Annotated in this window: 802 protein-coding genes, 13 tRNA genes, 3 rRNA genes, 25 pseudogenes and 3 riboswitches (2 of these 846 cut by a window edge); of the genes and pseudogenes, 489 read left to right on the forward strand and 354 right to left on the reverse strand. The window is 72.0% G+C overall.

Annotation, left to right across the window (positions count from 1 at the left end; translation table 11 throughout):
- Positions 1-100, forward strand: the 3' portion of a protein-coding gene (locus QUY26_RS31780; protein ID WP_289952769.1) for a hypothetical protein. The gene continues 770 nt to the left of window position 1, outside the view; only the last 100 of its 870 coding nucleotides appear in the window; its start codon lies off the left edge, out of view; it ends in the stop codon at positions 98-100.
- 48 nt (positions 101-148) lie between these two features.
- Positions 149-1204, forward strand: coding sequence for a helix-turn-helix transcriptional regulator (locus QUY26_RS31785; protein WP_289952771.1), 1056 nt, complete (start codon positions 149-151; stop codon positions 1202-1204).
- On the opposite strand, the gene ctaD is transcribed toward QUY26_RS31785, so the two are convergent.
- The gene (gene ctaD, locus QUY26_RS31790; RefSeq protein WP_289952772.1) at positions 1089-2777 is read right to left on the reverse strand and encodes an aa3-type cytochrome oxidase subunit I; all 1689 of its coding nucleotides are present in this window, start codon (positions 2775-2777) and stop codon (positions 1089-1091) included. The genes QUY26_RS31785 and ctaD overlap by 116 nt on opposite strands.
- 504 nt (positions 2778-3281) lie before the next feature.
- On the opposite strand from ctaD, the gene QUY26_RS31795 reads away from it, so the two are divergent.
- A complete protein-coding gene (locus QUY26_RS31795) occupies positions 3282-3497 on the forward strand; it encodes an I78 family peptidase inhibitor (RefSeq protein ID WP_289952774.1) in 216 nt (71 codons plus the stop codon).
- A gap of 147 nt (positions 3498-3644) precedes the next feature.
- Here QUY26_RS31795 and QUY26_RS31800 read toward each other — a convergent pair whose 3' ends face one another.
- Both QUY26_RS31800 and QUY26_RS31805 read right to left on the reverse strand, forming a co-directional pair.
- A complete protein-coding gene (locus QUY26_RS31800) occupies positions 3645-4670 on the reverse strand; it encodes a phosphatase PAP2 family protein (protein WP_289952777.1) in 1026 nt (341 codons plus the stop codon).
- Between the two features lie 305 nt (positions 4671-4975).
- Positions 4976-6151 carry a glycosyltransferase family 39 protein gene (locus QUY26_RS31805; RefSeq protein WP_289952779.1) on the reverse strand — a complete coding sequence of 392 codons (1176 nt, stop codon included), beginning with the start codon at positions 6149-6151 and terminating at the stop codon, positions 4976-4978.
- 259 nt (positions 6152-6410) lie between these two features.
- Between QUY26_RS31805 and QUY26_RS31810 the strand changes: the two genes are divergently transcribed.
- A complete protein-coding gene (locus QUY26_RS31810) occupies positions 6411-8030 on the forward strand; it encodes an MFS transporter (protein ID WP_289952780.1) in 1620 nt (539 codons plus the stop codon).
- Between the two features lie 310 nt (positions 8031-8340).
- A complete protein-coding gene (locus QUY26_RS31815; protein ID WP_289952782.1) occupies positions 8341-9537 on the forward strand; it encodes an acyl-CoA dehydrogenase family protein in 1197 nt (398 codons plus the stop codon).
- Between the two features lie 50 nt (positions 9538-9587).
- On the opposite strand, the gene QUY26_RS31820 is transcribed toward QUY26_RS31815, so the two are convergent.
- A complete protein-coding gene (locus QUY26_RS31820; RefSeq protein WP_289952784.1) occupies positions 9588-10034 on the reverse strand; it encodes a cell division protein SepF in 447 nt (148 codons plus the stop codon).
- A 331-nt stretch (positions 10035-10365) separates the two neighbouring features.
- Between QUY26_RS31820 and QUY26_RS31825 the strand changes: the two genes are divergently transcribed.
- A complete protein-coding gene (locus tag QUY26_RS31825; protein WP_289952787.1) occupies positions 10366-11601 on the forward strand; it encodes a DUF5685 family protein in 1236 nt (411 codons plus the stop codon).
- Positions 11602-11665: 64 nt separating this feature from the next.
- Here the strand turns inward: QUY26_RS31825 and QUY26_RS31830 are convergent.
- Positions 11666-11788 (reverse strand): annotated as a pseudogene (locus QUY26_RS31830) (ABC transporter substrate-binding protein); the annotation flags it as partial.
- 155 nt (positions 11789-11943) lie between these two features.
- On the opposite strand from QUY26_RS31830, the gene QUY26_RS31835 reads away from it, so the two are divergent.
- From QUY26_RS31835 to QUY26_RS31870, 8 genes are all read left to right on the forward strand, one after another.
- On the forward strand, positions 11944-12339 hold the full coding sequence (locus QUY26_RS31835; protein ID WP_354670720.1) for an LLM class flavin-dependent oxidoreductase: 396 nt from the start codon (positions 11944-11946) through the stop codon (positions 12337-12339).
- Between the two features lie 5 nt (positions 12340-12344).
- On the forward strand, positions 12345-13139 hold the full coding sequence (locus QUY26_RS31840; protein ID WP_289952789.1) for a DUF1684 domain-containing protein: 795 nt from the start codon (positions 12345-12347) through the stop codon (positions 13137-13139).
- 251 nt (positions 13140-13390) lie between these two features.
- Positions 13391-14290: a S1 family peptidase gene (locus QUY26_RS31845; RefSeq protein WP_289952790.1), complete on the forward strand. Its 900-nt coding sequence runs from the start codon at positions 13391-13393 to the stop codon at positions 14288-14290.
- Between the two features lie 405 nt (positions 14291-14695).
- Positions 14696-15781: a S1 family peptidase gene (locus QUY26_RS31850; RefSeq protein WP_289952792.1), complete on the forward strand. Its 1086-nt coding sequence runs from the start codon at positions 14696-14698 to the stop codon at positions 15779-15781.
- 420 nt (positions 15782-16201) lie between these two features.
- Positions 16202-17158, forward strand: coding sequence for an ABC transporter permease (locus QUY26_RS31855; protein WP_289952793.1), 957 nt, complete (start codon positions 16202-16204; stop codon positions 17156-17158).
- Positions 17159-17228: 70 nt separating this feature from the next.
- The gene (locus QUY26_RS31860) at positions 17229-19004 is read left to right on the forward strand and encodes an ABC transporter substrate-binding protein (RefSeq protein ID WP_289952794.1); all 1776 of its coding nucleotides are present in this window, start codon (positions 17229-17231) and stop codon (positions 19002-19004) included.
- Positions 19005-19007: 3 nt separating this feature from the next.
- Entirely contained in the window at positions 19008-20000 is a 993-nt protein-coding gene (locus QUY26_RS31865) for an ABC transporter permease (RefSeq protein ID WP_289952795.1), read from the forward strand.
- Complete coding sequence (locus QUY26_RS31870; protein WP_289952798.1) at positions 19997-21667, forward strand: dipeptide ABC transporter ATP-binding protein; 1671 nt, start codon at positions 19997-19999, stop codon at positions 21665-21667. The genes QUY26_RS31865 and QUY26_RS31870 overlap by 4 nt, the downstream gene beginning before the upstream one ends.
- Before the next feature lie 131 nt (positions 21668-21798).
- On the opposite strand, the gene QUY26_RS31875 is transcribed toward QUY26_RS31870, so the two are convergent.
- On the reverse strand, positions 21799-24615 hold the full coding sequence (locus QUY26_RS31875) for a M4 family metallopeptidase (RefSeq protein ID WP_289952799.1): 2817 nt from the start codon (positions 24613-24615) through the stop codon (positions 21799-21801).
- Between the two features lie 215 nt (positions 24616-24830).
- On the opposite strand from QUY26_RS31875, the gene QUY26_RS31880 reads away from it, so the two are divergent.
- Positions 24831-25898 carry a hypothetical protein gene (locus tag QUY26_RS31880; RefSeq protein ID WP_289952801.1) on the forward strand — a complete coding sequence of 356 codons (1068 nt, stop codon included), beginning with the start codon at positions 24831-24833 and terminating at the stop codon, positions 25896-25898.
- 28 nt (positions 25899-25926) lie between these two features.
- Here the strand turns inward: QUY26_RS31880 and QUY26_RS31885 are convergent, their stop codons facing one another.
- Entirely contained in the window at positions 25927-26373 is a 447-nt protein-coding gene (locus tag QUY26_RS31885; protein ID WP_289952803.1) for an SSI family serine proteinase inhibitor, read from the reverse strand.
- 513 nt (positions 26374-26886) lie between these two features.
- Between QUY26_RS31885 and adhE the strand changes: the two genes are divergently transcribed.
- Positions 26887-29553 (forward strand): bifunctional acetaldehyde-CoA/alcohol dehydrogenase, encoded by a 2667-nt coding sequence (adhE, locus tag QUY26_RS31890; protein ID WP_289952804.1) that lies wholly within the window; start codon positions 26887-26889, stop codon positions 29551-29553.
- Between the two features lie 153 nt (positions 29554-29706).
- Here adhE and QUY26_RS31895 read toward each other — a convergent pair whose 3' ends face one another.
- Both QUY26_RS31895 and QUY26_RS31900 read right to left on the reverse strand, forming a co-directional pair.
- Positions 29707-30852 (reverse strand): AAA family ATPase, encoded by a 1146-nt coding sequence (locus QUY26_RS31895; RefSeq protein ID WP_289952806.1) that lies wholly within the window; start codon positions 30850-30852, stop codon positions 29707-29709.
- A 94-nt stretch (positions 30853-30946) separates the two neighbouring features.
- Positions 30947-31987, reverse strand: coding sequence for a DUF3533 domain-containing protein (locus QUY26_RS31900; protein ID WP_289952808.1), 1041 nt, complete (start codon positions 31985-31987; stop codon positions 30947-30949).
- A gap of 266 nt (positions 31988-32253) precedes the next feature.
- Between QUY26_RS31900 and QUY26_RS31905 the strand changes: the two genes are divergently transcribed.
- Genes QUY26_RS31905 through QUY26_RS31915 form a run of 3 tightly spaced genes read left to right on the forward strand, consistent with a single transcriptional unit; the run spans position 32254 to position 36675 of the window.
- Positions 32254-34497, forward strand: a complete 2244-nt coding sequence (locus tag QUY26_RS31905; protein WP_289952810.1) for an MMPL family transporter — start codon at positions 32254-32256, stop codon at positions 34495-34497.
- A gap of 7 nt (positions 34498-34504) precedes the next feature.
- Complete coding sequence (locus QUY26_RS31910; RefSeq protein WP_289952812.1) at positions 34505-36007, forward strand: sensor histidine kinase; 1503 nt, start codon at positions 34505-34507, stop codon at positions 36005-36007.
- Positions 36004-36675 carry a response regulator transcription factor gene (locus QUY26_RS31915; protein WP_289952813.1) on the forward strand — a complete coding sequence of 224 codons (672 nt, stop codon included), beginning with the start codon at positions 36004-36006 and terminating at the stop codon, positions 36673-36675. Before QUY26_RS31910 ends, QUY26_RS31915 begins: the two co-directional genes overlap by 4 nt.
- A 59-nt stretch (positions 36676-36734) precedes the next feature.
- Here the strand turns inward: QUY26_RS31915 and QUY26_RS31920 are convergent.
- From QUY26_RS31920 to QUY26_RS31930, 3 genes and pseudogenes are all read right to left on the reverse strand, one after another.
- A pseudogene (locus tag QUY26_RS31920) lies at positions 36735-37739 on the reverse strand (MFS transporter); the annotation flags it as partial.
- 224 nt (positions 37740-37963) lie between these two features.
- Positions 37964-38947 (reverse strand): DNA polymerase Y family protein, encoded by a 984-nt coding sequence (locus tag QUY26_RS31925; protein ID WP_289952815.1) that lies wholly within the window; start codon positions 38945-38947, stop codon positions 37964-37966.
- Positions 38948-38953: 6 nt separating this feature from the next.
- Positions 38954-42412, reverse strand: a complete 3459-nt coding sequence (locus QUY26_RS31930; RefSeq protein ID WP_289952818.1) for a DNA polymerase III subunit alpha — start codon at positions 42410-42412, stop codon at positions 38954-38956.
- 163 nt (positions 42413-42575) lie between these two features.
- On the opposite strand from QUY26_RS31930, the gene QUY26_RS31935 reads away from it, so the two are divergent.
- From QUY26_RS31935 to QUY26_RS31950, 4 genes are all read left to right on the forward strand, one after another.
- On the forward strand, positions 42576-42911 hold the full coding sequence (locus QUY26_RS31935) for an ArsR/SmtB family transcription factor (protein WP_289952819.1): 336 nt from the start codon (positions 42576-42578) through the stop codon (positions 42909-42911).
- Positions 42911-43630 (forward strand): cation transporter, encoded by a 720-nt coding sequence (locus QUY26_RS31940; RefSeq protein WP_289952820.1) that lies wholly within the window; start codon positions 42911-42913, stop codon positions 43628-43630. Before QUY26_RS31935 ends, QUY26_RS31940 begins: the two co-directional genes overlap by 1 nt.
- A 208-nt stretch (positions 43631-43838) precedes the next feature.
- Positions 43839-44516: a pentapeptide repeat-containing protein gene (locus tag QUY26_RS31945; protein WP_289952821.1), complete on the forward strand. Its 678-nt coding sequence runs from the start codon at positions 43839-43841 to the stop codon at positions 44514-44516.
- Positions 44517-44768: 252 nt separating this feature from the next.
- Positions 44769-45641, forward strand: coding sequence for an esterase/lipase family protein (locus QUY26_RS31950; RefSeq protein WP_289952822.1), 873 nt, complete (start codon positions 44769-44771; stop codon positions 45639-45641).
- A gap of 107 nt (positions 45642-45748) precedes the next feature.
- Here the strand turns inward: QUY26_RS31950 and QUY26_RS31955 are convergent, their stop codons facing one another.
- Together QUY26_RS31955 and QUY26_RS31960 are read right to left on the reverse strand one after the other, a co-directional pair.
- Entirely contained in the window at positions 45749-46798 is a 1050-nt protein-coding gene (locus QUY26_RS31955; RefSeq protein WP_289952823.1) for a lytic polysaccharide monooxygenase auxiliary activity family 9 protein, read from the reverse strand.
- 217 nt (positions 46799-47015) lie between these two features.
- Positions 47016-47702 carry a response regulator gene (locus QUY26_RS31960; protein WP_289952824.1) on the reverse strand — a complete coding sequence of 229 codons (687 nt, stop codon included), beginning with the start codon at positions 47700-47702 and terminating at the stop codon, positions 47016-47018.
- Positions 47703-47860: 158 nt separating this feature from the next.
- Here QUY26_RS31960 and QUY26_RS31965 point away from each other — a divergent pair, with 158 nt between their 5' ends.
- From QUY26_RS31965 to QUY26_RS31980, 4 genes are read left to right on the forward strand one after another with little or no spacing between them, the layout of a single operon-like run.
- The gene (locus QUY26_RS31965; RefSeq protein WP_289952825.1) at positions 47861-48862 is read left to right on the forward strand and encodes a Bug family tripartite tricarboxylate transporter substrate binding protein; all 1002 of its coding nucleotides are present in this window, start codon (positions 47861-47863) and stop codon (positions 48860-48862) included.
- A complete protein-coding gene (locus QUY26_RS31970; RefSeq protein ID WP_289952826.1) occupies positions 48859-49452 on the forward strand; it encodes a tripartite tricarboxylate transporter TctB family protein in 594 nt (197 codons plus the stop codon). Before QUY26_RS31965 ends, QUY26_RS31970 begins: the two co-directional genes overlap by 4 nt.
- A gap of 1 nt (position 49453) precedes the next feature.
- Positions 49454-50959 (forward strand): tripartite tricarboxylate transporter permease, encoded by a 1506-nt coding sequence (locus QUY26_RS31975; protein ID WP_289952827.1) that lies wholly within the window; start codon positions 49454-49456, stop codon positions 50957-50959.
- Positions 50959-51441 (forward strand): GNAT family N-acetyltransferase, encoded by a 483-nt coding sequence (locus QUY26_RS31980; RefSeq protein WP_289952828.1) that lies wholly within the window; start codon positions 50959-50961, stop codon positions 51439-51441. The genes QUY26_RS31975 and QUY26_RS31980 overlap by 1 nt, the downstream gene beginning before the upstream one ends.
- A 19-nt stretch (positions 51442-51460) precedes the next feature.
- Here the strand turns inward: QUY26_RS31980 and QUY26_RS31985 are convergent, their stop codons facing one another.
- Positions 51461-51613 carry a hypothetical protein gene (locus tag QUY26_RS31985; protein WP_289952829.1) on the reverse strand — a complete coding sequence of 51 codons (153 nt, stop codon included), beginning with the start codon at positions 51611-51613 and terminating at the stop codon, positions 51461-51463.
- 126 nt (positions 51614-51739) lie between these two features.
- Between QUY26_RS31985 and QUY26_RS31990 the strand changes: the two genes are divergently transcribed.
- Entirely contained in the window at positions 51740-52813 is a 1074-nt protein-coding gene (locus QUY26_RS31990) for a methyltransferase domain-containing protein (protein WP_289952830.1), read from the forward strand.
- A 9-nt stretch (positions 52814-52822) separates the two neighbouring features.
- On the opposite strand, the gene QUY26_RS31995 is transcribed toward QUY26_RS31990, so the two are convergent.
- A complete protein-coding gene (locus QUY26_RS31995) occupies positions 52823-53329 on the reverse strand; it encodes a DUF402 domain-containing protein (RefSeq protein ID WP_289952831.1) in 507 nt (168 codons plus the stop codon).
- Entirely contained in the window at positions 53310-54242 is a 933-nt protein-coding gene (locus tag QUY26_RS32000; protein WP_289952833.1) for a GNAT family N-acetyltransferase, read from the reverse strand. The genes QUY26_RS31995 and QUY26_RS32000 overlap by 20 nt, the downstream gene beginning before the upstream one ends.
- A 73-nt stretch (positions 54243-54315) precedes the next feature.
- On the opposite strand from QUY26_RS32000, the gene QUY26_RS32005 reads away from it, so the two are divergent.
- Entirely contained in the window at positions 54316-54708 is a 393-nt protein-coding gene (locus tag QUY26_RS32005) for a GntR family transcriptional regulator (protein WP_289952834.1), read from the forward strand.
- 26 nt (positions 54709-54734) lie between these two features.
- Here QUY26_RS32005 and QUY26_RS32010 read toward each other — a convergent pair whose 3' ends face one another.
- A complete protein-coding gene (locus QUY26_RS32010) occupies positions 54735-55829 on the reverse strand; it encodes a DUF5925 domain-containing protein (protein WP_289952836.1) in 1095 nt (364 codons plus the stop codon).
- Between the two features lie 130 nt (positions 55830-55959).
- Here QUY26_RS32010 and QUY26_RS32015 point away from each other — a divergent pair, with 130 nt between their 5' ends.
- Positions 55960-57384, forward strand: coding sequence for a GH39 family glycosyl hydrolase (locus QUY26_RS32015; RefSeq protein ID WP_289952837.1), 1425 nt, complete (start codon positions 55960-55962; stop codon positions 57382-57384).
- Between the two features lie 81 nt (positions 57385-57465).
- On the opposite strand, the gene QUY26_RS32020 is transcribed toward QUY26_RS32015, so the two are convergent.
- The 6 genes from QUY26_RS32020 to QUY26_RS32045 all read right to left on the reverse strand — a co-directional run bounded on the left by QUY26_RS32020 (position 57466) and on the right by QUY26_RS32045 (position 66540).
- Positions 57466-61839 carry a lipopolysaccharide biosynthesis protein gene (locus QUY26_RS32020; RefSeq protein ID WP_436840443.1) on the reverse strand — a complete coding sequence of 1458 codons (4374 nt, stop codon included), beginning with the start codon at positions 61837-61839 and terminating at the stop codon, positions 57466-57468.
- Positions 61832-62635, reverse strand: a complete 804-nt coding sequence (locus QUY26_RS32025) for a polysaccharide deacetylase family protein (RefSeq protein ID WP_289952840.1) — start codon at positions 62633-62635, stop codon at positions 61832-61834. The genes QUY26_RS32020 and QUY26_RS32025 overlap by 8 nt, the downstream gene beginning before the upstream one ends.
- Positions 62632-63672 carry a glycosyltransferase family 2 protein gene (locus QUY26_RS32030; protein WP_289952842.1) on the reverse strand — a complete coding sequence of 347 codons (1041 nt, stop codon included), beginning with the start codon at positions 63670-63672 and terminating at the stop codon, positions 62632-62634. The genes QUY26_RS32025 and QUY26_RS32030 overlap by 4 nt, the downstream gene beginning before the upstream one ends.
- Positions 63669-64481 (reverse strand): glycosyltransferase family 2 protein, encoded by an 813-nt coding sequence (locus QUY26_RS32035; RefSeq protein ID WP_289956226.1) that lies wholly within the window; start codon positions 64479-64481, stop codon positions 63669-63671. The genes QUY26_RS32030 and QUY26_RS32035 overlap by 4 nt, the downstream gene beginning before the upstream one ends.
- A 507-nt stretch (positions 64482-64988) precedes the next feature.
- Positions 64989-66092: a GNAT family N-acetyltransferase gene (locus QUY26_RS32040; RefSeq protein WP_289952844.1), complete on the reverse strand. Its 1104-nt coding sequence runs from the start codon at positions 66090-66092 to the stop codon at positions 64989-64991.
- Positions 66093-66096: 4 nt separating this feature from the next.
- Positions 66097-66540 (reverse strand): hypothetical protein, encoded by a 444-nt coding sequence (locus QUY26_RS32045; RefSeq protein ID WP_289952846.1) that lies wholly within the window; start codon positions 66538-66540, stop codon positions 66097-66099.
- Between the two features lie 233 nt (positions 66541-66773).
- Between QUY26_RS32045 and QUY26_RS32050 the strand changes: the two genes are divergently transcribed.
- Entirely contained in the window at positions 66774-67595 is an 822-nt protein-coding gene (locus tag QUY26_RS32050; RefSeq protein ID WP_289952848.1) for an SGNH/GDSL hydrolase family protein, read from the forward strand.
- Positions 67596-67650: 55 nt separating this feature from the next.
- Here QUY26_RS32050 and QUY26_RS32055 read toward each other — a convergent pair whose 3' ends face one another.
- The 4 genes from QUY26_RS32055 to QUY26_RS32070 all read right to left on the reverse strand — a co-directional run bounded on the left by QUY26_RS32055 (position 67651) and on the right by QUY26_RS32070 (position 74325).
- Positions 67651-69279, reverse strand: coding sequence for a serine/threonine-protein kinase (locus QUY26_RS32055; protein WP_289952850.1), 1629 nt, complete (start codon positions 69277-69279; stop codon positions 67651-67653).
- 108 nt (positions 69280-69387) lie between these two features.
- A complete protein-coding gene (locus tag QUY26_RS32060; protein WP_289952852.1) occupies positions 69388-71127 on the reverse strand; it encodes a nickel transporter in 1740 nt (579 codons plus the stop codon).
- Positions 71124-72695 (reverse strand): tetratricopeptide repeat protein, encoded by a 1572-nt coding sequence (locus QUY26_RS32065; RefSeq protein ID WP_289952854.1) that lies wholly within the window; start codon positions 72693-72695, stop codon positions 71124-71126. Before QUY26_RS32065 ends, QUY26_RS32060 begins: the two co-directional genes overlap by 4 nt.
- 34 nt (positions 72696-72729) lie before the next feature.
- Positions 72730-74325, reverse strand: coding sequence for a DUF4331 domain-containing protein (locus QUY26_RS32070; protein WP_289952855.1), 1596 nt, complete (start codon positions 74323-74325; stop codon positions 72730-72732).
- A 260-nt stretch (positions 74326-74585) separates the two neighbouring features.
- Here QUY26_RS32070 and QUY26_RS32075 point away from each other — a divergent pair, with 260 nt between their 5' ends.
- From QUY26_RS32075 to QUY26_RS32085, 3 genes are all read left to right on the forward strand, one after another.
- Positions 74586-75128 carry a sigma-70 family RNA polymerase sigma factor gene (locus QUY26_RS32075; protein WP_436840444.1) on the forward strand — a complete coding sequence of 181 codons (543 nt, stop codon included), beginning with the start codon at positions 74586-74588 and terminating at the stop codon, positions 75126-75128.
- A gap of 35 nt (positions 75129-75163) precedes the next feature.
- Positions 75164-75940, forward strand: a complete 777-nt coding sequence (locus tag QUY26_RS32080; RefSeq protein WP_289956229.1) for an anti-sigma factor — start codon at positions 75164-75166, stop codon at positions 75938-75940.
- A gap of 116 nt (positions 75941-76056) precedes the next feature.
- Positions 76057-76329 (forward strand): hypothetical protein, encoded by a 273-nt coding sequence (locus QUY26_RS32085; RefSeq protein WP_030356142.1) that lies wholly within the window; start codon positions 76057-76059, stop codon positions 76327-76329.
- A gap of 580 nt (positions 76330-76909) precedes the next feature.
- Here QUY26_RS32085 and QUY26_RS32090 read toward each other — a convergent pair.
- The 3 genes from QUY26_RS32090 to QUY26_RS32100 all read right to left on the reverse strand — a co-directional run bounded on the left by QUY26_RS32090 (position 76910) and on the right by QUY26_RS32100 (position 81898).
- On the reverse strand, positions 76910-79705 hold the full coding sequence (locus QUY26_RS32090) for a helix-turn-helix transcriptional regulator (RefSeq protein ID WP_289952860.1): 2796 nt from the start codon (positions 79703-79705) through the stop codon (positions 76910-76912).
- A 265-nt stretch (positions 79706-79970) separates the two neighbouring features.
- Entirely contained in the window at positions 79971-80891 is a 921-nt protein-coding gene (locus QUY26_RS32095) for an NADP-dependent oxidoreductase (protein ID WP_289952862.1), read from the reverse strand.
- Positions 80888-81898 (reverse strand): zinc-binding dehydrogenase, encoded by a 1011-nt coding sequence (locus QUY26_RS32100; RefSeq protein ID WP_289952864.1) that lies wholly within the window; start codon positions 81896-81898, stop codon positions 80888-80890. The genes QUY26_RS32095 and QUY26_RS32100 overlap by 4 nt, the downstream gene beginning before the upstream one ends.
- A gap of 318 nt (positions 81899-82216) precedes the next feature.
- On the opposite strand from QUY26_RS32100, the gene QUY26_RS32105 reads away from it, so the two are divergent.
- Positions 82217-83608 carry an MFS transporter gene (locus QUY26_RS32105; RefSeq protein ID WP_289952866.1) on the forward strand — a complete coding sequence of 464 codons (1392 nt, stop codon included), beginning with the start codon at positions 82217-82219 and terminating at the stop codon, positions 83606-83608.
- 88 nt (positions 83609-83696) lie between these two features.
- Here the strand turns inward: QUY26_RS32105 and QUY26_RS32110 are convergent, their stop codons facing one another.
- Genes QUY26_RS32110 through hmgA form a run of 3 tightly spaced genes read right to left on the reverse strand, consistent with a single transcriptional unit; the run spans position 83697 to position 87061 of the window.
- On the reverse strand, positions 83697-84890 hold the full coding sequence (locus QUY26_RS32110; protein ID WP_289952868.1) for a type ISP restriction/modification enzyme: 1194 nt from the start codon (positions 84888-84890) through the stop codon (positions 83697-83699).
- A gap of 25 nt (positions 84891-84915) precedes the next feature.
- The gene (locus QUY26_RS32115; RefSeq protein ID WP_289952871.1) at positions 84916-85665 is read right to left on the reverse strand and encodes a GntR family transcriptional regulator; all 750 of its coding nucleotides are present in this window, start codon (positions 85663-85665) and stop codon (positions 84916-84918) included.
- 52 nt (positions 85666-85717) lie between these two features.
- A complete protein-coding gene (gene hmgA / locus QUY26_RS32120) occupies positions 85718-87061 on the reverse strand; it encodes a homogentisate 1,2-dioxygenase (RefSeq protein ID WP_289952873.1) in 1344 nt (447 codons plus the stop codon).
- A gap of 121 nt (positions 87062-87182) precedes the next feature.
- Here hmgA and QUY26_RS32125 point away from each other — a divergent pair, with 121 nt between their 5' ends.
- The 6 genes from QUY26_RS32125 to QUY26_RS32150 all read left to right on the forward strand — a co-directional run bounded on the left by QUY26_RS32125 (position 87183) and on the right by QUY26_RS32150 (position 96300).
- The gene (locus QUY26_RS32125; RefSeq protein WP_289952875.1) at positions 87183-87887 is read left to right on the forward strand and encodes a TetR/AcrR family transcriptional regulator; all 705 of its coding nucleotides are present in this window, start codon (positions 87183-87185) and stop codon (positions 87885-87887) included.
- A 230-nt stretch (positions 87888-88117) separates the two neighbouring features.
- Positions 88118-90514 (forward strand): molybdopterin oxidoreductase family protein, encoded by a 2397-nt coding sequence (locus QUY26_RS32130; protein ID WP_289952877.1) that lies wholly within the window; start codon positions 88118-88120, stop codon positions 90512-90514.
- 121 nt (positions 90515-90635) lie between these two features.
- The gene (locus QUY26_RS32135; RefSeq protein ID WP_289952878.1) at positions 90636-92144 is read left to right on the forward strand and encodes a CitMHS family transporter; all 1509 of its coding nucleotides are present in this window, start codon (positions 90636-90638) and stop codon (positions 92142-92144) included.
- A complete protein-coding gene (locus tag QUY26_RS32140) occupies positions 92144-93466 on the forward strand; it encodes an MFS transporter (protein WP_289952880.1) in 1323 nt (440 codons plus the stop codon). Before QUY26_RS32135 ends, QUY26_RS32140 begins: the two co-directional genes overlap by 1 nt.
- A gap of 315 nt (positions 93467-93781) precedes the next feature.
- A complete protein-coding gene (locus QUY26_RS32145) occupies positions 93782-95170 on the forward strand; it encodes an aldehyde dehydrogenase family protein (RefSeq protein ID WP_289952882.1) in 1389 nt (462 codons plus the stop codon).
- 44 nt (positions 95171-95214) lie between these two features.
- On the forward strand, positions 95215-96300 hold the full coding sequence (locus QUY26_RS32150; RefSeq protein WP_289952883.1) for a Zn-dependent alcohol dehydrogenase: 1086 nt from the start codon (positions 95215-95217) through the stop codon (positions 96298-96300).
- Between the two features lie 57 nt (positions 96301-96357).
- Here the strand turns inward: QUY26_RS32150 and QUY26_RS32155 are convergent, their stop codons facing one another.
- Positions 96358-97005, reverse strand: a complete 648-nt coding sequence (locus QUY26_RS32155; RefSeq protein ID WP_289952885.1) for a TetR/AcrR family transcriptional regulator C-terminal domain-containing protein — start codon at positions 97003-97005, stop codon at positions 96358-96360.
- Between the two features lie 97 nt (positions 97006-97102).
- On the opposite strand from QUY26_RS32155, the gene QUY26_RS32160 reads away from it, so the two are divergent.
- Together QUY26_RS32160 and QUY26_RS32165 are read left to right on the forward strand one after the other, a co-directional pair.
- Positions 97103-98254 (forward strand): acyl-CoA dehydrogenase family protein, encoded by a 1152-nt coding sequence (locus QUY26_RS32160; protein WP_289952886.1) that lies wholly within the window; start codon positions 97103-97105, stop codon positions 98252-98254.
- A gap of 86 nt (positions 98255-98340) precedes the next feature.
- Positions 98341-98967, forward strand: coding sequence for a TetR/AcrR family transcriptional regulator (locus QUY26_RS32165; protein ID WP_289952887.1), 627 nt, complete (start codon positions 98341-98343; stop codon positions 98965-98967).
- A gap of 75 nt (positions 98968-99042) precedes the next feature.
- Here QUY26_RS32165 and QUY26_RS32170 read toward each other — a convergent pair whose 3' ends face one another.
- Positions 99043-99507: a MaoC family dehydratase gene (locus QUY26_RS32170; RefSeq protein WP_289952889.1), complete on the reverse strand. Its 465-nt coding sequence runs from the start codon at positions 99505-99507 to the stop codon at positions 99043-99045.
- 96 nt (positions 99508-99603) lie between these two features.
- On the opposite strand from QUY26_RS32170, the gene soxR reads away from it, so the two are divergent.
- The gene (gene soxR, locus QUY26_RS32175) at positions 99604-100065 is read left to right on the forward strand and encodes a redox-sensitive transcriptional activator SoxR (protein ID WP_289952890.1); all 462 of its coding nucleotides are present in this window, start codon (positions 99604-99606) and stop codon (positions 100063-100065) included.
- 85 nt (positions 100066-100150) lie between these two features.
- Here the strand turns inward: soxR and QUY26_RS32180 are convergent, their stop codons facing one another.
- Positions 100151-100852, reverse strand: a complete 702-nt coding sequence (locus QUY26_RS32180) for a 3-keto-5-aminohexanoate cleavage protein (RefSeq protein ID WP_289952891.1) — start codon at positions 100850-100852, stop codon at positions 100151-100153.
- Positions 100853-100944: 92 nt separating this feature from the next.
- On the opposite strand from QUY26_RS32180, the gene QUY26_RS32185 reads away from it, so the two are divergent.
- Positions 100945-101463 carry a hypothetical protein gene (locus QUY26_RS32185; RefSeq protein WP_289952892.1) on the forward strand — a complete coding sequence of 173 codons (519 nt, stop codon included), beginning with the start codon at positions 100945-100947 and terminating at the stop codon, positions 101461-101463.
- 59 nt (positions 101464-101522) lie between these two features.
- Here the strand turns inward: QUY26_RS32185 and QUY26_RS32190 are convergent, their stop codons facing one another.
- Complete coding sequence (locus QUY26_RS32190; RefSeq protein ID WP_289952894.1) at positions 101523-102131, reverse strand: hypothetical protein; 609 nt, start codon at positions 102129-102131, stop codon at positions 101523-101525.
- A 346-nt stretch (positions 102132-102477) separates the two neighbouring features.
- On the opposite strand from QUY26_RS32190, the gene QUY26_RS32195 reads away from it, so the two are divergent.
- On the forward strand, positions 102478-105324 hold the full coding sequence (locus tag QUY26_RS32195; RefSeq protein WP_289952895.1) for a penicillin acylase family protein: 2847 nt from the start codon (positions 102478-102480) through the stop codon (positions 105322-105324).
- Positions 105325-105396: 72 nt separating this feature from the next.
- On the opposite strand, the gene QUY26_RS32200 is transcribed toward QUY26_RS32195, so the two are convergent.
- Entirely contained in the window at positions 105397-106734 is a 1338-nt protein-coding gene (locus QUY26_RS32200) for a serine-threonine protein kinase (RefSeq protein WP_289952896.1), read from the reverse strand.
- Between the two features lie 110 nt (positions 106735-106844).
- On the reverse strand, positions 106845-107363 hold the full coding sequence (locus QUY26_RS32205; protein WP_289952897.1) for a hypothetical protein: 519 nt from the start codon (positions 107361-107363) through the stop codon (positions 106845-106847).
- Positions 107364-107674: 311 nt separating this feature from the next.
- Between QUY26_RS32205 and QUY26_RS32210 the strand changes: the two genes are divergently transcribed.
- Positions 107675-108694, forward strand: coding sequence for a LysR family transcriptional regulator (locus QUY26_RS32210; protein WP_289952899.1), 1020 nt, complete (start codon positions 107675-107677; stop codon positions 108692-108694).
- A gap of 21 nt (positions 108695-108715) precedes the next feature.
- Here the strand turns inward: QUY26_RS32210 and QUY26_RS32215 are convergent, their stop codons facing one another.
- Positions 108716-110041: an erythromycin esterase family protein gene (locus tag QUY26_RS32215; RefSeq protein ID WP_289952900.1), complete on the reverse strand. Its 1326-nt coding sequence runs from the start codon at positions 110039-110041 to the stop codon at positions 108716-108718.
- A 207-nt stretch (positions 110042-110248) separates the two neighbouring features.
- On the opposite strand from QUY26_RS32215, the gene QUY26_RS32220 reads away from it, so the two are divergent.
- Both QUY26_RS32220 and QUY26_RS32225 read left to right on the forward strand, forming a co-directional pair.
- The gene (locus QUY26_RS32220; protein WP_289952902.1) at positions 110249-111013 is read left to right on the forward strand and encodes an SDR family oxidoreductase; all 765 of its coding nucleotides are present in this window, start codon (positions 110249-110251) and stop codon (positions 111011-111013) included.
- A 187-nt stretch (positions 111014-111200) separates the two neighbouring features.
- On the forward strand, positions 111201-111794 hold the full coding sequence (locus QUY26_RS32225) for a TetR/AcrR family transcriptional regulator (protein ID WP_289952905.1): 594 nt from the start codon (positions 111201-111203) through the stop codon (positions 111792-111794).
- Between the two features lie 71 nt (positions 111795-111865).
- On the opposite strand, the gene QUY26_RS32230 is transcribed toward QUY26_RS32225, so the two are convergent.
- From QUY26_RS32230 to QUY26_RS32240, 3 genes are all read right to left on the reverse strand, one after another.
- Positions 111866-113080, reverse strand: a complete 1215-nt coding sequence (locus QUY26_RS32230) for an acyl-CoA dehydrogenase family protein (protein WP_289952909.1) — start codon at positions 113078-113080, stop codon at positions 111866-111868.
- A 34-nt stretch (positions 113081-113114) separates the two neighbouring features.
- Positions 113115-114158 carry a phosphotransferase family protein gene (locus QUY26_RS32235; protein WP_289952910.1) on the reverse strand — a complete coding sequence of 348 codons (1044 nt, stop codon included), beginning with the start codon at positions 114156-114158 and terminating at the stop codon, positions 113115-113117.
- A 201-nt stretch (positions 114159-114359) separates the two neighbouring features.
- Complete coding sequence (locus tag QUY26_RS32240; protein ID WP_289952911.1) at positions 114360-114656, reverse strand: hypothetical protein; 297 nt, start codon at positions 114654-114656, stop codon at positions 114360-114362.
- 130 nt (positions 114657-114786) lie between these two features.
- On the opposite strand from QUY26_RS32240, the gene QUY26_RS32245 reads away from it, so the two are divergent.
- Positions 114787-115734: an NADP-dependent oxidoreductase gene (locus tag QUY26_RS32245; protein WP_289952913.1), complete on the forward strand. Its 948-nt coding sequence runs from the start codon at positions 114787-114789 to the stop codon at positions 115732-115734.
- Between the two features lie 262 nt (positions 115735-115996).
- Here QUY26_RS32245 and QUY26_RS32250 read toward each other — a convergent pair whose 3' ends face one another.
- From QUY26_RS32250 to QUY26_RS32260, 3 genes are all read right to left on the reverse strand, one after another.
- Positions 115997-116404 (reverse strand): DUF202 domain-containing protein, encoded by a 408-nt coding sequence (locus tag QUY26_RS32250; RefSeq protein ID WP_289952917.1) that lies wholly within the window; start codon positions 116402-116404, stop codon positions 115997-115999.
- The gene (locus tag QUY26_RS32255) at positions 116401-116793 is read right to left on the reverse strand and encodes a YidH family protein (protein ID WP_289952920.1); all 393 of its coding nucleotides are present in this window, start codon (positions 116791-116793) and stop codon (positions 116401-116403) included. The genes QUY26_RS32250 and QUY26_RS32255 overlap by 4 nt, the downstream gene beginning before the upstream one ends.
- A gap of 98 nt (positions 116794-116891) precedes the next feature.
- On the reverse strand, positions 116892-117425 hold the full coding sequence (locus QUY26_RS32260; protein ID WP_289952921.1) for an NUDIX hydrolase: 534 nt from the start codon (positions 117423-117425) through the stop codon (positions 116892-116894).
- A gap of 243 nt (positions 117426-117668) precedes the next feature.
- Here QUY26_RS32260 and QUY26_RS32265 point away from each other — a divergent pair, with 243 nt between their 5' ends.
- The 5 genes from QUY26_RS32265 to QUY26_RS32285 all read left to right on the forward strand — a co-directional run bounded on the left by QUY26_RS32265 (position 117669) and on the right by QUY26_RS32285 (position 123736).
- A complete protein-coding gene (locus QUY26_RS32265; protein WP_289952922.1) occupies positions 117669-119324 on the forward strand; it encodes an FAD-binding dehydrogenase in 1656 nt (551 codons plus the stop codon).
- Positions 119325-119524: 200 nt separating this feature from the next.
- Positions 119525-120487 carry a hypothetical protein gene (locus QUY26_RS32270; RefSeq protein WP_289952924.1) on the forward strand — a complete coding sequence of 321 codons (963 nt, stop codon included), beginning with the start codon at positions 119525-119527 and terminating at the stop codon, positions 120485-120487.
- Between the two features lie 150 nt (positions 120488-120637).
- A complete protein-coding gene (locus QUY26_RS32275; protein WP_289952925.1) occupies positions 120638-122245 on the forward strand; it encodes an APC family permease in 1608 nt (535 codons plus the stop codon).
- Positions 122246-122409: 164 nt separating this feature from the next.
- Entirely contained in the window at positions 122410-123141 is a 732-nt protein-coding gene (locus tag QUY26_RS32280) for a molybdopterin-dependent oxidoreductase (protein WP_289956231.1), read from the forward strand.
- Positions 123125-123736, forward strand: coding sequence for a cytochrome b/b6 domain-containing protein (locus QUY26_RS32285; RefSeq protein WP_289952927.1), 612 nt, complete (start codon positions 123125-123127; stop codon positions 123734-123736). Before QUY26_RS32280 ends, QUY26_RS32285 begins: the two co-directional genes overlap by 17 nt.
- Before the next feature lie 187 nt (positions 123737-123923).
- On the opposite strand, the gene QUY26_RS32290 is transcribed toward QUY26_RS32285, so the two are convergent.
- Positions 123924-125330 (reverse strand): GntT/GntP/DsdX family permease, encoded by a 1407-nt coding sequence (locus QUY26_RS32290; protein ID WP_289952929.1) that lies wholly within the window; start codon positions 125328-125330, stop codon positions 123924-123926.
- A gap of 119 nt (positions 125331-125449) precedes the next feature.
- Positions 125450-125959, reverse strand: coding sequence for a gluconokinase (locus tag QUY26_RS32295; protein ID WP_289952930.1), 510 nt, complete (start codon positions 125957-125959; stop codon positions 125450-125452).
- A gap of 137 nt (positions 125960-126096) precedes the next feature.
- Here QUY26_RS32295 and QUY26_RS32300 point away from each other — a divergent pair, with 137 nt between their 5' ends.
- Entirely contained in the window at positions 126097-126813 is a 717-nt protein-coding gene (locus QUY26_RS32300; protein ID WP_289952931.1) for a FadR/GntR family transcriptional regulator, read from the forward strand.
- Between the two features lie 79 nt (positions 126814-126892).
- Positions 126893-127297 carry a YchJ family protein gene (locus tag QUY26_RS32305; protein ID WP_289952933.1) on the forward strand — a complete coding sequence of 135 codons (405 nt, stop codon included), beginning with the start codon at positions 126893-126895 and terminating at the stop codon, positions 127295-127297.
- Positions 127298-127342: 45 nt separating this feature from the next.
- Here QUY26_RS32305 and QUY26_RS32310 read toward each other — a convergent pair whose 3' ends face one another.
- Entirely contained in the window at positions 127343-128671 is a 1329-nt protein-coding gene (locus QUY26_RS32310; protein WP_289952936.1) for a lipase family protein, read from the reverse strand.
- A 381-nt stretch (positions 128672-129052) separates the two neighbouring features.
- Between QUY26_RS32310 and QUY26_RS32315 the strand changes: the two genes are divergently transcribed.
- Entirely contained in the window at positions 129053-131929 is a 2877-nt protein-coding gene (locus tag QUY26_RS32315) for a peroxidase family protein (protein ID WP_289952938.1), read from the forward strand.
- Between the two features lie 51 nt (positions 131930-131980).
- On the opposite strand, the gene QUY26_RS32320 is transcribed toward QUY26_RS32315, so the two are convergent.
- Positions 131981-132068: transfer RNA gene (locus QUY26_RS32320), tRNA-Leu, on the reverse strand.
- Between the two features lie 178 nt (positions 132069-132246).
- Between QUY26_RS32320 and QUY26_RS32325 the strand changes: the two genes are divergently transcribed.
- The 3 genes from QUY26_RS32325 to QUY26_RS32335 all read left to right on the forward strand — a co-directional run bounded on the left by QUY26_RS32325 (position 132247) and on the right by QUY26_RS32335 (position 135087).
- A complete protein-coding gene (locus QUY26_RS32325) occupies positions 132247-133590 on the forward strand; it encodes a M20/M25/M40 family metallo-hydrolase (protein WP_289952940.1) in 1344 nt (447 codons plus the stop codon).
- A gap of 234 nt (positions 133591-133824) precedes the next feature.
- Positions 133825-134058, forward strand: coding sequence for a chaplin ChpH (gene chpH / locus QUY26_RS32330; protein ID WP_289952942.1), 234 nt, complete (start codon positions 133825-133827; stop codon positions 134056-134058).
- A gap of 156 nt (positions 134059-134214) precedes the next feature.
- Complete coding sequence (locus QUY26_RS32335) at positions 134215-135087, forward strand: chaplin (RefSeq protein WP_289952943.1); 873 nt, start codon at positions 134215-134217, stop codon at positions 135085-135087.
- Positions 135088-135326: 239 nt separating this feature from the next.
- On the opposite strand, the gene QUY26_RS32340 is transcribed toward QUY26_RS32335, so the two are convergent.
- Positions 135327-135515 (reverse strand): DUF5703 family protein, encoded by a 189-nt coding sequence (locus QUY26_RS32340; protein ID WP_289952944.1) that lies wholly within the window; start codon positions 135513-135515, stop codon positions 135327-135329.
- A gap of 47 nt (positions 135516-135562) precedes the next feature.
- Here QUY26_RS32340 and QUY26_RS32345 point away from each other — a divergent pair, with 47 nt between their 5' ends.
- The gene (locus tag QUY26_RS32345; RefSeq protein WP_289952945.1) at positions 135563-136396 is read left to right on the forward strand and encodes a hypothetical protein; all 834 of its coding nucleotides are present in this window, start codon (positions 135563-135565) and stop codon (positions 136394-136396) included.
- A 69-nt stretch (positions 136397-136465) separates the two neighbouring features.
- Here QUY26_RS32345 and QUY26_RS32350 read toward each other — a convergent pair whose 3' ends face one another.
- Both QUY26_RS32350 and QUY26_RS32355 read right to left on the reverse strand, forming a co-directional pair.
- Entirely contained in the window at positions 136466-138997 is a 2532-nt protein-coding gene (locus tag QUY26_RS32350) for a helix-hairpin-helix domain-containing protein (protein ID WP_354670721.1), read from the reverse strand.
- Positions 138994-139983 carry an aldo/keto reductase gene (locus tag QUY26_RS32355; RefSeq protein WP_289952947.1) on the reverse strand — a complete coding sequence of 330 codons (990 nt, stop codon included), beginning with the start codon at positions 139981-139983 and terminating at the stop codon, positions 138994-138996. Before QUY26_RS32355 ends, QUY26_RS32350 begins: the two co-directional genes overlap by 4 nt.
- A 219-nt stretch (positions 139984-140202) precedes the next feature.
- Between QUY26_RS32355 and QUY26_RS32360 the strand changes: the two genes are divergently transcribed.
- Together QUY26_RS32360 and QUY26_RS32365 are read left to right on the forward strand one after the other, a co-directional pair.
- Entirely contained in the window at positions 140203-141258 is a 1056-nt protein-coding gene (locus tag QUY26_RS32360) for an LLM class F420-dependent oxidoreductase (RefSeq protein ID WP_289952949.1), read from the forward strand.
- A 280-nt stretch (positions 141259-141538) separates the two neighbouring features.
- Positions 141539-142327: a ferritin-like domain-containing protein gene (locus QUY26_RS32365; protein WP_289952951.1), complete on the forward strand. Its 789-nt coding sequence runs from the start codon at positions 141539-141541 to the stop codon at positions 142325-142327.
- Between the two features lie 35 nt (positions 142328-142362).
- On the opposite strand, the gene corA is transcribed toward QUY26_RS32365, so the two are convergent.
- Positions 142363-143361, reverse strand: coding sequence for a magnesium/cobalt transporter CorA (gene corA / locus QUY26_RS32370; protein ID WP_289956234.1), 999 nt, complete (start codon positions 143359-143361; stop codon positions 142363-142365).
- Positions 143362-143423: 62 nt separating this feature from the next.
- On the opposite strand from corA, the gene QUY26_RS32375 reads away from it, so the two are divergent.
- The 4 genes from QUY26_RS32375 (at position 143424) to mshC (ending at position 146987) form a co-directional block, all read left to right on the forward strand.
- The gene (locus QUY26_RS32375) at positions 143424-144110 is read left to right on the forward strand and encodes a histidine phosphatase family protein (RefSeq protein WP_289952953.1); all 687 of its coding nucleotides are present in this window, start codon (positions 143424-143426) and stop codon (positions 144108-144110) included.
- Between the two features lie 67 nt (positions 144111-144177).
- Positions 144178-144768, forward strand: coding sequence for a DUF3090 domain-containing protein (locus tag QUY26_RS32380; protein ID WP_289952955.1), 591 nt, complete (start codon positions 144178-144180; stop codon positions 144766-144768).
- The gene (locus QUY26_RS32385; RefSeq protein ID WP_289952957.1) at positions 144732-145643 is read left to right on the forward strand and encodes an SCO1664 family protein; all 912 of its coding nucleotides are present in this window, start codon (positions 144732-144734) and stop codon (positions 145641-145643) included. Before QUY26_RS32380 ends, QUY26_RS32385 begins: the two co-directional genes overlap by 37 nt.
- Before the next feature lie 114 nt (positions 145644-145757).
- The gene (gene mshC, locus QUY26_RS32390) at positions 145758-146987 is read left to right on the forward strand and encodes a cysteine--1-D-myo-inosityl 2-amino-2-deoxy-alpha-D-glucopyranoside ligase (RefSeq protein ID WP_289952959.1); all 1230 of its coding nucleotides are present in this window, start codon (positions 145758-145760) and stop codon (positions 146985-146987) included.
- A 74-nt stretch (positions 146988-147061) separates the two neighbouring features.
- On the opposite strand, the gene QUY26_RS32395 is transcribed toward mshC, so the two are convergent.
- From QUY26_RS32395 to QUY26_RS32455, 13 genes and pseudogenes are all read right to left on the reverse strand, one after another.
- Positions 147062-147754: a hypothetical protein gene (locus QUY26_RS32395; RefSeq protein WP_289952961.1), complete on the reverse strand. Its 693-nt coding sequence runs from the start codon at positions 147752-147754 to the stop codon at positions 147062-147064.
- Positions 147755-147826: 72 nt separating this feature from the next.
- The gene (locus QUY26_RS32400; protein ID WP_289952963.1) at positions 147827-149581 is read right to left on the reverse strand and encodes a S8 family peptidase; all 1755 of its coding nucleotides are present in this window, start codon (positions 149579-149581) and stop codon (positions 147827-147829) included.
- 271 nt (positions 149582-149852) lie between these two features.
- Complete coding sequence (locus tag QUY26_RS32405; RefSeq protein ID WP_289952965.1) at positions 149853-151031, reverse strand: PAC2 family protein; 1179 nt, start codon at positions 151029-151031, stop codon at positions 149853-149855.
- Positions 151032-151160: 129 nt separating this feature from the next.
- Positions 151161-151832, reverse strand: a complete 672-nt coding sequence (locus QUY26_RS32410) for a FadR/GntR family transcriptional regulator (RefSeq protein ID WP_289952967.1) — start codon at positions 151830-151832, stop codon at positions 151161-151163.
- 237 nt (positions 151833-152069) lie between these two features.
- Positions 152070-152810 carry a ferredoxin reductase gene (locus QUY26_RS32415; protein WP_289956236.1) on the reverse strand — a complete coding sequence of 247 codons (741 nt, stop codon included), beginning with the start codon at positions 152808-152810 and terminating at the stop codon, positions 152070-152072.
- 4 nt (positions 152811-152814) lie between these two features.
- A complete protein-coding gene (locus tag QUY26_RS32420) occupies positions 152815-153495 on the reverse strand; it encodes a sulfite oxidase-like oxidoreductase (protein WP_289952969.1) in 681 nt (226 codons plus the stop codon).
- Positions 153492-154847 carry an amidohydrolase gene (locus tag QUY26_RS32425; protein ID WP_289952970.1) on the reverse strand — a complete coding sequence of 452 codons (1356 nt, stop codon included), beginning with the start codon at positions 154845-154847 and terminating at the stop codon, positions 153492-153494. Before QUY26_RS32425 ends, QUY26_RS32420 begins: the two co-directional genes overlap by 4 nt.
- A gap of 108 nt (positions 154848-154955) precedes the next feature.
- The gene (locus QUY26_RS32430) at positions 154956-155759 is read right to left on the reverse strand and encodes a phosphorylase family protein (RefSeq protein WP_289952971.1); all 804 of its coding nucleotides are present in this window, start codon (positions 155757-155759) and stop codon (positions 154956-154958) included.
- Positions 155760-155886: 127 nt separating this feature from the next.
- A pseudogene (locus QUY26_RS32435) lies at positions 155887-156111 on the reverse strand (LLM class flavin-dependent oxidoreductase); the annotation flags it as partial.
- A 102-nt stretch (positions 156112-156213) separates the two neighbouring features.
- Positions 156214-157833, reverse strand: coding sequence for a glycerol-3-phosphate dehydrogenase/oxidase (locus tag QUY26_RS32440; protein WP_289952973.1), 1620 nt, complete (start codon positions 157831-157833; stop codon positions 156214-156216).
- 37 nt (positions 157834-157870) lie between these two features.
- A complete protein-coding gene (gene glpK, locus QUY26_RS32445) occupies positions 157871-159412 on the reverse strand; it encodes a glycerol kinase GlpK (protein WP_289952975.1) in 1542 nt (513 codons plus the stop codon).
- A gap of 49 nt (positions 159413-159461) precedes the next feature.
- A complete protein-coding gene (locus QUY26_RS32450; protein WP_289952977.1) occupies positions 159462-160247 on the reverse strand; it encodes an MIP/aquaporin family protein in 786 nt (261 codons plus the stop codon).
- Positions 160248-160522: 275 nt separating this feature from the next.
- On the reverse strand, positions 160523-161287 hold the full coding sequence (locus QUY26_RS32455; protein WP_289952979.1) for an IclR family transcriptional regulator: 765 nt from the start codon (positions 161285-161287) through the stop codon (positions 160523-160525).
- A gap of 290 nt (positions 161288-161577) precedes the next feature.
- Here QUY26_RS32455 and metH point away from each other — a divergent pair, with 290 nt between their 5' ends.
- The 4 genes from metH to QUY26_RS32475 all read left to right on the forward strand — a co-directional run bounded on the left by metH (position 161578) and on the right by QUY26_RS32475 (position 169698).
- Positions 161578-165126, forward strand: a complete 3549-nt coding sequence (gene metH, locus QUY26_RS32460) for a methionine synthase (RefSeq protein WP_289952981.1) — start codon at positions 161578-161580, stop codon at positions 165124-165126.
- Between the two features lie 248 nt (positions 165127-165374).
- A complete protein-coding gene (locus QUY26_RS32465; protein WP_289952985.1) occupies positions 165375-166070 on the forward strand; it encodes an HAD family hydrolase in 696 nt (231 codons plus the stop codon).
- A gap of 397 nt (positions 166071-166467) precedes the next feature.
- The gene (locus tag QUY26_RS32470; RefSeq protein ID WP_289952987.1) at positions 166468-168075 is read left to right on the forward strand and encodes an ABC transporter substrate-binding protein; all 1608 of its coding nucleotides are present in this window, start codon (positions 166468-166470) and stop codon (positions 168073-168075) included.
- A 42-nt stretch (positions 168076-168117) separates the two neighbouring features.
- Positions 168118-169698, forward strand: a complete 1581-nt coding sequence (locus QUY26_RS32475) for an ABC transporter substrate-binding protein (RefSeq protein WP_289952990.1) — start codon at positions 168118-168120, stop codon at positions 169696-169698.
- Positions 169699-169812: 114 nt separating this feature from the next.
- On the opposite strand, the gene QUY26_RS32480 is transcribed toward QUY26_RS32475, so the two are convergent.
- Both QUY26_RS32480 and QUY26_RS32485 read right to left on the reverse strand, forming a co-directional pair.
- Complete coding sequence (locus tag QUY26_RS32480) at positions 169813-170484, reverse strand: response regulator (RefSeq protein ID WP_030356234.1); 672 nt, start codon at positions 170482-170484, stop codon at positions 169813-169815.
- Positions 170485-170499: 15 nt separating this feature from the next.
- Complete coding sequence (locus tag QUY26_RS32485) at positions 170500-171381, reverse strand: RecB family exonuclease (protein WP_289952993.1); 882 nt, start codon at positions 171379-171381, stop codon at positions 170500-170502.
- Positions 171382-171510: 129 nt separating this feature from the next.
- On the opposite strand from QUY26_RS32485, the gene QUY26_RS32490 reads away from it, so the two are divergent.
- The 3 genes from QUY26_RS32490 to QUY26_RS32500 all read left to right on the forward strand — a co-directional run bounded on the left by QUY26_RS32490 (position 171511) and on the right by QUY26_RS32500 (position 174899).
- The gene (locus QUY26_RS32490; protein ID WP_289952996.1) at positions 171511-173112 is read left to right on the forward strand and encodes a site-2 protease family protein; all 1602 of its coding nucleotides are present in this window, start codon (positions 171511-171513) and stop codon (positions 173110-173112) included.
- 68 nt (positions 173113-173180) lie between these two features.
- Positions 173181-174083 carry a tRNA (adenine-N1)-methyltransferase gene (locus QUY26_RS32495; protein ID WP_016639459.1) on the forward strand — a complete coding sequence of 301 codons (903 nt, stop codon included), beginning with the start codon at positions 173181-173183 and terminating at the stop codon, positions 174081-174083.
- 219 nt (positions 174084-174302) lie between these two features.
- Positions 174303-174899 (forward strand): hypothetical protein, encoded by a 597-nt coding sequence (locus QUY26_RS32500; protein WP_289956238.1) that lies wholly within the window; start codon positions 174303-174305, stop codon positions 174897-174899.
- A 139-nt stretch (positions 174900-175038) separates the two neighbouring features.
- On the opposite strand, the gene QUY26_RS32505 is transcribed toward QUY26_RS32500, so the two are convergent.
- Entirely contained in the window at positions 175039-175353 is a 315-nt protein-coding gene (locus QUY26_RS32505; RefSeq protein ID WP_289953000.1) for a ferredoxin, read from the reverse strand.
- Positions 175354-175607: 254 nt separating this feature from the next.
- On the opposite strand from QUY26_RS32505, the gene arc reads away from it, so the two are divergent.
- The 6 genes from arc to prcA all read left to right on the forward strand — a co-directional run bounded on the left by arc (position 175608) and on the right by prcA (position 181373).
- On the forward strand, positions 175608-177374 hold the full coding sequence (arc, locus tag QUY26_RS32510) for a proteasome ATPase (RefSeq protein WP_289953003.1): 1767 nt from the start codon (positions 175608-175610) through the stop codon (positions 177372-177374).
- Positions 177375-177633: 259 nt separating this feature from the next.
- Positions 177634-179145, forward strand: coding sequence for a depupylase/deamidase Dop (dop, locus tag QUY26_RS32515; protein ID WP_354670722.1), 1512 nt, complete (start codon positions 177634-177636; stop codon positions 179143-179145).
- 132 nt (positions 179146-179277) lie between these two features.
- Positions 179278-179496, forward strand: a complete 219-nt coding sequence (locus QUY26_RS32520) for a ubiquitin-like protein Pup (protein ID WP_016325855.1) — start codon at positions 179278-179280, stop codon at positions 179494-179496.
- Complete coding sequence (locus tag QUY26_RS32525; protein WP_354670723.1) at positions 179486-179743, forward strand: endonuclease domain-containing protein; 258 nt, start codon at positions 179486-179488, stop codon at positions 179741-179743. Before QUY26_RS32520 ends, QUY26_RS32525 begins: the two co-directional genes overlap by 11 nt.
- Positions 179695-180540: a proteasome subunit beta gene (gene prcB / locus QUY26_RS32530; protein ID WP_289953016.1), complete on the forward strand. Its 846-nt coding sequence runs from the start codon at positions 179695-179697 to the stop codon at positions 180538-180540. The genes QUY26_RS32525 and prcB overlap by 49 nt, the downstream gene beginning before the upstream one ends.
- Before the next feature lie 50 nt (positions 180541-180590).
- Entirely contained in the window at positions 180591-181373 is a 783-nt protein-coding gene (gene prcA, locus QUY26_RS32535) for a proteasome subunit alpha (RefSeq protein WP_289953018.1), read from the forward strand.
- 49 nt (positions 181374-181422) lie between these two features.
- Here the strand turns inward: prcA and QUY26_RS32540 are convergent, their stop codons facing one another.
- Positions 181423-182457, reverse strand: a complete 1035-nt coding sequence (locus QUY26_RS32540) for a LacI family DNA-binding transcriptional regulator (RefSeq protein WP_289953019.1) — start codon at positions 182455-182457, stop codon at positions 181423-181425.
- 223 nt (positions 182458-182680) lie between these two features.
- On the opposite strand from QUY26_RS32540, the gene QUY26_RS32545 reads away from it, so the two are divergent.
- From QUY26_RS32545 to QUY26_RS32625, 17 genes are all read left to right on the forward strand, one after another.
- Complete coding sequence (locus QUY26_RS32545) at positions 182681-183940, forward strand: MFS transporter (protein WP_289953020.1); 1260 nt, start codon at positions 182681-182683, stop codon at positions 183938-183940.
- Between the two features lie 9 nt (positions 183941-183949).
- Positions 183950-185311 carry a Pup--protein ligase gene (gene pafA, locus QUY26_RS32550; protein ID WP_030356247.1) on the forward strand — a complete coding sequence of 454 codons (1362 nt, stop codon included), beginning with the start codon at positions 183950-183952 and terminating at the stop codon, positions 185309-185311.
- A gap of 183 nt (positions 185312-185494) precedes the next feature.
- The gene (locus tag QUY26_RS32555; RefSeq protein WP_289953023.1) at positions 185495-186490 is read left to right on the forward strand and encodes an FKBP-type peptidyl-prolyl cis-trans isomerase; all 996 of its coding nucleotides are present in this window, start codon (positions 185495-185497) and stop codon (positions 186488-186490) included.
- 64 nt (positions 186491-186554) lie between these two features.
- Positions 186555-186929, forward strand: a complete 375-nt coding sequence (locus QUY26_RS32560; protein WP_289953024.1) for an FKBP-type peptidyl-prolyl cis-trans isomerase — start codon at positions 186555-186557, stop codon at positions 186927-186929.
- Positions 186930-187151: 222 nt separating this feature from the next.
- Positions 187152-188168: a helix-turn-helix transcriptional regulator gene (locus QUY26_RS32565; protein ID WP_289953029.1), complete on the forward strand. Its 1017-nt coding sequence runs from the start codon at positions 187152-187154 to the stop codon at positions 188166-188168.
- 18 nt (positions 188169-188186) lie between these two features.
- Positions 188187-189167 carry a helix-turn-helix transcriptional regulator gene (locus QUY26_RS32570; RefSeq protein WP_289953031.1) on the forward strand — a complete coding sequence of 327 codons (981 nt, stop codon included), beginning with the start codon at positions 188187-188189 and terminating at the stop codon, positions 189165-189167.
- Positions 189168-189182: 15 nt separating this feature from the next.
- The gene (locus QUY26_RS32575) at positions 189183-189437 is read left to right on the forward strand and encodes a hypothetical protein (RefSeq protein ID WP_289953034.1); all 255 of its coding nucleotides are present in this window, start codon (positions 189183-189185) and stop codon (positions 189435-189437) included.
- Positions 189438-189446: 9 nt separating this feature from the next.
- On the forward strand, positions 189447-189644 hold the full coding sequence (locus QUY26_RS32580) for a hypothetical protein (RefSeq protein WP_289953036.1): 198 nt from the start codon (positions 189447-189449) through the stop codon (positions 189642-189644).
- 239 nt (positions 189645-189883) lie between these two features.
- Positions 189884-190183, forward strand: a complete 300-nt coding sequence (gene tatA, locus QUY26_RS32585) for a Sec-independent protein translocase subunit TatA (protein WP_289953037.1) — start codon at positions 189884-189886, stop codon at positions 190181-190183.
- 95 nt (positions 190184-190278) lie between these two features.
- Positions 190279-191181 carry a twin-arginine translocase subunit TatC gene (tatC, locus tag QUY26_RS32590; protein WP_289956241.1) on the forward strand — a complete coding sequence of 301 codons (903 nt, stop codon included), beginning with the start codon at positions 190279-190281 and terminating at the stop codon, positions 191179-191181.
- 68 nt (positions 191182-191249) lie between these two features.
- Positions 191250-192140: a diacylglycerol kinase gene (locus QUY26_RS32595; RefSeq protein WP_289953040.1), complete on the forward strand. Its 891-nt coding sequence runs from the start codon at positions 191250-191252 to the stop codon at positions 192138-192140.
- A 112-nt stretch (positions 192141-192252) separates the two neighbouring features.
- Positions 192253-195063 (forward strand): DEAD/DEAH box helicase, encoded by a 2811-nt coding sequence (locus QUY26_RS32600; RefSeq protein WP_289953042.1) that lies wholly within the window; start codon positions 192253-192255, stop codon positions 195061-195063.
- A gap of 458 nt (positions 195064-195521) precedes the next feature.
- Positions 195522-197150: an ATP-binding protein gene (locus tag QUY26_RS32605; protein ID WP_289953043.1), complete on the forward strand. Its 1629-nt coding sequence runs from the start codon at positions 195522-195524 to the stop codon at positions 197148-197150.
- Entirely contained in the window at positions 197147-197554 is a 408-nt protein-coding gene (locus tag QUY26_RS32610) for a roadblock/LC7 domain-containing protein (protein WP_190118949.1), read from the forward strand. The genes QUY26_RS32605 and QUY26_RS32610 overlap by 4 nt, the downstream gene beginning before the upstream one ends.
- Entirely contained in the window at positions 197551-197961 is a 411-nt protein-coding gene (locus QUY26_RS32615) for a DUF742 domain-containing protein (protein ID WP_289953045.1), read from the forward strand. Before QUY26_RS32610 ends, QUY26_RS32615 begins: the two co-directional genes overlap by 4 nt.
- A complete protein-coding gene (locus tag QUY26_RS32620; protein WP_289953046.1) occupies positions 197942-198571 on the forward strand; it encodes a GTP-binding protein in 630 nt (209 codons plus the stop codon). Before QUY26_RS32615 ends, QUY26_RS32620 begins: the two co-directional genes overlap by 20 nt.
- A 78-nt stretch (positions 198572-198649) precedes the next feature.
- On the forward strand, positions 198650-200161 hold the full coding sequence (locus tag QUY26_RS32625) for a cytochrome P450 (RefSeq protein ID WP_289953047.1): 1512 nt from the start codon (positions 198650-198652) through the stop codon (positions 200159-200161).
- A gap of 33 nt (positions 200162-200194) precedes the next feature.
- On the opposite strand, the gene QUY26_RS32630 is transcribed toward QUY26_RS32625, so the two are convergent.
- Positions 200195-201154, reverse strand: coding sequence for an RluA family pseudouridine synthase (locus QUY26_RS32630; RefSeq protein WP_289953048.1), 960 nt, complete (start codon positions 201152-201154; stop codon positions 200195-200197).
- Positions 201155-201253: 99 nt separating this feature from the next.
- Here QUY26_RS32630 and QUY26_RS32635 point away from each other — a divergent pair, with 99 nt between their 5' ends.
- Positions 201254-201856, forward strand: coding sequence for a GNAT family N-acetyltransferase (locus QUY26_RS32635; protein ID WP_289953050.1), 603 nt, complete (start codon positions 201254-201256; stop codon positions 201854-201856).
- A gap of 240 nt (positions 201857-202096) precedes the next feature.
- Here QUY26_RS32635 and QUY26_RS32640 read toward each other — a convergent pair whose 3' ends face one another.
- Both QUY26_RS32640 and QUY26_RS32645 read right to left on the reverse strand, forming a co-directional pair.
- The gene (locus QUY26_RS32640) at positions 202097-202936 is read right to left on the reverse strand and encodes a siderophore-interacting protein (RefSeq protein ID WP_289953051.1); all 840 of its coding nucleotides are present in this window, start codon (positions 202934-202936) and stop codon (positions 202097-202099) included.
- Positions 202937-203091: 155 nt separating this feature from the next.
- Positions 203092-204006 (reverse strand): 5'-3' exonuclease, encoded by a 915-nt coding sequence (locus tag QUY26_RS32645; RefSeq protein WP_289956243.1) that lies wholly within the window; start codon positions 204004-204006, stop codon positions 203092-203094.
- 250 nt (positions 204007-204256) lie between these two features.
- Here QUY26_RS32645 and QUY26_RS32650 point away from each other — a divergent pair, with 250 nt between their 5' ends.
- The 4 genes from QUY26_RS32650 (at position 204257) to QUY26_RS32665 (ending at position 209657) form a co-directional block, all read left to right on the forward strand.
- Positions 204257-205366, forward strand: a complete 1110-nt coding sequence (locus QUY26_RS32650) for a quaternary amine ABC transporter ATP-binding protein (protein WP_289953053.1) — start codon at positions 204257-204259, stop codon at positions 205364-205366.
- A complete protein-coding gene (locus QUY26_RS32655) occupies positions 205359-207968 on the forward strand; it encodes an ABC transporter permease/substrate binding protein (RefSeq protein WP_289953055.1) in 2610 nt (869 codons plus the stop codon). Before QUY26_RS32650 ends, QUY26_RS32655 begins: the two co-directional genes overlap by 8 nt.
- Before the next feature lie 342 nt (positions 207969-208310).
- A complete protein-coding gene (locus tag QUY26_RS32660; RefSeq protein WP_289953058.1) occupies positions 208311-208886 on the forward strand; it encodes a helix-turn-helix domain-containing protein in 576 nt (191 codons plus the stop codon).
- A 3-nt stretch (positions 208887-208889) separates the two neighbouring features.
- Positions 208890-209657, forward strand: coding sequence for a helical backbone metal receptor (locus QUY26_RS32665; RefSeq protein WP_289953060.1), 768 nt, complete (start codon positions 208890-208892; stop codon positions 209655-209657).
- A gap of 9 nt (positions 209658-209666) precedes the next feature.
- On the opposite strand, the gene QUY26_RS32670 is transcribed toward QUY26_RS32665, so the two are convergent.
- Positions 209667-210785, reverse strand: coding sequence for a TDT family transporter (locus QUY26_RS32670; RefSeq protein WP_289953062.1), 1119 nt, complete (start codon positions 210783-210785; stop codon positions 209667-209669).
- Between the two features lie 70 nt (positions 210786-210855).
- Here QUY26_RS32670 and QUY26_RS32675 point away from each other — a divergent pair, with 70 nt between their 5' ends.
- On the forward strand, positions 210856-211851 hold the full coding sequence (locus QUY26_RS32675; RefSeq protein ID WP_289953063.1) for a LysR family transcriptional regulator: 996 nt from the start codon (positions 210856-210858) through the stop codon (positions 211849-211851).
- Between the two features lie 246 nt (positions 211852-212097).
- On the opposite strand, the gene QUY26_RS32680 is transcribed toward QUY26_RS32675, so the two are convergent.
- From QUY26_RS32680 to QUY26_RS32690, 3 genes are all read right to left on the reverse strand, one after another.
- Entirely contained in the window at positions 212098-212823 is a 726-nt protein-coding gene (locus QUY26_RS32680) for a gamma-glutamyl-gamma-aminobutyrate hydrolase family protein (protein WP_289953065.1), read from the reverse strand.
- 130 nt (positions 212824-212953) lie between these two features.
- Complete coding sequence (eat, locus tag QUY26_RS32685; protein ID WP_289953067.1) at positions 212954-214453, reverse strand: ethanolamine permease; 1500 nt, start codon at positions 214451-214453, stop codon at positions 212954-212956.
- Positions 214454-214656: 203 nt separating this feature from the next.
- Positions 214657-215403, reverse strand: coding sequence for a FadR/GntR family transcriptional regulator (locus QUY26_RS32690; RefSeq protein ID WP_289953068.1), 747 nt, complete (start codon positions 215401-215403; stop codon positions 214657-214659).
- A gap of 78 nt (positions 215404-215481) precedes the next feature.
- Here QUY26_RS32690 and QUY26_RS32695 point away from each other — a divergent pair, with 78 nt between their 5' ends.
- The 6 genes from QUY26_RS32695 to QUY26_RS32720 all read left to right on the forward strand — a co-directional run bounded on the left by QUY26_RS32695 (position 215482) and on the right by QUY26_RS32720 (position 222874).
- A complete protein-coding gene (locus QUY26_RS32695; RefSeq protein ID WP_289953070.1) occupies positions 215482-216852 on the forward strand; it encodes a glutamine synthetase family protein in 1371 nt (456 codons plus the stop codon).
- 9 nt (positions 216853-216861) lie between these two features.
- Positions 216862-218232, forward strand: coding sequence for an aldehyde dehydrogenase family protein (locus tag QUY26_RS32700; protein ID WP_289953071.1), 1371 nt, complete (start codon positions 216862-216864; stop codon positions 218230-218232).
- A complete protein-coding gene (locus QUY26_RS32705) occupies positions 218229-219017 on the forward strand; it encodes a 3-oxoacyl-ACP reductase (protein ID WP_289953074.1) in 789 nt (262 codons plus the stop codon). Before QUY26_RS32700 ends, QUY26_RS32705 begins: the two co-directional genes overlap by 4 nt.
- A gap of 93 nt (positions 219018-219110) precedes the next feature.
- Positions 219111-220424 (forward strand): HAD family hydrolase, encoded by a 1314-nt coding sequence (locus tag QUY26_RS32710; RefSeq protein ID WP_289956244.1) that lies wholly within the window; start codon positions 219111-219113, stop codon positions 220422-220424.
- 22 nt (positions 220425-220446) lie between these two features.
- Complete coding sequence (locus tag QUY26_RS32715) at positions 220447-221754, forward strand: haloacid dehalogenase-like hydrolase (protein ID WP_289953076.1); 1308 nt, start codon at positions 220447-220449, stop codon at positions 221752-221754.
- A gap of 148 nt (positions 221755-221902) precedes the next feature.
- Positions 221903-222874 (forward strand): DUF2510 domain-containing protein, encoded by a 972-nt coding sequence (locus QUY26_RS32720; protein ID WP_289953078.1) that lies wholly within the window; start codon positions 221903-221905, stop codon positions 222872-222874.
- Positions 222875-222890: 16 nt separating this feature from the next.
- Here QUY26_RS32720 and QUY26_RS32725 read toward each other — a convergent pair whose 3' ends face one another.
- Positions 222891-224093: an amino acid deaminase/aldolase gene (locus QUY26_RS32725; protein ID WP_289953079.1), complete on the reverse strand. Its 1203-nt coding sequence runs from the start codon at positions 224091-224093 to the stop codon at positions 222891-222893.
- A 1940-nt stretch (positions 224094-226033) separates the two neighbouring features.
- Between QUY26_RS32725 and QUY26_RS32730 the strand changes: the two genes are divergently transcribed.
- The 3 genes from QUY26_RS32730 to QUY26_RS32740 all read left to right on the forward strand — a co-directional run bounded on the left by QUY26_RS32730 (position 226034) and on the right by QUY26_RS32740 (position 228939).
- Positions 226034-226891, forward strand: a complete 858-nt coding sequence (locus QUY26_RS32730) for a hypothetical protein (RefSeq protein WP_289953081.1) — start codon at positions 226034-226036, stop codon at positions 226889-226891.
- Entirely contained in the window at positions 226888-228063 is a 1176-nt protein-coding gene (mycP, locus tag QUY26_RS32735) for a type VII secretion-associated serine protease mycosin (RefSeq protein ID WP_289953083.1), read from the forward strand. The genes QUY26_RS32730 and mycP overlap by 4 nt, the downstream gene beginning before the upstream one ends.
- A gap of 105 nt (positions 228064-228168) precedes the next feature.
- Positions 228169-228939, forward strand: a complete 771-nt coding sequence (locus QUY26_RS32740) for an SseB family protein (protein WP_289953086.1) — start codon at positions 228169-228171, stop codon at positions 228937-228939.
- Positions 228940-228962: 23 nt separating this feature from the next.
- Here the strand turns inward: QUY26_RS32740 and QUY26_RS32745 are convergent, their stop codons facing one another.
- A complete protein-coding gene (locus QUY26_RS32745) occupies positions 228963-229349 on the reverse strand; it encodes a DUF1844 domain-containing protein (RefSeq protein WP_030356286.1) in 387 nt (128 codons plus the stop codon).
- Positions 229350-229709: 360 nt separating this feature from the next.
- On the opposite strand from QUY26_RS32745, the gene infC reads away from it, so the two are divergent.
- The 10 genes from infC (at position 229710) to QUY26_RS32795 (ending at position 241168) form a co-directional block, all read left to right on the forward strand.
- The gene (infC, locus tag QUY26_RS32750; protein WP_289956246.1) at positions 229710-230369 is read left to right on the forward strand and encodes a translation initiation factor IF-3; all 660 of its coding nucleotides are present in this window, start codon (positions 229710-229712) and stop codon (positions 230367-230369) included.
- Between the two features lie 104 nt (positions 230370-230473).
- Positions 230474-230668, forward strand: coding sequence for a 50S ribosomal protein L35 (gene rpmI / locus QUY26_RS32755; protein WP_087883360.1), 195 nt, complete (start codon positions 230474-230476; stop codon positions 230666-230668).
- A gap of 104 nt (positions 230669-230772) precedes the next feature.
- Positions 230773-231156 carry a 50S ribosomal protein L20 gene (gene rplT / locus QUY26_RS32760; protein ID WP_016642495.1) on the forward strand — a complete coding sequence of 128 codons (384 nt, stop codon included), beginning with the start codon at positions 230773-230775 and terminating at the stop codon, positions 231154-231156.
- A 316-nt stretch (positions 231157-231472) separates the two neighbouring features.
- Positions 231473-232330, forward strand: coding sequence for a TrmH family RNA methyltransferase (locus QUY26_RS32765; protein ID WP_289953101.1), 858 nt, complete (start codon positions 231473-231475; stop codon positions 232328-232330).
- A gap of 57 nt (positions 232331-232387) precedes the next feature.
- Positions 232388-233536: a PAS domain-containing sensor histidine kinase gene (locus tag QUY26_RS32770; protein WP_289953102.1), complete on the forward strand. Its 1149-nt coding sequence runs from the start codon at positions 232388-232390 to the stop codon at positions 233534-233536.
- Positions 233537-233714: 178 nt separating this feature from the next.
- Positions 233715-234860 (forward strand): phenylalanine--tRNA ligase subunit alpha, encoded by a 1146-nt coding sequence (gene pheS / locus QUY26_RS32775; protein ID WP_289953103.1) that lies wholly within the window; start codon positions 233715-233717, stop codon positions 234858-234860.
- Positions 234860-237457 carry a phenylalanine--tRNA ligase subunit beta gene (pheT, locus tag QUY26_RS32780; RefSeq protein ID WP_289953104.1) on the forward strand — a complete coding sequence of 866 codons (2598 nt, stop codon included), beginning with the start codon at positions 234860-234862 and terminating at the stop codon, positions 237455-237457. Before pheS ends, pheT begins: the two co-directional genes overlap by 1 nt.
- 240 nt (positions 237458-237697) lie before the next feature.
- A complete protein-coding gene (locus tag QUY26_RS32785) occupies positions 237698-238852 on the forward strand; it encodes a PP2C family protein-serine/threonine phosphatase (protein WP_289953106.1) in 1155 nt (384 codons plus the stop codon).
- 270 nt (positions 238853-239122) lie between these two features.
- Complete coding sequence (locus QUY26_RS32790; RefSeq protein WP_030356295.1) at positions 239123-240472, forward strand: hypothetical protein; 1350 nt, start codon at positions 239123-239125, stop codon at positions 240470-240472.
- A 153-nt stretch (positions 240473-240625) separates the two neighbouring features.
- Positions 240626-241168, forward strand: a complete 543-nt coding sequence (locus QUY26_RS32795; protein ID WP_289953109.1) for an NUDIX hydrolase — start codon at positions 240626-240628, stop codon at positions 241166-241168.
- A gap of 96 nt (positions 241169-241264) precedes the next feature.
- Here QUY26_RS32795 and QUY26_RS32800 read toward each other — a convergent pair whose 3' ends face one another.
- Both QUY26_RS32800 and QUY26_RS32805 read right to left on the reverse strand, forming a co-directional pair.
- Positions 241265-241522, reverse strand: a complete 258-nt coding sequence (locus QUY26_RS32800) for a hypothetical protein (protein WP_289953111.1) — start codon at positions 241520-241522, stop codon at positions 241265-241267.
- 281 nt (positions 241523-241803) lie between these two features.
- A complete protein-coding gene (locus QUY26_RS32805; protein WP_289953112.1) occupies positions 241804-242664 on the reverse strand; it encodes a 3-hydroxybutyryl-CoA dehydrogenase in 861 nt (286 codons plus the stop codon).
- Positions 242665-242891: 227 nt separating this feature from the next.
- Between QUY26_RS32805 and QUY26_RS32810 the strand changes: the two genes are divergently transcribed.
- Both QUY26_RS32810 and QUY26_RS32815 read left to right on the forward strand, forming a co-directional pair.
- Positions 242892-244121: a glycoside hydrolase family 10 protein gene (locus QUY26_RS32810; RefSeq protein WP_289953114.1), complete on the forward strand. Its 1230-nt coding sequence runs from the start codon at positions 242892-242894 to the stop codon at positions 244119-244121.
- A 366-nt stretch (positions 244122-244487) separates the two neighbouring features.
- Complete coding sequence (locus QUY26_RS32815) at positions 244488-244700, forward strand: hypothetical protein (RefSeq protein ID WP_289953115.1); 213 nt, start codon at positions 244488-244490, stop codon at positions 244698-244700.
- Positions 244701-244780: 80 nt separating this feature from the next.
- On the opposite strand, the gene QUY26_RS32820 is transcribed toward QUY26_RS32815, so the two are convergent.
- Complete coding sequence (locus tag QUY26_RS32820; RefSeq protein ID WP_289953117.1) at positions 244781-245986, reverse strand: XRE family transcriptional regulator; 1206 nt, start codon at positions 245984-245986, stop codon at positions 244781-244783.
- 183 nt (positions 245987-246169) lie between these two features.
- On the opposite strand from QUY26_RS32820, the gene QUY26_RS32825 reads away from it, so the two are divergent.
- From QUY26_RS32825 to QUY26_RS32915, 20 genes are all read left to right on the forward strand, one after another.
- Complete coding sequence (locus QUY26_RS32825) at positions 246170-246457, forward strand: hypothetical protein (protein ID WP_289953119.1); 288 nt, start codon at positions 246170-246172, stop codon at positions 246455-246457.
- 149 nt (positions 246458-246606) lie between these two features.
- Positions 246607-247134, forward strand: coding sequence for an NUDIX domain-containing protein (locus tag QUY26_RS32830; protein ID WP_289953121.1), 528 nt, complete (start codon positions 246607-246609; stop codon positions 247132-247134).
- Between the two features lie 346 nt (positions 247135-247480).
- Positions 247481-247564, forward strand: a tRNA-Gly gene (locus QUY26_RS32835).
- Positions 247565-248442: 878 nt separating this feature from the next.
- Entirely contained in the window at positions 248443-248847 is a 405-nt protein-coding gene (locus tag QUY26_RS32840) for a hypothetical protein (protein ID WP_289953122.1), read from the forward strand.
- A gap of 589 nt (positions 248848-249436) precedes the next feature.
- The gene (locus tag QUY26_RS41000) at positions 249437-249865 is read left to right on the forward strand and encodes a DUF6283 family protein (protein WP_354670725.1); all 429 of its coding nucleotides are present in this window, start codon (positions 249437-249439) and stop codon (positions 249863-249865) included.
- A gap of 2201 nt (positions 249866-252066) precedes the next feature.
- Complete coding sequence (locus QUY26_RS32845; RefSeq protein ID WP_289953124.1) at positions 252067-252324, forward strand: hypothetical protein; 258 nt, start codon at positions 252067-252069, stop codon at positions 252322-252324.
- Between the two features lie 702 nt (positions 252325-253026).
- On the forward strand, positions 253027-253326 hold the full coding sequence (locus QUY26_RS32850) for a hypothetical protein (protein ID WP_289953126.1): 300 nt from the start codon (positions 253027-253029) through the stop codon (positions 253324-253326).
- A 276-nt stretch (positions 253327-253602) separates the two neighbouring features.
- Positions 253603-253788, forward strand: a complete 186-nt coding sequence (locus QUY26_RS32855; protein ID WP_289953127.1) for a hypothetical protein — start codon at positions 253603-253605, stop codon at positions 253786-253788.
- 564 nt (positions 253789-254352) lie between these two features.
- The gene (locus tag QUY26_RS32860) at positions 254353-255117 is read left to right on the forward strand and encodes a hypothetical protein (protein ID WP_289953130.1); all 765 of its coding nucleotides are present in this window, start codon (positions 254353-254355) and stop codon (positions 255115-255117) included.
- A 585-nt stretch (positions 255118-255702) separates the two neighbouring features.
- Positions 255703-256032: a hypothetical protein gene (locus tag QUY26_RS32865; RefSeq protein ID WP_289953132.1), complete on the forward strand. Its 330-nt coding sequence runs from the start codon at positions 255703-255705 to the stop codon at positions 256030-256032.
- Between the two features lie 479 nt (positions 256033-256511).
- Positions 256512-256877: a hypothetical protein gene (locus QUY26_RS32870; protein WP_289953134.1), complete on the forward strand. Its 366-nt coding sequence runs from the start codon at positions 256512-256514 to the stop codon at positions 256875-256877.
- A gap of 300 nt (positions 256878-257177) precedes the next feature.
- A complete protein-coding gene (locus tag QUY26_RS32875) occupies positions 257178-257366 on the forward strand; it encodes a hypothetical protein (protein WP_289953136.1) in 189 nt (62 codons plus the stop codon).
- A gap of 11 nt (positions 257367-257377) precedes the next feature.
- Positions 257378-258751, forward strand: a complete 1374-nt coding sequence (locus QUY26_RS32880) for a hypothetical protein (RefSeq protein WP_289953137.1) — start codon at positions 257378-257380, stop codon at positions 258749-258751.
- A 45-nt stretch (positions 258752-258796) separates the two neighbouring features.
- Entirely contained in the window at positions 258797-259726 is a 930-nt protein-coding gene (locus QUY26_RS32885; protein ID WP_289953140.1) for a hypothetical protein, read from the forward strand.
- Positions 259727-259740: 14 nt separating this feature from the next.
- Complete coding sequence (locus tag QUY26_RS32890; protein ID WP_289953143.1) at positions 259741-260037, forward strand: hypothetical protein; 297 nt, start codon at positions 259741-259743, stop codon at positions 260035-260037.
- Between the two features lie 23 nt (positions 260038-260060).
- A complete protein-coding gene (locus QUY26_RS32895; protein WP_289953145.1) occupies positions 260061-260312 on the forward strand; it encodes a hypothetical protein in 252 nt (83 codons plus the stop codon).
- Between the two features lie 402 nt (positions 260313-260714).
- A complete protein-coding gene (locus tag QUY26_RS32900; RefSeq protein WP_289953146.1) occupies positions 260715-261623 on the forward strand; it encodes a recombinase family protein in 909 nt (302 codons plus the stop codon).
- Positions 261620-261997: a hypothetical protein gene (locus QUY26_RS32905; protein WP_289953148.1), complete on the forward strand. Its 378-nt coding sequence runs from the start codon at positions 261620-261622 to the stop codon at positions 261995-261997. Before QUY26_RS32900 ends, QUY26_RS32905 begins: the two co-directional genes overlap by 4 nt.
- A gap of 373 nt (positions 261998-262370) precedes the next feature.
- On the forward strand, positions 262371-262709 hold the full coding sequence (locus QUY26_RS32910) for a histone-like nucleoid-structuring protein Lsr2 (protein ID WP_289953150.1): 339 nt from the start codon (positions 262371-262373) through the stop codon (positions 262707-262709).
- Between the two features lie 527 nt (positions 262710-263236).
- Complete coding sequence (locus tag QUY26_RS32915; RefSeq protein WP_289953151.1) at positions 263237-263608, forward strand: hypothetical protein; 372 nt, start codon at positions 263237-263239, stop codon at positions 263606-263608.
- 65 nt (positions 263609-263673) lie between these two features.
- Here the strand turns inward: QUY26_RS32915 and QUY26_RS32920 are convergent, their stop codons facing one another.
- Positions 263674-263835, reverse strand: coding sequence for a hypothetical protein (locus QUY26_RS32920; RefSeq protein WP_289953153.1), 162 nt, complete (start codon positions 263833-263835; stop codon positions 263674-263676).
- A gap of 85 nt (positions 263836-263920) precedes the next feature.
- Entirely contained in the window at positions 263921-264817 is an 897-nt protein-coding gene (locus QUY26_RS32925; RefSeq protein ID WP_289953154.1) for a peptidoglycan-binding protein, read from the reverse strand.
- Between the two features lie 83 nt (positions 264818-264900).
- Between QUY26_RS32925 and QUY26_RS32930 the strand changes: the two genes are divergently transcribed.
- On the forward strand, positions 264901-265041 hold the full coding sequence (locus tag QUY26_RS32930; protein WP_289953157.1) for a hypothetical protein: 141 nt from the start codon (positions 264901-264903) through the stop codon (positions 265039-265041).
- A gap of 134 nt (positions 265042-265175) precedes the next feature.
- On the opposite strand, the gene QUY26_RS32935 is transcribed toward QUY26_RS32930, so the two are convergent.
- The 19 genes from QUY26_RS32935 to QUY26_RS41005 all read right to left on the reverse strand — a co-directional run bounded on the left by QUY26_RS32935 (position 265176) and on the right by QUY26_RS41005 (position 282788).
- Complete coding sequence (locus QUY26_RS32935; RefSeq protein ID WP_289953159.1) at positions 265176-265511, reverse strand: hypothetical protein; 336 nt, start codon at positions 265509-265511, stop codon at positions 265176-265178.
- A 117-nt stretch (positions 265512-265628) separates the two neighbouring features.
- Positions 265629-266690 carry a hypothetical protein gene (locus QUY26_RS32940; protein WP_289953162.1) on the reverse strand — a complete coding sequence of 354 codons (1062 nt, stop codon included), beginning with the start codon at positions 266688-266690 and terminating at the stop codon, positions 265629-265631.
- On the reverse strand, positions 266690-267922 hold the full coding sequence (locus QUY26_RS32945) for a Gp37-like protein (RefSeq protein WP_289953163.1): 1233 nt from the start codon (positions 267920-267922) through the stop codon (positions 266690-266692). Before QUY26_RS32945 ends, QUY26_RS32940 begins: the two co-directional genes overlap by 1 nt.
- Before the next feature lie 7 nt (positions 267923-267929).
- Entirely contained in the window at positions 267930-268895 is a 966-nt protein-coding gene (locus tag QUY26_RS32950; RefSeq protein ID WP_289953164.1) for a phage tail domain-containing protein, read from the reverse strand.
- A gap of 56 nt (positions 268896-268951) precedes the next feature.
- Entirely contained in the window at positions 268952-273520 is a 4569-nt protein-coding gene (locus QUY26_RS32955) for a transglycosylase SLT domain-containing protein (RefSeq protein ID WP_289953165.1), read from the reverse strand.
- Positions 273521-273528: 8 nt separating this feature from the next.
- Positions 273529-273897 (reverse strand): hypothetical protein, encoded by a 369-nt coding sequence (locus QUY26_RS32960; protein WP_289953167.1) that lies wholly within the window; start codon positions 273895-273897, stop codon positions 273529-273531.
- A gap of 53 nt (positions 273898-273950) precedes the next feature.
- Positions 273951-274259, reverse strand: a complete 309-nt coding sequence (locus tag QUY26_RS32965) for a hypothetical protein (protein WP_289953168.1) — start codon at positions 274257-274259, stop codon at positions 273951-273953.
- Positions 274260-274328: 69 nt separating this feature from the next.
- Positions 274329-274928 (reverse strand): hypothetical protein, encoded by a 600-nt coding sequence (locus QUY26_RS32970; protein WP_289953170.1) that lies wholly within the window; start codon positions 274926-274928, stop codon positions 274329-274331.
- A 59-nt stretch (positions 274929-274987) separates the two neighbouring features.
- Positions 274988-275353, reverse strand: a complete 366-nt coding sequence (locus QUY26_RS32975) for a hypothetical protein (RefSeq protein ID WP_289953171.1) — start codon at positions 275351-275353, stop codon at positions 274988-274990.
- Between the two features lie 1271 nt (positions 275354-276624).
- The gene (locus QUY26_RS32980; RefSeq protein ID WP_289953173.1) at positions 276625-277719 is read right to left on the reverse strand and encodes a hypothetical protein; all 1095 of its coding nucleotides are present in this window, start codon (positions 277717-277719) and stop codon (positions 276625-276627) included.
- Between the two features lie 66 nt (positions 277720-277785).
- Positions 277786-278304 carry a hypothetical protein gene (locus QUY26_RS32985; RefSeq protein ID WP_289953175.1) on the reverse strand — a complete coding sequence of 173 codons (519 nt, stop codon included), beginning with the start codon at positions 278302-278304 and terminating at the stop codon, positions 277786-277788.
- 15 nt (positions 278305-278319) lie between these two features.
- A complete protein-coding gene (locus QUY26_RS32990) occupies positions 278320-279678 on the reverse strand; it encodes a phage portal protein (protein ID WP_289953176.1) in 1359 nt (452 codons plus the stop codon).
- Positions 279679-279755: 77 nt separating this feature from the next.
- Positions 279756-280913, reverse strand: a complete 1158-nt coding sequence (locus tag QUY26_RS32995) for a hypothetical protein (protein WP_289953178.1) — start codon at positions 280911-280913, stop codon at positions 279756-279758.
- 498 nt (positions 280914-281411) lie between these two features.
- The gene (locus tag QUY26_RS33000) at positions 281412-281705 is read right to left on the reverse strand and encodes a hypothetical protein (protein WP_289953179.1); all 294 of its coding nucleotides are present in this window, start codon (positions 281703-281705) and stop codon (positions 281412-281414) included.
- 167 nt (positions 281706-281872) lie between these two features.
- Complete coding sequence (locus QUY26_RS33005) at positions 281873-282043, reverse strand: hypothetical protein (RefSeq protein WP_289953182.1); 171 nt, start codon at positions 282041-282043, stop codon at positions 281873-281875.
- A gap of 56 nt (positions 282044-282099) precedes the next feature.
- Positions 282100-282175: transfer RNA gene (locus QUY26_RS33010), tRNA-Pro, on the reverse strand.
- Between the two features lie 66 nt (positions 282176-282241).
- Positions 282242-282314, reverse strand: a tRNA-Glu gene (locus QUY26_RS33015).
- Positions 282315-282370: 56 nt separating this feature from the next.
- Positions 282371-282444 (reverse strand) — tRNA-Phe (locus QUY26_RS33020).
- A 20-nt stretch (positions 282445-282464) separates the two neighbouring features.
- Positions 282465-282788, reverse strand: coding sequence for an HNH endonuclease (locus tag QUY26_RS41005; protein WP_354670726.1), 324 nt, complete (start codon positions 282786-282788; stop codon positions 282465-282467).
- 409 nt (positions 282789-283197) lie between these two features.
- On the opposite strand from QUY26_RS41005, the gene QUY26_RS33025 reads away from it, so the two are divergent.
- Entirely contained in the window at positions 283198-283695 is a 498-nt protein-coding gene (locus QUY26_RS33025) for a hypothetical protein (RefSeq protein ID WP_289953183.1), read from the forward strand.
- Here the strand turns inward: QUY26_RS33025 and QUY26_RS33030 are convergent.
- Positions 283665-284657 carry a LuxR C-terminal-related transcriptional regulator gene (locus tag QUY26_RS33030; protein WP_289953185.1) on the reverse strand — a complete coding sequence of 331 codons (993 nt, stop codon included), beginning with the start codon at positions 284655-284657 and terminating at the stop codon, positions 283665-283667. The two genes, QUY26_RS33025 and QUY26_RS33030, sit on opposite strands and share 31 nt — an antisense overlap.
- A gap of 952 nt (positions 284658-285609) precedes the next feature.
- Between QUY26_RS33030 and QUY26_RS33035 the strand changes: the two genes are divergently transcribed.
- The 13 genes from QUY26_RS33035 (at position 285610) to QUY26_RS33090 (ending at position 293757) form a co-directional block, all read left to right on the forward strand.
- The gene (locus QUY26_RS33035) at positions 285610-286392 is read left to right on the forward strand and encodes a RecB family exonuclease (protein WP_289953186.1); all 783 of its coding nucleotides are present in this window, start codon (positions 285610-285612) and stop codon (positions 286390-286392) included.
- 96 nt (positions 286393-286488) lie between these two features.
- Positions 286489-287268, forward strand: coding sequence for an AAA family ATPase (locus tag QUY26_RS33040; protein WP_289953187.1), 780 nt, complete (start codon positions 286489-286491; stop codon positions 287266-287268).
- A gap of 18 nt (positions 287269-287286) precedes the next feature.
- Entirely contained in the window at positions 287287-287625 is a 339-nt protein-coding gene (locus QUY26_RS33045; RefSeq protein WP_289953188.1) for a hypothetical protein, read from the forward strand.
- Positions 287625-288062, forward strand: a complete 438-nt coding sequence (locus tag QUY26_RS33050) for an endonuclease VII domain-containing protein (RefSeq protein WP_289953190.1) — start codon at positions 287625-287627, stop codon at positions 288060-288062. The genes QUY26_RS33045 and QUY26_RS33050 overlap by 1 nt, the downstream gene beginning before the upstream one ends.
- On the forward strand, positions 288055-288330 hold the full coding sequence (locus QUY26_RS33055) for a hypothetical protein (protein WP_289953192.1): 276 nt from the start codon (positions 288055-288057) through the stop codon (positions 288328-288330). The genes QUY26_RS33050 and QUY26_RS33055 overlap by 8 nt, the downstream gene beginning before the upstream one ends.
- A 123-nt stretch (positions 288331-288453) precedes the next feature.
- Entirely contained in the window at positions 288454-288849 is a 396-nt protein-coding gene (locus tag QUY26_RS41010; protein WP_354670727.1) for a CHC2 zinc finger domain-containing protein, read from the forward strand.
- Complete coding sequence (locus QUY26_RS33060) at positions 288743-289372, forward strand: topoisomerase (protein WP_354670728.1); 630 nt, start codon at positions 288743-288745, stop codon at positions 289370-289372. Before QUY26_RS41010 ends, QUY26_RS33060 begins: the two co-directional genes overlap by 107 nt.
- Positions 289369-289737 carry a hypothetical protein gene (locus tag QUY26_RS33065; RefSeq protein ID WP_289953195.1) on the forward strand — a complete coding sequence of 123 codons (369 nt, stop codon included), beginning with the start codon at positions 289369-289371 and terminating at the stop codon, positions 289735-289737. Before QUY26_RS33060 ends, QUY26_RS33065 begins: the two co-directional genes overlap by 4 nt.
- A complete protein-coding gene (locus tag QUY26_RS33070; protein WP_289953197.1) occupies positions 289734-290555 on the forward strand; it encodes a metallophosphoesterase in 822 nt (273 codons plus the stop codon). Before QUY26_RS33065 ends, QUY26_RS33070 begins: the two co-directional genes overlap by 4 nt.
- Entirely contained in the window at positions 290548-291093 is a 546-nt protein-coding gene (locus QUY26_RS33075) for a hypothetical protein (protein WP_289953199.1), read from the forward strand. Before QUY26_RS33070 ends, QUY26_RS33075 begins: the two co-directional genes overlap by 8 nt.
- 13 nt (positions 291094-291106) lie before the next feature.
- On the forward strand, positions 291107-291661 hold the full coding sequence (locus QUY26_RS33080; RefSeq protein ID WP_289953200.1) for a hypothetical protein: 555 nt from the start codon (positions 291107-291109) through the stop codon (positions 291659-291661).
- 71 nt (positions 291662-291732) lie between these two features.
- Positions 291733-293529 carry a DNA polymerase gene (locus QUY26_RS33085; protein WP_289953202.1) on the forward strand — a complete coding sequence of 599 codons (1797 nt, stop codon included), beginning with the start codon at positions 291733-291735 and terminating at the stop codon, positions 293527-293529.
- 9 nt (positions 293530-293538) lie between these two features.
- Positions 293539-293757 carry a hypothetical protein gene (locus QUY26_RS33090; protein ID WP_289953203.1) on the forward strand — a complete coding sequence of 73 codons (219 nt, stop codon included), beginning with the start codon at positions 293539-293541 and terminating at the stop codon, positions 293755-293757.
- A gap of 497 nt (positions 293758-294254) precedes the next feature.
- Here QUY26_RS33090 and QUY26_RS33095 read toward each other — a convergent pair whose 3' ends face one another.
- Entirely contained in the window at positions 294255-295862 is a 1608-nt protein-coding gene (locus QUY26_RS33095) for a recombinase family protein (RefSeq protein ID WP_289953204.1), read from the reverse strand.
- 39 nt (positions 295863-295901) lie between these two features.
- On the opposite strand from QUY26_RS33095, the pseudogene QUY26_RS33100 reads away from it, so the two are divergent.
- Positions 295902-296210, forward strand: a pseudogene (locus tag QUY26_RS33100) (hypothetical protein); the annotation flags it as partial.
- Between the two features lie 78 nt (positions 296211-296288).
- Here QUY26_RS33100 and QUY26_RS33105 read toward each other — a convergent pair.
- Together QUY26_RS33105 and QUY26_RS33110 are read right to left on the reverse strand one after the other, a co-directional pair.
- On the reverse strand, positions 296289-296486 hold the full coding sequence (locus QUY26_RS33105) for a DUF1918 domain-containing protein (protein WP_289953205.1): 198 nt from the start codon (positions 296484-296486) through the stop codon (positions 296289-296291).
- Positions 296487-296564: 78 nt separating this feature from the next.
- Positions 296565-297716, reverse strand: a complete 1152-nt coding sequence (locus tag QUY26_RS33110) for a DMT family transporter (protein ID WP_289953206.1) — start codon at positions 297714-297716, stop codon at positions 296565-296567.
- Here QUY26_RS33110 and QUY26_RS33115 point away from each other — a divergent pair.
- The 3 genes from QUY26_RS33115 to QUY26_RS33125 all read left to right on the forward strand — a co-directional run bounded on the left by QUY26_RS33115 (position 297715) and on the right by QUY26_RS33125 (position 300556).
- Positions 297715-299154, forward strand: coding sequence for a PLP-dependent aminotransferase family protein (locus QUY26_RS33115; protein ID WP_289953208.1), 1440 nt, complete (start codon positions 297715-297717; stop codon positions 299152-299154). The genes QUY26_RS33110 and QUY26_RS33115 overlap by 2 nt on opposite strands.
- A gap of 190 nt (positions 299155-299344) precedes the next feature.
- Positions 299345-299806: a GNAT family N-acetyltransferase gene (locus QUY26_RS33120; RefSeq protein WP_289953210.1), complete on the forward strand. Its 462-nt coding sequence runs from the start codon at positions 299345-299347 to the stop codon at positions 299804-299806.
- A gap of 174 nt (positions 299807-299980) precedes the next feature.
- Entirely contained in the window at positions 299981-300556 is a 576-nt protein-coding gene (locus tag QUY26_RS33125) for a histidine phosphatase family protein (protein WP_289953212.1), read from the forward strand.
- 57 nt (positions 300557-300613) lie between these two features.
- On the opposite strand, the gene QUY26_RS33130 is transcribed toward QUY26_RS33125, so the two are convergent.
- From QUY26_RS33130 to QUY26_RS33145, 4 genes are all read right to left on the reverse strand, one after another.
- A complete protein-coding gene (locus QUY26_RS33130; protein ID WP_436840544.1) occupies positions 300614-301207 on the reverse strand; it encodes a DUF6314 family protein in 594 nt (197 codons plus the stop codon).
- 100 nt (positions 301208-301307) lie between these two features.
- A complete protein-coding gene (locus tag QUY26_RS33135) occupies positions 301308-302297 on the reverse strand; it encodes an aldo/keto reductase (protein WP_289953214.1) in 990 nt (329 codons plus the stop codon).
- Between the two features lie 330 nt (positions 302298-302627).
- On the reverse strand, positions 302628-302927 hold the full coding sequence (locus QUY26_RS41230) for a hypothetical protein (RefSeq protein ID WP_436840445.1): 300 nt from the start codon (positions 302925-302927) through the stop codon (positions 302628-302630).
- Between the two features lie 204 nt (positions 302928-303131).
- Positions 303132-304100 carry an oxidoreductase gene (locus tag QUY26_RS33145; RefSeq protein WP_289953215.1) on the reverse strand — a complete coding sequence of 323 codons (969 nt, stop codon included), beginning with the start codon at positions 304098-304100 and terminating at the stop codon, positions 303132-303134.
- A gap of 107 nt (positions 304101-304207) precedes the next feature.
- On the opposite strand from QUY26_RS33145, the gene QUY26_RS33150 reads away from it, so the two are divergent.
- The 7 genes from QUY26_RS33150 (at position 304208) to QUY26_RS33180 (ending at position 312322) form a co-directional block, all read left to right on the forward strand.
- Positions 304208-304639, forward strand: coding sequence for a MerR family transcriptional regulator (locus tag QUY26_RS33150; RefSeq protein WP_436840545.1), 432 nt, complete (start codon positions 304208-304210; stop codon positions 304637-304639).
- Positions 304640-304748: 109 nt separating this feature from the next.
- Entirely contained in the window at positions 304749-306968 is a 2220-nt protein-coding gene (locus QUY26_RS33155; protein ID WP_289953218.1) for an NADP-dependent isocitrate dehydrogenase, read from the forward strand.
- Positions 306969-307311: 343 nt separating this feature from the next.
- A complete protein-coding gene (gene argC / locus QUY26_RS33160; RefSeq protein WP_289953220.1) occupies positions 307312-308340 on the forward strand; it encodes an N-acetyl-gamma-glutamyl-phosphate reductase in 1029 nt (342 codons plus the stop codon).
- A gap of 55 nt (positions 308341-308395) precedes the next feature.
- The gene (argJ, locus tag QUY26_RS33165; RefSeq protein WP_289953222.1) at positions 308396-309547 is read left to right on the forward strand and encodes a bifunctional glutamate N-acetyltransferase/amino-acid acetyltransferase ArgJ; all 1152 of its coding nucleotides are present in this window, start codon (positions 308396-308398) and stop codon (positions 309545-309547) included.
- 63 nt (positions 309548-309610) lie between these two features.
- Positions 309611-310537, forward strand: a complete 927-nt coding sequence (argB, locus tag QUY26_RS33170) for an acetylglutamate kinase (protein ID WP_289953224.1) — start codon at positions 309611-309613, stop codon at positions 310535-310537.
- Positions 310534-311769, forward strand: a complete 1236-nt coding sequence (locus QUY26_RS33175) for an acetylornithine transaminase (protein ID WP_289953227.1) — start codon at positions 310534-310536, stop codon at positions 311767-311769. Before argB ends, QUY26_RS33175 begins: the two co-directional genes overlap by 4 nt.
- Positions 311770-311776: 7 nt before the next feature.
- A complete protein-coding gene (locus QUY26_RS33180; protein ID WP_289953229.1) occupies positions 311777-312322 on the forward strand; it encodes an arginine repressor in 546 nt (181 codons plus the stop codon).
- Here the strand turns inward: QUY26_RS33180 and QUY26_RS33185 are convergent.
- The 5 genes and pseudogenes from QUY26_RS33185 to QUY26_RS33205 form a co-directional block, all read right to left on the reverse strand.
- Entirely contained in the window at positions 312319-317436 is a 5118-nt protein-coding gene (locus tag QUY26_RS33185; protein WP_289953231.1) for an HD domain-containing protein, read from the reverse strand. The genes QUY26_RS33180 and QUY26_RS33185 overlap by 4 nt on opposite strands.
- Before the next feature lie 156 nt (positions 317437-317592).
- Positions 317593-318576 carry a bile acid:sodium symporter family protein gene (locus QUY26_RS33190; protein ID WP_289953233.1) on the reverse strand — a complete coding sequence of 328 codons (984 nt, stop codon included), beginning with the start codon at positions 318574-318576 and terminating at the stop codon, positions 317593-317595.
- A 97-nt stretch (positions 318577-318673) separates the two neighbouring features.
- The gene (locus QUY26_RS33195; protein WP_289953235.1) at positions 318674-319303 is read right to left on the reverse strand and encodes a hypothetical protein; all 630 of its coding nucleotides are present in this window, start codon (positions 319301-319303) and stop codon (positions 318674-318676) included.
- Positions 319300-319677, reverse strand: coding sequence for a hypothetical protein (locus QUY26_RS33200; protein WP_289953238.1), 378 nt, complete (start codon positions 319675-319677; stop codon positions 319300-319302). Before QUY26_RS33200 ends, QUY26_RS33195 begins: the two co-directional genes overlap by 4 nt.
- Positions 319677-319859: pseudogene (locus tag QUY26_RS33205) on the reverse strand (pyridoxamine 5'-phosphate oxidase family protein); the annotation flags it as partial. The pseudogene QUY26_RS33205 and the gene QUY26_RS33200, both read right to left, overlap by 1 nt.
- 246 nt (positions 319860-320105) lie before the next feature.
- On the opposite strand from QUY26_RS33205, the gene QUY26_RS33210 reads away from it, so the two are divergent.
- The 5 genes from QUY26_RS33210 to QUY26_RS33230 all read left to right on the forward strand — a co-directional run bounded on the left by QUY26_RS33210 (position 320106) and on the right by QUY26_RS33230 (position 326190).
- Positions 320106-321299 (forward strand): argininosuccinate synthase, encoded by a 1194-nt coding sequence (locus QUY26_RS33210; RefSeq protein ID WP_289953240.1) that lies wholly within the window; start codon positions 320106-320108, stop codon positions 321297-321299.
- 92 nt (positions 321300-321391) lie between these two features.
- On the forward strand, positions 321392-322822 hold the full coding sequence (gene argH / locus QUY26_RS33215) for an argininosuccinate lyase (protein ID WP_289953241.1): 1431 nt from the start codon (positions 321392-321394) through the stop codon (positions 322820-322822).
- 197 nt (positions 322823-323019) lie between these two features.
- Positions 323020-323988, forward strand: coding sequence for an aldo/keto reductase (locus tag QUY26_RS33220; protein WP_289953243.1), 969 nt, complete (start codon positions 323020-323022; stop codon positions 323986-323988).
- 109 nt (positions 323989-324097) lie between these two features.
- Positions 324098-324649, forward strand: coding sequence for a TetR/AcrR family transcriptional regulator (locus tag QUY26_RS33225; protein WP_289953247.1), 552 nt, complete (start codon positions 324098-324100; stop codon positions 324647-324649).
- Positions 324646-326190 carry an MFS transporter gene (locus QUY26_RS33230; protein WP_289953250.1) on the forward strand — a complete coding sequence of 515 codons (1545 nt, stop codon included), beginning with the start codon at positions 324646-324648 and terminating at the stop codon, positions 326188-326190. Before QUY26_RS33225 ends, QUY26_RS33230 begins: the two co-directional genes overlap by 4 nt.
- A gap of 76 nt (positions 326191-326266) precedes the next feature.
- Here QUY26_RS33230 and QUY26_RS33235 read toward each other — a convergent pair whose 3' ends face one another.
- Complete coding sequence (locus tag QUY26_RS33235) at positions 326267-326938, reverse strand: lysophospholipid acyltransferase family protein (protein WP_289953251.1); 672 nt, start codon at positions 326936-326938, stop codon at positions 326267-326269.
- 435 nt (positions 326939-327373) lie between these two features.
- Between QUY26_RS33235 and QUY26_RS33240 the strand changes: the two genes are divergently transcribed.
- The 3 genes from QUY26_RS33240 (at position 327374) to QUY26_RS33250 (ending at position 329781) form a co-directional block, all read left to right on the forward strand.
- The gene (locus QUY26_RS33240) at positions 327374-328546 is read left to right on the forward strand and encodes a glycerophosphodiester phosphodiesterase (RefSeq protein ID WP_289953257.1); all 1173 of its coding nucleotides are present in this window, start codon (positions 327374-327376) and stop codon (positions 328544-328546) included.
- Between the two features lie 133 nt (positions 328547-328679).
- Positions 328680-329237 carry an RNA polymerase sigma factor gene (locus tag QUY26_RS33245; RefSeq protein ID WP_289953258.1) on the forward strand — a complete coding sequence of 186 codons (558 nt, stop codon included), beginning with the start codon at positions 328680-328682 and terminating at the stop codon, positions 329235-329237.
- 40 nt (positions 329238-329277) lie between these two features.
- The gene (locus QUY26_RS33250; RefSeq protein WP_289953260.1) at positions 329278-329781 is read left to right on the forward strand and encodes a GNAT family N-acetyltransferase; all 504 of its coding nucleotides are present in this window, start codon (positions 329278-329280) and stop codon (positions 329779-329781) included.
- Here QUY26_RS33250 and QUY26_RS33255 read toward each other — a convergent pair.
- Both QUY26_RS33255 and QUY26_RS33260 read right to left on the reverse strand, forming a co-directional pair.
- Complete coding sequence (locus tag QUY26_RS33255) at positions 329778-330284, reverse strand: hypothetical protein (protein ID WP_289953262.1); 507 nt, start codon at positions 330282-330284, stop codon at positions 329778-329780. The genes QUY26_RS33250 and QUY26_RS33255 overlap by 4 nt on opposite strands.
- Positions 330265-330624 (reverse strand): hypothetical protein, encoded by a 360-nt coding sequence (locus QUY26_RS33260; RefSeq protein ID WP_289953269.1) that lies wholly within the window; start codon positions 330622-330624, stop codon positions 330265-330267. The genes QUY26_RS33255 and QUY26_RS33260 overlap by 20 nt, the downstream gene beginning before the upstream one ends.
- 90 nt (positions 330625-330714) lie before the next feature.
- On the opposite strand from QUY26_RS33260, the gene QUY26_RS33265 reads away from it, so the two are divergent.
- The 10 genes from QUY26_RS33265 (at position 330715) to QUY26_RS33310 (ending at position 345087) form a co-directional block, all read left to right on the forward strand.
- Complete coding sequence (locus tag QUY26_RS33265; protein WP_289953271.1) at positions 330715-331362, forward strand: HAD family hydrolase; 648 nt, start codon at positions 330715-330717, stop codon at positions 331360-331362.
- 417 nt (positions 331363-331779) lie between these two features.
- Positions 331780-332850 (forward strand): methionine ABC transporter ATP-binding protein, encoded by a 1071-nt coding sequence (locus tag QUY26_RS33270; RefSeq protein WP_289953273.1) that lies wholly within the window; start codon positions 331780-331782, stop codon positions 332848-332850.
- The gene (locus tag QUY26_RS33275) at positions 332847-333632 is read left to right on the forward strand and encodes a methionine ABC transporter permease (RefSeq protein WP_289953275.1); all 786 of its coding nucleotides are present in this window, start codon (positions 332847-332849) and stop codon (positions 333630-333632) included. The genes QUY26_RS33270 and QUY26_RS33275 overlap by 4 nt, the downstream gene beginning before the upstream one ends.
- Positions 333633-333724: 92 nt before the next feature.
- Positions 333725-334558: a MetQ/NlpA family ABC transporter substrate-binding protein gene (locus QUY26_RS33280; protein ID WP_289953277.1), complete on the forward strand. Its 834-nt coding sequence runs from the start codon at positions 333725-333727 to the stop codon at positions 334556-334558.
- Between the two features lies 1 nt (position 334559).
- Positions 334560-335384 carry a MetQ/NlpA family ABC transporter substrate-binding protein gene (locus tag QUY26_RS33285; RefSeq protein WP_289953279.1) on the forward strand — a complete coding sequence of 275 codons (825 nt, stop codon included), beginning with the start codon at positions 334560-334562 and terminating at the stop codon, positions 335382-335384.
- 206 nt (positions 335385-335590) lie between these two features.
- The gene (locus tag QUY26_RS33290; RefSeq protein ID WP_289953280.1) at positions 335591-336241 is read left to right on the forward strand and encodes a GNAT family N-acetyltransferase; all 651 of its coding nucleotides are present in this window, start codon (positions 335591-335593) and stop codon (positions 336239-336241) included.
- A 370-nt stretch (positions 336242-336611) separates the two neighbouring features.
- Positions 336612-337841 carry a precorrin-6y C5,15-methyltransferase (decarboxylating) subunit CbiE gene (cbiE, locus tag QUY26_RS33295; protein WP_289953281.1) on the forward strand — a complete coding sequence of 410 codons (1230 nt, stop codon included), beginning with the start codon at positions 336612-336614 and terminating at the stop codon, positions 337839-337841.
- A gap of 320 nt (positions 337842-338161) precedes the next feature.
- The gene (gene cobT / locus QUY26_RS33300) at positions 338162-342712 is read left to right on the forward strand and encodes a nicotinate-nucleotide--dimethylbenzimidazole phosphoribosyltransferase (protein WP_289953282.1); all 4551 of its coding nucleotides are present in this window, start codon (positions 338162-338164) and stop codon (positions 342710-342712) included.
- Positions 342713-342911: 199 nt separating this feature from the next.
- The gene (cobA, locus tag QUY26_RS33305; protein WP_289953283.1) at positions 342912-344147 is read left to right on the forward strand and encodes a uroporphyrinogen-III C-methyltransferase; all 1236 of its coding nucleotides are present in this window, start codon (positions 342912-342914) and stop codon (positions 344145-344147) included.
- Between the two features lie 121 nt (positions 344148-344268).
- Entirely contained in the window at positions 344269-345087 is an 819-nt protein-coding gene (locus QUY26_RS33310) for a TrmH family RNA methyltransferase (RefSeq protein ID WP_289953284.1), read from the forward strand.
- Between the two features lie 15 nt (positions 345088-345102).
- Here the strand turns inward: QUY26_RS33310 and QUY26_RS33315 are convergent, their stop codons facing one another.
- Complete coding sequence (locus QUY26_RS33315) at positions 345103-346512, reverse strand: serine/threonine-protein kinase (RefSeq protein WP_289956251.1); 1410 nt, start codon at positions 346510-346512, stop codon at positions 345103-345105.
- Positions 346513-346708: 196 nt separating this feature from the next.
- Between QUY26_RS33315 and QUY26_RS33320 the strand changes: the two are divergent.
- The 4 genes and pseudogenes from QUY26_RS33320 (at position 346709) to QUY26_RS33335 (ending at position 348980) form a co-directional block, all read left to right on the forward strand.
- Positions 346709-347006 (forward strand): annotated as a pseudogene (locus QUY26_RS33320) (hypothetical protein).
- A 199-nt stretch (positions 347007-347205) separates the two neighbouring features.
- Positions 347206-347409 (forward strand): hypothetical protein, encoded by a 204-nt coding sequence (locus QUY26_RS33325; RefSeq protein ID WP_289953286.1) that lies wholly within the window; start codon positions 347206-347208, stop codon positions 347407-347409.
- A gap of 269 nt (positions 347410-347678) precedes the next feature.
- Positions 347679-348623, forward strand: a complete 945-nt coding sequence (locus QUY26_RS33330; protein WP_436840446.1) for a phosphotransferase family protein — start codon at positions 347679-347681, stop codon at positions 348621-348623.
- Between the two features lie 69 nt (positions 348624-348692).
- Complete coding sequence (locus QUY26_RS33335) at positions 348693-348980, forward strand: zf-TFIIB domain-containing protein (protein ID WP_289953287.1); 288 nt, start codon at positions 348693-348695, stop codon at positions 348978-348980.
- Between the two features lie 67 nt (positions 348981-349047).
- On the opposite strand, the gene QUY26_RS33340 is transcribed toward QUY26_RS33335, so the two are convergent.
- The 5 genes from QUY26_RS33340 to QUY26_RS33360 form a co-directional block, all read right to left on the reverse strand.
- Positions 349048-349122: transfer RNA gene (locus QUY26_RS33340), tRNA-Val, on the reverse strand.
- Positions 349123-349163: 41 nt separating this feature from the next.
- Positions 349164-349235 (reverse strand) — tRNA-Val (locus tag QUY26_RS33345).
- Positions 349236-349279: 44 nt separating this feature from the next.
- Positions 349280-349351, reverse strand: a tRNA-Val gene (locus QUY26_RS33350).
- A gap of 1 nt (position 349352) precedes the next feature.
- Positions 349353-349426: transfer RNA gene (locus tag QUY26_RS33355), tRNA-Cys, on the reverse strand.
- Positions 349427-349468: 42 nt separating this feature from the next.
- Positions 349469-349541: transfer RNA gene (locus QUY26_RS33360), tRNA-Gly, on the reverse strand.
- A gap of 156 nt (positions 349542-349697) precedes the next feature.
- On the opposite strand from QUY26_RS33360, the gene QUY26_RS33365 reads away from it, so the two are divergent.
- The 3 genes from QUY26_RS33365 to QUY26_RS33375 all read left to right on the forward strand — a co-directional run bounded on the left by QUY26_RS33365 (position 349698) and on the right by QUY26_RS33375 (position 352572).
- Positions 349698-350834 carry a chorismate-binding protein gene (locus QUY26_RS33365; protein ID WP_289953289.1) on the forward strand — a complete coding sequence of 379 codons (1137 nt, stop codon included), beginning with the start codon at positions 349698-349700 and terminating at the stop codon, positions 350832-350834.
- On the forward strand, positions 350831-351652 hold the full coding sequence (locus tag QUY26_RS33370) for an aminotransferase class IV (RefSeq protein ID WP_289953290.1): 822 nt from the start codon (positions 350831-350833) through the stop codon (positions 351650-351652). Before QUY26_RS33365 ends, QUY26_RS33370 begins: the two co-directional genes overlap by 4 nt.
- Positions 351653-351747: 95 nt before the next feature.
- A complete protein-coding gene (locus tag QUY26_RS33375) occupies positions 351748-352572 on the forward strand; it encodes a GNAT family N-acetyltransferase (RefSeq protein ID WP_289953292.1) in 825 nt (274 codons plus the stop codon).
- 32 nt (positions 352573-352604) lie between these two features.
- Here the strand turns inward: QUY26_RS33375 and QUY26_RS33380 are convergent, their stop codons facing one another.
- A complete protein-coding gene (locus QUY26_RS33380; RefSeq protein WP_289953295.1) occupies positions 352605-353123 on the reverse strand; it encodes a DsbA family protein in 519 nt (172 codons plus the stop codon).
- A gap of 195 nt (positions 353124-353318) precedes the next feature.
- Here QUY26_RS33380 and QUY26_RS33385 point away from each other — a divergent pair, with 195 nt between their 5' ends.
- Both QUY26_RS33385 and QUY26_RS33390 read left to right on the forward strand, forming a co-directional pair.
- Positions 353319-353780 (forward strand): hypothetical protein, encoded by a 462-nt coding sequence (locus QUY26_RS33385; protein WP_289953296.1) that lies wholly within the window; start codon positions 353319-353321, stop codon positions 353778-353780.
- A gap of 289 nt (positions 353781-354069) precedes the next feature.
- Positions 354070-354261, forward strand: coding sequence for a hypothetical protein (locus tag QUY26_RS33390; protein WP_289953297.1), 192 nt, complete (start codon positions 354070-354072; stop codon positions 354259-354261).
- Here QUY26_RS33390 and QUY26_RS33395 read toward each other — a convergent pair.
- Together QUY26_RS33395 and QUY26_RS33400 are read right to left on the reverse strand one after the other, a co-directional pair.
- Complete coding sequence (locus tag QUY26_RS33395) at positions 354235-354909, reverse strand: CGNR zinc finger domain-containing protein (RefSeq protein WP_289953298.1); 675 nt, start codon at positions 354907-354909, stop codon at positions 354235-354237. The genes QUY26_RS33390 and QUY26_RS33395 overlap by 27 nt on opposite strands.
- A gap of 236 nt (positions 354910-355145) precedes the next feature.
- Positions 355146-355559, reverse strand: a complete 414-nt coding sequence (locus QUY26_RS33400) for an SsgA family sporulation/cell division regulator (RefSeq protein WP_003959770.1) — start codon at positions 355557-355559, stop codon at positions 355146-355148.
- 191 nt (positions 355560-355750) lie between these two features.
- Between QUY26_RS33400 and QUY26_RS33405 the strand changes: the two genes are divergently transcribed.
- The 4 genes from QUY26_RS33405 to QUY26_RS33420 all read left to right on the forward strand — a co-directional run bounded on the left by QUY26_RS33405 (position 355751) and on the right by QUY26_RS33420 (position 357123).
- Entirely contained in the window at positions 355751-356197 is a 447-nt protein-coding gene (locus QUY26_RS33405) for a TIGR02611 family protein (RefSeq protein ID WP_289953460.1), read from the forward strand.
- Between the two features lie 84 nt (positions 356198-356281).
- Positions 356282-356353, forward strand: a tRNA-Val gene (locus tag QUY26_RS33410).
- Between the two features lie 212 nt (positions 356354-356565).
- Positions 356566-357012, forward strand: a complete 447-nt coding sequence (locus QUY26_RS33415; protein WP_289953461.1) for an SRPBCC family protein — start codon at positions 356566-356568, stop codon at positions 357010-357012.
- A 39-nt stretch (positions 357013-357051) separates the two neighbouring features.
- Positions 357052-357123 (forward strand) — tRNA-Val (locus QUY26_RS33420).
- 74 nt (positions 357124-357197) lie between these two features.
- On the opposite strand, the gene QUY26_RS33425 is transcribed toward QUY26_RS33420, so the two are convergent.
- Positions 357198-357923, reverse strand: coding sequence for an exonuclease domain-containing protein (locus QUY26_RS33425; RefSeq protein WP_289953462.1), 726 nt, complete (start codon positions 357921-357923; stop codon positions 357198-357200).
- Positions 357924-358090: 167 nt separating this feature from the next.
- Here QUY26_RS33425 and QUY26_RS33430 point away from each other — a divergent pair, with 167 nt between their 5' ends.
- From QUY26_RS33430 to thrS, 3 genes are all read left to right on the forward strand, one after another.
- Positions 358091-358657, forward strand: a complete 567-nt coding sequence (locus QUY26_RS33430) for a DUF4365 domain-containing protein (RefSeq protein WP_030360522.1) — start codon at positions 358091-358093, stop codon at positions 358655-358657.
- A complete protein-coding gene (locus QUY26_RS33435; RefSeq protein WP_289956255.1) occupies positions 358654-359883 on the forward strand; it encodes a hypothetical protein in 1230 nt (409 codons plus the stop codon). Before QUY26_RS33430 ends, QUY26_RS33435 begins: the two co-directional genes overlap by 4 nt.
- Before the next feature lie 170 nt (positions 359884-360053).
- Positions 360054-362036, forward strand: coding sequence for a threonine--tRNA ligase (thrS, locus tag QUY26_RS33440; protein ID WP_289953463.1), 1983 nt, complete (start codon positions 360054-360056; stop codon positions 362034-362036).
- Positions 362037-362051: 15 nt separating this feature from the next.
- On the opposite strand, the gene QUY26_RS33445 is transcribed toward thrS, so the two are convergent.
- The gene (locus QUY26_RS33445; protein WP_289953464.1) at positions 362052-362747 is read right to left on the reverse strand and encodes a potassium channel family protein; all 696 of its coding nucleotides are present in this window, start codon (positions 362745-362747) and stop codon (positions 362052-362054) included.
- Between the two features lie 58 nt (positions 362748-362805).
- On the opposite strand from QUY26_RS33445, the gene QUY26_RS33450 reads away from it, so the two are divergent.
- Positions 362806-363366, forward strand: coding sequence for an HIT family protein (locus QUY26_RS33450; RefSeq protein WP_289953465.1), 561 nt, complete (start codon positions 362806-362808; stop codon positions 363364-363366).
- 105 nt (positions 363367-363471) lie between these two features.
- Here QUY26_RS33450 and QUY26_RS33455 read toward each other — a convergent pair whose 3' ends face one another.
- Positions 363472-365127, reverse strand: coding sequence for a hypothetical protein (locus tag QUY26_RS33455; protein ID WP_289953466.1), 1656 nt, complete (start codon positions 365125-365127; stop codon positions 363472-363474).
- A gap of 235 nt (positions 365128-365362) precedes the next feature.
- Positions 365363-367570 carry an elongation factor G-like protein EF-G2 gene (locus QUY26_RS33460; RefSeq protein ID WP_289953467.1) on the reverse strand — a complete coding sequence of 736 codons (2208 nt, stop codon included), beginning with the start codon at positions 367568-367570 and terminating at the stop codon, positions 365363-365365.
- A gap of 205 nt (positions 367571-367775) precedes the next feature.
- On the opposite strand from QUY26_RS33460, the pseudogene pgsA reads away from it, so the two are divergent.
- The 4 genes and pseudogenes from pgsA to QUY26_RS33480 all read left to right on the forward strand — a co-directional run bounded on the left by pgsA (position 367776) and on the right by QUY26_RS33480 (position 371445).
- A pseudogene (pgsA, locus tag QUY26_RS33465) lies at positions 367776-368505 on the forward strand (phosphatidylinositol phosphate synthase).
- Positions 368502-369437, forward strand: coding sequence for a phosphatidylinositol mannoside acyltransferase (locus QUY26_RS33470; protein ID WP_289953469.1), 936 nt, complete (start codon positions 368502-368504; stop codon positions 369435-369437). The pseudogene pgsA and the gene QUY26_RS33470 overlap by 4 nt, the downstream one beginning before the upstream one ends.
- Positions 369434-370600, forward strand: a complete 1167-nt coding sequence (locus QUY26_RS33475; protein ID WP_289953470.1) for a glycosyltransferase family 4 protein — start codon at positions 369434-369436, stop codon at positions 370598-370600. Before QUY26_RS33470 ends, QUY26_RS33475 begins: the two co-directional genes overlap by 4 nt.
- Before the next feature lie 296 nt (positions 370601-370896).
- A complete protein-coding gene (locus QUY26_RS33480) occupies positions 370897-371445 on the forward strand; it encodes a hypothetical protein (protein ID WP_289953471.1) in 549 nt (182 codons plus the stop codon).
- Between the two features lie 47 nt (positions 371446-371492).
- Here QUY26_RS33480 and QUY26_RS33485 read toward each other — a convergent pair whose 3' ends face one another.
- Positions 371493-371741 carry a hypothetical protein gene (locus tag QUY26_RS33485; RefSeq protein ID WP_289953472.1) on the reverse strand — a complete coding sequence of 83 codons (249 nt, stop codon included), beginning with the start codon at positions 371739-371741 and terminating at the stop codon, positions 371493-371495.
- A 335-nt stretch (positions 371742-372076) separates the two neighbouring features.
- Between QUY26_RS33485 and pdxS the strand changes: the two genes are divergently transcribed.
- The 11 genes from pdxS (at position 372077) to QUY26_RS33540 (ending at position 384106) form a co-directional block, all read left to right on the forward strand.
- Positions 372077-373000, forward strand: coding sequence for a pyridoxal 5'-phosphate synthase lyase subunit PdxS (gene pdxS / locus QUY26_RS33490; RefSeq protein ID WP_289953473.1), 924 nt, complete (start codon positions 372077-372079; stop codon positions 372998-373000).
- A gap of 3 nt (positions 373001-373003) precedes the next feature.
- The gene (pdxT, locus tag QUY26_RS33495) at positions 373004-373612 is read left to right on the forward strand and encodes a pyridoxal 5'-phosphate synthase glutaminase subunit PdxT (RefSeq protein ID WP_289953474.1); all 609 of its coding nucleotides are present in this window, start codon (positions 373004-373006) and stop codon (positions 373610-373612) included.
- Positions 373613-373658: 46 nt separating this feature from the next.
- Entirely contained in the window at positions 373659-374411 is a 753-nt protein-coding gene (locus tag QUY26_RS33500; protein ID WP_289953475.1) for a YebC/PmpR family DNA-binding transcriptional regulator, read from the forward strand.
- 115 nt (positions 374412-374526) lie between these two features.
- Positions 374527-375174 carry a crossover junction endodeoxyribonuclease RuvC gene (gene ruvC, locus QUY26_RS33505; protein ID WP_289953476.1) on the forward strand — a complete coding sequence of 216 codons (648 nt, stop codon included), beginning with the start codon at positions 374527-374529 and terminating at the stop codon, positions 375172-375174.
- Positions 375171-375779 carry a Holliday junction branch migration protein RuvA gene (ruvA, locus tag QUY26_RS33510; RefSeq protein ID WP_289953477.1) on the forward strand — a complete coding sequence of 203 codons (609 nt, stop codon included), beginning with the start codon at positions 375171-375173 and terminating at the stop codon, positions 375777-375779. The genes ruvC and ruvA overlap by 4 nt, the downstream gene beginning before the upstream one ends.
- Positions 375780-375824: 45 nt before the next feature.
- Positions 375825-376898: a Holliday junction branch migration DNA helicase RuvB gene (gene ruvB / locus QUY26_RS33515; RefSeq protein WP_030360506.1), complete on the forward strand. Its 1074-nt coding sequence runs from the start codon at positions 375825-375827 to the stop codon at positions 376896-376898.
- Between the two features lie 179 nt (positions 376899-377077).
- Entirely contained in the window at positions 377078-377554 is a 477-nt protein-coding gene (gene yajC, locus QUY26_RS33520; RefSeq protein WP_289953478.1) for a preprotein translocase subunit YajC, read from the forward strand.
- 186 nt (positions 377555-377740) lie between these two features.
- Entirely contained in the window at positions 377741-379567 is a 1827-nt protein-coding gene (secD, locus tag QUY26_RS33525; protein WP_289953479.1) for a protein translocase subunit SecD, read from the forward strand.
- A gap of 1 nt (position 379568) precedes the next feature.
- The gene (gene secF, locus QUY26_RS33530; RefSeq protein ID WP_289953480.1) at positions 379569-380717 is read left to right on the forward strand and encodes a protein translocase subunit SecF; all 1149 of its coding nucleotides are present in this window, start codon (positions 379569-379571) and stop codon (positions 380715-380717) included.
- The gene (locus QUY26_RS33535) at positions 380714-381262 is read left to right on the forward strand and encodes an adenine phosphoribosyltransferase (protein ID WP_289953481.1); all 549 of its coding nucleotides are present in this window, start codon (positions 380714-380716) and stop codon (positions 381260-381262) included. Before secF ends, QUY26_RS33535 begins: the two co-directional genes overlap by 4 nt.
- A gap of 252 nt (positions 381263-381514) precedes the next feature.
- Positions 381515-384106 (forward strand): RelA/SpoT family protein, encoded by a 2592-nt coding sequence (locus QUY26_RS33540; protein ID WP_289953482.1) that lies wholly within the window; start codon positions 381515-381517, stop codon positions 384104-384106.
- 139 nt (positions 384107-384245) lie between these two features.
- Here the strand turns inward: QUY26_RS33540 and QUY26_RS33545 are convergent, their stop codons facing one another.
- Positions 384246-385478, reverse strand: a complete 1233-nt coding sequence (locus tag QUY26_RS33545; RefSeq protein WP_289953483.1) for a DUF349 domain-containing protein — start codon at positions 385476-385478, stop codon at positions 384246-384248.
- 133 nt (positions 385479-385611) lie between these two features.
- The gene (locus QUY26_RS33550) at positions 385612-386439 is read right to left on the reverse strand and encodes a peptidylprolyl isomerase (RefSeq protein ID WP_289953484.1); all 828 of its coding nucleotides are present in this window, start codon (positions 386437-386439) and stop codon (positions 385612-385614) included.
- Positions 386440-386630: 191 nt separating this feature from the next.
- On the opposite strand from QUY26_RS33550, the gene QUY26_RS33555 reads away from it, so the two are divergent.
- Both QUY26_RS33555 and hisS read left to right on the forward strand, forming a co-directional pair.
- The gene (locus tag QUY26_RS33555; protein ID WP_289953485.1) at positions 386631-387335 is read left to right on the forward strand and encodes an MBL fold metallo-hydrolase; all 705 of its coding nucleotides are present in this window, start codon (positions 386631-386633) and stop codon (positions 387333-387335) included.
- A 13-nt stretch (positions 387336-387348) separates the two neighbouring features.
- The gene (gene hisS, locus QUY26_RS33560; protein ID WP_289953486.1) at positions 387349-388611 is read left to right on the forward strand and encodes a histidine--tRNA ligase; all 1263 of its coding nucleotides are present in this window, start codon (positions 387349-387351) and stop codon (positions 388609-388611) included.
- 118 nt (positions 388612-388729) lie between these two features.
- Here the strand turns inward: hisS and QUY26_RS33565 are convergent, their stop codons facing one another.
- The 4 genes from QUY26_RS33565 to QUY26_RS33580 are packed head-to-tail and all read right to left on the reverse strand — an operon-like array spanning position 388730 to position 392494.
- A complete protein-coding gene (locus tag QUY26_RS33565; protein ID WP_087883319.1) occupies positions 388730-389356 on the reverse strand; it encodes a response regulator in 627 nt (208 codons plus the stop codon).
- Entirely contained in the window at positions 389353-390771 is a 1419-nt protein-coding gene (locus QUY26_RS33570; RefSeq protein WP_289953487.1) for a sensor histidine kinase, read from the reverse strand. The genes QUY26_RS33565 and QUY26_RS33570 overlap by 4 nt, the downstream gene beginning before the upstream one ends.
- Positions 390729-391616: an ABC transporter permease gene (locus QUY26_RS33575; protein WP_289953488.1), complete on the reverse strand. Its 888-nt coding sequence runs from the start codon at positions 391614-391616 to the stop codon at positions 390729-390731. The genes QUY26_RS33570 and QUY26_RS33575 overlap by 43 nt, the downstream gene beginning before the upstream one ends.
- The gene (locus QUY26_RS33580) at positions 391613-392494 is read right to left on the reverse strand and encodes an ABC transporter ATP-binding protein (protein ID WP_289953489.1); all 882 of its coding nucleotides are present in this window, start codon (positions 392492-392494) and stop codon (positions 391613-391615) included. Before QUY26_RS33580 ends, QUY26_RS33575 begins: the two co-directional genes overlap by 4 nt.
- A 149-nt stretch (positions 392495-392643) precedes the next feature.
- Here QUY26_RS33580 and QUY26_RS33585 point away from each other — a divergent pair, with 149 nt between their 5' ends.
- From QUY26_RS33585 to rpsD, 3 genes are all read left to right on the forward strand, one after another.
- On the forward strand, positions 392644-393273 hold the full coding sequence (locus tag QUY26_RS33585) for a vitamin K epoxide reductase family protein (protein ID WP_289953490.1): 630 nt from the start codon (positions 392644-392646) through the stop codon (positions 393271-393273).
- A gap of 68 nt (positions 393274-393341) precedes the next feature.
- A complete protein-coding gene (locus QUY26_RS33590; RefSeq protein WP_289953491.1) occupies positions 393342-394694 on the forward strand; it encodes a replication-associated recombination protein A in 1353 nt (450 codons plus the stop codon).
- 359 nt (positions 394695-395053) lie between these two features.
- Positions 395054-395668 carry a 30S ribosomal protein S4 gene (gene rpsD, locus QUY26_RS33595; protein ID WP_289953492.1) on the forward strand — a complete coding sequence of 205 codons (615 nt, stop codon included), beginning with the start codon at positions 395054-395056 and terminating at the stop codon, positions 395666-395668.
- A 22-nt stretch (positions 395669-395690) separates the two neighbouring features.
- On the opposite strand, the gene QUY26_RS33600 is transcribed toward rpsD, so the two are convergent.
- On the reverse strand, positions 395691-397901 hold the full coding sequence (locus QUY26_RS33600; RefSeq protein WP_289953493.1) for an ATP-binding protein: 2211 nt from the start codon (positions 397899-397901) through the stop codon (positions 395691-395693).
- 205 nt (positions 397902-398106) lie between these two features.
- Between QUY26_RS33600 and QUY26_RS33605 the strand changes: the two genes are divergently transcribed.
- The 15 genes and pseudogenes from QUY26_RS33605 (at position 398107) to nusB (ending at position 412445) form a co-directional block, all read left to right on the forward strand.
- The gene (locus QUY26_RS33605; protein ID WP_030360489.1) at positions 398107-398535 is read left to right on the forward strand and encodes a DUF948 domain-containing protein; all 429 of its coding nucleotides are present in this window, start codon (positions 398107-398109) and stop codon (positions 398533-398535) included.
- Positions 398536-398542: 7 nt separating this feature from the next.
- Positions 398543-398896 (forward strand): DUF6167 family protein, encoded by a 354-nt coding sequence (locus tag QUY26_RS33610; protein WP_289953494.1) that lies wholly within the window; start codon positions 398543-398545, stop codon positions 398894-398896.
- On the forward strand, positions 398896-401565 hold the full coding sequence (alaS, locus tag QUY26_RS33615) for an alanine--tRNA ligase (RefSeq protein ID WP_289953495.1): 2670 nt from the start codon (positions 398896-398898) through the stop codon (positions 401563-401565). The genes QUY26_RS33610 and alaS overlap by 1 nt, the downstream gene beginning before the upstream one ends.
- Positions 401566-401576: 11 nt before the next feature.
- A complete protein-coding gene (gene ruvX / locus QUY26_RS33620; RefSeq protein WP_289953496.1) occupies positions 401577-402053 on the forward strand; it encodes a Holliday junction resolvase RuvX in 477 nt (158 codons plus the stop codon).
- Between the two features lie 139 nt (positions 402054-402192).
- A pseudogene (locus tag QUY26_RS33625) lies at positions 402193-402812 on the forward strand (RNA-guided endonuclease InsQ/TnpB family protein); the annotation flags it as partial.
- A 136-nt stretch (positions 402813-402948) separates the two neighbouring features.
- Positions 402949-404754, forward strand: coding sequence for an endolytic transglycosylase MltG (gene mltG, locus QUY26_RS33630; RefSeq protein ID WP_289953497.1), 1806 nt, complete (start codon positions 402949-402951; stop codon positions 404752-404754).
- Positions 404751-405581 (forward strand): shikimate dehydrogenase, encoded by an 831-nt coding sequence (locus tag QUY26_RS33635; RefSeq protein ID WP_289953498.1) that lies wholly within the window; start codon positions 404751-404753, stop codon positions 405579-405581. Before mltG ends, QUY26_RS33635 begins: the two co-directional genes overlap by 4 nt.
- A gap of 175 nt (positions 405582-405756) precedes the next feature.
- Positions 405757-406941, forward strand: coding sequence for a chorismate synthase (gene aroC / locus QUY26_RS33640; protein ID WP_289953499.1), 1185 nt, complete (start codon positions 405757-405759; stop codon positions 406939-406941).
- A gap of 53 nt (positions 406942-406994) precedes the next feature.
- The gene (locus QUY26_RS33645) at positions 406995-407477 is read left to right on the forward strand and encodes a shikimate kinase (protein WP_289956256.1); all 483 of its coding nucleotides are present in this window, start codon (positions 406995-406997) and stop codon (positions 407475-407477) included.
- Positions 407474-408565, forward strand: coding sequence for a 3-dehydroquinate synthase (gene aroB / locus QUY26_RS33650; protein ID WP_289953500.1), 1092 nt, complete (start codon positions 407474-407476; stop codon positions 408563-408565). The genes QUY26_RS33645 and aroB overlap by 4 nt, the downstream gene beginning before the upstream one ends.
- A 159-nt stretch (positions 408566-408724) precedes the next feature.
- Positions 408725-409762: an AAA family ATPase gene (locus tag QUY26_RS33655; RefSeq protein WP_289953501.1), complete on the forward strand. Its 1038-nt coding sequence runs from the start codon at positions 408725-408727 to the stop codon at positions 409760-409762.
- Between the two features lie 109 nt (positions 409763-409871).
- A complete protein-coding gene (locus QUY26_RS33660) occupies positions 409872-410018 on the forward strand; it encodes a hypothetical protein (RefSeq protein ID WP_289953502.1) in 147 nt (48 codons plus the stop codon).
- A gap of 268 nt (positions 410019-410286) precedes the next feature.
- A complete protein-coding gene (locus QUY26_RS33665) occupies positions 410287-411393 on the forward strand; it encodes an aminopeptidase P family protein (protein ID WP_289953503.1) in 1107 nt (368 codons plus the stop codon).
- Positions 411394-411444: 51 nt separating this feature from the next.
- A complete protein-coding gene (gene efp, locus QUY26_RS33670) occupies positions 411445-412011 on the forward strand; it encodes an elongation factor P (RefSeq protein WP_289953504.1) in 567 nt (188 codons plus the stop codon).
- 2 nt (positions 412012-412013) lie between these two features.
- Positions 412014-412445, forward strand: a complete 432-nt coding sequence (nusB, locus tag QUY26_RS33675) for a transcription antitermination factor NusB (protein ID WP_289953505.1) — start codon at positions 412014-412016, stop codon at positions 412443-412445.
- 234 nt (positions 412446-412679) lie between these two features.
- On the opposite strand, the gene bldD is transcribed toward nusB, so the two are convergent.
- Positions 412680-413180 (reverse strand): transcriptional regulator BldD, encoded by a 501-nt coding sequence (bldD, locus tag QUY26_RS33680; RefSeq protein ID WP_016638847.1) that lies wholly within the window; start codon positions 413178-413180, stop codon positions 412680-412682.
- A gap of 240 nt (positions 413181-413420) precedes the next feature.
- On the opposite strand from bldD, the gene pyrR reads away from it, so the two are divergent.
- From pyrR to metK, 13 genes are all read left to right on the forward strand, one after another.
- Positions 413421-413996 carry a bifunctional pyr operon transcriptional regulator/uracil phosphoribosyltransferase PyrR gene (gene pyrR, locus QUY26_RS33685; protein WP_289953506.1) on the forward strand — a complete coding sequence of 192 codons (576 nt, stop codon included), beginning with the start codon at positions 413421-413423 and terminating at the stop codon, positions 413994-413996.
- A gap of 138 nt (positions 413997-414134) precedes the next feature.
- Entirely contained in the window at positions 414135-415148 is a 1014-nt protein-coding gene (locus QUY26_RS33690) for an aspartate carbamoyltransferase catalytic subunit (RefSeq protein ID WP_289953507.1), read from the forward strand.
- A gap of 4 nt (positions 415149-415152) precedes the next feature.
- A complete protein-coding gene (locus tag QUY26_RS33695) occupies positions 415153-416466 on the forward strand; it encodes a dihydroorotase (RefSeq protein ID WP_289953508.1) in 1314 nt (437 codons plus the stop codon).
- Positions 416463-417092, forward strand: coding sequence for a PH-like domain-containing protein (locus QUY26_RS33700; protein ID WP_289953509.1), 630 nt, complete (start codon positions 416463-416465; stop codon positions 417090-417092). The genes QUY26_RS33695 and QUY26_RS33700 overlap by 4 nt, the downstream gene beginning before the upstream one ends.
- Positions 417089-418231: a glutamine-hydrolyzing carbamoyl-phosphate synthase small subunit gene (carA, locus tag QUY26_RS33705; protein ID WP_289953510.1), complete on the forward strand. Its 1143-nt coding sequence runs from the start codon at positions 417089-417091 to the stop codon at positions 418229-418231. The genes QUY26_RS33700 and carA overlap by 4 nt, the downstream gene beginning before the upstream one ends.
- Entirely contained in the window at positions 418224-421541 is a 3318-nt protein-coding gene (gene carB / locus QUY26_RS33710) for a carbamoyl-phosphate synthase large subunit (RefSeq protein ID WP_289953511.1), read from the forward strand. The genes carA and carB overlap by 8 nt, the downstream gene beginning before the upstream one ends.
- Before the next feature lie 97 nt (positions 421542-421638).
- Positions 421639-422751: a quinone-dependent dihydroorotate dehydrogenase gene (locus QUY26_RS33715; protein ID WP_289953512.1), complete on the forward strand. Its 1113-nt coding sequence runs from the start codon at positions 421639-421641 to the stop codon at positions 422749-422751.
- Entirely contained in the window at positions 422748-423593 is an 846-nt protein-coding gene (pyrF, locus tag QUY26_RS33720; protein WP_289953513.1) for an orotidine-5'-phosphate decarboxylase, read from the forward strand. The genes QUY26_RS33715 and pyrF overlap by 4 nt, the downstream gene beginning before the upstream one ends.
- A 423-nt stretch (positions 423594-424016) precedes the next feature.
- A complete protein-coding gene (locus QUY26_RS33725; RefSeq protein WP_016638838.1) occupies positions 424017-424340 on the forward strand; it encodes an integration host factor in 324 nt (107 codons plus the stop codon).
- A gap of 62 nt (positions 424341-424402) precedes the next feature.
- The gene (gmk, locus tag QUY26_RS33730) at positions 424403-424996 is read left to right on the forward strand and encodes a guanylate kinase (RefSeq protein WP_289953514.1); all 594 of its coding nucleotides are present in this window, start codon (positions 424403-424405) and stop codon (positions 424994-424996) included.
- Between the two features lie 64 nt (positions 424997-425060).
- Positions 425061-425333, forward strand: coding sequence for a DNA-directed RNA polymerase subunit omega (rpoZ, locus tag QUY26_RS33735; protein ID WP_030360466.1), 273 nt, complete (start codon positions 425061-425063; stop codon positions 425331-425333).
- A 91-nt stretch (positions 425334-425424) separates the two neighbouring features.
- A complete protein-coding gene (gene coaBC / locus QUY26_RS33740; RefSeq protein ID WP_289953515.1) occupies positions 425425-426639 on the forward strand; it encodes a bifunctional phosphopantothenoylcysteine decarboxylase/phosphopantothenate--cysteine ligase CoaBC in 1215 nt (404 codons plus the stop codon).
- 271 nt (positions 426640-426910) lie between these two features.
- Positions 426911-428119 (forward strand): methionine adenosyltransferase, encoded by a 1209-nt coding sequence (gene metK / locus QUY26_RS33745; protein WP_289953516.1) that lies wholly within the window; start codon positions 426911-426913, stop codon positions 428117-428119.
- A gap of 81 nt (positions 428120-428200) precedes the next feature.
- Here metK and QUY26_RS33750 read toward each other — a convergent pair whose 3' ends face one another.
- From QUY26_RS33750 to QUY26_RS33765, 4 genes are read right to left on the reverse strand one after another with little or no spacing between them, the layout of a single operon-like run.
- Complete coding sequence (locus QUY26_RS33750; protein ID WP_289953517.1) at positions 428201-429298, reverse strand: hypothetical protein; 1098 nt, start codon at positions 429296-429298, stop codon at positions 428201-428203.
- 21 nt (positions 429299-429319) lie between these two features.
- On the reverse strand, positions 429320-431275 hold the full coding sequence (locus tag QUY26_RS33755) for an ABC transporter substrate-binding protein (RefSeq protein WP_289953518.1): 1956 nt from the start codon (positions 431273-431275) through the stop codon (positions 429320-429322).
- The gene (locus tag QUY26_RS33760) at positions 431272-432024 is read right to left on the reverse strand and encodes a TIR domain-containing protein (RefSeq protein WP_289953519.1); all 753 of its coding nucleotides are present in this window, start codon (positions 432022-432024) and stop codon (positions 431272-431274) included. The genes QUY26_RS33755 and QUY26_RS33760 overlap by 4 nt, the downstream gene beginning before the upstream one ends.
- Before the next feature lie 12 nt (positions 432025-432036).
- The gene (locus QUY26_RS33765; RefSeq protein WP_289953520.1) at positions 432037-433332 is read right to left on the reverse strand and encodes a helix-turn-helix domain-containing protein; all 1296 of its coding nucleotides are present in this window, start codon (positions 433330-433332) and stop codon (positions 432037-432039) included.
- Between the two features lie 228 nt (positions 433333-433560).
- On the opposite strand from QUY26_RS33765, the gene QUY26_RS33770 reads away from it, so the two are divergent.
- Entirely contained in the window at positions 433561-435711 is a 2151-nt protein-coding gene (locus QUY26_RS33770) for a primosomal protein N' (protein ID WP_289953521.1), read from the forward strand.
- Positions 435712-435869: 158 nt separating this feature from the next.
- On the opposite strand, the gene QUY26_RS33775 is transcribed toward QUY26_RS33770, so the two are convergent.
- The gene (locus tag QUY26_RS33775; RefSeq protein ID WP_289953522.1) at positions 435870-436433 is read right to left on the reverse strand and encodes a hypothetical protein; all 564 of its coding nucleotides are present in this window, start codon (positions 436431-436433) and stop codon (positions 435870-435872) included.
- Between the two features lie 466 nt (positions 436434-436899).
- On the opposite strand from QUY26_RS33775, the gene fmt reads away from it, so the two are divergent.
- On the forward strand, positions 436900-437832 hold the full coding sequence (gene fmt, locus QUY26_RS33780; RefSeq protein ID WP_289953523.1) for a methionyl-tRNA formyltransferase: 933 nt from the start codon (positions 436900-436902) through the stop codon (positions 437830-437832).
- Between the two features lie 185 nt (positions 437833-438017).
- Positions 438018-439520, forward strand: a complete 1503-nt coding sequence (locus tag QUY26_RS33785; protein WP_289953524.1) for an RsmB/NOP family class I SAM-dependent RNA methyltransferase — start codon at positions 438018-438020, stop codon at positions 439518-439520.
- Positions 439521-439544: 24 nt separating this feature from the next.
- Here the strand turns inward: QUY26_RS33785 and QUY26_RS33790 are convergent, their stop codons facing one another.
- Positions 439545-440207 carry a TetR/AcrR family transcriptional regulator gene (locus QUY26_RS33790; RefSeq protein WP_289953525.1) on the reverse strand — a complete coding sequence of 221 codons (663 nt, stop codon included), beginning with the start codon at positions 440205-440207 and terminating at the stop codon, positions 439545-439547.
- 152 nt (positions 440208-440359) lie between these two features.
- Between QUY26_RS33790 and QUY26_RS33795 the strand changes: the two genes are divergently transcribed.
- The 3 genes from QUY26_RS33795 (at position 440360) to QUY26_RS33805 (ending at position 442466) form a co-directional block, all read left to right on the forward strand.
- The gene (locus tag QUY26_RS33795; protein WP_289953526.1) at positions 440360-440794 is read left to right on the forward strand and encodes a hypothetical protein; all 435 of its coding nucleotides are present in this window, start codon (positions 440360-440362) and stop codon (positions 440792-440794) included.
- A gap of 116 nt (positions 440795-440910) precedes the next feature.
- On the forward strand, positions 440911-441318 hold the full coding sequence (locus QUY26_RS33800) for a YciI family protein (protein WP_289953527.1): 408 nt from the start codon (positions 440911-440913) through the stop codon (positions 441316-441318).
- An 8-nt stretch (positions 441319-441326) separates the two neighbouring features.
- Positions 441327-442466 (forward strand): RNA polymerase sigma factor, encoded by a 1140-nt coding sequence (locus tag QUY26_RS33805; protein WP_289953528.1) that lies wholly within the window; start codon positions 441327-441329, stop codon positions 442464-442466.
- Between the two features lie 33 nt (positions 442467-442499).
- Here the strand turns inward: QUY26_RS33805 and QUY26_RS33810 are convergent, their stop codons facing one another.
- Positions 442500-444647 carry an MMPL family transporter gene (locus QUY26_RS33810; protein ID WP_436840447.1) on the reverse strand — a complete coding sequence of 716 codons (2148 nt, stop codon included), beginning with the start codon at positions 444645-444647 and terminating at the stop codon, positions 442500-442502.
- A 158-nt stretch (positions 444648-444805) separates the two neighbouring features.
- On the opposite strand from QUY26_RS33810, the gene rpe reads away from it, so the two are divergent.
- The 7 genes from rpe (at position 444806) to QUY26_RS33845 (ending at position 451804) form a co-directional block, all read left to right on the forward strand.
- On the forward strand, positions 444806-445492 hold the full coding sequence (rpe, locus tag QUY26_RS33815; RefSeq protein ID WP_289953529.1) for a ribulose-phosphate 3-epimerase: 687 nt from the start codon (positions 444806-444808) through the stop codon (positions 445490-445492).
- Between the two features lie 134 nt (positions 445493-445626).
- A complete protein-coding gene (locus QUY26_RS33820; RefSeq protein ID WP_289956261.1) occupies positions 445627-446679 on the forward strand; it encodes a sugar-binding transcriptional regulator in 1053 nt (350 codons plus the stop codon).
- A gap of 198 nt (positions 446680-446877) precedes the next feature.
- Positions 446878-447351, forward strand: a complete 474-nt coding sequence (locus tag QUY26_RS33825) for a ribonuclease domain-containing protein (RefSeq protein WP_289953530.1) — start codon at positions 446878-446880, stop codon at positions 447349-447351.
- Between the two features lie 67 nt (positions 447352-447418).
- Positions 447419-447862, forward strand: coding sequence for a barstar family protein (locus tag QUY26_RS33830; RefSeq protein WP_289953531.1), 444 nt, complete (start codon positions 447419-447421; stop codon positions 447860-447862).
- A 163-nt stretch (positions 447863-448025) separates the two neighbouring features.
- On the forward strand, positions 448026-449468 hold the full coding sequence (locus tag QUY26_RS33835; protein WP_289953532.1) for a GuaB1 family IMP dehydrogenase-related protein: 1443 nt from the start codon (positions 448026-448028) through the stop codon (positions 449466-449468).
- Between the two features lie 347 nt (positions 449469-449815).
- Positions 449816-451309: an amino acid permease gene (locus QUY26_RS33840; RefSeq protein ID WP_289953533.1), complete on the forward strand. Its 1494-nt coding sequence runs from the start codon at positions 449816-449818 to the stop codon at positions 451307-451309.
- Positions 451310-451348: 39 nt separating this feature from the next.
- The gene (locus QUY26_RS33845; protein WP_030360443.1) at positions 451349-451804 is read left to right on the forward strand and encodes an Lrp/AsnC family transcriptional regulator; all 456 of its coding nucleotides are present in this window, start codon (positions 451349-451351) and stop codon (positions 451802-451804) included.
- A 104-nt stretch (positions 451805-451908) separates the two neighbouring features.
- Here the strand turns inward: QUY26_RS33845 and QUY26_RS33850 are convergent, their stop codons facing one another.
- Positions 451909-452565, reverse strand: coding sequence for a Repetin (locus tag QUY26_RS33850; RefSeq protein WP_289953534.1), 657 nt, complete (start codon positions 452563-452565; stop codon positions 451909-451911).
- A 335-nt stretch (positions 452566-452900) separates the two neighbouring features.
- Between QUY26_RS33850 and QUY26_RS33855 the strand changes: the two genes are divergently transcribed.
- Together QUY26_RS33855 and QUY26_RS33860 are read left to right on the forward strand one after the other, a co-directional pair.
- On the forward strand, positions 452901-453695 hold the full coding sequence (locus QUY26_RS33855; RefSeq protein ID WP_289956263.1) for a carbon-nitrogen hydrolase family protein: 795 nt from the start codon (positions 452901-452903) through the stop codon (positions 453693-453695).
- Positions 453696-453779: 84 nt separating this feature from the next.
- The gene (locus tag QUY26_RS33860) at positions 453780-455492 is read left to right on the forward strand and encodes a flavin monoamine oxidase family protein (protein WP_289953535.1); all 1713 of its coding nucleotides are present in this window, start codon (positions 453780-453782) and stop codon (positions 455490-455492) included.
- Positions 455493-455508: 16 nt separating this feature from the next.
- On the opposite strand, the gene QUY26_RS33865 is transcribed toward QUY26_RS33860, so the two are convergent.
- From QUY26_RS33865 to QUY26_RS33875, 3 genes are all read right to left on the reverse strand, one after another.
- On the reverse strand, positions 455509-456414 hold the full coding sequence (locus QUY26_RS33865; protein WP_289956266.1) for an LLM class F420-dependent oxidoreductase: 906 nt from the start codon (positions 456412-456414) through the stop codon (positions 455509-455511).
- A 94-nt stretch (positions 456415-456508) separates the two neighbouring features.
- A complete protein-coding gene (locus QUY26_RS33870) occupies positions 456509-457246 on the reverse strand; it encodes a DUF5995 family protein (RefSeq protein ID WP_289953536.1) in 738 nt (245 codons plus the stop codon).
- 51 nt (positions 457247-457297) lie between these two features.
- A complete protein-coding gene (locus QUY26_RS33875) occupies positions 457298-458758 on the reverse strand; it encodes a uracil-xanthine permease family protein (RefSeq protein WP_289953537.1) in 1461 nt (486 codons plus the stop codon).
- 182 nt (positions 458759-458940) lie between these two features.
- Between QUY26_RS33875 and QUY26_RS33880 the strand changes: the two genes are divergently transcribed.
- Positions 458941-460248: an alginate lyase family protein gene (locus tag QUY26_RS33880; protein ID WP_289953538.1), complete on the forward strand. Its 1308-nt coding sequence runs from the start codon at positions 458941-458943 to the stop codon at positions 460246-460248.
- A 41-nt stretch (positions 460249-460289) separates the two neighbouring features.
- Here the strand turns inward: QUY26_RS33880 and QUY26_RS33885 are convergent, their stop codons facing one another.
- The gene (locus QUY26_RS33885) at positions 460290-461522 is read right to left on the reverse strand and encodes an MFS transporter (protein WP_289953539.1); all 1233 of its coding nucleotides are present in this window, start codon (positions 461520-461522) and stop codon (positions 460290-460292) included.
- 161 nt (positions 461523-461683) lie between these two features.
- Here QUY26_RS33885 and QUY26_RS33890 point away from each other — a divergent pair, with 161 nt between their 5' ends.
- A complete protein-coding gene (locus tag QUY26_RS33890) occupies positions 461684-462856 on the forward strand; it encodes an ROK family transcriptional regulator (RefSeq protein ID WP_289953540.1) in 1173 nt (390 codons plus the stop codon).
- Between the two features lie 194 nt (positions 462857-463050).
- Here the strand turns inward: QUY26_RS33890 and QUY26_RS33895 are convergent, their stop codons facing one another.
- Complete coding sequence (locus QUY26_RS33895; protein ID WP_289953541.1) at positions 463051-465375, reverse strand: chitinase C-terminal domain-containing protein; 2325 nt, start codon at positions 465373-465375, stop codon at positions 463051-463053.
- A 271-nt stretch (positions 465376-465646) separates the two neighbouring features.
- Positions 465647-465777, forward strand: a riboswitch (FMN riboswitch).
- A gap of 175 nt (positions 465778-465952) precedes the next feature.
- On the opposite strand from QUY26_RS33895, the gene ribD reads away from it, so the two are divergent.
- From ribD to QUY26_RS33945, 10 genes are all read left to right on the forward strand, one after another.
- Positions 465953-467269 carry a bifunctional diaminohydroxyphosphoribosylaminopyrimidine deaminase/5-amino-6-(5-phosphoribosylamino)uracil reductase RibD gene (ribD, locus tag QUY26_RS33900; RefSeq protein ID WP_289953542.1) on the forward strand — a complete coding sequence of 439 codons (1317 nt, stop codon included), beginning with the start codon at positions 465953-465955 and terminating at the stop codon, positions 467267-467269.
- Positions 467270-467923 carry a riboflavin synthase gene (locus QUY26_RS33905; RefSeq protein WP_289953543.1) on the forward strand — a complete coding sequence of 218 codons (654 nt, stop codon included), beginning with the start codon at positions 467270-467272 and terminating at the stop codon, positions 467921-467923.
- A complete protein-coding gene (locus QUY26_RS33910; RefSeq protein ID WP_289953544.1) occupies positions 467920-468582 on the forward strand; it encodes a nicotinamide mononucleotide transporter family protein in 663 nt (220 codons plus the stop codon). Before QUY26_RS33905 ends, QUY26_RS33910 begins: the two co-directional genes overlap by 4 nt.
- Positions 468579-469922, forward strand: a complete 1344-nt coding sequence (locus QUY26_RS33915; protein ID WP_289953545.1) for a bifunctional 3,4-dihydroxy-2-butanone-4-phosphate synthase/GTP cyclohydrolase II — start codon at positions 468579-468581, stop codon at positions 469920-469922. The genes QUY26_RS33910 and QUY26_RS33915 overlap by 4 nt, the downstream gene beginning before the upstream one ends.
- A 45-nt stretch (positions 469923-469967) precedes the next feature.
- Positions 469968-470474 carry a 6,7-dimethyl-8-ribityllumazine synthase gene (ribH, locus tag QUY26_RS33920; protein WP_289953546.1) on the forward strand — a complete coding sequence of 169 codons (507 nt, stop codon included), beginning with the start codon at positions 469968-469970 and terminating at the stop codon, positions 470472-470474.
- Between the two features lie 13 nt (positions 470475-470487).
- Positions 470488-470760 carry a phosphoribosyl-ATP diphosphatase gene (locus tag QUY26_RS33925; protein WP_030560521.1) on the forward strand — a complete coding sequence of 91 codons (273 nt, stop codon included), beginning with the start codon at positions 470488-470490 and terminating at the stop codon, positions 470758-470760.
- Positions 470761-470846: 86 nt separating this feature from the next.
- The gene (gene hisG / locus QUY26_RS33930; protein ID WP_289953547.1) at positions 470847-471695 is read left to right on the forward strand and encodes an ATP phosphoribosyltransferase; all 849 of its coding nucleotides are present in this window, start codon (positions 470847-470849) and stop codon (positions 471693-471695) included.
- A 20-nt stretch (positions 471696-471715) separates the two neighbouring features.
- The gene (locus QUY26_RS33935) at positions 471716-472195 is read left to right on the forward strand and encodes a PH domain-containing protein (RefSeq protein WP_436840448.1); all 480 of its coding nucleotides are present in this window, start codon (positions 471716-471718) and stop codon (positions 472193-472195) included.
- Positions 472196-472461: 266 nt separating this feature from the next.
- On the forward strand, positions 472462-473847 hold the full coding sequence (locus tag QUY26_RS33940) for a hemolysin family protein (RefSeq protein WP_289953548.1): 1386 nt from the start codon (positions 472462-472464) through the stop codon (positions 473845-473847).
- Positions 473844-474938, forward strand: coding sequence for a hemolysin family protein (locus QUY26_RS33945; protein ID WP_289953549.1), 1095 nt, complete (start codon positions 473844-473846; stop codon positions 474936-474938). The genes QUY26_RS33940 and QUY26_RS33945 overlap by 4 nt, the downstream gene beginning before the upstream one ends.
- A gap of 123 nt (positions 474939-475061) precedes the next feature.
- Here QUY26_RS33945 and QUY26_RS33950 read toward each other — a convergent pair whose 3' ends face one another.
- The gene (locus tag QUY26_RS33950) at positions 475062-476933 is read right to left on the reverse strand and encodes an AAA family ATPase (protein ID WP_289953550.1); all 1872 of its coding nucleotides are present in this window, start codon (positions 476931-476933) and stop codon (positions 475062-475064) included.
- A 452-nt stretch (positions 476934-477385) separates the two neighbouring features.
- Positions 477386-478153 (reverse strand): uridine kinase family protein, encoded by a 768-nt coding sequence (locus QUY26_RS33955; RefSeq protein ID WP_289953551.1) that lies wholly within the window; start codon positions 478151-478153, stop codon positions 477386-477388.
- A 231-nt stretch (positions 478154-478384) separates the two neighbouring features.
- Here QUY26_RS33955 and QUY26_RS33960 point away from each other — a divergent pair, with 231 nt between their 5' ends.
- The gene (locus QUY26_RS33960) at positions 478385-479776 is read left to right on the forward strand and encodes a peptidase C39 family protein (protein ID WP_289956270.1); all 1392 of its coding nucleotides are present in this window, start codon (positions 478385-478387) and stop codon (positions 479774-479776) included.
- 71 nt (positions 479777-479847) lie between these two features.
- On the opposite strand, the gene QUY26_RS33965 is transcribed toward QUY26_RS33960, so the two are convergent.
- A complete protein-coding gene (locus QUY26_RS33965; RefSeq protein WP_289953552.1) occupies positions 479848-481338 on the reverse strand; it encodes a M1 family metallopeptidase in 1491 nt (496 codons plus the stop codon).
- A 206-nt stretch (positions 481339-481544) separates the two neighbouring features.
- Between QUY26_RS33965 and QUY26_RS33970 the strand changes: the two genes are divergently transcribed.
- Positions 481545-481688: an SCO1431 family membrane protein gene (locus tag QUY26_RS33970; protein ID WP_289953553.1), complete on the forward strand. Its 144-nt coding sequence runs from the start codon at positions 481545-481547 to the stop codon at positions 481686-481688.
- Here QUY26_RS33970 and QUY26_RS33975 read toward each other — a convergent pair.
- The 3 genes from QUY26_RS33975 to QUY26_RS33985 are packed head-to-tail and all read right to left on the reverse strand — an operon-like array spanning position 481666 to position 484232.
- Entirely contained in the window at positions 481666-482622 is a 957-nt protein-coding gene (locus tag QUY26_RS33975; protein ID WP_289953554.1) for a hypothetical protein, read from the reverse strand. The two genes, QUY26_RS33970 and QUY26_RS33975, sit on opposite strands and share 23 nt — an antisense overlap.
- Before the next feature lie 42 nt (positions 482623-482664).
- A complete protein-coding gene (locus QUY26_RS33980; RefSeq protein WP_436840449.1) occupies positions 482665-483627 on the reverse strand; it encodes a DUF6114 domain-containing protein in 963 nt (320 codons plus the stop codon).
- Positions 483618-484232, reverse strand: coding sequence for a DUF6230 family protein (locus QUY26_RS33985; RefSeq protein ID WP_289953555.1), 615 nt, complete (start codon positions 484230-484232; stop codon positions 483618-483620). Before QUY26_RS33985 ends, QUY26_RS33980 begins: the two co-directional genes overlap by 10 nt.
- 148 nt (positions 484233-484380) lie before the next feature.
- On the opposite strand from QUY26_RS33985, the gene QUY26_RS33990 reads away from it, so the two are divergent.
- Positions 484381-485049 carry a TetR/AcrR family transcriptional regulator gene (locus tag QUY26_RS33990; RefSeq protein WP_436840450.1) on the forward strand — a complete coding sequence of 223 codons (669 nt, stop codon included), beginning with the start codon at positions 484381-484383 and terminating at the stop codon, positions 485047-485049.
- A gap of 55 nt (positions 485050-485104) precedes the next feature.
- Here the strand turns inward: QUY26_RS33990 and QUY26_RS33995 are convergent, their stop codons facing one another.
- A complete protein-coding gene (locus tag QUY26_RS33995) occupies positions 485105-486355 on the reverse strand; it encodes a glycoside hydrolase family 18 protein (RefSeq protein ID WP_289953557.1) in 1251 nt (416 codons plus the stop codon).
- Between the two features lie 452 nt (positions 486356-486807).
- Between QUY26_RS33995 and QUY26_RS34000 the strand changes: the two genes are divergently transcribed.
- A complete protein-coding gene (locus QUY26_RS34000; RefSeq protein ID WP_289953558.1) occupies positions 486808-487980 on the forward strand; it encodes an acyl-CoA dehydrogenase family protein in 1173 nt (390 codons plus the stop codon).
- Here the strand turns inward: QUY26_RS34000 and QUY26_RS34005 are convergent.
- On the reverse strand, positions 487943-488599 hold the full coding sequence (locus QUY26_RS34005; protein ID WP_289956434.1) for a hypothetical protein: 657 nt from the start codon (positions 488597-488599) through the stop codon (positions 487943-487945). The two genes, QUY26_RS34000 and QUY26_RS34005, sit on opposite strands and share 38 nt — an antisense overlap.
- 262 nt (positions 488600-488861) lie before the next feature.
- Here QUY26_RS34005 and QUY26_RS34010 point away from each other — a divergent pair, with 262 nt between their 5' ends.
- On the forward strand, positions 488862-490004 hold the full coding sequence (locus QUY26_RS34010; RefSeq protein ID WP_289953559.1) for a hypothetical protein: 1143 nt from the start codon (positions 488862-488864) through the stop codon (positions 490002-490004).
- 41 nt (positions 490005-490045) lie between these two features.
- A complete protein-coding gene (locus QUY26_RS34015; RefSeq protein ID WP_289953560.1) occupies positions 490046-491146 on the forward strand; it encodes a phosphotransferase family protein in 1101 nt (366 codons plus the stop codon).
- A 45-nt stretch (positions 491147-491191) separates the two neighbouring features.
- On the opposite strand, the gene QUY26_RS34020 is transcribed toward QUY26_RS34015, so the two are convergent.
- Positions 491192-491647 (reverse strand): hypothetical protein, encoded by a 456-nt coding sequence (locus QUY26_RS34020; protein WP_289953561.1) that lies wholly within the window; start codon positions 491645-491647, stop codon positions 491192-491194.
- A 273-nt stretch (positions 491648-491920) separates the two neighbouring features.
- Between QUY26_RS34020 and QUY26_RS34025 the strand changes: the two genes are divergently transcribed.
- The 4 genes from QUY26_RS34025 to fxsA all read left to right on the forward strand — a co-directional run bounded on the left by QUY26_RS34025 (position 491921) and on the right by fxsA (position 496228).
- The gene (locus tag QUY26_RS34025) at positions 491921-492361 is read left to right on the forward strand and encodes an Lrp/AsnC family transcriptional regulator (protein WP_289953562.1); all 441 of its coding nucleotides are present in this window, start codon (positions 491921-491923) and stop codon (positions 492359-492361) included.
- 97 nt (positions 492362-492458) lie between these two features.
- Complete coding sequence (locus tag QUY26_RS34030; RefSeq protein WP_289953563.1) at positions 492459-494096, forward strand: amidohydrolase; 1638 nt, start codon at positions 492459-492461, stop codon at positions 494094-494096.
- Between the two features lie 636 nt (positions 494097-494732).
- Entirely contained in the window at positions 494733-495572 is an 840-nt protein-coding gene (locus QUY26_RS34035; RefSeq protein ID WP_289953564.1) for a polyprenol monophosphomannose synthase, read from the forward strand.
- Between the two features lie 62 nt (positions 495573-495634).
- On the forward strand, positions 495635-496228 hold the full coding sequence (gene fxsA, locus QUY26_RS34040) for an FxsA family membrane protein (RefSeq protein WP_289953565.1): 594 nt from the start codon (positions 495635-495637) through the stop codon (positions 496226-496228).
- 286 nt (positions 496229-496514) lie between these two features.
- Here fxsA and QUY26_RS34045 read toward each other — a convergent pair whose 3' ends face one another.
- The 3 genes from QUY26_RS34045 to QUY26_RS34055 form a co-directional block, all read right to left on the reverse strand.
- Positions 496515-496889, reverse strand: a complete 375-nt coding sequence (locus QUY26_RS34045; RefSeq protein ID WP_030360404.1) for an RNA polymerase-binding protein RbpA — start codon at positions 496887-496889, stop codon at positions 496515-496517.
- Positions 496890-497388: 499 nt separating this feature from the next.
- Positions 497389-498156: a glycerophosphodiester phosphodiesterase gene (locus QUY26_RS34050; protein ID WP_289953566.1), complete on the reverse strand. Its 768-nt coding sequence runs from the start codon at positions 498154-498156 to the stop codon at positions 497389-497391.
- On the reverse strand, positions 498153-498842 hold the full coding sequence (locus tag QUY26_RS34055; RefSeq protein ID WP_289953567.1) for a YczE/YyaS/YitT family protein: 690 nt from the start codon (positions 498840-498842) through the stop codon (positions 498153-498155). The genes QUY26_RS34050 and QUY26_RS34055 overlap by 4 nt, the downstream gene beginning before the upstream one ends.
- 97 nt (positions 498843-498939) lie before the next feature.
- Here QUY26_RS34055 and QUY26_RS34060 point away from each other — a divergent pair, with 97 nt between their 5' ends.
- Positions 498940-500445 carry a PLP-dependent aminotransferase family protein gene (locus QUY26_RS34060; RefSeq protein WP_289953568.1) on the forward strand — a complete coding sequence of 502 codons (1506 nt, stop codon included), beginning with the start codon at positions 498940-498942 and terminating at the stop codon, positions 500443-500445.
- 105 nt (positions 500446-500550) lie between these two features.
- Here the strand turns inward: QUY26_RS34060 and QUY26_RS34065 are convergent, their stop codons facing one another.
- Together QUY26_RS34065 and QUY26_RS34070 are read right to left on the reverse strand one after the other, a co-directional pair.
- Complete coding sequence (locus tag QUY26_RS34065) at positions 500551-502122, reverse strand: hypothetical protein (protein WP_289953569.1); 1572 nt, start codon at positions 502120-502122, stop codon at positions 500551-500553.
- Positions 502123-502168: 46 nt separating this feature from the next.
- A complete protein-coding gene (locus QUY26_RS34070; RefSeq protein WP_030360399.1) occupies positions 502169-502363 on the reverse strand; it encodes a hypothetical protein in 195 nt (64 codons plus the stop codon).
- A 349-nt stretch (positions 502364-502712) separates the two neighbouring features.
- On the opposite strand from QUY26_RS34070, the gene QUY26_RS34075 reads away from it, so the two are divergent.
- The 5 genes and pseudogenes from QUY26_RS34075 to QUY26_RS34095 all read left to right on the forward strand — a co-directional run bounded on the left by QUY26_RS34075 (position 502713) and on the right by QUY26_RS34095 (position 508938).
- Complete coding sequence (locus tag QUY26_RS34075) at positions 502713-503132, forward strand: ankyrin repeat domain-containing protein (RefSeq protein WP_289953570.1); 420 nt, start codon at positions 502713-502715, stop codon at positions 503130-503132.
- Positions 503133-503431: 299 nt separating this feature from the next.
- Entirely contained in the window at positions 503432-504850 is a 1419-nt protein-coding gene (locus QUY26_RS34080) for a HEAT repeat domain-containing protein (RefSeq protein WP_289953571.1), read from the forward strand.
- Between the two features lie 535 nt (positions 504851-505385).
- Positions 505386-506516: a glycosyltransferase family 4 protein gene (locus QUY26_RS34085; protein ID WP_289953572.1), complete on the forward strand. Its 1131-nt coding sequence runs from the start codon at positions 505386-505388 to the stop codon at positions 506514-506516.
- A gap of 14 nt (positions 506517-506530) precedes the next feature.
- Positions 506531-507685 (forward strand): annotated as a pseudogene (locus tag QUY26_RS34090) (glycosyltransferase); the annotation flags it as partial.
- 395 nt (positions 507686-508080) lie between these two features.
- A complete protein-coding gene (locus QUY26_RS34095) occupies positions 508081-508938 on the forward strand; it encodes an SGNH/GDSL hydrolase family protein (RefSeq protein WP_289953573.1) in 858 nt (285 codons plus the stop codon).
- 103 nt (positions 508939-509041) lie between these two features.
- On the opposite strand, the gene QUY26_RS34100 is transcribed toward QUY26_RS34095, so the two are convergent.
- The 5 genes from QUY26_RS34100 to QUY26_RS34120 all read right to left on the reverse strand — a co-directional run bounded on the left by QUY26_RS34100 (position 509042) and on the right by QUY26_RS34120 (position 513660).
- Positions 509042-509929, reverse strand: a complete 888-nt coding sequence (locus QUY26_RS34100) for a biotin-dependent carboxyltransferase family protein (protein WP_289953574.1) — start codon at positions 509927-509929, stop codon at positions 509042-509044.
- A complete protein-coding gene (locus QUY26_RS34105; RefSeq protein WP_289953575.1) occupies positions 509926-510558 on the reverse strand; it encodes a 5-oxoprolinase subunit B family protein in 633 nt (210 codons plus the stop codon). The genes QUY26_RS34100 and QUY26_RS34105 overlap by 4 nt, the downstream gene beginning before the upstream one ends.
- A 143-nt stretch (positions 510559-510701) precedes the next feature.
- Positions 510702-511466, reverse strand: a complete 765-nt coding sequence (locus QUY26_RS34110; RefSeq protein WP_289953576.1) for a LamB/YcsF family protein — start codon at positions 511464-511466, stop codon at positions 510702-510704.
- 113 nt (positions 511467-511579) lie between these two features.
- A complete protein-coding gene (locus QUY26_RS34115; RefSeq protein ID WP_289953577.1) occupies positions 511580-512362 on the reverse strand; it encodes a putative hydro-lyase in 783 nt (260 codons plus the stop codon).
- Positions 512359-513660, reverse strand: coding sequence for an MFS transporter (locus QUY26_RS34120; RefSeq protein WP_289953578.1), 1302 nt, complete (start codon positions 513658-513660; stop codon positions 512359-512361). Before QUY26_RS34120 ends, QUY26_RS34115 begins: the two co-directional genes overlap by 4 nt.
- A 210-nt stretch (positions 513661-513870) precedes the next feature.
- On the opposite strand from QUY26_RS34120, the gene QUY26_RS34125 reads away from it, so the two are divergent.
- From QUY26_RS34125 to QUY26_RS34145, 5 genes are all read left to right on the forward strand, one after another.
- Positions 513871-514575 (forward strand): GntR family transcriptional regulator, encoded by a 705-nt coding sequence (locus tag QUY26_RS34125; protein WP_289953579.1) that lies wholly within the window; start codon positions 513871-513873, stop codon positions 514573-514575.
- 137 nt (positions 514576-514712) lie between these two features.
- Complete coding sequence (locus QUY26_RS34130; protein ID WP_289953580.1) at positions 514713-516239, forward strand: hypothetical protein; 1527 nt, start codon at positions 514713-514715, stop codon at positions 516237-516239.
- Entirely contained in the window at positions 516239-516382 is a 144-nt protein-coding gene (locus QUY26_RS34135) for a hypothetical protein (protein ID WP_289953581.1), read from the forward strand. Before QUY26_RS34130 ends, QUY26_RS34135 begins: the two co-directional genes overlap by 1 nt.
- The gene (locus tag QUY26_RS34140; RefSeq protein ID WP_289953582.1) at positions 516379-517281 is read left to right on the forward strand and encodes a hypothetical protein; all 903 of its coding nucleotides are present in this window, start codon (positions 516379-516381) and stop codon (positions 517279-517281) included. Before QUY26_RS34135 ends, QUY26_RS34140 begins: the two co-directional genes overlap by 4 nt.
- A gap of 110 nt (positions 517282-517391) precedes the next feature.
- Entirely contained in the window at positions 517392-522224 is a 4833-nt protein-coding gene (locus QUY26_RS34145) for a hypothetical protein (RefSeq protein ID WP_289953583.1), read from the forward strand.
- Here QUY26_RS34145 and QUY26_RS34150 read toward each other — a convergent pair.
- The 5 genes from QUY26_RS34150 to QUY26_RS34170 form a co-directional block, all read right to left on the reverse strand.
- The gene (locus QUY26_RS34150) at positions 522202-523320 is read right to left on the reverse strand and encodes an aromatic ring-hydroxylating oxygenase subunit alpha (RefSeq protein WP_289953584.1); all 1119 of its coding nucleotides are present in this window, start codon (positions 523318-523320) and stop codon (positions 522202-522204) included. The two genes, QUY26_RS34145 and QUY26_RS34150, sit on opposite strands and share 23 nt — an antisense overlap.
- A gap of 73 nt (positions 523321-523393) precedes the next feature.
- Positions 523394-524581 (reverse strand): N-methyl-L-tryptophan oxidase, encoded by a 1188-nt coding sequence (gene solA, locus QUY26_RS34155; RefSeq protein ID WP_289953585.1) that lies wholly within the window; start codon positions 524579-524581, stop codon positions 523394-523396.
- A 5-nt stretch (positions 524582-524586) separates the two neighbouring features.
- Positions 524587-527016 (reverse strand): GcvT family protein, encoded by a 2430-nt coding sequence (locus tag QUY26_RS34160; RefSeq protein WP_289956274.1) that lies wholly within the window; start codon positions 527014-527016, stop codon positions 524587-524589.
- 143 nt (positions 527017-527159) lie between these two features.
- Positions 527160-528245, reverse strand: coding sequence for an S-(hydroxymethyl)mycothiol dehydrogenase (locus tag QUY26_RS34165; RefSeq protein WP_289953586.1), 1086 nt, complete (start codon positions 528243-528245; stop codon positions 527160-527162).
- A 564-nt stretch (positions 528246-528809) separates the two neighbouring features.
- Positions 528810-529553, reverse strand: a complete 744-nt coding sequence (locus tag QUY26_RS34170) for an IclR family transcriptional regulator (RefSeq protein ID WP_436840546.1) — start codon at positions 529551-529553, stop codon at positions 528810-528812.
- A gap of 340 nt (positions 529554-529893) precedes the next feature.
- On the opposite strand from QUY26_RS34170, the gene QUY26_RS34175 reads away from it, so the two are divergent.
- Positions 529894-530325, forward strand: coding sequence for a bifunctional 3-phenylpropionate/cinnamic acid dioxygenase ferredoxin subunit (locus tag QUY26_RS34175; protein WP_289953588.1), 432 nt, complete (start codon positions 529894-529896; stop codon positions 530323-530325).
- Positions 530322-531713 (forward strand): NAD(P)/FAD-dependent oxidoreductase, encoded by a 1392-nt coding sequence (locus QUY26_RS34180; protein WP_289953589.1) that lies wholly within the window; start codon positions 530322-530324, stop codon positions 531711-531713. The genes QUY26_RS34175 and QUY26_RS34180 overlap by 4 nt, the downstream gene beginning before the upstream one ends.
- 124 nt (positions 531714-531837) lie before the next feature.
- On the opposite strand, the gene QUY26_RS34185 is transcribed toward QUY26_RS34180, so the two are convergent.
- Positions 531838-532281 carry a hypothetical protein gene (locus QUY26_RS34185; RefSeq protein ID WP_289953590.1) on the reverse strand — a complete coding sequence of 148 codons (444 nt, stop codon included), beginning with the start codon at positions 532279-532281 and terminating at the stop codon, positions 531838-531840.
- Between the two features lie 1016 nt (positions 532282-533297).
- On the opposite strand from QUY26_RS34185, the gene QUY26_RS34190 reads away from it, so the two are divergent.
- The 5 genes from QUY26_RS34190 to QUY26_RS34210 are packed head-to-tail and all read left to right on the forward strand — an operon-like array spanning position 533298 to position 541664.
- Complete coding sequence (locus tag QUY26_RS34190) at positions 533298-536477, forward strand: sensor histidine kinase (RefSeq protein WP_289953591.1); 3180 nt, start codon at positions 533298-533300, stop codon at positions 536475-536477.
- On the forward strand, positions 536474-536914 hold the full coding sequence (locus QUY26_RS34195) for a roadblock/LC7 domain-containing protein (protein WP_289953592.1): 441 nt from the start codon (positions 536474-536476) through the stop codon (positions 536912-536914). Before QUY26_RS34190 ends, QUY26_RS34195 begins: the two co-directional genes overlap by 4 nt.
- 9 nt (positions 536915-536923) lie before the next feature.
- Complete coding sequence (locus tag QUY26_RS34200) at positions 536924-537325, forward strand: DUF742 domain-containing protein (protein ID WP_289953593.1); 402 nt, start codon at positions 536924-536926, stop codon at positions 537323-537325.
- A 25-nt stretch (positions 537326-537350) separates the two neighbouring features.
- Positions 537351-541016 carry a hydantoinase B/oxoprolinase family protein gene (locus tag QUY26_RS34205; protein WP_289953594.1) on the forward strand — a complete coding sequence of 1222 codons (3666 nt, stop codon included), beginning with the start codon at positions 537351-537353 and terminating at the stop codon, positions 541014-541016.
- A gap of 42 nt (positions 541017-541058) precedes the next feature.
- The gene (locus QUY26_RS34210) at positions 541059-541664 is read left to right on the forward strand and encodes a GTP-binding protein (RefSeq protein ID WP_289953595.1); all 606 of its coding nucleotides are present in this window, start codon (positions 541059-541061) and stop codon (positions 541662-541664) included.
- Positions 541665-541780: 116 nt separating this feature from the next.
- Here the strand turns inward: QUY26_RS34210 and glpK (QUY26_RS34215) are convergent, their stop codons facing one another.
- The 5 genes from glpK (QUY26_RS34215) to QUY26_RS34235 all read right to left on the reverse strand — a co-directional run bounded on the left by glpK (QUY26_RS34215) (position 541781) and on the right by QUY26_RS34235 (position 546980).
- Entirely contained in the window at positions 541781-543301 is a 1521-nt protein-coding gene (glpK, locus tag QUY26_RS34215) for a glycerol kinase GlpK (protein ID WP_289953596.1), read from the reverse strand.
- 24 nt (positions 543302-543325) lie between these two features.
- Positions 543326-544078: an MIP/aquaporin family protein gene (locus QUY26_RS34220; RefSeq protein WP_289953597.1), complete on the reverse strand. Its 753-nt coding sequence runs from the start codon at positions 544076-544078 to the stop codon at positions 543326-543328.
- A gap of 414 nt (positions 544079-544492) precedes the next feature.
- On the reverse strand, positions 544493-545683 hold the full coding sequence (locus tag QUY26_RS34225; protein WP_289956275.1) for a lipid-transfer protein: 1191 nt from the start codon (positions 545681-545683) through the stop codon (positions 544493-544495).
- A complete protein-coding gene (locus QUY26_RS34230) occupies positions 545680-546135 on the reverse strand; it encodes a Zn-ribbon domain-containing OB-fold protein (protein ID WP_436840451.1) in 456 nt (151 codons plus the stop codon). The genes QUY26_RS34225 and QUY26_RS34230 overlap by 4 nt, the downstream gene beginning before the upstream one ends.
- Before the next feature lie 32 nt (positions 546136-546167).
- On the reverse strand, positions 546168-546980 hold the full coding sequence (locus tag QUY26_RS34235; RefSeq protein WP_289953598.1) for a M15 family metallopeptidase: 813 nt from the start codon (positions 546978-546980) through the stop codon (positions 546168-546170).
- Between the two features lie 70 nt (positions 546981-547050).
- Between QUY26_RS34235 and QUY26_RS34240 the strand changes: the two genes are divergently transcribed.
- Positions 547051-547584 (forward strand): NUDIX domain-containing protein, encoded by a 534-nt coding sequence (locus tag QUY26_RS34240; RefSeq protein WP_289953599.1) that lies wholly within the window; start codon positions 547051-547053, stop codon positions 547582-547584.
- Positions 547585-547714: 130 nt separating this feature from the next.
- On the opposite strand, the gene QUY26_RS34245 is transcribed toward QUY26_RS34240, so the two are convergent.
- Entirely contained in the window at positions 547715-550072 is a 2358-nt protein-coding gene (locus QUY26_RS34245; protein ID WP_289953600.1) for a glycoside hydrolase family 31 protein, read from the reverse strand.
- 376 nt (positions 550073-550448) lie between these two features.
- Here QUY26_RS34245 and QUY26_RS34250 point away from each other — a divergent pair, with 376 nt between their 5' ends.
- Both QUY26_RS34250 and QUY26_RS34255 read left to right on the forward strand, forming a co-directional pair.
- Entirely contained in the window at positions 550449-552431 is a 1983-nt protein-coding gene (locus tag QUY26_RS34250) for an acetoacetate--CoA ligase (protein WP_289953601.1), read from the forward strand.
- Between the two features lie 78 nt (positions 552432-552509).
- Positions 552510-553400, forward strand: coding sequence for a hypothetical protein (locus QUY26_RS34255; RefSeq protein ID WP_289956277.1), 891 nt, complete (start codon positions 552510-552512; stop codon positions 553398-553400).
- Positions 553401-553503: 103 nt separating this feature from the next.
- Here QUY26_RS34255 and ptsP read toward each other — a convergent pair whose 3' ends face one another.
- Complete coding sequence (ptsP, locus tag QUY26_RS34260; RefSeq protein WP_289953602.1) at positions 553504-555174, reverse strand: phosphoenolpyruvate--protein phosphotransferase; 1671 nt, start codon at positions 555172-555174, stop codon at positions 553504-553506.
- An 81-nt stretch (positions 555175-555255) separates the two neighbouring features.
- Positions 555256-555705, reverse strand: a complete 450-nt coding sequence (locus tag QUY26_RS34265) for a PTS sugar transporter subunit IIA (protein WP_289953603.1) — start codon at positions 555703-555705, stop codon at positions 555256-555258.
- Between the two features lie 585 nt (positions 555706-556290).
- Between QUY26_RS34265 and QUY26_RS34270 the strand changes: the two genes are divergently transcribed.
- The 13 genes from QUY26_RS34270 (at position 556291) to QUY26_RS34330 (ending at position 571994) form a co-directional block, all read left to right on the forward strand.
- A 16S ribosomal RNA gene (locus tag QUY26_RS34270) occupies positions 556291-557816 on the forward strand.
- Positions 557817-558119: 303 nt separating this feature from the next.
- Positions 558120-561242: ribosomal RNA gene (locus QUY26_RS34275) — 23S ribosomal RNA — on the forward strand.
- Between the two features lie 94 nt (positions 561243-561336).
- Positions 561337-561453 (forward strand): 5S ribosomal RNA (gene rrf / locus QUY26_RS34280).
- The 16S, 23S and 5S rRNA genes sit together here, the layout of an rRNA operon.
- Before the next feature lie 177 nt (positions 561454-561630).
- Entirely contained in the window at positions 561631-562239 is a 609-nt protein-coding gene (locus tag QUY26_RS34285) for a CDP-alcohol phosphatidyltransferase family protein (protein WP_289953604.1), read from the forward strand.
- A 112-nt stretch (positions 562240-562351) separates the two neighbouring features.
- Positions 562352-564847: a mannose-1-phosphate guanyltransferase gene (locus QUY26_RS34290; RefSeq protein WP_289953605.1), complete on the forward strand. Its 2496-nt coding sequence runs from the start codon at positions 562352-562354 to the stop codon at positions 564845-564847.
- An 89-nt stretch (positions 564848-564936) separates the two neighbouring features.
- A complete protein-coding gene (locus QUY26_RS34295; protein WP_289953606.1) occupies positions 564937-565836 on the forward strand; it encodes a DUF881 domain-containing protein in 900 nt (299 codons plus the stop codon).
- Complete coding sequence (locus QUY26_RS34300) at positions 565833-566165, forward strand: small basic family protein (RefSeq protein ID WP_003988855.1); 333 nt, start codon at positions 565833-565835, stop codon at positions 566163-566165. The genes QUY26_RS34295 and QUY26_RS34300 overlap by 4 nt, the downstream gene beginning before the upstream one ends.
- Before the next feature lie 56 nt (positions 566166-566221).
- Entirely contained in the window at positions 566222-567055 is an 834-nt protein-coding gene (locus QUY26_RS34305) for a DUF881 domain-containing protein (RefSeq protein WP_289956278.1), read from the forward strand.
- A gap of 487 nt (positions 567056-567542) precedes the next feature.
- On the forward strand, positions 567543-568079 hold the full coding sequence (locus QUY26_RS34310) for an FHA domain-containing protein (protein WP_016638265.1): 537 nt from the start codon (positions 567543-567545) through the stop codon (positions 568077-568079).
- 42 nt (positions 568080-568121) lie between these two features.
- Positions 568122-568865 carry a transcriptional regulator FtsR gene (gene ftsR / locus QUY26_RS34315; protein ID WP_289953607.1) on the forward strand — a complete coding sequence of 248 codons (744 nt, stop codon included), beginning with the start codon at positions 568122-568124 and terminating at the stop codon, positions 568863-568865.
- A 53-nt stretch (positions 568866-568918) separates the two neighbouring features.
- Entirely contained in the window at positions 568919-569392 is a 474-nt protein-coding gene (locus tag QUY26_RS34320) for a bifunctional nuclease family protein (RefSeq protein WP_005475662.1), read from the forward strand.
- A gap of 270 nt (positions 569393-569662) precedes the next feature.
- Positions 569663-570295: a MerR family transcriptional regulator gene (locus QUY26_RS34325; protein ID WP_289953608.1), complete on the forward strand. Its 633-nt coding sequence runs from the start codon at positions 569663-569665 to the stop codon at positions 570293-570295.
- A 103-nt stretch (positions 570296-570398) separates the two neighbouring features.
- Positions 570399-571994, forward strand: coding sequence for a DNA polymerase IV (locus QUY26_RS34330; protein WP_289953609.1), 1596 nt, complete (start codon positions 570399-570401; stop codon positions 571992-571994).
- A gap of 273 nt (positions 571995-572267) precedes the next feature.
- On the opposite strand, the gene QUY26_RS34335 is transcribed toward QUY26_RS34330, so the two are convergent.
- Positions 572268-572630 carry a PRC-barrel domain-containing protein gene (locus tag QUY26_RS34335; protein WP_289953610.1) on the reverse strand — a complete coding sequence of 121 codons (363 nt, stop codon included), beginning with the start codon at positions 572628-572630 and terminating at the stop codon, positions 572268-572270.
- Between the two features lie 195 nt (positions 572631-572825).
- Positions 572826-572923, forward strand: a riboswitch (glycine riboswitch).
- Between the two features lie 188 nt (positions 572924-573111).
- Here QUY26_RS34335 and gcvP point away from each other — a divergent pair.
- Positions 573112-576000: an aminomethyl-transferring glycine dehydrogenase gene (gcvP, locus tag QUY26_RS34340; protein WP_289953611.1), complete on the forward strand. Its 2889-nt coding sequence runs from the start codon at positions 573112-573114 to the stop codon at positions 575998-576000.
- Positions 576001-576124: 124 nt separating this feature from the next.
- Here the strand turns inward: gcvP and QUY26_RS34345 are convergent, their stop codons facing one another.
- Positions 576125-576331, reverse strand: coding sequence for a DUF5999 family protein (locus tag QUY26_RS34345; RefSeq protein WP_289956279.1), 207 nt, complete (start codon positions 576329-576331; stop codon positions 576125-576127).
- Positions 576332-576689: 358 nt separating this feature from the next.
- On the reverse strand, positions 576690-577274 hold the full coding sequence (locus QUY26_RS34350; protein ID WP_289953612.1) for a hypothetical protein: 585 nt from the start codon (positions 577272-577274) through the stop codon (positions 576690-576692).
- Between the two features lie 482 nt (positions 577275-577756).
- Here QUY26_RS34350 and QUY26_RS34355 point away from each other — a divergent pair, with 482 nt between their 5' ends.
- Positions 577757-579277, forward strand: a complete 1521-nt coding sequence (locus tag QUY26_RS34355; protein WP_289953613.1) for a glutamate--cysteine ligase — start codon at positions 577757-577759, stop codon at positions 579275-579277.
- Here QUY26_RS34355 and QUY26_RS34360 read toward each other — a convergent pair.
- A pseudogene (locus tag QUY26_RS34360) lies at positions 579196-580130 on the reverse strand (hypothetical protein); the annotation flags it as partial. The gene QUY26_RS34355 and the pseudogene QUY26_RS34360 sit on opposite strands and share 82 nt — an antisense overlap.
- A gap of 630 nt (positions 580131-580760) precedes the next feature.
- Between QUY26_RS34360 and QUY26_RS34365 the strand changes: the two are divergent.
- Positions 580761-581561 carry a CPBP family intramembrane glutamic endopeptidase gene (locus QUY26_RS34365; protein WP_436840452.1) on the forward strand — a complete coding sequence of 267 codons (801 nt, stop codon included), beginning with the start codon at positions 580761-580763 and terminating at the stop codon, positions 581559-581561.
- A 76-nt stretch (positions 581562-581637) separates the two neighbouring features.
- Here QUY26_RS34365 and QUY26_RS34370 read toward each other — a convergent pair whose 3' ends face one another.
- Entirely contained in the window at positions 581638-582465 is an 828-nt protein-coding gene (locus tag QUY26_RS34370; RefSeq protein ID WP_289953615.1) for a PhzF family phenazine biosynthesis protein, read from the reverse strand.
- A 255-nt stretch (positions 582466-582720) separates the two neighbouring features.
- Positions 582721-583296, reverse strand: a pseudogene (locus QUY26_RS34375) (DinB family protein); the annotation flags it as partial.
- A 252-nt stretch (positions 583297-583548) separates the two neighbouring features.
- Here QUY26_RS34375 and QUY26_RS34380 point away from each other — a divergent pair.
- On the forward strand, positions 583549-584166 hold the full coding sequence (locus QUY26_RS34380; protein ID WP_289953616.1) for a PadR family transcriptional regulator: 618 nt from the start codon (positions 583549-583551) through the stop codon (positions 584164-584166).
- Between the two features lie 95 nt (positions 584167-584261).
- On the opposite strand, the gene QUY26_RS34385 is transcribed toward QUY26_RS34380, so the two are convergent.
- Entirely contained in the window at positions 584262-584690 is a 429-nt protein-coding gene (locus tag QUY26_RS34385; protein WP_289953617.1) for a type II toxin-antitoxin system Rv0910 family toxin, read from the reverse strand.
- Positions 584691-584845: 155 nt separating this feature from the next.
- On the opposite strand from QUY26_RS34385, the gene QUY26_RS34390 reads away from it, so the two are divergent.
- Positions 584846-585622 carry a putative protein N(5)-glutamine methyltransferase gene (locus tag QUY26_RS34390; RefSeq protein ID WP_289953618.1) on the forward strand — a complete coding sequence of 259 codons (777 nt, stop codon included), beginning with the start codon at positions 584846-584848 and terminating at the stop codon, positions 585620-585622.
- 37 nt (positions 585623-585659) lie between these two features.
- Here the strand turns inward: QUY26_RS34390 and QUY26_RS34395 are convergent, their stop codons facing one another.
- Positions 585660-585848, reverse strand: a complete 189-nt coding sequence (locus QUY26_RS34395; RefSeq protein ID WP_289953619.1) for a hypothetical protein — start codon at positions 585846-585848, stop codon at positions 585660-585662.
- 198 nt (positions 585849-586046) lie between these two features.
- Here QUY26_RS34395 and QUY26_RS34400 point away from each other — a divergent pair, with 198 nt between their 5' ends.
- The 3 genes from QUY26_RS34400 (at position 586047) to QUY26_RS34410 (ending at position 588966) form a co-directional block, all read left to right on the forward strand.
- Entirely contained in the window at positions 586047-586589 is a 543-nt protein-coding gene (locus QUY26_RS34400) for a Clp protease N-terminal domain-containing protein (RefSeq protein ID WP_289953620.1), read from the forward strand.
- A 99-nt stretch (positions 586590-586688) separates the two neighbouring features.
- Positions 586689-587729, forward strand: a complete 1041-nt coding sequence (locus QUY26_RS34405; protein ID WP_289953621.1) for an EamA family transporter — start codon at positions 586689-586691, stop codon at positions 587727-587729.
- Between the two features lie 256 nt (positions 587730-587985).
- Positions 587986-588966, forward strand: a complete 981-nt coding sequence (locus QUY26_RS34410) for a DMT family transporter (protein WP_289953622.1) — start codon at positions 587986-587988, stop codon at positions 588964-588966.
- Between the two features lie 201 nt (positions 588967-589167).
- On the opposite strand, the pseudogene QUY26_RS34415 reads toward QUY26_RS34410, so the two are convergent.
- Together QUY26_RS34415 and QUY26_RS34420 are read right to left on the reverse strand one after the other, a co-directional pair.
- A pseudogene (locus QUY26_RS34415) lies at positions 589168-589813 on the reverse strand (FMN-binding negative transcriptional regulator).
- Between the two features lie 7 nt (positions 589814-589820).
- Complete coding sequence (locus tag QUY26_RS34420; RefSeq protein ID WP_289953623.1) at positions 589821-590522, reverse strand: pyridoxamine 5'-phosphate oxidase family protein; 702 nt, start codon at positions 590520-590522, stop codon at positions 589821-589823.
- Between the two features lie 88 nt (positions 590523-590610).
- Here QUY26_RS34420 and QUY26_RS34425 point away from each other — a divergent pair, with 88 nt between their 5' ends.
- Positions 590611-591942, forward strand: a complete 1332-nt coding sequence (locus tag QUY26_RS34425) for an aminotransferase class I/II-fold pyridoxal phosphate-dependent enzyme (RefSeq protein ID WP_289953624.1) — start codon at positions 590611-590613, stop codon at positions 591940-591942.
- Between the two features lie 130 nt (positions 591943-592072).
- Here the strand turns inward: QUY26_RS34425 and QUY26_RS34430 are convergent, their stop codons facing one another.
- Positions 592073-593086 carry a DMT family transporter gene (locus QUY26_RS34430; RefSeq protein ID WP_289953627.1) on the reverse strand — a complete coding sequence of 338 codons (1014 nt, stop codon included), beginning with the start codon at positions 593084-593086 and terminating at the stop codon, positions 592073-592075.
- 74 nt (positions 593087-593160) lie between these two features.
- On the opposite strand from QUY26_RS34430, the gene QUY26_RS34435 reads away from it, so the two are divergent.
- Positions 593161-594063 carry a LysR family transcriptional regulator gene (locus QUY26_RS34435; RefSeq protein WP_289953629.1) on the forward strand — a complete coding sequence of 301 codons (903 nt, stop codon included), beginning with the start codon at positions 593161-593163 and terminating at the stop codon, positions 594061-594063.
- Between the two features lie 88 nt (positions 594064-594151).
- Here QUY26_RS34435 and QUY26_RS34440 read toward each other — a convergent pair whose 3' ends face one another.
- The gene (locus QUY26_RS34440) at positions 594152-594619 is read right to left on the reverse strand and encodes a pyridoxamine 5'-phosphate oxidase family protein (RefSeq protein ID WP_289953631.1); all 468 of its coding nucleotides are present in this window, start codon (positions 594617-594619) and stop codon (positions 594152-594154) included.
- A gap of 209 nt (positions 594620-594828) precedes the next feature.
- Between QUY26_RS34440 and QUY26_RS34445 the strand changes: the two genes are divergently transcribed.
- On the forward strand, positions 594829-595473 hold the full coding sequence (locus tag QUY26_RS34445; protein ID WP_289953633.1) for a cysteine hydrolase: 645 nt from the start codon (positions 594829-594831) through the stop codon (positions 595471-595473).
- Positions 595474-595547: 74 nt separating this feature from the next.
- Here QUY26_RS34445 and QUY26_RS34450 read toward each other — a convergent pair whose 3' ends face one another.
- A complete protein-coding gene (locus QUY26_RS34450; RefSeq protein ID WP_289953635.1) occupies positions 595548-596108 on the reverse strand; it encodes a Rieske (2Fe-2S) protein in 561 nt (186 codons plus the stop codon).
- Positions 596109-596140: 32 nt separating this feature from the next.
- Complete coding sequence (locus QUY26_RS34455; RefSeq protein ID WP_289953638.1) at positions 596141-598336, reverse strand: S9 family peptidase; 2196 nt, start codon at positions 598334-598336, stop codon at positions 596141-596143.
- 98 nt (positions 598337-598434) lie between these two features.
- Between QUY26_RS34455 and QUY26_RS34460 the strand changes: the two genes are divergently transcribed.
- From QUY26_RS34460 to QUY26_RS34490, 7 genes are all read left to right on the forward strand, one after another.
- Positions 598435-599211 (forward strand): HipA family kinase, encoded by a 777-nt coding sequence (locus QUY26_RS34460; RefSeq protein ID WP_289953639.1) that lies wholly within the window; start codon positions 598435-598437, stop codon positions 599209-599211.
- Between the two features lie 50 nt (positions 599212-599261).
- Complete coding sequence (locus tag QUY26_RS34465) at positions 599262-599696, forward strand: DUF3037 domain-containing protein (RefSeq protein ID WP_289953641.1); 435 nt, start codon at positions 599262-599264, stop codon at positions 599694-599696.
- Positions 599697-599899: 203 nt separating this feature from the next.
- Positions 599900-600661: a 3-oxoacyl-ACP reductase FabG gene (fabG, locus tag QUY26_RS34470; RefSeq protein WP_289953643.1), complete on the forward strand. Its 762-nt coding sequence runs from the start codon at positions 599900-599902 to the stop codon at positions 600659-600661.
- Positions 600662-600707: 46 nt separating this feature from the next.
- Complete coding sequence (locus QUY26_RS34475; RefSeq protein WP_289953645.1) at positions 600708-601463, forward strand: SDR family oxidoreductase; 756 nt, start codon at positions 600708-600710, stop codon at positions 601461-601463.
- 171 nt (positions 601464-601634) lie between these two features.
- Positions 601635-603221, forward strand: coding sequence for an ABC transporter substrate-binding protein (locus QUY26_RS34480; protein ID WP_289953647.1), 1587 nt, complete (start codon positions 601635-601637; stop codon positions 603219-603221).
- Positions 603222-603356: 135 nt separating this feature from the next.
- On the forward strand, positions 603357-604040 hold the full coding sequence (gene ung / locus QUY26_RS34485; protein WP_289953648.1) for a uracil-DNA glycosylase: 684 nt from the start codon (positions 603357-603359) through the stop codon (positions 604038-604040).
- A gap of 235 nt (positions 604041-604275) precedes the next feature.
- Complete coding sequence (locus QUY26_RS34490; RefSeq protein ID WP_289956280.1) at positions 604276-604770, forward strand: hypothetical protein; 495 nt, start codon at positions 604276-604278, stop codon at positions 604768-604770.
- Positions 604771-604794: 24 nt separating this feature from the next.
- Here QUY26_RS34490 and QUY26_RS34495 read toward each other — a convergent pair whose 3' ends face one another.
- Positions 604795-605310 (reverse strand): hypothetical protein, encoded by a 516-nt coding sequence (locus QUY26_RS34495; protein ID WP_289953649.1) that lies wholly within the window; start codon positions 605308-605310, stop codon positions 604795-604797.
- Positions 605311-605456: 146 nt separating this feature from the next.
- Positions 605457-606071 (reverse strand): TetR/AcrR family transcriptional regulator, encoded by a 615-nt coding sequence (locus QUY26_RS34500; RefSeq protein WP_289953651.1) that lies wholly within the window; start codon positions 606069-606071, stop codon positions 605457-605459.
- A 137-nt stretch (positions 606072-606208) separates the two neighbouring features.
- Here QUY26_RS34500 and QUY26_RS34505 point away from each other — a divergent pair, with 137 nt between their 5' ends.
- A complete protein-coding gene (locus QUY26_RS34505; protein ID WP_289953652.1) occupies positions 606209-607447 on the forward strand; it encodes an FAD-dependent monooxygenase in 1239 nt (412 codons plus the stop codon).
- Positions 607448-607457: 10 nt separating this feature from the next.
- Positions 607458-608363, forward strand: a complete 906-nt coding sequence (locus tag QUY26_RS34510) for a Gfo/Idh/MocA family protein (RefSeq protein ID WP_289953654.1) — start codon at positions 607458-607460, stop codon at positions 608361-608363.
- Here the strand turns inward: QUY26_RS34510 and lnt are convergent.
- The 4 genes from lnt to QUY26_RS34530 all read right to left on the reverse strand — a co-directional run bounded on the left by lnt (position 608287) and on the right by QUY26_RS34530 (position 612417).
- Positions 608287-609948, reverse strand: coding sequence for an apolipoprotein N-acyltransferase (lnt, locus tag QUY26_RS34515; RefSeq protein WP_289953656.1), 1662 nt, complete (start codon positions 609946-609948; stop codon positions 608287-608289). The two genes, QUY26_RS34510 and lnt, sit on opposite strands and share 77 nt — an antisense overlap.
- A 104-nt stretch (positions 609949-610052) precedes the next feature.
- A complete protein-coding gene (locus QUY26_RS34520; RefSeq protein WP_289953658.1) occupies positions 610053-610535 on the reverse strand; it encodes a nuclear transport factor 2 family protein in 483 nt (160 codons plus the stop codon).
- A 242-nt stretch (positions 610536-610777) separates the two neighbouring features.
- Positions 610778-610957, reverse strand: a complete 180-nt coding sequence (locus QUY26_RS34525) for a hypothetical protein (protein WP_078619226.1) — start codon at positions 610955-610957, stop codon at positions 610778-610780.
- Between the two features lie 527 nt (positions 610958-611484).
- Entirely contained in the window at positions 611485-612417 is a 933-nt protein-coding gene (locus QUY26_RS34530; RefSeq protein WP_289953660.1) for a LysR family transcriptional regulator, read from the reverse strand.
- Positions 612418-612578: 161 nt separating this feature from the next.
- Between QUY26_RS34530 and QUY26_RS34535 the strand changes: the two genes are divergently transcribed.
- The gene (locus tag QUY26_RS34535; protein WP_289953662.1) at positions 612579-613145 is read left to right on the forward strand and encodes a cupin domain-containing protein; all 567 of its coding nucleotides are present in this window, start codon (positions 612579-612581) and stop codon (positions 613143-613145) included.
- Here the strand turns inward: QUY26_RS34535 and QUY26_RS34540 are convergent.
- Positions 613117-615933: an alpha/beta hydrolase family protein gene (locus QUY26_RS34540; RefSeq protein WP_289953664.1), complete on the reverse strand. Its 2817-nt coding sequence runs from the start codon at positions 615931-615933 to the stop codon at positions 613117-613119. The two genes, QUY26_RS34535 and QUY26_RS34540, sit on opposite strands and share 29 nt — an antisense overlap.
- Before the next feature lie 185 nt (positions 615934-616118).
- On the opposite strand from QUY26_RS34540, the gene QUY26_RS34545 reads away from it, so the two are divergent.
- The 7 genes from QUY26_RS34545 to QUY26_RS34575 all read left to right on the forward strand — a co-directional run bounded on the left by QUY26_RS34545 (position 616119) and on the right by QUY26_RS34575 (position 621586).
- A complete protein-coding gene (locus QUY26_RS34545) occupies positions 616119-616661 on the forward strand; it encodes a GNAT family N-acetyltransferase (RefSeq protein ID WP_289953667.1) in 543 nt (180 codons plus the stop codon).
- Positions 616658-616819, forward strand: coding sequence for a hypothetical protein (locus QUY26_RS34550; RefSeq protein ID WP_289953669.1), 162 nt, complete (start codon positions 616658-616660; stop codon positions 616817-616819). Before QUY26_RS34545 ends, QUY26_RS34550 begins: the two co-directional genes overlap by 4 nt.
- A 923-nt stretch (positions 616820-617742) precedes the next feature.
- Positions 617743-618762 carry an ATP-grasp domain-containing protein gene (locus tag QUY26_RS34555; RefSeq protein WP_289953672.1) on the forward strand — a complete coding sequence of 340 codons (1020 nt, stop codon included), beginning with the start codon at positions 617743-617745 and terminating at the stop codon, positions 618760-618762.
- Between the two features lie 119 nt (positions 618763-618881).
- Entirely contained in the window at positions 618882-619286 is a 405-nt protein-coding gene (locus QUY26_RS34560; protein ID WP_289953674.1) for a hypothetical protein, read from the forward strand.
- Between the two features lie 206 nt (positions 619287-619492).
- Positions 619493-619840, forward strand: coding sequence for a peptidase inhibitor family I36 protein (locus QUY26_RS34565; RefSeq protein ID WP_289956282.1), 348 nt, complete (start codon positions 619493-619495; stop codon positions 619838-619840).
- A 307-nt stretch (positions 619841-620147) separates the two neighbouring features.
- The gene (locus QUY26_RS34570) at positions 620148-620765 is read left to right on the forward strand and encodes a hypothetical protein (RefSeq protein WP_289953676.1); all 618 of its coding nucleotides are present in this window, start codon (positions 620148-620150) and stop codon (positions 620763-620765) included.
- A 743-nt stretch (positions 620766-621508) separates the two neighbouring features.
- Positions 621509-621586 (forward strand) — tRNA-OTHER (locus tag QUY26_RS34575).
- A 1212-nt stretch (positions 621587-622798) separates the two neighbouring features.
- Here the strand turns inward: QUY26_RS34575 and QUY26_RS34580 are convergent.
- Entirely contained in the window at positions 622799-623671 is an 873-nt protein-coding gene (locus QUY26_RS34580) for an undecaprenyl-diphosphate phosphatase (protein ID WP_289953678.1), read from the reverse strand.
- Between the two features lie 304 nt (positions 623672-623975).
- Positions 623976-624683 carry a TVP38/TMEM64 family protein gene (locus QUY26_RS34585; RefSeq protein ID WP_289953680.1) on the reverse strand — a complete coding sequence of 236 codons (708 nt, stop codon included), beginning with the start codon at positions 624681-624683 and terminating at the stop codon, positions 623976-623978.
- A gap of 49 nt (positions 624684-624732) precedes the next feature.
- Between QUY26_RS34585 and QUY26_RS34590 the strand changes: the two genes are divergently transcribed.
- The 4 genes from QUY26_RS34590 (at position 624733) to QUY26_RS34605 (ending at position 628135) form a co-directional block, all read left to right on the forward strand.
- On the forward strand, positions 624733-625437 hold the full coding sequence (locus QUY26_RS34590) for a DNA alkylation repair protein (protein ID WP_289953682.1): 705 nt from the start codon (positions 624733-624735) through the stop codon (positions 625435-625437).
- A gap of 96 nt (positions 625438-625533) precedes the next feature.
- Positions 625534-625683, forward strand: a complete 150-nt coding sequence (locus QUY26_RS34595; RefSeq protein WP_289953684.1) for a hypothetical protein — start codon at positions 625534-625536, stop codon at positions 625681-625683.
- 121 nt (positions 625684-625804) lie between these two features.
- Positions 625805-626989 carry an elongation factor Tu gene (gene tuf, locus QUY26_RS34600; RefSeq protein ID WP_289953686.1) on the forward strand — a complete coding sequence of 395 codons (1185 nt, stop codon included), beginning with the start codon at positions 625805-625807 and terminating at the stop codon, positions 626987-626989.
- A 258-nt stretch (positions 626990-627247) separates the two neighbouring features.
- Complete coding sequence (locus tag QUY26_RS34605; protein ID WP_289956286.1) at positions 627248-628135, forward strand: spermidine synthase; 888 nt, start codon at positions 627248-627250, stop codon at positions 628133-628135.
- A 61-nt stretch (positions 628136-628196) separates the two neighbouring features.
- On the opposite strand, the gene QUY26_RS34610 is transcribed toward QUY26_RS34605, so the two are convergent.
- From QUY26_RS34610 to QUY26_RS34620, 3 genes are all read right to left on the reverse strand, one after another.
- On the reverse strand, positions 628197-629501 hold the full coding sequence (locus QUY26_RS34610) for an MFS transporter (RefSeq protein WP_289953688.1): 1305 nt from the start codon (positions 629499-629501) through the stop codon (positions 628197-628199).
- Between the two features lie 167 nt (positions 629502-629668).
- Positions 629669-630772, reverse strand: a complete 1104-nt coding sequence (locus QUY26_RS34615) for a hypothetical protein (protein WP_289953690.1) — start codon at positions 630770-630772, stop codon at positions 629669-629671.
- A 134-nt stretch (positions 630773-630906) separates the two neighbouring features.
- Positions 630907-631923, reverse strand: a complete 1017-nt coding sequence (locus tag QUY26_RS34620; protein WP_289953691.1) for a hypothetical protein — start codon at positions 631921-631923, stop codon at positions 630907-630909.
- A gap of 219 nt (positions 631924-632142) precedes the next feature.
- Between QUY26_RS34620 and QUY26_RS34625 the strand changes: the two genes are divergently transcribed.
- From QUY26_RS34625 to QUY26_RS34650, 6 genes are all read left to right on the forward strand, one after another.
- Entirely contained in the window at positions 632143-632601 is a 459-nt protein-coding gene (locus QUY26_RS34625) for a DUF4442 domain-containing protein (RefSeq protein WP_289953692.1), read from the forward strand.
- 154 nt (positions 632602-632755) lie between these two features.
- Positions 632756-633193 carry a DUF6234 family protein gene (locus QUY26_RS34630; protein ID WP_289953694.1) on the forward strand — a complete coding sequence of 146 codons (438 nt, stop codon included), beginning with the start codon at positions 632756-632758 and terminating at the stop codon, positions 633191-633193.
- A 577-nt stretch (positions 633194-633770) separates the two neighbouring features.
- Entirely contained in the window at positions 633771-635504 is a 1734-nt protein-coding gene (locus QUY26_RS34635; RefSeq protein WP_289953696.1) for a carboxylesterase/lipase family protein, read from the forward strand.
- Positions 635505-635585: 81 nt separating this feature from the next.
- The gene (locus QUY26_RS34640; RefSeq protein WP_289953698.1) at positions 635586-636326 is read left to right on the forward strand and encodes a DedA family protein; all 741 of its coding nucleotides are present in this window, start codon (positions 635586-635588) and stop codon (positions 636324-636326) included.
- A gap of 369 nt (positions 636327-636695) precedes the next feature.
- Complete coding sequence (locus tag QUY26_RS34645) at positions 636696-637970, forward strand: serine hydrolase domain-containing protein (RefSeq protein ID WP_436840453.1); 1275 nt, start codon at positions 636696-636698, stop codon at positions 637968-637970.
- Positions 637967-639556, forward strand: a complete 1590-nt coding sequence (locus QUY26_RS34650; protein ID WP_289953700.1) for an alpha/beta fold hydrolase — start codon at positions 637967-637969, stop codon at positions 639554-639556. Before QUY26_RS34645 ends, QUY26_RS34650 begins: the two co-directional genes overlap by 4 nt.
- Positions 639557-639610: 54 nt before the next feature.
- Here the strand turns inward: QUY26_RS34650 and QUY26_RS34655 are convergent, their stop codons facing one another.
- Positions 639611-640186: a gamma carbonic anhydrase family protein gene (locus QUY26_RS34655; protein ID WP_289953703.1), complete on the reverse strand. Its 576-nt coding sequence runs from the start codon at positions 640184-640186 to the stop codon at positions 639611-639613.
- A gap of 195 nt (positions 640187-640381) precedes the next feature.
- Here QUY26_RS34655 and QUY26_RS34660 point away from each other — a divergent pair, with 195 nt between their 5' ends.
- Positions 640382-641155 carry an acyltransferase gene (locus QUY26_RS34660; protein WP_289953705.1) on the forward strand — a complete coding sequence of 258 codons (774 nt, stop codon included), beginning with the start codon at positions 640382-640384 and terminating at the stop codon, positions 641153-641155.
- A gap of 41 nt (positions 641156-641196) precedes the next feature.
- Here QUY26_RS34660 and QUY26_RS34665 read toward each other — a convergent pair whose 3' ends face one another.
- Positions 641197-642063 (reverse strand): DMT family transporter, encoded by an 867-nt coding sequence (locus QUY26_RS34665; RefSeq protein ID WP_289956291.1) that lies wholly within the window; start codon positions 642061-642063, stop codon positions 641197-641199.
- Between the two features lie 113 nt (positions 642064-642176).
- On the opposite strand from QUY26_RS34665, the gene QUY26_RS34670 reads away from it, so the two are divergent.
- Positions 642177-642761: a helix-turn-helix domain-containing protein gene (locus QUY26_RS34670; protein ID WP_289956293.1), complete on the forward strand. Its 585-nt coding sequence runs from the start codon at positions 642177-642179 to the stop codon at positions 642759-642761.
- A gap of 50 nt (positions 642762-642811) precedes the next feature.
- On the forward strand, positions 642812-643366 hold the full coding sequence (locus QUY26_RS34675) for a YbaK/EbsC family protein (protein ID WP_289953706.1): 555 nt from the start codon (positions 642812-642814) through the stop codon (positions 643364-643366).
- Positions 643367-643440: 74 nt separating this feature from the next.
- On the opposite strand, the gene QUY26_RS34680 is transcribed toward QUY26_RS34675, so the two are convergent.
- Both QUY26_RS34680 and QUY26_RS34685 read right to left on the reverse strand, forming a co-directional pair.
- Complete coding sequence (locus QUY26_RS34680) at positions 643441-644637, reverse strand: CaiB/BaiF CoA transferase family protein (RefSeq protein ID WP_289953708.1); 1197 nt, start codon at positions 644635-644637, stop codon at positions 643441-643443.
- Positions 644638-644643: 6 nt separating this feature from the next.
- Positions 644644-645057 (reverse strand): VOC family protein, encoded by a 414-nt coding sequence (locus QUY26_RS34685; RefSeq protein ID WP_289953711.1) that lies wholly within the window; start codon positions 645055-645057, stop codon positions 644644-644646.
- Between the two features lie 402 nt (positions 645058-645459).
- Here QUY26_RS34685 and QUY26_RS34690 point away from each other — a divergent pair, with 402 nt between their 5' ends.
- From QUY26_RS34690 to QUY26_RS34700, 3 genes are read left to right on the forward strand one after another with little or no spacing between them, the layout of a single operon-like run.
- The gene (locus QUY26_RS34690) at positions 645460-646305 is read left to right on the forward strand and encodes a GNAT family N-acetyltransferase (protein ID WP_289953713.1); all 846 of its coding nucleotides are present in this window, start codon (positions 645460-645462) and stop codon (positions 646303-646305) included.
- Complete coding sequence (locus QUY26_RS34695) at positions 646302-647102, forward strand: lysophospholipid acyltransferase family protein (protein ID WP_289953716.1); 801 nt, start codon at positions 646302-646304, stop codon at positions 647100-647102. The genes QUY26_RS34690 and QUY26_RS34695 overlap by 4 nt, the downstream gene beginning before the upstream one ends.
- Positions 647063-648094, forward strand: a complete 1032-nt coding sequence (locus tag QUY26_RS34700) for a phytase (protein ID WP_289953718.1) — start codon at positions 647063-647065, stop codon at positions 648092-648094. Before QUY26_RS34695 ends, QUY26_RS34700 begins: the two co-directional genes overlap by 40 nt.
- A 44-nt stretch (positions 648095-648138) precedes the next feature.
- On the opposite strand, the gene QUY26_RS34705 is transcribed toward QUY26_RS34700, so the two are convergent.
- Positions 648139-649536, reverse strand: coding sequence for a hypothetical protein (locus QUY26_RS34705; protein WP_289953721.1), 1398 nt, complete (start codon positions 649534-649536; stop codon positions 648139-648141).
- Between the two features lie 195 nt (positions 649537-649731).
- Between QUY26_RS34705 and QUY26_RS34710 the strand changes: the two genes are divergently transcribed.
- Positions 649732-651111: a molybdopterin-dependent oxidoreductase gene (locus QUY26_RS34710; RefSeq protein WP_289953722.1), complete on the forward strand. Its 1380-nt coding sequence runs from the start codon at positions 649732-649734 to the stop codon at positions 651109-651111.
- Positions 651111-651623, forward strand: coding sequence for a hypothetical protein (locus QUY26_RS34715; RefSeq protein ID WP_289953724.1), 513 nt, complete (start codon positions 651111-651113; stop codon positions 651621-651623). Before QUY26_RS34710 ends, QUY26_RS34715 begins: the two co-directional genes overlap by 1 nt.
- Before the next feature lie 135 nt (positions 651624-651758).
- Here QUY26_RS34715 and QUY26_RS34720 read toward each other — a convergent pair.
- The 3 genes and pseudogenes from QUY26_RS34720 to QUY26_RS34730 all read right to left on the reverse strand — a co-directional run.
- Positions 651759-652425, reverse strand: a pseudogene (locus QUY26_RS34720) (methyltransferase domain-containing protein); the annotation flags it as partial.
- Complete coding sequence (locus tag QUY26_RS34725) at positions 652422-653132, reverse strand: TIGR04282 family arsenosugar biosynthesis glycosyltransferase (protein ID WP_289953725.1); 711 nt, start codon at positions 653130-653132, stop codon at positions 652422-652424. The pseudogene QUY26_RS34720 and the gene QUY26_RS34725, both read right to left, overlap by 4 nt.
- Positions 653129-653863, reverse strand: a complete 735-nt coding sequence (locus QUY26_RS34730; RefSeq protein WP_289956295.1) for a glycosyltransferase family 2 protein — start codon at positions 653861-653863, stop codon at positions 653129-653131. Before QUY26_RS34730 ends, QUY26_RS34725 begins: the two co-directional genes overlap by 4 nt.
- 315 nt (positions 653864-654178) lie before the next feature.
- Here QUY26_RS34730 and QUY26_RS34735 point away from each other — a divergent pair, with 315 nt between their 5' ends.
- Both QUY26_RS34735 and QUY26_RS34740 read left to right on the forward strand, forming a co-directional pair.
- Positions 654179-655060, forward strand: a complete 882-nt coding sequence (locus tag QUY26_RS34735; RefSeq protein WP_289953727.1) for a response regulator transcription factor — start codon at positions 654179-654181, stop codon at positions 655058-655060.
- On the forward strand, positions 655057-656172 hold the full coding sequence (locus QUY26_RS34740; RefSeq protein WP_289953729.1) for a sensor histidine kinase: 1116 nt from the start codon (positions 655057-655059) through the stop codon (positions 656170-656172). Before QUY26_RS34735 ends, QUY26_RS34740 begins: the two co-directional genes overlap by 4 nt.
- A 122-nt stretch (positions 656173-656294) precedes the next feature.
- Here QUY26_RS34740 and QUY26_RS34745 read toward each other — a convergent pair whose 3' ends face one another.
- Complete coding sequence (locus QUY26_RS34745; RefSeq protein ID WP_289953731.1) at positions 656295-657347, reverse strand: NAD-dependent epimerase/dehydratase family protein; 1053 nt, start codon at positions 657345-657347, stop codon at positions 656295-656297.
- Between the two features lie 53 nt (positions 657348-657400).
- Entirely contained in the window at positions 657401-658441 is a 1041-nt protein-coding gene (locus tag QUY26_RS34750; RefSeq protein ID WP_289953732.1) for a helix-turn-helix domain-containing protein, read from the reverse strand.
- A 607-nt stretch (positions 658442-659048) separates the two neighbouring features.
- Here QUY26_RS34750 and QUY26_RS34755 point away from each other — a divergent pair.
- The 3 genes and pseudogenes from QUY26_RS34755 to QUY26_RS41235 form a co-directional block, all read left to right on the forward strand.
- Positions 659049-659759 (forward strand): hypothetical protein, encoded by a 711-nt coding sequence (locus QUY26_RS34755; protein ID WP_289953733.1) that lies wholly within the window; start codon positions 659049-659051, stop codon positions 659757-659759.
- Between the two features lie 96 nt (positions 659760-659855).
- Positions 659856-660101 carry a hypothetical protein gene (locus QUY26_RS34760; RefSeq protein ID WP_436840454.1) on the forward strand — a complete coding sequence of 82 codons (246 nt, stop codon included), beginning with the start codon at positions 659856-659858 and terminating at the stop codon, positions 660099-660101.
- Positions 660086-660217, forward strand: a pseudogene (locus QUY26_RS41235) (PucR family transcriptional regulator); the annotation flags it as partial. The gene QUY26_RS34760 and the pseudogene QUY26_RS41235, both read left to right, overlap by 16 nt.
- Positions 660218-660229: 12 nt before the next feature.
- Here the strand turns inward: QUY26_RS41235 and QUY26_RS34765 are convergent.
- Positions 660230-660646, reverse strand: a complete 417-nt coding sequence (locus QUY26_RS34765; RefSeq protein ID WP_289953734.1) for a CoA-binding protein — start codon at positions 660644-660646, stop codon at positions 660230-660232.
- A gap of 128 nt (positions 660647-660774) precedes the next feature.
- A complete protein-coding gene (locus QUY26_RS34770) occupies positions 660775-661350 on the reverse strand; it encodes a TerD family protein (protein WP_289953735.1) in 576 nt (191 codons plus the stop codon).
- 241 nt (positions 661351-661591) lie between these two features.
- Between QUY26_RS34770 and QUY26_RS34775 the strand changes: the two genes are divergently transcribed.
- Complete coding sequence (locus tag QUY26_RS34775) at positions 661592-662002, forward strand: BlaI/MecI/CopY family transcriptional regulator (protein ID WP_289953737.1); 411 nt, start codon at positions 661592-661594, stop codon at positions 662000-662002.
- 8 nt (positions 662003-662010) lie between these two features.
- Positions 662011-663027, forward strand: coding sequence for a M48 family metalloprotease (locus QUY26_RS34780; RefSeq protein WP_289953739.1), 1017 nt, complete (start codon positions 662011-662013; stop codon positions 663025-663027).
- A gap of 70 nt (positions 663028-663097) precedes the next feature.
- Here the strand turns inward: QUY26_RS34780 and QUY26_RS34785 are convergent, their stop codons facing one another.
- Positions 663098-663553: a tellurite resistance TerB family protein gene (locus tag QUY26_RS34785; protein ID WP_289953740.1), complete on the reverse strand. Its 456-nt coding sequence runs from the start codon at positions 663551-663553 to the stop codon at positions 663098-663100.
- Positions 663554-663725: 172 nt separating this feature from the next.
- Here QUY26_RS34785 and QUY26_RS34790 point away from each other — a divergent pair, with 172 nt between their 5' ends.
- Positions 663726-664418 carry a transcriptional regulator gene (locus QUY26_RS34790; RefSeq protein WP_289953742.1) on the forward strand — a complete coding sequence of 231 codons (693 nt, stop codon included), beginning with the start codon at positions 663726-663728 and terminating at the stop codon, positions 664416-664418.
- A gap of 73 nt (positions 664419-664491) precedes the next feature.
- Here QUY26_RS34790 and QUY26_RS34795 read toward each other — a convergent pair whose 3' ends face one another.
- Positions 664492-665190, reverse strand: coding sequence for a 4'-phosphopantetheinyl transferase family protein (locus QUY26_RS34795; RefSeq protein WP_436840547.1), 699 nt, complete (start codon positions 665188-665190; stop codon positions 664492-664494).
- 154 nt (positions 665191-665344) lie between these two features.
- On the opposite strand from QUY26_RS34795, the gene QUY26_RS34800 reads away from it, so the two are divergent.
- From QUY26_RS34800 to QUY26_RS34815, 4 genes are all read left to right on the forward strand, one after another.
- The gene (locus QUY26_RS34800) at positions 665345-665971 is read left to right on the forward strand and encodes a YigZ family protein (protein ID WP_289953744.1); all 627 of its coding nucleotides are present in this window, start codon (positions 665345-665347) and stop codon (positions 665969-665971) included.
- 131 nt (positions 665972-666102) lie between these two features.
- A complete protein-coding gene (locus QUY26_RS34805) occupies positions 666103-668478 on the forward strand; it encodes an FHA domain-containing protein (RefSeq protein WP_289953746.1) in 2376 nt (791 codons plus the stop codon).
- A gap of 69 nt (positions 668479-668547) precedes the next feature.
- Positions 668548-669270 (forward strand): hypothetical protein, encoded by a 723-nt coding sequence (locus QUY26_RS34810; RefSeq protein WP_289953748.1) that lies wholly within the window; start codon positions 668548-668550, stop codon positions 669268-669270.
- Between the two features lie 77 nt (positions 669271-669347).
- Positions 669348-670289 (forward strand): serine/threonine-protein kinase, encoded by a 942-nt coding sequence (locus tag QUY26_RS34815; protein ID WP_289956298.1) that lies wholly within the window; start codon positions 669348-669350, stop codon positions 670287-670289.
- Positions 670290-670417: 128 nt separating this feature from the next.
- Here the strand turns inward: QUY26_RS34815 and QUY26_RS34820 are convergent, their stop codons facing one another.
- A complete protein-coding gene (locus QUY26_RS34820) occupies positions 670418-671728 on the reverse strand; it encodes a streptophobe family protein (RefSeq protein ID WP_436840455.1) in 1311 nt (436 codons plus the stop codon).
- Positions 671729-671901: 173 nt separating this feature from the next.
- Here QUY26_RS34820 and QUY26_RS34825 point away from each other — a divergent pair, with 173 nt between their 5' ends.
- The 3 genes from QUY26_RS34825 to QUY26_RS34835 all read left to right on the forward strand — a co-directional run bounded on the left by QUY26_RS34825 (position 671902) and on the right by QUY26_RS34835 (position 677513).
- Complete coding sequence (locus QUY26_RS34825; protein WP_289953750.1) at positions 671902-673134, forward strand: DUF6777 domain-containing protein; 1233 nt, start codon at positions 671902-671904, stop codon at positions 673132-673134.
- Positions 673135-673251: 117 nt separating this feature from the next.
- Positions 673252-674415 carry an exonuclease SbcCD subunit D gene (locus tag QUY26_RS34830; RefSeq protein ID WP_289953752.1) on the forward strand — a complete coding sequence of 388 codons (1164 nt, stop codon included), beginning with the start codon at positions 673252-673254 and terminating at the stop codon, positions 674413-674415.
- A complete protein-coding gene (locus QUY26_RS34835; RefSeq protein WP_289953753.1) occupies positions 674412-677513 on the forward strand; it encodes an AAA family ATPase in 3102 nt (1033 codons plus the stop codon). The genes QUY26_RS34830 and QUY26_RS34835 overlap by 4 nt, the downstream gene beginning before the upstream one ends.
- A 246-nt stretch (positions 677514-677759) precedes the next feature.
- On the opposite strand, the gene QUY26_RS34840 is transcribed toward QUY26_RS34835, so the two are convergent.
- Positions 677760-678206: an Lrp/AsnC family transcriptional regulator gene (locus QUY26_RS34840; protein ID WP_289953755.1), complete on the reverse strand. Its 447-nt coding sequence runs from the start codon at positions 678204-678206 to the stop codon at positions 677760-677762.
- A 94-nt stretch (positions 678207-678300) separates the two neighbouring features.
- Between QUY26_RS34840 and QUY26_RS34845 the strand changes: the two genes are divergently transcribed.
- The gene (locus tag QUY26_RS34845; protein WP_289953757.1) at positions 678301-678879 is read left to right on the forward strand and encodes a rhodanese-like domain-containing protein; all 579 of its coding nucleotides are present in this window, start codon (positions 678301-678303) and stop codon (positions 678877-678879) included.
- A gap of 226 nt (positions 678880-679105) precedes the next feature.
- A complete protein-coding gene (locus tag QUY26_RS34850) occupies positions 679106-679951 on the forward strand; it encodes an SDR family oxidoreductase (RefSeq protein ID WP_289953759.1) in 846 nt (281 codons plus the stop codon).
- A gap of 81 nt (positions 679952-680032) precedes the next feature.
- On the opposite strand, the gene QUY26_RS34855 is transcribed toward QUY26_RS34850, so the two are convergent.
- Positions 680033-681745, reverse strand: a complete 1713-nt coding sequence (locus QUY26_RS34855; protein WP_289953761.1) for a DUF885 domain-containing protein — start codon at positions 681743-681745, stop codon at positions 680033-680035.
- A gap of 122 nt (positions 681746-681867) precedes the next feature.
- On the opposite strand from QUY26_RS34855, the gene QUY26_RS34860 reads away from it, so the two are divergent.
- The 3 genes and pseudogenes from QUY26_RS34860 to QUY26_RS41020 all read left to right on the forward strand — a co-directional run bounded on the left by QUY26_RS34860 (position 681868) and on the right by QUY26_RS41020 (position 683250).
- Positions 681868-682452, forward strand: coding sequence for a TetR/AcrR family transcriptional regulator (locus tag QUY26_RS34860; protein ID WP_289953763.1), 585 nt, complete (start codon positions 681868-681870; stop codon positions 682450-682452).
- 163 nt (positions 682453-682615) lie between these two features.
- Positions 682616-682747, forward strand: a pseudogene (locus QUY26_RS41015) (NAD(P)-binding domain-containing protein); the annotation flags it as partial.
- A gap of 278 nt (positions 682748-683025) precedes the next feature.
- Positions 683026-683250, forward strand: a complete 225-nt coding sequence (locus QUY26_RS41020) for a hypothetical protein (RefSeq protein WP_354670730.1) — start codon at positions 683026-683028, stop codon at positions 683248-683250.
- A 67-nt stretch (positions 683251-683317) separates the two neighbouring features.
- Here QUY26_RS41020 and QUY26_RS34870 read toward each other — a convergent pair whose 3' ends face one another.
- From QUY26_RS34870 to QUY26_RS34880, 3 genes are all read right to left on the reverse strand, one after another.
- Positions 683318-684781 (reverse strand): GNAT family N-acetyltransferase, encoded by a 1464-nt coding sequence (locus QUY26_RS34870; protein WP_289953766.1) that lies wholly within the window; start codon positions 684779-684781, stop codon positions 683318-683320.
- 195 nt (positions 684782-684976) lie between these two features.
- Positions 684977-686557: an alkaline phosphatase D family protein gene (locus QUY26_RS34875; protein WP_289953770.1), complete on the reverse strand. Its 1581-nt coding sequence runs from the start codon at positions 686555-686557 to the stop codon at positions 684977-684979.
- Between the two features lie 234 nt (positions 686558-686791).
- The gene (locus QUY26_RS34880) at positions 686792-687649 is read right to left on the reverse strand and encodes an alpha/beta fold hydrolase (protein ID WP_289953772.1); all 858 of its coding nucleotides are present in this window, start codon (positions 687647-687649) and stop codon (positions 686792-686794) included.
- A gap of 183 nt (positions 687650-687832) precedes the next feature.
- Between QUY26_RS34880 and QUY26_RS34885 the strand changes: the two genes are divergently transcribed.
- Both QUY26_RS34885 and QUY26_RS34890 read left to right on the forward strand, forming a co-directional pair.
- Complete coding sequence (locus QUY26_RS34885) at positions 687833-688723, forward strand: RNA polymerase sigma-70 factor (protein WP_289953774.1); 891 nt, start codon at positions 687833-687835, stop codon at positions 688721-688723.
- Between the two features lie 289 nt (positions 688724-689012).
- Positions 689013-689774 carry a GntR family transcriptional regulator gene (locus QUY26_RS34890; RefSeq protein WP_289953775.1) on the forward strand — a complete coding sequence of 254 codons (762 nt, stop codon included), beginning with the start codon at positions 689013-689015 and terminating at the stop codon, positions 689772-689774.
- 151 nt (positions 689775-689925) lie between these two features.
- Here the strand turns inward: QUY26_RS34890 and QUY26_RS34895 are convergent, their stop codons facing one another.
- The 3 genes from QUY26_RS34895 to QUY26_RS34905 form a co-directional block, all read right to left on the reverse strand.
- Positions 689926-691083, reverse strand: a complete 1158-nt coding sequence (locus QUY26_RS34895; RefSeq protein WP_289956303.1) for an ROK family transcriptional regulator — start codon at positions 691081-691083, stop codon at positions 689926-689928.
- A gap of 97 nt (positions 691084-691180) precedes the next feature.
- Complete coding sequence (locus QUY26_RS34900) at positions 691181-691843, reverse strand: response regulator transcription factor (RefSeq protein ID WP_289953778.1); 663 nt, start codon at positions 691841-691843, stop codon at positions 691181-691183.
- Between the two features lie 93 nt (positions 691844-691936).
- Positions 691937-693175 carry a sensor histidine kinase gene (locus QUY26_RS34905; protein WP_289953779.1) on the reverse strand — a complete coding sequence of 413 codons (1239 nt, stop codon included), beginning with the start codon at positions 693173-693175 and terminating at the stop codon, positions 691937-691939.
- A 108-nt stretch (positions 693176-693283) separates the two neighbouring features.
- On the opposite strand from QUY26_RS34905, the gene QUY26_RS34910 reads away from it, so the two are divergent.
- Positions 693284-694231, forward strand: coding sequence for an ABC transporter ATP-binding protein (locus QUY26_RS34910; RefSeq protein ID WP_289953781.1), 948 nt, complete (start codon positions 693284-693286; stop codon positions 694229-694231).
- Positions 694228-694971 (forward strand): ABC transporter permease, encoded by a 744-nt coding sequence (locus QUY26_RS34915; protein WP_289956305.1) that lies wholly within the window; start codon positions 694228-694230, stop codon positions 694969-694971. The genes QUY26_RS34910 and QUY26_RS34915 overlap by 4 nt, the downstream gene beginning before the upstream one ends.
- A 59-nt stretch (positions 694972-695030) precedes the next feature.
- Here the strand turns inward: QUY26_RS34915 and QUY26_RS34920 are convergent, their stop codons facing one another.
- The 7 genes and pseudogenes from QUY26_RS34920 to QUY26_RS34950 all read right to left on the reverse strand — a co-directional run.
- Positions 695031-696080 (reverse strand): enoyl-CoA hydratase/isomerase family protein, encoded by a 1050-nt coding sequence (locus tag QUY26_RS34920; RefSeq protein ID WP_289953783.1) that lies wholly within the window; start codon positions 696078-696080, stop codon positions 695031-695033.
- Positions 696077-697117, reverse strand: a complete 1041-nt coding sequence (gene meaB / locus QUY26_RS34925) for a methylmalonyl Co-A mutase-associated GTPase MeaB (RefSeq protein ID WP_289953786.1) — start codon at positions 697115-697117, stop codon at positions 696077-696079. The genes QUY26_RS34920 and meaB overlap by 4 nt, the downstream gene beginning before the upstream one ends.
- Before the next feature lie 12 nt (positions 697118-697129).
- Complete coding sequence (gene scpA / locus QUY26_RS34930) at positions 697130-699364, reverse strand: methylmalonyl-CoA mutase (protein WP_289953788.1); 2235 nt, start codon at positions 699362-699364, stop codon at positions 697130-697132.
- Complete coding sequence (mutA, locus tag QUY26_RS34935) at positions 699361-701214, reverse strand: methylmalonyl-CoA mutase small subunit (RefSeq protein WP_289953790.1); 1854 nt, start codon at positions 701212-701214, stop codon at positions 699361-699363. Before mutA ends, scpA begins: the two co-directional genes overlap by 4 nt.
- Before the next feature lie 155 nt (positions 701215-701369).
- Entirely contained in the window at positions 701370-701984 is a 615-nt protein-coding gene (locus tag QUY26_RS34940) for a GNAT family N-acetyltransferase (RefSeq protein WP_289953793.1), read from the reverse strand.
- A gap of 147 nt (positions 701985-702131) precedes the next feature.
- Positions 702132-702941 (reverse strand): SDR family NAD(P)-dependent oxidoreductase, encoded by an 810-nt coding sequence (locus tag QUY26_RS34945; RefSeq protein WP_289953795.1) that lies wholly within the window; start codon positions 702939-702941, stop codon positions 702132-702134.
- A gap of 340 nt (positions 702942-703281) precedes the next feature.
- Positions 703282-704564, reverse strand: a pseudogene (locus tag QUY26_RS34950) (HAD-IC family P-type ATPase); the annotation flags it as partial.
- Positions 704565-705112: 548 nt separating this feature from the next.
- Between QUY26_RS34950 and QUY26_RS34955 the strand changes: the two are divergent.
- The gene (locus QUY26_RS34955; RefSeq protein WP_289953797.1) at positions 705113-705667 is read left to right on the forward strand and encodes a hypothetical protein; all 555 of its coding nucleotides are present in this window, start codon (positions 705113-705115) and stop codon (positions 705665-705667) included.
- Here QUY26_RS34955 and QUY26_RS34960 read toward each other — a convergent pair.
- Positions 705664-706050, reverse strand: a complete 387-nt coding sequence (locus QUY26_RS34960) for a hypothetical protein (protein ID WP_289953799.1) — start codon at positions 706048-706050, stop codon at positions 705664-705666. The genes QUY26_RS34955 and QUY26_RS34960 overlap by 4 nt on opposite strands.
- A 206-nt stretch (positions 706051-706256) precedes the next feature.
- Here QUY26_RS34960 and QUY26_RS34965 point away from each other — a divergent pair, with 206 nt between their 5' ends.
- Together QUY26_RS34965 and QUY26_RS34970 are read left to right on the forward strand one after the other, a co-directional pair.
- Positions 706257-706409, forward strand: coding sequence for a hypothetical protein (locus QUY26_RS34965; RefSeq protein ID WP_289953803.1), 153 nt, complete (start codon positions 706257-706259; stop codon positions 706407-706409).
- 192 nt (positions 706410-706601) lie between these two features.
- Positions 706602-707285: a response regulator gene (locus tag QUY26_RS34970; protein WP_289953804.1), complete on the forward strand. Its 684-nt coding sequence runs from the start codon at positions 706602-706604 to the stop codon at positions 707283-707285.
- A 143-nt stretch (positions 707286-707428) separates the two neighbouring features.
- On the opposite strand, the pseudogene QUY26_RS34975 reads toward QUY26_RS34970, so the two are convergent.
- Both QUY26_RS34975 and QUY26_RS41240 read right to left on the reverse strand, forming a co-directional pair.
- Positions 707429-707924: pseudogene (locus QUY26_RS34975) on the reverse strand (endonuclease/exonuclease/phosphatase family protein); the annotation flags it as partial.
- A complete protein-coding gene (locus QUY26_RS41240; RefSeq protein ID WP_436840456.1) occupies positions 707903-708487 on the reverse strand; it encodes an endonuclease/exonuclease/phosphatase family protein in 585 nt (194 codons plus the stop codon). The pseudogene QUY26_RS34975 and the gene QUY26_RS41240, both read right to left, overlap by 22 nt.
- 233 nt (positions 708488-708720) lie before the next feature.
- On the opposite strand from QUY26_RS41240, the gene QUY26_RS34985 reads away from it, so the two are divergent.
- Together QUY26_RS34985 and lysA are read left to right on the forward strand one after the other, a co-directional pair.
- The gene (locus QUY26_RS34985; protein WP_289953806.1) at positions 708721-709275 is read left to right on the forward strand and encodes an SAV_915 family protein; all 555 of its coding nucleotides are present in this window, start codon (positions 708721-708723) and stop codon (positions 709273-709275) included.
- Between the two features lie 571 nt (positions 709276-709846).
- A complete protein-coding gene (gene lysA, locus QUY26_RS34990) occupies positions 709847-711154 on the forward strand; it encodes a diaminopimelate decarboxylase (RefSeq protein ID WP_289956308.1) in 1308 nt (435 codons plus the stop codon).
- Between the two features lie 83 nt (positions 711155-711237).
- Here the strand turns inward: lysA and QUY26_RS34995 are convergent, their stop codons facing one another.
- Positions 711238-711882, reverse strand: a complete 645-nt coding sequence (locus QUY26_RS34995) for a response regulator transcription factor (protein WP_289953809.1) — start codon at positions 711880-711882, stop codon at positions 711238-711240.
- On the reverse strand, positions 711873-713024 hold the full coding sequence (locus QUY26_RS35000; protein WP_289953811.1) for a sensor histidine kinase: 1152 nt from the start codon (positions 713022-713024) through the stop codon (positions 711873-711875). The genes QUY26_RS34995 and QUY26_RS35000 overlap by 10 nt, the downstream gene beginning before the upstream one ends.
- Before the next feature lie 331 nt (positions 713025-713355).
- Between QUY26_RS35000 and QUY26_RS35005 the strand changes: the two genes are divergently transcribed.
- Complete coding sequence (locus QUY26_RS35005) at positions 713356-713946, forward strand: DedA family protein (RefSeq protein WP_436840548.1); 591 nt, start codon at positions 713356-713358, stop codon at positions 713944-713946.
- A 198-nt stretch (positions 713947-714144) separates the two neighbouring features.
- Here QUY26_RS35005 and purB read toward each other — a convergent pair whose 3' ends face one another.
- Positions 714145-715587 (reverse strand): adenylosuccinate lyase, encoded by a 1443-nt coding sequence (gene purB, locus QUY26_RS35010; protein ID WP_289953816.1) that lies wholly within the window; start codon positions 715585-715587, stop codon positions 714145-714147.
- Between the two features lie 184 nt (positions 715588-715771).
- Here purB and QUY26_RS35015 point away from each other — a divergent pair, with 184 nt between their 5' ends.
- The 4 genes from QUY26_RS35015 (at position 715772) to QUY26_RS35030 (ending at position 719780) form a co-directional block, all read left to right on the forward strand.
- Positions 715772-716338 (forward strand): TetR/AcrR family transcriptional regulator, encoded by a 567-nt coding sequence (locus QUY26_RS35015; RefSeq protein ID WP_289953818.1) that lies wholly within the window; start codon positions 715772-715774, stop codon positions 716336-716338.
- A 276-nt stretch (positions 716339-716614) separates the two neighbouring features.
- Entirely contained in the window at positions 716615-717931 is a 1317-nt protein-coding gene (locus tag QUY26_RS35020; RefSeq protein ID WP_289953820.1) for an MFS transporter, read from the forward strand.
- Positions 717928-719337: a carotenoid oxygenase family protein gene (locus QUY26_RS35025; protein WP_289953823.1), complete on the forward strand. Its 1410-nt coding sequence runs from the start codon at positions 717928-717930 to the stop codon at positions 719335-719337. The genes QUY26_RS35020 and QUY26_RS35025 overlap by 4 nt, the downstream gene beginning before the upstream one ends.
- On the forward strand, positions 719334-719780 hold the full coding sequence (locus tag QUY26_RS35030) for an SRPBCC family protein (protein ID WP_289953824.1): 447 nt from the start codon (positions 719334-719336) through the stop codon (positions 719778-719780). The genes QUY26_RS35025 and QUY26_RS35030 overlap by 4 nt, the downstream gene beginning before the upstream one ends.
- A 170-nt stretch (positions 719781-719950) precedes the next feature.
- Here the strand turns inward: QUY26_RS35030 and QUY26_RS35035 are convergent, their stop codons facing one another.
- Both QUY26_RS35035 and QUY26_RS35040 read right to left on the reverse strand, forming a co-directional pair.
- Positions 719951-720796: an SGNH/GDSL hydrolase family protein gene (locus QUY26_RS35035; RefSeq protein ID WP_289953827.1), complete on the reverse strand. Its 846-nt coding sequence runs from the start codon at positions 720794-720796 to the stop codon at positions 719951-719953.
- Positions 720797-720923: 127 nt separating this feature from the next.
- Positions 720924-721667 (reverse strand): maleylpyruvate isomerase family mycothiol-dependent enzyme, encoded by a 744-nt coding sequence (locus tag QUY26_RS35040; RefSeq protein WP_289953828.1) that lies wholly within the window; start codon positions 721665-721667, stop codon positions 720924-720926.
- Between the two features lie 70 nt (positions 721668-721737).
- Between QUY26_RS35040 and QUY26_RS35045 the strand changes: the two genes are divergently transcribed.
- Together QUY26_RS35045 and QUY26_RS35050 are read left to right on the forward strand one after the other, a co-directional pair.
- Positions 721738-722769 (forward strand): LysR family transcriptional regulator, encoded by a 1032-nt coding sequence (locus QUY26_RS35045; RefSeq protein ID WP_289953830.1) that lies wholly within the window; start codon positions 721738-721740, stop codon positions 722767-722769.
- 207 nt (positions 722770-722976) lie between these two features.
- On the forward strand, positions 722977-723228 hold the full coding sequence (locus QUY26_RS35050) for a holin (protein ID WP_289953832.1): 252 nt from the start codon (positions 722977-722979) through the stop codon (positions 723226-723228).
- A 39-nt stretch (positions 723229-723267) separates the two neighbouring features.
- Here QUY26_RS35050 and QUY26_RS35055 read toward each other — a convergent pair whose 3' ends face one another.
- From QUY26_RS35055 to QUY26_RS35080, 6 genes are all read right to left on the reverse strand, one after another.
- A complete protein-coding gene (locus QUY26_RS35055) occupies positions 723268-724281 on the reverse strand; it encodes a hemolysin family protein (protein WP_289953834.1) in 1014 nt (337 codons plus the stop codon).
- Entirely contained in the window at positions 724278-725618 is a 1341-nt protein-coding gene (locus QUY26_RS35060) for a hemolysin family protein (protein WP_289953836.1), read from the reverse strand. The genes QUY26_RS35055 and QUY26_RS35060 overlap by 4 nt, the downstream gene beginning before the upstream one ends.
- Before the next feature lie 197 nt (positions 725619-725815).
- The gene (locus QUY26_RS35065) at positions 725816-726241 is read right to left on the reverse strand and encodes a GNAT family N-acetyltransferase (RefSeq protein WP_289953838.1); all 426 of its coding nucleotides are present in this window, start codon (positions 726239-726241) and stop codon (positions 725816-725818) included.
- Between the two features lie 209 nt (positions 726242-726450).
- A complete protein-coding gene (locus QUY26_RS35070; RefSeq protein WP_289953841.1) occupies positions 726451-727344 on the reverse strand; it encodes a TIGR03621 family F420-dependent LLM class oxidoreductase in 894 nt (297 codons plus the stop codon).
- Between the two features lie 166 nt (positions 727345-727510).
- Positions 727511-730078, reverse strand: a complete 2568-nt coding sequence (locus QUY26_RS35075) for an ABC transporter permease (RefSeq protein ID WP_289953843.1) — start codon at positions 730076-730078, stop codon at positions 727511-727513.
- A 10-nt stretch (positions 730079-730088) separates the two neighbouring features.
- Positions 730089-731045 (reverse strand): ABC transporter ATP-binding protein, encoded by a 957-nt coding sequence (locus QUY26_RS35080; RefSeq protein ID WP_289953846.1) that lies wholly within the window; start codon positions 731043-731045, stop codon positions 730089-730091.
- Between the two features lie 176 nt (positions 731046-731221).
- On the opposite strand from QUY26_RS35080, the gene QUY26_RS35085 reads away from it, so the two are divergent.
- The 3 genes from QUY26_RS35085 (at position 731222) to QUY26_RS35095 (ending at position 732341) form a co-directional block, all read left to right on the forward strand.
- Positions 731222-731449: a toxin-antitoxin system HicB family antitoxin gene (locus QUY26_RS35085; RefSeq protein WP_030358728.1), complete on the forward strand. Its 228-nt coding sequence runs from the start codon at positions 731222-731224 to the stop codon at positions 731447-731449.
- Positions 731450-731485: 36 nt separating this feature from the next.
- Positions 731486-731824: a fic family toxin-antitoxin system, toxin component gene (locus QUY26_RS35090; protein WP_289956310.1), complete on the forward strand. Its 339-nt coding sequence runs from the start codon at positions 731486-731488 to the stop codon at positions 731822-731824.
- A 154-nt stretch (positions 731825-731978) separates the two neighbouring features.
- On the forward strand, positions 731979-732341 hold the full coding sequence (locus tag QUY26_RS35095) for a VOC family protein (protein WP_289953851.1): 363 nt from the start codon (positions 731979-731981) through the stop codon (positions 732339-732341).
- Here QUY26_RS35095 and QUY26_RS35100 read toward each other — a convergent pair.
- The 4 genes from QUY26_RS35100 to bioB form a co-directional block, all read right to left on the reverse strand.
- Positions 732338-733033, reverse strand: coding sequence for a class I SAM-dependent methyltransferase (locus QUY26_RS35100; RefSeq protein ID WP_289953853.1), 696 nt, complete (start codon positions 733031-733033; stop codon positions 732338-732340). The genes QUY26_RS35095 and QUY26_RS35100 overlap by 4 nt on opposite strands.
- Before the next feature lie 196 nt (positions 733034-733229).
- Positions 733230-733943 carry a dethiobiotin synthase gene (gene bioD, locus QUY26_RS35105; protein ID WP_289953855.1) on the reverse strand — a complete coding sequence of 238 codons (714 nt, stop codon included), beginning with the start codon at positions 733941-733943 and terminating at the stop codon, positions 733230-733232.
- Positions 733940-735259: an adenosylmethionine--8-amino-7-oxononanoate transaminase gene (locus QUY26_RS35110; protein ID WP_289953857.1), complete on the reverse strand. Its 1320-nt coding sequence runs from the start codon at positions 735257-735259 to the stop codon at positions 733940-733942. Before QUY26_RS35110 ends, bioD begins: the two co-directional genes overlap by 4 nt.
- Positions 735252-736448: a biotin synthase BioB gene (gene bioB / locus QUY26_RS35115; protein ID WP_289953860.1), complete on the reverse strand. Its 1197-nt coding sequence runs from the start codon at positions 736446-736448 to the stop codon at positions 735252-735254. The genes QUY26_RS35110 and bioB overlap by 8 nt, the downstream gene beginning before the upstream one ends.
- Before the next feature lie 197 nt (positions 736449-736645).
- On the opposite strand from bioB, the gene QUY26_RS35120 reads away from it, so the two are divergent.
- On the forward strand, positions 736646-737782 hold the full coding sequence (locus tag QUY26_RS35120; protein ID WP_289953862.1) for an 8-amino-7-oxononanoate synthase: 1137 nt from the start codon (positions 736646-736648) through the stop codon (positions 737780-737782).
- A gap of 57 nt (positions 737783-737839) precedes the next feature.
- On the opposite strand, the gene QUY26_RS35125 is transcribed toward QUY26_RS35120, so the two are convergent.
- Both QUY26_RS35125 and QUY26_RS35130 read right to left on the reverse strand, forming a co-directional pair.
- Complete coding sequence (locus QUY26_RS35125; protein ID WP_289953863.1) at positions 737840-738064, reverse strand: DUF397 domain-containing protein; 225 nt, start codon at positions 738062-738064, stop codon at positions 737840-737842.
- Positions 738065-738073: 9 nt separating this feature from the next.
- Entirely contained in the window at positions 738074-738934 is an 861-nt protein-coding gene (locus QUY26_RS35130; RefSeq protein ID WP_289953865.1) for a helix-turn-helix domain-containing protein, read from the reverse strand.
- A 262-nt stretch (positions 738935-739196) separates the two neighbouring features.
- Between QUY26_RS35130 and QUY26_RS35135 the strand changes: the two genes are divergently transcribed.
- Positions 739197-739628 carry an ATP-binding protein gene (locus QUY26_RS35135; protein ID WP_289953867.1) on the forward strand — a complete coding sequence of 144 codons (432 nt, stop codon included), beginning with the start codon at positions 739197-739199 and terminating at the stop codon, positions 739626-739628.
- Positions 739629-739650: 22 nt separating this feature from the next.
- On the opposite strand, the gene QUY26_RS35140 is transcribed toward QUY26_RS35135, so the two are convergent.
- The gene (locus QUY26_RS35140) at positions 739651-740562 is read right to left on the reverse strand and encodes a LysR family transcriptional regulator (RefSeq protein ID WP_289953869.1); all 912 of its coding nucleotides are present in this window, start codon (positions 740560-740562) and stop codon (positions 739651-739653) included.
- Between the two features lie 192 nt (positions 740563-740754).
- On the opposite strand from QUY26_RS35140, the gene QUY26_RS35145 reads away from it, so the two are divergent.
- Positions 740755-741423, forward strand: coding sequence for a LysE family translocator (locus tag QUY26_RS35145; RefSeq protein ID WP_289953871.1), 669 nt, complete (start codon positions 740755-740757; stop codon positions 741421-741423).
- Here the strand turns inward: QUY26_RS35145 and QUY26_RS35150 are convergent.
- The 4 genes from QUY26_RS35150 to QUY26_RS35165 all read right to left on the reverse strand — a co-directional run bounded on the left by QUY26_RS35150 (position 741416) and on the right by QUY26_RS35165 (position 744270).
- Positions 741416-741976 carry a DUF6328 family protein gene (locus QUY26_RS35150; RefSeq protein ID WP_354670731.1) on the reverse strand — a complete coding sequence of 187 codons (561 nt, stop codon included), beginning with the start codon at positions 741974-741976 and terminating at the stop codon, positions 741416-741418. The two genes, QUY26_RS35145 and QUY26_RS35150, sit on opposite strands and share 8 nt — an antisense overlap.
- 103 nt (positions 741977-742079) lie before the next feature.
- Entirely contained in the window at positions 742080-742553 is a 474-nt protein-coding gene (locus QUY26_RS35155) for a C40 family peptidase (protein ID WP_289953873.1), read from the reverse strand.
- A 3-nt stretch (positions 742554-742556) separates the two neighbouring features.
- Positions 742557-742721, reverse strand: a riboswitch (cyclic di-AMP (ydaO/yuaA leader).
- Between the two features lie 582 nt (positions 742722-743303).
- Positions 743304-743633 carry a hypothetical protein gene (locus QUY26_RS35160; protein ID WP_289953877.1) on the reverse strand — a complete coding sequence of 110 codons (330 nt, stop codon included), beginning with the start codon at positions 743631-743633 and terminating at the stop codon, positions 743304-743306.
- Positions 743634-743640: 7 nt separating this feature from the next.
- Positions 743641-744270 (reverse strand): ATP-dependent Clp protease proteolytic subunit, encoded by a 630-nt coding sequence (locus tag QUY26_RS35165; RefSeq protein WP_289953879.1) that lies wholly within the window; start codon positions 744268-744270, stop codon positions 743641-743643.
- 120 nt (positions 744271-744390) lie between these two features.
- Here QUY26_RS35165 and QUY26_RS35170 point away from each other — a divergent pair, with 120 nt between their 5' ends.
- Positions 744391-744702, forward strand: a complete 312-nt coding sequence (locus tag QUY26_RS35170; RefSeq protein WP_289953881.1) for a type II toxin-antitoxin system Phd/YefM family antitoxin — start codon at positions 744391-744393, stop codon at positions 744700-744702.
- A gap of 112 nt (positions 744703-744814) precedes the next feature.
- Here the strand turns inward: QUY26_RS35170 and QUY26_RS35175 are convergent, their stop codons facing one another.
- Positions 744815-745825: an ABC transporter permease gene (locus tag QUY26_RS35175; protein WP_289953883.1), complete on the reverse strand. Its 1011-nt coding sequence runs from the start codon at positions 745823-745825 to the stop codon at positions 744815-744817.
- 152 nt (positions 745826-745977) lie between these two features.
- Between QUY26_RS35175 and QUY26_RS35180 the strand changes: the two genes are divergently transcribed.
- The 7 genes from QUY26_RS35180 to QUY26_RS35210 all read left to right on the forward strand — a co-directional run bounded on the left by QUY26_RS35180 (position 745978) and on the right by QUY26_RS35210 (position 751516).
- Positions 745978-746598, forward strand: coding sequence for a TetR/AcrR family transcriptional regulator (locus QUY26_RS35180; RefSeq protein WP_289953887.1), 621 nt, complete (start codon positions 745978-745980; stop codon positions 746596-746598).
- 237 nt (positions 746599-746835) lie between these two features.
- Entirely contained in the window at positions 746836-747138 is a 303-nt protein-coding gene (locus QUY26_RS35185; protein WP_289953889.1) for an urease subunit gamma, read from the forward strand.
- A 72-nt stretch (positions 747139-747210) separates the two neighbouring features.
- On the forward strand, positions 747211-747522 hold the full coding sequence (locus tag QUY26_RS35190) for an urease subunit beta (RefSeq protein ID WP_289956313.1): 312 nt from the start codon (positions 747211-747213) through the stop codon (positions 747520-747522).
- Positions 747515-749236 (forward strand): urease subunit alpha, encoded by a 1722-nt coding sequence (locus QUY26_RS35195; RefSeq protein ID WP_289953891.1) that lies wholly within the window; start codon positions 747515-747517, stop codon positions 749234-749236. The genes QUY26_RS35190 and QUY26_RS35195 overlap by 8 nt, the downstream gene beginning before the upstream one ends.
- A gap of 14 nt (positions 749237-749250) precedes the next feature.
- A complete protein-coding gene (locus tag QUY26_RS35200; RefSeq protein ID WP_289953893.1) occupies positions 749251-749925 on the forward strand; it encodes an urease accessory protein UreF in 675 nt (224 codons plus the stop codon).
- A gap of 92 nt (positions 749926-750017) precedes the next feature.
- Positions 750018-750707, forward strand: a complete 690-nt coding sequence (gene ureG, locus QUY26_RS35205) for an urease accessory protein UreG (RefSeq protein WP_289953895.1) — start codon at positions 750018-750020, stop codon at positions 750705-750707.
- Positions 750704-751516: an urease accessory protein UreD gene (locus QUY26_RS35210; protein WP_289956316.1), complete on the forward strand. Its 813-nt coding sequence runs from the start codon at positions 750704-750706 to the stop codon at positions 751514-751516. Before ureG ends, QUY26_RS35210 begins: the two co-directional genes overlap by 4 nt.
- A gap of 61 nt (positions 751517-751577) precedes the next feature.
- On the opposite strand, the gene QUY26_RS35215 is transcribed toward QUY26_RS35210, so the two are convergent.
- Complete coding sequence (locus tag QUY26_RS35215) at positions 751578-751784, reverse strand: hypothetical protein (protein ID WP_289953896.1); 207 nt, start codon at positions 751782-751784, stop codon at positions 751578-751580.
- Positions 751785-751921: 137 nt separating this feature from the next.
- On the opposite strand from QUY26_RS35215, the gene QUY26_RS35220 reads away from it, so the two are divergent.
- Positions 751922-753070, forward strand: a complete 1149-nt coding sequence (locus tag QUY26_RS35220) for a sensor histidine kinase (RefSeq protein ID WP_289953898.1) — start codon at positions 751922-751924, stop codon at positions 753068-753070.
- Here QUY26_RS35220 and QUY26_RS35225 read toward each other — a convergent pair.
- Positions 753067-753750 (reverse strand): response regulator transcription factor, encoded by a 684-nt coding sequence (locus QUY26_RS35225; protein WP_289953902.1) that lies wholly within the window; start codon positions 753748-753750, stop codon positions 753067-753069. The two genes, QUY26_RS35220 and QUY26_RS35225, sit on opposite strands and share 4 nt — an antisense overlap.
- A gap of 193 nt (positions 753751-753943) precedes the next feature.
- On the opposite strand from QUY26_RS35225, the gene QUY26_RS35230 reads away from it, so the two are divergent.
- Positions 753944-755560, forward strand: coding sequence for an alpha/beta hydrolase (locus tag QUY26_RS35230; RefSeq protein ID WP_289953905.1), 1617 nt, complete (start codon positions 753944-753946; stop codon positions 755558-755560).
- 363 nt (positions 755561-755923) lie between these two features.
- Here the strand turns inward: QUY26_RS35230 and QUY26_RS35235 are convergent, their stop codons facing one another.
- Positions 755924-756667: a lysophospholipid acyltransferase family protein gene (locus QUY26_RS35235; protein ID WP_289953907.1), complete on the reverse strand. Its 744-nt coding sequence runs from the start codon at positions 756665-756667 to the stop codon at positions 755924-755926.
- Positions 756668-756930: 263 nt separating this feature from the next.
- Here QUY26_RS35235 and QUY26_RS35240 point away from each other — a divergent pair, with 263 nt between their 5' ends.
- Complete coding sequence (locus QUY26_RS35240) at positions 756931-757338, forward strand: subtilase-type protease inhibitor (protein WP_289953908.1); 408 nt, start codon at positions 756931-756933, stop codon at positions 757336-757338.
- A gap of 80 nt (positions 757339-757418) precedes the next feature.
- On the opposite strand, the gene QUY26_RS35245 is transcribed toward QUY26_RS35240, so the two are convergent.
- The 5 genes from QUY26_RS35245 to QUY26_RS35265 all read right to left on the reverse strand — a co-directional run bounded on the left by QUY26_RS35245 (position 757419) and on the right by QUY26_RS35265 (position 762012).
- The gene (locus QUY26_RS35245) at positions 757419-757577 is read right to left on the reverse strand and encodes a hypothetical protein (protein WP_033264647.1); all 159 of its coding nucleotides are present in this window, start codon (positions 757575-757577) and stop codon (positions 757419-757421) included.
- A gap of 93 nt (positions 757578-757670) precedes the next feature.
- On the reverse strand, positions 757671-758630 hold the full coding sequence (locus tag QUY26_RS35250; protein WP_289953913.1) for a cytochrome c oxidase assembly protein: 960 nt from the start codon (positions 758628-758630) through the stop codon (positions 757671-757673).
- A 111-nt stretch (positions 758631-758741) separates the two neighbouring features.
- Complete coding sequence (locus QUY26_RS35255; RefSeq protein ID WP_289953916.1) at positions 758742-759767, reverse strand: 6-phosphofructokinase; 1026 nt, start codon at positions 759765-759767, stop codon at positions 758742-758744.
- Between the two features lie 221 nt (positions 759768-759988).
- A complete protein-coding gene (locus QUY26_RS35260) occupies positions 759989-760717 on the reverse strand; it encodes a type 1 glutamine amidotransferase (RefSeq protein WP_289953918.1) in 729 nt (242 codons plus the stop codon).
- 47 nt (positions 760718-760764) lie between these two features.
- Positions 760765-762012 carry a Mur ligase family protein gene (locus QUY26_RS35265; protein ID WP_030362405.1) on the reverse strand — a complete coding sequence of 416 codons (1248 nt, stop codon included), beginning with the start codon at positions 762010-762012 and terminating at the stop codon, positions 760765-760767.
- Between the two features lie 137 nt (positions 762013-762149).
- Here QUY26_RS35265 and def point away from each other — a divergent pair, with 137 nt between their 5' ends.
- On the forward strand, positions 762150-762716 hold the full coding sequence (gene def / locus QUY26_RS35270; protein WP_289953922.1) for a peptide deformylase: 567 nt from the start codon (positions 762150-762152) through the stop codon (positions 762714-762716).
- Between the two features lie 63 nt (positions 762717-762779).
- Here def and QUY26_RS35275 read toward each other — a convergent pair whose 3' ends face one another.
- The gene (locus QUY26_RS35275) at positions 762780-763427 is read right to left on the reverse strand and encodes a TetR family transcriptional regulator (RefSeq protein ID WP_289953926.1); all 648 of its coding nucleotides are present in this window, start codon (positions 763425-763427) and stop codon (positions 762780-762782) included.
- A gap of 189 nt (positions 763428-763616) precedes the next feature.
- Here QUY26_RS35275 and QUY26_RS35280 point away from each other — a divergent pair, with 189 nt between their 5' ends.
- Positions 763617-764852 (forward strand): acyl-CoA dehydrogenase family protein, encoded by a 1236-nt coding sequence (locus QUY26_RS35280; protein ID WP_289953928.1) that lies wholly within the window; start codon positions 763617-763619, stop codon positions 764850-764852.
- A gap of 153 nt (positions 764853-765005) precedes the next feature.
- A complete protein-coding gene (locus tag QUY26_RS35285) occupies positions 765006-766223 on the forward strand; it encodes an isoaspartyl peptidase/L-asparaginase family protein (protein WP_289953929.1) in 1218 nt (405 codons plus the stop codon).
- Between the two features lie 122 nt (positions 766224-766345).
- Here the strand turns inward: QUY26_RS35285 and QUY26_RS35290 are convergent, their stop codons facing one another.
- The 6 genes from QUY26_RS35290 to QUY26_RS35315 form a co-directional block, all read right to left on the reverse strand.
- Complete coding sequence (locus QUY26_RS35290; protein ID WP_289953932.1) at positions 766346-767122, reverse strand: GNAT family N-acetyltransferase; 777 nt, start codon at positions 767120-767122, stop codon at positions 766346-766348.
- A 9-nt stretch (positions 767123-767131) separates the two neighbouring features.
- Positions 767132-767830: a trimeric intracellular cation channel family protein gene (locus QUY26_RS35295; RefSeq protein ID WP_289953933.1), complete on the reverse strand. Its 699-nt coding sequence runs from the start codon at positions 767828-767830 to the stop codon at positions 767132-767134.
- Positions 767830-768093, reverse strand: a complete 264-nt coding sequence (locus tag QUY26_RS35300; RefSeq protein WP_289953935.1) for a hypothetical protein — start codon at positions 768091-768093, stop codon at positions 767830-767832. Before QUY26_RS35300 ends, QUY26_RS35295 begins: the two co-directional genes overlap by 1 nt.
- 409 nt (positions 768094-768502) lie before the next feature.
- Positions 768503-769543: a PhlD gene (locus QUY26_RS35305; RefSeq protein WP_289953938.1), complete on the reverse strand. Its 1041-nt coding sequence runs from the start codon at positions 769541-769543 to the stop codon at positions 768503-768505.
- A 125-nt stretch (positions 769544-769668) separates the two neighbouring features.
- Entirely contained in the window at positions 769669-770490 is an 822-nt protein-coding gene (locus QUY26_RS35310) for an MmyB family transcriptional regulator (protein ID WP_289953940.1), read from the reverse strand.
- Positions 770491-770941: 451 nt separating this feature from the next.
- Positions 770942-771886, reverse strand: coding sequence for a Gfo/Idh/MocA family protein (locus QUY26_RS35315; protein ID WP_289953942.1), 945 nt, complete (start codon positions 771884-771886; stop codon positions 770942-770944).
- 618 nt (positions 771887-772504) lie between these two features.
- Between QUY26_RS35315 and QUY26_RS35320 the strand changes: the two genes are divergently transcribed.
- Positions 772505-773098, forward strand: a complete 594-nt coding sequence (locus tag QUY26_RS35320; protein WP_289953944.1) for a TetR family transcriptional regulator — start codon at positions 772505-772507, stop codon at positions 773096-773098.
- On the opposite strand, the pseudogene QUY26_RS35325 reads toward QUY26_RS35320, so the two are convergent.
- Positions 773084-773485 (reverse strand): annotated as a pseudogene (locus QUY26_RS35325) (EamA family transporter); the annotation flags it as partial. The gene QUY26_RS35320 and the pseudogene QUY26_RS35325 overlap by 15 nt on opposite strands.
- Between QUY26_RS35325 and QUY26_RS35330 the strand changes: the two are divergent.
- Both QUY26_RS35330 and asnB read left to right on the forward strand, forming a co-directional pair.
- On the forward strand, positions 773470-774057 hold the full coding sequence (locus tag QUY26_RS35330) for a TetR/AcrR family transcriptional regulator (RefSeq protein WP_289953946.1): 588 nt from the start codon (positions 773470-773472) through the stop codon (positions 774055-774057). The pseudogene QUY26_RS35325 and the gene QUY26_RS35330 overlap by 16 nt on opposite strands.
- Positions 774058-774481: 424 nt before the next feature.
- Positions 774482-776323: an asparagine synthase (glutamine-hydrolyzing) gene (gene asnB / locus QUY26_RS35335; RefSeq protein ID WP_289953948.1), complete on the forward strand. Its 1842-nt coding sequence runs from the start codon at positions 774482-774484 to the stop codon at positions 776321-776323.
- 66 nt (positions 776324-776389) lie between these two features.
- On the opposite strand, the gene QUY26_RS35340 is transcribed toward asnB, so the two are convergent.
- A complete protein-coding gene (locus QUY26_RS35340) occupies positions 776390-776701 on the reverse strand; it encodes a CopG family transcriptional regulator (RefSeq protein ID WP_289953950.1) in 312 nt (103 codons plus the stop codon).
- A 333-nt stretch (positions 776702-777034) separates the two neighbouring features.
- On the opposite strand from QUY26_RS35340, the gene QUY26_RS35345 reads away from it, so the two are divergent.
- The gene (locus tag QUY26_RS35345) at positions 777035-777919 is read left to right on the forward strand and encodes a LysR family transcriptional regulator (RefSeq protein WP_289953952.1); all 885 of its coding nucleotides are present in this window, start codon (positions 777035-777037) and stop codon (positions 777917-777919) included.
- Between the two features lie 214 nt (positions 777920-778133).
- Here QUY26_RS35345 and QUY26_RS35350 read toward each other — a convergent pair whose 3' ends face one another.
- Complete coding sequence (locus QUY26_RS35350; RefSeq protein ID WP_289953954.1) at positions 778134-779375, reverse strand: RNA polymerase sigma factor; 1242 nt, start codon at positions 779373-779375, stop codon at positions 778134-778136.
- A gap of 45 nt (positions 779376-779420) precedes the next feature.
- Positions 779421-779840, reverse strand: a complete 420-nt coding sequence (locus QUY26_RS35355) for a YciI family protein (protein ID WP_289953956.1) — start codon at positions 779838-779840, stop codon at positions 779421-779423.
- Positions 779841-780099: 259 nt separating this feature from the next.
- On the opposite strand from QUY26_RS35355, the gene QUY26_RS35360 reads away from it, so the two are divergent.
- Entirely contained in the window at positions 780100-780912 is an 813-nt protein-coding gene (locus QUY26_RS35360; RefSeq protein ID WP_436840549.1) for a peptidoglycan recognition protein family protein, read from the forward strand.
- Between the two features lie 137 nt (positions 780913-781049).
- On the opposite strand, the gene QUY26_RS35365 is transcribed toward QUY26_RS35360, so the two are convergent.
- Positions 781050-781670 carry a class F sortase gene (locus QUY26_RS35365; protein WP_289953960.1) on the reverse strand — a complete coding sequence of 207 codons (621 nt, stop codon included), beginning with the start codon at positions 781668-781670 and terminating at the stop codon, positions 781050-781052.
- A 365-nt stretch (positions 781671-782035) separates the two neighbouring features.
- The gene (locus QUY26_RS35370; protein ID WP_289953961.1) at positions 782036-782515 is read right to left on the reverse strand and encodes a hypothetical protein; all 480 of its coding nucleotides are present in this window, start codon (positions 782513-782515) and stop codon (positions 782036-782038) included.
- Between the two features lie 404 nt (positions 782516-782919).
- Between QUY26_RS35370 and QUY26_RS35375 the strand changes: the two genes are divergently transcribed.
- Both QUY26_RS35375 and QUY26_RS35380 read left to right on the forward strand, forming a co-directional pair.
- The gene (locus tag QUY26_RS35375; protein ID WP_289953963.1) at positions 782920-783813 is read left to right on the forward strand and encodes an isocitrate lyase/PEP mutase family protein; all 894 of its coding nucleotides are present in this window, start codon (positions 782920-782922) and stop codon (positions 783811-783813) included.
- Positions 783814-783852: 39 nt separating this feature from the next.
- Positions 783853-785211: an MFS transporter gene (locus QUY26_RS35380; protein ID WP_289953965.1), complete on the forward strand. Its 1359-nt coding sequence runs from the start codon at positions 783853-783855 to the stop codon at positions 785209-785211.
- 168 nt (positions 785212-785379) lie between these two features.
- Here QUY26_RS35380 and QUY26_RS35385 read toward each other — a convergent pair whose 3' ends face one another.
- Positions 785380-787590 carry an MMPL family transporter gene (locus QUY26_RS35385; RefSeq protein WP_289953966.1) on the reverse strand — a complete coding sequence of 737 codons (2211 nt, stop codon included), beginning with the start codon at positions 787588-787590 and terminating at the stop codon, positions 785380-785382.
- Between the two features lie 193 nt (positions 787591-787783).
- Positions 787784-789187 (reverse strand): dihydrolipoyl dehydrogenase, encoded by a 1404-nt coding sequence (gene lpdA / locus QUY26_RS35390; RefSeq protein WP_289953970.1) that lies wholly within the window; start codon positions 789185-789187, stop codon positions 787784-787786.
- Between the two features lie 557 nt (positions 789188-789744).
- Between lpdA and QUY26_RS35395 the strand changes: the two genes are divergently transcribed.
- A complete protein-coding gene (locus tag QUY26_RS35395) occupies positions 789745-790620 on the forward strand; it encodes a TauD/TfdA dioxygenase family protein (RefSeq protein WP_289956318.1) in 876 nt (291 codons plus the stop codon).
- A gap of 90 nt (positions 790621-790710) precedes the next feature.
- On the opposite strand, the gene QUY26_RS35400 is transcribed toward QUY26_RS35395, so the two are convergent.
- The 5 genes from QUY26_RS35400 to QUY26_RS35420 form a co-directional block, all read right to left on the reverse strand.
- Positions 790711-791250, reverse strand: a complete 540-nt coding sequence (locus tag QUY26_RS35400; protein ID WP_289953971.1) for a GNAT family N-acetyltransferase — start codon at positions 791248-791250, stop codon at positions 790711-790713.
- Positions 791162-791734 (reverse strand): nitroreductase/quinone reductase family protein, encoded by a 573-nt coding sequence (locus tag QUY26_RS41025; protein ID WP_354670732.1) that lies wholly within the window; start codon positions 791732-791734, stop codon positions 791162-791164. Before QUY26_RS41025 ends, QUY26_RS35400 begins: the two co-directional genes overlap by 89 nt.
- Positions 791695-792468: a cupin domain-containing protein gene (locus tag QUY26_RS35410; protein WP_289956319.1), complete on the reverse strand. Its 774-nt coding sequence runs from the start codon at positions 792466-792468 to the stop codon at positions 791695-791697. Before QUY26_RS35410 ends, QUY26_RS41025 begins: the two co-directional genes overlap by 40 nt.
- Positions 792469-792795: 327 nt before the next feature.
- Positions 792796-793245, reverse strand: coding sequence for an SSI family serine proteinase inhibitor (locus QUY26_RS35415; protein WP_289953975.1), 450 nt, complete (start codon positions 793243-793245; stop codon positions 792796-792798).
- 390 nt (positions 793246-793635) lie between these two features.
- Positions 793636-797373, reverse strand: coding sequence for an AfsR/SARP family transcriptional regulator (locus QUY26_RS35420; RefSeq protein WP_289953977.1), 3738 nt, complete (start codon positions 797371-797373; stop codon positions 793636-793638).
- 274 nt (positions 797374-797647) lie between these two features.
- On the opposite strand from QUY26_RS35420, the gene QUY26_RS35425 reads away from it, so the two are divergent.
- From QUY26_RS35425 to QUY26_RS35445, 5 genes are all read left to right on the forward strand, one after another.
- Positions 797648-798553: an NAD(P)-dependent oxidoreductase gene (locus tag QUY26_RS35425; RefSeq protein ID WP_289953979.1), complete on the forward strand. Its 906-nt coding sequence runs from the start codon at positions 797648-797650 to the stop codon at positions 798551-798553.
- A 389-nt stretch (positions 798554-798942) separates the two neighbouring features.
- Positions 798943-799032 carry a K(+)-transporting ATPase subunit F gene (gene kdpF / locus QUY26_RS35430; RefSeq protein WP_033263837.1) on the forward strand — a complete coding sequence of 30 codons (90 nt, stop codon included), beginning with the start codon at positions 798943-798945 and terminating at the stop codon, positions 799030-799032.
- A gap of 10 nt (positions 799033-799042) precedes the next feature.
- Entirely contained in the window at positions 799043-801586 is a 2544-nt protein-coding gene (locus tag QUY26_RS35435) for an ATP-binding protein (RefSeq protein ID WP_289953981.1), read from the forward strand.
- 42 nt (positions 801587-801628) lie between these two features.
- On the forward strand, positions 801629-804184 hold the full coding sequence (locus tag QUY26_RS35440; RefSeq protein ID WP_289953983.1) for a sensor histidine kinase: 2556 nt from the start codon (positions 801629-801631) through the stop codon (positions 804182-804184).
- Positions 804185-804294: 110 nt separating this feature from the next.
- The gene (locus QUY26_RS35445; protein WP_289953985.1) at positions 804295-805176 is read left to right on the forward strand and encodes a trimeric intracellular cation channel family protein; all 882 of its coding nucleotides are present in this window, start codon (positions 804295-804297) and stop codon (positions 805174-805176) included.
- A 41-nt stretch (positions 805177-805217) separates the two neighbouring features.
- Here QUY26_RS35445 and QUY26_RS35450 read toward each other — a convergent pair whose 3' ends face one another.
- Complete coding sequence (locus QUY26_RS35450; RefSeq protein WP_289953987.1) at positions 805218-806159, reverse strand: alpha/beta hydrolase family protein; 942 nt, start codon at positions 806157-806159, stop codon at positions 805218-805220.
- Between the two features lie 284 nt (positions 806160-806443).
- On the opposite strand from QUY26_RS35450, the gene QUY26_RS35455 reads away from it, so the two are divergent.
- Positions 806444-807031, forward strand: coding sequence for a TetR/AcrR family transcriptional regulator (locus QUY26_RS35455; RefSeq protein WP_289953988.1), 588 nt, complete (start codon positions 806444-806446; stop codon positions 807029-807031).
- 43 nt (positions 807032-807074) lie between these two features.
- On the opposite strand, the gene QUY26_RS35460 is transcribed toward QUY26_RS35455, so the two are convergent.
- The 3 genes from QUY26_RS35460 to QUY26_RS35470 all read right to left on the reverse strand — a co-directional run bounded on the left by QUY26_RS35460 (position 807075) and on the right by QUY26_RS35470 (position 811614).
- The gene (locus QUY26_RS35460) at positions 807075-809522 is read right to left on the reverse strand and encodes a polysaccharide lyase 8 family protein (RefSeq protein ID WP_289953990.1); all 2448 of its coding nucleotides are present in this window, start codon (positions 809520-809522) and stop codon (positions 807075-807077) included.
- A 226-nt stretch (positions 809523-809748) separates the two neighbouring features.
- The gene (locus QUY26_RS35465) at positions 809749-810678 is read right to left on the reverse strand and encodes a slipin family protein (RefSeq protein WP_289953992.1); all 930 of its coding nucleotides are present in this window, start codon (positions 810676-810678) and stop codon (positions 809749-809751) included.
- Between the two features lie 81 nt (positions 810679-810759).
- Positions 810760-811614 (reverse strand): hypothetical protein, encoded by an 855-nt coding sequence (locus tag QUY26_RS35470; RefSeq protein ID WP_289953995.1) that lies wholly within the window; start codon positions 811612-811614, stop codon positions 810760-810762.
- 133 nt (positions 811615-811747) lie between these two features.
- Here QUY26_RS35470 and QUY26_RS35475 point away from each other — a divergent pair, with 133 nt between their 5' ends.
- Entirely contained in the window at positions 811748-812491 is a 744-nt protein-coding gene (locus QUY26_RS35475; RefSeq protein ID WP_289953997.1) for a class I SAM-dependent methyltransferase, read from the forward strand.
- A 70-nt stretch (positions 812492-812561) separates the two neighbouring features.
- Here QUY26_RS35475 and QUY26_RS35480 read toward each other — a convergent pair whose 3' ends face one another.
- On the reverse strand, positions 812562-813512 hold the full coding sequence (locus QUY26_RS35480; RefSeq protein ID WP_289953999.1) for a GlxA family transcriptional regulator: 951 nt from the start codon (positions 813510-813512) through the stop codon (positions 812562-812564).
- Positions 813513-813821: 309 nt separating this feature from the next.
- On the opposite strand from QUY26_RS35480, the gene QUY26_RS35485 reads away from it, so the two are divergent.
- Positions 813822-814475 (forward strand): DJ-1/PfpI family protein, encoded by a 654-nt coding sequence (locus QUY26_RS35485; RefSeq protein WP_289954001.1) that lies wholly within the window; start codon positions 813822-813824, stop codon positions 814473-814475.
- A 30-nt stretch (positions 814476-814505) separates the two neighbouring features.
- Positions 814506-815102 (forward strand): hypothetical protein, encoded by a 597-nt coding sequence (locus tag QUY26_RS35490; RefSeq protein WP_289954002.1) that lies wholly within the window; start codon positions 814506-814508, stop codon positions 815100-815102.
- 40 nt (positions 815103-815142) lie between these two features.
- On the opposite strand, the gene QUY26_RS35495 is transcribed toward QUY26_RS35490, so the two are convergent.
- The gene (locus tag QUY26_RS35495; RefSeq protein WP_289954004.1) at positions 815143-816171 is read right to left on the reverse strand and encodes a hydroxyacid dehydrogenase; all 1029 of its coding nucleotides are present in this window, start codon (positions 816169-816171) and stop codon (positions 815143-815145) included.
- 249 nt (positions 816172-816420) lie between these two features.
- Between QUY26_RS35495 and QUY26_RS35500 the strand changes: the two genes are divergently transcribed.
- Positions 816421-817335 carry an N-acetyltransferase gene (locus QUY26_RS35500; RefSeq protein WP_289954007.1) on the forward strand — a complete coding sequence of 305 codons (915 nt, stop codon included), beginning with the start codon at positions 816421-816423 and terminating at the stop codon, positions 817333-817335.
- A gap of 103 nt (positions 817336-817438) precedes the next feature.
- Here QUY26_RS35500 and QUY26_RS35505 read toward each other — a convergent pair whose 3' ends face one another.
- Entirely contained in the window at positions 817439-818242 is an 804-nt protein-coding gene (locus QUY26_RS35505) for a dioxygenase family protein (RefSeq protein WP_289954008.1), read from the reverse strand.
- 124 nt (positions 818243-818366) lie between these two features.
- On the opposite strand from QUY26_RS35505, the gene QUY26_RS35510 reads away from it, so the two are divergent.
- Positions 818367-818825: a MarR family winged helix-turn-helix transcriptional regulator gene (locus QUY26_RS35510; RefSeq protein ID WP_289954010.1), complete on the forward strand. Its 459-nt coding sequence runs from the start codon at positions 818367-818369 to the stop codon at positions 818823-818825.
- Positions 818826-818844: 19 nt separating this feature from the next.
- On the opposite strand, the gene QUY26_RS35515 is transcribed toward QUY26_RS35510, so the two are convergent.
- Positions 818845-819336, reverse strand: coding sequence for an MgtC/SapB family protein (locus tag QUY26_RS35515; protein WP_436840457.1), 492 nt, complete (start codon positions 819334-819336; stop codon positions 818845-818847).
- Between the two features lie 151 nt (positions 819337-819487).
- Between QUY26_RS35515 and QUY26_RS35520 the strand changes: the two genes are divergently transcribed.
- Positions 819488-820489 carry an AAA-associated domain-containing protein gene (locus QUY26_RS35520; protein WP_289954014.1) on the forward strand — a complete coding sequence of 334 codons (1002 nt, stop codon included), beginning with the start codon at positions 819488-819490 and terminating at the stop codon, positions 820487-820489.
- Positions 820490-820551: 62 nt separating this feature from the next.
- Here QUY26_RS35520 and QUY26_RS35525 read toward each other — a convergent pair whose 3' ends face one another.
- The 7 genes from QUY26_RS35525 to QUY26_RS35555 all read right to left on the reverse strand — a co-directional run bounded on the left by QUY26_RS35525 (position 820552) and on the right by QUY26_RS35555 (position 827983).
- A complete protein-coding gene (locus tag QUY26_RS35525; RefSeq protein WP_289954015.1) occupies positions 820552-822123 on the reverse strand; it encodes an SDR family oxidoreductase in 1572 nt (523 codons plus the stop codon).
- Between the two features lie 85 nt (positions 822124-822208).
- Positions 822209-822862: a fasciclin domain-containing protein gene (locus QUY26_RS35530; protein ID WP_289954016.1), complete on the reverse strand. Its 654-nt coding sequence runs from the start codon at positions 822860-822862 to the stop codon at positions 822209-822211.
- A 110-nt stretch (positions 822863-822972) separates the two neighbouring features.
- Positions 822973-824562, reverse strand: coding sequence for a molybdopterin-dependent oxidoreductase (locus QUY26_RS35535; protein WP_289954017.1), 1590 nt, complete (start codon positions 824560-824562; stop codon positions 822973-822975).
- A gap of 72 nt (positions 824563-824634) precedes the next feature.
- Complete coding sequence (locus tag QUY26_RS35540; RefSeq protein WP_289954018.1) at positions 824635-825432, reverse strand: anti-sigma factor; 798 nt, start codon at positions 825430-825432, stop codon at positions 824635-824637.
- Positions 825429-826013 carry a sigma-70 family RNA polymerase sigma factor gene (locus QUY26_RS35545; protein ID WP_289954019.1) on the reverse strand — a complete coding sequence of 195 codons (585 nt, stop codon included), beginning with the start codon at positions 826011-826013 and terminating at the stop codon, positions 825429-825431. Before QUY26_RS35545 ends, QUY26_RS35540 begins: the two co-directional genes overlap by 4 nt.
- Before the next feature lie 465 nt (positions 826014-826478).
- Positions 826479-826898: an ArsR/SmtB family transcription factor gene (locus tag QUY26_RS35550; protein WP_289954020.1), complete on the reverse strand. Its 420-nt coding sequence runs from the start codon at positions 826896-826898 to the stop codon at positions 826479-826481.
- 47 nt (positions 826899-826945) lie between these two features.
- Entirely contained in the window at positions 826946-827983 is a 1038-nt protein-coding gene (locus QUY26_RS35555; RefSeq protein ID WP_289954023.1) for a LacI family DNA-binding transcriptional regulator, read from the reverse strand.
- Between the two features lie 266 nt (positions 827984-828249).
- Here QUY26_RS35555 and QUY26_RS35560 point away from each other — a divergent pair, with 266 nt between their 5' ends.
- The 7 genes and pseudogenes from QUY26_RS35560 to pulA all read left to right on the forward strand — a co-directional run bounded on the left by QUY26_RS35560 (position 828250) and on the right by pulA (position 838532).
- Positions 828250-829521, forward strand: a complete 1272-nt coding sequence (locus QUY26_RS35560) for an extracellular solute-binding protein (RefSeq protein WP_289954025.1) — start codon at positions 828250-828252, stop codon at positions 829519-829521.
- A 2-nt stretch (positions 829522-829523) separates the two neighbouring features.
- Complete coding sequence (locus tag QUY26_RS35565) at positions 829524-830534, forward strand: carbohydrate ABC transporter permease (RefSeq protein ID WP_289954027.1); 1011 nt, start codon at positions 829524-829526, stop codon at positions 830532-830534.
- Between the two features lie 5 nt (positions 830535-830539).
- Positions 830540-831472 (forward strand): sugar ABC transporter permease, encoded by a 933-nt coding sequence (locus QUY26_RS35570; RefSeq protein WP_289956321.1) that lies wholly within the window; start codon positions 830540-830542, stop codon positions 831470-831472.
- A gap of 58 nt (positions 831473-831530) precedes the next feature.
- A complete protein-coding gene (locus QUY26_RS35575) occupies positions 831531-833195 on the forward strand; it encodes a glycoside hydrolase family 13 protein (protein WP_289954029.1) in 1665 nt (554 codons plus the stop codon).
- Positions 833183-834247: a LacI family DNA-binding transcriptional regulator gene (locus QUY26_RS35580; RefSeq protein ID WP_289954032.1), complete on the forward strand. Its 1065-nt coding sequence runs from the start codon at positions 833183-833185 to the stop codon at positions 834245-834247. Before QUY26_RS35575 ends, QUY26_RS35580 begins: the two co-directional genes overlap by 13 nt.
- Positions 834248-834379: 132 nt before the next feature.
- A pseudogene (locus tag QUY26_RS35585) lies at positions 834380-835789 on the forward strand (alpha-amylase); the annotation flags it as partial.
- A gap of 28 nt (positions 835790-835817) precedes the next feature.
- Positions 835818-838532, forward strand: coding sequence for a pullulanase-type alpha-1,6-glucosidase (gene pulA, locus QUY26_RS35590; RefSeq protein WP_354670733.1), 2715 nt, complete (start codon positions 835818-835820; stop codon positions 838530-838532).
- A 10-nt stretch (positions 838533-838542) separates the two neighbouring features.
- Here pulA and QUY26_RS35595 read toward each other — a convergent pair whose 3' ends face one another.
- On the reverse strand, positions 838543-839796 hold the full coding sequence (locus QUY26_RS35595) for an FAD-binding protein (RefSeq protein ID WP_289954033.1): 1254 nt from the start codon (positions 839794-839796) through the stop codon (positions 838543-838545).
- A 200-nt stretch (positions 839797-839996) separates the two neighbouring features.
- On the opposite strand from QUY26_RS35595, the gene QUY26_RS35600 reads away from it, so the two are divergent.
- On the forward strand, positions 839997-841451 hold the full coding sequence (locus tag QUY26_RS35600; RefSeq protein WP_289954034.1) for an MBL fold metallo-hydrolase: 1455 nt from the start codon (positions 839997-839999) through the stop codon (positions 841449-841451).
- On the forward strand, positions 841448-842224 hold the full coding sequence (locus QUY26_RS35605; protein ID WP_289954035.1) for a sulfite exporter TauE/SafE family protein: 777 nt from the start codon (positions 841448-841450) through the stop codon (positions 842222-842224). Before QUY26_RS35600 ends, QUY26_RS35605 begins: the two co-directional genes overlap by 4 nt.
- Positions 842225-842289: 65 nt before the next feature.
- On the opposite strand, the gene QUY26_RS35610 is transcribed toward QUY26_RS35605, so the two are convergent.
- Positions 842290-842571, reverse strand: coding sequence for a metal-sensitive transcriptional regulator (locus tag QUY26_RS35610; protein ID WP_289954036.1), 282 nt, complete (start codon positions 842569-842571; stop codon positions 842290-842292).
- A gap of 96 nt (positions 842572-842667) precedes the next feature.
- Here QUY26_RS35610 and QUY26_RS35615 point away from each other — a divergent pair, with 96 nt between their 5' ends.
- Positions 842668-843237, forward strand: a complete 570-nt coding sequence (locus QUY26_RS35615) for a rhodanese-like domain-containing protein (RefSeq protein WP_289954040.1) — start codon at positions 842668-842670, stop codon at positions 843235-843237.
- A 46-nt stretch (positions 843238-843283) separates the two neighbouring features.
- Here QUY26_RS35615 and QUY26_RS35620 read toward each other — a convergent pair whose 3' ends face one another.
- Complete coding sequence (locus tag QUY26_RS35620) at positions 843284-843727, reverse strand: protein-tyrosine phosphatase family protein (protein WP_289954042.1); 444 nt, start codon at positions 843725-843727, stop codon at positions 843284-843286.
- Between the two features lie 272 nt (positions 843728-843999).
- Entirely contained in the window at positions 844000-844341 is a 342-nt protein-coding gene (locus tag QUY26_RS35625; protein WP_289954045.1) for a hypothetical protein, read from the reverse strand.
- Positions 844342-844458: 117 nt separating this feature from the next.
- Between QUY26_RS35625 and QUY26_RS35630 the strand changes: the two genes are divergently transcribed.
- A complete protein-coding gene (locus QUY26_RS35630; RefSeq protein WP_289954046.1) occupies positions 844459-845334 on the forward strand; it encodes an SMP-30/gluconolactonase/LRE family protein in 876 nt (291 codons plus the stop codon).
- A gap of 40 nt (positions 845335-845374) precedes the next feature.
- On the opposite strand, the gene QUY26_RS35635 is transcribed toward QUY26_RS35630, so the two are convergent.
- The 5 genes from QUY26_RS35635 to QUY26_RS35655 all read right to left on the reverse strand — a co-directional run bounded on the left by QUY26_RS35635 (position 845375) and on the right by QUY26_RS35655 (position 849980).
- Entirely contained in the window at positions 845375-846169 is a 795-nt protein-coding gene (locus QUY26_RS35635) for a thioesterase II family protein (RefSeq protein ID WP_289954047.1), read from the reverse strand.
- Positions 846170-846401: 232 nt separating this feature from the next.
- Positions 846402-847418 (reverse strand): DUF5954 family protein, encoded by a 1017-nt coding sequence (locus tag QUY26_RS35640; protein WP_289954049.1) that lies wholly within the window; start codon positions 847416-847418, stop codon positions 846402-846404.
- Positions 847419-847514: 96 nt separating this feature from the next.
- A complete protein-coding gene (locus QUY26_RS35645; RefSeq protein ID WP_289954051.1) occupies positions 847515-847925 on the reverse strand; it encodes a tautomerase family protein in 411 nt (136 codons plus the stop codon).
- 123 nt (positions 847926-848048) lie between these two features.
- Entirely contained in the window at positions 848049-848795 is a 747-nt protein-coding gene (locus QUY26_RS35650) for a class I SAM-dependent methyltransferase (protein ID WP_289954054.1), read from the reverse strand.
- A 168-nt stretch (positions 848796-848963) separates the two neighbouring features.
- Positions 848964-849980: a helix-turn-helix domain-containing protein gene (locus QUY26_RS35655; RefSeq protein WP_436840550.1), complete on the reverse strand. Its 1017-nt coding sequence runs from the start codon at positions 849978-849980 to the stop codon at positions 848964-848966.
- Positions 849981-850156: 176 nt separating this feature from the next.
- Between QUY26_RS35655 and QUY26_RS35660 the strand changes: the two genes are divergently transcribed.
- The gene (locus QUY26_RS35660) at positions 850157-851050 is read left to right on the forward strand and encodes an NAD(P)-dependent oxidoreductase (protein WP_289954058.1); all 894 of its coding nucleotides are present in this window, start codon (positions 850157-850159) and stop codon (positions 851048-851050) included.
- A 121-nt stretch (positions 851051-851171) separates the two neighbouring features.
- Here the strand turns inward: QUY26_RS35660 and QUY26_RS35665 are convergent, their stop codons facing one another.
- Positions 851172-851804, reverse strand: a complete 633-nt coding sequence (locus tag QUY26_RS35665; RefSeq protein ID WP_289954060.1) for an RDD family protein — start codon at positions 851802-851804, stop codon at positions 851172-851174.
- 339 nt (positions 851805-852143) lie between these two features.
- Between QUY26_RS35665 and QUY26_RS35670 the strand changes: the two genes are divergently transcribed.
- From QUY26_RS35670 to QUY26_RS35695, 6 genes are all read left to right on the forward strand, one after another.
- Positions 852144-852530 (forward strand): PPOX class F420-dependent oxidoreductase, encoded by a 387-nt coding sequence (locus tag QUY26_RS35670; protein WP_289954062.1) that lies wholly within the window; start codon positions 852144-852146, stop codon positions 852528-852530.
- A gap of 312 nt (positions 852531-852842) precedes the next feature.
- Entirely contained in the window at positions 852843-855074 is a 2232-nt protein-coding gene (locus tag QUY26_RS35675; RefSeq protein ID WP_289954065.1) for an MMPL family transporter, read from the forward strand.
- Positions 855075-855184: 110 nt separating this feature from the next.
- Complete coding sequence (locus tag QUY26_RS35680; RefSeq protein ID WP_289954067.1) at positions 855185-855778, forward strand: hypothetical protein; 594 nt, start codon at positions 855185-855187, stop codon at positions 855776-855778.
- 162 nt (positions 855779-855940) lie between these two features.
- Entirely contained in the window at positions 855941-858247 is a 2307-nt protein-coding gene (locus tag QUY26_RS35685; RefSeq protein ID WP_289954069.1) for a PEP/pyruvate-binding domain-containing protein, read from the forward strand.
- On the forward strand, positions 858244-859146 hold the full coding sequence (locus QUY26_RS35690) for a hypothetical protein (protein WP_289954071.1): 903 nt from the start codon (positions 858244-858246) through the stop codon (positions 859144-859146). Before QUY26_RS35685 ends, QUY26_RS35690 begins: the two co-directional genes overlap by 4 nt.
- A gap of 393 nt (positions 859147-859539) precedes the next feature.
- The gene (locus tag QUY26_RS35695; protein ID WP_289954074.1) at positions 859540-860229 is read left to right on the forward strand and encodes a fused DSP-PTPase phosphatase/NAD kinase-like protein; all 690 of its coding nucleotides are present in this window, start codon (positions 859540-859542) and stop codon (positions 860227-860229) included.
- 181 nt (positions 860230-860410) lie between these two features.
- On the opposite strand, the gene QUY26_RS35700 is transcribed toward QUY26_RS35695, so the two are convergent.
- Positions 860411-861820, reverse strand: coding sequence for a GNAT family N-acetyltransferase (locus QUY26_RS35700; RefSeq protein ID WP_289954076.1), 1410 nt, complete (start codon positions 861818-861820; stop codon positions 860411-860413).
- A gap of 178 nt (positions 861821-861998) precedes the next feature.
- Positions 861999-862796, reverse strand: a complete 798-nt coding sequence (locus QUY26_RS35705) for an arylamine N-acetyltransferase family protein (protein WP_289954078.1) — start codon at positions 862794-862796, stop codon at positions 861999-862001.
- Between the two features lie 537 nt (positions 862797-863333).
- On the opposite strand from QUY26_RS35705, the gene QUY26_RS35710 reads away from it, so the two are divergent.
- Positions 863334-864392 (forward strand): hypothetical protein, encoded by a 1059-nt coding sequence (locus tag QUY26_RS35710; protein ID WP_289954079.1) that lies wholly within the window; start codon positions 863334-863336, stop codon positions 864390-864392.
- A gap of 135 nt (positions 864393-864527) precedes the next feature.
- Positions 864528-864947 carry a RidA family protein gene (locus tag QUY26_RS35715; RefSeq protein WP_289954080.1) on the forward strand — a complete coding sequence of 140 codons (420 nt, stop codon included), beginning with the start codon at positions 864528-864530 and terminating at the stop codon, positions 864945-864947.
- A 28-nt stretch (positions 864948-864975) separates the two neighbouring features.
- Here QUY26_RS35715 and QUY26_RS35720 read toward each other — a convergent pair whose 3' ends face one another.
- Entirely contained in the window at positions 864976-865770 is a 795-nt protein-coding gene (locus QUY26_RS35720; protein ID WP_289956322.1) for an SDR family NAD(P)-dependent oxidoreductase, read from the reverse strand.
- A gap of 231 nt (positions 865771-866001) precedes the next feature.
- Between QUY26_RS35720 and QUY26_RS35725 the strand changes: the two genes are divergently transcribed.
- A complete protein-coding gene (locus QUY26_RS35725; protein WP_289954082.1) occupies positions 866002-866889 on the forward strand; it encodes a PTS sugar transporter subunit IIA in 888 nt (295 codons plus the stop codon).
- Between the two features lie 27 nt (positions 866890-866916).
- Positions 866917-868500 carry a PTS ascorbate transporter subunit IIC gene (locus QUY26_RS35730; RefSeq protein ID WP_289954083.1) on the forward strand — a complete coding sequence of 528 codons (1584 nt, stop codon included), beginning with the start codon at positions 866917-866919 and terminating at the stop codon, positions 868498-868500.
- Between the two features lie 73 nt (positions 868501-868573).
- Here QUY26_RS35730 and QUY26_RS35735 read toward each other — a convergent pair whose 3' ends face one another.
- On the reverse strand, positions 868574-869956 hold the full coding sequence (locus tag QUY26_RS35735) for an SLC13 family permease (RefSeq protein ID WP_289954086.1): 1383 nt from the start codon (positions 869954-869956) through the stop codon (positions 868574-868576).
- Positions 869957-870253: 297 nt separating this feature from the next.
- The gene (locus QUY26_RS35740) at positions 870254-871018 is read right to left on the reverse strand and encodes an IclR family transcriptional regulator (RefSeq protein WP_289954088.1); all 765 of its coding nucleotides are present in this window, start codon (positions 871016-871018) and stop codon (positions 870254-870256) included.
- 97 nt (positions 871019-871115) lie between these two features.
- Between QUY26_RS35740 and QUY26_RS35745 the strand changes: the two genes are divergently transcribed.
- Both QUY26_RS35745 and QUY26_RS35750 read left to right on the forward strand, forming a co-directional pair.
- The gene (locus tag QUY26_RS35745; RefSeq protein WP_289954090.1) at positions 871116-872282 is read left to right on the forward strand and encodes a pyridoxal-phosphate-dependent aminotransferase family protein; all 1167 of its coding nucleotides are present in this window, start codon (positions 871116-871118) and stop codon (positions 872280-872282) included.
- A 109-nt stretch (positions 872283-872391) separates the two neighbouring features.
- Positions 872392-875331 carry an FAD-binding and (Fe-S)-binding domain-containing protein gene (locus QUY26_RS35750; RefSeq protein ID WP_289954092.1) on the forward strand — a complete coding sequence of 980 codons (2940 nt, stop codon included), beginning with the start codon at positions 872392-872394 and terminating at the stop codon, positions 875329-875331.
- A gap of 100 nt (positions 875332-875431) precedes the next feature.
- Here the strand turns inward: QUY26_RS35750 and QUY26_RS35755 are convergent, their stop codons facing one another.
- Positions 875432-876115 (reverse strand): MarR family winged helix-turn-helix transcriptional regulator, encoded by a 684-nt coding sequence (locus QUY26_RS35755; RefSeq protein ID WP_289956325.1) that lies wholly within the window; start codon positions 876113-876115, stop codon positions 875432-875434.
- A gap of 69 nt (positions 876116-876184) precedes the next feature.
- Between QUY26_RS35755 and QUY26_RS35760 the strand changes: the two genes are divergently transcribed.
- A complete protein-coding gene (locus tag QUY26_RS35760; RefSeq protein WP_289954095.1) occupies positions 876185-876904 on the forward strand; it encodes an SDR family NAD(P)-dependent oxidoreductase in 720 nt (239 codons plus the stop codon).
- A 153-nt stretch (positions 876905-877057) separates the two neighbouring features.
- On the opposite strand, the pseudogene QUY26_RS35765 reads toward QUY26_RS35760, so the two are convergent.
- Together QUY26_RS35765 and QUY26_RS35770 are read right to left on the reverse strand one after the other, a co-directional pair.
- Positions 877058-877522, reverse strand: a pseudogene (locus QUY26_RS35765) (alpha/beta fold hydrolase); the annotation flags it as partial.
- Positions 877523-877583: 61 nt separating this feature from the next.
- The gene (locus QUY26_RS35770; RefSeq protein WP_289954098.1) at positions 877584-878279 is read right to left on the reverse strand and encodes a TetR/AcrR family transcriptional regulator; all 696 of its coding nucleotides are present in this window, start codon (positions 878277-878279) and stop codon (positions 877584-877586) included.
- Between the two features lie 339 nt (positions 878280-878618).
- Between QUY26_RS35770 and QUY26_RS35775 the strand changes: the two genes are divergently transcribed.
- From QUY26_RS35775 to QUY26_RS35785, 3 genes are all read left to right on the forward strand, one after another.
- Positions 878619-880100 carry an amidase gene (locus tag QUY26_RS35775; RefSeq protein WP_289954100.1) on the forward strand — a complete coding sequence of 494 codons (1482 nt, stop codon included), beginning with the start codon at positions 878619-878621 and terminating at the stop codon, positions 880098-880100.
- Between the two features lie 75 nt (positions 880101-880175).
- Entirely contained in the window at positions 880176-880982 is an 807-nt protein-coding gene (locus tag QUY26_RS35780; protein ID WP_289954103.1) for a MerR family transcriptional regulator, read from the forward strand.
- Positions 880979-881968: a BtrH N-terminal domain-containing protein gene (locus QUY26_RS35785; RefSeq protein WP_289954105.1), complete on the forward strand. Its 990-nt coding sequence runs from the start codon at positions 880979-880981 to the stop codon at positions 881966-881968. The genes QUY26_RS35780 and QUY26_RS35785 overlap by 4 nt, the downstream gene beginning before the upstream one ends.
- 82 nt (positions 881969-882050) lie before the next feature.
- Here the strand turns inward: QUY26_RS35785 and QUY26_RS35790 are convergent, their stop codons facing one another.
- The 5 genes and pseudogenes from QUY26_RS35790 to QUY26_RS35815 all read right to left on the reverse strand — a co-directional run bounded on the left by QUY26_RS35790 (position 882051) and on the right by QUY26_RS35815 (position 884876).
- Positions 882051-882209: a hypothetical protein gene (locus tag QUY26_RS35790; RefSeq protein WP_289956436.1), complete on the reverse strand. Its 159-nt coding sequence runs from the start codon at positions 882207-882209 to the stop codon at positions 882051-882053.
- Positions 882187-882585, reverse strand: a pseudogene (locus QUY26_RS35795) (DUF998 domain-containing protein); the annotation flags it as partial. The pseudogene QUY26_RS35795 and the gene QUY26_RS35790, both read right to left, overlap by 23 nt.
- 473 nt (positions 882586-883058) lie before the next feature.
- Positions 883059-883361 (reverse strand): annotated as a pseudogene (locus QUY26_RS35805) (winged helix-turn-helix domain-containing protein); the annotation flags it as partial.
- A 147-nt stretch (positions 883362-883508) separates the two neighbouring features.
- Positions 883509-884561: pseudogene (locus QUY26_RS35810) on the reverse strand (response regulator transcription factor); the annotation flags it as partial.
- Between the two features lie 162 nt (positions 884562-884723).
- Positions 884724-884876, reverse strand: coding sequence for a hypothetical protein (locus QUY26_RS35815; RefSeq protein WP_289954107.1), 153 nt, complete (start codon positions 884874-884876; stop codon positions 884724-884726).
- Between the two features lie 481 nt (positions 884877-885357).
- Here QUY26_RS35815 and QUY26_RS35820 point away from each other — a divergent pair, with 481 nt between their 5' ends.
- Positions 885358-886617 (forward strand): MFS transporter, encoded by a 1260-nt coding sequence (locus QUY26_RS35820; RefSeq protein WP_289954109.1) that lies wholly within the window; start codon positions 885358-885360, stop codon positions 886615-886617.
- A gap of 76 nt (positions 886618-886693) precedes the next feature.
- On the opposite strand, the gene QUY26_RS35825 is transcribed toward QUY26_RS35820, so the two are convergent.
- The 4 genes and pseudogenes from QUY26_RS35825 to QUY26_RS35840 all read right to left on the reverse strand — a co-directional run.
- Positions 886694-887365: an AIM24 family protein gene (locus tag QUY26_RS35825; RefSeq protein ID WP_289954111.1), complete on the reverse strand. Its 672-nt coding sequence runs from the start codon at positions 887363-887365 to the stop codon at positions 886694-886696.
- A 189-nt stretch (positions 887366-887554) separates the two neighbouring features.
- Positions 887555-888409, reverse strand: a complete 855-nt coding sequence (locus tag QUY26_RS35830) for a glycoside hydrolase family 16 protein (protein WP_289954114.1) — start codon at positions 888407-888409, stop codon at positions 887555-887557.
- Positions 888410-888720: 311 nt separating this feature from the next.
- Positions 888721-890217 carry an FG-GAP-like repeat-containing protein gene (locus QUY26_RS35835; RefSeq protein WP_289954117.1) on the reverse strand — a complete coding sequence of 499 codons (1497 nt, stop codon included), beginning with the start codon at positions 890215-890217 and terminating at the stop codon, positions 888721-888723.
- 446 nt (positions 890218-890663) lie between these two features.
- Positions 890664-891028, reverse strand: a pseudogene (locus QUY26_RS35840) (MerR family DNA-binding transcriptional regulator); the annotation flags it as partial.
- Between QUY26_RS35840 and QUY26_RS35845 the strand changes: the two are divergent.
- A complete protein-coding gene (locus QUY26_RS35845; protein ID WP_436840458.1) occupies positions 891000-891191 on the forward strand; it encodes a hypothetical protein in 192 nt (63 codons plus the stop codon). The pseudogene QUY26_RS35840 and the gene QUY26_RS35845 sit on opposite strands and share 29 nt — an antisense overlap.
- A gap of 30 nt (positions 891192-891221) precedes the next feature.
- Here QUY26_RS35845 and QUY26_RS35850 read toward each other — a convergent pair whose 3' ends face one another.
- Positions 891222-892496: a CynX/NimT family MFS transporter gene (locus tag QUY26_RS35850; RefSeq protein ID WP_289954119.1), complete on the reverse strand. Its 1275-nt coding sequence runs from the start codon at positions 892494-892496 to the stop codon at positions 891222-891224.
- 135 nt (positions 892497-892631) lie between these two features.
- The gene (locus QUY26_RS35855; protein ID WP_289956328.1) at positions 892632-893333 is read right to left on the reverse strand and encodes a FadR/GntR family transcriptional regulator; all 702 of its coding nucleotides are present in this window, start codon (positions 893331-893333) and stop codon (positions 892632-892634) included.
- 263 nt (positions 893334-893596) lie between these two features.
- Here QUY26_RS35855 and QUY26_RS41030 point away from each other — a divergent pair, with 263 nt between their 5' ends.
- The gene (locus QUY26_RS41030) at positions 893597-894259 is read left to right on the forward strand and encodes a hypothetical protein (RefSeq protein WP_354670734.1); all 663 of its coding nucleotides are present in this window, start codon (positions 893597-893599) and stop codon (positions 894257-894259) included.
- Positions 894260-894450: 191 nt separating this feature from the next.
- On the opposite strand, the gene QUY26_RS35865 is transcribed toward QUY26_RS41030, so the two are convergent.
- Entirely contained in the window at positions 894451-894987 is a 537-nt protein-coding gene (locus QUY26_RS35865; protein WP_289954121.1) for a hypothetical protein, read from the reverse strand.
- Between the two features lie 631 nt (positions 894988-895618).
- On the opposite strand from QUY26_RS35865, the gene QUY26_RS35870 reads away from it, so the two are divergent.
- Positions 895619-896350, forward strand: a complete 732-nt coding sequence (locus QUY26_RS35870; RefSeq protein WP_289954123.1) for a helix-turn-helix transcriptional regulator — start codon at positions 895619-895621, stop codon at positions 896348-896350.
- A 19-nt stretch (positions 896351-896369) separates the two neighbouring features.
- The gene (locus tag QUY26_RS35875; protein ID WP_289954126.1) at positions 896370-897338 is read left to right on the forward strand and encodes a threo-3-hydroxy-L-aspartate ammonia-lyase; all 969 of its coding nucleotides are present in this window, start codon (positions 896370-896372) and stop codon (positions 897336-897338) included.
- Positions 897339-897431: 93 nt separating this feature from the next.
- Here the strand turns inward: QUY26_RS35875 and QUY26_RS35880 are convergent, their stop codons facing one another.
- Positions 897432-898049, reverse strand: a complete 618-nt coding sequence (locus QUY26_RS35880) for a histone deacetylase (RefSeq protein ID WP_289956331.1) — start codon at positions 898047-898049, stop codon at positions 897432-897434.
- A gap of 65 nt (positions 898050-898114) precedes the next feature.
- A complete protein-coding gene (locus QUY26_RS35885; protein WP_289954128.1) occupies positions 898115-898738 on the reverse strand; it encodes a TetR/AcrR family transcriptional regulator in 624 nt (207 codons plus the stop codon).
- Between the two features lie 221 nt (positions 898739-898959).
- Between QUY26_RS35885 and QUY26_RS35890 the strand changes: the two genes are divergently transcribed.
- The gene (locus tag QUY26_RS35890) at positions 898960-899205 is read left to right on the forward strand and encodes a DUF2630 family protein (protein WP_289954130.1); all 246 of its coding nucleotides are present in this window, start codon (positions 898960-898962) and stop codon (positions 899203-899205) included.
- Positions 899206-899231: 26 nt separating this feature from the next.
- Here QUY26_RS35890 and QUY26_RS35895 read toward each other — a convergent pair.
- From QUY26_RS35895 to QUY26_RS35915, 5 genes and pseudogenes are all read right to left on the reverse strand, one after another.
- Positions 899232-899943 (reverse strand): annotated as a pseudogene (locus QUY26_RS35895) (HAD family hydrolase).
- A gap of 58 nt (positions 899944-900001) precedes the next feature.
- Positions 900002-900694, reverse strand: a complete 693-nt coding sequence (locus QUY26_RS35900; protein ID WP_289954132.1) for a phosphatase PAP2 family protein — start codon at positions 900692-900694, stop codon at positions 900002-900004.
- A gap of 33 nt (positions 900695-900727) precedes the next feature.
- A complete protein-coding gene (locus tag QUY26_RS35905) occupies positions 900728-901660 on the reverse strand; it encodes a M56 family metallopeptidase (RefSeq protein WP_289954134.1) in 933 nt (310 codons plus the stop codon).
- 147 nt (positions 901661-901807) lie between these two features.
- Positions 901808-902398, reverse strand: coding sequence for a DUF5134 domain-containing protein (locus QUY26_RS35910; RefSeq protein WP_289954136.1), 591 nt, complete (start codon positions 902396-902398; stop codon positions 901808-901810).
- A gap of 167 nt (positions 902399-902565) precedes the next feature.
- Positions 902566-902952 (reverse strand): VOC family protein, encoded by a 387-nt coding sequence (locus QUY26_RS35915; protein ID WP_289954137.1) that lies wholly within the window; start codon positions 902950-902952, stop codon positions 902566-902568.
- A gap of 136 nt (positions 902953-903088) precedes the next feature.
- On the opposite strand from QUY26_RS35915, the gene QUY26_RS35920 reads away from it, so the two are divergent.
- Positions 903089-903643 carry a GNAT family N-acetyltransferase gene (locus QUY26_RS35920; RefSeq protein ID WP_289954138.1) on the forward strand — a complete coding sequence of 185 codons (555 nt, stop codon included), beginning with the start codon at positions 903089-903091 and terminating at the stop codon, positions 903641-903643.
- Between the two features lie 39 nt (positions 903644-903682).
- On the opposite strand, the gene QUY26_RS35925 is transcribed toward QUY26_RS35920, so the two are convergent.
- The 3 genes from QUY26_RS35925 to QUY26_RS35935 all read right to left on the reverse strand — a co-directional run bounded on the left by QUY26_RS35925 (position 903683) and on the right by QUY26_RS35935 (position 906050).
- Positions 903683-904366: a glycerophosphodiester phosphodiesterase gene (locus QUY26_RS35925; protein WP_289954139.1), complete on the reverse strand. Its 684-nt coding sequence runs from the start codon at positions 904364-904366 to the stop codon at positions 903683-903685.
- 278 nt (positions 904367-904644) lie between these two features.
- Complete coding sequence (locus QUY26_RS35930; protein WP_354670735.1) at positions 904645-905280, reverse strand: PadR family transcriptional regulator; 636 nt, start codon at positions 905278-905280, stop codon at positions 904645-904647.
- 65 nt (positions 905281-905345) lie between these two features.
- The gene (locus tag QUY26_RS35935; RefSeq protein WP_289954141.1) at positions 905346-906050 is read right to left on the reverse strand and encodes a lysophospholipid acyltransferase family protein; all 705 of its coding nucleotides are present in this window, start codon (positions 906048-906050) and stop codon (positions 905346-905348) included.
- Between the two features lie 247 nt (positions 906051-906297).
- Between QUY26_RS35935 and QUY26_RS35940 the strand changes: the two genes are divergently transcribed.
- From QUY26_RS35940 to QUY26_RS35970, 7 genes are all read left to right on the forward strand, one after another.
- Positions 906298-907434, forward strand: a complete 1137-nt coding sequence (locus QUY26_RS35940) for an LLM class flavin-dependent oxidoreductase (RefSeq protein WP_289954142.1) — start codon at positions 906298-906300, stop codon at positions 907432-907434.
- 1 nt (position 907435) lies between these two features.
- Positions 907436-908614, forward strand: coding sequence for an alpha/beta hydrolase (locus tag QUY26_RS35945; protein ID WP_289954143.1), 1179 nt, complete (start codon positions 907436-907438; stop codon positions 908612-908614).
- Between the two features lie 81 nt (positions 908615-908695).
- The gene (locus tag QUY26_RS35950) at positions 908696-910099 is read left to right on the forward strand and encodes a DUF6421 family protein (RefSeq protein ID WP_289954146.1); all 1404 of its coding nucleotides are present in this window, start codon (positions 908696-908698) and stop codon (positions 910097-910099) included.
- A 26-nt stretch (positions 910100-910125) separates the two neighbouring features.
- Entirely contained in the window at positions 910126-910866 is a 741-nt protein-coding gene (locus tag QUY26_RS35955) for an SDR family oxidoreductase (protein ID WP_161990309.1), read from the forward strand.
- On the forward strand, positions 910863-911933 hold the full coding sequence (locus QUY26_RS35960) for a threonine aldolase family protein (RefSeq protein WP_289954176.1): 1071 nt from the start codon (positions 910863-910865) through the stop codon (positions 911931-911933). The genes QUY26_RS35955 and QUY26_RS35960 overlap by 4 nt, the downstream gene beginning before the upstream one ends.
- A gap of 104 nt (positions 911934-912037) precedes the next feature.
- Complete coding sequence (locus tag QUY26_RS35965; RefSeq protein ID WP_289954177.1) at positions 912038-912643, forward strand: transglutaminase-like domain-containing protein; 606 nt, start codon at positions 912038-912040, stop codon at positions 912641-912643.
- Between the two features lie 200 nt (positions 912644-912843).
- A protein-coding gene (locus QUY26_RS35970) for a glycosyl hydrolase family 95 catalytic domain-containing protein (RefSeq protein ID WP_289954179.1) crosses the window boundary here: on the forward strand, positions 912844-914796 show its 5' portion. The gene runs 291 nt beyond the window's last position; only the first 1953 of its 2244 coding nucleotides appear in the window; it begins with the start codon at positions 912844-912846; its stop codon lies beyond the right edge, outside the window.

Consider the following 914796-nt stretch of genomic DNA (forward strand, 5'->3'; position numbering starts at 1 on the left):
GGTGAAGCGGGTGGACTGCGTGGGCGGCCAGGTCGAGGTGGGCCCGTACTACACGAACGACAACGACTTGGCGGTACGGGTGGCGGCGGCCGCCGGTTAGCCGGGCCGGTCGTCGGCTCCGGTCTGCGGCCGGGGGAGAATCGCCCTCATGTTGGAGACCTCCGCCCGGCTGCTGCGGCTGCTCTCGTTGTTGCAGGCCCACCGCGAGTGGTCCGGCGCCGACCTCGCCGAGCGGCTCGGCGTCACCCCGCGCACGGTGCGGCGGGACGTGGACCGGCTCCGGGAGCTCGGCTACCCCGTCAACGCGAGCCCCGGCACGGGCGGCGGCTACCAGCTGGGGGCGGGCGCCGAACTGCCGCCGCTGCTTCTGGACGACGACGAGGCGGTCGCCGTGGCGGTGGGGCTCCGCACGGCCGCGGGGCAGGGCATCGAGGGCATCGGGGAGAGCTCCGTACGCGCCCTCGGCAAGCTCGAACAGGTCCTGCCGGGGCGGCTTCGGCGCCGCGTCGGCGCGCTCAACGCCTTCACCGTGCCGATGCTGCACACCGCGCGCTCCCAGGCCGTCGACCCCTCGGTCCTGACCGAACTGGCCGCCGTCTGCCGGGACTCGGAGCGGCTGCGGTTCGACTACCGCGACCACGGCGGCAGTTCAAGCCGCCGCGTCGTGGAGCCGCACCGCCTGGTGTGCACCGAACGCCGCTGGTACCTCGTCGCCTGGGACCTGGACCGCGCCGACTGGCGCACGTTCCGCGTGGACCGCATCACGCCGAAGCCCCCGCACGGCCCGCGCTGCGAGCCCCGTACCCCGCCCGTCGCCGACCTCGCCGCGTACGTCTCCAGGGGCGTCTCCACGCGCGCCTACGCGGCGCAGGCCACCGTCCGCCTCCTCGTGCCCCTGGAGGAGGCGGCCCAGCGGGTGACGCCGTCCGACGGCACCCTTCAGGCCGAGACGGACGGCACCTGCCTGCTGCGGACCGGGGCGGGCAGCCCGGAGTTCATGGTCTTCCATCTGTTGTTCCTGGGCTTCGAGTTCGAGGTGCTCGAACCCCAGGGGCTCAGCGAGCGGATCCGGTCGGTCAGGGACCGGCTCAGCCGGGCCCTGGACCGGGGTGATCTGTCTGGTCGTCCGGCGCCCGCAGCGCCGCGTACTCGGGATGGTGCAGATCGAACGCCGGGGACTCCGAGCGGATCCGGGGGAGCGTGACGAAGTTGTGCCGGGGCGGCGGGCAGGAGGTGGCCCACTCCAGGGAGCGGCCGAACCCCCAGGGGTCGTCGACCTCGACCTTCTCGCCGTACTTGGCGGTCTTCCAGAGGTTGTAGAGGAACGGCAGCGTGGACAGGCCGAGCAGGAAGGCGCCGATGGACGACACCGTGTTGAGGACCGTGAAGCCGTCGGCCGCCAGATAGTCCGCGTACCGCCGGGGCATGCCCTCCGCGCCCAGCCAGTGCTGCACGAGGAACGTCGCGTGGAAGCCCACGAACAGCGTCCAGAAGTGGATCTTCCCGAGCCGTTCGTCGAGCATCTTGCCGGTGAGTTTCGGCCACCAGAAGTAGAAGCCCGCGAAGGTCGCGAACACGACGGTGCCGAAGACCACGTAGTGGAAGTGCGCCACGACGAAGTACGAGTCGGTGACGTGGAAGTCCAGCGGCGGCGAGGCGAGGATGACCCCCGTCAGGCCGCCGAACAGGAACGACACCAGGAACCCGACGGACCACAGCATCGGTGTCTCGAACGACAGGGACCCCTTGAGCATCGTCCCCGTCCAGTTGAAGAACTTCACCCCGGTCGGCACCGCGATCAGGAACGACATGAACGAGAAGAACGGGAGCAGCACCGCGCCCGTCGCGAACATGTGGTGCGCCCACACGACCACCGAGAGCCCGGTGATGGCCATCGTCGCGCCGACCAGCGGGACGTAGCCGAACACCGGCTTCCTGCTGAACACCGGAATGATCTCCGTGATGATGCCGAAGAACGGCAGCGCGATGATGTAGACCTCCGGATGCCCGAAGAACCAGAAGAGGTGCTGCCACAGCAGCGCGCCCCCGAACTGGGCGTCGAAGACCACGGAGTGGAAGCGCCGGTCGGCCTCCAGGACGAGCAGGGCGGCCGCGAGCACCGGGAACGCGAGCAGGACCAGGATCGATGTGAACAGGACGTTCCAGGTGAAGATGGGCATCCGGAACATCGTCATCCCGGGCGCGCGCATGCCGATGATGGTGGTCAGGAAGTTCACCGCGCCGAGGATCGTGCCGAAGCCGGACAGCGCGAGCCCCATGATCCACAGATCGGCGCCGATGCCGGGGGACCGCTCCAGGCTGTTCAGGGGCGCGTACGCGAACCAGCCGAAGGCCGCGGGCCCGCCCGGCACGAGCAGCGAGCCGAGCACCATCAGGCCGCCGAAGAGGAACAGCCAGTACGAGAGCATGTTCAGACGCGGGAAGGCCACGTCGGGCGATCCGATCTGCAGCGGCATGATCTCGTTGGCGAAGCCCGCGAACGTCGGCGTCGCGAAGAGCAGCAGCATGATCGTGCCGTGCATGGTGAACATCTGGTTGAACTCTTCGTTGGTCATCAGCTGCAGGCCCGGGCGGGCGAGTTCGGCCCGCATCAGCAGCGCCATCAGACCCGCGATCAGGAAGAACGCGAACGACGTGATCAGGTAGAGATGCCCGATCTTCTTGTGGTCGGTGGTGGTCAGCCAGTCGACGACGATCCGCCCCGGCGTCCGCTCCCGCGCCGGCCCCGCCTGCGCCCGCACCGTCTGCGTCCCCATCGCTTGCCCCTTCGCTGTCCCGTCCCGGGCTTGCTCGAAGCACAGGCCATGATGTCGCCGCGCCCCCGGATCCGACAGGGGGCGTCCCTCGTTCCGGCGGCGCGCCTACCGCGTTCCGGCGCCGGGCACACTCCGGCAACGGCCCTCCACGCGCCCTGGAACCATGAATTCCTCATGCCCCGTCACCTCACCGGAAGCGCCCGGTAATCGAGAATGCGGAGGATCGGTAAAGAAATCCGGGAGGCATTGCCGGGCCTCAGGAAGGATCTTCCGGCAGCGTTCCGAGAGGTTTTTCCGCGGTCTCTCCAGGGCCGCCCGGGTGACCCGGAGTTCACGCCGAATTCGACTCTCGGGAGCAACGAACCGCTCGTACGTGTGACGAAGTCCGGGCGAAACGCGCGTCGTGATCCTGTGACAGAAGCGTGACCAGAGGGGCACCGGTGACGCATGGTGCACGGCTATCGGGACTTCCCCGCGCCGCGTCGGCCGCCTAACGTGACCGTCATGGCACCCATACCGACACCCGCCCCCGAGCCCCAGGACAGCCCGGACTCCTACGTCGGCCTCGCCGCCGAGGACGCCGAGCGCCGGGCCCGTGCCCGCGGCTGGTCCACCGTCAGGTCGCTGCCGCCGGGCGCCTTCATCACCATGGAGTACCTCGCGGGGCGGCTGAACTTCGAGGTCGCGGACGGCGCGGTGACGCGCTGCTGGAAAGGCTGAGCGCCCCCTCGGCCACTCCCGCACCCCACGCCCCGCACAGGGCGCCCCCGGGAGCGACGTGCGAAGGCCCCGGACACCACAGTGGTGTCCGGGGCCTTCGCGGTGCGGGATCCAGCTGTGCGTACCGTTCCCGCGGTCGGGGGGCGCTCAGCCGCCCGCGAGGGGCCGCGCCGATGTGCCGCGCACCCGCTCGGGGTGCGGCGGACGGCGGGGGCCCTGAGGGGTGACCGGCGTGCGCTCGCAGCGGGCGGTGTGCGGGCCCGGGGCGAGGTAGGCGGGGGTGCGGGGGCGGGCGGTCGCCACGGGCTCGCGGACGGGCTGCTCGTCGCCGGGGGAGCCGGGGCCCGCGGGACCGCCGGAGGCGCGCTGAGGGACCAGGGCCGGGGCGGGGACCGGGGTCGTGGCGGGGCGGCCGCCGCGGCGGGCCCAGGCGTCCCGGACGCTGAGGATCCAGGCCTCGACACGGGTGATGAGCGGTTCGACCCAGGGCAGCGCGAGCAGGATCAGCAGGCCGGCGGCCCAGCCGAGCAGGACGTCGCTGAGCCAGTGCGTACCCAGGTAGACGGTGGTGAGGCCGACGCTGAGGGAGACGACGGCGGAGAGCGCCGACAGATAGCGGCGGGTGCGCGGCGTGGAGGCGAGATAGGCCAGGATTCCCCAGGTCACGACGGCGTTGGCGGTGTGGCCCGAAGGAAATATATCGCCGCCCTGCCACATCTCGTTCGAGCCGATGACGGTGGCGTAGTGCGGGCCGAGGCGGCCCATGCCGATCTTCGCGGCGCCCACCGTGGCGTTGAGCAGCAGCAGGGCCGCGCCGAACATCAGCAGCGGGCGCAGCGTGTGCTGCCGCCAGGAGCGCCAGCCGAGCCAGGCCGCGACCATCACGGCGGTCGGGCCGCGCTGGCCGAGGACCACCCAGTAGTCGAGGAAGCCGTGGACCTCGGGCCACTGCTGGTAGGGCCGGAAGAACATGACCTGCCAGTCGAACCGGACGAGCCAGGAGGTGGCCACGACGGCGACGACGATGGCCACGTAGAAGGCCAGCGTCGCGCTGAAGAGCACGACCCGGTGCGGGCTCATCCGCGGCTCATCGAGGTGGGCCGGTCGTTCCGGCTCACGGTCTAGCCGGGCGAACAGCCGGTCCAGACGGGTCAGGTTTCGTTCGGTACGCACCCAATCGACGTTACAGCGAGTGAGTGCCCCACTAGGTCGAATCAGAGCGTTTGTGATGACGATGTGATGTGGCATTGATCTCAGGCTCCGGTTTATTCCGGCCGGAATGCCTATTCAATGATGCCCGCTTTACCCAATCCGTTGATCATTACGCTCGCGGTTTTAGTCGCCTTATGAATTAGTTCACCGGGACCTGGCGCGGAATTCTCCGTCCGCTCACCGGGTGCTCACCGCCCGTGCTCGGAAACGATCTTGAGTGGCGATCTTGGCGAGAAGCGGAGGGCCCCGGCGGGCCCCGAGCGGCCTCACGGCGGCCCGGAGCCGTGCAGCCAGAAGGCCCCGTACACCGCGCTGACCACGGCCACCCCGCCCACGACCAGGGCCGCCCTGCTGGCACGCAGCCGCGCCAGCGCCACCGCGAGCGGCAGCAGCAGCGGGAAGGCGGGCATCAGCAGGCGCGGTTTGGAGCCGAAGTAGCCGGACGCGCACAGCGCGAGTACGACGACGATCCCGGTGTAGACGAGCAGCGCGGGCGGCTGGCCCTGGCGCACCCCTTTGACGTACAGCCAGATCAGAGCGGCGACCCCGACGATCAGACCGATCCCCGCGAGCGCCCCCGCCGGGGACGTGAACTTCTCGCCGATGAAGCGCGCGAAGGCGTAGCCGCCGTCGAAGCCGTTGCCCCACTGCCTCTGGACGTCGAGGTAGCCGAACAGGCCGTCGCCCGTGCGGTGCCCGACCCACAGCACATAGCCCGCCGCGCCGAGCGGCGCCAGGGCCACGCCGAGCAGCACCCGCCGGTCCCGCCCGACCACCAGCGGCCGCTCACCGGCCCGCTTCCTGCGGTACGCCGCGAGCGCCGCCGCCACCCACACCGCGGCGACCACCGCCGCGCCCACCGGCCGCGTGAGCCCGGCGAGCGAGGCGAGCAGCCCCGCCGTCACCCAGCGACCGGTCAGGACCGCGTACAGCGCCCAGGCCGCGAGCGCGGTGAACAGCGACTCGCTGTACGCCATCGACTGCACGACGCCGACCGGGAGCACCGCCCACAGCGCGACCGCGCACACCCCGGCCCGGCGGCCGTACACGTGCTCCGCGACCGCGAAGATCCCGCCCGCCGCGCCCAGCGAGGCGAGCGCGCTCACCACCAGGCCCGCGTCCGCGTAGGACAGGCCGAACACCGAACCGGCCCGCTCCAGCCAGGGCAGCAGCGGGAAGAACGCCAGGTTCGAGTGCACGCTGCCGTCCGGCAGCTTCACCTCCCAGCCGTAGCCGAAGTCGGCGACGCGGGTGTACCAGAGCGAGTCCCAGCGGGCGGACAGCAAGGTGTGCGGACTCTTGCCCGCCGCGGCACCCCACACGGCGAGCACCACGAGCCCCAGCGCGCGCACCCCGGCGTACACAAAGAGCGCGGGCGCTGCCCGGCGCAGCGCGGCGGCGGTCCGGTGCCCCGTGGCGGGACGCTGATCAAGATCGGTCACGGGCTCGATTATCGGCTCCCGACCCGGATGCTCGTGACGGCGCGAGGGCATCCGAACATCACCGGCACGAGCGAACGTGGCGCACACCACACGCCCGCGCGGCAACCATGAGAGGTCCGCCACGCGAGCCGGCCGGGGACTCGCGTACGCTGACGGCCACTCGCCGTTCACAGCCGCCACAGCCGGACGACCGGATCCCGTAGGGTCCCGCCGGCCCCCCACTGGCCGCACTCGCGAGGAATCACTGGGAGGTACGCACATGTCCGGGACGACCACGGCCGCCGCTCCATCCGGCCGTCGGCCCCCCGGCGAGGGCGCCAACCGCTGGGTCGTGCTCGTCGTCCTCTGCGTCAGCCTGCTCCTTGTCGCCGTCGACGCCACCGTCCTGCACGTCGCCGTGCCCGCCGTCACCGAGGACCTCAAGCCCGGCGCGATCGAGCTCCTGTGGATCGTCGACATCTATCCGCTGGTCTGCGCCTCGCTCCTGATCCTCTTCGGCACCCTCGGCGACCGCGTCGGCCGCAGACGCGTCCTGCTCCTCGGCTACGGCCTCTTCGGCGTGGCCTCCGCGATCGCGGCGCTCGCCGACACCCCGGACGTCCTCATCGCGGCCCGCGCGCTGCTCGGCGTCGGCGGCGCGATGATCATGCCCGCGACGCTCTCGATCCTGCGCCAGGTCTTCCCCGACCGGCGCGAGCGCGCCCTCGCGATCGGCGTCTGGAGCGCCGTCGCCGCCGTCGGCGCCGCCTGCGGACCGCTCCTCGGCGGCTTCCTCCTCGAACACTTCTGGTGGGGCTCGGTCTTCCTCATCAACATCCCGCTGATGCTCGTCAGCCTGCCCGTCGGACGCTGGCTCCTGCCCGAGTCGACCGGCGCCCGCAACGGGCCCTGGGACGTCGTCGGCGCCCTGATGGCCGCCGGTGGGCTCTTCGGCCTCGTGCTCGGCGTCAAGCGGCTCGGCGGCGGGGAGTCGCCGCTCGGCGCGACCACGCTGCTCGCGCTCCTCGTGGGCGGCGGACTCCTGGTCGCCTTCGTGCGCCGCCAGCGGCGCCGGCGGCATCCGCTCGTCGACCTCGCCATGTTCACGCGGCCCGCGTTCAGCACGTCCGTGGGGTGCATCGTCCTCGCGATGCTCGCCCTCGTCGGGCTCGAACTCATCGCCGCCCAGTACCTCCAGCTCGTCCTCGGCCTGTCCCCCCTGGAGACCGGTCTCCGCCTCCTCCCCCTCACCATCGCCGCCATGGCCGCGGGGCTCGCCGGGTCCCGCATGCTCCAGCGCTTCGGGCCGCGCGCCATGGTCGCCTCCGGCTTCGGGCTCACCGCCCTCGCCGTCGCCGCCCTCACCGCCATGGGCAGCGAGGACAACGCCCCGCTGCTCCTCACCGGCTTCGTGCTGCTCGGCTTCGGCCTGGAGACCACGCTCTTCGGTGCCTACGAGTCGATGCTCAGCGAGGCGCCCCAGACCCAGGCCGGCGGGGCCGCCGCCATCGGTGAGACCTCCTACCAGCTCGGCGCCGGGATCGGCATCGCGCTCCTCGGCAGCGTCATGAACGCCGCGTACGCGCCCGGGCTCTCCTCCGTCCGGGGCGTGCCCGCCGCCGACAGCGCTGCCGCCGGGCATTCGCTCGGTGAGGCCTACGACGTCGCCGATCGGCTCGGCGGGGCGCAGGGGGAGGCGCTGCGGGTCGCCGCCCGGGACTCCTTCGTGCACGGGCTGCACGTGACGCTCCTGGTCAGTGCGGGGCTGTTGCTTCTCGGGGCGCTCGCGGCGCTGCGGCTGCCCCGGGTCATGGAGTGCGGGGGCTCTGCCGGGGAGGTCGAGCCGGGCATACCTGTTCCTCGCGAGGGCGCGGGGGTTCCGGCGGAGTCCCTGCGCTGAGGCCCTCGCGGGGGCGCCCCAGGCCCGCCCCTTCCCGAACTGGGGCTCCGCCCCGGACCCCGCTCCTCAAACGCCGGAGGGGCTAAGACGCTGCTGCACGCACATTTTCAGCCCGTCCGGCGTTTGAGGACGAGGCGCGAAGCGCCGATGCGGGGTCCGGGGCGGAGCCCCGGGTTCGGGAAGAGGCAGGACTGGGGAGCCCCCGGCAAGGCCCAGGCCCACTCTGGACGTGAGGGATGCCGCGCCGTAGCGTCGACCCGAGCCGCATGTGACTACCAGCGCTAGTTAAGAGCCCGCCGGAGGCCCCGCGATGTCGCCCGCAAGCAGCAGCAACCTGCCCCCCTTCGACCCGACCGACCCCCTGGGCCTGGACGACCTCCTGGACCCGGAGGACCTGGCGGTCCGGGACACCGTCAGGTCCTGGGCGGCGGACCGCGTGCTGCCGCACATCGCGGAGTGGTACGAGAGCGGCGAGCTGCCCGGGGTGCGGGAACTGGCCCGGGAGCTGGGGTCGATCGGGGCGCTCGGGATGTCGCTGACGGGCTACGGCTGCGCGGGCGCGAGCGCCGTGCAGTACGGGCTCGCCTGCCTGGAGCTGGAGGCGGCCGACTCCGGGATCAGGTCGCTGGTGTCGGTGCAGGGCTCCCTCGCGATGTACGCGATCTGGAAGTTCGGCTCCGAGGAGCAGAAGCAGCGCTGGCTGCCGGGAATGGCGGCCGGCGAGATCATCGGCTGCTTCGGCCTCACCGAGCCCGACCACGGCTCGGACCCGGCGGCCATGCGGACGTACGCGAAGAGGGACGGGACGGACTGGGTCCTGACCGGGCGCAAGATGTGGATCACGAACGGCTCGGTCGCGGGCGTCGCCGTGGTCTGGGCGCAGACCGACGACGGGATCCGGGGCTTCGCCGTCCCCACGGACAGCCCGGGCTTCGCCGCGCCGGAGATCAAGCACAAGTGGTCGCTGCGGGCCAGCGTCACCAGTGAGCTGGTCCTGGACGAGGTGCGGCTGCCGACCGACGCGGTACTGCCCGGCGTCACCGGCCTGAAGGGCCCGCTCAGCTGTCTGTCGCACGCCCGCTACGGCATCGTCTGGGGCGCGATGGGCGCGGCCAGGGCCTGCTTCGAAGCGGCCGTCGCGTACGCGCAGACCCGGGAGCAGTTCGGCAGGCCGATCGGCGGCTTCCAGCTCACGCAGGCGAAGCTCGCCGACATGGCGGTCGAGCTGCACAAGGGCATCCTGCTCGCGCACCACCTCGGACGCCGCATGGACGCCGGGCGGCTGCGCCCCGAGCAGGTCAGCTTCGGCAAGCTCAACAACGTACGAGAGGCGATCGAGATCTGCCGCACGTCGCGCACGATCCTCGGCGCCAACGGCATCTCGCTCGAGTACCCCGTGATGCGGCACGCGACGAACCTCGAGTCGGTGCTCACCTACGAGGGCACCGTCGAGATGCACCAGCTGGTCCTCGGCAAGGCGCTCACCGGGCTCGACGCCTTCCGCTGAGCGCGCGGGGCGCGCGGCGGCGGGGCACGGGCGCGGCGAGCGGCCTCGCCTCAGCTCTGGTTGAAGAAGCCGTCGGTCCGCTGGGCCGTGGCCTCGCCGCTGACGATCTCCGTGTTGGCGGGGGTCAGCAGGAAGACGCGGTGCGCGACCCGGTCGATGGAGCCGCGCAGACCGAAGATGAGCCCGGCCGCGAAGTCCACGACGCGCTTGGCGTCGCCGGGCTCCATCGACGTGAGGTTCATGATGACCGGCACGCCGTCCCGGAACATCTCACCGATGGCGCGGGCGTCGCGGAAGCTGTCCGGCGTGACCGTGCCGATCCTGTGGCCCTTGTCCTCGGCCACGTCCGACGCGACCTTGACCCGCGGGTCCGTGACCCACGCCTCGGCCGCCTCGGGGCCGTCGGCCCCGTCGTCTTCGTATCCGTCGTAGTAACGCTCGTCGTTGTTGTCGTCGACGAGGCCAAGCCAGGCACTCGCCTTGCGCACCGATCCCATGGACGCCTCCTCTCGCAGCGGTCTGCTTGCGTTCCGCATCCCTATGGTCGTCCATGATGCGGATGGTGCGCCAAGGGGATAGTCGCCGCGCGGGGTTTTCGTGACGGTACTGGCACACAGTCAATACGGCGACGCGCGGGATTCTTCAAGGGTCGTGCCGTGTACGGCTGCTGACAGTGAGTGAAATATGATTCTTCGCGGCGTATGGGTGACGCGCGGTGCGTACGGGTGAACGGGCGGGGGGAGGGACGGGTCGATACGATGCCGGAGTTCGCTCGCCCGGCGGATTCGTCGGACTCATCGGACTCATCGGACTCACGGGGGAGTCGCCTTGTTCGGAATCGTCAGGCCCTGCAGTCACCGTCTCGGGGAGGGACTCAAGCCCCAGTGGCTGGCGCATCTGTGCGGGCTGTGTCTCGCGCTGCGCGGTGACCACGGGCAGTTCGCACGCGTCGTGACCAACTACGACGGTCTGATCATCTCGGTTCTGACGGAGGCTCAGGCCGAGCGGGCCTCCGGCCGGCGGCGCACCGCGGGCCCCTGCCCGCTGCGCGGCATGCGCACCGCCTCCGTCGCCCAGGGCGAGGGCGCGCGGCTCGCCGCGGCCGTCTCGCTCGTGCTCGCGTCCGCGAAGGTCAAGGACCACGTCGTCGACGGCGACGGCCTGTTGGCGCGCAGGCCGGTGGCCGCCGCGGCCCGGCGTGTCGCGGGCCGGTGGGGCCGCGCGGGCGCGAGCACCGGCGCCGACGTGGGCTTCGACACGACCGTCCTGCTCGACGCCGTCGAACGGCAGGAGGGCATCGAGGCCTTGGCCGGACCCGGCACCTCCCTGCTCACCGTGACCGAGCCGACGGAGACCGCGACCGCCGCCGCCTTCGCGCACACCGCGGTCCTCGCCGGACGCCCGGGCAACGCGGAGCCGCTGGCCGAGGCCGGACGCCTCTTCGGCAGGCTCGCGCACCTCCTGGACGCCGTGGAGGACCGGGTCGCGGACACCGAGGCGGGTGCCTGGAACCCCCTCACGGCCCTCGGCACCTCCCGCGCCGAGGCCCGGCGGCTCGCCGACGACGCGCTGCACGGCATCCGGCTCGCCCTCGCCGAGGTGCGGTTCACCGACGCCAAGCTCGCCCACTTCCTGCTCGTGCACGAGCTCGAGCGCTCGGTGGCCCGGGCGTTCGGGACCACCTCGTGCGGGCACCCGCCGCACGAGGTGCGCGGGGCGTCCGCGCACGAGGTGACGGCCCATGACGGGTCCTACGGATCGGGGCCGTACGGGTCCGGCGGCTCGGGTTCCTACAGCGACGGGTCGTACTACGGGGGCGGGAACCACCGGGGCGACTCGTACGGCGGCGGCAACTACGGCGGGAGCGGCGACTGGTCCGGCGGTGAGCCGCCGAAGCCGCGGCGCGGGTTCTGGGCCGGGTGCGCCGTCGCGATCGGATTGTGCTGCACCTGCCGGCTGTGCTGTGCGAAGGAGTACGAGGGTCCGTGGTCCCGCAAGAAGCGCGAGGGCGCCTGCCGGGACTGCGACTGCGACTGCTGTGACTGCTGCTCGTGCTGTGACTGAGACGGGACCCCTCGGGGTGTGTCCGGCGGGGGCCCGGTGCGGGCCGCCCGCCGGTGACGTGCCGTCAGTCCTTGATCTCCGGCGGTGAGATCCGGGACGCGTCGATCGCCGACGCCCGGGTGCCCCGCTTCCTCAGGATGCGGTCGTACGTCCCGTCCTCGATGAGCCGGTTCACCGCCGCCGGGAACGTCGTCACCTCGTCGGACGCCTTCACCGGCGAGAACTTCCGCCGCGGCGGCTTCCTCGGCCACGCCGACCGGTACACCCGCGCCGCCGAGTTCGTGGCGGCGGCACGGGAGCTGTGGGACTCCTGGACCTCCGACGGGGTCGACGGAGCCGTGGGTGAGCCGCGGCCGGTCGCGCACCGCGGGCAGGGAGTTCGCCGCTCCCTCCGCCGACGTCGTCTTCACCAGGCACGGCACCCTGGAGGCGGGCCGAGCCTTCTGCGCCGACGTCAAAGGGCGGCTCGCGGCGTACGGGCGTGCGCCGGACGACCTGAGGATCATGCCCGGCGTCACCTTCGTCCTCGGGGACACCGCGGAGCAGCTGGAGGAGTGCGTCGGGACGGACGCCGCCGACGGCTTCATCCTCGTCCCGCACCTGACGCCGGGCGGGCTGGACGAGTTCGTCGAACGAGTGGTGCCGCTGCTCCAGGAGCGCGGCGTGTACCGCACGGAATACCGGGGCGCGACGCTGCGCTCACACCTCGGGCTGCCCGAGCCCGCATGGAAGGGTTGATCATCATGAGCACGACCGACGACACGCTGCGGGACTTCAAGGAGTGGCACGAGCTGCGCACGGCCACGGTCTCCGCGCCCCACGGCCCGCTGGCCCTCACCGGCACGCACTGGCTCGCCGACCACCCCGGCGGTACGCTGCCCGGCCTGCCCGGGCGCTGGTCGGCCGACGGCGACGAACTCGTCCTGACGGTGACGGCCGACGACGGCATCTCCCTCGACGGGCGGCCCCTCACGGGCACGGCCCGCCTCACGCCCGACGCGGGGCCCGTCAGCGCGGCCCGGCTCGGCCTCGGTGAGCGGCGCCTGGTGGTGCTGCGCCGCGAAGGGCTCTGGGCGGTGCGCGACTTCGACCCGGAAGCGGCCGCGCGGCGCGCCTTCACCGGCATCGAGGTCACCGCGTACGACCCGGACTTCGCGGTCGAGGGCTTCTTCACCCCGTACGAGCGGGACCGCACCGTGCGCGTGGGGAACGCGGACGGCGTGGAGCGGGGGCTCGGGCTCGGCGGTGAACTCGCCTTCACGCTGGCGGGGCGGGAGCACGCGCTGCAGGTGAGCGTCGAGGGCGACGGCTCGCTGTGGGCGGTGTTCGCGGACGGGACCAGCGGTGTCTCCAGCTACCGCTTCCGGTTCCTGCGGCCCGCCGCGCCCGACGAACAGGGCCGCACGCGCGTCGACTTCAACCGGTCGCTGCTGCCGCCGTGCGCGTTCGCCGACCACTTCATCTGCCCCTTCCCGCCGCCCGGCAACACCCTCACCGTCGAGATCGCCGCCGGGGAACGGAACCTTTCCCGCCGCTGATACGTCTGACAGGACGCCGATGACCCAGAGCCCCGGTGGTGTGCCGCACGTGCGACACCGCCGGGGCCGGTCGTCGTGTATCGGCCATCCCGGCTGAAAGGCACCCCTTGTGCGGTGTCACGGCGCCCCGAATACTCCCGAGCAGCGCTTGTCAGGGACACGGCGTAACCGGAATGCGCCGGTCCTTCGACCGCGCCTCACGGGCCCCCAACCCACATGGGCCCCCTGACTTCCCTCGGGAGGAACCAGCAGTGAGGATCAAGCGCACCACCCCCCGCAGCGGTATAGCGAGACACTCCCGCACGGTCGCCGTCGCGACCGGGCTCGTGGCCGCGGCCGCACTCGCCGTCCCTGCCGCCAGCGCCGGCGAGGCCCGCAGCTACAGCGCCTCCGACCTGACGGCCGCCAGTGACGCCGTTCTGGAAGCGGACGTCGCGGGCACCGCCTGGAACGTCGACCCCAAGACCAAGCAGGTCCTGGTCACCGCCGACAGCACGGTCTCCGAGGCCGAGATCGCCAAGCTGAAGCAGGCGGCGGGCGACAAGGCGGGCGCCCTGAAGATCGAGCGGACGCCCGGCAAGTTCCAGAAGTACATCTCCGGCGGCGACGCCACGTACGCCACCAGCTGGCGCTGCTCGCTCGGCTTCAACGTCCGCAGCGGCAGCACCTACTACTTCCTGACCGCCGGGCACTGCACCGACGGCGCGGGCACCTGGTGGGCCAACTCGTCGAAGACCACCGTGCTCGGCACCACGCGCGGCTCCAGCTTCCCGACGAACGACTACGGCATCGTCAGGTACACGAACAACTCGATCGCCAAGCCCGGCACCGTGGGCAGCCAGGACATCACCCGCGCCGCCGACCCGACCGTCAACCAGAGCGTGACGCGTCGCGGCTCCACCACCGGCACCCACTCCGGCCGCGTCACGGGCCTGAACGCGACGGTGAACTACGGCAACGGCGACATCGTGTACGGCATGATCAGGACGACCGTCTGCGCCGAGCCCGGCGACAGTGGCGGCCCGCTCTACTCCGGTTCCACGGCGCTCGGTCTGACCTCCGGCGGCAGCGGCAACTGCTCCTCCGGCGGTACGACGTTCTTCCAGCCGGTCACCGAGGCCCTGCGCGCGTACAACGTGAGCGTGTACTGACGCCCACCCCTGTACCCCGCACGGTCAGCGGCCACTTGAGCCCCCGCCCCCACTCCTGGGCGGGGGCTATTCGCCGTCCCGGCGTCGTCCGCGCCCGGCCGACGAGCATCGAGAACCGGACAGGACTAGTCCTCACCCGCTGCCGACCACTGCTCGCACGGGGTGTTTGCAGCGGGAACCGACGTGGTGAGACCACGGACGGTCAACGCGTCCTGGCCGGGGGCGCGTTGTCGGGCGCGCGTCCTGAAGTAGACCTTGTGTGCGACCTCGTGCGCTGGGAATAGTGGGCCGCGTCCTATTGGCATGGACGCGGCTTTCCCATCGTCAGCCCGCCATGCGCGTACGCCTCTCGGCCGCCGAGGTCCCCACACCGGAGCGGACCGACCCCCCACAGGAGGACGCGAGTTGAAGCACCGCCGCATACCCAAGCGCCGTGCCGCCATGGCAGGTGCGGGTGTCGTCGCTCTGATCGGCGCGGCCGTCACCTTCCAGACTGCGAACGCGAGTGAGGACACCCCCGCCCCCAAGCCGGACACGCTCTCCATCGCGAAGGCCGGAAAGCTCGCCTCCTCGCTGGACAAGGAGCTGGGCGCCGACGCCGCGGGGACGTACTACGACGCGCAGGCCAAGCAGCTCGTCGTGAACGTCCTCGACGACGACGCCAAGGACGCCGTCGAGTCCGCCGGCGCCAAGGCCAGACTGGTCGAGAACTCCCTCGCCGAGCTCAAGAGCGCCCGCGCCACGCTCACGGACAAGGCCTCGGTCCCCGGCAGCTCGTGGGCCACCGACCCGGCCGCCAACAAGGTCGTCGTGACCGTGGACCGCACGGTCAAGGGCGCCGACCTCAAGAAGCTGACCTCGGTCGTCGAGGGTCTCGGTGAGAAGGCCGAACTGAAGCACTCCAAGGGAGAGTTCAAGCCCTTCATCGCCGGTGGCGACGCCATCTTCGGCGGCAGCAGCCGCTGCTCGCTCGGCTTCAACGTGGTCAAGGACGGTGCCCCGCACTTCCTGACGGCGGGGCACTGCACGGAGGCCGTCACCAGCTGGTCCGAGAAGCAGGGCGGTCCGGCCATCGGTGAGAACGCGGGCTCCAGCTTCCCCGACAACGACTACGGCATCGTCAAGTACTCCGGCGACACCGCGCACCCGAGCGAGGTGAACCTCTACAACGGCTCCACGCAGAAGATCACCAAGGCCGGGGCCGCGACCGTCGGCCAGCAGGTGCAGCGCAGCGGTTCCACCACGCAGCTGCACGACGGCAAGGTCACGGGCCTGGACGCCACCGTGAACTACGGCAACGGCGACATCGTGAACGGCCTCATCCAGACCGACGTGTGCGCGGAGCCCGGTGACAGCGGCGGCGCGCTGTTCGCGGGCGACACGGCCCTCGGTCTGACGTCCGGCGGCAGCGGTGACTGCAGCTCCGGCGGCGAGACGTTCTTCCAGCCGGTGCCCGAGGCCCTCGAAGCCTTCGGGGCGGAAATCGGCTGACGTCTGGTTCGAGTGCGGCGGCGGGCCCCGGAAACCTCTCGGTTTCCGGGGCCCGCTGGCATTTTCCGGCGGAGTTAAGAAGGCTGGTTGAAGAATTCAGGATCCCTGAATTCTCAAGGGGTGACGCGCGTAGATATCTCCATGATGCGGAGGTGGTGTCGCTAGATGACCTTCGTAAGCAAGGCTGATGTGTCAGGTGACCTTCCTTGGTGGGGGTCTGTGGTGTAGATCTCAAAGCGGCGAGATGTCCGTGTTCATGCCCTTATGGGGGCCCGCAATGTTGCGCGGCTGTAAATCTGCGCAGCATTCTTGAAATGCTTTCTGCGGGGGATTTGCAAAGGCTCCGCATCGCTGGCTCTAATGATGCGCACCCCGACGCGGAAAACCTCCGCGTCCGCACGTCATCAGGAGTTGGGCAGCATGGCCGACGCGCCACACCCAGGCCCGCGCGGCCCGCTCGCCGCGGCCGTCGGCGCCTTCCGCCGGGACCGGCTCGGCCTCGCGGCGCTGTGCGTGGTGGCCCTGTTCGCGCTGCTCGCCCTCGCCGCGCCGCTCGTCGCCGCCGCGTACGGCAAGAACCCCACCGAGCACTACGGCCAGAACGAACCCGGACTGCTCAGCCCGGAGGGCCTGCCGGTGCTGCCCAACGGCGGCATCTCCGGCGACTTCTGGTTCGGCCTCGAACCGGGCCTCGGCCGGGACGTGTTCACCCAGCTCCTGTACGGCATCCGCACCTCGCTCCTGGTCGCGGGGGCGTCCATCGCCGTCATCGCGGTCCTCGGCGTCGTACTCGGCGTGACCGTCGGCTATCTGAGCGGGCTCGCCGACCGGGTGTTCACCTTCGTCTGCAACGTCCTGCTCGCCTTTCCGACGCTGCTGCTCTTCCTCGCCCTCAGCCCCATCGTGCAGACCCGCTTCGTCGACCCCGGCGAGAGCGAGCCCGCCTGGATGCAGTTCACCGTCCTCGTGCTGATCTTCGCCGCCTTCGGCTGGGTGCCGCTCGCGATGGTGCTCCGCACGACGGTGCGCTCCCTGCGCGAACGCGAGTTCGTCGAGGCCGCACGGGCCGTGGGCGCGTCCCGCCGCCACATCGTGCTGCGCGAACTGCTGCCGAACGTGTGGGCGCCCGTCCTCGTGCACCTCACCGTCGCCCTGCCCGGCATCGTCACCGCCGAGGCCGCGCTCTCCTTCCTCGGCGTCGGCATCAGCGAACCCATCCCCGACTGGGGCCGCATGATCGCCCGGGGCTCCGAGGTCTTCTACGACGACCCGACCTACATGGTCTTCCCCGGCGTGACGATCCTGCTCTTCGTCCTCGCCTTCAACCTGCTCGGCGACTCCGTACGGGACGCGCTCGATCCCCGTACCCGCCGCTGACCCCCGACGCCGCCGTCCCGCTTCTGCCCGCGTCACCGTCAACCCGTTCCACCCGCAAGGGAGTTCCGCCATGCCCAGGATCACCTCACGCACCGTGGCCGTGCCCGTCGCCGCCGCCGCTTCCGCCATGCTCGTGCTGTGCTCCTGCTCGGCCGGGGCGGGCACCACGAGCGACAAGGCATCCCCGCGCCAGGAGGCCGACCTGATCGCCCGGGTCGGCACCGCCGAGGACAGCGCGGGCCCCGCCCCGGCCGTCGCGGGCGCCCGGAAGGGCGGCACCATTCACGTCGCCAACCTGCGCGACCACGCCCATCTGGACCCGCAGAAGATCTACGCGGGCGAGGCCTACAACACCTCGCTCCTGTGGGGCCGCCAGCTCACCCAGTACCAGATCGTCGACGGCGAGCCGAAGCTCGTCGGCGACCTCGCCACCGACACCGGCAAGCCCTCCGACGGCGGCCGCACCTGGACGTACAAGCTCAAGGACGGCATCGCCTGGCAGGACGGCAAGCCGATCACCTCCGAGCACGTCAAGTACGGCATCCAGCGCACCTTCGCGCCCGGCTTCGAGGTCGGCCCTTCGTACTGGCCGCAGTGGCTGACCGGCAAGTCCGACCTCGCGCAGGCCCGCGAGGTCTACGGCGGACCCGAGAAGGACGGTGACTTCGACCGCATCGAGACACCGGACGACAAGACCATCGTCTTCCGCTTCCACGAGACGCAGTCCGACGTGCCGTTCATGGCCGCGCAGTCCTCCTCGTCACCGGTGCGCCCCGACAAGGACACCGGCGCCGCCTACGACCTCAAGCCGTTCGCCAGCGGCCCGTACCGGATCGTCGCGCACCGCCAGAACCGGTCCCTGACCCTGGCGAAGAACCCGCACTGGAAGGCGGACACCGACCCGATCCGCCACCAGTACGCCGACGCGTTCGAGTTCACCTTCGGGAAGAAGGAGCTCAACACCGCCCAGGAGATCCTCAACGGGCGCGGCGACGGCGCGGCCACCGTCACCACCAAGAACGACTTCCCGCCCGAGCTGATCGGCGAGGCCAACCGCGACCCGAAGAAGAAGGACCTCGTCGTCGACGGCCGCCGCGGCGCGTTCAGCTCGCACCTGGTGATCCGCAACGACCGCGTCGCCGACCCGGAGGTCCGCAAGGCCATCCACTACCTCTTCCCGCGCCGGCAGGCCCGCCAGGCACTCGGCGGCCCGCGCGTCGGCGACATCGCCACCACCTACTCCTCGCCCGCCATCGTCGGCTGGCACCCCTACGACACCTACCCGGTGGCGCCGACCGGCGACATCAAGAAGGCCAAGGAGCACCTGGCCAAGGCCGCGAAGCCGGTCGAACGGCTCAGCTACGCCTACGAGTCCAACGCCGTCAACGACCGCCTGGCCCAGGTCCTGGTGGACGCCTTCGCCAAGGCCGGCATCGAACTCGTCACCAAGCCGATGCCGCTGCCCGCCTACACCAACGAGGTCCTGCGCGGCACCGACCCGAAGTACGACCTGTGGATGTCCGCCTCGTCCGTGGACTGGCCGACCCCGGCCACCGGCGTCCCGTACCGCTTCGACAGCCGCCGCGACACCCTCGACAACGACCCGCGGTACCAGAACCCGGCCGTCGACAAGGAGCTCGACCGCATCGCGCGGATCGGCGACGCCACCAAGAAGGCCAAGGCGCTCATCGCCCTCGAACAGGACACGATCATGAAGGACGTGCCGCTGGTGCCGTTCCTGCACCAGCGCGTCCAGCAGGTCCGCGGCGCCGACGTCGGCGGCGCCTTCATCCACCCGATCTACGGCACCATCAGCCCGGCCTGGCTGTACCTGAAGAAGTCCTGAACCATGCCCAGCTACCTCCTGCGGAGGGTGCTCCAGGCGGTCGTGGTGCTCCTCGCGATCTCCGCGACCGCCTTCGCACTCTTCTACGCCGCCCCCTCCGACCCGGCCGTCATCGCCTGCGGACCCAAGTGCGACGCCACCCAGATCGCGGCGGTCCGCGACTCCATGGGCCTGGACCAGCCGATGCTCGCGCAGTACGCCGACTACGTGCGCGGCCTGATCGCGGGCCGCACCATCAACGACGTCGACGGCACCCCGATCGCCTGCGACGCACCCTGCCTCGGCTACTCCTACGCCCTGCACGAACCGGTGCGCGCCGCCATCACCAGCCGCTTCCCCGTCACGCTCTCCCTCGCGGGCGGCGCCCTCGCGGTGATCGTCGTCTTCGGGATCGGCGCGGGCTTCGTGTCCGCGCTGCGCCGCGGCCGGCTCACCGACCGGCTCCTGTCCGGCTTCACCCTGGTCGGCGCCAGCGTGCAGATCTACTTCCTCGGCTACGCCCTCCAGTACCTCCTGGTCTACCGGACGGGCTGGTTCGCGCTGCCCGGCTACACCTCGCCCGGCGACGGCATCGGCGCCTGGGCCGCGGGACTGCTCCTGCCCTGCCTGGTCCTCGGCTTCGTCAACGCCGCCGTGTTCGCCCGGCTCTCCCGCGCCCAGATGCTGGAGGTCATGCACGAGGGGTACGTGCGCACGGCGCGCGGCAAGGGGCTCAGCCCGCTGCGCGCCCACCTGAAGTACACCTCGCGCGGGGCCGCCGCGCCGCTGGTGCAGCTCCTCGGCCTGGAGGTGGGCGCGCTGCTCGGCGGCGCGTTCATCACCGAGACCGTGTTCGGGCTCAGCGGCGTCGGCAAGCTCGCGGTGGACGCGGTGGCGCAGAACGACCTGCCCACCGTCGTCGGCACCGTGCTGCTCGCCGCGTTCTTCGTGGTGGTGTTCGTCGCCCTGGCCGACCTCGTGGTGGCCTGGCTCGATCCGAGAGTGAGGCTCGCGTGAGCGGCTCCGGCAAGGAATGGCCCGTCCTGCGCGTGCGGGACCTGAGCGTCACCTTCACCGGGACGCGCGGCACCGTCATGGCCGTCGAGGGCGTCTCCTTCGACCTGGCGCGGGGCGAAGTCGTCGGCCTGGTGGGGGAGTCGGGCTCCGGCAAGTCCACCGTCGGGCTCGCCGCGCTCGGCCTGCACGACCCGGCGCGGACCCGGATCACCGGCAGCGTCGAGGTCGGCGGCACCGAGGTCGTCGGGGCGGACGAGGGCACGCTGCGGCCGCTGCGCGGCAACCGGGTCGCGATGGTCTTCCAGGACGCCCTCGCCGCGCTCTCCCCCTTCCACACTGTGGGCGCGCAGCTCGCCGAGGCCTACCGGATCCACCACCGGGCCGCCTCGCGCGCCGAGGCCCGCGACCGGGCCGCCGACATGCTGGAGCGGGTCGGCATCCCCGCCGCCCGCGGCCGGGACTACCCGCACCAGTTCTCCGGCGGCATGCGGCAGCGCGTGATGATCGCCACGGCGCTGATCAACAGCCCGGACGTGCTCGTCGCGGACGAGCCCACCACCGCGCTCGACGCCCGTGTCCAGCGCCAGGTCCTCGACCTCCTGGACGAGCTGCGGCACGAGCACGGCACCGCCGTCGTCCTCGTCACCCACGACGTGGGCGTCGTCGCGCACGCGAGCGACCGCATGCTCGTGATGCGCGGCGGCCACCTCCTCGAAGAGGGCCCGACCCGCCGGGTCCTCACCGCACCCGAACACCCCTACACCCGCGCCCTGATCGGCGCCGCCCCCACCCTGACCAGCGAGCCCGGCACCCGCCTGCCCACGGTCGACGAACCCGAGCCGAAGCCGCGCACCGCGGCCCGCACCCCGGTCACCGCGGCCGCACGCCCCCTCGCCGAGGTCAGCGGCCTGCACGTGGAGTTCGGCGGCGGCCGCACCCTGCTCGGCCGCCGCCGCGAGCCCGCCCGGGCCGTGCGCGGCGTCAGCCTGCACGTGCGCGAGGGCGAGACCCTCGGCCTGGTCGGCGAGTCCGGTTCGGGCAAGTCCACCACCGCCCGGGTGCTCGCCGGGCTCCAGCGGCCCACGGCGGGCGAGGTCCGCTTCGACGGCAAGGACATCTCGGGCGCCGCCGGGGACGCCGCGCTGCGCCGGGAGCTGAGCCGTGAGGTGCAGCTGGTCTTCCAGGACCCCTACGCCTCGCTGAACCCGCGTCGTACCGTCGAGCAGATCGTCACCACACCGCTGCGGGTGCACACCCGGGCCGCGGCGGCCGAGCGCCGGGAACGCGCGGTCGAACTCCTGGAACAGGTCGGCCTGTCCGCCGACGACCTGGACCGCTACCCGCACGAGTTCTCCGGCGGCCAGCGCCAGCGCATCGGCATCGCCCGCGCGCTCGCCCCGCGCCCCCGGCTGATCATCGCCGACGAACCGGTGTCCGCGCTCGACGTCTCCGTGCAGGCCCAGGTCCTGAACCTGCTGATGGACCTGCGGGACGAACTCGGCCTCTCGCTGCTCTTCGTCTCCCACGACCTGGCCGTCGTCCGGCACTTCTGCGACCGCGTCGCCGTGCTGCGGCGCGGCGAGGTCGTCGAGACCGGGGCCCGCGACGAGGTCTTCGAGCGGCCGGGCGCCGCGTACACGCGCGACCTGCTCGCCGCGATGGTCTGAGCCACCCCGGTCCACGGCCCCGTGGAGGGGGCGGGGCGGTGGACCGGGCTCCCCGAGGCGGTGCCCCGCCCACCTGGCGCAGGTGGGCGGGGCACCGCCGTTCGGTGTGTCCCGGCTCGGCGTGTCCTGGATCAGCAGGTGCCGGCCGGGCGGGCCCGGGTCACCAGGTCCGTGTGGCCGGTGGTGCCGTCGATCCACACCACGCGCCTGCCGGTGTCGGCGGCGTGGCCGGTCTGCTCGCCCCGGTTGCAGGAGACCCGCCCCAGGCCCTTGCCGTTCAGGTCGGTCTGCACCAGCTTGGTGAGGTTGCCGTTGCTCCAGCCCCGCTGGGGCTGCCACTGGGTGAGCGTGAGCGCCGACTCGGAGGCGTCCACGTTCCAGAAGTAGGAGTCCTCGGAGTCCTCGGGCACGATGTCGGTCAGTCCCGTGCCGTCGAGCTTCGCACGCCGCAGGCCCATGCGGTTGTCGTCGGCGATGTCGTCGACCAGCCAGTACAGGTACTTCCCGTTGATCGCCGGGGTGGCGATGCCGAGCTGCGCGCCCTTGGCGGGGACCAGCGTCTGCTTGCCCGTCCGTACGTCCGTGATCTCGGTGGAGACCTGCTGCCGCCCGTCCTTGTCGGTGTACACCTTGGCGTAGCCGAGCTTGTCGCCGTGGATCGTGGGCAGCGCGGTCACCACGTCGTAGCGGCCGCCGTCGACGAACACCGGCTCCCGGTCGCCGGGGCGCAGGTAGGCCACCCGCTGCTGGCCGTGCGGGCTCGACTCCTGCCAGGTGACGGTGCCGTTGGAGATCCGCACGCCTGCGACGGTGGTGCCCGCCGACCACAGCTTCTTCACCGGGCCGCCGGTCAGCGGCCGGGACAGGACCTCCACGCTGGTCGGCCCGTACGCCACCCACACCGCGCGCTTGCCGTCGGTGTCCGGGTAGACGTGGTAGCGGCCGTCGTTGGGGCTGAGCAGCTTCGGCGTGCCGGTGCCGTCGGTGCGGCCCGCGTACACGGAGAAGGCCTCCTGGCCCTCGTCGTCGGACTTCGACGCGGCCCACCAGCCGCCGCCCGCGCCCGCGCCGGTGTTCGGCAGCCTGCCGCCGACGCGGGTGGCGTTCAGGTCGCCGAGGAGCTTCTCGGAGTCGGCGCCGATGGCCTTCTCCCAGCCCTTGGTGATGCCGTGCGCGTCGAACGAGCGCCGCACGGTGCGCAGTTCCCTGCCCTTGACGCCGAGGTCCTTGGCCGCGGCGACCACCGCGTTGCGGGCCTCGGTGAAGCCGTCGAGCGGCGTCAGGTACTCGGCGAGGGCCTTGTAGACGATCCTGTCGGCGAGGGTGGCGCCCAGGTCCTCACGGATGTCCCACAGCGCGCCGGAGACGATCGTGGAGTTGAGGTGCACGCCGCCGCTGTCGGTGCCGATGGTGACGCCGAGGAAGTCCTTCGCGGTGGTGCGGCCGTCGCCCAGGTCCCGCAGCGCGCAGTCAGCGGGGGACTGGGTGCGGCACAGGTCCTCACCGATGAGCCCGGCCTTCGGGTCGCCCATCGGCGTCTTCGAGGCGTTCACGTCGATGGCGTTGCCGAAGTAGTCGGCCACGGCCTCGTTCAGGGCGCCGGACTGGCCGACGTAGACCAGGCCCGCGGTGTGCTCGACGACGCCGTGCGTCATCTCGTGGCCGACCACGTCCAGGTCGGCGGAGAGCGGCTTGAACTCCTCGTCGCCGCCGCCGTAGACCATCTTCTGGCCGTCCCAGTAGGCGTTGACGAACGGGAAGCCGCCGTCGGTCACGCCCACCAGGGAGTTGATGGCCATGCCCTTGCCGTCGAGGCTGTTGCGGCCGTGCTTCTTCTTGTAGTACTCGTGCACCTGCCCGGCCGCCCAGTGCGCGTCGACCGCGCCCGAGTCGGTCGCCTCCTTGCCGAACCTCTTGGTCCTGGAGCCGAATTCGGTGATCCCCTGCGGCCAGGTGCCCGACGCGTCGTTGGCGTCGACGCCCCGCGCGTCCCAGGTGGCCAGGGGGTTCTTGCTGCCGTTCCACTGGTGGCGGTAGTCGCGCAGCCGGTACGTGTCCGAGGCGGCGTCGTGCGCGACGTCGAGGCCGACCTTCTTGCCGTCGAGCCTGACGCCGCTGCCCTTGGCGCCGGGGAAGGAGCCTCCGGGGCCGTCGACCGTCTGGATCGCCGAGTACTGGAGCACGGGGAAGCCGGACGCGGCGTCGACGTACACCTGCTGCTTCACCGGGGCACCGGTCGCCGGGTCGCTGCCGGTGACGGTGACGTGGTACGTCAGGAGGCCCTTGCCCTGGGGCAGGACGACCAGGCCGTGGGAGGCGCCCGAGAGGGCGGGGCCCTGCGCGTCGGCCTTGCCCTTGGCCTTGCTCCCGCCCTCGGAGCCCTTGGCCTTGCTCCCGCCCTCGGCCGTGCGGGACTTGGGCGACTTGGGGGACAGCTTGGTCAGGCTGCCCGTGCGGCCGTCCCCGGCTGCGGTCGCCGCCACGGCGCGCTCGACGGCCGTGCGCTCCGCGACCTCGGCCTTCGTGCCGACCGTGAGGCCGGTGAAGTACTTGCCGGAGGTGCCGGTGACGACCCGCTCGCCGTCCTTCTTCTCCATCCGCACCAGGTACTGACCGCCGAGGACCGGCACGCCCCGGTGCTTCTGCTGGAACCGCACGGTCTCGCTGTCGCCGTGCCGCAGTGTCTGATCGGCGCTCAGGTCCCGTCGCGGGTCCGGTATCCGGTAGCGGCCCTCCTCGGCCGCGAGGTGGCCGCGGGCCGCGTCGGCCGGGCTGCCCGCGTCCTTGGCCGCCTCCGCGATCCCGTCGACCAGGGCCGGAGTCGCCGTGCCCGTGCCGGGGACGACCTCGCCGGCGGGGCCCTCGGGAGCCGACGGGGCGGCCTGGGCCGCGGGGACCCCGGAGGCGAGCAGTGCCGCGGCGCCGAGCAGCGCCGCGCTCCCCGTCATCCGTGTCCGGGTTATTCGTGCCTGTGCTGTCCGTGTCCGTCTGCGTGAGCTTCTCAAGTTCCCCTCCACGCGCAGAAGTGAGCGCACCATGGACGTGCTGTGTACGTGCCGTGCTCATGCAAGTCGTTGCCCGTGTGTTGATCAAGGAATAACGACTGGTCACAAGTGGGGCCGCACACTTGTGTGCGCCGTGGGGCGGGGTGAGACTGCCCGACATGACCATGGGGAGCGGCAAGGGGAGCGCGCTGCGCGACCTGGGCCTGGGGGAGGCGGACGAGCGGGTCTACGGTGCGCTGCTGCGGCGGCGGGCGCCGGCGGCGCGTGACGCCGAGGAGTTGCGGCGGGAACTGGGGCTCACCCGGGGGGAGTTGGAGCGTGCGCTGTCGCGGCTGCGGGAGCACGGGTTCACGGTTCCGTACGCGGACCCCGGCGAGAGTCTGGACGCGGGCGGCTCCTGCGGCCGGGCCGCGCTGCCGCGTCCGGTGCCACCGGCGCCCGCAGTGCGGGCCCTGATCCACCGAAGACAGGCGGAACTGCACGCCCAGGCAGCGGAGTTGGAGCGGCTGCGGCGCCAGGCCGACGAGATCGCCGAGCGCCTCGAACCCGCTCCGGCCCTCGCGCCCGGCGCGGTCGCGGCCGTCGAGGCGGTGAGCGGTCCCGGCGCCATCGTGCGGCACGTGGACCAACTGCTCGCCCGCGCCGAGAAGGAGGTGCTCATCCTCGACCGGCCGCCCTACCTCAACCCGTGGGCGGTCGCGGGCGCGGACCCCGGCACCGGCATCGCGGCCCTGCTCGAACGCGGGGTCGGCGTGCGGGTGGTGCTCGCCCGCGAGGGGCTCGCGCTCCCCGGCCGGACCCGGCTGCTCGGGCCGCTGGTCGACCGGGGGCTCGGGGTGCGGGTCGCGGCCGACGTGCCGACCAAGCTGATCGCGGTGGACGGCAGGGACGCGCTGCTGCCGCCCGCGGCCGGCGCCGACCCGGCCCGCACGGCCGTCGTCGTCCGCGACACGCTGCTCCAGCACGTCTTCCGGCCGCTCTTCGAGGCGCTGTGGGAGCGGGCGCTGCCGCTCGGCGGCGCCGGGCCGCGCCTTTCCGACGAGCACCGCGATCTGCTCGGCCTGCTGGCGGGCGGCTTCAAGGACGAGGCGATCGCGCGCCGTCTGGGCGTGCACGTGCACACCGCGCGCCGCCGCATCAGCCGCCTGCTCGACGAACTGGGCGCCGACACCCGTTTCCAGGCCGGCGCCCAGGCCGCGTTGCGGGGCTGGCTCACGGGCCCCTAGGGCCCGTGCGGTCCCGGAACGCGCGGTCTCAGAAGTTGAAGACCTTGCCCTGGCCCGCCGTCATCGCGCAGGGGTTGGCGAAGGTGTGCTCGTACGAGACGCGGCGGCCCTCCCAGACGCCCTGCGCCGTCACCACGATCGGGTTCCACTCCTTGGTGCAGGCGATCGTCGTCGGCGCCTTGGTCACCTTGTCGAACTTGCCGCCGACGGCGCGCAGTTGGTCGCAGGCGCCGGGCGCGTCGGGGTGGCTGCCGACGCCGCCGGAGGAACAGCCGAGGGTCACGGCCCGCTGGATCGAGGCGTCGGCGGCCTTGGTGCCGTAGCCGACGGTGAGCACCAGCTCGGAGGGCGCGAAGCCACTCGCGGCGGCGGGCGCAGCGGTGGCCGCGGGCGCCGGAGCGGCGGTGGCCGCGGTGGCCAGACCGCCGAGCGCGAGCGCGGCGCCCAGCGCGATCCCCCCAGAGATGTACCGCATTTCGAACACTCCCTTGCTTGTCGTTACGGATAACGAACGGAACGGACCGGAGTCTTGCTCAGGGAGGCGTCGAAAGCACATCCGTCGCTGACTTTCAGTCGTTGTTTGAAAACTGTGTGTAGTGGCGAGAGGTAACGGTTCCTCACGGTCGGTCGAGACGTCGTGCACCACGTGTGACCGGCGGGAAGGGGGAATCGTGGGGAAGTTCCCGGATGGGTGGAATCCGGGGCGAGGGTTCGGGGGAGTGGGGTGGGTCACTCCGGCCGGGCGTTCCGGGGGTTGCGGGATTGGCCGGAACCGGAGCGTGGGGAAGATTTTGTGAATGCGTTCACAAGCTCGCAAGGGTCTTTGGACCTCTGGCGTTCGCGCAGGTGAGAGATCGTTTTCCGGAAGTGTTCGCGCTTCCCGCAGGACCTTCTCCCTCTCGGATCAGGGCTTTTTCGGAAGCTCCGGGTGGGGCTGCGGAGGTCGAATGGAGACGTCACCACAGGGTCGCGAGAAGGAGTGCCTGCCATGGAGACCGCGGAGACACAGGCCAAGGAGATCCAGGCCGAGGAGACACAGGCCAAGGAGATGCAGGCCGAGGAGATGGTGGACGGACTGGTCCGCAGGGCGCTCGGCGCGCTGCGCCGGTTCGAGTCCTACGACCAGGAGCAGGTCGACCACATCGTCACGAAGGCCTCCCTCGCGGCGCTGAACGCGCACGGGGAGCTGGCCCGGCAGGCGGTCGAGGAGACCGGACGCGGCCTCTTCGAGGACAAGGCCGTCAAGAACCTCTTCGCGTGCGAGCACGTGGTGAACTCGATGCGCGGCCTGAGGACCGCGGGCGTCATCTCCCGCGACGAGCTGAACGGCATCACCGAGATCGCCGAGCCGGTCGGCGTCGTCTGCGCGATGACCCCGGTCACCAACCCCACCTCCACCACCGTCTTCAAGGCCCTCATCGCCCTGAAGACCCGCAACCCGATCGTCTTCGCCTTCCACCCGAGCGCCCAGAAGTGCTCCGCCGAGGCCGCCCGCGTCGTGCGGGACGCGGCGGTCGCGGCCGGGGCGCCGGAGGACTGCGTGCAGTGGATCGAGGATCCCTCGATGGCGGCCACCGGCTTCCTCATGAACCACGAGGGCGTCTCGACCATCCTCGCGACCGGCGGCAACGCGATGGTCCGCGCCGCCTACTCCTGCGGCAAGCCCGCGCTCGGCGTCGGCGCGGGCAACGTACCCGCGTACATCGCCCGCAGCGCCAAGCTGCGGCGCGCCGTGCACGACGTCGTGCTCTCCAAGGCCTTCGACAACGGCATGATCTGCGCCTCCGAGCAGGCGGTCGTTCTCGACGAGGAGGTGTACGACGAAGGGATCGCCGAATTCCAGCGGCTCGGCGCGTACGTCGTCTCGGCGGCCGAGAAGACCAAGCTGGAGGAGTTCGTCTTCGGCACCACGGCGTTCGCAGCGAACTGCGGGGGCGCGAAGCTGAATGCGGCCGTCGTCGGGAAGTCCGCGCACTGGATCGCCGAACAGGCCGGGTTCGAGGTGCCGGAGTCCACCCAGATCCTGCTCGCCGAGTGCGCGGAGGTCGGCGAGGGCGAGCCGCTGACCCGCGAGAAGCTCTCCCCCGTACTGGCCGCCCTGAAGGCGGGCTCGACCGAGCAGGGAATCGAACTCGCGGCGCGAATGGTCGAGTTCGACGGCCTCGGGCACAGTGCCGCGATCCACACCGAGGACGAGGCGCTCGCCGAGGAGTTCGGCAGGCGCGTCAAGGCGGTCCGCGTCATCGTCAACGCGCCCTCGACCTTCGGCGGCATCGGCGACGTCTACAACGCCTTCCTGCCCTCGCTCACCCTCGGCTGCGGTTCGTACGGGCACAACTCGGTGTCGAACAACGTCTCCGCGGTCAACCTCGTCAACGTCAAGCGGATCGGACGGCGGAACACCAACATGCAGTGGTTCAAGGTCCCGCCGAAGATCTACTTCGAGCGCGACTCGCTGCGCTACCTGGGCGAGATGGACGGCATCGAGCGCGTCGCCATCGTGACCGACCGGACGATGTCGGAACTCGGCTTCGTACGCAAGGTCACCGACATCCTGGCCGCGCGCACGCAACCGGTCACCGTGCAGGTCATCGACGACGTCGAACCCAACCCGGAGCTCGCCACCGTGCGCGCGGGCGCCGCCCGGATGCGGGACTTCCGGCCGGACACGATCATCGGCCTCGGCGGCGGCTCGCCGATGGACGCGGCCAAGGTCATGTGGCTGATGTACGAGCACCCGGAGGTCGAGTTCGCCGACACCAAGGAGAAGTTCTTCGACGTCAGGAAGCGGGCTTTCCGCTTCCCGGGCCTGGGGGAGAAGGCACGCATGATCGCCGTCCCGACGACCTCGGGCACGGGCTCGGAGGTCACCCCCTTCGCCGTCATCTCCGACCCCGCGGCCGCGCAGAAGTACCCGCTCGCCGACTACGCCCTCACCCCGAGCGTGGCCATCGTCGACCCGGTCCTGCCGCTGCGGCTGCCCCCGGCCGTCACCGCCGACTCCGGCTTCGACGCCCTCACCCACGCCACCGAGGCGTACGTCTCCGTGTACGCCAACGACTACACCGACGGCCTCTGCCTCCAGGCCATCAAGCTGATCTTCGAGAACCTGGAGCGGTGCGTGGTGCGCGGCGCCGAGGACCCCGAGGCCCGCGAGAGGATGCACAACGCGTCGACCGTCGCGGGCATGGCCTTCGCCAACGCCTTCCTCGGCCTCGTGCACGCCATGGCGCACACCCTCGGCAACACCTTCCACGTCCCGCACGGCCGCACCAACGCGGTGCTGCTTCCGCATGTCATCCGGCACAACGGCACCGTGACCGGCAAGGCCACGCCCTGGCCCAAGGCCGAGGTGTACCGGGCGCCGGAGCGGTTCCAGGAGATCGCCCGCGCGCTGGGCCTCGCGGCGGGCACCCCGGAGGAGGGCGTCGAGTCCTACGCCCGCGCCGTGGAGGACCTGCGCGCCCGGTGCGGGATCCCTGCCTCCTTCCAGGAGGCAGGGGTCGACGAGGCCGCCTTCATCGAGGCGCTGCCTCAGCAGGTGAGGAACGCGTACGCGGATCAGTGCGCGCCCGCGAATCCGCGGATGCCGATGCTCTCCGAACTGGAGCGGTTGATGCGGGCGGCGTATTACGGAGTGGGGTCGGCCGCCTGAGCCCTGTCCCTGGCTGCGGGCCGTCCGGTGCCTCTGCGTGCTGGGCGGCCCGCTGCCGTCTGCGGGCGTGAGGGGAGCGCGGTTCCCCCACGCCCGCAGACGGGCCCCGCATCCCCTGCCCGTGGACGAGAAGCGGCGCCGTCGAGCGGTGCGTCACCGCTTGGGCCAGTACCACAGCGGCTCGTCCAGAAGGCTCTCGCGGCCGGCGACCTTCGTCTCGCCCGACTGCTTGGCCAACTCTATGGAGTTGACGTCCACGCGGTGGCGCCGCGCGCCCTTCGCCACCGCCTCCGCCAGAGGGTCGGCGTGGGTCACCAGGACGATCTGCGTGTCCTTGGTCGCGTGCAGGATCAGGTCCGCGAGGGGGCGCAGCAGGTCCGGGTGGAGGCTGGTCTCCGGCTCGTTGAGGACCAGGAGCGAGGGTGGCCGCGGAGTGAGGAGCGCGGCCGCCCACAGCAGATAGCGCAGCGTGCCGTCGGACAGCTCCGCCGCGCCGAGGGGGCGGTTCAGGCCGCTTTGGTGCAACCGCACCTCGAACCGCCCGCCGTTGTCCTCGACCCGCACCCGCGTGCCCGGGAACGCGTCGTCCACGGCCGCGTCCAGGGCCTCGGTGTCACCGATCTCGCGGATCGTCTGCAGGGCCGCCGCCAGGTCGGCGCCGTCGTGGCCGAGGACCGGCGTGCGGGTGCCGATGCGGGCGGCGCGCGCGGGCGCCTCGGCGTCGGTGCGGACGTGGTCGTAGAACCGCCAGGAGCGGATCAGCTCGCGAAGGCGGAGCAGGTCGGGGGCGAGCTGCGGGTCCGCGAGCTCGCTCAGCATGCTGTCGTACGGCCGCAGGCCCTGCGTGCGGTGCCAGCCGCCGTCCGCCGTCCGCGTGCGCACCGCCGGGCCCGCGCGGTCGCACAGCAGGGCCGCGGGGCGCAGGACCGGGCCCGCCCACGTGCACTCCCGCTTGATCTCCGGGTCCAGGTTGAACAGGGACGGGGCCGCGCCCACGCCCGACGTCGGCAGGGGGTGGCCGAAGTCGACCGCGTAGCCGAACTCGTCGCCCGCGAAGCCGAGCCGCAAGCTCGTCGCCTCCGCTTTGGCCTGGCCGGCCCACAGGGCGGAGGGGAGGCCGCCCTCGCGAGCCAGCGCGGCGATCGCGCCCCCGCTCGCGGAGTCCGCGAGCAGGCGCAGGGCTCTGTACAGGCTGGACTTTCCCGTGCCGTTGGCGCCCGTGATGACGTTCAGCCGGTCCAGGGGGACGATCAGTCTGCGCAGGGAGCGGTAGTTCTCGACGGCGAGTGTGCGGATCATGTTTTTCAGGGTCGCAGGTGGGTCCGACAATCACGGGGCTGCGCCCTGGCCCCCTTTTTCCGGTACTGCTTTTCCGGTACTGCGCGCCTCGTCCTCACACGCCGGACGGGCCGGTGCCCGCCTGCTCGGGCGCCTTTGTCCGTCCGCCCACCCTGCGTGCTGCGACCAGCAGCGTCACCGCCGTTCCCGCCACCGCCCACGCCGAGAGCACCAGGAGCGGGCCCGTCACCGCGTTGCCCTGGAAGTACGCGATGGAACGGGCCACCCAGGTGCCGGCGCCCGGGGGCAGGGCGGGGCCGATCGCCTCCCAGAACGGGGGCAGCATCGGCAGCGGGAAGGCGCCGCCCGCGCTGGGGTTGCCCGCCACCACGATGACGAGGACGGCAAGGCCGATGCCGACGACGCCGGTGATCGCCTCCAGGGCGAGCGTGAACGCGCCGACCGCGAAGGTGACGAGGGCACCGAGACCCCACAGGGCCATGACCGAGCCGGGCAGGGCGCCCAGGATCGGGCCGATGATGACCGCGCCGCCGAGGCCGCCCGCGAGGGAGAGCAGGGCCATGGCGCCGAGCCGGATCGCCGCGCGCTGCGGGTTCGCGACCTTCGAGCCCGCGCTGATCGACATGATCGAGGCACACAGATAGCCGCCCACGCACCAGCCGACCACCAGGTAGAACGACGACAGGCCGTTGAAGTCCTGGGGCGACGCGGCGGCGACGTCGACGGGTCGCACCGAGCGCTTCTCGGCCCCGTCGACCTTGACGGCGATCGTCTCCAGGGCGTTGGCGAGGGCCTTGCCGCCGCCGGACGCGACCAGGAGGGTGTCGGTGGTGCCCCGTGGGTCGACGATCAGGGCGCCGTCGATCTTCCGTTCGATGATCTGCCGCCGCGCTTCCGCCTCGTCCGCGACCACGCGCGGGTCCAGCGGTTCGCCGGGCAGCTTCGCCAGCTTGTCCCTGGTCTGGGCGGCCGCGTCCCCGGGGGCGACCACTCCGAAGGCCACGTCCCGCGGCTTCGGATGGTGCAGCGCACCCACGTAGGAGGCGATGAACAGCAACTGGAGGGCCAGTACACCGATGACGAGCAGGGCTGCTCGCGGAGTGACGGCGCTCTTCAACTCGTCGGCGAAGGTCATGCCCCCACGCTCCGAGGCCCCCGGTGCTCACGCAGGCGGGGTGGGCCGAATGGAGGACGGGACCACCGGCGTGACCCGACCGGCGCGGCGCCACTCCGGACGGGCCTAGTGCGTAGGCACCAGGACAGGTGCGTGGCTGGTCCGGGGGCACCAGGGGAAGACGGCGGCAGGGGACGATGCCCCGCCGGGGCGCCGGAGGCAACTGTGGGAGGCGCGCGCATTCCGCGTTCCTTCCCTTGCCTAGCGGTGTCTGGAGTGATCAGAAGGTGGCGACTTTTCTTTACCGGATCGGGCGGTGGTCCTTCCGGCGGCGTCGGCTCGTGGGCGGTCTGTGGCTGGGGGCCCTGCTCCTCGCCGTGGTCGCCGCCGCCGTCGCTCCGGCCGCGGAGGATGAGGACCTCTCCATGCCCGGCACCGAGTCACAGGAGGCGTTCGACCTCCTTGACGAGCGCTTCCCCGAGAGCAACGCCCAGGGCGCCGAGGCCCGCCTGGTGTTCCGGGCCCCGGACGGGCAGCGGGTGACGGCCAAGGACAACAAGGCGGCCGTCGAGGACGCGCTCGGCTCGCTGGACGGCGGCGATCAGGTCGCGTCGGCCACCGACCCGTACCGGACCGGCGCCGTCAGCAAGGACGGCACCATCGCCTACTCCACGATCACCTACACCGAGAACGCCCATGACCTGACCGGGGCGACGAAGAGCGCCCTGGAGGACGCCGCGGACAAGGCCAGGGACACGGGCCTGACCGTCGAGATCGGCGGCTCGGCCCTGGAGGCGGAAGAGGCACCGGGCGGCACGACGGAGATCATCGGCGTGGCGGTGGCGGCGGTCGTCCTCGTCCTCACCCTCGGCTCGCTGGTCGCGGCCGGCCTCTCGCTCCTGACCGCCTTCGTGGGCGTGGCCATCGCCTTCGGCCTGGTCTCCGCGCTGACCGTGCCCCTCGGCCTGACCGACACCGTCGCCATCCTGGCGCTGATGCTGGGCCTCGCGGTCGGCATCGACTACGCCCTGTTCATCACCTCCCGCTTCCGGGACGAGCGCGCCCGGGGCGGCGACCCGGAGGAGGCCGCGGGCCGGGCGGTCGGCACGGCCGGGTCCGCCGTCGTCTTCGCCGGGGCGACCGTCTTCATCGCCCTGGTCGGCCTCGGCGTCGTCGGCATCCCCGAACTCACCAAGATGGGCCTGGGCGGCGCGGGCGCCGTGGCCCTCGCCGTACTCGTCGCGCTGACCCTGGTCCCCGCCCTCTTCGGCTTCTTCGGCCGCCGGGTCCTGTCCCGCGCCGCCCGCAGGGCCACCCCGCGGGGAAGCGAGCACCCGGTGCCCGGCGCGGCCGGCCGTCCCGGGCTCGGCACCCGCTGGGCGCGGTTCGTGCTGCGCCGCCCCGTGGCCGTCCTGCTGGTCGCGGGCCTCGGCCTCGGCGCCGTCGCCCTCCCGGTCCTCAGCCTCGAACTCGGGCTGCCCGGAGACGAGTCCAAGTCGGTGGAGACCACCCAGCGCCGCGCCTACGACCTCCTGTCGGACGGCTTCGGCCCCGGCTTCAACGGCCCCCTGACCGTGGTCGTGGACTCCGCGAAGGCCGCGGACACCCGGGCCGCCATGGACCTGGTCGCCAAGGCCGTACGGGGCGTGGACGGGGTCGCGTCGGTCGGTGACCCGGTGTTCAGCGAGTCCAAGGACACGGCCGTCCTCACGGCCGTGTCGAAGACCGCGCCGAACAGCGGCGAGACCAAGGACCTGGTGCAGTCGATCCGGGGCGAGGTCTCCGCCGTCGAGGCCGACACCGGCGCCGGTGTCCTGGTGACCGGCAGGACCGCGATGAACATCGACATCTCCGAAGCCATGTCCGACGCCCTCATCCCCTATCTGACCGTGGTCATCGGCCTCGCGGTGCTCCTGCTGACGGTGGTGTTCCGCTCGCTCCTGGTCCCGGTGAAGGCCGCCCTCGGCTTCCTGCTCTCGGTCGGTGCCGCCTTCGGCGTCCTCGTCGCCGTCTTCCAGTGGGGCTGGGCGGCGGACCTGCTCGGCATCGAGCAGACCGGCCCCGTCATGTCGCTGATGCCGATCCTGATCATCGGCATCGTGTTCGGCCTCGCCATGGACTACGAGGTCTTCCTGCTCAGCCGGATGCGGGAGGCGTACGTCCACGGCGCGTCCCCGGGCGAGGCGCTCGTCACCGGGTTCCGGCACAGCGGACGGGTGGTGGCCGCGGCGGCGATCATCATGGTCAGCGTGTTCGCCGGGTTCATCGGGATGAGCAACCCGACCATCCAGACGATGGGCGTCGGCCTGGCCGCCGCCGTCGCCTTCGACGCCTTCGTGGTGCGGATGGCGATCGTGCCCGCGGTGCTCGCGCTGCTCGGCCACCGGGCCTGGTGGCTGCCCCGTATCCTGAGCCGTGTGCTGCCGAATGTGGACGTCGAGGGCGAGGCCCTGAGCAGGCGGGCCCCGGCTCCCGAGGCCGCGCCGGAGGCGGCGCCGACGCCGCTGCCCGCCGGCCGGCACCGGTACTGAGCCGGTCATGACGCACCCGGACGGCGGTGGCCCGCGGCCTCGTGGCACGTGGTGGCGGGAGGGCCTGGTCACGGCGGCGGCGTTCGCGCTCTGTCTGCTCGGCGGCGTGCTGCGGGACGACGACGGCCCGCTGTCACCGCCGTCCGCCGCCGCCTACTTCATCGCCGTGGTGTCCAGTGCCGTGCTGCCGCTGCGGCACCGGGCACCCCTGGCCGTCATGGTGGCCACGACCGCGAGCGGCATGCTGGTGCCGCCCCTGGGGCTCCTGCTGAGTCCGCTCATCGTGGCCCCCGCCGTGATCACCGCGTACTCCTACGCGCTCGCCGTGCGCAACGAACGTCGCGCGGCGGGCGCGGTGTTGCTCGTCTCCGCGGGGCTCCTGCTCGCCGCCACCCCCCTGTTCGGCGCCCTCTCCTGGAAGGACGCGAGCAGGGTGGGGGCGGTCGCGGCGTTCCCGCTGGTGGCCGGAGTGCTCGGGCGCTCGGTGCGGAACCGGCGGGCCTACCTGGCGGCCGTGGAGGAGCGGGCCCTGCGGGCGGAGGAGAGCAGGGACAGCGAGGCGCGCCGCAGGGTCGCCGAGGAGCGGGTGCGCATCGCCCGGGAACTGCACGACCTGGTGGCCCATCAGATCACCCTGGCCAACGCGCAGGCCACGGTCGCCGCGCACCTCTTCGACACCCGCCCGGAGCAGACCCGCAAGAGCCTCAAGGAACTGGTGGAGACCACCAGCGACGCGCTCGACGACCTGCGGGCCACGGTCGGACTGCTGCGGCAGACCGGGGACACGGCCGAACCCGCCGAACCGGCGCCCGGCCTGTCCCGGCTCCCCACGCTCCTGGAGTCCTTCCGGCGCGCGGGACTCGAGGTGTCGGTGCACCAGGAGGGCACGGCGCGGCCGCTGCCGCCGGGCGTGGACCTCACCGCCTACCGCATCGTCCAGGAGGCCCTGACCAACGTGACCAAGCACGCCGGTTCCGGCAGCGCCCGGGTGCACCTCGACTGGGCCCGCGACCACATGACCCTCACCGTCGCCGACGACGGCGGGGGAGCCCGTACGGCGCCGACCGCCTCCGCCGGACCGGGGGCGGTCGCGACGGCGGACCGCCCGCCCGGCTACGGCCTGATCGGGATGCGCGAACGTGCCGTCGCGGTCGGCGGACGACTCTCCGCGGGCAGACGTCCGGAGGGCGGCTTCCTCGTCTCCACCCAACTGCCGCTGCCGCCCGCCAAGGACACGACGACGCCGGGCGCCGACGGAGCGACGACGGGCGAGGAGCGGACGGCTGACGGGGCGACGGGCGTCGAGGGACGCAGGACCGACGGGGCGGCAGGGGTCGAGGGACGCAAGACCGGCGAAGTGGCAGGGGTCGAGGGGCGGATGACCGGCGAAGTGGCAGGGGCCGAGGGGCCGTTGGCCGACGGAGCGGCGGGGGCCGAGGGGCGGACGACCGACGGAGCGGCCACCGGCGGCGGACGGCCGGGTGCCGCAGGGGCCGGGGAGACGCCATGACCCTCCGGGTGCTGCTCGCCGACGACCAGGCCCTGCTGCGCGGCGCCTTCCGGCTGCTCCTCGACTCCGCCGACGACATCACCGTGGTCGGCGAGGCCGCCGACGGCAGGGAGGCGGTGCGCCTCACCCGGCAACTGCGCCCGGACGTGGTGATCATGGACATCCGGATGCCCGAGGTGGACGGCCTCACCGCCACGTCGCAGATCTGCGCGGACCCCGAACTGCGGTCGAGCCGCATCCTGATCCTCACCACGTACGAGACCGACGAGTACGTGGCGCAGGCGCTGCGCGCGGGTGCGGGCGGCTTCATCGGCAAGGGCATCGGGGCCGAGGACCTGCTCGCGGCCGTACGGACGATCGCCGACGGCGACACCCTGCTGTCCCCGGCCGCGACCCGCTCCCTGGTAGCCAGGTTCCTGGCCACGCCGGAGGACGCCCCGCCGCGCCGCCCCGAACAGCTCGCCGTGCTCACCCCGCGCGAACGCGAGATGGTGGCCCTGGTCGCGACCGGCCTGTCCAACCAGGAGATCGCCGAGCAGATGTTCCTCAGCCCCTTCACCGTCCGCGCCCACGTCCAGCGCGCCATGACGAAGCTGGAGGCCCGCGACCGGGCCCAGCTCGTCGTCATCGCCTACCGGACGGGCCTGGCCCGGGCAACACCCGAGTAGGCCGGGGCGGCGGGGGCGCGACGGGGCAGGGCGCCGGGGCGAAATCGGGCAGTGTCAGGGCCGAGTGGGCGGGTCGCGCCGTCGCCGACGGCATCGCGGACCGCCCCGGCGATGGCACCGGGCAGCAGCAGGAGCCCGATGTCGGTGGTGCCGAGCCCGAAGCCGTAGCCGTCGGCGGGCAGCGCGCACAGCCGCGGGAGCAGGAACGCCACCATCCCGAAACTGGCGGTGATGACGAAGGTCAGCACGCACGAATGCCAGATGGCGGGCCGCGCCAGCATGCGCAGGTCGACCATCGGCGAGGCCGCCCGGCGCTCCACCACGACCCAGCCGGTCGCGAGGGCGGCCACGGCCGCCACCAGGGCGCCTGCCGCGAGGGGCGGCAGGCCGGAGCCCGTCACCTTCACGAGCCCGAGCATGAACACGAGCAGGGTGCCGCTCAGCAGCACCACGCCGGGCCAGTCGACCCCGCTGTCCGACCCGAGCGGCGGGTCGTGCGGCAGCAGCCGCGCCACGGCCGCCGTCGTCCCGACGGCCGCGATCGTCGGCAGCGCGAACATCCAGTGCCAGGAGAGGCCTTCCGAGATCGGTCCCGCGCTCAGCGTCCCCACCATGCCGCCGCCCGTGAACAGCGCCATGACGAGGCCGATCGCCAGCCGTGACTCTCCCGGCGTGAGGTGCTTGCGGACCAGGATGAAGGAGAGGGGCAGCGCGCCCACCATCACGCCCTGCAGCACCTGACCCGCCAGCAGCACCGGCAGGTTCGGCGCCAGCGCGGCCAGCAGACCGCCGGCCGAGACCACGGCCATCAGCAGGACGAGGATCCGCTTCCCGCCATAGCGGTCGCCCAGCTTGCCCGCGACGGGCGCGACCACCGCGCCGGTGACGAGCAACGTGTTGCCGATCAAGGCCCCTTCGGCGGGACTGACCCCCAACTCGCGTTGCAGCTGCGGGAGCGCGGGCTCCACCACTGACTGCAGGGTGCCGAGGGCGAGTGCCAGGATGCCGAGGGCACCGGTCGACAGCCTTCCGACGCGGGCCGGTGGAACGACAGGTGCGGCCATGGGCGTCCCGTTCGTCGTGGGGTGCGGGCGAGCGCGGGAGTCCGCGCGTCTCCCACACTCGTCTCCGCCGCCCCGGCCGGGCATCGTCCCTCGCCGCCGTCTTCCCCTGGTGCGCAAGGACCAGCCCGCACCCGCCCTGGTGCCTGCGCGCTACCGGCCGAAGCGGGGCCCGGCCCGCGGTTCGACGCGCGGAAGGGCCACGCCGGAAGGCCGTACGGGAAAGGTCACCGCAGCCCCGCGGTGCTGGCGGGCCGCACCACGCCCGGACCGAAGCGCGCCCGGGCCCGATCGGCCGCGGCCTCGATGCGGCGGGCCTTGTCGTCCTCGGCCCCGAAGGTCAGCTGCCGGGTCGCCGCCCCCGCGTCGCACAGGTCGCTCGCGCGCAGCGCGAGGGCGCGGACCCGGGCGCGCTGCAGCCCCAGTGCCGCGTGCAACGCGTGTGCCGCCGCCCGGAGCCGAGGGCTGTGCGCGGTGGGTTCGGGCAGGGTGCGGCTGCGGGTGATCGACGAGCGCCCGCCGCGGTCGGCGTACTGGACGGTCAGGGTCAGGCGGCGGCAGGCCTGCTGCTCGCCGCGCAGCCGGGTGCCGAGGTGTTCGGTGAGGTGGGCCAGGGCGCCGCGCTGCCGGTCCGGGTCGAGCTCGTCGCGGGCGAAGCGGTGCTCGGCGCTGAAGGTGCGGGGCGGGGCGCCGGGGGCGACCCGGGTGGGATCGACGCCGGCCGCGCGCTGGTGGAGCTGCCGCCCGGCCGCCGTGCCCAGGATGCGTTGGAGCGTGAGCAGGGGAGTGGCGGCGATCCGGTCGGCGGTGACCAGGCCGTAGGAGGCCAGGGTGCGGACCGTCGCCGGGCCGACCCCGGGCAGCGCGGCGGCGGGCAGCCCGGTGAGGAACGCGGTGATGGCCCCGGGGTCGTCGGGGACGGCGCGGACGGCACCGGGGGCGCCGCGGTGGGCGGCGAGTTGGGCGAGGAGCGGGTTCGGGCCGACGCCGACGGTCACGTCGAGGCCGAAGACCGCGGCCGTCCGCATCCGGATCAGGGCCGCGAGGGCGGCGGCGTCGCGGTGGAAGTACCGCACGCTCCCGGACACGTCGGCGAGTGCCGCTTCGGGGGGCAGCGCCTGGACCATGGGGGTGAACTCGGTCAGCGTGTCGATGAGCTGGCGGTACGTCGGCTCGGGCTGCGGGTCGCCGAAGTGGAGGTAGAGGATCATCGTCGGTCACCCCGCGCTGCCGGGACTCGCATGGTGGAAGGTCCTTCCGTCGAGAGCGGTGAGGGCGGCCGGGGTTCCCGGGGGCTTGAGGTCGGCCCAGGGGTGCAGGGCGTAGCCGGTCGGCTGGGTGATGGTGCGGCGCGTTCCGGACCGGCGCGCGGGGGCCGTGGGGCGGGCGAGCCGGTCCGCGACCGCGGCGGGGCCGCCGTCCCGGTGCAGTTCGATCAGCTCGGCCAGGTCCCAGGCGGCGGTGCCGGTGATGCTGAAGGCGCGCGGCGGGCGGCGGGTCAGCGTCCCGCGGACCAGGAGCAGGTTGCTGTGGAAGACCGTATGGGCGCAAGCCGCGTGGCTGTCCTCGAAGAACGCCAGGTCGGACAGTCCTGTGGGGTCGTCGAGGGTGGCGAAGACGACGCGCTTGCCGGAGCGGATCGGCGGCGTCTGGGTGGCGACCTTGATCCCGGCGACCAGCACCGTGGCGCCGTGCCGGAGGCCGGGCAGGGCGGCGGCGGGCGTCGCGCCGATGTCGGCCAGCAGGGAGCGGTGGTCCTCGAGGAGGTGGCGGGAGACGTCCATGCCGAGCACGTCCAGTTCGGCGGCGAGCTGCTCGGAGCCGTCCATGGCGGGCAGGCCGGTGAGCGCGGCGGCGGTGCCGCCCGGCTCGACGGCGCCACCGTCGCCGTCAGCCATCGGCAGCTGTCCCGTGGCGGAGCCCCGGCCGCGCCCCGACCGGTGCAACTCGGAGATCTTCAGGAGGAGTTCGCGCCGCGCGCCGAAGGCGTCCAGGGCGCCGACCTGCGCGAGCCGTTCGGCCAGCGGGCGGCTGGGCCGGGCGCGCTGCCAGAAGTCCTCCAGGGAGGTGTAGGGCTGCCCGGCGGTGATGCGTCCGCTCTCGGCCTCGGTGATGCCGCGGACCTGCGAAAGCCCGATCCGCACCCCCCACTTCCCGGACACCAGTTCGATTGTGTGTGCGGCCTGGGAGTGGTTGACGTCGGGCAGCAGCAGCGGCACCCCGTGCCGACGGGCGTCCGCGGCCAGGACGCGCTTGTGGTACATCCCCGGGTCGTGCGTGAGCAGCCCGGCGAGCAGGGCCGCCATCCGGTGGGCCTTGAGCCAGCTCGACTGGTAGGCGGGCTGCGCGAAGGCCGCGGCGTGCGCCTTGGCGAAGCCGAAGCTGCCGAAGCCCTCCAGGATGTCCCACACGTCCCGGACGGCCTGCACCGGATAGCCGCGGGTGCGGGCCTGGCCGGCGAACCAGGCCCGCACCCGGCCCTGCCGCTCGGGGTCGGACAGGGCGCGGCGCGCCTCGTCCGCCATGCCCCGGTCGCAGCCGGTCATCGTCGCCATGATGGCGATGACCTGCTCGTGGAAGACCACCTGTCCCTCGGTCTGGGCCAGGATCGGCTTCAGGTCGGGGTGCGCGTAACGGGTCCCGTTCCGGCCGTCGCGGGCCTTGATCAGCGGCTCCACCATGTTGGCCGCGACCGGTCCGGGACGGAACAGGCTGATGTCGAGGGTCAGGTCGTCGAAGGACCGCGGCCGCAGGTTCCGGACCAGCTCGCGCTGTCCGGGGCTCTCCAGCTGGAAGGTGCCGAGGGTGTCCCCGGACGTGATCATGTCGTACGTGGCCGGGTCGCCCGGCGGCACCTGCGCGGGGTCGTCCAGGTCCAGGCGCTCGCCGGTGACCCGCTCGATCTCGGCGACCGCGTGCGCGAGGGCCGACTGCATGCGGACGCCGATGACGTCGATCTTCGGATGCCCGGTGTCCTCGATGTCCTCCTTGTCGAACTGGGACATGGCGATGTTCTCCACGGTGGTCGGCGCCACCGGGGTGCGCCGCAGCAGCCCCGCGTTGGAGACCAGGAGGCCGCAGGGGTGCATGGCCGCCTCGTGCGGCAGCCCGTCGAGCGCCTCCACCAGCTCCCACAGCCGGCCGTGGTCCTCGGCGGCGACCTCGCGCAGCTCCGGCAGCTCGGCGAGGGCCGCCCGCACGTCCTTCGCCCGGATGTGCGGGAACGCCTTGGCGAGGCGGGCGGCCTGGTCGGGGTCCATGCCGCGGGCCCGCGCCACGTCCTCGATCGCGCCGCGCGCCCGGTACGTCTTGTACACCGCGAGCGTCGCCACCCGGTCAGCGCCGAAACGTTTCCTCACCGCCTGGTAGACCTCCAGGCGCCGCGCCGACTCCACGTCCAGGTCGATGTCGGGCAGCGCGGAACGGCGCGCGGACAGGAACCGCTCCATCAGCAGACCGTGCGCCACCGGGTCCACCGGGCTGATCCCGAGGAGGTGGGTGACCAGTGAGCCCACGCCCGAGCCGCGGGCCGCGACCCGGATGCCGAGGTGCTGCGCCTGCGCCGCCACCTCGGCGACGGTCAGGAAGTACCCGGCGAAGCCGTGCCCGGCGATGATCCGCAGCTCGTCCTCCAGGCGGTCCCAGCGCCGCACCTCCCGGTGGTAGCCGCGGCGCATCATGCCCGCCGCGCACCGGTCCGCCAGGACCTTGTCGACCAACTCGGCGCGGGCGCCGACCAGTTCGGACTCCGGGAGGTTCAGCTGCCCGAGCCCGAACGCCTCGCCGGGGTCGACCGCGCAGGCCGCGGCCGTCTCCTCGGTCGCCGCGAGCAGCCGCCGGGCGTCCGCGCCCCGGCCGCCCGTGGCCTCGGCGATCCGCCCGGCGATCCGCTCCATCTCCCCGGCGTCCTTGAGCCACCGCTGCCCGCTGTCGAGCCGGGACGCGTCCCGGTCGTCGACCGGGACGAGGAGGCGGGCGGAGTCCAGGATGTCGGCGACCTCGCCCTGGCGCGGATCGGCGTAGCGCACGGCGTTGCTCAGCACCGTCTCCACCTGCTGCTCGGCGGCGAACCCCGCCATCCGCGCGGCGAGGCGCAGCGAGCCGGGCCCGGTGCCGGACCGCCCGTGCCAGGCCACCTCCACGCGCAGTGCCCTGCCGAACCGCTCGCGCCACGGGCCGAGCAGCGCCGCGGCCCGGTCCGGCCGCCCCGCCGCGAGCGCCCGCCCCACCTCGGAGTCCGCCCCGAGCAGCACGAACGCCTCGTCCTCCGCGCAGGTCAGGTCCTCCCAGGCGATGCCCTGGTCCGGGTCCGCCGCGGCCGCCGTCACCAGGCGGCACAGCTCGGCCCAGCCGCGCGCGTCCCGGGCCAGGAACACCGCGCGCAGCGGCGCCTCGGTCACGAACGCGCCGCCCCTGGCGGGGGCGCGTCGCCGCCCGGCCGGTGCCGCTCCCGGCGCCGGTACGCCGGGCACCGCCAGGTCGACTCCGAACAGCGGCCGGATCCCGGCCCGCGCGCAGGCCTTGGCGAAGCGCACCGCGCCCGCGAGCGAGTCCCGGTCGGTCAGCGCCAGGGCGTCGAGCCCGCGCTCGGCGGCCCGTTCCGCCAGCGTGTGCGGGTGGCTGGCCCCGTACCGCAGCGAGTAGCCACTCGCCGCACGGAGGTGCGTAAACGACATGCACACCTCCTGGTTCCCATGACCCCCCTCTGTGTCGTCCGGCTCGCTCGGCCTCGTACAGCACTCTAACTCAATGTTCGCACGTTCGTTCGATAAGCGATTCGGGGTGCGCGCCTTGGAGTTCACGGTTACCTGAATTCAGGATTGTGTGTACTGTTGTGCCGTGCTGACCGTCGCCTCCGACATCGCGGTCCTCGCCCGGTTCGGCCGGGCGCTCGCCGACCCGATCCGCTGCCGCATCCTGCTCGCCCTGCGCGACGCCCCCGCCTACCCCGCCGACCTCGCCGACGCGCTCGGCGTCTCCCGCACCCGCCTGTCCAACCATCTGGCGTGCCTGCGCGACTGCGGCCTGGTCGTCACCGCCCCCGACGGCCGCCGCACCCGGTACGAGCTGGCGGACGAGCGCCTCGGTCACGCCCTCGACGACCTGCGCGCCGCCGTGGTGGCCGTGGAGACCGACCGCGCCTGCCCGGACGCCGAGGAGAAGGGCTGCTGCTGATGGCCGCCGGGACACCGATGTCCCCGGGCCGCTCCCCGGCCCGCCGGGACCTGCTCGCCCGCCGGATACGCCTGCTGGTCGCGGCCACGATCACCTATAACGTCATCGAGGCGGTCGTCGCCCTCACCGCCGGGTCCCTCGCCTCCTCCACCGCCCTGATCGGCTTCGGCCTCGACTCCGTCATCGAGGTCTCCTCCGCCGCCGCGGTCGCCTGGCAGTTCTCCGCCCGCGAGCACGCGGTGCGGGAAGCGCGCGAACAGCGCGCCCTGCGGATCATCGCGGTCTCCTTCTTCGCGCTCGCCGCGTACGTCGGCGTCGACGCCGTCCGCGCGCTGACCGGCACCGGGGAGGCGGAGCGCTCGATCCCCGGCATCGTCATCGCCGCCCTGTCCCTGGCGGTCATGCCGTTCCTGTCCGCCGCCCAGCGCCGCACCGGGCGCGAGCTGGGCTCCGCGAGCGCGGTCGCGGACTCCAAGCAGACCCTGCTGTGCACCTACCTGTCCGCCGTCCTCCTGCTCGGCCTGCTCCTCAACGCCACCCTCGGCTGGTCCTGGGCCGACCCGGTCGCCGCCCTGGTCATCGCCGTCATCGCGGTCAAGGAGGGGCGCGAGGCGTGGCGGGGCAAGGGGTGTTGCGCGCCGGGCGCGGTGGCGCCGTCCGCCGCGGTGGCGCCGTCCGTCGACGCCGGGGCGGACGCCTGCGGTTGCTGCCGCCCGTAGGCCGCAGGGGGCGGGGTGCGGGCTCCGGGGCGGCCGCCGACGCGGGCCTGGACGCCCTGCTGCCCTCGACCGGCGTCTCGCCGCGACGGCTCGGGTGGCGGCGACAGGTGTCCGGCGGTGCCCGATGGGGTCGTCGCCACCCCGGTGCGATACAACGAACGGCATCCCACCCCTCAGCTCCCCCCCCGGCCTTCGGAGAGGACCCGTCATGCCCGCGACCCCGCACCCCGCCACCCCCGCTCCCCGCAGCCTCGCCGACCTCCCGTTTGCCCACCGCCTCGAAGTGTTCGACGGGGAGCTCGGGCGGGACGGCGATCATGAGTCCGTGCACTTCGACGGGGGCGACTTCGCCGATCTGGACGGCGGCGGCACCACCTTCCTGGAGTGCGCCTTCTCCTCGGTGGCCGTCGAGGGCGGGCGGTACCGCCGGGTCCGCTTCACCGACGTCTGGACGTGGCAGACCCGTTGGGTGGGCACCGACCTCGCCGAGACCCAGTGGACGGACTGCGAGTCGGGCGCGGGGCTGCTCGCCGGGGTGGAGCTGTACGGCGCCCGCCTCCGCCGCGTGGTGTTCCACCGCTGCAAGTTCGACTCGGTCAACCTGCGCGCGGCCGAGCTGCGCGATGTCGTCTTCGTGGACTGCCTGCTGCGCGACGTCGACTTCGGCGGCGCGCGCCTCAATGGGGTCGCCTTCCCCGGTACGACGCTGGAGCGCGTCCGCTTCGACGGCGTCACCGTGGACCGGGCCGACCTGAGCGGGGCGGCGGCCCTCGGCATCGCCTCGGGGCTCGAAGGGCTGCGCGGGGCGACCATCAGCGGTATCCAACTGCTTGAACTCGCACCGGCGTTGGCGGGCCTGGCCGGGCTGCGGGTGGCGGACGCCTGAAGGGTGGCAGGTGGCTGACCGTGAAGGGTGCCGGTGGCCGATCGTGAAGGGTCCCGATGGCCGACCGTGCATGGCGTCGGTGGTCGACCGTGCCAGTGATCGCTGGATCCATCCGCGATTTTACCCGCGCGTAACTTCACACTTGCACTACCGGCTCGTAATTTAGCGTGACCACGTCAACCTCGTGTCCCGGGTCACAGGGCGATCGTTACCCAGTCCTCGCACTCCCTTGAGCCGCAAGGAGATCACCCGATGCTGCCCTGGAGACGAGCGCTGCGCGCGCTCACCGCCGCCCTGGTCCTCGCGGGCGCCGCCACGCTCACCCCCACCGCCACGGCCGCCGAATCCGCCCCCTCACGCACCACCGTCGCCGTGTCGAGCGGCTGGAACGACTACGACTGCGAGCCGTCCGCCGCCCACCCCCGCCCGGTCGTCCTCGCCCACGGCACCTTCGGCAACTCCGTGGACAACTGGCTCGTTCTCGCGCCCTACTTGGTCAAGCGCGGCTACTGCGTCTTCTCGCTGGACTACGGCCAGTTGCCCGGCGTGCCCTTCTTCCACGGGCTCGGCCCGATCGACAAGTCGGCCGAACAGCTCGACGACTACGTCGACAAGGTGCTGAAGGCGACGGACGCCAAGGAGGTCGACATCGTCGGGCACTCCCAGGGCGGCATGATGCCCCGCCACTACCTGAAGTTCCTCGGCGGCGCCGAGAAGGTGAACGCCCTGATCGGCCTCGCGCCCGACAACCACGGCACGACCCTGCTCGGCCTGACCAAGCTCTTGCCCTTCTTCCCGGGCGCGGAGGACCTGCTGTCGGCGGCCACCCCCGCACTCGCCGACCAGATCGCCGGTTCGAAGTTCCTCACCGAGCTGAACGCGGGCGGCGACACCGTGCCCGGCGTGCGCTACACCGTCATCGCCACGAAGTACGACGAGGTCGTCACCCCCTACCGCTCGCAGTTCCTGAACGGCCCCGACGTGCGCAACGTCGTCGTGCAGGACCTCTGCGCGGTGGACCTCTCCGAGCACGTGGCGGTGGGCATCCTGGACCGGGTCGCCCACCACGAAGTGGCCAACGCCCTCGACCCGGCCCACGCGAAGCCGACCACCTGCCTGTCGTAGCCGCGGCAGCGGTCGGCGAAGGGCCGCCGGCGCCCCGCGTCCGGGGTGCCGACGGCCCTCACCTCTCCCTGGCCCCGGATGACCTCCGCCCAGCCGGGAGCACCCGGTCAGCGGCCGTGACGTCCGCCGGTGGCCGCGCGACGGCGGGTCGTCGCGAACATCGCGGCCGCGCCGAGCGCGAGCACCGCGGCGCCGCCGGCCGCGATGTACGCAGTGGTGCTGTCGCCGCCGGTCTCGGCGAGGTTCTCGTCGGCGGCGACGGGCTTGCCCGCGGCGCCCTTCACCTCGGGCTGATTGCCGGACGTACCGGGCGCGGCCGCCGCGCCGCCCTCACCGGTGGCATCGGCGTCCCCCGCGTCCTTCACGGGCTCCGCCTCCGTGACCTCCGGCCCGGTCCTCGCGTCGTTGTCGCCGTGGCCGCGGTGCTCCACGGACGACTTGTCCGCGCCGTCGGCTATGTCCTTCTCGGAGGGCGCGGCGGCGACGGGCGCGGCGGCCCCGGCGCCCGAACCGCCGCTGCCCTTGCCGCCGAACACCACGTCGGAGCAGGTGTAGAAGGCCTCGGGGGAGTCGGAGCGCTGCCAGATCGAGTAGACCAGGTGGCGGCCGGACTTGGCGGGCACCTTCCCCTGGAAGACGTAACTGCCGTTCTCCAGCTTCGGGTCGGTGACCTTCGCGAAGGGCTTCGCCTCCAGGTCCGACCACTTCAGGGGCTTCTTCGGGTCGTACGAGTCCTTGGTGACGTACAGCTCGAAGGAGCCCCGGTGCGGGGCGGTGGCCCGGTACTTGAAGGTGTGGGTGCCGGCGGTGAGCCTGGAGGACGGCCAGTCGGCGCGCGGCAGGTCGAGCCCCTTGTACTTGTCGTTCCCGGCGCTGCACAGCTTCCCGTCCGGGATGATCTCCTTCGACTTGCCCGCGGCGTTGGCGATGTTGACGCCGTTCCAGTCGTACAGGGCCTGCGTCCCGCCGGCCGCCACGAGCGCCTTGCACGCGGCCGACTTCGGCGCCTCCGGCCCCTCCTGGAAGCAGGCGGACACCCGGCTCACCGGGTCCGTCATCGACCCGTGCGCGGTGGCGGGCGCCGCGGCGAACACGGTCAGGGCGAGCGGCGCGACACCCGCGGCGGCGATGGCGGCGACCTTGCGAGCTGCGGTCATGGGGGATCTCTCCTAGGGCGGCGAACAGGTGGGGGCGGGCGGGCCGCGCACCCCCTCGACGGGCGGGGCGCGAACCTCGCGGCGATCAGCAAGCTAGCCGCCGAGATCCCCGAATTCGCCTGCTGGGACGGGCTGGAGGCGATCCTTATGCCGCCGTTAAGGACCCCCTCAGCCTCCCCTCAGGTCACCCGCCCGGGATGCCGTCGCGGCGCCGGCCTCACCCCACCCACCGATACCTCCGCTCCGGCCGCCCCGCCCCGCCGTACCTGAGGGTCACCTCCGCGCGGCCGGTGTCCGCGAAGTACTCCAGGTAGCGGCGGGCGCTGACGCGGGAGAGGGAGCCCGCCTCGGCGCACTCCGTGGCGGAGAGGCCGGCGGGGTGGCCGCGCAGGGTGTGTTCCACCAGGTCCGCGGTGTGCGGGGCGAGGCCCTTGGGGAGTTCGCGGGAGCCGGGCGGGCGGGGGCCGAAGATCTGGTCGACGTCCTCCTGGCGGGCCTCGGCCAGGCCGTCGAGGCGGGCGCGCAGGGCCGCGACGTGCCGCAACTGCTCGTGCAGGGCCGCCTGGTTGAAGGGCTTGATCAGATAGTGCAGGGCCCCGGCGCGCAGCGCGGCCCTGACCACCTCCGCGTCCCGCGCGGCCGTGATGAACAGGACGTCCACCGGCGCCCGCCCGGCGTCCCGCTCCTCCGCCGCCCGCAGCTCCCGCAGCACCGCGATGCCGTCCATGTCCGGCAGATACACGTCGAGCAGGACCAGGTCGGGCCGCAGCCGCTCCACAGCCCGCAGCGCCTGAGCGCCGCTGTGCGCCACTCCCACCACCGTGAAGCCGTCCACCGTGGCGACGTACCGGCCGTGCAGCTTGGCGACCATGAAGTCGTCGTCGACGACCAGCACTCTCGTCATCGCCGGGCCCCCTCGCCCCTCGTCGTCGCCGCAGGTTACGAGCGTGACCACAAGGACCACAACGTCCGTTGATTCCGGAAGAGAGACAGCTTCTTAACGCGTGGGCAACATGTGGGCCACTTCACACACGTATCCGGTCAGACAGGTGGTGGCACCCCGTGCGACTCCGCACCCCCAGACGACTACGCGTCCCCCTCGCCCTGCTCGGGTCCGCGCTCCTCGTCCTCGTGGGGCCGCCGCTGCTCACCACGGGCAGCGGCGACGACACCGGCACCAAGATCCCCGGCCTGCGCCTCATGGTCCCCAACACCCCGGGCGGTGGCTACGACATCACCGCCCGCACCGCCGCCAAGAACGCCGAGGACGCCGGACTCACCCACAACATCGAGGTGTTCAACCTGCCCGGAGCCGGCGGCACCGTCGGCCTGAGCCGCCTCGTGAGCGAGCACGGCAACGGCAAGCTCGCCATGTCCATGGGCCTCGGCGTCGTCGGCGCCGCCCGCTCCAACCACGCGCCCAAGACCCTCGCCGACACCACCCCGATCGCCCGCCTCACCGAGGAGCAGGACGTCGTCGTGGTCTCGAAGAACTCCCCGTACAAGACCATCGGACAACTCGTCGACGCCTGGAAGGACAAGCCCGGCAAGCTGCCCGTCGGCGGCGGCTCCTCGCCCGGCGGGCCCGACCACATCGCCCCCATGCTGATGGCCCGCGCCGCCGGGATCCCGCCCAAGGACGTCAACTACGTGCCGTTCGACGGCGGCGGCGAACTCCTCGCCTCCATCCTCGGCAACAAGGTCGCCTTCGGGGTCTCGGGCGTCGGGGAGTACCTGGACCAGATCAAGTCCGGCGAGCTGCGGCTGCTCGCCGTCACCGGACCGAAGCGGGTCGAGGGCCTCGACGGACCCACCCTCAAGGAGTCCGGCTACGACGTGAACTTCACCAACTGGCGCGGCATCGTCGCCCCGCCCGGCCTCTCCGACGCCGAACGCGACAAGCTCACCGGTCTGATCCGCAAGCTGCACGAATCCAAGGAATGGCGCGCGTCCCTGGCGAAGAACGGCTGGGACGACGCCTTCCTCACCGGCGACGAGTTCGGCGACTTCCTCGACGCGCAGGACAGACGCGTGGTGTCCGTACTGAAGGAGCTGGGGCTGTGACGACCACCGAACCACCCGCCGAGCGGACCGCCACCCGCCGCGCCTGGCTGCGGGAACACTCCGAACTCGGCGTCTGCGTCCTGCTGCTCGCCCTCGGCACCGTCGTCCTCACCGACGCCCTCACCATGGACGTCGCCCTCACCCAGCGCGGCCCCGTCGGCCCCCGCACCGTGCCCGTCGCCGTCGGCGTCGGACTGCTCGTCGTCTCCGTCCTGCTGGCCGTCGACGTGCTGCGCGGCGGGTCAGGGGTGCCGCGCGAAGCGCGTCCTGCCGGGGCGGTGGTCGGGCGGCGGGCGGGAGAGACCGAGGGCGGCGAGGGCAGTGACGCCATCGACGTGTCCGAACCCGCCGACTGGCGCACCGTCCTGCTGCTCGCCGGGGTCTTCCTCGCCACCGCCGTCCTCATCGAACCCGTCGGCTTCCCCGTCGCCGGAGCACTCCTCTTCTGGGGCGCCGCCTACGCGCTCGGCAGCCGCGCGGTCCACCGCGACCCGCTCATCGCGGCGGGCCTGTCCCTCGCCACCTACGCCCTCTTCAACAACCTGCTCGGAGTGCCGCTGCCCGGCGGCCCCCTGATGGGAGTGCTGTGACATGAACGCCTTCAGCTCCCTGATGGACGGCTTCGGCACCGCCCTCACCCCCATCAACCTCCTGTGGGCCGCCGTCGGCGTGCTCCTCGGCACGGCCATCGGCGTCCTGCCCGGCATCGGCCCCGCCATGGCCGTGGCGCTGCTGCTCCCCGTCACCTACGGGCTCGAACCCACGGGCGCGTTCATCATGTTCGCGGGCATCTACTACGGCGCCATGTTCGGCGGTTCGACGACCTCGATCCTGCTGAACACCCCCGGCGAGAGCGCCGCCGTCGTCGCCGCCATGGAGGGCAACCCCATGGCCAAGTCCGGGCGCGGCGCCCAGGCCCTGGCCGCAGCCGCCATCGGCCACTTCGCGGGCGGCATGATCGGCACGGTCCTCCTGGTCGCGCTGGCCCCGAAGGTCGCCGACCTGGCCGTGGACATCGGCGCGCCCGACTACTTCGCCCTCATGGTCCTCGCGTTCATCGCGGTGACGTCGGTGCTCGGCTCGTCCCGCATCCGCGGCCTCGCCTCCCTCCTGATCGGCCTCACCCTCGGCCTGGTCGGCCTCGACCAGATGACCGGCCAGCAGCGCCTCACCTTCGGCTCGCTCCAACTCGCCGACGGCATCGACGTGGTGATCGTCGCCGTGGGGCTCTTCGCGATCGGCGAGGCCCTGTGGGTGGCGGCCCACCTGCGCCGCACCAGCGGCCGGGCGATCCCCGTCGGCCGCCCCTGGCTCGGCAGGCAGGACGTCAAGCGCACCTGGAAGTCCTGGCTGCGCGGCCCCCTCATCGGCTTCCCGTTCGGCGCGATCCCCGCGGGCGGCGCCGAGATCCCCACCTTCCTCTCCTACGTCACCGAGAAGCGCCTGTCCAAGCACAAGGACGAGTGGGGCAAGGGCGCCATCGAGGGCGTCGCGGGACCGGAGTCCGCGTCCTCCGCCTCGGCCGCGGGCACCCTCGTGTCGATGCTGACGCTCGGCCTGCCCACCACCGCCGTCGCCGCCGTCATGCTCGCCGCCTTCCAGCAGTACGGCATCCAGCCGGGCCCGCTCCTCTTCGAGCGCGAGTCCGAGCTGGTCTGGGGCCTGATCGCGTCCCTCTTCGTCGGCATGGTGCTGCTCCTGGCCCTGAACCTGCCGCTGGCACCCGTGTGGGCGAAGCTCCTGCGCGTCCCGCGGCCCTACCTCTACGCGGGCATCCTGTTCTTCGCGGCCGTCGGCGCGTACGCGGTCGGCGGTGAGGCGCTCGACCTGGTCGTCCTGCTGATCATCGGCCTGATCGGGTTCGGCATGCGGCGCTACGGACTGCCCGTCCTGCCCGCCGTCATCGGCGTCATCCTCGGCCCCAACGCCGAGCAACAGCTGCGCCGCGCCCTGCAGATCAGCGACGGCAGCGTCAGCGGCCTGGTGGACACGCCGTTCTCGGTGTCCGTGTACGCCGTCGTCGCGCTGATGGTGCTCTGGCCGCTGCTGCGGAAACTGGCGCGCGGCCTGCGGAACTCCCGTCGTACCGTGAGCTGATGACCGACACGACCACCGAAGGCGCCTTCACCGGCATCCGTCTCGCCGAAGCCACCGACGTGCCCGCCGTGAAGGCGGTCACCGACGCGGCGTACCACCACTACATCGAGCGCATAGGCCGGGTGCCCGCCCCCATGGAGTCGGACCACGCCGCGAACGTGGCGGCGGGGCGGGTGCACGTCACCGAGGACGCGGAGGGCGCCGTCGTCGGCCTGGTGGTGGTGTACGCCCACGAGGACCACCTCTACCTGGACAACATCGCCGTCCGCCCCGACGCGGCGGGCCAGGGCCTCGGCGGCCGCCTCCTCGCCTTCGTGGACGCACACGCGCGCGCCCTCGCGCTGCCCGAGATCCGGCTCTACACCAACGCGATGATGTGGGAGAACCAGAAGATCTATCCCCGGTACGGATACGAATTCGTGGAGCGGCGCGTAGAAGGAATCTACGACCGCTTCCACTACCGCAAGCGGCTCACGGACTGAAGCTGCCGTCCCCCCCCGGCTACTCGGTGGGCCACCAGACGCGCAGGACGTCTCTGCGGACCTCGGGGCGCTCCCGGGGCAGCCGCTGGGCGCCCTCACGGGATTCCCGGCTCGCCCTCGCGCGGCGCGCGGCGGACTTCTCGACGGTCTTGTGCACGGTCACTCGGCGCATGACGGCCTCCCTGCCTACCTCGTCGTGCCGTACCCACCGAAGAGCTCGATGACACAGCGGTAGACCAGTCCGGGGAGCGTTTCTCATCGCGGGCCGACTGTCAGTGGCGCGTGTCACGCTCGGCACATGAGCTTTGACGTGGGCCATCACGCGAGAGACGACGGACGCGCCGGCGCGGAAGAAGCGCAGGTCATCGCGGACTGGGACGCGCGGGCCGCCGTGTTCGACGACGAGCCGGACCACGGCCTGCGCGACCCGCTGGTGCGCGCGGCCTGGGCCGACCGCCTCGCCGACTGGCTGCCTGACACCCCGGGCGAGATCCTGGACGCGGGCTGCGGCACGGGCAGCCTGTCACTCCTCGCCGCCGAACAGGGACACCGCGTCACCGCGGTCGACCTCTCCCCGGAGATGGCGAAGCGGGCCCGCGCGAAACTCACGGCCCACGACGCCCGCGTCCTCGTGGGCGACGTGGCCCGACCCCCCGTCGGGGACCACCGCTTCGACGCGATCCTGGCCCGCCACGTCCTGTGGGCCCTCCCCGCCCCGGACGCCGCCCTGCGCCACTGGCACACCCTCCTCCGCCCCGGCGGCCGCCTCGTCCTCATCGAGGGCGTCTGGGGCACCACCAGCCCCGTCGGCATCCCCGCCCCCCACCTCATACGCTCCCTGGCCCCCCTGTTCCCGCACACCCACGCGGAGCGCCTGTCGGGGGACGCGCGGCTGTGGGGGAGGAGCGTGGCGGACGAGAGGTACGTGGTGGTGGGGACGGCGGCGCACGACGGCGCCCGCCCGCCGCTCCCGGGCACCCTGCACCACGTGGAGCTGTGGGTGCCCGACCTGAAGGCAGCGGAGGCCTCCTGGGGCTGGCTGCTCGGGGAGTTGGGGCACGTCCGCGAACAGGTCTGGGAGCGGGGCCGCAGCTGGCGGCGCGGCGACGCGTACCTCGTCATCGAGGAGTCGCCCGACCTCCGCCCCGGCCCGCACGAACGCCGCGCCCCCGGGATGAACCATCTGGCCTTCCACGTGGGCGGCCGGGCCGAGCTCGACCGGCTGGTCGCGCTCGCCCCGGGCCACGGCTGGTCCCAGCTGTACGCGGAGCGGTATCCGCACGCCGGGGGAGAGGCACAGTGCGCCGCGTACCTGGAGGACACGCAGGGGTACGAGGTGGAGCTGGTGGCGCTGCCCGACGCGGACGCGTGAGGTCCGCGGTCAGGCCGTCCTGGGGAAGTGGCCGCCCGCCTTGGCCAGTTGTTCCAGGTCGTCCAGGGCCGCCAGGGCCGCCGCTGCCGCGGGCGGGTCCGTGGCGGGGAGGGAGCTCGCGGCGAACTCGTCCTCGTCCAGGCGGAGGATCGTGGTGCCGTCCGCCGAGCACCAGAGGTCCAGGTCGAGGTCCTCCACGGTGAGGACGGCGCCCTCGCGCACGGCGGGGCGGGTCACGTCGCAGTACCAGCCCTTGAGCGTGCCGTCCGCCGCGTACACCTCCTTCACGGCGTACCAGCGGTCGCGCCAGAAGTGCTCGACGAACACGTCGCCGGGCTCGAAGCGCACGAAACCGAAGTCCCGTACGCCCGCGCCCGCCCAGGGCGCCCGCACCGTGACGCGGGTGCCGTCGTCCGCGAGGAGCCGCGCCGGATAGCGGATCTTCGTGCGACCCGCCTTGCGCAGCACGACCTCCACGTCAGGGGCGGGCGTCGGCTCAGCCGAGGGCGCGGACATGACGTACCTCCGTGTCACAGATCTCGTAGCCGAACCACTTGTTGATCGCGAGCATCGGCCCGTTGCCCGCGTCGTTGCCGGTGAACGCCTCCGTGCACCCGGCGGCCCGCGCCCGGTGCAGCGAGTCGTTCTTCGCCAGCTTGGCGAGCCCACGCCCGCGGTGCGCCCGCGCCGTGCCCGTCATCCCGCTCGCGTACCGTGACGCGTCGTCCGTGCGCGCCAGGCTGAACGCCGCGAGCTGCCCGTCCACCAGCGCCACCGTCGTCAGCTCCTGGTCGACCAGGGGGTGGCGCCAGGTCTCCGCGAGCCAGTGCTCGTAGTCGGTGAACTCCGCCGGTACGTCGCTCGGTTCGTCCGCGGCCGTCTCCGCGTCCAGGTCGAACAGCGGGCGCGGGTCGGCGGCGAAATCGGCGCCGCTGCGCAGTTCCACACCGGCCGGAACCGCTGCCAGGGGCGGCAGTTCGCCGTTCGCCAGGTCCAGGCGGAGGAAGTGCGCGGACCGGCTCGCGCGATAGCCGCGGCGCGCGGCGAACGCGCGGTTCTCCTCGCTGTCGAGGACCCAGGAGTACAGCGTCGTCGCGCCCTTGCCCGCCAGGTACTCCTCCGCCGTGCGGACCAGGAGCGAGCCCGCGCCCACGCCCCGGCGCCCGGGGTGGACGTAGACGTTGGCGAAACTCTGGCCCGGCTCCGGGCTGTCGTACGCGATGCCGGTCTGCGCGGTGCCGACCACCTCGCCGTCCACCTCCGCGACCAACTGGAGGTAGTGCGCGTCGGGATGCGCGTGCGCCGCGTCGAACGCCACGGACGCGGACGTGGCGAGCATGGCGGGCACACAGGCACGGCGGACCGCCGCGAACGCGGACGTGTCCGCGGGATCGGTGGGGCGCAGGGCCCGGACCAGGACTTCTGTCATGGGCCGGACGGTAGTCGGGGTGCGCGGGAGCCGCCTCTCCTTTTTCCCCCGAGGGGTGCGGGACAATCGGCGCGTGACGCTGAAGATCGTGATCGATGAGGGTGCGCAGGGGCGGGCCGCGGCCGCGCCGTACGAGCAGGTGCGGGCGCAGATCGCCGCGCAGGCGCGGAGCGGGAGCCTGCCGGTGGGCTACAAGCTGCCCACCGTGCGGGGGCTCGCCGAAGGCCTGGGCCTCGCCGCCAACACCGTCGCCAAGGCCTACCGGGCTCTGGAGGAGGACGGGGTGATCGAGACCCGGGGCCGGAACGGGACGTTCGTGGCCGCCGCGGGGGACGCGGCGGCCAAGGGCGCCGCCTCGGCCGCGCAGGCCTACGCCGAGCGGGTGCGGCGGCTCGGACTCTCCGAGGCGGACGCGGTGGCCGCCGCCCGGGACGCGCTGCGCGCCGCCTACGGCTCCGCCGGCTGAAGGCCCGCGGCCACGAGCCCGCAGACCTACAGGTACAAGCCCGCCTCCGCCCCGTCCCTGGCGGACGGCAGCGCGGTCGGCGACTGCCCCCGGCGCAGCGCGTACAGCTCGGCCAGGGTCGCGCCCTCGCGGGACACGCCCTCGGACGTGCCGAGCCAGTCGACGGACTCGGCGAGGGTGAGCGGGCCGACCTCGATGCGGGCCAGGCAGCGGCCGGGGCGGACCACGGCCGGGTGCAGACGCTCCAGGTCCTCGTTGGTGGTGACGCCGACGAGGACGTTGCGGCCCTGGCCGAGCAGCCCGTCCGTGAGGTTCAGGAGCCGGGAGAGGGCCTGGCCCGCCGTGTGCTTGGCCTCGCCGCGGATCAGCTCGTCGCAGTCCTCAAGGAGCAGCAGCCGCCAACGCCCCTTCGCCGTGCCGTCGTCCTCACCGATGGCGATGTCCATCAGATAGCCGACGTCGGTGAACAGCCGCTCCGGGTCGAGGACGCAGTCCACCTGGCACCAGTCGCGCCAGGACCGCGCGAGGGTGCGCAGCGCGGACGTCTTGCCGGTGCCGGGCGGCCCGTGCAGCAGCAGGAGGCGCCCCGAGATGTCCTCCGGCGTGGTCTTCATCAGCTTGTCCATGGCGTCGGCGACCGGCGCGGTGTAGTTCTCCCGCACCTCGTCCCACGTGCCCGCGGAGATCTGCCGGGTGGTGCGGTGCGGCCCGCGCCGCGGCGAGACGTACCAGAACCCCATGGTGACGTTCTCCGGCTGCGGCTCGGGGTCGTCGTGCGCCCCGTCCGTGGCCTCCTTCAGGACCCGCTCGGCGAGCTCGGCGGTGGTGGCCGTGACCGTCACGTCCGCGCCGCGGTTCCACCGGGACACCAGCAGCGTCCAGCCCTCGCCCTCGGCGAGCGTGGCGCTGCGGTCGTCGTCGCGGGCGGACCGCAGCACCGTCGCGCCGGGCGGCAGGAGCTCGGAGCCCGGCTTCACACGGTCGATGTTGGCGCTGTGCGAGAACGGCTGCTCGCCCGTCGCGAAGCGGCCGAGGAACAGCGCGTCCACGACGTCGGACGGGGAGTCGCTGTCGTCGACGTTGAGCCGGATCGGCAGGGCGTCCTGAGGGTTCGCAGACATGCCGCCATGATCCGTCACGGGTGTGCTTCCGTGCACGTGGTTTCCCCAGTGCGCCACCCCGCGCGCCGTGGAGCCGACTCTCGCGCGGAACCGCCCCTACCGCGAGGGTACGCGGATACGCTTGCCGGTGATGGGACGTCATGGGTGGCAAGTGGATGCACGGCGGTGGCGTCTGACCGCCTTCGTCGGCGTGGCGTTGGCCGCGTTGGCCCTGGTCCTGACCATGCTCACGCTGCCCGAGGGGGAGCGCGGCAGCACGGCGGGCACGACGCCGGACGGCGACAAGGTGTACGGTACACCGGCTCCGACGCGCGGTGGGACACGGCCCGAGGTCGGCTGGGGTTTCACCCACACGCAGTACAGCGCCAACGAAGGAGACGACGCGGCCGTCGGCCGCATCCAGGAACTGCTCGCCGACCGCCCCCGCCCGCTGCCGCAGATCCAGCACGTCATGGGCTGGGGCGCGGGCAACCCCGAGCCGGTCAAGGGGCGCTACGACTTCGAGGCGATGGACCACCGGATGGACTTCATCCGCGCCACCAAGGGCACGCCGGTCGTCACCCTGTGCTGCGCCCCGGACTGGATGAAGGGCGGCAAGTCCGGCTCCGACAACACGAACTGGAGCCAGGACTCCCTGGAGACCGCGCCCCGGCCCGAGCACTTCGACGACTACGCCGCGCTCGCGGCGACCGTCGCCAAGCGCTACCCCGACGTGCGGCACTTCCTCGTCTGGAACGAGCTCAAGGGCTTCTGGAACTCCGCCGAGGCCCGCTGGGACTACGAGGGCTACACCAAGCTCTACAACCTCGTCTACCAGGCCCTGAAGAAGGTCAACAAGGACATCCAGGTCGGCGGCCCCTACCTGGTCATGGACAGCGCCGACCCGCGCGGCTCCGACGGCGCCTCGGATTCCGTCGAGGGCCCGTGGGGCCGCCTCGACAAGCGTTCCGTCGACGTCTTCACGTACTGGAACAAGCACAAGGACGGCGCCGACTTCGTGGTCGTCGACGGCGCCAGCTACACCGAGGACGACGAGCTGCTGCCCGACGAGTTCGGGGCCACCGACAAGTTCACGGCCGTCGGCCGCTGGGTGCGCGAGCAGACCGGCGACCTGCCGCTGTGGTGGGCCGAGTACTACGTGGAGCCGGGCGACCGCCAGGACAACCGCGACGAGTGGGCCGAGGAGCGCCGCGTCGCCGTGCACGCCGCCGGTCTGATGGCGATGGCGCGCGGCGGCGCGACCAGCGGCTTCTACTGGAACCCGCAGAAGCGGAGCGGCAGTTGCGCGGGCTGTCTGTGGAGCCCCACGCAGAGCGCCGACGGCGGCCGCGAACTGCCGATGCTGCGGCTCCTCTCCCGCTTCTCCGACGCCTTCCCGCCCGGCACGCGCTACGAAGAGGTGGACGTCGCCGAGGACGACGTGCCGAACGTCCGCGTGCTCGCCGACGACAAGGCCGTGCTCGTGGTGAACACGCTCGACCGGAAGATCAGCGCGAAGGTCGACGGCAAGCGGTTCGACATGGCCGGGTACGAGGTGAAGTGGCTGACGCGGTGAAACGGCTGACGCGGTGAAGCGGCTGAGGGGGTGAAGTCGTGACGCGGTGAGCCGCCTGCCCTCGGCCCGGCCCGCCGCGCGCTACGCCATCGTCAGGAACCGCTGGAGCAGCGACGCCACGAACACCGCGAGCAGCGGCAGCGAGAACCAGAAGCTGCTCTGCAGCCACCGCTGCTGACCCACGCTGGGCGCGGCCGCGACCCGCACCACCTCGCGTGCCGCGAGCAGCGCGATCAGCGCGAGCACCGCGAGGGCGCCCACCACCGTCCACGGCGTCCACGTCACCTTCGGGCCGACGGCGCCGGGGTCGGCCTTCGCGACCGGCCCCTCCGGCTGCTCGCGCAGCGCGTACAGGGTCGCGTCGGCGTTGCCGTAGACCTTCTTCAGCTCGGAGCGCTTGTCGAGGTTGCGGGTGAGTCGGGTGTCCCAGTCCGCCGGATAGCCGGTGTCCATCTGGAGATAGACGGTCTGGCTGCGGTTGATCATGAGGTACGAGTTGGGGCCCGCGTCCTTGAGCGCCTTCACCAGGCCGGACACCAGGACCGGGTCGGGCGGCGCGAGCGTCGGCACGTACTCGACCTTCTCCGCGTCCTGCTTGCCCCAGGGGATCGCGGGCGTCACGTTGTTGACGGTGTCGTTGCTCATCCACAGCAGCCGCACCGTCGGGTCGTCGTGCGCGTACACGTACTCCATGGCGGCGACCTCGCCGGTCCTGACCCGCTCGAAGGGCTCGTTGCCCCAGCGCGCCACCAGGAAGCCGCCCATCAGGACGAGGCCCGCGAGCAGCGCGGCGAGCGGCGCGAGGCTCGCCTTGTCCCGGTCGCGCTCCTTCGGGGTCGCGCCGGTGCGCGGGAACAGCGCGAGCGCGGCGAGCAGCGCGGCGCCCGGCAGCGCGAACATGAAGACGCGCAGCGCCATCTCGCCGCCGTACGACTGCATGCCGAAGCCGAGGAACGGCACGAAGGTGAGGACGAGCAGCGACACCTCGCGGTACTTGTGCCGGCGCCTGCGCAGCCAGCCCCAGCAGGCCATGGCCATCACGCCGCCGGCGAGCGCCACCCGGACGTACAGCACCAGCTTGTGCGTCGAACTGCCGCCCTCGATCCGGCCGGACACCGACGACGACACGTTGCCGCCGACGCCGCCGACACCGCCGAAGAGCTCGTCGAAGTGCCCCGACCAGTACGGCTCGGCGAAGAAGCCCAGCCAGACGGCGACCATGACGCCGCACAGCAGCGGCAGCCCGCGCAGCTCGCAGCGGCGCAGCAGGACCAGGGCGGTCAGGACGCCGAGCATGACGAACGGCGTCAGCTGGTGCGCGGGCACCGTGCCCGCGAACAGGCCCAGGAGGACGACGAGCAGCACCGCCTGCTGACGTCGGTTCGCGGGCTCGACCTCGGCCTCGCCCGGCCGCCGCTTCGTCCAGATCACCCGCGGCGCGCGGAACCACACGAGCAGGATCGCCACGAACGCGATGTACAGGAGGTACGTGAAGCCCTGCGGCGAGAAGTAGTCCTGGCCGACCCAGCCGCTCAGGACGAAGATCCACAGCCCGGCCCACTTGGCGCGCCAGCTCGCCCGCAGGGAGCGCGTGAGCAGCAGCATCGGGGCCAGGTAGAGGAGTTGGACGACCGTCGGCCACCAGCGGATGACCTCGGTCAGGTCCGAGACGCCGCAGGCCTCGGCGAGGAACGTGGCGGCGGCGAAGAAGCCGGGCCAGCTCCAGCGCGCGTCCAGGTCCGGCACCGCCGTGCCGGTCCGGTCGATGTACTCGATGAAGCCCAGGTGCTGCCAGGCCGTCGCGAACCGCGGCTCGGTCTCGATCACGGCGGGCAGCGCGTGCAGGGACACGACGGTGGCGAGCAGCGTGAGCAGGAGCAGCCACCGGTGCTGCCGCTCCAGCCACAGCAGCGCCGCGAACACCCCCACGAGCAGCGCGGCGCCGACCAGCGTGGGCAGCGGCAGCACGGAGACGATCCCGAGCCCGCCCATCCGGTCGAGGTCGTCCTCGCCGAGTCCGAACGCCGGGATCCAGTACAGGCCGAGGGCGGCGAGCAGCAGGGCGCCGAGGACGAGGGTCTTGCGGGAGGCCCGGTACGGGCGCGCGGGCGGGGCGGGGCGGGCCGGGGGAGCGGAGGCCGGGGACGGTGGGCCGGACGGTCCGGTGGTGGACGGGTCCGTTGCGGATGGTTCGGTGGTGGACGGTCCGTTGGCGGACGGCCTCGTGGTGGACGGTCCCGTGAGGGAGGGGCCGGTGGCCGACGCTCCCGTGGCGGACGGGCCGGTGCTGGGCGGCGTGCCCGGTGAACCCCCCGTGGGCGGGGGCACGGCGACGGGGGGCGCCTTCGGGTCCGCCACGGTCGGCCAGGGCTCCTTCACGGGCAGGCCCACCGGGTCGAGGCCGCTCTCGGCGGCGGGTCGGCCCGCCGCGTCGGCGGGGCTCTCCGTGTCCGGGTGGCCCTCGGCACGCGAGTGGCTCTCGGCGTACGGCTGACTCCCGGCGTACGGGTGCCCCTCGGCGTACGGGCGGCTCCCGGCGCGCACGTCGCTCTCCGCGTCCCTTCGGTCCGCCTCGCCGACGGATTCCGTGACCGGGCCCGGCCCGGGCGAGACGCAACTCTCCGACCTGCTCGCCCTCTGCGGCGCCATCGGCCCGTCCGGCGCCTGCGACCGGCTGCCCGGCGCCTCCGACCGGTCCGAGGACCTGTCCGGGGCGGGCCGTTCCGAAGTGGACCCCTGCGAGCCCGAGCACGCGCCGGCGGCGGGCGTCGTGCGCGCCGACCGGGCCGCCCAGGTGGGCCGGTGCCCCTCCATGTCGTCCCCCCTGCCCGCTCCCACGGGCCCTCGTGCCGTCGGGCCCGGACGCACGTCCGGGCGGCGCTCCTGATGCTCCACGTCGATCTGGACCGCCAGTTGAAGTGTGTCGGAGTCCAGGGACTCGCGCAGCGCCCACGCGGGACCGTGCCGCCGCTCCTTGTCGCCGCGCTCGGCGGGCCGCTGCGGGGTGAGCTCCAGGGTGGTGGTGCCCGCGGACACGTCCCGGGTGCCGAGGTCCGCCAGGTCCCCGTCCGGCGCCGCGCGCTCGGCCGCCGGGGCCGCGCGCGTGATCGCGTACAGCTTGGGCGCCGCGATCGCCACGATCACCGCGAGGCTGGAGATCTCCGCGACGCCCGCGCCGGTGAGCCCCATCCGGGGCAGCAGGAGCAGCGTCAGGCCCAGCACGAGCACGCACAGCAGGCCCTGCAGCCAGGCGAGCCCGGAGGTCCGGCTCTGCGCGCGCAGGACGGCGAAGTACGTCTCCATGACCACCCGAAGGAGTGCACCCACCGCGAACCAGCGCAGCAGCGGAGTGGCCGCCTCCGAATAGCCCTGGCCGAACACGTGCAGGATGTAGGGCGCGCCCACGAAGAGGATCCCGCACACCGGGACCATGATCCGCGCCATCCGGCGCAGCGCCGCACGGGTGTTGGCGGCGAGCCGGGCCGGGTCGTGCGCGCCCTCGACGGTCAGCGAGGCGCCCATGTTGATGGCGAGCAGGTTCGTGGTGCCGCCGATGGTCGTCGCGATGTAGAAGTAGGCGTTGTCGGCGGAGCTGACCTGCGCGGCCACGATCACCGGCACCAGGTAGACCACGGCGAGCGAGCACAGCGAACCGGTGTAGTCACCGGCGAGGAAGCGCCCCATCTCGCGCAGCGTCGGAGGCGTCGTCCTGTCCTCGGTGGCCCGCACATGGCGCGGCACGAGCCGCCGGAAGACCAGCCACCCCAGCGGCACCACCGAGAAGGCGATGGCGGCCACCCACGACACGAACACCCCGGCCGTCGGTATGGCCGCCGCGAAGACGATCAGGAGGCCGAGCTTGACGACGGAGAACACCGTGTTGCCGACCGGCACCCACAGCGCGTTGCGCAGCCCGGTCAGGACGCCGTCCTGGAGCGTCAGGAGGGACCACGCCACCACCGCGCCGACGAAGCAGATCCCGGCCACAGGGCCGTGCAGGAAGCGGTACGAAGGGCCCCACAGGCCGAGCGTGGCCAGGAAGACCAGGGCCGCGCACGCGACGACGACGGAACTCGTCGCGTACGTACGGAAGATGAGCTTGCCGGTGGCGCGGCCCGCCACGGGGATGAAGCGGGCGAGCGCGCCCATGAGCGTCACGGCGGTGATGCCCGCGAGGAGCTTCATCGCCGCGATGGCCGCCGAACCCTGGCCGACCGCCGATTCCGAGTAGTACCGGGCGGCGGCCAGCCAGAAGCCGAGGCCGAGCAGACCGGAGATGCCGGTGTTGAGCATGAGCGCGTAGGCGTTGCGGAACAGCGGGCTCCCGCCGCCGCTCCGGCCCGCTCCGGGCAGCCGGATTCTCCGGGTCCTGCGGCACTTGCCGGACGGCGGTGCGCCGTCGGTGTGCGCGTCGGTCCCGGTGACCGCTGCCTGTGCGGTGGTCGTGTCAGACACGGGGGCGAGCTGCCTTCCGGCGGGCTTGTCGGGCTCTGCGGACGATGGCGTATCCCTTGCTGAGCACCCGGTCCCTGGCGAAGGACCGGACGATCGAGCGGCCGAGCAGCATCCGTTCGAACTCCCCGATCCGGGTGCAGCGCCGCACCGTCACCCGCCGCAGCGCGTACGGGCCCTGGCAGCGCCGCGCCAGGCCGTTGCCCACGGCGAGGGACTGGCTGAACCCGGCGCCGCGGACCGCGCACCGCACCCGGCGGCTGGAGTAGCCGTAGGGGTAGGCGAACGACACCGGCGGGGTGCCGAGTTCATCGGCGAGGATCTCACGGCAGCGCACCAGCTCGAACCAGAGCGCGTCGTCGGAGAGCTGGTCCAGCTGCGGATGCGTGTGGCTGTGCCCCCCGATCTCCGTGCCGGCCGCGGCCAGTTCGCGCACCTGGTCCCAGCCGAGCATGGTGTCGAGGCCGCCGCCCGTGTCGTACTTCCCCGGCAGCCAGCCCGTCGCCACGAACAGCGTCGAGCTGAAGCCGTGCCGGGCGAGCGCCGGGAGGGCGTGCCGGTGCACGCCCTCGTAGCCGTCGTCGAAGGTGATCAGGACGGGCCGGGTCGGCAGTGGGCGTCCGGGTTGACGCCAGTGCCAGGCCAGTTGGGAGGTGGTGAGCGGGGTGCAGCCGAGGGCGCGCACCACCTCCATCTGCTCCGCGAACGCCTCGGGCGACACGGACAGGTCGTGGGTCGCCTCGTTCGGGTGCGGCGCGACCGCGTGGTACATCAGGATCGGTATCCCGCCGGTGCTCATCTGCTGCCCTCACCGCCTCTCGTACCCGTGCCGCGCGCGCCCTCGGTGCCGCGTGTCGCGGGCGACGGGCCGGACACGTCGACGACGGCGAAGGTCGCGCCGGACCGGCGCGCCCGGACGCTCCCGACGAGGTACCCACCGGCCGCCGCCACCACGCCCGCGACGATCGCGCCCGCGCGCCCGGCTCCACCGGGGCGCGCGAGCACCGCGTCCCGCAGCCCGCGGCCGACCCCGGCAGGGAGCACCCGGGTGGTGTACCGGCGCTCGGACTCCAGGCCCTTGTCGGCGCCGACGCTCCGGGACACCAGGGCCTTGGACAGGCCCTCCGCGTAGGCACGGGTGCGGAAGTAGCCGAACCGCTCCCGGGCCGCGGGCACCCGGTGGTGGATGACCGCGCGGTCGTCGATGAGCAGCACGGCGTCGGGCCGGGCGCGGGTGAGCCGGATGCACAGCTCCGTCTCCTCGCAGCCCAGCGGGCGCTTGTCGCCGTCACGGCCGATGCCGGTCGCGAAGCCGCCCGCGATCTCGAAGGCGGTGCGCCGGAAGGAGGCGTTGCCGCCGAGCACGTTGCGCACCGGGACGCGGCCCGTCGGATGGCCCCGGTACATGCATCCGACGACCCAGTCGAACTCCTCGGGGAACCAGCGGGGCCGACGGCCCGACTCCCAGGCGGGCAGCGTGCGGCCGCCGACGGCGAGGACCCGGGGGTCCTCGTACCCGGCGGCGAAGTGGCGCAGCCAGTCCCGCTCGGCGACGGCGTCGTCGTCGAGGAAGGCGATGATCTCGCCGCTGGACGCGGCGATGCCGGTGTTGCGGCCCGCGGACAGGCCGCGGGGGCCCGCGTTGGCGAGCACCCGCACTCCCTGTGTCTCCTTGAACTCCTTGGCCAGGCGGTCCAGGAGAGGCGTGTTGTGGTCGACCACGAGCAGGGTCTCGTGGGCGGTGTGGGACTGCGCGCGCACCGAGGCGACCGCTGCGAGGATGTCCTCCCAGCGGTCCTCGGTGTACGCGCACACGACCACCGAGATGGAGATCAAGAAGCCTCTCCCTGGTGCCGTGCCTGGGGTGCTGTCCGCGAACTCTGGCGCTGTGTGCGCTTGTTGGAGCGTTCGGCCAGGATCACCTTGAGCACGCGCAGTCCGTCGCGCACGGCGCTGAGGTTGCTCACGCCGTGGATGCGCAGGTACTCGTGGCTCGGGATCTCCTGGACCTTCAGCCCGGCCTTGACGACGCGGATGTTCATCAGCGTCTCGACCTCGAAGCCGGTGCAGTCGAGTTCGATCTTGTCGAGGCAGTGTCGCCAGAACGCGTTGTAGCCGTAGCACAGGTCCGTGTAGCGGGCGCCGAACTTGGCGTTGACCACGGAGCACAGGACGTGGTTGCCGAGCTTGCGGATGAAGGTCATGTCGTCGGTGCCGCCGCCGTTGGCGAAGCGGGAGCCCTTGGCGAAGTCGGCGCCCGAGACGAGGGCGGAGACATAGCTGACGATCTCGTGGCCGTCCGCGGAGCCGTCCGCGTCGACCATCACGATGATGTCGCCGGTGCAGGCCTCGAAGCCGGTGATGAGCGCGTCGCCCTTGCCCTTGCCGAGCTGGCGCACGACCTTCACGTCCGGCCACAGCTCCCGGGCCACGGCGACGGTGTCGTCGGTGGAATTGCCGTCCACCAGTACGACTTCATGGATCCACTCGGGCAGCGTCTTGAACACGTAGGGAAGATTCTCCGCCTCGTTCATGGCGGGAATCACGACACTCACCGGTGGCGCAATCGCCAGATGTGAGGAAACCGGACGGTATTCGTGCTGGCTCGGAATGACGGGCAATCCCGCTAGGGCGGTCTCTTCCATTGGTCCGGTCTTTTCGTTCGATCCTTCGGACGCGTTCGGCGACGGTTCGATTAAAGGATCTTGCCCCCGGCCGGCCGGGCGCACAGCAGAACTCATGAGTCTGATCCCTCTCGTCCGGTGGACTGCCCGCCCCCGGGCAGTCTGGTGGTGGATCCGGTTCGAAAGGGGGGATTCTCACTGCGGTCATGGCGGAATGGATTTCCGGGCACACCGAGCGAGCTGGCATGACTGCGCGGCACGTGATCCGGCAGAAATTCGATCACCGAACACGAGCACCCCCCTACAGCGCCCCGCCCCGGAGCCATCGCGGTCTTGAGCCCTCCCCTAGACCGACTGCCGATGGACCGATGCGGGTGGATGTACGACGGTATTGATGCTTGCGACCGTATGGCAAGACCTGGAACGGGGTCTCACGGTTTCGGATAATTGACCGTTCTCTTCGGACACCACGAGCGTGTCTGGTTCACCCATCACCCCTGGCGTTCCTTGACGGTTCCTGCGCGTTTCTTAATCGTTCCGGCGCCCGGCTCTGATCTTTCCCAGGCGTTTGAGCAGGCGATCTGCAGGCCCGAACAATTCCGGTCGGCCTACGACGGTATTGCGTAGCGCCCGTACGGGTGCCCGGTGGACACGATGTCCGATTGCCATCGGGTGCCGCAACGCCACCCATCCCTCCGACACCGTGAGTTCACGTGTCTTCAGGGAGTCCTTCCACTGCTTCTGGCCACGGCCGAGGTCGATGTGCGCGATGCCGTCGGCGGCGGCCGCCTCGGCCATGTGCAGATGCAGCAGCAGGCCCGGCGAGTACCGGGCGAAGTCCGGGTCGTACGCCGGGAACCAGCACGCGAGCACGCGCTCGCTGCGCGGGCCGAAGTGCGCGGCGATCGGCGCGCCCCCGGCGTAGAGCACGGAGAGGACGCCTGCGAAGGAGTCGCCGCGGCTGTGGAAGAGCTGGTCCACGAGGCGGGTGATCCAGTCGTGCGCGAAGCGGTCGCTGCGGCCCGTCCTGCGGTACTGCGCGGACTTCCAGGCGATCAGCCTGCGCAGCGCGGCGGGGTCGCGCTCGTCGTGGACGTAGCGCACCTCGCCGTGGTCGCGGCTGAGCCTGCGGCCCTTGGCGAGGGTGGAGCGGAGGAACTTGGGGGAGCGGGCGCGCACCCGGGCGAGATAGCCCTCGTAGCCCTCGTCGAGGTCCATCACGGGCGACGCGAAGTGGCCGGACGCGCCGGTCTCGAACGCGTCCTGGCCGGCCGCGAGATGGTCGAACTCCCACATCACGAGCCCGCAGTCGCGGAGCAGCCCCCGGGCGTCCCACGTGAAGCCGGGCCGGTGCACCAGCCCCTGGCAGTCGGAGACACCGAGGCCCACGGCCCGGCCCACGCCGGTTCTGGATCTCTGGAACGGGAAGTACGCGGCGGGCTCGCCGTCCTCCCGGGCGACGGCCACCCGCACGTTCCCCCGCACCCGCGCCATGGCGAGGGTGAACTCCGGTGCCAGGAACGGGTTCGAGAGGTCGGACAACCCGTTCAGATGAGCCTTGGACTGCATGGCCGTCCATGCCGCTCGGTCGGCTGCGGTGAGCTCGCCGGGGCGGTGCACGGTGACCTCCACGTCATCACGTCCGTCTACTCGGGGCGCGGTGACGCCGTCGCCGCGCCAGGGCCGACAGGAAGACGAGCACGCTGAGTGCGCCGACCGCCGCGACGCCGCCGCGGATCGACCACACGTGCAACGCCAGCATCGCCTGGGCGACCACCAGGTCGACCACGAGCGCTCCGCTGCCGCAGGCCACGACGCGGGCCCAGGTGTCGAGCCCCCGCAGCCACGGGGACAGCGCGAAGCCGGGGGCCGCGAGCAGGAAGAAGAGGACGAACGGGGCGCGCAGCGGCGAGGAGAGGTCGAGCAGCGCGAACGCCGCCCCGACGCACCCGGCGGTCACGGCGACGCCCGCGAACAGGGGTGTCAGATCGGCGGACGCCGCCGCGCGCGGTCCTCTGTCAGGGTCGTGGTCCGGCCGTCCTGTACCGGAAGCCGATGACTTGATCCTGATGGTCTGCATGGGCGACTTGCCCCCCGAAGCGCCGGATGCCGGGCTTCAATGTCGCTCAGCATCCGGCGGCCCGTCAAGATGCGGAGAGGGTGTGCAGATGTTCGTTGTCGGACTGTAGTCCGATCGGTGAACTGTCCTGGCGGGCAAGGGAATTAGTGAAGAATTGATTGTCATGAACACTATCGGCAACGGGTGGTGCGTGCTACCACTGTCGAGGCAGAAATCCTGCTAAGGGAGGTTCCATGAGATTGTCCCGTTTCACGGCATACGCTTCCTCGCTTCTCCTCGCCGCCGCCTGCACCCTCACCGGGGTGGCCACGGCGCACGCGGACTCCGGCGACGACCGGGCCGCCGCCCCCGCCTACGTGGCGCTCGGCGACTCCTACTCCTCCGGTGTCGGCGCCGGCAGCTACGACAGCGGCAGCGGGAACTGCAAGCGCAGCACCCGCTCCTACCCGGCGCTGTGGGCCGCCGCCAACTCACCCTCCAGCTTCAGCTTCACGGCCTGTTCCGGCGCTCGGACGAGTGACGTCCTCAACAACCAGCTCGGGCCGCTGAACTCCGGCACCGGACTGGTGTCCCTCTCCGTCGGCGGCAATGACGCGGGCTTCGCCGACGTGATGATGACGTGCGTACTGCAGTCCGAATCGAGCTGTGTGACGCGCGTCAACCAGGCCAAGGCGTACGTCGATTCGACGCTTCCGGGCCGGCTGAACCAGGTCTACTCGGCGATCAGGAGCAAGGCGCCGTCCGCCCGCGTCGTCGTCCTCGGCTATCCACGCTTCTACAAACTCGGCGGCAGTTGTCTCGCCGGTCTCACCGAGGGCGAGCGCCGTGCCATCAACGGTGCCGCCGACCACCTCAACACCGCCACCGCCAAGCGCGCCGCCGACCACGGCTTCACCTTCGGCGACGTCACCACCACGTTCACCAACCACGAGATCTGCTCCGGCGACGCGTGGCTGCACAGCGTGAACTGGGGCAACATCGGCGAGTCCTACCACCCGACCGCCGCGGGCCAGTCCGGCGGCTACCTCCCGGTCTTCCGCGGGGCGGCGTCCTGACGCACCGTCACCGTCTTGCGGTCCGCAGGCGGTTGAGCCGCCCGCGGCACCGGCCTCACTGATCGTAGGGAGAGGGGGAGCCTTCTGAAGTGGTCGGGGGCTCCTCCTCGCACGTCACGGAGTACGCGACGGAGTTCGATGTCGCGGTCACCGGGCTGCGGACCTCGACGCGCACGCTGCCGCGGTGCGTGCCGGGGTCAGTCCAGGCCGGCACCTCCACGTGGTTGACCTGCTTGCTCTTCCCGCCGTCCGACGGGAACGAAAGCGTCTTCCAGCCCGGGTCGCTCGACTCGCCCGCGGCGGTCACCCACCGGTACTGCACGCCCACCGGCACCCGCCCCACGGTGAAGGTCGCCGCGAACGACGGCGCCTCGCCGGCCGGTACCGGGCACGCGCCCGTGTACGAGGTGCGGTGGCCGGTTACGCTGACGCGCACCGACTGGGCCGGGGTGGTGGTGCCGCCGTCCCCGCCGCCGTCGGTGGAACCGCCGTCGCCGCCACCGCCGTTGGTGCCGCCGTTGTCGCCGCCTCCGCTGCCGTTGCTCCCGTTGCCGGTCGCGCCCCCGTCGCCCCCGTCCCCTCCGGCGCCGCTGTCGGATCCGCCGTTGCCGCCACCGCTGTTCGACCCGCCGGTCGTGCCGCTGCCGCTGTCGGCGCCGCCGTTCCCGCCGCCGGAGTCGTCGTTCACCAGGGCGTACGTGACACCGCCGATGGCCAGGGCCACGGCGGCGATGCCCGCGACGAGCACGGCGGTCGTACGGCGCGAGCGTGCCGGGGGCGTCGTGGTCGTCGTGTCCGGCGTGGGGGTGGTGCCGGTCGGGGCGGACGAGGCGAGACCGCCGGGCGGCGGTGGCGGAGGGGGAGTGGTATCGGGGCGCTGGGGTGCGGCGACCGTCGGCTGGTACGAGGCGGACGACTCCGTGCGTGGCGCGTGGCCCTCCGCCACCAGGCGCAGGTCCCGTTCGGTGTCCGCCGCGAGCGCGCGCTCCGCCGGGTCCTTGCGCAGCAGGCCCTCGATGACCGGGGTCAGCGGCCCCGCGTTGCGCGGCGGCGGCAACTGTTCGTCGACGACGGCGCGCAGCGTGCTGAGCGGGGTGTTCTGCCGGAACGGCGAGACGCCCTCCACGGCCGCGTACAGGAGCACACCGAGTGACCACAGGTCGGACTCCGGTCCGGGGCGGTGGCCCAACGCCCGCTCCGGGGCGAGGAATTCGGGTGAACCGACGACCTCGCCGGTCATGGTGAGCGCCGAACTGCCCTCCACCATCGCGATCCCGAAGTCGGTGAGCACGACCCGGCCGTCGTTGGACAGCAGGACGTTGCCGGGCTTCACGTCGCGGTGCAGCACCCCCGCGTCGTGCGCGGCGCGCAGCGCACCCAGGACCTCCGCGCCGATGTGCGCGGCGCGCTGCGGGGACATCGGACCCTCGGCCTCCAGGGTGTCCGACAGGGACAGGCCGCGCACCAGCTCCATCACGATCCACGGCCGACCCTCGTCGGTGGCGACGTCGTACACCGTCACGACGTTGCGGTACGGGATCCGGGCCGCGGCCCAGGCCTCCCTCTCCAGCCGGGTGTAGAGCCGCTCGACCTCGCTCGCCGGGAGCCCCGCGGGCGCGCGGACCTCCTTGACGGCGACCTCGCGGCCGAGCACGTCGTCCCTGGCCCGCCACACCGTGCCCATGCCCCCCTCGCCCAGTGGCGCCAGGAGACGGTAACGCCCAGCGATCACTCGCGTTTCGTCGGACACGAGCCCCCCATTCGCAGCCGTGCGATTCTCCACAAAAGTAGCTCAACCGAGCGCTGTTGCGGCCCCCTTGAACACCAATCCGCATCCGAGGGCGAGCACCACGCACGCGGAGCCCAGCGGCGCGAGCCGCCGGGTGAGCCCGGCGAGCCGCACCCGCCCCCGCCGCCTCCGCGACAGCCGCCGCCCCGCGACCGCGGAGACCCGCGTCCCGAGCCGCACGACGAGGACCCCGGCCGCCGTCAGCGTGATCGCGAGCCCCGCGCCGTACGCGAGCACGAGCAGCAGCCCGAACCAGGCCTCCCCGAGAGCGGCGGCGCCGACGAGCACGACGACGGCGGAGGGACTGGGAACGAGACCACCGGCGAAGCCGAGGAGCAGGGTGCCGCGGACCGTGGGGGGTACGGGTGGGTGCTCGTGCGCGTGGGAGTGGCCGTGCCCATGGGTGTGGGAGTGGCCGTGGGCGTGGCGGCGGTGGCGCCAGGCCCGGCGGAGCAGGACGGCGCCCGCGCCGGCGACGAGGAGGCCGCTGGCGACGCCGAGCCAGGCGACGACGGAGGGAGCGGCGGCGGAACCGCCTGCGACGAGGAGCCCGAGCGCCACGACGCCCAGGGTGTGGGTGACGGTGACGGAGGCGGCGAGGGGCAGGACGTCGCGGAGGGACGCGGTGCCGCGGGCGGCGGCGGTGGCGGCCATCAGGGTCTTGCCGTGCCCGGGGGCGAGGGCGTGCAGCGCGCCGAGGAGCAGGGCGGTGCCGAGGGCCACGGCGGCGAAGGTCCAGGTGAGGTCGTGGCGGGCGACGAGCCGGGTGAGGGCGTCGGTGGCGGTGCGGGGGAGGGCGGCGGCGGGCGGCGCGGGGTCGGCGGCGAGGGCGGGCCCGCCGGGGCGGACGCGCAGGGTGGCGGAGGTGGTGTCGGGAGGGGAGGAGGTGAGCTGCTTCGGGTAGCGGGTGAGGGCGCGGGACGGAGAGGCCGCGGGTACGTCGGTGTCGGTGAGGGTCATGCGGTCGCCGCGGGCGGTGATCTCGCGCCAGCCGGGGGCGGGTTGGCGGGTGGCGCGGTAGCTGAGGGAGAGGTCCTTGCCCGGGGGAAGCGTGACGGCGAAGCGGCACTCGACGCGGACGGTGGGGAGCCCGGCCTGGCCGGTGCGCACGAGGGCGCGGGCGGTGCCGGACCGGACGGGGACGGGACGCCCGGCGAGGGCGACGCGGGTACCGGCGGCGGCCTCGCGGCACCGCTCGGCCGCCCAGCGGTGGGCGCCCGCGCGCTCGATGCCGGGTTCGGCCTGGGAGCCGGGGATCTCGGCGAGGTCCTCGACGTGGTCGACGCGGAGCCGGCCGGGGGCCAGGGTGAGGGCGTCGTGCTGGTTGACGGTGAAGTTGCCGAGCGGGTGCGCGGAGGCGGGGGCGGCGGGGACCAGGAGGGTGCCGCAGAGTGCGAGGAGGAGGGCGGCGAGGGCACGGCGGGCCCGGGCGGCAGCGCGCTTCGAAGGCCGGGCCCGGCCTGCTCCACGGGGCGAAGGGGGCGCGGGGGGCACGTCGGGCCCGGCACGTCCGGGCCGTCCCGGGCGCGGCCCTCGCCGGGCCTGTGCGCCCCCGAACAGCGGGAGCCGCCGCACGGGGCGCTCGCGCCCGGGCGCCCCGTCGGCGACGAGCGCACTTCCCCGGCTGCCCGGATCGGCCTCGGACGCACCTGCCTGCGCGCTCGGCCCGGCCTCGGCCCGACCGCCGAGGGTGCCCGGCCCGGGCTCCCGCCGGACGGCGCCCGTATACGAAACAGCCTTCATCGCAACCCCTCCAACAGTCGCCTCGCGTCCCGGGACCCCACGGGCGAGAACCCCGAGTTGAGCCCGAGCGCCCGCTCGAGCCAGCGCCGCCCGGCCGCGGGCGAGCCGGTGCGCAGCTCGATCACCCCGCGGTGGTAGGAGAAGGACGCCTCACGGAACCCCGTGGCGGTGGCCCGCCGGGCGTACCGCAGGGCCTCCTCGTCGCGCCCGACGGCATGCAGCGCCCACCCCAGCGCGTCAGCGGTGTGCACGGTGCGCCGCCGCCCCCACTCGGCCCGCGCCGCAGCGAGCGCGGCTTTCGCGTCCCCGTGGTCCACGGCGGCGAGCGCGGTGTCCAGATCGGGGTTGACCCCGTTCGCGCGGGCCAGCCGCGTCCAGGCGTGGATCAGCCGGTACTGCTCCCGGGCCCGCGCCGACTTCCCCTGGGACTCGTACAGTTCGCCGAGGGCCACCAGCGTGCCGGGCAGCGGCTGCCGGGCCACGGCGTCGCGCAGATCGGCGACGGCCGCCCCCGTCTCGCCCCGGGCGGCCCGCACCCGCCCCCGCGTCTCCAGCGCGGGAACGTACGACGGGTCGGCCCGCAGCGCGACCGCGCACTGCCGCGCGGCCCGCGCGTACTGCCCCTGGCGCCAGGCGAGTTGGGCGAGTGCTGTGGCGACGTACGCGACATCGCCTGGCGCCCGCGCGGAGGCGAGGGCGCGTTCCAGGACGCGCCGGGCCCCGCCGACGTCCCCGCGCAGCTCCCGCACGTACGCGTACCGCGTGAAGACCGGGATGCCGGGCCGCCGCGCGTCGGCGTCCCGCGCCGCCCGCAACGCCCGGTCGTACGCGCCGAGTTCGACGAGCGCGTCGATGCGGGTGGCGAGGGCGCGCTCGTTGTAGGGGTTCACGGCCAGCGCCTTCTTCGCGTGCCGCAGCGCGCCGGGGAAGTCGTGCCGCGCGGCGGCGAGGGCGCCCTGCCCGGCAAGGGCGACGTCGTGGCCGGGGCGGAGCGCGAGCGCGCGGTCCAGGGCGCGCTCGGCCTCGTCGTACCGGGTGGGGTCGGCGTGCGTGCGCGCCTGCTCGACGTACGCGGACCCGAGCGCGGCCCAGGACGCGAAGTCCCTGGGACGCGCCCGCACCCGCTCCCGTAGCGAGGACACCGCGCGGTCGAGGTCGCCCGCGCGCATCCCGTCGGGCGGTGCCGCGTACGGGGCCGGCGGGGCGGCCGCCACGGACGGCCGCCCCTCCTCCCGTACCGCTCCGACGACCACCGCACCCGCGGTCAGCGTGACCGCGAGAGCGACGACGGCCCCGAGCCGCCACCCGGCCCGCCGGGCGAGACCCGCACGAGCCGTCCGCCCGCCCGGCGCGCCGACGAGCCGCCGCGCATCGCCCCCGTCGTCCCCGGCCCGCTCCCCGGCCGGGGTGCCGTCGAGCGGCACCCCGGCGGATCCGGCGGACTCCGTGGACCCGGTGGAGCCGACGGGCTCGGCCGGCCCGATGGAGCCGGTGCACCCGGTGAAGCCAACGGACCCGGTGGACCGGGCGGATCCGGTGGGCCGGGCGGACCCGGTGGACCGGCCCACCCCCCACCAGTCCCCAAAGCGGCGGCTGCCCATCTCAGACCCCCGTGACCCCGGAGTCGCGTCCCCGCGGGCCCCCGCCGGCTCGCGTGCGCCACCACACGATGCCGAGGGTCAGGAGCAGCAGACCGGCGCCGCCGGCCGCGGCGGAGGCCAGGAGGACGGTGTCGGTGGAGTCGTCCGTGTCGCGGGCGGCGCCGGCCGGTTCGCCGCCGGTCATGGCGCTGCCGGGTGCCCCGGAGCCGTCGTCCGAGCCGGCGCGTGCGCCCTTCTCGGCGAGCGGGCCGCGCGAGCCCGCCGTGGGCAGGGCCAGGTACGGGAAGGAGCGGCCGAACTCGCGGTCGTTGGCGTTGACGGCGTCGCCCAAGTCGTTCTTCCGGCCGACGAGTTCGCCCTGGACGACCTGGAGGGAGATGTCGAGGACGTCGTCGGCAAGGCGTCGCCCGTTGGGATAGCCCGCGTTGTCGCCGTCGAGGACGCCGAGGCGCTTCGGCGAGGCGGCGGGCTTGATGGAGGTGTTGAGCCGCAGGGCCTCCGCCGGCCGTACGCCCGGCGGCTGGTTGAGGCCCTTCACACCGGTCAGGAACACCGACACCAGGTCCTTGCGGGGCTCCTTCGGCGCCTTGATCTTGTAGATCGACTCGATCAGACGCGCCAGCTCCGGCTTGGTGACGTACGGCAGGAAGTCCCCGTCGTTCCAGGGCGCGGACGCGTTGAACTTGTCCTTGTCCTTCATGGGCACGACGACCTCGTTGACGAGCGGCGCCCCGAGCCGGGAGACCTGCGTCCACTTCCCGTCGGCGTTCTCGCGCTGCGTCGTCGACCAGATCCCGACGGTCGGCTGCTTCTCCGACTGGCGGATCGAGGCCGACGGCACCTGCAGGGCGACGGAGTTGACGTTGTACCCGGCGAGGGTGTCCCGCCCGACCTCCGACAGATCGCCCCCGTACAGCAGGTCGAACACCCGCAGGTCGAGGAAGAACGGATCGTCGGCCTGACCGGCGAACGCGGTGTGGTCGCCGGGCAGCTCGCGCACGGCCTGGTCGCGCAGTTCGCCGTAGTTCGGCATGGACGCCTTGCCCACGTGGCTCGGCGCGATCGGCAGATCGTCGGCGACCTTCTTCGTCGAGACGACCTTCTGGTCCTTCAGCCGCAACAGGTCGATGTCGTACGTCTGCGTCACGTTCAGGTCGGGGTCGTCGAGGGACGTGACGGGCCCGGTGTTGTAGAGGAAGGTGTCCCCGTTCTTCGTACGGGTGTCGAAGGTCCAGCGGTACAGCAGGTCGCCCTGCGCGTCGCCGTCGCGGTCGATGTGCACGTCGTACTGGGCGTCCTCGGGGAACGGGTAGAAGTTCGGGCCGCCCGCCGGCTCCTCGAACGGGATCCAGTTGGCGACGATCGTCGTGGTGTCGGGCTTGTCGGGGCTGACGAACGCGTACACGTCCGTGTTGTCGTACTGCGGCTGCCCCGAGATCAGCGGGGCCTCGCGGTGGCTGGAGGCGCGGGCCGCCTCCGGTACGAGCGTGCCGGTCCCGGCGGCTGCGAGCCCCCCGGCGGCCAGCACGCCGCACACGAGCCCGACGATTCCACGGGTGCTCCATGGCTTCGTGCGGCTCCTCGCGACTGCTGTCATCGCGTCCGTCCTCACTGTGGTGGTGGGTGGTCGTGCGTTCTCATGGGTCGGTACGGGTCGGTGCGACGGCCGCGCGCGTGGGCCGGGCGCGGTCCGTCTCCCCCGCCATTCGGCGCGGCCCCGCGCTCGGATTGGCATCAATCCCGCCGGAGGTCTCGCCCCCGCCCCCCACCGCGTCCAGAATTGGGCGCCCAGGGAGCGGGGAACGGCGGCGACGTGCGCCGAAGCTCCGGGGGAGAGGCCGAAAAAGGGGGACTCGGGTGGACGCTGACGCACTGCTGCCCCTGGTGGCCCGCGGCGACCAGAAGGCGTTCGAAGAGCTGTACGGACTGGTGTCCGGGCCCGTGTACGGCCTTGTCCGCAGAGTGCTGCGCGACCGCGCGCAGTCGGAGGAGGTGGTCCAGGAGGTGCTCCTCGAACTGTGGCGCACCGCCGCCCGGTACGACCCGGCGCGCGGCACCGCCCTGTCCTGGATCCTCACGCTCGCCCACCGCAGGGCCGTGGACCGGGTCCGCAGCGCGCGGGCCGCGAGCGACCGCGAGCAGCGCGTCGCCCAGCGCGCCGAGACACCCGCGTTCGACCAGGTCGCCGAGGAGGTCGAGGGCAGCCTGGAGCGCGAGTGGGTGCGCCGCTGCCTGGAGCGGCTCACGGACCTCCAGCACCAGGCCGTGACGCTCGCCTACTACGACGGCTACACCTACCGCGAGGTGGCCCGCCGCCTGTCCGTGCCCCTCGGCACCGTCAAGACCCGGATGCGGGACGGACTCCTGCGCCTTCGCGACTGTCTGGGCGCCGCCGCATGAGAGCTGCGGGCACCGGCCTGTTCGGCCGCATCCGGATGTACGTGGGCGGCCTGCGGATCGGCCGCACCGTGCACTCCCTCGCCGTGCCCTACGCCCTCGACGCCCTCGACCCGAGCGAGACCCGGCGCTTCGAGCGGCACCTGGAGGGGTGTCCGCGCTGCACCGACGAGGTGCGGGCGCTCGCCGCCGACACCGTGCGCCTGGCGCGTGCCGCCTCCGTCCCCGCGCCACCGGACCTGCGGGACCGGATCCTGACCGCCGTGCGCGCCACCGAACAGGAGGCTCCGGAGCCCGCGGTGGTGGTGGGGGAGCCCGGGGGCGCCCCGGCGCGCGGCCGTGCCCCCGTCCTCGTCGCGCTCGCCGCGTCCGCCGCCGTCCTCGCCCTCGTCGCCGTCGGCATCCTCACCTTCGCCCTCGGCCGCGCCGACGACCGGCTCGACGAGGAGCGGGCCGCCGCACGTGAGATCGCCCACGTCCTGGCCGCGCCCGACGCCCGCGCGGCCCGCACCCGGGACACCGAAGGGCGCGGCCTCGGCGTCGTCGCGTCCCGCGAGCAGGGGCAGGCCGTCGTCACGGCGTCCGGGCTCGGCAGGCCGCCCGCCGGCCGGGACCATCAACTGTGGGTGATGCGCGACGGGGCCGCGCCGCGCTCCCTGGGCCTTGTCGACGGCGAAACGCCGGTCGTCGCGGACGATCTGGACGGGGGCGCGAGCTCACTCGCTGTCACCGTCGAACCCGACGGCGGCTCGGTGCGGCCCACCACCGCACCGGTTGTCCAACTCACCCTGAAATCAGTTGGATTCGGAGAGTAATCGTCAACGTCCTTGCGGGGAAGGTGAATCCTGCGACCGGGATACACGAGTGTCATGGTGGGGCGATAGGGTTAACCTGCCCTGGGCCGGGTGCCCTCGTACGGGTGGGGAGTGACATGGAACAGATAACAGTGCGCAGTAGGGCGAGGGTCCCTGCGATCACTTGTGGGAGCGGCGCGAGCAGTTCGCGTCTCGACCGTCATCTCTCGGTGCTGGGCGGTCCCGCCGTCCCGCAGCGCGAGGCGGCCGAGGCGACGCTGCTGATGCGCGAGCTCACCTCGCGTGATGTCGCGCACGACCGCAGCGGTGGCAGGCGCGCACGGGTGCGCCGGGTGTCGCTGTTCGCTCCGCTGCGGCGGTTGCGGCGTTCGCTGTTCGGCAGCCACTAGTTTCTGGCGTGGGCGCCTTGGTCTCGGGCCGTGGCGTCCCGCCGTCCCCCTCTCGTTGCTTCTCTCCCGCCCACCCGCCCCCTCTGTCCTGTCGCTGCCTGCGCTGCCGCACGCTGCCCGTGGGCCGGGCCGCCCCCGATCGGCCTCCGGCCTCGTCCTCAAACGCCGGACGGGCTGGAATCCCTCGCCCTCGAACGCCGGGCGGGCCGAAACTTCTCGTCCTCTGGCGCCGGGCGGGTCGGAATCTCTCGTCCTCTGGCGCCGAGCGGGGCGACATCCCTGGTCCTTGAAGGCCGGGTGGGCTGGCGTCCCTCGTCATTCTCAAGTGCCGGGCGGGCCGCCCCTCACCCCCGGCGGACGGTCTCGAAATCCTTGCTCTCGGGCAGCGGGGGACGTGCGTCCTCGCGCTCGCCGCGCCGGTGCGTCTCAGCCCGTCCGGCGTTTGAGGACGAGGCGCGGAGCGCCGATTCGGGGGAGGACTGTCCCACCGGAAGGGGACACCTGCCCTCGGGGTCCAGGGGCGGAGCCCCGGTTTCGGGAAGGGGCGGGATCGGGGAGAGTCCCGCAGGGCGCAGCCACCTCAGTCCGCCTGCAGGTTCAGGTGCGGTAGGTCACCCCGGGACGCCACGCCCAGCTTGGGGTAGGCGTTGTAGAGGTGGTAGCCGACGGTGCGGGGGGACAGGAACAGCTGAGCCCCGATGTCGCGGTTGGACAGCCCCGTAGCGGCCAGCCGCACGACCTGGCGTTCCTGCGGCGTCAGCCGAGCCGCCGTCAGCTTCTCCGGACCCCGCGGAGCCCTGCTCTCGCCGGTGGCGCGCAGCTCGGCGCGGGCCCGCCCCGCCCACGGCACCGCCTCCAACTGCTCGAAGACGTCCAGAGCCGAACGCAGCGGACCCCGGGCCTCGCTTCTGCGGCCCGCACGGCGCAGCCACTGGCCGAAGAGGAACTGGGTGCGGGCCCGTTCGAAGGGACGCCCGTCGTCGGCGTGCAGCCGCAGGGCCTCCGCGTACGCCGCCTGCACGGCGTCGCCCCCGGCCCGGGCCGGATCCGCCTCGGCGAGCAGCCCCCGGCAGCGAGCCGCGATCGCACGGGCCCACGGAGCCCCCGTGTGCCCGGCCCACGCGGCGTACCGCTCCGCCAACTCCCGTACGCTGTCCGGCTCTCCGGCGCGGACGGCGGCCTCGACGTGGTCGGGGACGCAGTACAGCGCGACGGTCGTGTGGGACGCCGGGCCGGCCGCCAGGTCCTCGTAGCCGCGCAGCGCCGCCTCGTGGCGGCCGAGGCCCAGGTCGAGCAGGGGCCGGGCGGCGGCGCTCCAGACCCGGCCCGGCGGGGCCTGACGGGGGTCGATGAAGCTCGTGAGTTCCTTGACGCGGGACTCGTCGCCGCCGAGCGCCGCCAAGTAGGCGAGGACGCCGGTCAGCTGGGCGGCGTAGTGCCGCTGCCCGCTGTCCTCGGCGATCCGCACACCCTCGGCCGCCCCGGCGAGCGCGCACCCGTGCCGCCCGAGCAGCACCCGAGCCCGCGCCCGAAGCAGCAGCACCAGCGGCAGCGGCCCGACCGCCCCCTGCTCACGGCACTCGCGCTCCAGCTCGGCGGCAAGCTCGATGCCGCCCTCCAGATCGCCGAGCGGCGCGAACCAGGTGGCGATGGACGCCCGCTCGCGCAGGCCGAGGCCACCGGTGTCGCCGCGCAGGCGTGTGAACAGCTCCCGCAGCGGGGGCAGGGCCCGGCCCGGCTCGCCCGCCGCGAGCCGGGCGATGCCGTCGACGGCGGGCAGGTACGGCGGGGCGCCGGGCGGCGGCGCCAGGCCGAGGGCCGCCACCCGGTCGGTGATCTCGTCGATGGACGGGCGGTGCCCCGCCACCCAGGCCGCCGTCATCGCCTCGTACAGGAGCAGCGCCGCCGTGTCCGGAGCCCGCCCCGCGATCTCCGACGCCGTGCCGAGGAGCACCTTGTGGGCCGCGTCGAACTCCTCGCGCTCCCGGGCCACGCCCGCGCGGACCCGGGCGAGCCTGGCCAGGACGGCCGGGTCGGTGAGGTGCGGGGCGGCGTGCCGGGCCAGGTCGGCCGCGTGCGCGCTCTGGCCCGCGTCCGCTGCGGCCACGGCGGCGAGCGCGAGGCGCCGGGCCCGGGCGGCGCCGTCCGGGGTGAGACGCGCGGCCCGTTCGTGCGCCGCCGCCTCGGCCGCGTAGCCGCCCCGTGCGCGGGCGTGCCGCGCGGTCTCCTCCAGGGCGGCGGCGACGTACTCGTCCGGCGCCGTGGTGGCCGCCGCCAACTGCCAGGCGCGGCGGTCGGCGCCGCCCACACGCGGCAGGGCGTCCGCGAGCGCCCGGTGCGCGGCGACCCGGGCGGCGAGCGGGGCCGACTGGTAGGCGGCGGTACGGATCAGCGGGTGCCCGAACACGAGCCGCCCGCCGTCCAGGCGCACGAGCTGTCGGCGTTCGGCCGGTTCGAGATCGGCGACACCCGCCCCGAGCGTGCTCGCCGCGGCCGCGGTCGCCTCCAGATCGCCGGTGCCCTCCGCCGCCGCCACGAGGAGCAGCGTGCGCGTCGCCTCCGGCAGCGCGGTCACGCGGTCCACGAACGTCTGCTGCACGCGGGAGCCATGAGGGGGCGCCACCGCGTGCGCGGGCCCCGCGAGCACCCCGAGGTGCCCTTCCCGCTGGGCCGCGGGGAGTTCCCGCAGCGCGAGCGGGTTCCCGCGCGCCTCGCCCAGGATCTCGGCGCGTACGTACGGGGGCAGATCCCCCGCGTGCTCGGCGAGGAGGTCGGCGGCGGCCTCCTCGCCGATGCCGTCGACCCGCAGCTCCGGCAGTCCGGGAGCGGGGAACTGCGGTGCGTGCCCCTCGCGGGCCGCGAACAGCAGGACCACGCCCTCGACGGCCAGGCGCCGCCCGGCGAACAGCAGCGCCTCGGCGGAGGCGTGGTCAAGCCAGTGCGCGTCGTCCACCACGCACAACAGGGGCCGCTCGTCGGCGAGTTCGGCGAGGAGCGTCAGGACGGCGAGGCCGGTGAGGAAGCGGTCGGCCGCGCTCGTGGCGCCGTCGCCGTCCGTCGGCCCCGCCCCCGGTGCCGGCCCCAACGCCGTGCGCAGGGCCGTCGCCTGAGGTGCGGGCAGGGCGGAGATCCGGTCGGTGTGCCGGTGCAGGAGCAGGTGGAGGGCCGCGAAGGGGAGGTCGGTCTCGGTCTCCGCGGCCGTGGTGCGGAGCACCCTGAAGTCCTGGTCCGTGGCCATGGCCGCCGTCTCCGAGAGGAGGGCCGACTTGCCGATGCCCGCCTCGCCGCGCAGGACCAGGGCAGAGCTCTCGCCCTGCCGGGCCCGGGCGAGGAGGGCTGCCAGCTGGTCCAGTTCGGCGGTGCGACCTTGAAGCATGGTTCAAGTAATCCGCCGTAGGGGGTGGATATTCCCGGGGGCGAGGGGGCGAGGGGGCGAGGGGGCGAGGGGGCGAGGGGGCGAGGGGGCGAGGGGGCGAGGGGGCGAGGAGGCGAAGAGGCCGGGAGGCGGGAGGCCGCGAGCCGGGGAAGCCGGGGCGGGGCCGGGGCAAGGGAGCGTCCTCCGGCGGCCCGAGGGCCGCCCACCCCCTGGCCGCGCCCCGCCGCGTCCAGCAGGGCCCCGCTCTGCCCGGCCGCGCCCCGCCTCACTCCGCCACCGTGAGGATCACCTTCCCCCGCCCGTGCCCCGACTCCACCTCCCGCTGTGCCGCCGCGGCCTCCGCCAAGGGGAACGTCGCCCGGACGTGCACCCGCAGCAGGCCCTTGGCGTACAGGTCGGTGACCTCGGCCAGGCGCTGGGCGGTGCGGGTGCCGCGGATCAGGGGGAGGCCCAGGCGCTCGGCCTCCTCGTCGTCGACCATCGACATCACGCGGGAGCGGTCCTTGGCCACGGCGACCGAGGCGCGCAGCGCCTGTGCGCCCGCGCCGTCGAGCGCCGCGTCGACGCCGTCGGGCGCGATGGCACGCACCCGCTCCTCCAGACCGTCCCCGTACGTCACGGGAATCGCGCCGAGCGCCCGCAGGTGGTCGTGGTTGCGCGGGCTCGCCGTACCGATCACGGTGGTGGCGCCCCAGGCCTTGGCGAGCTGCACGGACAGCGTGCCGAGGCCGCCCGCCGCGCCGTTGATGAGGACCGTGTCTCCGGGGCCGACGCCGAGCGCGCTGAGCGCCATGTGGGCGCCCTGGGCGTTGCCGGGGAAGCCGCCGGCGACGGTGAAGTCCATGGCGTCCGGCTTGGCGACGAGGTGGTCGGCGCCCACGACGACGTACTCGGCGTACGCGCCGAGCAGCGTGAAGCCGAGGACGCCCTGGCCGGGCGCGAAGCCCGTGACGTCCGCGCCCAGCGCGTCCACCGTGCCCGCGAACTCGTTGCCGGGGACGATCGGGAACCCCACCCCCGGCGGCCGCATCACCCCCTGCCGGATGCCGATGTCGAAGGGCATCACGCCCGCCGCGCGGACCCGCACCCGCACCTGACCGGGCCCGGGTTCGGGCACGTCGAGCCGCACCGGGCGCAGCACGTCGGCCGCGCCGTACTCCCGCAGGGCCATCGCGTCCATCCTCATGACGCCACCTCCGTGTCCGTCGTGCCGGTGGTCAGGACGACCTTGCCGACCGTCGCGCGGCCCAGCAGCGCCGTGTGCGCGGCGGCCGCGTCCCGCAGCGGGAACGTGGTGACGGCCGGGACCAGGGTGCCGTCCGCCGCCGCGGCGAGCGCCCGCTCCTGGAGCCCGCGCAGCCCGTCGGGCAGCCGGAGGAGCCGCGGACCCAGCGCGTGCGTGACCGTCAGGACCTTGTCGTGCAGGTCCTTCGACGTGAACTCGGTCGGCGTGCCGGACGACCAGCCGTAGATCACGAACTGCCCGCCGTGTCCGAGGAGTTCCAGGGCCGTGCGGCCCGCCGCGCCGCCCACGCTGTCGAAGGCCACGCCCACCTCACGGTCGCCGAGCCCGTCACGGACCCGGTCCGCCCAGTCCGGCAGCGCGTAGTCGACGGCGAGGTCCGCGCCGAGCGCCCGGACCCGCGCCACCTTGTCGGGGCCGCCCGCCGCGGCCACGACGGTCGCGCCCGCGTTCTTCGCCGCCTGCACGAGGAGCGTGCCGACGCCGCCCGCCGCCGCGGTCACGAGGACCACGTCGTCCGGCGCGGGCGCGGCCACGGCCAGGACGCCGAGCGCCATCCGGCCGGTGCCGACCATGGCGATCGCGGCTTCGTACGACAGGGAGTCCGGCAGCGGGAACAGGGCCTCCGCCTCGCGTACCGCCAGTTCGGCGTAGCCCGCGTTGACCAGACCGAGATGGGTGACCACCCGGCGGCCCAGCCACTGATCGCCGACGCCCGCGCCGAGCCGGTCGACGACCCCGGCGACCTCACGGCCCGGGGTGAGCGGCGGCTCCGGCAGCGCGAAGGGCAGCTCGTCGCCCGCGCCGCGCTGCAGGGCGGTGTCGAGGAGGTGGACTCCGGCGGCCCGCACGGAGATCCGGACCTGGCCGGGTCCTGGCTCGGGGTCGGGCACCTCCTCGTAGCGGAGCTGCTCGGGGCCGCCGAAGGCGTGGATGCGGATGGCGTGCACGGGACGTCCTTCCGGGGTGGGAGGTGAGTGGGGCGGCTTGGGCCCGCATCCAGGAAGTTATGGGGGCGGTGCACGCGGTCGCCTCTGTCGGATGACTGGGGTCGGATGACTGGGGCCGGACGACTGGGGTCGGACGGCCGAGGCGACTGGGGGCGGTGCCCCTGCGCGGCCTGGAGCCGAGTGCCCCGGAGCGACCGGGCCCTGCGCACCCCAGTCGTCCGACAAAGGCGTGCGCACCCCAGTCGTCCGACAAAGGCGTGCGCACCCCAGTCGTCCGACAGAGGCGACGCCCCGCACCCCGTTCCTAGCGTCGGCCGCATGACTCAGCACACTCCCGAATCCGCCCGCACCCCGCCGCCGGACGGCGCCCCGCCCACGCGCTGGGCACCCGTGGCCGTGATGGCGCTGGCCATGCTCATGGTCACCCTGGAGATCAGCCTGACGGCGGTGACGCTGCCCGCGATGGGCGACGACCTGGGCGTCGGCTCCTCGTCCGCCCAGTGGGTCCTGCTCGCGTACACGCTGCCCACCGCCGCGCTCGCGATCCCCGCGGGACGCTGGAGCGACCGCGTGGACCTGCGCGCCCTGTTCCTGTTCGCCGTGCCCGCGATCGGCCTGACCAGCGTCCTCGCGGCCGCCGCGCCCAACCTGCCGGTGCTCCTTGCGGCCCGCGTCCTCCAGGGCGTCGCGGGCGCCCTCGTCGGGGCGCTCTACCTGCCGGTGGTCGCCGCGAGCGTGCGGCCCGAACAGCGGGGCCGGGCCATGGGGTTCGTGGCCACGGTCATGCCGATCGGCTCGATGGGCGGCTCGTCCCTCGGCGGGGCGGTCGTCGACGCCTACGGCTGGCGGCCGGTGTTCCTCCTGAAGATCCCCGTGCTGCTCGGCGTGTGGTGGCTGGGGGCGCGCCTCATCCCGCGCACGGACAAGGGCCTCGCGGCGCCCGGCCGTTCGCTGGTCGGGGACGGCGTGCTGCTCGGCGCCGCCGTGACCGCGCTGCTGCTCGCCTTCGGCCGGATCGAGGCGGACGCGCCCGTCACCGCGACGCTGTTCGCCCTGGCCGCCGTCGCGGGCGCCGTGGCCTGGTCGCGGCTCGGCACCGCCCGCCCGGTCCTCGACCTGCTGCGCCGCCGGGAGGTGGGTCTGCCGGTCCTCTCCCTCTTCCTCAGCGGCACGTTCGTGGGGCTCTCCTACTTCCTGCTGCCGTACTACGTCGCCGACGTCCTGGGCGCCGGGGCCTCCCTGACCGGCGTGGCGATGGTCTTCTTCATCGGCGCGGTCGCGCTGACGGCACCGCTCGGCGGGACGCTCGCCGACCGGCTGCCGCCGCGGCTCGTGGGGGTGGTCGGGGCCGGGCTGTGCGGCGCGGGCGTCCTCAGCACGGCGACCCTCGGGCCGGACGCGGGCCTGTGGGACATCGGCTGGCGCCTCGCCCTCGCGGGCGCCGGGCAGGCCCTGTTCGGCACGCCGGTGAACGCCGGGATCCTCGGCGCGACCCCCGCGCACCTCGTCGGCACGGCGGGCGGCGTCGGCAACACGTCCCGCACGCTGGCCTTCGCGGTGGGTCCGGCGGTCGCCGCGCTCGCGTACGGCGTCGGCGGCGGTGGGGAGTCCGGATTCCACGTGGGGGTCGTCGTCCTCGCAGTGCTCCAGGGGCTGAGCCTGGCGGCGCTGTTGCCGGGGGCCGGGAAGGGGCGCGCGGCCCGCGCGTGACGGCGAGCGGGCACGGGGGCGGCCGAGCGGGCACGGCAGGCGCGGCGAGCACGGCCGCCACCGCCCGGACCGAAGCCCTCCCCACCCCTCACAGGAGCGCGAACTGCCCCTCAGGACCCTCCTCATGGTGGTCGAGGACCGAGGCGGGCCGCCGCGCCCACCCGGGCACCGGCAGCACCCCGGCCGCCCGCAGGTCCCCGGCCGTGATCCGCCCCGCGTCGCCGATGTCGAACGGTTCCTCCGCCGCGAGCAGCGCGAGCACCGTGACCAGTTCCAGGAGCCGGGACGTCCACTCCTGGGGCCAGGTGGTGGGGCGGACGGCCTCCAGGGAGCCCGGTTCCGCGTCGGCCGTGCGCCGCTCGAACCACAGCTCCAGAACCCGCACCCCGCTCACCCGGAAGTCCCAGGCGGCCGCGGGCACGGGGGAGATGACGCCGCTCTCGCCGACCAGGAGGGCTTCCTCGTCCGGGGCGTAGGCGAGGGTGCGGGGGCGCGCGGGCAGCGGTGAGCGGACGTAGGGGCGCCGGCCGCCCGGCAGCTTGGGGCGTTCGCCGCCCGCGCCCCGCAGGTGCAGCCACAGCAGCCGCCGCCCCGCCGCGACGCCCCGCTCCCACACCCGGGCGTCGGAGGTCAGCGGCACCGCGCAGCCCGACGCCGAGGCCCGGGCGGCCGCCAGCGTCCACGCGAGGACGTCCGGGGCGCCGACCTCGGTCCGGTACACGTGCGTGAGATGGCGCGTCAGGCCCGGCGCGAGGTTGGGTTCGACGCCGCCGGGGCGCCGGAACAGAGGGCGGACGCGGCCGGGGCGGCCCGCGGGGGAGCGCCCGTCGGGCAGCACGGTGGACGCGAGGACCGCCGGGCCCGCGCCGTCGGCCACGTACCCCTGCTCGGTGAGGAAGAGCTGCCCGTCGCCGCGGACGCGCCACAGTTCGGGCCTGGCCACGTCGATGAGGCGGTGGTCGGGGATCAGCCACTGCTCGTCGAAGGGGCCGTGCAGGACGGGGACGGGCTCGGGGCAGGGCCCGGTCTCGCGGGCCAGGCGGACCGTGCCGCCGCCGAAACCGGGCAGTTGGGCGACGGCGGTGTGCAGGGTCCGGGCCCGGGTGGGCCGCAGCAGCGCCTCACGGTCGGCGGGGTCGGCGCGGACGAAGGCGTTCCAACGGGCCTTCAGGGACGCGGCGTCCGGCGCCATCGGCCACCCGCGCCCGGCCCTGAGCGGCGCGACGGACCACGGCAGGAGATCCGCGAGCAGCGGCGCTTCGTCGTGCGTCACGCCCGGCATCGTACGACGGCCCCGGCGGCGGCCATCAGGTCGCGTCCAGCGTGACCGTGAACGAGAACCGGTCCCCCCGATAGTGGATCCGCGCCACGTCCAGAGCCCGCCCCTGGTCGTCGTACGTGATGCCCGTGTAGTGCAGGATCGGGCTGAGCAGCGGCACTTGGAGGAGGCGGGCCGTCTCGGGGTCGGCGAGGGTGGCCTCCACGGTGTCGGTGATGCGGGAGATCGCCACGCCCACCACATCCCGCAGGACCTTCGTCATCGGCCACCGCTCCAGGTCCGCGGGGTCGACGCGGTCGGCGAGGTCGGGGCGGATGTGGTTGCGGGCGTGGTTGGTGGGCTCGCCGGTCTTGGTGTCGCTGCGCAGGCGGTGGTACGTGGCGACGTGCTGCACGTCCGGGAAGTACTGGGCGAGTTCGGCGGGCACCGGCTCCTGCCCGTGGGACAGGAGCTCGGTGTCCATGCCGGACTGCTGGGCCACGATCGCGTCCACCGAGCCGAGGAGCCGCACCGGCGAACCGCGCTGCACCCCGGGCTCGATGAACGTGCCGCGCCGCCGGTGCCTGCTGATCAGGCCCTCGTCCTCCAGCTCCTTGAGCGCCTGCCGCATGGTGAGCACGCTGACGCCGTAGTGCCCCGCCAGCTGTTCCTCGGTGGGCAGGCGCAGCGGGGCGTCGGGCGCCCGGCCGAGTATCGAGGCGCGCAGCGACTGCGACACCTGATACCAGAGCGGCAGCTTTCGGTTCAGGACGATCGAGTCCGGGGCGAAAGCGGTCACGTGGAACTCCGTACTCCGGTGGCGACGCGGGCAGCGGCCTGAAGTGATGCCACTACGGCCGGAAATGACGCTCCAGACCCTGCCACACGTCGTCGTAGCCGCGCTGCAGGTGTCCGGCCTTCGCCGCCTGCTCGGTGGCGGTGACCGGCCAGCGGGTCTCGAACATGAAGGCCAGGCCGTCGTCGATGCGCTGCGGCTTCAGCTCGGCCGCGCTGGCCTTCTCGAAGGTCTCCCGGTCGGGGCCGTGCGCCGACATCATGTTGTGCAGTGAGCCGCCGCCCGGCACGAACCCCCCCTCCCCGGCGGTCTTCGCGTCGTACGCGCCCTCGATCAGGCCCATGTACTCGCTCATCACGTTCCGGTGGAAGTACGGCGGCCGGAAGGTGTCCTCGCCGACCAGCCAGCGCGGCGCGAAGACGACGAAGTCGACGCCCGCGAGGCCCGGGGTGTCCGAGGGGGAGGTGAGCACCGTGAAGATGGACGGGTCCGGGTGGTCGTACGAGATGGTGCCGATGACGTTGAAGCGGTGCAGGTCGTACACGTACGGGACGTGGTTGCCGTGCCAGGCGACGACGTCGAGGGGGGAGTGGTCGTAGGTCGCCGACCAGAGGTTGCCGCAGAACTTGTTGACCACCTCGACCGGGCCCGCCGTGTCCGAGTCGTCCTCGTACGCCGCGACCGGGGCCTTGAAGTCCCGGGCGTTCGCGAGGCCGTTGGCGCCGATCGGGCCGAGGTCGGGGAGCTGGAAGACCGCGCCGTAGTTCTCGCAGACGTAGCCGCGGGCGCTCTCGTCGAGCAGCTCCACGCGGAAGCGGACGCCGCGCGGGATCAGGGCGATATGGCCGGGCTCGGCGCGCAGCAGGCCGAACTCGGTGCGCAGGAGCAGGCCACCGTGCTCGGGGACGATCAGGAGCTCGCCGTCGGCGTCGCTGAACACCCGGTCCATGGAGGAGTTGGCGTGGTACAGGTGCACCGCCATGCCCGTGCGCTGCGTCGCGTCGCCGTTGCCGCCGAGGGTCCACAGGCCCGCGAGCCAGTCCGTGCCGGGCGCGGGCTCCGGCAGCGGGTTCCAGCGCAGCCGGTTGGGGTCGGGGACGGACTCGGTGAAGGGGGCCGTGCGGATCGCGCCGTTGTCGACGCGGGTGAACGCCGGGTGCGCGGCCGAGGGGCGGATGCGGTACAGCCAGGAGCGGCGGTTGTGGGCGCGCGGCTCGGTGAACGCGGTGCCGCTGAGCTGCTCCGCGTACAGCCCGAGGGGGGCGCGCTGGGGCGAGTTGCGGCCGTGCGGCAGGGCGCCGGGAACGGCTTCCGAGCTGTGTTCGTTGCCGAAGCCGCTGAGGTAGCCCAGCTTCTCGGCCGTCTTGCGTGCGTGGTCCCTCGGGTCGTCCCCGGTCATCACAGCTCCCTCGGCTTTCCGGCCGGTGATCCCGACCTGATTCCTATGGAACACCGTAGGATTCACGATTTCCCGGCGCAAGAGGATCCATGAAACGTGAACAGTGCTCTACTCTCCCGGGATGCAGGACCGCAGCGCCTCCGAGCCCTCGCCCGCACCCGCCTCCGCCGAGCCCGCACCAGCCCCCGGGCCCCCGCCCGCACCCGCCCCCGGGCCCCCGCCCGCCCCCACCGCCCTGCGCCGCGCCCCCGTCCAGCGCCGCAGCGCCGAGCGCCTCACCCGCATCCTCGACGCCTGCGCGGACCTCCTCGACGAGATCGGCTACGAGAACCTGACCACCCGGTCCGTCGCCGAGCGCGCGGGCGTGCCGATCGGCTCCGTCTACCGCTTCTTCGGCAACAAACGGGCTCTCGTCGACGCCCTGGCCCACCGCAACCTGGAGCGCTACGCCGAGCGGGTCACCCGGCGCCTGGTGCCGGTCGCGCCGGGCGACTGGCGCGCCGCCCTCGACGCGCTCCTCGACGAGTACCTCGCCATGAAGCGCACCGCCCCCGGCTTCTCCCTCGTCGACTTCGGCACCCAGATCCCCGTCGGCGACCCCGGTGCCGCCCCCAACCACCGCGTCGCCGACCACCTCGCCGCACTGCTCTCCGCCTACATCGGGCGCGCCCCCGACCCCGCCCTGCGCCGCGCCTTCCTGGTCGCCGTCGAGACCGCCGACGCGCTGTTCCGCCTCGCCTTCCGGGTGGACCCGGGCGGGGACGAGGCGATCGTGGGGGAGGCGCGGGCGCTCCTTCGGGCCTATTTGGCGGGGGTGTTGGACTGATCCGGGCGGAGGAGGGCAGGGGCGGGCCGGGTGGAGGACGGGGTCGGGCCGGGCGGAGGGCGGGGGCGAGTCGGGCGGAGCGTGGGGCCGAGCCGGGTGAGGGGCGGGCGTGATCCTGTGCGGGCGCCGGGCCCGGCCGGACCCTCGCCAGCGTGCATACCGGTCGGTATGCTCGACTCGCCCGTGCGCCGAAGCCCCGCGGCCGCCGACGCGGCCGTCCTGGAGGACCCATGCCCCGCACCGCCCTGCGCGTCTGCCCCCTCTGCGAAGCCACCTGCGGCCTCACCCTCACCGTCGAGGGAACCGGCGTGACCGCCGCGCGCGGGGACAAGGACGACGTGTTCAGCCGCGGCTTCATCTGCCCGAAGGGCGCCTCGTTCGGTGCGGCCGACAGCGATCCGGACCGGCTGCGGCGACCCCTTCTGCGCCGCGACGGGCGCCTTGAGGAGGCCAGTTGGGAGGAGGCCTTCGACGCCGTCGCCGCCGGCATCCGGCCTCTGGTCGAGCGGTACGGGCCGCACGCGGTCGGCGTCGTCCTCGGCAACCCGAACGTGCACACCGTGGCCGGCGCCCTCTACCCGCCGTTGCTCCTCGCGGGCCTCGGCACCCGCAGCCTGTTCACGGCCAGCACCCTCGACCAGATGCCCAAGCACGTCTCCAGCGGACTGCTCTTCGGCGACGCCCTCGCCATCCCCGTGCCGGACCTGGACCGCACGGACCACCTCCTGATGCTCGGCGCCAACCCGCTGGATTCCAACGGCAGCCTGTGCACCGCGCCCGACTTCCCCGGCAGGCTCAAGGCGCTGCGCGCCCGGGGCGGCAGCCTCACCGTCGTCGACCCGCGCCGCACCCGCACCGCGAAGCTGGCCGACCGGCACGTGGCGATCCGGCCCGGCACGGACGCGCTGCTGCTCGCCGCGGTGGCACAGGTCCTGTTCGCGGACGGCCTGGTCACGCTGGGGGCGCTCGCAGAGCAGGTGGAGGGGGTCGAGCAAGTCGCCGACGCCGTACGGGACTTCACTCCCGAAGCCGTCGCCGACGCCTGTGACGTGCCCGCCGCCACCATCCGGGAGCTCGCCCGTGAGCTCGCTGCCGCGCCCACGGCCGCCGTCTACGGTCGCGTCGGCGCGAGCACCGTCGCCCTCGGCACCCTCACCTGCTGGCTCGTCGACGTCCTGAACGTCCTCACCGGCAACCTCGACCGGCCCGGCGGCGCCATGTTCCCCCTCTCCGCCACGGACCGGGCCCCGCGCCCTGCCGGACCCGGCAAAGGCTTCGCGCTCGGCCGCTGGCGCAGCCGCGCCGACGGGCACCCGGAGGCGAAGGGGGAGCTGCCGATCGCCGCGCTCGCGGCGGAGATCGACACGCCTGTGCGCGGGGGCGGGGCGGGGCGCGACTCGGTGGACGGCGGCCCGGACGGCGGCCCCGTGGGCAGTGCCCCGGGCCGGGTCCCTGCGGACGGCGGCCTGGGAGAGAGTCCCCTCCGCGCCCTCATCTCCATCGCCGCCAACCCCGTCCTCTCCGCCCCCGACGGCGACCGCCTCGACAAGGCCCTGGAGTCACTGGACTTCATGGTCAGCGTCGACCCGTACCTGAACGAGACCTCACGCCACGCGCACGTCGTCCTGCCGCCGCCCCCGCCCTCGCAGAGCCCCCACTTCGACTTCGCCCTCAACGCGCTCGCCGTGCGCAACCAGGTCCGCTACAACCGCGCCGCCGTCCCTCTGGAGGCGGGCCGGATGGCGGAGACCGAGATCCTGGCCCGGCTCGTGCTCGCGGTCAGCGATGGGGGTCCCCCCTGCTCGAGCGAAGCCGAGAGCTTGGGGGAGCACGGCGCCGACCCGGCAGCCGTCGACGCCCTCGCCATCGACCGCGCCCTCCGCAAGGCCGTCGCCGACCCGCACGCGCCCGTGCACGGCCAGGACCCCGGGGAACTGGCCGACCGGCTCACGGGCGAGAGCGGACCCGAGCGCCGCCTGGACCTGATGCTGCGCCTCGGCCCGTACGGCGACGGCTTCGGCGCCGACCCGGAAGGCCTCGGCCTCCAACGCCTCCTCGACCACCCGCACGGCATCGACCTCGGCCCCCTCCGACCCCGGGTCCCCCAGGTCCTGAAGACCCGCAGCGGCCGCGTCGAGCTGTTTCCGGGGCCGATCGCCGAGGACCTGCCACGCCTGGCCCGCGCCCTGGCCGCCTCCCGCACGCCGGGCGGGGCTCCCGCCGGACTCGTCCTGGTCGGCCGCCGTCATCTGCGCTCCAACAACAGCTGGATGCACAACGTCCCCGCCCTCGTCGGCGGCACCAACCGCTGCACCCTGCACGTCCACCCCGACGACGCGGGCCGCCTCGGCCTCGTCGACGGCGGGCGGGCCCGCGTCACCGCCGCAGGCGGCGAGATCGCCGTGCCCGTCGAGGTCACCGACGCCGTCCGCCCCGGCGTCGTGAGCCTGCCGCACGGCTGGGGCCACGACCGGCCTGGCACCCGCCTGAGCGTGGCCGCGGCCGACCCCGGGGCCAACGTCAACCAGCTCCTGGACGGCACCCTCCTCGACCCGCTCTCCGGCACCGCCGTCCTGAACGGCTTCCAGGTCACCGTCGCCCCGCTGCCCCGAGCAGAAACCCGCTGACCTGGAGTTTTGCGCTTATTGCTCGCAAGTCAACATCTTGTTAACGCTTGAGAGCGGGTCCTACGGTCATCCGAACCGCCAGACCTGGTGGTAGTTCGATGGTGAACGATAGGTAGCCCCCATGCTGACCATCCTCGGATTCGTCATGATCGCCACCTTCCTGGTGCTGATCATGATGAAGAAGATGTCGCCGATCGCGGCACTGGTGCTCATCCCCGCGCTGTTCTGCGTCTTCGTAGGAAAGGGCGCCCATCTCGGGGACTACGTCCTCGAAGGCGTGGGCAACCTGGCCCCCACGGCCGCGATGCTCATGTTCGCCATCGTGTACTTCGGCGTCATGATCGACGTGGGCCTGTTCGACCCGATCGTCCGCGGCATCCTGCGCTTCTGCAAGGCGGACCCGATGCGGATCGTGGTCGGCACCGCGGTGCTCGCCGCGATCGTCTCCCTCGACGGCGACGGCTCCACCACCTTCATGATCACGGTCTCGGCGATGTACCCGCTGTACAAGCGCCTGAAGATGAGCCTCGTGGTGATGACCGGCGTCGCCGCCACCGCCAATGGCGTGATGAACACGCTGCCCTGGGGCGGTCCCACGGCCCGCGCCGCCACCGCCCTGAAAGTCGACGCCGCCGACATCTTCGTCCCCATGATCCCGGCGCTCGCCTGCGGACTCGTCGCCGTCTTCATCCTGTCGTACGTCCTCGGACTGCGGGAGCGCAGGCGGCTCGGGGTGCTCTCGCTCGACGAGGTCCTGGAGAGCGAGACGCGGGCGGGTGAGCCGGTGCTCGTCGGGGCGGACGGCGAGGCGGGCGCCGGGCGCGTCAGCTTCACCAAGAGCGGTGCGGCCGGGGGCGGCCCCGCCAGGGGCGGTCCAGCGGGGGGTGGCCTCGCCGGCGGCAACTCCGCCTCCGTGGCCGCGGGTTCGGATTCGGGTTCGGCTTCGGTTTCCGGTGCCGCCGATGACGACGCCGATGACGACGACGGCTTCCAGGGGCTCGACCCCCACCGCCCCACCCTGCGCCCCAAGCTCTACTGGTTCAACGCCGCCCTGACGGTCCTGCTCCTCACCGCCATGATCATGGAGTGGCTGCCGATCCCCGTCCTGTTCCTGCTCGGCGCGGCCCTCGCCCTCACCGTCAACTTCCCGCACATGCCCGACCAGAAGGCCCGCATCGCCGCCCACGCCGAGAACGTGCTCAACGTCACCGGCATGGTCTTCGCCGCCGCCGTCTTCACCGGCGTCCTCACCGGCACCGGCATGGTCGACCACATGGCCGACTGGCTCGTCTCCACCATCCCCGACGGCATGGGCGGCCAGATGGGCCTGGTCACCGGCCTGTTGTCGATCCCGCTCACCTACTTCATGTCCAACGACGGCTTCTACTTCGGCGTCCTCCCCGTCCTCGCAGAGGCGGGCCAGGCGCACGGCGTCTCCAACCTGGAGATCGCCCGCGCCTCCATCGCGGGCCAGGCCCTGCACATGTCGAGCCCGCTGGTGCCCGCCGTGTACGTCCTCGTGGGCATGGCGAAGGTCGAGTTCGGCGACCACACCCGGTTCACCGTCAAGTGGGCCGTGCTGACCTCGCTGGTGGTGCTCGGCGCCGGAATCCTCTTCGGCATCATCTGATGCGGCGTGGACGCCGCGGCGGGCCCCGGCCGTCCGGCCGGGGCTGGCTGCTGCGCCTCGTCATCGCCTTCAGCTTCGCGCAGGGGGCGGTGTCGATGGCGCGGCCCGCCGTCTCCTACCGGGCCCTCTCGCTGGGCGCCGACGAACGCGCCATCGGCGTCATCGCGGGCGTCTACGCGCTGCTCCCGCTCTTCGCCGCCGTGCCCCTCGGCCGCCGCACCGACCACGGGCGCTGCGCGCCGCTCCTTCCCGTCGGCGTCGCCCTGATCGCGGGCGGGTGCGCGCTCAGCGGTACGGCCTCCTCCCTCGCCGCGCTCGCCGCGTGGAGCGGGGTCATGGGGCTCGGCCACCTCTGCTTCGTCATCGGCGCCCAGTCGATCGTGGCCCGCCAGTCGGCTCCCGCCGAACAGGACCGGAACTTCGGCCACTTCACGATCGGCGCCTCCCTCGGCCAGCTCGTCGGCCCCGTCGCCGCGGGGGCCCTCATCGGGCCGGACATGGACCGCACGAGCGCCCTCGCCCTCGTGGTGTCGGCCGGGGTCGGGGCGGCGGCGGTCGGCGCGCTGTGGCGGATCGAGTACGGGGGTGGGGCGGCCGGGGCGTCGGCGCGCGGGGGGTGCGGGGCGCCCGGGGCGAACGGTTCGCGTGGGCGGGAGGCCGCGGGGCGGTCCGGCAAGGTGCCCGTGCTGGGGATTCTGCGGGCCCGTGGGGTGCCCGCGGGGATCTTCATCAGCCTCGCCGTGCTGTCCGCGACGGACATCCTCACCGCGTACCTGCCAGTCGTCGGCGAGCACCGGGGGATCGCCCCCGCGACCGTGGGGATCCTGCTCAGTCTGCGGGCGGGCGCCACGATCGCCTGCCGCCTGGTGCTGACACCGCTCCTGCGGGTCCTCGGCCGGCGGGCCCTCATCACCGGCACCTGCCTGCTCGGCGCGGTGCTGTGCGCCGGGGTCGCCGTGCCCCTGCCCGTGTGGGCGCTCGCCGTCATGCTCGCCCTGCTCGGCTTCTGCCTCGGGGTCGGTCAGCCCCTGTCGATGACGACCGTCGTCCAGGCCGCGCCCGCGGCGGCCCGGTCCACCGCGTTGGCCCTGCGGCTCACCGGGAATCGGCTCGGGCAGGTGGCCGCGCCCGCCGGGGCCGGGGCGGTCGCCGGGGTGGCGGGGGTGGGGGCGCCCTTCGTCATGCTGGGGGTGCTGTTGCTGGGGGCGGCGGCGCTGGGGCCGCGCCGGGCTTCTGGGCGTGGGGCCGGGGAGCCTGGGCCTCGGGTCGGTCCCGGGGCGGCCCCGGCCGGGGTTCCGGGGCCGGACCGTCGGTCCCCCTGAGAGGGGGTGCCGCCGGTCGCGCTGCGCGCTCGTCCTCGATCGCCGGACGGCTCTCTCCCGCCCGCCCCGCTCCGCGACCTCAGCGCCCGCCGGGGAGTCGCGCACCCGCCCGTCCTCGTACCCCCGGCGCCACCGTCGGCCCCGTGGACGGCGAAAGCCTTCTCGGGGAGTTCCTTCGGGCCCGGCGGGAGCGGGTGGGGCCCGCCGACGTGGGGATGCCGGGGCAGCCCTCACGGAGGGGCCTGGCGGCGGAAAACTAACGGCGCTAGTTTGGGTGGCGCACGTCAGCCGCAGGTCACGTTGGGGAGGAATCGGATGAAGGCCCACGACGGGATGTACATCGGGGGCGCCTGGCGCCCCGCCGCGACTGAGGCCACGATCCCGGTCGTGAACCCGGCCGACGAACAGGTCATCGCCCACGTCCCCGCGGGCACCGAGGCGGACGTCGACGCCGCCGTCCGCGCGGCCCGCGCCGCCCTGCCCGCCTGGTCGGCCACCCCGCCCCGGGAGCGCGCGGCGCTGATCGGCGCGATCCGCGACGGCCTGGCCGCCCGCCAGGGCGAGATCGCCGAGACGGTCACCGCCGAACTCGGCGCCCCCTTGCGCTTCTCGGAGTCCGTGCACGCCGCCGTCCCCGTCCTGGTCGCGGGCTCCTACGCGGACCTCGCGGCCACGTACGCCTTCGAGGAGAAGGTCGGCAACTCCACGGTGTACGCCGAGCCCGTCGGCGTCGTCGGCGCGATCACGCCCTGGAACTACCCGTTGCACCAGATCGTCGCCAAGGTCGCCCCCGCCCTCGCCGCGGGCTGCACGGTGGTGCTCAAGCCCGCCGAGGACACCCCGCTGACGGCGCGGCTCTTCGCCGGGATCGTCCACGAGGCGGGGCTGCCCGCGGGCGTGTTCAACCTGGTCACCGGCCTCGGCCCGGTCGCGGGCCAGGCGCTCGCCGAGCACGACGGCGTCGACCTGGTCTCCTTCACGGGGTCCACGGCCGTCGGCAAGCGCATCGGCGCCCTCGCGGGCGCCGCCGTCAAGCGCGTCGCCCTCGAACTCGGCGGCAAGTCCGCCAACGTCATCCTGCCGAGCGCCGACCTCGCGAAGGCCGTGAACGTCGGCGTCGCCAACGTCATGGCCAACTCCGGCCAGACGTGCAGCGCCTGGACCCGCATGCTGGTGCACACCTCCCGGTACGACGAGGCGGTGGAGCTCGCCGGCGCCGCCGCCGCGAAGTACGGCGACCGCATCGGCCCGGTCGTCAGCGAGAAGCAGCGCGCCCGCGTGCGCGGCTACATCGAGCAGGGCGTCAAGGAAGGCGCCCGCCTGGTCACGGGCGGCCCCGACGCCCCGCGCGAGCAGGGCTACTACGTCCGCCCGACGGTCTTCGCCGACGTCACGCCGGAGATGACGATCGCCCAGGAGGAGATCTTCGGCCCCGTCGTCTCGCTCCTGCGGTACGAGGACGAGGCGGAGGCCGAGGCCATCGCCAACGGCACGGTGTACGGGCTCGCGGGCGCGGTGTGGGCCGGTGACGACGCCGAGGCCGTGGCCTTCGCCCGCCGACTGCACACCGGGCAGGTCGACATCAACGGCGGCAGCTTCAACCCGCTGGCTCCGTTCGGCGGTTACAAGGAGTCGGGCGTCGGCCGCGAACTCGGCGCCCACGGCCTCACCGAGTACCTCCAGACCAAGTCGCTCCAGTTCTGACCGTCGTCAGCCCCCTCGTTCCCCGCCGCTAGGAGTACGCCATCGTGGTCCGCGTCCGCGCCGCCGTCCTGCCCGCCGTCGGCTCCCCCCTGGAGATCGCCGAGGTCGACCTGCCCGAACCGGGGCCCGGCCAGGTGCGGGTGCGCCTCGCCGCCGCCGGGGTGTGCCACTCCGACCTGTCCCTGTCCGACGGCACGATGCGGGTGCCCGTGCCCGCGGTGCTCGGGCACGAGGGCGCGGGCACCGTGGTGTCCGTGGGCGAGGGCGTCACGCATGTCGCCCCGGGCGACGGCGTCGTCCTGAACTGGGCGCCCGCGTGCGGCAGTTGCCACGCCTGCCACCTGGGCGAGGTGTGGCTGTGCGGTAACGCGCTCACCGGCGCGGGCGAGGTGTACGCGCGCCGCTCCGACGGCACCGACCTGCACCCCGGCCTGAACGTCGCCGCGTTCGCCGAGGAGACCGTGGTCGCCGCCGCCTGCGTGCTTCCGGCGCCCGCCGGCGTCCCGCTCACCGACGCTGCCCTGCTCGGCTGCGCCGTCCTGACCGGGTACGGCGCCGTGCACCACGCGGCCCGTGTCCAGGAGGGCGAGACGGTCGCCGTCTTCGGGGCGGGCGGTGTGGGCCTCGCCGCGCTCCAGGCGGCCCGGATCGCCGGGGCCGCGCGGATCGTGGCGGTCGACGTCTCCCCGGCGAAGGAGGACCTCGCGCGGGCCGCGGGCGCCACCGAGTACGTCGTCGCCTCCGACGCCACCGCCCGCGCCGTCCGCGCACTGACCGGCGGCCACGGCGTCGACGTGGCGGTGGAGTGCGTGGGGCGCGCCGTCACGATCCGCACCGCCTGGGAGTCGACGCGGCGCGGCGGCCGGACCACGGTCGTCGGCATCGGCGGCAAGGAGCAGCAGGTCACCTTCAACGCCCTGGAGCTCTTCCACTGGGGCCGCACCCTGTCCGGCTGCGTCTACGGCAACTCCGACCCGGCCGTCGACCTGCCCGTCCTCGCCGAGCACGTCCGCGCGGGCCGCCTGGACCTCGGCGCCCTCGTGACCGACCGCATCGGCCTCGACGGCATCCCGGCGGCGTTCGCGAACATGGTGGCGGGCAAGGGCGGCCGGGCTCTGGTGGTGTTCTAGGGCCCGTCCCGCGAAGATCCGCCGGACAGGCCCGGGCCGGGGCAGGGTCGGGCGCGCTCAGGCCGGCCGCGCCGCCGCCATGCGCGCGTACTGCACCTCCAGGCCGTCGAGCAGCGCCCGCAGGCCCGCCTCGAAGGCCCGCTCGTCCACCAGCTCCTGGTGCTCCGCCAGCAGGTGGGCCTGGCCGAGGTGCGGATAGTCGGCGGGGTCGTACGCCGTCTCGTCGTCGACGAAGCCGCCCGCGAAGGAGCCGAGGGCGGAGCCCATGATGAAGTACCGCATGAGCGCGCCGATCGAGGTGGCCTGGGCCGGTGGCCAGCCCGCGTCGACCATCGCGCCGAACATCGCGTCGGCGAGCCGCAGTCCGGCGGGCCGCCGCCCGGGGCCGCGGGCCAGGACCGGGACGATGTTCGGGTGCAGGGTGAGGGCCGCGCGGTAGGAGACGGCCCAGTCGTGCAGCGCGGAGCGCCAGTCCCGGCCGTCCTCGAACATCGACAGGTCGACCTGCGCGCTCACCGAGTCCGCGACCGCCTCCAGGATCTGGTCCTTGGTGCGGAAGTGGTTGTAGAGCGAGGGCCCGCTCACGCCGAGCTCGGCCGCGAGGCGGCGGGTGGAGAGCGCCGCGAGGCCCTCGGCGTCGACGAGGCCGCGGGCCGCGTCGACGATGCGATCTCGGCTGAGGAGGGGCTTGCGCGGTCGGGCCATGCGGCACATAGTAGGGCTGCCCGCAGAAACTAGCACTGCTAATTTCGGGCCTCGGGGACGATCCGGGAGTGCTGGAGCCGAGCGTGAGGTGGCCGCGATGAATCTGGAGCTCAAGCCCGAGCAGGACGCCGCCCGGCGGCTCGCCCGGGACTTCGTCGAGCGCGAGATCACCCCGCACGTGACCGCGTGGGACCGGGCCGAGAGCGTCGACAAGTCGATCGTGCGGCGGCTCGGCGAGGTCGGCTTCCTGGGGCTGACCATCGACGAGGAGTACGGCGGCTCCGGCGGCGACCACCTGGCGTACTGCCTGGTGACGGAGGAGTTGGGGCGCGGCGACTCCTCGGTGCGCGGGATCGTGTCGGTCTCGCTCGGCCTGGTGGCGAAGTCCGTCGCGGCCTGGGGCAGCGAGGAGCAGAAGCGGCGCTGGCTGCCGGGGCTCACGTCCGGCGCCCACGTCGGGTGCTTCGGCCTGACCGAGCCCGGCACCGGTTCGGACGCGGGAAATCTGGCCACCCGGGCGGTCCGCGACGGGGACGCGTACGTCGTGAACGGCTCCAAGATGTTCATCACAAACGGGACCTGGGCCGACGTGGTGCTGCTCTTCGCGCGCACCAACGACACCCCCGGCCACAAGGGCGTCTCCGCCTTCCTCGTGCCCGCCGACAGCCCCGGCCTGACCCGCCGTCCCGTGCACGGCAAGCTCGGCCTGCGCGGCCAGGCCACCGCCGAGCTGGTCCTCCAGGACGTGCGGGTGCCCGCGGACGCGATGCTCGCACCCGAGGGCAAGGGGTTCGCGGTGGCGATGTCGGCGCTGGCCAAGGGGCGGATGTCGGTGGCCGCGGGGTGCGTGGGGATCGCCCAGGCGGCGCTCGACGCGGCCGTGGCGTACGCGGGCGAGCGCGAGCAGTTCGGCAAGAGCATCGCCCGGCACCAGCTGGTGCAGGAGCTGATCAGCGACATCGCCGTGGACGTCGACGCGGCCCGGCTGCTCACCTGGCGGGTCGCCGACCTCGTCGACCGGGGCCTGCCGTTCGCGACCGAGTCCTCCAAGGCCAAGCTGTTCGCTTCGGAGGCCGCGGTGCGCGCCGCGAACAACGCGCTCCAGGTCTTCGGCGGCTACGGCTACATCGACGAGTACCCGGTCGGCAAGCTGCTCCGCGACGCCCGCGTCATGACCCTCTACGAAGGCACGAGCCAGATCCAGAAGCTGGTCATCGGGCGGGCGCTGACCGGGGTGTCCGCGTTCTGAGGGCCCGGTTGTCACGGCGCCCACTTGCCTAAGCGCTTGCTCACCTTCAGGGTAGGGTGACTGTCCTGAACGTGGAAGGAGCGCGCATGGGTGCGGCGAAGGAGACCCTCGGCGAGGAACAGCCGTGGGCCGAGGTCAGTCCCGACGCGGCGAGGCGGCTGCTGATCGCCGCCGTCGACGCCTTCGCCGAGCGCGGCTACCACGCGACGACGACGCGGGACATCGCGGGCCGCGCCGGCATGAGCCCCGCCGCGCTCTACATCCACTACAAGACCAAGGAAGAGCTGCTCCACCGCATCAGCAGGCTCGGCCACGACAAGGCGCTCGCCATCCTGCGCGCCGCCGCCGACGGCGAGGGCACCGCGGCCGACCGGCTCTCCGCCGCGGTCCGCTCCTTCGTCCGCTGGCACGCCGGGCACCACACCACCGCCCGGGTCGTGCAGTACGAACTCGACGCGCTCAGCGCCGAGCACCGCGCCGAGATCGTGGTCCTGCGCCGCCTCTCCGACGCCGCCGTCCGGGAGATCATCAACGACGGCGTGCGGGCGGGCGAGTTCGACGTCCCCGACGTGCCCGGCACCACGCTCGCCGTGCTGTCCCTGTGCATCGACGTCGCCCGCTGGTTCGACGTCGGGGGGCGCAGGACGCCGGACGAGGTCGGCGCGCTCTACGCCGACCTCGTGCTGCGGATGGTGGGGGCGCCCCAGCGGTAGCGGGCGGCCCGGAACCGTCGGGGCTGCTCAGGAGCGATGCGGTTCAGGAGCGGTGCGGCTCGGCAGCAGTGCCGCTCAGAAGTAGTAGCGCGACACCGACTCCGCCACGCAGGCGGGCTTGTCGCCGTCCTCGCGCTCCACGGTGACCGCGGCCGTCACCTGCACACCGCCGTCCTTGGTCTCCTCCACCGAGGTGAGCACGGCCGTCCCGCGCACCCGTGAGCCCACCGGCACGGGGGAGGGAAAACGGACCTTGTTCGTGCCGTAGTTGAGGCCCATCCTCATGCCCTCGACCCGCAGCACCTGCGGTACCAGCACCGGGAGCAGCGACAGCGTGAGATAGCCGTGCGCGATCGTCGTCCCGAACGGGCCCGCCGCGGCCCGCTCCGGGTCCACGTGGATCCACTGGTGGTCGCCCGTGGCGTCCGCGAACAGGTCGATCCGCTTCTGGTCGACCTCCAGCCAGTCGCTGTGCCCGAGCTGCTCGCCGACCGCGGCGCGCAGCTCCTCGGCTGACGTGAAGATCCTCGGCTCTGCCATGTCCCCGGCCTCCCGGACGTAGGTGAACTAAGCGCTTGCTCAGCATGCGGGGTGCCGCCGACCGCTGTCAACGGACCAGCAAGTAGGCTTCGAGGGGTGCCCCAGATCCCAGAGAAGGTCCACGAGCTCACGGTCGGACAGCTGGCCGCGCGCAGTGGCGCCGCCGTGTCCGCCCTGCACTTCTACGAGTCCAAGGGGCTCATCAGCAGCCGGCGCACCTCGGGCAACCAGCGGCGCTACCACCGCGACACGCTGCGCCGCGTCGCCTTCATCCGGGCCGCGCAGCGCGTCGGGATCCCGCTCGCCACCATCGGTCAGGCCCTCGCGGAGCTGCCCGAGGGGCGCACGCCCAACCGCGAGGACTGGGCGGCGCTGTCCCGGACCTGGCGCTCCGAGCTGGACGAGCGCATCAAGCAGTTGGGGCGGCTGCGGGACCACCTCACGGACTGCATCGGCTGCGGCTGTCTGTCCCTGGAGACCTGCGTCCTGTCCAACCCCGACGACGAGTTCGGCGCCCGCATCATCGGCTCCCGCCTGATGGGCGAACGCCGCGCCTGACCCCGCAGGCCCCGCCCGGAGAGGGCCCGGCCGCCGGGCCCGGCCGTCACCCCGCCCCGAGCGCCGCCTCACCGGCCCGCCGCCCTCACCGCCCGAGCGCCGCCGCCACCAACTCCGCGTTCGACCCCGCCCGTTCCCCGCCCGGCAGCACCAGCGTGTCCTCCAGGCCGATCCGCCGCCCGAGCCCGAGCCGCCCCGCGAGCGCGAGCACCGGCCAGGTGCCGCCCTCCTCGCCGTGCAGCAGCACCGGGCGGCCGTGCGCGTCGCCGATGTCCGCGAGCAGCGCCCGCGCCGACGCCTCGGCCGTCGCCGGATCCCGGTCGGTGACCTCCGCGAGGACCCGAAGCACCCGGGGCCCGAGCGGCGACGCCGCGAACCGCTCCGCGCCGTCGGTGCCGGACCAGATGCCCGCCTCGACGCCCACGCCCCGTTCGAGGAGCGCCCGCGCCACGTCCTCCGCGCCCGGCTCGTGCCAGTTGACGGAGGCGTGGTCGGGCAGCACGGTCCACGCCCGCACCCGTGCCGCGCGCGCCGCCGGGTCGGGTTCGGCCCAGGCGCCCGTGGTCACGCCGACCGGCACCGCGACGGCGGCGCGCAGCGCGTCCAGGGTGGCCGCGACCGCGCGTGGCGCCAAAGTGTCTTCCCCACAGGGGGACTTGGGGTGTACATGGACATCAAGTGCGCCGGCGGCGACCGCCTCGGCCGCCGATCGTGCCAGGTCCCCGGGCGACAGCGGCACGGCCGCTCCGTCGTCCGCGCCACGGGCGCCGTTCAGACATACCTGCATCGAGCCATCACAGCACGCCGTCACCACACACCGACAGCACGCGCCTACAGCGCACGTCCACAACACACGCCTACAGGACACGGGGGAACGGGATGAGTGTCGTCATCTGTTCGTTGAAGTGGGAAGCAGCACGCAGCGGACGCCAGAAGATCACCTACGACAGCGACGGGTACCACCTCGTACGCTTCCCGTACGAGGCCGGCGAGGAGCAGTACGACCCCTGGCGCATGCATGACCCGGCGCACGGCTTCACCACTCCGTCGCGGTTCCCCGACGCCCGCTCGGGCCTGATATGGCCGAGTCACGACGGATGGGGAACGCTGTCGGCGATGGTCTTCTGGGAGCCGGACAACCGTCCGACGGAGTACCGCGCGCGGTTCGTGCGCGATCCGCTGAACCTGTCGACGGGCTACGACTCCACCGCCACCACGGACGCCGTCCCCACCCGGGGCGGGCAGTACCGCTCGTACACCTGGCAGATGTTCGTGCACCCCGGGACCCCGGTGGGCCTGAAGATATCCGCGCGCGGACCGGGCGACGTGAAGCTCGCCGCGCCGCTGATGCTGGCCGAGTTCAAGCTGGCCATCCTCACGGACGTCGCCAGGCCCTGAGGGTCAGGGGTGGACCGGCGGGCCCGCGAGGGGTCCGCCGTGTGCCTGCTCCGTCGCTCTCACGCGGAGACCAGTGGGCGCGAGTGCCGCATCCTGGCGTTCCGCACGGCCTCGGGCGAGAGGACGGGGGCGGGGACCACGATGCCGCAGCTCGTGCAGACGGGGCCCGACGACGGTTCGTGCGCCAGGCCGTAGCGCCATTCGAGGGCCGTGTCGCCGCACACGGGGCAGGCGGCGCCGGGCTCTCGCTCCAGGGCGTCGATGAGTTTGCGCAGCACGTCGGGGAGCGGCGCGGACGGGTGCACGCCGGGGTCGTCGCACCAGGCGACCCCGCGGCCGCCCCAGGTGCAGCGGTGCCAGTCGTCGACGCTGCCGGGGCGGCGCAGGCCGTCGTGCTTCTCCCGCCGCCGACGGCGCGCGAAGCTCTCCTCGTAGGCCAGCCACACCGCGCGGGCCGCCTCCAGTTCGTCGAGCGCGGCCACGAGCCGCGCCGGGTCGGGTGAGCGGTCCTCGGGGCCGAACCCGAACCGGGAACACAGGTGGTCCCAGGTCGCCCGGTGACCGTAAGGGGCGAATCTCTCCAGGCACTTGCGCAGTGAGTACCGCCGCAGTGCCAGATCGCTCTGGGGATCACGCACCTGTCTCGCGAGACTCCGGAATCCAGCCATCGCCCTGCACCTCCGTCACACGTTCTCGGACGTCGCCCCGGGCCGCGGGAAGTCGCCCCGCACCCGAGGGGCATCGAGTAGACGTATCGACTCACGTTTTGGTGCCATCCAATTTTCGATGGCCTCCCATCAGCGCGTTCCCCGCAGGTCAACGGCGATGCCTGTGAAGATCCGGCCAGATCGGGCACCGATCGGCGCTCCCGGGCCATGTGGCGGTTGTGAAAAGGCGACGGTTGTTCATCTTTCAGGTTCGGCAACCCGACAGTAACCTCCGCCGCGACGGCCTTCCGCAGGACCCACAGGACCCCAAGGGCCCCCAGGACCCCAAGGACCCGGAGGAGCACCCATGCGACGACGCACCGCACGGCTCAGAACCCTCACGATGTCAGCGGCCCTTGTCCTCGGGGCCGGTCTGCTGCTCGCGCCGGGTCCCGGCGCCGCCGCGGCCGAACCCGCGCCCGTCACCGACTACTGCGGTGACCGCTGCGCGGACATCCTGCCGCCCGGCGCGAACGGCAGCGCGACCCTCGCCGAGATCCTCAGCCACCGCGTCCTCGGCACCCAGCCCGCCCACGCCGACGACCAGTTGGGCCCCTACGACGCGCTCGCGGCGGGCTATCCCTCGCTGACCGACGGCAAGCTCACCGAGTTCTTCAACGACGCCTCCTTCGGCGTCGAGCCCGACCAGGTGGCCTCCGTCACCAAGCCGCGGGACGACGTGACGATCACCCGTGACAAGAAGTACGGCATTCCGCACATCCAGGGCACCACCCGCTACGGCACCGAGTTCGGAGCGGGCTTCGCCGCGGGCCAGGACCGGCTCTGGCTGATCGACCTGTTCCGGCACATCGGCCGCGGCGAGCTGACCCCGTTCGCGGGCGGCGCCCCCGCGAACCAGGGCCTGGAGCAGCAGTTCTGGCCGCAGGCCCCGTACACGGAAGCGGACCTCCAGCGCCAGGTCGACTACATCCGGCAGACGCAGGGCGAGCGCGGCCAGCGGGCCATGGAGGACGCGCAGGCCTACGTCGACGGCCTCAACGCCTACCGCGAGAAGGCCAAGAACGGCCGCTACTTCCCCGGCGAGTACGTCCTCACCGGCAAGATCGACGCGATCACGAACGTCGGCGAGATCCAGCCCTTCAAGATCACCGACATGATCGCGCTGGCCTCCGTGGTCGGCGGTCTGTTCGGCAACGGCGGCGGCGGAGAGGTCGAGTCGGCGCTCTCGCTGCTCGCGGCGCAGCAGAAGTACGGCGTCGAGAAGGGCACCGAGGTCTGGGAGAAGTTCCGCGCCCGCAACGACCCCGAGACCGTGCAGACCATCCACGACGGCAGCAGCTTCCCCTACGCGGGCAAGCCCGACAAGGCGCGCGGCGCCGCCCTGCCCGACCCGGGCTCGGTGGAGCGCGAGCAACTCGTGTACGACCGCGAGGGCGGCGCCAAGGCCACGGCGAAGAACCCGGCGAAGGCGCCCAAGGACCCGGTGGCGGCCCCGAAGAAGCTGAAGCCGCTCCAGGGCATGTACGACAAGGGCGTCCTGCCCGCCGACCTGTTCGCCTCCGCGGGCAACCCCGCGCACGGCAAGGGCATGTCGAACGCCCTGCTCGTCTCGGGCAAGCACACCGCGAGCGGCAACCCCGTCGCCGTCTTCGGCCCCCAGACCGGCTACTTCGCGCCCCAGCTCCTGATGCAGCAGGAACTCCAGGGCCCCGGCATCAGCGCGCGCGGCGTCTCCTTCGCGGGCGTCGGCATGTACGTCCAGCTCGGCCGCGGCCAGGACTACGCGTGGTCGGCGACGTCCGCGGGCCAGGACATCACGGACACGTACGCCGTCGAACTGTGCGCGCCCGGCGGCGGCACCCCCGGCAAGGACGCGACCCACTACCTCTACCGGGGCACCTGCACCCCGATGGACAAGCTGGAGCGCAAGAACGCCTGGAAGCCGACCGTCGCCGACTCCACGGCGGCGGGCTCCTACCGCATGCAGGTCTTCCGCACGAACTACGGCATCGTCACGCACCGCGCGACGGTCGACGGCAAGCCCGTGGCGTACGTCTCGCTGCGCTCCACCTACCGGCACGAGGCCGACTCGATCATCGGCTTCCAGATGCTCAACGACCCGTCGTACGTGAAGGACGCCGCGAGCTTCCAGAAGGCGGCCCAGCACATCTCCTACGCCTTCAACTGGTTCTACGCCGACTCCCGCGACATCGCGTACTACAACAGCGGTGCCAACCCCCGGCGCGCCGACGGCATCGACCCGTCCTTCCCGGTGAAGGGCCAACAGGCCTACGAATGGCGGGACTTCGACCCGGCCGACAACACCTCGGCGCAGACACCGGCCGCCGAGCACCCGAACTCGGTCAACCAGGACTACTACATCTCCTGGAACAACAAACAGGCCAAGGACTTCAGCGCGGCCGGCTTCGGCATGAGCGCCGTGCACCGCGGCGACCTGCTCGACGACCGCGTCAAGAAGCTCACCGAGGAGGGCGGTGTCACCAGGGCCTCGCTCACCCGGGCCATGGCGGAGGCCGCCGTCACCGACCTGCGCGGCGAACAGGTGCTTCCCGAACTCCTGGAGGTCATCCGCAGCAAGGCCGTCGACGACCCACGGCTCGCCCAGGCCGTGCAGCAGCTGGAGGCCTGGCGCAAGGCGGGCTCGCAGCGCAAGGAGACCGCGCAGGGCTCGCACGTCTACGCCCACCCCGACGCCGTACGGATCATGGACGCCTGGTGGCCGCAGCTCGTCGAGGCCGCGTTCGAACCCGGCCTCGGGGACGGCCTCTACGGCGCGCTGACCGCGCAACTCGGCGTGGACGAGGCGCCGTCGGCCGGGCACGGACCGACCGGGGCGCACGCCGGGTCGGCCTTCCAGTACGGCTGGTGGGGCTACGCCGACAAGGACCTGCGGACCGTGCTCGGACAGCCCGTCGAGGGCTGGACGAAGGAGGCGTACTGCGGCGACGGCAAGCTCGACGCGTGCCGTGACGTGCTCCTGAAGAGCCTGGAGCGGGCCGTCGCGAAACCGGCGTCAGAGGTCTACCCCGGTGACGCGAGCTGCAAGGCGGGCGAGCAGTGGTGCGCGGACGCCGTGATCCACCGGGCCGTCGGCGGCATCACGCACCGCGCCGTGCAGTGGCAGAACCGGCCGACCTACCAGCAGGTGGTGGAGTTCCCCCGGCACCGGTGACCGGCGCGGGAGGAGGACCACTCCGGCCGGACAGGGACCGCCCTGTCCGGCCGACTCCCGGTGAACCCCGTTTCAGGCGAGGGCGATCCGTCCGGCGGCGCACACCGCGCGAGCCAGTTCGGCATGGCAGATGTCGCTGTGCGCGCCGTTGGGCGGGCCGCCCCGCCGCACCACGGCCGCCACGTCCACACTCACGCACCCCCGGGCCGGAAGGGCCCCGCCGAGCGCCACCCGCTTGGCCCCGTCGACGGCCTTGAACCCGTCGAACCCGAGGGCGCCCCAGCGCTCCCACAGATGGAGGAAGCCCGCGGAGTCGCCGGCGAGCTTGGAGGCGAGCGGATAGAGCTTGCCGAGCGCGTCGTCGTGGCGCGAGAAGCAGCACACGAGCGGCCCGTCGACCCGCCGCTCCACTCCGCGCAGCGCCCCGCCGCGCGAGCGGTCGTGGGGCAGCCGGGGGCTGAACGCGTAGTGCGAGAAGGCCCCTTGGAGCAGCGTGGCGGACTTCACGCAGCGCACGCCCGCGGGCATGCCGCGCAGCCCGTACGAGATCAGGCGGGCCCCGAAGCTGTGCCCGATCAGATGCACGCGCACGTCCGGCACGTCCCCCGCGAGCAGACCGAGGGCGGGGCCCAGGCCCAGCTGCCCGATGGCGCCGGCCCGGCGCTTCATCGCGTAGTACGTGCCCTGCCGGAGCAGTTCCTTCGCGCCGCGCCACAGCCGCCGCCGCGCCCCGTCGAGGAACTGCGCGCCGCGGACGTCCTCCAGCATGGCCAGGAAGACCTCGCAGACCTCGACGGCGTCGTCGGTGAGCATCGCGGGCTCGCCCGCGCCGAGGTCGTCGGCGAACTCGTGCGCCGGGCTGGTGTCGCGCACCGCCACCAGATCGCGGACGAGCCGCGCGAACTCGTCGAGGCGGGAGCGGACTTCGGCCCGCTCCTGGAGCAGCGCCGCGAGCCGGTCGAGCCGGGCGGCCTGCGCGGGGCCCGGGAAGGTGCGGGACAGCAGGGCGCGGGTGGCCTCGTCGAGGACCGGGTCGCCGGGCGCGGCGGGGGCGGCGGGGGCGGCGGGCGGTGACCCGGAAGCGGCCGCGGCCGGACCCGCGGACGGCTCGAAGTCCGGGGTCGGCTCGTCGGGGAAGCGGATCGCGGGCCAGAGCACGCCGACGTGGCCGAGGCGGACCCCGGCTGCGGCGAGCTCATCGAAGGGGGCGAGGAAGCGCCGGTACAGCTTCCGGGCCATCCGCTGGTCGTTGTTCCAGCCGTGCGCGAACACCAGCAGGTCGGTGACGCGTTCGCGTTCCGCGCCCGACAGGAGCCGGTCGCGCTGCGCCGCGTCGACGTCCCCGTCGGCGTCGAAGGTCAGTTCCCAGTAGGGCTCCACGACCGCATGGTCCTGCCGTGCGGCGCTCATGGCCAGATGTCGCGCGGGAACACGCGGGGAGCTCAACGGGAACACGCGGGAGCCGGTGCCGTCCCCCGGGCGGCGGCACCGGTTCCCGCGTGGGTCTGCGGGGCGCGCGGTCAGTAGGGCATCCGGTCGCCGGGGTGGGCGGGGGCGCCGTAGGGCACGGCGGCGGGCGGGCGCGGCGTCTTCTGGTCGCGGGCGTAGCGGTTGGTGGGCGGGAGCCAGCAGCAGACGACGGCCACGAGCACCGTGAGCAGTGCCACGAAGCTCGTCGCCATGACGGATTCGGGTTCGTAGTCACCCAAGATGAGGACATGGGGGAACAAGGCAACGACGCCCGAAATGGTAATGAATACGCGGGCCCAAGTAGCCGCCTTCTTGCGGACGCAGAGCGTGAATAGAAGGAGACACACGGCGGTGAAAATGGCGAATCCGGCGCGGGCCGTGAGCGCCCCGGCGCGGTCACTGACGAGATCGTCCCAGATGGGCCCCGAGAGGGACTTGATGTCGGCCGCTGTCGTATTCGACGGCAGTCCGACGACATCCGGATGGTCGTCGATGACGTCCCTGATGTTCTCGTCGGCCATGTCATTGCCGCCGGCGAAGACGAGCACCGCGCCGACGACTGCGGACACCACGGATATGGCAGAGGTCCAGACCAGAGTGGTCAGCGTGCCGGGCCGCCGGACCGCGCGGTGTGCGCGGGCCGCGCGGCGGGGGCCGACCGGCGCGGGCGCGACCTGGTATTGACTCACGGGTGCGACTCTCCTCGCAGAGATGAAGGTTCGAGTGGGATTGTCTCGACCATTCCATGGGCGCCACGAACACGGCCAGCATTTCCTGTAAGAAATCCCCAGATAATCTGGGGTGATCGAGGGATCAGTTTCCGCGGCGGCTATGCTGCAATGCCGTAAAACTCAAAGGGAGTTGGAGAGAGTAAGTTCGCATGGCCTTAAACGGTCCCACGCAGTACCCCGCGGAACTGCTGGACACCACGATGGATCAGCTCCGTACGCTGCTCGCCGTGCACGAGACCGGCACGGCGCTCGCCGCCGCGCGCCAGCTCGGCCGGGAGCAGTCCAGCGTCCAGAAGCAACTGGACACGATGAACCGCACGTTCGGCGCGCTGTGCGGCGAGGCACTCGTGCTCAAGCGGGGCCGCGGGAAGGACGTCCTGTTCACCGCCACCGGGGAACACCTGGTCGCGCTCGCGCGCAGCACGCTGTCCGCCTGGTCGGACGGCATCCACGACGCGCGCCGCCGCCTCGGCCGCACCCTCTCGGTCGGCTCGACCCGCTACACCCTCGGCTTCCTCCTGGACGCCGTGGAGCGCGTCAGCGACGCCTACGAACGCCGCGGCGTGGACCTGAAGGTCACCCACGTCCGCACCGGCGACCTCTTCGCCCGGCTGCGGTCCAAGGAACTCGACCTGGTCTGCGGCAGCATCGTGGTCACGGAGGGCCAGGAGGCCGAGCTGGAGCCGTACGAGATCGTGGAGTGGCGGCGCAGCGGCCTGTCGATCCTCACGAACCTGCCGCCGGAGAAGCTGCCCGCCGACGCGGTCGGCGCGAGCGAACTGCCGGGCCTGCCCCTGGTGGTCTCCGCCGGCGGCCTCATCGCCCGCTTCCTCACCGCCTGGTACGGCGCCGACTTCCGCAAGGAGATGTCCATCGCGGCCGAGATCGAGGCCGCCCACTACGGCTTCGAACTGCTGCGCTCCGGCGTGGTCAGCGGGGCGATGCTCGTCACCCGCGGCATCGCGGAGGCCGCCGAGTCCGGCAGCCTCCCCGAGGCCGGCGGCCTGCGCCGCCTCGACGTGACCGGCGACGTCGGGCCGCGCACCGAGGTCCTCGTCGGCGTCTTCACGCGGCGGGGCGACCGCGCCTCGTACGACGCAAACCATCCCCTGAACCTGCTCTGGGACGCCCTGGCGAAGGACAACGGGCGCTGGTGGCTCAGCAGTTGACCGGCCGAGCCACCGACGGGGCTACTGCGGCCGGTGGGCGGCCGTGGTCCGGTGCAGATGGATCAGGACGTCGTGGTTCGCGCCGAGCCGGATCTCGTACGGGCCGTCGGGGTAGGCGGTGCCGATGCTGCGGGTCGGGCGGGGCTTGTCCAGCCACTTGCGGGCGGCGGCGGGCGCGGTGCGCATGTCCACGTAGTAGTCGTCGTAGGAGACCTTGTCGAGGGTGTGTTCGTTCATGCCGGGCGTGGCCGCGCCCACGGTCCGGGGCTTCCACTTCGAGTCCTGGGGCCCGGTCGCCATGAACGAGCCCTGGTCGAAGGTGAACCCGATGCTGCGGTACTTCGTGCCGAGCGCGTCCCGCAGGAAGGAGCCCTGCATCTTCGGGTAGTTGGGGTCCCGCGACTCGTACCCGACGTGGGCGTTGTGCGCCGACGCGAGCACCTTGCCGCCGGTGTGCCGCTGCCACCACACGGTGTTCGCCGCCATGATCCGGTCGCGGTACAGCATCGCCCCCTTGACCCCGGCGGGCGTGTCGGTGTCGAAGGCGTAGATCTCCGCGGTCTGCATGACGGACCGGGCGTGCTGCAGGATCAGCCCGAACTTCTTTCCCCTGCGGTCCGGTTGGATGCCCTTGACCAGCTCGTAGGCCGCCCGCGCCTGCTTCGCGAGCCGGGCGCGCTCGGCCACGGGCAGGGCCAGGTGGGCGTCGCCGTCCGTGACCTTGCGCAGGGGCGCGTACAGGGCCTTGAGCCGGTCGAGCCGGCCGGGCTCGTGGCGGCGGACGTAGTCGGTCACGGCGTCGTACAGCTCGACGCCCATGTCCGGGTTGTTGAGGTCGTTGCCGAGGAAGCGCACCTGGCTCTGCGGGTGCCGCTCGTTGTACTGCCGCATCCAGGCGAGCAGCTCGATGTACTCCTGGTTGTACCAGGGGCCCTTCGACAGCTCCTGGCGGACGAGCTCGCGCACGTCTCCCGGGCCGCCGCGCACATAGGCGTCGAAGCGCAGTCCGGTCTTCCAGCTCGCCTCCAGGGCGAAGGTCCGAAAGCCCTTCTCCTGGACGAGGTAGCGGAACAGCCGGTCCTTCATGGTGAAGAACTCGTGCGTGCCGTGGGTGGCCTCGCCGAGTCCCACCACCTTGGCGTCGCCCACCATGCGGCCGAGGGGCCGCAGGTCCTTCGTCGACCCGGCGGGGCCCGTGGCGCGCAGCGGGTGCGCGGCGCTCTCGATGGCCCGTACCGGGCTGTCGGGGCGCGGGGTGGCGGCCGTGGCCGCGGGCGCCAGCAGGGCCCCGGTCCCGACCGCCGTGACCAGCATCAGCGAGGCCCGGGACGAGGTGGTGCGTGCCATGTTCTTCCTCCTGGCAATCGTGCTCTCCATGAAGATCACGATTCCGTGCCGCGGACCGCGCGACCATCCCGGAGGCACCCCGTCCGAGGGTGGGGTTCGCTCCACCAGGAGGCGGGGGCCACCGGGACCGGAGACCCCCTTCCGGCACAACATACCGACTGGTTAGTCTGCGATGGAGAACGTGATCGAGGCCGAAGGAGACCGTCCGTGGAGAGCCTGCAGGGCAAGGGAGTCGTCGTCACCGGAGCGGGTGGCGGGATCGGGGCCGCGCTGGCCCGCCGCTTCGCCGCCGCCGGGGCCCGCGTCGTCGTGAACGACCTGGACGCGGCCAGGGCGGCGGAGGTGGCCGCCGAGGTGGGCGGCGTCGCCCTGCCCGGCGACGCCTCCGCGGTCGTCGCCGACGCCATGGCCGCGCTCGACGGCACCGTCGACGTGTACTGCGCCAACGCGGGCCTCGCGTCCGGCGGCACCGAGGCCGCGGCCGAGCGGGTGTGGGCCGACGCCTGGGACGTGAACGTGATGGCGCACGTGCGGGCCGCGGACGCCCTGATCCCCGGCTGGCTGGAGCGGGGCGAGGGCCGGTTCGTGTCCACGGTGTCGGCGGCCGGGCTGCTCACGATGGTGGGCGCCGCGCCGTACAGCGTCACCAAGCACGGGGCGTACGCCTTCGCCGAATGGCTGTCCCTGACCTACCGTCACCGCGGCGTCAAGGTCCACGCCATCTGCCCGCAGGGCGTGCGCACGGACATGCTCACCGCCGCGGGCTCCGCCGGGGAACTCGTCCTCGCGCCCACCGCGATCGAGCCCGAGGACGTCGCCGACGCGCTGTTCGCCGGCATGGCCGAGGACCGCTTCCTGATCCTGCCGCACCCCGAGGTCGCCGCGTACTACCAGGCGCGGGCCGCGACCCCCGACAAGTGGCTGACGAGCATGAACCACATCCAGCAGAAGTGGGAGGCGTCCGGGCGGTGAGCGGACCCCGGGCCGCCGCCGCGCAGAAGTACCCCCGTGCGGTGGAGGTCCTAAAGACGCCGCCGGGGAGCGCGAATGGGAAGATCCTTCGGCGGGAACCGCGTTCCCGTCCATGAAGACCCGCGGTGGATCGCGGCGGGACGGCTGGAAGACCAGAACAGCATGCAACGGAAGGCAGGTGGCGGCAGTGGCCAGAACGACGGACGGTGACGGTACGCCCGTCCCGCAGAGGCTGCTCGCCGCCGCCACCCGGCTCTTCGCCGACCGCGGCTACGACCGCACGTCCGTGCAGGAGATCGTCGAGGCGGCAGGCGTCACCAAGGGCGCCCTCTACCACTACTTCGGGTCCAAGGACGACCTGCTGCACGAGGTGTACGCGCGGATGCTGCGGGTGCAGCAGGAGCGGCTCGACGCGTTCGCCGACGCGGACGAGCCCGTGGAGCGGCGGCTGCGGGCCGCGGCGGCCGACGTCGTCGTCACCACCATCGCGAACCTGGACGACGCCTCGATCTTCTTCCGGTCGATGCACCACCTCAGCCCCGAGAAGCACAAGCAGGTGCGGGCCGAGCGGCGCCGCTACCACGAGCGGTTCCGCGCCCTGATCGAGGAGGGCCAGGAGGCCGGGGTCTTCTCCACGGCGACCCCGGCGGACCTCGTCGTGGACTACCACTTCGGCTCCGTGCACCACCTGTCGACGTGGTACCGCCCCGACGGCTCCCTGACGCCGCAGCAGGTCGCCGACCACCTGGCGGACCTGCTGCTGCGGGCGCTGCGGCCGTAGGCCCGGAGACCTGGAGGCCGGACCGGAGGGGGCGGCAGGCCGCCGGCCCGCCGCCCCCCCCCGTGCCGGAATCAGAGGTACCGCTTCAACTCCCGCCGCGCCAGCGACCGCTGGTGCACCTCGTCGGGACCGTCGGCGAGCCGCAGCGTGCGCGCCGCCGCCCACAGCTCCGCCAGCGGGAAGTCCTGGCTCACGCCGCCCGCGCCGTGCAGCTGGACGGCCCGGTCGAGGATGTCCACGACGGTCCGGGGCGTGGCGATCTTGATGGCCTGGATCTCGGTGTGCGCGCCCTTGTTGCCCACCGTGTCCATCAGCCAGGCCGTCTTCAGGACGAGGAGGCGCACCTGCTCGACCGCGACCCGCGCGTCCGCGATCCACTCCTGGACCACGCCCTGCCGGGCCAGCGGCTTGCCGAACGCGGTGCGCTCCACGGCCCGGCGGCACATCAGCTCGATGGCCCGCTCGGCCATGCCGATGAGCCGCATGCAGTGGTGGATGCGGCCGGGACCGAGCCGCGCCTGGGCGATGGCGAAGCCGCCGCCCTCCTCCCCGACGAGGTTCGCCGCGGGCACCCGGGCCCCGTCGAAGACCACCTCCGCGTGCCCGCCGTGGGAGTGGTCCTCGTACCCGTACACCCGCATCGCGCGGCGCACTTCGACGCCCGGCGTGTCGCGGGGCACGAGCACCATCGACTGCTGGCGGCGGATGTCGGCGCCGTCCGGGTCGGTCTTGCCCATCACGATGAAGACCTTGCAGTCGGGGTTCATCGCTCCGGAGATGTACCACTTGCGGCCCGTGATGACGTACGAGTCGCCGTCCCGCTCGATGTGCGTGGTGATGTTCGTGGCGTCCGACGAGGCCACCTCGGGTTCCGTCATGGCGAACGCCGAGCGGATCTCGCCCGCGAGCAGCGGCTCCAGCCACTGCTTGTGCTGCTCGTCCGTGCCGAACTGGGCGAGCACCTCCATGTTGCCGGTGTCCGGTGCCGCGCAGTTGAGGGCGGTCGGCGCCAGGTGCGGGCTGCGGCCGGTGATCTCGGCGAGCGGCGCGTACTGGAGGTTCGTCAGGCCCGCTCCGTAGCGCGCGTCGGGCAGGAAGAGGTTCCACAGGCCCTGGCGGCGGGCCTCGGCCTTCAGCTCCCCGACGACGGCGGGCGTGTCCCACGGCGAGGCCAGGGCGGCACGCTGCTCCTCGGCCACCGGCTCGGCGGGCAGGACGTGCTCGTCCATGAAGGCGAGCAGCCGGCCGCGGAGTTCCTCGGTGCGGGCGTCGTATGCGAAGTGCATGGTGGTGTCCGGGTCCTCTCAGGCTGGTGCCGGGTCAGGCTTCCGACAGGGTGGTCAGGCCGTGCTCGATGAAGACGGGCACGAGCTCGCCGATGCGGTCGAAGCCCGCCCCGACCGTCTGGCCGAGGGTGTAGCGGTAGTGGATGCCCTCCAGGATCACGGCGAGCTTGAACCAGGCGAACGCCGTGTACCAGGCGACGGCGGTGACGTCCCGGCCGGAGCGGGCGGCGTAGCGCTCGATCAGCTCGGCCGGGTCCGGGTGGCCGGGGGCGCCCGCCGTGGTGCTGACGGGCGAGTCGGGTACCTCGAGGCGCACGCTGTACATCACGAGCAGGCCGAGGTCGGTGAGCGGGTCGCCGAGGGTGGACATCTCCCAGTCGAGGACGGCGGTGATGCGGTCGGCGTCGCCCGAGGTGTCGAGCAGGACGTTGTCCAGGCGGTAGTCGCCGTGCACCACGGTGGGCGCGGGGGAGGCGGGCAGGGATCGGCCGAGGGCCGCGTGCAGCTCCTCGATGCCGGGCAGCTCACGGCCGCGGGAGGCGTCCAACTGCTTGCCCCAGCGCCGCAGTTGCCGGTCGAGGAAGCCCTCGGGCCGGCCGAAGTCGCCGAGCCCGACCGCCTCCGGGTCCACGGCGTGCAGGTCCACCAGGGTGTCGACGAGGCCGAGCACGGCGGCACGGGTGCGCTCCGGGCCGAGCGGCGCGAGCTGCTCCGCGGTGCGGTAGGGCGTGCCCGCCACGAACTCCATCACGTAGAACGGGGCGCCGAGCACCTCCTCGTCCTCGCACAGCAGCACCGGCCGCGGCACCGGCACGTCCGTCGGGTGCAGGGCGCTGATCACCCGGTGCTCGCGCCGCATGTCGTGCGCGGTGGCGAGGACGTGTCCGAGCGGCGGGCGCCGCACCACCCAGCGGTTCGTCCCGTCCGTCACGGCGTACGTGAGGTTCGACCTGCCGCCCTCGATCAGCCGGGCCGTGAGCGGGCCCGCGGCGAGCAGGCCCGGCCGTTCGCGGTCGAGGTGGCCGCGCAGCCGGTCGAGGTCGAGGCCGGGCGGGCCGAGGGGGCGGTCTGGACTCATGGGCGGATCGCTCCTGATCATGAACGACGGGCAGCGGACGGGGGTCGGTGGTGCCAACGCTGCCGTTCATGATGCCGACCAGTCGGTATGTCGTCCAGAGGGTCCGGGCGGAACGTGATCAGGATCGCGGGTGCCGTGCGGATGCCGTGCAGGCGGGCGCCCGGCCGGGGAAGGGGTGACCGGGCGCCCTGGGAGGAGGGTTCAGTGGTCGTCCCAGTGGCCGTCGTGCGCGGCGTGCCGGTGCCCGTCGTGGACGTAGTCGACGTGATCGCCGTGGAGTACGCCCTCGTGCCCGCAGCCCTCGCCGTGCTGGTGGTCGTGGCCCTCGTGGGTGACGTGCTCGCTCGGCTCGCACTCGTCGTAGTGGCCGTCGTGCGCGGTGTGCAGGTGGCCGTTGTGGGCGTAGTCGACGTGGTCGCCGTGCGGCACCGCCTGGTGGCCGCAGTCCGGACTGTGGGTGTGGTCGTGGGCCGCGTGTTCCTGGTGGAGCGTGGTCATGACTGCGCCTTCCGTGCGGGAGCTGTCCCTGTCGGCCGTGCCGGGTGACTCTCTCAGGCTAGTCCCCGATGCCTGTTTGATCCCGTTGTGAAAGCTTTTCACTACTTCTCTGACTCCGTGAGGCGACCCGATGAAAGCGATCAGCTACCGCGCGTACGGCGGGCCCGACGTCCTCGAGTACGGCGACGTGCGCGACCCGAAGGTCGGACCGGACTCCGTCCTCGTCAAGGTGCGTGCCGCGGCCCTCAACCCCGTCGACCACAAGTGCCGCGAGGGGTATCTGGACGCCGTCCTGGACACCGTCTTCCCGGTGATCCCCGCCTGGGACGTGGCGGGCGTGGTGGTCCAGCCGGGGGCCGCCGCCCCGGAGTTCGCCGTCGGCGACGAGGTCATCGGCTACGTGCGCGAGGACTTCCTCTCCCGCGGCACCCTCGCCGAGTACGTGGCGGCCCCGGTGCGCACCCTCGCGCGCAAGCCGCGCAACCTCACCTTCGAGGAGGCCGCGGGCCTGCCCCTGGCCGGGCTCACCGCCTACCAGGTCATCCACAGGGCCTTGTCCGTCACGGACGGCGACACCGTGCTCGTGCACGCCGCCGCGGGCGGTGTCGGCACCTTCGCCGTGCAGCTCGCCCGGCACGCGGGCGCCCGCGTCATCGGCACCGCGAGCGAACGCAACCACGACTACCTGCGCGAGCTCGGCGCGGAGCCGGTCGTGTACGGCGACGGACTCGCCGAGCGGGTGCGCGCCCTCGCCCCCGAGGGCGTCGACGCGGCCTTCGACACGATCGGCGGCGACACCCTGAAACTCTCCGCGGACCTCCTCGCCCCCGGCGGCCGCCTCGCCTCCATCGCCGACGGCTCCGTCGCCGCCCTCGGCGGCCAGTACTGCTTCGTCCGCCCCGACGCCGCCGACCTGACCCGCCTCACCGGACTCGTCGAACAGGACGTCCTCACCGTCCACGTCCAGGAGACGTTCCCCCTGGACCGGGCGGCGGACGCCTTCCGCCTCCTGGAGGAGGGGCGGACGCGGGGCAAGATCGTGGTGCGGGTGGACTGGGCGGAGGAGGGCGGGCGGTAGGAAGGGAGTGGGGAGGGGGGAGAGGGGAGGGGGGAGAGGGGAGGGGCGGGGGAGTCGGCTCAGGGGACCGCCCAGGGGGTGGGGAGCAGGTTCGGGGCAGGCCGGGGGCGGGATTCCTTTGGGCTCGGGGCCGCTCGGGGCCGCTCGGGCGGAGGCCTGGCCCAGGGGAGCGGGCACCCAGCTGGCGACCCGCCAGGGACCGGGCCAGGGCCCGGACGGCGGCCCGGGGCGGAGTCGCGGCCAGAGATCGGGTGAGGCTCGGCTAGAGGATCAGCGCTGCCGCGCACACCGCGAGCGCCCCCGTGCACACGGTCGCCGCGGCGGCGGCGCGGCGGCTCAGGGCGCGCGGGCGGGCCGCCGTGAGCGTGGTCATCCGGCGGTGCGCCACCACCAGGAAACCCAGCCACAGCAGCAGACACAGCGCGCACGCGACGGCGGCCACCACGGACGCCCCGTCGCGCAGCGCGGCCCGGGCGCCGAGCACCGCGGCGACGGTGCAGGTGAGGGTGGTACGCCGCCACGCGAGGCGGGTGCGCTCGGGCTGGAGGCCGGGGTCGCGGGGCGCGGGGGCCTGGAGGGCGGCGCCCCCGGCCCCACCGGCACCCCCGGCCCCACTGACGTCTCTGGCCCCACTGGCACCCCCGGCCCTGGGGCCCGCGGCCTCGCTCACCCCTCCCACCCGAACACCACGACCACCACCATGGCCACCGCGACCACCGCCACCACCACGCCGAGCAGCGCCGGGAAACGGGACGCGGGCAGGTCGTCGCCGCGGCGCATGGCCTGCTCGCAGCGCACCCAGTGGTTGACGGCGCGCAGCGCGCACAGCACACCGGCGGCGAGCAGCGCGAGGGCGAGGCCGACGCGCACGCCCCAGCGCAGGTCGGGCAGGAACTGGTCCACGGCGAAGCCGCCACCGATCAGCGCGAGCGCGGTGCGCAGCCAGGCCAGGAAGGTGCGTTCGTTGGCGAGGGAGAAGCGGTAGTCGGGGGTCTCGCCCTCCTGCCGGACGCGCTCGGGGGCGAACCACAGCCGCAGGCTCTGTACGAAGGTGCTCACCGTTGCACGATAGGTCGCCCGGCACGGCCGTCGCCCGCCGGGCGCACCGGGCGACGCCGGGCGCACCGGGTGACCGGGGCGCTCTGGGCCGCGTCAGGTTACTCCGCGGCCCGGAACGCCCGAATCCGCTCGTACGCGTCGAGGCCGTCCGGCACCCACGCCCACTCCGTGGCCCGCCGCGCCAGCTCCTCGTCCGTGAGGAAGTCGTGCCAGGCGACCTCCTCGCGCTGCGGGTCGACCGGGGTCGTGCAGCGCACTTCGTACACGAACGACCACCAGGTGCGCCCGGCGCCGTCGTCGAACAGGAACTTGAACAGCGGTACGGGGCGGGGGAGTCCGCTGACGCCGAGTTCCTCCTGGGCCTCGCGCAGCGCCGCGTCCTCGTACGACTCGCCCGCCGCGACGACACCGCCGACGAACATGTCGTACCGGGACGGGAAGACCAGCTTGTCCGCGGTGCGGCGGTGCACGAAGACGCGGCCTTCGGCGTCGCGGACCTCGATGAACACGCAGCGGTGCCGCAGGCCGCGGGCGTACACCTCGCCGCGCGGCGCCGTCCCCACGACGTTGTCGTCCTGGTCGACGACATCCACCACCTCGTCCGCCGGATCGGCGGCCCCACCCATATCCATCCCTCCATCCAACAGCACCCCCTGGGAGGCTCCGCCCCAGGCCCCCGCTCCTCAAACGCCGGAGCGGCTGTCTCCACACCCACCTGCTTGAACTCCCACCGGCTCACCAACAGCCCGGCACCGTCAGCCCGCCCCGCAGGGCCACAACCCACCCCCGACAGTTGACTCCACCCCCCGCCCCACCCAGGATCTGACCCACCGGTAACCCCGCCAGCCGAACACCTCACCCCCAGAGGAGCCCCCATGGCCTACGACGCAGACGTGATCGTGATCGGCGCGGGCCTCGCCGGCCTCACGGCGACCGCCGAGCTCGTCGACGCGGGCCGCAGGGTGATCCTCGTCGACCAGGAACCGGAACAGAGCCTCGGCGGCCAGGCCCACTGGTCCTTCGGCGGCCTGTTCTTCGTGGACTCCCCGGAACAGCGCCGTATGCGCATCAAGGACCACAGGGAACTCGCCCTGCAGGACTGGCTGGGCACGGCGGCCTTCGACCGCGACGAGGACCACTGGCCCCGCAAGTGGGCGGAGGCGTACGTGGACTTCGCGGCGGGCGAGAAGCGCCCCTGGCTGCACGCCCAGGGCGTCCGCTTCTTCCCGGTGGTCGGCTGGGCCGAACGCGGCGGCTACGACGCCCAGGGCCACGGCAACTCCGTCCCCCGCTTCCACATCACGTGGGGCACGGGCCCCGGCCTCCTCGCCCCGTTCGTGCGCCGCGTCCAGGAGGGCGCGGCCCGCGGCCTGGTGCAGTTCAAGTTCCGCCACCGCGTCACGGGCCTCGCGCGCACGGGCGGCGTCGTCGACACCGTGAGCGGCGAGGTCCTCGAGCCCTCCGGCGTAGAGCGCGGCAAGGCGAGCAGCCGCGAGGTCACCGGCTCGTTCGAGCTCCGCGCCCAGGCGGTGATCGTCACGTCCGGCGGCATCGGCGGCAACCACGACCTCGTCCGCGCCAACTGGCCGGAGCGCCTCGGCAGCCCGCCGGAGAAGATGATCTCGGGCGTGCCCGCGCACGTGGACGGCCTGATGCTCGGCATCGCCGAGGGCGCGGGCGCGCACCTGATCAACCGCGACCGGATGTGGCACTACACGGAAGGCATCGAGAACTGGGCCCCGATCTGGGACAAGCACGGCATCCGCATCCTGCCGGGACCGTCCTCGCTGTGGCTGGACGCCCGCGGCAACCGTCTGCCCGTACCGCTGTTCCCGGGCTTCGACACGCTCGGCACGCTGGACCACATCATGCACACCGGGTACGACCACACGTGGTTCGTGCTCAACCAGCGCATCATCGGCAAGGAGTTCACGCTCTCCGGGTCCGAGCAGAACCCGGACCTGACGGGCAAGTCCGTGCGCGGCGTCATCGACCGGGCGCGGGCCGACGTGCCGGGCCCGGTCAAGGCGTTCATGGACCACGGCGCCGACTTCGTCGTGGAGCGCGACCTGGGCGCGCTGGTGCGGGGCATGAACGCCCTGACGAAGGAACCCCTCATCGACGAGGCCGCGCTGCACCGCACCATCGCCGCGCGCGACCGCGAGATCGTCAACCCGTTCACGAAGGACCTGCAGGTCAACGCGATTCGCGGGGCGCGCAAGTTCGTCGGCGACCGGCTCATCAGGACCGTCGCGCCGCACCCGATCCTCGACCCGAAGGCGGGCCCGCTCGTCGCCGTGCGCCTGAACATCCTCACCCGCAAGACCCTGGGCGGCCTGGAGACCGACCTGTCCTCGCGCGTGCTCCAGGAGGGCGGCGACCCGCTGCCGGGCGTGTACGCGGCCGGGGAGGCCGCCGGATTCGGCGGCGGGGGAGTGCACGGCTACCGCTCCCTGGAAGGGACGTTCCTCGGCGGCTGCCTGTTCTCGGGTCGTGCGGCGGGGCGGGCTGCGGGGCAGGCGGTCGGCTAGGAGGTGTCCGGCGGGGCCGGCCGGTCGGGGCCGAAGCGGGCGGGCCGCGTCGGACGGCCAAGTCGGGTGCCCGGAGCCGGAGTTGGGTAAGGAGTCGCGCACGGGGCTGACGGTGACGAGGCCTTGACGCGGAGTATCGTGTACCGCTTTGCTGTGCGTAATCACACGCTCGCCCAACGCGTCGGGGAGGACGTCCAGCGGTGTCTCCACCTCCGCCCCCGCCGCTCGGCCGCTCCCGCAAGAAGGCCGCGCACGCCTTCGACGCCGCCCTCGACGACGCCGAACTCGTCACCGCCCGCGCCGCGTTGGCCCAGGGGCGCTGGACCGAGGCGCGCGCGCTGCTCGCCGCGACCGGCGACGACTGGGACCGCAGGGGCCACCGCTTCGACGTCCTCGGGCGCGAGTCCGCCACCGCGGCCTGGGCCCGCGACTGGCGGCTCGCCGAACCGGAGAGCGTCGACGCCGTCGCCCTGCTCGCCTTCGCCGCCGTGCACCGGGCGCTGCGTGGCAAGGAACGCTCCGAGAAGGCCCGCGCCGCCTGCCGCGAGGCCGCCGCGCTCGTCCCCGCCGACCCCACCCCGTGGCTCGCGCTGCTGCTCCTGGAGCGCAGCCTCGGCCACGAGGAGGACGTCGTACGCCTCTTCGACGAGGTCCGCCACCGCCACCCCGAGCACCACCACGCCCACCACCTGATGGTCGCGCGCCTCGCCGAGCGGCGGCCCGGCGCGGGCCAGGACCCGCTGCACGAGGTGTACGACTTCGCGTCGTGGGCCGCCGAACAGGCCCCCGACCACTCGCCGCTGGCCGTGCTCCCGGTGGTCGCGCACGCCGAGCGCTACCGCGTGCTCGCCACCGTGGGCAGCGAGAACAAGGACCCGGTCGCCTCGGGACACTGGACGAGCCGCCGCGCCCGGCAGGTGATGAAGTCGTCCTTCGACTGGTGGCTCGAGTGGGAGATGCCGCACCGGTCGGTGCACCCGCGTGCCTTCGTCGACCTCAACTTCCTCGCCCACGCGAGGTTCTGCGAGGGCCGGGCCGCCGAGTCCGCGGCCCTGTTCCACCGCATCGGCCGGTACGCCACCGAGGTCCCCTGGTCCTACCCGGACCGCGATCCGCACCAGGCCTACTTCGCCGCCCGCGGCGCGGCACTCGGCACGGCCTGACCGCGTACCCCTCGCGACTGCGCACCACCCCTGCACAGCAGACGCACCACCCGCACGTGACACGCACCACCCGGCACAGGAGACGCACGACCACCGGCACAGGAGACGCACGACCAACGGCCCCCTGCGGGCGGAGAGGACAACCGCGCCATGGCGACGGGCAGTTCGAGCACCAGTGCAAGCAGCAGCCGCGGCGGCACCGGATCCCGCGGCAAGTCCGTCCCGCGTCAGGGCGGCATCAGCACCTACATGGGCCAGGAACGGGCCCTGCGCGCGGGCCGCCTCGGCACCGCGGGCCTGCTCCTCTCCGTGCTCGCCGCCACCGGGCCGCTCATGGTCGTCGCGGGGGTCATGCCCACGACGTACGGCGTGATGGGCGTGGTGGGCCAGCCCCTGCTGTTCCTGATACTGGGCGTCGTCCTCGCCCTGTTCAGCTTCGGCTACGCGGAGATGAGCCGGCACGTCCACAACGCCGGCGCCTTCTACGCCTACATCTCGCGCGGCCTCGGCGGCACCGCGGGCGCGGCCGCCTCCGCCGTCGCGCTCGTGGCCTACAGCGTGCTCCAGGTGGGCCTGTTCGGGCTGCTCGGCTTCGAGGTGGCCGGGCTGCTCGAAAAGTATGCCGAAGTCACCGTCGGCTGGTGGATCCCCGCCCTCGTCGCCGTCGCGATCGTCGGCGCCCTCGGCTGGCTGAAGATCGACCTGAACGCGCGCGTGCTCGGTGTGCTGCTGCTCGTCGAGGTGGCGCTCGTCGTCATCTTCGACATCGCCGCCGTCGCCGACCCGGCGAAGGAGGGCCTGTCGCTGCACGCCTTCAACCCCGACACCCTCACCGGCGCGGGCGTCGCCACCTCGCTGTGCTTCTGCATAGCGGCGTTCACCGGCTTCGAGCAGGCGCCCGTGTACGCCGAGGAGACCAGCCGCCCCCAAGTCGTGGTCGCGCGCGTGATGTTCTTCGCCGTCGGCTTCGTCGCCGTCTTCTTCGCCCTCAGCTCCTGGGCCCTCACCGTCGCCGCCGGGCCCTCCGGCATCGTGCCCGCCGCACAGCAGCAGAGCGCGGGCCTGCTGTTCGGGCTCACCGAACCGCGCCTCGGCACCACCTTCACCGACGTCCTCCACGTCCTGTTCGTGACCGGCATCTTCGCGGCCGTACTGAGCTTCCACAACGTCGTCGCCCGCTACGCCTTCGCCATGGGCCGCGAGGGCCTGCTGCCCGCTGCGTTCGGCCGTACCAACAGCGCGAGCGGCGCGCCGGGCACCGGCTCGCTGCTCCAGACCGCGATCTCCGTCAGCGTCGTGATCGCCTTCGCCCTCACCGACGACGCCCCCGCCGGCGACCCGACCGCTCCCGTCCTGCGCCTGTTCACCTGGGGCGGCAACGTGGGCGCGCTCGGCGTGCTGCTCCTGATGGCCACCGCGTCCGTCGCCGTCATCGTCTTCTTCGTCCGGCGCGGCGCCGCGGGCCCCCAGATCTGGCGGATCACCGCGTCCGCGCTCGCCGCCGTCGCGCTGCTCGTCATCGCGGGCTACACCGTCAAGGACTTCGACGTCCTCGTGGGCGCGGGCCCCGACTCGTCGCTGAGCTGGGTCCTGCCGGGCATCATCGGCCTCACGGCGGTCGTCGGCATCGCGTACGGGGCGTACCTGAAGAAGGCCCGCCCGGCGGCGCACGCGCGCATCGGCCTCGGCAACGAGGCGTTCCAGCTGGAGAAGGCGGCGGGGGACGCGGGGCGCGAGGGCACCCCCCGGCGGATGTGACGGCGTGGATGTGACGAACCGCTGACGGACACCCGCGGGCCCTGGCCTCCCGTGCCCGCGGGTGCTCGAATCGAGGGGTGACCACCGAACACCGGGACGCGGGCGAAGAGAGAGCCCCGGCGCACGGGCGCGAACCGGCCGACGGGCGTGCTCCCACCGGCGAACTGCTTGATCCGGCCGCCCAACCCGAGGCCGACGGCACCCCCGTGGGCCGCCGACTCGTCCTCGGCACGCTCGCGCTCGGTGCCCTCGGCGTGGCCGCGGCGCCCCCGCTGCAACGCGGCCTCGAACGCTTCCTGGGCGCCGCGTCCGACAAGGACCCCACCGGCCTCACCCAGCTCCTGCCCAACGGCGGCGGTTTCCGCTACTACTCGGTCGCCTCCTCCGTACCGCGCAAGGACGCCTCCTCCTACCGCCTCACGGTGACCGGTCTCGTCCACCGCCCCGCCACCTACACCCTCGCGGAGCTGCGCGGGCGCCCGCAGACCCGGATCGTCCGTGACGTGCAGTGCGTCACGGGCTGGCGGGTCCCCGACACCCCCTTCGAGGGCGTCCGGCTCTCCCGCATCCTCGACGCCGCCGGGGTCCGCCCGGACGCCCGCGCCGTCCGCTTCACCTGCTTCGACGGGACGTACAGCGAGAGCCTCACCCTCGAACAGGCCCGCAGGAGCGACGTGTTGGTGGCGCTGCGCATGCGGGACGAGGACCTGAGCCACGCCCACGGCGGCCCCGTCCGCCTCTACGTCGCGCCCATGTACTTCTACAAATCCGCGAAATGGCTGTCCGGCATCGAACTCACCGACAAGGTCGAGCCCGGCTACTGGGAGCGCAGGGGATATGACGTGGACGCGTGGGTCGGCCGGTCGAACGGGCGCAGCGATGACCCCACCGCCTGAGACCGGGCGGGTGCCGCGGTTCAGCCCCGGCGAGCGATGGGTGCACCGCGGCACGGCCTGGCTGATGAGCGTGTGCGTGCTGAGTGCCGCGTGCCTGTACGTGCCCCAGCTCGCCGAACTCGTCGGCCGCCGGGCCCTGGTGGTGGACGTCCACAAGTGGTCCGGGCTGCTGCTCCCGCTGCCGTTCCTGCTCGGCCTCGCCTCCCGCGCCTTCCGCGCGGACCTGCGGCTCCTCAACCGCTACGGCCCGCACGACCGGCGTTGGCTCGCCGCCGTCCGCCGCCGTGATCCGCGCGGGACGGCGCGCTGGGCGGGGAAGTTCAACGCCGGGCAGAAGGTGTACGCCGCGTGGGTCGGCGGGGCGGTGCTCGTCATGCTCGGTACGGGGCTCGTCATGTGGCGCACCGAGCTCTTCCCGCTCCTGTGGCGCACGAGCTCCACGTTCGTCCACGACTGGCTCGCCCTCACCCTCGGGCTCGTCCTCCTCGCCCACATCGCCCTCGCCCTGCGCGACCCCGAGGCCCGCCGCGGCATGCGCACCGGCTCGGTCGACCCGGACTGGGCGGACCGGGAGCATCCGCTGTGGCGCAGGTAGGGGCCTTCGCGGTGCGCCCCAGTGAGGATGTGCGGGTGGATTCCAGCCCGTCCGGCGCTTGAGGACGAGCCGCGAAGCAGCGGGATCCGGCGGAGGCTCCCCCCCCCGAAGGGCAGACCCACCTCCGAGGTCCAGGGGCGCGGCCCCGGTTTCGGAGAAGGGGCGGGACCGGGGCGCCCCGCGAGGCCTACAGCACCAGCGAAAGCAGCAGCACGAACCCCAACGCCACCACGGAGATGATCGTCTCCATCACCGACCACGTCTTGATGGTCTGCCCCACGTCCAGCCCGAAGTACTCCTTCACCAGCCAGAACCCCGCATCGTTCACATGGCTGAAGAACAACGACCCCGCCCCGATGGCAAGCACCAGCAGGGCCGCGTGCGAGGTGGACATGTCCGCGGCGAGCGGAGCGACAAGCCCGGCCGCCGAGATCGTGGCGACGGTCGCCGACCCCGTGGCGAGCCGGATCGCGACAGCGATGAGCCAGGCGAGCAGCAGCGCGGGAATGGACCAGTCCTCGGAGAAGTCGAGGATCATCTGGCCGACGCCCACGTCGATGAGGGTCTGCTTGAAGCCACCACCGGCACCGACGATCATCAGCACACCGGCGATGGGGGCGAGGGACTTCTCGACGGTCGCGGAGAGCCGCTCCTTGGTGAAGCCCGCGGCCCGCCCGAGGGTGAACATCCCGACGAGCACGGCGGCGAGCAGCGCGATCAACGGCGACCCGACGACGTCGAAGACGCGCTGGACGGTGGCGTCGGGGTCGTCGACGACGATGTCGACGAGGGCCTTGGCGAGCATCATGACGACGGGCAGCAGCACGGTGGCGACGGTGACGCCGAAGCCGGGCCGCTTCTCCAGGTCCTCGGAGGGCCGCTGCGGAATCATCTTCTCGGGCGGCGCCACATCCACCCACCGGGCGGCGACCTTCGAGAAGACGGGACCCGCGATGATCACGGTGGGGATGGCGACGAGCACACCGAGCGCGAGGGTCACACCGAGGTTGGCCTTGACGGCGTCGATGGCGACGAGCGGGCCGGGGTGCGGCGGGATGAGGCCGTGCATGACGGAGAGCCCGGCGAGCGCGGGGATGCCGATGCGCATCAGGGAGTAGTTGCCGCGCTTGGCGACCATCAGGACGACGGGGATCAGCAGCACGATGCCGACCTCGAAGAACAGCGGAAGCCCGATGACGGAGGCGATGAGCACCATCGCCCACGGCATGGCACGCCCGCCGGACCGCCCGGCCTTGGCGAGGATCGTGTCGACGATCTGGTCCGCGCCGCCGGAGTCCGCGAGCAGCTTCCCGAGGATCGCGCCGAGCGCGATGAGGACGCCGACGCCCGCGACGGTGGAACCGAGCCCGGTGGTGAAGCTGGCGATCGCCTTGTCGAGCGGCGCGCCCGCGAAGGCGCCGAGCGCCAGCGACCCGATGGTCAGCGCCAGGAAGGCGTGGACCTTGAACTTCGTGATGAGCAGAACGATGACGGCGATGCCCGCGAGAACGGCGATCCCGAGCTGGGCGTGGCCCGCCGAGGTGATCGGTTCGACGGGGTCCGCTGCCAGCATCTCGACGCTGAGACTGGTCACGGTGGGTTCCTTGTACGTGGACGGGGAGGGGGCGTGCGGGGGGTGGGGTGGGGCGTGCGGGGCCGGGGGAGCGGCCGGTCAGTGGTGGGTCGGGGGAGAGAGGAGGAGGCCGGGGCCGGTCAGCGGTCGCGGGCGGCGAGCGCCGCCGCGGCCCGGTCGGCGATCTCCGCGGGCGTGCCCGCGACGTCGACGTCGACGCCCGCCTCGTCGGGCCCGAGCGGCTGGAGCGTCGCGAACTGCGAGTCGAGCAGCGCGGTCGGCATGAAGTGCCCCTTGCGCTGCCGCATCCGCTCCTCGATGAGGGCACGGTCGCCGGTGAGGTGGACGAAGAGCAGGCCGGGCGCGGCGGCCCGGAGCCGGTCGCGGTAGGCCCGCTTCAGCGCCGAGCTGCTGACCACGCCGCCGAGTCCGGCGCGGCCGTGGGCCCACTCACCGATGGCATCGAGCCACGGCCAGCGGTCGTCGTCGGTCAGCGGGGTGCCGGCCGACATCTTGGCGATGTTCGCCTCGGGGTGGAAGTCGTCGCCCTCGGCGTAGGGAACGCCGAGCCGGGCCGCGAGCAGGGGACCGACCGTGGTCTTGCCGGTGCCCGCTACGCCCATGACCACGACGACGTGGGTGGTGCTCATCGCTGCTGCTGCCTCGCTGTCCTCGTCGACATCGATCGGTTCACGCCACTGAAACCCATTAGGTCAGATGAATTCAAGAGGCTGTGATGCAAAAGTCTGACTTTTTGAGTACGCGCGTCCCCTCGTACGCTGACGTCATGACCGCACAGGCCCGGGGGCTGCACGCCCGCGTACTGGACAGCCTCGGGCCCGCCATCACCGCGGGCGAGTACCCACCCGGCAGCGTCCTGCGCACGGACGAACTCGCACAGCGCTTCGAGGTGTCACGTTCGGTGATGCGCGAGGTGGTGCGCGTCCTGGAGTCCATGCACCTGGTCGAGTCCCGGCGCCGCGTCGGCGTGACCGTGCGGCCCACCGAGGAGTGGAACGTCTACGACCCGCAGGTCATCCGCTGGCGCCTCGCGGGCGCCGACCGCCCGCGCCAGCTGCGCTCCCTGACCGTCCTGCGCTCCGCCATCGAGCCGGTGGCCGCGGGCCTGGCCGCGCGGAACGCCACCGCCGAGCAGTGCGCCGCCCTCACCGAGTGCGCCCTCGGCATGGTCGCCACCTCCCGCGGCCGCCGCCTGGAGGAGTACCTGGTGCACGACATCGCCTTCCACCGCGTCGTCCTCGACGCCTCCGGCAACGAGATGTTCGCCCGGCTCGGCGACGTGGTCGCCGAGATCCTCGCGGGCCGCACCCACCACGACGTCATGTTCGAGGACCCCGACCCGGCAGCAGTGACCCTGCACGTGCGGGTGGCCGAGGCGGTGCGGGAAGGCGACGCGGACCGCGCCGAGGCCCTGACCCGCGAGATCGCCGAGGGCGCCCTCAAGGAGCTGGACATCCTGGCGCCCCCGCCCCCGACGGGCTGACCCGGCCCTCAACGGCCGCCCCGGCGCCCCGCGGCCCCGGCCGCCCCCCGTCCGCCCTGGTGAGGGGAGAATGGGCGCCATGTCCCGACGCACCCCCACGCGCCCCGAGCCCTGCCCCTGCGGGCACCCCCTGCCGTACGAGAAGTGCTGCGGCCGACTGCACCGGGGCGAGGCCGCCGCCGCGCACCCCGAGGAACTGATGCGGTCCCGCTACAGCGCCTTCGCGCGGCGCGACGAGGCGTACCTGCTGCGCACCTGGCACCCCCGGACCCGGCCGCCGCGCGTCGCGTTCGACCCGGCGATGCGCTGGACCGGGCTCACCATCGAGGACACCGCCGACGGCACGGCGTTCCACACCACGGGCACCGTCACCTTCCGCGCCCGCTACACCGACGGCGGGCGCCCGGACTCCCTGCACGAGCGCAGCCGCTTCGAGCGGGTGGACGGGGCGTGGGTGTACGTGGACGGCGACTTCATCGACTGACCTGCGCCGCTCGGCCCCGCAGCCTGAGCGCACGTCCCGTAGGCCTCAGCGCACGTCCCCGTACTCGCTCAGGACCCCCGCCGGAGCCAGCGCGTTGACGTAGTGCCCGGGACCGTGGTCGTCGAAGGAGTACGCGAACGGCACGGTGCGCGTCAGGGCGAGGCGCGCCGCGAAGAAGGCGAGCGGCGCGACGACCGCGAGCCCGGCGAGGGTGTCCATCTGCGGATAGTGCCGACCCGGTTCGTGGACCTCGCTCCAGCCGGACTCCGGGACGTGGCGCAGCGGCGAGAGCACCCGTTCCGCCGCCCGCGCGGTGTGCTCCGGCAGCCTCCGCAGGGGCGCCCGCAGCAGCCGTCCCGGCAGCGCCGCCGCCTCCACACCCGCGTTCCCCAGGGCGGCGAGCACGCCGTCGACCGGGGAGCGCGCCTTGCGGTAGTGGAACTCCCTGCCGAAGGGCGCGTACGGGCCGACGGGGCGCGGCGGCAGCGCGGGCACCACGTCGCGGTCGTAGATGTACCGCAGCAGCCGGTCCCGCAGCACGTGCACCCCGCGCTCGTCCACGGCCGTCCGGCAGGCCCGCGCCAGGTCGGGTCCGCCGAGCATCGGCTGGCCGAAGGTGTAGACGGCGCGCAGTTTCTGCGCGACGGCGCGGTAGCGCGGCTCGTGGGCGAGGACCACGCCCATCAGCGCGGCCGTGGCACCGCCCAGGCTGTGCCCGGTGATGTACAGCGCCTGCATGCCGTCGCCGCGCACGTCGTGCTCGTCGGGGTTGACCGACTCGCCGCGCAGCGCCCGCTCCAGGGCCCTCATGACCAGGTACCGACTCGCGCGCATCGTGCGGTAGAAGCCCGCGTGCACCTCGTGCCTGCGCCCGCCGAGCTCCACCGAAAGGGTCTCGGGCCGCACGTCGGCGTCGGTGAGGATGCTGATGATGTCCTCGGGCTGGGTGCCGCGGTAGCAGAGGATCACCACCCGCCGGTCCTCGTCCTGCACGAGATACGCCGCCGACGCGATGTACAGCGCGTCCACGCGCAGCTCGAACAGCCGGCAGCGGTTCCGCTCCAGGCCGAGCCGCGCCATCATCGTGGCGACGGTGTCCGGCGCGCCGCGCTGCGCGAACCCCGCGTAGGCGTACGCCGAACAGGCAGCGAGCGCGTGCGGGATCACGCCGTCCGGATCGGGCTGCTCCGCGCCGTCGACCAGGCGCTCCACCAGGTCCGGATAGACCGGGAACCCGGAACTCTCGGGGCCTTCATCCCCCTTGCCCCCCTTGCCGTCCTTGCCCCCCTCATCCCCCTCGCCCCCCTTGTTCATGGACCGCTTGAGCGGCCGCAGCTCGGCGAAGTCCGGACCCACGACGTACTCGTCCCGCATGGCGTCCCCCCGTAACAGGCGGTGGCGGCAACGGACTTGTGAGCACACCACCGGAGCGCGCACACCGTCAACGCGAGCGCGCGCCCGCTTGCGCGACCCGTCGGGACCCGGCCACACCGGTGCCCCGCGCGTGGGGTTGCTGGAGAAGGAGGCGCGCACGGGACGTGCCGCCGACGGACGCGGGCCCCCGGCCGTGGCCCTGACGGGCCCAAACGCCGCAGCCCGCGTGCCAGTTCGAGCCGGCGGTGCCCCCGCGCACATAGGCGGGATCGCCCGCTGTAATCCGTCCGGCCCCGCCAGTAGCGTCTACGCCTCTGCGGTGCACGCCCGCACCTCGCGTGCGCGCGGTCCGTTTCCTCCCCCGTCCGAAGGAAGCGCCCGATGATGTCTCCAGGACAGCCCTCAGGACAGTACGAGCAGAGCTACGAGCGCTACCAGGGCGGCAGCCCCGAAGCGGAGCGCATCCTCTTCGAACGGCTCGCGCGCGAGCTGATGAAGGTGCAGAGGACCAACATGCGGGCCGCGAACGCCGGTTCACCGGCCCGCGTCCAGCACGCCAAGTCCTCGCTCGGCGTGGAGAACGCCCGCCTGCGCTTCCGCGACGACCTGCCGGAGGAGCTGCGCTGCGGCTACGCCCAGCCGGGCGCCGAGTACCCCGCGACGGTCCGCCTCTCCGGCGCGAGCGGCATCGGGCAGGCGGACGGGGCACCGGACCTGCGGGGCGCCGCCGTGCGCGTGGAGGTCTCCGCGGAGGAGAGCCACGACCTGCTCGCCACCAACTGGCCGGTGTCGCACGCCAAGGACGCCCGGGAGTTCGTGGCCTTCGCCAAGGCCCTCGCCGGCGCCCGCAGCCCTCTGCAGAAGGCCTTCGGCCTGTTCGTGAAGCTCCCGCTCGCCGTCGGTCTGTCGACCGCGACCCGCATGCGCCGCAACATCCAGGCCGCCACCCGCCACACCGTCAACAGCCTCGCGGGCGAGACGTACTTCAGCCGCGGCGCCACCCTCTGGGGCACCGCGGGCCCCGTGCGCTATCTGCTGCGCCCGGCGGGCAGCGCCGCCCCCGCCGCGCGCCCGGACCGCCGCGACCCCAACTACCTGCACCGCGAGCTCGCCCACCGCCTCGCGACCACCGACGTCGCCTTCGAGCTGTGCCTGCAGCGGTACGTCGACGAGACCCGCACGCCCGTCGAGGACGGCGCCGTGGAGTGGCGCGAGGCCGTCAGCCCCGCCGTGCCCGTCGCCCGCCTCACCATCCCCAGCCAGGACCTGGACACCGCACAGGCCCGCTCGGCCGCGCGGCGCGTGGAGGAACTGGCGTTCAACCCCTGGTACACCACCGACGAGTTCCGCCCCCTCGGCAACCTCAACCGCGCCCGCAAGGCCGCCTACGAGGCGAGCGCCGCGTACCGCAAGGGCCTGCGCTTCAGCACCGAGGAGCCGCTGCGCAACCGGGTGCTCGGCGTCCCCGTGGGCGCCGCCTTCCGGCTCCTGAACCGGGCCGTGCCCTGGCACCGCCTGCCCCTCCAGCTGAGCCTGCTGAACCTGGTCTTCCTCCGCAAGGTCCTCCGCCGCTTCAACCTCATCGACACCGACGTGCACGAGGCGCCGCCCAGGGCCGTCCCGGTACCGCCGCTCCCGGACGAGCGGCTGCGTACGGCCCGCTCCTACGACGGCACGTACAACGACCTGTCCGCCCCCGCCATGGGAGCCGTCGGCGCGGCCTTCGGCCGCAACATGGCACCCGACTACCGCCCCGACCTCTTCGACACCCCGAACCCGGTCACGGTCAGCCGCCAGCTCCTCTACCGCGAGACCTTCCTGCCCGCGACGACCCTCAACGTCCTCGCGGCCGCCTGGATCCAGTTCCAGGTCCACGACTGGGTCAACCACCGCCGCTACCCCGCGGGCACGAAGACCGTCGAGGTGCCCCTGCCCCCCGGTTCGTCCTGGCAGAACACCCCCGGCGGGCCGCCCGAGACCGTCATGCGCTTCGCCGAGAACGAGGGCATCCATGTGTCCGACGGCCGCCCGCCCGTCCTCTTCGCCAACACCGCGTCCCACTGGTGGGACGGCTCCGAGGTCTACGGCGCCGACGAGGCGACCGCGAAGTTCCTGCGCGCCCCCGACGGCGGCGCCGACCTGCGCCTGGAGGAGGGGCACCTGCCCATCGGACAGAACGGCGTCCCGCTGTCCGGCTTCACCGACAACTGGTGGCTCGGCCTCAGCGTGATGCACACCCTGTTCGCCCGCGAGCACAATGCGGTCTGCGCGGCGCTGCGGCAGGCGTACCCCTCGATGAGCGAGGAGTCCGTCTACCACACGGCCCGGCTCGTGGTCTCCGCCCTCATCGCGAAGATCCACACCGTGGAGTGGACCCCGGCGATCCTCGCCACCGAGGCCATCGACCTCGGCCTGCACACCAACTGGGAAGGCCCGCCCGACAACTGGCTCAACAAGCTGGGCCTGTGGCTCCTGGAAGCCCACTCCCTCACCGGCATCCCGAAGACCCTCCCCGACCACCACAACGCCCCGTACTCCCTCACCGAGGACTTCGTCACCGTCTACCGCATGCACCCGCTCATCCCCGACGACTACGAGCTGCGCGAGCACCACTTCGGCCGCCGCCTGGAGGCGGTCGGCTTCCTCGACATCAACGGCGCCGCGGCCGAGGGCGCCATCCGCAAGACCGGCCTCGCCAACACCCTGTACTCCTTCGGCATCGCCCACCCCGGCGCGATCACCCTCCACAACTTCCCGCGCGCCCTCCAGAAGTTCGAACGCGAGGGCGAACTCATCGACCTCGCCGTCGTCGACCTCGCCCGCACCCGCCGCCGCGGCGTGCCCCGCTACAACGACTTCCGCGCGGGCTTGCACAAACAGCGCATCCGCAACTTCGAGGACCTCACCGAGAACCCGGAGACCCTCGCCCGCCTGAAGGACGTCTACAGCTCCGTCGACGAGATCGACACCATGGTCGGCCTGTTCGCCGAGAACCCGCCCACCGGCTTCGGCTTCAGCGACACCGCGTTCCGCGTCTTCATCCTGATGGCCACCCGCCGCATCCAGAGCGACCGCTTCCTGACCGTCGACTTCCGCCCCGAGATCTACACCCCCCTGGGCATCGACTGGGTCCAGAAGGGCGGCATGAACTCCGTGATCCTCCGCCACTGCCCCGACCTGGCAGCCCTGCTCCCTCGCACCGGCACGGCCTTCGCACCCTGGCGCCAGGTCCCTCCGACGAACAGCGGAGGGGCGTAGCAGGCAAGGGCCGGACATGAAGAAAGCCCCTCGTGAGAGGGGCTTTCTTGCTGGTGTCCGAGGGGGGACTTGAACCCCCACGCCCGATAAAGGGCACTAGCACCTCAAGCTAGCGCGTCTGCCATTCCGCCACCCGGACCGGTGGTCTGTCGCGGTTTCCCGCGGCGACGTGGAAAACCATAGCAAACATTCAGGGGCTCCTGATCACGCTGGTCCCGGGGGTGAACGGCGCATGACGAGCGGTGCCCGCCCTTGGGCCTGGGCGGTCGGCGCGGGAGGATGGGAGGGACCCACAGTGCGACAGCGGGAGGAACAGCGTGAGCGAGCCGACCACGGGCGGCAGGGCGGACGGGGCGCGGGCCGTTTCCGGCGAGGACGAGGTCGTCGACCTGTGCCGGGACCTGATCCGGATGGACACCAGCAACTACGGCGATCACTCCGGCCCGGGGGAGCGCAAGGCGGCCGAGTACGTCGCGGAGAAGCTCGCGGAGGTGGGGCTCGAGCCGCGGATCTTCGAGTCGCACCCGGGCCGCGCGTCCACCGTGGCGCGCATCGAGGGCGAGGACCCGTCGCGGCCCGCGCTGCTCATCCACGGCCACACCGACGTCGTACCCGCCAATGCCCAGGACTGGACGCACCACCCCTTCTCGGGTGAGATCGCGGACGGCTGTGTGTGGGGCCGGGGCGCCGTCGACATGAAGGACATGGACGCGATGACCCTCGCGGTCGTACGCGACCGGCTGCGCAGCGGCCGCAAGCCGCCGCGGGACATCGTCCTCGCCTTCCTCGCGGACGAGGAGGCGGGCGGCACGTACGGGGCGCGGTACCTCGTCGACAACCACCCGGACCTCTTCGAGGGCGTGACCGAGGCGATCAGCGAGGTCGGCGGGTTCTCCTTCACCGTCAACGAGCAGCTGCGGCTGTATCTGGTCGAGACGGCGCAGAAGGGCATGCACTGGATGAAGCTGACCGTGGACGGCAGTGCCGGCCACGGGTCCATGATCCACAAGGACAACGCCATCACCGAGCTGTCCGAGGCCGTGGGGCGGCTCGGGCGGCACAAGTTCCCGGTGCGGGTCACCAAGACGCTGCGGCACTTCCTCGACGAGCTGGGCGACGCCCTCGGCACCGAGCTCGACCCGGAGAACATGGACGACACCCTCGCCAAGCTCGGCGGCATCGCCAAGCTGATCGGTGCCTCGCTGCAGAACACCGCCAACCCGACGCAGCTCGGCGCCGGGTACAAGGTGAACGTGATCCCCGGACAGGCGACCGCGCACGTCGACGGCCGTTTCCTGCCGGGGTACGAGGAGGAGTTCCTGGCCGACCTCGACCGCATCCTCGGCCCGAACGTCAAGCGGGAGGACGTGCACGCGGACAAGGCCCTGGAGACCACGTTCGACGGTGCCCTCGTCGACGCCATGCAGATGGCGCTGCAGGCGGAGGACCCGATCGCACGGGCCGTGCCCTACATGCTCTCGGCCGGCACGGACGCCAAGTCCTTCGACGACCTCGGCATCCGCGGCTTCGGCTTCGCGCCGCTCAAGCTGCCGCCGGAGCTGGACTTCGCGGGCATGTTCCACGGCGTGGACGAGCGGGTGCCGGTGGACGGCCTCAAGTTCGGGGTGCGGGTGCTCGACCGGTTCATCGACGCCTCCTGAGCCCGGGGCGCCGTCGGTGTGCGTGTCGGCGCGCGCTCCGGTGCGCATTTCGGTACATGTATGGCCTCCCCTCTGCGCGGGCGGGTGCCGAAACGAAACTCCAGTAATCGGCAGCGCGTGCACAGTTGACCGAAAAGAGTGAAAGCGGTCTTGCTCTCGTAGCCCTCAACTTTCTCCTTCGTTACAGGTGGTGCGGTCCGCGGCTGGGACCGCATTTGCCAACTAGGAGGAATAATGATCAAGAAGGTCGTTGCCGCTGCGGTAGCAACCGGCGGTCTGGTGCTCGCGGGTGCGGGCGTTGCCGCTGCCGACGCCGGTGCGCAGGGCGCCGCGGTGAAGTCCCCGGGCGTCGCGTCGGGCAACGTCGTCCAGGTCCCCGTGCACGTGCCGGTGAACGCGTGCGGCAACACGATCTCCGTGATCGGGGTCCTGAACCCCGCTTTCGGGAACTACTGCGTCAACAAGTGACGCCGCTGTGTCTCACCCCGTGAGGGGCCTCACCCCGTGAGGGTCTGAATTCCGTCGGCCCCGGAGTGCGTGTCATGCACTCCGGGGCCGACGGGCATTGGGCGCACGGCGCACTGGGCCCGTGCGCAATTCCGGAAGGCAAGGCAGGAACTAGCTATGCGACAGGTCACGCGCAAAGGCCTGATCACTGTGGCGGCCGCCACTGGCGTACTGGCTGTCTCGGGTGGTCACGCACAGGCCGACTCCAACGCTCAGGGAGGCAGTTCGAAGTCTCCCGGCGTGCTGTCGGGGAACTCCGTTCAGCTTCCCGTGAACGTGCCGGTCAACGTCTGCGGCAACACCGTGAACGTCATCGGGGGCCTGAACCCGGCGGCGGGCAACAAGTGCGCCAACACGTCCGGCTCCCGGCACGGCGGCGGTGGCTACGGGGGCGACCACGGGGGCAAGCCCTCGGGCGGCGGCGGGACGGCCGAGGGCGGCACCCACGGCTCGCCGGGGGTGGGCTCCGGCAACAGCGTGCAGCTGCCGGTCGACGTCCCCGTCAACGTCTGCGGCAACAGCGTCAACCTCGGCGGCGCCGGCAACGCCGCCGTGGGCAACGAGTGCGCCAACGACTCCGGCAGCCACACCGGCGGGAAGCCGCCCACGAAGCCCGACCACCCGGGCAAGCCCGACCACCCGGGCAAGCCCGACCACCCGGGCAAGCCCGACCACCCGGGCAAGCCCGACCACCCGGGCAAGCCCGACCACCCCGGCAAGCCGCAGCAGCCCGGTGACGGGGTCAAGCCCGACCAGCCGGGCAGCCCCGAGCAGCCCGGCAAGCCGGGTCAGCCCGTCTCGCCCGTGCACCACAGCCCGGAGCGTCCGGCGACCGGCCCGAACGTCCCCGAGGCGCACATGATCACGCCGCCCAAGGGCAAGGACCAGCTCGCGCAGACGGGCAGCTCCCTGCCGATCGGCGTCGCGCTGCCGGTCGGCGCGGGCATGCTGCTCGCGGGCACCGTCCTGTACCGCAGGACGCGTGCCTGAGAGCCCGCTGGACGCGCGCCCGAGAGGCCGCTGGGCTTTGTCCCGAGAGGCCGCTGGACGCGTGCCTGAGAGCAGGTGACCGGGACCGGCGCACCCCAGGGTGAACGGCCCCGGCGCAGGTCCCGGGCGAACGCGCCAGGTGACATCAGTGCCGGCAGTGAAATCGGAGCGGGCCCCGCGATCGCGGGGCCCGCTCCGATTTCACACCGTCCGCCGGGCACGGGGCGGCTGTCACCGGCTCACCAAGTGGCCCTTGTCTGGCGGATGATGCGCCGTCTGAGCCGCACCCGCCGACTGCCGTCGGCGTGCAGGCTGAGGCGGTCCAACTCCCAGTGTCCGTACTCTGCGTGGTCGGTCAGCAGACGCGTGGCTTCTTTGCGGGAGACCCCGCGCGGAACGTACACGTCGACAAATTCGTATTCCGGCATCGCATCTATTGTGCGGGCACAGGCCCGGTACGGATAGCGTCTGCACTATGTCTGATGCTGCGCAGCCCACCGCTGCCGAGGTACGCGCCGCCGCCGAGGCGGTCAAGACCGCGCTCGACCGCCACCTTGCGGCGGTCGAACGCAGGTCGGGCGAGGACGATCCCGACGTCTACGAAGCGTTCAACGAGCTGGCCGCCGCGGCCGAGGCGTACGACGAACTGCTCTACGACCGTTACGACGAGGTCACCCCCTTCGAGATCCCCGGCGCGGAGGACGCCCTGCCGCCGTACCAGGGGCCCGCGGAGCCGAACGCCCTGAGCGTGCTGATCCGGCGCGACTACGCCGTCGCGGAGCCGCAGCGACTCCTGGCCCAGGCCGCGCGGGTGGAGGCCGCCGACGCCGACGCCACCGCCGAGTCCGACCGGCTCGCCGGCACCGTGCCGGGCGCGCTCGGCCTGCTCTTCGGCGAGTTCGAGCCGGACGAGATCGCCTCTCGGCACAAGGAGTTCGGCCTGGAGGAGGGCGACTCCACGCTGTGGGTCATCGCGGCGGACGAGCCCGCGGAGCCCGGCGAGTGGCTGGAGGCTCCGTTCGACCAGCCCGACTCCCCGCGGGTGGTCTGCCGCTTCGACGTCAGCGCGGTCTTCGACGACGAGACGGACGACGACCTCGACGACGACCTGGACGCCGCGGCCCGGCGTGCGGGCGGCACCCGCCGGGGCCGGGACGCGCGCACCGGCATCGACGGAGACCTGGACACCGACCTCGACACGGATCTCGCGCCGGACATCGACTCGGACATCGACTTCGAGCAGGACGAGATCGAGGACGTGGACGACGTGGAGGTCGTCGAGCGGGGGAAGGGCGGAGGCCGCTCCTAGAAGGCCTCGGCCGGATGAGCGCGGCCCCGGCCCCCTGCACGGGGGTCGGGGCCGCTCGCCGCGTACGCGCTAGCCCGCGGCCGGGGCCTGGGGGCGAAGGAGCGTGCGCAGGCGCGTTGTGCGCTCCTTGGCGGGGCGCTCGGCGACCGCCTGGGGCAGGGCCTGGGCGACGCCCTGGACGACCGAGAGGTGGCGCTCGGCGCGGCTGAAGGCCGTGTACACCCACGGCCGGGTCAGGGCGCCCGCGGCGTCGCCCGGCAGGACGACGACGGCCGCGGGCCAGCGGCGCCCCGCGGCCTGGTGCGCGGTGAGCGCCCAGGCGTGCCGCACGGACTGCTCCACCCGCTCCTTCGGCACGGCGACAGGGGTGCCCTCGCACTCCAGGCGCAGGCCCTGCGCGTCGGCGCCGACCACCCGGCCGAGCACCGTGCGGCCAGGCGTCGGGGCGTAGGCGACCCGGTCTCCGGGGTCGAAGCCGCCGAACCGGCCGGGGCCCGGGTTCAGCCGCTCCTTCAGTGCCGCGTTCAGCGCGCGCGTACCCGCCGCGCCGCCGTGGCCCGGCGTGATCACCTGCGTCTGTCCCGCCGGTACCCCGATGGCGCGCGGCACCGAGTCCGCGACCAGCTGCACCGTGCGGTGGATCGCGTCGGGCGCGTCCCGCACGGGGACGATCACGACCTCCTTGCCGGGTGCCTCGACCTGGGTCAGCTCACCGACGCCGATGCTGGAGACCAGCTCCCCGATGGGGCCGGGGTCCGGCGTGCGCGAGACGACCTGCGGGCAGCAGCGGGCCGCGAGCAGGTCCGCGAACACCCGGCCGGGGCCCGCGGACCACAGCACTCCCGAGTCCCCGCTGAGCACGAGCCGGGCGCCGTCCGGAAGCGACTCCACGAGCATCGCGGCCGTCTCCACGTCCAGCTGCGGGGCGTCCAGGACCACGAGCAGGTCCAGGGACAGCGCGCCGTCCGCGTCGCGGCCAGGGCCCTGCCGCCCGGAGAGGAGACCGGCCACGGTCACGGCGACACCTTTGTCCGGGCCCCCGTCCAGCCCCTCGGCCAGCCTCCGCTGTCCCTCCGCGCTGTGCGTCGCCGCGCACACCCGCAGGCCCAGCGTCCGGGCCGCCGCCACCAGCGCGGCGGGCTCGGCGCGGGCCGCGTCGCCGCCCGTGTGCAGCACGAGGCCGTGCGTGGCCACGGCGCGGATCAGGTCGGCTGCGGACCCCTTGGCGGCGGCCGCCGCGGACTCCCAGTCGGCGGTGGCCGGGGGACGTGAGCGCTCACCGTCGCTCCCCGAGCCGCCGGGAGTCACGGTGTCGGGAGCCGCAGTGTCGGGATCCGCGCCGTCGGGATCCGCCCCCTGGTCCGCCGGAGCCGAGCCGTCGCCCTCCGGGCCCGAACCCCCCTCCTTCGGCAGCGAGTTCATGACCCGGGCGAGGCCGTCGGCCAGGCTCTCCTCCGCGAGGGCGTACCGCTCGAGGCCGAGCAGTACGCGGACCGGCGTCGCTGCCTCCGCGTCCCCGGTGCCGTCGGCGCCGTCGGTGTCGTCTCCGGGCGGGGCGGGGCGCACCGGAGCCGCCCCGGGGACCTCCTCCAGCGCGTCCTGGAAGACCAGCACGTCGCCCTCCGCGAGGGCGGACTGCACGGCCTCGGCCGGGTCCGGCACCCCGCGCTGCGCCAGCGCCGCGGTGAGTGCCGACGACTCGAGCGCCGTGTGCCCGGCGAGCGCGGCCTGTTCGAGCAGCCACACCGTCAGCGCGCAGCCCCTGCGTTCGTCGCCAGGACCGCAGTCCGGGCCGAGGAGCGCCCGCGCGAACCCGTCGGCCTGCTCCGGCCGCACCCCGGCGACCCGCAGCAACTGCCAGGGGTCGGCACGCAGCACCCCGTCCGCGCCCTCGCCGAGCACGGCCGCCGCCCGGGCCGCGAGCGCCGCGGGCGCACCGCCGTCGGCCAGCACCGCCGCCACCGCCTCGACCGTCTCCGGCGCGGGCTCGGCCGCCACGGCCGGGGCCTCGGCCGCCGGCCGCCGCAGGGGCTCGGGGGCGGTCCGCTGCGGCGCGACCGGCGCGGGCTCGCGGAACGCGGACGCGACGGGCTTCTCGCCGCTCTCCACGGCCCGCACCGCCGCCAGCAGGTCGGCCGCCGTGCCCTTGAGCTTCGCGCCCGCCGCCACGGGCCCGTCCTTGCTGGCCTTGCGCTGCTCGATCCGCTCCCGCAGCTCCCGCTGTGCCGCGAGCTCGGCCTGGGCCTCGGACACCCCGGCGTCCTCGCCGTCCGCGCTGGTGTCCTTGCCCTCGCCGGCACCGGCCTCGGCACCGCTGTCCGGGGCGTTGCCCCCGGCCTCGGCAGCGCCCTCGGAAGCAGCCCCCTCCGGGGCGTCGTCCGGGCCGTCCGGGCCGTCCGGTTCACCCGTGCCGGTCGGGTCGGCCGCGTCCTCCAGGCCGTCCGGGCCCGCCGAGCCGTCCCCGGCGCCCCCGGCATCCCCCTCCGGCGCCCCGCCGTCCGGCGCGGCCCCGGCTTCCGGCGCGTCCTCGGCGGCGGGGCCCGATCCGGCTTCCGGGGCCTCGGGTTCGGCGACCTCCGCGGCAGCGGACTCCGTACTCACAGCGTGCTCCAGTCCTGGTCTGGGTAGCGGTGCACGGGCGCTGACACATCGTCGAGCGCCTGGCAGATCTCGTCAGGAAGACTAAGGGTCTCCACTGACAATGCGGCCGTGAGCTGCTGGGCGTTGCGCGCGCCGACGATCGGGGCGGTCACTCCGGGGCGGTCGCGCACCCAGGCGAGCGCCACCTGCAACGGGGTGACGGCGAGGCCGTCGGCCGCTATCGCCACGGCGTCCACGACCCGCCCGGCCGCGTCGTCCAGGTACGGCGCGACGAACGGGGCGAACTGCTCGGAGGCGCCGCGCGAGTCGGCGGGAGTCGCGTTGCGGTACTTGCCGGTGAGGACGCCGCGGCCGAGCGGCGACGAGGGCAGCAGGCCGACGCCGAGGTCGAGGGCGGCGGGCAGCACCTCGCGCTCGACGCCGCGTTGAAGCAGGGAGTACTCCATCTGCGTGCTGGCGATGCGGGTGCGGGTGCCGGGCGCGGCGAGCTGCCAGGTGGCGGCCTTGGCGAGCTGCCAACCGCTGAAGTTGGAGACGCCCGCGTAGCGCGCGCGGCCGCTGCTGACCGCGATGTCCAGGGCCTGGAGCGTCTCCTCCAGGGGCGTGCCGCTGTCGAAGGCGTGGACCTGCCACAGGTCGACGTAGTCCGTGCCGAGGCGGGCCAGGGAGGCGTCGAGCGCGGACAGCAGATGGCCGCGCGAGCCGTCGAAGCGGCGGTCGGGGTCGGGCACGCTGCCCGCCTTCGTCGCGATGACCAGATCGCGCCGCGGCACCAGGCGCTCGACGAGTCGCCCGAGGAGGTACTCGGCCTCCCCGTCGCCGTACACATCGGCCGTGTCCACGAGGGTGCCGCCCGCCTCCCAGAAGGCCTTCAGCAGGTCGGCGGCGTCGTTCTCCCCGATCTCGTCGGAGTGCCCCCATGTGAGGGTGCCGAGCCCGATCCGGGACACGCGCAGACCTGTTCGGCCGAGATGCCTCTGCTCCATGGCGGCGAGATTACTGGCCATGCCTCAGCGCTGGGTGTGCGTGTGGACAAAGCCGCGCCTGTGGACAACTCATGAACCCGATCGGGCAACGGCTCCCGCCACGCCCCGCGGCCCCGCCCTCCGGCCCCGCCGGGACCGCCGCCCGCCCCTGCCGGATCGCCCGCCCGCGCGCTACAGTCCCGGAACAGGCACGTTACTCACGGGTAAGGGGATTCGGCCATGCAGCTCGGTATCAACCTCGGCTACTGGGGCGCCGGGATGGACGCGGACAATCTCGTCGTCGCGAAGGAGGCCGACAAGCTGGGCTACGCGGTCTGCTGGGCGGCCGAGGCCTACGGTTCGGACGCGGCCACCGTGCTCTCGTGGGTGGCGGCGCAGACCGAGCGGATCGACGTCGGCTCGGCGATCTTCCAGATCCCGGCGCGCCAGCCCGCGATGACCGCGATGACGGCGGCCACCCTCGACTCGCTGTCCGGCGGCCGGTTCCGGCTCGGGCTCGGCGTCTCCGGGCCGCAGGTCTCCGAGGGCTGGTACGGCGTGAAGTTCGACAAGCCGCTGGCCCGCACCCGGGAGTACGTCGAGATCGTACGCAAGGCCATGACGCGCGAGCGGCTGAGCTACGAGGGCGAGCACTGGACGCTGCCGCTGCCGGGCGGCCCCGGCAAGCCCATCAAGCTGACCGTGCACCCGCAGCGTGAGCACATCCCGCTGTACATCGCCGCGATCGGGCCGAAGAACCTGGAGCAGACCGGCGAGATCGCCGACGGCGCGCTGCTGATCTTCCCGGCCGCCGAGCACCTGGAGGAGACCGCGCTGCGTCATCTGCGGGCCGGGCGCGAGAAGGCGGGCCTGACCATGGAGGGCTTCGACGTGGTGCCCACCCTGCCGCTCGCGGTCGGCAAGGACGCGGACGTCGACACCCTCGCCGACATGTTCCGGCCCTACACCGCGCTGTACGTCGGCGGCATGGGCAGCCGGAAGCAGAACTTCTACAACCAGCTCGCCCAGCGCATGGGGTACGAGAAGGAGGCCGCCGAGATCCAGGACAAGTACCTGTCCGGCGACAAGGAGGGCGCGGCCGCCGCCGTGCCGCGGTCCCTGATCGACTCCACCACCCTGCTCGGCTCCGTGGACCGCATCGCCGACCGGATGCGGGCCTACGCGGAGGCCGGTGTCACCACGCTCACGCTGGCGCCCGCGGGCTTCACGGTGGAGGAGCGGCTGGCCTCGCTGCGCGCGGGCACCGAGGCCATGGAGCGCGCCGGGCTGGCGTAGCGGGAGGTTTCCGCGGCCGTGGTGGGGGCTCGGGGGTCTTCCCCGCCACGGCCGTCACGGAGCACAACGCGGCGACGAGCCTTCCGGTTACGGCCCCGGAGGCTTCCCGTCCCCATCTGTCCGACCGCCCCCTCCGGAGTGCTCATCCGCCCCTTTGGGTCCCCTGTGTCCTTCGTTTGGCTGAGCTGTCGCGTACACCTGTTGCCTGTTGGCGCACTGCGCATTTGACTCGTTCTTTGCGGAAGTCTGTGTGGTCAGTGACGGCATGGAGGTGCCTGCGATGCTTTCGGCCCGGAGTCTCTTCCAAGAGATCCTCGACAACGACGAGTCGTTCCGGCTGTTCTGCTCCATCGCGGCGAGCGGAGAGTCCCAGGGGGGCTGGGAGAACGGGCGCATCGCCGCGCTCGTCCCCGAGAGCCAGCGCGATCTCGCCCCCAAGATCGCCCGGCACGGCGCCGACGAGGACAAGCACGGACGGATCTTCAACGCGCTGCTGCGCAAGCGCGGCCTCGACCCCGTCGACGTCCCCGCCGCCACCGACTACACGATGATCCTGGAGCGCAGCGGCATCGGACTCGCGCACGAGAAGCTCCGCGCCGACCAGCCGCTCACCGAGCAGGACATCGTCACGTACCTCTCGCACAGCCGCGTCACCGAGCAGCGCGCCGCCGACCAGATGGTCATGCTCCGCAAGCACTTCGGGGACGACCCCGAGGTCGGCAAGGCCGTGAAGATGATCTCGAACGACGAGGACAACCACCTGGCGTACTGCCACGAGGAACTGCTGCGCTTCGCCTACGCCGGGCACGGCCGCGCCATCCAGAGCACCCTGCGCGAGTGCGCGCTCGCGGAGATCGTCATCTACCGCGACGTCAGCCTCGCCGTCATGGAGCACATGGGCCGCATCCTGCGCTGGTCCCCGGTCAAGTCCAGAACGCTCACGGCGGGCATCCATGCCATGTACGCGTACGAACGCGCGGGCGGCTGGCGGCGGATGGTGACCCTGAAGATGCCGGAACGGCGCGACGCGCTCGGCGGACCCGCCACCTCCGCGGCCGAGTTCGCCTGACCGCGCACACCCCGACAGGTCCCCGAGGAGGGACGCTAGAGCCAACCGCGGCGCTTGAACAGCCGGAACAGGCCCACCTCGAGCGCGGCCATCAGCAGGATCACCGCGGGGTACGCCCACCACCAGCGCAGCTCCGGCATGTGCTCGAAGTTCATGCCGTAGATGCCCGCGATCATCGTGGGCACCGCCGCCATGGCCGCCCACGCGGAGATCTTGCGCATGTCGTCGTTCTGCCGCACGCTCATCTGCGCCAGATGCGCCGACAGGATGTCCGTCACCAGGCGGTCAAGGCCCTCCACGGACTCGTTCACGCGCAGCAGATGGTCGTTGACGTCCCGCAGGTACGGCTGCGCGGACTCGTCCACGAACGGCACCGCGCGGCCGGACGGGCCCAGGCCCGCGAGCCGCGCGAGCGGCATCGCGAGGGGGCCCGTGGCGCGCCGGAACTCCAGGATCTGCCGCTTGAAGCGGTAGATCCTGGAGGCCGTGTTCCGCGAGCCGCCCCCGTCCGGCGAGAACACCTCCGCCTCCAGGACCTCCAGGTCCGTCTGCAGCTCGTCCGCGACCTCCAGGTAGTGGTCGACCACGGCGTCGGCGATGGAGTACAGCACCGCCGTCGGACCGTGCTCGAGCACCTCGTGGTCCGACTCCAGCTGGTGGCGCACGGCGCTGAGCGGCGCGCCCTCGCCGTGGCGAACGGTCACCACGAAGCAGTCGCCCATGAAGATCATGAGCTCGCCGGACGACACGGCGTCGCTCTCCGGCTCGTACACCACCGGCTTCAACACGACGAACACCGAGTCGTCGTACACCTCGAGCTTCGGCCGCTGATGGGCCTTCAAAGCGTCCTCCACCGCCAGCGGGTGCAGCGAGAACTCCTTGGCGACCAGGTCGAACTCGTCCTCCGTCGGCTCGTACAGGCCGACCCAGACGAACGCGTCCCCGGCCGCCCGGGCCTCGTCCAGGGCGTCGGAGAAGTCCGCGGGGCCCTGGGCGCGAACCCCGTGCCGGTAGGTGGCGCAGTCCACGATCACGCTGCGCATTCTTCCCGGGCTCGGCCCCTGCCGCACCCCCTCGGCGGCTTAGGCTGGCCCGCATGCCCACGCTGATCCTCGTCCGCCACGGACGCTCGACCGCCAACACCGCGGGCCTGCTGGCCGGCTGGACTCCCGGCGTCGGCCTCGACGAGCGCGGCGCCGAGCAGGCCGCCGCGCTGCCCGGGCGACTCGCCGCGCTGCCCCTCGCCGAGGTCGTCACCAGCCCGCTGCAGCGCTGTCAGGAGACCCTCGCGCCGCTGCTCGCCGCGCGCCCCGACGTGCCCGTCCACACGGACGAGCGCATCGGCGAGTGCCACTACGGCGACTGGTCGGGCCGCAAGCTCGCCGAGCTCGCGGACGAGCCCCTGATGGAGGTCGTCCAGCAGCACCCGGCCGCGGCCGCCTTCCCCGGCGGCGAGTCGCTGCGGGCCATGCAGACGCGGGCCGCGGAGGCCGTGCGCGAGTGGAACGCGCGCGTGGAGCGCGACCACGGCGCCGACGCGGTCTATCTGATGTGCTCCCACGGCGACATCATCAAGTCCCTCGTCGCCGACGCCATCGGGCTGCACCTGGACCTGTTCCAGCGCATCTCCGTGGAACCCTGTTCCGTCACGGCGATCCGCTTCACCCGGCTGCGGCCCTTCCTCGTACGGCTCGGTGACACCGGCGACTTCGGTTCGCTCGCCCCGCGCGAGGCGTCCGCGAGCGGCGACGCACAGGTGGGCGGCGACGCGGGCGCACCGTGATCGTCGCCCGCAGTAGGGTGCAGTGGTCGCGCCAAGTACATGCAGTCGATTCCAATGGAGACAGGACGTGTCCCGTCAGGTGTTCCTCTATGACCCGCCGGAACGCTTCGTCGCCGGAACCGTCGGGCTCCCCGGTCGGCGTACCTTCTTCCTCCAGGCCTCCGCGGGCGTCAGGGTGACCAGCGTCGCCCTGGAGAAGACCCAGGTGGCCGCGCTCGCCGAGCGCATGGAGGAATTGCTCGACGAGGTCGTGCGGCGCAGCGGCGGCAGCGCGGCGGTGCCCGCCGTGGCGCCCGCCGAGGTCACCGACAGCGCCCCGCTCGACTCGCCCGTCGAGGAGGAGTTCCGGGTCGGCACGATGGCGCTCGCCTGGGACGGCGACGAGGAGCGCATGATCGTGGAGGCGCAGGCACTCGTCGAGCTGGACGCGGACTCCGAGGAGGACCTGGCGGAGGCCGAGGAAAGGCTCCTGCAGGACGAGGAGAACGGCCCCCCGATGCTCCGCGTCCGCCTCACCGGCGCCCAGGCCAGGGCCTTCACCAAGCGTGCCCTCGACGTCGTGAACGCGGGCCGCCCGCCGTGCCCGCTGTGCAGCCTGCCGCTCGACCCGGAAGGACACGTATGCCCGCGCCAGAACGGATACCGGCGGGACGCGTGAGCGCCACCGAACTGCTCGCCCGCGGTGAGTTGACCGTGCGCGGGCAGATCCGGGAGGCCTCCAACGCGGTGCTCTACTGCACGGTCGCCTACGAGGAGCAGAGCGCCGCCTGCGTCTACAAGCCCGTCGCCGGGGAGCGGCCCCTGTGGGACTTCCCCGACGGGACCCTCGCGCAGCGGGAGGTCGCCGCGTACGAGGTCTCCGAAGCGCTCGGGTGGGGCCTGGTGCCGCCCACCGTGCTGCGGGACGGCCCCTACGGGGAGGGGATGGTCCAGCTGTGGGTCGGGCCGGATGCCTCCGGGGAGCCCGGAGAGCCCGGAGAGCCCAGGGAAGCCGCGGAGTCCGCGGAGTCCGCGGACGGTGCCGACGTCGGGGCTGAGGAGAGCGACGCGGCCGGGCTGCTAGCCCTCGTCGAGGGGGACGAGCCCGGGGAGGGCTGGAAGGCCGTCGGGTACGCCCAGGTGGGCGAGGGGCGCACGGCGCTGCTCGTGCACGCGGACGACGCCCGGCTGCGGCGGCTCGCCGTCCTCGACGCCGTGATCAACAACGCCGACCGCAAGGGCGGGCATCTCGTGCTCGGCGACGGCGGGCGCCTCTTCGGCATCGACCACGGGGTCACGTTCAACGTCGAGGACAAGCTGCGGACGCTGCTGTGGGGATGGGCCGGGGAGAAGCTGCCCGAGGGGGCGGTGGACGCGCTGGGTTCCCTGCGGGACGGCCTGGTGGCGGGGGCGCCGTTGGCCGGGCGGCTGGCGGAGTTGCTGACCGCCGCGGAGGTCGACGCCGTCCGGGAGCGGGTGGACGCGCTGCTCGCCGCGGGGCGGCATCCGAGTCCTTCGGGGCAGTGGCCGGCCATTCCGTGGCCGCCGGTGTGAGGCCCCGCACCCGCGAGGCGCGGGGGACTGCCCCTGGTGGGGCGTGGGGAAACCTGTCGAAGATCTCGTCGCCCTGGGTCGTATGCGGAAGGGGCGTCCGGTTAGGCTCAAGACATGTATGCCTGGCCCGCTTCTGAGGTTCCCGCCCTGCCCGGCAAGGGCCGCGACCTCCGGATCCACGACACCGCGACCGGTGGCCTCGTCACCCTCGACCCCGGTCCCGTCGCCCGTATCTACGTCTGCGGCATCACGCCGTACGACGCGACCCACATGGGTCACGCGGCGACCTACAACGCGTTCGACCTCGTGCAGCGCGTGTGGCTCGACACCAAGCGGCAGGTCCACTACGTGCAGAACGTGACCGACGTGGACGACCCGCTCCTGGAGCGCGCCAAGCGCGACGGCAAGGACTGGGTCGAACTGGCGCAGGGCGAGACCGCGCTGTTCCGCGAGGACATGACCGCGCTTCGGCTGCTGCCGCCGCGGCACTACGTCGGAGCCGTCGAGTCGATACCGGGCATCGTGCCGCTGGTCGAGCGGCTGCGGGACCTGGGCGCCGCCTACGACCTCGAGGGCGACATCTACTTCTCCGTCGAGTCCGACCCGCACTTCGGCGAGGTGTCGGGGCTCGACGCCGCCGCCATGCGCCTGCTGTCCGCCGAGCGCGGCGGCGACCCGGACCGCGCGGGCAAGAAGAACCCGCTCGACCCGATGCTCTGGATGGCCGCCCGCGACGGCGAGCCGAGCTGGGACGGCGGCTCCCTCGGCCCCGGCCGCCCCGGCTGGCACATCGAGTGCGTCGCCATCGCCCTCGACCACCTCGGCATGGGCTTCGACATCCAGGGCGGCGGCTCCGACCTGGCCTTCCCGCACCACGAGATGGGCGCGTCGCACGCGCAGGCGCTGACCGGCGAGCACCCCTTCGCCAAGGCGTACGTGCACGCCGGCATGGTCGCCCTCGACGGCGCCAAGATGTCCAAGTCCAAGGGCAATCTGGTCTTCGTCTCCCGGCTGCGGCGCGATGGCGTCGACCCCGCCGCCATCCGGCTCGCCCTGCTCGCCCACCACTACCGCGCCGACTGGGAGTGGACCGACCAGGTGCTCCAGGACGCCGTCGCGCGGCTCGCCCGCTGGCGCGCCGCGGTGTCCCGCCCCGACGGACCGCCCGCCGAGGCCCTGGTCGAGGAGGTGCGCGAGGCCCTGGCCAACGACCTGGACGCGCCCGCCGCGCTCGCCGCCGTCGACCGCTGGGCCGCCCGTCAGGACGCCGAGGGCGGCACGGACGAGGGCGCCCCCGGCGTCGTGTCCCGCGCGGTGGACGCACTGCTGGGCGTCGCCCTGTAGGGACGCGGACGTACCCGAGCGGCGCCGGACGGGTAGCCTCCGTCCGGCGCCGCGGTCCCGTCACCGGGTGTGGATCACCGGGTGATCACGATCGCGAGCAGCAGCCCGGGGTTGTTCGTGTCGTAGTAGCCGATCACCGGCTGCCCGTACGCGAAGGCTTCCTGGACCTGGTCGCGGGTGCGGTCGTCGGGGTTCACGTAGACGCGCCACTCGCCGTCCACGTGCAGGTACAGCAGTGAGGCCTGGCCCGGGAGCGGCTGGACGACGTCCCAGAAGCTCTGGGCGACGGCACCCGCGAGGGCCTGCGTCGAGATCGCGGGCGCCTGCGCCTGCGGGACCTGCTGCTGGCCGAGCTGCTGCAGCAGTTGCTGGAACGGCTGCTGCTGGCCGAGCTGTTGCATCTGCTGGCGCAGGTGCTGCGGGATCTGCTGCTGCATCTGCTGGGGGAACTGCTGCTGGCCGGGGATCTGCTGCCCGTACTGGCGCTGCTGGCCGATCTGGCCCTGCTGGCCGATCTGACCCTGCTGACCGATCTGGCCCTGCTGGCCGATCTGACCGATCTGGCCGGGCTGCGGCGGCGCGGTGCTCGGGCCCTGCTGGCCGTGCTGCTGCTGGCCGTACTGCTGGCCGTACTGCTGGCCGAACGGCTGCTGCTGGCCGAGCTGTTCGGGGCCGTAGCTCTGCTGCCCCTGCTGCCCGAACTGCTGTGGGCCGTACTGCTGGCCCTGCTGCTGGCCCAGTTGACTCATTTGCGGGATGGTGCTCATGCGGGTGTCACCTTCCGTCAATGGTCGGTCCGTTGATGTGGTGCGGTGGTGCTTCTCGTCGCGTGCCGCGGTTCAGCCGGTGACGACCAGGCCGACGACCTCGTCGTCCGAGAACCAGACACGCACGTCCGGTGATTCCCCGGCGAAGGCGGAGTGCACCGCCTGGCGGGTCTCGGGGGAGGGGTTGTTCAGGTTCCGCCACTGCCCGGCCACGAAGAGCCTGAGGCGCGGCGGGAGTTCGGGCGGATACGGGATCAGCTCGTCCCAGTAGCGCTCGGCGAGGCCGGAGCCCACCCTCGCGGGAAGCAGCTTGGTGACCGCCGCCTTGATGTCGGGGCGGTTGCCGATCCGCTGGGACGCCGGGCGGCCGGGCCCGTCCTGCTGCGGCGACCCGGTGGCCCGCAGCACGGCGCGTGCGCGGGCGGACGTCATCGGTTGCTGGTCCGCAGCCTTGAGGACGCCCTGGAGCGCGGCGACGGCGCCGACGACGATCGGGGACGCCGACGAGGTGCCGGAGAACGTGTCCGTGTACCAGGCGATCTCGTCCACGCCGCCCTGGAGGTCGCCCGGCTGGTTCCAGAAGCCGCCGGTCGTCGTGGTCTCACGGCCCCAGCCCTGCGCGTCCAGGCGCGCGCCGTAGTTGGAGAACCCCAGGCGCGAGCGGTCCGGGCCGTGGTCACGGCCGTGCGTGCCGGGGGGCGGCGCGCCCGCGCCGACCAGGACGGCCTCGGACGAGGGGTTGGACGGGTTGAAGGGGTTGCGCCACCAGGACGGGAACTCGTCCGGACGCCGCTCGTACACCGCGTCGTCCAGGGACTCCGCGCCGTTGCCCGCCGCGCCGACGACGACGATGCCCTTGGCCGTGGCGTAGCGGACCGCGGCGAAGTCGTCCGGCCACCACTCGATGGCGATGTAGCCCTTCTGGTCGTCGCGGGCCTCGAAGTCGAACTTCGGGCCCGGGCGGTGCAGTTCTATGAGGATGATGTCGCCCGGCGCGAGCCGGTCCGCCGCGGCGTGGATCGTCGCCGCCGTGCCCGCCGGGGTGAACGAGGCGACCGCGGTCACGGCGTCCGGCACGATGCCGGTGACACCGATGGCGTTGCGGTCGGCGCCGATGACACCGATCACGGCCGTGCCGTGGTTGCGCCAGGCAAGGTCCTGGATGGGGGTGCCGATCACCACGCCCGCGAGCTTCGCCGACAGGTCCTCGTGGCTCAGCTGCCAGGCGCCCTCGATGTCGATGACGGTCACCCCGTCACCGCCGCCGCCCAGGCGCTGCCAGGCCCAGTACGCGTCGACGCCCTCCGGCGCGGGGCGCAGATAGCCCTGGCGGCCGCTGAAGTCCGGCGTCGCCGGCATCCCCTCCTTGCGGCGCCGCTCCTCGTCCGGCTCGCTCGCGCCGACCTGCTGCCCGACGGGCCCGAGCGCGGCCGGCACGGCGCCCGGCTTCACGTACGCCGTCTCGATCCCGGGCAGCGCCGCCATCCGCGCGCGCAGCTCCTGGGCGCGATCCCCGCCCCCGCGCACCCGGTAGAACAGCGCCAGGTCGGGCACCTCGCCCTGGGCGTCGGGGGCCGCCGCCCGCAGCCGGTCCTCGCTGCCGAACAGCGGCTCCAGGGTGAGTTGTTCGTCGCTGAGGAACATGTTCAGGGCCGACACGTCGGAGCCCGACGCCGAGCGGACGCCCTGCTCCTGGGCACGCAGCCGGGCCTCCGGCCGGGCGACGACGATCAGTTCCGCATCGGCGGCCCGATACGTGAACCCCATTCCGTCGGGTCCGGGGCCACTGCCCCCGGGGTCGCTGCCCCGCTGCACCTGGTCGGTCATCGCTTCACCGCTCCCTTCGGTTACCGCGCCCCGCCTGCCTTCCGGTCGCCGCCTACCCTGCTACCGCCGGGCCCGCCCGTCCAGACCACTTTCACCCAACAGGGTTTGAAGGGAAGTTGAGTTGGGAACAGTGCGCATTTCATCAACAAACTCGTGTCACGTCCGATACCGGCCAAATGCGTGCGTGACGGCTGTGACCTCCTGGGCCGTGGGCAACGAGAAGGGGCGGCACCCACACGGGTGCCGCCCCTGGAACGTGCCGTCGACCGTCTCAGTCCTCGGAGGAATCCTCTGACGAGGAATCGTCTTCCTTGGCGCGGCCGGGCTTCTCGCGGCGGCCCTCGCTCCGCCCGCCGTCATCCGTGCCGCCGCCGGAGCCACTGGATTTCGTGGATTCGGCGGTGTCGGATTCCTGGCTTGACTCGGCCGGTTCGCCCTTGGCGTCCGCCGCGGGCTCCGGGCGCGGCTGCGGCTTCGGCGGCCGCGTGCGCTCGCTCGGCGTGTCCCGCAGGTACGCCGCCCCGTCGCCGCCGTCCGTGGCGTGCCCGCCGACCTGCCCGGTCCCGCCGACCTGCCCGGTCCCGGCGACGGGACCGGGGCCGGGGCCGCCGCCGTCGCGCCGCCGCAGATACCGCTCGAACTCCCGTGCGATGGCCTCGCCGGACGCCTCGGGCAGCTCCGCGGTGTCCCGTGCCTCCTCCAGGGACTGGACGTACTCGGCGACCTCGCTGTCCTCGGCGGCGAGCTGGTCGACGCCCAGCTGCCAGGCGCGCGCGTCCTCCGTCAGCTCACCGAGGGGGATCCTGAGGTCGATCAGGTCCTCCAGGCGGTTGAGGAGGGCGAGCGTCGCCTTCGGGTTCGGCGGCTGCGAGACGTAGTGCGGGACGGCCGCCCACAGGCTGACCGCGGGGACGCCCGCGTGCGTGCACGCCTCCTGGAGGATGCCGACGATGCCCGTCGGGCCCTCGTACTTGGTCTCCTCCAGGTCCATGGTGCGCGCCAGGTCCGGGTCGGACGTGACGCCGCTGACCGGGACCGGGCGGGTGTGCGGGGTGTCGCCGAGCAGCGCACCCATGATCACGACCAGCTCCACGCCCAGCTCGTGGGCGAAGCCGAGCAGCTCGTTGCAGAACGAACGCCAGCGCATGGACGGCTCTATGCCCCGCACCAGGACGAGGTCGCGCGGCTTGTCGCCGCCGACGCGGACCACCGAGAGCCGGGTCGTCGGCCACGTGATCTTGCGCACTCCGCCGTCCAGCCACACCGTGGGCCGGTTGACCTGGAAGTCGTAGTAGTCCTCGGCGTCCAGCGCCGCGAACACCTCGCCCTTCCACTCCTTGTCGAGATGCGCGACCGCGGTGGAGGCGGCGTCGCCGGCGTCGTTCCAGCCCTCGAACGCGGCCACCATGACCGGGTCGATCAGCTCGGGTACCCCCTCGAGCTCGATCACCCAGGCCTCCTTCCGACGTTCTCCTCTAAGTACGCCCCAACCTTACGGCGTCCCGCGGGGCCGTCCGCAGCCCCCCGACGGTGCCGAGTGCCGGATCACTGCCCAGGTCAATCGCCCCTCACGCATGACTCACAGAGTGGAGCGGAGCCACTGCTCCACGCTCGCGACGTGCACCGTGGCCCAGGACCTGGCCGCCTCGGCGTCCCGGTCGCGCAGCGCCGCGAGGATCGCCCGGTGTTCGTGCAGGGTGCGGCTGACCGCGTCCTCCTGGGTCAGACCGCGCCAGACGCGGGCCCGTGTGGTCGGCCCGGACAGGCCGTCGAGGAGGGAGCAGAGCACCGAGTTCCCGGACGACTGCACGATGCCGCGGTGGAACTCCAGGTCGCAGGCCACCAGCTCCTCCACGCTCGGCGCGGTGCCGAGCGCGTCCAACTGGGCGGTGAGCGTGTCCAGTTCGGCCTCGCTGATGCGGGTGGCGGCCATGGCCGTGGCGGCGGGCTCCAGGATCCGGCGCACGGCGAGGAATTCGAGGACGGTGTCGTCGCGGTGGAAGTCCACGACGAAGCTCAGCGCCTCCAGGAGCAACTGCGGGTCCAGGCTGGTGACGTACGTCCCGTCGCCCTGGCGCACGTCCAGGATGCGGATCAGGGAGAGCGCCCGCACCGCCTCGCGCAGCGAGTTGCGGGAGAGCCCGAGCTCCGCGGCCAGTTCGCTCTCCTTGGGCAGCCGGTCGCCGGGGCGCAGCGCGCCGGAGACGATCATGCCCTTGATCTTTTCGATGGCCTCGTCCGTGACAGCCATGGGGACCTCGCCTCGGTGTGCTCAGTGTGCGGACCAGTGGGGACAGACAGCGACGGACACCGACTGACGGCGTCAGGCAGCAACAGGCAGCGTCAGACGGCACCAGTCGCACCAGTCGCACCAGTCGCACCAGACGGCATCAGACCGCATCAGACGGCATCAGACAGAATGAGACTGAAAGAGACATCCGATGTATCAGCTCATTATGTCCTCTGCGGTCGCCGCTGAGCAGGGGGTTCAGCCGAAGCGTTCGATCCTGATCCGGTCCACCGGCTGGCCGCCGTCCACCAGGAGCCGCGAGGCGTGCTCGGCGAAGCCGTTGGACCCGCAGACGTACGCCTCCCAGCCGCCCTCGGGCTGCCCGGCGCCGAGGTACGGCGCCAAGTGCCCGGCGTGCAGGCGGCCTTCGGCGCGGGTGAGGACGGCCGTGGTCTCGTCGCCGTACTCGTCCGCGTAGATCAGGTCCGCGCGGGTGCGCGCCGAGACGATGAGCCGCAGGGGCACGGTCAGGCCCGCGCGGCGGTGGTGGCGGATCATCGACATCAGCGGTACGACGCCGGATCCCGCGCCGAGCAGCAGCGCGGGCCGGTCGCCGGGCCAGGCGAAGAATCCGGACAGCGGGCCGCGCACCTCCACCAGGTCGCCCACCTGGGCCACGGTGTGCAGGTGCCCGGACACCTCGCCGCCCGGCGCGTGGTCCAGGGTCAGCTCGATCTCGCCGCTGTCGTCGGGCGCGGAGGCCAGGGAGTAGTGGCGCTGGGCGACATAGCCGTCCGGCGCGGTGAGCCGCAGCATCAGGTGCTGGCCGGGCAGGTGGCCCTGCCAGTCGGGCACCTTGAGCCGGAACGTCGACGCGGCGGGCGTCTCCCGGCGGATCTGAGTGATCAGGGCCTGCTGCCAGACGGAGGCCGAGCGGCTGCTCACGGAGATGCGGCCGGGCACGGCGAACGCGGTCGGGGGGACGAAGGGGGTGTCCATGGGCTCAGTCACCGGCGTACCGCTCCTCGCGCCACGGGTCGCCCCGGTGGTGATAGCCGTTCTGCTCCCAGAAGCCGGGCTCGTCGTGGTCGAGGAGCCTGAGGCCCGCGATCCACTTGGCGCTCTTCCAGAAGTACAGGTGCGGGACGATCAGCCGGGCGGGCCCGCCGTGCTCCGGCGCCAGCGGCTCCCCGTCGTACTCCCAGACGATCCACGCTCGGCCGCCGGTCACGTCGGCGAGCGGCAGGTTGGCGGTGTAGCCGGTGTGGGAGTACGCGACGACGTGCGTGGCCGTGGCGGAAGGGCCGACTTCGGCGAGGAACGCGTCCAGGCTCACGCCGCCGAAGCGCACGCCGAACTTGGACCAGCTCGTCACGCAGTGGATGTCGCCCCGGTACTCCGACGCGGGCAGCGCGTGCGCCTCGTCCCAGGTCCAGGTGCGCGGCCGCGCGACCAGGCCGTCGACGCGGAACGTCCAGTCGGCGGCCGTGAGGCGCGGGGTCACCTCGGCGGACAGGACGGGCCAGCCGTCGCGGGCGTCGTACTGGCCCGGGGGCAGGCGCGGGTCGCGGTCGGCGGCGCGGGCGCGGCCGGTGAAGCCGCGGGTCGGTGCTGAGGCCGTGGCCGGTTCCGGGGCCGCGGCAGGCTGGGAGGTCAGGGACGGTTCGGAGGTCGTGTTCGTCATGGGCTGACGCTTCCGGTGAGGTGCTCGGTGGCCGTACGGGGGCGGGGCAGCGGGGTGGACGCCGCCTCCTGGAGGCCGCGCACGGCCTGGCGCTCGTCCAGGGTGAGCAGCGTCCGGTCGCGCATCAGGACGCGGCCGTCCACGACGGTGTCGCGCACGTCGGCGGGTCCGGCGGCGTACGCGAGGGTCGAGTACGGGTCGTGCCGCGGCGCCAGGTGCGGACGGTCCAGGTCGAGGACGATCAGGTCGGCGCGTTTGCCGGGCTCCAGGGACCCCAGCTGCGCGTCGAGACCGAGGGCCCGCGCGGACCCGATGGTCGCCATCCGCACGGCCTGCTCGGCGCCCACCGCCGTGGGGTCGCCGCCCGCCTTGTGCACGAGCGCCGCCATCCGCACGGCGCCGAGGACGTCGAGGGTGTTGGAGCTCACGGCGCCGTCCGTGCCCAGGCCCACCGTGACACCGGCCGCCGTCAGGTCGGGCACCCGGGCGATGCCGCAGCCCAGCTTCAAGTTGGAGACCGGGCAGTGGGCGACGGCCGTCCCCGTGCGGGCGAGGGCCGCGATCTCGGCGTCGGTCAGGTCGACGGCGTGCGCGAGGAGCGTGTCGGGGCCGAGTACGCCGAGCGAGTCGAGCAGTTCCACGGGGCGCATCCCGTGCTGCTGGGTGACCGTCGCCACTTCGGTGGCGTTCTCGGCGGCGTGCAGGTGAAGGAGCGCGCCGTGGGCGCGGGCCAGCTCGGCGATCGCGGTGAGCTGCTCGGGCACCAGGGTGTACGCGGAGTGCGCGAACAGCACGGGCCGGGTGCCCGGCGCCGGGACGCGGGCGGTCAGGTGCGCCTCGGCCCAGCCGAGCCGGTCCGCGTACGGGCGGCCGTCCGGCGGCTCCGGCACGTCCATGAACGTCGGCCCCGTGAGCAGCCGCCACCCGGCCGCGCGGGCCACCTCCTCGGCCGCCTCGTGGAACCAGTACATGTCGAGGGCGGCCGTCACCCCGCCGCGTACCGACTCCGCGATCGCCGCCCCGATGCCCGCCGCGACCGTCCGCGGCGACAGGAGCGCCGCCTCCCGCGGAATGACTCGCTCCAGGAAGCCCTGGAGGGTCACGTCGTCGGCGGTGCCCCGCAGCAGCGTCATCGCCAGGTGCGTATGCGTGTTGATGAGTCCCGGCAGCACCAGGCAGCCGCGCGCGTCGATTTCCTCCACCGCCGCGTACGCGGCCCGCAGCCGCGCGGCCGGGCCGACCTCGACGATCTCGCCGCCGCGCACGGCGACCGCGCCGTCGGCCACGACCGTGCCGGAGGCGTCGACGGTGAGGACGTCACCGCCGTGGACGAGGAGATCGATGGGAATCATGAGTTCCGTTCCGTGCGAAGGGACGCGGTGTGGAGTGCGGTGCGGGGGCTGTGTCGTGGGACCGGGAGGTCACGGCGTCGGCGGGGGTCCTGCCGACCGGGGCGTGGCCTACCGCCTTGTGGGCGATGTCTGCGCGGGCAGCCCGGCGTCCTCGGCGGCCAGCAGGCGCAGTGCGTCCAAGGTTATCCGGGCGGCGCGGGTGACTCCGTCGGCGACCACCGACCGGTGCGGGTCGTAGCCGCCGGTGGCCTCCTCGTCGACCAGTTCGTCGGCGTTCGCGCCGTCGACCACGAGCGCGCCGCCCGCCGTGAGGCCGCGCGTCGAGGCGAACACGTACAGCGCCGCGAGTTCCATCTCGATCGCCGCGATCCCGGCCCGCTCGTAGGCGTCGGCGGGCAGCGGCAGGAAGCCCGGCTGGAAGGCGGCCCTGGTCCACACCACGCCCCGGTGGTAGGGGGCCCCGGCGGCGCGGGCCGCCCGCTGGAGCGCGAGCACCGCCTCCGGCGCGGCGAACGCCGGGTACTCGGCCGGGATCAGCTGCTGCGTCACGCCGTCGTCGCGCACCGCCGCGTCCGCGACGACCAGGTCGCCGTCGCCGATGCCGGGCCGGATCGCGCCCGCCGTCCCCAGCCGGATGAAATGCGTCACACCTGCCGCGGCCAGCTCCTGGAACAGGAGCAGTGCGCCCGGGGCGCCCACGCCGTGCGAGGACACGACGACCGGCAGGTGCTGCCAGGTGCCGGTGTACGTGCGGTATTCGCGGTGGTACGAGATCTCCTTGGCGTCGGCGAGGAGTTCGGCGACCGCCGTGGCGCGGGCGGGGTCGCCGACGACGACAGCGTGCGCCGGGAGGCCCGTGCGGGGGATGCCCGAGATGGGCTGGGTGGCTTCTTCGTGGGCGCGTGTGGACATCCGGGGGCTCCTCAGGGGGGCTTGGGGTGGTGCGGGTGGTGGGTGCCGGCCTGGTTGATCCTCGCAGGGCGCCCCGGTCCCGCCCCGTTCCGAAACCGGGGGCTGCGCCCCCGCGAGGGCACCACGCTCACCCCCACAACCCCGTGGGCGCCTCCCTCCGCACCACCGGTGCGACCTCCTCCGCGAACCGCTGCAACGTCTCGACCTGCTCGCCCCGCGAGAGCCCGAAGCCGTCCACGGATAGGGACTGCAGATCGTGCCCGTACACCTCGTGCCACCCGAGGATCTTGTCGATGATCTGCTGCGGCGAGCCGATGAGCTGCGGCCCGGCGGCGACGGCGTGCTCGATGGTTGCCGCATGGCGCGTGCCCAGGGCGGCGGCATGGCGCGTGCCCAGGGCACGCGTAAGGGGCGGCCTCCAGGGAGGCCGCCCCTTACCCACGTCAGACGGACGTCAGCTCTTCTTGCTCAGCAGGTCCTCGACCTTGCTGCGGATCTCGTCCGTGGCAAGGCCCCGGATCGTCAGCGTCGTACGGCGACGCAGCACGTCGTCGGCCGTCTCGGCCCACTCGTTGTCACGGGCGTACACGACCTGCGCCCAGATCTCCGGCGCGTCGGGGTGCACGCGCTCGGCCAGCTCCGGGTTCTCGTTCGCCAGGCGGGCGATGTCGAAGGACAGGGAGCCGTAGTGCGTGGCCAGGTGCCGCGCGGTGTCGGGCGCCATGCGCGGGCCGGGCGCGGGGCCGTCGACCAGGAGGCGGTGGGCTACCGCGCGCGGGTTGGCGATACCGGGCAGCGGCAGCTTCTTCGGCAGCTCGGAGATCGGCTCGTAGTCGTCGCCCAGCGGGTGGCCCGGCAGCGACTCCAGCTTCTTCATGACCGTACGGCCGATGTGGCGGAACGTCGTCCACTTGCCGCCCGCGACCGACAGCATGCCGCCGCGGCCTTCGGTGACGACCGTCTCGCGCTTGGCCTTGGAGGTGTCGCCGGGACCGCCGGGCAGCACCCGCAGACCCGCGAAGGAGTACGTGATCAGATCACGGGACAGCTGCTGGTCGCGGATGGAGAACGCGGCCTCGTCCAGGATCTGCGCGGTGTCGGACTCGGTGACGCGCACGTCCGCCGGGTCGCCCTCGAACTCCTCGTCGGTGGTGCCGAGCAGCAGCATGTCCTCCCAGGGCAGGGCGAACGTGATGCGGTACTTGTCGATCGGCGTGGCCAGCGCGGCCTTCCAGGGAGCGGTGCGCTTGAGGACCAGGTGCGCGCCCTTGGACAGGCGGATGGAGGGGGCCGCGTCCGGGTTCTCCATCTTGCGCAGGTGGTCGACCCAGGGGCCGGTCGCGTTCAGGACCAGGCGGGCGTTGACGCCGAACTCCTCGCCGTCCACGCGGTCCTTGAGGTCGGCGCCGGTGACCCGGCCGCCGGTGAAGCGCAGGCCGGTGACCTCGGCGTGGTTGAGGACGGCGGCGCCGGCCTCGGCGGCGGCGCGGACCGTCATCAGGGCCATGCGCGCGTCGTTCATCTGGTCGTCGCCGTACACGGCCACGGCCTTCAGGTTGTCCGTGCGCAGCTCCGGCACGTCCTGCGCCGCCTTGGCGGGGGAGAGCAGGTGGCCGACGCCGTCGCCGAACGCGGAGAGCGCCGAGTAGGCGAAGACGCCCGCGCCGAGCTTGGCGGCGCCGTGCGGGCCGCCCTTGTAGACCGGCAGGTAGAAGGTGAGCGGGTTGGCGAGGTGCGGTGCCACCTGACGTGACACCGCACGCCGCTCGAAGTGGTTCTCCGCGACCAGCTTCACCGCGCCGGTCTGCAGGTAGCGCAGACCGCCGTGGAGGAGCTTGGAGGAGGCGGAGGAGGTGGCGCCGGCGAAGTCGCCGGCGTCCACCAGGGCCACCCTGAGACCCGACTGCGCGGCGTGCCAGGCGGTGGAGATGCCCAGGATGCCGCCGCCGATCACCAGGAGGTCGTAGGACGCCTTGGACAGACGTTCCCGGGTCTCGGCGCGGCTCGGCGCGCTGCCGGCGGCCGGAGGCGTGCCGAGAGCCGGAAGGGCGGGGCCGCTCTGCAGGGTGGTCATGGTTGCTTAACTCCTCGTCAGCTGAGCTGAGTGCGGTTCAGCTCTCGTCGTCCTCGAGCCAGCCCATGGTCCGCTCGACGGCCTTGAGCCAGTTCTTGTACTCACGGTCGCGGATGTCCGCGTCCATGCGGGGGGTCCACTCCGCGGCCCGGCGCCAGTTGGCGCGCAGGTCGTCGGTGGAGGACCAGAAGCCGACGGCGAGACCGGCGGCATAGGCGGCGCCGAGGCAGGTCGTCTCGGCCACCATGGGGCGCACCACCGGCGCGTCCAGGAAGTCCGAGAGGGTCTGCATCAGCAGGTTGTTGGAGGTCATGCCGCCGTCGACCTTGAGGGCCGCGAGCTCGACGCCGGAGTCCTTCGTCATGGCGTCGGTGATCTCGCGGGTCTGCCAGGCGGTGGCCTCCAGAACGGCGCGCGCGATGTGCGCCTTGGTGACGTACCGGGTCAGACCGGCGATCACACCGCGGGCGTCGGAACGCCAGTACGGGGCGAACAGGCCCGAGAAGGCCGGTACGAAGTACGCGCCGCCGTTGTCGTCGACCGAGGACGCCAGGGTCTCGATCTCGGCGGCGGAGTTGATCAGGCCCATCTGGTCGCGCATCCACTGCACGAGCGAGCCGGTGACGGCGATGGAGCCCTCGAGGGCGTAGACCGGCTTCTGCTCGCCGATCTGGTAGCCCACGGTGGTGAGCAGTCCGGAGTACGAGTTGATGGCCTTCTCGCCGGTGTTCATCAGCATGAAGGTGCCGGTGCCGTACGTGGACTTGGCCTCGCCCTCCTCGAAGCAGGTCTGGCCGAACAGGGCCGCCTGCTGGTCGCCGAGGGCGGAGGCGACCGGGACGCCGCCCAGGATGTCGCCGAGCTTGCCGCCGGTGACCTCGCCGTAGACCTCGGCGGAGGAGCGGATCTCGGGGAGGATCCGGGTCGGCACGCCGATGGACTCGGCGATGCGCTCGTCCCACTCCATGGTGTGCAGGTTCATCAGCATGGTGCGCGAGGCGTTGGTGACGTCGGTGACGTGCTTGCCGCCGTTCACCCCGCCCGTCAGGTTCCAGATGACCCAGGAGTCCATGGTGCCGAAGAGGATGTCGCCCGCCTCGGCGCGCTCGCGCAGGCCGTCGACGTTGTCGAGCAGCCAGCGGGCCTTGGGGCCGGCGAAGTAGGAGGCGAGCGGCAGGCCCGTCTCGCGCCGGAAGCGGTCCTGGCCGACGTTGCGGCCGAGCTCCTTGCAGAGGGCGTCGGTGCGGGTGTCCTGCCAGACGATGGCGTTGTACACCGGCTCACCGGTGTTCTTGTCCCACAGCAGCGTGGTCTCACGCTGGTTGGTGATGCCGATGGCCTTGATGTCGGCGCTGGTGATGCCCGCCTTGGAGATGGCTCCGGCGACGACTTCCTCGACGTTGGTCCAGATCTCGGTGGCGTTGTGCTCGACCCAGCCCGGCTTCGGGAAGATCTGCTCGTGCTCCTTCTGGTCGACGGAGACGATGCGCCCGTCGCGGTCGAAGACGATGCAGCGGCTGGACGTGGTGCCCTGGTCGATGGCGGCGATGAAGGGGCCGGCGGTGTGTGCGTCGGTCACGGTCTGCTCCTGAAAGTCCGTCGGGTTCTCGGCGTGGTCGGCTGGTCGCTCAGAACAGCTTGAAGATGTATGCGGCGAGGGCGCCGCCGATCAGCGGTCCGACGACGGGAATCCACGCGTACGACCAGTCGGAGCCACCCTTGTTGGGGAGCGGCAGCAGCGAGTGGACGACGCGGGGGCCGAGGTCACGGACCGGGTTGATGGCGTAGCCCGTGGGCCCGCCGAGCGAGAGGCCGATGCCGACCACGACGAGCGCGGTGATCAGGGCGCCGAGGACGCCGAGGCCGTTGCCGCCGTCGTTGAGGCCCTGGGTGAGGATCGCCAGGACGAGCACGGTCGTGGCGATGATCTCGGTGACCAGGTTCTGGGCGACGTTGCGGATCTCCGGACCGGTGGAGAAGATGCCGAGCACGGGGCCGGCCTTGGGCGCGGCCTTCAGGTCGACCATGCCCTCGTCGCCGGACTTGGCGTTGATGATCTCCGGGTCCGTGAGGTGGGCCTGGAACTGGCCGTAGTACGTGGCCCACACGAGCACCGCACCGATCATGGCGCCGAGCAGCTGCGAGCCGAGGTAGATCGGCACGTCGCTCCACTTGGTGCCACCGTCCACGGCCAGGCCGATGGTGACCGCCGGGTTGAGGTGCGCGCCGGAGACGCCGCCCGCGAGGTACGCGCCGGTCAGCACGGCGAAGCCCCAGCCGAACGTGATCGCGAGCCAGCCCGCGTCCTTGGCCTTCGAGCGCTTGAGCGTGACAGCGGCGCACACGCCACCGCCGAGCAGGATGAGCACGGCGGTACCGATGGTCTCGCCGATGAAGATGTCGGAGCTGGACACCCGCGACTCCTTTGTCCTTCGTCCAGGGAAAGGCGAACCCCGGGTCCCTCCGGTGGTCCGCGCCCTCAGGTGAGGGCGTTGCCGGCCCTGGCTTGCCCCACTGTAACGCGTAATGCCGTTAGGTGTTCGACAATGCCGACCGGTGGACGCGAGTCTGGCCGCGGGGTTACCAGCACGTCAAGACTTCTGTAATTGAAAACACGATCGTTATTGATCGTTCTGGGTTATCGCCGCCGCCGCAACCAGAAGGGCCGCGTCCGACGAGAGGGCCCAGGTCAGAAGCGGCTCGCGCCCAGATCGCGGGAGACGGCCCGCGCGCAGTCCCGGACGGCGGCGACCAGCTCGGGCCGCATCTCGCCCGCGGGGCACACCCGCTCCACGGCCCCCGTGATCCCCACCGCCCCCACCGGCATCCGCCGCCGGTCGTGGATGGGCGCGGCCACGGACGCGATCCCCTCCCAGGTCTCCTCCACGTCGGCCGCGTAGCCCCGCGCGCGCGTGAGGTCGAGGACGCCCTCGAACGCCTCCGCCGCGCTCACCGTGTGCGCCGTGAACGACTCCCGGTCGGCCTCCAGGGCCTCGCTGTGCGCCACCGGGTCGTAGGCCGCGAGCACCTTGCCGAGCGCCGTGGAGTGCAGTGGCTGCATGGCGCCCACCTCCAGGACCTGGCGGCTGTCGTCGGGCCGGAAGACGTGGTGCACGATCAGCACGCCCTGCTGGTGCAGGACGCCCAGATACACGCTCTCGCCGCTGGAGCGGGCCAGGTCGTCGGTCCACACGAGGGCGCGGGCGCGCAGCTCGTGCACGTCCAGATAGCTGTTGCCGAGCCGCAGCAGCTCCGCGCCCAGCTGGTAGCGGCCCGAGGTCGCGTCCTGCTCGACGAAGCCCTCCTGCTGGAGGGTGCGCAGAATGCCGTGGGCCGTACCCTTGGCGAGCCCGAGGGCGGAGGCGATGTCCGAGAGGCCCAGTCGGCGCTCGCCGCCCGCGAGCAGGCGCAGCATCGCGGCGGCCCGCTCGAGCGACTGGATGTTCCGTGCCATCGCAGCCCTGTCCTCCATCCCGTGCCGCGCACGCAGTCCGCAGCGACCTCAAGAACGCATTCACCGTTCGACAATGCTGAACACTATCGGTCGTTGCCGACCTGTGGCTAAGGGTGCGCACACGGCGTTTTCGCCGGACGGGGCCGGGCGAACACTTCCAGCCAGGTGGCGGACGGGTCCGCCCGCTGGGACGCTCTCACGCCCGGACCGGGGTCCCGGCTACCCTGGCCGGGTGCGGGTCCCCAAGGAACCGCAAAGCCGACAGCCGTCGCACTCCAGGGAGCTCATTCATGGCCTCGTCGCCGACCCCCTCATCCGCTTCCGCGGTGGACACCTCCGCCGGGAACCGGGCCGACGCCCTCCGCGAAGCACTGGCGACCCGCGTGGTGGTCGCCGACGGCGCGATGGGCACCATGCTGCAGGCACAGGACCCGAGCCTCGAGGACTTCCAGAACCTCGAGGGCTGCAACGAGATCCTGAACATCACGCGCCCCGACATCGTCGCCTCCGTCCACCGCGAGTACTTCGCCGCGGGCGTCGACTGCGTCGAGACCAACACCTTCGGCGCGAACCACGCGGCGCTCGGCGAGTACGACATCCCCGAGCGCGTCTTCGAGCTCTCCGAGTCCGGCGCCCGCATCGCCCGCGAGGTCGCCGACGAGTTCACCGCCTCCACCGGTCAGCAGCGCTGGGTGCTCGGCTCCATGGGCCCCGGCACCAAGCTGCCCACCCTCGGCCACGCCCCGTACACCCTGCTGCGCGACGCCTACCAGCAGAACGCCGAGGGCATGATCGCGGGCGGCGCCGACGCGCTCCTGGTGGAGACCACCCAGGACCTGCTGCAGACCAAGGCCGCCCTCCTCGGCGCCCGCCGTGCCCTGGACGCCACCGGCGCCACCGTGCCGGTGATCTGCTCCGTCACCGTCGAGACCACCGGCACCATGCTGCTCGGCTCCGAGATCGGGGCCGCGCTGACCGCCCTCGAGCCGCTGGGCATCGACATGATCGGCCTGAACTGCGCGACCGGCCCGGCCGAGATGAGCGAGCACCTGCGCTACCTCGCCCGGCACTCCCGCGTCCCGATCCTGTGCATGCCCAACGCCGGCCTGCCCGTCCTCGGCAAGGACGGCGCGCACTACCCGCTGACGCCCCCCGAGCTCGCCGACGCCCAGGAGACCTTCGTCCGCGAGTACGGCCTGTCCCTGGTCGGAGGCTGCTGCGGCACCACCCCCGAGCACCTGCGCCAGGTCGTCGAGCGCGTCCGCGGCCTGACCCCGACCGCGCGCGACCCGCGCCCCGAGCCCGGCGCCGCCTCGCTCTACCAGACCGTGCCGTTCCGCCAGGACACCTCGTACATGGCGATCGGCGAGCGCACCAACGCCAACGGCTCGAAGAAGTTCCGCGAAGCCATGCTGGACGCCCGCTGGGACGACTGCGTGGAGATGGCCCGCGACCAGATCCGCGAGGGCGCCCACATGCTCGACCTGTGCGTCGACTACGTCGGCCGGGACGGCGTCGCCGACATGCGGGAGCTCGCCGGGCGCTTCGCCACCGCCTCCACACTGCCCATCGTCCTCGACTCCACCGAGGTGCCCGTCATCCAGGCGGGCCTGGAGAAGCTGGGCGGCCGCGCCGTCATCAACTCCGTCAACTACGAGGACGGCGACGGCCCCGACTCCCGGTTCGCGAAGGTCACCGCGCTCGCCCAGGAGCACGGCGCCGCCCTGATCGCCCTCACCATCGACGAGGAGGGCCAGGCCCGCACCGTCGAGAAGAAGGTCGCCATCGCCGAGCGCCTCATCGAGGACCTGACGACCAACTGGGGCATCCGCGAGTCCGACATCCTCATCGACACCCTGACCTTCACCATCTGCACCGGTCAGGAGGAGTCCCGGGGCGACGGCATCGCCACCATCGAGGCCATCCGCGAGCTGAAGAAGCGCCACCCCGACGTCCAGACCACCCTCGGCCTCTCCAACATCTCCTTCGGCCTCAACCCGGCCGCGCGTGTGGTCCTCAACTCCGTCTTCCTCGACGAGTGCGTCAAGGCGGGCCTCGACTCCGCGATCGTGCACGCCTCGAAGATCCTGCCGATCGCCCGCCTCGACGAGGAGCAGGTCGCGGTCGCCCTCGACCTGATCTACGACCGCCGCCGCCCCCAGCAGGGCGACGAGCCCGCCTACGACCCCCTGCAGCGGCTCATGGAGCTGTTCGAGGGCGTCAACATGAAGTCGATGAAGGCGGGCAAGGCCGAGGAACTCCTCGCCCTGCCGCTGGAGGAGCGGCTGCGGCGCCGCATCATCGACGGCGAGAAGAACGGCCTCGAGGCCGACCTGGACGCGGCGCTCGTCGACCGGCCCGCCCTGGACATCGTCAACGACACGCTCCTGGAGGGCATGAAGGTCGTCGGCGAGCTGTTCGGCTCCGGCCAGATGCAACTGCCGTTCGTGCTCCAGTCCGCCGAGGTCATGAAGTCCGCGGTGGCCCACCTGGAGCCGCACATGGAGAAGTCCGACGCCGAGGGCAAGGGCACCATCGTGCTCGCCACCGTGCGCGGCGACGTCCACGACATCGGCAAGAACCTCGTCGACATCATCCTGTCCAACAACGGCTACAACGTCGTCAACCTGGGCATCAAGCAGCCCGTCGCCGCGATCCTCGACGCCGCCCAGGAACACCGCGCCGACGTCATCGGCATGTCCGGGCTCCTGGTCAAGTCGACCGTGATCATGAAGGAGAACCTGGAGGAGCTGAACCAGCGCCAGATGGCCGCCGACTACCCGGTCATCCTCGGCGGCGCCGCGCTCACCCGGGCCTACGTCGAACAGGACCTGCACGAGATCTACGAGGGCGAAGTCCGCTACGCCCGCGACGCCTTCGAGGGCCTGCGCCTGATGGACGCCCTCATCGCCGTCAAGCGCGGCGTGCCCGGCGCCACCCTGCCCGAGCTCAAGCAGCGCCGCGTCCCCAAGCGCGACACGCCCGCCGTCGAGGTCAAGGAGCCCGAGGGCCCCGCCCGCTCCGACGTCGCCACCGACAACCCGGTGCCGACGCCCCCGTTCCGCGGCACCCGCGTCATCAAGGGCATCCAGCTCAAGGAGTACGCCTCCTGGCTGGACGAGGGCGCGCTCTTCAAGGGCCAGTGGGGCCTGAAGCAGGCCCGCGCCGGCGACGGACCGACGTACGAGGAACTGGTCGAGACCGAGGGCCGCCCGCGCCTGCGCGGCCTCCTCGACGAACTCCAGACCAAGAACCTCCTCGAAGCCGCCGTCGTCTACGGCTACTTCCCGTGCGTCTCCAAGGGCGACGACCTGATCATCCTGGACGACCAGGGCAACGAGCGCACCCGCTTCTCCTTCCCGCGCCAGCGCCGCGGCCGCCGCCTGTGCCTCGCCGACTTCTTCCGCCCCGAGGAGTCCGGCGAGACCGACGTGGTCGGCCTCCAGGTCGTCACCGTCGGCTCGAGGATCGGCGAAGCCACCGCCGAGCTGTTCGCCGCCAACGCCTACCGCGACTACCTGGAGCTGCACGGCCTGTCCGTGCAACTGGCCGAGGCCCTGGCCGAGTACTGGCACGCCCGTGTCCGCGCCGAACTGGGCTTCGGCGGCGAGGACCCGGCCGACGTCGAGGACATGTTCGCGCTCAAGTACCGCGGCGCCCGCTTCTCCCTCGGCTACGGCGCCTGCCCCGACCTGGAGGACCGCGCCAAGATCGCCGAACTCCTGCAGCCGGAGCGGATCGGCGTGGAACTCTCGGAGGAGTTCCAACTCCACCCCGAGCAGTCGACGGACGCGATCGTGATCCACCACCCGGAGGCGAAGTACTTCAACGCGCGGTAAGGAGTCCTCAGCCGACCGGGCGGCGAACCAGCCTGCGGACGGGTGGGAATCAAGCGCGTCCGGCGCTTGAGGGCGAGGCGCGATGCGCCGATGAGCGGGGGCAAGGGGGCGCGGCCCCCCTAGGGCGCCCGCCCCCCCGCAATATCGCAGCGCGAGTTCGGCGCCGGGAACGTACACTGGTCGGTCCAGCTCTCAGGCCGGTCCCCCTTGGGGGACCGGCCTTCTCGTCCCTCATGGAGGTGTGCCCGATGACCAGTACGGTTCCCGCCCTCGGTACCCGAACGGCCGAAGGATCCGCTCTGCAGGCCGTCCTCCTGGACATGGACGGAACCCTCGTCGACACCGAGGGCTTCTGGTGGGACGCCGAGGTGGAGGTCTTCGCGAGACTCGGGCACACCCTCGACGAGGCCTGGCGCGACGTCGTCGTGGGCGGCCCCATGACCCGCAGCGCCGGCTTCCTCATCGAGGCCACCGGCGCCGACATCACCCTCGCCGAGCTGACCGTGCTGCTCAACGACGGCTTCGAGGACCGCATCAGCCGCTCCCTGCCGCTGATGCCGGGCGCCGCCGGACTCCTCGCCGAGCTCGCCGCGCACGACGTGCCGACGGCGCTCGTCTCGGCCTCGCACCGGCGCATCATCGACCGGATCCTCGGCTCCATCGGCACCCACCACTTCCGCCTGACCGTGGCGGGCGACGAGGTGGAGCGCACCAAGCCGCACCCCGACCCCTATCTGATCGCCGCCGCCGGCCTCGGCGCCGAACCGGGCCGCTGCGCCGTCATCGAGGACACCGCGACCGGCGTGGCCGCCGCCGAGGCCGCGGGCTGCCGCGTCGTGGCCGTACCGTCCGTCGCGCCGATCGCGCCCGCCGCGGGCCGCACCGTCGTGCCCTCCCTCGAACAGGTCGACCTGCGGTTCCTGCACGGCCTGATGAGCCTGTGAGAAGAGTGCCCGAACGGGCATGGCAGCCGGTGAACCAGCCTCGGGTGGCTGAAATGCCCGGGGCACACAGCCAGTTGAAAGTGTGACGTTTCCCACGTGCAAGAGGGTCGACAGGTCCCTGATCCTATGCCGGAGAGCCCTTACCCCTCGGGTGGGGCGTGACCTTGTGTCCTGATTGGGCCGCCCGTGCACGAAACCTTCCGGTGTCGGGTTATCGGTGTGTCCACGCCCCGTATCACTGCGTGATGGCAGCTCAACTCCGGTCTCCTCCAACGCCTTCGCTGGTGCGGACTAATCTCGTCGCGAGAACATCGCCCCACCCCCCCCGTGACCCATCAACCCCACCCCGCCGTTGCCGGAAAACACGGGTATTCAAGAGTTCTGGAGAACGTCCAGCATGAACCGCAAGACTTTGGTGCTGCCGGCCCTGATAGGTCTGCTCGCCCCCACGCTCGCCGCGTGTGGCGGTTCGGGCGGCGGGGACGGCGACGACTCCATCGCGGTGGGCACCACGGACCGGTTCGCCGTCTCGAAGGAAGTCCCGGCTCCCTTCGACCCTGCGTACTCCTACGACGCCGGGACCTGGAACATCCTGCGGCAGACCCTGCAGACGCTCATGGCCATGCCGCGCGGGGGCGGCGAGCCGGAGCCCGAGGCGGCGCAGAAGTGCGGCTTCACCGACACCGGCAACGAGCGGTACGCGTGCACCCTGCGCAAGGGCCTCAAGTTCGCCGACGGCAAGCCGCTGACCGCCTCCGATGTGAAGTTCTCCATCGAGCGAGTGCGGGACATGAAGGTCGCCAACTCCAGCGGTGTCGACGGCCTCGTCTCGAACGTCGAGACCATCGAGGTCCAGGGCGACCGGGGCGTCGTCTTCCACCTCAAGAGCCCGGACGCGACGTTCCCGTACAAGCTGGCCACCCCGATCGCGGGCATCGTCAGCCCCGATCACTACAGCAAGACGAAGCTGCGCGACGGCTTCGAGGTGGACGGCTCCGGTCCGTACACCGTCAAGCAGGAAGTCAAGGGCGACCAGCTCGTCAAGGCGGTCTTCACCAAGAACCCCCACTACAAGGGTTCCTTCGGCCAGCAGAACGAGAAGGTCGAGCTGCGCACCTTCGTGAACGCGGCCGGGATGGGCAAGGCCCTCGAAAGCGGCGACATCGACCTGATGACCCGCACCATGTCGCCGCAGCAGGTGAAGAAGCTGGACGAGAGCCCCGGCAAGGACATCGACCTCGTCGAGATGTCCGGCCTGGAGATCCGCTACCTCGCCTTCAACACCAACGCGTCGACCGTCAAGAACAAGGCCGTCCGCCAGGCCATGGCCCAGATCGTCGACCGCGGCGCGCTCGCGAGCAGTGTGTACGGCTCCATGGCCGACCCGCTGTACTCGCTGGTGCCGACCACCATCACCGGCCACTCCAACTCGTTCTTCAACAAGTACGAGCAGCCGGACCCGAAGAAGGCCAAGAAGCTGCTCACCGAGGCGGGCATCAACACGCCCGTCAAGCTGACCATGCACTACACCACGGACCACTACGGCCCGGCCACGAAGAAGGAGTTCGAGACGCTGCAGCAGCAGCTGAACTCCACCGGCCTCTTCGACGTGAAGATCAAGGGCGAGGTCTGGAACACCTTCCGCCCGGCGGAGCGCGAGGGTAAGTACGACGTCTACGGCATGGGCTGGTTCCCTGACTTCCCGGACGCCGACAACTTCCTCGCGCCGTTCCTCGACAAGGACAACTTCCTCGGTTCGCCGTACCGCAACAGCACCATCAACGACGAACTGATCCCCACCTCCCGGCGCGAGGCCGACCGCCTCAGCGCGAGCAAGAGCATCGAGAAGATCCAGGACATCGTGGCCGAAGACGTCCCGGTGCTGCCGCTGTGGCAGGGCAAGCAGTACATCGCCGCACGTGACGACATCACGGGCGTCGAATGGGCTCTCAACTCCTCCTCGAACCTGCAGCTGTGGGAGCTCGCCCGCGGTGTGGGCGACTGACCGGCGCCTCACCGAGTACGGAAACAACGACAAGGCACGCAAGTGAAAATGCGCAACCAGTGGCTGGCCCTGCCCCTCACCTCCGGCCTGGCCGCCACCCTGCTGACGGGCTGTGGATCGGAGTCGGGCGGCTCCGCCGCGGACAGCGACTCCGTGGTGGTGGGGATGTCCGACGACGTCCTCGCCACCGACCCGGCGTCCGGTTACGACCCGGGCTCGTGGCTGCTGTTCAACAACGTCTTCCAGTCACTGCTCAGCTTCCCCAACGGCGCCACCCAGCCGGAGCCGGAGGCCGCGCGCAAGTGCCGCTTCACCGACCAGCAGACCAAGGTCTTCACCTGCACGCTGCGCGACGGTCTGAAGTTCAGCAACGGCAACGACCTGACCTCGAAGGACGTCAAGTACTCCTTCGACCGCGTGCGCGAGATCAACGACAAGACCGGCCCGGCGCTCATGTTCCCGATGCTCGACGAGGTCGAGACGCCGGACGCCAAGACGGTCGTCTTCAAGCTGAAGTTCCCCGACGCGACCTTCCCGAGCAAGATCGCCTCGGGCGCCGGTTCGATCGTCGACCACCGTGAGTACCCCAAGGACAAGCTCCGCGCCGACAGCGAGGCCGTGGGCTCGGGGCCGTACAAGCTCGACTCGTTCGACAAGGAGGAGGCGGTCTTCTCCGTCAACTCCGGCTACAAGGGCACCGCGAAGACCCGCAACGACGGCGTCACGCTGCGCTTCTTCCACGGCGACCGCAAGGCCCTGAAGCAGGCGATCACCGACCACGACATCGACGTCGCCTACCGAGGCCTGGCCGCCGCGGACATCGCCGACTTCGAGAAGGGCACCTCCGACACCAAGACGGAGGTCGTCGAGGGCACCAGCGCCGAAGTGCAGCACCTGGTGTTCAACATGAAGGACCCGATGGCCGGCAAGCCCGGCGTGCGCAAGGCCATCGCCTACCTCCTCGACCGCGAGGCGCTGGTCGACCAGGTGTACCAGGGCACGGCGACGCCGCTGTACTCGATCGTCCCGGCCGGCATCGGCGGCCACAACACCGCCTTCTTCGACACCTACGGCGCCCGCCCGCAGCGTGACAAGGCGGCGGCCGCCCTGCGCGGAGCCGGCATCGAGGGCAAGGCCAAGCTGACGCTCTGGTCCACGCCGTCCCGCTACGGCCCGGCCACCGACGAGGAGCTGGGCGCGATAGCCAAGCAGCTCAACGCCAGCGGCCTGTTCGAGGCCGACGTGAAGTCCGTCGAGTTCGAGCAGTACGAGAAGGACATCGAGGCCGGCAAGTACGGCGTCTACGTCAAGGGCTGGGTGCCGGACTACCCGGACCCGGACAACTTCACGCAGCCGTTCTTCGGCAAGGGCAACGTCCTGTCGAACCACTACGAGAACAGCACCATCACCGGGAAGATCATCCCGGCCACGGCCGCGCAGAGCGACCGCAACTCCACGGACAAGGACTACGGCAAGCTCCAGGACATCGTCGCCGCCGAGGTGCCCGTCCTGCCGGTCTGGCAGGCCAAGCAGTACGCGGTCGTCCAGGAGAACGTCTACGGCGTGGAGTCCTGCCTGGACGCGTCGACCGTCTTCCGCTTCTGGGAGCTCAGCAAGGACTGACGCCTGAGCTGAGGCCGACGCCTGCTGCGAGGCGAGCACATAGCTGAGGGGGCGCCCACCGGGCGCCCCCTCAGCTATGTGCTCACGCAGTCGTGCTCCTCGTGCCCGCGGGGGCTACTGCGCTCCGGGCCTGACCAGGCCGCTCTCGTACGCGTACACCGCGGCCTGCACGCGGTCGCGCAGACCCAGCTTCGTCAGGACGTGCCCCACGTGCGTCTTCACCGTGGTCTCGCTGACGAAGAGGTCCGCCGCGATCTCCGCGTTGGACAGCCCGCGCGCGACCAGCTTCAGGACCTCGACCTCGCGGTCGGTGAGGGTGTGCAGCGTGTCCGGGACCGGCTCGTCGCCCGAGGGCAGGTGCCCGGCGTACTTGTCGAGCAGTCGGCGGGTGATGCTCGGCGCGAGCATCGCCTCGCCCGCGGCGACCACCCGGATCGCCTGGACCAGCTCGTTCGCCGGCGCGTCCTTCAGGAGGAAGCCGCTGGCGCCCGCGCGCAGCGCCTCCACCACGTACTCGTCGAGGTCGAACGTGGTCAGGACGAGGACCTTCGCCGGGCCGTCCCGGCCGGGCCCCGTGATCTGCCGGGTCGCCTCGACCCCGTCCATCCGCGGCATGCGGATGTCCATCAGGACGACATCGGGCTGCAACGCCCGCACCTGGTCCAGAGCCTGCAGACCGTCTCCGGCCTCGCCGACGACCGCGATGTCCTGCTCGGCCTCCAGGATCATCCGGAAACCCGTGCGCAGCAGCGGCTGGTCATCGACCAGTAGGACGCGGATGGCCACGTATCTCTCCTTCGCCTAGCCCGGGCCCATTCTGCCCTGCTCGGCGTCCGGCGACTCCGGCGGCCTCACCGGAAGCGGATACGGCGGGGGCGTGCCGCCGAATTCCGGACAGACCGCCTGGTGGTCGCACCAGCCGCACAGCTTCGTCGGCCGTGGCCGCCACTCGCCGGTCTCCGTCGCGCGCACGATGGCGTCCCACAGCGCGAGCAGCTTGCGCTCGACCCGCTCCAGGTCGGCCGCCACCGGGTCGTACGTGATGACGTCGCCGCTGCCCAGATAGACGAGCTGGAGGCGGCGCGGGATCAGGCCCTTCAGGCGCCACACCACGAGGGCGTAGAACTTCATCTGGAACAGGGCGCCCTCCGCGTACTCCGGGCGGGGGGCCTTGCCGGTCTTGTAGTCGACGATGCGGACCTCGCCGGTGGGGGCGACGTCGACGCGGTCGATGATGCCGCGCAGCTTCAGGCCCGAGGCCAGCTCGGCCTCCACGAACAGCTCCCGCTCGGCGGGCTCGAGGCGCGTGGGGTCCTCCAGAGTGAACCACCGCTCGACCAGCTTCTCCGCGTCGGCGAGCCACTGGGCCACGCGCTCGCCCGCGCCGTCGTCGGCGAACAGCTCGGCAAGCTCCGGCTTGGCCTCGCGCAGGCGGTCCCACTGGCCGGGGACGAGCGCCTTGGCCCGGGGCGCGGTGCGCTCCGTCGCGGGCGCGTCGAAGAGTCTCTCCAGGACCGCGTGGACCAGGGTGCCCCGCGTCGCGGCCTCGCTCGGCTTCTCCGGCAGCTTGTCGATCACCCGGAAGCGATACAGCAGCGGGCACTGCATGAAGTCGCTCGCGCGCGAGGGCGACAGGGACGCCGGGCGCGCGGCCGCCCTGACGTCGTCGGTCCTGGTTTCCATGACAACAGACCCTACGACCCGCCACTGACAACGGCCGCATACCATCGACGACAGACCCTCCCGCCCTGCATGATCGTGCGTGTACCGCGCCACAGCAGGAGCGGGGGACGCTTCGAACGAGGGGACATCGTGGACGAAAGCGGCGGCAGCGGCAGGCCGCAGTCCGACGAGCACGCGCCCGCCAAGGCGGAGACCGCGTCCGACCGGGAGACCGCGTCCGACCAGGCGGCGGCCGAGCGTGACCAGGCGCAGGCCGGTTCCGGCCGGGCCGCGGGGGCGTCCGGTGGAGCGGAGAGCGCGCCGTCCAGCGCGTCCCGGGCCGGGGCCGAGCGCCCCGGTGCGGAGGGCGACATCCACGCGGGCGGCACGGGGGAGGACCGGGCCCGGGGCGAGGCCGACGGCTCCGACGCCGCGCCCGAGGCGGCGCCGGCCCCGACGGCGGACGCGGCGCGCCCGACGGCCGCCGACCGGCCGGATCTGTCCAAGGCCCCCCCACGGGCCCACGCGCACCACACCGGTGAGCCGCTCAAGAGTTCCAAGGGTGCCAAGGGCAGCGCGGGCGGCAAGGAGGAGCCGAAGAACCCCGGTGGCGGGCTCCTCATGGGGCGCCCCTTCGGCGTGCCCGTGTACGTCGCGCCCAGCTGGTTCCTCGTCGCCGCGCTGATCACCTGGGTGTTCGGCGGCCAGCTCGACCGCGTCCTGCCCGAGCTGGGCAACGCCCGCTATCTCGTGTCACTGTTCTTCGCCGTCGCCTTCTACGCCTCGGTGCTCGTGCACGAGCTGGCCCACACCGTCGCCGCGCTCCGCTTCAAGCTCCCCGTGCGCCGCATCCAGCTCCAGTTCTTCGGCGGCGTCAGCGAGATCGAGAAGGAGAGCGAGACCCCCGGCCGCGAGTTCGTCCTCGCCTTCGTCGGACCGCTCCTCTCCCTCGTCCTCGCGGGCGTGTTCTACGCGGGCATGCAGGCCGTGGAACCCGGCACCGTCCCCGGCGTCCTGCTCGCCGGACTGATGATCTCCAACCTCATCGTCGCCGCCTTCAACCTCCTGCCCGGCCTCCCGCTCGACGGCGGCCGCATGCTCCGCGCCGTCGTCTGGAAGATCACCGGCAAGCCCATGAGCGGCACCATCGCCGCCGCCTGGGTCGGCCGCGCCCTCGCCATCTCCGTCCTGGTCGGCCTGCCGATCCTCAACCAGTCCGGCGCGCTCGGCGGCGAGACCCAGGACATCGGCGGCATGGACACCGTCACCGACGCCCTGCTCGCCGCGATCCTCGCCGCCATCATCTGGACCGGGGCGGGCAACAGCCTGCGGATGGCCCGGCTGCGCGAGCACCTGCCCGAACTGCGCGCCCGCGCGCTCACCCGCCGCGCCGTCCCCGTGGAGACCGACACCCCGCTCTCCGAGGCCCTGCGCCGCGCCAACGCCGCGGGCGCCCGCGCCCTGGTCGTGGTGGACGCCGACGGCGACCCGCTGTCCGTGGTCCGGGAGGCCGCCATCGTCGGCGTACCGGAACACCGCCGTCCCTGGGTCACCGTCAGCGGCCTCGCCCAGGACATCACCGAAGGCATGCGCGTCCCCGCCGAACTGGCGGGGGAGGAGCTCCTGGACCGGCTGCGCGCCACCCCGGCCACCGAATACCTGGTCGTCGAGACCTCCGGGGAGATCTACGGCGTGCTGTCCGCCGCCGACGTCGAGCGCGCGTTCGTCAACGCCATGGCGCGGCCCAGCTGACCGCGCCCGCCGCGGCCCGCGCGACCGCGGTGGTCGGCGGCCCCCGCCACGGCCGGTAGGCTGGTCACATGTCCGAACCGACCGGTGCCGCCCGCCGACGCGGGCCCTTCAAGGTCGGGGACCAGGTCCAGCTCACCGACCCCAAGGGACGCCACTACACGTTCACGCTCGAGGCCGGGAAGAACTTCCACACCCACAAGGGTTCCTTCCCGCACGACGAGCTGATCGGTGCTCCCGAGGGCAGTGTTGTCCGCACCACGGGGAACGTCGCCTACCTCGCGCTGCGTCCCCTGCTCCCCGACTACGTCCTGTCCATGCCCCGCGGCGCCGCCGTGGTCTACCCCAAGGACGCGGGGCAGATCCTGGCCTTCGCCGACATCTTCCCCGGCGCGCGCGTCGTGGAGGCGGGTGTGGGCTCCGGCTCGCTCAGCGCCTTCCTGCTGCGCGCCATCGGCGACCACGGCATGCTGCACTCCTACGAGCGCCGCGAGGACTTCGCCGAGATCGCCCAGCAGAACGTGGAGCGCTACTTCGGCGGCCCGCACCCCGCCTGGCAGCTCACCGTCGGCGACCTCCAGGACAACCTGTCCGACACCGAGGTCGACCGTGTCATCCTCGACATGCTGGCCCCCTGGGAGTGCCTGGAGGCCGTCTCCAAGGCCCTGGTGCCCGGCGGCATCCTGTGCGCCTACGTCGCCACCACCACGCAGCTGGCCCGCACCGTCGAGTCGATCCGGGAGATCGGCGGCTTCAACGAGCCGACCGCCTGGGAATCGATGATCCGCAACTGGCACATCGAGGGCCTGGCCGTCCGCCCGGACCACCGCATGATCGGCCACACCGGCTTCCTCCTCACCGCCCGCCGCCTCGCGGACGGCGTCGAGCCGCCCATGCGGCGCCGCCGCCCCGCCAAGGGCGCCTACGGCGAGGACTACACCGGCCCGAACGCCGACGGCGGCAGCCCCCGCTGACCGCCCGCCCGGACGCGTACCCCACGCGCCCGGCGCACTCCACACAACGCACCGGCGCCGCCGTCGAGTTCCCACCGCACCCAGGGAACTCGACGGCGGCGCCGCCGTGTTGGACGCGTGTCACCGCACCGGGCCCCGGTGTTCCCCGGCGCTGTGAGGTGTGGCAGCATGCTGGCCACCCCACCCCCACCGGCACAGCCCTCACAGGAGACACTCCTCGTGCAGCACCCCGCCGTCCCGGAACCGGCCCACACGGTGGACCGGTCGTGGGCCACCCGACCCGTCCACTGGGTGGCCACCGCCGCCGCGCTCGCCGCCGTCGTCGCGGCCTCGGGCTTCCTCCAGCCCGACCCGGCCACCGCCGCCCCGACCGACCCGAAGCCCGAGTCGCGCAGCGCCCCGGCGCCCGCGGCCGCGCCCGCCCCCGACCCGGCCGCCGTCGCCTACCCCCTGGACTGCCCCGCCGATTCCGTCGTCGCCAAGAAGGCGACCGGCGACCTCGACGGCGACGGCAACCCCGAGACCGTCGCCGCCGTGCACTGCGAAGCGGGCTCCGGCACCCCGCCGCACGCCCTGTATGTCATCACCCGGCCCCGCGAGGGCAAGCCGCGCGTCGTCGCCACCCTCCTCGACGCCAAGGAGGGCCGCACCGTCAGCGCCCTCGCGGTGCGCCGGGGCGCCGTGACCGCGACGCTCCTCGGCTATTCCTCGATCGACGTGCCCCGCTACCGCCCCGATCTCCGCGACGAGGCCAAGTGGCAGTGGAAGAACGGCGCGTTCACCCGCTCGACACCCGGCGCGGCGCGCGGGGTGTGACGCACCCACCGCCCCACGCGCCGCCGCAGTGGACGGCGCGTGGGCCCCGGGCGCGGCCCGCGGACATGCGCAAGGGCCCGTGGTTACCTTCAGACGGTAACCACGGGCCCCGTTTCGCTCACTCAGCGAAATAATTCGGTCACTCTGCGTCGGGTCCGTAGACCTCGACCTTGTCCGAAACGCGACGTACATGAATACAGTCACCCGGGCACTCCTTCGCGGAGTCGGTGACGTCCCGCAGCAGCGGCAGCGGCACGGGTGTTGTCGCCCCCGGCGTCTGCAACAGCTCGTCGTCGCCGCCCTTCACATAGGCCAGGCCGTCGATGTCCAGCTCGAAGACCTCCGGCGCGTACTGGGCACAGATGCCGTCGCCGGTACACAGGTCCTGATCGATCCAGACCTCGAGCAGATCATGGCTCTCGCCGACGGTCTCCGCCTCGTGCTGCACGGTCATCTCTCCTGCCGAAACTGCGTCGAGCAGGGCCGACTTTGCTGCAAGTCCGGCCAGCCCTGACGGGTGTTGAACACTTCGACCCTACAACCGGCGGCTTTCCGATGTTGTTGGGTGGGTATTCCCCTGGCGTGAGGGAGAGCGCAAGGGTGAAGATCGGACACACCCCCACCGTCTTTGTGATCTAGGGGTTTCAATCAGCACCCACCCAGGTAGGGTCAGGAAGCGTCCAGCTCCCCTTGGAGGAGGTGAGGACCGTGGCAGCCCACGACGACGACATCAACCGCGGCATCCGGCCGGGGCGAGGGTCTGAGGACCCAGCCGGTCAGGTTGCCTATCTCGAGCAGGAAATCGCCGTCCTGCGACGCAAGCTCGCCGACTCTCCGCGGCACACGAGGATTCTCGAAGAGCGGATCGTCGAGCTGCAGACCAACCTGGCAGGCGTGTCCGCGCAGAACGAACGGCTCGCCAACACGCTCCGTGAGGCCCGCGACCAGATCGTGGCCCTCAAGGAAGAAGTCGACCGGCTCGCACAGCCGCCGGCCGGCTTCGGAGTCTTCCTCACGGCGAACGAGGACGGCACCGCCGACATCTTCACCGGCGGCCGCAAGCTCCGCGTGAACGTCAGCCCGAGCGTCGAACTCGACGACCTCAGGCGCGGCCAGGAAGTCATGCTCAACGAAGCGCTCAACGTGGTCGAGGCCATGGAGTACGAGAGCGTCGGAGACATCGTCACCCTCAAGGAGATCCTCGAGGACGGCGAGCGAGCCCTGGTGCTCGGACACACCGACGAGGAACGGGTGGTGAGGCTCGCCGAGCCGCTCCTGGACGTCACCATCCGCCCCGGAGACGCCCTCCTGCTCGAGCCCCGCTCCGGCTACGTCTACGAGGTCGTACCGAAGAGCGAAGTAGAGGAACTGGTCCTCGAAGAGGTCCCGGACATCAGCTACGAGAAGATCGGCGGCCTCGGCGGTCAGATCGAGATGATCCGTGACGCCGTCGAGCTCCCCTACCTCTACCCCGATCTCTTCAAGGAGCACGAACTGCGGCCGCCCAAGGGCGTCCTGCTCTACGGCCCGCCCGGCTGCGGCAAGACGCTGATCGCCAAGGCCGTCGCCAACTCCCTCGCGAAGAAGGTGGCCGAGGTCACCGGGCAGCCCGCGGGGAAGAGCTTCTTCCTCAACATCAAGGGCCCCGAGCTCCTCAACAAGTACGTCGGCGAGACCGAGCGGCACATCCGCCTGGTCTTCCAGCGCGCACGGGAGAAGGCGAGCGAAGGCACCCCCGTCATCGTCTTCTTCGACGAGATGGAATCCCTCTTCCGCACCCGCGGCAGCGGCGTCAGCTCGGACGTGGAGAACACCATCGTTCCCCAGCTGCTCGCCGAGATCGACGGTGTGGAGGGCCTGGAGAACGTCATCGTCATCGGCGCCTCCAACCGCGAGGACATGATCGACCCGGCCATCCTGCGGCCCGGACGCCTCGATGTGAAGATCAAGATCGAGCGCCCGGACGCCGAGGCGGCCAAGGACATCTTCGCCAAGTACCTCACCGAACGACTGCCGCTGCACTCCGACGACCTCGCCGAGCACAGCAGCGACAAGGCCGCCACGGTGCAGGGCATGATCCAGTCCGTCGTGGAGCAGATGTACGCCGAGTCCGAGGAGAACCGCTTCCTCGAAGTCACGTACGCCAACGGCGACAAGGAAGTCCTCTACTTCAAGGACTTCAACTCCGGCGCCATGATCGAGAACATCGTCGGCCGCGCCAAGAAGATGGCCATCAAGGCCTTCCTCGAGCAGAACCAGAAGGGCCTCAGGGTCTCTCACCTCCTCCAGGCTTGCATCGACGAGTTCAAGGAGAACGAGGACCTGCCCAACACCACCAACCCGGACGACTGGGCCCGCATCTCCGGCAAGAAGGGCGAGCGGATCGTGTACATCCGCACGCTCGTCACCGGCAAGCAGGGCGCCGACACCGGACGCTCCATCGACACGGTGGCCAACACCGGTCAGTACCTGTAGATGGCAGGGCGGCTGCGGGTGCCCTCCACGGGTACCCGCAGCCGACTGTTTTCCGCCGGTCGCGGGCGCCTCGCAGCCGCGTCACCAACCCAGCGAGAGCAAAGCAGGAAATGATCTCCCCACCAGCGCAGAGGCGTTCTAGGCTCTTCCGTACCGCCGAGTCGCGCAGTGCGGGGACGGGCACCGCACACGCACCGGAGAACCAGCGGTACTTGAGCGGTGCCCCCGACCGAGGGCGCCGCCGGGCAAGGAGGGCCGCATGACCGTACGGCGAGTAATGGGCATCGAGACGGAGTACGGCATCTCCGTTCCCGGCCACCCCAACGCCAATGCCATGCTCACCTCGTCCCAGATCGTCAACGCCTACGCCGCGGCGATGCACCGGGCGCGACGCGCCCGCTGGGACTTCGAGGAGGAGAACCCGCTGCGGGACGCGCGGGGCTTCGACCTAGCCCGCGAATCCGCCGACGCCAGCCAGCTCACCGACGAGGACATCGGCCTCGCCAACGTGATCCTCACCAACGGGGCCCGCCTCTACGTCGACCACGCACACCCCGAGTACAGCGCACCGGAGGTCACCAACCCCCGCGACGCCGTCCTCTGGGACAAGGCCGGCGAACGCATCATGGCCGAGGCCGCCGAGCGGGCCGCCGCGCTCCCCGGCGCCCAGCCGATCCACCTCTACAAGAACAACACCGACAACAAGGGCGCCTCCTACGGCACGCACGAGAACTACCTGATGAAGCGGGAGACCCCGTTCTCGGACATCGTGCGCCACCTCACGCCCTTCTTCGTCTCCCGCCAGGTCTTCGCCGGGGCGGGCCGCGTCGGCATCGGCCAGGACGGCCACGAGCACGGCTTCCAGCTCAGTCAGCGCGCCGACTACTTCGAGGTCGAGGTCGGCCTGGAGACCACCCTCAAACGGCCCATCATCAACACCCGGGACGAGCCGCACGCCGACGCCGAGAAGTACCGCCGCCTGCATGTGATCATCGGCGACGCGAACCTCTCGGAGATCTCCACCTACCTCAAGCTCGGCACCACCTCGCTGGTCCTGGCCATGATCGAGGAGGGCTTCATCGCGGTCGACCTCGCCGTCGACCAGCCTGTCCGCACCCTCCACCAGATCTCCCACGACCCGACCCTCCAGCACCTGGTCACGCTCCGTAGCGGCCGCACCCTCACGGCCGTCCAGCTCCAGATGGAGTACTTCGAGCTGGCCCGCAAGTACGTCGAGGAGCGGTACGGCGCCGACGCGGACGACCAGACCAAGGACGTCCTCACACGCTGGGAAGACGTGCTCAACCGCCTGGAGAACAACCCAATGAGCCTCTCCGGAGAGCTCGACTGGGTCGCCAAGCGGGAACTCATGGAGGGCTACCGCCGTCGTGACGGCCTCGACTGGGACGCGGCCCGCCTGCACCTGGTGGACCTCCAGTACGCGGACGTACGCCCCGAGAAGGGCCTCTACAACCGTCTCGCGGCCCGCGGCAAGATGAAGCGCCTCCTGGACGAGGGCGCCGTCGAGCGGGCCCGCAGCAAGCCGCCCGAGGACACTCGCGCCTACTTCCGGGGGCGCTGTCTGGAGCAGTACGCCGACGACGTCGCCGCGGCCTCGTGGGATTCGGTCATCTTCGACCTGCCCGGACGTGACTCGCTCCAGCGGGTGCCCACCCTGGAGCCGCTTCGCGGAACGCGTAATCACGTCAAAGAGCTCCTTGACCGCTGCCGCACGGCGGAGGATCTGGTCCGGGTGCTCTCCGGAGGCTGAAAGGCGGCTGAAAGGCTGGCCGCGGGGGAATCACAGAGGTGGGCCCCGCACGTTGTACGAAGTGCGGGGCCGATGTCAGACCCGGCTTGTAGGGTCTGATCAAGAAACGTCTAACCGAGCGGGGTGAGGTAGATGGCGACCAAGGACACCGGCGGCGGACAGCAGAAGGCGACGCGTTCCACCGAGGAGGTCGAGGAGCAGGCGCAGGACGCGCAGGCCTCCGAGGACCTCAAGGAGCGCCAGGAGAAGCTGAGCGACGACGTGGACTCCGTCCTCGACGAGATCGACGACGTCCTCGAGGAGAACGCAGAGGACTTCGTGCGTTCCTTCGTGCAAAAGGGTGGCCAGTAGGCCGCTGCTCCCTTGGTTTCCAAGGGCAGGCGAGGGTCGTCGAGCATGCCGCGAAAGCGCGACGGCCCATGTGGGTCACTGCCGCGGGACGGGTAGGGTCCGTGGCGTACTGTGCATCAACTGCAATTCGGCGATCGGCAAGTTGGGAGATGCTCCCGGCACCTTGCGCCGGGCCATCAGTTACCTGGAAGGAAACCCGTGGAAGCCAACACTCGAAAGCCCGGGCGTCTGCCGGCTGCCTTCCTGACCCCTGGTTCCTCGTCCTTCATGGACTTTCTCTCCGAGCACCAGCCGGAAATGCTCCCCGGCAAGCGGCAGTTGCCGCCGACACAAGGGGTGCTCGAGGCTCCGCACGGCACGACCATCGTGGCGGCGACGTTCCCCGGCGGCGTGGTGCTCGCCGGTGACCGTCGCGCCACGATGGGCAACGTCATCGCGCAGCGCGACATCGAGAAGGTCTTCCCGGCCGACGAGTACTCGGCGGTCGGCATCGCGGGCACGGCCGGTCTCGCCGTGGAGATGGTGAAGCTGTTCCAGCTGGAGCTGGAGCACTTCGAGAAGGTCGAGGGCGCGACGCTCTCCCTGGAGGGCAAGGCCAACCGCCTCTCGACGATGATCCGGTCCAACCTGGGCATGGCGATGCAGGGCCTCGCGGTCGTCCCGCTCTTCGCGGGGTTCGACGTGGACCGTGCCAAGGGCCGCATCTTCTCGTACGACGTGACGGGCGGCCGCAGCGAGGAGCACGGGTTCGCGGCGACGGGCTCGGGCTCGGTCTTCGCGCGCGGCGCGATGAAGAAGCTCTACCGCGACGACCTGACGGAGGAGCAGGCGACGACACTCGTCGTGCAGGCGTTGTACGACGCCGCGGACGACGATTCGGCGACGGGCGGTCCGGATGTCGCCCGGCGGATCTATCCGATTGTGACGGTGATCTCCGAAGAGGGCTTCCGGAGGCTGGCGGAGGCGGAGACCTCCGAGATCGCGCGCTCGATTCTGGCTCGCCGTCTCGAGCAGCCGGACGGACCGCGCGCCGCCCTGCTCTGAGTGCCCCGTTGTTGTTGTGTGAATTTTTGACAGAAAGGGACGGATAGCCGGTGTCGACGCCGTTCTATGTCTCACCCCAGCAGGCCATGGCCGACCGGGCGGAATACGCCCGCAAGGGCATCGCCCGTGGTCGCAGTCTGGTCGTGCTGCAGTACGCCGATGGCATTGTGTTCGTCGGTGAGAACCCGTCCCGTGCGCTGCACAAGTTCAGCGAGATCTACGACCGGATCGGTTTCGCCGCGGCCGGTAAGTACAACGAGTACGAGAACCTCCGCATCGGCGGCGTCCGCTACGCGGATCTGCGGGGTTACACCTATGACCGCGACGATGTGACGGCCCGAGGCCTGGCGAATGTGTACGCGCAGACGCTGGGCACGATTTTCTCCAGCAACGCCGAGAAGCCCTACGAGGTCGAGCTGGTCGTGGCCGAGGTCGGCACGACACCGGACGGCGACCAGATCTACCGGCTGCCGCACGACGGCTCGATCGTCGACGAGCACGGCTCGGTCGCGGTGGGCGGCAACGCGGAGCAGATCAGCACGTATCTGGATCAGCGCCACCAGGACGGGATGACGCTCGCCGAGGCGCTGAAGCTCGCGGTGCAGGCGCTGTCGCGTGACACCAACGGCAGTGAGCGGGAGATCCCCGCGGAGCGCCTGGAGGTGGCGGTCCTCGACCGCACGCGGCCGCAGCAGCGGAAGTTCAAGCGGATCGTCGGCCGGCAGCTGGAGCGGCTGCTCGGCGAGGGCGGCTCGGCGGGGGAGCCGGGGGACGGCGCGGACCCGGACGCCGAGGCCGGATCGGACTCCGGTTCGGGTTCCGCCGACGAGTAGCTCCGCGTACCGCGGCAGGTGAACTGCGCGTGGCCCCGCGTCCCGGCTCTCAGCGCCGGGGTGCGGGGCTTTGCGCTGTGGAGCCGCGGACGACGAGGTGGGCGGGCAGGGCCGCGGGCTCGGGGGCGCGGCCGTCTAGGACGGCGATGAGGGTGGCCATGCCCTGCTCGCCGAAGCGCTCGGCGGGCAGGGCGACGGTGGTGAGTTCGGGCTCGACGGCGGTGGCGAGGGTCAGGTCGTCGAAGCCGGTGACGCTGAGGTCGTCGGGGACGTGCAGGCCGAGGCGGCGGGCGGCCTTGCAGACGCCCGCGGCGAGGATGTCGTCGTCGCAGACGACGGCGGTGGGCCGGGGGCCGGGCCCGCTGAGCGCGGTCTCGGCGGCGACGCGGGCGTCGTCGACGGTCAGGAGCGCCTTGGCGGTGCGGACGGTCGCGCCGGTGCCCCGGACGGTGGCGACGAGGGCGTCACGGCGTACGTGGAACGTCCAGGAGTCGACGTCGGCGGCCAGGTGCAGCAGATCGCGGTGGCCGAGGGCGAGCAGGTGCTCGACGGCCTGGCGCATGCCGTCGGCGATGTCGAGGTTGACCGTGCTCGCGCCGAGGCTGCCCGCGGGGTCGCTGTCGAGCATCACCAGGGGCAGTTCGTCACCGCGGATCGCGCCGAGGGCCTCGGAGGCCATGGAGGAGGCGAGGACGCCGTCGAGCGAGGCGCGGGCGGAGTCGAAGGGGTCGCGGGCCGGGGCGTTGAGGTCCGGGGTGGGGTAGAGGACGACGCCGAAGCCGTGCCGGGCGGCGACGCGGGCGGCGCCGGTGTGCACGCGGGCGAAGAACTCGTTGGTGAGGGCGGGGACCACGAGGAGGGCGGTGCGGGTGCGGCCGAGGCGGAGGTTGCGGGCGGCGAGATTGGGCCGGTAGCCGAGCTCGCGGGCGGCGGCGCGGACGCGCTCGGCGGTGCGCTCGGCGACGCGGCCCTGCCACTTGTCGCCCAGGACGAGGGAGACGGTGGCCTGCGAAACCCCGGCGGCGCGGGCGACGTCACGGCTGGTGGGGCGGGGGGCCGCGGTGTCGTGCTGGGGTCCGGCCACGGACGTCTCCTGGTCGCTGTGGGCCCCGGCGTGGTGGGGCGGGGGCGGGCGTGCGGTCGGCGCCGGGACGTGGCCCGGCACCGGCGGTCCGGGCGCCCGGCACACGGTGGTCGTGCACGGGCGGTGGACTGGTGAACAGCGCACATGGTACGTATGACCCCGCGAAGTTATACGTACAACTAGGAGCGCATCGGCGCGCGGGCGGGCGAGGAGAGGCTGACTGATGGCTTCCGGTTACGGCGAGATCCTGCGCGCGCGGTACGCGACGCGGCTCCTGGCGGGCACCCTCGTGGGCCGGCTGCCGAACGCGACGGCGGCGATCGGCATCGTGCTGTTCGTCCGTGCGGAGGGCGGCTCCTACAGCCTGGCCGGCGCGCTGGCCGCGGTCTACGGAGTGGCGACGGCCGTCGGACAGCCGCTGCTCGGGCGCCTGGTGGACCTGTACGGCCAGCCGCGCGTGATGCTGCCGGCGGCCGTCGTCTCGGGCCTCGGCATGGCGGCTTTCGCGTTCACCGGCCCCGACATGCTCGTCGCCGCGTACGCCGCGATGGTGGTCGCCGGACTGTTCACCCCGCCACTGGAGGGCGGCCTGCGGGCGCTGTGGCCGGACGTGCTGCGCAAGGAGGGCCAGGTCCACACGGCGTACGCGATGGACGCCGTGGCGCAGGAGGTCATGTTCACCGTCGGCCCGCTCCTGGTGACCGGGCTCGTGTCGCTGTGGTCGGCGGGCGCGGCGCTGCTCGTCGTGAACGCGATCGGCGTGCTCGGCGCCCTGTCGGTGGTGGTGTCGCGCCCCTCGCGCGCGTGGCGGTCGGCGCCGCGAGAGGCGCACTGGCTCGGCGCGCTGCGCTCCCCGGGGCTGCTCGCACTGCTCGGCGCGTTCCTGTTCGTGGGGACGGCACTCGGCGCGATCACGGTCGCGGGCGTGTCGTACGCGGACGAGCACGGCGGGGACGCGGTGTACGGCTGGATGATGGCGGCGCTCGGCCTCGGGGCGCTGGTGGGCGGGGCGGTCTACGGGGCGCGGCAGTGGAGCGGCGCGCCGGAGCGGCGGCTCGTGCTGCTCGTGGCGCTGCTGGCGGTCTGCTACGTGCCGTTGGTCCTGATGCCGGGAGCGGTGGGGATGGTGGCGCTGACGGCGCTCGCCGGGGTGTTCCTCGCGCCGGCGCTCGCGTGCGCCTTCATCGTCGTGGACCGGCACGCGCCCCGGGGCACGGTCACGGAGGCGTTCTCGTGGCTGGTGACGACGTTCACGGTGGGCACGTCGGTCGGGACGGCGGCCGGCGGTCCCGTGGTCGAGTGGGCCGGGACGCGCTGGGGGTTCGCGGTTCCGGGGCTCGCGGGGGCGGCGGCGCTGCTGGTGCTCGTGTGCACGGGGCGGGCGTTCGCATCCGCAGCTGTGGGGCCGGTGGTTGCGGGTTCATCGGAAAATGATCGAAACGGTGCTGCCGAACCCGGTTTCAGTGCGGGGCATCGGGCGTAATGTTCAGTCATGGACCGCCGCATTTTCGGGCTGGAGAACGAGTACGGCGTCACGTGCACGTTCAGGGGACAGCGCCGTCTGTCGCCTGACGAAGTGGCGCGCTACCTCTTCCGCCGTGTTGTGTCATGGGGCCGCAGCAGCAACGTCTTTCTGCGGAACGGCGCCCGCCTGTATCTCGACGTGGGTTCACACCCGGAATACGCGACACCCGAGTGTGACAACGTGACCGAGCTCGTCACCCACGACAAGGCAGGCGAGCGCATTCTGGAAGGCCTGCTCGTCGACGCCGAACGCCGCCTGCACGAGGAGGGAATCGCGGGCGACGTCTATCTCTTCAAGAACAACACCGACTCGGCGGGAAACTCCTATGGTTGTCACGAGAACTATCTCGTGGCCCGGCACGGGGAGTTCTCGCGTCTCGCGGACATCCTGATTCCGTTCCTCGTCACCCGGCAGTTGCTGTGCGGCGCGGGCAAGGTGCTGCAGACCCCGCGCGGCGCGGTGTACTGCGTGAGCCAGCGCGCGGAGCACATCTGGGAGGGTGTGTCGTCGGCCACGACACGCTCGCGGCCGATCATCAATACGCGTGACGAGCCGCACGCGGACGCCGAGCGCTACCGCCGACTGCATGTGATCGTCGGCGACTCGAACATGTCCGAGACGACCATGCTCCTGAAGGTCGGCGCGACCGATCTCGTGCTGCGGATGATCGAAGCGGGCACGGTGATGCGGGATCTGACGCTGGAGAACCCGATCCGGGCCATCCGTGAGGTCAGCCACGACATCACGGGCCGCCGCAAGGTCCGCCTGGCCAGCGGCCGGGAGGCCTCCGCCCTTGAGGTGCAGCGCGAGTACTACGAGAAGGCGGTCGACTTCGTCGAGCGCCGCGGCATCCGCACCGGCACGGTCGAGCAGGTCCTCGAGCTCTGGGGCCGCACGCTCGACTCGATCGAGAGCGAGGACCTGGACCGCATCGCCACCGAGATCGACTGGGTCATGAAGTACAAGCTCATCGAGCGGTACCGCGCCAAGAACAACATGACCATGTCGCACCCGAGGGTCGCGCAGATAGACCTCGCCTACCACGACATCCACCGCCGTCGTGGCCTGTACTACCTCCTGGAGAAGAAGGGCCAAGCCGCCCGGATCTGCAACGACTTGAAGATCTTCGAGGGCAAGTCGGTGCCGCCGCAGACCACCCGGGCCCGGCTGCGCGGCGACTTCATCCGCCGCGCCCAGGAGCAGCGCAGGGACTTCACGGTGGACTGGGTGCACCTCAAGCTCAACGACCAGGCGCAGCGCACCGTGTTGTGCAAGGACCCGTTCCGTTCCGTCGACGACCGGGTGGAGAAGCTGATCGCCGGAATGTGAGCCGGCATGACCGCCGGGTGACCGGCTCGCGGTCGGACAGTGGCCGGATCGTGGCCCCTGAGACGCCAGGGTGTTGTGGGAACGCAACGCGGGGCGCCGTACGTTCCTCGTACGGCGCCCTTCTCACTGCGTAGAGTTGCGCGCACGCCAACCCACAAGATCGATTGATACGAGGCCCCCACCGTGCGCCGACGCTCACTTCTCCTGGCCGTTCCGGCCGGCCTGCTGACCCTGGCCGGATGCGGCGACGACGACAAGTCCGACAAGGCCAAGTCCAAGGACAGCCCGTCCCCGTCGAATTCCACGCCGCCGAAGGCGAAGATCGTCGACGGCCCCGTGCCCGCCGTGACCAAGGGCACGAAGTTCGGCGAGAAGCCCACGGTCGCCAAGGGCTCCGGCAAGCCGTCGACCGACCTCGCGGTGAAGACCCTCATCGCGGGCAAGGGCGCCACGGTCGCCAAGGGCGACTACCTCCAGGCCCACTACCTGGGCCAGATCTGGGACACCGCCAAGGTCTTCGACAACTCCTACGACCGCAAGGCCCCGACGATCTTCCCGATCGGCGTCGGCAAGGTCATCCCGGGCTGGGACCAGGCCCTGGTCGGCAAGAAGATCGACAGCCGCGTCGAGCTCGCCATCCCCCCGGAGCTGGGGTACGGCAAGGAGGGCAACAAGCAGGCGGGCATCAAGGGCACCGACACCCTGGTGTTCGTCGTCGACATCGTGAACACCTTCAGCACGAAGAGCTCCGCCAAGGGCAAGGAAGTCGCCCAGGACAACAAGGACCTGCCGAAGATCGGGACGAACACCGACGGCAAGGCACCCTCCATCGACATCCCGAAGACGGACGCCCCGAAGAAGGTCGCGTCGGCCTATGTCATCGAGGGCGACGGCGACGAGGTCAAGGAGAGCGACACGCTTCTCTGCCAGTACAAGGGCGTGCTGTGGGCGGACGGCAAGCAGTTCGACTCCTCCTACAAGAGCGGTCAGCTCGCGCAGTTCCCCCTCGCGCAGGTCATCCCCGGCTGGCGTGAGGGCCTGAAGGGCAAGAAGGTCGGCAGCCGCGTCCTGGTGGTCGTGCCGCCGAAGGAGGGCTACGGCGACAAGCCGCCGCAGGGCAGCTCCATCAAGAAGGACTCCACGCTGGTCTTCTGCGTGGACATCCTCGCCAAGATGTGATCACCCCCAGGACGGATGGCAGACTGTCCCGGTTGTCCATCACGCACATGAGCAGGAGTTTTTCGTGAGCATCGACAAGCCCGAGGTCGACTTCCCCGTCGGTGAGCCCCCCACCGAGCTGCAGATCAAGGACCTCTGGGAGGGCGACGGCGCCGTCGCCAAGGCGGGCGACTTCGTCAAGGTCCACTACGTGGGCGTGGCCTTCTCCACCGGTGAGGAGTTCGACGCCTCCTGGAACCGCGGCAACCCGCTGGAGTTCCAGCTCGGCGCCGGACAGGTCATCGCCGGCTGGGACCAGGGCGTGCAGGGCATGAAGGTCGGCGGCCGTCGCGAGCTGACCATCCCGGCGCACCTCGCCTACGGCGACCGCGGCGCCGGCGGCGGCCGCATCGCCCCCGGCGAGACGCTGATCTTCGTCTGCGACCTGGTCGCGGTCTGAGTCACCCTGGGTCACTCCCGGACGTGTCCGCGGCGGATCCAGGTCCGATCCGCGTCCGACCGGAAGTGTCCGTCGAGGGCCCCTGCCAACCCCGGCACGGGCCCTCCCGTCTCCCTCCACCGCCCTCAACGGTCTTCCTCCGGGGGGCTTCCTCAGCCCTCGGCTTTTGCCACCACACCCCGGGGCGGTACGGTCGTCGACCGGGAGAGAGAAAGGGCGTCGATGGCCATTGCCAAGGCCGAGCGGCTGATGAATCTGGCGCTGTGCCTGCTCGGGACGAGGCGTCCGCTCAGCAAGCGTGAGCTGCGGGAGTCCATCGAGGCCTACGTCGAGGCCTTCGGGCCGGGGCCGGGCGCCGCCTTCGGACCGGGCCGGAGCGCGCTCTCCGGCGCTTCCAGCGCGTCCGAGGACTCCTTCAACCGCATGTTCGAGCGCGACAAGGACGACCTTCGCGAACTCGGCCTGGTCATCGAGACGGTGGAGAACCTGGACGGCGAGGTCGGCTACCTCGCCCGCCGCGACAGCAACCGGCTCCCGCCGATCACGCTCGACGCCGAGGAGGCCGCCGCCCTCGGTCTCGCCGCGAAGGTCTGGCAGCAGGCCAGGCTCGCGGGCGCGGCCAGCGGCGCCCTGCAGAAGCTGCGCGCCGCGGGCCTGCCCGAGGACGTCGACCCCTACGAGTCGCACGGCGCCCTGGAGCCGCACATCCCCGTGCACGAAGCGGCCTTCGAGCCGCTGATGCTCGCCTGCCGCGACCGGCGCCCCGTCGTCTTCGACTACCGCAAGGCCACCGCGGCGCGCCCCGAGCAGCGCCAGGTCGAGCCCTGGGCCCTGGAGTGCTGGCGCGGCCACTGGTATCTGGCGGGCTGGGACCGCGACCGGGAGGCCGAGCGCGTGTTCCGGCTCTCCCGCATCACCGGCAAGGTCCGCTCGCGCGCCGGGAAGTTCCGCGCCGAGGTGCCCGACGTGGTGACCGTGCGCGAGACCGTGGCGAGCTGGGCGGGGGAGCGGGCCGACGGCACCGCGCTGATCCGGCTGCGCAAGGGCGCCGGCTACCCGCTGCGCGCCAAGGCCGTCGCCGCCCGGGAACTCGGCGACGGCTGGGACGAGTTGGAGATTCCGTACGGGCACGGGCTCGACGCCTGGCTGGTGGAGTTCGGGCCCGACGTGGTGGTCCTGGAGCCCGCCGAGCTGCGGGCGGACGTCGTGGACCGGCTGCGTGCCGTGGCCAAGGGCTGAGGGGAACGGAAGCGAGCAATGGCCGCGAACGCCATCGACCAGACCAGGCGGATGCTGTCCCTGGTGACCTATCTGCGCGAGCGCCCCGGCGCCCGCGTCGCCGACGTCGCCCGCGCCTTCGGCATCACCCCCGACGAGCTGATCTCCGACCTGGACGTGCTGCCGCTGTGCGGCACCAGCTTCCGCGGCGGCGACCTGCTCGACATCGACACCGACGGGGACCGCATCTGGTGGCGCAACCCCGGCGCCCTCGGCGCGGACACGGCCGAGCCGCTGCGACTCGCCGCCGACGAGGCCACGGCGCTGCTCGTGGCCGCGCGCGCGGTCGCCACGCTGCCCGGCCTGCGCGAGAGCGACCGGCTCGCGCTGCTGCGCGCCACGGCGAAGCTGGAGGAGGCCGCGGGGGAGGCGGCCGGGGCCAGCTCCCGGCTCTCGGTCACCTTCGAGTCCGAGGGCGGCGTCTTCGCCGACGTGGACCGCGCCATCTCCGAGCGCCGCAGACTCTGGATCCGCTACTACTCCCCGGCCCGCGACCAGCTCAGCGAGCGCGAGATCGACCCGATCCGGCTCGTCAGCGTCGGCCACACCTACGTGGAGGCGTGGTGCCGCCGCTCCGAGGCGCGCCGCACCTTCCGGCTCGACCGGGTCGCCGAGATCAAGATCCTGGACGAGCCGTCCGCGCCGCCCGAGGTCGAGCTGCGGGACCTCTCCGCGGGCCTGGTGCAGCCCGCCGCCGAGGACCCCGAGGTCGTGGTCGAGGTCGGCCCCGGCGGCCGCTGGGTCGCCGAGTACTACCCGCACGACAGCGCGGAGGAGCTGCCCGACGGCGGTCTGCGCATCACCCTGCGCACCCCCGACCCGGCCTCGCTGCGCCGGCTCGCCCTGCGCCTGGGCCGGGACGGCCGTATCGTCTCGCCGCAGGACCTGACGGACAGCGCCCGCCGCGCGGCCCAGGAGGCGCTGGCGGCGTACGAAGAGGTGGCCGGAGAACGGAACTGAGGAGAGTTGCGCAGTATGTCACTGATGCCCCTTTCGCCCCAGTCGGTGGCCGCGGTTCTCTTCAAGGCGGCCTGCCCGGACTGTCGCGCCCGCTTCGAACTGTCCGCGGGTGCCCTGCGGTTGGCCATCGGCGCCAGCCGCCGTACGACCTTCTACTCCTTCACTTGTCCCGAGTGCGGCACCGCCGTGCGCAAGCCCGCGGGGGAACGCATCGTCGAGCTGCTCACCGGGGGCGGGGTGCGGACGCTGCGGCTGCACTCGACCGTCTAGGCTCGGCACATGTTCTGGGCGATGCTGGCGGTGGGCTTGGGGTTCTGCGGCCTCGCCGTCCTGGGTGTGTTCGCGGTCAAGGTCTTCGTCGAGGCGCAGCGGCTCGGCCGCCAGGTGTCCGAGACGACGCGGCGGATCAACCGCGCCGCCGAGGACCTGGAGAGAGCCGCGACGGGCGTGGCCCACGCGGGCCGGGACCTCCGCTGAGCGCACGCTGTGGCCCGTCCCCGGGGCGGGGCATGGAGCGGCCTGTCAACTCCCCGTACCCGGCAGGTACGCTGCTGAAGTGGTCCGAAATGTGAGGCGCGGGCCGCAACTGGGAGTATGCACGGGGATTGCCCTGCGTTTACTCCAGGGGGTTACGATCGCTGCCAAGCCCGGTGGTCGGACGACTGTCCGACACCCGGTCCCGAAATCTGACGCCTCGGTGAAGAAGGTAGACAGCTATGGGTAGGCTCGGCCCCACCGAGATCATCCTGATCCTCGTCATCCTGGTCCTGCTCTTCGGTGCGAAGAAGCTCCCGGACATGGCCCGGTCCCTCGGCAAGTCGGCGCGCATCCTCAAGAGCGAGGCCAAGGCCATGAAGTCGGACGGCAAGCAGGACGAGAAGGCCCCGGCCGACCCGCCCGCGCCCGCCGACCAGAGCGCCCCGCAGCAGCAGCCCCGCACCATCCAGGCGGCCCCGGGCGACGTGACCAGCTCCCGTCCGGTCGCCGAGCCGACCGACCGCACGACGCAGCGCTGATCCAAGGCCGGCTGCCACCGCCGGCCTGCCGCACGAGATGAGGACGTGGGTTGCTCAAGTCTGCCCGCAAGAAGGAGAGGGACCCCGAGGGGCGGATGCCCCTCGCGGACCATCTGCGCGAGCTCCGCAACCGGCTCGCGAAGGGGATGCTGGCGATCACGATCGTCGCGATCGTCGCCGCGTTCTACAGCGAGCAACTCATGGAGTTCCTCGCCGACCCCGTGCCCCGCTGCAAGGAGGGCATGCCGACGACCGGCGGTGAGTGCGCCACCGTCGCGTACACGGACCTCCTCTCTCCCTTCACCACGACGGTGAAGGTGTCCCTCATGGCGGGCATCATCGGAGCCAGCCCGATCTGGCTCTACCAGCTCTGGGCCTTCGTCGCGCCCGGACTGCACAAGAACGAGCGCAAGTACACCTACGCCTTCGTGTCCGCCGCCGTGCCGCTGTTCCTCGGCGGCGCCTGGCTCGCGTACGTGATCATGCCCGTCAGCATCCGGGTGCTCCTCGGCATCACGCCCGAGGGCTCCGAGAACATCCTGCCGATGGACAAGATCCTCGACTTCAGCGTCCGGATGGTCCTGGTCTTCGGCGCTTCCTTCGAACTGCCGTTGCTGCTCGTCATGCTCAACATGACCGGCATGGTCACCGGGCGCCGCATGCTCGGCTGGTGGCGCGGCGTCGTCATGGGCGTCTTCGTCTTCGGCGCGGTGGCGACCCCGACGACCGACCCCGTCGGCATGCTCGCGCTCGCCGGGCCCATCGTCGTCCTGTACTTCCTCGCCGTCGGCTTCTCCGTCCTCAACGACAAACGCCGCCGACGCGCCGACCCGGACGCCGACCTCGACGACGACGAGGCCTCCGACCTCGACCTCACCCCCGAACCGATCAACGGGAACGAGCCCGTCCGCGCCGCCAAGGCGCTGCCGGAACAGACCGGCGGCAGCGGCTCCGAGAGCCGCGGGTCCCGGTACAACGGCTACGACGACGTCACCTGACGGCGCGGAAGCCCCCTGACAGCACGGACGACTGGTTGCCGCGGCGGACCGCCTTGTAGGGTCCGCCCGTGACCAGCGAGATCACCCTCTTCGTCAATCCCACCGCGGGCCGCGGCCGGGGCGCGCACGCCGCGCAGCCGGCCGCCGCCGCCCTGCGCGCCGCCGGATTCTCCGTACGGACCGTCATCGGCGAGGACGCCGGGGACGCGCTGCGCCGGGCCAGGGCCGCCGTGGACGGGGGCACCGGCGCCCTGATAGCCGTCGGCGGCGACGGCATGGCGAGCCTCGCCCTCCAGGCCGTCGCCGGGACCCGCACCCCGCTCGGGGTGATCGCCGTGGGCACCGGCAACGACTTCGCGCGTGCCCTCGGCCTGCCCGTGCGGGACCCCGCCGCGGCGGGCGCCCTCGTCGCCGCGGCCCTGAAGGAGGAGCGGATCCGGGACGTCGACCTCGGACGGGTCGGCGCGACCTGGTTCGGGACGGTGCTCGCCTCCGGGTTCGACTCGCGGGTCAACGACCGCGGCAACCGCATGCGCTGGCCCACCGGACGGTTCAAGTACGACCTGGCGATGCTCGCCGAACTGGCCGCCTTCAAGCCGGTTCCGTACCGCGTCACGCTGGACGACGGCGCCGTCCACGAGGTCGACGCCACCCTGGTGGCGATCGGCAACGGCACGTCGTACGGCGGCGGCATGCGGATCTGCGCCGGGGCCGACATGAGCGACGGGCTCTTCGACGTCACCGTCGTCGGCGACTGCAGCCGCACCACGCTCCTGAAGGTCTTTCCGCGGGTCTACAAGGGCACGCATCTGGGCCACCCGAAGGTCACCGTGCACCGGGCCGCGAAGGTGCGGATCGAGGCGGCCGGCACCACCGGGTACGCGGACGGGGAGCGCCTCGGGGAGCTGCCGCTGACCGCCGTCTGTGTGCCGGGGGCGGTGCGCGTCCTCGGGCCGTGAGCCGTCCCGGGCGCCCGCGCCTCACCCGCCGCACCCCCGCCACCTGCGGATTCATCCCGGTCCCGATAATGATCGTCCGTTGTCAGTGGTGCCCGGTAGGCTCGAAAGCACGATGACAGAGGACCTCTCACCGGCCGAGCGGTATGCGGCGGCGCGTCAGCGTGCCGCCGAGCAGGCCACCGCACTCGCGTCCTTCCGCGAGATGTACGAATTCGGCCTCGACCCCTTCCAGATCGAGGCGTGCCAGGCGCTCGAAGCCGGGAAGGGCGTGCTCGTGGCCGCCCCCACGGGCTCCGGCAAGACGATCGTCGGCGAGTTCGCCGTGCACCTCGCTCTCCAGCAGGGCAAGAAGTGTTTCTACACCACGCCGATCAAGGCGCTCTCCAACCAGAAGTACGCGGACCTCGCCAAGCGCTACGGCGCGGACAAGGTCGGCCTGCTCACGGGCGACAACAGCGTCAACTCCGAGGCACCGGTGGTCGTGATGACCACCGAGGTCCTGCGGAACATGCTGTACGCGGGCTCCCAGTCCCTGCGCGGCCTCGGCCATGTGGTCATGGACGAGGTGCACTACCTCTCCGACCGCTTCCGCGGCGCCGTCTGGGAAGAAGTGATCATTCACCTCCCGGAGTCGGTCACGCTGGTGTCGCTCTCGGCCACCGTCTCGAACGCGGAGGAGTTCGGGGACTGGCTGGACACGGTCCGCGGTGACACCGAAGTGATCGTTTCCGAGCACCGCCCCGTGCCGCTGTTCCAGCACGTGCTCGCGGGCCGCCGGATGTACGACCTCTTCGAGGAGGGCGAGGGCCAGCGCAAGGCGGTCAACCCGGACCTGACCCGGATGGCCCGTCTGGAGGCCAGCCGGTCCTACAACCCGCGGGACCGCCGCAAGGGCAAGATGGTCCGCGAGGCCGACCGCGAGCGCGAGCGCCGGTCGCGGTCACGGATCTGGACCCCGGCCCGCCCCGAGGTCATCGAGCGCCTGGACGCCGAGGACCTGCTCCCCGCCATCACGTTCATCTTCAGCCGCGCGGGCTGCGAGGCCGCTGTGCAGCAGTGTCTGTACGCGGGACTGCGGCTGAACGACGACGAGGCGCGCCTGCGGGTGCGTGAACTCGTCGAGGAGCGCACCGAGTCCATCCCGAACGAGGACCTGCACGTCCTTGGCTACTACGAATGGCTCGAGGGCCTGGAGCGCGGCATCGCCGCCCACCACGCGGGCATGCTGCCGACCTTCAAGGAGGTCGTGGAGGAGCTGTTCGTGCGCGGCCTGGTGAAGGCCGTGTTCGCCACCGAGACCCTCGCGCTCGGCATCAACATGCCCGCGCGCAGCGTGGTCCTGGAAAAGCTCGTGAAGTGGAACGGCGAACAGCACGCCGACATCACCCCGGGCGAGTACACCCAGCTGACCGGCCGCGCCGGCCGCCGCGGCATCGACGTCGAGGGCCACGCGGTCGTCCTGTGGCAGCGCGCCATGAGCCCCGAGCACCTGGCGGGCCTCGCGGGCACCCGCACCTACCCCCTGCGCTCCAGCTTCAAGCCGTCGTACAACATGGCGGTGAACCTGGTCGAGCAGTTCGGGCGGCACCGCTCGCGCGAGCTGCTCGAGACGTCCTTCGCGCAGTTCCAGGCCGACAAGTCGGTCGTCGGGATCTCCCGGCAGGTGCAGAAGAACGAAGAGGGTCTCGAGGGCTATCACGCCTCGATGACCTGCCACCTCGGGGACTTCGAGGAGTACGCGCGGCTGCGCCGCGAGCTGAAGGACCGCGAGAACGAACTGGCCAAGCAGGGCGCCAACCAGCGCAGGGCCGCCGCCGCGGCCGCGCTGGAGAAGCTCAAGCCGGGCGACGTGATCCACGTGCCGACCGGGAAGTACGCGGGCCTCGCGCTCGTGCTCGACCCCGGGCTGCCCGCGGGCCGGGCCAACGGCCACCGCGGCTTCGAGCACCAGGACGGGCCGCGCCCGCTGGTGCTCACCGCCGAGCGGCAGGTCAAGCGGCTCGCGTCGATGGACTTCCCGGTGCCCGTCGAGGCCGTGGAGCGGATGCGCATCCCGAAGTCGTTCAACGCGCGCTCCCCGCAGTCGCGCCGCGACCTCGCCTCCGCGCTGCGCACCAAGGCCGGGCACATCGTGCCCGAGCGCCATCGCAAGGGCCGTGCGGCCGCCGCCGACGACCGCGAGATCTCCCGGCTGCGCGCCGCGCTGCGCGCGCACCCCTGCCACGGCTGCGACGAGCGCGAGGACCACGCCCGCTGGGCCGAGCGGTACTACCGCCTGCGGCGCGACACCCAGCAGCTGGAGCGGCGCATCGAGGGCCGGACGAACACCATCGCCCGCACCTTCGACCGCATCGTGGCCCTGCTCACCGAGCTGGACTACCTGCGCGGTGACGAGGTCACCGAACACGGCAAGCGCCTCGCCCGGTTGTACGGCGAGCTGGACCTGCTGGCCAGCGAATGCCTGCGCGCCCGGGTCTGGGAAGGCCTCGGGCCCGCCGAACTGGCCGCGTGCGTCTCGGCGTTGGTGTACGAGGCCCGGGTCGGCGACGACGCGCTCGCGCCCAAGCTGCCCGCGGGCGGGGCCAAGGCGGCGCTCGGCGAGATGGTCCGCATCTGGGGCCGCCTCGACGCCCTTGAGGAGGAGTTCAAGATCAGCCAGGCCGAGGGCGTGGGGCAGCGCGAGCCCGACCTCGGCTTCGCCTGGGCGGCGTACATGTGGGCGAGCGGCAAGGGGCTCGACGAGGTGCTGCGGGAGGCGGAGATGCCGGCCGGTGACTTCGTGCGCTGGTGCAAGCAGGTCATCGACGTGCTCGGGCAGATCTCGGCGGCGGCGCCGCGCGAGGACAGCACGGTCGGGAAGAACGCGCGCAAGGCGGTGGAGCAGTTGCTGCGCGGAGTGGTGGCGTACAGCTCCGTCGGCTGACGTACTTCGGCTGACGCACATCAGCTCTGGGGCGGCCCCTGCCGGGTGAAACCGGTGGGGGCCTTCGCTGTGTCCGCGCCGGTGCCGGCCCGCCGGGCGCGCCCCGGATCGTCACTGCGTGCAGCGTCTCGATCGCCATCCGTGTAAATGGAGCAGAGTGTATGCCCCTGGGAGGGCGCTCGCAGAGGGTTGCCGAATATGACTCCAGCGTGATGCGAGCGGACTAAGCTCGCCCGAAGCGCGGCGAGTTGAACGAGTTGCGACAGATTCGCGCGCTTGTTCGCGCATGTTTCGAAAGTTCGTTTTCTCGCGCGGGGCGTTCGACCCGGCGGAAGACGCGCACCGGATCACACCCCCGCATACCCCCACATCGATCACATGCACCACATGCGTTACCAGCGTCACCTCCGTACCGATCCCCAACTTCCTCCCCCAAGACGAGTGTTCAGAGGGCATACATGGTGAGTGTTCAATCGCCTCCCGGTGGCCGAGAAGTCCCTTACGCACGCGTGCTGTTGCTGCCTGCCATGGTCATGGCGGCGGCGACGGGAGCCGCCGTCGCCGCGGTGACCGAACCGGCCCGGATCGCGGTCGGCTGGTGCGGCGCCATCGCCACGCTCGTGGTCGTCGCCGTCGGCGCCGAGGCCGCGCGCCGCGGCCGCGTCATCCGCGACCTCAACCGGAGCCACGCGAAGCAGATCGCCCACCTCCAGCACCGCATCGAGACCTACGACGATGACACCGTCCGCCTCGGCCGCGACCTGCTGCCGGAGACCCTCTACCGGGTCCGGCAGGGCGAGGCGCCCTCGGAGGTCATCCGCCACGTCATCGACGGCGACGAGACCAACCGCCGGCTCCCACAGGCCCAGCGCATCCTGCTGCGCTCCATCCTGGACGTCCTCGACCGCGAGGAGGCCATGCGGGAGAACTCGCAGCGCGCCTTCGTCAACATCGCGCGCCGCGTGCAGTCCATCGTCCACCAGCAGGCCGCGGAACTGCGCGACATGGAGGAGTTCCACGGCCGCAACCCCGAGGTCTTCGACGACCTGCTGCGCATCGACCACGGCACGGCCCTCATCGGCCGCCTCGCCGACTCGATCACCGTGCTCGGCGGGGCCCGCCCGGGACGCCAGTGGCCCAAGCCCGTACCGCTGTTCAGCGTGTTGCGCGGCGCCATGTCCCGGATCCTGGAGTACCAGCGCGTCGACCTGCACTCCATCGCCAAGGTCAACATCCACGGCACCAAGGTGGAGCCGCTCATCCACGCCTGCGCCGAACTGCTCGACAACGCCACGCGCTACTCGCCGCCGCAGACCCGGGTGCACGTCACCGCGGTCGAGGTGCAGACGGGCATCGCCGTGGAGATCGAGGACGGCGGCGTCAGCCTCAGCGAGGAGGCCCGCGCCCGGGCCGAGCGAATGCTGGAGAAGGCCCAGCAGGGCATGGACCTGAACGACCTCGGTGAGACGCCCCGCCTCGGCATGGCCGTCGTCGGGCGGCTCTCGCAGATGTACAACCTCCAGGTGTCGCTCAGACAGTCCGCGTACGGCGGCGTGCGGGCCGTCCTCATCGTGCCGCGCGACATGATCACCACCGAGGCCGCGCCGGGGCTCGCGCACGGCATCGGCGCCTCCGCCGTGCCGCGGGTGAACGCCGACGGCACGATCATCGAAGAGGCCCGCGACATCCGCCGCAAGAAGCCGCGCAAGGTCACCACGGTGCCCCGCCCCTCCATGCCGCTCACAGCGTCCATGGAGGACGAGATCCCCGAAGTCACCGAGTGGACGGCCAACGGCCTTCCGCAGCGCAGGAGTCGCGTCAAGATGTCGCTCAGCGAGCGCTACGCGCAGGAGGCCGAGGCCCAGCGCCGTGCCGAGGCGGCCATGGCCGCAGCCCCGCCGCCACCGCCGCCCGCCCCGAAGGAGGAGAAGGAGCCCGGTCTGTGGATCGAGGCGTTCATGAAGGGCGTCAACGGCGACGACCCGACCGAGGGCGACCGCCCCGGCGACCCGGCGGCCCAGCGACAGGTCCGCAACGAGAACGACCACGGCAGCACCGACAACGCCGATGAGGGGGGCTGGAAGTGATCCAGCAGCGGGCCAACTTCGACTGGATGCTCAAGGAACTCGCCGACGGCGTCCACGGCACCCGGCAGATCGTGGTGCTCTCCGCGGACGGGCTGCGCATCGCGCGCCACGGCGGCGACCCGGACGCCGCCGACCGGCTCGCGGCCGCCTGCGCGGGGCTGCAGAGCCTCGCCGCCGCCGTGGCCACCGAGATCCCGGAGAGCGACGGCAAGATGCGGATGGTCATCATCGAGGTCAACGGCGGCTACTTCTACATGATGGCGGCGGGAGCCGGGGCCTACCTCGCCGTGCTCGCCGAGGAGACCGTCGACGCCGGACTCATCGGCAACCGCATGCGGGACCTGGTCGTGCGGATCGGCGCGCACCTCACGAGCCCGCCGCGGCGAGACGGGCAGGCCGTATGACTCATCCGCTACACCCCCCGCAAGGCGATGAACCCGATGCCCGCTTCCAGGCGGAGGTGCCCGTCCGACGTGAGCGCCGCAGCCCGGAGAACCCCGAGCGGCTCTACATCCTCACCGGCGAGGATTCCGAACGGGCGCCGCTCGACCTGGTCACGCTGATCGTGGCCAAGGGCGATCCCTCCCCGACGGCACAGCCCGAGCAGTCCGCCGTGGTGCGGCTGTGCCGGACGCCGCTGTCCGTCGCGGAGCTGTCGGCCTACCTGGCCCTGCCGTTCAGCGTGGTGACCGTGGTCCTGACGGACATGCTCGCGGCGGACTTAGTGCTGGCGCGCGCGCCCATCGTGCGCTCCGCACTCCCGGACCGTTCCCTTCTCGAAGCGGTGATGCATGGACTTCAAAAGCTCTGACACGCTCACCTCCGGCGCGATCACAGGACCCCGCGCGCAGGACGTCCTGCCCGCCACGGCCGCGGCCGCCGTGAAGGTCGTCGTCGTGGGCGGGTTCGGAGTCGGCAAGACGACGATGGTGGGCTCGGTCAGCGAGATCCGTCCGCTGACCACCGAGGAGACCATGACGCAGGCCGGCATCGGCGTCGACGACAACTACGGCTCCGAGACCAAGACCGCGACGACCGTCGCGATGGACTTCGGCCGGATCAGCATCTCCGAGGAGCTGGTGCTCTATCTGTTCGGCACCCCGGGCCAGGAGCGGTTCTGGTTCCTGTGGAACGGCCTCTTCGAAGGCGCGCTCGGCGCCGTCGTCCTCATCGACACCCGCCGTCTGCAGGTCAGCTTCGACGTGATCGGACGCCTGGAGGAGAAGGGCGTGCCCTTCATCATCGCCGTCAACGACTTCCCCGACGCGCCGCGGCACCCGATGGACGCCCTGCGCAGAGCGCTCGACCTGGAGCAGGGCGTGCCGATCGTGCACTGCGACGCCCGGCAGCGGGTCTCCAGCAGGGACACGCTCCTCACGCTCATGCGCTACCTGCACTCCCTCTCCGCGACCAGGACCTGAGCCCACCCCCTTCCCCCGTACCGCACACGCCCGGAACCCGCCCCATCCCGGAACCTTCACGACCCCGGAGCCACCACCGTGACGACCCCCTCCCGGCACTCTCCCCACTCCCCATCGAGCACCGGCACCGACCCCGCCGCCGCCCCGCCTCCCGGCTGCCCCGCCCACCAGTCATCCGGCTTCGGCCGCGACGGACTGCGCCGCCTGTACGGCCCCGAGGCCGACCAGGACCTCGCGGGCGTGTACGAGAAGCTGCGCGCCGAACACGGCCCGGTGGCCCCGGCGCTGATCCACAACGACGTACGCCTCTGGGCGGTGCTCGGCCACAGCGAGAACCTGCACATGATCCGTACGCCGTCGCAGTACACCCGCGACTCCCGGCAGTGGACCGCCGTCAAGGACGGCACCGCGGGCCCGGACAACCCGCTCGCGCCCGTGTTCACCTGGCAGCCGATGGCCACCTTCGCCGAGGGCGCCGAGCACCAGCGGCTGCGCGGAGCCGTCACCGGCGCCATGGCGGGCCTGGACCACCGGGGCATCCGCCGCCACATCAACCGCTACAGCAACAAACTCCTCAACGACATCTGCGAGACCGGCCACGCCGACCTGGTGAGCCAGTTCGCCGAGCAGCTGCCGATGATGGTGATGTTGCACGTCCTCGGCATGCCCGAGGACTACAGCGAGCGCATGGTGCAGGCGGCCCGCGACATGATCAAGGGCACCGCGACCGCCATCGAGAGCAACGCGTACGTGATGGAGGCCCTCACCCGCCACTGCGTGCGCCGCCGCGCCCAGCCCGAGGAGGACTTCACCAGCGCCCTCATCGCCCAGCCCGCGCAGCTCACCGACGACGAGGTCGCCGCCCATCTGCGTCTGGTGCTGATCGCGGCGTACGAGGCCACGGCGAACCTGATCGCGAACGTGCTGCGCGTGGTGCTGACCGACCCGCGGTTCCGCGCCCAGCTCAGTGGCGGCCAGATGACCGTGCCCGAGGCGGTCGAGCAGTCGCTGTGGGACGAGCCGCCGTTCAGCGCGATGTGCGGCTACTTCGCCAAGCAGGACACCCAGCTCGGCGGCCAGCAGATCAAGAAGGGTGACGGCCTGCTCTTCGGCATCCAGCCGGGCAACGTCGACCCTGTCGTACGCCCCGACCTGTCCGCGAACATGCAGGGCAACCGCTCCCACCTCGCGTTCGGCGGCGGGCCGCACGAGTGCCCCGGCCAGGACATCGGCCGCGCCATCGCCGACACCGGCGTGGACGCGCTGCTCATGCGGCTGCCCGATGTGGAACTCGCCGTGGACGAGCGGGAGTTGAGGTGGCGGTCGTCGATCCTCTCGCGGCACCTGGTGGAGCTGCCGGTGCAGTTCGGCAAGCGGCCGCCGCAGGACGTCAAGGCCCGGCCGATGTCGCACGTACCGACGCCGCGCAAGCACTGGGAGGTGACCGTCCCGGCGTCGCGGCCGGCCGAGGTGTCGGCCGCCCTGCCGCAGCCGGTCGCTCCCGTCGCCCCGCCCCCGGAGCCGTCGGCGGCGCCGGTCCGGCGCAAGGGCGCGTGGCGCCGCTTCCTGGAGTGGTGGCGGGGCTACTGAGCACTCCGGGCGCCGCTGAGCCTCCCCCGGGGCTCAGCGGTCCCGCGCCTGCCCGGCCCACGTGTCGTACGCCGACCAGGCCCCGAGGCTGCGGCCGCTCTCGAAGCGGCGTGCGGCGCCCGTCACGGGGTCGGTGAACTCCAGGACGCGGGCGAGGAGTTGCAGGGGGCGCCGGAAGTCGTCCGGCGCCACCGGCGGGCGCACCTCGGGGTAGAGCGGGTCGCCCAGGATGGGCAGGCCGAGGGCGTTCATGTGGACGCGGAGCTGGTGGGTGCGGCCGGTGTGCGGGAGCAGCCGGTAGCGCCCCAGGCGGCCGTCGTGCTCGACGAGTTCGACGCGGCTCTCGCTGTTGGGCTCGGCGCCCGGGACCTCGTAGGCCGCGAGGACGCCCCGCTCCTTGACGATGTGGCTGCGCACGGTGCGGGGCAGGGCCGCTTCGGGGTCGTACGCGGCCACGGCCTCGTACTCCTTGTGCACCCGGCGGTCGCTGAACAGGGTCTGGTAGGCGCCGCGTTCCCGGGGGCGCACCGTGAACAGGAGCAGCCCGGCGGTGAGCCGGTCCAGGCGGTGGGCGGCGCCGAGCGCGGGGATGCCGAGTTCGGCGCGGAGCCGGGCGAGGGCGGTCTCCGCGATGTGGCTGCCGCGCGGCATGGTGGCGAGGAAGTGCGGCTTGTCGGCGACGACGATGTGCTCGTCGCGGTACACCACGTCGATGGTGTCCGGCACCCGGGGCTCGTCCGGCAGATCCCGGTGGAACCACAGGTACACGCCGGGGGCGTAGGGCGCGTCCGGAGCCACCGGGCCGCCGTCGGCGCCGACGACCCGGCCTTCGCTCAGCATCGCGTCGACCACGCCGGGCGGCGCCGCGAGCCGGTCGACGAGATGGTCCCGTACGGTCGTCCAGTCCGCGCCGTCCGGCAGCCGGACCCGCACGGGGTCGACGCCGTCGCGCTGCGGCAGGGGAGCGGGCGGAGTGCGGCGTCTGCGAGTCACACCGGGCAAGGGTACGGGGCGCGGTGACGCCGGGGCGGCCGTGCGCCCCGCCGCGGAAAATCGCTGTCCTGTGCGGCGGCCGCGCTGCACGATGACGGCATGCCCTACCAGATCCCGAACGTGGTGGAGTCCGGCACCTTCGCCGGCCAGGAGCAACCGACCCTTCCCGCCGCCGGCGGCCTGCTGCTGCGTCCGTGGGCGCCCACGGACGCGCCCGCCGTGTACGAGGCGTTCCAGGACCCGGTGCTGCAGCGGTGGCACGCGCGGGTGGCCGACTCCGAGGACGAGGCCCGTGAGTGGATCGCGGGCTGGCGCGCGGACTGGTCCGAGGAGCGGACCGCGACCTGGGCGGTGGCGGACGCGGTCACCGACGAGGTGGCGGGCCGGGTCGCCCTGCGCGAGATCATCTTCTCCGACGGTCAGGCGGAGATGGCCTATTGGACGCTGCCCCGGGCCCGCGGCCGCGGCGTCGCGCCCCGTGCGGTGACCGCGCTCGCCGACTGGGCGCTGAACGTGGTCGGCCTGCACCGTCTGGAACTCAGCCACGCCACGGCCAACGAGGCGTCCTGTCGCGTGGCCCTGAAGACCGGTTTCGCGCCGGAGGGCACGAAGCGGAGCGCCATGCTGCACGAGGACGGCTGGCACGACATGCATCTGCACGCGCGGATCAAGGGGGACGGGGCGGGGGCGGCGGCCGGGTGAGGGGGTGTGCGGGGCAGGGCCGCGTGAGGAGGGGGTGTACGGCACGCCTGTGTGAGGAAGGGGCGTACGGCACGGCTGCCTGAGGAGGGGGCTGCGGCACGGCTGTGGCGCCCGTCCCGGCCGGGGCGGGCAAAGAAGGGCGGTCACCCCCGCTCGGGGTGACCGCCCTCGTCCGGCGTCGCGCGACGGCACCGCCTGGCGGCGTGCGCCGTGCACCGGGACCGCGTGCCGGCGCGGTCCCTACGCCGCCGTCTGCTCCTGCTCCGCCTCGACCTGGGCGTTCCACTCGCGCTTCGAGGCCTGCCAGCCGTCCTCGTTGTGGCCGAGGCGCCAGTAGCCGGAGACGGAGAGGCGTTCGCGGGGCACCTGGTGGTCGACGCGCAGGACGCGGCGCAGCTCCTTCACGAAGCCCGCCTCGCCGTGCACGAAGGCCTGCACGTCACCGGCGGGGAAGTCGAGCGCGCGGACCGCCTCGACCAGGGCCTGGCCGACGGGGCGCCCGCCCCGGTGCAGCCAGACGACCTGGGCGTGCGTGTCGATGTGCTGTTCCTCCTCGGGGCCCTCGACCTCCACGAAGGCGCGCACGTCGGCGCCCTCCGGCAGGGACTCCAGGGCGGCGGCGATGGCGGGCAGGGCGCTCTCGTCACCGGCGATGAGGTGCCAGTCGGCGGTGGGGTCCGGGGCGTACGCGCCGCCGGGGCCGAGCATGCGGACCGTCTCGCCCGGCCGGACGCTCCGCGCCCACGGCCCGGCGAGGCCCTCGTCGCCGTGGATGACGAAGTCGAGGGCGAGCTCGCGGGCCTTGGGGTCCCACCAGCGCACCGTGTACGTACGCGTCACCGGCCACTGCTCGCGCGGCAGTTCCTCGCGTATCCGCTGGAGGTCGAAGGGCTCGGGATACGTCACGCCGTCGGGCGCGAAGAGCAGTTTCACGTAGTGGTCCGTGCAGTCCCCGGCCGTGAACTCCGCAAGGCCCTCGCCGCCGACGACCACGCGCCGCATGTGTGGTGTCAGCTGCTCGGTGCGCACGACCTGCGCGATGTGGGGCTTGGGAGTCCTGCGTGCGGGTCGCTCTGCCATGGCGGTCGGCCTTCCCCTGAAACGCTATTGGTTAGGTAAGCCTAACTTAGCATCGCGCCCGGGACGCGTGGAAAGGTCTCCGGGACATGGGGAAAGTCACCGGGGCGCGGGGGAGGTCGCCGCGGCACGGAGAGGTCGCCGCGGCGCGGGGAAGGTCACCGCGGCAGCACCGACAGGAGCCGGTGCACGGCCCCGCCGAGCCCCCAGCGGGTCGCGAGGTCCTCCAGGGCCGCCGGGTCGCGCGGCTCGCGCGGCAGCGCCAGGTCCACGTCCGGCAGCGGCACGTCGCTCGCGACCCGGACCACCTTCGGGGCCACGGCCACATAGGCGCGGGACTCGTCCAGGCGCTTGCGCTGCGACGGCGTGAGCTTGGACCGGGGGTCGTCGACCGCCGCCATGATCCCGGCCAGGTCGCCGAAGGCGTCGAGCAGCTTGGCCGCGGTCTTCTCGCCGATGCCGGGCACCCCGGGCAGGCCGTCGCTCGGGTCGCCGCGCAGCAGGGCGAGGTCCACATAGCCGGAGCCGTCCACGCCGTACTTCTCGCGCAGCCACGCCTCGTCGGTCACCTGAAGGGTGCCCACTCCCTTCAGGGGGTAGAGGACGCGGATGCCGCGGGCGTCGTCCACGAGCTGGTACAGGTCGCGGTCGCCCGTGATGATGTCGACCGGGCCCGTGGCCCGCGCCGCGTACGTGCCGATCACGTCGTCGGCCTCGTATGCCGCGACGCCCACGCGGGCGATGCCGAGGGCGTCCAGGACGTCCTCGATGACGGGGACCTGCGGGGAGAGGGTGTCGGGGATCTCCTCGGCGTCCGGGTCCGGGGTGCCCGCGGGGGCTTCCTCGGCCACGCGGTGCGCCTTGTAGGAGGGGATGAGCTCCACCCGCCAGTGCGGGCGCCAGTCGGCGTCCATGCAGGCGACCAGGTCGTCGGGGTGGTGGTCCTGGACGAGGCGGGTGATGAAGTCGAGCAGGCCGCGCACCGCGTTCACCGGGGTGCCGTCCGGGGCCCGCACGGACTCGGGGACCCCGAAGTAGGCCCGGAAGTACAAGGACGCCGTGTCGAGCAGCATCAGCCGCCGCGTTGCTTGAGTCACGTGCGCATCATGCCGCACGGCACCGACAAGAACAGTCGAAGAGCAGTGAGGGATGTGACCTGGGACACTCTTGGGTTTGGCTCCTGTGAGCGAGGGCAGGCGCGCACGCGGAGCGAACCCGGTCGAGTTTTCAACTTCTTGATACGGGCGAGCGGGCAGACCCGCGCCGCTCCACGGCCCGCCGGCGGGGGAGGCGGGCCGTCTTGGTTCAACCCGAGAGGTGTATGTGTCCAGGCTGCAAGCCGAGCACCTGTACAAGGTGTTCGGCAGACGACCCGATGACGCGGTGGAGAAACTCCGCCACGGAGCCGACCGTGAAGAGCTGCGCGCGAAGGGAACCACCGCCGCGGTGATCGACGCGTCCTTCACCGTCGAACCGGGCCAGATCTTCGTCGTCATGGGTCTCTCCGGCTCCGGCAAGTCCACGTTGCTGCGCATGCTCAACGGGCTTTCCGAGCCGACGGCCGGGCAGGTGCTCTTCGACGGGCAGGACCTGACCAAGCTCAGCGCGCGCGAAATGCGCGAGGTGCGCTCGAAGAAGATCAGCATGGTCTTCCAGCACTTCGCCCTGTTCCCGCACCGCAGCGTCCTCGAGAACGCCGCGTACGGCCTCGAGGTGCAGGGCGTGCCGCGCGCCGAGCGCGAGAAGCGGGCCCTTGAGGCCCTGGAGCTCGCCGGGCTCAAGGGCTGGGAGAAGTCCTGGCCCGACGAGCTGTCCGGCGGCATGCAGCAGCGCGTGGGCCTGGCCCGCGCGCTCGCCACGGACGCCGACCTGCTGCTCATGGACGAGTCGTTCAGCGCGCTCGACCCGCTGATCCGCCGCGACATGCAGGACCAGCTCCTGGAACTGCAGAAGCGGCTGAAGAAGACCATCGTCTTCATCACCCACGACCTGAACGAGGCCATGCGCCTCGGCGACCAGATCGCCGTCATGCGCGACGGCCGCATCGTCCAGATCGGCACGTCCGAGGACATCCTCGTCACCCCGGCCAACGACTACGTCGCCGCGTTCACGCAGGACGTCGACCGCGCCCGGGTGCTGACCGCGGGCGCCATCATGGCCGACCCCGACGAGGACTTCGTGCAGGCCGACGCCCCGGCGACGGTCACCGAGGACACCCCGATCATCGAGCTGTTCACGCCCTGCTCCACCAGCGGTGTGGCGGTCGCCGTGACCGACGCCGACGGCGAGCTCGTCGGTGTCGTACCGCGGGCGCGGCTGCTGGCCGTGCTCGGGGAGCCCGCGCCCGCGGAGCCGCAGGGCGCGGCCGTCCCGGTGCAGCAGGCCAAGGACAACGGCGGCAAGAGCGTGGGCAAGGTGAGCAGCGGTGCCTAGGATTCCCTTCGGCGACTGGGTCAACGACGCGGTCGAGTGGTCCAGAAGCAACATGGACTGGCTCTTCGACTTCATCAAGACGCTCTTCCAGAACATGTGGGACGGCGTCTACGACGTCCTCTCCGGCCCCCAGCCGCTCCTGATGGCGGGCATCCTCGCCGTCATCGCCTTCTGGCTGCGCGGCCTGCTCGGCGGTGTGCTCGCGTTCGCGGGCTTCGCGTTCATCGAGTCCCTGGAGCTGTGGGACAACGCGATGATGACGCTGTCCCTGGTGCTCGTCTCCACCTTCGTGGCGCTGGTCATAGCCGTGCCCGTGGGCATCTGGGCGGCCCGCTCCAAGACGGTCAGCGGCATCGTCAGGCCCGTCCTCGACCTGATGCAGACGCTGCCCGCGATGATCTACCTCATCCCGGCGCTGCTGTTCTTCCGCATGGGTGCCCCCGCGGGCATCGTCGCCACCATCGTCTTCGCGCTCGCGCCCGGCGTGCGCATGACGGAGCTCGGCATCCGCCAGGTCGACAAGGACCTGGTCGAGGCGGCCGACGCGTTCGGCACCACGCCGCGCAACACCCTCCTGCGGGTCCAGCTGCCGCTCGCGCTGCCGACGATCATGGCAGGTGTCAACCAGGTCATCATGCTGGGCCTCTCCATGGCGGCCCTGACCGGCATGGTCGGCACCCCGGGTCTCGGCGCCGACGTCAACGCCGCCATCGGCCAGCTCGACGTCGGCCTCGGCGCGGAGGCGGGCATCTCCATCGTGGTCCTCGCCATCTACCTGGACCGCGTCACCAGCGGCCTGGGCGGCCAGGTCTCCCCGCTGGGCCGCCGCGCGCTCGCCAAGCTGCGGGCCGCGCAGGGCCTCAACGTCTGGAACTACCGCCCACGGCCCGTCGTCGCGATGGCCGGTGTCGTGGCCCTCGCGCTCGTCGCGGGCGGCATGGGCATCTTCGGCGACGACGACTCCGAGCCCGTGGCCGACTCCAAGAACGTGGGTCAGGGCAAGGAAGTCAAGATCGGCTACATCCCCTGGGACGAGGGCATCGCCTCCACCTTCCTCTGGAAGGAGGCCCTGGAGCAGCGCGGCTTCAAGGTGACCACCAGCCAGCTGGAGGCCGGTCCGCTGTACACCTCCCTGGCGCAGGGCGACATCGACTTCCAGACCGACTCCTGGCTGCCGACGACGCACGCCACGTACTGGAAGAAGTACGGCAAGGACCTGGAGGACCTGGGCGCCTGGTTCGGCCCCACGTCCCTGGAGCTGACCGTCCCCGCGTACATGAAGGACATCAACTCCCTCGAGGACCTCAAGGGCAAGGCCGGCACGTTCGACGGCAAGATCACCGGCATCGAGACCAGCGCCGGAATGATGGGTCTGCTCAAGGACAAGGTCCTCGACGCGTACGGCCTCAAGAAGGAGTACAAGGTCGTCGACGGCTCGACGCCCGCGATGCTCGCCGAGCTGAAGTCGGCGTACGCGAAGAAGGAGCCGATCGTCACCACCCTGTGGTCGCCGCACTGGGCCTACAGCGACTTCAAGCTGAAGAAGCTCGAGGACCCGAAGGGTGCCTGGGGCAAGGGCGACGGGGTGCACACGCTGGCGCGCAAGGGCTTCTCGAAGGAGAACCCGCAGGTCGGCAAGTGGCTCAAGGACTTCAAGATGAGCGAGAAGCAGCTCACCAGCCTTGAGGCCGAGATCAACAAGGCGGGCAAGGGCAAGCAGCAGGAGGCCGTCCGCACCTGGCTGAAGAAGAACCCGGGCGTCCTCGACAAGATGGCGCCCCTGCCGAAGAACGCCGGCGGTGACGAGAACAAGCGTCCGCTGAAGGCCGCGTACTTCGCCTGGGACGAGAACATCGCCGTCACCCAGCTGTGGAAGCGCGTCCTGGAGAAGCGCGGCTACAAGATGGAGCTGACCCCGGCCGACGTGGGCCCGGCCTACACCGGCCTCGCGCAGGGCGACCTCGACCTGAACCTCGACGCCTGGCTGCCGACCGCCCAGAAGCAGTACTGGGACAAGAACAAGGCCAACCTCAAGGACCTCGGCTCCTGGTACAGCCCGACGTCCCTGGAGGTCGCCGTCCCGTCCTACGTCAAGGACGTGAAGTCCCTGGAGGACCTCAAGGGCAAGGGCGGCAAGTTCAACGGCAAGATCATCGGCATCGAGCCGGGCACCGGCGTGATGCAGGCGCTGAAGGACAAGGTCCTGCCCGGGTACGGCCTGGAGGGCGAGTACGAGATCGCCGCCGGCTCGACCCCCGCGATGCTCTCCGAGCTGAAGTCCGCGTACGCCAAGAAGGAGCCGATCGCGGTCCTGCTCTGGTCGCCGCACTGGGCGTACAGCGAGTACGACCTCACGAAGCTGAAGGACCCCAAGGGCGGCTTCGGCAAGGGCAACACGATCCGCACGCTCTCCAGCAAGGACTTCCCCGAGCAGTACCCGCAGCTCACGAAGTGGCTCAAGAACTTCAAGATGAGCGAGGGGCAGCTGGCCTCCCTGGAGAACGAGATCAACAAGGCGGGCAAGAACAACGAGCCCAAGGCCGTCGACGCCTGGCTGAAGAAGAACCCGGGCTTCGAGGAGAAGATGACGGCCGTGCAGTAGGCCGCAGCCTCCACCGGCCACCGAGGGGTGGGTCCCGCCGCACGGCGGGACCCACCCCTCGGTGCGTTGCGCCGGGCGAGGGCCCCGTCCTCCGGAAATCCGGACAGGTGCTCTACTGACGTGGGCTGTCACCGGACGTGCACGGTCCGTACGGGGCGCGCGGGGGCCCGCGGCGGCCGTAACCGGCGCCCGAAGCGCCCAACTGGGTAAAACCGTTTGGCGAACATGCGTAGGGTGCAGAAAACCCTTCAGGGTGACAGCGTCGGCCCGAGAGGGTGACGACGGCAGGACGGCCGGTGCGCGCGGCAGCGGGGCCGGGAGCGGAAGAAGGGAGCCGGGGCCATGGACGAGCACAAGGAGACTCTCCGGGTGGGCGCGGCCGTGCGGCGTCGTCGGCGCCGTCTCGAGCTGACGCTCGCCGTCGTGGCCCGCCGCAGCGGCCTCTCGGTGCCCTTCCTCAGCCAGGTCGAGAACGAGCGGGCCCGGCCCAGCATGCGTTCCCTGGAGCGGGTCGCGGACGCCCTCGGCACGACCGCCGTGGAACTGCTCGCCGCCGCCGACCCCGCCTGCACGGTCGACGTGGTGCGCGCCGCCGACGACGTGAGCCTCGCGGGCGGCACCCCGGAGACGCACGTGCGCGACCTGGTGCGCGGCCACCACCAGCTGCACGCCTTCGAGTACGTCGGCGACCACGACGAGGGCCGCGAGTTCCAGCACCGCAACGACGAGCTGATGTACGTCATCGGCGGCGCCGTCGAGGTCGAGGCCGAGGGGCGGGCCTACCGCCTCGGGCCCGGCGACAGCCTGTACCTGACGGGCGGGGTGCGGCACCGCTGGCGGGCCACCGCCGCCGACGCGCGCGTCCTCGTCGTCGCGGTCGGCGACCACATCGAGGCCGTGGACGGCGAGCGGCGCTGACCCATGCCCTTCGCGCGGGTGGTGTCCCTGGTGCCGTCGCTGACCGAGGCGGTCGCCGTGACCGCGCCCGGCGCCCTGGTCGGCGCGACCGACTGGTGCACGCACCCGGCGGACCTCGACGTCGTCCGCGTCGGCGGCACCAAGAACCCCGACGTCCCGGCGATCGTGGCGCTCGCCCCCGACCTCGTGATCGCCAATGAGGAGGAGAACCGCGCGCCGGACATCGCGGCGCTGCGGGCGGCGGGCCTCGACGTCCTCGTCACCGAGGTGCGGGGGCTCGACCAGGCGTTCCGCGAGCTGGAGCGGGTCCTCGACGCGTGCGGCGCCGAGCGGCGGCCGGGGTGGCTGGTGGACGCGGAGGCCGCGTGGCGGGACGTCGGCAGCCTCGGGGGTGTCGCCGGGGCGGCCGGGGCGGCCCGGCCGGGCGGACGGCTGCGGGCCGCCGTGCCCATCTGGCGCAGACCCTGGATGGTCCTCGGGCGGGACACGTTCGCGGGGGACCTGCTGGCCCGGCTCGGGGTCGACAACGCGTACGCGGGGCACGCCGAGCGCTACCCCCGGGTGTCCATCGACGAACTGCGGGCCGCGGGGCTCGACTTGGTGGTCCTGCCGGACGAGCCGTACCGGTTCACGCCCGACGACGGGCCCGAGGCGTTCCCGCAGTCGCTGCCCGCCGCGCTCGTCAGCGGTCGCCACCTCACGTGGTATGGGCCGTCGCTGGCCGAGGCGCCCGCCGTGCTGGGGGAGGCGCTGCGGGTCGCGCAGCGCTGACGTGCCGGCTCAGCGCGGGGCCGCGAGGAGCTTGCCGCCGACCACCCCGCGCAGGGTCTTGACCAGCGCCACCAGCCACGCCGACACGAGCACGACGAACAGCGCCACGGCGAGCCAGTCGTACACCGCGAGGCCGGTGCGCCCGCCCAGGCCCTCGGCGCCCGTCACACAGGTGCCGACCGGGAAGGTGAAGGCCCACCAGGTCATCGCGAAGCCCATGCCGCGCCGCCGGGCCCGCAGCACCAGCGCGGTCGCGAGGACCAGCCACATCATCGCGAAGCCCATCACGGGCACCCCGAACAGCACGGCGAAGACGGCGAAGCCCTGGTCGTAGGGGGCGGGCAGGACGCCGGGGGCGACGTCGGCGAACTTGTCGGCGGCCGTGGTCGACTGGCCGAGGGGGCCGAGGACCAGGAACAGGGTGGGGGTGAGCGCCAGCGGCAGCGGGCCGTCGTGCACCAGGCGGGCGAAGATCAGGGGCAGCATCACCAGGGTGGCGAGCAGGCTCAGGCCGAACATCGCGAAACAGCCGTACAGCAGGGTCTGTTGTGCCTGCCCGGCGGGCAGGTGCGGGACGAGCAGCGGGCCGACGGCCGCCGACACCATCGGCGCCACGACGGGCAGCAGCCACACGGGCGAGGCGCTGCCGGGCCGCACGCGGTGGCGGACCACCATCAGGTACGGGATGGCGACGGCCGCGGCGAGGCCGATGGCCGTACCCGCGGTGAACAGGACGGTGTCCAGGGCGACCGCCGCCGTGGTGCCCAGCCAGTCCGAGCCGACGAGCATCGCGCCCGCGCCCACGGCGAGCAGCGCCATGGCCAGGCAGCCGTAGAACGGAGCCATGGCCGGATCGGCGAGGTGGGCGCGGGCCTGGTCGCGGTGGCGCACGTGGTGGACGGCGCGCGCCCCGAGCAGCGTCACCAGCATCACCAGGGACAGGGCCCACACCCCGGTCACGGCCGAGCGCAGGCCCGGGACGTCCACGGGCAGGGCGGCCCCGGCGTTGGCGATGATGGCGGTGCCCATCACGGAGGCGTACCAGTTCGGTCCGAGGTGGCGGACGGCGCCGGAACGGGACCCTGCGGCCGGGTGGGCCGGGGCGGGAAGGGGGGCGACTGTGACCATGCCCCCACGGTGCGCCCGACCGGTCCCGCCCACCAGGGACGTCCTGGCTATGAGGGCATAACCTGGACTTATGACTGCTTCGGGTGGTGGGGCGCCGACAGGGACCGGTGGCGGCGGTGCGCCGGGTGCCGCGGGCGCGTCCGACAGTGCTTTTGGTACGACGGGTGCGGCGCCCCTGGCCCACCGAGTGCCCGACCTGGCCGCCCTCGAACTGCTCCTGGCGGTGGCGCGCCTCGGCAGTCTCGGCAGGGCCGCGCGGGAACTCGGCATCACCCAGCCCGCGGCCAGCGGGCGAATCCGGTCCATGGAGCGGCTGCTCGGCGTCGCCCTCGTGGACCGCTCGCCCCGCGGTTCGCGGCTCACCGAGGCGGGCGCGCTCGTCACGGACTGGGCGCGGCGGATCGTCGAGGCCGCCGAGGCCTTCGACGCGGGCGCGCAGGCGCTGCGGGACCGGCGGGACTCGCGCCTTCGGGTCGCCGCCAGCATGACCATCGCCGAGTACCTGCTGCCCGGCTGGCTCATCGCACTGCGCGCGCGGCGCCCGGACACGGCCGTGTCGCTGCTCGCCGGGAACTCGGCCGCGGTCGCCGCGCGGCTGCTCGCCGGGGAGGCCGACGTCGGGTTCGTCGAGGGCACCGGCGTCCCGGCCGGGCTCGACGGGGCCGTCGTCGCGCAGGACCGGCTCGTCGTGGTCGTCGCGCCGGGGCACCCCTGGGCGCGGCGGCGGGCGCCGATCGGGGCCGCGGAGCTCGCCGCCGCGCCGCTGATCCTGCGGGAGGAGGGGTCCGGGACGCGGGCCGTCCTCGAGGCCGCCCTCGGCGGGCTGGCGCGGCCCCTGCTCGAACTCTCCTCCACCACCGCCGTGAAGTCCGCCGCCGTCAGCGGGGCCGGGCCCGCGGTGCTCAGTGAGCTCGCGGTGGGGGAGGAGTTGGCCGCTCGGCGGCTCGTCGGGATTCCCGTGGACGGGGTGCGGTTGCGGCGGGAGCTTCGGGCTGTGTGGCCGGTGGGGCACCTTCCGGCCGGGCCGGTGCGGGAGCTCTTGAGCTTGACCCGGGGGGCCGGGTAGCCCTTGGCCGGGGGCGCCCCCGTAGGCCCGCGCCCCCGGCCGCCCTCACCCTCAGCCCGACCTGCGCCCGGGGATTCTCCCGCCCGCCGACCCGTTCGCCCTTGGACGCGGGGTGCGCGCCTCGCCCCGGGCGGGCCTGCGTCCCCTGCCGGCCGCGTCCTCCCCTCGGCCTGCGCGGGCCTGCGCCCCCGCCGACGGCGTCGTGCCCCCGGCCCGCGGCCTGCCGCCCGGACGCGCGGGGCCCGGTCAGTGCGTGGACGCCGCTGCCTCCACCAACCCCGTCATCACCCGCACGTCCACCCCCGCCTCCGGATGCCACTGCACCCCGAGGACCCAGCCGGGACGGGGGAGTTCGATGGCTTCGATGGTGCCGTCGTCCGCGTGGGCGGACGGGATCAGGCCGGTGCCGAGGCGGTCCACAGCCTGGTGGTGGTAGGTGGGGACGTCGGTCGTGGGATCGGGGACGAGCTCGGCGTAGCGGGTGCCGGGGACGTGCTTGACGGTGTGGGCGCTGAAGACGCCGGGCGCGGCCGCGTGGCCGTCCAGGTGCTGGACGAGGGTGCCGCCCAGGGCGACATTGAGGAGCTGCATGCCCCGGCAGATGCCGAGCAGGGGGGTGCCGGAGTCCAGCGCGGCCCGGATCAGGGCGAGTTCCCAGGCGTCCCGTTCGTGCGCGGGCGGGCCCGTGCGGTCCTCGCGCGACGCGCCGTAGTGGGACGGGTCCACGTCGGGGCCGCCCGCGATGACGACGCCGTCGAGGCGGGCGACGACGTCGGCGGCGTACCGCGGCACGTCGGGCGGCACCATCGAGGCGAGGCCGCCCGCGGCCTGGACCATGCGCGGGTATCCGGCGGGCAGGAGCGCGGCCGGGAGTTCCCAGACGCCCCAACTCGCCTTCGTCTCCAGGTAGGTGCTGATGCCGATCAGCGGCCTGCGGGCTGCCGCCCCGGGGTGGTGCAACGTGCTCAACATCGTCTCCGTGTCGCTGTGCTGGGTGTCGTCGGGTCGGTGCGGCGTGGTGCCGATTTCGTCGAGGGTGTCGAGGGTGTCGAGGGGGAGGGGGCCGGCGCGCCGTCGTTCTGAAGGCGGGCGCCGCCCTGACTCACTTGCGTTCCAGCTCCGCCTCCGCCGCCGCGAGGGCCGCGAACTCCTCCTCCGGGGCCCGTGCCACCAGATGCTTGCGGCTGTAGAGGCCGAAGTAGGCGATCGCCACGACGTACACGCCGAGGGCGATGAACGCCGCCGTGACGTCCACGAGGAACGTGGCGACCAGGGCCGCGCAGGCGAGGGCGAGGGCGACCGAGGAGGTGAGGACGCCGCCGGGGGTGCGGTAGGGGCGGGGGAGGTGCGGCTCGCGACGGCGCAGGACGATGTGGGAGAGGGACATCAGGGCGTACGAGATGGTGGCGCCGAACACCGCCACGTTCAGCATGCGGGCGCCGTCGCCGGTGGCCGCGGCCAGGCTGAAGCCGATCGCGCCGGGAACGACGAGGCCCAGGTAGGGCGCCTTGCGGCTGCTGGTCAGGGAGAGAAAGCGGGGCAGGTAGCCCGCGCGGGACAGGGCGAAGAGCTGGCGCGAGCCCGCGTAGATGAGGGAGAAGAACGACGCGACCAGGCCCGCGAGGCCCGCGTAGTTGATGACGCGGCTGAGGGCCGTCGCCTCGCCGTCCGGCTGGAGGGCGTCCACGAGCGGGTTGCCGGTGTCCTGGATGGCCGCCGAGCCGCGGGCCCCCGCGGAGGCGAAGAAGGTGAGCAGGGCGAGGGCGACCAGGATGCACAGGGACCAGCGGATGGCGCGCGGCAGGGTGCGCGCGGGGTCCTTGGTCTCCTCGGCGGCGAGCGGCACGCCCTCCACGCCGAGGAAGAACCACATGCCGAAGGGGAAGGCCGCCCAGATGCCGAGGAGGCCGAGCGGCAGCCAGGAGTTGGAGCCGAAGGCGTCGTGGTCGACGGCGATGTCGTTGAGGTGGGAGGAGTCGAAGTCCATGAACGCGCCGACGGCGAAGACGAGGAGCGCGGCCACGGCGATGCCGGTGACGACGAAGCTGAAGCGCAGTGCCTCGCCCACGCCCCACAGGTGGATGCCGATGAAGATGACGAAGCAGGCCAGGTAGACGGGCCAGCCCGACTCCAGGCCGAAGAGGTTCAGGGACTCGACGTAGTCGCCGATGAAGATGGCGATGGCGGCGGGCGCGAGGATGTACTCGATGAGGATCGCCGTGCCGGTCAGGAAGCCGCCCCAGGGGCCGAGCGCGCGTCGGGCGAAGCCGTAGCCGCCGCCCGCGGTGGGCAGCACGGACGACAGCTCGGCGAGCGAGAACACCATGCACGCGTACATGACGCCCATGAGTGCCATGGCGATGCCGAGGCCGCCGAAGCCGCCCTCCTTGAGGCCGGAGTTCCAGCCGGAGAAGTCGCCGGAGACGACGTAGGCGACGCCGAGGCCGGTGAGCAGGACCCAGCCCGCGTTGCCGCGGCGCAGGGCCCGCCGTTCCAGGTAGTCGTCGCCTTCCTCGGAACTCCCGCCCTTCCCGGCTTTCCCGCCCTTCCCGGCTTCTCCGGCGGCGCGGGCCTTCGACGGCTCAGTGGACTCCAGGCTCATGGGCACGGCTCCCTGCGGCGGCATTCAATGGCACTCAATGGAATGGAGCCATACCTTTGCGGTGGTGGGGGTGAGAAATCAAGACCCTTGCGTTACGCCGTGGTTAATCGCGTGGGCGGCGGGGCGGCGGGGGCGCCCGGGCCCGCGCGGCCAGGGCCGGGTCTCCCGCGTTGCCGCGCCCCGGCCCGGCGCGCGCCTGCGCCTCAGGTCAGGAACCCCCGAAGCAGCGCCGCAGTGCCCGCGCAGTGCTCGCGCATCATCTCCCGCGCGCCGTCCGCGTCGCCGTCGAGCACGGCCTCCACGAGCGCGCTGTGCTGGCGCTGGGAGTGCTCCAGGTTCCGTACCAGAAGGGGGATGCAGTCCAGGAGGTCGTTGACCGTGGCGCGGACCGCGGCGTACTGCGCGGTGAGCGACGGGGAGCCGGACAGCTCGGCCAGGGTGAGGTGCAGCAGGGTGTCCTGACGGCGGTATTCGGCGAGCGGCGCGTCATGGGTGCGGGCGAGCGCGTCGCGCAGCCGCGCCGCCTGGCCGTCGTCGAGCCCGTGCGCGGCGCACAGGCCCGCGGCGCCCACCTCCAGGACCTCGCGGAAGCGCAGCGCGTCCTCCACGTCCACGTCCGCGATGCGCCGGCGCAGCTCGTCCTCACCGGCCGCCTCCGGGCGCGGGCGCACGAACGTGCCGCCGTAGCGACCCCGGCGCGACTCCACGAGCCCCTGGTCCTGGAGCACCTTGAGGACCTCGCGCAGCGTGACCCGGCTGATCCCGAGCCGCTCCGCCAGCTCCCGCTCGGCCGGAAGGCGTTCGCCGCCCGGCACCAGGCCGAGGCGGACCACCTGGAGGATCTGCTCCAGGGCCTCCTCGAAGCCGTTGCCGGCCCGGACCGGACGCAGGACCTGCGTCAGCCGGTCGTCACCCCGCAGGTGCGAGTCGTCCGTCTCCGCGTGCGACATCTGCCCGTACCCCCTTCCCAAGCAATGGTTCTCGGCAATACCTTATGGCCACTCGGCTGACCCAAGGAGGCTTTTCCCGTGGCAGACCGCACACCCCCGCTCGGCATCGAGGAGCTGCGTGCTCTGGTGGCGAGCGGCGAGATCGACACTGTCGTCCTGGCCTTCCCCGATATGCAAGGGCGGCTCCAGGGCAAGCGGTTCGCCGCCCGGTTCTTCCTCGACGAGGTCCTCGAGCACGGCACGGAGGGCTGCAACTACCTCCTCGCCGTCGACACGGAGATGAACACGGTCGACGGATACGCGATGTCCTCCTGGGACCGCGGCTACGGCGACTTCGCCATGCACGCCGACGTCTCCACCCTGCGCCGCGTCCCCTGGAACGAGGGCACGGCCCTGCTGATGGCCGACCTCGCCTGGAGCGACGGCGAGCCCGTCGTGGCCGCCCCGCGCCAGATACTGCGCCGCCAGCTGGAGCGCCTCGCCGAGCTCGGCTACAGCGCCCACGTCGGCACGGAGCTGGAGTTCATCGTCTTCAAGGACACCTACGAACAGGCCTGGGACGCGGGCTACCAGGGCCTGACGCCCGCCAACCAGTACAACATCGACTACTCCGTCCTCGGCACCGGACGCATCGAGCCGCTGCTGCGCCGCATCCGCAACGACATGGCCGCCGCGGGGCTGACCGTGGAGTCCGCCAAGGGCGAGTGCAACCCCGGCCAGCACGAGATCGTGTTCCGCTACGACGAGGCCCTCGTCACCTGCGACCAGCACTCCATCTACAAGACGGGCGCCAAGGAGATCGCCGCGCAGGAGGGCGTCTCGCTCACCTTCATGGCGAAGTACAACGAGCGCGAGGGCAACTCCTGCCACATCCACCTCTCGCTCCAGGACGCCGACGGCAACAACGCCATGGCGGGCTCCCCGGACGACCCCGGCGGCATGTCGCCCGTCATGCGGCACTTCCTCGCCGGACAGCTCACGGCGCTGCGCGACTTCTCGCTCCTGTACGCGCCCAACATCAACTCCTTCAAGCGCTTCCAGCCGGGCTCCTTCGCGCCGACGGCCGCCGCCTGGGGCTACGACAACCGCACCTGCGCGCTGCGCGTCGTCGGCCACGGCCGGTCCCTGCGCTTCGAGAACCGGCTGCCCGGCGGCGACGTCAACCCCTACCTGGCCGTCGCGGGCCTGGTCGCCGCGGGCCTGCACGGCATCGAGCAGGAGCTGGAACTGCCCGACGCCTGCACCGGCAACGCCTACACCGGCGACTACGAACACGTCCCGACGACGCTCCGCGAGGCCGCCGAGCTGTGGGAGAACAGCCCCATCGCCAAGGCCGCCTTCGGCGACGAAGTCGTCGCGCACTACCGCAACATGGCCCGGGTCGAGCTGGACGCCTTCGACGCCGCGGTGACCGACTGGGAGCTCCGCCGCTCCTTCGAACGCATGTGAGGCACTTCCTTGCTTGAGTCCCTTCAGGTACTGAACCCGGCGACGGAGGACGTCGTCGCGACCGTCCCCGCCGCCACCGCGCAGGACGTCGACGCGGCCGTGGCGCGCGCCGCCGCGGCACAGGTGAAGTGGGCCGCCGCGGCCCCCGCCGACCGCGCCCGCCTGCTGCGCCGCTTCGCCGCCGTCATCGACGAACACATCGAGGAACTGGCGCAGTCGGAGGTGCGCGAGGCCGGTCACGTCATCGGCAACGCACGCTGGGAGGCGGGCAACGCCCGCGACCTGTTCGACTACGCGGCCGGCGGCGCCGAGCGGCTGAACGGCCGCCAGATCCCGGTGCCCGGCGGCCTGAACGTCACGATCCTCGAACCCCTCGGCGTCGTCGGCGTCATCGCGCCCTGGAACTTCCCGATGCCCATCGCGGCCTGGGGCACCGCCCCGGCCCTCGCGGCGGGCAACGCGGTCGTCCTCAAGCCCGCCGAGACGACGCCCCTGACCGCCCTGCGCCTGGCCGAGCTGGCCCTGGAAGCGGGCCTGCCCGAGGGCCTGTTCCAGGTCCTGCCCGGCGAGGGCGCCGTGGCCGGGAACGCGCTCGTCGAGCACCCGGGCGTCGCCAAGATCGTGTTCACCGGCTCCACGCGCGTCGGCAAGCAGATCATGGCCAAGTGCGCCGACCGCGTGAAGCGCCTGACCCTCGAACTGGGCGGCAAGAGCCCCAACATCGTCTTCGCCGACGCCGACGTGGAGGCCGCGGCGCTCGCCGCGCCCGGCTCCTTCCTCGACAACTCCGGCCAGGACTGCTGCGCCCGCACCCGCATCCTCGTCGAGCGCTCCGCCTACGACCGCTTCATCGAGGTCCTCGCGCCCGCGGTCGAGTCGTACGTCGTCGGGGACCCGGCCGACGAGAAGACGCAGATGGGGCCGCTGATCTCCCGGGCCCAGCTGGAGCGGGTGCGGTCGTATGTGCCCGCGGGCACCGGCATCCGCGGCAGCGCCCCCGAGGGTCCGGGCTTCTGGTTCCCGCCGACCGTCCTCACCGAGGCCGGTCCCACCTCCCCGGTCGCCGTCGAGGAGGTCTTCGGGCCGGTCGCGGTCGTGCTGCCCTTCGACGACGAGGCCGACGCGGTCCGCCTCGCCAACGCCACCGAGTACGGCCTCTCCGGCTCGGTCTGGACGCGGGACGTGGGCCGGGCGCTACGCGTCTCGCAGGCGGTACGGGCCGGGAACCTGTCCGTCAACTCGCACTCCAGCGTGCGCTATTGGACCCCCTTCGGCGGCTACGGCCAGTCCGGCCTCGGGCGTGAGCTCGGCCCGGACGCCCTCGCCGCGTTCACCGAAACCAAGAACGTCTTCATCAGCACGGAAGGGCCCGCCCAGTGACCCAGGCTCAGGAAAACATCTGCCGTCGCCTCGTCGGCCGCACCGCCGTCATCACCGGCGCGGGCAGCGGCATCGGCCTCGCCACCGCCCGCCGCCTCGCCGCCGAGGGTGCGAACGTGGTGTGCGGCGACATCGACGAGACCGCGGGCAAGAAGGCCGCCGAGGAGGTCGGCGGCACCTTCGTGAAGGTCGACGTGACCGACGCCGAGCAGGTCGAGGCGCTGTTCAAGACGGCGTACGACACGTATGGCTCCGTCGACGTCGCCTTCAACAACGCGGGCATCTCGCCGCCCGACGACGACTCCATCCTGGACACCGGCCTGGAGGCCTGGAAGCGCGTCCAGGAGGTCAACCTCACCTCGGTCTACCTGTGCTGCAAGGCCGCCATCCCCTACATGCGGCGCCAGGGCAAGGGCTCCATCATCAACACGGCCTCGTTCGTGGCCCGGATGGGCGCGGCCACCTCGCAGATCTCCTACACCGCGTCCAAGGGCGGCGTCCTCGCCATGTCCCGCGAGCTGGGCGTGCAGTTCGCCCGCGAGGGCATCCGCGTCAACGCGCTCTGCCCGGGGCCGGTGAACACCCCGCTCCTGCAGGAACTGTTCGCCAAGGACCCCGAGCGCGCCGCCCGCCGCCTCGTGCACATCCCCGTGGGCCGTTTCGCCGAGGCCGAGGAGCTGGCCGCCGCGGTCGCGTTCCTCGCCAGTGACGACTCGTCGTTCGTGAACGCCACGGACTTCCTGGTCGACGGCGGCATCTCCGGGGCGTACGTCACGCCCCTGTAGTCCACCCCGCCTGTAGTTCACCCTGAGGCCACCGACCTGTCAGCCGGGCGTCGCGAGGCGCCCGGCTGACCTGCGTAGACAGGCACCGTGTTCATGAAGATCAAGCGCCCCCTGGCCGCCGCGGCGGTCGCCCTCGCCGTGGCGGGTACCGGTCTCGCCGTCGCCGGGACCGGCCTCACCCCCACCGCCCAGGCCGCCCCGGCCTCGCACCGGACCGCCGCGAAGTGCCCCGTCCTCACCGTCTCCCAGGGCTGGTACGGGGACAACGAGCAGCGCCTCCAGCGCCTCCTCGACACCCACGGCCGCTGCGGGGACACCTACGACAAGCGTCACAAGCCGCTCGCCGTCTTCGACTGGGACAACACGGTCATCAAGAACGACGTGGGTGACGCCACCCTGTTCTGGATGCTGCGCCACGGCAAGGTACGCGCCCCCGAGCGCGGCGACTGGCGCACCACCAGCCGCTACCTCACCGCGCCCGCCGCCAAGGCCCTCGCGCGGGCCTGCCCGGCCACCGGCCGCACCCTGCCCACCCGCACGCACACGGCCTGCGCCGACGAGATCGCCGCCGTGTACGGCGAGGGCGCCACGACCACCGGCAAGGCCGCCTTCGCCGGGTTCGACCACCGCCGCATGGAGCCGCAGTACGCCTGGCTCGCCCAGCTCCTGCGCGGCTTGAGCCCCGCCCGCGTCAAGGACTTCGCGGCCGCCGCCCGCACCGAGAACCTCGCCGCGCCGATCGGCGCCGAACAGCGCGTCGGCAGCGGCAAGGTCACCGGCTGGGCGCGCTACTACGACCAGCAGCGGGACCTGATCCGCACCCTGAAGAAGGCCGGGTTCGACGTGTACGTCGTCTCCGCGTCGCCCGAGCCCGTCGCCGAGGTCTGGGCGCGGGGCGTGGGCCTCGACGCCCGGCACACCATCGGCATCCGCAACGTCATCCACCAGGGCCGTCTCACCGCCCGCCTCAAGGGCTGCGGCTCCGTCGAGGACGGCGCCGACTCGATGATCACGTACATCGACGGCAAGCGCTGCGCCATCAACGAGCGGATCCTCGGCGTCCGCGGCAAGGCCGCCGAGCAGGTCCAACCCGCCGCGAAGCGCCAGGTGTTCGCCGCGGGCGACTCCGACACCGACGTGTCCTTCCTGCGCGACGCCACCGGCCTCAGACTCGTCCTGAACCGCAACAAGACCGAGCTGATGTGCCGCGCCTACGACAACCGTGACCGCCGCTGGCTGGTCAACCCCATGTTCATCGAGCCCAAGGGCAGGCAGTCCGCGCCCTACCCGTGCGCCACCACCGGCTACACGGAACGGGACGGCTCCCAGGGTCCCGTGCGCCGTTCGGACGGAACGGTCATCAAGGACCAACGAGACACCGTGTACGGGGGTTCAACGACGCCGTAGGACTGCTGTACCGTCCACGCACATGCGTAACAGAAACGTTCTGGCGTTGACGCTGGCCTCGGCCGCCGCCCTGGTGGCCGGGCCCGTCACGCTTCCCGCTGCCGCCGCCACGGCCGCGCCCGCGTCGCACCCCGGCGCCCACTGCCCGCAGCTGTCGAAGAAGCTCTCCTGGTACGGCGACAACCGCGCCCGTCTCCAGAAGGTCATCGACGAGCGGGGCACCTGCTCCGACCCGCACCTCGGTCACGGCACCAAGCGCCCGGTCGCCGCCTTCGACTGGGACAACACCATCACCAAGAACGACGTCACCGACGCCACCATCAGCTGGGCGCTGCGCCACGACAAGATCCTTCGCCCCAAGAGCTGGAAGTCCTCCAGCAAGTGGATGACGGCCGCGGGCCACCGCGCGCTCACCAAGGCCTGCGGCACCAAGGTGCCCGTCGGCAAGCCGCTGCCCACGTCCACCAACGGCGCCTGCGCCGACGAGATCCTCCAGATCCGCGAGGACGGCACCACGATGAGCGGTGCCGCCGCCTTCGCGGGCACCTGGAACCACCGCCGCACCGTCCCGCAGTACGCCTGGGTGCCCCAGCTGTTCGCCGGACACACCGTCAAGGAACTGGAGTCGTACGCGAGGAAGGCCCGCAAGGAGGCCCTCGCCGCGCCGATCGGCACCACCCGCACCATCGGCAGCCACACCGTGCCGGGGTACGTGCGCTACTACGACCAGCAGCGCGATCTGATCCGCACCCTGAAGAAGGCCGGATTCGACGTCTACATCGTCTCCGCGGGCTCCGAGCCCGTCGCGGAGGTGTGGGCGGGCGGCAAGGGCGGCGTCGGCATCGACCGCGAGCACACCGTCGCCATCCGCTCCGTCCTCGACGGCAAGGGCCGCATCACCACCTGGAACCAGGGCTGCGGCGGCGTCGGCGTCAACAAGGGCGACGTCATCCCCTACATCGACGGCAAGCGCTGCTTCGTGAACCAGGAGATCTACCGGGTCAAGGGCAAGAAGGCCTGGGACAAGCAGCGCTGGAGCAAGCGCATCGCGATCGGGGGCGGCGACGCCGACACCGACGTGACGTTCGTCGGCGACGCCACCGGCGCGCACCTCGTGCTGAACCGCAACAAGAGCGAGTTCATGTGCCGGGCGTACGACAACGCCGACGGGCGCTGGGTCGTGAACCCGATGTTCATCGAGCCGCTGCCGCGGAAGAGCGGCACGTACCCGTGCGCCACGGCGGGCTACAACGCGCCGGACGGCCGCAGGACGCCCGTACTGCGCGGTGACGGCTCCGTGGTGCCCGACCAGGTGGACTCGGTGTACTGAGACCTGGCCGGGTGGGCCCGGTGCGCCGGGTCCCGACCACGGGGGCCCGGGGTACGGGGTCCGGACTGCTGGTGAAGGGCCGGGTTCCGCGCGGAGCCCGGCCCGATCGGGTTGGTCGTGGCTTCCGGCCACGTCCTAGAGTGCCGGGATGAGCATGTCGCCTCCTCCCGGCTGGTACCCGGACCCGTCGACGCCCGGCACCGAACGCTGGTGGGACGGGTCCGCGTGGTCCGAGCACCGGCGGGCGCCCGCAGCCCCCGCCGCGTACCAACCGGCGCAGCCGCAGCAGGGCTTCGAGCCGCAGCCGGGCTTCGCCACCACCGTGGTCCAGCCGGTGCCCGCGGGCGGCAACGGCGGCAACCGCGCCAAGACCGTCGCCATCTGCGCGGCCGGGGCCGTCCTCGTCGCCTCCATCGTCACCGGCGTCGTCGTGCTCCAGGGCGACGACGGCGACCCGCAGGGCAGCACCGCGCCCACGACATCGGCGGTGGACACCCCGAGCCCGACGCAGTCCTCCCCGACGCCCGCGACGTCCCCGCCCGACGAGGACCCCGACACCATCGTCGACCAGCTCAACGGCATCACGCTGCCGGTGCCGGACGGCTGGGAGAAGGCCGAGAACACCGTCGGCGGCGAACTCACCCTGCAGACCCCCGACACCTACGACTGCCCCGGCGACCCCGGCCTCTGCCGCCAGGGAAAGATCACGTCGAGCACGGCCACGGGCACCGACGAGCGCTCGCCGAAGAAGCTCGCCGAGAAGGACATCAAGGACGCGGTCGACGCCGCGTACGACGAGGACTCCATCGGCCGCGAGCCCTTCGGCGGCATGACCCGGCACCAGCAGGTCAAGGCGGGCACCGTCGCGGTCGGCGGCCGCAGCGGCTACTTCGTCCGCTGGCGCGTCCACACCGAGAAGGGCCCCGGCGGATACGTCCAGTCCCTCGCCTTCCCGTCGAGCACCGGCTCCGAGGCGATGGTCATCGTCCGCTTCACCATCGACGCGGCGAAGGGCGCGCCGCCGCTGTCCGACATCGACGAGGTCATCGAGGGCATCAGGCCGGTGGGGGACAGCGAGACGGGCGGGGGAGTGGGCAACAGCGTCGAGCCGTCGCCGTGAGGCCGTACCGCCGGGGCTACAGGAAGGTGTGGCCCTCACCGCGGTAGGTCGGCACGGTCCCCGTCACCCGGTCACCCTCCACCAGGTGCAGCTTCTCGAACCGCTCGCACAGCTCACCGGCCTTGGCGTGCCGGAACCACACCTTGTCGCCGATGCGCAGGTCGTCCGCGGGCGGGCCGAGCAGCGGGGTCTGCACCTCGCCCGCGCCCTCCTGCGGGTCGTACCGCAGCCCGTCCGGCAGATAAGGCACCGGGGAGCGGTCGGCGCCCGCGACGCCCGACGCCGGATAGCCGCCGCCGAGCACCGTGACCACGCCGGGCCCCGGCCTGCGCACGACCGGCTGGGCGAACAGGGCGGCCGGACGTCCGCTGAACGACGTGTAGTTGTCGAAGAGCCGCGGCACGTAGAGCCCCGAACCCGCGGCGATCTCGGTCACCGCGGCCTCGGCGGCGGTGTGCTGGACGCTGCCCGTGCCGCCGCCGTTCACGAACTCGAGGTCGGGGGCGGTGGCACGGACCGCGCGGATCGTCGCGGCGCGGCGGTCCGCGAGCTCCTTGCGGGCGGTGGCCTGCATCATCCGCACGGCGCGCGACTTGGCCGGATGCCCCTCGACGGCGTCCCCGACCCCCGCCACGTGGCCCTCGTACGCCATCACGCCCACGAGCCGGAACCCGGGCCGCCTGGCGATCGCCCGGGCCAGCGCGGCGACCTGCGCGGGCTCGTGCAGCGGCGAGCGCCGCGCCCCGATCCGCACCCGGCCGCCGAGCAGCTTCAGGGAGGTGTCCAACTCCAGGCAGACCCGGACCTCTTCACGGCCGCCCTCGCGCGCGTCGTCGATGAGCCGCAGCTGCGCCGGGTCGTCGACCATGACGGTGACCGCGGCGGCCAGCTTGGGATCGGCGGTCAGCTCCGCGAAGGCGGCGCGGTCGGCGGAGGGGTAGGCGAGCAGGACGTCGCCGAAGCCGGAGCGGGCGAGCCACAGGGACTCCGCCAGGGTGTACGACATGATGCCCGCGAAGCCGTCCCGGGCCAGCACCCGCTCCAGGAGCGCCCGGCACCGCACGGACTTGCTCGCCACCCGGACCGGCTTGCCGCCGGCCCGCCGCACCAAGTCGTCGGCGTTCGCGTCGAACGCCTCCAGGTCGACGACCGCGAGCGGCGCGTCGAGGTGCGCGGTGGCCCGGTCGTAGCGGGCCCTGTCTGCGGCTCGGCCTCTCATGAACGCAGCCTGCCAGACGTGGCTACCGCAGGGTAGGGGATGATCCGGGCAGATCACCCGGGGTCGCGGCCTCGTGCCCGTGGGTGTCGGGTCAGCCCGTAGAGTGACGCGCAAGCAGGGAGCGCGCGACGCGATGGAACGGGGGGTGCATGAGCACGGAGGCGCGACGGCCCCCCGTCCCCCCACGGCCCGGCACCCCGCCACGGGTGCCGCCACCCGCACGCCCCGCGACCACCCCCACGCCCGAGCCCACCGCCCCGCCTGCGCCCACTGCTCCATTCGGCCCAGCGGCGACGCCTTCGGCTCCGGACGGGTCAGCCATCTCTCCCGAGGGGGCGCCTTCGGCTCAGGGCGGGTCGGCCGCGTCTCCTGAGGGGGCGCCTTCGGCCCAGGGTGGGATGCCCGCGTCTTCCGAGGGGGCGCCTTCGGCTCCGGACAGCACGGTCACCGCTGCGGCTGCGACGGCCTCCGGCCCGGACGGGGCGCCTCTCGGTCCGGGCGGCCGGTCCTCCGACTCGGACTGGCCGCTTCCTGGTTCGGATGGGTCGGCCTCCGGTGCGGGCGGTTCGCTCTCCGGTTCGGGCTCCGGTTCTGCGGTTACGGCCTCGGGTTCCGGGGTGGCCTCCCTCGATTCCGCTGGGGTCGCCTGCGGCTCCGGCCTTGCCGGCGACGGCCCTGGCGCCGTTTCCCCCGGCTCTGGCGCGGGCCGGTTCGGCAACGCCCCCGCCCCGGACGTTCCTCCTGTGCCGTCCGTTCCACCCCTCCCGGCGGAGCCGCCGCCCCCGGCCGCGACCGCGCGTTTTCCCGACGTCCGTCCGCCGACGGCTCGTGGTGACCTGCGGCGCGGGTCGGGCGAGGCCCCGGCCGACGACTCGTTTCGTGGCCCGTCCCATGGCGATACGTCTCTGCGGGGTGCGGGGCACGACTCGGGCGCGTCCGGCGCCGCGGGCGCGGGCGGCACCGGTGGCGCGGGCGGCACCGGTGGCGCGGGCGGTCCGGGTGGCGGTGCCGAACCCGCCGAGGAGCCGTTGACGGACGACCAGGACGCGCTGGTCGCGGACTTGTTGGCGCCGTTCGACCGGGTGCGGCTGCCGAAGCCCGCGCGGGAGGACGCCGTCGCCGAGCGGGTGCCGGACACGCCGCCGCCTCCGCCCGCCTCGGCACGCCTGCCGGACGCACCGCCGTCCGTGCCGCCGCCCGCCGAGGGCCCGGCCTCGGGTACCGCGGGAGCGAGTGGCACCGCTTCCGTCCCGCCGCCGTCGCGCGTCCCCAACCCGCTTCCCGCTGTGCCGACTTCGCGTCCGCGCCCGGCGGAGGCCCGGCCCGCGGCCGTCCCCGCCGTGCCGACCACCGCGCCGGGGACGCCCGCACGCCCGGCGAACCCTCCCGCTCCCACGCACGTGCCGGAGGCCCGCGCCGGGAGTGCCGCCTCGTCACCGGGCGCGCGGGACCGCCGCCGTACCGCAGCCCTCCCGGCCCCGGACGACCGAGATCCGCGTACCGGCACCGCCCCGACCCAGGGCACCAGGACCCCGCGTATCACCACCCCAGCCTCCCCCGCGAAGGCCCCGGGCCCCCGCCCAACTCCTGCCCCGGACACGACCGGCGCGCATGCCGAGGCCACCGCGCCGGGCGCGCCACGCCGACGTACCGGTACCACCGCCCCGGCCGGAGACCTCCGAGCCCTCCCCACCACCTCCCGAGCGGCCCCGCCCGCACCGCCGTTGGATCCCCCTCCTGCCTCGGCGGGCCGCGCCCGGCCCGAGCCGGGGGGCTCCGTGCCCTCCGCGCGTGCGGGCGGTACCGGCGCGGACCCCGGTCTCGCCGCGCCGCCGCCCAGGCCCGGCGTCACACCGGGAGCGCGGAGCGGTGCGAGAGGTGTCACGGGCGCCGGAACGGGGGCGGTGCGCGCCTTCGCCGCGCGGCGGACCGTCGGGGCCGTGGACCTGACGCCGGGGCCCGGCTCGGGCCGCCCCTTCGTGTTCCTGGCGCGGCCCGCGCTGTACGACGACACCACCACCCGGCTGCGCCCCGTCGGCGCCTGGGTGCGGCCCCGGGCGGCGGCCGCCGCGGCCTGTGTCGTGCTCGGGCTCGGTCTCATCGGCGGCGCGGCCACGGGCAGTTGGCTGACGGGGGAGTCGGACGCGGCGGGCAGCTCGCGGAACGCGTACGTCGAGGCGGGCGAACTCTGGCACAGCGTGCCCGTCGACGAGCTGTTCCCGCCCTCGATCAAGGGGGAGGGCGCGGGCCCGGGCGGCGCCGACCGCACCTGGGACCGCGTCGCCGTCGCCCCCGACAGCACCTGCAAGGACGCCTTCGACCCGCTCCTGCGCAAGGCCCTCGCCCCGGCGGGCTGCCTGCGTCTGCTGCGCGCGACGTACGCGGACGCGACCCGCAGCCACGTCACCACCGTCGGCCTGCTGTTCACGAAGGCCGACGCCGACGCGATGCGGGCCCTGCGCACCCGGTTCACCGAGGAAGGCCTCGACTCCCGGCCGGACCTGATGCCCCGTCCGTACGCGGCCGAAGGCACCCCCGCAGCCGACTTCGGCGACCGCCAGCGCGCCACCTGGACCCTGTCTGTCCTGCCCGACGCCCCCGTCGTCGCCTATGCCGTCTCCGGCTTCGCCGACGGCCGCGTCGTCACCGACCCCGAGTCCGCCGCCGACGCCATGAAGGTCGGCGCCACGTCCGCCCCGGCGCAGGCGGGCCTCGGCAACGACGTGAAGGGCATCGCCGACCGCGTCGAGCGCGGCCTGCGCAAGACCGTCACCGCGGCCACGGAGAAGCCCTCATGACCCCGCGTGGAATGCGCACGGCGGTGGCCAGCGCCCTCGCCGCGACCTGCGTGCTGCTGCCCGCCACCGCCACCGCGTACGCCGACGACGGCATCCGCGGCCAGCAGTGGGCCCTCGACGTGATGCGCACCGACCAGGCCTGGCGCACCACCAAGGGCGAGGGCGTCACCGTCGCCGTGCTCGACACCGGCGTGGACGCCTCCCACCCCGACCTGGTCGGCAATGTCCTCACCGGCAAGGACATGGTCGGCTTCGGGGCCCGCCGCGGCGACAAGTCCTGGGCCAGGCACGGCACCGCCATGGCCGGGATCGTCGCCGGTCACGGGCACGGCGCGGGCCGCCGCGACGGCGTGCTCGGCATCGCGCCCGAAGCCCGCGTCCTGCCGGTCCGGGTGATCCTCGAAGACGGCGACCCCGCCCGCAAGAAGGCCCGCTCCACCCGGGGCAACGCCCTCGCCGAAGGCATCCGCTGGGCCGCCGATCACGGCGCCGACGTCATCAACCTCTCCCTCGGCGACGACTCCAAGTCCGCCCACCCGGAGCCCGCGGAGGACGCCGCCGTCCAGTACGCGTTGCGCAAGGGAGCCGTCGTCGTGGCCTCGGCGGGCAACGGTGGCGAACGCGGCGACCACATCTCGTACCCGGCCGCGTATCCCGGAGTCATCGCCGCGACAGCCGTCGACAGCAACGGCGTCCGCGCCTCCTTCTCGACCCGCCGCTGGTACGCCACCGTCGCCGCGCCCGGCGACGACGTCGTGATCGCCGACCCCGACCGCAGGTACTACGAGGGCTGGGGCACCAGCGCGGCCGCCGCGTTCGTCTCCGGAGCCGTCGCCCTGATCCGCGCCGCCCACCCCGGCCTCGGCCCCGCCGAGATCAAGAAGCTCCTGCGGGACACCGCACGCGACGCCCCCGCCGGCGGCCGCGACGACTCCCGCGGCTTCGGCCTCATCGACCCGGTCGCGGCACTCGCCCGCGCCGAGAGGATCAAGCCCCAGTCGCTGCGGACGACGGCCCGCACCGAGAAGTACTTCGGCCCCGGTCCGGACAAGGCCAAGGAGGAGGACGGGCCCGCGGGCTGGGTCGGCCCCGTGGCCGGAGGACTCGGAGTGGCCCTGCTGGCCGCGGGGGTCTGGCTGTGGCGGGGGCGGGCGGCGTCGGCGCGTCGGTAGGGCGGGTGCCGTCAGGCGCGGGCGGCCTCGTGCGCCGGTGAGGGCGCCCGGCGGCGCGGGAGGGCGGCCCGCGAGCGCCGCCCCACGGCGGGCTAGGGTCGGACCGTGGCGAACAAGAACATTCCCGACTCCCCCTTCTCCGACGACGACGGGTCGGCCGACCCCGCGCTGCGGGCGGCGCTCGGCGCCTGGGCGGAGGACCGGAGCGCGCACGGGCCGGTCCTCGAGGCGCTCTCGGGGGCCCGGCTCCTCGTGCCCGTCGTCGCCGTGCTCGGTGAGGTCGAGGAGGACGATCAACAGGGGGGCGAAGCCCGTCATAAGGGTGGTGGGAGACGGGCGGGCGGCCTGCGGCGCGAGAAGACCAGTGACATGGCCGTGCCCACCCTCAAGGCGGGGCACCGCACCGCGCTGCCCGCCTTCACCTCCACCGAGGCGCTGGCCCTGTGGGACCCCGAGGCCCGCCCCGTCGCCGTACCGATGCACCAGGCGCTGCAGGCCGCCGCGCACGAGAAGGCCGACACGATCGTGCTCGACCTCGCGGGCCCCGTCCCGTACGAGCTGAACCGGGCCGCCCTGATCGCCCTCGCCGAGGGCCGCCACAGCACCGACGCGCTCACGGACCCGGCCGTCGTCGCCGCCGTGCGCGCCGTCGTCGCCGCCGAGCCCGCCGTGCAGCGCGCCCACCTCGGCCCCGGCACCGCCGACGGCACCCTCGCCCTGGTCCTGGACCCCACCGCCCCGCAGGCCGCCGCCCAGCGCGTCGCCGAAGCGCTCGCGGCCGACGAAACACTGCGGGCCCGCCTGGTGCGCGGCCTCGACCTGGCACTGCTGCCGGCCGAGGCGACGCCACCGGGCGAGCCCCTCTTCGTACGCTGACGCGTGTGCGGTGCGGCGGGCCGTCAGCCGAAGACGGGGCCTGTGTACTTCTCGCCGGGCCCCTGACCGGGCTCGTCCGGCACCAGGGACGCCTCCCGGAACGCCAGCTGCAGCGACTTCAGACCGTCCCGCAGCGGCGCCGCGTGGAAGGAGCTGATCTCCGTCGCGCTCGCGTCCATCAGACCGGCGAGCGCCTGGATCAGCTTGCGGGCCTCGTCCAGGTCCTTGTGGGCCTCGCCCTCCTCGGCGAGGCCCAGGTTCACCGCCGCCGCGCTCATCAGGTGCACCGCGACCGTCGTGATCACCTCGACCGCGGGAACGTCCGCGATGTCGCGGGTCATGGCGTCGAAGCCGGGGCTCTGGGGTGCGTCGTGGGGTGCGGGGGTAGCCGCGGGACTCGTGTCACTCATGCCCCTCACCCTAGAGCCGCGTCCCGGCGGTTAGCCCCACCCCCCGGGACCTGCTAACCTTGTGTAACGACCGGCTGGACACCCGCGTGTCAACGCAAGCGTCCGGCCCACAAGTGGAGGCTCCGATCTCCCACCTGGCCGCTCTCCGGAGCGGCGGGTCACCGGTCAGGCGGACACCGCGCAGCGCGTGATGCACCGCCCGATGCGCCCCGTGATCACCACGGAGGTGCTCCGGTATTTCCTTGGAGCCCCCTCTGTGATCAGTCGGGGCATTTTTTGTGTCCCGGCGCGGTTGGTCGAGAAAACAGACGTAACGCGGCTGTCCGCCAGACGGTCGCGTGGTGCTACCGAGGAGGATCCATCAGCGCCGAGCCCCGCATCAACGACCGGATTCGCGTTCCCGAGGTGCGACTTGTCGGTCCCAGCGGCGAGCAGGTCGGGATTGTCCCGCTTGCCAAGGCCCTGGAGCTTGCGCAGGAGTACGACCTGGACCTGGTCGAGGTCGCGGCGAACGCCCGTCCGCCCGTGTGCAAGCTCATGGACTACGGGAAGTTCAAGTACGAGTCGGCCATGAAGGCCCGTGAGGCGCGCAAGAACCAGGCGCACACGGTCATCAAGGAGATGAAGCTCCGGCCGAAGATCGACCCGCACGACTACGACACCAAGAAGGGTCACGTCGTCCGGTTCCTCAAGCAGGGCGACAAGGTCAAGATCACGATCATGTTCCGTGGTCGCGAGCAGTCCCGTCCGGAGCTCGGCTTCCGGCTGCTGCAGCGACTCGCGGAGGACGTCCAGGAGCTCGGGTTCATCGAGTCGAACCCGAAGCAGGACGGCCGGAACATGATCATGGTTCTCGGTCCGCACAAGAAGAAGACCGAGGCGATGGCCGAGGCCCGTGAGGCCCAGGCGGCTCGCAAGGCGGAAGCGAAGGCCAACCCCGGCAAGTCGCAGAACGCCGCCGAGGAGGAGCTTTCCGAAGCCCCCGCCGAGGCCCCGGCCGAGGCTTCCGCCGAGGCCTGATCCCGGACACGAGTCCAGGGATGCCAATCGAACACATGACGCTCCGGGATGCCCGGTCTCGCGACCGGGCATCGGAGTGCCACTGACGAGGAGAGAACGGCGCTATGCCGAAGAACAAGACGCACAGCGGTGCCAAGAAGCGCTTCAAGGTCACCGGCTCCGGCAAGGTGCTCCGCGAGCGCGCCGGCAAGCGCCACCTGCTCGAGCACAAGTCGTCCCGCCTGACGCGCCGCCTCACGGGCAACGCCGAGATGGCCCCGGGTGACACCGCCAAGATCAAGAAGATGCTGGGCATCTGATCGATCTCGCGCTCCCGGCGACGGGGGCTTCCGGTAACGACCGGGACCAATTCGTTTCCGGGCCGTGTGACGACCACCACGGCCCCGCTACAAGGAGTTAACAAGTGGCACGCGTCAAGCGGGCAGTCAACGCCCACAAGAAGCGTCGGGCGATCCTCGAGCAGGCCAGCGGCTACCGCGGCCAGCGGTCGCGCCTGTACCGCAAGGCGAAGGAGCAGGTCACCCACTCCCTCGTCTACAACTACAACGACCGCAAGAAGCGCAAGGGCGACTTCCGTCAGCTGTGGATCCAGCGCATCAACGCCGCTGCCCGCGCCAACGGCATCACCTACAACCGCTTCATCCAGGGTCTGAAGGCCGCCAACATCGAGGTGGACCGCAAGATCCTCGCCGAGCTGGCCGTGAACGACGCCAACGCGTTCGCCGCGCTGGTCGAGGTCGCGCAGAAGGCCCTGCCGAGCGACGTCAACGCCCCCAAGGCCGCCTGACGTTCGCACTGGGCTTGAGCTGTGAAGGGACCCGCAGGCCATCGGGCCTGCGGGTCCTCTCGTGTTCGGCCTGCGGCCCGGCTCTTGGCTGCGTCACTCCGGGCGGTTCGGCACCGCCGGGATCCGCCGTCTCGGCTGAGCGCCGTCGCGGCGGTGAGGAGCCCCCCGCCTCGCGGCGGTGAGGAGCCCCCCCGCCTCGCGGCGGTGAAGAGCCCCCCGCCTCGCGGCGGTGAAGAGCCCCCCGCTTCGCGGCCGCGTGAAGTGCCCGCCTCCCGGCGGTGAAGAAGCCCCGACCCCGTACCCCGAAGGCGACCAGATGGCCATCAGTCCGGACCTGATCTCCCCGCGCTCGTCGCGCGTCAGCGCCGCGCGGCGGCTCGCCAAGCGGAACTTCCGCGGCAAGGAACGGCTGTTCCTCGCCGAGGGGCCGCAGGCCGTGCGGGAGGCCGCCGGGCACCGCGGGAACGGGCGGGCCACGCTCGTGGAGCTGTTCGCGACCGTCGAGGCCGCCGAGCGGTACGCGGACATCGTCGGCGCGGCCAGGGACGCCGGGGCGCACGTGCACCTGGCCGACGAGAGCGTCATCGCCGACATCTCCACGACCGTCACCCCGCAGGGCCTGGTCGGGGTCTGCCGGTTCCTGGACGTGCCGCTCGCGGACATCCTCGCCGGGCGCCCCAAGCTCGTCGCCGTGCTCGCCCACGTCCGCGACCCCGGCAACGCCGGCACCGTGCTGCGCTGCGCCGACGCCGCGGGCGCCGAGGCCGTGATCCTCACCGACGCCTCCGTCGACCTCTACAACCCCAAGGCGGTGCGCGCCTCCGTCGGCTCGCACTTCCACCTGCCGGTGGCCGTGGGCGTGCCCGTCGAGGAGGCCGTGCGCGGACTGAAGGGCGCGGGCGTCCGCGTGCTCGCCGCCGACGGGGCCGGGGCGGACGACCTGGACGCCGAGCTGGACCAGGGCACCATGGGCACCGAGACCGCGTGGATCTTCGGCAACGAGGCCTGGGGCCTGCCGGAGGAGACCCGCGCACTCGCCGACGCGGTGGTGCGCGTTCCGATCCACGGAAGCGCCGAGAGCCTGAACCTCGCGACCGCGGCAGCCGTATGCCTCTATGCGTCAGCCCGTGCACAGCGCGCCGCCGGAGGGTGCCGTTCCGTCACCCCCGGCTAGTAGTGTGTCGGGCTCACAGGCCCTTTGCGCCGGTTCCGAGAGGCGGGGATACGGGGAATGACTGTCGGCACGAGCAGACCACCGGGAGTGCGGGACATCCTGTGCCCTCCCGCGGGCCAGTCGGGCCAGGCGAGCCCGGGCCCCGGCGGGCTCGGCATCGACCCGGACGACCTGCCCGACGGACTGGTCGTCGCCGACGAGACGGGGCGCGTGATCTGCTTCAACGCCGCCGCGGCCAAGATCACCGCCGTCCGCGCCTGCGACGCCATGGGCGCCTCCATCGAACGGGCCCTGCCCCTGGAGGACCTCGAAGGCCGCCGCTGGTGGCAGCTCACCGACCCCTACGGCGGCCTCGCCACCCGGGTCGCCCAGCCCGAGCGGAACCTGCTCCTTCCCGGCGGCCGCGAAGTGCTCGTGTCCGCGCGGTACGTGCGGGCACGGCCCACCGGCCCGCTGCGCCGCCTCGTGGTGTCCCTGCGCGACACCGAGGCCCGCCGCCGCACCGAGCGCAGCCACGCCGAGCTGATCGCCACCGTCGCCCATGAACTGCGCTCGCCGCTGACGTCCGTCAAGGGTTTCACGGCGACGCTGCTCGCCAAGTGGGAGCGGTTCACCGACGACCAGAAGAAGCTGATGCTGGAGACGGTGGACGCCGACGCCAACCGCGTCACGCGGCTCATCGCCGAACTCCTCGACATCTCCCGGATCGACTCCGGGCGGCTCGAACTGCGCCGCCAGCCCGTGGACATCGGCGCGGCCGTCGGGCGCCACATCCAGGCCCACGTCGCCGCCGGCCAGGAGGCGGACCGCTTCCTGGTGCGGGTGCTGCAGCCGCTGCCCGACCTCTGGGCCGATCCGGACAAGATCGACCAGGTCCTCAGCAATCTGCTGGAAAACGCGGTGCGCCACGGCGAGGGAACGGTCACCATTGACGTGGCGCCCTCGCCCTCCCTGCGGGTGCGGGGGGCGGCCGACACCGCGGTCACCATCAGCGACGAGGGCTCCGGCATTCCGGAGGAGTCGATGGGCCGCGTCTTCACCCGCTTCTGGCGGGGCAGCAAACGCGGCGGGACGGGACTGGGGTTGTACATCGTGAAGGGCATCGTCGAAGCGCACGGCGGCACGATCACCGTGGGCCGCGCGGCCGGCGGCGGCGCCCAGTTCCGATTTACGTTGCCCGTGGGAGCCCCGGCGTACCTCCAGTGATCATCGCCGCGGCCGCCCGCGGGCGCATGCGTTCACCGCACCCCCGTTAGACTCGGTCGTTGGCACCTTTGTGTCCCCATTCTCGGGACGATCTCAGGACCAGTCGTCTCCGACCAGTCGACGCAGTTCGACCCGGTCGACGGGGACCATCCGCCAGCCAACGGAAGCACGGGAAGAGATGTCGGCACCGAACAAGTCGTACGACCCTGTCGAGGTCGAGGCACTGAAACCTGAAGAGATCGAGCGCATGCGGGACGAGGCGCTCGCCGCCTTCGCGGCCGCCGCCGACCTCGACCAGCTGCAGGAGGCGAAGACCGCCCACACCGGCGGCACCTCGCCGCTGGCGCTCGCCAACCGCGAGATCGGCGCGCTGCCCCCGCAGGCCAAGGCCGACGCCGGAAAGCGCGTGGGCATGGCCCGCGGCGCCGTGAACAAGGCGCTCGCCGCCCGCCAGGCCGAGCTCGAGGCCGAGCGCGACGCGCGCGTCCTGGTCGAGGAGGCCGTGGACGTCTCGCTGCCCCACGACCGCGTGCCCGCCGGTGCCAGGCACCCGCTGACCACGCTGTCCGAGCGCATCGAGGACATCTTCGTGGCCATGGGCTACGCGGTCGCCGAGGGCCCCGAGGTCGAGTCCGAGTGGTTCAACTTCGACGCCCTGAACATCGGCCCCGACCACCCGGCCCGCGGTGAGCAGGACACCTTCTTCGTCGACCCGGCGTCGCTCGGCGCGGCCCCGGCCGACGGCGACGACGCGTCCGGTGTCGTCCTGCGCACCCACACCTCGCCCGTGCAGATCCGCTCGCTCATCGACCGCGAGCCGCCGGTCTACGTGATCTGCCCCGGCCGCGTCTACCGCACCGACGAGCTGGACGCCACCCACACCCCCGTCTTCCACCAGGTCGAGCTGCTCGCCGTGGACGAGGGCCTGACCATGGCCGACCTCAAGGGCACCCTGGACCACATGGTGCAGGCGCTCTTCGGGGGCGAGGGCATGAAGACGCGGCTCAGGCCGAACTTCTTCCCGTTCACCGAGCCGTCCGCCGAGATGGACATGGTCTGCTACGTGTGCCGGGGCGAGTCCGTGGGCAACCCCGACAAGCCCTGCCGCACCTGTTCCTCCGAAGGCTGGATCGAGCTCGGCGGCTGCGGCATGGTCAACCCCAAGGTGCTGGCCGCCTGTGGCGTGGACCCCGAGAAGTACAGCGGGTTCGCCTTCGGGTTCGGCATCGAGCGGATGCTGATGTTCCGCCACCACGTAGAAGACATGCGAGACATGGTCGAGGGTGACGTGCGCTTCACCCGGCCCTTCGGGATGGAGATCTGATGCGGGTCCCGCTTTCCTGGCTGCGGGAGTATGTCGATCTCCCCGCCACCGAGACCGGCCGCGACGTGCAGGCCAAGCTGATCGCGGCGGGCCTCGAGGTCGAGGCCGTCGAACAGCTCGGCGCGGGCCTCAAGGGCCCCCTCGTCGTCGGCAAGGTCCTCACCATCGAGGAGCTGGAGGGCTTCAAGAAGCCCATCCGCTTCTGCACCGTCGACGTCGGCTCCGCCAACGGCACCGGTGAGCCGCAGGAGATCGTCTGCGGCGCCCGGAACTTCGCCGTCGGCGACAAGGTCGTCGTGGTCCTGCCCGGCGCCGTCCTGCCCGGCGACTTCGCGATCTCCGCGCGCAAGACGTACGGCAAGACCTCGCACGGCATGATCTGCTCCGGCGACGAGCTCGGCATGGGCGACGACGGCTGGGGGTCCCCCCGGACGGAGTCTGGGGGAGGCATCATCGTGCTCCCGCCCGAGCACGAGGTCGGCACCGACGCCATCGAGCTGCTCGAACTCGTCGACGAGGTCCTGGACATCGCCGTCACGCCCGACCGCGGCTACTGCCTGTCGATGCGCGGCGTCGCCCGCGAGACCGCCACCGCCTACGGCCTGCCGCTGCGCGACCCGGCGCTGCTCGACGTGCCCGCGCCGAACTCCTTCGGCTACCCGGTGCGCGTCAGCGACCCGGCCGGATGCGACCGCTTCACCGCGCGCACCGTCACCGGCCTTCGCCCCGACGCCCGCTCGCCGATCTGGCTGCGCCGCCGCCTGCAGAAGGCGGGCATGCGCCCGATCTCGCTGGCCGTCGACGTCACCAACTACGTGATGCTGGAGCTCGGCCAGCCCCTGCACGCCTACGACCGCTCCCGCGTCCAGGGCGCCATCGGCGTGCGCCGGGCCGAGCAGGGCGAGAAGTTCACCACCCTCGACGGCACCAAGCGCGTCCTCGACGCCGAGGACCTGGTGATCACCGACGACCGCGGCGCGATCGGCCTCGCGGGCGTCATGGGCGGCGCCAACACCGAGATCGCCGACACCGTGGTGGACGCGGAGTCCGGCGAGGCACAGGGCACCACCGACGTGGTCATCGAGGCCGCGCACTTCGACGCGGTCTCCGTGGCCCGCACCGCGCGCCGCCACAAGCTGTCCTCCGAGGCGGCCAAGCGCTTCGAGCGCGGCGTCGACCCGCAGGCCGCGTCCGCCGCCGCGCAGCGCACCGTCGACCTCCTCGTGCTGCTCGCGGGCGGCACCGCCGAGGCCGGCGTCACGGAGGTCATCGCGCCCTCCGCGCCGCACACGATCACCATGCGGGCCGACCACCCGGACCGGGTCGCCGGTGTGACCTACGGCCGCGAGACCGTCGTGCGCCGCCTCCAGGAAGTCGGCTGCGACGTGTACGGCCAGGACTCCCTGACCGTCACCGTGCCGTCCTGGCGGCCCGACCTCGCCGAGATCAACGACCTCGCCGAGGAGGTCATCCGCCTCGAGGGGTACGAGAACCTGCCCTCGACCCTGCCCCGGCCGCCCGCCGGGCGCGGTCTGACCGAGCGGCAGCGGCTGCACCGCCGGGTGGGCCGCGCGCTCGCCGGGGACGGCTTCGTCGAGGCACCGAACTACCCGTTCGTCGCCGAGCAGGTCTTCGACCAGCTCGGCCTCGACAAGGACGACCCGAACCGCCGCGTCGTCAAGCTCGTCAACCCGCTGTCCGACGAGGAGCCCGCGCTCCGTACGACGCTGCTTCCGGGCCTGCTCGCGACGCTGCGCCGCAACGACGGGCGCGGCAGCCACGACCTGGCCCTGTTCGAGACCGGCCTGGTCTTCCACCCCCGGGAGGCCGACGACGACGAGGCCGTGCTCCCGGCCCGGCTGCCCGTCGACCGCCGTCCCACGGACGAGGAGATCGCGGCGCAGAACCAGGCGCTGCCCGACCAGCCCCGGCACGTCGCGGCCGTCCTCGCGGGCGCCCGGGAGCAGGCCGGCTGGTGGGGCAAGGGCCGACCGGCCGACTGGGCGGACGCCGTCGAGGCGGCGCGCTCCGTGGCCCGTGCGGCCGGGGCCGAACTGATCGTCCAGCAGGGGCAGTACGGCCCGTGGCACCCGGGTCGCTGCGCCGAGCTGAACGTGTTCGTCGAGCACGCCGACGGCGTCGCCGAAGACGGCAGCGAGGGCGAGATCGTCGCCGTCGGCCACGCCGGTGAGCTGCACCCGCGCGTCATCAAGGCGCTCGGCCTGCCCGCCCGCACCTGCGCGATGGAGCTGAACCTGGACGTGCTCGCCGAGGCCGGCGAGGGCACCCTCCAGGCGCCGAGCATCTCCGCCTTCCCGGTGGCGACGCAGGACGTCGCGCTCGTCGTGGACACGGACGTGCCCGCGGCCGTCGTCGAGGCCTTCCTGCGCGACGGCGCCGGTGAACTCCTCGAGGACATCCGCCTGTTCGACGTCTTCACTGGCGAGCAGATCGGCGCCGGCAAGAAGTCGCTCGCGTACGCGCTACGCTTCCGCGCCGCCGACCGCACGCTCACTGTCGACGAGGCCACCGCCGCGCGCGACGCGGCCGTGGCGCGCGCCGCCGAGGTGACCGGCGCGGTGCTGCGCGGGGCGTAACCCCCGCGGGCCCCGGCGTCTCGGTGGCGGGGCCGAACGGCGGCGCGAAGGCATCGCCGGTGCGCGAAGGCGCAGTTGAGGGGCGTATCCGTGACCACGGATACGCCCCTCACTCGTTAGGGTGACAACTTCCGGTGATCTGACCCGATCCGCCCATGCGGTCGACAGAATCAGTTCGGCCGTAGGGGCCGGTCCCGCACACGGCCCGCACGCTGGACTGGGCCTTAGGGGGCCGTCGGCATGAACCGGATCAAGCCTCGCGCGCCCCGTCGCGGCTTCGGGGCCCACCACACGGCGAGGCGTCGGGCGAGAACTGCCCACGGGGACCGCCCCGGAGCCACCACGTCGTTCGAGCGACCCCGCACCCGCAGGCTGCGCCGCGCACTCACGCTCGGCCTGCCCACGCTCTGGGGCGCCGCCGCCATCACGTACAAACTGACCTGCCCGCTCGCCCAACAGCACAGCCTGGGCGCGCGGATCGTCACCAGTGCCGTCTTCTTCGCCGTCGGCACCGGCCTGGTCCTGCAGGTGCGCCATGCGCTGCTGCGCGAGCTGCGCCAGCTCAGGGAGGTCGCGGGCGCCGCGCAGAACGTCCTGCTCCGGCCGCTGCCGCCCCGCGTCGACGGATTCGCGCTCGCCGCGGGACGGCTCTCCGCCACGCACGGCGCCTCCGTCGGCGGGGACCTGTACGAGGTCGCGGCCACCGACCACGGCGTGCGCCTGGTGATGGGGGACGTCAGGGGTCACGGCCTCGCCGCGATCGGCACCGCGGCCGCGGTCCTCGGCAGCTTCCGCGAGGCCGCCCACGAGGAGCCCGAACTGCCGCTCGTCCTGCGCCGCCTGGAGCGCGCGCTCGCCCGGCACCTGCGGGAGCGCTCCCGCGCCGAGCACCCCGCGAGCGGCGCCGCGCCGCCGGAGGGCCCGCTCGCCGAGGAGTTCGTGACCGTGCTGCTCGTGGAGATCGGCCCGGACGGTGACGTACGGGCGCTCAACTGCGGCCACCCGTGGCCCTATCGGCTGCGCGGCCGGGCCGAGCCGATGCCGGGCGGGGACCCGCTGCCGCCGCTCGGACCCTTCCCGCTGCCGGCCGACCTGCCGCCCGCGCGCCTCGGACGGCTGCTGCCCGGCGACGCCCTCGCGCTGTACACCGACGGCATGGAGGACGCCCGTGACACCGCGGGCCGGTTCTTCCCGCTGCAGTCCGTGCTCACCGAGGCCGCCCGGACCGCGCCCGTCTCGCCGCAGCGCGTCATCCACGCCGTCTACGGCGAACTCCTGCGCCACATCGGCCGGCTGACGTCCGACGACGCCGCGCTCCTGGTCCTGCGCAACGACCGCTCGCGGGTGCCGTCGCAGGTGACCGAGACCGGGCGGCGCGCCCGCACCATGAGCTGAACACCGCCCGGTCCGATGCGGCCTGCGCCGTCCGGGCCGTCGCGGAACTGCCGGGCAGACGACGGCCGATCGGACGGCGCCACAGAGGGGCCGCCGCACTGTATGAGGGGGAGCCGGCGGCCCGGCCGCCTCCTGGTGAGGGCTCTCAGTCAACCGAGCACGCGCCCGGCGCGGCAGAGCGCGCGCTCCCCGGATGCGGGCACTCCGTTCACACCCCGTGTGAAGACGGCTCCACTAGGCTTGACAGCACCGAGCCTCCGGAGGGCATCCATGCAGCCCAACACCCTGCTCGACGCGATCCTCGACGAAGCGGGCATCTCCCACGCGGGCCTCGCCGCCCATGTGAACCAGGCGGGAAAGGCCAGAGGCCTCTCGCTGAGATACGAACACACGGCCGTGGCCCGCTGGTTGAAGGGCCAGCGCCCCCGCGGCCAGGTGCCCGACCTGATCTGCGAAGTCCTCGCGGCCCGCCTGCAACGCACGGTTGCCCTCGACGACATCGGCCTCGGCGTGCCCGGGATCCCGGCCGCGCGGCAGGGCTCGATGGCCTCCACGCTCTCCGGATTCGTCGAGCGTGCCACCGCGCTGTGGCGCTCGGACGAACAGCAGCGCCCGCATCTGCTCGGCGCCCCCGCCGTCACCGGCACGCCCGCCGTGATGCCCGTCTGGGAGTGGGAGAACCCGCCCGAGGACGTGGACGTCTCCCGCGGCGGACGCCACCCGGTCAGCATGGCGGAGGTGGAGATGATGCGCGCGGCCCGCACGCACTACGAGCAGATGTACCGCAAGACCGGCGGCGTGGCGATGCGGACCCGCATAGTCGGATTCCTCAACGCCGAGGCGGCGCCGCTGCTCCGGGGCAGCTACACCGACGCGATGGGCCGTCAGCTGCACCGCGCGACCGGCGGTCTGGTGGCCATCGCGGGCATCTGCGCCTACGACTCGGACGCGCACGGCCTGGCCCAGCGCTACTTCCACCAGGCGCTGCGCCTGGCGAAGGCCAGCGGGGACCGGGGGCTCGGCGCGTACGTCATCGCGCTGCTCGTCAACCAGTCGCTGTTCATGCGGGAGTACCGCCAGGCGGTCGCCTTCGCGGAGGCCGCGCTGCGCGCCGCGGGCCGCGACATCACCCCGGCGCTCGCGTCCGACCTGTACGCGATGCAGGCCAAGGCGTACGCGCACCTGGGCGACGGCAGCAGCGCGCTGTCCTGCATCCGGCGTGCCGAGGCGGCGGCCGACCGGATCCGGCGGGGGCGCGAGCCGGACGAGACGGGCTATGTCCAACCCGGCCTGGTCAACGTACAGGTGGCGGAGGCGCTGCTCAGCCTCGGAGACCTCACCGGAGCGCACGAGCACGCCGCGGCGGCCGTGGACACCCCGGCGCACGACCGGGGCCGGGTGCACCGGCTCGCGATGCTGAGCCAGATCGAACTGCGCCAGGGAAACACCGACGAGGCGGTGGCCACGGCGGTGGAAATGGCCGAACAGGCGCGCGGGATGGAGTCACAGCGCCTGCGCGACCGGCTGCGGGCCGTGCGTGAGCACCTGGTGCGCAGCGACTGCGCGGGCACGGCCGAGGCCGCCGAGCTCATCGACGGCGCACTGCGGGTCCCGCTGTAGGAGCGCGGCACGGCGACGCGACCTCTGTGCCACCGCGTGGTGCGGGCGCGAAGCCACGCGTGACACGTGCTGCTTCGCTCTGCCCTGCGCGGAGTGCTCTGCACACCCTCCTGCTGCGATATTGCCATCTATTCAGCGGAAGGTGGCAGAACCGTGCAGTGGACGAAACAGAGCGAACAAACTGTGTATGGAAATCGATGGTTCACCGTCAATCTCGCAGATGTCGAGCTACCTGACGGGCGGCACCTCGACCACTTCCTGATACGCCTGCGGCCCGTTGCGATCGCCACGGTCGTGAACGAGGCCAACGAGGTGCTGCTCCTGTGGCGGCACCGCTTCATCACCGACAGCTGGGGCTGGGAGCTGGCCGCCGGCGTCGTCGAGGACGGCGAGGACATCGCGTACGCGGCGGCCCGCGAGATGGAGGAGGAGACCGGCTGGCGGCCGGGACCCCTGCGGCACCTGATGAGCGTGGAGCCGTCCAACGGTCTCACCGACGCCCGGCACCACATCTACTGGTCGGACGAGGGGACCTACATCGGCCACCCCGAGGACGACTTCGAGTCGGACCGCCGTGAGTGGGTCCCGCTGAAGCTCGTACCCGACATGGTGGCGCGGGGCGAGGTCCCGGCCGCCAACATGGCGGCGGCACTCCTCCTGTTGCACCATCTGCGTCTTGGCCAGGACGGACGCTAGCCGTCCTGCCCGACCTGTCCTTCCTGATCGGCCCGACCGGTCTGATGGGACTGACCGGCCCGGTCGGCGGCCGTCCGGCCCGACCCGGCCCCCGGGCTAGCGGCCGAGGGCCTGCCACACCGCCACCACGAGTGCCCCGACGGAGGTGAGGGCGGCGAGGGCGGGCAGTGGCCACCGGTTGTGCTCGAGGGCCGTGATCCGGAGGGACAGGTCGTCCTGATCCTTTGTGTGCTGCATGTCGCTCTGGGTGAGTAACGCGAGCCGTCCGTCGACGCGGGCGAGGCCCACGTCCAGGCTGCGACGTAACTCCGCGAGTTCTTCCGGGACCACGGGACGCTCGGGGTCGGTGGTCACGAGTCCGCTCCTTTCGGTAGTCGTCACATCCCCCCTGTGCGCACGGAAAGTCAACTCGCCTGGTGGTCGGGGCGGGAGAGTGTGCGAAGGGCATATGCGAGCCCCCGGCGCACACGGCGTGTGAACGGCGCGAGCCCGGTGCTCGAAGAGCGCCGGGCCCGTGAACTGGCCGAAAATTGACTTGAGTTCAGCTACGGAGAGTAGTTGCTCTCGGCTCGCCAGCGGTGAAGCGGAAGGCGATCACGCGTACCTGGAGGCGGGGCGTGCGGAGATGGCGTGAATCAGGCGTACGTGTAGAAGCCCGAGCCCGTCTTGCGGCCGAGGCGGCCCGCGTCGACCATGCGCTGGAGCAGCGGGGGAGCGGCGTACAGCGGCTCCTTGTACTCCTCGTACATGCTGTCCGCCACCGATGCCACCGTGTCCAGGCCGATCAGGTCGGACAGCTTCAGCGGCCCCATCGGGTGGGCGCAGCCCATCTCCATGCCGTTGTCGATGTCCTCGCGCGAGGCGATGCCCGACTCGAACATCCGGATCGCGGAGAGCAGATACGGAATGAGCAGCGCGTTCACCACGAAGCCCGAGCGGTCCTGGGCCCGGATCGCGTGCTTGCCGAGCACCTTCTCCACCAGGGTCTGGGCCCGGCTGATCGTGCCCTCCGACGTGGTCAGCGCCGGGATCAGCTCGACGAGCTGCTGCACGGGGGCCGGGTTGAAGAAGTGGATGCCGATGACCTGGTCCGGGCGGGAGGTCGCCACGGCCAGCTTCACCAGCGGGATGGAGGAGGTGTTGGAGGCGAGGATCGCGTCCTGGCGCGTCACCACCTGGTCGAGGACCTGGAAGATCTCGGTCTTGACCTGCTCGTTCTCCACGACGGCCTCGATGACGAGGTCGCGGTCGGCGAACTCGCCGAGGTCGGTGGTGAAGCTGAGGCGGGCGATGGAGTCGTCCCGCTCCGTCTCGGAGATCTTGCCGCGCTCGGCCGCCTTGGACAGGGAGTTGTACAGCCGGGTACGGCCGATCTCCAGGGCCTCGCCGGTGGTCTCCGCGACCTTCACGTCCAGGCCGGAGCGGGCGCAGACCTCCGCGATACCCGCGCCCATCTGGCCACAGCCCACCACTCCGACGCGCGCAATGTCGGCCATAGAGTCGGTCACCTCGTGCCTTTCGCTGATCAACGGACTGGCAGGGTCCCCCGTACGAGCCGGTGCCTGCCTCGCCGGTGAACGTTACTCCGCAACCTGCGGTGCGATACGGGCCGGGTCGGGCATGCTGTCCCCGAACGACCAGCCGTTGTCGGTGGAATCCGGACGCGAGGGGCGACTTCATGAGGCATTTGTCACGTCAGGGATCACGTCAGGGGTCACGTCGGATGTCGCGACGGGCGTTCACGATGGCGGCGGCCTCGGTGGCCGCCGGGCTCGCGATGGCGGGGGACGCGGCGGCGCTGCCCTCGGCCGGGCGTCGGGGGCGTGAGATGCGCGGCATGTGGGTGGCCACGGTCGTCAACATCGACTGGCCCTCGAAGCCGGGCCTGTCCGCCAAGGAGCAGCGCGCCGAACTGATCGCCTATCTCGACGAGGCGGTGCGCAGACGGCTGAACGCGGTGGTCCTCCAGGTGCGTCCGACGGCCGACGCCTTCTGGCCCTCGCGGTACGAGCCGTGGTCGGAGTGGCTGACCGGCACCCAGGGCAAGGACCCGGGCTGGGACCCGCTGGGCACCGCCGTGCGCGAGGCCCACCGCAGGGGCCTGGAGCTGCACGCCTGGTTCAACCCGTTCCGGATCGCCATGCACACCGACCCCACCCGCCTCGTCCCCACCCACCCCGCACGCCTGCACCCCGAGTGGGTCGTGCCGTACGGCGGGAAGCTCTACTACAACCCGGGCCTGCCCGAGGTGCGCCGGTTCATGCAGGACTCGATGCTCGACGCCGTCCGCCGCTACCGCCTGGACGCGGTGCACTGGGACGACTACTTCTACCCCTATCCCGTGGCGGGCCAGACCTTCGACGACGACGACGCGTTCGCGCGGTACGGCGGCGGCTTCCCGGACCGGGCCTCGTGGCGGCGCGACAACATCGACCGCCTGGTGGAGGAGATGGGGCGCCGGGTGCACCGGATCCGCCCCGGCACCCGGTTCGGGATCAGCCCCTTCGGGGTGTGGCGCAACATCGCGACCGACCCGACCGGATCGGACACGCGCGCGGGCGTGCAGACCTACGACGACCTGTACGCGGACACGCGCGGCTGGGTGCGCAAGGGCTGGATCGACTACATCTGCCCGCAGCTGTACTGGTTGGCACAACCACTTGACCAGCAGGTTCCTGCGAACTACGCCGTGCTGGTGCCCTGGTGGGACGAGGTCGCGCGGGGTACCGGCGTGAAGCTGTACGTGGGGGAGGCCCTGTACAAGGCGGGGGATCCGGCGCAGCCCGCTCAGTGGCAGGACCCGGCCGAGCTGTCCCGGCACCTCACGTACGCGAAGGGCTTCCCGCGCGTGCGCGGGCACATCTTCTACTCGGCGAAGCATGTCGTCGCCGACCGGATCGGCGCGATGCAGCGTGTCGTCGACGACCATTACACGTACCGCGGCGGGCAGTGAGAATGCGAGATGCTGCGGATGGCCCCTCAGGGCCCCATGAAGCCCCTTGCGGACCGCTCCTAGAGCTCCTGAGGGGGCATTCCGAGCGGGAGCGAGCTGACATTCTGAGGGCGCTCTGGCCGCCCGCTGAGAGGGCCCCAAGCGAACAAGAGGGACCACCTCGGGTCACCCCGCTACCCCGGAGGTCGAATGGAGCTAGCCCCATCAGGGTTGTTGTGACGAGGGTGGGGCCGGGCCAGCCCCGTTGAAGCTCGATGACCAGGGCGTATGACAGAAAATGATCAACAGCGGCGAGGCCCCCTCATCTCCCGAGGGGGCCTCGTTGCATGTGTCGCGACCCATGCGCCGAGGGCGCATGGTGGATGTGTGGATCACGCCCCGATAGTCGTTCATCGCCCGACGCCGTCAGGCGGACGACGGGTGACAGTGCGAGACGAGATCGTTGGCCTGGCGCACAGCGATGCGGACCTGATCGAGTTCCTGAGACGGGCAAGCCTGGAAGACGCTGAGAGCCTGCTCGATGACCCCCGGTGGGTCGAGTGGCGGGGAGGTCGGCCGCACGAGTACGGGGCTGTCTGAGGGCGGCGGAGCGCGCCTCAGGCGTCACGAAAGAGCCCCCGCGCTACGGCAAGGGCTTCTTCCGAGTGTCGTATGCAGTGCTACATGGCCCAGGTGCCGAGGAGCTGCCTGACCTTCTGCTCCTTCTTGTGCGGCTCGAAGTCCATCAGCATGCCGTCGAGCATCGAGTTCAGGCGCTTCGAGGACGTTCCTCGGGAGAGCTCCAGGGCTCGATCGGCAGCGTGGACGGCGCGGTCAAGGTCGCCAGAGTCCATGTACGAGCCTGCGAGCCACCTCTGATACAGGGACACCTCACGGGCATGCGAATCGTCGTACGGAACTGTCAGGCTTTCCAGAACTGGCAGGGAGCGCTCAGGCCGCCGAAGTTCTGCCCAGCAGCGACCAGCCATGATTTTCGACTCGTCCCGATTGATCCAGTACACCGTGTCTGGCTCCGCCACTCGCTTGATCTCACGCCTGTCGTGTGCACGGTTGGAGAGACCGAGGGCGTAGTCGACACCACGAGCGTCACCAGTACGGGCGAAGGCCCAAGCAAGTCGGTCAGCAAGGACCACCTCGACCGCCGGGAGCACTTCCTTCGGCGCGTTAGCGAGGGATGCCTGAGCCATACTCACGCTCTCCTTGGGCTTGCCAGAAGACGCCGTGATGTACGACAGCTCAGACAGGGCGGTAGAGGCCAGAGTGCGGTTTCCGGCCTGGTTGGCTGCCGCAGAAGCAGCCTGAGCGAGGCGCTTGGACCGCTCGATGCGGCCACTGTCGAAGGCGACCCATGAGGCGAACTGGTACAGCTCCGCAAGTATGCTGAGCAGGCTTCTCGCCACGGCATCCGAGTACGTCCCGTGGTTGGCGGCGCGCGAGAGATCCGTGACCTCTTCCGCGACCAATGGGTACACGGATGATCCGCCGCTGTAGTCGTCGAGACGCCGCAGTTCGACGAGCCTCTTCGAGTAGCGCTCGACGTCGGCCATACCTAGGCGCTGGCCGTTGACTGCGGCTGCTGGTGCGGCGATGGACAGCCCGAGGACTGTTGTAGCCCCGAGGAACACTCGACGATCCACAGGATCAACCCCTTCATCCACAGCAGTGGTACCCGCTGAACGCGGGGTCAGATCACAGTAACCAGATCCGTTGAGGTCGAGCACCTGTTCCAGGTAGGGCCGCCAGTCCTTCGGCTCGACGGCTCGGTTCTCCCAACGCGCCACCTGGCTCTTGCATAGCGATCCAGGCCCTCTTGGTGGCCAGCCACGAGCAGCGCTCAACTCCCGCGCCAGGTCGGCTTGGCTCATGCCGAGTGCCCTACGTGCCTCTCTGATGACGTCTCCGGTGGTCATCGCTCCGCCCATGTCTACAGCGTGTCTCCGGTCTGTCTACACCATGTCACCTATCCAACTCTCCTACAGCGGCCTTGACTTGAGATCACTGAAACGAGACGGCTGACGTAGCGCCGTGAATCGAAGGGTGATGGGGCCATGAGCGAGCACGAGAAGCCGACGGGTGCCTCTGACCTCAGGGCCGTCCCGCCGGTGGGAGACGTCGTCGTGGACGTGCCGCGAAATCACATCGTCAAAGTGACGGCTGTGAATGGTGATGTTCTGACGGTGGCTCGCCCTTCGGGATTGGCCTGGGAGACGCAGCGGCAGGACTGCCGTCCGGCCACTGCCGCGGAGCAGAGGGATTTTGAAATCGCCAGCCGTACGCAGGCGAAGAGCAAGAGCTACACCAGGCCGCTCTCCCCGCTGAGAGGGGACAGGACGTGACTCGATTGCAGGGACGGAAGGTTACGTCTGACGGGAGCTTGTGGGGCGCGGTCCTTGGCGTTGCGTTCGTCGCCTCCGTGATCACCGTCATCGTTCTGACCGCCCGCGGCCAACTGACGTGACAGCGTAGATGATTACGGAGAGCGCAGATGCGTGAGGAGACAGAGTTGTCGACACCCCCGCGTCGACGAGTTAGAGCGGGGGTCTTGTTCCTCAGTGAGAACGAGGACGTTCTCCTGGTCGAGCTGCGGCACCGGAAGGTGCAGACGCTGCCCGAAAGCGGTGTCCAGACTGGAGAGGGGCCGCAGGACGCGCTTGCCCGCCTGGCGGGCAACTCCCTCGGGCTGTTCATTCGTCCACACCAGATGCTTGTGCACGACGTTGTGATGGAGCCGGGCCTGGCGGACAGCTACGAGTATGTCTTCTTCGGCGGCATCCTCAACTCCAGCCGGGTACTGATCCACGACAGAAATACGCTGAGTGGCTGTCTGTGGGTGCCGCAAGAGGAGTTGGCCGATCGTGCGTCACCTGAGCATCTGGACCGGATTCTCTTGGCGCTGACGGCGCTGAAACTGGGGTCGTGCATCACTGTGGTCAACGGGCAGGAGCAGAAGGGCCCCTGCCAGAACTCTGGAGAGTCGATCACAGCCGGACAGGCACCGGATGAGGCGCCATGAGCAGCACCACGTACGTAGTCCGGCGCAGGCCAGGCACGGTTCTGATCGTCACCCTTAGATGCATGCACCTGCTGTGCAAGTGGAAGCATGCGGGAATTCACTACGACGTTGGCGCCTTCGATGAGGCCGTTGCGAGCCATAGCCTTGAGACCGGGCACAACCTGATCCGACGCCGGTATGAGGAAACGGCAGAGACGATCCCCGCCCAAGTCCTGGGGAAACGGGGAAAGTTTCCGACTTCCTGAATGAACCCCCCGCTGATCTGATCCGTACGGCGGCAGGTGAGCGGGTGACAGCCCCGGCTAGTGGGCGGCTCCACTAGCCGGGGACAAATCTCAGCACTTTGGCCCTATGTAGCTCACAGGAAGAGCGCTGCCCGACCAACCCACGGAGTTGGGTAGAGAATCCGGTTCGAAACCGGACGAGGGCACGTGGCGTACCGAAGACTGAAACTCGATGACGCAGAACTAGCTCGCATGTATGACGAAAATTATATGACTCTGCGCGAGATAGAGGCCGAGACAGGTATTAATCGCGAAACAGTCAGGAACCACCTCATCAGTAACGGGGTTGCGCTCCGCGAACGGGGGCCCAGGTCGCGCGAACAGAGGGCGATTCATGCAGGGCTGGAATAGCGCCGTTGTGTGGCTGCTGAGCTGGGCTATTGGACCTCAAGAATCCTTACGTGATTGGAGACGAACGGACGTCTTCAATGATCCAGATACTTCCTCAGGAAATAGGTGGTCCCGTCCGTGGCTGAGTCCTACGGCTGCTGAGGCCAAAGACCTACTCAAGGCCGATGCGACGATTCCGCTCCGTCGGATTGAAGATCCCCGCGGTCTGCCTCGTCGACCGCACTTTCCAAGACACCCCTGACCGGACGTCGATGTGACGGTGGGCGGCCTGCCAGGCCCGTGTTCATCGGAAACCTAAGAAGGAGATCTCTATGAAGTGTCCATGCGGTGGTCAAATCCAGGGCCTTAGTTGCATGTCGTGCGGGGCTCCCAAGCCTCCGATCTTCCTCTGACCCCAGACCCGCCCAGCCTGGGGGACCGCTAGGCCTGCCAGCGGTAGCAACGGCTGGGCTTCCTGCTCGCTCCGCCCCGGGGACGATCGGAGCGAGCACGGCCCCGGCTGGCGAGTGAGGCCCCGCTCTCCGGCCGGGGCCTCAAAGGCCTCTGACCGGCCGCTGATGTGCCGACGGCAGGAGGACAGACCGAGCACCCCCTAGGGCGGCCCCACAGGCAGAGATGATCTTGACACACTCCTCCTAGACTGAGCGGGCCGCCACGAGAGGAATGATCAGAGATGCGCCCCACCGAGTTCTGCGAAATCGCCGCTGACCTCCTGAAGAACAGCCCTGACGTGCAAGGTGTGCAGACATTGACAGAGGTTGGGGACACCAAGCACCCGTACGGTTTGGCGATCACTGTGGCCGGGCGCGAGCAGCGGTGGCAGTTCATCGGACAACTTGCCGACGGCGCTAAGCATGACATCCCCACTCCAGCAGTTCTGGCACAGCCCGCGCCGTTCAAGACCTCTCCGGTTGAAGGGGCACCGGACGCATGGTTGGCGGGCGTCATTGGCGCCGCTGAGTCGCCCGAACTTAAGAGCATCGAAGTTTGGTCGATCCGTGAGGGTGCCCACCCGGATCAAGTGGGGTGCACCCTTCGTTGGCACAACGGCGAGCAGACGTACCTACGCAAGATCTGATCTCCCGTCGCCTGCATGACACGCGACGGGTGCACCACACCAATCAGCACCATCCCGCTGGACAAGGGAGAACTGATCATGTGTGACTACAGACGAGGGCAGCGCTTTGACCCCGGTTTGTGCGCTGAATCTGGTTGTGCCATTTGCGGCGCCATCGTAAGCGTCGATCCTGGAATGCCCTGCCCTCCGCATCAGCCAGCGACCGGCGGTCGAGGCATGTGCCCCGGCGCAGGGCAGAACACCCTGCCTATATAGACGAGCGGTGTCAGAGCAACGCCCCGCCTGTAGCTACAGGCGGGGCGTTCGTGCTCCTAGGGCACGGTTGCCGCCTCCTCCGCGCCGTCCAGTGCTCCCAGGACACCCGTCGGCCTCCGCGGCCTGGCCGTCGTCGAGCTGCTGCCTGCCGGGTCATGTAGACCACCTCCAGGCCCTGATGCTCGACCTGGAACAGCACTGCTGTGGATCTTGGTGGATAACTCGACGGTTGTGGACAACTCCGTCACCCTCCAGAGGGACGCAAAGAGAAGTGTCAGACGGGCATGGCAAGCTGAGCCCAACTCAGCCCGCACTGACCAGGAGTAGCCACAACATGTCTCCGTCACATCGCCCCCCAGCACCGCGGCCCTGCGAGACCTGCCCCTACCGCCGTGACGTGCCTTCAGGAATATGGTCTGAGGCCGATTACGAGAAGCTGCGGAAGTACGATGCCGAGACCCCAAATCAACCCGAGAAACTATTCCAGTGCCACCAGGCCGACGCTGATAGTGCTGCCCGACGGATCTGTGCTGGGTGGGCCGGATGCCACGGGCCTCACCTGCTAGCGCTGAGAATGGCCATGATTAAGGGCTACATCGATGAGGCCACTTTCAGGGCTTCTATCAACTACGAGTCCCCGGCGCCTCTCTTCTCATCGGGTAATGAGGCAGCAGATCACGGCCAATCAGATATCGATGCCCCCACCGTCGAGGCCCACCGCCTCATTGAGAAGATCACCCGGACTCGCGCAGACCTTGTCTAGCGGCACTATGGGCAGTATCTGACTCTTCCACTCAATCAACATCCCCCACCTTCAGGGGTGGGGTTGGACCAGAACTGTCTTCCCCACCCTGCGGGTGAGGTTGCTTTTGACGTCATCGGCAGGGGTATATAACCCCTGCCGTCATTAATAATGTACCTGTCCTATCGCTGACACCGGGGCACTGCTGTGACGCAGTCCACAGTGATGATGATTCCTCACTTCGCTTGAGGCCCCGAACCCGCGCCCATAGCTCTGTGGCTACCTTCCCTGAGCCCATCAGAGGCTCTGTGCGCCCTTCTGGCGCCCTCCAACGGCCCCACTCAAGGGTTTCTAGGCCCGACCTCTCCCATGGCTTCCTGGAGGCCTTCTGTGGCCTCGAAATAATGAAACCCGTACACGGTCGAAGAACAGCGCCCCTGCGGTCCTCGCATAGAAATCATCATTGCATTACCCCCACGGGTAGATGAGTGAGATGAATCATTATCGAGCTTGTGCGTAAGTGAATGATGATTCCTCACTTCGACGTGTCGAGCGTGAATCCGTCCGCCGAATTCGCAAGCCTCCGACTGTCCGTATCAGGTAGATATCCACCCATCTAAATGTCACGAACACATAACGAGTTGTGATGCTGCAAGGCTGTTCCTCTGTCCTGATATGTGTCGGTTCATGGGTGCGGGAGTGTCGCTGACCTCCCCTTATGTCTTTACGTGAGGCGCGTGGACTGTAGGGCGTCTGGGGAATCGGGGGTTGTGATGCTGCAAGGGATCTGTGCTTAATCGAGTTGTTCAACCGCCCCGCACCACGAGGGGGCGGGAGAACGTACCGGCTCCGGTGAACCGAACCCCCGAACGCAAAGCGCGGGGGGAGGGGTGACGGATGGCTGGCTGTCCTTTGAGAACTCCATAGAGATGCCCAACATTGATTGATCATCAAGCGCGGGTCGCATCACGCACGGGTGCTGAGTGGCTAGGTCCACACAGGCTCGATGCCCGCAACACATTCCCTACTCAGGGGCACACGGTGGCGGACCCGGAAACGGGCGTCTCCCAGTGGCGGGACTAAGCGCCACACCTACACAGGCAGCGGTCATCTGCTCCCACCGTCGGGACTATGCGACGGGGTCTGTACGTGCTTCTGAGGCTCGAACGGGGCCGGTGGCAACTACCGGCGCCAATAAACGTTGCGCCTACTCCAGTCGGGCGCCTAAGGGCAGAGCTGGGCGGCACCCAACTTGTGGTGCTCGCTGTTCACGTAGTCCCGGAAACGGGGAGCGCGTGACCCCTCACACCAGCATCGGGGATGTACCGGTGCACTGCATGACTGAGATTGCCTACGGCTCACTCGCCTAGGAATGCGGCAAGACGTGCTGCGGCACGGTGACTGACACTCGCCATGCCGTCTGAGTGCGTCTCTAAGCGCCGAACGCGAGTGGACCGGGGGGAGTGTCGGTCAGGCACTTTATAGGGCACGGGAGGGCATGGAATGAACGTCGCACCGAAGATCAACCGTCAGACCCTGCGGGCAATGCTCCAAGGGAAGCAAGCCAACGAAAGTGTTGGCCTTTCGTATGCCGACAGGGCAGGAAACATGCACTACGGGATCATGCTTAGTCTCGGTTCAAAAGTGAGTGCCATAACGGACGGGTGCCTAGTTGAGGACATTCCTCTAGGCCACATTCATGAGGCTTTAGTGATCCCTGCTGTTCCTCAGCCGAATAGACGTAGGTGAGGGGTCGCTGTCCAGTGGTGCGCATGCTCCTGCATGCGCTCTCGCTGAATGGCGACCGTTCGCCAGATGGCTACTAGAGGGGAAACCCGTTGAAGCCGTTCATAGCGCTTTTCGTTGTTTCGCTGGCCGTAGCGGCATACATCATCACTCGATAGTGGGGGGACTGTTGTGGCTGTATCTACACACGTTGACTCGTTTGACGGACTTACTTACCTGCGCACGCAGCATGGTGATTCGGCGGTAGAGATTGCAAACGCGTTGCGCCCATACTTGGGCCGCCTGATGCGAATGGACTTGCCGAATCTCTACGGGCATTACCACGCGTATTGGGGCTACCTCCGTTCTGTAGAGGGGAGCGACGTAACCGTGTTTGTGCCGCAGCATGACCACACGGCGACGCTTTCAGCGTTCGATGTGTTCGGGACTCATTGCACGGTCATCAAGCCTGAGTCGGTCGGACAGGGGGCACAGTAATGGCCGAGTGCTACTTCTATTACGAGCCTGCGGACTACACCGCTTGCGCAGAGCACATGGCCAAGGCCCTTGAAGGTTGGTTCCCTGAGACTGCCGAATCGGTGCAGCCATGGGATTACCACTATCGCGGGCACGACATTGACGCGCTTGTGGAAGCGATCCGCAACGCGCATCCGGATGACTTCCTGCCCCACCATTTCAAGCCGTTAGGGGCGCGTATGGGTCCGGTTGAGAACATCTGTGCATCACTGCACTGAGCTCGTCATCTACCACCCCCGCCAAGGGGTGGAGGTAATAGCGCGGGTGATTGGGTACGGGCACGATTTCTTGGGCCCGTACCTCCGATTGCGAAATCAAGAGATGGGGCACCCCCAGCATGAATACGGGGCAGTGCTGCATGTCTCGACCGGGGCAGACATTAGGGATGGGGGGAAGGCTGTGCAGGATCGCATAGCGCGTTGGGAAACGCCGAACGGTAGCCATTGGGTTGAACTGCGCACTGGCAGTCAAGTGGGTGTCTACTACTACGACAGCAGAAACGGTTGCGGAAGCCTGGGTGAGCTGAGTAGCGACGACGATGCGATTGCGGCTATCGAACGGATGATTCCCGGTCGGTATTTCCAGTCCGGCAAGACACCCGTCAAGCGCGTTCGGATGGAAGGGGGTAAGTAATGCCATTCATGGACTTGAGTGAATACGAGGGTGACGCGCTCCCGCTTGAGCACGTCGACTACCCGCACGAGCCGGGACAGCTCTATGACTGCGCCGCTTGTGAGGCTGAGTGCCTGTGCACCGGATACCCCGGACACACAGAATGCGTCTTCTGTGCGCTTCTCCATGAGGAGTATGAGGCGGGGACGCTCGGACGTTAGTCCGTAGTCGACGGATTGGGGCATGGACTGAATCCATGCCCTTTCCTGTCTACTGCGTACGGCGGTAGTCGTGTAAGGGGTGGGGCAGTGCACAACGAACGCGCATACAAGATGGTTGAAGAGCGGTTCTCGGCTCACGTAAAGGTCTTCAATCACTATGACGTGAGCGACGACGATTCAGATACGCACTACTGGACAGCAAAGGACCGCCTAGAGCTTGCTCAGGTCGCTCTAGAGCGTGCCCCGGAAATGAAGGTGACGACCCTTGCTAGGTCCCTGGGAGGCATTTACCAGGCGATACGGAAGAACCTTACTCCTGACGAACTCGCGCGCTGGAATGAGGCCGACGACGTACTAGAGAATCTGGCGAACAAGTACGGCATGTAAGGGCGACGGGATCAACGAAATAGAAGGGGCGTAGGCATGTACGTGGCGCACATCGGACCGGCTTGGCATCAACGATTCGAATGCTACTGGGACGCGGTGAACTACGCGGCTAGTCACGGGCTTGGCCCGACGTTCGTAGAGCTGAACCTGAGTAAGACGTTGTACCGGGCAAGGCCTGTTGTTCCTTGTCGCCGAAAGGGGAAGTAGGTCACAGATGATTCTCCGGGGCTGATTCCGATGAAATACGTTGCTGTGATCCCAGAGAGAAGGCGTTTCATGCGCATGATCGTGACCGTGTTCGGTGCGGCGGTGATTGCCGCCGCCCTGTCAGTAGGCATCACGTATCAGGTGATGCAAAAGCGCGTCCAGGATGCTGAAGTGTCCAGCTTCAATGATGGATTCCGTGATGGGGCGTGCCGTGGTGGGGAAGACGGATTCGGCAACCCGTGTAGTGAGGGCTGATGCCTAAGCATTACGTAGCTGTTCGCTGGATTGAACGGGACGGGCAAGAGTGCGTAGAGGTGACAGCGAGTTGGCGTTCCCGCGAGTTGGCCGAAGCGTCAGCGGAGAAGTTCACACGCCAGTTGGCGCCCGGTACGGCTCACTCAGTTGAGTACCTGGGCAACAACGGCATGACTCAGTACTGAGGGAAGGGGCCTGATGGAAGCCAAGGACGTTCAGAACGGCTTACGCGTCGAGTACAAGCAATACGCGCACTGGTTGAACGGGACAATCGTTGGAGCAGCGTACGCCCATGGCACTCGCATGACTCGCGCCAATATCACGCACGCCGTGATCCTCTCATCGCACAGCAGTAATCCGCCCAGGTCGATTGACTATGAGGTTGTCCCCTTGGGGGACGTTCGCAAGATTCGTCGCTAGCGACTCAATATCGGGGGCAGGGAAGTGCAGCCGCGTCCTCGTGGCCAAGACACCCTGCACTCGGTGTTGGACCTCTAGAGAACCACTCAGAGGCTCTAGTGAATCGTGTTCTGTCCGGGCAAGTTGTTTAGGGAAGGTTACGGAATGGCGGAATGGCGCGCGGGCGGTAATGACGGCATCTTCTACCTGGGCAAGGAGGGAACGGAGGAGTACGGCGGTTACGTGGTGCGGACGGACCACGCGCCCAACCCTGAGAAGTGGTTCGCGTACGAGTACGACACGGAGAAGCGCACGACCGTATGGGTTGGTGAGGCGCGGACCGCTGAGGACGCACAGAAGGCTGTAAAGGGTGAGTTCTTGTGCGAGGTCTTCCGTGACGACGAGCGTGGGCACTGCCCATATCCGGGCGTGGTGATTCGCACCACCATCTACAAGGGTGAGCGGCTGCGGGTGATCGTGTGCGGGGAGCACTCCGGAGTCATGAAGGGGTGGGAAAGCGTCCGGCTGGAGGAGTACCGGGCTGAATACGGGCTCATGCCCAATGACCCGATCATCGGAGAGCGCATCTCGCCACCGCTCAACCTCCCGTCGATTCGTGAGGCCGTGCTGAAGGCGGGCACGGACACGGAGCGGAACATGTGGATTGCGCTTAGGGGTGTGGTCGTTCCGCTGGCCGAACTGCATCACTGGCGAGGGCACTTCGCGAGGTACCCGCTCGACCTGAATGCAAGGCCGCGCATCGACGCGTGGGGGCAGTGGAAGCGGGCGCATGGGCATGCACAGGGCATGTACGCGGTCTACATGCGCGAGGACTACGGACAGGAAAACGCCACGCTCCCGAATGAGCTGCTCCGGCTCATTGAGCGTGAGGCAGTCGAATACCTCAAGAGCAAGAAGGGCGGCAAGTGATGCGTCGACAGTCACAGGCCATAGCCATGGATCTTCGCTTCCACTTGTACGCGAGTGAGCCGGGGGCCGTCTACAACACCTACCCGAAGGGTGCCGGTCGGCCCGTGCCGGTCGCCTACACCGAAGAGGAACGGGCGGACAACGCTCGTCGGCGTGACGAAGTCCTGGCGGAGTGGCAGGCCGCTGACCCTGTGGGACATCGCCTTTGGAATGAGGCAATGGAGAGGATGCGCGCAGGGGATGAGTCAGACCTAGCCGACGGGTGGGCAGCTCTGACTCTGGAGGACGGAGTAAGGCTCGTCGACCCGTGCCGCTACTGCCGAGAGTGTCGCTCACGACGCTAGTCGCTGAGCTTGGGGCACGGAGGGGAACTCTCCCGCCGTGCCCTTTGCCCTGCCACTAACAGAAGGGAGACGGCTGATGGTCGACATGCGGTGTAACGGATGTGGGGAACCAATTGTGATCAGCGATAGTGATTGGGCGCGTAAGGATTTCATTCCTTGCCGTAAGTGCCCTGATGGTGGCGTGGACCTTGTCCACGCGCGCGGGCACTCGAACCCGGCTAGCTAGGGAGAGGGACACAACATGGAGTACAAGAACATGGCTAGCGGGATCGGCCCGAACATCTTCGGTATTCGCGTGGATATCGAATGGACCCCGATGCGTTGGGGAGTCCGTGTGACCGTGCGGGATGTGGACGAGGGCGAGCCGCACAAGGTCATCCATCATCCGGATGCGGCTATCCAACTGCCATTGTCGGCAGATAGTGACCTGAGCGCAGTTGTACGGGCAACGCTCGCGCCATACCGGAAGCATTGCTCATCCGCAGGATGGATCGATGACCCCGTGACGGTGGCCTATGAACTGGCTGACCACGGTGATTTCCGTTGGGTCCCGGAGAAGCTGGCAGGTTAGGGGAGGCCATGCCGGAAGAGCGAACGCTATATCGGGTCACCTTCGTCTACTACGCGGGCCCCGTCGTGCAGAGACGCACAGTCGCCATGGATGTCTCAGCACACCCGTTACGGCGGCAAGGGGACGTTATAGAGGGCGTGCGCAAGTTGTTGGCGGAGCAGGGCTATGACCTCAGTGGAGCGACTGCCTCTATCAGACCTCTTGGCGTCGAGATATCCGGGGAGGAGTCACGTGTTGAAGCACCACCAGAAAATCCGTGAGTCCCAGCGCTTGTGGTCGAGTTGGCCGTACGGAAGTAGGCACAGGAGCGCAGGGGCGCGGCGCGCCCGGATCCGAAAGGACCAGCACTCATCCGACGAGTTCAAAATGATACCGCCTGTAGGGGTATGGCAACGGCGATACGCCTTCATGCTCAGGAGCGGACGGGAGAAGAATTGGAGCCCTGCCCCATCCGCTGAGTACGTCGATAGAGTCAGGCTGTGGCCGCTCAGATAGAAGGTGAGGATATGGCTCGCTCAGCAGTCCGCACATGGAAGAACCGGAACAGCGGGAAACTGACGAACCGTATAACCGTCCGGGTCGAACATCATCTGTGTTTGGCTGAGATGGTGGATGCGCTGTGCTCCGAGTACGTACGTAATGTGCTCGTGGAGGAGCTAGAGACGTTACCCGAACGGCTCTCGGCTAAGCGTGTTCTAGAGGCTGTTCGCGCCCAGTATGAGTACTACGGTACCAACGCGGTGTGGACGTGGAGCGACGACGTCCCTCTTGAATCGGATGACTGCCGGGCTTGGGCGGAGCGTGTCATCATCGCCGCGTTTCCTGAGATGGCGAAGAACCAGTGAAATCCCTCTGGGTGGCCCGTTTCTTCGGGTATGACGAGAACTGGAGAAGTTGACATGTCTGGCAAAGCGACAGGCGTAGACGTCATATACAGGTGCGGAGCCTGCAAGGAACAGTTCATCGTGTACCGGGATGTGCCGCCGGACTCTTTTCAGTTCATGATTGATCTGGAAGACGAGCACGAGGAATGTCCTGCGGAGGACTAGCGCCGAAAACCTTTCTTGCTGAACTTCCATGGTTGGGCCTGATGTGCTTCCGGCGCTTCGGGCCTTTTCCATGGGCGCTCACCAGGAGGAGGAGTCATGGCGACGAAGACGGTCAGTCTCGACCTGTGCGACATCTGCAACGCGAATGGAAAGGAGGCGGAGGCAACAGACAAGGTCGCGACCAAGAGCGTTAAGTATCTGCTGTGCAGTTCGCACAGCGACAGGATGGAACGTGAGCTGAAGAAGATCTGCACTCAGCCGAAGTCGGCATACGAGGCTGCCTGAGAGGGGGAGCAGTGGAGGAGTACGGCAGTTTCGACGACATGGCGTACGGCGCCATGGGCCAGGCCGTGCGGCGGGCGATGCCGCACACGGAGGCTGATCCTGTCGGCGTCCTGGCCTCGCTGCTAGCGCTCTGGTCGGCCGCAGTACAAGGGCACATCAGACAGCCCGGCTCCGGCCGCCCTGCGGTCGTCTGGTCGGTCCTCGTGGGGCCGTCGAACCTCGGTCGTAAGGGGTACGCCGCCGACACGGCGTGGGCGGCCCTTGGGCCGTCACTGAGTAGCTTCCTCGGGACGCGTCGGCGGGAGTCGTTCAAATCGGGTGCTGCCATCGTGCAGAGCCTCGCCGAGCTGGAGGAGGACACCGCCCAGGCCGAGGGCGGCCCGGATGGTCGAGCGCTCTTCTACACGGAGGAGATGAGCGACACCCTGAAGGCCGCCGGGAAGGACAGTGATTACGGCAGCATTCTGATTCGTGCCTGGGACGGCAAGGCCATCAGTAACACGGTGAAGGGCAAGGACGGCAGTATCGTCACGAGGGTTCCCGAACCTCTTCTGGGCCTATACGCGCATGTTCAACCGCTCGTCTTCCGTCACTACGTGAAGCCACAGCATGCGGCGAGCGGTCTCTACAACCGGATGCTCTTCGTGTGCGTCCGAGCGTCCCAGACGATCCCTGAGGCGACCGACGGCGGCAGCCCGCTGGACGAGCTGAAGCCCGGTAAGCGGCTCGGGAAGGCCTACAGGTGGGCGACGGACGAGCCACGGTTCATGCGCTGGACCCAGTCAGCGGTGGACCGCCTGAATGCTCTTCGCCTCGACTATCAAGCGGAATTGGAGAACACGCCTCCTGAGGTTGGTGTCTTCATCGAGCGCGCGTATGAACAGACGAAGCGTGTGGCAACGATCTTGTCGGCGGCCTCGATGGAGGAGCGCATCACGGGGCGGTGTGTGGTTGCTGCGGCGGCCTTCGTGGCCTACGCCAACAAGTCCATCAGGGCCGTCCTGGCGGAGGCCCCGAAGACAGGCCGGACTGTCCGGCCCCTGGCGGAGGCGATGAGGGAGGCCTTGAGGCGGGCAGGCGGCGAGATGAGGGCGACCGAGCTGCACAGGGCCGTCGGATCACGTTACCCTGCGGCCCTGCTCCGGCAGACGGCAGCCGACGAGCCTGACATGGCATGGGAGGAGCGACCGACCAGGAGCCCCGGCACCGTGCCGATCTATTTCAAGCTGGTGTCCCAGCCGACGCTTGGTCGGCCTAGTCTGAAGGTCGTCCCTAGCTCGCCTGTTCCTCCAGCTCGACCCCCGCGGCCGAGCCCGAAGCAGCCGAAGAAGAGAACCAAGCAGCCCCGGGACCCATACCGCATCCCACTGGGGCACCTGGTCTAGCAAGGGGGGCGGCCCGTCTACCGTCACCGGAAAGAGACTGCATACGTGGGGCTGAACGAGAAGCAGCTAGCAGGCCTGAAACGGCTCCTCACGACATTCCCAACGAGTGTCGTCAAAGGTGGAGGTCTCCATCTGGCCACAGCCAGGTCTTTGGAGAAGGCCGGGCTAGTAGCCGTGGACTACTACATTGAGACGGAATGGAATGGTGGGGTCGGCAACCACAAGCGGGAGAACACATGGAACGCGACGCTGACCGAATTGGGCATCCAAGAGGCACTAAAGCTTGGATACCGAGTTCATAGTGAGGGTGAGTGCGTCCTCCCGACCGCCTGTGAGTTGCACACCCCTATCCTGGGAAATCGTATTGCTGAGCCGAAACTCGGTCATGCCGACAGAGAAGCCGGAGCTGCCGAGATGAGCGGGGATGCTTCAGCTGCCAGCGGTGGTCAATCCGATAGGCCGAAGGTGTGGCCGAAGGGAAAGCCGTACTTCATGGACATCGGTGCCGGGGCTCTGATCGCTGTTCCGGAAGACCTAGGGCACCCCATTTTTCGAAAGCGGGATGGGGAGTTGATCGGCTTCCTCACGCTGGAAGAATTTCGAAGCCCTGCGGTAGTGCGGGAGATCATGAAGGGTCGGTTCCCAGAGGAACAGGCCCGTTGGGATCAACTCCCTAAGGTTCGTCTTCCCGCCAAGATGGTGCGTGGCCTGGTCGAGGGCGACGCCATGGTGGGACCAGATCCCAGAGACATTCGAGCCGTCGAGATTTTGCAAGCAGCTGAGTATGTACCGGCCAATCGTGGTGAGAGTGCAATTCTGCGGGGCTCGACTGAAGACGTTCTGCATATCGTGAATTACTTGGAAGTCATCCGGGATGATTGGCATAACGTGATCCATGCCTGGGAGCGCTTTGGATTTTCCAGGGCTGAAGCTGGCAAGCAGGCCGAGAAGATTAGGCGTCAGATTGACGGATAGCGGAAGGTGAGGAGATGGCCGAGCTTGTGGCCGTGGCGGTCGATGCGGACATAGTCCGTGGCCTGCTCGACGGCGACGCGATGGAGGGGGCTGCGGAGGAGGACCAGGCGGCCGTGGGCGTGCTCGCTGCTGCGTCGTACGGGGGCGCCGGTAGCGCGATGCTGGTGGCCGACAAGCCTGCGATACGGCACATTGCGGCGTACCTGGAAGGGCTTCCTCGGATGGCGACGGAAGTCGTCGAGGATCGGTTCGGCTTCTCGTCGGAGAGCGCCGAGAAGGCGGCGACCAGCCTTCACAGACAGATCGGTTGAGGCTCCAGAAGAGGAGAGGGAACGTGGACAACGCAGAGGCCAGCGAAGGCCGTGACTGTCTCGACCGTGGCAACGAGGGCCACACCTGCCAAGGTGCAGTGACGGGGCGGCCGTCACACGCTGGCACCGGCACGATCATCTGGCGCTGCCAGGCAGGCCACCAGGCCGCCGCCGAGCACGCTCGACAGGTGCAGGAGCGCTACCCAGACTCGTCGACCCCGGCATCCTGGTTCGACCCGACGTTTGCCGGAGAGCGGTGGAACGAGGACGACTGAAGTCCCACAATCGATGAGCAATTCTGGGGGCCGGGAGACTGGCCCCCATTTCCATGCCCAAATACGGCCGGGCTCACTACATATCGGAGCGCAGTGATATCGCAATTCGGACCGCCTATAGACCTTACGGGCCTGCCGAACTTCGAGGAGGTAGATCAACGTCCGCGTCGGCCCGTCTTCGTCGGCCGCGTCTCCACCAAGGACCGCCAGAATCCGAGCAGTTCCCTGCCGCGACAGGTTGCCTTAGCTTCCGAACGTCTGCTTCCGAACGAGGACTTCGTAGCGCACTTCTGGGACGTCGAGTCAGGAATGCTCCCCGTCAGCCTCCGCGGCCGAGGTCTGCCCGAGCAGTACGACGCTCTGAACGTTCCCGTCCCCCGTGACGGAGGACTTCAGGACCTGATGGACCAGGCCGGACCGATGGGCGTCACACACGTCCTGGCGGAGCGCTCTGACCGTGTGGCCCGCGCGATGCTGACCAGCCTCACCGTTGAGCACCACCTGGAGAAGGTTGGCGTCGAGGTGGTGTATGCCAACGAAGCCGTGGGCGGCACCGAATCCGGCAGACTGCGCACCCGCCGGTACAGCCAGGTGGATGCGGAGATCTACCGGGCGACCCTCTTGGAGATGTCGATGGGGGGACAGATCCAGCACGCCATCAACGGCTGGAATCATGGCTACCCGCCGTACCCCTACATTGCGGTGGTCGACGAGGATGCCCCCGAGCCGAGAGAAGGCCGATTCGGCGTCACACGGCCGAAGAAGAAGCTGGCGCCTCACCCCGACTCGCGTCGATTCAACGCAGCCAGAGAGTTGTGCCGACTGCGACGAGAAGAGCACCTGAGAGGCGGGGACATCATCGCCGTCCTGGAGGCGGACCCTGACCGATACCCGATCGAGGGCCGGTGGACGTACAACCTCGTGGAAGGTCTGATTGCCAACCCCAAACTGACCGGGTATCAGGTGTACAACCGCAAGGCATCGCGCACCGGCCGGGCCGGATACACGACGCTGAACCCCATCTCGCAATGGGTCTGGTCACCCAAGGAAGTGCACGAACCAGTGGTCAGCCTGGAGGAGTGGAAGGCAGCCCAGGAGGTCACCGCAGGACTCCGGGCGTCGAAGGACGCAGGGGGGCCGCTACTGCGCATCCGCGCCGCAGCTCGTCAGCGAGGGCTCACCGTCACTGTGGTCAACAGCAGCGACACGCACACGCTCTACCGGATCGGAGACCGAAAAGTGGCGCTGCCCAACCCCCTTCCGCAGGTCCTCGCCCAACAGATCATCGACGATTTGGGGGGTACGCCGTGAACGAGCCCATCGAATGCCAGGCCATCAGGCGCGGAAGGGTCTGGGCGGTGCAGGTCCCCGAGTACGGGGTGTACGGGTACGGGCGCTCACTGAAAGCCGCGCGAGAGAACACCATCAAGGGTCTTGCCCTTGTGGGTGGGGATGCAGAGATCGTCATTACTCCGGTGACACCGGAGCTGGAGATGCTAAGGGCCGCTGAGGAGGCTTACGCGACGGCCTTGAAGAAGGCGGTGTCTGCCCTGGCACTCCGACGGGCAACAATGACTGACATTGCCCTAGCTACCCGAGTGCCGAGGGGCCGAGTGAAGCAGCTCCTAGCCCGCAACATTCCTGAGCCTCGCGGGAGGGTCGAACCCGTCTCCGACCCCGACTAGGCAACTTTCCAGCTAGCGCTCTCACTCTGCCTCTGAGATGATCCCCCAAATCGTTTGGGGGGTAGGAAAGTTGCAGGGAGACTTACGCGCCATACGGAAGAGCGCTCAGAAGGAGACCGAGAGGGCGGGATCCTTATGGGCCGGGTGCGGTCTGGTCTGGCTCATCGCCACAGCAGTACTGCATGACGTGACCGTCCTCGGCACCGTCATGTACTGGGGAATCTATGTAGGAGCAGTGGTCTCTACTGTGCTCCTCGTCCGGGCAATCATCCTGGTCCAGCGTCGAGCCGATCAGCAGATTAGAGCCCTCAAGAAGCGTGGCGGCCTGTAGGCCGCCTATCATCAGCGAACACATTTCACGGAAGGCACGAAGATGGCTCAGAAGGTTCAGGTCCTGCTCATTGATGACCTGGAGGGCGGCGAGGCGGACGAGACCGTTGAGTTCGGCCTCGACGGCAAGCAGTACGTGATCGACCTGAAGGACAAGAACGCCAAGAAGCTGCGGAAGGCGCTTGAGCCGTTCCTGGCGGCCGGTCGCAAGACCGGTGGAGGCCGGGGTGGGAGCGGGAAGCGGTCCGCGGGGAGCAAGGCGGGCGGCGGCCAGGACACGGCTGCCATCCGTTCGTGGGCGAAGGACAACGGCTTTGAGGTCAACGACCGTGGCCGTGTCCCGGCGAACATCCGCGAGGCCTACGAGAAGGCCAACGCCTGACGGCAGCAGCTCGACGAGCGCCAGGAGGCCCGCCCCCACGGACACGGGGGCGGGCCTCCGCATGTTGCGGCATCGGCGCCCTGCGGCCTACCTGAAGCAGTCTTGACCAGGAGGGATGTCAAGAGAGCCGACAGATTCGCTACGGCTCCGCGACTATTCGCCAGGTTTTGCCAGGGCTCACCAGATGGTGTGCCACCTGACAAGGGTGCTTTGTATAGGGGCAACAGGCTTCAGGAGGGCAGGTGCCGAACCGCAGTAAAGATCAGCAGAGTGCACCCCCGCAGATCGAACTACGATTCGGGGGCGTGCACGTGACCGTTAGGCGGATCCCGCCTTGGCTGGTCTCGATTGCAGCTAGTTGCACTGCTGCGGGAGTCACCTGGTGGGCAAGCCGGTGACAGGTTCTCGTTCTCAGATCCTGTGCGACTGGGGAGACAACGCATACGCGGCATGGGTGGCGTTCGGGCACGGTGTAGGCGTGCTTCGCCCCATCATCACGGCTGCCGTAGCAAGATGGTGCGATGCGCATGACTACGGAGTTGGCCATGCCAATGGCGACCCTTACGCCAGCCGTCGCCTTGGCTCTGGCGTTGGAGGTCCGCAAGTGGAGGAAAGTACTGGATAAGTCACCCCAGGACGTTCGGGCGTGGTTTCTGAAAAGACCCTGGAAGTACATTGGAACCCTGGTGTACGTCTACTCTTTCACCCTTATCTTTGTTGAGTGGGATCTACTATCGTGGCTCGGTACTGAGAATCCCCGGCCGGATATGTCGGCAAAGGGCGGAGTCATCTGGGTGATGGTGGGCCTTACTGTCGCCGTCGTAGGGCCTGCCCTGTCCTTCTGGTACACCGTTGATCCCTGGCCGAAGCGTGGCGACGAGAAGGTCGAAGAGAGATAATCCTAGGCAACACAGAAAAGCCCCCTACCCGAAAGGGCAGGGGGCTTTCGTGTTTCAGGGCTCAATCAGCCCCAGTTGGGGTCCTTCGGCGGCGCAGCAAGCGCCGCAGTGGTCTTGGTGTCCTCGTGCCGGGCCGCAGCAACACCGGTACCGAGAAGGGCCGCCGCGGACGCGGCAAGAGCCGTCCAGTCGATGTCAGGCCAGATGATCGGCAGAGAGATCAGCACGGCGGAGAGGATGGAGTGGAGCCGGACAGCGTGGGCAGAGACGAAGTCAGTCAATGATTCCTCACATTCGAATTGGTGATGGGGATTAGGCGAAGAGTCGGCGCCATGTCTCACGGCCTGGATAGCCGTCGGCATCACTGCCAGACCAGCCCTGAGCCTTCTGGAAGGCGCGCACCGCGGCCCGGTCGACGCTCGTCCACGTCGGGCCAGGGCCTACCTTGTAGAACCTTCCATAGCCGCGCTTGACGAGCTGCTTACCGAGCATCGTCACGTACTTGTTGCTGGCACCAGGACGGAAATACGCGGTGCCGGGGAAGGGGCCGGGGCCAGGCTTCGGCTTGGTGGGCGGCTTCGGCTTGTCGGGCTTCGTCGGCGGCTTGCCGCCCGGCTTGAGCACCGTCTTTACGTCGGATCGCACCTCGGCCATGTCCATCATGCGACCGGGCTTGTAGCCGGGATCCCACTTGCCAGGAGAGCCCCACTCGCCGTGACCGATGACGCTCTTCTCAGACCAGCCATGGAAGTCACAAACGGCAGCAGCGAGCCTGAGTAGAGTCTTGTACTGAGGGCCCGTCATCTGATGGCTTCCGGAGTACCAGATCTCGACACCGTAGAAGCGGGCATTGCCGTCGACAGTCGACTGATTGTCAGCCGGAGGGTTCTTGCCGTAGGACTCGTTCTGAACAGCCCGGAGAACGTCAGGGTCACCGGAACCGGCGTGATTCGCTCGGCCCCAGCCGACGAGATGAACCGTGCCGTCCTGGGCGAGCCCGAAATGGCAGAGCGGCCCAGGGAGGCCCGCTATTCCGCCGTAGAGAAGGGCCCGCTGGTCCCTGGAGTCAGAACCAGTGTGATGGACCATGAAGCCGTTCACGGGGCCCCAAGCGCCCTTGTGATTCCGGTTGTGGGTCTCCCAGGATCGGTACTCCTTGAACGGAACATCGAACTTCCTGAGCTGCGCCTTAATCTGAGCAGGCGTCATAGGCTTAGCCAAAATCAATCCTCCGTAGAGTCATCCGTCAGCCGCACGACAGCGAGACGGGCAGGGTCAAGAGAAGTAAGAAGATGAATCAGTCGAGCGTTCTCGGCCTCGATTCGAGCGAGGCGGGCCTTGATCTCGTCGAGGTCACCGGCAAGGCGGTCGGCTCGCTCTTTCTGGGCCTCGGCCTCCTCGCGCCACACGCGGGCCGCACTGGTTCGGAATGAAGCAAGGACGACAACGGCCGCGGCGACTACAGAAGCGAGGGCGGCCCCGGTCGACAGAATCTGAGTGGGAGTTATGGGGCCTCCTGGGCATGGAAAAGGCCCCCAGGGATGGGGGCTGGAGCGTTGGTTGGGCTTCAGGCAGTGGGCGGCTGCGTCTGGCAGGGGCAGGGCGGAAGCTGCGAGGCCGGGACCTTCCCGTTCTCGTCGAGCTGGGCGAAGCCGAGCGGCCTGCCCATGCGGGCCTGGATCGCCTCCACGGCCGCCGTGGTGGAGCCGTGAGGGTCGGCGGCGGCCTGGTGCTCGCTGAGCCTGTCGGCCGTGTCGACAGCGACTAGAGCGACCCTGGCCCCGCCGAAGTCGGCGTAGAGCCGAGTCCGCTCCTCCGGCCCGTAGAAGCCCGGGAGCATCCCGGAGGCGTCGGCGACGAGCTCCGTCATGGGCGCGCCGTCGAGGGCCAGGAGGTCAGTCACCTGCGTGGCCCCCTCGCCGGGACCAGTCCACACCGTCCCGGTAGCGCCAGGCACGCGGACGCCTGATGCGTCCTCAGCCACATCCGCAGCCGTCCCACCGAAGAGATAGCGCATACGTCACTCCTTGAGTTCGTTCGCTTCGACGACACCGGAAATGGACAGCGTCGACTTCGCTGGAAAGCTCTTTAGCCCGTCGAGCCCTTCGGCCGGAGTCTTGTGATTCGGCGTATGCAGAAGCAGAGTTGATGTTCCGGGCTCTGTAGTGGCCGTGATGGACAGCATGTTGGGCAGCAGTCCTGAAAGGCCGGGATTCGACATGTACCCGTGTAGAGTCTGAATTCCCCTTGGGTTGCTCCGCTTTGGGAGTGACAGGCCGACTCGCCATTCACCGTGCTCGGCGTTACAGCCTTGGTCGAGTCCATTACGGATGGTGACCTGGACCCACAGCATGTTCGGGGCAATCCACCGCCACCGCCCGAAGCGATCCGCGGTAGGTAGCTGGAAAGTCGTACTGACCGTGCTCGGCGTGTACGTCTCCGATCTGCCCAGATGCCGGGTGATGGCGTAGCCGTCGTGCCCGTGAAAAGCCTCCTGCTGGCCGCCGATCGAGTTGGCATCGAGGTCGTATGACAGCGCATTTCGGGGGACCAGAGCGGCGCTGTCAGCAGCCCCCCACGGGTATGCCACCGGGTACGGCATGGCGAACGGCCCGCGCCTCAGGACCGTGAGAGCGCCGGAGGCGGCCGGAGCGTCGACCACCCACAGCGGCATTTCCCAGACGCCCCCGCGGACCTGAGTCGGTCTGGGCTCCGTCGGTGTCGCTGACTCGACGCCCTTGACGACGGCCAGGAGCACCGCCGACTTGGCCATGTCCAGGCGGATCACGATCAAGTCCTTGCGGCCCTTCGAGGACGGCGTAGCCTCGATGTCGAGGACGACACTGGACGTCGACCGGTAGTAGAAGCCGCCGACCCATGCCGCGCCTGAACTCACACGGACTTGGCGGCCGTTGACGACAGACGCAGAGAACGGCAAATCAGTCGGCTCAGGCCCCGTCAAGCGGTAGTCGATCCTGTCCCCGCCCCACTGCTGGGCCATGTCTTGCCACTGTGTCTGTGACACCACGGCCGTGCCGCCGTCGGAATTGCTGGTGTCGAACGGATAGCTGCTCTGCGCCATTACATCCTCGCCTCCAATCGCCTGATCTTCTTCTGCATCTCGTAGACGGTCTTGTACAAGTTCAAGGGTTCGCCGGAACCCTGCTCGCCGATTTTCGGGGCGACGTCCTGAGTGTTTCCACCGTCGTCCACGGAGATGACGACCTCCCGGACGACGTCGCTGTACTCGGTGCCGTCCACGGCTACGGTGACCTTGTCGCCTACGAAGTAGTGTTTACCGAATTGGCAGTCGGGCGTATCGATCGGGTAGACCTGAAAATTACCGTTCTTCTCGCCCTCTCGAAGGGCGTCGGCTGCTGCTGTCTGTACTGCGTATTTGGCTGCATCGACGTCCTCGGCCGTCATCGACGAGTCGGATCTCACCGGCTGGCCGGTGGCCCGGTCGACCTTCAGTTGAATGTCCCGCTGATCGATGAGGCGTTCAATCTGCATGCCCCACTCGGCCTCTGACGCGGTGTCGATCTTTTGGTAGAAGTATCTTTCCAGGTTCTCCCCAGAGCAGCCGATGATGGCCCGCGTAACCTTGGGTGCGCTGAGAGTCCATATGTACTCGCGGAGGTTGCCGAGGTCGGGACTGAAGCGGACGGTCTTGGAAAGATCCCGGAGGGCGAAGATCTCGGCATCAATCTTCTGTGTCTCGGCGTTGTAAATGAAGCGGTAGGCAACATCACGCTTCTCGCACCACTCCTCAAGCCGTTCGCCAAGAATGTCCCACCGGAGGACTCCACCCATCGCCCGACCAGCTGTCGAATCAGTGAGGACGATGTTTCCGATTCGCCGGTCAGGCACTGTGCCGGCCCCGAAGGCGGCGAGAAATTCTTTGTAGATCGCATGACCCGCGGAAGGTTCATTGACCCATCGGTTCGGAAGGCGACTCAGATACTGCTCGCTCACCGGTCTGGAGGGGTCGGGGAACATCAACCGGCGGTAGGCCAGGACGTTATGGCACTTGCCTGAGATGTAGAGCGATCCAGGGCCAGTGTGCTGCAACTTCGTCCAATATTTCTGGAAGATCTCGACCTGACCCGACAGGAGCGGTTTGGAAACACCCTCCTGCCAGATGGCGATCCCTCCGCCCTTCTCGATGAGTTGAGACTGAGGGGTGCCGTCCTTGATGAGGATCTGCCACGAGCCCTCTTGGCGGAGCTTGACCGTGAAATCCAATGAGATCCACTCGTCGATCTCGCCTACCCGCTTCAAGTCCTTGTCGAAGACCTCGACGCGATACGGCATGAACCTCCTAGACGTAAGTGGCGTACCTTGGCAGGAACGAGAGCGTCACTGACGCCTTACCTGATCCCGTGACTACTGTGAACTGACCCGTGCTGTAACCCGGTTCGATAGACCAGAACTGTGGGTTCGTAGCCAGTCGGGACCAGTAGTTCGTGTCCCTGTCGTCCATCACCGTCTTGCGCCCAGGGCGCGTGTCGATCGTCAGCGTGCGGCCGGTAGGAATCAGATCCGATCCGTCGGCGGGAGCATTTGCCTTGATGACTGCTTGCGGCCCAACTTCCGGCGTGTAGCCGAGACTGAAGGACTTGATCGGTCCTTTGAGCTTCCATACCGGCCAAGCGTCGACGTCGCCAGGGTTGTTGATGAATATCTCGCTGCCAGGGCCGCCCATCACTCCATCGGCAATGGCCATCGGGAAGAACGGTTTCGTTGGGCTCACCAGAGGCTCACCCTCACCGAACCGCCAACGCGTCGTCTCCTCACGTTCGCCGTAGAACCATGGGTCCATAGCGACGAAGGTCAAGCCGTACTTGGCCCAGGTGAAACCGGCTGACTCGCCCTCCGCGCCCTCCATGCCGCCCTTGTAGTAGGCGGTCAGGAGCCGGGTCGAGTTGTCGCCCTCCGTGAACTTCAGAACGCACGGACCGGACTTGGGATTGAGGGTGTAGAAGAGTCTTCGCTTCAATTCGTTGACCGTGGGCCTGTCGATCCCATACAGGTAGACAGGCAGCATGATCTCTCTGGCAGATGCTCGGGAGGACCTGAAAATGGATCCGTCGAGCCCCGGACTGTCATCGGAGAAGAGCGCGACCGGCGGGGCATCGAGCCCCGTCGCCCCCGGCAGCATGAAGACAGCGGGCCAGGCCGAGCCGCCCGAGGCAGTAAGAGGGACCTCCTCCCCCCTACCGCCTCGACCTGTGATGGTGACCTGCGTACGGCCCCAGGCCTCCGGCTCAGGCGGCTCGTAGTCCATGGGGATGGGCGCCACCGGCCGAGCTGTCACCGGTATGGGCAAGGAACCACCTCCTCCTATAGGGGCGAGTACAGGGCTTCAGCCTGCTGGAGAGCGCGCATGACGGCCTGCGGAGTCGGCTCGTTCCTCGCCTCGTGTACGTGGATCTCGATGGGGCGACCGGACAGGAGAGCAGTCGTCTCCTCGTTGGTGAAGACCCGCTGACCACCACGGCCGAAGTCGATGAGTTCGGGTCCCCGTTCGCCCACCAGGGCGAGGCCTGGAGACGCGGACATGGTTCCGCTGGCGTAGCCGGTGTTGCCTGCCAGAACAGAAAGCCATCGGGAGCCGTACCGGCTTCTCGCATAGTTGAGGCCCGCATAGATATTGGACATTGGGTCTGTAGAGACCCCGTACATGATGGGTTTCGTGCCGCGGAACGGTCCCGCGTATCGAGCGAACGTCGGACCGATCACCTGCATGAGGCCAACGCTTGGATGGCCTGCCTGCCAGTTGGAATCCCATCGGTTGACGATGTTCGGATTGCCGCCCGACTCCAGTTGGATCCGGTGCATCACCGTCGACAGGGCAGACTTAGGAAGTCCGAGGGCGGTAAGAGCCCGAGCCGCCACGGGCCTCCAACGCTGAACACCCTTACCGGCTCCAGGTGCGGACATGCCGCCACCGAAAGATGGGATCTTGGCATTGGCTTTCGCGCCCTTATCGAAGTCGAACAAACCCTTCGTATTCGGCATCGACTCTTGGGCAGTCGACATGAAATTGTCGTACACGCGACCCGCGTAGGCTCTCGGTGACTCTTTGAAATCCTTGACCGTCTCGACCATGCCGATCAAGTTGTTGTACGAGCCTGAGACGATGTCACTGATGTCGTCGAAGACGTTGGAAAACACCTCGGTCGGGTCGCTGGTCAGCGAATCCCAGATGGCCCCGGCCGAGTCCCTGATGCCGCCGAGTAGCTTCTCCCAGACCTTGCCCAGAGTCTCAGTGCTGAAGACGTGGCCAAGGAATCTGTTGCCTCGCTGGACGATGTTTCCGTTGCCCCGCCACACGTCATCCCAGAAATACTCTCCAAGGACAGGGCCTAGCGAGCCGCCGAGGATTCCGGCAGCCTGGCCCACCAGGGTTGGCGTGCGCTTGAGGAGCGAGAAGGCATCCTCAGTGATCCAGTCGTACATCCCTCGGAATCGAGTGGCAGCCACCGAGCCGCCGAAGCGGGCCGAGCCGTCACCCGTGCCGAGAATGCCGCCCTGGACGCCTCCGCCGAGAGGATCAGACGTGCTGTCCATCCGCATCGTCTGAGTCATCGCCTTGCCAATAGGCGCGATGTTCTGAAGCTCCATCAATTCCTTGATGGAATCCAGATTCAGCCTGCCGCCTCCACCGCTCGTACCACGAGCATGACGCGAGATACGGCCGCGGATCGCCATTGCGTTCCACGAATTGATGGTCTCCTCGCCGATGGCGTTGGTCACCTCAGGACGAAGAACAGCCTCACCGGGGGACAGGACGGCGGGGATGTTGTCGACCCATGGCGAATAGCCCGGCAGCACGCTCGTCACGTCAGACGTGCGCATAATGCCGCCACGCGCCGCACCCTTGCCCCGACCGCGGCCCTTGCCTCCGCCTCCACCACCGGGGGACTTCTTGGAGATATTCCCTAGCGCCGCGTCGAGGCCCTGAGCCTCTCCCTTGGCCTCCTTGAGGTTCCCCTCCAGGGACTTGACGGCCTTGTTCAGCTTGGTCAGAGAACGGTCTGAAAGGGTCTTCAGACGGCCGTTCAGCGTCGAGGTGTTGCCAGCGGTGCCGACTACATTCGAAGCCGCCTTAGCGGCGCTCGTGACCCTGTCGAACCATTCGCGCAGAGGTCGAAGGGACTTCGCCTTGAGGGTGTTGACGGCCTCAGAGGTGTTCTTCACGGACTTCGTCGTCGAATTGGCCGAACCAGTCGTGTCCTTGAAGTGATTCCGCAGTCCCGACAACGACTTGCCGTTGAGGGCCCGTACAGCGTCAGCAGCGCGGTTCGTCTGCGTCTTCAGGCCCTCGACGCGCTTGGTTGTCGGCTCGATCTGCTGAGCACGCAATGAGCCCAGCTTCCGACTGTCGAGCGTCTTGACCTCGTTGCCAGCGTTTCGGAGAGCGGCAGTGAGCCGGTCAGCCTTCTCCTTGGCTTGCGTCAGCTCACGATCTGCCTGGGTGAGACTGACGTTGTTGAGCTGCCGTGCCTGTGTCTGCGCACGGTTGAGAGCATTCTGAGCTTGATTAGCGGCTCCCTGTACGGACCCATTGCCACCGGCGAGGGCCTGGGCGATCTGCCGCATGCTCTCCCGGTTGACGTCACGCAACTCGTCACGGAGTCGCGCCGCCTCCTGGCGGGCGCCCTCGATCTGGTCCTCCAGCTCCCTTATCTGACGGCGCTGGTCCTGCTGATTGGAGTCACGGCCCAGGAAGCCGTCCCAAGCTCGTCGGCCTGGTCCACGACCATCCCCGTTACGGTTCTGAGCGCGCTGCTGCCGGTAGGCATCCCGGCCTGCCTGACGGACCTCCGTACGGGACCGTCCGGCGCTCTGCGCCGTCTGCCGTGCAGCAGCTCGGGCCTGACGCTGAGAGCGCATGTCCCGGGCGCCGGAGGCCGCACGTGCTGTACCGCGGACCAGCGCAGCAGCAGGGGCGAGGAGACGGCCGAAGACGCCGACGACCTTGCCGAGGACCTTGGACAGGAGGCCGACGGCAAGGATTAACGGACCCCACTCCACGAGGAACCGAGCGACGGCGCCGATCATCTCGGTAACGACCGGATTGCTGCGGATCAGGTCGGCAATGCCGTCGATGGTCTCGACGAACTTTCCAAGAGAATCGAGGAAGAACTCAAGGAATCTCGCGACATCCGGAGCGTACTTCTTGGCGATGTCCTGAACGGTGTTGAGGAGGCCGCCCTCTGTGGTTTCACCGATGACTCGGCCGCGGTTGTCGAACTGTGCGACCTTGCGGCCCATCAACTTCTCGCCGAGGGATGTGTATTTGTACTGCCCCCCAGCGTCCTCTTCAACGAAGAGGTTGCCCAGCTCGAAGAGAGCGCGCTCCTTCATCTGCTGAATGCGGCCCGTGATCGTCTCAGACGTCATCTTCTCGGCAGAGCCGACAGAGCCAGACTGGTTATTGCTGCCCTTGTACTTGTCCGGATCCCAGTAGTTGAGCAGCGAGTTCATGATCTGGGTGCCGCTGACGCCTCCGCCCTTGGAGGCAGGAGTGCCAATGACCTTCCACATCTTCTGGGAATTCGGGAAGCCGAGAAGGGCAGCGAGTTCCGATGCGGGCATACCGCTCGCCGCGGCGAGCTGCTTGACGTTCCTCGTCGGCGCCCGATCCATGTCCATGATCATGTCGATGGCGTACATGGCTCGACGGAATTGCTCCGGATTCAGGTTTCCCGCTCGGGCCATCGAGTCACCGACAGCCATGATGAGGTCAGTTGTCTTGCGTGCGGCGTTGTCTGCCGCACCTGTCCTCTTGTTCCCGCCCTTGAACCAGTTTTTGTCAGCACCCGCCACCGAACGAATCAGCTTCATTTGGTACTCGTGCATGACGTCGATCGAGTACGGCGTGTTGATGGCGTAGTTCTGAATCGCCCTCATCTGCTCCGCAGAGACGTCCTTCGAGACGCCTGCGGAACTGAGGCCGAGCTGGCCGAGGAGACGCTTATCTGCGTTCTGAACGCCCAGCGTGGCAAGGGCAGTTCCAGCAGTTGCGAGAGGGGCCAGGAAACGGGTCGTCAGGATGTTCCCGGCTTCATTGATGCTCATCCCGACTTGGTCAAACCAAGTGCCGACCCTCCTCATGCTGGAGCCAGCACGGGAGAAGAACGTTGCCGTGGTCGAATCGGTATCAGCGATGACTCGACGAGCGGCGCGGATCTGATTCCGCCAGTCGGCAATGCGCTGCTGCTGAAGTCTGATGCTGTCGTGGATCCGAGCGCGCTCCTCGGCGGCCTGGCGCCGGATCTCGGCTATCTGAGCCTGCGTAGCTGCCCGCTGAGCGGCTACCTGCTGCCGCAGAGCCTCGCGCTGGGCCTGGACCTGAAGACGCGCCTGCCGCTGCGTCTCCGCCGTGCGCTGCCGCTCCGCACGCTCATGCGCCCTGCGTGCCTGCTCCTGGAGGCGGATGCGCTCCCGCTCCAGGCGCTCCGCGGCACGCTCCCGATCACGGGCTCCCTGCTCCTCCTGCCGCACGGTCTGAGCGAGGGCTCGACGAGTCGCCGCGGACGTCTCAGCCAGGAGCCTTGTCTTGCGCTCCTCAGCCTGACGGAAGGCGCGGAACCGCGCGGCGACCTCATCCCCGTACTCCCGGCTGAGCCGCTTCTCGATCCGTTTGAGAGTCTTCTCGGAATCGAGGGCTGCGCCCTCGACGGCCTTCGTGCCCTTCTTCGCCTGCTTGGCGACTTCGGTCGGGAGCTGTGCCAAGCCGTTCTTCGCTGCCTTCGCTATCTCCTTGCCGGAGGCAGCGCCGACTCTCTGAAGCTCTGAAACGAGTTCACGACGGAGCTTAGCCATGTCCTTGGAAGACAGCTTCGGAGTGACCTCGATGAGGCCTGTGCCCACCCGAATCGGTATGCGGCCCTCAGTAGCCATGGGACCTCCTAGAGGCTGTTCATGCGCCCAAAGAAGTCCGTGAGTTCAGAGCCGGTGGCGAACTCGTCTTCTGGTACTGGCGCCTTCTGTTCGGGTTCGGTGGCGCCAGGGCGAGTAATCGGCTCTGGCGGATCAATCTGGTTCCTGTCCTCGTCGCTCAAGTTGGCTGAGAGGAAGAGGTAGTTGGAGAGTTCGAGGGCGTCCGAGGATCGAGCGAGGAGATACGTCGTCTCGTCCCACTCAGCCCGCTCATCGACAGCCATCAGGAATGCAGAGCGACCGGGCTTGCGCATCAGGGACTTGATGAGCACGCCGACACGACGTAGAGAGAGCCGCCCACGCCACACGTCCAGGAGGTCAACGCCGAAGAATTCCAAGAAGTCCGCTTCGAGTTCAGCGCTGTACGTCCTGACAGCGTGGGCGACTGCAATCAGTTTCCCGACTCGTTGTCTCCACCCTGAGCCTCAGAGATGGCATCGACGAGGGCGCCGAAGTCGCGCACCTTGGGCTTGGTCGCCTTGTAGGCCTGCCACTGCTCATCACCGAGCATCAGCCGTACGGCCTCGATCTCGTCGTCCGTCTCCAGCAGCTCAATCGGCATATCCAGAGGGTGCGGCAGCACGAAGGTGATGCCGCGGTGCTCGAAGGAGACAGGCCCCTCGATGGCCTCGGCCTTGGCGGCCTCAGCCGCAACAGCCTTCTTCGCAGCCTTCTTGGCCGTCTTCTCGCTCGTGCTCATGTCTGCTCCTGATGGCATAGAAAAAGCCCCGCTGAGTGCGAGGCAGCAAGAAATGGGGGAGGCGGAGGTTTAGGCAGCCTTCGTAATGTCATCGTTCGTGAGCACGTACCCAAGCAGGCCCTTGAAGTCCAACGACTCCATGGTGAGTTCGAACTTGCCCGGCTCGGTGCGGCTGAGCTGGATTGCGCCGCGGTCGGAGATAGTGACTCGTGGAATCACGCAGCGATACAGGATTGCTCCCTGATTCCAGTCCACGACAAGGCTGATGTCACTGAACTCCGGCGTAGAAGCAAGGTCGAGTCGGTAGACGCCTGTCGGCTTGGCCTCCGCGTCCATGACCTCGTACCACTGCGAACCGAAGAACATTTCCGTCGTGAGTTCATTCGTCTCAAGGAGGGTCGCCTTGACGGAGAAACTGGAACTGGTCACGTTGTAGAGCACCGGCACGGAGCTTTGCCACGCATTCACCGGCTGAGTCTCCACTGCGGGCGTGAGCGTGACGCCACCCTCATCCGCGTACCCCATTGCCTTGTAGCCCGCAGGCGGAGCCTTGCCGTCACCGAGGGCAGTCGGCACTACGGTCCCGCCAGTGCCGCCCTCGACAGGAGCAGGGGCTACGTAGAGTGCGCCATTCTTGGCGAATCGAATCTTCTTCGGATCATTGGCCATGCGACCTCCTGAGGGCATGAGAAAAGCCCCACAAGGGGGCTGGCATAGGGAAGTTGTTGTCAGTCGGGAGCTGTCAGATAGACGGCGACCTCGCCGCCGTACATGTGCTCACGTGACTCGTCGGCTGGGTAATACGAGGGGGCCGCTATCTCCTCGACGTCCAGCACGTTCATGAGCGGCGCAGAGGCGGTGTAGGGAAGGTCTTCAAGGAAGGCCTCACGGACGACCATCGCCAGATCGACGCACGCCTTACGGTCGAGCGCGTACACCGAGTACTCGACATCGAAACGGTCCATCCGATCCCGTATGACTCGGAATCCGCCGGAGTGCTCCAGATAGATAGTGGTATCGCCTACGGTGTGGCGCTGCATGTCGCCCTTCGGGGCATCTTTCGGGACCCCCTGAACAATCTTGAGATAGGCCACGAGGCCTTCGATAACGTCGATTCTCAGTGGATCCTCGACTTCATCAGAGCGGCCTTGAGGAACTTTCTACCGGGATGCCGTCGGCCGGTCTTCGTATTCCTGAATCCCTGGTCTTGCAGCATCGCGTGACGGACCTTCGGATTCTGTTCGACGATGACGTTTCCGTACCAGCCTTGGCGGTCTCTGCGAACGTACGCGTCGATGTTGTGTGTAATTGAGGTCCAGGACTGGCGACTTGCGTGCTTCCTCCGCGGTGCCTTCTTGATGGCCTCGGCCCTGATCCGCTGTGTGTGAAGAGCTACCAGGCGCCTCATGTCCTTGGACTGGAAGGCCTGGTCTTCCCAGCCGTCATTGATGTCGACTCGGACACGAGTTATGGGGCACACCTCCAGAGCGTGAGTCGGGTATGCCGTCGAGACGTCTGCGAATGTCGCTTAGGCTCGCCGTCGACCTCGTACCACCGGCCCTCGATGAGAAGCCTGTCTGTGTGCTCGACAACGGCGGAGAAGGGCAGGAATACGCTCAGCCGCTCCTGGGACAAGTCCCGTGCAGGAGACGGCTCTTCACGAGTCGATGCGGGCTGGACGCTGGCCCGGCCGGACCAGACCCTGACGGCCTGGCCCCAGTCCCGACGCGTGGTGTAGGCCGTCTCCGTCATTGGCGCCCGCCAGACCTCCACGGGCGTCGTCATCGAGTACATGACGGCTCTGCCCTGCGGAGCGTCAGCGTGCCGAGTCCGGGACGGCGATAGGGCTTGAGCCCAGCCCTCGCGGCTGGGCCGAGGGACTGCGCCGAGCTGGCGCCGGAGAAAGCCACCTCGACCTCTCCCACACGCTCCCTCTCGACTCCGGGGGAGACGGCGAGCCATCTCATGACCTCGGCACAGACCACGGCTGTGAGGGAGGCCGGGGGAGTGGGATAGCCCCACGAGGCAGTGACGGTGACGAGCTGCCCGGCCCATCCGGCATCGCGCACCAGGAGGCGCCCGCGGAGGGTCCAGTCCGTGAGGGCCTGGCCGTCCTGGTGGACGGTGCTCACGGTCAGGTAGGCCGTATGTCGGTGTGGGATTCGTAGGGCGGACTCGCCCTGAGGCACCAGCGTCAGTTCCTGCCGCTCCCGCCGGACCAAGTCCCGCCCGCAGTGGTCCTCAGCAAGGCCGGTCACATCCTGGAGAAAGGCGACGATCCTAGGCGTCTCGTCCGGCGTGAGAGGGCGGCCCAATCGGGCCGCCACATCATCAGGGGTAGCTAGAGACAGAATGCCCACCCCCCTTATCCAGTTGGCGCCTTCTCGGTGATGCTGATCTTCAGGCCCCGTACGAAAGCCTCACCGATCGCAGTACCGCGGACTGAGTAATCCGGGTCTTCCTTGACGGTCGCGAGGCCGTACATGGTGTCGAGGCCGACCGTGTCCGCCTTCTTGCCGTAGTCGTAATCGATCAGCATCCGCGTGGCAATGCCGTTGATGTCCTGGACGGAGCCGGTGACTGCACCCATAGGAATCGCGGGGCAGGCAGAAGCAAGCAGCATCGCGGACTTGTGGAAGACGTACATCTCAAGACCGAACGAGTTGTGCGGCACAATGCTGAACGTGTAGATCGTGCCAACAGTCGCCCGACGAAGCGCGTTGGTATCGCCGGAGTAATCCACGGCCACAAATTCGGGGTCCTTGAGAAGGATCGCCTCAACCTCGGGACCACAGACAAGATAGCGCTCCGACACGGGTACGCCCGCAATGTTCAGCGCCATCCGTGCATCAACGAGAGCCGTACGGATACCGAGGGCCCGCTGAGTCATGTTTGCCGCAGTGCCGTCCTGAGTGGGGATCGTCACCGCAATATCGCCGCCGATGGCGGTTTTCTGAGCAGCAGTCAGCCCAGCCCTGTTCACGCTGGCCTTGATGAACGCCGCTGTAGTGTCATCGAAGTACTCGGCGAAACCGCGAGTCAGCTTGGACAGCACCTGAGAGCCAAAACGCTTCAGATCAAAGGCAACCTGCTCCATCGAAAGCGTCGTGCCGTTCTGGGCCAGGGTCGTCAACTGAACGGGGAATCGCGACTCGTTGATGAAGCCATTGGGCGGCCGACGGTCGGCCGCAGGAAGAGGGCGATCCGAAGCCGCAGCAAACTTCGTCTTGTCCCCCTTGATCGGGTTCTCGATCGGAGCCGAGATACCAGAAGCCTGGACGGGGATACCACGGCTTTCGCGGTTGACGTTGATCACGTCACCGATGCCGCCACGAAAATTGAGTTCGCTGTACCGGGCAGGGATACCGCCGAGAGTCAGCTGACGATCAAGCAGACCAAGCGCAGCAATAGTTACCTGAACTGGATCAAGGTTAAAGTGGTGCGTCGTAGCAGGAGCCATAGGCGAGCCTCCAAGAGGGCATAAGGAAAGCCCCCGAGAGGGGGCACTTACTACGGAAGGGAGGGATCAGATAATGGAGTTGCCCGCGATGTGGTCCGCCAGGGCCTCAGGGTCCATGCTCGAAAGCGACGGCCCGCCCTCGTAGGTGACCTGCATGCCGCCAAGCTGAGGAAACTCAGGGCGGCTCTTCGGCAGGGACGTCACGTAAGCCTCCACAGCCTCCGCCTTCGGCCTGCCGTCCTCGCCCGTGAACTTGCGGATATCCAGATACTCAGTGTTGGGCAGCTCAACACCCTCGGCATTCGCCTTGAGGCGGAGCGCCGCATCCAGGAGTTCCGGGCCCAGCTCAGTCATCGTGGCCTGACGCGCGGCCGTGGCCGCCGTCTCGACCGCGGAGGCCTGGGCGGCCTGAGCGTCAGCGGCCTTCTGCTGCCACGAGTCACGCTCGGCCAGCAGCTCGGCGTACGTCAGTGGCTGGGGAGGAGCTGGCGGCGCCGGAGGCGCGGACGGAGCCGGGGGCGCCGGAGGAGCAGGCGGAGCCGTCTCAGACGGCGGGGTCGGTACGTTCTCATTCTCTTCGGACAAAGCAACTCCATAAGGTTAAGTAGGTTCGTGAATTCGCCGGTTGCCGTTCCCGGAATTACCCTGCGGGGGCTTGATGGTTGGGGGGCTCGACTGCGGTTGCGGCATCAGCCGCTGGATCTCCGCGGCTGCACGTGCATCCTCAAGACGCATCGCACGGAACTTCTCAATCTGCGTAGCGGAGTAGCCCGCTTCAGCCCACAGAACTTCCTCAGGCACGTTCAACTGCTTCTGTTTCAGCAGTGCATCAATGTGCTGAGCTTCCGTCCGGTACTCCGGATCTCTCCAACGAGTCTCCATGGCGAAAGCATCCTTGCGGCTGTCATGCTTCACCGCGAAACAGAGGCGGATGACACGTTCCCAACTCTCACCGAGCGGGGTCATGAACTGACGGACTTTAGCGATAAGCCCGGCCTCAGCTGACAGATTCGACTCACCTGACGGCGCAGAGGCGCCGTTGTTGACCAGGAAATAGGTGGATGGCACTTTGGAGATGCTGGCCATGTGCTGAACCAACATGTCTGTGAGATCAACGTAGTTGGACAGGTCAGCGGCAGGCATGGACCCGAAACGCGCACCGGGATCCTCGGCCTGCAACAGTTTGTCAGCGCCGACATCGAATGGCTCGACAGGATTGCCCTGCGCATCCTCAACGATGTCCAGGCCGGTAACCCACCTTTGAGGGAATGCCGCCGCTTCAGAAGTCGTGAGTGCGTCCGACACCGTCTTGTTGATCGCGTCCTGAATCGGCACGATATTGGCCAAGTCCGAGACAGGATCAGCCAGCAGACGGGGCCTCGTCTCGAAAGGCACGACCGGGACGACCCCGAGAGGATTCCGGTACAGGACTCCGGTGTTCCAATCGGTGGCACCCCATGGCACTTCGTAGACGTATCGCTCGGTCCACAGCGTTGCCCGCTGACGGCCCCAGTCGTCCCGCTCGAAGAGCGCCGCGGCCTCTAGCTCAGTGAGGCTGCCGGGCTTGTACACGACCGCCATGCGCTCGGAGGACACAGGCGTGATGGTGGGCTCGCCCTGGGTATCAGCCCACACCGCCACGTACGCCGATCCGCGAATCAGTGTGTCGAGGTGCACCATGCCCGAGAGAGCATCCATGGAATTGCGCTGCCAGAAAGCACGGGCGTCATTGTCGGTGCCGGGGTTATCCGGGAGACGAAACGAGTCGACGTGCAGGCGCTCGGCAGACGCGTCCACGATCATGCCGCAGAAGTTGTCTCGCCACTGAGCGAACACCTCACTGAAAGCGTGGCGGTAGCGCATCTGAGCGAACGCCAACTTCTGTTGCTCGCCCTCGTAGTACCTGACGTACTGGGCGGCCGGTGAGCGAGGCCCCTGAAGTCTCCCGTGCAAGTGCATGAGCCACTGCGGAGGTGTCTGGGGTTTCCCAATATAGGGTCCTTGGCCACCTGGGTTTACGACCAATGGGCCTCCTTTCAGAAGCCCACGACGCGGCTCCGACGCTGACGCATCCGCCCATCGGCGATGGCATCGGCTCGCGCCTCCAGAGCGATGACAGCAGCCACGGCCGCGTCAATCTTCCGCTTGCTCCGCGGGCTGTCCTTGGTAATCAGAGTCCCTTGAGGGACTTCGCGAGTAACTGCATTGAGAACGTGCCGAGTTAGGCGACTGTCTCCGTCATGATTCAAATCGCCGACCATGGCCGCGGTACGGAATCGTTCAGTGGCAGCGGCCATGCGGGTAGGCTTGTTCGTCCAGAACTCGAAGACGGTGTCTTCACCGTGCTCGATTGACCAGCGGCCGATGTTCTCTTGCCAATACGGGGGATCGGCGTACATCCAGGCAACACGGTACGTCTTGAAGGCCTTGGCTATGGCAGCCTCGACAGCGAGAACGTCAACTTCCCAGTCGTCAGGTGCCTTCTCAGGACGCTCCCAGAGTCCGAGGATGAAAAGCTTGGCATCCCGTAGGCGGACACCGACGAGGGCTGTGCTGTCCCCGCGGATCGACCCGTCGAAGCCCACGGCTATCAAGTCACCGGCCTGGATCGGATCATCCTCGTCGAGGCAGGCATCCCACTCGGCCTTGGACATCCAGCCGTCTGACGACTCCGCGATTTGGTTGAGGTAGAAGCGGTGGGCGACTGGGGCCGGGGTCCGAGGATCCTGGATCGCCTCGACAATGCCCTCGACGTCGACCCAGTACGAATCGGCGTAGGCCTCCACGACGGCCGCGCGGACTGCATCGGTGTCTGTGAGGTCAAGCTCTGCGGCAGAGGCCTCAACGCAGTCGTACAGCAGCCCTCGCGTGCCCTTGGTGAAGGCCTCGTGAGTCCGCTGAGCTACCGACTCCTCAAGGGGGTTGAAAGCGTTCGTCGACTCCAGAAGCCGAGAACCAGCACCGGAGGTTTTGCGGACATTTCTGTCCAACACCTCATAGACGTGTACGCCCTGGTTGTTCGGGACGAGATGATGTGATTCGTCCAGGCATACAAACGACTGCCGGGCGCCTTCCAATCCGCGGGACGAAGCCGTAACCGGCTCGATCTTCCCTGGCCTGCCGGAGCGGAACTGAACCATCGTCTTGCCGATGTCCAGATCAAACTCACGCTCAGCAGGAGACTCGGCCAGCATGCCGCGGATCGCGTCAAAAACGTTGCGAGTCTGGTCGATTGACGTAGCAGCCAAATTGACCAGAGGGAGAGGGACGCGCTTGCCTATCGGATGCAGCTCGGTTCCGACGTGGCGTGGGCCTTGGCCCGCCACTTCGCAGGAATAGCAGCGTTCTCCCTCACGGGCCCAGTGGGAGAACCGGCATGGGCCTAGGAACTCGATGATGCAGAGAGCGGCGAGGAGAGGGCTCTTGCCCCACTAACCACCCCTTGGAACGCCGAAGCGAACCAGAGGAGTAGCACCACCTCCCTCGCTCGTCCACGGCGAACCAGTGGGCGAGGAAGCGAATCTGTTCGGCAGTGAACCGCCAGGCCTCTCCGGCCCGTTCACCGTCTGGCTGAACAATGTAGCGCTCGGCCCAAGCAAGAAGCTCCCAAGCAAGAGTCCGCTCAGGAGCTTTCGAAGGTATGTTTCCGGTTTGAGGAATCCTAGGTCACCACCTTGCCGATAGGGAGGTACCTAGCCGTTCCCAAATGCTTTGAGGAAGCTCTCCGCTTCGGAGACAAGGCTTCCGCCCTCTTCTGGACCGGGTTCGTCAAATTCGGATGGCCCCGATGCCGGCGCCTCATTCCCAGGGATTTCGTCCGGCTCGACGATCGACATACGAAGTCTGCTTCTGTCCTCGACCGTCGCACCCCACTTGGCGGTGCGCTGCCTGATCTCTCCCGCTACCTTGTGGTCGCCCTGAAAGAAGGCGTCGACCAACTTCGCCGTCAGCTCCAACTCGGCCCAGTCGGTCTCAGTCCATGCCACGGTCTGAGGGGCTGTGCTCCAGGTCCTCCAGAAGCGCTTTGCTCCGCTCGTCTTGATGCCGAGAGCTTTGGGCAGCTCCCGGCCGGGCTGACGCTCGGCGGGGAGCTGCTGCGCGTGGGGGTGGTGGTTCCGGCGTACGGCGTTGTCCTTGGGCGCGGGCCCTCTGGTCACAGCCGCACCTCTGGCAGGGCCTCGTACGCATCGAGGTCGCCCAGGTCCTCAAGCTCGAACACGGCCTCCTGGTGCCAAGCCCTCTTGGTACGGGCCCTGGTGGGCTTGGCGGCTGTGCTCGTGCGTAGCTCGTCGGCCTGGTCTTGGTGCTCGTTGTCGTACGCCACTGCTCTCCCCGTTCCGGGCATGAAGAAGGGCCTCACTGCTGTGAGGCCCGATGAGTTGGTCTGGTCGGCAAGTCTCGAACTTGCGGCCTCTCGCTCCCAAAGCGAGTGCTCTACCTACTGAGCTACGACCAGAACGCGCAGGCGACGGACTCTGATTCTCCACCGTCACTGTCAGGCCATGCCCTACCTCCTGCGCAAGGCGCGTTACGGGATTCGAACCCGTGTCGCCTCCCGGAAAGGGAGGAGTCCTATGCCACTAGACGAAACGCGCATTCCCTCCATCCCCTGATCAGGGGGAGTTTCAGGAATAGGGGAGCTACCCCACAGTCGACCCCGACGGATTCGAACCGCCGACCTCCGGGATTTCACTCCGGCGCTCTGCACAACTGAGCTAGGGGCCGTAGCCCTCCTGAGGAGGGCATCACTTCTTCCGATCCTCAATTCCCTTGGCACGGTGACAGTCCCGACACAGCACCTGGGCGTTGTCGAGAGTCGAGCTGCCTCCGCGGGCCACAGGAGTGATGTGGTCGACCTCCAGGCCCTCACGGGCCCCGCAGCGGACGCAGGCGAAGCCGTCGCGGACCAGAGCCTGAGGCCGCACGTGCCGTTCCCAGGCGCGGTCACGGGTCTGGTTTCTCGCGCTCCTGGTCTCCCAGGCCGGAGGAGCGTGCTCCGCACATCGCCCTCGGTACGCGACTCGTTGCGTGCAGCCATGTTGGTAGCAGACCTGTGCGGCTCGTGGCATGGTGACCTCCGAGCCGCGATCGTCAGTGCGGCCCCGGCGGATACTGATCTGGCGCCGGGGCCGCCCTCTGGACCATCTACCTGTACTACCAGGTAGATCAACAGAGACGTTCTTGATAGTTGATTATTGATCGACTTCCCTTAAGGGAAGAGGAATACATTCTTCTATTTGATAGATCAACAGTAAAGACTGAGTCGATAGACTTCATTGTCTTTGCTGTTGCTTTCAATATGTACGTACGTGTCCTCGGCGGCGCAGAGGGACGAGGAGGTCGAGAGTGAGACGCAGGTCACACCTAGGCTTGGGTTGTGCTCCCGTGTGGAGAGCAAGCGTAGGTGCGCTAGGCTCCGCGAGGCTTGGAGCTGACCAGCGAGGACGCCGTGACCCCCTTAGTTGCAAAGGTCTGACCGTGAACACCCTTCCCGATGACTCAACCCTTATTGAGCTGAGTCTTGCAGATTACTCCGATACGGATATCGCTCGGATGTATGGGGTAACACAGCAAGCGGTCACCAAGCGGCTCGCTGCCATGAATATCCAAAGGAGAGGGGCTAAGGGTGCCAGCTCTATCGTTGCGCGCTATCTCCCGTGGGATATTTCAGGTCGAGATGACGTCAAGCGCCTAAATAATCAAGCTGCCTACACGGGTTTGCGCTACTTTATTAGAGAAAAGCTGGAGGGGCGTCTCACGCCTAGGGGCGAGTTTGCAGTCGGCGTCTTTAAGCGTAATCTTATGAAGGGTTTCGTTGTCGATTTCGACGACGCTGAGGGTTTCGTATACAGAGAACGCCGCAAGGAAGATGGGAACCTGGTGGTGCGCTGGCCCTCTGGGCAGGCAGGTCTTACCGAGGACGTATTGCGGGTCCTGGTATGGGATCAGGATTCTGGCGAATCGGGTGACGCGTAGAGGCCTCGTTCCTCCGAGGTGGCCCACCAGAATCCGAGTTCAAAGAGTGTTGAACAGCCAGTCCTCTCATAGAGAACCTTGATCTCCTTGTTCACCGTGGAGAGAGAAAGATCCATTGCCGCACTGATGGCCTTGAGGGTTTGGCCTTCAAGGAGACGTCTGAGGATTTCTGCACTCCGGTCGGTTGTAATCCGGCCGCGCGGCGGTCTGATGGCCTCACCGAGCCAAGGCGTTGCGAAGTCCCACTGTTGCTGAAAGACGACATTGATGAACGCGAGCATGCCGGGGTGGCTGATCCGGTAAGCGGTGTTCCGGTCGGGTGGCGTGCTCCGGTAGTCCGATACCAGCGCCACCGAGCCATCAATGATGACCATCCGGATGAAGTCGGCTGCCATCGTGCGCACCTCTGCGCCGTGTTCGCTGACTGTGCGCGCCCACTCGCGCTCGCCGAGACGGCCTCGGGCGCTGTCGGGGTAGATCGTGCGCTGCTGGATGCCACCGCGAAGCAGCGCGATGTCGCGCTCTGCGGAGGCTTGGAGGTCGACGGTGTTCCTGTCGAGGGGCTGCGCCGTCCAGATATAGTGACGCGCCCCTTCGAGGGCCTGCGTGATGGCCGCGTTCGCCTCGCGTCGGTGAGTGAGAAGCGTGATGCCCGGTACGTCCTCGGCCGCGATACGCGCGAGCCTGCCGAAGAAGCGGTTAAGGCCAGTCAAGGCATGAAGGTGGTCCGCGATGCCGCGCTCTTCCTCGGTGCGGAGGCGGTTCTCCAGGTGCCGGAGGTCGCTAAGGACGTAGTGGCCACTGACCGGATCACGGACGGCGATACGGAGGTCTATCAGCTCCTGAGCGCCTACCTCAGAGGGGTGAATCGCCCCGCGTAGAAGGTGCGGCACCAGGGCCTCGGCCTCTGGCGAGAGGGACCAGCCGGTGTGTGCGTGCCTCGATCCGTCCTGCTTGTCCATCTCTGCCCCCTACACATTTGTGCACTGGTCACATGTGCACCAGGACCGATCTTGCCTCATGGGTATGACACATGACCTGATCTAGACCACGGATGCGTACCAGGTCCCTACACACTGTGACTAGAGTGTTCGTACGGCTGTGCGATTACCAATGGCGCCCTTTCAGGTGGGGCAGCTCATAGCCAGGTCATCACGCCGGGGGAGACGGACACGCGCGGGGGCGCGGTTCCGGGACTCACGCATCGTCAGGACTAGACGAATAGGAGTTGACAAGGATGAGACGCAAGCGCACTCTCCGGCATTGCCTCGCGGGCCTCGCTGCGGGGGGCCTGCTGGCCGCAGCCGTTGTGGGGCTCGCTCCCGCCCAGGGTGCGGTCCCTGACCCCAACTGGGGCGCCCCGGCCTCGACGGCTTCGGTGGTCGATGTGCCCACGCCGCCGCCCGCAGGTGAAGGCGTCGCCGTACCCGGCGACGCGAATTGGGGCTGACGGACTGAGGTAAGTGGCGGACGGCGCCGGGGAGGGTGCCGCCGTCTCTGGTGCAACACCTGAAGGGGCCGAGCACTCCCCGCTCGGCCCCGTGCACAGGGGGGTATGACCATGAGCGGGACTGGGGCCGTGGCAGTGGCACGGACCAGAGCTGAGGTTCTGAATTCGATTCGAGGCGTTCGATGCTGGGTTACGTCGTTCTATGGTGAATCGGAGACGATGTTCATCGAGAGAGTAGAGACCGAAGACGGAGAGTACTTCATCGTCGTGGAAGGGGGAGTTCTCACAGCTGCCGACGAGGAGGCTCTTGAGTGCTTGGGGGTGCGACTGGGATCCGGCTGGCGTACTTGCATCGTGAAGACGAGTCGTTATAACAAGCCGCACAGCAGGCTTCCGCAGGCTGAAAGCTTTTCGCTGCATGTAGTGCATCCGGGTTGCCTACAGGAATAGACGCGTGGAGGAACATGGGAATCGAGACGGCGACACGGTCCGTTAGCCAAGTCGAGCAGTACGAGAAGTGCCCTTACCGATTCTATCTTCGGCGCGTTGTGAGGATTCCCCCGCGGCCCGCCGCGTGGTCCATTCAAGGGACCGCGTTCCACGCTGCATGTGAGGCGTATGAACGCAGTGAGCGCGTAATGACGTGCGAGGAGGTGGCGGACGTCTACAGCGAGACGTACACGGACCTCACGCGCGCCGCTCTCTCCAGGACGCCGGACACCGAGCACTGGCTGAGGGCGAAGGGCGAAGGGACGCAGGACATTGAGGACCGCTATGCCCTGGGGGTGGCCCAGACCCGGGCGTACGTAGAGTGGGCGCTTGGCCGGGAGTCAGGGATATGGCGGGACTCCCGCGGCGTGCCTGCCATCGAATTGCACTTGACAGCGCCACTCGGAGGGGTCATCGTCCAGGGCTACATAGATCAGCTCACCACCGATGAGGCGGGGGCGCTGAATGTCCGGGATCTCAAGACAGGCACCACGAGGTCAAAGTTTCAGCTAGCCACATACGGGGCCCTAGTCAGGGCTGCTCTGGGCGAGGAGGTGAACCGAGGGGACTGGTACATGGCAAAGACCGGGAAACCGTCTCGGGCAGTTGACATTTCCGAAGGGGCCGGTCATAAGGTTAGTGAGAAGTTTCGGGCAATGGATGAGGGCGTAAAGCGCGGTGACTTTCCGGCGAAGGCAGGATTTGAGTGCCGCTTTTGCGACGTCTCACATGCGTGCTCGTCAAACCGGTATCGGTAATTTTTTTTGCTCACAAGGTTGTGATGCTGCAAGGGGGTAGGGTTCGTGCACACGCTAATGCAGGCGACGGATATCAAGGGGGCAGGGGGGGAGCCCTTGCCGAACCCCCTCAAGGCACTCAGCCGCCTCGAAGTCGAGTTCCGGCGAGGAGAGGTCTCGCTACTCGTCGCCGGTCCCGGCACTGGCAAGTCACTGCTTGCTATCAATCTAGCTCTACTTGGCGGGATCCCCGTTCTCTACTTCTCGGCTGACTCCAGCGCGGCAACTCAAATTTCACGAGCGGCGGCCATCGTCACCGGCGATGACGTGAAGGACGTCAAATCGGCACTCCTAGGGAATGACGTCTCAGCCTACGAAAAGGAACTCGGCGCACGGTGGTGGGTCAGGCTGAACTTTTCGGCACGACCAACGCCAGACGAAATGGAGCTTGACCTTCTCGGGTTTCTGGAGATATATGGAACCGCACCACATCTGGTCTGTGTCGACAATTTGACCAATGTGGACTATGGCAGTGCAGGAGACGCAGAGTCGTACACCTTTGGGTTGGAATCTCTCTGCGAATACCTGCTAGATATGGGCCGCTCCACAGGGGCTCATGTCCAAGGCATGCACCACACCACAGGCGAGCATTCTGACGGGACGAGCCCTATTCCGTTGAGTGGAGTCAAGGGGAAGGTGACGCGAGTTCCATCGCTCATCTTGACCATGCACAAGGAGGACGGCGGAATGGGCGGGCGCATTCTAAACGTGTCCCCCGTGAAGAACCGTGAAGGATTCGCAGATCCAAGTGGACGGACGTTTGCCAGTTTTCGATTGAATCCCCGGAACCTCAGGCTGGAAGAGCTGGACGGGGCGGAGTTCGACTCAATCATTTGAAGCTCAGGGAGGGGCGGCATGACGCAGGTACGGAGCATGGCCAGCGGGGGATTCGTGGCTGAGCGGGAGTTCGGATTTCACCTCGCGGAGCGCTTTCAGGGGATCGACTTGTCGGGCGTGGACACGGCCGGACTGGCTCTCGTTGTCCACATCGGGAAGGCGCGATCCCTGAATATGTACAAGCTCGGGCGGGTCTTGATCGGGGCAGCAACGGGGGGCGTCAAGACGGCTGTAGTCGTCCCTGTGGAAGGCGAGGCTGTCGCCCTGCCGATTTTCGATCTCTGGATGCAGGTCGATGCAAGCCAAGAACTCAAGGATCAGCTCCGCCTTGAATCGCGCGTCCGCGCAGCGGCCTAGTGAGCCCACCCAAAAAGGGCTACAGGAAGTGCAGCAGATGCGATAGAAACCGAGCCGAGCGTTTCTATACTCCGCGGGGCAGGATCTGTCTCGACTGTCGAAGAGCGAGGCAGCGGAAATCCGCTCGCGATGCGCGAGTCCACAGAACATACGGCCTTTCGGTCGATGACTATGCGCAGATCTTCAAGTTCCAAGATGGCCGGTGTGCCATCTGCCGGGAAACTCGCCGGACAAATCTCGCGGTCGACCACTGCCACAAGACGAATGCAGTGCGCGGCCTGCTCTGCGCCCGCTGTAATTCAACCCTTCTTGCTCGCGGAGCGAGAGACCGTGTCGATGTCCTGCGCCGGGCCGCGGACTACCTGGAGAAATATCCCGCCTGGGAGGCCCTAGGCGAGCCGAGATATACACCTGAGACAGGGAGAAATGATGGCTGACGCCAAGCGCACCACGATCATGAAGCTTGAGGAAGCCGACGGTGTAGAGATGGCTATCACGATGGAGGAGGTAGCCGTCCTCCGCGCGATACTCAGCCGTGTTGGCGGGTCTGTGGAGCGAAGCCCTCGAAAGCACGTTGACGCCATCCGCAAGGCTCTGGACGACGTCGTGCCTGCTTTCTACCCGGCCGACGGTGATCCGAGCTATCTCCTCACGGGCACGCTCCGGTTTTCTGAGATGCGGAAGGCTGAAGGGCTGGCCCTCTGATGGGCGAGGGCGAGCAGACGAGTAGAAGCTCCCACACGAAGTACTGGCGGGGCGATCACAACACCTGGATCAACGCTTATCGCAAATACGACTTCCCGGTGACGACCTACAAGATAGGGCCTGATGGTGAGCGACAGCTCATCAAAACCGCCGATAAGTAGAGTACTGGCGCACTACTACGGGATCAATATCACGGCAACGAGGGGACGACAGAAAGTCTGTTGTCCCCTCCATGCTGACGAAAACCCGTCTGCATCAGTCAATGTCGACGCGAGCCGCTGGAACTGCTTCGCATGCAACCTTTCGGAGGACTCATTCGACGTCATTATGAGAGAGGAGGGGGTTTCTTTCGCTGAAGCCAAGGAACGCGCACATAGCGAATTCGGTGGAAGCAGCTCAGACGTATCACCAGATGTACCCGGGGAGCCCAGCGGAGGAGTACATCAAGGCCCGCGGCCTGGACGAGGTAGCGGCGGCGTTCGGACTGGGGTACGTCGGTTCGGCGCTACCTGGTCATGAGCGGTACCGCGGATACCTGGCTATCCCCTACCTGAGACCGGCTGGAGGCGCGGACGGTGTCGCCACGGTGCGATACCGCTGCATCGCAGACGAGTGCGTACGGGGCCCTGACAGCGGCCTCCTGGTCCTCCAGGACGAGAAGGAGCACCACCAGGGTCACGGCAAGTACATGACCGCGCCCGGCGACCCGCCCCGCCTCTACAACACGGCGGCCCTGATCCAGCCCACGCCCTACGTCGTCGTGGTCGAGGGCGAGCTGGACGCGATGACATGGGCGCTGGCCGGGGTTCCGGCTGTGGGGGCGCCCGGCACGGGCACATGGCAGCCCTATTGGACACCTCCGCTCCGCGGGTACCGGACGGTCTACCTCATCGCCGAAGACGGTCCTGGGCTGAATTTCATGGACGCCCTCGCCGCAGAGCTGCCCAACGCTCGGATCATCCAAATGCCCGGAGACCGAGACAGTAATGCCACCTTCCTCAAGGAAGGCCGTGAGGCTCTATTGGAAAGGATCGGCCATTGAGTGCCACTGACGAGCTTCTGCTTGAAACGCTGCGCAGTGTGGTGAAGGAATCTCCGGATCGGCAATACGCGAAGCCGGACCACATGCCAGAAGCCGAAACGTATTCCTGCTTCTACGTCCACACCGACGAGGCCGGTGAACGTGTCAGTCCTGGGTGCCTCGTGGGTTCCGTCCTGCACCGAATTGGGATCGGACTCGACGACCTCGCATACTACGAGGGGGAAAGCGCTGGTAGAGCGCTCAAAGGACTTTTCGATGAAGTGTCCCCTATCACCCTCGATACCTTCTGCGAGGTCCAAAGCCTTCAGGACGGCGGCATGCCTTGGGGAGAGGCTTATCAGCAGACGACGGGGGAGACCATTTGAGGCGAATTGTAGTCATCAGCGATACACAGATCCCCTACCACGATCCGCGGTATCTGAAGAACGTCATCGACTTCATCGGCAGCTATCAGCCTGACGAGCTGTACCAAATCGGTGACCTCAACGATTACGACACGCCAAGCCGGTGGAGCGAGGGTACACGTCGTGAGTACGAGCAGCGGGTAAAGCAAGACTCGGAGACGACGAAGCGGGTATTCCTAGGTCCCATCAGGGACGTGTATGACGGGCCATTCGGGATCCTGGAAGGCAATCACGACCTCAGGCCCCGTACATACCTCTCGGCTAAGGCGCCTGCCCTCGCCGAGTATGCCGAAGATTTTCACTTCAGTCGCCTGCTCGACTTTGACGGATTCGGTGTGAATCTCTGCTCGCCATTCTATCCGGTGGGTCCTGACACCGTTCTCCTCCACGGGCACGAAGTGAAAGGCATCAGCCAGGAGGCGGGCAGGACGGCGCTCCGCCACGCCATCAAGGCGGGGGTCAATGTCGTGATGGGGCACACGCATCGGCTGGGCGTAGTGCGGTCTGGCACAGGCTATGAGGGCGGTCGGCGTGTTGTCCGATGGGGCATGGAGGTTGGTCACCTGATGGCGCCCTCCAAGGCCGGATACCTAGGCCCTGGCGGTGTGGCCAACTGGCAGGCCGGGATCGGCCTCCTGTACGTCGATGACGCTCAAGTCGCTCCGTACTGCGTGGACATCGCAGGAGACGGCTCGTTCGTCGTCGAGGGCCAAGCCTACGGCCGTGTCGCCCGGGATGCTGGCGGGCGCTTCGTCCGCAAGGGAGCGGCCCGTGACTGAGATCGACTGGGCGTACGTGGCCTCGATCGCGGACAAGGTCGCCCGCTCTACCGCAGCAGCATGGGCGGTGGTAGAGAAAGACGACGTGAAGCAGGAAATCCTGTTGCACGCTTACGAGCGCCGCCCACTCATTGAGCAGAACTACACCGAGGATTTCCTCTGGAAGTTCTGCCGCACCGCGGCGAGGCAGTACGCCTCAAGAGAGCGCGACGCGCGGGACGTTGAAGATGACCGTTACTACTACACGCCCGCTGAAGCGCGCGCAGTTCTCGGCACGTTCGTCTACACCGACGAGGAGCTGTCGGGGGCCATCGGCCAACGTGACGACCTCCTGAAGTGCCGAGTCACAGACAACGTGGTCACGGCTCGCTTGGACGCCACGAAGGCTATTGCCCGGCTACCGAAGTCGGCGCAGGAAGTCCTGATGCGCCGGTACGTCTATGGCCTACCGGCAGCCGACGACGCGGAGCGGAAGGCGGGGAATCGAGCCGTGGACGCCCTGGCAAGGCAGATGAACCGAGACATACGCAGTCGATAGACAGGAGACCGATTTGACGTATCAGAGCCCGTTCGATGGCCCGTCTCCGTGGGGTGAGACCGAAGCCAAGCAGCAGCCAGCCGGAGAGGCCGCGACGGCCCCGGCCGGTGCTGCCCCACCGCTCCACCCCTTCATGATCGGCATCACGCTCAAGGCGGCGGCTGGGTTCGAGGCCGAGTGGCTTACGCCCCGTGTGTACGGCGCGACTGCCGACGAGGTAGCCAAGCGCGTAGTCGAGCTAGTCAAGGCGCTCGCAGAGCATCAGGTGATTCCGGCCGTCTCCGCGGCAGCGTCCAAGATGCGCGAGACGCACGCTGCTGGAGGCGGCGCCCCCTCCCAAGCCCAAGCCGTCGCACCCAAGACCTTCGAGAACGGCCGCGTTGTCGCGGCGCCACAGGGCGGCAATGCGAACCAGGGACCGATGTGTAAGTGCGGCCTCCCAAGCGCCTATTCGGAGTGGGGACAGAACAAGTTCAATCCGGGCCCCAACCGTGCCTACAAGTGCGCCAAGAAGGTAGCGGACTACAGGGACCCATCCGGGTGTGACTTCATTCAGTGGGTCAAGTAGCCACTCCTAGCTGTTGATTGAGGTGAGGGGGCCGGGGTCGGACTCGGCCCCCTTCTCATGAGAGGAGGGGCTTGAGGAAGATAAGCTATCGGCTGCGAGGACAGCCGATCATCATTCACGTTGTGGAGACCGAGGGCGATCTCTCTGAGTTCATGGAGTGGATTTCACACACCGAGCTTGCCGGGTTCGACACGGAGACGACAGGGCTCGACTGGTGGAATGTCGACCGTGAATTTCGGCTGAGGCTAGCCCAGTTCGGTACCGCACACGAGGCCTATGTCATTCCGGTGGAGAAAGGGCCTGCCTTCGCCGACGCAGTGAGACGGGCCCTCCTAGGTCTTGATCTGCTGGTGGCCCACAATGCGACCTTTGACCTCCATGTCGTCGATGCCTGCCTAGGCATTCCGATGGAGGACCTTGCTCCGAAGGTGTGGGACACCAGGATCCTCGCTCACCTCGTCGACCCGCGGTCGGTTCTGGAGCGCGGGCCCGGCCTGAGCCTCGAAGACCTGACAAGGCACTACATCTGCGAGACCACGGCCGACGAGGTCAAGGGCTCCATGCGGGCGTTGGCACTCAAGTACAAGACGACCAAGGCTCGAATCTGGCGCCTGGTGGACATCCGAGACGAGGACTTCAACCGGTACGCAGGCATGGACCCTGTCCTTGCATACAGGCTCCTGCGGATCCTGTACCGCCTCCTACCGGCCCGCTCCAGGGCGCAGGGGCTCATCGGCTGGGAGCACCGGCTAGCCCATGTGACGGCGCTCATGGAGCGCACCGGCTACCTCCTCGATGTCGAGTACGCCGAGCGCTGCTCGGCGGACCTGAAGCAGCAGGAGGAGGACGCCAAGGCCCGTGCGAAGCGGTACGGCGTACAGAACATCAACAGCAATCCACAACTGGCTGACGCATTCAAAGCTCTGGGAGTCCGTCTCACCAAGAAGACCCCCAAGGGTCAGTTGGCTATGGATGACGAGGTCCTGACGGGCATCAGCCACCCGCTCGCCGACCTGGTCATCAAAGCGCGAAAGGCACTGAAGTGGCGTAAGACATGGTTCGAATCCGGCTTGCAGAGCAGGGACTCCAGGGATCGGGTACATGCCTCGATCAATTCACTCCAGGCCCGCACGGCTCGGATGAGTATCACCGGGGCAGTACCAGCGCAGACCTACCCGTCAGATTCAGGCTACGTACGGCACATGTGGCTTGCTGAAGAAGGGCATGTCAGCTGCTCTATCGACTTCGGCAACATGGAGCTTCGATACCTGGCAGCGTTCAGTAGAGACCGGACGATGTTGGGCGCGTTCCGTGACGGCCTAGATCTTCACCAGATCACGGCTGATGCCGCGGGGGTGAACCGCAAGGTTGGCAAAATGGCCAACTTCCTGACCGTGTACGGAGGTGGATGGCGTGCCCTCGTGCAGCAAGCGGGAGTTGACGAACAGACCGCCAGGAAGACGCTCGACGCTTTCAATGCAACGTATCCAGGTGTCGGGGCCCTTGCTAAGAGGCTGTCTGGAGAGGCCAGGAAGACGGGACACATCTACACGGCCACAGGTCGACGTCTACCAGTCGATAAGGGGCGTTGGTACGCAGCTCAAAACTACTTCGTACAGAGCGGGTCGAGGGATGTCACAGCCAGGGCGCTGCTCCGACTACACCGGGCTGGATTCGGGTCGTACATGAGACTCCCGATCCATGACGAAGTCGTCTTCTCCTTCCCAGAGAGGGAGGCGGCCGAGATGGCTAGGGAGGCAGCCAGGCTCATGGAGTTCGAGGTTCAAGGGCTCCTGATTCCGGCCGATGCGGAGATCGGTGAACGCTCATGGGGGAGTGTCCTAGATAGGGCGGACAGCAAGCACTAAGGGAGAAGCATGGAGAACGAGAACGACTTTGCCGAGATCATGCGGGATATGACAGGCGACCTCAAGGACGTTGTTGTGGAGGAGTTCAAGCGGGTAACGGTCAAGCGTGTTGGGGCGGTTGGAGCTATCGCGCAATCGGCTAGGGCGGCGGGCCTCAGCCCGACTGTTGTTGATGAGATCGCATCTGACGTCTGGTCGTTCCTCTACCGAGGCTATGACGGAGCCTGACGAGGGGTGCGAATTGGCGAAGTTGAAGATTGGTTCCGTTGAAGTCGTCCTCAGTCGCCGTGAGTTTGAGCTGTTGAAGCGAGGGCTTGCCCTCATACCGGATCACGGCGAGTACGACGACGGCCAGCCCTCGCAGGTCTTTCTAGACGATGGAGAACGACTGTGAATGAGTTCTACGGGCTCGTGGTGGGTGGGGCGAAGTGTCCGTGAGCGGGCACGGCGAGAGGGGTGGGGCAGGGCTGACGTCCGGAGTTGATGGTGTCACTGAAGGCGGGTCGTGCGGCTGTGGTGATGCGGTTAACTGCTATGAGCAGAAGAATCCTTGCCAACGAACCCACCTTCCGCGAACGCGAGTGAGATCTGAAGAGAGGTCGAGTGTATTGACCGTTCATGTGTATCGAGTGGACAGCTCCGGCGGACGTACGCTTATCCGTGTGAGAAATTAAGGATTATGCAAGACCCTCGCCCCGCCTAGGGGCGAGGGTCTTCGCTTTTTCTCAAAAGCTCGAACTGAAGGCGTCTTCGCGTATGGCAAGCCTTTCCTTTACGTCATCAGGGATGAGGAGTTCCCCTACGGTTTCCTCAACTTCCTCGTCTCCGTCTTTCGGGATTCGGGTAATGGCGAACTTGATTCCGGCGCGAAGTAGATCCTTAGCCATTCCCTCGACCCCGCTCGTTTCCCACTGATCACGGTAGGTCTTGCCGCCGTGGGTAAGAATCCATCGGTCTTTGGTGCTCTCAGGATCGATCGCCGCCATCTCGTCCATGAGTGAGTTTAGAGTTTTCTCGGCTGTCTCCTGGACGAAACCGCCCCGGGCAAACTTACCTCCGGGGGCGAGTTCCTTCATGTAGTGCTCGATTCCGGCCTCTACCTCCTTGAGTCTCTTGCGTGTTTTCTCGCCCCGAGCATACTCGCGATACTCCACAGGGTGATCGCCTAGTTCTTCAAGTACGGTCTCAACCAAGGCGGTGTAGATCTCTTCGGGGTTCTCTCCGGCGCTCTTGCACTTCCGGCATCGGAGATAGAAGTACTTCTTTCCTCTGCTTTGGTTGGTGCGCTTCGTATAATTTCCCTCGCATTGAGAGCAGATGATGACGCCAAGAAACTGTGTAGCTCCGGGAGTCCAGGGGTTGCCATTTATGCGCGACATTGAGTCCAGTACCTTTTGGAGCTGATCCCACTCATCCTGTTCGGAGATCGGAGGAGCAACCCTAATCGGCTTCCCATCTGTTCCCCATACGATCTGAGATCGCTTGTTCTTTGCGGGGGTCGTGCTCATTTCTGTTCTGGCCCCCGTCAGGGCCGGGTTCCGAAGAATGATGCGGAGCGAGGTTCCATGCCACTGGCCGCCGTTTGGCCCTGGGATTCGTGCTCTGTTAAGGATCTTGCATAGACGGTTTACTGTCGTTGGTTTTTCTCTGAGTAGCGCGCCAATCACGTACCTGAGGACGCGGTATTCTTCTGGTCGGTGGGCCAAGGAGTACTTCCCATCTTCGCCCCTCTCTGTGGTGTAACCGTACACTGGGTTACCGACCAGCCATTTTTCTTGAGTTTTATTGTGCTGCCACAAAGAGGCAACGCGAACTCCGGTGTTTGCCGCTTCGATCTCGGCCATACCGGCAATGAGCGAGACGATTGTCTGCCCGATCTGGCTGGAAAGGTCAATCGGATCGTTGAGGGACTTGAGATTCTTTCCGAGCTTTGTGCACCATTCGATCATCACCTGAAGGTCGAGGATGCGTCGGACGAATCGGTCTAGCTTCCAGAAGTAGAGAACGTCAAATTCGGGCGCGCGATTGTTCAGCCATTCACCTAGATCTTTGCGCTTCCAGGGTGGAACCTTCGTCGCGGAGACATTCAAGTCTCGGGCCACGCCAACGACGCTAACTCTGTCTGTATTCGCTTGCTTCCACAGGTCAAGTTCCTGCCGGATGGGGGACGTGGTGTCTTCGGTGAGAATGGAAAGTCGGACGGAAAGAAGCGCCCTTGGGGAGTCCTCGGGAAGTGCTTCGTTGATCGCCTTGAGCTCGTTCAGTTCCGCTATCTCGACTGCGGACCACGTGATGCCTACGACCGGTGGAGCCGTCAACGCAGCTGATGTCATGGCGGCAGGGTATCGCGTTGTGCCTGTGGCTAGAAGTGCCCGCAGCTGTACTGGCACATCGGCCTGGCCGCCGCCGACTACGCCAAGCTGGTGCCCTGGTGGGACGAGGTGGCGCGCGGCACCGGCGTGCGGCTGTACGTGGGTGAGGCCCTGTACAAGGCGGGGGACCCGGCGCAGCCCGCCCCGTGGCAGGACCCGGCCGAGCTGTCCCGGCACCTCACGTACGCGAAGGGCTTCCCGCGCGTGCGCGGGCACATCTTCTACTCGGCGAAGCATGTCGTCGCCGACCGGATCGGCGCGATGCAGCGCGTCGTCGACGACCACTACACGTACCGCGCCGACGGCTGAGCGACGCCGTCCCGCACCCCGGCCCGCCGGGCCGGGGCGTGGTGGGGGACCCGGGCCTCCGCGGCCCGGGTCCCGGACTCACTCGTCGTCTGCGGCGAAGGGACGCACGACGGTGTCGGGGCCCGGCGACATGAGGGTCTCGTGCCCGTCCTCGAACCGCACGCGGTAGGGCGGGCCGCCGTTCTCGCCGAGGATCTCGATGACCTCCGCCGTCCGGTCGTGCTGACCGACGATCCTGCCGTGGATCAGCAGCCGGTCGCCCACGGATGCATGCATCGGTAGTGCCCTCCTCGTCGAATCACAGGGGTGGCGGTGCGTGGCCGTCAGTGTACGACCGGTGGCGGCCGCCTGGCCCTACCCGCGCGCCCGTTGGGTGACGGCGATGCAGACGAGGACCGCCACCGCGGTCAGCGGCGCGGCGGGCGTCAGGTCCTCACCGAGCAGGAAGAGCGACCAGACGAGGGTGAGCAGCGGCTGGGCCAGCTGGAGCTGGCTGGCCTTGGGGATGCCGATGGCGGCCATGCCCCGGTACCAGACGAGAAGGCCGAGGAACTGGGAGCCGATGGCGAGGTAGAGCAGGCCCGCCGTGCTGTGCCAGGTGAGCTGGAACGGCTCGTGGCGCAGCGCGATCACCGCCCAGACGACGTTCAGGGGCAGGCACAGGACGAGCGCCCAGCCGATGACCTGCCAGCCGGGCATGTGGCGGGCGAGGCGGCCGCCCTCGGTGTATCCGGCGGCGCACACGAGGAGCGCGCCGAACAGGTACAGGTCGGCGGTCGACAGGGCGCCGCCGCTCTGCTGCACCGTGAACGCGGCCACCGCCACCGCCCCGGCGATCGCCGCCGCCCAGAACGTGCGGGACGGCCGTGTCCCGGTGCGCAGCGCGGACAGGACGGCGGTGGTGAGCGGGAGCAGTCCGACGACGACCGCCGCGTGCGCGGTGCTCGACGTCTGCAGCGCCAGGGACGTCAGGAGCGGGAAGCCGACCACGACGCCGCCGCCGACGACCGCGAGTCCGGCCCAGTGGGCCCGGGCCGGCAGCGGCACCCGCAGCGCGAGCAGGCAGCCGCCCGCGACGACCGCGCCGAGGGCGCACCGCAGAGCCACCAGACTCCAGGGCCCGATGCCTTCCAACCCCCAGGCGGTGGCGGGGAACGTGAGGGAGAAGGCGATGACGCCGAGGGCGGCCTGGAGGGTGCCCGCGCGGCGGTGGTCGGGGGCGGGGGTCTTCGCGGCGGCGGGGGGCCGCGTGGTGCCGGTCTGCGCCTGGGTGCCGTCGGCGGCCTGTGTCTTTCCGGCCTGAGCGCTGGGGGCCTGTGTGCTTCCGGCCTGCGCGCTGCGGGCCTGTGTGCTTCCTGCCCGTGCGCTGCCGGTCGGCGTGGTCCCGCCCTGGGTGCTGCCGGTGACCGGGCGGGGCGCGAGTGCGCCCTCGGGAGCGGTGCCGGGTGCCTGCCGCGGCTCGACCGCTATCCGTCCCGGTGCAGTAGCGCTATCCTGTGCTCTCATGCATGAGCGTAGCAGTGTGGGCGAGTTGGCGCAGAAGCTGCGCGGAGAGCTGGACCGCTACTCTCCGGGTGAGAAGCTGCCGTCGAGCCGGGCGCTGGTCGAGCGGTTGCGGGTGAGTCCGGTGACCGTGTCGCGGGCCCTCGCGCAGCTCGCCGCGGAGGGGCTCGTCGTGACCCGGCCGGGCGCCGGGGCGTTCCGGGCGGAGCCGTCGCGCGCGGGCGAGGCCGTCGTCGGTGACACCTCCTGGCAGGAGGTGACGCTCAGCGCGGACGCCATGACGGACGTCGTACCGCGGTCCGTCGACGCCTCCGGCGTCCTCGCCACGCTCGCCGCGCCCCCGCCCGGCGTCGTGGAGTTCAACAGCGGCTATCTGCACCCGGCGCTCCAGCCGGAGCGGGCGATGGCCGCCGCGCTCGCCCGGGCGGGCCGCCGCCCCGGCGCCTGGGACCGGCCCCCGGTCGAGGGCCTGCCCGAGCTGCGCGAGTGGTTCGCGCGCGGCATCGGCGGCGCCATCACGGCCGCGGAGGTCCTGATCACCTCGGGCGGGCAGAGCGCCCTGACGACGACCTTGCGCGCGCTCGCCCCGCCCGGCGCGCCCGTCCTGCTCGAATCGCCCACCTATCCGGGCCTGTTGGCCATCGCGCGGGCCGCCGGACTGCGCCCGGTGCCGGTGCCCGTGGACACCGACGGCGTGCGCCCCGAGCTGCTCGCCGCCGCGTTCCGGGCGACCGGGGCGCGGGTGTTCGTCTGCCAGCCGCTGTTCCAGAACCCCACCGGCGCCGTGCTGTCCGCCGAACGCCGCCCGGAGGTGCTGCGGATCGCCCGGGAGGCGGGCGCCTTCGTCGTCGAGGACGACTTCGTGCGCCGGCTCGCGCACGAGGACGCGGGGCCGCTGCCGAGGCCCCTCGCGTCCGACGACCGGGACGGCGTGGTCGTGCACGTCTGCTCGCTCACCAAGGCGACGTCGCCGAGCTTCCGGGTGAGCGCGCTCGCCGCGCGCGGGCCCGTCCTGGAGCGGCTGCGCGCCATCCAGGTCGTGGACCACTTCTTCGTGCCGCGCCCCCTCCAGGAGGCCGCGCTCGAACTCGTCGGGTCACCGGCCTGGCCGCGTCATCTGCGGACCGTGGCCGTCGAGTTGAAGGGCCGCAGGGACGCGATGACGGCCGCGCTGCGCCTGCGCCTGCCCGAGCTCGCGCTGCCGCACATCCCGGTCGGCGGGTACCACCTGTGGCTGCGGCTGCCCGACGGCACCGACGAACTCGCCTTCGCGGCGGCCGGGTTGCGCGCCGGGGTCGCGGTCGCACCCGGCCGGCCCTACTTCGCGGCGGAGCCGCCCGCGGCCCACATCCGGCTGAGCTTCGCGGCGCTCGCGGGCGTGGCGGAGATCACGGAAGGGGTCCGCAGGCTGCGGCAGGCGTGCGACGAGGTGCTGGTGTGACAGGGGGCGCGCCCGCAGAGCCCGTGGGCGAGCGCCAGGTGACGAGCGGCGAGCGACGGACGAGAGCGATGCACAAGAGCGACGAACGAGTGAGGCGGGATCGGGTGAGAAGGGGGCGACGGGTGGGGGAGTGGCGCAGGAGCGGGGAAAGACGCTCGACGCGCGGCGCCGTCCCTGCGAGTCTCACGTCATGACCGACGAGTACGTTGCCCCTGACGGCCGCGGGTACGCCCTCCCCGACGGGTACCTGCTGTCCACCGACCCCGCCCGCCTCGACCTCGTCCGCATCCACGCGTGGCTCTCCACGGACGCCTACTGGGCTCTCGGCAGGCCTCGCGCCAAGCAGGACGCCGCGATCGCCGGATCGCTCAATTTCGGTGTGTACGAGGAGGCCTCGGGCAGACAGGTCGCCTACGCGCGTGTGGTCACCGACCACGCGACGTTCGCCTACCTCTGCGACGTGTACGTGGACCGCTCGGTGCGCGGCAAGGGCATCGGCGTCGCGCTCGCCGCCGGGGTCCGCGACCACCTCGCCCCGTACGGGATGCGCAGGATCCTGCTCGCGACCGGGGACGCGCACGGCGTGTACGAGAAGGTGGGGTTCACGGTGATCGACAACCCGAGGCAGTGGATGGTGCTCGGCGAGCAGTGACGGCGAGCCCCGGGCAGTGACGGCGCTCCCTGTGCCGTGACGGAGCGCCACGTGTGTCGTGACGGTGCCCCACGTGTGTCGTGACGGTGCCCCACGCGAGTCGTGACGGAGTCCTGGCGCGGCTCCCGCCCGCCCCCTCTTGACCGCGGGCACCAAGCGCCCCACGATCACCGCATGCACGTTGGCGTGACGCTCATAGCGGCCGCGCGCGGCGCCGCACTGCTCGCCGAGCGGTTCGACGACGACCGACCCCTCGACGAGACGGGCTGGTACGAGGTGCGCCGTGCCGCGCCCGCGCTGCTCCCGCTGGGTGTGGCCGAGCTGCGCTACTGCTCGCCGACCCCGCGCAGCCGTGCCACCGGCGACGCCCTCGGGCTCGCGCCGCTCGCCCAACCCGCCCTGAGCGACTGCGACATGGGGCGCTGGCGCGGGTACACGCTGGCCCAGGTGACCGCGGCCGAGCCGGGCGGAGTCGACGCCTGGCTGCGCGACCCGAGGTCGGCTCCGCACGGCGGCGAGTCGCTGCTCGCGTTCATCTCGCGGGTCGGCGGCTGGCTCGACACCCGGCCCGTCGGGGACGGCGTCCGCGTCGTGGCGGTCGCCGAGCCCGCCGTGGTGCGGGCGGCGCTCGTGTACGCCCTGAAGGCGCCCCCGTCGACGTACTGGAACATCGACGTGAGCCCGCTGGCGACGGTCAGCCTCGCCGGGGACGGCCGCCGCTGGAGCCTGCGGATCGGGGCGCCGGTGTAGGTGACGCCCAGAGCGCGGGCGTTTCTTCCACCGCTGCCCGGGTCAGGGCGGCCGGGGTCAGGGCAGGCGGGTGTAGTCCGTCGTCAGGAGCAGGTCCTTGGCGGGGCCCGCCACCCGCCAGCGGGTGCGCCAGCGCGACGCGTCGTACACCTCGAACTCGCCCCGGTACAGATCCGCCGCGCACGGGTGGTCGGCGGTGTGCCGACCGGAGCGCAGGTCCAGGTCGTGGAAGGGGCGCCCGTCGGCGAACTGGACCACCGCCGTGCCCGCGGGGGTGCCCGGCAGGAAGCGGAGCGTGCGCTCGGCGGGGCGGGCGACGCCGTGCCAGGTGAAGGTGCCGGACTCGTGGTGGAGCAGACCGGCGGGCTCGGGCGGTCCCGCCTCGGACGGCTCCGCCCCGGGCCCCGCGTCCGCGAGCGGCGTGAACCGGGTGATCCCCTCGAACCGGCCCTCGACCGATTCCACCGATTCCACCGCCTCCTGCGCCCCCTCTGTCCCCTCAGCCCCCTCTGTCCCCCCAGCTCCCTCTGTCCCCTCTGCCTCGCCCGCACCGTCTGTCGCGGTCCCGGCGAAGTCCCGCACCGTCCGCTCGACGCGCCAGCTCCCGGCCAGGTACGCCAGCACGTCCGGCACCGGGTGCGCCGGACGCACCGGAGGCGTCGCGGCGACGGCGCGCTCGTCAGGCCCGGAGGCGGAGGCGGAGGCGGAAGGGGAGGCGGGGACAGGGGGCATGCCCGCAGGCTACTCCGGTCTACTTGTCGACGATCGACAGGCTGTTCTCGTCGTAGCGGGTCCCGGCGACGCGCTCCGCCGGGGCCGCCGCCTCGATCGCGGCCAGCTCGTCGGCGGAGAGTCCGAGGGTGGCGGCGGCCAGGTTCTCCTCCAGGTACTTCTGGCGGCGCGTGCCCGGGATCGGGACCACGTCGTCGCCGCGGTGCTGCACCCACGCGAGCGCGAGCTGCCCGGCCGTGACGCCGCGCCGGGCCGCGAGGTCGTTGAGGGCGTCGACGATGGCGAGGTTGCGCTCCAGGTTGCCGTCGGCGAACCGCGGCTGGGTGCGCCGCATGTCGCCCTCCTCCAGGCTGTCGACCGAGGTGTACTTGCCGGTCAGAAAGCCCCGGCCGAGCGGCGAGAACGGCACGATGCCGATGCCGAGCTCCCGGCAGACCGGCGCGATCTCGTCCTGCAGGTCCCGCGTCCACAGCGACCACTCGCTCTGCAGCGCCGCGATGGGGTGCACGGCGTGGGCGCGCCGGATCGTGCGCGCGCTCGCCTCCGACAGGCCGAGGTGGCGCACCTTCCCCGCGGCGACGAGCTCGGCCATCGCGCCGACGGTCTCCTCGATCGGCACGTCCGGGTCGACGCGGTGCACGTAGTAGAGGTCGATGTGGTCGACGCCGAGGCGGCGCAGCGAGGCGTCACAGGCCTCGCGTACGTAGGCGGCGTCGCCCCGGATCCGGAGGGGTTCGCCCAGGCGGTTGGCAAAGCCGAACTTCGTGGCGAGGACGGCCTGTTCGCGCCGGTGGCCGGTGAGGGCGCGGCCGAGCAGCTCCTCGTTGTGCCCGTCGCCGTAGTAGTCGGAGGTGTCGAGCAGGGTGACGCCGAGGTCGAGCGCGCGGTGGATGGTGGCGGTCGACGTGGCGTCGTCCGAGGTGCCGTAGGCATCGCTCATCCCCATGCAGCCGAGTCCCTGTGCGGAGACCGTGAGGGCGCCGAGCCTGCGGGTGGGCATGCCGGTCATGTCGTACCTCCTGGTGGAGCGGTGTTCTTGGGCGTGACCCTAGGAGTTGGAGTGCGCTCCACCGCAAACAGTTTCCGCGGTGGCCGAGGCGGGCGTGGAGGGCCGGCCCCAACCCGGCCTCCCAGCAGGAGCTGAACGCGGCGGGCGCGCGCTGCGCCGACGTCACCGTCCCGCTCGGCCACGCCGACCCGGACGGCCGCACCCTCCCGACCGCCGTGTCCCGGATCAAGGCGACCGCACCCGAGTCCGAGCGCCGCGGCGTCCTGCTCACCAACCCGGGCGGACCCGGCGGCACGGGACTCGCGTACCCCCTCGGGCTGCGCCCCGCCCTCAAGGACGTCGCGCCTCAAGGACGTCGCGGGCCGCTACGACCTGATCGGCTTCGACCCGCGCTTCCTCGGCGGGAGCACCCCGATCACCTGCGACCCCGCCGACAAGCCCGCCCCGCCCGCGACGACGAGCCCACGCGCGGACTTCGACGCGGCGGTGCGCGACGCCTGCGAGGACGCGCGCGGCCGCCACGCGGTACGAGCGGTTCCAGCGCTCGGGGGCGCCCGAACTCGCCGCGATGCTGAAGATGCTGAACTCGCCCGAGGCCGCGGGCAGCATGCTCGGTGGCATGTTCTTCATGTGCGGCGACGGCGGCTGGCCCGCGGCCACGGCGTGTACGGCCGTGCGGTCGACGGTCCGACCCCGGTGCCGTGCGCCGACGCGCCGTCAACGACTGCCTCCGGAGCGGCGAACTGCCGGACAGCGACCGGGAGTGCCCGGCTCCACGGTCGGCTGACCACGCCGGTGGCACCGGCCCCATGAGGCGGCCGACCCCGCCCGGAGTCACGCGAAGGCGTCGAGCCCGGTGAGTCCGGCGGACAGCTCCCACAGCCTGGCCGCCGCGACCGGGTCCACCGCCCACGGCTTCACGCCGCCGACCAGCATGTCGTCGGTCGTGGCGGGCCCCGCGATGTCGCAGTCCTGGCAGTAGGCGCCGCCGTGGCCCTCAAGGAGGGGCGACGTCGCCGCCCACACGGCCGTGGCCGCGCCCTGCGCCGGGGACTTGAAGCCGTCGGCGGGCCTGCCGTCGCGGTCCATCCAGCCCCGCGCGATCTGCTGCTCGCGCGGGACGTGGCGCTGGAGCGGGGTGAGGACGCTGCCCGGGTGGACGGCGAAGGCGCGCGGGCCCCGGTCGCCGGTGAGGGCGTCCAGGTGCCGGGCGAACAGGGCGTTCGCCGTCTTGGACTGGGCGTAGGCGAGCCACGGGTCGTAGGGGGAGCGGCGGAAGTGCGGGTCGTCCCAGCGGACGTCGGAGAGGAAGTGGCCCGACGACGCCACCGACACGACGCGGGCGCGGCCCGGGGTCAGCGCCGGGGCGATGAGGTTGACCAGGGCGTGGTGGCCGAGGTGGTTCACCGCGAAGTGGGCCTCCCAGCCGGGGCCGACGCGGGTCTCGGGGCAGGCCATGATGCCCGCGTTCGCGATGAGGATGTCGACGGCGCGGCCGCTCGCGAGGACGCCGTCGGCGAAGGCGCGGACGCTGCCGAGGTCCGCGAGGTCGAGCGCGGCGACTTCGGTGCCGGGGGTGTCGCGCAGGGCGGCCGCGGCCGTCTCCGGCCTGCGTGCCGGGACGACCACGTGGGCCCCGGCGCGGGCGAGGGCGCGGGTGGCTGCGAGGCCGAGCCCGGAGTAGCCGCCGGTGATCACGGCGGTCCTGCCGGTGAGGTCGACGCCCCGCAGTACGTCGTCGGCCGTGCTGCGGGCGTCGTGGCCGGAGCCGAGGGGGTGCTGGGCGGTGGTCCTGTTCGTCATGCGAAGGACGCTAGAACCTAGACTGCGATCTAGATCAAGCTCGGCCCGGAGCCGGATCGAGCCGGGCCCGGGGCCGGATCGAGCTCGGTGTGGAGGGGGACGTGGACGTGGGGAACGCGGTCGCGGGAGAGCCCGCCGGACTGTCCATCGGTGACGTCGCCGCAGCCACCGGCCTCAGCGTGCACGCCCTGCGCTTCTTCGAGCGCGAGGAGCTGTTCCTGCGGCCGATCCCCCGGACCGGCGGCGGTCGGCGCGTGTACGCGCCCGCCGATGTGGAGTGGCTGGCCCTGTGCAACCGGCTGCGGGAGTCCGGCATGCCGATCGCCGAACTGAAGCGGTTTGCCGGACTTGTCCGGTCGGGGCCGGGGAACGAGGCCGAGCGGCTCGCCCTGCTCCAGGAGCACGAGCGGGCCGTGCGCGCCCGGATCGCCGACCTCGGCGCGAGCCTGGAGATCATCCACGGCAAGGTCGTCGCGTACGAGAAGCACGTGCGCGAGGGCACGGCGGCGGGGGTGTGGGTGCCCGGGGCGTCCCGGTGACCGGACGCCGTGCCGCGGCCGGAACTCGGACGAGGGCCCTGTCAGTGCCCCCGCCCGCACGAGATATCTTGATGTCGAGCAATGTTGCAGACGTGGAGCGGAGCACCCGGTGACTGACTCGACCATCATCTACACCCACACTGACGAGGCCCCCGCCCTCGCGACGTATTCCTTCCTGCCGGTGATCCAGGCGTACGCCTCGACCGCCGGCGTGGGCGTCGAGACCCGTGACATCTCCCTGGCGGGCCGGATCATCGCGAGCTTCCCGGAGCGCCTGGAGGCGGGCCAGCGCATCGACGACGCGCTCGCCGAGCTGGGTGAGCTGGCCAAGACGCCGCAGGCGAACATCATCAAGCTGCCGAACATCTCGGCTTCCATCCCGCAGCTGAAGGCCGCCGTCGCCGAGCTGCAGGAGCAGGGCTACGCGCTGCCCGACTACCCGGACGACCCGAAGACCGACGAGGAGCGCGACATCCGCGCCCGCTACGACAAGGTCAAGGGCTCCGCCGTCAACCCGGTCCTGCGCGAGGGCAACTCCGACCGCCGCGCCCCCGCGTCGGTCAAGAACTACGCCCGCAAGCACCCGCACCGCATGGGCGCCTGGACGGCCGACTCCAAGACGAACGTCGCCACCATGGGCGGACACGACTTCCGCTCGACGGAGAAGTCCGTCGTGATCGAGAAGGACGGCGCGCTCAGGATCGAGCTGGTCGCCGACAACGGCTCCACCACCGTCCTGCGCGAGTCCGTGCCGGTCCTCGCCGGTGAGGTCGTCGACGCCTCCGTGATGCGCGTCGCCGCGCTGCGCGAGTTCCTGACCGCCCAGGTCGCCAAGGCCAAGGCCGACGGCGTGCTGTTCTCGGTGCACCTCAAGGCGACGATGATGAAGGTCTCCGACCCGATCGTCTTCGGCCACGTCGTACGCGCCTTCTTCCCGAAGACGTTCGCGGCCTTCGGCGCCGACCTCGCCGCGGCAGGACTCACCCCGAACGACGGCCTCGGCGGCATCTACAAGGGCCTGGAGGCGCTGCCGAACGGCGCCGCGATCAAGGCGTCCTTCGAGGCCGAGCTGGCCGAGGGCCCCGAGCTCGCCATGGTCGACTCCGACAAGGGCATCACCAACCTGCACGTGCCGTCCGACGTCATCGTCGACGCCTCCATGCCGGCCATGATCCGCACCTCCGGCCACATGTGGGACAAGGACGGCGCCGAGGCCGACACCCTCGCGGTCATCCCGGACTCCTCCTACGCGGGCGTGTACCAGGTCGTCATCGACGACTGCCGCGCCAAGGGCGCCTACGACCCGGCCACCATGGGCTCGGTTCCGAACGTCGGCCTGATGGCGCAGAAGGCCGAGGAGTACGGCTCCCACGACAAGACCTTCGAGATCCCCACCGCCGGCACGGTCCGCCTCGTCGACGCCGACGGCAACGCCCTCATCGAGCAGGCGGTCTCCGAGGGCGACATCTTCCGCGCCTGCCAGACCAAGGACGCCCCGATCAAGGACTGGGTGAAGCTGGCAGTCAGCCGCGCCCGCGCCACCGGCGACCCGGCCGTCTTCTGGCTGGACGCCACCCGCGCCCACGACGCCAACCTGATCGCCAAGGTCGAGGCGTACCTGCCGGAGTTCGACACCGAGGGCCTGGACATCAGGGTCCTGTCCCCGGTCGAGGCCACCAAGCTGTCCGTGGAGCGCATCCGCGAGGGCCTCAACACGATCTCCGTCACCGGCAACGTCCTGCGTGACTACCTGACCGACCTGTTCCCGATCCTGGAGCTCGGCACCAGCGCCAAGATGCTCTCGGTGGTCCCGCTGATGAACGGCGGCGGCCTCTTCGAGACGGGCGCGGGCGGCTCCGCCCCGAAGCACGTGCAGCAGCTGGTCAAGGAGGACTACCTGCGCTGGGACAGCCTCGGCGAGTTCCTCGCGCTCGCGGTGTCCTTCGAGCACCTCGCGCAGACCACGGGCAACGCGCGCGCCCAGATCCTCGCGGACACCCTGGACCGCGCGACGGCGACCTTCCTGGAGGAGAACAAGTCGCCGAGCCGCAAGCTGGGCGGCATCGACAACCGCGGCAGCCACTTCTACCTGTCCCTGTACTGGGCCCAGGAGCTGGCCAAGCAGACCGACGACGCCCAGCTCGCCGAGGCGTTCGGCCCGCTCGCCAAGACGCTGACCGAGCAGGAGCAGACGATCGTCGGCGAGCTGATCGCCGCCCAGGGCAAGCCGGCCGACATCGGCGGCTACTACCAGCCCGACCCGGCGAAGGCCTCGGCGGTCATGCGTCCGTCGGCCACCTTCAACCAGGCGATCGCCTCGCTTGCCTGACGCGCCCGGCGCCCCGCGCGCCCGACGCACCGCTTGTTCACCGCCCCGGTCGGCAGCCGCCGACCGGGGCGGTCGTGCGCGTACGTCGGCCCGGTGACCGCCGGTGCGGCCGGGCCCGCCCGCGCCGTTCCTTCAGGCATCTGAACTGTCAGCCGTTCCTGCCGGTCCGCGCCGCCCCGGTGCCATGATGGGCGGGCGCCGATCACCTTGGGGGACGGGACGCGGCCCGGCTGCCGGGCCCGGCGGCGCCTCACCGACAGCCGGTGCCGGCGGGTGTCGCGGATCCCCATTGTATAAACGTGCGGCGCAATGTATATTCATGCCATCCATGCAGGAGGAATCCATGAAGGTACGCGCAGCGGTCGCGGGAGCGAGCGGATACGCGGGCGGCGAGCTGCTGAGGCTCCTCGCCGTGCACCCCGAGGTCGAGATCGGCACCCTCACCGCCCACTCGAACGCGGGCGAGCGCCTGGGCGCGCTCCAGCCGCACCTGGCCCCGCTCGCCGAGCGCGTCCTCGCGCCGACCACCGCCGAGAGCCTGGCGGGCCACGACGTCGTCTTCCTCGCCCTGCCGCACGGCCAGTCCGCCGCCGTCGCCGAACAGCTCGGCCCGGACGTGCTCGTCGTCGACATGGGCGCCGACTTCCGCCTCGAGGACGCGGCCGACTGGGAGAAGTTCTACGGCAGCCCCCACGCGGGCACCTGGCCGTACGGGCTGCCCGAGCTGCCCGGCGCCCGCGCCGCCCTCGCGGGCAGCAAGCGCGTCGCGGTCCCGGGGTGCTACCCCACGGCCGTCTCGCTCGCGCTCTTCCCCGCGTACGCCGCCGGGCTCGTCGAGGACGAGGCGGTGATCGTCGCGGCGTCCGGGACCTCCGGCGCGGGCAAGGCGGCCAAGCCGCACCTGCTCGGCTCCGAGGTCATGGGCTCCATGTCGCCGTACGGCGTCGGCGGAGCGCACCGGCACACGCCGGAGATGATCCAGAACCTGAGCGCGGTCGCGGGCACCCGCGTCACGGTCTCCTTCACCCCGACGCTGGCCCCCATGCCGCGCGGCATCCTCGCCACGTGCAGCGCCAAGGCCAAGCCGGGCGTGACCGCGGAGAGCGTCCGCGCGGCGTACGAGAAGGCCTTCGCCGAAGAACCGTTCGTGCACCTGCTCCCCGAGGGCCAGTGGCCGGCCACCGCGTCCGTGTACGGGTCCAACACCGCGCACGTCCAGGTCGCCCACGACCCGGCGTCCGGCCGCGTGATCGTGATCAGCGCCATCGACAACCTCGCCAAGGGCACCGCCGGTGGCGCGGTGCAGAGCATGAACATCGCCCTGGGCCTCCCGGAGGAGCTGGGGCTGCCCACCATCGGGGTCGCGCCGTGATCGGCGCGCCCGCGGCCGCCGGGCCGCATCCGACGACCGCCGACAAGGAGACGCAGTGAGTGTCACGGCAGCCAAGGGGTTCCGGGCGGCGGGCATCGCCGCCGGGATCAAGGAGAGCGGCAACCCGGACCTGGCCCTCGTGGTCAACGAGGGTCCTCGCCTGGCCGCCGCGGGCGTCTTCACGTCCAACCGCGTGAAGGCCGCGCCGGTCCTGTGGTCCGAGCAGGTCCTCAAGGGCGGGCAGGTGTCGGCGGTCGTCCTCAACTCCGGCGGCGCCAACGCCTGCACGGGCCCGCGGGGCTTCCAGGACACGCACGCCACGGCCGAGAAGGTCGCCGGCACGCTCGGCCTGAACGCGGGCGAGGTCGCCGTCGCGTCGACCGGACTCATCGGCGTGACGCTCCCCATGGACAAGCTCCTGCCGGGCGTCGAGACGGCGGTCGCGGCCCTGTCCGCGCACGGCGGCGAGAAGGCCGCCATCGCCATCAAGACCACCGACAGCGTGCACAAGACCGCGGTCGTCGAGGGCGATGGCTGGACGGTCGGCGGCATGGCCAAGGGCGCGGGCATGCTCGCCCCCGGCCTCGCCACGATGCTCGTCGTCCTCACCACCGACGCCGACATCCCGGCCCCCGACCTCGACAAGGCCCTGCGCGAGGCGACCCGGCTCACCTTCGACCGGGTCGACTCCGACGGCTGCATGTCCACCAACGACACCGTGCTCCTGCTCGCCTCCGGCGCCTCCGGAGCGACCCCGGAGTACGCGGAGTTCGCCGAGGCCGTCCGCACCGTCTGCGACGACCTGGCGCGCCAGCTCATCGGCGACGCCGAGGGCGCGAGCAAGGACATCCGCATCGAGGTCATCGGCGCCGCCGACGAGGACGACGCCGTCGAGGTGGGCCGCTCCATCGCCCGCAACAACCTCCTCAAGTGCGCCATCCACGGCGAGGACCCGAACTGGGGCCGCGTGCTCTCCGCCATCGGCACCACGTCCGCGACCTTCGAGCCGGACCGCCTGAACGTCGCCATCAACGACGTCTGGGTCTGCAAGAACGGCTCGGTCGGCGAGGACCGCGACCTGGTGGACATGCGCTACCGCGAGGTGCGGATCACCGCCGACCTCGCCGCCGGGTCCGCGTCCGCCGTCATCTGGGCCAACGACCTCACCGCCGACTACGTCCACGAGAACAGCGCGTACTCCTCGTAGCCCGTACCGCACCCGCTCGTCCCCCTTCCCCGCGCGGTACGTCCTCTCCACCTGGAAAGCCCCATGAACACCCGCAAGCACACCGCACTGCCCAAGGCGCAGATCCTGATCGAGGCGCTGCCCTGGCTGACCCGCCACCGCGGCAAGACCGTCGTCATCAAGTTCGGCGGCAACGCCATGGTGGACAAGGACCTCAAGGCCGCGTTCGCCCAGGACGTCGTGTTCCTGCACCACGCCGGGCTGCGCCCGGTCGTGGTGCACGGCGGCGGCCCGCAGATCAGCGCCCAGCTCGACAAACAGGGCCTGGTCAGCGAGTTCAAGGCGGGACTTCGCGTGACGACGCCGGAGGCCATGGACGTCGTCCGGATGGTCCTCGCCGGGCAGGTGCAGCGCGAGCTCGTGGGGCTGCTCAACGAACACGGCCCCCTCGCCGTGGGCCTCACCGGCGAGGACGCGCACACCATCACCGCGACCCGGCACCGGCCGCTGATCGAGGGCGAGCTCGTCGACATCGGTCAGGTCGGCGAGGTCACCGAGATCGACACCGGCGCCATCGAGGCGCTGCTCGCGGACGGCCGCATCCCGGTCGTCTCCTCGATCGCCCGCTCCCAGGACGAAGGTGGCAAGGGGCATGTCTACAACGTCAATGCTGATACGGCGGCTGCGGCACTCGCTGCGGCGCTTGGTGCCGAGACGCTGATGGTGCTCACGGATGTGGAGGGCCTCTACGAGGACTGGCCGCACAGCGACGACGTCATCAGCCGCCTGACCGCCACCGAGCTGGAGAAGCTCATCCCCGAGCTGTCCAGCGGCATGGTGCCGAAGATGCGGGGCTGCCTGCACGCCGTGCGCAACGGCGTGCACACCGCGCGCGTCATCGACGGGCGCGTCCAGCACTCGATCCTGCTGGAGATCTTCACCGACGAGGGAATCGGCACGATGGTCGTGCCGGACGAACTGACCGAGCCGCACGAGGGGGACCCGGCATGACCACCAACCAGGAGCTGACCCGGCGCTGGCAGGGCGCGCTGATGGACAACTACGGCACGCCCCGCATCCCGCTGGTCCGCGGCGCGGGCAGCACGCTGTGGGACGCCGACGGCAAGGAGTACACCGACTTCGTCGGCGGCATCGCCGTGAACGCCCTCGGCCACGCCCACCCCGCGGTCGTGGAGGCCGTGTCCCGGCAGATCGGCGCACTCGGCCACGTCTCGAACCTCTTCGTCGCCGAGCCGCCCGTCGCGCTCGCCGAGCGGCTGCTCGACCTCTTCGGCCGCGACGGCCGGGTGTTCTTCTGCAACTCGGGCGCGGAGGCCAACGAGGGCGCGTTCAAGATCGGCCGCCTGACGGGCCGCACCCACATGGTCGCCACCGACGGCGGCTTCCACGGCCGCACCATGGGCGCCCTCGCCCTCACCGGCCAGCCCGGCAAGCAGGAGCCCTTCCTGCCGCTGCCCGGCGACGTCACGCACGTCCCGTACGGGGACGTGGAGGCCCTGCGCGCCGCCGTCACCGAGGACACCGCCTTCGTGATCATCGAGCCGATCCAGGGCGAGAACGGCGCCGTCGTCCCGCCCACCGGCTATCTGAAGGCGGCCCGCGACATCACCCGCGCCACCGGGACGCTGCTCGTCCTCGACGAGGTGCAGACCGGAATCGGCCGTACCGGCCACTGGTTCGCACACCTCGCGCAGGAGGGCGTGGACCCGGACGTCGTCACGCTCGCCAAGGGCCTCGGCGGTGGCCTGCCGCTCGGCGCGACCGTCGCGTTCGGCCCGACGGCCGACCTCCTGAAGCCGGGCCACCACGGCACGACGTTCGGCGGCAACCCCGTCGCCTGCGCCGCCGGACTCGCCGTCATCGACACCGTCGTGGCCGAGGGCCTGCTCGAGAACACCAAGCGCGCCGGGGAGAAGCTGCGGGACGGAATCGAGTCAGCGGGGCACGCGTTGGTCGACCATGTCAGGGGTGCGGGCCTGCTGCTGGGTATCGTGCTCACCGAGCCGCTGGCAGTCCAGGTGCAGCAGGCGGCTCAGGACGCCGGCTTCCTGGTCAACGCGCCCGCCCCCGATGTCGTACGGCTGATGCCGCCGCTGAACGTGCGCGACACCGAGGTGGACGCCTTCCTCCGGGCCCTGCCCGGCGTTCTCGACCAGGCCAACGCGGCCAACGGGGCCGACGCGGGCAACGCCGGCAACGGGGACGGACGAACCGGGGAATGAGACGACGATGAGCCACGCGCAGGACAACGGGCCGGCCGAGCAGGCGGGACCCGCCGTGCCGCAGACCCGCACCGCACGCCACCGCCGGATCGTGGACATCCTCAACCGGCAGCCGGTGCGCTCGCAGAGCCAGCTGGCCAAGCTCCTGGCCGACGACGGCCTGACCGTCACCCAGGCCACCCTCTCCCGGGACCTCGACGAGCTGAACGCCGTCAAGATCCGCAACACCGAGGGCGACCTGATCTACGCCGTGCCCAGCGAGGGCGGCTTCCGCACCCCGCGCGCACCGCTCGGCGAGTCGGCCAAGGAGCAGCGCATGCGGCGCCTCTCCGTGGAACTGCTCATCTCCGCGGAGGCCTCGGCCAACCTCGTCGTCCTGCGCACCCCGCCCGGTGCCGCCCAGTTCCTCGCCTCCGCCATTGACCAGGCCGAACTCCACGACATCCTCGGGACGATCGCGGGCGACGACACGGTGATGCTGATCAGCAGGGAGCCGAGCGGGGGACAGGCCCTCGCGGACCATCTGCTGCGGCTGGCCTCCAACGAACACTAAGCCGTGGCGCCGGAGGCCCCGGGAGACGGATCCCCCGGTGCCTCCCCGGACGTGGACGGACGTGTGGACGGCTCCTCGTGGAGTCCCGGGTCGTGTGACCCCTCGGGCAGCTCCAGACCGAACAGCGCCGCGTACCGTCCGAGGCGGTCCGTCACCCACGGCGCGCTCTCGCCCACCGCGTCGGCGGCGAACCGGACCTGCTCCGGGGTGACCCGCCCGTCGAGCGCCGGGAGCGCGCCGTCCGCGTGCACGGACAGCACGATCAGGTCCTGCCAGAGGGGCAGTTCGTCCGGGACGGCGGCCGGGTCGACGGCCGGGGCCGCGGCCTCCAGGGGCAGGTAGGGGACGAGGCGCTCCCAGGTGCGGACGACCGGCTCGCCCAGGCGCCCGGCGAGGCTCAGGAGGTCCAGGGGGCAGAGCGGGGCGCCGGGGGCGGAGACGCGGTGGTCGGCGGCGACGGCGACGGCGTCCCAGGGGCCGGGTTCGTCGGCGGGCAGGTGCGCGACGGCGGGTGGGTCCAGCTCGGGGATCAGGGCTCCCAGCTCCCGCAGGGGCGCGAGGCGTTCGTACGCCGAGCGGGCCCCGATGTGGCGGTCGCGGGCGTACGCGACAAGGCGCTCGGCGGTCAGCGCGGTCCAGCGCGGGGACTCGAACCACTCGTCGTACTGCTCGTCGTCGCCCCAGTCGAGCAGCGCCCGGCCCTCCTCGCGCTCCGGGCGGAACCCGGCCAGCGCCGCCGGGAGTTCGGGCACCGCGAGGCCCACGCGCCCGGCCTCGCGGCGGGCCGTCCTCCACATGGTCGCCAGGGGCGTCTTCAGGTCGATGCAGGACGCGAAGAGGATGTCGGCCGTCGGCAGGACGGGGTAGTCGGAGGCTTCCCACGACGGGTTGACGCCGGAGAACGCGTACCGGCTCGGCACCGGCAGCTCCTCCCACGCCCGCAGCAGCTCGGCCCCGGCGGGCACGTCCGCCCCGGCCTCCCGCAGGTCCTCCACCACGACGGCGAGGTCGTCCCAGGACACCTCGTGCGGCCGGACGAACGCGAGGTCGCGCAGCGTCAGACCGTTCTCCAGGCAGAGTCCCTCCGCGTGCGCGGACGCGAGGATGCTCGCGGTCTCCGGAACCGGGGTCACCCGGCCCGCCGCGGACTTCTCCCGGTGGTGCCTGCGGTACGCGATGCCGAGGTGGTCCGCCCAGCGCGCGATCTCCTTCTCCGCCTTGCGCAGCGAGAGCTCCCACTCCGCGGCGAGTTCGAACGCGGCCGCCCAGGGGAGGGCGAGGCGGCCGTCCGGGCCCGGCGCGCAGTAGTTCTGCAGCACCCCGGAGATCTCCCAGGGCACGTCGGTCCACCGCCGCACGGACTTGGCGTCCGGGGCCGACCACCCGAGCCACGCGAACCGCGCGAGCCGTTGCCGCACCTCCTCGGGCGGGAGGCCCTGGGCGTCCGCGAGGGCGACGACGTCCCACGGCCACTGGGCGCGGCGCCAGCCCCGCGCGCCCTTCCGGTAGAGCAGCGCCAGGTCCGCGCTGTCGCACACGTGGTCGGTGTGGTGATCGGGCGCGGTGGGCGGCGCGGAGGCGAGGAACGGCGCGTACCGGACGCACCGCTCGGCCAGGCGGCCCAGCGGCTCCCGCAGGGTGCGCGAGGCGCGGACCAGGCCGCCGAGGTCGTCCGGCGCGTGCTCGTAGTCGCTCTCCTCCTCGGCCTGCTTCCCCCAGGCCCGGCGTGTGCGGCGCGGCAGCAGGCCGCGGACGATGTTCACGTCCTGCCAGTCGGGTGTCCAGTCCAGGCCGTCCCCCGCGGGGTCCCGCAGGACCCGGGGCGGCTTCAGGACCGGGTGGACGAGCCGCAGCGCCCGCGCCGCGCGCACCACGTCGCGGACCGTCATGTCCGTCTCGCTCGCGAGCGCGACGACCACCCGCCAGTCGAGCGGACTCCGGTCGACCAGGACTCCGCTGTCCCAGCCCGAAGGCACCCCGTGGGCGATGGCCGCCCAGCCGGGCTCGGGCACCGGGTGCCCGGCCGTCGACGCGGGCAGCGCCTCACGGGACGGCGACGTGCTCCCGAGGACCGCGGCCCGCCACGGACGCACGGCCTCGGGCCAGTCCCGGCTGAAACCGCCCGGGGACCTGCGCTCCGCGACGAACTCGTCCCAGCGGAACCAGCCCGTGGAGTCGAGGTCCAGGGCCGTGTTCCAGCGCTGGGTGTCCCGCACGGCCACGCCGCGGCCGCGCCACCGCTCCCACACCGTGCGGGCCGCAGCCAGGTTCTCGTGCTCCAGACGCCACAGCCAGGCCATGTTCAGGCCAGGCCAGTCGGCGAGCGCCGCCGCGCCCCGCGCCCACTGCTTTGCCTCCCAACTCGCGTCGTACGACTGGAGCTTCTTGCGGTTGAGGCTGAGCGTGCCCGCCTGCGGGCCGGTCAGGTTGAGTACGTAGCCGAAGGGCCTCTTGTCGGTCGCGATGCCGTCGCACAGGATCGCGCCCTGCCCGGCCACCCACCACAGCACTCCGGGGACGGCCTCGACGCACCTCGGCCGCCCCTCGCTCGCCGCCGCGTGGCGCAGCACCCCCGGCTCCCACACCCGTCGTCGCCCCGCCGCGTCCCGCGCGTCCACCGCGAACTCACTCACCCTGACGAGGCGGTCCAACGTCTCCACCACCGAGATCCCGGACACGGCCGGCGAGTCGCGCAGATAAAGACGCACCCGGGTGCCGCCCTCCAGGAGTCCGTCCCCGTCCTGCGCGCACGCGTCGTCGTGCTCCTGGACGCGGAACAGGTTCGCGCTGCCCGGGATGTCCACGCGCAGCGCCGACCGGGCGGGGATGCCGTCGGTGCCGACGGGGCGGGTCACCACCGTCATCTCCTCGGCCAGCATGAAGTAGCTGAACACGCCGATGCCGAAACGGCTGTTGGGGTACAGGCGCAGGGCCGGGTCGTGGCGGTGCCAGGTCGCCTGCTCCTGGCGGAAGGCACGGGACTGCTCGAAGCGGCGGCCCGCCTTGGTGAAGGTGTTCTTGAGCTGGTCGAGGCCCATGCCGACGCCGTTGTCGCGGCACTCGACGTAGCGGCCGCGGTCGTCCTCGCCCTCGACGAGGGTGATCCGGCCCGCCCAGGGTGCGGGACGCGCGCCCCGGCTCTCCAGGTAGCGATGGCGCATCGCGCGGTGGCGGCAGGCGTCCATCGCGTTCTGGTACAGCTCGCGCAGCGCCAGTTCCGGCTCGCCGTCGTAGATGCGCTCGCCCATGAGCAGGTCGCGGACCTCGGTCTGGGCGAGCTGGAAGCGCAGCAGCGGCACGTCGTAGGCCCTGCGGCCGCCGTCCTCGACCGGGCGCAGGCCGCGGTCCGTGACGCGGGCGGGCAGACCCGCGAGCAGCGCGGCCCGGGGCGCGGGCAGCCTGCGGGCCGCGTCCCGCAGCGTGCCCGCGAGTTCGTCGGCCTGCTCCACGACGCTCGCGAACGCGGCGTGCAGCGCGGGGTGCGGGCAGGCCGCGTCCAGGTGGAGTTCGCCGTCGGCGGCGTGCCAGTCCGCGTCGCGCACGGCGTTGACGGCGTCCTGGGGGAGCAGGGCGTCGCGGACGGCCAGGTGCTCGGCGAGGACGTCGGGGAGCGTACGGACGTCCAGGGCGAGCACGCACGCCAGGTGCAGGACGCCCGCCAACTCGTCGGCACGCAGGGGCTGCCGGGCGCCGCCGAGGAGCGGGAAGGCCAGGTCGGGGCGCGGGCCGCGGTCCTGCGCCGGTGGGCCCAGCGTGATGCCCGCGCCGAGGGCGGCCAGCGCGGCGGACAGCTCGCGGGCGCGCGGCCCCGGGCACAGCGCGTCCGCGAGCGCCGTCGATTCGGCCTCCGGCACCGGCTGCTCGTCCGTCACGAACCGCTCCGCGATCCACCGGTGCACGAGCCACAGGGCGACCCCGCGCGCTTCGTCGGGGCGGGCGGCGCGCCAGCAGTCCGAGAGCTTCTTCTTGATGTGCGGGTGGTGCTCGGCGACCTGTTCGTAGTGGCGGCGCCACGCGTCGCCGTCCTCCCGGTGCCGGACGGTGTACGGCCTGATGTCGCGGGCGTGGCTGAGGCGCCGCGCCCACGCCGCCTCGTGCAGCAGCGGCGCGGCGACGAGCGCGGTGGCCTCGAGTGCCGACAGCGTCTGCGTCTTGGGGACGAGGCGGGGCAACTGGTCGCGTACGACGCGGACCAGGAAGTCGTCGTCGGCCCACGGGTCGGGCATCCGCTCCTGGGCCAGGTGCACGACCTGCGCGCACGTCTCGACCAGGTCCCCCAGGCGGTCCCGCAGGTGGGGCACGCTCCCGGCGTCCGCCTCGGCGACGCGCTCCCACAGGGCGGTGTCCGCGACCGCATCCCGCCAGGCCTCCAGGAGCCGCCGTCCCTCGCACACGACCGCGGCCCGCGCCTCGGCGTCGAGCTCGGCGCCGCAGTGGAGCCTCGGTTCCTGCGGTGCGGCGCCGTGCAGGCGGGCGGCGCGCAAGGTGTGCTGCCGCGCCGTCTCGAAGACCTCCTGCACCGTCCGCGCCCGCGTCAGCGGCCGGAAGGCCTCCGCGAGCCCGAGCGTGAAGAAGCTGCCCTCCGCCGAGTACCCCGAACGCTGCCCGGCCGCGCAGGCCGTCATCAGCGCGAACCGCCCCGAGGGCTGCCCCTTCAGGACGCTGCTGCCGAACACCCCGTCGGCCGACTCGCCCCGGCAGGCGTCGATCAGCCACAGCACGGTGCCCGCCCGGCAGTGGGTGAGGTACGGGCTGATGTCGGCGGGCACCAGCGTGTCCAGGTACGGCTGCGTCCACGCGGCGTCGGCGCTCTGCGGGGCGCGCGCGTCGGCGGGGACCAGGTGGTCGGTGTCGCCGACGCGGATGCCGTGCCCGGTGAAGTGGATCAGGAGGGTGCCGTCCTCCGGTACGCCCCGTGCCACCTCGTCGACGGTCGTGATGATCTCGGCGCGGGTGGCCCCCGGCACCGTGCGCACGGCGTAACCGGCGGCCTTGAGCGCGGCTCCGAGTGCCCGCAGGTCGGCGGAGACCGGCGCGTCGAGCGAGTCGAAGCGGTGCGCGGCGTCCGGCGTGTCACCCACGCCGATGAGCAGTGCGGTACGTGCTTGTGCCATGCCTCTCCCCCTGTGCGAGGCCTTATCGTCGCATTTCCGGGCGGGGGCGACGGGCGGAACCCCGGCGGTGAACGGGGCGGCGGGCGACCGGACTTGACTCAGGGCTCCCGGCGCCCGCTCCGGGCCCGCGGCGCCTGCCCGCCGGTCCGGCACCCGTCACTCCGCCCGCCGCGCCCGGTGCGCCATCCACGCCGCCACCACCGCCCCCGACACGTTGTGCCACACGGAGAACACGGCGGCGGGCAGTGCGGCCAGCGGGCTGAAGTGGGCGGTCGCGAGGGACGCGGCGAGCCCGGAGTTCTGCATGCCGACCTCGAAGGCCATCGCGCGGGACGCGGGCGGGCCGAGCCGGGCCAGCTTCCCCGCGCCGTAACCGAGCGCGAGCCCGAGCCCGTTGTGCAGGACGACCGCGACGAGCACGAGCGCCGCCGCCGACTTGATGGCCGCCGCGCTGCCCGCGACGACCACGGCCACGATGACGGCGATGGTCACGGCCGACAGCCACGGCAGCGCGCCGAGCACGCGATCGACGCAGCGCCCGAAGAGCAGCCGCACGGCGAGGCCGCCGACGACGGGCAGGAGCACGGTCTTGAGGATGTCCGTCACCATCGAGCCCGCGTCCACCGGCAGGTACTCACCGGCGAGCAGCAGCGTGAGCGGCGGCGTCACGAGCGGCGCGAGCACGGTCGACACGGTGGCGACGGACACGGAGAGGGCCACGTCGCCGCGCGCGAGATAGGTGACGACATTGGAGGCCGTACCGCTCGGCGCGCACCCGACGAGGATCACCCCGGCGGCCAACTGGGGCGAGAGGTCCAGGGCATGGGCGATCAGCCAGCCCAGGCCCGGCATGATCACGTAGTGCGCGACCAGGCCGAGCGCCACGGCCCAGGGGCGGCGTGCGACGCCCTGGAAGTCCTGCGGCGTCATCGTCAGGCCCATGCAGAACATGACCACGCCGAGCAGATACGGCACGCTCTCCTTCCAGCCCCCGAAGGTGCCGGGCGTCGCCAGGCCGACGGCGCCCGCGGCGAGGACGAGCACGGGGAAGACGGTGACGGCGCGGCGGGCGGCGCGGTCGGCGGCGCTCGCGGGCCCGGTGGCCGCCGTCGGGCCGGGACGTGTCGGTTCGGTCTGCACCCGGCGATGCAACGTGCCGGTGCGCCGGGCACGCAACCGCGTCTCGATATGTGGTCGCTACATGTGTCCTGGGGCGTACGAGGCGGAGGCGCCGCCCTCACTTGGCGGCGCCGCAACTCCCCACCGGCGTCACGGAGATGACGGTACGGGCGGGCAACGTGACCCGCTTCGCCCTGCCGCCCTCCCCGGCGGCCCCGCCCTCGGCCCGCAGCGACACCCCGTCCCGCCCCGACCCCAGGAACTCCCCGCACCGCTCCCCGGACGTCGTGCTCACCCGCACCAGATGGTCCTTCGGGGACTCCGTCTCGACCCAGGCGACCCCGATGGCCCCGGCGGCGCACACGACGCCGGCCACGCAGCACACCGACGCCCACCGCAGCGACCTGACGACGCGCCGGACCTCGTCCTCCGTCCAGCGCCGCAGCGCCTGACCGGCGAGCAGGGTGCGTTCGCCGAGCCGCCCGTGCGCCGCCCGCACGGCGAGCACCGACCCCGCCACAAGCAGCAGGAACGCGGCGGCGACCAGCCCCGACGCCACCAGGCGCGCGGTGTCCGGCAGGCCGTTCAGGTCGTCGCGGCCCTTGAGGACGACCAGGACGGCGAGGAGTGCCGTCAGACCGGTCAGACCCGTGCGCCAGCCCTCGGCCTGCCGCCGCAACTCGTCGAGCTGCGTGAACTCCAGCTCACGCGCGAGCTCCGCCCAGCGGCGGTCGGACTGGGCCGTCACGGCGTGCCGTTCGGGGTGCCGCCCGGGGCGGGCGTCACCAGGGCCCGCACGCGCCAGCTGGCTCCGCACCCGACGAACACGGCGTTCGCCGGGAGCTGCGGATGCGGGTGCCCGCACTCGCAGAAGTGCCGCTCCTGGGCGAGCAGCGCGGCGTCCGAGGCCAGCGCGCCCTTGGTCCCCGCGCCCGTCCCGGTCCCGGGCACGCCGTGCCGGTACTCGGTGGTCGTGCGGCCGTGGCAGCGGGGGCAGTGGCCCCGCACCAGGGTGTGCCCGTCGGGCGAGGGGCCGACGGTGAACTCGTCGCTCACCTCGCCGAGGTCCGTGTCCGCGTAGGCGGTGTCGAACCGGTGGGAGGGCGGCGGGGGCTGGGTCATGAGGCGTCGTCCAGGTCGAGATCGAGGGCGAACCGCTTGGCGTGCGGATCGCGGTCTTCGTCGTACGTCATGAAGGGCACCGCGTAGCCGCAGGTGTCGCGGATCAGCTCGGCGCTCACGACGATGATCGCGCGCAGGCCGTGCGGCGACGTGTCGACGTCGGGGAAGCGGGCGAGGAGTTCGGGTGGGACTCGATGAAGGTCCGGAGCCTGCCGTCGATGCGCTCATGGGTCTTTGCCATGACTGACGGATCTTGGACTCTTTCCGTTCGCCTGTCCAGCTGCTTCGTCCGCCGTACCGCCTGCCGGACGAGCGCCCTCCGCCGCCCCCCGCGGGCTGGATTGACGAAGCATGCATGGCAATGCATACTCATGCATGTCAGTGACTGCACTGCACTGAGCGAGCGAATGCACTGTGAGGAGAAACCCGTGACCGAGCGCGTCGTACTCGCCTACTCGGGCGGCCTGGACACCTCCGTCGCCATCGGCTGGATCGCCGAGGAGACGGGCGCCGAGGTCATCGCCGTCGCCGTGGACGTCGGCCAGGGCGGCGAGGACCTGGACGTCATCCGCAAGCGCGCGCTCGCCTGCGGTGCCGTGGAGGCGGAGGTCGCCGACGCCAAGGACGAGTTCGCCGAGGGCTACTGCCTCCCGGCGATCAAGGCCAACGCCCTGTACATGGACCGGTATCCGCTGGTCTCGGCCCTCTCCCGGCCGACCATCGTCAAGCACCTCGTCGCCGCCGCGAACAAGCACGGCGCCGGCATCGTGGCCCACGGCTGCACCGGCAAGGGCAACGACCAGGTGCGGTTCGAGGCCGGCATCCAGGCCCTCGGCCCCGACCTGAAGTGCATCGCCCCCGTCCGGGACTACGCGATGACCCGGGACAAGGCCATCGCCTTCTGCGAGGACAAGGGCCTGCCGATCGCGACCACCAAGAAGTCGCCGTACTCCATCGACCAGAACGTCTTCGGACGGGCCGTCGAGACGGGCTTCCTGGAGGACATCTGGAACGCCCCCATCGAGGACGTGTACGAGTACACCTCCAACCCCGCGACCCCGCGTGAGGCCGACGAGGTCGTCATCACCTTCAAGGAGGGCGTGCCGGTCGCCGTCGACGGCAGGCCCGTCACGGTCCTCCAGGCCATCCAGCAGCTCAACGAGCGCGCGGGCGCCCAGGGCATCGGCCGGATCGACATGGTCGAGGACCGGCTCGTGGGCATCAAGTCCCGTGAGGTGTACGAGGCCCCGGGCGCCATCGCCCTGATCACCGCCCACCAGGAGCTGGAGAACGTCACGGTCGAGCGGGAGCTCGCCCGGTACAAGCGGCAGGTCGAGCAGCGCTGGGGCGAGCTGGTCTACGACGGCCTGTGGTTCTCGCCGCTCAAGCGGGCCCTGGACGGCTTCATCAACGAGGCCAACCAGCACGTCACCGGCGACATCCGGATGACCCTCCACGGCGGCCGCGCGGTCGTCACGGGCCGGAAGTCCGAGGAGTCCCTCTACGACTTCAACCTCGCGACCTACGACTCGGGCGACACCTTCGACCAGTCCAAGGCGCAGGGGTTCATCGACATCTTCGGGCTTTCGTCGAAGATCGCGGCGAAGCGGGACCTGGCCTGAGGGCCCGAGCAGTAGCGTGAGGTCCGCCTCCCCGAAGCGCGTGGCGCCGGGGAGGCGGTCGCACATCCCCCTTTCTTCTAGGAGCGCGTGCAGTGAGCAGCAACAGCGGTGACGTCCGGCTCTGGGGCGGACGGTTCGCCGACGGCCCGGCAGAGGCCCTGGCCCAGCTTTCGGCCTCGGTTCACTTCGACTGGCGCCTGGCGCCGTACGACATCGCCGGTTCCCGCGCCCACGCGCGCGTGCTGCACACGGCGGGCCTGCTCACCGCTGACGAGCTGACCCGCATGCTGGCCGGGCTCGACCGGCTGGAGGCGGACGTCGCCGACGGCTCGTTCACCGGGACCGTCGCCGACGAGGACGTGCACACCGCCCTGGAGCGCGGCCTCCTGGAGCGGCTCGGCCCGGACCTCGGCGGCAAGCTGCGCGCCGGGCGGTCCCGCAACGACCAGGTGGCGACGCTCTTCAAGATGTACCTGCGGGACCACGCACGGATCATCGGCGGCCTGATCGCCGAGCTGCAGGAGGCCCTGATCGGCCTCGCCGAGGCGCACCCGGACGTCGCCATGCCGGGCCGCACCCACCTCCAGCACGCCCAGCCCGTCCTCTTCGCCCACCACGTGCTCGCGCACGTCCAGTCCCTGTCCCGGGACGCCGAGCGGCTGCGGCAGTGGGACACGCGGACGGCCGTCTCGCCGTACGGCTCCGGGGCGCTCGCGGGCTCCTCGCTCGGCCTCGACCCGCAGGCCGTGGCCGCGGACCTCGGCTTCGAGCACGGCTCCGCCGCCAACTCCATCGACGGCACCGCCTCGCGGGACTTCGTGGCCGAGTTCGCCTTCATCACGGCGATGATCGGTGTGAACCTCTCCCGGATCGCCGAGGAGGTCATCATCTGGAACACGAAGGAGTTCTCCTTCGTCACCCTCCACGACGCGTTCTCGACCGGCTCGTCGATCATGCCGCAGAAGAAGAACCCGGACATCGCGGAGCTGGCGCGCGGCAAGTCCGGCCGCCTCATCGGCAACCTCACCGGCCTGATGGCGACCCTGAAGGCGCTCCCCCTCGCGTACAACCGCGACCTCCAGGAGGACAAGGAGCCCGTCTTCGACTCCTGCGACCAGCTGGAGGTCCTGCTGCCCGCCTTCACCGGCATGATGGCGACGCTCACGGTCCACCGCGAGCGCATGGAGGAGCTGGCCCCGGCAGGCTTCTCCCTCGCCACCGACATCGCCGAGTGGCTGGTCAAGCAGGGCGTGCCGTTCCGGGTCGCGCACGAGGTCGCGGGCGAGTGCGTCAAGGAGTGCGAGGCGACGGGCATCGAGCTGGACCAGCTCACCGACGAGCAGTTCGCCAAGATCAGCCCCCATCTGACCCCCGAGGTCCGCACGGTCCTGAACGTCCCCGGCGCCCTGGCTTCCCGCGACGGCAGGGGCGGCACGGCACCCTCGGCGGTGGCCGTGCAACTGGCGGAGATCAAGGCGGACGTGGCGGCGCAGCGCGAGTGGGCAACGACCCGGACGGGCTGATTCAGCCCGTCCGGGCGGAGCCCTGGCCCGCGCCGGGACGTGCCAGCCTGTCCGGCGTTTGAGGACGAGGCGCGAAGCGCCGATTCGGCGGCTGTCCCACCCGAGAGGAACACCCGCCTCCACCTAGGGATACGTTGACGGGGGAGCCCGCGACCCGCAGGCTCCCCCGTACCACTCCCGAGAAGCGTGGAGCCCCGATGCCCTTCGACCGCCTGGCCACAGCGACCACCCCCACCGCCCATCTGGGCCTGGGCCTCGCAGCCGTGGGCAGGCCCGGCTACATCACGCTGGGCCGCGAGGAGGACCTGCCCGCGCGCAGCGTCGAGGCCCTGCGCGAGCGCGCCTTCGAACTCCTCGACGCCGCCTATGCCCTCGGCGTGCGCTACCTCGACGTGGCCCGCTCCTACGGCCGCGCCGAGGAGTTCCTTGCCGACTGGCTGCGCGCCCGCCCCGACATCCGGGACGTGGTCGTCGGCAGCAAGTGGGGGTACACGTACACCGCCGACTGGCGCACCGACGCCGAGGCGCACGAGGTCAAGGACCACAGCGTCGCCGCGTACGACCGCCAGCGCGCCGAGACCGCCGACATCCTCGGCGACCGGCTCGACCTCTACCAGATCCACTCGGTGACCCCGGAGAGCCCCGCCCTCACCGACACGGAACTGCACGCCCGGCTCGCGGACCTGGCCGCGCGCGGCGTCACCGTCGGCCTCTCCGTCAGCGGCCCCGAGCAGGCGGCCGCGATCCGCGCCGCCGTCGAGGTCACCGTGGGCGGCGAGCGGCTGTTCCGGACGGTCCAGGCGACGTACAACGCCCTGGAGACCTCCGCGGGGCCCGCGCTCGCCGAGGCCCACGACGCGGGCCTGACCGTCCTGGTCAAGGAGGGCCTGGCCAACGGCCGCCTGGCCGGACCGCGGGCGCCCGCGGCACTGCGCGCCGCCGCCGAGGCCACCGGCCTCGGCTGTGACGCGGTGGCCCTCGCGCTGGTCCTGCGCCAGCCCTGGGCGGGCGTCGTCCTCTCCGGCGCCGCCACCTCCGTACAACTCGTGTCGAACCTGCACGCGACGGCGGTGGACCTGGACGCCGAGCACCTGGAGCGCCTCGCGGATCTCGCGGAGGAGCCCACCGCGTACTGGCGCACGCGCGCCGGACTGCCCTGGCACTGAGGGCCGCCGGGCCACCGGCGCCCGCACTCGACCCGCTCTGAAACCCGTTCCATGAGCGCCGCACGCCTCCTCTGAGACATATGTGTCTCATGTGGTCTATGGTTGTCTCATGTCAGTCGATCGTGACCAGGTGCTGCGCAGCGCCGCCGCCCAGCTCACCCGCAAGGGCTCCTCGACCCTGGACGAGGTGGCCAGGGCCGCCGGCATCAGCCGGGCCACCCTGCACCGCCACTTCGCGGGGCGCGACGCGCTCATCCGCGCGCTGGAGGATCTGGGCCTCCAGGAGTGCGAGACGGCGCTCGACGCCGCGCGGCTCGGCGAGGACAGCGCGCAGGACGCGCTTCGGCGCCTGATCAAGGAGATCGAACCGGCCGCCGGTCTGCTCGCGTTCCTCGTCACCGAGAACCAGCTGTTCGAGGGCGAGGACCGGCACGCGGGCTGGTCCCGGATCGACGACCGGATGGCGGAGCTGTTCCGGCGCGGCCAGGAGAGCGGGGAGTTCCGCATCGACCTGAGCACGGCCTGGCTCACCGACGCCCTCTACGGCCTCATCGGCTCCGCCGCCTGGGCCGTGCTCGACGGCCGCGTGGCGGCCAAGGACTTCTCATACATGATCGCCGAACTGCTGATCGGCGGCGCACGACGGAGAGTGGAATCATGACAAGCACCGAACAGCGCGTGAGGCCCGCGGAGGTGGAGCGGCACCCCGGTCGCTGGCTCGCCCTCGCCGTGCTGGCGCTGGCCGTGCTGCTCGTCGCGGTGGACGCGACCGTCCTCGGTCTCGCGACGCCGTACATCAGCGAGGACCTGAAGCCGTCCGGCAACCAGCTGCTGTGGATCGGTGACGTCTATTCGTTCGTGATCGCGGGCCTGCTGGTGTCCATGGGCAGCCTCGGTGACCGCATCGGCCGCAAGAAGCTGCTGCTCACCGGAGCCGTCGCGTTCGGCGCGGTGTCCGTGCTCAACTCCTACGCGACCACGCCCGAGTTGATGATCCTGGCCCGGGCGCTGCTCGGTGTCGCGGGCGCGACCCTGATGCCGTCCACGCTGGCGCTGATCCGGAACATCTTCCACGACCCGCGCGAGCGCAGCATCGCCGTCGGCGTGTGGGGCGCGATGGCGTCGGCGGGCGCGGCGGTCGGCCCGGTCGTCGGCGGCTTCCTGCTCGAACACTTCTGGTGGGGCTCGGTCTTCCTCATCAACCTGCCGGTGATGGCGGTCCTCGTCCTCGTCGGCGTCAAGCTGCTGCCCGAGTCCAAGAACCCGGCGCCGGGCCCCTGGGACCTGATCAGTGTGGCCCTGTCGCTCATCGGCATGATCGGCGTCGTGTACGCCATCAAGGAAGCCGCGGCCCACGGCCCGAGCTGGGACGCCGCGGCGTCCGGCGCCATCGGTGTGACGGCCCTGGTGTGGTTCGTGCGCCGCCAGCTCACCCTGCGCGCGCCGCTCCTGGACATGCGGCTGTTCCGCAACCGTGGCTTCTCGGCGGCCGTGATGGCGGACCTGCTGACCATCCTCGGCCTGTCCGGCCTGGTCTTCTTCCTCTCCCAGTTCCTCCAACTGGTGCAGGGCAGGCAGCCGTTCGAGGCGGGCCTCGCCGAACTGCCCGCCGCGGTGGGCGCGGTGGCGGCGGGTCTGATCGCGGGCACCGTGGCGCGCCGGTACTCGGTGCGGGCGGTGGTCGCGGGCGGGCTCGCGGCGGTGGGTCTCGCGCTCGCCGCGCTGACCGTGCTGAGCCAGTCGACCGGCTATCCGCTGCTCGGCGGGGCGCTCCTGGTCGTCGGCGTCGGCGCGGGCTTCTCCTTCACGGTGACCGCCGACGTGATCCTCTCCAGCGTGCCCAAGGAGCAGGCGGGCGCGGCGTCCGCGGTCTCCGAGACGGCGTACGAACTCGGCGCGGCCCTCGGCATCGCCCTGCTCGGCTCCATCGTGACCGGCGTGTACCGCGGCTTCACCGCCCCGCCCGGCACCCCGGCCGACGCCGCGTCGGCCGCCCACGACTCCCTGGGCGGCGCGGTCGAGGCGGGCTCCGGACTGCCCGCGCGTACCGCCGAGCCACTGATCTCGGCGGCGCAGGAGGCGTTCGTGGACGGCCTGCGCCTGGCCGCGGGCATCGGCGCCGCGGTGCTGCTCGCGACGTCGGTGGCGGCGTGGTTCCTGCTGAAGGGCCAGCGGCTGGAGGACAGGGTGGAGCACCCGTAGCCCGGGTTCCGCTGCACGGCGAAGGGCCGCACCCCCGCAGTGGGGTGCGGCCCTTCGCCGTGCAAGTCCCGTACGGTCAGGCCGCCTTGGCCTTCGTGGCGTACATGTCCACGTACTCCTGGCCCGAGAGCAGCATGACCTCCGTCATCACGGAGTCCGTCACCGCGCGCAGCACGTAGCGGTCGCGGTCCATGCCGTCGTACCGCGAGAACTCCATCGCCTCGCCGAAGCGGACGGTCACCTTGCCCGGGTGGGGCAGGCCCTTGCCGCCGGGCTGCAGCTTGTCCGTGCCGATCATCGCGAACGGCACCACCGGCGCGCCCGTCATCAGGGTCAGCCGCGCGATGCCGGTGCGACCGCGGTAGAGGCGGCCGTCGGGGGAGCGGGTGCCCTCGGGGTAGATGCCGAAGATCTTGCCCTCGTCCAGGACGCGCTTGCCGGTCATCAGCGCGGCCACCCCGCCCCGGCCGCCGTCACGCTCCACCGGGATCATGCCGACGCCGGTGAAGAACCAAGCCATCAGGCGGCCCTTGAGGCCCTTGCCGGTGACGTACTCGTCCTTGCCGATGAAGAAGACGGGCCGGTCGCACACCAGGGGCAGGATCATCGAGTCGATGAACGTCAGGTGGTTTCCGGCCAGAATGACGGGACCGGTCCCGGGGATGTTCTCGGCGCCTTCCACCCGTGGGCGGAACATCAGGCGCAGGAACGGTCCGAGCACTGCCTTGATGAGCGCTAGACGGGACAACGGGTCCTCCGGTGTCAACGGGTCGACGACGAGTCTGTGCAGGTGAGGACCATACTCGCGGGTCCCCGTTGATTGCACATCGGGTTCATGTGCCCGATACGCAGAGTTGACCTGATTTTGCCTGCAGTTGCCCCCGCGAGAACCTCACTGTGACGACGGTAGCGCTGTGCGAACTGCGTGGCTTGTCCGAGTGGTGCTTCTCACGCGCGACGCATCTCACGGCCGGAACTGTTCCGGTGCCCGCGAGCCCGGGCGCACGCGCCGGGGCCCCCTCCGCGAGGGGCCACGAGCCGCCGGACGGGCCCTAGTCGACACCCGGCGTCAGCCACCCGTTCGGCCCCCGGTCTCCCACCTGTCACGCAACGCCACCTACGATCGGTGCCGCTTTGTCAGGTGCAAGGCGCTACACGGCGGTACACAGGGAGGGAGCGCTCAATGGCGACGCAGGAATCGGGGCGGCGGGAGACGGGGACGAGCCCGGGGCGGCGCGCGGTGCTCGGGGCCGCGGTGCTCGGGGCGGGCACGGCCGTCGTGGGCGTGCCCGGGGTGGCGAGAGCCGACGCGCGCCACGGTCACGGGGGCGGCGGCTACCGCGACCTGCCGGTGCCGACCGTGATCGCGCACCGCGGCACCAGCGGCTACCGGCCCGAACACACGCTCGGCTCGTACCAACTCGCCCTCGACATGGGCGCGCACGTCATCGAGCAGGACGTGGTGCCCACCAAGGACGGCCATCTCGTATGCCGTCACGAGAACGACATCACCGGCACGACGGACGTCGCCGCGCACCCCGAGTTCGCGGACCGCAAGACGACCAAGAGCGTCGACGGCACCAGACTGACCGGCTGGTTCACCGAGGACTTCACGCTCGCCGAGCTGAAGACGCTGCGCGCCAAGGAGCGCATCCCCGGCACCCGCCAGCGCAACACCCTCTACGACGGCCGCTGGGACGTCCCCACCCTCGAAGAGGTCTTCCGCTGGGCCGAGAAGGAGGGGCGCAGGCGCGGCAAGCGGGTCTGGCTGCACATCGAGACCAAGCACCCCACGTACTTCCGCAAGCTGGGCCTCGGCCTCGAGGAGCCGCTCGCCAAGCTCCTGCGCCGCTACCACCGCGACCGCAGGAACTCGCCGAACTTCCTGCAGTCCTTCGAGCCCAGCAGCATCCAGCGCCTGCGCAAGCTCGTCGACGCGCCCGGCGTGGTCCTGCTGTCCACGGCCGCCTCCCGCCCCTGGGACTTCGTCGAGGCGGGCGACCCGCGCACCGTCGCCGACCTCATCAAGCCCGAGGGCCTGAAGTGGATCGCCTCCTACGCCAAGGGCATCGGCCCGACGCTCGACCTGGTCATCCCCAAGGGCCCCGACGGCAAGCTCCTGGAGCCGACCACCCTGGTCCGCGACGCGCACGCCAAGGGCCTGGTCCTGCACCCGTACACGATGCGCAACGAGAACACCTTCCTGCCCGCCGACTTCAAGAAGGGCACGGACCCGAACGCGTACGGCGACGCTTTCGGCGCGTTCAAGGCGTACTTCGCCACCGGCATCGACGGGATCTTCTCCGACAACCCGGACACGGCGCTGCTCGCCGCCGCGGACTTCAACGACGACTGACGGGTCTCCCCGCCGCCGACCGGGCCCGTCGGCACCCGAAGGGCCTCGTCAACGACGGTGCGCGAAGCCCCGGTTGGGGTGAGGCGCGGCCGTTCCGGAAACCGATATCCGGAATGGCCGCGTCCCCGTCGGCATGACCCCTACGCCCCCGTCGGCCCCGTCCCCCTCCGCGCGGCCGTCGCTCTCGTACGACCTGGTCACCACCCTGCGCCCGCTGCTCGCCGCCGAGGCGTCGGCCGAGGCGCACGGCTGCGCCGCCGATCCCGGCGACATCGAGCAGGCCGTCTGGCTGCGCCTGCTCGAACACCTGGACGCCGGAGGGCCGCCCGCCGACCCCGCGGCCTGGCTGCGCGCCGCCGTCCGCGACGAGGCCCGCCGCACCCGCAGCGCCGCCCGGCGGGAGCGGCCCTACGCCGGTGAGCCCGCCGACCCGCGCGGCGGCCCCGAACAACGGCTTCTGGCGGCCGACCGGCACCGCACCCTGTACGCCGCCGTGCGGAAACTTCCCGGCCGCTGCCCTCGTCTCATGGCTGCGCTTCTGTCGCCGAAGGACCTGACTTACCGCGAAATCGCAGGAGAGTTGGGAATGTCACAAGGATCTTTGGGGCCGGAACGTTCCCGATGCCTGGGATGCCTGCGCAGAATGCTCGCGCAGGAGGTTGGGACTCCGGACCCGCGGGGAAAGGAGTGAAGGACAACCGGCGGAGCAGGTGAGCGGGAGGCATGCACACATGGGCATGAGCGTGACCATCTCGGAGGCGTCCGACACGGACGCCGAGCAGATCCTCAAACTGCAGTACCTCTGCTACCAGGGCGAGGCCGAGCTGTACGGCGACTACTCCATCGAGCCGCTGACGCAGACCCTCGACTCCCTCAAGGCCGAGCTGGCCGCGGGCAGCGTCCTGGTGGCGCGGCTCGGCACCGAGGTCGTGGCGTCCGTGCGCGGCACGGTCGACGCGGCGGCCACGGCCCGCATCGGCAAGCTCATCGTGCACCCGCGGATGCAGCGGCACGGCCTGGGCGGCCGCCTCCTGGAGGCCATCGAGCGCCGGCTCGCCGAGGGCGGCGTCGCCAAGCGCTTCGAGCTGTTCAGCGGCCACCGCAGCGAGAGCAACCTGCAGCTCTACCGCAAGCACGGCTACGCGCCGGTGAGCACGCGGCGCGTGGACGACCGCCTGACGGTGGTGACCCTCTCCAAGGACGCGCAGGCAGAGGCCTACGTGGCGAGCGCCTAGGCCTCTTCGGGACCCCCGGCCCCCGCGGGCCGGGTGTGCTCGCGGGACTTCCGCAGCCAGAACACCGCGGTCACCGGCAGCAGTACGGGGATGAACAGATAGCCCATGCCGAAGTCCGACCAGACCGTGGCGTCCGGGAACGCGGACGGTTCCGCGAGGGTCCAGGCCCCGACGGCGAGCACACCGGCCAGCTCGGCGGCGCAGCACACCAGCGCCGCCTTGCGGGCCGTCTCCCCGCCGCGTACGAGCGAGTACGTGATGAAGCCGTAGACGACACCGGCGAGCGCCGACAGCGTGTACGCGAGCGGGGCCTTGTGGAAGTCCGTCGAGATCTGGACCGCGGAGCGGGAGACGGCGCCCACGACCATCACGCCGTACAGCCACACCAGCAGGATGCCGGGGCCGGTGATCAGCTTCTGGCGCTCGGGCCGCTGCTGCCCGTTCCGCCGCCGTGCGCGGGGCTCGTCGTCCGTCACCGCCACCTCAGCCTCCCCAGATGTCATGGAGCCGCACCTCCAGCACGGCGAGGACCACGCCGCCCGCGGCGACGGTCACCGAGCCCCAGCGGGTGCGCTCGGCCAGCGACATGAAGCCCGCCGCGGGAACGCACGCGAACGAGCCGATCAGATAGGCCACGAAGATCGTCGTGCCCTGCTCGGGGTCCTCGCCCCGCGCCAGCTGCACGATGCCGACGACCAGCTGGACCAGCGTCAGCAGGGTGACCACACCCATGCCGATGAAGTGCCAGTCCTTCGTCGGCTGGTCCCGGTAGGCGGCGAAACCGCACCAGGCCGCGAGCGCGAGCGCGGCCACGGAGGTCGCGACGGTCAGGGCAACAAGCATGCCGAGACCCTATTACGGGCCAAAAGACCCGGTGTCCTCGGCCCCGGGGGCCCAGGATCCGGCGGTGGCCTCCCGCGTAGGGTCGCGGCCATGAAGATCCAGGCTGACGCCCTCCTGTTCGACAACGACGGCACCCTCATCTCCTCGATGGAGTCCGTCCGCCGCTGCTGGACGCGGTGGGCGGGGGAGTACGGCATCACCGCGGAGGACTTCGCCCGGGTCGAGCTGCACGGCCGCCCGGCCGTCGAGATCGTCGCCGACCTGCTGCCGGCCGAGCGGGTCGCCGAGGCCGTGGCCCGGATCGAGGAGCTGGAGGTGTCCGACGTCGCGGGCGGCGTGCTCGCGCTGCCCGGCACCCTCGACCTGCTCGCCGCGCTACCGCCCGAGCGGTGGGCCGTCGTCACCTCCGCGACCCGCCGCCTGGCCGAGGCCCGGCTCGCCGAGGTCGGCATCGGCCCCAAGACGCTGATAGCCGCCGACGACATCACCCGCGGCAAGCCCGACCCCGAGCCCTTCCTGCTCGCGGCCCGGGTGCTCGGCGTGGACCCGGCCCGCTGCGTGGTCTTCGAGGACGCCCCCGCGGGTCTCACCGCGGGCCGGGCCGCGGGGATGACCACCGTGGCGTTGACCACAACGCACCAGGTGGCGGAGCTGTCCGCCGATGTCGTCGTCAAGGATCTGTCGGCGGTGTCCGCGCAGGCCACAGCGGGCGGCGTGGAGATCGTCACCGGTGCCTGAACGGGATCGGGGACACGACCGGGTGTCTCTCCTGTCGACCCATGTCTGTCCGCTATTCGGACAGCGGTGGCGGGGCGCGCCCGCACGCGTGTTTTACTGGTCCGCATGACCACGACGAGCAGCCGCACCCTTGCGACCGAGGCGATCACGACGCCCGGTGCTCGTTGTATGTGTCGAATGTGCGCCTTCTGAGGGCCCCCGCACCACTGAGAGCCTCGCGCCCCGAAGCGAAGCCGCTGTGCCGCGCCACCACGCCACGTACGTACTCCGAGGAGTCACGCACACCGGCAGGGCGCGAGCCGGCCCCGCGCACACGTCCTCCGGTTCCACCGCCACCGCGAGAACCGTGCCGCGTTCCGAACGAATGCCCCGTGCCCGGCGTCACCGCGCCGCGCACTCGACAGTGACGGAAACCCAGTGATCACCACTTCCGGCCTGACCAAGGTCTACCGCTCACGCGGTCGTGAAGTAACCGCCATCGACGGAGTCGATCTCCATGTGCGCGAAGGCGAGGTGTACGGCGTCATCGGCCAGTCCGGTGCCGGCAAATCCTCGTTGATCCGCTGCGTGAACCTCCTGGAGCGCCCCACCTCCGGCACCGTGACCGTGGACGGCCAGGACCTCACCGCGCTCGCGGGCCGCGGCCCGCGAGCCGGCCGGGAGCTGCGCGCCGCCCGCAACCGCATCGGCATGGTCTTCCAGCACTTCAACCTGCTGTCCTCGCGCACCGTCCAGGCGAACATCGAGCTGCCGCTCGAAATCCTCGGCCTGTCCGGCAAGGAGCGCTCCCGCAAGGCGCTCGAACTCCTGGACCTGGTCGGCCTCGCCGACAAGGCCAAGGCCTACCCGGCGCAGCTCTCCGGCGGCCAGAAGCAGCGCGTCGGCATCGCCCGCGCCCTGGCCGGAGAGCCGAAGGTGCTCCTCTCCGACGAGGCCACCAGCGCCCTCGACCCGGAGACCACCCGCTCCATCCTCCAGCTCCTGCGCGACCTCAACCAGCAGCTCGGCCTGACCGTCCTGCTGATCACGCACGAGATGGAGGTCGTGAAGACGGTCTGCGACTCGGCCGCCCTGATGGAGCGCGGCCGCATCGTCGAGTCCGGCACCGTCACCGAACTCCTCGGCACCCCCGGCTCCCAGCTCGCCGCCGCGCTCTTCCCCGTCAGCGGCGACGCCACCGGCGCCGACCGCACCGTCGTCGACGTGACCTTCCACGGCGAGGCCGCCACCCAGCCGGTCATCTCCCAGCTGTCGCGCACGTACAACATCGACATCTCGATCCTCGGCGCCGCGATGGACACCGTCGCGGGCAAGCAGGTCGGCCGGATGCGCATCGAGCTGCCGGGCCGCTTCGAGGAGAACGTCGTCCCGATCGGCTTCCTGCGCGAGCGGGGCCTCCAGGTCGACGTCGCCGACGCGCCCGCCGCCCTCCCGGCGGTGAGCGGGTCCGCGACCGCCGCCACGCTGGTCAAGGAAGGTGCCAAGTGACCTGGTCGGAGATGCAGCCCCTGCTGGAGCAGGCCTGTTGGGACACCCTCTACATGGTCGGCTGGTCGGCTCTCATCGCCGTCGCCGTCGGTCTGCCGCTCGGCATCCTGCTGGTCCTGACCGACCGCGGCGGGCTGCTGCAGAACACGATCCTGAACAAGGTGATCGGGCAGGTCGTCAACATCGGCCGCTCGATGCCGTTCATCATCCTCATGGTCGCCCTGATGGGCTTCACGCGCTCCATCGTCGGCACCTCCATCGGCCGTGACGCCGCGATCGTGCCGCTCGCGATCAGCGCCATCCCGTTCTTCGCGCGCCTGGTCGAGACGGCCGTCCGCGAGGTCGACCACGGCCTGGTCGAGGCCGTGCAGTCGATGGGCGGCAACACCTGGACCGTGGTCCGCAAGGTCCTCGTGCCCGAGTCGCTGCCGTCGCTGATCTCCAGCGCCACCACGACCGTCGTCGCCCTCATCGGCTACTCGGCGATCACCGGCACCGTCGGCGCGGGCGGCCTCGGCGACCTCGCGGTCCGCTACGGCTACCAGCGCTTCGAGACCGAACTGATGTGGATCACCGTCGGCGTCCTCGCCGTGGTCATCTCGATCATCCAGTTCGTCGGCGACTACGCCGCCCGCAGCCTGCACCGGCGCGGCGGCCGCTCGGGGGCCGCGCCGCGGCTGAAGTTCCTGCGCGCCAAGGCGCCCGCCGCCACGACGGCCACCGGGCCGGTCGTCGCGGACGCCGAGCCCGAGGCCGACCGCGAGCCGGTCAAGGTCTCCTGACCCCGCCCGACCGCTCGGCCCTCCGCGTTCACCCAGCACCACCCCGCACCACCACCGCGGGGTCGTACCACCCATGGAGAAAGGCACTTTTCGTGCGTAACACCACCAAGATCACCGCTGCTGTCCTCGCCACCGGGGCCCTCACCCTCGGCCTCACCGCCTGCGGCTCCGACAAGGGGTCCGCGGGCGACAAGGACGGCCCGCTGGTCGTCGCCGCCACCCCCACGCCGCAGGGCGCCATCCTCGACTACGTCAAGAAGAACCTGGCGAAGAAGGCGGGCCTCGACCTGGAGGTGAAGGAGTTCACCGACTACGTCACGCCCAACACCGCCGTGCAGCAGGGCGAGGTCTTCGCGAACTACTTCCAGCACAAGCCGTACCTGGACGACTTCAACAAGAAGAACAAGACGGACATCGTCCCCGTCCCGGGCGCGACGGTGCACCTGGAGCCGCTGGGCGTCTACTCCAAGAAGATCAAGAAGCTCGACGACCTGAAGAAGGGCGCGACGGTCGCCGTCCCGAACGACACCACGAACGAGGCCCGCGCCCTCAAGCTCCTCGCCGACAACGGCGTCCTCAAGCTCAAGGCGGGCGTGGGCTTCGCGGCCACCCCCAAGGACGTCGTGTCGAACCCGCTGAACCTCAAGTTCAAGGAGCTGGAGGCGGCCCAGCTGCCGCGCTCCATCGACGACGTCGACGCCGCGGTGATCAACGGCAACTACGCGCTCGAAGCCGACCTCAGCCCCGCCGAGGACGCCATCGTCGCCGAGAAGGCCAAGGGCAACCCGTACGGCAACTTCCTCGCCGTCAAGAAGGGCGACGAGAACGACCCGCGCGTGAAGAAGCTCGCCAAGCTCCTCACCTCGCCCGAGGTCAAGAAGTTCATCGACGACAAGTACGACGGCTCCATCGTCGCGGCCTTCTGACATGCGCCGGCCTGTCATCGCCGCGGCGGCCGGGGCCCTGGCCCTGTCGCTCGGCCTGACCGCCTGCGGCTCGGGTTCCGGCTCCGACGGCGACAAGCTCGTCGTCGGGGCCACCCCGACCCCGGCCGGTGAGGTCCTCGCGTACATCCAGCAGAACCTGGCGAAGAAGGCGGGCCTCGACCTGGAGGTGAAGGAGTTCACGGACTACGTGACCCCCAACACCGCGCTCCAGGAGGGCTCCCTCGACGCCAACCTCTACCAGCACACCCCGTACCTCGACGACTTCAACAAGTCCAAGAAGACGGACCTGGTGCCGGTCACCGAGGTCTACCTGCCGCCCATGGGGGTGTACGCCGACGGCGACGAGCTGAAGGACGTGACGGGGTTGCGCTCCGGCGCGACCGTCGCCGTGCCCAACGACACCACCAACGAGGGCCGGGCGCTGCAACTGCTCGCTTCCAAGGGTGTGATCGAGCTCAAGAAGGGCACGGGCGCGAACGCCACCCCCGAGGACATCGCGGCCAATCCGAAGAAGCTCACCATCAAGGCCCTGGAGCCCGCGCAGCTGCCGCGCTCCCTCAAGGACGTCGACGCGGCCGTCATCAACAACAACTACGCGCTCGACGCGGGCCTGAGCCCCAAGAAGGACGCCGTCCTCCTGGAGTCCGCGAAGGACAACCCGTACAACAACGTGCTCGCCGTCAAGAAGGGCGACGAGGACGACCCGAAGGTCGAGAAGCTGGCCGAGCTGCTGACTTCGCCCGAGGTCAGGAAGTTCATCGAGGACAAGTACAAGGGGTCGGTCCTTCCGGTCACGGGAGGCTGACGCACACCCGTGCCCTGTCCCCGCCCACGGGGTCCGCTCCACCTGCCGGAGCGGACCCCGTGGTGCGTCCTCGCGCCGCCATGCTGCATGCTGGGCACTTCGGCAGGCCTGAAGGTCCTTGAGGCCCTTGACGATTCGACAGTTCGACGGCTCGACGGTTCGAGAGTTCACAGAGCGACAGGCCCATGAAGCTTACGGAGCGGCGCATGACTACAGCCTCGGGGTTCCCCGACATCTCCATCAGCACGGAGCGGCTGGTGCTGCGCCCGTTCGACGAAGCCGACATCACGGCGTACGCGGAGATGATGAACGACGAGCTCGTCACCGCCTGGACCGCCGCGCCCCAGCCGTACACCGAGGCCGACGCCCGCGCCTACATCACCGAGGTCGCCCCCGCCGAACGCGCCGAGGGCCGCGGCATCGCCCTCGCCGTCACCGAGTTCCTCACCCAGCGCCTGGTCGGGTCCGTGCGGCTGCGCCACACCGACTGGCGGGTGCGCTCCAGCGAACTGAGCTATGTGACCGCGCCCTGGGCCCGCGGCGAGGGCTACGCCTCCGAGGCCGCCCTCGCCACCGCCCAGTGGCTCTTCCACGACCAGAAGTTCGAGCGCATCGAACTGCGCACGGCCGCCGACAACACCGCCGCCCAGCAGGTGGCCCAGAAGATCGGCTGCATCAGCGAGGGCGTCCTGCGCGGCGCCTGGATAGCACGAGTCAGAAACGGCGGCGACCCCCTGGGCGGCTGGATCGACGTGCGCACCGACCTCATCGTCTGGAGCCTCCTCCCCGAGGACCTGGAGGGCGTCTCGGACCAGCTGGCGGAGAGCGGGTTCACGTCGTTCTCGGACTGGAACTGACGCCGGCGGGGGCGCCTTGACCGGTGTCCACGGCCCCGCGGGCCTCGTCCTCGACGCCGGACGGGCTTTCTCCCACCCACCCGCCCGAACTTGCACCAGCTGACCGACGGCCCGGCACCTTCTGGCCCACACCGGCGAAGTCGTTCTCAGCCCGTCCGGCGTTCGAGGACGAGGCGCGGAGCGCCGATTCGGGGGCGGACCGTCCCACCCGAAGGGGACACCGACCCCCTGGGGTCCAGGGGCGGAGCCCACGGTTTCGGGGAAGGGGTGGGCCTGGGAGCCTTCCGGCAGGGCACCAGGTACGCTCCCTCCTGGCCGCACGCGGCGGCCCCCGCACCGCAGGACCCGAGACCCCAGGAGACAGACGACCATGGCCGACCGGGTCACGGTGATCGGCTGGGACGGCTCGCCGCTGACCGCCGCGGCACGCTCCGCCCTGAGCGCCGCGACCCTCGTGGCGGGCGCCGCCCACCACCTCGCCCTGCCCGAGGTCCCCCCGACCGCCGAACGCGTCCGCCTCGGCAGCCTCGCCCTCGCGGCCCGCCGCATCGCCGCCCACCGCGGCACAGCGGTCGTCCTCGCGGACGGCGACCCCGGCTTCTTCGGCGTCGTACGCACCCTGCGCGCCCCCGAATTCGGCCTCGAGGTCGAGGTGGTCCCCGCCGTCTCGGCCGTCGCCCAGGCCTTCGCCCGCGCCGGGATGCCCTGGGACGACGCCGCGGTCGTGGTCGCCCACCGCCGCACCCTGCGCCGCGCCGTGAACGTCTGCCGCGCGCACAGCAAGGTCGCCGTGCTCACCTCGCCCGGCGCGGGCCCCGCCGAACTCGGCCTGCTCCTCGAAGGCGTCCACCGCACCTTCGTGATCTGCGAGGAACTCGGCACCGAACGCGAGCAGGTCACCGTCGTCACCTCCGACAAGGCCGCCGACCACTCCTGGCGCGACCCGAACGTCGTCATCGTCATCGGCGGCCCCGGTGGCGCGGGCGGCCCCGTCGTCCACGACACCGGCTGGATCGCGGGCCGCGAACCGGGCACGGACCCGCGCGGCTGGGCGCTGCCCGCGGCGAGCTACGGCGGCGAGCAGGAACTCGGCGAGGGCGAGAGCGACCGCATCCGCGCCGCCCAACTCGCCCGCCTGGGTCCGCGCGTGGGCGACCTCGTCTGGGACATCGGCTGCGGCACCGGCGCCTTCGCCGCGGAGGCGGCACGCTTCGGCGCCGCCGTCATCGCCGTCGACCGCGACGCGGACTCCTGCGCCCGCACCACCGCCGTCGTACGCCGCTTCGGAGTGCACGCCCAGGTCGTGCACGGCGTCGCGCCCCACATCCTGGAGAACCTGCCCGAGCCCGACGTCGTCCGCGTCGGCGGCGGGGGAGCGGCCGTGGTCTCCGCCGTCGCCGACCGCCGCCCCGAGCGCATCGTCACGCACGCCGCGACCCGCGACGACGCCGAACTCCTCGGCCGGGACCTGACGGAGCACGGCTACGCCGTCGAGTGCGCGCTCCTGCAGTCCGTCGAACTCGACACCCGCGCCTGGACGGAGCGGAAGCGGACCGTCGTCTTCCTGGTCTCCGCACTGCTGCTCGACCGAACCCCGTGACCCTGGCGACCCTGTCGCGGCGCCGTGCGCGGTAGGCTGGCCGATCGTTGTGCCGCACCTGGGCGCCCGGCGATTCGTAGGTCTGTGTCAGTCAAAGTCCGGAACGCTCGCCCGTTTTGGGGGGTGCGTGTGGTACGGCGGACCGCGGGGCGCGCGACGTGGCGCAGTCCACAGCGGACCGTGGCCGATCAAGCTGCCACGGCGGCGGTGCTACCGCGACAATGCCTGTGGACCGTACGCGGTGCGTGCCGCGCGGCACGTGCGCTCGTTGTTGATGACGGGCGGTCAAAGAAGGACTAACCGATGGGCGAGGGGTACGCATGACCGACACCGGCCAGGTCCCGGGCGAGGGACAGCCGGAGAGCGCAGGCAGGGTGCAGCAGCCGGGCATGCAGGCCCCGGCGGCGTACACCTTCGCCGACCCCTCCGACAACCCCGCCGAGGACGACGACCTGCTGCTGATGCCGGGTGCCCAGGGCGCGTGGAGCGAGGCGCAGACCGCGCAGCCGGGCACCGGCGGTCAGCCGCCCGCCGCCCAGCCGTACGCCGACGCGAACGCCGGGCAGGCGTTCCCGGGCCAGGCCGCCGTCGGTCAGGCAGTGGCCGCCGACCCGCAGCACGGCCAGGGCGGTCAGAGTGCCCAGGACGGCCAGAACGTCCAGGACGGCCCGCACGGCCAGGGTGCCCAGAGCGGCCCGCAGGGCCAGAGCGGCCCGAACGGGCCCGCGGGCAACGGCCTTCCGGCCTTCGCCCACCAGCCGGGACCGCACGAGACCTCGGGCCGGGACAGTGGCTCCGTCGACCTCACCGGCGTTCCCCTGCACGCTTCCCACCACTCCGTCCCCGCCGCGCAGCACAGCCCCACCCGGCGCCCGCTGCACCGCGGCCCCGCCGCGCCCGCCGTGCCCGACGGCGCCGGGAGCCCGGTGCGCTCCCTGGCCGACCGCGGCCCCGCGGGCGGTACGCCGCACCCGATGCCCGTCCGGCACGCGGGTCCGCCGACCGCGGGACCCGAATACCTGGACATTCCGCGCGACGACGCGGGCGCGCTCGCAGGGCCCCAGCTCGGCGAGATCCCGCCGCAGGCGGCCGCGCCGTGGACACCGCAGCCGCAGGACTCCCGGGGGGCGGCAGCAGAAACGGTCGTCCCAGAGGGCGCACGGGTCACGGAGGCCACGGGTGTCACCAGTGCCACGGGGGTCTCCGTGGTCACGGGGGACTCCGGTGTCACTGAGGACGCCGGCGCCGCTGGGAACACGGGCGCCTCTGAGAACACCGGCGCCCCTGAGAACGCGGGCGTCGCCGATAACTCCGGAGCCACGAACGTCACAGCTGTCACAGCCGTACCGGAAGGACATGGGGTCGCCCCCGTCCCGGCCGACGCTTCGGTGACGGGCGACGGGGCCGGGCCGATGGACGGTCTGGTTCCGCTGGACAGCGCGGTGCCGGTGGACGGCTCGGGTCCGATAAATGACCCCGTTCCGGTGGCCGGCTCGGCTCCGTCGGACGGCACGGTCCCGCCGGACGGCGTCGCGCAGCCGGGTGGCTCCGGCGCTGTGGACAACCCCGTTCCTGGGGACGGCTCTGCCCCGGCCGACGGCTCCGGCCCGGCCGACGTCTCCGCTGCGGCCGACGGTTCAGCGGCACCCGTGGGCCCCGAGGCGACGGCCGACCCGATGGCGTCCGCCGACCCCGCGACGGCCGACGTGCCGGTGCAGCCCGGGGGCCCGGCCGACGCGGCAGGCCCCACAGACCCCACGGACACCTCGAACCCCACGCCCGCCCCGCACGCCCCCGGCGTGATGGAGGCACCGGGTGCACTCGACGCGGGCGGCGCCCCGCACGCGACCCCGGAAGCGCAGACCGCCGCCGAGGCGCACGCCGCGCAGTCGGCGCACGCCCCCGGCGCCACGCCCACACCCGTGCCCGGCACCCCGGCCGCAGCGGAAGCCGTCGCGGCCGAAGCCCCGGCAGTCGCCCCGGCCGACCCCGCCGTACCCGCGTCCGCCCCGGTCACGACCGAGGACACCGACGGCACCGCCGACGCCCAGGCCACCCAGGCCACCCCGGCCGAGCCGATCCCGTCGACCGAGCCGACCCCCCTGGCCGTACCCCCGGCCGAGCCCCAGACCGGAGCGGATGCGTCCGGTATCGGCGGCGCAGCCCAGGACGCCGTGGCGACCCCCTCCGCCCCGGAGTCCCCGACCGCAGCCGAAGGCTCCGAGCTCCTGACCGCACCCGCGTCCGCCGCGACCCCGCTCCCGCAGGCCGCGCCCGCCGGGGAAGCCGCCGCACCCGGAGCCCACCCGGGCGCCCCGGCCCCCGTCGGCACCCTCGGCTCGCCCGCTCAGGACCAGCTCGTCGCCGCGCCGCACGCGATGGCCGCGCACGCGGCCGTGGCCCCGCAGGCGCCCGATGCCGCGCAGCCGTGGCCGGACGCGCACTCCGGGCAGGGACCCGATGTCGCGGGGACCACCTGGATGCCGGACGGCGACGGTTCCGCGCAGCCGTTCGTCGAGGTACAGGAAGCCGCGCCCATCGGCCGGTTCGTACCGGTCGACGGCCAGGTGCCGACCACCCCGCACCTCGCGCCGACCCCGCCGCGCCCCCTCTCCGTACCGCCGGAGTACTTCGTGCCGCAGCCGTCGGACGAGACCGGCGGCCACGACGCCGCCGAGGCCGCCACCCCGGGCACCGAGCCGGAAGCGGAACCCGCGCCCGGCACGCCCTCCGAAACCGGGCAGCAGCCCGCAGCCACCGTGCCCGCCCCCCGCGACGGAGCCCGGCCCACCGCCGAGCCCGCCGGGACGGCGGCACCCGCACCCGTCGACGCGGCGGAGGACGGCACCCCCGCCCCGTCCGCCCCGGAGACGACCGACCCCGACGAGCCGATGCACGCACCTCACCCGGCCGGACCGACCGACCCCGCAAGCCCCCCTGAGCAGCCCGCCCCGGCCGTCTTCGTCGACGCCGACGCGCCCGAGGACCTGTCCACCCCCGCCGCACCGGCGGACCAGGACGGCGCCCCGCAGCCCCTGCTGCTCACCGAAGGCCCCGAGGGTCCTGAAGGCACCGACGACACCGACGGCGCCCCCGACCTCGCCGAGGCCGAGCCCCCCGCCGCCGACACCGCGGTGGAACCGCCCGCGCCGGGATACGCCGACGCCGAACGCGAGGCCGTGCTGCGCGTGATGCGCGAGCGCCGCGACATCCGCAACGGCTTCCGCGGCGACCCGATCCCGCACGAGGTCCTGCTCCGTGTCCTTGAGGCCGCCCACACGGCACCCTCCGTCGGGCACTCCCAGCCCTGGGACTTCGTGGTCATCAAGTCCGCCGAGACCCGGCGCACCATGCACGAACTGGCCCAGCGCCAGCGCGAGGCGTACGCCAAGTCGCTGCCCAAGGGCCGCGCCAAGCAGTTCAAGGAACTGAAGATCGAGGCCATCCTCGACACCCCGGTGAACATCGTCGTCACCGCCGACCCCACCCGAGGCGGCCGCCACACCCTCGGCCGGCACACCCAGCCGCAGATGGCCCCGTACTCCTCGGCTCTCGCAGTCGAGAACCTGTGGCTCGCCGCCCGCGCCGAAGGCCTCGGCGTCGGCTGGGTCAGCTTCTTCGACGAGCGCGAGATGGTGCGCGCGCTCGGCCTGCCGGAGCACCTGGAGGTCGTCGCGTACCTGTGCGTCGGGTACGTCGACGAGTTCCCGGAGGAGCCGGAGCTGATGCAGGCGGGCTGGTCCAAGCGGCGCCCGCTGTCCTGGGTCGTGCACGAGGAGACGTACGGCCGCCGCGCGCTGCCCGGCGAGGACCCGCACGACCTGCTCGCCGAGACCGTCGGCAACATCCGCCCGCTGGACGCCAAGGCGCTCGGCGAGGCGTGGGAACGCCAGAAGCGCATGACGAAGCCCGCGGGCGCCCTGGGCATGCTGGAGATCATCTCCGCGCAGCTCAGCGGCCTGTCCCGGATGTGCCCGCCGCCGATCCCGGAGCCCGCCGCCGTCGCGATCTTCGCCGGTGACCACGGTGTGCACGCCCAGGGCGTCACCTCCTGGCCCCAGGAAGTCACCGCCCAGATGGTCGCCAACTTCCTCGGCGGCGGCGCCGTCTGCAACGCCTTCGCCAACCAGGTCGGCGCCGAGGTCTGCGTCATCGACGTGGGCGTCGCCGGCGAACTGCCCGCCACGCCCGGCCTGCTGCCCCGCAAGATCCGCGCCGGTACGGCCGACATGACCACAGGACCCGCGCTCACCCGCGACGAGGTCAAGGCGGCCGTCGAGGTGGGCATCGAGACGGCCCGCGACCTGGTGGCGGCCGGCAACAAGGCCCTGCTCACCGGCGAGATGGGCATCGCGAACACCACCGCGTCCGCCGCCCTGATCTCGGTCTACACCGACACCGACCCCGCCGAGGTCACCGGCCGCGGCACGGGCATCAACGACGAGATGCACGCCCGCAAGGTCGAGGTCGTCCGCCGCGCCCTCGACCTGCACCAGCCGGACCCGGCCGACCCCATCGGCGTCCTCGCGGCCATCGGCGGCCTCGAACACGCGGCGATGGTGGGCCTCCTCCTCGGCGGCGCGTCCCTGCGCACCCCCGTCATCCTCGACGGCGTCAGCGCGGGCGCGGCCGCCCTGGTCGCCCGCGCCATCGCCCCCGAGGTCCTCGCGGCCTGCATCGCGGGCCACCGCAGCGCCGAACCGGGCCATGTCGCCGCCCTCAACAAGCTCGGCCTGCGCCCCCTCGTCGACCTGGACCTCCGCCTCGGCGAAGGCACCGGCGCCCTCCTCGCCCTGCCGGTGGTGCAGAGCGCGGCAAGGGCGATGCACGAGGTGGCGACGTTCGACTCGGCGGGCGTGACGGAGAAGTAGGCCCTCCCCGCCCCACGCCGGACGGGCTGAATTCCAGCCCGCCCGGCGTTCGAGGACGAGCGCGCAGCGCGACAAACAGGGGTGCCAGGGAGCGAAGCCCCCTGGTTCCGGGAAGGGGTGGGACCGGGGAGCCCCGGCAGGGCCCCGCCCCCACCACCCGAGCCCACCCACCCCGCCCCATCAAGGAAAGGCGCACCCCATGGCCACCGCTCACCCCGCCTACCCCGTAGGCCTCCGCCTCACCGGCCGCCGCGTAGTCGTCCTGGGCGGTGGCCAGGTGGCCCAGCGCCGTCTCCCGGCCCTGATCGCGGCGGGCGCCGACCTCCTCCTCGTATCGCCGGAGGCAACCCCCTCGGTAGAGGCGATGGCCGACACGGGGGAGATCACCTGGGAGCGCAGGCCCTACGCGGACGGCGACCTCACCGACGCCTGGTACGCCCTGATCGCCACCAGCGACCCCACCGCCAACGCCGCCGCCTCCGCCGAGGCCGACCGCCGCCGCGTCTGGTGCGTCCGCTCCGACGACGCCGACGCGGCGACCGCCTGGACCCCGGCCACCGGCCACAGCGAGGGCGTCACCGTGGCCGTCCTCACCACCGACGCCAAGGGCCGCGACCCGCGCCACACCGCCGCCATCCGCGACGCGGTGGTGGAGGGCCTGCGCGACGGCACCCTCGTCGCCCCGCACCACCGCACCCGCACCCCCGGCGTGGCCCTCGTCGGCGGCGGCCCCGGCGACCCGGACCTGATCACGGTCCGCGGCCGTCGCCTGCTCGCCGAGGCGGACGTCGTCATCGCCGACCGGCTCGGCCCGCGCGACCTCCTCGACGAACTCCCGCCGCACGTCGAGGTGATCGACGCGGCGAAGATCCCCTACGGCCGCTTCATGGCGCAGGAGGCCATCAACAACGCCCTCATCGCGCACGCGAAGCAGGGCAAGGCGGTCGTGCGCCTCAAGGGCGGCGACCCGTTCGTGTTCGGCCGCGGCATGGAGGAGGCCCAGGCGCTCGCCGAGGCCGGCATCCCCTGCACGGTCGTACCGGGCATCTCCAGCTCGATCTCGGTGCCGGGCGCCGCGGGCATCCCGGTGACCCACCGGGGCGTGGCCCATGAGTTCACCGTGGTCAGCGGCCATGTGGCCCCCGACGACGAGCGCTCCCTCGTCGACTGGGCGGCGCTCGCGAAGCTCCGCGGCACCCTGGTGGTCCTCATGGGCGTCGACAAGATCGGCCGCATCGCCGAGACCCTGACCGCCCACGGCAAGCCGCAGGACACCCCGGTCGCCCTGATCCAGGAGGGCACGACCGCCGCCCAGCGCCGCGTCGACGCCACCCTCGCGACGGTCGCCGACGCCGTGCGCACCCACGAGGTGCGGCCCCCCGCGGTCATCGTGATCGGCGAGGTGGCCGCCCTCAACCCCGCGCCGCTCGCCTGAGCGAGGCCCCGGACCGCCCCCGGGGCCACTTGGACCACCCCGACCGCACCAACGTAACCACCGGTAACGGAACTCGTTCCCAGCCGTTGGCACCTCACCCCGGACAAGGCAGTATCACCCTGTGGCCGATCTCCTCACCATCGACGATCCCGACGACCCCCGCCTCAGCGACTACACGGGCCTGACCGACGTCGAGCTGCGCCGCAAGCGCGAGCCCGCCGAGGGCCTGTTCATCGCCGAGGGCGAGAAGGTGATCCGGCGCGCCAAGCTCGCGGGCTACGAGATGCGCTCGATGCTGCTCTCCGCCAAGTGGGTCGACGTCATGCGCGACGTCATCGACGAGGTCCCTGCGCCCGTGTACGCGGTCAGCCCCGACCTCGCCGAGCGGGTCACCGGCTACCACGTGCACCGCGGCGCCCTCGCCTCCATGCAGCGCAAGCCGCTGCCCACGGCCGAGGAACTCCTGCGGTCGCACCGCCGCGTGGTGGTGATGGAGGCGGTCAACGACCACACGAACATCGGCGCGATCTTCCGCTCCGCCGCCGCCCTCGGCATGGACGCCGTCCTGCTCTCACCGGACTGCGCGGACCCGCTCTACCGCCGCTCGGTGAAGGTCTCCATGGGCGCGGTCTTCTCCGTGCCGTACGCCCGCCTCGACTCCTGGCCCAAGGGCCTCGAAGGCGTACGGGAGGCGGGCTTCGACCTCCTTGCCCTCACCCCGGACGAGAAGGCCAAGACCCTCGACGAGGCGGCGCCCCACCGCATGGACCGGGTCGCGCTGATGCTCGGCGCGGAGGGCGACGGCCTGTCCAGGCAGGCACTGGTCGCCGCCGACGAATGGGTCCGCATCCCGATGGCGCACGGCGTGGACTCGCTCAACGTGGGCGCGGCGGCAGCGGTCGCGTTCTACGCGGTGGCGACGGGGCGCCCGGGAGCCTGACCCGGGCAGGCCGGGTCAGCCCCGCGGCCCGTTCCGGGCCCGGCCCGGCGCGGTTCCGTCCGGCCGCTCGGGGTGCTGCGCCTGCTCCGCTACGACCCCGGCGCTCGCCCCGGCGTGCCCGCCACGGTCGGCGCCGAGCCCGCGTGCGGGCCCCTGGCAGCCCTGCGCCGCAGCGATCCCCAGCGCGACCAGCAGCGTCACGACGACGAACACGAAGAGCCGCTGCCGCAGCAGCCGCGGATTGGCGGGCCGCAGCCTCGTGCCCGTGCCCCGCGGCCCCTTCCGCCCGGCGCCGCTGCGGGGCGCGGGGCGACCACCCGGACGCGAGGTGTCGCGCGGCGCCGAGGGGCGTGAGCCGGACTGCGAACCGCCGGTGCGCGAGCCGCCCGTACGGGACCCGCCGGTCCGCGAGCCACCGGTGCGCGGGTCGCCCGTACGGGAGCCGCCGGTCCGCGAGCCGCCGGTGCGCGGGGCGCCGGGGCGCGAGGAACCGGTCCCGAACTCCCCGCGCTCCGTGTCGACACCGCCGTAGGTGTCGGTGAGCGTCGGCCGGTCCTGGTCCTGGCGGGGCGGGGGCGGCCGCACGTCGCTGAGGTTCTGTGCCTCGCGGGCCGCGATCTCCTTGAGCCGCAGCGACAGTTGGAGCGTGCTGGGACGTTCCTCCGGGGCCTTCGCGAGACAGGCCCGCAGCAGCGGGGCGAGCGCGTCAGGGACGCCCTGGAGCTGGGCCTCCTCGTGCACGACCCGGTACAGCATCACTTCGGAACTGCCGTGCCCGAAGGGCGAGTCGGCCATCGCGGCGTACGCGAGCGTGGCGCCCAGCGCGAACACGTCGGTGGCGGGCGTGACGGCGGCGCCGCGCACCTGCTCGGGGGCGAGGAAGCCGGGCGAGCCGACGGCCGTGCCGACGTGGGTGAGGGTCGAGGCCCCGGTCGCCCAGGCGATCCCGAAGTCGATGATCCGCGGCCCCTTCGGGGACAGCAGGATGTTGGACGGCTTGAGGTCCCGGTGCACGACACCGGCCTCGTGCACGGCGACGAGCCCCTCGGACAGCGCGGAGCCGACGACGGCGACCTCGGCCGCGGTCAGCGGACCCTCGGCGGCGACCTTGTCGTGCAGGGAGGGCCCGGGAACGTACTGCGTGGCGAACCAGGGCCGGTCGGCCTCCAGATCGGCGGCGACCAGACGGGCGGTGCAGCCGCCGCGGATCCGCCGTGCGGCCGATACCTCGCGGGCGAAGCGGGACCGGAACTCCTGATCCTCCGCCAGATCGGGCCGGATGACCTTCAGGGCGACGCGCTGGCCACGGCGGTCGGAGCCCAGATAGACCACGCCCATCCCGCCGGCACCCAGCCGCCTGTGCAGCCTGAACGAGCCGACGACACGCGGGTCCTCGCGCCTCAGGCGCATCATCGCCATGTTCATCCCCGCTGCCCGGTCCGTCTGACGAGCCACAGCTTACGTTTCCGTGGCCGGGCACGTGCAGAGGCCGCGCCCTCGCGGGCCGACCGATTGTCAGTGCCGGGCGGGAAACGTGAAAAGCGCTCAGGAACCGCGGCGCACCGGGCGGCAGCCGCCCACGGGCCGCCCAACCAGCTGTCGCTGAAGGGGGATTGATCGCGTGAAGGGCGACCGCGTGGAGACAGCGGTGGACGCCGACGGCACGACGCGTACGTACGAAGTGGTGGCGAGCCGGGCGGACCACCGGGTCGGGACAGCTGTCCGCAGGGGAGTGGCGGAAGTGAGCGAAGTCACCCGGCGGGGGCGCCCCGACGCTGTTCGGGCAGGGGGCACCGTCGTCCGCACGGCGCGGTCCATGGCGGCGACCCGCGTCCTGGCGCACACGGAACGCACGTCCTGAGGGAGGGCGGCTCCGAGCGGCCCGGACACACCCCCTCCGGGAAGACCCCGAGTCCTAGGCCCCCGTCTCCACCCACGGGAGTACTTGTGTGACGACCGGTCATCCTCGGGGAGGCCAGCCAATCGGTACGAGGGCATGACGCCCGGAGCTCCGCCGGGACCTAGATTTGAGGTCAAGCGGCGAGTGCAGCACTCGTCCCCCGAGGTCAGACACTCGCCGCTGCCAGCTTCACCACCAGGTCAGGAAGGGAGAGAACCATGGCTGACACCGCGCCGCGGACGATGATCCGCACCCAGGGGCGGAAGCTCTCCAGCTGGGGCGTGCGGCCTTCCGGAACGCGCCACCCGCTGGTGGCCACGCTCATGGTCCTCCCCCTGGCAGCCCTGCTCACGGTCGCCTTCGGCGGCTGGGAGGCAGTGGTCACACAAGCGTCGTCCGTGGGCGTGATGCTGGGGCGCTGAGCGGCGCCCCAGGCCCGGAAGAGCGGTCCGGGCGGGGACATCCGGCCATGAAACCCCGTGGGGACGGGGGTGCGGCGGACGGCACGACAGCCCGCGCAGCTGGGGAGCTGCGCGGGCTGTTTCTTTTCCCGGCCCGCGCTGTTTCTTTTCCCGGCCCGGGCGGCTGCCCCTTCGGGCAGCGGGCGAGGCGCGGCACCGGACCGGGCCGTCCGCCCCCGCCGGAGTCCCGTACTCTCACGCGAGACGTACAGCCACACCCCGGGGGACCCGTGACCGCCCTGCTGCTCGCCCTGACCGCCCAGGCCAGACTCAGGGCCCGCCACCGCGACGACTGCGCCTGCAGCGACCCGCACGGCGTCCTCGCCGACCGCCCCGACGCCACCGTCGTCCGGCACGCCCAGGTCGTGGCGAAGGCGCACGCCCCCGGCACCCCCGAACCCACCCTGGCGGCCCGGCTCGCCACGGCCGCCCACCCCGACCTCGCCGACACACTCCTCGCCCCGCTGTCGCCCCGGCCCGACCGCCTCCACGACCGCCTGGTCACCCTCTGGCCGCACGGCACCCCGGTGGACCGCGACGACCCGGACGCGGCCCCCTGGGAAGCGGCGGCCGCGCTCCTGGCCCGGCTGCACCGCACCCCGCCCGCCCGGTTCCCCGCCGGACTCCCGGCGATGCGCGGCCCCGAGAAGGCGGCCCGCGCCGTGGCCCGCATGCGCGCCGCCGCCCCGCACCCCGCCGCGTCCCCGGTGGAGCGGGCGTGGGCGGTCCTGCCGCCGTGGGCCCGCGACGAGGCCCCCTATCCGGGCCCGCCGCACCTGTGCCACGGCGACCTGCACCTCGGCCAGCTCGTCCGGACGCCCGAGGACCGGTGGCTGCTCATCGACATCGACGACCTGGGCACCGGCAACCCGGCCTGGGACCTGGCGCGCCCGGCGGCCTGGTACGCCTGCGGGCTACTGCTGCCCGAGGAGTGGACTGCGTTCCTGAGCGCCTACCGCGCGGCGGGCGGTCCGGCCGTGCCCGCCGACGGCGCGGACCCCTGGCCCGCCCTCGACGTGCCCGCCCGCGCGCTGACCGTGCAGACCGCGGCGTTGGCGATCGCCAAGGCGGTGGCGGGGGAGCGGGCCCTGGACGAGGTCGAGGAGACCCTCGTGGACGCCTGCCGCCGGATGGCCGCCGTCCCGCCCGACTTGGCGCCGACCTGTGCGAAGTAGGGTGCACTGCACCGCGGCCGGGCAGACATCCGGCGAAGCAGTCACGACCGGCGAGGAGTTGAGCCGACCATGCAGTGCCCGAAGTGCCACGCACCGATGCACACGTACAACCGCAATGGCGTCCAGATCGAGCAGTGCAGTGGTTGCCGCGGGATTTTCCTCGACTACGGCGAGCTCGAGGCGCTGACCCGGCTCGAGAGCCAGTGGAGCGGTCACCAGCCCCCGCCGGCCCCACCGGCGGCCCCGGCCTACCCGGCGGCGCCCGCGCCCGTCTGGGGCGCCCCGCACGGCGGCCACCACGGCCACCACGGTCACAAGCGCCACAAGAGCTTCGGGCACATGCTCTTCTCCTCCTGAGCGCGTACGGCGAGAGCGCGCACGACGAAGCCCCCGGCCGTGGATACGGCCGGGGGCTTCGTGGAGCTGGTGCGCGATACTGGGATTGAACCAGTGACCTCTTCCGTGTCAGGGAAGCGCTCTCCCGCTGAGCTAATCGCGCAGGTCAACCTGCAGATGCAGAACCAGATGGGGCGTACTGCGTGCGCGATACTGGGATTGAACCAGTGACCTCTTCCGTGTCAGGGAAGCGCTCTCCCGCTGAGCTAATCGCGCGGGGAAACCTCTGCATGATCAAAAACCATCATCAGAGATTCCAGTGGACGATACTGGGATTGAACCAGTGACCTCTTCCGTGTCAGGGAAGCGCTCTCCCGCTGAGCTAATCGTCCTTGGAGGTGGAGACGGGATTTGAACCCGTGTAGACGGCTTTGCAGGCCGTTGCCTCGCCTCTCGGCCACTCCACCAGGAGTTACGGGGGTTCGGGAAGATCCCCCGCGGTTCCTGCGAGCGGACGACCAGGTTCGAACTGGCGACCTCAACCTTGGCAAGGTTGCGCTCTACCAACTGAGCTACGTCCGCTTGTCTTTCCCGGTCCGCTTCCGCGTCCCGGCGACGTGTTGAACTCTAGCGGATTCCTGGGCCAGTACAAAAACGCGTTTGCGCAGCGTGCTGCGCTGCTCACCTCCTCGCCGAGGCCCGGGGCGCGCTCGGGACGGCGGTCATAGACTCGCAGCCGTGCACGACCTGTCTCCTCTGGCGCGCTTCGGCGGCCTCGTCGCGACCGATCTCCTGGACGTGACCAGCGACCCTTCCGCCCTGGACACCTCGGGCTTCTGGGCGGTGTCCGCGGACTTCGAGGGCCGTCTGGTGTGCGCGCGCTTCGGGCGGGTGCGCGAAGAACCCGTCCCCGCGCCCGCCCCCGGCGCCTGGCGCGGCCCGGCCGCCGGTGACTGGACGTCGTCGCTCGACCGCGCCGCGTACACGGACGGTGTGCGCCGCGTCCGCGACCACATCGCGGCCGGCGACGTGTACCAGGCGAACCTCTGCCGCGTCCTTTCCGCGCCGATCGCCGAGGGCGCCGACGTGGACGCCCTCACGGCGCTCCTCGCGCGCGGGAACCCCGCTCCGTACGCCGGAACGATTCGCCTGCCCGGCCACGGCGTGGAGATCGCCACCGCGTCGCCCGAGCTGTTCCTGCGCCGGACGGGCCGTGTCGTGGAGTCGGGGCCCATCAAGGGCACCGGGCGCACCGAGGCGGACCTCCTGGAGAAGGACTACGCCGAGAACGTCATGATCGTCGACCTGGTCCGCAACGACCTGGGCCGCGTCTGCGAGACCGGCACGGTGACCGTCCCCGACCTGTGCGTCGTCGAGAAGCACCCGGGCCTCGTCCACCTCGTCTCCACCGTCCGCGGTGAACTGCGCCCCGACGCGGGCTGGCCCGGCCTGCTCGCGGCCGCCTTCCCGCCCGGCTCCGTCACCGGCGCCCCGAAGTCCAGCGCCCTGCGCGTCATCGACGCCCTGGAGACGGCGCCGCGCGGCCCCTACTGCGGCGGCATCGGCTGGGTCGACGCGGACCGGGGCACCGGCGAGCTGGCCGTCGGCATCCGGACGTTCTGGATCGACCGGAGTGAAGGCGTCCTCCGGTTCGGTACGGGCGCGGGGATCACCTGGGGCTCGGACCCCGAGGGCGAGTGGCGTGAGACGGAGCTGAAGGCCGAACGCCTCCTGAAGGTAGCCTCGGGCACGTACGCACCCAGTGACGGATCCCCCTCGTGCTGTGCTTCTCCGGGGGACGACACCCGGGCCCCCGGCCGGGCGAGCGGGCAGGACGGGGCACACGGAACGACATCGCAAGGTGAGACTCAGTGAAGATTTGGCTCAACGGCGGCCTGCAGGACCTCGACTCCGCGCGGGTCTCCGTGTTCGACCACGGCCTCACCGTCGGCGACGGCGTCTTCGAGACCGTCAAGGCGGTCGCGGGACGGCCGTTCGCGCTGACCCGCCACCTGGACCGCCTCGCCCGCTCCGCCCGCGGCCTCGGCCTGCCCGAGCCGGACCTGGACGAGGTGCGCCGCGCCTGCGCCGCCGTCCTGGAGGCCAACCCGATGGCGCTCGGACGGCTGCGCCTCACGTACACCGGAGGCCTCTCGCCGCTCGGCTCCGACCGCGGGGACCAGGGCCCCACCCTCGTCGTCGCCCTCGGCGAGGCCGCGCGCCGCCCCGACTCCACCGCCGTGATCACCGTCCCCTGGACGCGCAACGAACGCGGCGCGCTGACCGGCCTGAAGACCACCTCGTACGCCGAGAACGTCGTCGCCCTCGCCCGCGCCACCGAACAGGGCGCCACGGAGGCGCTGTTCGCCAACACGGTGGGGCAGCTGTGCGAGGGCACCGGGTCGAACGTCTTCGTCGTGCTCGACGGCGAGATCCACACGCCCCCGGTGTCCTCCGGCTGCCTCGCCGGGATCACCCGCGCGCTGGCCGTGGAGTGGACCGGCGCGCACGAGACCGAGCTGCCGCTCGACGTCCTCGACCGCGCCGACGAGGTCTTCCTGACCTCCACGCTGCGGGACGTGCAGGGTGTGCACCGCGTCGACGACCGCCAACTGCCGGGCGCGCCGGGGCCGGTGACGGCCAAGGCGATGCGGGTCTTCGACGAGCGCGCGGGGAACGACCTCGACCCGTAGGGGACGAGCGCCCGCGGGCGGGGCGGACGGCGCTGTGGGCGCGTGGGGCGTAAAACCGGATGACGCGGTGGCGCTCAGTGGGTACAACTCCCGTGATGACCACGACCCTGCGGCCGTCCGGGCCGCTCCACGAGAGCTCCAAGGGCGCCAAGTCGCGCGACTACGACGTCTGCGTGAACAGCCGCCCCGTCGGCCGGATCAAGCTGGCCACGAGCGCCGTCTTCGGACCGGAGGTCGCCGAGATCCTGGACCTGCGCATCGAGGCCCCCGACCGCAGGCGGGGCCGCGCCACGGTGGCGGCGCTCGCCGCCGAGGAGGTCGCGCGCGGCTGGGGCTGCGCCCGCATCGAGGCGTCCGTGCCCGCGGGCGCGTCCGGCGCCCTCGCCCTGGCCACGGCGCTCGGCTACGTGGAGCGCAATCGCCAGCTGGCCAAGCCGCTGCCCCTGAGCCCGCCCGAGCTGCCCGGGGGCACGACGGCGCGCGCGATGACGGAGGAGGAGTACGCGGCCTGGATCGCGCACTCCAAGGAGGCCTACGCGCAGGACTGGATCGACCGGGGCGTACCGGCGGCGCAGGCGCACGCCAAGGCCACCGCGGACATGGACAGCTCCCTGGCCGACGGCCTCGCGACCCCCGGCGCCCGCCTCAGCGTCCTGGTCCACGCGGACGAGGTCGTGGGCACCCTGTGGGTCGCGGAGCGCGGCAGCGAGATCTATGTGTACGACATCGAGGTCCGCGGCGAGCACCGCGGCCGGGGGTACGGCCGCGCCCTGATGCTCCTCGCCGAACGGCAGTGCCTGGAGGCGGGCAAGGACCGCGTCGGCCTGAACGTCTTCGCGGGGAACACCCCGGCCCTGCGCCTGTACGAGTCGCTCGGCTACGAGCCGACGGCGTACTCCGTGTACAAGCAGCTGCTCTAGGGGAACGCGGCTGCCCCGGGCGCGGACGGCCGCTATCCGGCGAGGAGGCGGTCGGCGATCTCCTCGACGCGCTCACGCAGGCCGTCCTGGCTCTTGCCGCCGTCCAGGCGCTCACCGCCCACGACGTACGTCGGCGTCCCGGTGACCCCGATCGCCTTGCCCTCGGCCTGGTCGGCGTCGACGATCAGGATGTGCCGGCCGTCGACCAGCGCGGTGTCGAACTCCTCGGCGTCCAGGCCCAGTTCGCGCGCCACCTCGACCAGGAGGGGCTCGCCCTCGCGGTCCAGGTCCTCGACCCGGGCCAGCACGGCCTCGACGTACTCCCAGCCCTTGCCCTGCGCCAGGGCCTCCTCGGCGGCCTGCGCGGCGGCGAAGGCGTGCTTGTGCTTCTCCAGGGGGAAGTGGCGCAGGCGCAGCTCGGCACGGTCGCCGTAGCGGGCGCGCAGGGCGCTCACGTCGTCCAGGGCGGTGCGGCAGTCGGGGCACTGCAATTCGCACCAGACGTCGATGACGAGGGGGACGGCGGGGGCCGCGGGGGAGGAGTCGCTCATGCGCACAGTGTCCCAGCCCGCGGGGACGGGCCCCAACCGGGACCCGGGGGCCCGCCCACCGGCACCTGGGGAGGAGCCGCGACCCGGATATCTCCCTGATGTCCTCGGTGACCATGGCTTCCGGCGCCCCGCCAGGTGCAGGATGGAGGTGACAGCAGCGACACCGCACCGCGCCCGCACGCCTGGAGGACCGGGATGATTGCCGAGACCATCTGCTCCGCCGTAGCCGCGGCCGGCCTCGGCATCGCGGCCGTCACGGCCTACCGCAAGCGTTTCCTCGCCGCCGCCCGCCTGGCCGCGTACTCCCTGGTCCCCCTCGGCCTGGTCATGACAGGGGCGGTGGAGTGGGCCGCCGAGACGGCCTTCAGCCCGGTCGCGTGGACGGGCTTCGGCGTCCTCGGCGCGGCCTGGCTGCTGTTCCTGGCGACCCGCGCCGCGGAGCGCCGCGCCGGCGGCACCCGCAAGGAGCGCAGGGCCGCGGCGAAGGCCGCCCAGCGCGAGGCCGTCGCCCCCGCCGCGTCCGCCCCCTCCCTGGGCCAGTCCGGCTCGTCCGGGCGCTCGCAGGCCGCCCCCGCCGCCAAGCAGAAGCAGAAGAAGGCCGCGGGCGGCGAGGACTTCAGCGACATCGAGGCGATCCTGAAGAAGCACGGCATCTGAGGGTTCATCCGACGCTCACCGACGCCGGTCGGAGGCTCGTCCGTGGCGCCGGAGAGGCACGGCCGGAGCGGTGAAAGGGGCGGCGACCGCCGCGCTGAACAGGCAACGGCGCGGGGCGCGCGCCCGGGGCGGCAGTCCATATTCCGGGACCACGTTCGAGCGTATCCGCGGACACCGTTCGCAGGTGCGCCGTGCCGGGCCCACCAAGGTCACGGAACGGGCGAACTCCCCCACGATCTGCGCGTGTTGGTAAACGGCACCCTCCGGGCTGCGTCATCATCACGGCGAGATGCTGGACACCACCACACAGAGCGATCCGGCCCCGCTCGACGAGCGGGAAACCGCCGCCGAGCGGCGCGGAGCCGCCGACGAACCGCGAGGCTGCCTCTTCGCGCTCTCCCAGCCACCGCTGATGATCTTCCTGGCGGTGATCGGGGTCCTGCTGCTCATGGCCTCACTGCACGACCTGCTGCTGCTCTAGCGGCGACGGCGCCGCGGCCGCAGCGGGCGCCGTGGACCCCCGGGCTTCCCGCCCGTCCTGTTCGAGGCCCGCGGCCTCCCTGCGGCGGGCCCGGTACGCGGCCACGTGCAGCCGGTTCCCGCAGGTGCGGCTGTCGCAGTAGCGGCGCGAACGGTTGCGGGAGAGGTCGATGAAGGCCCGGCGGCAGTCCGGCGCCTCGCACCGACGCAGCCGCTCCTGTTCGCCCGCGACGACGAAGAAGGCCAGCGCCATCCCGCAGTCCGCCGCGAGGTGGTCGGCCACGGAGGCGCCCGGCGCGAAGTAGTGCACGTGCCAGTCGTAGCCGTCGTGGTCCGTCAGGCGCGGCGTGGTGCCCGCGGCCGCGATCAGCTCGTTGATCAGAGCCGCCGCGACATGCGGCTCGGTGGCCGCGAAGACCTCGGCGAAACGGCTGCGGATGTGGTGCACGCCCGCGAGGTCGCGCTCCGTGAGCACGCCGACGTCGCTGATCGCGTTGCGCTTCACGAACTCGTTGAGAGCCGCGACGTCCGCGAGTCCGTCGACGGCCGCGGCGCTCTCCGGGGTCGCGGCGCCCTCTTCGTCCGGCGCGGAGTTCACCAGATCGACCACGGCGTCGAGCGCGCACCGGGTGTCGTGGGTGATCAGCACGATTCGCTCCCTGGCCTGTGGGTGGCGGGCTCACCCCCGCTCATGAAGAGCTCGGGGGCGGGCGCCCGCCCGGTGCTGGCCGATGCTAGCGGCTCACGCCGCGCACGCCACGGCGCCGGCGCCGCGGAAATCCGCGACACCGGCGTTGGTGCCTGCTGCCTGCCGATATGTCGTTGTCGTACCCGCGCCGTCGCCCCGAGTCGGACGGCGCCCTGCGCTCTCGGGCGGTGGCCGGACTAGCTTTCGGCCAAGATGTGCGAGAGCTCCGTGTCGAGATCGAAGTGGCGGTGTTCGGTGCCGGGCGGCACGGCCGCGTCGGTACGCTTCAGAAACGATTCCAGGGCCCGCGCCGGGGCCTCGAGCAGAGCCTCACCCTCGGGGGAGCTCAGGGCGATGCAGACGACGCCCTGACCGTGACTGCGGGACGGCCAGACACGGACGTCGCCGGTGCCGGTGGGCCGGTGCAGGCCCTCGGCGAGGAGGTCGCGGGCGAACACCCATTCGACGGTTTCCTCGGCTCCGGTGTGGAAGGTGGCGTGCACGGCATAGGGATCGGCCGTGTCATACCGCAGTCCTGCGGGTACAGGCAGTGAGGACTCGCTCGACACAACGAGGCGCAGGTGCAGCTCGCAGCTGACCGTGGTGTTCATAAGCGCCAGGGCCTTTCGCTCAGTGTGCGCTCGGGGATTCGCACGTCGGCGAAATCGACATGCCACCTACGGTGCCGTTGTAAACCCCTCTGGGAGTTTTGGGTGTCTTTAGGTGGCTCGTATGGCGGACTGTCCGATTGGTTCGTACGGCCATTCCGGTGACGGGTTTCTGTCCGGTAAGGTTTGGCGGCATGAATACGGGGAGTGACGAGTTGAAGGTGGCCGCCGCCGTCGACGACGTGGCCGAGCAGGTCAAAGCCGAGAAGCCCTTCGGGTCCAAGGCGCCGGAGTTCATCAAGGCCCGCCGGACGCTGCACCTGAGCTGGCAGGTCGGCGTCTTCATCGTGGGTCTGGCGGTGGTCGTCACCGGCATCATCATGCTGCCCCTGCCGGGACCGGGCTGGGTCGTGATCTTCGGTGGCATGGCGATCTGGGCGACCGAGTTCGTCTGGGCGCAACTGGTCCTCCGCTGGACGAAGCGGAAGGTCACCGAGGCCGCGCAGCGCGCCCTCGACCCGCGCGTCCGCCGCCGGAACATCATCCTCACGAGCATCGCGCTCGTGATCGCCGCAGCCCTCGGCGGGATCTATCTGTGGAAGTTCGGCATCCAGATGCCCTGGAAGATCAACGATCAGTGAGGCGGCCCCCGTCGGGGTGCGCACCACCCCGGCCGGGGTGGTCGGAGGCACCCTCTGACATGGGGTAATGTTCTCTCTGCGCCCGGGCGATTAGCTCAGTGGGAGAGCGCTTCGTTCACACCGAAGAGGTCACTGGTTCGAACCCAGTATCGCCCACCCGGGATTGTGGCCCGGAGACTGGAAACAGTCTCCGGGCCACTGTCGTATGCCCGCACACCACCGGGTCGTATGCGTGGCCGTATGTGACGGCCTTTCATGGAAATTCACACCCCGTGCGAACCTTCCGGAATAACTCGTTCCTATTTCTGCGAGTTGACGATCCGTCCGCTCGGTCGCGCGGAAATCGGTCCCGGCCTCAGACTGGCCCCATGGACTGGTGCCATTACCGCTTCCGCAGCGTATGGAATCTGCCCGCCGCACCCGAGACGGTGTACGCCGTCCTGGAGCGGGCCCAGGACTACCCGCGCTGGTGGCCACAGGTGCGCGCGGTGACCCCCATCGACGACCGCACCGGCACCGCCCGGCTGCGCTCGCTGCTCCCGTACGACATCGTCGTCACCGCCGAGGAGAGCCGCCGCGACCCGGGCCGGGGGGTCCTGGAGATCGCCATGACCGGCGATCTCGACGGCTGGGCGCGCTGGACGCTCGCCGCGGCCGACGGCGGCACCAGGGCGCGCTACGACCAGGAGGTCGACGTCCGCAAGGCCCTGATGCGACGCCTCGCCGTCCCCGGCCGGCCCCTGTTCCTCGCCAACCACGCCCTGATGATGCGCTCGGGGCGGCGGGGGCTCGTCGCGTACCTGGAAGCGGTTTGAACCAACGGCGCCCGGACCTGTATTGTTCAGTGCGTTCCCGGGCGATTAGCTCAGTGGGAGAGCGCTTCGTTCACACCGAAGAGGTCACTGGTTCGAACCCAGTATCGCCCACCCGGAGAATCCCGGTCCGTCCCCGACGGACCGGTTTTTTCATGCCCGCACCCCGACGGGCGGCGCTCCGACGCTCAGGCGGCGGCCGGCAGTTCGGGACGCAGCGGCCACGCGGGGTCGACTGCCTCCGGCGTGCCGCTGCGCGCGAACCACGCCTGCAGCCCGCGCGCCTGAGCCGCGTGCCACACCGCCTGCAAGGTGTGCAGCTCGGCGGGGGACAGGCGGTCGAGCCGGGCCGAGAACCGGCGCCCCACCGCACGGACGACATCCAGCGCGGCCTGCGCGTCGGCTGCCGCGTCGTGCGCGCCCGTCAGCTCCACCTCGTAGTGCGCGCACAGGTCGGAGAGCGTGCGGCGGCCCTTGCGGTAGCGGTCCAGGTGGCGGTCCAGGACCCGCGGATCCAGCACGCACAGCGGACGGCTCTCCAGATACCGGGCGAGTGACGAGGCGCGGTGCCTGCGCAACTCCCGGTCGAACAGCGTCAGATCGAACGGAGCGTTCATCACCACGAGCGGCCGGCCCGCCGCCCCCTGCTCCGCGAGCTCGCGCCCTATCTCCTCCATCACCGGAGCCGGCCAGCGGCCGTTGCGCTCCAGATGTTCCTGGGTCAGCCCGTGCACCGCGGTCGCGGCGGCGGGCACCACGACGCCCGGGTTCACCAGCCACCGGGTGACACGGGGCCGGGCCCCCGCGCCGTTCTGAACGACGACGGCGGCCGACACGATCCGGTCGGTCTCGACGTCGACACCCGTGGTCTCCGTGTCGAATGCGGCCAATGGGCCTTCGTACCAGCACGTCATCCTGACGCAACTCCTCGTTCAGCTCCGGCAGTTGACCTGCGTAACTGCCCACGCTGGTGATACCCGGGCCGTTTGCGCCGAACCCGGCCCGGAGACAACACAGGTACAGGGCACGGACATCGACCGGCCCGAGCGGGGAAACGTCTGGTTCGGAAGGCTTGTTGAACATGGCGCTCGCGCAGCCCGAACAGGGCGGGCTGCTGCCCGAGCGGATCGCACCGCCGCGCGGCACACTCGCCACCACCGCCTGCATGGAGACCCTTCAGGTGGGCTACCTGCACGCCGTCGCCGCCGCTGCGGGGTGCTCGCTCTCCCAGCCCTTTCCGGACAACGGCATCGACTGGCACGTCAGCCACAGCGCCCCCGGGCACACGGTCGACGACGAAGTCACCATCAAGGTGCAGCTCAAGTGCACGTACCAGATACCGCCCCGGCCCGCGGGGCCCGCCTTCTCCTTCACCCTGGACAACGCCCACCTGGAGAAGCTGGCCCGCACCCCCGTGTCGGTGCACAAGATCCTCGTCGTGATGATCGTGCCCCGCTCCCGCGACGACTGGCTGCGCGCCGGGCACGACCGGCTCGACCTGCGGCACTGCTGCTACTGGACCAACCTCGCCGGACACCCGGTGACGGGCAGGCGAAGGACCACCGTCCGCGTCCCGACCTCGCGGATCTTCGACGACCGCGCGCTCTGCGAGATCATGACGCGGGTCGGGACGGGAGGGAGACCCTGATGCACCGCCCGATCGACGAGCCCGCGCCGCCACGCGGCCCCCGGCCCCACCCCGTCCACGCCCCCGGCCTCTGGGCCGACCCGCCCGCCCCCGGCCAGGTCGACCCCGCCGTGCTCGGTGCCCTGCTCGACCGGCACGGCTGGCGCCGCCGCGGCGGCGCCGCCGGACGCTACTCCCGCTGGACCCCGCCAGGGCCCGGTCACGGCGGCACCAGCCTGCTCCTGCCGGAGAGCCGCTCCTTCCCCGACTACGAGGACCTGATCGGCGAGGCCCTGACCGCGCTCGCGCGCAGCTCATCGCCGTCCGCCCGCGACGTGCTGGTCTCCCTCACCGTGCCGAGCGACGAGATCCGCTGGTGGCGCGACGTGCCGAGCGGACCGGCCGACACCGCGTCCTGGACCGTCGAGGAACGCCTGCGGGCCGCCGCACGCCAGATGCTGCTCGCGGGCGCGCTGGCCGCGCGGGCCCGGGCCGGTTACTACGGCGCCCGCCACCGCCGCTCCGCCACCGCCCTCCTGGAGGACATCCTCGTCGGACCCGCCCCCGGCGGACGGCGGCTGACCGCGTTCGTCCCGGTCGCCGCCGGGCGGCCGCTCGCCGTGCGCCTGCACCAGGCGCTGTACGCGGCCCGTGAGGCCGTCGACTACCGGCGGGCCACCGGCCGCATGGACGCCTTCGACGGCGCCGTCGCCGCGGGCGTCAGCCACGAACTGGTCGAGGCCGTCGTCGCCCTCGTCCGCGGCACCGAGGGCGCCAGGGTCGAAGTGTCCTGGTCACCCGCCGCCGGGGTGCCCGAGGGCTGCGCCGCGGCCGCCGGGCCCGTCGAGTTCTCGCCCGGGGACCTGCCCGTGCTGCGCGAGGCCAGCGCCCGCTATCTGCGCGCCGAGCCGTCGGTTCCGGTGCGGATCACCGGGGCCGTGGTGCGCATGCGGCGGTCGGGGCCGCGCGGGGGCGGGACGGTGCGGGTGCGGGTGCTCGCGGGCGCGGAGGTCCCGCATGTCCGGATGGCGCTCGACGAGGAGGACTACCGCATCGCGGGACAGGCGCATCTGGTCGGTCTGCCGATCCGGGTGCAGGGGCGCCTGGAGAGCAGGGGCGGCTTCCGCAGGCTCACGGAGGCGGCCGAGGTGGTGCCGGTGCAGGTCGACGAGGCCGAGCGGGACCGCCTGATGAAGTCGCTCCAGGAGAACCTGGACTTCTTCGAGGAGGCGTGCAGCGGGGACTGAGGGGGTGCGGGGCGGGCGTTCAGCGGGGCGCGGCGGGGCCGGGGCGGACCGGCGCCGCGGTTATCCGTTTCGCGATGGGCCCCGGGGGCTCGGTACGATTCGTTGCGCGCAGGAGCAGATCTGCGCGGCCCGCTTCCAGCAGGGCAGCCCCCTTCAGGCAGGAGAAACCGGTGTCAGACGTCCGTGTGATCATCCAACGCGATTCCGAGCGGGAAGAACGCGTGGTGACCACGGGCACCACGGCCGCCGACCTGTTCGACGGTGAGCGCACCGTCGTCGCGGCCCGCGTGGGCGGCGAGCTGAAGGACCTGGCGTACGCCGTCGCCGACGGCGAGGTCGTCGAGCCCGTCGAGATCTCCTCCGAGGACGGCCTGAACATCCTGCGCCACTCCACCGCGCACGTGATGGCGCAGGCCGTGCAGGAGCTGTTCCCCGAGGCCAAGCTCGGCATCGGCCCGCCCATCCGCGACGGCTTCTACTACGACTTCGACGTCGCCGAGCCGTTCACGCCCGAGGACCTCAAGCGCATCGAGAAGAAGATGCAGGAGATCCAGAAGCGCGGCCAGCGCTTCGCGCGCCGTGTCACCAACGACGACGACGCCCGCGTCGAGCTCGCCGACGAGCCGTACAAGCTGGAGCTCATCGGCCTCAAGGGCAACGCCGCGAACGCCGCCGACGGCGCGGACGCCGAGGTGGGCGCCGGCGAGCTGACCATCTACGACAACATCGACGCCAAGACCGGCGAGCTGTGCTGGAAGGACCTCTGCCGAGGTCCGCACCTGCCCACGACCCGGAACATCCCGGCGTTCAAGCTGATGCGCTCCGCCGCCGCCTACTGGCGGGGCAGCGAGAAGAACCCCCAGCTCCAGCGCATCTACGGCACCGCCTGGCCGTCCAAGGACGAGCTGAAGGCGCACCTGGAGTTCCTCGCCGAGGCCGAGAAGCGCGACCACCGCAAGCTCGGCGCGGAGCTGGACCTCTTCTCCTTCCCCGAGGAGCTCGGCCCGGGTCTCGCCGTCTTCCACCCCAAGGGCGGCGTGGTCCGCAAGGTGATGGAGGACTACTCGCGGCGCCGCCACGAGGAGACCGGCTACGAGTTCGTGAACACCCCGCACATCTCGAAGGAGCACCTCTTCGAGACCTCGGGGCACCTGCCGCACTACGCCGAGGGCATGTTCCCGCCCATCGAGTTCGACGGGCAGAACTACCGCCTCAAGGCCATGAACTGCCCGATGCACAACCTGATCTTCAAGTCGCGCGGGCGTTCCTACCGTGAACTGCCGCTGCGCCTCTTCGAGTTCGGCACCGTGTACCGCTACGAGAAGTCGGGCGTCGTGCACGGCCTGACCCGCTCGCGCGGCTTCACCCAGGACGACTCGCACATCTACTGCACCAAGGAGCAGATGGCGGACGAGCTGGACAAGCTCCTCACCTTCGTCCTGGACCTGCTGCGCGACTACGGCCTGAACGAGTTCGAGCTGGAGCTGTCCACCCGCGACCCGGAGTCCGACAAGTTCATCGGCTCCGACGAGGACTGGGCGGAGGCCACCGAGGCGCTGCGCCTGGCCGCCGAGAAGCAGGGGCTGCCGCTGGTGCCCGACCCGGGCGGCGCCGCCTACTACGGCCCGAAGATCTCCGTCCAGGCGAAGGACGCGATCGGCCGCTCCTGGCAGATGTCCACCCTCCAGGTCGACTTCAACCAGCCCAAGCGGTTCGGCCTGGAGTACACCGCGGCGGACGGCTCGCGCCAGCAGCCCGTCATGCTGCACCGCGCCCTGTTCGGCTCCATCGAGCGGTTCTTCGGCGTGCTCCTGGAGCACTACGCGGGCGCGTTCCCGGCCTGGCTGGCCCCGGTGCAGGCGGTCGGCATCCCGATCGGCGACGCCCACATCCCGTACCTGCGCGAGTTCGCCGAGAAGGCGCGTGCCCAGGGCCTGCGGGTCGAGGTGGACGCCTCCTCGGACCGCATGCAGAAGAAGATCCGCAACCAGCAGAAGGCCAAGGTGCCCTTCATGGTCATCGCGGGCGACGAGGACATGGAGCACGGCGCCGTGTCCTTCCGCTACCGCGACGGCTCGCAGGAGAACGGCATCCCGGTCGACGAGGCCATCGCGAAGATCGTGAAGGTCGTCGAGGAGCGCGTCCAGGTCTGACGCCGCGCACGAGGCTCAGGAGGCCCCCGGGGACGAACCCCCCGGGGGCCTCCCGTCGTCCTCCCGCGCGAAGACCTGGAGCAGCCACGACGAGAACGACCCCGTCACCGTCCCGAGCAGCGCGAGCCCGCACCCCATCAGGCCGACCGCGACCAGCCTGCCCAGCGGCGTCACCGGCGCCACATCCCCGTACCCGACCGTGGCGAGCGTCGCGCACGTCCACCACACCGAGTCCCCGAAGGTGCGGATCGTGGCGTCCGGCGCCGCGTGCTCCTGGTGGTAGACGGCGAGCGCCCCGGCGAAGCCGAGCAGGAGCACGGACAGGCCCGCGTAGACCATCACGCGGGTGTACAGGGCGAGGCGCGGGCGGTCGCGGTGGCGCTGGACCGCGTCGTGGAAGCGGACGATGCACAGCGGCCGCAGGAGCGGCAGGAAGAGCACCACGGTGTCCAGCAGATGGCCGCGGACGAAGGCGAGTCGCTGTCCGCTCAGACGCCAGCGCACCGCGTAGTCGACGGCGAAGACCGCCCACGAGGTCAGCGCGAGCGCCAGGCAGGCCGCGCGCCAGGCCGGGGACAGCCCATGGGCCAGGACCCACACCGCGTACGCGCTGAGGAAGACCAGGGAGGCCACGGCGAGCGGGGCCTCGGCCCGGCGCTCCCAGCGGGACTCCGCCTGCTCCGGCGCCGTCCGTGCGCTGTTTCGGCTCATTGCCCCAGTCTGGCCCCGGGGTCCGCCCCGGCGACACGCTGCGAACGGGCGAAGTCATATGCTGCACAGCATGACGATTGAGCCGGAGCAGCAGATCGGAGTGGGGTCGCAGGACGCGTTCCAGCGCCTGTGGACGCCGCACCGGATGGCGTACATCCAGGGAGAGAACAAGCCCACCGGCCCAGGGGCGGACGACGGCTGTCCCTTCTGCTCGATCCCGGCGAAATCGGACGAGGACGGGCTGGTCGTCGCCCGCGGCGAGCACGTCTACGCGGTGCTCAACCTCTATCCGTACAACGGCGGCCACCTGATGGTCGTGCCCTACCGCCACGTCGCCGACTACACCGAGCTGACCGGCCCGGAGACCGTCGAGCTCGGCGAGCTGACCAAGCAGGCGATGACGGCGCTGCGCGCGGCCTCGGGCGCGCACGGCTTCAACATCGGCATGAACCAGGGCACGGTCGCGGGCGCCGGGATCGCCGCCCACCTGCACCAGCACATCGTGCCGCGCTGGGGTGGCGACACCAACTTCATGCCGGTCGTCGGCCACACCAAGGTGCTGCCCCAACTGCTCGCCGACACCCGCAAGATGCTCGCGGAGGCCTGGCCCGTGGTGTAGCGCCCGGACGCACGGGAGCGGCGGCAGCCGGTCGTACGAAGGAGGGGCGGCGCGATCCGATCGCGCCGCCCCCTCCTTCGTACGACCCGGTGCCGCCGGCCGGGGCTATGCGCCGTACACGTCGGCGTTGCGCGGCATGGGGTCCTGCACCGCCCCGCTGAGGAACGTGGCGCGGCCGCTGAAGCGGTCGGTGTTCACGCCGTTCTCCTCCAGGACCTTGATGGCCGCCGAGTGCACGACGCGCAGCACCGGTGTGGCCGCGCGCAGCGCGTCGTCGGCCATGAAGCGGTGCCGCCACGGCTTGTCGGCCCAGGCGTGCCGGAGGCCGAACGGCTCGGGCAGGACGAGCTTGCCGCCCAGGTAGTCCAGCATGGGGGGATACCAGGTGAAGGGGGCGCGCACGGCGAGGCGCACCACTTCCTGGGCGTCGACGAGCGGCAGCTGCTGGGTCTTGGTCTCCCAGAACTTGATGGTCTTGCTGACCGTCTTGGTCTTGGGGGAGGGCTTGCTCGTGAACAGCGAGTGCACGGGGCCGAGGGCGTGCCCGGTGACCTCGATGCGCAGGGTCTCGTGCAGCACGGTGACCGTGATCAGCATCGTGATCACCAACTGGCCGTCCCAGAGGGTGAACTGAACGCCCAGGTAGTGCCGGTCGCCGCTGCCGAACTGCTGCTCGTTGCAGATGCGCTGTATCTCGTGGCCCTTGATCTGGAAGGCGTCGACGTCGGTGCCGGAGGGACGGGAGACGGATCCCGCGTTCTCCCCGATGGGGGTGACGACCCAGTGCTTTATCGACGGCTTGGGGAAGCCGCCGGTGTGCAGGGGGCCGCGCTCCAGCATGCGGAGCTGGTCGTGCACCGCGCGTATGACGTCCCAGCTGCGGAAGGGGTTGATCTCCTTGCCCTCTTGGCGGGGGGTCAGCTCCTCGGCGAGCTGCCAGCTGCCCCAGCGGGTGCCCATGCCCAGTATCCCCTTGGGGCCCGCGTAGAAGACGGAGTTGGACTGCTGCTCGGCGGAGAGCCGGGCGAGGCCCTGGCGCAGCCGCTCGGCCGCGGTCTCGCCGGGGCTGCCGGGGACCGCCTCGGGGATCTTGGCGCCGATGCCGCCGCCCGCGAGGAGGCTGCTCCAGCGGTCCCGCAGGTCCTTGGCGGTGCCCTCGGCGACGTGCTTGGCCCAGAACCAGCCGAGCACCGGCACGAGGGGGCAGATCCGCAGATACCAGGCCCAGAAGCCGCTGAAGGGCAGCTTGATCAGGAGCAGCGCGACCAGGACGCCGAGGGCGACGAGGATGGCCGTGGCGATGGCCTGGGTGCGCTTGTCCTTCTGCTTGGAGATCCACCGGCGGGCGGTGAACACCAGGAGCCAGGCGAGGAGGCCGGGCAGGAAGAGCAGCCCGCAGAGCACCATGACGGCCGTGAGCCAGCTGTCGCGCTGTCTGCGGATGCGGGTGGCCGCCAGGCAGTGCTCGACGACCGCCTGCGGTTCGGTGCCGAACGACTGGATGAGCGCCGGGCGGGCGCCCCCGAGCATCCGCACCTGCACGGTCCGCGAGAAGGCTTCGCCCAGGCTGGGCTTGCACAGCGACCAGATTCCGGGCTTGACCACGGATTTGTGCCAGTCGCTGTTGGCCTTGAGGATCTCGTCGACCTCGCCGTCGCGATACGCCGCCGACGCCAGGGCGTGTGTCGCCGCCGTCTGCCCCGCGGCGCCCGACAGCGGGACCTGGGCCCCTGGCCTGAAGTCGAATACGTCGTCCGCCACCTGCCGCCCCCAACACCGCACCGCCCCTGGCGCTGCGACTCTTCCCGACTGCGTTGTTTCCCGAGATTCCCGACTGCATGCCCGACTGCGGTGCCCGGCACACCTGTTGACCTGGCCGGTACAGCCTTTGATCAGGTCATCAGCGTATCGGTGCGCACTGACATCCGGCAGGGGGCCGTGAAATGCCGCCCGCTGGACGGGCTCCGGGCGGGCGGCATCTGGCCGGTCGGCTCAACTAGACGCCGTGTTCGGCCTGTTCACGGATCTTCTGGGACAGCTGGGCCGGCATCGGTTCGTGCCGGGCGTAGGAACGGCTGAAGCGCGCGGTGCCCTGGGACAGGGAGCGCAGGTCCACCGCGTACCGGCCGATCTCGATCTCGGGCACCTCGGCCCGGACCAGGGTGCGCCCGCCCGGCGCCTGTTCGGTGCCCACCACCCGGCCGCGCCGCCCGGACAGGTCGCTCATGACCGAGCCCACGTGCTCGTCGCTCACGAGCACCTGCACCTCGGCGACCGGTTCGAGCAGGTGGATGGTGGCGTCCGCGGCCGCCTCCCGCAGCGCGAGCGCCCCCGCCGTCTGGAACGCGGCGTCGGAGGAGTCCACCGAGTGCGCCTTGCCGTCGAGCAGCGTGACGCGGACGTCGATGAGCGGATAGCCGGCCGCGACCCCCTTGGCCGCCTGCGCCCGGACGCCTTTCTCCACGGACGGGATGAACTGCCGGGGCACCGCCCCGCCGACGACCTTGTCGACGAACTCGATGCCGCTGCCGCCGGGCAGGGGCTCCACCTCGATCTCGCAGATCGCGAACTGCCCGTGGCCGCCCGACTGCTTCACATGGCGCCCGCGCCCCGCGGCCTTGCCCCCGAACGTCTCCCGCAGGGAGACCTTGTGCGGGACGAGGTCGACCTGCACGCCGTAGCGGTGGCGCAGCCGCTCCAGGGCGACGTCCGCGTGCGCCTCGCCCAGGCACCACAGGACCACCTGGTGGGTGTCCTGGTTCTGTTCGAGCCGCATCGTCGGGTCCTCGGCGACGAGGCGGGACAGGCCCTGGGAGAGCTTGTCCTCGTCGGCCTTGCTGTGCGCCTCGATGGCGAGCGGGAGCAGCGGGTCGGGCATGTCCCAGGGCTCCATCAGGAGCGGGTCGTCCTTGGCGGAGAGGGTGTCGCCGGTCTCGGCGCGGCCGAGCTTGGCCACGCAGGCCAGATCGCCCGCGATGGCCTGGCTGAGGGTGCGCTGCTGCTTGCCGAACGGGGAGGACAGGGCGCCGACGCGCTCGTCGACGTCGTGGTCCTCGTGGCCCCGGTCGGCGAGGCCGTGACCTGACACGTGCACGGTCTCGTCGGGGCGCAGGGTCCCGGAGAAGACCCGGACCAGGGAGATCCGGCCGACGTAGGGGTCGGACGCGGTCTTGACCACCTCGGCGGCGAGGGGGCCCTCGGGGTCGCAGGTGAGGGCCGGGCGGGGCTTTCCCGCGGGGGTGGTGACGGCCGGCGCGGGGTGCTCCAGGGGGGTGGGAAAGCCGCCGGTGATCAGCTCCAGGAGCTCGACGGTGCCGATGCCCTGCCGGGCGCCCTCGGCGGCGGGGGCGGCGGCGAGGACCGGGTGGAAGATGCCGCGCGCGACGGCCCGCTCCAGGTCCTGGACGAGGGTTTCGTGGTCGATGTCGTCGCCGCTGAGATAGCGGTCCATCAGGGACTCGTCCTCGCTCTCGGCGATGATCCCCTCGATGAGCTTGTTGCGCGCCTCCTCGATCACCGGGAGCTGGTCGGCGCCCGGTTCGGACTCCTTGCGTTCGCCCGACGCGTAGTCGAAGACCCGCTGCGAGAGCAGTCCGACCAGGCCGGTGACGGGCGCGTGCCCGTCGGGGCCCTGCTCGCCGTGGAGCGGCAGGTACAGCGGCAGTACGGCGTCGGGGTCGTCGGCCCCGAAGGCCTCGGCGCAGGCCCGCGTCATGTCCGTGAAGTCGGCGCGCGCCGCCTCCAGGTGCGTGACCACGATGGCCCGCGGCATGCCGACCGCGGCGCACTCCTCCCACACCATGCGGGTCGCGCCGGTGATGCCTTCGGCGCCCTCCGCCGCCGAGACGACGAAAAGGGCCGCGTCCGCGGCGCGCAGACCGGCCCTCAGCTCACCGACGAAGTCGGCGTATCCCGGGGTGTCCAGGATATTGATCTTGTAGCCGCCCCATTCGACGGGGACGAGGGACAGCTGTACGGAGCGTTGCTGGCGGTGCTCGATGTCGTCGTAGTCCGAGACCGAGGTGCCGTCCTCCACCCGGCCCGCCCGGTTCACCGCCCCCGCGGTCAGCGCGAGGGCTTCCACCAGAGTCGTCTTGCCCGATCCGCTGTGGCCGACCAGCACCACATTCCGTACGGACGCGGGATGGTCGGCCGTCGCTGCCCTGCCGGCGGCTCCGGGGTGTGCGTTCGCCTTGTCGCCCATGCCTTGGCCTCCCGGTTACGCGCATGGATGAGGAGGCTCAGCCCCCTCAGGGATGCTGGCTGTGCGCGGACACACGGGACCCGCGTGCGGAGGCGGCTCCGGCGACGCCCGCGGTGCTTTCGAGCTTTGCACTCGTGTCACGGTGCGTCCATACGTCGTACGCGATCGTGAGGGGGCGAGCCGGTGTGTCGCGAGCGTGACTACGATGGGCCAGCCGGTGGCCAACGGGGCCGCCATGGGCACCGACCCTCGGGAAGGCCATGCTGAACAAGTACGCGCGTGCATTCTTCACGCGTGTCCTCACACCGTTCGCCGCGTTTCTCATCCGCCGCGGGGTCAGCCCCGACACGGTGACGTTCATCGGCACGGCCGGTGTCGTGGCGGGAGCGCTGGTCTTCTACCCCCGGGGAGAGTTCTTCTGGGGCACGGTCGTCATCACGCTGTTCGTGTTCTCCGACCTGGTCGACGGCAACATGGCCCGCCAGCTCGGCCGCTCCAGCCGGTGGGGGGCGTTCCTCGACTCCACGCTCGACCGGGTCGCGGACGGCGCGATCTTCGGTGGCTTCGCGCTCTGGTACGCGGGGTCCGGCGACGACAACGTGCTGTGCGCGGTCTCCATCTTCTGCCTGGCCAGCGGCCAGGTCGTGTCGTACACGAAGGCGCGCGGCGAGGCGATCGGGCTGCCCGTCGCCGTCAACGGCCTGGTCGAGCGGGCCGAGCGGCTGGTGATCTCGCTGGTCGCCGCGGGCTTCGCCGGACTGCACAAGTTCGGGGTCCCCGGCATCGACGTGCTGCTTCCCGTCGCCCTGTGGATCGTCGCCGTCGGCAGCCTCGTGACGCTGGTGCAGCGCGTGGTGACCGTGCGCCGCGAGGCGGACGAGGCGGACCAGGAGGCCGCAGGCGATACGCCCCAGGAGAGCGAGACGGCCTCATGAGCCCCACGACGGAGAAGCTCACGGACGCGCTGTACGGCCTCGGCTGGACCACCGTCAAGAAGCTTCCCGAGCCCGCCGCCGTGCGCCTCGGCCGCACCATCGCCGACCTCGCCTGGAAGCGGCGCGGCAAGGGCGTGCTGCGCCTGGAGGCGAACTACGCGCGCGTGGTGCCCGACGCGTCCCCGGCGCGCCTCGCCGAGCTGTCCAAGGCGGGCATGCGCTCGTACATGCGGTACTGGATGGAGTCCTTCCGGCTCCCTGCCTGGAGCAAGGACCGCATCAGGAACGGCTTCGTCCCCGACGGTCTGCACCACCTCACCGACGGCCTGGCATCGGGCCGGGGCGTGATCCTCGCGCTGCCGCACCTCGGCAACTGGGACCTGGCGGGCGCCTGGGTCACCACGAAGCTGGAGACCCCCTTCACGACGGTGCAGGAGCGGCAGAAGCCCGAGTCCCTGTACGACCGCTTCGTGGCCTACCGCAGCGGCCTCGGCATGGAGGTCCTGCCGCACACCGGCGGCTCGGCCTTCGGGACGCTGGCGCGCCGCCTGCGCGCGGGCGGCCTCGTCTGCCTGGTCGCCGACCGGGACCTGTCGGCGTCCGGCATCGAGGTCAAGTTCTTCGGCGAGAGCGCGCGGATGCCGGCCGGGCCCGCCGCGCTCGCCCAGCAGACCGGCGCGCTGCTGCTCCCGGTGACGCTCTGGTACGACGATTCGCCGGTCATGCGCGGCCGCGTGCACCCGCCGGTCGACGTGCCCGAGACGGGGACGCGCGGCGAGAAGACGGCCGCCATGACGCAGGCACTCGCCGACGCCTTCGCCACCGGCATCGCCGACCACCCGCAGGACTGGCACATGCTCCAGCGCCTGTGGCTCGCCGACCTGGACCCGGCCAAGGCGCCGGACGGCCGGGCGGGCGAGGGGGCGCCGTGAAGGTCGGCATCGTCTGCCCCTACTCGTGGGACGTGCCGGGCGGCGTCCAGTTCCACATCCGCGATCTGGCGGAGCACCTCATCCGCCTCGGGCACGAGGTCTCCGTCCTCGCTCCCGCCGACGACGAGACCCCCCTGCCGCCGTACGTGGTGTCGGCGGGCCGGGCCGTTCCGGTTCCGTACAACGGCTCCGTGGCGCGGCTGAACTTCGGATTCATCTCGGCCGCGCGCGTACGCCGCTGGCTGCACGACGGCACCTTCGACGTGATCCACATCCACGAGCCGACCTCGCCGTCGCTCGGGCTGCTCACGTGCTGGGCGGCGCAGGGGCCGATCGTCGCCACGTTCCACACCTCCAACCCGCGCTCGCGCGCCATGATCGCCGCGTATCCGATCCTCCAGCCCGCCCTGGAGAAGATCAGCGCGCGCATCGCGGTCAGCGAGTACGCGCGCCGCACGCTCGTGGAGCACCTCGGCGGCGACGCGGTGGTCATCCCCAACGGCGTCGACGTCGACTTCTTCGCCCGCGCCGAGCCCAAGCCCGAGTGGCAGGGCCAGACGATCGGCTTCATCGGACGCATCGACGAGCCCCGCAAGGGCCTGCCGGTCCTGATGCGGGCGCTGCCCCGGATCTTCGCCGCCCGCCCCGAGGCGCGCCTCCTGGTGGCCGGCCGCGGCGACGAGGAGGAAGCCGTCGCGTCCCTGCCCGCCGAACTGCGCTCCCGTGTGGAGTTCCTCGGCATGGTCAGCGACGAGGACAAGGCCAGGCTGCTGCGCAGCGTCGATGTGTACGTCGCCCCGAACACCGGCGGCGAGAGCTTCGGCATCATCCTCGTCGAGGCGATGTCGGCGGGCGCCCCCGTCCTGGCCAGCGACCTCGACGCCTTCGCCCAGGTCCTCGACCAGGGCGCCGCGGGCGATCTCTTCGCCAACGAGGACGCCCACTCCCTCTCCGACGCGGCGATCCGCCTCCTGCGCGACCCCGAACGCCGCGAAGAGCTCCGCGCACGCGGCACCAAGCACGTGCGCCGCTTCGACTGGTCGACGGTCGGCGCCGACATCCTGTCCGTCTACGAGACCGTGACGGACGGCGCGGCAGCCGTCGCCACGGACGAACGCACGGGCCTGAGAGCCCGCTTCGGCTTGGCAAAGGACAAGCTGTAGCAGCCGTCGGCCCGGGCGGGGATATTTCGGCCTGTCCGGCGTGTGGGGACGAGGCCGGAGGCCGATAACCCCCCAACGGCGGGCGGGGACATTTCAGTCTGTCCGGCGTTTGAGGACGAGGCCGGAGGCCGATAACCCCCCACCGGCGGGCGGGGACAATCCAGCCCGTCCGGCGCTTGAGGACGAGGCCGGAGGCCGATCGACGGCACCCCCGGCGTCCGGGCACCGGGCCCCAGGGGCCGGAGACCGACCAACCCCCGCCGTCCCCAGCGCCCCCGCCGGGTACCTTTGCGGCCGTGACCTCCACGCTGATCTGGATCGCCGTAGCCCTGTTCGCCATCGGCCTGTACCTGAGCTGGACCGCGGGCCGCCTCGACCGGCTGCACGCGCGCATCGACGCGGCCCGCGCCGCCCTCGACGCGCAACTGCTGCGCCGCGCCTCGGTGACCCAGGAGGTGGCCACCTCCGGCGTGCTCGACCCGGCGGCGTCCATCGTCCTGTACGAGGCGGCGCACGCGGCCCGGCAGGCGGTCGAGGAGCACCGGGAGGTCGCCGAGAGCGAGCTGAGCCAGGCGCTGCGGGCGGTCTTCGAGGACGCGGGCCAGGTCGAGGCGGTACGGGAGGCCCCGGGCGGCGAGGGGGCGGCGGTCGAACTGGCCCAGGCGGTCCGCCGGGTCCCCATGGCCCGCCGCTTCCACAACGACGCCGTACGCGCCGCCCGCGCCCTGCGCCGCCACCGCAAGGTCCGCTGGTTCCGCCTCGCCGGGCACGCCCCGTTCCCCATGGCCTTCGAGATGGACGACGTGGCCCCCGAGGCGCTGGCGGACCGGCCGGGGGCGTCGTAGGGAGCGCTCCGGCCGGGGCGCGGAGCGACAGACCGGCTCGGCCGGTCTCAGCCCCGTCCGGGCCGCCCGACCACGCGCGCGACCGCCGCCCCCCACACCACCAGCGCCGTCGCCCCGATCGGCAGGACCAGCACCAGCCACCAGCGGAACCAGTACTCCAGGACGAGCCAGCCGACGAAGGCCAGGAAGACCAGATCCGTCAGCGCACGGTGCTCGTCCCACCACCGGTTCGCGCGCCGCACCGGGTTCACGACGAGCCGCGCGACCACCCGCACCCCGCTCCCGACTTCCCGCATGGCACCAGGATGAGGGTCCCGGGGGCCGATGGGGAGGGGTCGGGACCCGGGAAGCCGAGCGTGTTCCGGCCACCTTGGGAACGAGCGCGTGACGTACCGGAGCGCCCCGTGACGTACCGAAAACGATCCACGGCCTCACCATTGGCCCTTGCTGTGGACTGGTCCGGGGACGTTTCCTCGGTACAGCGGAAACGCGACGGAAGCCGGTACGGGCCGGAGCGGAAGAGGACGGGAAACCGCCCTTCCACGTGCCCGGGCCCCGGCTTCCCGGAGCCGCGGCTCCCGCAAGCCCCGGCTTCCCAAGCCACAGCCTTCTTTCCCGAGTGAGGTCACCCGTGTCCAGCACGCTCCCCAGCACCAACCAGGCCGATGCCACCCCCGCGACCGGCACCGCCCGCGTGAAGCGCGGCATGGCCGAGCAGCTCAAGGGCGGCGTGATCATGGACGTGGTCAACGCCGAGCAGGCGAAGATCGCCGAGGACGCGGGCGCGGTCGCCGTCATGGCCCTGGAGCGGGTGCCCGCCGACATCCGCAAGGACGGCGGCGTGGCCCGGATGTCCGACCCCAACATGATCGAAGAGATCATCGAGGCCGTCTCGATCCCGGTCATGGCCAAGTCCCGCATCGGCCACTTCGTCGAGGCCCAGGTGCTGCAGTCCCTCGGCGTCGACTACATCGACGAGTCCGAGGTCCTGACCCCGGCCGACGAGGTCAACCACAGCGACAAGTTCGCGTTCACGACGCCGTTCGTCTGCGGCGCCACCAACCTGGGCGAGGCCCTGCGCCGCATCGCCGAGGGCGCCGCCATGATCCGTTCCAAGGGCGAGGCCGGCACCGGCAACGTCGTCGAGGCAGTGCGTCACCTGCGCCAGATCAAGAACGAGATCGCCAAGCTGCGCGGCTTCGACAACAACGAGCTGTACGCCGCCGCCAAGGAGCTGCGCGCCCCGTACGAGCTGGTCAAGGAGGTCTCCGAGCTGGGCAAGCTGCCGGTGGTCCTCTTCTCCGCCGGTGGTGTCGCGACCCCCGCCGACGCCGCGCTGATGCGCCAGCTGGGCGCCGAGGGCGTCTTCGTGGGCTCCGGCATCTTCAAGTCCGGCGACCCGGCCAAGCGCGCCGCCGCCATCGTGAAGGCCACCACCTTCTTCGACGACCCGAAGATCATCGCGGACGCGTCCCGCAACCTCGGCGAGGCCATGGTCGGCATCAACTGCGACACCCTGCCCGAGGCCGAGCGCTACGCCAACCGCGGCTGGTAACCCATGAACGACACCCCCGTGATCGGCGTCCTGGCCCTTCAGGGCGACGTCCGGGAGCACCTCGTCGCCCTGGCCACGGCGGACGCCGTGGCCAGGCCGGTCAGGCGCCCCGAAGAACTCGCCGAGGTGGACGGCCTGGTCATCCCCGGCGGCGAGTCGACCACCATCTCCAAGCTGGCGGCGCTGTTCGGCCTGCTGGAACCCCTTCGCGCGCGCGTGCGCGACGGCATGCCGGTCTACGGCACCTGCGCGGGCATGATCATGCTCGCCGACAAGATCCTCGACCCGCGTTCGGGGCAGGAGACGGTCGGCGGCATCGACATGATCGTGCGCCGCAACGCCTTCGGCCGGCAGAACGAGTCCTTCGAAGCGGCCGTCGACATCAAGGGCGTCGCGGGGGACCCTGTGGAGGGCGTCTTCATCCGCGCCCCGTGGGTGGAGTCGGTCGGAGCCGACGTCGACGTGCTCGCCGAGCACGAGGGCCACATCGTCGCCGTACGCCAGGGCGACGCGCTCGCCACGTCCTTCCATCCCGAGCTGACGGGCGACCACAGGGTGCACGCGCTCTTCGTCGACATGGTGCGGGCGAAGCAGGCGCCGCGGTCCTTGTAGGATCTCTGGCGTTCGTACTGGTTGGTTACGCGAAGGAGACAGGCAGATGTCCGGCCACTCTAAATGGGCTACGACGAAGCACAAGAAGGCCGTGATCGATGCCAAGCGCGGCAAGCTCTTCGCGAAGCTGATCAAGAACATCGAGGTCGCGGCGCGGACCGGCGGCGCTGACGTCGACGGCAACCCGACGCTCTTCGACGCCATCCAGAAGGCCAAGAAGCAGTCCGTCCCGAACAAGAACATCGACTCCGCGGTCAAGCGTGGCGCCGGTCTCGAAGCCGGTGGCGCCGACTACGAGACGATCATGTACGAGGGCTACGGCCCCAACGGCGTCGCGGTGCTCATCGAGTGTCTGACCGACAACCGCAACCGCGCGGCCTCCGACGTGCGCGTGGCGATGACCCGCAACGGCGGCTCCATGGCCGACCCGGGCTCCGTGTCGTACCTCTTCAACCGCAAGGGCGTCGTCATCGTCGCCAAGGGCGAGCTGACCGAGGACGACGTCCTGGGTGCCGTGCTCGACGCGGGTGCCGAGGAGGTCAACGACCTCGGTGAGTCCTTCGAGGTGCTGAGCGAGGCCACCGACCTGGTCGCGGTGCGCACCGCGCTCCAGGAGGCCGGCATCGACTACGAATCGGCCGACGCCAACTTCGTCCCGACCATGCAGGTCGAGCTGGACGAGGAGGGCGCCCGCAAGATCTTCAAGCTCATCGACGCCCTGGAGGACAGCGACGACGTGCAGAACGTCTTCGCCAACTTCGACGTCTCCGACGACGTCATGGCCAAGGTCGACGCCTGAGCGGCACATCACGGCAACGGGCGAACGGGCCGACGGGACACACCCCGTCGGCCCGTCGCTTTGTCAGTGGCACCCGATAGCCTGCACAAACAGGCGATCGAAGAGGGGGAGCGGCGTGCGGGTACTGGGCGTTGACCCGGGGCTGACCCGGTGCGGCGTGGGGGTGGTCGAGGGCGTCGCGGGGCGGCCCCTGACCATGCGCGGCGTCGGCGTCGTGCGCACCCCCGCCGACGCGGATCTCGGCCACCGCCTCGTCGCCATCGAGCAGGGCATCGAGGAGTGGCTCGACCGGCACCGGCCCGAAGTCCTCGCCGTGGAGCGCGTGTTCAGCCAGCACAACGTGCGTACGGTCATGGGCACCGCCCAGGCCAGCGCCGTCGCCATGCTGTGCGCCTCGCGCCGCGGCATCCCCGTCGCCCTGCACACCCCCAGCGAGGTCAAGGCCGCCGTCACCGGCAGCGGCCGCGCGGACAAGGCCCAGGTCGGCGCGATGGTGACCCGCCTCCTTCGCCTCGACGCGCCGCCCAGGCCCGCCGACGCCGCCGACGCCCTCGCCCTCGCCATCTGCCACATCTGGCGCGCCCCCGCCCAGAACCGCCTCCAGCAGGCCGTGGCCCAGAACCGCCTCCAGCAGGCGACCGCCCGGCATGCCCAGCAGACCCAGCGGATCACGACCGCCCAGCAGTCGCACCGAGCCCAGCGAGCCCCGCAAGCCCAGCCAGCCCCGCAAGCCCAGCAAGCACCGAAAGGCCGTACGCCATGATCGCCTTCGTCAGCGGCCCGGTGGCCGCCCTCGCCCCGGACACCGCCGTGGTCGAAGTGGGGGGCGTCGGCATGGCCGTCCAGTGCACGCCGAACACCCTCTCCACGCTCCGAGTGGGCCAGGAGGCCAAGCTCGCCACGTCCCTGGTCGTGCGCGAGGACTCCCTCACGCTGTACGGCTTCGCGGACGACGACGAGCGCCAGACCTTCGAGCTGCTCCAGACCGCGAGCGGCGTCGGCCCCCGGCTCGCGCAGGCGATGCTCGCCGTGCACAGCCCGGACGCCCTGCGCCGTGCGGTCTCCACGGGCGACGAGAAGTCCCTCACGGCCGTGCCCGGCATCGGCAAGAAGGGCGCCCAGAAGCTGCTCCTGGAGCTGAAGGACCGCCTCGGCGAGCCGCTCGGCACCGGTGGCCCCGCCGTCGGCACCCCCGTCACCCAGGGCTGGCGCGACCAGCTGCACGCCGCCCTGATCGGCCTGGGATACGCGACGCGGGAGGCCGACGAGGCCGTCACCGCCGTCGCCCCGCAGGCCGAGGCCATGGAGTCGCCACAGGTCGGCCGGCTCCTGAAGGCCGCACTCCAGACCCTGAACCGCACCCGCTAGCCACCCCCGACAGCCACCCCCGAACCGCATCGCGAGGCACACCGCATGAACTGGGACGACACGACCGACGACGCCGCCGGGGCGGCCGAGCGGCTGGTCGGTGCGTCGGCCGACGGCGAGGACCAGGCCGTCGAGGCCGCCCTGCGCCCCAAGGACCTGGGCGAGTTCATCGGCCAGGAGAAGGTCAGGGAGCAGCTCGACCTGGTCCTGCGCGCCGCCCGCGCGCGCGGCGCCACCGCCGACCACGTGCTGCTCTCCGGCGCCCCCGGCCTCGGCAAGACCACTCTCTCGATGATCATCGCCGCCGAGATGGGCGCCCCGATCCGCATCACCAGCGGCCCGGCCATCCAGCACGCCGGCGACCTCGCGGCCATCCTGTCCTCCCTCCAGGAGGGCGAGGTCCTCTTCCTCGACGAGATCCACCGCATGTCCCGGCCCGCCGAGGAGATGCTGTACATGGCCATGGAGGACTTCCGTGTCGACGTGATCGTCGGCAAGGGCCCGGGCGCCACCGCCATCCCGCTCGAACTGCCGCCCTTCACGCTCGTCGGCGCCACCACGCGCGCGGGCCTGCTCCCGCCGCCCCTGCGCGACCGCTTCGGCTTCACGGCCCACATGGAGTTCTACGAACCGGCCGAGCTGGAGCGCGTCATCCACCGCTCCGCGAACCTGCTCGACGTGGCCATCGACACCGACGGCGCCGCCGAGATCGCGGGCCGCTCCCGCGGCACCCCCCGCATCGCCAACCGCCTGCTGCGCCGCGTCCGCGACTACGCGCAGGTCAAGGCCGACGGCGTGATCAACCGCGAGATCGCGGGCGCGGCCCTCAGCGTCTACGAGGTCGACGCCCGCGGCCTCGACCGCCTGGACCGCGCGGTCCTCGAAGCCCTCCTGAAGCTGTTCGGCGGCGGCCCCGTCGGCCTGTCCACCCTCGCCGTCGCGGTGGGGGAGGAGCGGGAGACCGTGGAGGAGGTGGCCGAGCCCTTCCTCGTCCGGGAGGGGCTGCTCGCCCGGACGCCCCGGGGCCGGGTGGGGACGCCCGCCGCATGGGCCCATCTGGGTCTCGTACCGCCCCGGCAGGGAGCGGGAACTGGACAACAGGACTTGTTCGGGTCGTGACCTGAGCAAGAGGCGGCGCGGAGAGTCGCACCATCCGGAACTGCGGTGCCATGCTGAGCGTTGTTCGTATGGTGCGGACTCGCTTAGACTCCGCCGATGCCGCCCTTGTGGGCGGCGCCGCCCACCCCCATCCATCAGGCCGCCCACAGAACGCGGTCGTGCGAAGGAAACTCCGTCCCGTGAATATCGTGACCCTCCTCCCCTTCATCGTGCTCATCGGGGCCATGTTCCTGATGACCCGGTCCGCCAAGCGGAAGCAGCAGGCGGCCGCCCAGATGCGCAACGAGATGACGCCTGGCACCGGCATCCGCACGATCGGAGGCATGTACGCCACCGTCAAGGAGGTCCACGACGACGCGGTCCTCCTCGAGGTGGCCCCCGGCGTCCACGCGATGTACGCGAAGAACTCCATCGGCGCCGTCCTCGACGACGACGAGTACAACCGCATCGTTCACGGCATCGAGGACGACGACCTGAAGTCCGAGGACGCCCCCGTGGTGCCCGACGACGCCTCCTCCCTCACCGAGACCGACGAGGCCGCGGACGCTTCGGACGACTCGCGCATCGACCTCGGCAAGAAGGACACGGCCGACGAGGCCCCCGAGGCAGCGGACGCAGAGCCGAAGAAGACCGACGGCGAGTCCGGCGCGAAGTAGTCACGGCCGGGGGTCCGCCGTGCGCCCGCTCGCGCACCGCGGCCCCCGCTCCAGGTGATTTCGCGCCGCGTCTCGACATAACTTCATGGCCGCCCGCCCGGGGCCTCTCCCGCTCAGGCCTCCGCTCAGCGCAGGTGACGAGGGGGCACCCCGCAGGCCGGACGGTTGGACAGGGAGAACGAGAAGGTGGCAGCACCCAAGAAGGGCCGTAGGCAGGCCGCCCAGGGGAAACCGGGCCGCACCCTGGTCCTGATCATGATCGCCCTGGTGGCGCTCACCGGAGGGATGTTCCTCTCCGGGCACACCACCCCCCGCCTGGGCATCGACCTCGCCGGGGGTACGAGCATCACGCTCGAGGCGAAGAACGAGCCGGGTCAGAAGAACGCGATCAACCAGACCAACCTGAACACGGCTGTTGGCATCATCAACAACCGTGTCAACGGTCTGGGTGTCTCCGAAGCCGAGGTGCAGACCCAGGGCGACCGGAACATCATCGTCAACATCCCCAAGGGCACCAACGCCAAGCAGGCACGGGAGCAGGTCGGTACGACCGCCCAGCTGTACTTCCGGCCCGTCCTCGCCCAGCAGCCCAGCACCGGGCAGGCCGAGGAGCCGAAGCCGAAGCCGTCGTCCTCCGACAAGGACGGCAAGGGCGACAAGGACGGCAAGGGCGACAAGGGCGACCAGTCCAAGGAGAGCGAGAAGCCCCAGGACAAGGCCACCTCGCCGACCGGGACGCCGACGACCCAGGGCCGTTCCGTCACCGACGGCCTGAAGGACGAGCCGACCCCGTCCGGGACGCCCACGGGCGACGCCAAGGACAAGGGCGACCAGGGGGACAAGGGCAAGGACGACGGCAAGAAGGCCCCGACGCCGCCTGCCGACCCCACCGCCAAGCTCCAGGAGCAGTTCACCAAGCTCGACTGCACCGACGAGAAGGCCCGCCTGAAGGTCAAGGAGGGCGTCAAGCCCACCGACCCGGTCGTGGCCTGCGGCAAGAGCAGCGACGGCAAGGGCTGGGACAAGTTCATCCTCGGACCCTCCGAGGTCAACGGCAAGGAGGTCGATGACGCGAAGGCCGTCTACGACACCCAGGGTGCCGCTGGCTGGAAGGTCACGATGAAGTTCACCGGCAAGGGCACGAAGCAGTTCGGTGACATCACGGGCAAGCTCGCCAGCCAGCAGCCGCCGCAGAACGAGTTCGGCATCGTGATGGACGGCGAGGTCGTCTCCGCGCCTTACGTCAAGCAGGCGCTGACCTCCGGCGAGGCCGAGATCTCCGGAAGCTTCACCCAGGACGAGGCCAAGGACCTGGCCAACATCCTGTCGTACGGCGCGCTTCCGCTGACCTTCAAGGAGCAGAGCGTCACCACGGTCAGCGCGGCCCTCGGCGGCGAGCAGCTGCGCGCCGGTCTCATCGCCGGCGCCATCGGCCTCGCGCTCGTCATCGTCTACATGGTCGCGTACTACCGCGGCCTGGCCTTCATCGCCATCGCGTCCCTCGGCGTCTCCGCGGCGCTGACGTACACGATCATGACGCTGCTCGGCCCGACGATTAAGTTCGCGCTGAACCTGCCCGCGGTCTGTGGTGCCATCGTCGCCATCGGTATCACCGCCGACTCGTTCATCGTCTACTTCGAACGCATAAGGGACGAGATCCGCGAGGGCCGCACGCTGCGGCCCGCCGTCGAGCGCGCCTGGCCGCGGGCCCGGCGCACCATCCTGGTGTCCGACTTCGTGTCCTTCCTCGCCGCCGCGGTGCTCTTCGTCGTCACCGTGGGCAAGGTCCAGGGCTTCGCGTTCACGCTGGGTCTGACCACGCTGCTCGACGTCGTCGTGGTGTTCTTCTTCACCAAGCCACTGATGACGATCATGGCCCGCAAGAAGTTCTTCGCGGGCGGCGGCAAGTGGTCCGGACTCGACCCGAAGCGTCTTGGCGCCAAGCCGCCGCTGCGCCGCTCGCGCGCCGCCGCGACCGCCGCCCCCGTCGACCCGACCCCGAAGGAGGCGTGAGATGTCGAAACTCGGAGATCTCGGCGCCCGGCTCTACCGCGGCGAGGTCGGCTACGACTTCGTCGGCAAGCGCAAGATCTGGTACGGCATCTCGATCCTGATCACCATCACGGCCATCGTCGGCCTGGCGGTGCGGGGCCTGAACATGGGCATCGAGTTCGAGGGCGGCGCCGTCTTCAACACGCCGAAGACCAGCGTGTCGGTCGCCAAGGCGGAAGAGGTCGCGGAAGAGACCTCCGGCCACGACGCGCTCGTGCAGAAGCTCGGCAACGACACCCTGCGCATTCAGATCGCCGGTGTGGACACCGCCAAGTCCGACCAGATCAAGGCCGAGCTCGCCAAGGAGCTCGACATGAAGGCCGACGACATCAACGCGGACCTGGTGGGTCCGAGCTGGGGCGAACAGATCGCCAACAAGGCCTGGCAGGGCCTGGCGATCTTCATGGTCCTGGTCGTGATCTATCTGGCGATCGCCTTCGAGTGGCGCATGGCGCTCGCCGCCCTCATCGCGCTCATCCACGACATCACCATCACCGTGGGTGTGTACGCCCTCGTGGGCTTCGAGGTCACACCGGGCACGGTGATCGGTCTGCTGACCATCCTCGGTTATTCGCTGTACGACACGGTCGTGGTCTTCGACAGCCTCAAGGAACAGTCGAAGGACCTCGCCAAGCAGACCCGCTTCACCTACAGCGAGGTCGCCAACCGCTCGATCAACAGCACCCTGGTGCGTTCCATCAACACCACGGTGGTGGCGCTGTTGCCGGTCGCCGGTCTGCTGTTCATCGGTGGCGGGTTCCTCGGCGCGGGCATGCTGAACGACATCTCGCTGTCGCTGTTCGTCGGCCTCGCCGCGGGCGCGTACTCCTCGATCTTCATCGCGACCCCGCTGGTCGCCGATCTCAAGGAGACCGAGCCGCAGATGAAGGCGCTCAAGAAGCGGGTGCTCGCCAAGCGCAGGGCGGCCGCCGCCAAGGGCGAGTCCGCCGAGACCCCGGTGTCCGCGGACGCGAACCCCGACGACGGTGCCGCGGAGCCCGACGAGGACTCCGCGGACGCAGCCCCGGCCGTGGTCGGCCCGCGCTCGGGTCCCCGTTCGCAGCCCGCCCGCAACCGCGGTCGCGGCCGCCCGTCGGGGAAGCGCCGATGACCGAGCTGGTCGACGTCAACGCGCTGCTCCTGAGCCGCATCCGTGACGTGCCGGACTACCCCGAGCCCGGCGTGCTGTTCAAGGACATCACGCCGCTGCTCGCGGACCCGGCCGCGTTCACCGCTCTGACCGGCGCCCTCGCCGACCTGAGCGTGCGGCACGGGGCCACCAAGGTCGTCGGCCTGGAGGCGCGCGGGTTCATCCTGGGCGCCCCCGTCGCGCTGAAGGCCGGGGTCGGCTTCATTCCCGTACGCAAGGCGGGCAAGCTCCCCGGAGCGACCCTCAGCCAGCGCTACGACCTGGAGTACGGCAGCGCGGAGATCGAGGTGCACGCCGAGGACCTCAAGCCCGACGACCGCGTCATGGTCATCGACGACGTCCTCGCCACCGGCGGCACCGCCGAGGCCTCGCTGCGGCTCATCCGCCGTGCCGGGGCCCAGGTAGCCGGTGTGGCGGTCCTGATGGAGCTGGGCTTCCTGAACGGCCGCGAGCGGCTGAATCCCGCTCTGGACGGCGCGCCCCTGGAGGCCCTGCTCACGGTCTGAGCCCTCCGAGAAGGGGCGTGAGAGGGCGCGAGAGGCCCTGACGGGAGTGCCCGGCCGCCGGCGGCCGGTCCGGGCACTCCCGCATCACTCCAGCGGCGTAAGAGGCGGGCCCGGCGGAATCCGGCGCCCGCCTCTGGTGTTTCTCCAGTACAGAGCCGTCTCACCGGCCGAGGGCGAGCCGTCGGCCCAGGATCGATACCATGGGCACTTCGGGACCTCACCGGGGGACCCGATCGCGCACAGGGAGCGCTCTTGCCAGACGAGTCCCAGCCACTTGCCGCCGCCAAGTCCGCCCAGCAGGCCGAGCGGGCCGCGGCGCCCGCTGTCGCGCCCGCGAAGAAGGCACCGAGCGCGCCCGGCGGGACGTCCGCGCAGGGCGAGCAGGGTGCTCCGCGACCGGCCGAGACGCGGGCGGCCGAGCAGACCCGCCCCAAGCCGCCGGCCGAGCCGCAGCCCGCCCCGCCGGTGCCCGCCGCCCCGCCGGTCCGCCCGGTCCCCGGCCGTACCTCCGCCCCGAGCAAGCCCCCCGTCAGCGGCAAGGCCGAGCGCTCCGGCTCCTCCAACCGCGTGCGCGCCCGCCTCGCCCGCCTCGGCGTCCAGCGCTCCAACCCGTACAACCCGGTCCTGGAACCGCTGCTGCGCATAGTGCGCAGCAACGACCCGAAGATCGAGACGGCCACGCTGCGCCAGATCGAGCGCGCCTACCAGGTCGCCGAGCGCTGGCACCGCGGCCAGAAGCGCAAGAGCGGCGACCCGTACATCACGCACCCCCTCGCCGTCACCACCATCCTCGCCGAGCTGGGCATGGACCCCGCGACCCTGATGGCGGGCCTGCTGCACGACACCGTCGAGGACACCGAGTACGGCCTCGACACCCTGCGCCGCGACTTCGGCGACCAGGTCGCGCTGCTCGTCGACGGCGTCACCAAGCTCGACAAGGTCAAGTTCGGCGAGGCCGCGCAGGCCGAGACCGTGCGCAAGATGGTCGTCGCCATGGCCAAGGACCCCCGCGTCCTGGTCATCAAGCTCGCCGACCGCCTGCACAACATGCGCACGATGCGCTACCTCAAGCGCGAGAAGCAGGAGAAGAAGGCCCGCGAGACGCTGGAGATCTACGCTCCGCTCGCGCACCGCCTGGGCATGAACACCATCAAATGGGAGCTGGAGGACCTCGCCTTCGCGATCCTCTACCCCAAGATGTACGACGAGATCGTGCGTCTGGTGGCCGAGCGCGCCCCCAAGCGCGACGAGTACCTGGCCATAGTGACCGACGAGGTCCAGGCCGACCTGCGCGCCGCCCGCATCAAGGCCACCGTCACCGGGCGGCCCAAGCACTACTACAGCGTCTACCAGAAGATGATCGTCCGCGGCCGTGACTTCGCGGAGATCTACGACCTGGTCGGCATCCGCGTCCTCGTGGACACCGTCCGCGACTGCTACGCGGCCCTCGGCACCGTCCACGCGCGATGGAACCCGGTTCCCGGCCGGTTCAAGGACTACATCGCGATGCCCAAGTTCAACATGTACCAGTCGCTGCACACGACGGTCATCGGCCCCAACGGCAAGCCCGTCGAGCTGCAGATCCGCACGTTCGACATGCACCGCCGCGCCGAGTACGGCATCGCCGCGCACTGGAAGTACAAGCAGGAGGCCGTCGCCGGCGCCTCCAAGGTGCGCACGGACGTGCCGAAGAAGACCGGCAAGGACGACCACCTCAACGACATGGCGTGGCTGCGCCAGCTCCTGGACTGGCAGAAGGAGACCGAGGACCCCAGCGAGTTCCTGGAGTCCCTGCGCTTCGACCTGTCGCGCAACGAGGTCTTCGTCTTCACGCCGAAGGGCGACGTCATCGCCCTCCCGGCGGGCGCGACCCCGGTCGACTTCTCGTACGCGGTGCACACCGAGGTCGGCCACCGCACCATAGGCGCCCGGGTCAACGGACGGCTCGTGCCGCTCGAATCGACCCTGGACAACGGCGACCTGGTGGAGGTCTTCACCTCCAAGGCCGCGGGGGCGGGCCCGTCCCGCGACTGGCTCGGCTTCGTCAAGTCGCCGCGGGCCCGCAACAAGATCCGCGCCTGGTTCTCCAAGGAGCGCCGCGAGGAGGCCATCGAGCAGGGCAAGGACGCCATCGCGCGCGCCATGCGCAAGCAGAACCTGCCGATCCAGCGCATCCTCACCGGCGACTCCCTGGTCACCCTCGCGCACGAGATGCGCTACCCCGACATCTCCTCGCTGTACGCGGCGATCGGCGAGGGCCACGTCACCGCGCAGAGCGTCGTGCAGAAGCTCGTCCAGGCGCTCGGCGGCGAGGAGGCCGCCAACGAGGACATCGCCGAGAGCGCGCCGCCCTCGCGCAGCCGGTCCAAGCGCCGCTCCAACGCCGACCCCGGAGTCGTCGTCAAGGGCGTCGACGACGTGTGGGTCAAGCTGGCCCGCTGCTGCACGCCGGTGCCGGGCGACCCCATCATCGGCTTCGTCACGCGCGGCAGTGGCGTATCGGTTCACCGCAGCGACTGCGTGAACGTGGACTCGCTGTCCCGTGAGCCGGAGCGCATCCTCGAGGTCGAGTGGGCGCCCACGCAGTCGTCGGTCTTCCTGGTGGCCATCCAGGTGGAGGCCCTGGACCGGTCCCGGCTGCTCTCGGACGTCACGCGCATCCTCTCCGACCAGCACGTCAACATCCTGTCCGCGGCCGTGCAGACCTCCCGCGACCGGGTCGCCACCTCCCGCTTCACCTTCGAGATGGGCGACCCCAAGCACCTGGGCCATGTGCTCAAGGCGGTCAGGGGAGTCGAGGGCGTCTACGACGTGTACCGGGTGACGTCGGCGCGACGGCCGTAGGCCCTGCGACGAAAACGGCTCCGGTGCGTCTGCACCGGAGCCGTTTTCGTGTGATGGCACATCAGCCATCAATTGAGGAACCACAGCGGCGAGTAACCAGCTCCGCGAGAGCGGCGGCGGTTTAGCCGCAAAGAGGGGCTCAGCCGCCGAACTCCTGCAGGCCCTTCAGTGCCTGGTCGAGCAGCGCCTGACGGCCGTCCAGCTCCTTCTGGAGCTTGTCGGCCTTGGCGGTGTTGCCCGCCGTGCGCGCCGCCTCGATCTGGCCCCGGAGCTTGTCCACGGCGGCCTGGAGCTGACCGGTCAGACCCTCGGCACGCGCCCGCGCCTCCGGGTTCGTCCGGCGCCACTCGGCCTCCTCGGACTCCTGCAGAGCCCGCTCGACCGCGTGCATCCGGCCCTCGACCTTCGGCCGGGCGTCGCGCGGGACGTGGCCGATGGCCTCCCAGCGCTCGTTGATGGAGCGGAAGGCCGCGCGGGCCGCCTTCAGGTCCGTCACCGGGACGAGCTTCTCGGCCTCGTCGGCCAGCTCCTCCTTGAGCTTCAGGTTCTCGCCCTGTTCGGCGTCGCGCTCCGCGAACACCGCGCTGCGCGCCGCGAAGAACACGTCCTGGGCGCCGCGGAAGCGGTTCCACAGGTCGTCCTCGTGCTCGCGCTGGGCGCGGCCCGCCGCCTTCCAGTCGGCCATCAGCTCGCGGTAGCGCGCGGCCGTCGGACCCCAGTCCGTCGAGCCCGAGAGCGACTCGGCCTCCGCGACCAGCTTCTCCTTGGCCTTGCGGGCCTCCTCGCGCTGCGCGTCCAGGGACGCGAAGTGGGCCTTGCGACGCTTGGAGAACGCCGAGCGGGCGTGCGAGAAGCGGTGCCACAGCTCGTCGTCGGACTTGCGGTCGAGGCGGGGCAGCCCCTTCCACGTGTCCACCAGGGCCCGCAGGCGCTCACCGGCCGCACGCCACTGCTCGCTCTGCGCGAGCTCCTCGGCCTCCGCGACCAGCGCCTCCTTGGAGTGCCGCGCCTCGTCCGACTGTTTGGCCTTCTGCGCCTTGCGCTCCTCACGGCGCGCCTCGACGGTCTCGACCAGCTTGTCGAGCCGCTTGCCGAGCGCGTCCAGATCGCCGACGGCGTGCGCCTCGTCGACCTGCTGGCGCAGGTGGTCGATGGCGGTCGTCGCGTCCTTGGCCGACAGGTCGGTCGTCTTCACCCGGCGCTCGAGAAGTCCGATCTCGACGACCAGACCGTCGTACTTGCGCTCGAAATAGGCGAGGGCCTCCTCGGGAGATCCTGCCTGCCACGATCCGACCACTCGCTCGCCGCCGTCGGCCGTACGCACGTACACGGTCCCCGTCTCGTCGACGCGGCCCCACGGGTCGCTGCTCACAGCGCCTCCTCCACATGATGCCTGCACAAGGCCACGGGCCCCCGGCATCGTCCACAGTTTCGTCACCGCCAACATAGGCGACCGGCGGGGCGGCTGTCCGCATCCAGCGCGAGCGAAATTCGCCCGCCTGCGGTCAGGATTTACGGACGGTGGCCTTGTCGATGACGACCGTCGCGTTCGGTGTGCCGTCACCCTGCCCGCTGCTCTCACCGGCCGCAGCGATCTTCTTGAGCACCTTCATCCCCGCGTCGGACACCTTCCCGAACGGTGTGTAGTCGGGCGGCAGCTGACTGTCCTGGTAGACGAGGAAGAACTGACTGCCGCCGCTGTCACGGCCCTTCTTCGTGTCCGGCTTGTACTTGTTCGCCATGGCGACCGTGCCCGCCGGATACACCCCGCCCTTGAGCCGCTCATCCTTCAGATTCTCGTCCGGAATGGTGTAGCCGGGGTCGCCCTCGCCGGTGCCCTTCGGGTCGCCGCACTGCAGGACGTTGACGTTGCCCGCGGTGAGGCGGTGGCAGCGCGTGTGGTCCAAGTACCCCTTGTCGACGAGGAACTTGAACGAGTTCACGGTGTGCGGGGCCTTCGCCGCGTCCATGTCGATGTCCATGTCGCCGCACGTCGTGGCCAGCTTCATCCGGTACGAGGCCGACTTGTCGACGGTGAGCGCGGGCTCCTTCTTGAAGCTGAGCGGCTTGACCTTGCCCGGCGCGGCCTTCTCGCAGGGGTCCTCCGGCTTGCTGGGCGTCGGCGTCGGGGCCGCCTCGTCCTTCGTCGAGCCCCCGTCGTCGAAGGCGCCCGCCGCGTACGAGACCGCGCCGCCCGCCACCACCAAGGCGACCGCACCGGCGATCACCGCGTTGCGTATCCGCCGCCGGCGTCGCGCGGCCTCCCGCCGCTGCTGCTGCCGCAAGAACTTCTCCCGCGCGAGCTGCTTGCGCCGCTGTTCCTGGCTGACCACCGGGTGCACTCCCTGTACGTCTCGGTCGGCGCGTCTGTCGTACGTCGCCTGGGTCGTCGTCGCGCGGCGTGACCGGCCGCGTGTGCCCCGTACCGTATATGGGTTAGCTGTGGAATCGGCAGCGCCGGTAGGCTCTGAACTGCCGCAATCTCCGCTGCGACCTCCGCCGGACGACGAAACGAAGGACGATCGTGCTCATTGCCGGGTTTCCCGCCGGGGCCTGGGGGACCAACTGCTACCTGGTCGCCCCCGCCGCCGGTGAGGAATGCGTGATCATCGACCCGGGGCACCAGGCCACCGAAGGAGTCGAGGAAGCGCTCCGGAAGCATCGGCTCAAGCCCGTCGCCGTCATCCTCACCCATGGCCACATCGACCATGTCGCGTCGGTCGTCCCCGTCTGCGGCGCGCACGACGTGCCCGCGTGGATCCACCCCGACGACCGGTACATGATGAGCGACCCGGAGAAGGCCATCGGCCGCTCCTTCGGCGCGCAGCTGCTCGGCGAGCTGACCGTGGGGGAGCCCTCCGACCTCAGGGAGCTGGCCGACGGCGAGCAGTTGAAGCTCGCCGGTCTCGACTTCTCCGTCGCGCACGCGCCGGGCCATACGAAGGGGTCGGTGACCTTCCGGCTGCCCGAGTCCGCCGAGGTCCCCTCGGTGTTCTTCTCGGGCGACCTGCTGTTCGCCGGCTCCATCGGACGCACCGACCTGCCCGGCGGATCGCACGCCGACATGCTCGAGTCGCTGGCACGCGTGTGCCTGCCGCTCGACGACTCGACCGTGGTCCTGCCCGGCCACAACGAGCACACGACCATCGGCCGTGAGCGCGCCACCAACCCCTATCTGCGCCAGGTGGCCGCCGGCCTGGGAGCCGACGCTCCCCGACGAGGAATGTGACGAGAGAAAACCCGTGAGTACCTTCCAGGCCCCCAAGGGCACCTACGACCTGCTGCCGCCGGTTTCCGCGACCTACCTCGCCGTCCGCGAGGCGATCGCCGCGCCGCTGCGCAACTCCGGGTACGGCTATGTCGAGACGCCCGGCTTCGAGAACGTCGAGCTGTTCGCGCGCGGTGTCGGTGAGTCGACCGACATCGTCACCAAAGAGATGTACGCCTTCGAGACCAAGGGCGGCGACAAGCTCGCGCTGCGCCCCGAAGGCACCGCCTCCGTGCTGCGCGCCGCCCTCGAGGGCAACCTGCACAAGGCGGGCAACCTCCCGGTCAAGCTCTGGTACTCGGGCTCGTACTACCGCTACGAGCGCCCGCAGAAGGGGCGCTACCGCCACTTCTCCCAGGTCGGCGCCGAGGCGATCGGCGCGGAGGACCCGGCGCTCGACGCCGAGCTGATCATCCTGGCCGACCAGGCCTACCGCTCGCTCGGCCTGAAGGAGTTCCGCATCCTGCTGAACTCCCTCGGCGACAAGGAGTGCCGCCCCGTCTACCGCACCGCCCTCCAGGACTTCCTGCGCGAGCTGGACCTGGACGAGGAGACACGTCGACGTATCGACATCAACCCGCTCCGCGTCCTGGACGACAAGCGCGCCGACGTGCAGAAGCAGCTCGTGGGCGCCCCGATGCTCGCCGACTACCTGTGCGACGCCTGCAAGGCGTACCACGAGCAGGTGCGCGAGCTCCTGACTGCGGCGGGCATCGCCTACGAGGACGACCCGAAGCTGGTCCGCGGGCTCGACTACTACACGCGCACCACCTTCGAGTTCGTCCACGACGGCCTCGGCTCGCAGTCCGCGGTCGGTGGCGGCGGGCGCTACGACGGCCTGTCCGAGATGATCGGCGGCCCCGCGCTGCCGTCCGTCGGCTGGGCGCTCGGCGTGGACCGCACGGTGCTCGCCCTGGAAGCCGAGGGCGTCACCCTCGACCTGCCCGCGGCCACCAGCGTGTTCGCGGTGCCGCTCGGCGAGGAGGCGCGCCGGGTGCTCTTCGCCAAGGTGACGGAGCTGCGCCGGGCCGGGGTCGCCGCCGACTTCTCGTACGGCGGGAAGGGGCTCAAGGGCGCCATGAAGAACGCCAACCGCTCGGGCGCCCGCTTCACCGTCGTCGCCGGTGAGCGTGATCTCGCCGAGGGCGTCGTCCAGCTCAAGGACATGGAGTCCGGCGAGCAGGAGGCGGTCGCGGTGGACGAGGTCGTGGCCGTGGTGAAGAGCAAGCTGGGCTGATGCCGTGGCTGGGCCCCGGGTGCGGATGCGCGCCCGGGGCCCAGCCGTTTACAGGGGGCGCTGGTTCCGTCGTTTCCCGGGGCCGCGCGAGCTCAGCTCCCGGGTCGGCCCGCCCGGGTCAGCCCTCCAGGAGTCCGTGCCGCATCGCGCTCGTCACCGCCGCCGTCCTGTCGGCCACCTCCAACTTGCCGAAGACGCGCAGCAGATGCGTCTTCACCGTCGACTCGCCGATGTGCAGCCGACGGCCGATCTCGGCGTTGGTGCAGCCTTCCGCGACGAGCCGCAGGACGGCCGTCTCACGCTCCGACAGACGCGGCCGCTCCGGTCTGGCCCGCAACTGGTCCACGAGGCGGGCCGCCACGGACGGGGCGAGGACGGTCTCCCCGCGGGCCGCCGCCCGCACCGCGTCGGCGAGTTCACCGCGGGCCAGGTCCTTGAGGAGATAGCCCGCCGCGCCCGCCTCGACGGCGCGCAGGATGTCACGGTCCGTCTCGTACGTGGTCAGGACGATGATCCGGCACGGCAGTCCCGCCTCCGTCATCCTTACGATCGCGTCCGCTCCGTCGCCGCCGGGCATCCGCAGGTCCATCAGGACGATGTCCGGGCGCAGCCGGGCGGCGAGCGCCTCGGCCTGCGGTCCGTTGGCCGCCTCCGCCACGACGTCCAGGTCGGGCTCGGCGCTGAGCATGGCGCGCAGGCCTTCGCGGACGACGGGGTGGTCGTCGGCGAGCAGGACACGGATCACGGCGCGGTCCTTTCGGTGGGTTCCGAGGGGGCGGAGGGCTTGGTGGGCGCGGTGGGTGGCGCGGGTGCGGGGCGTGCGGCGGGCTCGGGGGCCTCGGAGGGGGCTGGGGGTGCGGGGGGTGCGGGGGAGCGGTGGGGCGGGTCGGGGGTGGCGCCGGGCTCCGGCGGGCCGTGGGGCTCTGGGGCGCCGTCCGGTTCGGGGAGCGGCAGTCGGACTGTGACCGTCGTGCCCCCGCCGGGAGCGCTGACCACCTCGGCCGTGCCGCTGACCTCGGCCGCCCGCGTCCGCAGCCCGCGCAGCCCGAAGCCTTCATGGTGGGCGCCGGTGTCGAAACCGCGCCCCGAGTCGCTGACCGCCAGCGTGAGGGCGCCCGGCCGGTAGTCGAGGGCGACCCGCACCTCGGCGTCGGGGCCCGCGTGCTTCGCCGCGTTGGCCAGCGCCTCCTGGCAGGAGCGCAGGGCGACGACCTCCAGGCCGGGGGGCAGCGGCCGGGCGGTGCCGATGACCGTGACGGCGGCGCCGTGGCGGTCGGCGACGCGGCGCAGAGCGTCCGGGAGGGAGGCGCCGCGCAGGTCGTCCGGAGCGCGCCCGGCCACCAGGGATCGGGCCTCCGCGAGGTTCTGCCGGGCCGTGGCCTGCATCAGCTCCAGATGGCGGCGGGCCGCCACCACATCGTGGTCCAGCTCCGCGTCGACTGCCTGGACCAGCATCAGCAGGCTGGTGAACCCCTGGGCGAGGGTGTCGTGGATCTCGCGGGACATGCGCTCGCGCTCGGCGAGGGCGCCGCGCTCGGCGGAAAGACGGGCCACCTCCTCACGGCTCGCCTCCAATTCCGCGATGAGGTCCGCGCGTTCCTGGCTCTGGGCGATGATGTGGATGATCCACGTCCCGAGCGCCGTGCCGAAGACCAGGGACACGACGGCACCCACCGAGTTGAGGAAGACGTCCTGTGGGTCCGGGCGCCACAGCAGCGCCCAGCCCGCCACCGGCGCGACATTGATCACGACGAGGGTGACCAGTGCGCGGCGGATCCGCAGCGCGATGAAGCACTGCGGCACCAGGGCGAAGGTCAGCAGCCGGGTCTCGGTGACGAGGGCGCCGGACGCCACGAACAGGGTGGTGGCCACCGTGAGATAGCGCACCGCCCGACGTTGGTCGGCGCCCTCGGTGAGCAGCACCGGCCGGCCGCTGATCACGTACCAGACGAGGAGCAGCACGACCAGCGCGGCCGACGCCGGGCGGGCGGCGGCGCCGGGCCCGTCGACGGTGAACGCCAGGACCAGCGTGCCGACCCACACGACGGCGAAGTAGCAGTCCCAGAGCAGGAAGCCGCGGTCCCACTGGTCGCTACCTGGGGGATCGGGCTCCGCGCTCACCCGTCGCGGCGGCTTTTCCAGCGGAAGGTCAACAGACACAGCGCCAATCCTCCGACGCACCAAGCTGTGAGCACCAGCGCTATACGCCCGTACTCCCAACTTCCCGCCTGCTCCAGTACCTGCGCCGACTCGGGCAGGAACACCCCGCGGAAGCCCTGGCACATCCACTTGAGCGGGAACAGGGCACCGAGCGTGAGCATCCAGTCCGGGACCGTGTCGATGGCTATATAGACACCGGAGATGAACTGCAGCACCAGGAACGGCAGGACGACCACGGACGAGGCGCTGCGGCCGGACCGCGGGACGCTGCTGATGGCGACGCCGAGCAGCGCGCAGCCCGTCAGACCGAGCACGAAGATCCAGGCGAAGGTGAGCCACTTCTCCGGGGACGTCGGCAGGTCCAGGTCGAACAGCGTCGCGCCGACGGCGAGCAGGATCAGGGTCTCCAGGAGGCCGGTGATCAGGACGAGCCAGACCTTCCCGAGGAAGTACGAGACCGGTGGCATCGGGGTGCCGCGCAGGCGCCGCAGCACCTGCTCGTCGCGCTCCATGGCGATGGCGATGCCGAGCGACTGGAAGCTGATGGACATGATGCCCGCGCCGATCATCGCGGCGACGTACAGCTGTGACGCCGTGATGCCCGCGTCCTCCACGTCGCCCTTGAAGATGGACGCGAACAGGAAGAGCAGCACCACCGGGAACGCGAACGTGAACACGCCCTGCTCGCGCTGGCGGAAGAACTGCTTCAGCTCCAGCGTGCCCTGGTGCAGCCCCAGCCACCAGGCGCTGGGAAGCCGCTCGGCACCGGACGCGGCCCGGGTGCGCCCGGGGAGACGCGGGGTCCGCGGAGTCCCGGGTGTGCCGTGCGAGGTCGTCGTGGTCATCGCTCGTCCTCCTCGGACTTCGGCCCGTCTTCCTGTCCGGTCAGGCGCAGATACACGTCCTCCAGGCTGGGGCGGCTGACGCGCAGGCCGGGGATCTCGCCGTCGAAGCGGCTCATCAGCTCGGCGACGGTCCGGGTCGGGGTGGTGGTGCGCAGGTCGCGGGGGCCGCTGTCGGGCTCGGTCCACTCGACGACGGCCTCGCTGCCGTACTCCCGGCGCAGGGCCGCGGGCTCGCCCTCGGCCACGACCCGGCCCCGGGCGATCACCGCGAGGCGGTCGGCGAGGGCCTCGGCCTCCTGGAGGTAGTGCGTGGTGAGGACGACGGTGGTGCCCTCGTCGGCCAGGGCCCGGATGACGTCCCAGAACTGGCGGCGGGCGGCCGGGTCGAAACCCGTCGTCGGCTCGTCGAGCAGCAGCAGGCTCGGGTCGCCGATGATGCCGAGCGCCACGTCGAGCCGGCGGCGCTGCCCGCCCGAGAGCGCCTTGATGCGGCTGTCCGCCTTCTCCTGGAGGCCGACCAGATCCAGCACGTCCTGTGGCCGGCGAGGTCGTGGGTAGTACCGCGCGAAGTGGGTCACCGTCTCGCGCACCGTCAGTTCGGCGGGCGCCGACTCGTCCTGCCACACGATGCCGACGCGGGCCCGCCAGGCGCGGTCCGCCGTCGCCGGGTCGGCGCCCAGGACGGACACCTCGCCCCCGTCGCGCGTGCGGTGGCCCTGGAGGATCTCGACGGTCGTGGACTTGCCCGCGCCGTTCGGCCCGAGGATGCCGAACACCTCGCCGTGCGTCACCGTCAGGTCGATGCCGTCCACGGCCGTCACGGCGCCGTACCTCTTGCGCAGTCCACGGACGTCGACGGCTGGCTGATGCGTTGTCATGACAATGAGCCTCCCGCCGCAGCGAACACGACGGGACCCCCATACGTATCTGCTTGTGTCCACCGATCGGTGGACACACAGCTACGTACGGCACAATGTCCCTGCCCGCAGGCCACCACGAGCGACGGAACGGCGTGATGAGCGAAACGATGTCAGTGCAGGACGGCGCCGCGGCCGGTCAGGACCACGAGGACGCGCCGGGAGCCGTCGGTGGCAGCAGGGCGCTCGCGCTGCTCCTGGTGATCACCGGAGCCGCCGGGCTGCTCGCCTCCTGGGTCATCACGCTGGACAAGTTCGAGCTCCTGAAGGACCCGAACTTCCAGCCGGGCTGCAGCATCAACCCGGTCGTGGCCTGCGGCAGCATCATGAAGAGCGACCAGGCGGAGGCGTTCGGCTTCCCGAACCCGATGCTGGGCCTCGCCGCGTACGCCGTCGTGATCGGTGTCGGCATGAGCCTGCTCGGCCGCGCCCGCTTCCCGCGCTGGTACTGGCTCACGTTCAACGCGGGCACGCTCTTCGGCGTCGGCTTCTGCACCTGGCTGCAGTTCCAGTCGCTCTACCGCATCAACGCGCTCTGCCTGTGGTGCTGCCTGGCCTGGGTCGCCACGATCCTGATGTTCTGGTACGTCACGGCCTTCAACGTCCGCCAGGGCTTCCTGCCCGCGCCGGGCTGGCTGAAGACCTTCTTCGAGGACTTCAGCTGGGCGCTGCCGGTCGTGCACGTCGGTATCATCGCGATGCTGATCCTCACGCGCTGGGGCTCCGACCTCTGGGTCTGAGGCCGGATCCGAGCCCGGACCGAGGCGTCCGGGGCCGGTTGTCAGTGGGGTGACATAGGGTTTTCGACGTGGAGCCCGACCTGTTCACCGCCGCAGCCGAAGACCGCCAGGAGAAGGACCCGTCCAGCAGTCCCCTGGCCGTCCGGATGCGCCCACGCACCCTCGACGAAGTCGTCGGACAGCAGCATCTGCTCCGGCCCGGATCGCCGCTGCGCCGGCTCGTCGAAGGCGGCGGCGGGCCCGCCGGACCGTCGTCGGTGTTCCTCTGGGGCCCGCCCGGCATCGGCAAGACGACCCTGGCGTACGTGGTCTCCAAAGCGACGAACAAGCGCTTCGTGGAGCTCTCCGCGATCACCGCGGGCGTCAAGGAGGTCCGCGCGGTCATCGACGGCGCCCGCCGCGCGATGGGCGGCCACGGCAAGGAGACCGTCCTCTTCCTCGACGAGATCCACCGCTTCAGCAAGGCCCAGCAGGACTCCCTGCTGCCCGCCGTCGAGAACCGCTGGGTGACACTGATCGCCGCGACGACGGAGAACCCGTACTTCTCCGTGATCTCCCCGCTCCTGTCCCGCTCCCTGCTGCTCACCCTCGAACCGCTCACGGACGACGACCTGCGCGGACTCCTGAAGCGGGCCCTCACCGACGAGCGCGGCCTCGGCGGCGCCGTCACCCTGCCCGAGGAGGCCGAGCAGCACCTCCTGCGGATCGCGGGCGGCGACGCCCGCCGTGCGCTCACCGCCCTCGAAGCGGGCGCGGGCTCGGCCCTGTCCAAGGGTGAGCAGGAGATCACGCTCCAGACCCTGGAGGAGTCCGTCGACCGCGCGGCGGTCAAGTACGACCGCGCGGGCGACCAGCACTACGACGTCGCGAGCGCCCTGATCAAGTCCATCCGCGGCTCGGACGTGGACGCGGCCCTGCACTATCTGGCCCGCATGATCGAGGCGGGCGAGGACCCCCGGTTCATCGCCCGCCGCCTGATGATCTCGGCCAGCGAGGACATCGGCCTCGCCGACCCGACGGCCCTGCCCACCGCCGTCGCCGCCGCCCAGGCCGTCGCCATGATCGGCTTCCCGGAGGCGGCCCTCACCCTCAGCCACGCCACCATCGCCCTCGCCCTGGCCCCGAAGTCGAACGCCGCGACCACGGCCATAGGCGCCGCCCTGGAGGACGTCCGCAAGGGCCACGCGGGCCCCGTCCCGCCCCACCTGCGCGACGGCCACTACAAGGGCGCGGCCAAGCTGGGGCACGCCCAGGGCTATGTGTACCCCCACGACCTGCCCGAAGGCATCGCCGCACAGGAGTACGCCCCCGAGGCCCTGCGCGACCGCGAGTACTACACCCCCACCCGGCACGGCGCCGAGGCCCGGTACGCCGACGCCGTCGAGTGGACCAGGAAGCACCTCGGCCGCAAGCGCTCCTGAGGCACCTGTGTCGCAAGCGGTCCTGAGCGCCCTGTAGAATCCCTCGGAGCGCTGCGTCCCGTGTCCGGTCTCGTACCGGCACCACCAGAACGGGACATCCAGCCGGAGCCCCCGCCCCCGGGCAGGGAGGTTCCAGGAGCGTCGCGCACCGTCGAAGGTGTCGCGGGCAGCCCACCACCCTCCCGGATCCCGGGACACGGTCGGTGGGCCACTCGCGTGCTGCACATAGTGCCCAGACCAGGGAGCGGCTGCCAGGTGGGTCCGACCGACCGGATCCATCGGGTTTCCCAGGCTGCGGATGCGACCTCCCCTAACCCTGGTGAAGCCGATTTCGTACAGAAAACAGAGGTGTTTGGTTCATGCCGAACCAGTCCCGCCCCAAGGTCAAGAAGTCGCGTGCCCTCGGCATCGCGCTGACCCCGAAGGCCGTCAAGTACTTCGAGGCCCGTCCCTACCCGCCGGGCGAGCACGGCCGCGGCCGCAAGCAGAACTCGGACTACAAGGTCCGTCTGCTCGAGAAGCAGCGTCTGCGCGCGCAGTACGACGTGTCCGAGCGCCAGCTCGTCCGCGCCTACGAGCGTGCCTCCAAGGTTCAGGGCAAGACCGGTGAGGCCCTGATCATCGAGCTCGAGCGTCGTCTCGACGCCCTGGTCCTGCGTTCGGGCATCGCCCGCACCATCTACCAGGCCCGGCAGATGGTCGTCCACGGCCACATCGAGGTCAACGGCCAGAAGGTCGACAAGCCGTCCTTCCGCGTGAAGCCGGACGACGTCGTCATGGTCCGCGAGCGCAGCCGCCAGAAGCCGCTGTTCGAGGTCGCGCGCGAGGGTGGCTTCGCCGCCGACGGCGAGACCCCGCGCTACCTCCAGGTGAACCTGAAGGCCCTGGCCTTCCGCCTGGACCGCGAGCCGAACCGCAAGGAGATCCCCGTGATCTGCGACGAGCAGCTCGTCGTCGAGTACTACGCCCGCTGACCCGGACGTAGCCTCACCTGCTTCAGCCCGCCGTCTCCCCGCCCCGCGTGGTCGGGGAGACGGCGGGTTCGCGCGTTTCCGGGGTCCGTGGCACCCCCGGTGCCTCGCCGCGGCCGGGGCGGCGCGTCCCGGTCGCCTCCGCGCGCCGACGCAGCGCCCGCGAGACCGCCACATCGGGGCTCAGCTCGGCGCCCGCCCGCAGGCACTCCTCGTACCGCTCGTCCCCGAGCCGCTCCCGCGCCTGCGTCTCGCACAGGACGTGCGGCCCGCCGAAGTGCTCCGAGCCGAACAGCGGCAGCCCCACCGACGGCCAGATCCGCGCCGCGGCGCCCTGCAGCACCGCCGCCTCCGCCGCGTCGCCCTCCGCCACCGTGAACAGGGCGAGCAGCTCCACGGCGAGCACCGTGCCGAGCAGGTCGTGGAAGGCGTGGTCCAGGTCCAGACACCGGGTGACCAGGTCCCGCGCCCGCCCGTGCTCACCGTCCGTCCAGGCCGCGTAGCCGAGGACGTACAGGGCGTACGCCAGCGCCCAGCGCTCCCCGTGGTCCTCGCAGACCTGGCGCGCGTCCTCGCACAGCTCCACCGCGTCCCCGAGCGACCCCTGGAAGGCCAGCGCCATCGCCAGCTCGACCTGGCCCATCAGGACGTTGCTGTTCAGCTCCCCGATCCGCCGGTACTGCTCGAGCGCCGCGCGCAGCAGCCGCTCCGCGCGCGGCATGTCGTCCGTGACAAGCGCCAGACAGCCCATGCGGTGCACCGCGTACGCCGCCGCGACGGCGCTGCCGGTGCGCTCCGCCGTGTCCTGGCACTCCTGGAGCGCGCACAGCGCGGGCACCGTGTCGCCCTGCAGGATCGCCACGTACCCGAGCACCCACAGCGCCTTGAGCCGCGACTCCTCGTGCGCGCCCTCCAGCTCGACGGCCCGCTCCAGCCAGTGCCTGCCCTCCGCGAGCCGCCCACAGCCCACCCAGCAGAACCACAGCGTGCCCGCCAGGTACTGGCCCAGATGCGTCTCGTCCGGCTCGGTCAGACAGAACTCCAGGGCGGTGCGCAGATTGGGCAGCTCGCACTCGACGAGCGTGGCGACCTCCACCTGCCGGGGCGAGAACCAGTCCAGCTCGCACCAGGTGGCGAGCCCCATGTACCAGTCGCGGTGCCTGCGCCGCATCCGTGCCGCGTCGCCGGTCGCCTCCAGCCACTCCGCGCCGTACGCCCGGACCGTGTCGAGCATCCGGTAGCGCACCCCCGTGGGGCTCTCCTCACGGGACACCACCGACTGCGCCACCAGCTCGTCGAGGACGTCCAGGACGTCGTCCGCGTGCAGCCCGTCACCGCTGCACACGTACTCGACCGACTCCAGGTCGAACGGCCCGGAGAAGACCGAGAGCCGCGCCCAGAGGAGCCGCTCGCGGGCCGTGCACAGCTCGTGGCTCCAGCCGATCGCCGTCCGCAGCGTCTGGTGCCGCGGGGGCGCGTCGCGGCGCGTACCGGCGAGCAGCCGGAACCGGTCGTCGAGGCGAGCGAGCAGTTGCTCCGGGGAGAGCACCCGCAGCCGACCCGCCGCCAGCTCCAGGGCGAGCGGGATGCCGTCGAGACGGCGGCACAGCTCCCGCACGTCGTCGAGGCCGGGTCCGTCCGGGGCGAAGCCCGGCAGGCACGCCGCCGCCCGGTCGGTGAACAGCGCGGCCGCGTCCGACTCCGGCATCGGCGCGAGCGGAAGCACCCGCTCACCGGCCGTGCCGAGCGGTCTGCGGCCCGCCGCGAGCACCCGCAGGTCCGGACACCGCAGCAGCAGGTCCCGCACCAGCGACGCCGTCGCGTCCACCAGGTGCTCGAACCCGTCGACGACGAGAAGCAGTTCGCGCCCGGCCAGCCGGTCGAGCAGTACCTGCCGCGGTGAACGACTGGTGTGGTCCGTCAGCTCCAGGGCACCGGCCACGGCGTGCTCCACGAGATGCGGGTCACGCACCCCCGCGAGTTCCACGAGCCAGGCCCCGTCCCGCGGCGCGACCGCCGCCGCCACCTTCGTCGCGAGCCGTGACTTGCCGACGCCGCCGACGCCCGTCACGGTCACCAGACGGGCCGAGGCCAAGGCTGCGGGCAGTGCCGCGAGTTCGGCGCCGCGCCCGAAGAAGGCGGTCAGCTCGGCCGGGAGGTTCCCCGTGGCGGGCGGGCAGCCGCGGGAGCGGACGGAGTCGTTCCGGCGGTCGTCGGGGCGCTGAGGGCGTCGCATGAGGTACGGAGCGTACTCAGGCGTAAGCATTCCGTACAATCAGCTCGCCCGAGCCCGCGTGGACCGCCGGGCCCAAGTGCCGCGTGCGGTAATGCGGTACGGAGCCGGGGCCCCGGCGCGATAGGGTCGGAGGACGACTTTTCGACGTTCGACGACCTTGGGATCCACAGCGGATCCAGGGCGATGTCTCAGGGAGCGGTGAGCGGTGTCCGGTGGCGAGGTGGCCGGGATCCTGGTGGCCGTCTTCTGGGCGATTCTGGTGTCCTTCCTGGCCGTGGCGCTGGCAAGGCTGGCGCAGACGCTCAGGGCGACCACCAAGCTCGTCGCGGACGTGACCGAGCAGGCCGTGCCCCTGCTCGCCGACGCCTCGACGGCCGTGCGCTCCGCGCAGACCCAGATCGACCGCGTGGACGCCATCGCCACCGACGTCCAGGAAGTCACGTCGAACGCGTCGGCGCTGTCCACCACCGTGGCCTCCACCTTCGGCGGCCCGCTGGTCAAGGTCGCGGCGTTCGGCTACGGAGTGCGCCGGGCCCTCAGTCGTAAGGAAGTGCCCGCCAAGCCGTCACGTCGTACGGTGATCGTGGGCCGCACCCTCCCGTCCGCACGGCGGGGCAAGCGGAAGAAGGACTGACGCAGCGATGTTCCGACGTACGTTCTGGTTCACCGCGGGCGCGGCCGCCGGCGTCTGGGCCACCACCAAGGTCAACCGCAAGCTGAAGCAGCTGACGCCGGAGAGCCTCGCCGCCAGGGCCGCCGACAAGGCGCTCGAAGCGGGCCACCGGATCAAGGACTTCGCGCTCGACGTCCGCGACGGCATGGCCGAGCGCGAGGCCGAGCTGGGCGAAGCCCTCGGCGTGAACGCCCCGCTCGACCCCGAACTGCCCGCACAGCGTCGCTTCGCGCTCGTCGAGCCCGCCACCAAGAAGACCCCCAAGTCCCTCGCGAAGTCGACGGACACGACGTACTCGTACAACCGGAATGAGGACCACTGATGGAGTCGGCTGAAATCCGCCGCCGCTGGCTGAGCTTCTTCGAGGAGCGTGGGCACAAGGTCGTGCCGTCGGCGTCGCTGATCGCAGACGACCCGACGCTGCTCCTCGTACCCGCGGGCATGGTGCCCTTCAAGCCCTACTTCCTGGGCGAGGCCAAGCCGCCGGCCCCCCGCGTCACCAGCGTGCAGAAGTGCGTGCGCACGCCGGACATCGAAGAGGTCGGCAAGACCACCCGGCACGGCACGTTCTTCCAGATGTGCGGCAACTTCTCCTTCGGCGACTACTTCAAGGAAGGCGCCATCAAGCTCGCCTGGGAGCTGCTCACCGAGCCCCAGGACAAGGGCGGCTACGGCCTGGACCCGGAGAAGCTCTGGATCACGGTCTACAAGGAGGACGACGAGGCCGAGCGCATCTGGCGCGACGTCATCGGCGTCCCCGCCGAGCGCATCCAGCGCCTGGGCATGGGCCCGAACTTCTGGTCCATGGGCGTGCCCGGGCCCTGCGGCCCCTGCTCGGAGATCAACTACGACCGCGGCCCCGAGTTCGGCGAGGAGGGCGGCCCGGCCGTCAACGACGAGCGCTACGTGGAGATCTGGAACCTGGTCTTCATGCAGTTCGAGCGCGGCGCGGGCACGGGCAAGGAGGACTTCCCGATCCTCGGCGACCTGCCGTCGAAGAACATCGACACGGGCCTCGGCCTGGAGCGCCTCGCCATGATCCTGCAGGGCGTACAGAACATGTACGAGACCGACACCCTGCGCGTCGTCATGGACAAGGCCACCGAGCTGACCGGCGTGCGCTACGGCGCCGAGCACGGCTCGGACGTCTCGCTGCGCGTGGTCGCCGACCACATGCGCACGTCCGTGATGCTCATCGGCGACGGCGTCACCCCCGGCAACGAGGGCCGTGGCTACGTCCTGCGCCGCATCATGCGCCGCGCCGTCCGCAACATGCGCCTGCTCGGCGCCACCGGACCGGTCGTCGCCGAGCTGGTCGACACGGTCATCAAGACCATGGGCGAGCAGTACCCGGAGCTGCTCACCGAGCGCAAGCGCATCGAGACCGTCGCCCTCGCCGAGGAAGCCGCCTTCCTCAAGGCCCTCAAGGGCGGCACGAACATCCTCGACACCGCCGTCACCGAGACCAAGGCCGCCGGTTCCACCGTGCTCCCCGGCGACAAGGCGTTCCTGCTCCACGACACCTGGGGCTTCCCGATCGACCTCACCCTGGAGATGGCCGCCGAACAGGGCCTGACCGTGGACGAGGACGGCTTCCGGCGCCTGATGAAGGAGCAGCGGGAGCGCGCCAAGGCCGACGCCCAGGCCAAGAAGACCGGCCACGCCGACCTCGGCGCCTACCGCGAGATCGCCGACAACGCCGGAGCCACCGACTTCACGGGCTACACCGCCACCGAGAACGAGGCCGTCATCGTCGGCCTCCTCGTCGACGGCGTCTCCTCGCCCGCCGCCACCGAGGGCGACGAGGTCGAGATCGTCCTCGACCGCACCCCGTTCTACGCCGAGGGCGGCGGCCAGATCGGCGACACCGGCCGCATCCGCCTGGACAGCGGCGCCGTCGTCGAGGTCCGCGACGTCCAGAAGCCGGTGCCGGGCGTGCACGTCCACAAGGGCGTCGTGCAGGTCGGCGAGATCACCGTCGGCGCCCCGGTGTGGGCCTCGATCGACTCCCACCGCCGCCGCGCCATCGCCCGCGCCCACTCCGCCACGCACCTCACCCACCAGGCGCTGCGCGACGCGCTCGGCCCGACGGCCGCCCAGGCCGGCTCGGAGAACCAGCCCGGCCGCTTCCGCTTCGACTTCGGCTCGCCGTCCGCCGTGCCCACGGCCGTGATGACGGACGTCGAGCAGAAGATCAACGAAGTACTCGCGCGCGAGCTGGACGTCCAGGCCGAGGTCATGTCGATCGACGAGGCCAAGAAGCAGGGCGCCATCGCCGAGTTCGGCGAGAAGTACGGCGAGCGCGTGCGCGTCGTGACCATCGGTGACTTCTCCAAGGAGCTGTGCGGCGGCACCCACGTGCACAACACCGCCCAGCTCGGCCTCGTCAAGCTGCTCGGCGAGTCCTCCATCGGCTCGGGCGTGCGCCGCATCGAGGCCCTCGTCGGCGTCGACGCCTACAACTTCCTGGCCAAGGAGCATACGGTCGTCGCCCAGCTCCAGGAGCTGGTCAAGGGCCGCCCCGAGGAACTGCCCGAGAAGATCTCCGGCATGCTCGCCAAGCTGAAGGACGCCGAGAAGGAGATCGAGAAGTTCCGCGCGGAGAAGGTCCTGGCGGCCGCCGCCGGTCTCGCCCAGGGAGCCAAGGACGTGCGCGGCGTCGCGCTCGTCACCGGCCAGGTCCCCGACGGCACCGCCGCCGACGACCTGCGCAAGCTCGTCCTCGACGTGCGCGGCCGCATCCCGAGCGACCGGCCGGTCGTGGTGGCCCTGTTCAGCACCGCGAACGGCCGTCCGCTGACGGTCATCGCCACCAACGAGTCCGCCCGCGAGCGCGGCCTCAAGGCCGGTGACCTGGTGCGCACCGCCGCCAAGACCCTCGGCGGCGGAGGCGGCGGCAAGCCGGACGTCGCCCAGGGCGGCGGCCAGAACGTGGCCGCCATCGGCGACGCCATCGCCGCCGTCGAGCGCCTCGTCACCGAGACGGCCTGAGGCCCGCCCCGATGACCGAAGGCATCCGTCGCGGGCGCAGGCTCGCGATCGACGTCGGGGACGCCAGGATCGGGGTCGCCTCGTGCGACCCCGACGGGATCCTCGCCACGCCGGTGGAGACCGTGCCGGGACGTGACGTCCCGGCCGCCCAGCGCCGCTTGCGGCAACTCGTCGCGGAGTACGAGCCGATCGAGGTCGTCGTCGGGCTCCCTCGCTCCCTCAAGGGGGGCGAGGGCCCGGCCGCCGTGAAGGTCCGCGGCTTCGCCCAGGAGCTCGCCGCCGGGATCGCCCCCGTTCCGGTGCGACTCGTGGACGAGAGGATGACCACAGTGACGGCCAGTCAGAGCCTGCGCGCCTCCGGTGTGAAGTCCAAAAAGGGCAGGTCTGTCATCGATCAGGCGGCGGCCGTGGTGATTCTGCAGCAGGCGCTGGAGTCCGAACGGGTGTCGGGCAAGGCACCCGGCGAGGGCGTCGACCTTCAGGGGTAATTCTTGGAACTCGCCTGACGGCTCACAAAATATGGCTCTAGCTTGTGAGCCATGGCGAGATGCGTACGGCGGGCTTTCAAGTACCGCTTCCATCCGACAAGTTCTCGGCAGCGGTGCTGTCGCGAACATTCGGATGCGTATGCCCGAGGGAGCTGAACCGTCAACTGTGACGGTTTCGCGCGACGCCGCAGGGCGATGGTTCGTCTCGCTGCTGGTGGCGGCCCCGTCGGTGCGGCCACTAGGACAGGCGGAACGCGACATCATCGCGTTGGACGCGGGACTCACGGTCCTGGTGACGCTGTCGACAGGCGAGAAGGTCACCAACCCCCGGCACGAACGTCACGATCGTGGTCGAGGACTTGAACGTGCGAGGCATGCTGAAGAACCACTCACTGGCGCGTGCCATCTCCGACGCGGCGTGGACCGAGCTCCGCAGCATGCTGGACTACAAGTGCCGGTGGTACGGGCGGCACCTGGTAGTCGTGGACCAGTGGTCCCCGTCCAGCAAGACGTGCTCAGCCTAGGGCCATCATCTCGCGCATCTCCCCCTCCACGTCCGAGAGTGGACGTGCCCCGCTTGTGGGACCCTGCATGACCGGGAGGTGAACGGGGCCAAGAACCTACTGGCCGTCGGGCAGGCGGTGACAGCCTGTGGAGCTGGCGCAAGGCCTCCTCGGGAGTACTCCCGGACGGGGCGGGCCGGCTGCGAAGCAGGAAGCCAAGCAGGCGACTGTTGGACGCTTCTCCGAGGAGAAATGAATGTCAACTGATCGCGATACGGTAACGTTCCGCGCGATGCGGCGGCGTTCGAACAGCTGCCGCACGGCATCAAGAGACGGAACGGTTGCCCTGACATCCAGCCGGCGGCCCCCGCCTCGCGGCTCGTAGGGGATCGATGACTGAGTATGGCCGGAGCCCAGGCTCCGAACCGTGGCATCCCGAGGACCCGTTGTACGGGGACGGCGGATGGGGAGGACAGCAGGCCGACGGCTCGTCCCCCTACGGCGGCCAGGAGCAGTACCACCCCCAGCAGCCGCACCAGTCCCATCAGCAGCACCCCCAGCAGTCGCACCACCAGCCCCACCCGCAGCAAGGGCAGTACCCGCACCAGCAGACGCACCCTCAGGGGGCCCAGCAGCCCCAGCACCCGCAGCAGCAGGCTCCCTACGGCGACTGGAACTCGGGCCAGCAGCAGGCCTACGGCTCCCAGGGCTACGACCAGCAGGGCTACGACCAGCAGGGATACGGGGCCGCCCAGGCCCAGTACGGCGAGGGCGGTCAGCCCGGCGACGGTGGCTGGGACTCCGGGCAGCACGGACAGGTCCCGTACGGCGGTGACCCGGTGGACCCCTACGGCGGGCAGCAGGCGCCCTACGCCGAGGAACGCCCCGACTACTACGGCACGTCGGAGGCCTACCCGCCGCCCGAGCCGCCGGGCCGTCGGCGCCCCACGCCCGAACCGGATCCCGAGACCGACTGGGACCCCGGGCCCGACCAGGGCGAGCACGCCTTCTTCGCGGACGGCGCCGACGAGGACGACGACGAACGGGGGCGCGACGGCGGTCGTGGCGACCGCCGGGGCCGCGGCGGCAAGAAACCCAAGAAGCGCCGCAGCGGCTGCGCCTGTCTGGGCGTGGTCGTGGTCTTCGCCGGTGTGCTCGGTGGTGTCGGCTACTTCGGCTACCAGTTCTACCAGGATCGTTTCGGCACGGCCCCGGACTATTCGGGCGACGGCACCGCGGCGAATGTCACCGTCACCATCGAAAAGGGTTCCGGTGGCTATGACATCGGCAACCGGCTCAAGGCCGCCGGAGTCGTCAAGAGCGTCGACGCATTCGTCTCCGCACAGGGCAAGAACCCGGACGGACAGAAAATCCAAGCGGGCGTCTACACCCTGAAGAAACAGATGTCGGCCGCCTCTGCCGTCGAATTGATGCTCAGCCCGAAGAGCCGCAACAACCTCATCATTCCGGAAGGCAAACGGAATGTTTGGGTATACGGCGAAATCGATAAGCGGCTGCAGCTGAAGAAGGGCACCACGAAGGACGTCGCCCACCAGGAATGGAAGAAACTCGGCCTTCCCAAGTGGGCCACGGCCAACATGTCCAGCCAGGCCATGGACCCGCTGGAAGGCTTCCTCTACCCCGCCAGCTATCCCGTCGCCAAGGGGCAGAAGCCCGCGGACGTCCTGCGGAAGATGGTGGCCGAGGCCACGGCCAAGTACGACGCGATGGGCGTCGAGGCGCAGGCCTCTCAACTGGGCCTGAAGAACCCGCTCCAAGTCGTCACGGTGGCGAGCCTCGTGCAGGCCGAGGGCAAGTACAAGCACGACTTCGAGAAGGTCGCGACGGTCGTCTACAACCGGCTCAAGCCCGGTAACACCGAGACCTACGGCCTGCTGGACTTCGACTCGACGGTGAACTACCTGAAGGGCCAGTCCAAGCTCGCCATCGGCTCCGTCGACGACCTCCGCAAGCTGAACGATCCGTACAACACCTACAAGATCAAGGGCCTGCCGCCCGGACCGATCGGCAACCCGGGTGAAGTCGCGATCAAGTCCGCGCTGAATCCGGCGAAGGGCAACTGGTACTACTTCGTCTCCGTCAGCGAGGACGAGACGCTCTTCGCGGAAACGAACGAAGAGCAGAACCGGAACCGCGAGAAGTACGAGAAGAACCTCCAGAAACAGAACGGTCAATGAGCGCACACGTGCGCCGAGCGGCAGTGCTCGGCTCTCCCATCGCCCATTCGCTCTCCCCGGTGCTGCATCGCGCCGCCTACCGGGAGCTGAGCCTGGACGACTGGTCGTACGACCGTTTCGAGATCGACGAGGCGGGGCTGCCCGCGTTCATCGGGCAGCTCGGTCCCGAATGGGCGGGGCTCTCGCTCACGATGCCGCTGAAGCGCGCCGTGATCCCGCTGCTCGACTCGGTCAGCGACACCGCCGCGTCCGTGGAGGCGGTCAACACGGTCGTGCGGACGGACGACGGGCGCTTGACCGGCGACAACACCGACATCCCCGGCATGGTCGCCGCCCTGCGGGAGCGCGGAATCGAACAGGTCGAGTCGGCCGCGATCCTCGGCGCCGGCGCCACCGCCTCCTCCGCGCTCGCCGCGCTCGCCCGGATCTGCACCGGTGAGGTCGCCGCGTACGTGCGCAGCGAGGCCCGGGCCACCGAGATGCGGCAGTGGGGCGAGCGGCTCGACGTCGAGGTGCGCACCGCCGACTGGGCGGACGCCGAGCGGGCCCTGCACGCGCCGCTGGTCATCGCCACCACGCCGGCGGGCACCACGGACGCGCTGTCGCACGCCGTGCCGGAGCGGCCCACCACGCTCTTCGACGTGCTGTACGACCCGTGGCCCACCGCGCTCGCGGCACGCTGGTCGGCGTACGGCGGCGCCGTCGTCAGCGGGCTCGACCTGTTGGTGCACCAGGCGGTGCTGCAGGTCGAACAGATGACGGGGCGGACGCCGGGCCCCCTCGACGTGATGCGCAAGGCGGGGGAGCGGGCGCTCGCGGGGCGCTGACGGCCGACAGCGGTCGGACGGGGCGCGGGACGCCGCGGTGCCCGCCCCGGCGTCCGTCAGATGGACCGGGCGCCGGGCCACGCCCCCGGACGTGGGAGGATCGGGGGTGGCGGGCCAGGGCCGCGCACCCGGTCGCGCCGACAAGCAGTTCCAGGCGCGAGCATGAGGAGCACCGTTGAGCAGGTTGCGCTGGCTGACCGCGGGGGAGTCCCACGGACCCGCACTGGTGGCGACGCTGGAGGGCCTTCCGGCCGGCGTCCCGATCACCACGGACATGGTGGCGGACCACCTCGCCCGCCGGCGCCTCGGCTATGGGCGCGGCGCCCGCATGAAGTTCGAGCGCGACGAGGTCACGTTCATCGGCGGCGTTCGGCACGGCCTCACCATGGGCTCGCCCGTCGCGGTCATGGTGGGCAACACCGAGTGGCCCAAGTGGGAGCAGGTCATGTCGGCCGACCCGGTCGACCCCGCCGTCCTCGCCGACCTGGCCCGCAACGCCCCACTGACCCGCCCCCGGCCCGGCCACGCCGACCTCGCGGGCATGCAGAAGTACGGCTTCGACGAGGCCCGGCCGGTCCTGGAGCGCGCCTCCGCCCGGGAGACCGCGGCCCGCGTGGCCCTCGGCGCGGTCGCCCGCTCCTACCTGAAGGAGACGGCCGGGATCGAGATCGTCAGCCACGTCGTGGAGCTGGCCGCGGCCAAGGCCCCGTACGGCGTGTACCCGACCCCCGCCGACGTCGAGAAGCTCGACGCCGACCCGGTGCGCTGCCTCGACGCCGACGCGTCGAAGGCGATGGTCGCGGAGATCGACCAGGCCCACAAGGACGGCGACACCCTGGGCGGTGTGGTCGAGGTGCTCGCGTACGACGTACCGGTGGGCCTCGGCTCGCACGTGCACTGGGACCGGCGGCTGGACGCGCGGCTCGCGGGTGCCCTCATGGGCATCCAGGCGATCAAGGGCGTCGAGGTCGGCGACGGCTTCGACCTCGCGCGGGTGCCCGGCTCCCAGGCGCACGACGAGATCGTCGCCACCGCCGACGGCGTCCGGCGCGCCACCGGCCGCTCCGGTGGCACCGAGGGCGGCCTCACCACCGGTGAGCTGCTGCGGGTGCGCGCCGCGATGAAGCCCATCGCGACCGTGCCGCGAGCCCTCGCGACCATCGACGTGGCCACCGGCGAGGCGGCCAAGGCGCACCACCAGCGCTCCGACGTCTGCGCCGTTCCCGCGGCCGGGATCGTGGCCGAGGCGATGGTGGCGCTGGTGCTCGCGGACGCGGTCGCGGAGAAGTTCGGCGGCGACAGCGTGACCGAGACCCGCCGCAACGTCCGTTCGTACCTCGACAACCTCCAGATCCGGTGACGGCCGACGCGACCGGACCGGTGAGCGGGCCGCGCGTCGTGCTCGTGGGCCCGATGGGCTCGGGCAAGTCCACGGTGGGCGCGCTCCTCGCCGCCCGGCTCGGCGTGGCCTACCGGGACACCGACGCCGACATCGTGGCCGCCGAGGGCCGTGAGATCGCCGACCTCTTCCTCGACGAGGGCGAGCCGTACTTCCGGACGCGTGAGCGCGCGGCGGTGCGGGCCGCCGTCGCCGACCACGACGGCGTCCTCGCCCTCGGCGGCGGCGCGATCCTCGACGAGGGCACCCGCGAGCTGCTGCGGGGCCTGCCCGTGGTCTACCTCTCGATGGACGTCGACGAGGCGGTCCGCCGGGTCGGGCTCAACACCGCACGGCCGCTGCTCCTGGTCAACCCGCGCAAGCAGTGGCGCGAACTGATGGACGCGCGCCGCCATCTGTACGAAGAAGTCGCCCGCGCCGTCGTCGCCACGGACGACCGCACCCCCGAAGAGGTCGCGCAAGCGGTCCTCGACGCACTGGAGTTGAAGGAAGCATGAGCGAGGCAGTGACGCGCATCCACGTCGGCGGCACGGCGGGCACCGAGCCGTACGAGGTGCTCGTCGGGCGCCAGCTGCTCGGTGAACTCGGCGCCCTGATCGGCGACGCCGCCAAGCGCGTCGCGGTCATCCACCCCGAGTCGCTCGCCGAGACCGGCGACGCGCTGCGCCAGGACCTGGCCGACCAGGGCTACGAGGCCGTGGCGGTGCAGGTGCCCAACGCCGAGGAGGCCAAGACCGCCGAGGTCGCCGCGTACTGCTGGAAGGCGCTCGGGCAGTCCGGCTTCACGCGCACCGACGTGATCGTGGGCGTCGGCGGCGGTGCCACCACCGACCTGGCCGGATTCGTGGCCGCGACCTGGCTGCGCGGGGTGCGGTGGGTCGCCGTGCCGACGACCGTGCTCGCCATGGTCGACGCGGCGGTCGGCGGCAAGACCGGCATCAACACCGCCGAGGGCAAGAACCTGGTGGGCGCCTTCCACCCGCCCGCGGGCGTGCTCTGCGACCTGGCCGCGCTCGACTCGCTGCCGGTGCACGACTACGTCTCCGGGCTCGCGGAGATCATCAAGGCGGGCTTCATCGCGGATCCGGCGATCCTCGACCTCATCGAGGCCGACCCGCAGGCCGCGCGCACGCCCGCCGGGCCGCACACCTCGGAGCTGATCGAACGCTCCATCAAGGTCAAGGCCGAGGTCGTCTCCGGCGACCTCAAGGAGGCGGGCCTGCGCGAGATCCTCAACTACGGGCACACGCTGGCGCACGCCATCGAGAAGAACGAGCGCTACAAGTGGCGCCACGGTGCCGCCGTCGCCGTCGGCATGCACTTCGCGGCCGAACTCGGCCGCCTGGCGGGCCGCCTCGACGACGCGACCGCCGACCGCCACCGCACCGTCCTGGAGTCCGTCGGGCTGCCGCTGAGCTACCGCTACGACCAGTGGCCCAAGCTCCTGGAGACCATGAAGGTCGACAAGAAGTCCCGCGGTGACCTGCTGCGCTTCATCGTCCTCGACGGTCTCGCCAAGCCCACCGTCCTGGAGGGCCCGGACCCGGCGGTGCTGCTCGCCGCGTACGGGGAAGTCGCCGACTGACCGCGCGGTCCGCCCTGTTCGGGGCGGACCGAATCAGCCATGGGCACTTCTCGGCCGCCCCGGCCGTTCACACAACATCGGCCGGGGACGGTACCGTTCGGTAAGGGTGGCCCCGGCCGCCGCCCGCATCAGCAGTCGTACGAGACGGAGTGGCACCGGATGCAGCACGCTGTGGGGTCTCCGTTGCCGCCGCCCCCTCAGCCGGGGCACGGACCGGCCACCGGCTGGTCCCCGGCCGCACACCACCCGAGCGGTCCGCCGCCGGGTGCCGCTCAGGGCTCCCCTCCGCCGCACGTGCCGGGGGCGCCGGGCGCCTCGCACGCGCAGGCTCCGCAGGTGCCGGGGGTGCCGCACGCCCCGGGACCCGTCCCCCGGGCCCCGCACGCCCCGGGACCCGTCCCCCAGGCCCCGCATGCTCCGGGCCCGACGGCGCCCGCTCCCGGACCCGGACCGCACGCGCCTGGTCACGCCCCGCACCCCGCGGCCACCGGCCATGCCCCGACGCCCGGCCCCGCCGCGCACCACGCCCCGGCGGCCGCGCCGCCCGCCCGTGACACCACCGGCCACATCCAGCTTCCGCCCGGCGGCCCCGTCGCCATGCCGAGCCCGCCGCCCGGCACGGCCCGGGCCGACACGGGCTCCACCACGCTCGCCGTGCTCCTCATCGGCCCCGCGGGCGCGGGCAAGACCAGCGTCGCCAAGTTCTGGGCCGAGCACCGGCGCGTGCCGACGTCCCACATCAGCCTCGACGACGTCCGCGAATGGGTGCGCTCGGGTTTCGCCGACCCCCAGGCGGGCTGGAACGACCACTCCGAGGCGCAGTACCGCCTGGCCCGCCGCACCTGCGGCTTCGCCGCGCGGAACTTCCTGGCCAACGGCATCTCCTGCATCCTCGACGACGCCGTCTTCCCCGACCGGCCCGTGGTCGGCCTCGGCGGCTGGAAGCGGCACGTCGGCCCGGGCCTGCTGCCCGTCGTCCTGCTCCCGGGCCTTGAGGTCGTCCTGGAGCGCAACGCCCAGCGCAGCGGCAACCGCCGCCTCACGGACGAAGAGGTGGCCCGCATCCACGGGCGCATGGCCGGGTGGTACGGCTCGGGGCTGCCGATCATCGATAACTCCCAGCTCGACGTCCCCGCCACGGCGCGCCTCCTGGACGACGTCCTGGCCCGCGCGATCGCGAGTCCGCCGCAGTGGTAGGGGCACCGGGGCGCGGGCGCCCGACGGCGCGATAGCGGTGGCCTCAGCCGCCTCAGCCGCCTCAGCCGCCTCAGCCGCCTCAGCCGCCCGGTCCACGGTCACCGCGACGGTGACCGCCGAGGTCGAGGTCGAGGCCGAGGCGGAGAAGGCCGAGCCCGAACCGGCGGACACCGGCACGGTGCGGCCCCCGGACAGTGGCTCCGCCGCCGACGACCCGGGGTACGGCCGCCACCTCGACCGTGACGGCTTCGGCTGACCTCTGACCGCTCCTTGGGACCCCCCGCTGCCCGGGGCGGGGCCGAGCCGGGCCCCGTCAGGGGCGCGGGGAACTGCGCGACCAGCCACAGCAAGAGCCGCAGACGCGTCTGCCGAGATCCTGGCAGACGCGCCTGCGGCTTTTCGAGCGCTGAGCGCGCATTCCCCGCGCCCCTGACGGGGCGCAGCTCCCTCCGTCCGGACGGGGTGCAGCCCCGTCCGGACGCGCTGAACCGGCCGCGCCCCCTCCGCGCTCGTAGGCTCGCCCCATGTCAGAGGTGTACGCCGCACGCAGGGAGCGGCTCAGAGAGCGCTGTGCGGGCGGCGGGAGCGCCGCCGCGCTCGTGTCGCGGCCCGCCAACGTGCGCTATCTCGCGGGCGCTGCGCCCGCCGGTGCCGTACTGCTTCTCGGGCGGACCGAGGACGTGCTGGTGTGCGGGCGGCCACCGGGGGAGGAGCCGGGGACCGAACTGGCCGACACCGGCCTGCGCACGCACGTCCTGACGTCCCCCGGGGGCGATCCTGCCGTCGTGGGGGCGGGGCAGGCCGCGGCCCAGGGAGCCGAGACGCTGGCGGTGGAGGAGCACCACCTCACCGTGGCCCGCCACCACGCGCTGACCTCCGTCGCGCCGGGGGTGCGCCTGACCGACCTCGGGCAGGGCGTGGAGCAGCTGCGGCTCGTGAAGGACGAGGAGGAGATCTCCTGTCTGCGGATCGCCGCCGAGATCGCCGACCAGGCGCTCGGGGAACTGCTGGAGTCGATCCTGGTGGGGCGCACCGAGCGGCACCTCGCGCTGGAGCTGGAGCGCCGCCTCGTGGACCACGGGGCCGACGGACCGGCCTTCGCGACCTCCGTCGGCACCGGGCCGAACTCGGGGCGAGGCGGGCACCGCCCCACCGACCGGCGCGTCGAGGAGGGCGACTTCCTCTCCGTCTGCCTGGGCTCCTGCTACCGCGGCTACCGCAGCGAGATCGGCCGCACCTTCGTCATCGGCACCTCGCCCGCGGACTGGCAGATCGAGCTGTACGACCTCGTCTTCGCCGCTCAGCGGGCCGGTCGCGAGGCCCTCGCCCCCGGTGCCGCCTGCCGTGACGTGGACCGCGCGGCACGTCACGTACTGGACGCGGCGGGCTATGCGGACGGGCTCGCTCCGCGCACCGGACACGGCGTCGGACTCGAAATCGACGAGGACCCGCAGTTGGCGCCCGCGGCCATGGGTAAACTGGACGCTTGCGTGCCGGTCACCGTCGAACCGGGGGTCCACCTCCCGGGCCGGGGCGGGGTCCGGATCGATGACACGCTCGTCGTCCGCTGCGAAGCGGACGGCGGACCCGAGCTACTCACCATCACGACCAAGGAGCTGCTCGCGCTCTAGCGCGGGCACGTGCCCGGGGTCGTCCACGTCAGTCCAGGAGATTCCGCAACCGTGGCTTCCACGAACGACCTCAAGAACGGCATGGTGCTCAAGCTCGAAGGCGGCCAGCTCTGGTCCGTCGTCGAGTTCCAGCACGTCAAGCCCGGCAAGGGCCCGGCCTTCGTGCGCACCAAGCTCAAGAACGTGCTCTCCGGCAAGGTGGTCGACAAGACCTTCAACGCCGGCGTCAAGGTCGAGACGGCCACCGTCGACAAGCGCGACATGCAGTTCTCGTACATGGACGGCGACTACTTCGTCTTCATGGACATGGAGACCTACGACCAGCTGCACATCGACAAGAAGGTCGTCGGCGACGCCGCGAACTTCCTGATCGAGGGCTTCGAGGCCACCGTCGCCCAGCACGAGGGCGAGGTGCTCTTCGTCGAGCTGCCCGCCGCCGTCGAGCTGACCATCCAGGAGACCGAGCCGGGCGTCCAGGGCGACCGCTCCACCGGTGGCACCAAGCCCGCCATCCTGGAGACCGGCCACCAGATCAACGTGCCGCTCTTCATCACCACCGGTGAGAAGATCAAGGTCGACACCCGTGACAGCAGCTACCTCGGCCGGGTGAACAGCTAACCGTGGCCGCCCGTAACACGGCCCGCAAGCGCGCCTTCCAGATCCTCTTCGAGGCCGACCAGCGCGGTGCAGACGTCCTGACGGTCCTCGCGGACTGGGTGCGCCACGCGCGCTCCGACACCCGGCAGCCGCCGGTCAGCGAGTACACGATGGAGCTCGTCGAGGGATACGAGAAGCACGCTTCCCGCATCGACGAGCTGATCTCGCAGTACGCCGTCGGATGGACGCTCGACCGGATGCCGGTCGTCGACCGGAACATCCTGCGTCTGGGCGCGTACGAACTCGTCTGGGTCGACGGAACGCCCGACGCGGTCGTTCTGGACGAAGCCGTCCAGCTCGCCAAGGAATTCTCCACGGACGAGTCGCCGGCCTTCATCAATGGGCTGCTCGGCCGCTTCAAAGAGCTGAAGCCGAGTCTTCGCCGGGGGGAGTAGGCTGCCGCCGCTTTTCTCGGACGCCGTAGGGCCCGCAGCTGTTTGGCTGCGGGCCCTACGGCGTTTTTCTTTCCGCGCGGGCGGGCACTGCCGAGTGTTTCCGTGCGGCGACCGATTCCAGCGGATCCGTCGCCCTCGGGGCGGCCCGCGAAAAAGACCGCCGGGGTGGCCGGAACCCAATCGGTTCCGGCCACCCCGGCGGCACGTTTCTGCTCAACTCTCCCTTGGGAGAAATCAGACCTCTTCGTGGGCGACGGCGCGGCGCGCGTCGGCGTCGAGAACGCCCCAGCTGATGAGCTGCTCGGTGAGCACCGAGGGCGACTGGTCGTAGATGACGGCAAGGGTGCGCAGGTCGTCCTGGCGGATGGAGAGGACCTTGCCGTTGTAGTCACCGCGCTGGGACTGGATCGTGGCGGCGTAACGCTGCAGGGGGCCCGCCTTCTCGGCCGGGACGTGGGCCAGCCGCTCCAGGTCCAGGACCAGCTTGGGCGGGGGCTCGGCGGCACCGCCGGGCGGGGTGCCCGGGAGGAGTTCCTGCACCGGAACGCCGTAGAAGTCCGCCAGCTCGGCAAGGCGCTGCACGGTCACGGCACGGTCGCCGCGCTCGTACGACCCGACCACTACGGCCTTCCAGCGACCCTGGGACTTCTCCTCGACTCCGTGGAGGGAAAGGCCCTGCTGAGTGCGGATGGCGCGGAGCTTGGCCCCGAGCTGTTTGGCGTATTCGCTGGACATATAGCTCCCCGGACGCTGTGACAACGTGCGGCTCCGCCGCGCTGCTGGTGACTCACTGTGAGGTTACGCAGCGTTACTTGGCTGCGTCAAGCCGAATGGGTCCGAGGGCCCCTTCCGTGGGGGTGGTGAGGGCCCGCGTTGCCGTTGCTGGTACGGTGAGAAACGCTGCTGACGCAGTTGGCGCAATTTAGACGTCCTTTAAGGTCCGTCCCGTGAGGCGGAGAAGGAGGTCCGTTTTACATGGACACGCATGACTCCGGTGTCGCGCGGCCCGTTCTCGAAGGCCCTGACATCGCACGGGTGTTGACCCGTATCGCGCATGAAATCGTCGAGCGCGCCAAGGGCGCGGAGGACGTGGTCCTGCTCGGCATTCCCACTCGGGGTGTCTTCCTCGCCCAGCGGCTCGCCGCGAAGCTCGAGGAGATCACCGGCCGCAAGATCCCGGTCGGCTCCCTCGACATCACGATGTACCGCGACGACCTGCGGATGCACCCGCCGCGCGCCCTCGCCCGCACCGAGATCCCCGGTGACGGCATCGACGGCCGCCTCGTCGTCCTCGTCGACGACGTGCTCTTCTCCGGCCGCACCATCCGCGCCGCCCTCGACGCCCTGAACGACATCGGCCGCCCGCGCGCGGTGCAGCTCGCCGTTCTCGTCGACCGCGGCCACCGAGAACTGCCCATCCGCGCCGACTACGTAGGCAAGAACCTCCCGACGTCGCTGCGGGAGACGGTCAAGGTCCAGCTCGCCGAGGAGGACGGCCGCGACGCCGTGCTGCTCGGTGCCAAGCCGACCGCTCCGGCCGGCGAGCGCTAGCTCCTTCCCGTACGAACCGGCCCCCGTGGCCCCTGGTCCGTGCGCGAGCCGACGCGCGCCCGCATGCCCGCCGTGCCCCGCGGGGGACACCCCCGCCCGGGCACCCGCACACCTGAATTCCCTTACGGAGCCCACCAGATGATGCGACACCTCATCTCGGCCGCCGACCTCACCCGCGACGACGCCGTGCTCATCCTCGACACCGCGGAGGAGATGGCCCGCGTCGCCGACCGGCCGATCAAGAAGCTGCCGACCCTGCGCGGCCGCACCGTGGTCAACCTCTTCTTCGAGGACTCGACCCGGACCCGGATCTCCTTCGAGGCCGCCGAGAAGCGCCTCTCCGCCGACGTCATCAACTTCACCGCCAAGGGGTCGAGCGTCTCCAAGGGCGAGTCCCTGAAGGACACCGCGCAGACCCTGGAGGCCATGGGCGTCGACGCGGTCGTCATCCGCCACGGTGCCTCCGGCGCGCCCTACACGCTCGCGAACTCCGGCTGGATCGACGCGGCCGTCATCAACGCGGGCGACGGCACCCACCAGCACCCCACCCAGGCCCTCCTCGACGCCTTCACCATGCGCCGCCGCCTGGTCGGCCGGGACGCCGGGCTCGGCCAGGACCTGGCCGGCAAGCGCGTCACGATCGTCGGCGACATCCTGCACAGCCGCGTGGCCCGCTCCAACGTGGACCTGCTGCACACCCTCGGCGCCGACGTCACCCTCGTCGCCCCGCCCACCCTGGTTCCGGTGGGCGTCGAGCACTGGCCGTGCGAGGTGTCGTACGACCTCGACCGGGTGCTGCCCAAGTCGGACGCCGTGATGATGCTGCGCGTACAGCGCGAGCGCATGAACGCCGCGTTCTTCCCCACCGAGCGCGAGTACTCCCGCCGCTACGGCCTCGACGGCGAGCGCATGGCGCGGATGCCCGAGCACGCCATCGTGATGCACCCCGGGCCGATGGTCCGCGGCATGGAGATCACCGCCGAGGTCGCCGACTCCGACCGCTGCACGGTCGTCGAGCAGGTGGCCAACGGCGTCTCGATCCGCATGGCCGTCCTGTACCTGCTCCTCGGCGGCAACGAGCCCGCCGTCACCCACACCCGCCCCGCCACCGAGCGCCCCGCGCACACCGTTCTCTCGGACGAGGAGAAGTAAGACCATGAGCAAGATCCTGATCCGTGGCGCGCAGGTGCTCGGCGGCGAGCCGCAGGACGTCCTGATCGACGGCGACACCATCGCCGCCACCGCCCGGCAGGGCGAAATCGACGGGAGTGGCACCGGCCTGAGCGCCGAGGGCGCCACGGTCGTCGAGGCCGACGGCAAGGTCCTGCTTCCGGGCCTGGTCGACCTGCACACCCATCTGCGCGAGCCCGGCCGCGAGGACTCCGAGACCGTCCTCACCGGCACTCGCGCGGCCGCAAGCGGTGGCTACACGTCCGTGTTCGCGATGGCCAACACCTTCCCCGTCGCCGACACCGCAGGCGTCGTCGAGCAGGTCTACCGCCTCGGCAAGGAGTCCGGCTACTGCGACGTGCAGCCCATCGGCGCCGTCACCGTCGGCCTGGAGGGAAAGAAGCTCGCCGAGCTGGGCGCCATGCACGAGTCGGCGGCCGGTGTCACGGTCTTCTCCGACGACGGCAAGTGCGTCGACGACGCCGTGATCATGCGCCGCGCCCTGGAGTACGTGAAGGCCTTCGGCGGCGTCGTCGCCCAGCACGCGCAGGAGCCGCGGCTCACCGAGGGCGCGCAGATGAACGAGGGCGTCGTCTCCGCGGAGCTCGGGCTCGGCGGCTGGCCCGCGGTGGCCGAGGAGTCGATCATCGCCCGGGACGTCCTGCTCGCCGAGCACGTCGGTTCGCGCGTGCACATCTGCCACCTGTCGACCGCGGGCTCCGTGGAGATCGTCCGCTGGGCCAAGTCCCGCGGCATCGACGTCACGGCCGAGGTCACCCCGCACCACCTGCTCCTCACCGACGAGCTGGTGCGCAGCTACAACCCCGTCTACAAGGTCAACCCGCCGCTGCGCACCGAGCGCGACGTCATGGCGCTGCGTGAGGCCCTGGCCGACGGCACCATCGACATCGTCGCCACCGACCACGCCCCGCACCCGCACGAGGACAAGGACTGCGAGTGGGGCGCGGCCGCCATGGGCATGGTCGGCCTGGAGACCGCCCTGTCCGTCGTCCAGCACACGATGGTCGACACCGGCCTGCTCACCTGGGCGGGCGTCGCCGACCGCATGTCCCACACCCCGGCCCGGATCGGGCAGGCCGACGGCCACGGCCGCCCCGTCTCGGCGGGCGAGCCCGCGAACCTCACCCTCGTCGATCCGGCATACCGTGGACCCGTGGACCCCGCGGGATTCGCCTCCCGCAGCCGCAACACCCCCTACGAGGGCCGTGAGCTGCCGGGACGCGTCACGCACACGTGGCTGCGGGGCCGGGCCACGCTCGTCGACGGGAAGCTCCAGTGACCGCAACACACCTTCTTGCCAGCACCCACCTGACCCACCTGGCCGCCGAGGAGAAGTCGGCGGAGGTCACCGACTGGGCCGCCCGCATCGGCTGGGTCGTCGGCCTGCTGCTCTTCATCGCGCTCGTCTACTGGCTGATGCGCGAGGGCTGGAAGTGGCGCGGCACCCTCCAGTCCGACCTGCCCGAGCTCTCCGACGCGCCGTCCGACCCCGGCCCGGCCAGACTGGAGCTGACCGGCCGCTACCACGGCTCGACCACCGCGGGCCAGTGGCTCGACCGGATCGTGGCGCACGGCCTGGGCACCCGCAGCCGGGTGGAGCTGACCCTCACCGACGCGGGCCTGGACGTCGTACGCCCCGGGGCGCGCGACTTCTTCATCCCGAAGGAGGCGCTGCGCGAGGCCCGGCTAGACAAGGGCATCGCGGGCAAGGTCCTCGCCGAGGGCGGTCTGCTGATCGTCACCTGGGCGCACGGCGACAAGCTCCTCGACTCCGGCTTCCGCTCGGACCACGCCGCCGAGCACGCGGAGTGGGTCACCACCATCAACAACATGATCGACAGCACCGAGACCGACGGCGCCGACGCCCAGGTCGACAGCACGACGCAAACGGAAGGCGCACGATGACGACCTCCACTCGGGGAGCCGTGAAGACTCCCGCCGTACTCGTCCTGGAGGACGGCCGCATCTTCCGCGGGCGCGCCTACGGGGCCGTGGGGGAGACCTTCGGAGAGGCCGTCTTCTCCACCGGCATGACCGGCTACCAGGAGACCCTCACCGACCCGTCGTACCACCGCCAGGTCGTCGTGATGACCGCCCCGCACGTCGGCAACACCGGCGTCAACGACGAGGACCCCGAGTCCGCGCGGATCTGGGTCTCCGGCTACGTGGTGCGCGACCCCGCGCGCGTGCCCTCCAACTGGCGCGCCAAGCGCTCCCTGGACGAGGAGCTGGAGCGCCAGGGGGTCGTCGGCATCAGCGGCGTCGACACCCGCGCGCTCACCCGCCACCTGCGCGAGCGCGGCGCCATGCGCGTCGGCATCTTCTCCGGGGACGCCGTCTCCACGGACAGCGATCTGCTCGCCAAGGTGCAGGCCGCCCCGCAGATGAAGGGCGCGAACCTGTCCGCGGAGGTCGCCACCGAGGAGGCCTACGTCGTCCCCGCGATCGGCGAGAAGCGCTTCACTGTCGCCGCCGTCGACCTGGGCATCAAGGGCATGACCCCGCAGCGCATGGCCGAGCGCGGCATCGAGGTGCACGTGCTGCCCGCCACCGCCACCGCCGAGGACGTCTACGCGGTCGACCCGGACGGAGTGTTCTTCTCCAACGGCCCCGGTGACCCGGCGACCGCCGACGGCCCCGTCGCCGTCATGCAGGAGGTCCTGAAGCGCAGGACGCCGCTGTTCGGCATCTGCTTCGGCAACCAGATCCTCGGCCGCGCCCTCGGCTTCGGCACGTACAAGCTGAAGTACGGCCACCGCGGCATCAACCAGCCCGTGCAGGACCGCACCACGGGCAAGGTCGAGGTCACCGCGCACAACCACGGCTTCGCCGTCGACGCGCCCCTGGACAAGGTCTCCGACACCCCCTACGGCCGCGCCGAGGTCTCCCACGTGTGCCTCAACGACCAGGTCGTCGAGGGCCTGCGGCTCCTCGACCAGCCCGCGTTCAGCGTCCAGTACCACCCCGAGGCGGCCGCCGGCCCGCACGACGCCGCGTACCTCTTCGACCGCTTCACCACCCTGATGGAGGGCCAGCGTGCCTAAGCGCACCGATATCCAGTCCGTCCTGGTCATCGGCTCCGGCCCGATCGTCATCGGCCAGGCCGCGGAGTTCGACTACTCCGGCACCCAGGCGTGCCGCGTCCTCAAGTCCGAGGGCCTGCGCGTCATCCTCGTCAACTCGAACCCCGCGACGATCATGACCGACCCGGAGATCGCCGACGCCACGTACGTCGAGCCGATCACCCCGGAGTTCGTCGAGAAGATCATCGCCAAGGAGCGCCCCGACGCGCTCCTGCCCACCCTCGGCGGTCAGACGGCCCTCAACACGGCCATCTCCATGCACGAGCAGGGCGTCCTGGAGAAGTACGGCGTCGAGCTGATCGGCGCCAACGTCGAGGCCATCAACAAGGGCGAGGACCGCGACCTCTTCAAGGACGTCGTCGAAGAGGTCCGCAAGAAGATCGGCCACGGCGAGTCCGCCCGCTCGTACATCTGCCACTCCATGGACGACGTCCTCAAGGGTGTCGACGAGCTCGGCGGCTACCCGGTCGTGGTCCGCCCGTCCTTCACCATGGGCGGCGCCGGTTCCGGCTTCGCGCACAACGAGGACGAACTGCGCCGCATCGCGGGCCAGGGCCTCACGCTCTCCCCGACCACCGAGGTGCTCCTGGAGGAGTCCATCCTCGGCTGGAAGGAGTACGAGCTGGAGCTGATGCGCGACAAGAACGACAACGTCGTGGTCGTCTGCTCCATCGAGAACTTCGACCCGATGGGCGTGCACACCGGCGACTCGATCACGGTCGCGCCCGCGATGACGCTCACCGACCGCGAGTACCAGATCCTGCGGGACGTCGGCATCGCGATCATCCGTGAGGTCGGCGTCGACACCGGCGGCTGCAACATCCAGTTCGCCGTCAACCCCGACGACGGCCGGGTCATCGTCATCGAGATGAACCCCCGGGTCTCGCGCTCCTCGGCGCTCGCTTCGAAGGCCACCGGTTTCCCGATCGCGAAGATCGCCGCGAAGCTGGCCGTCGGCTACACGCTCGATGAGATCCCCAACGACATCACCGAGAAGACCCCGGCCTCCTTCGAGCCGACCCTCGACTATGTCGTCGTCAAGGCCCCGCGCTTCGCGTTCGAGAAGTTCCCGCAGGCCGACTCCACGCTGACCACGACCATGAAGTCGGTCGGCGAGGCCATGGCCATCGGCCGCAACTTCACCGAGGCCCTGCAGAAGGCGCTGCGCTCCCTGGAGAAGAAAGGCAGCCAGTTCTCCTTCACCGGCAAGCCCGGCGACAAGTACACGCTCCTGCGCGCGGCCGTGCGGCCCACCGACGGGCGCATCAACACCGTCATGCAGGCCATCCGCGCGGGCGCCACGCCCCAGGAGGTCTTCGACGCCACGAAGATCGACCCCTGGTTCGTCGACCAGCTCTTCCTCATCAAGGAGATCGCGGACGAGCTGACGGCCGCCGAGAAGCTGGAGCCCGAGCTGCTCGCCGAGGCCAAGCGGCACGGCTTCTCCGACGCCCAGATCGCCGAGATCCGCGGCCTGCGCGAGGACGTCGTCCGCGAGGTCCGGCACGCCCTCGGCGTCCGGCCCGTCTACAAGACGGTCGACACCTGCGCCGCCGAGTTCGCCGCCAGGACGCCGTACTTCTACTCCTCCTACGACGAGGAGTCCGAGGTCGCCCGGCGCGAGAAGCCCGCCGTGATCATCCTGGGCTCCGGCCCGAACCGCATCGGCCAGGGCATCGAGTTCGACTACTCCTGCGTGCACGCCTCCTTCGCGCTCAGCGACGCGGGCTACGAGACCGTCATGGTCAACTGCAACCCGGAGACCGTCTCCACCGACTACGACACCTCCGACCGGCTCTACTTCGAGCCGCTCACCCTGGAGGACGTCCTGGAGATCGTCCACGCGGAGTCCCTCGCGGGCCCGATCGCGGGCGTCGTCGTCCAGCTCGGCGGCCAGACCCCGCTCGGCCTCTCCCAGGCCCTCAAGGACAACGGCGTCCCCGTCGTCGGCACCTCGCCCGAAGCCATCCACGCCGCCGAGGACCGCGGCGCCTTCGGCCGCGTGCTCGCCGAGGCGGGCCTGCCCGCGCCCAAGCACGGCACCGCGACGACCTTCGCCGAGGCCAAGGCCATCGCCGACGAGATCGGCTACCCGGTCCTCGTCCGCCCCTCCTACGTGCTCGGCGGGCGCGGCATGGAGATCGTGTACGACGAGACCCGGCTCTCCGCGTACATCGAGGAGTCGACCGAGATCAGCCCGTCCCGGCCGGTCCTCGTCGACCGCTTCCTCGACGACGCCATCGAGATCGACGTGGACGCGCTCTACGACGGCCACGAGCTGTACCTCGGCGGCGTCATGGAGCACATCGAGGAGGCCGGCATCCACTCCGGCGACTCGGCGTGCGCCCTGCCCCCGATCACCCTCGGCGGCCACGACATCAAGCGCCTTCGCGCCTCCACGGAGGGCATCGCCAAGGGCGTCGGCGTGCGCGGCCTCATCAACATCCAGTTCGCCATGGCCGGGGACATCCTCTACGTCCTGGAGGCCAACCCGCGCGCCTCGCGCACCGTCCCCTTCACCTCGAAGGCGACCGCGGTGCCGCTGGCCAAGGCCGCCGCCCGCATCTCGCTGGGCGCGACCATCGCCGAGCTGCGCGCGGAAGGGCTGCTCCCGGCGGTCGGTGACGGCGGCGAGCTGCCGCTCGACGCGCCGATCTCCGTCAAGGAAGCCGTGATGCCCTGGTCGCGCTTCCGCGACATCCAGGGCCGCGGCGTCGACACCGTGCTCGGCCCGGAGATGCGCTCCACGGGCGAGGTCATGGGCATCGACTCCGTCTTCGGCACGGCGTACGCCAAGTCGCAGGCGGGCGCGTACGGTCCGCTGCCGACCAAGGGCCGCGCGTTCATCTCCGTCGCCAACCGCGACAAGCGCTCGATGATCTTCCCCGCGCGTGAGCTGGTCGCCCACGGCTTCGAACTGCTCGCCACCTCCGGCACGGCCGAGGTCCTCAAGCGCAACGGCATCAACGCCACGGTCGTGCGCAAGCAGTCCGAGGGCGAGGGCCCCAACGGCGAGAAGACCATCGTCCAGCTCATCCACGACGGCCAGGTCGACCTCATCGTCAACACGCCGTACGGCACCGGCGGCCGCCTCGACGGCTACGACATCCGCACCGCGGCCGTCGCCCGGTCCGTGCCGTGCCTGACGACCGTGCAGGGCCTCGCCGCCGCCGTCCAGGGCATCGACGCGCTCAACCACGGGGACGTGGGCGTGCGCTCGCTCCAGGAACACGCACAGCACCTGACCGCCCTGTCAGCGGACCGGGGCTAGCAGCCCACGAGGGGGACACCGGATCCGGTGTCCCCCTCCTCATGCCGCACCCCGCACGAGGGCGCGGCAGCCACCGAGGACTCCGAGGACACCCCCCATGTACGCACTCTTCTTCCGCCTGATCTTCCAGCGGATGGACCCCGAGCGGGCCCACCACCTGGCCTTCCGCTGGATCCGCCTCGCCGCCCGCGTCCCCGTCCTGCGCACGTTCGTCGCCGCCGCCCTCGCCCCGCGCCACAAGGAGCTGCGCACCGAGGCCCTCGGCCTGCGCATGCACGGCCCCTTCGGGCTCGCCGCCGGGTTCGACAAGAACGCCGTCGCCATCGACGGCATGGCCATGCTCGGCTTCGACCACGTCGAGATCGGCACGGTCACGGGCGAGCCGCAGCCCGGCAACCCCAAGAAGCGCCTCTTCCGCCTCGTGCCGGACCGCGCGCTCATCAACCGCATGGGCTTCAACAACGAGGGTTCCGCGGCCGTGGCGGCCCGCCTGGCGGCCCGCACGCCCGTCTTCAGGACCGTCGTCGGCGTCAACATCGGCAAAACCAAGGTCGTGCCCGAGGCCGAGGCCGTCGCCGACTACGTGAAATCCGCTGAGCGTCTGGCCCGCCACGCCGACTACCTGGTCGTGAACGTCTCCTCGCCGAACACGCCCGGCCTGCGCGACCTCCAGGCCACCGAGTCGCTGCGCCCCCTGCTCAGCGCCGTCCGTGAGGCCGCCGACCGCAGCGTCGAGGGCCGCCGCGTCCCGCTGCTCGTGAAGATCGCGCCCGACCTCGCCGACGAGGACATCGACGCCGTCGCCGACCTCGCCGTGGACCTCGGCCTGGACGGCATCATCGCCACGAACACCACCATCGCGCGCGAGGGCCTCGGACTCACCTCCGACCCGGAGCTGTACGCCGAGACCGGGGGCCTCTCCGGCGCGCCCCTCAAGGAGCGCTCCCTGGAGGTCCTGCGCCGCCTCTACGCGCGCGTGGGCGACCGGATCACCCTCGTGGGTGTCGGCGGCGTCGAGAACGCCGAGGACGCCTGGCAGCGCATCCTCGCGGGCGCCACGCTGGTGCAGGGCTACAGCGCCTTCATCTACGAGGGCCCGTTCTGGGCGCGCGGGATCCACAAGGGCCTCGCCGCCCGCCTCGCCACCTCCCCGTACGCCACGCTCGCCGAAGCCGTCGGCGCCGACACCCGGAAGGCCCCCGCCGCATGAGCCCCCAGGAACCCTTCGGCGCCCGGCTGCGCCACGCCATGGACACCCGCGGCCCGCTGTGCGTCGGCATCGACCCGCACGCCTCCCTGCTCGCCGCCTGGGGCCTGAACGACGACATCCAGGGCCTGGAGTCCTTCACGCGCACCGTCGTCGACGCGCTGGCCGACCAGGTCGCCGTCTTCAAGCCGCAGTCGGCGTTCTTCGAGCGCTTCGGCTCGCGGGGCGTCGCCGTCCTGGAGCGGGCGGTCGCGGACCTGCGCGCGGCGGGCGGCCTGGTCGTCATGGACGCCAAGCGCGGTGACATCGGCTCGACCATGGCCGCGTACGCCGAGACCTATCTGCGCAAGGACGCCCCGCTCTTCTCGGACGCCCTGACCGTCTCGCCCTACCTGGGCTACGGCTCCCTGAAGCCCGCCGTGGACCTCGCGCGGGAGAGCGGCGCGGGCCTGTTCGTGCTCGCCCTCACCTCCAACCCGGAGGGCGCCGAGGTGCAGCGCGCCGTGCGCGAGGACGGCCGGAGCATCGGGGCCACCATGCTCGGGCACCTCGCGGTCGAGAACGCCGGGGCGGCGCCCATGGGCTCCTACGGAGCCGTCGTCGGGGCCACGCTCGGGGACCTGTCGACGTTCGAGCTCGACATCAACGGGCCGCTGCTCGCGCCCGGCATCGGTGCGCAGGGCGCGACCCCGGCCGACCTTCCCCGGGTCTTCGGCGCGGCCGTGCGCAACGTTGTGCCGAACGTCAGCCGGGGCGTCCTGAAGGCGGGGCCCGGGGCGGGCGCGCTGCGGGACGCGGCGGCGCGGTTCGCGGACGAGGTGCGATCCGCGGTGGACGCGGCGTAGGACTCGGCGGGGCTCGGCGGGTCCCGGCACGAGGTCTCGGACTTCTTTCGCCACTTCTTTCGCCGAGAGCGTGCACGTCGGCGGGGCAGAAAGGCTTTTCCGGGTGCGGATCCGCGTTTCCGGAAGACGCCGAGGAGGGCGTGCGCGCGCAGAACTGACGCGTTGCTTACGCGACACCCGGCCAAAACAGGGGTGAAATGCCTGAAATGTCGGGCTCAGTGGAGGCTGACCAGGACTTTTCGTCTGTTCTCGCTGACTCCGGCGGCCATGGCCGCTAGTCTCCGACGAGTGGGGGCACCCCCCACACCTTTGAGGTAGTGGGGGACAACGGGCAAGCGCGTTGCACGTTGCTCCCCTGGTGTGGGGCGACTAGGTTCCTCACCGGTCCGTATCCGACAGTTCGACATCCGAGGTGACGTAGGCGTGGCTCTTCCGCCCCTTACCCCTGAACAGCGCGCAGCCGCGCTCGAAAAGGCCGCCGCGGCTCGCCGGGAGCGGGCCGAGGTCAAGAATCGACTCAAGCACTCCGGCGCCTCGCTTCACGAGGTCATCAAGCAGGGCCAGGAGAACGACGTCATCGGCAAGATGAAGGTCTCCGCTCTCCTGGAGTCCCTGCCGGGCGTGGGCAAGGTCCGCGCCAAGCAGATCATGGAGCGCCTCGGCATTTCCGAGAGCCGCCGCGTGCGCGGGCTCGGCTCCAACCAGATCGCGTCTCTCGAGCGCGAGTTCGGCGGCAGCGGGGCCTGACGGTCTCAGGCTTCCCGGGGCTCCTGGTCTCAGGCAGTCCCAAGAGGCTGGATAATCGCTGCATGGCTGCTTCACCCCGGGGGACGACCCCCGTACCCCCGGACGTACGTCCGCGGCTGACCGTGCTCTCCGGCCCCTCCGGGGTCGGCAAGAGCACGGTCGTCGCCCATATGCGCAAGGAACACCCCGAGGTCTGGCTCTCGGTCTCGGCGACGACCCGCAAGCCGCGCCCCGGCGAGCGTCACGGCGTGCAGTACTTCTTCGTCTCCGACGACGAGATGGACAAGCTGATCGCCAACGGCGAGCTCCTGGAGTGGGCCGAATTCGCGGGCAATCGCTACGGCACGCCCCGCAAGGCGGTCATCGAGCACCTGGAGGCGGGCGTTCCCGTCCTGCTCGAGATCGATCTGCAGGGTGCCCGCCTGGTGCGCGAGTCGATGCCGGAGGGCCAGCTGGTCTTCCTCGCGCCGCCGAGCTGGGAGGAGCTGGTGCGCCGGCTCACCGGCCGGGGCACGGAGTCGCCCGACGTCATCGAGCGCAGGCTCGAGGCCGCCCGGGTGGAACTGGCCGCGGAGTCCGAGTTCGACGTGACCCTCGTCAACACCTCCGTCGAGGACGTGGCGCGCGAGCTGCTAGCCTTGATGAAGGTTGTTTGATCTTCTACGCGAATTCAACAACCGAATTCACCATCTTCACCGTCCACCTTTCGGAAGGCAGAGCGTGTCCTCTTCCATCACCGCGCCCGAGGGCATCATCAACCCGCCGATTGATGAGCTGCTCGAGGCCACCGACTCGAAGTACAGCCTCGTGATCTACGCCGCCAAGCGCGCCCGTCAGATCAACGCGTACTACTCGCAGCTCGGCGAGGGCCTCCTGGAGTACGTCGGCCCGCTGGTGGACACCCACGTCCACGAGAAGCCGCTGTCGATCGCGCTCCGCGAGATCAACGCGGGTCTGCTGACGTCCGAGGCCGTCGAGGCCCCCGCGCAGTAAGCACGCAGTCCTTCACCACGGGCCCGGCAGAGCACCTGCCGGGCCCGTGGTGTGTCATGGAGTCGTACGTTTTCGAGTGCGGGGAGGCACGGTGGACAAGGCGGACAAGCCGAAGGTCGTTCTGGGGGTCAGTGGTGGGATCGCCGCCTACAAGGCGTGCGAGCTGCTGCGCAGGCTCACCGAGTCCGGACACGACGTGCGCGTCGTCCCCACCGAGTCCGCGCTGCACTTCGTCGGCGCCGCGACCTGGTCGGCGCTCTCGGGCCACCCCGTCTCCACGGAGGTCTGGTCCGACGTCCACGAGGTGCCGCACGTGCGGATCGGGCAGCACGCCGACCTCGTGATCGTCGCGCCCGCCACCGCCGACATGCTCGCCAAGGCCGCCCACGGCCTGGCCGACGACCTGCTCACGAACACGCTCCTCACCGCCCGCTGCCCGGTCGTCTTCGCCCCGGCCATGCACACGGAGATGTGGGAGCACCCCGCCACCCAGGAGAACGTGGCCACCCTGCGCCGCCGCGGCGCCCTCGTCGTCGAGCCCGCCGTCGGCCGCCTCACCGGCGTCGACACCGGCAAGGGCCGCTTCCCGGAGCCCGCCGAGCTCTTCGAGGTCGTTCGCCGCGTCCTCGCCCGCGGCGGCAAGCCCGCGCAGGACCTCGCCGGACGGCACGTCGTCGTCAGCGCAGGCGGCACCCGCGAGCCCCTGGACCCCGTGCGCTTCCTCGGCAACCGCTCCTCCGGCAAGCAGGGCTACGCGCTCGCCCGCAGCGCGGCGGCCCGCGGCGCCCGCGTCACCCTCCTCGCGGCGAACACCGCCCTGCCGGACCCGGCGGGCGTCGACATCGTGCCCGTCGGCACCGCCGTGCAACTCCGCGAGGCCGTCCTGAAGGCCGCTGCCGACGCCGACGCGGTGGTGATGGCCGCCGCCGTGGCCGACTTCCGCCCCGAGACGTACGCCACCGGAAAGATCAAGAAGAAGGACGGCGAGGCCCCACCCTCGATCAACCTCGTCCGCAATCCGGACATCCTGGCCGAGATCGCGGGCGAGCGGCCCCGCGCCGGCCAGGTCGTCGTCGGGTTCGCCGCCGAGACGGACGACGTCCTCGCCAACGGACGGGCCAAGCTCGCCCGCAAGGGCTGCGACCTTCTCGTAGTGAACGAAGTCGGCGAGCGCAAGACATTCGGCTCTGAGCAGAACGAGGCGATCGTGCTCGGCGCCGATGGCAGTGAGACCCCGGTGCCGTACGGGCCGAAGGAAGACCTGGCGGACACGATCTGGGACCTGGTGGTTCAGCGACTGGCGTGAACCGGTGGTACCCACGCCGGAAACTGGGGCGAACATCACTTTCGCCCCAGTGGAGGGCTCAAACCCCGCGAATTCGGGCGGCAGGCCCTCTGGTGGAGACCGATCGTCGTATCGCACAATGCAGTGCCGCAGGTCACAGGGCTCCATGTGGCGAGACAGGTGACCGCGCGGGGGAGTGCGACCGATAAACTGGTCGAGGACGACGCCGAGCGCAGCTCTCGGCCCGTCCACCAATGATCAGCCAGCAGCCGCTGCAACCACAGGGAGCGATGTGTCCCGCCGTCTCTTCACCTCGGAGTCCGTGACCGAGGGTCACCCCGACAAGATCGCCGACCAGATCAGCGACACCATCCTCGACGCGCTTCTGCGCGAGGACCCGACCTCCAGGGTCGCCGTCGAAACGCTCATCACCACGGGCCTCGTGCACGTCGCCGGTGAGGTCACGACGAAGGCGTACGCGCCGATCGCCCAGCTCGTGCGCGACAAGATCCTCGAGATCGGCTACGACTCCTCGAAGAAGGGCTTCGACGGCGCCTCCTGTGGCGTGTCGGTGTCCATCGGGGCCCAGTCCCCGGACATCGCTCAGGGTGTCGACACCGCGTACGAGCAGCGGGTCGAAGGCGACGAGGACGAGCTCGACAAGCAGGGCGCGGGCGACCAGGGCCTGATGTTCGGCTACGCCTGCGACGAGACGCCCGAGCTGATGCCGCTGCCGATCCACCTCGCGCACCGCCTTTCCCGGCGCCTGTCCGAGGTCCGTAAGAACGGCACCATCCCCTACCTGCGCCCCGACGGCAAGACCCAGGTCACCATCGAGTACGACGGCGACAAGGCCGTCCGCCTCGACACCGTCGTCGTCTCCTCGCAGCACGCGTCGGACATCGACCTGGACTCCCTCCTCGCCCCCGACATCCGCGAATTCGTGGTCGAGCCGGAGCTGAAGGCGCTCCTCGACGACGGCATCAAGCTGGAGACCGAGGGCTACCGCCTCCTGGTGAACCCCACCGGCCGCTTCGAGATCGGCGGCCCGATGGGCGACGCGGGCCTGACCGGCCGCAAGATCATCATCGACACCTACGGCGGCATGGCCCGCCACGGCGGCGGCGCCTTCTCCGGCAAGGACCCGTCCAAGGTCGACCGCTCGGCCGCCTACGCCATGCGCTGGGTCGCCAAGAACGTCGTCGCCGCGGGCCTCGCCGCCCGCTGCGAGGTCCAGGTGGCCTACGCGATCGGCAAGGCCGAGCCGGTGGGCCTGTTCGTCGAGACCTTCGGTACCGCCAAGGTCGACACGGACAAGATCGAGGCCGCCATCGGAGACGTCTTCGACCTCCGCCCGGCCGCGATCATCCGCGACCTGGACCTGCTGCGCCCGATCTACTCCCAGACCGCCGCGTACGGCCACTTCGGCCGCGCCGTCCCCGACTTCACGTGGGAGCGGACGGACCGGGTGGAGGCGCTGCGGAAGGCTGTGGGCCTGTAGGGCTGACAGCAGGCGTCCAGCCTCTGGAGGCCCGGTGACCCCTGTGGGGGCACCGGGCCTCTTGCCGTGTCACTTGTCGTGTCAGAAGGGGGAGTCCCCGAGCCCCGACGTACCGTCGTCGGTTCCCTCCGGTTCATCGTGGCCGAGGCGTCGGCGCAGAGCATCGACGACGTGGTCCTTGCCGTGGATGCGGGCGAGGTTGAGGAGCCGTTGGGCGAAGATGTCGACCTCCGGGTCGTCGGACGCGAAGCCGACCCACGCCAGAAAGGTGTCGAGGGAGTCGCTGTCCGCCGGGGTGGCCCCTTCCCCATCATCGATGTACGGCATCGAGTCGCGCTGGTGACGGGAAATGAACCGCTGCTCACCGGGGCCGTCGGCTGGCGCGTACGGCGACATCAGGTGCTCGAAGGGCGACTCGACGGTGTCGTTGTTCGCGGCGGCGGACAAGCGGGTCAGCAGACCGATCCGGTCCACGGTGGCCTCGACCTCCTGGTCGTTGCGGGACAGCCACCACACCACGGCGCTGCCCGCGTCCTTCAGCACGTCGTCGCCGAGATAGGCGCGCTTGCTGCGCTCGTAGTTGCGTTCGTGCTCCCACACGTCCTCGTCCTTGCGGACGTTGGAAAGCTTGGACAGGCGTTCACGGTCGAGGTCGGACAGGGCCAGGGAGACGTCCTGAGCCATCGCCAGGACCCGGTTGCTGGAGTCCGCCCGCATCGTGCCCAGCGCCCCGTCCAGCTGATGCTGCACGTACGCACTGTGGGTGGGCTGCTGCTGTTCGGTGAGGGCTCGGGCGCGCTGGAGCACGGCGTTCACGGCCAGTCCTCCCGCGTCGATCGCCGGAGCGTCCGGGGGAGCCTCCAGCTCGCTCCATGACACCGTCGCGGAGAACAGGAAGTCGTAGTCGCGAGCCGCGCTCGGCAGGGCCACACGCGTGACGCGCCGCTCAGGGCGCTCGGCCACGAAGAGCTCCGGGGCCGGTTCGGCCAGCGGGACGAGGGCGGGGGCGTGGGCGCCGCGGATGAGGACGCTGTGCGTGACGGCCGCGATGACCAGCAGGACCGTTGCCGTGGTGGGCCAGGCCCAGAGCGGCCAGCGCGCACTCAGGCCCAGGATGACGAAGATCAGCCCGAGGATGACGGTGACGAACAGCGTCATCGTCTTCTGACCGGAACTCATGGAGAACCCCCGATTTCTCTTTCAGGCAGTGCGTTCGTAAGGACTGAGGCCTTGCTCGGCGTCGATGGCGCGCAGCAGCAGGTCGACGGTGTCCGCCCGGTCGGCAGCATCATGGGCGGGTGACCGCCGCCACCCGCGCGCGACCCGGAAGAGGCGGCCTGCGGTGCGGCAGTCCGAGGCGCTCGCCGCGGCGAGGACCTCCAGGATGTGCAGCCGGTGCTCGGTGTACTCCACACACGCGCTGAGCCAGTGCGACACGTGCTCGGCCCACTGCTCGTCGGGGCGGCGCAGTGTCTCGGCCCAAGCCTGGGTCAGCACGGTGCGGGCTCGTGGTGAGCGGATGAGGCGGATGGGATCGGCAAGCGTGAGGAACAGCTGGGTGTCGGTGTCCCCTGAGCGTCCCTCCCTGCCGGCGCCGAGCCGGCTGAGCATCAGTTGGTAGAGGCGGTTGTCGGAGCGGGCGAGGGACAGCACCGCTGTCCGTGCTTCGGTCCCGACCCGGCCCTTTCCCCGGCGTGCCAGGTGATGGAGGCGCACCAGAGCCTGATCCGGATGTGTCAGAGCCATGGCCTCCAAGCAGACCGGCACCAGGACCTGGCCCAGTCCCTGGCTGGTGTCCGCGGCCGTCGACCAGTCGTAGATCCGCTGCCGGAAGTAGCGCCCGTGCTGCTCGTCGGCCAGGCCGAGCGCCAGGAGCTGAGCCGCATCCGGTACGGACCGTGTGAATGTGTCGGGGCGCGTCCACTTCTCCACCAGCCATGTGAGGTCCTCGGGGCGCCGGCACCGCAGGCCTTGCTCGGCGAAGCGGGGGATCGCTGCCGCCCGCTCGTCGGAGTCGAGGTCCGGTGCCGACATGCAGGTGTGGAACCAGTTGCGCAGCTGCAGTCGGACGTCCGGCATGTAGGTCCAGAAGTGGTCGCGCACGGCGTCGGCATAGCCGGGCAGGGCGAAGTGGACCCGACCGTCCGGGCGGACCTCGGCGTGCACCGCGGTGAACTCCGCGTACAGGTCGGTGCGGTCGAGCCGAGGAGTTTCGTCGTCCGGGTGGCTCAGGACCTTCAGCAGGCTGTTCGTGGCGTGCAGGACGGTGCCCGGGAGCGAGTTGTGGAACATCGCCAGCGCGAGGAGCAGCGCCCGACGGCGTCCGCTGCCTTCGCCGGCGATGTCCGTGGCGACGCGCGCGGACTGGTCGTGCTCGTCGGCGAGCGCTGCGGCGAGCCATTGGTCGAAGCCGTGGTCGGCGCCCTCGTCGCGGTGCTGCCTGATCCTGTCCGCGAGCGCCGCCACCTTCCGCAGAGGGGCGCGGGACAGGTACGTCCCCAGCTCCTGGCTGTCCAGTTCGGCAGGCGTCGGATGGATGCCCTCGCACCGCAGGTGCCGGGCGAGCACGCGTTTCCCCGCCGGACGGCCCACTTCCGCGGTGAGGTGTCTGAGGTCGTCGCGCAGCAGATAGCCGAGGTGGTGCGGCAGCACCACGACCAAGTAGGCGTCGGCGTCCGACAGGCGGTCCCGGAGCGCGAACAGCTCCCGCTGGATGTCCACATACCGGGACTCCTCCGCTTCGGACAGGTCGAGCAGGAGCCGGTCGCCCGTGCCGATGTCCTGCCCGGTGATGGCGGAGGACGTCGTGTCGTCGGGGGTGTCGGGCAGTTCGTGCAGATCGCCCCGGCCATCTGGCAGTTCCTGCAGCAGCATCAGGGCGGCCGTGCGTCGCCCACTGCCGGGCAGGCCGTCGAGCAGCGCGGTGCGCGTCTCTTGCAGCACGTCGCGCGCCCTCGTGAAACGGGGCGGGTCCACGAAGCGCTGGTAGAGGTGCAGGCGATCGGACTTGGAGATGGTGCGCCGCCGTCGCTCCGCCTGGTCGCGGAGGCGTGAGGTGGTTTCGGCCGCCGCCACGTACCAGTTGTACTGGTTCCCCGCACCGCTGTGGACCGAGCCGTGGGATTCGTGCACGTGCGTGCCGGTGTGGTCCGTCACCGGTCGTCGTCCCGGCGTGTACGACGGTGGCGCTGCCCGTGCTCGTGGTGGATGCCGCCCATGTTGTCGCCCGCCACGTGGGTCGTCCCGTCGCTGTTCTTGTGCGTGATCATGTCGCCGCTGCCGGTGTGCATCGGACTGTGGGACTCGCCCACGAACGTGCCGAAGGTGCCGCTGACGTGACCGATGCCGCCGCTCTGGTGGTCGTTGCGGACGGTGGGGTTCCCCTCGGGGACGTCCGGCGCGTGCTCGGACTCCCGGCTGTCCATGCCGGCCAGGCCGGGGACCTGCTGCACGAGGCGATCGCCCAGGATCGCCACGTCCGTGGCAAAGGTGCGTGACTGAAGGCGTGCGTACTGGCAGACCGCCAACTGCTCGATGGACTTGGGAAGACGATGCGGATCGATTTGTTCCATGTGCCGGCCGACCAGGAGCGGGACGACGAGCACTCCGGAGTCGAAGGCCTCCTCGATCTCGCGGCGCACCCAGTCCTGGGCGTTGGCTAAAGCTCGCCGTCCCGGACGTTTCGGGTCCGGAACGTCGAGCCACTGTTCGTCGATGATCACGAGCAGTACCCGGCTTCGGCGCACGGCCCGAGGCAGTGCCTGGGTGTAATCGCTGCCGAGCCCGATGCCGTTGCCGGCGAGGAAGACGCTGTCGGGCCCGAACCGTTCCGACAGCGCTTCCTCGCACCTGTAGGCGATGTCCTTGCCGCCCTTGGTCCGGTAGTTGATGAAGATCTCGTGCATGGCTGGTCCTCTCTAGGAAGCGGAAGTGGCGGTGATCGCGACGGCCAGGTCGGGTGCGAGCGCGGACACCGCTGTCCGGCCGCGGTGGCGCGCGAGGGTGTGCGCGAGTCGGCGCAGGTCGGCGGCCACCGTCGCGGAGCGTGTGAGTCGCACCGAGGCCAGGGCGTCGGCCGCGATCCCGCAGGCGTGGTCGACTTCCCCTGCCGCCGCGTGGGCGAGGGCGCGCCGGACGTTGTGCCGTCCCCGCGTGCGGAGCGCGTGCGCAGGGATGCGTGCGGTCTCCCTGTCGAGCAGGGCCGCGGCCTCAGCGGGGCGGCCCAGGTCGTACAGACACCAGCCGGTGAACATGGAGACCACGTCCGGCAGGTGCGAGGTGCCGAGCACCGGTTGCCCGGGATCCGCCACGTCCCGCGCGAGCAGGACGCGGGCGCGGTCGAGATGGTGCATGCAGGCCGTGTGCTCACCGGCGACGGCGGCGCTCTGAGCGAGGTGCTGCGCGGCCAGGCCGCGGATGCGGGACGACGCGTCGCTCCGCAACGCACGCTCGGCGAGCTGGCCGGCCTCGGCGACGTCCCCTCGGTACAGGCTGATGAGCGAGTGTCGTACATACGAGTAGGTGGCGATGTCCGGGTCATCCCCCGCGTCGGCCAGGTGCACGGCACGGGTGGTCCACCAGCGGGCCATCGAGTCCTTGCCGCACTCCTGCGCCATCCACCCCGCGTACTCGGCATAGCGGGACGCGATGAGGAGCAGATCGCGCCGGGTACGGGAGCCCGCATGGGCGGCCAGCCGCTCCAGGCTCTGGATCTGAGCGACAAGGGCGGGCAACACCCCTGTCGGGCCCGAGGACTGACCGAGGCGGCGGAGCTGGTCGAAGATCAGGCGGGCGGCGTCCACGACCGTGGCGGCCGCCTCGTCCGGCGGCGGCTGCACGGGCGCGCTCCCCGTTTGCAGCGCCAAGGCGGACATGGCTCCCGCGGAGATCGCGCGGCGCCGCGTCATCCTTCGGATGCTGCTCGAACCGTCCTTGTCCACGTGCATCAACCACACCTCACTGTCGTGATCCGGACTGTCCTGGGGCGGCTGGGGCGGAGGGGCCGGGAGCAGACCGGCGAGGGCGCCGTCGGCCTTGAGCTGGGCGTCGCACAGGCGGGCGAGTTCGGGCGTCGGACGTTTGAGTCCGCGTTCCACCTTGCTGAGCTGAGCCTTGCTGTAGTGCACACGCCGACTGAGCTGTTCCAGGGAGAGCCCGGCGTACAGGCGCCTCCGGCGCAACTCCGGTCCGAAATCGCAGGCTTCTTCCAGCACGTCAACCTCCGTCACTCTCCGGCCGACGGCCGATGAGCGCCGCGATTCAGCGTGTGGCAGCCGGTCGGAACCGAACAAGGCGAATGGAGCGTTTCCCGTTTCCTCATCCGGAGCGAAGCCGACCCGGATCCGGGTGTCGAGAAACGAAAATCGGCCAGGCGCCCGAGGCGAGGGCCCTGCACGTCTCGGCCGTCGGCGCTGTCGGACCCGTCTGGTAGGAATGCAGCTGTGAGCAGCGAGAACGAGAATTCCGAGGGGCCCGCAGGGGTGGAGCCCGAGCAGCTTGCGCTCATCAGGGACAGCGTGCGCAAGGCCAAGGTGCCCAAGGCGAAGCCGCGTACGTGGCGGGGGGCCGCGTTGGCCGAGGAGTTGCCGGTGGCGCGGGTGGTGGTGGACAAGGGGGTGCTGCATCTCGACCGGTACTTCGACTACGCGGTGCCGGCGGAGCTGGACGAGGCCGCGCAGCCCGGGGTGCGGGTGCGGGTGCGGTTCGGTGCGGGGGCGCGGAACGTGCGGCACGGGCGGCGTGAGGGGGGCGGGCTCATCGACGGGTTCCTCGTCGAGCGGTGTGCCGAGTCGGACTACGGCGGGCCGCTGGCCGCGCTCGCGCAGGTCGTGTCGCCGGAGCCCGTGCTCGACCAGGAGCTCTTGGGGCTCGCCCGTGCCGTCGCCGACCGGTACGCGGGCAGCCTCGCCGACGTGTTGCAGCTGGCCGTCCCGCCGCGGCACGCCCGCGCCGAGTCCCGGCCCTCGCCTCCCGCCGCTCCGCCGCCGCCCGCGCCCGACCCCGGCTCGTGGGCGCGGTACGGCCGTGGTGCGGAGTTCGTGGCGGCGCTCGCCTCCGGTGGCGCACCCCGCGCCGTGTGGACGGCGCTGCCCGGGCCCCAGTGGGCCGACGAGATCGCCCGGGCCGTGCAGGCGACGCTCGCCTCGGGGCGCGGCGCCCTCGTCGTCGTCCCGGCCGGGCGGCCCGCCGCGCGGGTCGACGCGGCCCTGCGGGAGCGGCTGGGGGAGGGGCGGCACGCCGTGCTCACCGCCGACGCGGGGCAGGAGCGGCGGTATCGGGAGTGGCTTGCCGTGCGGCGCGGCTCGGTGCGGGCCGTCGTCGGGACGCGGGCAGCGATGTTCGCCCCGGTGCGCGACCTCGGCCTCGTCGTCGTATGGGACGACGGCGACGCGAGCCACAGCGACGACAACGCTCCCTTCCCCCATGTGCGGGAAGTCCTGGAGCTGCGTGCCGCACGCGACAAGTGCGGTTTCCTGCTGGGCAGTTGGGGGTGCACGGTCGAGGCCGCCCAGTTGGTCGAGAGTGGCTGGGCGCTGCCGCTGGTCGCCGGGCGCGAGCAGGTGCGGGGCGCCGCGCCGCTGGTGCGGACCGTCGGGGACGGGGACCTCGCGCGCGACGAGGCCGCGCGGGCCGCGCGACTGCCCACTCTCGCGTGGCAGGTCGCCCGCGAAGGCCTGAAGCACGGGCCGGTCCTGGTGCAGGTGCCCCGGCGCGGGTACGTGCCGCGTCTGGCCTGTGAGCGTTGCCGGGAGCCCGCGCGCTGCCGCCACTGCGCGGGGCCCCTGGAGGCCCGGGACAGCGGCGCGCTGGGCTGCGCCTGGTGCGGGCGGGACGAGGGTGCCTGGCACTGTGCCGAGTGCGGCGGGTTCCGGTTGCGGGCGCAGGTGGTGGGGGCGCGGCGGACCGCCGAGGAGCTGGGGCGGGCCTTCCCCGCGGTGCCGGTGCGTACGTCGGGGCGGGAGCAGGTCCTGGACACGGTGGGCGGCGCGCCCGCCCTCGTGGTGAGCACCCCGGGCGCGGAGCCCGTGGCCGAGGGCGGCTACGCGGCCGCCCTGCTGCTCGACGGCTGGGCCATGCTCGGCCGCCCCGATCTGCGCGCGGGCGAGGAGGCCCTGCGGCGGTGGATCGGCGCTGCCGCGCTGGTACGCGACCAGGGCGCGGGCGGCACGGTGGTGATCGTCGCCGAGCCGACGCTCCGGCCCGTGCAGGCGCTGGTGCGGTGGGATCCGGTGGGGCACGCGGTGCGGGAGTTGTCCGAGCGGGCCGAGCTGGGGTTCCCGCCGGTCTCGCGGATGGCGGCGGTCACCGGGGCGCCGGACGCGCTGTCGGAGTTCCTCCGCAGCGCCGAACTGCCTCCGGACGCCGAGGTGTTGGGCCCGGTGCCCGTCGCCGCCATGGCGGCCGGCCGGCCCCGGCGGCCCGGGGACGTGCCCCCCGGCGAACACTGGGAGCGGGCTCTCGTCCGGGTGCCGCCGGGCAGTGGCGCGGCGCTCGCCCGGGCCCTGAAGACGGCGCAGGCCGCGCGGATGGCGCGGGGAGCGGGGCAGCAGGAGGCGGTTCGGGTGCGGATTGATCCTGCGGATATCGGGTGAGGCGCTATTGCTGAGGTGCTGCTGAGCGGGTTCCGCATCGGTGGGGGTGGCTGGGCCAGGTCGACGAATGCCGGGGTGAGTTCGCGGGTGTCGGGCGGGCCCTGAAGCACGGCTGCCCCCTGCCCGTCGTGGGCAGGGGGCAGGCTGTCGCCGTCCGATCAGCCGTTGCGCGGGCCGGGGAAGGCGCCGGGGCGCATGTCGTCGCGGAGGCCGGGGCTGCCCGCCGACGGCTGGGTCGGCATGGTGCGGGCCGCGGGGACCGAGGGCAGCGGGGCGCCCACCGGGATCGTGCGGGGCGGGGCGGCTGCCGTGGTGGCGGTCGCGGCGGTGGTCGCCTCGGGGGCGCGCTCGGGTTCGGCGGTGGTCTGGGCCGTGGTGCGGCGTGCGCCGTAGCGGCGGTGCACGGCCTGCTTGGTGACGCCGAGCGCGGAGCCCACCGCGTCCCACGAGAAGCCGAGTGAGCGGTCGAAGTCGACGGCGGCGGTCACCAGCGTCTCGACGCTGTCCCGCAGTTCCTGGGCCAGGCGGACGGTCGGGGCGGGAGCGCGTCCGTACACGACGAAGCCCGCGGAGGGGCTGGAGCGGCGCGGGCGGTAGACGTTGCCGAGCTGGGCGGTGAGGGTGCGCAGTGCGTCCACCTGCCGGCGGACCCGCTCGATGTCCCGCACCAGCAGGTGCAGGCTGGCCCGTGCCTGGGCGTCGTGGGTTGCGTGGTCGGCCATGAACAAGCCTCTCGAACCGGCGTTGAGGGATCGGGATGAAAGGAGCTGAAGGGGGCTGAAGGGGGCTGAAGGGGAGGGGAAGGAAAGGGAGGGGCGGGAAGGGAAGGGAAGGGAAGGGAAGGGTGGGAAGGGAGGAGCGGGGGACGGTGTCGGGTGGGGACGGGCTGGGTGTGGGGAGCCGGGGGGTGCGGGGTGGTGTCCGTGTCCCGGTTCCGCTGCGGCGGTGGGCGGTCGGTGGTGCTCTGCAATGAGGAGCGGGCCGCGTGTGCGGCCCGTTGTGGTCAACTTTCTCTTGACCCAACGCGCTACGTCGTGAGGGGTCACGGTCCAGGGGCGTATGCGCATATGCGCAGGGCGCACACCCATGCGTACGCCCCCGGGAAACCTCTGGGCAGGGCCCATAGACTGGTGCGTCGCCGACCACCCGAATCCGTCGTCGACCCCCAGAGAACCGAGGTACCACCCAGTGAAGCTGGTCTTCGCAGGCACCCCCGAGGTCGCCGTCCCCGCCCTGGACGCGCTGATCGCCTCCGGCAGGCACGAGGTGGCCGCCGTCGTCACCCGCCCCGACGCGCCCGCGGGCCGCGGCCGCAGGCTGGTCGCGAGTCCGGTGGCCGAGCGCGCGGAGGAGGCCGGGATCGAGGTGCTCAAGCCCGCGAAGCCGCGTGACGAGGCGTTCCAGGCCCGGCTGCGGGAGATCGCGCCCGACTGCTGCCCGGTCGTGGCCTACGGCGCGCTGCTGCCGAAGTCCGCCCTGGACATCCCCGTCCATGGCTGGGTCAACCTGCATTTCTCGCTGCTGCCCGCCTGGCGGGGTGCCGCGCCCGTGCAGCACTCGATCATGGCCGGGGACGAGATCACCGGTGCCTCCACCTTCCTGATCGAGGAGGGCCTGGACTCCGGACCGGTGTACGGCACGGTCACGGAGGAGGTCCGGCCCACGGACACCAGCGGCGACCTCCTGACCCGGCTCGCCTTCGCGGGTGCCGGGCTGCTCGCCGCGACGATGGACGGCATCGAGGACGGCTCGCTGACGGCCGTGCCGCAGCCCGCCGACGGCGTCAGCCTCGCCCCGAAGATCACCGTCGAGGACGCGCACATCGACTGGTCGGCGCCCGCGCTCCGGGTGGACCGCGTGGTCCGCGGCTGCACGCCCGCGCCCGGCGCGTGGACCGTGTTCCGTGGCGAGCGTCTGAAGCTGATCCAGGCCACGCCCGTCCCGGACCGCACCGACCTTGCGCCCGGTGAGATCGCGGCGGGCAAGAAGAACCTGTACGTCGGCACCGGCTCGTACGCCGTGGAGCTGCTGTGGGTGCAGGCGCAGGGCAAGAAGCCGATGGCCGCGGCCGACTGGGCGCGCGGGGTGCGGATCGCTTCCGGGGAGCGACTCGGCGTCTGACGCGGGTTGCGGGGGCCCGGGGGCGCCGTCCGGGAGGCATGCGCTGTCCCGTGAGGTATGCGGTCCCGCGCGGGATGCGCCGGGGACGCCGCCTGCGAGGGGTGCGCGCGAGGGCGCGAGTGGGAGGCCGGGCGTGGGCGACGTACGCTGACATGGTTCGCCCCATCACCAGCAGCGGAGCACCTTTGAACGACCAGCCGAACCGGCGTCCCCGCACCCAGGGCAAGTCCTCCGGCCAGGGCAGGCCCGCCTCCCAGGGCCGGCCCGGGAACCCCGGCAAGTCCTCCAAGCCGTACCGCCGGCCGCAGAAGGACCCCGTCCGCGTCCTCGCCTTCGAGGCGCTGCGGGCCGTCGACGAGCGGGACGCGTACGCGAACCTCGTGCTGCCGCCGCTGCTGCGCAAGGCCCGTGAGCAGGAGGGTCCCGAGAAGTTCGACGCGCGGGACGCGGCACTCGCCACGGAGCTGGTGTACGGGACGCTGCGCCGCCAGGGTACGTACGACGCGATCGTCGCGGCCTGCATCGACCGGCCGCTCCGCGAAGTGGACCCGCCCGTCCTCGACGTCCTGAACCTGGGCGTCCACCAACTGCTCGGCACCCGCATCCCGTCGCACGCGGCCGTGTCCGCTTCGGTGGAGCTGGCGCGGGTCGTGCTCGGCGACGGGCGGGCCAAGTTCGTGAACGCGGTGCTGCGGAAGGTGGCGCGGGACGACCTCGACGGCTGGCTGGAGAAGGTCGCCCCGCCCTACGACGAGGACCCCGAGGACCACCTCGCCGTCGTGCACTCGCACCCGCGGTGGATCGTCTCCTCGCTGTGGGACTCCCTCGGGGGCGGCCGGGCCGGGATCGAGGACCTGCTGGAGGCCGACAACGAGCGGCCCGAGGTGACCCTCGTGGCGCGGCCCGGACGGTCCACGGCCGCCGAACTCCTCGACTCGCTCGACGCGGACTCGGCGCTTCTGGGCCGCTGGTCGCCGTACGCCGTGCGGCTCAGCGAGGGCGGCGAGCCCGGCTCCCTCGAGCTGGTGCGCGAGGGGCGGGCCGGGGTCCAGGACGAGGGCAGCCAGCTGGTCGCGCTCGCACTCGCGAACGCCCCCGTCGAGGGGTCGGACAGCAAGTGGCTCGACGGCTGCGCGGGTCCCGGCGGCAAGGCCGCCATGCTCGCGGGCCTCGCCGCCGAGCGCGGGGCCGTGCTCCTCGCCGCCGAGAAGCAGCCGCACCGGGCCCGCCTCGTGGGCCAGGCCCTGGCCGGGAATCCCGGCCCCTACCAGGTCGTCGCCGCCGACGGGACCCGGCCGCCGTGGCGCCCCGGCAGCTTCGACCGGGTCCTGATGGACGTTCCCTGCACGGGACTCGGGGCCCTGCGGCGTCGGCCCGAGGCGCGCTGGCGGCGTCGCCCCGAGGACCTGGACGGGTTTGCTCCGTTGCAACGCGCCCTGTTGCGCACGGCGTTGGAGTCGGTGCGGGTCGGCGGCGTCGTCGGGTACGCCACGTGCTCGCCGCATCTCGCCGAGACCCGTGCCGTCGTCGACGACGTGCTCAAGCAGTGGGGTGACGCGGAACTGGTGGACGCCCGGGACCTGATGCCCGGCGTCCCCGCGCTCGGGGACGGCCCCGACGTCCAGCTGTGGCCGCACCTGCACGGGACGGACGCGATGTATCTGGCGGTCATCCGGCGCACGGGGTGAGCCGCGGCAAGGGCCGGGGCGGGTTCAGGTCGGGCCGGGGGCGGAAGGTTCCCCGGCCGGCTGCGGGGCGGCCTGGTCGGCCCCGCCGGTCCGTGAGGTCCGTGCCGCGGCCCCGATGCCCGCGATGAGCACGTCCAGGCCGCCCTTGATGCGGTCCACGTCCCAGCCGCGTTCCGTGCGCTGGAAGTCGAACAGGCCCGGCGTGTACGCCATCAGGAGCAGGTCCGCCACATAGGCGGCGTCCACGCCGGGGGCGAGCTCCGCGACCATGGCGGCGATCTGCTCGTGGTGTCGCCGGAAGGGCGCGCTGTGATAGCGCCCCGCCGGTGCGCTCGCCTCGGCCAGCAGCAGCAACTCCCGGTTTTCGTCGACGAGTTCGGCCAGTCCGTGCAAGAAGGCGCGCAGCCGGTCGGGCGGCGGGGGAGCGCCGGTCTCGCAGTGGCGCGCGAACGCCTCCTGGAAGCGGGTCTCGTTGTCCTCGATCAGGGCGTAGACGAGCCCTGCCCGGTTGTGGAAGCGCCGGTAGACCGTGCCGACCCCGACCCCGGCCTCCTTGGCCACCGCGTCCAGGGACAGCTCGGCGAAGCCGTCCGTCGCGAGCAGGCGCCGGGCGGCGTCCAGGATGCGGAGGCGGTTGCGGGCGGCGTCGGCGCGCTCGGTGGGGGCGCGCCCTGCGGGGGCGGTCATGCGGAGCAGCGTAGCGGACGTAGCGGAGGTGTCTCCGGTTATCCCTTGAAAACCGGAGGGAGCTCCGCTTAGAGTGGCGTCACGCCAAGCGGAGGACTCTCCGGTTGGCGGCCGGAGACTCAAGTCCCTTTGCTCATAAGGAGATCCACGTCATGGCTGCCGCCTCCACCCCGTCCGCTCCCCTCCTCAACGGCCAGGTGATCGGCATCACGTACCACGCGGTCGCCGCCGTACGGGATCGGCTTCTCGCCGCCCGGGGGCTGAACTTCCACCAGTCCGTGGCGCTCCAGGCCGTGTCCGACGGACTCGACCGCGCCGGTGCCGTCGACTACATGACCGCGAAGCTCAAGATCAGTGAGCCGGCGGCGCGCCTGCTGCTCGACGAGATCGCCGACGCCGGGATGGTCGACGGCTCCCTGCCCTCCCTCACCGACAAGGGCGCCCGCGCCCAGCGGGCGTTCGCGAACGCCGTGGCCGAGACGGCCGAGCGGCTGTACGGGGACCTGCCGGAGGCCGACCGCGAGATCGCCGCCCGCGCGCTCGCCCACGTCACCGCCAGGGCGAACGCCGAGCTCGACACCCTGTAGCGACCGGTCGGCCGACGCGGGCAAAAACTTCGGCGGTGATGTCGAGAATCCGTGACCGGCTCCGTCCCCGGGGTGAACGTGACCAGAATGGGTCGCACAGCACCGAGGAGAACGCCATGGCGAAGTACCTGTTGCTCAAGCACTACCGGGGCGCCCCGGAGTCCGTGAACCACGTGCCGATGGAGAAGTGGACGCAGGAGGAGATCACGGCCCATGTCCAGTACATGAACGACTTCGCCGCCCGCCTCGAGGAGACCGGCGAGTACGTCGACAGCCAGGCGCTCGCCCCCGGCGGCACGTTCGTCCGGTATGACGGCGAGGGCCGCCCGCCCGTCACCGACGGCCCGTTCGCCGAGACCAAGGACCTCATCGCCGGTTGGATGGTGATCGACGTCGACAGCTACGAGCGCGCCCTCGCACTGGCCGGAGAGTTGTCGGCGGCACCGGGCGCGGGCGGGCGGCCGATCCACGAGTGGCTGGAGCTGCGGCCGTTCCTGGGCGAGTCACCCACCGTCACGGAGTGACCCCGTCCATGAACGAGGCCCTGCTCAGGAGCCTCACGCCGAGCGTCCTCGGAATCCTCGTCCGCCGCGGAGCAGACTTCGCGGCGGCCGAGGACGCCGTACAGGACGCCCTGGTCGAGGCGGTCCGCGTATGGCCGGACGACGAGCCCCGGGACCCGAAGGGCTGGCTGGTCACCGTGGCCTGGCGCAAGTTCCTCGACGCGACCCGGTCCGAGGCCGCCCGCCGCCGCCGTGAGGACCTCGTCGACGAGGAGCCCCCGCCCGGACCGGCGACCTCGGTGGACGACACGCTCCAGCTCTACTTCCTGTGCGCCCACCCGTCGCTGACACCGTCCTCCGCCGTCGCGCTCACCCTGCGCGCCGTCGGCGGCCTCACCACCCGCCAGATCGCCCAGGCCTATCTGGTGCCCGAGGCGACCATGGCGCAGCGAATCAGCCGGGCCAAGCGCACCGTCTCCGGCGCTCGCCTCGACCGGGCCGGGGACGTCGCCACCGTGCTGCGCGTCCTCTACCTGGTCTTCAACGAGGGCTACTCCGGCGACGTCGACCTCGCCGCCGAGGCCATCCGGCTCACCCGGCAGCTCGCCGCCGCCATCGACCACCCCGAGGTCGCCGGGCTGCTCGCCCTCATGCTGCTCCACCACGCCCGGCGCGCCTCCCGGACCACACCCGACGGGGTCCTGGTGCCGCTCGCCGAGCAGGACCGCTCCCGCTGGCACACCGCGTCGATCGCCGAGGGCATCGGGATTCTCCAGGCGGCCCTCGCCCGCGACCGCCTCGGCGAGTTCCAGGCCCAGGCGGCCATCGCCGCCCTCCACGCCGACGCGCCCACCGCGGCGGAGACCGACTGGGTGCAGATCGTCGAGTGGTACGACGAACTCGCCCGCCTGACCGACAGCCCCGTCGTCCGGCTCAACCGCGCGGTGGCCGTCGGCGAGGCCGACGGGCCGCGCGCCGGACTCACGGCGCTGAAGGACCTCGACGCCACCGTCCCGCGCCACGCCGCCGTGGCCGCGTACCTCCACGAGCGCGACGGCGATCTGACGACGGCGGCACGGCTGTACGCCGAGGCCGCCCACCAGGCGTCCAACCTCGCCGAGCGCGACCACCTGACGCGCCGGGCCGCCCGCCTCAACGCCCGCCGGTGACACCTCCGGTGACGCCGCAGGACCGGCCGAACCTCACCGGCGGGCCTCCTCGCGCGCCAGCGCGTGGGGCCACCACACCTTCGGGCCCACGTCCAGGAACAGGGCGGTGACCAGGACCGAGCGGACGATGAAGGTGTCCAGGAGGACGCCCAGCGCGACCGCGAAGCCGATCTCGACGAACGCCACCATCGGGATCGTGGCGAGGGCGGCGAAGGTGCCCGCGAGGACCAGGCCCGCCGAGGTGATGACCGCCCCGGTCGCGGAGAGGCCGGTCAGCACACCGGGACGGGTGCCCTGGCGGGCCGCCTCCTCGCGGATGCGGGTCGACAGGAAGATGTTGTAGTCGATGCCGAGCGCCACCAGGAAGACGAAGACGAACAGCGGGAAGTCCGTGGTCTCCCCGGGGAAGTCGAAGATGTGGCGGAAGACGAGCGCGCTGATGCCGAGGGCCGCCGCGAACGACAGGATCACCGTCGCGATGAGCAGCAGCGGGGCGACGACGGCGCGCAGCAGGACGGCGAGGATGAGCAGCACCACCAGCAGGACGAGCGGAATGACCAGCTTGTCGTCGCGGATGGTCGCCTTGTCCATGTCGAGCAGCGTGGCCGTGCCGCCGCCGACGTGCGCGTCCGCGTCCGGCACGGCGTGCACCGCGTCCCGGACCCGCTCCACGGTGTCCTTGGCCGCCTTGCCGTCGGCCGGATCGGTGAGGGTCGCCTCGACGAGCACCTTGCCGTCGTGCTCGGCCTTCGTGCCCGGGGGCACCGAGACGCTTCCCTTCTGCACACCGCGGGTGTTGTCGACGGCGCGGCTGACCTCGTCGGCCTGCGCCTTGTTCGCGATGACGACCATCGGATCGCCGCTGCCCGCGGGGAAGAAGTCGGCCTTCACGTCCTGGCCCGTGACCGAGTCCGGCTTGTCGATGAAGGAGTCCTCGTTGCTGACCCCGGCCGCGCGCAGCTGGAGCAGGCCGAGGGCGAGCGCCGCGAGCGCCAGCGAGGTGACGATCCAGGTCTTGCGGGGACGGTCGGCGATCCGGCGCCCCATGCGGGCCCACACGCCCTTCTCGGCCGGGTCGGCGCTGCCCTCGTGCGGGACCAGCGGCCAGAACAGCCAGCGGCCGCAGATCACGAGCAGCGCGGGGAACAGCGACAGCATCGCGAGCACCGCGACCGCGACGCCGATCGCCGCGACGGGGCCGAGCCCGCGGGTGGAGTTCATCTCGGCGGCGAGCAGCACCAGCATGCTCAGGACGACGGTCGCGCCGGACGCGAGCACGGCGGGGCCCGCCCGGTGCAGGGCGAGGGCCATCGCCTCGTGCCGGTCCGCGTGGCGGCGCAGCTCCTCCCGGTACCGGGCGACGAGCAGCAGCGCGTAGTCCGTCCCCGCGCCGAAGACGAGGACGGTGAGGATGCCCGCGCTCTGGCCGTTGACGGTCAGGTCCGCGTGCTCGGCGAGCAGATAGATCAGCGCCTGCGCCGCGTACAGCGACACGAGGGCCGAGATCAGCGGGACGAAGAGCAGGATCGGGCTGCGGTAGGTGATCAGGAGAGCCACCACGACGACCGCGCCCGCCGTCAGCAGCAGCGTCGAGTCGATCTCCGCGAAGGCCTCGGACAGGTCGGCGGAGACGCCTGCGGGCCCGGTGACGTACACCTCCAGGCCGTCCTCGCCCTCGCCCACCTTGTCCTTGACGTCGTCGACGGCCTCCGGCAGGTCGTTCCAGAGGTCGTTGTCCATCGTCAGCGGTACGTAGACCTGCGCCGCCTGCGCCTTGGCGCCCGGCTTGTCGAAGGCCGGGCCGCGGGTCTCGTCGCCGCGGATGAAGTGCGAGCGCAGCTGCTTGACCTCGCTCACGCCGTCCGCGATCCGCGCCCGGTCCCGCACCGTCAGCGGGCCGTCCTCGCGGGCGAACAGGATCACCATCGGCATGGTCTCGGGACGGAAGCCCTCGGAGGTGTCAAGGACCCGGGTGGACTCCGCGGACCGGGGCACCCAGGACGACGCCGTGTTGTCCTGCTGGTCGGCGAGCTTCGAGGCAAGCGGCGCCGCGAGCACCAGGACGACCAGCCAGAACACCAGGACCAGCCACTTGGCGCGTGGCCCGCAGACCAGCCAGGCCACTCCCCGTCGCTCCTGGCGCTCGTTGTCGGACCGCGTCCCGGACCGAGACATGGGCATGGTTGTCCCCCTGCTGTCCCACGCGCTGGCGGTGGACGGACAGCATGGCACGCGGCGCACGGGCCGGGGGAGGTCGCTTTCACCCCCGGCGTGCGCCCCTCGGTGGCCTTGGCGGGACCGGCACAGGCAACCGCCGCCGGGCATGGCAGTCTTGGGGCATGGCCGTGCAGATCAACCCCAGCATCCTCTCCGCCGACTTCGCCCGCCTCGCCGAGGAGGCGCGCGCCGTTCAGGGCGCAGATTGGCTCCATGTCGACGTCATGGACAACCACTTCGTACCGAACCTGACCCTGGGGGTGCCGGTCGTAGAGTCTTTGGCGCGGGCGACGGACACGCCTTTGGACTGCCATCTGATGATGGCGGACCCCGATCGCTGGGCCCCTCAGTACGTCGAAGCGGGCGCGGGATCCGTCACCTTCCACGCCGAGGCGGCCGCGGCGCCCGTGCGGCTCGCGCGCGAGATCCGCGCCAAGGGCGCCCGCGCGTCCATGGCGCTGAAGCCCGCGACGCCCATCGAACCGTACGAGGACCTGCTGCCGGAGCTGGACATGCTCCTGATCATGACCGTCGAGCCCGGCTTCGGCGGCCAGGCCTTCCTCGACATCATGCTCCCCAAGATCCGCCGCACCCGTGAGCTCATCAGCAAGCACGGACTCGAACTGTGGCTCCAGGTCGACGGCGGCGTCTCCACCGCCACCATCGAGCGCTGCGCCGAGGCCGGCGCCGACGTCTTCGTCGCCGGATCGGCGGTGTACGGGGCGGACGACCCGGCAGCGGCGGTACGTGCACTGCGCACCCAGGCCGAGGAGGCCACCGGGGCCGCCGGGTGGGCCTGCGCCCACTGAGGCGTGGACCGGGGTATGACGGGGCCGCCGCTTGGCCAACGGCTTGGCCACGGGAACGTGAACGCGGCCCATCAGGGCTGATCAAGTACGCCGGATCTGCAAGGATGAAGAGCGAATCCAGGTGTACGTATGTGGTGAACAGCAGTGAGGAGAGCACCGTGTCGGCCATGTCGGCGGGTCGGTCAGCCATGCGGATGGGACCCGCGGAGCTGGTGCAGGCGGCGGCCATGGCCCGCCGTTTCTATCTCGAGGGCAAGTCCAAGATCCAGATCGCCGAGGAGTTCGGCGTCAGCCGCTTCAAGGTGGCGCGGGTCCTGGAGACCGCTCTCGAACGTGATCTCGTACGGATCGAGATCCGCGTGCCCGCGGAGCTGGACGCGGAGCGCTCCGACGCGCTGCGCGCCCGCTACGGCCTGCGGCACGCCGTCGTCGTCGAGTCCCCGGCGGCGACCGAGGACATCGACGAATCCCCGGACCCGGAGAACCTCGGCGAGGTCGCGGCCGGGCTCCTGGGCGAGCTGGTCAACGAGGGCGACGTGCTCGGCCTCGCCTGGGGGCGCTCGACCATCAACATGGCGGCGGCGCTCGACGCCCTGCCGCCCTGCACGGTCGTGCAGCTGACGGGCGTGTACGACGCCGGGACCGCCGAGCGCGGTTCGGTGGAGGCGGTCCGGCGGGCCGCGCAGGTCTCCGGTGGCGACGCCCACCCGATCTACGCCCCGATGCTCCTGCCGGACGCGGCGACCGCCGCGGCGCTGCGCCACCAGACGGGGATCGCGCGGGCCTTCGAGTACTTCGACAAGGTCACCGTCGCGGCGGTGTCCATCGGCTCCTGGGAGCCCGGCATCTCCACGGTGCACGACATGCTCACCGACGAGGAGCGCGCGCACTACGCCTCGCTCGGCGTCGCCGCTGAGATGTCGGCGCACCTCTTCGACGCCGAGGGCCGCAGGGTCGGGCGCGACCTGGGCGAGCGCTGCATCACCGTCGAGGCGGACCGGCTGCGCCGCATCCCCGAGGTCGTCGCGATCGCCGGGGGCCAGCGCAAGGCCGCCGCGATCGACGCGGTGCTCCGCTCCGGCCTCGTCACGAGCCTCGTCACGGACACGGCGGCGGCGGACCAGCTCCTGGTCGCCGGTTCGGCTCCGCGGCCGGCGCTCGACCGGGCGGATCCGGACGGGGAGTAGCACGGGCCCGCGCGGTGCGCGGGTGCGGCCGGGGGGGCCGGGGGACGGGGACGGCGGGGGAACAACGGGGCAGCCGGGGCAGTCGGGGGCAGTCGGGGGCAGTCAGAGCGGTGGGGCGGCCCGGCGGTGGGGGCGGTGACCGACCGGCGCTCGGACGTCGGCGCGCGCCGGTGCGCGGAAGCTGGCAGCATCGGCCCCATGATCTTCCGGTCCTCCGGCCAGCTGCGAAGAGCGCTCCTGGGCGCACTCCTGATCTGCCTCGCGGTCCTGCTGACGGGATGCGGCGCAGAGGGGGACGACACCCCCGACCGGCAGAGCACGACAGACCGGCAGAGCGCCACCGACCGGCGCAGCAGTCCGGGCGTCGCGGCCCGGACCCCCGCCTGGGCGCGCGGCATGGAGACCGTCGAAGCCGCCCGCCTCCCCGCCGAGGCACGCCGGACGCTGCGCCTCATCGACGCCGGCGGGCCCTTCCCGTACGAGAAGGACGGCAGCGTCTTCGGCAACTTCGAGGGCGAACTGCCCCGGCACGCACGCGGCTACTACCGCGAATACACGGTCCCCACCCCCGGGGCCCGCAACCGCGGCGCACGCCGCATCGTGACCGGCCGGGAGCACGAGACGTACTACACGGACGACCACTACGCGTCGTTCAAGGCGGTACTGAGATGACGACGACGGAGACGAGGGCGGCGGACGTGGTGGGCGCACCGGGCGGGACGAGGGAGGCGACGACGTGATGGCGGATGAAGGCGAGGAGCGGGCCGCGGTGGACGGCACGGGCGCGCGAGGCGCCGACGGACACGGCGCGGGGCAGCAGCGCGGGCCCGTGCCCCCGTCGGTGCTCGACGCCGTCCGCGGCAGCGGCTGGGCCACGCTCACGCTCGATCTGACCGGCGTGCACGACAAGGGCGCCTTCATGGACCGGTGCGCGGACGCGCTGACGCTGCCGGACTGGTTCGGCCGCAACTGGGACGCGCTCGCGGACTGCCTCACCGACCTGTCCTGGGCGGACGACGCCCCGGGGCGGCTGCTCGTGGTCTCCGGGTGGTGGGAGTACGCCGAGGCGGCGCCCGGCGACTGGGCCGTCGCGCAGGAGGTGTTCGCCGACGCGGTCACGTACTGGCAGGGACGGGAGCGGGGCCTTGAGGTCGTCCTCGTCGTGGGGCCGCTGTCGGGCTGAGGCGGAGCGTGTCCGGCTTGGAGGATCCGACCAGGGCCCCGGGGGGCGTCTGGGTGATCGTCCCAGGCGGCGCAATCCCTTCGGCATGGGACAATGAAGTACGTGCTTTTCCCCCGGCTGTCCTGTTCGGGGGCCACCTCTGATCGACTGGGATGAGCAGCACGTGCGTTTCCTCAATGACATCCAGCCCCCGTACGACCTGACGTACGACGACGTCTTCATGGTGCCGAGGCGCTCCGCCGTGGGCTCGCGCCAGGGCGTCGACCTCTCGTCGCCGGACGGCACGGGCACCACGATCCCGCTGGTCGTCGCCAACATGACCGCGATCGCCGGCCGCCGCATGGCCGAGACCGTCGCCCGCCGTGGCGGCCTCGTCGTCATTCCGCAGGACATCCCGATCGACGTCGTCACCGAGGTCATCTCCTGGGTGAAGACGCGCCACCACGTGCTGGACACCCCGATCGTCCTCGCCCCCACGCAGACCGTCGCGGACGCCCTCGCGCTGCTGCCCAAGCGGGCCCACGACGCGGGTGTCGTGGTGGACGCGGACCACAAGCCGGTCGGCGTGGTCACCGACGCCGACCTCAGCGGCGTCGACCGCTTCACCCAGCTGTCCGAGGTCATGTCGAAGGACCTGCTCCTCCTGGACGCGGACATCGACCCGCGCGACGCCTTCAACAAGCTGGACGGCGCCAACCGCCGCTACGCCCCGGCAGTCGACAAGGACGGCCGCCTCGCGGGCATCCTCACCCGCACCGGTGCCCTGCGCGCGACGCTGTACACGCCGGCCGTGGACGCGAACGGCAAGCTCCGTGTCGCCGCCGCCGTCGGCATCAACGGCGACGTGGCGGGCAAGGCCAAGCAGCTCCTCGACGCGGGCGTGGACACGCTCGTCGTGGACACCGCGCACGGCCACCAGGAGTCGATGATCGCCGCGGTCAAGGCCGTGCGCGCGCTCGACCCGCAGGTGCCGATCGTCGCGGGCAACATCGTCGCCGCCGAGGGCGTGCGGGACCTGATCGAGGCGGGCGCCGACATCATCAAGGTCGGCGTCGGCCCCGGCGCCATGTGCACCACGCGCATGATGACCGGCGTGGGCCGCCCGCAGTTCTCCGCGGTGCTGGAATGCGCCGCCGAGGCCGCGAAGTTCGGCAAGCACGTGTGGGCCGACGGCGGTGTCCGGCACCCGCGCGACGTCGCCATGGCGCTGGCCGCCGGCGCGTCGAACGTCATGATCGGCTCCTGGTTCGCGGGCACCTACGAGTCCCCGGGCGACCTCCAGCACGACGCCCAGGGGCGCGCCTACAAGGAGTCCTTCGGCATGGCCTCCGCGCGTGCCGTGCGCAACCGCACCTCCGACGAGTCGGCGTACGACCGCGCCCGCAAGGCGCTCTTCGAGGAGGGCATCTCGACCTCCCGGATGTTCCTCGACCCGACCCGTCCCGGCGTCGAGGACCTGATCGACTCGATCATCGCGGGCGTCCGTTCCTCCTGCACCTACGCGGGCGCCGCGTCCCTCGCGGAGTTCGCCGAGAAGGCGACCGTCGGCGTCCAGAGCGCCGCCGGTTACGCCGAGGGCAAGCCGCTGCACGCCAGTTGGAGCTAGTCCGCCCCCAACGCCCGGACGGCCCCCGCGAGTTCATCGCGGGGGCCGTCCGCGTTCTCCGGCCGCCGGGGGCGCCGCCGCGGGCGCCCGATCAAACAAGGACAAACCGGGCGCGGACGCAACGGACGAAACGGACGGCGCAACGATCGGGCGCATCACCGCGTCGCACGCAACGATCTTGTGTCGATGCGCAACGTTGCTGCATTACGGTTGGGAACCAGCGCCTCGTAGAGTCGGGCGCTGTACGTGGCGTGGCGGGGACTGCCTGCTCGGTGGCTCCCGTTCTTTGCGTCTGGGCTGCCGCGGCTTCCTGCCACCTCTACCGGCAGCGATGAAGGAGCCAGCGCGTGCTCGACCAGGGCGCACCCCCGAAGACCCGCCCACGCCCCCAGGGCGACGTCGGTCTCGGCAGCCGAATAACGCGGCGCAAGCCCGTGGACCGCCTGGTCGCCGAGGGCGGCCAGGGTGAGGGCGGCACGCTCCGCCGGACCCTCGGCATGTGGCAGCTGACCATGATCAGCATCGGCGCCACCCTCGGTACCGGCATCTTCGTGGTGCTCGGCGAGAGCGTCCCGAAGGCGGGCCCCGCCGTCACGATCTCCTTCGTGATCGCCGGTCTCACCGCCCTCTTCTCGGCCCTCTCCTACGCCGAGCTGGCCGGCACCATCCCGGTCGCCGGATCCTCGTACTCGTACGCGTACGCGACGATGGGCGAACTCGTCGCCTGGGTCTGTGGCTGGTGCCTGGTCCTGGAGTACGGCGTGTCCGTCGCGGCCGTCGCCGTCGGCTGGGGCGAGTACCTGAACGAGCTGCTCGACGGCACCATCGGCGTCACCATCCCGGACGCGCTGTCCGCGGCGCCCGGCGAGGTCGACGGCGCGATCATGAACCTGCCCGGCCTGATCGTCGTGCTGCTCGCCATGGTGTTCCTGCTCGGCGGCGCCAAGGAGTCCGCGCGCGCCAACACGATCATGGTGATCGTGAAGATCGCGGCCCTCGTGCTGTTCTGCGCGGTCGGCTTCACCGGCTTCAAGTCCGGCAACTACGCCGACTTCATGCCGCTCGGCGTCGCCGGCGTCAGCGCGGCCGGAGCGAGCCTGTTCTTCTCCTACATCGGCTTCGACGCCGCCTCCACCGCAGGTGAGGAGGCCAAGAACCCGCAGCGCGACCTGCCCCGCGCGATCATGCTCTCGCTGATCATCGTCACCGCGCTCTACGTCCTGGTCGCCGCGGTCGCCGTCGGCGCCTGGAACTGGAAGGACTTCGAGGGCTCCGAGGCCTCGCTGACCGCGATCATGAACGACGTGACCGGCCAGACCTTCTGGGGCACGCTCCTCGCCGCCGGTGCCGTCATCTCCATCGCGAGCGTCGTCCTGACCGTCCTCTACGGCCAGACCCGCGTGCTCTTCGCGATGTCCCGCGACGGACTCGTGCCCAAGACGTTCGCCAAGGTCAGCGGCAAGACCGGCACGCCCAGGGTGAACACCGTCCTGGTGTCCCTGTTCTGCGGCGCGCTCGCCTCCGTGATCCCGCTCGGCAAGCTCGTCGACGCCACCAGCATCGGCACGCTGTTCGCCTTCGGCCTGGTCAACGTCGCCGTGATCGTCCTGCGCCGGACCCGGCCCGACATGCCGCGCACCTTCCGGGTGCCGCTCGGCTGGCTCTTCCCGGTCCTCGGCTTCGGCTTCTGCGCGTACAACATGTACAACCTCGACGCGGCGACCTGGAAGGTCTTCGGTGTCTGGATGGTCGTCGGGCTCGTGTTCTACTTCCTGTACGGGATGCGCCGCTCCCGCCTGGAGACCGAGCCGCTCGACGCGGAGGCCTCCGCAGTGAAGTGACACGCGTGAAGCGACACGCAGAAAAGTGAACGACCCCCTGTGCGACTGAACGATCTCGACGAACGCATCGTGCACGCCCTCGCCGAGGACGCCCGCCGCTCCTACGCCGACATCGGCCAGCTCGTCGGCCTGTCCGCGCCCGCCGTGAAGCGGCGCGTGGACCGGCTGCGGGCCACCGGAGCGATCACCGGATTCACGGTGCGGGTCGACCCGGCGGCGCTCGGCTGGGAGACCGAGGGGTTCATCGAGATCTACTGCCGTCGGAACACCTCGCCGGAGGCGATCCAGCGGGGGCTCGAGCGGTACCCGGAGATCGCGTCCGCCTCCACCGTCACCGGTGAGGCGGACGCGATCGTTCAGGTCTTCGCCGCGGACATGCGGCATTTCGAGCGGGTGCTCGAGCGCATCGCGGGGGAGCCGTTCGTCGAGCGGACCAAGTCCGTGCTGGTGCTCTCGCCGCTGATGCGGAGGTTCTCTTCGGGGTCGCCCGCCTAGTTCTTCGGGTGCGCCGACCGGCCCCGCCCGGTCCGTGGCCGGGCGGGGCCGGAGCTCGCGGTGGCGCGGTGGCCCGACCCCCGTCCGGGTCACCGCGCCGGTTCTCAGTCGCCCTCGGGGTACGGCGGGTTCCACGGGGCCACGTGGAAGTCGCCCGTCCCCTTCTTGACCACCTCGAAGGGGGCGGCGCTGTTGCACTTCGGCAGCTTCTTGTCGCCGGTGGGACCGCCCGTGGCGCCCCAGCTGTAGCCGGCGCGGTCCAGCTTGCCCGGGCCCTTGTCGTGCACGCTGAAGCCGACGCGGCCGCCCTTGATGTCCTTGATGTTGGTCTTGGTGATGATGCCGGTCACCGAGGCCACCTTGCCGCCGGTCACGAGGCAGTCGATCCGGCCCTTCGCCCAGCCGCCCTTGCCGCCAGGCTTGTCCAGGTGCACGAACTCGAACGTGCCGGTCGCCTTGCTGGGGTCGTCGTTGTACTTGGCGGCCAGGTGCGCGTCGAATGTGAACGTCACGTCCTCCGTGGTCTTGCGGAAGAGCTTCGCCGAGCCGGTGAGCGCGGCCGCCTCACGCGGCTTCGCCTTGGCCGGGGCCGCGTCCTTCGCGGCGGGAGCGGGGTGCGCGGCGTCCTGCGCGCCGATCCGCTTGCCGGGGTGCGTCACGTCCTCGCCGGACGCCACGGCCACGCCGGCCGCGCCCGCGGTGATCAGGAGTGCGGCGCCCACGGCGACGGCGCGGTTGCGGGTGAAGGCGTTACGGCTCACGGGAAGCCCTCCGTCTTTCGTTCAGGCTGGTCACCCGGCGTTTCCGGGTGAGATCACGATCCCGTGGCAGGGGGGTCGGACGCGTCCGGCCGTGGGCTGCTCTGTGCTTCCGCCGCGCGGGGGAGGGAGTGCGGCCCGGAGTGCGCCCGCAGACGGACACGCCGCCCGCGGGGCACGCAACGAATCGCCGCCGCACCCGCCGCACGCGCAACAGATCGCCCAGAGGGGTGCAACGGTCGCGCCTTGCCCGGCCACGGCCGCGGAACGTACCGTCTTTGCGAACCCCTGACGCCCGCCCGTCTCCCTACGCACGCCCCGAGGTAGCCATGCCGCCGCTGCGCACCGCCCTGCTCCAGAGCTCGGGACGTCCCGGTTCCGTCGCCGCCAACCTCAAGGTCCTCGACGAGGCGGCGGAGCGGGCCGCGGCGGCCGGAGCCCGGCTGCTCGTGACGCCGGAGATGTTCCTGACCGGGTACGCGATCGGCGACGACGTGCCCCGCCTCGCCGAGCCCGCCGACGGCGACGCGGCGGACGCCGTGGCCGACATCGCCGTACGCCACGGCCTCGCCGTCGCCTACGGCTACCCGGAGCGCGCGGACACCCACGTCTTCAACTCCGTCCAGCTCATCGGCGCGGACGGCGCCCGGCTCGCGAACTACCGCAAGACCCACCTCTTCGGCTGCTTCGAGCGCGACCACTTCACGCCCGGCGAGCAGACCGTCGTCCAGGCCGACCTCGACGGCGTCCGGATCGGCCTGATGATCTGCTACGACGTGGAGTTCCCCGAGAACGTGCGGGCCCACGCCCTCGCGGGCACCGACCTGCTGGTCGTGCCGACCGCGCAGATGCACCCCTTCCAGTTCGTCGCCGAGTCGGTCGTGCCGGTGCGCGCCTTCGAGAACCAGATGTACGTCGCGTACGTCAACCGCGTCGGCCCCGAGGGCGAGTTCGAGTTCGTCGGCCTGTCCACGCTCGCCGGTCCCGACGGGATCGCCCGGACGCGCGCCGGACGCGGCGAGGACCTGGTGATCGCCGACGCCGACCCCGCCTTCCTCGCCGCCTCCCGCGAGGCCAACCCCTATCTGAGCGACCGCCGCCCCGGCCTGTACGGACCCCTCGTCCAGGCCTGACCGCACCGGCAGCGCCGCAAGGCCGCCGAGGGCGAAGCCCGCCCGCGCCACCTTTTTCCGTACCGCGCAAGGAGTCCGTACCCCATGACGTCCACGGTGCCCACCGCCGTCCAGCACACCGACGCCCAGCCGCCCATCACCATGTTCGGGCCGGACTTCCCCTACGCGTACGACGACTTCCTCGCGCATCCCGCGGGCCTCGGCCAGATACCCGCGACCGAGCACGGCGCCGAAGTCGCCGTCATCGGCGGCGGCCTCTCCGGCATCGTGGCCGCGTACGAGCTGATGAAGATGGGCCTCAAGCCCGTCGTCTACGAAGCCGACCAGATCGGCGGACGGCTGCGCACCGTCGGCTTCGAGGGCACCGGCACCGAGGGCCTCACCGCCGAGATGGGCGCCATGCGGTTCCCGCCGTCCTCCACCGCGCTCCAGCACTACATCGACCTGGTGGGCCTGCAGACCAAGGCGTTCCCCAACCCGCTCGCCGAGTCGACCCCCTCGACGGTCGTGGACCTCAAGGGCGAGTCGCACTACGCCACCACCGTCGACGACCTGCCGCAGGTCTACCGCGACGTGATGCACGCCTGGAACGCCTGCCTGGAGGAGGGCGCGGACTTCTCCGACATGAACCGCGCCCTGCGCGAGCGCGACGTGCCCAAGATCCGGGAGATCTGGTCGAGGCTCGTCGAGAAGCTCGACAACCAGACCTTCTACGGCTTCCTCTGCGAGTCCGAGGCCTTCAAGTCCTTCCGGCACCGCGAGATCTTCGGCCAGGTCGGCTTCGGCACCGGCGGCTGGGACACCGACTTCCCGAACTCCATCCTGGAGATCCTGCGCGTCGTCTACACCGAGGCCGACGACCACCACCGCGGCATCGTCGGCGGCAGCCAGCAGCTGCCCCTGCGCCTGTGGGAGCGCGAGCCGCAGAAGATCGTGCACTGGCCGCTCGGCACGTCCCTCGCCTCGCTGCACGACGGCCGCGCGCCCAAGCCCGCCGTGACCCGCCTGCACCGCACCGCCGGCAACCGCGTCACGGTCACCGACGCGAACGGCGACATCCGCACCTACCGCGCCGCGATCTTCACCGCCCAGTCCTGGATGCTGCTCTCCAAGATCGAGTGCGACGACTCGCTGTTCCCCATCGACCACTGGACGGCGATGGAGCGGACCCACTACATGGAGTCCAGCAAGCTCTTCGTGCCCGTCGACCGGCCCTTCTGGCTGGACAAGGCCGTCGACGACAGGGGAAATCCGACCGGCCGGGACGTCATGTCGATGACGCTCACCGACCGCATGACGCGCGGCACCTACCTGCTCGACGACGGCCCGGACAAGCCCGCCGTCATCTGCCTCTCCTACACCTGGTGCGACGACAGCCTGAAGTGGCTGCCGCTGTCGGCGAACGAGCGCATGGAGGTCATGCTCAAGTCGCTCGGCGAGATCTACCCGAAGGTCGACATCAGGAAGCACATCATCGGCAACCCGGTGACCGTGTCCTGGGAGAACGAGCCCTATTTCATGGGCGCGTTCAAGGCGAACCTGCCGGGCCACTACCGCTACCAGCGGCGTCTGTACACGCACTTCATGCAGGACCGCCTCCCCGAGGACAAGCGCGGCATCTTCCTCGCGGGCGACGACATCTCCTGGACGGCCGGCTGGGCCGAGGGCGCCGTGACGACGGCCCTGAACGCCGTGTGGGGCGTCATGCACCACTTCGGCGGCGCCACCGACGCGACCAACCCCGGCCCCGGCGACCTCTACGACGAGATCGCGCCGGTGGAACTCCCGGAGGACTGATCCCGAGGGGGAGCCCTCAGAGGCCCGCCTCCCTGGCCGCCGCGTGCACCGCGGCGGCCACGTCGGTCAGCTCCAGGGCGTCCCGCACGCCCGCCTGGAGGTCGACGAGGATCTCCTCCACGCCGACGGCCGCGTGTGCCACCAGGTCCTCGGCGATCTGCTCCGCGTTGCCCCGGAAGGGGGCGCGGTCGGGGCCGTCGTACGGCTTCGACGTGAAGCGCGCGTTCGCGCGCAGGACGCTCTGGATCGGGGCGGTGCGACCGCGTTCGGCGGCCAGGTCGGTGAGCCGCCGCCACTCCTCGGCGAGGCGCGCGGGGCCCGCCGCGCCCGGCATCCAGCCGTCGGCGCGGTCCACGAGCCTGCGGGCGGCCCGCGGGCTGTTGGCGGGCAGCAGGACGGGGATCGGGCGGGCCGGCTTCGGCCCCACCTCGGACGGGACGATCGTCGTCCGAGTCCCCTTGGTCCCCTCGTACGCGACCGGGTCCGGGCCCCACACGGCCCGGCACACGTCGAGCGTCTCGTCGAGGACCTCGCCACGCCGTTCGTAGGGCGCGACGGACGCCGCCGCGTACTCGTCGATGGACCAGCCCGTGCCGAGGCCCGCGACCACCCGGCCGCCGCTCGCCGCGTCCAACGAGGCCAGGGAGCGGGCCAGTTGGAACGGCACGTGCAGCGGCGCCACCAGGACGCTGGTGCCGAGGCGCACCCGCTCGGTGACGGCGGCGGCGAGGGTGAGCGTGACCAGGGGGTCGGCGACCGAGCGGTAGGTGTCGGGCCAGGGCCTGCCGGGGATGCCCCACAGGCCCTGTGTCGGGGGATCGGGGAACAGGACGCGCTCGAAGACCCAGAGGCTGTCGAACCCGGTCTCCTCGGCGGCACGCGCCACCCGCGCGACATCGCGTCCGACGGCGAAGTGCTTCATCTGCGGCAGGCCGAGGCCGAGTCGGCAAGAGGGCACGACAGCTCCTGGGGGTCCGGGGCGGTACGGGTCCCGGACACGCTAGCCCGGCGCGGGATCAGTCCGGCAGAGGCGTGAGCAGCATCCGCCCCACCAGGCCCACCGTGTCGTCCAGGCGCGCCCGCATCTCCTCCGCCACGCCGGGGAAGTCGCGCAGCGCCCACAGGGCGCGCGCCGCCGACCACGCGCCGTCGCGGGCGCGGTCCAGGCTCCAGGAGCCGAGCAGGTGGGTGAGGGGGTCGGCGACCTGGAACAGGTCGGGGCCCGGCATCAGGTCCTCGCGGATGCGTTCCTCCAGCGAGACCAGGATGTCGCCCACGCGGTCGAACTCGTCCTCCAGGTCGGGCGGCGCGCAGCCGAGGCTGTGGCAGGTGTCCACGACGGCGAGGGCCAGGTCGTGGCCGATGTGGGCGTTGATGCCCGCGAGCGCGAACTGCAGGCCGCGCACGCCGGGGTGGCGGCGCAGCTGGAAGAGGGGGCGCCAGCACGCGGGCGGGCACCCGTCGGCCGCGGCGGTGTCCACGGCCCGCAGATAGCGCTCGGCGAAGCGGACGTCCAGGGTCACCGCCGCCGTCGCGTCGGGGAACCCGCCCGCGGCGACGGTCCGGCCGACCTCCTGGGTGACAACCAGATACACGCGGTTGAAGACGGCGACGCCGTCGCGGCGCGGCCACAGGGCGTCGAGGGCGCGCATCCGCGCGAGGACGCCGTCGATGCCGCCGTCGGTGAGGCGGCCGGTTCCGCTGCCCGCGCGCACGGGGTGGGCGCGCTCGGCGATCCGCTCGGACTGGGCCATGCGGGCAGGGTCCCAGCCCCGGCGCGGCGCGCGGGCACGCCGGGCGCGGGCTTACCCAGAACGAGGGAACGCGTCCGAGTCCTTGTGCGTGTCGCCTCCGTCGTGCGGGGCGTCCGTGCCGGTCCCGTCCCGCTTGTCGTCCCCGTCGTCGTACGTGGACGTGCCCGAATCGAGCAGCGGTTCCTGGGACTTGAGGTGGGCGGGGGCGAACGCCCGCAGCACGTGGTAGCCGGTGATGACGACGATCGTGCCGAGCGCGATGCCGCTGAGCGAGAAGTTGTCGGTGAACTTCAGCGAGACGTTGCCGACGCCGATGATGATGCCCGCCGCCGCCGGGACCAGGTTCAGCGGATTGCGCAGGTCCACATCGGCGTTGATCCAGATCTGCGCGCCGAGCAGCCCGATCATGCCGTACAGGATGACGGTGATGCCGCCGAGGACGCCGCCGGGGATCGCGGCCACCACGGCGCCGAACTTCGGGCACAGGCCGAAGAGCAGGGCGAAGGCGGCGGCCGCCCAGTACGCGGCGGTGGAGTAGACGCGGGTCGCGGCCATCACGCCGATGTTCTCGGAGTACGTCGTGTTGGGCGGGCCGCCGACCGCGGTGGAGAGCACCGACGCGGCGCCGTCCGCGGAGATCGCGGTGCCGAGCTTGTCGTCCAGGGGGTCGCCGGTCATCTCGCCGACGGCCTTGACGTGCCCGGCGTTCTCCGCGACCAGCGCGATCACGACGGGCAGCGCCACCAGGATCGCCGACCACTCGAAGCTCGGGCCGTGGAAGGACGGCAGGCCGATCCAGTCCGCGTTCCCGACCGCCGAGAGGTCCAGGCGCCAGTGGTCGGTGACCTGGCCGGAGCCGTCCTGCGAGTGGATCTTCCCGAAGACGGAGTCGAGCACCCAGGACAGCGCGTATCCGAAGATCAGGCCCAGGAAGATCGCGACCCGCGACCAGAATCCGCGCAGGCACACCACGGCCAGACCGGTGAACAGCATCACGCACAGCGCGGTCCACTGGTCCTGCGGCCAGTAGGTCGCGGCCGTGACCGGCGCCAGGTTGAAGCCGATCAGCATCACCACCGCGCCCGTGACGATCGGCGGCATCGCGGCGTGGATGATCCGGGCGCCGAACCGCTGCACCGCGAGCCCCACGACGAACAGCGCCGCGCCGACCACGAGCACCGCGCCCGTGACCGTCGCGCTCGACCCGCCCTGCGCCCGGATCACCGCGGCCACGCCCACGAAGGACAGGGAGCAGCCGAGGTAGCTGGGCACCCGGCCGCGGGTGGCGAGCAGGAAGATGACCGTCGCGACGCCCGACATCATGATCGCGAGGTTCGGGTCGAGGCCCATCAGGACCGGCGCGACGAACGACGCCCCGAACATCGCCACCACGTGCTGGGCGCCGAGCCCGAAGGTGCGGGGCCAGGAGAGCCGTTCATCGGGGCGGACGACGGCTCCGGGCGCGGGGGTGCGCCCGTCGCCGTGCAGTCTCCAGCGCACGCCGAGGTCCATGGTGAGTTCGCTTTCTGTGCGCGGGGACGAGCGGTGTCCTCGCAGGGACGAGCCGTGTCGTCATGTCGACGATCAGCGTCGACATGTTAGTGCGACGTAAGAGTGGTTCCTTTCCGGCGCGCTTCCGGTACGTTGACATGGCCAAGTCACTGAACGGAGTTCACATATCTGATGGGAGCGTGATGAGCGCCCGTACCCGCATCGGCGCCCTGTTCACCGCCACGGTCGCCGTCGCCGCCGTCCTGGCGACGGCCCTGCCGGCCGCTCCGGCGCAGGGCCCGCCTCCGAAGGCCGCGGCCGCGAAGGCCGCGAAGGTCAAGGCCCCCGACACCGCCGTCCTGGACGGCAGGCGCCTGGCCGCCGCCAAGCGGCGGCTCGACCGGGGCGACCCCCGACTCCGCGAGGCCCTCGGCCACTTGACGGCACGCGCGGACAAGTGGCTCGGCAAGGGCCCCTGGACGGTCGTCGACAAGCCGAAGCCCGCGCCGAGCGGCGACCCCCACGACTACCTGAGCCAGGCCCCCTACTGGTGGCCGACCGAGCCCAAGACCCCCGACAACCCCTGGGGCTGCCCGTACGAGCAGCGCGACGGCGAGCGCAACCCGGAGGTCGACACCGGCACCGACCGCCGCGACGTGGAGAACGTCTTCGACTCGACCTACGAGTTGTCACTCGCCTGGTACTACACGGGCGACCGGAGGTACGCACGGCACGCCGCGAAAATCCTGCGCACCTGGTTCCTCGACCCGGCGACGCGGATGAATCCGAACCTGAACCACGGGCAGTTCATCCCCTGCAAGTACGACGGCCGCGCCATCGGCATCATCGACTTCTCGCAGTCCTACACCTCCGTCGTGGACGCCCTCGCGATCCTCGACACGGGCGCGCCGGGCTGGACGTCCGCCGACCGCACGACGATGCGCTCCTGGACCAAGAGCTTCCAGAAGTGGCTGACGGACAGCCGGTTCGGCAAGGACGAGGCCGCCGCGAAGAACAACCACGGCACCTTCTACGACATGCAGCTCGCCGCCCTCGCCTACGCGAACGGCGACAAGACGCTGGCCCGCAGGACCGTCCTGAACGCCCGCGCCCAGCGCATCGACCCGCAGATCGCCCCCGACGGCAGCCAGCCGCAGGAGCTCACCCGCAGCCGCAGCTGGCACTACTCGACCTTCGACCTGGTGGCGTACACCCGCCTCGCCGACATCGGCAGGCACGTCGGGGTGGACCTGTGGAAATACCGGGGCCCGGACGGGCAGAGCCTCGTCAAGGCGGTCGACTACCTGCTGCCCGCCGCGACGGGTGCCGCGAAGTGGCCGCACCCGGAGCTCCAGTTCCTGCGGTACGCGGCGAGCGACGTCGTGCGGGCCGCCGCCGACGCGGGCTCGGCCGCCGCGAAGGCCGCGGTGCCGAAGCTGGAGCGGCCGCCCGGCGGGGACCTGTGGGAGCTGCGCCCGGCGGCCGAGCAGTTGGACTCGATCGCGGGGTGAGGGGCGGGCCGGACGGTGGGGGAGCGGGGCTCGTAGCCCCGTCAGGACTTGCGGTCCGCCGGTGCCGCCTGCGCCTCCGCCGAACCGGCCCGTACCGACGGCGCCGGGCGGCCCTCCGTCCGCAGCACCCCCGCGAACGCCATCAGACCGCAGGCCAGCGCCGTGACCAGGCAGAAGGACGCCACCAGACTGGTCGCGTCGGCGAGTGCGCCGATCGCCGAAGGGGCGACGAGGCTGGAGGTGTAGGTGATGGTCGCGACGCCCGCGATGGCCTGGCTCGGGTTCGGGCCGCTGCGCCCGGCCGCGGCGAACGCCAGCGGGACGACGACCGCGATGCCGAGACCCATGAGCGCGAACCCGCTCATGGCCATCGCTGCGTGCTGCGCCGTCACCACGAGCAGTCCGCCGAGCGCCGCGCACGCCCCGCCCGCCCGCACCGTGCGGACCGCGCCGAACCGGTCGACCACCTTGTCGCCCGCGAACCGCGCGATGGCCATGGTGAGCGTGAAGCCGGTGGTGCACGCGGCGGCAAGGCCCGCGGAGGAGTCGAGCACGTCCTTGAGGTACACCGCCGACCAGTCCAGGCTCGCGCCCTCCGCGAACACCGCGCAGAAGCCGACCGCGCCGATGAGCAGCGCCGACTTCGGCGGCAGCGCGAACCGCGGCGGCGCCTCCTCCTCGGGCGCGCTGCGCAGGTCGAGCACGCCCTGGCAGGCGATCAGACCGAGCACGGTGAGCACCGCGGCGGCGAAGACATGGTGCACGCGGGCGTCGACGTGCAGATGCGCGGCGACCGTGCCGCCCGCCGAGCCGATCAGGGCGCCCGCGCTCCACATGCCGTGCAGGCCGGACATGATGGACTTGTCCATGCGGTGCTCGATCTCGACGCCGAGGGCGTTCATGGCGACGTCCGCCATGCCCGACGTCGCGCCGTACACGAACAGGGCCGCGCAGAGCGTGACCAGGTTCGGCGCGAGCGACGGCAGGGTGAGCGCGAGGGTCCACAGGGCGAGCAGCCCGCGCAGGGCCGTACGGGCGCCGAAGCGGTGGCTCACCCAGCCCGCGAGCGGCATGGCCACGGAGGCGCCGATCGCGGGGAAGGCGAGCGCGAGGCCGAGCAGGCCCGCGCTGATGTCCGCGTGGTCCTGGATCCACGGCACCCGGGTCGCGAACGAACCGGCGACGGAGCCGTGCACGCAGAAGATCACCGCGACGGCGATCCGGGCCCGGCTCAACTCCCGCTTCCCATGCCCCACTTGGCTCTGCTCACTCATCCGCTCCACCCCTCCACGGTCCCGTTCGGGATCGCCGCAGTAAACTATCAGGAACCCTGCCTGATAGAAGAGGGCCGGGGAACCGAATATCGCGCGCGTCCGAAAGCGGCCTCTGTCCGGCGGAGGGCGGACCGACGGGAGCGCTGTGGAAGGATCCCGCCATGCCCGCATCTCCGAGCACCGCTCGGGCCATCAACGACCGGCTCGCGCTGCGCCTGCTGCAGAGCGAGGGGCCCTTGACGGCGGGACAGCTGAAGCAGCTCACCGGCCTGTCCCGGCCCTCCGTCGCCGACCTCGTCGAGCGCCTCCAGGGCTCCGGTCTGATCACGGTGGTGGGCGAGACCGGGGAGCGCCGCCGCGGCCCGAACGCCCGCCTCTACGGGATAGTCGCCGACCGGGCCCACCTGGCCGCCCTCGACGTCCGCACCGAGAGCGTGTCCGTGGTCGTGGCCGACCTGCTCGGCGCGCCCCTGGCCGAGGCGACCGTGCCGATCGACACCGGCACCGGCACCGGCCGCGCCGTGCAGCGGGCCGTGGCCCTGGTCGAGCGCACGGCCCGCGCGGGCGGCGCGAGCAGGCTGCACACGGTGGGCGTCGGGGCGCCCGGACTCATCGACCCGGCCACCGGCGACCTGCGCGACTCAGCGGGCCTGCCCACGTGGCACCGGCGCCTGGCCTCCGCCCTCGCCGAACGGCTGCCCGCCCGCGTCCTGATGGAGAACGAGACCAACCTCGCCGCCCGCGCCGAGCAGCGCGACGGCGCCGCCCACGACCGCGACACGTTCGTGCTGCTGTGGCTGGGCGCGGGCACCGGCGCGGCCGTCGTCCTCGACGGCACCCTGCGCCGCGGTGCCTCCGGCGGCACCGGCGAGATCGGCTTCCTGCCCGTCCCCGGCACCGGAGGGCTGCCGTCCGCGACCGCCTGCGACGGCGGCTTCCACTCGCTGGCAGGATCGGGCGCGGTCGAGGACCTGGCCGCCGACCACGGCCTGAAAGCGACACCCGAGCCGTCCGAACTGCCCGCCGCCGCGCTGGTCCGCCACGCCGTCGAGTCGGCCCACACCCCGTTCCTCGACGCCCTCGCCGACCGCGTGGCCATCGGCGCCGCGTCCGTCGCGGCCGTCCTCGACCCCGGATGCGTGGTGCTCGGAGGCGAGTTGGGGCGCGCGGGCGGCGAGGTGCTCGCGGGGCGGGTGGGGGAGCGGGTGGCCGCGATGTCGCCGCTGCCGACCGAGGTCCGGGCCAGCGTGCTCGGCGGCGCGGCGGTGCTGCGGGGCGCGCTGCTCACGGCGCGGGACGCGGCACAGGAGGAACTGTTCGCGCCTGGGGGGTGAGGAGGGCGCGGGCGGCCCGGGCTCGATGTGGCGGTGGGCACGCCGAACGGCCCGGCCGCTGGGGGCGGACCGGGCCGTTCGGGCTGGGAGCCCGGCGGCGAGGCAAGGGCACGTCAACCCGCCGCCGGGCGTTTGTGGGGGGAGCCGTCCGGGGCACCGCGGGGTCGCGGAGCCGAGCGGTCACCGTCGAGGGGTCAGCAGGCGCCGAGGTCCTGCCACACGCCCCAGTCGCCGGTGGTCCCTGGCTCCTCGCCCTTCGTCCACCACTTCGACTTCCACTGGTGCGCCTTGTGGGACACGGTCGTCCCGGAGCCGTACTCGGACGACGTGCTCCACGCGGGCGCGGTGCACTTCCCGGGCGGGTCGGTCGGGTCCGGCGGGTCGGTGGGTCCGGTGCCCGTGCCCGGCTCGACGACGGTCGTGCCGCGTGCCAGGTCACCGGCGAGCCCGTAGGTCGTACCGCTGATGTTCACGGTCCAGTTCGACGGGGTCGACACCGGCAGGTAGTAGTTGAACGACAGGTCCACGGACGCCCCGGGTGCGAGGGTCTGCCAGGCCGGCAGCTTCAGCGAGACCCGGTGGAAGTCGCCCTTGAGGCCGCCGACGTTGCTGCCGGTGTGCCCGGTGCTGATCACCTTCGTGCCGAAGCCGGACTGGTCGGAGGCGTTGGCGGGAGCCGAGGTGCCGTAGTCGAACTGGAACTCCGTGCCGCCGGGCAGCGTGGTCTTCGTGTTGTTGGTGATCTTCAGCTTGGGCGTGATCGGGTAGTTGGAGTCGCCGAGCTTGAACTCGCCGAACTCCACGCCGATGTCGACGGCCTTGGCGGGCAGGTCCTTGCCCGCGACCTTCGCGCCGTACGGGGGCGCCGACTTGAACTTGTCGTACATCGCGGTGGTCAGCGTGTCGCCGATCTCGTACTGGCCCTTGGCGGAGTTGTAGGCGTAGTCGCCGGCGAGCTCCCAGACCATCGTGCCGCCGATGCCCTTGTCGACCACGTAGTCGGCCTTGGCCTTCACCGACTGCTCGTCCTCGGTGGACAGGAAGACCTTCTTGTCGGCGTTCCACAGCCAGGGCGCGACGAGCTTGGAGTCGTACTTGCGCGCGTAGGTGCCGGTGAGCTTGGTGTCGGCGGGGAAGCCGTACTTGGTCACGTAGTCGCCGACGACGCCCTTCTCCAGGTTCTTGGCGTGCCACATCGGGTTGGACCCGGCGGGCGACTCCTTGCCCTTGTCGTCCTTGTCGTGCCACAGGTTGTCGATGCCGACGGCACCGTCACCGCACTTGGTGAGCCCGGAACCGGCCGGACAGTCGGTCGACGCCGCCTTGCCCCAGAGCCCGTCCGTGCCGCCCTGCACGTTCTTGAAACCGCGGGTGTAATACGGCAGGCCGATGTTGATGCGGCCCGCGGGCATCGAACCGCGGAAGTAGTGGTAGGCCCAGTCGGTGTTGAGATATCCGATCCCGCCGTACTGCTGGCTGCCGTACACCCCCGCCGCCGCGAGTTCGGCGTCCTTCCCGTCGTCGTAGAGGGAGGCGTTCGGGCCGACGTACTCGTTCCAGGCGCCGTGGAGGTCGTACGACATGATGTTGACGTAGTCCAGGTACTTCTGGACCTGGAACGTCTCCATGCCGCGCAGCAGATATCCGGACGACGGCGCGGCGACGGTCAGCAGATAGTGCTTGCCGTCGGCGGCGCCGGCCTTGTCCAGCTTCTCGCGCAGCGTCTTCATCAGGACGGCATAGCCCTTGACCAGGCCCGCGCGGCGGCCGTTGGCGAGCTGCCAGTCCAGCGGATTGCCCGCGTCCTTCATCGTCGTCGGGTATTCGTAGTCGATGTCGACGCCGTTGAAGCCGTACTTCTTGATGAAGGCGACGGTGGAGTCCGCGAAGGTCTCGATGCCCGCCTGGTTCACCGAGCCGTCCGCTTTGGTGGCCATCGAGTAGAAGCCGCCGGAGTTCACGCGCTTGCCGTCGTCGCCGAAATAGCCGCCGGTCTCGGCCCAACCGCCCACGGAGACCATGGTCTTGACGTTCGGGTGCTTCTTCTTGAACTTATTCAGCAGATTGAAGTGACCCTTGTAGGAGTACGCGGGGTCCATTTCCGCGCCCGCGACTCCCGGCCAGGTCATTCCGGTGGCGGCGTTCTTCTCGCCGTCACCGCCCACGGAGATCTTGTTGTCGCTCCCGATGTGCGCGAAGGCGTAGTTGAGGTGGGTGACCTTGTCCCAGGGGATGTCGGACGCGAGGTAGGCGGGCTCGCCGTTCTTGCCGGTGCGCCAGCCGGTGAAGTAGCCGATCACGCGGCGCTGGTGGTCGGCGCCCATCTTCTCGCGGCCGTCGGCGTCGTAGACGGAGCAGTAGGGGACATCCACGCCGGGGGTCTTGTAGAGGCCGTCGGGGCGGCAGGACTCGTTGTCGGCGGCGTGCGAGGTCGTCGCGGCGAGGGTGCTCATCAGCAGTCCGGCGACCGCTGCGCCGGCTGCCAGGAGCGTGGCTCTCGCTCGGGTGGGGGTGGGCACGTCGGTTCCTCCTGGGGAGGCTCGGTGTCGCACAACGAACGGGGACGGCGGCCCACGGCGTGCGCACACCGGGCGGGCCTCTCCTCGGAGTGACGCAGACGTTAAGAGGACTAGACCAGTGCGTCAATAGGTATGGACCAATCCCTTTCCGGGGTCGGGTCACCGGGGTGCGAGAGTCGGCGGGGGAGGGGCCGGATGCCTGTGAGCCAGCCCACAGGATCTCCCCTGCACGGCTGTGACCAGGCGTGGCACACTGGTCGAGTACCAGAAGCAGCGCACTCCGGGGTCGGTGCAATTCCGAACCGGCGGTTAAAGTCCGCGACCCGGCCGCCTCCAGCGGTCGGTTGACCAGGTGAAACTCCTGGACCGACGGTGAAAGTCCGGATGGGAGGCAGTGCGCGGCGAGCAGACACATGTGTCATGTGCGTCGCCTCGTCGTCTTTGGCTCGGTTCCTCAGGGGACCGGTCTCTTTCGACGTACGGCGACCCCGGCGACGATCCATGCCGGTGTTCCGCTCGTACGTGTCGTCGTCATCGACAGCCCCGGAGTCCGTGCCCGAAGAGGCAGGAGGACCCGGTGGCCACCGCAGCCGAAGCAGTCGCCATGCGACGCGCCGTCGCGCTCGCCGCACGCGGACTCGGGTTCACGAGCCCCAACCCCGTCGTCGGCTGCGTCGTCCTCGACGCCACCGGCGACAGCGTCGGCGAGGGCTACCACCAGCGCGCGGGCGGACCGCACGCCGAAGTGCACGCCCTGCGCGCGGCCGGCGAGAAGGCCCGCGGCGGCACCGCCGTCGTCACCCTCGAACCCTGCAACCACACCGGCCGCACCGGCCCCTGCGCCCAGGCCCTCCTCGACGCCGGGATCGCCCGCGTCGTGTACGCCGTCGCCGACCCCACCCCCGACGCGACCGGCGGCGCCGCCACCCTCCGCGCGGCCGGCGTCGACGTCGAGTCCGGCCTGCTCGCCGAGGAGGCCCAGACGGTCAACGCCGCCTGGCTCACCTCGGTCCGCACCGGCCGCCCCCACGTCACCTGGAAGTACGCGGCCACGCTCGACGGCCGCGTCGCCGCCGCCGACGGCACCAGCCGCTGGATCAGCTCGGCCGAGTCCCGCGCCGACGTGCACCGCCTGCGCGCCGAGTGCGACGCCGTCGTCGTCGGCTCCGGCACCCAGCGCGCCGACGACCCGCACCTCGCGGTGCGCGGCCCCCTCCTGACGGACGGGGCCGCCCAGCCGCTACGGGTCGTCGTCGACACCCACGGCACCGCCGTGCGGCCCGGCGCCCGGGTCCTCGACGACGCGGCGCCCACGCTGGTGGCCGTCGCGGAGGGCGTGGAGCCGCTGCCCGGCGTGGAGACGGTGCACCTGCCCTACGCCGACGAGCACGCGGACGCCGACCACCTTCCGTACGTCGAGCGGGTCCCGCGCGCGGCCGGGAACGGAGCGGTCGCACCGCCGCCGTCCGGACGACCGGACGCCGACGACGAGGAGGGCCGCCTCGAACACCGCTTCACCGCGAGCGGCGGCGCCTACCGCGCCCAGCGCCCGGACGCCCCGGCCACGCGCCCCGGGCAGTCCGGCACCCCGGGCACCCCGGGAGGCCTCGACATCGACGCGCTGCTCGCCGAACTGCACGCCCGCGGCGTGCGATCCGTACTCCTCGAAGGCGGGCCGACGCTCGCCGGTGCCTTCGTGGCCGCCGGTGCCGTCGACCGCGTCATCGGCTATCTCGCGCCCACGCTGCTCGGCGCGGGCCCCGCCGCCCTCACCGGCGGCGGAATCACCACCCTCACCGAGGCGTTGCGCCTCGACGTGCGCGAGTGCGTCGCGCTCGGACCCGATCTGCGTATCACCGCGACCGTCGCGGGCCCCGGAACGAAGGAGCACTGAGTGTTCACCGGAATCGTCGAAGAGCTGGGCGAAGTCACCGCCGTGGAGAACCTGGGCGACGCGTCCCGCTTCCGGCTGCGCGGCCCCGTCGTCACCGACGGCGCGAAGCACGGCGACTCCATCGCCGTCAACGGCGTGTGTCTGACGGTCGTCGAGCACGAGGCCGACGAGTTCACCGCCGACGTGATGGCCGAGACGCTCGACCGCTCCAGCCTCGGTGCCCTCGCCCCCGGCTCGAAGGTCAACCTGGAGCGCCCGACCGCCGTCGGCGCCCGCCTGGGCGGCCACATCGTGCAGGGCCACGTCGACGGCACGGGCACCATCGTCGACCGCAAGCCCTCCGACAACTGGGAGATCGTCACGATCTCCCTGCCCGACGGGCTCGCCCGCTACGTCGTCGAGAAGGGCTCCATCACCGTCGACGGCGTCAGCCTGACCGTCGTCGACGCCGGTGCCGACCACTTCACCATCAGCCTGATCCCGACGACCCTCGCCCTGACCACGCTCGGCATCAAACAGCCCGGCGACCCGGTCAACCTCGAGGTCGACGTGATCGCCAAGTACGTCGAGCGGCTGCTCGCCGCCGGTGCCGTGACGCCCGCGTGGGCCACGGCCGCCGAGACCGGCGCACCGGATCCGGAGGCAGCGAAGTGAGCACGTTCGACTGGCTGAACTCCGAGGCCTTCACCGCCTTCGGCCAGCACATCATGTGGTCCGACATGGTCGGCAACAGCATCGGCCTGATCGCCCTCGCCCTCGGCTGGCGCCGCTCCGTCTGGACCTGGCCCGCCCAGTTCCTGTCCGGCGTCGTCCTCGTCGCCGCGTACGCCTCCGCGCAGCTCTCCGGCGGCGTCGGCAAGCAGCTCCTCGTCATCGGCGTCGCCCTGTGGGGCTGGCGGCAGTGGACGCGGGGCAGCCGCGCCGCGCAGGACGGCTCCATCGCCGTGCGCTTCGCCACCTGGAAGGAGCGCGGCGTCCTGCTCGCCGGCACCGCCGTCGGCACCCTCGCCGTCGGCGCGCTCTTCACCGCCGTGCCCGACCTGTCCTGGAACCCCTGGCCCGACGCCTACATCTTCGTCGGCACGCTCGCCGCGATGGTGGCCCAGGCCCGCGGCCTGGTCGAGTTCTGGTTCGCCTGGCTGCTCGTCGACATCGTCGGCGTCCCCCTCGCCTTCTCCAGCGGACTCGCCTTCTCCGGGTTCGTGTACGTCGTCTACCTCGCCCTCGTCCTGTGGGGCCTGCGCGACTGGTGGCTGCGCTCCCGGCAGCCCGCCACCCAGCAGCGGCCCGCTCTGGAAGGAGCCCCGGCATGACCGCTCAGCCCACTCCCAGGCCCGTGGACAAGGAGCCGTCGCCCGCGGGCCCGGCCTCCGCTCCGGCAGGCCGCACCGAGGACCTCGCCCTCGACCTCTCCCTCGACCCGGTGGAGATGGCCATCCGCGACATCGCGGCAGGACGCCCGGTCGTGGTCGTCGACGACGAGGACCGCGAGAACGAGGGCGACCTCGTCATCGCCGCCGAGAAGGCCACCCCCGAGATCGTCGCCTTCATGATGAGCGAGTGCCGCGGCCTGATCTGCGCGCCCATGGAGAGCGACGAGCTCGAACGCCTGCACCTGCCGCAGATGGTCGAGAACAACACCGAGTCGATGAGCACGGCCTTCACCGTCTCCGTCGACGCGAGCGGCGCGCACGGCGTCACCACCGGCATCTCCGCCGCCGACCGCGCCACCACCCTCCAGCTCCTCGCGAGCGGCAGGGCCGAAGCGAGCGACTTCGTCCGGCCCGGCCACATCTTCCCGCTGCGCGCCAAGGCGGGCGGCGTCCTCGTGCGCGACGGCCACACCGAGGCCGCCGTCGACCTCGCCCGGCTCGCGGGGCTGCGGCCCGCCGGGGCCATCGTCGAGATCGCGGGTGAGGACGGCCGGATGCTGCGGCTGCCCGAACTGGTGCCGTTCGCCCGCAGGCACGGCCTGACGATCATCTCCATCGAGGACCTGATCGCCTACCGCCGCACCGCCGAGCCCACCGTCCGCCGCGAGGCCGAGGTCCGACTGCCCACGTCCTACGGCGAGTTCACGGCGTACGGCTACCGCTCCACCGTCGACGGCGTCGAGCACGTGGCGCTCGTCCACGGCGACATCGCCACCGGCGAGGACGTCCTCGTGCGCATCCACTCCGAGTGCCTGACCGGCGACGTCTTCCACTCCCTGCGCTGCGACTGCGGGCCCCAGCTCGAGGAGTCCATGCGTCGGGTCACCGACGCCGGGCGCGGTGTCGTCGTCTATCTGCGTGGCCACGAGGGGCGCGGGATCGGACTGCTGTCCAAGCTGCGCGCCTACGAACTCCAGGAGCGCGGCAGCGACACCCTGGACGCCAACCTCGAACTCGGCCTGCCCGCCGACGCCCGCGACTACGGCGCCGGCGCCCAGATCCTGGAGGACCTCGGCGTCCGCAGCCTGCGGCTCCTCACCAACAACCCGGACAAGGTCGACGCCCTCGCCCGGCACGGCCTGAAGGTCACCGCGCGCGAGCCCATGCCGGTCACCGTCGGCGAGCACAATCTGCGCTACCTGCGCACGAAGCGCGACCGCATGGGACACGACCTGCCCTGGCTGGACACCCCGGAGATGTCCGCCTGCGGCAACCAGTAGCACAAGCCATCCGAACAAGCCCCGACACACCCCGAGGAGAAGCGCGTGAGCGGCAAGGGTGCCCCCGAACTGAGCGTGAAGAACTGTGGCGACCTGCGCGTCGCCGTCGTCGCCGCCCTGTGGCACGAGCGGGTCATGGACGGCCTCGTCGACGGCGCGCTTCGCGCCCTGCACGACCTCGGCATCGACGAGCCGACGCTCCTGCGCGTGCCCGGCAGCTACGAGCTGCCCGTCGTCGCCAAGGCCCTCGCGGGCCGCGGCTACGACGCGATCGTCGCGCTCGGAGTCGTCATCCGCGGCGGCACCCCGCACTTCGAGTACGTCTGCCAGGGCGTCACCCAGGGCCTCACCCAGGTGTCCGTCGACACCGGCGTGCCCATCGGCTTCGGCGTGCTCACCTGCGACACCGAGGAGCAGGCCCTCGACCGCGCGGGCATCGAGGGCTCGAACGAGGACAAGGGCCACGAAGCGGTCACCGCCGCGGTGGCCACGGCGGCCACGCTCCGCACGATCTCCGAACCCTGGCGGCAGGGCAGGGGCGCGGGCGCGTAGAGTGAACGACATCATGTCCAAGAAGACTTTCGAGGAGCTCTTCACCGAGCTCCAGCACAAGGCCGCCAACGGTGACCCCGCCACCTCCCGCACCGCGGAGCTGGTGGACAAGGGCGTCCATGCCATCGGCAAGAAGGTCGTCGAGGAGGCCGCCGAGGTGTGGATGGCCGCCGAGTACGAGGGCAAGGAAGCCGCCGCCGAGGAGATCTCCCAGCTCCTGTACCACGTCCAGGTGATGATGGTCGCCCGCGGCATCTCCCTCAACGACGTGTACGCCCATCTCTAGAGCGTCCGCCCGCCCCGCCGAAGTCGCCCCACAGGCAAGCCGTCACTCCTCACGCAGTCACTCCTCACGCAAAGGAATCCGACCTCATGCTGCGCATCGCCGTTCCCAACAAGGGTTCACTGTCCGGACCTGCGTCGGCGATGCTCCATGAGGCCGGATACCAGCAGCGCAAGGAGTCCAAGGAACTCGTCCTCGTCGACCCCGAGAACGAGGTCGAGTTCTTCTACCTGCGCCCGCGCGACATCGCCATCTACGTCTCCTCCGGCAAGCTCGACATCGGCATCACCGGACGCGACCTCCTGATCGACTCCGGCGCCAACGCCGAGGAGATCCTGCCACTCGGCTTCGCCCGCTCCACCTTCCGCTTCGCCGCCAAGCCCGGCACCGCCCAGGGCATCGACGAACTGGCCGGACGCACCGTCGCCACCTCCTACGAGGGCATCGTCGCCAAGCACCTCGCCGACAGCGGCGTCGACGCCTCCGTCATCCACCTCGACGGCGCCGTGGAGACCGCCATCGAGCTGGGCGTCGCGCAGGTCATCGCGGACGTCGTCGAGACCGGCACCAGCCTGCGCAACGCGGGCCTCGAGGTCTTCGGCGAGCCGATCATGAAGTCCGAGGCCGTCGTCATCCGGCGCACCGGAGCCGCCGCCGACGACCCCAAGGTGCAGCAGTTCCTGCGCCGCCTCCAGGGCGTCCTGGTCGCCCGGACGTACGTGATGATGGACTACGACTGCCGCGCCGAACACCTCGAGCAGGCCGTGGCGCTCACCCCGGGCCTGGAGTCGCCGACCATCTCCCCGCTGCACAACGAGGGCTGGGTCGCGGTCCGCTCCATGGTCCCCACCAAGGACGCGCAGCGGGTCATGGACGACCTGTACGCCATCGGAGCGCGCGCCATCCTGACCACGGCCATCCACGCCTGCCGCCTGTGACCGCGCCGGAACCCACCACCATGTCTGCGACGTCTGCCATGTCCGACCGGTCCGACCGGCCCTCGGCAACCGCCCTGCCCGTCACGTTCCGGCCCGCCCGCACCCGGGCGGTGCTGCTCACCGCCGGGGCCGCGGTCTTCGCGGCGCTCGTCGTGATCTCCGTGCTGCTGCCCAACCTCAGCCCGGGGGAGCGGACCAGCTTCGTCTTCACCGGCGCGCTGCTGCTCGGCGTGCTCGTCCTGCTGAGCAGGCCCAAGGTGGTCGCCGACGAGACGGGCGTGACCGTCGTCAACATCGCCACCAGCCGCCGCCTGGAGTGGGCCGAGATCGTCCGGGTCAATCTGCGCCCCGGCGACCCCTGGGTGTTCCTCGACCTGACCGACGGCACCAGCCTGCCCGCCCTCGGCATCCAGCCGGGCATCGCCAAGCAGCGCGCCGTCAGCGACGCCCGCGCGCTGCGGGCCCTGGTCGAGGCGCGCTCCGGCAGCGAGACCGGCTGAAGGACCCCGACCGGGGAATCCCCCAAGGGCCGGAATCCGGGAGGACTCGGGGGATCCCGAACTGACGCGCCGACGCCTGTCTTGATTAATCTGGATGCGGGGCGGACACCACGTGCCGCCCCGCCCCGGACGGCCGGCGCGGCCGGCACGGGGCTCCTGCTAACCGAGGAGTGACCCTCTCCGGCGATGGACGGATCGTCCTGTAGTACCTGCGCCGCCCCCTCCCGACATCCGGGGACCCGAGCACCGGGCGAGGCGGCGGCATCATGACCATCCCCCTGCTGCTCCTCGGAGCGGCTTTCCTGTTGATCCTCGCCAACGGCTTCTTCGTGGCCGCCGAGTTCGGCCTCGTCACCGTCGAGCGGCCCGACGCCGAGAAGGCCGCCGCCGACGGCGACCGCCGGGCGCGCACGGTCGTCGGCGCCCTGAAGGAACTCTCCTTCCAGCTGTCGGGCACCCAGCTCGGCATCACCATCACCTCGCTCGTCATCGGCATGCTCGCCGAGCCCGCCCTCGCGCGCCTCCTCGCCCGCCCGCTCACCTCGACGGGCATACCGGAAGGGGCGGTTTCGGGAGTCGCGGTGGCCGTCGGCATGCTCCTGGCCTCCGCGGTGCAGATGGTGATCGGTGAGCTGGTGCCCAAGAACTGGGCGGTGTCCCGGCCGTTGCAGGTCGCGCGGTTCGTCGCGGGCCCGCAGGCCGCCTTCTCCCGCCTGTTCCGGCCGGTCATCGCCGGGCTCAACTCCGTCGCGAACCGCCTGGTGCGGTCCCTCGGGGTCGAGCCCGCCGAGGAGCTCGCCTCCGCCCGCACCCCCGGTGAACTGGTCTCCCTCGCCCGGCACTCGGCCCGCGCCGGAGCCCTTGAGCAGGACACCGCCGACCTGTTCGTGCGCACACTCTCGCTCGGCGAACTCACCGCGCAGCACGTGATGACGCCCCGCGTGAAGGTCAGCGCCCTGCAGTCGTCCGCCACCGCCGAGGACGTGGTCAACCTGACCCGCGCCACCGGCCTGTCCCGCTTCCCGGTCTACCGGGAGCGGATCGACGAGGTCATCGGCATGGTCCACCTCAAGGACGCCCTCGCGGTCCCCGCGCACGAGCGGCTGCGCGCCCCCGTCGGCCGGATCGCCAAGTCCCCGCTGCTCGTGCCGGAGACGCTGCCCGTGCAGCCCCTCCTGGAGCGGCTGCGCAGCGAGCAGCCGATAGCGGTGGTCGTCGACGAGTACGGCGGCACGGCCGGTGTGGTCACGCTGGAGGACATCGTCGAGGAACTCGTCGGCGAGGTCCGCGACGAGCACGACCACCAGGACGGCCTGCCCGACCTCGCGGCCGCACCGGCCGAGGACGGCAGACCCGCCTGGGACGCCGACGGCGGCTGCCGCGTCGACACCCTGCGGCGCATAGGAATCGACATCCCCGAGGGGCCGTACGAGACCGTGGCCGGACTGGTCGCCGATCTGCTCGGCCGCATCCCAGCACCCGGCGACCGGGCCGAACTCCCGGGCTGGCGGCTCGCGGTCCGCCAGGTCGGGCACTTCCGGGCCGAGCGGGTGCGCCTGGTGCGGACCGGGGACCCGGCCGGGGCGCCCGGCGAGGCGGCCGGCGGGGCCGTGGACCGGGTGGGCGCCCCGGTTCCGGAGGCCGTCCGATGAGCGCGCTCCAACTCCTGCTCGCCGTCCTGCTCGTGCTCGCCAACGGCTTCTTCGTGGGGGCCGAGTTCGCGCTCGTGTCCGTACGCCGCAGCCAGATCGAGCCGCTGGGGTCCAAGAGGGCCCGCCAGGTCCTGTACGGCCTGGAGCATCTGCCGCAGATGATGGCCGCCGCCCAGTTCGGCATCACCGTGTGCTCGTTGACGCTCGGCGCCGTCGCGGAGCCGACCGTGGCGCGGCTGCTCGAACCGCTCTTCCACGCGGTGCGCCTGCCCGAGGGCATGGCCCACCCCCTCGGCTATGTGATCGCACTCGCCGCCGTCGTCTTCCTGCACCTCGTCATCGGCGAGATGCTCCCGAAGAACCTCGCGATGGCGGCACCCGAGCGGACCGCGCTCTGGCTCAGCCCCGGCCTGGTCGCGTTCGCGCGCCTGTGCCGGCCGGTCACGGTGACGCTCGGCGCCTGCGCCCGGCTGATCCTGCGGCTGTTCAAGGTCGAGCCCAAGGACGAGGTGGAGGCGGTCTTCACCAGCGTGCAGCTGGGCCGTCTGGTGGAGGACGCGGGGCAGGCGGGTCTCCTCGACCCGCGGGCGCAGGAGCGCCTGGAGGACGCCCTGGAGCTGGGGTCACGGCCGGTGACGGACGTCCTGCTCGACCGGGCCTCCCTGGTCACGGTCGGTCCTTCGGTCACCCCGGCGCAGGTCGTCGAACTCACCGGGCGCACGGGCTACTCCCGGTTCCCGGTCCGTGCGGAGACCGGCGCCTTCATGGGCTATCTGCACGTGAAGGACGTCCTGGACCTGGAGGACACCGACCGCGCGGTGCCCCAGCACATCTGGCACCGGATGACGGTCCTGCGCGCCGAACTGCCCCTGGACGACGCCTTGACCGTGATGCGGCACTCCGCGACGCACCTGGCCCAGGTGGCCGACGCGTCCGGCAAGGTGCTCGGCCTGGTCGCCCTGGAGGACGTCCTGGAGCTCCTGGTCGGCGAGGTCCGTGACCCGGCGCACCGGGTGGCCGTGCCTCCGGCGGCGCACGCGGTGCGGAGCCGGGGCGCGCGGGACGTACGGGGGAAGGAGCTGGTCGGCTGAGGCCGGTGGGCCGGTGGGCCGGTGGGCCGGGGCGGCGGGGGAGGGCCGTGCGGCCCCGGCCCACCGGCGTCCCAGGCGGTCGGCTCAGGCGGCTCGGCGGCGCCCCGCGCCACGGTCGTCGGCTCAGCCCCCGGCCGGGTCGGTCGGCCCCCGGCCCGAGAGGACCTCCCCGTACGCCTGCATGAGGTCCGGGAGCCGCAGGGTCGACAGGTCGGACCGGGTCGGCGCCCCCGGATAGCCGGAGAGCCGCAGGTCGCGGTAGGCGCAGCTCTTCTCGTACAGCGTGCGCAGGAACCGTCCGTTGCCCAGCTCGTCGATCCAGGTCTGGTCGACCACGTGCCCGCTGATGGAGCGCAGTTCGTCCAGAGCCTCCTCGTCCCACACGTCGCCGTTGTCGGCGGCGAGGACCTGGCCGATCGCGGTGAGCTCCAGGGGCCGGTACGAGGGGAAGTCGACGCGTGTCGTGAAGCGTGAGGAGAGCCCGGGGTTGGCGGCGAGCAGCCGGTCCATGCCTTCGGGGTAGCCCGCGAGGATCACCACGAGGTGGTCGCGGTTGTCCTCGGCCCGCTTCAGGAGGACCTGCAGCGCCTCGTCGCCGTACGCGTCGCCCTTGCCGTAGCCGGAGTTGGACAGGGAGTACGCCTCGTCGACGAAGAGGACGCCGCCGATCGCCGAGTCGATCAGCTCGTTGGCCTTCACGGCGGTCTGGCCCAGGTATTCGCCGACCAGGTCGGCCCGCTGGGCCTCCACGAGGTGGTCGCCGCCGAGCAGTCCGAGGGCGTAGAAGACCCGGCCGAGGATGCGGGCCACGGTGGTCTTGCCGGTGCCGGAGGGGCCGGAGAAGACGAAGTGTCGTTTCGGCGGCTGCACCGGCAGGCCCTGGGCGGCCCGGAAGCGGGCCATGTTCAGCTGTGCGGAGAGCGCCTTGACCTGGCGTTTGACGGGTTCGAGGCCGACCATCCGCTCCAGCTCGGCGAGCGCCTGTTCGAGCAGGGCCGGGTCGGTGGGGCCGGGCGGGGGCTGGCGTGGGGCGGGCTTGATGGGGATCACGGCCTTCTCGCGCACCGTGTCGGCGTCGGGCGGTCCGCCGCCGGGCGGCAGTTCGGGCTCGGTGACCTTCAGGTCGCGGCCCTCGGCGCCGAACAGCGCGTCCACGCCGTCGGGTCCGTCGAGGGCGTCCTGGCCGACGCCGGTGAGGGAGATCGCGGCCAGGTCGGCGGCGTCGTCGTAGCCGTCGCCCTCGGCGATGGCGGCGAGCCGGGCGGAGGTGTCCATGAAGGCGGGGTCGACGCGGTGCACCGCCCGGTACAGCGGCAGCGCGGCGGCGGACCTGCCGGTGCCCTCGTGCGCGCGGGCCAGCCAGTAGCGCAGCTCCTTGCGCTGCGGCTGTTCGCTGCGGCAGCGCATCAGCGCGGCCGAGAGCAGCGGCTCGGCCTGCCCGAACATCTCCAGGCGCACCCGTGCCATGCCGCCGAAGAGGCCCGCCTCGATGCCGAGCATCGCGTCGTCGATCAGCGGGTCGGTGTGCCGCACCAACTGCTCCCAGTCCTTGACCAGGTAGGCGCGGCAGGCGTGCAGGAACCGCACCTGGGTGTCGGCGTCGACCGGCGGCAGCCCGGCGAGGGCCCGGTCGAGCTCGGGCACATGGCGGCCGTCCAGCCAGTGCGAGGCGTGCGCGAGCAGCAGGTCGCGGGTGGACTCAAGGACGGGCTGCACCCACCAGCCCAGCCAGTACCAGGAGTTGAGGGTGCGCACGTGCCGGGCGCGCTGTTCGCCGAAGCGGTCCCGGTGCTGGAACATCCGCAGCAGCGCGGTCGTCGTGTCGATGCGCAGCGCGTGCAGCCCGAGCCAGCCGTCCGCCATGCCCGGGTCCATGCGCACCGCGGCCCTGAACTCCTCCTCGGCCTGCGGATAGGCGCCCATGGTGTAGGCGTCGACGCCCCGCAGCCAGGCGAGGTCCGCCGGGGCCGTCGCGCCCTGGGTGCCGAAGTCCATCACGTCCCCCACAAACCGTGCCCCCGTTTGTGTACCACCGGGCCGGTGCCCGCCGGCAACTGAGCTGAACCGCCGTGCCGCGGACGGGAGTTGATGTGGTGTCCGCAGCAGCCGTCCGAAGTCGCACCACGATGCATCGTACCTGCGTGGCAGGGCTCGGCCGTAGGGTGCCGCAGCGTTGGATCTCCGGCGGGGGCTCCTGGGGGTGCTCGGCAAGAAGAGGCCCGATGGTGACCCAGGGTGAGCGATCGGCGGCTCATGGCGCTGGGAAAAAGGGGGCGGAGGGCAGAACGAAGCCCCCGATCACGGGGGAACAACCGGGGGCTTCGCGTCTGTCGGCGACCCGAAAGGCCGCACATTGAGAACGTAAGTCCTGTAAGGCCCCTGGGTCAAGCCGAGTTGGGGCACTCGCGGAAACTGGCCACGGGGCCCACGAGCGGTCTTCCGCAGGTTCAGCGCGCTGCCGACGGGTCTTCACCCTGAGTGACGATTTGGGTCAGTGCTGCCGCCTCGTCGGGCCCCGGCAGCAACTCGTACCCCTCAGGCAACTCGCGTACGAGCAACTGGGCGAAGGGGCGCGACGGGTCCTCGGCGAAATGTCGTCGTTCGGCCGCCTCCCAGCCGTCCCAGAAGCCACTCAGGTCCGGCCCGTCCCGGCGGCGTCCGCGCGCCCAGGAGGTGTCGCGGGGCAGGTCCATCCACAGCAGGCCCGCGAGGAACGGCCTTAGCACCCTGCGGCCCGCGCCGACACCCTCCATCAGGACGACGGGGGCGGCGGGCAGCGGGCGGTCGGCAGGCCCGAAGCGGCGCGCGTGCCAGTCGTACGCCGCATAGTGCGCCGTTTCGCCTCGGGACAGGGGTTCCATGACCTGCCGCAGGAGCCGGTCCGTCCAGTCGAACAGGTCGGTGTGGCTCGCGATGTCGTCGAGGCGGAGCACGGGGGCGCCGCCGAGTGCCTCCGCGAGCCGCGCCGTGAAGGTCGACTTTCCGGAGCCCGCGTGTCCGTCGACGGCGACCACCCGGACCGGGCCGCAGGACGACGGCAGGTGGCGCACGGCGTCGGCGAGGCGGGGGAGTCCCGGAAGTCCTGGAGACCCCGGAAGCGCGGGAAGTTCCGGAAGTGCTGGAAGTCCGGGGTGGTCGGGGTGGTCGGGGAGCTCGGAGGGCCCGGGGCGGTCCGCGGGGTCGGGGAGGGGGGCGGGGCGGTCGGTATGGGTCATCGCGGGCCAGCCTACGGGCCGGGGCGCGCGAGGCGCGGATCGTGGGGCGCGTGTGCGGTTCAGTGCGCTGTCGCAGGTCATACCAGTGGTAGAGGCCAATAGTGGTCGGCGTTGCCGGGGTCGGATCACTGGCAGAACCCGTCGGTGCACGGCCATAGTTGGTGAACTGTCGTGTACCTGACCATCATGCTCCGGCTGCGGCCGGAACCCATCGACTGGGGGCTCCCGTCCATGGACCAAGCTGAAGGCATGTCCCGCAGAAGAATCCTCACCACGGCGGCCGGAGCCGCGGCCGTGGCGGCCGCCGCGGCCGCCACCGTGCCCCCCGCGGGCGCCGCCCCCGCGTCCCGGCGCCGCCCGCCCCGCGCGGAGCGACTCGTGGACAACCGCTTCTGGGTCTCCCACAAGGACTGGGGCTCGGGCACGGCCCACGGCACCCGCGTCGTCGGCAAGGGCCGCGCCGGCGTCGAGGTGGCGACGCCCGTGGGGACGACCGACTACACGGACCCGCACACCGGCAGGGCCACCACCTGGGAGTACGCCCAGTGGACCGGGCCCGCGCACCGCCCCGCGACCCCCGCCACGGAAGCCATCGCCTCCTGGAACGCCCGCACCCCCACCGGCACCTGGATCCAGGTCGAGCTGGAAGCGACGTACTCGGACGGCGCCACGTCCCCCTGGTACGTCCTCGGCCGCTGGAACTCGGGCGACGACCGCGAGGACGCCGACGCCGCCGTCATCCGGCGCACCTCGGTGGACGACCAGTCCGACGGCAGGACGTCCGTCTGGACGGACACGCTGTCCGTCGACGACGCGGCGAGCGGCCTGCGCGTGGTCGCGTACCGGCTGCGGCTGACCTTGTACCGCACGCCCGGCAGCGCGCTCACGCCCACGGTGTGGCGGCTCGGCGCGATGGCCTCCGCGGTGCCCGACCGCTTCACGGTGCCCGCCGCCGCGCCCGGCCTCGCCAAGGAGCTGAAGGTGCCGCGCTACTCACAGGAGATCCACAAGGGCCAGTACCCGGAGTACGACAACGGCGGCGAGGCCTGGTGCAGCCCCACGTCGTCGCAGATGATCCTGGAGTACTGGGGGCGCGAGCCGACGGCCGCGGACCTGGCCTGGGTCGACCCCGCCTTCGCCGATCCGCAGGTGTGCCACGCCGCCCGCTTCACCTACGACCACCAGTACGGCGGCTGCGGGAACTGGCCGTTCAACGCGGCCTACGCGGCGACGTACGAGGACATGCAGGGCGTCGTCACCCGGCTCGGCTCGCTGACCGACCTGGAGAGGCTGATCAAGGCGGGCATCCCGGTCATCACCTCCCAGTCCTTCCTCAAGGAGGAGCTGACCGGGGCGGGCTACGGCACCGCGGGCCACCTCATGACCGTCATCGGCTTCACCAAGAGCGGCGACGTGATCGCCAACGACCCCGCGTCGCCGAGCAACCCGGCGGTGCGCCGGGTCTACGAGCGGCGGGAGTTCGAGAACATCTGGCTCCGCACCAAGCGCAGGAACGCCCAGGGCAAGGTGGTGTCGGGGACCGGCGGGGTCTGCTACCTGTACTTCCCCGTGCACCGCACGAAGGAGCAGGTGCGCGCGCTGCTCGCCGTCGGCGTGCGCTGAAGCGGGAAGGGCCCCGTCCCGGTGGGACGGGGCCCGGTGCGCGGCCTTCGCCGTGCGGGGCGCCCGGTCGCTCAGGTCGCCGGGTCCACCACCCAGTCCGGGTGGCCCGGCATCGGCGGGGTCTTCGCGCCGTACAGCCAGGGCTTGAGGAAGCCCTCCAGGTCCTGCCCCGAGACCTTCGAGGCGAGGTCGATGTAGTCCTGGGTGCTCGCGGCCCTCCCGCGGTACTGGCTCACCCAGGCCCGCTCGATCTTCTGGAACGTCGCGTCCCCGACCTTCTCGCGCAGCGCGTACAGGACGAGCGCCGAACCGTCGTAGCGCATGCGCTTGAAGAGGTTCGGCTCGGTGGGCTCCGCGGGCGCGCCGAAGTCGCGGCGCCACTGGTCGTGCGCCTTGTACGCGGCCTTCATCGCGGCCTCGAAGCTGTCGCCGCCGTGCTCCTCGGAGTACATGCGCTCGTAGAAGCGGGCGTGGCCCTCGCTGACCCACAGGTCGGACCAGCTCGCGAGGGCGACGCTGTCGCCGAACCACTGGTGGGCCAGCTCGTGGACCAGGTTCCGCTCGGCGTCGACCTGCGTGCCGAGCAGGTCGGCCTTGGGGACGAGGGAGAGCGTCTGGGTCTCCAGGGCGACGCCGAGGTCGGTGTCGCCGACGAGGATGCCGTAGCGGTTGAAGGGGTACTTGCCGAGCTTCTGCTCCAGCCAGCTCAGGTGCTCGGGCGTGAGCTTGCGGTACTTCGCCGTGGGCTCCACCAGCGCGTCCGGGACGATGTCGCGCAGCGGCAGGCCGCCGGGGCCGGTGCTGTCGACCATCGTGAACTTGCCGACGGCGAGCTGCACGAGCTGTGTGGACAGCGGCTGCTCGGAGTCGTAGGTCCACCGCACCCGGTCGCCGGACACCTTCTTCTTGCTGGTCAGCTTGCCGTTGGCGACGGCCGTGCGGTCCTTCGGCGTGGTGATCTTGAAGGTGATCGGCGCGCGCTGGCTCGGGTGGTCGTTGGCCGGGAAGATCAGGCGGGCGCCGTTGGGCTGGGGATAGACCACCGTGCCGTCGGGCGTGGGGATCCAGCCGTAGTCCTCGATGGCGTCGTCGCGGTGCCGCGTCTGGGTGGGGTCGGCGGTGTAGGTGACCTTGACCGTGAAGGCGCGGCCCTTGGCGATCGGCGACTTCGGCGTGACCGTCAGCTCGTCGCCGTCGCGCGAGGTGGCGGCCGCCTTGCCGTCGACGGTGACCGCGCGCAGCGTGTTGCCGCCGAAGTCGAGGTTGAAGCGGGACAGGGCCTGGGTGGCGGTGGCCTTGATGGTGGCCGACGCCGCGAACGGGGTCTTCGGGGCCTGCCAGTCGAAGTCAAGGACGTAGCGGTCGACGGTGTATCCGCCGTTGCCGTCGAGGGGGAACATCGGGTCGCCGAGCCCGGGGGCGCCGGGGGAGGGCTTCTCCGCTGCCGCGGGCGTGGCGTACGAGACCGGTCCGGTGAGGGCGGCCGCCGCCGTCACGGCCGCCGCGAGCGCGAGCCGTGCTCCGGTGCCTCTGCTGCGGCGGGGCGTCCTGAACGTACTCATCGGAAACCTTTCGGTCGGATGCTGCGCGGACGTACGCCGTCTTAGACGCACGGCGATCAGCGGCAGTTGTGGTGACAAGTGACCAACGTCTCTCCCACAATTGCGGGCACGGCTGGCAAGGTGGAAGACGCCAGTGGGGGGAATGACCACTGCCAGTGCGGCCCGGGGAGGCCGCCGTCGGCCGAAAAACGTCAGCGAGAAGCCATATGACCGCGACCTCTGCCACCGCAGTCCGCACCCAGGCCCGCACGGGCGGCCCCGAGGACGGCCCGAACGTCCTGGAGCACCTCGCGGGCTGGACCCTCGTCGTCGTCCTCGCGATGCTCGTCAGCCAGGTCGGTCTTCTGTGAGCTGAGTCTCACCACCGGGCTCGGCCGGGCCGCCCGGGCCGGGTGTCGTGGCGCCGGGCTCAGCCATCGGATCCAGGTCCGCCCGCCAGTGCCGATGCGGCACCCCCACCAGGTCGTACAGCCGCCGCACCGGCGACCGCCCCGGCAGCAGCACGACCCCCGCGAGCACCGCGAACAGCGGCAGGCCCAGCCAGCCGCCGAGCAGCCGCACCAGCACGCTCGCCGTGACCGCGCCGAGGAACGGCAGGCCGTACACCCCGGCGCCCGCGATGGCGACGGCGATGACGGGGTGCACCTTGCGGTCCTCGTCGGCGCCGGGCAGCGACCAGCCCTCCAGGAGCCAGCCGATCTCCGTCATCAGCATGGTGCCGATGACGGCGGCGCCGAAGACGAGCAGCGCGAGGAACGTGCCGGACGTGAGGAAGTCCAGGGCGTTGTTGACGACGCTGTCGTGCGGCCAGTCCGCCCAGTCGCGCGCGCCGGGGGACAGGAAGCGCTCGTAGCCGCTGCCGTCCCAGCCGTGCACGAGCGTGCCGAACAGCAGGAAGTAGCCGCCCACGCAATTCAGGTACGCCCAGTACCCGGCGCCCACGAGGACCAGCGTCTGGGCGGCGAGGAACCCGAGAACCGCGGCGACGGGGACGCCGCCCGCGTAGAAGAGGACGAAGCCCGCCCATACGCCCTCGTGGCCCCCGGCGACGTGCATGGTCGCCCAGGACGGGTTCTGCCAGAGCAGGAACAGGCCGGTCGGCACCATCAGGACGGCCGCGAAGAGGACCGTCAGGGCCAGATAGGGGTTGGCGGCGCGGCTGCGGGTGCGCGGGCCCTCGCCCGCGTTGATCCGCTCCCACACCTGGAGCTGGCGGCCCGCGGCGAGCGCGAAGGTCGCGCCCACCGCGTACGCCCAGAACAGCGCGGCCTGGATCTGGATCACGGCGGCGCTCCCTTCCGGATCACGGGGTCCGGGCTGCCCGGATCACGCCCGCGCCCCCAGCGTCAGACCGCCCGCGACGATCGAGTCGGAGGTGACGAGCGCCTGCTCGGCGCTGACCTCCGTCATGAAGACGAACGGCGGGACGAGCGGGGGCACCGGCAGCTTGTCGGGCGTGAAGGTCAGACAGAGGATGCCCTCGATGCAGCCCTTGAACTTGGTGAGGTAGAGCGTGACCGCGCCGCTGAGGTCCAAGGTGTCGGCGCCGAGGGTGAGTTCACGACTGCCGTCGCGGGTCGTGAGGCGGTAGTCGGTGAGCGAGGCCGCCTTCATGCGCAGCACCATCACCTTCAGCGGCCCTTCGGCGGTGGGCACGTCGGTGACGCCCGCGACGATGAAGCCCTGCGGCGCGAACAGCGTCGTCGTGATCGTCGGCGGCGTCCGCGCCGCCACGATCCCGTCGTCCCCGGGCGCCGCCCTCGCCGGGACGGCGCCCCACAGCACCGTCCCGGCGAGGGCCACCGGAAGGAGCACGGCCAGCGTCCGCGTGCCCTGCCCGTCGCGCACCTTCGGCCGCCCGGCCCGCTCCTGGTCGTCGTCGGGGACCGGCGTCCAGCCGAACCCCATCGCGCTGCCCGCGATCCCGAGCAGCATGCCGATCAGGAACCCGCCGAGGTTCGTCGCCGCGAACGAGAGCACCGACAGGATGAGGGCGTTGACGGACACGTAGTGATGGGCGTGCGGCAGGAGCCACAGGAACAACCCGGCGACCATCAGTGCGATCCCGATGCCGATCGCGGCGATCCCGCCGAGCCCGAGGCTCACCAGGACCGTCAGCGGCGACAGCGGCACGAGGAGCAGCTCGGCTCCGCCCAGGATCAGCAGCAGACCGCCCCAGAAGGGCCGGGTGCGTCGCCACTTGCGCACGCCGCGCCGCAGCTCCGGAAGCGGCAGGCGGGCGTCCAGCCAGCCCCCGGCGCGCGGGGCGCCGGGCCCGCTCAGAAGCACTTCTTGCCGCCGATGCTGACGTCCACCTTCATGCCCTTGAGGCGGAAGTTCCCCCCGGTGGCCGACCAGGCGTGCGAGCGCACCTTGGCCACCTCGATGTCGCCGGCCTGGAGGCCGAACTTGCCCTTCTCGCCCTTGACGCCCGGGACTTCGTCGAGTGTCGAGGCGTCCCGGCCGATCTGCGCGGTGCCGAAGCGCGCGTCGCCCACCAGGTCCTCGCCGTCGATGATCAGGTTGCTCGCGGTGACGTTGCCCGCGTCGCCGCCCGCCGTCAGCTTGAACACCACGGTGCCGACGGGCGTCTTGACCTCGGCCGCCTGGCAGATGTCGGACAGCGTGGCGTCGCCGATGCCGAGCAGCGCCACCGGGTGGCCCTTGCCGTCGATGTCGCGGTCGACCTGGACGTAGCTCGCCAGGCCCTGGCTGGTCAGTTTGCCCGAGGAGACCTGGAAGCTGGTGCCGCTGACCGCGAAGGACGCGGCGAGCGCGCCCTCGGCCATCACGGACGCCATCGCGCCGACCGCGAGGACCGCGGGCAGCGCGACGACGGCCGTCTTCTTCCAGTTGGTTCTGCCCTCGCGTAATGCTCTCTTCGCCGTGCTCACTGGTTCCTCCCGTACGTCGTCCGGTGCGTAAGGGGAGTGCGTGGCAGCGCGTCGTCGGGGTCCGGGCCGGTCCTGGCCCGTCCGGGCAGGCGACGTGGGTCTGCCATACTGCGGCTGATCCCGAGGCAGTTGGAGACTAGGGCCGAAATTGAATAATAGTCAACAGCGCGGTACCGATCGTTCCCACGGCGCGGACCGCCCGCAGGCGCGCGGCACCGACCGATCCGTGGCGCGCCGCGCCGAACTCATCGTCATCGGCCGCAAGTTGTTCGCCGACACGTCCTACGACGCGCTGTCGATGGACGACATCGCGAAACAGGCAGGAGTCGCCAAGGGGCTGATCTACTACTACTTCAAGTCCAAACGCGGCTACTACCTCGCGATCATCGAGGACTCGGTCGCCGACCTCGTCGAGCGCGCGGCCAGCGGCACCGAACTCCCGCCCACGGAGCGGGTGCACCGCACGATCGACGGCTATCTGCGCTACGCCGAGCACCACCAGGAGGCCTACCGCACCATCGTCAGCGGCGGCGTCGGCTTCGACGCCGAGGTGCACGCCATACGCGACGGCGTGCGCGAGGCGATGATCGGCACCATCGCCGACGGGGCGTACGGACGGCGGGACATCCCGGCGCTGGTGCGCACGGCGCTGCTCGGCTGGCTGTGCAGCGTGGAGGGCGTCACGCTCGACTGGATCGGGACGGCGCGGGACCTGGAGCGCGACACCGTGCGCGACTACCTGGTGCGCATGCTGCGCGAGACGCTGGGCGTCATCGAGGAGTTCGAGCCCGCGTTCCCCGCGCCGCCCGCGGCATGACGAAGGGGCGGGAGCCCGCCGGCTCCCGCCCCCTTCGACTGCTGTGAGGCGACCGCTAGTTGATGGCCTTGATCAGCTCGCCGTTGCTGGTGTCACCGCTCAGCTCCCAGAAGAACGTGCCTCCCAGGCCCTGCTGGTTCTTGTAGTTCATCTTCCCCGCGATGGTGGCCGGGGTGTCGTAGCTCCACCAGTTGTTGCCGCAGTGCGCGTACGCGGTCCCGCCGACCGTGCCGTTGGCCGGGCACTTGGTCTTCAGCACCTTGTAGTCGTCGATGCCCTGTTCGTACTTGCCCTGGGCGGGCCCCGTCGCGGTGCCGCCCGGCGCCTTCTGGGTGACGCCCGTCCAGCCGCGGCCGTAGAAGCCGATGCCGAGGAGCAGCTTGTCCGAGGGGATGCCGAGGCCCTTGAGCTTGGCGATCGTCGCCTGCGAGTGGTACTCGGCCTTCGGGATGCCGGAGTAGGAACTGAGCGGCGAGTGGGGCGCCGTCGGTCCCTTGGCATCCCAGGCGCCGAAGAAGTCGTACGTCATCGGGTTGTACCAGTCGACGTACTGGGCGGCGCCCGCGTAGTCCGCGGCGTCGATCTTGCCGCCGGAGGAGGCGTCGGCGGGGATGGCCGCGGTCACCAGGTTCTTGGAGCCGAACTTGGCGCGCACCGCGGCCATCAGGTTCTTGTAGGCCGCGCGGCCGCTGGTGTCGCAGGTCAGGCCGCAGGCGTTGGGGTACTCCCAGTCGATGTCGATGCCGTCGAAGACGTCCGCCCACTTGGAGTTCTCGACCAGGTCGTAGCAGGACTGGGCGAACGCCGCCGGGTTCTGCGCGGCCTGCGTGAAGCCGCCCGACCAGGTCCAGCCGCCGAAGGACCACAGGACCTTCAGGTTCGGGTGCTTCTTCTTCAGCTCGCGCAGCTGGTTGAAGGTGCCGCGCAGGGGCTGGTCCCAGGTGTCGGCGACGCCGTCGACGCTCTGGTCGGCGGTGTACGTCTTCTCGGTGGCGGCGAAGTTGTCGCCCATCGTGCACTTGCCGCCCTGGACGTTGCCGAAGGCGTAGTTGATGTGCGTGAGCTTGTTGGCGGAGCCGGACGTCTCGATGTTCTTGACGTGGTAGTTCCGGTCGTAGACGCCCCATTCGGTGAAGTAGCCGACCACGCGGGAGCCCGCCTTGGCATCGGCCTCGGCGGGGGCGCCGGTGTTCTGGTCGGCGGCCGCGGTGCCCGCGCCGGCGAGCAGACCCGCGCCGAGCACGGCGCAACAAGCGGTGGCCAGGAGCGCCCTGAAGCGGGCGCGGGGACGGTTCGGTCGTGGCATCGCTGTCTCCTCGTGGGGGGAGAGGGGAGCATGTGGGGGTGGTGCTGACCTACTGACCTGCGGACACTTCGCGCCCTCAGGCAGGGCCGGGCGACCGGGCAGGGGCGCGTCAACGCCCCCTACGTAGTCGCGCGTTGAATTGGCATGAACGCGAAGACGCCTTGTGCCGCTGGACTCTAGGAGGACTAGACCATTACGTCAATGGTTCGGACCAATTCCCGCTGCGGGGTGCCGGGCGCCGCGGCCTTGGACACATGCCGATGAAGATCAGTCGCAGGCCCCGTGAACCCGTGACGCCATGCCGCCGATCGGGCATACTCAACCCGCCACAGTCGCTGGTCAGCCGCTTCCGAGACCCGGAAGGGCAGCATCGGCTTGGCAGTGTCCCCGACGGCGGCGCCACACCCCGTGCGCGAGCCCGTCGCAGCGCCCGACAGGGAGAGGAGAGCGCCATGCCCGAGGGAGCCGCACAGTCGGTCGAGCGTCAGCTGCCCACCGAAGAGGCCCGGGATCTGTTCGCGCTCGTGCGTGAACTGGTCCAGCGCGAGATCGCGCCGCACGCGGCCGCCGAGGAGGAGGCAGGCCACTTCCCGCGCGAACTCTTCACCCTGCTCTCCGAATCGGGCCTGCTCGGTCTCGCCTACGACTCCGAGTTCGGCGGCGGCGACCAGCCCTACGAGGTGTATCTCCAGGTCCTCGAAGAGCTCGCCCGCGCGCGTCTGACCGTCGGCCTCGGCGTCAGCGTCCACTCGCTCGCCTGCCACGGCCTCGCCGGGTACGGCACCAAGGAGCAGCAGGCCGAGCACCTGCCCGACATGCTCGGCGGCGGGCTGCTCGGCGCCTACTGCCTGTCCGAGCCGTCCTCGGGATCGGACGCCGCGTCGCTGCGCACCAAGGCCGTGCGGGACGGTGACGAGTGGGTCGTCACGGGCACGAAGGCATGGATCACGCACGGCGGCGTCGCCGACTTCTACACCGTCCTGGCCCGCACGGGCGGCGAGGGCGCGCACGGCGTGACCGCCTTCCTGGTGCCGGGCGACGCCGAGGGGCTCTCGGCCGCGGTGCCGGAGAAGAAGATGGGCATGAAGGGCTCGCCGACGGCGCAGCTCCACTTCGACGGCGTCCGGGTGTCCGACGCCCGGCGCATCGGGGACGTGGGGCAGGGCTTCGCGATCGCGCTCTCGGCGCTCGACTCGGGGCGGCTCGGCATCGCGGCGTGCGCGATCGGCGTGGCCCAGGCGGCGCTCGACGAGGCGGTGTCGTACGCGACCGAGCGCAAGCAGTTCGGCCGTCCGATCGCCGACTTCCAGGGCCTGCGCTTCATGCTCGCGGACATGGCGACGCAGATCGAGGCGGGCCGGGCGCTGTACCTGGCGGCGGCCCGGCTGCGGGACGCGGGCCGCCCGTTCTCCAAGCAGGCGGCGATGGCCAAGCTGCTGTGCACGGACACCGCGATGAAGGTCACGACGGACGCCGTCCAGGTGCTCGGCGGCTACGGCTACACCCTCGACTTCCCCGTCGAGCGCTATATGCGCGAGGCCAAGGTGCTGCAGATCGTCGAGGGCACGAATCAGATCCAGCGCATGGTCATCGCCCGCCATCTCGCGGGTCCCGACTCGCGCTGAGCCGCGGGTCGGGGGGAGCGCCGGGCACGGGGCCGAACGAAGAGTCCCGGTCCGTGCCGAACTGTGCGCCCCGGTCGGTGCCGAAGCGGGTGTCCCGGCCCGCGCCGAAGGACGCGTCCCGGTCCGCCCCGAAGCGCGTGCCCCGGCCCGTGCTGAAGGACGTGTCCCGGTCCGTGCCGAACCGCGCGTCCCTGGCCGGGCCGAACGCCCCCTCCGAGCCGAACCCCCCGTCCGTCCCGAACGACCGCTCCGCCCCGTACTGCCCGCCGAACTGGCCGCTGCGCACGGTCGGTGCCGCGAGCCGCACCCACTCCGGGTCGTGGCGGCCCGGCAGCGTCCGGCCGCGCTCGGCCCAGTGGCGCAGCAGGGCGCGGTAGATCGGCGGGTCCTGCTGCGGGACGGGCTGCGGTGGGGGCGGGACCGAGTGGTTCTGCTGCGGGTGCGGGGACTGCTGAGGATAGGGCTGCGGCTGGGGGTACTGCGACGGCTGCGCGTACGGGTTCGGCTGGGGGTAGTGGGTGTACTGGGGCCTGTGATGAACCGATTCTGCGGCGGGGGCGGGCGCGGACGCGAGCGGGCGCCTGCGGTGGCCGGCCGGAGCGTGGGTGGGGGTGGTCATGACGGGCCAACGGTCGGCGCGGAGGCCAGGTCACCGTCGGGTCGAATCGTGCGTGCGTTCATGCCCCGTCCGGCCGCGGCGCACACGGCGCTCGGCGCCCGCGCCACCGGGTGAACGCGATCTCACACGCCTTCGGTGCCCACGCCGTCCGACCCCGGCGCGCGTCTGGCCCCGGCACGACATCTGACGTACCGTCACCTCCACGCCGGGGTCCGCCGCACACCGGGCGACGCCAACTTCCCGGCGCCCAGGGAGATGTGCCGTGTCGGACGACCGCCCCGTACCGCTCGACGAGTACCCCGTCCACCAGGTGCCACTGTCGATGAAACATGTGGCGACCGGCGACCGGAACGCCTACGACCGCTGTATTTTCCACCTCTTCGACCACCAGGGCCGCGCCCTGCTCATCCTCGGCCTCGGCGTCTACCCGAACACCGGCGTCATCGACGCCTACGCCACCCTGCGCACCGGCGACACCCTGCACGCCGTCCGCGCCTCCGACGCGCTCGGCGACGACCGGTCGAACCTGTCCGTGGGACCGCTGCGCATCACCGTCGAGGAGCCCCTGCGCAGGCTGCGCCTGACCTGCGCGGCGGACCCGGACGACGCGGACTCGCTCGCGTACGACATCGAGTGGAGCGCCGACTTCCCGGCGCTGTGGGAGCCGCACCACATCCAGCGCCGCGGCGGCAGGCTCACCCTCGAAGGCCGCCGGTTCGTCCAGGCGGGCGGCTGCTCCGGGGTTATCCGCGCGGGCGGCGCGCAGATCGCGGTGACGGCGGGGGAGTGGACGGCGACCCGGGACCGGAGCTGGGGGGTGCGGCCCATCCCGGGCGAGGAGGCGGGCCGGCTCGGCGAGGACTTCCCGACCGAGGGCTTCCACTGGATCTGGTGCCCGGTGCGCTTCGACGACCGCTTCCTGATGGTGATCACCCAGGAGGACGCGGACGGCTACCGCACCCTCAACGACGCCACCCTCGTCCGCCCGGGCCACCGCGACCGCCAACTCGGCTGGCCCCAGGCCGACATCAGCTACCGCTCCGGCACCCGCCACCCCGAGAGCGCCGTCATCCACCTCGTCGACCCCGAGACCCGCAAGCCCCTGGAGCTCGGCGTCCGGACGCTCACGTCCCTGCCGCTCGCCGTCGGCGCCGGGTATCCGCCCGCCGACGACTGGCAGCACGGCACCTGGCGCGGCCGCGACTGGGTCGACCGGCGCACCTACGACCTCGCCGACTCTCAACTTCGTTCGAGCGGGGCGTACCCCCATGCCGCGTACGGGGTCGTCGACCACGCGGCCCGCTTCACCCTGGACGGCCGCGTCGGCCACGGCATCTTCGAGCACGGCACGTTCGGCCGCCACGACCCGAGCGGCTTCGCGGACTTCGGCTCCACGGCGCCCTGAGCGTCGGGCGCCCCGAGGGAGGAGCAGGGAGGAGAACGCACATGGCAACGGAGCCCGAACGGCCTCGACTTCGCACCACGACCCGCGAACCGGACGAACTGGCCCGGCGCCTCACGGCCTGGCTCGGCGGCCATCTGCCGGGCGCGAGAGCCGTCGACGTGTCCGTGCCCGAGTCGAACGGCATGTCCAGCGAGACGCTCCTCTTCGACATCGAGCACCCCCGACCACCGCTCGCCCGCTGCGCGTTGCGCCTCGCGGCGGACCCGGCCGCGTACACGATCTTTCCCGTGTACGACATGGAGCGCCAGCACCGCACCATGAGCCTGGTCGCCGACCGCACCGACGTGCCCGTGCCGCGCGTGCTGTGGCTCGAACGGGACCCGGGGCCGCTCGGCGCGCCGTTCTTCGTCATGGAGCGGGTCGAGGGTCGGGTGCCGCCCGACGTCATGCCCTACACGTACGAGGGGAACTGGCTGTACGAGGCGAGCGACGCCGAGCGCGCGCACCTGGAGGACGCGACCGTCTCCGTCCTCGCGCGGCTGCACGACCAAGTCCCCGCCGCCGACGCCGCGTTCCTCGCGCTGCCGGGCGAGGGCAGCGCGCTGCGGCGCCATGTCGCCTCACAACGCGCCTACTACGACTGGGTGGTGACGGGACTGCCGCGCTCCCCGCTCGTCGAAAGCGCTTTCGCGAGACTGGCGGACCTGTGGCCGGACGAGGAGGGCGCGCCGGTGCTCAACTGGGGCGACGCGCGCATCGGGAACGTCATCTACGACGGCTTCGAACCCGCCGCCGTGCTCGACTGGGAAATGGCGTGCCTGGCGCCCCGCGAGGTCGACCTCGGCTGGACCGTGTACCTGCACCGGTTCTTCCAGGACCTCACGGTGAGCTTCGGGCAGCGCGGGCTGCCCGACTTCCTGCGCCGGGAGCGCATCGAAGGGCGGTACGCCGAACTCACCGGGCACCGGCCCCGCGACATGGACTTCTACACGCTGTACGCGGCGCTGCGGCACGCCGTCGTCATGCTGCGGGTCGCCTACCGGCAGGTGCACTTCGGGGAGGCGACGGTGCCGGCGGACCCGGACACGCTGATCCTGCACCACGCCAGCCTCGCGGCGATGGTGCAGGGCAGCTATGAGTGACGGTGGGCCGGGGCCGGGCGGTGCGGCGGTGCCCCGTGCGGGGGCTCAGGCGGCCGCGCGCCGGGTGGCCTGCCGGGGCACCCGGATCGGGCGCGAGCCGGGCCCGCCCACGTGCGAGAACGGCTGGGTGCGCCAGTCCAGGCCCTGAGGCAGCGTCAGGAGCAGCGCGGTGTCCTGCTCCTGGGCCTCCAGGGACTCGTCCGCGGCGCCCGCCTCGGACGCGGCGCGGCCGGTGCCCGCGCAGACCGTGAGCCCGAAGGGGTTCCACGGAGTGGGGCACAGCGCGTGCTCGGGCAGGGCGTCCTCGTCCGCGAGGAGCGCGATGGGCTGTCGGCAGTCCGGGCAGATCACCCGGTACATCTCGAAGGTGTCGTACGCGTCCGGTTCGTCCGCCGTGCCGTCGTCGTCGACGGTCTGTTCGACACCCTCCGGTGCGGGCTCGAACTCGACGGGCCGCTGCTTGCGGCGCGTGGAACGACCGGGGCGCTTCAGGTTCTGCATGGGAATCTCCCCCTCGGGTGGGCCGACAAGGCGCTGCGGCCTCGACCACAGCAAGCACTTCCCGTCCGGTCCGGGGGGTAATCGCTCCTGCCCGACGGACACGGCCATATGTCTGTGGTGTTCGTCACATGCCAGATGGGGATGCCGCTTCGCGCGGGGTGGCCGCCGGGGCGCCGGGACCGGGTGCGCCGTCGGTCCGGGGGCGCGTGTTCTGTCTCATCCCTCGCGTCGCTCAGGTATCGGTGAGGATCAAGAGGCCTGTAGGTTCGGCGCATGGAGGAGCTGGACCGACAGATCGTGCAGCTGCTCGTCAAGGACGGGCGGATGAGCTACACCGACCTGGGCAAGGCCACGGGCCTGTCCACGTCGGCGGTGCACCAGCGGGTGCGCAGGCTGGAGCAGCGAGGAGTGATCCGCGGGTACGCCGCGGTCGTGGACCCCGAGGCCGTCGGCCTGCCGCTCACGGCCTTCATCGCGGTGAAGCCCTTCGACCCCAGCGCCCCCGACGACATCGCCGAGCGGCTCGCCGGAGTCCCCGAGATCGAGGCCTGCCACAGCGTCGCGGGCGCCGAGAACTACCTGCTCAAGGTGCGCGTGGCGACCCCGCACGAGCTGGAGAACCTGCTGGCACGGCTGCGCACGCTCGCCGGGGTCTCCACGCACACGACGGTGGTCCTCTCCACGCCGTACGAGGCGCGGCCGCCCCGGGTCTGACCGGGCGGCGCCCGCGTCCCGCCGCGCGGGCCGGGCCGCGAGGCCCGGGGCGACCCCGCGAACCGGAGCCTCGCGCGCAGGCGCGAGACTGTTCCCCATGAGCGAGCGCATCACCCCCGAAACCGGGCATCGCACCGTCCTGCTGCGCGGCGGCGAAGTCCACAGCCCCGCCGACCCCTTCGCGACCGCGATGATCGTCGAGCGTGGACATATCGCCTGGGTCGGCTCCGAGGGTGCCGCCGACGGCTTCGCCGACGGTGTCGACGAGATCGTCGACCTCGAAGGGAACCTGGTCACCCCGGCGTTCACCGACGCCCATGTGCACACGACGTCCACCGGGCTCGCGCTCACCGGACTCGATCTGTCCGGTGCCCGGAGCCTCGACGATGCGCTCGTTCTCGTACGCGAACACGCCGCCGCGCACCCGCACGACCGGGTGCTGCTCGGCCACGGCTGGGACGCCGCCCGGTGGCCCGGTGGCCGTCCGCCCACCCGCACGGAACTCGACGAGGCCACCGGCGGCCGCCCGCTCTACCTGTCGCGCATCGACGTGCACTCCGCCGTCGCCAGCACCGCGCTCCTCGACCTCGTCCCCGGTGTCGCCGACGCCGCCGGGTTCCACGCCGACGCGCCGCTGACCGCCGACGCCCACCACGCCGTGCGCACCGCGGCTCACGCCGCCGTCACGCCCCGGCAGCGGGCCGCCGCCCAGCGCGCCGCGCTCCACCACGCCGCCTCGCTCGGCATCGGCTCGGTGCACGAGTGCGCGGGCCCCGTGATCTCCGGCGAGGACGACTTCACCTCGCTGCTGCGCCTGGCCGACGAGGAGGCCGGGCCCCGGGTCGTCGGGTACTGGGCCGAACAGGGCCCCGAAGGCGTCGCCCGCGCGCGCGAGCTGGGTGCGTTCGGCGCCGCCGGCGACCACTTCGTGGACGGCGCGCTCGGCTCGCACACGGCGTGGCTGTGCGAGCCCTACGCCGACGAGAGCACCGGCAGCGGCAACGCCTACCTGTCCGCGGCCGACGTCGCCGCGCACGTGGTGGCCTGCGCGGAGGCGGGCGTCCAGGCCGGTTTCCACGCCATCGGGGACGCCGCCGTCGGGGCCGTCGTGGACGGGGTGCGCGCAGCCGCCGAGAAGGTCGGCCTGGCCCGGGTGCGGGCAGCGCGGCACCGCGTGGAGCACGTCGAGATGCTCACCCCCGAGACGGTCGCGGCGTTCGCCGAGTTCGGCCTCACCGCGTCCGTCCAGCCCGCCTTCGACGCGCTGTGGGGCGGCGAGGACGGCATGTACGTCCAGCGCCTCGGCGCCCAACGGGCCCGTACTCTCAACCCGTACGCGGCCCTCCTGCGCGCCGGCGTCCCGCTGGCCTTCGGCTCCGACAGCCCGGTGACCCCCCTCGACCCCTGGGGCACCGTCCGGGCCGCGGCCTTCCACCGCACGCCCGAGCACCGGGTGTCCGTGCGCGCCGCCTTCACCGCCCACACGCGCGGCGGCTGGCGGGCCATCGGCCGCGACGACGCGGGCGTCCTCGTGCCCGGCGCCCCCGCCGACTACGCCGTGTGGCAGACCGGCGAACTCGTCGTCCAGGCCCCCGACGACCGGGTCGCCCGCTGGTCCACCGATCCGCGCTCCGGCACCCCCGGCCTGCCCGACCTCGGCCCCGGCGCGGAACTGCCCCGCTGCCTGCGGACCGTGGTGGGCGGCCGGTCGGTATTCGTACGGCCTAACGAGTGACGTCAGCGGTGCGGCGCGGCTCCGAACGGGGCCACACGGCGCGTCGCGCGACCTGCGGCGCCTCGCCACTGACCTGCTGATCTGCGTAAAAGGCGCAGGTCGGAGGGCTATTGACAGACGGCGGCCGTCGACGGGTAGTTTCGGCCGCGTCCACCGCAGGACGTCCGACCGGCGAACCCGCGCACAACCGTCGACCGCCGCTGGATCATGGTCGGTGCGCCACCCCGGCGCACCGCCACCGGGAGCCAGGTCCAGCGCCCGCGACGCTCAGGCGCGGGAACGCATCCGCCGGAAGGGGGTCGTCCCTCCTGCTCCCAGGAGCTCGGGGGAGGTGCGACCCGGGTAGGGCCCGGCCGCTCAGTAGACAACGGCTCTCGGTCGATCCGCAGCCAGCGGGTCCCAGGCCGGCCCGAAGGGCGCCGGGCCCGATCCGCAGGATCGCTCCTGCGTGCCGCTGTGTGCTTCCTCGTCCGTGCCGCTGCGTGATCTCGCGTGCTCCGCGGGGGGACGAAAGCCGCGCGCCGGACACTGCCGCCTTCACCGCCCCGTCCCTGCCGGGCCGACGGTCCGTGGCGTCGCAACAGCCCAGGCCCGGGCCACTATGGTGGTTCCCTGCGTACGAACGAAGGGGCAGTAGTGAGCAACGGCGGCGGGATCAGCGAAGCAGCGGACGCGGAGCGGCAGTTCGGCCCGCTCGGCGAGGCCTTGGTGATCATCCCGACCTACAACGAGGCGGAGAACATCCAGGCGATCGTCGGCCGGGTGCGCACCGCCGTGCCGCAGGCGCACGTCCTCGTCGCCGACGACAACAGCCCCGACGGCACCGGGAAGATCGCCGACGAGCTCGCGGCCGACGACGACCAGGTCCACGTGCTGCACCGCAAGGGCAAGGAAGGCCTCGGCGCCGCCTACCTCGCCGGCTTCTCCTGGGGCCTGGAGCACGGCTACGGCGTCCTCGTCGAGATGGACGCCGACGGCTCCCACCAGCCCGAGGAGCTGCCGCGCCTGCTCACCGCCCTCAAGGGCGCCGACCTCGTGCTCGGCTCGCGCTGGGTGCCCGGCGGGCGGGTCGTCAACTGGCCCCGGTCCCGCGAGTTCCTCTCCCGCGGCGGCAGCACGTACTCACGGCTGCTCCTCGACGTGCCGATCCGCGACGTCACCGGCGGTTTCCGCGCCTTCCGCAGCGAGACCCTCCAGGGCCTCGGCCTCGGCGACGTGGCCTCCCAGGGCTACTGCTTCCAGGTCGACCTGGCCCGCCGCGCCATCAAGGCCGGCTACCACGTCGTGGAGGTGCCCATCACCTTCGTCGAGCGGGAGCTCGGCGACAGCAAGATGAGCCGCGACATCGTCGCCGAGGCACTGTGGCGGGTCACGGCGTGGGGCGTGGGGGAGCGGGTCGGCAAGGTCCTGGGCCGCAAGCCCTCTCCGCCCTCTTCCTCCTCTCCGCCCGCTCCGCCCGCTTCTCCGGCTCCTTGATCGCTCGCGTTGTCGATCACCCCCTTATGCCGGTCTGAGCCGCGCCCAGGCACACTGGGAGCATGACGACTGGCGCACCGCCTCCCACCCAGCCCGCCCGGCCCCGGCGCTCGCGCGTCCTCAGGTTCCTGCCGCTCGGACTCGCCGCCTGGCTGGTCCTGGAGATCTGGCTGCTGACCGTCGTCGCCGGGGCCACCAGCGGACTGACCGTGTTCCTGCTCCTCGTGGGCGGTCTGGTGCTCGGCTCCTTCGTCATCAAGCGGGCCGGACGGCGCGCCTTCAAGAACCTCAGCGAGGCGGTGCAACAGCAGCAGCGGGGCGTTGCGGCGGCACCCGACTCCGGTGGGGGCAGTGCCCTCACGATGCTCGGCGGCCTCTTCCTGATCCTGCCCGGCCTGATCTCCGACGCCGTCGGGCTGCTGCTGCTCGTGCCGCCGCTGCAGAAGGTTCTCAGCCGGACTGCCGAGCGGACCTTCGAGCGCAAGGTCCGTGAGGCCGCGGCTGCGGCGCCCGGGGGGTTGGGGGACGCCTTTCAGCAGGCCCGGATGCAGCACCCCGGCGGGAAGGTGGTCCAGGGCGAGGTGATCCGCGAGGACGGGCCGTCGGCGTCACCCGGGCCGTCCCGGGGTCCGGAGGACCCGCAGCTGCCACGCTGAGGCTTGGGCCCTCGCGGGCGGGGCGCCCCAGACCATGCTCTTCAAACGCCGGACGGGCTGAATGGTTTCAGCCCGTCGTGGGGCCCCTGCTCCTTAAGAGCTTGGGGGAGATTGAGGACGAGGCGCGAAGCGCCGATCAGCGGGGTCCAGGGAGTGCGGCCCCCGGTTTCGGAGAAGGGCGGGGCTGGGGCGCTCCGCGAGGGCTGCCGCACGCACGACGAGGGCGGGCCCGCTGCCGAAGCAGCGGGCCCGCCCTCGTCGTTACTCCGCTCCGCGGTCCGCGCGCTCAGGCGGACTTGCGGCTGTCACGCGGATGCACCGCAATATTCATCGCACCGGACCTGAGAACCGCCAGGCGCTCCTCAAGGACCTCCTCGAGCTCTTCTCGAGTACGGCGCTCCATGAGCATGTCCCAGTGCGTACGGGCGGGCTTGCCCTTCTTCTCCTCAGGTCCGTCGCCGTCCACGAGAAGTGCCTGGGCCCCGCAGACCTTGCACTCCCACTCGGGCGGGATCTCCGCCTCCACCGAGAACGGCATCTCGAAACGATGTCCGTTCTGGCATGCGTACTCCACGGCCTGGCGCGGGGCCAGGTCGATGCCGCGGTCGGTCTCGTAGCTGGTCACCACGAGGCGCGTGCCGCGAAGAGCTCGCTCACTCATGAATCGTGCCTCCCGGGCTTGTCGCCCACAGGACAGGTGTCGCTGTCGTCGTCATCCGGTCAACGTCCGGTCGGCGGTAAAGATTCCCGTTCAGGGTCATGCGTCGCCGTCGTATGCCGCCCCTTGTTGTACCCACCAGCGCCCGGTTTGTCACATCTGGCAGCAGATGTCACCCAGCGTTTCTGAATCCTCAGCGCGCAGTAACGGTCCGCCTGGCAGGCCAAACGCGTACACTACCGGCCTTCGCCGCTCGTTGCTAAATCCGGCCGGGGCCGAAAGGGCCCTTGTGGTGCGCCGCGCGCCGTACCGGAACCCCCGCCGACGGCATCGGAGGGCCCGCGAGGGGCACCTGCGGGGGCGGGGCCGTGCTCTCACCGCGCCCCTGTGAGCTGGTACGTCAGCCTGAAGGGCGGCGCCTTGAGCCGTCGCGCACTCCGCTCGTCGCACACGTAGGCGGAAGCGCTCGGGTGCTTTTCCGTCTTTTTCCTCGCCGGGCCCGTCAGACCCAGGTGCCGCGGTCCTCGAGCACGTCGCGCAGCGTCTCGATGCGGTCCGTCATGATGCCGTCGACGCCCAGGTCGAGCAGCGTGTGCATGCGGTCGGCGTCGTTGATCGTCCACACGTGGACCTGGAGCCCGCGTGCGTGGGCGGCGCGGACGAAGCGGTGGTCGACCACCCGCACCCCCGACTGCGCCTCCGGCACCTGGGCGCACACCGCCGAGACCCGCGGGGTCGCCGGCACCCCCAGGGAGAGCAGCCGCAGCCCGAGCACGCCGCGCGTGCCGAACGAGGTGGCCAGGCGCGGCCCCGCGAGGCGCTGGGCGCGTGCGACGCGGCCCTCCGAGAACGAGCCGACGCACACCCGGTCCCAGGCGCGGGTGCGCTCGATCAGCTCCAGGAGCGGCAGGAGGGCGGACTCCGCCTTCACGTCCACGTTCCAGCGGGCGTCCGGGAAGGCCTCCAGCATCTCCTCGAAGAGGGGGATCGGTTCGCTGTCGGCCACGCGCGCGCGGCTCACCTCGCTCCAGGGGAGGTCCGCGATCCGGCCCGACGCGTCCGTGACCCGGTCGAGGGTCGCGTCGTGGAACGCGGCCAGCTTGCCGTCCGACGTGGCGTGCACATCGGTCTCGATATAGCGGTAGCCGGCGTCCACGGCCTGGCGGAAGGCGGCCGCGGTGTTCTCCAGGCCGTCGGCCGCACCGCCGCGGTGGGCGAAGGCGAGCGGGCCGGGGTGGTCGAGGTAGGGGTGGCGTACGCGCGGGGTCACCGCTGCAGTATCGCCTGCTCCGATGGCTCTCCGGAGGCCACGACGCGGCCCGCGGTGGACGCGGGGACGGCGAAGAAGCGCAGGAAGAACTGGGCGAGCGGACCGATGCACAGGGCGTACAGGACCGTCCCCACGCCCACGGTGCCGCCGAGCACGAAGCCGGTGACGACGACCACGACCTCCACCAGCGTCCGCATCAGGCGGATCGAGCGGCCGGTGCGCTCGTTGAGACCCGTCATCAGGCCGTCGCGCGGTCCGGGGCCGAACCTGGCCGCGATGTAGAGGCCCGTCGCCACGCCGTTGAGCACGATCCCCGCCACCAGGAGCGGCACGCGGACGCCCAGGGCGTGCGCGTCCGGTACGAGGGCCAGGGTGCCGTCCATCGCGAGGCCCACGACGAAGACGTTCGACACCGTCCCGAGGCCCGGGCGCTGGCGCAGCGGTATCCACAGGAGCAGCACGGCGGCACCCACGAAGATCGACACGACGCCGATCGACATCCCGGTGCGCTCGGCGATGCCCTGGTGCAGCACGTTCCACGGCTCCAGGCCGAGGCCCGAGCACACCAGGAGCGCGGAGCTCGCGCCGTACAGGGCGAGACCGACGTACAGCTGGCACAGCCGCCGCGCGAGGTGGCGCTCGGCACGCGTTCCCGTAGTGGGCCGACCTGATTTCGCCCTGGACAAGAGAAGCCCCCGTGGTGGTAGTGGCCTGACGCATGACACTCTGTGGCTTGGTGGCGGACGTCAACCATGGCCAATTCGACGAAGGTGGACTGGGATCATGCCTCAGTGGACATCAGCGGTGGGCTCGACCCAACTCGCCCGGCTGCTCACCTCCCAGCAGGCGCGCCCCGCGGGCCCCGGCACCCGCCGTCCGCCCGCCTATCGCGCCCTTGCCGACGGTATCCGCCTCCTCGTCCTCGAGGGGCGCGTCCCCGTAGCGGCCCGGCTGCCCGCCGAGCGCGAGCTGGCCGTCGCGCTCGCCGTGAGCCGTACGACCGTCGCCGCCGCCTACGAGGCGCTGCGCACGGAGGGCTTCCTGGAGTCCCGCAGGGGAGCGGGCAGCTGGACCGCGGTCCCGGCCGGTAACCCGCTGCCCGCGCGCGGCCTCGAACCGCTGCCCCCCGAAGCGCTCGGCTCCATGATCGACCTGGGCTGCGCGGCGCTGCCCGCGCCCGAGCCCTGGCTCACCCGCTCCGTGCAGGGCGCCCTGGAGGAACTCCCGCCCTACGCCCACACCCACGGCGACTACCCGGCAGGACTGCCCGCCCTGCGCGCGACGCTCGCCGAGCGCTACACCGCGCGCGGGATACCGACCATGCCGGAACAGATCATGGTCACCACCGGCGCCATGGGAGCCATCGACGCGATCTGCCATCTCTTCGCGGGCCGTGGCGAGCGCATCGCCGTGGAGTCCCCCAGCTACGCCAACATCCTCCAGCTGATGCGGGAGGCGGGTGCGCGCCTGGTGCCCGTGGCGATGGCCGAGGGGCTCCGCGGCTGGGACATGGACCGCTGGCGCCAGGTCCTGCGCGACGCCGCGCCCCGGCTCGCGTACGTCGTCGCGGACTTCCACAACCCGACCGGCGCGCTCGCCGACGAGGACCAGCGCCGCAGTCTGGTCGACGCCGCCCGGCACGCGGGCACCGTGCTGGTCGTGGACGAGACGATGAGCGAGCTGCGCCTTGACGACGGTCTCGACATGCCGCGCCCCGTCTGTGGGTTCGACCCCTCGGGCTCCACCGTCATCACCGTCGGCTCGGCGAGCAAGGCCTTCTGGGCGGGCATGCGCATCGGCTGGGTGCGCGCCGCCCCCGACGTGATCCGCAGCCTGGTCGCCGCGCGCGCGTACGCCGACCTCGGCACCCCCGTCCTGGAGCAGCTGGCCCTCAACTGGCTGCTCAGCACCGGGGGCTGGCAGCAGGCCGTGGATGTGCGCAGGGAGCAGGCCCGCGACAACCGCGACGCGCTGGTCGCCGCCGTGCGCCGGGAGTTGCCGGGCTGGGAGTTCGAAGTGCCGCACGGCGGGCTCACGTTGTGGGTGCGCACCGGCGGGCTCTCCGGCTCGCGCATCGCCGAGGTCGGCGAACGCGTGGGCGTGCGGGTGCCGTCGGGCCCCCGCTTCGGCGTGGACGGCGCCTTCGAGGGCTACGTACGCCTGCCGTTCACGGTGGGCGGTGCGGTCGCCGACGAGGCGGCCGTGCGGCTCGCGGCGGCCGCCCGGCTCGTGGAGTCGGGGACGGGCGCGGGGTCCGGGGCGGAGGGGCCGCACACGTTCGTGGCGTGAGGGGCGCTCCGGTGCGGGGTGAGGGCCGCTCCGTCCGGGGCGAGAGTCGCTCGGACGGAGCCGGGGTCACCTCGTCCGGCGCCGGATCCGCTTGGTCCGGCGTGCTCAGCCCTCCGCGACCGCCGGGGCCAGCGCCGCGTCCGCCGGCGTCGTGCGGGCCGGGAGCAGGTCGAGGACGGCCCGCCGGTGCGCGTCGCTCGTGGCGTCGTCGTACGGGTCGGGGGTCGCCGGGACCTGGAGGCGGTGCACCGGGCCGGTGCCGAGGCGGGCGTAGCCGCGGCCGGGCGGCATGTCCGGCGTGGGGGTCGTGCGCGGGCGCGCGCCCAGGACCTCCTCGACCTGGTCGGGCGTGGCGGGACCGAGCACCACGCGCGCGCGGGTGTGCTGGCACACGGCGTCGGTGAGGGCGTCCGCGCTGTCGAGCTGGTCGGCCACGACCACGGTGACGCCGGCGGCGCGCCCGTGCCGCAGCGGCACCTGGAGCAGCGTCTGCGGATCGCGGTGGCCGTCGGCGGCGGCCAGGTGGCCGAGGGTGCTCGGGCGGTCGAGGAGGATCCACAGGGGCCGCTTGATGTCGTCCGGCGGGGGGTGGCCCGCCTGCCGGGCGCGGTTCGCGGCGATGAGCCGCCGCTCCGTCTCGTGCGCCGCCCACTCCAGGCTGGCGAGCGCCCCGGCGAGCCCGCACTCGACGGCGAGGACGCCGTCGCGCCCTGTGAGGCACGCGAAGTCGCCGGTGCCGCCGCCCTCGATGATGACGACGTCGCCGTGCTGGAGCGCCTGCAGGGCCACCGAGCGCAGGAGCGTGGTGGTGCCGCTCCCGGGGTGGCCGAGGACCAGCAGATGGGGTTCGGTGGAACGGCCGCCGGTGCGCCACACGACGGGCGGTACGTCGCGCTGCTCGTCGCCGTCCGCGACGGGCAGGGTGCGCTGCACGGCGGAGGGGTCGGTGAAGCCGAGCACGGTCTCGCCGGGGGCGGTGACGAAGCGCTGGGCGGCGATGTCGGTGGGCAGCGGCGGCAGCACGGTCACGGTGAGGGTGTTGCCCTCCTCGTCCCACGTGAAGTGGTACTCCCGGCCGCGCCCCGACTTGGCGTGCAGCAACTGCTCGATGCGCGCGCGGGATTCGGCCTCGCCGTCGGTGAAGTACGCGGGATAGCGCAGCACCAGACGGCAGACCCGGCCGTCGTCGTCGAACGCGTAGTCGGTGAAGGCCTTGTCCCACTCGCCGCCGTGCGCGAACAGGGGGCTCGGGTCGTCGGGGACGGAGAAGTACGGCACGAGTGCTTCGTAGAGCGACTGCAGCCGCTGGACCTGGGCATCGTCCGGGCCGGAGGGGGCCGGCGCGGTGCGCTCACGGCCGGTCCAGGCGGCGGCCGCCATCAGGCTGATGGCGGCGAGCAGCGGACCGTAGGGGATGAGCGCCACGACGAGGACCACGGAGGCCACCAGGAACAGCAGGGGGCCCCGGCGGTCCTTGGGGGTCTCGGACCACTTGCGCCGCCCGGCTCCGGCGAGGCGGCGCAGCCCGCGTGTGATCGTGATCAGCGGGTGGAGGACGTCGGTGGCGCTGTCGGCGGCCGACCGGGCGAGTTCGCGACTGCGCGCGATGTGCTCCCGGCTCCGGGCGATCTGGGCGGTGCCGTTGCTCAGGATGCGGGGGAGAGGGCGCCGGGCCACGTCGTTCTCCTGGGGGTGGTGGTGAGCGGTGAACCGTCGGAAACCGTCAGAACTTGATGCCGCCGAGCAGGCTCGCGAGGCTCGCGCCGCCGGCCTTGATGCTCGGGGCGATGGCGGTGCCCGCGAGGTAGAAGCCGAAGAGCGCGCACACCAGGGCGTGCGAGGCCTTCAGCCCGTCTTTGCGGAAGAAGAGGAAGACGATGACTCCGAGCAGCACGACGCCTGAGATGGACAGGATCATGAGGTTTCTCCTGGTCGATGGGGACAGTCACCATGAGTTCTTCCAGGCTCACAGCATGTATCCATACGATAAAGGGTGCAAATGGGGTAAATTTCCGATATTTACCTCAAGTGGCGGCGGCCTGATGGGCCGACTGTGCACGTCGGAGGCGGTTTCGGAGTGAGGGTCGGGGTGGGGGTCGTCACCCGACGTGATCTTTGCCGTGGACGCGGTCGGTCATGTGCCGTGACGGGCAGTACCCTGTCGATTCACTCGTACGGCTGCACGGCTGGGACACCGGGAACGATCCGGACCGGCCGCGCATTCGTTTCGGCCCAGTGCACGCGGAACACGAAAGGCGATCATCACTGTGAGCGATGAAGTCCCCGACACGGGGAGCGCGGCCGTCCCCGACCCCGAGGTCGTGGCCCTCGCGGGCAAGATCTTCGACCTGGCCCGGGCCGGTGACACCGACGCGCTCACCGCGTACGTCGACGCGGGCGTGTCCGTGAACCTCACCAACGGCAGCGGCGACTCGCTCGTCATGCTCGCCGCCTACCACGGCCACGCGGCGACCGTGCGGGCCCTCGCCGAGCGCGGCGCGGACGTCGGCCGCGCCAACGACAGGGGCCAGACGCCGCTCGCGGGCGCCGTCTTCAAGGGCTCCGACGACGTGATCCGGGCGCTGCTCGACGGGGGCGCCGATCCGGCCGCGGGCACGCCGTCGGCGATCGACACCGCGCGCATGTTCGACAAGACCGAACTGCTCGCACTGTTCGGCGCCGCCTGAGCGGGTAGGCGGTCCGGTAGCACGGGGGCACCGGAAATGTGGTCGCGGCGGGCTGAACCGCTGGGTCATCATGACGACGTGATTCACGGACGCGACGTCGGGGCAGGTGTTGCCGCAGCGCGCGGACCGTGAGCGGCCCGACCCCGGACATGGCGTCCGGGACCCTCCGGGTCACCGACGAGAGGCAGAGGAAGATGGTCTTCAGCAAGCAAGAGACGTGGGGCGGCCCGACGTATTGGCGCACGGCCAGGTAATGCGGATTCCCGGTTGCGTCGACGCTTGATGTGAGGCTGTTTCCCATGTTCGAACCGGTCATAGCGCCCAGCGGTACGCTGCTCGGCCTGCTGCAGCGGGGCCGCGGCGACGGCACCCTGCACGCGCTCACCGCGCCTCGGTCCGAGGCGCTCTCCGCCCTCGACCACTGTGTGCTGCACGACCCGCGGCACGACTGGCAGGTGGAGAACCGCTCGCTGTACTACGCGCGGCTCTACCTCGACCTGAACGGCGGGCTCGGCGCCATCCAGCGCCACCTCTTCGACCCCGAGGACGCGCTCGACCCGGACGACTCACGCACCGGGCTCGCGCTGTCCGTCCTCGGCCACCTCGCCTCGTACGACAGGCTGGACGCCCTGCGCCTGCTGCGCAGCTACGCCGAGTACGGAGCCAACTGGGCCTGGGCCCTGGACGAGCTGGCCCTGCGCGACGACGACGCGGGCCTGCGCGCCCTCGCCGTGCCCGTGCTCGCCCGCTTCCCCACCGACGCGGAGGGCGAGGCCGCGCTCACCGATGCCGTGCGCGACGCCTTCGAGCCCCGGCCCTGGCGGCTGTGGGCGGAGGATCCACGACCCGAGATCGGCGGCCGCGTGCGTGCCGCCGCCGAGCGGGGCTCCTTCGACCGCTGGCAGCGCCAGCTCGCACCCGCGGGGCCGCGCCCCGGCTGGAGCGTGCGGGCCGTGCTCGCCTGGGCCCAGGAAGGGCTGGAGCGCGGCGCCGCGCTGCATGTGCCGGCCGCCCGCTGTCTGACCGCCGTCGCCGGGCCCGAGGACCGCGCCGAGATCCTCGAGGCCGCCCGCCACGGCGCGGACGCCGAACGCGGCACGGCCTTGTGCTATCTGGCGGATGCCAACGACCCCGGCGTGCTCGACCTCCTGGAGGAAGCGGCGCAGAGCCCGTCGCGCGCGGTCGTCGACATCGCGGCCGAGACGTTCGAGCGGATGCGCTCCGTCGCCGCCGTCGAACGGGCCCGGCAGTGGGCCGGGCGCCCCGACGCGCTCGGCGCGGCCGCCGGACGCGTCCTCGCCTGCAGAGGCGGCGCCCAGGACAGCCCACTGGTGCTCGCCGCGCTGCGCGAGGCGGTGCGCGGCGAAGGCCCGGACGCACCGGCCCTGTGGCCGCTCGTCGACGGCGCCGGCCGCCTCGGCATCGGCTGTGCGGCGCCCGTCCTGCGCCATGTCTACCGCGAGACCGCCTCCTCCCATCTGAGAGGCCGCGCCGCCCGCGCCCTCGCTGTCACCGACCCCTCCTTCGCCGCGGGTTTCGCCGTCGAGTGCCTGTGGGACTGCGAGGAGTCCACCCGCGAAGTCGCCGCCCGCCACGCCGAGACCGGTGACGCCCGCGTGGTCAATCGCCTCCGCAGACTCGCGGCGGATCCCGCCGAGGAGGATGACGTGCAGTCGGCGGTACGGAGCCGGATCGGGCCGGACGCGCCTGCTGTGTGAGCCTCGCGGCGGCGGGGTGGTGCTGTGCCGGGGCTCGGTCGGCGCTGTGCTGGTTGTGACGGCGCGGCGCCGGTGCCGGGGGGCCGGCCGGTTTCGGGTGCTCCCAGGTCTTCCCAGTCTTCCCAGGTGGTTCCGGGCGGCTCCGGGTGGTCCCTGGTGGTTCCGGATCGTGTTCCCGGCTGCTCCGGTCGGTCCCGGGCGGCTCTTGGCGCGCCCTCCCCGTCGCCGCGCTGCCTGGCGCGACAGGGGGCACGGCTTCTCCCCGTCTCTCTCCGCAGCGGCAGAACCGCGCCTCCACGTAGACGGCGTGGACGACGAAGTAGACGGCGTGGACGACGAACCGGAGCCGTCCGCTTGCCCCCCTGGTGAGGGGGAAGCCCTCGCCTCGAAGGCCAAGGCGCTGCCCCGCCCAGTGCGTAACGTCCAGCCTGCGGCGAAATGGCCGGATCCCGTGGAGCGCAACGCTCATGGGACGTTCCTCGTCAGGAAAGATCCACGTTGACGTGGGCACGCCCCGTCTGACGACAACACGGGTATGCGTGTCGTCATCGTCACCGAATCCTTCCCGCCCGACATCAACGGCGTGTCGCACTGCGCCCTGCAGACCGCCCGGCAGCTCGTCGCGCGCGGTCACGAGCCCCTCGTCGTCGCCCCCGCCACCGCGGCGGGTGCCGACGCCGACGCCGACCCTCTGTCCCCGTGCCCCGTCGTCCGCGTACCCTCCCTGCCGCTCCCCGGATATCCGCAGGTCAGGGTCGCCTTGCCGAGTCGACGGCTGGCGGCGGCGCTGAGCGCGCACCAAGCCGACCTGGTCCACCTGGCCAGCCCGTTCGTCCTCGGTGCGCGCGGCATGGCCGCGGCGACCCGCAAGCACCTGCCCACCGTCGCGGTCTACCAGACCGACATCGGCGGCTACGCGCGGACCTACATGGGTCGGGGCGAGGCCGCCGCGTGGCGGCGCATCCGCGCGGTGCACGCCGCCGCCGACCGCACCCTCGCGCCCTCCACGGCGGCTCTCACCGACCTCGTCGCGCACGGCGTGCCCCGGGTGCGGATGTGGCCGCGGGGCGTGGACACCGAACGCTTCCGGCCGACGCTGCGCGACCCCGCCCTGCGCCGGGAACTCGCCCCCGACGGCGAACTGGTCATCGGCTACGTAGGGCGGCTCGCCCCCGAGAAGCACGTCGAACTCCTGGCGCAGGTGTGCGAGCTCGACGGCGTCCGGGTCGTCGTCGTGGGCGACGGGCCGAGTGCGGGCACCCTGCGCGCCGCGCTGCCCGGAGCCACCCTGCTCGGCCGTCGCACCGGCGACGAACTCGCCCGGATCTTCGCCTCCTTGGACGTCTTCGTGCACACCGGGCCCCTGGAGACCTTCTGCCAGACCGTGCAGGAGGCCATGGCCAGCGGCGTTCCCGTCATCGCGCCCGCCGTGGGCGGACCGCTCGACCTGGTGGTCCCCGGGAGCACCGGCATCCTCGTCCCGCCCGGCGACCCCGCGGCCGTGCGGGACGCGGTGTGGGTCATGGCCGCCGACCCTGCGCTGCGGGCCGCCTACGGAGCCGCTGGACGCGCCGCCGTCCAGGGGCGGACCTGGGACGCCATCGGGGACCAGCTCATCGCGCACTACGAAGAAGTGCTCGCCGAGCGCACGGCGGTGGCGGCATGACCCCGGCCCTCGGCATGAACCCCCTCGGTACGGCACGCGCCGCGCGGACGGCCGGGTCGCTGCGCATCGTGCGCCTCGCCAACTTCGTCACGCCCTCGTCGGGCGGACTGCGCACCGCCCTGCGGGAACTGGGCCGCGGCTACCTGGCGGCAGGCCACGACCCCGTACTGGTCGTCCCCGGAGAGCGCGCGGACAGCGTCCGCACGGAGCAGGGACTCGTCATCACCGTGCCAGGACCCGAACTGCCCGGCACCGGTGGCTACCGCGTCATCACCGACCGGCGGCGCCTCACCCGCCTCCTGGAACGCCTCGCCCCCGACCGCCTCGAGGTCTCCGACCGCACGTCCCTGCGCTGGACCGGCGAGTGGGCGCGCCGCGCCCGCGTCCCGGCCGCGATGGTGTCCCACGAAGCGGCGGACGCCGTGATGCGCACCTGGGGGCTGCCCGAGGGACTGGCGCGCCGCGCGGCCGACGCGCTCAACACCCGTACCGCGCACGCCTACGCGCGCGTGGTGTGCACCACGGCCTGGGCGGAGCGTGAGTTCGTCCGCATCGGGGCGGGCAATGTCGTCCGCGCCCCTCTGGGCGTCGACCTGGCGGACCGCCATCCGGGGCTGTGGGACCGGCGGACACGCGACCGCTACGCGCGCGGGGACGACGACGTGCTCCTCCTGCTGTGCTCCCGCCTCTCCGTGGAGAAGCGGCCCGGCATGGCGCTCGACACGCTGGAGAGCCTGCGCGGGCGTGGTGTACCGGCCGTGCTCGTCGTCGCGGGCGACGGGCCGCTGCGTTCCCGGCTCGAACAGCGGGCGCGGGCGCGGCGGCTTCCGGTGACGTTCCTCGGCCATGTCGCGGACCGCGCCGCACTCGGCGCCCTCCAGGCCACGGCCGACGTGTGCCTGGCTCCGGGCCCCTGCGAGACCTTCGGCCTGGCCGCACTCGAAGCACTCGCCTGCGGCACCCCGGTCGTGGCCAGCGCCTCGTCCGCGCTGCCGGAGATCGTGGGCGGCGCGGGGGCTGCCGCCGCCGACACGCCCCGCACGTTCGCCCACGCGGTACGGGCCGTCCTCGAACGCCCGGAGCACATCCGCCGGGCGATGGCACGCGCCCGTGCGGAGTGCTTCGGCTGGGACACGGCGGTGCGGGCGTTCTTGGCCGCGCACGGGGCGGATGCTAATGCGGATGTGAGGGGTGGGCGTGGGGTGGATGTGAGGAGCGGGACGGTTGTGGGGGATGGGGCGGTGGTCCGGAGCGCGGGGGTTGTGGGGGATGGGGCTGCCGCGAGGTGTGGGGCTGCTGCAGGTGATGGGGCAGCTTTGAGCGGCGGGGTGGTTGTGGGGAGTGGGGCTGCTGTGGACGGCGGCGTCGCTGTCAGGCACGGGGTGGTCGTGGGGGACGGCGCGGGTGCGGCTGTCGGCAGCGGGGCCGGTTCAGGTTCCGGTTCCGGGCGGGGCGGCGCGCGGGTGGTGGCCGCCGTGGAGGAGGGCGCGGCGGCCGGGGACGAGGGCCGGGCGCCGCGCCTCGTGGTGGGGCCCGGCGTCGGGACGGACGGGGGCGGTGGCGGATGAGGCCGGTGACGTTCGTGGCGCTCGGGGACTCGCTCACCCAGGGCGTGGGCGACCCCGTGGACGGCGCGTGGCGGGGCTGGGCGGCGCTGCTCGCCACCGGCCTCGAGACGCCCCGACGGCCCGTGGAATTCCACAACCTGGCCGTCAGCGGCGCGCAGACATGCGACGTGCACGGCCGCCAGACGCCCCGGGCGGTGGCGCTGCGGCCCGACCTCGTGTCCGTCGTCGTCGGCGTCAACGACACCCTGCGCTGCACCTTCGACATCCGTGCCGTCGCCGCGCGCCTCGACGAGGTGTACGGCACCGTCACGGCGGACGGCGCCGTACTGCTCACCGCCTGCATGCCCGACCCCGGCGCCATGCTGGGCCTGCCCGGCGCGCTGGGCCGCCCGCTGGCCCGGCGGCAGCGCGCGGTCAACGCCGTGGTCCACGCCCTGTCCGAACGCCACGACGCCGTCCACCTGCACGCCGCCGACGAGGAGTGGGTCGCCGACCGTGCCCTGTGGAGCGCGGACCGGCTGCACCCCTCAGAGCGCGGGCACCGGGTGTTCGCCGCCCGCTTCCACGCGCTCCTGTCCGCGGCGGGCCTGGCGCCCGGCCCCGCCCCCGCCGTCGAACCCCAACTGCCCCCGCCCGCCCCGGCCGCGAGACTGCTGTGGCTGGCCACGGCCGGAACCGGCTGGGTCGCCCGGCGCTGCACCGACCTGCTGCCGCAGCTGCTCGGCCTCGCCGTGGAGGAGGTCCGGCACCAGGTGCGGGGCACGAGCGCCGGGCTCGACGTCCGGGACGCGCACGCCGCGGAGGCGGCACTCGCGGGCCTCGGAGCCGCCGAGCGGCAGGCGGAGGCGGCCTAGAACCTGGCCGGTGGGTCGGCGCGCTCCCTGACCGGCCCTCCACCCGCGCGAACCGCACCTGACCATCGACGTGCCCCGGCCAGCCCTGCCGACGAACCGCACCTCACCCGTGGCGCGCCCCCGACAGGCCCCCCACCCCCACGAACCGGACCACCGTCCCGGGCACCGCCTGCGCCGCCGCCGCGAGATCGCGTTCCCTGACGACGCCCACGACCGGATAGCCGCCCGTCGTCGGATGGTCGGCGAGGAACACTACGGGCCTGCCGTCCGGCGGGACCTGGATCGCGCCGAGGACCATGCCCTCGCTGGGCAGTTCACCGCCGACCGCGCGCTCCAGGGGCGGTCCTTCGGTGCGCAGGCCGATGCGGTTGCTCGCCGAGGACACGCGGTACGCGCGCGTGGTGAGCGTGCGCAGGGCCGCGTCCGTGAACCAGTCGGCGCGGGGGCCTGGCGTCACCCGCAGGACCAGTTCGCGGGGCGGGCCCGGCTGCGGAACGGTGTCCACGCGCGCGTGGGCGACGGGTGCGGCACCCAGCGGCAGCACCGCCCCGTCCGTCAGCGGCGGCGGGCCGAGCCCGGAGAGCAGGTCGGTGGAGCGGCTGCCGAGGACCGGCTCGACGGCCACACCGCCACCGAGGGCGACGTAACCGCGTACTCCGTAGACAGCGGGACCCACCTCCAGGAGAGCCCCGGCGGGCACCCGTACCGGCGCGCCCCAGGCCACCGCGCGTCCGTCCACCGTCACCCGGCAGGGCGCGCCGCCGACGGCGACCGTGACGGCGCAACGCGGCCGCAGCGCACAGCCGTTGAGGGTGGTCTCCAGGACGGCCGCCCCGGCCGGATTGCCGACGAGACGGTTCACCAGGGCGGCCGCTGGCCTGTCGAGGGCTCCGGAGAGCGGTACCCCGAGGTGGGCGTGTCCGGGACGGCCCTCGTCCTGCACCGTGGTGAGCGCCCCGGCCCGTACGACCGCGAAGGCCCGGTCGGTCATCGGCCCTCCGGCACGAAGCGGACTCGCGCGCCCGGCGAAAGGAGCGCCGCGGGTACGCGCGCGTGGTCCCACAGCACGGCGTCCGTCGTCCCGATCAGCTGCCAGCCTCCGGGTGACGAGCGCGGGTAGACGCCCGTGTACGGCCCGGCGAGGCCGACGGAGCCCGCGGGCACCGCCGTGCGCGGCGTCGCCCTGCGGGGCACGTCGGGCACCCCGCCGAGGCCCGTCAGATAGCCGAACCCGGGCGCGAACCCGCAGAAGGCGACGCGGAATTCGGCCGCCGAGTGGATCCGCGCCACGTCCCGCACCGGCACGCCCCAGAGCGCCGCCACGTCGGCCAGGTCCGGTCCCTCGTACCGCACCGGGATCTCCAGGACGTCGTCCGCGCGCGCGGGCAGCGGCGGGATCTCCCAGGTGGGCAGGCGCGCGGCGAGCCGGAGCGGGGCGTCGGGGCCGTCGGGCCCGTCGAGGCCGTCCAGGAGCACCGTGCGGGCCGCGGGCACGATCTCGCGTACGACGAGGTCCCCGGCCGCGCGGCGGCGCACCAGCTCGGCGTGCAGGGCCGCGGCGGACTCTCCGTCGGCGAGCTCGACGAGCAGCGCGCGCTCGCCCATCGGCAGAACCTTCATGGGCGGCGCCGACGACGGCGTCGCGGGTGGGGGCGCCGGAAGCGCGGGCGAGGGAGGGGCGGGCGTCGGTGGTGTCGCCCTCAGCGGTGACGCCGATGGTGCCGGTCGTACGGGGTGGGCCGGTGGTGCCGTCGGGCGGGTGCTCATGCGAATGCCTCCACCCGCACGCCCGCCGTTTCGAGGCGTCCTCTGACCTGCCGTGCGAGCTCCACCGCTCCGGGGGTGTCGCCGTGCAGGCACAGGGAGCGCGCCCGGACGTCGATGCGCCGCCCGCCGTGCGCGGTGACGGCGCCGAAGCGGGCGATGCCGAGGGACCGTTCGACGACGGCGTCCGCCTCTGTGATGACGGCGCCGTCGGTGTCGCGCGGCACCAGCGTGCCCTCGTCGGTGTACGCCCGGTCCGCGAACGCCTCCGTGACCACCGGGAGTCCGGCCTTCTCCGCCGCCTCCAGGAGACGCGATCCGGGAAGACCGAGGACGGGCAGCCCGGCGTCGGCGAGGAGCACGCCGTCCACGACGGCCGCCGCCTGCTCGCTGTCGTGCACCACGCGGTTGTACAGCGCGCCGTGCGGCTTCACGTACGCCACACCGGCGCCCGCCGCGCGCGCGAACACCTCCAGGGCGCCGATCTGGTACGCCACCTCGGCCGCGAGCTCCGCGGTCGGCACGTCCATCGCGCGCCGCCCGAAACCCGCCAGGTCGCGGTACGACACCTGGGCGCCGATCCGCACCCCCCGCTCCGCCGCACGCTCGCACACGCGCCGCATGGTGGCCGCGTCGCCCGCGTGGAAGCCGCAGGCCACGTTGGCGCTCGTGACGACGGACAGCAACTCCTCGTCGTCGGTGAGCCGCCACCGCCCGAAGCCCTCGCCCAGGTCGGCGTTGAGGTCGATCGAGGCCCAGGTCATGTGCGTATCGCTCCCGTGGATTCGTGTGCTCCGCGCGGAGCCGGTCCGTGCCCCGCGCGGTGGGGTTCCGTCGTCCCGCGCGCGGGGCTGTCCCCGGGGCGCGGCGGAGTCGGTCAGGCGACGCGGTACTGCTCGTCGCGCGCGTCGGTGATGAACATCCGGCCCGGCGCGTGCGTGATCGCGAACGGTGGTCGCGACGCCATCACGGCCGCCTGCGGTGTCACCCCGCACGCCCAGAACACCGGGATGTCGTCCGGCTCGGCGTCCACCGGGTCGCCGAAGTCGGGCTCGGCGAGGTCGGCGATGCCGAGGCCCGCCGGGTCGCCGCAGTGGACCGGCGCGCCGTGCACCGCGGGCAGCAGGGCGGTCTCCCGGATCGCCGCGGCCAGGTCACCGGGCGGCACCGGACGCATGGACACCACCAGGGGGCCGCGCAGGCGCCCCGCCGCACGGCACTGGCGGTCGGTGACGTACATGGCGACGTTGCGGCCCTGGGCGACGTGCCGCAGCGGCACACCGGCCGCGGCCAGCGACCACTCGAAGGTGAAGCTGCAGCCGATGAGGAACGACACCAGGTCGCCGCGCCAGTGCCCGACCACGTCGGTGGGTTCGTCGACGAGTTCCCCGTCCTCCCACACGCGGTAGCTCGGCAGGTCCGTGCGCAGATCGGCGCCCGGGGCCAGCGGCGTGGACCAGGAGCCCGCGTCGGTCACGTCGAGAACCGGGCAGGGCTTGGGGTTGCGCTGGCAGAACAGGAGCATGTCGTACGCCCAGTCGGCGGGGACGGACACCAGGTTCGCCTGGGTGTGTCCGGGCGCCCAGCCGGCCGTCGGTGTGCTGTGGCCCGCGCGGAACGCCGCACGCGCCTCCACGGGGCTCACGCTCTCGGGGCTCACTGCAGTTCCCTTCCGCGCGTCTCGGGCAGGCCGAACAGGGCGATCACGGCGAGCGCGTAACCGAACGCTCCGAAGATGAGCGCTCCGCCGACGCCCCAGCTGTCCGCGAGGAAACCGACGGTCGTCGGGAACACGGCGCCCACCGCGCGGCCGGTGTTGTAAGTGAAGCCCTGCCCCGTGCCGCGCACGGCGGCCGGGTACAGCTCGCTGAGGAAGGAGCCGAAGCCGCTGAAGATCGCCGACATGCAGAAGCCCAGCGGGAAACCGAGCACCAGGAGAAGGCCGTTGGCGTCGTCCGGGATGTTCGTGTAGGCCGCGATGCTGGCCGCGGACAGGAACGCGAACAGCGTGATGTTGCGCTTGCGGCCCAGCTTGTCGGTGAGGTACCCGCCCGTCAGATAGCCGATGAAGGCACCGGAGATCAGGAACGTCAGGTACCCGCCCGTGCCGACGACCGTCAGGCCGCGGTCCTCCTTGAGGTACGTGGGCACCCAGGTGGCCAGCGTGTAGTAGCCGCCCTGGACGCCGGTGGACAGCAGCACCGCGAACAGGGTGATGCGCAGCAGCCCCGGCTTGAAGATCGCCGTGAACGAGCCCTTCTCCGTGCTCCGTTCGCGCTCGGCCGCGGCCTCGGGGGCGTCGTGCACGTTGCGGCGTACGTAGATCACGAGCAGCGCGGGCAGCGCACCGGTGAAGAACATGACGCGCCAGGCGATGTCGTCGTCCAGGAACTGGAAGACCAGGGTGTAGACGATCGCGGCGAGTCCCCAGCCGACGGCCCAGGAGCTCTGGATCGCGCCGAGCGTACGGCCGCGGTTCTTGGCGGTCGCGTACTCGGCGACCAGGATCGCGCCGACCGCCCACTCGCCGCCGAAACCGAGCCCCTGGAGGGCGCGGAAGACCAGCAGGGTCTCGTAGTTGGGCGCGAAGCCGCAGGCGACGGTGAACACCGCGTACGTGATCACGGTGATCATCAGGGCCTTCACCCGGCCGATGCGGTCCGCGACGACGCCCGCGACGGCGCCGCCCACCGCGGAGACGACCAGCGTGACGGTCGTGAACAGCCCCGTCTGGCCGCTGTTCAGGCCGAAGTAGGCCGAGAGCGCGACCATGCTCAGCGGCAGCGTGAAGTAGTCGTAGGAGTCGAGCGCGTACCCGCCGAAGGCGCCGGCGAAGGCCCGGCGGCCGCGCGGGCCGAGCGCGCGCAGCCAGCCGAACGCGCCGTCGTCGTCCGGTGGTCGGGCCCCGCGTGGCTGGTCGTCCAGCTCTATGGCGGAGGGCGGGGGAGTCGTGCTCATGGGCGCCTCACAGAGGAGTCGGCGGAGCTGGAGGGTGCTTCTGAGGAGCGGGGTGTGCTGACCGGCGCGTGGCCAGTGCCCTCTGGGGACGGGGGCGGGATGACGCCTGCCGGACAACGTAGAGGATTGTTGAACGATCCCTCAATACCCATGTTGTCTCGTTCTTGTATCTGCGGTTGAATCCGGGCATGGCTGAGGGGATGGCTGATCATGGCTGAACTGACCGGTCTCGCCGACGACCGCGCGCTCCTGGGACGCACCAGCACCGCGGAGCGGGTCGCGGACATCCTCCGCAGTCGCATCGCCGAGGGGTACTTCCCACCCGGCACCCGGCTGTCGGAGGACAGCATCGGCGGCGCGCTCGGCGTCTCCCGCAACACCCTCCGCGAGGCCTTCCGGCTGCTCACCCACGAGCGCCTGCTCGTCCACGAACTCAACCGCGGCGTCTTCGTGCGGGTCCTGACCGTCGAGGACGTCGAGGACATCTACCGCACCCGGCGCCTGGTCGAGTGCGCCGTCGTGCACGGCCTCGGCCGCCCGCCGTACGCCGTGGACGCGCTCGCCGCGGCCGTCGCCGCGGGCAGGGCCGCGGCGAGCCGCAGGGACTGGAAGGGCGTCTCCACGGCCAACATCCACTTCCACCGGGAGCTCGTCGCGCTCGCCGGGAGCGCCCGCACCGACGAGCTGATGCGCAGCGTCTTCGCCGAACTGCGCCTCGCCTTCCACGTGGTGGACGACCCGCGCCGCCTCCACGAGCCCTACCTGGTGCGCAACCAGGAGATTCTGGACGCACTCCGGGCGGGCCTCGGCCCGAAGGCCGAGCGGCTGCTCGGGATCTACCTGGACGACTCGCTCCAGGGCCTCGTCGACACCTACGCGCGCCGGGTGGCGGCGGGCGGGGCCGGGGCGGGCTGAGCCCGCCGGGGCGGGCCGGGGCAGGACGGGCGGGCCGGGGTGGCAGTGGCTCGTGTCGAGGTCCCGGGGCAGGTCGGAGCGGCGGGGCATCTGCGTCGTTTCGACCGTTGTCAGACCGAGGACCTAGTCTGTGCACCGTGACTTCGCCTGCCGTACCGGACTCCGTTCCGTCCCAGCTCAGCGCGGGGCCGCGGCCCGCGCCGGGCCCGGCCGCCGACGAGGGCCTGGCACGGCGCCTGCGCGCGCTCGCGTGCACGGCGCCGCTGCACGACCTGGACGCCCGCAAGGCGAACCTCGCGGGGGAGTATTCGGTGTACGCGATGGCGGAGGTGGCCCTCTCCGCCATCGACCTCGTCACGCTGAACATGGACTTCGACACGGGCGCCGACCACGACCAGGTCATCGCCCGGCTGCTGCCCCGCGTCGCCGCCCAGGCCCCGCGCCGCCCCACCGCCGAGCACGAGCGCGTCGCCCGCTGGGTCCTGGAGAACCTGATCAACGTGGGCAGCGTCGACCGCGGCTTCCGCGCGGTGTACGGCACCTTCGACCAGGACGGCACCTACGTCCGCAGGGACTACGACTTCAAGCTGATCGAGGAGGTCCCCGGCTACGGCGGCGGTGTCTGTCTGCGCACCACCGACGAGGCCGTGAACGTCCTCGTGGGCGCCCTCGACACCGACGTCACCAGCGCCCAGATCGCCGCCGAGGTGAAGCTCGAGGTCCTGATCAGCCGCGGCCGCCTCGCCGACGCCCAGCTCGCCGCCGAACAGGCGCGGTACCGCACCGTGCAGTACTCGGAGACCCTCCGCAGGGCCCTCGACGCGACCCGGCGCAACGTCCGCGCGGTGGACTGGCTCCAGTCCGTGCCTGACATGATCGCCGAGGCCCTGGACCACGTGGCCGACCGGTACCGCCACGAGAACGCGATCCTCACGAACATCCGCAAGGCACGCGACGAGTCCGAGGACCCCGAGCACAAGCGCCGCGCCGCCGAGCTCGTCGACATCGTCAAGGACTGCATCCGCCGCCACACCCAGCTCCAGTCCCGGCTCCTCGAAGCCGGTCCCCTCTTCCGCGCCGAACAGGACCGGCAGGCCTTCGCCACCCCCACCGCGCGGACGGGGCTCGACGTGTACGGCCAGTTGGTCGCCCCGATCCTGCCGCTCTCCGCCGAGCAGGCGATCCGCGTGACCGACGCCTTCTTCGCGCGCGGGACGGGGCTGCGCACGCCGGTGTCGGTGCGGGTCGGCGATCTCGTCGACATACTGCTCACGCCGCCGCAGGAGCGCGAGCACCTGGGCGCGGAGATGCCCGAGCCCGACCTCATCGCCACCCCCGACGACAGCCGCTTCAGCGAGGAGCAGCTGGCGAGTGCCATGGAACTGCTCGCGCTGCCGCCCGACGCGCCGCGCAGGCTCTCCGGGCTGCTCGCCGACGCCCGCCGCCGCGATCCCGAACTGCCCTACCTGGTCGCCCTCCTCGCCGTCCACGCCGCGAGCCCACCGGTCGGCACGGCCTACCGCCAGGGCGAGCAGCAACTCCTGTTCGCGGTGGACGACGGCACCGATCTCGACGACCCGGAGTTCGGCGGCGCCGACCTCATCGTCGGCACGGCGCTCCTGGACGCGGTCGGGATGGCGGCCGACCGGACGGAGGCGGCGTGATGACGGCGACCACCCAGACCGCACGACGCCGGCCGCACTCTCTGGGGACCATCGGCGCGCCCCCGCAGTACGCGCAGGCGGCCACCGGAACGCCCCCGCACCCCGTACGACCGACCGACCGCACCAAGGAGCCCCAGCCGTGACCGATCACCCCGCAGAGCACGCCGCGTGGGGCGAGCCGGACGCTGCGGCGGCCCCGGCGGCAGCCCCCGCGGGCGCCGCCGTCACCCCGGCCGACGCCGCCGACGCGGCCCGCCTCGTCGCGTTCGGGCTCCAGCCCAAGCTCCAGCCCGCCCGCGACCAGGAGTACGGCGAACTGCTCCGCAGGTACCGCGAGGACCCGCCCTTCGCCCGCCTCGCCGACGCCGTCGCGGCCGGGCTCGGCCTCGTCGTCCTGGAGGTGTCCCCGCGCGCGGGGATGGCGGTGACCGCCGCCGAGGACTCCGTGTTCGCCGTCCGCATGGGCGACTACGCCCGCCGCACGGCCGCCGACTCCACCGACCGCTTCCTGCACGGCCTCGCCCACCTCGCCGTCGCCGCCATGGCCTTCCCGCGCCCCGAGGACCTGGCTGACGACGGGTACATCGGCCGCGTCACCGTCAACGGCGTCGACGCGTACGTGCGGCAGGCCTGCCGCCGCCTGGAGGAGCGCGCCGAGGAGCAGGGCGAGAACACCGACCCGGCCTCGGACGCGCCGGGCCTGGAGTCCGCCTGGCGGATCTGGGCGCGCCGCAGCGCCACCGGCGCCACCAAGGACGCGCGCAGGCTCGCCGGTTCGACCACCGGCATCGTGGGCAAGGCCGCCGCGTTCCTCACCGACTCCGGGTTCCTCCAGCGCACCGGCGACGACTCCGGAGGGACCTACCGCACCACCGCGCGCTATCAGCTCCAGGTCCGCGACATGGCGGGCACGGCCGCCATGGCCGAACTCCTGGAGCTCGGCGTCGTGCCCGTCACCGACGGCTCCGCGACCCTGCTGCCCCCCGACGACACCGACGACCTGGAGCTCGCGGCCGACGCCGGCCTGCCCTTCCACTCCTGATCCACGCCTGATCCGCGCGGGACGGCATCCGGCCGCCCCGCCCGCGTCCACCGACGTTCCACCTGTTCCGTTTCTTCGTCCCGCACGACTTACGACGAGAGTCCGCCGCCATGTACGAGCTGTCCCGGGTCCGCCTCTACTCCATCGGCCCCGCCGGTGCGCGCTACGCCGACACCGTGCTGGACCTGCGCGGCGTCGGCGACGTGGTGCCCGACCCCGCGCCCGCGCAGGCGGAGTTCTTCGAGGAGGAGCCCGTCGGCCCGCCGCGCCGCCCGGCGCCCGCGGGCGTGCTCTTCCTGGAGAACGGCGGCGGCAAGTCCGTCCTGCTCAAGCTGATCTTCTCGGTGATGCTGCCGGGCCACCGGAACACGCTGGGCGGCGCCAGCTCCGGTGTGCTGCGCAAGTTCCTCCTGGCCGACGACTGCGGACACGTCGCCCTGGAGTGGCAGCACACCCTCACCGGTGAGTGCGTCGTCGTCGGCAAGGTGAGCGAGTGGCGCGGACGGCAGGTCTCCAACGACCCGCGGAAGTTCGCGGAGGCCTGGTACTCCTTCCGGCCCGGCCCCGGGCTCAGCCTGGACTCGCTTCCGGTCGCCGAGTCCACCGCCGTGCGGCCGTCCGTCGAGGGCGCGTCGGGCGCACAGGGACGACGGCGCACCATGAAGGGCTTCCGCGACGCCCTCATGGAGGCCACGAAGGCCTACCCGCACCTCGAAGTGCACTGGGAGGAGATCCACGACCGCTGGAACGAACACCTCGGGGACCTCGGCCTCGACCCCGAACTGTTCCGCTACCAGCGCGAGATGAACGCCGACGAGGGCGAGGCCGCCGGCCTGTTCGCCGTCAAGAAGGACTCCGACTTCACCGACCTGCTGCTGCGCGCCGTCACCGACACCCGGGACACGGACGGCCTCGCCGACCTGGTGCACGGCTTCGGCAACAAGCTGGGCCGCCGCGCCGAGCTGATCGCCGAGCGGGACTTCACCGCGGGCTCCGTGGACCTCCTCGGCCGCATCGTCGAGGCCGCGGACACCCGGGCACGCGCACGTGACGTGCACGCGGGCGCCGAGCGCCGCACCCGCACTCTCGCCCGCCGCCTGTCGGCCCGCGCCGTCGAGGAGCGCGGCCGCGCCGCCGAACTGGCCGAGCAGGTCACCGCCGCCGCGCACACCGTCACAGCCGCCGAGCAGGCCCGCGGCCGCTCCGCGCTCATCGCCGCCGAACTCGCCTACCGGCACGCCTCCCTGGCCCTCACCGTGGCCGAGAAGGCCGCCGCCGCCCAGCGCCGCGAGCTGGCGGACGCCCGCACGCTGCACTCCGCCTGGCAGGCCGCCGAGGCCGTCCTGCGCCACCGCGCCGCCGCCGACCGCTCCGCGCGCGTGGCCGCCGCCATCCGCGAGGCCGAGCGGGACGCCGCGCCCGCACTCGCCGCCCGCGCGAAGGCCGCCGCCGACCTCGTCCGCGCCCTGCACACCGCGGCCGAGGACGCCGAGGCGCACGCCAACGAGGAGGAGGAGCGCTCCGCCGCCCTCCAGGAGACCGGCGAGGCCTCACACCGCGACGCCACCACCGCCGCGACCGAGGCGCAGCGCGCCCGGAGCGAAGCCGGGCACCTGCGCCAGCGCCTCACCGAGGTCGAGCAGGAGACCGCCGAGGCCGTCCGCGCGGGCTGGCTCGACGACAGCACGCCCGACGCCGACCCGGCCCGCGCGGCGCTCGCCGCCAGCGACGCAGAGAAGACGGCGGTCGCCGCCTGGGACGAGGCCCGCGAGTCCGCACGTCGGGCCGCGGACCAGGCCAAGGAAGCCGCCGCCTCCGAGGCCCGTGCCGAGCTGACGGCCGCCCGCGCGGAGGACGCCGCGACGGCCGCCGAGCAGGCGTACGACGCGGAGAGCCGCACCGCCCGATCCCTCGCGCAGGACGAGCGCATCGCCGAACTCCTGGGCCTGCCGGGCGGATCCGGCGGGAGCGGGCACAGCGGGGTGCCGCAGCCCCGGCACGCCGGGACCGGGGCGGGCGAGGGCGCCCACGACGGGACGGGGACCGCCGGCGAGGGCGCGCGCGGTGCCCAGGGGGCGCACGGCGAGCACGGCACCCCGGGCGGAGGCGGCGCCCCGGACGGCGGAGGTACCAGCGCCGAAGGCGGCGTGCACGGCGGCCCCGCGCCGGACGCCGCCGCCACCTCGACCGCCGCAGGGCAGACCCTCGCCCCCGCCGCCCCCGGCCTCACCGCCACGGAGCTCGACCGCGGCGCCGACGACCTGAAGACCCTGCTCGACGACGGAGTGGCCGCCGCCGAACGGCAGTTGTTCGAGCTGCGGACCGCCGCCGCCGACGACTCCCGCATCCTCGGCGCGCTCGGCGACGGTGGCCTGCTGCCGCCCGGGCCCGACGTCCTCGCCACCGTCGAGTTCCTTGGAGAGCACGGCATTCCGGCCCTCCCGGGATGGCGGTATCTGGCCCAGGCAGTCGACCCCGCGGACCACGCCCGCGTCCTCGCCGCCCGCCCCGAGCTGGTCGACGGCGTCGTCATCACCGACCCGGACACACACGCCCGGGCGCGCGAAGCGCTCACCGGCGCCGCGCTCCTTCCGCGCTCCACGGTCGCCGTCGGCACCGCCGCCGCGCTGCTCGCGCCGGTGCCGCACGCCGACAGCGAGGCCGACGACGCCGGCGCCGTCTTCCTCGTACCGCCGAACCCGGCCATGCACGACGAGCACGCCGCCGACGAGGAGCGCCAGGCCCTGCGGGCGCGCGCCACCCGCCGCGACGAGGAGATCCGCGCGCTCGCCCTGCGCCTCGCCAAGGACCGTGAGCTGGCCGCGCGGCTCGCCTCCTGGCGGTCCGGCTGCCCCGCGGGCCGCCTCGCCGAGCTGGCCACGGCCGCCCGGGACGCGCGCGCCTTCGCCGAGGAGGCGGAGGCCGAGCTGGCCGAGGCCCGCACCACGCGCGCCGAGGCCGACGAGGCCGCCGCCGAAGCCGCCCGCGTGCGCGACGAGCGCCAGGAGGGCGCCCAGCGCGCCCGCCGCGCCGCCGACGCGCTCGCCGGACTCGCGTTCCGGCTGCGCGAGCGCGCCGGCTGGCAGACCAAGCTGCGCGAACTGGCCGACGACGCCGTCGAGTCGGAGGCCCGCGCCCAGTCCTGCCTCGAACGCGCCCGCGCCGCCGACGAGGACCGCCGCGCCGCCCAGCGCGCCGCCGACGACGCCCGCCGCACGGCGCGCGCCCTGCGTGCCGAGCGTGCCGAGATCGCGGGCGCCCCCGAGGACGTACCGCTGGACCAGGACGGCCCCAAGACCTCCCTGCCCGCCCTCCGCGAGGCCTACCGCGCGGCCTCGCAGCTGTACGAGAAGGTCGGCGTCGGCGCCGACCTGCGCGCCGAGCAGGCCCGCGCGGAGAGCGACGAGAGCGCCGCGCTCGCCGAGCTCGACCGGCTCAGCAACAAGGTGCGCACCCGCGCCGCCCAGCTCCTCGAAGGCACCGACGGCGCCGACGGGCCATCCCGGCAGGCCGCCGCCGCCCGCGCGGAGGCCCAGGTCCAGCTCATCGAGTCCCGCGCGGCCACCGCCAGCGAACAGCTCGGCCGACTGCGCGGCGAGGCCGAGCGGCACGCCCCCGAGGACGGCGAAGCGCACACCGACCTCCCCGAAGAGCTCGTACCGGCTGATGCCGAGCAGGCCCAGACCCTGCTGCGCACCGCCACGACCGAACTGGCCACCCACACCGAGGCCCTGAGCCAGGCCAAGGAGGCGCACGCCGCGCTCCTGCACACCCACCGTGCCACGGAGGACGCGGCCGGCGGGTTCGACGAGACGGCGGCGCTCCTGCGCGACCTGCTGCGCGAGCACCACGACACCGAGGACGACGAGCAGCCCGCGCCCCACCCGGGCACCCTGGAGGAGGCCCGCCAGGCCGCCGCCGAGGCCCGCCGCTCCCTGCGCGGCTGCGCCGCCGACCTGTCCGCCGCCGAGTCGGCCGTCCGTGAGGCGAGCGACGTCCTGGTCCGGCACGCCAACTCCACCCGCTACGAGCAGGTCCGCACCCCCGCCCGGCAGCAGATCCGCGAACTGCCCGCCTCCGCCCTGCCCGAGCACGCCAAGAAGTGGGCCGACGCCTTCGCGCCCCGTCTGCGGGTGCTCACCGACGAGCTGGAGCAGCTGGAGCGCAACCGCGACAGCATCGTCGACCGGCTGCGCGGCCTGGTCGAGTCGGCGCTCGCCACGCTCCGGTCAGCCCAGCGCCTGTCCCGGCTGCCCGAGGGCCTGGGGGAGTGGTCGGGCCAGGAGTTCCTGCGGGTCCGCTTCGACGAGCCCGACCAGGCGACGCTCACCGAGCGCCTGGGCGAGGTCATCGACGAGGCGACGCGCGCGGCCGTGAAGAAGAACTCGGACCTGCGCAGGGACGGCATGTCCTTGCTCCTCAGGGGAGTTCAGGCCGCCCTCGAACCGCGCGGCATCGCTGTGGAGATCCTCAAGCCGGACGCCGTCCTGCGCGCCGAGCGCGTCCCGGTCGGGCAGATGGGCGACGTGTTCTCCGGCGGTCAGCTGCTCACCGCCGCCATCGCCCTGTACTGCACGATGGCCGCCCTGCGCTCGAACGACCGGGGCCGCGACAAGCACCGGCACGCGGGCACGCTGTTCCTCGACAACCCCATCGGCCGCGCCAACGCCACGTATCTCCTGGAGCTGCAGCGGGCCGTCTCGGACGCACTCGGCGTCCAGCTGCTCTACACCACCGGCCTGTTCGACACGACAGCGCTCGCGGAGTTCCCGCTGGTCATCCGGTTGCGCAACGACGCGGACCTGCGCGCGGGCCTGAAGTACATCAGCGTCGAGGAGCACCTGCGGCCGGGCCTGCCGCAGGAGCAGCAGGCCCCGGCCGGGGAGACGGTGCACGGGGAGATCACGGCGACACGGATGTTCAAGAAGCCAGCCGCTGACTGAGCCAGTGGTGGAACACCCCGATGTGGTGCTCGGTCGGCACGAGCACGCCGCCCTGCCGGTAGGCGCGTGAGCTCATCGCGGGCTGGGTGCGCTCGCACGCCGCGAAGTCCTGCTCGTTGACCCGGTGGAACAGCTCGACCGACTTCGACAGATCCGCTCCGGAGGCGACGACGTCGGGTGCGTACAGCCAGTCGCACTCGACGACCGTGCGGTCCACGGCCAGCGGGAACATGCGGTGCAGGATCACATGGTCCGGGACGAGGTTGACGAACACGGCCGGTTTGACGGTGATGGCGTAGTAGCGGCGGTCCTGGTCGTCGGCGACCTCGGGCAGCCGCCCGAAGCCCGGGGAACCGTCCACAGTGAAGCCGCTGACGTCATCCCCGAAGGCGGCACCGTGCCCTACGTAGTACTGCGCCGCGAAGCCGTCGGCGAACTCCGGCAGGACGTCCGTCAGCTCGGGGTGGATCGTCGCGCAGTGGTAGCACTCCATGAAGTTCTCGACGATCAACTTCCAGTTGGCGCGCACCTCGTAGCGGACGCGGTGGCCGAGCGCCAGGTCCTGGGTGCGGTAGCGCTCGATCGACGCGGGGTCGCCGAGGCGCTCCCTGGCCTCGCCTATCACCGTGTCCTCGAAGGACGGCGGCGAGTCGGCCAGGCACACCCAGGCGTAGCCGAGCCACTCCCGCAGCGCGACCTCGACCAGGCCGTACGCGGACCGGTCGACGTCCGGCATCCGCGTCAGATTCGGCGCCGCGATCAGCCTGCCGTCCAGGTCGTACGTCCAGGCGTGGTACGGGCACTGGAGGCTGCGCCGGACCTGGCCCGCCTCGTCCGCGCACAGGCGGGCGCCGCGGTGGCGGCACACGTTCAGGAAGGCACGCAGGCCGCCGTCGCGGGCGCGGGTGATCAGGACGCTCTCCCGGCCGACCTGGACGGTGCGGTACGCGCCGGGACGGTCGAGGTCCGCGGAGCGCACGGCACAGCACCACAGGGCCTCGAAGAGGCGCTCCTGCTCCTGGCGGAAGACGTCGGGGTCGGTGTAGTAGTGGCCGGGCAGCGTCGCGATGAGGCTCGCGGAGACCTCTGTCGTCACGTCCGTACTCCTCAGACGGGCGCCGCGGCGGGCGCGGTTCGCTCTGACGGGCGCCCCGGGGGCGCGGGTTCGGTCAGACCGGTGCCGTGGCGGGCGCCGGATCCAGCGGGCCGGTGATCCGGCGGGGGTCGAACAGCTCGATGGGGTGCTCCGTGGTGCCGTCGAGCGCCAGGTCGGCGACGATCTCACCGACCACCGGCACGAATTTGAAGCCGTGCCCGGAGAAGCCGCAGGCCACCGTCACCGACTCCGGGTGCGCCGGATGGCGCGTGATGACGAAGTGCTCGTCGGGCGTCGTCGTGTACATACAGGTGGAGGCTTTCAACAGCCGCCCCGGGAGCAGCGGTATGTGCCGGGCCATGTGCTCGGCCATCGCCGCGACCTCGTGCGGATGGACCGTGCGGTCGATGGTCTCCGGCGTGCACACGGTGCCGTTGCGGAAGAACGCGACCTTCACCCCGAGGTCGGGGCCGTCGATCGAAGGGAAGCCGTAGACCTGGACGCCCGCCCGGTCCTCCCACACGTAGATCGGATGGTGCTCCGGCAGGAAGGGACCGACGCCGCCCGTCGGCTGGAACCAGTACATGATCTGCCGCTCGATGGTGAACGGCACCCCCAGGTCCGCGAGCAGCCCCGGCGCCCACGCACCCGGACAGATCACCAACTGGCCCGCGGTGTACGTGTCGTCGGCCGTGTGCACGCGCACCCCGTCGCGGTACGGCTCCCAGCGCGTCACCGGTTCCTCGAAGTGCAGGTCGGCGCCCTGGCGGGTGGCGAGCTGCAGATGCGCGGCGACTGTGTTCTCCGGCCGGACGAGACCCGCGCGCTCTTCGTAGAGCGCCACTTCGTCATCGCGCGGAGTGAGCGTCGGGAAGCGGCGGCGGATTTCCCGGGCGTCCAGCATCTCGTGCGGAAGCCCCCAGGTCTCGGCGGAGAGCCGTGCTCCGGAGACCACCCTTCCGTCCGGGGCGCCGACCATCACGCCGCCGCACAGGGTGGCGATGTCACGGCCGGTGTCCTGTTCGAGCTTCTCGTACAGCTCGTACGCGCGCAGCAGCAGCGGTACGTACGCGGGGTCCTCGAAGTACGACTGCCGCGTGACCCGGGAGCCGCCGTGGCTGGAGCCCCGCTGGTGCACGGGGCCGAACTTCTCCAGGCCGAGGACGCGGGCCCCGCGCGCGGACAGGTGGTGGGCGGCGGCGCTGCCCATGCCACCCAGGCCGATCACGATGACGTCATAGGTGGGGGTGGTGGGAGACACGACGGTCACCTCCGGATCCGGGTCATCTCGGGGTCGAAGAGCGGTTCGTCGGTGACGGTCGCGGAGACCTTCTCGCCGAAGTACTCGATGTGCGTGCTCGTCCCGGCGGGCAGCGGCGGCAGCCAGGCGTACGCGACGCAGCGGCCCAGCGTGTAGCCGTACGCGGCGCTGGTGACGTATCCGGCGGGCGCGGCGTCGGCCGGGTCCGCGTGGACGGGCTCCTTGCCGAGGACCACGGCGGCCGGGTCGTCCAGGAGCAGCGCGGTGAGCCTGCGGGTGAGGGGGCCGCGCCGCTCGAGGGCCGCGCGCCCCACGAAGTCGCCCTTGTCCATGCGGACGGCGAAGCCGAGGCCCGCCTCGAAGGGGTCGTGCTCCGTGGTCATGTCCTGGCCCCAGGCGCGGTAGCCCTTCTCCAGGCGCAGGCTGTTGAAGGCGCTGCGCCCGGCCGCGACGACACCGAGGTCCCGGCCGGCCTCCCAGAGCGTGTCCCACAGGCGCAGGCCGAGGTCGGCGCTGGTGTACAGCTCCCAGCCCAACTCGCCCACGTAGCTCAGCCGCATCGCCGTCACCGGCACATGGCCGATGTGGGTCTCACGGGCCTTGAAGTAGCCGAAGGCCTCGTGCGAGAAGTCGTCGCGGGTCAGCGGTTGGACGAGGGCGCGGGCGAGTGGCCCCCACACGCCGACGCAGCACGTCCCCTGGGTGATCTCCCTGATGTGCACGTCGTCGGGCGCGTGCGACCGTAGCCAGGTGAGATCGGCGGGGGAGTTGGCGCCGACCTGGAAGCGGCCGGGGGCGAGCCGTGCCACGGTCAGGTCGGAGCGGATGCCGCCCGCCTCGTCCAACAGGAGGGTGTAGGTGACCGAACCGGGCTTCTTGCGAAGGTTGTTGGTGGTCATGCGCTGAAGGAAGCCGAGCGCTCCGGGGCCGGTGACCTCCAGGCGGCGCAGCGGCGTCATGTCGTACAGCGCGACCCGCTCGCGGGTGGCACGCGCCTCGGCAGCGGCGACCGGCGACCAGTACCGTCCGGACCAGCCGTCCCGCTCGGGCACGTCCACGTCGGCGGCGAGCGCGGCGTTGGCCTCGTACCAGTGGGGCCGCTCCCAGCCCCCGCCCTCCAGGAACACCGCGCCCAACTCCTGCTGGCGGGCGTGGAACGGGCTGACGCGCAGGGGGCGCGGCTCGTCCGGGGGCTGGAGCGGATGGACGACGTCGTACACCTCGACGAACTGCCGCGCGCCGCGCTCGGCCACATAAGCGGGGGAGCGCTGGGCGTCCTCGAAGCGGGTCGGGTCGCAGTCGTGCGCGTCGACGGCGGGCCTGCCGTCGACCATCCACTCGGCGACGGCCTTGGCCGCGCCCGCGGAGTGCGTGACCCACACCGCCTCGGCGAGCCAGAAGCCACGCAGCGCCGGGGCCTCACCGAGCAGCGGCATGCCGTCCGGCGTGAAGGAGAAGACACCGTTGAACCCCTCATCGACGGCCGACTCCTTGAGCGCGGGCAGCAGCCCGCAGCAGTCCTGCCAGCTCGGCGCGAAGTCCTCCTCGGTGAAGGGATACGAGGACGGCATCGCCAGACCGCGGTCCTTCGCCTCGTCGTACGCGGGCACGGCGAACGGGTCCACCGGCAGCGGGCGATGGGCGTAGGAGCCGATGCCGATGCGGTCCGTGTGCTCACGGAAGTACAGGTCGCGGTCCTGGAAGCGGAGGATCGGCAGGGACGCCTCGGCCCGTGGGTCGTTCCGGCCCGCGAGCTCAGGCAGGGGGTGGGTCCGCGCGTACTGGTGGGCGAGCGGCTGCAGCGGTACGTCGACGCCCGCCATCCGGCCGATCACCGGCCCCCAGAAGCCCGCGGCCGACACGACGTGGTCGGCGGGGAAGGTGCCGCGGTCGGTGACCACAGCGGTGACCCGGCCCTCCGCGCGCTCGATGCCGGTGACCGTGTGCCGCTCCAGGAAGCGGGCGCCCCGGCGGGTCGCCCGGTCGAGCTGCGCACGGCAGGCGAGGACGGCGCGGGCCAGGCCGTCGTCGGGCGTGTGCAGGCCGCCGAGCACCTGGCCGGTGTCGAGCAGCGGCCACAGCTCCTTGCAGCGCGTGGCGTCGACCAGTTCGGCGCGAATGCCCCAGGACGCGGCCAGGCCCGCCTTGCGGCGCAGGTCGGCCCAGCGCTCCGGAGTGGTGGCCAGCTCCAGGCCGCCGACCGGGTTGAAGCAGGAGAGCCCGTCCACGGTCAGCTCGCCGAACTTCCGCACGGTGTAGGCGGCGAACTCGCTGAGCGTCTTGGACGGGCTGGTCTGGAAGACGAGCCCGGGCGCGTGCGACGTGGAGCCGCCCGGGGCGGGCAGCGGCCCCTGTTCGAGGACGGTGACGTCGGTCCAGCCCCGGGCGGTCAACTCGTCGGCGAGGGAGCAGCCGACGATTCCGGCGCCGATGATGACGACTCGGGGAGTGGCGGATTCGGGGCCGCGGGGCGTGGGCGTGCTTGTGGGGGTGGGCGGGGTCGTGGGTGCGGGCGCGGGGGTGTCGCGCACGCCGGGGGAGTTCGGGTCGGGGGAGTGCGGGTCGGGTCGTACGCCGGTCACAGGACCACCACCGATCGCAGCACCTCGCCGCGCTGCATCCTGGCGAACGCGTCCTCGACCTCGTCGAGGGCGATCTTCTCCGTCACGAAGGCTCCGAGGTCGAGCCTGCGGCTGAGGTACTGGTCGACGAGCAGGGGGAAGTCCCGTGTGGGCAGACAGTCGCCGTACCAGGAGGACTTGAGCGCGCCGCCGCGCGAGAACAGGTCGATCAGCGGCAGTTCGACGGCCATCGCCGGGTCGGGCACGCCGACCTGGACGAGGACGCCCGCGTGGTCGCGCATGTAGAAGGCCTGCCTGTACGTCTCGGGGATCCCGACCGCGTCGATGGCGACGTCGACGCCGAAGCCGCCGGTGAGCCCGCGCACCGCCTCGACGGGATCGGTGCCCCGGGAGTTGACGGTGTGGGTGGCGCCGAAGCGGGTGGCCCCGTCGAGCTTGGCGTCGTCGATGTCGACGGCGATCACGCGCCGGGCCCCGGCGAGCGAGGCCCCGGCGATCGCGGCGCAGCCGACGCCGCCGCAGCCGATGACGGCGACCGTGTCGCCGCGCCCCACGTTCCCCGTGTTCACGGCGGCCCCGTACCCGGCCATCACTCCGCAGCCGATCAGTCCCGCCGCCTCCGGCCGGGCCGCCGGGTCCACCTTCACGGCCTGGCCGGCGGCGACGAGCGTCTTCTCGGCGAAGGCGCCGATGCCGAGCGCGGCGCTCAGCGGAGTGCCGTCGAGCAGAGTCATGGGCTGTGCCGCGTTGCGGGAGTCGAAGCAGTACCAAGGGCGTCCGCGCAGGCAGGAGCGGCACGTTCCACAGGGGGCGCGCCAGGCGATGACCACGTAGTCGCCGGGCACCAGACCGCCGGCGTCGGCGCCGACCGCCTCGACGGTACCGGCGGCCTCATGGCCGAGCAGGAACGGGAAGTCGTCGGAGATCGCGCCTTCCCGGTAGTGCAGATCGGTGTGGCAGACCCCGCAGGCCTGCACGGAGACAAGTACCTCTCCCGGTCCGGGATCCGGCACGACGATCGTCTGCACCTCGATGGGTGCGCCCTTCTTCGCGGCGACGACGCCACGGACCTCGTGTGGCACGGCCAGGCTCCTCGACTTGGGTCGTCTTGTTGCGTACTCCACGATCAGTTGCGCTATGAGAGACATCGTGAGAGCGACATCAAGGAGCCGTCAAGGGTCCGGAGTGAACCCTCGGCAAAACGCTATGGGTGTCGCGAAACGGGTCCGGGGGAGGGCGGGGGCGGACGTTTCGGCGGCGTGGTGGGCGGCTGTTGGGCGCGGTGCGGGGCGGGGTGGTTGGCTTGGCGGCGCGGCGCGGCGCGGCGGGGCGGTGGGCTGGCGGTGCGGTGGGGCCTGGCGGCGCGAGGTGGCGCGGCGCGATGTGAGGTGGCCGGGGCGCGGTGCCGAGTGGACGGCGCGGTGCGTGGCGTCCGGGCCCTCAAGAATCCGACCCCCGAGGAGTGGCGCCCAGGTGGAGGCGCCAAGCCAGGGGGCGAGGCGGGGCGTCGGCGTGGGGGTGAGGCGGGGGCGCTGAGGTGGGGGCGCCCCGGCGGGGCGGCAAGGAGGACGGGCGGGGCGTGCGGCGGAACGTGGGGCGCCGGGGGGGCGGGCCGCGCCCCCGGCGTGCCCCCGCAGCCGCAGCCGTCAGAACCCGTAGCCCATCCGGCGCGACAGCTCGACCGCCGCCGCGACCGTGCGCTTGGCCAGCTCGGTGAGCCGGTCCTCCGTCAGCCGATACACCGGCCCGGAGGCGCTCAGCGCCCCGATGACCTTGCCGTCGTGCGCCCGCACCGGGGCCGCCACGGCGGCGAGCCCGACCTCGAGCTCTTCCACGGCGATCGCGAAACCCTGCTGGACGACGGCCTCCAGTTCGCGGCGCAGCGCCACCGTCCCGGTCACCGTGTGCTCGGTGAGGCGGGGCAGCGTGCGGGCGATCTGGCCCTCGCGCAGGGTGGTCGGCAGGTGCGCGAGCAGGACCTTTCCGCTGGAGGTGGCGTGCAGCGGGGTGCGTCGGCCGAGCCAGTTCTGGGCGGTCACGGACGCGGGGCCGCGGGCCTGCATGATGTTGACGGCGGCGTCGTCGTCGAGGACGGCGATGTTGACCGTCTCGCCCAGCTCGTTCGCCAGCTCGCGGCAGACCGGGCCGCCCTCCTGGGAGATGTCCATCCGCACGGCCGCCGCCCCGGCGAGGCGCAGGACGCCCGCGCCGAGGAAGTACTTGCCACGGTCCTTCGCCTGCCCGACGAGCCCCCGGTTCTCGAGCACACCGAGCAGCCGGAACGCCGTCGACTTGTGCACCCCCAGCTCGTCGGCGATCTCCGTGACCCCGGCCTCGCCGTGCCGGGCGAGGATCTCGAGGACGCTCACCGCGCGGTCCACGGACTGCACGGAACCAGCAGGAGCCTTGGCCTGCGGCTCACGCGGCTCGCGCGCCTCCCGGGGCTTTTCGTGCTCTTCCGCGCGCCCTTTCCGGCGCTTCTCCTGGGCTGCTCCCTGCTGCGGCTCCTCGTTCTGGCCAGGCTGTTTCCGCGTGCGGGTCATATCTCAACTCTCACCACTCGGCGGCCTCTCGGAGCCGCGTCCCAGGGAGCCCCTTGACGCGATGGGCATCCCACCGGATTCTGTTGCGCATAGCGCTCTCTGGTGCGCCATATGAAACTGCATGCTACCGAAGAGTCCTTGGCCCGAACGGTCCCGGACCGGGCCGACCGATTCCAGAGGAGGGCCCGTGATTCCCGTCTGCCGCCTTGAAGACCTCCCCGCAGGTGAGTCCGTCCGTCTCGACACCACACCTCCCGTCGCGGTGTTCAACGCCGACGGCGCCCTGTACGCCGTCGACGACACCTGCAGTCACCAGGACGCTTCCCTCTCCGAAGGCTGGCTGGAGGGCTGTCTGGTCGAATGCCCACTGCACGCCGCCTCATTCGATCTCCGGACCGGAGAGCCGACGTGTCTGCCTGCCCGCCGACCGGTGCGCACCCACCGCGTGAGCGTGGTCGACGGAACCATCCATGTCCACCTGACCGACCCGACCGTCACCCCCGTCCCGGCCTCCGCTCCCCTCACGGCAGCCGCCTCCTTGTCCGCCCCCGCCTCCCTCGCCGCCTCCGGCTCCAGCGCCGGGCGAGCCCCGATGACCGGTGAGGGATCCGCCGCATGAACACCGTCACCGTCGTCGGTGCCTCCCTCGCCGGGCTCTACGCGGCGCGCGAACTGCGTGCCCAGGGTTTCGACGGCCGCCTCGTGATGGTCGGCGCCGAACCGTACCTGCCGTACGACCGCCCACCCCTCTCCAAAAGCTTCCTCACGGCCACGGCCACGACCGCGGTCACGGATGCGAGCACGATCACTGCCCTGGATGCGGCCACCCCCACCGTCACAGACCGCGCCACCGGTACCGCGGCCCACCCCCCGTACGCATCCGCCCCAGAAGACCACCTCGCCCTCACCGACCCCGAAGAGATCGCCGACCTCGCCGCCGAATGGCTGCTAGGCACCCGCGCGACCGGCCTCGATCAGCGCGGTCGCGCCGTCCTCCTCGACGACGGTCGCACGGTCGTCACCGACGGTGTGGTGGTCGCGACCGGGGCGTCGGCGCGCCGCCTGCCGGGCCCACAGCCCGCGGGCGTCCACACCCTGCGTACGCTCGCCGACGCCCGCGCCCTGCGCGCCGACCTGACGTGTGGCCCCCGCCGGGTCGTGGTCATCGGCGGTGGCTTCATCGGCGCGGAGACCGCGTCGTCGTGCGTCGCCCTCGGCCATGACGTCACGGTCGTCGAGGCAGCCCCGCTGCCCCTGCTTCCCCAACTGGGCCCGGACATGGCTCTGTTCTGCGCCGACCTGCACCGTAAGGGGGGTGCTCGCCTGCTCACCGGCACCGGTGTGGCGGGCCTGCACCGCATGGCCCCCGCCTCAGCGTCCGGTGTCGCGGACCCGGGGACCCCCCGGCTCGGACCCTCCAACCGCGCCCCCTCCAGCCCCTCCGGCATCTCCGACCGTCCCGACCCCTCGGACCGTCCCGACCTCTCCGGCCACGTCACCGCAGTCGAGCTGTCCGACGGCCGCGTCCTCCCCGCTGACGTGGTCGTCGTCGGCATCGGTGCTGTCCCCAACACCAGCTGGCTCTCCGGCACGTCACTCACCGTGAGTGACGGCGTCCTGTGCGACGGTGGCTGCGTCACCTCTCTCGCACAGGTGGTCGCCGTGGGAGACGTCGCCCGTGTCGATGGCGTCCGCGCCGAACACTGGACGAGTGCGACGGAGCAACCCCGCGTCGCCGTCCGCAACTTGCTCGCCGCCCGGACCGTGGAGCCCGTCGCCGCACTGCCCTACTTCTGGTCCGATCAGTACGGGTCCCGTATTCAGTTCGCAGGACACCGCCTCGCCGACGCCACCGTGCGCATCGCGGAAGGCAGCCCGGACGACGGCGGCTTCCTCGCGCTGTACGAACACGCGGGCCGGGTGACAGCCGCGCTGGCGGTCGACTGCCCTCGCCCGTTCATGAGGGCTCGACGGGAGCTGCGGGTCCGGCAGGCAACCGCTGCCTGACCCGGTCCCTTTGACCACTGCCGACGGTTCCTGGCCGCAGACCGCAGACCGCAGACCGCAGACCGCAGACCGCAGACCGCAGACCGCAGCGACCGAGCCCGCCCACCCGCCGACTCAATCGCGCTCAGGAGTGGGACAGTTGCCCCTGCCCACTCCGGCTTCCTATGCCCTCCTTGGCGCGGGCGGCCGCGCGTTCCTGGCGGCGGGCGCGACGCCGCTCACGCCGCAGTCTGCGTGCCGTGCTGCTGGGCATCGAGACCACGCCGTTGCGCTGGTTCCACACCTGGCGGGTCACCCAGACGTCACAGACGGCCCACGTCGCGACGACCGTGCTGGCCACGCTGCTCAACACCATGGGGAAGGCCAGCCAGGACTCGGCCATCGCGCAGAAGAACGCCGTCATCGCCTGGATGAGGGTCAAGGACACGATGAGCACGGCCCGCACGGCCGCCGTGCGCACAGGGTCGGGCAGCCGCGGCCGACGCGCGGGCTCGTCGACCCACAGGGGACGCCGCCCCGCGTACTCGCCGTGCTCCAGCGCCTCGAAGTGGCCCCGCTGCTCCGACACATCCCCGTACTCGCGGCCGTCCGTGTGCTCACGGACGTCGGCGTGTTCGCGGTCATCCGCACTCCGGGATCCCGCAGACTGACCCGAACTCCGGGATCCCGCACACTGACCCGAACTCCGGGGTCCCGCAGGCTGATCCGCGGTCCCCGACTTCTCACCCCGCCCGGTCGCTCTGACCGCGCCGTCCTGGGGCCTTCCGCTCTTTCTCTCCACAAGTCGCGCGCTCTCCGTGAACGGCTTGGCGGAGGCCTCCCTCGCCTTCCGTCGCCCCCCTGACCCCCTGTCCGCCTTCACGGAACTCTCGTTCGTCTTCGTCTTCGCCTTCACCTCCGCGCTCGCCGCTCCGGCGCTCGCGGACTTCTCGGACGCCCCGCTCGCCGACGTCCGCTGGCGTTCTGTCGTACCCATCAATTGGTCCCTCCCCCCGGCTGTCCTGCTCCAGCCGCCGCTCTGCCCGTGCCTCGCGGCCGGCCGATCGAGAGCTCTCATGTCCGACTCTCCGCCTTGCTGCCCGTTTTACGCTGCTTTACGCCGTGCCGCTAGGCCTCGGCCGCGCAGCCGTCCGCCGTCGCCACCTGTATCCGCCTCTTGTGCCCCCGCACCCTCCGGCGCCCGCGCCACTCGGCCCCCGCGTGCACCCGCTCTCGTACTGATCGACGAATGGATGCCGCGGAAGATTCCCGACCCCGGCGACAGATCTCTCCGGACCTCCCCCCAGGATCCGCCGGGATGAGAGATCCCCATCCGGTGCGAACGGTTCCACCCAGCGAACACTTCAGGCCAACTGGGCCTGCTGGTAAGGGTGGTGGGGTCGGCCGACGGGTGCCGCAGGCGGGAGACAATCTCCCCCAATGGGCGGACAACTATGGATGCACCTTTCGCGTCACGGCTGAAAAGCGTCCGGACGTGCCTTCGAGTTGCACGTGTCTCAGTAGTAGGCTCGCGCCGTTTGTTGACGCACATGCGTGCCCCGAGGTCGAACGCGCGGCTGTGAGGGGCCCGATCTGGGGGAGGCCATGCGCTTTCGCGGGAAGTCAATCCGCCGGAAGATCGTGGCATTGCTGCTCGTGCCGCTCGTGTCCCTCACGGCGATCTGGGGCTTTGCCACCTTCCTCACGGGGCGCGAGGCGAACAAGCTCATCGACACGGCGTACATCCTCGACGACCTGGCCGGACCGCTCCAGGAAACCGCCGAGGTGGTGCAGGAGGAGCGGCGTCAGACCCTCGTCTATCTCGCCGACCCCCGTGCCTCGGACGCGCTCGCGGCACTGCGCCGCAGTCGAGAGGCCACCGACAGGCTCGTCGCCAAGATCGAGTCCAAGGCCCGCAATTCCGACGCCCGCGAGGTGCTCGACGGACAGTCGGAGGAGCGCCTGAGCGTCGCCCTCGACGCCTTCAAGGGGCTCGACGCGCTGCGCCGCACGGTGGAGGAAGGCACGATCAGCCGGGACAAGGCGTTGAAGATGTACACGCGCCTGACCGAACCCTGCTTCGGCTTCCTGATGACGCTGAACGCCCTCGACGACGTGGGCGTCACCGCGGAGGGCCGCGCGCTCGTCGGCATCGGCCAGGCCCGTGAACTGCTGTCCCGCGAGGACGCGTTGATCGGGTCCGCCCTGGTCGCGGGCACCGTCACCAAGAGCGAGGTCCGCCAGGTCTCCGACCTCGTGGCGCAGCGCGGCGTGCTCCTCGACAACAGCCTCACCCAGCTCCCCGACGACGAGCGGGCCCGCTTCGAGCGCTACTGGAACGGCGCCGAGACAAGCAGGCTGCGCGACGCCGAGCGATCCCTGATGGAATCCGGTGGCGGCACCCCCCGCGCGGTCACGTCCAGCGACTGGGACCGCGAGTCGGACAAGGTCCTCACCAGCCTCGCCGACCGTACCGAAGACGCCGTCGACCGGCTGCGCGACCGCGCCCGTCCCCAGGCCATCAGCGTCATCGTGCAGTTGGCCGTCGTCGGTGTGCTCGGGCTGATCGCCGTGCTCCTGTCCCTTTTCCTTTCCGTACGCATCGGCCGCAGCCTCATCCGCGACCTGCGCCGCCTGCGCCTCGAGGCCCACGAGGCGTCCGGTGTGCGCCTGCCCGGACTGCTGCGCCGACTCGCGGCGGGCGAACAGGTCGACGTGGAGACCGAGGCGCCGCGTCTGACCTACGACAAGGACGAGATCGGGCAGGTCGGCCAGGCCCTCAACACCCTGCAGCGCGCCGCGGTCGAAGCCACGGTCAAGCAGGCCGACCTGCGCCGCGGCGTCTCCGAGGTGTTCGTCAATCTCGCCCGCCGCAGCCAGGTGCTGCTGCACAAGCAGCTCACGCTCCTGGACACCATGGAGCGCCGCACGGAGGACACCGACGAACTCGCCGACCTCTTCCGCCTCGACCACCTCACCACCCGCATGCGGCGGCACGCCGAAGGCCTCGTGATCCTCTCCGGCGCCGCCCCGTCGCGGCAGTGGCGCAAGCCCGTCCAGCTCATGGATGTCGTCCGCGCCGCCGTCGCCGAGGTCGAGGACTACGAACGCATTGAGGTGCGCCGCCTGCCGCGCATCGCCGTCACCGGACCCGCGGTCGCCGACCTCACGCACCTGCTCGCCGAACTCCTGGAGAACGCCACGGTGTTCTCGCCCCCGCACACCGCGGTGCAGGTTCTCGGGGAGCACGTGGCCAACGGCTTCACCCTGGAGATCCACGACCGCGGCCTCGGCATGGCCTCCGAAGCCCTCCTGGACGCCAACCTCCGCCTCGCGGAGACCCCCGAGTTCGAGCTGTCCGACACCGACCGCCTCGGCCTCTTCGTGGTCAGCCGCCTGGCCCAGCGCCAGCGCGTCCGCGTCTCGCTGCAGCCCTCCCCGTACGGCGGCACCACCGCTGTCGTGTTCATACCGGAGTCGCTGCTCACCGACGACGTGCCCGACACCGGAGGTGTCGGCTTCCGCCTCGACCGGCCGCAGCCGCAGAAGGCCGTGGGCGGCACCACGGGCGACCGCGACGCCTCCCTCGCCCAGACGTCCGTCGAACTGCCCGGCCTGCCCGCGTCCCTCCTGGACGGGCCGGTCGAGCTGGAGGCACCCGTCGGCATGGCGGGCCTCGACGGCTTCCCGGGCGCCCTGGAGGACGAGGACAGCGAGCGCGGCGGCCTGTTCCGCCCGCGCCGCCGCGTCGGCGAGACCGCCGGGGAACAGCACCAACAGGCCCGCGACGCCCGCGAGCCCGACCTCGGCGAGCCCGTCCGCGCCGCCGACTCCACGGGTCACGACGCCCTGTACCCCGACGAGCCCCTGGACGTGGACGACGAGCCCGCCCCGAGTGGCACCGTGCCCCTCGCACGCCGCCGCACACCGAAGCTCGTCTCCTCGCACGGCCGCCGCGTGGGCCCCGCCCGCACCCGCGACACGGACGTCGGCCCTGCCCGCACTCGTGACACGGACGTCGGCCCCGCCCGCGACACCGACACCGCGGACCCGGACAGCGACGCCACCCGCGCCCGCCGCGAGTCCGGCGCCGGGTGGCCCGGCCGCGGCCCCGCCCGGGATTCCCGGCCCATGGCCCAGGCACCCACCGACACCCGCTCCGACGTCGGCCCCGCGCGCGGGGCACTCGACAAGCGTGTACGGGACGGCCTCGGCACCCCGGCGCGCACGTCCCGGGACGCCCCCGGCTCCACCGGCGGCACGGGCGTCGACCTGCCGCGCCGCCCCAGGCCCGACACCGGCTGGCCCGACCTCACGCCGCCGCGCCCGCTGGGCCCGGACACCCCGTCCGACCCGCAGCCGCTCCTGCCCAGGCGCCGCCCGGTCACGGACGCGCCGCGCGCCACCACCCGCACCGAGACAGCGCCCGGTGCGGACCGGGCGGCAAGGACGGACAGAGGACCCATGGACCGGGCCGCAGGCAGCACGGACACGCCGCCCCGGACGGCGGGCAACGACCAGGACGCGCCCACCGTCGGCGGCCTGCCCCGCCGGGTCCGGCAGGCGAACCTCGCCCCCCAGCTGAAGGAAAGCCCGGACCGCCGCACAGAGCTGGACTCGACCCCGGCGAGGGCCGGAGCGGAGGAGCGCGACGCCGACGAGGTACGCAGCCGGATGGCTTCGCTCCAGCGCGGCTGGCAGCGCGGCCGTGAAGAGAACGCCGTGGGCGAGGACGTCCCGGACGGCGAAGCACCAGGAACGACATCTGAGGGGGACGGTCGATGACCGCACCGAAGGCCGACGCACGCACCACCGCGACCGGGGGATCGGGAGAGCTGAACTGGCTCCTCGACGACTTGGTGGAGCGCGTCGGCAGCATCCGCAAAGCACTCGTGCTCTCCGGAGACGGCCTGCCCACGGGCGTGTCGAAGAACCTGACGCGCGAGGACAGTGAGCACCTTGCTGCCGTCGCGTCCGGATTCCACAGCCTGGCCAAGGGCGTGGGACGCCACTTCGACGCGGGCAAGGTACGCCAGACGGTGGTCGAGCTGGACGACGCTTTCCTCTTCGTCACGGCGGCGGGTGACGGCAGCTGTCTCGCCGTCCTCGCGGAGGCCGACTCCGACGTCGGCCTGGTCGCGTACGAAATGACACTGCTGGTCAAGAGGGTGGGTGTGCACTTGGGTTCGGCGCCACGCACCGACCTGCCCACGGGAGGGTAGTGGGAGGGCATGAGCGACGACGACGGTCAGGCAGCCATGCCTCACTGGTTCGACGACGACGCCGGTCCGGTGGTGCGCCCGTATGCCATGACACGGGGCCGCACCACCAGCCCCGCCCAGCACCGCCTCGACCTGATCGCGGTCGTGATCGCGGAGTCGCACGCCGAGGACACGGAGGCCGACCAGACGCTGTCCCCGGAACACGTGGACATCGTCGGCCTGTGCCGCGACACTCCGCAGTCCGTCGCGGAACTCGCGGCGGAACTCGACCTTCCGATCGGCGTGATCCGCGTGCTCATCGGTGATCTGGTGGACGACCGACTGGTGCACGTGACCCGCCCCGTACCCCCCGCCGAGCTGCCGGACGAGAGTATTCTGCGCGACGTGATCAACGGCCTCCGGGCGCTCTGAGCAGCGCGAGAGCGGGGATTGAGACGTGACAGGCTGGCAGTTCTGGGTCGACAGGGGCGGTACGTTCACGGACGTCGTCGCGCGCCGCCCGGACGGCGCACTGCTCACCCACAAGCTCCTGTCGGACAACCCCGCGCGGTATGCCGACGCGGCGGTCGCGGGAATCCGGGAACTCCTCGCCGAAGCGGGCAGGGCGGGCGAGCCGGGCGCCGACTCCGCGCGCGCGGGCGGCGACGTACGCATCGACGCCGTCCGCATGGGCACCACCGTCGCCACCAACGCCCTCCTGGAGCGCAAGGGCGAGCCCACCGCCCTCGTCATCACCCGCGGCTTCCGCGACGCGCTGCGCATCGCCTTCCAGAACCGCCCGCGCATCTTCGCCCGGGACATCGTTCTCCCCGAGGACCTCTACGCCCGCGTCATCGAGTACGACGAGCGGGTCGGCGCCGACGGGGAGGTCCTGCGCGCCCCCGACCTCGACGGCCTCGCCGAAGCCCTGCGGCAGGCTTACGACGACGGCATCCGCGCGGTCGCCGTCGTGTGCGTGCACAGCCATCTGTACCCGGCCCACGAGCAGGCGGCCGGTGACCTCGCGCGCCGCGTCGGATTCCCGCAGGTCTCGCTGTCCAGCGAGGTCAGCCCCCTGATGAAGCTCGTCCCGCGCGGTGACACCGCTGTCGTCGACGCCTATCTGTCGCCCGTCCTGCGCCGCTACGTCCAGGACGTCGCCGCCGAACTCCAGGGCGTGCGGCTGATGTTCATGCAGTCCAACGGCGGACTCGCGGAGGCCGGACAGTTCCGCGGCAAGGACGCCGTCCTCTCCGGGCCCGCCGGCGGCATCGTGGGGATGGCACGCATGTCGAAGCTCGCCGGGTTCGACCGGGTCATCGGCTTCGACATGGGCGGCACGTCCACAGACGTGTCGCACTACGCCGGGGAGTACGAGCGGGTCTTCACGACACAGATCGCGGGCGTACGACTGCGCGCCCCCATGCTCGACATCCACACCGTCGCCGCGGGCGGCGGCTCCGTGCTGCACTTCGACGGCAGCCGCTACCGCGTGGGCCCCGACTCGGCGGGCGCGGACCCGGGACCCGCGAGCTACCGCGGCGGCGGCCCCCTGACCGTCACCGACGCCAACGTCGCCCTCGGCCGCATCCAGGCGGCCCACTTCCCCCGGGTGTTCGGCCCCGACGGCGACCAGCCGCTCGACGACACGCTCGTCCACCGCAGGTTCACCGAACTGGCGCGGGAGATCACGGAGCGGACCGGGGACGACCGCACCCCGGAGCAGGTGGCCGAGGGCTACCTCCGGATCGCCGTCGCCAACATCGCCGCAGCGGTCAAGCGCATCTCGGTCCAGAAGGGCCACGACGTCACGCGCTACGCCCTGACGACGTTCGGCGGCGCGGGCGGCCAGCACGCGTGCATGGTGGCCGACTCGCTCGGCATCCGCACCGTTCTCGTACCCCCCATGGCCGGAGTCCTGTCCGCGCTCGGCATCGGCCTCGCCGACACGACGGCCATGCGCGAACAGTCCGTGGAGGCGCCCCTGGAGGCCTCCGCGATGCCCCGGGTCCACAAGACGGCCGACGACCTGGAGACCGCCGCCCGCGCCCAACTCGCCGCCGAGGACGTGCCCGCCGGCCGCGTGCACGTCACCCGCCGCGCCCACCTGCGCTACGACGGCACCGACACCACCCTCACCGTCGAGCTGACCGACCCCGCCACCATGACCCGCGCCTTCGAGGAACAGCACCGCGCTACCTACTCCTTCACCCTGGACCGTCCTGTCGTCGTCGAAGCCCTCTCCGTGGAGGCCACCGGCCGCACCGAACCCCCGGACCTGTCGGCGCTCGGCACCGCCACCGCGCACGGCACCACGCGGACCGTGCGCCTGCACACGGGCGGCTCCTGGCGCGAGGTGCCCCTGCGCCGGCGCGAGGAACTCCCGCCGGGCGAGCGGGTCACCGGACCCGCGATCATCACCGAGGCCGGCGCCACCACGGTCGTCGACGCGGGCTGGGGCGCGGCCATGACCGACGACGGGCACCTGGTCATGGAACGGGTGGCGGCGCCCGCGAGTTCCGACGCCACGACGGAAGCCGACCCGGTCCTCCTCGAAGTCTTCAACAACCTCTTCATGTCCATCGCCGAGCAGATGGGCGCCCGCCTGGAGTCCACCGCCCAGTCGGTGAACATCAAGGAGCGGCTCGACTTCTCCTGCGCCCTGTTCGACCCGGACGGGAACCTCGTCGCCAACGCGCCGCACATCCCCGTCCACCTCGGCTCCATGGGCACCAGCGTCAAAGAGGTGATCCGCCGCCGCGGCACCACCATGCGGCCGGGCGACGCCTACGCGGTCAACGACCCGTACCACGGAGGCACACACCTCCCGGACGTCACCGTCATCACGCCCGTCTTCGACACCGCCGGAGAGCAGATCCTGTTCTACGTGGCCTCGCGCGGCCACCACGCGGAGATCGGCGGCATCACGCCCGGCTCCATGCCCGCGCACAGCCGCACCATCGACGAAGAGGGCATCCTCTTCGACAACTGGCTGCTGGTGGAGGCCGGACGCTTCCGCGAAGCCGAGACCCTGAGCCTGCTGACGGAGACCCGCCACCCCTCCCGCAACCCCGCCACGAACCTCGCCGACCTGCGTGCCCAGATCGCGGCCAACCAGAAGGGCGTCGACGAAGTGGCCCGCATGATCGACGACTTCGGGCTCGACGTCGTCCAGGCCTACATGCGGCACGTCCAGGACAACGCCGAGGACTCCGTACGCCGCGTCATCGACACCCTGGAGGAGGGCGAGTTCTCCTACGAGACCGACTCCGGTGCCGTCATCCGGGTGCGTGTCTCCGTAGACCGCGAACAACGCACGGCGACCATCGACTTCACCGGAACGTCACCCCAGCTGGCCACCAACTTCAACGCCCCCTTCGCCGTGGTCAACGCCGCCGTCCTGTACGTCTTCCGCACCCTGGTCGCCGACGACATCCCCCTCAACGACGGCTGTCTGCGACCGCTGCGCATCATCGTGCCGACGGGCACCTTCCTGTCGCCGGAGCCGCCCGCGGCCGTCGTCGCGGGCAACGTGGAGACCTCACAGGCGATCACCGGCGCCCTCTACGGAGCGCTGCGCGTCCAGGCCGAGGGCTCCGGCACCATGAACAACGTCACCTTCGGCAACGACCGGTACCAGTACTACGAGACGGTGGCCTCAGGCTCCGGCGCGGGCGACGGCTTCCACGGCGCGTCCGTCGTGCAGACCCACATGACCAACTCGCGGCTCACCGACCCCGAAGTCCTCGAATGGCGGCTGCCCGTCGTTCTTGAGGAGTTCGCGGTGCGCGCCGGCAGCGGCGGGAACGGCCGCTGGCGGGGCGGGAACGGCGCCGTACGCCGCATCCGCTTCCGCGAGCCCATGACCGTCTCCACGCTGGCCCAGCACCGCGTGGTGGCGCCCTACGGGATGGCGGGCGGCGAGCCGGGCGCGCTCGGCTCCGGCCGCGTGGAGCGCGCCGACGGCAGCGTCGTGCGGCTCGACGGCAGCGACTCCGCCGACGCGGGCCCCGGTGACGTACTCGTGATCGAAACCCCCGGAGGCGGCGGGTACGGACCGCCGCACCACGACCCCTCCGGCCCACCGGCCGTCCCCGAAGCACCCGCACCTCACCTCAACTGACGCACGCGACACCACTGATGACTGATGCAGGAGAAGAGAGCAATGATCTTCAAGCGTTCTGAGCGCGGTACGGCCCCTGTCGAGCCGGTCACGCTGAAGATCCTGGTCGCGGGCGGTTTCGGCGTCGGCAAGACGACCCTCGTCGGCGCGGTCAGCGAGATCAAGCCCCTGCGCACGGAGGAAGCCCTCAGCGAGGCGGGACGGCCCGTCGACGACACCGACGGCGTCCCGGGCAAGCAGACCACCACCGTGGCCATGGACTTCGGCCGCATCACCCTGCGCGAGGACCTGGTCCTCTACCTCTTCGGCACCCCGGGCCAGGACCGCTTCTGGTTCCTGTGGGACGAGCTGGCGACCGGCGCGCTCGGGGCCGTCGTGCTCGCCGACACCCGCCGCCTGGAGGACTGCTTCGCCGCAGTCGACTACTTCGAGCGCCGCTCCATACCCTTCGTCGTCGGCGTCAACTGCTTCGAGGGCGCGACGCGTTACCCCTCCGACGCCGTACGTCATGCCCTGGACCTCGACGAGAGCACCCCCGTGGTGCTGTGCGACGCACGCGAGAAGGAGTCCGTCAAGGAGGTCCTCATCGACGTGGTCGAGCACGCGATGGCGATCGGAGCGGCGGCCCGGCAGCCGGTCGCGACCTGACCCGACGACCGTCCGGACACCACCCGGACCGTCACCCGGTGCGGGGCTGCACTCGGGCCGGGGCGGCCCGTACCCCCACCGACCGGGGTGCGGGCCGCGGCTGCGCGGCGAGCGCCTCAGCCCTCGCCGTCGTCGTGCCAGCCGAAGCTGCGCTCGACCGCCTTGCGCCAGTTGCGGTACTCGCGCTCGCGCTCCGTGTCCGCCATCTGCGGTGACCACTCGGCGTCGCGCTGCCAGTGGGCCTTCAGCTCGTCCAGGTCGTTCCACACGCCCGTCGCGAGCCCGGCCGCGTACGCGGTGCCCAGGCACGTGGTCTCGGACACCCGCGGCCGGATCACGGGCACTCCGAGGACGTCGGCCTGGTGCTGCATCAGCAGGTTGTTCTTGGTCATGCCGCCGTCCACCTTCAAGGTGGTGATGCGCACCCCGGAGTCCTGGTACATCGCGTCGACGACCTCACGGGTCTGCCAGCTCGTCGCCTCCAGGACCGCGCGCGCGAGATGGGCCTTCGTGACGTAGCGCGTGAGTCCGGTGACGACACCGCGCGCGTCGGAGCGCCAGTACGGCGCGAACAGGCCGGAGAACGCCGGCACGATGTACGCGCCGCCGTTGTCGTCCACACTCGCGGCCAGGGACTCGATCTCGTCGGCGCTGCGGATGATGCCGAGCTGGTCGCGGAACCACTGCACCAGGGCGCCTGTGATCGCGATGGAGCCCTCCAGGCAGTACACGGGGGCCTCGGATCCGATCTTGTAGCCCATGGTCGTGAGCAGGCCGCTCTTGGAGGGCACGGGCCGGTTGCCGGTGTTGAGGAGCAGGAAGCTGCCCGTCCCGTAGGTGTTCTTGGCCGTCCCTGTGTCGTAGCAGGCCTGCCCGAAGACCGCTGCCTGCTGGTCGCCGAGCGCGGAGGCGACGGGTACGCCCGCGAGCTGCCCGACGGCCGTCCCGTAGCACTCGGCCGACGACTTGATCTCCGGCAGGACGCTCTCGGGGACGTTCATCGCCGACAGGATCGAGGAGTCCCACTGCAGGGTCTCCAGGTTCATCAGCATCGTGCGCCCGGCATTGGTCACGTCGGTGACGTGCACGCCGCCGTCCGTGCCGCCGGTGAGATTCCAGATGAGCCAGGAGTCGATGGTGCCGAAGGCGATGTCGCCGCGCTCGGCGCGCGCCCGCAGCCCGGGGACGTTGTCCAGCAGCCAGGCCGCCTTCGGCCCGGAGAAGTAGCTCGCCAGCGGCAGCCCCGTCTGCTCGCGGAAGCGGTCCTGGCCGTCGGCGCCGCCCAGTTCGTTGCAGAGCGTCGACGTCCGGGTGTCCTGCCAGACGATCGCGTTGTGCACCGGCTTGCCCGTGGCGCGGTCCCACAGGACCGTCGTCTCGCGCTGGTTGGTGATGCCGAGCGCGCTCAGCTGGTCCGCGCGCAGCCCGGCCTTGGCGATGGCGCCCGCGACCACGGCCTGCACCTTGGACCAGATCTCGGTGGCGTCGTGCTCCACCCAGCCGGGTTTGGGAAAGATCTGCCGGTGCTCGCGCTGGTCCACGGCGACGATCGCGCCGTCCTGGTTGAAGATGATGCAGCGGCTCGAGGTGGTGCCCTGGTCGATTGCGGCGACGAATTTCTCGGAGCTGTCCGTCATGGCTACCCCTTGGAGGAAGGCTGCTCAGAAGGCTGCGTTGTAGATGAGTCCCGCGAGGAGTCCGCCGATCAGCGGTCCGGCGACCGGAACCCAGGCGTAACTCCAGTCCGACGTGCCCTTGTTGGGGATCGGCAGGAAGTGGTGCACGATGCGCGGGCCGAGGTCGCGCGCGGGGTTGATGGCGTAGCCGGTGGGCCCGCCGAGCGAGAGGCCGATGCCGACGACGAGGAACGCGACGATCAGGATCTGGGTGCCCGAGGTGCCGAGGCCCTTGGTGAGCCCGAAGGCGAGAATCGGCAGGACCAGGCCGACGGTCCCGATGATCTCGGTGAGCAGGTTCGCCACCGGGTTCCTGATCTCCGGGATGGTGGAGAAGATGCCGAGGGTCGGTGTCGGGCTGTCCGTGCCGGGCCCGTCCTTGGTCCCGCGGGGCACGTTGGCGTTGAACTGCGCGAGATAGACCAGGTACGCGAGGACGGCGCCCAGCATCGCGCCGATCATCTGCCCCGCGAGGTAGATCCAGACCTTGTCCCACTTGTCGGTGTCGACGGCGATGCCGAGGGTGACGGCCGGGTTGATGTGGCCGCCGGACAGCGGTGCGGCGGTGTACGCGCCCGCCATCACGCCGAAGCCCCAGCCGAACGCGATGACGATCCACCCGGAGGCCTTGGCCTTCGAGTGGTTGAGGGTGACGGCGGCACACACACCGGCGCCGAAGAGAATCAGGATCGCGGTGCCGATGATCTCACCGACGAAGATGTCCCCATTCGAGTACATGGCGGCTCCTAGGCCTTCGCCCGGGGTGGTGGGCCCCGGTACTCCGTGCAGGGTTCGTTCCCACGACTACTGCCCGGCCACCGCAAGCCGCGTCAGCCGAAGGCAGGGGAGTCCCGCGCCCCGCCCGGCCTCGGTGACGAGCGTGCCGTCACAGTCGAATCGCCCATGGGGGATGCCCGTTGGACTGGCTCGTTGCGCGGAGCCATGGAGCGCACGGGCCCTGAGCGGCGGAGTGCCGAAGGGCGGCGATGCCGACTGACACCGGGAAGTGTTCACCGGTGGTGATGGAGCGTCAAGGTCGCGGACGCCATGGGTTAACCGGCGTGACCCCTTCCGAACGGCAGGCCACGGAAGCGGCCGTGCGGCCTCTCCGCGGGCCTCCCGCGGCGTCCCGCAGAAGAGCCGACGCGGGTGTCAGCGCACCGCCACCACCGACGAGCCGTGCCCGAAAAGCCCCTGGTTCGCGGTGATCCCCGCCCGCGCCCCCTCGACCTGCCGCGCGCCCGCCGCCCCCCGCAGCTGCCAGGTCAACTCGCAGACCTGGGCGATGGCCTGGGCCGGAACGGCCTCTCCGAAGGAGGCGAGTCCGCCGCTGGTGTTCACGGGTATGCGCCCGCCGAGCGTGGTCGCGCCGTCCCGCAGGAGCTTGGCCCCCTCGCCCTCGCCGCAGAGCCCCAGGTCCTCGTACCACTGGAGCTCCAGGGCCGTCGACAGGTCGTACACCTCCGCCAGGGAGAGGTCGTCCGGGCCGATGCCCGCTTCCTCGTACGCGGCGTGCGCGACGGACGCGCGGAACGCGCGCTCGGCGGGACGTGCGGCCACCGCGGAGTCGGTGGCGATGTCCGGCAGGTCCAGGACCGTGTTCGGGTACGTCGGGGTGACGGTGGACACCGCCCGGATGCGCACGGGTGCGGCGGTGCTGTGCCGCCGGGCGTACTCCAGGGTGGACAGCACGAGCGCCGCCGCGCCGTCCGAGGTCGCGCAGATGTCGAGCAGCCGCAGTGGATCGGCGACCACGGCGGACCCGGCCACCTCCTCGGGGGTGACGGCCGTGCGGTAGCGCGCGTGCGGGTTGAGTGCGCCCAGGGCCGCGTTCTTCACCTTGACCTGGGCGAAGTCCTCCAGCGTTTCACCGTGCACGGCCATGCGGCGGCGGGCGTAGAGCGCGAAGTACGCGGGGTTCGTGGCGCCGAGGACGCGGAAGCGCAGCCAGTCGGGGTCGTCGGGCCGATCGCCCCCGGCGGGCCGGAAGAACCCCTTCGGGGCGGCGTCGGCGCCGACCACGAGGACCACGTCGGCGAGGCCCGCGAGCAACTGGGCCCGCGCCGTGCCGATCGCCTGGGCCCCCGAGGCGCACGCCGCGTACACACTCGCCACCCGCGCCCCCTGCCAGCCGAGAGCCTTCGCGAAGGTCGCCCCGGCCACATACCCCGGATAGCCGCCCCGCACGGTGTCCGCGCCGACGACGGACGTGACGTCCCGCCAGTCGACACCGGCGTCGGCGAGTGCCGCCCGCGCCGCCACCGTCCCGTACTCGACGAATCCGCGTCCCCACTTGCCCCAGGGGTGCATGCCCACGCCGAGCACCGCCACGTCGCCGGTCATGCCGGTACCCCCACCGGTCGCCAGTTCCACGTCGTCCACGTCGTCGACGGGTTCTCGGGGTCCGCGCCGAGCACGCCGGGGACGACCTCCACCTCCATGCCGACCTTCAGGTCGGCGACGGTCACTCCGGGAACCGCCTGCCCGAGCACCACCATGCGCTCCGCGGCGAGCTCCGCAGCGATCAACGTGTAGGGCTCCCAGGGAAGTTCCGGGTCCGAGAGGTACGGCGCGGGCGGGCGGTAGCGCCCGTCGGTGTACGACCACACCCGCCCACGCCGCGAGAGCGCCACCTCGACCAGCTCGCCCCCGGAGCAGCCCGGATTGCGGCAGAAGGCGTCCTCGCGCGGGAAGAACACGGCTGCGCACCGCGCGCACCGGGTGCCGAGCAGCCGGAAGTCCTCCTCTTCCCCGTCGAACCACCGCGTCACCACGGGCGTACGCACTCGCGACATGGTCCCTCCCGCACCCAGGATCTGACGGAACGTCAGAAGTGTGCCACGGGCAGCGCCCTGCGCGACACCGGGAAGTCGAAGTAGGTGTCGGGGAACGGCTCGGGCCTGTACGTGAAATGCCACCACTCTTCAGGGAGGTTGACGAAGCCCGTCTTGGCCAGCGCGCCGCGCAGCCGGTCCCGGTTCGCGCGCTGCTTCGCGGTCACGCGGGGGTCGTCGGTGTGCGACAGCGTGTCCATGCAGTCGTAACCGGTGCCCATGTCCACGGAGTTGTCGGGGAATCGCTCACTACGGGGTGCGTAGCAGGGCTTCAAGGGCTCTCCGGGGATGTACGGCCGCGTCGGCTCGGCAGGCAGCCGCACAATCGTGAGGTCCACCGTCGACCCCCTGCTGTGTCCGGACTTCTTGGCGATGTAGCCGTCTTCGAAGAGCCTCGATTTGGCGACCCGGGGGTAGAACTCGGCCTTCATGCGCTCGTCGCCCAGATCCTCGCCCCACCGCACGAACTGATCGACCGCCCGTTGCGGCCGGTAGCAGTCGTACACCTTCAAGGAGTAGCCCGCCCGCAGGAGGCCGCGCTGCGCCTTGCGCAGGGCCTTCGCCGCGGGTTCGGTGAGGATGCACATCGGCTTGTGGTAACCGTCGATGCGGTCACCCACGAAGTTGTGCGGGGTGATGTAACGGATCTCCTGGATGATGGTCGGGTCCACGTCGCTCAACGCGACGAAGCCCTTCGGGGCCTGCGGTTCGGTGGCCGCCCGGGAAGGGGAGGGCACGGTGGCCGCGGCGAGCAGAGCGGCGGCGACGACGGCGAGTTTCCGCAGTGATGGGGCGAATGCTGTCATGTACCCGCATCTATCAGGAGGTTGGAACTCCGCGGAAGACCGCCGCGTCGAGATCGGATACAGTCCGCGCGTGTCCCCATCCCTGCACCCCACCGACCCCGCCCCGGACTCCCACTGCGCGAGCTGTGGCGCGCTCTACGGAGACCACGTCACGGGCTGGCCCCGCACCTGCCCGGACTGCGAGACAGTGGCCTACCGCAATCCGCTGCCCGTCGCCATCGCCCTTCAGCCGGTGTACGACACGAAAGGCACCGGCCTCGTCGTCGTGACCCGGTCCATCGCCCCCGCACGCGGAGGCACCGCCCTGCCCGGCGGCTATGTGGACCACCGTGAGGACTGGCGGCACGCCGTCGTCCGGGAACTCAAGGAAGAGACCGGCATCAGCGCGGCGAGCCACGACGTGCGCATCGTCGAGGTACTCAGCTCACCCGACGGACACGTGCTCCTCTTCGGGCTGCTCCCGGAGCGCCCCTCGGCCGACCTGCCCCAGTCGTCGCCGACGGACGAGACCGAGGGCTGGGAACTGCTGCACCGGCCCGCCGAACTCGCCTTCCCCCTGCACACGTCGGTGGTCCGGGCGTGGTTCGAAGGGCGCTACGTCTGACCCGAGGGGCGCCGTCCGGAGCTGATACCGCGGGGCGCCGCCCGGCCGCACCCGCGGGACGCTCCGCCACGCGCGAGGGCACGCGGTACGAGATGGCGTGACACAAGGCGATGCGACACGGGGGCTCGCCTCACACGCCACGCACCCGCACCGCGTACTCCACGGCGGCCCCCGGCTCGCCGCCCTCCTTCTCGACCACGAGCCGCTCCCCGCTCCACCGCACACCGAAGCGCTGGAGCTCGGGCTCCTCCCACCCGTCACCGGCGTCCGCGATCACCAGACCGCTGCCGGAACGCCCCTTCGCGGGTGCCCACACCTCCAGCGCGAGCTGCCCGTCCTCCCCGCGGACCGGCAGCACCGCGCCCGCGCGCGCGAGGACCGGTATGCGGGACAGCGGGGCGTCCAGGAGGGCCTTTCCCGGGCCCTCGTACGCCCTCCCGGTGGACGTGTCGTACCACCGGCCCGGCGGGAGCCGCACGGCCCTGCGGGTGGCCCCCTCCCGCAGCACGGGAGCGACCAGCAGACAGTCCCCGAGAAGGAACGCGTCCTCGCAGTCCCGCAGGGCCCTGTCCTCCGGGGACCCCCACCACAAGGGACGGGCGTACGGCGCACCCGTGAGCCGCGCCAAGTGCGCGAGCGTCACGAAGTACGGCAGCAGCCGTTCGCGCTCGGCGAGGGCCACGCGCGCGTGCTCCAGCACCTCGGGACCGAACTCCCAGGGCTCCCTGCGGCCGGCGTGCAGCGCCGCATGCGTACGGAACAGCGGCAGATACGCCCCGAGTTGGAACCACCGCAGATACAGCTCGGGCGACGGACTGCCGTCGAAACCACCGACATCGGGGCCCGAGTACGGCACACCGCACAGGCCGAGCCCCAGCACCAGCGCGAGCGAGGCCCGCAACCCCGGCCAGGTGCTGGCCACGTCGCCCGACCACGTCCCTCCGTAGCGCTGCATTCCGGCCCAGCCGGAGCGGGAGAACAGGAACGGCCGCTCCCCGGGACGCAGCTCGCGCAGGCCCTCGTAGCCCGCGCGGGCCATCACCAGGGCGTACACGTTGTGTGCCTCCTGGTGGTCGCCACCGCGGCCCTCCAGCGCGTGCCGGGCGGAGCGGGGGAGCGTGGTCTCCCCGAAGGAGGCGAACGACACCGGCTCGTTCATGTCGTGCCAGAACCCCGAGAACCCCTGCGCGAGACGCTCGTCGTACAGACCGCCCCACCACTTGCGCACCCGCCCGGCCGTGAAGTCCGGGAACACCGCCTCGCCGGGCCACACCAAGCCCCGTACGGTGCGCCCCGCCGTGTCCCGCACGAACGCGTCCGCGGCCGCCCCGCCGTCGTACACCGCGTTGCCCGGACCGGCCTTCACCGCCGGGTCCACGATCGACACCAGCCGGATCCCGGCGCCGCGCAGCTCAGCGGCCAGCTTCGGCAGCGACGGGAAGCGCTCCTTGTCGACCGTGAACACCTGGTGGGCGTCGAAGTGGTCGATGTCCAAGTGCACCGCGTCCAGGGGAAGTCCGCGCTCCTGGTAGCCCGCGACGATCCGCCGCACCTCCTGCTCACTGCCGAAGCCCCACCGGGCGTGATGGTGACCGAGCGCCCACGCCGGCGGCACCGCAGGCGCACCGGTGAGCGCCGCCCAGGAGTGGAGCACGCGCGCGGGGGTGCCCACCACGACCCAGCAGCGCAGCGGACCGCCGTCCATGCGGACCTCGCACGACCCCGCCCTGTCGTGCCCGGAACCGGCTCCCTCCTCGCCCTCGCGCACGGTCACCGAGCCGTCCCAGGTGTTGTCGTGGAAGACCAGATGGGTCCCCACGTCGGCGACCACCCACTGCACCGGCATCGTGATGTACAGGGGATCGTCCCCTGGTTCGAAGGAACCCCCGGGATCGGTGTTCCACAGCCGGTACGTCCCGTCCCGCAGGCGTGGCCCGGCCGCCCGGCCGCCGAGGCCGAAGAACCGCGCGTCCGGGGCCACCTCCGACCGCTGCACCCAGCGGGCGGTCCCGCCACCCACCGGCTCCCACCAGCGCGGCGGGAGATCACGCCGCAGCATCACCCCGCCGGGAGTGTGCAGCTCCACCGCGCCGTGCCGTGAGACGACCACGGTGGCCCGCTCCGAGACCACCCGCCAGCCACCCGCCTTGTCGGGCTCCAGCACCGCCCGCGGATCCGCCTCGGGACTGCCTCCCGCCAAGGCGTACGACGGGTCGGGCTCGGCCCCGTCCCAGCCCCAGAACACCGCCCCGCCCAAGGTCACCCGCACCCGCAGCTCGGACCGCGCGAACCGCACCACACCACCGCCGGGGCCGGGCTCCACCAGGGTCACGGGACCGGGCGTCCGGGCCCGCTCGGCGCCGCGGGCCGGCAGCCCCGTCGCGTCGGTCCGCAACCGTCGCCACGCCGAGCGCACCATGCGCAACCTCTGGGCCGTGTCGGACAGGCCGACCGCCTTCACCGAACGCACCAGGTCACGACCGTTCATGCTGCTCACCCTGCCATCGAAGACCCAGCAGGAGTACCGCGTTCAACTGCCGTTCATCCCGAGCGCCGACCAGCGTTACCAACCCTCTCCGCAAGCACACGGCGAAGCCCCTCCGGAAACAGCGCACACGGCGGCCCCAGGGCCCACCACCACGCCTCTCCATGGGCGAGCCACCACGGGTCTCCGTAGGCGCATCACCACGCTTCTCCGAAGACGCCGTAGTACGGCGCCACACACAGACACCGACGCCTCTGTGCGAGGACACCCTGGTGTGGAAGTCGATCACGTGGCATCGTCCCTGTCAGCCGTGTCACGCGCACACCCAGCTCGTGCGCACGACAGCCGCCCACGACGCGCACAGCCCAGGAGCAGCCCCATGTCCTCAGCGAACCCCTCGCCGCTCTGGCAGCCGGACCAGCAGCGGATCGCCGGCGCGCAGGTCACGCGCTTCCAGGCATGGGCGGCCGAGCACCACGGAGCGCCCGCAGCGGGCGGATACGAGGCCTTGCACCGCTGGTCCGTGGACGAGCTCGAGACCTTCTGGAAAGCCGTCACCGAATGGTTCGACGTGCGCTTCTCCACGCCCTGCACGCGCGTGCTCGGCGACCGCTCCATGCCGGGCGCCGAGTGGTTCCCGGGCGCCACCGTCAACTACGCCGAGCACGCCCTGCGCGCCGGCGAGGACCCCGCGCGCGCCGATACCCCGGCCATCCTGCACGTCGACGAGTCGCACGGCCCGACGCCGCTCACCTGGTCCGAACTGCGCCGCCAAGTGGGCTCCCTGGCCGCCGAGCTGCGCGGCCTCGGGGTGCGCCCCGGAGACCGAGTCAGTGGCTATGTGCCGAACATCCCCGAGGCCGTCGTCGCCCTCCTGGCCACCGCCGCCGTCGGCGCCGTCTGGACCTCCTGCGCGCCCGACTTCGGCGCCCGCAGCGTCCTCGACCGCTTCCAGCAGGTGGAACCGGTCGTGCTCTTCACCGTCGACGGCTACCGCTACGGCGGCAAGGAGCACGACCGCCGCGACACCGTCGCCGAACTGCGCCGCGAACTGCCCACCGTGCGTGCGGTCGTACACATCCCCCAGCTCGGCACCGCGGCCCCCGAAGGCGCCCTGGAATGGTCGGCGCTCACCGCGGCGGACACGACCCCCGTCTTCGAAGCCGTGCCGTTCGACCACCCCCTGTGGGTGCTCTACTCCTCGGGCACGACCGGTCTGCCCAAGGCGATCGTGCAGTCCCAGGGCGGCATCCTCGTCGAGCACCTCAAGCAGGTCGGTCTGCACTGCGACCTCGGCCCCGACGACCGGTTCTTCTGGTACACGTCCACGGGCTGGATGATGTGGAACTTCCTTGTCTCCGGCCTGCTCACGGGCACGACGATCGTCCTGTACGACGGCAGCCCCGGCTATCCCGACACGGCCGCCCAGTGGCGGGTGGCCGAGCGCACCGGAGCGACGCTCTTCGGGACGTCGGCCTCGTACGTCATGGCGTGCCGCAAGGCCGACGTGCACCCCGCGCGTGACTTCGACCTCTCACGCGTGCAGTGCGTCGCCACCACCGGCTCACCCCTGCCGCCCGACGGATTCCGCTGGCTGCACGACGAGTTCGCCGACGCCTCCGGAGAGGTGTGGATCGCCTCCGTCAGCGGAGGCACCGACGTCTGCTCCTGCTTCGCCGGCGCCGTGCCGACCCTGCCCGTCCACATCGGCGAACTCCAGGCCCCCTGCCTGGGCACCGACCTGCAGTCCTGGGACCCTCAGGGCAAGCCACTCGTCGACGAGGTCGGCGAGCTCGTCGTCACCAACCCCATGCCGTCCATGCCGATCCACTTCTGGAACGACCCCGACGGCAGCCGCTACCACGACAGCTACTTCGACACCTACCCCGGCGTGTGGCGCCACGGCGACTGGATCACTCTCACGTCACGCGGCTCCGTCGTCATCCACGGCCGCTCCGACTCGACGCTCAACCGCCAGGGCGTCCGCATGGGTTCGGCCGACATCTACGAAGCCGTCGAACGGCTCCCGGAAATCCGCGAATCCCTGGTCATCGGCGTCGAACAGCCCGACGGCGGTTACTGGATGCCCCTGTTCATCCACCTCGCCCCTGGCGCGACGCTCGACGACGACCTGCGCGCCCGCATCAAGCAGACCATCCGCGCCCAGCTCTCGCCGCGCCACGTCCCGGACGAGGTCATCGAGGTCCCCGGCATCCCGCACACCCTCACGGGCAAGCGCATCGAGGTCCCGGTCAAGCGCCTCCTCCAAGGCACCCCCCTCGGCAAAGCGGTCAACGCGGGCTCCGTCGACAACATCGAGCTCCTCCGCTTCTACGAGCAGCTGGCCCGCGAACGGAGCTGACCACCGCCTCTCAGCGGTCACTGTCAGTGCCTACCGTTACGGTGAGTGAGCATTGATCGACTGACCGCAGGGGGAGTCATGGGGCACAACCAGCACGACACGATGCGACGCGTCCTGCGCCGCGAAGTCGCCGGCACCATCGGCCTGCTGGCCGACGCCGAGGACTTCGCGGCGATGCGCCGCTATCGCAGCTTCACCTTCGACGACCACGTGACGTATCTGCAGCAGGTGGAGGCACTGCTCAAGGCCCTGTCCGCCCAGGGCAGGCTGACGAGCGTCGCCCTCTTCGACCCGGAGGCGTACGACGAGTTCTGCGCGGAGACGGGCCTGGACCCGGACACCTCCGCGAGCCGCACCCGCTTCACCGCCGAACTGGCGGCCATGGGACCGACGATGCCGTACGAGGGCCAGGCCCTGGCAGACATCGTCCCCGACCTCGTCGACGAGACCGTTCGACAGGGCACGTGGGAGTACGGGACCATGCTCCTCGCCCGTATCGGCGCGTGCGCGGAGTGCGGCGTCGACATCGGACGCGCCGCCTTCGCCCGCGCCTCCGACCTGCTCATGCGCGCGATCAGCAGCGGCGGTCCGGTCGCCCGCCACCTCGTGTGCAGCGTCCCGTGCGAGGGCCAGACCCTCCTCGCCGCACTGCACGTCGAGTGCGACGACGGCGCTCCACGCCTGGACGAGACGGAAGCCCTGGAGTTCACCACGGTCCTCGCGGTGGGCATCGCCACCGCGAGCGCGGGCGGCCTGGTGATGCGCACCCACGACGGCACCCGTGACCGCGTCCAGGGCTGGCGCCTGGAGGGCGAGCGCCTCCACCCGCTCACCTCCGCGGAAGTCTTCGACGCCTATTGCACGGACGCGCTCTCCGGCGACCTCATCGCCCCCGAGTCCGGCGTCGACTACTGCGCCGCACCCGACCTGGGCGACGACGAGCCCCAAGAAGGGGGACACCACCACTGAGCACGGAAGGGGCGCCCCACCACACGGGTGGAGCGCCCCTTCCACAGAGCCGGACAGACGCGGACAGCCGCCGAGCGGCGACCCCCGCGACGGCCGAAGCCGACTACTCGCCGGACAGCACCGCCTGCGCCGCCTTGCGAGCCTCTTCGGCGCTGTCAGCGGCACGGGCCGCCGCGGCAGCGCGCTCGCACTGCGCCAGCGTGTACTTGGCAAGCGTCGCCCGGACGTAAGGAATCGACGCCGCCCCCATCGACAAGGAGGTGACACCCAGACCGGTCAGGACACAGGCGAGCAGCGGGTCGGACGCGGCCTCGCCGCACACACCGCAGCTCTTGCCCTCGGCCTTGGCCGACTCGGCGGACAGGGCGACGAGGTCGAGCAGCGCGGGCTGCCACGGGTCCTGGAGGCGGGACACCGCACCGACCTGGCGGTCGGCGGCGAAGGTGTACTGCGCGAGGTCGTTGGTGCCGAGCGAAAGGAACTCGACCTCCTGCAGGATCGAGCGAGCCCGCAGCGCGGCGGACGGAATCTCCACCATGGCGCCGAACTTGGCCCGCAGCCCCGCCTCACGGCACGCGTCGGCGAACGCCTTGGCGTCGGCGCGGTCCGCGACCATCGGAGCCATGACCTCGAGGTAGACGGGAAGCCCCTCCGCGGCCTTGGCAAGGGCGGTCAGCTGCGTCCGCAGCACCTCGGGGTGGTCGAGGAGCGAACGCAGACCGCGCACACCGAGCGCCGGGTTCGGCTCGTCGGTCGGCGTCAGGAAGTCGAGCGGCTTGTCCGCGCCGGCGTCGAGCACCCGCACGACGACACGGCCCTCGGGGAAGGCTTCGAGGACCTGACGGTAGGCCGCGACCTGCTTCTCCTCGGTCGGCGCCTTGGTGCTGTCGTCGAGGAAGAGGAACTCCGTACGGAACAGACCGACGCCCTCGGCACCGGCTTCGACCGCCGCGGGTACGTCAGCGGGACCGCCGACGTTCGCGAGGAGCGGCACCTTGTGTCCGTCCGACGTGGCGCCGGGACCCGTCGACGCCGCGAGCGCGGCCTTGCGCGCGGCAGCGGCGGCCTCCAGCTCGGCACGCTTCTCCGCGCTGGGGTCGACGAAGATCTCGCCGGTGCTGCCGTCCACGGCCACGACCGTGCCCTCGGCGAGCTCACCGGCACCGGGCAGCGCGACGACGGCGGGCACACCGAGCGCCCGCGCCAGGATCGCGCTGTGGCTGGTCGGCCCGCCCTCTTCGGTGACGAAGCCGAGCACCAGCGCCGGGTCGAGCAGCGCGGTGTCCGCGGGCGCGAGGTCACGGGCGATGAGCACGTACGGCTCGTCGCTGTCCGGCACGCCCGGCATGGGCACGCCGAGCAGACGCGCGACGATGCGGTTCCGCACGTCGTCGAGGTCCGCGACGCGACCGGCCATGTACTCACCGGCGCCCGCGAGGAGCTCGCGGTAGTGGGAGAACGCGTCGTAGATGCCGCGCTCGGCCGTGCTGCCGACGGCGATGCGTCGGTCCACGTCGGCCATGAGCTCCGGGTCCTGAGCGATCATCGCCTGGGCTTCGAGGACCGCCTGGGCCTCGCCGCCGGCCAGGTTGCCGCGCGCCATCAGGTCGGCGGCCACAGCCTCGACGGCCTTGCGGGCGCGCCCCTGTTCGCGCTCCGCGTCCTCCGCCGGGATCTGCTTCGCCGGCGGCTCGAGAACCGCCGTGCCCATGTGCCGAACCTCGCCGATCGCGACACCGTGGCTCACGCCGACGCCTCGCAGCGTTGTCTCCATTTCACCCGTCTCCGCTAGTGCGACGGGCCCAGCCGTCGCGGTGGTTGTCCTACCTGCCGTCGGTCCCCGACGGCACCGACGTCACTTCCAGCTGAAGAGAGCGTCGCCGGCCTTCACGTCGCCGGCCTCGACAACGCCGTCCAGGGACTCGTTCGTCGCCTCGAGCGCCACGATGGGGCAGATGGGGGACTTGCCGGCGGCCTCGACGGCGGCCGGGTCCCAGCGCACCACGGTCTGACCGCGCTGCACCGTGTCCCCCTTGTTGACGAGGAGCTCGAAGCCCTCACCGTTGAGCTGCACGGTGTCGATACCCAGGTGCGTCAGCACGCCATGACCCTGGTCGTCGACGACGACGAAGGCGTGCGGGTGAAGAGATACGACGATGCCGTCAACGGGAGCGACGGCCTCGGAGGGCTCGCGAACCGGGTCGATGGCCGTGCCGGGGCCGACCATCGCGCCAGAGAAGACGGGGTCGGGTACCGCGGCGAGTCCGATGGCGCGTCCAGCAAGCGGGGACGAAACGCTGGTCATGGCAAGCCTCCCAGGGGGTGGAGAATCGTTACCGCCGTCACTACCTGTCCTGGACGACGCACTGTTCAGAAGGGTAAGTCATAGGAAGTCCCGGTTCCGCATGAGAGGTCCCGGTTGGCAGGTGTAGAAGCACTGCACAAACGATTTGCGCCGACCCGAACGCCGTTGTAGAGTCGGACTCCTGCCCAGCGCCGAGCGATGCACACAGCGTCGCGGCCAGGCAGAAACTATCGAGTCGGATCCTATCTTGGGGTTTGGTTCTGCATGCCCACAGAGCATCGTGGTCAGAGAGCCGAAAATGACCTGATAGAGTTTGGAAACACCGAAGGGAAGCGCCCGGAGGAAAGCCCGCGAGGGTGAGTACGAAGGAAGCGTCCGTTCCTTGAGAACTCAACAGCGTGCCAAAAGTCAACGCCAGATATGTTGATGCCCCGTCTACTGGACGTCAGTCCGGTGGCGAGGTTCCTTTGAAGAAGTCCTGTGCGGCATGGTCCGTGCAGGCGCACAGCGAGGACGCTGTGAACCGGGGGATTATTCCTCTCCTGGTTCCGCTCTCGTGTGTGTCGCCGGGATATCCCGGAAGCATTCACGGAGAGTTTGATCCTGGCTCAGGACGAACGCTGGCGGCGTGCTTAACACATGCAAGTCGAACGATGAAGCCCTTCGGGGTGGATTAGTGGCGAACGGGTGAGTAACACGTGGGCAATCTGCCCTGCACTCTGGGACAAGCCCTGGAAACGGGGTCTAATACCGGATAACACCTTCTCTCGCATGGGAGGGGGTTGAAAGCTCCGGCGGTGCAGGATGAGCCCGCGGCCTATCAGCTTGTTGGTGAGGTAGTGGCTCACCAAGGCGACGACGGGTAGCCGGCCTGAGAGGGCGACCGGCCACACTGGGACTGAGACACGGCCCAGACTCCTACGGGAGGCAGCAGTGGGGAATATTGCACAATGGGCGAAAGCCTGATGCAGCGACGCCGCGTGAGGGATGACGGCCTTCGGGTTGTAAACCTCTTTCAGCAGGGAAGAAGCGCAAGTGACGGTACCTGCAGAAGAAGCGCCGGCTAACTACGTGCCAGCAGCCGCGGTAATACGTAGGGCGCAAGCGTTGTCCGGAATTATTGGGCGTAAAGAGCTCGTAGGCGGCTTGTCACGTCGGTTGTGAAAGCCCGGGGCTTAACCCCGGGTCTGCAGTCGATACGGGCAGGCTAGAGTTCGGTAGGGGAGATCGGAATTCCTGGTGTAGCGGTGAAATGCGCAGATATCAGGAGGAACACCGGTGGCGAAGGCGGATCTCTGGGCCGATACTGACGCTGAGGAGCGAAAGCGTGGGGAGCGAACAGGATTAGATACCCTGGTAGTCCACGCCGTAAACGGTGGGCACTAGGTGTGGGCAACATTCCACGTTGTCCGTGCCGCAGCTAACGCATTAAGTGCCCCGCCTGGGGAGTACGGCCGCAAGGCTAAAACTCAAAGGAATTGACGGGGGCCCGCACAAGCGGCGGAGCATGTGGCTTAATTCGACGCAACGCGAAGAACCTTACCAAGGCTTGACATACACCGGAAACGGCCAGAGATGGTCGCCCCCTTGTGGTCGGTGTACAGGTGGTGCATGGCTGTCGTCAGCTCGTGTCGTGAGATGTTGGGTTAAGTCCCGCAACGAGCGCAACCCTTGTCCCGTGTTGCCAGCAAGCCCTTCGGGGTGTTGGGGACTCACGGGAGACCGCCGGGGTCAACTCGGAGGAAGGTGGGGACGACGTCAAGTCATCATGCCCCTTATGTCTTGGGCTGCACACGTGCTACAATGGCCGGTACAATGAGCTGCGATACCGCGAGGTGGAGCGAATCTCAAAAAGCCGGTCTCAGTTCGGATTGGGGTCTGCAACTCGACCCCATGAAGTCGGAGTCGCTAGTAATCGCAGATCAGCATTGCTGCGGTGAATACGTTCCCGGGCCTTGTACACACCGCCCGTCACGTCACGAAAGTCGGTAACACCCGAAGCCGGTGGCCCAACCCCTTGTGGGAGGGAGCTGTCGAAGGTGGGACTGGCGATTGGGACGAAGTCGTAACAAGGTAGCCGTACCGGAAGGTGCGGCTGGATCACCTCCTTTCTAAGGAGCACTTCTTACCGAGTTCGCTCGGTCAGAGGCCAGTACATCAGCGAATGTCTGATGCTGGTTGCTCATGGGTGGAACGTTGACTACTCGGCACAGATGATTCGGTGGGTTCGCTAGTACTGCTTCGGCGTGGAACGTGAACATCAGCAATCGACTGTGTCGGGCACGCTGTTGGGTGTCTGAGGGTACGGACTTGTTCCTGACCTCAATGCCGACCCCAGTGAAGGTTCGTTTCGGCGGGCTGTGATGGGTGGTTGGTCGTTGTTTGAGAACTGCACAGTGGACGCGAGCATCTGTGGCCAAGTTTTTAAGGGCGCACGGTGGATGCCTTGGCACCAGGAACCGATGAAGGACGTGGGAGGCCACGATAGTCCCCGGGGAGTCGTCAACCAGGCTTTGATCCGGGGGTTTCCGAATGGGGAAACCCGGCAGTCGTCATGGGCTGTCACCCGCTGCTGAACACATAGGCAGTGTGGAGGGAACGCGGGGAAGTGAAACATCTCAGTACCCGCAGGAAGAGAAAACAACCGTGATTCCGGGAGTAGTGGCGAGCGAAACTGGATGAGGCCAAACCGTATGCGTGTGAGACCCGGCAGGGGTTGCGTATACGGGGTTGTGGGATCTCTCTTCTGTTGTCTGCCGGCGACAGGACGAGTCAGAAACCGTTGATGTAGGCGAAGGACATGCGAAAGGTCCGGCGTAGAGGGTAAGACCCCCGTAGTCGAAACGTCAGCGGCTCGTTTGAGAGACACCCAAGTAGCACGGGGCCCGAGAAATCCCGTGTGAATCTGGCGGGACCACCCGTTAAGCCTAAATATTCCCTGGTGACCGATAGCGGATAGTACCGTGAGGGAATGGTGAAAAGTACCGCGGGAGCGGAGTGAAATAGTACCTGAAACCGTGTGCCTACAAGCCGTGGGAGCGTCGCGCGGGGAACTTGTTCCTTGCGTCGTGACTGCGTGCCTTTTGAAGAATGAGCCTGCGAGTTTGCGGTGTGTTGCGAGGTTAACCCGTGTGGGGAAGCCGTAGCGAAAGCGAGTCCGAATAGGGCGGTTTAGTAGCGCGCTCAAGACCCGAAGCGGAGTGATCTAGCCATGGGCAGGCTGAAGCGGAGGTAAGACTTCGTGGAGGGCCGAACCCACCAGGGTTGAAAACCTGGGGGATGACCTGTGGTTAGGGGTGAAAGGCCAATCAAACTCCGTGATAGCTGGTTCTCCCCGAAATGCATTTAGGTGCAGCGTCGTGTGTTTCTTGCCGGAGGTAGAGCACTGGATAGGCGATGGGCCCTACCGGGTTACTGACCTTAGCCAAACTCCGAATGCCGGTAAGTGAGAGCGCGGCAGTGAGACTGTGGGGGATAAGCTCCATGGTCGAGAGGGAAACAGCCCAGAGCATCGACTAAGGCCCCTAAGCGTACGCTAAGTGGGAAAGGATGTGGAGTCGCAGAGACAACCAGGAGGTTGGCTTAGAAGCAGCCACCCTTGAAAGAGTGCGTAATAGCTCACTGGTCTAGTGATTCCGCGCCGACAATGTAGCGGGGCTCAAGCGTACCGCCGAAGTCGTGTCAATCCAGCATGAGGGCCAACGCCCGCTGGGTTGGGTAGGGGAGCGTCGTGTGCCGGGTGAAGCTGCCGCGTAAGCGAGTGGTGGACGGTTCACGAGTGAGAATGCAGGCATGAGTAGCGATACATACGTGAGAAACGTGTGCGCCGATTGACTAAGGGTTCCTGGGTCAAGCTGATCTGCCCAGGGTAAGTCGGGACCTAAGGCGAGGCCGACAGGCGTAGTCGATGGATAACCGGTTGATATTCCGGTACCCGCTGTGAAGCGTCAAACATCGAATCCAGTGATGCTAAGGCCGTGAAGCCGCCCTGGAGCCTTCGGGCGAAGGGGAGTGGTGGAGCCGCTGACCCGATCTGGTAGTAGGTGAGTGATGGGGTGACGCAGGAAGGTAGTCCAGCCCGGGCGGTGGTTGTCCCGGGGTAAGGGTGTAGCCCGAGCGATAGGCAAATCCGTCGTTCTTGTGGGTGAGACCTGATGCCGAGCCGATTGTGGTGAAGTGGATGATCCTATGCTGTCGAGAAAAGCCTCTAGCGAGTTTCATGGCGGCCCGTACCCTAAACCGACTCAGGTGGTCAGGTAGAGAATACCGAGGCGTTCGGGTGAACTATGGTTAAGGAACTCGGCAAAATGCCCCCGTAACTTCGGGAGAAGGGGGGCCATTTCTGGTGATGACACTTGCTGTCTGAGCTGGGGGTGGCCGCAGAGACCAGCGAGAAGCGACTGTTTACTAAAAACACAGGTCCGTGCGAAGCCGTAAGGCGATGTATACGGACTGACGCCTGCCCGGTGCTGGAACGTTAAGGGGACCGGTTAGTCACTCTTCGGGGTGGCGAAGCTGAGAACTTAAGCGCCAGTAAACGGCGGTGGTAACTATAACCATCCTAAGGTAGCGAAATTCCTTGTCGGGTAAGTTCCGACCTGCACGAATGGCGTAACGACTTCTCGACTGTCTCAACCATAGGCCCGGTGAAATTGCACTACGAGTAAAGATGCTCGTTTCGCGCAGCAGGACGGAAAGACCCCGGGACCTTTACTACAGTTTGATATTGGTGTTCGGTTCGGCTTGTGTAGGATAGGTGGGAGACTGTGAAGCGGGCACGCCAGTGTTCGTGGAGTCGTCGTTGAAATACCACTCTGGTCGTGCTGGATGTCTAACCTGGGTCCGTGATCCGGATCAGGGACAGTGTCTGATGGGTAGTTTAACTGGGGCGGTTGCCTCCCAAAGGGTAACGGAGGCGCCCAAAGGTTCCCTCAGCCTGGTTGGTAATCAGGTGTTGAGTGTAAGTGCACAAGGGAGCTTGACTGTGAGACTGACGGGTCGAGCAGGGACGAAAGTCGGGACTAGTGATCCGGCGGTGGCTTGTGGAAGCGCCGTCGCTCAACGGATAAAAGGTACCCCGGGGATAACAGGCTGATCTTCCCCAAGAGTCCATATCGACGGGATGGTTTGGCACCTCGATGTCGGCTCGTCGCATCCTGGGGCTGGAGTCGGTCCCAAGGGTTGGGCTGTTCGCCCATTAAAGCGGTACGCGAGCTGGGTTTAGAACGTCGTGAGACAGTTCGGTCCCTATCCGCTGTGCGCGTAGGAGTCTTGAGAAGGGCTGTCCCTAGTACGAGAGGACCGGGACGGACGAACCTCTGGTGTGCCAGTTGTTCTGCCAAGGGCATGGCTGGTTGGCTACGTTCGGAAAGGATAACCGCTGAAAGCATCTAAGCGGGAAGCCTGCTTCGAGATGAGGACTCCCACCTCCTTTGAGGGGTTAAGGCTCCCAGTAGACGACTGGGTTGATAGGCCAGATATGGAAGCCCTGTGAGGGGTGGAGTTGACTGGTACTAATAGGCCGAGGGCTTGTCCTCAGTTGCTCGCGTCCACTGTGTTGGTTCTGAAACCACGAACAACCCCATGCCATGGTGATGGTGTGGTGCGGTCGTTTGAAAAGTTTCATAGTGTTTCGGTGGTCATAGCGTGAGGGAAACGCCCGGTTACATTCCGAACCCGGAAGCTAAGCCTTACAGCGCCGATGGTACTGCAGGGGGGACCCTGTGGGAGAGTAGGACGCCGCCGAACTTGATTTGATTAAAGCCGTGGTCCCCGGACATAAGTCCGGGGACCACGGCTTTTTTGCTTTTCTGGAATCCTTTCCGGGCTCACCCGGAGCCGCGCCACCCCCTCTGCACAGCCGTCTGACAACTGACGGTAAGGTCAGGGGGCATCATTGGCTCGTTCCCCACAGGAGGCCCCCGGGTGGAGGTCCAGGAGACTCGTGTCCAGACGGACCGGGTCCTCACCATCCCGAACATCCTCAGCATGGCGCGTCTCGTCGGTGTGCCCCTCTTCCTGTGGCTGATCCTCAGGCCGGAGTTCGGCGGGCCGAACAGCGACGGCTGGGCCCTGCTCGTCCTCGCGCTGAGCGGCGTCAGCGACTATCTCGACGGCAAACTGGCGCGGCGATGGAACCAGATCAGCAACCTGGGCCGGCTCCTCGACCCGGCAGCCGACCGGCTGTATATCCTCTCGACGCTCGTCGGCCTCACCTGGCGTGGGATTCTTCCGCTGTGGCTGACCGGACTGCTACTGCTGCGCGAACTGGTTCTGCTGGTGATGGTCTGGATCCTCAGGCGGCACGGCTATCCGCCGCCGCAGGTGAACTTCCTCGGCAAGGCCGCGACCTTCAACCTGATGTACGCTTTTCCGCTGCTGCTGCTCAGTGACGGAAGTGGCTGGATCCATACACTCGCTGCTATTTTCGGATGGGCGTTCGCCGGATGGGGTACAACGCTGTACTGGTGGGCAGGGATCCTCTACGTGGTTCAGGTCCGCCGACTTGTCAAGACGGATGTCATGGCCGATTGAGCCCGTCAAAATGACGGGTGGGGCGGCCGGAAGGCTCGTACCTGAGTGAACGGGCCAATCCTGGCAGGCTGAGTCGGCTAGTTCGTCGTCTATCAAGGAGGACGTTTCCGACATGAAGGCCGTCGTGATGGCCGGGGGCGAAGGCACACGCCTGCGCCCCATGACCTCGAGCATGCCCAAGCCGCTCCTGCCGGTGGCCAACCGGCCGATCATGGAGCATGTGCTGCGCCTGCTGAAGAAGCATGGGCTTACCGAGACCGTAGTGACAGTCCAGTTCCTGGCGTCGCTCGTCAAGAATTACTTCGGCGACGGTGAAGAGCTCGGGATGGAGCTCACCTATGCCAATGAGGAGAAGCCACTCGGCACCGCCGGCAGCGTGAAGAACGCTGAAGAGGCTCTGAAGGACGACGCCTTTGTCGTCATCTCCGGTGACGCTCTGACCGACTTCGACCTCACCGATCTGATCCGCTTCCACAAGGAAAAGGGGGCGCTTGTCACTGTTTGTCTGACACGTGTCCCCAATCCGTTGGAATTCGGCATCACCATCGTCGACGAAGAAGGCAAGGTCGAGCGCTTCCTCGAGAAGCCGACCTGGGGGCAGGTCTTCTCCGACACGGTGAACACGGGCATCTATGTGATGGAGCCCGAGGTCTTCGACTACGTCGAGGCGGATGTCCCGGTCGACTGGTCGGGTGACGTCTTCCCACAGCTCATGAAGGAAGGCAAGCCCATCTACGGCTACATCGCCGAGGGCTACTGGGAGGACGTCGGAACGCACGAGAGCTATGTGAAGGCCCAGGCGGACGTCCTTGAAGGCAAGGTCGACGTCGAACTCGACGGCTTCGAGATCTCGCCCGGCGTATGGGTCGCCGAAGGTGCCGAAGTCCATCCCGACGCCGTACTGCGGGGTCCGCTGTACGTCGGTGACTACGCGAAGATCGAAGCGGACGCCGAGATCCGAGAGCACACCGTCGTCGGTTCGAACGTCGTCGTGAAGAGCGGCGCGTTCCTGCACAAGGCCGTCGTGCACGACAACGTCTACATCGGGCAGCACAGCAATCTGAGAGGCTGTGTCGTCGGGAAGAACACCGACATCATGCGGGCCTCCCGCATCGAGGACGGCGCCGTCATCGGCGACGAATGCCTCGTCGGTGAAGAATCGATCATTCAGGGCAATGTGCGGGTCTACCCGTTCAAGACGATCGAGGCAGGAGCGTTCGTCAACACCTCGGTCATCTGGGAGTCCCGCGGGCAGGCGCATCTCTTCGGAGCCCGAGGTGTCTCCGGCATCCTGAACGTGGAGATCACACCGGAACTCGCCGTGCGGCTCGCCGGCGCATACGCGACGACGCTCAAGAAGGGCTCCACGGTCACGACGGCGCGTGACCACTCGCGTGGCGCGCGGGCCCTGAAGCGGGCTGTGATCTCCGCCCTCCAGGCCAGCGCCATCGACGTACGCGACTTGGAGAACGTACCCCTGCCGGTCGCGCGGCAGCAGACGGCGCGAGGCAGCGCCGGCGGCATCATGATCCGTACGACGACGGGGGTGCCGGACTCCGTCGACATCATGTTCTTCGACGGGCGCGGGGCGGACCTCTCGCAGGCGAGCCAGCGCAAGCTCGACCGGGTGTACGCGCGCCAGGAGTACCGTCGTGCCTTCCCCGGAGAGATCGGTGACCTGCACTTCCCCGCCAGCGTCTTCGACTCCTACACCGGATCGCTGCTGCGCAATGTCGACACGACAGGCATCGCCGAGTCGGAGCTCAAGGTCGTCGTGGACGCGTCCAACGGCAGCGCCGGGCTCGTCCTGCCCAGCCTGCTCGGGAAACTCGGCGTCGACGCGCTGACGATCAACCCGGGGCTCGACGAGTCGCGGCCCACCGAGTCGGCCGACGCGCGCCGGTCCGGTCTGATGCGGCTCGGTGAGATCGTTGCGTCGGCCCGCGCGGCCTTCGGGGTGCGCTTCGACCCCGTGGGCGAACGGCTTTCGCTCGTCGACGAGAAGGGGCGCATCGTCGAGGACGACCGGGCCCTCCTCGTGATGCTGGACCTGGTGGCCGCGGAGCGGCGCAGCGGCCGGGTCGCGCTGCCGGTGACCACGACACGTATCGCCGAGCAGGTCGCTGCGTACCACGGCACCCAGGTGGAGTGGACGACGACGTCACCGGACGATCTGACCCGGGTCGGGCGCGGTGACTCGACGGTCTTCGGAGGAGACGGGCGCGGCGGGTTCATCGTGCCCGAGTTCAGCAGCGTCTTCGACGGCACAGCGGCGTTCGTGCGGCTCATCGGGCTCGTGGCGCGTACGCAGCTCACGCTCAGCCAGATCGACGCCAGGATCCCCCGTGCGCACGTCCTGCGGCGCGACCTCGCCACTCCCTGGGCCGTCAAGGGCCTGGTGATGAGGCGCGTCGTGGAGGCCGCGGGAGAGCGGTCCGTGGACACGACGGACGGAGTCCGGGTCGTGGAGGCCGACGGACGCTGGGTGCTCGTCCTGCCCGACCCGGCCGAAGCCGTCACGCACCTGTGGGCCGAGGGACCCGACGACGCGTCCGCCCAGGCGCTGCTCGACGAGTGGGCCGCGGTGGTGGACAGCGCCGGACGCTGATGGCGCATATGTGCCGGACAGCACCCGTAAGTGGCGCTGTCCGGCACGCCGGTGGGGCCGTTCGGAGGTAGTGCCCGCGACGTGCGACGATGTGCGGCATGCCGCAGCAGCCCCCCGTTCGGAGCACCGTCTCGCGCCCCCGGCGCCCGGACGCCTCCATGTCGCTGCTCACCACTGTCATGGACCACAGCCTGGACGAGGGGTACGCGGAAGCGGCCGCCCGCAAGAGGGAATCCGGCACAGGTGGAGTCCCCAAGACGCTGCGGGCCAAGCTCGGGCTCGCGGTCGGCCTGGTGCTCGCCGCGCTCGTGGTGACCGTGGGTGCGGCGCAGGCGCGGATAGCGGCGCCTGAGCTGGCCAAGGAGCGCTCCGAGCTGATCGAGCGGGTCGAGTCGGCGACCGCGGACGCGGACGAGCTCGAGGACGAGGTCGACGACCTGCGCGGGGACGTGAGCGCGCGCCAGCGGGCCGCGCTGGAGAAACACGGCGGCGGCCGGGCCGAGTTGGTGTCGCTGCTGTCCGGTGCGACGGAAGTGCACGGGCCGGGCGTGAAGCTCGTGGTCGACGACAAGAAGGAAGCCGACCAGGGCGGCGGCGGTCCGCGGGAGAGCTCGGGGTTCTCCGACAACGGCCGGGTGCGCGACCGCGACATGCAGCGGGTCGTCAACGGCCTGTGGGAGTCGGGCGCCGAGGCCATCGCGATCAATGACCAGCGGCTGACCGCGCTGTCGGCGATCAGGGCGGCCGGCGACGCGATACTGGTCGACAACAAGCCGCTGGTGCCGCCGTATACGGTGCTCGCGGTGGGTGACGGGCAGAAGCTGAGCACGAGGTTCCAGAACAGCGTCGACGGCCAGTATCTGCACGGTCTGCAGCAGAACTTCGGCGTCCGGACCAGCATTTCGGCGGTGGAGGACATCCGGCTTCCGGCCGCGCCCAGTGTGACCGTACGAACAGCAGAGCCGAAGGCAGGAAAGGGCACATCGTGATCGCCGTACTGGGCCTCGTCGTGGGAGTCGTGGCCGGATTGTTGGTTCGGCCCGAGGTTCCGGCGGTGGTCGAGCCGTACCTTCCGATCGCCGTGGTGGCCGCGCTCGACGCGGTGTTCGGCGGTCTGCGCGCGATGCTCGACGGCATCTTCGACGACAAGGTCTTCGTGGTGTCGTTCCTGTCGAACGTGGTGGTGGCCGCCCTGATCGTCTTCCTCGGCGACAAGCTGGGCGTGGGCGCGCAGCTGTCCACCGGTGTCGTCGTGGTCCTCGGCATCCGGATCTTCTCCAACGCCGCGGCGATCCGCCGGCACGTCTTCCGGGCGTGACGCCGATGAGTCCCATCGACCCCGAGCGCCCCAAGAACCCCGAGAGGCCCGCGCACATGGGCAGCCCATCCGCGGACGGAGGGCGCAGGGAGCTGCCCCCGGAGGTCCCGGTGACGTCCCGCACAGCCGCTGACGGGCCGCCCGGCGGTCAGGGCGGGGACCCCTCCCTGACCGGGCGTCAGAGGCTCGTACAGGGAATCTGGCCGCCGCGCCTGACACGGGCGCAACTCATCGTCGCCCTGCTGCTGTTCGTTCTCGGCCTCGGGCTCGCCATCCAGGTGCGGTCCACGAACGACAGCAGTGCGCTGCGCGGGGCACGACAGGAAGATCTCGTACGTATTCTCGATGAACTGGATGACCGAAGTCAGCGTCTGGAAGATGAGAAGCGGAGACTGGAGGAACAGCGCACCGGTCTCGAGAACAGCTCGGACCAGGCCGAGGAGGCTCGCAAGCAGACCGCCGAGAGGGAACGACAGCTCGGCATCCTGGCGGGCACCGTGGCCGCGCAAGGCCCCGGCATCACGCTGACGATCGACGACAAGAAGGGGACGGTTGAGGCTGACATGCTGCTCGACGCCATCCAGGAGTTGCGCGCCGCCGGTGCGGAGGCCATCCAGGTCAATGACGTCAGGGTGGTGGCCAGTACCCATTTGTCGGACGCGACGGGCGGCGGTGTGCGGGTGGACGGCCGGAAGGTCTCCGCGCCCTACCGCTTCAAGGTCATCGGCAAGCCGCAGGACCTGGAGCCGGCTCTGAACATTCCCGGCGGGGTGGTGCAGACTCTGGAGAAGGAGCAGGCCACGGTCGCTGTCGCACGTACGGAGAAGATCGTCGTGGATGCCTTGCGACCGGCGAAGCGGCCTGACTACGCTCGGTCGTCCTCCCAGTGATCCGGGGGCGCATGGGGGCCGCTGGTCCAGGGCATGAGGTTGCGGGGGGTCGGCGCACCGCAGACGGGGTGCGTGATGGAAACTGTTTGGCGGCTACGGACGTTGTGAGGATGTCCGTGGTGCCGCGGTATGACGGTGTGTGCAATCAGGGTTCGTCCTGCCCCACGGGCGGGTCTGTTTCGGTCAAGGGGAATCGCCCGTGAAGTTGTTTGCGAAGTTGTTCGGCAAGAGCGCACGTGAAGACGCCCGTCATCGTGCGCCGCGCGCCACAGACGTGCCGGAGACGCAGGTGGGCGAGCGCCCCCTGTTCCGGGACCAGGTCGGCGGAGACATTTCGGGCGGACAGGGCGCGTCGTCTGTTGACCCTGCCAGTTCCGGCCGCATAGGTTTCGGGGAACCGTCAACCTCAAGTACGGGTGGAGGGTTTACCTCCGACCCGTACGCGTCCCATGCCCCTGCGGGGCAGCCGCGGCAGGAGGATCCGTCCATGTCGGCCCTGGTGTGTACGAGGTGCGGGAACCGCAACGCGCAGGCGAGCCGGTTCTGTTCCAACTGCGGTGCGCCGCTGCGGGCCGGAGCGGTCGCCGAGCGTCCGTCCGAGACCACTTCGACGATCTCCATCTCCGGACTCGAGGCCTACGACGCCGAGGTCACGGGGCAGACGCCGTCCCCGGCGCTGTCGCCCGAGGCCCAGGCGGCCGTGGACGCGCTGCCGCTCGGCTCGGCGCTGCTCGTCGTGCGGCGCGGCCCGAACTCGGGCAGCCGCTTCCTCCTGGACGGCGAGCTGACGACGGCGGGGCGCCACCCGCAGAGCGACATCTTCCTGGACGACGTGACCGTGTCGCGCCGTCACGTGGAGTTCCGTCGCCTCGCGGACGGCTCCTTCACCGTCGCCGACGTGGGCAGCCTCAACGGCACGTATGTGAACCGGGAGCGGATCGACTCCGTCGCGCTGTCCAACGGTGACGAGGTGCAGATCGGCAAGTACCGGCTGGTCTTCTACGCGAGCCAGCGGGGCATCTGACCCTCCCCCAGACTCCGTCTGGGGGGACCCCCAGGAAGGTCCATGCTGCACACAACGAGGGGCGGTGCCGGAAACGGCACCGCCGCCGCGGATCACCGGCTGATGAGCATCGGCACCGTGCTGAACGTGCTGCGTGACGAATTTCCCGAGGTCACCATCTCCAAGATCAGGTTCTTGGAGTCCGAAGGACTCATCGAGCCGCAGCGAACGCCCTCCGGCTACCGCAAGTTCAGTCCCGAGGACGTCGAGCGGCTCGGGTACGTCCTGCGGATGCAGCGCGACCACTACCTGCCGCTGAAAGTGATCCGCGAGCAGCTGGACGCCGCGGAGCGCGGCGAGGGCCCCGCCGTACCCGCGCCCGGGCAGTCGCCCGAATCCGCCGACAGCGAACTCGCGGAGGCGGAGGAGGAGCGCACGGCGGCCCGGCTCGGCCGTGACACCCTGCTGGCCGCAGCCGAGGCCGACGAGCGGCAGCTCGCCGAATGGGAGACGTACGGCCTGATCACGCCCTTGCCCGACGGCAGCTACGACGCGGACGCCGTGACGGTGGCCGCTCTGGTCGTGGAACTCGGGCGATTCGGTATCGAACCCCGCCATCTGCGAGCCATGAAAGCGGCCGCAGACCGGGAGGCCGGCCTCGTGGACCAGGTCGTCGCGCCGCTGCGCAGGCACCGCAATCCGCAGACCAGGGCCCATGCGGAAGCCCGTACGAAGGAGCTCGCGGGGCTCACGGGCAGGCTGCACGCGGCGCTCGTGCACAGTGCGCTCGGCGTCCGGGTGCGCTGACCCGATCGGTGCCCGACTACCCAAACCTGCCGGGCACGTCCTAGGGTTGCTGTGTGAACGAGCTCGACGTCGTAGGTGTCCGGGTCGAAATGCCCTCCAACCAGCCGATCGTGCTCCTGCGTGAAGTGGGAGGCGACCGGTACCTCCCCATCTGGATCGGACCAGGGGAGGCGACCGCCATCGCCTTCGCACAGCAGGGCATGGCGCCCGCGCGGCCGCTGACGCACGACCTGTTCAAGGACGTGCTGGAGGCCGTAGGCCAGGAGCTCACCGAAGTACGCATCACCGACCTGCGAGAAGGCGTGTTCTACGCCGAGCTGGTCTTCGCCAGTGGGGTCGAGGTGAGCGCGCGGCCCTCCGACGCCATAGCGCTCGCGCTGCGCACCGGGACGCCGATCTTCGGCAGCGACGGGGTGCTCGACGACGCTGGGATCGCCATTCCGGACGAGCAGGAGGACGAGGTGGAGAAGTTCCGCGAGTTCCTCGATCAGATCTCGCCCGAGGACTTCGGCACCAACAGCCAGTGAGCCGCTCCCGGCGGCGGAACCGGCGCTTGTGCGGCGGTGGATCCGGCGCTCGTGCCGGGCCGTCGGCGGTCGGTCACGGGTGATCGTCCCTCACCCGTAGGACCCCTCCGGGAGGCCGTCCCCGGATCATTCGGCTAGCCTTTCCCCGCAGTGTGGGAGGGGAAACCACTCGCAGGGTGATTATCACCCGGCGTGCCGAGTGTGGCGTTCGTTGACGAGCCCCTGGTGACTGCCTACCGTCGAGGAGGCAGGTCAAGGACGGAGGTCGGCGTGAGAAGCAGCGGCGACGGCACAGCGGTGGGCGGTCCGTACCCGCATCACAGCAGCTCGGCCGATCACTCTCCGAAACGCCCGGTAGCAGTGCCCGGCGGCACCTCCGGACCGGAAGGTCAGGGGGAGAGCCCCGCGCAGGACCGGGTCGGATATCGGGGTCCCACGGCGTGCGCCGCCGCGGGCATCACGTACCGCCAGTTGGACTACTGGGCGCGGACCGGGCTTGTGGAGCCCAGTGTGCGCGCGGCCGGTGGCTCCGGGACCCAGCGGCTCTACAGCTTCCGTGACGTGGTCGTACTGAAGATCGTGAAGCGGTTCCTCGACACCGGGGTGTCGTTGCAGAACATCCGCACCACGGTCCAGCACCTGCGTGACAGCGGATTCCGGGACCTGGAGCGCACGACGCTGATGAGCGACGGAGCGACGGTCTACGAATGCACCTCGCCCAGCGAGGTGCACGATCTGCTCCAGGGTGGACAGGGCGTCTTCGGGATCGCCGTGGGCGTCGTGTGGCGCGATGTGGAGACCGCGCTTTCGCAGCTCCACGGAGAGCGCGTCGACACCGGGGAGACCCTGGTGGGGCACCACCCCGGGGACGAGCTCGCCAGGCGGCGCAACCGGGCCGTCTGAGGTGGTCGGCGGTGGCCTGCGGCAGGTCGGCGATGGTCCTGGCGGGGCGGTCGTGCCCGGTGGCTCAGGGGCATTGTCAGTGGCGTAGGGCAGCATCGGAGATGTGAGGACCGCGCCGACGATTCTGCATCTCGACATGGACGCCTTCTACGCGTCCGCCGAGCAGGCCGCAAAACCGAGCCTGCGGGGCAAGGCTGTCGTCGTCGGCGGGCTCGGACCGCGCGGTGTGGTCGCCACCGCCTCCTACGAGGCGCGTCGGTTCGGGGTGCACTCGGCGATGCCCATGGGACAGGCGCGGCGGCTCGCGCCGAACGCCGCGTACCTCGTGCCCCGGTTCTCGTTCTACCGGGCGATCAGCGACCAGGTGATGCGGCTCCTGCGGGAGCTGTCGCCGCTGGTGGAGCCGCTGAGCCTGGACGAGGCCTTCGTGGACCTGGAGGCCGGCGGCGTCGCGGCGGACGAGGCGGCCGCGCGGGCCGTGGGGGAGCGGCTGCGGGCGGACATCCTACGGGTCACGGGACTGACGGGGTCCGTGGGGCTGGCCGCCTCCAAGATGCTGGCGAAGATCGCCTCCGAGCAGGCCAAGCCGGACGGGCTGGTGCTGATATCGCCGGGCACGGAGCGGGAACTGCTCGCGCCCATGACCGTGCGGACACTGCCGGGGGTCGGGCCCGCGACCGGCGACCACCTGCGACGGGCTGGGATCACCACCGTCGGGGAGCTGGCCGAGGCCGGGGAGGACGAGCTCGTACGGCTCCTGGGGAAGGCGCACGGCGGGTCGCTGTACGCCATGGCGCTGGCGCGGGACGAGCGGCCCGTGGTGGCCGAGCGGGACACCAAGTCGGTCAGCGTCGAGGACACCTACGACGTGGACATCCACGACCGGGTGCGGGTCCGGACGGAGGTGGCGCGGCTCGCCGACCGGTGCGTGCGGCGGCTGCGGGAGGCGGGGCACTCCGGGCGGACCATCGTGCTGAAGGTGCGGCGCTTCGACTTCTCCACCCTGACGCGCTCCGAGACGCTGCGCGGACCCACGGACGACCCCGGCGTGGTGCGGGAGGCGGCGGCGCGGCTCCTTGAGTCCGTGGACACGACGGGTGGGGTGCGCTTGCTGGGGGTCGGGGTGAGCGGTCTTGCGGACTACACGCAGGAGGATCTGTTCGCCCAAGCCCAAGCCCAGGCGCAGGCCGATGCGGATGGGGCGGGCGCGGGGGGCAGTGCGGGCGAGGCGGGTGCTCAGGGTGAGGTGGGGGGTGAGGCGGGCGCCTGGCAGGGGGCCGTGGATGAGGGCGGGGACGGGGCTGAGGTCGGGGCGCTGGACGGGGGCGGGCGCGAGGGCGCCGGGGGCGGGGGTGAGTCTGGTGGTGGCGGGCTCGGCGGGGTGCCTGGTGGCGGTGAGAGCGGGGGCGGGGAGTCCGCGTCGTTGGCCGACCGCAGGTGGTCGGCCGGGCACGACGTGCGGCATGCGGTGCACGGGGCGGGGTGGGTGCAGGGGAGCGGTCTGGGGCGGGTGACGGTGCGGTTCGAGACGCCGGGGTCGGCGCCGGGGCGGGTGCGGACGTTCCGGACGGATGATCCGGACCTGGAGCCGTCGGATCCGTTGCCGTTGGTGGCGGAGGTGGCGGAGGTGGCGGAGGGCGTGGAGGGCGTGGAGGCGTCCGCCCTGGCCGCGACCTGTGTGGATTCACGGTCGGTGTGAGCCCCCACGGCCTGCGTGACCCCACGACCTGCGGAGGGGGCAAGCCACGGACGGCGCCCAGCCGGGCCGAGCTGAGCCGAGCCGGGCCGGGCTGGACCGAGCCGGGCCGGGCTGGACCGAGCCGGGCCGGGTTTGGCCGGGAAGGGCCCGGCTGAGCCGCTGACCGAGTCTCCAAGCCCTCGGCTCCATGGACGCCCCCGGGCCCAGCCGCCTCGGCCTGCGCAACCGCCCCCGGCCCACGCAGCCGCCCTGGGCCCGCACAGACCCCCTCGGCTACGTGGACGTCTGACCGAAGTCCGCGTCCGGTGGGGGCGGCGGCGGGGCCAGGTCCAGGCCGTAGTGGCGGTAGAGCTGGAGTTCCTGCTCCGGGGACAGGTGGCGGCCGACGCCGAAGTCCGGGGCGTCCTTGATCAGGGAGCGTTCGAAGGGGACCCGGAGGGTGCCGTCGTTGACCAGCTCGCTGGGTTCGAGGGGGACGAAGGCATCCCTGCTGAACAGCCCCGTCCGTATGGCCGCCCACTCCGGCGCACCGGTGGCATCGTCGAGATAGACCTCGTCGACTGTGCCGATCTTGGCCCCGTCGCGGTCGAACGCTTTGCGGCCGATCAGGTTGCGCGGATCGATGTCGGTCTGCACGGGCCCTCCAACTGGTCGCGAGTCGTGCGTGCTCGTACCTGCTTGTGCGTGCTTGTGCCAGCTCGTCCGCACTCGTACGTACTCTCACGTGCTCGTCCAGAATTCGCTCGTCACCACTACGAAAGAGCACATCGAGGCGGGCGGCCACTCGAGGGATCGGTCGCGGTCCTCGCTGGTAGGCTGACAAGTGGCTGTTGACCCCGTGCGGGAGAGCTCTTCGGTGGCAGCACCGGAGGCGCCGAAGGAGCAACTCCTCCCCGGAATCTCTCAGGCCCATGTACCGCACGGACGAGGTCACTCTGGAAAGCAGGGCGGGCGTCGGGCGGGCACGTTCGGAACCCTTCCTCACCGACGGTGAAAGCAGCGCTGCCCTCGGGCGGTGCTGTGAAGCTCTCAGGTTGAGATGACAGAGGGGGAGGCCGTCCGGGTACCCGCGCCGTGGTGCCCCTCGCAGGTCGTGTCAGACCAGGAGGCCTCCGCAATGACCGCCACTCCTCGTACTCCGCTCTCGCAGCTGGAGCAGGGAATCCCCTTCGAACAGCGGCACATCGGACCCGATGCAGAAGCCCGCGCCAAGATGCTCGCCCAGGTCGGGTATGGCTCGCTCGACGAGCTGACGGCCGCCGCGGTGCCGGATGTGATCAAGAACGCCGAGGCCCTCGAGCTGCCCGGCGCGCGGACCGAGGCCGAGGTCCTGGCCGAGCTGCGTTCCCTCGCCGACCGCAACCAGGTGCTCGACTCGATGATCGGGCTCGGCTACTACGGCACGTTCACGCCGCCGGTCATCCTGCGGAACGTGATGGAGAACCCGGCGTGGTACACGGCGTACACGCCCTACCAGCCGGAGATCTCGCAGGGCCGTCTGGAGGCGCTGCTCAACTTCCAGACCGTCGTCGCCGACCTGACCGGACTGCCCACCTCCGGCGCCTCCCTGCTCGACGAGGGCACCGCCGCCGCCGAGGCCATGGCGCTCTCCCGGCGCCTGGGCAAGGTCAAGAACGGCGTCTTCCTCGTCGACGCCGACGTGCTGCCGCAGACCGTCGCCGTGATCCGGACCCGGGCCGAGCCGACCGGCGTCGAGGTCGTCGTCGCGGACCTGACGGACGGCATTCCGGCCGATGTCGCCGAGCGCGGCGTGGTCGGCGTGCTGATCCAGTACCCGGGCGCCTCCGGTGCCGTACGGGACATCAAGGCGCTCATCGACCAGGCCCACGACCTGGGAGCAATCGTTTCTGTGGCCGCCGACCTGCTGGCGCTCACGCTGCTCACCTCGCCCGGCGAGCTCGGCGCGGACATCGCCGTCGGGACCACCCAGCGCTTCGGCGTCCCGATGGGCTTCGGCGGCCCGCACGCCGGCTACATGGCGGTGCGCGAGAAGTTCGCCCGCAGCCTCCCGGGCCGCCTCGTGGGCGTGTCCGTCGACGCCGACGGCAACAAGGCCTACCGGCTCGCGCTGCAGACCCGTGAGCAGCACATCCGCCGCGAGAAGGCGACCAGCAACATCTGTACGGCCCAGGTGCTGCTCGCCGTCATGGCCGGGATGTACGCCGTCTACCACGGGCCCGAGGGCCTCAAGGCGATCGCGCGGCGCACCCACCGGTACGCGACGATCCTCGCCGCGGGCCTCAAGGCCGGGGGCGTCGAGGTCGTGCACGAGGCGTACTTCGACACGCTGACCGTCCGCGTGCCGGGCAAGGCCGCCGACGTCGTGACCGCGGCCCGCGAGGGCGGCGTGAACATCCACCTCGTGGACGCCGACCAGGTGTCCTTCGCGTGCGACGAGACCACGACGCGGACGCAGCTTTCCGCGATCTGGACCGCGTTCGGCGTCGAGGCCGACGTCGAGGCGCTCGACGCGTCCGTCGCGGACAGTCTGCCCGCCGGACTGCTGCGCTCCGACGACTTCCTCACGCACCCCGTGTTCCACCAGTACCGCTCCGAGACCGCGATGCTGCGCTACCTGCGCCGCCTCGCCGACCGGGACTACGCGCTCGACCGCGGCATGATCCCGCTGGGCTCCTGCACCATGAAGCTCAACGCCACCACGGAGATGGAGCCGGTCACCTGGCCGGAGTTCGGCCAGCTGCACCCCTTCGCGCCCGCCCAGCAGGCGCAGGGCTACCTGACGCTGATCCGGGAGCTGGAGGAGCGGCTCGCCGAGGTCACCGGGTACGACAAGGTGTCGCTGCAGCCCAACGCCGGTTCCCAGGGCGAGCTCGCCGGACTGCTCGCGGTCCGCGGCTACCACCGCGCCAACGGCGACGACCAGCGGACCGTCTGCCTGATCCCGTCCTCCGCGCACGGCACCAACGCCGCGAGCGCCGTGATGGCCGGGATGAAGGTCGTCGTCGTGAAGACCGCGGACGACGGCGAGATCGACGTCGAGGACCTGCGGGCCAAGATCGAGCAGCACCGCGACCAGCTCGCCGTCCTGATGATCACCTACCCGTCGACGCACGGCGTCTTCGAGGAGCACGTCGCCGACATCTGCGCGCAGGTGCACGACGCGGGCGGCCAGGTCTACGTCGACGGCGCCAACCTCAACGCCCTGGTGGGCCTCGCCAAGCCCGGCCACTTCGGCGGCGACGTCTCGCACCTGAACCTGCACAAGACGTTCTGCATCCCGCACGGCGGCGGCGGCCCCGGCGTCGGTCCGGTGGCCGTGCGCGAGCACCTGGCCCCGTACCTGCCCAACCACCCGCTGCAGCCCGCCGCGGGCCCTGAGACGGGCGTCGGCCCGATCTCCGCGGCCCCCTGGGGCTCGGCCGGGATCCTGCCGATCTCCTGGGCGTACGTGCGTCTCATGGGCGGCGAGGGCCTCAAGCGCGCCACGCAGGTCGCCGTGCTCTCGGCGAACTACATCGCCAAGCGCCTGGAGCCGCACTTCCCGGTGCTCTACACCGGTCCCGGCGGGCTCGTCGCGCACGAGTGCATCGTCGATCTGCGTCCGCTGAGCAAGTCCACGGGCGTCAGCGTCGACGACATCGCCAAGCGGCTCATCGACTACGGCTTCCACGCGCCGACCATGTCCTTCCCGGTCGCCGGCACGCTGATGATCGAGCCGACGGAGAGCGAGGACCTGGACGAGCTGGACCGGTTCTGCGCGGCGATGATCGCCATTCGGGGTGAGATCGAGAAGGTCGCGAGCGGCGAGTGGAACGCCGCCGACAACCCGCTGCGCAACGCCCCGCACACCGCCGCCGCGCTCGGCGGCGACTGGGAGCACGGCTACACCCGCGAGGAGGCCGTCTTCCCGGCCGGAGTGGTGGCAGCGGACAAGTACTGGCCGCCGGTGCGCCGTATCGACCAGGCGTACGGCGACCGGAACCTGGTCTGCTCCTGCCCGCCGCTGGATGCGTACGAGGACTGATACCGCGGCGCCGCGTGTGCCGTCGACGCCGTGCGCGCGGTGCCGACGGACCCGCGGTCGCACATGAGTCAGGGCCGGTTCGGACGGAAGTCCGGGCCGGCCCTTGGTGTACGTGGTGGACGGCTCAGGCGGCCGTCATCACCTGGCTGGTGCCCAGCGGTCGATGCGGGGCGATGATCTCCCCGTTCGGCAGCAGCTCACCGGTGTCCTCGAAGAGCAGGACGCCGTTGCACAGCAGACTCCATCCCTGCTCCGGGTGGTGTGCCACGAGGAACGCGGCTTCCCGGTCGGCGGATTCGGCTGTCGGGCACGCTGGCTGGTGCTGGCACATGGAAGGGTTCTTTCGCTGCGTGGTGATGGTTGTGACGTCTGTCTTGCGGCTCGATGCGGTGTTCATCGCCGCCCCCCGTTTTTTGTCGGTCCGGTCCAGTGTTGCCCCACGGCCGTGATTCCGCAGGGATTTTGCTGCAGCGGTTCCTACTGCTTAATGACGTATCACCCGCCCGGACGGTTCAGCCCAACTCCCCTGTCTCTTCGGGTGGTTCGTGATAGTCGAAGTGGGCTAGTCCGGTTGGGCGGGTCGGGACGGGGGGTGACGAGGCGCTGACCCGCGGCAACCGGGCAGCTCACAGCCGTGCCCCGCGGCCGGGGCGGGGCGGCGGGGCACGGTGGGACTCGGGGCGGCGGCCTCAGGCGGGCGAGCTCAGGAGCGGCGCCGGGGTCAGGCGGTGGGTGAGGACGGGCAGCAGGTCGGCGGCGCGGTGCGGGCGGTGGGCCGCGATGCCGGGGGGCGCCGGGGCGAGCGGCACCAGGAGGTCCGTGGGGGCGAGCGGGCCGCTCGCGCCGTCGTCCGCGCAGTCGGCGTGCAGCCACAGCGTGAGCATGTACAGCCCGGGCACGGAGAGCAGCCGGGGCTGGTAGGACTTCGGCATGGCCTCCGCGTGCCGCAGGGCCCGCTCCGCCGAGGCGATGTACGGGCCCTCGCAGAAGTGCGAGAAGGCCCAGCCGTCCGGCGTGAGCATCGTGTCGGCCGCGGCGACCGCGCGCTCGCCGCAACGGATCAGGAAGCGCCACCCGGTGAGCTTGGTCGGGGACGTGCCCGTCGCCGTGACGTGGTCCAGCTCGTGGACCGGGAGCGGCAGTTCCGCACTCGTGGGGCCCTGGGTGGCGCGCAGGACCGGGGTGCGGGCCCCGCGGACGGCGGTCGGGGAACCGAGGGCCGCGAGGACGCTGCGCAGGGCGGGCGCGGGAGCCGGGGGGACATGCAGGGGCATGGTGAGTCGCCTCTCTCATTCGACAGGCACAGTGGAGCGGGGGCAGGTGCGGACGTCGCTGTCAGCTCTGGGCCAGAGGGGCGGGGGCAGGGGGACCGCGAGCGCCAACTCTCTGCCTCAACCGCGGAGTTTATACGACGGGTGTTCAGGGATTGTTTCGCCTAGCCGTTCCGAATATCGCGGACAAGTCGCTATCCGGTCGGACTGCTGGGGCTTTTCTCCCGATTCTGGATCGCTTCCCGAGCGATGACCTCGGTACTTCCCGTGGCCGCGGTCGGCCGATTCTCGTTGGTTTTCTCACCATCACGCGAGGGCCGGAAACTGCGCACTTCGTCATGCCTGGTGAATGTGCCGCGCCGCAACTCGCTCAAGGGTACTTGTCCATGGTCCGCCGCGGGGCGTTATGGATCACATCGGCTGGGCATCATCCCCCGTACACAGCGGCCGGGACGTCGGCGGCCGCTCCGAGGAGGGACGCGTCGATGGGCGAGAAGGTCGTGGCAGGAACGTTCGACCTGTCCGATCGTCACCAGTACCGGATCAAGCTCCGGCAGTGCCTCGCGGCGCTGGCCCGGCTCCTCGAGGAGCAGCGGTTCGACCGGCCCAAGAATCTGATGGGCCTGGAGATAGAGCTGAATCTGGCGGGACCCGACGGCATGCCGAGAATGATGAATGCGGAAGTTCTCGAGCGCATCGCGAGTCGCGATTTCCAGACCGAGCTCGGAATGTTCAATCTGGAAGTGAACATTGCCCCGCACCGGTTGGGCGGCCGTGTTCTCGACCGCCTCGCCGAAGAGCTGCGCACCGGCCTCGCCTATGCTCACCGGAAAGCGAACGAGGTGGACGCGGGCATCGTGATGATCGGCATTCTGCCGACGCTGTCGCGCCAGGACCTGGTCTCCGCGAACCTTTCCGACGTGGACCGCTACGTCCTGCTCAACGACCAGATCGTGGCGGCGCGCGGCGAGAGCTTCGCGCTGGACATCGAGGGCGTGGAGCGGTTGACGTGCACGTCCGCTTCGATCGCGCCGGAGGCGGCCTGCACGTCGGTGCAGCTGCACCTCCAGGTCACGCCGGGGAAGTTCGCCGACGTGTGGAACGCGGCGCAGTCCGTCGCCGCCGCGCAGGTCGCGGTGGGCGCCAACGCGCCGTTCCTGTTCGGCCGCGAGCTGTGGAGCGAGTCGCGGCCGCCGCTGTTCCTGCAGTCCACCGACACCCGGCCGCCCGAGCTCCAGGCACAGGGGGTGCGGCCGCGCACCTGGTTCGGCGAGCGCTGGATCTCGAGCGCGTACGAGCTCTTCGAGGAGAACCTGCGCTACTTCCCGGCCCTGATCCCGCTGTGCGAGGAAGAGGACCCGCTGCGCGTCCTCGACGCCGGCGGGGTGCCGCAGCTGGCGGAACTCGCCCTGCACAACGGCACGGTGTACCGCTGGAACCGGCCGGTGTACGGCATCGCCGACGGCGTACCGCACCTGCGCGTGGAGAACCGGGTGCTGCCCGCGGGGCCCACGGTGACCGATGTGATCGCCAACGCCGCCTTCTACTACGGCGTGGTGCGGGCGCTCGCCGAGGAGACGCGGCCGGTGTGGTCGCGGCTGCCGTTCGAGGCGGCGGCCCGCAACTTCGACACCGCCTGCCGCTATGGCATCGAGGCCCGCCTGGAGTGGCCGCGCCGCGGTCGCTACGGCGGCACGACGCGGGTGCCCGCCGTCGATCTCGTACGCGAGGAGCTGCTGCCGCTGGCGGCTGCCGGGCTCGACGCGTGGGGCGTGGAGCCGGCCGACCGGGACCTGTACCTCGGCGTGATCGAGGAGCGATGTCGCAGGCGGGTCAACGGCGCCTCCTGGCAGTCCGTCACCTATCACCGGGCCCTGGAGCGCGGCCTGGAGCGGGACGCGGCGCTCGCGGCCACCACGCGGCGCTACTGCGAGCTGATGCACACGGGCGAGCCGGTGCACACGTGGCCGGTGGGGCTGCCGGAACCGGCCTTGCCGCTGGGGTAGTCGGTGCGGAGGGCGGGGTCGTCGACCTCGTGACCGGAGCCGCCCGTGGCGCGGGCGATCCGGTCGGCCTCGCGCTCGTCGGCGTCCGGGCCGACCGCGATGGCGATGATCGGCAGCGGCTTTTCCGGGTCGGCGAGGGAGCGCAGGCGCGAGATCAGTTCGGCGCGCGAGACGCTGCCCGGGTCCTGATTGACGCCGTCGGTGAGCAGGACGAGCGTGTTGAACTCGCCGGGTGCGTAGCCTTCGCGGGCCTTCTCGTAGGCGGCCAGCGTCGTGTCGTACAGGCCGGTGGCTCCGCCGGGGACGGGCTGGAGCGCGCCGAACGCCTTGGTGAGACGGTCGCGGTGGGTGCCGTCACCCGTCTTCTCGCCGAGGCGCCCGGTGGGCACGAGCTCGCGGTGGTCGCGCGCGCCGTCGAGCCGCGTGGCGAACTCCCACAGGCCGATCTCGTCGTCGTCCGTGAAGCCCGCGAGAGCCCGCAGCAGGGCGGACTTCGTGACGTCCACGCGGGACTCGCCGCGCCCCGGCACGAGCCGGCGCATCGAGTCCGACGCGTCGACCACGGTGATGAACCGCGCGCTCTGCACCGTGATGGTCCACATGCCGAGGGCCTCCTGCACCTCCTTGTCGGAGGGCGCGTCGCCGGGCTCGCGCGTGTACGGCTGTTGAAGCGCAGCGCTGCCCGGCTCTGGTCGGTGGAGAGGTCGTTCTCGTGGATCAGCGTGTAGGGGTAGTCGAGGGTCGGTGAGCCGTCCTCGGGGTAGAAGAGGTCGAGCTCCTGCTCCTCGTCCGCGGCCGCGTTGTGCGCGAACGACGCCTGCTCGGAGAGGATCAGCGCCTCGTTGCGGCGCGGGCAGGCGTACGTCTTCCGTGGCCACCCCGGATCCTCCGCGGCCGACCCCAGCATGCCGACGCCGAGCGGCGAGGAGGCGATGGTCCCCGCGGGGGACCCCGCGCCTGGCTGCCGCCGGTCCCTGCGCGCTGCACCCACACCTGGGAGTCCGGCACCCACACGTCGTACGCCGCTCTCGAGCCGTCGCGGCGGAGCTCGTCCGCGACCCGGTACGGCTCGCGCGCGGTGACGCGGATGTCCATGCAGGGGCCGTCCGAGGTGATGTCCCGGTCGCGCACGTGGGTGGCGGCTTCCGTCAGGGCGGGGGCCACGGCGCGGCGACGACCAGGACGAGGGCCGTGACCAGGGCGACGGCGCCGCCACGACCCCGTGGACGTGGGGCGGATGCCGCTGTCCTGCGTCCATCGGGCAAGCTGTGACGTCCCATGGCGGTGCTCCCCTCCCCGTGCGATGAAGCTGCGACGAAGCGATGAAAAGCAACAAACAAGGATGAACGAGGATGAGGGGGACGGCGCGCCACGGTCGGCGTCCGTCCCCCTCGGCCTGTCGCGCACGTGGTTCGTAAGTTCTTTCGAGACCCTGGCGGCACGGAGACGGGGATGAGCCGGGATTACTCAACTGGAGGCAGGAGTGCAAGCGGAGCCGGGGCCAATGGCCGGTTCTATTCCCGAGGCGGGGCCCTCGCGGCGGATCCTGCGGGACGAGACGGTGCTCGTCCTGGCGCTCTCACTGGGTGCGAGCGGAGTGTCCGCGCTGATCAGCTTTGTTGGCTCGGTCACGAGGCCGGGTGGTCTCAAGGACCAGGCGGCGACCCTCAACTCGTCGGCCGCGCCGGGGCGCCCGTGGCTCGATCTGGCCTGGCAGCTGTTCGGCATCACGACCGCCCTGGTGCCGGTCGCGCTGGTCGCGCACTTCCTGCTGCGTGAGGGCTCGGGACTGCGGGCCATCGGCTTCGACCGGAGCCGCCCCTGGCCGGACCTCGGGCGGGGGGCGGCGGTGGCTGCCGTCATCGGCTCGACCGGCATCGCGTTCTATCTGGCGGCCCGCGGGCTCGGCTTCAACCTCACGGTGGTGCCCGAGGACCTGCCCGACGTGTGGTGGAAGTACCCCGTCCTGGTCCTCTCCGCGCTGCAGAACTCCATCCTGGAGGAGGTGATCGTCGTCGGGTATCTGCTGCGCAGGCTGGACCAGTTGGGCTGGAGCCCGACGAAGGCGCTGATCGGGAGTTCGGTGCTGCGCGGCTCGTACCACCTGTACCAGGGCATCGGCGGGTTCATCGGGAACATGGTGATGGGCGTGGTGTTCGTGTACCTGTACCGGCGGTGGGGCCGGGTCGGGCCGCTCGTCGTGGCCCACTCCCTCCTCGACATCGGGGCGTTCGTGGGCTACGCGCTGCTCGCGGGGAAGGTGGGCTGGCTGCCGACGGCGTGAGGTGCGCGGGGGCGCGTGGCGCCTCGTGGTCCTGCCACGAGCCCGCGCCGCCGCCCGTCCTGCCCGCGAGCCGCCGTCACGCCAGCAGGTCGCCCTCGATGACTGTCACCGCGCGGCCGGTCAGGAGCGTGCGCTCGCCGCGGATCGCGGTGCGGACGAGGCCGGAGCGGGGCGAGGCCTGCAGGCCGGTCAGGTCGGTGCGGCCCAGGCGCCCGCTCCAGAACGGCGCGAGCGCGGTGTGCGCGCTGCCCGTCACCGGGTCCTCGTCGATCCCGACGCGCGGGAAGAAGCAGCGCGAGACGTAGTCGTACCCCCGGCCCGGGTCCTCGGCGGGCGCGGTCGCGATGACGCCGCGCTCGGAAGTCCGGGCGAGGCTCCGGTGGTCCGGCGTGAGGGTGCGGACCGCCTTCTCGTCGGCCAGTTCGACCAGCAGGTCGCCGAGGTGCGGGCCCGTGTCGTACGCGGCGAGCGGCCGTGCGCCCAGGGCCTCGACCGCGGCCTCGGACAGCTCGGCCGGGGTGAGCGGGGCCGTCGGGAAGTCGAGGGTGACGGTGCCGTCGGCGTGGGCGGTGGCGCGGAGCACGCCCGCGCGGGTGGCGAAGCGGACGGGGCCGGTGGCGGCGCCCGTGGCGTGCAGGACGTGGGCCGTGGCCAGCGTGGCGTGCCCGCACAGGGCGACCTCGGTGGCGGGCGTGAACCAGCGCAGCGCCCAGTCGGCCTCACCGCCCGCGGGCAGGGGGTGGGCGAAGGCCGTCTCGGCGTGATTGACCTCCAGGGCCACGCGCTGGTGCCAGGCGTCGTCCCGGAACGCGTCGAGGAGGACGACCCCGGCGGGGTTGCCCGTGAACGGGCGGTCGGCGAAGGCGTCGACGATACGGATCCGCGTGCTCGGTGCTGTCGTCATGGGACGACGTTAGAAGGCCAATCGTGCGTGTGGCCAAAGCCAATTCGCCGTGACTGGCCCTGAACTGACGCCTGCCTCAGGGCGACAGCACCGCGCCGGAGTTCTGCAGGCTCGGGCGAGGGGCACCCCGCCGGCCCCGGATCCACGGCGTCCGCCTCGCCGGCGATCCGGGAGCGGTGCCGGACCGCCGGCACCGCTCCCGGCGCGCCCTGACCCTCGACGCGTGGAGCCGTACGAGCCGGTGCGATCAGGTGGGGTGGCAGCTGCTCTGGCGGCCCGCTCGATCTCCGCGCGCCGGGCTTGCCAGAAGGTCGCGTCGTGGTGGGGAGTCGCGTGCCGGGCTGTCGTGCCTGTCGACTCGTCGAGCTGTTCGCGCAGGATGTCGGCGTGTCCCGCGTGCCGGCTGGTCTCGGTGAGCATGTGGACCAGGACGTTGAACAGCTTCACTTCGGGGCGTGGCCACCAGGGCACGTGGCCGGGAGAGTCGAGGGCGAGGGCAGTGATCGTCGCGTCCGAGTGCTCCAGGGCGCGACGGTAACGGTCGACGATCTCGGCGCGCTTCTCGTGCTCGGTGGCCCACATGTCGGCACCGTGTTCCCCGTCGTCGTCCCACCGGGGCAGGGGCTCGGGGAACGGCCGGTCGAAGACCTCGCCGAAGTATCGGGACTCCAGGACCGACAGGTGCTTGACCAGACCGAGAAGGTTGGTGCCCGTCGCGGTCAGGGGACGGCGGACGTCGTATTCGCCGAGCCCGTCGAGCTTCCAGAGCATCGCCTCGCGCATCTCCCGGAGATCGGTGTGCAGGTACTCCTTCGCGAAGTCATCCATCACGGCGCATGAGCCTCTCATGCGCCCTCGGGGGGGGGCTCAACCCACGGCCACGGCTGTCTGCGGTCCCGGCCCGGCCACCACTCGAAGCCGACGTGCCGCTCGGCCGTCGCTGTCCGATTCCGGCACGGGGGTTGTCGACCGAACAGTTCCGATATATCGTTGAGGCATCGCGACGGGTCGACGATGTCACTGATCGTCGATGTCGCGGAAGGCTCGCCACGAGGGCGAGCCACGACGAAAGGAATGATCGATATGCGTTCCCACGGTTTTGAGCACAAGCACGGTCATGGGCGCGGGCGCGGCCCGTACGGCCCCGGTCGCGAGGATCGGGGCGGGTTCGAGGGGCGGCGCGCGGCGTTCGGGCCGTTCGGGCCCGGGTTCGGTGGCCCTTGGGGCGGCGGGCGCGGTGGTCGGGGCGGGCCCAGGGGCAGGGCGCGGCGCGGAGATGTGCGGGCCTCGATCCTGGCCCTGCTGAAGGACCGGCCGATGCACGGTTACGAGATGATCCAGGAGATCGCCGAGCGCAGCGGCGGGGCGTGGAAGCCCAGCCCCGGCTCGGTCTACCCGACCCTCCAGCTCCTGGAGGACGAGGGGCTGATCGCCAGCGAGAGCGAGGGCGGCAAGAAGCTGTTCGCGCTCACCGACTCCGGCCGCGAAGCGGCGGACGAGGGACCCGACGCCCCCTGGGAGGAGGCCGGGCGCGGGGTCGACTTCGAGGCGCTCACCGAGGTCCGGCAGGCCGGGTTCGGCCTGATGGAGGCGTTCGGCCAGGTCTGGAAGACCGGCTCCAAGGAGCAGCGCGAGAAGGCGCTCACGGTCATCAACGACGCCCGCAAGAAGCTGTACCTGATCCTCGCCGATGAGGACTGAGGCGGAGCGGGCTCATCGCCCGCACCGCTGGTGAGGCGCCCCGCGCGTGCTGCGCGGGGCGCCTCGATGCCCATCGCGCCCCCGGCGCGCCAAGGTCAGGTCACCAGCGCTCCCAGCTTGCGGAGCGACTCGTTCATGGCCGCCGTCGCCGAGTCCTTGAGCTTGCCCGCCATGAGGCTCACCGCGGCGCCGGAGAACTCGCCGTTCGCGCGGATCGTCGTCGCCCCGCCGTCGGCTTCGAGCGTGTAGCGGGTGCTGACGTCGACGCCCATCGGGCCCTTGCCCTTGATCGCAAAGACGCGGGCCGTCTCCACCTCCACGATCGTCCAGGCGACCTCGGCCGGGAAGCCCATGAGCTTCATGTTCTCCGTGAAGGTGCCGCCCGCCTCAAGGGTCTCGGGGCCGCCCTTCGGGAAACTGGTGTGCGTGGAGTTCCACTGCGCGTACGAGGTGAAGTCCGTGAGCTGGGCCCAGACCTTCTCCGCCGGTGCCTCGATGTGTGCCTCCGCGCTGACTTCGGCCAATGCGACCACCCCTTCTCGTCGGGTGCTGCGCCGGGCGCAGCCACGGTGTCGCGGAACGTATCCCCAGGCCTTGGAACAATCAATACTGACGTCCCGTCAGTTCTGGTCGCCCGGGTAGGATCGACTTCTTTGTCCGGACCGCAGGAAGGCTCTCGATGCCCTGGTCAGCCCACTCCGCCGTCGTGACACGGCTGCGCGCCGCGGGCTGCGTGTTCGCGGAGGACGAGGCGGACCTGCTGCTCGCCGCAGCCGACGACCCGGACCAGCTGGACGCCATGGTGGCGCGCCGGGTGAGCGGGCTTCCGCTGGAACACGTCGTCGGGTGGGCCGAGTTCGCCGGGCTGCGCGTCGCCGTCGACCCGGGCGTCTTCGTGCCGCGCCGCCGCACCGAGTTCCTGGTCCGCGAGGCGGCCTCGCTCGCCGGACCCGGCGCCCTGGTCGTCGACCTGTGCTGCGGCTCGGGCGCGCTCGGCGCCGCGCTCGCCGCCGCCCTCGGGGGCGTCGAACTGCACGCCGCCGACATCGACCCGGCCGCCGTGGCCTGCGCCCGCCGCAATGTCGCCGCCGCCCTGGGGCACGTGCACGAGGGCGACCTCTACGAAGCGCTGCCCGGCCGCCTCCGGGGCCGTGTCGACGTACTGCTCGCGAATGTCCCGTACGTCCCGACCGGCGAGGTCGCCCTGCTGCCCGCCGAGGCCCGCGAGCACGAGGCGCGGGTGGCCCTCGACGGGGGTGCGGACGGCCTCGACGTGCTGCGGCGGGTGACCGCGGACGCGCCGCGGTGGCTGGCGCCGGGCGGGCGGCTCCTGTTCGAGACGAGTGAACGGCAGGTGCCGTCGGCGGTCGAGGCCGTCGGGGCGGCGGGGCTCGTGCCGGGAGTGGTCAGGGACGCGGAGCTCCACGCGACCGTGGTGGTGGGGGAGGCGGCGTAGGGCGCGGCGGCTCCCTGTTCGTACGGGGCGACCCGGCTCAGCCCACGCGCTGTATCACCGCCGCGTCGAAGAGGTCCAGGGCGCGCGGGAAGGGGCCCTCGTCGTGGCAGTGCCAGGCGTCCCAGAACAGGTCGGCGGGCAGCGCGTCCGCGGGCGCGTACACCCGGTACACGTACTGTCTGCCGTCGATGGCCAGGAGGGCGACCATCCAGCACCTGCTTTCCATGCCTCTGACAGACGAGCGCCGGTGTGTGACGGTTGCGCACCCGGCGTGAAGCAAGGCGGCGCGCGCCCCACCAGGGGAAACAGTCAGATGTCATCCGTAAGGAGGACAACCTGTTCGGCCATCCCCAACCTGTGTCGGACGGAGAAATGCTTCCCGCCGCCGATGCCTCGGCCCTTGGAGGCTGATGGGGTGGGGGATGTGCAAAGCCGTTCCCCCCAGGGCGCCGAACCCGGCCCGAACCGAGCAGACATCGAATCCAGCCTGAGTGCGGCGCTGGCCTCGGTGGTGGCCGGCGCGCGCCGCCGGGCCGTGCGCGACGGGGACCGGCAGGTCGACACCGCCCATCTGCTGCACTCGCTCCTGGAGCAGGAGCCGCGTGTGCGGTCCGTCTTCGACGGCGGCCCGCAGATCGCGCGGCTGCTCGGCTATCTCGTCCAGCGCAGCATCGGCTACGGGCTGCAGTGGCAGGGCACCGTCGAGGACTCCGGGGCCGTGCCACTGGTGGCGGCGGCCAAAGAAACGGTTCTCTCGCCCGCGGCCGCCGGTGCCATGGAAGCCGCGTCCGACCGCGCCGTGCTGCGCGGGCAGCCGCAGGCCGAGGGCGTCGACCTGCTCGCGGCCCTGGCCGCCGACACCGAGTGCCGGGCCGTCGAGGTGCTGCGGCGCGCGGGCGTGGACGTGGACGCGCTGCTGTCGCGGATCGAGAACGGGTGCGAGACGGGGTGCGAGTCCGGCTGGTGAGCCGGGGCGCCCGAAGCTCCCGCCGGTGTCCGCTGTCCGCCGGTTGAGACAGTGGTCAAAGAGGGTGACGGTCATGACGTCGCCTGTCATCATGTGCCGGTGCTTGGGTCTGAGAAGTCGCACGGGAACCCGCCGGGCCGTGCGCGGGGGAACCCACGGGGGCGTGCCGAGCGCGGGCGGGGGCTCGGCCTCGGCCTCGCGCTCCTCTCGGCGTGCGCGTTCGGCGGCTCGGGCGTCGCGGCCAAGCCGCTGATCGAGGCAGGCCTCGACCCGCTGCACGTGGTGTGGCTGCGGGTGGCCGGTGCGGCCCTGGTGATGCTGCCGCTCGCCTGGCGCCACCGCACGCTGGTGCGGCAACGCCCCGCCCTGCTCGCGGGCTTCGGGCTCCTCGCCGTCGCCGGTGTGCAGGCCTGCTACTTCGCCTCGATCTCCCGCATCCCCGTCGGCGTGGCCCTGCTCGTCGAGTATCTGGCGCCCGCCCTCGTCCTCGGCTGGGTGCGCTTCGTGCAGCGCAGGCCCGTCACCAAGGCCGCGGCGTTCGGCGTGGTCCTCGCCGTGGGCGGCCTGGCCTGCGTCGTCGAGGTGTGGTCGGGCCTGAGCTTCGACACCGTCGGGCTGCTGCTCGCGCTCGGCGCCGCCTGCTGCCAGGTCGGCTACTTCGTCCTGTCCGACCAGGGCAGCGACGCGGGCGAGGCGGCACCCGACCCGCTCGGCGTCATCGCGTACGGGCTGCTGGTCGGCACGGCCGTGCTCACCGTCATCGCGCGCCCCTGGGGCATGGACTGGCAGGTGCTCGCCGGGAGCGCCGACATGGACGGCTCGGCGGTGCCCGCCTGGACCCTCATCGGCTGGATCGTGCTCGTCGCCACCGTCATCGCGTACGTCACCGGGATCGTGTCGGTGCGCACGCTCTCGCCGCAGGTCGCGGGCGTCGTGGCATGCCTGGAGGCGGTCATAGCGACCGTGCTCGCCTGGGTCATGCTCGGCGAACGGCTCTCGGCTCCGCAGCTCGCAGGGGGCGCCATCGTCCTGGTGGGCGCGTTCATCGCCCAGTCGGCGACGCCCGCGAAGAAGGAGGGCTCCGCGGTGCGCGTCTCAGAGTCCGAAGAGGAGTTGTCACCGAGCGGCAGCGCCGCCTAGGGTGGCGATCATGCACGCACGAGCGCTCGTCCTTCCGCCTCCCGCCGCCTAGCGCGCGGGCCTCTCACGGATCACGCCCGGCCGTCGGCCGGGTGGGCGGTGCTGCCCGCGGACGCCAGTCCAGGACCTGCGTCACCGGGCCTCCTCCCCGGCGTGCCCACGCACCCACAGCTCTCTGTACGGGTGCCGGTGCGCCCGTGACGCGGTCTTCCTCCTGAACCTCTGCGGAGAATTCCACGTGTCGAGCGTGTCAAGCATGTCGAACGCGTCCACCGCGTCGACCGATTCAACTGCCGTGTCCCGCCTCTCTGTCCGGCGCGGCCTCCTCTACCTGGGCATCGCCGGTGCCGCCTGGGGCACCGCCGGAGCCGCCGCGTCGCTGGTCTTCTCGGACAGTGACATGGGGCCCGTCGCCCTCTCCTTCTGGCGCTGCGCCGGAGGGTTCCTGCTCCTTCTCGGCGCACGGGTCGCGCGGCCGCGCCGGGGCGCGCGCTTCGGGGCCGTGCTGCCGCTCCGCCGCCGGGTGCTCCGGGTCACCGCCATCGGCGTGACCCTCGCCGTCTTCCAGACCGCCTACTTCGCCGCCGTCGAGGCCACCGGGCTCGCCGTCGGCACCGTCGTCACGCTCGGCGCGGGGCCCGTTCTCATCGCGCTCGGCGCCCGACTCGCCCTGGGTGAGCGGCTCGGATTCGGGGGCGGCTGCGCGGTGGGCGGCGCGCTCGCCGGACTCGTCGTGCTGTTCGTCGGCGGCGGGGACGCGGCGGTCCGCCCCTGGGGTGTCGCCTTCGCCCTGGTGTCGGCTGCCGGGTACGCCGTCATGACGCTGCTGACCCGGTGGTGGGGACGCGACGGCGGGACGGACTCCTCCGGCGACACGACGATGTGGGCCTTCGCCGTCGTGTCCGTGTGCCTGCTGCCGCTCGCCGCCGCCGAGGGCCTCGTGCCGCACACGGCCGAACCCGCGCGCGTGCTGGCCTGCTTGTTCTACATCGCCGCGGTGCCGACGGCTCTCGCGTACGCGCTGTACTTCGCCGGGGCCGCCGTCGTCCGGTCCGCGACCGTCTCCGTGATCATGCTTCTGGAGCCGGTGAGCGCGGCCGCCATCGCCGTCGCCCTGCTCGGCGAGGAACTGAACACGGCGACCGTCGTGGGCACGCTGCTCATGCTGGCGGCGGTCACGGGGCTCGCCGGGGCCGAGGCACGAGGCGCCTCGCGGGGGCAGAGGGAGGGGGCGTGACGGGATAGGGGAGGCGGACGGGGCGTGCCGCGCGGGGGCGTGCCGCCTGGCGGCCGCCCCGTCGGCCCGCGCCCCCGCGAGCCCCACCCTCGCCCGCGAGCCCCGCCCCCGGCTCGCCCGCGCGAGCTCCGTCCCTCGCCCGGGCGAGCCCCCGCCTCCGCCCGCGCCCCGCCCGCCTTCGCTTCTCCCGCCCGGCCCCGGCTACTTCGCCGCGCGCCCCTCCAACTGGTGGGCCAGCGCGGCCGCGTCACGCGGGCCGCCGCGCTCCTTCAGGCCCGCCGCTATCCGGTCCTGCACCTCCAGCGGCTTGTGGTGGGCGTACTTGAACTTCGCCTGTACGTCGACGACGTCGAGGCACACCCCCCCGGATCCCGGCGAGCAGCCGGCCGAACGGCTCCTCGCCCACGGCCGTCCGCGCCGAGCCCCCGTCGGGCTGGAAGTGGCCGACCTGGCGGTTCAGGAGCTCGGCCTTCTCGGCGGGGTCGTCCACGATCCGGGCCGTGCAGTGGAGCTGGACGGCGGCGTAGAAGCTGGTCGGAACGCCGTGCTCGGGCAGGGCTTCGGGGGCGGCGCCCCACGGACCCGGCACGAAGACGTAGTCGTCGACCACGCTCAGGACGACGTGCGCGTTCGCTTCCAGGGCCGCCCACAGCGGGTTCGGGCGCGCCAGGTGGAGCAGGACGCGGCCGCGCGGGCCGGTGTCGGCGTCGTACACGAAGTGCGTGGGCTGGATGTGCGGCGGCTCGCCGGGCAGGCCGTTCACGGCGAGCTGCCCGAAGTCGTGCTGGGCCAGCCATCGTCGCCACTCGGTGTCGGAGGCGGGCGCGTCCCAGGGGTGGACGAGCAGCACCACGTCAGGCCTTCAGCAGATAGTCGGGCACGGCGACGCCGGGGGCGAGGTCCGCCGCCGGGATGACGGGGTCGTAGCCCTTGCGGAGCGGGACGACACCGGACCAGTAGGGCAGCTCCAGGTCCTCCGGCTCGTCGCTCGGGGCGCCCGTGCGCATCTTCGCCGACACCTCTTCGAGGTCGAGGTACAGCACGGCGGTCGCGGCGAGCTCCTTGGCGTTGGCGGGGCGGGAGTCGGCGGCGCGGCCCGGCACCACGTGGTCGACCAGGGAGTCCAGGGCGGTGCGCTTCTCCTCGGGGTCCGTGACCTGACGCGCGATGCCGTGCACCACCACGGAGCGGTAGTTGATGGAGTGGTGGAAGGCCGAACGGGCCAGGACGAGACCGTCGACATGGGTGACCGTCAGGCAAACCGGAAGACCCGGGTCCGCCTCGCCGTCCGGTGCGGAACCCGCCATCCGCAGGGGCCGCGACCCCGTCGAGCCGTGTACGTAGAGACGCTCGCCGACCCGGCCGTACAGCGTCGGCAGGACCACGGGGGCGCCGTCGCGCACGAAGCCGAGGTGGCAGACGTAGGACTCGTCCAGTATCGCGTGCACCAACTCGCGGTCGTACGCGGCGCGGTCGCGGGACCGCGTGGGGACGGTGCGGTCGGTCGGGGTGTAGGGGGCGCTGTCCGGCGCGGCCGGCTGCGTCGTCGTCTCCATGGCCTTCTCCATCGCTTCGCGGACCTGAGGGTCGGGGGCGTCTTGCTGCGCCTTGCCGACGCTTTTGCACTAGTGCATAATGTTCTTTGTGCTAGGAGACTATCCGATCGAAGGGCGCGGCGCAGCAGAGATCGCGTCGAGCGTCGAGCGCGCGGTGAGCGGCGGTGCGCTGGAGCCCGGCCAATCGCTGCCTCCGATGCGGGAGTTGGCGGTTCTGCTGGGCGTCAATCCCAATACGGTCGCGGCGGCGTACCGCACTCTGCGCGAGCGGGGCGTGATCGAGACGGCCGGCCGGCGCGGCAGTCGCGTCCGCAGCAAGCCCGCCACGACGGCCCGTGACTACGTCCGCCTCGACGTGCCGCCCGGCGTGCGCGACGTGTCGAGCGGCAATCCGGACACGGCCCTGCTGCCGCCCCTCGCCCGGGCGTTCGCGGTGGCCGCTGCCCAGTCGGACCGGGCTCCCGCGCTGTACGGGGAGGCGCCGGTGCTGCCGGAGTTCCAGCGCCGCGCGCGTGCGGCGCTGGACGCGGACGGGGTGCCGGACGGGCCCGTCGCCCTCGCGTCGGGGGCGTTGGACGCCATCGAGCGGGTGCTCGCCGCGCGCCTCAGGATGGGCGACGCGGTGGCCGTGGAGGACCCGGGGTGGGGGAGCGTGCTCGACCTCGTGTCGGGGCTCGGGCTCCGGCCGGTCCCGGTCGGGGTGGACGACGACGGGCCGTTGCCCGACGACGTGGAGCGGGCGCTCCGGTCCGGCGCGCGGGCCCTGGTCGTCACCAGCCGCGCCCAGAACCCGACGGGGGCCGCCACGGGAGCCGCACGCGCGCGTGCCGTGCGCCAGGTCCTGGCCGCGCACCAGGACACGCTCGTCGTCGAGGACGACCACGGCCACGGCATCGTCGACCTGCCGCTGCACACGCTGGCCGGAGCCACGCGCGCGTGGGCCTTCGTCCGCTCCACCGCCAAGGCCTACGGCCCGGATCTGCGGCTCGCCGTGCTCACCGGCGACGCGGAGACGGTCGACCGGGTGCAGGGGCGGATCAGCCTGGGGCCCGGGTGGGTCAGCAAGGTGCTCCAGCGGGCCGTCGTATGTCTCTGGGAGGACGGGGTGGTGGACGCGCGGGAGGTGTCGGCTGCGTACGGACGCAGACGTGACGCACTGATCGACGCGCTCGCCGCGCGCGGGGTCGCGGCCCGCGGGCGCAGCGGGATGAACGTGTGGGTGCCGGTGCCGGACGAGACCGGCGTGGTCGCGAGCCTGCTGCACGCGGGCTGGGCGGTGTCGCCCGGCGCGCGGTACCGCCTGGATTCGCCCCCGGGGGTGCGGATCACCGTGTCCGGGCTGTCCGGCGAGGACATCGACGCGGTGGCCGCCGCGGTCGCGGCGGCTGTCGGGCCGGTGCCCGCGCGGAGGTACGGCTGAGGAGAGGGGGTGGACGCGCGCTGAGGCTGAGGGGGGTGGGGGGACGCGAGCTGAGGCTGAGGGGAATGGGGATGGGGATGGGGATGGGGCGGATGCGGGCTGCGGCTGCCCGGGGTGGGGCGGGGTGCGGCTAGCTCTTCCGGGGTGCGCGCGGTCGCGGCCTCGACTGCGTGAGTGCCGCGCCCGCCAGGATGACGACGGCTCCGACAGGCGTCGTCCACGTCAGTGACTCGCCGAGCACCGCCACCCCCGCCGCCGTCGCGATGACCGGGACGAAGTACGTGACCATCTGCGCCGTCGTCGGTCCGACCTCGGCGACGATGCCGTACTGGATCAGGAACGCGATGCCCGTGCCGAGTGCGCCCAGGGCGACGATGGCGAGCAGTGGCACCACCGGGAGGTGGGACGGCGCGGACGTGAACAGGGGCGTCACCACGGCCAGTTCGAGCGTGGCCACGAGGAGCTGTGCGCCCGAGAGGGAGAGGTTCGAGTGGCCGGAGCCCGCCAGTGTGCGGCGGACGTAGATCCAGCCGATCGGATAGCTCAGGGAGGCGAGCAGCGCCATCGCCGTGCCGCGCGGCTCCAGGTCGCTGAAGCCCTGCCAGGCGCCGAGCACCGTGAGCACCCCGACGAAGCCGAGCGCGAGCCCCGCGACCCGGCGCCGCGTCGGACGGTCCTCGGAGAGCGCGGCGAGCGAGAGGACCATGCCCCACAGCGGCGACGTCGCGTTGCAGATCCCCGCGAGCGTCGAGGGGATCGTCAGCTCCGCGTAGGCGAAGAGGGAGAACGGCAGGGCGTTCAGGAGCAGGGCCGCCACCGTCAGATGGGCCCAGGTGCGCGGGGAGCGCGGCAGCCGCTCGCGCCTGACGACCAGGACGGCCGCGACCACCGCCGTGCCGAAGAAGAGCCGTCCGAAGGTGACCTGGAACGGGGCGTACCCCTCCGTGCCGACCTTGATCAGGAGGAAGCTGAAGCCCCAGATCAGGGACAGGACGGCGAAGCGGACGCGCCAGTCCAGGGTGCGGCGCCCACCGGTCCGTGCCCGGGGTTCCCGCGCAGGTGGGGTGGGGGTGGTGCGAGGGTCCGACGCGGCGGTCGGCTCGGGGGTGGACGTCGGCGCGGAAGGGGCCGCGGAGGTGCTCATGCGAGCCACCTTGAGGCATCCAATGTCTTAGTACAAGCGAGATTCTGTGCCCGATATCGCGTAGCATCGCTTACATGTTGAACCTGGAGCGCCTGCGGACCCTCGACGCCCTCGCCCGGCACGGATCGGTGAGCGGCGCCGCGGCGGGACTGCACGTCACCACGTCCGCCGTCTCCCAGCAGATGACCAAGCTGGAGCGGGAGGTGGGCCAGCAGCTGCTCGCGAAGAACGGCCGTGGCGTGCGGCTCACCGACGCCGGGCGGCTGCTCGCCGAGCACGCCGCGCGCATCCTGTCCCAGGTCGAGCTGGCCCAGTCGGACCTGGAGCGGCAGCGCGGCCAGGCGGTCGGCGAGCTGCGGATCTCCGCGTTCCCGACGGCGATGCGCGGGCTCCTGCCGTCCGCGCTGTCGTCCCTGCGCGTGCGCCACCCGGGCCTGCGCGTCGGCGCCCAGGAGCTGGAGCCGCAGCAGGGGGTCAACGGCGTGGTGCGCGGCGACCTGGACCTGGCGGTGGTCCTCGACTGGTACAACAAGCCGCTGCCGGTGCCCGAGGGCCTGATGAAGGCACCGCTCATCGACGACCCCGCCGACGTCGCGATGCCCGTCGCCCACCCGATGGCCGACCGCGCAGAGGTGGACCTGGAGGACTTCGCGGACGACGAGTGGATCACGTGGGCGGACGGCGAGTTCTGCCACGAGTGGCTGATGTTCACGCTCCGCGCGAAGGGCTTCGAGCCGCGCATCGGGCACCGTGCGGAGGAGCACCACACACAGCTCGCGCTGGTCGCCGCGGGACTGGGGGTCTGCGTGGCGCCGCGCCTCGGCCGCGACCCGATGCCGGCGGGCGTGCGCACGGTCCCCGTGCGACACCGGGTGCGGCGGCATGTGTACGTGGTGTGGCGCGCGGACGCCGACCGGCGGCCGTCGATCCAGGCGGCGGTGGAGGCGCTGCGGGTGGCGGGGGCGGGGCTGGGGTGAGGGGTGTCGGCCCGGTGGGCGGGGCTGGGGGGTGTCTGCCCGGTGGGCGGGGCAGCCGGGCGGGCCGAGGCCGGCCCCGGGGCGACCGCTAGAGCCGCGCCAGCTTCCGGAAGTCCCAGGAGGCGATCGCGTCCGGCGTGAGCCGGAGCCACGCGTGTCGGCCGTCGTGCACCATCTGCTCCATGCCGAAGTTCTTGCGTGCGAACAGCTGCTCCGGCAGGTCCAGTTCGGGGCACGGCTCCCCGGTGCGCGGCGTCTCGCCGACGACCTCCGCGGTGCCGGTCAGCTCCACGCCGCGCAGCTCCCCGTACTGCTCCCCGGCGTCGACGACCACGGCGACACGGGGGTCGCGGCGCAGCTCGGCCCAGCGCTTGCTGCGTGTGATCGAGTACAGCCACAGCGACGTGCCGTCCCACGCGAACCACAGCGCGCTGACGTGCGGTGCGCCGTCGGCGGACACCGTCGCGACCCGGCACGTGCGCTCGGCCGCGAGGAAGGCGTCCACCTCGTCCGGCGTCATCATGATCCGGCGACCGCGCCGCTGTGTGGTGGCCATGTGTCGTCCTCCCGTAGTCGAAGAGCCCGTCTTGTCGCAAGGGACGGCGCCAGTCGCGTAACTGACTGAGCGTCAGAGAAGCATGGGGCGTCTTCCTTCGTGACGCAATGCCGGTTAACCTCCCGCGCACCGCGATCTCCGCCCGCGGGGCACCGCCGCCCCGCGGGCGCGCGGCTCCGGCAGCACCGAGGTCCGCGACAGGGGGAAGTATGCCGTCGTACGCACAGCTCAAGGAGATCGTCGACCCCGTGAGCACGGTCCTGATGACCGTCGAGTGCCAGCAGGGCGTCGTCGGAACCGGCAGCGCGCTGCCCGAACTCGCCAAGGAGGCCCGCTCGTCCGGCGCGCTCGCCAATGTCGCCCGGCTCGTGCACGCCGCGCACCTCGGCGGGGTCCAGGTCCTGCACGCCGTCGCCGAGCGCCGTCCCGACGGACGCGGCGCCAACCGCAACGCGCGGCTTTTCCGCGCCGCCGAACGGCTGCCCGTGCAGCAGCTCTCCGGCACGACGGCGGTGCGGATCGCGCCGCCGATCGAGGTCGCGGAGGAGGACTTCGTCGTACGCCGCCTGCACGGCCTGTCGCCGGTCGCGGGCACCGAGGTCGACGCGCTGCTGCGCAATCTGGGCTGCCGCACCCTGGTCGTGACCGGCGTCTCGGCCAACGTGGCGATACCGAACGCCGTCTTCGACGCGGTGAACCTCGGCTACACCGCCGTCGTGCCCGCCGACGCCATCGCGGGCGTCCCCGCCGATTACACCCCCGCCGTCGTCAAGAACACCCTCGCCCTGGTCGCCACCGTCACCACGACGGATGAGGTGCTCGGCGCGTGGAAAGAGCCGCGCCGCGCCGGGTGACCCCCGTCGCGGCGCGGCTCCCGCCGGACTGCGCCGTCCTGTGCGCGCTCCGGCGTCAGAGGCGAGCTCGACCGTCAGGCGAGCTTGATCGAGTCGCCGTCGACGGTGATCTTCGTCGCGGGCAGCGGCTTCGGCGCCGGGTTCTGCTTGACGCTGCCGTCGTTGATGTCGAACTTGCTGCCGTGGCAGGGGCAGTTGATGGTGCCGCCCTCGACGCTCGTCACCGGGCACCCCTTGTGCGTGCAGCGGTTCGAGAAGGCCTTGAACTCGCCCTTCGTGGGCTGGGTGACCACGACGTTCTCGTCCTTGAAGATCTTGCCGCCGCCCACGGGAATGTCCGCCGTCTTGGCCAGCACGGCACCGCCGCCGCCACCCTCCTGCTTCTCCGACGCCTCACCGGCGGGCTCCGACGAGCCCTTGTCGTCGTCCGAGCCGCAGGCCACGAGCGCGGCGGCCAGGCCGACGGCGCCCACCGCCGTGACGACGGTGCGACGGGTGGGGCTCGGGGAGCCGGTCGGGTTCGACGAGGTGTTCAGGCAGAGGCCGGAGGGGCGTGCGGAGAGGGTGGTGGTGGGGCTGTCCGCCGTCGGCGAGGGCTCGGCGGTGTCGGCCCTGTCTTCCCTGGAAGCAGTCATGCCGGATGGTACGGACGGCAGCGCCGGGTTGTTCAGGCGTTCAAGGACTTTTTCAGGAAGTCGAGTTCCAGATTCAGCAGATTGGCCGCAACGTCCTGCTGGGCCACCAGATGGCTCGCCCCGGGCAGTGGCAGGACCGTGTGCGGCCGTCCCGCGGCGAGCAGCGCCGACGACAGGCGCAGCGTGTGCACCGGCAGGACGTTGTCGTCGGACAGGCCGTGGACCAGCATCAGCGGCCGCGACAGGCGGTGCGCGTGCGCCACCAGGGAGCAGCGCTCGTAGTGAGCGGGCTGGACGTCCGGGTGCCCCAGGAACCGTTCCTTCCAGTGGGTGTCGTAGAGCCGCAGGTCCGACGGCGCGGCCCCGGCCACCGCCGCGTGGAAGACATCGGGACGGTGCAGGACCGCGCCCGCCGCGAGATAGCCGCCGAAGGACCAGCCGCGGATGCCGACGCGCCCCAGGTCGAGGTCGGGAAACAGCCCGGCCGCGGCCCGCACCGCGTCGACCTGGTCGTCGAGGACGGGCGTCAACTGATCGCCGTACACCTCGTGTTCCCAGCCCCGCCCGCGCCCCGGCGTGCCCCGCCCGTCCGCGATCAGGACCGCGAAGCCCTGCTCGGCGAACCACTGGGCGACGACCGTCCACCACGCGCGCGCGTGCACCACGAGTTGCAGGGACGGACCGGAGTACGGACACAGCAGGACCGGCAGCTTCCCGGAGCCGCGCTCGTGCCACGACGGCAGGAACAGCATGCCGCGCACCTCGCGTTCCCCGAGGGTGAGGTGCCGGGGGTCCGGCCTCACGACGGGCTCTTCGGAGAGCACGCCTATCCGCCCCGCCGGGCGCCCGCCGCGCAGCACCGTCACCGTGTGCCCGTCCGGCGTCCGGCTGTCGAGGACCACGGTGTCCCCGCCGACCGCCGCGGTGTGCACGCCCGGGCCCTGACTGAGGCGCACCGGGGCCGCGGTGCGCGGCGGGCCCTTCGGACCACCGGCCGCCGAGAACGACCAGACGTGCACCTCCGTGGGCTCGTCCGACGCGGTCAGCCACACCCGCTCGCCGATGGTGGCGAGCACGCCGCGCACACGCAGCCCCGGCGGCGTCACCGTGCCGCCGACACGCAGGCCCGCTGTGTCGGGGTCGACGAGCCGGTGCAGCACGGGCGTGCCGTCCGCGAGGCGGGCCGGGGTGCCCGGGACGAGGTCGAGCCACGGGCTCTCGTGCTGTTCGTCGACCAGGCGGCACGCGCCGCTGCGCGGGTCGACCTCCAGTACGTACGCCGTGCGCTGGTCGCGGGTCTGGAGGGTGACGAGAGGGCCGTGCGCGTCCCAGGAGGCCCGCAGGACGTAGTCGAAGTCGGTGTCCGTCCACGCGGACGCGGGTCCGGCGTCGTCCCGGGGGCACGGCGGGGCGGGCTCCGACGCCGTCGACGGCGTGCGGACGGCGACCCGCGAGCCGTCCGTCCGCAGGATGTGCAGCGTCGTCTCCGCGTTGTCGGTGCCCGCCGCCGGGTACGGCAGCGAGCGCGGCGGCCGCTCCGGGCGCGCCGGGTCCGTGAGCCACCAGCGCCGCACGCGCGCGGTGTCCACGCGTGCGACGAGCAGGGCCTCGCCGTCCGGAGACCACCAGAACGCCCGGTGCCTGTCCATGGATTCGGCGGCGACGTGATCGGCGAGCCCGTACGTCACCTCGGCGCCCTCCGGCTCGGCAAGCGCCCGGTCGCCCGTGCCGTCGGCGCCGACCACGCGCAGGGCGCCCCCGGAGACGTACGCGATGAGCGAACCGTCGGGGGAGGGGCGCGGGTCGACGACGGGGCCCGGGGTGCTGATCCGGCGCGGGATGCCGCCGTCCGTGCGGACCGTCCACAGGGCGCCCGACACCGAGAAGGCCACCACGCGCGCGTAGTCGTCGGCGGCGAAGGACACCACTCCCCGGGAGGCTTCCCGGGCGCGCTCCCTGCGCACGCGTTCGGCCTCGGGCACCGGCCCGGCGGCGCCCAGCGCGAGCGGATCCGCGAGCATCCGCTCGCCTCCGGGACCGCCCCCGGCCCCCGCCGCCGCGTCGGCCCCGACCTCGTACAGCCAGAGCCTGCTCACCGGGTCGTCGCCCGCCGTCGAGCGCGCGAACAGCACCCGGGCCCCGTCCCGCGACACGGTCAGGCCGCGCGGAACCCCGAACGCGTAGCGCTGCGTGCGGGCGAACTGGGCCGGGAGGTCAGGGAAGTTCATGGAGTGACTGTAGGCACCACCGGGGCGGCCCGGCGGGGGGTTGACGAGGCCTCCGGGGGAGCGGCCGGGGTGTCGGACCTCGGCAGTAACCTGGGGCGATGCTCACCGAAGTCACCGCCGTCCGGTACGTCACGCCGCTGCGTGAGGGCGGATCGCTGCCCGGGCTCGTCGAGACCGACGACGGCCGCGGGGCGTACGAGACGTACGTCATGAAGTTCACGGGCGCGGGCCAGGGCCGCAAGACGCTCGTCGCCGAGGTGATCTGCGGGCGGCTCGCCCACCGCCTCGGGCTGCGCGTGCCGGGGCTCGTGGGAATCCACCTCGACCCGGTGCTCGGCCTCGGCGAACCGGATCAGGAGGTGCAGCAGCTGCTGAGGTCGAGCGGCGGTCTGAACCTGGGCATGGGCTACCTGCCGGGCGCCCTCGGCTTCGACCCGCTGGCCTTCGAGGTGGACCCCTTGGAGGCCGGGCGCGTCATCTGGTTCGACGCGCTGATCAACAACGTGGACCGCTCCTGGCGCAACCCCAACCTCCTGGTGTGGCACGGCGACGTCTGGCTCATCGACCACGGCGCGAGCATGATCTGGCACCACAACTGGCCGACCGCCCGCGCCGCGGCCACCAAGTCCTACGACGCCACGGACCACGTCCTCGCCCGGTACGCCCCCGACCTCGCCGCGGCCGCCGCCGAGCTGGCCCCCCGGGTCACCGCGGACCTGCTCGCCGAGGTGACCGCCGAGGTGCCCGACGCGTGGTTGGCCGACGAGGCGGGCTTCGACACTCCCGACGAGGTGCGGCGCGCGTACGCGCAGACGCTGCTCCCGCGCGCGGAGAGCATCCACGAACGCATCACCCTGGAAGGCGCCGCGACGTGACCGAAGCGTGGGGACCGATGGGATCGAACGAGCCGACAGCGTGGGGACCGATGGGATCGAACGGGCCGACCGGACCGACCGAGGCAGCCGTGCCCGACGGCGCTCCCGCGCGGGACGTCTTCGAGTACGCCCTGCTGCGCGTCGTGCCGCGCGTGGAGCGCGGTGAGCAGTTCAACGCGGGCGTCGTGCTCTACTGCCGCGCCAAGTCCTACGTGGCCGCCCGCACGCATCTGGACGAGGCGAAGCTGCGCGCCCTGGACCCGGGCGCGGACGCGGCGGGCGTGCGCGCGGCACTGTCGGCCGTCGAGGGCGTCTGCGCGGGCGGCGCCGCGGCCGGGCAGGCGGCGGGCGACGACGCCGGACGGCGCTTCCGCTGGCTGATCGCGCCGCGCTCCACCGTCGTCCAGCCGGGTCCGGTGCACACGGGCCTCACGGCGGACCCCGAGGCCGAGGTGGAGCGCCTGGTCGCGCTGCTGGTGCGCTAGCGCCGACCGGAAGGTTCGGGGCCTTCGGGAGACGTAATGAGTCACAGTGGCCTGAGGGCCGTTGACACCGGGTGTCAGGGCTTCTAGCGTCTCGTCTGCTGAAGGTACTAAGCGGTCGCTCACCTGAGGGCGTGCCGTGGCACCGCACCTCCAGAAGATCCGCACGGCATGAGAGCCGCACCCCAAGGGCGAGGAGAGCCAGCATGTCCACCACTGAGCAGCGCGTCGCGATCGTGACCGGAGCGGCGCGAGGCATCGGCGCGGCGACCGCCGTCCGGCTGGCCGCCGAGGGCCGCGCCGTCGCCGTGATCGACCTCGACGAGGCCGCCTGCAAGGACACCGTCGAGCAGATCACCGCCGCCGGTGGCAAGGCGATCGCCGTGGGCTGCGACGTGGCCGACGAGGCCCAGGTCGAGGCCGCCGTCACCCGGATCGCGGCGGAGCTCGGGGCGCCCACGATCCTGGTCAACAACGCGGGCGTGCTGCGCGACAACCTGCTGTTCAAGATGAGCGCGAGCGACTGGGACACGGTCATGAACGTGCATCTGCGCGGCGCGTTCCTGATGTCCCGCGCCTGTCAGTCGCACATGGTGGACGCGGGCTTCGGCCGCATCGTCAACCTCTCCAGCTCCTCCGCGCTCGGCAACCGCGGCCAGGTGAACTACGCGGCCGCCAAGGCGGGCATGCAGGGCTTCACCAAGACGCTCGCCAAGGAGCTCGGCAAGTTCGGCGTCACCGCCAACTCCGTCGCGCCCGGCTTCATCGTCACCGAGATGACCAAGGCCACCGCCGAGCGCGTCGGCATGGGCTTCGAGGACTTCCAGGCCGCGGCCGCCTCCCAGATCCCGGTGCAGCGCGTCGGCAGGCCGGAGGACATCGCCAACGCCATCGCCTTCTTCACCGGCGACGCGGCGGGATTCGTGTCCGGGCAGGTCATGTACGTGGCCGGTGGCCCGCTCAACTAGCGGCCCGCCCGACAAGCACCGGATCAAGCGCAAAGGATCACGACAGATGGCAGTGCAGGACAGCGGCAAGGCGGCGCTCATCACCGGAGCGAGCCGCGGCATCGGCTACGGCATCGCGGAGGCGCTGGTCGCCCGCGGCGACCGCGTGTGCATCACCGGGCGCAACGAGGACGCGCTCAAGGAGGCCGTGGAGAAGCTCGGCGCCGACCGCGTCATCGGCGTCCCCGGCAAGGCCCACGACGAGGCCCACCAGGCGGTCGCCGTCGAGCGCGCCATGGAGGCGTTCGGGCGCGTCGACTTCCTCATCAACAACGCCGGTACGAACCCGGTGTTCGGGTCGATGGCCGACATGGACCTGAACGTGGCCCGCAAGGTCTTCGAGACCAACGTGATCTCCGCGCTCGGCTTCGCCCAGCTCACCTGGAAGGCCTGGCAGAGCGAGCACGGCGGCGCGATCGTCAACATCGCCTCCATCGCGGGCGTCGCGCCGTCGCCGTTCATCGGGGCGTACGGCATCAGCAAGGCCGCCATGGTCAACCTGACCCTGCAGCTGGCGCACGAGTTCGCGCCGAAGGTGCGGGTCAACGCCATCGCCCCGGCCGTGGTCAAGACCAAGTTCGCGCAGACGCTGTACGAGGGCCGCGAGGAGGAGGCCGCGGCGGCCTACCCGCTCGGCCGGCTCGGGGTGCCGTCCGACATCGGCGGCGCGGCGGCGTTCCTGACCTCCGAGCAGTCCGACTGGATCACCGGTCAGACGCTCCAGATCGACGGGGGCATGTTCCTCAACGCGGGCGTCGGCTGACAGAACCGGACATCGGCCGCCGGAGCGAAGGAACCCCCTGGGAAGCCGGTATTTCCGTGCGTACGTGACGTTCTCCCGCATGAAGTGCCCCGTCGGTGAGCCTGGTTGGCACCACGGGGCACTGCGGTATGGTCTGCCGATCCATGGCACGGCGGACCGAGGAGCGTGCACGTGTTCAGAAGAGTTCCCCCGCGTCGTCGGCGGCCGGTCACCCTGCTCGCGTCCCTGTCCCTCGTCGCCGGGTGCGGAGTGCTGTCCTCCGAGGGCTCGGACGACGGGGACACCATCACCGTCGGTACGACGAGCGCGCCGAGCACCCTCGATCCGGCCGCGGCCTACGACGGCTCCTGGGAGCTGTACCGGAACATCTTCCAGACGCTCCTGAGCTTCCCCTCCGGTGCCACCGAGCCCCAGCCCGACGCGGCGGAGCGCTGCCGCTTCACCGACAGCAGCAGCATGGTCTACACGTGTACGTTGCGCGCGGGCCTGAAGTTCTCCGACGGCCACGAGCTGGACGCGCGGGCCGTGAAGTTCTCCATCGACCGGATGCGCCGCATCGACGTCAAGGGCGGTCCGGCCGGACTTCTGGGCGCGCTGTCGACGGTGCAGACCAAGGGGGACCGGACCGTCGTCTTCCGGCTGCGCAAGCCCGACGCCACGTTCCCGTTCGTCCTCGCCACCCCGGCCATGTCGATCGTCGACCCGCGCGAGTACCCGGCCGACAAGATACGCGAGGGCGACGAGGTCAACGGCTCGGGTCCGTACACCCTCGACTCCTACCAGGCCGGTGACCGGGCCGTACTCACCAAGAACAGCCACTACGAGGGCGCGGCCGAGCGCAAGAACGACGCCGTGACCATCCGCTACTTCCGCGACTCCGACTCCATGGTCGAGGCACTGCGTGACAAGGATCTCGACGTCACCTTCCGCGGTCTCGCGGCGCGGGACATCGTGGCGCAGCAGGGCCCGGACAAGGAGAGCGACATCCGGCTCGTCGAGGGCGCGGGAACCGAGATCCGCTACCTGGTGTTCAACCCGAAGGACCCGTGGGCGCGCAAACCCGCCGTGCGCAAGGCGTTCGCCCAGGTACTCGACCGCGGCGCCATCGCCCACAAGGTCTACAAGGACACCGTGGAGCCGCTGTTCTCGATGGTCCCGCGCGGGGTCACCGGACACGGCACGAGCTTCTTCGACGACTACGGCGACCCGAGCACGGCCAAGGCGCGGCGGATCCTGACGGCGGCGGGCATCACCGAGCGCGTGCCGCTCACCCTCTGGTACACCACCGACCGCTACGGCTCGGCGACCGAGCCGGAGTTCGCCGAGATCAAACGGCAGCTGGAGGCCTCGGGCCTGTTCAAGATCACGATCAAGGGGAAGCCGTGGAAGGAGTTCGACGCGGCGTACAAGCGCGGCGAGTACCCCGTCTTCGGGCGCGGCTGGTTCCCGGACTTCCCGGACGCGGACAACTTCATCGCGCCCTTCGTGGGCGAACGCAACGTCCACAACATGCCCTACCCGTCGCGGGAACTCACCGAGGACCTGCTGCCGCGCTCGCGCCGCGAGGCCGACCGGAGCCACGTCGTGGACCAGTTCGAGCGCGCCCAGCGGATCCTCGTCGACGACGCGCGGCTCCTCCCGGTGTGGCAGGGCAAGCAGTACGTCATGGTGAGCGAGGAGATCTCGGGCGCCGAGCGGGCCCTGGACCCCTCGGCGATCATGATGATGTGGGAGCTGGGGCGGAAGACGAGCTGGTAGGCGGCGGCCTCCCGGCGGGCCCGGGCCGGGCAGGGGCCGAGCGGGCCGGGCGGCGAGGCTCGCGGGCGACGGATTGTCAGTGGCCGCCGGTAGGTTCTGTGGTGCAGAACCGAACGCACCCCGGAGGTTGTTGACGTGACCGACATCGCCATGCTGCCCGCGTCCTGGCGCGGAGTCCTCGGCGAGGAGCTGCAGAAGCCCTACTTCAAGGAGCTCATCGAGTTCGTCGAGGAGGAGCGGGCGAAGGGGCCGGTCTTCCCGCCGCGCGACGAGGTGTTCGCCGCGCTCGACGCGACGCCGTTCGACCAGGTCAAGGTTCTGGTCCTCGGCCAGGACCCGTATCACGGCGAGGGCCAGGGCCACGGCCTGTGCTTCTCGGTCCGCCCCGGAGTGAAGACCCCGCCCTCCCTGCGGAACATCTACAAGGAGATGAAGGAGGACATCGGCCTCCCCGTGCCGGACAACGGCTATCTGATGCCGTGGGCCGAGCAGGGCGTGCTGCTCCTGAACGCGGTCCTGACGGTCCGTTCCGGCGAGGCCAACTCCCACAAGGGCAAGGGCTGGGAGAAGTTCACCGACGCCGTGATCCGCGCCGTGGCCGAGCGGCCGGACCCGGCGGTCTTCGTCCTGTGGGGCAACTACGCCCAGAAGAAGCTGCCGCTCATCGACGCCGAGCGGCACGTCGTGGTCAAGGGCGCGCACCCCTCGCCGCTGTCCGCGAAGAAGTTCTTCGGCTCCCGCCCCTTCACGCAGATCAACGAGGCGGTGGCGGCCCAGGGGCACGAGTCCATCGACTGGCGCATCCCCGACCTGGGCTGAGCAGGCGGGAGCGCCCCGCCTCGCACCGCGCCTGACCGCGATTGTCAGTGGTGGCGGCTAGCGTCGGAACCGACTCGTACCGACACGTGGGGCCGGCGGCCGGACACCGGCCGAAGGCCCCACGGCTGACGGACGACCGATGGATCGACTGACGGCTGACGACGGACTGACGCCGGACCCGCCGCGGGGCCCCGCCCGGCCCGCGGCGGACCCGGCGGACGCGGAGGGCGACGTGGTGGCGGAGCGGCAGGAACAGACGACGGACGACGAAGACGCCATGATGACCCGGATCGGGCAGGCGGTCATGCTCCAGCACGCGGGCGACCGCGAGGAGGCGAGGACGCGCTTCCTCGTGCTCTGGTCGGAGATCGGCGAGGACGGCGACGCCCTGCACCGCTGCACCCTCGCGCACTACATGGCCGACACCCAGGACGACCCGGCGGACGAACTGGCCTGGGACCTCAGGGCGTTGTCGGCGGCCCACGAGCTGACGGACGAGCGTGTCGGCGCCCACCACCAGTCCCTCGCGGTGCGCGGCTTCTACCCCTCGCTGCACCTCAACCTGGCCGCGGACTATGTGAAGCTCGCCCGCCCCGAGGCCGCCCGCAGCCACCTCCGGCTGGCCCGCGGCGCGGTGGGCGCGCTCGGCGACGACGGCTATGGGGACGGCATCAGGGCGGCACTTGCCCGACTGGAGGCGCAGGTGGGGGAGGGGGCGGTCGAGGAGTAGCGGCTCGGCTGGATCCGGTCCCTGTCAACGACCGTACGCCGCCCGGCAGATGGCCGCCTCCTGGCTGTCCGGCTCCCACCCCCCGTGCGTGCGGCCGAGTGCGCACAGGTCGACCTCGGCGAGGGCGGGTGGCGGCGCGTCGGGCCGGGGTGCCTTCCCGGCGTCGGGGCCGGGGGCCTGCGGGCTGCCTGCCGGGCGGTGCGAGGCCGAGTGCCCGTGGCGCTTGTCGCGCTCGTGAGCGGCGGCGGCGTCGGTGGGCGAGGGCGGCGTCGTCGAGGGCCGGGGCGGGGAGGCCTTCGGCCGCAGGGGCGCGGTGGGGGACGGCGTGTCCGCCGGGCCGCCGCGCTCCAGCGCGTCACGCGCAGGGGCCTGCACCGCCGGCGGCCGACTCGACGGCGCCCGGGCGGGCGTCGCCGGACCCGCGGACACCGCGCCCCGGCCGGACGCCCGCTCCACCCCCGTGCACCCGGAGAGCGTCAGCACGGCCACGGCCACGGACGTGGACACAAGGAGCACCGAGGTGGTCGTCGATCGCTGCATCCACGCCACTCTGCTGCGCCCGGCGTGCTCCGGGGCGCCGAACGGGCGCGTATGCCCCGCACGGGTGACAGTGCCGTGCGGGCCCCGAAGGGCGCGCTGCCCTGACGCGGCCCCGTCCCCCGGCGACGCCCGCCCTCAAGCCAGTCCTACGCCCCGCCCCGTGCCTCCCCGTCGAGCATCCCCCGCAGCAACTCCCCGAACCCGTCCCGCAGTTCGTCCACCGTCGGCGCCGTCGCGTGGTACGAACCCGCGACGCACGAGAACATCATCCCGTCGCACCACGCCACCAGCGACAGTGTGTGCCGCTCCGGTTCCTTGGAGCCCGCGGCGACCATCAGTTCGCGCAGCGGCTCGCGGAACTGGGCGCCCGCCGAGTCGTAGTACGACCGCAGTTCGGGGCGCCGGGTCGCCTCCAGGGCCAGTTCGTAGCGGGACAGGAGCAGGCCGCGGTGGTCGTCGCCGGTGAGGAAGCGGTGCAGGGCCACGGCCAGGCCGGAGACCAGGGTGTCGCGGTCGCCCGCCGGATCCGGCAGCTCGCTCGGGGTGAGGATGTCGTTCTCGCGCTCGGCCTGCCGCCGGACCGCGGCCTCCAGGAGGGCGAGCCGGGTGCGGGCGTGATTCGACGTCGACCCGGGAGGGAGCCCGGCCGCCTCGTCGACGGCCCGGTGGGTGAGGCCGCGCATGCCGCGCTCGGCGAGCAACGAGAGGGCGGTGTCGGCGATGAGTTCGGTGCGGGCTGTCCCCGTGGCGCGTACAGGCATGTGGTCCAGCCTACCGCTTTCACTACAGATGTAGTACCGTCTGGATGTGGTTACTACACCTGTAGTTTCCGGTGCTTCCGCCTGTGCCCAGCATCCGCGCGACTCGGTGCCAAGTATGCGCGTGACAAGGAGAGATCATGCCCGGAACAGCGAAATCCCCCGAGCTCCACGCCGTCGTCATAGGCGGTGGGATCGGTGGTCTCACCGCGGCCATCGGCCTGGGTGAGGCCGGTTGGCGGGTCACGGTCCTGGAGCGCGCCGAGTCCCTGGAGCCCGTCGGCTCCGGCATCGGGCTCGCGCCCAACGCCCAGCGCGCCCTGGACGTGCTCGGCCTCGGCGACCGGGTGCGCGAACTGGCCGCGTGGCAGGGGCCCGGCGGGGTGCGCGCGCAGGACGGGCGCTGGATCGTGCGGACCAGCGCGGCCGCGACGGCGCGGCAGTTCGGCGGCACGCTGGTGCTGCTGCACCGCGCCACGCTGGTCGACCTGCTCGCCGCCGAACTGCCCGCGGACAGCCTGCGCACCGGCGTCGAGGCCCGCGTCGCCGACCGCGGCGGCCCCGGCCGCTGGGCCGTCGTCACGACCCCCGACGGCGACATCGAGGCCGACCTCGTCGTCGGCGCCGACGGCATCAACTCCACCGCCAGGACCGCCCTGTTCTCCGGGCACCCCGCGCCCGCGTACACCGGCTTCACCGCCTGGCGGCTCGTCGTGCCCGCGCCCGAACGCCCCTTCGCACCGCACGAGACCTGGGGGCGCGGCGGCGTCTGGGGCACCCAGCCGCTCAAGGACGGCCGGGTGTACGCGTACGCCACCGCACTCCTCCCCGAGGGCGGGCGCGCCCCCGACAACGAGAAGGCCGAGCTGGAGCGGCGCTTCGCGCACTGGCACGACCCGATCCCCGAGATCATCGCCGCCGCCCGCCCCGAGGACGTCCTGCGCAACGACGTGCGCCACCTGATCGATCCGCTGCCCGCCCACCACCGCGGCCGGACCGTCCTCATCGGCGACGCCGCGCACGCCATGGCGCCCACCCTCGGCCAGGGCGGCAACCAGGCCATCGAGGACGCCGTCGTGCTCGCCCATCACACGGCACCGGGCACCGACCTCTTCGCGGGCCTGGCCGCGTACAGCGCGGTACGCGTGCCGCGGACCACGGCGATCGTGCGCCAGGCCGCCCGCGCCGCCCGCCTCAACCACGTCACCAGCGGCCCTCTTCGGGCGGTGCGCGACACCCTGGTGCGCACGGCGTCCCGGCTCGGCCCGGACCTGCTCACGCGGAGCTTCGCCGCCATCGCCGACTGGCGGCCGCCGCAGCCCCCGTATGCTGCGGGAACAGGCTCGGGGGCGCAGGGGCGTGAACCGGCACGACGGTAGGGAGACAGTGGTGAAGGTCGGCTGCATCGGACTCGGCGACATCGCGCAGAAGGCGTACCTCCCGGTGCTCGCCGCGCAGCCCGGTGTCGAGCTGCACCTCCAGACCCGTACGCCCACCACCCTGGAGCGTGTCGCCGCCGTCCACCACGTACCGGGGGAGCGCAGCCACACGGACCTGGACTCCCTGCTCGCCCAGGGCCTGGACGCGGCCTTCGTGCACGCGCCCACCGCCGTCCACCCCGAGATCGTCGGCCGGCTCCTGGAGGCCGGTGTGGCGACGTACGTGGACAAGCCCATCGCGTACGAACTCGCCGACTCCGAGCGTCTCGTGGACCTGGCCGAGGAGCGCGGCGTGAGCCTCGCCGTCGGCTTCAACCGCCGCTACGCCCCCGGCTACGCCCAGTGCGTCGAGCACCCGCGCGAGCTCATCCTGATGCAGAAGAACCGCGTGGGCCTGCCGGAGGACCCGCGCACCCTGGTCCTCGACGACTTCATCCACGTCGTCGACACCCTGCGCTTCCTCGTGCCGGGCCAGATCGACGACGTGAGCGTGCGCGGCCGGGTCGAGAACGGTCTGCTCGAACACGTCGTGCTGCAGCTCGGAGGCGCCGGGTTCACCGCGATCGGCGTGATGAACCGGCTGAGCGGGTCCGCCGAGGAGATCCTCGAGGTCTCGGGTCAGGACACCAAGCGGCAGGTCCTGAACCTCGCCGACGTCGTCGACCACAAGGGCCAGCCCACCGTGCGGCGGCGCGGCGACTGGGTGCCGGTGGCGCGCCAGCGCGGCATCGAGCAGGTCGTGCTCGCGTTCCTCGACTCCGTGCGCGCGGGCAAGGTGCTCAGCGCGCGGGACGCGCTGGCGAGCCATGAGCTGTGCGAGCGTGTGGTGCGGGCCGTTCAGGAGCGGGCCGCCTGAACGCCCGCGCGCCCTCCGCCGCGCACAGCAGGGCGAGCACGACGAGGGCCGCGTGCACCGGCCAGTCGCCGAACCGCACGTACGGGGTGGTGCCGGTGGCCAGCGGCACGTCGTACTGCGCGGTGCTCGACGCCGACGTGCCGAGCGGCGCGCCGACGCGTTCGCCGCTCGGGCCGTAGACGGCCGAGACGCCGGTGAGGGTGGCGTGCACCATGGGGCGGCCGGTCTCGGCGGCCCGCACCGCCGCGAGGGAGGCGTGCTGCTCGGGCGCCCAGCTGTGCTGGAACGTCGACGTGGCGGACTGGGCGAGCAGCAGCTGCGCGCCCTCGCGGGTGAGGTGGCGGCTCATGTCGGGGAACGCGGACTCGAAGCACACCAGCGGTCCGACCCGCAGGGCTTGCCCTTGTCTTTGTCCTGGTCCTTGCCCTTGCCCTTGCCCGATGGTCATGACGACGGGCCGGTCACCGCGCCTGCGGTCCTCGCCCGCGGCCTTGCCGACGGAGGTCGCCCAGCCGAGCAGGGAACGGGCGGGCACGTACTCGCCGAAGGGGACCAGGCGCATCTTGTCGTAGCGATCACCCGTCGGTCCCTGGGGGCCGACGAGCACCGAGCTCTTGAAGATGCCCGGCTGGTCCGAGCGGCGCGCGTCGACGTTGACCAGGATGTCGGCGCCGACCTGCCGGGACAGCGCGGTGATCCGTCCGGCGAGATCGGGCCGCTCGGTCAGGTCGTGGCCCACGCTGCTCTCGCCCCACACCACGAGGTCCAGATCGCGGCCCGCGAGGGAGCGGGTCAGGGCCTCCTCGCGGGCGAACCGCTGGTCGGCGCTGTCGATGCCGTTCATGACGCCGGGCTGGACGACGGCGACGCGGACGTCGCCCGCGGGCTCGGGGCGCGGGGACCAGGTCCAGGCCGCCGTGGTGGCCGCGCCGACGGCGACGAGACCGGCGACGGCGGGGACACGGGCGCCGCGGTGCGCGACGAGCACGGCGACGCCGGTGTTCACGGCCACGACCAGGGCGCTGACCAGCCAGACCCCGCCGACCGACGCGAGGCGCAGGGCGGGCTCGACCTGCCACTGGCTGGAGCCGAGCAGCCCCCAGGGCCCGCCGAGCCCCTCCCAGGACCGCACCAGCTCCACCATCAGCCAGCCGGAGGGAAGGACGAGCAGCGCGGTGGCGGCGCGCCCGGAGGAGGGCGTGCCGCCGAGGAGATGCCGCACGAGCCAGCCCCACGGTGCCCAGAGCAGACCGAGCAGCGCGGCGATGACGAGTGTGAACACATGCAGGCTCGGCAGCAGCCAGTGGTGCACGGCGACCATGAAGCCGAGCCCGCCGAGCCATCCGTCCAGGGCCGCGCGCCGACCGGTCGGGGCCGAGCGGGCGAGCAGGAGCCACGGCACGAGCGCGACGTACGCGAACCACCACCAGGACGGCGCGGGGAACGCCAGGGCGGGCAGGGCGCCGCACAGGGCCGCGAGGATCCCGCGCCGCCACGGCGAGGCGAGGCCGACGCGCCGCCACGCCTTCGCGTCCGCCCATCGCGGCACCCAGCGGTGCCGCCGCTTGCTGCCGAGTGCGTCCATGCAGCGCGCCTTTCTGCCCTGATCCGTCCGACGCGGCCGGTGCCCCCCGCCGTCGTAGGTTCAGTGTGCGCGCCCCCGACGATCTAGGACAGGGGGCGCCTGCTTCAGGTAACCGGGTCGGAGCAGTTCTGTCTGCGCCACTTCTCCTGGACGACCACCTGACGCAGCCGCCAGCCGTTGTGGGTGCGGACGGCGGTGAAGGCGTAGCGCCCGCCGCACTCGAAGTCGGGGGCGGCACTGTCGGGGCTCTCCGCCTTGTCCGCGAACCGCATGGGGTTGGCGTAGTCGGCCTGTATCCGGGCGGTGTCGCCGACGTCCTGGTCGCGGACGTCGAATTGGATCCTGCGGTTGACGATGAGGTGCTGGCGTACCGCGAAGATCCGCAGGGACTCCGTGAGCCAGTCGGCGACCTCGGAGGCTGGTCCTTCGATGCCGCCCGCCGAGCGGTAGTCGGCGCGTCCGTCGGGTGCGAAGAGACGACGGTAGGCGTCCCAGTCGCCGTCGTCGACGGTGATGGCGTAGTCGGTGATGAGGGTGTCGATGGCCAACCGGTCAAGGACTGCGGCGAGTTCCACGCGCTGCGTCATCTGATCAGTCTTGGGCACCGGGGGTGCGGAGCCAAGAGGCCGGGCGCGAGTCGTTGTACCGCGCTGGGCCGGGATGGCTCGATGTGTCCGTCCGGGCCGGTGGGGAGAGTGCGCGCGAGCGGGTCGGGATCGCTCGCGCGCGGTGAGGAACTCATCGGTGGAGGACGGGCCTCCGGTGCGGTGACGCCGAAGGACGGCTCACGCGCGGAAGATGCGTGCGTACTGCCCCCGTTGCGTGCCGCTTACGCGGCCTGCACGATCTCTGCGCGTACCGCCTCGGCCCACTCGGTCACCAACTGCTCGTACTCCCGCCGCTGTTCGACGGAGAGGCGGCCGCCCGCACGCAGCCACAGGCCGCGTATCCGCTCGTTCAACTCGGCCGACGACCGCACGGAACCATGGGGTTGAGGGGTGAGGGGCATGACGTCAAGCCTAGGGGATAGCCCTGGCAATCGGAACTGTCAGCTACCGCACACCTGCGGCATGTGATCGCGCCGGGGCGCCGCAAGGCGCGCGCGTCCGGCGCGAGTTGGAGCAGGTGCGCTGGTCAGCGGGGCGGAGCGAGGCTCTTGAGGGTGGTTGGGGCGCGGTAGGACGGCCTCGCGCAGTGATGGACGGCACGATTCCGTACGTCACTTGGCGCGGCGGGTGCCCGCGTTCGGTGATGCCGCCGTCGGACAGCGGCATCACCGGCACTGGACCGGGGCCCGGCGTGCGTCGGGCCGCGCGGGGCCGGATGCGATGCGCCGTGAGGACTCCGGCGGCCGCGAGGGCGGCTGAGAGGGCGGCTGAGAGGGCGGCGGTGAGGGCGACGGGGGTGGACCACCAGGGGGTCGTCCCGGCGGCCGGGGCCGTGGCGGCGCAGCTGCGGCACCGCGAGCGCCGCCGCGGCCACGCCCGGCGGCAGCACCAGGACGCCCCGTGCCCCGGTCGGCCGACCGGCTGAGTCTCAGGCCCGCAGCGCCCGCAGCGCCCGGAGCAGATGGCGCAGCGGTGGGCCGGGCGGGCCCGGCAACACGGCAAGGGACGTGGTGAGTTCGGGCGTGGCAAGGCGTCGTACGGCCACGTGGGGCACCGGCGGCAGCCCCGTCACTTCGTAGAAGACCGTCCAGGACGGGGAGCCGGCGCGCTGCTCGGCCAGGTCGGTCAGCGTCTCCTGGAGAGTGGTGAACGGCGGCCCGAGCGGCGGCTGCGCCCCGGCGGCCCGCAGCGCGCCGGTCACCAGGTCGTGGAAGGGCGGGTTGTGCTCACGCGGGGCCAGGCGCAGCGGGAGGTCCGCGAGCCGGTCGAGGCGCAGGGGCGGGGCGCACGCCGGGCTCGGGGCGGGCGCGGACCGCGGTCCGCCGTCGGGCGGGGCCACCGCCGGGTGGTCCTCGGGCAGCGCCACGTACAGCGGATCCCGCCACACCGGCAGCAGTTCGAGCCCAGGAGCCGTCGCCGCCGCCCGCACCAGCGCGGCGTCCAACTCGCCCGAACGCACCGCCGCGAGCCGCTCGGTGAGGGGCAGCCGGCGCAGCCGCACGTGGAGCCCGGGGGCCGTGCGCCGCAGCTCGTCGAGGAGGCGGTACGTCCGGTCGCCCGGCCCCTGGACGGTGCCGAGGCGGAGCAGGCCCTCGTCGCCGGCCACGAGGTCGGCCGCGACCCGCCGGGTGCGCCGGGCCGCCGCGAGCACGGCGTGGGCCTCGGGAAGCAGCCGCTCGCCCGCGGCGGAGAGACGGACGGACCGCGTGGACCGGTCGAACAGCGCGACGCCGAGCTCCCGTTCGAGGCGGCGGACCTGCTGGCTGACCGCCGACTGCACGATGCCGAGCCGCTCGGCGGCCCGGCTGAAGCCGCCCGCGTCGGCCACGGCGGCGAAGTACTGGAGCTGGCGCAGTTCCACGCGTTCCTCCTGCGGCGCCGATTCATCACGATCGGTGATTTCTGCAGGGAACAACTGCTTCTGGTTCGCGGCTTCTTCCCCGGATCGAATGGGGGCCACGGAACGTCGCACCGCGCGACGAGAGCCCTGGCGGACCAGAGAGCACAGGAAGAGCACGGACCATGACGCATCGAGCGACCCCACAGACCCCCGAAGCCGTTCGAGCCCCGGCCATGCCCGGCGCCCTCGTGGTGCGCGCCGGGTGCGCCGAACACGTACCCCTTCCGCACGGCGGCGGCTTCGACCTGCTGGCCGACGCCGCGCACACCGGCGGCGCCCTGGGCGCCAACCTGCTGACCCTCGGCGCGGGCGCGGACGGCGCGAGGCCGCACGTCCACACGCGGTCGACGGAGCTGTTCCACGTGCTCGACGGAGCCGTGGAGTTCTCCCTGGACGGCGGGATGACGACGGTGACCCGCGGGGGTCTCGTCGTCATCCCGCCCGGGACGCCGCACGCGTTCGGCGCGGCGGCCGGAGCGACCGCCGAACTGCTGGCGGTCCTGACACCGGGCGTCGACCGGTTCGGCTACTTCCGCGCCCTGGGCCGCGTACAGCACGGCCTGGACACGTTCGACAGCCTCCTGCCCGAACAGGACCGGTACGACGTGCACTTCCTCGGCGGCGCGGACGCCGCCGCCTGGGACGCGGCGCGCGGCCGGACTACGCCGGGTCGCGCACCGTCCCGGTGACCGTCGGGCCGGGGTGCGGCTGCCACGACTGGTCGTAGGTGAGCAGCCGCAGCCGCACGGTCTCCTTCGACTCGCGCACCCGGTCCTTGACGGTGGGCACGGACACCACGACGCTGCGCTTGCCCGCGGCGATGCCCGCCGGGACGTACGGCATCTCCGACACCTTGGACAGGCGGCGCGCCGGGTTCGGCGACCGGTCGAAGGTCTCCTTCAGCCAGCGCTTGCTGACGTCCTTGGTGGACAGTTCGGTGCCGCTGGTGACCCGGCGGAGCTCGAATCCGGCCTCGATGTCGGTGTCGGCCGCCTCGGACAGCGTGACGCGCCACTTGAGGGCCTTGCCCTCGGTGACCCGGTCGGCGATCGGCCGCACGCTGACCTTGGGCATCGGGTCGTCGTTGCGCACGAGCACCCCGCCCTGGTGGGAGCCGACCACCGCGCTGCTGATCGCCTTGGCCATGACCTCGTGGGAGGTGTCGGTGCCGTAGCGCTTGTCGCCCCGCACGGTGACGGGCACCTCGACGGCGTCGCCGCCCGGCCGCACCGTCACGATCCGGTTCGTGGTCCGTTGCGTACGAGAGTCGGTCACGAAGAGACGGACCTTGCCGGTGCCCTGCCCGGAGACCCGGACCGGCACCTTGTACGTGCGCACTCCGGAGTCGCCCTCGTCGACCTTGAGCCGGCCGATGTCGACCCGCGCGAGGTCGGCGGTCCCGGCGTCCGGAGTGCCCGGGCGCCAGCCCCACGCGTCCATCAGCCAGGCGCGCCCGGACCGGTTCTGCGGGGTCAGCTCCAGCGACATGACCTGCTTGAGGTCGAGTCCGGCGCGGGCGGCGGCGGACAGCGGCAGACGCACCTCGCGCCCCCAGTAGGAGGAGGTCATCTCGGTGCCGGGCAGCCCGTCCACGCGGACCTGGCCGAGCTTCGCCCGGTGGCCCGAGGCGTCGGTGACGGTGACGTCGAGGCGGGTGCCCCTGGTGTTGGGCGGCACGATCACGCGCAGGGCCAGCTTGTCGGCGCCCGCCAGGGACACGGGCTTCTTCGGCCGGAGCTTGGTCGGGGTGCCGGTCCGCGTCCAGCGCATCGCGACCGCGTGGCGGCCCGGTTCCGGCGAGGGGCCCCAGACCGCGAAGTGCGGCGAGGAGCCGCGCACGTCGGGGGCGAGGCAGGAGCGGGACGCCTTGCGGTCCACCTGCGCGCACAGCCGTCCGCCGGACACCCCGAGCGAGGAGTTCGGCACGAACGCGGGGGTGCGGTTGCCGCCGACGGCGTGGGTGAGCACGCGCGCGGGCTTCGCCGAGGGCGCGCGGCGGCCGGAGCCGTCGAGGAGCGGACGCACCCGGTCGTCACCGCCGACGAACAGGCGGGCCGCCGCCGCGATGTAGGTGGAACCCGCCTTCTGCTGCTGCTTGGCGGTCAGACGCGTGTCCTTGCCCTTGGCGCACACCGCGTCGGGCCTGCTGCCGGAGCTGAAGTCGTCGTTCGCGGGCGCCTCGGCCTGCCCCGGAGTCCACTCGCTGTTGAAGAAGTTGTGGTTGGCGCCGACCACGTAGACCGCGCTGTGCAGGGCCGTGCCGCGGCTGACGCCGCGCGTCCCGTCGGCGTAGATCTGGCCCTGGAGGTCGGACACGTCGCCGTCGCAGCCGGGCAGGACGGTCATGGAGGGCACGTCGGGGACCGGGTTCTGGCCGAAGATCGTGGGGCCGATCAGGACGGTGCCGCGGATGGTCCAGCGCGCCGGGCCCACAGCCCCGTCCTCGGTGGCGGGCGGCGGGGCCAGGCTGTCGAGCGCGGCCCGGTTGACGCCCTCGCCGCCGCGGGAGTGGCCGACGAGCAGCACGCGGGACAGGTCGGCGGGTGCGGTGGCGCGCACGGCCCCCGGCACGTCGCCGCGGCCCGCGGCCCAGTCCGCCCAGCGGCCGAGGTGCTGACGCACCAGCGACGAACGCGCCTCGGCGCCGCCGTCCTCGGCCACGTCGTCCTGGCCGTTGATGCCGTTGGCGGCGATCGACACCGTCACATAGCCCTGCGAGGCCAGGAGCTTCTGGTCGTGCAGATAGCCGCGATGGCTCGGGACGGGCTTCATGCCGCCCTTGCAGGGCCAGCCGCCGTCCTGGTCGCCACGGGCGTTGTAGCAGGTGTAGTGCCGGCCGTGCAGGAACAGCGCGAGCGGGCGCTTGCCCGGGGCGTCCACCGGCCCGACCACGGTGCCGCGCATCTCCACCGGCGCGCGGAAGCCGGGCAGCCGCACCGACTTCTGGGTGTACTCACCGCTCACCGTGCGGTACTTGCCCGGTACGCCCGGATCGACCCGATTCGCGGGCAGCGGGGCCGACTCCTCGGCGGAGGCGGCGGGCGGCGAGACCCGTGGGGCTTCCTTCGCAGCCTCGTCGAGACGGCGGCCGCCGGCCTGCGCCCGCAGCTCCGCGGCGGGGCCGACCCGCGTGTCGTCGAGTCGCAGCCGGAAGGTGCGCTGGTCGTCGTGGGGCACGGGGACGCCGAGGAGCCGGTCGCCGGAGTAGAACTCGACTCGGGAGTCGCCCATCGGCACCGCCCGAGGGGCCTGCCAGACCAGTTCCTTGCGGGCGCCGGCCCCGTCGACCCGCCACCCCTTGGGGAGTTGGCCCTCGGCCTCTTCCGGCGGCGTGGGGTCGTCCGGCGACGTGACGGGTCTCGGGGACGCGGGCGGTATTCGATCGGCTGAGGGCTGCGCGTGCGCGAGGCCCGGCACCCCCGCCGCCAGCGCGAGGACCGCCGCGGCGGCGGTCACCGAGCGCGGGACATGGATCAAGACATTCCTCCGGTTTCATCCTGTTCGTCGGCCACCCCGGATCCCTGGAGAGATCGCCGGGGCCCCGGAACTGGAGGATGGCAACGCGCGTACCGGGGTTGCCTCGTGTCGCGCTCTTCACCGGACCGTCCTCGGCCACGCGCCCGCACTTGTCCCCGCGTCCGTCCGCCGCGCATCATGCGGAGGTGGACGATCATGATTTCGGGACCCTGACCGCGGTCCGGCTCACCGCGTACGCACGGGCCGAGCAGGACGAGATACTCGGCGACGGCACCGACCCGTTCGGCGTCGCGGGCACCGGCCTGACGTGGCTGCCCAAGGAGGTGCACTTCGGCGTGCGGTCGACGGCGGGCCGACTCGTCGCCCACGCGGGCCTGTTGCGGCTGCCGGTCGCGATCGACGGGAGCCCCACGGAGGTGATCGGCGTCGGTGGTGTGGCCGTCGCACCCGACCTGCGGGGCCGGGGCCTCGCGCGGACCGTCCTCACGGCGGCGCTCGACCACGCCCGCACCATGGGCCCCCGGCACGCCCTGCTCTTCTGCCGCCCGCCCCTCGTCGCCCTCTACGACCGCCTCGGCTGGCGGGAGTTGACGGGCGACGTCCAGGTGGAGCAGCCCGCCGGTCCCGTGGTCATGCCGCTGCGCACGATGTGGACGCCGTTGGAGGCGGGACCCGGGGCCGCCCCGTGGCCCGCGGGTGACGTGCGGGTGCTTTCGTTCCCGATGTGAGCGGCGCGTTCGGCGCGGGGCGGCGGGTGCGCGGTGGCGCCGACGGTGGCGCCGTCGAGGTGGGCGGGGCCGGGTCGGCGTGGGTGTGGGGGACGCGGAAGAAGCCGCGGCTCTCGCCGGGGTGGTCGCAGTCGTACGTACGCAGTGCCAGGACGTAGCCGTGCCCCCGGAACAGGGTGTCGTGGCCGAGGCTCTGGGTGTCGCCGAGCCACCGCTGGACCGCGTCGGGGCCCGCGAAGCTGTGCCGTCGCGCATGTCCCCATGGGTGACGGGCTGCCGCCAGGTGGCGGAGGCCCACAGCGGTACGCCGTCGTCCGTGCGGAACAGGACCAGGTTGCCGTCCCCTCCGCGTGACGAGGCGTATCCGTCCGTTGGGCGAGGCCAACTCACCCGCGGCGTCCAGGTGTTGACCGGCGAGCAGGCGATGCGTGGCAGATCCCCCCAGCGCACGTGCGGGTTCCCTCGCCGTGCGCGGGGGTGCCCCGCACGGCGGTCGCTGGGAGCGTCCCACCGGAGGGGCCCTTCGTAAGCCTTCGTCAGGCGAGGCGTCGCCGTCCGGGTGATCGGGGCCCGGGGGCCCCGCGGCCGACCCGGTCGACGGTCGTGCGCGCGGCCTCGCGGTGCCCTGTGGCACGGGGGGCCAGGCGCCGCGTGCGGGAAGGGCGCGCACCGGGCGCACGAGGCGCAGAACTGGCGCGGGAGACGGGCGCGCGTGTGCACTGGCCGGGGCTCCGACCGGCGCTTACAGTGTGGGGCCCATGGCGCTGCGGTACCGAGCACGGAGTCCGAGTGCGGCACTGAGCAGGGACACGGAACCGAGTACGGAAACGGCACACGGGGCCACGGCCCCGCGGCACGCATCGGGGCGGGCGCGGTCCCGCCCCGTGGTCACGAGGGCCCCCGGCCGGGCGTCGCCCCGGCCCGCCACCACCGGGACGGCCGGCGGGCGCGGGCGCGGCGCCGCATGGGCCTCCGTGACACGCTGCCGCGGGCCCGCCCCGTCCCGCCGTGACCTCCGCCCGGGCCCGCGCCACGTCGTGCGCGCGGACCGAGTGCGCGCCGAGAGCCGCTGGAGGCCGCCGTGTCCGGACCGTGCGTCGCCCTGATCACCGACCCCACGTCCCCCGAAGGCTGCCGGGACTACCTGGCCCGCGCCGTGGAACTCCTCACCGGCGCCCCGCCCCGCCGCATCGACTCCCACCACTTCGCCCCGTGCGGCACCGGCCGCGTCCATGAGCGCGAAGGGAGTCGCTTACGCCTCGACGTGCCCGACCAGGGCCTGGAGGTGGTGCCCGACGTGGTGGTGCTGTACGAGATCCCGCCGCACCGGCGCCGCTCCCTCACCGCGTTCCAGCGCGCCCTCGCCCACCATCGGGCGGTGACCCTGGGCGCCGGGGTGACGGCGTGGCGTACGGCCACCGAGAAGGACCGCACGGTCGCCCGCTTCCGGCGGGACGGCATCGCGCAGATGGACACGGTCGTCCTGGCGCGGCCGAGCGCGCGCGAGGCGGTCGCAGCCTTCGACGGCCTCGGCCGCGACACCTGGGCCCGGCCCGTCGTCGGCACCGGCGGCAGCGACACCTTCCACGTCACCTCGGAGGCGCAACTGGCCGAGGCGGCCGAGTACTACGCGCGTCGGCGCAGCGCCTGGCTGCTCTCGCGCGACGCGGGCAACATCACCGCCGACGGCGACCGGCACCAGTTCCGCGTGTTCGTCCTGGGCGGCCGCGTCATCCACGCCCGCGAGCACATCCAGCCCGCGACGGACACCCCCTGCAACACCTGTCAGGGGGCCAGCGCCACCTTCATCGCCCCGCGCGACCTGCCGCGCCGCCTCACCGAACTGGCCGTCGCCGCCACCGCGTCGGTCGGGCTGCCCTTCGCCGGGGTCGACCTGGCCATCGAGAACGGCGGGGTCGTCTTCGAGGTCAACGTCCAGCCCGCCTTCATCGAGGGCGAGTTGGAGCACGTGGCCGTCCCGTACGTCCAGGCCCACCTCGACGCGCTCGCCCAGGTGACGGGGAGCCGCCGGGGCCGCCATCCCGCCCGGGGCAGGCGGCGGGGCAGCCAGCTGCACGGGCGCTCGCCGCGGGTCGCGTAAGGGGCGACACCGGGCCCTGCACCCCTTCGGGTGACAGCTGGAATGCGTGGCTCCGCGCGGGGGCAGCATCGCCGTGCCCACGCCCCGGTCCGCACGGGCGGGGGCTCCCCAGCGACACGATGAGCGACCCGAAGGTGGCCATGCTCCGCAGACTCGCCCTGTCCACGGCCCTGTTCGCCGCCCTGGCCCCCGCGCTCGTCCAGACAGCCCCCGCATCGGCGTCCGCGCCCGGAGCCGGGGCCGTCGAGCGCGGCCCGGGGGAGGTGTGCTTCTGGACCCGGGCCGGCCAGCACGGCACGGGCTGGTGCTACCGGCCCCCGGGGTACGCCGATGTCCCCAACTCCCATCACGACAAGACCGTGTCCTTCCGCTCGGACGTGAACCAGAACCTGTACGCGATCGACTGGGGGCGGCACACCTGCTCCTACCGCCTCATCCGCCCGTACGACTTCAGTGACAACTGGTCCTGGGGCTCCCGGATCGACGGGATCTCCGACAAGACCGAGGGCTGCCAGGCCGCCTGACGGGCCGTCGGCCGAACGCGGCCGCCCTCGCACCCGCAGTACCTCACCACCTCACCACCTCACTACCTCACCACCACGCCGCTCAGACGCAGCGGACGCACACGCACCGAACAGAAGGGCACCACCCCGACATGACGCTGAAGCACTCCACCACCACTGCCGCGCCCGCGCCGAGGACGAGGACCGTCAGGCGTGCCCTGCTCGGCATGGCCGCGGCACTCCTGGTGACCGGAAGTCTCGCCGTCGCGAACCCGGCCGGGGCGGCCGACTGCCCCAGCGGCGAGTTCTGCGCCTGGGAGCACGCCGACTACAAAGGCCAGCGCGCCAACTGGTCCGGGGACGACAGCTGGTGGGAGAGCTACATCGCGGACGAGGACTCCTCGTGGGCCAACCACGGCATCTCGGGGCCGGGCATCAAGGACCACGTCAAGGTGTACTCGCGCGCCGGCCAGGGCGGTCACATGACCATCTGCCTGACGCCGGGACAGGAGGTCAGTCACAACGGCCTGGCCAATGACGACGGCGACTCCCACACGTGGGCCATGAGCTGCTGACAGCCCTGGTGCGCGTGGTACGGGCCTGCCGCCTTCGGGCGGCGGGCCCGTACGCATATCCGCCGTTCTGCGCCCGACCTGTCCCGGCGGGGCACAAGCGGGGCAGGACCGCGTATAAGAGAAGTACCGCGTATCAGAGAAGTGAGGAACAGCGAGAACAGCGTCGAGGCCCCGCCCGCCCCGGGCCGGCCGACGGCGGGCACTGCCCCGGACCCCGGCTCACCCCTCCAGGGGTGTCGTCCCTGCCCGTCCACGCTCTCCGGGCCGCGGCGGCACGAGGAGGTCGACTGTGGGGACCGTGCGCCGCATGACGGAGGCCGAGTGCCACGAGGTCCTTGCCCGGGCCTGGACCGGACGCCTCGCGGTGGCCCGGCGCGGGCGTCCGTACGTGGAGCTGGTCGGACTGGTGGTCCGGGACGGGGCGCCGGTGGCGCTGGTGTCGGAAGCGGGGCCGGTCGCGCGGGCGCTGCCGCCCGTGGTGGCGCCCCGTCAACTGGTGGTCCTCGAGGCCGATGACGTGGACACCACCGATGACGGCGACGGCACCGGAGGGCTCCGCCGCGCGGTCCGGGCGGTCACCGCGCTGGGGCGGCCGCGGTGGGTGGTCGCGACGGACGAAGTGGGCGCGTGCCGGCACGCCGCGGGGGCCCGGGGTCTGGACGTCACGGTGGACGTCCGGTTCCTCACGCTGACCGGGCCGGTGCTCACTGGCGAGCACCACGTGCTGCGGTGCGGGCCCGGCGGGAGGGCTCCCGCGGTCGACGCCGCACCTGAGCTCCCTGCTGAGCTCACTCCTGGACCCACTCCGGGACCCACTCCTGGGGCAGTTGAGGCCATCGGAGACAGAAACGCGCGTGGGGCGTCCGTGCGCGGAGGAATCGCCTCCCGTTTGCGGCAGCGGTCTTCACTGCGTGGACTGGTTTGACTACCGTGGGTACAGGCATGGTCAGGACGCGGCCACCGAGGCATGGGCATCGCCCAGGAACAGCCCCTTGGATTTCCCACGGACCTCCCACGGACTTTGCACGAGGTCCCACGGGCTGCTCACGGAATTCCCAGGACGTGTCACGGACTTGCCAGGACTCACCATGCGGCCGCACCCGCCCTCCCCGCCCCGGGGGCGCGGTCGTGCGGCGACCTCCGGCGACCGGCCGCCCTGCGGGCCGGTGCTCGGCGGGCGGCTGTTCCTGACGGACGCCGCACGAAAGAGGGGATGAGGCAGCCGGGGCCGCGCTCCAGGCAGCGGACACCGCGGTCCCGGCTCCTCCTCTCCTCGGGGGAGGCTCTCGCCCGCCCCCGAGGAGAGGGCAGCGGTGCGAGGACGCCCGGCGGAGGGGGAGCCGCCACGTCCTCGCACCTCGCGGCCGCCGCCCCCGCCGACGAGCCGGCGGCGGCCGCCGGGGATACGCCCGTACGAACAGCGTGCACCCATCGGACGGAAAAAGCGCCCCCCTTGCCTACACAACGTGCCCAGATCCCCATTTTAGGTAGCAGAGGGACACATGAGGCCAAAGTGACTACGCACGGTGACCAGTTGAAGGGTGCCGAACGGGCCGCCATCCGCCGAACCCGCCTGATTGCCCGGCCCGCAGCGCCGAGCGGGACGCGTGTCCGGCACGCGGATCTCCGTTTCGGCGTCCCCCCGTCACCGGTACGATCATCGGCGGGTGGGGCGTAGCGCAGTGGTTGTCGCGCCTTACACAGCATGTGGGGAGGACGCCGGTTCGAATCCGGCCGCCCCGCCCACCCGAACGGGTTGCCAATCCGATGCGTGACCCGGAGAAGGCGAAAAGCGGGTGACGGCTCGGTCGCGCTGCCCCGCCGAATCGCCCGCGCGCGGGCTCAGGGTGCCCGCGCCCACCAGGGTGAACAGCTCCATCTGCACAGTTACGTTCGCGTACGGGGCGCTGTTGTCATCGCGCCCTGTTGATGTCGAGCCGCCGCCACCTACCTTCGCGTCGGCTGATCGCGCGGGCGCGGGCGCACTTCGCGGACGCGTGAGAATCTCCGCGAATCACGCCGGGCGGCAGCCGAATACTCGCGAATCAGGATGCACTCTGATTCGCGGCGCTGGCTGACGTCCCGGTCATGGACGCACCGACGCGCTTCGCGCACTGCGCCGCGACCGACGACTGGCTCGCGCGCACCCACCCCCTGCCGGAGCGGGCCCGCGCTGAGTGGGCCGAGCGCGGGGTGGCCTTGCTCCCGCTCGGCCGGCGCTTCGACGTGATCCGGGCCCCCGCTGAGCGTATGCACACGGTGGTCGGTAGCGACGAGGTGGGCGCAGCGCCTGGGCGCGCCGGCCGATGCTCTGGCCCCGTGGTTGCACGGTCCCGTGTTCCGCGATACCCGGTACAGCGAGGGTCCGTACTACGTGCTCGTGCTCGCGGGCGCCCGGTGGGACGGCGAGGAGGCACACCTCGGCGAGGGGCGTACCTCGGTGTCCCGCGGGTCGGTGACGCGACGCTTGCTTGCGGCGTGGGTGGTGCGGCCTCGGCATCCGGGGGGGGGCCTGTGCGATCCGGTGCGTGTGAGCGCCCTGCTGTCGACGGCTGAGACGTAGAAGGAGGTCGAGCGGTGAACGGGATCGACACCGAGCGCGCTGACCAGTTGTACCGGATACAGCTCCGTCACCTTGCTGACTGCCCGGTGTGCAGGAGAGGCGCCGAGTGCGGCAGGGGCATTCGGCTGCGTCGTGCGGTGCGTGCGGCTCGGCTCGCCGCTGACAAGAGGCGGCCGCGGTCCTAACGGACGGGGCGGCGGAGGGGTCCCCGTGCCGGGCTGCGACCGGCACCGCGAAGGCCCCCGCAGACGCATCTGCGGGGGCCTTCGCGATGTCCAGGGGCCGGACTGGGAGACGACAGGGAGGTGATGGAGGGGAGGAGCCTCTCGGAGGCTCTGAGCAGCTCCAGTCATCCCTGGATCTGCAAGGTGGAAAGCCGGCGACCGGCGGCGGGTCTAGTCCCCGGATTCGCCCGCGTGCGGACTGAGCTCACCCACTCCGACCAGCACAAACAGCACGATGCCGAGCAGGATGCGGTAGTAGACGAACGGCATGAAGGACTTCGTGGTGATGAACTTCATGAACCACGCGATCACCGCGTATCCGACCACGAAGGCGACGATCGTGGCGAAGATCGTCGGCCCCCAGGAGACGTGGCCCTCGCCCGCGTCCTTGAGTTCGTAGGCGCCCGAGGCGAGGACGGCGGGGATGGCGAGGAGGAAGGAGTAGCGGGCCGCGCTCTCGCGGGTGTAGCCCATGAGGAGGCCGCCGCTGATCGTGGCGCCGGAGCGGGAGACGCCGGGGATGAGGGCCATGGCCTGGCAGACGCCGTAGATCAGGCCGTCCCTGACGCCCAGATCCTTGAGGCTCTTGCGTTCGCGTACGGCGCGGTGCTTGCCGCCGGTCTCGTCGCGGGCCGCCAGGCGGTCGGCGACGCCGAGGACGATGCCCATGACGATGAGGGTCGTGGCGATCAGGCGCAGATCGCGGAACGGGCCCTCGATCTGGTCCTTGAGCGTGACGCCGAGGACGCCGATCGGGATCGAGCCGACGATCACCAGCCAGCCCATCTGCGCGTCGTGGTCCGAGCGCGGCACCTTGCCGATCAGCGAGCCGAACCAGGCGCTGACGATCCGCCCGATGTCCTTGCGGAAGTAGATCAGGACCGCGGTCTCCGTGCCGATCTGGGTGATCGCGGTGAAGGCGGCACCCGGGTCGTGCCAGCCCGCGAACGCCGCGGTCAGTCGCAGATGAGCGCTGGATGAGATCGGAAGGAACTCGGTCAGTCCCTGGACGAGTCCGAGAATGAACGATTCGAGCCAAGACATGAAAACTGCGCCGTCCAGTAACTGATCGGGTGCTGACCCGTGCGGTGGCGGTCAGAAGCGTGGGCGGGGGACCAGGGGCGGCGAGGCGTGATGCGGGTGTGCGCGGGGTCGTTCGATGGGCCGGGAGGGACGATCACGTGCCTCGACGGGGGGCAGCGTAGCGGCACAAGATGAATCACTCGTGCGAGGGCCGTCGCCCGGGGCGTCCGGGCAGTGGCCGACGGGGCGGCGGTCGGGGGCGGGCAGGCGCGGCGGAAGCGAGCGGGCAGGCGCGGCCGGGAGGCGGCCAGGGGGCCGGCCCGGCTCAGCGGCCGCCCCGCAGGCGGTGCCGCTTGCACCACGCCACCACCGCGCCCCCGAGACCCGTCACCGCGATGAAACCCATCGCGATCAGGAACGCGGGCGAGGTCGGCGTCGACGCGCGGGCGCCCGCTATGACGTACGCTGTCGTGTTCGGGATCGAGCCCAGGCCGGTGGCGAGCAGGAAAGGCAGCCAGCCCATGCGGGACACGGCGGCACAGTAGTTGGCGGCGGCGAACGGCACGCCGGGGAAGAGCCGCACCGCCAGCATCGAGCGGAACCCGTGCCGGCTCAGCTGGCCGTCGGCCGCCTTCAGCCAGCGGCCTCGCAGCAGCGGCCGCAGCGCGTCCTGCCCGAGCACCCGGCCGAGCCCGAAGGACACCCCGGCCCCGAGGACCGTGCCCGCGATCGCCGCGGGAATCCCCGCCTGCGAGCCGAACAGCGCGCCCGCCGCCAGATTGAGCAGCGGCCGCGGCACGAACGCGACCGTGCACATGCCGTACGCCACCGCGAACGCGCACACCGCGGCGGCCCCGTTCACCTGCGGCGGCCAGCCCTCCGCGAGCAGTCGCTGCGGTTCGAAGAGCAGCACGCCCGTACCGGCCGCGGCCAGCATCAGGACGAGCAGGGACAGCCGCGACCACGGTGAGAGGAGCACCCGGGTGCAGCGCACGGCGAGGCCCGGCGTCGGGGCGGCGGCGGTATCGAGCATCCGGGGAGACTAACCGACCGATGTGACTGATCGCCGTAGGGTGCGTCTCATGAGCGTCACAGTGCCGCCGAGTTCTCTGGCCGACACCGTGCTCGAACGGCTCGCCGCACGCTACGCGGAGGCGGCCGATCCGGTCCGGGCCGCGGACATGCGGGCGTACATGAAGGACATCGCGCCGTTCCTCGGCCTCGCCTCGCCGGTGCGGCGCGCGCTGCACCGGGACGTCCTCGCCGGGACGCCGCGCCCCGACGAGGCGGACTGCGCCGCGATCGCCCTGCGCTGCTGGGAGCTGCCGGAGCGCGAGTACCAGTACTTCGCCGTCGACTACCTGCGGCGCCACGTGCGGCGGTGCTCGTCCGGCTTCCTGCCCGTCGCCCGGCACCTGGTCACGACCCGCCCGTGGTGGGACACCGTCGACGCGCTCGCCGCGCACGTCGTGGGCGCCCTCGTCGCCGCCGACCCCGCGCTCAAGGCCGACATGGACGCCTGGATCGAGGACGAGGACCTGTGGGCGGCCAGGACCGCGCTCCTCCACCAGCTGCGCTACAAGCACGCCACCGACACCGGCCGCCTCTTCGCGTACTGCGAACGCCAGGCACGCCACCCCGACTTCTTCATCCGCAAGGCCATCGGCTGGTGCCTGCGGGAGTACGCGAAGACGGACCCCGACGCCGTACGGGACTTCGTCGCCCGGCACCGGGAGGCCCTCGCACCCCTCTCCGTGCGCGAGGCGCTGAAGAACATCGGGGGCTGACGGGGCACAACTGCCCTGTGCGGCCGGTGTGTCAGGACTTCCCTGTGCGGCCGGTGTGTCAGGGAAAATGATTCGACGCGGACCAGGGCGTCAGCAATGATCGTCGACATGTTCCGGCACGCCTCCCTCCCGCTCACGTCCGCAGTCGCGGACGCGGTCGAGGCTGCCGTCCCGCCGCTCGCCCTCGCGGTCACCGCACCGCCGGCCGCACTCGCCGCACTTCCTTCCGACGGCGCCCGAAGCTGACCCTCCCCGGACATTCCGGCGGACCCCGCAGGGGGAGGGTCGGCCAGGCCCCCGGGGGTCCCCGTCCGCAGGCCGTCCGTGCCGCGGGCCACACCTTTCGAGTTCCGGAGAAGGAACCACCATGTCCAAGAAGGCTTACGTCCGCACCAAGCCTCACCTCAACATCGGCACGATGGGCCACGTCGACCACGGCAAGACCACCCTGACCGCCGCCATCACCAAGGTCCTCAGCGAGCGCGGCACCGGCACGTTCGTGCCCTTCGACCGCATCGACCGGGCTCCTGAGGAGGCGCAGCGCGGCATCACCATCAACATCGCGCACGTCGAGTACGAGACCGACACCCGGCACTACGCCCACGTCGACATGCCCGGCCACGCCGACTACGTGAAGAACATGGTCACGGGCGCCGCGCAGCTCGACGGCGCGATCCTCGTCGTGTCCGCGCTCGACGGCATCATGCCGCAGACCGCCGAGCACGTGCTGCTCGCCCGGCAGGTCGGCGTCGACCACATCGTCGTGGCCCTGAACAAGGCGGACGCGGGCGACCCGGAGCTGACCGACCTGGTCGAGCTGGAGGTCCGCGAGCTGTTGTCCGCGCACGGGTACGGCGGGTACAGCGGGGACACCGTGCCCGTGGTCCGGGTCTCCGGGCTCAAGGCCCTCGCGGGCGACCCGCGGTGGACGGCGTCGATCGAGGCGCTGCTCGACGCGGTGGACACCTACGTCCCGATGCCCGAGCGGTACGTCGACGCGCCGTTCCTGCTCCCGGTCGAGAACGTCCTCACCATCACCGGCCGGGGCACCGTCGTCACCGGCGCCGTCGAGCGCGGCACCGTCCGCGTCGGCGACCGGGTGCAGGTGCTCGGCACCGACGGCGACACCGAGACGGTCGTCACCGGCCTGGAGACCTTCGGCAAGCCGATGGACTCCGCGCAGGCCGGTGACAACGTCGCGCTGCTCCTGCGCGGCATGCCACGCGACGGCGTCCGCCGCGGCCATGTGGTCGCGGCGCCGGGCAGCCTCAGTCCGAGCCGCCGCTTCACCGCGCAGGTGTACGTCCTCTCCACCCGTGAGGGCGGCCGCAGCACTCCGGTGTCCACGGGGTACCGCCCGCAGTTCTACATCCGCACCGCGGACGTGGTCGGGGACATCGACCTCGGCGAGGCGGCCGTCGCCCGGCCCGGCGACACGGTGACGTTGACCGTGGAGCTGGGCCGCGAGGTCCCCCTGGAGCCGGGGCTCGGGTTCGCCATCCGCGAGGGCGGGCGGACCGTGGGCGCGGGCACGGTCACGGAGGTCGGCTGACGCCCTGCCGTCCGGTCCCGTCCCGTGGGACGACGCCCCGCCGCTCCACGGCGGCGGGGCGTCGCGGCGGGGGCGGGCCACTTCCGGCCGGAGGGCGGGCCCGCTTCCGCTCAGAGGCGGGTCCGCTTCCGGTCAGGGGGCGGGCCCACCCCCTGCCGAGGGCATGGAAAGAGGGACGGATGCGGGCACAATGGAGCGGTGAACGAGCCCGCCGAGCGATCCGGACCCGAGGCGATACCCGAAGCGCCCGCCGGGGCGATACCCGAAGCGCGTACCGAGGCGTCGGCCGCCGCGCCCTCCGACGCGGAGCCGGTCCCCGTCACCCGCGCCGTCGACCACGGCACCGCGAAGCTGCTCCCCGACGTGGACCGGGCGCGCGCCTGGCTCCTGACCGTCGACGGGGCCCCGCAGTCCTACGTCGACCTGGACGAGCCCACCTACCTGGAGTTCGAGTACGCCCGCAGGCTCGGGCACTTCCTGGACACCGTCGCCGCGCCGGGCCGCCCGCTGGGCGTGGTGCACCTCGGTGGAGGCGCCCTCACGCTGCCGCGCTATGTCGCCGTGACCCGGCCGGGTTCGCGGCAGGACGTGGTCGACGCGGACCGGGGGCTGCTCGAACTCGTCGTCGAGGAACTGCCGCTGCCCGCGGGGTCCGGGATCACCACGCACGGCGCGGACGCCCGCGCCTGGGTGGAGGCCGCGCCCGCGGCGAGCGCCGACGTGGTCGTGGGCGACGCCTTCGGCGGCTCCCGGGTGCCCGCGCACCTCACGTCGGACGCGTACGCCCGTGCCGTGCGCCGTGTGCTGCGCGCGGACGGCTGCTACGCCGCGAACCTCGCCGACGGCGCTCCCTTCGCCTTCCTCCGCTCCCAACTGGCCACCTTCGCCACGGTCTTCGAGGAGCTCGCGCTGATCGCCGAGCCGGCCGTGCTGCGCGGCCGCCGCTTCGGCAACGCCGTGCTGCTCGCCTCCCGTGAACCGGTCGACGTGGACGCGCTCGTCCGGCGCACCGCCGCGGACACGTTCCCCGCGCGGGTCGTGCACGGGGAGGCGCTGCGGGGCTTCATCGGGGACGCTCGGGTCGTGCGGGACGCGGACGCCGAGGCCTCGCCGGAGCCGCCGGACGGGGCGTTCAGCGTCGGCTGAGCGCGGAGCGTCGGGCGTCGCCTCCGAGTCCGGCCCCCCGGACCCGGCCCTCGGCCCCGGCTCAGGCCGACGGTTTCTCCGACGGCACCGGGACCGAAGTCGCCGCCTCGGCCGCCGGTGCCTGTGCGGCCACCACCGCGTTCGTGCGCCGCGTCAGGTTCCGCACGTCCGGCACGAGCAGCACCGCCGCCGTCACCACGACCACGAGGATCGCGCACCCCCACAGGGAGTTCGACCGGCCGAAGGTCTGCTCGGCGGGGCCTGCGAGCGCCGTGGCCAGCGGCACCATCGCCACGGAGCCGAACCAGTCGTACGCCGCGACGCGCGACAGCTTCTCCTCCGGGATCTCCTGGTGCATGGCCGTCATCCACGAGACGCCGAACACCTCGATGGCGACACCGCTCACGAACATCACCGCGGCGAGCCCGGCCACCGGCAGCGGCACCGCGAGCGCCGCGGACGGCGCGGCCAGCGGGAAGACGCACAGCGTACCGGCGAGCAGCAGCCGCCGCGGCTTCCAGCGCATCATCAGGAGCGCCCCGCCGACCGTGCCCGCGCCGAACGCCCCGAGCGCGAGCCCCCACGGCCCCGCGCCGCCCAGCTCGTCCTCGGCGACCAGCGGCCCGAACACGGACTCGGCCGCGCCGACGACCGCCACCACCACCGAGAACTGCGCCACGATCGACCACAGCCAGGGCCGCCCGACGAACTCGCGCCAGCCGTCCCGCAGATCGGCGAGCAGCCCGCCGCCGGGGGCGCGCCGCGGGATGTGGCCGACGTCGAGGAACACGCGCAGCGCGCCCGCGGCGGCGAACGCCACCGCGTCCACGGCGAGCACCCAGCCGGGCCCGATCACCGCGACCAGCAGGCCGCCGAGCGCCGCGCCGCCGAGGCCCGCGCCCTGCATGGCCATCCGGTACAGCGCGAAGGCGCGCCCGGCCTGCTCGCCGGTGACGGACGACAGGAGCATGCCCTCGGACGCGGGCCCGAAGAAGGCCTGGCCGGTACCGCCGAGCGCGGTGAGCAGCATCATCTGCCACAGCTGCGGATCACCGGCGAGCACGACGGCGGCGAACGCGGCCTGGGAGACGCAGTTGAGGGCGTTGGCGGCGACCATGACGTGGTGCCGCGGCAGCCGGTCGGCCACCGCGCCGCCGACGAGCAGGAACAGCACCAGCGGCAGCGTCCGGGCGGCGGCGACCAGACCGACGTCGCCGCCGTCGCCCCCGGAGTCGAGCACGGCGAACGCCGCCGCGATGAGCGCGCCGTGGCCGCCGAGGTTGGTGATGATCGCGGCGGCGGTGAGGAGCGTGTAGTTGCGACTGGCCCACGAGGGGCGGCGGGACGGGGCGGGAGAGATCACCACGGGACTATCCCCGGCGGGGCATAGTCATGACAAGCCGATTCTCCGGTCGCCGTCACGGCGACCGGAGAATCGGTTCGGGACTCAGGACCGGCGCGGCGGGCGCGCGGTCCGAGCGCGCCGGGACGTGGCCCGGCGTGGGCAGAACTCGGCGCGACGGCGAGTCGGGCTCAGGAGGCGTCCTCGGGGTCGCCATGCAGCCGCACCGTCGAGAGGATCTTCTTCACCTGGGCGTCGGAGACCTCGTCCTTCACGCCCTTGGCGCCGTACATCGACCAGGCCACGTAGTCACCCGACGCGTTCTTGAACGCGAACGTCGTGGCCTTGCCCTCGGAGTCGCACTTGTCCGAGCCGGCGGCACCGGACGTCGTGGACGTCGTGACACTGCCCTTGATGCCGGCCTTGGTGGTGTACGACTTGACCTCGCCGATCTTGATCTTCTTCTTGTCGGACTTCTTCTGGCCGGTGTAGCCGCCGAAGACCCACCACGCCGAGTCGTTGCGGGCGACGTCCTTGGTGTTCTTGGCGCCGTTCTGGCCCTTGGTGCCGACGACCGCGAGCGCGGTGTCGTCCTTCCGCCCGTCCTTGTCGTCGTCGGACGTGCACCACTTCTCTTTGAAGATGGCGGGCGCGGACATGATGATCAGCGCGCTGCCGTCGTCCTTCTTGCGGTCCTCGAAACCGATGAAGGTGTCCGGCGACTTGATCGTCCAGTCCGCCGGGACGTCGAAGGCGGTGCCCCACTTGGGGTTCACCACGACCTGCCAGCCGGGGATGGTCGGCTTGGGGTCGCCGTCCGTGCCGCGCGGGTTGTCGTCGTCCGACGCCGTGGGGCTCGGCTTCTTGGTGACGGACTTCGACGGCTTGGGGGCCGCCTTGTCCGCCTTGTCGTCGTCGCCGTCACCGCCGAGGACCAGGAAACCGGTGACGCCCGCGGCCGCGACCACGGCGATCGCTGCGACGATGGCCGTGACCTTGGTCTTGTTGCCGCCGCCGCTCCCACCGCCGCTCTGGTCGGGCCCGCCCGCCTGGGGCGTCCCCATCGGGAACGTCGGCGCGCCCCACTGCGGCTGCCCGGGCTGCGTGGGCGGGCCCACGGGGGGCTGCCCGGCGGGCGGCTGCTGGTAGGGATTGGGCTGCTGGGGCCCGGGCTGTTGCTGGTAGCCGGGCTGCTGATACGGATTGGGCTGCTGGTACCCGGGCTGCTGGTACGGGTTCTGACCCTGGTCCTGCGGGTTCTGCTCGCCCCCGGGCGGCTGCTGTTCTGGCCACATGGCCAGTAACCATAGATGGGCCGGGCCCCGGGTGCCACGCCCGGTCGACTGCCGGACCGGCACCGGAGCCGGGGGCGGACGAAGCAGTGACGAAGTGGTGAAGAAGTAGTACTGATGGGCGTGAGATCAGTGCGTCAGCCCGTCGGTTTGCCGTGCAGCCGCACCGTCGAGAGGATCTTCATGATCGTCGCGTCCGGGATCTCCTCCTGGACGCCCCGGGCGCCGTACAGGCTCCAGGACACGAACTCGCCCTCGGAGTTCTTGAAGCCGAACGTGATCGCCTTGCCGTCGGACGCGCACTTGCCCCGCTGGGGCGTGTTCGTCGACTTGCCCCACGCGATGCTGCCCTTGATGCCGGACTTGGTGGTGTACGGCTTCGCCTTCTCGTCGTACGTCATGGTCTTCTTGTCCGGCTGCGTGTAGCCGCCGTAGATCCACCAGCCGACGGTGTTGATCGCGACCTCGTCGGTGTTCTTGCCGCCGCGCCCGCCCTTGGTGCCCGCCGCGGCCAGCTCGGTGTCCTCGGACCGGCCGTCCTTGTCCTCGTCGGAGGTGCACCACTTGGGCTTGAGGACGGCGGGCGAACCCATCGTCGCCACCGGCTCGCCCGTCTTGTGGTCCTCCATGTTGATGGCCCGGCCCGGACCCGCCACCTGCCAGGTGGGCGGTACGTCGAAGGCGGTGCCCCACTTGGGGTTCACCACGACCTGCCAGCCCGGCACGGTCGGCTTCGGCTCGCCGCTGTCCGTGCCCCGGCCGCTGTCGTCGCCGTCCGACGGCGAGGACGGCTTGTCGGCCGCCTGCTCCGAGGAGTCGGCCTTGCCCGCCTTGTCGGACTTGTCGTTGTCGTCGCCGAGTATGAGAAAGCCGGTGACGCCCACGGCCACGACCACGGCGGCCGCAGCGACGATCGCGATGACCTTGGTCCGGTTCCCGCCGCCGTTTCCGCTGCCGCCCGCATCCGGCGGCTGCGGCGCGCCCGGGTGGGTCGGGGCGCCGGCCCACTGCCCCTGCGGCCCGGCGGTGGGCTGCTGGTAGGCGCCGGGCTGCGCGTGGCCGGGCTGCTGGGGCTGCTGATATCCCGGCTGCTGGTAGGGGTTCGGCTGCTGGTACCCGGGCTGCTGGTACGGGTTCTGGTCCTGCGGGCTCATGGCGGATCACGATACGGGTGCGGGGTGGGGGCGGCCGCGCGTGCCCTCGCCGTTGCCGAGAGTGCCCCGGATGCGGGGGATTGGGTGCGGCGGGGCGGCCGGAGGGAGGCGGACGCGCGGGCTGGCGGTCCGGTGCGGGCCGGGGTGCCGGGCGGTCCCGGGTCCCCGGGGGGGCGAACCCCTGGCCAAGGGAGGCTACTCGTGGGTAACATCCCGTGCATGAGCGCAGACCAGATGTCGATCGGCGAGATGCTCGCCGCCACCGTCCCGATGGCCAAGACCCTGAACCTCACGTTCGGCGAGACCACGCCCGAGCGGGCTGTGGTCGTGCTTCCGGATCAGAGCGAGTACCACAACCACGTGGGCGGACCGCACGCCGGAGCCATGTTCACGCTGGGCGAGTCCGCGAGCGGCGCCATCGTGCTCGCCGCCTTCGGGGCGCAGCTCTCGCGGGCCGTGCCGCTCGCGGTGCGCGCCGACATCGCGTACAAGAAGCTCGCGATGGGGACGGTCACGGCCACCGCCACGCTCGGCCGCCCGGTCGCCGACGTGGTCGCCGAACTGGACGCGGGGCAGCGCCCGGAGTTCCCGGTCGCGATCGCCATCACGCGCGAGGACGGCGCCGTGACCGGCGAGATGACCGTCGTGTGGACGCTCCGCCCCAACGAGCCGAAGTAGCCCGGAGCGGTTCGGCGGGCCGGAGTGGTCCGCCGGGCCCGAAGTGCCGCTGGCGCAGGGCTCGGTGATCTCGTCCGGGTCCGTGCCCGTGGAGTCGAGTGCCTGAGTATCCGTACTCAGGTGCGGGCGGGGCCCGGCGCCGAGCAGGGGGGGCATGAGCCTGCCGAGCGCGCCACCCGCCTTCGACGCGTCCGACGGCGCCGGCATCGGTCGGCGCGCGGACATCGCCACCGCCGTCGGCCTCTTCCTGCTCGAAGGGGCCGTCCTCTTCGTGGTGTTCGGGGTGTGGCTCCTGTCGGGGGTCTCCTTCTTCCCCGCGGGCGGCACCGCAGTGGAGCCCGACCCCCTCGACGGCTACCTCGTCGCCGCCGGGGCGGTCGGGCTCTTCGCCGTCCTGGCCGCCGCCGTCGCCTTCCGCGGGCGGGCGGCGGCGATCGCGTGGGGCCAGGGGCTCATGGCGGCGCGGATCGCCGCGGCGGTGCGCGGCGGCCCGGCGTACCCGGACCGGACGCGCGAGCGGGAACGGCCCGCGCCGACGTCCACCTGGCAGGGGCGGGTGGGGTGCCGCAGCGGGGGCGACAGCGACGATTGAGTCGTCGACGCGGGCCGCGCTACGGGCGTGCGGACGGAAGCTGCACGGTCGTGGTGAAGGAGGGCGCCGAGATCCCGGGAGTGGGCGGTGTGCGGGCGGTTTGTACGCCGTCCGCACTGGGGGCATTGACACGAGTCACCACCGGTCGTAGCTTTTCCGCCGCACCGATGGAATCCGACGGTGCGTCAGACGGCGGAGGTGGCGCCCGTGCCCGACACCGTGTCCCGCGCGGAGTACCTGGTCCGCGCGCTCACTCTTGAGGAGAAGGCCGCCCTCGTGCGCGGTGCGCGGTGCGCGCGGGGTCGGTGCGGCTCGCCGTCGCCCTCGGTCCCGAAATGGCTTGCCACCAAAGGCGGGTGATGGGGCGTGAGGGGCGGGCGTCCGGCTTCGGCCACGGGCTGTCGTACACGACCTTCTCTTGCGTACACGACCTTCTCTTGTCAGTGGGCCGACGGCAGGTGCACGGGGGCGTCTCCGCCCAGGAGTTGGTTGGCTCTTTCCGGTCCGGTGCCATCGACGTGAAGGCGGTGCGGGTGTGAGGAGCGGTCGGCGTGCGGGTGGACGGGTGGGGCGGGCCGTGGCGGCCGTCGGTGTGCTGATGGTGGCCGGGGCGGTGGGGTTCGCGCCGGAGGCGGCGCGGGCGGGGCAGCCGGGGCGGGACGGGCAGGTGGTGTCTGCCGGGTGGGCCGCGCAGGCCGGGCAGGCCGGGCAGGCAGGCCGGACCGCGCAGGCCGGGGCGGGGGAGCGGGGGGAGCGGGCCGGGTCCGGCGGCGCGGGTGGTTCCGTGGTGGTGCGGACCGACGCGGGTCGCGTACGCGGGCGGGTCACGGACGAGGGGCGCCGGTTCCTGGGGATTCCGTACGCGCGACAGCCCGTCGGTGCGCTGCGCTGGAAGGAGCCGCGCCCGGTCGCCCCGTGGCACGGCGTGCGCGCGGCCACGGAGTTCGGCAACCGCTGTGTGCAGACGGCGAGTTGGGACCCGGGGTACGAGAAGCCCAGTCACACGGAGGACTGTCTCGCGTTGAACGTGTACGCGCCCGCAGGGCGGGCCGGGCCCGCGCGGACCACGGACGACGCGCGGCGGCCCGTCCTCGTCTGGCTGCACGGCGGCGGGCTCACCGCGGGCGCGGGCGAGGACGTGGTACCGGAGCGCTTCGCCCGCACCACCGGCACCGTGGTGGTCACCGTCAACTACCGCCTGGGCGCCCTGGGCTTCCTCGCCTCACCGGCGCTCGACGGCGAGGCCTCCGACGGGGTGTCGGGGAACTACGGACTGCTCGACCAGCAAGCGGCGCTGCGCTGGGTGCGCGCCAACATCGGACGGTTCGGCGGCGACCCGCGGCGCGTGACCGTCGCGGGTGAGTCCGCGGGCGGACGCTCCGTCTGCACCCACCTCGCATCGCCGACCGGTCGCGGCCTGTTCCGCGCGGCCGTCATCCAGAGCGGGGCGTACGACAACTGTGCCGGCCGTACCCGGCGGCAGGCGGCCGTGGACGGCGCCGCGTTCGCCGGGAAGGCGGGCTGCCCGGACGCGGCCACCGCCCTCGCGTGCCTGCGGCGCAAGCCCGCCAAGGACCTCCTCGCGGCGCAGGCGGCGTTCGACTGGGGTCCGGTCGTCGGCGGGAACTTCCTGCCCGTACAGCCCGAGGAGGCGTTCGAGCGGGGCAGTGCGGCGAAGGTGCCCGTGCTGAACGGCGCGAACACCGACGAGGGCACGCTCTTCGCCTTCGCACAGTTCGACGGGAAGGGCAGGCCGCTCACCGCCGAGCGGTACCCGGCCGTCCTGGAGGAGAGGTACGGAGCCGGGCTCGCGGAGCGGGTGGCGCGCCGCTACCCGCTCGGCCGGTACCCCTCGCCCACGCACGCCCTCGCCGCGACCATCGGCGACCAGTTGTTCGCCTGCCCGGCCCTGCGGCTCGACCGCTCCCTGGCGGGGCGCGGGCCGGTCTACGCCTACGAGTTCGCGGACCGCACCTCGCCGCCCTTCGCCAGCCTGCGCGACCTGGGCACGGACTTCGCCTTCGGCGCCACGCACGTGAACGAAGTGCAATATCTGTTCCAACACTTCGGCCTGCGCTCGCCCCTGAACGCCGAACAGCGCGCCCTGGCCCGGCAGATGACCGCGTACTGGGGCTCCTTCATCCATTCCGGAGTGCCCCGCGCGGACGGCGCCCCACCGGCTCCCGACCAGCGCACTCACCCCGGTGACACCCTCTCGCTGCGCACCGGATCGGCGGGCGGCACCACGCTCGACCCGGCCGTGCACCGGGCGCACCACTGCGCTCTGTGGGACGCGGCCGCACCCCGCTGAACAGGTAGGATTCCCCGTCGTGCGTGATCGACAAGGACGCGCACGCGGGGGGAGCCACCAGCACAGCGGAAGGAACCGGGGTTGCACGTCCAGGAGTGGCTGGAGAACGTACCGGCCGTCAGCGTCTACCTCCTCGTGGGCCTCGTCATCGGCCTGGAGTCACTGGGCATCCCGCTGCCCGGCGAGATCGTCCTCGTCTCCGCCGCGCTGCTCTCGTCGCAGCACGGCGAGGTGAACCCGGTGATCCTCGGCTCCTGCGCCGTCGCGGGCGCGGTGATCGGCGACTCCATCGGCTACGCGATCGGGCGCAAGGGCGGCCGACCACTCCTCGCCTGGCTGGAACGGAAGTTCCCCAAGCACTTCAGCGCGGCGAACGTCGGCAGCGCCGAGCGGTCGTTCCAGAAGTGGGGCATGTGGGCGGTCTTCTTCGGCCGCTTCGTGGCGCTCCTGCGGATCTTCGCCGGGCCGCTCGCCGGTGTGCTGCGGATGCCGTACTGGAAGTTCGCCATCGCCAACGTACTCGGCGGCATCGTGTGGGCGGGCGGCACCACCGCCGTGATCTATTACATCGGCGTGGTCGCGGAGGACTGGCTCAAGCGCTTCTCGTACGTCGGTCTCGGCATCGCCGTCCTCATCGGCATCGGCTCGATGCTGCTCGTGAAGCGGCGGGCCAAGAAGGCGGCGGAGGAGCACGCGGCGTCGGCCGGGGCCCAGGTGCCCGGGCAGGCGGGGGCCGGCGCGGCCACCGGGACGGACGGCGCTGCCGCCCCCGCCGTGGGCGAGGCGGCTCTCGCGGCCACCCGGAGCTCCGCCGGAGGCTGAGCCGGTCCGGGGCGGCCGTGGACCGGCCCCGTCCCCACGCCCCGTACACCCATTTCCGTACCCGCTCGTGCGGCGCGCGCGAGCGGGTACGCGCATGTGCGCCCGGCGCCCCGCACCGCCAGGGCTCCGCTCGTGCTTCCGCACGCCCCCTGGTCGTGCGGGTCCCCCCACGGCCGCCGCCATGGGGTGCGGCCTGCTCTCCCTGGGGTTCCGGGGGGTCTGCCCCCGTCCGCTTCCGGGGGCGGGCCCCAGTGAGCGCGGGGTTCCGGATCCCTAGCGTCGGTCGACATGACATGTGGAGAACACACCGAGAAAAGAGCGCTCTTACCCGGGCGACGCCGAGCCGGGCGGGCGAGCGCGGTGGCCGTCGTGGCGGCCGCTCTGACGCTGCTCGTTCCGGCGGCGGACGCGGCGGCCCGCCCCGGCGCCGAGTCCCTTCCGACGGCCCCGGCATCCGGCCCGCCGCCCGGCTGTGACGCGGCGCGCGGCGCGGTCGAGGGCTCCCTGAGGCCCCTCGTCGGCCGCCACGGCATCCCCGGTGCCGCCGCCGAGGTGGTCGACCGGCGCTGCGGGCGCTGGTCCGTCGCGCGCGGCGTCGCCGACCTGGACAGCGGCCGCGGGATGGCCGCGGGGGACCGGCTGCGGATCGGCAGCGTCAGCAAGACGTTCACCGCCACCGTCGTCGTGCAGCTCGCCGCCGAGGGCCGGATCGGCCTCGACGCGCCCGTCGAGCGCTATCTGCCCGGACTGATCCGGGGCAACGGCCACGACGGCCGCGAGATCACCGTGCGTCAGCTCCTCCAGCACACCAGCGGACTTCCCGACTACGTCGAAGCCCTCGCCGAGCGGCCCGTGCACGAGTGGCGCTTCCGGCACTTCGAGCCCCGCGAACAGATCGCCGCCGCCCTCACGATGCCGCACCCGGACAAGAAGTGGCACTACGCGACGACCAACACCGTCGTCGCCGGACTCATCGTCGAGAAGGTCACAGGGCACCGCGTCGAGGCGGAGGTGAACCGTCGCATCATCCGCGAGCTCGGCCTGCGCGACACCTATTGGCCCGGCGACGGCACGCGCATCCGGGGCGCGCACTCACGGAGTTACTTCCCCGACGGCCCGGACGGGGAGCGGGACGGCGAGGCTCGCCTCAGGGTCGACGGCACGCCGCCGTCCACGGCTGGTGGCACGCCGTCCGCCAATCCCGACGGCACACCACCCGCCCGCGTCGACGGCACCGAGTGGAACATGACCTTCGGCGGCGCGGGCGGCGCCCTGGTCTCGACTCCCGCCGACGTCAACCGCTTCTTCGGCGCGCTGTTCGGCGGAAAGCTGCTGCCCGCGCGCTGGCTCGCCCAGATGAAGCGCACCGTCCCCGCCGACCCGGACCGGCTCTGGCCCGGCGCCCGGTACGGCCTCGGCCTGATCTCCTCGCCGCTGTCGTGCGGCGGGCGCTGGTGGGGGCACGGCGGCACGGTTCCCGGCGGCCACCGTGCCCTCGGCGCGATCGGCCCCGGCGGCCGCGCCGTCGCCCTCGCCCTCAACCAGGTGCCCGCCACCGACCTCGCCGAACACGACTTCCGGGCTGTCGTCGACAGCGCCCTGTGTCCCCCCGACCGCACCCCGCGCCCCAAGGAGAACCCGTGACACGCACCCGCGCCGCCGTGCGTCGCACCTCGGCCGTCGGCCTCGCCCTCGCCGCCTGCGTCACCGCCGCCCCCGCCCTCGCCTCGGCGACCACGACCCCCGCGGCCGCACGCGGCGGGGCCACCCCGGCTCCCGGCCCCGGCCTCGACCGCTTCTACGACCAGCGCCTCGACTGGCGCGGCTGCGTCCTCGGGCCGGACGACGAGACGGGCCGCGCCCTGGCGAAGGCGGGCGCCCGCTGCGCGGACGTGACCGTGCCCGTCGACTACTCCGACCCCGGTGGCCGCACCATGACCGTCGCCATATCGCGGATCAAGGCCACCGACACCCGCCACCGCGTCGGCCCGCTGCTCCTGAACGGCGGCGGCCCCGGAGGCCCATCGATCGGTGACGCCCCGGACATCCACCGGGCGATGAAGGACGTCGCCGCGCGCTACGACATCATCGGCGTCGACCCGCGCTTCGTCGGCCGCAGCGACCCCTTGGACTGCGGGTGGCCCGTCTCCAGCGCCGTCTTCTCCGCCGGGACCGGCCGCGCGGGCTTCGACCGGCAGGTCGCCCTGCACAAGGACCTGGCCGCCAGGTGCCGCGCCACCAACAAGTCCGTGCTGCCGTTCGTCACCACCCGCGACACCGCCCGCGACATGGACGTCATCCGCGGCGCCCTCGGCGAGCGGAAGATCTCCTATCTGGGCTACTCGTACGGCACCTACCTCGGCACCGTCTACACCCAGATGTTCCCCGGCCGCCACGACCGCGTCGTCCTCGACGGCGCGATCGACCCGCGCCGCTACCAACCCCGGCTGCTGCGCGGCGCCGAGCCCGAGAACGACCGGGCGCTGTCCGACTGGGCGGCGTGGGCGGCGCGGCGGCACGACACGTACGGCCTCGGCCGCACCCGCGCCCAGGTGCTCGCCGCCGTCGACCGCACCGTCGAGGCGTCCGCGCGCGGGCTGACCGTGGGCACCGCCCCCGACACCTTCCGGCTCGACGACACCACGGTGCCGACGCTGCTCGTCATGGGCATCGCCGACGACACCGACGAGGCGAGGGCGGCCTTCGGCGAGCAGGTGTCCGTGCTCGTCAAGGCGGCGCAGGGGCAACCGACCCGGCTCTCACCGGAGTTCACGGCGGCCCTGCGGTCCTACGTCACCGGCAAGGACTCGCACTACGGCAGCGTGCAGACGGCGATCCTGTGCGGCGACTCGGCGGCCCCGCGCGACCCGGAGCGCTACTGGCGCGACATCGAGCGCAGCCGCGCCGCGCACCCGGTCATGGGACCGCTGACCAACAACATCACCCCGTGCGCCTTCTGGGACCGCCCCCGAGAGGAGCCCACCCAGGTCAGGCGCGACGCCCCGGCGCTCCTCGTGGGCGCGACCGGTGACCCGCGCGCCACCTACGAGGGCACCGTGGGGCTGCGCGACCTGCTGCCCAGCTCCAGGCTGATCACCCTGAAGGGCGCCAACCGGCACGGGATCTACGGCTTCTACGGCAACGCCTGCGTGGACGCGAACGTCAACACCTACCTGGCCACGGGCAAGCTGCCGGGCAAGGATCTGACCTGCGTGCGGCAGCACGGCTGACGGACCGACCGCCCGCCGGGACCGACATCGGCCCCGGCGGGCGGCACGCGCGCCTCAGCCCGCCGAGCCCGCTCGGCCCCCGGACGGGCCCCGGCTCTCCCGGGCCGCGTTGGCCTCGCGGTGCGCCTTGGCCAACTCCACGTACAGGGTGCCGTTGAGGGAGATGCCCGCGCGCTCCTCCTCGGTGAGCTCGCGCTTGACCTTCGCGGGGACGCCCGCGACCAGCGAGCCGGGCGGCACCCGCATGCCCTGCGGCACCAGCGCCTGCGCGGCGACGAGCGAACCGGCGCCGATCACCGCGCCGTTGAGGACGGTGGCACCCATGCCGATCAGGCAGTCGTCCTCGACGGTGCAGCCGTGCAGGACCGCGTTGTGGCCGACCGAGACGCGCTCGCCGATGGACATCGGGAAGCCCGGGTCGACGTGCAGGGTGCAGTTGTCCTGGATGTTGCTGTCGGCCCCGACCTCGATGGGACCGCAGTCGGCGCGCAGCACCGCGCCGTACCAGGTGCTCGCGCCCGCGCTCAGCGTCACCTCGCCGATCACCACCGACGTGGGGGCCGTGAAGGCCTCCTGGTCGACCTTCGGCTCCTTGCCGGCCACGCCCATGACGAGTGCCTGCTGGCTCATCGGCTCGCTCCCTCTCTCCCGGGCATTCCCGTGCGGTGCGGTGCTTTCCCGTGCCGCCGTGGGGTTGTCGCGTCGTCGTCCCCGTGTCGCGCCTGAGCGAACCGTACGGGACGGCGGGGCGCTCGCCGCCGCGTGGGGTGAAGATCACAGGACCTCGGTGTGCTCGGCGCGCGCCCGGCTGAGTAACGTGAGCGGGTGCCCAGGAACAAGAACGTGTTCTCATCGCTGGCCGCCTGGCGGCGCGGCGCGGCGCAGCGCGCCGTCCACGCCGGGTGGGACTGGGTGCAGCGCACCGGTGCCGTCACCGCGCGGCGGCCGGGGCGGCTGCGGTTCGGCGCGATCGGCGAGGGCACCCGGCTCGCCTTCCCGCAGGGCACGGTCTTCGGGGCGCCCTGGATCCGGCTCGGCGCGCACTGCATCGTCGGCGAGCAGGTCACGCTGACCGCCGGGTTGATGCCCGACCTCGACCTCGGCCCGGACCCGATCCTGCGCATCGGCGACGGCGTGGTGCTCGGCCGCGGCAGCCACGTCATCGCGGACACGACGGTGACCATCGGCGACGACTGCTACTTCGGTCCGTATGTGTACGTGACCTCGACGAACCATTCGTACGACGACCCCCACACGCCGATCGGCAAGCAGTGGCCGCGGATGGAGCCCGTCGAGATCGGACCCGGCTGCTGGGTCGGCACCGGCGCCGTGATCCTGCCCGGGGCCCGGCTCGGCCGCAACGTGGTGGTGGCCGCGGGCGCGGTGGTGCGGGGCGAGGTGCCCGACCACGCGGTGGTGGCCGGGGCGCCCGCGCGGGTCGTGCGGACGTGGTGCGCGGAGCGGGGCTGGGAGCCGCCGCTGCGTACGCCCGCGCCGGTGCCGATCCCGGAGGGCGTCACGCCGGAACAGCTCCTCGCGCTGGGTGAGTTGAGCGACCTGGAGGTGGCGCGGCTGGCCGAGGTCGAGGGGAACGTCTGAGCGGTCCCGGTGGCGCCCCCGAAGGGGCGCGGGGCCGTGGCTCAGCCCGTCGCCAGGAGCACCGTGCCCACCAGCGCGAGGCCCGCCCCCGCGGCCTGCACCCCGCGCAGCCGTTCCTTGAGGACGCCGCGCGCCGCGAGCGCCGTCACGACCGGGTAGAGCGAGGCGAGCACGGCGGCGACGGTGACGGGACCGCGCTGGGCCGCGATCGCGTACGTTCCGTTGGCGGCGACGTCCGCGAGGCCCACGAAGGCGAGCGCGGGCAGCGCGGACCGGATCACGCGCATGCCCTGGCCCTCGGGGAGCGCCGCGCCGCCCCGTCGCACGGAGACGTACAGCGCCGTGCCGCCCGCGACCACGTTGGTCACGCGCTGCACGAACAGCGCGAGGAACAGGCCGGTGACCGTGGTCGACGCCTCCGCGATGAGGGCCATGACCGCGCCGAAGCCGAAGGCGGCGAGGAGCGTCAGGAGCACCGCCTGCCGCTGCACCGGGGCGCCGCGCAGCTCCGGGCCGCCCGCGAGGACGATGCCCGCGACGGCCACCGCGATGCCCGCGAACTGCCCGAGGCCAGGACGCTCGCCCAGCATCAGCCCGACGCCCACCGGCACGGCCACGCCGAGCGAGCCGAGCGGTGAGACGACGCCCATCGGGCCGAGCGCGAGGGCCTTGTAGAAGGCGAGCATCGCGACCGGGCCGATGAGTCCGGCGCCGACCGCGAACCACAGCTGCGGGCCCCACGCGCTCCAGGCGCCGGTGGAGACCACGATCACGCCGAGGACGACGACCGCCACGCACTGGGAGGCGACGACCACCGTGAGCGCGGGGAGGCGTCGGGTCAGCAGTCCGCCGCCGAAGTCGGCGAGGCCCCAGAGCAAGCTGGTGGCCAGGGCGAACAGTGCTGTCAGTCCCGTCATGAGGAAGCCTCGCAGTACAGTGTGGTGAACCTTCGGGAACCCTCAGGTGCACCACACCGTAGTTCAGTACAGTGAACTCTGTCATCCAAAATATTGGACGGAATGTGTCGGACCTCGACCAGCTGACCCAGTCGCTCGCGCGCAACCTCAAGCGCTGGCGCACCGAACGGAACTTCACGCTCGACGCGCTCGCGGCCCGCGCGGGCGTCAGCCGAGGCATGATCATCCAGATCGAGCAGGCCCGCACGAACCCCTCCGTGGGCATCACGGTCAAGCTCGCGGACGCGCTCGGCGTCAGCATCACCACCCTGCTCGACTACGAACAGGGTCCGCACGTGCGACTCGTCCCGCCCGAGCAGGCCGTGCGGATGTGGTCCACGGAGGCGGGCAGCAGCACGACGCTCCTGGTCGGCACCGAGTCGCGCGGGCCCTTCGAGCTGTGGACGTGGCACCTGTCGCCGGGTGACGGCAGCGACTCCGACGCGCACCCGCCGGGGACGATGGAACTGCTGCACGTCAGGTCCGGCGAGCTGACGCTGGTCGTGGACGGCGAGGAGCACCTGGTGGCGGCCGGATCGGCGGCGTCGTTCGAGGCCAATGTGGCGCACGGCTACCACAACAAGGGCGCGGAGCCGGTCGAGATGACGATGGCGGTCTCGGTGCCTCCGGCCCACGCGGGCGCGTACTGATCCGCCGCCCTCCTTGCCCGTGCGCCCGCGCCCTGCGTTACGGTGCGGCCATGCGCGCTCCTCTTGGTGACTTCGACGCGGTACGCCCCGCCCCGGAAGCCCTCGACCTCCTTGTCGCCCCCGTCGCCGCCGCTGTCCGCGGCTGGAGCGGGGACGTTCCCGTCGAGGAGTTGATCCACGTCGACACCGACCCGCGGTGGGCCGACACGGCCACGTTCGTGGAGCACTACGGCCCCGAACTGTTCTCCCAGTCCGCGAACTGCGTCATCGTCGCCGGGAAGCGCGGGGGCGAGACGACGCTCGCCGCGTGCCTGGTCCTGTCGGAGGCGCGCGTGGACGTCAACGGCGTCGTGCGGCGCCGACTGGGCGCCCGCAAGGCGTCGTTCGCGCCGATGGAGACCGCCGTCGGCGAGACCGGCATGGAGTACGGCGGCATCACCCCCATCGGCCTGCCCGACACCTGGCCGCTGCTGGTCGACGCCGCGGTGGCGGACCTGCCGTACGTCCTGGTCGGCAGCGGCGGCCGACGCGGCAAGCTGATCGTGCCGGGCAAGGTGTTCGCGGGGCTGCCGAACGCGACGGTGATCGAGGGGCTCGGCGTCTGACGGGGGTGGGGCGCGCGAGGCGGGGCGCGTTCCCCGGCCTCCATGGGGGGGCAGGCCCAACACGCCTCCGGGCCCTAGGAGATGACGCCCTCGGCCCGCATCCGCTCGATGTCCGCCGCATCCCGGCCGAGTTCGGCCAGGATCCTCTCCGTGTGCTCGCCCACGCCCGGCACCGGGTCCATGCGCGGGCTCACCCCGGAGAGGTCGGCGGGCGGAACGAGCGCCTGGACGTCGGGCGCCGCGCCCGGCAGGACCACGTCGCGCCAGCGGCCGCGCTCGGTGAGCGCCGGGTGGTCGAGGAAGTCCGGGACGGAGTTGACGCCCGCGTTGGCGATCTTCGCGGCGTCGAGCAGCGCCGCCGCCTCCTCGCCGGTCAGCTCCGCGAACCGGGCCTGGATCACCGCGTCCAGCTCCTCACGGTGCGCCACCCGCGCCGATCCGTCGGCGAAGCGCGGGTCGGTCGTCAGCTCCGGCCGCCCCAGGAAGTCCTCGCAGAGCGCCGCCCACTCCGGCTCGTTCTGCACGGAGAGCAGCACCTCCTTGCCGTCGGCCGCGGTGAACACGCCGTACGGCGCCACCGTGGCGTGGCGGGCGCCGACGCGCGGGGGCTGTGTGCCGCCGTACCGCGTGTAGTACGCGGGCTGGCTCATCCACTCGGCGAGCGCGTCGAAGAGGGAGACTTCCACGGCGGGCGCCCGGCCCGTCGTCGCGCGGGTGAACAGGGCCGACAGGATGCCGCTGTAGGCGTACATCCCCGCCGCTATGTCGGCCACCGATATCCCGACCCGCACGGCCTCCGCGGGCGTTCCCGTGAGCGAGAGCAGACCGGTCTGGCACTGCAGGAGCATGTCGTACGCCTTGCGGTCCGCCCAGGAGCCGCTGGTGCCGTACCCGCTGACCGTGCAGGTGACCAGGGAGGGGTGGCGGGCCTGGAGGTCCGCCGCCGCGAGACCGAGGCGGTCGGCCGCGCCCGGCGCGAGGTTCTGCACGAACACGTCGGCGCCCGCGAGGAGTTCACGCAGGACCTGCTGCCCTTGCGTCGACTTCACATCCAGCGTGAGTGACTCCTTGGAGCGGTTCAGCCACACGAAATAGCTGGCCTCGCCGTGCACGGTGGTGTCGTAGCGGCGCGCGAAGTCGCCCCCGCCGGGGCGCTCCACCTTGATCACCCGGGCGCCGAGGTCGGCGAGCTGACGGGTCGCGAAGGGCGCGGCGACGGCCTGCTCCAGGCTGAGGACCGTGATGCCGGCGAGCGGCAGCGGGTGCGGCACGGCCCCTCAGCCCCTCGTCCCGCGGTACTCCTCGTGGAACTGCTCGAACGACACCTCGTAGCCGTCCGGGTCCAGGCCCACGAAGACCCGCGCCCAGTCCGTGTCCTCGGGCTCCGTGAGCACCGGCAGGCCCTCGGCGCGCCACAGGGCGTGGGCCGCGTCGAGGTCGGGCGTCGGCACGGCCAGCGTGAAGCCGAGGCCGAGCGGGCCACGGCGGGCCGCCGCGCCGCGCTCCTCGTCGTAGTACCCGTGCGCGTCCCGGGCCGTCAGGATCAGCCAGGTGTGGCCGAAGGTGAGATAGCGCAGGTGCGGCTGCTCGTCGTTCGGCAACTCGCGGAAGCCGAGCTTCAAGTAGAGGTCGCCGGAGACCTGGAGATCCTTGACCCGCAGGCCGATCTTCAACTGCTTGCTGCCCATCATGCGGTACGCCCCTCCCGTGGCCGCGCCGGACGCGATCGGCCGCCCGGCGTGCGACGACCGTACCCGGGGGCGCGGGCCGGGGCGCGGCGGCCGTACCAAAGGCGCGGGCCGGGGCGCGACCACTGCCGTTCACCTGATGCTCACGAGGGTCGGCACGATCGGTCTCGCGCACCTTGTGCGCAGTTCAGCCAGGGCGGTCACCGTGCTGAACAGGCGCCTTTCCCGCAGTCGGCCGCACGCTCACCCGCACCACCGCATCGCCGCACTCCCTTCGCTTCCCTCGTGTCGCCCCGCTTCCCCCGCTTCCCCCGCTTCCCTCTCTTCTTCCTCCCCGCTCCTGTCACTCCCGCCCGTCGGTTTCAGCGGACTCCCCGCCCGCCCCCATCGAACGGAGAACGTGTCATGCCCGCGACACCCCTCACGCCCGCCCCCGCGACCCCGGCCGCCCCCGGCGCCCCGGCCACCGCTCCCGCCCCCGGGGCCCCGTCCACCCCCGACGCCCCCCGCTACGTCCCCTCCATCGCCGACTCCGAGGAGCAGATCCGGGCCGCCCAGCGGCTGCGCTTCCAGGTCTTCGGCGAGGAGATGGGCGCCACGCTCGACACCTCCCTGCCCGGACACGACATCGACGCGTTCGACGCCCTCGCGGACCACCTGATCATCACCGACACCACCAGCGGCGACATCGTCGGCACCTACCGCCTGATCCCGCCCGGGCGCGCCGAACACTCCTACTCCGACGGCGAGTTCGACCTCTCGGCGCTGCGCCCGCTGCGCTCCGCCACCGTCGAGGCCGGGCGCTCCTGCGTGCACCCGGGCCACCGCTCCGGCGCCGTGATCAACCTGATGTGGTCGGCCCTCGCCCGCTACGTCCTGCTCTCCGGCCACCGCTACCTCGCGGGCTGCGCCTCCGTGCCGCTCGCCGACGGCGGCACCGCGGCCGCGAGCGCCTGGCTGCTCGGCACCGCCAAGCACGTCTCGCCGCCCGAACTGCGCGTGCACCCGCACCGCCCCTGGACGCCCGGCGAGCGCGCCGGACACCGCCCGAGCTACGCCGACCTGCCGCCGCTCCTGCGGGGCTATCTGCGCCTCGGCGCCTGGATGTGCGGGGCGCCCGCGCACGACCCGGAGTTCGACTCCGCCGACTTCTTCGTGCTGCTCGACACCGAGCGCCTGAGCGACCGGCACCGCCGGTTCTTCCTCGGCGACGCCGAGCGTGGCCCCGCCGCGCCCGGGAGGGGCGCGTGAACCCCTGGGCCGTGGACGCGGGTTGTCCGCGGGCCTGCGCCGCCTGGCCCGAGACCCGGGTCGGTCCCGCCGAGGAGGCGCTCAGGTACGCGGCCGTCGCCCGGGAGCTCGGGCGCAGCCTGCTCCTCGGCGAACGCCTCGCCGGGGACACGGCGCCGCGCGTCCAGGCGCGGCGGGTCCTGCGGGCGCTCGGCGTCGACCTGGAGGCGGCCCTCGCGCCGCTGAGCGTGCCGGGCACCGACACCGGCACGCTGATCGTGGCGAACCACATCTCGTGGCTGGACGTCGTCGCGTTGCTCGCGGTCGAGCCGGTGTCCTTCGTGGCCAAGCGGGAGATCGGGCGGTGGCCCGTGGTCGGCACGCTCGCCCGCCGCCTGGGCACGCAGTTCATCGACCGCGAGGGCGGGCGGCGGGAACTGCCCCTGATGGTCGGCGAGTTGGCCAAGACACTGGCGTCAGGCCGTTCGGTCCTCGTGTTCCCGCAGGCCACCACGTGGTGCTCGGTGGGCTCCGGGAGGTTCCGGCGGGCCGCGTTCCAGGCGGCGGTGGACGCGGGCGTGCCGGTGCGGCCGGTAACGGTGGCGTACCGGCAGGGCGGTGCGGCCAGTACGGCGGCGGCGTTCCTCGCGGACGAGGGGTTTGGGGGGTCGCTGCGGCGGGTGGCCGTGGCGCGGGGCCTCACGGTGCGGGTCACCGCGCACGCGCCGCTGCACGGGCACGACCGCAAGATGCTGGCGGCGCGGGCGTGGGCGGCGGTGTGCGCGGGGGAGGAGGCGCTCGCGGGGACGCATGCCTGAAGGGCGGAGGCGAGGGCGCGCGGGCAGGCGTCGGGCGCACGGTCGGACGGGCCGCCGCGGACTTCGACGTGACCGCGACGGTGGAGACCGCGCCGGTCTCGCACAGCGGGGACGCCGCCGACGACCCGGCGATCTGGGTGCACCCGGGCGACCCGGCGGAGTCCGTCGTGGTGGGCACGGACAAGAAGGGCGCGCTCGAGGTGTACGACCTCAAGGGCGCGCGGATCCAGCGGGTCGACGGGGGCCACGGCAACAACGTCGACGTGCGCGGGAACGTCGTCGTGTCCGCGGACGACGAGGCGGCGGGCGGCGACGGCGCGATGCGCGTGTACCGCATCGACCCGGCCACGCGGCGGATCAAGCACCTCAAGGACGTGCCGACCGAGGTCACCGCGCACGGCATCTGCCTCTACACCTCCCCGCGGTCAGGGAAGCTGTACGCCTACCCGAACTCCACCTCCGGCCGGGTCGAGCAGTGGGAACTCGCCGTCAGCGGCGACACGGTGAAGGCGACCTCCGTGCGGCTCTTCGACTCCGGGTCGGCCGTCGAGGGCTGCTACGCGGACGAGCGCACCGGCAAGCTGTACCTCGGCGAGGAGGACGTCGGCGTGTGGGTGTACGGCGCCGAGCCGGGCGCCGGGACCGCCCGCACCAAGCTCGACTCCACCGGCTCCGCCGGCCACCTCACCGCCGACACCGAGGGCATCGCCGCCGCCGGGAACCGCCTCTTCGTCTCCTTGCAGGGCAGCGACGACTTCACCGCGTACGACCGGACCAGCGGCGCCTACCTCGGCCGCTTCGGCGTCGCGTCCGGCACCGCCGCCGACGACTGTGAGGACACCGACGGCATCGACGCCACCGCCACGGGCCTCGGCTCCGCCTTCCCCCAGGGCGTGTTCGTCTGCCAGGACGGCTCCAACGGCGCCCCGGGCTCCAGCGGCAACCAGAACTTCAAGTTCGTACCGCTGGAGCGGATCACCGACCGCGTCTGACCCCGGCCGCATCCGACCCCGGCCGCGCCCGGCCCCCGCCGGGCTCACCAGCCGGTGAACAGGAGGTGGTTGACGGCGAGGGCAAGCACCGCCTGCGCCGTCAGCCACGCCCGCGCGGACGGGCGCGGAAGCAGCGCCGCCGCGGGCAGCAGGAAGAGCGCGAACGGCAGCCAGATGCGCTCCGTCTCCGCCTTGCTCATGCCGGACAGGTCCGCGACGGCGACCGCGAACAGGGCCGCGAGGACCAGGCCCACGAGGCGGTCGGCCGCCGTGGTGTCCCGGCTGCGCCAGCGGCGCACCGCGCCCGGTGCCGCCGTGAGCGTGCGCCGCAGACCCGCCACCGTCGCGAGCCCGACGACGACCACCGTGCAGGCCGGATTGGCCCACACCCAGTACCAGTACGGCCGCACGCCCGCCGCGCCCTGGTAGTAGCGGTCCACCAACAGGCGGTACGCCTCCCACCAGTCGAAGCCGAACGCCGTGAACACCAGCGGCACCACCGCCGCGCCCGCCACGAACCACGGCAGCGGGCGCGCCGTCCGGGCGACGAGCACGACACCGGCGGCGACCAGGGCGAAGAGCGTCAGGCCGTACGACAGGTAGCAGGTCAGGCCGAACAGCAGGCCGGAGCCGGTGGCGGCGAGGGCGGGGCGGCGGGTCGTGCGCGTCGCCGCCAGCGCGAGCAGCGCCGTCATCCAGGCCGTGACCGCCGCGAAGTAGCCGTCCGCCGACGCGCCCATCCAGACGGCGGCGGGCGCGAGCACCAGGAACGGCGCCGCACGGCGGGCCGTCGCCTCGTCCGCGAGCGCCCGCACCGTGAGCAGCACGGCAAGGACCGCCGTGCCGCCCGCCGTGATGACGAACGCGCCCGCCCACCCGCCGCCGCCCAGGCCGACCCGGTCCAGGAGGACGAAGGTCAGCGGCGCGGCGGGCGGATGGCCCGCGGTGTGCGCGGGCCAGTGGTACTCGCCGGGCACCTGCACGATGTGCTGCGTGAAGTCCCGCAGCGCCGCCGGGATGTCGTCGAACCGGTCGATCACCCGCAGGTACTCGTACTTCGTGGTGAGGCGCTCGGCGACGCCGCGGTGCCAGCCGTCGACCAGGGCCAGGGACCAGATCCACGCGGTGGAGCCCGCCCACGCGGCGGCGAGGAGTGCCCGCCAGGGCAGGCGCGCGGCGAGCGCGGGGCCGTGCAGGACGACGGCCGCGGCCACGGCGAGGGCGGCCGGGGTGCCCGGGCCCAGGTGGGGGTTCCATTTCGCGTACAGGGGTGGCCAGTTGACGTGCAGGCTGCCGTCGTGGGTCTCCAGGTAGCGGCCGATGAGGACGGCCGCGGTGACGAGGAGGGCGGCGAGGGCGGCGGCGAGGAGGTCACGGCGGGGGCCGGACCGGCGTGGGGCGGGCCGGGGCGGGTGGGGCGGGCGTGGTTCGGGGTGGTTCACCCTTGGCACGGTAGGGCGCCCGAGGCGGCGGACGGCGTGTCCGCGGGCCCGCGTCACCGAACCGTCAGATCTTGTGGCACCGATGCGCCACGTCAGCGTTTCGTCATGAGTCGCGGACGCCGAACCGCAGGTCGCGCGGCTTACGGTCGGGACAGGGCGACGGACCCACGTCGCGTGGACCGCTGAGGACGCAGCATGCGTGACGCACCCCCACCTTCCCGCAGGACCCGCCTTCGGACCGCGCTCCGAGAAGCGTCGGCGAAGATCGAGGAGCACGCGCCGTCGGCGCCCGGCTTCTGGCGCAGCCCGCTGCGCGGGACGTGGTTCACCGCCGTGCTCGGCACGGTGCTCCTGTTCGGGATGACCCTCCTGTTCGTCACCGGCCTGCTGTCCTACGCCGCGTACAACCCCGGCCTCGCGCCGGTCAACGACAAGACACCCGACAAGGGCCTGCTCGGTCTCTACCTCTTCGCCTGGCCCACCGACCCGCACTGGCTGTACCGGCTCACCCAGGGCCTGCACGTCACCGTCGGGATCACCCTGATCCCGGTGCTCCTCGCCAAGCTGTGGTCGGTGCTCCCCAGGCTCTTCGCGCTGCCGCCCGCGCGGTCCCTCGGCCACGCCCTGGAACGGCTCTCGCTGCTGCTGCTCGTGGGCGGCGCGCTCTTCGTGTTCGCGACCGGCGTCCTCAACGTCCAGCTGGAGTACGTCTTCCCCGGATCGTTCTACCCGCTGCACTTCTACGGCGCGTGGGTGTTCTTCGCCGCCTTCGTCGCGCACGCCGCGCTGAAGCTGCCGCAGACGGTGCGGGTGCTGCGCGCGGGCGGGCTGCGCGAGCGGCTGCGTACGCACGAGGGGCGCGGGGCGGACGGGGCCCGCGAGGGCGGGGCGAGCGGGGGTTCCGGGCGTGGGCCCGAGGACGCGGCCGGGCTCGCCTCGCCCCGGCCCGCCGAGCCCACCGTGTCCCGGCGCGGCGCGCTCGGCCTCGTCGGCGGTGGCTCGCTGCTGCTGTTCGCGACGACGGCGGGACAGAGCTTCGACGGATGGCCGCGCGCCACCGCGCTGTTCGCCCCGCACGGCGGCGCCGAACCGGGCCGGGGGCCCGGCGCCTTCCAGATCAACAAGACCGCCCGCTCCGTCGGCGTCGGCCCCGACCGCACCGGCGCGTCCTGGCGGCTCGTCGTCGCGGGCCCCGGCCGCACCCTGCGCCTGACCCGCGCCGACCTGCTCGACCTCGCCCAGCACACCGCCGACCTGCCCATCGCCTGCGTCGAGGGCTGGTCGACCTCCGACCAGGCGTGGAGCGGCGTACGGCTGCGGGACCTCGCCGCGCTCGCCGGGTACGAGGACCACGCGCCCGGCGTCCTCGTGGAATCCCTCCAGCTCCGGGGCGCCTTCCGCAAGGCGGCCCTGCGCGACAACCAGGTGCGCGACCCCCGCTCCCTGCTCGCGCTGCGCGTCAACGGCGCCGACCTGACGCCGGACCACGGCTACCCGGCCCGCGTCATCGTGCCCGCCGCGCCCGGCGTACTGAACACCAAATGGGTGTCCCGGCTGACCTTCGGAGAACTGTGATGAAGCACGTGCCCGCCCCTCCCCGGCCGACGGCCCTCCTGCGGCGCTGGTACGGGGAGGGCCCGCTCCACCTCTTGCTGCTGCTCGCCTCCTTCGCGCTCGCGCTCTACGCGGGCGTGCGGCTGCTCGCCGACGACTGGGTCATGGTCACGGTGTGGTTCGTGGGCGCGGCGCTGCTGCACGACCTGGTCCTGGTGCCGGTGTACGCGGCTCTCGACCGCGCGGTGACGGCACTCGTCGGCGGCCGCGACGGCGGCCGCCGGGAGCGGACGATGTTCATCCGCGTCCCGGCGGCGCTCTCGCTGTTGCTCCTGCTCGTCTGGTACCCGCTGATCACCCGTCAGGTCCCGCGCTACGAACGGTCGACGACGCTGCCCGCCGACGTGTTCCTGACGCGCTGGCTGCTCGTGACGGCGGCCCTGTTCGCGGGGTCGGCGCTGTGGTGCGCGCTCCGCGCGTGGTCGGTGTCGTCGTCGGCGTCCCGGTCGGGGCGGGAGGCGGGCCGGGGGTGATGCCCGGTGGGGGCGCGGGGGCCGGGGTGGTGCGGAGGGGAGTCGCGCGGGGTGCGGGGGTGTGCGCGGCGCGGGCCCGGCGCGCCCCCAGTGCGCCCCGTGCCGCGCGTCCGTCGGCCGCGTCGCTCGGATCCCCGTTGCGCAGCGCCACGAAGCGGCGGCCGTCCGACGACCACTGATCGACGACCTGCCAGCCCGCCGCGCGAGCGTGACCGACCAGCGCGGGCGTGCCGATCCGCGCCCACGGGAACGTCTCGCCGGGGTCGGCGAGCCCTCGGCCGTCGTCGAGGTGCACCCGCACCCGCTCGTCGATGTCGACGGGCGCGGTCTCGGCGATCAGGAGCCCGCCCGGCGCCAGGAGTTCGGCCACCCGCGCGAGCAGCGCGGCGGGGTCGCCGCCGATGCCGATGTTGCCGTCCATGAGCAGCGCGGTGCCCCAGCGCCCCTCGCCCGGCAGCGTCTCGAACACCGACCGGCGCAGCGCCGCGCCGCCGAGACCCGTCGTGTGCCGGACGGCCGCCTCGCTCACGTCGATGCCGAGCGCGCGCCGGCCACGGGCGGCGAGCGCGGCCACCAGACGGCCCGGGCCGCAGCCGATGTCGAGGACGGGACCCGCGCACCGGCGCAGCGCCGACAGGTCGGCCGGGTCGGGTGCCGCGCACCAGCGCTCCACGTCCAGCGGCAGCAGCCAGCCGTCCGTACGGCGCAGGAACAGCGGGCCGCGCCCGGCACGCAGCGCGTCGGCGTACGGACCCGCGCACCACGAGGGGGCCGCCTCCGAGGGCGGCACGACCGTGCTCATCGGCGCCCGGCCCCGGCCAGGCGGGCGAGCTCCCCCGCGAACCGGGTGCCCGGAGCGGCCGCCGCGACCGCCGCCGCGTCGGCCGCCGTGTCGACGTCCCGCAGCACCGGTAGGTCGCGCACGCGCAGGCCCGCGGCGGTGAGGCGGGCCCGCTGGACGGCGCCCGTCGTCGGCGTGGACATCGGCACGCCCCGGAGCAGCCCGGGATCGGGCGCGGCCAGGCCAAGGGCCCAGAACCCGCCGTCCGCCGCCGGGCCGAACCACGCGTCGGCGGTGCGCCAGGCGTCCACCGCGAGCGCGGGCGCGAGCAGTTCGGGGGAGACCTGCGGGGTGTCCATGCCGAGGAGCAGGGCGGGCCCCGCACAGACGCCGAACGCGTCGGCGAGCCGTTCGTCGAGGCCGCCCGCGCACTGCGGCACCACCTCGACGCCGTCCGGGAGCCAGCCCCCGGGCACCCCGTCGAGGACGAGCACACGCCGCCGCGCGGGTACGGCGAGCGCGACGCGCAGGGTGTCCACCAGGGCGGCCTCGGCGAGCCGGGCGGCCTCCTCGGGCGTGTAGGGCGGGGTGAGCCGGGTCTTCACCCGGCCGGGCACGGGGGCCTTGGCGATGATCAGGAGGGTGAGGCCGAGGGTGCGGGCGGGCGCGAGGCCGGGGGCGGTGCGGGGCGTCGCGGCCGCGCCGGGCGGGGTCAGGTCGGATGTCATCGCGTCGAGCCCTCCCGCGTCGGCCGCGCTCCCGTGCCCGGTGGCTCGGCCAGTACGTCGCGCATGTCGCGCACCGCCTGCCAGGTGCCCCGCCACGTACCGGTGACCTTCGACTTGCCCGCGCGCGGCAGATAGGGGACGTCCCGCTCCTCGATCCGCCAGCCCGCGTCCGCGGCCCGCATGACCATCTGCAGCGGATAGCCGCTGCGCCGGTCCGTCAGGGCCAGGCCGAGCAGGTCCGCTCGGCGGGCCGCCCGCAGCGGGCCCAGGTCGTGCAGGTGCAGGCCGGTGCGGCGGCGCAGCATCCGGGCGAGCGCGAGGTTGCCCGCGCGTGCGTGGGCGGGCCAGGCGCCGCGTGCCTGGGGGCGCCTGCGGCCGAGGACGAGATCGGCGCGGCCCGCGGCCACCTCGCGTACGAACGGTTCGAGCTCGCGCGGATCCATGGACGCGTCGCAGTCGCAGAAGCAGACCACGGCCGCGTCCGCCGCGGTGAGCCCCGCGTGGCAGGCGGCTCCGAACCCGCGCCGCGGCTCGCGGACGACGGTCGCGCCGAGCGAGCGCGCCAATTCCGCGGAGCCGTCCGTGGAACCGTTGTCCACGACGATGGCGCGCCAGCCCGCGGGGACGCGCGCGAGCACCCACGGCAGTGCGGCGGCCTCGTCGAGGCAGGGCAGGACGATGTCGGCCGGGGCGGGCGGGGGCGGTGCGGCCCGGTCCGGGAAGGGGCCCAGGGGTGCGGACGCGCCGGGTCCCTCGTGCGGGCCGTGGGCGTCGGGGGCGTCTGGGGCATCGGGGGCGGTGTGGTTCACGGCATTCACCCTACGAAGAGAAAAGGGGTAAATCGGGCGTCGGTTCCTTACGAAACACGGACGTCGGACCGGTGCAGACCGGGAAGCACCGGGCCCCTCGCAGCCGCCCGCCGCCCGTCCTCGCGGGCGGCGGCCCGTCCTCGCGAGCGGGCCGCCAGTCCTTACGAAACGAGGACGACCGCGGGCCGCGGCGGCTCCCGGCCCTCGCGCGCGAGCGCGTGGTGCGAGGCTTGTCGCATGGACACACCACCCTCGCGGCCCGGCGCCCGCGAGCCCGCAGCCGTCGGCGCCGGATCAGGCCAGGGGCGCGGCGCCCGCGTCCTCGTCGTGGACGACGACCGCACCGTCGCCGAGGTCGTCACCGGCTATCTGAACCGCGCCGGGTACGAGGTGGAGCAGGCGGAGGACGGACCGGTCGCGCTGGAGCGCGCCGCCGCCCGCCGGCCCGACCTCGTCGTGCTCGACCTGATGCTGCCCGGCATGGACGGCCTGGAGGTCTGCCGCAGGCTCCGGGAACAGGGGCCCGTGCCCGTGATCATGCTGACGGCGCGGGGTGACGAGGACGACCGGATCCTGGGCCTCGAGGTGGGCGCCGACGACTACGTCACCAAGCCGTTCAGCCCGCGCGAGCTGGTGCTGCGCGTGGAGTCCGTGCTGCGCCGCAGCCGGGCGTCCGCGCCCGGCCCGCACCCCGGCGGCTCGCTGCTGCGCGTAGCGGGCCTCGGCCTCGACCCCAAGGCCCGCCGCGCCACCAAGAACGGCACCGAACTCGCGCTGACGGTCCGGGAGTTCGACCTCCTCGCGTTCTTCCTGCGCCACCCCGGGCGGGCCTTCGGCCGGGAGGAGCTGATGCGGGAGGTGTGGGGCTGGGACTTCGGCGACCTGTCCACGGTGACGGTCCATGTGCGCAGGCTGCGCGGGAAGGTGGAGGACGACCCGGCGGCGCCGCGGCTGATCCAGACGGTCTGGGGGGTCGGGTACCGCCTCGACGGCGGGGATCCGGGTGCGGGCGCGGTTCCCGGGGCGGACGCGGGCGCGACCCCGAAGCCGCCCGCGCCCTCGGCGCACGCGGTCACGACCCCCCACCCCCACTCCGGCGAGGCCACCCCCCAGCCATGAACGACATACTCCTCATCGCCGTCTACGCCTTCCTCGGCGCCGTGGCCGCCGGACTGCTCGGCGCCCTCCTGCTGCGCCTGCTGCGGCACCGCTCCCTCGTCGTGTCGATGACCGTCGTCGTCGCCGTGGCCGTGACCGCGATGCTCGCCGGGACGCTGGCCGTGGCCTGGCAGATGTTCCTGTCCCGGCACGACCTCACCGTCGTCACCGTGGTCGTCGCCATGGCCGCCGCGGTGTCGCTGGCCACCGCGCTGCTGCTCGGCCGGTGGGTGGTGGCCCGCAGCAAGGCGCTGACGCTCGCGGCCCGTTCCTTCGGCACGGGCGGCAGCTTCGCCGCGCCCGAGGAGCCCGCGACCGCCGAACTCGCGGCCCTCACCCGGGAGCTGGAGTCGACCAGCGCGCGGCTGGCCGAGTCCCGGGAGCGTGAGCGGGCCCTGGAGAGCTCCCGCCGTGAGCTGGTCGCCTGGATCTCGCACGACCTGCGGACGCCCCTCGCGGGCCTGCGGGCCATGGCGGAGGCCCTGGAAGACGGCGTGGCGGCGGAGCCCGACCGCTATCTGCGGCAGATCCGCACGGAGGTGGAGCGCCTGAACGGCATGGTCGGCGACCTCTTCGAACTCTCCCGCATCCACGCGGGCGCCCTCGCCCTGTCACCGTCGCGGATCTCCGTGTACGACCTCGTGGGGGACGCGCTCGCCGGGGCGGACCCGCTGGCGCGGGAGCACGGCGTGCGGCTCGTGGGGCGGCGCATCGACGCGGTGCCGATCGAGGTGGACAGCAAGGAGATGAGCAGGGTCCTGGGGAACCTGCTGGTCAACGCGATCCGTCGGACCCCGGCCGACGGCACGGTCGCCGTCGCGGCGGAGTGCTCGGACGACGGCGTCGTGCTGTCCGTGACGGACGGCTGCGGCGGCATCCCCGAGGAGGACCTGGGCCGGGTCTTCGACACGGGCTGGCGCGGCACCCACGCCCGTACGCCCCCGGCGGGCGCGGGCCTGGGTCTCGCCATCGTGCGCGGCATCGTCGAGGCGCACGAGGGCCGGGCGGCGGTACGCAACGTCTCCGGAGGCTGCTGCTTCGAGGTGGTCCTGCCCCAGGCCGGACCGGCCTAGGACCGCCGACCCGCCGGACTGGCCCGGGGCTCCGGGCGCCGCCGCCCAGGCCTGCCCGCCCCGCAGCGCCTGCCGCGTGCGCGCCTGTGCCGCAGCCCGCGCCCCCGGCCCCGCAGGCGCCCTCACCGCAGCTCCGCCCCCGCGAACTCCCGCATCCCCGCGGCGAAGCCGACCTCCGGCCGCCACCCGAGCGCGGCCCGCAGGCGGGCCGAGTCCGCCGTCACATGGCGGACGTCGCCGAGCCGGTACTCGCCGGTGACCACCGGCGCGGGTCCGCCGTGGGCGTCGGCGAGGGCGCGGGCCATCTCGCCGACGGTGCGGGGCTCGCCGCTGCCCGTGTTGTACGCGGTGAACGTCCCGGCGACCCCCGCGTCCCGCACGGACTCCAGGGCCGTCGCCGCGGCCGCCGCCACGTCCCGTACGTGCACGAAGTCCCGCCGCTGGCCCCCGTCCTCGAAGACGCGCGGCGCCTCACCGCGGGCGAGCGCCGAGCGGAACAAGGCGGCCACCCCGGCGTAGGGAGTGTCACGCGGCATGCCCGGGCCGTACACGTTGTGGTAGCGCAGCGACACGGCGCGGCCGTCGGTCGAGCGGGCCCACGCCGCGCTCAGGTGCTCCTGTGCCAGCTTCGTCGTGGCGTACACGTTGCGCGGGTCGGCGGGCGCGTCCTCGGACACCAGGCCGGGCGCCAACTCCGCGCCGCAGGACGGACAGCGCGGCTCGAAGCACCCGGCCACCAGGTCCTTCTCGGCGCGCGGTCCGGGCCGCACCACGCCGTGCCGGGCGCACGTGTACCGCCCCTCTCCGTAGACGACCATCGAGCCGGCGAGCACCAGGTCCCGCAGCCCGGCCCGCGCCATCGCGGCGAGCAGCACCGCCGTACCCAGGTCGTTGCAGCCGACGTACGCGGGCGCGTCCGCGAAGTCCTTGCCGAGCCCCACCATCGCCGCCTGGTGGCACACCGCGTCGACACCGGCCAGCGCCGACGCCACGCCGTCGGGGTCGCGCACGTCCCCGACGACGAGCCGTTCCCCGGCCCGCGCCGCGCGCGGCGGCCCCTCGTGCGCCGACGCCAGGACCGCGTCGTAGGAGACGACTTCGTGGCCGCGCGCGAGCAGCGCGTCGACGACGTGTGTTCCGATGAACCCGGCTCCGCCGGTGACCAGTACCCGCATGCCGCCCACGCTAGGCAGGCAGCAGCCCGTCCGGCCCGCGCCGCGGCCCCGCGTCACCGTTCCGTAAGACCCTGTCCCGGACGCCCCTCGTCGCCGTGCCCGTACAGCGCCGTCGTACGGACCCCCGCCTGGAACCGCGTCCGCACCCCGAGCACCGCCATGATCCGGCTCATCCGGCGCTCGACCGTGCGCTGGGCCACGCCGAGGCGGCGGGCGATGGCGCTGTCGGTGAGTCCGGCGCGCAGATGGGCGAGGAGGAGCTCGTCCTCGGGGGAGAGGCCGGCGTGGGCGGCGGGGGCGGCGGGCCACAGGGGCGTGGCGCGCTGCCAGAGGAGTTCGAAGAGGGCGATGAGCCCTTCGAGCAGCGCGGACTGCTGGAGGACCAGGATCTCCTCCTCGCTGGGCAGCACGAACGGCACGAGCGCCACCCGGCGGTCGGCGACCACCAGCTTCAGCGGTACGTCCGCGAGGACCCGGCTCTCCTCGCCGCGCTCGGCGAGTTCCCGGGTGGCCTCCACGCGGCCGGGGCCGTCGAGGCCCGCCTGGTCGTAGATCGCGCGATAGCGCAGGCCCTTGTCGAGACGCTCCCGCTGCACGGTGTCCTGGCGCCTGAGCGGCTCCACGACGTAGGGCGGCTTGTCCAGGATCAGCATCTCGGTCCTGGCCGTCTGCTGGGTCTGGAAGAACTGCTGGGCGATGGCCTCACGGCCGCGGAGCACCTGCACCGGCGAGCCCTCGCCGCGCAGCCGCCCGGCCCGGAACTCCTCGGCGAGCGCGGCCGCGGCGAGGCGCGCGTGCGCGATCTCCTCCTGGCGGCGCAGCGCGAGGACTTCGAGCGCCACGTCGGGCGGGGCCGGGGTGAGCCGCTCCGTGCCGTCCGCGGCTCCCGTCAGAAGACCCAGTTCGGCCAGCGAGCGCACGTGCCCGCGCACCGACTCCTCGGCGAGGCCGGTGGCCGCCGCGAGCGCGGTGAGCGTCGAGCCGGGGGCCGCGAGGAGCGCGCGGTACACGCGCTCGTCGCCGGGGCCGACGCCGAGCCCGGCGAGTACAGGGGTGTGCGGGCTTTGCGGGATCTGCTCCGATGTCGCGTCCATGCCATCGTTTTCCCTGTCCTGGCGTCGGAATGCCGACACTGGCGGAACTCCGACGCTCCCGCGGGCGCGGACCCCGGTACGGTCGTGCCTGTCATGGATGCGGTTGTCATGAACGCCGAAGTCGCGTGCCGGAAGCGGCAGTCTGCCTGACGACGATTTCCGCGTCCACGGCGCGTTCCGTCTTCCGGCGGCGTCGCGGGCCGTGCAGGGCCGCGCGCGGCGCGCGATACGAGACCGGCACGGGATGCCCCGGCTCGACGCCCCGCACGTCAGGGGCGCCAACCCCCCACTCGGGGCATCCCGTGCCACCCGCGCCCCTGCCCTCTTCTGCCCTCTTCGCGCGCCCTGCCTGTAGCTGCCCGCGCCCCTGCTTGCGGGCGACTACCCGTCCCACCTGCCCCGTTGGTACGCGCCCACGGCTGCGCGCCGATGCGGCATCAAGAGCGCGTAAAGACTGCCGGAAAATGGCAGTGCGACGAAGGGCCCGGTCGCGTCAGGATGGGAGAGCAGGGACGGGGGGCGAGGCCCGGGTGCCGGATCACGGAAACGGGATCCGGCGCCCGGGTGTGTGCGGCTCCCGTGCGTGACCGGTCAAGGGGGCGGGGGCATGGGGGAGTTGATCGACGCGGCGGTGGGGTTCCCAGGTGTGGCCTTCACCTCCGCGATGGCGGTGGTGGTGTGCTTCTGGCTGCTCGTCGCGGTGGGCCTGGGCCGGGCGGACACCTTCGACGAGGACGCCGACCTGGGCGCCGCGGGTCTCGGCGGGGTGCCGGTGGCCGTGGCCGTCTCGCTGCTCGTGGGCACGGGCTGGCTGGTGAGCCTGGCGGGCTCCGTCGCGCTCGCGCGGACCGGCTGGACGGGGCTCGCGCACGCGGCCGGTGACCTGGGGCTGCTCGCGGTGTCCGCGCTCGTCGCGTACGGCGTGACGCGCGGCCTGGTCCGCGTGTCGACGCGGGCCGCGCGCGACCGCGCAGGGCCGTCGCCGCGCGACCTCGTCGGCTCCGTCTGCACGGTCCGCACCGGCTGGGTCGACCTGGAGTCCGGCCGGGCCGAAGTGGCCGCGCCCGACGGGACCGTGGCCGTCGTCGAGGTCCGGCAGGACCCGTCCGCGGCGGGGGAGCAGCTCGCGGTGGGCGGCAGCGCCCGGCCGCACGCGTACTACGCCCCCGGTGCGTTCTTCTGGGCCGTGCCCTGCTCGGTGGCGCTCGCCCCTGGCCGGGCCCGTCCCCGTACCGCCCGCGCCGCCGACGGCCGGCCCGCCGGACCCGCGCCCGCCGGACCCGCGGAGGAGCCCTGGCCGCACGCCGACTGCGCATGACGCCGTGCCTCCGCCCACACCCTCACCCCGAGCCGTCCACCCCGCCCTCCATGCGTGAAAAGCCGTCAGGAACTGGTCGGGGTACGGGGGTTGCAGGTGAGGAGCCATGGCATACCGGGTGACCACCTGGACGGCCATGCCCGGATACTCGCCGACGCCTTTGCCACCGGCCGGGGACTGACCCGCGAGGAGCTGGAGTCGCGGCGCGCACGCGGCGAGCGCGCGGCCGACGCCGGGTACGGACCGCGCGCCCTGGTCGGCGCGCACCTCGCGGCGACGCGGGCGTACAGGACGGGACCTGCCGCGCCGGCCTCCGCCGAGTCCCTGCCGGCCTCCGCCTGAACCTCAGCGTGCGCGCCCTGACGTACAGCCTGGACCGCATCCACCGCCTCACCGGCACCGACCCGGCCGACCCGCTGCACCGCCGGACCCTCCAGACGGCGGTGATCCGCCCTCGCCGACGGCCCGCCCTACGCAGGCGTCCCGAGGCGCGGTATCTCGATGGCGGGGCACCGGTCCATGACCATGTCGAGGCCCGCGGCGCGGGTGCGTTCGTACGCCGCCTCGTCGATGACGCCGAGCTGGAACCACACGGCCCGCGCGCCGATGGCCACGGCCTCGTCGGCGACGGCGCCCGCGAGGTCGCTGTTCACGAACACGTCCACGACGTCGACGTCGAAGGGGATCTCGGCCAGTGAGGCGTACCCCTTCTCGCCGTGCACCGTCTCCGCCTTCGGGTGGACCGGCACGACGCGCTTGCCGTAGCGCTGGAGGACCTCGGCGACGCCGTACGCGGCGCGCCGCTCGTTGTTCGACAGGCCGACGACGGCCCAGGTGTCACCGGGTCCGGTGAGGATCCTGCGGACGGTGGCGGGGTCGCCGTACATGTCGGGCCTCCAGGGGTGTCGTCGGTCTCACTACGCCAACGGCGGCGCCTGCCGGGTGATTCCCGGGCAGGCGCCGCCGCAGGGTCCGGGCGGTCGGCCGTCGTGTCCGCGGCGCCGCCGGGCGGGTGTCAGACGTTGACGCCGAAGTCCGAAGCGATGCCGCGCAGGCCGCTGGCGTAGCCCTGCCCGACGGCGCGGAACTTCCACTCGGCGCCGTGGCGGTAGAGCTCGCCGAAGACCATCGCGGTCTCCGTGGAGGCGTCCTCGGAGAGGTCGTAGCGGGCGATCTCCTGGTTGTCCGCCTGGTTCACCACGCGGATGAAGGCGTTGCGGACCTGGCCGAAGCTCTGGCCGCGGTTCTCCGCGTCGTGGATCGACACCGGGAACACGATCTTCGTGATCTCGGCGGGCACCCCGGCGAGGTTGACCTTCACGGCCTCGTCGTCGCCCTCGCCCTCACCGGTGAGGTTGTCGCCGGTGTGCTCGACGGAGCCGTCGGGGCTCGTGAGGTTGTTGTAGAAGATGAAGTGCTGGTCGGAGACGACCTTTCCGGAGTCGTCGCAGAGCAGCGCGCTGGCGTCGAGGTCGTAGTCAGTGCCGGTGGTGGTCCGCACGTCCCAGCCCAGGCCGATCAGCACGGCCGTGAGGCCGGGCGCCTCCTTGCTCAGCGAGACATTGCCGCCCTTGGAGAGGGAAACTCCCACGTGTCCTCCTGTGGTCCGCTACCGAGAATCGCTTCCGGCCGTGGTCAGGGCCGGGACTTAGAATCTACATGAGTGTAGAAGCGTTCGAAGTGGGTACCGCCCCTTCCGGCCGTTACGATGTGGCGCTCCCTATGAGACGTACGCGACATACATGAGGTATGTGATGCGAAGGGAGCGCAGGGCGCGCGGAGCACGGGCGACGGCAGGCGCGGCGCACCGCGACGGGAAGCGAGGACACGGCATGACGCAGCACACGGACGGGCCGCAGGAGCCGCGTCCGCGCAGGCGCGGGCAGGGCGAGCTGGAGGCCCAGGTGCTCGCGGCGCTGCACGGCGCGCGCGGACCGGTGAGCGCGGCCTGGGTCCAGGAGCGCATCGGCGGCGACCTCGCGTACACGACAGTCATGACGATCCTCACGCGACTGCTCGCCAAGAACGTGGTGACACGTGAACGCGCGGGCCGCTCCTTCGTGTGGCGGTCCACCGCCGACGAGGCCGGGCTCGCCGCGCTGCGCATGCGCAAGGTCCTCGACGGCGAGAGCGACCGGGAGGCGGTGCTCGCCAGCTTCGTCACCACGCTGTCCGCCGCCGACGAGCGGCTGCTGCGCGATCTGCTCGGCGAGGCGGGCGGCACCGCCGACGCGGAGGACTGACCGCAAGCATGGGGCTCTTCGTCTTCCTGCCGCTCGTGCTGCCGCTCACCGCCTGGCCGGTCGCGCGGCTCGCCGCCCAGCATCTGCACCCGCGCACCGCGACCCGCCTGCTGACCGCGCTCGCCGCCGTGATGGCGCTGTGCAGCACGCTCTGCCTGGCCCTGCTCATGGTCGTCGGCACCGCCCAGCTCCCCGGCAACCCGTTGCCCGACGGCTGGTCGGACCCGGAGGTCCGGGCCGTGCTGCCCTACGACGAGGTCGCGGGCAGGGCCGCGATCCCGGCGCTGACGATCGTCTGCGCCGGGATCGCGCGCACGCTGTGGCGGCATGTGACGGTACGACGACGGGGGTGGCGGGCGCTCGCGGGCCTGCCCGGGACATCGGTGGCCGTCCTGCCGGACGCGACCGAGGCGTACGCCTACGCCCTGCCCGGGAAAGAGCGGTGGGCCGAGGGCCGAGGGGCGCGCCGACGCCGGGCCGGCGGCCGGACGTCCCGTGGGCGGAGCACGCTGGAGGGGCGCGTGGTCGTCAGCCGCGCGCTGCTCGATCGGCTCCAACCCGCCGAACGGCGCGCCTTGTTCGCCCACGAGCGCGCCCATCTCGCCGCGCGCCACCACCGGTTCCTGCTGGTGACGCAGTTGGCGGCACGGGCCAACCCGTTCCTGCGGCCCTTGCGCACGGCCACCGCGTACACCGCCGAGCGGTGGGCCGACGAGGAGGCCGCGGCGGTCGTACGGGACCGGCGTGTGGTGGCGCGCGCCATCGGCAAGGCCGCGCTCGCGCGACCGCGCACGCCGGGCCCCGTGCTCGCCGGACTCGCGGGCCTCGCCGCGGTGGGCCCGGTGCCGCGCCGCGTCGCCGCGCTCCTGGGCCCGGCGCCCGCGGCCCGCACCCGGCCCTCGCTGTTCACGGCGATGGGCCTCGCGCTCTGGGGCGCCGCGTGCGGCACCGCCGTGTCCGCGATGTCCTCGGCGAACGCGGCGGTGACGATGGTGCTCGTCCTGCGGGCCGCCACGCCGCTGTGAGGCTTCAGCCGTGGGGGCTGTGGGGGCCGTGAGGGCTGGGGCGCACCGGTCCTGCGGGCCCGCGTGCCGCTCAGAGGTCGAACTCGTGCGGCGGCAGGTCGAGGGCGAAGCACGCCTCGCGCACCACGGCCTGCTCGTCCTTGTCGAAGTCGCCGTCGGCGCCGCCGATGACGATGCCGATCTGGATGACGGCACGCGCCTCCGCGGGCTTCTTCTTGGCCTTCGCGACCTCCTGCAACACGCTCACCTTGCCGAACGCGAAGTCGGCCGTCAGCTTGTCCACGTACGCGTCGAAGCGGCGCCGCAGGTCGTCCGCCGGGAAGTTCTGCAGCACCTCGTTGGTGGCGATCAGCTGCGCGACGCGCTGGCGCTCGGCGGCGTCCACGGTGCCGTCGGCGGCGGCGACGAGCGCGCACATCGCCATGCTGGAGTCGCGGAAGGCCCCGCTCGTGAGGTCGTTCTTCTTCGCCGTCAGCTGCGCCTGCATCGTCGAGGCGGATTCCTTCAAGCGGTCCCACAGGGCCATGGAAAAACTCCATCAGTCGGTGTCGGCGGTTGTCGCCGACCAATTTCTACAGCACTGTAAAAGTTAGCATCCGCGACAGCCGTACCGAAAAGCGCTGTTGGTCGGGTGAGTGACATAAGTCGCTTGTGTTTCATGGGTTCCGTAAAGTCCGTCACCACGGAAAGGCCGAACGATGACACCGACGCCCCGCGAGCCGCTGAGCGGCACGGCACGCGAACTCCTGGACGGCGCGACGGCGGAGCTCGCCCCGAAGCCGCACGCGAACGCGCTGGTCCCCCTCGTCGCGGACGGCGGCGCCGACCGGCGCGCGCTCGCCGCCCTCGCCCTGGAGCAGTGCCGGGTCATCCCGGCCGACCGCCGGTCCTTCCTGCATCTGGCCGCCCGCTCCGCCGACGCGGGCCTGCCCGCGTGCGCGGCCTTCTTCGCGGGGCTCGCCGAGGGCGAGTCGGTGGCCCTCGACCGGCTCGGCCCGCTGCTCACCGCCTGCGGGGTGGACGCGGAGCAGGCGGCGGCGTACGTCCCGACGGCCGGCTGCCAGGCCTACCCGGCGTACGTGGCCTGGCTCGCCCTGAACGCCGAACCGGCCGACGCCGTGCTCGCCCTCACCGCCAACTTCGCGGCGTGGGGCGGCTACTGCGCAGCCCTCGCGGACGCGCTGCGCGGGCGCTACGGCTTCTCCGACGAGGCCTGCGGCTTCTTCGACTTCTTCGCCGGGCCCGCCCCCGACCTCGACCGCGCGACCCTCGCCGCGCTCCAGGAGGGCATCGACCTGGAGCGCCTCACGCCCGCGACCGCGCTGCGGCAAGGGCGGCTGCTCCAGGACTACGAGGAGATGTTCTGGGGGACGCTCGCGGGGCTCGCGTGAGGATGCCCCGGGGCGGGCGGGGGTGCGGGGGCGTCCGCGCCGCGCGTCCGGGGCCCGTCCGGCAGTCCGGTCCCTATCCCGCCTGCCCCGCCTGCCCTGTCCGCCCTGCCTGCTCCCGCCGCATCACGATGGCCGTCACCACGACCCCGTCCCGTACCAGCCACGTGCCGGAGAACCCCGTCAGGCGCGAGCCCGCGACCACGGGCCCCTCCACCAGGAGCTCGGCGGTGAACGTGCCGTCCGCGCGGATGTCCAGGTGCGCGTCCTCGAAGCCGAGCCAGCGCCGGGCGAGCGGGAACCACGCCTTGTAGACCGACTCCTTGGCGCTGAACAGCAGCCGGTCCCACGGCACGGCGGGCTCCGCGACGGCGAGCGCGGCCAGCGCGGCGCGCTCCTTCTCGTCGCTGACCAGCTCCAGGACGCCCGGGTCGGACAGCGGCTCGGCCGGTTCGGCGTCGACGCCGACCGACAGGACACCGCCGGCGCGGGCGACGACCGCGGCGCGGTAGCCCAGGCAGTGCGTCATGCTGCCGACGACGCCGTCGGGCCAGACCGGCGCACCCTTGTCGCCGCGCAGGATGGGCCCGGGCGGCACGTCGATGCGGGCGAGCGCGGTGCGGGCGCAGTGCCGCGCGGTGGTGAACTCGCGCTGTCGCTTCGGCACGGCCTTCGCCACGTAGGCGACCTCTTCGGGGAACAGGGCCGCGTCGGCCGGGTCCTCGCGGGTCTCGACCACGACGACGGGCTCCGCGGCCAGGAGGGCGCCCAATATGCCGGTCTCGTCGGACACTTCGCCGGTGGACTTCGAGGGTGACGTCACGGTCGATCACTGTACCGGCGGCCCGCGCGGCGTGGTCCCGGAATCCCGCGCCCGGCCCGGCGACCGGCGCGCGGGGCCGGGAGAGGCGAGCGCATAGGGTGGCCTGATGCAGGACGAGTACCGCACCGTGGCCCGTGAGGGCGTGCACGAGACCGAGATCAACCGCTCGCGCTTCCTGTGCGCGCTCGCACCCGCCGCCACCGAGCAGGAGGCCCAGGACTTCGTCGCCCGCGTCCGCAAGGAACACCCGACGGCCACGCACAACTGCTTCGCGTACGTCATCGGCGCCGACGCCTCCGTACAGAAGGCGAGCGACGACGGCGAACCGGGCGGCACCGCGGGCGTCCCCATGCTCCAGATGCTGCTCCGCCGCGACATGCGGTACGTCGTCGCCGTCGTGACCCGCTACTACGGAGGCGTCAAGCTCGGCGCGGGCGGCCTGATCCGCGCCTACGGCGGCGCCGTCGGCGAGGCGCTCGACGCGCTCGGCACGCTGACCCGCAGGCGCTTCCGGCTCGCCACCGTCACGGTCGACCACCAGCGCGCGGGCCGGATCCAGAACGACCTGCGGTCGGCGGGACGCGAGGTGCGCGACGTGCGGTACGGGGACGCGGTGACCATCGAGATCGGCCTTCCCGACGCCGACGTCGAGGCCTTCGAGGCGTGGCTCGCGGACGCCACGGCGGGCAGCGCGGTGTTCGAGCTCGGGGGCGAGGCGTACGGGGACGCCTGACGGGGGCGGGGCGGGGCGCGGTCCGGGTGGGGCGCGGTCCGGGTGGCGTGGCCCGGTGGGGGCGATCCCCGGGCGGCCTGCCCCAGCGCCGAGCCCAGGCGTGAACGGGTGTGAATCGGTAGAATTCAGGCATGGGGAAGCGGCCCGTGACGCCGACTGCGCCCGAACTCGTCCTCGAGACCGACACCGGCTCCACGGTGATGAGTCCGAGCCGGGACTATCACGTCGGCCGCGACCCGCTCAGCGACATCGTCATCGACGACGCGCGCGTCTCCTGGCACCACGCGGTCCTGCACCCCGAGCTCGACCACTGGACGCTCGCCGACGAGCACAGTACGAACGGCACGTACGCCGACGGACACCGCGTCCACGCGTGCGACGTCGGCCCCGGCAGCGTCCTGCGCTTCGGCAACGTCACCGACGGCCCGCGCGCGGTGCTCGTCGGCCGTGAGCCGCCCGCCCCCGCGCCCCCCGAGCGCCCCTCCGCCGTCCGCACCCCCTCGGCCACCGGCACCTTCCGGCAGCCGACGACCGTGCGCCCCCTGCCCACCCGCACCGTCCGCATCGGCCGCGCAGCAGACAACGACCTGGTCATCGACGACCTGGTCGTGTCACGCCACCACGCGGAGCTGCGGTTCCTCGCCGGCGGCACGTACGAGATCGTGGACCTCGGCAGCCACAACGGGACCTACCTCAACGGCCAGTTGACCGCCCGCGCCCGGGTCATGCCGGGGGACATCGTCGGCGTCGGGCACCGCGCGTACTGCCTCGTCGGCGACCAGCTGCAGGAGTACGTCGACACCGGCGAGGTGTCGCTCGACGTGCAGGAGCTGACCGTCGCCGTCGACCGGGGCCGCAAGACGCTCCTCGACCGGATCTCCTTCCCCGTCGGCGAGAAGTGCCTGCTCGCCGTCGTCGGCCCCAGCGGCGCGGGGAAGTCCACCCTCCTCAACGCCCTCACCGGCCTGCGCCCCGCCGACGGCGGCACCGTCCTCTACGACGGCCGCGACCTCTACCGCGACTACGCCGAGCTCCGCAGGCGCATCGGTCTCGTACCGCAGGACGACATCCTGCACACGCAGCTCACCGTGCGCAGAGCCCTCGGATACGCCGCCGAACTGCGCTTCCCCCAGGACACCGAGAAGGCCGAACGCCGGGCCAGGGTCGATGAGGTCATCCGCGAACTCGGCCTGGAGCAGCGCGCCGACCAGCCCATCCACAGCCTCTCCGGCGGCCAGCGCAAGCGCGTGAGCGTCGCCCTCGAACTGCTCACGAAGCCCTCGCTGCTCTTCCTCGACGAGCCGACGTCCGGGCTCGACCCCGGCATGGACCGCTCGGTGATGCACATGCTGCGCGGACTCGCCGACGACGGCAGGACCGTCATCGTCGTCACCCACAGCGTGCTCAGCCTCGACGTGTGCGACCGGCTCCTCGTGCTCGCGGCGGGCGGCAGGATCGCCTACTACGGGCCGCCCCAGGACGCGCTCCCGTTCTTCGGCCACGCACAGTGGCCCGAGGCGTTCGAGGCCTTCGAGGGGGACCGTGACCGGGACTGGGCCGGGAGCTACCGGCAGTCGCCGTTCCACCAGCGGTACATCGTCAACTCGTCCGCGCAGCCGCATCTCCTGCCGCAGGGCGGCGCGGGCCACGGCGGAGCGGGCGCGGCCGCCGCCTTCGCGCCGCCGCCGAAGGCGCAGAGCTGGGGCTCCCAACTGCGCACCCTGGTCCGGCGGTACGCGGCCGCCCTCGGGGCGGACCGCACGTTCCTCGCCATCATGATCGCGCTGCCGTTCGTGATGGGCGCCATGGCCCGCGCACTCGCCGGGAGCAGGCTGACCCAGGAGACGGCGATGAACGCGCTGCTCATCCTGTGCGTCGGCGGGGTCCTGACCGGCGCCGCCAACGCCGTGCGGGAACTGGTCAAGGAGCGCGTCATCTACCAGCGCGAACGGGCCGTGGGGCTCTCCAGATCGGCGTATCTGATGTCCAAGGTGGTCGTGCTCGGCACCATCACCGTGCTGCAGGCCGTCGTGCTGACCCTGGTGGCCCTGCTCGGCGTCGACCTCAACGCGCCCGCCGGCGAGGGAGTGCTCCTGCCGCCGCTGGCCGAGATCACCCTGGCGGTGGCCCTCCTTGCCTTCACGGCCATGATGCTCGGCCTGCTCGTCTCCGCCCTGGTGCGCAAGGAAGAGGTGACGATGCCGCTGCTCGTGCTCCTCGCCATCGTCCAGGTGGTGTTCTGCGGCGCGCTCCTGAAGCTCCACGGGGTGCCCGGCGTCGAGCAGTTGGCGTGGCTCGTGCCCTCGCGCTGGGCCCTCGGCGCGATGGCCGGGACCATCGGCCTCGGCAGGATCGTCCCCGGCGAGCTGACGGCCGATCCGCTGTTCCGGCACTCCGCGGGAGTGTGGCTGCTGAACATGGGCGTACTGGTGGCCCTCTCGGTCGTCTTCGGGTACGCGGTGGCCAGGATGCTGCGACGGCACGAGCCCGCGATCATGCGGAAGTAGCGAGCGGCGAGCAGGAGCGGAAACGGACGAGGCGAGCGGGAGCGGACAAGGCGAGCGGGAGCAGACGAGATGACCACTGCGGACTTCCGGCCCACACATGTCGTCCCCCAGGACGGGCTGCCCGCCTGGGAGGCGCCGGACGCCGACCGGCCGACGACGCCGCTCGACGCACTGCTGCCCGTGCAGCTGGTCGACCGGCTCGGCGACTGGGGCCGGATCGTCTGCGCCAACGGCTGGTCTGCCTGGGTCGACGGCCGCCTCCTGGTCGCCGTGCCGCAGGCCCCGCCCGCCGCGGGCCACCGGCTGGCCCGCACGGCCGACCCCCGCCCGCTCCTGGCGCGTGCCGGGGACGCGCTGACCCGCTACCGGCGCGCGGCTGAGGAGCTCGCGGGCGGCACGGCGGACGGCGAGTCCTTCCACCGCCGGACCCGCGGCCTGCGCGTGGGCGTGATCGTGGACGGCGAGTCGGTGTGGCTCTACGACGCCGAACACGAGCGGTGGGTGTACTGCGACGGGGCCCGGCTCAGCACGTACGCGGCGGGGGAGGGGCCGAGCGTCCACGGCGACGGGCCCGCTCCGGGGCCGGGACCGGAGCCGACGCGGGTGGTCGAGGCCGCGCCGGATCCGCAGGGCCAAGGCGTCGCGCCGGATCCGTACGGCGAAGGCGTGGCTCCCGGCCCGTACGGCCAAGGCGCGGCTGCCGACCCGTACGGCGAAGACCCCACCCGCCGTATCCCGCCCGTCGCGGTCGACTCCGACCCCGACCCGTCCGCCCGGCGAGGTGAGACCTGATGGGGCCCGCGCCGCGGGAAGCGCCGTCGAGCCGCAGCCCGCACTCCGGGCGCCCCTCCGACCTGGTCGGGAAGTAGATCGCGGGCTACCGGGTCGAGAGCGAGATCGGGCGCGGCGGGATGGCCGTCGTCTACCGCGCCAAGGACCTGCGCCTGGACCGGACCGTCGCCCTGAAGCTGCTCGCGCCCGAGCTGGCACGCAACGACACGTTCCGACAGCGCTTCACGCACGAGTCGCGCGTGGCCGCCGCGATCGAGCATCCGCACATCGTTCCCGTCTTCGAGGCGGGCGAGACCGACGGCGTGCTCTACATCGCCATGCGCTACGTCCCCGGGCTCGACCTGCGTCATCTGCTCGACCGCTCGGGCCCGCTGCCCGTCGGCACGGCCCTGCGCATCGCCGCGCAGGTCGCGTCCGCGCTCGACGCGGCCCACGACCACGGACTCGTCCACCGCGACGTCAAACCCGGCAACATCCTCGTCGCCAAGGGCACGGACAGCGACCACCCGGAGCACGTCTACCTCACGGACTTCGGCCTGACGAAGAAGTCGCTCTCGCTGACCGGGTTCACGTCCGTGGGCCAGTTCGTCGGGACGCTGGACTACGTGGCACCGGAGCAGATCTCGGGCCGCCCCGTGGACGGCAGGTGCGACGTCTACAGCCTCGCCTGCGTCGTCCACGAGAGCCTGGCCGGCGGGCCGCCCTTCCAGCGCGACGACGACATGGCGCTGCTCTGGGCCCACCAGTACGACCAGCCGCCGCGGCTCACCGAGAAGCGCCCCGGCAGCCCCGGCGCCCTCGACGGCGTCCTCGCGAAGGCGCTGGCCAAGAGCCCAGAGGAGCGCTACGGCTCCTGCCTGGAGTTCGTGGCCGCGCTGCGGGCCGCGGTCACGGGCGACGCGCGGGGCCACGCGCCGACGCGGGTGGACCTCCAGGTCGTGGGAGCCCCGGCGGAACCGGGGGCGCCGCCGGAGCCGCCGGGCTGGGCCCGGCCGGTCTTCCGGCAGCTGCCCGACTGATCCGGACAGCACCTGTCTGATCCGGACGGCCCCCGTCCGATCCGGGACAGCACCCGTCCGGTCCGGACAGCCCCCGTCGGCATCGGCCAGGGCGCCGAGAGCCCTCCGGCCACGCGCGTCCGTTCCCGTCAGCGTTCGCCGGGGCCCGTGCGCCCCACCTCGCCGCGCCGGTGGACCGGCCGCGCGAGCAAGCCGCCGACGAACCCGGCGACGAGCCCCCAGGCCACGGCGAGCAGCACCGCCGTCCCCAGATGCGGACGCAGCTTCACCAGGCCGGTGAGGCCGCCGCCGAGGTCTCCGATGCCCAGGAGCGACAGGCCCGCGTGGGCGGAGACACCGGCCAGCACGCAGACGGTGAACACCGTCAGGGCCAGTGCCACCGCCATGTGCACGGCGTGCTGCCAGGCCCGCATCCGGGCGGGCGAGCGCGCCGCCATGAGGAACGCGGCCCCCAGCACCATGACCGCCGCGACGACGAGCAGCCACCACACCCGGCCGTCGTGGTCGGAGAGCGTCCGCAGACTCACCTTCGAGTCGCTCGGCGTGCGCAGGACCTGGTCGAGGACGCGCGGCATCGGCAACCCGAACGGCCCGTCCACGCGGCCTTCCCAGGAGGCCCCGAGCCCCAGAGTGAAGGCGAGCCAGAGCAGGTTGGGCAACCCGAGCAGCAGCACCGCGAAGGTCTCGGCCGCGTGGCCCCGCGTCGCCGCCACGACCAGGCCGACGGCGAGCCCGAGGGCGACGTACGCGAGCAGCAGGACCACCATGGCGTGGGCCGCGGGGCGCACCGACTCCTGGAAGCGCACCAGGCGGGCGGGGAGCGGGGCCCCGCGCGCGACGAGCAGCGCCATGGCGAGCACGCCCGCGAGCCACAGCAGCCCGAACAGGACGGTCAGCGGCACATCCGTCTCGAACCCGACCTCGGGCGAGGCCCCCAGCAGATCACCGATGTCGGCCGCGGCCTCGCCCCCGAGGTCGACGGTGAACCGGTGGCGGGCCCCCAGGCCGAGGCCCACGAGGGACAGCACCCACAGCAGCGCGATCCGGGCGGCCCAGCCGGTCAGCTCCTTGGCGTCGGCGACGGCGCGGTGCCGCAGCGGCCGCAGGAACCCGGCGGCGATCACCAGCGCGCCGACGAGGGTGACCGACAGGGGGAGCACGCCGAGAGCCGCGTCCGTCTCGGCGAACGCCCCGGCCCCGCCGGACAGTCCGACGGAGCCGCCGACCGCCATGACGACGACCGCCGCGAGAACGGAGGGGAACGCGCCGTCGGGCAGGTCCCCGGCCCCCGCGGCCCACAGCCCGAGCGCGGCGACGACGGCCATGGCCACCAGCGCGGCGAGTACGGCGACGAAGGCGTGCGGCCAGCCGTGGGGGTCCCGCAGGCTCTGCGGCGCGTGCCCCGTGCCCGCCCGGCCGGGCGGTGTCTGGTGACTCACGTTGTCACGCTAAGCAGCCCCGCGGCGGCGCGCCCCTCGGGAGGGCCGACCGCGTCGGCTTGCGAGCCTCCAGGAATCCGGACACACAATAGGCGCGTAATGCAATAAAACGTATGGAGTAGTCAAAAAGCTGACCAGTTCCGTACGTTTCCCTACGCAGGGAAGAAGTCTTCGTGAGCGTCGAACCGCCCTCGTCAGGCCGCCCCACAGGGCCCCCGTCCGGCCCGCTCTCGGGCCCCTCGCGGCCGGGCGCCACCCAGCAGAGCGGCACCCCGGGCGCGGGCCCGCCCGGATCGACGCCCCCGCCCGGCGGGGACCGGCCCTCGGGACCCCCGAGCGGCCGGGGCCCGGGCGGGGACGGGCCTGGCGACAGGGGAGGGTCCGGCGACGGGGGAGGGGGCGGGCAGGAACCGTCCGGCGGCCCCGGCCAGGGCCCGGCGCCGGACCGCCCCTGGTGGAAGTCGGCGCCGCGCGTGGCGATGATCGGCCTCGCCGTCGTGGCCGCCGTGGTCCTGACCGTCGTCCTCACCCGGCCCGACGGTGCCGAGGACTCCGGCGGCGAGGTGCTCCTGCAGGCCGCGGGGAAGCCGGGCCCCGACCCCTTCACCGAGTCGACCGCCCGGGACGACGGCACTCCGCCGTCCCCGACGGCGCCGGCCGACTCCTCGGCGTCGGCCAACGTGACGCGCGGCATCGACGGCGCCGCCCCCGGCCTCTACGGCGGGACGCGCAAGGTCGGGGCCTGCGACGTGGAGAAGCAGGTCGACGTCCTCGGGAAGGACCCGGCGAAGAACAAGGCGTTCGCCTCGGCCCTCGACATCGACGCGGCCGCCGTCCCCACGTACCTGCGGGCGCTCACGCCCGCGCAGCTGCGCATGGACACCCGCGTCACCAACCACGGCTACCGCGACGGCGCCCCCACCGCCTACCAGGCGGTCCTCCAGGCAGGCACCGCCGTGCTCGTCGACGACCGGGGCGTGCCGCGCGTGCGCTGCGCCTGCGGAAACCCGCTGCTGCCCCCCGTCGCGCAGCAGAGCACCCCGAAGCGGACGGGCGACGCGTGGCCCGGGTACCGCTCGTCGGACGTCGTGTTCGTGGCACCCGCCGCCCACGTCGTGAACGTGTTCGTCATGTACGACCCGAAGAGCGGCGAGTGGTTCGCGCGCGACAAGGGCGACACGGGCGCCGGAGACAAGAAGACACAGCCGCCCGCCGACCAGCCCTCCCCGTCTCCGTCCCTGTCGATGTCCTCGTCGTCCCCGTCCCCTTCGTCGCCCTCGCCCTCGTCCCCCTCGCCGTCCTCCGGTGAGCCGTCCGCGCCGTCGCCCGCCACGGAAGAGGAGCAGCGGCCCGAGTACCGCTCCCCGGAAACGCCGCCGTCGCCAGGGGCGTATCGAGGCCCGTGATCGAGCAGGTGCCCGCAGGCGCTAGCGTGGTGGGTGCTGTCGGCGGGGCCCGTGCCGGGTCGGTCCCCGAGCCGCGGCACCGGAGGGGAGAGCGAGCATGCGGGCCGGAGCGGCGTCTTGAGAATTCTGCACACGTCCGACTGGCATCTGGGCCGGGCGTTCCACCGCGTGAGCATGCTCGACGCCCAGGCCGCGTTCATCGGCCACCTCGTCGCCACCGCGCGTGACCGCGAGGTGGACGCCGTCGTCGTGTCGGGAGACGTGTACGACAGGGCGGTGCCGCCGCTGGCCGCCGTCGAGCTGTTCGACGACGCGCTGCACCGGCTCGCCGACCTCGGCGTACCGACGGTGATGATCTCCGGGAACCACGACTCGGCGCGCCGCCTCGGCGTCGGCGCCGGGCTCATCGGGCGCGCGGGCATCCACCTGCGGACGGACCCGGCGGGCTGCGGGCAGCCCGTGGTGCTCGCCGACGCCCACGGCGACGTGGCGTTCTACGGCCTGCCCTACCTCGAACCGGCCCTGGTCAGGGACGAGTTCGGGGTGCGTGGGGCGGGCCACGAGGCCGTGCTCGGCGCCGCCATGGAGCGGGTGCGCGCCGACCTGGCCGCCCGGACGCCCGGCACCAGGTCCGTCGTCCTCGCCCACGCCTTCGTGACCGGCGGCGAGGCCAGCGACAGCGAGCGGGACATCACGGTCGGCGGGGTGGCGGCCGTGCCCTCCGGGGTCTTCGACGGCGTCGACTACGTGGCGCTCGGCCACCTGCACGGCAGCCAGACCATCAGCGAGCGCGTGCGCTACAGCGGCTCCCCGCTGCCGTACTCCTTCTCGGAGGCGAACCACCGCAAGAGCATGTGGCTCGTCGACCTCGCCGCGGCCGGGGAGATCGAGGCCGAGCGGATCGACTGCCCGGTGCCGCGACCCCTCGCCCGCATCCGGGGAGACATCGAGACACTGCTGCGCGACCCGGACCTCGCCCGCCACGAGGAGGCCTGGGTGGAGGCGACGCTCACCGACCCGGTGCGCCCCGACGACCCCATGGCCCGGCTCTGCGAGCGCTTCCCGCACACCCTCAGCCTCGCCTTCGACCCGGACCGTGCCCCCGAGGACCCGGACGTGTCGTACGCCCAGCGGCTCAAGGGCCGCGACGACCAGCAGATCGCGGAGGACTTCGTGACCCACGTCCGCGGCGCGGGCCCCGACGCGCGCGAGCGGGACGTGCTGCGGGACGCCTTCGACGCCGTCCGCGCCGACGACGTGCTCCGCGAGGTGGCCCGATGAGGCTGCACCGGCTGCGGATCACGGCCTTCGGTCCCTTCGGCACCACCCAGGACATCGACTTCGACGAACTGTCGGCCGCCGGGCTCTTCCTGCTGCACGGCCCGACCGGCGCCGGGAAGACCTCCGTCCTTGACGCCGTCTGCTACGCCCTGTACGGCTCCGTCCCCGGACCGCGCCAGGGCGGCGGCCAGGGCGCGACCCTGCGCAGCGACCACGCCCGCCCGGACACCCGCACGGAGGTGCGCCTCGAACTGACCGTCGCCGGACGCCGGCTGGAGATCACCCGGCAGCCGCCCTGGGAGCGCCCGAAGAAACGCGGCACGGGCACGACGACGGACAAGGCCCAGAGCTGGCTTCGGGAGTACGGCGGCGGGGGCGACGCAGTGTCCGGGGCGGGTGCCGACGTGCCCTCCGGCGCGGTGGGCCCTGCCACCGAGTCGGGCACCGCCGCCGGGTCCGACCGCGCGAGCGGCTGGAAGGACATCAGCCGCTCCCACCAGGAGATCGGCGAGGAGATCAGCCAGCTGCTCGGCATGAGCAAGGAGCAGTTCTGCCAGGTCGTGCTGTTGCCGCAGGGCGACTTCTCCCGCTTCCTGCGCGCGGACGCCGAAGCCCGCGGCAAGCTCCTCGGCAGGCTCTTCGACACCCGCCGGTTCGCCGCCGTCGAGGCGCGCCTCGCCGAGCAGCGGCGCGCGGCGGAGGCGCGGGCGCGCGAGGGCGACGCGGAACTGCTCGCGGACGCGCACCGCATGCAGCAGGCGGCGCGGGCAGGGGGCGAGGGCGCGGAGCTGCCGCTGCCGGACGCCGCCCCCGGCGACCCGGGGCTCGCGGACGCCGTGCTCGCCTGGGCCGCCGTGGCCCGCGCGGGCGCCCGCGAGCGCTTCGACATCGCCCGCAGCGCCCTCGCCCACGCCGAGTCCGCGCACGCCGAGGCGGCCGCCGAGCTCGACGACGTACGCGAACTGGCACGGCTCCAACGGCGGTTCGCCGACGCCACGGAGCGCGCCGCCCGGCTCGACGCGCGCGCCGACGAGCACCGGCAGCTCACCGCCCGCATGGAGCGGGCCCGCAAGGCCGAGACCGTCGCCCCGGCCCTCGCCCTGCGCGCCGACGCCGAGGAGGAACACCACCGCGCCACGGCCGAGGAGGCACGCGCGCGTGCGCACCTCCCCGCCCTGTACGCCGACGAGGGCGCCGCGGGCCTCGCGAGCGCCGCGCGCCGGACCAGCGAGGAGCTCGGCGCCCTCGCCTCCGCCCGCCGCGCAGAGCCGCGCCTGGCCGAACTGACGGCCCAGCGCGCCGACCTGGACCAGCAGGAACGGGCCGACGACGAACTCGTCGCCGAGGCCGGGGACTGGCTCGCCGACTGGGACGCCCGCCGGACCCGGCTGCGCGACGCCGTCGAGGACGCCCAGGACGCCACCGCCCGCACCGAGCACCTGGCGGGACGGCTCCAGCCCGCGCAGGAGAAGCTCGACGCGGCCCGCAGCCGCGACCGCCTCACCCGGGAGGCCGACGCGGCCGAGGAACGCGCCCTCACCGCCCGCGAGCACGCCGGTTCGACCCGCGAGCACTGGCTCGGCCTCAAGGAGCAGCGTCTGGCGGACATCGCCGCCGAACTCGCCGCGAACCTCACGGCCGGAGCCCCCTGCTCCGTCTGCGGCGGCACCGAACACCCCGCCCCCGCGCGCAAGTCCGCGGGCCACGTCGACCGCGCGGCCGAGGAGGCCGCCCTCGCCGCCCACCAGCGCGCGGACGAGGCGCGCGCCGCCGCCGAGCGGGACCTCGCCGCCGTACGGGAGTCGCTCGCCGCCGCCACCGCGGCCGCGTCGGACACGCCGGTCGCCGAACTCGCCGCGGCCGTCGAGGAGTTGCGCGGCGCGTACACCGAGGCCCGCGACCGCGCGTCGCGGCTGCACGCGGCCCGCGAGGCTCTCGCCCAGGCCGAGCGCGAGCACGACCGCCGCGTCACCGCGCAGCAGGAGGCCGCCCGCCGCGTCGACTCGCGTGCCGCCCTGCGGGACGCGATCGCCGCCGAACAGTCCGTCCTGGAGGAGGAGTTGGCCCGTGCGCGCGGCGCCGCCGCGAGTGTCGCCCAGCGCGCGTCGCAACTGGAGCGCCAGGCCGCACTCCTCACCGCCGCCGCCGATGCCGCACGCGCCGCGGACGAGTCCGCGCAGCGCCTCAAGGACGCCGACGCCCGGCTCGCCGACGCCGCCTACCGCGCCGGGTTCGACACCCCGGCCGCCGCGTCGGCGGCCCTCATCGACGACTTCGGCCACCGCGAGCTCCAGCACCGCATCGACGCCTGGCAGCACGAGCAGGCCGCTGTCCGCGCCCTGCTCGCCGAGCCCGACACGGCCGCCGCGGCGCAGCAGCCCCCGGCGCAGCTCGCCGCCGCCGAGTCCGCTGCGGAGAGGGCCGCCGCCCGCGTGCGCACCGCCGCGTCGGCGTTGGACGCCGCCGCCCGCCGTCGCTCCGAGCTCGACCGGCTCTCCGCCCGCTCGGCCGCCGCCGCGCGGCGGCTCGCCCCGCTGCGCGAGACGCACGACCGGGTGGCGCGCCTCGCCACGCTCGCGGCCGGCACCTCCGCCGACAACGAACGCCGGATGCGCCTGGAGTCGTACGTCCTCGCGGCCCGCCTCGAACAGGTCGCCGCCGCGGCGACGGCGCGCCTGCAGCGCATGTCGTCGGGCCGCTACACCCTGGTCCACTCCGACGACCGCACAGGGCGCGGCCGTTCGGGCCTCGGGCTGCACGTGGTCGACGCGTGGACGGGCCGCGAGCGCGACGCGAGCACCCTCTCCGGCGGCGAGACCTTCTTCGCCTCCCTCGCCCTCGCCCTCGGCCTCGCGGACGTCGTCACGGACGAGGCGGGCGGCGTGCGCCTGGACACCCTCTTCGTCGACGAGGGCTTCGGCTCCCTCGACGACCAGACGCTCGACGAGGTCCTCGACGTCCTGGACGCCCTGCGCGAGCGGGACCGCAGCGTGGGCATCGTCAGCCACGTCGCGGACCTGCGGCGCCGGGTGCACGCGCAGCTGGAGGTCGTGAAGGGCAGGGCGGGGTCGGTGGTGCGGCAGCACGGCGCGGGCTGAAGGGCCGGGGCTGAAGTGCGGTGCTGAAGCGGCCGTGCCCAGGAGCCGTGCGGGAAGGGCGTCGCTGAGGGGCGGTACGGAAGGGGCGGCGCTGAGGAGCGGCCGTCAGTTCCGGTCGCCGGACCACAGGGACACCGGCAGCGGCCTGCCCGTCTCCGTGTCGGTGTTCACCCCTCCATCACGCAAGCACGAGCCTGCACGTCAAACAGGTGGGTGCCCCTCGGGGCGGCTTGCCGTGCCCGTGCCTCACTGGCCGAGGGGCCGCCTGGTCAGCGGAGAGGAGTAGACGACGCTCGTCGTCACCGAGCCGAGGGCGCCGATCTTGCCGGAGACCTCCTCCAGGTGCCGCATCGAGCGCGCGGTGACCTTGATGACGAAGCAGTCGTCGCCCGTGACGTGATGCGCCTCCAGGATCTCCGGCGTCGCCTCGACCAGGTCGTGGAACGGCTTGTAGTTGCCGTTCGGATAGCGGAGCCGTACGAACGCGAGCACCGGCAAGCCGAGCCGTTCCGGGTCGACCACGGCCGCGTAGCCCTGGATCACTCCGGCCTCCTCCAGGCGCCGCACGCGCTCGGTGACCGCGCTCGGGGACATGGCGACGGCGCGCGCGAGCTCCGCGTAACTGGCCCGGCCCTGCCGTTGGAGGACGTCGAGGATGCGCCAGTCGGTGGCGTCCGTGGAATATGCGGTCATGTCCGAGAGGAAACAGGGAAAACCCCGGCTGATCAAGAGGTGGACCGGGATTCGCCCCTTCAGGACAGCGGGCCCCGGCCATAGATTTCTGGCCATGCACCACACCACTTCCGCACACCTCACGAACGCCCCGACCAGCACGAAGCCCGCAACGAGCGGGGACGGCGCGACCGGCACGGACAGCGCGAACCCCGCCGCCGCGAACGCCCTCGCGAACGCCGTCCTGCGCGTCCCCCCGGCCGCCCCCGCCGCGGCAGCCGCCTACTTCGGCGCGAGCCTCGCCTTCCACGCGGACGTGTCCGACGTCGCCGCCGCGCTCGCCGCCGACGGCGACCCCGGCTTCGTCGTCCTCGACTCCCGCTCCACCGCCGCCTGGGACCAGGGCCACGTCCCCGGCGCCGTCCACCTGCCGACCGCGCTCATCCCGAGCCAGGCCGAGCAGCTCCTGGACACGTCGGTCCCGGTCGTCACGTACTGCTGGGGCCCCGGCTGCAACGGCGCGACCCGCGCCGCCCTGGCCCTGGCCCAGCTGGGCTTCCAGGTCAAGGAGATGCTGGGCGGCTTCGAGTACTGGGCTCGTGAGGGCTTCGCGTACGAGACCTGGGAGGGCACCGAGCGGCGCGCCGCCGACCCGCTGACGGCCCCCGCCGACGGCGCGGACTGCGGCTGCTGAGCCGGGCGGGAGCGGCCCCGCAGGGCGGGGCCGGGCCTTGTCCCGCATCGGCTGCACCCGCATCGGCTGCACGAGGTCCGCCCGTCACTGGGGCGACGGGGCGGACCCGACCTCGCTCCAGTACTCGCGGCCCGCCACGATCTGCCCGTGCCGCTGACAACGGGCCTTCGGCCACGCGCCGTTAATCACGTGCGCCCACGGGCGCGGGCCCTCATCATGATCTGTCATGCCCAAGCTTCCCCAGCCCACCGCCGCCGAACTCCGCCGCGACCCGCTGCCGCTGCGCGGGCGCACCGCCCTCGTCACCGGCGCGAGCCGTCGCGGGGGCATCGGCTACGCCATCGCCCGCCGCCTCGCCGCGTACGGGGCGAGCGTCTATCTGCACCACCACGTCCCGCACGACGCCGAGATGCCCTGGGGCGCCGACCGGCCGGAGGATGTCGCCGCCTCCGTGCGCGAGGCGCTGGCCGACCCGGACGCCCGGGTCGTGCACGGCCCCGCCGACCTCGCCGACGCCGACGCGCCCGCCGCCCTCGTCGCCACGGCCGCCGAGGCGCTCGGCGGGCGCCTGGACATCCTCGTCGCCAACCACGCCCGCAGCGGCATGGACGGCACCCTCGACGAGATCGACGCGTCCATGCTCGACGTGCACTGGGCGGTCGACACCCGCTCGGTGATCCTGCTCGTGCAGGCGTACGCACGGCTGCGCGCCGGGCTCGCGCCGCGCACGCCCGGCGGCCGCGTCATGATGATGACGTCCGGCCAGGACAACGCGGGCGGCATGCCGGGCGAGATCGCGTACGGCCTGCAGAAGGGCGCGCTGGCCTCGGCCACGCGGTCGCTCGCGACGACGCTCGCCGAACTCGCCGTCACGGTGAACACCGTCAATCCCGGCCCCGTGGACACGGACTACATGACGGGCGACGCGTACGACGCCATCGCCGCCCTCTTCCCGGCGGGCCGCTGGGGCATGCCCGACGACCCGGCCCGTCTCATCGCGTGGCTCGCGACGGACGAGGCCGAGTGGATCACGGGGCAGGTCATCCACTCCGAGGGCGGCATCCGGCAGTGACGGCGGGCCCCGGACCGAAGCCGGCCCGGGGCCGGACAGCGGGACGGGGCGGGAGCCGCGCGGGCCCCCGCCCCACCCGTCTCACAGCGCCGAGAGCTCGTCCACCAGATCGTCGAGCCCGAGCGACCCCTGTGACAGCGCCGCCATGTGCCACGCCTTCGCGTCGAACGCGTCCCCGTGCCGGCGGCGCGCGTTCTCGCGGCCGAGCAGCCAGGCCCGTTCGCCGAGCTTGTAGCCGATGGCCTGGCCGGGGATCGTCAGATAGCGGGTCATCTCGCTCTCGACGAAGTCCGCGGGCCGACTGCAGTGCGATCCGTAGAACTCCTGGGCCAGCTCGGGGGTCCAGCGCTCGCCGGGGTGGAACGGGGAGTCCGCGGGGATCTCCAGCTCCAGGTGCATGCCGATGTCGACGATCACCCGCAGCGCGCGCATCATCTGCGCGTCCAGGTAGCCGAGGCGCCGCTCGGGGTCGGTGAGGAAGCCGAGCTCGTCCATCAGGCGCTCCGCGTACAGCGCCCAGCCCTCCGCGTTGGCGCTGACGATGCCCACGGTCGCCTGGTAGCGGGACAGGTCGTCGGCGACGTGCGCCCACTGCGCGAGCTGCAGATGGTGGCCGGGAACGCCCTCGTGGTACCAGGTGGACACCAGGTCGTACACCGGGAAGCGGGTCTCGCCCATGGTGGGCAGCCAGGTCCGGCCGGGGCGCGAGAAGTCCTCCGACGGCCCGGTGTAGTACGGGGCCGCGGCGCCGCCGGGCGGGGCGATCCGGGACTCCACCTTCCGCACCCGCTCGGCGAGTTCGAAGTGCGTGCCGTCCAGCGCCTCGATCGCCTCGTCCATGAGGTCCTGCAGCCACTGCCTGACCTCGTCCACCCCGTCGATGTGCGCGCCGTGCTCGTCGACGTGCGCGAGCGCCACCCACGGTGTGGCCGCGCCCGGCAGGATCTTCTCGGCCTCGGCGCGCATCTCGCCGAGCAGCCGGTGGTACTCGGCCCAGCCGTACGCGTACGCCTCGTCCAGGTCCAGGTCCGTGCCGTTGAAGTGGCGGGAGAGGCGGGCGTAGCGCTCGCGGCCCACGACGTCGGGCGCGCCCTCGATCGCGGGCGCGTACACGTCGCGCATCCAGTCGCGCAGCGCCACGACCGCACCGGTCGCCGCCTTGGCCGCGGAGTCGAGCTCGCTCCGCAGCGCCTGCGGCCCGTCCGCCGCGAACTCCTCGTACCAGCCGGGCCCGCCATCGGCGCCCGCCCACTGCGTCAGCTGCTCGATGAACGTCGCCGTCGGCCGGGGCGCGGCGAACAGCTTGCGCTCCAGGCCGAGTTCGAGGGAGGCGCGGTAGCCCTCGTACGCGCCGGGCACCGCCCGCAGCCGCTCGGCGATCGCCGCCCAGTCCTCCTCGGTGTCCATCGGCGTCACCGTGAAGATCTCCCGGACCGCGTGCGGGGCGGTGTGCAGATTGCCGACGGCGCGCAGGCCCTCGTCGGCGTCGTGCACGGCCAGCTCCGCCGTGAGCCGCTCGCGCAGCAGCCGCGCGCACCGCCGCTCCACGCCGGTGTCGGCGCCCGGGCGTGCCTCGGCCTCGTCGAGCCGCGCCAGCGTCGTGCGCGCGAGCGCCGCGAGGGCGTCGAGGCCCGCGGGGGAGAGGTCGGGGAGTCTGCTGTTGCTCTCCTTGACGCCGAGGTAGGTGCCGGTGACGGGGTCCAGGGCGATGAGCTCGTCGACGTAGGTGTCGGCGACCTCGCGGGGCAGCGGTCCTGAGCCCGCGGGCGTGGGGGTGATGTTCGTGTCTGACATGCGGACATCCTGGTACGGGACAGGGCCGCACGTCACTGGCGCGTGGGCTCCGCTCGGGGCGCGGCGGCGGCCATCCACTCATTGTTTGACCGATCGTTCCAGTTGAGGCTAGCGTCTGCCGCATGGCGAGGACCAAGGAATTCGACCCCGACGCCGCGCTCAGGGCCGCGCTCGACCTGTTCTGGAGTCGTGGCTACGAGGCGACGTCCATGGCGGACCTCGTCGAACACCTCGGCATCGGCCGCGCCAGCATCTACGCGACCTTCGGCAACAAGCGTGAGCTGTACCTGAAGGCCATGGACCGTTATACGGAGCTGAACGACCCGCTGCTGCTCGACGAGCTCTCCCGGCCCGGCCCCGCGCTCCCGGGGGTGCGCGCCCTGCTCGCCCGGTTCGTGGCCGAGTCGTCCGCGCCCGGTACCGGGCGCGCGGGCTGCTTCGTCACCAACACGGCGGTGGAACTGGCCCCGCACGACCCCGCGGCCGACCGCAGGGTCGAGCTGAACTGGGAGCAGATCGAGACCCTGCTGCACGCCGCGCTCACCCGCGCGCGGGCCCAGGGGGAGATCCCTGAGGACCGCGATCCGCGCGCCCTCGCCCGCATGCTGCTCGTGCTGCTCCAGGGGATGCGGGTGGTCGGCAAGGTCTCCGGCGGCGAGGCCCGCGTGCGGGCGGCGGCTCAACAGGCGCTGTCGCTCCTGGAATAGGCGCTCACGGGCCGGCCCCGGACGACCGCCGGCCCCGCCCCCGACCCGGACGACCGCCGGCCCCGCCTCTCCCCGCCCTGGTGCCCGTTGCCCGGCGGTGGATTCCCATGCCTCAATAACGGAACGATCGGTCAATTATGTCATCTCTTCGGGGAGGGCGCACATGGCGCAGAACAAGGTCGCCGTACTCGGCACCGGGACCATCGGCGCGCCCGTGGCGCGCCGTCTGCGGGCGCACTTCGCGGTGCGCGTCTGGAACAGGACCCGTGCCAGGGCGGAGCCCTTGGCCGCTCACGAAGGCATCGAGGTGTGCGCCACCCCGGCCGACGCGATCGGCTCGCGCACGGTCTGGGTCTCCGACGAGGCGGGCGCGGCAAGCCGCCTCGAACTCGCTCTGAACAGCCTCGTGTTCGCCCTCACGCACGGAACCGCCGAAAGCCTCGCCCTGGCGGAGGCGTTGGGCGTGGATCCGGCGCTCGTCGTCGACGCGGTCGCGGGCGGCCCCTGGGCAGCCCGTTCTTCCAGGCCGAGGCCGCCGCGATCCGCGCGGGTGACTACGCGGCCGGCTTCACCGTGGACAACTCCGTCAAGGACGCGGAACCCGTCGTGGCGGCGGCGGAGTCGGCCGGGGCGGCCGCCGACCTCGGCGCCGCCGGACTCGCCCGGTTCCGGCGCACGGCCGACGCCGGGCACGGCGACAAGGACATGCCGCCTCGTACCTCGTGGCCCGGACCGGCTCGGGGCGGGACCCGGGCGCACGGGCCTGAGGGCTCCCTACGGCGGACGCCCGCGCCCTGACCGCGCGAGGCGGAGGGTGCGGGCGTCCTGTCCGGTCGCGGCCAGAGCGTGTGGGCGGCCCTGGGCGCTACTGGTGGCTGTCGTACGGCAGCTGCGAGCGCACGGGGGTCGCGTCGAGGCGGGCGGTGATGACCAGCGTGCCCTCCTCGATCTGGAAGTCCAGCGGGAGGCGCAGGCCGCGCATCGCGGCGACCATGCCGGTGTTGGACGACTGCGTGACCGCGTACACGCTCTCGCAGCCCGCCTCGATCGCCATCGTGACCAGGCGGCCGAGCAGTTCGCCGCCGACGCCGCGGCGCTGCCAGTCGTCCTCGACGAGCAGCGCGATCTCCGTCTCGTCGCCGTCCCAGAGCAGATGGCCGAGGCCGACGACGCGGCCGGACGCGGTGCGCGCGGCGAGCGTGCGGCCGAAGCGCGGGCTCAGGAGGTGGGTGAGATAGCGGTCGGCGTCGTTGACCGGGCCGTGGTACCGCATGCCGAGGGTGCGCTGGGAGCAGCGCTCGTGCATGTCCTTGGCGGCCCGGAGGTCGCCCGTGTCGGCTCGGCTCACCGTGATGTCGCTGCCCTCGGGGAGCGTGAGCACGTCCTGGCCGCCCGGGACGCGCGGACCGAGCCGGGCGTCCAGCTCCACGAGCGCCCGCGCGCGGGCGAACTCCGTGGGGGTGAACGGGAGATAGGGCCGCTCGACCGTGATCACTCCGCCTTCGGGGCCCCGCAGCCGCAGCACGGTCCCGTCCAGGACGCCCTCGACGGGCGCCGCCTCCTCCAGGGCGCGCTCCGTCCGCCCCGGCCCCGCGGGCAGGAAGCGGATGGTGCACCGGCCCAGCAACTGGCGCAGCGCGAGCGGCAGTTCCGCCGTGTCCAGGGCCGTGCGCGTGGCCAGGCCCAGGATCCGGGTCGGGGCGTCCACGAGGTCGTGGGCGTCGGCCCGCTCGACCCAGGTGCTCGATCCGCCCGCGCGGGAGACCGTGCGGGTGAGGTCGGCCGCGGGCAGCGCCGCCGGGGCCCGCAGCAGGAACTCGTCGACCGTGCCGTCGGCCAGCGGGTGGGTCTGCAGGCTCAGGATGTCGACGCTGTCCCGCGCGAGGGCCGTGCACAGCGCGGCGAGCGAGCCGGGGGCGTCGCGCACGGTCGTGCGCAGCCGCCACAGGACCGTCGGCCCGGGCCGCGGACCGGCCGACGCGTCGGCGCCCTGCGGTGCGGTCGTGGCCGTCGGCGCCCCGGCGGTCGTGGCGTCGCCGGCGTCCCCGGTCCCCGCCTGGGCCGGGAGCGGCGGGGTGCCCGTATCGGACCCTTCCGCGCCTGGCGGCGCGTGCGTGTGGCGCCGTGCCCACCATGTGTGGAACCCGGCCGTGGCCGCCAGGACCACGGCCGACACGAGGAGCAGCTCGGGCCCGTCCGGGCCGTGCCCCACGAGATTGGCCGCCGCGTCCGCCACGGCCACGGCCGTGAACAGCGCGGCGAGTTCGACGACGTCCCGGCGCCAGTGGTGCACCGGCCTGCCGTGCCTCTTGCGTGTCACATCAGACATGTCAGCACTCATGCAGTCACTCTGGCCGAAGGGTGTTGCGTGATCACGAACGGTTTGTGACTGATGGGTTAAGAGCGGTTCTGTCCGTTTCATTACTTTTTGCCCACCCCGGTTGTCCGTTGCTGTCCCCCGTATGCCCGCAACGGTCCGCGCGGGTGCCGACCGGACGTGGCCGGTCCGCACCCGCGCGGGTCGTCACTGGCCCACGCGTCCCGGCTGCAGCACCTTGGTGAAGAGCACGCCTCCGCCCTGCTGCCGCAGTCGCACCGTCAACTCGCCGCTGTCGCCGTCGATGTCCACCTCTCCGTAGTAGGGCGGTGTCTCCGCCGGCGATGTGTTGGCACGGTCCGGCGCCTTGACGAACGTCTGGTCCGGGCCGAAGGTTCCATCGAGTTTCACGGCCGGGAAACCGCCCGCGGCGAGCGGCCCGGACACGAACTCCCAGAACGGCGCGAAGTCCTTGAAGGCGGCGCGCGAGGGGTCGTAGTGCTGCGCCGAGGTGTAGTGCACGTCGGCCGTCAGCCACACCGTGCCCGTGATCCGCCGGTGCTTGATGTGCCGAAGGAGTTCGGCGATCTGCAGCTCACGGCCGAGCGGCGCGCCCGGGTCGCCCTGCGCGACGGCCTCGAAGTTCGTCTGGCCGTCCGCGACCACCAGGCCCAGCGGCATGTCGGAGGCGATGACCTTCCACACCGCGCGCGAGCGCGACAGCTCCCGCTTCAGCCACGCGAGCTGTTCGGCGCCCAGGATGCCGGTGGCGTCCTCGGGCTGCCGGTTCGGCGAGTTGGCGTTGCGGTACGTGCGCATGTCGAGCACGAACACGTCCAGGAGCGGCCCGTGCCTGAGCACGCGGTACACCCGTCCCTCGCGGTCCCCGGGGCGCTGCGTGGAGATCGGGTAGTACTCGCTGAACGCCCGCAGCGAACGCCCCGCGAGGACGTCGACGTCCTTCTCCGTGTAGCGCGGGTCCTCCAGGATCTGCCCCGGGTACCAGTTGTTGCGCACCTCGTGGTCGTCCCACTGCACGATGGAGGGCACCTGGGCGTTGAACCGGCGCAGGTGCTCGTCGAGCAGGTTGTACCGGAAGTTGCCGCGGAACTCCGCGAGGGTCTCGGCGACCTTCGACTTCTCCGGAGTGGTGATGTTCTTCCACACCCGGCCGTCGGGCAGCTTGACGCTCGCCTGGATGGGGCCGTCGGCGTAGATGTTGTCGCCGCTGCACAGGAAGAAGTCGGGGTTGCGGCCGCGCATCTCCTCGTACACCCGCCAGCCGCCGAGCTCCGGGTTGATGCCCCAGCCCTGGCCCGCGATGTCCCCCGACCACAGGAAGCGCACGTCGTCCCGGCGTCTGAGCGAGGTCGTGCGGAACGTGCCGGTCACCGGTTTTCCCGTGCGGCGCGGGTCGTCGGGGTCGGCCAGGAGCACGCGGTAGTGGATCTGCTCACCGGAGGGCAGCCCGCGAAGCCGCGTCGTACCGGTGAAGTCGGTGCGGGGGCCGAGCAGCGGGCCGTGCCAGCGCGTCGGCCGCCGGAACGACTCCGTGGCGGACGTCTCCACGATCATGCGGGCGGGCCGGTCGGAGCGCACCCACACGAGCCCCGAGTGCGCGCCCACGTCACCGGCCTGCACCCCCCAGTCGGCGCTCGGGCGCCCCCGCAGGGCCAGCGCCGGGGCCGCGCCGGACAGCGCGGGCACGGCGAGCGCCGCGGGCACGACGAGCGAACCACGCAGCAGGCTGCGGCGGCGCGGGGACGGGCTCGGCGGACGGTGTGACATGAAGACGCCTCCAGGGACGGCGAATCGATCGGATGTGCAGTGCCACGTGTACTGCTGCGCCACGGCGCCCACGCGAACCACAAGTGAACAACCGCCCATGGGGCGAGGGGAACAGCCGCGCCGGACACCGGTTTCACGCGTGCCGAGCACCGCCACCCGGTGCTCAGCGCGCGCGTGGTCCGGCTCCCGAGGTCCCTGAGCCTCGGGAGGCCTTCGGCCCCCGCCCTGTCGAGGTCAGCGGCTGGTGTCGAGGATGACCCGCGCCACCCGGGCCGGGTCGTCGTGCATCGGGACGTGTCCGCACCCGGGCAGCCGCACGAGCCGGGCCCCGGGGATGGCGTGCTTGGCCCGGATGCCCTGGCGGCGCAGCAGCAGCCGGTCGCGGGTGCCCCAGGCCACGGTGACCGGCAGCTCCGGCACGTCGTCACGGAAGCGCACGTCCCGCCCGGCGGCCAGCGTCTCGTGGAAGCCGGTTGCCTCGCGCAGCGCCAGCGTCTCCGCGACCACCGCCGCCGGCGAACGGTGGCCGGGGTGGGCGTAGATGGTGCTGGTGAGCGCGGTCCTACCGACCGCGCTCCGGGAGAGGCGCTCGATCATCGGCAGGGGCATGCGGCGCGCGATCCCGTGCATGGCGCGCAGCGTCGAGAAGGCGTACCGGCGCTCCGCCTCGCTCCAGAACCCGGCGGGGGACAGGGCGGTGACGGACCGTACGAGCTTCTCCCGGCCCAGTTCGAGCGCGAGCAGCCCGCCCAGCGAGTTGCCCGCCACATGCGGCCGTTCGACGCCCAGGGCCTCGCACAGGGCGTGCAGCGTGGGCACCACCGTCGACAGGCCGTACGCGAGTCCGTCCGGCAGCGCCGGGGAGGCGCCGAAGCCGGGCAGGTCCACGGCGATCACGTCCCGCTCGGCCGCGAGGATGCCGATGACGGGGTCCCAGGCCTGGCGGTGGTGGCCGATGCCGTGCAGCAGAAGCAGCGGCGCCCCGGTGCCCGAGCGCTGGTAGGAGACCGTCACCGAGCGCGGCCCGCGGGGCGAATCGACGCTGAACGACACCTCTGCGGCCTCTGCGGCCCCTGCCACCCGTGCGGCCATGACTGCTCCTGACTTAGACACCTTGTCAGCAACAATTACCGCTCAGTAGCGTCGACTTCAAGGGTGCGGCGTCACCCACTTGCCGCCGGGTCCGGTGCCGGGTCCGCCGGGGGCCCGGTGTGATCCTCGTCGGCTTGGCCGACGGAGGTGGACACCAGCAGATCCGTCGGCTGGGATGGAGTCGTGGCTACCGATATCGCGACCGACGTCTTCGAAGAGCACCGACCTGTCCTCATGGGCGTCGCCTACCGCATGCTCGGACGCGTGGCCGACGCCGAGGACGTCGTCCAGGACGCCTGGCTGCGCTGGTCCGCGGGCGGACGCGAGGACGTGCGCGAACCGCGCGCCTACCTGGTGCGGATCACCACCCGCCTCGCCATCGACCGGCTGCGTCACGCGCAGTCGCGCCGCGAGGCGTACGTCGGGCCCTGGCTGCCCGAGCCACTGGTCACCGACTTCGGGCCGACCGTGCCCGACACCGCGGAGAAGGCCGTGCTCGCCGACTCCGTCTCGCTCGCCGTGCTCGTCGTCCTGGAGTCCCTGTCGCCGCTGGAGCGCGCGGTGTTCGTCCTGCGCGAGGCCTTCGGTTTCCCGTACGCGGAGATCGCCGAGACGCTCGACCGCAGCGAGGCCGCCGTGCGCCAGCTCGCCGGGCGCGCCCGCAAGCACGTCGAGGAGGGGCGCCCCCGCTTCGAGGTGGACCCGGCCGAGCGCCGCGACCTCACCGAGCGCTTCCTCGCCGCCGCCGTGGACGGCGACCTGGACGGGCTGATGTCCGTGCTCGCGCCGGACGTCGACCTGGTGGGCGACAGCGGCGGCAAGGTCCGCGCGCCCCTGCGGGTCGTGGAGTCCGCCGACAAGGTGGGCCGCTTCATCGTGGGCGCGGCACGCAAGGGCCTCGCGGAGCACACCGACTTCGAGATCCGCCACCTGGAGATCAACGGCGTCGAGTCCGTCCTCTTCGTCGCCGACGGCAAGCCCGACAGCGTCATCCAGCTGGAGATCTCCGACGGACGCATCCAGCGCGTGTACATCGTGCGGAATCCGGACAAGCTCGGGGGGCTCGCCGCCTAGCGCCCCGACCCGCGCGAAACAGCCCCCGCCCGTGCACCGGGCGGGGGCTGCGCCGTGTGCGCGCCCGGTGGCGACGTATCGGATTGCGTCACGCCCGCACGTCAGGTGTCGACCACGCGCGAACAGCACGTGAATGCTCTGTGGCACCACTTCACTGCGGGCTGTAACGGACTCAGGATTGGTCTTGACCAAGGGTGAGCGCGGCTCTATCGTCGCTGAGATAGTGCAGGAACCTTTAATAAACAAGGCGCGAAAAAGCCGCCTGCGCACGGCGATTGCGGAGGACAGGGTGGGGACCACGCAGCTGGAATCGGTGCCGGAGCCGAAGTACTGGCACCTCAAGACCGTGCTCAGCGAAGCACTGGACTCCGAGTTCGCCGTGGGCGAGATCCTGCCCAACGAACGCGACCTCGCCGCCCGGTTCGGCGTCGCCCGCGCGACGCTCCGCCAGGCACTGGAGCAGTTGGAGCTGGAGGGACGCCTGCAGCGCCGCCGCGGCGTCGGCACGACCGTCGCGCCGCCCCGCATGGGTGTCGCCGTCGGCTCCGCCCAGGGCACCTGGCCCGGCGCGGCCGGGGACGCCTGGCAGCCCGCGGACAGCGAGCTCGCGCCCGCGCCCGCCGAGGTGGCCCGCGCCCTCGACATCGACCCGGACGAGCCGGTGCACACGGTGCGCCGCACCCGCGTCTCCCACGGCCAGCCCGTGGCCGCCGAACTGCTGTACGTCCCGGCGGGATCGGTCCCCGACCTCTCCGCGATCGACGCCCCCGCGGGCGCGGCACGCGCGCGTGCGGTGCTGCGCGAGCTCGGCCGCCTCGCCCTGGAGGGCCAGGACCGCTCCGTCGAGCTCGGCTCCGCCCGCGCGGACGACGCCAAGGCCCTGGACCGCCTGCCCGGCGCCCCGGTCCTGGTCGTCACCACGCGCTTCCTCGCTGACGGGCGCACGGCGGCGCTCTCCATGGCGACGTACCGCGCGGACACCTGCCGCCTCACCTTCGGCGACCAGGGCGCGGTCGAGATCCACCACGGGCCGGAGCAGCAGGCTTCCTGAGCGCCAGGAGGCAGCAGGAGGCAGCAGGACGTGCGAAGGCGGGGCCGTCCCCTCGATACCGTCGAGGGGACGGCCCCGCCTTCTGCTTCCGTGCGACCGCTGTCCGGTGCCGCCCGTGCCTACGGGCGGCACCTGAACGCCACCGCCCGCCCTACTGCCGCGCGGTCACCGTGCCCTCCACCGCGAACAGCTCCTCCTCCACGTGGTCCAGCGCGAGCCGCAGCGCGCCCGTGGCCACCGCCGCCTCGCCGAGCATCGACAGCGTCACCCGGGGCGGCCTGAGGCAGTAGCGGGCCAGCTCCTGGTGGAGCGGCTCAAGGACGCCGTCGAGGCCCGCGGCCCAGCCGCCCACCACGACCAGCTCCGGGTCGAGCGCGAGGACCAGCGCGGCCACGTCGTGCACCAGACGGCGGATGAAGCGGTCGACCGCCGCCAGCGCCCGCTCGTCGCCCTCACGCGCGTGCGCGAAGACCTCCGCGACCGCCTGCTCGTCCAGCGGGTGCAGCGGCTCGTCCGTGGTCGACAGCAGCGTCTCCGGCGTCACCTCCCGGCCCAGCAGGTGCAGCGCGCCGATCTCGCCGGCCGCCCCGCCGTACCCCCGGTGCAGCCGCCCGCCGATCAGCGAACCGGCACCGGGGCTCAGCCCGGCCAGGACGAACACCACGTCGTCGGACTCCGTCGCCGCGCCCTTCCAGTGCTCGGCGACCGCCGCAGCGTTCGCGTCGTTCTCCACCAGGACCGGACACTTGAAGGAACGCCGCAGCCGCTCGCCCAACGGCAGGCCCGTCCAGCCCGGCAGCGCCGTGCTCAGCCGCACCGAACCGTCGGCCTCCACGATCCCCGGACTGCCGACGCCCACGGCGCGCAGCGAGCCGCGCGAGACGCCCGCGCGGCGCAGCAGATCGGCGACGGAGCCGCGCACCCGCTCCAGACGCTCGTCGGCGGACGCCGTCTCCGACACGTCCTTCGCCGCCGTCCCGAGGATCTTGCCGTCGAGGTCGGACAGCACGGCGGCGACACGGTGCGGACCGATCTCAAGACCGAGCAGATGTCCCGCCTCCGCCCGGAACCGGAACTTCCGCGCCGGTCGGCCCTGCCGCCTCGCACCCCCCTCGTCCGCGTCCGTCTCCACGACGAGCCCGGCCTCGCTGAGCCCCTCGACCACGCCCTCGACGGTCGGCCGGGAAAGCCCCGTCACCCGGGTGATCTCGGTGAGTGTCGCGAAGTCCGCCGCACGCAGCGCGTGCAGCACCACCGCGGAGTTGATCCGCCGTAGCAGAGAAGGATCTCCGCCGGTCAGCCGCCCCAACGTCCGTCCTTCCATCCCATGCGCATGATGGGCGAAGAGTACTCGGAAGCCACCGATCGGGGCGAGTACCGATCAGGCCGCCCGGAAGAGGGCCGGTTCAGCCCGGCGCGACGAAACCGGACTCGTAGGCCGTGATCACCGCCTGGGTCCGGTCGCGCGCCCCGAGCTTCGCGAGCAGCGAGCTCACGTGCGACTTCACGGTCTCGGTGCCGACGACGAGGCGTGCCGCGATCTCCGCGTTCGACAGGCCGCGCGCCATCAGCCGCAGCACCTCCTCCTCGCGCCCCGTCAGGGCGGCCCGCTCCAGGGCCGCCCGGGCGTCCGGATTGCCCCGCTGGCGGCCGTGGGCGCCCGCGAGCTCCCGCACCGCCGCCGGGAACAGCAGCGACTCGCCCTCGGCGACGAGGCGCACCGCGTGCACGATCTCCGCGGGCCGCGCGCGCTTCAGGAGGAAGCCGTCGGCGCCCGCGCGCAGCGCCTCGTACACGTACTCGTCGTTCTCGAAGGTCGTGATGACGACGATCTTGGGTGGGTCGGTGACCGTGCGCAGGACCGCGCGGGTGGCCTCGATGCCGTCGAGCAGCGGCATCCGCACGTCCATGGCCACCACGTCCGGCCGCAGCTCACGCACCAGGGGGATCACGGCGGCGCCGTCCGCGGCCTCCCCAACGACCTCGATGTCGGGCTGCGCCTCCAGGACGGCGCGCAGACCCGCGCGGACAAGGGGCTCGTCGTCGACGAGCAGGACAGTGACCGGCATCCGGTCAGCGTAGATCACGCGTTCGTCCCCACGCCGTCGAGTGCCGTGGTGGGCCGCTGCGGGGAGCGGGCCGTCAGGCCAGGGGCTGTGATGTCACGTCAGGGGCAGTTCGACGCGGACCCGCCAGTCGCCCTCGTGCGGTCCCGTGTGCGCCTCGCCGCCGAGCAGCGTCGCCCGTTCGCGGATCCCGCGCAGTCCGCTGCCGCCACGCCCGGTCGGCGTCGCGGGCTCCGCCAGGGCGTTGCGCACGTCGAGCGTGAGCAGGCTCTCGGCGGCGGCGACCCGGACGCGTACCGGAACGGGGCCCGCGTGCCGCAGGACGTTGGTCAGGGACTCCTGGAGCATGCGGTAGCCCTCGCGCGACACCGGCCCCGGCAGCCGGTCCACCGGGCCCGTCACCTCGGCCTCGACCTGCACGCCCGAGGTGCGCGCGGAGTCCAGGAGCCGGTCCGCGTCGACGAGCGTCGGCCGGCGGCGTCCGGGCTGCCCGTCCTCCCGCAGCACCCGGAGCACCCGCTCCAGGTCCTCCAAGGCGTGCCGGCCGGTGTCCTCGATGGCCTCCAGGGCGCGCTCGGTGAACGCCGGGTCGGCGGTGGCCCGCGCGGCGCCCGCCTGGACCACCGCGACGGTCAGCGCGTGCCCGATGGAGTCGTGCAGTTCGCGCGCGATGCGGTTGCGTTCCAGGAGCTGCTCGGTGCGCTCCTCCAGGGCGGCGAGGCGCTGGGCGGGGGAGGGGCCGAGGAGACGCCCGGCGACGGCGGTCATGAAGTGGCCCACCGCCACCACGAAGCCGAGGAGGACGAGCAGCGGCACGGGGACGAGCAGCGCGTCCGTCCACCAGGGGCCTTCGCCCAGCACGGGGAGGAACAGCGCCGGATCCGCCGTGCGCTCCTGCGCCGTCGCGCCGATCAGCGCCAGTGTCTGCCCCATCAGGAACCACGTCACGAAGGCCGTCGCGGACCCCGCCTCGATCCGCAGCACGAGCCAGAGCGCCGTGCGGAACCGCTCGTTCCAGGAGGCCGACGGCATGACGGAGACACCGGGGCCGGTGGGCTCCGCACCGTGCGGACCCGCCGCCCCGCGCGCGTGGGCGCCGGGGAACAGCATCAGGCGCGCCTGCAGCCCCTCGGCCCGGCGCATCGCCGGCACCAGACCGGCCACGACCCCCAGCGGGACCGGCAGCACGAAGAACCCCACGAACAGGTCGAGGACCCTCGCGTCCGACATCCCGTAGACCGACGCGCACGTCAGCCCGGCGACACAGCCGACGAGGACGTGCAGCCAGCGGGTGTACGTGACCGCGCGGTCGAGCGGTCGCAGAAAGCGGGGCATGCCGTCATCGTGCCAGCACCCGCGCGGGGCACGGCTCCCCCGTGCGGGGGAGCCGATCTCCCCGGGCGGGGGAGGCCACCGCCCCGCCCGCACCGCGACGCTGTCCCCATGACCAGCATCGACGTCCAACAGCTCACCAAGGAGTACGGCACCACCCGCGCGGTGGACGACGTGACGTTCAGCGTCCGCCCCGGCCAGGTCACCGGCTTCCTCGGCCCCAACGGCGCCGGAAAGTCCACCACGTTGCGCCTCGTGCTCGGCCTCGACCGGCCCACGTCCGGCACCGCGACCGTCGGCGGGCGCCCGTACGCGGCCTACGACGAACCGCTCCGCCAGGTCGGCGCCCTGCTCGACGCGCAGGCCGCCCACGGGTCCCGCACCGCCCGCAGCCACCTGCTCGCACTCGCCGTGAGCAACCGGATCGCCCCGGCGCGCGTGGACGAGGTCCTGGAGGAGACCGGTCTGTCCGCCGTCGCGGGGCGCCGCGTGAAGACGTACTCCCTGGGCATGCGGCAGCGCCTCGGGATCGCCGCCGCGCTCCTCGGGGACCCCGCCGTCGTGCTCCTGGACGAGCCGTCCAACGGGCTCGACCCCGAAGGGATCATCTGGATCCGTGAGTTGATGCGCGGTCTGGCCCGGCAGGGCCGCACCGTCCTGGTGTCCAGCCACCTCATGAACGAGACCGCGACGTTCGCCGACCACCTGGTGGTCCTCGGCCGCGGCAGGCTGCTCGCGGACACCCCGATGCGGGAGTTCATCGAGGCCCACAGCAAGCCCCGGGTGAGGGCGCGCACCACCGACCCGGCCCGCTTGCGCGCGGCGCTCGCCCGCGCGGGGCACGAACTGACCGAGGCGGACGACGGCCGCTGGACGGTCGACGGCGTCCGCGCCGCGGAGGTCGGCGGGCTCGCCGCCGAAGCGGGCGTGCCGATCCTCGAACTCGCCGACGAAGAGGCCTCCTTGGAGGAGGCCTACCTCGCGCTCACCGCCGCCGAGACGGAGTTCTCCGCGTCCCTTGCTTCTTCCTCGGCTCCCACCCCTCTGCAGGAGGCCTGACCGTGTCCACGTCCGCTGTGCTCCACTCCGAATGGATCAAGATCAAGTCGCTGCGGGGGAGCGTCGGTTCGCTCGTCGCGGTGTTCGTGGCGACCGTCGCCATCACCGTCCTCGTCTTCGCCTCCGTCGGCCGCGCGGAGGCCGACAACGCCGACGCCGAACCCCTCTTCGACGCCTTCTACGCGTTCAACTTCGGGCAGGTCGCCGCCATCAGCTTCGGCGCCACCGCCGTCAGCTCCGAGTACGTCAACGGCGCCCTGCGGGTCTCGCTCGCCGCCGTGCCGCGCCGCGGCCTCTTCTACGGTGCGAAGACCGCCGTCCTGGGCGCCGCGGCGCTCCTGGTGGGGCTCGTCACCAGCTTCACCACCTTCCTCGGCGGACAGGCCTTCCTCGGGGAGCACGCCATCGGCCTCGGCCACCCCGGGGCGGTGCGCGCGTGCGTCGGGGGCGGGGCCTACCTCGCGCTGATGGCGCTGTTCGCGGCGGGCCTCGCGGCGGTGCTGCGCAGCGGCGTCGCCGTGCTGAGCGTGCTGATCCCGTTCACCTTGATCGTCCCGTTCGTGATCGGGGACATGGCGGGCGGCGCGGCCCAGTTCCTGCCCGACCGGGCCGGGCAGCAGATCCTGCACGAGGCCCCGGACGGCATGCTCGGCCCGTGGCCGGGGCTCGGCGTGACGGCGCTGTGGGCGGCGGCGTCGCTGGGCGCCGGGTGGTGGGCGGTGCGGAGGCGGGACGCGTGAGGAGGCGCGATGCGTGACGAGGCGGGGCGTGCGGCGGTATGCGACGCTGCCGCCGCCGTTCAGGAGCCGAGCCCCAACTCCCCGTAAGCGCCGGGACCGAAGAACCGCTCCACGTCCGCCGCCGTGACCGACGCGAGGTCGGCGGGCGCCCACTTCGGGGCGCGGTCCTTGTCGACGACCTGGGCCCGCACCCCCTCGGGGAAGTCGGGCGCCGTCAGACAGGCGCACGACACGCGGTACTCCTGGGCGAGCGACTCCTCCAGGGACCCGAGCGCGCGAGCACGGCGCAGCGCGGCCAGCGTGACCTTCAGCGCGGTGGGGGAGCGCGACAGCAGCACCTCGGCCGCCTCCTTCGCCGCGTGCTCGCCGCAGGACTGGAGCCGGTCGACGATCTCCTCCACCGAGTCGGCGGCGTAGCAGGAGTCGATCCACGCGCGGCGCGCGGCGAGTTCGCCCTCCGGGGCGGTCGTCGCGTACGTCCGCACGGCGTCCGTCACCTCGGTGTCCGCGAGCGCCGCCGTGAAGTCCGCGAGCCGCTCCGAGGGTACGTAGTGGTCGGCGAGGCCGCACAGCAGCGCGTCGCCCGCGCCCACCGACGTACCGGTCAGCGCCAGATGCGTACCGAGCTCGCCCGGCGCCCGCGTCAGCAGGTACGTGGCGCCGACGTCGAGGACGAAGCCGATGATCGTCTCGGGCATGGCGACCTGGGACCGCTCGGTGACGACGCGCACGTCGCCGTGGGCCGAGACCCCGACGCCGCCGCCCATGACGTAGCCGTCCATCACCGCCACATACGGCTTGCGGTAGCGCGCGATCCGGGCGTTGAGCAGGTACTCGTCGTGCCAGAACGCCGCCGACGCCGCGCCGCCGCCCGCGAGGATGTCCTCGCGCACGGCCCGGATGTCGCCACCCGCGCACAGGCCCCGCTCGCCGGCGCCGGTCACGACCACCGTGCGGACGGCGTCGTCGTGCTCCCAGGCGGTGAGCGCCTCGTCGATGAGGCGGACCATCGGGTGGTCGAGCGCGTTCAGGGCGCGGGGCCGGTTCAGGACGATGTGGCCGGCGTGGCCCTCGACCCGCGTCAGGACCGGTGGTGCGTCGTGACTCACTGAGCTCCCTCGCCCTTGTCGCCGTTGGTTCCCTTGCCGTCGATGTCGCTCTCGTGCCCCTGGAACGCGTCCAGGATCCGCTCCGCCGCCAAGGTCGCCGTGAGCGTCCCCTCGCGCACGCGCGCCTCCAGGTCCGGCGCGAGCCGCCGCACATCGGGGTGGGCGTACAGGCGGCCGAGGAGCTCGTCGCGGACCATCGTCCACGTCCAGTCGACCTGCTGGTCGCGGCGTTTCGCGGCGAGGCGGCCGGTGGAGTCCAGGAGCGCGCGATGCTGTTCGAGCCGGTCCCAGAGCGTGTCGAGGCCCTTGGACTCGCGGGCGCTGCAACTCAGGACGGGCGGCGTCCAGGCGGCGTCGGAGGGGTGCATGAGCCGCAGGGCGCCCGCCAGCTCCCGCGCCGCCGAGCGCGCGTCCCGCTCGTGCGGCCCGTCCGCCTTGTTGACCGCGATCACGTCGGCCAGCTCCAGGACGCCCTTCTTGATGCCCTGCAGCTGGTCGCCGGTGCGGGCGAGGGTGAGCAGCAGGAACGTGTCGACCATGTTCGCCACGGCCGTCTCGGACTGGCCGACGCCGACGGTCTCCACGAGCACCACGTCGTACCCGGCCGCCTCCATCACCACGACGGACTCCCGGGTCGCCTTCGCGACGCCGCCGAGCGTCCCCGCCGTGGGCGAGGGCCGCACGAACGCCATCGGGTCCACCGACAGGCGTTCCATCCGGGTCTTGTCGCCCAGGATGGAGCCGCCCGTCCGCGACGACGACGGGTCGACGGCGAGCACCGCGACGCGGTGGCCCAGCGACGTCAGCATCGTGCCGAGCGCGTCGATGAACGTCGACTTGCCGACCCCCGGGACGCCGCTGATGCCGATGCGCCGCGCCCGCCCCGAGTGCGGAAGGAGCTGCGTCAGCAACTGCTGGGCGAGCACACGGTGTTCGGCCCTGGTGGACTCCACGAGCGTGATCGCCCGCGCGATGTGCGCGCGCTTGCCGTCGAGTACGCCCTTCACATACGTGTCGAGATCGATCCTCGGTGCCATGGACTCAGCGGCTCACTGCTCGCCACTGCCGGAAGCGGCCTCGCCGGGCAGTTCGTGGCCGAGCCCGGCGGCGAGCCGCCGCACCAGGTCGTACGCCGCGTCCGGGATGACCGTGCCGGGCGGGAACACCGCCGCCGCGCCCGCCTCGTGCAGTGCCTCGACGTCCTGCGGGGGAATCACGCCGCCCACGACGATCATGATGTCCTCGCGGCCCTCGGCGGCCAGCTCCGCGCGCAGCGCCGGGACCAGTGTCAGATGTCCCGCCGCCAGCGAGGAGACGCCGACGATGTGCACGTCCGCCTCGACGGCCTGCCGCGCCACCTCTCCGGGCGTCTGGAACAGCGGGCCGACATCGACGTCGAAGCCCAGGTCGGCGAAGGCGGTCGCGATGACCTTCTGGCCGCGGTCGTGGCCGTCCTGGCCCATCTTGGCGACCAGGATGCGCGGACGGCGGCCCTCGGCCTCCTCGAAGGACTTCACCAGCGCGCGCGTGCGCTCCACGGACGGGGACAGGCCTGCTTCGGTGCGGTACACACCGGAGATCGTACGGATCTGGCCCGCGTGCCGCCCGTACGCCTTCTCCAGGGCGTCCGAGATCTCGCCGACCGTCGCCTTCGCGCGGGCCGCGTCGACCGCGAGCGCGAGGAGGTTGCCCTCCAGGCCCGGGCCCGAACCGCGCTCGGCCGAGGCGGTCAGCTTCCGCAGCGCGTCCTGGCAGACGGCCTCGTCGCGCTCCTCGCGCAGCCGCCGCAGCTTCTCGATCTGCTGCGTCCGGACCGAGGAGTTGTCGACCTTCAGGACCTCGATCTGCTCGTCACTGTCCACGCGGTACTTGTTCACGCCGATCACCGGCTGCCGCCCGGAGTCGATGCGGGCCTGCGTGCGCGCGGCGGCCTCCTCGACGCGCAGCTTCGGGATGCCCGCGTCGATGGCCTGCGCCATGCCGCCCGCGGCCTCGACCTCCTGGATGTGCTGCCAGGCACGGCGCGCCAGGTCGTACGTCAGCTTCTCCACGTACGCGCTGCCGCCCCACGGGTCGATGACCCGGCAGGTGCCCGACTCCTGCTGGAGCAGGAGCTGGGTGTTGCGGGCGATGCGCGCCGAGAAGTCCGTGGGCAGGGCCAGGGCCTCGTCGAGGGCGTTGGTGTGCAGGGACTGCGTGTGGCCCTGCGTCGCCGCCATCGCCTCCACGCAGGTGCGCGTCACGTTGTTGAAGACGTCCTGGGCGGTCAGCGACCATCCCGAGGTCTGCGAATGGGTGCGCAGCGACAGGGACTTGGCGTTCTTCGGGTCGAACTGCTTGACCAACTTCGCCCACAGCAGGCGCGCCGCGCGGAGCTTGGCGACCTCCATGAAGAAGTTCATCCCGATCGCCCAGAAGAACGACAGGCGCGGCGCGAACGCGTCCACGTCCAGGCCCGCCTCCCGGCCCGCACGCAGGTACTCCACGCCGTCGGCGAGCGTGTACGCCAGCTCCAGGTCGGCCGTCGCCCCGGCCTCCTGGATGTGGTAGCCGGAGATCGAGATGGAGTTGTAGCGCGGCATCTTCTGCGAGGTGAACGAGAAGATGTCGGAGATGATCCGCATCGAGGGCTTCGGCGGATAGATGTAGGTGTTGCGGACCATGAACTCCTTGAGGATGTCGTTCTGAATGGTCCCGGCCAGCTTCTCCGGCGGCACGCCCTGTTCCTCGGCCGCGACGATGTACAGCGCGAGCACGGGAAGGACCGCGCCGTTCATCGTCATCGACACCGTCATCCTGTCCAGCGGGATCCCGTCGAACAGCTGCCGCATGTCGTAGATCGAGTCGATCGCCACGCCCGCCATGCCGACGTCACCGGTCACCCGCGGGTGGTCGCTGTCGTAGCCGCGGTGGGTCGGCAGGTCGAACGCGACGGACAGGCCCTTCTGGCCCGCCGCCAGGTTGCGGCGGTAGAAGGCGTTGGACTCCTGCGCGGTGGAGAACCCCGCGTACTGCCGGATCGTCCAGGGCTGGTTGACGTACATCGTCGGGTAGGGGCCGCGCAGATACGGCGCGATGCCCGGGTAGGTGCCCAGGAAGTCCAGGCCCTCCAGGTCGGCGCCCGTGTACAGCGGCTGGACCGCGATGCCCTCCGGGGTCTCCCACAGCAGGTCGTCCGCGTCCTTGCCGGTGGCCGACTCGACCGCGGCCCGCCACTGCTCGGCGGAGCCCCGCGGGGCCGCGTCCGGCTCCAGGCCGATGCCGGAGAAGTCGGGGATCGTCATGGCGCCACTCCCAGGAGGTCGAGGGTGGAGGTGAGCACGGCCACGGCGTCGCAGCCGGCGAAGACATAGGCGTCGACGTCCCCGAACTCACCGGGCCGTCCCGCGAGGAATACCCGCTCCGCGCCCGCCGACTTCAGCGCGGCGGCGACCGCGGCCGCCTCCTGCGCGTACAGGGCGTCGCTGGAGCACAGGCAGGCGACGCGCGTGCCGCTGGCCCGGAAGGCCTCCGCGGCGCTTCCCGCGTCCACGGAGACCGGGTCGTGCACGGCCTCGACGCCGCCCGCCTGGAACAGGTTCGAGGCGAACGTGGCGCGGGCCGTGTGCGCGGCGGCCGGGCCCAGCGCGGCCAGGAACACCTTCGGCCGTGCGCCGGTCTCGGCGAGGTGGGCGTCGGAGCGGGCGCGCAGGGCTTCGTACGCCTCGTCGCGCCGTACCCGCGGCAGTCCGCCCGTCGGCCCTGCGGGCGCGCTCTCGCGCTCCACGGGCTTCTCGGCGAGGTTCGGGAACTCGCTGACTCCCGTGATGGGTTCGCGGCGCTTGGCGAGCTTCTTTCCGCGCTCCGCCCACGTCGCCGCCAGACGGTCGCCGATCATGCCGGAGCGCAGGGCCGCGGCCTGGCCGCCCGCGCGCTCGATCTCCTGGAAGAAGTCCCAAGCGGCGTGCGCCAGTTCGTCGGTGAGCCGCTCCACGTAGTACGAGCCGCCCGCCGGGTCGATGACCCGTGCCAGGTGCGACTCCTCCAGGAGGATCGTCGAGGTGTTGCGGGCGATGCGGCGCGCGAACGCGTCCGGCAGGCCCAGGGAGTGGTCGAACGGCAGCACCGTGACCGCGTCCGCGCCGCCCGCTCCCGCGCTCAGGCAGGCCACGGTCGTGCGCAGCATGTTCACCCACGGGTCACGGCGCGCCATCATCACCGGCGAGGTCACCGCGTGCTGACGCTGCGCGCCCGCGTCGACGTCGCCGCTCGCCTCCGCGACCCGCGCCCACAGGCGCCGGGCCGCGCGGAGCTTGGCGATGGTCAGGAACTGGTCGGCCGTGGCCGCGTACCGAAACTCCAGCTGCGCGCACGCCTCTTGGAGGGTGAGGCCCGCGCCGGTGAGCAGCCGCAGATAGGCCACGCCCGTCGCGAGGGACGCGCCCAGCTCCTGCGCGGCCGAACCGCCCGCCTCGTGGTACGGCAGCGCGTCCACCGTGAGCGCGCGCAGTCCGCCGTACTCACGGCCGCACAGCCGCGCCAGCTCGACGGCCGTCTCCGTCTCCAACTCCGCGCCCGTGCGCGCCTCGTACGCCAGCGGGTCCGCGCCGAGGTTGCCGTGCGCCGCGTCCTTGGCGACGCCCGCGGCCTCGATCAGGCGCAGCAACTCACCGGCGGCGGGCCCGGCATCGGCTCCGGCGTCGAGCACGATCGGGGCCAGGTCCAGATAGACGCCGTCGAGCGCCCGCTCCAGACCGGAGACGGGCAGCGCGTCGGGGCCGAGGGTGAGCCACAGCGACGTCACGCCGTTCTCGAGGTCGGCGAGGATCGACTCGTTCGTGCGGACCGGGTCGCCCGTCGCGTGCCGCTGCCGTACGTCCCAGCCGGTCGCGGCACCGCCCGCGGCGCTCCCGCCGCGTACGAACGGGGCGAAACCCGGATGGCCGACGTCGGCCACGGTGTCACGGGCGGTGTACAGGGGGCGGGTGCTGAGCCCGTCCTCGAGCGCGGTGGACAGCGCTTCCTCCGCCGCCGCCCCCGATACGTCCTTACCCGACTTCCGCAGTACGCCCTCCACCAGGCGCTGCCACTGCTCATGGGTCGCATCAGGGAACTCGGCGGCCAGGGAAAGCCCGTCGTCAGGCAGGACCGTCATGTTCCGATGCTAGGGCTCAATCAGGGCCCGGTGCCGGGGCACCGCTGTGACCTTGCACTCTCCCCGCCGGTCTTGAACTCGGACGGCCCGCAAGTTATTACCAGCGGGTAATATATAGGGGTTTCATAGGGGTCGTATCTGTCCGCCGTACGCCCTCAAGCAGGGGTTTTCATCGACATTCGCGGTGTGGCCTGGGGCGGGACCGACCCCTGTACGGCGCTTTCGCGGACCTCGGCGCGGACGGTGGCGCCGGTGCCGCGAGAGGTGTCTCCGGTGACGTAGTGCGTGTATTCGCGGCACAAGCGGAATCCGATCGTCCGAGCGAGCGGGCGACTGGGCCGGTTGTCGCGGGCGCAGGGCCAGCTCGCGGTGCGGCCGCGGGCCGAGACGTCCGCCGTGAGGGCGGCGACGCGGGCGCGCGCGAGGCCCTTGCGGCGGTGTTCGGGCGCGGTGGCCACGGCCACGTCCTCGTAGCTGTCGCCCCCGAAGCAGGAGCACGCCACGGCCACGCCCCGGTCGCTCCGGTCGAAGGCGGCGACGGCGTGCCCGGGGGCGGCGAGCGCCGAGGGGCCGCCCCAACTGGCTGGGATCCAGTCGGAGTCCGGCCACAGCGCGGCGAGCGCGAGGGCGTCGTCGTCCGTCACCCGGCGTACCCGTACCCCGCGCGGCGGCCGCGGCGCGGCGACGTGCTCGTGGTGGAGGCACACCATGCGCTCGTCGGGCACCAGGCGGTCGAAGGCGGGAAGCCGGTGCTGCGGGAGCGGGATCACGGGGCGGTCCTCCGGTTCTGGAGGTCCGCACCGCTGACCGGGTGGCGGCGGATCAGCGCTGACCCGCCTTGCTGCCGTGGTTCGCCTTCTTCTTGCGGCGGGCCTTCTTCTTACGTGAGCGCTTGGACATCCAGGTGTTCGACTCCTTCAAGAGTGGTGGCCGACCAGCAGGGCGGCGAGCTTGTTCAGACGCTTGACGGTGCGGTCCTCCAGGGCGGCCGCGGCCGGCTCGACCCGCTCGGAGCGGTCGTAGTACGCGCCGTTGACGATCTCGGTGGCCGGGTCGCACAGGCGCACCACGTACCCGGCGCCCTCGGCGGCCGACGTGCCCTCGTGGGCGTACAGCGACAGCAGCGCGGTGTCGCACACGCCGGGGTGCACGGACACGGCGGTCACCCGCGGGTCGGCGGCGAAGACGGTGAGCGCGAGCTGCGACTGGGCGTAGGCGGCCAGGCGGGAGTAGCGGCGGGCGCGGTTGGGGTCGCTCCACTGGATGGACGCGGTGCGGTGCAGCGACGACGAGACGTTGACGACGCGGCCGCCGGGCTCGCTGGTCAGGGCCGGCTCGAGCAGGCTCGTCAGGAGGTAGTGGGCGAGGAAGTTCACCTGGAAGGCGATCTCGTTGCCGTCTGCGGTGATGGTGTGGCGCTCCGGCGCGGCCATGCCCGCGTTGTTCACCAGGACGTCCAGGTGCGGGTGTTCGGCGACGACGCGCTCGGCCAGCCGCTCGACTTCCTCCAGACGGGTGAAGTCGGCGGCGAAGGCACGCAGCTTCGACGCGTCGATGCCGGCCACGGCGATGAGCTTGTCGACGGCGGCCTGGGCCTCGTCGGCGGTGCGGCCGTGCACGAGCACGGTGACGCCGCGCCCGGCGAGGAGACGCGCGGTCTCGTAGCCGATTCCGGAGGTGGCTCCGGTGACGAGCGCGGTACGCCCGGACAGAGAGGCAGAAGACATGTCTGATCCTGTGGTGGAGGCATGCCGGACGGGCCCCGGTGGGGGCTCGCGGCATGCGATACGGAAAGGCCGTGCGCGCTCGTCAGGAGCGCCGGTCACGGCGGAGGAGGGTGCGGTGCGGCGTCAGCGCACCGTGCTGTGAACAGGGCGCGAGAACGGCACCGCCGTATGAGGCGGCCGGTCGTCATGGCGCACGAAGCAGTTCACGTCGACCATCCAACTGGCCCGTGAGCTGCGCTTCAAGCGCTGCTCACGGGCTTTGACGGGGCCCTGATGCGGGGCCCCGCGAAGGGGGTACCGCGGTGGCCCGGATGACGGGCCCCGCGGTGGCGCGGGCGCGCAGCGGAGTCCCGTCGCCCGCGGCGACGGAGTCCGCGAACATCCGCGCCTGCGGCGGCACCTGGCCGCCGCGCGGCTCCCCCCCCACGTGATGACCTGACTGGCCGCGCCCTTGCGATGGCGCAGGACGCGCCGTTGTCCCAGCGCAGGTCGATGCCGCTCATCCGGGTCTGCGCGGTGAACTCCACGAACTGCGCGTCGGCCAGCTCGTCCTGCGCCGGTGCGCGCAGCCCGTACTTGTTCTTGGCGTGCCCGAGGATGGAGCGGTCCTCGGGCGTGTCGTCGGCCAGCGACGACAGCTGGGCGGCGTCCGCCAGGTGCAGTTCGTCGACCCCGGGCAGCGGCATGAAGGCGTCCGCCTCGCGGTTGCCGAGGGTGACGGTGCCGGTCTTGTCGAGCAGCAGCGCGTTCACGTCGCCCGCGGCCTCGACGGCGCGGCCCGACATGGCGAGCACGTTGCGCTGCACCAGGCGGTCCATGCCCGCGATGCCGATGGCGGAGAGCAGCGCGCCGATGGTCGTCGGGATCAGCGTCACCAGGAGCGCGACGAGCACGGTCGTGGACTGCGCCGCGTCCGCGTACGAAGCCATCGACTGCAGGCTCACGACGACCAGGACGAAGACGATCGTGAGCGCGGCGAGCAGGATGTTGAGGGCTGTCTCGTTGGGCGTCTTCTGCCGCGACGCGCCCTCGACGAGGGCGATCATCCGGTCCAGGAAGGAGTGCCCGGCACGTGAGGTCACCCGCACGACGATCCGGTCGGACAGCACCGTCGTACCGCCGGTGACACCACTGCGGTCGCCCCCCGACTCCCGGATGACCGGCGCGGACTCACCCGTGACCGCCGACTCGTCGACCGCCGCGACCCCGTCGACGACATCGCCGTCCGCCGGGATCGGCTCGCCCGCCTCGACCAGGACGAAGTCGAAGGGCCGCAGCTCGGTCGCGGCCACCGCCTCCGTCTCCGCGTCCCGCGGATCCGTGCCCACCCGCCAGTTGTGCCGCAGCCGCAGGGCGACCGTGTCGGTGCGCGCCTTGCGCAGCGCGAGCGCCTGCGCCTTGCCCCGGCCCTCCGCCACCGCTTCCGCGAGGTTCGCGAAGACGATCGTCAGCCAGCCAGACGCTGATGATCCAGGAGAACGCCGACGGGTCGAACACCGCGGTCCCCGTCGTGATCGCCGCGCCGCAGCCCACCACGAACAGGACGGGGTTCTCGACCAGCGCGCGCGGGCGCAGCTTGTGCAGCGCGTCCGGGAACGATTTGAGGACCCGCACGGGATCGATGAGACCGCCGGGTCGGACGCGCCGACGGCTGGGCGGTTCTCGGGACTGCGCCCGGACGACTGGCTCTCAGGGGCCTGGGGAGCCTGCTGCGGGGCGGCGGGAAGCATCGCTGAAGGTGACTTTGTGGTGGGGGAGCGGCCACGGAGCGCGGCCGTGCGGAGAGGAAGTCAGCGGTCCCAACCTCACCGAATCACCTTCGCGTCAGGGAATTTACGCCCCCCTGACAGGCCCTCCTGACCACCCGTCAAGCCTTCGTCAAGAAGGCCTGGTGGCGCATAAGGGGGGCGTCAACAAACCCGGGAAGCGCCACGGCGGACCCAAGACTGATCACTACGGGGGAACGGACGAACGAGTCCGTGATGTGAGGTTGGAGGGCGCGTGACGATCACCGCCGACAGTACGCACAGTCCAGACGCGGGGGCCGGGGCTGTGCCCGCTACACATCAGGATCCGGTCGTCCGTCCAGAAGGACGTCCCGGCCCGCGACTCAGAGGGGGGCGCGGGCCGGGCGCCCGCAACTGCCGCTCACACGACGGCCGTTGCACCGCATGTGGTCGTCGGAGCCGGTCCGGCTGCGGCTCCTTCGCACCGTACTGCTGCTGCTCACCACCGCGCTCGCGGCGCTGCTCACCGCGGCGGCCTTCGCCGCGCTCGGCGCCTGGGACACCGTGGCCGACCGCGACACTCCCCGCACCACCAGCGCGGCGAACCCGAACCTCGCGCTCAACGACATGGACCCGCAGGTCGCCAACCTGCTCCTGACCAACGCCGACGAGAGCCGCTACCTGCTGATGAAGGACCGCCGCGGGCAGTACCAGGGCGCGTTCTCCACCAAGTCGCAGAACCCGTACGGCATCCCCGGCGCCACGCTGGCCACGTACGACCAGCGGCTCGACGAGACCTGGGGCGCGTACCGGCCCGACCACCGACGAGTCGCCCGCCCGGCGTGTGCTCCAACCCATCGCGGGCTTCGTCGGCCTCGCCGTCCTCCCCCCCTCGTCGCCGCCGCGATGAACGCCACCGAGGCCTTCCGCGCGGTCACCGCGGGTCATCCGCCCGCCGCCGACGTCGACGACCACATCATCGTCGTGGGCCTCGCCTAGGTCGGCAGCGCGTCCTCGCTCAACTCGGCACCACCCAGCACCCCGTGGTCGCCGTCGAGCGCGCCCCGGACGCCCGCGGCGTGGCCCTCGCCGACGCACTCGGCATCCCGCTCCCCATGGAGGACGCGGCCGCACCCGGCGCCCTCGCCCGCGCGCATCGCCCAGAGCCGCAGCGTGCTCGTGCTCACCGGCGACGACGGCGCCGACCTCGACATCGCCATGGCCGCCCGCGAGGCCAACCCCGGCGTACGCGTCGTGATGCGGCTGTACGACGACGACTTCGCCGCCACTGTCTCGCGCACCCTGCGCGCCTCCTCCCCGCACGCCTTCATCCGCAGCCGCAGCGTCTCCGCCCTCGCGGCGCCCTCCTTCGTCGCTGCCATGATGGGCCGTCATGTCCTTGGCGTACTCCCTTTGGAGCGAGGTGCGTTGCTCTTCACCGCCGTCGACGTGGGCGGCCATCCGGCGTTCGAGGGGCACACCATCCACGAGGCCTTCAAGGGAAATGCGTGGCGGGTCCTCGCCGTCGGCAGCGCGGAACACTCCGCCACGTGCCCGGGCCCAAGACACCCTGGGCGCGCTCCGGTTGGTGCGGCCGGGCCACGACTGGCGACCGGCGCGCGGCCGTGTCCTGCGCGCGGGGGACCGCGTGCTCCTCGCCACCACGCGGCGCGGCCTCGACGTCCTGATGACGGGCGTCCAGCCGCTGCGCGCGGACGGCACCGGGGGCCCGGCGGAATGATCAGCTCCCGCGCTGTGGGGCGCCCCCGTGGACGAGTCATGGCCAAAACGTAAGAGAGGCGTCAACGGAATCCCGGCCACCGTATGAGAGACGTCAAGAGAGACGGCGAACCCGCTGGTGGGCGCTTTGCTTCAGAGGACCGCACAATCTTGTGGGCCCGGCCCGCACGCACTTTCAGGAGGCGGCACACCGATGACCCGGGTGCTGGTGGTCGAGGACGACCCACAGCTCGTACGGGCTCTGGAGATCAACCTCAAGGCACGCAAGTACGAGGTGGACGCGGCGGTCGACGGGGGCACGGCCCAGCGTCTGGCCGCGGCGCGTCCGCCGGACGTGGTCCTCCTTGATCTCGGGCTGCCCGACATGGACGGCATCGACGTGGTGCGCTGGCTGCGGGGCTTCAGCCGCGCTCCCATCCTCGTCGTGTCCGCCCGCCAGGCCTCCGATGAGAAGGTCGCGGCGCTCGACGCGGGCGCCGACGACTACATCACCAAACCGTTCAGCATGGACGAACTCCTCGCCCGGCTGCGGGCAGCCGCCCGCAGAACCCGCTCCGAGGAGCGCGGCGAGGCCTCCGCCCTCGTCGAGACGGAAGGGTTCACCCTCGACCTGCTCGCCAAGAAGGCCTTACGGGACGGCCGCGCCGTGCGCCTCACTCCCACCGAGTGGCACCTCCTGGAGGTCCTGGTCCGCCACCGCGGCCGCCTGGTCAGCCAGCAGCAGCTGCTCGGCGAGGTGTGGGGTCCCTCGCACAGCACGCGGACCAACTACCTGCGGGTCTACATGGCGCAGCTGCGCCGCAAGCTGGAGCCCGATCCGGCGCATCCGCGCCATCTGATCACCGCGCCGGGGATGGGGTATCGGTTCGAGGGGTAGGTGCGGCCGCCCCCGGCGTGCGGGGCGGGGCGGCCCGCAGGTGCGGCCCTTGAGCGCTGGGGCGGCCGCTGGCCCGGGGGAGGGGGGCGGTGGTGCTGGTGGTGGGCCGTGGCGCGGGGGTGCGGGTGGAAGCCCGGCCGCTGTCACGCTTGCGCGGCCCTCTCGGCCCTCTCGGCCCTCTCGGCCGTCGCCCCGCCGTCCCGCAGGTCCGCCACCACCGCCGCGTGGTCCGACGGCCAGACACCGTGGACCGGGCCGTCGCCCCCGCGCCGCACCGCGCGCACCGCGCCGAGGCCGCCGGGGCCCGGTGGCCCGACGCGGACTTAGTCGATCCTGACACTCGGATCGTACGACCGCGCCACGTACGGGTTCACCGCGTCCCAGGTGGCGCGCGGCGCCGGGGTCGGCGTACTCCCAGGCGTCCAGGAGCGACTGCCCCGGCACCGCGGGCGCCGTACGGTACCCGCCGAGGCGGCGGATTTCGTCCGAGTCCGGCCAAGCGTTGAAGTCACCCGTGACGACGGGCGGGAACGCGGTGCCGCCCCGGTGCGCGGCCACGAACTCGGCGAGCGCCGCGACCTGCGCGCAGCGGGTCGCCGACTGGCTGGGGGCCGAGGTCAGGTGGGTGGTGAAGAACGGCCCCTAGTGACTCGGTGCGTTCTGACTCGCCCCTCCTTGGGCTCTCGCCCCTCCTTGGGCCGGGGGCGCCTGGCCCGACGCCTCCGGGCCTGGTCCTGACCGGCCCGGAACCGACTGGCTCGGCGTGCCCTGGCTCGGCGTGCCCTTGCTCGACGCCGACCGGTCCGGCGCCGACAGGCCCGGAGCCGACTGGCTCGGCGTGCTCTGGCCCGGTGCCGACGGGCCCGGCACCGCCAGCCGCGTGTACAGCGCGAGGCGGCCGTCGTCCTCCTCCCCGTCCGGCAGGGGCAGCTGCGCGACGGCCCGGTCCACGACGGGTCGGCGGCTGAGGACCGCGTTGCCGATGGCCACACCGGGGTCGCCGATCCGCCGCTGCCACCGCCCGGCGCCCGCGACGGCTCCCACGTCCAGTGCAGGCCCAGCTCGTCCGCGAGCCACTCGGCGAGGTTCTCGCCGTCTCGCTCCCAGACCTCCTGCAGGCCGACGACGTCCGGCCGCAGCTCGCGCAGCACCGCGAGAATCGCCTTCCGCCGTGGCTCCCAGGGCCCGAACCGCCACCACACACATTCCAGGTGACTATGCGCACGTACGTCACCACTTGTCCGGGTCTTCGAGCCGGGCCGCGCGTCAGCAGAGTGTCAGCGTGCGCCGAATCACCGTCAACGGCTCGTCATTTCGGGTCGGTTGACACCCCGTGCCGGGCATACCGTCACTGTGTGCCCGGTGCTCGCCACCGGGTCCACGGAGACCGCCCAACCCTACGAGGGCCTGCCGAGGCTCCTCAAGGAGGAACCCCATGACGCAGCAACTGGTGTGCGGAGAAGACCCCGAGCCTTCCGAACGCGGCCCGGCCGGACCACTGTTCGTCCCCGTCCGGCCGGGACCCGCGGGCTGTGTCGCCCGCCTGTTCCGCACCCCCGTCGGCGGCCGCACGGCCGTCGCCTTCACGACACCCCAACGCCTCACCGACGAACTCGGCGCCCGTCAGCCCTGGATCCGGCTCTCCGAACCCGCCCTGCGCGCGCTCACCGAACCGCTCGGCGTCCCAGGGGTCACCGTCGACCCCTGCCTCACGCCCGGCTCGGCAGCCACGATTCGCACCTCCGCCACCACTGTCCGCACCCCGGACTCTCCGGCTTCCCGCCGAACCCGTGCCTCCTCCTCCACCTCCTCCACCACCACCTCCTCCGTTCCACGGCTCACGCCCGCCGTACCCCGGCCCGTCGCCGCCTCCGCGGACACCGCCGCACGTGTCTCCCACTGGCGGGACTGGGACCCGCAGGCCGTCGGAGCGCTGCGGGTCACCGGAGCGGCGGCGCTCGTCGGTGCGCTGACCGCCTGGATCGGCTGAACCAGCCTCCCGTGGGAGAGGGGGCGTTTCTGCCCCTTCCGCACCCTGGGGCAGCGCTTCCGCACCCGGGGGCAGTGCTTTCGCACCCGGGGGCAGTGCTTTCGCACCCTGGGGCAGCGCTCCCGCGCACCGGACGGCAGAGTCTCCGCAGCCCGAGAAGTGGCAGCCCCAGGACCGGCGGCCCGCCGAGGGGGCGCGTGCGGGCGGCCCGCCTGGGCGCGAGCGGCCGATGCGCACGAGGAGCAAGCGCAGACGAGGCGAGCACACGCGACGGAAGCACACGCGACGGAAGCACATGCGCGGCAAGCGCAGACGGGGCCGGCACACGCGAGGCAGGTCCACGCGAGTCCCCGCGAGGCAAGTCCACGCGGGACAAGCACCCGCGAGGCCGGCGCAGACCAGGCAAGCGCACGCGAGGCCAGCACGACCGGCGGCATTGGCGAGAGCACCGGGCGCCGCCCCGGACGAGGACGACGTGAAGACGACGAGGCGAAAAGAGAAGCCAGCCATGACCCTTGCGGACATCCCCGCGACCCCCGGCCACCCTCCGGCCGCCGTCGGCGCCCCGCCCATGGACGCGGCCGACGACCTCAGCGTGTGGCCGCTCTCCACCACGCGGCTCGCGCACGGAGACCTGGCCGTCGGCGGCGTGCCGCTCACCGAGGTCGCCGACCGCTTCGGCACCCCCGCCTACCTCCTCGACGAGGCCGACGTACGCGAGCGCTGCCGCGCCTACGCGCACGCCTTCCCCGACGCCCACGTCCTGTACGCGGCCAAGGCGTTCCTGTGCCGCGCCATGGCGCACTGGGTCAAGGAGGAGGGCCTGGGCCTCGACGTCTGCTCCGCCGGCGAACTCGAACTGGCCGTCACCACCGGCTTCCCGGCCGCACGCATCGTCCTGCATGGCAACGCCAAGAGCCCCGAGGACCTGCGCGCCGCCCTGCGCCTCGGCGTCGGACGCATCGTCATCGACAGCGCCTCGGAGATCGCCCGCCTCGCCGCGGCCGTACCGCCGGGGAGCCGTCAGAAGGTCCTGGTCCGCGTCGTCCCCGGCATCGCCGCGGGCGGCCACAGCAAGATCCAGACGGGTACCGACGACCAGAAGTTCGGCCTGTCCATCACCGACGGCTCCGCCCAGCACGCCATCGCCCGCATCCTTGACCAGTCCGGCATCGAACTGGTCGGCCTGCACTGCCATTTGGGTTCCCAGATCACCTCCGACAAGCCGTTCCTGTGCGCAGTACGCCGCCTTGTCGGGCTAATGGCCCGCATCAAGGACCACCACGGCATCACCCTCCCCGAACTGGACCTCGGCGGCGGCCACGGCATCGCCTACCGCCCCGGCGAGGACGCCCTCGACATCACCACCCTCGCCCGCAAAGTGCGCGCCGAACTCACCGAGAGCTGCGCCGCCGCCGGCCTCGCCGTTCCCCGCCTGGTCGTTGAACCCGGGCGCGCCATCGCGGGCCCCGCAGGGGTCGCCCTCTACCGCGTCCTGTCGGTCAAGCGCACCAGCGACCGCACGTTCGTCGCCGTCGACGGCGGCATGAGCGACAACCCGCGGCCCGCGCTGTACGGCGTGCGCTACCTGCCGCGCCTCATCGGCCGCCGCTCCACCGCCGCCTCCGCGCCCGTGACCGTCGTCGGCCGACACTGCGAGGCGGGTGACGTGCTCGCCGCCGACATCCAACTCCCGTCCGACACCCGGCCCGGCGACCTCCTCGCCGTCCCCGTGGCGGGCGCCTACCACTTGTCGATGGCCTCCGGCTACAACCTCGTCGGCCGCCCCCCGGTAGTCGCCGTCGCCGACGGCCAGGCCCGACTCCTCGTACGCCGTGAGTCCTTGGAGGACTTCCGCAGCCGAGACGTCGGCCTCTAGAGCCCGTCCGTGGGCCGCCCTGGTCGCGGTCCTGCGCTCTCACGGCCTGACGGCAGCGCTGCCGGGCACCCGCCCCGTCGGCGTCACGTGCCGAGAAAGCGCAGGATCGCCAGCACCCGGCGGCTGTACCCGGTGGTATCGGTCAGCTCCAACTTGTCGAAGATGGAGTTCACATACTTCTCGACAGCGCTCTGCGAGACGTTCAGCTGGCCTGCGATGGCCGCGTTCGTATGCCCCTGCGCCATTCTGGCGATGACCTCCCGTTCCCGGTCGGTGAGCCGCTGCAACGGGTCCACCTTGCTGCTGAACGTCAGCAACTGCCGTACGACCTCCGGGTCGAAGGCCGTCCCGGCCGAGCCCACCCGGTCGAGCGCGTCCAGGAACTCGTCGACCTGCACGACGCGGTCCTTGAGCAGATATCCGACCCCCTCCGTGGCTGTGGTCAACAGCTCGGTCGCGTAACGTCGTTCGACGTACTGCGAAAGCACCAGCACACCCGTGCCCGGCCACTTCTCGCGGATCTCCAGCGCGGCCCGCAGCCCTTCGTCGGTGTGCGTCGGCGGCATCCGCACATCCACCACGGCGATGTCCGGCGGATCGGTGGCGATCGCCTCGAGCAGGGCTTCCGCGTCCCCCACGGCCGCTGTCACCTCGTGCCCCTCGTCGACGAGCAGCCGGGCCAGTCCCTCGCGCAGCAGTGTCGAGTCGTCGGCGAGTATCACGCGCATGGCAGCTCCGCTGTGATGACGGTGGGTCCTCCGGCCGGACTGGCCACTGACAACGTACCGTCGAGCGCCGCGACCCTCCGGCTCAGGCCGAGCAGCCCACTGCCGGACGCGTCCGCTCCGCCCCGGCCGTCGTCCTCGACCCGCAGACGCAGCAGCTCACCCGCGCGTTCGGCCCGCACGGTGACCTGTTCGGCGCCGGAGTGCTTGACCGCGTTCGTCACGGCTTCGGCGGCGACGAAGTAGGCGACGGCCTGCGCTGTCGGCGGCGGGGTGTCCCGCAGCTCGCAGGAGAGCCGGACGGGTATCGCGGCTCGCTCGGCGACCGTTTCGAGCGCGGCGGCGAGCCCGCCTTCGTCGAGCGCCGCCGGATACACCCGCCATGCCACGTCCCTGAGCTCCACCAGCGCCTGCTGCGACGCCTCATGGGCCTGCCGGAGCAGCTCCGACGACTTCTCCGGGTCCGGGGCGCGGCGGGCCCGGCCGAGCAGCATGCCCAGCGCGACCAGGCGCTGCTGCACGCCGTCGTGCAGGTCCCGCTCGATGCGCCGCCGCTCGTCGTGGACGGCCTCCACGACGCCCGCCCGGCTCCTGGCCAGCTCGCCGATGCGGCGCTCCAGGGTCTGGCGGTCGCTGGGACCGAGGAAGTGGCGTATCAACTGCTCGTCCATCAGGGCCACCGCCTGCACGCCCTGGACGCACAGGAAGAGCAGGAAGAGACCGCCGAACGCGGCGGGCGCGACGGCCAGCGGCCACCGGTCGAGGTCGACCAGGAACCAACCCCACACCAGCAGGGACGCGTAGCCGGCGCCGATCACCGCGGCCAGCAGCACCACGCCGCCCAGCAGCCCCACCGTCCAGCGGGTGGCCACATAGGACAGGGCGGGCATGCCGGTCAGTGGCGCGGCCAGGTCCGCGGTGCCGGTGTCGTACCAGCGGGCCATCCGGCGGCGCTGCAGCTCGGCCCACCAGCGGGCGGCCGCCAGTATCCGTGTCTCGCCGCGGCGGTCGTCGGCGGACCACCCGAGCGTGACGAGCAGCCACAGCCCGGACGCGAGCGTCATGGCCAACTCGGCGACGGCGCTGAGGGACCCGAGCAGGACCCCGGCGGCGACGCGCAGTCGGCGGGCGAGAAGGTTTCGCATGATCAATAACGCTAGCCGAGCGATGCGCGGAGCGGACTGCGGAAAACCGCAAAGCTGCCTGCGGCAGTCCGTAGGGAGGGTCTGCGGCGGTCCGCAGTGCATGCTGCGGCGGTCCGCAGCGCAACTGTGCGGCGGTCCTCATACCGCCGTGGCCTGCGGATTTCGTACCGTCGAAGGCATGATCCTCACGGCTTCGCACACGCTCAGCGCCGCGTCTGAATCCGCCATGGCAGCGCTCTCAGCCACGGCCTCATCAGCGGCCGCGACCGCGACCTCATCGACATCCACCGACGCCCCCGCGGGCGGTATAGCGGGCTGGGCCGCCGACCTCATGGACTCCCTCGGCGCGATCGGCGCGGGAGTGGCGATCGCGCTGGAGAACCTGTTCCCGCCGCTGCCCAGCGAGGTCATCCTGCCGCTCGCCGGCTTCGCGGCGAGCCAGGGCAAGTTCAGCCTGCTCGCGGCGCTGCTGTGGACCACGGTCGGCTCCGTCGTCGGGGCACTCGCGCTGTACTGGGCGGGCGCGCTCCTCGGCCGTGACCGCACCGTCGCCATCGCCGCGCGCCTGCCCCTGGTGAGGACGGCGGACATAGAGAAGACGGAGGCGTGGTTCGAACGGCACGGGACCAAGGCCGTGTTCTTCGGCCGCATGATCCCGATCTTCCGCAGCATGATCTCGATACCGGCAGGCATAGAACGGATGCCGCTGGCCCTGTTCCTGACCCTGACGACCATCGGCAGCCTGCTGTGGAACAGCCTGTTCGTCCTGCTCGGCTACGCGCTCGGCTCCCGCTGGCACGAGGTCACGGATGCCGTCGGCCTGTACTCGAAGGGGGTCCTCGGCGTGGTCGCCCTGGCCGTGCTCGCGTTCGTGGCGGCCCGCATACGCAAGGGCCGCGGCGCGCACCGGGCGAGAAGCTAGGACCTGTCCGGTCCCAGCCCCACCAGGTGGGCGAGCCACGGCCCACACGCGAACGTCCCAGAGACGGAAGGCCTCAGAAACGGAAGGCCTCAGCGACGGAACGCCGTCACAGAAGGCAACGCCTCGGAGAAGGGAGTGCCACGGAGACGGGAGTGTCACGGAGACGGGAATGCCTCAGAGACCGGCGGCGGGAATGCCTCAGAGAATCGAGCCCGGAGTGTAGGCCGCCGCCTCAGGGTTCTCCTTGATGACCGCCTCGATCTGAGCGATGACCGCGGCCACCTGGTCGCCGGCGGCGCCCGTGAACGAGAGCTTGTCGGCCATCAGCTCGTCCAACTGGGCGCGGTCCAGCGGGATGCGGGAGTCCGCAGCGAGCTTGTCCAGGAGTTCGTTGCGCACGACGCCCTGCTCACGCATGGCGAGCGCGGAGGCGACGGCGTTCTCCTTGATGGCCTCGTGGGCCTCCTCGCGACCGACACCGGCCCGCACCGACGCCATGAGCACCTTGGTCGTGGCGAGGAACGGCAGGTAGCGGTCCAGCTCGCGGGCGACGACGGCGGGGAACGCGCCGAACTCGTCGAGGACCGTCAGGAAGGTCTCCAGGAGGCCGTCCAGCGCGAAGAACGCGTCGGGCAGGGCCACGCGGCGCACGACGGAGCAGGAGACGTCGCCCTCGTTCCACTGGTCGCCGGCCAGCTCGGCGGTCATGGAGGCGTAGCCGCGCAGGATGACGGTGAGGCCGTTGACGCGCTCGCAGGAGCGGGTGTTCATCTTGTGCGGCATCGCGGACGAGCCGACCTGGCCGGGCTTGAAGCCCTCGGTGACCAGTTCGTGGCCGGCCATCAGGCGGATGGTCTTCGCCAGCGAGGACGGGGCGGCGGCCAGCTGCACGAGCGCCGTCACCACCTCGTAGTCGAGGGAGCGGGGGTAGACCTGGCCGACGGAGGTGAAGGCGCGGTCGAAGCCGAGGTGGGTGGCGATGCGGCCTTCCAGCTCGGTGAGCTTGTCGGTGTCGCCGCCGAGCAGGTCGAGCATGTCCTGGGCGGTGCCGACGGGGCCCTTGATGCCGCGCAGCGGGTAGCGGCCGATGAGGTCGTCCAAGCGGCGATAGGCGACGAGGAGTTCGTCGGCGGCGGTGGCGAAGCGCTTGCCGAGGGTGGTGGCCTGGGCGGCGACGTTGTGGGAGCGGCCGGCCATGACCAGCTCGGCGTACTCGCCGGAGAGGCGGCCGAGGCGGGCGAGGACGGCGATCGTGCGGGAGCGGACCAGCTCGAGGGAGAGCCGGACCTGCAACTGCTCGACGTTCTCGGTGAGGTCGCGCGAGGTCATGCCCTTGTGGACGTGCTCGTGACCGGCGAGGGCGTTGAACTCCTCGATGCGGGCCTTCACATCGTGGCGCGTGACCTTCTCGCGCTCGGCGATGGAGGCCAGGTCGACCCGGTCGAGCACGCGCTCGTAGTCCCCGATCGCGGCGTCCGGCACATCGATGCCGAGGTCCTTCTGCGCGCGCAGCACGGCGAGCCAGAGGCGGCGCTCCAGCTTCACCTTCTGCTCGGGCGACCAGAGCAGGGCGAGCTCGGTGGAGGCGTAACGCCCGGCGAGGACGTTCGGGATTCGGGGCTTTGCAGGCGCGGCAGTCACAGTCGGCCATTCTACTGGCGGTTTCTGCAGGCCAGCGCCATGGCCCTCGTCGTCGGAAGCTACAAGGAGAGGGGTGGGGGGCTGTGAGGGGTGGGGAGGGGAGGGGGCCGGGTCGGGGTGCGGGCCTGGCGTGGTGGCTGGGAAGGGGTTGACGGGGCTGAGGTGTGAGTGGTCTATTACTCACATGGGTGAGACGAAGACGCGGCAGCTTTCCACGGCGGAGGCGCGCAGGGGTGAGGTGCTGGCCACCGCCGCGAAGGTGTTCGCGGGGCGCGGGTACTACGGCACGTCCACGACGGAGGTCGCCAAGGGCGCCGGGATCTCGCAGTCGTATCTGTACCGGCTCTTCCCGGACAAGCAGGCGTTGTTCGTGGCCGTGGTCGAGGACGTCTCGCGGCTGATCCGGGAGCGGCTCGGCGAATCGGTGGCGAAGGTGGGGAGCGCGGATCCGGCGGCGGTGCTGTACGCGATGGGGGACGAGTACGCGCGCCTGATCGCGGACCGGGAGGACCTGCTGAAAGTGCTGATGCACGCCAACTGCGCGGCTGCTGAGCCGGAGATCAGGGAGGCGGTGCAAGGGATGTACGCACGGCTCGTGGAGTATGTGCGGTCCGCGTCCGGGGCGCGGGACGAGGAGGTGCAGGAGTTCTTCGCCAGGGGATTCCTGTGCAACGTGGCGGTCTCGATCGGGGCGCTCGACGTGGACGCGCCATGGACGAGGACGTTGCTGGCGGGCATCAGGCACTACTGACGTCGCCGAGCTGAACGGCCGTGGCGTCTCCGCGGTGCCTCCGCGGTGCGCGGCGGGGCACGGCGGGGCACGGCGGTGCGAAAGGTCACGCACGCGTGACCTTTCTTTTGGCGCAAAGTGTGAGTGATTAACCACTCTTTCTTCGGGCTGCAACCGATCAAGGACTTGGGGGGTGTCATCGTGAGGGGACACGTGAGGGGACAGTGGCAGACGGGAGGGACGGGGCGGGTGCCCCGGCCGAGCCGGGGGGCGGGGACGGGGCAGGGCCCCGCTCTGGTGGCACTCGCGACTGCTCAGTTCGTCGTCGTGCTGAGCACGTCGATCGTGAATGTGGCGCTGCCCGCCGTCTCCGGCGGGCTCGGGCTGTCGTCCGGGGCGCTGTCATGGGTGGTCAACGCCTACGTGCTCGGGTTCGGCGCGCTGCTGCTGCCCGGTGGCCGGTGCGCGGATCTCTTCGGGCGGCGGCGGATGTTCGTGGCGGGGACGACGGTGTTCGCGCTCGCCTCGCTCGCCGCCGGGCTCGCTCCGAACGCCGCCGCGCTGATCGCCGACCGCGCCGTCCAGGGCGTCGGCGCCGCGCTCCTCGCGCCCGCCGCGCTCGCGCTGGTCCTGCTGATCTTCCCGCCGGGCCCGAAGCCCGAGGGCGGTGCGGGCCTGACGCGCGCCACGGCGCTGGGCGTGTGGGGCGCGGTGTCCGGGGCGGGCGGCGCGGCCGGGGTGATCCTGGGCGGCGTACTCACCGAGTGGTACGGCTGGCGGGCGGTGTTCCTCGTCGTCGTACCGATCGCCGTCACCTCGCTCGGAGCGACGATCCTGCTGGTCCCCGCCGACCGGCCGACGGGCGGTGGCCTCGACGTCGTCGGCGCCCTCACCTCCACCGCGGGCCTGACAGCGCTCGTCCACGCGCTCACCGCCGAGCAGCCGCTCGTCGCGGCCGCGGGCCTCGCGCTCCTGGCGGTGTTCGCCGACCGCCAGCGCCGGACCAGGTCCCCGCTCGTACCGCCGCGCTTGCTCCGCACCGGTCGCGTGGCGGCGGCCAACCTCGCCATGACGCTGCTCGGCGCCGTCTGGGTCGGAGTCTTCTACTTCCTGCCGCTGTACCAGCAACAGGTGCTCGGATACAGCGCGTTGGCGGCGGGCCTCACCCAGCTCCCGCTCGCGCTCACCGTCGTCGCCGCGTCCACCCTCGCGCCCCGACTGCCGGGCCGCGCGGGTCTCGCCGCCGCGCTCGCCGCCCTCACGCTCGGCCTCACCCTGCTCGCCCTTGCCCGTACCGACGGCACCTTCGCCGTCGACCTGCTCGGGCCCTCGGTCCTGGTCGGCGCGGGCCTCGGCGTCGCCTTCGTCCGGCTCACCGCGCTGGCCACCGACGGCGTGCCGACCGCCGAATCCGGTCTCGCGGGCGGCCTCGTGAACACCACCCGGCAGCTCGGCGGCGCCCTCGGCCTCGCCCTGCTCACCACACTCGCCCCCACTCCGGGGGACTACCGCACCGCGTTCACCACCACGGCCCTCATCGCCCTGCTCACGACCGTGGCGGCACTCACCACAGCCACCAGCTCCACCCACCCCGCAAGGAGGAACCCGTCATGACCAAGAAGCCCTACCTCACCGGCCACTACACGCCCGTCACCGACGAGACCACCGCCCACGGCCTGACCGTGCGCGGCGCCCTCCCGCCCGAGCTGAACGGCCGCTACTTCCGCAACGGCCACAATCCCAAGCCCGGCGTCACACCCACCCACTGGTTCAAGGGCAGCGGAATGATCCATGGCGTCCGGCTGCGCGACGGCCGCGCCGAGTGGTACCGCAACCGCTGGGTGCGCACCCCGGCCCTCGACGGCGTGCCCTACCTGGGCGCCGATGGCATCCCGAACCTCCGCGCAAGCGACGCCGCCACCCACGTCATCGAGCACGCGGGCCGCATCCTCGCCCTCCAGGAGGCCAACCTCCCCTACGAGATGACGCCCGAGCTCGACACCGTCGGCGCCCACGACTTCGGCGGCCGCCTGAAGACCGCGATGACCGCACACCCGAAGACCGACCCCACCACCGGCGAGCTGCACTTCTTCGGGTACGGGCCGTTCCCGCCGCACCTGACGTACTACGTCGCCGACGCCAAGGGCGACCTCGTGCGCAGCGAGGTCGTCGAGGGCGCGGGACCGTCCCTGATGCACGACTTCGGGATCACCGAGCGGTACGTGGTCTGGCTCGACCTGCCCGTCGTCTTCAACGCCGCGGAGCACTCCGGCATCCCGTACCGCTGGAGCGACACCTACACGCCGCGCATCGGCGTGATGCCGCGCACCGGGCCCGCGACGGTGCGCTGGTTCGAGGTGGAGCCCGGCGTGCTCCTGCACGTCGCCAACGCCTACGAGGACGAGCGCGGCCGAGTCGTACTGACCGGGCCGCGCTACGACCGGGGCGCCTGGGAGCAGACCTGGAAGTTCTGGATCGGGGCCCCCGGCCACGCGCCGCAGCCCATGGTCGGCGCGACCGGCCACCGCTGGATACTCGACCCGGCCACGGGCGTCGCCGCCGAGGAGCCCGTGGACGACCTCACCACCGAATTCCCCACCGTCAACGAGGACGTGACGGGCCGCTTCCACCGCTACAGCTACGCCGTGGCCTTCCCGGGGCCGGACCTCGACGAGTACGCGATCGTCAAACACGACCACAGCGCGGGCAGTCGTGAGCTGGTCCCCATGGGGCAGGGCCGGATGCCCGGCGAGGCCGTCTTCGTACCGGCCGAAGGGGCCACCGGTGAGGACGAGGGCTATCTGCTCACGGTGGTCAGCGACCTCGTCGAGGACGCCTCGCAGCTGCTCGTCATCGACGCCTCCGCCCCCGGCAGCGGGCCGCTCGCCGTCGTCGAGCTGCCGCGCCGGGTGCCGAGCGGAATCCACGGCTCCTGGATCGCGGATGCCGATGCCGATGCCGACGCCGTCGTCCCGTCGGCGGACGCCGGCACCGTGCCCGTCGTGGGAGGTGCGGCATGATCAGCACCCGTCACGAGATCACCGTCGCCGCGCCCGTCGAGACCGTCTGGCGGCTGCACACCGACATCGCCGCCTGGCCCCTGTGGCACAGCGGGGTCGAACGGGCCGAGACGTCCGGCGAGTTGGCGGTCGGCATGTCCTTCAGGTGGTTCACGCACGGCCTGGACATCACGTCCACGGTCACGGCCGTCGAGGACTGCCGCTCGATCACCTGGGGCGGCCCCACCTCCGGCATCGACGGCATGCACCGCTGGACCTTCGTACCGGCGGCCGACGGCGGCACGTCGGTGGTCACCGAGGAGTACTGGACCGGAGCCCCGGTCGACGCCGACCCCGACGGGATGCGGGCGCTCCTCGCCCAGTCCCTGATCGACTGGCTGGCGGAGTTGAAGGAGGCGGCGGAGACGGTGGTGGCGCAGGGAGCGGGGGAGAGACAGCGGTGAGCGGGGGGCGGAGGCGGACGCCGGGGTGCCGCCCGCGACCCGCCGTGTCCACTGGCCGCCGCCCGGGCCGCGTCCGACCCCGACGGTCCGCTCGCGGTCACGTCGCGCCCGGCCCTCAAGGCCCGCTCGCAGCCAGGCCATGCCCGACTCCGACGGTCCGCTCGCGGCGCTCAGGCCCCGTCCGCCTCCACGCGCCGCCACATCTGTACGGGCCCCGGAGCCGCCGGGTCCTCGGGTGTGACCCAGAACGCCCGTCCCGTCGCCGGGTCCACCTGGGCGCCCCAGCGGCCGTCGCCGGACGAGCGGCCGGTGAGGCGGCGGCCGATCCACGGGCCGAGGTGCTGGCGGGCGAAGCGGACGTCGGCGACGCGGCGGGCCAGCCAGGCCGCGGGGACGGCGGGTGGCAGCGGGCTGTCCCAGTCGTCCTCGGGGTCGTGGCCGAGCGCCTGCCACACCGCCTCGGCGACGCGGCGGTGCCCGTCGGCCGTCAGGTGCAGCCGGTCCACGTCCCACATCCGCTGGTCGGCGAGGGTCCGGGAGCCGTACAGGTCCACCACGACGGCCCCGTGCCGTGCCGCGAGGTCGTCGACGTGGGCGAACAGCTCCTCCATGCGCGGCCGGAACCGTTCGAGGACCGGGCCCTGGCGGCCGGGGCTGCGCATCAGGACCAGCTGCTTGCACGCCGGGGCGAGGGTCTCCACGGCCTGCTCCAGGAGGCCGCGCACCCGCCCCATGTCGCACTTGGGCCGCAGCGTGTCGTTGAGGCCGCCGACCAGGGTGATCACGTCGGCGCCGAGCGTGGCCGCCATGGGCGCCTGGTCCGCGGCGATCTGCCCGATGAGCTTGCCGCGCACGGCGAGGTTGGCGTACCGGAAGCCCGGGGTGCGGGCCGCGAGCCGCTCGGCCAGCACATCGGCCCAGCCGCGGTAGCTGCCGTCGGGCAGCAGGTCGGACATGCCCTCGGTGAAGGAGTCGCCGATGGCGACGAGGCTCGTGTGGCGCGGATTGATCTGCATGGCGGTGTGATGTTAACCCGGGGGCCCGCCAGGCCCCGTCCGAGCACGGCCGACGGGCCTGCCCCAGGTCGGCCGGTGGGCCTGCCCCAGCTCGGCCGGTGGGCCTGCCCGAGCGTGGTCCGCGGGCCTACCCGGCGTCTGTGAAGCGTTCCGCCCGCTCGCCCCGCAGCCGTCCCGCGGGCACCCGCCGCCCGAACGCCACGAGCAGCAGGTCCTGCGCGTCGCCGGCCAGCGGGGACCCGGCCCCGAAGGTCCAGTCGGTGTCGTCGGCCCGTAGCTCCAGGCCGGTGAGGTCGGCGCCGAAGAACTTCGCGGACTTCGGTGTGACGTGGTCCAGGAGGATGCGGAGGCGGTCCTCCGGTACGCGGCGGGGGAGACCGAGCGGAACGGTGATGTCGAGCCCGTGGACGACGTCGTGGCCGAGCGCGCTCGCGAAGCCGCCGACCGGCGGGGTCCATGGGTGGCTCGCGTGGTCCCGCAGGAACCCCGCGAGGTCGCGCGGCGAGAAGGCCGCCGCGTCCGCGCGGGCCCGGCGGTCCGTCATGCGGTGCAGGCTTCCGCCCGCCTTGAGCAGTTCCAGGAGGACGCGGGGCAGGGGGTAGCGGAAGCCCAGCGACATGTGGGCGGCGACCTCGCGCACCCGCCAGCCCGCGCACAGGGACGGCGCGTCCCACTGCGCGGGCGTCAGGCCGTCGAGCAGGTCGGCGAGGTCGCGGCGTTCGGCGGCGATGGCGGCGCGGATGCGGCGGGTCGAGGTGTCGGGCGCGGTCGGTGCGCTCCCTTGTGGTGAATTCCCCTGCGGTGAGTTCCTCCGCGGCGCGTTCCCCTGCGGCGCGTTCCCCTGCGGTGAGTTCCCCGGTGTTTTCCCCATGAAGCCAAGATCGGCTCGTCGTCACCATAAGTCCAAGAGCCAGTAAGTCTCGTGGCTAGCATCCTGGGTTATGGAACTTCGCCAGCTCCGGTACTTCCTCACGGTCGTGGAAGAGGCCAACTTCACGCGTGCGGCCGCCGCGTTGCACGTGGCGCAGCCGGGCGTGAGCGCCCAGATACGGCAGCTGGAGCGGGAGTTGGGGCAGCGGCTCCTCGACCGCTCGGGCCGGTCGGTGACCGTGACGGAGGCGGGCGCGGCCGTCCTGCCGTACGCGCGGGCGGCGCTGGCCGCCGTCGACGGGATACGGCAGACCGCCGACGAGTTCACCGGGCTGCTGCGGGGGCGCGTCACCGTCGGTCTCGTATCGGGTGCCGCCACGCACGAGTACGACGTGGCATCGGTCCTCGCTGACTTCCACGACGCGCATCCCCATGTCGAGATGGCCCTCACCGAGGACACCTCGGACCGGATGCTGGCGGCCGTACGCGAGGGACGGCTCGACATCGCCCTGGCCGGTCTCGCCGACGACGCCCCGCCCCACGGCGTCAGTTGGCAGGTCGTGATCGACGAACCCCTCGCGGCGCTGGTGGCACCGGACGACCCGCTCGTGGCGCGAGCCGTGCCACCGCCGGATGGCGGGGGCGATGGCGGCGGTGGGGGTGATGGCGGGCTCGGGGGAGAGGGCGAAGGCGGCACCGGGGCGGGCGCACCCGACGGGGTCGTCCCGCTGACGGCACTCGCCGACCGCCCCCTGATCAGCCTGCCGCGCGGCACGGGGCTGCGGGCCGTGCTCGAACGCGCTTGTGCGCGGGCGGGGTTCGCGCCGCAGGTCGCCTTCGAGGCGGCCGCGCCGCAGTTGCTGGTCCAGCTCGCGGCACGCGGCCTGGGCGTGGGAGTCTTCCCGGCGCCCGGCGCGCGGACCGCCGCCGCGCGGGACCTGCGGGGTCTGCGGGTGATCGGCTTCGAGGAGCCCTGCCCGCGCGGGCGGATCGGCCTGGCCTGGCGCACGGACGGCCCGGCGGGACCCGCGGCCCGCGCGTTCCTGACGCGCTTGCGCGCCGCACTGCCCGTACCCGCGGAACCGCCCCCGAAGCCGACCTGACCGCATCCCGGCCCCCCCGGCCCTCCGGTCCCCCGGGCCCCGGCCCGAGCCGCCCCGGCGCCGGCGCCGCCGTCGATGCCGCCCCGCCCTCCCCGTACCGCCCGAAGAACCCCCCGCCCCGCTCTCGACTCCGCCCCCAACCAGCGCGAACATGGCGCTAGTTGAGGACTCTCGGAACGGCTCCTCACGAGCGGAGAGGGGTCCGCCATGTGGACCGCTGCCTTCTGGAAAGCCACCGCCGAACGCGCGGTCCGCACCTTCGCCCAGGCCCTCGCCGCCGTCCTCGTCGCGGGGGCGACGAACCTCCTGGACGTGGCGTGGGGCGCCGCGCTCGGCACGGCGGGGATGGCCGCGCTGCTCGCCGTCCTGACCGCGCTCGGCTCCGCGAAGGTCGGCCCGCCGGGACCCGGCCTCACCGAGGTGCCCGACAGTGGCCGGGGGCCCCGCCCCGCCCTCTGACGGGCCCCGGCCCACATCTGGTCCGCGTCCGGCGGAGGATTACACGGGCTGACCGAACAGCTCCCGCAGCACGTCCTCCATCGTGACCATCCCGGCCAGGCGCCCGTCCTCACCGAGCACGGCCGCCACATGGGTGCGGCTGCCCCGCATGGCCGTCAGGACGTCCTCGAGCGACGTGGTCTCCCGCACCCGGGCGATGGAGCGCATGTCGCTCACCCGGAACGGCAGGTCGCGCGGGGACACGTCGAGGGCGTCCTTCACATGGAGGTAGCCGACGATGCGCCGCCCCTCGTCGACGACGGGGAAGCGCGAGAAGCCGGTCCGCGAGGACAGCTCCTCCAACTGCTCGGGCGTGACGCCCACGCGGGCGTAGACCACACGCTCCAGCGGAAGCACCACGTCCCGCACCGGACGGCGGCCCAGCTCAAGGGCGTCGTGCAGTCGCTCCTGCGCCCGGTCGTCGATCAGGCCCGCGTCGCTGGAGTCCTGCACCAGACGGGCCAGTTCGGCGTCCGAGAACGTCGCCGCGACCTCGTCCTTCGTCTCGACCCGGAGCAGCTTCAGGATCGCGTTGGCGAACGCGTTGATCGTGAACACCACCGGACGCACGGCACGGGCGCACGCAACCAGGGGCGGCCCGAGCAGCAGGGCGCTGCGCACCGGCTCGGCGAGCGCGATGTTCTTGGGGATCATCTCGCCGAGCAGCATGTGGAGATACGTCGCCACGGCCAGGGCGATGACGAACGAGATCGGGTGGACCAGGCCGTGCGGCACGCCCACCGCGTCGAACAGCGGCTCGAGCAGATGCGCGATCGCGGGCTCGGCGACGACACCGAGGACGAGGGTGCACAGCGTGATGCCGAGCTGTGCCGCCGCCATCAGCGCCGACACGTGCTTGAGGCCCCACATGACGCTCTTGGCGCGCCGGTCGCCCTCCTCGGCGCGCGGCTCGATCTGGCTGCGGCGCACGGAGATCAGGGCGAACTCGGCGCCCACGAAGAAGGCGTTGACGACGAGCGTCGCAAGGCCGATCAGCAACTGGATGACGGTCATCGGTCGTCCTCCTCCGGTTCGTCGTGGGCGGGTTCCGCGGGCGCGCGCAGCAGCACGCGGGCGGCACGGCGTCCCGCGGCGTCCACGACGTCCAGGCGCCAACCGGCGACCTCGACGCCGTCACCCACGGCGGGAATGCGGCCCAGCTCGGTGGCGATCAGACCGGCGAGGGTCTCGTACGGTCCGTCCGGCACCCGCAGGCCCACGCGGGCGAGCTGGTCGGTGCGGGCGGCGCCGTCGGCGGAGTAGAGGACCCGGCCTTCCTCGTCGGTCCCGGCCGGGGCCAGGTCGGGCGTCTCGTGCGGGTCGTGCTCGTCGTGCACCTCACCGACGACTTCCTCGACGATGTCCTCCAGGGTGGCGACACCGGCCGTGCCGCCGTACTCGTCGATGACCACGGCCATGGTGCGCCGGCCCGAGAGCCGGTCGAGGAGCCGGTCCACGGTCAGCGACTCCGGTACGAGCAGCGGCTCACGCATCAGCTCGCTCACGGGGCGGCGCGCCCTCAGCTCGGCGGGCACGGCCAGGACGTTCTTGATGTGGACGACTCCGACCACCGAGTCGAGGTTGCCGCGGTAGACCGGGAACCGGGACAGGCCGGTGGCGCGGGTGGCGTTGGCGACGTCCTCGCAGGTGGCGGCCACGTCCAGGGCGACGACCTGGACGCGCGGGGTCATCACGTTCTCGGCGGTGAGGTCGGCCAGGTTCAGCGTGCGCATGAACCGTTCGGCGGTCTCCGCCTCCAGGGCGCCCTCCTTCGCGGAGTGCCGGGCCAGGGCGAGCAGCTCCTTGGGGCCGCGCGCGGAGGCCAGCTCCTCGGTGGGTTCGAGGCCGAAGCGGCGCACCGCGCGGTTGGCGGTGTTGTTCAGGTGCCGGATGAAGGGGCGGAACGTGGCGCTGAACACGCGCTGGGGCGTCGCCACCCGCTTGGCGATGGGCAGCGGCGAGGAGATCGCCCAGTTCTTCGGCACCAGCTCGCCGACGACCATCAGGAAGACGGTCGACAGGGCGGTGCCGAGGAAGAGGGCGACGGTCGAGGACGCCGAGTCGGGGACGCCGACGGCGTTCAGCGGGCCCTCGATCAGGTCGCCGATCGCCGGTTTCGCGAGCATGCCGACGACCAGGCCGGTCACGGTGATGCCGAGCTGCGCGCCCGAGAGCTCGAAGGTGAGGTTCTTGACGGCCTTGAGGGCGCTGGCCGCGCCGCGCTCGCCGCGTTCGACGGCACGCTCCAGGTCGCCGCGCTCGACGGTCGTGAGCGAGAACTCGGCCGCCACGAAGATTCCGCAGGCGAGCGAGAGCAGCACCGCCACAAGGAGCAGGAGCACTTCAGTCATCGGGTCACCTCCGTCCCATGATCGGTCAGGGAGGTGGTGAATGCGCGATGGGGGGTACTAGGAGGCTCGCCCATGGGCGGACGCTCACACCTTTCCGTCGAGATTCGAGTAGTGGGCCCATGTTAAAGGATCGGCAAAACTCTACGCTCCGCATAACGCACTGTTACCGTGCCGTGCCGGAGAGGCCGCGGGCGCGGTCACTCCGCGAGCGGCTTGACCCAGCGGCTCCACTGCGGCTGCGGAGCATATCCGGCCGCGTGCCAGGCGTGGTGCGCCAGCTCGTTGCGGTTCAGGACCATCGCGTCGGCCCGCCGCCCGCCGAGCGCGACGAACCGCTCCTCGGCCGCGCGCAGCAACGCCGAGCCGATCCCGGCACGCCGGGCGTCGGGGTGCACGGCGAGCCGGTACAGCGACGCCCGCCAGCCGTCGAACCCGGCGATCACCGTGCCCACCAGCTCCCCGTCCCGCTCCGCGAGCAGCAGCGCCCCGGGGTCCCTGGCGACAAGACGCTCCACGCCGGAGCGGTCGTCGCTGATGCTCGTGCCCTCCGCGGCCACCTTCCAGAAGGCGAGCACCGCGTCCAGGTCGTCGGGCGCCGCAGCGCGTATCCGTGGATCAGTCATGACGGCATCCCATCACCGGGGCAGGGCCCGGCGCGCGGAGTTCCGGAATGCGGACATGCGAGATGCGGGACGCGGCATGAGGGGCGCGGACCTGCGGGGCCCGGAACCGCGGGGCGCGGACCTGTGGGGCCCGGAACCGCGGAGTGCGGAACCGTCGACCGCGGACCCGCGGGGCGCGGCCGGCACCGCCGGCCGCGCCCCGGCCCGCGTCACTCGCCCCGCAGCTCTTCGATGACGGCCCCGAACGTCTCGTAGTACGGCTCGAGGACCGTGACGTACGAGAAGCCGTACCGCTCCCGCTGGGCGCGCAGCTGGTCGGCGATCTGGCGGACCGTGCCCATGAGCAGGATGGGCACGTCGAGGGCGGCGTCGACGGACAGATGGGGGACGTAGTCGGCGACCTCGCGGGCCCGGGCGCGCCGGTCGTCGGTGATGTCCACCAGCTGGATCAGCAGGTTCAGCTCGGCGGGCGCCGACCGTCCGGCCGCGTGCCGCCGGTAGGAGGCGACCCGCTCGTCCATCTCCTCGGCAGTGAGGTGGAGCATCTTGCCGCCCGTGTGCCCCGGCACCGCCCGCGCCCCGGTGAAGGCGGCGATGTCCGCGTGCTCGGCGGTCAGTTGCAGCATCTTCTCGCCGTTGCCGCCGATGAGCAGCGGCGGGCGCGGCGTCCGGCGCGGCTTGGGCACGAACGCGGCATCGGCGAAGTGCCGGTCCAGCGTCTCGACGGTGTGCCGCAGATGGGCCACGCGCTCGCCGGGCGAACCCCACGGCAGCCCGGCCGCGTCGTGCTCGGCGCGCACGTAGCCGGTGCCGAGGCCCAGTTCGAGGCGGCCGTCCGTGAGGAGGTCCGTGGTGGCCGTCTCGCGGGCGAGCAGGGTCGGGTTCCAGAACCCGGCGTTGAGGACGAAGGTGCCGACCCGGGGCCGCTCGGTGGCCTCCGCCGCGGCGACGACGGCCGGGAACGGCGCGGCCATGCCCAGGTGGTCCGGCACGAGGATCACGTCGTAGCCGAGCTGCTCCGCGGTGCGGCACTTGGCCCGCCACTCCTCGCGCGGGCTCGGTTCGACCATGTTGACGCCGAAGCGGAAGGGCCGGTGGGGCATGAACTCTCCTTGGCGGTGCGGCAGGGAGCGGCCCGCGTGCCGCCCGGGACGGCGGCCGTACACCACAGCGGGGCGCGTCCGATTCCACCACCCGGCCGCTCCCGCGGGCCACCCCATTCCGGTCCGGCCCGAGCCGACGCGCACCGGCCCGCGCCCCCACGGCCCCTCACTCGTGCGCGATCGCCTCCAGGACGTTCATCCGCGACGCCCGCAGCGCGGGCAGCAGCGCCGCCACGATCCCGACCACCACCGACCCGATCACGACCGCCACCAGCGTCGACCACGGCACCGCGAACGCCTTGAGCCCCTGCAGCTCCAGGACCTGGTGCATCGACACGCCCCACACCAGGCCGAGCGCGAGACCGAGCACCGCGCCGAACACGGCGATCACCACCGACTCGAGCCGGATCATGCGCCGCAACTGCCGCCGCGCCAGGCCGATCGCACGCAGCAGCCCGATCTCACGGGTGCGCTCGACGACCGAAAGGGCGAGGGTGTTGACCACGCCGAGCACGGCGATCACGATCGCGAGGCCGAGGAGCGCGTACACGAGGTAGAGCATCACGGCGATCTGCTCGCGGATCAGCTTCTTGTAGTCCGCCTGGTCGCGCACCTGCACCTGCGGGTACGGGTCGAGCGCGGCATCGAGCCGGTCGCGCAGCGCCTCCGCGTCCGTGCCGGGAGCGGAGTTGACGTAGACGGCGGAGTCCTGGCCGTCGGGCACGTACTTCTCCAGCGTGCCGAGCCCCATGAAGAGCCCGCCCTGCATGCCGGGGCCCTCGGGGCCCTCGTTGTCGGTGAGCGCGGCCACCGTCAGCTCCACCTTGCGCTCACCGGGGAACTCCACGGGCAGCACCGAACCGACGCGCACGTCATGGTCCTTGGCGTAGTCCCGGTCCATCGCGAGCCGGTCGGGGGCCAGGGCCCGCGCCGAATTCCCTTGCGCGTACGTGGTCTTCACGACCTCGTCGAGCTGCTTGCCGAAGCCGGCGGCCGTCGTCTCGACGGTCTTGCCGTCCGGCATCCGCAGTTTCAGGGGGGTGAAGCGGCTGCGGACGACGAGCCCGGCGCCGTCGGTCGCCTCCACCTTCTGCGTGACCTCCGTCGGGAACGGCATGAAGGAGCTGTTCTGCACGACGAAGTCCGCGCCGAGTGTCTTGTCGATCTGGTCGTCGAACGACTTGGTCATGGAGGCGCTGGCCACGGAGAGACCGCCGACCAGGGCGAGCCCGACCATCAGCGCGGCCGCGGTGGCGCCGGTGCGGCGCGGGTTGCGCAGGGCGTTGCGCTGGCTCATCCGGCCCACGGAGCCGTAGACGGCGGGGAAGGCGCCCCCGAGCACCCGGATCACCGGGCGTACCAGGAGCGGGCCCGCGATGACGGTGGCGAGGAGGCTGAGGACCACGCCGAGTCCGAGCAGCGAGGCCGACGTGGCGGTGTCGGACGAGGCCGCGCACCCCACGAGCGCCGCAGCTCCGCCCGCCGCCACGACCGAGCCCACGACGGCCCGCACCCGCAGCGGCCGCCCCACGCCCGCGATCTCGGCGTCCGCGAGCGCCGCCATCGGCGAGACCTGCGCGGCCCTGCGTGCCGGGAGGTACGCCGCGAGGAAGGTGACGCCCACCCCGACGACGTACGACACGACGGGCGTCGGCCAGGCGATCACCATCTCCGTGGACTTCAGGTTCATGCCGAACAGGCCCATCAGCTCGATGAGTCCGGCGGCGAGCCCGATCCCGGCGGCGAGCCCGAGGGTGGAGCCGACCACGCCGAGCAGCACCGCCTCGAAGAGCACGGAGCGGCGCACCTGCCTGCGGTCGGCACCGAGGGCGCGCAGCAGCCCCAGCTCGCGGGTGCGCTGGGCGATCAGCATGGAGAAGGTGTTGACGATCAGGAAGATGCCGACCAGGACGGCGACCCCGGCGAAGCCGAGCATCACGTACTTGATGACGTCGAGGAAGCCGCCCAGTTCGGAGGCGGCGGACTCGGCCTGTTCGTCGGCGGTCTCCAGTTCGTAGCGGCCTCCGCCCAGTTCGGCGGCGACGCGGCGCTTGAGTTCGATGTCGCTGACGCCCGCCGCGGCGTCGACGGCGATGCTGGTCGCGCGGTTCTCGCCGCCGAGCAGTTTGGTCTGCGCGGTCGGGGTGTCGAGGAAGACGAGCGCGGCACCGGGGTTGGTGGTCGTGAACGTGACGATGCCGACGACCTTCGTCTCGAACGAGCCCGGCGCGGCCAGGATCTTGAGGGTGTCCCCGATCGCCACGTCCTTCTTGTCGGCCGTGTCGGCGTCGATCAGGGCTTCCCCGGCGGTGCGCGGCGCCCGGCCCGAGGTGATCTCCACGGGGGAGCGCTCGGTCTCGTACCAGTTGCCTGCGACGGTGGGCGCGCCCGTGGTGGGGCCGACGGGATCGTTGTCGCGGTCGACGACCGTGATGTTGTCCACGGTCGCGTCGACATGTGTGGCCGCCACGCCGTCGACCTTCGCGATCCGCTCGGCGAGGTCGGCGGGCACGGTCGGGGTCCGTCCGGTCGGCACGCTCTCGTCGAGGTCGTCCTTGGGCCCGACGGAGAGGTCGGCGGACGTGGACGCGAAGAGGCGGTCGAAGGTGCGGGCGACGGTGTCCGAGAAGATCAGACTGCCCGCGACGAACGCCACGGAGAGGATCACGGCGAGCGCGGACAGGGCGAGCCTGCCCTTGTGCGCGAGGAAGCTGCGGAGGGTGGCCTTCAGCACGGGTGCCGCCTCAGTCCTGGGGGGACGGGTCGTCGCGGGTGGGTTTCGCCGGCGGGTCGTCCGGGGGCACGGCGGGGGCGGCGGGGCCGGGGGACGCGGTGGTGTCCGGGGCGTCGGCGGCACTCGGGGGGCCGCTGGTGCTCGGCGTCCCGGCGGTGCCCGCCGTCCCGTCCGCCGTGTCGGCGGCCGTGCCGTGCAGCACGTCGAACCGCTTCATCCGCTCCAGGACGCCCTCCGCCGTCGGCCGGGCCATCTCGTCCACGATCCGGCCGTCCGCGAGGAAGAGCACCAGGTCGGAGTGGGCGGCGGCACTCGGGTCGTGCGTCACCATCACCACCGTCTGGCCCAGCGAGTCCACCGCCTCGCGCAGGAACCCGAGCACTTCGAGTCCGGCCCGCGAGTCGAGGTTGCCGGTCGGCTCGTCGGCGAAGATCAGCTCGGGGCGGGAGGCCAGCGCCCGTGCGCACGCCACGCGCTGCTGCTGGCCGCCGGAGAGCTGCGCGGGCCGGTGCCGCAGCCGGTCGCGCAGGCCGAGCGTGTCGATGACGTGCTCCAGCCACTCGGCGTCGGGACGCTGGCCCGCGATGTCCATGGGCAGCGTAATGTTCTCGCGCGCGTTCAGCGTCGGGATGAGGTTGAACGACTGGAACATGAAGCCGATCCGGTCCCGCCTGAGCCGCGTCAGCTCGCGGTCCTTGAGCCCGGTGATCTCGGTGTCGCCGAGCCACACCTGGCCCGCCGAGACCGAGTCGAGCCCGGCCAGCGTGTGCATCAGCGTGGACTTGCCGGAACCGGAAGGACCCATCACGGCGGTGAACCGCTGCCGCGCGATGTCCACGTCGACCGCGTCCAGGGCGAGCACGGTGGTCTCACCCGAGCCGTACGCCTTCGTGAGCCCGCGGGCGCGGGCCGCGACGCCGGCGGGCTCGGCGCGCTCCGTGTGCGGTGTCGAAGCAGGTGTGGACAAGGCCGCCTCCCCGGTTGTGGCCGTCCCAACTCGCGTATTCCAGCAGAGAGTAAAGGGTCGGAGTGGGCAGCTGGTATCCCTCGCAGGTCGATGCGTGAGGAGCGTGTAAGGGGCACCTGGTGGGCGGTGCCCGGCACCTCTTGCCGGTGCTAGCGGATCGGCGCTAGCTTGTGGACATGGCGAAGACTCAGCTGAACGTGCGGGTGGACGAGGACACCGCCCGGGCCGCGCGCGAACGCGCCATGGCCCGTGGCGTGAGCGTGAATCGCTACATCGAAGAGCTGGTCAAACAGGACGCGGGCGAGCTCGGCCACACGTTCGTGGAGGCCGCCGCCGACTTCATGAAGCAGTACGAGACCGTCTTCGCCGAGGAGTTCGGCGCGGAGCGCGAGGGCCGTCGCTGACCCTTGAACCTCAGAATCGACCTCGCCTGGCTCCTGATGGTCGCCGAGCACAAGACGCCGGGTGATCCACAAGTGACCGACTGGGGCGCCTTGGTGGCCGCCGTGGCCCGCCACCACGCGGAGATCTTCGGCGTTCCCGTGTACGAAGGCCCGCACGACCGCGCCGCCGCCCTGCTCCAGCTCCTGCTGCACCTGCCCGCCCTCGAACGCTCCAACGCGCTCTACGCCTCGTCGGTCGCCTACGCCTACCTCGTCGCCAGCGGCGTGAAGGTCGTGACCTCGCCCGAGCAGGTGCGGGACCTGGCCCGGCTGATCAAGGAGGACGGGGTGAGCGTGCACGACATAGCGCGCGAGCTGCGGCAGTGGAGCCTGTGACCCGGTGAGGCCGGCCGGTGCGGCATCGCCCGGCGCCCCGTGACCCGCCCCGCCCGACGAGCGGTGCCGCATCGCCCGGCGCGTGGCCGATGAGTTGTGGCCCGTCAGGCGGTCAGCATGAGTGACCGGTCGCGACCACCAGGAGGCTTCCGCCATGCCCGCCACCATCCAGCCGATGCTGATCACCCCCGACCCGGACCGTCTCGTCGCCTTCTACACAGGGCTCCTCGGCGCCGAGGAGACGGAACGCGTGCCCGACGAGGGGCCCGTCTTCTTCTTGAACCTGCGTGTCAAGGACTCCGACCTCGGCATCGTCGCGGACAAGAGTGTCGAGCCCGGCACCCCGCAGCGCTCCCTCCTGAGCGTGACCGTGGACGACGTCGACGAACTCCTCACGCGCGTCGAAGCGCTCGGCGGCACGGTGCGCGGCCCGGCCAACGACATGCCGTGGGGCCGGCGCGTCGCCCACATCCAGGACCCCGACGGCAACGCGGTGAATCTGGCACAGCCGATCTAGGGCTTGTCCGCGCCCGCCGCCCCGTCCTCCACCGGGCGGCGTGCCGAGCCCAGGAAGCAGTACGACGAGGGGAACTTCGGGCCGCGCTCGGGCACCATGATCCGGCGGTACGTCCCCACCTCGAACCCGGCCGCGCGCAGCGCGCCCACCGGATCCCGGCCGACGTGACAGCCGCCGAAAAGGCGCGGCCACACCGTGCGGTCCAGGACGCGCTGCGCCGTCACCATCGCGCCGCCCGGAGCCCGGCCGTGCTCGAAGAACCTCAGCTCGCCGCCGGGACGCAGCACCCGGCGCAGCTCACCGAGCGCCCTCGGCACGTCCCGCACGCTGCACAGCACCAGCGACGCGACGGCGACGTCGAACGCCTCGCTCTTGACCGGCAGGGCCTCCGCGGCGCCCGGCACCACGTCCACGGGGACGTCCGCGCGCATCGCCGCGGACGCCGCCAGGCGGCGCAGAACGCTCTCCGGCTCGATCGCGACCACCTCGGCGACGGTGGCCGGGTAGTGCGCGAAGTTCAGGCCGTTGCCCGCGCCCACCTCGATGGCACGGCCCTCGGCGCCCGCCAGGAGTTCCTTGCGGTGCGGGGCGATGGCCGGTTCCGCGGAGACGCTGCAGCGGGCGTAGAAACGGGCGAAGAGGGGGTGGTGGACCGCGTCCCGCGGGGCGGGACGGGCGGAGGGCGGGGGCATGGTGCCTCCTCGGGTGGGTGGGGGTTTCTTCCCCCGACCCGCCCCTTCCCGAAACTGGCGCTCGCGCCCCAGGCCCCCGGGGTCGGCCTCCCGCGCCCGGCGCCGGGGTGGACGCCGATCCGACGGGACGGCCCCGACCCCTGATCCGACGGGACGAACCCGACCCCGGCGGCACGAACCCGACCCCGCACCCGGCTCACGCCTCGGACAAGGCCCCCGGACCCGCCCAGCTCCCGCCCAGTCCCGGTGCCAGCCAGCCCCCGGCCGCCGCGCGGAACTCCCGGCCCGGCAGGGAACCCGCGCCCTCGGGGACCGAGCCCAGCAGGGGCGCGCCCGCCACGTCGGCCAGTTCGGCGAGGTTGCAGCGCGAGGCCAGGTCGGGGGTGGTGGGCCAGCTGCCGATGACGATGCCCTCGGGGGTGAGGCCGCGGGCGCGCAGGGCCTCGGTGGTGAGCGTCGTCGTGTTGAGGGTGCCGAGGGCCGCGGCGGCCACGACGAGGACGGGGGCCGCGAGGAGCCGGGCCGCGTCCGCGAGGGTCGCCCCCGCCTCGTCGAAGCGGACCAGCAGGCCACCGGCCCCCTCGATCAGGACCAGGTCGTGAGAGGCCGCGAGCTTCTCCGCGGCCTCGGCCACCTGGGCGGGCGAGACCGTCGGGAGGCCCGCCCGGCGCGCGGCCGTCGAGGGCGCGAGCGGCTCGGGGAAGCGCGCGAGCTCCACCGGGGTCACCCGGTCACCCGCGAGCCGCACCACCTCGTCGACGTCGCCCGGGTCCCCGGGGCCGACCCCGGTCTGGGCCGGCTTGAGGACGGCGACGCTGCGCCCGGCCGCGAGGGCGACCGCGGCCACCGCCGCCGTCGTCACGGTCTTGCCGATCTCCGTGCCCGTACCGGACACCACGAGGACGCTCACGCCGAGACCTCCCCGCTCGCCCGCGCCGCCGCGCACACCGCACGCCCGATCTGTGCCACGTCCGCGTCGCCCGTGACGAACGGCGGCATCGTGTAGATGAGGTCGCGGAAGGGCCGCACCCACACGCCCTCCCGCACCACGGCGCGCGTCGCCGCCTCCATGTCGACCTGGTGGTCGAGCTGTACGACACCGAGCGCGCCGAGGACCCGTACGTCCCGGACGAAGGGCAGCTCGGCGGCCGGGGCGAGCGCGACCCGCAGGCCCGTCTCGACGCGCTTGACGTCCGTCTGCCAGTCCTTGCCGAGCAGCAGGTCGATGGAGGCGTTGGCGACCGCCGCGGCCAGCGGGTTGCCCATGAACGTCGGGCCGTGCGCGAGCACCGGCACCTCGCCCCGCGCGATGCCCGACGCCACCCGCTCGGTGCACAGCGTCGCCGCCATCGTCAGATAGCCGCCGGTCATGGACTTGCCGAGGCACATCACATCGGGTGTGACGGCCGCGTGGTCCGCCGCGAAAAGGGCGCCCGTGCGGCCGAAGCCCGTCGCGATCTCGTCGAAGACGAGCAGCACATCGTGCGCGTCGCACGCCTCGCGCAGCGCGCGCAGATAGCGGGGGGAGTGGAAGCGCATGCCGCCCGCGCCCTGCACCACCGGCTCGACGATGACGCCCGCGAGCTCGTGGGCGTGCTGTCCGATCACGTCGTGCAGATGCTGCGCGTACGCCTCGTCGTAGGCGTCGAAGCCCGCCGGGGGCTGGTCCGCGAACACCTGCTGGGGGAGCACGCCCTGCCACAGGCTGTGCATGCCGCCGTCGGGGTCGCACACGGCCATCGGCTGCCAGGTGTCGCCGTGGTAGCCGCCGCGCCAGGTCAGCATCCTGCGCTTCTCGGTCCTGCCGAGGGAACGCCAGTGCTGGAGGCACATCTTGACCGCGACCTCGACGGCCACCGAACCGGAGTCGGAGAGGAAGACGTGCTCCAGGCCGTCCGGCGTGAGGTCGACGAGCCGCTTCGCGAGCCGGACGGCGGGCTCGTGCGTGAGCCCGCCGAACATCACGTGACTCATGCTGTCCAACTGCTCGCGCACCGCGTCGTTCAGGACGGGGTGGTTGTAGCCGTGGATGGCCGACCACCACGACGACATGCCGTCGACCAGCTCGCCGACGCCCGCCACGCGCAGCCGCACCCCGCTCGCGGACTCCACGACCAGCGGCTCCTGACGGCCGGGCATCGGGCCGTAGGGGTGCCAGACGTGCGCGCGGTCGAGGTCGAGGATCTCCTTGACGTCCAGGCCGGACGCCGCGGGTGCGTCAGGCATTGGGCGCCACGTCCGTCCCGGCGCCCCGACGGCGTACCGCCACCAGATCCGTGCGCGGCCCCTGCACCACGGGCCCCTCGGTCCCCGCGGCGGGCTCCACGGCGGCGGGGGCGGTCTCGGCGGGAGCGGTGTGGCAGGTGTCGGCGTTCTCCTGGGAGCCGCAGACCGAGCCGCACCCGCCGCCCCTGCGGTGTTCGGGCAGCGTCACCTGGTCCGTGGTCTCCACCTCGAACCCGGCGTCCGCGATCATCTCCAGGTCGGCCTTGCCCGCCTGGCCCTCGCTGGTCAGGTAGTCGCCGAGGAAGATCGAGTTGGCGAGGTGCAGGGCGAGCGGCTGGAGCGTGCGCAGATGCAGCTCGCGGCCGCCCGCGATGCGGACCTCGATGTCCGGGCAGACGAACCGGACCATGGCGAGGATGCGCAGGCAGCGCTGCGGAGTGAGGTTCCACTCCTTGGCGAGCGGGGTGCCCTCGAAGGGGATCAGGAAGTTCACCGGCACGGAGTCCGCGTCGAGCTCGCGCAGCGCGAAGACCACGTCGACCAGGTCCTGGTCCGTCTCGCCCATGCCCGAGATCAGGCCCGAGCAGGCGGAGAGCCCGGCCGCGTGCGCCTTCTGCACGGTGTCGACACGGTCGGCGTAGGTGTGCGTCTTGGTGATGTCGCCGTACGTCGCCTCGGACGTGTTCAGGTTGTGGTTGTAGGCGTCCGCGCCCGCGCCGCGCAGGCGCTCCGCCTGGCCGTCGGAGAGCAGGCCGAGGCAGGCGCAGACCTCGACGCCCTCGTTCTGCTCCTTGATCGTCTTGATGGTGGCGGAGACCCGGTCGACGTCCCGGTCCGTGGGCCCGCGCCCGCTCGCGACCAGGCAGACCCGCTTGGCGCCCCCGGCGAGCCCGGCCGCCGCGGCCTTGGAGGCCTCGTCCGGCTTCAGCCAGGTGTACTTGAGGATCCCGGTCTCCGCGCCGAGCCGCTGCGAGCAGTACGAGCAGTCCTCCGGGCACAGACCCGACTTGAGGTTGACCAGATAGTTGAGTTTCACCCGTCGGCCGAACCAGTGGCGCCGCACCTTTCCGGCCGCCGCCACCACGTCGAGCAGGTCCTCGTCGGAGGTCGCGAGCACCGCGAGCGCCTCGTCACGGCTCGGCAGTTCCCGCCGAAGCCCCTTGTCCACCAGCGTGTTGAGCAGATCCATGGCGCCGATCCTGACGCACGCCGGACTTTCTGACCATGGAGATTCCGTACAACAGAAGCATCGGGAGGTGTGGGTATTGCCACACCATGGCCGGGTGGTGCGGCCGCTAGGGTCTGTGCACTGTCTACAAACACCTCGGTCCGTACGTCCCGACTTCGCGCGGCACGCACGTCGACCCGTGACGCCTCGGAGGTCCCATGGCTGGCTCGCCGTTCGACTGGATCGACGAGCAGGCGCGGCTGCGCGCACAGGCCGGCCTGGTGCGCACGCTGCGCCCGCGCCCGGCCGAATCCCACCTGCTCGACCTCGCGGGAAACGACTATCTGGGACTGACCCGCCACCCGGAGGTCACCGCCGCGGCCGCGAGCGCGGCCCGGCGCTGGGGCGCGGGCGCCACGGGCTCCCGCCTGGTGACGGGCACCACCGAACTGCACGCCGAACTGGAGCGGGAGCTGGCCGAGTTCTGCGGCTTCGAGGCGGCCCTCGTGCTGTCGTCCGGCTACGCGGCGAACCTCGCCGCGGTCACCGCGCTCGCCCCGCACGGCTCGCTGATCGTGTCCGACGCGGGCAACCACGCCTCCCTGATCGACGGCTGCCGCCTCGCCCGGGGCACGACGCAGGTGGTGCCGCACGCCGACCCGGACGCGGTGCGCAAGGCGCTCGGCACGCACGAGGGGCCCGCGGTCGTGGTGACCGACTCGGTGTTCTCCGTCGACGGGGACGCGACACCGCTGCCCGAGCTGGCCGCCGTCTGCCGCGAGGCCGGGGCCGGCCTGCTCGTCGACGACGCGCACGGGCTGGGGGTGCTCGGGGACGGCGGCCGCGGCGCGCCGCACGCCGCCGGGCTCGCGGGGGCCGCCGACACCGTGGTCACGGTCACCCTGTCGAAGTCGCTCGGCAGCCAGGGCGGGGCCGTGCTCGGCCCGGCCAAGGTGATCGCGCACCTGGTCAACGCGGCCCGGACGCTCATCTTCGACACCGGGCTCGCACCGGCCGCCGCCGGTTCGGCGCTCGCCGCCCTGCGCCTGCTGCGCCGCGAGCCGGAACGGGCCGCCCGGGCGCGCGCGGTGGCCACGACGCTGCACGAACTCCTGACACGGGAAGGGCTTTCGGCGGTACGTCCCGACGCCGCCGTCGTCTCCGTGCGCGCGCCGTCGCCGGAGGCGGCGGTGCGCTGGGCGGCAGACTGCCGCCGCGAGGGCCTGGCCGTCGGCTGTTTCCGCCCGCCGTCGGTTCCCGACGGCGTCTCACGGTTGCGGCTGACCGCACGGGCCGACCTGAACGACGCGCAGGTCGCCGAAGCCGTCGCCACGATCAGCCGCACCGCACCCTGACTCCTGAGATCTGGCACCTGAGACCTGGGTCCAGGGTCCGGCGCTCTCACCCGGGCTTCACCGAAGGGCGTCGATGAAGTCCTCCCAGGCGGCAGGGGAGAAGAGCACGGCTGGGCCCGCCGTGTCCTTCGAGTCGCGCACGGCGAACAGACCGGCGAGCGGTCCGGAGCCGAGCGGCGCTGTCTCCACGCAGTTGTTCATTCCATTGCTGCGGCTGCTGCGCCGCCACCGCGCGTCCCTGAGAGACGTGCTGGAGGGAACGGACCGAGGCAGTGCAGTCATGGTGCCTCCTTACGCGCCGTCACCTAACCCGGCGATGAAATCCATTGAATCCTGAACGGAAAGCGCCTGTCCCTGAAGCGAGTTGAAGGCGTCGGTGTACGCCCGAAGGTCTTCTTTCCGTTCGAGGTAGAGGCTACTCGTCAAGTGGTCGAGAACAACCACATCCAGATCAGAAATGTTCGGAAAGGAGAGAATAACGAAAGGCCCGATGAGCCCGACGTGCTCGCCGGAGACGAACGGCAACACCTGGATGCGTACTTGCGGAAGCCGTGCCGCCTCCAGGAGCCGTCGCAACTGCCCGGCGAGGACCTCAGGGCCGCCGATCTGGCGTCTGAGCACCGCCTCGTCGAGGATCACACTCAGCCGCAGCGGCGGCTCACTGCGCAGCACGTCCTGGCGCGCGAGGCGCACCTGCACCAGGGCCCTCACCTGTTCCTCGGGCAGCCCGCCGAGTGCGGCACGTGTCACCGCGAGGGCGTAGTCCGGCGTCTGCAGCAGGCCGGGGACCACCGTGGTCTCCAGGGTGCGCACGCGGCAGGCCTGTGACTCCAGACTGATGAAGTCGCGGTACGTCGGAGGCAGCAGACCGCGGTAGGCGTGCCACCAGTTCTGCCGCCCGTTCTCGTCCTCCCCGCCCGCGAGCACGACCAACAGCTCGCGCAGCTGCGGATCGTCGACCTCGTAAGCCTCCAGGAGCAGCCGCACGTCCGAGGCGCGCACCCCGGAGCGCCCGGTCTCGATGCGGCTCACCTTCGACTGGTGCCAGCCCACCCGGGCGGCCGCCTCGCCGCTGGTGAGTCCGGCCTGCCCGCGCAGCGCGCGCAACTCCGCGCCGAGTTTGCGGCGCCGCACAGCGGGACCGTACTGCATGTCCGTCTCCTTCCGGACGTCCGCGCCAACCGTACGGGACAGCGGGGGTGTGTAGAGGAAGCGCCAGTGTTGCGCCCAAATACGGTCTGCCGTCGTAGAGTTCACCGCTTCGAGCGACAGATATATGCACATCTCGGTGGATCGCCGCGTGTCACCGGCCCAGGAGTGGCACTCTGGCGCGAAGCACCAGTTCCGGGACTGTCCTCGAGTTCTTCCGCCACGAGTCGGAGTCCGGTCCCGGTGGGAAAGGGACAGTGTCGCCATGGCAGACCACCAGGAAGTATCAGTCACTCTGCCGAGCGATCCTGTCTCGGTCGCAGCCGCCCGCAGGTACGTGGCGGAAACCTTGTCGGATTGGGGCCTGCCGGCCGATGCCGACATCGCCGACACGGTGCGGCTCATCGTCTCCGAACTCGCCACGAACGCCGTCCAGCACACCCGCGGCCAGTCGCCGACCTTCACCGTGGACGTGCAGCTCGACCGCGACGAGCGGCTGCGCATCGGCGTCACGGACAGCCACCCGCGCTTCCCCCGCCGCCTGCCCGCCGCCGTCCAGCAGGACAACGGCCGGGGCATGGTCATCATCCGCTGGCTCACCGCCGAGTGCGGCGGCAGACTCTCGGTCTGCCCGACGGCGGAGGGCGGCAAGACGGTCTGGATCACCCTGCCGTGGTCGGTGCCGGTCCAGAGTTGACGCCCCGCGGCCGCGCGGCGCCTCAGCCGGCCGAGCGGCCGAACGTCCCCCGCAGCAGCGCCCGGAACGTGTCCACGGCCGGACTCGACTCGTCGGTGCGGTGGCAGACCCAGATGGTGCGCCGCAGGTCACCCGGTTCCAAGGGCCGGACCCCGACCGGGGTCGCCGTCGTCCGGGCCACCATCTCCGGGACCACAGCGGCACCGAGGCCCGCACTGACCATCGCGCACACCAGCGCGTAGTCCGGCGTCTGGACGAGCACCGCGGGCGCCGCCCCCGCCCGCGCGAGCGCCGCCTCCACCCCCTGCCGCGCCGGATGCGCCGGCGCCATGCTGACCAGGGGCTGGCCCGCGAGCTCGGCGAGCGGAAGGCGCCCGGTGCCCGCCGCGAGCGCGTGCCCCGGCGCCGTCACGAGCACCAACTCCTCGACGAGGAGCGGCTCCAGGGTCACGGACGCGGGCGGCGCGGGCAGCTCGGCGGGTTCGTAGGTGTGCGTCAGGGCCACATCGACGTCGCCCGCCGCCACCGCGGCCACGCCCAGCGGGGGCTCGTGGCCGGTGACCGTCAGGTCGACATCGGGATGCGCCCGGCGGAACGCCGTCAGCGCGGGCGGCAGCAGATGGATGCCCGCCGTCGTGAACGTGGCGACCCGCAGCCGCCCGCCCGAGAGGCCCACGAGCTGCGCCAGCTCGTGCCGGGCCAGCTCCATCTCGTCCAGGACACGGCGGGCGCGCGCGAGCAGCAGCTCGCCCGCGCCGGTGAGCCGCGCGCCCCGGTGGTGCCGCACGAGCAGTGCCGCTCCCGCCTCCCGCTCCAGCTTCGCGAGCTGCTGGGAGAGCGCGGGCACCGTATAGCCGAGCCGTTCGGCGGCGCGGGTGATGGAACCGGCTTCGGAGACCGCCACGAGCGCCGCAAGGCGGGTCGGGTCGTACATGCCGTGCCTCTTTCTTGTGGCCGTGGCCCGCGGTCGTGCCGCGGGCCCTGCCGCGGTGAGCGGCCGCCGGTCGTCCGGCCTTGCGGGACCGCCGCCGGATCATACCGGCAGCCCAGCCTCAACAGATGCTTAAGGCAGACGCAGGAGATCTGACATACCTGCTGAAGGCCGCCCCACGGCAGAGTGGCCCTCATGGACGCTCAACTGGTCGCCTTCACCGGCGTCGCCGCGGGCATGGTCGCCATGCCCGGCGCCGACTTCACCGTCGTCGTACGCAACGCGCTCGCCTCCCGCCGCGCCGGAGTGCTGTGCGCGTTCGGCATCGCGGCGGGGCTCCTGGTGCACACGGCGCTCGCCGTCGCGGGCGTCGCCGCCGTGCTCGCGGCCGTGCCCGCGCTGTTCCGCGCGCTGCAGGTGGTGGGCGGCTGCTACGTGCTGTACCTGGGGGTGCGGGCGCTGCGGTCGGCGGTGCGGTGGGAGACGCGGCCGGGCGCGCCGGGGGCGGACCCGGTGGCGGAGCGGCGGGTGGGGGAGGAGGCGCGGGCCGTGGCCGGTGGGCGCGGAGGCGGCCTGCGCGAGGGCTTCCTCACGAACGCACTCAACCCCAAGGCGTCCCTGACGTTCCTGAGCGTGCTGCCTCAGTTCGTGCCCGCGGGAAGCCCCGCGATGCCGCGCACGTTGCTGCTCGCCACGATCGTCGTGGCCTTCGCGCTGCTGTGGTTCCCGGCTGTCGCGCTGCTCGTGGACCGGCTCGGCCGCTGGCTGCGGGAGCCCCGGGCGGCCAGGGCGATCGAGGGCGGCACCGGAGCGGCGCTCACGGCGCTGGGCCTGGCGCTCCTCGCGGAACCGCTGTTCACGTAGCCCGACCGGAAGGGCCGTCTTGTCGCTGTCGCCGCGCGACCGTCCAGGGCAGCAGCCCCCACAGGCCACCGCACACCAGCAGCGTGGCCGCGGCGGCGAGGCAGGCGCCGGTGCGGCTCGCCGCCACGTCCACGACGAGCAGGACCGAACCGGTGAAGGCGAGCACCAGGACGGCGAGTCCGGCCCCGGCGAGCCGGGACGACACCTTGACGATGACCGGTTTCGCGCCGCGCTGGAACAGCCCCCGGTGCAACGCGGCGGGCGCGGTGAACAGCGCGGCCGCGAGAACGGCGAGCAGCAGCGTGGTCACGTAGGTGGCGCGCTGGAGGGAGTCGAGCGAGGCGAATCGGGGGGTGAAGGCGAGCGTCAGCAGAAACGCGAAGAGAAGCTGCACGCCGGTCTGAGTGACCCTCAGCTCCTGCAGGATCTCGACGAAGTTGCGGTCGGCGCGTTCCAGCGGGGTCTCGTTGCGGCCGTTGTGGAGGCCCGGACCGGGGTCGTGCGCGGCGGAGCCCGCTGACCGGGGGGTGTCGCCGGGGATGTTTTCGGACATGTCCTACGGGTATCCCGAGCCGACGCGAACCAGTCCTCGCGTCGTCCGGGCCACGCCCGGACGGCGGTGCCTGCCCGAAGGCACCGCCCTCCCGGCACTCGGGTCAGCGGACCCGGCCGTACCAGACGCTGTTCGACCAGATCTTCTCCAGACGCACCACCGTGCCCCGCTTCGGGGCGTGCCAGATCTTGTTCTTGCCGGCGTAGATGCCGACGTGGTAGACGTTCCGGCCGGAGTGGAAGAACACCAGGTCGCCGCGGGTGCGGTTGGCCTTGGAGACATGGCGGGTCTTGTTGTACTGCTGCGCGGCGGTTCGCGGCAGCTTCTTGCCCACGCGCTTGTACGAGTAGAGCGTGAGGCCCGAGCAGTCGAACCGGTGCGGCCCCACGGCCCCGTAGCCGTACGGGGAGCCCTTCTTGGAAGCCGCGATCTTGAGCGCCTTCGTCCCGTGTGTGGCGGCCTCGGCCTCGGAGACGAGTCCGGGGGCCACGATGGTGCCGCCCACGGCGGCGAGCGTGAGAGCCGAAGCCGTACCGGCCCTCGTCAGCAACGACGGAACACGATTCAGCGCAGTCATGCGCAACCCTTCGTCAGCCGCCTGTGAAGGATGACCTGTCGGGTTCGGGCAGGCGAAGATGCCCGGTCGCGTCGCGACTTCACCCCAAGGGCCGGCCGGTCTCCCGGACGGCCCGCCTTGCTGGGTCCTCCACTCCTGCCGATGCACAGATGTCGACCGGTCATCCGGGTGGCGGCAGGACTCGGCGTCCGCCCGGACCGCCCCGCCGCTTGTGGCGGGGGCTTGTCGTCGGAAGGGATCTTCACCCGAGAGTGGCGAAAAAACCGAGCCGAAACGGCCGTATGTGAGGCTCCTCACGACTGAACCGTTCGGGTGGACAGAGCCCGAAAGGGGCCTGGGTCACAGTCGGAGACGATTGCCCGAACAGCGCTGGAAGGTCCGGTTCCGGCTGCCGCGTAAGGGAGTTGTGCAACTTCAGGGGCACGTGCGTGCGAGTGTTTCCTACGCTGAAAGAGCTACCACCTCTGGTCGCATCCCGCTGCGGGGCCGGAAGTGGCACGATGTCGTCCGCTCCGTCCGCACCCTCAATGGGCGGACGGCGCGGGCGCGCTGCGGCCGGGGCGCTCCGACGGGTGTCCGGCGCGACGGCGCACCTCGGGTGCGGGGCGCGAGGGAGACGGGGCGGCGCGGTGCGGGACTGCGGGGGGCCGGGCCGACTCTGCCTCGGCGGGCCCCGTCAACTCCTAGCAGAAACGCTTGGCCGACTCGCCGTTCACGGGCGTGCTCGTCTCCTCCTCCGGGCGGGCGCGGTCACCCGCCCGTCGGCGGCGCCTCCTCGCCGACCGGGGGCGGCGGCACGGCCACGCGCGCGGCCCGTCGCTCGCCGTCCAGCGTGCGCAACGCCCGCGCCAGCGTCGCCGAGTGGACCTCCGTCTCGCCCCGCTGGTGCATCAGGGTCAGGGCGTCGCGCAGCTCCACCGCCCTGCTGACGAGGGCTTGTGCGGCGCGCAGGCCGCCGTACGTGTGCTCCGCGCGCGCCGGATTGACGCGGCCGACGAGGTCCACCACCGCGAGATAGGCGTCGATCAGCTCGCCCTCGGCGCGGGTCAGGGCGGGCAGCGGCGGCAGTTCGGGCAGCACCCGGGCCTCACTCGGCGGCCGTCGCCGCGCCCCTGGGGCTCGGCACGACTCGGTCCACCAGGCCGAACTCCACCGCGGCCGCCGCGTCCAGGACGGTGTCGCGCTCGATGGCCGCCGCGATCCGCTCGGCGCCCTGCCCCGTGTGCCGCCCGAGCATCTCCTCCAGGAGCGCGCGGGTGCGCCGCAGTTCCTCGGCCTGGATGGCGAGGTCGGCCGGCCGGCCCCGCAACGCCTCCGCGAGCGCGGGCTGCTGGAGCACCACCCGGGCGCCGGGCAGGATGGACCGCTTCCCCGGCGTGCCCGCGGCGAGCAGCACGGCGGCGGCGGACGCGGCCTGGCCGAGGCAGACGGTCTCCACGTCGCAGGTCGTGTACCGCAGGGTGTCGTAGATCGCCGTGGCCGCGCTGAAGGAGCCGCCGGGCGAGTTGATGTACAGCGAGATGTCCCGGTCGGGCGCGAGGTGTTCCAGGTGCAGCAGCTGCGCCATGACGTCGTTCGCGGAGACGTCGTCGACGGGGGTGCCGAGGAAGACGATGCGCTCCTCCAGGAGCTTGGAGTACGGATCCAGCGTGCGCGGGCCCGAGCTGGTGCGCTCGGTGAACTCCGGCAGGACGTGGCGGGCGAACGGCTGCTGCATGGGCGTGCCTCCCGATCTGTACGGCATGCGTGCGGTCGCACGGGCATGCGCGCTGGCGCCGTCGCGAGCGACGACCTCTGTAAAAAATGTACAGGACGTACATGACGTTATGATGGGGGCATGGCCTACGAGATTCCGGTGACGCAAGCCCGCGCAGAGCTCGCCGACCTGATCAACCGCGTTGTCTACGGCAGCGAACGCGTGGTCGTCACGCGTCACGGCAAGCCGCTCGTGGCCCTCGTCTCCGCCGATGACCTGCGTCGACTCGCCGAGCTCGACGAGCTCGAAGAGGCCGAGGCGGTCCGCGCCGCCGCCGGGGAGACCGTGATCAGCTCCGTGTCCTCGCTCGGCTCGTCCACGTCCGGCGCGGGTGGCGAACACCGGCGCTTCGGCATCGCGGCGGAGCACCGCGGGCCGGACAGCATCACCTGAGACACGAAGAAAGGCCGTGTGCCCCCGTCCGCTACGGCGGGGGCACACGGCTGTCCGGGGGCGCGCCCATCTGTCACGGCCGGGGCACGCGGCATTCCGGTGCGGCGCGGCGTCAGCCGACCGGGGCGGGCTCGCGCACCCGGGGCGATGCCGTCGCCGGGGGAGTCTCGCGGCCGCGCCGGGCTCCGACGAGTACGGCTCCGAGGCCGAGGGTCGCCCAGACGGCGAGGGTGACGGCGGGGCCCGTGGCCGCCGCCCCGTCGAAGAACGCGGTCGAGCGCAGGAGCGAGCCGCCCGCTCCCGGCGGCAGCAACTGGCCGATGAGGCCGACCGGTTCGGGCAGCAGCTGCGGCGCCGATGTCACCCCCGAGAACGGATTGCCGAGCAGCACCATCAGGAGCGCACCCACGCCGATGCCCGCCGTTCCCAGCAGCGCTCCGAGGCCGGCCACGGTCGCGGCGACGGCGAGAGCCGACAAGCCGAGCACCCCCGCCTCCGCCCACCAGTCACCCGTGAGGACGCCGAGCCAACTGTCGGCGAGCGCGGCGGCGACGAGTCCGACGAGCGCCGAGGCCAGGACCAGCGTCCCCGCGGCGCGCGGTCCGCGCAGCCCCCGCAGCGTCACCATCGAGCCCGCCGCGACCCCCGCGATGGCCAGCGGCAGCACGCTCGACCCCAGGGCGGCCCCGCGCGGATCGGCGGCCGGGGCGGGTACCACGTCGACCGTCGTGACCCGGGTGCCGTCCGGAGCGCCCTCCGCCACCGCCTGCTGGAGGAGTTGGGCGACGACCGGACTCGCGGCCGAAGCCGTCAGGAGCTTCGGCCCCTGGCCGGTGGCGACGACCGCGCCGTACACCGTCCGGTCCTCGATGGCGTTCCTGGCCGCCGCCTCGTCCGCGTACCGATGGATCTCGAACGCGCCCTCCCGCTGCTGAAGTTGCTTCTGCAGCGGGGCGGTGGCGTGGGCGGGGCCCGCCACGCCGAGCGGCAGATCGCGCGGGGCGTTCCTGGCCGCCGGCCAGGCGAAGGCCCACAGGGCAAGGGCCACGATGAAGGGAACCAGCAGGGCGACCGTCAGCGTGCGGCGGGCCTGCTGGGGCGCGGCAGGGGACGGCGTGGGCATGGGGTTCTCCAGAGCGAAGGGGGTGGGATCGGTGAGGGCGGTCTCTGCGGGGCTGACCTCTAAAGAGAAGGATCGTTCGTTTTTGCTGTGCCCCCACTGTGCGGCGACGGGTATGTGTTGTCAAGAAGGAATGTTCGTTTTACTTTGGACGCATGGCCCGCGTATCCCAGGAACACCTCGACGCCCGCCGCCGCCAGATCCTCGACGGCGCCGCCCTCTGCTTCGCCCGCAACGGCTTCCACGCCACGTCGATGCAGGACGTGCTCAAGGAGGTGGGCCTGTCGGCGGGTGCCGTCTACCGCTACTTCAGCGGCAAGGACGAGCTGATCCACGCCATCGTCTCCGAGGTGCTCCTCGAGATCAGGGAAGTCTTCGAGTCCGCGGCCGGGCAGACGCCGCCCCCGCCGCCGGACGTCCTGGTCGACCGCGCGCTCGGCCAGGTCCTCGACCTCAAGCCGGGCCTCGTCGAGCGCGACCGGCCGTACTTCCCGCGACTGCTCGTGCAGGTCTGGACGGAGACGCTGCGCGACGACGAGCTGCGCGCCCTCATCCAGGGCGGGTACGACGCCGTGCGGGCGGCCTGGGTCCGGATCGTCGAGGGCTATCAGGCCGCGGGCATGATGCGCGCCGACGTGCCCGCGGACCGCGTCGCACGGACGATGATCGCCATGGCGCAGGGATTCGCGGCCCAGGTCGCCCTGTTCGACGGGGTGCCGACGGACGCGCTGAGGGACGGCGTGCGCGGGCTGATGAGCATGGGTGAGCCCGCGTGAGGAGCGGACCCCCGCCCGAGTATGGGGCAGTCCTGCTGGCGGTCATGGCTCGGTCAAGGTCTGGTTAACCTCACTGAAACTCCGTCCAACTAGCCTGCCGTGCCACGCCACCTGGGGATCGCGTACGCCAAGGTGTACCTCGGCGCGCTCTTCGCTGTGCGCTACATCTTTTCCCGTCGCGGTGGCCGCGGCAGCCGGACCCCGCACGGTTCGGAGCAAGGACGATGAGGTGGGGACGTGCGACTGACACCGCACGAGCAGGAGAGGCTGCTCATCCATGTGGCTGCCGACGTGGCCGAGAAGCGCCGGGCGCGCGGCCTCAGGCTCAACCATCCCGAGGCGATCGCGCTCATCACGTCGCACATCCTCGAAGGCGCCCGCGACGGCCGCAGCGTCGCCGATCTGATGACGTCGGGCCGCAAGGTGCTGACGCGCGACGACGTCATGGACGGCATCCCCGAGATGATCCACGACGTACAGGTCGAGGCGACGTTCCCGGACGGCACGAAGCTCGTCACCGTCCACGACCCCATCGTCTGACGGGGCGTGGGACGTATGCCATCAGCAGACAGCGCGGGCGCGTTCGACGGCGTGGGCCCTAAGGGCCCCGGCCTGGTCCCCGGCGAGATCCTCTTCGCCGAAGGGTCCATCGCCTTCAACGAGGGCCGCCCCACCACCCGCCTCACCGTCCTCAACGCCGCCGACCGCCCCGTACAGGTCGGCTCCCACTACCACTTCGCCGAGGCCAACCCCGGCCTGGAGTTCGACCGTTCCGCCGCGCGCGGCCTGCGGCTGAACATCGCCGCGGGCACCGCCGTGCGGTTCGAGCCCGGCATTCCCGTCGACGTGACGCTGGTGCCCCTCGCGGGCGCCCGCGTCGTGCCCGGCCTGCGCGGCGAGACCGGAGGTGCTCTCGATGACTGAGCTGTCCCGCGCCGCGTACGCCGACCTGTTCGGCCCGACGACCGGTGACCGGATCCGGCTCGCCGACACCGGGCTGCTCGTGGAGATCGAGGAGGACCGCTCCGGCGGTCCCGGGCGCTCCGGCGACGAGGCCGTGTTCGGCGGCGGCAAGGTCATCCGCGAGTCGATGGGCCAGTCCCGTACGACCCGCGCCGAAGGGGCCCCCGACACCGTCGTCACCGGCGCCGTGATCATCGACCACTGGGGTGTGGTCAAGGCCGACGTGGGCATCCGCGACGGCCGGATCACCGGCATCGGCAAGGCCGGGAACCCGGACACGATGGACGGCGTCCACCCCGATCTCGTCATCGGCCCCGAGACCGAGATCCTGTCGGGCAACGGAAAGATCCTCACCGCGGGCGGCATCGACACGCACATCCACTTCATCTCGCCCACGATCGTGGACGAGGCCCTGGCCTCCGGCGTCACCACGCTCATAGGCGGCGGCACCGGTCCCGCCGAGGGCAGCAAGGCCACCACCATCACCCCCGGCGCCTGGCACCTGGCCCGGATGTTCGCCGCCCTGGAGAACGCCCCGGTCAACATCGGCTTCCTGGGCAAGGGCAACACCACGTCCGCCGAGTCGATGCGCGCCCAACTCCGCGCGGGTGCCGTCAGCTTCAAGATCCACGAGGACTGGGGCGCGACCCCCGCCGTGATCGACGCCTGTCTGAACGTGTGCGAGGACACCGGCGCCCAGCTCGCCGTCCACACCGACACGCTCAACGAGGCGGGCTTCGTCGACGCCACCTTCGCGGCCGTCGCCGGACGCACGCTGCACGCCTTCCACGTGGAGGGCGCGGGCGGCGGCCACGCACCCGACATGATCACGGCGGTCTCGCTGCCCAACATGCTGCCGAGCTCCACCAACCCGACGCGGCCGCACACCGTCAACACCGTCGAGGAGCACCTCGACATGCTGATGGTCTGCCACCACCTGAACCCGGCCGTGCCGGAGGACCTGGCCTTCGCCGAGTCCCGCATCCGCCCGACCACCATCGGCGCGGAGGACATCCTCCACGACCTCGGCGCCATCTCCATCATGTCCTCCGACTCCCAGGCCATGGGCCGTGTCGGCGAGGTCGTCCTGCGCACCTGGCAGACGGCGCACGTGATGAAGCGCCGCCGCGGCCCGCTCCCCGGGGACACCCGGGCCGACAACCACCGGGCCCGGCGGTACGTCGCCAAGTACACGATCAACGCCGCCATCGCGCAGGGCATCGAGCGCGAGGTCGGCTCCGTCGAGAGCGGCAAGCTGGCCGACCTGGTCCTGTGGGAACCGGCGTTCTTCGGCGTCAAGCCCGAAGTGGTCCTGAAGGGCGGCCAGATCGCGTACGCGCAGATGGGTGACGCCAACGCCTCCATCCCGACCCCGCAACCGGTCCTTCCGCGCCCGATGTTCGGCGGCCACGGCCGGGCGCCCGCCCGTAACTCCCTGACCTTCGTCACCCAGTCCGCGCTGGACGACGGCCTGCCCGAACGCCTCGCCCTCGAGCGGCAGTTCGTGCCGATCGCCTCCACCCGGGGCCGGACGAAGGCCGACATGCGCGAGAACGACGCCCTGCCGCGGGTCGAAGTCGCCCCCGACAGCTTCGCCGTACGCATCGACGGCGAACTCGTCGAACCCGCACCCGCCGCCGAACTGCCGCTCGCCCAGCGGTACTTCCTCTTCTGAGGCGGTGACCGCACATGTCGCGGGCCGCACTCATGGTCCTGGCCGACGGCCGCTTCCCCGCCGGAGGCCACGCGCACTCCGGCGGGGCCGAGGCGGCCGTGAAGGCGGGGCGGATCACCGGGGCGAGATCCCTGGAGGACTTCTGCCGGGGCCGCCTGCACACCACCGGCGTGGTGTCGGCCGCCCTCGCCGCGGCGGCGGCGCTCGGTGTCGACATCGCCGCCCTGGACGAGGCGGCGGACGCCCGCACTCCGTCCGCGGCGCTGCGCACCACCGCCCGCAGACTCGGCCGGCAACTGCTGCGCGCCGCCCGGGTCGCCTGGCCCGCCGCCGAACTCGACGCCCTCGCCCGCGCCTTCCCCAAGGGCGCCCACCAGCCGGTCGTCCTCGGCGCGACCGCCCGGGCGGCGGGCCTCGACGGGGCCGACGCCGCGTACTGCTCCGCCTACGAGAGCGTCAGCGGTCCCGCCACCGCCGTCGTCAGGCTCCTGAGCCTCGACCCGTTCGACGCGACGGCCGTGCTGGCCCGGCTCGCCCCGGACCTGGACGCGATGGTGACGTCGGCGGAGAGCGCTGCCCGGCGGGCCGTCACCGAGGGCGTGGGGGTGCTGCCCGCGGCGTCCGCGCCGTTCCTGGAGGTGGGGGCGGAGGGGCATGCGGGGTGGGGGGTGCGGTTGTTCGCGTCGTAGGGAGCTCTGCGGACGAAGGGCGCCGCCGATCGGCCTGTGGCCCACCCACCGATCACCGACCACCGACCCAAGGACCCAAGGAGCGAAGCGACATGCACCTCGACCACACCCACGACGAATCCAAGGCGATCAGCGCGGACGCGCACCGCCCCGACGGCACCCGCCGAGCCCTCCGCATCGGCCTCGGCGGCCCCGTCGGCTCCGGCAAGACGGCCACAGTCGCCGCCCTCTGCCAGGCCCTCCGCGACGAACTCTCCCTGGCCGTGGTGACGAACGACATCTACACCCGGGAGGACGCGGAGTTCCTCCTGCGCGAAGCGGTCCTTCCTCCGGAACGCATCACCGCCGTGGAGACGGGAGCCTGCCCCCACACCGCGATCCGCGACGACATCTCCGCGAACCTGGAGGCGGTGGAGGACCTGGAGGACGAGGTCGGCCCACTCGACCTGATCCTCGTGGAGTCCGGCGGCGACAACCTGACGGCGACGTTCTCACGCGGCCTGGTGGACGCCCAGATCTTCGTCATCGACGTGGCGGGAGGCGACGACATCCCGCGCAAGGGCGGCCCCGGCGTGACGACGGCCGACCTGCTCGTGGTGAACAAGACGGACCTGGCCCCGTACGTGGGCTCGGACCTGGCCCGGATGGCGGCGGACGCGAAGGCGCAGCGCTCGGAACTCCCGGTGGTGTTCCAGTCGCTGCGATCCGAGGAGCACGTGGGCGAGGTCGCGCGCTGGGTACGGGAGCAGCACGTGAAGTGGACGAAGGCCCCGACGAAGTGACCCACCCGCAGCTCCTCCAGGACGACACCGGGCTCAGGCCGCCGAGCCCCGCCGGGGTCCGGGCCCGCGCCCGCATCACCGCGCGCAGGGACGCCCAAGGCCGCACGGTCCTGCCCCTCCTCCACGGCGAGGCCCCCCTGGCCCTGCGCCGCACCCGCACCACGGGACCCGAGGCCCACGTCATGCTGGTGGGGGCCATGAGCGGCCCCCTCGGCGGCGACCGGCTGACCGTGGAGGCAGAGGTCGAGCAGGGGGCGCGCCTGAGCGTCGGATCGGCCGCGGCGACCATCGCCCTGCCGGGCCAGGACGGCGCCCCGGCGCACTACGACGTGCGCCTCACGGTCGCCGCCGGGGCGGAACTGCGCTGGCTGCCGGAGCAGCTGATCTCGGTGCAGGGCAGCGAGCTGCGCGTCACGACCCGCGCGGACATCGCCGCAGGCGGCCGCCTGGTCCTGCGCGAGGAACAGGTACTGGGCCGCACGGCCGAGACCCCGGGCCTCCTCTCCTCCAGACTCACCGTGCACCTTGCCGGGCGCCCCCTCCTGGACCAGGAACTGTCCTGCGGCCCCGGAGCCCCGGGCGGCTGGGACGGCCCCGCCGTCCTGGCGGGCCATCGCGCCGTGGGCCAACTGATCGTCGTGGACCCGGACTTCGCCCACACCCCACCACCCCCGACACCCCTGGGCGAGTCAGCGGCCCTCACCCCTCTGGCAGGACCAGGCGCCCTGGTCACCGCCCTGGCCCCCGACGCCCTGCAGCTGCGCCGGACCCTCGACGAGGCCCTGACCCACCTCACCCGCCTGACCTAGGAACTGCCCGACGACCTAGGAACTGCCCGATGACCTAGGTGTATTGCCCTGCGCACAGCCCTCAGCCCTGCGGGGCCTTGGACGCGGCGGCTCCCACGGCGGCGCCGAGGACGATGAGCCCGATGCTGAGGTAGATCTCGTAGCCGTCGACGTAGACATGCCTCATGAAGCCCATGAGCGGGATCCACTGGTCGAAGGCCTCGTGGACGATGCCTTGCAGGCCGCCGACGAGGAGCGTGAAGCTGATGAACCCAAGGATGCCTTTCATGCTCTCGACCGTAGAAAGCGCAGGTCGGGCCGGGCATTGGCCGTCGGTACACGGCAGCGGGCGGGCTGTAGTCCGAAAGTATCGACCTGCGGGGCGCGCGGTCCTGGCGGGGCGGGAGCGGACGTAGATTCGGCGCCATGCGCCGCCGCCGTGACTGGTACACCGACATCGCCCTGTTCGTCTTCGCCATGGCGTTCGCCGTGGTCAGCGCCGACTCCGTGGCCACCGACGCGGACATGTCCCGGGGCGCGCAGATCGCCGACCAGGTCGCCGGAGCGTTGGCCTGCGCGACGGTGTTCCTCCGCAGGCGCTGGCCGGTGCAGGTGGCGGTGGTCCTGCTCCTTGCCGGCACGTACTTCCACTACCTGACCGGCGCGACGCTGGTGGCGCTGTTCAGCGTCGCGGTCCTGCGCCCGCTGCGCGTGACGGCGGCGATGGCGGGTGTCACTCTCGCGCAGCTGGTGCTGTTCCTGGCGCGCGACCCCGACCCCGAGCACGAGGCGACCAACTCCGCGCTGACCTACTTCGCGCTGGTGGCAGGGACGATCGGGTGGGGCCTGTACGTACGCAAGAGGCGCCAGCTCATCGCCTCGCTCGAAGAGCGTGCCGAGCGCGCCGCGGGCGAGGCGCGCCGACAGGCGCGCGAGGAGATCGCCAGAGAGATGCATGACGTGCTGGCGCACCGGCTGTCCCTGCTGAGCATGCACGCGGGTGCACTCGAGTTCCATCCAGGTGCCTCGACGGCGCAGGTGCAGCGCGCGGCAGGCGTGATCCGTGAGAGCGCGCACCTGGCGCTCGAGGACCTGCGCGAAGTCATCGGCGTGCTGCGCGCCTCGGAGCCCGCGGACAGCGGGGGAGCCGGCCACGGCCGGCCGCAGCCGACGCTGGCGGACCTGGGGCGCCTGGTGGCGGAGTCGCGGGAGGCGGGCATGCGGATCTCGTACGAGGACAGGGCCGCCGAACCGGACGCGGTGACCACCGCGGTGGGCCGCACCGCGTACCGCATCGTCCAGGAGGGCCTGACCAACGCCCGCAAGCACGCGCCGGACGCCGAGGTCACCGTCGAGATCTCCGGCGGCCCCCGGGACGGGATCACCCTCTCGGTGGTGAACCCGCTGGCGCGGCGGGAGGTGGAGCGGGGGATCCCGGGCGCCGGCCAGGGCCTGATCGGCCTCGCCGAGCGCGCCTCGCTGGCCGGCGGCCACCTGGAACACGGCGTCGAGAACGGCGACTTCGCACTCCGGGCCTGGCTGCCGTGGCACGGCGCGAAGGGCGCGGGCGGCTAGGAGCTGTCCGCCGGGCCGGGGTCGGCGTCGTGCACCAACAGGGCGATCTGGACGCGGTTGTTGAGTCCGAGCTTGGCCAGGATCCGTGACACGTGCGTCTTCACGGTGGGCAGGCCCATGTGCAGCGCGGCGGCGATCTCGGCGTTCGACTTCCCCTGCCCCACCGCGAGCGCCACCTCGCGCTGCCGCTCACCGAGCGTGCCGAGCCGGGCCCGGGCGTCGGGCCTGCCGTTCTCGCTGCCGGTGTCGGGCTCCCCGGCGGCAGCACGAGAGATCAGCTGCCGGGTGACCTCGGGGGACAGCACCGGATCCCCGGCGACGACCCGACGCACCGCGTCGACGATCTCGGCGGGAGGCGTGTCCTTCAACACGAATCCAGCGGCCCCGGCCCGCAGGGCCCGCAGCACCTGCTCGTCCGCGTGAAACGTCGTCAGGACGACCACCTCGGGCGGATCCGCACACGCCCGCAACTGCTCGGTCGCGGTGAGACCGTCCACTCCGGGCATCTGGATGTCCATCAACACGACGTCCGGCCGGGTCCGCTCCACCAACGCCACCACCTCACCACCGTCTCCGGCCTCCCCCACGATCTCGATGCCGTCGGCGCCCCCCATCATCACCGACAGGGCGGAACACACCAGCGGATCGTCGTCGACCACCACAAGCTTGATCGCAGCCACGCGCTCCAAGGTAGCGAGCGGGCCCCGCCTCGGTGACCACGCTTGCCGCTCACCGGTACAAACCAATCCGTTTATCGGATTGGTAAAAAACGTCCAACACGTCTGTTGTCAGGGACCATGCAGACGGAAGTATCCCCGTACCGAGCGAACGACCGAATCGATGTGCGGGAGGCCCCACTTGAGTCGTACCCCGATGACCACGCGGACCAGACGGACGGTGACGTTCGGTTCTGCGGGCACACTCGTCGCGGCGACGCTGATAGCGGGGGCGCTCGCCGCGCCGTCCGCGAGCGCCGACGTCCGGGCCGGGCAGGGCCGGGCCGAGGCCGCGGCCGCCAAGGACCGGGAGGCCGTCGGCGCCGCCATCGCTGCTCGGCGCGCCGCCAAGAAGGGCATCTCCTGGAAGGACTGTCCCAAGGACTGGGGCATCGCCAAGCCCATCCAGTGCGGCTGGGTCACCGTGCCGCTGGACTACGCCAAGCCCAACGGCAAGCAGATCAAGCTCGCCGTCGACCGCATCGGCAACACCGGGAGCAAGAAGGAGCGCCAGGGCGCGCTGCTCTACAACCCCGGCGGCCCCGGCGCCTCGGGCCTGCGCTTCCCCACCCGCGTGACCAGCAAGAACAAGCTGTGGGAGAAGACCGCCAAGGCCTACGACTTCGTCGGCTTCGAGCCCCGTGGCGTCGGCCACTCCACCCCCATCTCCTGCGTCGACCCGCAGGAGTTCGTGAAGGCGCCCAAGCTCGACCCGGTCCCGGACTCCGAGGCCGACAAGCGCGCCCAGCGCAAGCTCGCCGCCGAGTACGCGCAAGGGTGCAAGGAGCGCAGCGGCTGGATGCTGCCGCACATGACGACGCCCAACACCGCCCGTGATCTGGACGTCATCCGCGCCGCGCTCGGTGAGAAGAAGCTCAACTTCCTGGGCGTGTCCTACGGCACCTACCTCGGCGCCGTCTACGCCACGCTCTACCCGTCCCACGTGCGCCGCATGGTCTTCGACTCGGTCGTGAACCCCTCGACGAAGAAGATCTGGTACGAGGCCAACCTCGACCAGGACGTCGCCTTCGAGATCCGGCTCAAGGACTGGATGACCTGGGTCGCCAAGTACGACGCCACCTTCCACCTCGGCGACACCGTCGAGAAGGTGCAGGCGCAGTGGACCAAGCTCCGCGCCACCGCCAAGAAGGACCCGCTGGGCGGCGTCGTCGGCCCGGCCGAGCTCGTCTCGTACTTCCAGAGCGCGCCCTACTACGACTCCACCTGGGTCTCCATCGCCACCAACTGGAGCAAGTACGTCGCCGGTGACACGAAGCCGCTGATCGAGGCCGCGAGCCCCGACCTGTCCGACATCGCCGGCAACAAGGCGTCGGAGAACGGCAACGCCGTCTACACCGCCGTCGAGTGCGCCGACGCCAAGTGGCCCACCAGCTGGAAGAAGTGGGACCGGGACAACACCCGCATCCACAAGGACCACCCGTTCATGACCTGGGCCAACGCCTGGATGAACCTGCCCTGCGCCACCTGGCCCAGCAAGCAGCACAAGCCCGTCGAGGTGAAGACCGGCAAGGGCCTGCCGCCCACGCTGATCGCCCAGGCCACCCGTGACGCCGCTACGCCGTACCCGGGCGGGGTCGAGCTGCACAAGCGGCTCAAGGGCTCGCGTCTGATCACGGAGAAGGACGCCGGTTCGCACGGCATCACCAACCTCGAGAACCCGTGCCTCAACCAGCGCGTCGACAACTACCTGCTCACCGGCAAGCTCGACAGCCGCGACGTGACGTGCACCCCGCACGCCACGCCCAAGCCGTAGCCAGAAGGCAGTAGTCAGTAGTCAGTAGTCGGCAGTCAGTGGTGGGCAGTCAGTGGTGCTACTGGGAGATCGTTTCCAGCCTCGGCTGGGCGATCTCCCAGTAGTCCGCCGTCCGCCGTCCGCCGCGCCAGCGAGCGGTCCAGCCGTGCCGCATTGAAGAACAGCTCCTCGTGCGCCGGCAGGTCCGGGGCCACGACGAGCTTCAGCTCCGGGTCGCCGGACGGTACGCCGGAGCCGAGGGAGAGGGCGGCCCCACGCCCACGGGCCCTGCGGTCAGCCAATCGCCCGCCTCAGCCAATCGCCCGCCTCAGCCAGGCGCCCGCCTCAGCAGACGCCGAGACCCTTGGCTGAGCCGGCCGCCCCTCAGCTCAGCGGCATCCGCGGGAACTTCCGGCCCCCCACCGCCCGCGCTCCCTCCGCGGCCCTCGCCTCGGCCTCCTCCGCCTTGACCACGGCCGCGTACTTGTCCACGTACTCCTGCCCGGACAGACCGAGGATCGCGTACATCAGCTCGTCCGTGACCGCGCGCAGGACCGCCTTCTCGCCGTCCATGCCCGCGTAGCGGGAGAATTCGAGGGGCTCGCCGAAGCGGATCGTCACGCGTCGGAAGCGCGGTACGACCTTGCCGGGCGGCTGCGCCTCGAAGGTGCCGATCATCGCGCAGGGGATCACCGGGACCTGCGCCTTGAGCGCCATCGCGGCGACGCCGACCTTGCCCTTGTACAGGCGGCCGTCGTGCGAGCGGGTGCCCTCCGGGTAGATGCCGAGGAGCTCGCCCTTGCGCAGCACGCCGAGGCCCTCGCGGATCGCGGCCTGGCCGGCCTCCTTGCCGGAGCGGTCCACCGGGATCTGTCCGGCGCTGCGGAAGAACGCGGCGGTGAGCCGTCCCTTGATGCCGGGCCCGGTGAAGTACTCGGCCTTGGCCAGGAACGTGATGCGCCGCTTGATGATGGCGGGCATCAGGAAGTGGTCGGAGAACGACAGGTGGTTCCCGGCGACGATGGCCGCACCGTGCTCCGGAATGTGCTCCAGCCCTTCGATTCTGGGGCGGAACATCAATCGGAGCAGCGGCCCGAGGAGCACGTACTTGAGCAGTAGGTAGAACATGCGCGTGCCGCCTTCCCCCGGGGGTGGTGCCGACGCACAGTAGTCAATCGCGGGCGCATGCGCGAGAGCCCGTTCGGGTCTTGTGGATCGTGGGCGCAGGGTCCCGGACGTGAATCCGTACGAGGGAGGCGCTCGACCCGTACGGGGGAGCGACCGGCGCGGTGGCTTGCCGCGCGCGGCATCGCGGGGTGCCCTGGCCGGTGCCCGACGTTCCTGACGCCACTGTCCGTGACCGGCGTCCGTCGTTGCCTCCCGGAGGTCCCATGCGCTCGCTCACCGTCGCCTCGGCCGCCCTGCTCGCGCTCGCCGCGGGCGCCGTGACCGCTGTGCCGTCGGCGGCCCTGTCCACCGACGGGACCCCGCCCGGCGAGCACGCTGTCTTCCTGACCGTGTCGGGCGACGCGAACACCTGGATCCGCGGTGTGCTGCTGTCCTGTGCGCCCGAGCCGTCCGGATACCACCCCTTCGCCAAGGAGGCCTGCGCGGATCTCGACCGCGTGGGCGGCGATTTCGACGCGCTGCCGCGGGAGTACCGGATCTGCACCAAGGAGTACGCCCCGGTCACCGTCGGCGCGACCGGCACGTTCCAGGGGCGGCCGGTCGACTGGAGGAAGACGTACGGCAACGCGTGCGAGATGGAGGCGTCGACGGGGTACGTGTTCCGCTTCTGAGCGGAACCTGCCGTCCGGCTTCTGAGCGGGACGGCCCCGGCGCGCGCACGCCCGGACGCGCGCCCGGACGCGCGCCCGGCTCACGTGGGCCGGGAGAACACCATCGCCACGGTGAGCAGCCCGAGCACGACCCAGCCGAACCACAGCCAGCCGTTGCTCCCGAGCGCCACCGTGTACGCGGTCACCATCACGAGCCCTCCGATGGTGAAAGCGCCCATCGTCTTCGTAGAACCAGGCATCGCCCTGCCTCCTCAAACGCAGGTCGGGCGTCCGGTGACCCGGGCGCCGAACCGTGGCCTGAGTCCATCCTCACCCGCGATGCCACCCGGCCGCTAGCGTCCGCGTGCCGCCAGTGACGCCAGATAGGCGTTGTACTCCTCCAGCTCCTTGTCCCCGTCGCGGTCGGCGGCGCGGTCCTTGCGGCGGCCTTCGCGCTGGTCGGAGCGGTACCACTGGAAGAGCAGGGCGATCAGTACGAGCACCGAGGGGATCTCGCTGAACGCCCAGGCGATGCCGCCCGCCGCGTTCTGGTCGGCGAGCGCGTCGACGCCCAGCGAGGCCGGGGGGTTCTTGTACGTGTCGATCATGGGCTCGGATGCCATCATCAGGGCGATGCCGAAGAACGCGTGGAACGGCATGCCCGCGAAGAGCTCCAGCATCCGCATCAGATAGCCCGGCCGGTGCGGGCCCGGGTCCACGCCCATGATCGGCCAGAAGAACACCAGGCCGACGGCGAGGAAGTGCACCATCATGCCGATGTGCCCGGCCTTGGAGCCCATCAAGGTGTCGAAGAGCGGCGTGAAGTACAGCGCGTACAGGCTCGCGATGAACAGCGGGATCGTGAACGCGGGGTGCGTGATGATCCGTACGTAGCGGCTGTGCAGCAGGGCGAGCAGCAGCTCGCGCGGGCCCTTGCGGCCGCGGCCCGCGACCGGCAGGGCCCGGAGCGCCAGCGTGATCGGGGCGCCGAGGAGCAGCAGGATCGGCGAGAGCATGCTGATGATCATGTGCTGCACCATGTGCACGCTGAACAGGACCATGCCGTAGTCGTTCAGCTTGGTGCACATTACAAGCAGAATGGTCAGGACGCCGACGACGAACGAGACGGTGCGGCCCACCGGCCACTTGTCGCCGCGTCGCACCAGACGGACGACGCCCCACCCGTAGAGGGCGAGGGCCACCAGGCAGCCGATGAGGAAGAAGGGGTCGGCCGAGGGTTCCAGGCCTCGCCCCAGCGTGAACGGCGGCAGATCCATGTTCATGCCATGCATGCCGTGCCCGCTGTGATCCATCCGCTGGCTCCTGTTTCGTGCAGATTGTGCGCTGTGTGTCCGCACCAGAGTAGAACCGCCCCCGGCCGCGCTTGCGACCGGGGGCGAGTACGTGAAACGCGGACTACTGGCTCAGAGCACGCACTCCGCTTCCTCGTACCGCTCGTCGGGCACGGTCTTCAGCGTCTCGACGGCCTCGGCGAGCGGCACCGTCACGATGTCCGTGCCGCGCAGCGCCGTCATCCGGCCGAACTCGCCGCGGTGCACGGCCTCCACGGCGTGCCAGCCGAAGCGGGTGGCGAGCACGCGGTCGTACGCGGTGGGGGTGCCGCCGCGCTGCACATGGCCGAGGATCACCGGGCGGGCCTCCTTGCCGAGGCGCTGCTCCAGTTCGATGGAGAGCTGCCGGGCGATGCCCGCGAACCGCTCGTGGCCGTAGACGTCCTTGACGCCCTCGTCGAACTCCATGCTGCCCTCGCGGGGTTTGGCGCCCTCGGCGGCCACGACGATCGCGAACTTCTTGCCCGCCTCGAACCGCTCGCCGACCTTCTCCGCCAACTCCTCGATGTCGAAGGGCCGCTCGGGCACGACGATGGCGTGGGCGCCGGCCGCCATGCCGGAGTGCAGCGCGATCCAGCCGGTGTGCCGGCCCATGACCTCGACGATCAGGACGCGCTGGTGCGACTCGGCGGTGGTCTTCAGGCGGTCGAGGGCCTCGGTGGCGACCCCGACGGCCGTGTCGAAGCCGAACGTCACGTCGGTGACGGCGATGTCGTTGTCGATGGTCTTCGGCACGCCGACGATGGGCAGGCCCGCGTCGGAGAGCAGTCGGGCCGCCTTCAGCGTGCCCTCGCCGCCGATCGGGATGACCGCGTCGAGGCCGAGGTCGACGAGGTGGCCCTTGGCGCGTTCGACGCCGTCACGCAGATGGGCGGGCTGCACCCGGGAGGAGCCGAGGATCGTGCCGCCGCGGGCCAGGATGCCGCCGACCGCGTCCAGATCGAGCTTGCGGTAGTCGCATTCGAGCAGGCCCCGCCAGCCGTCGTGGAAGCCGATGACCTCGTCGCCGTGGTCGACGACGGCGCGGTGGACGACGGACCGGATGACGGCGTTCAGGCCGGGGCAGTCGCCGCCGGAGGTCAGGACACCAATGCGCATAGCACGGAATACCTTTGCTACGTGGGTCGGTGACCGGACCCCGTCGTCCGGCTGGAACGTCGCCACCCTACCGGGGCCGGGGGGCGGTTCCCCTCGCCCGTCCGAGTGCTGGACGTGCCCCCGGCTCCCGCCGATCGCGCTGCGCGCCCGTCCTCGATCTCCCCCGAGCTCCTGAGGAGCAGGGGGACCCCCACGACGGGCTGCCTTCCCCCGCGGATGCGCTAGGCCGGCTGCTGCGCCGCGCTGATCCGCTCCGAGCGCAGCGCCTCGTACCAGCGGTCGTCCGTCGGCGGCAGCGCGTTCACGTCCAGGGCCAGCTTCAGGAGCAGGTCCGCGATGAGGGGGTTGCGGGCGAGCACGGGGCCGTGCATGTACGTGCCGAAGACGGTGCCGTTGTACGCGCCCTCCGTGCCGTCCCCGGTGCCGTTGCCCTTGCCGAGGCGGACGCGGGCGAAGGGGCGCGAGCCCGGGCCGATGTGCGTGATGCCCTGGTGGTTCTCGAAGCCGGTCAGCTCGGGCAGGCCCAGCTGCGGGTCGATGTCGCCGAGCACGTCGCCGACGCAGCGCTCGCCCTCGCCGCGGGTGGAGACCACGTCGAGCAGGCCGAGGCCGGGCTCGCGCTGGCCGAGGTCGTTGATGAACTCGTTGCCGAGGATCTGGTAGCCCGCGCACACCGAGAAGACGATGGCGCCGTTGCCCACGGCCCGCTGCAGTCCGCCGTCGCGGCGCAGCCGCTCGGAGGCCAGCCGCTGCGGGCGGTCCTCACCGCCGCCGATCAGGTAGATGTCGCCGGAGGTGGGCACCGGCTGGTCGCTGCGGACGTCGTACCGCTCGACCTGGAGGCCGCGCTGGCGGGCGCGGCGCTCGACGACGAGGGCGTTGCCCTGGTCGCCGTACGTGCTCAGCAGGTCCGGGTAGACCCACACCAGACGCAGGCTGTTGTCGCTCATGCTCATTGGTCCCTACGAAGCTCTCGAAGTGCGGGGGGTCCGGGGCGTCAGTTGCCTACGCGGCGGCGCAGGTCCTGGAACGCGGTGTAGTTCGCGATCGTCTCGATGCGTCCGGGCGGCGCGAGCTGCACGGCCTCGTCGAGCGTCTCGCAGACGCGGAAGTCCAGGCCCGCGACCTCGAGCCGGACGGCCAGGTCCAGCTTGCGGTCGCCGAGCACGAAGATCGGGCGCCCGGCGAGGCGGGTGTAGTCGACGTCCCACAGCCAGGAGGTGTCCGTGCCGTCGGCGCCGCGGGCGTTCACCGACAGGACCACCGGGGCGGGGGCCGGGTCGATCAGCGAAAACGTTTCGAGCCAGCCCGCCGGGTTCTTCGCGAGCAGCAGGCGCAGGTCGCGGCCCTGGAACTGGACGACGTCGTAGCGGCCCGCGACGGCCTGCACCTGGTACATCCGCTCCAGGGCGACCTGCGGGGGCACGCCGAAGACGGCGGCGACGGCGGCCGACGAGGCGGCGTTGGCCTTGTTCGCCCGGCCGGGGAGCTGGAGGTGGATGGGCCAGGCGGAGCCGTGCGGGTCGAGGACGTAGTCACCGGAGAGGGCCCAGCTCGGCGCGGGACGGCGGAAGCCGCACTCGCCGCAGAACCAGTCGTCGCCGGGGCGCTGCATGACGCCGCCGCACGCCGGGCAGGACCAGGCGTCGTCCTTCCACTCCTGGCCCGCGGCCACCCACACCACGTTCGGCGAGGAGGAGGCGGCCCAGACGACCAGCGGGTCGTCGGCGTTGGCGATGACGACGGCCTTGGATCCGGCCAGGCCCTCGCGCCACTTCTCGGCGAGCATGCGGGTCTCACCGGCGCGGTCGAGCTGGTCGCGGGAGAGGTTCAGGAGCGCGATCGCCTTGGGGTCGACGTCACGGGCGACGCCCGCCAGGTACTTCTCGTCGACCTCGATCACGCCGAACCGCGCGTCGGAGCCGCCCGCGAGCGCGGAGGTGATCCCGGCAGGCATGTTGGCGCCGAGGGCGTTGGAGACGACCGGGCCGCTGGCGCGCAGGGCCTCGGCGATCAGCCGCGTCGTGGTGGTCTTGCCGTTGGTGGCCGAGACGAGCACCACGTCCAGGTGCGTGGCGAGCCGTCCGAGGAGCTCCGGGTCCAGCCGGAGGGCCACCTTGCCGCCGATCACCGATCCGCTGCCGCGGCCCGCCGCGCGCGACACCGCCGCGGCCGCCTTGCCCGCCGTCACGGCCAGCTTGGCCCGCGGCGACAGCGGGTCTGCACTGCCAGGGTGTCCTGCCATCTCTCGTGATCCTCCTTGCGTACGGCGCCGCGCCTGCCCGGCATCGTGTCGGGCCAGCCTATCGAGATCGGCAGACAAGCCCGAATCACACCACCTGCTCACGCTGCTGCTCTCCCCTGGACCGTACTCTTGCCGCCATGCGACACGGCTCGATCCCGGGCGCCTCAGGGCGCGTACGACCCCTGACCCTGCTCGGTGACCCCGTGCTGCACACCCCCGGCGCGGAGGTGACCGACTTCGGTCCCCGACTGGCCGCGCTCGTCGAGGACATGTTCGCCACGATGTACGCGGCCAGGGGCGTCGGCCTGGCCGCGAATCAGATCGGCGTCGGCCTCAGGGTGTTCGTCTACGACTGCCCCGACGACGAGGACGTGCGCCACCTCGGGCACCTGGTGAACCCGCGCCTGGTCGATGTGGACGGGGTGAGCGTCCGGGGGCCGGAAGGGTGTCTGTCGCTGCCGGGCCTGGAGGCAGCGACCCCGCGCTTCGACCACGCCGTCCTGGAGGGCGTCACGATGCGCGGGGACGCGGTGCGGGTGCACGGCACCGGGTTCTTCGCGCGCTGCCTGCAGCACGAGTACGACCACCTGGAGGGCGGGGTGTACACCGATCACGTCACCGGGTGGCGCCGCCGCCGGGTGCTGCGCCAGGCGGCGAGGGCTCCCTGGGCGAACGGCGCCAAAGCCGCGGTCCCCACGGCCTGAACCGCGGCCTGAACGGCGGTCACCGCCGTCCAGGAAGCTCCGCGAAGGCCGTCCCGCGAGCCCTCAGAAGCCGGGCCCGCCCATGCGGTTGCCCGCCGCCGCGAGCCGGCCCCACAGCAGGTCGGCCAGGCTGCCCACCAACTCGGCGCGCGAGCAGGGCCGTTCGCCGAGCCACCAGTCGCCGGCCGCGTGCATCATGCCGACGATGCCGTGGCCCCAGACCCGGGCGAGGCGGCCGCTCTCCGGGCCGAGGTCGACCCGCTCCTCGATGACCTCGGCCAGCTCCTCGCCGAGGCGGCGAAGGAGCGGGGCGGAGTGCAGGCCGACGTCGAAGCCGCCCTGGTCGCCGGTCGTGCCCGCCTCCGAGGGGTGCATCAGGAAGCGATAGACCTGCGGGCGGGCCTCGATCGCCGCGAGGTAGGTGTCGAGCGTCGCCTCCACCCGCTCCCGGCGCTCGGCGGGGGCGTCGAGTGCCGCGCGCAGCGAGTCGAGCAGGGCGTCGGTGTGCCGCTTGGCGAGGGCCGCGTACAGTCCGCCCTTGTCGCCGAAGTGCCGGTACAGGATGGGCTTGGTGATGCCCGCCTCGGCGGCGATGGCGTTCATCGAGGCGCCGGGTCCGTCACGGAGCACGACGCGGTCGGCCGCCTCCAGAAGCTCGCGTCGCCGTTGCTCGGCGGACCGCTGCTGATCGGTCCGCTGGGTGGTCTCCATGGGGTGTCTCTCCGCCCGTGCGATTGCCTGACGCACGCGCCGTGCGAAATGCCTGACGCACGCGCAACGTAACACTCGCGGGAGGGTGCGCATCGAACGGGCTGCCGGGAGTTGACATCGGCTACCGGCCGGTAACACACTCCAGTTACCGGAAGTAACGTAGCAGGGTTCCGCAGTCCTGGAGGGGTCATGGCCGAGTTCACCATGGAGCTGAGTGACGAGCAGAAGGAGGTCCGGGACTGGCTCCACGGGTTCGCCGCCGACGTGATCCGCCCCGCGGCCGCCGAGTGGGACGAGCGCGAGGAGACGCCCTGGCCGGTGATCCAGGAGGCGGCGAAGGTCGGCATCTACTCCCTGGACTTCTACGCCCAGCAGTTCTTCGACCCCACCGGCCTCGGCATACCCATGGCGATGGAGGAGCTCTTCTGGGGCGACGCGGGCATCGCCCTCTCCATCGTCGGCACCGGCCTCGCGGCCGTCGGCGTCCTCGCCAACGGCACCGAGGAGCAGATCGGCACCTGGATCCCGCAGATGTACGGCGACGTGAACGACGTGAAGGTCGCCGCCTTCTGCTCCTCCGAGCCGGACGCGGGCTCCGACGTCGCGTCCATGCGCACCCGCGCGGTGTACGACGAGGCCAAGGACGAGTGGGTCCTGAGCGGCACCAAGACCTGGGCGACCAACGGCGGCATCGCGGGCGTCCACGTGGTCGTCGCGGTGGTCGACCCCGAACTCGGCTCCAAGGGGCACGCGTCCTTCATCGTGCCGCCGAACACCCCGGGCCTCTCCCAGGGCCAGAAGTTCAAGAAGCACGGCATCCGCGCCTCGCACACCGCCGAGGTCGTCCTGGAGGACGTGCGCGTCCCCGGCTCCTGTCTGCTCGGCGGCAAGGACAAGCTGGACGAGCGCCTGGCACGCGCGCGTGAGCGCGCGAAGAGCGCGGGCAAGGACGGGGAGCGGCTGAAGAACGCCGCCATGGCGACGTTCGAGGCGTCCCGCCCGGCGGTCGGCGCGATGGCGGTGGGCACGGCCCGCGCCGCGTACGAGGAGGCGTTGGAGTACGCCAAGACGCGTACGCAGTTCGGCCGCCCGATCATCGACAACCAGGGCGTGGCCTTCCAGTTGGCCGACATGCGGACGCAGATCGACGCGGCCCGGCTCCTGGTGTGGCGGGCGTCCTGGATGGCCACCACGGGCAAGAAGTTCGAGTCGGCCGAGGGCTCGATGTCCAAGCTGTTCGCGAGCGAGACCGCGAAGAAGGTCACCGCCCAGGCGATCCAGATCCTCGGCGGCAACGGCTTCACCCGGGAGTACCCGGTGGAGCGCATGCACCGGGACGCCGCGATCTACACGATCTTCGAGGGCACGAGCGAGATCCAGCGTCTGGTCATCGCCCGCACGCTGTCGGGGCTGCCGATCCGCTGACGGGCGGCGGGGCCTGCGGTTCGGGGGCGGGCCATGGGGGGGCGCGGGGCGTGTGACAGGTGGTGGGGGACGGGGCGGAGGGGGCGCTCTGGCAGGCGCCATGGTCATGCCATTACCGTGGCATGCCCGCGTTCCCTCTGCCGAGGAGTGCCGATGCGCAGACGCCCCCTGACCTGGTTGATTCCCGTCCTCGCCACGGCCGCCGCGGTCACCGTGACCGCGGTGGTCGTCCCCCAGGGAGACGGCCGGGAGCCCGACGGCCGATCCGTTCCCGCCGCGCACGGGGAGCGCCCCGCAGGGAAGGGCAAGCCCGACGCGCGGGACGTGGTCCTGGCCGTGCACGGCGGTGCCGGGACCGCGCTCGATCGGGACAAGACGAGCCCGGAGCGCGAGAAGGCCTACCGGGACGGGCTCCGCAGCGCCCTGCGGGCCGGGCAGAAGGTCCTCGACAAGAGCGGTTCGAGCGCGGACGCCGTGCAGGCAGCCGTGGTCGAGTTGGAGGACGACCCGCTGTTCAACGCGGGCAAGGGGGCCGTGTTCACCGCGGACGCCGGCCATGAGCTGGACGCGTCGATCATGCGCGGCTCGGACCTGAAGGCGGGCGCGGTGGCGGGCGTGAAGAGCCTGCGCAACCCCATCGCGGGCGCCCGCGCGGTCATGGACAAGTCCCCGCACGTGCTGCTCGCGGGCGAGGGCGCCGACGACTTCGGCGCCCGGCACGGCCTGAGGACCGTCACCCAGGACTACTACTGGACGCAGGCCCGCTGGGACGCCCTGATGGCGGCCAAGGAGGCGGAGCGAGGCGGCGGGGGCGTCACCGGCAAGAACCTGAAGGGCGCCCGGGGCTCTACGGACGCCGAGGGCCCCCGGGGCTCCGCAGGCGCCAAGGGCGGCGGTCGTGCCGCCGACTCGCCCGCCGCCGTCGCCGACGCGCAGTCCAAGGGCACGGTCGGCGCGGTCGCCGTCGACAAGCGGCGCGACCTGGCGGCGGCCACCTCGACCGGCGGCATGACCAACAAACTGCCCGGCCGCGTCGGTGACTCACCGCTGATCGGCTCGGGGACGTACGCGAAGAACAGCACGGTCGCCGCGAGCGCCACCGGTGCCGGTGAGGTGTTCATCCGGGGCGCCGCCACGTCGACGATCTCCCACCTCGTGGAGTTCAAGGGCGCCGACGTCGCGTCCGCCGCGTACGAAGTGATCGTCAAGCGGCTGCCGAAGCTCGGCGGCGACGGCGGTGTGATCGCACTCGCGCCGAACGGAGAGTTCGACGCGCCGCACAGCAGCCCGGGCATGCTGCACGGCTATCTCACGAAGAGCGGGAAGATCGTCACGAAGATCTTCCCGGATGAGACGCCGCCCAACACATGAGGGCGGGCGGGGTGTCACGCGCTCCCCGGCGAACTGGTGGACGTGGTCGGGGCGGGGTTCATCGGTGTGCTCGTGCCCGGGCGCGGGTTTCGGGCGGTCCCGGGTTCCGGCCCGGGCCCGGCTCACGGCTTGTGGACGTACGGCGTCGTCGTGCCCAGTTCCGTGAAGCCGAGGCGGCGCAGGATCGGGCGGCTCTGGTCGGACGCGTCGACCTGGAGGTGGCGGACGCCGTGGTCGGCGGCGATGCGGGCGCGGTGGGCGATCAGGGCGCGGTAGATGCCCCGGCCGCGCCACTCGGCCACGGTGCCGCCGCCCCACAGGCCCGCGAAGTCCGTACCCGGCCGGAACTCCAGGCGGGCCGAGCTCACCGGGACGTCACCGGCGAGGGCGACGACCGCGGCGATGGTGTCCGGGGCCGTCGTGAGCTGGTCGAGCAACTGCTTGCCGAGGGCGGTGCCGTCCGTGCCGAAGGCCTGCTCGTGCACGTCGACCATCAGCCGCACACCGGCCGCGTCCGTCACCGGGACCAGCCGGACGCCCTCGGGCGGCCCCGCGTCCAGGGGCAGCTCGGCCACGGCGGCGACCATCAGTGTCTCGGGCGCCTCGGGCGTGAACCCGGCCGCGAGGAGCCGGTCGGGCAGGTCCGCGGGCAGGTCGTGGGAGTACGCCTTCCACTCGAACTCCAGGCCGCGTTCCGTGAAGTGGCGCACCTGCGCGGCGATGGCCGCGTCCGCGGTGCTCTCGTCGAGGTCCGACCACACGACCCCGTTCCAGTCGTGGGGGCCGCCCACCCGGCGTACGACGCCGTCCACCCGCTCGACCACCACGCCGGGGCCGTCGGGGTCCAGGTTCTGCCGAATCTGCCGGTCGTACGCCGCGAGTACCGCTGTGTGATCCATGCGGTCACTTCAGCAGGGCGGTTCCGGTGGGGCAACGGGATTTCGTGCCGGGGCCGCCGCGCCGACGTCCGGGCTCCGGGCACTCCCGGCGCTCTGGGAACTCCCGGCGCGGGAGAGCGGCGGCAGGTGCAGGGACTTCGTGATCGCGGCGAGGCGCAGGGCGAGCACGAGTCCCGCCGAGGTCACCGTGGTCGCCGTCGGGGAGGCGCCCGCGTGATGCAGGCCGAGGTAGCACAGAGCGCCCGCGAGCGCGGCGGTCGCGTACACCTCCTCGCGCAGCAGCAGCGGCGGGAACTGGCCGCACAGCACATCGCGCAGGACCTCGCCGGCCACCCCCGTGAGGACCGCGAGGAGGACGACGGCGAGCGGGGTGACGCCCGCGTCGACGGCGGCCTGCGCGCCCATGACGGTCACCACGGCCAGGCCGACGGCGTCCACCACCATGAGCGTGCGCTGCGGCAGCTCCCGGCGGCGCAGGAACAGCATCGTGGCCACGCCCGTGCAGGCGATGACCGTGAGCAGGACCCAGTCGCGCGTCCAGTACAGCGGGTGCCGGTCCAGGATGAGGTCGCGCAGCGTGCCGCCGGAGAGGGACGCGACGAAGGCCAGCACGAGGCCCCCGAACGGATCCATCCGCGCGCGGTGCGCGGCGAGGACACCACTGGCGGCGAAGGCGGCGATGCCGATCAGGTACAGCGTGTGCAGCATCAGCGGTCGGCCTCGCGGCCGTGCGTGTCCGTGTCCTCGCCGGGGGCCGGGCGGCGCAGCAGCAGAAGGACGGCCGTCGACGCGACGGCGGCGATCGCCAGGGCGGCCGCGTCGAGCCGGGGGTCCGCGCCGCCGTCACCCGGTCCCGGGCGGGCCTGCCCCTGCCCGGCTGACGCACGCGCGAGCAGGGCCGCCGTCACCGCGACCACGCCGACGGCCCCCGCCGCTCTGAGCCACCACCTGGGATTGCGTGCCGTGAACATCCGTCCAGCTTCTCCGGTGTGGACCGGGGCGCGCATCGGTCAGGTGGACGGATCGCGATGGCCGAAAGGACGAGGGGCGCAGGGGGAGAGGCGGTACGCGGCGGGCGGACCCGCCGGACGGAGCCGCACGCGGCCGAGCCGCAGCGCGCCGAACGACGTTGCGCAAACGCGCGGTGTGCAAAGCCGCGCCGCTCAAGGGTCGGCCCGGCACCTCTACTTCGCGCGTATCCGCTGCTGACAAAGGTGCGCAATGCAAAGGCATGGCAAAGATCGGAAAGGAGGAGCAAAGAGAGGTGGCGACAGGCCGCGGGTCCGGCAAAGTGCTCGGGGCCGGTCGGGGAGCTGAGTGCCGTACACGGGCCGGGGCGTGGGACGTGCGGCCGGGAGGGGTGCGTAGGGGAGAAGAGGGTCAGGACCGCCAGCGGCAGCGCAGGGAAGCCGTGGCGAAGCCGGGGCCGAAGGCGACGGCGTAGCCGCGCGCGCCGTCGGCGGGAGGGTCGGCGTGGGTGCGCTCCAGGACACGCAGGACGCTGACGCCGCCCATGTTGCCCTCGTGGGCGAGAGTGTCCGTGGAGTGCCGCGCGTCGTACTCGTCGAGGCCGAGGGCCGCCGCCGTGTCGGCGATGATGCGTGGGCTGCCCGGGTGGATGACCGCGAAATCGGGGCGGTCCGCGCCGATCCACTCCTTGAGCTGGGGCAGGACGTCGTCGGCTGCGGACAGCGCTTTCTTCGTCGACACGAAGTGGATGCCCGCGTGGTCGATGTGGCCCGCCTGCCGGTCGACGCTGTCCGGCAGGACGTACTCGAAGCAGTCCTCGATGACGAGGCCGGGGCCGAGCGGCTCGTCGGTGACGATCGTCGCTGCCGCCGCGTCGCCGAACAGGGCCTTGTAGATCATCGACTCGATGGTGTCGTCGGCGTTGTGGTAGATGCCGGACAGGACTTCCCCGGCCACCACGAGGACCTTGCTGCCGGGCCGCGAAGCCACCAGGTCGGCGGCGCGGATCAGCGCCTGGGCGCCACCCGGACAGGCCACGGTCGTCAGGGCCACGCGACGCACCGTGGGGCGCAGGGAGAGACGGTCGATCAGGTGGATGTCCAGATTCGGGACGGTCCAGCTGGTCGTGTGCGTGGTCACGATGGCGTCGACGTCGAGCGCCGTGAGCCCGGCCGCGTCCAAGGCCGCCTTGGCCGCTGTCTCCGCCATGGCGAGGGTGTCCTCGAAGGCCGCGTTGACACGTTCCTCGATCCTGGCGGAGCCCGAGATGGTGGCTGAGTCCAGCGGCCGGGTGAAGTAACGGGTCCGGACCCCGCAGTTGCCGATCGCGCGGAGGAAGGCGCCCAGCCGTGGGTGGTCCGGATGGTGACGTCGGATGTCCTCCGCTATTTCCGCGGTGGTGATCCGGTGATCACCCAGGACGGTGTGCGGTCTGAGCACATGAGCTGGCATGGAGGGGCTCCCACGAGGCGCGATCCGATGTGGGGATCTGGGGCCAAAGTACTGCACCACATCGAACATGCGTCCTGCTGTGCTACTCCCTCTGGGCCGGCTGGGGGATCAGGCCGACAGGAGGATCAATGGGAGCGGAGCATCGGCGTGCGCGGGTGGGAGCGCTGTGTCCCTGGCTGGAACACCAGGATCATCAGCCGGGCGCCGGGAGCCGTCAAGGGCTGTGCCGCGCACATCGTGACCCAGCCGGGGCCCAGCTCGGCGTGCATGAGGGGGCGCTCGTCGCCGTCGGGGTGGGGGAAGGGGAGGCCGGCGCCGTAGTGGGGGGAGGCATCAGGGTCGGCCAGGACCTCCTTCTCGATCTGGCGGAGCGTTTCGTCCTCGGGCCGGGAGGCGAGGGCGGCACGCAGCTGCGGCAGCACCATCGGGGCCCACGCGGTGCGCCAGTCGAGGAGGTGCGCGCGGCCCACCGGGTCGAGGGCCATCCAGCGCATGACGTTCGTGGGGACCTGGCCGTCCGGGAACATCCGGGTGAAGGCCTCGTTGTAGGCGAGCATGTCCCAGGACGCGTCCGTGACGTACGCCATGTGCCGCACGCCGTCCACCGCCTCCTGCCAGATGCCGGGAATCTCCTTGCCCGACGTCAGGTGCAGAGGTCCTGGAGGGTCCTGCAGCAGGGCGAATCGGCACAGAGACACCCATTCCTGCTCGTTCAGCCCGAACAGGCGGGCCACGTCGCGCAGCAGGGACGTCGGCGGGTTCGGGTAATTGCCCGACTCCAAGCGGTGATAGGTGCCGAGAGTGCGGTGGAGGAGCTGGTCCACCTGATGCTGGGACAGCCCGGGGGCCCGGCGGCCCTGGCCCGTCGAACGGACGAACCCGTGTGATTCCGGGGCAATGAGGGCGCGCCGTTCGCGGAGCAGAGCGCGCAGCGCTGACTTGTTCATGATGGGAATCCCTCTTCGTGCACGCCGAGTTGAGCATCAGCAGTCTAAATATTCGCATCGTCTTTGGGCATAAACATTGCCTGAAGAAAACGATCAGTCGATGCGGCATCATGGAGTACGCGAGACCACCGACCTGCAGGTTTGATCGTCGGTGGGTTCGTGGGCACAACTCAGGGGCGTCCTGTTCGAGCGGCGTGAAATTGGCTGAAATTCCTCGACGTTGGACACCTCCTAGGCCTACGGGGTCGCAGTCGGGTAGTGCGTGGGACCGGTTGTTCGTATTCCGATCCGAGTGGTCGGAAACTGAGCAGTGTGTACCCGCGTGGCAGTTACCGCCCGGTTCGGTTCCTGGGTTCACTGGCTGCGGCCGGTGCCGTCACTCGCCATTACGTAGCGGCCACGGTACCGGCCGCCCGTGTTGTTCCGGGCGGCCCGAGTGTCCGGGCATGCTTCAGGAGGCCCGGGTCGGCTCCTGAGTCGGAAGGCGCGTCTCCCTTCGTGCGTCCGCTTGCCGTTCCGCGTCAGCGAGGATTTCCGTCACCCGCAGTCCGAAACGTACGTCGCACGGGTGCCGCTCCCCGCCGCTCGCGGCGCGCGCCAGAGCGTCCACCGCTGACCGAAACGCATCGGTCGAATCGCCCCAGCCGCTCTCGCCCCACCCCGGCGGCACGGCCGTCCCGTGCTCGCCGCGGAACTCCAGAGCCAGGCCCTCGGCCGCCCGCGGCGCCCGCAGTGTGAGCGTCGCCGTGCTCGACGCGCCGCTCGCGTGCCGCAGGATCAGATGGACGGTGTCCTCGGGGCCCGGCGCCGCCGTCACCGACGTGACCTCGCCGAGCACCGCCGTGAGCACAGCAAGCGCGTGCGGTCCGACGTCCCACAGGCCGCCCTTGCTGGCCCGCCACGGCGAGTCGAAGGCGCCGGTGCCGTCCGCCGCGAAGAACGAGCTGTACCAGTCGGCGCGCGCCGTGAACCACGGCCCCTCCGCGGCCCGGCCCGCCAGCCACTGCGCCATGGGCGGGGCGAAGCGGAGCGTGAAGAAGACCACGGACGCCACCCCGGCCCGCTCCACGGCGTCGGCGAGGCCCCGCGCCGCGGCGGGCGAGGTGGCCACCGGCTTGTCGAGCAGCAGGTGGCAGCCCGCCGCCGCGGCCCGCTCGGCCAGCGGTGCCTGGACGTCCGGCGGTACCGCGAAGGCGACCGCGTCGCTCACGGCGAACAGTTCGTCCACGTCCTCGTACGCGGTGGTGGCGTGCGCGGACGCCAGCTCGGCCGCCGCTTTCGGGCGGCGTCCCCATATTCCCGACAGCACGGTGTCGGGGTGCCCGGCGAGTACCGGCGCGTGTGTCTGCGTCGCCCAGGGACCCGTGCCGATCAAGCCCACTCGAAGTCTCTCCATGCGCGCAGTATGGCGGAGCCGACTGTGGCGGCAGTACGGGTGCGGCCGGGACGCGGAGCGGGGTGCGGCTGATACCGGCGTGGCCTTCTGGCGCGTCCGGTGGAAGGAGAGGAACCGCCGCGGCGCCGAAGGTCTGGACCTTTTCTTCGTGTGCTTCCCTCTCGTATGCGCGTACCACTCCCTCTCGTCCCTCTCGCGTGTGCGCGCGGTTCTCGCGGACGCGTTCGCGCGTATCCGGTGAAGAAGATGTGGAGTGGCTCATACCGTTCACCCGGCCATGCTCCCTTTCTCGACGTACCGTCAACTCGCCACCTCTGAATGGCAATTCATGGCCAGGGGTGGGTGGCGGGTGAATTCGCATTCACTTGTGGCTGATTGCCGCCTGTCCGAAGGGGCAGGCAACGTGTCCCGACTGTCCGGGAGTTCCCGACTTCCGGCATTCCGGCGGGTGCGCGCCGGTCGGTGTGCCCCGGGGGTATGGCGAGCGTTTTGGCGCGGGCGCCGGACCGTGACCGGCGTCTCCGTGTCCCGTCCGCCGCTTCGCGGTCCTCGCGCCGCGCTGCCCCATACGCTCGGACCGGCTGCCTAAAAAGGCAGCCCGCGACGGAAAGTGACGCCATGACCAGCTCGACCTCACACCCGGCGCCGTGCGCGCCGATCCCCGCGCGCCGCGACGCCGAGGCGACGAAGGCCGCGATCGTGCGCGCCGCCCGCCATCTGCTCGCCCGGCACGCGCACACCGACATCACGCTCAAGGCCGTGGCCGAACGTGCCGGGGTGAGCCCGCCGTTGGTCCTGAAGTACTTCGGCAGCAAGGACGCGCTGTTCGCCGGGATCATGTCCTTCGAGGCCGACGCGGAGGAGGTCCTCGCCGCGCCCTTGGAGCGCCTCGGCCGTCACATGGTCGAACACCTGCTGACCAGCCAGGCTGAGCGGGGCGCCGACCCCATCCTGCGCATCGTGTACGCGCCGCTGCACCGCGAGCACGGCTACGACCTGCGCGCCAACTTCCGCACCCAGGTGGTGCGCAGGCTCGGCGACCGGCTCGCGGGCCCCGACGCGGGGCTGCGCGCCGAGCTGGCCGTCGGGATGCTGCTGGGGCTCGGCGTGATGTACGGCATCGCGCGCGGCCCGCACCTGCGGGCGACGGCGATAGCCGACATCGCCGACCGCTACGCCCCCGCCGTGCAGGCCTGCTTGACCCCCGAGTGACCCCGGCCCCCGTCCCTGCGCCTCGGCCCCGCCCCGGTGCACCACCACGACCGCGGCGAACCCGACGGCGAGACCCACGGCCGTCTGCGCTCCGAACGGCTCCCCGAACATCGCCGCGCCCCAGACGGCCGTCACCGGTGCCATCAGGAACATCAGCGTGTTGACGCGGGTGACGCCGCCCCGGCGCAGGATCAGCCAGTACAGGCCGTACCCGCCGAACGTCGACAGGACCACCAGCCAGCCGATCGCCGCCCAGAACGACGTCTCGGCGACGGGCGCCGCCGCGCCCAGGGCGAGCGCGAGCACCGTGAAGACGACGGCGCTGGTCACGCAGTGCACGGTGAGGGCGGCCGAGGGTGCGACGGGGGTGCGTGTGCGCCGGTCCAGGCGCGCGCAAGGCCCTGGCGGCGGCCGGGCGGCTGTTCTACGACCGTGGCATCCACGCCGTCGGCGTCGATCTGATCGCCGCCGAGGCCGGCGTGACGAAGAAGACGCTGTACGACCGGTTCGGCTCCAAGGAGCAGATCGTCGTCGAGTACCTGGCGGACCGCGACGAGCGCTGGCGGGCCTTCCTCGCCGGATTCCTGGAGCGCTCCCGCTCGCCGCGCTCCCGGATCCTGGCCGTCTTCGACGCCTCCCGCGACTGGGCCGAGCGCAGCCTGCCCCGGGGGTGCAGCATGATCAACGCGCACGCCGAGATCACCGACCCCGCGCACCCCGCGTACGCGGTGATCACCGGCCAGAAGGCGTGGACGCTGGCGCTCTTCACCGACCTGGCCCGACCCCTCGCACCGCGTCGGGCGACGTCCCTCGGCAGGTCCCTGATGCTGCTGCACGAGGGCGGGCTCGTCGCGTACGGCATGGGGATCTTCCCCGACGCGATCGAGCACGCCCGCAAGGACGCGCAGGCGCTGCTGAGGGCGGCGACCTCAGCGACCCCGGAGGCCCGGGCGGAGTGACGGCGGCGCGGGCGGAGTGACGGAGGCCCGGGCGGGCTGACGGCGGACAGCGTCGGGCCGGTGGTGGGCTGGTGTCGGGCCGGTGGTGGGCTGGCGTCGGGTCGGCCCCGGGGGCCACGTTCCAGTGTTTGCACATGTGTTGAGCAAGTCTTTACCCATGGCCGGAAGGTGTCGTTCCGTACGGCCTCGTGGCGGGCATCGGCGCGGTTCGTCCCGGTGGGGACGGGCGGGGTCGCCTGACGGTCTCTTGACCTGAGGTCGCGCGCGGCCGAAATCCCCGGGGCGGTACTGCTTCGCGGGGTCGCGGACGCGTTGACCGCGGATGGTTCGGGGCGGAGCCTGGAGAGATAGCTGCCCACTACATCTAGTTTGGCCGTTCAGGGCGTACGACCGGGTGGGCGGCCGGACGGCAGGAGGAAACCCCATGTGTGGCATCACCGGCTGGATCTCTTTCGACCGTGAGCTGCGGGAACACGCGCGGACCCTGGACGCCATGACGGAGACGATGGCGTGCCGGGGGCCGGACGACCGCGGCACCTGGGCCGAGGGGCCCGCGGCGCTGGGGCACCGGCGCCTGGCCGTCATCGACCTGCCGGGCGGACGGCAGCCCATGACCGCGACGACGCCTGAAGGGACCGTCGCCCTCGTCTACTCCGGCGAGACGTACAACTTCACCGAACTGCGTGCCGAACTGGCCGGACACGGGCACGAGTTCCGCACCGACTCCGACACCGAGGTGGTCCTGCGCGGCTACCTCCAGTGGGGCGAGGGGGTCGCCGAGCGGCTGAACGGGATGTACGCGTTCGCCGTGTGGGACGGGCGCAGGCAGCGCCTGGTCATGGTCCGCGACCGCATGGGCGTCAAGCCGTTCTACTTCCACCCGACGCCCGACGGCGTCCTGTTCGGCTCCGAGCCCAAGGCGATCCTCGCCAACCCGCTGGCGCGTGCACGCGTCGGCCTCGACGGGCTGCGCGAGGTCTTCGCCTTCGTGAAGACGCCGGGGCACGCCGTGTGGGACGGCATGCGCGAGGTCGAGCCCGGCACCGTCGTGACCGTCGACCGCGAGGGGACGCGCAGCCGCGTCTACTGGCGCCTGGAGACCCGACCGCACCCGCACGGCCGCGACGAGACCATCGCCGCGGTGCGCTCGCTGCTCGACGACATCGTGTCCCGGCAGCTCGTCGCCGACGTGCCCCGCTGCGTGCTGCTCTCCGGCGGACTCGACTCCTCCGCGATGTCGGCCCTCGCCGCGGGGCAGCTCGCGGGCTCGGGGGAGACCCTGCGGAGCTTCTCCGTCGACTTCGCAGGCCTGAGCGAGAACTTCGTGGCGGACGAGCTGCGCGGCACACCGGATGCCCCCTACGCCCACGACGTGGCGCGCCTCGCGGGCACCGATCACCGTGACATCGTCCTGGACGCGCAGGCGCTCGCCGATCCCGAGGTGCGCGCGAGGATGCTGACCGCCCGTGACATGCCGGTCGGCTTCGGGGACATGGACGCCTCGCTCTACCTGCTCTTCCAGGCGATCCGTGAGCATTCGACGGTCGCGCTGTCCGGCGAGTCGGCGGACGAGGTGTTCGGCGGCTACCTCCAGTTCTTCGACGAGAGGGCCCGGCGGGGCGGCACCTTCCCCTGGCTGGTGCGGCACGCGGAGACCCTCGGCGACGAGACGGGCGTGCTGCGCCGGGACGTCATGGACGCGCTCGACCTGCGGACGTACGTCGGCGACAGCTACGCCACGGCCGCCGGTGCCGTCCGGCGCCTCGACGGGGAGAGCGACTTCGAGTTCCGCATGCGCACCGTCAGCCACCTCTATCTGACCCGGTTCGTGCGCACGCTGCTCGACCGCAAGGACCGCGCGAGCATGGCCGTGGGCCTGGAGGTGCGGGTGCCGTTCTGCGATCACCGGCTCGTGGAGTACGTGTACAACGCGCCCTGGGCGCTGAAGTCCTTCGACGGCCGGGAGAAGTCCCTGCTGCGGGAGGCTGCCAGGGACAGCCTGCCGAAGTCCGTCTGCGACCGGGTCAAGAGCCCCTATCCGTCGACGCAGGACCCCAAGTACGCCTTCGCCCTCCAGGAGCACGCCAAGGATCTGCTCGCGCGGCCCGGGCATCCCGTCTTCGGCCTTGTGGACCGCGAGGCTCTGCGGAGCCTCGCGCACCGCGACACCCCGCAGGTGCGGCCGGCCTCACGGCGGGGCCTGGAGCGGGCGCTCGATCTCGCGCTGTGGTTCGACCTGTACCGGCCCGAGGTGTCGCTGGACTGAGGTCGAGGTGCGCCGGGGGCCGACGGCGTGATGGCGGAGGGTGGCCGGGTGCCGGGGGAGGGGGCCTCAGGGGCCCGAGCAGCTGCGGACCGTCGGCTGCTGGGGCGGGACCCGGGTGGGGTCGGCGGTCGCGAGGGTGTCGAGGAACCGCTGGAGCGCGGGGGCGCCGCGGGAGTCGAGGCCGCGGCGCACGGGGGGCACGACCACGGAGCGCCGGGCGCCGCCGGAGCCGCAGCTGTCGGGCTCCTGGCCGGTGTGGACGGCTGTCGCTCGGCGTATGAACTCCGCGGGCGTGATCCCGAGGCGGTCGGCGTGCCGGAGCACGGCGGCGTACTCGTCGGGTGGGAACAGGACCTGCACAGTCTTGGGGCCGTCCATGGACGCATGATGCCGTCCGGACCCCTCGTTCGCGGTGCGGTTGGCATATTCGCCCTCGAAGGGGTGGCGGGAGCGTGAAACGGTGGCGGAGTCGGCTCCGGGGTGATCGCTGTCGGCGGGCGGGCCGCGGACGCGGTGAGAGCCCCGGCCGGACGGGGGAATCGCGGTCGGGGCTCTCATCTAGTTCAACGGTGAAATAGGGGTGTGCGTTCCCTTGGGGCGGGTCGGATATGTGTGATCCGCGTTACATGACCGGATCCTGGGTGGCCGGAGCCGCGGGGGAGGGGGCCCCGGGCGTCGGTCGACGGAGCCCCAAGCGATAGCTTGGAGGTCGTGACGCTCGACGACCTCCGTGTGTTCCTCGCCGTCTGCCGCGCCGGCAGCCTCAGCGCCGTCGCACGCGACCTCTCCTGTACGCAGTCGGCGGTGAGCCAGCACGTCAAACGTCTGGAGAAAGAGCTGGCCGTCACCCTCCTCGAGCGGCACGCGCGCGGTGTCGTGCCGACGTCGGCCGGGCGCATCCTGCACGCCGCCGCGGCCGACGGCCTCGGCGGGATCGACGTCGCCCTGCGCCGCCTGCGCGATCTGGCGCGCGGCGAGAGCGGCGCGGTGCGCGTCACCACCGGCGCGACGACCGTACGGCACTTCATGGCCAAGGCCGTCGTCGCGTTCCGACAGCGCTTCCCGCAGGTCACGCTGGAGTTCCAGACGGCGAGTTCGAGCCGGGCCTGCTTCGACGCGCTGGCCGCCGACGACCTGGATCTGGCCTGGGTCACCATCGGCGCACCCGTGCGCGGCATCGAGCAGCGGCCCGTCGCCGAGCTGCCCTGGGTGCTCGCGGTGCAGTCCGGTGACCCGCTCGCGGCCCAGCCGCACGCCGACCTCGCCGATCTCGCCGCCGCCCGGCTCATCAGGCCCCCGCGGGCCGCCACGTCCCGCGCCCGCCTCGACGCCGCCCTGGCCGGCCTCGACCTGGGGCCCGGGGGGCACACCAGCGTCGCCGACTGGGACACCGCGCTGCTGCTCACCGAACTCGGCGTCGGCCAGGCACTCGTGCCCGCCCTGCCCGGCTGGCGCACCCAGAGTCCGCCCGGTCTGCGCCTGCTTCCGGTGCCCGCCCTGCCGCCGCTGTCCGTCGGCTGGGCGGCGCGCCGCTGGGACGCCCTCAGTCCGCTGGCGCGCGCTTTCGCCGACACGGTTTCGGACGGGGCGCCTTGAGCGGTGAGCTTGGCCCCGTGAGGGGCGGGGGGTGTGCGGCTCCGCCGCGGGGGTGCGCTCAGCGTGGGGGAAAGTCGCAGGAGCGTCTGCTTGGTGCTCGGCAGGTGCGTCTGTCGGTCTCTTGGTGGCTGGGCGCGCAGTTCCTCGCGCCCCTTGCGGGGCCGTGGGGGTGGGCTGGTGTGTGGGACAGGCCGCAGGTGCGTCTGGGTGGCCTTTACGGGGTGGGAGGGGAGAGGCGTGCCGCCCGCATCTGGAGGTAGCGGATCTCCGGGCGGCTGAGGGTGCGCTGGGCCGCCAACCGGTAGGCGGCGCGGGCGGCTTCGGGGTCGCCCGCGCGTTCCAGCAGGTGGCCGCGTACCGCTTCGATCCTGTGGTGGCCCGCCAACCGCTCCTCCAGCGACGCCAGTTCACCGAGACCGGCGCGCGGGCCGTGCACCATGGCGACCGCGACGGCGCGCCCCAGCTCGGCCATCGGCTCCGGCGTGCGGCGCACCAGGATGTCGTACAGGGCGAGGATCTGCGGCCAGTCGGTGTCCTCGGCGCGCTCCGCCTCGTCGTGCAGCGCGGCGATGGCGGCCTGCAACTGGTAGACGCCCGCAGGGCCCTGCCCCAGGGCCTGCTCCACCAGCGCGGTGCCTTCGGCGATCGCCTCGCTGTCCCAGCGCGTACGGTCCTGCTCGTCCAGTGGGATCAGCTCGCCGTGCGGCCCGGTACGGGCGGCGCTGCGCGCGTCGGTGAGCAGCATCAGCGCCAACAGGCCCGTCACCGCTCCCTCCTGAGGCAGCAGCCTGCGCACCGCGCGGGTCAGCCGGATCGCCTCGCGGGCCAGGTCGGCGCGGTGCAGCGCGGCGCCCGACGTCGCCGTGTAGCCCTCGTTGAAGATGAGGTAAAGGACTTGAAGGACGGCGGCCAGGCGCGGGTCGCGGTCCGCGGGGCCCGGCTGGGTGAACGGCGCCCCCCGAATCCTCTGCTTGGCGCGGCTGATGCGCTGGGCCATCGTCGCCTCCGGCACCAGGTGCGCGCGGGCGATCTCGGCCGTCGTGAGACCGCCGACGGCCCGCAGCGTCAGGGCGATCTGCGCGGCCGGACTCAGCGACGGGTCGCAGCACAGGAACAGCAGGGTGAGCGTGTCCTCGTCCGACGGGGCACGGCTCTCGCCGGGCGCGGGCGCGGTGAACGCGTCGCGCGGCGTCATCCGGGCGGCGTTCTCCTCGCGCCGCCGCCGGGCCGCGTCGCTGCGCAACTGGTCCGTCAGGCGGCGCGACGCCACCCTGATCAGCCAGCCGCGCGGATTGTCGGGCACACCCTGCCCCGGCCACTCGCGGGCGGCGGCGAGCAGGGCCTCCTGCACGGCGTCCTCAGCCTCGTCGAAGTGGCCGTACCGCCGCACCAGCGCGCCGAGGACCTGCGGCGCGTGCAGGCGCAGCAGGTCCTCGACGTCATCGGTCGCGTTCATCGCCGTCCACGGGTCTCGCGGGCGCGCGCCGGCTTGGTGTCGTGGTCAGCACCCCGCGCCGTCGCCGCCCTCCTGGATGGTTCGGATGACCACCGTCGGCTTCGGGGAGCCCGCGGGCGCGGGACACTCGTTGATGCGCTTGGCGATCTCCGTGACCCGCTCCAGGCTCTCGCACTCGAGCACCCAGTAGCCCGCGAGGACCTCCTTGGTCTCGCTGTACGGCCCGTCCGTGATCACCGGGCGGCCGTTGTCGTCGACGCTGACGAGGCGGGTCTGCGCGGGCTCCGTCAGGCCCTGGCCGTCGATGAGCTCGCCGGACTCCGACAGGTCGTTGTTGAGGTTCCCCATGAACGCGAACATCGCCTGGAGTTCCTGCTCGCTCCACGACGGGCTGTGCTCCGACCCTTTGCCGCTCATGGCCTCGTAGTCGGCCTGGGACCCCTGCACCATCACCAGATACTTCATGACTGCCACTCCTTGGCCGTGTCGTCGCCCCTCATGGGCAACTCTCACAGGGGACGTCGGAGCGGGCGACTCGATCTCGACAACTCCCGCGAAGTTTTTTTCCGCGTTTTCTCAGGAGGCTTCGGGGCGGCTTCGGGGCGGCTTCGGGACGGCTCGCGGAGAGCGGGGGCTCCGTGTCCGCCCGCGTCCGGTTCGCTCGACTGGAGCAACCCACGGGGCGGTGGGCCGGGGGCGCCGTAAGAGTGGGCCCATGCGTGCCTTGCGGGCCCTGGGGAAGACGGTGGCGGGGCGGCTGCCCCGTGCCGGGCGGTGGGCCCTCTCGTGCCTTCCGGGGCTGCTCGCCGTGACCGCCCTCGTGCTGTGCGTGGCCGGGGTGCAGGACGCGGCCGACGGTGGCGGACGGCACACCGAGGCCAGGGCCGTGGCGCACCGCGCGGCCAGGCCCGCCATCGTGCCGCGCGAGCGGTGGCTCGGCGACCCCCGGCCGACCACACCGCCCGCGCACTACAGCGGGCCCGTCGTCGTGCTCTTCGTCCACCACACCGACTCGCCCAACGGGTACGACTGCGCCGACGCCCCGCGCATCATCCGGGCCCTCGCCGAGGGCCAGACCAGCGCCCGGCTCTTCGACGACATCGGCTACAACTTCCTCGTCGACCGCTGCGGCACGATCTACGAGGGCCGCGGGGGCGGTGTCGACCAGTCCGTCGTCGGCGCCCATACGCAGGGGTTCAACCACCGGACCGCGGGCGTCGCCGCGATCGGCACGTTCACGGCGGGCACCCCGGTCCCGGCGCCGATGGTGGAGGCGATCGCCGCGCTCGCCGCGTGGAAGCTCGGCCTGGCCGAGACCGACCCCCGGCAGACGGCGCGCCTCGTCTCCAGCAACAGCCTCAGCCGTGTCCCCGCGGGCAGGCACGCCTCCTTCCGGACGGTGGCGGGGCACACCGACGGCTACACCACGGACTGCCCGGGGGCCGCGCTGCGGGCCGAGCTGCCCGCGATCAGGGAGCGGGCCGCGGAGCTTCAGGGGCGGACGCCGGGGCGGACGGCGGTTGCTCGCGGGCACTGATCGCGTGGGCTGCCGGTCCGGCTGTTCGTGGACCGGTCGGCCGTCGGCCCGGCTGTTCGTCGACCGCCGGCTGTTCGTCGGCCGATCGGCCGCTGACCCGGACAGATGCTGTCCTGGTCGGCCGCTTTCCGGTTCGGTCAGCGTGCGGTGGCGTACACGATGAGGTTGTCCACGGGATGCCCCTGCGCGTCGAAGGCGCCGTCGCAGGTGATCAGGCGCAGTGCGCGGGAGTTGGTGGCGCCGTAGACCCTGTTGGTGGGGAAGGCCTTCTTGTCCACGGTCTCGGTGCGGGTCACCTCGAAGTGCGTCGTCTTGCCGCGGGCGTCGCGGACCGCGATGTCCGCGCCCTTGCGCACCTTCTTCAGGTCGTGGAAGACGGCCTTGCCGAAGCGCGTGTCGTTGTGGCCGATGATGACGGCCGCGCCGCGCTGCCCCGGCACGGCCCCGCCGGTGTACCAGCCCGCGGTCATGCCCTTGTCCGGCGGCGGCACCTCGACCGTGCGGTCCGCGTTGAGCCCGAGCCGCATCAGGGAACTGCTGACGCCGATGGACGGCACCGCGACGTGCACGGGCGCGGCGGCCTCCACGGGCGTCCCGCGCTCCGCCGACCGGCCCGAGCCGCCCGCGGAGCCCTCATCGGCACGGGACTCGTCCGACCGCACCGTGTACGTGGACGACGACTCGGCCCGCGCGCCGCCCCCGGACGAGCAGCCGCTCACGGCGGCGCACACGAGAGCGAGGCCGGCCGCGAAGGACACGAGGGTGCCGGACGGGCGCCGAGCGGATCTACGGGGCGCCCCGTCGTACGACAGGGACGGCCGGTGCTGCGCAGGGGACATGAGGGCTCCGTGAACGGTGGCGCCGCCCCGGGGCATGTGAAGGGGGACCGGGGCGGCACCACCGGGATCTGGGTCGGGCCGGACGGGCGTGTGGGCCGTCGGCCAGCGGGAGGGGCGTGGGCCTGGTGAGATCGGCCGCGTGGGCCCCGGTGGAGCCGGGGCCGGACCTCGGGGCCGGCGGTGGGGCAGGGGGTGGTGGGGCAGGGGGGGGCGGCAGACCGGGCCCCGCCCGGTGGGTCGGCTCGCGACGTCGGGAGCCGACCCACCGGACGGGACCCGTGGCGTCAGCCCTGCTGGCGTGCCGTGGAGCGGCGGCGCAGGACCATGGTGCTCGCGCCTGCCAGCAGCCCGATGCCCGCCGCCGAACCGATCAGCGTGGCCGTGCCGTCGCTGTCGGACTGCGGGCGCTCGCCCGCCGCGACACCGCCCTTCGGCGCCTGAGCGGCCCGCTTCCGCGCCTCGTCGCTGACGGGCTTCGGCTGGGGTGCCTTCTCGCGCACGACGGGCTTGTCACCCGCGGCCACGCCGCCGCGCGGCGGAACGGCCTCCGGTGCCTGCTGCCGCGCGTCCTCGGCGGCGGCCCGCTTCTTCTTCACCACGTCCTCGGGGGCGGGCTTGCTGACGGTCGGCTTCGGCTTCGGCGGCGTGTCGCTCGCGAAGGCCGTGGCCGACGGAGCGGCGATCACCCCGCCCGCCACGGCGGTGGCGAAGACGGCGGCACGCAAGGACGTGCTGCGCTGGGGGCGACGGGCACGGTGGGACATAGGGGCTCCATTCCAGCTCTGTCTCGGAAGGGCCCGGCACCGTTGGTCAGGCGGCGCCGGGCCTGTCGCACAGGCTGGCGTGAAGTTATGAGGAACCTGTCAGCTTCCTGTTGGGGTCCGATCAGGGACGGGGGGAACGGGGAAGGGGGGACGGAAGGGGCGGACGCCCGGGCCGGAAAAGAGGGGGCGGGGTGCCGCCGCGGGGCCGGGAGCCGAAGCGCCTGGGGTCGGGGCACGTGGACGCTCATGAATCCACGACGGCGCCGCCGACGCCCACGTCACCGGCATCGGATACGTCCTCACCTGCCCGGCGTGCCACGCCGCCGCGCTCCTCTGGCAGCGCTGACCAGGGGAACTCCGACCGTCTCGCGGCCTTGTCCGTGGCTTCTGACACAGTGCCGGACATGACCGACCCGAAGATCGACCCCAAGGCCGAGCACGAGACCGCGCACGAGACCGAGCCCCAGACCGAACAGCCCGCCGGGACCACAGGGACCGACCGGTTCGAGGCCTTCCGCGCCCTGCATCGCACCGGCGACCCCTTGCTCCTGCCCAACGCCTGGGACCACGCGTCCGCCGCCGCGCTCGCCCGCGCCGGGTTCCCCGCCATCGGCACGACGAGCCTCGGCGTCGCCGCCGCCGCGGGCAAGCCGGACGCCGCCGGCGCCGCACGGACGGAGACGGTACGCCTCGCCCTCGGCATGGCCCGGTTGCCCGCCCTCATCACCGTCGACATCGAGGGCGGCTTCAGCGAACGGCCCGTCGACGTCGTCCTGCTCGCCCGTGAACTCGCCGCCGCGGGGGTGGTCGGCGTGAACCTCGAAGACGGCAGGCCCGACGGGACGCTCACCGCCGTCGGCCCGCAGTGCGAGCTGATCCGCGCCGTGAAGGAGGCCGTGCCCGCCCTGTTCCTCAACGCCCGGACGGACGCGTACTGGCTGGACGCCGGGGGCGAGAAGGAGGCCCGTGAGCGCGCCGTCACCTACCAACTGGCCGGTGCTGACGGAGTGTTCGTGCCCGGGGTTCAGGACGAGGCGGCCATCGCGGGACTCGTCGACGCGCTCGACGTACCGCTGAACACCCTCTACGCGCCGGGCGGCCTCACGCCGATGTGCCTCGCCGCCCTCGGCGTGCGCCGCGTCAGCACCGGGTCACTGCTGTTCCGGGCGGCGGTGGGGCAGGCGGTCGAGGTGGCGCGGGCGTTCACACGCGGTGTGGTGGGGCCGGAGGGGCTGCCGACGTACGCTGAGGCGCAGGAGCTCTCGGCGGACTTCGGGGACGAAGGGCAAGTCCCTTAGGGGGAAAGGCGGTTCAGGCTACGGGGACGGGGGAGAGGCATGGCCCGGCGTGACACGTCGCGGCGTCCGCGGGCGGCGGCGGGGCCCGCGACCGGGCCGTCGCTGTGGGCCGACTCCAACTACCGTCTGTTCCTGGCCCTTCAATGCCTCTCCGCGCTCGGGGACTCCTTCTCGCACGTGGCGATCCCGCTGCTCGTCCTGCACGAGACCGGTTCGCTCGCGCAGATGGGGCTCGTCACCGGTCTGACCGGCGCCGCCACGATCGTCACGGGCCTGTTCGCCGGGGTCGTCGCCGACCGCGTGGACCGGCGCCGGCTGATCGTGGTCACCGACGTCGCGCGGTGTCTGCTCTACGGACTCATCCCGCTGGTGTGGCTGTTCGCGACGCCGATCTGGCTGGTGTACGCGGTCGTGCCCGTCGCCGGTGTCTTCGCGATGCTCTTCCAGGTGACGTACGTGACCGTGGTGCCCGGCATCGTCGCGCCCGGGCAGATCCTGAAGGCCAACAGCCATCTGTACGGCACCTACGCCGTCGCGGGGGCGGGCGGGCCGATGCTCGCGGGGCTGGTCGCGGCCGGGTTCGGGCCCGCGGCCGCCATCGGCATCGACGCCGCGACCTTCGCGGTGTCGGCGGTGGGCATCCTCTTCGTGCGGATCCGGGCGGCCGCCCCACCCGCGGAGCGGGACGCGTCGGCGGGCGAGGGCGCCCAGGACCCGCCGGGAGCCACGGACGAGCCCGCCCCGGTGGCAGTCGAACGCGGCGGCGTGCGCGAGGAGTTCCTCGCCGGCGCCCGATTCCTGTGGCGGCACCCCGTCCTGCGCCCCCTGACCGTCCTGCTCGCGCTGCTCACCTTCCTCACGTACGGCGTGACCGACGTCCTCATCTACCGCGTGAAGGACGACCTCGGCCACGGCGACGGCGCCGTGGGCTACGTCCTGACCGCCGGGACGCTCGGCACGCTCGCCGCCACCTTCGTGGTCGCCCGGCTGCGCGGACGGCTCGGCTTCGGCGTCAGCTGGATCGGCGCGCACGCTCTCGCCGGGGTCGCCGTGGCCTGCCTCGGCCTGTCGGGCAGCGTGCCGGTGGTGGCGCTGCTCGCGGCGGGCATGCTCTTCTGCACCGGCGTCGGCGGCGTCAACTCCATGTCCCTGCGCCAGGAGGTGACGCCCAGTCATCTCCTGGGCCGCGTCACCTCGGCGTTCTGGACCATCCACAACGCCCTCGGCCCGATCGGCGCCGCCGCCGTGGCCATGGCCGCCGGGACGTGGGGCGTGCGCGGGGTGTGTCTGGTGGTCGGCCTGTGCGCCGTGGCCGTCGCGCTCACCGGGGCGCTGACGGGGATCGGGCGGGCGCGGGCCGGACAGGTGGAGGGCGACCGGGCCGCTCCCTGCCCCTGAGAGGCCACCCGCCGCGGCACCCCACGTCAGGGCTGCCTGCCCCGGCCGACCCGGCCGACCCGCCTGGCCCGCCTGACCCGGCCGACCCGCCTGGCCCGTCCGGCCCCCGCCCGCCCCCGCGGTGCCGCCCACCGACCGTTCGCTGCCCCGGCGGCACCGAGCCCCCGCTCAGCGCGGCGGACCCGCGCCCGTCCCGGGCCCCGGCCCGGCGGGCGCTCCCGCGTCCCCCTGCGTGCCACCGTCGAGACCGCCGCCCGAACTGCCGCCCCCATTCCCGCCGTTGCGCTTCTCGTCGCCGTGCCCGGGCCACCAGGCGGCGTGCCCGATGAGGGCCGTCAGCGCGGGCGTGAACACCATCGCCATGACGAACGCGGCGATCACGATGCCGAAGGAGAGCGAGAAGCCCATCTGGGACAGCGTGGAGTTGCCCGCGAGCATCAGCGTCGCGAACGTACCCGCGAGGATCACGCCCGCCGAGCCGATCGTCGGCCCCGAGTGGCGCACCGCCGTGCCCGCCGCGTCGTGCGGGTCGCGGCCCTCGCGGGCCTCCTCGCGCAGCCGGGACACCATCAGGATGTTGTAGTCCGTGCCGAGCGCGACCACGAACAAGTACATGATCACGGGCAGCATGAACATCAGGCCGGGCTGGCTGCCGATCTGCTGGAACAGGATCGAGGTCGCGCCGAGCGTCGCGCCGAAGCCGAGCGCGACCGACAGCATCAGGTACCAGGGCGCCACCAGGCTGCGCAGGAGCAGGCCCAGGATCACCATGATGGCGACGGCGGCCACCGGGAAGACGACCGAGTAGTCCCGGTCGACGGCCTTGTTGATGTCGACGTACACGGCCGTCGTGCCGCCCACGAGGGCCTTCGTGCCCGCGGGCGCGTCGTCGTGGGCCGCGGGCCGCAGCCGGTCCCGCACCGTCGCCAGGGCCTTCTCGGAGGCGGGCGGATCGGAGAGGACGACCGAGTACGCGGCCGTCGTACCGTCCTTGCTGACGCGCGGCTCGGCCACCTCGCCGACACCCTTCACCGACTCCAACTGGGCGCGGAACGCCGCCGGTTGGCTCGCCGCGAGGGGCCGGTCGTCCGTCGCCGTCAGATACACGAAGGTCGGGTCGGTGCTGCCCGCGGGGAAGCCCTTCTCCAAGTTGTCCTGCCAGACGATGGACTCCTTGTCCTTGGGCAGCGAGGAGCCCGCGAGGTCGAAGTTCGCCTTGTAGCCGAGCGCGCCGAGCGCGAGGACGGCCATGAAGAGCCCGGAGACCACCGTCCACACGGCGGGCTTGCGGGCGATCGAAAGGCCGAGCTTGGCGAAGCCCGTGCCGTGCGGCTCGCGCTGCCAGGACTTCGACGGCCAGAACACCTTCGTACCGAGCAGCGACACCACGGCGGGCACGAGGGTGAGGCCCGCGAGCAGCGTCAGGAACACGGCGATCGCGAGGGCCGGGCCCATCGAGCGGAGCATGCCGAGCGAGGACAGCGTCAGCGCGGCGAAGGCGACGATGACGGCGCCGGCCGCCGAGGTGATGGCCTCGCCGACCCGCTCCACGGCGTGCACCATGGCACCCTTGGGCTCCTCGCCCGTGCGCAGCGCCTCCCGGTAGCGGAAGAGCAGGAACAGGATGTAGTCCGTGCCGACGCCGAACAGGACGACGGTCAGGAGCTCCTGGATGGAGGAGTCGGCCTTCATGTCGAAGGCCTTGTTGGCGGAGGCGATGAGGCCCGTCGCCATCGGCGAGATCAGGCCGATGAGGACGACGGGCAGCAGCGCGATGATCGGGCTGCGGAAGATCACGAGCAGCAGCACGATGATGATCACGATGGTGCCGACGCCGACGAGGATCCCGGCCCGCTCGGAGGCGTCGCTCTCGTCCAGGGCCTGCGCGGCGGAGCCGGTGATGCCGGCCTTGAGGCCGGTGCCCTTCAGCTCCGGCCCGAGGTCCTTGCGGAGCCGCTCGACCGCGTCCTGCTGGGAGGTGTCCTCGGGGTCGGTGACCTTCGGCATGGCGACGATCGCTGTCTGCACCAGTTTGTTCGGCGAGACCTCGCCGGGGTCGATCGCCTGGACCTCCTTGACCTTCTTCGCCGCCAGGTCCTTGGCGATCCGGGTGACGTCCGCGGAGTCGGCGGCGGTGATCCGCTCGCCGTCGGAGCGCTGGAAAACGATGATCGCGCCGATGTTCTGCTGCTGTGGGAAATCGCGTTCCTGCAGGTCGGAGGCGCGGATGGATTCGTAGTGGTCGGGCAGGAAGCTCGCCTCGTCCGAGCTGGACGTGAGCTTCGGTGCCAGCGAGATCACGGCTCCCGCGGCGATCACCCACGCGAGGATGATCCACCACGGGCGGCGGACCACGAATCGGCCCAGGCCAGAGAACATCGGCAGCTGCCTCTCCTCGGCCCCCGAGGCACGTCACATCCTGCCCAGGATCTTCCGGGGAGCCCGACTCCGCCACTTGGGGGCGGGCGGTCCGGTGCGGGGACGTGCCTGAGGCGCCCGCCCACGCGCGAAGGCCCCGCCACCGCGTACGGAGGCGGGGCCTTCGCGCACCCGGGCGGCGGGGCGGAACCCGTCAGAAGTTGATCATGTGTCCGGCCAGGCCGTGCACGGCCTCCTTGACGGCCTCGCCCAGCGTCGGGTGGGCGTGGACGTTGCGGGCCACCTCGTGCACCGTGAGGTCCCACTGCTGGGCCAGGGTCAGCTCGGGAAGCAGCTCGGTGACGTCGGGGCCGATCAGGTGGGCGCCGATGATCTCGCCGTGCGTCCCATCGCTGATGATCTTGACGAAGCCGACAGTGTCACCGAGGCCGTGCGCCTTGCCGTTCGCCTGGAACGGGAACTTGGCGACCTGGACGTCGAAGCCCTTATCGCGGGCCTGCGCCTCCGTCCAGCCGAAGCTCGCGATCTGCGGCTGCGAGTAGGTGGCGCGCGGGATCATCGGGTAGTCGAGCTCCATGGTCTCGGCGTCCGCGAGGGTCTCGGCGGCGATGACGCCCATGGACTCGGCGGTGTGCGCGAGCATCAGCTTCGCGGTCACGTCGCCGATGGCGTAGATGTGCGGCACGGACGTGCGGCAGCGGCCGTCGACGTCGATGGCGCCGCGTTCGGTGACCGCCACGCCCGTGGCCTCCAGGCCGTATCCGGTGACGTTCGGGGCGAAGCCGATCGCCTGGAGGACCTTGTCGGCCTGAAGGACCTGCTGCTTGCCGTCCTTGGCGGTGACGGTGACGCGGACCTGCTCGCCCGACTCGTCGATGCTCTCCACCCGGGTCGACGTCAGCACGTCGATGCCGAGCTTGCGGTACTGCTTGGCCAGCTCCTTGGACACGTCCGCGTCCTCAAGGGGCGCCATCCGGTCCAGGAACTCGACGATCGTGACCTTCACGCCGTAGTTGTGCAGGACGTACGCGAACTCGATGCCGATCGCGCCCGCGCCCGCGATCACGACGGAGTCCGGCAGCTCGTCGGCGAGGATCTGCTCCTCGTACGTCACCACGCGCTCGCTGCGGCGGGTGCCGGGCAGCAGCTTCGGGGTGGCGCCGGTGGCGATGATGCAGTTGTCGAAGCCGATGGTGGTGGTCGTGCCGTCGGACTTCGCCACCTGGAGGGTGTGGGCGTCGAGGAAGGTGCCGCGGCCGTCGAACTCCGTGATCTTGTTCTTCTTCATCAGGAAGTGGACGCCCTTGACGCGGCCGTCCGCGACGGTGCGGCTGCGCCGGAACGCCTCGCCGTAGTCGAAGGAGACCTCGCCGTCGACCTTGATGCCGTACGTCTTGGCCTCGTGCGTGAACAGGTGCGCCAGCTCGGCGTTGCGCAGCAGCGCCTTCGTCGGGATGCAGCCGACGTTGAGGCAGACCCCGCCCCAGTACTTCTCCTCGACGACCGCTACCCGCTTGCCCAGCTGGGCGGCGCGGATGGCGGCGACATATCCGCCGGGTCCTGCTCCGAGCACGACGACGTCGAAGCGGTCATCCATGGGGTGGTCCTCTCTGCGTTGCACAGTTGCCTGGTACGGATGGGTCGATCATCCGTCATCCGGGCATCGCGATGTCGGCCGGGTCAGCCTTGCGCGGGAGCGCCGCCCGTACAACTCACCGGCGCCCTCGGATCTTCCGTGCAGGTCGGCGGGGTTTTCCGGCGCGCGGGGTGAGGTCCGCGGGCTCCCGCCAACGCCTGTTGACGCAAGCGGAACCGCCGCCCACAATGGCCGACATGATCCAGCACCTGACCACCGGCCTCGGGCGTTTCAACGTCCCGTGGCGGCGCGGGTGCGAGCGATCGGGCCGTTGACGCGACCACCGCGACCCCGCGGCGCCGCGCTCCCCTGACCGTACGCGTTCCTGTGCGCGTCGAGCCGTGCGCCGAAGCCCCGTTCACTCGGCCTGTGTCCGGCCCGGTCCAGGCCCTTCGCCCGACGCGAGGATCACCACCATGACGGCTCTGCCCACGTCCCCCACCGCCCCCCACGACGCCCCGAACCCGCAGCCGGGCACCCCCGGCGCGCTCCGCGAGGCCCGCGTCCCCGCCGACGGCATGTACGAGGGCCGCCGCACCCTGCGCCGCCTCCCCGAAGGCTGGGCGGAGCGGCCCTACGAGCACGTCGACGTCGTGCCCCGGGGCCGCGTCATCGGCGCGGAGATCCGCGGCGCCGACCTCACCAGGACGCTCGACCCGGCGGTCCGCGCCGAACTGCACCGCGCCCTCCTGGAATGGAAGGTGCTGTTCTTCCGCGGCGCGCACCTGACCTTCGACCAGCAGCGTGCCTTCGCCCGCGGCTGGGGCGAGTTGGAGACCAACCCGCTGCTCGCGCGCGGCGCCGCCGAGGACGTCGTGCGCTTCGAGAAGGGCGGCAGCGCGGCACCCACCTTCGAGAACGTGTGGCACGCCGACGTCACCTTCCGCGAACGGCCCGCGCTCGGCGCCGTGTTGCAGCTCCGCGAGGTCCCGCCCGTCGGCGGCGACACCCTGTGGGCGGACATGGCCGCCGCGTACGACAACCTCACGGACGGCGTCAAGGCGCGCATCGACGGCGCGCGGGCCGTCCACGACTTCATCCCCGGATTCTCGCGCTTCTACGGGCCCGAGCAACTCGTCCCGTTCCAGGACGAGTTCCCGCCCGTCACGCATCCCGTGGTGCGCACGCACCCGGAGACCGGGCGCCGGACGCTGTTCGTCAACACGTCCTTCACCACGCACATCGTCGGCATGGACCGCGCCGAGAGCGACCGCCTCCTCGGCCATCTGGTCCGCCAGGCCCATGTGCCGGAGTACCAGGTGCGCTGGCAGTGGCAGCCGGGCGACATCGCGTTCTGGGACAACCGGGCGACGCAGCACTACGCCGTCGACGACTACGCGCCGCACCGGCGGGTGGCGGAGCGGGTCGCGATCGCGGGGGACCGGCCCCACTGAATCGCGGGGGACCGGCCCCAGTGAGGACGGACGCGGTGCGGCTCGGGGCGCTGCTCGGCCCGCTGCGTCCGGGCCGGGCCGCGCCCCGGCTCAACGGTCGAACGTGAGCAGCCACTTGACCTCGCCGTCGTGCCACTCCTCGGTGGGCGCGAGCCCGGCGGCGCGGGCCACGGCCGCCGACGCGGCGTGGTCGGGGTGGATGTGCGCGAGGACGCACGTCACCCCCGGTCGGCCGCGCAGCCAGGCCACGAGGGCCCGCGCCGCCTCGGACGCGACGCCCCGGCCCTGCCACGCGGTGCCCACCACCCAGGCGATCTCGGCCGCGAGCCCGTCGCCGGTCGCGTCGGGCCTCACGGTCGCCTGCACGGTGCCCGCGGGGCGGCCGTCGGCGGACACCCGGATCACCCAGTTGCACCAGGAGACCCGCGGGTCCGGCGACCCGGCGACCATGCGCGCGTAGCGGGCCCGCAGCGTCGCCAGGTCGTCCGGGGCGCCCCCGATGAACGTGTGCAGCGCCGCGTCGTCGAGCACGGGCGCCAGCTCATCGGCGTGCGTGACGCGCAGGGGCTCCAGCGTGAGGCGCTCGGTGGTGAGGGGTCCGGCCTCGACGGTGTGCTCTGCCCGGTTCATCTGTCGTCCCCCGTTGTCGTAGTCGTCGATCGATTGTCCGTGCGTCAGGCTCCCTCGGCGACCGGTTCCAGGACCACGACGGGCAGGATCCGCTCCGTCTGCTCCTGCATACGTGCGCGAGGACGTGGTGGTACCGGGCCGGGTGCTTGGGAGCGCCGCCCACGGAGCCGACGGCAAGGTAGCGCGCGCCGTCGCTGACACGGATCACCGGGGTCTTGCGGATCTTGCCGGACCTGGCGCCCCTGGTGGTGAGGACGACGGTCGTGAAGCCGTGCAGTCGGAGGGAGTCGAGGGAATCAAGGGAGTCGAGGGAGTCGAGGGAGGGAGTCGAGGAAGGGAGTCGAGGAAGGGAGTCGAGGGAGCCGAGGGAGTCGACGTGTTGCCGGGGTGCCGTCTCCGGTGGGCGTCTGCCGCCCTCGGCCGCGGCCCCTTCCCGAAAGCGGCTCAGGGGGCGCCGGTCTCGTATACGTCGAGCCGTCCGCACATCCCGAACCGGCCCCGCTCGACGGGCAGTTCGGCCCGCACCGCGGCCTGCGCGAGGTGGCTCGCCTGGCCCTTCGCCAGGGCGTCGAACTGTGCGCCCGTGGCGGCGGCCGCGGCCGCGGCGCCCGTGCGCCAGCGCTCGCGCCACGCGGCGGTCAGGGGGGCGACGAGGGCGGCGGCGGCCCGGTGGAAGGCGGCGAGGGGCTCGGGGTCGCCCGCCTCCGTGGCGGCGCGCAGCGCGGTGAACCCCTCGACGGCGAGGTCACGGCGGCGCCGCGCGGCACGCTCGACGGCCGCGTCGCCGGTCGCGGCGGCCTCGCCCTCGTGGGTGGTGCGGGGCGGCAGGGCCGTGGCGGCGCGGTACGTCGCGGGGTCCGTGAGCAGGTGCGGGGGCAGGGTGAGGACGGCGTCGCCGGCCTCGGGCAGGCCGCTGTTCTGCATGAGGACGTGCAGGGTCAGGTCGCGCTCGTTGACGAGCCGGTGGATCGTCCCGGGCGTGAACCACACGAGCGCGCCGGGCGTCAGCGGGGTCTGCCGGAAACCGGTGGACGTCAGGGTCTGCACGGCGCCCCGGCCGCTGACGACCGCGTAGCCCTCGGTGCAGGTGAGGTGGAGGTGCGGGGTGCCGCCGCGCAGGCCGTCGGCGGCCGGCCAGTCGTACACGCGCAGCAGGGACACGCCGATGCCGCCCGGCAGGCCCCCGAATGCGGCGGGGTCGCGAGGGGCGGGGGGCACGGAGCCCGGGGTGGTCTCGGGGGCGGGGTGCGGGGGCGTCTCGGGGGTGTGCACGGCGGGGCCTCCTCGGGCCGGACGGGATCCGGGTCCCGGACAGGATCAGGCAGATTCCGCGGGAACGACCCGCGCGGGAGGCCGCGGGTTGCGCTGCGGGCCCGGGCACGGGCCGGCGTGCGGGTCCGGACCCAGACGCGCGCGGGCGTGGACTCGGGCGCGGGCGGGGAGAATTGCGCGGCCCCCGATGCTCGGGACATCGGGGGCCGCGTGCCTCGGCTTCCTCCCCCCACGAAAGGTTGCCGAGGGGTATGGGGGTGGACGGGCGAGCCGTCAGAAGTTGAGCAGGGCGCCGTCCGTGAGGGCCGCCTTCATGGCACACGGGTTGCCGAAGGTGGTCGTCCATGCCACGTGCTTGCCCTGCCAGACGCCGACCGCGGAGACCACGACCGGGTTCCATTCCTTGGTGCACGCGACCTTCGGGTCCTGGTCGACGAGCTTCTCGAACTGTGCCTCGACGGTGAAGAGTTCACCGCACGCGGCACGCGGTGCCGGGTGGGTGCCGGTGGCCTTCGGCGCGCAGCTGAGGGTGACCGCGCGCTGCACCGTGGCCGTGGCGGCGTCGTCGCCCTGGCCGACAGTGAGCACCAGGTCCGACGGAGCGTACAGGCCCGTCGGTGCCGGGGTCGCAGCACCGGCCGAGCCCGTCGAGACCGCCGTGACGGTCAGGACGCCTGCAGCCACGGCGACGGCCGCGCTCACGGTCTTCGGGAGGTGACGCACTTTGACGCTCCTTCAATGCGATGGAGATGTACGAGGGTTGTGTTTCTTGTGTGTGAAACCAGGTGTTACGTGGAGATTGCGTGTGCCGTTCCTGGTTGCGTTCGGGAGTCTTGCAAGTGCGCTGAGTGAGCGGCAAGCGGATGGTCGATTTCCGGATGACTGCACTCGTTGAGCGAGGGCCGAATGACCGTTCGGGCAGCTCAGGGCGCCCGGACGCGGCGCGTCGGAGGCGTCCAGAATGTGGACCTCGCCAGGTGGTATAACCGAGAACGACCCGCTGACCTGGGAAAATGAGCGGTTGGTCGTTTTTCTCGGCGCGGCGTTCGACCGGAAACCGGTGCTTGACCACGTGGGTGCAGAGGAGCTAGGGGCCTTGTGGGGCTGGTGTGGTCAATGCGACGGAAGTGGCTCCCGGGGCCGCTCGGGTGTCCGGCCCACGAGGCGTCGTGCCTGCTCAGGGCTCATGTGCCCGCCCTCGTCGAACGCGGTGGCGTACGCCGCTCCGCCGAGCCGCGCCTCGGCGGCGGCCGCCACCCGGTCCACGTCGCGCCGTTCGCCCGTCGGCAGCGGGGCGCCCACGGAAGTGCGGGCGGCGGCCGCCGCGCCGAGCAGCGTCGCGGCGGCGCGGTGCTCCCCGGCGGCGCCCGCCGCCCCCGCAAGGCCCTCCAGGGCGAGGGCGAGCGCCCGGGCGTCCCCGAGGCTCACGGCGACGTCGAAGCCCTCGGCGTGCAGCGCGTGCGCCCGTGCCGCGTCGCCGCGCAGCTCCGCCACGAAGCCCAGCTCGGCGAGTGCGAGCGTGATGCCGGGGCCGTAGTCCGCCCTGCGGAACCAGTCGAGGAGGTCGCGCATGTGCTCCTCCGCGCCCGCCAGATCGCCCTCCCGGCGCGCCCCGAGGCCGAGGCCGATCCGCGCGTCCAGCTCGCCGGAGCGGAAACTGTGGTCGCGGGCGAGCCGCAGGGCGCGCCCGTGCGCGGCCCGGGCCTCCTCGAAGTCGCCCGTGAGCAGGGCGATCCGGCCCAGTCCTGACAGTCGCTTGGACGCCTCCGTCCAGAGCTTGAGGCGCTCGGCGATGGCAAGGCCCTCGCGGTGCAGCCGGGCCGCCCCGGCGTAGTCGCCGGCGATCTCGCTGAGGGTGGCCAGCGGGAAGACGGTCTGCAACTGCCCCCATTCGTCGCCCAGTTCGCGAAAGAGGCGAGCGCTGCGCTCGCTGTCGCGGCGGACGGCGGCGAGGTCTCCGCGCGCGAGGGCGTGCCGGGCCCGTACGCTCAGCGCGGCGGCGGTGCCCCACGCGTCACCGAGGGCGGAGAACGCGTCGAGCGCCTCGTCCACCAGCCGCTCCCCGGTCCGCACGGCGCCCGCGCCCAACTGCGCGGAGCCGAGGATCCACAGGGCGGTGGCGCGACCTGAGGGGTCGTCGAGGTCGCGATGGGCGGCGAGGGTCGCCTGGAGCAGGAGGGCGGGTCCGGAGGCGGTCGGCTCGGCGTCCGGGCCCACGCCCGTGTCCGTGCCCGCGCAGACGTCCGCGTACGCGTCCACGCCCGCGTCGTCGCCACCCTCCCGCAGGGAGATGCCGGTACGCCAGGCGAGGGCGAGGGCCCGGGCGGCGGCGGTGGAACCGGCGGGCGCAGGGGGGCCGGGGGCGTGCGGGACGTCCGGGGCCGACTCGCGGGCCTGCGCCGCCCCACGGCCGGGCTCCGACTCAAGGTCCGGCGTCGGCCTCGGGCCCGGCCCCACCCCGCTGACCGCCCCCGGTTCGCCCCCGCGCGCCCCCGCCCCCGGCGTCATCGCCAGGACCGCGTCCAGTGACCTCCGTGCCTCGGTGATCCGCCCCCGCAGCACCCAGTACCAGGCCAACGCGTTCGCCATGTCCAACGCGCGCTCCACCGCGCCGCGTTCGACCGCCGTGTCCAGGGCGCGGCGCAGATTGGCGCTCTCCTCGTCGAGGCGATCCAGCCACCGGCGCTGCTCGGGGCCGTGCAGCGAGCGGCCCGCCGTGACGGCGAGCCGGGCGTAGTGGGCGCTGTGCCGCTCGCGTACGTCGGCGAGCTCGCCCGCCTCCCGCAGCTGTTCGGCGCCGTACTCGCGGACGGACTCGAGGACGCAGTACCGGGGCCCGTCCTGGCGGTCGGAGGCCACCACCAACGAGCGGTCCACGAGCCGGGAGAGGAGGTCGAGCACATCGGCGCCGCGCACGGCACCGCCCGCGCTCACCGTCCGGGCGGCGTCGAGCGTGCAGCCGTCGTGCACGGCGAGCCGTCGCAGCACCGTGCGCTCCGGCGGCGAGAGCAGCGACCAGCTCCAGTCGATGACCGCGTGGAGCGTACGCTGCCGGGCGGGCGCCCCGCGAAAGCCGCGGCCGAGCAGGGCGAACCGGTCGTCGATGCGGGACAGCAGCCCGTGTACGCCCATCGTGCGCACCCGCGCGGCCGCGAGCTCCAGCGCCAGCGGAAGCCCGTCGAGCCGTACGCACAACTCGGCGACGGCCTCCGCGTCGTCCGCCCCGAGGTCGGCCCCGGGACCGAGCCCGGCCCGCTGCCGGAACAGCTCCATGGCGCCCGCGAGTTCGAGCGGTGGCACCGCGAGGACCCGCTCGCCGCTCACGTCGAGGGGCTCCTGGCTGGTGGCGAGGACGGTGAGCCCGGGCGCGTCGCGCAGCAGCCCTTCGGCCAACTCGGCGACGGCGTCCACCAGATGCTCGCAGTTGTCGAGCACGAGCAGCAGCCGTCGCGCGCGCAGGGCCTCCGCGAGCCGTTCGACCGCTGTCGCGGCCGCCCCCGGTTCCTCGTGCAGCCCGAGCGTCCGGGCGACGGCCTCGGCCACGGGCCCGGCGACCGAGTCGGCCACCGGGACGGGCCCCGCCTCGGCCGCCCGACCGGGCCCTGTGGGCTCCAGCCCCGCCAGCTCGACCAGCCACACCCCGTCCGGGAACCGGTCCACGAGCCCGCACGCCGCGGCGACGGCGAGCCGCGTCTTGCCGACGCCTCCGGGCCCGGTCAACGTCACCAGCCTTGTGGCGGTGAGGAGTTGACGTACTCCGGGCACGGCATCGTCACGGCCGATGAGAGGGGCGACGGGGGCGGGGAGGTTGGTACGGGGGGCCGCGGGGCGCGCGGCGCCTCCGGGGGCGGGGGCGGGGGAGACGGGCGCCGGGGGTGCGGGGGCCGGCGTCGTGGTGGCCGAGGGACCTGTGGTCGAGGGATGTGTGGCCGAGTGCGGTGTTGTGGAGGGGCGCGTGGCCGAGTGCGGTGCCGTGGGGCGCATGGCCGAGTGCGGTGCGTGCGCGGGCGGTGTGTCGGCCGGTGGCGCGGGCGCCGCGAGCGGAGGCACGGGTGCGGCGGACTCGGCCACCGGCGTACCCCTCCCCGCACCCACGGGCGCGTCCAGCGCCGAGTCCTGCCGAAGGATCGCCCCGTGCAGAGCGGCGAGTTCAGGGCCGGGGACCAGCCCCAGCTCCTCGGCCAGGCGCCGGCGCAACTCCTCGTACGCGGCCAGGGCCTCGGCCTGCCGTCCCGCGCGGTACAGGGCCCGCATCTGCGCGGAGCGCAGCCGCTCCCGCAGGGGGTGGCGTACGACCAGGTCGGCCAGGTCCGCGGCGAGCGGACCGTGCTCCCCGGACGCCAGGCGGGCCTCGGCCCGGTCCTCCCACGCGGTCAGCCGGTCCTCCTCCAGGCGGCCGATCGCGCCCCGCGCGAACGCGTCGTCGGCGAAGTCGGCGAACGTCTCGCCCCGCCACAGCCCGAGCGCCTCGTCCAGGAGCCGGATCCGGTCGCCGGTCACGTCCGCCGCCCTGGCCCGCTCCAGGAGCCGCGCGAACCGGCCCGTGTCGACCGCGTCCGCCGCCACCCGCAGCGCGTAACCGGCGGGCCCCGCCCCCACCAGGGCCCTGCCGCCCCGCTCGGCCCGCTCCAGGGTCCGGCGCAGCTGCGACACCTTGCCCTGGAGGGCGTTCGAGGGATGATCGGGCAGTTCCTCGCCCCACAGGGCGTCGATCAGCCGGTCCGCCGACACCGGATGTCCCGGGTGCACCAGCAAGTGGGCGAGCAGCGCACGGACCTTGGCGCCGGGGACGGCGACCTCCGCACCGTCCGTCGTCCACACGGCCAGCGGACCGAGCACCCCGAATCGCATGCCGACGACGATAACCCGCCAGGTGAGCGCCCTGCCGCCGATGCCGACAGGGCAGGCGACGGCAGGCCGCCAGGGCAGGGGGCGCGCGGCGACAGCGTGGGAGGAGCGCGGCGGAAGCGCAGGCGGAGCGGGGTGACAGGGCAGAGGAAGCGCGGCGACAGCGAACCGGCAGCCGAGCGACAGCCCAGCGGCAGTGAACGGAAAGGCCCCGCCCGCAAGGTGATGACCACAGGCCGGGCGACACCGCCCCGGCCGCGTCCCACGGAGGCACACCATGACCGACACCGCCATCACCACCACCGGCGACGACACCGCCGCCCCCGAGCCCACCACCATCACCGTCATCGGTCTCGGCAACCTCGGGCAGGTCCTCGCCCGCACCTTCCTCGACCAGGGGCACAAGGTCACCGTCTGGAACCGCTCGCAGGACAAGGCGGACGAACTGGTCGCGCGGGGCGCCACCTTGGCGGCCACCCCGGCCGACGCCGTCGCCGCGAGCGACCTGGTCGTCGTCTGCGTACTCGACTACCCGACCGTCCGCGCCCTCCTGATGCCGACCGCGGCCGCCCTCGCGGGCCGTGTGGTCGTCAACCTCACCTCCGGCACCCCCGACCCGGCCCGCGAGCTCGGCGCCTGGGTCACCGGGCAGGGCGCCGCGTACGTGGACGGCGCGGTCTACGCGATCCCGCAGACCGTCGGCACACCGGAGGCGTTCGTCCTCTACAGCGGCGACGAGGAGGCCTTCGCGCGGTACCGCACGCTCCTGGAGACGCTGGGCTCGGCGGTGTTCGTCGGCGCCGACTCGGGGCTCGCGCCGGTGTACGACGTGGCGCTGCTCAGCGGCATGTACGGGATGTTCGCCGGGTTCTTCCAGACGGTGGCCGTCGGCGGCTCCGCCGGGATCGAGGCGGGGAAGGTCACCGAACTGCTCGTGCGCTGGCTCAAGGAGGCCATCGCCGCGCTGCCCGCCTTCGCCGCCGAGATCGACGCCGGGGACTACCGGACCGAGACGTCCAACCTGGACATCAACGCCGTGGGCCTCGCCCACATCCTCACCGCGACCAAGGACCAGGGCGTCGGCGTCGACCTGCTCGCCCCGCTGCACGCCCTCTTCGAGCGGCAGGTGTCCGAGGGGCACGGCGCCGAGAGCATGTCCCGCGCGATCGAGTCGCTGCGCTAGGCGTATGGCCCTGTGGGGTTGGGGACGCGGCTGGCGGGGCGCCCGGAAGGAGCGCGAGACCCAGGCCCGCGACGACGAGCAGCGAGGGGGCCGGGATGCGCCACCGGCGGGCGAAGGTCGCACCGTCGTCGGGAGGACGACGAGAGACAAGACGGTACCTACACTGCGCATCGGGGCCCCTGATGGAGTGTGGGCCGTCTTGGAGCGGGGGACCATCACGCCGACCAGACTTCCCGGCACGCCAGCTTCGCCCGGTCGGCCCTCTCGATGTCAAGGCGGTGTCAACGTCCTGGTGGGAGCTGCCAAGGATGTGTCAAGGGCCGTATCCGCAGGTCCCGCGAGCGGCTTCGGTGGAGAAGTCACCCAGCACGCCAAGGGAGTTGAGGACCGTGAGCGCTGAGAATGTGGTGGGACTCGTCATCGCCGTCAGCCTGGTCGGATATCTCGTCCTCGCGCGGCTCTTCCCGGAGAGGTTCTGACACCGGCGCGATGACGCACGTACGGCCCGGACAGCTGAAGATCTACCTCGGAGCGGCACCGGGGGTCGGCAAGACCTGCCGCATGCTCGACGAAGGGCGGCGGCGGGCCGCACGCGGCGCCGACGTCGTCGTGGGCCTCGTGGAGTGCCATCGGCGCCCGCACACGGAATCGCTGCTCCTGGCGGCGAAGGCGGCGGGCCTCGACGTGGTGGAGCGCGCCCGCGTCTCCTACCGCGGCGGCGAGTTCACCGAGCTCGACCTGGACGCGGTGCTCGCCCGCGGCCCCGAGGTCGTGCTCGTCGACGACCTCGCGCACACCAACGTGCCGGGTGACGGCCGCAACCCCAAGCGCTGGCAGGACATCGACCGGCTGCTCACGGCCGGCATCGACGTCGTCACGACGATCAACATCCAGCACATGGAGTCCCTCAAGGACGTGGTGGAGAAGATCACCAAGATGCCGCAGGCCGAGACGGTCCCCGACGACGTGGCGCGCCGCGCCCACCAGATCGAACTCGTCGACGTCGCCCCCGAGTCCCTGCGCCGCCGCATGGCGCACGGCAACATCCACGCCCCGGAGAAGGTGGACGCGGCCCTCGCCAACTGCTTCCGCACCGGCAACCTGACCGCGCTGCGCCAGCTCGCCCTGCTGTGGGTCGCCGACCGCGTCGACGAGGCCCTGCAGGCGTACCGCTCCGAGCACGGCATCGGCGGCGTGTGGGAGACGCGTGAACGCGTCGTCGTCGGCCTCACCGGCGGCCCCGAGGGCGACACCCTGGTCCGCCGCGCCGCCCGCATCGCCGACCGCTCGGTGGGCGGTGAACTGCTCGCCGTGCACATCGCCCGCAGCGACGGCCTCGCCGCGGGCACCTCGCACGCGTCCCTGACCCGGCAGCGGCGGCTCGTGGAGGACCTGGGCGGCAGCTACCACTCGGTGGTCGGCGACGACATCGCGACCGCCCTGGTGGAGTTCGCCCGCGCCGAGAACGCCACCCAGCTGGTCCTCGGCTCCAGCCGCCGTGGCCGCTTCGAGCGGTTCCTCACCGGACGCGGCACCGGCGAGTCCGTCGTCGAGGCGTCCGGCGACATCGATGTCCACACCGTCACCCACGAACGCGCGGGCGCGGGGACCCTGCTGCCGTCCCGCAGACGTACGCTGTCGGGCCCGCGCCGCGTCGGCGGACCCGTCGCCGGGCTGCTCCTGCCGAGCGTGCTCACCCTCCTGCTGGATCTGGACGCGGCCCGCGAGCACCTGAACCTCACCAGCGAGGCGCTGCTGTTCCTGCTGGCCGTCGTGGGCGTGGCCTGCATAGGCGGCGTGCTCTCGGCCGTGGTGGCGTCGGTGACCGCGTCGACGCTGCTCAACTACTGGTTCATGCCGCCCGTCGGGCACTTCGCCCTCGGCGATCCGAACAGCATGCTGGCGCTGGTGGTGTTCGCGATCGTCGCCGCCACCGTCGCCGCCTTCGTCGACCGGTCCCTGCGCCTGTCCCGGCGCTCCGCCCGCGCCACCGCCGAGGCCGAGACGATGTCGTCGCTGGCGGGCACCATCGTGCGGGGCGGGCAGCCCATTCCCGCCCTGCTCGAACGCGCCCGGGAGGCCTTCGGCGTGGAGGCGGCCGAACTGGTCGAGGAGCCGCCCGACGCCTCGGACACCCAGGTCACGGCCGTGCCCGCGGGCGCCGACGCCTACCTCGTGCTGCGCGGCCGCCCGCTGCCCGCCGCCGACCGCCGCGCACTCGCCGCGTTCGCCGCGCACGTCGGCGCCGCCGTCGAGCGGGTCCGGCTCGCCGCGGCCGCCGCCGAGGTGGAGCCCGTCAAGGCCGCGGACCGGATGCGCACCGCCCTGCTTCGGGCCGTCGGCCACGACCTGCGCACCCCGCTGGCCGCCGCCCTCGCCGCGATCGGCTCGCTGCGCAGCCGTGACCTGGACTTCTCCGAGCAGGACCGGGAGGAACTGCTCGCCACGGCCGACGAGTCCATGACCAAGCTGAACCGCCTCGTCGACAACCTGCTCGACATGAGCCGCCTCCAGGCGGGCGCCCTCAAGCTGGCACTGCGCGACACCGCGCTCGAAGAGGTCCTGCCGCCCGCGCTCGACTCGCTGCCCGACCACTGCCCGGTCGAGACCGGCAGCCTGGAGGAGATCCCCGCCGTCCTCGCCGACCCGCCGCTGCTGGAGCGGGTGATAGCCAACCTCGTCGGCAACGCCGCCCGCCACACCCCGCCCGGCGGCAAGGTCCTGATCACCGCCAGCGCCCTGGCGGGCCGCGTGCAACTGCGCGTCGTCGACCGCGGCCCCGGCCTCCCGCCGGCCGACCGCGACCGGGTCTTCGAGCCCTTCCAGCGGCTCGGCGACACCGACAACACCACGGGTCTCGGGCTCGGCCTCGCCCTGTCACGGGGGCTCGCCGAGGCGATGGACGGCACGCTCACCCCGGAGGACACCCCCGGCGGCGGGCTCACCATGGTCCTGTCCCTGCCGTTCGCGGACCGCGTGCGCGAGGTCAACGGTGCGCGGGCCCCTGGCGTCTGGCATTCTGAGCGCCTTTGATTGATGAACGGATCAATCGCCCCGAGCGCAGAGACGAGTTACATGGCACGCGGCAAGCTTCGGATCTATCTGGGGGCGGCACCGGGCGTCGGTAAGACGTACGCGATGCTGTCCGAGGCCCACCGTCGTCTGGAACGCGGCACCGACTGTGTCGTGGCCTTCGTGGAGCACCACGACCGCCCCCGCACGGAAGTGATGCTGCACGGCCTCGAACTGCTGCCGCGCAAGGATCTGGAGTACCGGGGCGCGACGTTCACGGAGATGGACGTCGACGCCGCCCTGGAGCGCGCCCCGGCCGTCGCCCTGGTCGACGAACTGGCGCACACCAACATCCCCGGCTCGCGCAACACCAAGCGCTGGCAGGACGTCGAGGAGCTGCTCGCGGCCGGCATCGACGTGATCTCCACCGTCAACATCCAGCACCTGGAGTCCCTCGGCGACGTGGTCGAGCGGATCACCGGTGTCCGCCAGCGGGAGTCGATCCCCGACGAGGTGGTGCGCCGGGCGGACCAGATCGAGCTGGTCGACATGTCGCCCCAGGCGCTGCGCCGCCGGATGGCGCACGGCAACATCTACAAGGCCGACAAGGTCGACGCGGCCCTATCCAACTACTTCCGCCCCGGGAACCTCACCGCCCTGCGGGAACTCGCCCTCCTCTGGGTCGCGGACCGCGTCGACGAGTACCTCCAGCAGTACCGGGGCGAGCACAACATCCGCTCCACCTGGCAGGCCCGGGAACGCATCGTCGTCGGCCTCACCGGCGGACCCGAGGGCCGCACCCTCATCCGCCGCGCCGCCCGGCTCGCCGAGAAGGGCGCGGGCGGCGAGGTCCACGCCGTCTACATCGCCCGCAGCGACGGCCTCACCGCCGCATCGCCCAAGGAACTCGCGATCCAGCGCACCCTCGTGGAGGACCTCGGGGGTTCCTTCCACCAGGTGATAGGGGAGGACATCCCGGCGGCGCTCCTCGAGTTCGCGCGCGGCGTCAACGCCACCCAGATCGTCCTCGGTGTGTCCCGCCGCCGGGCCTGGCAGTACATGTTCGGGCCCGGCGTCAGCGCCACCGTCGCCCGCGAGTCAGGACCCGACCTCGACGTCCACCTGGTCACCCACAACGAGGCGGGCAAGGGACGCAGCCTGTCGGCCACACCGCGCGCGGCCCGCCTCGGCCGCCACCGGACCACCTGGGGCTGGCTGGTCGGCATCGGCGGGCCGATACTGCTCGCCCTGCTGCTGCGCGGTGTGGCGCCCGACCTCGGTCTCGCCAACGACATGCTGCTGTTCCTGACGCTCACGGTGGCGGCGGCCCTGCTCGGCGGGCTGATCCCGTCCCTGGCGTCGGCGGCGTTCGGCTCCCTGCTGCTCAACTACTTCTTCACACCACCCGTCCACCACGTCCTGATCTCCAACCCCAAGAACATCGTCGCTCTCGTGATCTTCGTGGCGGTGGCGGTGTCCGTGGCGTCGGTCGTGGACCTGGCGGCCCGCCGCACCCACCAGGCGGCCCGGCTGCGCGCCGAGTCGGAGATCCTCTCCCACCTCGCGGGCAGCGTGCTGCGCGGCGAGAACAGCCTCGAATCGCTCCTGGAGACGGTGCGCGAGACCTTCGCCATGGAGTCCGTGGCGCTCCTGGAGCGCGAGAGCGACGTGACGCCGTGGACCTGCGCGGGCAGCGTCGGCCCCCGCCCGCACGTCGGCCGCCCCGAGGACGCCGACGTCGACATGCCCGTCGGCGACCACATGTCGCTCGCCCTCATCGGCCGTGTCCTGCCCGCCGAGGACCGCCGCGTCCTCGGCGCCTTCGCCGCGCAGGCCGCCGTGGTCCTGGACCGCCAGCGCCTGCAGTCCCAGGCCCAGGAGGCCCGCTCCCTCGCCGAGGGCAACCGCATCCGCACCGCCCTGCTCGCCGCCGTCAGCCACGACCTGCGCACCCCGCTGGCCGGCATCAAGGCGTCCGTGTCCAGCCTCCGCTCGGACGACATCGAGTGGTCCGAGGAGGACCAGGCGGAACTCCTCGGCGCCATCGAGGCGGGTGCCGACCGCCTCGACCACCTCGTCGGCAACCTCCTGGACATGTCCAGGCTCCAGACCGACACCGTCATGCCGATGGTCCGCGAGATCGACCTCGACGAGGTCGTCCCGCTCGCCCTCGAAGGGATGTCCTCGTCCGCCGAGCTCGTCACCCTCGACATCCCCGAGGAACTGCCGATGGTCGCCGCGGACAAGGGCCTCCTGGAGCGGGCCGTCGCCAACGTCATAGAGAACGCCCTGAAGTACAGCCCCCCCGGTGAGAGCGTCCTGGTCGCCGCGAGCACCATGGCCGACCAGGTGCAGCTGCGGGTCGTGGACCGCGGCCCCGGTGTGCCCGACGAGGCCAAGGAGCGCATCTTCGAGCCCTTCCAGCGGTACGGAGACTCCCCGCGAGGCGCCGGTGTGGGCCTCGGCCTCGCCGTCGCCCGCGGCTTCACCGAGGCCATGGGCGGCACCCTCAGCGCCGAGGACACCCCGGGCGGCGGGCTCACCATGGTCCTCGCGCTGCGTCTGGTGCCGGGGCGCCCGCAGGCCAGCCTCGATCTGCCCGCGGCCGCCACGCCCTGAGAGCCGCGCCGGACCCGCCTCCGGTCGCCGTCCGCCGCCGGGTGACGTACGAAACGTAGGAGACGTACGGGAGCCACCGGGCGCGGAACGGAGCAGGGAGGCGGGCGGCGATGGCCGAACTCCTCACGCCGCACGGCGTGGACATGGCCACGCGCGGGCTCGACCTCGCCGGGGTGTGCGCCGCCGCGCTCCAGGGCGGTGCGATCGCCCGCACCGAACGGCTCGACCTGTTCGGCTTCGTCGCGGTCGGCGTGGTGTCCGGGCTCGGCGGCGGCCTCATCCGCGACACCCTGCTCCAGCACGGGACACCGGTGGCCCTCACCGACGTCTTCTACCTGCCGACCGCGCTCGCCGGGGCGTTCGTCGCCTTCCTCATCCACATCAGCCAGGAGGCCTGGGACCGGCTCTTCACCGCCCTCGACGCGGCCGTGATCGGCTTCTGGGCCGTCGCGGGGGCGCAGAAGACCCTCGCCGCGGGGCTCGGCTGGCTGCCCGCGCTGCTGCTCGGCACCATCACGGCCGTGGGCGGCGGGGCGCTGCGCGACATGATGCTGCGCCGCGTCCCCGCGGTGCTCGGCGGGAACGCCCTGTACGCGTCCGTCGCGGTGGTCGCCGCCGCGATCACCGTCGTGTGCAGTTACGCCGAGCAGCCCACGCTCGGCATCGTGCTCGGTGTGACCGTGGCCCTCGTCCTGCGGCTCACCGCGTACAGACGCGGCTGGGGGCTGCCCAGCGGCCTGGAGTGGCAGCCCCGGTCGCGCCTTGCGAACGCGCTGCGCCGTGGGCCGTGGCGCGAGTCCCGGACGGCGGCGGGCCGGGGCGGCCGGGGGACCGGCCGGGCCGCGAGTGCCGCCCGGCGGCTGCGCTTCCGCGGCGCCCACCCCGCGCCCGGCTCCCTGCGCCGCAAGCCCGCGCCCCCGCACCGGCCCGGTACCGACGCCAGGAACGACCCCGACGGCGACGACACGCCCACCCCACGCCTGGGCCGATGAGCGCGGGCACGGCTGCGGTACCGCTCCCTCCCGGCCCGGCGTCACTTGCTCCGCAGTGCCCCGAGCGGCTCGGGGGCGCCCTCCAGTTCGGTGACCGCCGCCTTCCACGCGGTGTCGTCGCCGCCGAGCACGGTGCGCAGGTAGGCCGTGCTGAGCCGCTGGATCAGGGCGACGCGCGCGGGGGACTCGTCCGTCGTCTCGGCGACCTCGTGGCCGGGGATGCCGCCGAGCGAGTGCTCCGCCCCGAACAGCGTGAGGAGGCTCTTGGGACCCGGGCTGTGGACGTAGGGGTCGGTGAACCAGTCGGGGCCGCGGGTGGACAGGTGGGACTGGTCGTGGTCCCCGGCGACGACGAGCGCGGGGGCCGTCATCCCGTCGAAGGACGGCCGCAGGAACGGCAGGTGCTCGACGGCGAACGGGGTGAGGGCGTCGCCCAGACCTGTCAGGGCGAGCAGCACGCCCGCCTGGACGCGGAGGTCGGACAGGTCCTCTCCGGGCACGCCGTCGGCGTCGAGGACGCGGGCGCCGAGCAGCGTGCTCGCCGTCTGGGCGCCCCAGGAGTGCCCGGCCACGGCGACGCGGTCGCGGTCGACCCGCCCGCCGAGGCCCGGCACGGCGGCTTCCAGGATGTCGAGCCCGTCGAGGACGCGCGTGAGGTCGTCGACGCGGATGCGCCAGATCCGGGGCGTCCGCGGGTCGTCGGCGGGGATGCCGAGCGTCCGGGAGTCCAGATGGGTGGGCTGGACGACCACGAAGCCGTGCGCGGCCCAGTGGTCCGCCAGCGGGGCGTAGCCGTCCAGCGACCAGCCGAAGCCGTGCGAGAAGACGACGACGGGCAGGTCGGTGCCGGTCGCGGGGGCGGACACGCGGACCTGGAGGTCCGTGCCCCGGCCCGGGGCGGGCAGGACGACAGGCTTGGCGGAGACGACCGTGGCGGGCGCGCCCGCGGGCTGCTGCGGGGGTGTGACGGCGGATGCGGACATGGGGGTGCCTTCCCTGGGGGTTTTCGGGGGCTGTGCGGTGGGCCCGGCGGTCGCTCGGGGGCGCCGCGGGCAGGGGCGGGTGGGCAGCGGGCGGCACGGACGAGCTGGTCGCCGGGTCCCCGGTCTGCCATCATGAGCAAAACGGAACGTTGCTCCGCCGACGATACGGAACATGGTTCCGCTTCACAACCCCGGGCGCCCGTCCCGTGGTGCGGGCACCCCGCCCACGACTCGGCGACACCCCCGCGCACGGCGTGAGCCCTCTGAAGGAAAGGAACGTCGCGGTGAACGACAGTGGCCCCGGCGCGGCCGACGCCGCCGGACCCCGGCGCAAGGACGTCCGGCGCAACCAGCAGACCCTCCTCGACGCGGCCGCGGCGGTCTTCGTCACCTCGGGCGTGGAGGCGCCGGTGCGGGACATCGCGGCGAAGGCGGGCGTCGGCGTCGGCACGGTCTACCGCCACTTCCCCACCCGCGCCGACCTCGTCATCGCCGTCTACCGCCACCAGGTCGACGCCTGCGCCGAGGCCGGTCCCGCCCTCCTCGCGGCCGAGGCGACACCGCACGCCGCCCTCGAACGGTGGGTCGAGCTCTTCGTCGACTTCCTGGTCACCAAGCACGGCCTGGCCGCCGCGATGCAGTCCGACAACGCGGGCTTCGAGGCGCTGCACGCCTACTTCCTGGACCGCCTCCTGCCGGTGTGCGCCGAGCTCCTGGACGCCGCGGCGGCCGCGGACGGCATCCGCGCCGACATCACCGCCTACGAACTCATGCGCGGCATCGGCAACCTCTGCATCGGCGCGGAGAACGACTCCCGCTACGAGGCGCGCCGCCTGGTCGCGCTCCTCGTCGCGGGGCTGTGCCGACCTTGACGGCGGTGCGGCCGGGCCCGCCCGAGAGGTGCGGTCCCGTGGGTCACCCGAGGCGCACGGTGATCTTCTGCGTGGCGCCCTTCGTGGGGCCGAGGTCGGCGAACGTGAGCTTCAGGGCCGCGCCCGTGGCCGCCGACGTGACGGTGGCCGGCTTCGCGGTGACCGAGGCGACCGGCCGGTCCCACGTGACCGTGAGGCCCGCGCGTGCCGCCCGCGTCGGGTCGCTGACGCAGACCACCGCCGTCCCGTCGGGCCGCTCGGTGACCTGCACCGCGCAGGCGGCGCTCGCGGTGAGCGCCCCGGCCGTGCCGCCCGACCAGAAGGCCGCCCCGGTGAAGCCGAGCGAGGGCACGCTGATGCCCTGCCGGTCCCCGGAGTTGGCGAGGATCCGCAGCCAGCCGGTGGCCGCCGCCCGCTCGGCCGTGCGGGCCGCGCTCGCGCCGGGCAGCAGGACGTACGCGTACGTCGCGTCCGTCGGGTCGGTGCCGTGGTCGACGTGCAGCGTGAGGTAGGTGCGGGTCAACGGGGTCGTGGCGCCGCCCTTGTTGATGTCGCTCCACTTGCCGGTGCGCCGCTCGCGGCGGGCCCGGACGGTGGCGCCGCCGGGGAAGACGTAGCCGCCGTGGCCGCCGATGTGCGCCCACCTGGCGCCGCTGAGGGTCTCCGACCAGGGAGTGCTGGGTTTGGTGACCCCGTCGGCCCGGAACGGGGCGCTCCCGGTGGGGCCGAGGTTGCGGTTCTCCACGGTGGACTCCACGACCGCGCCGTCCGCGCAGCTGATGCCCGCGCCCAGGCACACGATCGCGTCGTCCAGGCAGAACCACGCCTTGCGGGCCGACAAGGTGCTCTGCAGCCCCTTCAAGTGCTGCCCGAGGACCGCCCGTCGGCCGTCAGTGGTGCCGCCGACCCAGCTCACGTCCGGTCGCGCCGCGCCCCAGTCGCCGCCCGCCCCGTCGGCGAGTGCCTTGCGGGACGCGGTGATGCCGGGCAGCCGGTAGGGGTCGACCGTGGGCCAGAAGGCGTCGCTGTACTGGCCGTTGGCGTAAGTGTCGCCCCACCAGGCGAGCATGCCCGAGCCGGTGTGCCAGCCGCGCAGGTTCTCGCCGTTGCCGGTCTCGTAGTACGTGATGCGGGCGTCCGCCATGCTGAGGGAGGCGGCCCAGCCGGGGCGGCGGTGCGTGGCCCGCGCCATGTTGGTGAACAGGCGGTGCCCGGTCGGCTCGGGCACGGGCGTGACGGCGGCGTCGTCCTGGACGGCCTTGAGCCGGGCCAGGTGGGCGAGGCTCAACTGGGGGTCGCTGAGCGGCGGGCTGTAGTAGTCGCGGCGCATCCAGCCCTTCACCAGGCCCCGCCAGCGGGCGTTCTCGGTCGCGGAGGCGCCCTGGCCGAGCAGCGCGATCGACGCCAGGATCGGGTGGCCGCGCAGATGGTCGTCGGCCTGCACCTTCTTCGCGTCGGAGGCGGCGATGCCGCGGCTGATGGCGCGGCCCGCGACGCAGTCCATGACCAGGCCGTTGTAGAGGAACGGCGCCCACGCCTTCTCCACGGCGTCGAAGACGATCTGCCTGCCGCCGTCCGTCACCTCCCACGCCGACCCGTCGAGCAGCGCGAACAGCAGACCGAGCCCGCCGAGCAGCACGGACCCGTACGAGCCGGTGTACGGCACGGTGGTGTGCTGGATGAACGAGCCGTCCGCGTACAGGCCGTCGCCGCTGGTGACGTACGGGAAGACGGGGGAGAGGGCGTCCCGGGCGAGCGCGACCTTCGCCTCGTTCGCGCCGAGGACACCGCGCAGCGCGAGGACCCGGCACAGGTCCACGCGGTTGGCTCCGGTGCTGGTGCCGGTGTACCGCTCGACGGCGGAGTCGGGGACGAAGTGGTCGACGGCCGCGCAGTAGCGGGCGATCCGGTCGGCGGAGAGCGCGTCGTCCATGAGGACACAGGTGTCGAGCAGCGCCTGCGGGGCGCCGATCTGCCAGCTCCACCAGTTGCCGAAGCGCGCCTGCCGCTCGTTGTAGACCTGTGCGTAGAGGTGGTCGAGGCCGGTCACGATCGCCGTCCTGAGCGTGGCGGCCCCGGTGAGTCCCGTGCCCTGCTGGCTGTACGCCTGGGCCATGGTGGCGAGCCGCGTGCAACTGGTGACGAGGTTCGCGGAGTAGCCGAACGACTCCTGGTCGGTGTCCGGTTCGGGGTCGGCGTACGAGGCGTCGGGCCACAGTGAGCCCGCCGCCGGAGCCATCGTGTCCCGCAACTGCCGTGCAGAGGTGCCGAGGTGGGCCAGGCGGCTCTGGAACGGCTCGGCGGTCGGGCTGAATCCCTCGCCGAGGATCAGGGTGCGCCACTTGGCGCGCAGGGCGGCGAACGCGTCGGTGTCGGCGGTGGTGTTCGCGGTGCCACCGGCGGCCGCGGGGGGCGTGGCGGGTGCGGCGAGGGAGAGCGCCGAGGTGCCGGTGGCCAGGAGGAAGGCGCGGCGGGGCCAAGGAGTGGGCATACGGGGGCTCCTGAGGGACCGAGGGGGCCGGGAGGGCGGGCCGGGGGGACCGGAGGGACCGGGGAGAGGGGGAGCGGCGGCGCGGAGTGTGCCGGGCGGTGCGGGCGACCGGAGTTCAGTAAGCGCTTTCTAGCATGCGTGCGCCGACGGGCTCAATGAGCGTGCCGCAGGATTCGACCGGCCGGACCCGGGGTGAGGCCGGGTCCGGCCGGCGTCCGGGTCGTGCTCAGGGCGCCGCCTCGGCGTCCACGGGCGGGGCCGTGCCGTTGGCGGTCCGCGGGATCGACTCCACCGTGGGTGCGGTGACTTCACGCGGCGCCGCGTCGGCCGGAATCCCGGTCGCGGGCCCCGGTGCCGCGCTCGCGGGCGGGGGTGTCCCCGGAGCCTGCGGCTGCTGGTTCGCGGCCCGTTCCAGGAAGCGGAGGAGTTCGACGGGGAAGGGCAGGACCAGGGTCGAGTTCTTCTCGGCGGCGACGGCCACGACGGTCTGCAGGAGCCGCAGTTGCAGCGCGGCGGGCTGCTCGGACATCTCACTGGCGGCCTCGGCGAGCTTCTTGGAGGCCTGCAGTTCGGCGTCGGCGTTGATGACGCGGGCGCGCCGCTCCCGGTCGGCCTCGGCCTGCCGGGCCATCGACCGCTTCATCGTCTCCGGCAGGGACACGTCCTTGATCTCCACGCGGTCGATCTGCACGCCCCAGCCGATCGCCGGGCTGTCGAGCATCAGCTCCAGGCCCTGGTTGAGCTTCTCGCGGTTGGACAGCAGATCGTCCAGATCGCTCTTTCCGATGATGGACCGCAGGGACGTCTGCGCCATCTGCGAGACCGCGAAGCGGTAGTCCTCGACCCGCACGATCGCGTGCGAGGCGTCGACCACCTTGAAGTACACGACGGCGTCGACGCGCACCGTGACGTTGTCGCGCGTGATGCCCTCCTGCGCGGGCACCGGCATCGTCACGATCTGCATGTTGACCTTACGCATCCGGTCGACGACCGGCACGATCATGGTGAACCCGGGCGGGCGCGGCGGCCCGGACAGCCGCCCCAGCCGGAACACGACACCGCGTTCGTACTGCTTGACGACGCGGGCCGCCGACGCCACGTACACGAGACCGGCGGAGAGGGTCACCACGCCGGCCGCGAGGAGTTCCTGCACCATGACGACCCCCTGTCGCTCCGAGCCGTCCCTCAATCAACGATACGCCCGCACCCCGAGCCCGGGCGAGCCCCTGGGAGTGGGTCAGCGGGCTCCTGGCCGGGACTCGTACAGACGCGTGTAGTAGCGGCCCGCGGACTCCAGCCCCGTGGGGTCGTCGCCCGCGGCCCGCACCCGCCTGACGGCGTCGTCCCGCTCCCCGGGGCCGGTGAAGAGGCGCTGCGGGTAGAGCCGGTCGGCGTCCGTCGTGGTGACGAGGCCGTGTGCGGCGAGGCTCTGGGCGATGCGGTCGTAGGGGACGGTCCGCAGCACGAACGCGTCGACCCACAGGGGCAGGCGGGCGGCGTCCAGCAGGGCGTCGAAGGTGTGGTGCGTGACATAGCCGATGCCGCCGGTGACGGTGATCAGGCCGACGCCCGCCATGGCCCGCGCGAGGCCCCGGCTGGGCGGCACGCGCTCCAGGTTCTCCGCGTACGCCTCGTCGAGGAGGCCGACGGCGAGTGCGTAGGCGGTGGCGTGGGCGGCGCTGTCGACGCCGACCACGCGGACCGCGTCCGGGCGGCGCCGAGCCGCGTAGAACTCCTTGTCCAGGTCGATGAGTTCGCTGGTGGTCAGGTCCGTGGTGGCCTCCCCGGCGTAGTGCGCGTACAGGTCGGCGAGCGTCAGGTCATGGTTGAGCAGTGCGGCGTTCAGGCCGTAGGAGCAGCACAGGTCGAGCACCGTGGGGTCGCCGTCGGGTCCTGACGACGCGGCGCGCCGCGCGGCGAGCGTGCGGCGGAAGACGCCCTGCGCGTGGTGCGGGATCTCGTAGTCGTACGGAGCGAGGCGGCGGAAGTACGCCCGTGGGTCGGGCCGGTCGTAGATGTCGTCGAACCGGGTCTTGCCCGCCATGGCGTCGGCCGTGGGGTCCTCGGGGCGGGACTGGCCGCGTGCGCCCATGGTGCACCTCCGTGACGTGGGTCCGGGTGTGTGGCAGCCGAAGCTCTACCCGAAGGTTCGACGGGCCCGGAAGGCCGCGAGGCGGTTCCCGGCCACACCGCTCATCGACCGCGCCGCTGACTAAGCTGTGCCGGTGTTCACCTCCCAGGGCCCCTCGCTGCGCGAACTGGCCGTCCAGGCGCTGTCCTCCACCGAGCACGGCTACGACCTGCTGGCTCCCAAGTTCGATCACACGCCCTTCCGTACGCCCGAGCGCATCCTCGACGCGTGTGCCGAGGCGCTGCGTCCGCTCGGCCCGTTCGCCGCGGGACTCGACGTGTGCTGCGGCACCGGGGCCGGGGTGGAGCTCCTGCGGCCGCTGTGCAGGGAGCACGTGACCGGGGTCGACTTCAGCGCCGGGATGCTGGCGCGGGCGCGTGCCGCGCTCGGCGCGCAGGACGAGCCGGGCGCCACCGGTCCCGGGGTGCACTGGGTGCGGGCCGACGCCCGCGCGCTGCCCTTCGTCGAAGGGTTCGACGTGGCCGTGAGCTTCGGGGCGTTCGGGCACTTCCTGCCCGTCGAGCGCCCGGGGCTGTTCGCCCAGGTGCACCGGGCGCTGCGCCCCGGCGGCCTGTTCGCTTTCCCCATCGGCGCGCCACAGCCACTCACGTCACCATGGTACTGGGGCATGCTCGGCTTCGACCTGGCGATGCGGGCCCGCAACGCGCTGCGGCAGCCGCCCTTCGTCATGTACTACCGCACGTTCCCGCTGCCGGGGGTGCGGGCCGACCTGGAGGGCGCCGGGTTCACGGTGGGACTGCGGCCGCTGGAGGAGTTCGGCCGCAGGGACGACGGGAGCCCGCGCTGGCGGATGGTGGTGGCGCGCAAGGCGGCGTGAGCGGCGGGCGGGCGGCCTTGCCGCGGTCGGCGCTCGCGGGTGGCCGGCCGGCCCCCTGCCCGGGCCGGGGTCAGCGGGGCGTGCTGCTGAACGCCCGCCGGTAGGCCTGCGGGCTGACCCCCGCGACCCGCTTGAAGCGGTCGCGGAACGCGGTCGGTGAGCCGAAACCGACCTGCGCGGCGATCCGCTCCACCGGGTGCTCCGTGGTCTCCAGGAGGTGCTGGGCCTGGCGGACCCGCGCCCGGTGCAGCCACTGCAGCGGCGTCGTGCCGGTCTGTTCGCGGAACCGGCGCAGCAGCGTGCGGCTGCTCAGGCCCGCGTGCGCGGCGATGTCGTCCAGGGTGAGGTCGCGTGCCGCGTTCTCGTCCAGCCAGCGCAGCAGTGGTTCGAGGGCGCGGCCGCGGGGTGTCGCCGGGGGCTGGTTGACGATGAACTGGGCCTGGCCGCCCTCCCGTTCGAGCGCCATCACCGAGAGGCGCGCGGCGTCCGCGGCGACCGCGGAGCCGTAGTCGCGGCGCACCATGTGCAGGCTCAGGTCCATCCCGGCGGCCGCGCCCGCGGACGTGAGGATCTGGCCGTTGTCGACGTACAGCACGTCCGGGTCGACGTCGATGTCCGGGAAGGCGGCGGCGAGTCGGTCCGCCGCGAACCAGTGGGTGGTGGCCCGCAGTCCGTCGAGCAGCCCCGCCTGCGCGAGGACGAACGTGCCCACGCAGACGGACGCGATCCGGGTGCCCGCGTCGCGCGCCTCGCGCAGCGCCGCCAGGGTCTTCTCCGGAACCGGCGCGGACGGGTCGTGCGTGCCCGGTACGACGATGGTGTCCGCGTCCGCGAGGCCGCTCAGGTCGTGGTGCGCCCGCAGCGAGAACGCGCCCGCGTCGACCTCCGGCTCGGCCGCGCACACCCGCACCCGGTAGGCCTGCCGCCCATCGGGCAGCCGGGTCCGGCTGAACACGTCCAGGGGCATCGCCAGGTCGGAGGGGATGACGTCATCGAGGGCGAGGAAGGCGACGGTGTGCATGGCGGCAACGTACGCCACCACCGGACTCCCGCCAAGCGCCGGTCACGGCTGCCGCCGGTTCCCGGTCGCCCGCCTCGCACTCCCAGGAAGGGCGGAAACGGGCGTCGAGCGGGCGTCGACGTCCTCGTGCGCCCCTGGCGGGATCCCGTTGAAAGCTGTCATTGCGGCCACTGTCGGCGGGGGAGCGGCGCTGACTAGCCTCGACGCCGGGAAAGCACGGGAACACCACACGGGTACAGCACGGGACCAGTGCCGCAGCCCCGGCGGGGCCCACCGGACCGTGGCCCCCACCAGGAAACGGAACCTCGTATGCACGTTCAAGCAGTCCTCTTCGACGGCTTCGACCCGCTCGACGTCCTCGGTCCGCTGGAGGTCCTGTACGCCGGGGGCATCGCCACGAACGGCGCGATCACCGTCGAACTGGTCTCGGCGGAGGGCGCCCGCGACGTCCCGAGCGGCTTGGACCTCGTCACCCTCAGGGCGACGGCGCGGCTCGACCCGGAGCGCGACGGCCTGATCCTGGTGCCGGGTGCCGCCGGAGCCACCGAGCAGGGCGACCCCGGGGACGACAGCATCCCCTCCCGCCTCGCCCGCACCCAACGCACCTACCTGCCCGCGCTCCTCTCGGCCGCCATGGACCGCCCCGGCGTGACCATGACGTCCGTGTGCGGCGGCTCCCTGCTCCTCGCGATGTCCGGGCTCCTCAAGGGCAGGCGCGCCACCGGCCACCACGACGCCCTCGACGCCCTGTGGAGCCTCGGGGCGACCGTGGTGCGGGCCCGGGTCGTCGACGACGGCGACCTGGTCAGCGGCGCCGGGGTGACGTCGGGCCTCGACCTCGGACTGCACCTCCTGGAGCGGGAGTTCGGGCCGCGCGTGGCACATGCGGTCGAGGAGATGTTCGCGCACGAGCGGCGCGGGGTGGTGTGGCGCGCGACCGGCATGGAGCCGGCACTCATCTGACCCCGCCCACCCCGAAGCGAAAGCCCTCCCATGACGAAGCTGTTCCTCATCCTCCACGTCCTCGCGGCCATCCTCGCCGTCGGACCGGTCGCCGTCGCGGCCAGCATGTTCCCCAAGGTCCTGCGCGACGCCCTCGCCGGACCCGGCGACGCGGCCCCCGTGACGACCCTGCGGACCCTGCACCGCATCTGCCGCGTCTACGCGGGCGCCGCCATCGCCGTGGTGGTCTTCGGCTTCCTGACGGCGAGCAGCATGGGCGTGCTCGGCAGCGTCTGGCTGATCACGTCGATCGCGCTGACGTTCGTGGCGGCGGTGATCCTGATCCTGCTGGTGCTGCCGCGCCAGGAGGTGGCGTTGGAGGCGGTCGCCGGGGCGAAGGCGGTGGCTGCTGGTGCCGGTGCCGGTGCCGGTGCCGGTGAGGGCGACGTTGCGGTGGACGGTGCCCCTGGAGCGGCTGGCAGTACCGGAGAGGCCGATGGCGCGGGCCCGGGCGACGGCCCCGGTGCGGTGCGGCTCGACGCGCGCACCAGCGCCCAACTCGCCATGTTCACCGGCGTCTTCAACCTCCTCTGGGCCACCGTCACCGTCCTGATGATCGTGCGGCCGGGCTCCACGACCGGAGGCTGACCCCGCACGTGCCCGGGGCCGGGTCGCCCCCAAGCCCCGCTCACGCCAGGAACGCCACCCGGTCCGCCCGCACCGGGTGCGCGAAGCCCTCGCCCGCCGCCCAGCGGGCGACCTCGCTGACCGCGACATCGGTCAGGCGCTGCCACTCGTTGCCCTGCGAGCCCGCGAGGTGCGGGGTGAGCAGAGCGTTCTCGCAGTCCCACAACGGGTGCCCCGGCGGCAGGACTTCGGGTTCCGTGACGTCGAGCACCGCCCGGATCCGGCCCGCCACCACCGCTTCGGTGAGCGCGTCCTGGTCGACCACGGCCCCGCGCGCGGTGTTGACGAGCACGCCGTCCGGGCGCAGCGCGGCGAGCTGGCGGCGGCCGACGAGCCCGCGTGTGGCGGGCAGGAGCGGCGTGTGCACGCTCACGATGTCGCTCCGCCGGAACAGCTCGTCGAGCCCGACGGCCCGCACGCCGAGCGCGGCCGCGTCGGCCCCGTCCACGTACGGATCGTGCAGCAGCACCTCGACGTCGTACGGGCGCAGCAGCTCGATGACGCGCCGTCCGACGTGGGAGGCGGACAGGATCCCCACGGTGCGGCGGTAGTTGCCGACGGAGCGCGGTGTGGCCAGTGGGTCGTCGCGGTCGCGCGCGGACTTGAAGGCACGGGCCCGCTCCAGGACGTGCTTGCCGGAGAGGAGGATCATGGCGAGGGTGTACTCGGCGACCGGCAGCGCGTTCGCGGCGGCCGCCGACGACACCTCGATGCCGCGCTCCCAGCAGGCGGGCGTGAGATGGCCGCGCACGGACCCGGCGGTGTGCACGACGGCCCGCAGCCTCGGCGCGGCGGCGAGCGCGGCCTCGTCGAGCGGCGGACAGCCCCAGCCGGTGATCAGCACCTCGGCCTGCCCGAGCACGTCCCGGGCCCGTTCGCCGGAGAAGTCGTCGAGGACGGGCGGGTGCCGGAGCGCGCAGACTCCGGCGAACGCGGCGAGCACCTCGGGCCCGAGCAGCGCGTCGGCGGCGCCGGGCGACATGGCGAGCGCGGCAGCGGGCCGGCCGGACGCGAGCGGTGGGGTGGGCATGGAGGCGGGTCTCCGTCCTTCCGGCGGCGCCGGATCGCGAGGGCGACATCCTTCCGGCGGCGCCGGATCCGTACGAGTCTCGCCGGGACGCGCCCCTTTCGCACGCGTCGCACCCGCGCCGCGCGCCCTGCCCGCGGGACCGCCTCGGTACGGTCCCCGGCGCCGGCGGCACGTGTCGTAGGATCGCTCGCGTACCGCATCGCATGGCGGCCTCCTGAAGCACTCGCGACCCGACCGGGAGGTCCCCGCATGTCCGCGCTCAAGGTACGCCCCTTCCACCGCGACGACCGCGATCAGCTCACCGATCTGGTGAACGGCCACGTGGCCGCCGTCGTACCGGGCGTCTCCGTCTCCGTGAACACCGTCCTCGGTCAACTGACGCGCCAACCGGACGAGTTCATCACCGACCCGTGGGTGGCCGAGCGCGTCACGCTCGTCGCCGAGCAGCGCGCGTTCGTGGTGGCCGCCGCGCACCTGCTGCGCTACCGGGCCGGGGCCGAGGTCGGCCCGGACTACCGCGACCTCGGTGAGATCAACTGGTTCGTCTGCCACCCGGCCGCGTCCTTCTGGCCGGACTCCGACAAGGCGGCGGACCTGCTCATGAGCGCCTGCCTGGCCCAGCTCGCCCGCTGGGGCGTGCGCGCTCGCGCGGCCGACGGCGCCCTGCCCGCCCCGGCCGTCTACGGCGTGCCGAGGGCCTGGCCGCACGTCCGCGCCGCGTACGAGCGCGCCGGATTCCGGCACACCGGCCACACCGAGGCCGTCCTGATCGCCGCCGTGCCCGACCTGCCGCGCACCGAGCCGCCGCTGCCGGGCCTCGCCGTCCGCCGCACCCTCGGCGAGTGCGGCACGCGCCTCACCGCGCACGCCGACGGGCGTGACCTCGGCTTCATCGAGGTCGACACCGCCCTCGGCCGCGCCGAGCGCCAGGCCCGCAACGGCTCCCTCGCCGACATCGGCAACTTCCGCACCGAGCCCGGCCACGGCGTCGAAGGACTGGACGCCTGGCTCCTGGGCGAGGCCGCCGAGTGGCTGCGGCTCGCCGGGGCCGACCGGCTGCTCGCGTACGAGGCGTCCGACGACGCCGAGGCGCTCGCGCGGATGACGGCCCTCGGCTTCCGCGAGCTGGTCCGGACGGACCGGGGCTGGGAGCACCAGGCATAGGTGGGGGCGGGGGAGCGGCGCCGGGCGCTCCCCCGCCGCCGCTCCCGCCTCCGCATCCCCTGCGCGGCCTGGGCCCCTGCGCGGCCTCAGCCCTTGCGCGGCCTCAGCCGATCTGCACCGACCGCTTCGAGAGCCCCAGCCACGTGCCCTCGATCACGCTGCGCTGCGTGCCGAGCTCGTCGGCCGCGGCGCCGAGCGTGACCGCGAGCGGCACGAAGTGCTCCTCGCGGGGGTGCGCGTAGCGGGCGGCCGGGGCCTTGTGCGCGAAGTCGAGCAGCGCGTCGACGTCACCGGCCGCCAGGGCCCGCCGCCCCCAGTCGTCGAACTCGGCCAGGGGGGAGGGGACTTCGTTCCGGGGGTTGATGGCGCGCAGATTGTGCGTGAAGTGACCGCTGCCGACGATCAGTACGCCCTCGTCGCGCAAGGGCGCGAGCCTGCGGCCGATGTCCATCAGCCGCCGTGGGTCCAGCGTCGGCAGGGACATCTGGAGCACCGGGATGTCCGCGTCGGGGTACATCTGCAGGAGCGGCACGTACGCACCGTGGTCCAGGCCGCGCTCGGGCAGGTCCTGCACCGGCGTGCCCGGGGCTCGCAGCAGTCGCCGGACCTGCTCGGCGAGCTCGGGGGCACCGGGCGCGGCGTACCGGACGCCGTAGTAGTGCTCGGGGAAGCCCCAGAAGTCGTGGACCAACGGCACCGTGGTCGTCGCGCCGAGCGCGAGCGGGGCCTCCTCCCAGTGCGCGGAGACCATCAGGATCGCCTTCGGACGCGGCAGCTCCGCGCCCCACCGGGCGAGCTGGCCGGGCCAGACGGCGTCCTCGGCGAGGGTCGGGGCGCCGTGGCTCATGAAGAGCGCGGGCATCCGCGACACCGGGTGGTCCGGGTGGTCCAGGGGTGCGGTGGTCATGGTCGGTCGCCTCCGCGGCAGTGTGGGCTCGGCAGTGTGGGCTCGGCGGTGTGGTTCAAATTTGAAGGACATGGTCGACGGTACTTGATGGTTCGAATTTGAACAACAGGCGTACGCTGCTCCCATGGGCGACACGAAGTGGCTGAGCGAGGACGAGATGGCCGCCTGGCAGGCCTTCCTGGCGGCGGGGGCGCTCCTCGACCGGCGCATCGAGGAGCAGCTGAAGGCCGATGCGGGGCTGTCCCACGTCCAGTACGAGGTGCTGGTGCGGCTGTCCGCGGCCGAGGGCGGCGAACTGCGCATGAGTGAACTCGCCGCCGACGTGCTCACCACCAAGAGCGGCTTGACGTACCAGATCACGCAGATGGAGAAGGCGGGCCTGGTGCGCCGCCGCTCGTGCCCCGGCGATGTGCGCGGCGTCTACGCCGTCCTCACCGGTGCGGGCCGGGCGCGCCTGGAGGAGGCTGCGCCCGGTCACCTCCGGGTCGTCCGCGCCCATCTGTTCGACGTCCTCAGCGAAGGCCAGGTCCGGGCCATGAGGGAAGGGCTCCAGGAGGTCGTGCGGGTGCTCGGCGGGGCCTGATTCCCGGCACGCCTCCTGCTCACACGAGTGCTTCGCGCTCGGCGCGGGCCTGCTCGTCCTGGTCCGCGAGGTGCCAGTGCAGATCGCGGACGCCCGGCTCCAGCGAGAGGCGCGTCACGAGCTGCTCCATGTCCGCGCCCGGGGCGCCGTCGAGGACGACCGCGGCCTCCAGGGCCGTGCTGTCGTCGTCCTCGCCGCGCCGGACGCGCAGCCCCGCGAGGCGCGGGTCGGTGCTGCTGAGCAACTGGATGAGCAGCGCCCGGACATGGGCCTCGTCGGGGCGGTCGCAGGTGACGTGGAAGGCGACCTGGGTGGGGGTGTCGGAGTTGCCCTGCGGGGCCCGGTCGATCAGCCGGCTGGTGGGCCGCAGGGTCAGGTGGACGGCGACGACGGTGGCGGCGCCGAGCGCGGCGAGGGCCGGTCGGCCGGAGGCCGCGAGGACCCCGACCGCCGCCGAACACCACAGCGTGGCCGCCGTGTTGAGGCCGCGGATGGAGGCGCCCTCGCGCATGATGACGCCGCCACCGGCTCGCCGACACCCGGTACGCGCTGTGACCCGCGCCAAGCACCGGACCACGGCTCACCCCCGGACCACGGCCCACCCCCGGACCACGGCCCACCCCGAGACCTGTCTCCGCCTCCGCCGAACTGGAGCCCCCCTCATGGCACTCAAGGCCCTCCGCAAGCTGCGCACCCCCTTCACCCCGACCGCCACCCCGACCATAGGGCCGGCCCTCGCCCCGCCGCCCGTCACTGACGGCGACCCCCTCCTGGAGGCCGTCGGCCTGACCAAGTCCTACGCGGGCGCCGACGGCGACCTGCCCGTGCTGTCCGGCATCGACCTCACCGTCCGCGCCGGGGAGATCGTCGCGCTGCTCGGCAAGTCCGGTTCCGGCAAGTCCACCCTGCTGCGCTGTCTCGCCGGGCTCGTCCCGGCAAGCTCCGGGTCCGTCGCCTACCGCGGCGAGCCGCTGACCGGCGCCAACCCCGGCACGGCCATGGTCTTCCAGACCTTCGCCCTGCTGCCCTGGTTGACCGTGCGGCAGAACGTCGAACTCGGCCTGGAGGCGCGGGGCGTGCCCGCCTTCCAGGAACTCATCGACCGGGTGTACCGCATCATGACCGGCCGCCCCAAGGAGCCCAGGGTCCCCGGCCGCGCCGAACCCGTCGACCTGGACAAGCGCACGGTCGCGGGCACCCCGCTGCCCGCCGCGAGTGTCGACGGCCTGTCCGGCCTCGCGGAACTGGTCGCCCACCGCGGCGGCCGCTGCGACCTCGCCGACCTCGCCGACGGCCTCGGCCTGGACGTCGACGATCTGCTCCCGCAGGTCGACGCCCTCGAACTGCTCGGCTTCGCCTCGGTCGACGGCGACGACCTGATCCTCAGCGAGCCGGGCACCGCGTTCGCGGAGGCCGACGTACAGACGTCCAAGACGATCTTCGCGGCGGCCGCCATCGAGATCCCGCTGGTGAAACTGATCACCAACAGCCTGCGGCAGCAGCCGGACGGCGCCGTCCGCGCCGGGTTCTTCCGCGATCTGCTCGCCCACCACTTCACGAGCGAGCAGGCGGGGCGGCAACTGGAGACGGCCACCGGCTGGGGCCGGTACGCGGAGCTGTACTCCTACGACGCCGATCCGCAGGAGTACCGACTGGAGGAATAGGCGGAGGCGGAGGGGGAGGGGGAGACGTAGGGAGGGGGAGCCGGGGCGCGGGTGACGGCGGGTCAGGTCCGTTCCCCTCGCCCCGTGCGGCGGTGTCGCACGGGGGCGGGGTGCGGCGCGGTCCCGCGCGCGCTCGTGCCCGCGGCGGCCGCCCGCGCGATGTTGCGGGCCATGCCGCCGAAGACGAGAGCGTGGAACGGCGCGACGGACCACCAGTAGGCGTGGCCCAGCAGGCCGCGCGGGTGGAACAGGGCGCGCTGCCGGTAGCGGGTGCGGCCCGCCTCGTCCGTCTCGGCGTGCAACTCAAGCCAGGCGAGTCCCGGCAGCCGCATCTCCGCCCGCAGGCGCAGCAGCCGTCCTGGCTCGATCTCCTCGACCCGCCAGAAGTCCAGCGAGTCGCCGACCCTCAGGCGTTCGGCGTCCCGTCGTCCCCGGCGCAGGCCCACGCCGCCGACGAACCGGTCGAGGCGGCCCCGGACCGCCCAGGCGAGGGGGAGCGAGTACCAGCCGTTGTCGCCCCCGATGCCCTCGATCACCTTCCACAGCGCCTGCCGGGACACCTCGACCGGCAGCTGCCGTTCGTCCTCGTAGAGACTGCCTCCGGCCCAGTCGGGGTCGGTGGGAAGCGGATCGCTCGGCGCCCCGGGCACGGAGGCGGACGACCAGCGGGTGGTGACCTGGGCATCGCGCACCCTGCGCAGCGCCAGGGCCAGTGCCTCCTCGAACGGCAGCGGGCGGCCCGGGAGGTCGGGCACGTACTGGGCGATGTCGTGTTCGTGGCAGACGACCTCGTGACGGAGCGACTCCGTGAGCGGACGGGCGATGGCGGCGGGCACCGGGGTGACGAGGCCGACCCAGTGGCTGGAGAGCCCCGGCGTGAGGACGGGCACCGGCACGATCAGCCGCTGGGGCAGCCCGGCGACTCGCGCGTACGCCCGCATCATCTCCCTGTAGGTGAGGACGTCCGGGCCCCCGATGTCGAACGCCCGGTCGACGTCGGTCGGCATGGTGGCCGATCCGACGAGATAGCGGAGCACATCGCGGACCCCGATGGGCTGCGTGCGCGTGCGCACCCAGCTGGGGGTGACCATGACCGGCAGCCGTTCGGTCAGATAGCGCAACATCTCGAACGATGCCGACCCCGAACCGATGACGACGGCGGCCCGCAGCACCGTGGCCGGGACCGGTCCGTCCAGGAAGATCTTTCCGACCTCGGCGCGCGACCGCAGGTGCGGGGAGAGCCGTGACGCGGGGACGCCCCGCGTCGTGAGGCCGCCCAGATAGACGATGCGCCGCACACCGGCGGCGTGGGCCCGCTCGGCGAAGACGCGGGCCCCGCGGCGGTCGGCCTCCTCGAAACCGGAGCCGGAGCCCAGCGCGTGCACCAGGTAGTACGCCACGTCGATCCCCCGCATGGCCTCCGCGAGGGAATCGGCGTCCGTGACGTCCCCCTGGACCACCTCGACGTCCGCCGCCCAGGGGTGGTCGCGGAGCTTGGCCGGGGAGCGGGCCAGGCACCGCACCTGATGTCCCGCGTCCAGAAGCTCCGGCACCAGGCGCCCGCCGATGTAGCCGGACGCGCCGGTGACCAGGCAGTGCAGCCCCTGTGCGGCTCGCTCCCCGTCCGTTCCCATGACCGTTCCTCCGTGCCCTGGCTCCGTCCCCCACGTCCCGGTGTGCTGCTTCCACCTCAGTCTCAGGGATGGGCGGGCACCTGGCTCAGCTCTTGGGCATCAGGACCGTGTCGATGATGTAGACGTTCGCGTTGGCAGTCCTGACGTTGCCGCAGACCACTTCGGCCGAGTTGTTGACCTCGTACGACTCTCCGGAGCCGGACGTCGTCAGCCGGGACTTCGCCAGCGTGTCGTAGGAGCCGCTCGCCAAGTCGCCGGGAGCGAGCTTCTTGCCGACCACGTGGTAGGTGAGGATCTTCGTGAGCTGGGCCTTGTCGGCCAGTACCTTGTCCAGGTCCGCCTTCGGGATCTTCGCGAACGCGTCGTTCGTCGGGGCGAACACGGTGATGTTCTCGGCGTTGTTGAGCGTGTCGACCAGGCCGGCCTTCTTGACGGCGGTGACCAGCGTGGACAGCGCCGGGTTGTTCGAGGCCGCGGTCGCGACGGGGTCCTTGGCCATGCCGTCGAAGCTTCCCTTGCCGTCCTCGGGCACGGAGGCACAGCCCGGGCCGAACGGCTCCGCCATGGCGTCCACAGCGTCGGAGGGGCTCTTCGGGGCCTCCTTCTCCTTGGCGGTCGACGCATTCGACGAGGCGTCGTCCTTGCTGTCGTCCGAACAGGCCGTCAGAGCCAGCGGCAGGAACGCGACGGCGGCGACGGCGACGGCGGCGCGGCGGACACGGCGGGATGTGGTGTTCATGGATTTCCTCCTGGGGATGGCCGCGACACGGTGCCGCGGCGGGAAGGGCGGAAAGGTGCTGCGCGTACGGGGCCGGGAGCTCACGCACGCGTCCGTATGGGGGAGAGGGATCAGTCGACGGTGACCACCACCGAGTGCCGGCCGCTCGCCCCGTCGGGGATCGTGCGGGTGCGTCGTGCGGTCTGGATCGCGCCGGTACGGTCGGTCGCCCGCACCGTGAGGGTGTGGCCGCCGGGGGTGGCCCGCCACGGGAAGGACCACTGGCGCCAGGTGTCCCGGGTGTCCTCGGCGGCCAGGTCGGCAGCCCGCCAGGGGCCGTCGTCGACGCGCACCTCGACCTTGTCGATGCCGCGGTGCTGCGCCCAGGCCACTCCGGCGACCATCACCGTGCCCGCCTTCGGCCTGGCGAAGGGCTTGGGCGTGTCGATCCGGGACTGGGTCTTGACGGGCGCCTCGCGGGCCCAGTCGCGCTTCACCCAGTACGGGTCGTAGGCGTCGAACGTCGTCAGCTCGATGTCCTCGATCCACTTGCAGGCGGACACGTAGCCGTACAGACCCGGCACCAGCATCCGGACGGGGAAGCCGTGGGTGAAGGGCAGCGGCTCGCCGTTCATGCCGAGCGCGAGCATCGCGTCGCGGCCGTCCATCACGTCGTCCACGGGGGTCCCGATGGTCATGCCGTCCACGGACCGGGCCACCAACTGGTCCGCGGGGCCGCCGCGGGAGGGCGGCACGACGCCGCTCTCGGCGAGCAGGTCCGCCAACCGCACCCCGATCCAGCGGGCGTTGCCGACGTAAGGGCCGCCGACCTCGTTCGACACGCAGGTCAGCGTGATGTCCCGCTCGATCAGTCCGCGCCCCAGCAGGTCCGCGAAGGACAGCCTCGTCGCACGCGTGACGCCCTTGCCGTGGATCCGCAGACTCCACGTGGCGGCGTTCACCTTGGGGACGACCAGGGCGGTGTCCACCCGGTAGAAGTCCTTGTTGGACGTGGTGAAGGAGCTGACCCCCGGCACGCGCGCCTGCGCGCCGCTGGGCACGGCACGGGCGGGCGAGGCCGGGGCAGGCAGCTCGACGGCTTCGCGGGAGGCGACGGCCGCCTTTCCGCGCGAGGCGTTGAACGACCTGCCCAGGGCCCCGACCCCCGCCGAAGCGGCCGCCGCGCCCGTGGCCGCGACGACGAAACCACGCCGGTCCCACCCACCCGTCGTGGGCTGCTCCGAACGCGCTGCGTCCCCGGACTCCGACGGGACCTCGGCCCGGTCGCCGCCGGGGGCGGCGGTGGCCAGGCGGCCGCCGAGCACGTACAGCAGACCCGCTCCGACGATCGACCCCGCCAACGACGGGAAGGCGTCGCGGAACCCCGTCGAGTCAGGCCGGCCGGTCGCGGCGAGCGCGCCGACCACGCCGAAGAACAGCACCCCCGCCGCCGCGATGCGACGACGCCGCAGAGCGACCAACCCCAGCACCAGGGCCGGCACAGCGAGCACGGTGAGAATCCCGAGCTGCAGGACCAGCTTGTCGTCGGTGCCGAACTCCTTGATGGCCCAGTCCTTGACCGACGCGGGTGTGCGGTCGATCGCTGCCCCGCCCACCGCCACCACCGGGCCCGCCTCCGGCCGCACCGCGGCGGACACCAGCTCGGCGAGGGCGAGTGCGGCGAAGCCTGCCAACAGGCCGCTCGTGGCGCCTGCCGACACCCGCCACCAGTCCCTCCGCCGCGGCGGCCCTCTTCGCTCTGTTCTCACGTGAGGTATTCGGTGCCACTGGGCTCATGGATGGGTCGGTCGCTCGAACGAGTGAGAGGTGGGGAAGTCCATGAGGGCCAGGGGCTCGGTGGTGGGCCGCGCCGAGCCCCCCGCAGGCTCCACGGTGATCCCCATGCCGGTGGCCCGGCCGACCGGGCCGTCCAGCAGCATCGCCTGGGCGTCCTGGCCCCCGGCGACGAGTCCTGCCCGGCGCATGGACCCGTCGTCGTCGAACCACAGCTGGTAGACCTTGCCCCGCGGCGGCTCGGGCAGGCCCGTCACGATGAACGCGGCCCGGTCGCGGCCGGCCGACACGACCACGGTGCCGCCGGCCCCGTCGGCGAACCGGATGCTGCGCGTCCTGGCGTCCGGGGCGCCCAGCACGGCCGCGAGCTCCTGCGACCGCTCCCGGGCCTCTTCCTGGACCTGGCGGGCCTTGTCACGCGCATCCTGGGCCCGCTGGTGCTGCCAGAGTGCGGTGCCGCCGAAGGCCGCGGCCACGGCGACGCAGGCGGCGAGCGCCCACCGGGAGAACCGGCGGGACCGGCGCGGGGTGGGGCGGGGGGCCGCGTCCTGACCGGAGCGCGGGACGTCCTGGCGCACGGTGGTGATGCGGCGGAGCACGTCGTCGCGCAGGCCGCGCCGAGGGGCGGTGGCCAGCGCGAGGCCGAGGCGCGCGACGGTCTCGGCCAGCTCGCGCACCTCCTGAGCGCACACGTCACAGTGCGCCAGGTGCTCCTCGACCTGCGCGCGCTCGTCGTCCTCCAACGCGTGGGCGACGTAGGCGCCGGTCAGGGTGTGCGGGGCGTCGGCGCAGGTCACGCGCTCACCCCCAGGCAGTCGCGCAGGCGGATGAGACCGTCGCGCAGGCGTGTCTTCACGGTGCCCAGGGGCAGGGCGAGGAGCTCGGCCACCTGCCGGTAGGTGAGGCCGCGGTAGTACGCCAGGGTGACGGACTGCCGCTGCAGTTCGGTCAGGGCCCGCAGACACCGGCGCACCTGCTCGCGCTCCAGGCGCGTCTCGACCTGCTCGCTGACCTCGTCGAACTCCGGGGTGTTCGCCAAGAGGGCGGCCCTGTGCTCGCGGGCGGCCGAGGCTTCCGCGGAGCGCACCCGGTCCACCGCGCGGCGGTGGGCGAGGGTCAGGATCCAGTTCAGGGCCGTGCCGAGGTCGGGCCGGTAACGGGGCGCGGTGCGCCAGACCTCCACCAGGACGTCCTGGGTGACCTCCTCGGACTGGGCGTGATCACGCAGCACACCGCGTACGACGCCGAACACGGGGCCCGCCACGGTGTCGTAGACACCGGCGAACGCCTCTTGCTCGCCGCGGGCCACGCGGGCGAGCAGCTCTTGGAGATCGGGTCCCGGTGCCGACCGGGTTCCGATGTGCACGACTTCCTTCACTCGGTGTTCCTCCAGCACGAGTCGCCCTGTTCAGGGGGATCCGTAGCCGGGGGCGTTGCGGATTGGTCGGGTCCGCGGTCCGTGCCCCGCCGAGCCCGCTCGTCCTGGTCCGTGCCCCGCCGAGCCCCGCTCGTACGCGGCTGTCGCCGGGGCCTACCCGGGGGACGGGCCCGGCGAGCACGACGGCGCACACGACGAAGAGCACCTGCCGCACACAGTGCGGTGTGCGGCAGGTGCGTGGCGGAGGGCCTGCGGCGGCATCCGGGCGGAGGGGTCGGGCGCCTCGCGTTCCACCGGGACGGCTCCTGTCGCTGACCGCTTCCGCGTGTTCGGGATCCCTCACGAACCCGACACCGGTGATCCGTGGCCGCGCGGGTGGCGGATTGCTCCCGGGCGTGATCCGCACGGGGAGGAACGAGAGGAGCCGCGCCGGCCCCGCGCAGCGGTGTCCGGCGGAGAGCCCGGCTAGTGCCCGGTGGCCGGGCGGCGGCGGACGGCCCTGGCCCGCGTTCCGCGCGCGGCGGCGGTCTGCTCCTGCGCACCGGCCGCCGCGGGCTCCGCCGCCGCACCGGTCGCCTCGGCTGCGCCGGAGGCGCGGGCCACCAGCGCGGCCTCGTCCAAGAGCCCGCGCACGTCCGCCGCGCGGTAGTAGATCCGGGTGCCCTCGCGGCGGGAGGACACGAGCCCCGCCGCCCGCAGCTTCGCCAAGTGCTGCGAGGTCGCGGCCACGTGCGCGCCGAGCAGCTCCGCGAGCGCGCTGACCGGCAGCTCCTGCCCGCTGAGCGCCCACAGCAGCCGGTACCGCGACGGGTCGGCCACTGCCTTCAGCACCGCCACCGCACGGTCCGCGGCCGCCGCGTCCCACGCCTGTCCTTGCGCATCCATGCAAAGAGAGTAGCGGGGCCCTGGCGCCCGGCCACCGCGACGCGGGCTCAGGACGCCGCGGCCCCGCCCCGCCGCCCCGAAGCCGTCGACCCGCGGACCACCAGCTCCGGCAGGAACACGAACTCGCTGTGCGGCGCCGGGGTGCCGCCGATCTCCTCCAGGAGGGTGCGGACCGCGGCCTGGCCCATGGCCTGGACGGGCTGGCGGACCGTGGTCAGCGGCGGGTCGGTGAAGGCGATCAGGGGCGAGTCGTCGAAGCCGACCACCGAGATGTCGCGGGGCACGTCGAGGCCCTGCTCACGGGCGGCGCGGATGGCGCCGAGGGCCATCATGTCGCTGGCGCAGACGATGCCGGTGCACCCCTTGGCGATCAGCGCCGTCGCCGCGGCCTGCCCGCCCTCCAGGGTGTACAGGGAGTGCTGGACCAGGTCGTCGGCCGCCGCGCCGGACAGGCCGAGCCGCTCGCGCAGGCCGAGCCGGAAGCCCTCGATCTTGCGGACCACCGGGACGAAGCGCCGGGGGCCGACCGCGAGGCCGACGCGGGTGTGGCCGAGCGAGGCGAGATGGCGCACGGCCAGCTGGGTCGCGGCCCGGTCGTCGGTGGAGACGAAGGGCGCGTCGACCTCGGGGGAGAAGCCGTTGACCAGGACGTGCGGGACGCCTTGGGCGCGCAGGGAGGCGTAGCGCTCCATGTCGGCGGTGGTGTCGGCGTGCAGCCCGGAGACGAAGATGATCCCGGCGACGCCGCGGTCCACGAGCATCTCGGTCAGTTCGTCCTCGGTGGAGCCGCCCGGGGTCTGGGTGGCGAGCACCGGCGTATAGCCCTGGCGGGTCAGGGCCTGGCCGATGACCTGGGCGAGGGCGGGGAAGATCGGGTTGTCCAGCTCGGGCGTGATCAGGCCGACCAGGCCCGCGCTGCCGCGTCTGCGCAGCCGGACGGGCCGTTCGTAGCCGAGCACGTCGAGTGCGGCGAGAACGGCTTCGCGGGTGGCCGCGGCCACGCCGGGCTTGCCGTTGAGGACCCGGCTGACGGTGGCTTCGCTGACTCCCGCCTGGGCTGCGATGTCGACGAGCCGCGCGGTCATGCACGGGACTGTACCGGCCGACCGCGGTCTTGCCCACCGGTTGCGCAAGCTTGCAGCAAGCGCTGACGGGGTCCCGCCGCAACGTGCAGGACACACGACGGTAACGATCACCTCGTCTTGCAGAAATTTCTCGCAAGGTCTTTCGGCTGGTTTTCAAGCCTGTTACGTTCCTGCCAACCCGGCGCCGCCTCGAGTGCGGCCAGCAGGAGGCACCTCTTCGTCTCTCCTCATTCCGGGTCATTCCGGGACCAGTTGAAGGAGTACACATGCGGCGTGGCATAACGGCCACCGCACTGGTCGCAGCCCTTGCGATGACAGCGGCGGCGTGCGGCGGCGACGACGGCGACGGCGGCAAGAAGAGCGGCGGCAAGCTCTCCGGGACCGTCACCTTCTGGGACACCTCGAACGACGCCGAGAAGGGCACGTACGAGAAGCTGGCCAAGGGCTTCGAGGACCTCCACCCCGGCGTCAAGGTCAAGTACGTGAACGTGCCGTTCGGCGAGGCCAACGCCAAGTTCAAGAACGCGGCCGGCGGCAACTCCGGCGCTCCCGACGTGATGCGCACCGAGGTCGCCTGGGTCGCCGACTTCGCGAATCTCGGCTACCTGGCGCCCCTGGAGGGCACCGCCGCGCTGGACAAGCAGGACGACTTCCTGCCGCAGGCCGCCGCGAGCACCAAGTTCAAGGGCAAGACCTACGCGGCGCCGCAGACCATCGACACCCTCGCGCTCTTCTACAACAAGAAGATGCTCAAGGAGGCGGGCGTCGAGGCTCCCAAGACCTTCGAGGACGTGAAGTCCGCCGCCAAGAAGATCAAGTCGAAGTCCGGCAAGACCGGTCTCTACCTGCGCGGCGACGACCCGTACTTCTACCTCCCGTACCTCTACGGAGAGGGCGGTGACCTCCTGGACACCAAGAAGAAGGAGATCACCGTCGACGACGCCGAGGGCGCCAAGGCCTTCGAGGTCATGAAGGACCTCGTCGACTCCAAGGCCGCCGTCACCGACGCCAGCGACGGCTACAACAACCAGCTGAACGCCTTCAAGAACGGCGACGTCGCCATGGCGCTCGACGGCCCCTGGTCCATCGAGGGCGCCCTGCAGGGCAAGCAGTTCAAGAACGACAAGGGCAACCTCGGCGTCGCGCCGGTGCCCGGCGGCAGCGCCCGGCAGGCCTCGCCGCAGGGCGGCTGGAACCTCGCCGCGTACGCCGGTTCCAAGAACCTCGACGCCAGTTACGAGTTCATCAAGTACATGAGCTCGGCGAAGGTGCAGCAGCAGACCACCGAGAAGCTGAGCCTGCTGCCCACCCGCACCTCCGTCTACGACGTGGCGTCCGTCAAGAAGAACCAGATGGTCCAGTTCTTCAAGCCGGCCGTCGACAAGTCCGTGCAGCGGCCCTGGATCCCCGAGGCGAACTCACTGTTCGAGCCGATCCGCCTGGAGATGCAGAAGGTGCTCAGCGGCAAGACCTCGCCCGAGGGCGGCGCCGAGAGCATCGGCAAGGCCTACGGCAAGCTCCTCAAGGACTACAAGTAACGATGGCTGTCGAGAGCGGCCCCCGAGCGGTCGAGGCCGCGGACGTCACCGGCGTCCGCGGCCGCGGCCCCCGCCCGGGCAAGAACCCCGGACGTCTGCGCAGGTCCCTGAGCACGCACTGGTACGCGTGGGCGATGGTCGCCCCCGTGGTGATCGTCATCGGTGTCATCGTCGGCTACCCGCTGGCCCGCGGCGTCTTCTTGTCGACGACGAACGCCAACGAGGCCAACGTCGAGCGCACCATCGGCGTCAACCACATCCCGGCGACCTACGAGTCCGTCGGCCTGGACAACTACAAGGCGATCCTCGACGACGGCGTCTTCTGGGACCGGCTCACCTGGACCGTCATCTGGACGGTTTCCTGTGTCGCCCTGTCGTTCGCCATCGGCCTGGTCCTCGCGAACATGCTCAACCGCAAGCTCAAGGGCCGCTCCTTCTACCGGATGGCGCTGATCCTGCCCTGGGCGGTGCCCGCGTTCGTCTCCGTCTTCACCTGGCGGCTGCTCTTCAACGAGAAGAACGGCGTGCTCAACAAGGTCCTCGAAGGCGGCGGCATCGACGCGATCCCGTGGCTGAACGACCCCACCTGGGCGAAGATCTCCGTGATCGCCGTCAACGTCTGGCTCGGCGTGCCGTTCATGCTCGTCGCCATGCTCGGCGGGCTCCAGTCCATCCCTGGCGAGCTGTACGAGGCCGCCGAGATGGACGGCGCGAGCCCCTGGCAGCGCTTCCGCCACGTCACGCTGCCCGGCCTGCGCCCTGTCGCCACGACCGTGGTCCTGATCAGCTCCATCTGGACCTTCAACATGTTCCCGGTGATCTTCCTGCTCACCCGGGGCGGCCCGGGCGACGCCACCGAGATCCTCGTGACGTACGCCTACCGGCTCTCGTTCGTCGTCAGCCCGCGCGACTTCGCCGGGTCCGCTGCCTGGGGCGTGCTCATCCTGCTGCTCCTCTCGCTCTTCGCGGTGGTCTACCGCCGCGCGCTCCGCAAGCAAGGAGAGGTGTGGTGACCACGATGTCCTCGAACACGACGCCCTCGAACACGACGCCCTCGAAGACGACGCCCTCGAAGACGACGTCCGCGAAGCCGTCCGTGCAGCCGTCCGCCAAGAAGCCGAGGCCGCGCGGCGAGCGCGGACCGCTCGCCTCCGTCGCCCTGCACACCACCCTCCTCATCGCCTCGCTCATCGCGGTCCTGCCGCCGCTGTGGCTGCTCGTCACCTCGTTCAAGCCGCAGAGCGAGGCGTTCTCCACCGCCCTGGTGAAGGACTTCACGCTCGGCAACTACGACCACGTCCTGAACGACACCAAGTTCCTCGACTGGGTCGTCAACTCCCTGTTCGTCGTCGGCCTGACCACCGTCATCGGTGTCTTCATCTCCGCGACCACGGGCTACGCGGTGAGCCGGTTCAAGTTCCCCGGCATGCGGCCCCTGATGTGGCTGCTGCTCATCACGCAGATGTTCCCGGTCGCCGTGCTCATCGTGCCGCTGTACAACCTGCTGGCGAGCATGGAGTTGCTCAACCAGCCCATGGGTCTGGTCCTCACCTATCTGACGATCGCCGTGCCGTTCTCCGCGTGGATGATGAAGGGGTACTTCGACACCATCCCCGTGGAGATCGACGAGGCGGGCCGCGTCGACGGACTCAACCCGTTCGGCACCTTCTGGCGGCTCATCATGCCGCTGGCCAAGCCTGGCCTGGCCGTGACCGCCTTCTACAGCTTCATCACCGGCTGGGCCGAGGTCGCCTACGCCTCCGCGTTCATGACCGGCGAGGAGAACCTGACGCTCGCGGGCGGCCTGCAGACCTTCGTCAACCAGTACACCAGCGACTGGGGTTCGCTGACCGCCGCGGCCGTGATCGTGGCCGTGCCCGCCGCCGTGATCTTCGGCTTCGTGCAGCGCCACCTGGTCTCCGGACTCACCGCGGGCGCGACGAAGTCCTGACCCGGCCGCCCCTTCCGATCCGCCGATCCACCCACAGACTCGACCTCTCAGGGAACACATGACCCAGCATCTCGCTGCCCCTGCCGCCCCCGACTCCGGCACGCGTACGGACTGGTGGCGCGACGCGGTGATCTACCAGGTCTATCCGCGCAGCTTCGCCGACGGCAACGGCGACGGCATGGGCGACCTCGAGGGCATCCGGGCCCGCCTGCCGCACCTGAAGGACCTCGGCGTCGACGCCGTCTGGCTCAGCCCCTTCTACGCCTCGCCGCAGGCCGACGCGGGCTACGACGTCGCCGACTACCGCGCCATCGACCCGATGTTCGGCACCCTCCACGACGCCGACGCGGTGATCAGGGACGCGCACGCCCTGGGCCTGCGCATCATCGTGGACCTGGTGCCCAACCACTCGTCCGACCGCCACGACTGGTTTCGCCGGGCCCTCGCGGACGGCCCCGGCTCGCCCCTGCGGGAGCGCTACCACTTCCGCCCCGGCAAGGGCACCGACGGCGAACTGCCTCCCAACGACTGGGAGTCCATCTTCGGCGGCCCCGCCTGGACCCGCACCACCGACCCCGACGGCACCCCCGGCGACTGGTACCTCCACCTGTTCGCCCCCGAGCAGCCCGACTTCAACTGGGAACACCCCGCCGTACGCGACGAGTTCCGCTCCATCCTGCGCTTCTGGCTGGACATGGGCGTCGACGGCTTCCGCGTGGACGTCGCCCACGGCCTGGTCAAGGCCGAGGGGCTGCCCGACATCGGCCACCACGACCAGCTCAAGCTGCTCGGCAACGACACCATGCCGTTCTTCGACCAGGACGGCGTGCACGAGATCTACCGCAGCTGGCGCCACGTCCTCGCCGAGTACGCGGGCGACAGGGTCCTGGTCGCCGAGGCCTGGACCCCCACCGTCGAGCGCACCGCGCACTACGTACGCCCCGACGAGATGCACCAGGCCTTCAACTTCCAGTACCTGGGCACCCACTGGGACGCCGCCGAGCTGCGCGAGGTCATCGACAGCTCGCTGGCCGCGATGCGCCCCGTCGGCGCCCCCGCCACCTGGGTCCTGTCCAACCACGACGTGACCCGGCACGCCACCCGCTTCGCCAACCCGGCGGGGCTCGGCACCCAGCTGCGCACCGCCGGCGACCGCGCCCTCGGCCTGCGCCGGGCCCGCGCCGCCACCCTCCTGATGCTGGCCCTGCCCGGCTCCGCGTACCTCTACCAGGGCGAGGAGCTCGGCCTGCCCGACGTCACCGATCTGCCCGACGAGGTCCGCCAGGACCCCTCGTTCCACCGGGCGCAGGGGCAGGACGGGTTCCGCGACGGCTGCCGGGTGCCGATCCCGTGGACCGTCGACGGGCCGTCGTACGGCTTCGGCGCGGGCGGCAGCTGGCTGCCCCAGCCCGCGGGCTGGGGCGAGCTGAGCGTGCAGGCGCAGACCGGCGATCCCACGTCGACGCTGGAGCTCTACCGCGCGGCACTGCGGACCCGCCGCACCCAGCCGGGACTCGGCGCGGGCGACGACCTGGTGTGGACCGAAGCCCCCGCCGGCGTCCTCGCCTTCCGGCGGGAGGAGTTCGCCTGCACCGCGAACACCACCGGCGCGCCCGTACGGATCGCGGCGCCCGGCCGGATGCTGCTCGCGAGCGGCCCCGTCGAGGTGACCGGGGGCGAGGTGGAGCTGCCCGCCGACACCACCGTCTGGTGGGGGGTGTGACGACCTCCCCGCCGCGGGACGCCGAACGCGGCGCCCCGCGGCTCGCGGACATCGCCGCCCAGGCGGAGGTCAGCGAGGCCACCGCGAGCCGCGTCCTGAACGGCAAGGCGGGCGTGGCCGCCGCGACCCGGCGCCGCGTCCTGGCCGCCCTCGACGTGCTCGGCTACGAACGGCCCGTGCGGCTCAAGCGGCGCAGCGCGGGCCTGGTCGGCCTGGTCATCCCCGAGCTGACCAACCCGATCTTCCCGGCCTTCGCGCAGGTCGTGGAGCAGGTCCTGGCCGGGCACGGCTACACCCCGATGCTGTGCACTCAGCTGCCGGGCGGCGCCACCGAGGACGAGCTGGTCGAGCAGCTGGAGGAACGCGGCGTCAGCGGCATCGTGTTCCTGTCCGGGCTGCACGCCGACGCGAGCGCCGACCACGGGCGCTACCTCGAACTCGCGGGCCGGGGCGTGCCGTTCGTCCTCATCAACGGCTACAACGCCCGCATCCCCGTCTCCTGCGTCTCCGCCGACGACCGCGCGGCCGTGCGGATGGCCGTGCGCCACCTCGTGGACCTCGGGCACGAACGGATCGGCCTGGCCATCGGGCCGACCCGCTACGTCCCCTCGCGGCGCAAGGCGGAGGGATTCGCGGCGGCGCTGCACGAGTACGTCGGCCTGGCACAGGGGGAGGCCGAACCGTTCGTGCGGCGCACGCTGTTCACCGTCGAGGGCGGCGCGGCCGCGGCCGGGGCGCTGCTCGACCACGGCTGCACCGCCGTGGTGTGCGGCAGCGACATGATGGCGCTCGGCGCCGTCAGGGCCGCGAGGGAGCGGGGCCTCACGGTGCCCGGCGACGTCTCCGTGGTGGGCTTCGACGACTCGCCGCTCATCGCGTTCACGGACCCGCCGCTGACCACGGTGCGCCAGCCCGTGCAGGCGATGGCGTCGGCCGCCGTCGGTGCCCTCCTCGAAGAGATCAACGGAAACCCCGTGCAGCGCACCGAGTTCGTCTTCCAGCCGGAGCTCGTCGTACGGGGCTCCACGGCCCAGGTGCGTCCCAAGGGTTGACCGTTGTGGTTGACGGTCGTACGGTCACGGGCGAAAACACTGCCGCAATCTTGCTGCAACAACCTTCAACGGCCTGACGGGCACGTCGCCTTGCCGGAGAAGGCCCCCCACCTCACCGCGCAGGAGGCCCCCGTGACACGTCGTACGCGCAGGAAGCCAGGAAGAGGACGCAAGGCGCAGGCCGCGACCGTCGCCCTGCTCGCCGGGGTCGGCGGGAGCCTGGTCGGCGGGGCGCCGCAGGCCGTCGCCGCCCCGCCCGGCACCAAGGACGTCACCGCCGTGCTCTTCGAGTGGAAGTTCGCCTCGGTGGCCAAGGCGTGCACGGACCGGCTCGGCCCCGACGGCTACGGCTACGTCCAGGTGTCGCCGCCGCAGGAGCACATCCAGGGACCGCAGTGGTGGACGTCGTACCAGCCCGTCAGCTACAAGATCGCGGGCAGGCTCGGTGACCGGGCCGCCTTCAAGAGCATGGTCGACACCTGCCACGCCGCCGGCGTGAAGGTCGTCGTCGACGCGGTCATCAACCACATGGCCGCGGGCGACGGCACCGGCACCGGCGGCACTTCGTACACGAAGTACGCCTACCCCGGCATCTACTCGCGCCCCGACCTCGACAACTGCACCGTGCCGATCTCCAACTACCAGGACCGCACGAACGTCCAGGAGTGCGAGCTCGTCGGCCTCGCGGACCTCGACACCGGCGAGGACTACGTACGCGGCCGCATCGCCGGCTACCTGAACGACCTGCTCTCCCTCGGCGTCGACGGCTTCCGCGTGGACGCCGCCAAGCACATGGCCGCCGCCGATCTGAAGAACATCAAGTCCCGTCTGAGCGACCCCGACGCCTACTGGAAGCAGGAGGCCATCTTCGGCGCGGGCGAGGCCGTCTCACCGGACGAGTACCTGGGCACCGGTGACGTGCAGGAGTTCCGTTACGCCCGCGACCTCAAGCGCGTGTTCACCGGCGAGAAGCTCGCGTACCTCAAGAACTACGGCGAGGGCTGGGGCTACCTGCCGTCCGGCAAGTCCGCCGTGTTCGTCGCCAACCACGACACCGAGCGCGGCGGCGACACCCTCACCTACAAGGACGGCGCGAACCACACCCTGGCGCACGTCTTCATGCTCGCCTGGCCCTACGGCTCCCCGGACGTGCACTCCGGCTACGAGTTCACCGACCGGGACGCGGGGCCGCCCAACGGCGGCGAGGTGAAAGCCTGTTACAGCAACGGGTGGAAGTGCCAGCACGCCTGGCCCGAGATCAAGGGCATGGTGAAGCTGCGCAACGCCGCGCGCGGCACCGGCGTCACGAACTGGTGGGACAACGGCGACGACGCCATCGCGTTCGGGCGCGGCGACAAGGCGTACGTCGTGATCAACCACGAAGGCGCGGCCCTCGACCGCACGTTCCAGACCTCGCTTCCGGCCGGTGGCTACTGCGACGTGCAGAGCGGCCGGACCGTCACCGTCGACGGCGCGGGCCGGTTCACGGCCTCCGTCGCCCCCGGCACCGCCCTCGCGCTCCACACCGGCGCCAGGTCCTGCTGACCACCACGAAGGAGAACGCACCCCCGTGACCGGCTCCGCACGCCGCACCGCCACCGCGATGGCCCTGGTCCTGCTCGCCGCCGCCGTGCCCCTGACGGGCGCGGCGGCGGCGCCCGCCGCCCCGGCCGCCGCCCCCGACCCGACGAAGGCCGAGGCACAGTGGATCGACCGCGACACCGTCGTCTGGAACACCGGCGCCGGACCCGCCGCACGGGGCGGTGAACGCGCTCCCGTCAGAACGGAGTTGGCATACGCGCGGCGCGGCGGCATCGCCGTCGAGGACGGCGGCCTCACCGGCGCGGCCCACCGCATCCGCCTCACCCCCGTGCCCGGCGGCCTCACCGACGCCCAGCGGGCGAAGTTCCCGCACCTGAAGGCCTACGCGGCCTTCCGCGTCGACGCGCGCGACCGCCACCGGATCCGCGCGGCCCTCACCGGTCAGCTCGTCGCGGTCCAGCGCGCGTCGGACGGCACCGCGAAGGCCGCCACCGGCGTGCAGACGCAGGGCGTGCTCGACGACGTCTACGCCCCCGCCGCCACGAAGGCCGCGCTGGGCCCCGGCTTCACGCGCGGCACACCCTCGCTCGCGGTGTGGGCGCCCACCGCCCAGGACGTCCGGCTCGACATCGGCGGCCGGACCGTGCCGATGCGCAGGGACGCGGCCTCCGGGGTCTGGTCGGCGAGCGGGCCGAGGAGCTGGACGGGCAAGCCGTACCGGTACGTCGTGAAGGTGTGGGCGCCGAGCGTGCGCAAGGTCGTCACCAACAAGGTCACCGACCCCTACGCCACCGCCCTCACCACCGACTCCGCCCGGAGCCTCCTCGTCGACCTCGACGACCCCCGGCTCGCCCCCGAGGGCTGGCGGACCCTGCGCAAGCCGCCCGCGACCCCCCTGCGGGACGCGCAGATCCAGGAACTGCACATCCGGGACTTCTCCATCGCCGACCGCACGGCCGAGCACCCGGGCCAGTACCTCGCGTTCACGGACCGCGCGTCCGACGGCATGCGGCACCTGCGAAGGCTCGCCAGGTCCGGCACCTCCTACGTCCACCTGCTGCCCGCGTTCGACATCGGCACCGTCCCCGAGCGGAAGTCCGGGCAGACCACCCCCGACTGCGACCTCGGGTCCTACGCGCCGGACTCCGAGGAGCAGCAGACCTGTGTGGGCGAGTCCGCCGCGAAGGACGCCTACAACTGGGGCTACGACCCGCTGCACTACACGGTCCCCGAGGGCTCCTACGCGTCCGACCCCGAAGGCCCCCGGCGCACCGTCGAGTTCCGCAAGATGGTGCAAGGACTGAACAACGCGGGCCTGCGCACCGTCATGGACGTCGTCTACAACCACACCGTCGCGAGCGGCCAGGCCGACAAGTCGATCCTCGACAAGATCGTGCCCGGCTACTACCAACGGCTGCTCGCCGACGGCTCCGTCGCCACCTCCACCTGCTGCGCGAACACCGCGCCCGAGAACGCCATGATGGGCAGGCTCGTCGTCGACTCGATCGTCACCTGGGCGACGAAGTACAAGGTCGACGGCTTCCGCTTCGACCTCATGGGGCACCACCCGAAGGCCAACATCCTCGCCGTCCGCAGGGCCCTCGACGCCCTCACCCCGAAGAAGGACGGCGTCGACGGCAAGAAGATCGTGCTCTACGGAGAGGGCTGGAACTTCGGCGAAGTCGCCGACGACGCCCGCTTCGAGCAGGCCACCCAGCGCCACATGGCGGGCACGGGCGTCGCCACCTTCTCCGACCGGGCCCGCGACGCCGTGCGCGGCGGCGGCCCCTTCGACGAGGACCCCGGCGTCCAGGGCTTCGCCAGCGGTCTCTTCACCGACCCCAACGCCTCCAAGGCGAACGGGACGCCCGCCGAGCAGAAGGCCCGCCTCCTGCACTACCAGGACCTGATCAAGGTCGGCCTCACCGGCAACCTCGCCGGGTACGCCTTCACCGACTCCGCCGGACGGAGGGTCACGGGCGCCGACGTCGACTACAACGGCGCCCCCGCGGGCTACGCCGACGCGCCCGGCGACGCCCTCGCCTACGCCGACGCCCACGACAACGAGTCGCTGTACGACGCGCTCGCCTTCAAGCTCCCGCCCGGCACGTCGGCGGCCGACCGGGCCCGGATGCAGGTCCTCGCGTCGGCGACGGCGACCCTCTCGCAGGGTCCGGCGCTCTACCAGGCGGGCAGCGACCTGCTGCGCTCCAAGTCCCTCGACCGCAACTCCTACGACAGCGGGGACTGGTTCAACGCCATCCACTGGGACTGCCGCGACGGCAACGGCTTCGGCCGCGGTCTGCCGCCCGCCGCCGACAACGAGCCCAAGTGGCCCTACGCGAAGCCCCTGCTGGCGGACCCCGCGCTCGCCCCCGGCTGCGCGGACATCCACGGCGCGGCAGCCGCGTACCGGGACCTGCTGCGACTGCGCGCCACCGCGCCGGAGTTCTCCCTCGCGACGGGTGAGCGGGTCCAGCGGGAGCTGTCCTTCCCGCTGTCGGGCACCCCGGGGGAGACACCCGGCGTCATCACGATGCGCCTCGGCTCCCTCGTGGTCGTCTTCAACGCCACACCGCGGGAGCAGTCCCAGCACGTCGCGGCCCTGAAGGGGAAGGCGTACGCGCTGCATCCCACGCAGGCGCGCGGGGCCGACCCCGTGGTCAAGTCGGCCGCGTACGAGAAGGGTTCGGGCACCTTCCGGGTCCCGGCGCGGACGGTCGCGGTGTTCCAGCGCGGCTGAGGGAGAGCACTCAGGCCCGGCCGATGACGCTCCGCACGAAGGCGTTGCGGAACGTCCCGGCCGGGTCGAGGCGTGCGGCGAGCGCCGCGAAGTCCGCGAGGCGCGGATGGACGGCGCGCAGGCGCGCGGGGGTGGTCCGGAAGACCTTGCCCCAGTGCGGGCGGGGCACGAACGGGGCCAGGGCCTCCTCCGCGCGGGTGATGACCGGCAGGACGGCGGCGGGGTCCGGCGCCCAGGTGAAGTGGAACGCCACCGAGTCGCGCGCGTAGGCGGGGCTGAGCCACTGGGCGTCCGCCGCGACCGTGCGGACCTCGCAGACCTGAAGCACCGGCGCGATCGTCTCCCGGATCGCGTCGAGCGCGGCCAGCGCGGGGAGCGCGTCGGCGCGCGGCAGCAGGTACTCCGACTGCAGCTCGGCGCCGCTGCTGGGTGTGAAGTCGGCGCGGAAGTGGGGCAGCCGGTCGTACCACGGTCCGGGGGCGCCCAGCTGCCGGGTGCAGTTGGCCGCCGCCGCGCCGGGCACCGGATGCCGGGGCTCCGCGGCGGGGGCTGCCCACGGGAAGTCGACGCCGCGCCCCGCGCGCTGCTTGAGACACACGGTCGTGAAGCGTGGGCCGCGCCAGTCGGTGAAGAGGCTGACGCTGTACGCCGACGACGCCACCGCGTCGAAGTCGAGCCCGGCCAGGGGGAGGTCCACGAACACGTGCTGGGCCACCTCGTACGCGGGCTCCAGGTCGAGCGTCAGCGCGGTCACGACGCCGAGCGCCCCGAGCGAGACCACCGCCCCCTCGAACCCCTCGTCCCCGCGCCGCAGGGTGACGAGCCCGCCGTCCGCCGCCATCAGCTCGACCGCGCACACCGACGACGACAGCGGCGGCAGTGAGTCCCCCGAGCCGTGGGTACCCGTGGCCACCGAACCCGCGACCGAGATGTGGGGGAGTGAGGCCATGTTGGGCAGGGCCAGGCCCGCCGCGTGCACACGGCGGGCCAGTTCGGCGTACCGGACGCCGCCCGCGACCCGCACCGTGCGTGCCGCCGTGTCGACGTCGACGGCGGACGGCAGCCCGGCCAGGGAGAGGAGCGTGCCGTCCGGGCCGTCGGTGTCCGCGATCCGGTTGAAGGAGTGCCCGCTGCCCAGCACGCGGACCTGCCGGGAGCCGGTCACCAGCCCCCGCAGCTCGTCGAGTGAGGCGGGGCGGCGCAGTTCACGGGCCGTGAAGGCGATGTTTCCCGCCCAGTTCGTCACCACGTCATCGGCACTCACGCTCGTCGCTCCTCCTGGGGGCGGGCTCCCGGGCGCGGGGGCCTTCGAGGTCGGGCTGGTCCATTACCGGCCATCGTGCCCGGCCGGTCGGAGTCGGACATACCCCTCTGGGTACGGTGACAGGTAAGGAGTGAATACCCCCGGGGGTAATTGACCGGGGCGCAGCCCCGGAAGCGCGAAGCGGAAAGGGAGTGACAGCCGTGTTCTTCGTCGACACCCTCGAACTCACAGGGCTCGGGAACCGCAGCTATCTGGCCGGGGGCCCGGACACCGCCGTGGCCGTCGACCCGCCGCGTGACATCGACCGGGTCATGGCGCTCGCTGCCCGCCGCGGGGTGCGGATCGGGTACGTCGCCGAGACGCACGTCCACAACGACTACGTGAGCGGCGGGTTGGAGCTGGCCCGGGTGACGGGCGCGCGGTATCTGGTCCCCGCCGGTGCCTTCGTGTCGTTCCCGCACACGCCGGTCGCGGACGGCGACACGGTGCTCGTGGACGAGGCCGCCGGGTCGGGCGCGGGGGACGGGGCGGGCGGGCCGTCCCGGGCGGACGAGGCCGTCGCGCTGCGGGCGCTCGCCACGCCCGGGCACACCCCGCACCACCTGTCGTACGTCCTGACGGTCGGCGGACGCGCGACGGCCGCGTTCACCGGCGGCTCCCTGCTCATCGGCACGGTGGGCCGTCCCGACCTGGTCGAGCCCCGCCTCACCGAGCCGCTGGCCCGCGCCCAGCACGCCTCGGCGCACCGCCTGGCCGAGGAACTGGACGACGCGGTACGCGTCCTGCCCACGCACGGCTTCGGCAGCTTCTGCTCGGCGACGCAGTCCGAGGGCGGCGCGACCACCATCGGCGCGGAGCGGACGGCCAACACGGCCCTCACCCAGGACGAGGACTCCTTCGTCGCCGAACTGCTCGCCGGGCTCGACGACGTGCCCGCGTACTACACCCACATGGGCCCGGCCAACGCGGCGGGGCCCGCGCCCGTCGACCTGACCCCGCCCGGGCACGCCGACGCCACGGAGATCGCCGCGCGCCTGGCGGCCGGGGAATGGGTGGTGGACCTGCGCGGCCGGGTGGCGTTCGCCGCCGGGCACGTCGTGGGGTCCTTCAACTTCGAGGCGGAGGGCAAGCTGGCCACGTACCTGGCGTGGCTGATCCCGTGGGGCACGCCGGTCACGCTGCTCGCCGAATCGCCGCGCCAACTGGCCGACGCCCAGCGCGAGCTGGTGCGGGTGGGCATCGACCGGCCGGCGGCGGGCGCGACGGGCGGCCCCGGGAGCTGGGTGCGTGCGGGGGAGCGTCCCGGCTCCTTCCCCCGCGCGACGTTCGCCGACCTGGCCGAGGCCCGCAAGGACCGGGACGACGTGGTGGTCCTCGACGTGCGCCGCGCCTCGGAGCGCGCGGGCGCCCACCTGGAGGGCTCCGCGCACGTACCGCTCCACGAACTCCACGGACGCCACGGCGAGGTGCCGGACGGCGAGGTGTGGGTGCACTGCGGCACCGGGATGCGCGCGGCGATCGGGGCCTCGCTCCTCGCCGCCGCCGGGCGCGGGGTCGTCGTCGTGGACGACGTGTTCGACGCCGACGCCCTGGCCCGCGCGGGACTGCCCGTCCACGACGGCCACGGCTGTACCCACGCCTGTACGCGCACGTGAGCCCGCTCGTCCTGGCCCTGCTCGCCGGGGCCGTGGTCGGCCTCGCCCTCGGCGCCCTGGGCGGAGGCGGCAGCATGCTCGCCGTCCCCGCGCTCGTCTACCTCCTCGGCTTCACCCCGGCCGCCGCCACCACCGCGAGCCTGCTGATTGTCGCGGTCACCTCGGCCACGGCCCTGTACGCCCACGCCCGCGCCGGGCACGTGCGCTGGCGGGCGGGCGCGCTGTTCGCGGCGACCGGGATCCTGCCCGCCGCCGGGGCGGGGGCGGCGGCGGGCAGACTGCCGCAGCCGGTGCTCACGGCGGCGTTCGCGGGGGTGGCTGGGGTCGCGGCGGTGTTGATGTTGAGGGCCGGTGGGGCCGGGCGGGGCGCCCGCGCGGGGGCCGGTGCCGTCCGGCCGGGGCGTGCGGCCGGGGCCGGGGCCGGGCTCGGCGCGCTGACCGGGCTGCTCGGCGTCGGCGGCGGATTCCTCGTCGTACCGGCCCTCGTCTCCGTCCTCGCCTTCGAGATGCGGGCCGCCACCGGGACCAGCCTGCTGGTCATCGCCGTCAACTCCCTCGCCTCACTGGCCACCCGCGGCAGCACGACGACCGGCCTCGACTGGGCCGTGGTCGCGCCCTTCACCGGCGCGGCGGTCCTCGGCGCGTGGGACGGCAAGCGGCTCGCCGCCAGGCTCACCGGGGCCGCCCTGCGGCGCACGTTCGCGGTCGCGCTGCTCGTGGTGGCCGCCGCGATGGGAGCGGACGCGGTGGTCCAGAGTGTCGGCTCGGCGTGACGGGGGCCGTGCGGGCGGCGGGAGCCCTGGGCGGCGCAGGAGCCGCGGGGGCCGTGAGGGCCGTCCTACGCCAGCGACAGGAACAGTTTCTCCAGGCGCGCCCGCATCCGCTCCCGGTCGCCGCTTTCGGCCAACTCCGTGTCGGTCAGGCAGTGCTGGAGGCCGGTGGCGATGATGGCGAACCCGGCCTTGTCCAACGCCCGGGACGCGGCCGCCAATTGGGTGATCACGTCCTCGCAGTCCCGGCCCTCCTCGATCATCTTGATCACGCCGTTGATCTGGCCCTGGGCCCGGCGCAGCCGGTTGACCGCCGTCCTCAGTTCCTCGGCCGCCATCGTCAGTTCCACTGGTCACTCCGATCTGGATACCCCTATGGGTACCGTACGGGAGTGGTGCACGCATCAACCAAGGCCTCCCCGTGGCCTTCGACGAAAGGAAGTCCCGTGCCGTCCCGCACCGCGCTCACCGCCGAACAGGCCCGCCACCGCCTGGACGAACTGGTCGTCGTCGACGTCCGCACCCCCGCCGAGTTCGCCTCCGGGCACCTCCCCGGGGCCCACAACATCCCCCTGGAGCGCCTCCCCGAAGCCCTGCCCGCCCTCGACGCCGCGGCGGCACGCGGGGAACTCCTGATGGTGTGCGCCACCGGCAACCGCTCGGCCCGGGCCTGCGCGCGCCTGGCCGAGGACGGCGTCCCCGCCGCGACCCTCACCGACGGCACCACCGGCTGGACCGGGCGCGGATACGACGTCGAGCGCACCCGGAGCACGGCCCGCGCCACCTGGGCCATGGAGCGCCAAGTCCGCCTGACCGCGGGGTCGCTGATCCTGACCGGCCTGGCGCTGGGGCTGCTGTGGCCGTACGCCCTGTGGCTGTCCGCCGCCGTCGCCGCGGGCCTGGTCCTCGCCGCGGTCACGGACACCTGCGGCCTGGCCTCCGTCCTGGCCAGGCTGCCGCACAACCGCCCCCGCGACACCGACCTGCACGCCACGCTCGTCGCCCTGAACCGCTGACGGAGAGCGCCCCGGGCGGCACTTGGGCACCGCGCCCGGCGGCCCGTCAGTCGGCGGGCTCGGTGTCGAAGCCGCGTACGTAGCGCCGCTGCCACGGCGTCTCGACGGCACGGCGGTGATAGTGCGCGCGCACATAGGCGACGGCCTCACCGGCCGGGACGCCGTCGAGCACGGCCAGACAGGCGAGCGCCGTCCCTGTGCGGCCGAAGCCGCCGCCGCAGGCGATCTCCACGCGCTCCGTGGCGGCGCGCGCCCAGGCCTCGCCGAGGAGTTGCCGCGCGGCCGCCCGGTCCGTGGGCAGCCAGAAGTCCGGCCAGCGCAGCCAGCGCGCCTCCCACGGCACCTCGGGCGGCGGCTTGCCCTGGAGGTGCACGGCGAACATCGGCTCGGGCCCGGTCGGCAGCGGGCGACGGAGACCCCGGCCGCGCACGAGTCGGCCGGAAGGCAGCCGCAGCACACCTTCGGCGGTCTCACTCCAGGTTTCAGCCACACGATCCCCCCAACTTCGCCATAAGATCACCCTACGGAAAACAGCGGCAGCAGGGAGTGAGTTGCGCTGCGGGCGAACCACCATGCCCAAGAGCCGCAGGTCACAGGGTACTTCGCGCACCAAAGGGACAATGGCCACCTGGTCCTAGCCGATACTCACCCGGTTCTAACGGAATCTTGACTTCGACAGGGCATATTGACGCGCATGACAACCTTGGTTCCTGTCTGCCCGTACTGCGGCCGGGTGGAATGCATCTGTCCGGCAGTGGCCGGTCACTTCGCGTCGGCCCGCACGTGCGCGCCGACGGTCACACCGCCGCGTGTCAGGCGGGGCGCACCGACCACGCGGACGCTGATACGCCGCGTGGGCCCCGCCCACCGGACGGGGCCCCACCGCCCCGTCCCCCGTGCCCCGCGCACACCGGACCCGACCACCGCGAGCAGGACCCCCGCACCGGCGACCTGCCCGTAGTCGGTGCCGCCACCGACACCTGACCCGCCGTCGTCGCGCACGCCGGACCTCTGGCCGACGACGACGGCGCCCAGTACCGTGCCGATGCCGCCCTCGTCGACGCACCGTCGAGGAACGGGGCCCTGATCGCCGCGGGTTCGCACGCCCCCTGCGTCTCCGGCGTGCCCGCGTACGTGTCGCAGCCGGGGCGGACGGGGCGGGTGAGTTGGGGCGGGGCGGGTGAGTCGGGGCGTGGCCGGGGCGAGAAGTGAGGCGGAGCAGTGGCGAAGGGTGAGACGGTGACGGACTGGAAGCCGGTCGTCGAGGTCGCGGTGCGCGAGCGGGCCGAGCTGGGCGAGGGCCCCACCTGGGACCCGGCGGCCGAGCGCCTGATCTGGGTGGACATCCTCAACTCCCGTGTCCACACCTACGCTCCGGCGAGCGGCCACCGGACGGTGCTCGCCACGGAACAGCACGTCGGCGCCGCGAAGCCGCGCGCGGGCGGCGGCCTCGTCGTCAACCTCCGCGACGGCATCGGGCTCTACGCCCCGGACGGCGCCTTCTCCTGGCTGGTGCGCGACCCGGTCGCCGGACGCCGCGGCAACGACGCGGCGATCGCCCCCGACGGCGCGCTGTGGGCGGGCACCATGCGCTACGACGAGGCGCCCGGCGGCGGCGCCCTCACACGCGTCACGGCGGACGGCACGGCGACCGAGGTCTTCCCCGGCGTGGCCGTCAGCAACGGCACCGGCTGGAGCCCCGACGGCACCCTCCTGTACTACGTGGACAGCCCCACGCGACGCGTCGACGTCTGCCGCATGGACGGGCAACACCCGATCGAGCGCAGGGAGTTCGCCGTGATCGCGGACTCGGACGGCTTCCCGGACGGCCTCACCGTGGACGCCGAAGGGTGCGTGTGGGTGGCGCTCTGGGACGGCGCGCAGGTGCGGCGCTACACCCCGGACGGCACGCTGGACCGCGTCCTGCGGCTTCCCGTGCGGCGCCCCACCGCGTGCGCGTTCGGCGGCCAGGACCTGCGGGACCTGTACGTCACGACGGCCCGGGTCGGCCAGGACCGCCCGCACCCGATGGCGGGCTCGGTCCTCGTGGTCCAGGGCGCCGGCCAGGGGCTGCCGGGGGCGGCCTTCGCGGGCTGACGCCCTTCGGGAGCGGTCGTCCCGCGACACCACGCGGGCCTCAGACGCTGCGGCTCGCGAACATCGAGGAGATGACGCGCTCCGCCTGGTCGGCCAGGTAGAAGTGGTCGCCGGGCAGTACGAGCGCGGAGAACTCGCCGCTGCCCGCGTCCCGCCACGCCTCCACGTCCTCCGGCGACACCTCGATGTCCTGGTCGCCCGTGAACACGCCGATGGGGCAGCGCAGCCGCGCCGTCAGGTCCGGGCGGTACGTCTCGATCAGGCGGTAGTCCGCGCGTATCGCGGGCAGCACCATCTCGCGCACGTCGGGGTCGTCGAGGAGCTGTGGGTCGGTCCCGCCGAGCTGCTTGATCTCGTCGACGAGCCGCTCCTCCGGCAGCAGGTGCACCGTCCCCGGACGCTGGCGGCGCGGGCCCTGACGGCCGGAAACGAAGACCTGCCGGGGGGCGGGCCCCGGCCCCGCCTCCAGGCGCAGCGCCGTCTCCCAGGCCAGTGCCGCACCCATGCTGTGGCCGAAGAAGACCAGCTCGCGATCGGCGCGCACACCGGCCCGCAGCGCCTCCGTGACCGCGTCGGCCAGCTCCGTCATGGTGCCGATGGGCCGCTCCGCGAGCCGGTCCTGCCGCCCCGGGTACTGCACCGCGACCAGCTCCACGTCCAGCGGGAGCAGTCGCGCCCAGGGCGAGAAGAAGGAGGCGGTGCCGCCCGCGTGCGGGAAGCACACCAGGGTGGTGCGGGCGCCGGGGCGGGGCTGGGTGCGGCGCAGCCAACGGGGCGTGGGAGCGGCCGAGTTGCCACCGGGGCGGTGGGTGGTGGGGTTCGATTCGGTGGTCATCAGCACTCCGTCGAGCAGCTAGGCGGTCGGGCCGCGGTTCACAGTGGTCGCCCGCGCGACGGAACCAGAAGCGCGGCACGTGCCGCAACCCGGGGTAGCGGTTCGGGCGCCGCCCGAACCGCTACCCCGCACCGATGCCACGTACACACAGATGTCCGGTCGCCCGGACGCCGGGCGCAGCGTCCCATGGGGTGCTCGTGGTGGTTCGTGCTGCTTTGAGGCTTTGAGTCCGTCACTCGTCGTAGTGGATGACCCCGTCCTCGTCCATCGTCGGGTGCAGCTTCATCGGCTCCGTCGTCTCCATGTCCGAGGGCCGCGCCGACTCGGGTCCGTCGGCGCCCATCCTGACCATGCGTTCCACGCGGCAGATGCGGAAACAGCGGTCGCGCACGACGATCTGGTTGGCGCGCCCCGCCGCCTTGAACTCCTCTGCGGCGCCGCGGAACTCGGCGCGTTCGCCGGCGTCGAAGTCGTACAGGAGCGGCCACAGTTCGGTCATGCCGTGCACGAGCAGGCGGCGCGCGTCGTGCGGGGTGGGCATGAGGGCCCCGCGCGGCCGCCAGCGGTCGCCCCGGCGCTCCGCGACGCCGAAGCTGACCGGGAGCAGGACGACCTCCGGATAGTCCCGTGCGGCCCGCTCGGAGTCCTCGCGGAGGGCGGTGGGGAGGTGGCCGCCGGAGTAGGTGAAGCCCCGCAGGGCGATGCGCAGCGCACCCGCCATCAGACCTTCGGCGCTGTTCGGGCCGAGGGCGAAGCCCACGTCCCGCGAGGGCGGTCCCGGCCGGTCCTCCCAGGACGCGACGGCCGGTTCGGGGTCGGTGGGCCGGGGCGGTTCGAGGCCGTCCGCGCCGGCGCGGACGAACTCGTCGCCGCGGATGACCCGGTAGCGGGTGCCGAGCACGGTGACCTCGTCGAGCGGCTCGTGTTCGAGCCGGGACACGGCCGCGAGCAGCGCGCGCCGCTGCTCGCGGTCCTCGGTGTCGTCCTTCGCCTTGAACCACAGCAGGGAGTTGAGGCTGTCCCTGGCCTGCTGGGGCGTGCCCTCGGTGACGTCGCCGAGCAGCCGCCAGGGGCCGTCGCCGGCGGTCTCCCGGGCGGCGAGCCCGAAGACCGGCCCGCGCACCGCCAGTTGTGGGTACAGGTACGAAGCGTCCACCGCGTCGGCCTCGCTGACCCACGCGGTCGGGTCGTCACGGCGGACCAAGTCGCTGTGCAGCGCGTCGATCTGCCGCTTCCAGTCGTCAGGCATGCGTGCATTGTTCTGACTCGCGCCGTCCGGCGCGGGCCGCGTCACGCGGGAGCATGACGAAGGGGGCGAATGCCGGGCGCGCGGGACGGCGGTGCCCTATAGGGGGTCGGCGCCCCGGGGCGGCGCCGGAGCGTACTGGGCCACGCCGTCGCCGAGGGACCAGTCGATCGACTCGTTCTCGGTCACGCAGACGAACACGTTCCGCGGCTCGGTGCCGGTGTACTCGTGGGCGAGTTCGGCGATCCGCCGGTAGAGGGCCCGCTTCTGGTCGGGGGTGCGGCCGGAGCGCATCGTGATGGCCACGTACACGATGCCGCTGTCGCGGCGCACCCCGAGGTAGTCGTCGTACCGCAGCGTGCTGCCCCCGCCGCGGTGGCCGTTGAGCACCTGGAACCGGTCGTCGTCGGGGATGCCGATGGTCTGCACGAGCGCGTCGTGCACGGCCCGGCCGAGGGCGTCGAGGCGGTCAGGGTCGGCCTCCAGGGCGTCTATGCGGACAAAGGGCATGAGGTGTTCCTCTCGCTGGCCATCGATCTGTACATACTAGTAGGTACAGCTTCAGGTGCGGGCGCTGCGCCGCGGGCGCCGTGGTGGGCCGGGCTCGGTGCCGTCGGTGCCGTCGGTGGCGGCCTACGCGGAGGCGGTGGGGGCGTCCCTGCGGAACAGCCCCGTCCAGAGGAACGGTTCGCCGAAGTGCGCGGACTCGGGCGGCTCGTCGTCCATGCGGCGCAGCTCGACCTCCGTGAGGTCGGAGAAGATCCAGCGGAGCGATTCCGCGGTGTAGGCGAGGCCGCCCTGGAGGCCGGAGCCGCCGTAGAGGTCCGCGTCGGGGAGTTCGGAGCCCATGCCTCCGGCGGCGAAGCAGGTGAGGCCGAAGTGGCCGCCGGGCGCGAGGGCGCGGTCGAGGAGGGCGAGGTAACTGACGCGGCGGTGCGGCGGCAGATGGTGGAAGCAGCCCGAGTCGTAGACCAGGTCGTACGGTCCGCCGAGCGCGGCGGGGTCGAGGGTGAACGCGTCACCGAGGTGGAAGCGGACCTTCGCCCCGGCCTCGCGGGCGCGCTCCTCGGCCCAGGCGAGCGCGGTGGGCGAGAGGTCGACGGCGTCCACCTCGAAGCGGAGCGCGGCCAGGTGAGTCGCGTTGCGCCCCGGACCGCAGCCCAGGTCGAGGGCGCGCCCGGGCCGGATCAGACCGCGTTCGACGTACGAGGCGAGGCTTGCGTCGGGCTTCGCCACGAAGAACGGGACCGGTTTGGAGCGGTCGGTGTAGAAGCCGTCCCACCAGTCGGCCGCGTCCGTCGTCCAGCGGTCGGCCGACGGCGCGAACAGCCCGTCGAGGAGCTTCAGTACGTCGTCCATGGTGCGTATGTGCCGATCCATCCGAACCCCTTTCGCGAGGGTCCGAGAATATCGGCGGCACGCATGAAAGCCCAGGTCAGACGGGGTGGCGTGGACGCGCAGGCGGGCCTGTGAGCGGTGCGGGCACGGTGGCGGCGGGGGGCGTCCCGGACCGGCGCGCCCGGTCGCGTGCGACCCCGTCGAACGCCGTCAGACGGGCACTGCGGGCGCCGCCGGAGCGGGTTTTCCGACGGGTGCGGCTTCCGCCTGCGAGAAGGCGCGGCGGTAGTCGCTCGGGGACACCCCGACCTGCTTCAGGAAGTGGTGGCGGAGGTTGTTCGCCGTGCCGAGGCCGCTGAGTTCGCCGACCTTCTCGACGGGCAGAGCGGTGGACTCCAGGAGGCTCTGGGCGCGGGCGAGGCGCTGGTTGAGGAGCCACTGCAGCGGGGTCGTGCCGGTGGCGGCCTGGAGGCGGCGGTAGAAGGTGCGCGGGCTCATCGCCGCGCGGCGCGCCAGGTCCGTCACCGTCAGCGGCTGGTCGAGGTGCTCCCGGGCCCACTGAAGGACCGGGCTCAGCCCCGCGTCGTCCGTGGCGGGCACCGACAGATCGATGAACTGGGCCTGCCCGCCCGGCCGGTGGGCGGGCACCACCATGCGGCGGGCGAGCTGGTTGGCGACGTGCGCGCCGAGGTCACGGCGTACGAGATGCAGGCACAGGTCGAGCCCCGCGGTCAGGCCCGCGCTGGTCAGGACGTCGCCGTCGTCCACGTACAGGACCGAGTCGTCGACCTGGACGCGCGGATGGCGGGCCGCGAGCTGGGCCGTGTGCAGCCAGTGCGCGGTGGCCCTGCGGCCGTCGAGGACGCCCGCCTCGGCGAGCGCGAAGGCGCCGGTGCACAAGGACACCATGCGCGCGCCTGCCGCGTGGGCGCGGCGCAGCGCGTCGACGAGTCCCGGCGGCAGCGGCGCGCCCTCCTCGACGCAGGCGTCGGGCACCGACGGCACGATGACGGTGTCCGCGCGCACGAGGTCGTCGAGCCCGTACGGAGTGCGCAGCGAGAAGCCGGACCGCGCGGTGGCGCCGCCCTCCTCGTGGCCGATGCCGCAGAGCCACAGGTCGTACCAGGAGTCGGCGAGATCGGGCTGGGGCTTGCCGAACACCGTGCACGGGATGCTCAGTTCGTACAGGTCCCACGACGGGACCCCGATCTCCTCGGTCACGACCACCGCGACGGAACCAGCGCTCATGCGGGCGAGGATACGACGCCCGCGGAGATGGCAGGAATTTGGTGGCCACCGTCACCACCGTCACTGTCGTGGCTCCCGGCCCGCTGCGAAGGTGGTCCGTACGTGATCAACGTGATCAGCCGCCCGAAGGCGGATCTTCAAGGAGTTACCACGCAATGAGCGCAGAACGACGCGCCCCCGTGACCGTCATCGGACTCGGCAACATGGGCGCGGCCCTGGCCGCCGCCTTCCTGGAGCGCGGCCACCCCACCACCGTCTGGAACCGTTCGCCAAAGAAGGCCAAGGCTCTCGCCGAGCGTGGCGCGACGGTCGCGGCGACGCCCGGGGAGGCGGTGACGGCCGCCGAGTTGGTGATCGCCTGCGTCCTCGACTACGACGCGCTGCGCACCGTGCTCGACCCGGTCGCCGGCCGGCTCGCGGGCCGCGCCCTGGTGAACGTGACCTCCGGATCGCCCGAGCAGGCCAGGGACTTCAGGGACTGGGCCGAGGGGCAGGGCGCCACCTATCTCGACGGCGCCATCATGACCACGCCGCCCGGCGTCGGCAGCCCGGACATGATGTTCCTCTACAGCGGTTCGCGGGACACCTTCACCGCGCACAAGGAGACCCTGGACGTCCTCGGTGACGCGCTGTTCCTGGGCACGGACCCGGCGGTCGCCTCGCTGTACGACGCCGCGCTGCTCGGCCTGATGTGGGCCACGTTCAACGGCTGGCTGCACGGCACGGCGCTCGTCGGCGCCGACAAGGTGGCGGCGACGGACTACACCGTGCTCGCGAACCGCTGGCTCGGCGGCGCGGTGAGCGGCTTCCTCACGCGGTACGCGGCGCAGATCGACGAGGGGCGCTACCCGGGCGACGACGCGACCGTCGACGTGCAGATCGCGACCATCGACCACCTCATCCACGCGGCGGCCGACCGGGGCGTCGACAACGCGCTGCCGGAGCTGCTCAAGGCGAGCATGGAGCGGGCGAAGGCGCTGGGCCACGGCGGGGACAGCTACGCGAGCGTGATCGAGGTGCTGCGCGGGAAGGGCGGGGCCACCGCCTAGGCGTCCGGCACCCGGGCGCACGGGCGGAGGAGCAGCGGGCGGCTCCGCGCCCGGAACCGGGCGGCACCGCGCCCGAACGACGGTGTGGCGCCGGTCCTGGAGGACCGGCGCCGCACTGCTGTCACCAACTGCTCGTGAGGTCCCGCTGAGGCTGCTCGGGGGCCCGCCGGGCGGACGGGATCCCGGCGAACCCGGGGGAGTTCACCGACGTACCGGCGACCCGGTCCGCGAGCGAGCGGGAGGACCGCGAGAGCACCGGAAGCACGTTCAGGAGGAACAGGGCGACCGCCGCGATCCAGCACAGGACGGACAGGAAGAGCCAGCCCTGCACGAGCACGCAGCAGGCCAGCGCGTACACGGCGACGTCGGCCGAGGTGGTGACGGCCGCCCGCAGCGCCGTGCGCGATGGAGTGCGCGGGGTGACGCGCAGCCCCATCAGGGCCTTGCCCAGGGTCCGGCCGGTGAAGTTGAGCGTGAGCCACTGGTAGAGGAACGTGAGCACGACCAGGGCGAGGAAGCCCTGCTGGATGTAGCCGACGGCGTCCTCCCACAGCGAGTCGACCATCTTGCCGCTCGCTCCCTGGGCGTCGCCCCCGGACGTGACGAAGTGCCAACTTCCCTTGGTCATCAGCTCGGGAACGTCGGTGATGAGCGCCGAGATGCGGTTGAAGGTCAGGGCCGCGAGCCCCCCGGCCGCCGCCACCACCAAAGCGAAGTCGATGAGCCAGGCGCCGACACGGCGAAACTTCGGCACAGATGATCCCCCAAGACTGCTACCCCCCGGTCTGGCTCCCGTGACGATAGCAACACCGACGGCGGCGCTCACCCGGTCAATTGAGACGATCTCGGGGCACTCCCGTCCCTCAACTCCGTTGCCAGGGCGTCAAGATGACACCGAAGCGGGCGGCGCGGAGGAGGGCGCGGGGCGCGCGGGTAGCGCGATCCAGGGGCTTTGCGCCACGCACGCTCCCCGCGCTCCCCAGGTCCTCCGAGAGTCATCCCTGCGAGCCCCCGTCAGGCCCCTGTGAGGCCCCTGCGAGCCCTCCGCGAGTGGGACGGCGGCCCCGGGGTGTCCCGTACCTAGACTCCGGAGATGGACACCACACGGCTCGAACACCTCGCCACCGGCAAGTACGTGCTGGTCACCAGCTACCGCAAGGACGGCACGGGCGTGCCGACGCCCGTCTGGGTGGTCCGGGACGGCAACGCGCTCGGGATCTGGACGGTCACGGACAGCTGGAAGGTGAAGCGGATCCGCCGCCGGGCGGACGTCCTCGTCGGCCCGTGCGACCTTCGCGGCAATCCGACGGGGGATCAGGTTCCGGCCACCGCCGAAATCTGTGACTCGACGACGACTGCGCGCTACCGCAGACTGCTCGCACGGAAGTACGGCCTCGCGGGGACCCTGGTCCTGCTCGGCAGCAGGCTGCGGCGAGGGGTCCATGGCACCGTGGGTATCCGCCTGACCCTGGTTCCGTGATCAAGGACGCGGCCTCTGTCCCGAATTGGAAGGTAATGCGGGCAGATTGGCGCCCGAGAGACGCAGGTCACACCGGTTCGGCGGCATTGGTACATGAGACCTACACCGATTCTGCGCGTCTCCTACCCGAGGATGAGGAGCCCCGCTCAGGACTACACCGGTCGTGGGCCGATAGTCCGGCCCGCAGTCTGACTTCCGGACCCCGAGCGGACGGCACGATGGAGGGGATCCTGAAGACCTGTCCCGACGAGCATCAATGTGCCGCCGGCTGGTCACCCTTGCCTGCCAATCCCGACGGGGGTCTCTTTCGCCGTGGCTACGTTCCTCTACAAGCTGGGCCGTCTCGCGTTCAGACGGCGCTGGTGGATGGCGCTCATATGGGTGCTGCTCTTCGTAGGCGCCGGCTTCGCCGCCTCGGCAGCCCCCGCAGCACCCGCCGACACGTTCTCCATGCCGGGCACGGAGTCGCAGAAGGCCTTCGACCTGCTCGACGAGCGCTTCCCGCAGACCAAGTCCGACGGTGCCACCGCCCGCGTGGTGGTCCGCGCTCCCGACGGCGGGAAGATCACCGCCGGAGAGAACAAGGCCAAGGTCGACAAGCTCGTCGCCGACCTGGGCAAGGGCGCGAAGGTCTCCAAGGTCGACGACCCGTTCGAGGCGGGCGCCGTCAGCAAGGACAAGACCACCGCCTACGCCACCGTGTCCTACAAGGTCACCGGCACCGAGCTGAGTGACAAGAACAAGGAAGCCCTCGAAAAGCTCCTTGAGGACACGCGCAAGGACGGCCTGATCGTCGAGGCGGGCGGTGACGCCGTTCCGACCGAGCAGTCCATGGGCGGCAGCGCCGAGCTGATCGGTATCGGCGTCTCCGCGGTGGTCCTGCTCATCACCTTCGGCTCGATGATCGCCGCGGGTATGCCGATCCTCACCGCGCTCATCGGCGTCGGCATCGGCATCTCCAGCATCACGGCACTCGCCAGCACCCTGGAGCTGTCCAGCACCACCTCGACGCTCGCCATGATGATCGGTCTCGCGGTCGGCATCGACTACGCGCTGTTCATCGTGTCCCGCTACCGAGCCGAGATAGCCGAAGGACGCGAACCGGAGGACGCGGTGGGCCGCGCCGTCGGCACCGCGGGATCCGCCGTGGTCTTCGCCGGACTCACCGTCGTCATCGCGCTCGCCGGCCTCATGGTCGTCAACATCCCGCTGCTCACCAAGATGGGCATGGCCGCGGCCGGCACGGTCGTCATCGCCGTGCTGATCGCGCTCACCCTGATCCCGGCGCTGCTCGGCTTCGGCCGCCGCAAGGTGCTGCGCCGCAAGGACCGCAAGAAGCCGTTCGGCACGCCGCACGCCGACGCGCACGGCAAGCCGAAGCTCGGCACCCGCTGGGCCCGGTTCGTGCTGCGCCGCCCGCTGGTCGTGCTGCTCTTCGCCGTCGTCGGCCTCGGTGCCATCGCGGCCCCGGCCGCCAAGCTGGAGCTCGGCCTGCCCGACGAGGGCACGTTCGCCACGGACACCACCCAGCGCAAGGCGTACGACATGCTGTCGGACTCCTTCGGCAAGGGCTTCAACGGTCCGCTCACGGTCGTCGTCGACAAGGACGGCAAGGGCGCGGCCGCCGCCGCGAAGGACGTCGGCGACGCGCTCAAGAAGTTCGACGGCGTCGTCACCGTCACCCCGGCCGCGCCGAACAAGGAAGACAACACGGCGACGATGACCGCCGTGCCGAAGACCGGCCCGAGCGACGCCGACACCGAGAAGCTGGTCAAGAAGATCCGCTCGGACATCAGCGACGTCGAGTCCAAGACCGGGGCCGAGGTCCTGATCACCGGCTCCACGGCCATGACGATCGACTTCTCGCAGACCCTCGACGACGCCCTGATCCCGTACCTGGCTCTCGTCGTCGGCCTCGCCTTCCTGCTCCTGATGCTGGTCTTCCGCTCCATCCTGGTCCCGCTGAAGGCGGCCCTCGGCTTCCTCCTGTCGGTCCTCGCGGCGCTCGGCGCGGTCGTGGCGGTGTTCCAGCAGGGCCACCTCGCCGACGTTTTCGGTGTCGACCAGCCCGGCCCGATCATGAGCATGATGCCGATCTTCATGATCGGTGTGGTCTTCGGTCTCGCGATGGACTACGAGGTCTTCCTCGTGACGCGCATGCGTGAGGCGTACGTCCACGGGGCCCGCCCGGGCGAGGCCATCGTGACCGGCTTCACGCACAGCGGTCGCGTCGTCGCCGCCGCGGCGGTCATCATGATCAGCGTGTTCTCCGGCTTCATCATGGAGAACGACGACATGATCAAGATGATGGGCTTCGGCCTCGCGTCGGCCGTCCTCTTCGACGCCTTCGTGGTCCGCATGGCGATCGTGCCCGCGGTGCTCGCGCTGCTCGGCAAGTCCGCCTGGTGGCTGCCGCGCTGGCTCAACGCGATCCTGCCCAACGTGGACGTGGAGGGCGAGAAGCTGCACAAGCAGCTCGGTGACGTGAACGGCGGACCCGCGCCGTACAGCGACCCCGAGCGTGAGCTGCAGCGCGTGCGCTGACCCCGCAGTGACAAGGCGGCCCGGTGACCTTCTCGGTCACCGGGCCGCTCTGCTGTGCGCCCGCGGCCCCGCTGGTGGAGACTGTCCTCGGTGCGACCCCGGAGGTACCCTTGCTGTTCACTCAGGACGCCCTGTCCAAGATCGCGGCCGGTGACGTCGACCTGGCGTTCCGGCGCTGGGTCAGGCCCGCCGTCCGGCCCGGCACCCGACTGCGCACCGCCGTCGGCGTGCTCGCCGTCGACGCGGTCGAGGCCGTCGAGGAGAGCGCCGTCAGCGACAAGGACGCCCGCCGCGCCGGATACGCCGACCGCGCCGGCCTCCTCGCCGACCAGCGCCCCGGCGCCGACCGCGCCCTCTACCGCGTCACCCTCCGCCGCGTCGGCGCCGACCCCCGCATCGGCCTGCGCGAGGACACGGACCTGACCGCCGCGGACCTGGACGCCGTCACCACCGCCCTCGCCCGCGTGGACGCCCGCAGCGGCCACGGCCCCTGGACCACCGCCACCCTCGAACTCATCGCCGCGCACCCCGCCGTCCGCGCCGCCGACCTCGCCGCGCGCCTCGGCCGCGAGACGCTCCCCTTCAAGGCCGACGTGCGCAAGCTGAAGGAACGCGGCCTGACCGAGAGCCTTGACGTCGGCTACCGCCTGTCGCCGCGCGGACGCCGGGTGCTCGACCACCTCCGCGGCACCAACAGGCCCTGAACGGCGCTGATGTCGCGCCGATTCGGCAAGGAACGGCAAAGAACGGCACCGAAGAGGAGATTCGGCTCGATTCGCGTGTCCGAGAAGTCAACTTCCCCATGACGACACGCGTCCGTCCTCAGGGGTGGACCGTTTCAGCGCGACTGCCGGAGGAGGTTGACCATGATCGAGGTCGACGGGGACCGGCTCGCGGTGATCGCCCTGGATGCCCGGCGGGCACGGGACGCGCGGATCGCGGGGGCGAAGGCGGCGCACCTGGCGCGGGCCGCGGGAGCGGGCCTTCCGGTGCTGCCCGGATTCGTCGTGGCGGTGGCCGACGGGTCCGCCGGGGCGCACCGGGGCGAGAGTGAACTGCGGCACGCCTGGGACGAGTTGAGTGACGCAGGTGCGCGACCCCTCGTCGTGCGGTCGTCCTCCGCGCACGAGGACGGCGCCGAGTCGTCCCTGGCGGGCCTGTTCGAGACGGTCCTGGACGTCCACGGCTGGGACGCGTTCACCGACGCCGTGCGGCGGGTGCGCCGCTCCGCGCACCGCGTCCCCGTACGGCACGTGTCGGACACCGGCGACGCCGCCCGCGCGGACCCGGCCGAACCGGCCGACATGGCTGTTCTCGTGCAACCCATGGTGCGCGCCGTCGTCGGCGGGGTGATGTTCGGCGCGGACCCGCTCGCGGGACGGAACGACCGGGTGCTCGTCAGCGCCGTGCCCGGCGGCCCCGACCGGCTGGTCGACGGCAGCGTCGACGGCGTCCGCTACCACCTCACCCGGCACGCCCGCCTGGTCCGCACCGAACCCGCCGAGCCGCGCGGCACCCGCCTCCTCGACCGCGGCCGGCTGCGCCGCCTGGTGCGCCTCGCGCGCCTGGCCCAGCGGGAGTTCGGCGGGCCGCAGGACATCGAGTTCGGCTTCGACACCGACGACCGACTGTGGCTGTTCCAGACCCGCCCCATCACGGCCATGCCCTCGGCCCCGCCGCGCGGCGCCCGCCTGCTCGGCCCGGGCCCCGTGGCCGAGACCTTCCCCGGTGTCGTACAGCCGCTGGAGGAGGACCTGTGGCTCGCCCCCATGTCGTACGGTCTGACGCTCGCCCTCGACCTCACGGGCTCGGCCCCGCGCGGACAACTGCGCCGACTGCCCGTCGTCACCACGGTCGACGGGCGCGCGGCCGCCGACCTGCGCCTCCTCGGCGCTGCCCCGGCACGCCGGCCCGTCCTCGCCTTCCTCAACCCCGCCCCGGGCGCCCGCCGTGCCGCCGCGGCCTGGCGGACCGGTCGGCTGCGGGCCGCCCTGCCGATGCTCGCCGTCGACCTCATGGCGGACGTGGACCGGTACTTGAGCGAACTGCCGCCGCCCGACGCGATGTTGAGCGGCCGCCTGTTCGCCGCCGTCTCCTGGGGCCGCACGGTCCTGGCGTCGCTGCACGCCCAGGAGTCGCTTGCCGGAGCCCTGCTGGCGCACGACTCGGGTGCCACCGCTGTCGGTGAGGCCCTGGCCGTCCTGTCCGAGGCGCGCGCCACCGCACCCGATGACGCGCGTCTGGTCGCCCGGCACCCCGTGCTCCTCTCCCTGCTGCCGCCGTCGCTCGGCCCGCGCCCGCCGCTGCCCGCGCGCACCGCGTGGGCCGGGGTGCCCCGCGGCACGGCCGCCCTCCCGGCGCGCGAGGGACTGCGGCTGCGCATCCGCTGGGTGCAGGAGATGCAGACCGCCATGGTGCGCGAGATAGCCCTCCGCTTCACGGCCGCCGGGCTCATCGACGACCCCGCCCGCGCCGCCCTGCTGCGCTGGAGCGAACTGACGGCCGCGAGCGACGGCGCGGGACTCCCCGCCGACCTGCCCGAACGGCTGCCCCGCCCGCACCGCCCCGCCCTGCCCGCCGCCTTCCGCCTCGCCGCCGGACGCCCGGTGCCCGCACCGGTCGGGCGCCGCGGGAAGAGCCCGGGCCAGGGCGCGGGCGGCGGCTTCGGCTCGGGCGCCGCCTGGTACGGCGAGGGTGCGCCGCCCCGGCACCCGGTCCTGGTCGTCCGTACCCTCGACCCGGCCTTCGCGCCGCTGCTGCCCGGCCTCACCGGCCTGGTCGCCGAGACCGGCAGCGTCCTGTCCCACCTCGCCGTCCTCGCCCGTGAGTACGGCGTGCCCACGGTGGTGGGCGTCCCCGACGCGTTCGACCGCTTCCCGGAGGGGACACGGCTCTCGGTGAACGGGGGGACGGGGGAGGTGGACGTGGTGCGGGTGTCGGCCGTGGCGGAACCGGCGGACACCGGGGTGGTCGGCACGGCCGGGGCGGACGCGGACCGGCCGGGCGGCGTCGATGCGCTCGGCGGTGAATCCGCCGAGCGCGGCCCCGGACCGTCGACGACCGGCGCCGGACCCGACGTGCCGTCGTCCTCTCGCGACGGCGCCGGCGCCGACGGCACGCGTGGAGCCGTCCCGCCCGACTGCCCCGACTACCGGGAGGGCATGGCGTCATGAAGTACGTGGGCTATCTCCTCGGCGGCCTCACCGCAGCCGCGGCCGCCACCTACAGCGTCGTCTACCTCACGCGCTGGGAGTGGCAGCGCGCCCTCATCTGCGGCGTGCTGCTCCTCGTCGTCGAGGGCCTGCTCGGCTGCGCGCTGCTCCTGAGCCGCATCGGCCGCCTTGAGCGCCGGATCGCCGACACCGGGGAGCGCACCGAGGAGGTGTGGCGGCGGCTGCGGGAGTCCGGCGAGCAGCCGGGCGCACGGTTCCGCTGGCTGGAGCCGCACGAGCCCGGCGGCGCCCCTCGCACGTACGTCTTCGTGCCCGTCCTCATGGCGGCCGGGGCGCTCCTGTCCGGTGTCGCCTGGGTCGTGCAGCGGATCTCGGCGGCCACCGCCCGGCCCGGGGCCGAGCGCAGGCTCGCCGGGCGCCTGACGGCGCTGACCGCGCCGCAGCACGAACTCCATGGACGAGTGCCGGAGTTGGAGTCCAGGCCCGCCGTCCCGCGCCGCCGCACGGGCCGGACGCTCCTGCTCACCGTCGTGGTCACGGCGTGCGGGCTGCTGCTCGCCCTCCTGGTGGACACGCTGTCCGACGCCACCCAGACCCGGCCGGGCAAGGTGGCGGGCTCGGCCGCGACCACCCTCGTGTACCGGGTCGAGGTGCGCGGCAGCAAGGACGTCGACGCCCGCGCCCTGGCCGCGCGGGAGCTGTGGGAGCGGTGCCGCCGCTCGACCGCCGCCCTGAACGTGCGGGCTCCGTTGACCCGTCTGGACACGGACGTCTGGGTCGGGGTGATCCGCCCGGCCCTGTCCGAGCACGACGTGATGCGCCTCAGCGGCTGTCTGAACGACGCGACGGCCCACCGCACCCGCGCGCGGGTCCTCGGCGAGGGGCAGGCATCCGGGTAAGGCCAATTCCCCTGTGGCCAAGGCGAGTTCGTGAGGGCATCGGGGCTGGTGAGGCGGTCGTCCGCAGCCCCCGGACCCCGCGCGTGCGAGTAGCCTGAAAGGCGTCTGTGCTACTTCTCCGTCCCGTGCTGGTGTGCGCCCGTGCGCGCCCCATCAGGTGGTGACCGCTTGTCTTCCGCACCCGATCCCCGGCCCTCCGTACCTTCTGGGCCTTCTTCGCCCTCAGAGCACGCTGTGCCTACTGCGCTTTCCGGGCCCACTGCGCCCACTGCGCCCACTGCGCCTTCCGGGCCATCCCGCTCGACCTCCGCGCCGCTCCCCTCCGCGCCGCTCCCCTCCGCGCCGCTCCCCTCCGGGGCGCTGTCGGTCCGCGCCGCCGCCCTGCTCGGCGCGGTGCGTGCCGCCGGGGCCCGAGCGCGCCGCGCGCTCACGCCCCGGCGTCCCCTCGCCCGCCGGGCGCTGAAGACCGTCGGCGTCTGCGTCCTCGGCTACGCCGTCTTCTGGCTCACCTCGGCCCTCGGCGTGCTCGCCGTGTCGGCCTGGGCCAGCGAACGCGCCCCGGCCGACGGCGAGTTGGCGGGCATCCGGCACTTCCAGCAGGTCGACGACCGACTGTGGCGCGGCTCCGCCCCGAGCCCGGCGGGCTATCGCGCGCTCGTCGCACACGGCATTCACACGGTCGTGGACCTGCGCGCGGAGGACCTGAGCGCCGCGGCGCTCGCGCAGCCGAAGCGCGCCGGGCTGCACGTCGTGCGCATGCCGATCCGTGACGGGCAGACCCCCGACGGCCGCCAGGTCGAGCGGTTCCTGCGCATCATGGCGGACGCGCGCGGACCGGTCTTCGTGCACTGCGGCGCGGGCGTCGGCCGCACCGGCTCGATGACCGCTGCGTATCTGGTCCGCACCGGCCAGGCGACGCCCCGCCAAGCGGCGCTGCGCACGGTCGCCGTGGGCCCGCCCTCGCTGGAGCAGATCTACTACGTGCTCAGCGCCGACCGGCACGAGAGCCGCCAACCGCCCGGTGTGGTCTCCCTGGTGAGCCGCATCGCCGACGCGCCGCGCAGGATCAAGGCGTCGCTCTGAGGAGCAGCTGAGGAGCAGCTGAGGAGCAAGGGGTCGCTCCGAGCGGCGTCAGGCCGCTGCGAGCCGCACCGGAGTATCGCCTTGAGCTGCGTGGAGCGTCGCTGCGAGCCGCGTCAGAGACGCGCTTCGCGCCCTGTCGCAGCGTCGCCTCGGGCTGTGCGGAGCGTCGCTGCGAGCCGCGTCACAGCGTCGCCTTGAGCCGCCACGCGCTGCCGCGGAACAGTGCCGCGCCACCGTCGGCCGACAACCGCCCGTCGGCCGCGTGCGCGCGGTCGCCGAGGTGCGGCTCGTCGTCGCGGACCCGCTTCTGCAGCAGCGTCGCCGCGAAGCGCCCGGCCACGCCGCCGTCCTTCGACGGCTGCTCGCCGACGACCTCGAAGCCCGCGGCCGCGTAGTACGCCCGCAGGCGCGGGTTGTTGGCGCGGCAGTCGAGTCGGCACAGGCTGCGCCCCGCGGCGCGCACGCGGCGCTCGGCGTGCTCGAGCATGCGGCGGCCGGTCCCGGGCGGCGCGACGCGGCGGTCGGTCATCAGGCTGTGCACGTACCCGGCCGCGGGCGGCTGCGGACCCCAGGCCGCCGGGTCGTCCCACCACAGCTCCCAGGCGCCCGCGACCGGCCCCTCGGGGCCGAGCGTCGCGATCCAGATCTCGCTGTCCAAGAGTCGCGCTCGGAAGTGCTCCTCGCCCAGCTCGCCCGGCTTCCACTGCGCGATGCCCTGCGCGATCTGCCAGCGGGCCGCCTCGTCCCGCAGCCGTACGAGCACGGGGACGTCGGACTCGTCGGCGCGCCGGAACGACAGCTCGCGCCCCGCCGCCGGTGCGAGCAGGTTGCGGCGCAGTCCGGCCACCAACTCCGCGTCGACGCCGAGGAGTTGCTCGGCGTACGCGCGCAAGGACCCGTACCGCTCGGACATCCCGGCGAGGAAGAGCCGCATCGCCTCGGCGGGCGCGCGCCCGAAGCCGAGCCAGGTCGGCTCGCCCTCGGGGTGGTCGGCGCGCCAGTCCGCGAGGAAGCGGTCCGCGGCGAGCTCCGTGCGGGCGTAGTCCTCGACGATGTCTGCCTCGGCCACGCCGAGCAGGGCGAGCAGGAGGGCGGCGAGCAGGCCGGTGCGGTCCTTGCCGGACACGCAGTGGAAGACGACCGGGCCCGAGCCGTCGTCGGCGAGCACTTCGAGGGCGCGGCGCAGCTCCTTCGCGCCGGCCTCGGCCATCGTCAGATAGCGCTCGCGGAGGTAGGGGACCAACGGCCCGTCGGGGTCCGGCGAGGACTGGGAGCGGGTGCGGTCCTCGACGTTCAGCTGGTGGTAGGCGAGCGTCGGGTGCTCGGGCACCCGGCCCTTCGCCTCGATCTCCCACGGTTGGCGCAGATCGATGACGGTGCGGACACCCAGGGCGAGGAAGCGGTCCCAGTCGGCGCCCCGCAGCTTGCTCAGCGAGTCGGACCGGTACACCTGCTCCCAGCGCACCGCACGGCCGTCCTCAGTGACATAGCCGCCCAGGTCACGGAAGTTGTGCAGCCGTTCGAAAGGTATGTGTCTCTTCACAGTGCAGCAGCCTACGTCCGCGAAGGCCGCGAATGCCGCGATGAACATCACCGCCAGCGTCCGCGTTCGATTACCGCCAAGGGGGCTGGACAAAGGGGCGCGGCCCGTGCTGCGCGCAGGGGGCCACGCCTGTCCGCCGAGCCGCCGCGTGTCTTGTCACAGGACGCCGGGCGGCCGCGCCGGACCGACCCGGAAGATCGTCCTCCGGGCGCCGCCCGCCGGGCCGTCAGCGCCCGCCGACGCGGACCGGCTCCGCGACCTGCGGGACCTCCGGCAGAGTGATCCCGAAGTGCTTCGCGTACGCCGCGAGGACCTCGGCGTCCGTCGCCAGTTCCGTGACCTCCCGCTCCTCGCCGGTGGTGACGGTGAGCGTGTTGCCGCTGAGAGTGACCCGGCCGGTCGCGGTGACCAGCGTGCACACGGTGGACCGGGTGAAGTGCGACTTGGGGGACGTGCGGTGGTACCACGCACCGGCCGTGAACTCCGCGAGCTCGCGCGGGCGTCGGTCGAGCACGTACTGCGGCTTGCCGTCCTTGAGGACGTCGAGGTCGCCGTCGGGCCTCTCCACGACGCGGAACGTCCCGCCCGGGTCGTCCTGGTCGCCGAGCTCGGCGAGGTCGAGCGGGAACTGGCTGTGGGTGCCGAAGCCGATGTCGGCGAGCCACTGCCCGCGGTCCTCGGTCCCTACCCGCAGCGCCAGGTGGTCGTACGGAATGCCGGGGCGCCCGTCGTCCCCGTACACCCGGGCCTGGAGCAGGGTGACCTCGAAGCCGAGCGCGGTGAGCAGCGCGGCGAAGGCGCCGTTGAGTTCGTAGCAGAACCCGCCGCGCTGTTCGTCGACGACCTTGGCCACCAGGTCCTTCTCCCTGAGCTCCACCTCCTGGCCGAGGTGGATGGCGAGGTTCTCGAAGGGGACGCTGCGCAGATGGGCGAGGTGCAGCGCGCGCAGGGCCGACGAGGTCGGGGCTGCGGGGCGGTCGGCGCCGATGCGGCGCAGATAGGCGGCGGTCCGGGCGGTATCCATGGGGCAAGTCTCACCGGGGCCCGCCGGCGCGGCCACCGACCGGGGGCGGGACCGGCCCCCGTCCGCGGACCTAGGTCCAAGGTGCCCCCGATCCCGATGGTTCGCGCCCCGGCCCCCTATGGATGGTCGATCCACGCCGCGCGGCACCGATGTCCGCGCGTGCTCCAGGAAGGAGATGACCCGATGCGCAAGCACTCAGCCGACCGCACCGCAGTCCGGGGCCCTCCTGACCCTCGTACGCGTTACCGGCCTACGCGGGCTACCCGAAGAGCCTCGCCGAGCGCACCTTCGCCGACCTGCGCCACTGGAACACGCCGGGACGGGGCGGGCACTTCATGGTGCACGAGGAGTCCGACCAGGTCGCTTCCGAACTGCGGGCGGTCCTCGGGCCGTTGAGGCACGCCGCCTAGGGCTCGTCCGGCAGCGGTCGCGCTCCCGGGCCCCGTCCGCGGCTCGGGAGCGCGAGGGCCGATATAGGATGTACGTTCCGTTTCCTGCTGCTTCCTCGCAGCTTGTGACCCACCCGGAGAGTGACCAGTGAGCGTAGCCATCGTCGCGCCCGAAACCGCCGAACCGGCCGACAGCCGGGAAGCGGACCCGGTCGGCACCCGGGAACTCGTGGAGCGCGACGCCCGCGACTTCGGCGCCTACGCCCGCACCGGCGGCTGGACCTTCGGCCTGAAGGTGGCCCGCAGCGTACGGCCCGGCGGGCAGGCCGCCGAGGACACGCCGAAGGCCTCCGCGAAGGAGTTCGCCGAGCTCGCTGGATGCTCCGCCGAGCGCGTCATGCGCTACTACAAGGCCTGGGACAAGGCCGCGGACGACGGCCTCGTGCCGCACTTCGAGGCACTGACTCCCGGCGCGGACGTCGAACTCCCTGACGCCGACGTGTGGCTGACCTACTATGTGCCGCGCTCCAGCGCCACCTCCGCGCGCGGCACCGCGATCACCGCCGCCGCCGAGGCGGAGGGCATCCGCCCGACCAAGGCCCTCGAGGTCGCCGAGAACCCCACCGCGCTGCGCGCCGCGATCCTCGCCGACCCCTCCACCGCCCAGGCCGCCCGGCACGCGCTGCTCGACCGCCTGAAGGAGGACCCGGCCCTCCAGACCGAGCTGGCCCGCGACATCGCCCGCACCGACGAGCTGAAGAAGGCCGTCGCGGGCGAGACCAGGGCCGCCGACCGCATCGAGTACGTCCGCAAGGTCGCCGAGGAGGGCCAGATCCGCACGCCCGCCGGGCAGACCCTCGACGCCCCCGCCGAACTGCGCGCCGAGGCCGAGCGGCACCTGTCCCTCCTCGACGAGCTCGACGACTACGAAGAGGCCGGCGAGTGGGCCGCGGAGGCGTACGACACGGTGAAGACCCTCGTCGCAGAGACCGTCGAGGCCGACCCCGAGCTGCGCGTCCAGGAGCGGCGCACGAAGTTCTACAGCAGCCTGCAGAAGGCCACCAAGGTCTTCGAGGAGCTGACCCTCGACGACGCCGCCGACTTCGACGACATCTACGAGGACGACATGGTCCAGCGCCTCGAGGAGCTCCAGCAGGCCATCAGCACCTGCATCACCGCGCTGCGGAAGGCGTCGGAGACGCGCTGACCAGGCCGTTGCGGCGGGCGGATGTGCCCACCCGGGAATGCCCGGGCGCAGCGCGCGGCTGAAGATCATGAGCGGGTCCCGGACCGAACAGCGGTCCGGGACCCGGTGATCTCATGAACTCACAGAGGAGCCCGCATGACTTCCGCCGCCTCCGGCCGCTCCGCCACCGAGCGCGTCCGCGTCACCGCCGATCCCGACTGGTACGACGGCGTCGGCATCTCGCTCGGTGTCCGGGTCGGGAACCTGGTGTTCACCTCCGGGCAGGCGCCCATCGACGCGACCGGAGCCACGGTGGGCACCGGCGACTTCGAGGCACAGGCCCGCCAGGCCCTCGCCAACCTGTCGACGGTCCTCACCAACGCGGGCTCCGGCCTCGCCGACGTCGTCAAGGCGACCGTGTACGTCACCGACATCGCGCAGCAGGACGTCTTCGGCAAGCTGCGCACCGAGTACTTCACGGGCACGCCGCCGCTCGCGGAGTCCTTCGTCGAGGTGTCGGCGCTCGCCAAGCCGGAGTGGATGATCGAGATCGAGGCGATCGGGCTCGTCCGGTAGGGGCGGGGCGCGGTCGGCCGGAGCGGGCTCAGGGCAGGATGGAGTCGACGTACCCCCCGTCCACGCGGACGGCGCCGCCCGTGGTCGCGGAGGCCAGGGGCGAGCTCAGGTACACGACCATGTTCGCGATCTCCTCGGGCTCGATGAGCCGCTGGATCAGCGACTGGGGCCGGTGCAGCCGCATGAACTCGCGCTGCGCCCGGTCCCATTCGAGGTCGCGGTCGACCAGCTCGTACACGAACTCCTCGACGCCGCCGGTGTGGGTCGGTCCGGCGATGACGGAGTTGACGGTCACGCCGGTGCCCGCGGCTTCCTTGGCGAAGCCGCGGGAGACCGAGAGCAGCGCGGTCTTGGACATGCCGTAGTGGATCATCTCTGCGGGGATGACGACGGCCGAGTCGCTGGCGATGTTCTGGATCCGGCCCCAGCCACGTTCCTTCATCCCCGGCAGGTACGCGCGCGTCGTGCGCACCGCCGTGAGCACGTTCACCTCGAAGTACCGGCGCCACTCGGCATCGGGGATGTCCATGGCGGGCACGGCCCCGAAGACGCCCAGGTTGTTGACGAGGATGTCCGTGTGCGGCAGCGCTGCGAGCACCTGCTCCAGGCCGTCGTCCGTGGTGATGTCCCCGGGGGCCGCCACCAGGTCCGCTTCGGGGTCCGCGCCGCGCAGCCGCTCAAGTGCGGCGTCGACTGATTCCTTCGTACGTCCGTTCACTGAAACGCGCGCTCCGGCGCGGGCCAGGCCCGCGGCGATCGCGGCTCCGATGCCCTGGGTCGAGCCCGTGACGAGGGCCGACTTTCCGACGAGGTCGATCTGCACGTGGTGCACCTTCTCTGCCGTCGTGGTGTGAGCGGTGTTCCTGTCAGTCTCGTGGTCGGACACGCCTGTGTGCCAGTCGCCGTCCGTGCCGCCGAGCGCCTCGGCGATGACGTCGTCCATGACCCCCTTCACCGCCGCAGCTCCCTCGGCGACCGCCCGGCCCACCGGATGCCGACCCGGGAGCGGCGGCTGAAGCTGCCGTGTCCTGCGGCCTGTGAAACGATCAACCGCATGGTGGCTGTGAGCGATCTCCTGCCCGTCGAGGCGATCCGGCTCGACGTCGTGGCCGAGGACTGGCGCGCCGCGATCCGCGCCGCGGGCGACCTGCTCGTGGCGACGGGCAGCGGCACGGACGCGTACACCGCGGAGATGATCCGGACCGTCGAGGACAGCGGGCCGTACATCGTCCTCGCCCCCGGCCTGGCCTTCGCCCACGCACGGCCCTCGCCCGCGGTGCTGCGGACGGGCATGGCGTGGGTGCGGCTCGCGCGGCCCGTGGAGTTCGGGCACGAGACGAACGACCCCGTCGGCCTCGTCGTGGCCCTCGCCGCGAAGGACGCCACCGCGCACACCGACGCGATGGCCTCCCTGGCCCGGCTGCTCGCGGACCCGGAGACGGCGGAGGCCCTGCGGGTGGCCCCGACCCCGACGGCGGTGCGCGTGATCCTGGCGGGGGAGACGGGGGAGACGGGGGCCGGAGAAGCTGCGGGGGCTGCCCCTGGGGCTGGGGCTGGGGCTGGGGCTGGAGCCGGAGTCGGGGCTGGTGCCGGGCTCGGGGCGGGGGCCGAAGCAGCCGCTGCCGCACCCGCGTCCGCGTCCGCCGCCGGGCCCGCCGTGCACAAGATCCTCACCGTCTGCGGCAACGGCCTCGGCACCAGCCTCTTCCTGAAGAACACCCTGGAGCAGGTCCTGGACCGCTGGGGCTGGAGCCGGTACGTGAGCGTCGAGGCCACGGACACCATCTCCGCCAAGGGCAAGGCCTCCGAGGCCGTCGCCATCCTCACGTCCCGGGAGATCGCCAAGACCCTCGGCGACGTCGGCGTCCCCGTGCGGGTCGTCGACGACTTCACCTCCACCACCGAGGCCGACCGTGTCCTGCGGGACACCTACGACGTCTAGAAAGAGCCAGAAAGGAGGGGGAGAGCCGTGGACTGGCTGGTCTCCGTAGCGAAGTTCCTGGTCAACGAAATCCTCAGCCAGCCCGCGTACCTGATCGGGCTGATCACCGCCGCCGGCCTGATCGCCCTGCGCAAGTCGGCGGGCCAAGTGCTCGGCGGGGCGATCAAGGCGACCCTCGGCTTCCTGCTGATCGGCGCGGGCGCCGGGCTCGTCGTGGCCGCGCTCGCCCCGCTGGGCGAGATGATCCAGGGCTCGACGGGCGCGCACGGCGTGATCCCGACGAACGAGGCCATCGTCGGCATCGCCCAGGCCGAGTACGGGTCCCGGGTCGCCTGGCTGATGATCCTCGGCTTCGCCGTCAGCCTGGTCCTCGCCCGCTTCACACCGCTGCGCTACGTCTTCCTGACCGGCCATCACATGCTGTTCATGGCCACGCTGTTGACGATGGTGCTCGCGACCGCCGGACAGCGCTCCTGGGTCGTGGTCGTCGTCGGCGGCGTCCTGCTCGGCATCATGCTGGTCGCGATGCCCGCCTTCGCGCACCCCTGGACCAAGCGCGTCACCGGCAACAACACCGTCGCGATCGGGCACTTCGGCACCGCCGGGTACGTCGTCGCCGGTGCGACCGGGCAGGTCGTCGGCCGCCGCAGCCGGTCCACGGAGGACATGAAGCTGCCGGAGGGCCTGCGCTTCCTGCGGGACTCCATGGTCGCGACGGCGCTGTCCATGGTCCTCATCTACCTGATCATGTCCCTGGTGTTCCTCGCGAAGGTCGGCAAGGAGAGCGCCTTCAAGGCGTTCGCGACCGACGGCGGCCCCGCCGCGTCCGACGTCGGCGCGTACGTCATGCAATCGATCATGCAGGGGCTGCAGTTCGGCATCGCCGTCGCCGTCATCCTTTTCGGCGTCCGCACGATCCTCGGCGAGCTGGTGCCCGCCTTCCAGGGCATCGCGAACCGCGTCGTGCCCGGCGCGGTGCCGTCCCTGGACGCGCCGATCGTGTTCCCGTACGCGCAGAACGCCGTCCTCATCGGCTTCATCTCCAGCTTCGTCGGCGGCCTGATCAGCCTCGGCCTGCTCGCCTGGATCTTCGAGCCCGCCTTCGGCCTCGCCCTGGTCCTGCCCGGGCTCGTGCCGCACTTCTTCACGGGCGGCGCCGCCGGGGTCTACGGCAACGCGACGGGCGGACGGCGCGGCGCCGTCCTCGGCGCTTTCCTCAACGGCGTCCTCATCACCTTCCTGCCCGCGCTGCTCCTGAAGGTCCTCGGCGCCTTCGGCGAGGAGAACACCACGTTCGGCGACGCGGACTTCGGCTGGTTCGGCTCGCTCGTGGGCAACGCGGCCAAGGCGGGCACCGTGGGCGGCGCGATCCTGATGCTGGTGATCGGCGCGGTGGTCCTGGCGGGCGCGATCGTCATGCAGAAGCGGGTCGTGGAGACCGGCTGGGACCCCGGCGCCCGCCGCGACGCACTTCTCGGCCACGCGGCGGCCGGGGGTGCCGGGGCCGGCACCGGGCCCGATGCCGGGGCGGGCCCGACGACGACGTACGCGAAGATCGCCCCGCCGCCGGGCGCGCCCAAGCCCCCGCCGCCGCCCGGACAGGACGGCTGAGGCCCGCCGGGGAAGGCGCGCCCGGGACTCGCGGGGAGGCGCGCCCCCGGGGAGTCGCCGCACGGAGGTCCGCTCAGCCCTGCCCCGGCACCACGAACAGTGCCCAGGTGGCCGGCGGCGCGACGAGCGCCATCGACATGCCCCACTTCATGAGCGCGCCGAACACCTGCGGGCGTTGCTCCTCCGGGGCGTTGGCGGTCACCAGCGCCCCGCTCGTGGACAGCGGCGAGGAGTCGACGACCGACGAGGACACGGCGAGGGCGATGATGAGGCCGACCGCCCCGACCTGACCGTCCATGAGGAACGGTACGGCGAGCGGGATCAGGGCGCCGAGGATGCCGGTGGTGGAGGCGAAGGCGGACACGACGGCCCCGATGAGGCAGATCAACAGGGCGCCCAGGAGCGGTGAGTCGATCTGCGCGACGCTGTCGCCGAGCCAGGTGATGGTGCCCATGCGCTCCATCACGCCCACGAACGTGACGACACCGCAGACGAGCAGCACGGTCGACCACGCGCAGCGGTCGACGGCGCCCTTCGCCGCGTCGGCGTCGACGAGGGTGAGGAGCACGACCACCGTGAAGGCCATCAGGCCGACGTTGTAGTCCAGGAAGAGGGCGCCCGCCACCATGCCGAGCAGCCCGAGCAGGGTCAGGACGCGCGCACGGTCGAGGCGAGGGACGACGTCGGCGGTTGCGGGAGCGAAGGTCACCGTGGTGGTGCCGCCGGGGGCGGGGGCGGGCGCGGAGCCCGCGGGAGCCGTGGGCGGGCCGTCGGCGCCTCCGGCCGTCTCGGTCGCCGGGGCGCCCCCGACCCCCGTGCCCAAGCCGCCCCTCCCGTCCTCCGCCCGCCGCCCGAGCAGGCTCCGCCCTCCGAACAGGAAGTACGCGACGACACTGAGCGCGACGTTGAACAGGAACGACATCAGGAACAGCAGCCCGGGGTCGCCCGGCAGGTCGTTGCGCTCGATGACGCCGTTGGTGATGCTGCCGAAGACGCCGGCGGGGGAGAAGCCGCCCGCGCTCGCGCCGTTGATCACCAGGAGGCCCATGAGCAGCGGACTGATCCCGTAGCGGACGCAGAAGCTCATGCCGATGGGGGCGATGACGCCGACGGCCGCGGGCACGACCGCGCCCACGGCGGTGAGGGTGGCGGTGATGAGGAACATGACCCAGGGGATGAGCGCGATGCGCCCCCTGACGGCGCGCGTCGCCGCGTGCACGAGCCATTCGATGGTGCCGTTGTTCTTCGCTATGGCGAAGAGGAAGGTGACGCCGACGAGCACGACGAAGAGGTCGCCCGGGAAGCCGCCGAAGACGTCGTCCGCGTTCTCGCCGGCGACGGACGAGCCGACGGCGAAGGCGGCGACGAGGGCGAGGGCCCCCATGTGGACGGAGGTGAAGGTGGAGAGGGTGAAGATGAGTACCAGTGCGCCGATCGCGATGAGATGGTCTGCCATGTGACACGTCCTCGCCTTCGGGCGGCGGTCACAGTGCGCGGTCCTGGGATCGTGCGCGGGCTGTGGCCGACTGCGAGCATGCGGAGGGGACCCGTGGTGGCGTCCGGGGCAGAGGGGCACCGAGGAGCCGCGCCCCTGCCGTGGGCGGGCAGCCTCTGGAGCCCGGACTGTCCGCAGAGTGGACTGAGGGTTCCGTCATGCGGAACCCCTTTGCGACGCAGGCGAGTATGTGACGGTGGTCACGCCCCGTCAAGGGGGTGCGGACGCATCCGAGTTGTGGGGTGATCGGCGCCCGGTTCAGCTCGCGCGGGCCGCGTCCGGTGCCTGGTGGCCGAGTGCCGTGCTGATCTTCCGGGCCGCCGCGCGCACGTGTTCGCCCAGTTCGACGAGCCGGTCGCGGTCGCAGCGGCTGCTCGGCATGTTGATGCTGACGCCGGCCACCGGCGAGCCGTCGGGGCCGAGCACGGGGGCGGCGACAGCGGAGACGTCGTCGCGCCATTCGCCCTGATTGAGGGCGTAGCCGCGGGCGCGGACCGTCTCCAATTCGGCGCGCAGCGCGGCCGGATCGTCGATCGTCGTGTCCGTGAACCGCGTGAGCCCCTGGGTGAGATAGCGCTCGACGGCCTCGGGGGAGCGGGCCGCCAGGATCGCCTTGCCGTTGGCGGAAGCGTGGCCGGAGAGGTGCTGGCCGAGCGGCAGCACGATCCGCACCGGCTGGGTCGTCTCCAGGCGCTCCACGAGCACGACCCGCTCGCCCTCCGCGACGGCCAGGTGCACCGTCTCGTCCACCGTGCGCCGCAGTCCCTCCATCACCGGCACGGCGACGTCCCGCAGGTCCAGCTCCCCGGTGGCCTGCCGCCCGATGAGCAGCGCCTTCGTCGTGAGCGTCCAGCGGGTGGGGGTGCCTGTCTGCTTGATCCAGCCCGCCGTGTGCAGGGTGCCGAGCGCCCGCTGGACGGTGCTCTTCGGCAGCTCCATGGCGCGGGCCAGATCGGCCACGCCCACGGGCTGGCGCACCGCGAGCTCCTCCAGTACGCGCAAGGTGTTCAGGACGTTCTGCACCGTTGACCCCCTCCGGACCGGACCCTATGCTCCGTCGTGCCGCATAACGATACGCTGTGCCGTATCACGGCACAAGCGGGGAGGGGAGATCCGCGCCATGACAGTCAGGACCGGACGCCACTTTCTCCAGATACCCGGACCGACGAACGTCCCCGACCGGGTCCTTCGGGCCATGTCCGCCCCCACCGTCGACCACCGCGGGCCCGAGTTCGCAGGCCTCGCCCGCCGCGTGCTCGCAGCCCTGAAGCCGGTGTTCGGCACCGCGGGCCCGGTGGTCGTCTACCCGTCGTCGGGCACCGGCGCCTGGGAGGCCGCCCTGGTCAACACGCTCAGCCCGGGCGACCGCGTGCTGTGCTTCGAGACCGGGCACTTCGCCACGCTCTGGCGCGACATGGCCCAGTCCCTGGGTCTGGAGGTCGAGTTCGTCCCGGGCGACTGGCGCCACGGCGCGTCGCCCGAGGCAGCGGCCCACCACCTGGACGCCGACCCGGCCCACACCATCAAGGCGGTCTGCGTCGTCCACAATGAGACGTCCACCGGCGTCACCAGCCGCGTCCCGGAGATCCGCGCCGCCCTCGACGCCGCCGGACACCCCGCCCTGCTCCTGGTCGACACGGTCTCCTCGCTGGGCTCCATCGAGTACCGGCACGACGCCTGGGGCGTCGACGTGACGGTCACCGGATCCCAGAAGGGGCTGATGCTGCCGCCGGGCCTCGGCTTCAACGCCGTCAGCGACAAGGCGCTCGCGGCCGCGCGTACGTCCCGGCTGCCCAAGTCCTACTGGGACTGGGGGCCGGTCGTCGACGCGAACGAGGCCGGGTTCTTCCCCTCCACCCCGGCCACCAACCTCCTGTTCGGCCTCGACGAGGCACTGCTGATGCTCGCGGAGGAAGGCCTCGAACAGGTCTGGGCCCGGCACGCCCGGCACGCCGCCGCCACCCGCGCGGCCGTGCGCGGCTGGGGCCTCGACGTGCTGTGCGCCGACGAGCGCGAGCACTCCGGTTCGCTCACCGCCGTGCTCCTGCCCGACGGCCAGGACGCCGACGCCGTACGGAAGATCGTCCTCGAGCGGTTCGACATGTCGCTCGGCACCGGCCTCGGCCGCCTCGCGGGCAAGGTCTTCCGCATCGGCCACCTCGGCCACTTCAACGACCTCACCCTCGCCGGGACGCTGGCCGGTGTGCAGATGGGGCTCGAACTCGCCGGGATCCCCGTCGGCCGTGACGGCGTCGCGGCGGCCCTCGATCACCTCCGCGTCCACTGACGCCACGTCACCGCCCCTTCCGCCCGCCCCGGGGACGCCCGGCAAGCCCTGCCCCGCTCCACCGAACGCCCCTGCCCCGTACGCCCCTTCACTTTCAGGAGCGTGTCGCATGACCACGAGCACCGAGTCCACGGAGGCCGAGCGGGACGCGCTCGGCGGCGACCTCGCGCGGCGGCTGCGCGCCGACCTCGACGGCGAGGTCCGCTTCGACGACTACAGCCGCCATCTGTTCGCCCGCGACGCCAGCATGTACGCCATCACCCCCCTGGGAGTGGTCTTCCCCCGGCACGCCGAGGACGTGCAGGCGGTCGTCGCGGCCGCGGCCGAGTACGGCGTCTCCGTCGTGCCGCGCGGCGCCGGGACCAGCCTCGCGGGACAGACCACGGGACCGGGCATCGTCCTCGACCTGTCCCGCCACCTGCGCCGCATCATCGCTCTCGAACCGGACGGCCGCACCGCGCTGGTCGAGGCGGGCGTCGTCCAGGACCAGTTGAACCGCGCCGCCGCACCGCACGGCCTGATGTTCGGCCCCGACACCTCCACCAGCAACCGCGCCACGATCGGCGGCATGATCGGCAACAACTCGGCGGGCAGCGGCTCGCTGCGGTACGGCATGACCATCGACCACGTCCGCGCCCTCGACGTGGTGCTCTCCGACGCGAGCACCGCCCACCTCGCGCCCCTCACCGCGCACGAGCACGCCGACCGGGCCCGTGGCACCGGCCTGGACGGCCGCGTCCACCGCGAACTGCCCGCGCTCCTCGCGTCGAACGCCGACGCCATCGCAGCCGGTTTCCCCGGCCACTGGCGGCGGGCCGGCGGCTACCGCCTCGACCGGCTGGCCCGCGAGGACACCCCGTTCGACCTGGCGAAGTTCGTCGTCGGCTCGGAGGGCACGCTCGCCATCGGCATCCGCGCCCTGGTCGACCTCGTGCCGAAACCGACGCGCACCGCGTTCGCCGTCGGCCACTTCACCTCCGTGGCCGGTGCCATCGAGGCCACCCAGGACGCCCTCGCCTGCGACCCGGCCGCCGTCGAGCTGATGGACCGCACCATCCTCGACCTGTCCCGCCAGAAGATCGAGTACGCCTCGTTGGCCACCGTCCTCGAAGGCGACCCGGACGCCCTCCTCTTCGTGTCGTTCACCGGCGACGACGAACGCGAACTCCTCGCGAGCGTCCAGCGGTTGACGAAGCTGTGGCGGCGGCACGGGCACGGCTACCACACGCTCGCGGCCGTCACCCCCGCCGACCAGGCCGCCCTGCTCAAGGTCCGCAAGTCCAGCCTCGGCCTGCTGATGGCGGCGAGCGAGGGCACCCGCAGGCCGCTGGCGTTCATCGAGGACACCGCCGTCGACCCCGTCCACCTGTCCGCGTACACCGCGAGGCTGAAGAAGGTCCTCGACCGGCACGGCCTCACCGCCGGGTTCTACGGCCACTGCTCCGTGGGCTGTCTGCACATCCGCCCGTTCCTCGACGTGGCCGACCCCGCGCAGCGGCAGACCATGCGCGCGGTGGCCGAGGAGATCAAGGACCTGGTCACCGAGTACGGTGGCGTCAACTCCAGCGAGCACGGCGACGGCCTCGCCCGCAGCGAGTTCAACCGCGCGCTCTTCGGCGACGACCTGTACGAGGCGATGCGCGCGGTCAAGGGACTCTTCGACCCGGACAACCGGCTGAACCCCGGCAAGATCGTCGACGCGCCCGCGATGACCGACCACCTGCGCGACGCCGCGCTGCCGCCCGCGCCCGGACTGCGCACCCGGCTCGACTTCGAGGTCGCGGGCGGCATGCGGGCCGCGGCCGACCGCTGCATGAACATCGGGCTGTGCCGCAAGAGCGACGTCGGCGCGATGTGTCCCTCGTACATGGCCACGCGCAACGAGGAGGACTCCACCCGCGGCCGCGCGGGCGCCCTCGTCAAGGCCCTGTCCGCCCCCGACCCGCACCGGGCGCTCGGCGACGAACGCCTGCACGAGGTCCTCGACCTGTGCCTGATGTGCAAGGCCTGCAAGAGCGAGTGCCCCCTGGGCGTCGACATGGCGTCCTTGAAGGCGGAGGCCCTCGCTCACCACCACGACGAGCACGGGACCCCGCTGCGCTCCCGGATCTTCGGCGCCATCCGGCTGCTCAACCGCCTCGGCTCGGCCACCGCCCCCGTGTCCAACCTGCCCGGCCGCATCCCCCTGCTGCGCCGCCTGCTGCACCGCACGGTCGGGATCACCCCGCACCGACCGCTGCCCCGCTACACCCGCCGCAACCTGGTGCGCTGGTTCACCCGCCGCCCTGCCGCCGTCGCCTCGGCACCCCGGGGCCCGGTCGTCGTGCTCGCCGACTCCTTCACCACGTACACCGAACCGGAGATCGGCCGGGCCGCCGTCGAACTCCTCGAACACGCGGGCTGGGCCGTGCAGTTGGAGAGCGGTGGCTGCTGCGGCCGCGCCGCCCTGTCCAAGGGGCTCCTGGACGAGGCGAGCGACAGGGCCTGCCGGCTCGTCCACCGCATCACGGAGACCACGCCCCCCGAGGCGCCCGTCACCGGCTGCGAGCCGTCCTGCCTGATGACGCTGCGCGACGAGCACAAGGCCCTGCTGCCGCTCGACCCGGCGCGCGAGGCCGTGACCGGCCGCGTCCGCCAGCTGGAGGAACTCCTCACCGAGGCCATCGACGACGGCGGCCTCCCCCTGCGCGAGGACTCCTGGCTCAGCGGCCGCACCCTGCTCTTCCACGGCCACTGCCACCAGAAGGCGGAGGTCGGCACGGCGGCGACCGTCGCCCTGCTGCGCCGCATCCCCGGCGTCGAGGTCACCGAGCTCGACGCGGGCTGCTGCGGCATGGCCGGTTCCTTCGGCTTCGAGTCCGAGCACTACGACGTGTCGATGACCGTGGGGGAGGACCGGCTGTTCCCCGCGGTGCGGGCCGCGTCGCAGGACACCGTGGTGGTCGCCACGGGCGCCTCGTGCCGCCAGCAGATCTTCCACGGCACGGAACGGAACGCGTGGCATCCGGTGCAGTTGGTGCGGGAGGCGCTGGTGGCTGACGGGGGCTGAGGGGGACTGACGGGGGGTGAGGGGGATGAGGGGAACTGAGGGGGCTGAGAGGGGCTGAGGCCGACGTTCACGGCTGTCCGACGTTCACGGCTTCCGACCTTCACGGCTGTCCGACGTGGCCGATCCAGTCCTCGCCGAGCCGTCGCTGCACGTCGCTGAGCAGGCCCTCCAGGAGGTCCGTGAGCTGGGCCTGTTGATCGGGCGTGAGGCCCGCGATCAACTCGGCGTCGCGGTGTAGGACCTGGTCGACGGTCGCCTCGACCAGGTCGTGTCCGGCCCGGGTCAGGGCGACGAGGACCGTGCGGGAGCGGCCGCGGGCGGGGCTCCGGGTCACCAGGCCCTCCTGCTCCGCGCGGGCCACCCGCTGCGACACGGCCCCCGCGGTGACCAGCGAACGCTGCCCCAGCTCACGGGTGCTGAGCGTGTACGGGGGCCCGCTGCGCCGCAGCACGCTGAGCAGGTCCAGGGTCGCGGCGTCCACGCCCGCGCGGGCCAGGACCCGGCGCCGGTCGTCGCCGAACAGCTTCGCCAACTGCCAGATGGGCGTGAGGATCCGGATCGAGGAGACCGGCGTACCGGGCCGCTCGCGCTCCCAGGCCTCGGCGATGCCCTGGGCGGTGTGCGCCCTCGCGGTGTCGTCCGGCGCGCGAGCCCCGCCGTCCGCGCGAGCCCCGCCGTCCGCGCCACCTTTGCCGTCCGCGCGGGCAGCGTCGTCCGCGCCATCCCCGCCGTCCGCGTCGCCCGCGGTATCGGGGGCCCGTCCCGCCTGTTGATCCCTTGCCATCGTGTCACTCCCCGGTGCTATGTTGAGGCCTATATTTAGACCTATACGAGATCGATCGGAGCTCAGCATATGGCACGCACCATCCTGGTCACCGGAGGCGGCACGGGCATCGGCCGGGCGATCGCGCTGCACTTCGCGGCGGCGGGCGACGACGTCACCGTCACCGGGCGCCGCCCCGGCCCGCTCGCGGAGCTCGCGGCCGAGGCCGAAGTCCAGAGCGCGGTCTGCGACCACACCGATCCCGCCGCGCTCACCCGCCTCCTCGACGAGCTGCCCGAGCGGATCGACGTCCTGGTGAACAACGCGGGCGGCAACACCACGCTCGACGCCGACGGCAAGGAGGACCTCGCCTCGTACGCCCGTGACTTCCGCGCCAACCTCGACGCCAACCTGGTCGGCGCGGCCCTCACCACGAAGGCCCTGGAGGACCGGCTCGCGGACGGCGGAGCCGTCGTGCACATCGGCTCGATCGCCGCCGAGCAGGCGGCCGGTTCCTACGGCGCGGCCAAGGCGGGCCTGGCGAACTGGAACATCGACCTGGCGCAGCGGCTCGGCCGCCGCGGTGTCACGGCCAACGTCGTCTCGCCCGGCTACATCGCCGACACCGAGTTCTTCCGCGACAAGCTCTCGGACGAGCGGCGCGAGCAACTGGTGGCGGCCACCGCGACCGGCCGCGCCGGGGTGCCCGCCGACATCGCGGGCACCGTCGCCTTCCTCGCGTCCCCCGCGGCCCGCCACATCACGGGCCAGGTGCTGCACGTCAACGGCGGTGCGCGCGCCACGCGTTGAGGCACGGGTCCGCCCGCCCTCCGACGGCGGCCGTAGGGGCGCGACACCACACCGAACCCGCGCCACGGCGTCGCGGGGGTCCGTGCCCAACCCCGGGCGGGGGCCAGGGCCGTCCGGCGATTCGGCCGGTGTGGCCACGAGGGCGTCGATGAACACGGGCCGGGCCTCGGGGCTGGAGCGGCTGTATGCGCTCTCGCCGGTCGAGGACATCATCGACGTGAGGGTCTGTACCGGTTCCGGGCAGGAGGGGGCCATCGTCCGGGCGATCATCCCGCCCATCGAGGCGCCGGCCACGTGGGCGCGTTCGACGCCGAGCGCCGTGAGCAGGCCGAAGCCGTCGTCGGTCATGTCGGCAGGCCGGCAGGGGGCCATCGCGAGGGCGGCGGGACGGTCGCCCGAGCTGACCGCGGCGATGAACTTCCCCATGTCGACGGGGTGGTCGTCGCACTTCGTGGAGAGCCCGCAGTCGCGGTTGCCGTACCGGATCACGTACCGGCCGCGGTCCGCCGGCGCCCGGCAGAAGTCCTCGTACCAGGCGAGCAGCTGTGCGCCGAAGCCCGTCACGAGCAGGACGGCGGGGTCATCGGGGGAGCCGAAGCTCTCGTGGGCGAGAGGCACCTCAGGGGACCTGCGCTTGCCTCGGCCTTCGCGTGATCAGCCGGGCGGGACAAGGAGCCTCCTAGGCGGTCCCGCCCGGTGCCGGGTCCGGCAGCAGCTCCCGCAGCAGTTCCTCGAACGCGTCCGCCGTGGTCGGCTCGTCGTCGAGCAGGGCCTGGAGGAGCAGCCCGTCGTAGGCGTGCGTGAACAACTTGACGCGCAGCGGATCGTCCGTGCACGCGCGGGCGAAGGCGGCCAGGGCCTCCTTCCAGCGGCGGGTCGCGGCACGCTGCTCCGGGCGGCGCACCGCGAGCAGGCACAGCTCGAACTCGGCGAGCAGATGCCCTGGCGGCTCCAGGGTCCGCGCCATCAGCAGCGCCAGGGACCGACGCTTGTCCACGCCGTCGTCCGGCGCCCCGACCAGCGCCTCGATGCGCGCGGAGTCCTCCTCCATGCACTGGGTCAGCGCGGCGGTGAGGAGCGCGTCGATGCTGCTGAAGTAGTACGTCGTCGCGGTCGTCGGCAGCCCCGCCTCACGGGCCACCGTGCGATGCGTGACCCCGGCGGCTCCGTCGCGCGCGATGACGCGCACGGTCGCCTCGATCAGCGCCCGCCGACGGCGCTCGCCCTTGGCGCGGCGGCCGTCCGTGACGACCGCCCCTTGCGCCCGCTTGAGGTCCGGCGCGGCCGTCGTTCCTGTACCGGTGTCGGTGCCCGTCTTGTTCAGGGTGTCTCTCCACTGCTCACAGATGCCGCTGCGCGGATGTCGCTCGCGCACGAGTCGTTCCCGTCGACGTTACCCGTAGCTCACCGGGCCGCGCCCGTCCGGGCCGCGCCCGGCCTGCGGGCGTCGTCGCGCACGGCGCGGGTGAGGTCCGCCGTGTCCGGGAGCGGCGTCGGATCCGGGGCAAGCAGGCCGACGATGGTCCAGGCTCGTCGTGTCGTGGCCGGCCCAGGCACAGCACGTCAGCTGGAAGAAGGCCCGGCCGGCCGCCCTGCGGCCCGTCCTCTTCTTCTCCTTCGTCCCCTTCGTCTGCGCACCGGGCCCCGTTGCCGCTCGCCGCACCGACGATCTACGCTCCGGTGCATTCTTGACGCCGAGTCAGTGGGGTGCGCGGTGGATTACCGGGACTACGCGACGTACGACGCAGTGGGGCTCGCCGAGTTGGTGGCGCGGGGCGACGTGTCACCTGCCGAACTCCTCGAAACGGCTCTCGCGCGGGCCGAGGCCGTGAACGGGAAGATCAACGCGATCGTGCGCCCGATGCAGGTCGTCGCGCGCGAGCGCGCCGCGGGTCCGCTGTCCGGGCCCTTCGCCGGAGTGCCTTTCCTGATCAAGGACTTGATGCAGGACTACGCGGGCCGCCCGACGGGCCGCGGCTCGCGTGCCGCGCAAGGGCTCGTCGCGGCGCGGCACAGTGAGCCCGTCAAGCGGTGGCTGGACGCCGGGCTCGTCGTCTTCGGGCAGACGAACACGCCCGAGTTCGGCATCAAGAGCATCACCGAGCCCGAGGCCGGCGGCGCGACCCGCAACCCGTGGAACCTCGGCCACACGCCCGGCGGTTCGTCCGGCGGCTCCGCGGCCGCCGTCGCCGCGGGCATCGTCCCGGCCGCGGGCGCCAACGACGGCGGCGGCTCGATCCGCATACCCGCGGCCTGCTGCGGCCTCTTCGGCCTCAAGCCTGGCCGGGGCCTGGTGCCCGCGGGCCCCGCGTACGGGGAACTCCTCGCGGGCGCCGCCACCGACGGCGTCGTCTCCCGCACCGTACGCGACAGCGCGGCCCTGCTCGACGTCCTCACCGCGCGCCCCGACCCCGGCGCCCCGTTCCTCGCGGCACGCCCCGACGAGCCGTACGCCGAACTCGCCCGCCGCACCCCGCCGAAGCTGCGCGTCGGCGTCAGCACCCGCTCGCCGATCGGCACCCCGGTGTCCCGCGAGGCCGTCGAAGCCGTCGACACGGCCGTGAAGCTCCTCGTCGGCCTCGGCCACGAGGTGGAGGAGGCCGAACCCCACATCGACGGGCTGCGCATGGCCGACGACTTCATGGCCATGTACGCCGCCGAGAACGCCGCGACCCTCGCGGAGCTGAAGCACAGGACCGGCGCCGACGACGAGCAGTTCGAGCTCGACACCCGCCTCCTCGCCGCCGCGGGCCGCGCCATCGGCGCGGTCGAGCACACCGTCCGGCACACGCGCTGGAACACCTACACCCGGCAGCTGGCCGCGTTCCACGAAACGTACGACATCCTGCTCACGCCGACCCTCGCCCGGCCGCCCGTGCGGATCGGCGAGCTCGCCACGCCCTGGCCGACCCGGCAGGTCGGCAAGGCGCTGCTCAAGGCGGGCCTGGCGGGCCGCTTCAGCCGGACCAAGCTGTGGCAGCGGTCCGTGGTCCAGAACCTCGCCCCCAACCCGTTCACGCAGCTCGCCAACATCACCGGCCGCCCCGCCATGTCCGTCCCGCTGTACCGCACCCCCGAAGGCCTGCCCCTGGGCGTGCAGTTCGGCGGCCCGCTCGGTGGCGAGGGCATGCTGCTCGCCCTCGCCACGCAGCTGGAGTCGGCCGCGCCCTGGGGCCGGGAGCGGCCGGACCTGTAGCGTCCGGCACCGGTCCGAAGGGGGCCCGTCGGCGAGGCTGGACTCTCCCACGAGGGGAGAGTCCACCATGAAGGCGTGCGAGACGAACTCCTCACCATCGGGCGCTTCGCCCGCCTGTGCCGCCTCAGCGTCAAGCAGCTGCGGCACTACGACGAGACGGGCCTCCTGACCCCGGTCCGCGTGGACGTCGGCTCCGGATACCGCTACTACGCACCTGAACAGGCGCGCGCGGCCCTGACCATCGCGCTCCTGCGCGACATGGACGTGCCGCTCGCCGTGATCGCCGAGGCGCTGGCCGCCGGGCCCGAGTCCCGGGCCCGGATCCTGCACGCCGAACGGGCCCGGCTCGCCGAGCGGATCAGCAGGGACCAGGCACGCCTGAAGGTGCTCGAACGCCTCGCGGAGGGCGGGCCGCCCGGCCAGGACGTGACGACGGGCCGCGAGCCGGAGCGCGTCCTCGCCGTGGTGCGAGCGCACTGCGCCCCCGCGGAGATCGGGGCGAAGGTCGAGGAGTGCGTGGGCCGACTGCTGCCCGCGCTCGGCGGAGCGGGGATCGCCTGGAAGCCGCCGCTGTGGGGCCTGTACCCGCTGGACCTGGAGGCACGGATGGAGATCGCCGTCGGCGTCCCGGTCGGGCGGGGCGCGGCGACACCGGGCCTGGAGGTCGAGGTGCTGCCCGGCGGGCCCGTCGTCGAGACCGTGCACATCGGGCCCTACGTCCAGTTGCCGCTGGCCTACAACGCCCTCTTCGCGGCCGTCCACGAGCGCGGCCTTCGCCCGCGGGCGCCCGCGCGCGAGGTGTACCTGGCCGGTCCGGCCGACGTTCCCCAGGACGAGCTGAGAACCAGGCTGATCATCGAGGTCGAGGAGACCACGGCATGACCACAGTGACAGGCATCGACGCCCGCGGCATGCGGCACTGCGAGACGACGGCCCTCGGGGTGCTGCTGCGGCACCAGGGGCTCGACCTGTCCGAGCCCATGCTCTTCGGCCTCGGCTCCGGTCTGTCCTTCGTCTACTGGGACAGCAAGAACCTGGGGTTCCCCTTCCTCGGGGGCCGGGTCAAACCCTTCGAGCTCACGAGGAACCTGGCCGCCGGACTCGGCCTGGAGCTGGTGGTCCAGGAGACCACCTCGCCCCGCAAGGCCTGGGAGAACGTGACGGCCCCCCTCCGGGCGGGCCGGCCCGTGGGACTGCAGCTCGACAGCTACCACTTGGAGTACTTCGGCGCGAGGGTGCACTTCGGCGGTCATGTCGTCGCCCTGTACGGCCACGACGACCGCGTCGCGTACCTGGTGGACACCGACCAGCAGGGCGGCGCGGTGACCACGAGCCTGACCAGCCTCGCCGAGGCCAGGGCCGCGCGCGGCCCGATGACCGCCAGACACCGCTCCTTCACCCTCACCGTCCCGGCGAACCCGCCCGCCCCGCGGGACCGGATCATCCCGGCGATCACCGCCTGCGCGGCCGCCTTCCTCGACCCGCCCATCGCCAACCTCGGCCACCGCGGCATCGAGAAGGCGAGCAAGCTGGTCCGCACCTGGCTGGAGCGCTCCGACGCACCGGAGCGCGACCTGCCGCAGGCCGCCCGCCTAATGGAGCGGGCCGGAACCGGCGGCGCCCTGTTCCGCAACCTCTACCGCGACTTCCTGGCGGAATGCGCCCAACTGCTCGACAGCGGCCATCTGCGCACCGGCCTCGGCCTGTACGCGGAGGCAGCCGACCAGTGGACCGAGGTCGCGGAACTCATCAAGAAGGCCGGTGAGTCGGGCGCCGCGGAGCACCTCGCCCAGGCGGGCGACCTCCTGCGCGACCTCTCGCGAACCGAGCGCGAGGCCATGCGGGCGCTGAGCCGCCTGGGGGAGTGAGGAGCCGCGCGCACCGAGGCGCGGGGCGCCGCCCGGCGCCCCGCGCCTCGTCCGACGGCTCCGCATCCGTCGCCGCCCGGTGTCACAGGCCCCCGCGGTACCGGGCGGCGACCGAGGAGACGCAGGCCATCCCGACGCCGACGATCCGCACCAGGCGCGGCACCCAGGTGCCGTCGGCCGAGCCGTGCAGGGCGCGCCGCAGGCCCGGCCGCGGCGGCGACGAACAGGGCTCCGACGACAAGGAAGTTGGTGATCTGGATCCAGCCGACCGAGCCGTTGGCCAGCATGCTGATGGGGTGCCGGGTCAGGTCGAAGGCGTCCCGGGTGAGGGCCTGGGCCGCCGCGACCACGGTCCACAGCGGGGTGGCGACGGCGCCTGCGGTGAGCAGCGCGCGGGCGGGGCCCGAGGCGCGGGCGACGGTGCTCGTGGCGGTGTCGCGGGCGGTGAGCGGGGTGGCCAAGGACGCGCTGGTCGCCGCGCTCGAACAGTGGCCCACCGCGGGGGTCCCCGACAACCCCGGTGCCTGGCTCCTCGCCATCGCCAAGCGCCGGGCCGTCGACCACGTCCGGCGCTCCCAGCGGCAGGAGCGCAAACAGGAGCAGCTCGCCCACCCCATCGACCGGCGGCCCGGAGCCGACGGCGAACCCGAGCAGGACGACGTCCTGTTCTGCCGCACCGAACTGCCCCTGCGCGAGCGGACCTTGTGGTGGCTCCTGCACGAGTCGGGAGCCGGGGCGACGGCCGTCCTGTCCCTCGACGTCGAACACCTCGACGTGGACGACCGCCGCGCCCGTACGGGACGCACCTGGGTGTCCTGGCGCTCCGGCACCGCACGTCTGCTCCTCACTCTGCTGTCCGGCCGCACCCGCGGCCCCCTCTTCCTCTCCGACCGCCGCCCCGCCCCCGCCCGGATGCCTGCGGCGGCCGACCTGCGCCTGGAAACCGGCCGCCGCGGGCTCTCCTACGAACGGGCGGAGCACCTCTTCAAACAGGCCACCAAGTCCCTGGACCCGTCCGCCGACGGCTGCACGCTCAGTCAGCTCAAGCCCTAGCCGCGCGGTGGTGGGGGCGACGGGCCCCGAGCCACGGCTACGCGGGCCGGGCGACCAGCCGGTAGCCGACGCCGCGTACGAGCTCGATCAGGCGGGGGTCGGGCAACTTGCTGCGCAGGGAAGCGACGTGCACCTCCAGGGTGCGTGCGGTCGCCTGCCGGTTGTCGGGCCAGAGTTGGCCGACGATCAGCTCACGGCGGACGACCACGCCGGGGCGCCGGGCGAGCAGGGCGAGCAGGTCGAACTCCTTGCGGGTCAGGTGGACGGCCGAACCGTCCACGCTCATCTGCCGGTCGGCCAGATCGATGTGCAGGGGGCCGAGGCGCAGGACCGTCTCGGCGGCGGAGCGGTTGCCGTCGGGGCCCTGCGCCCGCAGGATGCCGAGCACCTTGCCCGCGTGCCCGTATCCCGAGGGGGGCGGGGGAGTGTCGGGCACCGGGGGGCTGTTCGGTGTTGTCGGGCCCGGGGCCTGGTAGAAGTAGCCGACGCCTCGGGCCGACACGATCGACGCGCTGCCGACGGCGGTCGTGTCGAGTTTTCCGCGCAGACGGGAGATGGCGAACTTGACCTTCTCGGTGTCCCGCCCGGTGGGGTCGTCCCACGCCCTCGCGAGCAGTTTGCGGAAGGGCTGGACGACTCCCGCGTTGCGCACCAGGAGGTCGAGTACGCGGAACTCCGTGCGCGTCAGCCGCAGCGGCGCGTCGGCCACGGCGGCCTCGAAGGCCTGGGAGTCGAGCCGCAGCAGGCCGTCGTCGTAGACGTCCTGGGGCCGCTGCTCCCGTGACGTGCGGTGCAGCACGCGCTCCATGCGGGCGAGGAGTTCCGCGGAGGCGTACGGCTTCACGACGTAGTCGTCCGCGCCCAGGTTGAGTCCGTGCAGCCGGGACCGGTCGTCGCCGCGCGCCGTGACGACGATGACGGGTACGTCGCTGACGGTCCGCAGCTTGGCCAGGGCCTCGTAGCCGTCGATGTCGGGGAGCCCGAGGTCCAGGAGCACCAGGTCGGGCCGTCCGGCGTACGCCGCGCGGAGGCCCCCGGATCCGGACAGCTCGTGGACGACCGAGTAGCGGTGCTGGGCCAGCATCGCGGACAGCGCCGCGGCGACGTGCGGATCGTCCTCGATGAGGAGCACGCGTGCCCGGCGGGCAGGGGTGGGCGGTGGCGGAGGGGGCGTCGGTGCCCGCTCGTCCCGGCCCTGTTTCTCCGCCTCTCTTGGGAGCAGGCGTGACTCGACCTCGGACTGGGGCACGCCGTTCTTGATGAGGAACGACAGTGCCATGTCGTAGCAGTCGGCGCAGACCTGGCTCTCGGCGCCCTTCACGATCAAGGTGTGCCGTGCGTCCCGGTCGCAGCGGCGGCCGGCGATGTCCGTCGAGCACTGGCGGAAAGCGGTGGAGTCCTCGTGCTTCCGTCGTCGGTCACGGGACCGCCGGGCCGCCGATCGGCAGGCGTCCGAGCAGTAGCGGCGCGGCCGGCCCGTGCCGGAGGCGGGTGGCAACGACCCACCGCACTCCTGGCACTCGCCGTCTGCCGTCCCCATGTCGCGGCCCTTTCTCCCCACGGATCGCGAGCATGACACGAAACCCGTTTTTGTGACGGGCCATCGGGTGCAAGAGGGAGAGCGCCCTTGGCCGGGACCGACGGTCCATGTTCTCCTGGATGCAGAGGGCCTGACCGCCTCTCGACGATCAGGCCCCCGGTTTCATGACCGCTCGTGCTTGCCGGCGTCGACGATCATGTCACCGACCGCGATGAGGACCCTTGCCCCTTGGGCAAGGGCCTCGTGCTGTTTCAGGGCCGCCACCGTGTCCACGACGAGCAGCACGGCCCGCAGCCCCGTCCAGCACGAGTTCACTCGCTGCGGCTGCCACCTCCTGGGCGTTCCGGGGCCCGTCGCGAGGGGCTCGTCGCCCTCCGTCTGCGGACCCGGTTCGTCCGGTGTCGAGGTTCGGCACATCCGTCACCTTCCTCTCGACAGCGACCGCGGCCATCGCGGGCTGTCGCGACACGCACGCGGTGGATCCACGAGTCGCCGGTGCGTCGTGCGAGAGGGAGTGGAGAGATGCCTGAGTCCCCGTCACCTGAAGTGGTCGGCCCACCGTCCCCCGGAACGCGCCCACCCGGCAAGCAAGCGCAATCAACGTAGCGCCGCGGCCAGTTGGTGAAGGACTGCCCCGCGTCCGTGGGCTCGCGGCCGAGAGTGCCGGTGGGCGGGGAGTGCCGCGCGTGATAGAAAGTGGAACGATAGTCCCGGAAGTTGCCCGAGCGGGCACGCGCACCGGTCGACCGCGCGTGCCCGCACGGGCCGAGGGCCGATTCCACCGACAGGACACCCGATGGCAAACGCGTACCGCGAGATCTTCACCGCCCCCGGCGCGAAGGCGTTCAGCTCCGCCGGTCTGCTGGCCCGCCTTCCGCTGCCCCTGACCCACATGGGCATCCTGACGATGCTGTCCGAGACGACCGGCGAGTACGCCCTGGCCGGTCTGGTCGCGGGCACCTTCACCTTCTCCATGGCCTTCCTCGGCCCGCAGGTGTCCAAGGCCGTCGACCGGCGCGGGCAGAGCCGCGTCCTGCCGCTCGCCACCGGCGTCAGCGTGCTCGGCCTCGCGGCGCTCCTCCTCTGCGCCACCGCCGGCGCGCCGAGTTGGACCCTGTTCCTCTTCGCCCTGCTGTCCGGGCTGATGCCGAGCATGAGCGCGATGGTCCGCGCCCGCTGGACGGAGATCTACCGTGGCACCCCGCGGCTCACCACCGCGTACTCCATGGAGTCCGTGGTCGACGAGCTGACCTACGTCATCAGCCCGGCGCTCGCCGTGGTCCTGTCCACGGCGCTGTTCCCGCAGGCCGCGCCCCTGTTCGCGGGCGTTCTCCTGGTCGTGGGCGTCGCCCTGTTCGTACCGCAGAAGCGCACCGAACCGCCCGTCAGGGCGCGCGTCACGAGCGGTGGCGACCGGTCCGTGATCCGCTCGGCGCCGGTGCTGCTGCTCGCGCTCGTGCTGCTCTGCGGCGGGGCGATCCCCGGCATGGTCGACACGATGGGTCTGGCGTTCGCCGAGGAGCAGGGCAACAAGTCGCTCGGCGGCCTCGTCTTCACCGTGTACGCGATCGGCTCGGGCCTCGCGGGACTGCTCTTCGGAGCCCGTGAGTGGAGCGTGCCGCTGCCCCGGCTGCTGCTCCTCGGCGTCGCGGGAACGGCCCTGACCACACTGCCGTTCCTGCTCGTCGACGGGGTGGCGGGGATGTGCGCGGCGGTGTTCCTTGCCGGGGTGTTCTTCGCGCCGACCATGGTGGTGATCATGGGCATCGTGGAGCGCGTCACCCCGGAGCACCAGCTCACCGAGGCGATGACCTGGATGATCGCGGGCCTGCAGAGCGGAGTGGCGATCGGCGCGGCCGTCACCGGTGTCGTCTACGACCGCTTCGGCGCCACCGCCGGAGTGTCGGTGGCGCTCGTCGCGGGCGCCGCCGCGCTCGTCCTGGCGCTGTGCGCCCTGCCGTTGCTGCGGACGCGACTCACGCGCACGGAGACCGGGGCGGCGGTGCCGGAGGTGTCGGCGCGGACGTCGAGGGCGGTGTGCTGCCCGAACGGCTGAGGCCGCGCGGGGCCATCGCGAGGCGGCGGCCCCGCGCGGCCGACCGCCTTCCTCCCCCTGATCACCGCGCGACGGGCTACTGCGGCTTGTGCGGCGTGGCCTCGCTCGGCCGTACGACGACCATGCCCTCGCCCTCCAGCTTCAGCTGCACCGCCTCACCGGAGCCGCCGCGGATCATCGAGCCGATCGACTGCGAGCGGTGCAGCGACGTGTGCAGGCTCGTGGTCCAGCCCACGACGGCGTCGGTGTCCACGAACACCGGCGCCTGCGGCGACACGGGAATCACCAGCGGCTCGCCCTCGCACATCAGGCCCAGCTGCCCGTGCCCCGTGAACACGCTGTTGAAGAGCCCGCCGCCGGAGATCCCCGAGCCCTTCACGGTCTTGATCTCGTACGAGAGGGACGCGTCGAAGCAGAGGATGTTGCGGCCGTTGACGGTGAGCGAGTCGCCCTGCTCGATGTCGACGACGAAGCAGCTCTGCGCCTCGTGCGCGAACCACGCCTCGCCCTGGCCCTTCACGGCCATGAGCGGCAGTCCCTCGCCGGTGACCGCGCGCTTCAGCATGCCGCCGACGCCCTGGCCCTTCCGCTCGAACTGCAGGTTGCCGCGGTAGGCGACCATCGCGCCCTGGCGCGCCATCATCTCGCCGTTCACGGCGTACCGGATGGACTTCGAGTTGTGCAGGCTCATGCCGGGTGCCGTCGCGGGCTGCGCCACGTGGTCCTTGGAGAAAAGGTCGCTCTTCATGCGGGCATCGTGCCCCGCTCGGGGGCGCCGCGCCAAGCCTCCGGGGGCGCATGTCCAGCAGACCGTGGGCGCGCTCGCGCGCCCCCGGCCGCGACTTTCGGCCAGGGGCGCTTCGACTTGGGGCGATGCCCCGCCGCCGGGCCGGGGCGGGGCGCTCGTCGCGGGTCGGCCGGTCGGCCGGTCTGTCGGTCAGCCGGTCGTGACGCGGACGTAGTCGACGGTCAGCGTCTGCGGGAAGGTCGTGCTGCCGTCCGGGTCGCCGGGCCAGTAGCCGCCGACGGCCAGGTTGAGGATGAGGAAGAAGGGCTTGTTGAACACCCACTGCTTGCCGCCGAGATCGGCCGGGGTGCGGGTCTGGTAGACGTGACCGTCGACCGACCAGGTCACCTTGTTCGGGGACCAGTCCACGGCGAAGGTGTGGAACTTGTCCGCGAAGGCCTCGCCGTTCGGCAGGGAGTACGCGGCGCCGATGCCGCCCGAACCGGAGTAGCCGGGGCCGTGCAGCGTGCCGTGGACGGTGTTCGGCTCCTTGCCGATGTTCTCCATCACGTCGATCTCGCCGCAGTTCGGCCAGCCCACGCTGCCGATGTCGGCGCCGAGCATCCAGAACGCGGGCCACATGCCCTGGCCGCGCGGCACCTTCAGGCGCGACTCGACCCGGCCGTACGTCGAGGTGAACTTGCCCGCGGTGTTGAGCCGGGACGAGGTGTACTCACAACGGCCGTACCAGCACTGGTAGTTCTCGGGGTTCTCCTTGCGGGCCGTGATGACCAGGTTGCCCTGGCCGTCGAGCTTCGCGTTCTTGTTGCCCGACGTGTAGTACTGGCGCTCGTGGTTGTTGACGTTGTCGCCGGTCTCGACCTGCCACTTGGCGCCGTCCACGGCGGATCCGGCGGGGCCGTTGAAGTCGTCGGAGAAGGCGAGGGCCTTCTCGCGCTCGGGCGCGGCGGCGGCGCTGGGAGCGGCGGTCGCGGCGGTGGCGCAGCAGACCAGGGAGAGTGCGCAGAGCGCCGCGCGGCGGCGCCAGGAGAGGGACACAGTCATCACATCGCTTCGAGTGGGGGGCGGGCACGCATGCCGTGGGGGCATGAAGGTGGTGCGCAATTCAGTCGCGTGCATGACAAGGTCACGTCGAGAGTTGAACGCGGTACGCGATCCTCCGCGACGGTTTCTTCACTGCTTGATTTAAGGCAGGTGCGCAGGGGGCGTCAAGGCATGGGTGCGGACCAACTGCGAAGGGGCCGACGGCACTCGATGCCGCCGACCCCTTCGCCGCGTCCGGCACGACCGCTGCCCCGGCCGTGCCGCCCGCGCTCCGCGCGCACCCCCGCTCTCCCCGCGAGGGCGCGCGGTCGTCACTCGTCGACGGCCGCCCCGAACGCCGCGTCCCGCGCGGGCGCGCCGAGCGATCCGGCGCCGTACGTCCACGAACCGGCGGCCGTGACCCCGCCCGCGCCCGCCGAAAGGACCCACACCACGCCGTCGCCGGTGTTCTCGCCCGGCGCCGACGCGAGCAGCCCGAAGCGGCCGTCGCGGTTGGGGTCGGTCAGGCGCACCTGGGCGCCCCACTTGTCGCCCTTCTCGGCGGTGCCCGGGATGTCGTCCGAGTTCTGGTCCCACGACTTGGCGCCGGTCCCGGTGAGCCCGGCGGCCGTGCCGCGGAGCACCCACACGGCGCCCGCGTCCGCGACCGTGCCGATGTCCTCGCCGGGCGCGCCGATCGCCACGTCCGCGTAGCCGTCCTTGTCCGTGTCGGCGACGGACAGGTCGGCGCCCCAGCCGTCCCCGCGCTCGGCGGTGCCGGGCACGCCCGCGGTGTCCTGGGTCCACCACTTCACGTCGTCGGAGATCCCCTCGGCGGAGCCGTAGCGCACGCCGACCAGGCCGCCGGTCGTCGTCTCGCCGCCGTCGTCGGGGGAGTGGGGCTCGCCCGTGACCAGGTCGTCGTAGCCGTCGCCGTCGATGTCGCCGGACGCGGCGGCCGGGCCCCCGCGCAGGTCGCCCTGGTGGGTGAGGGCGTCGGCGCCGCCCTTGAAGTAGGCGGACCAGCCGTGTCCCGGCTCCTCGTCGCCGACGGTCACGCCGGACACCACGAGGTCGGCGTAGCCGTCGTCGTCGTAGTCGCCGGTGGTCAGGGACTTGGGCAGGATGTGGCGCTCCTCGGCGCGCGCCGACGCGCGTCCCGAAGCCAGGTGCTCGGTCGCGAGGCGCTTCAGGGGCGCCGCGGCGCGGGCCTGCGGCACGGCGTCGTACACGAAGAGTTCGAGGTCGTCGCGGTCGAGCACGGCGAGGACGTCGCCGGGGGTGTCGCCGGTGAGCCGCGCGGCGGTCACCGCGGACCCGAACTTCTCGCCCTTGGTGGGCTCCTGGGTCTGCAGCCAGTCGCTCGCCGCCCCCTTCAGGCCCTCCTTGGAGCCCCAGAGGATCGCGACACCACCGGCGTCGGCGACCGTGCCGATGTCCTCGCCGGGGATGCCGATGACCGCGTCGTCGTAGCCGTCGGCGTCGAGGTCTCCGGTGGCGACGGCCGAGCCGAAGCCGTCGGCGGCCTCGGCAGCACCCGCGACACCGGCCGTGGACTGGCTGAACCGCGCCACGTCGCTGGTGCCGATGCCTCTGGACGAGCCGTACTGCACGGTGACGAGGCCGGCGCCCTTCTTGCCGCTGACCGTCGCTCCGGGCGCGCCGACCAGGACGTCCTCGTATCCGTCGCCGTCGAAGTCGCTGTTGCGGTCGTTCGCGTGCGTCCCTCCGGGGGTGCCCGCCACGGCGGCGGGGGCGGCGGCGACGGCCGCGCCCGACAGGAGAAGGAATGAGGCCGCGGCGACGGCGGCCGAACGGTTCTTGCGCATGAGCGACTCCAGTGCGGGAAGGCGGCCGGGCGGGCGCGGGGGTGTCCGGAAAGGGCCCGTTCCTCGTCCGGCGCCCTGTTCGACCCCGGTCGGTGCGGAAGGGTTGTACGGGACGTCGCCGCGGGTTCACCGGGCCGCCGCCGCCCGCAAGTCCGGCCGGGGGTTCGGGACTTGAGGGCCGGGGGGGCAGGGTCCGCCTCAGGGCGCGTCGGGCCGCTCGGGAGGGGCAGCACGAACACGGAACCACCGGGGTCGGGGGCCTCCCGGCCGCCTTCATGGCCGCCGGGACCTCGTCCTTCCTCGACTTCCTCGCCGAGCGGGCGCCGGACGGGCCGCGGGCCGCGGTGCTCCAGGGGGCATGCGGGCGGGCGGGGGCTCTCCACCGTGCCTGCCGGGCCAGGGGGCGCGCACGCCGGTCCACGCGTTGCCTGCGCGGCGCCCGCGGACGCCGCTTCGATGACCTCGTCGAGTACCTCGCGCGAGCGCAGCAGATCGTTGATCATGCGGTCGATGCGGTCGATGCGGTCCCGCTCCACGCCGAGTTCGGCGACCAGGTGCGGGGTCGCGATGTCGCGATCGCGGAAGGGTCGCCGTCCGTGTCCCGCATGCGCGGAAGGAGCCGGACGATCTTCGAGCCGCACAGTCCGGCCGCGAACAGCTCCTGGGCGCGGACGACCCGGTCGACCGCGCCTTCGGCGTAGTCGCGATGGCCGCCCGGGGTGCGCTCGGCGGTCAGGAGTCCCTGCTTCTCGTAGCAGCGCAAGGAGCGTTCGCTCACTCCGGTGCGCCGGGCCAGTTCGCCGATCCGCATGGTCTGTCTCGTCGAGCGGCTGCGCACGGGCGCCCCCGTCAACCCGGTGCGGGACCACGGACTCATGTACGTGGGCGGGGAGAAGGGGCACACGGACTGCCCGGCCCTGGAGGACCCCGCCGATGACCTGGCCGGCCCCGCTGTTCCCTCCGTGACGCGTTGACTCCCCCCCCGCGCCCCGAAGTCCCGCGCGCTACCGCCCCGTCACGTGCTGGTTGCGGGCGGCCCCCAGGCCGACCGCGACCTGCGGCAGGAGCAGGACCAGCAGGAGGACGACCGGCAGCGTCCAGTCGTGGGAGGCGTCGTGGACGGCGCCGAGGACGGCCGGTCCCGTGGCGGCGAGGATGTAGCCGAAGCACTGGGCCATGCTGGAGAGCGGCGCGACGTGCCGGGCGTCCGGCGCGCGCTGCACGATGAAGAGGAGCGCGAGGCTGATGGCCGCGCCCTGGCCGAGCCCGAGCAGGCTCATCCAGAGGTACACGGCGCCGACGGGGGCGGTGAGTAGCCCGGCGTAGGCGATCGCGCACAGCGCCGCGCCGAGGACGGCGAGCGTGCCGGAGCGCACCCGCCTGCCGACGATCACGGGGGCCACGAACGAGCCCGCGATCCCGAGCAGCGACGAGTACGACAGCATCCAGCCCGCGTCGCCCGCGCTCATCCCGGCGTCCTTGAGGAGCGTCGGCAGCCAGGCCGCCGCGGCGTAGTAGTTGAGGGACTGCAGGCCCATGTACCCGGTGACCTGCCAGGCCAGCGGCGAGCGCCACAGGCCGCGCACCGGACGCGCCGCCCACCGCGCGGCAGCCGCGCCGTCCCGTGCCCGCGTGCGCAGCTGCGGCAGCCACACCACGAGCGCCACCACCGCGAGGGCACCCCAACAGGCCAGCGTCGTCCGCCAGTTCATGCCGGACGCCTCCTGTACCGGCAGCGTGACGCCTGCCGCGAGAGCGGCGCCGCCGAACAGCGACATCGAGTAGAGGCCCGTCATCAGACCGGCCCGCCCGGGGAAGTCCCGCTTGATCAGGCCCGGGAGCAGCACGTTGGCGACGGCGATGCCCGCGCCGATGACGACGGTGCCCGCGAACAGCGCGACCACCGCGTCCAGCATGCGCAGTGCCGTGCCCGCGCAGATCAGCGCCATCGTGGCGAGCAGCGTCCGCTCGGTGCCGAAGCGGCGGCCGAGGCGCGGGGCGACGGGTGCGAGCAGCCCGAAGCACAGCAGCGGAAGCGCGGTGAGCAGGCTGGTGGCCGCCGCCGACATGCCGCTGTCGTCGCGGATGGTGTCGGCGAGCGGGGAGACCGCGACCAGGGCGGGGCGCAGGTTGAGGGCGAGCAGGACGACACCCAGGCCGAGCCAGAGGGCGTGCCGTCCGGTGCCGCCGGGTGGCGCGGCCGGGGGCAGGTCGGCCACCGCGGGACCGGTGTCCGTCCGCGCCACGGTGTCCGTGGTGGCGGGCCCTTGGCTGTGCATGAGGTCTCTCCCGGGGGTCGTGCTTCGGTGGTACGGGTTCGGGGCCGAGCCCGGTGGGGCGGGGCAGGCCCGCAGGGCGGACCGGTCGGTCGGGGCCGGTCGGTCGGGCGGGGCCTGGCGCGTGCCGCCGCGGTCTCAGTCGGCCGCGGGCTGCTCGCGCAACGCCGCCATGCCCTCGGCGAGATGGGCGAGCACCACGGCCTCGGCGGCCGCCGGGTCCCGCGCCTCGATGGCGTCGACGATCGCGCTGTGGGCGTCGATCTGGTGCCGCACGGAGTCGGGGACGGCCGCGCCGATCACGGCCTTGACCGTGGTGCGCATGGCGTCGCTGAGGTGTCCGTACAGCTCGGCGAGCACGGCGTTGTGGGCCGCGGCGGCGACGGTGCGGTGGAAGTCCATGTCCGCGTCGACGAACGCCTCGGTGTCGCCGCTCTCCCAGGCCCTGCCGCGCTCGTCGAGCGCGGCGCGCAGCGCGGCCAGGTCCTCCGGCGTGCGGCGCTCGGCCGCGTAGCGGGCCGCGTCGCGCTCCAGCGAGGCGCGCACCTCGTACGCCTCCAGGAGGCCCGCCTTGCGCACCCGCCGCTGGACGGCAGCCCCGAAGTCGCTGCTGGCCCGCACGTACGTGCCGTCGCCCTGGCGCGGCTCCAGCATGCCGGTGTGCACCAGGGCGCGAACCGCCTCCCGCACGGTGTTGCGGCCGACGGCGAGCTGCTCCACGAGCAGCGGCTCGGCCGGGATCTTGGTGCCGACGGGCCACTCGCCGTCCGAGATCAGGCTCTCCATCTGGGCGATGACGAGGTCGACGAGGTTGGTCCGTGCGGTGCTGCGCAGCGGCATCGGTGAGGTGCCCTCTCTGCCTGGGCGGACGGGATCGTGGACAGACATGGGAACATCCCATGTTTGAAGGTGTCAATCGGCCGGGTCGATCGACGCCCCCTGGGGGGGGCGGAGTGCCGAGTCGGGCCCGTGAAGTGATCTATGGGGCGCCGTTACGTGATCTCGGGAAATCCGTAATGACGGGCGAATAGGTTGATTCAGCACTCGCCGGAAGGCCGAGGGCATATCGACTCATCCGTACCGTGAAGGGGAACATCGCCACCATGCGTCACACCACCCACCGCCGCAGCGCCCTTCGTACCGCCACCGTTTCCGTCGCCGTCGGTGCGGCGCTCCTGGCCCCGGCTGCGGCCGCCCTCGCGAGCACCCCGGCCCCGCAGCACGCCGCCGCGCGGACCGTCGCCGCCCCCAAGCCGGTGAAGATCGACATCGGCGCCGGTGTCACCCTCCAGGTCAAGGGCGGCAAGCCGTACTACAACGGCAAGGCCCTGAAGCCCGGTCAGACCGTCCAGGACGGCATCTACCTGCACCTCAGCGCCGACGGCAAGAAGCTCTACAGCAAGACGCAGGGCGGCGGCACGCCGTACGCGATCTGGGACGTCAAGACCGGCAAGAGCCTCGGCACCCAGAAGAACAGCCCGACCGCCAAGGCGAAGGCCGCGCTCACCGCGAAGCCGTCCGCGACCTCCGTGAAGGCCTGGCAGGAGCTGCGCGTCAGCGGCAAGGCGACCGGCATCAAGGCCGGCGCCAAGGTGGGCCTCCAGCAGAAGCAGCGCGGCACGTGGAAGACGCTCCCCGCGTCCACCACCGTCAACAAGTCCGGCGCCTACACGCTGCGCGTCAAGCTCGGCCTGAAGGGCAAGAACGAGCTGCGCATGAAGAGCGGCGCCACGCTGTCCCCGGTGTTCACGGTCACCGTGCGCTGACGCCGTCACCTCCCCCCCACGGATTCGGGCCTCCGGTCCTTCCATGCGCGGATCGTCCCCGCGCACGGAGGGTCGGGGGCCCTTGGCGTGTACGGGAGGGCCGGGGACCCTTGGCCTGTGCGGACAGGGGATGCCCCTGGCGTGCGCGGAGGGCCGGGGCATGGCCGGTGGAGGGGCGTGAGCCCCTGGCGTCACGGCACGCCCGGCCAGTCGGTCGCGGCGGCCACCGCGACCGCGACGTCCGCGACCTCCACGACCTCCACGACCTCCGCGACCTCCGCGACCTCCGCGACCCTCGCGCCGTCCGTGCCGACGTGCGGCCCGCCGATCCGGGCTCGCTCCGACTCCCCTGCGGCCACCGCCGCTTGCCCGGCGACCCGCAGTGGCTCCGCGGTCGGCCGCCCCCGCAGCGGATCACCCGGCTGCGCCCAGCCGAGCCCCTGCCCGCACCGCAGGATCCGGCGCGTCAACTCCTCGCGCCCGGCGTGCAGTCGGCAGACCGTGACGGGTGTTCCGGCGATGGCCTCCGTGTACGTCCGCACGGTGGCCTCGTCCGCCGCGGGGCCCACGATCGTGAGGCGCCGCGCCCCGCCCGCACGGTGGTTGCGCCACAGGTCAGCCAGGACGCGCGCCTTGGTCCGGTGGTGGCCGGGGTCGGAGGCCGGGTCGGGGTGGCAGATCCCCAGCTGGTCGACGTCGACGTACCCGACGGGGACACCTTCGGCCACGAGCCGGGAGCGGACCTCCCGGCCGACGGTCGTCTACGGCGGACTCGTGGAGCATCTTCCAGCACGTCTTTTCCCGTAGGGATACGTCCATCTCGTCCGCCCGCGCCGCCGTCAGCTCGGCCAGAACCTCCGGCAGCGGCGGATCGTCGATCGCGGCGACGGGGAAGACGGGCGGCATAGCGCCCCGGCGGGCGGGGTCGGTAGGAGCCGATTCGTCCGCGAGTGCCCATCCTCACGTCGTGAGCGGGATCCGGTGGATCCGTGCGGAGGACTTCGCGATGCCTGCGCCGGTGAGGTACCGCTCAGTCGTCGCGGTGTACGACGAGGGCCGCGCGGACGGGGATACGGCCCGCGCGCGGCGGGCCTTGCGATCGATCGTCTTCGCGGAGCCTCACGTCGCGCAAAGGTACGACCTCGGACTTTCCCGTACGGGTGACACCCCCGCAAGATCACCACCGTCCGCGGGTCATGACGGCGTTCTTACCGGCCCCCGAATCCCCGGCGGGTGATCCCGGCCCGCCGACGAGGCCTGGAATTTTAGTCCAACGCGTGTACATTGTGTCCAGGTGGTCGTGGCGCAGTGCCGGGCCCACGGTCACGACCGGTCGAGACGGGGAGCGCGAGGACCTGCATGAGCGCCGTGAACAGCCCGACAGGGGCCGAATCCTCACGGGAGCAGGAGCGGAACGCGATCCTCGCGGCGCTCGTCCCCGTCGCCGACGGCATCGCCGCCACCTTCGGCTCGCTGTGCGAAGTGGTCGTCCACGACTACCGGCGGCCGGAGGAGTCCGTCGTGTCGATCGCCGGGGCCGTGACCGGGCGCAGCGTCGGCGGCGCGATGAGCGCGATCGGGATGGGCATGCTCGCCCGCGGCGACGAGGCGGGCGACGAGCTGAACTACCTGACCCGCACGCAGGACGGCAAGCTGGTCAAGTCGTCCACGATGCTGCTGCGCGACAGCGACGGCGCGGTGTTCGGCGCGCTGTGCGTCAACCTCGACATCACGGCCGTCCAGCAGGTGGGTTCGCTCATCGGCGAACTCGCCGGGGTGGTGGCCCCGACGGAGGTCCCGACGACCACTTTCGGGGACTCCGCCGAAGTCGTCGACGCCGTGGTGGGCTCCTTCGTCGACGCCTATCAGCTCAAGCGCAGCCGCCCGTGGGACGAGCTCGACCGCGCCGAACGCGTCGAGCTGTTCCGGGGGCTCGACGAGCGCGGTGTCTTCGCGGTCCGGCGCGCGGTGCCGCAGGTGGCGGAGCGCCTCGGGATCTCCCGCGCCTCCGCGTACAGCTACCTCGCCAAGGCCCGGGCCCAGGAGCCCCCGAAGGGCGGGCCCGACACCGCAGCGGGGGCATCCGCATGACGAGACAGGGAGCAACCGCATGACCAGCACATCCCCGGTCACCCTTGACGACGTCCGCGACGCGGCGGCCCGGCTCAAGGGCGTCGCGCACCGCACGCCCGTGCTGCGCTCGCGCACTCTCGACGCCCGCGTCGGCGCCGAGGTGTTCCTCAAGTGCGAGAACCAACAGCGCGTCGGCGCCTTCAAGTTCCGCGGCGCCTACAACGCCGTGTCCCGCCTTGCTCCGGAGCAACTGGCCAAGGGCATCGCGTCGTTCTCCTCCGGCAACCACGCCCAGGCCGTCGCCCTCGCCGCCCGTGAGCTCGGCAGCAGCGCCGTCATTGTCATGCCCGAGGACACCCCGGCCTCCAAGCGCGCGGCGGCCGAGGGGTACGGCGCGGAGATCGTCACGTACGACCGCTACACCGGCGACCGGGAGGCCATCGGCGCCGCCCTGGCCGCCGAGCGCGGCCTCGCCCTGATCCCGCCGTACGAGCATCCGCACATCATCGCGGGACAGGGCACGGCCGCCCTGGAACTCATGGAGCAGGTCGGCGAGTTGGACCTGCTCCTCGTGCCGGTCGGCGGCGGTGGGCTCATCGCGGGCAGCGCCACCGCCGTGAAGGGCCTCAGCCGCGACGTCCGCGTCGTCGGCGTCGAGCCGGAGGCGGGCGACGACACCAGGCGTTCGCTCGCGGCCGGGCACCGGGTGAGGATCCCCGTGCCGCGCACCATCGCCGACGGCCAGGCCATCGAGATCCCCGGCGAGTTGACGTTCTCCGTCAACCGGCGGCTCGTCGACGACATCGCGCTCGTCTCCGACGACGACATCCGCGACGCCATGCGGTTCGCCTTCGAACGCCTGAAGACCGTCGTCGAGCCGAGCGGTGCCACGGCCCTCGCCGCCGCCCTCAGCGGCCGCGTCGACCGCGTACCGCCCCGCGTCGGCGTCATCCTCTCCGGCGGCAACGTCGACGCCCGCCGCTTCGCGGAGATCTGCGGCACCTGACCCCGACCTGACCGGGCCGGGCGCGGTGACCGGACCCGGTCCCGGGCGCGGCGACCGGACCCGGTACAGGAGCCCCGCGCCCCGGCCGGGCGCTCACGAGCGCAGCAGCTCCGCGACCCGCTCGGCCGTCCACCGCCCCGCCGCCCCGGGGCACGCCGCGAGATACCCGGCCACGGCGGCCTCGTCCCACGCGTCCGCCTCCAGGAGCCCGGCGGCCAGCTGCCGCAGATAGCCCTCGGAGGGGGCGTTGAGGGGCACGTCCCCCAGCGCCCACGGCGCCGTGAACGTGAGCACCGGAAGGCCGTCGAGCGTCCCCGGGCACACCAGCGTCTCGTAGCGCCCCTCACCGAGCCGGGCCCGGCCGTGCCGCAGCGTCGGCGCCAGGTCGGGGCCCGTCCCCGGCGCGCGGTACATCTCCTGTGCCGCGATGTCGCGGAACTGCGCCGCGGTCACCAGATGGGCGCGTGCGTACACCCGCCCCCGGGCGTCGGGGTCGTAGAAGGCCCGGCCGCCCGACCACAGCGCGGACTCGGTCGCGAAGTACACGACGCCCCGCAGCTCCACCGGCACCGACGCCCGCGGCGGTCGCGGGTCCCGGCAGCCGGGCGAGGCCAGGGCGGCGCCGGGAGGCCGACCGCCCTCGATGTAGTGCAGCAGGCGGGCCCGCCGCGTGTTGGAGCCGTAGGCCGCGTACCAGACCAGCTCCGGCACGACCGCCGCCGACGGCTCCCCGCCGTCCCGCCCCCTCGCACCTGCCCGGATCGTCCGTACGCGGCTCACGTCCCAAACGACCCCTCGGGCGGCTCGGCGCCCGGCGGGACGCCGCACGTCCAGTCCAGGTCGTACCGCTGGAAGAGCTCGGCCCGCAGCACGTCGAAGGGCATCGGTGCCCCTGGGATGAGCAGCGCGAACACCGCGCCCATCAGCAGGGCGCGCAGCATCCGGTAGTCCGTCTCGGCCTCCGGCGACCCGTGCCGGGAGACCGCCTCACGCAGCAGGGAGGCGAGGCGCTGCTGCTCGGGGCACTGCACGAAACCCTCGGCCTGGAGGATGCCCGCCATGTGCGTGCGCATCAGCATCGGCTGGTCGCGGGCGAGGCCGAGGATCGCGTCGATGGCGCGGGCGAGCAGCTCGTCGCCGTCCTCCGTGCGCGGCTCCCGCTCCAGCGCGGCCTGCAGCGTCAGGTGCATCAGGCGGTGCACGGCCGACTGCAGGAGCTGCCGCTTGCCCGGGAAGTAGTAGGACACCAGGCCGCGTGCGGAACCGGCCCGGTCGGCTATGTCGCCGAGGGTCGTGGCCTCGTACCCCCGCTCGCTGACCAGCTCCACCGTCGCCTGCAGAAGCCGCTCGCGGGAACGTCGCCGCAACTCTTCATTGACCGATGGGCTACGCGGGGACATCCTGTAACTCCTGCGTTGACTGGCTCAGAGCCAATATACTCAGGACGACCCGGCCCTGGCCGTCATGGGCCGGTGCGGCCTGGGGCAGGCAACACCGCGGGGGAGTGTTGCCTGCCCTTGGGCAGCCGGGACCCGGTCCTTCGCGCGTCCGTCCGCGCTCTTCTCGCGGATCCGGCTCCGCCTCCTTACAGTGGGCGCGGGGGCTGAGGAGGCGCTTGGACATGGACCAACAGCAGATTCTGGCGCGCATCAGCGAGATGGTCGACGCCGAGAAGACCCTGCGGGAATCGCTCGCTTCCGGAGCGATCGACGAGACGACGGAGCGGGCCCGCCTCGGCGTCCTGGAACGCGAACTCGACCAGTGCTGGGACCTGCTGCGCAGGCGGCGGGCCAAGGAGGAGTTCGGCGGCGATCCCGACACGGTGCGGGCGCGGCCGGTGGCGCAGGTGGAGAACTACCAGTCCTGACGGCGGGGGCGGGCTCAGGCCCGGCCTCAGCGCGCGCCCGCGTTCTCGACGAGCCCGAGGACGGGCCGCAGCCCGTCGGGCCGCCGAGCCACCGGCAGATGCTCCACGAAGTGCACCGCGCAGCCCAGCGCGGCCGCGCCCCCCGTCCGCGTGCCGGTCGTCGCCCACCATCAGCGTGTCCTCCGGCGCCACCCCGAGCCCGGCGCAGGCCTGCGCGAAGAGCCGCGCGTCCGGCTTCTGCACGGAGTGCTCGTACGACAGGACGTACACGTCGACGTACGGGTCGAGGCCGTGCGCCCGGAAGACGGGCCGCAGGTCCCACCCGATGTTGCTGACGACACCCACGCGCACGCCCAGCGCCCGCAGCCCCCGCAGGACCTCCAGCGAGTCGTCGTAGGGCCGCCACGCCACCGGCGTCCGGTGCCGCTCGTACAGCGCGTCGTACAGCGCGGGATCGGGCAGCTCCACGGTGCGGGCGATGCCCGTGTACGCCGCCCGGTGCAGCTCCGCGCTCTGGTCGCGCCGGAGCCACAGGTCCGCGAGGTGCTCCGGTACGTCGACTGTCGGTGAGCCGCCCGGAAGGGCGCCCGCGCGGTCGAGCGCCGCCGCGAGCCGCGTCACCTCGTCCTCCGGCAGCGTCAGCCGGCTCGCGGCCAGGGCGCCGCGCAGCCAGGAAGCCGTGGACTCGATGCGGAACAGCGTCCCGGAGAAGTCGAAGAGCACGCCCTTGATCGCCATGGGAGCGATCCTCCGGGAACGGGCGAACGAGGGTCAAGGACGCACCGCTCCGCAGCCGTCACGGACGCGGGACGCGGTCCGGGCGCTGCTCCCCGGGCACGAAGCGCTCGTACGCCATCACGGCCACCGCCACCGTGAGACCCCCGAGCAGCATCCCCTCGACGACGTCCGAGGCCCAGTGGACACCGAGCCACACGCGCGTGAAGCCCACCCCCACCACGGACACCACGGCGACGACGAGCCCCGCGCACCACACCAGGGCCCCGGCGCCGTACAGCCGCAGCAGCCACAGCATCAGGAGGCACACCACGGTCGCGGTCATCGCGTGCCCCGAGGGGAACGCCGCGAAGTGCGCGGAGTCCACCGGGTCCGGCCACTCGGGCCGCTCCCGCCCCACCGCGGCCTTCATGCCCTGCTGCACCAGCGTGCCCACCAGGGTGGTGGCCGCGAGCCAGCCCGCGAGCCACCACGCGCGCCGCGTCACGAGCCACAGCACGACGACGGTGACAAGGGCGCGCATCGTCCACGGGTCCCACACCCAGTCCGTCAGGACGCGCGCGGTCCGCGTCAGTCCCGCGTGCCCGACCGCCCAGCGGTGGGTGGTCCGCGCGATGTCGTCGTCCAGGCCCACCAGCGGGCGCCACTCGGCGGCGACGAGGACGAGCAGCAGCACGGAAGGGACGGCGAGGAACAGGGCGGCGCGCGGGGCACGGGTGGCGCGCCGGGTCGCCGCGGGCGGTGCGGAAGGCATGCCTCGATCCTGGCGGATGGAGGGCGGCGGCACCTAACCGAGGGCGCGGAGTGCCGGGACGAAGGCCACGAGCAGGGGCACGACCGGGACGAGCGCCGCGGCCGCCGTCAGCCGCAGCCGGCGCCCCGCCGTGAGCCGGGGGCGGGCCGAGAGCAGCCGGTGCACGCGCTGCGGCACATGGGCCTGCGGGGTCGGGCAGGGCCCGAACACGCCCCGCTCCTCGTTGAGTTCGACCAGAGCGAGGGCGATGGTGAGCCGCCCGAAGCGGCGCGAGGCCACGTCGTCGGCGGCGAGCTCCACCAGGCGGTGCATCTCGTCGCGGAACGCGGCGAACACCGGGACCTGCGGGAAGCCCGCGGCGAGCGCGCCCGAGCAGTGCAGCAGCCAGTCGTGCCTGGCCTGCGCGTGACCCTGCTCGTGGGCGAGCACCGCATCCAGCTGACGGCCCTTCAGGCGGCGCAACGCGGCCGTGGTGATGACCAGTTGGGGCGCAGCGCCGGGCAGCCACCAGGCGTCGGGGCGCTCGCCCTCGAGGACCACGAGCCGGTCGGCGCCGGGCTCCTCGCCGGGCAACAGCGGTGCCCGCACGACGAGTTCGGCCCGCCGCTTGGCGCGCCGGGCGCGGGCCCTCGCGATCTCCCGGGTGAGCATCGCGGCGGTCCACACGCCGCCGCACGCGAGCGCCACCGCCGTCACGGCCGCCCACGGGGTCGCTCCGAGCGCGTACGCCTCCACGACGCCGCGCGGCGCGGGCGCGAACAGGTGCCCGCGCACCGCCTGCCAGGCGGAGGCGGCGCTGAACGTCATCGAAAGGGCGCAGCACAGCAGGACACCCGCCACCACGCACTGCCAAGCCCACAGCGCGACCACCGGTTCGCGCTCCACCCAGTCGGCCCTCGCGAGCAGTCTGGGGGCGACGACGGCGGTCAGCGCGGCAAGGAGCAACAGCGCGACGGGGACCATCATGGGTCAACCCTATGAGGGGCGCGCCACGCGGGGGTATGGGCAGCCACCGCAAGTGACGTACGCCACGACGGAATCAGGTGCCCCGCGCCACCGCGGAGCCCGGCGTCCCGGGCCCCGCGGCACGGCCCGTCCTGCCCGGGGCGCCCCTCACGACATCAGCACCAGCATCGCCAGCATCCCCATGCTCATCGCGAGGCGGCACACCCGCACCAGCTCCGGTCGGTCGGCCCACCCCCCGGGCCCGCCGCCCCCGCCCGCGACTCCCTCGCCCGCGGCCCCCTCGCCCACGGCCACCACCGCCCCCGTCGGCGCGAGGCGCGCGCCCGAGAGCAGGACGTGCCCGGCGAAGTACAGGAGCAGCGCGCCCGTCACCACCGGCACGCCCGTGCCGCCGTGACCGGCGTGGCCGCCCGGCGCCGCCACCATCGCCGCCGACATGTACACCATGGCCAGCGCGCCCACGACGTGGTGCAGATGCCGCGGCGCACGCAGCGCGGGCCACGCCATCCACAGGCCTGCGGCGGCGAACACCGCCGCGTACCCGAGCCACACGCCGCGCGGCGGCTGCACCACCGTGGCGGGCAGCGCCATCACCGCCATGCCGAATCCCATCAGCGCCTCGCCGCCCGCGGTGCGCCGCTGTTCCTCGACGCGGCTGCGCATCCGCAGCAGGCAGTAGGCGCCGCTCCCCGCGCAGAGCGTCACGAGCAGCCAGCTCGCCGACCCCGGTCCGTGCACCTGAGCACCTCCTCGATCGACGTCACGCCGTCGTCGGGTCGATGCCCGGCCCCGGGTCGGCGTACGGGAGCGCACAGAGGTACGGCGGGAGCACAACGTGGGCGCGCGTCGCCGCCGGGCGTGCTCGCGGGCGCGCGGGACGGGAGACGGTGGTGGGGCGGGTGTCCTCAGGGGCGGTAGCGCAGCGGATGGTCCTCCGGGATCTCCACGACGGCGATCCGGGTGCCGTCCGGGTCCGCGATCCACATCTCGATCAGGCCCCACGGCTCCCGCACCGGCGGCCGCAGGACCTCCACGCCGCGCGCCGAGAGCTCCTCGTGGGCGGCCGCCACGTCCGCGACCTGGAGCCACAGCCGGACGGCGGGGGACGGGGGCGCGTCGGAACGGCCGGACAGTTCGAGGAAGCCACCGCCGAGGAAGTAGACCGTGCCGCGCCCGGAGCCCGTGCTGAACTCGCGGTACACCGCAAGGCCCAGATCACGGCCGTAGAACGCCCGGGAGCGCTCGATGTCGGTGGGCGCCAGGAGGATCCTGCTGCTGAGTACGTGCACCATGGGGCGGCACGTTAGCGCCGGGTTACCCTCGGCGGTGCGCGCGGTGGTGCGGGAGTGGCGCCGCCGCCGTACGGAAACCCGCCGCAGCCGGGGCCCGGCACGTGCCGCGGCCTCCGGAGATCGGAGACACGCGTCCATGCACACCGCACCGCGCCACAGGACCCACGGCGACCCGACGTTCCGGGACGCCACCGCGGACGACGTCGACGCGCTGGTCGCGCTCATCGAGTCGGCGTACCGCGGGGACGACAGCCGGGCCGGGTGGACGACGGAGGCGGACATCCTCGAAGGGCAGCGCACCGACCCCGAGGGCGTCGTCGCGGTCATCGAGAAGCCCGGCAGCAAACTGCTCGCCGTCGAGCTCGACGGCCGTGTGGTCGCCTGCTGCCAGCTGGAACACCGGGGCGAGCACGCCTACTTCGGGATGTTCGCGGTCAGTCCGGCGCTCCAGGGCGCGGGCCTCGGCAAGGTGATCATGGCGGAGGCGGAGCGGATCGCGCGCGAGGCGTGGGGAGCGCGCGAGATGCACATGACCGTGATCTCGGTGCGCGACGAACTCATCGCCTGGTACGAGCGGCGCGGCTACCGCCGTACGGGAAAGATGAGCCCCTTCCCGTACGGCGACGAGCGCTTCGGCATCCCGCAACGCGACGACCTGCAGTTCGAGCTGTTGGTGAAGGAGATCGGCTGAGCGGGGCCCCGGGGAGCGGGGGCGGGCGCGCGCGGGGCGTCAGGCGGTGAAGCGGCCCGTGCGCTTGATCTCCGGGTAGTCCGTCGTGGCGCCGTCCAGTTGCAGGGCGCGCACCAGGCGCAGATCGTCCTGGGTGTTCACGACCCAGCCGATGATCCGCAGGTCGGCCTTGCGCGCGTGCTCCACGATCTCCAGCGTCAGGCGCCGGATGTTCAGGACGAGGGTGGTGGCACCCACCGCGGTGGCGCGCTCCACGACGTCCGTGCCGTAGCGGCTGGCCACGAGCGCGGTCCGCACACCGGGGACGAGCCGGGCGATCTCGGCGATGGCCTCGTCGTGGAAGGAGAGCACCTCCACCCGGCCGGTCAGATCGCGCGCGTGCATGACGTCGGCGAGCGCGCGGGCCGCCGCGACATCCTTGATCTCGGCCTGCAGCGGCGCCTTCACGGCGTCGAGGACCTCTTCGAAGACGGGGATCCGCTCGCCCTTGCCCGCGTCCAGGTCGCGGAGCTCGGCCAGGGTCTTGTCGGCGATGGCGCCCCTGCCGTCGGTCGTGCGGCCCACGTCCGCGTCGTGCATGACGACGAGGGCGCCGTCCTTGCTGAGGTGCAGGTCGAGTTCGATGATGTCGAGGCCCGCGGCTTGGGCGGCGACGAACGAACGCAGGGTGTTCTCGGGTTCGACCCCCATGACACCGCGATGACCGATGGTGAGGAAGTTCAAGGTTCACTCGCTTCCGTCGACGGCGGCTCGGCTCCGCGCGGCTCGGCGGCTCATGACCACGCGGCAAGGCGCAGCCTAATGGCCCGCCTCCGCGATGGGACCGTCCCTGCGCGGCGGAGTGGAGTCGTCCGGTCTGGTTCCGACGATGCCCAGGATGAGTCCGGTGATGAGGGCGGCGACAAGTACGGCGCGGGTGCTCAAGGGTTCGCGGCCTCTCTCGGGCGGAGTCGGCTGACCCGGCCGTCCTACCGCCGCGGAGGCCCCGATCGCGAGCGGTCTCACCCGTGGGTGGGCGCGTCGCCCGGGCGTTGACCCGGGCCTTTTGTGAGGGCCCCCGGGATGCCGTCGAGGTCGGTGAGCAGCGCCTCGGCCAGCTCCAGTTCGCCCTCCAGATGGCGGGCGCTCCAGCGCAGGGCGATCTGCGGATGGGCCCAGGCCTCGACGCCCCGGGCCCGCTCCAGGGCGTCGCGGACCTCGGCGAGCTCGTCCCGGGTGCGCGCGATGTGCTCGGCCACCATGGCCCGAAGACCGGCCGGTTCGGTGAGGTGGCCGAGCCAGACCCGCAGCAGCAGCGGATGCTTCAGGACCGGCGGCCCGGCGTCCTGCCCGCCCACCGCCCAGCCCGCGAGCGCCGCCCGGCCCGCGTCCGTGATGGCGTACGCCCGTCTCGCGCGCGGTTCCTCAGGACCTGAGCGGCGCGAGGAGGCGTACCCCAGCGCCTCCAGACGGCGCAGCTCGGCGTAGATCTGGCTGATGGCCGGCGACCAGTAGAAGAAGCGCAGCGAGGAGTCGGCCCACTTCTTCAGCTCGTAGCCGGTCCGCTCGCCCGGGAAGGACAGCAGCCCGAGCACGGCCCAGGCGGTCGGCGGCAGCGGGACGGGCGGGGGCGACGGGGTCGGGAGCGGGGCTGCCATGAGCCGCATTGAAGTGAACGGCCGGTGCCCGCGCAAGGGTCAGCCCGCGTGCTCGGCTGCAAGGGTCAGCCCGCGTGCTCGGCGAGCGCCTTCGTGCGTGCCTCCGCCTTCGCGTCCACGGCGTACTGGTCCACGTACTCCTGCCCGGAGAGCACCAGGATCGCGTACATGATCTCGTCCGTCACGGCCCGCAGCGCGGCCCGCTGGTCCTGCATGCCCGCGTAGCGGGAGAAGTCGAGCGGCTCGCCGAAGCGCAGCGTCAGGGGCACGAGGCTCGGCACCCTGCGCCCCGCGGGCTGTGCCTCGAACGTGCCGATGATCGCGCAGGGAACCACGGGCGCACCCGTCCTCAGCGCCATCGCCGCCACCCCCACCCGGCCCTTGTACAGGCGGCCGTCGTGCGAGCGCGTCCCCTCCGGGAAGATCCCGAGCAGTCCGCCGCCGCGCAGCACCGCGAGCCCCGACTCGACCCCCGCCCGCCCGGCCCCGTTCCCGGACCGGTCCACCGGGATCGCCCCGATGCCCCGGAAGAACGCGGCGGCGAGACGGCCCCTGAGCCCCCTGCCGGTGAAGTACTCCATCTTCGCGAGGAAGTTGATGCGCCGCCTCAGCGTCACCCCCAGCAGGAACTGGTCGCAGAACGACTGGTGGTTGCCCGCGATGATCGCCCCGCCCGCGGCGGGCACGTGCCCGAGCCCTTCGATCCGCGGCCGGTACAGCCACCGCAGCAGCGGGACGAGCACGACGCACTTGAACAAGCGGTAGAACATGCCTGTCGATCCCCTCCTCGGCTGCCCCCGCGCCGGGGAACGCTAGTGGCCGCGCGGGGTTCGAGGGAGAACGCGTAATCAGCCAGAAAACACGCGTCATGTGAGCAATGTCTGGCGTGAGTTGGCCCCTGCGCCCTCGCGCGGGCCGCCGGTGCCATGTCCCTTGCTTCTTCAAGATCTGACGACTAGTCATATGACTGTTTGAAACATGCGAGCGTCCCGGAGGTCCGAACTCCCAGGAGGCACCGTGCAGTTCTCCGTCATCTTCGAAGCACAACTCGCCGATCCGACCGTGGACCGCGAGCACCGGCTCATCCACGACTGCGTCGAACAGGCCGTACTGGCCGAGGAGATGGGGTTCGACCGCGTCTGGGCGGTCGAGCACCACTCCCTGAAGTGGTACGCGCACATGTCCGCGCCGGAGGTCTTCCTGACCTGGGTGGCCGCGCGCACCCGCACCATCCGCGTCGGGCACGGCGTCGTCTGCATGCCGTTCCGCTTCAACCACCCCGCGCGCGTGGCCGAGCGGGCCGCCATGCTCGACCTGCTCTCCGGCGGACGGCTCGACCTGGGCGCGGGCCGCGGCGGCACGGCACAGGAGACCTCGCTGTGCGGGGTCGACCCGGACCGCACGACCCAGGAGGTCGAGGAGGCGCTGCGCGTCGTCGCCGCTGCCTGGGAGCACGACGAGCTGGAACACCACGGTCCGCTGCTCGACATCGCACCGCACCCGATCCTGCCGCGCCCCGCACAGACCCCGCACCCGCCGCTGTTCCTCGCGTGCAGCAGGGCCGAGACGCTGGAGCGGGCCGCGGCGCTCGGTGTCGGCGCGCTCGTGATGGGGTTCGCGGGGCCCGAGTCCGTCGCCGGTATGCGGCGCGTGTACGACGACGCCATCGCGGCGCGCACGCCGGAGCGCTTCGTGTCGAGCGTCGTCAACGACCACTTCGCCGTGCTCTGCCCGACCGTCGTGCTCGACGACGGCGCGGCGGCCCGGCGCGTGGGCCTGCGCGGCCAGCGGTTCTTCGCGCAGTCCATCGCGCACTGGTACGGCGGCGCGGGGCTGCCCGACGAGGCGGTGGTCGACGGCGCCGACGAGGCGGCCGCGCTGCGCACCGCGGGCGAACGGGTCGCGGCGCGCCTGAACGAACAGGACATCCCGGTGCGGCCGTCCGCCACCGCCGTGTTCCACGCCGACCACGCGTACGGCACCGCTGCCGACGCGGTCGCCCACGTCGAGCGGCTGCGGGCGGCCGGGGCGGACGAGGTGATGTGCCTGGTCCAGATGGGGACGGTGCCGCAGGAGGCGTGCCTGGAGACGCTGCGGCAGTGGGGCGAGACGGTGATCCCGCGCTTTCGGCCCCGGCGCAGGGAGGTGGCCTGAGATGGCGTCCGACACGGGACATGCCGCCGCGGCGGGCGGTGACGGGGCGGCGGCCGAGCCGGACCCCGCCGCCCCCGTCCCCCTCGCCGCCGAGGCCAGGCCCCTCGTGGCCGCGCTCAGCGAGTTCTTCCCCGACATCGGCGGCACCGTCACCGACGCCGTCGAGGCGCGCCGCGTCCTGGCGGCCGCGCCCGCGTCGCCGTTCCCGCCGCCGCGCGTCGGCTCCGTCTCCGACCGGTTCGTCCCGGGGCCGCCGGGGGCGCCGGACCTCCGCGTGCGGTGCTACCTGCCCGAGGCGGCCCCTGCCGGGGGAGCGGCGGAGGGGGCGCCCGGGAGGGCGGAGGGGGCGCCGGCGAGCGGGACCGCGGCGGTCGCGCCCCGCCCCACCGTCGTCTTCTTCCACGGTGGCGGCTGGTCCCTGTGCAGCGTGGACACCCATGACGCGACCGCGCGCGGCCTGTGCCGCGCGGCCCACGCCGCCGTGGTCTCCGTGGACTACCGCCTCGCGCCCGAGGACCCGTTCCCCGCGGCCGTCGACGACGCGTACGCCGCCCTCCGGTGGGCCGCCGCGCACCGCGCCGAACTCGGCGGCGAGGACGGTCCGTTGGTGCTCGCGGGCGACAGCGCCGGTGGCAACCTCGCGGCGGTGTCCGCGCTCACGGCCCGCGACGGGGGCGGGCCGCCGGTGGCGCAGCAGGTGCTCATCTATCCGGCGGTGGACGGCCGGGACCGCGGCCCGGTGGGCGGTCGGGACCACGGCCGGGCGGGCGGTCGGGACCGCGGCCGGGTGGACGGCCGCGACACCAGCTTCCTCACCCCCGCCCACGGCCGCTGGTTCCGCGAGCAGTACCTGGGCGCGTACCTGCGCGCGGGCGGCGACCCGGCCGACCCGCGCGTCTCGCCGCTCCTCGCCGCCGACCTCTGCGGCCTGCCGCCCGCCGTCGTGGTCACCGCGGGCCACGACCCCCTGTGCGCGCAGGGCAGGGCCTACGCGGCGCGGCTGAGGGGCGCCGGTGTCCCCGTCGTCGAGGCGCATTTTCCGGCCATGTTCCATGGGTTCTTCGGCTTCCCCGAGCTCCTCGCGGACGCCCGCGCGGCACAGGAAGCAGTGACAGAAGCGATCGCCTCGACGGCGGGTGACAGGAAAAACAGCGGCGCCACCGGGGGTGGGGCAGGATAATTTCCGGGATCCCCTCTTGAAACGGAGAACACCGCACACATACGGTGTCCATACGCGAGGTTCTCCCGTGGAGGATGGGTCATGACGGAAATTCTTGTGCACACGGCAGTGGAGGGTGGCGACGCCATCCGTGACGGACGAGTGGTGGATCACCCGGCCTGGCCGGAACTCAAGAGTGCCGTCGAAGAAATCAGGCCCTGGCAGTCCAAGGACGGGTCCATCGACTTCGAGCGCGAGGGCGCCCCGACCCGGGTCGACGCGGAGGCGGCGGTCGACCGCGTCATATCCGGCGTCGAGGCGCTCAGCCCGCTGCTCCCGCACGACAAGGCCTACCACCAGGCGCTGGTGCGCGACCTGCGCGGCTGGGTCGACGGCGGCTTCGCGGTCCCGGACTTCCTGGACTCGCTGCTCGCCTTCCACCCCGCGGCCCGCCGCGAGGACGGCCTCCAGCACCTCGTGCTCTTCCCCATGTACACGCAGAACGGCAACCCCGACCGCAACTTCGAAGCGGTCGTCCTGCGCATGGTCTGGCCCGACTGGCTCGCCGAGCTCGAGCGCACGCGCTACGACAACCCGCTGTTCTGTGGCATCACCTTCGAGGACTTCACTCCCGGGTACGACACGAACTCGGCCGTCCTCTTCCCCGAGACGATCGCCGTCCGCGAGGCCCCCGAGCGCTTCACCTGGGGCGGCATCTTCTGCGACCGCGAGGCGGCCCGCTTCCGCCGCGTCACCGAGTCCGCCGTGAACATCCTCGGCATCGAGCTGCCCGCCGACGTCCGCGCGATGCTCGACGACCAGGACCGGTGCCAGGAGGCCTTCGTCCTGTGGGACATGGTCCACGACCGCACCCACAGCCACGGCGACCTGCCGTTCGACCCCTTCATGATCAAGCAGCGGCAGCCCTTCTGGATGTACGGCCTGGAGGAGCTGCGCTGCGACCTCACGGCCTTCAAGGAGGCCGTGAAGCTGGAGGCCGACGGGGTGTCCCAGGCCCGCGACGTGCAGTACGCGGTGCTCTTCGACCGGATGTTCCGCTTCCCGGTCACCGGCGAGCGCGTACGCAACTACGACGGCCTCGGCGGCCAGCTGCTCTTCGCCTACCTGCACAAGCACGACGTGGTCCGCTGGACCGACAACAAGCTGAAGATCGACTGGGAGCGCGCGCCCCAGGTCACCAACCAGCTCTGCGCGGAGATCGAGAAGCTGTACCGGGACGGCATCGACCGCCCCAAGCTCGTCCACTGGCTCGCGGGGTACGAGCTGGTGTCCACCTACCTCGCCCCGCACCCGGGCTCGCGCTGGGCCAAGGGCCCCGACGCCCTGGACACCTCGCTGCCGCCGCGGAAACTGGTCGACGAGGTGCTTCCGGACGAGTTTCCGCTCAGCATGTTCTATGAGGCGCTCTCCAAGAAGCTCAAGGCAGTGATCGCCTCCACCCAGGGGATCACCGCGGGCTCGGGAGCCGGGAAGGTCGCCGCGTGAGCGACCGCAACAAGGAGGCGAGGACCATGTCCGCACTCGACGGAGCCGTAGTCGCGGTAGCCGGGGCCGCGGGCCCCGCGGGCCGAGCCACGCTGCTCAGGCTCGCTGAGGCCGGGGCCACGGTCGTCGCCTCCGACGCCGACGCCGCCCGCCTCGCGGAGGCCGTGGACGCCGCGCGGTACGCCCACGGCGGCGCCACGGTCACGGGCGACACCGTCGACCTGCTCGACCTGGAGGCGGCCCGCGCCTGGGCCGACCGCACCGAGAAGGAGTTCGGCCGCATCGACGGCCTGGTCCACCTCGTCGGCGGCTGGCGCGGCAGCGCCTCCTTCGCCGAGACCGACCTCGGCGACTGGGACGTCCTGGAGGACCTCCTGATCCGCACCGTCCAGCACACCTCGCTCGCCTTCCAGGACGGCCTGCAGCGCAGCGGCAACGGCCGCTATCTGCTGATCAGCGCCGCCGGCGCGTCGAAGCCGACGGCGGGCAACGCGGCGTACGCCGCCGCCAAGGCCGCCGCCGAGGCCTGGACGCTCGCACTCGGCGACGCCTTCCGCAAGGCCGGGGGCGACGAGGGGCCGCGCGCGGCGGCTGCCATCCTGGTGGTCAAGGCGCTGGTGCACGACGCGATGCGGGCGGAGCGGCCGAGCGCGAAGTTCGCGGGCTTCACCGACGTGAAGGAGCTGGCCGAGGCCATCGCCGGAGTCTGGGAGCGGCCCGCCGAGGAAGTGAACGGAAACCGTCTGTGGCTGACCGAGAAGCCGTGAACCCACCCAAGACCGACGCGCGCCGGCACCACGACCCCGACGTCCGCGGCTTCGCCAGCGACAACTACGCCGGTGCGCACCCCGAGGTGCTCGCGGCCCTCGCCCTGGCCAACGGCGGCCATCAGATCTCCTACGGCGAGGACGCGTACACAGAAGCCCTCCAGCAGGTGATCCGCAGCCACTTCGGGGCGAGCGCGGAGGCCTTCCCGGTCTTCAACGGAACGGGCGCGAACGTCGTCGCGCTCCAAGCGGTCACCGACCGCTGGGGCGCGGTGATCTGCGCCGAGAGCGCGCACATCAACGTCGACGAGGGCGGCGCCCCCGAGAAGGTCGCGGGCATCAAGCTCCTGACCGTGCCGACACCCGACGGCAAGCTCACCCCCGAGCTGATCGACCGTCAGGCGTTCGGCTGGGAGGACGAGCACCGCGCGATGCCGCAGGTCGTCTCGCTCGCCCAGAACACCGAACTGGGCACCGTCTACACCCCGGACGAGATCCGCGCCATCGTCGAGCACGCCCACGGCCTCGGCATGCGGGTGCACCTCGACGGTGCGCGGATAGCCAACGCCGCCGCGTCCCTGAACGTCCCGATGCGGACGTTCACGAACGCGGTCGGCATCGACATCCTCTCGTTCGGCGGCACCAAGAACGGCGCGCTGTTCGGTGAGGCCGTGGTCGTCCTGAATCACGACGCGGTGCGGCAGATGAAGCACCTGCGCAAGCTGTCCATGCAGCTCGCCTCCAAGATGCGCTTCGTCTCCGTGCAGTTGGAGGCGCTGCTCGCCAAGGACCTGTGGCTGCGCAACGCGCGGCACGCCAACGAGATGGCACAGCGCCTGGCCGAGGGCGTCCGCGCGGTGCACGGCGTGGAGATCCTCTACCCTGTCCAGGCCAACGCCGTCTTCGCGCGCCTGCCGCACGACGTCAGCGAACGCCTGCAGAAGCGCTTCCGGTTCTACTTCTGGGACGAGGCGGCCGGTGACGTCCGCTGGATGTGCTCCTTCGACACCACCGAGGACGACGTGGACGCCTTCGTGGCGGCGCTGAAGGAAGAGATGGCGCGCTAGGCGCTGCGCCGCAGACATCCCCGGCCCACGGCGGGCTGCATAAGTATGCGACCGATCGAAAAGTCATTGACTGTCGATCGGCCGCTTTCTTATGCTCGCTCGCCATGCGACTGATCCAGCGGACCCCGGACCTCTCCGCCTATCTCGCGGCGGACGAGGTCATCGACCACACGCATCCCCTGGTGCGCGGGACGGCGGCCGAGCTCGCCAAGAACGCGACCGACTCCTACTCCTACGCCTGCGCCGCCTTTGAGTTCGTACGGGACACCGTCCCGCACTCCGCGGACTCCGGCGACCCGCGCGTCACCTGGCGCGCCTCCGACGTCCTGGAGCAGCGGACCGGCATCTGCCACGCCAAGGCCCACGCCCTCGCCGCCCTCCTGCGCGCCGAGGACATCCCGACGGCGCTGTGCTACCAGCGCCTTCTGCACGACGACGGCAGCGGCTTCGCCGTCCACGGTCTGGTCGCCGTGCGCCTCGACGGCGCCTGGCACCGGCAGGACCCCCGTGGCAACAAGCCGGGCGTGGACGCGCAGTTCAGCCTCGACGGTGAACGGCTCGCCTGGATCCCGGACGCGGCGGGCGGCGAGGTGGACTACCCCGAACTCCACTCGTCCCCGCACCCGTCGGTGCTCGACTGTCTGCGACAGGCCGTGGACCGGCCGCACCTGTGGGACCTGCTGCCGACGGAGCTCCCGGCCGCCCCCTAAAGGCTGCGGGGTCATTCATCGGAGGACAGGTCGAGTACGTGAAGAGGATGCACCGGCAAGTCCCCTGTGGGGCAGACCGACAGAGGATTCATCCGACCTATTCCTGTCGGATTCCTTGACGCGTGCCCGTCCCGGCGTCGATGCTGCGTGCCGTCCGGGTTGTCGCGCACTCGCGCTGTCCTCTGTCGGAAGGCCTCGCCATGTCCCCCATCTCGCGGCGCGCGTTCGTCGCAGGCACCTCCGGAGCGTTAGTGGCGGCCGGCTCGCCTGTCGCCTGGGGCAGACCCCCGGCCGCCGCGCCGGACGACGTGCACGGCACGCTCCTTCGGGACGCCGCGATGGTGTGGCGGCGCCTTCCCGGTGGCTGGCAGGAGGGCCCGTTCCTCGGCAACGGGTTCCTCGCCGCCCACCTGTACGCCAAACCCGGCGAGGGCAACGTCCTGCGCATCATGGTCAACCACTCCTACGTGCAGGACCAGCGCGGCCAGTGGGAGGCCGCGATCGGCTACTCCCGGCTCGGCGTCGGCTACCTCACGCTGACCCTCGCGGGCACGATCACCGGCGTCGACTGGCGGCTCGACCTCGACAACGCCGAGCTGACCGGCACCATCACCACGGCGCGCGGCAGCGTGCGGTTCACCGCCCTGATCCTCAGTCAGGAAGACGTCCTGCTGGTGTCGTCGGAGCCGAGCGCGGGCGAGGAGACGGCCGCCTGGGGCTTCACCGCGCTCCCCTCGCACACCACCCGCACCACCCGCGTCCCGCCCGACTACACCGCCAACCCCGACCCCACGACCGCCCCCGGCATCGTCGAACAGCCCCTGCGCGCGGGCGGCGGCTACACCACCGCCTGGCGCGAGGTGCGCTCCGGCACGAAAAGACTCCTCGCCGCCACCATCGCGTACGGACATCCCCGCTCGACCGGCCGCGAGGAGGCCGAGCGCACCGTGGCGCGCGCCCTCGACGGCTCGCCCGCCGCGGCCATCGCCCGGCACCGCGACTGGTGGCACGCCTTCTACCGGCGCAGCTTCGTGTCCGTGCCGGACAAGAAGGTGCAGCGCTTCTACTGGATCCAGCTCTACAAGCTGGCGTGCGCCACCCGCAGCCACGGGCCCGTCACCCCCGTCTTCGGGCCCTGGTTCCCGGAGACCGGCAACAACTGGACCAGCATCTGGTGGAACACCAACGTCCAGGTGACGTATCCGATCGCCAACGGCTCCAACCACCGCGAACTCGACGCCGTCACCCCGGCGTTCGCGAAGTTCCACGAGAACCTGGAGTCCAACATCCAGCCGGGGCTCCGCGACGGCGAGACCTACGCCCTGTGCCACCCCGGCGACTGGAAGCTGCGCTCGGGGCCGCGCTACGTCGGCGTCCCCGGCACGAGCCCCAACGACCACACCGGCAACCTCACCTGGGCCCTGCACAACGCCTGGGTCACCTACCGCCACCACATGGACGACGACGTCCTGCGGCACGTCATCCGCCCCGTCCTCACCAAGGCCGTGAACTACTACGCGCGGCACCTCACCGAGGGCTCCGACGGCCGCCTCCACCTGCCCGAGACCCGCTCCCCGGAGTACGCCAACGCCGCCGACTGCACCTACGACCTCTCGCTGCTGCGCTGGGGCGTGACCACGCTCCTGGACTCGGCCCGGCGGCTGCGCGTGAGCGACCCGCACGAGAAGCGGTGGCGCGACATCCGCCACCGGCTCGTGCCGTACCACGAGAACGAGAACGGCGTCATGATCGGCGCCGGTGTCCCGCTCGCCGAGTCCCACCGCCACTACTCGCACCTGCTGTGGCTCTACCCGCTCCAGGAGAAGCTGGACCGGCGCACCTTCGACCACTGGGCCGGCCGCCAGGACCGCTGGCACGGCTACAGCTACGCGGCCGCCGCCTCCATGGAGACGCTCTTCGGCAAGCCCGAGGAAGCCCTGCGCCACCTGCGGTTCTTCCTGGACGGCAATGTCACCGACAAGTGCGCGATGACGCCCAACACCATGTACCGCGAAGGCTCCAACTTCGCCCTGGAGAGCCCGATCAGCGCCGGGCAGTCCCTGCTCGACATGCTGACGCAGAGCCACGGGGGAGTGCTGAAGGTCTTCCCCGCCGTGTCCCGCACCTGGGCGGACGCCAGCCTGCAACGGGTG

It is taken from the genome of Streptomyces flavofungini, assembly GCF_030388665.1.
GTDB lineage: Bacteria > Actinomycetota > Actinomycetes > Streptomycetales > Streptomycetaceae > Streptomyces > Streptomyces flavofungini_A.

What these genes read in the sequence shown, in the direction of transcription:
- QUY26_RS35145 (WP_289953871.1), top strand. Translation starts at nt 740,755, where the DNA reads ATGGACGCTCAACTGGTCGCCTTCACCGGCGTCGCCGCGGGCATGGTC.
- QUY26_RS34995 (WP_289953809.1), bottom strand. Translation starts at nt 711,882, where the DNA reads ATGCGCGTGATACTCGCCGACGACTCGACACTGCTGCGCGAGGGACTG.
- QUY26_RS34305 (WP_289956278.1), top strand. Translation starts at nt 566,222, where the DNA reads ATGGGCAGCCCATCCGCGGACGGAGGGCGCAGGGAGCTGCCCCCGGAG.
- QUY26_RS35290 (WP_289953932.1), bottom strand. Translation starts at nt 767,122, where the DNA reads ATGGATCACACAGCGGTACTCGCGGCGTACGACCGGCAGATTCGGCAG.
- QUY26_RS34805 (WP_289953746.1), top strand. Translation starts at nt 666,103, where the DNA reads ATGGGGAAGCGGCCCGTGACGCCGACTGCGCCCGAACTCGTCCTCGAG.
- QUY26_RS31940 (WP_289952820.1), top strand. Translation starts at nt 42,911, where the DNA reads ATGGCCGCCGGGACACCGATGTCCCCGGGCCGCTCCCCGGCCCGCCGG.
- QUY26_RS32105 (WP_289952866.1), top strand. Translation starts at nt 82,217, where the DNA reads ATGACTCAGCACACTCCCGAATCCGCCCGCACCCCGCCGCCGGACGGC.
- aroB (WP_289953500.1), top strand. Translation starts at nt 407,474, where the DNA reads ATGAGCGAGGCAGTGACGCGCATCCACGTCGGCGGCACGGCGGGCACC.
- QUY26_RS33115 (WP_289953208.1), top strand. Translation starts at nt 297,715, where the DNA reads ATGCATGAGCGTAGCAGTGTGGGCGAGTTGGCGCAGAAGCTGCGCGGA.
- QUY26_RS34350 (WP_289953612.1), bottom strand. Translation starts at nt 577,274, where the DNA reads ATGCCCCTGCATGTCCCCCCGGCTCCCGCGCCCGCCCTGCGCAGCGTC.
- QUY26_RS32215 (WP_289952900.1), bottom strand. Translation starts at nt 110,041, where the DNA reads ATGGCACGCACCACCTCGTCCCGGGCCTCGCTGATGCTGGTCACGGCG.
- QUY26_RS32930 (WP_289953157.1), top strand. Translation starts at nt 264,901, where the DNA reads ATGAATCAGTCGAGCGTTCTCGGCCTCGATTCGAGCGAGGCGGGCCTT.
- QUY26_RS31785 (WP_289952771.1), top strand. Translation starts at nt 149, where the DNA reads ATGTTGGAGACCTCCGCCCGGCTGCTGCGGCTGCTCTCGTTGTTGCAG.
- QUY26_RS32375 (WP_289952953.1), top strand. Translation starts at nt 143,424, where the DNA reads ATGCCCACGCTGATCCTCGTCCGCCACGGACGCTCGACCGCCAACACC.
- QUY26_RS33325 (WP_289953286.1), top strand. Translation starts at nt 347,206, where the DNA reads ATGGCTGACACCGCGCCGCGGACGATGATCCGCACCCAGGGGCGGAAG.
- QUY26_RS34250 (WP_289953601.1), top strand. Translation starts at nt 550,449, where the DNA reads ATGTCCTCAGCGAACCCCTCGCCGCTCTGGCAGCCGGACCAGCAGCGG.
- QUY26_RS35935 (WP_289954141.1), bottom strand. Translation starts at nt 906,050, where the DNA reads ATGTTCTACCGCTTGTTCAAGTGCGTCGTGCTCGTCCCGCTGCTGCGG.
- QUY26_RS35300 (WP_289953935.1), bottom strand. Translation starts at nt 768,093, where the DNA reads ATGTTCACGGCACGCAATCCCAGGTGGTGGCTCAGAGCGGCGGGGGCC.
- QUY26_RS33250 (WP_289953260.1), top strand. Translation starts at nt 329,278, where the DNA reads ATGGGCATGAGCGTGACCATCTCGGAGGCGTCCGACACGGACGCCGAG.
- QUY26_RS33825 (WP_289953530.1), top strand. Translation starts at nt 446,878, where the DNA reads ATGATCTTCCGGTCCTCCGGCCAGCTGCGAAGAGCGCTCCTGGGCGCA.
- QUY26_RS35370 (WP_289953961.1), bottom strand. Translation starts at nt 782,515, where the DNA reads ATGTCCCACCGTGCCCGTCGCCCCCAGCGCAGCACGTCCTTGCGTGCC.
- QUY26_RS32300 (WP_289952931.1), top strand. Translation starts at nt 126,097, where the DNA reads ATGACCGCACAGGCCCGGGGGCTGCACGCCCGCGTACTGGACAGCCTC.
- QUY26_RS35280 (WP_289953928.1), top strand. Translation starts at nt 763,617, where the DNA reads ATGGCCGAGTTCACCATGGAGCTGAGTGACGAGCAGAAGGAGGTCCGG.
- QUY26_RS33580 (WP_289953489.1), bottom strand. Translation starts at nt 392,494, where the DNA reads ATGACAACGCATCAGCCAGCCGTCGACGTCCGTGGACTGCGCAAGAGG.
- QUY26_RS34525 (WP_078619226.1), bottom strand. Translation starts at nt 610,957, where the DNA reads ATGCCCCTCACCCCTCAACCCCATGGTTCCGTGCGGTCGTCGGCCGAG.
- QUY26_RS35230 (WP_289953905.1), top strand. Translation starts at nt 753,944, where the DNA reads ATGACCACGCGGACCAGACGGACGGTGACGTTCGGTTCTGCGGGCACA.
- QUY26_RS32805 (WP_289953112.1), bottom strand. Translation starts at nt 242,664, where the DNA reads ATGGCCGACATTGCGCGCGTCGGAGTGGTGGGCTGTGGCCAGATGGGC.
- QUY26_RS32045 (WP_289952846.1), bottom strand. Translation starts at nt 66,540, where the DNA reads ATGCAGACCATCAGGATCAAGTCATCGGCTTCCGGTACAGGACGGCCG.
- meaB (WP_289953786.1), bottom strand. Translation starts at nt 697,117, where the DNA reads ATGGCACCGAGGATCGATCTCGACACGTATGTGAAGGGCGTACTCGAC.
- QUY26_RS34355 (WP_289953613.1), top strand. Translation starts at nt 577,757, where the DNA reads ATGGGCGAGAAGGTCGTGGCAGGAACGTTCGACCTGTCCGATCGTCAC.
- QUY26_RS35905 (WP_289954134.1), bottom strand. Translation starts at nt 901,660, where the DNA reads ATGATGGTCCCCGTCGCGCTGTTGCTCCTTGCCGCGCTGACCGCCGTC.
- QUY26_RS35930 (WP_354670735.1), bottom strand. Translation starts at nt 905,280, where the DNA reads ATGGCAGCCCCGCTCCCGACCCCGTCGCCCCCGCCCGTCCCGCTGCCG.
- tatC (WP_289956241.1), top strand. Translation starts at nt 190,279, where the DNA reads ATGCCCCTCGCGGACCATCTGCGCGAGCTCCGCAACCGGCTCGCGAAG.
- QUY26_RS34880 (WP_289953772.1), bottom strand. Translation starts at nt 687,649, where the DNA reads ATGGCCGCACGGGTGGCAGGGGCCGCAGAGGCCGCAGAGGTGTCGTTC.
- QUY26_RS35165 (WP_289953879.1), bottom strand. Translation starts at nt 744,270, where the DNA reads ATGCAGCAGCCGTTCGCCCGCCACGTCCTGCCGGAGTTCACCGAGCGC.
- QUY26_RS35435 (WP_289953981.1), top strand. Translation starts at nt 799,043, where the DNA reads ATGACGCACGTACGGCCCGGACAGCTGAAGATCTACCTCGGAGCGGCA.
- QUY26_RS34970 (WP_289953804.1), top strand. Translation starts at nt 706,602, where the DNA reads ATGACCCGGGTGCTGGTGGTCGAGGACGACCCACAGCTCGTACGGGCT.
- QUY26_RS33690 (WP_289953507.1), top strand. Translation starts at nt 414,135, where the DNA reads ATGATGCGACACCTCATCTCGGCCGCCGACCTCACCCGCGACGACGCC.
- metH (WP_289952981.1), top strand. Translation starts at nt 161,578, where the DNA reads ATGGCCTCGTCGCCGACCCCCTCATCCGCTTCCGCGGTGGACACCTCC.
- QUY26_RS32505 (WP_289953000.1), bottom strand. Translation starts at nt 175,353, where the DNA reads ATGACCGTGCAGCACGAGGCGGAGACCGTCGGCGAGAGCCATGATCTG.
- QUY26_RS35670 (WP_289954062.1), top strand. Translation starts at nt 852,144, where the DNA reads ATGGACACCACACGGCTCGAACACCTCGCCACCGGCAAGTACGTGCTG.
- QUY26_RS33060 (WP_354670728.1), top strand. Translation starts at nt 288,743, where the DNA reads ATGTACCCGGGGAGCCCAGCGGAGGAGTACATCAAGGCCCGCGGCCTG.
- QUY26_RS35285 (WP_289953929.1), top strand. Translation starts at nt 765,006, where the DNA reads ATGCGCAGACGCCCCCTGACCTGGTTGATTCCCGTCCTCGCCACGGCC.
- bioB (WP_289953860.1), bottom strand. Translation starts at nt 736,448, where the DNA reads ATGGATCTGCTCAACACGCTGGTGGACAAGGGGCTTCGGCGGGAACTG.
- fabG (WP_289953643.1), top strand. Translation starts at nt 599,900, where the DNA reads ATGTCCACCACTGAGCAGCGCGTCGCGATCGTGACCGGAGCGGCGCGA.
- QUY26_RS35060 (WP_289953836.1), bottom strand. Translation starts at nt 725,618, where the DNA reads ATGACTGAAGTGCTCCTGCTCCTTGTGGCGGTGCTGCTCTCGCTCGCC.
- QUY26_RS32660 (WP_289953058.1), top strand. Translation starts at nt 208,311, where the DNA reads ATGGACGAGCACAAGGAGACTCTCCGGGTGGGCGCGGCCGTGCGGCGT.
- QUY26_RS34295 (WP_289953606.1), top strand. Translation starts at nt 564,937, where the DNA reads ATGTGCGGCATGCCGCAGCAGCCCCCCGTTCGGAGCACCGTCTCGCGC.
- QUY26_RS35260 (WP_289953918.1), bottom strand. Translation starts at nt 760,717, where the DNA reads ATGAGCGACAACAGCCTGCGTCTGGTGTGGGTCTACCCGGACCTGCTG.
- QUY26_RS33950 (WP_289953550.1), bottom strand. Translation starts at nt 476,933, where the DNA reads ATGGACTTCGGCACCCAGGGCGCGACGGCCCCGGCGGACCTCGCCTGG.
- QUY26_RS33045 (WP_289953188.1), top strand. Translation starts at nt 287,287, where the DNA reads ATGACGCAGGTACGGAGCATGGCCAGCGGGGGATTCGTGGCTGAGCGG.
- QUY26_RS31820 (WP_289952784.1), bottom strand. Translation starts at nt 10,034, where the DNA reads ATGGGATCGGTGCGCAAGGCGAGTGCCTGGCTTGGCCTCGTCGACGAC.
- QUY26_RS34445 (WP_289953633.1), top strand. Translation starts at nt 594,829, where the DNA reads ATGCCGTCGTACGCACAGCTCAAGGAGATCGTCGACCCCGTGAGCACG.
- QUY26_RS34180 (WP_289953589.1), top strand. Translation starts at nt 530,322, where the DNA reads ATGAACACCGTCACCGTCGTCGGTGCCTCCCTCGCCGGGCTCTACGCG.
- rpmI (WP_087883360.1), top strand. Translation starts at nt 230,474, where the DNA reads ATGCCGAAGAACAAGACGCACAGCGGTGCCAAGAAGCGCTTCAAGGTC.
- QUY26_RS41010 (WP_354670727.1), top strand. Translation starts at nt 288,454, where the DNA reads ATGGTGAGCGACAGCTCATCAAAACCGCCGATAAGTAGAGTACTGGCG.
- QUY26_RS34000 (WP_289953558.1), top strand. Translation starts at nt 486,808, where the DNA reads ATGCCCGAGGGAGCCGCACAGTCGGTCGAGCGTCAGCTGCCCACCGAA.
- QUY26_RS34045 (WP_030360404.1), bottom strand. Translation starts at nt 496,889, where the DNA reads ATGAGTGAGCGAGCTCTTCGCGGCACGCGCCTCGTGGTGACCAGCTAC.
- QUY26_RS35025 (WP_289953823.1), top strand. Translation starts at nt 717,928, where the DNA reads ATGACCAAGAAGCCCTACCTCACCGGCCACTACACGCCCGTCACCGAC.
- QUY26_RS34080 (WP_289953571.1), top strand. Translation starts at nt 503,432, where the DNA reads ATGTTCGAACCGGTCATAGCGCCCAGCGGTACGCTGCTCGGCCTGCTG.
- QUY26_RS32955 (WP_289953165.1), bottom strand. Translation starts at nt 273,520, where the DNA reads ATGGCTACTGAGGGCCGCATACCGATTCGGGTGGGCACAGGCCTCATC.
- QUY26_RS35310 (WP_289953940.1), bottom strand. Translation starts at nt 770,490, where the DNA reads ATGAACAAGTCAGCGCTGCGCGCTCTGCTCCGCGAACGGCGCGCCCTC.
- QUY26_RS35515 (WP_436840457.1), bottom strand. Translation starts at nt 819,336, where the DNA reads ATGCGCGAGGGCGCCTCCATCCGCGGCCTCAACACGGCGGCCACGCTG.
- QUY26_RS34755 (WP_289953733.1), top strand. Translation starts at nt 659,049, where the DNA reads ATGGGGGAGTTGATCGACGCGGCGGTGGGGTTCCCAGGTGTGGCCTTC.
- QUY26_RS32710 (WP_289956244.1), top strand. Translation starts at nt 219,111, where the DNA reads ATGAAGATCAAGCGCCCCCTGGCCGCCGCGGCGGTCGCCCTCGCCGTG.
- QUY26_RS34440 (WP_289953631.1), bottom strand. Translation starts at nt 594,619, where the DNA reads ATGGCCACCACACAGCGGCGCGGTCGCCGGATCATGATGACGCCGGAC.
- QUY26_RS32765 (WP_289953101.1), top strand. Translation starts at nt 231,473, where the DNA reads ATGGCCATCAGTCCGGACCTGATCTCCCCGCGCTCGTCGCGCGTCAGC.
- QUY26_RS35875 (WP_289954126.1), top strand. Translation starts at nt 896,370, where the DNA reads ATGACCAGCACATCCCCGGTCACCCTTGACGACGTCCGCGACGCGGCG.
- QUY26_RS35440 (WP_289953983.1), top strand. Translation starts at nt 801,629, where the DNA reads ATGGCACGCGGCAAGCTTCGGATCTATCTGGGGGCGGCACCGGGCGTC.
- secF (WP_289953480.1), top strand. Translation starts at nt 379,569, where the DNA reads ATGTCGAAACTCGGAGATCTCGGCGCCCGGCTCTACCGCGGCGAGGTC.
- QUY26_RS33120 (WP_289953210.1), top strand. Translation starts at nt 299,345, where the DNA reads ATGACCGACGAGTACGTTGCCCCTGACGGCCGCGGGTACGCCCTCCCC.
- QUY26_RS33575 (WP_289953488.1), bottom strand. Translation starts at nt 391,616, where the DNA reads ATGACCACGACGACCTCGCACGGCACACCCGGGACTCCGCGGACCCCG.
- QUY26_RS33290 (WP_289953280.1), top strand. Translation starts at nt 335,591, where the DNA reads ATGACTACAGCCTCGGGGTTCCCCGACATCTCCATCAGCACGGAGCGG.
- QUY26_RS34100 (WP_289953574.1), bottom strand. Translation starts at nt 509,929, where the DNA reads ATGACCGACCGGGCCTTCGCGGTCGTACGGGCCGGGGCGCTCACCACG.
- QUY26_RS34625 (WP_289953692.1), top strand. Translation starts at nt 632,143, where the DNA reads ATGAGCGCAGACCAGATGTCGATCGGCGAGATGCTCGCCGCCACCGTC.
- QUY26_RS32940 (WP_289953162.1), bottom strand. Translation starts at nt 266,690, where the DNA reads ATGGCGCAGAGCAGCTATCCGTTCGACACCAGCAATTCCGACGGCGGC.
- QUY26_RS33430 (WP_030360522.1), top strand. Translation starts at nt 358,091, where the DNA reads ATGGCGCTCGCGCAGCCCGAACAGGGCGGGCTGCTGCCCGAGCGGATC.
- QUY26_RS31875 (WP_289952799.1), bottom strand. Translation starts at nt 24,615, where the DNA reads ATGACGGGGAGCGCGGCGCTGCTCGGCGCCGCGGCACTGCTCGCCTCC.
- QUY26_RS32160 (WP_289952886.1), top strand. Translation starts at nt 97,103, where the DNA reads ATGAATCTGGAGCTCAAGCCCGAGCAGGACGCCGCCCGGCGGCTCGCC.
- QUY26_RS33125 (WP_289953212.1), top strand. Translation starts at nt 299,981, where the DNA reads ATGCACGTTGGCGTGACGCTCATAGCGGCCGCGCGCGGCGCCGCACTG.
- QUY26_RS34500 (WP_289953651.1), bottom strand. Translation starts at nt 606,071, where the DNA reads ATGCCTGTACGCGCCACGGGGACAGCCCGCACCGAACTCATCGCCGAC.
- QUY26_RS32245 (WP_289952913.1), top strand. Translation starts at nt 114,787, where the DNA reads ATGAAAGCGATCAGCTACCGCGCGTACGGCGGGCCCGACGTCCTCGAG.
- QUY26_RS33860 (WP_289953535.1), top strand. Translation starts at nt 453,780, where the DNA reads ATGACGTCCACGGTGCCCACCGCCGTCCAGCACACCGACGCCCAGCCG.
- QUY26_RS32615 (WP_289953045.1), top strand. Translation starts at nt 197,551, where the DNA reads ATGACTCATCCGCTACACCCCCCGCAAGGCGATGAACCCGATGCCCGC.
- QUY26_RS34145 (WP_289953583.1), top strand. Translation starts at nt 517,392, where the DNA reads ATGTACGAGCTGTCCCGGGTCCGCCTCTACTCCATCGGCCCCGCCGGT.
- QUY26_RS34370 (WP_289953615.1), bottom strand. Translation starts at nt 582,465, where the DNA reads ATGACGACAGCACCGAGCACGCGGATCCGTATCGTCGACGCCTTCGCC.
- QUY26_RS35070 (WP_289953841.1), bottom strand. Translation starts at nt 727,344, where the DNA reads ATGCCCCACCGGCCCTTCCGCTTCGGCGTCAACATGGTCGAACCGAGC.
- QUY26_RS33245 (WP_289953258.1), top strand. Translation starts at nt 328,680, where the DNA reads ATGACCCCTACGCCCCCGTCGGCCCCGTCCCCCTCCGCGCGGCCGTCG.
- QUY26_RS31880 (WP_289952801.1), top strand. Translation starts at nt 24,831, where the DNA reads ATGACCATGGGGAGCGGCAAGGGGAGCGCGCTGCGCGACCTGGGCCTG.
- QUY26_RS33955 (WP_289953551.1), bottom strand. Translation starts at nt 478,153, where the DNA reads ATGACCCATACCGACCGCCCCGCCCCCCTCCCCGACCCCGCGGACCGC.
- QUY26_RS34715 (WP_289953724.1), top strand. Translation starts at nt 651,111, where the DNA reads ATGAAGCACGTGCCCGCCCCTCCCCGGCCGACGGCCCTCCTGCGGCGC.
- QUY26_RS32465 (WP_289952985.1), top strand. Translation starts at nt 165,375, where the DNA reads ATGACCAGTACGGTTCCCGCCCTCGGTACCCGAACGGCCGAAGGATCC.
- QUY26_RS33635 (WP_289953498.1), top strand. Translation starts at nt 404,751, where the DNA reads ATGAGCGCACACGTGCGCCGAGCGGCAGTGCTCGGCTCTCCCATCGCC.
- QUY26_RS34475 (WP_289953645.1), top strand. Translation starts at nt 600,708, where the DNA reads ATGGCAGTGCAGGACAGCGGCAAGGCGGCGCTCATCACCGGAGCGAGC.
- QUY26_RS32715 (WP_289953076.1), top strand. Translation starts at nt 220,447, where the DNA reads ATGCGTAACAGAAACGTTCTGGCGTTGACGCTGGCCTCGGCCGCCGCC.
- QUY26_RS32385 (WP_289952957.1), top strand. Translation starts at nt 144,732, where the DNA reads ATGCCCGCGCCAGAACGGATACCGGCGGGACGCGTGAGCGCCACCGAA.
- QUY26_RS34850 (WP_289953759.1), top strand. Translation starts at nt 679,106, where the DNA reads ATGCCCAAGCTTCCCCAGCCCACCGCCGCCGAACTCCGCCGCGACCCG.
- QUY26_RS32640 (WP_289953051.1), bottom strand. Translation starts at nt 202,936, where the DNA reads ATGGCAGAGCGACCCGCACGCAGGACTCCCAAGCCCCACATCGCGCAG.
- QUY26_RS33055 (WP_289953192.1), top strand. Translation starts at nt 288,055, where the DNA reads ATGGCTGACGCCAAGCGCACCACGATCATGAAGCTTGAGGAAGCCGAC.
- QUY26_RS35470 (WP_289953995.1), bottom strand. Translation starts at nt 811,614, where the DNA reads ATGGGCGCACGCGGCCAGTCCCGCCCCGAGGACCCCACGGCCGACGCC.
- QUY26_RS35555 (WP_289954023.1), bottom strand. Translation starts at nt 827,983, where the DNA reads ATGACCGCGCGGCTCGTCGACATCGCAGCCCAGGCGGGAGTCAGCGAA.
- QUY26_RS35215 (WP_289953896.1), bottom strand. Translation starts at nt 751,784, where the DNA reads ATGAAAGGCATCCTTGGGTTCATCAGCTTCACGCTCCTCGTCGGCGGC.
- QUY26_RS35705 (WP_289954078.1), bottom strand. Translation starts at nt 862,796, where the DNA reads ATGGATACCGCCCGGACCGCCGCCTATCTGCGCCGCATCGGCGCCGAC.
- QUY26_RS32635 (WP_289953050.1), top strand. Translation starts at nt 201,254, where the DNA reads ATGCCCTACCAGATCCCGAACGTGGTGGAGTCCGGCACCTTCGCCGGC.
- QUY26_RS35155 (WP_289953873.1), bottom strand. Translation starts at nt 742,553, where the DNA reads ATGACTGCGCTGAATCGTGTTCCGTCGTTGCTGACGAGGGCCGGTACG.
- QUY26_RS34945 (WP_289953795.1), bottom strand. Translation starts at nt 702,941, where the DNA reads ATGTCTTCTGCCTCTCTGTCCGGGCGTACCGCGCTCGTCACCGGAGCC.
- QUY26_RS35525 (WP_289954015.1), bottom strand. Translation starts at nt 822,123, where the DNA reads ATGGGAACGGACGGGGAGCGAGCCGCACAGGGGCTGCACTGCCTGGTC.
- QUY26_RS41000 (WP_354670725.1), top strand. Translation starts at nt 249,437, where the DNA reads ATGTCTCCGTCACATCGCCCCCCAGCACCGCGGCCCTGCGAGACCTGC.
- QUY26_RS34735 (WP_289953727.1), top strand. Translation starts at nt 654,179, where the DNA reads ATGGACACACCACCCTCGCGGCCCGGCGCCCGCGAGCCCGCAGCCGTC.
- QUY26_RS34105 (WP_289953575.1), bottom strand. Translation starts at nt 510,558, where the DNA reads ATGAAGGTTCTGCCGATGGGCGAGCGCGCGCTGCTCGTCGAGCTCGCC.
- QUY26_RS31980 (WP_289952828.1), top strand. Translation starts at nt 50,959, where the DNA reads ATGACCGACACGACCACCGAAGGCGCCTTCACCGGCATCCGTCTCGCC.
- QUY26_RS34450 (WP_289953635.1), bottom strand. Translation starts at nt 596,108, where the DNA reads ATGACTGCTTCCAGGGAAGACAGGGCCGACACCGCCGAGCCCTCGCCG.
- QUY26_RS34710 (WP_289953722.1), top strand. Translation starts at nt 649,732, where the DNA reads ATGCGTGACGCACCCCCACCTTCCCGCAGGACCCGCCTTCGGACCGCG.
- QUY26_RS33090 (WP_289953203.1), top strand. Translation starts at nt 293,539, where the DNA reads ATGGAGAACGAGAACGACTTTGCCGAGATCATGCGGGATATGACAGGC.
- QUY26_RS34840 (WP_289953755.1), bottom strand. Translation starts at nt 678,206, where the DNA reads ATGACCGCATATTCCACGGACGCCACCGACTGGCGCATCCTCGACGTC.
- QUY26_RS35920 (WP_289954138.1), top strand. Translation starts at nt 903,089, where the DNA reads ATGCACACCGCACCGCGCCACAGGACCCACGGCGACCCGACGTTCCGG.
- QUY26_RS34230 (WP_436840451.1), bottom strand. Translation starts at nt 546,135, where the DNA reads ATGTCGCGAGTGCGTACGCCCGTGGTGACGCGGTGGTTCGACGGGGAA.
- QUY26_RS34095 (WP_289953573.1), top strand. Translation starts at nt 508,081, where the DNA reads ATGAGGCCGGTGACGTTCGTGGCGCTCGGGGACTCGCTCACCCAGGGC.
- QUY26_RS35700 (WP_289954076.1), bottom strand. Translation starts at nt 861,820, where the DNA reads ATGTTCATCGCGGCATTCGCGGCCTTCGCGGACGTAGGCTGCTGCACT.
- QUY26_RS31995 (WP_289952831.1), bottom strand. Translation starts at nt 53,329, where the DNA reads ATGTCCGCGCCCTCGGCTGAGCCGACGCCCGCCCCTGACGTGGAGGTC.
- QUY26_RS32080 (WP_289956229.1), top strand. Translation starts at nt 75,164, where the DNA reads ATGTACGTGGGCGGCCTGCGGATCGGCCGCACCGTGCACTCCCTCGCC.
- QUY26_RS33935 (WP_436840448.1), top strand. Translation starts at nt 471,716, where the DNA reads ATGTCTGCGACGTCTGCCATGTCCGACCGGTCCGACCGGCCCTCGGCA.
- QUY26_RS35350 (WP_289953954.1), bottom strand. Translation starts at nt 779,375, where the DNA reads ATGAACGCGACCGATGACGTCGAGGACCTGCTGCGCCTGCACGCGCCG.
- QUY26_RS35120 (WP_289953862.1), top strand. Translation starts at nt 736,646, where the DNA reads ATGGCTGGCTCGCCGTTCGACTGGATCGACGAGCAGGCGCGGCTGCGC.
- QUY26_RS34195 (WP_289953592.1), top strand. Translation starts at nt 536,474, where the DNA reads ATGACCGCACCGAAGGCCGACGCACGCACCACCGCGACCGGGGGATCG.
- QUY26_RS35490 (WP_289954002.1), top strand. Translation starts at nt 814,506, where the DNA reads ATGACGAAGCTGTTCCTCATCCTCCACGTCCTCGCGGCCATCCTCGCC.
- tuf (WP_289953686.1), top strand. Translation starts at nt 625,805, where the DNA reads ATGTCCAAGAAGGCTTACGTCCGCACCAAGCCTCACCTCAACATCGGC.
- pafA (WP_030356247.1), top strand. Translation starts at nt 183,950, where the DNA reads ATGGACCGCCGCATTTTCGGGCTGGAGAACGAGTACGGCGTCACGTGC.
- ruvB (WP_030360506.1), top strand. Translation starts at nt 375,825, where the DNA reads ATGAACTGGGACGACACGACCGACGACGCCGCCGGGGCGGCCGAGCGG.
- QUY26_RS35835 (WP_289954117.1), bottom strand. Translation starts at nt 890,217, where the DNA reads ATGCGCAAGAACCGTTCGGCCGCCGTCGCCGCGGCCTCATTCCTTCTC.
- QUY26_RS34235 (WP_289953598.1), bottom strand. Translation starts at nt 546,980, where the DNA reads ATGACAGCATTCGCCCCATCACTGCGGAAACTCGCCGTCGTCGCCGCC.
- QUY26_RS34420 (WP_289953623.1), bottom strand. Translation starts at nt 590,522, where the DNA reads ATGGAGACGACGACGCAGCCGGCCGCGCCGGACAGCGCCCCCTACACC.
- QUY26_RS35380 (WP_289953965.1), top strand. Translation starts at nt 783,853, where the DNA reads ATGGCCCGGCGTGACACGTCGCGGCGTCCGCGGGCGGCGGCGGGGCCC.
- QUY26_RS35855 (WP_289956328.1), bottom strand. Translation starts at nt 893,333, where the DNA reads ATGCCGCTGCGCAGCACCGCACGGACCAACCTCGTCGACCTCGTCATC.
- QUY26_RS33760 (WP_289953519.1), bottom strand. Translation starts at nt 432,024, where the DNA reads ATGCACGAGATCTTCATCAACTACCGGACCAAGGGCGGCAAGGACATC.
- cobA (WP_289953283.1), top strand. Translation starts at nt 342,912, where the DNA reads ATGGCCACCGCTCACCCCGCCTACCCCGTAGGCCTCCGCCTCACCGGC.
- QUY26_RS34265 (WP_289953603.1), bottom strand. Translation starts at nt 555,705, where the DNA reads ATGACCAGCGTTTCGTCCCCGCTTGCTGGACGCGCCATCGGACTCGCC.
- QUY26_RS34225 (WP_289956275.1), bottom strand. Translation starts at nt 545,683, where the DNA reads ATGACCGGCGACGTGGCGGTGCTCGGCGTGGGCATGCACCCCTGGGGC.
- QUY26_RS35090 (WP_289956310.1), top strand. Translation starts at nt 731,486, where the DNA reads ATGGTCGCCGAGCACAAGACGCCGGGTGATCCACAAGTGACCGACTGG.
- QUY26_RS32570 (WP_289953031.1), top strand. Translation starts at nt 188,187, where the DNA reads ATGGCCGCGAACGCCATCGACCAGACCAGGCGGATGCTGTCCCTGGTG.
- QUY26_RS33335 (WP_289953287.1), top strand. Translation starts at nt 348,693, where the DNA reads ATGCAGTGCCCGAAGTGCCACGCACCGATGCACACGTACAACCGCAAT.
- QUY26_RS33470 (WP_289953469.1), top strand. Translation starts at nt 368,502, where the DNA reads ATGAGCCCCACGACGGAGAAGCTCACGGACGCGCTGTACGGCCTCGGC.
- QUY26_RS32240 (WP_289952911.1), bottom strand. Translation starts at nt 114,656, where the DNA reads ATGACCACGCTCCACCAGGAACACGCGGCCCACGACCACACCCACAGT.
- QUY26_RS35130 (WP_289953865.1), bottom strand. Translation starts at nt 738,934, where the DNA reads ATGCAGTACGGTCCCGCTGTGCGGCGCCGCAAACTCGGCGCGGAGTTG.
- QUY26_RS35950 (WP_289954146.1), top strand. Translation starts at nt 908,696, where the DNA reads ATGACGGAAATTCTTGTGCACACGGCAGTGGAGGGTGGCGACGCCATC.
- QUY26_RS34390 (WP_289953618.1), top strand. Translation starts at nt 584,846, where the DNA reads ATGCCCTGGTCAGCCCACTCCGCCGTCGTGACACGGCTGCGCGCCGCG.
- QUY26_RS34910 (WP_289953781.1), top strand. Translation starts at nt 693,284, where the DNA reads ATGACCAGCATCGACGTCCAACAGCTCACCAAGGAGTACGGCACCACC.
- QUY26_RS32455 (WP_289952979.1), bottom strand. Translation starts at nt 161,287, where the DNA reads ATGGCACGGAACATCCAGTCGCTCGAGCGGGCCGCCGCGATGCTGCGC.
- QUY26_RS33610 (WP_289953494.1), top strand. Translation starts at nt 398,543, where the DNA reads ATGTTCCGACGTACGTTCTGGTTCACCGCGGGCGCGGCCGCCGGCGTC.
- QUY26_RS35110 (WP_289953857.1), bottom strand. Translation starts at nt 735,259, where the DNA reads ATGCCTGACGCACCCGCGGCGTCCGGCCTGGACGTCAAGGAGATCCTC.
- dop (WP_354670722.1), top strand. Translation starts at nt 177,634, where the DNA reads ATGACCGTACGGCGAGTAATGGGCATCGAGACGGAGTACGGCATCTCC.
- QUY26_RS35500 (WP_289954007.1), top strand. Translation starts at nt 816,421, where the DNA reads ATGTCCGCGCTCAAGGTACGCCCCTTCCACCGCGACGACCGCGATCAG.
- QUY26_RS35255 (WP_289953916.1), bottom strand. Translation starts at nt 759,767, where the DNA reads ATGCGCATTGGTGTCCTGACCTCCGGCGGCGACTGCCCCGGCCTGAAC.
- QUY26_RS34790 (WP_289953742.1), top strand. Translation starts at nt 663,726, where the DNA reads ATGACACCGACGCCCCGCGAGCCGCTGAGCGGCACGGCACGCGAACTC.
- QUY26_RS32140 (WP_289952880.1), top strand. Translation starts at nt 92,144, where the DNA reads ATGCGGCGTGGACGCCGCGGCGGGCCCCGGCCGTCCGGCCGGGGCTGG.
- QUY26_RS35890 (WP_289954130.1), top strand. Translation starts at nt 898,960, where the DNA reads ATGGACCAACAGCAGATTCTGGCGCGCATCAGCGAGATGGTCGACGCC.
- QUY26_RS34380 (WP_289953616.1), top strand. Translation starts at nt 583,549, where the DNA reads ATGCGTTCCCACGGTTTTGAGCACAAGCACGGTCATGGGCGCGGGCGC.
- QUY26_RS34535 (WP_289953662.1), top strand. Translation starts at nt 612,579, where the DNA reads ATGACGCATCGAGCGACCCCACAGACCCCCGAAGCCGTTCGAGCCCCG.
- QUY26_RS35275 (WP_289953926.1), bottom strand. Translation starts at nt 763,427, where the DNA reads ATGGAGACCACCCAGCGGACCGATCAGCAGCGGTCCGCCGAGCAACGG.
- QUY26_RS31815 (WP_289952782.1), top strand. Translation starts at nt 8,341, where the DNA reads ATGTCGCCCGCAAGCAGCAGCAACCTGCCCCCCTTCGACCCGACCGAC.
- QUY26_RS35825 (WP_289954111.1), bottom strand. Translation starts at nt 887,365, where the DNA reads ATGAAGAGCGACCTTTTCTCCAAGGACCACGTGGCGCAGCCCGCGACG.
- QUY26_RS32180 (WP_289952891.1), bottom strand. Translation starts at nt 100,852, where the DNA reads ATGCAGGTATGTCTGAACGGCGCCCGTGGCGCGGACGACGGAGCGGCC.
- QUY26_RS34955 (WP_289953797.1), top strand. Translation starts at nt 705,113, where the DNA reads ATGTGGTCGTCGGAGCCGGTCCGGCTGCGGCTCCTTCGCACCGTACTG.
- QUY26_RS32580 (WP_289953036.1), top strand. Translation starts at nt 189,447, where the DNA reads ATGTTCTGGGCGATGCTGGCGGTGGGCTTGGGGTTCTGCGGCCTCGCC.
- eat (WP_289953067.1), bottom strand. Translation starts at nt 214,453, where the DNA reads ATGAGCCTGGAGTCCACTGAGCCGTCGAAGGCCCGCGCCGCCGGAGAA.
- QUY26_RS32055 (WP_289952850.1), bottom strand. Translation starts at nt 69,279, where the DNA reads ATGGGCACGGTGTGGCGGGCCAGGGACGACGTGCTCGGCCGCGAGGTC.
- QUY26_RS35480 (WP_289953999.1), bottom strand. Translation starts at nt 813,512, where the DNA reads ATGCACACCGTCGCCTTCCTCGCCCTCGATGACGTCATCCCCTCCGAC.
- QUY26_RS33200 (WP_289953238.1), bottom strand. Translation starts at nt 319,677, where the DNA reads ATGACCCAGCCCCCGCCGCCCTCCCACCGGTTCGACACCGCCTACGCG.
- QUY26_RS35530 (WP_289954016.1), bottom strand. Translation starts at nt 822,862, where the DNA reads ATGAACACCACATCCCGCCGTGTCCGCCGCGCCGCCGTCGCCGTCGCC.
- QUY26_RS32260 (WP_289952921.1), bottom strand. Translation starts at nt 117,425, where the DNA reads ATGGATATGGGTGGGGCCGCCGATCCGGCGGACGAGGTGGTGGATGTC.
- QUY26_RS32010 (WP_289952836.1), bottom strand. Translation starts at nt 55,829, where the DNA reads ATGTCTGCGAACCCTCAGGACGCCCTGCCGATCCGGCTCAACGTCGAC.
- QUY26_RS32110 (WP_289952868.1), bottom strand. Translation starts at nt 84,890, where the DNA reads ATGCCGGGCGTGACGCACGACGAAGCGCCGCTGCTCGCGGATCTCCTG.
- QUY26_RS34630 (WP_289953694.1), top strand. Translation starts at nt 632,756, where the DNA reads ATGAGCCTGCCGAGCGCGCCACCCGCCTTCGACGCGTCCGACGGCGCC.
- QUY26_RS35420 (WP_289953977.1), bottom strand. Translation starts at nt 797,373, where the DNA reads ATGCGATTCGGGGTGCTCGGTCCGCTGGCCGTGTGGACGACGGACGGT.
- QUY26_RS35820 (WP_289954109.1), top strand. Translation starts at nt 885,358, where the DNA reads ATGGCAAACGCGTACCGCGAGATCTTCACCGCCCCCGGCGCGAAGGCG.
- QUY26_RS32070 (WP_289952855.1), bottom strand. Translation starts at nt 74,325, where the DNA reads ATGACAGCAGTCGCGAGGAGCCGCACGAAGCCATGGAGCACCCGTGGA.
- QUY26_RS33175 (WP_289953227.1), top strand. Translation starts at nt 310,534, where the DNA reads ATGACCACCAACCAGGAGCTGACCCGGCGCTGGCAGGGCGCGCTGATG.
- QUY26_RS33800 (WP_289953527.1), top strand. Translation starts at nt 440,911, where the DNA reads ATGGCGAAGTACCTGTTGCTCAAGCACTACCGGGGCGCCCCGGAGTCC.
- QUY26_RS35320 (WP_289953944.1), top strand. Translation starts at nt 772,505, where the DNA reads ATGACCAGCTCGACCTCACACCCGGCGCCGTGCGCGCCGATCCCCGCG.
- QUY26_RS34870 (WP_289953766.1), bottom strand. Translation starts at nt 684,781, where the DNA reads ATGTCTGATGTGACACGCAAGAGGCACGGCAGGCCGGTGCACCACTGG.
- QUY26_RS35195 (WP_289953891.1), top strand. Translation starts at nt 747,515, where the DNA reads ATGACTGAGCTGTCCCGCGCCGCGTACGCCGACCTGTTCGGCCCGACG.
- QUY26_RS32170 (WP_289952889.1), bottom strand. Translation starts at nt 99,507, where the DNA reads ATGGCAGAGCCGAGGATCTTCACGTCAGCCGAGGAGCTGCGCGCCGCG.
- QUY26_RS32425 (WP_289952970.1), bottom strand. Translation starts at nt 154,847, where the DNA reads ATGATTCCCATCGATCTCCTCGTCCACGGCGGTGACGTCCTCACCGTC.
- ftsR (WP_289953607.1), top strand. Translation starts at nt 568,122, where the DNA reads ATGCTGCACACAACGAGGGGCGGTGCCGGAAACGGCACCGCCGCCGCG.
- fxsA (WP_289953565.1), top strand. Translation starts at nt 495,635, where the DNA reads ATGACGACTGGCGCACCGCCTCCCACCCAGCCCGCCCGGCCCCGGCGC.
- QUY26_RS34835 (WP_289953753.1), top strand. Translation starts at nt 674,412, where the DNA reads ATGAGGCTGCACCGGCTGCGGATCACGGCCTTCGGTCCCTTCGGCACC.
- lysA (WP_289956308.1), top strand. Translation starts at nt 709,847, where the DNA reads ATGGACGCGGCCGACGACCTCAGCGTGTGGCCGCTCTCCACCACGCGG.
- QUY26_RS32135 (WP_289952878.1), top strand. Translation starts at nt 90,636, where the DNA reads ATGCTGACCATCCTCGGATTCGTCATGATCGCCACCTTCCTGGTGCTG.
- QUY26_RS32720 (WP_289953078.1), top strand. Translation starts at nt 221,903, where the DNA reads ATGAGCATGTCGCCTCCTCCCGGCTGGTACCCGGACCCGTCGACGCCC.
- QUY26_RS32875 (WP_289953136.1), top strand. Translation starts at nt 257,178, where the DNA reads ATGGCGACGAAGACGGTCAGTCTCGACCTGTGCGACATCTGCAACGCG.
- QUY26_RS35560 (WP_289954025.1), top strand. Translation starts at nt 828,250, where the DNA reads ATGCGGCGTGGCATAACGGCCACCGCACTGGTCGCAGCCCTTGCGATG.
- QUY26_RS32825 (WP_289953119.1), top strand. Translation starts at nt 246,170, where the DNA reads ATGAGCGAGCACGAGAAGCCGACGGGTGCCTCTGACCTCAGGGCCGTC.
- QUY26_RS34785 (WP_289953740.1), bottom strand. Translation starts at nt 663,553, where the DNA reads ATGGCCCTGTGGGACCGCTTGAAGGAATCCGCCTCGACGATGCAGGCG.
- QUY26_RS35725 (WP_289954082.1), top strand. Translation starts at nt 866,002, where the DNA reads ATGGTGGCTGTGAGCGATCTCCTGCCCGTCGAGGCGATCCGGCTCGAC.
- QUY26_RS32860 (WP_289953130.1), top strand. Translation starts at nt 254,353, where the DNA reads ATGGCGGAATGGCGCGCGGGCGGTAATGACGGCATCTTCTACCTGGGC.
- QUY26_RS31840 (WP_289952789.1), top strand. Translation starts at nt 12,345, where the DNA reads ATGAGCACGACCGACGACACGCTGCGGGACTTCAAGGAGTGGCACGAG.
- QUY26_RS35250 (WP_289953913.1), bottom strand. Translation starts at nt 758,630, where the DNA reads ATGGATCACAGCGGGCACGGCATGCATGGCATGAACATGGATCTGCCG.
- QUY26_RS32470 (WP_289952987.1), top strand. Translation starts at nt 166,468, where the DNA reads ATGAACCGCAAGACTTTGGTGCTGCCGGCCCTGATAGGTCTGCTCGCC.
- QUY26_RS32440 (WP_289952973.1), bottom strand. Translation starts at nt 157,833, where the DNA reads ATGACCACCCTGCAGAGCGGCCCCGCCCTTCCGGCTCTCGGCACGCCT.
- QUY26_RS35050 (WP_289953832.1), top strand. Translation starts at nt 722,977, where the DNA reads ATGTGGACCGCTGCCTTCTGGAAAGCCACCGCCGAACGCGCGGTCCGC.
- QUY26_RS33240 (WP_289953257.1), top strand. Translation starts at nt 327,374, where the DNA reads ATGGCGACGCAGGAATCGGGGCGGCGGGAGACGGGGACGAGCCCGGGG.
- QUY26_RS35870 (WP_289954123.1), top strand. Translation starts at nt 895,619, where the DNA reads ATGAGCGCCGTGAACAGCCCGACAGGGGCCGAATCCTCACGGGAGCAG.
- QUY26_RS32015 (WP_289952837.1), top strand. Translation starts at nt 55,960, where the DNA reads ATGGGACGTCATGGGTGGCAAGTGGATGCACGGCGGTGGCGTCTGACC.
- QUY26_RS32415 (WP_289956236.1), bottom strand. Translation starts at nt 152,810, where the DNA reads ATGGACACCCCCTTCGTCCCCCCGACCGCGTTCGCCGTGCCCGGCCGC.
- QUY26_RS31945 (WP_289952821.1), top strand. Translation starts at nt 43,839, where the DNA reads ATGCCCGCGACCCCGCACCCCGCCACCCCCGCTCCCCGCAGCCTCGCC.
- QUY26_RS34220 (WP_289953597.1), bottom strand. Translation starts at nt 544,078, where the DNA reads ATGTACTCGAATGGGGACATCTTCGTCGGTGAGATCATCGGCACCGCG.
- QUY26_RS32565 (WP_289953029.1), top strand. Translation starts at nt 187,152, where the DNA reads ATGGCCATTGCCAAGGCCGAGCGGCTGATGAATCTGGCGCTGTGCCTG.
- QUY26_RS31810 (WP_289952780.1), top strand. Translation starts at nt 6,411, where the DNA reads ATGTCCGGGACGACCACGGCCGCCGCTCCATCCGGCCGTCGGCCCCCC.
- QUY26_RS34585 (WP_289953680.1), bottom strand. Translation starts at nt 624,683, where the DNA reads ATGCTCGATACCGCCGCCGCCCCGACGCCGGGCCTCGCCGTGCGCTGC.
- QUY26_RS32675 (WP_289953063.1), top strand. Translation starts at nt 210,856, where the DNA reads ATGACTGCTTCGGGTGGTGGGGCGCCGACAGGGACCGGTGGCGGCGGT.
- QUY26_RS33890 (WP_289953540.1), top strand. Translation starts at nt 461,684, where the DNA reads ATGCCCGCATCTCCGAGCACCGCTCGGGCCATCAACGACCGGCTCGCG.
- QUY26_RS35660 (WP_289954058.1), top strand. Translation starts at nt 850,157, where the DNA reads ATGAGCGCAGAACGACGCGCCCCCGTGACCGTCATCGGACTCGGCAAC.
- QUY26_RS35375 (WP_289953963.1), top strand. Translation starts at nt 782,920, where the DNA reads ATGACCGACCCGAAGATCGACCCCAAGGCCGAGCACGAGACCGCGCAC.
- QUY26_RS33790 (WP_289953525.1), bottom strand. Translation starts at nt 440,207, where the DNA reads ATGACCGCCCCCGCAGGGCGCGCCCCCACCGAGCGCGCCGACGCCGCC.
- pyrR (WP_289953506.1), top strand. Translation starts at nt 413,421, where the DNA reads ATGGACACGCATGACTCCGGTGTCGCGCGGCCCGTTCTCGAAGGCCCT.
- QUY26_RS34245 (WP_289953600.1), bottom strand. Translation starts at nt 550,072, where the DNA reads ATGAACGGTCGTGACCTGGTGCGTTCGGTGAAGGCGGTCGGCCTGTCC.
- QUY26_RS33585 (WP_289953490.1), top strand. Translation starts at nt 392,644, where the DNA reads ATGTCAGTGCAGGACGGCGCCGCGGCCGGTCAGGACCACGAGGACGCG.
- QUY26_RS33135 (WP_289953214.1), bottom strand. Translation starts at nt 302,297, where the DNA reads ATGACCGGCATGCCCACCCGCAGGCTCGGCGCCCTCACGGTCTCCGCA.
- QUY26_RS33035 (WP_289953186.1), top strand. Translation starts at nt 285,610, where the DNA reads ATGGGAATCGAGACGGCGACACGGTCCGTTAGCCAAGTCGAGCAGTAC.
- QUY26_RS32900 (WP_289953146.1), top strand. Translation starts at nt 260,715, where the DNA reads ATGGACCAGGCCGGACCGATGGGCGTCACACACGTCCTGGCGGAGCGC.
- QUY26_RS35355 (WP_289953956.1), bottom strand. Translation starts at nt 779,840, where the DNA reads ATGAAGTATCTGGTGATGGTGCAGGGGTCCCAGGCCGACTACGAGGCC.
- QUY26_RS34085 (WP_289953572.1), top strand. Translation starts at nt 505,386, where the DNA reads ATGCGTGTCGTCATCGTCACCGAATCCTTCCCGCCCGACATCAACGGC.
- QUY26_RS31955 (WP_289952823.1), bottom strand. Translation starts at nt 46,798, where the DNA reads ATGACCGCAGCTCGCAAGGTCGCCGCCATCGCCGCCGCGGGTGTCGCG.
- QUY26_RS33965 (WP_289953552.1), bottom strand. Translation starts at nt 481,338, where the DNA reads ATGAGTACGTTCAGGACGCCCCGCCGCAGCAGAGGCACCGGAGCACGG.
- QUY26_RS35650 (WP_289954054.1), bottom strand. Translation starts at nt 848,795, where the DNA reads ATGGATCGGCACATACGCACCATGGACGACGTACTGAAGCTCCTCGAC.
- QUY26_RS32185 (WP_289952892.1), top strand. Translation starts at nt 100,945, where the DNA reads ATGAGTGTCGTCATCTGTTCGTTGAAGTGGGAAGCAGCACGCAGCGGA.
- QUY26_RS35945 (WP_289954143.1), top strand. Translation starts at nt 907,436, where the DNA reads ATGGCGTCCGACACGGGACATGCCGCCGCGGCGGGCGGTGACGGGGCG.
- QUY26_RS35425 (WP_289953979.1), top strand. Translation starts at nt 797,648, where the DNA reads ATGACCGACACCGCCATCACCACCACCGGCGACGACACCGCCGCCCCC.
- QUY26_RS32050 (WP_289952848.1), top strand. Translation starts at nt 66,774, where the DNA reads ATGAGATTGTCCCGTTTCACGGCATACGCTTCCTCGCTTCTCCTCGCC.
- QUY26_RS35690 (WP_289954071.1), top strand. Translation starts at nt 858,244, where the DNA reads ATGAAGTACGTGGGCTATCTCCTCGGCGGCCTCACCGCAGCCGCGGCC.
- QUY26_RS34290 (WP_289953605.1), top strand. Translation starts at nt 562,352, where the DNA reads ATGAAGGCCGTCGTGATGGCCGGGGGCGAAGGCACACGCCTGCGCCCC.
- ureG (WP_289953895.1), top strand. Translation starts at nt 750,018, where the DNA reads ATGCACCTCGACCACACCCACGACGAATCCAAGGCGATCAGCGCGGAC.
- QUY26_RS34615 (WP_289953690.1), bottom strand. Translation starts at nt 630,772, where the DNA reads ATGTGGCCAGAACAGCAGCCGCCCGGGGGCGAGCAGAACCCGCAGGAC.
- QUY26_RS33385 (WP_289953296.1), top strand. Translation starts at nt 353,319, where the DNA reads ATGATTGCCGAGACCATCTGCTCCGCCGTAGCCGCGGCCGGCCTCGGC.
- QUY26_RS32060 (WP_289952852.1), bottom strand. Translation starts at nt 71,127, where the DNA reads ATGAAGGCTGTTTCGTATACGGGCGCCGTCCGGCGGGAGCCCGGGCCG.
- QUY26_RS34395 (WP_289953619.1), bottom strand. Translation starts at nt 585,848, where the DNA reads ATGGAAAGCAGGTGCTGGATGGTCGCCCTCCTGGCCATCGACGGCAGA.
- QUY26_RS32195 (WP_289952895.1), top strand. Translation starts at nt 102,478, where the DNA reads ATGCGACGACGCACCGCACGGCTCAGAACCCTCACGATGTCAGCGGCC.
- QUY26_RS32865 (WP_289953132.1), top strand. Translation starts at nt 255,703, where the DNA reads ATGGAGTACAAGAACATGGCTAGCGGGATCGGCCCGAACATCTTCGGT.
- QUY26_RS32400 (WP_289952963.1), bottom strand. Translation starts at nt 149,581, where the DNA reads ATGACCGACCAGGTGCAGCGGGGCAGCGACCCCGGGGGCAGTGGCCCC.
- QUY26_RS32855 (WP_289953127.1), top strand. Translation starts at nt 253,603, where the DNA reads ATGCGCATGATCGTGACCGTGTTCGGTGCGGCGGTGATTGCCGCCGCC.
- QUY26_RS35645 (WP_289954051.1), bottom strand. Translation starts at nt 847,925, where the DNA reads ATGCCCTTTGTCCGCATAGACGCCCTGGAGGCCGACCCTGACCGCCTC.
- QUY26_RS33880 (WP_289953538.1), top strand. Translation starts at nt 458,941, where the DNA reads ATGAGCGCCCGTACCCGCATCGGCGCCCTGTTCACCGCCACGGTCGCC.
- QUY26_RS35685 (WP_289954069.1), top strand. Translation starts at nt 855,941, where the DNA reads ATGATCGAGGTCGACGGGGACCGGCTCGCGGTGATCGCCCTGGATGCC.
- asnB (WP_289953948.1), top strand. Translation starts at nt 774,482, where the DNA reads ATGTGTGGCATCACCGGCTGGATCTCTTTCGACCGTGAGCTGCGGGAA.
- QUY26_RS32830 (WP_289953121.1), top strand. Translation starts at nt 246,607, where the DNA reads ATGCGTGAGGAGACAGAGTTGTCGACACCCCCGCGTCGACGAGTTAGA.
- QUY26_RS34655 (WP_289953703.1), bottom strand. Translation starts at nt 640,186, where the DNA reads ATGAGCCAGCAGGCACTCGTCATGGGCGTGGCCGGCAAGGAGCCGAAG.
- QUY26_RS35035 (WP_289953827.1), bottom strand. Translation starts at nt 720,796, where the DNA reads ATGCAGATCAATCCGCGCCACACGAGCCTCGTCGCCATCGGCGACTCC.
- QUY26_RS35485 (WP_289954001.1), top strand. Translation starts at nt 813,822, where the DNA reads ATGCACGTTCAAGCAGTCCTCTTCGACGGCTTCGACCCGCTCGACGTC.
- lnt (WP_289953656.1), bottom strand. Translation starts at nt 609,948, where the DNA reads ATGGACGCACTCGGCAGCAAGCGGCGGCACCGCTGGGTGCCGCGATGG.
- QUY26_RS34855 (WP_289953761.1), bottom strand. Translation starts at nt 681,745, where the DNA reads ATGTCAGACACGAACATCACCCCCACGCCCGCGGGCTCAGGACCGCTG.
- QUY26_RS33255 (WP_289953262.1), bottom strand. Translation starts at nt 330,284, where the DNA reads ATGACATCTGGGGAGGCTGAGGTGGCGGTGACGGACGACGAGCCCCGC.
- QUY26_RS33225 (WP_289953247.1), top strand. Translation starts at nt 324,098, where the DNA reads ATGTCAGTCGATCGTGACCAGGTGCTGCGCAGCGCCGCCGCCCAGCTC.
- QUY26_RS34560 (WP_289953674.1), top strand. Translation starts at nt 618,882, where the DNA reads ATGAGCGACCCGAAGGTGGCCATGCTCCGCAGACTCGCCCTGTCCACG.
- chpH (WP_289952942.1), top strand. Translation starts at nt 133,825, where the DNA reads ATGATCAAGAAGGTCGTTGCCGCTGCGGTAGCAACCGGCGGTCTGGTG.
- QUY26_RS33995 (WP_289953557.1), bottom strand. Translation starts at nt 486,355, where the DNA reads ATGCCACGACCGAACCGTCCCCGCGCCCGCTTCAGGGCGCTCCTGGCC.
- QUY26_RS33095 (WP_289953204.1), bottom strand. Translation starts at nt 295,862, where the DNA reads ATGACATCAGCTGCGTTGACGGCTCCACCGGTCGTAGGCATCACGTGG.
- QUY26_RS32310 (WP_289952936.1), bottom strand. Translation starts at nt 128,671, where the DNA reads ATGCGGGACGAGTACGTCGTGGGTCCGGACTTCGCCGAGCTGCGGCCG.
- QUY26_RS35095 (WP_289953851.1), top strand. Translation starts at nt 731,979, where the DNA reads ATGCCCGCCACCATCCAGCCGATGCTGATCACCCCCGACCCGGACCGT.
- QUY26_RS35745 (WP_289954090.1), top strand. Translation starts at nt 871,116, where the DNA reads ATGACAGTCAGGACCGGACGCCACTTTCTCCAGATACCCGGACCGACG.
- QUY26_RS35640 (WP_289954049.1), bottom strand. Translation starts at nt 847,418, where the DNA reads ATGCCTGACGACTGGAAGCGGCAGATCGACGCGCTGCACAGCGACTTG.
- QUY26_RS34060 (WP_289953568.1), top strand. Translation starts at nt 498,940, where the DNA reads ATGCCTCAGTGGACATCAGCGGTGGGCTCGACCCAACTCGCCCGGCTG.
- QUY26_RS32125 (WP_289952875.1), top strand. Translation starts at nt 87,183, where the DNA reads ATGCAGGACCGCAGCGCCTCCGAGCCCTCGCCCGCACCCGCCTCCGCC.
- QUY26_RS34070 (WP_030360399.1), bottom strand. Translation starts at nt 502,363, where the DNA reads ATGATCCTGTCCATCTCAGGCGTCGTGCTGCTCGGAGTCATCGTCTTC.
- hisG (WP_289953547.1), top strand. Translation starts at nt 470,847, where the DNA reads ATGCTGCGCATCGCCGTTCCCAACAAGGGTTCACTGTCCGGACCTGCG.
- mutA (WP_289953790.1), bottom strand. Translation starts at nt 701,214, where the DNA reads ATGACGGTCCTGCCTGACGACGGGCTTTCCCTGGCCGCCGAGTTCCCT.
- QUY26_RS31930 (WP_289952818.1), bottom strand. Translation starts at nt 42,412, where the DNA reads ATGTCGTTTACGCACCTCCGTGCGGCGAGTGGCTACTCGCTGCGGTAC.
- QUY26_RS33970 (WP_289953553.1), top strand. Translation starts at nt 481,545, where the DNA reads ATGACCGCGACCTCTGCCACCGCAGTCCGCACCCAGGCCCGCACGGGC.
- QUY26_RS32315 (WP_289952938.1), top strand. Translation starts at nt 129,053, where the DNA reads ATGATGTCTCCAGGACAGCCCTCAGGACAGTACGAGCAGAGCTACGAG.
- QUY26_RS34565 (WP_289956282.1), top strand. Translation starts at nt 619,493, where the DNA reads ATGGCCGCGGCACTCCTGGTGACCGGAAGTCTCGCCGTCGCGAACCCG.
- QUY26_RS34960 (WP_289953799.1), bottom strand. Translation starts at nt 706,050, where the DNA reads ATGGCAGCGACGAAGGAGGGCGCCGCGAGGGCGGAGACGCTGCGGCTG.
- QUY26_RS31795 (WP_289952774.1), top strand. Translation starts at nt 3,282, where the DNA reads ATGGCACCCATACCGACACCCGCCCCCGAGCCCCAGGACAGCCCGGAC.
- tatA (WP_289953037.1), top strand. Translation starts at nt 189,884, where the DNA reads ATGGGTAGGCTCGGCCCCACCGAGATCATCCTGATCCTCGTCATCCTG.
- alaS (WP_289953495.1), top strand. Translation starts at nt 398,896, where the DNA reads ATGGAGTCGGCTGAAATCCGCCGCCGCTGGCTGAGCTTCTTCGAGGAG.
- QUY26_RS33925 (WP_030560521.1), top strand. Translation starts at nt 470,488, where the DNA reads ATGTCCAAGAAGACTTTCGAGGAGCTCTTCACCGAGCTCCAGCACAAG.
- QUY26_RS34030 (WP_289953563.1), top strand. Translation starts at nt 492,459, where the DNA reads ATGAGCGAGCGCATCACCCCCGAAACCGGGCATCGCACCGTCCTGCTG.
- QUY26_RS34020 (WP_289953561.1), bottom strand. Translation starts at nt 491,647, where the DNA reads ATGCAGAACCTGAAGCGCCCCGGTCGTTCCACGCGCCGCAAGCAGCGG.
- QUY26_RS32355 (WP_289952947.1), bottom strand. Translation starts at nt 139,983, where the DNA reads ATGGAGCAGAGGCATCTCGGCCGAACAGGTCTGCGCGTGTCCCGGATC.
- QUY26_RS34005 (WP_289956434.1), bottom strand. Translation starts at nt 488,599, where the DNA reads ATGACCACCCCCACCCACGCTCCGGCCGGCCACCGCAGGCGCCCGCTC.
- def (WP_289953922.1), top strand. Translation starts at nt 762,150, where the DNA reads ATGCGACACGGCTCGATCCCGGGCGCCTCAGGGCGCGTACGACCCCTG.
- QUY26_RS32495 (WP_016639459.1), top strand. Translation starts at nt 173,181, where the DNA reads ATGTCCGAACCGACCGGTGCCGCCCGCCGACGCGGGCCCTTCAAGGTC.
- QUY26_RS34190 (WP_289953591.1), top strand. Translation starts at nt 533,298, where the DNA reads ATGCGCTTTCGCGGGAAGTCAATCCGCCGGAAGATCGTGGCATTGCTG.
- QUY26_RS33260 (WP_289953269.1), bottom strand. Translation starts at nt 330,624, where the DNA reads ATGCTTGTTGCCCTGACCGTCGCGACCTCCGTGGCCGCGCTCGCGCTC.
- QUY26_RS34860 (WP_289953763.1), top strand. Translation starts at nt 681,868, where the DNA reads ATGGCGAGGACCAAGGAATTCGACCCCGACGCCGCGCTCAGGGCCGCG.
- QUY26_RS32665 (WP_289953060.1), top strand. Translation starts at nt 208,890, where the DNA reads ATGCCCTTCGCGCGGGTGGTGTCCCTGGTGCCGTCGCTGACCGAGGCG.
- QUY26_RS32420 (WP_289952969.1), bottom strand. Translation starts at nt 153,495, where the DNA reads ATGACGAACACGACCTCCGAACCGTCCCTGACCTCCCAGCCTGCCGCG.
- QUY26_RS32190 (WP_289952894.1), bottom strand. Translation starts at nt 102,131, where the DNA reads ATGGCTGGATTCCGGAGTCTCGCGAGACAGGTGCGTGATCCCCAGAGC.
- QUY26_RS31910 (WP_289952812.1), top strand. Translation starts at nt 34,505, where the DNA reads ATGACGCACCCGGACGGCGGTGGCCCGCGGCCTCGTGGCACGTGGTGG.
- QUY26_RS35735 (WP_289954086.1), bottom strand. Translation starts at nt 869,956, where the DNA reads ATGGCAGACCATCTCATCGCGATCGGCGCACTGGTACTCATCTTCACC.
- QUY26_RS32145 (WP_289952882.1), top strand. Translation starts at nt 93,782, where the DNA reads ATGAAGGCCCACGACGGGATGTACATCGGGGGCGCCTGGCGCCCCGCC.
- QUY26_RS31860 (WP_289952794.1), top strand. Translation starts at nt 17,229, where the DNA reads ATGCCCAGGATCACCTCACGCACCGTGGCCGTGCCCGTCGCCGCCGCC.
- QUY26_RS35240 (WP_289953908.1), top strand. Translation starts at nt 756,931, where the DNA reads ATGCGCTCGCTCACCGTCGCCTCGGCCGCCCTGCTCGCGCTCGCCGCG.
- QUY26_RS33425 (WP_289953462.1), bottom strand. Translation starts at nt 357,923, where the DNA reads ATGACGTGCTGGTACGAAGGCCCATTGGCCGCATTCGACACGGAGACC.
- QUY26_RS34740 (WP_289953729.1), top strand. Translation starts at nt 655,057, where the DNA reads ATGAACGACATACTCCTCATCGCCGTCTACGCCTTCCTCGGCGCCGTG.
- QUY26_RS34725 (WP_289953725.1), bottom strand. Translation starts at nt 653,132, where the DNA reads ATGACATCCGACCTGACCCCGCCCGGCGCGGCCGCGACGCCCCGCACC.
- QUY26_RS32770 (WP_289953102.1), top strand. Translation starts at nt 232,388, where the DNA reads ATGACTGTCGGCACGAGCAGACCACCGGGAGTGCGGGACATCCTGTGC.
- QUY26_RS33535 (WP_289953481.1), top strand. Translation starts at nt 380,714, where the DNA reads ATGACCGAGCTGGTCGACGTCAACGCGCTGCTCCTGAGCCGCATCCGT.
- QUY26_RS33405 (WP_289953460.1), top strand. Translation starts at nt 355,751, where the DNA reads ATGAATACGGGGAGTGACGAGTTGAAGGTGGCCGCCGCCGTCGACGAC.
- QUY26_RS32845 (WP_289953124.1), top strand. Translation starts at nt 252,067, where the DNA reads ATGGCCGAGTGCTACTTCTATTACGAGCCTGCGGACTACACCGCTTGC.
- scpA (WP_289953788.1), bottom strand. Translation starts at nt 699,364, where the DNA reads ATGACGATCCCCGACTTCTCCGGCATCGGCCTGGAGCCGGACGCGGCC.
- QUY26_RS32165 (WP_289952887.1), top strand. Translation starts at nt 98,341, where the DNA reads ATGGGTGCGGCGAAGGAGACCCTCGGCGAGGAACAGCCGTGGGCCGAG.
- QUY26_RS34800 (WP_289953744.1), top strand. Translation starts at nt 665,345, where the DNA reads ATGCAGGACGAGTACCGCACCGTGGCCCGTGAGGGCGTGCACGAGACC.
- QUY26_RS34690 (WP_289953713.1), top strand. Translation starts at nt 645,460, where the DNA reads ATGCCCGCGACACCCCTCACGCCCGCCCCCGCGACCCCGGCCGCCCCC.
- QUY26_RS34430 (WP_289953627.1), bottom strand. Translation starts at nt 593,086, where the DNA reads ATGAGCACCTCCGCGGCCCCTTCCGCGCCGACGTCCACCCCCGAGCCG.
- QUY26_RS35065 (WP_289953838.1), bottom strand. Translation starts at nt 726,241, where the DNA reads ATGACTGATCCACGGATACGCGCTGCGGCGCCCGACGACCTGGACGCG.
- QUY26_RS34900 (WP_289953778.1), bottom strand. Translation starts at nt 691,843, where the DNA reads ATGCCGGTCACTGTCCTGCTCGTCGACGACGAGCCCCTTGTCCGCGCG.
- QUY26_RS31900 (WP_289952808.1), bottom strand. Translation starts at nt 31,987, where the DNA reads ATGACCTTCGCCGACGAGTTGAAGAGCGCCGTCACTCCGCGAGCAGCC.
- QUY26_RS34200 (WP_289953593.1), top strand. Translation starts at nt 536,924, where the DNA reads ATGAGCGACGACGACGGTCAGGCAGCCATGCCTCACTGGTTCGACGAC.
- QUY26_RS34310 (WP_016638265.1), top strand. Translation starts at nt 567,543, where the DNA reads ATGTCGGCCCTGGTGTGTACGAGGTGCGGGAACCGCAACGCGCAGGCG.
- QUY26_RS33805 (WP_289953528.1), top strand. Translation starts at nt 441,327, where the DNA reads ATGAACGAGGCCCTGCTCAGGAGCCTCACGCCGAGCGTCCTCGGAATC.
- QUY26_RS32335 (WP_289952943.1), top strand. Translation starts at nt 134,215, where the DNA reads ATGCGACAGGTCACGCGCAAAGGCCTGATCACTGTGGCGGCCGCCACT.
- QUY26_RS35570 (WP_289956321.1), top strand. Translation starts at nt 830,540, where the DNA reads ATGTCCTCGAACACGACGCCCTCGAACACGACGCCCTCGAAGACGACG.
- QUY26_RS33870 (WP_289953536.1), bottom strand. Translation starts at nt 457,246, where the DNA reads ATGGCCCAGTCCGAGCGGATCGCCGAGCGCGCCCACCCCGTGCGCGCG.
- QUY26_RS31855 (WP_289952793.1), top strand. Translation starts at nt 16,202, where the DNA reads ATGGCCGACGCGCCACACCCAGGCCCGCGCGGCCCGCTCGCCGCGGCC.
- QUY26_RS32090 (WP_289952860.1), bottom strand. Translation starts at nt 79,705, where the DNA reads ATGCTTCAAGGTCGCACCGCCGAACTGGACCAGCTGGCAGCCCTCCTC.
- QUY26_RS33485 (WP_289953472.1), bottom strand. Translation starts at nt 371,741, where the DNA reads ATGCGGGAAGTCGGGAGCGGGGTGCGGGTGGTCGCGCGGCTCGTCGTG.
- QUY26_RS32605 (WP_289953043.1), top strand. Translation starts at nt 195,522, where the DNA reads ATGGTGAGTGTTCAATCGCCTCCCGGTGGCCGAGAAGTCCCTTACGCA.
- QUY26_RS32990 (WP_289953176.1), bottom strand. Translation starts at nt 279,678, where the DNA reads ATGCACTTGCACGGGAGACTTCAGGGGCCTCGCTCACCGGCCGCCCAG.
- QUY26_RS35085 (WP_030358728.1), top strand. Translation starts at nt 731,222, where the DNA reads ATGGCGAAGACTCAGCTGAACGTGCGGGTGGACGAGGACACCGCCCGG.
- QUY26_RS35125 (WP_289953863.1), bottom strand. Translation starts at nt 738,064, where the DNA reads ATGACTGCACTGCCTCGGTCCGTTCCCTCCAGCACGTCTCTCAGGGAC.
- QUY26_RS32645 (WP_289956243.1), bottom strand. Translation starts at nt 204,006, where the DNA reads ATGCTGCTCGACACGGCGTCCTTGTACTTCCGGGCCTACTTCGGGGTC.
- QUY26_RS34120 (WP_289953578.1), bottom strand. Translation starts at nt 513,660, where the DNA reads ATGAGCACGACTCCCCCGCCCTCCGCCATAGAGCTGGACGACCAGCCA.
- QUY26_RS35015 (WP_289953818.1), top strand. Translation starts at nt 715,772, where the DNA reads ATGGGTGAGACGAAGACGCGGCAGCTTTCCACGGCGGAGGCGCGCAGG.
- QUY26_RS32915 (WP_289953151.1), top strand. Translation starts at nt 263,237, where the DNA reads ATGACTACGGAGTTGGCCATGCCAATGGCGACCCTTACGCCAGCCGTC.
- QUY26_RS35220 (WP_289953898.1), top strand. Translation starts at nt 751,922, where the DNA reads ATGCGCCGCCGCCGTGACTGGTACACCGACATCGCCCTGTTCGTCTTC.
- QUY26_RS33220 (WP_289953243.1), top strand. Translation starts at nt 323,020, where the DNA reads ATGCCCTTCGACCGCCTGGCCACAGCGACCACCCCCACCGCCCATCTG.
- QUY26_RS35955 (WP_161990309.1), top strand. Translation starts at nt 910,126, where the DNA reads ATGTCCGCACTCGACGGAGCCGTAGTCGCGGTAGCCGGGGCCGCGGGC.
- QUY26_RS33265 (WP_289953271.1), top strand. Translation starts at nt 330,715, where the DNA reads ATGAAGATCCAGGCTGACGCCCTCCTGTTCGACAACGACGGCACCCTC.
- QUY26_RS32725 (WP_289953079.1), bottom strand. Translation starts at nt 224,093, where the DNA reads ATGAGAGGCCGAGCCGCAGACAGGGCCCGCTACGACCGGGCCACCGCG.
- QUY26_RS31885 (WP_289952803.1), bottom strand. Translation starts at nt 26,373, where the DNA reads ATGCGGTACATCTCTGGGGGGATCGCGCTGGGCGCCGCGCTCGCGCTC.
- pdxT (WP_289953474.1), top strand. Translation starts at nt 373,004, where the DNA reads ATGAACGACACCCCCGTGATCGGCGTCCTGGCCCTTCAGGGCGACGTC.
- argC (WP_289953220.1), top strand. Translation starts at nt 307,312, where the DNA reads ATGAAGGTACGCGCAGCGGTCGCGGGAGCGAGCGGATACGCGGGCGGC.
- QUY26_RS35915 (WP_289954137.1), bottom strand. Translation starts at nt 902,952, where the DNA reads ATGGTGCACGTACTCAGCAGCAGGATCCTCCTGGCGCCCACCGACATC.
- QUY26_RS31950 (WP_289952822.1), top strand. Translation starts at nt 44,769, where the DNA reads ATGCTGCCCTGGAGACGAGCGCTGCGCGCGCTCACCGCCGCCCTGGTC.
- pheS (WP_289953103.1), top strand. Translation starts at nt 233,715, where the DNA reads ATGTCGGCACCGAACAAGTCGTACGACCCTGTCGAGGTCGAGGCACTG.
- QUY26_RS33110 (WP_289953206.1), bottom strand. Translation starts at nt 297,716, where the DNA reads ATGAGAGCACAGGATAGCGCTACTGCACCGGGACGGATAGCGGTCGAG.
- QUY26_RS35180 (WP_289953887.1), top strand. Translation starts at nt 745,978, where the DNA reads ATGGCCCGCGTATCCCAGGAACACCTCGACGCCCGCCGCCGCCAGATC.
- QUY26_RS35140 (WP_289953869.1), bottom strand. Translation starts at nt 740,562, where the DNA reads ATGTACGACCCGACCCGCCTTGCGGCGCTCGTGGCGGTCTCCGAAGCC.
- QUY26_RS35495 (WP_289954004.1), bottom strand. Translation starts at nt 816,171, where the DNA reads ATGCCCACCCCACCGCTCGCGTCCGGCCGGCCCGCTGCCGCGCTCGCC.
- QUY26_RS32745 (WP_030356286.1), bottom strand. Translation starts at nt 229,349, where the DNA reads ATGAGTGACACGAGTCCCGCGGCTACCCCCGCACCCCACGACGCACCC.
- QUY26_RS33715 (WP_289953512.1), top strand. Translation starts at nt 421,639, where the DNA reads ATGTACGCACTCTTCTTCCGCCTGATCTTCCAGCGGATGGACCCCGAG.
- QUY26_RS34210 (WP_289953595.1), top strand. Translation starts at nt 541,059, where the DNA reads ATGATCTTCAAGCGTTCTGAGCGCGGTACGGCCCCTGTCGAGCCGGTC.
- QUY26_RS34255 (WP_289956277.1), top strand. Translation starts at nt 552,510, where the DNA reads ATGGGGCACAACCAGCACGACACGATGCGACGCGTCCTGCGCCGCGAA.
- QUY26_RS35520 (WP_289954014.1), top strand. Translation starts at nt 819,488, where the DNA reads ATGGCACTCAAGGCCCTCCGCAAGCTGCGCACCCCCTTCACCCCGACC.
- QUY26_RS32910 (WP_289953150.1), top strand. Translation starts at nt 262,371, where the DNA reads ATGGCTCAGAAGGTTCAGGTCCTGCTCATTGATGACCTGGAGGGCGGC.
- QUY26_RS32810 (WP_289953114.1), top strand. Translation starts at nt 242,892, where the DNA reads ATGTCGCGACGGGCGTTCACGATGGCGGCGGCCTCGGTGGCCGCCGGG.
- QUY26_RS32285 (WP_289952927.1), top strand. Translation starts at nt 123,125, where the DNA reads ATGACCCCACCGCCTGAGACCGGGCGGGTGCCGCGGTTCAGCCCCGGC.
- argB (WP_289953224.1), top strand. Translation starts at nt 309,611, where the DNA reads ATGAACACCCGCAAGCACACCGCACTGCCCAAGGCGCAGATCCTGATC.
- QUY26_RS32600 (WP_289953042.1), top strand. Translation starts at nt 192,253, where the DNA reads ATGACAGAGGACCTCTCACCGGCCGAGCGGTATGCGGCGGCGCGTCAG.
- ctaD (WP_289952772.1), bottom strand. Translation starts at nt 2,777, where the DNA reads ATGGGGACGCAGACGGTGCGGGCGCAGGCGGGGCCGGCGCGGGAGCGG.
- QUY26_RS32275 (WP_289952925.1), top strand. Translation starts at nt 120,638, where the DNA reads ATGGCGACGGGCAGTTCGAGCACCAGTGCAAGCAGCAGCCGCGGCGGC.
- QUY26_RS35200 (WP_289953893.1), top strand. Translation starts at nt 749,251, where the DNA reads ATGTCGCGGGCCGCACTCATGGTCCTGGCCGACGGCCGCTTCCCCGCC.
- QUY26_RS34620 (WP_289953691.1), bottom strand. Translation starts at nt 631,923, where the DNA reads ATGAGCCCGCAGGACCAGAACCCGTACCAGCAGCCCGGGTACCAGCAG.
- QUY26_RS32980 (WP_289953173.1), bottom strand. Translation starts at nt 277,719, where the DNA reads ATGGCTCCTGCTACGACGCACCACTTTAACCTTGATCCAGTTCAGGTA.
- QUY26_RS34985 (WP_289953806.1), top strand. Translation starts at nt 708,721, where the DNA reads ATGACGCAGCAACTGGTGTGCGGAGAAGACCCCGAGCCTTCCGAACGC.
- QUY26_RS32230 (WP_289952909.1), bottom strand. Translation starts at nt 113,080, where the DNA reads ATGCACTTCGCATACGACGCCCGCACCGAGGAACTCCGCGGCCGGCTG.
- QUY26_RS32790 (WP_030356295.1), top strand. Translation starts at nt 239,123, where the DNA reads ATGCAGCCCAACACCCTGCTCGACGCGATCCTCGACGAAGCGGGCATC.
- QUY26_RS33145 (WP_289953215.1), bottom strand. Translation starts at nt 304,100, where the DNA reads ATGACGAACAGGACCACCGCCCAGCACCCCCTCGGCTCCGGCCACGAC.
- QUY26_RS34345 (WP_289956279.1), bottom strand. Translation starts at nt 576,331, where the DNA reads ATGTGCCAGCACCAGCCAGCGTGCCCGACAGCCGAATCCGCCGACCGG.
- QUY26_RS35395 (WP_289956318.1), top strand. Translation starts at nt 789,745, where the DNA reads ATGTACGAGGGCCGCCGCACCCTGCGCCGCCTCCCCGAAGGCTGGGCG.
- rpe (WP_289953529.1), top strand. Translation starts at nt 444,806, where the DNA reads ATGGCCGTGCAGATCAACCCCAGCATCCTCTCCGCCGACTTCGCCCGC.
- QUY26_RS34465 (WP_289953641.1), top strand. Translation starts at nt 599,262, where the DNA reads ATGGGATCGAACGGGCCGACCGGACCGACCGAGGCAGCCGTGCCCGAC.
- QUY26_RS31895 (WP_289952806.1), bottom strand. Translation starts at nt 30,852, where the DNA reads ATGATCCGCACACTCGCCGTCGAGAACTACCGCTCCCTGCGCAGACTG.
- QUY26_RS32785 (WP_289953106.1), top strand. Translation starts at nt 237,698, where the DNA reads ATGAACCGGATCAAGCCTCGCGCGCCCCGTCGCGGCTTCGGGGCCCAC.
- QUY26_RS33415 (WP_289953461.1), top strand. Translation starts at nt 356,566, where the DNA reads ATGGACTGGTGCCATTACCGCTTCCGCAGCGTATGGAATCTGCCCGCC.
- QUY26_RS34775 (WP_289953737.1), top strand. Translation starts at nt 661,592, where the DNA reads ATGACGCAGCACACGGACGGGCCGCAGGAGCCGCGTCCGCGCAGGCGC.
- QUY26_RS32130 (WP_289952877.1), top strand. Translation starts at nt 88,118, where the DNA reads ATGCCCCGCACCGCCCTGCGCGTCTGCCCCCTCTGCGAAGCCACCTGC.
- QUY26_RS33030 (WP_289953185.1), bottom strand. Translation starts at nt 284,657, where the DNA reads ATGGACAAGCAGGACGGATCGAGGCACGCACACACCGGCTGGTCCCTC.
- QUY26_RS33695 (WP_289953508.1), top strand. Translation starts at nt 415,153, where the DNA reads ATGAGCAAGATCCTGATCCGTGGCGCGCAGGTGCTCGGCGGCGAGCCG.
- bldD (WP_016638847.1), bottom strand. Translation starts at nt 413,180, where the DNA reads ATGTCCAGCGAATACGCCAAACAGCTCGGGGCCAAGCTCCGCGCCATC.
- QUY26_RS35055 (WP_289953834.1), bottom strand. Translation starts at nt 724,281, where the DNA reads ATGACCGTCATCCAGTTGCTGATCGGCCTTGCGACGCTCGTCGTCAAC.
- QUY26_RS32395 (WP_289952961.1), bottom strand. Translation starts at nt 147,754, where the DNA reads ATGAGCACCATCCCGCAAATGAGTCAACTGGGCCAGCAGCAGGGCCAG.
- QUY26_RS34455 (WP_289953638.1), bottom strand. Translation starts at nt 598,336, where the DNA reads ATGAACTTCCCTGACCTCCCGGCCCAGTTCGCCCGCACGCAGCGCTAC.
- QUY26_RS33865 (WP_289956266.1), bottom strand. Translation starts at nt 456,414, where the DNA reads ATGAAGCACTTCGCCGTCGGACGCGATGTCGCGCGGGTGGCGCGTGCC.
- ruvX (WP_289953496.1), top strand. Translation starts at nt 401,577, where the DNA reads ATGACCGAAGGCATCCGTCGCGGGCGCAGGCTCGCGATCGACGTCGGG.
- QUY26_RS34110 (WP_289953576.1), bottom strand. Translation starts at nt 511,466, where the DNA reads ATGACCTGGGCCTCGATCGACCTCAACGCCGACCTGGGCGAGGGCTTC.
- QUY26_RS35340 (WP_289953950.1), bottom strand. Translation starts at nt 776,701, where the DNA reads ATGGACGGCCCCAAGACTGTGCAGGTCCTGTTCCCACCCGACGAGTAC.
- QUY26_RS34495 (WP_289953649.1), bottom strand. Translation starts at nt 605,310, where the DNA reads ATGCAGCGATCGACGACCACCTCGGTGCTCCTTGTGTCCACGTCCGTG.
- QUY26_RS32485 (WP_289952993.1), bottom strand. Translation starts at nt 171,381, where the DNA reads ATGGAAACCAGGACCGACGACGTCAGGGCGGCCGCGCGCCCGGCGTCC.
- QUY26_RS32000 (WP_289952833.1), bottom strand. Translation starts at nt 54,242, where the DNA reads ATGACAGAAGTCCTGGTCCGGGCCCTGCGCCCCACCGATCCCGCGGAC.
- QUY26_RS32820 (WP_289953117.1), bottom strand. Translation starts at nt 245,986, where the DNA reads ATGAGCCAAGCCGACCTGGCGCGGGAGTTGAGCGCTGCTCGTGGCTGG.
- QUY26_RS32365 (WP_289952951.1), top strand. Translation starts at nt 141,539, where the DNA reads ATGCTTTCGGCCCGGAGTCTCTTCCAAGAGATCCTCGACAACGACGAG.
- QUY26_RS34810 (WP_289953748.1), top strand. Translation starts at nt 668,548, where the DNA reads ATGACCACTGCGGACTTCCGGCCCACACATGTCGTCCCCCAGGACGGG.
- QUY26_RS34435 (WP_289953629.1), top strand. Translation starts at nt 593,161, where the DNA reads ATGTTGAACCTGGAGCGCCTGCGGACCCTCGACGCCCTCGCCCGGCAC.
- QUY26_RS33450 (WP_289953465.1), top strand. Translation starts at nt 362,806, where the DNA reads ATGCTGCACAGCATGACGATTGAGCCGGAGCAGCAGATCGGAGTGGGG.
- hmgA (WP_289952873.1), bottom strand. Translation starts at nt 87,061, where the DNA reads ATGACCGGGGACGACCCGAGGGACCACGCACGCAAGACGGCCGAGAAG.
- QUY26_RS32545 (WP_289953020.1), top strand. Translation starts at nt 182,681, where the DNA reads ATGGCTTCCGGTTACGGCGAGATCCTGCGCGCGCGGTACGCGACGCGG.
- QUY26_RS32890 (WP_289953143.1), top strand. Translation starts at nt 259,741, where the DNA reads ATGGCCGAGCTTGTGGCCGTGGCGGTCGATGCGGACATAGTCCGTGGC.
- QUY26_RS33445 (WP_289953464.1), bottom strand. Translation starts at nt 362,747, where the DNA reads ATGAGCCGAAACAGCGCACGGACGGCGCCGGAGCAGGCGGAGTCCCGC.
- QUY26_RS35900 (WP_289954132.1), bottom strand. Translation starts at nt 900,694, where the DNA reads ATGCCTTCCGCACCGCCCGCGGCGACCCGGCGCGCCACCCGTGCCCCG.
- QUY26_RS33830 (WP_289953531.1), top strand. Translation starts at nt 447,419, where the DNA reads ATGGCGGATGAAGGCGAGGAGCGGGCCGCGGTGGACGGCACGGGCGCG.
- QUY26_RS32840 (WP_289953122.1), top strand. Translation starts at nt 248,443, where the DNA reads ATGCGCCCCACCGAGTTCTGCGAAATCGCCGCTGACCTCCTGAAGAAC.
- QUY26_RS31925 (WP_289952815.1), bottom strand. Translation starts at nt 38,947, where the DNA reads ATGATCCTCTACCTCCACTTCGGCGACCCGCAGCCCGAGCCGACGTAC.
- QUY26_RS35265 (WP_030362405.1), bottom strand. Translation starts at nt 762,012, where the DNA reads ATGGCAGGACACCCTGGCAGTGCAGACCCGCTGTCGCCGCGGGCCAAG.
- glpK (WP_289953596.1), bottom strand. Translation starts at nt 543,301, where the DNA reads ATGACGGACAGCTCCGAGAAATTCGTCGCCGCAATCGACCAGGGCACC.
- lpdA (WP_289953970.1), bottom strand. Translation starts at nt 789,187, where the DNA reads ATGGATGACCGCTTCGACGTCGTCGTGCTCGGAGCAGGACCCGGCGGA.
- QUY26_RS32670 (WP_289953062.1), bottom strand. Translation starts at nt 210,785, where the DNA reads ATGGTCACAGTCGCCCCCCTTCCCGCCCCGGCCCACCCGGCCGCAGGG.
- QUY26_RS34905 (WP_289953779.1), bottom strand. Translation starts at nt 693,175, where the DNA reads ATGCCCCGCTTTCTGCGACCGCTCGACCGCGCGGTCACGTACACCCGC.
- QUY26_RS41230 (WP_436840445.1), bottom strand. Translation starts at nt 302,927, where the DNA reads ATGAAGAACATGCCACCGAGCATGCTGCCCGCGGCCTCGGGCGAGTTC.
- QUY26_RS32340 (WP_289952944.1), bottom strand. Translation starts at nt 135,515, where the DNA reads ATGCCGGAATACGAATTTGTCGACGTGTACGTTCCGCGCGGGGTCTCC.
- QUY26_RS35755 (WP_289956325.1), bottom strand. Translation starts at nt 876,115, where the DNA reads ATGGCAAGGGATCAACAGGCGGGACGGGCCCCCGATACCGCGGGCGAC.
- QUY26_RS33775 (WP_289953522.1), bottom strand. Translation starts at nt 436,433, where the DNA reads ATGGCCGACCACGCAACCCACGACGCCCAGGCACGGGCCAGCCTGCAC.
- QUY26_RS35505 (WP_289954008.1), bottom strand. Translation starts at nt 818,242, where the DNA reads ATGACCACCGCACCCCTGGACCACCCGGACCACCCGGTGTCGCGGATG.
- QUY26_RS35005 (WP_436840548.1), top strand. Translation starts at nt 713,356, where the DNA reads ATGGACTCCCTCGGCGCGATCGGCGCGGGAGTGGCGATCGCGCTGGAG.
- cobT (WP_289953282.1), top strand. Translation starts at nt 338,162, where the DNA reads ATGACCGACACCGGCCAGGTCCCGGGCGAGGGACAGCCGGAGAGCGCA.
- QUY26_RS33390 (WP_289953297.1), top strand. Translation starts at nt 354,070, where the DNA reads ATGCTGGACACCACCACACAGAGCGATCCGGCCCCGCTCGACGAGCGG.
- QUY26_RS31985 (WP_289952829.1), bottom strand. Translation starts at nt 51,613, where the DNA reads ATGCGCCGAGTGACCGTGCACAAGACCGTCGAGAAGTCCGCCGCGCGC.
- QUY26_RS35175 (WP_289953883.1), bottom strand. Translation starts at nt 745,825, where the DNA reads ATGCCCACGCCGTCCCCTGCCGCGCCCCAGCAGGCCCGCCGCACGCTG.
- QUY26_RS33185 (WP_289953231.1), bottom strand. Translation starts at nt 317,436, where the DNA reads ATGGCACAAGCACGTACCGCACTGCTCATCGGCGTGGGTGACACGCCG.
- QUY26_RS35295 (WP_289953933.1), bottom strand. Translation starts at nt 767,830, where the DNA reads ATGCTGCACACGCTGTACCTGATCGGCATCGCCGCCTTCGCCGCCAGT.
- QUY26_RS35575 (WP_289954029.1), top strand. Translation starts at nt 831,531, where the DNA reads ATGACCCAGCATCTCGCTGCCCCTGCCGCCCCCGACTCCGGCACGCGT.
- QUY26_RS35135 (WP_289953867.1), top strand. Translation starts at nt 739,197, where the DNA reads ATGGCAGACCACCAGGAAGTATCAGTCACTCTGCCGAGCGATCCTGTC.
- QUY26_RS32945 (WP_289953163.1), bottom strand. Translation starts at nt 267,922, where the DNA reads ATGCCGTATCGCGTCGAGGTCTTCGACAAGGACTTGAAGCGGGTAGGC.
- QUY26_RS33810 (WP_436840447.1), bottom strand. Translation starts at nt 444,647, where the DNA reads ATGCCCATGTCTCGGTCCGGGACGCGGTCCGACAACGAGCGCCAGGAG.
- QUY26_RS33645 (WP_289956256.1), top strand. Translation starts at nt 406,995, where the DNA reads ATGGGCTCGGGCAAGTCCACGGTGGGCGCGCTCCTCGCCGCCCGGCTC.
- QUY26_RS33655 (WP_289953501.1), top strand. Translation starts at nt 408,725, where the DNA reads ATGCAGCACGCTGTGGGGTCTCCGTTGCCGCCGCCCCCTCAGCCGGGG.
- QUY26_RS35245 (WP_033264647.1), bottom strand. Translation starts at nt 757,577, where the DNA reads ATGCCTGGTTCTACGAAGACGATGGGCGCTTTCACCATCGGAGGGCTC.
- QUY26_RS35450 (WP_289953987.1), bottom strand. Translation starts at nt 806,159, where the DNA reads ATGTCCGCATCCGCCGTCACACCCCCGCAGCAGCCCGCGGGCGCGCCC.
- QUY26_RS32520 (WP_016325855.1), top strand. Translation starts at nt 179,278, where the DNA reads ATGGCGACCAAGGACACCGGCGGCGGACAGCAGAAGGCGACGCGTTCC.
- QUY26_RS35460 (WP_289953990.1), bottom strand. Translation starts at nt 809,522, where the DNA reads ATGCCCACTCCTTGGCCCCGCCGCGCCTTCCTCCTGGCCACCGGCACC.
- QUY26_RS31975 (WP_289952827.1), top strand. Translation starts at nt 49,454, where the DNA reads ATGAACGCCTTCAGCTCCCTGATGGACGGCTTCGGCACCGCCCTCACC.
- carA (WP_289953510.1), top strand. Translation starts at nt 417,089, where the DNA reads ATGACGACCTCCACTCGGGGAGCCGTGAAGACTCCCGCCGTACTCGTC.
- QUY26_RS32035 (WP_289956226.1), bottom strand. Translation starts at nt 64,481, where the DNA reads ATGGAAGAGACCGCCCTAGCGGGATTGCCCGTCATTCCGAGCCAGCAC.
- QUY26_RS33960 (WP_289956270.1), top strand. Translation starts at nt 478,385, where the DNA reads ATGGACCAAGCTGAAGGCATGTCCCGCAGAAGAATCCTCACCACGGCG.
- QUY26_RS32680 (WP_289953065.1), bottom strand. Translation starts at nt 212,823, where the DNA reads ATGTTGAGCACGTTGCACCACCCCGGGGCGGCAGCCCGCAGGCCGCTG.
- QUY26_RS32095 (WP_289952862.1), bottom strand. Translation starts at nt 80,891, where the DNA reads ATGAGGATGGACGCGATGGCCCTGCGGGAGTACGGCGCGGCCGACGTG.
- QUY26_RS35830 (WP_289954114.1), bottom strand. Translation starts at nt 888,409, where the DNA reads ATGACTGTGTCCCTCTCCTGGCGCCGCCGCGCGGCGCTCTGCGCACTC.
- adhE (WP_289952804.1), top strand. Translation starts at nt 26,887, where the DNA reads ATGGAGACCGCGGAGACACAGGCCAAGGAGATCCAGGCCGAGGAGACA.
- QUY26_RS35565 (WP_289954027.1), top strand. Translation starts at nt 829,524, where the DNA reads ATGGCTGTCGAGAGCGGCCCCCGAGCGGTCGAGGCCGCGGACGTCACC.
- QUY26_RS32410 (WP_289952967.1), bottom strand. Translation starts at nt 151,832, where the DNA reads ATGGCTGTCACGGACGAGGCCATCGAAAAGATCAAGGGCATGATCGTC.
- rpsD (WP_289953492.1), top strand. Translation starts at nt 395,054, where the DNA reads ATGCCGAACCAGTCCCGCCCCAAGGTCAAGAAGTCGCGTGCCCTCGGC.
- QUY26_RS32345 (WP_289952945.1), top strand. Translation starts at nt 135,563, where the DNA reads ATGTCTGATGCTGCGCAGCCCACCGCTGCCGAGGTACGCGCCGCCGCC.
- ruvA (WP_289953477.1), top strand. Translation starts at nt 375,171, where the DNA reads ATGATCGCCTTCGTCAGCGGCCCGGTGGCCGCCCTCGCCCCGGACACC.
- QUY26_RS34570 (WP_289953676.1), top strand. Translation starts at nt 620,148, where the DNA reads ATGACGGAGGCCGAGTGCCACGAGGTCCTTGCCCGGGCCTGGACCGGA.
- QUY26_RS35100 (WP_289953853.1), bottom strand. Translation starts at nt 733,033, where the DNA reads ATGCCCCCGCCCTCCGCCCGTCCCGCCCCGCGGGACGCGGTCCACCAC.
- pheT (WP_289953104.1), top strand. Translation starts at nt 234,860, where the DNA reads ATGCGGGTCCCGCTTTCCTGGCTGCGGGAGTATGTCGATCTCCCCGCC.
- QUY26_RS33665 (WP_289953503.1), top strand. Translation starts at nt 410,287, where the DNA reads ATGTCAGAGGTGTACGCCGCACGCAGGGAGCGGCTCAGAGAGCGCTGT.
- QUY26_RS33600 (WP_289953493.1), bottom strand. Translation starts at nt 397,901, where the DNA reads ATGCGACGCCCTCAGCGCCCCGACGACCGCCGGAACGACTCCGTCCGC.
- QUY26_RS34685 (WP_289953711.1), bottom strand. Translation starts at nt 645,057, where the DNA reads ATGATGGGCAGCAAGCAGTTGAAGATCGGCCTGCGGGTCAAGGATCTC.
- QUY26_RS35965 (WP_289954177.1), top strand. Translation starts at nt 912,038, where the DNA reads ATGCGACTGATCCAGCGGACCCCGGACCTCTCCGCCTATCTCGCGGCG.
- QUY26_RS34750 (WP_289953732.1), bottom strand. Translation starts at nt 658,441, where the DNA reads ATGGACGCGACATCGGAGCAGATCCCGCAAAGCCCGCACACCCCTGTA.
- QUY26_RS32200 (WP_289952896.1), bottom strand. Translation starts at nt 106,734, where the DNA reads ATGAGCGCCGCACGGCAGGACCATGCGGTCGTGGAGCCCTACTGGGAA.
- QUY26_RS34015 (WP_289953560.1), top strand. Translation starts at nt 490,046, where the DNA reads ATGGCAACGGAGCCCGAACGGCCTCGACTTCGCACCACGACCCGCGAA.
- QUY26_RS34875 (WP_289953770.1), bottom strand. Translation starts at nt 686,557, where the DNA reads ATGTCACACCGTCCGCCGAGCCCGTCCCCGCGCCGCCGCAGCCTGCTG.
- QUY26_RS35150 (WP_354670731.1), bottom strand. Translation starts at nt 741,976, where the DNA reads ATGTCCGAAAACATCCCCGGCGACACCCCCCGGTCAGCGGGCTCCGCC.
- QUY26_RS34595 (WP_289953684.1), top strand. Translation starts at nt 625,534, where the DNA reads ATGATCGTCGACATGTTCCGGCACGCCTCCCTCCCGCTCACGTCCGCA.
- QUY26_RS35715 (WP_289954080.1), top strand. Translation starts at nt 864,528, where the DNA reads ATGACTTCCGCCGCCTCCGGCCGCTCCGCCACCGAGCGCGTCCGCGTC.
- QUY26_RS32995 (WP_289953178.1), bottom strand. Translation starts at nt 280,913, where the DNA reads ATGCTGGCCGAGTCTCCTGCTGAGCGTGAGTTTGATCTGGACATCGGC.
- QUY26_RS33380 (WP_289953295.1), bottom strand. Translation starts at nt 353,123, where the DNA reads ATGAGCGACTCCTCCCCCGCGGCCCCCGCCGTCCCCCTCGTCATCGAC.
- QUY26_RS35030 (WP_289953824.1), top strand. Translation starts at nt 719,334, where the DNA reads ATGATCAGCACCCGTCACGAGATCACCGTCGCCGCGCCCGTCGAGACC.
- QUY26_RS32950 (WP_289953164.1), bottom strand. Translation starts at nt 268,895, where the DNA reads ATGGACTACGAGCCGCCTGAGCCGGAGGCCTGGGGCCGTACGCAGGTC.
- QUY26_RS32965 (WP_289953168.1), bottom strand. Translation starts at nt 274,259, where the DNA reads ATGAGCACGAGCGAGAAGACGGCCAAGAAGGCTGCGAAGAAGGCTGTT.
- QUY26_RS32025 (WP_289952840.1), bottom strand. Translation starts at nt 62,635, where the DNA reads ATGAGCACCGGCGGGATACCGATCCTGATGTACCACGCGGTCGCGCCG.
- QUY26_RS32430 (WP_289952971.1), bottom strand. Translation starts at nt 155,759, where the DNA reads ATGTCCACACGCGCCCACGAAGAAGCCACCCAGCCCATCTCGGGCATC.
- gmk (WP_289953514.1), top strand. Translation starts at nt 424,403, where the DNA reads ATGGCTGCTTCACCCCGGGGGACGACCCCCGTACCCCCGGACGTACGT.
- QUY26_RS35750 (WP_289954092.1), top strand. Translation starts at nt 872,392, where the DNA reads ATGACCACGAGCACCGAGTCCACGGAGGCCGAGCGGGACGCGCTCGGC.
- QUY26_RS33915 (WP_289953545.1), top strand. Translation starts at nt 468,579, where the DNA reads ATGACCGCTCAGCCCACTCCCAGGCCCGTGGACAAGGAGCCGTCGCCC.
- QUY26_RS32575 (WP_289953034.1), top strand. Translation starts at nt 189,183, where the DNA reads ATGTCACTGATGCCCCTTTCGCCCCAGTCGGTGGCCGCGGTTCTCTTC.
- QUY26_RS34590 (WP_289953682.1), top strand. Translation starts at nt 624,733, where the DNA reads ATGAGCGTCACAGTGCCGCCGAGTTCTCTGGCCGACACCGTGCTCGAA.
- QUY26_RS32235 (WP_289952910.1), bottom strand. Translation starts at nt 114,158, where the DNA reads ATGAGTCCAGACCGCCCCCTCGGCCCGCCCGGCCTCGACCTCGACCGG.
- QUY26_RS35305 (WP_289953938.1), bottom strand. Translation starts at nt 769,543, where the DNA reads ATGCCAGCTCATGTGCTCAGACCGCACACCGTCCTGGGTGATCACCGG.
- QUY26_RS34410 (WP_289953622.1), top strand. Translation starts at nt 587,986, where the DNA reads ATGTCGAACGCGTCCACCGCGTCGACCGATTCAACTGCCGTGTCCCGC.
- QUY26_RS34745 (WP_289953731.1), bottom strand. Translation starts at nt 657,347, where the DNA reads ATGCGGGTACTGGTCACCGGCGGAGCCGGGTTCATCGGAACACACGTC.
- QUY26_RS32305 (WP_289952933.1), top strand. Translation starts at nt 126,893, where the DNA reads ATGTCCCGACGCACCCCCACGCGCCCCGAGCCCTGCCCCTGCGGGCAC.
- QUY26_RS32265 (WP_289952922.1), top strand. Translation starts at nt 117,669, where the DNA reads ATGGCCTACGACGCAGACGTGATCGTGATCGGCGCGGGCCTCGCCGGC.
- QUY26_RS33105 (WP_289953205.1), bottom strand. Translation starts at nt 296,486, where the DNA reads ATGCATGCATCCGTGGGCGACCGGCTGCTGATCCACGGCAGGATCGTC.
- QUY26_RS32620 (WP_289953046.1), top strand. Translation starts at nt 197,942, where the DNA reads ATGGACTTCAAAAGCTCTGACACGCTCACCTCCGGCGCGATCACAGGA.
- QUY26_RS41030 (WP_354670734.1), top strand. Translation starts at nt 893,597, where the DNA reads ATGCGTCACACCACCCACCGCCGCAGCGCCCTTCGTACCGCCACCGTT.
- QUY26_RS34135 (WP_289953581.1), top strand. Translation starts at nt 516,239, where the DNA reads ATGACGGCGACCACCCAGACCGCACGACGCCGGCCGCACTCTCTGGGG.
- QUY26_RS31865 (WP_289952795.1), top strand. Translation starts at nt 19,008, where the DNA reads ATGCCCAGCTACCTCCTGCGGAGGGTGCTCCAGGCGGTCGTGGTGCTC.
- QUY26_RS33400 (WP_003959770.1), bottom strand. Translation starts at nt 355,559, where the DNA reads ATGAACACCACGGTCAGCTGCGAGCTGCACCTGCGCCTCGTTGTGTCG.
- QUY26_RS31960 (WP_289952824.1), bottom strand. Translation starts at nt 47,702, where the DNA reads ATGACGAGAGTGCTGGTCGTCGACGACGACTTCATGGTCGCCAAGCTG.
- QUY26_RS31915 (WP_289952813.1), top strand. Translation starts at nt 36,004, where the DNA reads ATGACCCTCCGGGTGCTGCTCGCCGACGACCAGGCCCTGCTGCGCGGC.
- QUY26_RS35040 (WP_289953828.1), bottom strand. Translation starts at nt 721,667, where the DNA reads ATGGGGAAAACACCGGGGAACTCACCGCAGGGGAACGCGCCGCAGGGG.
- QUY26_RS33945 (WP_289953549.1), top strand. Translation starts at nt 473,844, where the DNA reads ATGAGCGCGCTCCAACTCCTGCTCGCCGTCCTGCTCGTGCTCGCCAAC.
- QUY26_RS35465 (WP_289953992.1), bottom strand. Translation starts at nt 810,678, where the DNA reads ATGGTGCAGGAACTCCTCGCGGCCGGCGTGGTGACCCTCTCCGCCGGT.
- QUY26_RS35235 (WP_289953907.1), bottom strand. Translation starts at nt 756,667, where the DNA reads ATGTTCTACCTACTGCTCAAGTACGTGCTCCTCGGGCCGCTGCTCCGA.
- QUY26_RS35400 (WP_289953971.1), bottom strand. Translation starts at nt 791,250, where the DNA reads ATGAACCGGGCAGAGCACACCGTCGAGGCCGGACCCCTCACCACCGAG.
- mltG (WP_289953497.1), top strand. Translation starts at nt 402,949, where the DNA reads ATGACTGAGTATGGCCGGAGCCCAGGCTCCGAACCGTGGCATCCCGAG.
- QUY26_RS35385 (WP_289953966.1), bottom strand. Translation starts at nt 787,590, where the DNA reads ATGTTCTCTGGCCTGGGCCGATTCGTGGTCCGCCGCCCGTGGTGGATC.
- QUY26_RS33940 (WP_289953548.1), top strand. Translation starts at nt 472,462, where the DNA reads ATGACCATCCCCCTGCTGCTCCTCGGAGCGGCTTTCCTGTTGATCCTC.
- QUY26_RS35885 (WP_289954128.1), bottom strand. Translation starts at nt 898,738, where the DNA reads ATGTCCCCGCGTAGCCCATCGGTCAATGAAGAGTTGCGGCGACGTTCC.
- QUY26_RS35510 (WP_289954010.1), top strand. Translation starts at nt 818,367, where the DNA reads ATGGGCGACACGAAGTGGCTGAGCGAGGACGAGATGGCCGCCTGGCAG.
- QUY26_RS35635 (WP_289954047.1), bottom strand. Translation starts at nt 846,169, where the DNA reads ATGACCACCGAATCGAACCCCACCACCCACCGCCCCGGTGGCAACTCG.
- QUY26_RS33885 (WP_289953539.1), bottom strand. Translation starts at nt 461,522, where the DNA reads ATGAGTGAGCAGAGCCAAGTGGGGCATGGGAAGCGGGAGTTGAGCCGG.
- QUY26_RS34765 (WP_289953734.1), bottom strand. Translation starts at nt 660,646, where the DNA reads ATGTACGGCGACCCCGCCACCGTCCGCAGGATCCTCACCGGACCCGGT.
- QUY26_RS33875 (WP_289953537.1), bottom strand. Translation starts at nt 458,758, where the DNA reads ATGGACCTCGGCGTGCGCTGGAGACTGCACGGCGACGGGCGCACCCCC.
- cbiE (WP_289953281.1), top strand. Translation starts at nt 336,612, where the DNA reads ATGGCCGACCGGGTCACGGTGATCGGCTGGGACGGCTCGCCGCTGACC.
- QUY26_RS32155 (WP_289952885.1), bottom strand. Translation starts at nt 97,005, where the DNA reads ATGGCCCGACCGCGCAAGCCCCTCCTCAGCCGAGATCGCATCGTCGAC.
- QUY26_RS35445 (WP_289953985.1), top strand. Translation starts at nt 804,295, where the DNA reads ATGGCCGAACTCCTCACGCCGCACGGCGTGGACATGGCCACGCGCGGG.
- QUY26_RS34520 (WP_289953658.1), bottom strand. Translation starts at nt 610,535, where the DNA reads ATGACGCAGCGCGTGGAACTCGCCGCAGTCCTTGACCGGTTGGCCATC.
- QUY26_RS33180 (WP_289953229.1), top strand. Translation starts at nt 311,777, where the DNA reads ATGAGCCACGCGCAGGACAACGGGCCGGCCGAGCAGGCGGGACCCGCC.
- QUY26_RS33375 (WP_289953292.1), top strand. Translation starts at nt 351,748, where the DNA reads ATGACCACGACCCTGCGGCCGTCCGGGCCGCTCCACGAGAGCTCCAAG.
- QUY26_RS32925 (WP_289953154.1), bottom strand. Translation starts at nt 264,817, where the DNA reads ATGACGCCTGCTCAGATTAAGGCGCAGCTCAGGAAGTTCGATGTTCCG.
- QUY26_RS32360 (WP_289952949.1), top strand. Translation starts at nt 140,203, where the DNA reads ATGCAGCTCGGTATCAACCTCGGCTACTGGGGCGCCGGGATGGACGCG.
- QUY26_RS34580 (WP_289953678.1), bottom strand. Translation starts at nt 623,671, where the DNA reads ATGTCTTGGCTCGAATCGTTCATTCTCGGACTCGTCCAGGGACTGACC.
- QUY26_RS35170 (WP_289953881.1), top strand. Translation starts at nt 744,391, where the DNA reads ATGGCCTACGAGATTCCGGTGACGCAAGCCCGCGCAGAGCTCGCCGAC.
- QUY26_RS34780 (WP_289953739.1), top strand. Translation starts at nt 662,011, where the DNA reads ATGGGGCTCTTCGTCTTCCTGCCGCTCGTGCTGCCGCTCACCGCCTGG.
- QUY26_RS33230 (WP_289953250.1), top strand. Translation starts at nt 324,646, where the DNA reads ATGACAAGCACCGAACAGCGCGTGAGGCCCGCGGAGGTGGAGCGGCAC.
- QUY26_RS33795 (WP_289953526.1), top strand. Translation starts at nt 440,360, where the DNA reads ATGGCTGCCGCCTCCACCCCGTCCGCTCCCCTCCTCAACGGCCAGGTG.
- QUY26_RS33460 (WP_289953467.1), bottom strand. Translation starts at nt 367,570, where the DNA reads ATGGGCGACAAGGCGAACGCACACCCCGGAGCCGCCGGCAGGGCAGCG.
- QUY26_RS35760 (WP_289954095.1), top strand. Translation starts at nt 876,185, where the DNA reads ATGGCACGCACCATCCTGGTCACCGGAGGCGGCACGGGCATCGGCCGG.
- QUY26_RS35000 (WP_289953811.1), bottom strand. Translation starts at nt 713,024, where the DNA reads ATGCGAAACCTTCTCGCCCGCCGACTGCGCGTCGCCGCCGGGGTCCTG.
- QUY26_RS34845 (WP_289953757.1), top strand. Translation starts at nt 678,301, where the DNA reads ATGCACCACACCACTTCCGCACACCTCACGAACGCCCCGACCAGCACG.
- QUY26_RS33750 (WP_289953517.1), bottom strand. Translation starts at nt 429,298, where the DNA reads ATGAGTTCCGGTCAGAAGACGATGACGCTGTTCGTCACCGTCATCCTC.
- QUY26_RS32210 (WP_289952899.1), top strand. Translation starts at nt 107,675, where the DNA reads ATGGCCTTAAACGGTCCCACGCAGTACCCCGCGGAACTGCTGGACACC.
- mycP (WP_289953083.1), top strand. Translation starts at nt 226,888, where the DNA reads ATGACCCCGCGTGGAATGCGCACGGCGGTGGCCAGCGCCCTCGCCGCG.
- QUY26_RS32690 (WP_289953068.1), bottom strand. Translation starts at nt 215,403, where the DNA reads ATGTCGCACGCGGAGACGGACGACTCGCACCTGCGGGGTGACGACCGG.
- QUY26_RS33285 (WP_289953279.1), top strand. Translation starts at nt 334,560, where the DNA reads ATGCGCCGGCCTGTCATCGCCGCGGCGGCCGGGGCCCTGGCCCTGTCG.
- QUY26_RS34125 (WP_289953579.1), top strand. Translation starts at nt 513,871, where the DNA reads ATGGCTGAACTGACCGGTCTCGCCGACGACCGCGCGCTCCTGGGACGC.
- QUY26_RS34675 (WP_289953706.1), top strand. Translation starts at nt 642,812, where the DNA reads ATGCGCGCTCCTCTTGGTGACTTCGACGCGGTACGCCCCGCCCCGGAA.
- pyrF (WP_289953513.1), top strand. Translation starts at nt 422,748, where the DNA reads ATGAGCCCCCAGGAACCCTTCGGCGCCCGGCTGCGCCACGCCATGGAC.
- QUY26_RS35850 (WP_289954119.1), bottom strand. Translation starts at nt 892,496, where the DNA reads ATGCACAGCCAAGGGCCCGCCACCACGGACACCGTGGCGCGGACGGAC.
- QUY26_RS33315 (WP_289956251.1), bottom strand. Translation starts at nt 346,512, where the DNA reads ATGAACATGGCGATGATGCGCCTGAGGCGCGAGGACCCGCGTGTCGTC.
- QUY26_RS34460 (WP_289953639.1), top strand. Translation starts at nt 598,435, where the DNA reads ATGCTCACCGAAGTCACCGCCGTCCGGTACGTCACGCCGCTGCGTGAG.
- QUY26_RS35785 (WP_289954105.1), top strand. Translation starts at nt 880,979, where the DNA reads ATGACCACAGTGACAGGCATCGACGCCCGCGGCATGCGGCACTGCGAG.
- gcvP (WP_289953611.1), top strand. Translation starts at nt 573,112, where the DNA reads ATGACCGCCACTCCTCGTACTCCGCTCTCGCAGCTGGAGCAGGGAATC.
- QUY26_RS31990 (WP_289952830.1), top strand. Translation starts at nt 51,740, where the DNA reads ATGAGCTTTGACGTGGGCCATCACGCGAGAGACGACGGACGCGCCGGC.
- ptsP (WP_289953602.1), bottom strand. Translation starts at nt 555,174, where the DNA reads ATGGAGACAACGCTGCGAGGCGTCGGCGTGAGCCACGGTGTCGCGATC.
- QUY26_RS34505 (WP_289953652.1), top strand. Translation starts at nt 606,209, where the DNA reads ATGCCCGGAACAGCGAAATCCCCCGAGCTCCACGCCGTCGTCATAGGC.
- mshC (WP_289952959.1), top strand. Translation starts at nt 145,758, where the DNA reads ATGTATGCCTGGCCCGCTTCTGAGGTTCCCGCCCTGCCCGGCAAGGGC.
- QUY26_RS32085 (WP_030356142.1), top strand. Translation starts at nt 76,057, where the DNA reads ATGGAACAGATAACAGTGCGCAGTAGGGCGAGGGTCCCTGCGATCACT.
- QUY26_RS35550 (WP_289954020.1), bottom strand. Translation starts at nt 826,898, where the DNA reads ATGGATGCGCAAGGACAGGCGTGGGACGCGGCGGCCGCGGACCGTGCG.
- QUY26_RS32970 (WP_289953170.1), bottom strand. Translation starts at nt 274,928, where the DNA reads ATGGCCAATGATCCGAAGAAGATTCGATTCGCCAAGAATGGCGCACTC.
- QUY26_RS35045 (WP_289953830.1), top strand. Translation starts at nt 721,738, where the DNA reads ATGGAACTTCGCCAGCTCCGGTACTTCCTCACGGTCGTGGAAGAGGCC.
- QUY26_RS41005 (WP_354670726.1), bottom strand. Translation starts at nt 282,788, where the DNA reads ATGCCACGAGCCGCACAGGTCTGCTACCAACATGGCTGCACGCAACGA.
- QUY26_RS35315 (WP_289953942.1), bottom strand. Translation starts at nt 771,886, where the DNA reads ATGGAGAGACTTCGAGTGGGCTTGATCGGCACGGGTCCCTGGGCGACG.
- QUY26_RS33500 (WP_289953475.1), top strand. Translation starts at nt 373,659, where the DNA reads ATGTCCGGCCACTCTAAATGGGCTACGACGAAGCACAAGAAGGCCGTG.
- QUY26_RS32295 (WP_289952930.1), bottom strand. Translation starts at nt 125,959, where the DNA reads ATGAGCACCACCCACGTCGTCGTGGTCATGGGCGTAGCGGGCACCGGC.
- QUY26_RS34025 (WP_289953562.1), top strand. Translation starts at nt 491,921, where the DNA reads ATGGAGGAGCTGGACCGACAGATCGTGCAGCTGCTCGTCAAGGACGGG.